Annotated in this window: 754 protein-coding genes, 10 tRNA genes, 138 pseudogenes, 1 CRISPR repeat array and 1 other annotated feature (2 of these 904 only partly in view); of the genes and pseudogenes, 442 read left to right on the forward strand and 460 right to left on the reverse strand. The window is 62.8% G+C overall.

The features are described 5' to 3' along the window. Both H2O14_RS15145 and H2O14_RS27525 read right to left on the reverse strand, forming a co-directional pair. Positions 1-1,177 carry the 5' portion of an ABC transporter permease gene (locus H2O14_RS15145; RefSeq protein WP_182828304.1) on the reverse strand. It extends 500 nt beyond the left edge of the window, so the window shows 1,177 of its 1,677 coding nt (coding positions 1-1,177); it begins with the start codon at positions 1,175-1,177; the stop codon falls past the left edge of the window. Between the two features lie 63 nt (positions 1,178-1,240). After that, positions 1,241-2,941, reverse strand: a complete 1,701-nt coding sequence (locus H2O14_RS27525) for an ATP-binding protein (RefSeq protein ID WP_182828305.1) — start codon at positions 2,939-2,941, stop codon at positions 1,241-1,243. A 2,011-nt stretch (positions 2,942-4,952) separates the two neighbouring features. On the opposite strand from H2O14_RS27525, the gene H2O14_RS15155 reads away from it, so the two are divergent. The 12 genes and pseudogenes from H2O14_RS15155 to H2O14_RS15205 all read left to right on the forward strand — a co-directional run bounded on the left by H2O14_RS15155 (position 4,953) and on the right by H2O14_RS15205 (position 15,567). Next, complete coding sequence (locus tag H2O14_RS15155) at positions 4,953-5,405, forward strand: phasin family protein (RefSeq protein ID WP_182828306.1); 453 nt, start codon at positions 4,953-4,955, stop codon at positions 5,403-5,405. A gap of 151 nt (positions 5,406-5,556) precedes the next feature. Next, positions 5,557-5,632 (forward strand) — tRNA-His (locus H2O14_RS15160). A 135-nt stretch (positions 5,633-5,767) separates the two neighbouring features. Next, positions 5,768-6,801, forward strand: a pseudogene (locus H2O14_RS15165) (GlxA family transcriptional regulator). A 240-nt stretch (positions 6,802-7,041) separates the two neighbouring features. After that, the gene (locus H2O14_RS15170) at positions 7,042-7,407 is read left to right on the forward strand and encodes a response regulator (protein ID WP_182828307.1); all 366 of its coding nucleotides are present in this window, start codon (positions 7,042-7,044) and stop codon (positions 7,405-7,407) included. A gap of 277 nt (positions 7,408-7,684) precedes the next feature. Next, a pseudogene (locus tag H2O14_RS15175) lies at positions 7,685-8,762 on the forward strand (transporter substrate-binding protein). Further along, positions 8,759-9,148, forward strand: coding sequence for a hypothetical protein (locus H2O14_RS15180; protein ID WP_246697402.1), 390 nt, complete (start codon positions 8,759-8,761; stop codon positions 9,146-9,148). Before H2O14_RS15175 ends, H2O14_RS15180 begins: the two are co-directional and overlap by 4 nt. Then, complete coding sequence (locus H2O14_RS27530) at positions 9,106-9,342, forward strand: ANTAR domain-containing protein (protein WP_312858610.1); 237 nt, start codon at positions 9,106-9,108, stop codon at positions 9,340-9,342. The genes H2O14_RS15180 and H2O14_RS27530 overlap by 43 nt, the downstream gene beginning before the upstream one ends. Beyond that, positions 9,342-10,181: pseudogene (locus tag H2O14_RS15185) on the forward strand (ABC transporter permease); the annotation flags it as partial. The gene H2O14_RS27530 and the pseudogene H2O14_RS15185, both read left to right, overlap by 1 nt. A gap of 7 nt (positions 10,182-10,188) precedes the next feature. Further along, positions 10,189-11,109 carry an ABC transporter permease gene (locus tag H2O14_RS15190; protein WP_182828308.1) on the forward strand — a complete coding sequence of 307 codons (921 nt, stop codon included), beginning with the start codon at positions 10,189-10,191 and terminating at the stop codon, positions 11,107-11,109. 27 nt (positions 11,110-11,136) lie between these two features. Further along, entirely contained in the window at positions 11,137-12,756 is a 1,620-nt protein-coding gene (locus tag H2O14_RS15195; protein ID WP_182828309.1) for an ABC transporter substrate-binding protein, read from the forward strand. A 178-nt stretch (positions 12,757-12,934) separates the two neighbouring features. Then, entirely contained in the window at positions 12,935-13,879 is a 945-nt protein-coding gene (locus tag H2O14_RS15200; RefSeq protein ID WP_182828310.1) for an acetamidase/formamidase family protein, read from the forward strand. A 5-nt stretch (positions 13,880-13,884) separates the two neighbouring features. Beyond that, positions 13,885-15,567: an ABC transporter ATP-binding protein gene (locus tag H2O14_RS15205; protein ID WP_182829393.1), complete on the forward strand. Its 1,683-nt coding sequence runs from the start codon at positions 13,885-13,887 to the stop codon at positions 15,565-15,567. 432 nt (positions 15,568-15,999) lie between these two features. On the opposite strand, the gene H2O14_RS15210 is transcribed toward H2O14_RS15205, so the two are convergent. Then, positions 16,000-16,551: a helix-turn-helix transcriptional regulator gene (locus H2O14_RS15210; RefSeq protein WP_182828311.1), complete on the reverse strand. Its 552-nt coding sequence runs from the start codon at positions 16,549-16,551 to the stop codon at positions 16,000-16,002. Positions 16,552-16,733: 182 nt separating this feature from the next. Here H2O14_RS15210 and H2O14_RS15215 point away from each other — a divergent pair, with 182 nt between their 5' ends. Together H2O14_RS15215 and H2O14_RS15220 are read left to right on the forward strand one after the other, a co-directional pair. Then, positions 16,734-17,369: a response regulator transcription factor gene (locus H2O14_RS15215; RefSeq protein ID WP_182828312.1), complete on the forward strand. Its 636-nt coding sequence runs from the start codon at positions 16,734-16,736 to the stop codon at positions 17,367-17,369. A gap of 111 nt (positions 17,370-17,480) precedes the next feature. Then, positions 17,481-17,831, forward strand: a complete 351-nt coding sequence (locus tag H2O14_RS15220; protein ID WP_263823747.1) for a response regulator transcription factor — start codon at positions 17,481-17,483, stop codon at positions 17,829-17,831. A gap of 129 nt (positions 17,832-17,960) precedes the next feature. Here H2O14_RS15220 and H2O14_RS15225 read toward each other — a convergent pair whose 3' ends face one another. The 4 genes from H2O14_RS15225 to H2O14_RS15240 form a co-directional block, all read right to left on the reverse strand. Then, a complete protein-coding gene (locus H2O14_RS15225) occupies positions 17,961-18,803 on the reverse strand; it encodes an alpha/beta fold hydrolase (protein WP_409526923.1) in 843 nt (280 codons plus the stop codon). A 345-nt stretch (positions 18,804-19,148) separates the two neighbouring features. After that, positions 19,149-21,026: an amidohydrolase gene (locus H2O14_RS15230; RefSeq protein ID WP_182828314.1), complete on the reverse strand. Its 1,878-nt coding sequence runs from the start codon at positions 21,024-21,026 to the stop codon at positions 19,149-19,151. Between the two features lie 49 nt (positions 21,027-21,075). Beyond that, positions 21,076-21,333 carry a DUF1427 family protein gene (locus H2O14_RS15235; RefSeq protein WP_182828315.1) on the reverse strand — a complete coding sequence of 86 codons (258 nt, stop codon included), beginning with the start codon at positions 21,331-21,333 and terminating at the stop codon, positions 21,076-21,078. Between the two features lie 150 nt (positions 21,334-21,483). Then, positions 21,484-22,140, reverse strand: coding sequence for a hydrolase (locus H2O14_RS15240; protein WP_182828316.1), 657 nt, complete (start codon positions 22,138-22,140; stop codon positions 21,484-21,486). Positions 22,141-22,465: 325 nt separating this feature from the next. Between H2O14_RS15240 and H2O14_RS15245 the strand changes: the two genes are divergently transcribed. Genes H2O14_RS15245 through H2O14_RS15255 form a run of 3 tightly spaced genes read left to right on the forward strand, consistent with a single transcriptional unit; the run spans position 22,466 to position 27,527 of the window. Next, positions 22,466-25,930, forward strand: a complete 3,465-nt coding sequence (locus tag H2O14_RS15245; RefSeq protein ID WP_182828317.1) for an ATP-binding protein — start codon at positions 22,466-22,468, stop codon at positions 25,928-25,930. A gap of 5 nt (positions 25,931-25,935) precedes the next feature. Then, on the forward strand, positions 25,936-26,634 hold the full coding sequence (locus H2O14_RS15250; RefSeq protein ID WP_182828318.1) for a hypothetical protein: 699 nt from the start codon (positions 25,936-25,938) through the stop codon (positions 26,632-26,634). Then, a complete protein-coding gene (locus tag H2O14_RS15255; RefSeq protein WP_182828319.1) occupies positions 26,607-27,527 on the forward strand; it encodes an ATP-binding protein in 921 nt (306 codons plus the stop codon). The genes H2O14_RS15250 and H2O14_RS15255 overlap by 28 nt, the downstream gene beginning before the upstream one ends. 705 nt (positions 27,528-28,232) lie before the next feature. Here the strand turns inward: H2O14_RS15255 and H2O14_RS28900 are convergent. Beyond that, positions 28,233-29,033 carry a helix-turn-helix transcriptional regulator gene (locus tag H2O14_RS28900; RefSeq protein ID WP_182828320.1) on the reverse strand — a complete coding sequence of 267 codons (801 nt, stop codon included), beginning with the start codon at positions 29,031-29,033 and terminating at the stop codon, positions 28,233-28,235. Between the two features lie 173 nt (positions 29,034-29,206). Between H2O14_RS28900 and H2O14_RS15265 the strand changes: the two genes are divergently transcribed. Then, entirely contained in the window at positions 29,207-29,989 is a 783-nt protein-coding gene (locus tag H2O14_RS15265) for an IclR family transcriptional regulator (protein WP_182828321.1), read from the forward strand. Positions 29,990-30,036: 47 nt separating this feature from the next. On the opposite strand, the gene H2O14_RS15270 is transcribed toward H2O14_RS15265, so the two are convergent. Both H2O14_RS15270 and H2O14_RS15275 read right to left on the reverse strand, forming a co-directional pair. Continuing rightward, positions 30,037-30,903 carry an alpha/beta fold hydrolase gene (locus H2O14_RS15270; RefSeq protein WP_182828322.1) on the reverse strand — a complete coding sequence of 289 codons (867 nt, stop codon included), beginning with the start codon at positions 30,901-30,903 and terminating at the stop codon, positions 30,037-30,039. Between the two features lie 127 nt (positions 30,904-31,030). Continuing rightward, positions 31,031-31,888 carry an IclR family transcriptional regulator gene (locus tag H2O14_RS15275; RefSeq protein ID WP_182828323.1) on the reverse strand — a complete coding sequence of 286 codons (858 nt, stop codon included), beginning with the start codon at positions 31,886-31,888 and terminating at the stop codon, positions 31,031-31,033. A 210-nt stretch (positions 31,889-32,098) separates the two neighbouring features. On the opposite strand from H2O14_RS15275, the gene H2O14_RS15280 reads away from it, so the two are divergent. The 13 genes and pseudogenes from H2O14_RS15280 to H2O14_RS15335 all read left to right on the forward strand — a co-directional run bounded on the left by H2O14_RS15280 (position 32,099) and on the right by H2O14_RS15335 (position 46,148). Beyond that, positions 32,099-32,416, forward strand: a complete 318-nt coding sequence (locus H2O14_RS15280; RefSeq protein ID WP_210275457.1) for a hypothetical protein — start codon at positions 32,099-32,101, stop codon at positions 32,414-32,416. 31 nt (positions 32,417-32,447) lie between these two features. Continuing rightward, positions 32,448-33,296 carry an alpha/beta fold hydrolase gene (locus tag H2O14_RS15285; protein WP_182828325.1) on the forward strand — a complete coding sequence of 283 codons (849 nt, stop codon included), beginning with the start codon at positions 32,448-32,450 and terminating at the stop codon, positions 33,294-33,296. A gap of 193 nt (positions 33,297-33,489) precedes the next feature. Continuing rightward, entirely contained in the window at positions 33,490-34,260 is a 771-nt protein-coding gene (attM, locus tag H2O14_RS15290; protein ID WP_182829395.1) for an N-acyl homoserine lactonase AttM, read from the forward strand. A gap of 43 nt (positions 34,261-34,303) precedes the next feature. Beyond that, the gene (locus H2O14_RS15295; RefSeq protein WP_182828326.1) at positions 34,304-35,470 is read left to right on the forward strand and encodes an ABC transporter substrate-binding protein; all 1,167 of its coding nucleotides are present in this window, start codon (positions 34,304-34,306) and stop codon (positions 35,468-35,470) included. A 105-nt stretch (positions 35,471-35,575) separates the two neighbouring features. Next, the gene (locus H2O14_RS27540; RefSeq protein WP_246697404.1) at positions 35,576-36,388 is read left to right on the forward strand and encodes an ATP-binding cassette domain-containing protein; all 813 of its coding nucleotides are present in this window, start codon (positions 35,576-35,578) and stop codon (positions 36,386-36,388) included. Next, positions 36,385-37,377: an ATP-binding cassette domain-containing protein gene (locus tag H2O14_RS27545; protein ID WP_246697405.1), complete on the forward strand. Its 993-nt coding sequence runs from the start codon at positions 36,385-36,387 to the stop codon at positions 37,375-37,377. Before H2O14_RS27540 ends, H2O14_RS27545 begins: the two co-directional genes overlap by 4 nt. Continuing rightward, positions 37,374-38,765, forward strand: a complete 1,392-nt coding sequence (locus H2O14_RS15305; protein WP_182828327.1) for an ABC transporter permease — start codon at positions 37,374-37,376, stop codon at positions 38,763-38,765. The genes H2O14_RS27545 and H2O14_RS15305 overlap by 4 nt, the downstream gene beginning before the upstream one ends. After that, complete coding sequence (locus tag H2O14_RS15310; RefSeq protein WP_246697406.1) at positions 38,765-40,126, forward strand: ABC transporter permease; 1,362 nt, start codon at positions 38,765-38,767, stop codon at positions 40,124-40,126. Before H2O14_RS15305 ends, H2O14_RS15310 begins: the two co-directional genes overlap by 1 nt. A gap of 47 nt (positions 40,127-40,173) precedes the next feature. Continuing rightward, a complete protein-coding gene (locus H2O14_RS15315) occupies positions 40,174-40,875 on the forward strand; it encodes a bacteriorhodopsin (protein WP_182828328.1) in 702 nt (233 codons plus the stop codon). A gap of 48 nt (positions 40,876-40,923) precedes the next feature. Further along, positions 40,924-42,588 (forward strand): flotillin family protein, encoded by a 1,665-nt coding sequence (locus tag H2O14_RS15320; RefSeq protein WP_182828329.1) that lies wholly within the window; start codon positions 40,924-40,926, stop codon positions 42,586-42,588. 102 nt (positions 42,589-42,690) lie between these two features. Further along, positions 42,691-43,083 (forward strand): hypothetical protein, encoded by a 393-nt coding sequence (locus H2O14_RS15325; protein WP_182828330.1) that lies wholly within the window; start codon positions 42,691-42,693, stop codon positions 43,081-43,083. Further along, entirely contained in the window at positions 43,080-44,996 is a 1,917-nt protein-coding gene (locus H2O14_RS15330) for a hypothetical protein (RefSeq protein ID WP_182828331.1), read from the forward strand. Before H2O14_RS15325 ends, H2O14_RS15330 begins: the two co-directional genes overlap by 4 nt. A gap of 28 nt (positions 44,997-45,024) precedes the next feature. Continuing rightward, positions 45,025-46,148 (forward strand): annotated as a pseudogene (locus H2O14_RS15335) (zinc-dependent alcohol dehydrogenase family protein). Positions 46,149-48,299: 2,151 nt separating this feature from the next. Here the strand turns inward: H2O14_RS15335 and H2O14_RS15340 are convergent. Then, positions 48,300-48,740: a PIN domain-containing protein gene (locus H2O14_RS15340; RefSeq protein WP_182828332.1), complete on the reverse strand. Its 441-nt coding sequence runs from the start codon at positions 48,738-48,740 to the stop codon at positions 48,300-48,302. Positions 48,741-48,742: 2 nt separating this feature from the next. After that, complete coding sequence (locus H2O14_RS15345; protein ID WP_182828333.1) at positions 48,743-48,994, reverse strand: type II toxin-antitoxin system Phd/YefM family antitoxin; 252 nt, start codon at positions 48,992-48,994, stop codon at positions 48,743-48,745. A 173-nt stretch (positions 48,995-49,167) separates the two neighbouring features. Here H2O14_RS15345 and H2O14_RS15350 point away from each other — a divergent pair, with 173 nt between their 5' ends. After that, positions 49,168-50,409 (forward strand): hypothetical protein, encoded by a 1,242-nt coding sequence (locus H2O14_RS15350; RefSeq protein WP_182828334.1) that lies wholly within the window; start codon positions 49,168-49,170, stop codon positions 50,407-50,409. Between the two features lie 255 nt (positions 50,410-50,664). Here H2O14_RS15350 and H2O14_RS27550 read toward each other — a convergent pair whose 3' ends face one another. The 10 genes and pseudogenes from H2O14_RS27550 to H2O14_RS15395 form a co-directional block, all read right to left on the reverse strand. After that, on the reverse strand, positions 50,665-51,117 hold the full coding sequence (locus H2O14_RS27550; RefSeq protein ID WP_312858676.1) for a magnesium chelatase domain-containing protein: 453 nt from the start codon (positions 51,115-51,117) through the stop codon (positions 50,665-50,667). 239 nt (positions 51,118-51,356) lie between these two features. Beyond that, positions 51,357-52,721, reverse strand: a pseudogene (brxL, locus tag H2O14_RS27555) (BREX system Lon protease-like protein BrxL); the annotation flags it as partial. After that, entirely contained in the window at positions 52,722-55,073 is a 2,352-nt protein-coding gene (pglZ, locus tag H2O14_RS15360; protein WP_182828335.1) for a BREX-1 system phosphatase PglZ type B, read from the reverse strand. Next, positions 55,070-58,666: an SAM-dependent methyltransferase gene (locus H2O14_RS15365; RefSeq protein ID WP_182828336.1), complete on the reverse strand. Its 3,597-nt coding sequence runs from the start codon at positions 58,664-58,666 to the stop codon at positions 55,070-55,072. The genes pglZ and H2O14_RS15365 overlap by 4 nt, the downstream gene beginning before the upstream one ends. A 35-nt stretch (positions 58,667-58,701) precedes the next feature. Continuing rightward, positions 58,702-62,154 carry a BREX system P-loop protein BrxC gene (gene brxC, locus H2O14_RS15370; protein ID WP_182828337.1) on the reverse strand — a complete coding sequence of 1,151 codons (3,453 nt, stop codon included), beginning with the start codon at positions 62,152-62,154 and terminating at the stop codon, positions 58,702-58,704. After that, positions 62,154-62,513 (reverse strand): DUF1788 domain-containing protein, encoded by a 360-nt coding sequence (locus H2O14_RS15375; protein WP_182828338.1) that lies wholly within the window; start codon positions 62,511-62,513, stop codon positions 62,154-62,156. The genes brxC and H2O14_RS15375 overlap by 1 nt, the downstream gene beginning before the upstream one ends. 5 nt (positions 62,514-62,518) lie before the next feature. Next, a complete protein-coding gene (locus tag H2O14_RS15380) occupies positions 62,519-62,716 on the reverse strand; it encodes a hypothetical protein (RefSeq protein WP_182828339.1) in 198 nt (65 codons plus the stop codon). Then, positions 62,713-63,045 carry a hypothetical protein gene (locus H2O14_RS15385; RefSeq protein ID WP_182828340.1) on the reverse strand — a complete coding sequence of 111 codons (333 nt, stop codon included), beginning with the start codon at positions 63,043-63,045 and terminating at the stop codon, positions 62,713-62,715. Before H2O14_RS15385 ends, H2O14_RS15380 begins: the two co-directional genes overlap by 4 nt. After that, positions 63,042-63,479 (reverse strand): hypothetical protein, encoded by a 438-nt coding sequence (locus H2O14_RS15390; protein WP_182828341.1) that lies wholly within the window; start codon positions 63,477-63,479, stop codon positions 63,042-63,044. Before H2O14_RS15390 ends, H2O14_RS15385 begins: the two co-directional genes overlap by 4 nt. A gap of 118 nt (positions 63,480-63,597) precedes the next feature. Continuing rightward, on the reverse strand, positions 63,598-63,990 hold the full coding sequence (locus H2O14_RS15395; protein WP_182828342.1) for a hypothetical protein: 393 nt from the start codon (positions 63,988-63,990) through the stop codon (positions 63,598-63,600). Positions 63,991-64,530: 540 nt separating this feature from the next. Here H2O14_RS15395 and H2O14_RS15400 point away from each other — a divergent pair. Continuing rightward, the gene (locus H2O14_RS15400; protein WP_246697407.1) at positions 64,531-65,403 is read left to right on the forward strand and encodes a tyrosine-type recombinase/integrase; all 873 of its coding nucleotides are present in this window, start codon (positions 64,531-64,533) and stop codon (positions 65,401-65,403) included. 59 nt (positions 65,404-65,462) lie between these two features. On the opposite strand, the gene H2O14_RS15405 is transcribed toward H2O14_RS15400, so the two are convergent. Continuing rightward, positions 65,463-65,536, reverse strand: a tRNA-Gln gene (locus H2O14_RS15405). 274 nt (positions 65,537-65,810) lie between these two features. Between H2O14_RS15405 and H2O14_RS15410 the strand changes: the two are divergent. From H2O14_RS15410 to H2O14_RS15420, 3 genes and pseudogenes are all read left to right on the forward strand, one after another. Then, positions 65,811-67,303, forward strand: a pseudogene (locus H2O14_RS15410) (exopolyphosphatase). Between the two features lie 3 nt (positions 67,304-67,306). Continuing rightward, a complete protein-coding gene (locus H2O14_RS15415) occupies positions 67,307-68,083 on the forward strand; it encodes an RlmE family RNA methyltransferase (RefSeq protein ID WP_182828343.1) in 777 nt (258 codons plus the stop codon). Between the two features lie 24 nt (positions 68,084-68,107). Beyond that, the gene (locus tag H2O14_RS15420; protein ID WP_182828344.1) at positions 68,108-68,491 is read left to right on the forward strand and encodes a VOC family protein; all 384 of its coding nucleotides are present in this window, start codon (positions 68,108-68,110) and stop codon (positions 68,489-68,491) included. On the opposite strand, the pseudogene H2O14_RS15425 reads toward H2O14_RS15420, so the two are convergent. The 5 genes and pseudogenes from H2O14_RS15425 to H2O14_RS15445 form a co-directional block, all read right to left on the reverse strand. Further along, positions 68,492-69,882, reverse strand: a pseudogene (locus H2O14_RS15425) (DHA2 family efflux MFS transporter permease subunit). An 82-nt stretch (positions 69,883-69,964) separates the two neighbouring features. Further along, positions 69,965-70,243 carry a TfoX/Sxy family DNA transformation protein gene (locus H2O14_RS15430; RefSeq protein ID WP_182828345.1) on the reverse strand — a complete coding sequence of 93 codons (279 nt, stop codon included), beginning with the start codon at positions 70,241-70,243 and terminating at the stop codon, positions 69,965-69,967. Further along, complete coding sequence (locus H2O14_RS15435; protein ID WP_182828346.1) at positions 70,240-70,653, reverse strand: tellurite resistance TerB family protein; 414 nt, start codon at positions 70,651-70,653, stop codon at positions 70,240-70,242. The genes H2O14_RS15430 and H2O14_RS15435 overlap by 4 nt, the downstream gene beginning before the upstream one ends. Positions 70,654-70,739: 86 nt before the next feature. Continuing rightward, positions 70,740-71,405 (reverse strand): helix-turn-helix transcriptional regulator, encoded by a 666-nt coding sequence (locus tag H2O14_RS15440; protein ID WP_182828347.1) that lies wholly within the window; start codon positions 71,403-71,405, stop codon positions 70,740-70,742. Between the two features lie 132 nt (positions 71,406-71,537). Beyond that, a complete protein-coding gene (locus H2O14_RS15445) occupies positions 71,538-72,197 on the reverse strand; it encodes a response regulator transcription factor (RefSeq protein ID WP_182828348.1) in 660 nt (219 codons plus the stop codon). A 194-nt stretch (positions 72,198-72,391) separates the two neighbouring features. On the opposite strand from H2O14_RS15445, the gene H2O14_RS15450 reads away from it, so the two are divergent. Then, the gene (locus H2O14_RS15450) at positions 72,392-72,739 is read left to right on the forward strand and encodes a DUF952 domain-containing protein (RefSeq protein WP_182828349.1); all 348 of its coding nucleotides are present in this window, start codon (positions 72,392-72,394) and stop codon (positions 72,737-72,739) included. Next, on the forward strand, positions 72,736-73,824 hold the full coding sequence (locus H2O14_RS15455; RefSeq protein ID WP_182828350.1) for a quinone-dependent dihydroorotate dehydrogenase: 1,089 nt from the start codon (positions 72,736-72,738) through the stop codon (positions 73,822-73,824). Before H2O14_RS15450 ends, H2O14_RS15455 begins: the two co-directional genes overlap by 4 nt. Here H2O14_RS15455 and H2O14_RS15460 read toward each other — a convergent pair. The 3 genes and pseudogenes from H2O14_RS15460 to H2O14_RS15470 all read right to left on the reverse strand — a co-directional run bounded on the left by H2O14_RS15460 (position 73,800) and on the right by H2O14_RS15470 (position 75,956). Beyond that, positions 73,800-75,140 (reverse strand): MATE family efflux transporter, encoded by a 1,341-nt coding sequence (locus tag H2O14_RS15460; protein WP_182828351.1) that lies wholly within the window; start codon positions 75,138-75,140, stop codon positions 73,800-73,802. The two genes, H2O14_RS15455 and H2O14_RS15460, sit on opposite strands and share 25 nt — an antisense overlap. Continuing rightward, a pseudogene (locus H2O14_RS15465) lies at positions 75,140-75,690 on the reverse strand (CAP domain-containing protein). The gene H2O14_RS15460 and the pseudogene H2O14_RS15465 overlap by 1 nt, the downstream one beginning before the upstream one ends. Further along, positions 75,687-75,956: a DUF6460 domain-containing protein gene (locus H2O14_RS15470; protein ID WP_182828352.1), complete on the reverse strand. Its 270-nt coding sequence runs from the start codon at positions 75,954-75,956 to the stop codon at positions 75,687-75,689. The pseudogene H2O14_RS15465 and the gene H2O14_RS15470 overlap by 4 nt, the downstream one beginning before the upstream one ends. A 95-nt stretch (positions 75,957-76,051) precedes the next feature. On the opposite strand from H2O14_RS15470, the gene H2O14_RS15475 reads away from it, so the two are divergent. From H2O14_RS15475 to pdeM, 4 genes and pseudogenes are all read left to right on the forward strand, one after another. Then, on the forward strand, positions 76,052-76,987 hold the full coding sequence (locus H2O14_RS15475) for a class I SAM-dependent DNA methyltransferase (RefSeq protein WP_182828353.1): 936 nt from the start codon (positions 76,052-76,054) through the stop codon (positions 76,985-76,987). A gap of 81 nt (positions 76,988-77,068) precedes the next feature. Beyond that, positions 77,069-77,692 (forward strand): YitT family protein, encoded by a 624-nt coding sequence (locus H2O14_RS15480; RefSeq protein WP_182828354.1) that lies wholly within the window; start codon positions 77,069-77,071, stop codon positions 77,690-77,692. Positions 77,693-77,732: 40 nt separating this feature from the next. Beyond that, positions 77,733-80,243, forward strand: a complete 2,511-nt coding sequence (locus H2O14_RS15485) for a ligase-associated DNA damage response DEXH box helicase (protein WP_182828355.1) — start codon at positions 77,733-77,735, stop codon at positions 80,241-80,243. Between the two features lie 227 nt (positions 80,244-80,470). Further along, positions 80,471-81,147 (forward strand): annotated as a pseudogene (pdeM, locus tag H2O14_RS15490) (ligase-associated DNA damage response endonuclease PdeM); the annotation flags it as partial. 4 nt (positions 81,148-81,151) lie between these two features. On the opposite strand, the gene H2O14_RS15495 reads toward pdeM, so the two are convergent. From H2O14_RS15495 to H2O14_RS27560, 4 genes are all read right to left on the reverse strand, one after another. Then, positions 81,152-81,949, reverse strand: a complete 798-nt coding sequence (locus tag H2O14_RS15495; RefSeq protein ID WP_182828356.1) for a TIGR02186 family protein — start codon at positions 81,947-81,949, stop codon at positions 81,152-81,154. After that, on the reverse strand, positions 81,946-82,869 hold the full coding sequence (locus H2O14_RS15500; protein ID WP_182828357.1) for a sulfite exporter TauE/SafE family protein: 924 nt from the start codon (positions 82,867-82,869) through the stop codon (positions 81,946-81,948). Before H2O14_RS15500 ends, H2O14_RS15495 begins: the two co-directional genes overlap by 4 nt. Positions 82,870-83,074: 205 nt before the next feature. Beyond that, positions 83,075-83,902, reverse strand: coding sequence for an SEL1-like repeat protein (locus H2O14_RS15505; protein WP_312858677.1), 828 nt, complete (start codon positions 83,900-83,902; stop codon positions 83,075-83,077). Then, positions 83,803-86,829, reverse strand: coding sequence for a hypothetical protein (locus tag H2O14_RS27560; protein WP_246697408.1), 3,027 nt, complete (start codon positions 86,827-86,829; stop codon positions 83,803-83,805). The genes H2O14_RS15505 and H2O14_RS27560 overlap by 100 nt, the downstream gene beginning before the upstream one ends. A 505-nt stretch (positions 86,830-87,334) precedes the next feature. Here H2O14_RS27560 and H2O14_RS15510 point away from each other — a divergent pair. The 5 genes and pseudogenes from H2O14_RS15510 (at position 87,335) to H2O14_RS15530 (ending at position 93,248) form a co-directional block, all read left to right on the forward strand. Next, positions 87,335-89,128: an acyl-CoA dehydrogenase C-terminal domain-containing protein gene (locus H2O14_RS15510; RefSeq protein WP_182828359.1), complete on the forward strand. Its 1,794-nt coding sequence runs from the start codon at positions 87,335-87,337 to the stop codon at positions 89,126-89,128. Positions 89,129-89,183: 55 nt separating this feature from the next. Continuing rightward, complete coding sequence (locus H2O14_RS15515) at positions 89,184-89,441, forward strand: AbrB/MazE/SpoVT family DNA-binding domain-containing protein (protein WP_182828360.1); 258 nt, start codon at positions 89,184-89,186, stop codon at positions 89,439-89,441. Next, positions 89,441-89,770, forward strand: a complete 330-nt coding sequence (locus H2O14_RS15520; RefSeq protein WP_182828361.1) for a type II toxin-antitoxin system PemK/MazF family toxin — start codon at positions 89,441-89,443, stop codon at positions 89,768-89,770. The genes H2O14_RS15515 and H2O14_RS15520 overlap by 1 nt, the downstream gene beginning before the upstream one ends. Positions 89,771-89,814: 44 nt before the next feature. Further along, positions 89,815-91,023, forward strand: a complete 1,209-nt coding sequence (locus H2O14_RS15525; protein ID WP_182828362.1) for an acetyl-CoA C-acetyltransferase — start codon at positions 89,815-89,817, stop codon at positions 91,021-91,023. Between the two features lie 15 nt (positions 91,024-91,038). Then, positions 91,039-93,248: pseudogene (locus tag H2O14_RS15530) on the forward strand (FAD-dependent oxidoreductase). Positions 93,249-93,358: 110 nt separating this feature from the next. On the opposite strand, the gene H2O14_RS15535 reads toward H2O14_RS15530, so the two are convergent. From H2O14_RS15535 to H2O14_RS15550, 4 genes are all read right to left on the reverse strand, one after another. Next, a complete protein-coding gene (locus H2O14_RS15535) occupies positions 93,359-93,670 on the reverse strand; it encodes a hypothetical protein (RefSeq protein WP_409526954.1) in 312 nt (103 codons plus the stop codon). Continuing rightward, entirely contained in the window at positions 93,621-93,857 is a 237-nt protein-coding gene (locus H2O14_RS15540) for a hypothetical protein (RefSeq protein ID WP_182828364.1), read from the reverse strand. Before H2O14_RS15540 ends, H2O14_RS15535 begins: the two co-directional genes overlap by 50 nt. Beyond that, a complete protein-coding gene (locus H2O14_RS15545; RefSeq protein ID WP_246697409.1) occupies positions 93,838-94,164 on the reverse strand; it encodes a nucleotidyltransferase domain-containing protein in 327 nt (108 codons plus the stop codon). The genes H2O14_RS15540 and H2O14_RS15545 overlap by 20 nt, the downstream gene beginning before the upstream one ends. Before the next feature lie 164 nt (positions 94,165-94,328). Continuing rightward, positions 94,329-95,318 (reverse strand): MBL fold metallo-hydrolase, encoded by a 990-nt coding sequence (locus H2O14_RS15550; protein WP_182828365.1) that lies wholly within the window; start codon positions 95,316-95,318, stop codon positions 94,329-94,331. Between the two features lie 173 nt (positions 95,319-95,491). On the opposite strand from H2O14_RS15550, the gene H2O14_RS15555 reads away from it, so the two are divergent. Continuing rightward, on the forward strand, positions 95,492-96,586 hold the full coding sequence (locus H2O14_RS15555) for an AI-2E family transporter (RefSeq protein ID WP_182828366.1): 1,095 nt from the start codon (positions 95,492-95,494) through the stop codon (positions 96,584-96,586). A gap of 9 nt (positions 96,587-96,595) precedes the next feature. Further along, on the forward strand, positions 96,596-97,684 hold the full coding sequence (locus H2O14_RS15560) for a putative zinc-binding metallopeptidase (protein WP_182828367.1): 1,089 nt from the start codon (positions 96,596-96,598) through the stop codon (positions 97,682-97,684). A 919-nt stretch (positions 97,685-98,603) separates the two neighbouring features. Here H2O14_RS15560 and pbpC read toward each other — a convergent pair. Both pbpC and H2O14_RS15570 read right to left on the reverse strand, forming a co-directional pair. Further along, positions 98,604-100,625, reverse strand: a complete 2,022-nt coding sequence (gene pbpC / locus H2O14_RS15565) for a penicillin-binding protein 1C (RefSeq protein ID WP_182829399.1) — start codon at positions 100,623-100,625, stop codon at positions 98,604-98,606. Positions 100,626-100,691: 66 nt separating this feature from the next. Continuing rightward, positions 100,692-106,151, reverse strand: a complete 5,460-nt coding sequence (locus H2O14_RS15570) for an alpha-2-macroglobulin family protein (RefSeq protein ID WP_182829400.1) — start codon at positions 106,149-106,151, stop codon at positions 100,692-100,694. A gap of 351 nt (positions 106,152-106,502) precedes the next feature. Between H2O14_RS15570 and H2O14_RS15575 the strand changes: the two genes are divergently transcribed. Then, positions 106,503-107,429, forward strand: coding sequence for a 1-phosphofructokinase family hexose kinase (locus tag H2O14_RS15575; protein ID WP_182828368.1), 927 nt, complete (start codon positions 106,503-106,505; stop codon positions 107,427-107,429). 184 nt (positions 107,430-107,613) lie between these two features. Here the strand turns inward: H2O14_RS15575 and H2O14_RS15580 are convergent. From H2O14_RS15580 to cpdR1, 3 genes are all read right to left on the reverse strand, one after another. Continuing rightward, a tRNA-Val gene (locus tag H2O14_RS15580) sits at positions 107,614-107,688 on the reverse strand. Between the two features lie 105 nt (positions 107,689-107,793). Further along, positions 107,794-108,261, reverse strand: a complete 468-nt coding sequence (locus H2O14_RS15585) for a YccF family protein (protein ID WP_182828369.1) — start codon at positions 108,259-108,261, stop codon at positions 107,794-107,796. A 331-nt stretch (positions 108,262-108,592) separates the two neighbouring features. Beyond that, entirely contained in the window at positions 108,593-108,958 is a 366-nt protein-coding gene (gene cpdR1 / locus H2O14_RS15590; RefSeq protein ID WP_182828370.1) for a response regulator CpdR1, read from the reverse strand. A gap of 244 nt (positions 108,959-109,202) precedes the next feature. Between cpdR1 and H2O14_RS15595 the strand changes: the two genes are divergently transcribed. From H2O14_RS15595 to H2O14_RS29440, 3 genes and pseudogenes are all read left to right on the forward strand, one after another. Further along, on the forward strand, positions 109,203-110,087 hold the full coding sequence (locus H2O14_RS15595; protein ID WP_182828371.1) for an N-formylglutamate amidohydrolase: 885 nt from the start codon (positions 109,203-109,205) through the stop codon (positions 110,085-110,087). Positions 110,088-110,365: 278 nt separating this feature from the next. Further along, positions 110,366-111,138 (forward strand): annotated as a pseudogene (gene hisN / locus H2O14_RS15600) (histidinol-phosphatase). 91 nt (positions 111,139-111,229) lie between these two features. Next, positions 111,230-111,625, forward strand: coding sequence for a type II toxin-antitoxin system PemK/MazF family toxin (locus H2O14_RS29440; RefSeq protein ID WP_182828372.1), 396 nt, complete (start codon positions 111,230-111,232; stop codon positions 111,623-111,625). Positions 111,626-111,745: 120 nt separating this feature from the next. On the opposite strand, the gene H2O14_RS15610 is transcribed toward H2O14_RS29440, so the two are convergent. Continuing rightward, a complete protein-coding gene (locus tag H2O14_RS15610) occupies positions 111,746-112,711 on the reverse strand; it encodes an alpha/beta fold hydrolase (RefSeq protein ID WP_182828373.1) in 966 nt (321 codons plus the stop codon). 394 nt (positions 112,712-113,105) lie between these two features. Between H2O14_RS15610 and H2O14_RS15615 the strand changes: the two genes are divergently transcribed. Next, a complete protein-coding gene (locus tag H2O14_RS15615; protein ID WP_182828374.1) occupies positions 113,106-113,576 on the forward strand; it encodes an Hsp20 family protein in 471 nt (156 codons plus the stop codon). A gap of 84 nt (positions 113,577-113,660) precedes the next feature. Here the strand turns inward: H2O14_RS15615 and H2O14_RS15620 are convergent, their stop codons facing one another. Continuing rightward, positions 113,661-114,716, reverse strand: a complete 1,056-nt coding sequence (locus tag H2O14_RS15620; protein ID WP_182828375.1) for a threonine aldolase family protein — start codon at positions 114,714-114,716, stop codon at positions 113,661-113,663. Between the two features lie 423 nt (positions 114,717-115,139). On the opposite strand from H2O14_RS15620, the pseudogene gltB reads away from it, so the two are divergent. From gltB to H2O14_RS15640, 4 genes and pseudogenes are all read left to right on the forward strand, one after another. Then, positions 115,140-119,863: pseudogene (gene gltB / locus H2O14_RS15625) on the forward strand (glutamate synthase large subunit). A 59-nt stretch (positions 119,864-119,922) separates the two neighbouring features. Next, the gene (locus tag H2O14_RS15630) at positions 119,923-120,192 is read left to right on the forward strand and encodes an antitoxin (protein WP_182828376.1); all 270 of its coding nucleotides are present in this window, start codon (positions 119,923-119,925) and stop codon (positions 120,190-120,192) included. Continuing rightward, a complete protein-coding gene (locus tag H2O14_RS15635) occupies positions 120,189-120,587 on the forward strand; it encodes a type II toxin-antitoxin system VapC family toxin (protein ID WP_182828377.1) in 399 nt (132 codons plus the stop codon). The genes H2O14_RS15630 and H2O14_RS15635 overlap by 4 nt, the downstream gene beginning before the upstream one ends. Before the next feature lie 39 nt (positions 120,588-120,626). Further along, positions 120,627-122,081 carry a glutamate synthase subunit beta gene (locus H2O14_RS15640; protein WP_182828378.1) on the forward strand — a complete coding sequence of 485 codons (1,455 nt, stop codon included), beginning with the start codon at positions 120,627-120,629 and terminating at the stop codon, positions 122,079-122,081. Positions 122,082-122,118: 37 nt separating this feature from the next. On the opposite strand, the gene H2O14_RS15645 is transcribed toward H2O14_RS15640, so the two are convergent. Both H2O14_RS15645 and H2O14_RS15650 read right to left on the reverse strand, forming a co-directional pair. Next, positions 122,119-123,300, reverse strand: a complete 1,182-nt coding sequence (locus tag H2O14_RS15645) for a DUF459 domain-containing protein (RefSeq protein WP_182828379.1) — start codon at positions 123,298-123,300, stop codon at positions 122,119-122,121. A gap of 76 nt (positions 123,301-123,376) precedes the next feature. Continuing rightward, entirely contained in the window at positions 123,377-124,615 is a 1,239-nt protein-coding gene (locus H2O14_RS15650; RefSeq protein WP_409526924.1) for a lytic murein transglycosylase, read from the reverse strand. A 169-nt stretch (positions 124,616-124,784) separates the two neighbouring features. Here H2O14_RS15650 and galU point away from each other — a divergent pair, with 169 nt between their 5' ends. The 4 genes from galU to H2O14_RS15670 all read left to right on the forward strand — a co-directional run bounded on the left by galU (position 124,785) and on the right by H2O14_RS15670 (position 126,928). Continuing rightward, positions 124,785-125,672 (forward strand): UTP--glucose-1-phosphate uridylyltransferase GalU, encoded by an 888-nt coding sequence (gene galU, locus H2O14_RS15655; RefSeq protein ID WP_182828380.1) that lies wholly within the window; start codon positions 124,785-124,787, stop codon positions 125,670-125,672. 147 nt (positions 125,673-125,819) lie between these two features. Then, on the forward strand, positions 125,820-126,428 hold the full coding sequence (locus tag H2O14_RS15660; RefSeq protein WP_182828381.1) for an alpha/beta hydrolase: 609 nt from the start codon (positions 125,820-125,822) through the stop codon (positions 126,426-126,428). Then, positions 126,425-126,562: a hypothetical protein gene (locus tag H2O14_RS15665; RefSeq protein ID WP_182828382.1), complete on the forward strand. Its 138-nt coding sequence runs from the start codon at positions 126,425-126,427 to the stop codon at positions 126,560-126,562. The genes H2O14_RS15660 and H2O14_RS15665 overlap by 4 nt, the downstream gene beginning before the upstream one ends. Before the next feature lie 159 nt (positions 126,563-126,721). Next, positions 126,722-126,928 carry a hypothetical protein gene (locus tag H2O14_RS15670; RefSeq protein WP_182828383.1) on the forward strand — a complete coding sequence of 69 codons (207 nt, stop codon included), beginning with the start codon at positions 126,722-126,724 and terminating at the stop codon, positions 126,926-126,928. A gap of 51 nt (positions 126,929-126,979) precedes the next feature. Here H2O14_RS15670 and ureG read toward each other — a convergent pair. From ureG to H2O14_RS15700, 6 genes and pseudogenes are all read right to left on the reverse strand, one after another. Then, positions 126,980-127,595 (reverse strand): annotated as a pseudogene (gene ureG, locus H2O14_RS15675) (urease accessory protein UreG). Positions 127,596-127,665: 70 nt separating this feature from the next. Continuing rightward, a pseudogene (locus tag H2O14_RS15680) lies at positions 127,666-128,336 on the reverse strand (urease accessory protein UreF). Then, positions 128,326-128,787, reverse strand: coding sequence for an urease accessory protein UreE (locus H2O14_RS15685; protein ID WP_182828384.1), 462 nt, complete (start codon positions 128,785-128,787; stop codon positions 128,326-128,328). The pseudogene H2O14_RS15680 and the gene H2O14_RS15685 overlap by 11 nt, the downstream one beginning before the upstream one ends. A 1-nt stretch (position 128,788) precedes the next feature. Next, positions 128,789-129,085: a putative quinol monooxygenase gene (locus tag H2O14_RS15690; protein WP_182828385.1), complete on the reverse strand. Its 297-nt coding sequence runs from the start codon at positions 129,083-129,085 to the stop codon at positions 128,789-128,791. Positions 129,086-129,227: 142 nt separating this feature from the next. Continuing rightward, positions 129,228-129,767, reverse strand: coding sequence for a peroxiredoxin (locus tag H2O14_RS15695; protein ID WP_182828386.1), 540 nt, complete (start codon positions 129,765-129,767; stop codon positions 129,228-129,230). 148 nt (positions 129,768-129,915) lie between these two features. Further along, a complete protein-coding gene (locus H2O14_RS15700) occupies positions 129,916-130,749 on the reverse strand; it encodes a transporter substrate-binding domain-containing protein (RefSeq protein WP_246697410.1) in 834 nt (277 codons plus the stop codon). A 206-nt stretch (positions 130,750-130,955) separates the two neighbouring features. Here H2O14_RS15700 and H2O14_RS15705 point away from each other — a divergent pair, with 206 nt between their 5' ends. After that, the gene (locus H2O14_RS15705) at positions 130,956-132,755 is read left to right on the forward strand and encodes a glycosyltransferase (protein WP_182828387.1); all 1,800 of its coding nucleotides are present in this window, start codon (positions 130,956-130,958) and stop codon (positions 132,753-132,755) included. Between the two features lie 18 nt (positions 132,756-132,773). Here H2O14_RS15705 and H2O14_RS15710 read toward each other — a convergent pair whose 3' ends face one another. From H2O14_RS15710 to H2O14_RS15800, 21 genes and pseudogenes are all read right to left on the reverse strand, one after another. After that, positions 132,774-133,436: a TIGR02117 family protein gene (locus H2O14_RS15710; protein ID WP_312858611.1), complete on the reverse strand. Its 663-nt coding sequence runs from the start codon at positions 133,434-133,436 to the stop codon at positions 132,774-132,776. Positions 133,437-133,444: 8 nt separating this feature from the next. Then, complete coding sequence (locus tag H2O14_RS15715) at positions 133,445-133,687, reverse strand: hypothetical protein (protein WP_182828389.1); 243 nt, start codon at positions 133,685-133,687, stop codon at positions 133,445-133,447. 56 nt (positions 133,688-133,743) lie between these two features. Beyond that, positions 133,744-135,456, reverse strand: a complete 1,713-nt coding sequence (gene ureC / locus H2O14_RS15720; protein ID WP_182828390.1) for an urease subunit alpha — start codon at positions 135,454-135,456, stop codon at positions 133,744-133,746. 4 nt (positions 135,457-135,460) lie between these two features. Next, on the reverse strand, positions 135,461-136,105 hold the full coding sequence (locus H2O14_RS15725; protein ID WP_182828391.1) for a Urease operon accessory protein: 645 nt from the start codon (positions 136,103-136,105) through the stop codon (positions 135,461-135,463). A 1-nt stretch (position 136,106) separates the two neighbouring features. After that, positions 136,107-136,516: pseudogene (locus tag H2O14_RS15730) on the reverse strand (lysozyme inhibitor LprI family protein). 140 nt (positions 136,517-136,656) lie between these two features. Further along, positions 136,657-136,962 (reverse strand): urease subunit beta, encoded by a 306-nt coding sequence (locus H2O14_RS15735; RefSeq protein ID WP_182828392.1) that lies wholly within the window; start codon positions 136,960-136,962, stop codon positions 136,657-136,659. Positions 136,963-136,977: 15 nt separating this feature from the next. Next, positions 136,978-137,280 (reverse strand): urease subunit gamma, encoded by a 303-nt coding sequence (locus H2O14_RS15740; RefSeq protein WP_182828393.1) that lies wholly within the window; start codon positions 137,278-137,280, stop codon positions 136,978-136,980. 87 nt (positions 137,281-137,367) lie between these two features. Next, positions 137,368-138,186, reverse strand: a complete 819-nt coding sequence (locus H2O14_RS15745; RefSeq protein ID WP_182828394.1) for an urease accessory protein UreD — start codon at positions 138,184-138,186, stop codon at positions 137,368-137,370. 144 nt (positions 138,187-138,330) lie between these two features. Then, a complete protein-coding gene (urtE, locus tag H2O14_RS15750) occupies positions 138,331-139,026 on the reverse strand; it encodes an urea ABC transporter ATP-binding subunit UrtE (RefSeq protein WP_182828395.1) in 696 nt (231 codons plus the stop codon). 172 nt (positions 139,027-139,198) lie between these two features. Then, a pseudogene (gene urtD / locus H2O14_RS15755) lies at positions 139,199-139,949 on the reverse strand (urea ABC transporter ATP-binding protein UrtD). Positions 139,950-139,953: 4 nt separating this feature from the next. Continuing rightward, entirely contained in the window at positions 139,954-141,120 is a 1,167-nt protein-coding gene (gene urtC / locus H2O14_RS15760) for an urea ABC transporter permease subunit UrtC (protein WP_182828397.1), read from the reverse strand. Then, positions 141,117-142,734, reverse strand: a pseudogene (gene urtB / locus H2O14_RS15765) (urea ABC transporter permease subunit UrtB). The gene urtC and the pseudogene urtB overlap by 4 nt, the downstream one beginning before the upstream one ends. 138 nt (positions 142,735-142,872) lie before the next feature. Beyond that, positions 142,873-144,162: an urea ABC transporter substrate-binding protein gene (gene urtA / locus H2O14_RS15770; RefSeq protein WP_182828398.1), complete on the reverse strand. Its 1,290-nt coding sequence runs from the start codon at positions 144,160-144,162 to the stop codon at positions 142,873-142,875. 200 nt (positions 144,163-144,362) lie between these two features. After that, a complete protein-coding gene (locus H2O14_RS15775; protein ID WP_182828399.1) occupies positions 144,363-145,262 on the reverse strand; it encodes a sugar phosphate isomerase/epimerase in 900 nt (299 codons plus the stop codon). 82 nt (positions 145,263-145,344) lie between these two features. After that, positions 145,345-146,285 (reverse strand): annotated as a pseudogene (locus H2O14_RS15780) (ABC transporter substrate-binding protein). Between the two features lie 68 nt (positions 146,286-146,353). Beyond that, positions 146,354-147,337 (reverse strand): ABC transporter permease subunit, encoded by a 984-nt coding sequence (locus H2O14_RS15785; protein ID WP_182828400.1) that lies wholly within the window; start codon positions 147,335-147,337, stop codon positions 146,354-146,356. A 31-nt stretch (positions 147,338-147,368) separates the two neighbouring features. Then, positions 147,369-147,980, reverse strand: coding sequence for an ATP-binding cassette domain-containing protein (locus H2O14_RS29445; RefSeq protein WP_409526925.1), 612 nt, complete (start codon positions 147,978-147,980; stop codon positions 147,369-147,371). After that, complete coding sequence (locus H2O14_RS29450) at positions 147,880-148,950, reverse strand: sugar ABC transporter ATP-binding protein (protein ID WP_409526955.1); 1,071 nt, start codon at positions 148,948-148,950, stop codon at positions 147,880-147,882. The genes H2O14_RS29445 and H2O14_RS29450 overlap by 101 nt, the downstream gene beginning before the upstream one ends. Further along, positions 148,890-149,210 (reverse strand): hypothetical protein, encoded by a 321-nt coding sequence (locus tag H2O14_RS29455; RefSeq protein ID WP_409526956.1) that lies wholly within the window; start codon positions 149,208-149,210, stop codon positions 148,890-148,892. Before H2O14_RS29455 ends, H2O14_RS29450 begins: the two co-directional genes overlap by 61 nt. Positions 149,211-149,316: 106 nt before the next feature. Next, positions 149,317-150,282: pseudogene (locus tag H2O14_RS29460) on the reverse strand (carbohydrate kinase); the annotation flags it as partial. After that, a pseudogene (locus H2O14_RS15800) lies at positions 150,279-151,054 on the reverse strand (DeoR/GlpR family DNA-binding transcription regulator). The pseudogenes H2O14_RS15800 and H2O14_RS29460, both read right to left, overlap by 4 nt. Before the next feature lie 190 nt (positions 151,055-151,244). On the opposite strand from H2O14_RS15800, the gene H2O14_RS15805 reads away from it, so the two are divergent. The 8 genes and pseudogenes from H2O14_RS15805 (at position 151,245) to H2O14_RS15835 (ending at position 158,272) form a co-directional block, all read left to right on the forward strand. Continuing rightward, on the forward strand, positions 151,245-152,315 hold the full coding sequence (locus H2O14_RS15805; protein ID WP_182828401.1) for a class II aldolase/adducin family protein: 1,071 nt from the start codon (positions 151,245-151,247) through the stop codon (positions 152,313-152,315). Next, positions 152,312-153,576 (forward strand): annotated as a pseudogene (locus H2O14_RS15810) (FGGY-family carbohydrate kinase). The gene H2O14_RS15805 and the pseudogene H2O14_RS15810 overlap by 4 nt, the downstream one beginning before the upstream one ends. Next, positions 153,573-154,160, forward strand: a pseudogene (locus H2O14_RS15815) (TIGR01459 family HAD-type hydrolase); the annotation flags it as partial. The pseudogenes H2O14_RS15810 and H2O14_RS15815, both read left to right, overlap by 4 nt. Positions 154,161-154,197: 37 nt before the next feature. Beyond that, positions 154,198-154,413: an HAD hydrolase-like protein gene (locus H2O14_RS27565; RefSeq protein ID WP_246697619.1), complete on the forward strand. Its 216-nt coding sequence runs from the start codon at positions 154,198-154,200 to the stop codon at positions 154,411-154,413. Positions 154,414-154,786: 373 nt separating this feature from the next. Further along, positions 154,787-155,827, forward strand: a complete 1,041-nt coding sequence (locus tag H2O14_RS15820; protein WP_210275460.1) for an FAD-binding domain-containing protein — start codon at positions 154,787-154,789, stop codon at positions 155,825-155,827. Positions 155,828-155,843: 16 nt separating this feature from the next. Beyond that, positions 155,844-156,191, forward strand: coding sequence for a thiol-disulfide oxidoreductase DCC family protein (locus H2O14_RS15825; RefSeq protein WP_182828402.1), 348 nt, complete (start codon positions 155,844-155,846; stop codon positions 156,189-156,191). A gap of 37 nt (positions 156,192-156,228) precedes the next feature. Continuing rightward, the gene (locus tag H2O14_RS15830) at positions 156,229-157,506 is read left to right on the forward strand and encodes an ABC1 kinase family protein (protein ID WP_246697411.1); all 1,278 of its coding nucleotides are present in this window, start codon (positions 156,229-156,231) and stop codon (positions 157,504-157,506) included. A 289-nt stretch (positions 157,507-157,795) separates the two neighbouring features. Then, complete coding sequence (locus tag H2O14_RS15835; protein WP_182828403.1) at positions 157,796-158,272, forward strand: hypothetical protein; 477 nt, start codon at positions 157,796-157,798, stop codon at positions 158,270-158,272. Here the strand turns inward: H2O14_RS15835 and H2O14_RS15840 are convergent. The 6 genes from H2O14_RS15840 to H2O14_RS15865 are packed head-to-tail and all read right to left on the reverse strand — an operon-like array spanning position 158,202 to position 164,320. Continuing rightward, positions 158,202-158,915: a hypothetical protein gene (locus tag H2O14_RS15840; protein ID WP_182828404.1), complete on the reverse strand. Its 714-nt coding sequence runs from the start codon at positions 158,913-158,915 to the stop codon at positions 158,202-158,204. The two genes, H2O14_RS15835 and H2O14_RS15840, sit on opposite strands and share 71 nt — an antisense overlap. A 58-nt stretch (positions 158,916-158,973) precedes the next feature. Beyond that, positions 158,974-159,933, reverse strand: coding sequence for a carbohydrate kinase family protein (locus tag H2O14_RS15845; protein ID WP_182828405.1), 960 nt, complete (start codon positions 159,931-159,933; stop codon positions 158,974-158,976). A 3-nt stretch (positions 159,934-159,936) separates the two neighbouring features. Next, positions 159,937-160,980 carry an ABC transporter ATP-binding protein gene (locus H2O14_RS15850; protein WP_182828406.1) on the reverse strand — a complete coding sequence of 348 codons (1,044 nt, stop codon included), beginning with the start codon at positions 160,978-160,980 and terminating at the stop codon, positions 159,937-159,939. Between the two features lie 3 nt (positions 160,981-160,983). After that, a complete protein-coding gene (locus H2O14_RS15855) occupies positions 160,984-161,826 on the reverse strand; it encodes a carbohydrate ABC transporter permease (RefSeq protein ID WP_182828407.1) in 843 nt (280 codons plus the stop codon). Continuing rightward, positions 161,826-162,761 (reverse strand): carbohydrate ABC transporter permease, encoded by a 936-nt coding sequence (locus H2O14_RS15860; RefSeq protein WP_246697412.1) that lies wholly within the window; start codon positions 162,759-162,761, stop codon positions 161,826-161,828. Before H2O14_RS15860 ends, H2O14_RS15855 begins: the two co-directional genes overlap by 1 nt. Beyond that, on the reverse strand, positions 162,761-164,320 hold the full coding sequence (locus H2O14_RS15865) for an ABC transporter substrate-binding protein (protein ID WP_246697413.1): 1,560 nt from the start codon (positions 164,318-164,320) through the stop codon (positions 162,761-162,763). Before H2O14_RS15865 ends, H2O14_RS15860 begins: the two co-directional genes overlap by 1 nt. Positions 164,321-164,568: 248 nt before the next feature. Here H2O14_RS15865 and H2O14_RS15870 point away from each other — a divergent pair, with 248 nt between their 5' ends. The 7 genes and pseudogenes from H2O14_RS15870 to H2O14_RS15905 all read left to right on the forward strand — a co-directional run bounded on the left by H2O14_RS15870 (position 164,569) and on the right by H2O14_RS15905 (position 175,067). Continuing rightward, positions 164,569-165,888 (forward strand): NAD(P)H-dependent oxidoreductase, encoded by a 1,320-nt coding sequence (locus H2O14_RS15870; RefSeq protein WP_182828409.1) that lies wholly within the window; start codon positions 164,569-164,571, stop codon positions 165,886-165,888. A gap of 2 nt (positions 165,889-165,890) precedes the next feature. After that, positions 165,891-166,888 (forward strand): annotated as a pseudogene (locus H2O14_RS15875) (thiamine pyrophosphate-dependent dehydrogenase E1 component subunit alpha). 1 nt (position 166,889) lies between these two features. After that, positions 166,890-167,903, forward strand: coding sequence for an alpha-ketoacid dehydrogenase subunit beta (locus tag H2O14_RS15880; protein WP_182828411.1), 1,014 nt, complete (start codon positions 166,890-166,892; stop codon positions 167,901-167,903). Position 167,904: 1 nt separating this feature from the next. Further along, positions 167,905-169,533, forward strand: coding sequence for an acetoin dehydrogenase dihydrolipoyllysine-residue acetyltransferase subunit (locus H2O14_RS15890; RefSeq protein ID WP_210275461.1), 1,629 nt, complete (start codon positions 167,905-167,907; stop codon positions 169,531-169,533). 159 nt (positions 169,534-169,692) lie between these two features. Continuing rightward, positions 169,693-170,522: pseudogene (locus H2O14_RS15895) on the forward strand (sugar-binding transcriptional regulator). Positions 170,523-170,771: 249 nt separating this feature from the next. Continuing rightward, a pseudogene (locus H2O14_RS15900) lies at positions 170,772-174,147 on the forward strand (ATP-binding protein). Then, positions 174,144-175,067, forward strand: a complete 924-nt coding sequence (locus tag H2O14_RS15905; protein WP_182828412.1) for a DNA-binding response regulator — start codon at positions 174,144-174,146, stop codon at positions 175,065-175,067. Before H2O14_RS15900 ends, H2O14_RS15905 begins: the two are co-directional and overlap by 4 nt. Positions 175,068-175,139: 72 nt before the next feature. Here the strand turns inward: H2O14_RS15905 and H2O14_RS15910 are convergent, their stop codons facing one another. Further along, complete coding sequence (locus tag H2O14_RS15910) at positions 175,140-175,718, reverse strand: EF-hand domain-containing protein (protein WP_182828413.1); 579 nt, start codon at positions 175,716-175,718, stop codon at positions 175,140-175,142. 507 nt (positions 175,719-176,225) lie between these two features. On the opposite strand from H2O14_RS15910, the gene tolQ reads away from it, so the two are divergent. From tolQ to H2O14_RS15980, 14 genes and pseudogenes are all read left to right on the forward strand, one after another. Continuing rightward, a complete protein-coding gene (gene tolQ, locus H2O14_RS15915; protein WP_182828414.1) occupies positions 176,226-176,945 on the forward strand; it encodes a protein TolQ in 720 nt (239 codons plus the stop codon). 17 nt (positions 176,946-176,962) lie between these two features. Further along, positions 176,963-177,433, forward strand: a complete 471-nt coding sequence (tolR, locus tag H2O14_RS15920) for a protein TolR (RefSeq protein ID WP_182828415.1) — start codon at positions 176,963-176,965, stop codon at positions 177,431-177,433. Positions 177,434-177,442: 9 nt separating this feature from the next. Beyond that, positions 177,443-178,594 (forward strand): cell envelope integrity protein TolA, encoded by a 1,152-nt coding sequence (locus H2O14_RS15925; RefSeq protein WP_182828416.1) that lies wholly within the window; start codon positions 177,443-177,445, stop codon positions 178,592-178,594. An 80-nt stretch (positions 178,595-178,674) separates the two neighbouring features. Then, entirely contained in the window at positions 178,675-179,979 is a 1,305-nt protein-coding gene (gene tolB / locus H2O14_RS15930; RefSeq protein ID WP_182828417.1) for a Tol-Pal system beta propeller repeat protein TolB, read from the forward strand. 149 nt (positions 179,980-180,128) lie between these two features. Continuing rightward, entirely contained in the window at positions 180,129-180,653 is a 525-nt protein-coding gene (pal, locus tag H2O14_RS15935) for a peptidoglycan-associated lipoprotein Pal (RefSeq protein WP_182828418.1), read from the forward strand. A 165-nt stretch (positions 180,654-180,818) separates the two neighbouring features. After that, a pseudogene (gene ybgF / locus H2O14_RS15940) lies at positions 180,819-181,803 on the forward strand (tol-pal system protein YbgF). Beyond that, positions 181,800-182,726, forward strand: coding sequence for a tRNA lysidine(34) synthetase TilS (gene tilS, locus H2O14_RS15945; protein WP_182828419.1), 927 nt, complete (start codon positions 181,800-181,802; stop codon positions 182,724-182,726). Before ybgF ends, tilS begins: the two are co-directional and overlap by 4 nt. After that, positions 182,723-183,130 carry a hypothetical protein gene (locus H2O14_RS15950; protein WP_182828420.1) on the forward strand — a complete coding sequence of 136 codons (408 nt, stop codon included), beginning with the start codon at positions 182,723-182,725 and terminating at the stop codon, positions 183,128-183,130. The genes tilS and H2O14_RS15950 overlap by 4 nt, the downstream gene beginning before the upstream one ends. Positions 183,131-183,238: 108 nt before the next feature. Next, the gene (ftsH, locus tag H2O14_RS15955; protein WP_182828421.1) at positions 183,239-185,173 is read left to right on the forward strand and encodes an ATP-dependent zinc metalloprotease FtsH; all 1,935 of its coding nucleotides are present in this window, start codon (positions 183,239-183,241) and stop codon (positions 185,171-185,173) included. Positions 185,174-185,559: 386 nt separating this feature from the next. Then, the gene (locus H2O14_RS15960; RefSeq protein ID WP_182828422.1) at positions 185,560-186,762 is read left to right on the forward strand and encodes an OmpP1/FadL family transporter; all 1,203 of its coding nucleotides are present in this window, start codon (positions 185,560-185,562) and stop codon (positions 186,760-186,762) included. Between the two features lie 154 nt (positions 186,763-186,916). Next, positions 186,917-188,269 (forward strand): phosphoglucosamine mutase, encoded by a 1,353-nt coding sequence (gene glmM / locus H2O14_RS15965; protein WP_182828423.1) that lies wholly within the window; start codon positions 186,917-186,919, stop codon positions 188,267-188,269. Between the two features lie 192 nt (positions 188,270-188,461). Then, positions 188,462-189,316, forward strand: coding sequence for an outer membrane protein (locus tag H2O14_RS15970; RefSeq protein WP_182828424.1), 855 nt, complete (start codon positions 188,462-188,464; stop codon positions 189,314-189,316). A 98-nt stretch (positions 189,317-189,414) separates the two neighbouring features. Continuing rightward, positions 189,415-190,373: pseudogene (locus H2O14_RS15975) on the forward strand (acetylxylan esterase). Next, entirely contained in the window at positions 190,370-191,098 is a 729-nt protein-coding gene (locus tag H2O14_RS15980; RefSeq protein ID WP_182828425.1) for an esterase family protein, read from the forward strand. Before H2O14_RS15975 ends, H2O14_RS15980 begins: the two are co-directional and overlap by 4 nt. Positions 191,099-191,136: 38 nt before the next feature. Here the strand turns inward: H2O14_RS15980 and H2O14_RS15985 are convergent, their stop codons facing one another. Then, positions 191,137-191,670, reverse strand: coding sequence for a DUF992 domain-containing protein (locus H2O14_RS15985; protein WP_182828426.1), 534 nt, complete (start codon positions 191,668-191,670; stop codon positions 191,137-191,139). A gap of 254 nt (positions 191,671-191,924) precedes the next feature. Here H2O14_RS15985 and H2O14_RS15990 point away from each other — a divergent pair, with 254 nt between their 5' ends. The 3 genes from H2O14_RS15990 (at position 191,925) to serA (ending at position 195,814) form a co-directional block, all read left to right on the forward strand. Then, a complete protein-coding gene (locus H2O14_RS15990; RefSeq protein ID WP_182828427.1) occupies positions 191,925-192,764 on the forward strand; it encodes an outer membrane protein in 840 nt (279 codons plus the stop codon). A gap of 193 nt (positions 192,765-192,957) precedes the next feature. Continuing rightward, positions 192,958-194,136, forward strand: coding sequence for a phosphoserine transaminase (locus H2O14_RS15995; RefSeq protein ID WP_182828428.1), 1,179 nt, complete (start codon positions 192,958-192,960; stop codon positions 194,134-194,136). Positions 194,137-194,218: 82 nt separating this feature from the next. Continuing rightward, complete coding sequence (serA, locus tag H2O14_RS16000; RefSeq protein WP_182828429.1) at positions 194,219-195,814, forward strand: phosphoglycerate dehydrogenase; 1,596 nt, start codon at positions 194,219-194,221, stop codon at positions 195,812-195,814. A 68-nt stretch (positions 195,815-195,882) separates the two neighbouring features. On the opposite strand, the gene H2O14_RS27570 is transcribed toward serA, so the two are convergent. The 3 genes from H2O14_RS27570 to H2O14_RS16010 all read right to left on the reverse strand — a co-directional run bounded on the left by H2O14_RS27570 (position 195,883) and on the right by H2O14_RS16010 (position 196,649). Beyond that, positions 195,883-196,056, reverse strand: a complete 174-nt coding sequence (locus tag H2O14_RS27570; protein WP_312858612.1) for a DUF2793 domain-containing protein — start codon at positions 196,054-196,056, stop codon at positions 195,883-195,885. After that, positions 196,050-196,226, reverse strand: coding sequence for a DUF2793 domain-containing protein (locus tag H2O14_RS27575; RefSeq protein ID WP_246697414.1), 177 nt, complete (start codon positions 196,224-196,226; stop codon positions 196,050-196,052). Before H2O14_RS27575 ends, H2O14_RS27570 begins: the two co-directional genes overlap by 7 nt. Before the next feature lie 147 nt (positions 196,227-196,373). Continuing rightward, a complete protein-coding gene (locus H2O14_RS16010; protein WP_137154728.1) occupies positions 196,374-196,649 on the reverse strand; it encodes a DUF1153 domain-containing protein in 276 nt (91 codons plus the stop codon). Positions 196,650-196,899: 250 nt separating this feature from the next. Here H2O14_RS16010 and mnmA point away from each other — a divergent pair, with 250 nt between their 5' ends. The 4 genes and pseudogenes from mnmA (at position 196,900) to H2O14_RS16030 (ending at position 200,761) form a co-directional block, all read left to right on the forward strand. Beyond that, entirely contained in the window at positions 196,900-198,096 is a 1,197-nt protein-coding gene (gene mnmA / locus H2O14_RS16015) for a tRNA 2-thiouridine(34) synthase MnmA (RefSeq protein WP_182828430.1), read from the forward strand. A 131-nt stretch (positions 198,097-198,227) separates the two neighbouring features. Next, a tRNA-Met gene (locus H2O14_RS16020) sits at positions 198,228-198,304 on the forward strand. Between the two features lie 173 nt (positions 198,305-198,477). Beyond that, positions 198,478-199,637 (forward strand): annotated as a pseudogene (locus H2O14_RS16025) (CaiB/BaiF CoA transferase family protein). Continuing rightward, on the forward strand, positions 199,634-200,761 hold the full coding sequence (locus H2O14_RS16030; protein WP_182828431.1) for an extracellular solute-binding protein: 1,128 nt from the start codon (positions 199,634-199,636) through the stop codon (positions 200,759-200,761). Before H2O14_RS16025 ends, H2O14_RS16030 begins: the two are co-directional and overlap by 4 nt. A gap of 63 nt (positions 200,762-200,824) precedes the next feature. On the opposite strand, the gene H2O14_RS16035 is transcribed toward H2O14_RS16030, so the two are convergent. The 3 genes and pseudogenes from H2O14_RS16035 to H2O14_RS16045 form a co-directional block, all read right to left on the reverse strand. Then, complete coding sequence (locus tag H2O14_RS16035; protein ID WP_182828432.1) at positions 200,825-201,358, reverse strand: MaoC family dehydratase; 534 nt, start codon at positions 201,356-201,358, stop codon at positions 200,825-200,827. 4 nt (positions 201,359-201,362) lie between these two features. Further along, positions 201,363-202,205 carry an amidohydrolase family protein gene (locus H2O14_RS16040; protein WP_182828433.1) on the reverse strand — a complete coding sequence of 281 codons (843 nt, stop codon included), beginning with the start codon at positions 202,203-202,205 and terminating at the stop codon, positions 201,363-201,365. A 53-nt stretch (positions 202,206-202,258) separates the two neighbouring features. Then, positions 202,259-203,037 (reverse strand): annotated as a pseudogene (locus H2O14_RS16045) (IclR family transcriptional regulator). A 147-nt stretch (positions 203,038-203,184) separates the two neighbouring features. Here H2O14_RS16045 and H2O14_RS16050 point away from each other — a divergent pair. The 5 genes and pseudogenes from H2O14_RS16050 to H2O14_RS16065 form a co-directional block, all read left to right on the forward strand. Beyond that, a pseudogene (locus H2O14_RS16050) lies at positions 203,185-204,253 on the forward strand (Gfo/Idh/MocA family protein). Next, positions 204,250-204,705: a MaoC/PaaZ C-terminal domain-containing protein gene (locus H2O14_RS27580; RefSeq protein ID WP_246697415.1), complete on the forward strand. Its 456-nt coding sequence runs from the start codon at positions 204,250-204,252 to the stop codon at positions 204,703-204,705. Before H2O14_RS16050 ends, H2O14_RS27580 begins: the two are co-directional and overlap by 4 nt. A gap of 24 nt (positions 204,706-204,729) precedes the next feature. Then, the gene (locus H2O14_RS16055; RefSeq protein ID WP_182828435.1) at positions 204,730-205,464 is read left to right on the forward strand and encodes an SDR family oxidoreductase; all 735 of its coding nucleotides are present in this window, start codon (positions 204,730-204,732) and stop codon (positions 205,462-205,464) included. Positions 205,465-205,488: 24 nt separating this feature from the next. Further along, positions 205,489-206,334, forward strand: a complete 846-nt coding sequence (locus H2O14_RS16060; protein WP_182828436.1) for a fumarylacetoacetate hydrolase family protein — start codon at positions 205,489-205,491, stop codon at positions 206,332-206,334. 244 nt (positions 206,335-206,578) lie between these two features. Then, positions 206,579-207,853 (forward strand): annotated as a pseudogene (locus tag H2O14_RS16065) (L-fuconate dehydratase); the annotation flags it as partial. A gap of 76 nt (positions 207,854-207,929) precedes the next feature. On the opposite strand, the gene H2O14_RS16070 reads toward H2O14_RS16065, so the two are convergent. Both H2O14_RS16070 and H2O14_RS16075 read right to left on the reverse strand, forming a co-directional pair. After that, on the reverse strand, positions 207,930-208,208 hold the full coding sequence (locus H2O14_RS16070; RefSeq protein ID WP_182828438.1) for a hypothetical protein: 279 nt from the start codon (positions 208,206-208,208) through the stop codon (positions 207,930-207,932). Continuing rightward, complete coding sequence (locus H2O14_RS16075) at positions 208,205-210,148, reverse strand: AAA family ATPase (RefSeq protein WP_182828439.1); 1,944 nt, start codon at positions 210,146-210,148, stop codon at positions 208,205-208,207. The genes H2O14_RS16070 and H2O14_RS16075 overlap by 4 nt, the downstream gene beginning before the upstream one ends. Before the next feature lie 194 nt (positions 210,149-210,342). Between H2O14_RS16075 and H2O14_RS16080 the strand changes: the two genes are divergently transcribed. Continuing rightward, the gene (locus H2O14_RS16080) at positions 210,343-210,975 is read left to right on the forward strand and encodes a CatB-related O-acetyltransferase (protein WP_182828440.1); all 633 of its coding nucleotides are present in this window, start codon (positions 210,343-210,345) and stop codon (positions 210,973-210,975) included. A gap of 102 nt (positions 210,976-211,077) precedes the next feature. Here H2O14_RS16080 and H2O14_RS16085 read toward each other — a convergent pair whose 3' ends face one another. From H2O14_RS16085 to H2O14_RS16120, 8 genes are all read right to left on the reverse strand, one after another. Further along, positions 211,078-212,799 carry an extracellular solute-binding protein gene (locus tag H2O14_RS16085; protein WP_182828441.1) on the reverse strand — a complete coding sequence of 574 codons (1,722 nt, stop codon included), beginning with the start codon at positions 212,797-212,799 and terminating at the stop codon, positions 211,078-211,080. A 74-nt stretch (positions 212,800-212,873) separates the two neighbouring features. Further along, positions 212,874-213,281, reverse strand: a complete 408-nt coding sequence (locus H2O14_RS16090; protein ID WP_182828442.1) for a DUF2160 domain-containing protein — start codon at positions 213,279-213,281, stop codon at positions 212,874-212,876. Beyond that, positions 213,281-214,045: a carbohydrate ABC transporter permease gene (locus H2O14_RS16095; RefSeq protein WP_182829405.1), complete on the reverse strand. Its 765-nt coding sequence runs from the start codon at positions 214,043-214,045 to the stop codon at positions 213,281-213,283. The genes H2O14_RS16090 and H2O14_RS16095 overlap by 1 nt, the downstream gene beginning before the upstream one ends. A gap of 51 nt (positions 214,046-214,096) precedes the next feature. Next, entirely contained in the window at positions 214,097-214,963 is an 867-nt protein-coding gene (locus H2O14_RS16100) for a carbohydrate ABC transporter permease (protein WP_182828443.1), read from the reverse strand. Between the two features lies 1 nt (position 214,964). Beyond that, positions 214,965-216,035 (reverse strand): ABC transporter ATP-binding protein, encoded by a 1,071-nt coding sequence (locus H2O14_RS16105; protein WP_182828444.1) that lies wholly within the window; start codon positions 216,033-216,035, stop codon positions 214,965-214,967. A gap of 10 nt (positions 216,036-216,045) precedes the next feature. Continuing rightward, complete coding sequence (locus tag H2O14_RS16110) at positions 216,046-217,116, reverse strand: ABC transporter ATP-binding protein (RefSeq protein WP_182828445.1); 1,071 nt, start codon at positions 217,114-217,116, stop codon at positions 216,046-216,048. 61 nt (positions 217,117-217,177) lie between these two features. Continuing rightward, a complete protein-coding gene (gene glpD, locus H2O14_RS16115; RefSeq protein ID WP_312858613.1) occupies positions 217,178-218,701 on the reverse strand; it encodes a glycerol-3-phosphate dehydrogenase in 1,524 nt (507 codons plus the stop codon). Between the two features lie 128 nt (positions 218,702-218,829). Then, complete coding sequence (locus H2O14_RS16120) at positions 218,830-219,624, reverse strand: DeoR/GlpR family DNA-binding transcription regulator (RefSeq protein ID WP_182828447.1); 795 nt, start codon at positions 219,622-219,624, stop codon at positions 218,830-218,832. Between the two features lie 157 nt (positions 219,625-219,781). Here H2O14_RS16120 and H2O14_RS16125 point away from each other — a divergent pair, with 157 nt between their 5' ends. Then, on the forward strand, positions 219,782-220,714 hold the full coding sequence (locus H2O14_RS16125; protein ID WP_182828448.1) for a UDP-glucuronic acid decarboxylase family protein: 933 nt from the start codon (positions 219,782-219,784) through the stop codon (positions 220,712-220,714). A 17-nt stretch (positions 220,715-220,731) separates the two neighbouring features. On the opposite strand, the gene H2O14_RS26810 is transcribed toward H2O14_RS16125, so the two are convergent. Together H2O14_RS26810 and H2O14_RS26815 are read right to left on the reverse strand one after the other, a co-directional pair. After that, positions 220,732-221,193, reverse strand: coding sequence for an NAD(P)-dependent oxidoreductase (locus H2O14_RS26810; protein ID WP_210275463.1), 462 nt, complete (start codon positions 221,191-221,193; stop codon positions 220,732-220,734). Continuing rightward, positions 221,172-221,744, reverse strand: coding sequence for a hypothetical protein (locus tag H2O14_RS26815; protein ID WP_210275464.1), 573 nt, complete (start codon positions 221,742-221,744; stop codon positions 221,172-221,174). Before H2O14_RS26815 ends, H2O14_RS26810 begins: the two co-directional genes overlap by 22 nt. A 113-nt stretch (positions 221,745-221,857) precedes the next feature. Between H2O14_RS26815 and H2O14_RS16135 the strand changes: the two genes are divergently transcribed. Continuing rightward, entirely contained in the window at positions 221,858-222,487 is a 630-nt protein-coding gene (locus H2O14_RS16135) for a nucleoside/nucleotide kinase family protein (RefSeq protein WP_182828449.1), read from the forward strand. A gap of 68 nt (positions 222,488-222,555) precedes the next feature. Here the strand turns inward: H2O14_RS16135 and H2O14_RS16140 are convergent, their stop codons facing one another. Together H2O14_RS16140 and H2O14_RS16145 are read right to left on the reverse strand one after the other, a co-directional pair. After that, a complete protein-coding gene (locus H2O14_RS16140) occupies positions 222,556-222,765 on the reverse strand; it encodes a cold-shock protein (protein ID WP_182828450.1) in 210 nt (69 codons plus the stop codon). 291 nt (positions 222,766-223,056) lie between these two features. Continuing rightward, positions 223,057-224,075, reverse strand: a pseudogene (locus tag H2O14_RS16145) (aldo/keto reductase). Between the two features lie 152 nt (positions 224,076-224,227). Between H2O14_RS16145 and H2O14_RS16150 the strand changes: the two are divergent. Genes H2O14_RS16150 through H2O14_RS16160 form a run of 3 tightly spaced genes read left to right on the forward strand, consistent with a single transcriptional unit; the run spans position 224,228 to position 227,653 of the window. Beyond that, entirely contained in the window at positions 224,228-225,034 is an 807-nt protein-coding gene (locus tag H2O14_RS16150; RefSeq protein ID WP_312858614.1) for a BtpA/SgcQ family protein, read from the forward strand. A gap of 10 nt (positions 225,035-225,044) precedes the next feature. Beyond that, entirely contained in the window at positions 225,045-226,148 is a 1,104-nt protein-coding gene (locus H2O14_RS16155; protein WP_182828452.1) for a M42 family metallopeptidase, read from the forward strand. 8 nt (positions 226,149-226,156) lie between these two features. After that, positions 226,157-227,653 (forward strand): FGGY-family carbohydrate kinase, encoded by a 1,497-nt coding sequence (locus H2O14_RS16160; protein WP_182828453.1) that lies wholly within the window; start codon positions 226,157-226,159, stop codon positions 227,651-227,653. Between the two features lie 11 nt (positions 227,654-227,664). Here the strand turns inward: H2O14_RS16160 and H2O14_RS28905 are convergent, their stop codons facing one another. The 6 genes and pseudogenes from H2O14_RS28905 to H2O14_RS16190 all read right to left on the reverse strand — a co-directional run bounded on the left by H2O14_RS28905 (position 227,665) and on the right by H2O14_RS16190 (position 233,860). Further along, positions 227,665-228,771 (reverse strand): sensor domain-containing diguanylate cyclase, encoded by a 1,107-nt coding sequence (locus H2O14_RS28905; protein WP_182828454.1) that lies wholly within the window; start codon positions 228,769-228,771, stop codon positions 227,665-227,667. Positions 228,772-228,898: 127 nt separating this feature from the next. After that, positions 228,899-229,531, reverse strand: coding sequence for an NAD(P)H-dependent oxidoreductase (locus H2O14_RS16170; RefSeq protein ID WP_182828455.1), 633 nt, complete (start codon positions 229,529-229,531; stop codon positions 228,899-228,901). Between the two features lie 113 nt (positions 229,532-229,644). After that, a complete protein-coding gene (locus H2O14_RS16175; protein ID WP_182828456.1) occupies positions 229,645-230,085 on the reverse strand; it encodes an RbsD/FucU family protein in 441 nt (146 codons plus the stop codon). Beyond that, a complete protein-coding gene (locus tag H2O14_RS16180) occupies positions 230,085-230,972 on the reverse strand; it encodes a carbohydrate ABC transporter permease (protein WP_182829406.1) in 888 nt (295 codons plus the stop codon). The genes H2O14_RS16175 and H2O14_RS16180 overlap by 1 nt, the downstream gene beginning before the upstream one ends. Positions 230,973-231,024: 52 nt before the next feature. Continuing rightward, positions 231,025-232,148, reverse strand: a pseudogene (locus H2O14_RS16185) (carbohydrate ABC transporter permease). An 89-nt stretch (positions 232,149-232,237) separates the two neighbouring features. Continuing rightward, entirely contained in the window at positions 232,238-233,860 is a 1,623-nt protein-coding gene (locus H2O14_RS16190; RefSeq protein WP_246697625.1) for a sugar ABC transporter substrate-binding protein, read from the reverse strand. Between the two features lie 480 nt (positions 233,861-234,340). On the opposite strand from H2O14_RS16190, the gene H2O14_RS16195 reads away from it, so the two are divergent. The 3 genes and pseudogenes from H2O14_RS16195 to rbsK all read left to right on the forward strand — a co-directional run bounded on the left by H2O14_RS16195 (position 234,341) and on the right by rbsK (position 236,850). Next, positions 234,341-235,402, forward strand: coding sequence for an ABC transporter ATP-binding protein (locus H2O14_RS16195; RefSeq protein ID WP_182828458.1), 1,062 nt, complete (start codon positions 234,341-234,343; stop codon positions 235,400-235,402). Positions 235,403-235,465: 63 nt separating this feature from the next. After that, positions 235,466-235,921: an RbsD/FucU family protein gene (locus H2O14_RS16200; protein WP_182828459.1), complete on the forward strand. Its 456-nt coding sequence runs from the start codon at positions 235,466-235,468 to the stop codon at positions 235,919-235,921. A gap of 7 nt (positions 235,922-235,928) precedes the next feature. Continuing rightward, a pseudogene (gene rbsK, locus H2O14_RS16205) lies at positions 235,929-236,850 on the forward strand (ribokinase). Positions 236,851-236,996: 146 nt separating this feature from the next. Here the strand turns inward: rbsK and H2O14_RS16210 are convergent. Then, a complete protein-coding gene (locus H2O14_RS16210) occupies positions 236,997-237,341 on the reverse strand; it encodes a flagellar export protein FliJ (RefSeq protein ID WP_182828460.1) in 345 nt (114 codons plus the stop codon). Positions 237,342-237,777: 436 nt separating this feature from the next. Between H2O14_RS16210 and ctrA the strand changes: the two genes are divergently transcribed. Further along, positions 237,778-238,479 carry a response regulator transcription factor CtrA gene (gene ctrA, locus H2O14_RS16215; protein WP_182828461.1) on the forward strand — a complete coding sequence of 234 codons (702 nt, stop codon included), beginning with the start codon at positions 237,778-237,780 and terminating at the stop codon, positions 238,477-238,479. A gap of 186 nt (positions 238,480-238,665) precedes the next feature. On the opposite strand, the gene H2O14_RS16220 is transcribed toward ctrA, so the two are convergent. Together H2O14_RS16220 and chpT are read right to left on the reverse strand one after the other, a co-directional pair. After that, the gene (locus H2O14_RS16220; protein ID WP_182828462.1) at positions 238,666-239,040 is read right to left on the reverse strand and encodes a PleD family two-component system response regulator; all 375 of its coding nucleotides are present in this window, start codon (positions 239,038-239,040) and stop codon (positions 238,666-238,668) included. 110 nt (positions 239,041-239,150) lie between these two features. Beyond that, the gene (chpT, locus tag H2O14_RS16225) at positions 239,151-239,801 is read right to left on the reverse strand and encodes a histidine phosphotransferase ChpT (RefSeq protein ID WP_182828463.1); all 651 of its coding nucleotides are present in this window, start codon (positions 239,799-239,801) and stop codon (positions 239,151-239,153) included. 246 nt (positions 239,802-240,047) lie between these two features. Here chpT and H2O14_RS16230 point away from each other — a divergent pair, with 246 nt between their 5' ends. Then, a complete protein-coding gene (locus tag H2O14_RS16230; protein ID WP_182828464.1) occupies positions 240,048-240,620 on the forward strand; it encodes a DUF1134 domain-containing protein in 573 nt (190 codons plus the stop codon). Positions 240,621-240,741: 121 nt separating this feature from the next. Next, complete coding sequence (locus H2O14_RS16235) at positions 240,742-241,938, forward strand: hypothetical protein (protein WP_182828465.1); 1,197 nt, start codon at positions 240,742-240,744, stop codon at positions 241,936-241,938. Positions 241,939-241,942: 4 nt separating this feature from the next. Here H2O14_RS16235 and H2O14_RS16240 read toward each other — a convergent pair. Further along, positions 241,943-242,775 (reverse strand): annotated as a pseudogene (locus H2O14_RS16240) (TrmH family RNA methyltransferase). Then, complete coding sequence (locus H2O14_RS16245; RefSeq protein WP_182828466.1) at positions 242,772-243,167, reverse strand: hypothetical protein; 396 nt, start codon at positions 243,165-243,167, stop codon at positions 242,772-242,774. The pseudogene H2O14_RS16240 and the gene H2O14_RS16245 overlap by 4 nt, the downstream one beginning before the upstream one ends. A 27-nt stretch (positions 243,168-243,194) precedes the next feature. Here H2O14_RS16245 and H2O14_RS16250 point away from each other — a divergent pair. Both H2O14_RS16250 and rpoH read left to right on the forward strand, forming a co-directional pair. Continuing rightward, a pseudogene (locus H2O14_RS16250) lies at positions 243,195-244,234 on the forward strand (RluA family pseudouridine synthase). 140 nt (positions 244,235-244,374) lie between these two features. Further along, positions 244,375-245,280 carry an RNA polymerase sigma factor RpoH gene (gene rpoH, locus H2O14_RS16255; RefSeq protein WP_182828467.1) on the forward strand — a complete coding sequence of 302 codons (906 nt, stop codon included), beginning with the start codon at positions 244,375-244,377 and terminating at the stop codon, positions 245,278-245,280. Positions 245,281-245,364: 84 nt separating this feature from the next. Here rpoH and H2O14_RS16260 read toward each other — a convergent pair whose 3' ends face one another. Genes H2O14_RS16260 through H2O14_RS16270 form a run of 3 tightly spaced genes read right to left on the reverse strand, consistent with a single transcriptional unit; the run spans position 245,365 to position 249,238 of the window. Next, positions 245,365-245,913 (reverse strand): hypothetical protein, encoded by a 549-nt coding sequence (locus H2O14_RS16260; RefSeq protein ID WP_182828468.1) that lies wholly within the window; start codon positions 245,911-245,913, stop codon positions 245,365-245,367. A gap of 8 nt (positions 245,914-245,921) precedes the next feature. Beyond that, complete coding sequence (locus H2O14_RS16265; RefSeq protein WP_182828469.1) at positions 245,922-247,880, reverse strand: hypothetical protein; 1,959 nt, start codon at positions 247,878-247,880, stop codon at positions 245,922-245,924. Between the two features lie 59 nt (positions 247,881-247,939). After that, a complete protein-coding gene (locus tag H2O14_RS16270; protein ID WP_182828470.1) occupies positions 247,940-249,238 on the reverse strand; it encodes an adenylosuccinate synthase in 1,299 nt (432 codons plus the stop codon). Positions 249,239-249,416: 178 nt separating this feature from the next. Here H2O14_RS16270 and H2O14_RS16275 point away from each other — a divergent pair, with 178 nt between their 5' ends. Together H2O14_RS16275 and H2O14_RS16280 are read left to right on the forward strand one after the other, a co-directional pair. Next, complete coding sequence (locus H2O14_RS16275) at positions 249,417-250,304, forward strand: DMT family transporter (RefSeq protein WP_182828471.1); 888 nt, start codon at positions 249,417-249,419, stop codon at positions 250,302-250,304. Beyond that, entirely contained in the window at positions 250,301-250,753 is a 453-nt protein-coding gene (locus H2O14_RS16280) for a paraquat-inducible protein A (RefSeq protein WP_182828472.1), read from the forward strand. The genes H2O14_RS16275 and H2O14_RS16280 overlap by 4 nt, the downstream gene beginning before the upstream one ends. Before the next feature lie 6 nt (positions 250,754-250,759). Here H2O14_RS16280 and galE read toward each other — a convergent pair whose 3' ends face one another. Then, positions 250,760-251,752: a UDP-glucose 4-epimerase GalE gene (galE, locus tag H2O14_RS16285; protein WP_182828473.1), complete on the reverse strand. Its 993-nt coding sequence runs from the start codon at positions 251,750-251,752 to the stop codon at positions 250,760-250,762. A gap of 146 nt (positions 251,753-251,898) precedes the next feature. On the opposite strand from galE, the gene H2O14_RS16290 reads away from it, so the two are divergent. From H2O14_RS16290 to H2O14_RS16310, 7 genes and pseudogenes are all read left to right on the forward strand, one after another. Then, positions 251,899-252,741, forward strand: coding sequence for a uracil-DNA glycosylase (locus H2O14_RS16290; RefSeq protein ID WP_182828474.1), 843 nt, complete (start codon positions 251,899-251,901; stop codon positions 252,739-252,741). 154 nt (positions 252,742-252,895) lie between these two features. Then, positions 252,896-253,078 carry a hypothetical protein gene (locus tag H2O14_RS16295; RefSeq protein ID WP_182828475.1) on the forward strand — a complete coding sequence of 61 codons (183 nt, stop codon included), beginning with the start codon at positions 252,896-252,898 and terminating at the stop codon, positions 253,076-253,078. A gap of 321 nt (positions 253,079-253,399) precedes the next feature. After that, positions 253,400-254,563 (forward strand): polysaccharide biosynthesis/export family protein, encoded by a 1,164-nt coding sequence (locus tag H2O14_RS16300; protein WP_182828476.1) that lies wholly within the window; start codon positions 253,400-253,402, stop codon positions 254,561-254,563. 45 nt (positions 254,564-254,608) lie between these two features. Further along, complete coding sequence (locus H2O14_RS27590; RefSeq protein ID WP_281409991.1) at positions 254,609-255,289, forward strand: hypothetical protein; 681 nt, start codon at positions 254,609-254,611, stop codon at positions 255,287-255,289. Continuing rightward, positions 255,187-255,447 (forward strand): annotated as a pseudogene (locus tag H2O14_RS27595) (capsular biosynthesis protein); the annotation flags it as partial. The gene H2O14_RS27590 and the pseudogene H2O14_RS27595, both read left to right, overlap by 103 nt. Before the next feature lie 120 nt (positions 255,448-255,567). Beyond that, positions 255,568-256,629 carry a beta-3-deoxy-D-manno-oct-2-ulosonic acid transferase gene (locus H2O14_RS27600; RefSeq protein WP_409526957.1) on the forward strand — a complete coding sequence of 354 codons (1,062 nt, stop codon included), beginning with the start codon at positions 255,568-255,570 and terminating at the stop codon, positions 256,627-256,629. A 454-nt stretch (positions 256,630-257,083) separates the two neighbouring features. Continuing rightward, the gene (locus H2O14_RS16310; RefSeq protein ID WP_182828478.1) at positions 257,084-258,325 is read left to right on the forward strand and encodes a capsular biosynthesis protein; all 1,242 of its coding nucleotides are present in this window, start codon (positions 257,084-257,086) and stop codon (positions 258,323-258,325) included. A 98-nt stretch (positions 258,326-258,423) separates the two neighbouring features. Here the strand turns inward: H2O14_RS16310 and cysQ are convergent, their stop codons facing one another. From cysQ to cysD, 3 genes and pseudogenes are all read right to left on the reverse strand, one after another. Then, on the reverse strand, positions 258,424-259,203 hold the full coding sequence (cysQ, locus tag H2O14_RS16315; protein ID WP_182828479.1) for a 3'(2'),5'-bisphosphate nucleotidase CysQ: 780 nt from the start codon (positions 259,201-259,203) through the stop codon (positions 258,424-258,426). A gap of 3 nt (positions 259,204-259,206) precedes the next feature. After that, positions 259,207-261,099, reverse strand: coding sequence for a sulfate adenylyltransferase subunit CysN (cysN, locus tag H2O14_RS16320; RefSeq protein ID WP_246697417.1), 1,893 nt, complete (start codon positions 261,097-261,099; stop codon positions 259,207-259,209). After that, positions 261,099-261,996 (reverse strand): annotated as a pseudogene (cysD, locus tag H2O14_RS16325) (sulfate adenylyltransferase subunit CysD). Before cysD ends, cysN begins: the two are co-directional and overlap by 1 nt. Before the next feature lie 311 nt (positions 261,997-262,307). Here cysD and H2O14_RS16330 point away from each other — a divergent pair. The 11 genes and pseudogenes from H2O14_RS16330 to H2O14_RS16380 all read left to right on the forward strand — a co-directional run bounded on the left by H2O14_RS16330 (position 262,308) and on the right by H2O14_RS16380 (position 276,115). Beyond that, a pseudogene (locus H2O14_RS16330) lies at positions 262,308-263,557 on the forward strand (sarcosine oxidase subunit beta family protein). Positions 263,558-263,569: 12 nt separating this feature from the next. Beyond that, positions 263,570-263,848 carry a sarcosine oxidase subunit delta gene (locus tag H2O14_RS16335; RefSeq protein WP_182828480.1) on the forward strand — a complete coding sequence of 93 codons (279 nt, stop codon included), beginning with the start codon at positions 263,570-263,572 and terminating at the stop codon, positions 263,846-263,848. Continuing rightward, complete coding sequence (locus H2O14_RS16340) at positions 263,845-266,805, forward strand: sarcosine oxidase subunit alpha family protein (protein ID WP_182828481.1); 2,961 nt, start codon at positions 263,845-263,847, stop codon at positions 266,803-266,805. Before H2O14_RS16335 ends, H2O14_RS16340 begins: the two co-directional genes overlap by 4 nt. Positions 266,806-266,815: 10 nt before the next feature. Next, complete coding sequence (locus H2O14_RS16345; RefSeq protein WP_182828482.1) at positions 266,816-267,346, forward strand: sarcosine oxidase subunit gamma; 531 nt, start codon at positions 266,816-266,818, stop codon at positions 267,344-267,346. A gap of 367 nt (positions 267,347-267,713) precedes the next feature. After that, positions 267,714-270,141, forward strand: a pseudogene (locus H2O14_RS16350) (FAD-dependent oxidoreductase). A 403-nt stretch (positions 270,142-270,544) separates the two neighbouring features. Next, entirely contained in the window at positions 270,545-271,447 is a 903-nt protein-coding gene (locus H2O14_RS16355) for a branched-chain amino acid ABC transporter permease (protein ID WP_182828483.1), read from the forward strand. 5 nt (positions 271,448-271,452) lie between these two features. After that, positions 271,453-272,874: a high-affinity branched-chain amino acid ABC transporter permease LivM gene (gene livM / locus H2O14_RS16360; protein ID WP_182828484.1), complete on the forward strand. Its 1,422-nt coding sequence runs from the start codon at positions 271,453-271,455 to the stop codon at positions 272,872-272,874. Next, positions 272,867-273,729, forward strand: a pseudogene (locus H2O14_RS16365) (ABC transporter ATP-binding protein). The gene livM and the pseudogene H2O14_RS16365 overlap by 8 nt, the downstream one beginning before the upstream one ends. Next, on the forward strand, positions 273,729-274,454 hold the full coding sequence (locus tag H2O14_RS16370) for an ABC transporter ATP-binding protein (protein ID WP_182828485.1): 726 nt from the start codon (positions 273,729-273,731) through the stop codon (positions 274,452-274,454). The pseudogene H2O14_RS16365 and the gene H2O14_RS16370 overlap by 1 nt, the downstream one beginning before the upstream one ends. Before the next feature lie 72 nt (positions 274,455-274,526). Then, positions 274,527-274,880, forward strand: a complete 354-nt coding sequence (locus H2O14_RS16375) for a DUF6867 family protein (RefSeq protein ID WP_182828486.1) — start codon at positions 274,527-274,529, stop codon at positions 274,878-274,880. A gap of 114 nt (positions 274,881-274,994) precedes the next feature. After that, positions 274,995-276,115 (forward strand): annotated as a pseudogene (locus tag H2O14_RS16380) (branched-chain amino acid ABC transporter substrate-binding protein). 135 nt (positions 276,116-276,250) lie between these two features. Here the strand turns inward: H2O14_RS16380 and H2O14_RS16385 are convergent. From H2O14_RS16385 to H2O14_RS16405, 6 genes are read right to left on the reverse strand one after another with little or no spacing between them, the layout of a single operon-like run. Beyond that, the gene (locus tag H2O14_RS16385; protein WP_182828487.1) at positions 276,251-277,243 is read right to left on the reverse strand and encodes an ABC transporter substrate-binding protein; all 993 of its coding nucleotides are present in this window, start codon (positions 277,241-277,243) and stop codon (positions 276,251-276,253) included. 22 nt (positions 277,244-277,265) lie between these two features. Then, positions 277,266-278,135 (reverse strand): ABC transporter permease, encoded by an 870-nt coding sequence (locus H2O14_RS16390; RefSeq protein WP_182828488.1) that lies wholly within the window; start codon positions 278,133-278,135, stop codon positions 277,266-277,268. Further along, entirely contained in the window at positions 278,135-279,022 is an 888-nt protein-coding gene (locus H2O14_RS16395) for an ABC transporter permease (protein ID WP_182828489.1), read from the reverse strand. The genes H2O14_RS16390 and H2O14_RS16395 overlap by 1 nt, the downstream gene beginning before the upstream one ends. Beyond that, entirely contained in the window at positions 279,019-279,213 is a 195-nt protein-coding gene (locus H2O14_RS27605) for a hypothetical protein (protein ID WP_246697418.1), read from the reverse strand. Before H2O14_RS27605 ends, H2O14_RS16395 begins: the two co-directional genes overlap by 4 nt. Positions 279,214-279,215: 2 nt before the next feature. Next, complete coding sequence (locus H2O14_RS27610) at positions 279,216-279,356, reverse strand: hypothetical protein (RefSeq protein WP_246697419.1); 141 nt, start codon at positions 279,354-279,356, stop codon at positions 279,216-279,218. A gap of 33 nt (positions 279,357-279,389) precedes the next feature. Next, positions 279,390-280,181 (reverse strand): ABC transporter ATP-binding protein, encoded by a 792-nt coding sequence (locus H2O14_RS16405; protein ID WP_246697420.1) that lies wholly within the window; start codon positions 280,179-280,181, stop codon positions 279,390-279,392. A gap of 73 nt (positions 280,182-280,254) precedes the next feature. On the opposite strand from H2O14_RS16405, the gene H2O14_RS27615 reads away from it, so the two are divergent. After that, entirely contained in the window at positions 280,255-280,668 is a 414-nt protein-coding gene (locus tag H2O14_RS27615) for a cupin domain-containing protein (protein ID WP_246697421.1), read from the forward strand. Positions 280,669-280,880: 212 nt separating this feature from the next. Here H2O14_RS27615 and H2O14_RS16415 read toward each other — a convergent pair whose 3' ends face one another. From H2O14_RS16415 to H2O14_RS16435, 5 genes are all read right to left on the reverse strand, one after another. After that, positions 280,881-281,204, reverse strand: coding sequence for an endonuclease domain-containing protein (locus H2O14_RS16415; RefSeq protein ID WP_182829408.1), 324 nt, complete (start codon positions 281,202-281,204; stop codon positions 280,881-280,883). Between the two features lie 229 nt (positions 281,205-281,433). Beyond that, positions 281,434-282,891, reverse strand: a complete 1,458-nt coding sequence (gene hydA / locus H2O14_RS16420) for a dihydropyrimidinase (RefSeq protein ID WP_182828492.1) — start codon at positions 282,889-282,891, stop codon at positions 281,434-281,436. Positions 282,892-282,926: 35 nt separating this feature from the next. Then, on the reverse strand, positions 282,927-283,268 hold the full coding sequence (locus tag H2O14_RS16425; RefSeq protein ID WP_210275465.1) for a type II toxin-antitoxin system PemK/MazF family toxin: 342 nt from the start codon (positions 283,266-283,268) through the stop codon (positions 282,927-282,929). Continuing rightward, entirely contained in the window at positions 283,258-283,488 is a 231-nt protein-coding gene (locus H2O14_RS16430; RefSeq protein WP_182828493.1) for an antitoxin MazE-like protein, read from the reverse strand. The genes H2O14_RS16425 and H2O14_RS16430 overlap by 11 nt, the downstream gene beginning before the upstream one ends. Before the next feature lie 32 nt (positions 283,489-283,520). After that, positions 283,521-284,771: a Zn-dependent hydrolase gene (locus tag H2O14_RS16435; RefSeq protein WP_182828494.1), complete on the reverse strand. Its 1,251-nt coding sequence runs from the start codon at positions 284,769-284,771 to the stop codon at positions 283,521-283,523. Between the two features lie 296 nt (positions 284,772-285,067). On the opposite strand from H2O14_RS16435, the gene rutR reads away from it, so the two are divergent. After that, positions 285,068-285,709: an HTH-type transcriptional regulator RutR gene (rutR, locus tag H2O14_RS16440; protein ID WP_182828495.1), complete on the forward strand. Its 642-nt coding sequence runs from the start codon at positions 285,068-285,070 to the stop codon at positions 285,707-285,709. 4 nt (positions 285,710-285,713) lie between these two features. Here the strand turns inward: rutR and H2O14_RS16445 are convergent, their stop codons facing one another. The 4 genes from H2O14_RS16445 to H2O14_RS16460 form a co-directional block, all read right to left on the reverse strand. Continuing rightward, positions 285,714-285,968 carry a Txe/YoeB family addiction module toxin gene (locus tag H2O14_RS16445; protein WP_182828496.1) on the reverse strand — a complete coding sequence of 85 codons (255 nt, stop codon included), beginning with the start codon at positions 285,966-285,968 and terminating at the stop codon, positions 285,714-285,716. Next, complete coding sequence (locus H2O14_RS16450; RefSeq protein WP_182828497.1) at positions 285,965-286,219, reverse strand: type II toxin-antitoxin system Phd/YefM family antitoxin; 255 nt, start codon at positions 286,217-286,219, stop codon at positions 285,965-285,967. The genes H2O14_RS16445 and H2O14_RS16450 overlap by 4 nt, the downstream gene beginning before the upstream one ends. 37 nt (positions 286,220-286,256) lie before the next feature. Further along, positions 286,257-287,189, reverse strand: a complete 933-nt coding sequence (locus H2O14_RS16455) for a DMT family transporter (RefSeq protein ID WP_246697422.1) — start codon at positions 287,187-287,189, stop codon at positions 286,257-286,259. Positions 287,190-287,292: 103 nt separating this feature from the next. Continuing rightward, positions 287,293-287,622 carry an SMR family transporter gene (locus tag H2O14_RS16460; RefSeq protein WP_182829410.1) on the reverse strand — a complete coding sequence of 110 codons (330 nt, stop codon included), beginning with the start codon at positions 287,620-287,622 and terminating at the stop codon, positions 287,293-287,295. Positions 287,623-287,756: 134 nt separating this feature from the next. Here H2O14_RS16460 and H2O14_RS16465 point away from each other — a divergent pair, with 134 nt between their 5' ends. The 5 genes and pseudogenes from H2O14_RS16465 (at position 287,757) to H2O14_RS16480 (ending at position 292,362) form a co-directional block, all read left to right on the forward strand. Further along, positions 287,757-288,524, forward strand: coding sequence for a potassium channel family protein (locus tag H2O14_RS16465; protein WP_182828498.1), 768 nt, complete (start codon positions 287,757-287,759; stop codon positions 288,522-288,524). Positions 288,525-288,891: 367 nt separating this feature from the next. Continuing rightward, positions 288,892-289,311 carry a sulfite exporter TauE/SafE family protein gene (locus tag H2O14_RS28910; protein ID WP_312858615.1) on the forward strand — a complete coding sequence of 140 codons (420 nt, stop codon included), beginning with the start codon at positions 288,892-288,894 and terminating at the stop codon, positions 289,309-289,311. Further along, positions 289,200-289,601: a sulfite exporter TauE/SafE family protein gene (locus H2O14_RS28915; RefSeq protein ID WP_312858678.1), complete on the forward strand. Its 402-nt coding sequence runs from the start codon at positions 289,200-289,202 to the stop codon at positions 289,599-289,601. The genes H2O14_RS28910 and H2O14_RS28915 overlap by 112 nt, the downstream gene beginning before the upstream one ends. A 130-nt stretch (positions 289,602-289,731) precedes the next feature. Continuing rightward, positions 289,732-290,743: pseudogene (locus H2O14_RS16475) on the forward strand (ligase-associated DNA damage response exonuclease). Then, entirely contained in the window at positions 290,743-292,362 is a 1,620-nt protein-coding gene (locus H2O14_RS16480) for a cisplatin damage response ATP-dependent DNA ligase (RefSeq protein WP_182828499.1), read from the forward strand. The pseudogene H2O14_RS16475 and the gene H2O14_RS16480 overlap by 1 nt, the downstream one beginning before the upstream one ends. Before the next feature lie 3 nt (positions 292,363-292,365). Here H2O14_RS16480 and H2O14_RS16485 read toward each other — a convergent pair whose 3' ends face one another. Next, complete coding sequence (locus H2O14_RS16485; RefSeq protein ID WP_281409992.1) at positions 292,366-292,968, reverse strand: dimethylsulfonioproprionate lyase family protein; 603 nt, start codon at positions 292,966-292,968, stop codon at positions 292,366-292,368. 93 nt (positions 292,969-293,061) lie between these two features. Here H2O14_RS16485 and H2O14_RS16490 point away from each other — a divergent pair, with 93 nt between their 5' ends. Next, positions 293,062-293,883 carry a mechanosensitive ion channel family protein gene (locus H2O14_RS16490; RefSeq protein WP_182828501.1) on the forward strand — a complete coding sequence of 274 codons (822 nt, stop codon included), beginning with the start codon at positions 293,062-293,064 and terminating at the stop codon, positions 293,881-293,883. 281 nt (positions 293,884-294,164) lie between these two features. Here the strand turns inward: H2O14_RS16490 and preA are convergent. The 4 genes and pseudogenes from preA to H2O14_RS16510 form a co-directional block, all read right to left on the reverse strand. Then, positions 294,165-295,477: pseudogene (gene preA / locus H2O14_RS16495) on the reverse strand (NAD-dependent dihydropyrimidine dehydrogenase subunit PreA). Between the two features lie 17 nt (positions 295,478-295,494). Then, positions 295,495-296,825 (reverse strand): annotated as a pseudogene (locus H2O14_RS16500) (NAD(P)-dependent oxidoreductase). 33 nt (positions 296,826-296,858) lie between these two features. Continuing rightward, positions 296,859-297,047: a hypothetical protein gene (locus tag H2O14_RS16505; RefSeq protein ID WP_182828502.1), complete on the reverse strand. Its 189-nt coding sequence runs from the start codon at positions 297,045-297,047 to the stop codon at positions 296,859-296,861. 54 nt (positions 297,048-297,101) lie between these two features. Further along, positions 297,102-298,004, reverse strand: a complete 903-nt coding sequence (locus H2O14_RS16510; RefSeq protein WP_182828503.1) for a helix-turn-helix domain-containing protein — start codon at positions 298,002-298,004, stop codon at positions 297,102-297,104. A 161-nt stretch (positions 298,005-298,165) separates the two neighbouring features. On the opposite strand from H2O14_RS16510, the gene pobA reads away from it, so the two are divergent. The 5 genes from pobA to H2O14_RS16535 all read left to right on the forward strand — a co-directional run bounded on the left by pobA (position 298,166) and on the right by H2O14_RS16535 (position 300,832). Continuing rightward, positions 298,166-299,335, forward strand: coding sequence for a 4-hydroxybenzoate 3-monooxygenase (gene pobA, locus H2O14_RS16515; protein WP_182828504.1), 1,170 nt, complete (start codon positions 298,166-298,168; stop codon positions 299,333-299,335). Positions 299,336-299,479: 144 nt separating this feature from the next. Next, positions 299,480-299,881: a DUF2325 domain-containing protein gene (locus H2O14_RS16520; RefSeq protein ID WP_182828505.1), complete on the forward strand. Its 402-nt coding sequence runs from the start codon at positions 299,480-299,482 to the stop codon at positions 299,879-299,881. Next, a complete protein-coding gene (locus H2O14_RS16525) occupies positions 299,878-300,129 on the forward strand; it encodes a hypothetical protein (RefSeq protein WP_182828506.1) in 252 nt (83 codons plus the stop codon). The genes H2O14_RS16520 and H2O14_RS16525 overlap by 4 nt, the downstream gene beginning before the upstream one ends. Before the next feature lie 2 nt (positions 300,130-300,131). Beyond that, positions 300,132-300,452, forward strand: coding sequence for an antibiotic biosynthesis monooxygenase (locus H2O14_RS16530; protein WP_182828507.1), 321 nt, complete (start codon positions 300,132-300,134; stop codon positions 300,450-300,452). Next, positions 300,449-300,832, forward strand: a complete 384-nt coding sequence (locus H2O14_RS16535; RefSeq protein ID WP_182828508.1) for a VOC family protein — start codon at positions 300,449-300,451, stop codon at positions 300,830-300,832. Before H2O14_RS16530 ends, H2O14_RS16535 begins: the two co-directional genes overlap by 4 nt. Positions 300,833-300,834: 2 nt before the next feature. Here the strand turns inward: H2O14_RS16535 and H2O14_RS28920 are convergent, their stop codons facing one another. From H2O14_RS28920 to H2O14_RS16555, 5 genes and pseudogenes are all read right to left on the reverse strand, one after another. Beyond that, the gene (locus H2O14_RS28920; protein WP_312858685.1) at positions 300,835-301,293 is read right to left on the reverse strand and encodes a hypothetical protein; all 459 of its coding nucleotides are present in this window, start codon (positions 301,291-301,293) and stop codon (positions 300,835-300,837) included. A gap of 11 nt (positions 301,294-301,304) precedes the next feature. Continuing rightward, positions 301,305-302,024, reverse strand: a pseudogene (locus tag H2O14_RS28925) (RNA polymerase sigma factor); the annotation flags it as partial. Between the two features lie 78 nt (positions 302,025-302,102). Then, complete coding sequence (locus tag H2O14_RS16545; protein WP_182828509.1) at positions 302,103-302,525, reverse strand: YciI family protein; 423 nt, start codon at positions 302,523-302,525, stop codon at positions 302,103-302,105. Positions 302,526-302,622: 97 nt separating this feature from the next. Then, positions 302,623-302,990 (reverse strand): annotated as a pseudogene (locus H2O14_RS16550) (DUF423 domain-containing protein). Next, positions 302,987-303,394 (reverse strand): group II truncated hemoglobin, encoded by a 408-nt coding sequence (locus H2O14_RS16555; protein ID WP_182828510.1) that lies wholly within the window; start codon positions 303,392-303,394, stop codon positions 302,987-302,989. The pseudogene H2O14_RS16550 and the gene H2O14_RS16555 overlap by 4 nt, the downstream one beginning before the upstream one ends. Before the next feature lie 216 nt (positions 303,395-303,610). Here H2O14_RS16555 and H2O14_RS16560 point away from each other — a divergent pair, with 216 nt between their 5' ends. The 3 genes from H2O14_RS16560 (at position 303,611) to H2O14_RS16570 (ending at position 305,670) form a co-directional block, all read left to right on the forward strand. After that, positions 303,611-304,399, forward strand: a complete 789-nt coding sequence (locus H2O14_RS16560) for a ThuA domain-containing protein (protein WP_182828511.1) — start codon at positions 303,611-303,613, stop codon at positions 304,397-304,399. An 18-nt stretch (positions 304,400-304,417) separates the two neighbouring features. Then, positions 304,418-305,464, forward strand: coding sequence for a Gfo/Idh/MocA family protein (locus H2O14_RS16565; RefSeq protein ID WP_182828512.1), 1,047 nt, complete (start codon positions 304,418-304,420; stop codon positions 305,462-305,464). 129 nt (positions 305,465-305,593) lie between these two features. Continuing rightward, a tRNA-Arg gene (locus H2O14_RS16570) sits at positions 305,594-305,670 on the forward strand. A gap of 295 nt (positions 305,671-305,965) precedes the next feature. On the opposite strand, the gene H2O14_RS16575 is transcribed toward H2O14_RS16570, so the two are convergent. Next, positions 305,966-306,916: an MYG1 family protein gene (locus H2O14_RS16575; protein ID WP_182828513.1), complete on the reverse strand. Its 951-nt coding sequence runs from the start codon at positions 306,914-306,916 to the stop codon at positions 305,966-305,968. Between the two features lie 1,250 nt (positions 306,917-308,166). Between H2O14_RS16575 and H2O14_RS16580 the strand changes: the two genes are divergently transcribed. Together H2O14_RS16580 and H2O14_RS28930 are read left to right on the forward strand one after the other, a co-directional pair. Further along, positions 308,167-316,758, forward strand: a complete 8,592-nt coding sequence (locus H2O14_RS16580; RefSeq protein ID WP_182828514.1) for a beta strand repeat-containing protein — start codon at positions 308,167-308,169, stop codon at positions 316,756-316,758. 7 nt (positions 316,759-316,765) lie between these two features. Beyond that, the gene (locus tag H2O14_RS28930) at positions 316,766-318,487 is read left to right on the forward strand and encodes an autotransporter domain-containing protein (protein ID WP_312858679.1); all 1,722 of its coding nucleotides are present in this window, start codon (positions 316,766-316,768) and stop codon (positions 318,485-318,487) included. Between the two features lie 133 nt (positions 318,488-318,620). Here the strand turns inward: H2O14_RS28930 and H2O14_RS16590 are convergent, their stop codons facing one another. From H2O14_RS16590 to H2O14_RS16600, 3 genes are all read right to left on the reverse strand, one after another. Beyond that, positions 318,621-320,522 (reverse strand): CHASE2 domain-containing protein, encoded by a 1,902-nt coding sequence (locus H2O14_RS16590; RefSeq protein ID WP_182828516.1) that lies wholly within the window; start codon positions 320,520-320,522, stop codon positions 318,621-318,623. Then, positions 320,519-321,028, reverse strand: a complete 510-nt coding sequence (locus H2O14_RS16595; protein ID WP_182828517.1) for a FecR domain-containing protein — start codon at positions 321,026-321,028, stop codon at positions 320,519-320,521. The genes H2O14_RS16590 and H2O14_RS16595 overlap by 4 nt, the downstream gene beginning before the upstream one ends. 422 nt (positions 321,029-321,450) lie before the next feature. Next, entirely contained in the window at positions 321,451-322,137 is a 687-nt protein-coding gene (locus H2O14_RS16600) for a calcium-binding protein (protein WP_182828518.1), read from the reverse strand. 298 nt (positions 322,138-322,435) lie between these two features. Between H2O14_RS16600 and fhuF the strand changes: the two genes are divergently transcribed. Together fhuF and H2O14_RS16610 are read left to right on the forward strand one after the other, a co-directional pair. Continuing rightward, the gene (gene fhuF / locus H2O14_RS16605) at positions 322,436-323,212 is read left to right on the forward strand and encodes a siderophore-iron reductase FhuF (RefSeq protein ID WP_182828519.1); all 777 of its coding nucleotides are present in this window, start codon (positions 322,436-322,438) and stop codon (positions 323,210-323,212) included. Positions 323,213-323,303: 91 nt separating this feature from the next. Continuing rightward, positions 323,304-323,612: a hypothetical protein gene (locus tag H2O14_RS16610; RefSeq protein ID WP_182828520.1), complete on the forward strand. Its 309-nt coding sequence runs from the start codon at positions 323,304-323,306 to the stop codon at positions 323,610-323,612. Here the strand turns inward: H2O14_RS16610 and H2O14_RS16615 are convergent. Beyond that, positions 323,609-324,482: pseudogene (locus tag H2O14_RS16615) on the reverse strand (DMT family transporter). The gene H2O14_RS16610 and the pseudogene H2O14_RS16615 overlap by 4 nt on opposite strands. A 172-nt stretch (positions 324,483-324,654) precedes the next feature. On the opposite strand from H2O14_RS16615, the gene H2O14_RS16620 reads away from it, so the two are divergent. Continuing rightward, positions 324,655-325,704 carry a calcium-binding protein gene (locus H2O14_RS16620; protein ID WP_182828521.1) on the forward strand — a complete coding sequence of 350 codons (1,050 nt, stop codon included), beginning with the start codon at positions 324,655-324,657 and terminating at the stop codon, positions 325,702-325,704. Positions 325,705-325,722: 18 nt separating this feature from the next. On the opposite strand, the pseudogene H2O14_RS16625 reads toward H2O14_RS16620, so the two are convergent. The 3 genes and pseudogenes from H2O14_RS16625 to H2O14_RS16635 form a co-directional block, all read right to left on the reverse strand. Continuing rightward, a pseudogene (locus H2O14_RS16625) lies at positions 325,723-326,324 on the reverse strand (aminotransferase class IV family protein). 32 nt (positions 326,325-326,356) lie between these two features. Then, entirely contained in the window at positions 326,357-327,514 is a 1,158-nt protein-coding gene (locus tag H2O14_RS16630) for an aminodeoxychorismate synthase component I (RefSeq protein WP_182828522.1), read from the reverse strand. Between the two features lie 18 nt (positions 327,515-327,532). After that, positions 327,533-329,389 (reverse strand): M3 family oligoendopeptidase, encoded by a 1,857-nt coding sequence (locus H2O14_RS16635; protein ID WP_182829411.1) that lies wholly within the window; start codon positions 329,387-329,389, stop codon positions 327,533-327,535. Between the two features lie 146 nt (positions 329,390-329,535). Between H2O14_RS16635 and H2O14_RS16640 the strand changes: the two genes are divergently transcribed. After that, positions 329,536-331,116, forward strand: coding sequence for a sigma-54 dependent transcriptional regulator (locus H2O14_RS16640; RefSeq protein ID WP_182828523.1), 1,581 nt, complete (start codon positions 329,536-329,538; stop codon positions 331,114-331,116). Positions 331,117-331,483: 367 nt separating this feature from the next. Continuing rightward, the gene (locus H2O14_RS16645; RefSeq protein ID WP_246697423.1) at positions 331,484-333,280 is read left to right on the forward strand and encodes a DUF882 domain-containing protein; all 1,797 of its coding nucleotides are present in this window, start codon (positions 331,484-331,486) and stop codon (positions 333,278-333,280) included. Between the two features lie 69 nt (positions 333,281-333,349). Here H2O14_RS16645 and H2O14_RS16650 read toward each other — a convergent pair whose 3' ends face one another. The 3 genes from H2O14_RS16650 to H2O14_RS16660 all read right to left on the reverse strand — a co-directional run bounded on the left by H2O14_RS16650 (position 333,350) and on the right by H2O14_RS16660 (position 334,814). Next, entirely contained in the window at positions 333,350-333,613 is a 264-nt protein-coding gene (locus tag H2O14_RS16650; RefSeq protein ID WP_137154864.1) for a DUF2312 domain-containing protein, read from the reverse strand. 90 nt (positions 333,614-333,703) lie between these two features. After that, positions 333,704-334,009 (reverse strand): DUF1244 domain-containing protein, encoded by a 306-nt coding sequence (locus H2O14_RS16655; protein WP_182828524.1) that lies wholly within the window; start codon positions 334,007-334,009, stop codon positions 333,704-333,706. A gap of 10 nt (positions 334,010-334,019) precedes the next feature. After that, positions 334,020-334,814 (reverse strand): N-formylglutamate amidohydrolase, encoded by a 795-nt coding sequence (locus H2O14_RS16660; RefSeq protein WP_182828525.1) that lies wholly within the window; start codon positions 334,812-334,814, stop codon positions 334,020-334,022. A gap of 370 nt (positions 334,815-335,184) precedes the next feature. On the opposite strand from H2O14_RS16660, the gene H2O14_RS16665 reads away from it, so the two are divergent. After that, positions 335,185-335,613 carry a DUF1036 domain-containing protein gene (locus H2O14_RS16665; protein WP_182828526.1) on the forward strand — a complete coding sequence of 143 codons (429 nt, stop codon included), beginning with the start codon at positions 335,185-335,187 and terminating at the stop codon, positions 335,611-335,613. Beyond that, a pseudogene (gene pyk / locus H2O14_RS16670) lies at positions 335,613-337,051 on the forward strand (pyruvate kinase). Before H2O14_RS16665 ends, pyk begins: the two are co-directional and overlap by 1 nt. Here pyk and H2O14_RS16675 read toward each other — a convergent pair. The 4 genes from H2O14_RS16675 to H2O14_RS16690 all read right to left on the reverse strand — a co-directional run bounded on the left by H2O14_RS16675 (position 337,052) and on the right by H2O14_RS16690 (position 339,669). Next, positions 337,052-338,071 carry an alpha/beta fold hydrolase gene (locus H2O14_RS16675; protein ID WP_182828527.1) on the reverse strand — a complete coding sequence of 340 codons (1,020 nt, stop codon included), beginning with the start codon at positions 338,069-338,071 and terminating at the stop codon, positions 337,052-337,054. Between the two features lie 66 nt (positions 338,072-338,137). Beyond that, positions 338,138-338,752, reverse strand: a complete 615-nt coding sequence (locus tag H2O14_RS16680; protein ID WP_210275466.1) for a hypothetical protein — start codon at positions 338,750-338,752, stop codon at positions 338,138-338,140. A 50-nt stretch (positions 338,753-338,802) separates the two neighbouring features. Next, on the reverse strand, positions 338,803-338,928 hold the full coding sequence (gene ykgO, locus H2O14_RS16685) for a type B 50S ribosomal protein L36 (RefSeq protein WP_025557146.1): 126 nt from the start codon (positions 338,926-338,928) through the stop codon (positions 338,803-338,805). A gap of 222 nt (positions 338,929-339,150) precedes the next feature. Next, positions 339,151-339,669, reverse strand: a complete 519-nt coding sequence (locus tag H2O14_RS16690) for a DUF1465 family protein (RefSeq protein ID WP_182828528.1) — start codon at positions 339,667-339,669, stop codon at positions 339,151-339,153. A 557-nt stretch (positions 339,670-340,226) separates the two neighbouring features. Here H2O14_RS16690 and H2O14_RS16695 point away from each other — a divergent pair. Both H2O14_RS16695 and H2O14_RS16700 read left to right on the forward strand, forming a co-directional pair. After that, complete coding sequence (locus H2O14_RS16695) at positions 340,227-341,219, forward strand: flagellar motor protein MotA (protein WP_182829414.1); 993 nt, start codon at positions 340,227-340,229, stop codon at positions 341,217-341,219. 1 nt (position 341,220) lies between these two features. Continuing rightward, a complete protein-coding gene (locus tag H2O14_RS16700; protein WP_182828529.1) occupies positions 341,221-342,249 on the forward strand; it encodes a peptidoglycan -binding protein in 1,029 nt (342 codons plus the stop codon). On the opposite strand, the gene H2O14_RS16705 is transcribed toward H2O14_RS16700, so the two are convergent. After that, complete coding sequence (locus H2O14_RS16705; RefSeq protein ID WP_182828530.1) at positions 342,250-342,405, reverse strand: hypothetical protein; 156 nt, start codon at positions 342,403-342,405, stop codon at positions 342,250-342,252. A 193-nt stretch (positions 342,406-342,598) separates the two neighbouring features. Here H2O14_RS16705 and H2O14_RS16710 point away from each other — a divergent pair, with 193 nt between their 5' ends. The 8 genes and pseudogenes from H2O14_RS16710 (at position 342,599) to H2O14_RS16745 (ending at position 349,864) form a co-directional block, all read left to right on the forward strand. Next, entirely contained in the window at positions 342,599-343,939 is a 1,341-nt protein-coding gene (locus H2O14_RS16710; protein WP_246697425.1) for an MFS transporter, read from the forward strand. Further along, positions 343,893-344,084, forward strand: a complete 192-nt coding sequence (locus H2O14_RS16715; protein WP_182828531.1) for a DUF1192 domain-containing protein — start codon at positions 343,893-343,895, stop codon at positions 344,082-344,084. Before H2O14_RS16710 ends, H2O14_RS16715 begins: the two co-directional genes overlap by 47 nt. 9 nt (positions 344,085-344,093) lie before the next feature. Further along, positions 344,094-344,762 carry a DUF1345 domain-containing protein gene (locus tag H2O14_RS16720; RefSeq protein WP_182828532.1) on the forward strand — a complete coding sequence of 223 codons (669 nt, stop codon included), beginning with the start codon at positions 344,094-344,096 and terminating at the stop codon, positions 344,760-344,762. Positions 344,763-344,854: 92 nt separating this feature from the next. After that, a complete protein-coding gene (locus tag H2O14_RS16725) occupies positions 344,855-345,439 on the forward strand; it encodes a 5-formyltetrahydrofolate cyclo-ligase (RefSeq protein ID WP_182828533.1) in 585 nt (194 codons plus the stop codon). Beyond that, entirely contained in the window at positions 345,440-346,264 is an 825-nt protein-coding gene (locus H2O14_RS16730; protein ID WP_137154875.1) for a YmdB family metallophosphoesterase, read from the forward strand. Positions 346,265-346,370: 106 nt separating this feature from the next. Further along, positions 346,371-348,092 carry a hypothetical protein gene (locus tag H2O14_RS16735; RefSeq protein ID WP_182828534.1) on the forward strand — a complete coding sequence of 574 codons (1,722 nt, stop codon included), beginning with the start codon at positions 346,371-346,373 and terminating at the stop codon, positions 348,090-348,092. A 97-nt stretch (positions 348,093-348,189) separates the two neighbouring features. Continuing rightward, a complete protein-coding gene (locus tag H2O14_RS16740) occupies positions 348,190-349,017 on the forward strand; it encodes an MBL fold metallo-hydrolase (protein WP_182828535.1) in 828 nt (275 codons plus the stop codon). 98 nt (positions 349,018-349,115) lie between these two features. Then, positions 349,116-349,864: pseudogene (locus H2O14_RS16745) on the forward strand (YebC/PmpR family DNA-binding transcriptional regulator). Positions 349,865-350,043: 179 nt separating this feature from the next. Here the strand turns inward: H2O14_RS16745 and H2O14_RS16750 are convergent. Together H2O14_RS16750 and H2O14_RS16755 are read right to left on the reverse strand one after the other, a co-directional pair. Then, positions 350,044-351,048 (reverse strand): LLM class flavin-dependent oxidoreductase, encoded by a 1,005-nt coding sequence (locus H2O14_RS16750; RefSeq protein ID WP_182828536.1) that lies wholly within the window; start codon positions 351,046-351,048, stop codon positions 350,044-350,046. A gap of 49 nt (positions 351,049-351,097) precedes the next feature. Continuing rightward, entirely contained in the window at positions 351,098-353,452 is a 2,355-nt protein-coding gene (locus tag H2O14_RS16755) for a methyl-accepting chemotaxis protein (protein ID WP_182828537.1), read from the reverse strand. 288 nt (positions 353,453-353,740) lie between these two features. On the opposite strand from H2O14_RS16755, the gene ruvC reads away from it, so the two are divergent. From ruvC to H2O14_RS16795, 8 genes and pseudogenes are all read left to right on the forward strand, one after another. Next, positions 353,741-354,262, forward strand: a complete 522-nt coding sequence (gene ruvC, locus H2O14_RS16760) for a crossover junction endodeoxyribonuclease RuvC (RefSeq protein ID WP_182828538.1) — start codon at positions 353,741-353,743, stop codon at positions 354,260-354,262. Positions 354,263-354,317: 55 nt separating this feature from the next. Next, the gene (locus H2O14_RS16765; protein ID WP_182828539.1) at positions 354,318-354,569 is read left to right on the forward strand and encodes an AbrB/MazE/SpoVT family DNA-binding domain-containing protein; all 252 of its coding nucleotides are present in this window, start codon (positions 354,318-354,320) and stop codon (positions 354,567-354,569) included. Between the two features lie 2 nt (positions 354,570-354,571). Next, entirely contained in the window at positions 354,572-354,979 is a 408-nt protein-coding gene (locus H2O14_RS16770; RefSeq protein ID WP_182828540.1) for a type II toxin-antitoxin system VapC family toxin, read from the forward strand. 15 nt (positions 354,980-354,994) lie between these two features. Then, on the forward strand, positions 354,995-355,612 hold the full coding sequence (ruvA, locus tag H2O14_RS16775) for a Holliday junction branch migration protein RuvA (RefSeq protein WP_182828541.1): 618 nt from the start codon (positions 354,995-354,997) through the stop codon (positions 355,610-355,612). Positions 355,613-355,664: 52 nt separating this feature from the next. Then, on the forward strand, positions 355,665-355,925 hold the full coding sequence (locus tag H2O14_RS16780; RefSeq protein ID WP_182828542.1) for an AbrB/MazE/SpoVT family DNA-binding domain-containing protein: 261 nt from the start codon (positions 355,665-355,667) through the stop codon (positions 355,923-355,925). Then, complete coding sequence (locus tag H2O14_RS16785) at positions 355,922-356,320, forward strand: PIN domain-containing protein (RefSeq protein WP_182828543.1); 399 nt, start codon at positions 355,922-355,924, stop codon at positions 356,318-356,320. The genes H2O14_RS16780 and H2O14_RS16785 overlap by 4 nt, the downstream gene beginning before the upstream one ends. Next, a pseudogene (gene ruvB, locus H2O14_RS16790) lies at positions 356,317-357,356 on the forward strand (Holliday junction branch migration DNA helicase RuvB). Before H2O14_RS16785 ends, ruvB begins: the two are co-directional and overlap by 4 nt. 2 nt (positions 357,357-357,358) lie before the next feature. After that, a pseudogene (locus H2O14_RS16795) lies at positions 357,359-358,257 on the forward strand (metallophosphoesterase). Here the strand turns inward: H2O14_RS16795 and H2O14_RS16800 are convergent. Both H2O14_RS16800 and iolG read right to left on the reverse strand, forming a co-directional pair. Next, positions 358,152-359,396 (reverse strand): acyltransferase, encoded by a 1,245-nt coding sequence (locus tag H2O14_RS16800; protein ID WP_182828544.1) that lies wholly within the window; start codon positions 359,394-359,396, stop codon positions 358,152-358,154. The pseudogene H2O14_RS16795 and the gene H2O14_RS16800 sit on opposite strands and share 106 nt — an antisense overlap. 139 nt (positions 359,397-359,535) lie before the next feature. Beyond that, entirely contained in the window at positions 359,536-360,525 is a 990-nt protein-coding gene (gene iolG, locus H2O14_RS16805) for an inositol 2-dehydrogenase (RefSeq protein ID WP_182828545.1), read from the reverse strand. Positions 360,526-360,799: 274 nt separating this feature from the next. Here iolG and H2O14_RS16810 point away from each other — a divergent pair, with 274 nt between their 5' ends. Then, entirely contained in the window at positions 360,800-361,078 is a 279-nt protein-coding gene (locus H2O14_RS16810) for a hypothetical protein (RefSeq protein ID WP_182828546.1), read from the forward strand. 56 nt (positions 361,079-361,134) lie between these two features. Here H2O14_RS16810 and H2O14_RS16815 read toward each other — a convergent pair whose 3' ends face one another. Together H2O14_RS16815 and H2O14_RS16820 are read right to left on the reverse strand one after the other, a co-directional pair. After that, complete coding sequence (locus H2O14_RS16815) at positions 361,135-361,527, reverse strand: hypothetical protein (RefSeq protein WP_182828547.1); 393 nt, start codon at positions 361,525-361,527, stop codon at positions 361,135-361,137. 58 nt (positions 361,528-361,585) lie between these two features. Next, entirely contained in the window at positions 361,586-362,617 is a 1,032-nt protein-coding gene (locus tag H2O14_RS16820; RefSeq protein ID WP_182828548.1) for a LysR substrate-binding domain-containing protein, read from the reverse strand. Between the two features lie 263 nt (positions 362,618-362,880). Here H2O14_RS16820 and chvE point away from each other — a divergent pair, with 263 nt between their 5' ends. The 8 genes from chvE to H2O14_RS16860 all read left to right on the forward strand — a co-directional run bounded on the left by chvE (position 362,881) and on the right by H2O14_RS16860 (position 371,899). Next, complete coding sequence (chvE, locus tag H2O14_RS16825) at positions 362,881-363,945, forward strand: multiple monosaccharide ABC transporter substrate-binding protein (RefSeq protein ID WP_182828549.1); 1,065 nt, start codon at positions 362,881-362,883, stop codon at positions 363,943-363,945. A gap of 122 nt (positions 363,946-364,067) precedes the next feature. Next, positions 364,068-365,603: a multiple monosaccharide ABC transporter ATP-binding protein gene (gene mmsA, locus H2O14_RS16830; RefSeq protein WP_182828550.1), complete on the forward strand. Its 1,536-nt coding sequence runs from the start codon at positions 364,068-364,070 to the stop codon at positions 365,601-365,603. Continuing rightward, a complete protein-coding gene (gene mmsB / locus H2O14_RS16835) occupies positions 365,603-366,823 on the forward strand; it encodes a multiple monosaccharide ABC transporter permease (RefSeq protein WP_182828551.1) in 1,221 nt (406 codons plus the stop codon). The genes mmsA and mmsB overlap by 1 nt, the downstream gene beginning before the upstream one ends. Before the next feature lie 85 nt (positions 366,824-366,908). Beyond that, the gene (gene araD1, locus H2O14_RS16840) at positions 366,909-367,904 is read left to right on the forward strand and encodes an AraD1 family protein (protein ID WP_182828552.1); all 996 of its coding nucleotides are present in this window, start codon (positions 366,909-366,911) and stop codon (positions 367,902-367,904) included. A 51-nt stretch (positions 367,905-367,955) separates the two neighbouring features. After that, entirely contained in the window at positions 367,956-369,389 is a 1,434-nt protein-coding gene (locus tag H2O14_RS16845; protein ID WP_182828553.1) for an aldehyde dehydrogenase family protein, read from the forward strand. 28 nt (positions 369,390-369,417) lie between these two features. Continuing rightward, positions 369,418-371,157: an L-arabinonate dehydratase gene (gene araD, locus H2O14_RS16850; RefSeq protein WP_182828554.1), complete on the forward strand. Its 1,740-nt coding sequence runs from the start codon at positions 369,418-369,420 to the stop codon at positions 371,155-371,157. A 113-nt stretch (positions 371,158-371,270) separates the two neighbouring features. Then, the gene (locus H2O14_RS16855; protein WP_182828555.1) at positions 371,271-371,540 is read left to right on the forward strand and encodes an AbrB/MazE/SpoVT family DNA-binding domain-containing protein; all 270 of its coding nucleotides are present in this window, start codon (positions 371,271-371,273) and stop codon (positions 371,538-371,540) included. Further along, positions 371,537-371,899, forward strand: a complete 363-nt coding sequence (locus H2O14_RS16860; protein ID WP_246697426.1) for a type II toxin-antitoxin system PemK/MazF family toxin — start codon at positions 371,537-371,539, stop codon at positions 371,897-371,899. Before H2O14_RS16855 ends, H2O14_RS16860 begins: the two co-directional genes overlap by 4 nt. A 283-nt stretch (positions 371,900-372,182) precedes the next feature. Here the strand turns inward: H2O14_RS16860 and H2O14_RS16865 are convergent, their stop codons facing one another. Further along, on the reverse strand, positions 372,183-373,037 hold the full coding sequence (locus H2O14_RS16865) for an ROK family protein (RefSeq protein WP_182828556.1): 855 nt from the start codon (positions 373,035-373,037) through the stop codon (positions 372,183-372,185). A gap of 233 nt (positions 373,038-373,270) precedes the next feature. Further along, positions 373,271-373,441 (reverse strand): annotated as a pseudogene (locus H2O14_RS28510) (MarR family transcriptional regulator); the annotation flags it as partial. 220 nt (positions 373,442-373,661) lie between these two features. Between H2O14_RS28510 and H2O14_RS16870 the strand changes: the two are divergent. The 4 genes from H2O14_RS16870 (at position 373,662) to H2O14_RS16885 (ending at position 377,585) form a co-directional block, all read left to right on the forward strand. Continuing rightward, on the forward strand, positions 373,662-374,702 hold the full coding sequence (locus H2O14_RS16870) for a substrate-binding domain-containing protein (protein WP_182828557.1): 1,041 nt from the start codon (positions 373,662-373,664) through the stop codon (positions 374,700-374,702). Between the two features lie 193 nt (positions 374,703-374,895). Then, entirely contained in the window at positions 374,896-376,209 is a 1,314-nt protein-coding gene (locus tag H2O14_RS16875; protein WP_182828558.1) for a sugar ABC transporter permease, read from the forward strand. Between the two features lie 13 nt (positions 376,210-376,222). Beyond that, positions 376,223-377,017 carry an ATP-binding cassette domain-containing protein gene (locus H2O14_RS16880; protein WP_182828559.1) on the forward strand — a complete coding sequence of 265 codons (795 nt, stop codon included), beginning with the start codon at positions 376,223-376,225 and terminating at the stop codon, positions 377,015-377,017. 340 nt (positions 377,018-377,357) lie between these two features. Then, a complete protein-coding gene (locus H2O14_RS16885; protein ID WP_182828560.1) occupies positions 377,358-377,585 on the forward strand; it encodes a hypothetical protein in 228 nt (75 codons plus the stop codon). Between the two features lie 27 nt (positions 377,586-377,612). Here the strand turns inward: H2O14_RS16885 and H2O14_RS16890 are convergent. Further along, a pseudogene (locus H2O14_RS16890) lies at positions 377,613-378,535 on the reverse strand (homocysteine S-methyltransferase family protein). Positions 378,536-378,750: 215 nt separating this feature from the next. On the opposite strand from H2O14_RS16890, the gene H2O14_RS16895 reads away from it, so the two are divergent. Then, the gene (locus H2O14_RS16895; protein WP_182828561.1) at positions 378,751-379,455 is read left to right on the forward strand and encodes a DUF2270 domain-containing protein; all 705 of its coding nucleotides are present in this window, start codon (positions 378,751-378,753) and stop codon (positions 379,453-379,455) included. A gap of 54 nt (positions 379,456-379,509) precedes the next feature. Continuing rightward, on the forward strand, positions 379,510-379,827 hold the full coding sequence (locus tag H2O14_RS16900; protein ID WP_210275467.1) for an ArsR/SmtB family transcription factor: 318 nt from the start codon (positions 379,510-379,512) through the stop codon (positions 379,825-379,827). 878 nt (positions 379,828-380,705) lie between these two features. On the opposite strand, the gene H2O14_RS16905 is transcribed toward H2O14_RS16900, so the two are convergent. Then, a tRNA-Gly gene (locus tag H2O14_RS16905) sits at positions 380,706-380,780 on the reverse strand. Positions 380,781-381,003: 223 nt separating this feature from the next. Next, positions 381,004-381,078: transfer RNA gene (locus H2O14_RS16910), tRNA-Gly, on the reverse strand. Between the two features lie 241 nt (positions 381,079-381,319). Here H2O14_RS16910 and H2O14_RS16915 point away from each other — a divergent pair. The 4 genes from H2O14_RS16915 (at position 381,320) to H2O14_RS16930 (ending at position 383,761) form a co-directional block, all read left to right on the forward strand. Continuing rightward, on the forward strand, positions 381,320-381,829 hold the full coding sequence (locus tag H2O14_RS16915; RefSeq protein ID WP_182828563.1) for a prolyl-tRNA synthetase associated domain-containing protein: 510 nt from the start codon (positions 381,320-381,322) through the stop codon (positions 381,827-381,829). A 37-nt stretch (positions 381,830-381,866) separates the two neighbouring features. Beyond that, positions 381,867-382,820, forward strand: a complete 954-nt coding sequence (gene trxA, locus H2O14_RS16920) for a thioredoxin (RefSeq protein WP_182829416.1) — start codon at positions 381,867-381,869, stop codon at positions 382,818-382,820. A 64-nt stretch (positions 382,821-382,884) separates the two neighbouring features. Next, complete coding sequence (locus H2O14_RS16925) at positions 382,885-383,562, forward strand: LON peptidase substrate-binding domain-containing protein (protein ID WP_182828564.1); 678 nt, start codon at positions 382,885-382,887, stop codon at positions 383,560-383,562. A gap of 7 nt (positions 383,563-383,569) precedes the next feature. After that, positions 383,570-383,761, forward strand: coding sequence for a Trm112 family protein (locus H2O14_RS16930; protein ID WP_182828565.1), 192 nt, complete (start codon positions 383,570-383,572; stop codon positions 383,759-383,761). On the opposite strand, the gene H2O14_RS16935 is transcribed toward H2O14_RS16930, so the two are convergent. From H2O14_RS16935 to obgE, 6 genes and pseudogenes are all read right to left on the reverse strand, one after another. Further along, positions 383,762-385,369, reverse strand: coding sequence for a hypothetical protein (locus tag H2O14_RS16935; RefSeq protein WP_182828566.1), 1,608 nt, complete (start codon positions 385,367-385,369; stop codon positions 383,762-383,764). A gap of 56 nt (positions 385,370-385,425) precedes the next feature. Further along, positions 385,426-386,424, reverse strand: a complete 999-nt coding sequence (locus H2O14_RS16940; protein ID WP_182828567.1) for a glycosyltransferase family 2 protein — start codon at positions 386,422-386,424, stop codon at positions 385,426-385,428. 62 nt (positions 386,425-386,486) lie between these two features. Beyond that, positions 386,487-387,082: pseudogene (locus H2O14_RS16945) on the reverse strand (nicotinate-nucleotide adenylyltransferase). A gap of 41 nt (positions 387,083-387,123) precedes the next feature. Further along, entirely contained in the window at positions 387,124-388,401 is a 1,278-nt protein-coding gene (locus tag H2O14_RS16950) for a glutamate-5-semialdehyde dehydrogenase (RefSeq protein WP_182828568.1), read from the reverse strand. Beyond that, positions 388,394-389,563, reverse strand: coding sequence for a glutamate 5-kinase (proB, locus tag H2O14_RS16955; protein WP_182828569.1), 1,170 nt, complete (start codon positions 389,561-389,563; stop codon positions 388,394-388,396). The genes H2O14_RS16950 and proB overlap by 8 nt, the downstream gene beginning before the upstream one ends. A 111-nt stretch (positions 389,564-389,674) precedes the next feature. Next, positions 389,675-390,656, reverse strand: a pseudogene (gene obgE / locus H2O14_RS16960) (GTPase ObgE); the annotation flags it as partial. Positions 390,657-390,745: 89 nt separating this feature from the next. Here obgE and H2O14_RS16965 point away from each other — a divergent pair. Next, positions 390,746-391,603, forward strand: a complete 858-nt coding sequence (locus tag H2O14_RS16965) for an endonuclease/exonuclease/phosphatase family protein (RefSeq protein WP_182828571.1) — start codon at positions 390,746-390,748, stop codon at positions 391,601-391,603. Positions 391,604-391,660: 57 nt separating this feature from the next. Here H2O14_RS16965 and H2O14_RS16970 read toward each other — a convergent pair whose 3' ends face one another. From H2O14_RS16970 to H2O14_RS16995, 6 genes are all read right to left on the reverse strand, one after another. Next, entirely contained in the window at positions 391,661-392,323 is a 663-nt protein-coding gene (locus H2O14_RS16970) for a GNAT family N-acetyltransferase (protein WP_182828572.1), read from the reverse strand. Beyond that, entirely contained in the window at positions 392,320-392,952 is a 633-nt protein-coding gene (locus H2O14_RS16975) for a GNAT family N-acetyltransferase (RefSeq protein ID WP_182828573.1), read from the reverse strand. The genes H2O14_RS16970 and H2O14_RS16975 overlap by 4 nt, the downstream gene beginning before the upstream one ends. Positions 392,953-393,081: 129 nt before the next feature. Then, a complete protein-coding gene (rpmA, locus tag H2O14_RS16980; RefSeq protein ID WP_182828574.1) occupies positions 393,082-393,354 on the reverse strand; it encodes a 50S ribosomal protein L27 in 273 nt (90 codons plus the stop codon). A 30-nt stretch (positions 393,355-393,384) separates the two neighbouring features. After that, positions 393,385-393,696: a 50S ribosomal protein L21 gene (gene rplU / locus H2O14_RS16985; RefSeq protein ID WP_182828575.1), complete on the reverse strand. Its 312-nt coding sequence runs from the start codon at positions 393,694-393,696 to the stop codon at positions 393,385-393,387. Between the two features lie 788 nt (positions 393,697-394,484). Next, a complete protein-coding gene (locus H2O14_RS16990; protein WP_182828576.1) occupies positions 394,485-395,909 on the reverse strand; it encodes an RtcB family protein in 1,425 nt (474 codons plus the stop codon). Between the two features lie 823 nt (positions 395,910-396,732). Continuing rightward, the gene (locus tag H2O14_RS16995) at positions 396,733-398,289 is read right to left on the reverse strand and encodes a TROVE domain-containing protein (RefSeq protein ID WP_182829417.1); all 1,557 of its coding nucleotides are present in this window, start codon (positions 398,287-398,289) and stop codon (positions 396,733-396,735) included. A gap of 210 nt (positions 398,290-398,499) precedes the next feature. Here H2O14_RS16995 and rtcR point away from each other — a divergent pair, with 210 nt between their 5' ends. Continuing rightward, positions 398,500-400,101 (forward strand): RNA repair transcriptional activator RtcR, encoded by a 1,602-nt coding sequence (gene rtcR / locus H2O14_RS17000; protein ID WP_182828577.1) that lies wholly within the window; start codon positions 398,500-398,502, stop codon positions 400,099-400,101. 239 nt (positions 400,102-400,340) lie between these two features. Here the strand turns inward: rtcR and H2O14_RS17005 are convergent, their stop codons facing one another. Next, complete coding sequence (locus H2O14_RS17005; RefSeq protein ID WP_182828578.1) at positions 400,341-401,204, reverse strand: hypothetical protein; 864 nt, start codon at positions 401,202-401,204, stop codon at positions 400,341-400,343. Positions 401,205-401,456: 252 nt separating this feature from the next. Continuing rightward, positions 401,457-402,446: a site-specific integrase gene (locus tag H2O14_RS17010; protein ID WP_182828579.1), complete on the reverse strand. Its 990-nt coding sequence runs from the start codon at positions 402,444-402,446 to the stop codon at positions 401,457-401,459. A 1,073-nt stretch (positions 402,447-403,519) separates the two neighbouring features. Here H2O14_RS17010 and H2O14_RS17015 point away from each other — a divergent pair. Then, the gene (locus H2O14_RS17015; protein WP_182828580.1) at positions 403,520-404,251 is read left to right on the forward strand and encodes a hypothetical protein; all 732 of its coding nucleotides are present in this window, start codon (positions 403,520-403,522) and stop codon (positions 404,249-404,251) included. A 75-nt stretch (positions 404,252-404,326) separates the two neighbouring features. Here H2O14_RS17015 and H2O14_RS17020 read toward each other — a convergent pair whose 3' ends face one another. The 5 genes from H2O14_RS17020 to H2O14_RS17035 form a co-directional block, all read right to left on the reverse strand. Then, entirely contained in the window at positions 404,327-404,650 is a 324-nt protein-coding gene (locus H2O14_RS17020; RefSeq protein WP_182828581.1) for a hypothetical protein, read from the reverse strand. Between the two features lie 694 nt (positions 404,651-405,344). Beyond that, positions 405,345-406,112: a DUF429 domain-containing protein gene (locus H2O14_RS17025; protein WP_182828582.1), complete on the reverse strand. Its 768-nt coding sequence runs from the start codon at positions 406,110-406,112 to the stop codon at positions 405,345-405,347. Between the two features lie 3 nt (positions 406,113-406,115). Then, positions 406,116-408,524: a DEAD/DEAH box helicase family protein gene (locus H2O14_RS17030; protein WP_246697427.1), complete on the reverse strand. Its 2,409-nt coding sequence runs from the start codon at positions 408,522-408,524 to the stop codon at positions 406,116-406,118. Positions 408,525-408,550: 26 nt separating this feature from the next. After that, positions 408,551-409,534, reverse strand: a complete 984-nt coding sequence (locus H2O14_RS27635) for a type I restriction endonuclease (RefSeq protein WP_246697428.1) — start codon at positions 409,532-409,534, stop codon at positions 408,551-408,553. Positions 409,535-409,813: 279 nt separating this feature from the next. Further along, positions 409,814-410,584 (reverse strand): restriction endonuclease subunit S, encoded by a 771-nt coding sequence (locus tag H2O14_RS17035; RefSeq protein WP_182828583.1) that lies wholly within the window; start codon positions 410,582-410,584, stop codon positions 409,814-409,816. Positions 410,585-410,694: 110 nt separating this feature from the next. On the opposite strand from H2O14_RS17035, the gene H2O14_RS17040 reads away from it, so the two are divergent. Continuing rightward, positions 410,695-410,874: a hypothetical protein gene (locus H2O14_RS17040; protein ID WP_182828584.1), complete on the forward strand. Its 180-nt coding sequence runs from the start codon at positions 410,695-410,697 to the stop codon at positions 410,872-410,874. A gap of 125 nt (positions 410,875-410,999) precedes the next feature. Here the strand turns inward: H2O14_RS17040 and H2O14_RS17045 are convergent, their stop codons facing one another. Beyond that, complete coding sequence (locus tag H2O14_RS17045) at positions 411,000-412,568, reverse strand: class I SAM-dependent DNA methyltransferase (RefSeq protein ID WP_182828585.1); 1,569 nt, start codon at positions 412,566-412,568, stop codon at positions 411,000-411,002. Positions 412,569-412,747: 179 nt separating this feature from the next. On the opposite strand from H2O14_RS17045, the gene H2O14_RS28935 reads away from it, so the two are divergent. From H2O14_RS28935 to H2O14_RS17065, 4 genes are all read left to right on the forward strand, one after another. Further along, positions 412,748-413,614, forward strand: coding sequence for a DUF4357 domain-containing protein (locus H2O14_RS28935; protein WP_312858616.1), 867 nt, complete (start codon positions 412,748-412,750; stop codon positions 413,612-413,614). Positions 413,615-413,793: 179 nt separating this feature from the next. Next, positions 413,794-413,883, forward strand: a tRNA-Ser gene (locus H2O14_RS17055). Between the two features lie 173 nt (positions 413,884-414,056). After that, a complete protein-coding gene (locus H2O14_RS17060; protein ID WP_182828586.1) occupies positions 414,057-414,785 on the forward strand; it encodes a hypothetical protein in 729 nt (242 codons plus the stop codon). 175 nt (positions 414,786-414,960) lie between these two features. Beyond that, a complete protein-coding gene (locus H2O14_RS17065) occupies positions 414,961-415,137 on the forward strand; it encodes a hypothetical protein (protein WP_182828587.1) in 177 nt (58 codons plus the stop codon). A 63-nt stretch (positions 415,138-415,200) separates the two neighbouring features. Here H2O14_RS17065 and H2O14_RS17070 read toward each other — a convergent pair whose 3' ends face one another. Beyond that, the gene (locus H2O14_RS17070) at positions 415,201-417,039 is read right to left on the reverse strand and encodes a calcium-binding protein (RefSeq protein ID WP_182828588.1); all 1,839 of its coding nucleotides are present in this window, start codon (positions 417,037-417,039) and stop codon (positions 415,201-415,203) included. A gap of 297 nt (positions 417,040-417,336) precedes the next feature. Between H2O14_RS17070 and H2O14_RS17075 the strand changes: the two are divergent. Continuing rightward, positions 417,337-418,112, forward strand: a pseudogene (locus H2O14_RS17075) (SDR family NAD(P)-dependent oxidoreductase). 69 nt (positions 418,113-418,181) lie between these two features. Beyond that, entirely contained in the window at positions 418,182-418,922 is a 741-nt protein-coding gene (locus H2O14_RS17080) for a FadR/GntR family transcriptional regulator (RefSeq protein WP_182828589.1), read from the forward strand. A gap of 22 nt (positions 418,923-418,944) precedes the next feature. Here the strand turns inward: H2O14_RS17080 and H2O14_RS17085 are convergent, their stop codons facing one another. The 10 genes and pseudogenes from H2O14_RS17085 to H2O14_RS17130 all read right to left on the reverse strand — a co-directional run bounded on the left by H2O14_RS17085 (position 418,945) and on the right by H2O14_RS17130 (position 430,954). Further along, complete coding sequence (locus tag H2O14_RS17085) at positions 418,945-419,403, reverse strand: carbon monoxide dehydrogenase subunit G (protein ID WP_182828590.1); 459 nt, start codon at positions 419,401-419,403, stop codon at positions 418,945-418,947. 3 nt (positions 419,404-419,406) lie between these two features. Beyond that, positions 419,407-420,275, reverse strand: a pseudogene (locus tag H2O14_RS17090) (XdhC family protein). A gap of 11 nt (positions 420,276-420,286) precedes the next feature. Continuing rightward, entirely contained in the window at positions 420,287-421,492 is a 1,206-nt protein-coding gene (locus H2O14_RS17095) for a VWA domain-containing protein (protein WP_182828591.1), read from the reverse strand. Beyond that, positions 421,489-422,370, reverse strand: a complete 882-nt coding sequence (locus H2O14_RS17100) for an AAA family ATPase (RefSeq protein ID WP_182828592.1) — start codon at positions 422,368-422,370, stop codon at positions 421,489-421,491. The genes H2O14_RS17095 and H2O14_RS17100 overlap by 4 nt, the downstream gene beginning before the upstream one ends. 225 nt (positions 422,371-422,595) lie before the next feature. After that, positions 422,596-425,014: pseudogene (locus H2O14_RS17105) on the reverse strand (aerobic carbon-monoxide dehydrogenase large subunit). Next, complete coding sequence (locus H2O14_RS17110) at positions 425,011-425,511, reverse strand: (2Fe-2S)-binding protein (protein ID WP_182828593.1); 501 nt, start codon at positions 425,509-425,511, stop codon at positions 425,011-425,013. Before H2O14_RS17110 ends, H2O14_RS17105 begins: the two are co-directional and overlap by 4 nt. Before the next feature lie 10 nt (positions 425,512-425,521). Further along, complete coding sequence (locus H2O14_RS17115; protein ID WP_182828594.1) at positions 425,522-426,385, reverse strand: xanthine dehydrogenase family protein subunit M; 864 nt, start codon at positions 426,383-426,385, stop codon at positions 425,522-425,524. Positions 426,386-426,570: 185 nt separating this feature from the next. Further along, positions 426,571-427,740: an MHYT domain-containing protein gene (locus tag H2O14_RS17120; protein WP_182828595.1), complete on the reverse strand. Its 1,170-nt coding sequence runs from the start codon at positions 427,738-427,740 to the stop codon at positions 426,571-426,573. A 110-nt stretch (positions 427,741-427,850) separates the two neighbouring features. Beyond that, the gene (locus H2O14_RS17125) at positions 427,851-429,731 is read right to left on the reverse strand and encodes a diguanylate cyclase (RefSeq protein WP_182828596.1); all 1,881 of its coding nucleotides are present in this window, start codon (positions 429,729-429,731) and stop codon (positions 427,851-427,853) included. Between the two features lie 188 nt (positions 429,732-429,919). After that, entirely contained in the window at positions 429,920-430,954 is a 1,035-nt protein-coding gene (locus H2O14_RS17130; RefSeq protein ID WP_182828597.1) for a helix-turn-helix domain-containing protein, read from the reverse strand. A gap of 131 nt (positions 430,955-431,085) precedes the next feature. On the opposite strand from H2O14_RS17130, the gene H2O14_RS17135 reads away from it, so the two are divergent. Then, positions 431,086-432,153, forward strand: coding sequence for a cadherin domain-containing protein (locus H2O14_RS17135; protein ID WP_182828598.1), 1,068 nt, complete (start codon positions 431,086-431,088; stop codon positions 432,151-432,153). Positions 432,154-432,357: 204 nt separating this feature from the next. After that, entirely contained in the window at positions 432,358-432,900 is a 543-nt protein-coding gene (locus tag H2O14_RS17140) for a hypothetical protein (RefSeq protein WP_182828599.1), read from the forward strand. Between the two features lie 69 nt (positions 432,901-432,969). Here H2O14_RS17140 and H2O14_RS17145 read toward each other — a convergent pair whose 3' ends face one another. The 5 genes and pseudogenes from H2O14_RS17145 to H2O14_RS17165 all read right to left on the reverse strand — a co-directional run bounded on the left by H2O14_RS17145 (position 432,970) and on the right by H2O14_RS17165 (position 438,756). Continuing rightward, positions 432,970-433,116, reverse strand: a complete 147-nt coding sequence (locus H2O14_RS17145; RefSeq protein WP_182828600.1) for a DUF1127 domain-containing protein — start codon at positions 433,114-433,116, stop codon at positions 432,970-432,972. Positions 433,117-433,298: 182 nt separating this feature from the next. Continuing rightward, positions 433,299-436,404 (reverse strand): annotated as a pseudogene (locus H2O14_RS17150) (multidrug efflux RND transporter permease subunit). 12 nt (positions 436,405-436,416) lie between these two features. After that, positions 436,417-437,517, reverse strand: coding sequence for an efflux RND transporter periplasmic adaptor subunit (locus H2O14_RS17155; RefSeq protein ID WP_182828601.1), 1,101 nt, complete (start codon positions 437,515-437,517; stop codon positions 436,417-436,419). Positions 437,518-437,619: 102 nt separating this feature from the next. Next, complete coding sequence (locus H2O14_RS17160; RefSeq protein WP_182828602.1) at positions 437,620-438,177, reverse strand: TetR/AcrR family transcriptional regulator; 558 nt, start codon at positions 438,175-438,177, stop codon at positions 437,620-437,622. 144 nt (positions 438,178-438,321) lie between these two features. Then, positions 438,322-438,756 carry a winged helix-turn-helix transcriptional regulator gene (locus H2O14_RS17165; RefSeq protein ID WP_182828603.1) on the reverse strand — a complete coding sequence of 145 codons (435 nt, stop codon included), beginning with the start codon at positions 438,754-438,756 and terminating at the stop codon, positions 438,322-438,324. 84 nt (positions 438,757-438,840) lie between these two features. Between H2O14_RS17165 and H2O14_RS17170 the strand changes: the two genes are divergently transcribed. The 5 genes and pseudogenes from H2O14_RS17170 to H2O14_RS29470 all read left to right on the forward strand — a co-directional run. Next, complete coding sequence (locus tag H2O14_RS17170; protein ID WP_182828604.1) at positions 438,841-439,716, forward strand: SDR family oxidoreductase; 876 nt, start codon at positions 438,841-438,843, stop codon at positions 439,714-439,716. A gap of 157 nt (positions 439,717-439,873) precedes the next feature. Further along, positions 439,874-440,497 (forward strand): TadE/TadG family type IV pilus assembly protein, encoded by a 624-nt coding sequence (locus tag H2O14_RS17175; protein ID WP_182828605.1) that lies wholly within the window; start codon positions 439,874-439,876, stop codon positions 440,495-440,497. A gap of 64 nt (positions 440,498-440,561) precedes the next feature. Next, positions 440,562-441,080, forward strand: coding sequence for a vWA domain-containing protein (locus H2O14_RS17180; protein WP_182828606.1), 519 nt, complete (start codon positions 440,562-440,564; stop codon positions 441,078-441,080). Positions 441,081-441,187: 107 nt separating this feature from the next. Next, positions 441,188-441,601, forward strand: a complete 414-nt coding sequence (locus H2O14_RS29465) for a L,D-transpeptidase (protein ID WP_409526926.1) — start codon at positions 441,188-441,190, stop codon at positions 441,599-441,601. A gap of 56 nt (positions 441,602-441,657) precedes the next feature. Further along, positions 441,658-441,783: pseudogene (locus tag H2O14_RS29470) on the forward strand (L,D-transpeptidase); the annotation flags it as partial. Positions 441,784-441,867: 84 nt separating this feature from the next. On the opposite strand, the gene H2O14_RS17190 reads toward H2O14_RS29470, so the two are convergent. Continuing rightward, complete coding sequence (locus tag H2O14_RS17190) at positions 441,868-442,230, reverse strand: VOC family protein (protein WP_210275556.1); 363 nt, start codon at positions 442,228-442,230, stop codon at positions 441,868-441,870. A 78-nt stretch (positions 442,231-442,308) separates the two neighbouring features. Then, positions 442,309-443,009, reverse strand: a pseudogene (locus H2O14_RS17195) (helix-turn-helix transcriptional regulator). Between the two features lie 140 nt (positions 443,010-443,149). Between H2O14_RS17195 and H2O14_RS17200 the strand changes: the two are divergent. Continuing rightward, a complete protein-coding gene (locus tag H2O14_RS17200) occupies positions 443,150-443,788 on the forward strand; it encodes a 2-dehydro-3-deoxy-phosphogluconate aldolase (protein ID WP_137157659.1) in 639 nt (212 codons plus the stop codon). A gap of 74 nt (positions 443,789-443,862) precedes the next feature. Here H2O14_RS17200 and H2O14_RS17205 read toward each other — a convergent pair whose 3' ends face one another. Together H2O14_RS17205 and H2O14_RS17210 are read right to left on the reverse strand one after the other, a co-directional pair. Next, on the reverse strand, positions 443,863-444,156 hold the full coding sequence (locus H2O14_RS17205) for a helix-turn-helix domain-containing protein (RefSeq protein ID WP_182828607.1): 294 nt from the start codon (positions 444,154-444,156) through the stop codon (positions 443,863-443,865). Between the two features lie 19 nt (positions 444,157-444,175). Beyond that, positions 444,176-444,451: a type II toxin-antitoxin system RelE/ParE family toxin gene (locus tag H2O14_RS17210; protein ID WP_182828608.1), complete on the reverse strand. Its 276-nt coding sequence runs from the start codon at positions 444,449-444,451 to the stop codon at positions 444,176-444,178. Between the two features lie 282 nt (positions 444,452-444,733). Here H2O14_RS17210 and H2O14_RS17215 point away from each other — a divergent pair, with 282 nt between their 5' ends. The 5 genes and pseudogenes from H2O14_RS17215 (at position 444,734) to msrQ (ending at position 448,125) form a co-directional block, all read left to right on the forward strand. Then, positions 444,734-445,456, forward strand: coding sequence for a tellurite resistance TerB family protein (locus H2O14_RS17215; protein ID WP_182828609.1), 723 nt, complete (start codon positions 444,734-444,736; stop codon positions 445,454-445,456). An 83-nt stretch (positions 445,457-445,539) separates the two neighbouring features. Continuing rightward, on the forward strand, positions 445,540-446,229 hold the full coding sequence (locus H2O14_RS17220) for a GNAT family N-acetyltransferase (RefSeq protein WP_182828610.1): 690 nt from the start codon (positions 445,540-445,542) through the stop codon (positions 446,227-446,229). Position 446,230: 1 nt separating this feature from the next. After that, complete coding sequence (locus H2O14_RS17225) at positions 446,231-446,455, forward strand: hypothetical protein (RefSeq protein ID WP_182828611.1); 225 nt, start codon at positions 446,231-446,233, stop codon at positions 446,453-446,455. A gap of 76 nt (positions 446,456-446,531) precedes the next feature. After that, positions 446,532-447,478, forward strand: a pseudogene (msrP, locus tag H2O14_RS17230) (protein-methionine-sulfoxide reductase catalytic subunit MsrP). A 26-nt stretch (positions 447,479-447,504) separates the two neighbouring features. Then, complete coding sequence (msrQ, locus tag H2O14_RS17235) at positions 447,505-448,125, forward strand: protein-methionine-sulfoxide reductase heme-binding subunit MsrQ (RefSeq protein WP_182829419.1); 621 nt, start codon at positions 447,505-447,507, stop codon at positions 448,123-448,125. On the opposite strand, the gene H2O14_RS17240 is transcribed toward msrQ, so the two are convergent. Continuing rightward, entirely contained in the window at positions 448,101-448,856 is a 756-nt protein-coding gene (locus tag H2O14_RS17240; RefSeq protein ID WP_182828612.1) for a gamma-glutamyl-gamma-aminobutyrate hydrolase family protein, read from the reverse strand. The two genes, msrQ and H2O14_RS17240, sit on opposite strands and share 25 nt — an antisense overlap. 248 nt (positions 448,857-449,104) lie before the next feature. Between H2O14_RS17240 and H2O14_RS17245 the strand changes: the two genes are divergently transcribed. From H2O14_RS17245 to H2O14_RS17275, 7 genes and pseudogenes are all read left to right on the forward strand, one after another. Continuing rightward, on the forward strand, positions 449,105-450,208 hold the full coding sequence (locus tag H2O14_RS17245; RefSeq protein ID WP_182828613.1) for a TRAP transporter substrate-binding protein: 1,104 nt from the start codon (positions 449,105-449,107) through the stop codon (positions 450,206-450,208). Positions 450,209-450,439: 231 nt separating this feature from the next. Next, on the forward strand, positions 450,440-450,661 hold the full coding sequence (locus tag H2O14_RS17250) for an aa3-type cytochrome c oxidase subunit IV (protein ID WP_182828614.1): 222 nt from the start codon (positions 450,440-450,442) through the stop codon (positions 450,659-450,661). Between the two features lie 89 nt (positions 450,662-450,750). After that, positions 450,751-451,893, forward strand: a complete 1,143-nt coding sequence (locus H2O14_RS17255; RefSeq protein ID WP_182828615.1) for a Re/Si-specific NAD(P)(+) transhydrogenase subunit alpha — start codon at positions 450,751-450,753, stop codon at positions 451,891-451,893. A gap of 1 nt (position 451,894) precedes the next feature. Then, a pseudogene (locus H2O14_RS17260) lies at positions 451,895-452,299 on the forward strand (proton-translocating transhydrogenase family protein); the annotation flags it as partial. A 16-nt stretch (positions 452,300-452,315) separates the two neighbouring features. After that, on the forward strand, positions 452,316-453,716 hold the full coding sequence (locus tag H2O14_RS17265) for an NAD(P)(+) transhydrogenase (Re/Si-specific) subunit beta (RefSeq protein ID WP_182828616.1): 1,401 nt from the start codon (positions 452,316-452,318) through the stop codon (positions 453,714-453,716). Between the two features lie 120 nt (positions 453,717-453,836). Further along, complete coding sequence (locus tag H2O14_RS17270) at positions 453,837-454,106, forward strand: BrnT family toxin (RefSeq protein ID WP_182828617.1); 270 nt, start codon at positions 453,837-453,839, stop codon at positions 454,104-454,106. Further along, complete coding sequence (locus H2O14_RS17275) at positions 454,081-454,389, forward strand: BrnA antitoxin family protein (protein ID WP_182828618.1); 309 nt, start codon at positions 454,081-454,083, stop codon at positions 454,387-454,389. Before H2O14_RS17270 ends, H2O14_RS17275 begins: the two co-directional genes overlap by 26 nt. On the opposite strand, the gene H2O14_RS17280 is transcribed toward H2O14_RS17275, so the two are convergent. The 5 genes from H2O14_RS17280 to rpsU all read right to left on the reverse strand — a co-directional run bounded on the left by H2O14_RS17280 (position 454,390) and on the right by rpsU (position 457,711). Next, positions 454,390-455,457 carry an FAD-binding oxidoreductase gene (locus tag H2O14_RS17280; protein WP_182828619.1) on the reverse strand — a complete coding sequence of 356 codons (1,068 nt, stop codon included), beginning with the start codon at positions 455,455-455,457 and terminating at the stop codon, positions 454,390-454,392. Positions 455,458-455,511: 54 nt separating this feature from the next. Beyond that, positions 455,512-455,946, reverse strand: coding sequence for a PD40 domain-containing protein (locus H2O14_RS26820; RefSeq protein ID WP_210275469.1), 435 nt, complete (start codon positions 455,944-455,946; stop codon positions 455,512-455,514). Next, entirely contained in the window at positions 455,943-456,422 is a 480-nt protein-coding gene (locus H2O14_RS26825) for a hypothetical protein (RefSeq protein ID WP_210275470.1), read from the reverse strand. The genes H2O14_RS26820 and H2O14_RS26825 overlap by 4 nt, the downstream gene beginning before the upstream one ends. A 63-nt stretch (positions 456,423-456,485) precedes the next feature. Next, on the reverse strand, positions 456,486-457,292 hold the full coding sequence (locus H2O14_RS17290; RefSeq protein ID WP_246697636.1) for a tetratricopeptide repeat protein: 807 nt from the start codon (positions 457,290-457,292) through the stop codon (positions 456,486-456,488). 188 nt (positions 457,293-457,480) lie between these two features. Beyond that, positions 457,481-457,711 (reverse strand): 30S ribosomal protein S21, encoded by a 231-nt coding sequence (rpsU, locus tag H2O14_RS17295; RefSeq protein WP_182828621.1) that lies wholly within the window; start codon positions 457,709-457,711, stop codon positions 457,481-457,483. A gap of 293 nt (positions 457,712-458,004) precedes the next feature. On the opposite strand from rpsU, the gene H2O14_RS17300 reads away from it, so the two are divergent. The 6 genes from H2O14_RS17300 (at position 458,005) to H2O14_RS29475 (ending at position 463,773) form a co-directional block, all read left to right on the forward strand. Continuing rightward, positions 458,005-459,258 carry a sarcosine oxidase subunit beta family protein gene (locus H2O14_RS17300; RefSeq protein WP_182828622.1) on the forward strand — a complete coding sequence of 418 codons (1,254 nt, stop codon included), beginning with the start codon at positions 458,005-458,007 and terminating at the stop codon, positions 459,256-459,258. A 17-nt stretch (positions 459,259-459,275) separates the two neighbouring features. After that, positions 459,276-459,596: a sarcosine oxidase subunit delta gene (locus H2O14_RS17305; protein WP_182828623.1), complete on the forward strand. Its 321-nt coding sequence runs from the start codon at positions 459,276-459,278 to the stop codon at positions 459,594-459,596. After that, positions 459,593-462,589 carry a sarcosine oxidase subunit alpha gene (locus tag H2O14_RS17310; RefSeq protein ID WP_182828624.1) on the forward strand — a complete coding sequence of 999 codons (2,997 nt, stop codon included), beginning with the start codon at positions 459,593-459,595 and terminating at the stop codon, positions 462,587-462,589. The genes H2O14_RS17305 and H2O14_RS17310 overlap by 4 nt, the downstream gene beginning before the upstream one ends. Continuing rightward, entirely contained in the window at positions 462,582-463,136 is a 555-nt protein-coding gene (locus H2O14_RS17315; protein WP_182828625.1) for a sarcosine oxidase subunit gamma, read from the forward strand. Before H2O14_RS17310 ends, H2O14_RS17315 begins: the two co-directional genes overlap by 8 nt. Before the next feature lie 69 nt (positions 463,137-463,205). Then, complete coding sequence (locus tag H2O14_RS17320; RefSeq protein ID WP_182828626.1) at positions 463,206-463,514, forward strand: hypothetical protein; 309 nt, start codon at positions 463,206-463,208, stop codon at positions 463,512-463,514. Beyond that, positions 463,480-463,773 (forward strand): type II toxin-antitoxin system RelE/ParE family toxin, encoded by a 294-nt coding sequence (locus H2O14_RS29475; RefSeq protein WP_182828627.1) that lies wholly within the window; start codon positions 463,480-463,482, stop codon positions 463,771-463,773. The genes H2O14_RS17320 and H2O14_RS29475 overlap by 35 nt, the downstream gene beginning before the upstream one ends. On the opposite strand, the pseudogene H2O14_RS17330 reads toward H2O14_RS29475, so the two are convergent. Beyond that, positions 463,754-464,802: pseudogene (locus tag H2O14_RS17330) on the reverse strand (DUF2332 domain-containing protein). The gene H2O14_RS29475 and the pseudogene H2O14_RS17330 overlap by 20 nt on opposite strands. Before the next feature lie 89 nt (positions 464,803-464,891). Beyond that, complete coding sequence (gene glgX / locus H2O14_RS17335; protein ID WP_182828628.1) at positions 464,892-466,832, reverse strand: glycogen debranching protein GlgX; 1,941 nt, start codon at positions 466,830-466,832, stop codon at positions 464,892-464,894. A 136-nt stretch (positions 466,833-466,968) separates the two neighbouring features. On the opposite strand from glgX (H2O14_RS17335), the gene H2O14_RS17340 reads away from it, so the two are divergent. From H2O14_RS17340 to H2O14_RS17350, 3 genes are all read left to right on the forward strand, one after another. Next, the gene (locus tag H2O14_RS17340) at positions 466,969-467,574 is read left to right on the forward strand and encodes a TetR/AcrR family transcriptional regulator (protein ID WP_312858617.1); all 606 of its coding nucleotides are present in this window, start codon (positions 466,969-466,971) and stop codon (positions 467,572-467,574) included. A gap of 12 nt (positions 467,575-467,586) precedes the next feature. Beyond that, the gene (locus H2O14_RS17345) at positions 467,587-468,030 is read left to right on the forward strand and encodes an SRPBCC family protein (protein ID WP_182828629.1); all 444 of its coding nucleotides are present in this window, start codon (positions 467,587-467,589) and stop codon (positions 468,028-468,030) included. Positions 468,031-468,124: 94 nt separating this feature from the next. Further along, positions 468,125-468,682: a hypothetical protein gene (locus H2O14_RS17350; RefSeq protein ID WP_182828630.1), complete on the forward strand. Its 558-nt coding sequence runs from the start codon at positions 468,125-468,127 to the stop codon at positions 468,680-468,682. On the opposite strand, the gene H2O14_RS17355 is transcribed toward H2O14_RS17350, so the two are convergent. The 21 genes and pseudogenes from H2O14_RS17355 to H2O14_RS17455 all read right to left on the reverse strand — a co-directional run bounded on the left by H2O14_RS17355 (position 468,675) and on the right by H2O14_RS17455 (position 498,087). After that, positions 468,675-470,081: a bifunctional serine/threonine-protein kinase/universal stress protein gene (locus H2O14_RS17355; RefSeq protein ID WP_182828631.1), complete on the reverse strand. Its 1,407-nt coding sequence runs from the start codon at positions 470,079-470,081 to the stop codon at positions 468,675-468,677. The genes H2O14_RS17350 and H2O14_RS17355 overlap by 8 nt on opposite strands. Before the next feature lies 1 nt (position 470,082). Continuing rightward, on the reverse strand, positions 470,083-470,823 hold the full coding sequence (locus H2O14_RS17360; protein WP_182828632.1) for a metallophosphoesterase family protein: 741 nt from the start codon (positions 470,821-470,823) through the stop codon (positions 470,083-470,085). Positions 470,824-470,894: 71 nt separating this feature from the next. Further along, positions 470,895-471,359 (reverse strand): GGDEF domain-containing protein, encoded by a 465-nt coding sequence (locus tag H2O14_RS17365; protein ID WP_246697638.1) that lies wholly within the window; start codon positions 471,357-471,359, stop codon positions 470,895-470,897. Next, complete coding sequence (locus H2O14_RS17370; RefSeq protein ID WP_182828634.1) at positions 471,248-471,916, reverse strand: GAF domain-containing protein; 669 nt, start codon at positions 471,914-471,916, stop codon at positions 471,248-471,250. Before H2O14_RS17370 ends, H2O14_RS17365 begins: the two co-directional genes overlap by 112 nt. Positions 471,917-472,022: 106 nt before the next feature. Next, a pseudogene (locus H2O14_RS17375) lies at positions 472,023-473,653 on the reverse strand (alpha-D-glucose phosphate-specific phosphoglucomutase). 5 nt (positions 473,654-473,658) lie between these two features. After that, entirely contained in the window at positions 473,659-475,101 is a 1,443-nt protein-coding gene (glgA, locus tag H2O14_RS17380) for a glycogen synthase GlgA (RefSeq protein ID WP_182828635.1), read from the reverse strand. 7 nt (positions 475,102-475,108) lie between these two features. Continuing rightward, positions 475,109-476,368 carry a glucose-1-phosphate adenylyltransferase gene (glgC, locus tag H2O14_RS17385; protein WP_182828636.1) on the reverse strand — a complete coding sequence of 420 codons (1,260 nt, stop codon included), beginning with the start codon at positions 476,366-476,368 and terminating at the stop codon, positions 475,109-475,111. A 24-nt stretch (positions 476,369-476,392) separates the two neighbouring features. Continuing rightward, positions 476,393-478,555: pseudogene (gene glgB, locus H2O14_RS17390) on the reverse strand (1,4-alpha-glucan branching protein GlgB). A 140-nt stretch (positions 478,556-478,695) separates the two neighbouring features. Then, positions 478,696-481,159: pseudogene (locus H2O14_RS17395) on the reverse strand (glycogen/starch/alpha-glucan phosphorylase). 316 nt (positions 481,160-481,475) lie between these two features. Continuing rightward, complete coding sequence (locus H2O14_RS17400; protein ID WP_246697430.1) at positions 481,476-482,654, reverse strand: vWA domain-containing protein; 1,179 nt, start codon at positions 482,652-482,654, stop codon at positions 481,476-481,478. A gap of 111 nt (positions 482,655-482,765) precedes the next feature. Beyond that, the gene (locus H2O14_RS17405) at positions 482,766-483,647 is read right to left on the reverse strand and encodes a transglutaminase domain-containing protein (RefSeq protein ID WP_182828637.1); all 882 of its coding nucleotides are present in this window, start codon (positions 483,645-483,647) and stop codon (positions 482,766-482,768) included. 9 nt (positions 483,648-483,656) lie between these two features. Beyond that, the gene (locus H2O14_RS17410; RefSeq protein ID WP_246697639.1) at positions 483,657-486,020 is read right to left on the reverse strand and encodes a circularly permuted type 2 ATP-grasp protein; all 2,364 of its coding nucleotides are present in this window, start codon (positions 486,018-486,020) and stop codon (positions 483,657-483,659) included. Between the two features lie 43 nt (positions 486,021-486,063). After that, complete coding sequence (locus tag H2O14_RS17415) at positions 486,064-489,390, reverse strand: DUF2126 domain-containing protein (protein WP_182828638.1); 3,327 nt, start codon at positions 489,388-489,390, stop codon at positions 486,064-486,066. A 111-nt stretch (positions 489,391-489,501) separates the two neighbouring features. After that, on the reverse strand, positions 489,502-490,176 hold the full coding sequence (locus tag H2O14_RS17420; protein WP_182828639.1) for a dimethylsulfonioproprionate lyase family protein: 675 nt from the start codon (positions 490,174-490,176) through the stop codon (positions 489,502-489,504). Continuing rightward, positions 490,176-491,126 (reverse strand): agmatinase, encoded by a 951-nt coding sequence (speB, locus tag H2O14_RS17425; RefSeq protein WP_182828640.1) that lies wholly within the window; start codon positions 491,124-491,126, stop codon positions 490,176-490,178. The genes H2O14_RS17420 and speB overlap by 1 nt, the downstream gene beginning before the upstream one ends. A 203-nt stretch (positions 491,127-491,329) precedes the next feature. Continuing rightward, positions 491,330-492,930 (reverse strand): annotated as a pseudogene (locus H2O14_RS17430) (5-guanidino-2-oxopentanoate decarboxylase). Between the two features lie 77 nt (positions 492,931-493,007). Then, positions 493,008-493,814: an ABC transporter permease gene (locus H2O14_RS17435; protein ID WP_182828641.1), complete on the reverse strand. Its 807-nt coding sequence runs from the start codon at positions 493,812-493,814 to the stop codon at positions 493,008-493,010. A gap of 9 nt (positions 493,815-493,823) precedes the next feature. After that, positions 493,824-494,648, reverse strand: coding sequence for an ABC transporter permease (locus H2O14_RS17440; protein WP_182828642.1), 825 nt, complete (start codon positions 494,646-494,648; stop codon positions 493,824-493,826). A 171-nt stretch (positions 494,649-494,819) separates the two neighbouring features. Continuing rightward, a pseudogene (locus H2O14_RS17445) lies at positions 494,820-495,934 on the reverse strand (ABC transporter substrate-binding protein). A gap of 68 nt (positions 495,935-496,002) precedes the next feature. Beyond that, positions 496,003-497,076: an ABC transporter ATP-binding protein gene (locus H2O14_RS17450; protein WP_182828643.1), complete on the reverse strand. Its 1,074-nt coding sequence runs from the start codon at positions 497,074-497,076 to the stop codon at positions 496,003-496,005. Positions 497,077-497,181: 105 nt separating this feature from the next. Further along, entirely contained in the window at positions 497,182-498,087 is a 906-nt protein-coding gene (locus H2O14_RS17455; protein WP_182828644.1) for a LysR substrate-binding domain-containing protein, read from the reverse strand. Between the two features lie 146 nt (positions 498,088-498,233). Between H2O14_RS17455 and H2O14_RS17460 the strand changes: the two genes are divergently transcribed. From H2O14_RS17460 to H2O14_RS17475, 4 genes are read left to right on the forward strand one after another with little or no spacing between them, the layout of a single operon-like run. Next, positions 498,234-499,805, forward strand: coding sequence for an amidohydrolase (locus tag H2O14_RS17460; protein ID WP_182828645.1), 1,572 nt, complete (start codon positions 498,234-498,236; stop codon positions 499,803-499,805). 45 nt (positions 499,806-499,850) lie between these two features. Further along, positions 499,851-500,774 (forward strand): dimethylarginine dimethylaminohydrolase family protein, encoded by a 924-nt coding sequence (locus tag H2O14_RS17465; RefSeq protein ID WP_182828646.1) that lies wholly within the window; start codon positions 499,851-499,853, stop codon positions 500,772-500,774. A gap of 17 nt (positions 500,775-500,791) precedes the next feature. Beyond that, positions 500,792-501,940, forward strand: a complete 1,149-nt coding sequence (locus H2O14_RS17470; protein WP_182828647.1) for an alpha-hydroxy acid oxidase — start codon at positions 500,792-500,794, stop codon at positions 501,938-501,940. A gap of 7 nt (positions 501,941-501,947) precedes the next feature. Then, on the forward strand, positions 501,948-503,324 hold the full coding sequence (locus H2O14_RS17475) for an FAD-binding oxidoreductase (protein WP_182828648.1): 1,377 nt from the start codon (positions 501,948-501,950) through the stop codon (positions 503,322-503,324). A gap of 54 nt (positions 503,325-503,378) precedes the next feature. Here H2O14_RS17475 and H2O14_RS17480 read toward each other — a convergent pair whose 3' ends face one another. The 3 genes and pseudogenes from H2O14_RS17480 to H2O14_RS17490 form a co-directional block, all read right to left on the reverse strand. Beyond that, complete coding sequence (locus H2O14_RS17480) at positions 503,379-504,218, reverse strand: sulfotransferase (protein ID WP_182828649.1); 840 nt, start codon at positions 504,216-504,218, stop codon at positions 503,379-503,381. Between the two features lie 642 nt (positions 504,219-504,860). Continuing rightward, the gene (locus H2O14_RS17485; RefSeq protein ID WP_182828650.1) at positions 504,861-505,667 is read right to left on the reverse strand and encodes a phosphodiesterase; all 807 of its coding nucleotides are present in this window, start codon (positions 505,665-505,667) and stop codon (positions 504,861-504,863) included. A gap of 116 nt (positions 505,668-505,783) precedes the next feature. Next, positions 505,784-507,141: pseudogene (locus H2O14_RS17490) on the reverse strand (aspartate aminotransferase family protein). A gap of 195 nt (positions 507,142-507,336) precedes the next feature. Here H2O14_RS17490 and H2O14_RS17495 point away from each other — a divergent pair. The 9 genes and pseudogenes from H2O14_RS17495 to H2O14_RS17535 all read left to right on the forward strand — a co-directional run bounded on the left by H2O14_RS17495 (position 507,337) and on the right by H2O14_RS17535 (position 519,226). Continuing rightward, positions 507,337-508,694 (forward strand): annotated as a pseudogene (locus tag H2O14_RS17495) (glutamine synthetase family protein). A 108-nt stretch (positions 508,695-508,802) separates the two neighbouring features. Beyond that, on the forward strand, positions 508,803-510,470 hold the full coding sequence (locus tag H2O14_RS17500; RefSeq protein WP_182828651.1) for an amidohydrolase: 1,668 nt from the start codon (positions 508,803-508,805) through the stop codon (positions 510,468-510,470). Positions 510,471-510,717: 247 nt separating this feature from the next. Continuing rightward, on the forward strand, positions 510,718-511,803 hold the full coding sequence (locus H2O14_RS17505) for an ABC transporter ATP-binding protein (protein WP_182828652.1): 1,086 nt from the start codon (positions 510,718-510,720) through the stop codon (positions 511,801-511,803). Positions 511,804-511,807: 4 nt separating this feature from the next. Beyond that, entirely contained in the window at positions 511,808-512,728 is a 921-nt protein-coding gene (locus tag H2O14_RS17510) for an ABC transporter permease (protein WP_182828653.1), read from the forward strand. After that, a pseudogene (locus tag H2O14_RS17515) lies at positions 512,721-513,525 on the forward strand (ABC transporter permease). The gene H2O14_RS17510 and the pseudogene H2O14_RS17515 overlap by 8 nt, the downstream one beginning before the upstream one ends. Before the next feature lie 20 nt (positions 513,526-513,545). Next, positions 513,546-514,573 (forward strand): annotated as a pseudogene (locus tag H2O14_RS17520) (extracellular solute-binding protein). 66 nt (positions 514,574-514,639) lie between these two features. After that, positions 514,640-515,669: pseudogene (locus tag H2O14_RS17525) on the forward strand (histone deacetylase family protein). A 248-nt stretch (positions 515,670-515,917) separates the two neighbouring features. Next, on the forward strand, positions 515,918-519,058 hold the full coding sequence (gene amt, locus H2O14_RS17530) for an ammonium transporter (RefSeq protein WP_182828654.1): 3,141 nt from the start codon (positions 515,918-515,920) through the stop codon (positions 519,056-519,058). 93 nt (positions 519,059-519,151) lie between these two features. Next, positions 519,152-519,226: transfer RNA gene (locus H2O14_RS17535), tRNA-Val, on the forward strand. A 319-nt stretch (positions 519,227-519,545) separates the two neighbouring features. Here H2O14_RS17535 and H2O14_RS17540 read toward each other — a convergent pair. After that, complete coding sequence (locus H2O14_RS17540; protein WP_182828655.1) at positions 519,546-519,824, reverse strand: hypothetical protein; 279 nt, start codon at positions 519,822-519,824, stop codon at positions 519,546-519,548. 885 nt (positions 519,825-520,709) lie between these two features. Here H2O14_RS17540 and cas3 point away from each other — a divergent pair. Genes cas3 through cas2 form a run of 8 tightly spaced genes read left to right on the forward strand, consistent with a single transcriptional unit; the run spans position 520,710 to position 528,672 of the window. Continuing rightward, entirely contained in the window at positions 520,710-522,911 is a 2,202-nt protein-coding gene (cas3, locus tag H2O14_RS17545; RefSeq protein WP_312858619.1) for a CRISPR-associated helicase Cas3', read from the forward strand. Then, a complete protein-coding gene (locus tag H2O14_RS17550; protein ID WP_182828657.1) occupies positions 522,908-523,261 on the forward strand; it encodes a GIY-YIG nuclease family protein in 354 nt (117 codons plus the stop codon). Before cas3 ends, H2O14_RS17550 begins: the two co-directional genes overlap by 4 nt. Continuing rightward, positions 523,258-523,926 (forward strand): type I-C CRISPR-associated protein Cas5c, encoded by a 669-nt coding sequence (gene cas5c / locus H2O14_RS17555; RefSeq protein WP_182828658.1) that lies wholly within the window; start codon positions 523,258-523,260, stop codon positions 523,924-523,926. The genes H2O14_RS17550 and cas5c overlap by 4 nt, the downstream gene beginning before the upstream one ends. After that, complete coding sequence (gene cas8c, locus H2O14_RS17560) at positions 523,923-525,704, forward strand: type I-C CRISPR-associated protein Cas8c/Csd1 (protein ID WP_182828659.1); 1,782 nt, start codon at positions 523,923-523,925, stop codon at positions 525,702-525,704. Before cas5c ends, cas8c begins: the two co-directional genes overlap by 4 nt. After that, entirely contained in the window at positions 525,701-526,651 is a 951-nt protein-coding gene (gene cas7c, locus H2O14_RS17565) for a type I-C CRISPR-associated protein Cas7/Csd2 (RefSeq protein ID WP_182828660.1), read from the forward strand. Before cas8c ends, cas7c begins: the two co-directional genes overlap by 4 nt. A 3-nt stretch (positions 526,652-526,654) precedes the next feature. Beyond that, positions 526,655-527,341 carry a CRISPR-associated protein Cas4 gene (cas4, locus tag H2O14_RS17570; RefSeq protein WP_182828661.1) on the forward strand — a complete coding sequence of 229 codons (687 nt, stop codon included), beginning with the start codon at positions 526,655-526,657 and terminating at the stop codon, positions 527,339-527,341. Then, positions 527,338-528,372 (forward strand): type I-C CRISPR-associated endonuclease Cas1c, encoded by a 1,035-nt coding sequence (cas1c, locus tag H2O14_RS17575; RefSeq protein WP_182828662.1) that lies wholly within the window; start codon positions 527,338-527,340, stop codon positions 528,370-528,372. The genes cas4 and cas1c overlap by 4 nt, the downstream gene beginning before the upstream one ends. Positions 528,373-528,381: 9 nt before the next feature. Beyond that, the gene (gene cas2, locus H2O14_RS17580) at positions 528,382-528,672 is read left to right on the forward strand and encodes a CRISPR-associated endonuclease Cas2 (RefSeq protein WP_182828663.1); all 291 of its coding nucleotides are present in this window, start codon (positions 528,382-528,384) and stop codon (positions 528,670-528,672) included. A 224-nt stretch (positions 528,673-528,896) separates the two neighbouring features. Then, a CRISPR array of direct repeats spans positions 528,897-530,131; the repeat unit is 32 nt; unit sequence GTCGCCTCCCTCGCGGAGGCGTGGATCGAAAC. 116 nt (positions 530,132-530,247) lie between these two features. Here cas2 and H2O14_RS17585 read toward each other — a convergent pair. From H2O14_RS17585 to H2O14_RS17595, 3 genes and pseudogenes are all read right to left on the reverse strand, one after another. Next, positions 530,248-530,439, reverse strand: a pseudogene (locus H2O14_RS17585) (transposase); the annotation flags it as partial. 58 nt (positions 530,440-530,497) lie between these two features. Next, the gene (locus H2O14_RS17590; protein WP_210275472.1) at positions 530,498-531,004 is read right to left on the reverse strand and encodes an antibiotic biosynthesis monooxygenase; all 507 of its coding nucleotides are present in this window, start codon (positions 531,002-531,004) and stop codon (positions 530,498-530,500) included. Beyond that, complete coding sequence (locus H2O14_RS17595) at positions 531,001-531,999, reverse strand: zinc-dependent alcohol dehydrogenase family protein (protein ID WP_246697432.1); 999 nt, start codon at positions 531,997-531,999, stop codon at positions 531,001-531,003. Before H2O14_RS17595 ends, H2O14_RS17590 begins: the two co-directional genes overlap by 4 nt. Positions 532,000-532,140: 141 nt before the next feature. On the opposite strand from H2O14_RS17595, the gene H2O14_RS17600 reads away from it, so the two are divergent. The 3 genes and pseudogenes from H2O14_RS17600 to H2O14_RS17610 all read left to right on the forward strand — a co-directional run bounded on the left by H2O14_RS17600 (position 532,141) and on the right by H2O14_RS17610 (position 534,442). After that, entirely contained in the window at positions 532,141-533,067 is a 927-nt protein-coding gene (locus H2O14_RS17600) for a LysR family transcriptional regulator (RefSeq protein WP_182828664.1), read from the forward strand. Positions 533,068-533,262: 195 nt separating this feature from the next. Next, positions 533,263-533,745 (forward strand): annotated as a pseudogene (locus H2O14_RS17605) (GMC family oxidoreductase N-terminal domain-containing protein); the annotation flags it as partial. Positions 533,746-534,271: 526 nt separating this feature from the next. Then, positions 534,272-534,442, forward strand: a complete 171-nt coding sequence (locus H2O14_RS17610; RefSeq protein ID WP_182828666.1) for an AraC family transcriptional regulator — start codon at positions 534,272-534,274, stop codon at positions 534,440-534,442. An 87-nt stretch (positions 534,443-534,529) separates the two neighbouring features. Here H2O14_RS17610 and H2O14_RS17615 read toward each other — a convergent pair whose 3' ends face one another. The 5 genes and pseudogenes from H2O14_RS17615 to H2O14_RS17640 all read right to left on the reverse strand — a co-directional run bounded on the left by H2O14_RS17615 (position 534,530) and on the right by H2O14_RS17640 (position 541,303). Next, positions 534,530-536,035 carry a sugar ABC transporter ATP-binding protein gene (locus H2O14_RS17615; protein WP_182828667.1) on the reverse strand — a complete coding sequence of 502 codons (1,506 nt, stop codon included), beginning with the start codon at positions 536,033-536,035 and terminating at the stop codon, positions 534,530-534,532. Then, the gene (locus tag H2O14_RS17620; RefSeq protein ID WP_182828668.1) at positions 536,032-537,075 is read right to left on the reverse strand and encodes a hypothetical protein; all 1,044 of its coding nucleotides are present in this window, start codon (positions 537,073-537,075) and stop codon (positions 536,032-536,034) included. Before H2O14_RS17620 ends, H2O14_RS17615 begins: the two co-directional genes overlap by 4 nt. Next, on the reverse strand, positions 537,072-539,201 hold the full coding sequence (locus H2O14_RS17625; protein WP_182828669.1) for an ABC transporter permease subunit: 2,130 nt from the start codon (positions 539,199-539,201) through the stop codon (positions 537,072-537,074). Before H2O14_RS17625 ends, H2O14_RS17620 begins: the two co-directional genes overlap by 4 nt. 73 nt (positions 539,202-539,274) lie before the next feature. Beyond that, complete coding sequence (locus H2O14_RS17630) at positions 539,275-540,264, reverse strand: sugar ABC transporter substrate-binding protein (protein ID WP_182828670.1); 990 nt, start codon at positions 540,262-540,264, stop codon at positions 539,275-539,277. A gap of 29 nt (positions 540,265-540,293) precedes the next feature. Then, a pseudogene (locus H2O14_RS17640) lies at positions 540,294-541,303 on the reverse strand (ABC transporter permease). Positions 541,304-541,653: 350 nt separating this feature from the next. On the opposite strand from H2O14_RS17640, the gene H2O14_RS17645 reads away from it, so the two are divergent. The 4 genes from H2O14_RS17645 (at position 541,654) to H2O14_RS17660 (ending at position 546,248) form a co-directional block, all read left to right on the forward strand. Next, a complete protein-coding gene (locus tag H2O14_RS17645; protein ID WP_182828673.1) occupies positions 541,654-543,246 on the forward strand; it encodes an AMP-binding protein in 1,593 nt (530 codons plus the stop codon). A gap of 20 nt (positions 543,247-543,266) precedes the next feature. Further along, positions 543,267-544,454 (forward strand): acetyl-CoA C-acyltransferase, encoded by a 1,188-nt coding sequence (locus tag H2O14_RS17650; protein WP_182828674.1) that lies wholly within the window; start codon positions 543,267-543,269, stop codon positions 544,452-544,454. A 172-nt stretch (positions 544,455-544,626) separates the two neighbouring features. Continuing rightward, entirely contained in the window at positions 544,627-545,271 is a 645-nt protein-coding gene (locus H2O14_RS17655; RefSeq protein ID WP_182828675.1) for a TetR/AcrR family transcriptional regulator, read from the forward strand. Positions 545,272-545,351: 80 nt separating this feature from the next. Continuing rightward, on the forward strand, positions 545,352-546,248 hold the full coding sequence (locus tag H2O14_RS17660) for an SDR family NAD(P)-dependent oxidoreductase (protein WP_182828676.1): 897 nt from the start codon (positions 545,352-545,354) through the stop codon (positions 546,246-546,248). Between the two features lie 91 nt (positions 546,249-546,339). Here the strand turns inward: H2O14_RS17660 and H2O14_RS28515 are convergent, their stop codons facing one another. The 4 genes from H2O14_RS28515 to H2O14_RS17675 form a co-directional block, all read right to left on the reverse strand. Beyond that, positions 546,340-546,474: a hypothetical protein gene (locus tag H2O14_RS28515; protein ID WP_281409995.1), complete on the reverse strand. Its 135-nt coding sequence runs from the start codon at positions 546,472-546,474 to the stop codon at positions 546,340-546,342. 70 nt (positions 546,475-546,544) lie between these two features. Next, positions 546,545-548,890, reverse strand: a complete 2,346-nt coding sequence (locus H2O14_RS17665) for a glucose/quinate/shikimate family membrane-bound PQQ-dependent dehydrogenase (RefSeq protein WP_409526958.1) — start codon at positions 548,888-548,890, stop codon at positions 546,545-546,547. A gap of 57 nt (positions 548,891-548,947) precedes the next feature. Further along, complete coding sequence (locus tag H2O14_RS17670; RefSeq protein ID WP_182828678.1) at positions 548,948-549,457, reverse strand: sigma-70 family RNA polymerase sigma factor; 510 nt, start codon at positions 549,455-549,457, stop codon at positions 548,948-548,950. 89 nt (positions 549,458-549,546) lie between these two features. Beyond that, on the reverse strand, positions 549,547-550,596 hold the full coding sequence (locus H2O14_RS17675) for a DNA topoisomerase IB (protein WP_182828679.1): 1,050 nt from the start codon (positions 550,594-550,596) through the stop codon (positions 549,547-549,549). A 272-nt stretch (positions 550,597-550,868) separates the two neighbouring features. Between H2O14_RS17675 and H2O14_RS17680 the strand changes: the two genes are divergently transcribed. Continuing rightward, entirely contained in the window at positions 550,869-551,123 is a 255-nt protein-coding gene (locus H2O14_RS17680) for a hypothetical protein (protein ID WP_182828680.1), read from the forward strand. Positions 551,124-551,152: 29 nt separating this feature from the next. Here the strand turns inward: H2O14_RS17680 and H2O14_RS17685 are convergent, their stop codons facing one another. Further along, positions 551,153-551,728 (reverse strand): hypothetical protein, encoded by a 576-nt coding sequence (locus H2O14_RS17685; RefSeq protein WP_182828681.1) that lies wholly within the window; start codon positions 551,726-551,728, stop codon positions 551,153-551,155. A gap of 301 nt (positions 551,729-552,029) precedes the next feature. Between H2O14_RS17685 and H2O14_RS17690 the strand changes: the two genes are divergently transcribed. The 3 genes from H2O14_RS17690 to H2O14_RS17700 all read left to right on the forward strand — a co-directional run bounded on the left by H2O14_RS17690 (position 552,030) and on the right by H2O14_RS17700 (position 552,907). Then, a complete protein-coding gene (locus H2O14_RS17690) occupies positions 552,030-552,368 on the forward strand; it encodes a hypothetical protein (RefSeq protein WP_182828682.1) in 339 nt (112 codons plus the stop codon). Between the two features lie 40 nt (positions 552,369-552,408). Further along, complete coding sequence (locus H2O14_RS17695) at positions 552,409-552,654, forward strand: hypothetical protein (protein WP_182828683.1); 246 nt, start codon at positions 552,409-552,411, stop codon at positions 552,652-552,654. Between the two features lie 67 nt (positions 552,655-552,721). Beyond that, on the forward strand, positions 552,722-552,907 hold the full coding sequence (locus H2O14_RS17700; RefSeq protein ID WP_182829476.1) for a hypothetical protein: 186 nt from the start codon (positions 552,722-552,724) through the stop codon (positions 552,905-552,907). Between the two features lie 20 nt (positions 552,908-552,927). On the opposite strand, the gene H2O14_RS17705 is transcribed toward H2O14_RS17700, so the two are convergent. Next, positions 552,928-553,146 carry a hypothetical protein gene (locus H2O14_RS17705; RefSeq protein ID WP_182828684.1) on the reverse strand — a complete coding sequence of 73 codons (219 nt, stop codon included), beginning with the start codon at positions 553,144-553,146 and terminating at the stop codon, positions 552,928-552,930. A gap of 128 nt (positions 553,147-553,274) precedes the next feature. On the opposite strand from H2O14_RS17705, the gene H2O14_RS17710 reads away from it, so the two are divergent. Continuing rightward, positions 553,275-553,556, forward strand: a complete 282-nt coding sequence (locus H2O14_RS17710; RefSeq protein WP_182828685.1) for a BON domain-containing protein — start codon at positions 553,275-553,277, stop codon at positions 553,554-553,556. 57 nt (positions 553,557-553,613) lie between these two features. On the opposite strand, the gene H2O14_RS17715 is transcribed toward H2O14_RS17710, so the two are convergent. After that, positions 553,614-554,177: a DNA-3-methyladenine glycosylase gene (locus H2O14_RS17715; protein WP_182828686.1), complete on the reverse strand. Its 564-nt coding sequence runs from the start codon at positions 554,175-554,177 to the stop codon at positions 553,614-553,616. A 373-nt stretch (positions 554,178-554,550) separates the two neighbouring features. On the opposite strand from H2O14_RS17715, the gene glgA (H2O14_RS17720) reads away from it, so the two are divergent. Then, the gene (gene glgA, locus H2O14_RS17720) at positions 554,551-556,023 is read left to right on the forward strand and encodes a glycogen synthase GlgA (RefSeq protein WP_182828687.1); all 1,473 of its coding nucleotides are present in this window, start codon (positions 554,551-554,553) and stop codon (positions 556,021-556,023) included. Between the two features lie 100 nt (positions 556,024-556,123). On the opposite strand, the gene H2O14_RS17725 is transcribed toward glgA (H2O14_RS17720), so the two are convergent. The 3 genes and pseudogenes from H2O14_RS17725 to H2O14_RS17735 all read right to left on the reverse strand — a co-directional run bounded on the left by H2O14_RS17725 (position 556,124) and on the right by H2O14_RS17735 (position 558,718). Continuing rightward, the gene (locus H2O14_RS17725; RefSeq protein WP_182828688.1) at positions 556,124-556,624 is read right to left on the reverse strand and encodes a hypothetical protein; all 501 of its coding nucleotides are present in this window, start codon (positions 556,622-556,624) and stop codon (positions 556,124-556,126) included. A gap of 137 nt (positions 556,625-556,761) precedes the next feature. Next, a pseudogene (locus tag H2O14_RS17730) lies at positions 556,762-557,360 on the reverse strand (TetR/AcrR family transcriptional regulator). A gap of 260 nt (positions 557,361-557,620) precedes the next feature. Further along, the gene (locus H2O14_RS17735) at positions 557,621-558,718 is read right to left on the reverse strand and encodes a PRC-barrel domain-containing protein (RefSeq protein ID WP_182828689.1); all 1,098 of its coding nucleotides are present in this window, start codon (positions 558,716-558,718) and stop codon (positions 557,621-557,623) included. 407 nt (positions 558,719-559,125) lie between these two features. On the opposite strand from H2O14_RS17735, the pseudogene H2O14_RS17740 reads away from it, so the two are divergent. Together H2O14_RS17740 and treZ are read left to right on the forward strand one after the other, a co-directional pair. Next, positions 559,126-559,625 (forward strand): annotated as a pseudogene (locus tag H2O14_RS17740) (ferritin-like domain-containing protein). 331 nt (positions 559,626-559,956) lie between these two features. After that, positions 559,957-561,804, forward strand: a complete 1,848-nt coding sequence (gene treZ / locus H2O14_RS17745) for a malto-oligosyltrehalose trehalohydrolase (RefSeq protein ID WP_182828690.1) — start codon at positions 559,957-559,959, stop codon at positions 561,802-561,804. Positions 561,805-561,808: 4 nt separating this feature from the next. Here the strand turns inward: treZ and H2O14_RS17750 are convergent, their stop codons facing one another. Then, entirely contained in the window at positions 561,809-562,030 is a 222-nt protein-coding gene (locus H2O14_RS17750; RefSeq protein WP_182828691.1) for a hypothetical protein, read from the reverse strand. Between the two features lie 130 nt (positions 562,031-562,160). On the opposite strand from H2O14_RS17750, the gene glgX (H2O14_RS17755) reads away from it, so the two are divergent. Beyond that, positions 562,161-564,239, forward strand: coding sequence for a glycogen debranching protein GlgX (glgX, locus tag H2O14_RS17755; RefSeq protein ID WP_210275473.1), 2,079 nt, complete (start codon positions 562,161-562,163; stop codon positions 564,237-564,239). A gap of 45 nt (positions 564,240-564,284) precedes the next feature. Here glgX (H2O14_RS17755) and H2O14_RS17760 read toward each other — a convergent pair whose 3' ends face one another. After that, complete coding sequence (locus tag H2O14_RS17760) at positions 564,285-564,998, reverse strand: YafY family protein (protein ID WP_182828692.1); 714 nt, start codon at positions 564,996-564,998, stop codon at positions 564,285-564,287. Positions 564,999-565,118: 120 nt separating this feature from the next. On the opposite strand from H2O14_RS17760, the pseudogene H2O14_RS17765 reads away from it, so the two are divergent. Continuing rightward, positions 565,119-565,753, forward strand: a pseudogene (locus tag H2O14_RS17765) (LysE family translocator). 77 nt (positions 565,754-565,830) lie between these two features. Here H2O14_RS17765 and H2O14_RS17770 read toward each other — a convergent pair. The 3 genes and pseudogenes from H2O14_RS17770 to H2O14_RS17780 form a co-directional block, all read right to left on the reverse strand. Further along, positions 565,831-566,025 (reverse strand): annotated as a pseudogene (locus H2O14_RS17770) (BON domain-containing protein); the annotation flags it as partial. A 15-nt stretch (positions 566,026-566,040) separates the two neighbouring features. Continuing rightward, the gene (locus H2O14_RS17775; protein WP_182828694.1) at positions 566,041-566,313 is read right to left on the reverse strand and encodes a hypothetical protein; all 273 of its coding nucleotides are present in this window, start codon (positions 566,311-566,313) and stop codon (positions 566,041-566,043) included. Between the two features lie 23 nt (positions 566,314-566,336). Continuing rightward, complete coding sequence (locus H2O14_RS17780; protein ID WP_182828695.1) at positions 566,337-566,513, reverse strand: hypothetical protein; 177 nt, start codon at positions 566,511-566,513, stop codon at positions 566,337-566,339. A gap of 336 nt (positions 566,514-566,849) precedes the next feature. Here H2O14_RS17780 and H2O14_RS17785 point away from each other — a divergent pair. From H2O14_RS17785 to H2O14_RS17790, 3 genes and pseudogenes are all read left to right on the forward strand, one after another. Continuing rightward, positions 566,850-568,100, forward strand: a pseudogene (locus H2O14_RS17785) (PAS domain-containing protein); the annotation flags it as partial. A 173-nt stretch (positions 568,101-568,273) separates the two neighbouring features. Next, positions 568,274-568,507 (forward strand): annotated as a pseudogene (locus H2O14_RS29480) (hypothetical protein); the annotation flags it as partial. Between the two features lie 87 nt (positions 568,508-568,594). Further along, the gene (locus H2O14_RS17790) at positions 568,595-570,628 is read left to right on the forward strand and encodes a response regulator (RefSeq protein WP_281410032.1); all 2,034 of its coding nucleotides are present in this window, start codon (positions 568,595-568,597) and stop codon (positions 570,626-570,628) included. Between the two features lie 24 nt (positions 570,629-570,652). On the opposite strand, the gene H2O14_RS17795 is transcribed toward H2O14_RS17790, so the two are convergent. Beyond that, a complete protein-coding gene (locus H2O14_RS17795) occupies positions 570,653-571,204 on the reverse strand; it encodes a LuxR C-terminal-related transcriptional regulator (RefSeq protein WP_182828698.1) in 552 nt (183 codons plus the stop codon). 400 nt (positions 571,205-571,604) lie between these two features. Between H2O14_RS17795 and H2O14_RS17800 the strand changes: the two are divergent. Beyond that, positions 571,605-573,918 (forward strand): annotated as a pseudogene (locus H2O14_RS17800) (NADP-dependent malic enzyme). A gap of 146 nt (positions 573,919-574,064) precedes the next feature. Then, on the forward strand, positions 574,065-574,370 hold the full coding sequence (locus H2O14_RS17805) for a hypothetical protein (RefSeq protein ID WP_182828699.1): 306 nt from the start codon (positions 574,065-574,067) through the stop codon (positions 574,368-574,370). Positions 574,371-574,424: 54 nt separating this feature from the next. Here H2O14_RS17805 and H2O14_RS17810 read toward each other — a convergent pair whose 3' ends face one another. After that, positions 574,425-574,820 carry a rhodanese-like domain-containing protein gene (locus tag H2O14_RS17810; RefSeq protein WP_182828700.1) on the reverse strand — a complete coding sequence of 132 codons (396 nt, stop codon included), beginning with the start codon at positions 574,818-574,820 and terminating at the stop codon, positions 574,425-574,427. Positions 574,821-574,903: 83 nt separating this feature from the next. Here H2O14_RS17810 and ftrA point away from each other — a divergent pair. The 3 pseudogenes from ftrA (at position 574,904) to H2O14_RS17825 (ending at position 578,328) form a co-directional block, all read left to right on the forward strand. Continuing rightward, positions 574,904-575,868: pseudogene (gene ftrA, locus H2O14_RS17815) on the forward strand (transcriptional regulator FtrA). A 146-nt stretch (positions 575,869-576,014) separates the two neighbouring features. Continuing rightward, positions 576,015-577,459, forward strand: a pseudogene (locus H2O14_RS17820) (phospholipase D-like domain-containing protein). Between the two features lie 57 nt (positions 577,460-577,516). Next, positions 577,517-578,328 (forward strand): annotated as a pseudogene (locus H2O14_RS17825) (endonuclease/exonuclease/phosphatase family protein). A 6-nt stretch (positions 578,329-578,334) separates the two neighbouring features. Here the strand turns inward: H2O14_RS17825 and H2O14_RS17830 are convergent. The 4 genes from H2O14_RS17830 to H2O14_RS17845 all read right to left on the reverse strand — a co-directional run bounded on the left by H2O14_RS17830 (position 578,335) and on the right by H2O14_RS17845 (position 581,372). Then, positions 578,335-579,219, reverse strand: coding sequence for a DMT family transporter (locus H2O14_RS17830; RefSeq protein ID WP_182828701.1), 885 nt, complete (start codon positions 579,217-579,219; stop codon positions 578,335-578,337). Positions 579,220-579,289: 70 nt separating this feature from the next. Next, positions 579,290-579,931, reverse strand: a complete 642-nt coding sequence (locus H2O14_RS17835) for a flavin reductase family protein (protein WP_182828702.1) — start codon at positions 579,929-579,931, stop codon at positions 579,290-579,292. Positions 579,932-580,074: 143 nt separating this feature from the next. After that, positions 580,075-580,728, reverse strand: a complete 654-nt coding sequence (locus tag H2O14_RS17840) for a ChrR family anti-sigma-E factor (protein ID WP_182828703.1) — start codon at positions 580,726-580,728, stop codon at positions 580,075-580,077. After that, the gene (locus tag H2O14_RS17845; RefSeq protein WP_246697433.1) at positions 580,725-581,372 is read right to left on the reverse strand and encodes a sigma-70 family RNA polymerase sigma factor; all 648 of its coding nucleotides are present in this window, start codon (positions 581,370-581,372) and stop codon (positions 580,725-580,727) included. The genes H2O14_RS17840 and H2O14_RS17845 overlap by 4 nt, the downstream gene beginning before the upstream one ends. Positions 581,373-581,703: 331 nt before the next feature. Here H2O14_RS17845 and H2O14_RS17850 point away from each other — a divergent pair. The 3 genes and pseudogenes from H2O14_RS17850 (at position 581,704) to H2O14_RS17860 (ending at position 584,860) form a co-directional block, all read left to right on the forward strand. Further along, positions 581,704-583,112, forward strand: a pseudogene (locus H2O14_RS17850) (circularly permuted type 2 ATP-grasp protein). A 6-nt stretch (positions 583,113-583,118) separates the two neighbouring features. Further along, positions 583,119-584,060 carry an alpha-E domain-containing protein gene (locus H2O14_RS17855; protein ID WP_182829427.1) on the forward strand — a complete coding sequence of 314 codons (942 nt, stop codon included), beginning with the start codon at positions 583,119-583,121 and terminating at the stop codon, positions 584,058-584,060. 8 nt (positions 584,061-584,068) lie between these two features. Further along, positions 584,069-584,860 (forward strand): transglutaminase family protein, encoded by a 792-nt coding sequence (locus H2O14_RS17860; RefSeq protein WP_182828704.1) that lies wholly within the window; start codon positions 584,069-584,071, stop codon positions 584,858-584,860. Between the two features lie 136 nt (positions 584,861-584,996). Here the strand turns inward: H2O14_RS17860 and H2O14_RS17865 are convergent, their stop codons facing one another. From H2O14_RS17865 to H2O14_RS17885, 5 genes are all read right to left on the reverse strand, one after another. After that, the gene (locus H2O14_RS17865; protein ID WP_182828705.1) at positions 584,997-585,974 is read right to left on the reverse strand and encodes a calcium-binding protein; all 978 of its coding nucleotides are present in this window, start codon (positions 585,972-585,974) and stop codon (positions 584,997-584,999) included. A 142-nt stretch (positions 585,975-586,116) separates the two neighbouring features. Beyond that, complete coding sequence (locus H2O14_RS17870) at positions 586,117-586,422, reverse strand: hypothetical protein (protein WP_182828706.1); 306 nt, start codon at positions 586,420-586,422, stop codon at positions 586,117-586,119. A gap of 100 nt (positions 586,423-586,522) precedes the next feature. Further along, complete coding sequence (locus H2O14_RS17875) at positions 586,523-588,226, reverse strand: PAS domain-containing methyl-accepting chemotaxis protein (RefSeq protein ID WP_182828707.1); 1,704 nt, start codon at positions 588,224-588,226, stop codon at positions 586,523-586,525. A 267-nt stretch (positions 588,227-588,493) separates the two neighbouring features. Continuing rightward, positions 588,494-590,326: a DEAD/DEAH box helicase gene (locus H2O14_RS17880; protein ID WP_182828708.1), complete on the reverse strand. Its 1,833-nt coding sequence runs from the start codon at positions 590,324-590,326 to the stop codon at positions 588,494-588,496. A 372-nt stretch (positions 590,327-590,698) separates the two neighbouring features. After that, on the reverse strand, positions 590,699-592,252 hold the full coding sequence (locus H2O14_RS17885) for a trimethylamine methyltransferase family protein (protein ID WP_409526927.1): 1,554 nt from the start codon (positions 592,250-592,252) through the stop codon (positions 590,699-590,701). Positions 592,253-592,589: 337 nt separating this feature from the next. On the opposite strand from H2O14_RS17885, the gene H2O14_RS17890 reads away from it, so the two are divergent. The 6 genes from H2O14_RS17890 (at position 592,590) to H2O14_RS17915 (ending at position 600,424) form a co-directional block, all read left to right on the forward strand. Further along, positions 592,590-595,826, forward strand: coding sequence for an ATP-binding protein (locus tag H2O14_RS17890; protein ID WP_182828710.1), 3,237 nt, complete (start codon positions 592,590-592,592; stop codon positions 595,824-595,826). After that, positions 595,798-596,202, forward strand: a complete 405-nt coding sequence (locus H2O14_RS17895) for a response regulator (protein ID WP_182828711.1) — start codon at positions 595,798-595,800, stop codon at positions 596,200-596,202. The genes H2O14_RS17890 and H2O14_RS17895 overlap by 29 nt, the downstream gene beginning before the upstream one ends. Before the next feature lie 94 nt (positions 596,203-596,296). Then, positions 596,297-596,884 (forward strand): NnrU family protein, encoded by a 588-nt coding sequence (locus tag H2O14_RS17900; protein WP_182828712.1) that lies wholly within the window; start codon positions 596,297-596,299, stop codon positions 596,882-596,884. A 100-nt stretch (positions 596,885-596,984) separates the two neighbouring features. Further along, entirely contained in the window at positions 596,985-597,656 is a 672-nt protein-coding gene (locus tag H2O14_RS17905) for a tetratricopeptide repeat protein (RefSeq protein ID WP_182829428.1), read from the forward strand. A gap of 31 nt (positions 597,657-597,687) precedes the next feature. After that, positions 597,688-599,115 (forward strand): ribosome biogenesis GTPase Der, encoded by a 1,428-nt coding sequence (der, locus tag H2O14_RS17910; RefSeq protein ID WP_182828713.1) that lies wholly within the window; start codon positions 597,688-597,690, stop codon positions 599,113-599,115. A 46-nt stretch (positions 599,116-599,161) separates the two neighbouring features. Further along, positions 599,162-600,424: a trans-sulfuration enzyme family protein gene (locus tag H2O14_RS17915; RefSeq protein ID WP_312858620.1), complete on the forward strand. Its 1,263-nt coding sequence runs from the start codon at positions 599,162-599,164 to the stop codon at positions 600,422-600,424. Here the strand turns inward: H2O14_RS17915 and H2O14_RS17920 are convergent. Beyond that, positions 600,391-601,461 carry a glycosyltransferase family 4 protein gene (locus H2O14_RS17920; RefSeq protein WP_182828715.1) on the reverse strand — a complete coding sequence of 357 codons (1,071 nt, stop codon included), beginning with the start codon at positions 601,459-601,461 and terminating at the stop codon, positions 600,391-600,393. The genes H2O14_RS17915 and H2O14_RS17920 overlap by 34 nt on opposite strands. An 86-nt stretch (positions 601,462-601,547) precedes the next feature. Continuing rightward, positions 601,548-602,456 carry a sugar kinase gene (locus tag H2O14_RS17925; RefSeq protein WP_182828716.1) on the reverse strand — a complete coding sequence of 303 codons (909 nt, stop codon included), beginning with the start codon at positions 602,454-602,456 and terminating at the stop codon, positions 601,548-601,550. A 104-nt stretch (positions 602,457-602,560) separates the two neighbouring features. Here H2O14_RS17925 and H2O14_RS17930 point away from each other — a divergent pair, with 104 nt between their 5' ends. Together H2O14_RS17930 and H2O14_RS17935 are read left to right on the forward strand one after the other, a co-directional pair. Then, the gene (locus H2O14_RS17930; protein WP_182828717.1) at positions 602,561-604,216 is read left to right on the forward strand and encodes an alpha-glucosidase; all 1,656 of its coding nucleotides are present in this window, start codon (positions 602,561-602,563) and stop codon (positions 604,214-604,216) included. 279 nt (positions 604,217-604,495) lie between these two features. Further along, positions 604,496-605,472 (forward strand): annotated as a pseudogene (locus H2O14_RS17935) (polysaccharide deacetylase). On the opposite strand, the gene sbmA reads toward H2O14_RS17935, so the two are convergent. Both sbmA and H2O14_RS17945 read right to left on the reverse strand, forming a co-directional pair. Beyond that, a complete protein-coding gene (gene sbmA, locus H2O14_RS17940) occupies positions 605,469-606,722 on the reverse strand; it encodes a peptide antibiotic transporter SbmA (protein WP_182828718.1) in 1,254 nt (417 codons plus the stop codon). The pseudogene H2O14_RS17935 and the gene sbmA sit on opposite strands and share 4 nt — an antisense overlap. A 125-nt stretch (positions 606,723-606,847) precedes the next feature. Further along, positions 606,848-608,029 carry a YbfB/YjiJ family MFS transporter gene (locus tag H2O14_RS17945; RefSeq protein WP_246697434.1) on the reverse strand — a complete coding sequence of 394 codons (1,182 nt, stop codon included), beginning with the start codon at positions 608,027-608,029 and terminating at the stop codon, positions 606,848-606,850. 70 nt (positions 608,030-608,099) lie between these two features. On the opposite strand from H2O14_RS17945, the gene H2O14_RS17950 reads away from it, so the two are divergent. After that, complete coding sequence (locus H2O14_RS17950; protein ID WP_182828719.1) at positions 608,100-608,804, forward strand: hypothetical protein; 705 nt, start codon at positions 608,100-608,102, stop codon at positions 608,802-608,804. 281 nt (positions 608,805-609,085) lie between these two features. Here the strand turns inward: H2O14_RS17950 and map are convergent, their stop codons facing one another. The 5 genes and pseudogenes from map to glpK all read right to left on the reverse strand — a co-directional run bounded on the left by map (position 609,086) and on the right by glpK (position 613,180). Beyond that, positions 609,086-609,835 (reverse strand): type I methionyl aminopeptidase, encoded by a 750-nt coding sequence (gene map, locus H2O14_RS17955; RefSeq protein WP_182828720.1) that lies wholly within the window; start codon positions 609,833-609,835, stop codon positions 609,086-609,088. 49 nt (positions 609,836-609,884) lie between these two features. After that, positions 609,885-610,923 (reverse strand): annotated as a pseudogene (locus tag H2O14_RS17960) (LLM class flavin-dependent oxidoreductase). A 107-nt stretch (positions 610,924-611,030) separates the two neighbouring features. Next, positions 611,031-611,237, reverse strand: a complete 207-nt coding sequence (locus H2O14_RS28940; RefSeq protein WP_312858621.1) for a PIN domain-containing protein — start codon at positions 611,235-611,237, stop codon at positions 611,031-611,033. A gap of 106 nt (positions 611,238-611,343) precedes the next feature. Continuing rightward, on the reverse strand, positions 611,344-611,595 hold the full coding sequence (locus H2O14_RS17970) for a prevent-host-death protein (protein WP_182828721.1): 252 nt from the start codon (positions 611,593-611,595) through the stop codon (positions 611,344-611,346). Positions 611,596-611,689: 94 nt separating this feature from the next. Next, complete coding sequence (glpK, locus tag H2O14_RS17975) at positions 611,690-613,180, reverse strand: glycerol kinase GlpK (RefSeq protein WP_182828722.1); 1,491 nt, start codon at positions 613,178-613,180, stop codon at positions 611,690-611,692. A gap of 194 nt (positions 613,181-613,374) precedes the next feature. On the opposite strand from glpK, the pseudogene xdhA reads away from it, so the two are divergent. The 4 genes and pseudogenes from xdhA to H2O14_RS17995 all read left to right on the forward strand — a co-directional run bounded on the left by xdhA (position 613,375) and on the right by H2O14_RS17995 (position 618,639). Further along, positions 613,375-614,852 (forward strand): annotated as a pseudogene (gene xdhA, locus H2O14_RS17980) (xanthine dehydrogenase small subunit). Then, positions 614,849-617,184: pseudogene (xdhB, locus tag H2O14_RS17985) on the forward strand (xanthine dehydrogenase molybdopterin binding subunit). The pseudogenes xdhA and xdhB overlap by 4 nt, the downstream one beginning before the upstream one ends. A gap of 6 nt (positions 617,185-617,190) precedes the next feature. Next, entirely contained in the window at positions 617,191-617,997 is an 807-nt protein-coding gene (gene xdhC, locus H2O14_RS17990; protein ID WP_182828723.1) for a xanthine dehydrogenase accessory protein XdhC, read from the forward strand. A 54-nt stretch (positions 617,998-618,051) separates the two neighbouring features. Next, a complete protein-coding gene (locus tag H2O14_RS17995; RefSeq protein ID WP_182828724.1) occupies positions 618,052-618,639 on the forward strand; it encodes a tetratricopeptide repeat protein in 588 nt (195 codons plus the stop codon). Between the two features lie 72 nt (positions 618,640-618,711). Here the strand turns inward: H2O14_RS17995 and H2O14_RS18000 are convergent, their stop codons facing one another. Continuing rightward, entirely contained in the window at positions 618,712-619,536 is an 825-nt protein-coding gene (locus H2O14_RS18000) for a DUF1176 domain-containing protein (RefSeq protein WP_182828725.1), read from the reverse strand. A gap of 439 nt (positions 619,537-619,975) precedes the next feature. Between H2O14_RS18000 and H2O14_RS18005 the strand changes: the two genes are divergently transcribed. The 4 genes from H2O14_RS18005 to H2O14_RS18020 all read left to right on the forward strand — a co-directional run bounded on the left by H2O14_RS18005 (position 619,976) and on the right by H2O14_RS18020 (position 624,279). Then, positions 619,976-621,211, forward strand: coding sequence for a urate hydroxylase PuuD (locus tag H2O14_RS18005; protein WP_182828726.1), 1,236 nt, complete (start codon positions 619,976-619,978; stop codon positions 621,209-621,211). A gap of 100 nt (positions 621,212-621,311) precedes the next feature. Beyond that, the gene (locus tag H2O14_RS18010) at positions 621,312-622,373 is read left to right on the forward strand and encodes a hypothetical protein (protein ID WP_182828727.1); all 1,062 of its coding nucleotides are present in this window, start codon (positions 621,312-621,314) and stop codon (positions 622,371-622,373) included. A gap of 116 nt (positions 622,374-622,489) precedes the next feature. Then, positions 622,490-623,803, forward strand: a complete 1,314-nt coding sequence (guaD, locus tag H2O14_RS18015) for a guanine deaminase (protein ID WP_182828728.1) — start codon at positions 622,490-622,492, stop codon at positions 623,801-623,803. 44 nt (positions 623,804-623,847) lie between these two features. Continuing rightward, entirely contained in the window at positions 623,848-624,279 is a 432-nt protein-coding gene (locus H2O14_RS18020) for a potassium channel family protein (RefSeq protein ID WP_182828729.1), read from the forward strand. Here H2O14_RS18020 and H2O14_RS18025 read toward each other — a convergent pair. The 3 genes from H2O14_RS18025 to H2O14_RS18035 form a co-directional block, all read right to left on the reverse strand. Beyond that, on the reverse strand, positions 624,276-624,734 hold the full coding sequence (locus H2O14_RS18025) for a GNAT family N-acetyltransferase (protein ID WP_182828730.1): 459 nt from the start codon (positions 624,732-624,734) through the stop codon (positions 624,276-624,278). The genes H2O14_RS18020 and H2O14_RS18025 overlap by 4 nt on opposite strands. A gap of 106 nt (positions 624,735-624,840) precedes the next feature. Further along, the gene (locus tag H2O14_RS18030; protein ID WP_182828731.1) at positions 624,841-625,665 is read right to left on the reverse strand and encodes an FTR1 family protein; all 825 of its coding nucleotides are present in this window, start codon (positions 625,663-625,665) and stop codon (positions 624,841-624,843) included. A 4-nt stretch (positions 625,666-625,669) separates the two neighbouring features. Beyond that, positions 625,670-626,020, reverse strand: coding sequence for a cupredoxin domain-containing protein (locus H2O14_RS18035; protein ID WP_182828732.1), 351 nt, complete (start codon positions 626,018-626,020; stop codon positions 625,670-625,672). Between the two features lie 158 nt (positions 626,021-626,178). On the opposite strand from H2O14_RS18035, the gene H2O14_RS18040 reads away from it, so the two are divergent. Then, positions 626,179-626,409: a hypothetical protein gene (locus H2O14_RS18040; protein ID WP_182828733.1), complete on the forward strand. Its 231-nt coding sequence runs from the start codon at positions 626,179-626,181 to the stop codon at positions 626,407-626,409. Further along, positions 626,375-626,767 (forward strand): PIN domain-containing protein, encoded by a 393-nt coding sequence (locus H2O14_RS18045; RefSeq protein ID WP_182828734.1) that lies wholly within the window; start codon positions 626,375-626,377, stop codon positions 626,765-626,767. Before H2O14_RS18040 ends, H2O14_RS18045 begins: the two co-directional genes overlap by 35 nt. 94 nt (positions 626,768-626,861) lie before the next feature. On the opposite strand, the gene H2O14_RS18050 is transcribed toward H2O14_RS18045, so the two are convergent. The 4 genes and pseudogenes from H2O14_RS18050 to H2O14_RS29490 all read right to left on the reverse strand — a co-directional run. Then, complete coding sequence (locus H2O14_RS18050) at positions 626,862-628,307, reverse strand: multicopper oxidase family protein (RefSeq protein WP_182828735.1); 1,446 nt, start codon at positions 628,305-628,307, stop codon at positions 626,862-626,864. 58 nt (positions 628,308-628,365) lie between these two features. Continuing rightward, on the reverse strand, positions 628,366-628,722 hold the full coding sequence (locus tag H2O14_RS18055) for a hypothetical protein (protein ID WP_182828736.1): 357 nt from the start codon (positions 628,720-628,722) through the stop codon (positions 628,366-628,368). Between the two features lie 75 nt (positions 628,723-628,797). Beyond that, on the reverse strand, positions 628,798-629,058 hold the full coding sequence (locus tag H2O14_RS29485; RefSeq protein WP_409526959.1) for a helix-turn-helix transcriptional regulator: 261 nt from the start codon (positions 629,056-629,058) through the stop codon (positions 628,798-628,800). A 183-nt stretch (positions 629,059-629,241) separates the two neighbouring features. Beyond that, a pseudogene (locus H2O14_RS29490) lies at positions 629,242-629,696 on the reverse strand (AraC family transcriptional regulator); the annotation flags it as partial. 201 nt (positions 629,697-629,897) lie between these two features. Here H2O14_RS29490 and H2O14_RS28520 point away from each other — a divergent pair. Then, positions 629,898-630,032, forward strand: a complete 135-nt coding sequence (locus H2O14_RS28520) for a hypothetical protein (protein WP_263822906.1) — start codon at positions 629,898-629,900, stop codon at positions 630,030-630,032. Further along, complete coding sequence (locus H2O14_RS18065) at positions 630,025-630,393, forward strand: Atu4866 domain-containing protein (protein ID WP_182828737.1); 369 nt, start codon at positions 630,025-630,027, stop codon at positions 630,391-630,393. Before H2O14_RS28520 ends, H2O14_RS18065 begins: the two co-directional genes overlap by 8 nt. 57 nt (positions 630,394-630,450) lie before the next feature. On the opposite strand, the gene ade is transcribed toward H2O14_RS18065, so the two are convergent. Continuing rightward, a complete protein-coding gene (gene ade, locus H2O14_RS18070) occupies positions 630,451-632,148 on the reverse strand; it encodes an adenine deaminase (protein WP_182828738.1) in 1,698 nt (565 codons plus the stop codon). A gap of 178 nt (positions 632,149-632,326) precedes the next feature. Between ade and H2O14_RS18075 the strand changes: the two genes are divergently transcribed. Both H2O14_RS18075 and H2O14_RS18080 read left to right on the forward strand, forming a co-directional pair. Beyond that, the gene (locus H2O14_RS18075) at positions 632,327-632,926 is read left to right on the forward strand and encodes a hypothetical protein (RefSeq protein WP_182828739.1); all 600 of its coding nucleotides are present in this window, start codon (positions 632,327-632,329) and stop codon (positions 632,924-632,926) included. A 170-nt stretch (positions 632,927-633,096) separates the two neighbouring features. Continuing rightward, positions 633,097-633,495 (forward strand): hypothetical protein, encoded by a 399-nt coding sequence (locus H2O14_RS18080; protein ID WP_182828740.1) that lies wholly within the window; start codon positions 633,097-633,099, stop codon positions 633,493-633,495. A 76-nt stretch (positions 633,496-633,571) separates the two neighbouring features. On the opposite strand, the gene H2O14_RS18085 is transcribed toward H2O14_RS18080, so the two are convergent. Next, positions 633,572-634,504: an alpha/beta fold hydrolase gene (locus H2O14_RS18085; RefSeq protein ID WP_182828741.1), complete on the reverse strand. Its 933-nt coding sequence runs from the start codon at positions 634,502-634,504 to the stop codon at positions 633,572-633,574. Between the two features lie 131 nt (positions 634,505-634,635). Between H2O14_RS18085 and H2O14_RS18090 the strand changes: the two genes are divergently transcribed. Further along, positions 634,636-635,535: a LysR family transcriptional regulator gene (locus H2O14_RS18090; RefSeq protein ID WP_182828742.1), complete on the forward strand. Its 900-nt coding sequence runs from the start codon at positions 634,636-634,638 to the stop codon at positions 635,533-635,535. 169 nt (positions 635,536-635,704) lie between these two features. Here H2O14_RS18090 and H2O14_RS18095 read toward each other — a convergent pair whose 3' ends face one another. The 11 genes from H2O14_RS18095 to H2O14_RS18145 form a co-directional block, all read right to left on the reverse strand. Further along, complete coding sequence (locus H2O14_RS18095) at positions 635,705-636,106, reverse strand: hypothetical protein (protein WP_182828743.1); 402 nt, start codon at positions 636,104-636,106, stop codon at positions 635,705-635,707. Between the two features lie 240 nt (positions 636,107-636,346). After that, complete coding sequence (locus tag H2O14_RS18100) at positions 636,347-637,675, reverse strand: aspartate aminotransferase family protein (RefSeq protein ID WP_182828744.1); 1,329 nt, start codon at positions 637,673-637,675, stop codon at positions 636,347-636,349. A 404-nt stretch (positions 637,676-638,079) separates the two neighbouring features. After that, positions 638,080-639,201 carry a DUF2333 family protein gene (locus H2O14_RS18105; RefSeq protein WP_182828745.1) on the reverse strand — a complete coding sequence of 374 codons (1,122 nt, stop codon included), beginning with the start codon at positions 639,199-639,201 and terminating at the stop codon, positions 638,080-638,082. A gap of 2 nt (positions 639,202-639,203) precedes the next feature. Further along, on the reverse strand, positions 639,204-640,493 hold the full coding sequence (locus H2O14_RS18110; protein ID WP_182828746.1) for a DUF6638 family protein: 1,290 nt from the start codon (positions 640,491-640,493) through the stop codon (positions 639,204-639,206). Beyond that, the gene (locus tag H2O14_RS18115; protein ID WP_182828747.1) at positions 640,490-641,098 is read right to left on the reverse strand and encodes a hypothetical protein; all 609 of its coding nucleotides are present in this window, start codon (positions 641,096-641,098) and stop codon (positions 640,490-640,492) included. Before H2O14_RS18115 ends, H2O14_RS18110 begins: the two co-directional genes overlap by 4 nt. A gap of 8 nt (positions 641,099-641,106) precedes the next feature. Further along, positions 641,107-641,403: a hypothetical protein gene (locus H2O14_RS18120; protein WP_182828748.1), complete on the reverse strand. Its 297-nt coding sequence runs from the start codon at positions 641,401-641,403 to the stop codon at positions 641,107-641,109. Positions 641,404-641,425: 22 nt separating this feature from the next. Further along, positions 641,426-643,339, reverse strand: coding sequence for an AAA family ATPase (locus H2O14_RS18125; protein WP_182828749.1), 1,914 nt, complete (start codon positions 643,337-643,339; stop codon positions 641,426-641,428). 45 nt (positions 643,340-643,384) lie between these two features. Next, positions 643,385-644,527 (reverse strand): hypothetical protein, encoded by a 1,143-nt coding sequence (locus H2O14_RS18130; RefSeq protein WP_182828750.1) that lies wholly within the window; start codon positions 644,525-644,527, stop codon positions 643,385-643,387. A gap of 16 nt (positions 644,528-644,543) precedes the next feature. Next, the gene (locus H2O14_RS18135) at positions 644,544-645,434 is read right to left on the reverse strand and encodes a prohibitin family protein (RefSeq protein WP_182828751.1); all 891 of its coding nucleotides are present in this window, start codon (positions 645,432-645,434) and stop codon (positions 644,544-644,546) included. 54 nt (positions 645,435-645,488) lie between these two features. Then, the gene (locus H2O14_RS18140) at positions 645,489-646,577 is read right to left on the reverse strand and encodes a hypothetical protein (RefSeq protein ID WP_182828752.1); all 1,089 of its coding nucleotides are present in this window, start codon (positions 646,575-646,577) and stop codon (positions 645,489-645,491) included. A 211-nt stretch (positions 646,578-646,788) separates the two neighbouring features. Next, positions 646,789-647,175, reverse strand: coding sequence for a cytochrome c family protein (locus H2O14_RS18145; RefSeq protein ID WP_182828753.1), 387 nt, complete (start codon positions 647,173-647,175; stop codon positions 646,789-646,791). 286 nt (positions 647,176-647,461) lie between these two features. Here H2O14_RS18145 and H2O14_RS18150 point away from each other — a divergent pair, with 286 nt between their 5' ends. From H2O14_RS18150 to H2O14_RS18175, 6 genes and pseudogenes are all read left to right on the forward strand, one after another. Further along, complete coding sequence (locus tag H2O14_RS18150) at positions 647,462-648,403, forward strand: choline ABC transporter substrate-binding protein (protein WP_409526960.1); 942 nt, start codon at positions 647,462-647,464, stop codon at positions 648,401-648,403. Positions 648,404-648,489: 86 nt separating this feature from the next. Then, positions 648,490-649,362 (forward strand): choline ABC transporter permease subunit, encoded by an 873-nt coding sequence (choW, locus tag H2O14_RS18155; protein ID WP_182828755.1) that lies wholly within the window; start codon positions 648,490-648,492, stop codon positions 649,360-649,362. Next, positions 649,362-650,401, forward strand: a pseudogene (choV, locus tag H2O14_RS18160) (choline ABC transporter ATP-binding protein). Before choW ends, choV begins: the two are co-directional and overlap by 1 nt. A gap of 57 nt (positions 650,402-650,458) precedes the next feature. Further along, positions 650,459-650,794, forward strand: a complete 336-nt coding sequence (locus H2O14_RS18165; RefSeq protein ID WP_182828756.1) for a pyridoxamine 5'-phosphate oxidase family protein — start codon at positions 650,459-650,461, stop codon at positions 650,792-650,794. Further along, positions 650,764-651,213, forward strand: coding sequence for a hypothetical protein (locus H2O14_RS18170; RefSeq protein ID WP_182828757.1), 450 nt, complete (start codon positions 650,764-650,766; stop codon positions 651,211-651,213). The genes H2O14_RS18165 and H2O14_RS18170 overlap by 31 nt, the downstream gene beginning before the upstream one ends. A 106-nt stretch (positions 651,214-651,319) precedes the next feature. Further along, complete coding sequence (locus H2O14_RS18175) at positions 651,320-651,637, forward strand: ArsR/SmtB family transcription factor (protein ID WP_182828758.1); 318 nt, start codon at positions 651,320-651,322, stop codon at positions 651,635-651,637. A 77-nt stretch (positions 651,638-651,714) separates the two neighbouring features. Here the strand turns inward: H2O14_RS18175 and H2O14_RS18180 are convergent, their stop codons facing one another. Together H2O14_RS18180 and H2O14_RS18185 are read right to left on the reverse strand one after the other, a co-directional pair. Beyond that, complete coding sequence (locus H2O14_RS18180; protein ID WP_182828759.1) at positions 651,715-652,446, reverse strand: helix-turn-helix transcriptional regulator; 732 nt, start codon at positions 652,444-652,446, stop codon at positions 651,715-651,717. A 322-nt stretch (positions 652,447-652,768) separates the two neighbouring features. Next, complete coding sequence (locus H2O14_RS18185) at positions 652,769-653,293, reverse strand: TIGR00645 family protein (protein WP_182828760.1); 525 nt, start codon at positions 653,291-653,293, stop codon at positions 652,769-652,771. Positions 653,294-653,530: 237 nt separating this feature from the next. On the opposite strand from H2O14_RS18185, the gene H2O14_RS18190 reads away from it, so the two are divergent. From H2O14_RS18190 to H2O14_RS18200, 3 genes are all read left to right on the forward strand, one after another. Beyond that, positions 653,531-653,767 (forward strand): hypothetical protein, encoded by a 237-nt coding sequence (locus tag H2O14_RS18190; RefSeq protein ID WP_182828761.1) that lies wholly within the window; start codon positions 653,531-653,533, stop codon positions 653,765-653,767. Then, positions 653,758-654,450 (forward strand): hypothetical protein, encoded by a 693-nt coding sequence (locus tag H2O14_RS18195; RefSeq protein WP_182828762.1) that lies wholly within the window; start codon positions 653,758-653,760, stop codon positions 654,448-654,450. The genes H2O14_RS18190 and H2O14_RS18195 overlap by 10 nt, the downstream gene beginning before the upstream one ends. Before the next feature lie 182 nt (positions 654,451-654,632). Then, positions 654,633-656,312, forward strand: coding sequence for a formate--tetrahydrofolate ligase (locus tag H2O14_RS18200; RefSeq protein WP_182829430.1), 1,680 nt, complete (start codon positions 654,633-654,635; stop codon positions 656,310-656,312). A 35-nt stretch (positions 656,313-656,347) separates the two neighbouring features. Here the strand turns inward: H2O14_RS18200 and H2O14_RS29495 are convergent. Then, positions 656,348-657,150, reverse strand: a pseudogene (locus tag H2O14_RS29495) (extensin family protein). 324 nt (positions 657,151-657,474) lie between these two features. Between H2O14_RS29495 and H2O14_RS18210 the strand changes: the two are divergent. From H2O14_RS18210 to queF, 4 genes and pseudogenes are all read left to right on the forward strand, one after another. Further along, positions 657,475-659,663, forward strand: a pseudogene (locus H2O14_RS18210) (anthranilate synthase). A 168-nt stretch (positions 659,664-659,831) separates the two neighbouring features. Then, a complete protein-coding gene (locus H2O14_RS18215; RefSeq protein ID WP_182828763.1) occupies positions 659,832-661,034 on the forward strand; it encodes a hypothetical protein in 1,203 nt (400 codons plus the stop codon). A gap of 280 nt (positions 661,035-661,314) precedes the next feature. Then, positions 661,315-662,214: a cation diffusion facilitator family transporter gene (locus H2O14_RS18220; RefSeq protein WP_182828764.1), complete on the forward strand. Its 900-nt coding sequence runs from the start codon at positions 661,315-661,317 to the stop codon at positions 662,212-662,214. Positions 662,215-662,227: 13 nt separating this feature from the next. Further along, entirely contained in the window at positions 662,228-662,692 is a 465-nt protein-coding gene (queF, locus tag H2O14_RS18225) for a preQ(1) synthase (protein ID WP_182828765.1), read from the forward strand. A gap of 56 nt (positions 662,693-662,748) precedes the next feature. On the opposite strand, the gene H2O14_RS18230 is transcribed toward queF, so the two are convergent. After that, a complete protein-coding gene (locus tag H2O14_RS18230) occupies positions 662,749-663,516 on the reverse strand; it encodes a DUF2076 domain-containing protein (protein ID WP_182828766.1) in 768 nt (255 codons plus the stop codon). 137 nt (positions 663,517-663,653) lie between these two features. Beyond that, positions 663,654-664,238 carry a HupE/UreJ family protein gene (locus H2O14_RS18235; RefSeq protein WP_182828767.1) on the reverse strand — a complete coding sequence of 195 codons (585 nt, stop codon included), beginning with the start codon at positions 664,236-664,238 and terminating at the stop codon, positions 663,654-663,656. 291 nt (positions 664,239-664,529) lie between these two features. Here H2O14_RS18235 and H2O14_RS18240 point away from each other — a divergent pair, with 291 nt between their 5' ends. The 3 genes from H2O14_RS18240 (at position 664,530) to H2O14_RS18250 (ending at position 667,386) form a co-directional block, all read left to right on the forward strand. Then, complete coding sequence (locus H2O14_RS18240) at positions 664,530-665,117, forward strand: ATP-dependent Clp protease proteolytic subunit (protein ID WP_182828768.1); 588 nt, start codon at positions 664,530-664,532, stop codon at positions 665,115-665,117. A gap of 147 nt (positions 665,118-665,264) precedes the next feature. Continuing rightward, the gene (locus H2O14_RS18245; RefSeq protein WP_182828769.1) at positions 665,265-666,170 is read left to right on the forward strand and encodes an alpha/beta hydrolase family protein; all 906 of its coding nucleotides are present in this window, start codon (positions 665,265-665,267) and stop codon (positions 666,168-666,170) included. A gap of 31 nt (positions 666,171-666,201) precedes the next feature. Further along, on the forward strand, positions 666,202-667,386 hold the full coding sequence (locus H2O14_RS18250; protein WP_182828770.1) for a benzoate/H(+) symporter BenE family transporter: 1,185 nt from the start codon (positions 666,202-666,204) through the stop codon (positions 667,384-667,386). Positions 667,387-667,403: 17 nt separating this feature from the next. Here the strand turns inward: H2O14_RS18250 and H2O14_RS28525 are convergent, their stop codons facing one another. After that, entirely contained in the window at positions 667,404-667,877 is a 474-nt protein-coding gene (locus tag H2O14_RS28525; RefSeq protein WP_182828771.1) for a calcium-binding protein, read from the reverse strand. A gap of 113 nt (positions 667,878-667,990) precedes the next feature. On the opposite strand from H2O14_RS28525, the gene H2O14_RS18260 reads away from it, so the two are divergent. The 5 genes from H2O14_RS18260 (at position 667,991) to leuA (ending at position 672,392) form a co-directional block, all read left to right on the forward strand. Beyond that, the gene (locus H2O14_RS18260) at positions 667,991-668,335 is read left to right on the forward strand and encodes a PepSY domain-containing protein (protein WP_182828772.1); all 345 of its coding nucleotides are present in this window, start codon (positions 667,991-667,993) and stop codon (positions 668,333-668,335) included. Then, positions 668,335-668,997 carry a response regulator transcription factor gene (locus H2O14_RS18265; RefSeq protein WP_182828773.1) on the forward strand — a complete coding sequence of 221 codons (663 nt, stop codon included), beginning with the start codon at positions 668,335-668,337 and terminating at the stop codon, positions 668,995-668,997. Before H2O14_RS18260 ends, H2O14_RS18265 begins: the two co-directional genes overlap by 1 nt. Continuing rightward, the gene (locus H2O14_RS18270; RefSeq protein ID WP_182828774.1) at positions 668,994-669,356 is read left to right on the forward strand and encodes a hypothetical protein; all 363 of its coding nucleotides are present in this window, start codon (positions 668,994-668,996) and stop codon (positions 669,354-669,356) included. Before H2O14_RS18265 ends, H2O14_RS18270 begins: the two co-directional genes overlap by 4 nt. Before the next feature lie 73 nt (positions 669,357-669,429). Further along, positions 669,430-670,338 (forward strand): sensor histidine kinase KdpD, encoded by a 909-nt coding sequence (locus H2O14_RS28955; RefSeq protein WP_182828775.1) that lies wholly within the window; start codon positions 669,430-669,432, stop codon positions 670,336-670,338. Positions 670,339-670,679: 341 nt separating this feature from the next. Next, positions 670,680-672,392, forward strand: coding sequence for a 2-isopropylmalate synthase (leuA, locus tag H2O14_RS18280; RefSeq protein WP_182828776.1), 1,713 nt, complete (start codon positions 670,680-670,682; stop codon positions 672,390-672,392). Between the two features lie 12 nt (positions 672,393-672,404). Here leuA and H2O14_RS18285 read toward each other — a convergent pair whose 3' ends face one another. The 5 genes and pseudogenes from H2O14_RS18285 to H2O14_RS18305 form a co-directional block, all read right to left on the reverse strand. Further along, positions 672,405-673,280 (reverse strand): CHAD domain-containing protein, encoded by an 876-nt coding sequence (locus tag H2O14_RS18285; RefSeq protein WP_182828777.1) that lies wholly within the window; start codon positions 673,278-673,280, stop codon positions 672,405-672,407. Continuing rightward, positions 673,243-673,755: a CYTH domain-containing protein gene (locus tag H2O14_RS18290; RefSeq protein ID WP_182828778.1), complete on the reverse strand. Its 513-nt coding sequence runs from the start codon at positions 673,753-673,755 to the stop codon at positions 673,243-673,245. Before H2O14_RS18290 ends, H2O14_RS18285 begins: the two co-directional genes overlap by 38 nt. A 91-nt stretch (positions 673,756-673,846) precedes the next feature. Further along, positions 673,847-674,761 carry an anti-sigma factor gene (locus tag H2O14_RS18295; protein WP_182828779.1) on the reverse strand — a complete coding sequence of 305 codons (915 nt, stop codon included), beginning with the start codon at positions 674,759-674,761 and terminating at the stop codon, positions 673,847-673,849. A 1-nt stretch (position 674,762) separates the two neighbouring features. Continuing rightward, on the reverse strand, positions 674,763-675,281 hold the full coding sequence (locus H2O14_RS18300; RefSeq protein ID WP_182828780.1) for an RNA polymerase sigma factor: 519 nt from the start codon (positions 675,279-675,281) through the stop codon (positions 674,763-674,765). A 185-nt stretch (positions 675,282-675,466) separates the two neighbouring features. After that, a pseudogene (locus tag H2O14_RS18305) lies at positions 675,467-676,038 on the reverse strand (tetratricopeptide repeat protein). A gap of 161 nt (positions 676,039-676,199) precedes the next feature. Here H2O14_RS18305 and H2O14_RS18310 point away from each other — a divergent pair. Then, positions 676,200-676,889 (forward strand): CerR family C-terminal domain-containing protein, encoded by a 690-nt coding sequence (locus tag H2O14_RS18310; RefSeq protein ID WP_182828781.1) that lies wholly within the window; start codon positions 676,200-676,202, stop codon positions 676,887-676,889. An 8-nt stretch (positions 676,890-676,897) separates the two neighbouring features. Here the strand turns inward: H2O14_RS18310 and H2O14_RS18315 are convergent, their stop codons facing one another. After that, positions 676,898-677,833, reverse strand: coding sequence for a metallophosphoesterase (locus H2O14_RS18315; RefSeq protein ID WP_182829431.1), 936 nt, complete (start codon positions 677,831-677,833; stop codon positions 676,898-676,900). A 41-nt stretch (positions 677,834-677,874) separates the two neighbouring features. On the opposite strand from H2O14_RS18315, the gene H2O14_RS18320 reads away from it, so the two are divergent. Continuing rightward, positions 677,875-678,366: an NUDIX domain-containing protein gene (locus H2O14_RS18320; protein ID WP_409526928.1), complete on the forward strand. Its 492-nt coding sequence runs from the start codon at positions 677,875-677,877 to the stop codon at positions 678,364-678,366. Here H2O14_RS18320 and H2O14_RS18325 read toward each other — a convergent pair whose 3' ends face one another. Then, positions 678,367-679,320 (reverse strand): glutathione S-transferase family protein, encoded by a 954-nt coding sequence (locus tag H2O14_RS18325; protein ID WP_182828782.1) that lies wholly within the window; start codon positions 679,318-679,320, stop codon positions 678,367-678,369. A gap of 254 nt (positions 679,321-679,574) precedes the next feature. Here H2O14_RS18325 and H2O14_RS18330 point away from each other — a divergent pair, with 254 nt between their 5' ends. After that, positions 679,575-680,078: a GNAT family N-acetyltransferase gene (locus tag H2O14_RS18330; protein ID WP_182828783.1), complete on the forward strand. Its 504-nt coding sequence runs from the start codon at positions 679,575-679,577 to the stop codon at positions 680,076-680,078. A gap of 45 nt (positions 680,079-680,123) precedes the next feature. Here the strand turns inward: H2O14_RS18330 and H2O14_RS18335 are convergent, their stop codons facing one another. Genes H2O14_RS18335 through H2O14_RS18350 form a run of 4 tightly spaced genes read right to left on the reverse strand, consistent with a single transcriptional unit; the run spans position 680,124 to position 686,941 of the window. Continuing rightward, positions 680,124-682,193 (reverse strand): hypothetical protein, encoded by a 2,070-nt coding sequence (locus tag H2O14_RS18335; RefSeq protein ID WP_182828784.1) that lies wholly within the window; start codon positions 682,191-682,193, stop codon positions 680,124-680,126. After that, a complete protein-coding gene (locus tag H2O14_RS18340; RefSeq protein WP_182828785.1) occupies positions 682,193-684,976 on the reverse strand; it encodes a DUF4159 domain-containing protein in 2,784 nt (927 codons plus the stop codon). Before H2O14_RS18340 ends, H2O14_RS18335 begins: the two co-directional genes overlap by 1 nt. After that, on the reverse strand, positions 684,976-685,896 hold the full coding sequence (locus H2O14_RS18345; protein ID WP_182828786.1) for a DUF58 domain-containing protein: 921 nt from the start codon (positions 685,894-685,896) through the stop codon (positions 684,976-684,978). The genes H2O14_RS18340 and H2O14_RS18345 overlap by 1 nt, the downstream gene beginning before the upstream one ends. Positions 685,897-685,927: 31 nt before the next feature. After that, a complete protein-coding gene (locus H2O14_RS18350) occupies positions 685,928-686,941 on the reverse strand; it encodes an AAA family ATPase (protein WP_182828787.1) in 1,014 nt (337 codons plus the stop codon). A gap of 149 nt (positions 686,942-687,090) precedes the next feature. Between H2O14_RS18350 and H2O14_RS18355 the strand changes: the two genes are divergently transcribed. From H2O14_RS18355 to H2O14_RS18365, 3 genes are read left to right on the forward strand one after another with little or no spacing between them, the layout of a single operon-like run. Next, entirely contained in the window at positions 687,091-687,714 is a 624-nt protein-coding gene (locus H2O14_RS18355; RefSeq protein WP_182828788.1) for a DUF1285 domain-containing protein, read from the forward strand. Further along, positions 687,711-688,334 (forward strand): CoA pyrophosphatase, encoded by a 624-nt coding sequence (locus H2O14_RS18360; protein ID WP_182828789.1) that lies wholly within the window; start codon positions 687,711-687,713, stop codon positions 688,332-688,334. The genes H2O14_RS18355 and H2O14_RS18360 overlap by 4 nt, the downstream gene beginning before the upstream one ends. Then, a complete protein-coding gene (locus H2O14_RS18365; protein WP_182828790.1) occupies positions 688,331-689,575 on the forward strand; it encodes a CCA tRNA nucleotidyltransferase in 1,245 nt (414 codons plus the stop codon). Before H2O14_RS18360 ends, H2O14_RS18365 begins: the two co-directional genes overlap by 4 nt. 26 nt (positions 689,576-689,601) lie before the next feature. Here the strand turns inward: H2O14_RS18365 and H2O14_RS18370 are convergent, their stop codons facing one another. The 3 genes and pseudogenes from H2O14_RS18370 to H2O14_RS26830 form a co-directional block, all read right to left on the reverse strand. Next, the gene (locus H2O14_RS18370) at positions 689,602-689,826 is read right to left on the reverse strand and encodes a hypothetical protein (RefSeq protein WP_182828791.1); all 225 of its coding nucleotides are present in this window, start codon (positions 689,824-689,826) and stop codon (positions 689,602-689,604) included. 102 nt (positions 689,827-689,928) lie between these two features. Beyond that, positions 689,929-690,841, reverse strand: a pseudogene (gene hemF, locus H2O14_RS18375) (oxygen-dependent coproporphyrinogen oxidase). Between the two features lie 322 nt (positions 690,842-691,163). Then, positions 691,164-691,622, reverse strand: coding sequence for a hypothetical protein (locus tag H2O14_RS26830; RefSeq protein ID WP_210275475.1), 459 nt, complete (start codon positions 691,620-691,622; stop codon positions 691,164-691,166). A 211-nt stretch (positions 691,623-691,833) separates the two neighbouring features. Here H2O14_RS26830 and H2O14_RS29500 point away from each other — a divergent pair. Both H2O14_RS29500 and H2O14_RS28535 read left to right on the forward strand, forming a co-directional pair. After that, positions 691,834-692,658, forward strand: a pseudogene (locus tag H2O14_RS29500) (diguanylate cyclase domain-containing protein); the annotation flags it as partial. A 106-nt stretch (positions 692,659-692,764) separates the two neighbouring features. After that, complete coding sequence (locus H2O14_RS28535) at positions 692,765-693,100, forward strand: EAL domain-containing protein (RefSeq protein WP_182828792.1); 336 nt, start codon at positions 692,765-692,767, stop codon at positions 693,098-693,100. 62 nt (positions 693,101-693,162) lie between these two features. On the opposite strand, the gene H2O14_RS18395 is transcribed toward H2O14_RS28535, so the two are convergent. Further along, positions 693,163-693,867 carry a hypothetical protein gene (locus tag H2O14_RS18395; RefSeq protein ID WP_182828793.1) on the reverse strand — a complete coding sequence of 235 codons (705 nt, stop codon included), beginning with the start codon at positions 693,865-693,867 and terminating at the stop codon, positions 693,163-693,165. Between the two features lie 238 nt (positions 693,868-694,105). Continuing rightward, entirely contained in the window at positions 694,106-694,573 is a 468-nt protein-coding gene (locus H2O14_RS18400; RefSeq protein ID WP_182828794.1) for a tRNA (cytidine(34)-2'-O)-methyltransferase, read from the reverse strand. A 341-nt stretch (positions 694,574-694,914) separates the two neighbouring features. On the opposite strand from H2O14_RS18400, the gene H2O14_RS18405 reads away from it, so the two are divergent. Then, entirely contained in the window at positions 694,915-696,768 is a 1,854-nt protein-coding gene (locus tag H2O14_RS18405) for an ABC transporter ATP-binding protein (protein WP_182828795.1), read from the forward strand. 16 nt (positions 696,769-696,784) lie between these two features. On the opposite strand, the gene H2O14_RS18410 is transcribed toward H2O14_RS18405, so the two are convergent. Both H2O14_RS18410 and H2O14_RS18415 read right to left on the reverse strand, forming a co-directional pair. Next, the gene (locus H2O14_RS18410; RefSeq protein ID WP_182828796.1) at positions 696,785-697,114 is read right to left on the reverse strand and encodes an addiction module antidote protein; all 330 of its coding nucleotides are present in this window, start codon (positions 697,112-697,114) and stop codon (positions 696,785-696,787) included. Between the two features lies 1 nt (position 697,115). Then, positions 697,116-697,502, reverse strand: coding sequence for a type II toxin-antitoxin system RelE/ParE family toxin (locus H2O14_RS18415; RefSeq protein WP_312858624.1), 387 nt, complete (start codon positions 697,500-697,502; stop codon positions 697,116-697,118). Positions 697,503-697,578: 76 nt separating this feature from the next. Between H2O14_RS18415 and H2O14_RS18420 the strand changes: the two genes are divergently transcribed. After that, complete coding sequence (locus H2O14_RS18420) at positions 697,579-699,435, forward strand: ABC transporter ATP-binding protein (protein ID WP_182829434.1); 1,857 nt, start codon at positions 697,579-697,581, stop codon at positions 699,433-699,435. Between the two features lie 6 nt (positions 699,436-699,441). Here the strand turns inward: H2O14_RS18420 and H2O14_RS18425 are convergent, their stop codons facing one another. Then, entirely contained in the window at positions 699,442-700,248 is an 807-nt protein-coding gene (locus H2O14_RS18425; protein ID WP_182828797.1) for an endonuclease/exonuclease/phosphatase family protein, read from the reverse strand. A 429-nt stretch (positions 700,249-700,677) separates the two neighbouring features. On the opposite strand from H2O14_RS18425, the gene petA reads away from it, so the two are divergent. The 6 genes and pseudogenes from petA (at position 700,678) to H2O14_RS18450 (ending at position 704,773) form a co-directional block, all read left to right on the forward strand. Continuing rightward, positions 700,678-701,256 carry a ubiquinol-cytochrome c reductase iron-sulfur subunit gene (petA, locus tag H2O14_RS18430; RefSeq protein WP_182828798.1) on the forward strand — a complete coding sequence of 193 codons (579 nt, stop codon included), beginning with the start codon at positions 700,678-700,680 and terminating at the stop codon, positions 701,254-701,256. Positions 701,257-701,421: 165 nt separating this feature from the next. After that, positions 701,422-702,026 (forward strand): annotated as a pseudogene (locus H2O14_RS27675) (cytochrome b); the annotation flags it as partial. Between the two features lie 105 nt (positions 702,027-702,131). Then, positions 702,132-702,530, forward strand: coding sequence for a hypothetical protein (locus tag H2O14_RS27680; protein WP_312858680.1), 399 nt, complete (start codon positions 702,132-702,134; stop codon positions 702,528-702,530). Positions 702,531-702,547: 17 nt separating this feature from the next. Then, on the forward strand, positions 702,548-703,423 hold the full coding sequence (locus H2O14_RS18440; protein WP_182828799.1) for a cytochrome c1: 876 nt from the start codon (positions 702,548-702,550) through the stop codon (positions 703,421-703,423). Positions 703,424-703,547: 124 nt separating this feature from the next. Further along, positions 703,548-704,090, forward strand: a complete 543-nt coding sequence (locus H2O14_RS18445; RefSeq protein WP_182828800.1) for an adenine phosphoribosyltransferase — start codon at positions 703,548-703,550, stop codon at positions 704,088-704,090. Between the two features lie 38 nt (positions 704,091-704,128). Next, positions 704,129-704,773: a ThuA domain-containing protein gene (locus H2O14_RS18450; RefSeq protein ID WP_182828801.1), complete on the forward strand. Its 645-nt coding sequence runs from the start codon at positions 704,129-704,131 to the stop codon at positions 704,771-704,773. Between the two features lie 48 nt (positions 704,774-704,821). On the opposite strand, the gene H2O14_RS18455 is transcribed toward H2O14_RS18450, so the two are convergent. The 4 genes from H2O14_RS18455 to H2O14_RS18470 form a co-directional block, all read right to left on the reverse strand. Next, entirely contained in the window at positions 704,822-705,124 is a 303-nt protein-coding gene (locus tag H2O14_RS18455; RefSeq protein ID WP_182828802.1) for a hypothetical protein, read from the reverse strand. Next, positions 705,117-705,389 (reverse strand): hypothetical protein, encoded by a 273-nt coding sequence (locus tag H2O14_RS18460; protein ID WP_182828803.1) that lies wholly within the window; start codon positions 705,387-705,389, stop codon positions 705,117-705,119. The genes H2O14_RS18455 and H2O14_RS18460 overlap by 8 nt, the downstream gene beginning before the upstream one ends. Positions 705,390-705,610: 221 nt before the next feature. Continuing rightward, a complete protein-coding gene (locus tag H2O14_RS29505) occupies positions 705,611-705,910 on the reverse strand; it encodes a MaoC/PaaZ C-terminal domain-containing protein (RefSeq protein ID WP_409526929.1) in 300 nt (99 codons plus the stop codon). Next, positions 705,907-706,371, reverse strand: coding sequence for a MaoC family dehydratase (locus H2O14_RS18470; protein ID WP_182828804.1), 465 nt, complete (start codon positions 706,369-706,371; stop codon positions 705,907-705,909). The genes H2O14_RS29505 and H2O14_RS18470 overlap by 4 nt, the downstream gene beginning before the upstream one ends. A gap of 61 nt (positions 706,372-706,432) precedes the next feature. Here H2O14_RS18470 and H2O14_RS18475 point away from each other — a divergent pair, with 61 nt between their 5' ends. Continuing rightward, positions 706,433-707,596 (forward strand): hypothetical protein, encoded by a 1,164-nt coding sequence (locus tag H2O14_RS18475; RefSeq protein WP_182828805.1) that lies wholly within the window; start codon positions 706,433-706,435, stop codon positions 707,594-707,596. A 59-nt stretch (positions 707,597-707,655) separates the two neighbouring features. Here H2O14_RS18475 and ychF read toward each other — a convergent pair. Continuing rightward, positions 707,656-708,758, reverse strand: a pseudogene (gene ychF, locus H2O14_RS18480) (redox-regulated ATPase YchF). A 226-nt stretch (positions 708,759-708,984) separates the two neighbouring features. Between ychF and clpS the strand changes: the two are divergent. Next, the gene (clpS, locus tag H2O14_RS18485; RefSeq protein WP_263822853.1) at positions 708,985-709,296 is read left to right on the forward strand and encodes an ATP-dependent Clp protease adapter ClpS; all 312 of its coding nucleotides are present in this window, start codon (positions 708,985-708,987) and stop codon (positions 709,294-709,296) included. Positions 709,297-709,302: 6 nt separating this feature from the next. Here the strand turns inward: clpS and prmB are convergent, their stop codons facing one another. Beyond that, positions 709,303-710,322: a 50S ribosomal protein L3 N(5)-glutamine methyltransferase gene (prmB, locus tag H2O14_RS18490; protein WP_312858625.1), complete on the reverse strand. Its 1,020-nt coding sequence runs from the start codon at positions 710,320-710,322 to the stop codon at positions 709,303-709,305. Positions 710,323-710,412: 90 nt separating this feature from the next. Here prmB and H2O14_RS27685 point away from each other — a divergent pair, with 90 nt between their 5' ends. After that, entirely contained in the window at positions 710,413-710,835 is a 423-nt protein-coding gene (locus H2O14_RS27685) for a hypothetical protein (protein ID WP_246697700.1), read from the forward strand. A gap of 61 nt (positions 710,836-710,896) precedes the next feature. Here the strand turns inward: H2O14_RS27685 and H2O14_RS18495 are convergent. The 4 genes and pseudogenes from H2O14_RS18495 to H2O14_RS18510 form a co-directional block, all read right to left on the reverse strand. Further along, positions 710,897-711,274: pseudogene (locus H2O14_RS18495) on the reverse strand (GNAT family N-acetyltransferase); the annotation flags it as partial. 76 nt (positions 711,275-711,350) lie between these two features. Further along, complete coding sequence (locus H2O14_RS18500) at positions 711,351-713,681, reverse strand: methyl-accepting chemotaxis protein (RefSeq protein ID WP_182828807.1); 2,331 nt, start codon at positions 713,679-713,681, stop codon at positions 711,351-711,353. Positions 713,682-714,040: 359 nt separating this feature from the next. Continuing rightward, a pseudogene (gene pth / locus H2O14_RS18505) lies at positions 714,041-714,738 on the reverse strand (aminoacyl-tRNA hydrolase). A 157-nt stretch (positions 714,739-714,895) separates the two neighbouring features. After that, positions 714,896-715,488: pseudogene (locus tag H2O14_RS18510) on the reverse strand (50S ribosomal protein L25/general stress protein Ctc). A 246-nt stretch (positions 715,489-715,734) separates the two neighbouring features. Here H2O14_RS18510 and H2O14_RS18515 point away from each other — a divergent pair. The 4 genes from H2O14_RS18515 to H2O14_RS18530 all read left to right on the forward strand — a co-directional run bounded on the left by H2O14_RS18515 (position 715,735) and on the right by H2O14_RS18530 (position 720,508). Next, positions 715,735-717,195 (forward strand): hypothetical protein, encoded by a 1,461-nt coding sequence (locus H2O14_RS18515; protein ID WP_182828808.1) that lies wholly within the window; start codon positions 715,735-715,737, stop codon positions 717,193-717,195. Positions 717,196-717,378: 183 nt separating this feature from the next. Then, positions 717,379-718,344, forward strand: a complete 966-nt coding sequence (locus H2O14_RS18520; RefSeq protein WP_182828809.1) for a sigma-54-dependent Fis family transcriptional regulator — start codon at positions 717,379-717,381, stop codon at positions 718,342-718,344. A gap of 206 nt (positions 718,345-718,550) precedes the next feature. Then, positions 718,551-719,531 carry a diguanylate cyclase domain-containing protein gene (locus tag H2O14_RS28540; protein ID WP_182828810.1) on the forward strand — a complete coding sequence of 327 codons (981 nt, stop codon included), beginning with the start codon at positions 718,551-718,553 and terminating at the stop codon, positions 719,529-719,531. Next, positions 719,480-720,508: a bifunctional diguanylate cyclase/phosphodiesterase gene (locus H2O14_RS18530; RefSeq protein WP_281410033.1), complete on the forward strand. Its 1,029-nt coding sequence runs from the start codon at positions 719,480-719,482 to the stop codon at positions 720,506-720,508. Before H2O14_RS28540 ends, H2O14_RS18530 begins: the two co-directional genes overlap by 52 nt. 200 nt (positions 720,509-720,708) lie before the next feature. Here the strand turns inward: H2O14_RS18530 and H2O14_RS18535 are convergent, their stop codons facing one another. The 4 genes from H2O14_RS18535 to H2O14_RS18550 all read right to left on the reverse strand — a co-directional run bounded on the left by H2O14_RS18535 (position 720,709) and on the right by H2O14_RS18550 (position 724,459). Then, entirely contained in the window at positions 720,709-721,557 is an 849-nt protein-coding gene (locus H2O14_RS18535; RefSeq protein ID WP_182828812.1) for a hypothetical protein, read from the reverse strand. Positions 721,558-721,622: 65 nt separating this feature from the next. After that, positions 721,623-722,558: a ribose-phosphate pyrophosphokinase gene (locus tag H2O14_RS18540; RefSeq protein ID WP_182828813.1), complete on the reverse strand. Its 936-nt coding sequence runs from the start codon at positions 722,556-722,558 to the stop codon at positions 721,623-721,625. A gap of 165 nt (positions 722,559-722,723) precedes the next feature. Further along, on the reverse strand, positions 722,724-724,190 hold the full coding sequence (locus H2O14_RS28960; protein ID WP_182828814.1) for a DUF4189 domain-containing protein: 1,467 nt from the start codon (positions 724,188-724,190) through the stop codon (positions 722,724-722,726). Between the two features lie 74 nt (positions 724,191-724,264). Continuing rightward, positions 724,265-724,459 (reverse strand): hypothetical protein, encoded by a 195-nt coding sequence (locus tag H2O14_RS18550; RefSeq protein ID WP_182828815.1) that lies wholly within the window; start codon positions 724,457-724,459, stop codon positions 724,265-724,267. 143 nt (positions 724,460-724,602) lie between these two features. Between H2O14_RS18550 and H2O14_RS18555 the strand changes: the two genes are divergently transcribed. Further along, positions 724,603-725,058, forward strand: coding sequence for an RrF2 family transcriptional regulator (locus tag H2O14_RS18555; protein WP_182828816.1), 456 nt, complete (start codon positions 724,603-724,605; stop codon positions 725,056-725,058). Continuing rightward, positions 725,045-725,932 (forward strand): NAD(P)/FAD-dependent oxidoreductase, encoded by an 888-nt coding sequence (locus tag H2O14_RS18560; protein ID WP_182828817.1) that lies wholly within the window; start codon positions 725,045-725,047, stop codon positions 725,930-725,932. The genes H2O14_RS18555 and H2O14_RS18560 overlap by 14 nt, the downstream gene beginning before the upstream one ends. On the opposite strand, the gene H2O14_RS18565 is transcribed toward H2O14_RS18560, so the two are convergent. The 5 genes and pseudogenes from H2O14_RS18565 to lgt form a co-directional block, all read right to left on the reverse strand. Further along, on the reverse strand, positions 725,933-726,709 hold the full coding sequence (locus tag H2O14_RS18565; RefSeq protein ID WP_182828818.1) for a hypothetical protein: 777 nt from the start codon (positions 726,707-726,709) through the stop codon (positions 725,933-725,935). 71 nt (positions 726,710-726,780) lie between these two features. Beyond that, positions 726,781-727,932, reverse strand: coding sequence for a Xaa-Pro peptidase family protein (locus tag H2O14_RS18570; RefSeq protein ID WP_182828819.1), 1,152 nt, complete (start codon positions 727,930-727,932; stop codon positions 726,781-726,783). A 2-nt stretch (positions 727,933-727,934) separates the two neighbouring features. Then, positions 727,935-728,593: pseudogene (pgeF, locus tag H2O14_RS18575) on the reverse strand (peptidoglycan editing factor PgeF). A 243-nt stretch (positions 728,594-728,836) separates the two neighbouring features. Beyond that, positions 728,837-729,934 (reverse strand): class I SAM-dependent methyltransferase, encoded by a 1,098-nt coding sequence (locus tag H2O14_RS18580; protein WP_182828820.1) that lies wholly within the window; start codon positions 729,932-729,934, stop codon positions 728,837-728,839. Further along, on the reverse strand, positions 729,931-730,785 hold the full coding sequence (gene lgt, locus H2O14_RS18585; protein ID WP_246697438.1) for a prolipoprotein diacylglyceryl transferase: 855 nt from the start codon (positions 730,783-730,785) through the stop codon (positions 729,931-729,933). Before lgt ends, H2O14_RS18580 begins: the two co-directional genes overlap by 4 nt. A gap of 181 nt (positions 730,786-730,966) precedes the next feature. Here lgt and H2O14_RS18590 point away from each other — a divergent pair, with 181 nt between their 5' ends. The 5 genes from H2O14_RS18590 to H2O14_RS18610 all read left to right on the forward strand — a co-directional run bounded on the left by H2O14_RS18590 (position 730,967) and on the right by H2O14_RS18610 (position 733,915). Beyond that, complete coding sequence (locus H2O14_RS18590) at positions 730,967-731,227, forward strand: accessory factor UbiK family protein (RefSeq protein ID WP_182828822.1); 261 nt, start codon at positions 730,967-730,969, stop codon at positions 731,225-731,227. Positions 731,228-731,624: 397 nt separating this feature from the next. After that, a complete protein-coding gene (locus H2O14_RS18595; protein ID WP_182828823.1) occupies positions 731,625-732,125 on the forward strand; it encodes a YbjN domain-containing protein in 501 nt (166 codons plus the stop codon). Beyond that, entirely contained in the window at positions 732,122-732,937 is an 816-nt protein-coding gene (gene proC / locus H2O14_RS18600) for a pyrroline-5-carboxylate reductase (protein ID WP_182828824.1), read from the forward strand. Before H2O14_RS18595 ends, proC begins: the two co-directional genes overlap by 4 nt. Before the next feature lie 4 nt (positions 732,938-732,941). Next, the gene (locus H2O14_RS18605; RefSeq protein ID WP_182828825.1) at positions 732,942-733,283 is read left to right on the forward strand and encodes a tRNA-binding protein; all 342 of its coding nucleotides are present in this window, start codon (positions 732,942-732,944) and stop codon (positions 733,281-733,283) included. A 59-nt stretch (positions 733,284-733,342) separates the two neighbouring features. Next, the gene (locus tag H2O14_RS18610; protein WP_182828826.1) at positions 733,343-733,915 is read left to right on the forward strand and encodes a dual specificity protein phosphatase family protein; all 573 of its coding nucleotides are present in this window, start codon (positions 733,343-733,345) and stop codon (positions 733,913-733,915) included. Positions 733,916-733,917: 2 nt separating this feature from the next. On the opposite strand, the gene H2O14_RS18615 is transcribed toward H2O14_RS18610, so the two are convergent. The 3 genes from H2O14_RS18615 to H2O14_RS18625 all read right to left on the reverse strand — a co-directional run bounded on the left by H2O14_RS18615 (position 733,918) and on the right by H2O14_RS18625 (position 736,471). Beyond that, entirely contained in the window at positions 733,918-735,228 is a 1,311-nt protein-coding gene (locus H2O14_RS18615) for an ATP-binding protein (protein ID WP_246697656.1), read from the reverse strand. Positions 735,229-735,293: 65 nt separating this feature from the next. Further along, positions 735,294-735,995, reverse strand: a complete 702-nt coding sequence (locus tag H2O14_RS18620; protein ID WP_182829437.1) for a response regulator — start codon at positions 735,993-735,995, stop codon at positions 735,294-735,296. A 5-nt stretch (positions 735,996-736,000) separates the two neighbouring features. Further along, on the reverse strand, positions 736,001-736,471 hold the full coding sequence (locus H2O14_RS18625; protein WP_246697439.1) for a MarR family winged helix-turn-helix transcriptional regulator: 471 nt from the start codon (positions 736,469-736,471) through the stop codon (positions 736,001-736,003). Between the two features lie 325 nt (positions 736,472-736,796). Between H2O14_RS18625 and H2O14_RS18630 the strand changes: the two genes are divergently transcribed. Both H2O14_RS18630 and H2O14_RS18635 read left to right on the forward strand, forming a co-directional pair. Beyond that, entirely contained in the window at positions 736,797-736,961 is a 165-nt protein-coding gene (locus H2O14_RS18630) for a hypothetical protein (RefSeq protein ID WP_182828829.1), read from the forward strand. 111 nt (positions 736,962-737,072) lie between these two features. Then, complete coding sequence (locus tag H2O14_RS18635; protein ID WP_182828830.1) at positions 737,073-737,717, forward strand: MBL fold metallo-hydrolase; 645 nt, start codon at positions 737,073-737,075, stop codon at positions 737,715-737,717. 65 nt (positions 737,718-737,782) lie between these two features. Here H2O14_RS18635 and H2O14_RS18640 read toward each other — a convergent pair whose 3' ends face one another. The 5 genes and pseudogenes from H2O14_RS18640 to H2O14_RS18655 all read right to left on the reverse strand — a co-directional run bounded on the left by H2O14_RS18640 (position 737,783) and on the right by H2O14_RS18655 (position 741,026). Continuing rightward, positions 737,783-738,172 carry a BA14K family protein gene (locus H2O14_RS18640; RefSeq protein ID WP_246697440.1) on the reverse strand — a complete coding sequence of 130 codons (390 nt, stop codon included), beginning with the start codon at positions 738,170-738,172 and terminating at the stop codon, positions 737,783-737,785. Further along, complete coding sequence (locus H2O14_RS27700; RefSeq protein ID WP_246697441.1) at positions 738,169-738,321, reverse strand: hypothetical protein; 153 nt, start codon at positions 738,319-738,321, stop codon at positions 738,169-738,171. Before H2O14_RS27700 ends, H2O14_RS18640 begins: the two co-directional genes overlap by 4 nt. A gap of 177 nt (positions 738,322-738,498) precedes the next feature. Beyond that, positions 738,499-738,714 carry a cold-shock protein gene (locus H2O14_RS18645; protein WP_137155803.1) on the reverse strand — a complete coding sequence of 72 codons (216 nt, stop codon included), beginning with the start codon at positions 738,712-738,714 and terminating at the stop codon, positions 738,499-738,501. Positions 738,715-739,073: 359 nt separating this feature from the next. After that, positions 739,074-739,957 (reverse strand): annotated as a pseudogene (locus H2O14_RS18650) (DMT family transporter). A 124-nt stretch (positions 739,958-740,081) separates the two neighbouring features. Continuing rightward, positions 740,082-741,026 (reverse strand): EAL domain-containing protein, encoded by a 945-nt coding sequence (locus H2O14_RS18655; protein WP_182828831.1) that lies wholly within the window; start codon positions 741,024-741,026, stop codon positions 740,082-740,084. 182 nt (positions 741,027-741,208) lie between these two features. On the opposite strand from H2O14_RS18655, the gene H2O14_RS18660 reads away from it, so the two are divergent. Both H2O14_RS18660 and H2O14_RS18665 read left to right on the forward strand, forming a co-directional pair. Next, positions 741,209-742,411 carry a pyridoxal phosphate-dependent aminotransferase gene (locus H2O14_RS18660; protein WP_182828832.1) on the forward strand — a complete coding sequence of 401 codons (1,203 nt, stop codon included), beginning with the start codon at positions 741,209-741,211 and terminating at the stop codon, positions 742,409-742,411. A gap of 344 nt (positions 742,412-742,755) precedes the next feature. Further along, a complete protein-coding gene (locus H2O14_RS18665; RefSeq protein ID WP_182828833.1) occupies positions 742,756-743,604 on the forward strand; it encodes an EF-hand domain-containing protein in 849 nt (282 codons plus the stop codon). Between the two features lie 420 nt (positions 743,605-744,024). Here the strand turns inward: H2O14_RS18665 and H2O14_RS18670 are convergent, their stop codons facing one another. Next, on the reverse strand, positions 744,025-744,921 hold the full coding sequence (locus H2O14_RS18670; RefSeq protein WP_182828834.1) for a LysR family transcriptional regulator VtlR: 897 nt from the start codon (positions 744,919-744,921) through the stop codon (positions 744,025-744,027). Positions 744,922-744,956: 35 nt separating this feature from the next. After that, positions 744,957-745,931 (reverse strand): thioredoxin-disulfide reductase, encoded by a 975-nt coding sequence (trxB, locus tag H2O14_RS18675; RefSeq protein ID WP_182828835.1) that lies wholly within the window; start codon positions 745,929-745,931, stop codon positions 744,957-744,959. A 289-nt stretch (positions 745,932-746,220) separates the two neighbouring features. Between trxB and H2O14_RS18680 the strand changes: the two genes are divergently transcribed. From H2O14_RS18680 to H2O14_RS18695, 4 genes and pseudogenes are all read left to right on the forward strand, one after another. Then, the gene (locus H2O14_RS18680) at positions 746,221-746,760 is read left to right on the forward strand and encodes a TRAP transporter small permease subunit (RefSeq protein WP_182828836.1); all 540 of its coding nucleotides are present in this window, start codon (positions 746,221-746,223) and stop codon (positions 746,758-746,760) included. 12 nt (positions 746,761-746,772) lie between these two features. Continuing rightward, on the forward strand, positions 746,773-748,266 hold the full coding sequence (locus H2O14_RS18685) for a TRAP transporter large permease subunit (RefSeq protein WP_182828837.1): 1,494 nt from the start codon (positions 746,773-746,775) through the stop codon (positions 748,264-748,266). A gap of 600 nt (positions 748,267-748,866) precedes the next feature. After that, entirely contained in the window at positions 748,867-749,256 is a 390-nt protein-coding gene (locus tag H2O14_RS27705; RefSeq protein WP_246697442.1) for a hypothetical protein, read from the forward strand. Positions 749,257-749,321: 65 nt separating this feature from the next. Next, positions 749,322-750,226, forward strand: a pseudogene (locus H2O14_RS18695) (glycosyltransferase family 92 protein). A gap of 18 nt (positions 750,227-750,244) precedes the next feature. On the opposite strand, the gene H2O14_RS18700 reads toward H2O14_RS18695, so the two are convergent. Both H2O14_RS18700 and H2O14_RS18705 read right to left on the reverse strand, forming a co-directional pair. Beyond that, entirely contained in the window at positions 750,245-751,075 is an 831-nt protein-coding gene (locus H2O14_RS18700) for a glycosyltransferase family 2 protein (RefSeq protein ID WP_182828838.1), read from the reverse strand. A gap of 88 nt (positions 751,076-751,163) precedes the next feature. Next, positions 751,164-752,051 (reverse strand): 3-deoxy-manno-octulosonate cytidylyltransferase, encoded by an 888-nt coding sequence (locus tag H2O14_RS18705; protein ID WP_182828839.1) that lies wholly within the window; start codon positions 752,049-752,051, stop codon positions 751,164-751,166. A 2-nt stretch (positions 752,052-752,053) separates the two neighbouring features. Here H2O14_RS18705 and H2O14_RS18710 point away from each other — a divergent pair, with 2 nt between their 5' ends. Beyond that, positions 752,054-752,194, forward strand: coding sequence for a hypothetical protein (locus H2O14_RS18710; RefSeq protein ID WP_182828840.1), 141 nt, complete (start codon positions 752,054-752,056; stop codon positions 752,192-752,194). A gap of 32 nt (positions 752,195-752,226) precedes the next feature. Here H2O14_RS18710 and H2O14_RS18715 read toward each other — a convergent pair whose 3' ends face one another. Both H2O14_RS18715 and greA read right to left on the reverse strand, forming a co-directional pair. Then, positions 752,227-753,279 carry a glycosyltransferase family 4 protein gene (locus tag H2O14_RS18715; protein ID WP_182828841.1) on the reverse strand — a complete coding sequence of 351 codons (1,053 nt, stop codon included), beginning with the start codon at positions 753,277-753,279 and terminating at the stop codon, positions 752,227-752,229. Between the two features lie 9 nt (positions 753,280-753,288). Continuing rightward, on the reverse strand, positions 753,289-753,765 hold the full coding sequence (gene greA, locus H2O14_RS18720; RefSeq protein ID WP_182828842.1) for a transcription elongation factor GreA: 477 nt from the start codon (positions 753,763-753,765) through the stop codon (positions 753,289-753,291). Positions 753,766-754,069: 304 nt separating this feature from the next. Between greA and H2O14_RS18725 the strand changes: the two genes are divergently transcribed. Continuing rightward, positions 754,070-754,471: a hypothetical protein gene (locus tag H2O14_RS18725; RefSeq protein WP_182828843.1), complete on the forward strand. Its 402-nt coding sequence runs from the start codon at positions 754,070-754,072 to the stop codon at positions 754,469-754,471. A 122-nt stretch (positions 754,472-754,593) separates the two neighbouring features. On the opposite strand, the gene carB is transcribed toward H2O14_RS18725, so the two are convergent. Both carB and H2O14_RS18735 read right to left on the reverse strand, forming a co-directional pair. After that, positions 754,594-758,082: a carbamoyl-phosphate synthase large subunit gene (carB, locus tag H2O14_RS18730; RefSeq protein ID WP_182828844.1), complete on the reverse strand. Its 3,489-nt coding sequence runs from the start codon at positions 758,080-758,082 to the stop codon at positions 754,594-754,596. Between the two features lie 270 nt (positions 758,083-758,352). Then, positions 758,353-760,737, reverse strand: coding sequence for a methyl-accepting chemotaxis protein (locus H2O14_RS18735; protein ID WP_182828845.1), 2,385 nt, complete (start codon positions 760,735-760,737; stop codon positions 758,353-758,355). A 198-nt stretch (positions 760,738-760,935) separates the two neighbouring features. On the opposite strand from H2O14_RS18735, the gene H2O14_RS18740 reads away from it, so the two are divergent. After that, the gene (locus H2O14_RS18740) at positions 760,936-761,652 is read left to right on the forward strand and encodes a glutathione S-transferase (protein ID WP_182828846.1); all 717 of its coding nucleotides are present in this window, start codon (positions 760,936-760,938) and stop codon (positions 761,650-761,652) included. On the opposite strand, the gene H2O14_RS18745 is transcribed toward H2O14_RS18740, so the two are convergent. Further along, entirely contained in the window at positions 761,610-762,449 is an 840-nt protein-coding gene (locus H2O14_RS18745) for a LytTR family DNA-binding domain-containing protein (RefSeq protein ID WP_312858626.1), read from the reverse strand. The two genes, H2O14_RS18740 and H2O14_RS18745, sit on opposite strands and share 43 nt — an antisense overlap. Positions 762,450-762,537: 88 nt before the next feature. Here H2O14_RS18745 and H2O14_RS18750 point away from each other — a divergent pair, with 88 nt between their 5' ends. Then, positions 762,538-763,038 (forward strand): DUF2306 domain-containing protein, encoded by a 501-nt coding sequence (locus H2O14_RS18750; RefSeq protein WP_182828848.1) that lies wholly within the window; start codon positions 762,538-762,540, stop codon positions 763,036-763,038. Between the two features lie 74 nt (positions 763,039-763,112). Beyond that, a pseudogene (locus tag H2O14_RS18755) lies at positions 763,113-764,018 on the forward strand (neutral zinc metallopeptidase). A 212-nt stretch (positions 764,019-764,230) separates the two neighbouring features. Here the strand turns inward: H2O14_RS18755 and H2O14_RS18760 are convergent. Further along, positions 764,231-764,689: a calcium-binding protein gene (locus tag H2O14_RS18760; RefSeq protein WP_182828849.1), complete on the reverse strand. Its 459-nt coding sequence runs from the start codon at positions 764,687-764,689 to the stop codon at positions 764,231-764,233. A gap of 13 nt (positions 764,690-764,702) precedes the next feature. Between H2O14_RS18760 and H2O14_RS18765 the strand changes: the two genes are divergently transcribed. Beyond that, a complete protein-coding gene (locus tag H2O14_RS18765) occupies positions 764,703-765,032 on the forward strand; it encodes a hypothetical protein (protein WP_182828850.1) in 330 nt (109 codons plus the stop codon). 129 nt (positions 765,033-765,161) lie between these two features. Here H2O14_RS18765 and H2O14_RS18770 read toward each other — a convergent pair whose 3' ends face one another. Both H2O14_RS18770 and H2O14_RS18775 read right to left on the reverse strand, forming a co-directional pair. Next, positions 765,162-767,537 carry a M10 family metallopeptidase C-terminal domain-containing protein gene (locus tag H2O14_RS18770; protein WP_182828851.1) on the reverse strand — a complete coding sequence of 792 codons (2,376 nt, stop codon included), beginning with the start codon at positions 767,535-767,537 and terminating at the stop codon, positions 765,162-765,164. 138 nt (positions 767,538-767,675) lie between these two features. Further along, entirely contained in the window at positions 767,676-768,560 is an 885-nt protein-coding gene (locus tag H2O14_RS18775) for a calcium-binding protein (RefSeq protein ID WP_182828852.1), read from the reverse strand. 482 nt (positions 768,561-769,042) lie between these two features. Here H2O14_RS18775 and H2O14_RS18780 point away from each other — a divergent pair. After that, positions 769,043-770,298 (forward strand): annotated as a pseudogene (locus H2O14_RS18780) (TCR/Tet family MFS transporter). Positions 770,299-770,388: 90 nt separating this feature from the next. Beyond that, positions 770,389-771,786 (forward strand): MATE family efflux transporter, encoded by a 1,398-nt coding sequence (locus tag H2O14_RS18785; RefSeq protein WP_182828853.1) that lies wholly within the window; start codon positions 770,389-770,391, stop codon positions 771,784-771,786. Between the two features lie 78 nt (positions 771,787-771,864). On the opposite strand, the gene carA is transcribed toward H2O14_RS18785, so the two are convergent. Next, positions 771,865-773,061, reverse strand: a complete 1,197-nt coding sequence (gene carA, locus H2O14_RS18790) for a glutamine-hydrolyzing carbamoyl-phosphate synthase small subunit (protein ID WP_182828854.1) — start codon at positions 773,059-773,061, stop codon at positions 771,865-771,867. A gap of 251 nt (positions 773,062-773,312) precedes the next feature. Here carA and H2O14_RS18795 point away from each other — a divergent pair, with 251 nt between their 5' ends. Next, positions 773,313-773,762 carry a GatB/YqeY domain-containing protein gene (locus tag H2O14_RS18795; protein WP_182828855.1) on the forward strand — a complete coding sequence of 150 codons (450 nt, stop codon included), beginning with the start codon at positions 773,313-773,315 and terminating at the stop codon, positions 773,760-773,762. Positions 773,763-773,783: 21 nt separating this feature from the next. Here H2O14_RS18795 and H2O14_RS18800 read toward each other — a convergent pair whose 3' ends face one another. Beyond that, positions 773,784-774,029: a BrnA antitoxin family protein gene (locus H2O14_RS18800; protein ID WP_246697443.1), complete on the reverse strand. Its 246-nt coding sequence runs from the start codon at positions 774,027-774,029 to the stop codon at positions 773,784-773,786. Positions 774,030-774,092: 63 nt separating this feature from the next. Continuing rightward, positions 774,093-774,383: a BrnT family toxin gene (locus tag H2O14_RS18805; RefSeq protein WP_182828856.1), complete on the reverse strand. Its 291-nt coding sequence runs from the start codon at positions 774,381-774,383 to the stop codon at positions 774,093-774,095. Positions 774,384-774,544: 161 nt separating this feature from the next. On the opposite strand from H2O14_RS18805, the gene dnaG reads away from it, so the two are divergent. From dnaG to H2O14_RS18820, 3 genes are read left to right on the forward strand one after another with little or no spacing between them, the layout of a single operon-like run. After that, positions 774,545-776,524: a DNA primase gene (dnaG, locus tag H2O14_RS18810; protein WP_182828857.1), complete on the forward strand. Its 1,980-nt coding sequence runs from the start codon at positions 774,545-774,547 to the stop codon at positions 776,522-776,524. Continuing rightward, a complete protein-coding gene (locus tag H2O14_RS29510) occupies positions 776,524-776,862 on the forward strand; it encodes a type II toxin-antitoxin system RelE/ParE family toxin (protein ID WP_182828858.1) in 339 nt (112 codons plus the stop codon). The genes dnaG and H2O14_RS29510 overlap by 1 nt, the downstream gene beginning before the upstream one ends. After that, the gene (locus tag H2O14_RS18820) at positions 776,792-776,941 is read left to right on the forward strand and encodes a hypothetical protein (protein WP_182829477.1); all 150 of its coding nucleotides are present in this window, start codon (positions 776,792-776,794) and stop codon (positions 776,939-776,941) included. The genes H2O14_RS29510 and H2O14_RS18820 overlap by 71 nt, the downstream gene beginning before the upstream one ends. Before the next feature lie 50 nt (positions 776,942-776,991). On the opposite strand, the gene H2O14_RS18825 is transcribed toward H2O14_RS18820, so the two are convergent. From H2O14_RS18825 to H2O14_RS18835, 3 genes are all read right to left on the reverse strand, one after another. Then, positions 776,992-777,372: a DUF6481 family protein gene (locus H2O14_RS18825; protein WP_182828859.1), complete on the reverse strand. Its 381-nt coding sequence runs from the start codon at positions 777,370-777,372 to the stop codon at positions 776,992-776,994. A 55-nt stretch (positions 777,373-777,427) separates the two neighbouring features. Then, positions 777,428-777,631, reverse strand: coding sequence for a hypothetical protein (locus H2O14_RS18830; RefSeq protein WP_182828860.1), 204 nt, complete (start codon positions 777,629-777,631; stop codon positions 777,428-777,430). A 152-nt stretch (positions 777,632-777,783) separates the two neighbouring features. Continuing rightward, a complete protein-coding gene (locus H2O14_RS18835) occupies positions 777,784-777,993 on the reverse strand; it encodes a cold-shock protein (RefSeq protein ID WP_137155839.1) in 210 nt (69 codons plus the stop codon). Between the two features lie 372 nt (positions 777,994-778,365). Here H2O14_RS18835 and H2O14_RS18840 point away from each other — a divergent pair. After that, positions 778,366-779,732 (forward strand): annotated as a pseudogene (locus tag H2O14_RS18840) (FAD-dependent oxidoreductase). A 79-nt stretch (positions 779,733-779,811) separates the two neighbouring features. Here the strand turns inward: H2O14_RS18840 and H2O14_RS18845 are convergent. Further along, positions 779,812-780,534: a calcium-binding protein gene (locus H2O14_RS18845; RefSeq protein ID WP_182828861.1), complete on the reverse strand. Its 723-nt coding sequence runs from the start codon at positions 780,532-780,534 to the stop codon at positions 779,812-779,814. 18 nt (positions 780,535-780,552) lie between these two features. Continuing rightward, complete coding sequence (locus H2O14_RS18850) at positions 780,553-781,572, reverse strand: calcium-binding protein (protein WP_182828862.1); 1,020 nt, start codon at positions 781,570-781,572, stop codon at positions 780,553-780,555. 216 nt (positions 781,573-781,788) lie between these two features. Between H2O14_RS18850 and H2O14_RS18855 the strand changes: the two genes are divergently transcribed. The 3 genes and pseudogenes from H2O14_RS18855 to tdh all read left to right on the forward strand — a co-directional run bounded on the left by H2O14_RS18855 (position 781,789) and on the right by tdh (position 785,605). Next, positions 781,789-783,024: an FAD-binding oxidoreductase gene (locus tag H2O14_RS18855; RefSeq protein ID WP_182828863.1), complete on the forward strand. Its 1,236-nt coding sequence runs from the start codon at positions 781,789-781,791 to the stop codon at positions 783,022-783,024. A 148-nt stretch (positions 783,025-783,172) separates the two neighbouring features. After that, positions 783,173-784,361 (forward strand): annotated as a pseudogene (locus tag H2O14_RS18860) (glycine C-acetyltransferase). A 206-nt stretch (positions 784,362-784,567) separates the two neighbouring features. Further along, complete coding sequence (gene tdh, locus H2O14_RS18865) at positions 784,568-785,605, forward strand: L-threonine 3-dehydrogenase (RefSeq protein ID WP_182828864.1); 1,038 nt, start codon at positions 784,568-784,570, stop codon at positions 785,603-785,605. 55 nt (positions 785,606-785,660) lie between these two features. Here the strand turns inward: tdh and H2O14_RS18870 are convergent, their stop codons facing one another. Then, complete coding sequence (locus H2O14_RS18870) at positions 785,661-785,879, reverse strand: hypothetical protein (RefSeq protein WP_182828865.1); 219 nt, start codon at positions 785,877-785,879, stop codon at positions 785,661-785,663. A 247-nt stretch (positions 785,880-786,126) separates the two neighbouring features. Between H2O14_RS18870 and H2O14_RS18875 the strand changes: the two genes are divergently transcribed. Continuing rightward, positions 786,127-786,363: a DUF982 domain-containing protein gene (locus H2O14_RS18875; protein WP_182828866.1), complete on the forward strand. Its 237-nt coding sequence runs from the start codon at positions 786,127-786,129 to the stop codon at positions 786,361-786,363. A 2-nt stretch (positions 786,364-786,365) separates the two neighbouring features. On the opposite strand, the gene H2O14_RS18880 is transcribed toward H2O14_RS18875, so the two are convergent. After that, the gene (locus H2O14_RS18880; RefSeq protein ID WP_182828867.1) at positions 786,366-788,099 is read right to left on the reverse strand and encodes a hypothetical protein; all 1,734 of its coding nucleotides are present in this window, start codon (positions 788,097-788,099) and stop codon (positions 786,366-786,368) included. Positions 788,100-788,125: 26 nt separating this feature from the next. Continuing rightward, the gene (locus H2O14_RS18885; RefSeq protein ID WP_182828868.1) at positions 788,126-788,605 is read right to left on the reverse strand and encodes a hypothetical protein; all 480 of its coding nucleotides are present in this window, start codon (positions 788,603-788,605) and stop codon (positions 788,126-788,128) included. A 307-nt stretch (positions 788,606-788,912) separates the two neighbouring features. On the opposite strand from H2O14_RS18885, the gene H2O14_RS18890 reads away from it, so the two are divergent. Next, positions 788,913-789,923: an NAD-dependent epimerase gene (locus H2O14_RS18890; protein WP_182828869.1), complete on the forward strand. Its 1,011-nt coding sequence runs from the start codon at positions 788,913-788,915 to the stop codon at positions 789,921-789,923. A gap of 73 nt (positions 789,924-789,996) precedes the next feature. On the opposite strand, the pseudogene H2O14_RS18895 reads toward H2O14_RS18890, so the two are convergent. Both H2O14_RS18895 and H2O14_RS18900 read right to left on the reverse strand, forming a co-directional pair. Further along, positions 789,997-791,308: pseudogene (locus H2O14_RS18895) on the reverse strand (UDP-glucose dehydrogenase family protein). 103 nt (positions 791,309-791,411) lie between these two features. Continuing rightward, entirely contained in the window at positions 791,412-792,635 is a 1,224-nt protein-coding gene (locus H2O14_RS18900) for a lipopolysaccharide biosynthesis protein (RefSeq protein ID WP_182828870.1), read from the reverse strand. Positions 792,636-792,722: 87 nt separating this feature from the next. On the opposite strand from H2O14_RS18900, the gene H2O14_RS27710 reads away from it, so the two are divergent. The 3 genes from H2O14_RS27710 to H2O14_RS18910 all read left to right on the forward strand — a co-directional run bounded on the left by H2O14_RS27710 (position 792,723) and on the right by H2O14_RS18910 (position 794,897). Continuing rightward, the gene (locus H2O14_RS27710; protein ID WP_246697701.1) at positions 792,723-793,097 is read left to right on the forward strand and encodes a hypothetical protein; all 375 of its coding nucleotides are present in this window, start codon (positions 792,723-792,725) and stop codon (positions 793,095-793,097) included. Next, the gene (locus H2O14_RS28965) at positions 793,094-793,261 is read left to right on the forward strand and encodes a hypothetical protein (RefSeq protein WP_409526930.1); all 168 of its coding nucleotides are present in this window, start codon (positions 793,094-793,096) and stop codon (positions 793,259-793,261) included. Before H2O14_RS27710 ends, H2O14_RS28965 begins: the two co-directional genes overlap by 4 nt. A 217-nt stretch (positions 793,262-793,478) precedes the next feature. Continuing rightward, positions 793,479-794,897, forward strand: coding sequence for an SGNH/GDSL hydrolase family protein (locus H2O14_RS18910; protein WP_182828871.1), 1,419 nt, complete (start codon positions 793,479-793,481; stop codon positions 794,895-794,897). On the opposite strand, the gene H2O14_RS18915 is transcribed toward H2O14_RS18910, so the two are convergent. Both H2O14_RS18915 and H2O14_RS18920 read right to left on the reverse strand, forming a co-directional pair. After that, positions 794,878-795,183, reverse strand: coding sequence for a hypothetical protein (locus H2O14_RS18915; RefSeq protein ID WP_182828872.1), 306 nt, complete (start codon positions 795,181-795,183; stop codon positions 794,878-794,880). The genes H2O14_RS18910 and H2O14_RS18915 overlap by 20 nt on opposite strands. 2 nt (positions 795,184-795,185) lie before the next feature. Further along, complete coding sequence (locus H2O14_RS18920) at positions 795,186-796,121, reverse strand: hypothetical protein (protein WP_182828873.1); 936 nt, start codon at positions 796,119-796,121, stop codon at positions 795,186-795,188. Positions 796,122-796,327: 206 nt separating this feature from the next. Here H2O14_RS18920 and H2O14_RS18925 point away from each other — a divergent pair, with 206 nt between their 5' ends. Then, positions 796,328-797,632, forward strand: coding sequence for an NAD(P)-dependent oxidoreductase (locus tag H2O14_RS18925; RefSeq protein WP_246697444.1), 1,305 nt, complete (start codon positions 796,328-796,330; stop codon positions 797,630-797,632). On the opposite strand, the gene H2O14_RS18935 is transcribed toward H2O14_RS18925, so the two are convergent. From H2O14_RS18935 to H2O14_RS18990, 12 genes are all read right to left on the reverse strand, one after another. After that, positions 797,629-798,159, reverse strand: coding sequence for a glycosyltransferase (locus H2O14_RS18935; RefSeq protein WP_182828874.1), 531 nt, complete (start codon positions 798,157-798,159; stop codon positions 797,629-797,631). The two genes, H2O14_RS18925 and H2O14_RS18935, sit on opposite strands and share 4 nt — an antisense overlap. Next, positions 798,156-799,322, reverse strand: a complete 1,167-nt coding sequence (locus H2O14_RS18940; RefSeq protein WP_182828875.1) for a glycosyltransferase family 4 protein — start codon at positions 799,320-799,322, stop codon at positions 798,156-798,158. The genes H2O14_RS18935 and H2O14_RS18940 overlap by 4 nt, the downstream gene beginning before the upstream one ends. Positions 799,323-799,347: 25 nt before the next feature. Continuing rightward, entirely contained in the window at positions 799,348-800,607 is a 1,260-nt protein-coding gene (locus H2O14_RS18945; protein ID WP_182828876.1) for a glycosyltransferase, read from the reverse strand. A gap of 385 nt (positions 800,608-800,992) precedes the next feature. Then, positions 800,993-801,241, reverse strand: coding sequence for a DUF2188 domain-containing protein (locus H2O14_RS18950; RefSeq protein WP_182828877.1), 249 nt, complete (start codon positions 801,239-801,241; stop codon positions 800,993-800,995). Positions 801,242-801,265: 24 nt separating this feature from the next. After that, a complete protein-coding gene (locus H2O14_RS18955; RefSeq protein WP_182828878.1) occupies positions 801,266-801,745 on the reverse strand; it encodes a pyridoxamine 5'-phosphate oxidase family protein in 480 nt (159 codons plus the stop codon). Between the two features lie 149 nt (positions 801,746-801,894). Beyond that, positions 801,895-802,572 carry a hypothetical protein gene (locus H2O14_RS28970; protein ID WP_182828879.1) on the reverse strand — a complete coding sequence of 226 codons (678 nt, stop codon included), beginning with the start codon at positions 802,570-802,572 and terminating at the stop codon, positions 801,895-801,897. Further along, positions 802,502-805,051, reverse strand: a complete 2,550-nt coding sequence (locus tag H2O14_RS18965; protein WP_246697662.1) for an Ig-like domain-containing protein — start codon at positions 805,049-805,051, stop codon at positions 802,502-802,504. Before H2O14_RS18965 ends, H2O14_RS28970 begins: the two co-directional genes overlap by 71 nt. Then, the gene (locus H2O14_RS18970) at positions 805,051-805,989 is read right to left on the reverse strand and encodes a hypothetical protein (protein ID WP_182828881.1); all 939 of its coding nucleotides are present in this window, start codon (positions 805,987-805,989) and stop codon (positions 805,051-805,053) included. Before H2O14_RS18970 ends, H2O14_RS18965 begins: the two co-directional genes overlap by 1 nt. A 159-nt stretch (positions 805,990-806,148) precedes the next feature. Next, positions 806,149-807,834, reverse strand: a complete 1,686-nt coding sequence (locus H2O14_RS18975) for an FAD/NAD(P)-binding protein (protein ID WP_246697445.1) — start codon at positions 807,832-807,834, stop codon at positions 806,149-806,151. Between the two features lie 92 nt (positions 807,835-807,926). Further along, positions 807,927-808,565 carry an ATP-binding cassette domain-containing protein gene (locus H2O14_RS18980; RefSeq protein ID WP_210275476.1) on the reverse strand — a complete coding sequence of 213 codons (639 nt, stop codon included), beginning with the start codon at positions 808,563-808,565 and terminating at the stop codon, positions 807,927-807,929. Next, positions 808,562-809,374, reverse strand: a complete 813-nt coding sequence (locus H2O14_RS18985; RefSeq protein ID WP_182828882.1) for an ABC transporter permease subunit — start codon at positions 809,372-809,374, stop codon at positions 808,562-808,564. The genes H2O14_RS18980 and H2O14_RS18985 overlap by 4 nt, the downstream gene beginning before the upstream one ends. Beyond that, positions 809,356-809,535 (reverse strand): hypothetical protein, encoded by a 180-nt coding sequence (locus H2O14_RS18990; protein WP_182828883.1) that lies wholly within the window; start codon positions 809,533-809,535, stop codon positions 809,356-809,358. Before H2O14_RS18990 ends, H2O14_RS18985 begins: the two co-directional genes overlap by 19 nt. A gap of 398 nt (positions 809,536-809,933) precedes the next feature. On the opposite strand from H2O14_RS18990, the gene H2O14_RS18995 reads away from it, so the two are divergent. Then, positions 809,934-810,278: a hypothetical protein gene (locus tag H2O14_RS18995; protein WP_182828884.1), complete on the forward strand. Its 345-nt coding sequence runs from the start codon at positions 809,934-809,936 to the stop codon at positions 810,276-810,278. On the opposite strand, the gene H2O14_RS19000 is transcribed toward H2O14_RS18995, so the two are convergent. The 6 genes and pseudogenes from H2O14_RS19000 to H2O14_RS19025 form a co-directional block, all read right to left on the reverse strand. After that, positions 810,266-811,219: an ABC transporter substrate-binding protein gene (locus tag H2O14_RS19000; protein ID WP_312858627.1), complete on the reverse strand. Its 954-nt coding sequence runs from the start codon at positions 811,217-811,219 to the stop codon at positions 810,266-810,268. The two genes, H2O14_RS18995 and H2O14_RS19000, sit on opposite strands and share 13 nt — an antisense overlap. After that, positions 811,209-811,460, reverse strand: coding sequence for a hypothetical protein (locus H2O14_RS27725; RefSeq protein ID WP_246697446.1), 252 nt, complete (start codon positions 811,458-811,460; stop codon positions 811,209-811,211). The genes H2O14_RS19000 and H2O14_RS27725 overlap by 11 nt, the downstream gene beginning before the upstream one ends. A 97-nt stretch (positions 811,461-811,557) precedes the next feature. Further along, positions 811,558-812,163, reverse strand: a complete 606-nt coding sequence (locus H2O14_RS19005; RefSeq protein ID WP_182828885.1) for a CDP-alcohol phosphatidyltransferase family protein — start codon at positions 812,161-812,163, stop codon at positions 811,558-811,560. A gap of 43 nt (positions 812,164-812,206) precedes the next feature. Beyond that, on the reverse strand, positions 812,207-815,167 hold the full coding sequence (locus tag H2O14_RS19015) for an FAD-dependent oxidoreductase (RefSeq protein WP_210275477.1): 2,961 nt from the start codon (positions 815,165-815,167) through the stop codon (positions 812,207-812,209). 268 nt (positions 815,168-815,435) lie between these two features. Then, positions 815,436-816,584 carry an FAD-dependent oxidoreductase gene (locus H2O14_RS19020; RefSeq protein ID WP_182828887.1) on the reverse strand — a complete coding sequence of 383 codons (1,149 nt, stop codon included), beginning with the start codon at positions 816,582-816,584 and terminating at the stop codon, positions 815,436-815,438. Positions 816,585-816,765: 181 nt separating this feature from the next. Continuing rightward, positions 816,766-817,379 (reverse strand): annotated as a pseudogene (locus H2O14_RS19025) (TetR family transcriptional regulator). A 111-nt stretch (positions 817,380-817,490) separates the two neighbouring features. On the opposite strand from H2O14_RS19025, the gene H2O14_RS19030 reads away from it, so the two are divergent. The 7 genes and pseudogenes from H2O14_RS19030 to H2O14_RS19060 all read left to right on the forward strand — a co-directional run bounded on the left by H2O14_RS19030 (position 817,491) and on the right by H2O14_RS19060 (position 826,514). After that, a complete protein-coding gene (locus tag H2O14_RS19030; protein WP_182828888.1) occupies positions 817,491-818,279 on the forward strand; it encodes an SDR family oxidoreductase in 789 nt (262 codons plus the stop codon). Positions 818,280-818,709: 430 nt separating this feature from the next. Next, on the forward strand, positions 818,710-818,796 hold the full coding sequence (gene kdpF / locus H2O14_RS29515; RefSeq protein WP_182829440.1) for a K(+)-transporting ATPase subunit F: 87 nt from the start codon (positions 818,710-818,712) through the stop codon (positions 818,794-818,796). A gap of 13 nt (positions 818,797-818,809) precedes the next feature. Beyond that, the gene (gene kdpA, locus H2O14_RS19040) at positions 818,810-820,519 is read left to right on the forward strand and encodes a potassium-transporting ATPase subunit KdpA (protein WP_182828889.1); all 1,710 of its coding nucleotides are present in this window, start codon (positions 818,810-818,812) and stop codon (positions 820,517-820,519) included. Between the two features lie 9 nt (positions 820,520-820,528). Next, positions 820,529-822,565: a potassium-transporting ATPase subunit KdpB gene (kdpB, locus tag H2O14_RS19045; protein ID WP_182828890.1), complete on the forward strand. Its 2,037-nt coding sequence runs from the start codon at positions 820,529-820,531 to the stop codon at positions 822,563-822,565. A 2-nt stretch (positions 822,566-822,567) separates the two neighbouring features. After that, positions 822,568-823,137 carry a potassium-transporting ATPase subunit KdpC gene (kdpC, locus tag H2O14_RS19050; RefSeq protein WP_182828891.1) on the forward strand — a complete coding sequence of 190 codons (570 nt, stop codon included), beginning with the start codon at positions 822,568-822,570 and terminating at the stop codon, positions 823,135-823,137. A 7-nt stretch (positions 823,138-823,144) separates the two neighbouring features. Beyond that, positions 823,145-825,814 (forward strand): annotated as a pseudogene (locus tag H2O14_RS19055) (ATP-binding protein). Positions 825,815-825,824: 10 nt separating this feature from the next. Next, positions 825,825-826,514: a response regulator gene (locus H2O14_RS19060; protein WP_182828892.1), complete on the forward strand. Its 690-nt coding sequence runs from the start codon at positions 825,825-825,827 to the stop codon at positions 826,512-826,514. 403 nt (positions 826,515-826,917) lie between these two features. Here the strand turns inward: H2O14_RS19060 and H2O14_RS19065 are convergent, their stop codons facing one another. The 9 genes and pseudogenes from H2O14_RS19065 to H2O14_RS19100 form a co-directional block, all read right to left on the reverse strand. Beyond that, positions 826,918-828,021, reverse strand: a complete 1,104-nt coding sequence (locus H2O14_RS19065; RefSeq protein WP_182828893.1) for a Gfo/Idh/MocA family protein — start codon at positions 828,019-828,021, stop codon at positions 826,918-826,920. Positions 828,022-828,171: 150 nt separating this feature from the next. After that, positions 828,172-829,128 (reverse strand): LysR family transcriptional regulator, encoded by a 957-nt coding sequence (locus tag H2O14_RS19070; RefSeq protein WP_182828894.1) that lies wholly within the window; start codon positions 829,126-829,128, stop codon positions 828,172-828,174. A gap of 176 nt (positions 829,129-829,304) precedes the next feature. Further along, a pseudogene (locus H2O14_RS19075) lies at positions 829,305-830,413 on the reverse strand (mandelate racemase/muconate lactonizing enzyme family protein). Positions 830,414-830,473: 60 nt separating this feature from the next. After that, the gene (locus tag H2O14_RS27730) at positions 830,474-831,241 is read right to left on the reverse strand and encodes a trimethylamine methyltransferase family protein (RefSeq protein ID WP_312858628.1); all 768 of its coding nucleotides are present in this window, start codon (positions 831,239-831,241) and stop codon (positions 830,474-830,476) included. A gap of 58 nt (positions 831,242-831,299) precedes the next feature. Continuing rightward, a pseudogene (locus H2O14_RS27735) lies at positions 831,300-832,025 on the reverse strand (trimethylamine methyltransferase family protein); the annotation flags it as partial. Between the two features lie 117 nt (positions 832,026-832,142). Continuing rightward, the gene (locus tag H2O14_RS19085; RefSeq protein WP_182828895.1) at positions 832,143-833,489 is read right to left on the reverse strand and encodes an NAD(P)/FAD-dependent oxidoreductase; all 1,347 of its coding nucleotides are present in this window, start codon (positions 833,487-833,489) and stop codon (positions 832,143-832,145) included. After that, a complete protein-coding gene (locus tag H2O14_RS19090; RefSeq protein ID WP_182828896.1) occupies positions 833,486-834,985 on the reverse strand; it encodes an aldehyde dehydrogenase in 1,500 nt (499 codons plus the stop codon). The genes H2O14_RS19085 and H2O14_RS19090 overlap by 4 nt, the downstream gene beginning before the upstream one ends. A 2-nt stretch (positions 834,986-834,987) precedes the next feature. Continuing rightward, a complete protein-coding gene (locus H2O14_RS19095; protein ID WP_182828897.1) occupies positions 834,988-835,893 on the reverse strand; it encodes a dihydrodipicolinate synthase family protein in 906 nt (301 codons plus the stop codon). 9 nt (positions 835,894-835,902) lie between these two features. Further along, positions 835,903-836,610: a GntR family transcriptional regulator gene (locus H2O14_RS19100; protein ID WP_182828898.1), complete on the reverse strand. Its 708-nt coding sequence runs from the start codon at positions 836,608-836,610 to the stop codon at positions 835,903-835,905. Between the two features lie 129 nt (positions 836,611-836,739). Here H2O14_RS19100 and H2O14_RS19105 point away from each other — a divergent pair. The 6 genes and pseudogenes from H2O14_RS19105 to H2O14_RS19130 all read left to right on the forward strand — a co-directional run. Then, positions 836,740-837,788 (forward strand): annotated as a pseudogene (locus tag H2O14_RS19105) (glycine betaine/L-proline ABC transporter ATP-binding protein); the annotation flags it as partial. 37 nt (positions 837,789-837,825) lie between these two features. Next, positions 837,826-838,800: an ABC transporter permease gene (locus H2O14_RS19110; RefSeq protein ID WP_182828899.1), complete on the forward strand. Its 975-nt coding sequence runs from the start codon at positions 837,826-837,828 to the stop codon at positions 838,798-838,800. A 4-nt stretch (positions 838,801-838,804) separates the two neighbouring features. Further along, positions 838,805-839,791, forward strand: coding sequence for a glycine betaine/L-proline ABC transporter substrate-binding protein ProX (proX, locus tag H2O14_RS19115; RefSeq protein WP_182828900.1), 987 nt, complete (start codon positions 838,805-838,807; stop codon positions 839,789-839,791). A 52-nt stretch (positions 839,792-839,843) separates the two neighbouring features. Then, positions 839,844-840,794, forward strand: a complete 951-nt coding sequence (locus tag H2O14_RS19120) for a GlxA family transcriptional regulator (RefSeq protein ID WP_182828901.1) — start codon at positions 839,844-839,846, stop codon at positions 840,792-840,794. Positions 840,795-840,908: 114 nt separating this feature from the next. After that, a complete protein-coding gene (locus H2O14_RS19125; protein ID WP_312858629.1) occupies positions 840,909-841,547 on the forward strand; it encodes an SDR family oxidoreductase in 639 nt (212 codons plus the stop codon). Continuing rightward, positions 841,544-842,278: an SDR family NAD(P)-dependent oxidoreductase gene (locus H2O14_RS19130; RefSeq protein WP_182828902.1), complete on the forward strand. Its 735-nt coding sequence runs from the start codon at positions 841,544-841,546 to the stop codon at positions 842,276-842,278. Before H2O14_RS19125 ends, H2O14_RS19130 begins: the two co-directional genes overlap by 4 nt. 64 nt (positions 842,279-842,342) lie before the next feature. Here the strand turns inward: H2O14_RS19130 and H2O14_RS19135 are convergent, their stop codons facing one another. After that, positions 842,343-843,236: a LysR substrate-binding domain-containing protein gene (locus H2O14_RS19135; protein ID WP_246697447.1), complete on the reverse strand. Its 894-nt coding sequence runs from the start codon at positions 843,234-843,236 to the stop codon at positions 842,343-842,345. Between the two features lie 150 nt (positions 843,237-843,386). On the opposite strand from H2O14_RS19135, the gene H2O14_RS19140 reads away from it, so the two are divergent. The 3 genes from H2O14_RS19140 to H2O14_RS19150 all read left to right on the forward strand — a co-directional run bounded on the left by H2O14_RS19140 (position 843,387) and on the right by H2O14_RS19150 (position 847,843). Beyond that, positions 843,387-844,640, forward strand: coding sequence for an aromatic ring-hydroxylating oxygenase subunit alpha (locus H2O14_RS19140; RefSeq protein WP_182828904.1), 1,254 nt, complete (start codon positions 843,387-843,389; stop codon positions 844,638-844,640). Continuing rightward, a complete protein-coding gene (locus H2O14_RS19145; protein ID WP_182828905.1) occupies positions 844,630-845,712 on the forward strand; it encodes a hybrid-cluster NAD(P)-dependent oxidoreductase in 1,083 nt (360 codons plus the stop codon). The genes H2O14_RS19140 and H2O14_RS19145 overlap by 11 nt, the downstream gene beginning before the upstream one ends. A gap of 145 nt (positions 845,713-845,857) precedes the next feature. Then, the gene (locus tag H2O14_RS19150; protein WP_182828906.1) at positions 845,858-847,843 is read left to right on the forward strand and encodes an FAD-dependent oxidoreductase; all 1,986 of its coding nucleotides are present in this window, start codon (positions 845,858-845,860) and stop codon (positions 847,841-847,843) included. A 186-nt stretch (positions 847,844-848,029) separates the two neighbouring features. Here H2O14_RS19150 and H2O14_RS19155 read toward each other — a convergent pair whose 3' ends face one another. The 5 genes and pseudogenes from H2O14_RS19155 to H2O14_RS19175 all read right to left on the reverse strand — a co-directional run bounded on the left by H2O14_RS19155 (position 848,030) and on the right by H2O14_RS19175 (position 851,385). Next, positions 848,030-848,926, reverse strand: coding sequence for a sigma-70 family RNA polymerase sigma factor (locus H2O14_RS19155; protein ID WP_182828907.1), 897 nt, complete (start codon positions 848,924-848,926; stop codon positions 848,030-848,032). Positions 848,927-849,009: 83 nt separating this feature from the next. Further along, positions 849,010-849,435: a cupin domain-containing protein gene (locus H2O14_RS19160; RefSeq protein ID WP_182828908.1), complete on the reverse strand. Its 426-nt coding sequence runs from the start codon at positions 849,433-849,435 to the stop codon at positions 849,010-849,012. Between the two features lie 50 nt (positions 849,436-849,485). Further along, a pseudogene (locus tag H2O14_RS19165) lies at positions 849,486-850,233 on the reverse strand (SDR family oxidoreductase). Between the two features lie 203 nt (positions 850,234-850,436). After that, positions 850,437-850,892 carry a carboxymuconolactone decarboxylase family protein gene (locus H2O14_RS19170; protein WP_182828909.1) on the reverse strand — a complete coding sequence of 152 codons (456 nt, stop codon included), beginning with the start codon at positions 850,890-850,892 and terminating at the stop codon, positions 850,437-850,439. Positions 850,893-851,013: 121 nt separating this feature from the next. After that, positions 851,014-851,385 (reverse strand): DUF427 domain-containing protein, encoded by a 372-nt coding sequence (locus H2O14_RS19175; RefSeq protein WP_182828910.1) that lies wholly within the window; start codon positions 851,383-851,385, stop codon positions 851,014-851,016. 93 nt (positions 851,386-851,478) lie between these two features. On the opposite strand from H2O14_RS19175, the gene ggt reads away from it, so the two are divergent. From ggt to H2O14_RS19185, 3 genes and pseudogenes are all read left to right on the forward strand, one after another. Further along, complete coding sequence (ggt, locus tag H2O14_RS19180) at positions 851,479-853,224, forward strand: gamma-glutamyltransferase (RefSeq protein ID WP_182828911.1); 1,746 nt, start codon at positions 851,479-851,481, stop codon at positions 853,222-853,224. 471 nt (positions 853,225-853,695) lie between these two features. Continuing rightward, a pseudogene (locus H2O14_RS29520) lies at positions 853,696-853,884 on the forward strand (alpha/beta fold hydrolase); the annotation flags it as partial. Next, positions 853,880-854,413, forward strand: a complete 534-nt coding sequence (locus H2O14_RS19185; RefSeq protein WP_409526961.1) for an alpha/beta hydrolase — start codon at positions 853,880-853,882, stop codon at positions 854,411-854,413. The pseudogene H2O14_RS29520 and the gene H2O14_RS19185, both read left to right, overlap by 5 nt. A 67-nt stretch (positions 854,414-854,480) precedes the next feature. Here H2O14_RS19185 and H2O14_RS19190 read toward each other — a convergent pair. Both H2O14_RS19190 and H2O14_RS19195 read right to left on the reverse strand, forming a co-directional pair. Beyond that, positions 854,481-855,184: pseudogene (locus H2O14_RS19190) on the reverse strand (anti-sigma factor domain-containing protein). After that, positions 855,181-855,726 carry a sigma-70 family RNA polymerase sigma factor gene (locus tag H2O14_RS19195; protein WP_182829441.1) on the reverse strand — a complete coding sequence of 182 codons (546 nt, stop codon included), beginning with the start codon at positions 855,724-855,726 and terminating at the stop codon, positions 855,181-855,183. The pseudogene H2O14_RS19190 and the gene H2O14_RS19195 overlap by 4 nt, the downstream one beginning before the upstream one ends. Before the next feature lie 202 nt (positions 855,727-855,928). Between H2O14_RS19195 and H2O14_RS19200 the strand changes: the two genes are divergently transcribed. From H2O14_RS19200 to H2O14_RS19210, 3 genes and pseudogenes are all read left to right on the forward strand, one after another. After that, complete coding sequence (locus H2O14_RS19200) at positions 855,929-856,717, forward strand: DUF4394 domain-containing protein (protein WP_182828912.1); 789 nt, start codon at positions 855,929-855,931, stop codon at positions 856,715-856,717. A 298-nt stretch (positions 856,718-857,015) separates the two neighbouring features. Then, entirely contained in the window at positions 857,016-857,360 is a 345-nt protein-coding gene (locus tag H2O14_RS19205) for a helix-turn-helix transcriptional regulator (RefSeq protein ID WP_182828913.1), read from the forward strand. A 16-nt stretch (positions 857,361-857,376) separates the two neighbouring features. Then, positions 857,377-857,817: pseudogene (locus H2O14_RS19210) on the forward strand (SRPBCC family protein); the annotation flags it as partial. Between the two features lie 136 nt (positions 857,818-857,953). Here H2O14_RS19210 and H2O14_RS19215 read toward each other — a convergent pair. The 3 genes from H2O14_RS19215 to H2O14_RS29525 form a co-directional block, all read right to left on the reverse strand. Further along, a complete protein-coding gene (locus H2O14_RS19215; RefSeq protein WP_182828915.1) occupies positions 857,954-858,457 on the reverse strand; it encodes an SRPBCC family protein in 504 nt (167 codons plus the stop codon). Next, the gene (locus H2O14_RS19220) at positions 858,450-858,797 is read right to left on the reverse strand and encodes a helix-turn-helix transcriptional regulator (protein ID WP_182829442.1); all 348 of its coding nucleotides are present in this window, start codon (positions 858,795-858,797) and stop codon (positions 858,450-858,452) included. Before H2O14_RS19220 ends, H2O14_RS19215 begins: the two co-directional genes overlap by 8 nt. 1,661 nt (positions 858,798-860,458) lie before the next feature. Then, entirely contained in the window at positions 860,459-860,788 is a 330-nt protein-coding gene (locus H2O14_RS29525) for a hypothetical protein (RefSeq protein WP_182828916.1), read from the reverse strand. A gap of 176 nt (positions 860,789-860,964) precedes the next feature. Here H2O14_RS29525 and H2O14_RS29530 point away from each other — a divergent pair, with 176 nt between their 5' ends. The 7 genes and pseudogenes from H2O14_RS29530 to H2O14_RS27770 all read left to right on the forward strand — a co-directional run bounded on the left by H2O14_RS29530 (position 860,965) and on the right by H2O14_RS27770 (position 865,558). Then, positions 860,965-861,471 carry a sensor histidine kinase gene (locus H2O14_RS29530; RefSeq protein ID WP_409526962.1) on the forward strand — a complete coding sequence of 169 codons (507 nt, stop codon included), beginning with the start codon at positions 860,965-860,967 and terminating at the stop codon, positions 861,469-861,471. A 48-nt stretch (positions 861,472-861,519) separates the two neighbouring features. After that, on the forward strand, positions 861,520-862,206 hold the full coding sequence (locus H2O14_RS19235; RefSeq protein ID WP_182828918.1) for a response regulator transcription factor: 687 nt from the start codon (positions 861,520-861,522) through the stop codon (positions 862,204-862,206). Between the two features lie 284 nt (positions 862,207-862,490). After that, positions 862,491-863,036 carry a calcium-binding protein gene (locus tag H2O14_RS27745; RefSeq protein ID WP_246697449.1) on the forward strand — a complete coding sequence of 182 codons (546 nt, stop codon included), beginning with the start codon at positions 862,491-862,493 and terminating at the stop codon, positions 863,034-863,036. 20 nt (positions 863,037-863,056) lie between these two features. Further along, a complete protein-coding gene (locus tag H2O14_RS27755; RefSeq protein WP_246697665.1) occupies positions 863,057-863,788 on the forward strand; it encodes a calcium-binding protein in 732 nt (243 codons plus the stop codon). 110 nt (positions 863,789-863,898) lie between these two features. Next, positions 863,899-864,903 (forward strand): annotated as a pseudogene (locus H2O14_RS27760) (calcium-binding protein); the annotation flags it as partial. 251 nt (positions 864,904-865,154) lie between these two features. Continuing rightward, a complete protein-coding gene (locus tag H2O14_RS27765; RefSeq protein ID WP_246697666.1) occupies positions 865,155-865,238 on the forward strand; it encodes a hypothetical protein in 84 nt (27 codons plus the stop codon). Positions 865,239-865,300: 62 nt separating this feature from the next. Beyond that, positions 865,301-865,558 carry a hypothetical protein gene (locus tag H2O14_RS27770; protein WP_246697450.1) on the forward strand — a complete coding sequence of 86 codons (258 nt, stop codon included), beginning with the start codon at positions 865,301-865,303 and terminating at the stop codon, positions 865,556-865,558. Between the two features lie 156 nt (positions 865,559-865,714). Here H2O14_RS27770 and H2O14_RS19245 read toward each other — a convergent pair. The 6 genes and pseudogenes from H2O14_RS19245 to H2O14_RS19270 form a co-directional block, all read right to left on the reverse strand. Further along, positions 865,715-866,248 (reverse strand): annotated as a pseudogene (locus tag H2O14_RS19245) (transposase); the annotation flags it as partial. 340 nt (positions 866,249-866,588) lie between these two features. Further along, entirely contained in the window at positions 866,589-866,867 is a 279-nt protein-coding gene (locus tag H2O14_RS19250) for a helix-turn-helix domain-containing protein (RefSeq protein ID WP_182828919.1), read from the reverse strand. A gap of 17 nt (positions 866,868-866,884) precedes the next feature. Further along, positions 866,885-868,207, reverse strand: a complete 1,323-nt coding sequence (locus H2O14_RS19255; protein WP_182828920.1) for a type II toxin-antitoxin system HipA family toxin — start codon at positions 868,205-868,207, stop codon at positions 866,885-866,887. Positions 868,208-869,008: 801 nt separating this feature from the next. Beyond that, positions 869,009-870,240 (reverse strand): IS3 family transposase gene (locus H2O14_RS19260; RefSeq protein ID WP_182828921.1). Its coding sequence is split into 2 segments (ribosomal slippage): positions 869,009-869,949 and positions 869,949-870,240, totalling 1,233 coding nucleotides; the frame shifts between segments, so codons are not numbered across the junction. After that, positions 869,840-869,956 (reverse strand) — a sequence feature (AL1L pseudoknot). It overlaps the preceding gene by 117 nt. 47 nt (positions 870,241-870,287) lie before the next feature. Then, positions 870,288-870,800 carry a DNA polymerase gene (locus tag H2O14_RS19265; RefSeq protein WP_182828922.1) on the reverse strand — a complete coding sequence of 171 codons (513 nt, stop codon included), beginning with the start codon at positions 870,798-870,800 and terminating at the stop codon, positions 870,288-870,290. Then, positions 870,797-871,111, reverse strand: a complete 315-nt coding sequence (locus tag H2O14_RS19270; RefSeq protein ID WP_182828923.1) for a hypothetical protein — start codon at positions 871,109-871,111, stop codon at positions 870,797-870,799. Before H2O14_RS19270 ends, H2O14_RS19265 begins: the two co-directional genes overlap by 4 nt. Before the next feature lie 97 nt (positions 871,112-871,208). Here H2O14_RS19270 and istA point away from each other — a divergent pair. Both istA and istB read left to right on the forward strand, forming a co-directional pair. Then, positions 871,209-872,700 (forward strand): annotated as a pseudogene (istA, locus tag H2O14_RS19275) (IS21 family transposase); the annotation flags it as partial. Positions 872,701-872,705: 5 nt separating this feature from the next. Then, positions 872,706-873,440 carry an IS21-like element helper ATPase IstB gene (gene istB / locus H2O14_RS19280; protein ID WP_182828924.1) on the forward strand — a complete coding sequence of 245 codons (735 nt, stop codon included), beginning with the start codon at positions 872,706-872,708 and terminating at the stop codon, positions 873,438-873,440. Positions 873,441-873,736: 296 nt separating this feature from the next. Here istB and H2O14_RS19285 read toward each other — a convergent pair whose 3' ends face one another. Beyond that, positions 873,737-875,374 carry a DUF6538 domain-containing protein gene (locus tag H2O14_RS19285; protein WP_182828925.1) on the reverse strand — a complete coding sequence of 546 codons (1,638 nt, stop codon included), beginning with the start codon at positions 875,372-875,374 and terminating at the stop codon, positions 873,737-873,739. 113 nt (positions 875,375-875,487) lie between these two features. Continuing rightward, positions 875,488-875,563, reverse strand: a tRNA-Ile gene (locus H2O14_RS19290). 203 nt (positions 875,564-875,766) lie between these two features. Here H2O14_RS19290 and H2O14_RS19295 point away from each other — a divergent pair. After that, complete coding sequence (locus H2O14_RS19295; RefSeq protein WP_182828926.1) at positions 875,767-876,447, forward strand: SIMPL domain-containing protein; 681 nt, start codon at positions 875,767-875,769, stop codon at positions 876,445-876,447. Positions 876,448-876,653: 206 nt separating this feature from the next. Here the strand turns inward: H2O14_RS19295 and H2O14_RS19300 are convergent, their stop codons facing one another. Next, positions 876,654-877,064, reverse strand: coding sequence for a hypothetical protein (locus H2O14_RS19300; protein WP_182828927.1), 411 nt, complete (start codon positions 877,062-877,064; stop codon positions 876,654-876,656). Positions 877,065-877,399: 335 nt separating this feature from the next. Between H2O14_RS19300 and H2O14_RS19305 the strand changes: the two genes are divergently transcribed. Then, positions 877,400-880,276, forward strand: coding sequence for a PAS domain-containing protein (locus H2O14_RS19305; protein ID WP_182828928.1), 2,877 nt, complete (start codon positions 877,400-877,402; stop codon positions 880,274-880,276). A 439-nt stretch (positions 880,277-880,715) separates the two neighbouring features. Here the strand turns inward: H2O14_RS19305 and H2O14_RS29535 are convergent. Beyond that, a pseudogene (locus tag H2O14_RS29535) lies at positions 880,716-882,404 on the reverse strand (methyl-accepting chemotaxis protein); the annotation flags it as partial. 267 nt (positions 882,405-882,671) lie between these two features. Beyond that, positions 882,672-884,632, reverse strand: a pseudogene (gene rpoD / locus H2O14_RS19315) (RNA polymerase sigma factor RpoD). Between the two features lie 423 nt (positions 884,633-885,055). Here rpoD and H2O14_RS28545 point away from each other — a divergent pair. After that, positions 885,056-886,105: a calcium-binding protein gene (locus H2O14_RS28545; RefSeq protein WP_182828929.1), complete on the forward strand. Its 1,050-nt coding sequence runs from the start codon at positions 885,056-885,058 to the stop codon at positions 886,103-886,105. A 145-nt stretch (positions 886,106-886,250) separates the two neighbouring features. Beyond that, positions 886,251-887,543, forward strand: a complete 1,293-nt coding sequence (locus H2O14_RS19325; protein ID WP_182828930.1) for an MFS transporter — start codon at positions 886,251-886,253, stop codon at positions 887,541-887,543. 19 nt (positions 887,544-887,562) lie between these two features. On the opposite strand, the pseudogene H2O14_RS19330 reads toward H2O14_RS19325, so the two are convergent. The 12 genes and pseudogenes from H2O14_RS19330 to H2O14_RS19380 form a co-directional block, all read right to left on the reverse strand. Continuing rightward, a pseudogene (locus tag H2O14_RS19330) lies at positions 887,563-888,656 on the reverse strand (chemotaxis response regulator protein-glutamate methylesterase). A 2-nt stretch (positions 888,657-888,658) separates the two neighbouring features. Further along, on the reverse strand, positions 888,659-889,513 hold the full coding sequence (locus H2O14_RS19335) for a protein-glutamate O-methyltransferase CheR (RefSeq protein WP_182828931.1): 855 nt from the start codon (positions 889,511-889,513) through the stop codon (positions 888,659-888,661). A gap of 29 nt (positions 889,514-889,542) precedes the next feature. After that, entirely contained in the window at positions 889,543-890,028 is a 486-nt protein-coding gene (locus H2O14_RS19340) for a chemotaxis protein CheW (RefSeq protein WP_182829443.1), read from the reverse strand. Positions 890,029-890,030: 2 nt separating this feature from the next. Beyond that, positions 890,031-891,068: pseudogene (locus tag H2O14_RS29540) on the reverse strand (methyl-accepting chemotaxis protein); the annotation flags it as partial. Between the two features lie 345 nt (positions 891,069-891,413). Further along, positions 891,414-892,046, reverse strand: a pseudogene (locus H2O14_RS29545) (CHASE3 domain-containing protein); the annotation flags it as partial. A 104-nt stretch (positions 892,047-892,150) separates the two neighbouring features. Next, the gene (locus H2O14_RS19350) at positions 892,151-893,959 is read right to left on the reverse strand and encodes a methyl-accepting chemotaxis protein (protein ID WP_182828933.1); all 1,809 of its coding nucleotides are present in this window, start codon (positions 893,957-893,959) and stop codon (positions 892,151-892,153) included. Positions 893,960-894,239: 280 nt separating this feature from the next. Further along, positions 894,240-896,082, reverse strand: a pseudogene (locus H2O14_RS19355) (methyl-accepting chemotaxis protein); the annotation flags it as partial. Positions 896,083-896,194: 112 nt separating this feature from the next. After that, the gene (locus H2O14_RS19360; RefSeq protein WP_182828935.1) at positions 896,195-897,889 is read right to left on the reverse strand and encodes a methyl-accepting chemotaxis protein; all 1,695 of its coding nucleotides are present in this window, start codon (positions 897,887-897,889) and stop codon (positions 896,195-896,197) included. A 47-nt stretch (positions 897,890-897,936) separates the two neighbouring features. Next, positions 897,937-898,419 (reverse strand): chemotaxis protein CheW, encoded by a 483-nt coding sequence (locus tag H2O14_RS19365; RefSeq protein ID WP_246697452.1) that lies wholly within the window; start codon positions 898,417-898,419, stop codon positions 897,937-897,939. Then, entirely contained in the window at positions 898,416-900,398 is a 1,983-nt protein-coding gene (locus H2O14_RS19370) for a chemotaxis protein CheA (RefSeq protein WP_182828936.1), read from the reverse strand. Before H2O14_RS19370 ends, H2O14_RS19365 begins: the two co-directional genes overlap by 4 nt. Then, a complete protein-coding gene (locus H2O14_RS19375; protein WP_182828937.1) occupies positions 900,395-900,763 on the reverse strand; it encodes a response regulator in 369 nt (122 codons plus the stop codon). Before H2O14_RS19375 ends, H2O14_RS19370 begins: the two co-directional genes overlap by 4 nt. Continuing rightward, on the reverse strand, positions 900,763-901,065 hold the full coding sequence (locus tag H2O14_RS19380; RefSeq protein ID WP_182828938.1) for an STAS domain-containing protein: 303 nt from the start codon (positions 901,063-901,065) through the stop codon (positions 900,763-900,765). The genes H2O14_RS19375 and H2O14_RS19380 overlap by 1 nt, the downstream gene beginning before the upstream one ends. A gap of 440 nt (positions 901,066-901,505) precedes the next feature. Here H2O14_RS19380 and H2O14_RS19385 point away from each other — a divergent pair, with 440 nt between their 5' ends. Further along, positions 901,506-902,321 carry a hypothetical protein gene (locus H2O14_RS19385; RefSeq protein WP_182828939.1) on the forward strand — a complete coding sequence of 272 codons (816 nt, stop codon included), beginning with the start codon at positions 901,506-901,508 and terminating at the stop codon, positions 902,319-902,321. After that, complete coding sequence (locus H2O14_RS19390; RefSeq protein WP_182828940.1) at positions 902,276-903,154, forward strand: hypothetical protein; 879 nt, start codon at positions 902,276-902,278, stop codon at positions 903,152-903,154. Before H2O14_RS19385 ends, H2O14_RS19390 begins: the two co-directional genes overlap by 46 nt. Before the next feature lie 42 nt (positions 903,155-903,196). On the opposite strand, the gene H2O14_RS19395 is transcribed toward H2O14_RS19390, so the two are convergent. From H2O14_RS19395 to efp, 4 genes and pseudogenes are all read right to left on the reverse strand, one after another. Beyond that, complete coding sequence (locus H2O14_RS19395) at positions 903,197-903,676, reverse strand: GNAT family N-acetyltransferase (RefSeq protein WP_182828941.1); 480 nt, start codon at positions 903,674-903,676, stop codon at positions 903,197-903,199. Continuing rightward, positions 903,673-904,394, reverse strand: a pseudogene (locus tag H2O14_RS19400) (AAA family ATPase). Before H2O14_RS19400 ends, H2O14_RS19395 begins: the two are co-directional and overlap by 4 nt. A gap of 132 nt (positions 904,395-904,526) precedes the next feature. Continuing rightward, the gene (locus H2O14_RS19405; RefSeq protein ID WP_182828942.1) at positions 904,527-905,201 is read right to left on the reverse strand and encodes a lysozyme inhibitor LprI family protein; all 675 of its coding nucleotides are present in this window, start codon (positions 905,199-905,201) and stop codon (positions 904,527-904,529) included. A gap of 136 nt (positions 905,202-905,337) precedes the next feature. After that, entirely contained in the window at positions 905,338-905,907 is a 570-nt protein-coding gene (gene efp / locus H2O14_RS19410; protein WP_182828943.1) for an elongation factor P, read from the reverse strand. A 140-nt stretch (positions 905,908-906,047) separates the two neighbouring features. Between efp and epmA the strand changes: the two are divergent. Both epmA and H2O14_RS19420 read left to right on the forward strand, forming a co-directional pair. Further along, positions 906,048-907,117, forward strand: a pseudogene (epmA, locus tag H2O14_RS19415) (EF-P lysine aminoacylase EpmA). Between the two features lie 431 nt (positions 907,118-907,548). Continuing rightward, on the forward strand, positions 907,549-908,592 hold the full coding sequence (locus H2O14_RS19420; protein WP_182828944.1) for a lysine-2,3-aminomutase-like protein: 1,044 nt from the start codon (positions 907,549-907,551) through the stop codon (positions 908,590-908,592). Positions 908,593-908,604: 12 nt separating this feature from the next. Here H2O14_RS19420 and H2O14_RS19425 read toward each other — a convergent pair whose 3' ends face one another. Beyond that, positions 908,605-909,123, reverse strand: a complete 519-nt coding sequence (locus tag H2O14_RS19425; RefSeq protein WP_246697453.1) for a MarR family winged helix-turn-helix transcriptional regulator — start codon at positions 909,121-909,123, stop codon at positions 908,605-908,607. A gap of 129 nt (positions 909,124-909,252) precedes the next feature. Here H2O14_RS19425 and H2O14_RS19430 point away from each other — a divergent pair. Together H2O14_RS19430 and H2O14_RS19435 are read left to right on the forward strand one after the other, a co-directional pair. Continuing rightward, positions 909,253-910,778: pseudogene (locus H2O14_RS19430) on the forward strand (MDR family MFS transporter). Positions 910,779-910,835: 57 nt separating this feature from the next. After that, positions 910,836-911,000 carry a hypothetical protein gene (locus tag H2O14_RS19435; RefSeq protein ID WP_182828945.1) on the forward strand — a complete coding sequence of 55 codons (165 nt, stop codon included), beginning with the start codon at positions 910,836-910,838 and terminating at the stop codon, positions 910,998-911,000. Between the two features lie 60 nt (positions 911,001-911,060). Here H2O14_RS19435 and H2O14_RS19440 read toward each other — a convergent pair whose 3' ends face one another. The 5 genes and pseudogenes from H2O14_RS19440 to H2O14_RS19460 form a co-directional block, all read right to left on the reverse strand. Then, complete coding sequence (locus H2O14_RS19440) at positions 911,061-912,122, reverse strand: ABC transporter ATP-binding protein (protein ID WP_182828946.1); 1,062 nt, start codon at positions 912,120-912,122, stop codon at positions 911,061-911,063. 12 nt (positions 912,123-912,134) lie between these two features. Further along, positions 912,135-912,917, reverse strand: coding sequence for an ABC transporter permease (locus H2O14_RS19445; RefSeq protein WP_182828947.1), 783 nt, complete (start codon positions 912,915-912,917; stop codon positions 912,135-912,137). Then, positions 912,914-913,794, reverse strand: a pseudogene (locus H2O14_RS19450) (ABC transporter permease). The gene H2O14_RS19445 and the pseudogene H2O14_RS19450 overlap by 4 nt, the downstream one beginning before the upstream one ends. Positions 913,795-913,949: 155 nt before the next feature. Further along, positions 913,950-915,005, reverse strand: coding sequence for an ABC transporter substrate-binding protein (locus H2O14_RS19455; protein ID WP_182829446.1), 1,056 nt, complete (start codon positions 915,003-915,005; stop codon positions 913,950-913,952). Positions 915,006-915,185: 180 nt separating this feature from the next. Then, the gene (locus H2O14_RS19460) at positions 915,186-916,067 is read right to left on the reverse strand and encodes a MurR/RpiR family transcriptional regulator (RefSeq protein ID WP_182828948.1); all 882 of its coding nucleotides are present in this window, start codon (positions 916,065-916,067) and stop codon (positions 915,186-915,188) included. A 167-nt stretch (positions 916,068-916,234) separates the two neighbouring features. Between H2O14_RS19460 and H2O14_RS19465 the strand changes: the two are divergent. From H2O14_RS19465 to H2O14_RS19495, 7 genes and pseudogenes are all read left to right on the forward strand, one after another. Continuing rightward, positions 916,235-916,991, forward strand: a pseudogene (locus tag H2O14_RS19465) (N-formylglutamate amidohydrolase). An 89-nt stretch (positions 916,992-917,080) separates the two neighbouring features. Further along, a pseudogene (locus H2O14_RS19470) lies at positions 917,081-918,627 on the forward strand (amino acid permease). A 110-nt stretch (positions 918,628-918,737) separates the two neighbouring features. Continuing rightward, positions 918,738-920,105, forward strand: coding sequence for a glutamine synthetase family protein (locus tag H2O14_RS19475; RefSeq protein WP_182828949.1), 1,368 nt, complete (start codon positions 918,738-918,740; stop codon positions 920,103-920,105). 77 nt (positions 920,106-920,182) lie between these two features. Beyond that, positions 920,183-920,668, forward strand: coding sequence for a helix-turn-helix domain-containing protein (locus H2O14_RS19480; RefSeq protein WP_182828950.1), 486 nt, complete (start codon positions 920,183-920,185; stop codon positions 920,666-920,668). Then, complete coding sequence (locus H2O14_RS19485; protein WP_182828951.1) at positions 920,661-921,080, forward strand: type II toxin-antitoxin system VapC family toxin; 420 nt, start codon at positions 920,661-920,663, stop codon at positions 921,078-921,080. The genes H2O14_RS19480 and H2O14_RS19485 overlap by 8 nt, the downstream gene beginning before the upstream one ends. Positions 921,081-921,096: 16 nt before the next feature. Continuing rightward, positions 921,097-922,479, forward strand: a complete 1,383-nt coding sequence (locus tag H2O14_RS19490) for an aldehyde dehydrogenase family protein (RefSeq protein WP_182828952.1) — start codon at positions 921,097-921,099, stop codon at positions 922,477-922,479. A gap of 1 nt (position 922,480) precedes the next feature. Next, on the forward strand, positions 922,481-922,746 hold the 5' end (the start) of the coding sequence (locus tag H2O14_RS19495) for an iron-containing alcohol dehydrogenase (protein WP_182828953.1). The gene runs 880 nt beyond the window's last position; 266 of the gene's 1,146 nt are visible here — the first part of the coding sequence; it begins with the start codon at positions 922,481-922,483; its stop codon lies beyond the right edge, outside the window.

Below are 922,746 nucleotides of genomic sequence, written 5' to 3' on the forward strand. Positions count from 1 at the left end.
TGCCGGGCACGCCGTAACCGAACGTCGCCGCCCGGCCGGCAAGCGCCGTGATCCGGCCGCGGCCGACCCACGCCGAATAGGCTAGGATGAACGCCAGGATCACCGTGATCAGCGCGGTCGCGCCGGCGACCATGATCGTATGGCCGAGCGCCTTGTAGAGCGCGGGGTCCGAGAACGTGTCGATCCGCTTCAGCGCATAGGCCGCGAGCACGCCGCCGGGAATGACGAAACCGCCGATGACGGGGGCCGCGCAGGCAAACGTCGCCGCCCAGCCCTTCACACCGTTCAAGCGTGGCCGGGCAACGGATGCCGCCGGCGCCGCCTTGCCGGAGACAAAGCGCTGCAGCCGTCGCGCGTGACGCTCGACGAGAATGAGCCCGATGACGAAGACCAGCATCACCGCGGCGATCTGCGCCGCGCCGCCCAGGCTGCCGCGATTGAGCCAGGTGTCGTAGATGGCGAAGGTCAGCGTGTTGACGCCGAGATACTCGACGGCGCCGATATCGTTCATCGTCTCCATCATCACCAGCGTCAGGCCCGCGGCGATGGCCGGCCGGGCCATGGGCAATTGCACGGTGAAGAACACTTTCAGCGGCGAGGCCCCGAGCGTGCGCGCCACATCGGCCGCCGAGCGTCCCTGCAAGAGGAAGGCCGAGCGCGTCGAGAGATAGACGTAAGGGTACAGCACCGCGCCCATCACGAGCACCGCGCCTTCAAGCGAGCGGATGTCGAAGAACCAGTATTCAGAGGCGGAGCTAAAACCGCCGATGGCCCGGACCACCTGTTGCAGCGGGCCGGCATAATCGAAAAATTCTCCGGCGGCATAGGCGGCGAGATAGGTCGGCATCGCCAAGGGTAGCACCAGCGCCACGGTCAGCAGCCTCCGAAACGGAAAATCGAAGGTCGCGGTCAGCCAGGCGGTCAACACGCCGGTGACGCCGGTGGCGAGAGAGATCAGCGCCAGAAGCCAAAGCGTGCGCGACAGCGCGCGCGGCAATATTGTGCCGGCCACATGGGCGAGATCGTCGGAACCGGATGACAGGGCGATCCAGACGATGGCGGCGAGCGGCGTCAGCACGAGCAGCGACAGCAGGATCGTGCCGATCTCGAGGCCGGGATGGCCGCCTCTAGCCCGCGGCTTGAAGAGACCGGCTGCGATGAGACGAGAAGCGCTCACTCTGTTCCTTTTCCGCCTGTCGGGCGCACTCCGCCCTCGGTCGGAGCCTTATCGCCGCCGCGATCAGTTCGCAAGCACGCGCTGCGGCGGGAACAGGATTTCGACCAGCGTCCCCTCGTTCGGCGCCGAGCGGATGGCGAAGACGGCGCGGTTGGCCTCCGTCATCGCCTTGGTCAGCGGCAGGCCGAGCCCCGTGCCGTCGCCGCGCTTGCGGGCGGAAGGAGACACCTGGCCGAACGGCTTCATCGCCTGTTCGAGCTCAGACGACGTCATGCCGACGCCCGTGTCGCGGATACGCAGGGCGACCGCGCCGGTCGGCTCGTAGACGGTCGAGACGACGATCTGCCCGCCGGCCGGGGTAAAGCGGATGGCGTTGGCGAGAATGTTGATGGCGATCTGTTTAATCGAGCGTAAGTCGGCGACGACATTCGGAACCGACTGCGACAGCGAGGTGCGGATGATCACCCGCTGTGCGTTGGCCTGCTGCTGCACCAGCGACACCGCCTCGGAAATGCAATCGTTGATGGCGACCGCGGTCAAGTCGAGATCCATCTCGCCCGCCTCGATCTTGGAAATATCGAGCAGATCGTTGACGATGTCGAGCACATGCCGGCCCGAGCGGCCGATGTCGTGGGCATATTCGATATAGCGGGAATGGCCGGCCGGGCCAAAATGCTCGCTGGCGATCATGTCGGAAAAACCGATGATGGCGTTGAGCGGCGTGCGGATCTCATGGCTGACGCGGGCCAGGAAATCGCTCTTGTGCTGGTTAGCGGTCTCGGCGGCGCGCTTGGCGTTGCGCAATTCTTCTTCCGACCGCTTCCACTGGGTGATGTCGCGCAGCACAGCGAAATAGCTGTTGGAGCCCGGCATGCGCCCGAGCGTCATGAACATCGGGATGAAGCCGCCCGAGGCCTCGCGGCCGATCACTTCGCGGCCGTCGTTCAATACGCTTGCGACGCCATGGCCGCTCAGGCCCGACAGATAGTCCTGCACCGCCTTCTGGCTCTCATGGGCAAATAGCATGGCGAAAGGCTTGCCGCGCGTCTCGCCGTCGTCGAAGTTGAACAGTCCGCTGGCCGAACGGTTCATCGAGCGGATGCGGCCTTCGGTGTCGAGCACGATCACGCCGTCGGTGGCGGTTTCCAGGATCGAATGCAACTCGTCGAGCTCGACCTTCAGCGCGGAAAGGCGACGCGCGCTTTCCTCGTCTTCCTCGAGCGGATCGGGCAGAAGCGCCGGCGCCGCCTGCAGCGACAGGGCGAGCGCGGTCGCGCCTTCGAAGCGAACGGATTGTAGGCGCGCTGTCACCGGAATGCGCTCGCCATCGGCGCGGTTCAAGAGAACGTGGTCGTCGGAGCGGTGGATCAAGCCGTCCAGCCCGCCCGCCGCTTCGAGCGCCGAGAGCGTCTCGTAACCGGTGAAGCGCAGGAATTCGGTGTTGGCGTGGATCAGCCGGTCGCCGGCATGGATCAGCATGGCGAGCGGCACCTGATCGGCCGCCGCCGCGGTCAGGCCGAGACGCTCGACATCCTCGCGGGCGGAAGGCCCTTTGACGAACTCACCGACGTCATCGGCGTCGTCGGCGCGGCTCGCGACCGCGATCGGCCCGTCGACCGGCGTTTCCGGCAGAATCGGGGCGGTGAGGTCGATATCCTCCGGCTCGGCGAAGACGAGCTCGGAGATTTCGTCCGCGTGCTCCTCCGTTATAGCCTGGGGGCCTCCTCGGCGGCCGGCTGGGGGCTTCCGCCTCGGTCGGCGCAATCACCTCGGCGTTCGGGCGCTTGCCGAAGGGTTCCAGCTGGCGGGCGATTTCCTTGAGCGCCGCCTGTTCGGCCGCCGACAGGCCCTCGCGGGCGCGGGCGCGGCGCTCTTCGAGCTTGACGATCTTTTCGCTCAGGTCGAGCACCGGGTCCGGCATGATGCGGATCGCGGGCTTTTCACCCTGGAAAGCGTCTTCATCCGGTGTTTTGGCGGTCGCGGGCGTCGTATCCTGCGGCGCTGCCGCATCCTCGACCGGCTCTGCTTCGATGGGCGCAGGCGCGACCGATTCGGCGATCAGCGGAGCCGCGGGTGTTTCCACCTTGGCGACGGGGGCGGCGAAAGCCATGCCCATGGCGTGCGGATCGCGCTCGGCGTCGCCGACGCGGATAATGCCGAAGCCGCGGAAACCGTCGAATTCGCGGTTGCGGGAATAGGTCGGCAAAGCGGCGAGATCCACCGGCGCGACATAATCCGTGCCTTCGATCGGCCAGCGGATGGTGCGGCCGGACCAGGTGTCGCGTCGCTCCAGGAGCCGCCCGATCTCGCCATCGGGATCGAGGCCGAGCAGATTGGCCAATTCCTTGAAGGTTTTGCCTTTGACCGCGCCGGCGCGCTCGCCCACGGTGCGGACGAATTCCTCCGACACATCCGAAAAGCGTCCATCGGCGTCGAGTTTCCAGACGAAACGCACCGGGCGCGCGCCCTTGTTCGGGGCGAAGACCGGCGCGGTTTCCCGAGGCGCGGTCGCGGCGCTCGCCGGGATTGGCTCGGCCTGCGGCGCGTCGGCTGCGGGCTCCACGATCTCTTCGCTTGCCGTCTCGACGGGATGGCCTGCGATTTCTGCTTCTGCTTCTGCTTCGGCTGCCTGATCCTGCGGCGCGTCGGCCGGGATCGGTTCCTGCTCTTGCGACGCGGGTGCACCATCGAGCCCTTCGTCGCTTGACGTCGGCGCCTCGACCTCTGCCGCCGGCTCGCCTTCCAATGCGTTGGAGGAATCCTCGACAGGCGGCGCCGATGGTTCGTTCGCCGTCGCTTCCGGAGCGGTTACGATCTCGTCGGCGATTTCTTCGGCCCCCGCGCCATCTGATCTGTCTGCCTGCGCTGCGTCGCCCGGCGGGTCCATGCGGCCCAGCACCGTTTCCACGCAGAACAGGAGATGCAGCGCCGGATTGTCCGACAGTTTGCCGATCGCGGCCGGCAGATAACCCGCCGAGGAGGCGATCGGTCTTTTCACGAGGCCATCGGCGCTGCGCTCGACGGATGCGATCAGCGCGCGGGTGGTGTCCTCGGGCACGCCCAATGTCTGGAAGCCGGGGGACGCGGCCAGCACGACGCCGCTCGCGTCGAGCACCGCCATATGGGTGTCGGGATCGTCGAAGCCGCGCAGCATCGACTGGATGCGCGCCTCGAGGTCGCCGGCGGCCTGCGACGGCGCGGCGAACAGCACGGCTTCCTCGCCGGGACGGATCATCACCAGCGCCGCTTCCGCGCTCAACAGCTGGCTGGAGAAGCCCGAGGCCACCCGCATCATCAGGTTGCGCCGGTCGCCCGGCCTGGCGAGCTGACGGGCAGCCGAGGCAAGTTGGCGGAACGAGACGCCGCCGCGATCGGGGCCGTCTTCCATGAAGTCGTAAATATTGGAAAAGCCGAACAGCCGCGCGCCGTCGCCATTGGCCCAGAGCACGGCGTCGAGGTCGCGTGAAAACAGTACGATCGCTTCCCCCGCGGCGAAGCGCGCGCGCACGATGGGGTGCACGGCGATGTCGATGAAGGGATAATGGATCTGCGGCATGGCGAACCTTGAATACGCAATTACAGGCGGCTGCTACTCTTAACGCTTTATTAATAGCTCGCCCGGTCGGCAGCGTCCACCGCGCCTGCGACGAAATGCGCGGAAGGGTTAATCTTGTGCGGTGCAATAAATGTTGCAATGCACAATAAGCGATGCTATATACAGGCTACAGTGAAACAACGGCGATCCGAGATCGCCCCAAAGATCAGGATGTGACCCATGCCCGCCAAGAAGACCGACGACGTTTTCGCCATGAACGCTTTCGATCCCTCGAAGTTCACCGACAACTTCCGCGATTTTGCCGAGAAGAGCTCGGTGAAGACCAAGGAAGCGCTGGCCAAGATGAAGGAAGCGACCGAGGAAGCCGGCAAGACCGTCGAAGCCACCATGCACAGCGCCCAGACCGGCGCCGTCGAATTCGGCATGAAGGCGATCGAGATTCTCCGCGCCAACACCGAGAGCTCCTATGCTCATATGGAATCGCTGCTCGGCGTCAAGTCCGTCGCCGAACTCTTCGAATTGCAGACCGCCTTCGTGCGCAAGCAGGCCGAAACCGCCGTGGCCCAGGCCAAGTCGCTGCAGGAAACCTCCAAGAAGGTCGCCGACGAAGTGACCAAGCCCGGCAAGGCCGCCGCCGAAAAGGCGATGTCCGGCTTCAAGCTTTCCGCTTGATCCACCGCTCATTCAAACTGGCGCGGGCTCCCATCGGGCGTCCGCGCTTTTTACTTTTCCAGGCGCCAAATGAAAATTCCTGAAAAAAGTGCTTGAAATAAATCGGCGGGCCCTTTAAGTGCCCCCTCACGGATGCAGAGCATTCGGTGATGCGGTTGTAGCTCAGTTGGTTAGAGCGCAGGATTGTGGCTCCTGAGGTCGGAGGTTCGAGACCCCCAACCGTACCACTTTTTCCCCACTTCTACTTTACTCCCTCGAAATCGGCGTCGCCTGCGGCGCGCATCGCTTGAAAACGCCTGCGCCATCGCGCAAGTGTCGGCGTATGATGATCCATGCGAATGAATGGACGGTCGGAGAGCGGAATGAAGGCTTCACAGGATGCTGCGGGCAAGGGCAGGCTGAAGATCGGCTTCATTCTGTCGCGGTCGTTCACGCTGTCGGCCTTCGCGCTGTTCGTGGATACGCTCCGGCTCGCCAGCGACGAGGCGGACAGGTCGGGACGCAAGCTCGCGGATTGGCAGGTGCTCGGCAACACCCGGCACCTGATCGCCTCGAGCTGCGGCGTCCAAGTCGCGCCCACTTCCGATCTCGTCGATCCCCGCAGTTTCGATTACATCGCGGTGGTCGGCGGGCTTCTCAATACGTCCGCGCCGGTCGACGAGGGGACCATCGCCTATTTGAAGCGCGCCGCGAGCCTGAAGATTCCGCTGATCGGCGTCTGCACCGGCACATTCATTCTCGCCGAAGCGGGCCTGATGAAAGGCCACCAGACCTGTGTCAGCTGGCTGCATTACGACGCATTTCGCGAGCGGTTTCCCGATCTTCCGGTGCGCGCGCCGACCGTCTCTTCAATCTCGACCGCATGCGCGGCTCCTGCGCCGGCGGCAGCAGCGCCGCCGATATGGCCGCCACCATCGTGCGCCGCCACATCAGTTCCGACGCCGAACGCAATGCGCTCGAAGTTCTGCAGATCGAAAAGGCGCGCTCGGCGCTCGACATCCAACCGCGCCGTCCCCTGTCGATCGACAGCGACGATCCCCGCCTCAAGGCGGCGCTGATCATCATGGAGCGCAACATGGAGAATGCGCTGTCGATCCCCAAGCTCGCCGCCGCCGTCGGCGTCTCCCGCCGCCAGCTCGAAAGGCTGTTCCAGGACAAGGCGCAGAGTTCGCCGGCGCTGGTCTACAAGCGCATGCGGCTCGAAAAGGCCAAGCAGCTCCTGTTGCAGACCAAGGCGCCGCTGATCGATATCGCCACTCAGGTCGGTTACGACAACGCCTCGCATTTCGCGCGGCTGTTCCGCGAAGCCTTCGGCGAACGGCCCACCAAATTCCGCACCACCGCCAGAGATAAACCGTCGCTCGTCGTGTCGGAATCGCCGGCGAGCCTCAGCTGACCCTTTCGGGCTTATCCACAGCCCTTTCACGTTCCGGCCCGCGGCGTTTCTATCAATGCGCGCATGAACTCGAGTTCGCCGGAGCGTCCCGAGTACGGACATTTCCATGCGGTAAACGCCAGCCCTTTCATTTTAGCCAGTCTCTCTCGCCATAACCTCTTGTTATCATTATGCGTAGGCCGTCGTGGCGCAGGCGCGATCGTTCCGTTATGGCGTTGCCGTCACTCAAGGGAATGAAGAATGTCCAAGAAAATTCTGACGGTCGATGATTCCGTCACCATACTCAAAATGCTTTCTCTCACGCTCACCCAGGCAGGTTTCGAGGTCTCGCAGGCCGAAGACGGCGTCGCCGCGCTCGAGACGCTCAATGCCGATATCCCGGACCTCGTGGTCACCGACATCAACATGCCGCGGCTGGACGGCTTCGGCCTGATCGAGCGCATAAGGCGCGATCAGCGCTATCGGGGCATGCCCATTCTCGTCTTGACCACGGAGAGCGACGCGCAGAAGAAAGAGAAGGCGCGCAAGGCCGGGGCCACCGGCTGGATCGTCAAGCCGTTCGATCCCAGCAAGCTCGTCGACGCCATCGCCCGCGTCACCGCGTGAGCTTCGGCGCGCAGCGCGCCGTTCGTGCTTCATCGAGAATGTCCGCCGATCCGTGATCACGGGCTTGACAAGGCCCAAGTGATCGTCATTTAATCATGGCGTTCGTTTAGGCAAAGTCCTGACGATAACATGACTCTCGAAGTCGCTGGGCAATATCGCCCCCATAACGCCCCTCGGCCGAGGGACCCGCGTTATGGGGTTTTTCGTGTTTGGGGTTGTGATGCGCGAGCCGTTCAAGATTGGCGTTCTCTACTCGACCACCGGTCCCTATGGGGCGATGGGACGGGATGCGCGCGACGGCGCGGAATTCGCCTTCGACGACTATCGCAAGCGCGGCGGCGACGCCGCCGAGCTCGTCTTCTTCGATCCGCATGCCGATCTCGCCGCCTATCTCGACGGCGCGCGCAGCCTGATCCGTGATCACGGTTGCCGGCATATCGTCGGCACCATCACCTCGGCGGCGCGCAAAGAGGTCATTCCGCTGGCCGAGAAACATGACGGCCTGCTCTGGTATATGTGCCCCTATGAAGGCTTCGAGGCCAATGAGAACGTCATCTATATCGGCGGCTGCCCCAACCAGCATCTGATCCCGCTGTTCGAACATCTCGTGCCGCGCCACGGCGCCAATCCCTATCTGGTCGGCGCCAATTATGTCTGGGGCTGGGAGATGAACCGGCTGGCGCGAGAACTCGTCGCCAATGCCGGCGGCCGGGTGCTGGGCGAGCGCTATCTGCCGCTCGAAGAGACGGCGGTGGAGCGGATCATCGCCGACATCGCCGAGAAACGCCCGAGCTTCATCCTCAACAATCTCATCGGACCCTCGAGCTACCTTCCTCGCCGCCATGCGCGAACTCGGCGAAAAGGACCCGGCCTTCCTGCCGGAAAACTGCCCGGTCGCCAGCTGCGACCTGCAGGAATGCGAGCTCGAGGACATCGCCGCGGGCGCCGCGATCGGCCAGCTCTGCGCCGCCTCCTATTTCGACAGTCTGGACAGCGATGAAAACCGCGCCTTCAAAGCGCGGATGCGCGGCTGGCGTCCCCAGGAGCGGGTGGCCTCCAGCGTGTTTGCGAGCGCATATACCGCCACCAGCCTGTGCATCGCCGCGATCGAGGCGGCCCGAGCCGACGAACCCGCTCTGGTGCGCGCGGAACTGATGGCGAAAAGCTGGAAAACGCCGTTCGGCGACATGGTTTTCGATCCGGACACCAATCACGCTGCGCTGCCGTTCCATCTCGGCCGTATCAATGATCATAGTGGTTTCGATGTGATCGCCTCGCGTCCGGCGCTGGCGGCCGATCCCTATCTGACCGGCGCGAGCCGGAAGCCGGCTCCCAAATTGAGGGTGGTGTCATGATGACCAAGACGCCCAATTTCGCCGGCTGGCGCGCCATGATCCTGTCTCAGGAAGACGGCAATACCGACAAACTCACCCGCCAGCTCAAGCTGCTCGGCCTCGACGTGACGCGCCAATGGCGTCCGCTCGACGGCGCGGCGTTGCCCGATCTCGTGCTCGTCGACGCCGACCAGGGCTGGGACGAGCTTCTTCCCTGGCGAAGCGGCCGGCCGGCGCGTCCGGTCATCGCGCTTCTCGGCTCGGAAGCGCCCGGGCGCATCGCCTGGGCCATCGGCCAGGGGCAGGCGCGATCATCGCCAAGCCGGTTTCGGCGGCCGCCATCTATCCGGCCCTGGTTTTGTCCGTGTCGATTCACGAGGAGCGGCACGAGGCTGAGCGCAGAATAGCCTATCTCGAAGAACGCCTGAAGCTTCGTCCTGTCGTCTTCGCGGCGCTGGCGCGCCTCAAGGAGGAGCGCGGCTTCGACGACGACCGCGCCTATGCCGCGCTCAGGGACTGCGCCATGCGTCGCCGCATGCCCATCGAACAGATCGCCGCCTTCTTTCTCGGCGGCTCCGAACCCCTGCGCGAGGTGGGTTGATGCGCGTTCTCAAGGAAATCTTCCGCCAGCCGGCGGCGCTGTTCGGCCTCATCGTGGTGGTCGCCGTCGTGGTCCTCGCGCTCGCCGCACCCCTGATCGCGCCCTATGATCCCGACAACCAGATGTTCGACGGCCTGACGCTCGAAGGCGCGCCGATGCCGCCGGGCGGTCCGTTCCTGCTCGGCACCGATACGCTCGGCCGCGACTTGTTCTCCCGGCTGCTCTATGGCGCGCGGACCTCGCTGGTCATCGGCCTGGTCGCCAATGGCGTCGCCGTCTGCATCGGGCTTCTGGTCGGGGTCATAGCCGGCTATCTGCGCGGGCTCGCCGGCAATCTGCTCATGCGCTTCACCGATCTGATGATGGCCTTCCCGGCGCTGTTGCTCGCCATCGTGCTTGCCGCGCTTCTCAAACCCAGCCTGTGGATCGTCGCCATGGTCATTGCGCTGGTCAACTGGGTGCAGGTGGCGCGCATCGTCTATACCGAGACGCGCGGACTGGTGGAGCGGGATTTCATCATGGCGGAACGCGCGTTGGGCGCCGGCCATGGCCGGATTCTCTTCCTGCATATCCTGCCGCATCTCGCGCCCACGGCGATCGTCTGGGGAACGCTGGGCATCGCCACCACCGTTCTGCTCGAAGCGACCCTGTCCTTCCTCGGCATCGGCGTGCAGCCGCCGCAACCGTCCTGGGGCAATATCATCTTCGAAAGCCAGAGCTATTTCCAGGCCGCGCCCTGGCTGGTCTTCTTCCCCGGCGCAGTGATCCTGTTGACGGCGCTCGCCTTCAACCTCGTCGGCGACGCGCTGCGCGACATTCTCGATCCGACCCAACGGGGAGAGGCTGATGCTGAGCGTCTTCGCCAAGCGGCTGATCCAGTCCGCCGCCATCCTGTTCGGCGTCGCCGCCATCACCTTCGTGCTGCTCTATGCGCTGCCGGCAGATCCCGCTCGCATGATCGCCGGCCGCAGCGCCACCGCGCAGACGGTCGCCAATATCCGCCACGAGCTCGGCCTCGATCAGCCGCTGCTGTTGCAATTCGTCCATTACGTCACGGGCCTGATCCAGGGCGATCTCGGCCGCTCCTATGCGCAGAAGACCGAGGTGATTACGCTGATCATGGCCCGATTGCCCGCGACGCTGACGCTGATGGCCGCCGGCATCTTCGTCGAGGTGCTTTTCGGCACGGCGCTCGGCGCGCTGGCGGCGCTCAATCGCGGCGGGCTTATTGATCGTCTGGTGATGATGTCGGCTTTCGTCGGCGTCTCGGCGCCGCAATTCGTCGTGGCGCTGTTGCTGCTTTATGTATTTGCCGCCACGCTCGGCTGGTTTCCGATGAGCGGCTACGGCACATTTGCCCATGTCGTGCTGCCGGCCATGACGCTCGGCCTGCTCGGCGCTGGCTGGTATGCCCGCATGGTGCGGTCGGCAATGATCGACGTGCTCAATCAGGATTATATCCGCACCGCCCGCGCCAAGGGTCTCTCTGCGCGGCGCGTGGTGTTGCGCCATGCGCTGCCCAACGCCGTGCTGCCGATCATCGCCATGATCGGCATCGATATCGGCCAGTTCATGGGCGGCGTGGTGGTCGTGGAGGCGGTTTATGGCTGGCCGGGCATCGGCCAGCTCGCCTGGCAGGCGATCCAGCAGGTCGATATTCCCATCATTATGGGCGTCACCCTGACTTCGGCGCTCGCCATCATCATCGGCAATCTCATCGCCGACCTCATCGCGCCGGTCATCGATCCGCGCATCCGTTCACACTGAAGCTCAGGAAAAAGGGGAACACAAGACATGTTCAGAAACTGGCTACTCGGAACGACCGCCGCCGCCGTCATGGCGCTCTCGCCCTTCGTGGCGCAGGCGCAGGACACGCCGGCCCAAGGCGGCGACATCGTCGTCACCTATAAGGACGACATCACCACGCTCGATCCGGCCATCGGCTATGACTGGGTCAACTGGTCACTGATCAAGAGCCTCTATTCGCGGCTGATGGATTACGAGCCTGGCACCGCGAACCTCAAGCCGTCGCTGGCCGAAAGCTTCGAGGTCGCGCCGGATGGCCTGACCTACACGTTCAAGCTCCGCAAGGGCGTGAAATTCTCCAACGGCCGCGAAGTCGTGGCCGCTGACGTGAAATATTCGATCGAGCGCGCCGTCAATCCGAAGACGCAGGGTCCCGGCGCCGGCTTCTTCGGCGCGATCAAGGGCTTCGACGAGTTGACCGGCGGCAAGAGCGAGATGCTTTCGGGCATCGAGACGCCCGACGCCTCGACCGTCGTCTTCCATCTGTCGCGTCCCGACGCCACATTCCTGCATGTGCTGGCGATCAACTTCGCCTCGATCGTGCCGAAGGAAGCCGTCGAGGCCGCCGCCGGCGATTTCGGCAAGAAGCCTGTCGGCTCCGGTCCCTTTGTGCTGAAAGACTGGACGATCGGCCAAAAGCTCGAATTCGACCGCAATCCCGACTACTTCGTCAAGGACGTGCCGCATGTCGACAAGGTGACCGTCGAAGTCGGTCAGGAGCCGCTGGTGGCGCTTCTGCGTCTGCAGAAGGGTGAGGTCGACATCGCCGGCGACGGCATTCCGCCGGCCAAGTTCCTGGAAATCAAGAACTCGCCCGAAGGCAAGCAGATGATCGTCGACGGCGAGCAGCTGCACACCGGCTACATCACGCTCAACACCAAGGTGAAACCGTTCGACGACGTCAAGGTGCGCCAGGCGGTCAACATGGCCGTCAACAAGGAGCGCATCACCCGCATCCTCAACGGCCGCGCGACTCCCGCCAACCAGCCGCTGCCGCCGTTGATGCCGGGTTACGACAAGAGCTTCACCGGCTATGCCTATGACGTCGAAAAGGCCAAGACGCTGCTCGCCGAAGCCGGCTATCCCGACGGCTTCGAAACCGTGCTCTTCTCGACCAACACCGATCCGCAGCCGCGCATCGCCCAGGCGATCCAGCAGGATCTCGCCGCCATCGGTGTCAAGGCGGAAGTCCGTGCGCTGGCCCAGGGCAATGTCATCGCCGCCGGCGGCACGGAAGGCGAAGCGCCGATGATCTGGTCGGGCGGCATGGCCTGGATCGCCGACTTCCCGGATCCGTCCAACTTCTACGGTCCGATCCTCGGCTGCGCCGGCGCGGTCCAGGGCGGCTGGAACTGGTCGTGGTATTGCAACAAGGACCTCGACAAGCGCGCGGTGGACGCCGACTCGATGTCCGATCCGGCCAAGGTCGCCGAGCGTCAGCAGGCCTGGGGCAAGATCTTCACCGACATCATGGCCGACGCCCCCTGGGTGCCGGTCATCAACGAACGCCGCGTCGTCGCCAAGTCCATGCGCATGGGCGGCGCCGACAACATCTACATCGACCCCACCCGCGTCATCAATTACGACGCGATCTATGTGAAGCCCTGAGACGGGTCTTAGGCTGCCCCTCATCCGGCTGCCGCCCACCTTCTCCCCGTATATGCGGGGAGAAGGGAGATGGAGCGCCGTCCTTGCCGCATCCGCCTTCTCCTTGTTTTACGGGGAGAAGGTCCCGGCAGGGGGATGAGGGGCAGTCTTCCAAAAATCAATCCTCGGAGGACACCCCATGTGCGTCGCTTGCACCCACACCATCCACCGCGCCCAGCATAATTTCGGCTGGAACAAGGATTTCCCGCCGGCGCTGACCGCCAAGCCCGGCGAGACGATCCTGTTCGAATGCATGGATTCGTCCGGCGGCCAGATCGGCCGGGATGCCACCCTCGACACGCTCGCGACGCTCGATTTCGGCAAGATCAATCCGGTCTCCGGCCCCGTCTATGTTGAGGGCGCCGAGCCCGGCGACGCGCTGAAAGTCACCATCCGCAAATTTCATCCCTGCGGCTATGGCTGGACCGCCAACATTCCCGGCTTCGGCCTGCTCGCCGACCAGTTCAAGGATCCGGCGCTGCATGTCTGGTCCTATGACCAGAACACGATGGCGCCCTCGGCCTTCGGGCCCGGCGGTCGCGTGCCGCTCAAGCCGTTCACGGGCACGATCGGCGTCGCCCCGGCGGAGGCTGGCCTTCATTCGGTCGTGCCGCCCCGCCGGGTCGGCGGCAATATGGACATCCGCGATCTCACCGCCGGCGTGACGCTCTATCTGCCGGTCGAGGTCGAGGGCGCGCTGTTCTCGGTCGGCGACACCCATGCCGCACAGGGCGATGGCGAAGTCTGCGGCACCGCGATCGAAAGCCAGATGAATGTCGAACTGACGCTCGATCTCGTCAAGGGCGCCAATCTCAAGACGCCGCGCTTCACCACCACCGAACCCGTGACCCGCCATCTCGACGGCGCGGGCTATGAGGTGACGACCGGCATCGGCCCGGACCTGATGACCGGCGCACGCGAAGCGGTGATGCGGATGATCGATCTGCTGACCGCCGAGCACGGCTACAGCGCCGTCGACGCCTATATGCTCTGCTCCGTCTGCGGCGATCTGCGCATCAGCGAAATCGTCGACATGCCCAACTGGGTCGTGTCCTTCTACTTCCCGAGGATCGTGCTCGCGTGACGCCAATGACTTCGCCCGCCCCCGTTCTTTCCGTCCGCAATCTCACGGTCGACGCCCGCACGCCCGAAGGCCTGAAGCGCATTCTCGACGATGTCAGCTTCGACCTTCAGCCGGGCGAAACGCTGTGTCTGGCGGGCGAATCCGGGTCGGGCAAGTCGGTGACTTCTCTCGCCATCATGGGGCTATTGCCCAAGGCGTCGCTCAAAGTCGCCTCGGGCCAGATCCTGCTGTCGGGCCGCGATCTGCTCGGCCTCTCCCACCGCGCGCTCCGGCAAGTGCGCGGCGGCGAGGCGGCGATGATCTTCCAGGAGCCGATGACGTCGCTCAACCCGGTGATGACTATCGGCGCCCAGCTCGAAGAGGCGATCCGCGAGCATCAGAAAGACGCCGCCGAAAGCGCTTCCTCAATCGCCCGCTCCATGCTGGAAGCGGTGCATATGACCAAGCCCGCCGAGCGGCTCGCGCAATATCCGCATGAACTCTCGGGCGGCATGCGTCAGCGCGTGATGATCGCCATGGCGCTGTCCTGCCGCCCCAAACTGCTGATCGCCGACGAGCCGACCACGGCGCTCGACGTGACCGTGCAGGCGCAGATCCTCACGTTGATGCGCGAGCTCCGGCGCGAATTCAACACCTCGATCCTGATGATCACCCATGACATGGGCGTGGTGGCCGAAATGGCCGATCGCGTCGCCATCATGCAACGCGGCCGGATCGTCGAGCAGGGCGATGCGCTCGACATCTTCGACCGCCCGCGCGAAAACTATACGCAGGAATTGCTGGCCGCCGTGCCCCGTCTCGGCGCCCATGCCGGCACGGATGCGCCGCCGCGCGTCACCGACGTCGCTCTGCCGCCCAAAGCGGCTGCGCCCGTGCTCGAAGTCCGCGATCTCTCGATCACCTATGATGCAAAGGCGGGCTGGTTCGGCAAGGGCAAGGCCAATGCGCCGACGGTGGACAAGATCAGTTTCTCGATCGAGCCCGGTCAGACGCTCGGGCTGGTCGGCGAAAGCGGTTCGGGCAAATCCACGACCGGCAAGGCGGTGCTCGGCCTCATCCCCTTTACCGGCAGCGTGAAGCTGGCCGGCGAGGAGATCTCCGGCCTGTCGCCTGCGGCGCTCCGGCCGCTGCGCCGCGCCGCGCAGATGATCTTCCAGGACCCCTACGCCTCGCTCGATCCGCGCATGAGCGTCGGGGCCGCGATCGCCGAACCTCTTGTGATCCACGACATCGGCGACGCTAGCGAACGCCGCGACCGGGTCGCGGCGCTTTTGAAGCGCGTCGGCCTGACGCCGGACGCCGCCAGCCGCTATCCGCATGAATTTTCCGGCGGCCAGCGCCAGCGTATCTGCATCGCCCGCGCGCTCGCGCTCAAGCCGAAACTCATCGTCGCGGACGAAAGCGTCGCCGCGCTCGATGTCTCCGTCCGCGCCCGTGTGCTCGATCTCATGCTGGAGCTCCAGGAGCAGATGGGGCTCGCCTATCTGTTCATCTCACACGACATGGCGGTGATCGAAAAGATGTCGCACCACGTCGCGGTGATGCGCGGCGGCAAGATCGTCGAAATGGGCGCGCGCCGCGCGGTGTTCGAGAATCCGCGCGACGACTATACCCGCGGCCTTATGGCGGCCGTGCCGATCCCGGATCCGAAGCTGTATCGCAGCGCGCCGGCGGCAAAAGTCGGCTGATGCGCAGCGAGATCGGCGGGAGAGGGCTGCTGCCGGTCTCGTTCATGTCCGGGAGCCCTGGCCGAGCCGGTCAGGACAGCTTCCGACGGCGTGGCCGGATGATCCTCTTCTCGAAGGTCGCCATTCCGCAAGCCGCCGCGTCATAGAACCGGACGGCCGCCGTTTTTCGTCCGGCAATGGTGACCATGGCAGAGCTGGATGGGTCTCACGATATGATCCGGCCGCACGGGGTCGCCGGCTCGGGAAAGTTGGCATGGAGGAGCCCTGAAACGGCGCCGGTTCCCGGCAATCCGCTTCCTGCTCGGCCGGAAGGAAGGACCAGAGCTCATGCGCGCTTTCTATCCTCTCGTGGGGGGACTGCCCGACTATCGCGTCGTCGCACGCAGAGCCGCGTGCAGCAGGACAACCAAACGGGCAAGGCGGACACCGTCTTCAGGCGATCCACCCGTTGCGCCGCCAGGCGGCCGGGGTCTGGCCCGTGACGCGCCGAAAGACGCGGCAGAGATGCGATTGGTCGGCGAAGCCGCAATCGAGCGCAATTTCGCATAGGGGCGTGTCGGTGGTCAGCATCAACTGCTTGGCATGATCGATGCGCCGCCGGCAGATATAGTCGTGCGGAGATGTTCCGAAGCTGGCGCGAAAGGCGGCGGAGAAATAGCTGGTGCTCAGGCGCGTGATCTGGGCCAGGTCGTCGATATTGATGCGTCCTGTAAGCTCTTCGTCGATGTGCCGCCTGACTCGACTGACCTGCCAGGGAGCCAACCCGCCGCGCATCGAGCGCGCTGGGTTTGCGGGCAAGTCAGGGCTGGCGACGAGCGCGGACGCTTTCCGGATAAGGTCGATCGCGGTGTCGTCGTTCTGCTCCACGAGGGACATCACATGCGCGAGCAGGCGGGTGAGATGGTTGTGTTGCGAGGCCGGCGAAGCGGCGCCGCCCGGCGCGCGGTGAAGGCTGTCGTCGATCTGAAACTGAAGTGCTGACATAACGATCCCCATTCGCTTTGATGTATGGGACGATCTTCGTGCGAACAGCGCTTCAAGAAAATTGTACGGGAATTGATCGGCGTCAGACTGCAGTGCTAGCTTCGCATACCTGTGTATAGTTGCGGCGGCCTCGGCGCCGGTTTTAAACAGGCTAAATACTCATTAGCCGTGGAAGGCGAAGGATGTCCGTGAGCCCCCTCGTTCTGGTCGTCGATGACGAGCAGCTCGTCCGCAGTTCCGTCGATAGCCTGCTGCGCTCGGTCGGCTACCGGGTGAAGTGCTATGCCGCCCCGCTTGACCTCTGCCGCGATGTGCAAAGCCTGGAAGACGCCGATTGCCTGATCCTCGACGTTCGCCTTCCCTTCACCAGCGGCCTCGATTTCCAGCAGAAACTTTCGGAGATGGGCGTCGAAATCCCGATCGTCTTCGTAACCGGCCATGGCGACATCCCGATGTCGGTCAGGGCGATGAAGGCCGGGGCCGCAGACTTCCTGCCGAAACCCTTCAGGGATCAGGACATGCTCGACGCCGTCGCCGCCGCCTGCCTGACTCGGGCTGCGGCCAAGGGCGAGGCCAAGCTCGAGGCGGAACTGAAGGAGCGATTTTTCTCGCTCACCCCGCGGGAGCGCCAGATCATGGAAATGGCGACAAGCGGCCTGATGAACAAGCAGATTGCCGGTGAGCTCGATCTGAGCGAGATCACCGTCAAGATCCATCGCGGCAAGATCATGCGCAAGATGATGGCCAAAACCTTCGCCGATCTGGTGAAAATGTCGGAGGCCATCGCGCGAAACCAGAGTGCGCCCGCAGGGCGATAAACTCAGGTATAATCGATAAAGTTATAAAACCGTTATATCAAGGCATGCGAGGTAAACCCGGTTTCGGCCGGAGATTGGCAGATCAAGGTGCATGCTTCCAGGCTGATTTCAGTGATCGACGACGAGGTCGAAGTGCTTCGCGCAACAAGCAGCCTCCTGCGATCCTGCGGCTTCGACGTCGCGACCTTCTCTTCCGCCGAGGATTTCCTCCATTCGACGAGCAATGGTCGCTCAGCCTGTCTGATTTCGGATGTGCAAATGCCGGGAATGACCGGCGTCGAGCTTTTCGTAGCCTTGCGCGAACGCCATGACCCCGTGCCGGTCATCTTCATTACGGCCTTTGCCGAAGGCCCCGTCCGTCAGCAGATCGAGGCGCCCGTCTGCGTGCTTCAAAAACCTTATCAGGCGGAAGCTCTGATCGCCTGCATCGAAAAAGCGATCAGCATTCAATCCGAGACCTGAGGACGTGCGGGCGCGTCCCGACGCGGTTGCGCCATCCGTCGCGACGGAAAGCCCCGCTACGGAGCACCCGGGGCGCAGACAAGCAAAGGCCGCCGCGGGTGAGGCGGCGGCCCGTTTGAAGGATCGATCTCAGCTCTTGACGAAGGCCAGAAGGTCCGGATTGATGACGTCGGCATTGACGGTCAGCATGCCGTGCGAGAAGCCCTTATAGACCTTGAGCGTGCCGTTCTTGAGCAACTTGACCGAGATCTCGGCGGAAGCTGCGATCGGAACGATCTGGTCGTCGTCGCCATGCATCACCAGCGTCGGCACGGAGATGTTCTTGAGGTCTTCTGTCTGGTCGGTTTCCGAGAAGGCCTTGATGCCGTCGTAATGGGCCTTGGCGCCGCCCATCATGCCCTGGCGCCACCAATTCTGGATCACGCCTTCATGCACGGTCGCGCCGTCGCGATTGAAGCCGTAGAACGGGCCTGCCGGCACGTCGCGGAAGAACTGCGCCCGGTTGGCGGCAAGGGCGGCGCGGAAACCGTCGAATACTTCGATCGGCAAGCCGCCCGGATAGGCTTCGGTCTTCACCATGATCGGCGGGATGGCGGCGACCAGGACGGCTTTCGCGACACGGCCCTGAGGTTCGCCGAAGTTGGCGACATAGCGGGCCACTTCGCCGCCGCCGGTGGAATGGCCGATGTGAACAGCGTTGCGCAGGTCGAGCTTTTCGAAAACGGCCGAGGCGTCGGCGGCGTAGTGGTCGAGATCGTGACCCTCGCTCACCTGCTGCGACCGGCCATGGCCACGGCGGTCATGGGCGACGACGCGGTAGCCGTTCAGAAGGAAGAACAGCATCTGCGCATCCCAGTCGTCGGACGAAAGAGGCCAGCCGTGATGGAAGACGATCGGCTGCGCATCCTTCGGACCCCAGTCCTTGTAGAAGATGTCGACGCCGTCCTTGGTGGTGACGAAGTTCTCGGTCATTGATATCGTTCCTTCCTGTTGAAGTGCGTTGAGGGTTTCCGAGGCAAAGACCGGGAGCGTCGTTGCCAGCGAAAGGGTGGCGCCCGCGAGCAGTGCCTGCCGCCGAGACATGAGGAATTCGTATTTCTGATCCATCGCTTGGTTCCTGCTGATTGGATGATCCGAGACTAAGGCTTGGCCGCCGCGCGCTCTTGTCGCCTCGGCCGGTTTTTTGGATGTTTGGCCGCTCGCCGTCGGGCGGCGAGAAGAAAGGCTGCGACCTGCCGAGATGCTCGGAGAAGGGATCGCTCGGGCCTTTGCGCGCCTGGCCCTGAGGCATCGCCCATCGCCGTCATCGTCTTCTTCCTACACAGCCCAGCACGAGCAGCCGAGCGCGCCGAAGAATCCCTTGAGGTCGCCGATGGGAAGGCTGGAGGTCCAGGCGCCCGCATGATCGTGGCCATGCACGCCGCAGTCCTTGGCGCAGCCGCAGGACGAGATCGCGTGGCGTCGCAGGGAGTTTCGTCCCGCCCCTTGCGGTTCACCCCAGGCGGCATAGCCGCCGAAAGCTCTCACGGGCGACCAGTCGGGCATGGCGGGAGGAATTGGCGGCGCGTCGATCCCGCTGAAGTCCCCGGCGCCATAGACGACCTTGCCGCCGACGATGGTGAGGTCGGAGGTCAGGAAGGAAATCTCGTCCTCGGAGCAGGAGAAATAGTCCTTGCTCGGTACGATCAGGTCGGCGAACTGTCCAGCCTCGATCCGACCCTTGCGCCCTTCTTCATTGCTGAACCACTGGACCTTTTCGGTCCACATGCGCAGCGCCGTCTCCCGGTCCAGGCAGTTCTGCCGCGGATAGAGGTTCATGCCGCCCACGGTCTTGCCTGTGATCATCCATGCGAGCGAGACCCAGGGGTTGTAGGAGGCGACGCGGGTCGCATCGGTGCCTGCAGACACATGCACGCCGCGATCCAGCATCTTGGCGATCGGCGGCGTTGCTTCGGCGGCGCCATGGCCGTATTGCTCGACGAAGTATTCGCCCTGATAGGCCATGCGGTGCTGCACGGCGATCCCGCCGCCGAGAGCCGCAACCCGATCAATCGAGCGATCGGAAATTGTTTCCGCATGGTCGAAGAACCAGTTGATGCCGTCGAGAGGCGTGTCGCGGTCGACCTTTTCGAAGACGTCGAGCGCCCGCGAGATGGTCTCGTCATAGGTCGCATGCATGCGCCACGGCCAGCGGTTCTGCGCAAGCACGCGCACCACCTCTTCGAGATCGTCTTCCATCTCCGGCGGCATGTCCGGGCGCGGCTGGCGGAAGTCTTCGAAATCGGCGGCGGAGAAGACCAGCATCTCGCCGGCCCCGTTGTGGCGGAAGTAGTCGTTGCCCTGCTTGTAGGTGACCGACGAGGTCCAACGGAGAAAGTCTTCCTTCTCCTCCTTGGGCTTTTGCGTGAACAGATTGTAGGCGAGCCTGACAGTCAGCAGACCCTCGTCCGCCAGCTTCTGGATGACGGCGTAGTCGTCCGGATAGTTCTGGAACCCGCCGCCGGCGTCGATGACGGCGGTAACCCCGAGACGGTTGAGCTCACGCATGAAGTGGCGCGTCGAATTCACCTGATAGTCGAAGGGAAGCTTCGGCCCCTTGGCCAGCGTGGCGTAGAGAAGGCCGGCATTGGGTTTGGCGAGCAGCAGCCCGGTCGGATTGCCGGCGGCGTCTCGCGTGATCTCGCCGCCCGGGGGATCTTTCGTCTCCTTGGTGTAGCCGACGGCGCGCAAGGCGGCGGCGTTGAGGAGGGCGCGGTCGTAGAGATGCAGCAGGAAGACGGGCGTGTCGGGCGCGATCGCATTGATTTCGTCGATTGTCGGCAAGCGCTTCTCGACGAACTGATGCTCGGTGAAACCGCCGATCACCCGCACCCATTGGGGAGCCGGCGTCACCGCCACCTGGCGCCGCAGCATGTCCATCGCATCGGCAAGCGAGCGAATCCCGTCCCAGCGCAGTTCCATGTTGAAGTTGAGCCCGCCGCGAACGACATGGGTGTGATTGTCGTTGAGTCCAGGCAAAACGCGTTTGCCGCGCAAATCGACGGTCTTCGTCTGCGGCCCGGCATGTCTCATGATCTCGGCGTCGGCGCCAACGGCGAGAAACTTGCCGTCCTTGATCGCAATCGCCGTTGCCGACGGGTTGGAGCGGTCGAGCGTGGTCACGAGTCCGTGGTAGAGGATGAGGTCGGCATCCATCACAATATTCCTTTCGACATGGGAGGGCATCGGGGCTCGAGCTGAAAGCTCAGCCCGCCCGGTCCTGCGGCCTGCGGGTCTCGCCGAGGTCCGTCGTGGTCCGTGCTTCGGGTTGCTTCGGGAGCAATGAGGTGATCGGTTGCCGGACGAGAGCGCCTCTGGCGAGCGGCACGATCTGTTCGCCGATCAGGATGCCGAGAAGGCCGACCAGCGCGATGACCGGCGGGGCAGGGGAGCGCACGTTGAGCACGCCGTAGATCACGCCGACGAGCAGGCCTGCTGCGAGTGAGATGAGGTAGAGTTTCATCACCGTTTCCTTTCGGCGTAAGATCGACTGCATGTCGTGGAGTTGTCGGCGCATGGTCCACCTACGCCTGGCGCGGGAGGGGAGCCGCGCCAGGCGTGGTTGGTCGTTCCGGTTGGGAGGCGGGACGCGGAACGACAGGCGGTGACCGCGTCAGTGACCTTCGGCCGCGTTGAACATCGTCTTGGCGTAGGTCACGCCGAGGCCGTAGGCGCCGCCGAGTTTCTTCGCGATGCCGGTCGTCGCCTCATAGGTCTCCGCGCGCGCCCAGTCGCGCTGCAATTCGAGCAGATACTGGAGCGAGGTCATCGGCTGGGCGCCGGCCTGCACCATGCGATCCATGGCGCGGTCATGCGCTTCCGCGCTCACGTCGCCGCAGGCGTCGGCGATGACATAGACGTCGAAACCCTGGTCGAGCGCCGAAAGGGCGGGGCCGACGATGCACACGCTCGTCCAGAGGCCACAAAGCACGATCCGCTTCTTGGCGATGCGGTTGACATCGGCGATGACGGCCGCGTCTTCCCAGGTGTTCATAGACGTGCGGTCCAGCATCGGCCGACCGGGGAAAGCGCTCGTGATCTCGTCGAACATCGGGCCGGAGAAGCTCTTTTCGGCGACCGTGGTCAGGATGGTCGAGACGTCGAAGGTCTTGGCGGCATTGGCGACGAGCGCGGCATTGGTGCGCAGGTTGACGGCATCGATGCTCTTCGTGGCAAAGGCCATCTGGGACTGAAAGTCGATCATGATCAGCGTGTGATCGGCTGCGGTCAGGAGGCGGGCGCCGGGAGCGGCTTTGGCTTCAATGGTCATTTTTCGTGTCCTCGGTGCTTGAGAGAAGCTTTGACGAGGAGAGAATGCCAGCGGAAGCCGAGCGTCTCTTGTCGGTTACTCGGCCGTTTTGGACGTTTCGTCGATCTTGGCGAGCGACCGGAGCCGCGAGGGTCGCTCGTTCGTTGAGAGCGATGTCGCGACGACGCCTCCGGGCCCTTCCGCGAGATCATGGCGGAGAACCAGATCTGACAAAAACTAACTGTTTCTGTTCGAAGTGCTGGCTGTTATTTGGGATGGTCGATAGACAGAATACGGGATCCAACTGCTCCTCTGACAAGAGGAGTTTTGATATTCGGAGATCGAGGTGCCATCAACTGCGGCAGTGCAAGCGCTTGACGAAACCTGGCTGCAAGCCTGCAGCCGTGTAACCGTCTGGCAGTCCTTGTCGGTCAATTTGTATCGCCTCTCCCAAGGTTCCTCCGCTTGGGATGCGCTCAGCCTGCCTTACGCCAGAGACGGAGCGCGGTCGTCGCAGGCCGATGGCCCCCTGCGTCGCTACGCCAATTCGGATGCGTGGCTCGACGCACCGGTGGCCATACTGGAGGAGGCCGAGCATCGCCTGCTGGTGTTCGACAGCGCGAGCATCGGTCTCGAGCTTCAGTCGCCTTCGCGCGCGCCCCTGGCCGAGTTTTTACCCTTGGCGCTTTCGATGGTCCGAACGCTCGCGGCTGCGCATGCCGACGGCGCGGCGCTGGGGTCGCTGCATCCCATCGACTTTGCCATCGATGGCCATGGCGACCTTCGGTTGAGGGCGGCGTCGACGACTGCGTCCGGGCAGCCGCTCGGCGTCATCAATGACATCATCTATCGCGCACCCGAGCAATTGAGGCCCGTAGCCCCGCAATACGACAGTCGCAGCGACCTTTATGCGCTCGGCATGATCCTGTTCAGGCATCTGACCGGGATCTTTCCGCTGGCGGCCAACTCCCCGGTGGAATGGCGCCATGCCCATCTTGCGCTTGCGCCGATGGACGCCAGCGGCATGTTCCCGGACCTGCCGCCGGTGATCGGGCAGATCCTCAAGCGTCTGCTCGCCAAGGAGCCGACCGCTCGATACCAGACGGCCCTCGCGCTGGAGGTCGATCTTTCGCGCTGCGAACAGGAATGGCGCGAAAACCGAGCCATCGGCGATTTCGAGATCGGTCGCGTCGACACACCCTTCGCGCAGCTCGGAACCTCGACGCTTTTCGGCCGTGGCGAGGAGGAAGAGATCCTCGCCAACGTGCTCGAGCGTTTTCTGGATCACGGCAAGCCGTCGATGATCTCGGTGCACGGCCAGCCCGGCGTCGGCAAGTCCAGCCTCATCCAGAGCCTCGGAAAAGGGGCCGCCGAACAGGCGCTGTTCCTTCAAGGCAAAAGCGACCAGCATCAGTCGGAATTGCCCTATGCCCCGATCGTGCAGGCGATCAGCGGCTTCATCGACGCGGCGATGCGCGCCGACCATTCGACGCTGGCGTCGCTCCGCAAGGCTCTTGCTCGCGAGTTGCAGGGCAACGCCGCGCTGCTCGTTGACCTCCTGCCTTCCATGGAAATTCTCACCGGTCCGCAGTCGATGCGAACGGAGCCAACCGGTCCACTGGTCCAGCTTCGCCTGCAGCGGGCGTTGCGCACGGTTCTGTCGGTCGCTGCAGCGACCATCAGGCCACTCGTCCTGTTTCTCGATGACATACAATGGGCCGATGAAGCCACCCGCTCGTTCCTTTCGGCGCTCATAAGCGAGCCGGTCACGGGGCTGCTCCTGGTCGTTGCCCGGCGCGACCAGTCCGGAGAGGCGCAAGCCTTGTCGGAACGGCTCCTGGCGGATGCTCGCATGTCCATGGCCGAACTGGCCGAGCTCTATTTGCGCCCGCTCTCCCTTCAATCCACCCGCCAGATGCTCGAAACGATCTTCTCGGACGCCCCGGACGGTCTCGCGGATCTCGCCGAAACCTTGCACCAGAAGACAGGGGGAAATCCATTCTACCTGCGAAGGCTGCTGCAGGCTCTGGTGCAGGACGGCGTCGTCTATTTCTCCTCTGGTCGGAGGGCATGGCGTTGCCGGGTCGAAGACGTGGCGCGCTATCCCGCAAGCGAGAACATCATCTCCTTCGTCACCGACCGTCTCGAAAAGGAGGGGGCCGAAGCGCTTCGGCTGTTGCAGACGATGGCCTGCATCGGCCCCGAAGCGGAAAAGACCGTTCTCGCCAGCGCCCTCGGCCTGTCTGCCGAAAGCCTGGCCCAGCTCGCCGCACCTTTGGCGCGTTCCGGATTCGTCGTCCCGTCGCCGGCGAAACTGAGTTTCGCCCATGATCGCATCCAGGAGGCGGCCTATTCGCTGCTCGATGCGGAAGAACGGCGCGCGCGCCATCTGCATCTGGTCGATGTGATGATGTCGCTGTCGGACGGCCCGACGAACGCCTCGGCCTTTGCCATGGCCAATCAGATCGAGCAATGTAGAGACGAACATCTGCCGATCGAAAAGCGTAAGCTGTTCATCGGGGCGCTTCTGGCTGCGCTTGGCCACGCAAGGCGGTCGGCAGCCTTTGGTCAGGCGGTCCGCTACGGCGAGACCGCCGTCAGCCTGATCCAGGAAGATCTCTGGGAAGACGACTACGCGCTGGCGTTCCGGGCGCATATTCTGTTGTGCGAGGCGTTGCTGGGCGCGGCCTCGCTTGAAGCAGCCGAAACCCGGCTCAAGGAACTCCTTCCATATGCGAGATCCGCTCTGGACAGGAGCGACGTCTTCCGTCTCCGCGCAAACCTGCTCACGCTGAAATCCGACTACGAAGGCTCGATCGACGAGGCGTTGCTGGGTCTCGACGAGCTCGGCGTCAAACTCGCGCGCGGCTCTAGCGACGACGAGCAGGACGAGGCCTACCGAGCCATCCGGCAGCGGTTGGACGGGCGACGGATTTCCGATCTCGAACATGTGCCCGTCATGGAAGATCGGCGTATTCGAGCCGCCATGTCGCTGCTCGCGCCGCTCATCTCGTCGGTCTTCACGACGGACGGCCTGCGCTTTCTGCACCTCGCCAAGATGGTGGAGCTCACTCTCGATCATGGGGCAAGTCCCGAATCCACGCACGGCCTCGCCTGGTTCGGCGCGATCATCTCCGACAAATACGACGCCTATGCCGATGGTCTCGACTTCTGCCTCGCGGCCCGTGCGCTCGTCGACAAACACGGCTTCGAGGAGCATCGGACCTCGGTCCTGCTGGCGGTGGATCAGGTCGCGCCCTGGACCCGGTCTCTGCCTTACGCCCTCGAACGCGTCCGCGAAGCCCTCGATGCGGCCCATGCGGCCGGCGATGTCGGCTGGATGTGCTATGCGCGCAACCACCTCGTTTCCGATCTCATCGCCATGGGAGACGAAATTCCCAACATCCGGCGCGAGGCGGAAGAGTCGATCGCTGTCACCCGGCGCTTCGGTTACACGGACATCGAGCATATCCTGGCGGCTCAACTCCGCCTGGTCGTCGACCTGGCCGAGGGGGCGCCTGCGGCGAGCCTCGCACAGACCGCGCCCGTTGTGTCGCCGACGACGGCGTTCTGGGTTTCGTTCTATGACGGGACCTCGCTCTACTATAACGGCGCCACGCAGCGGCGGTCGAGAAACTCCTCGCAGCCGACGCCCTCGGCATCTTCCTGCTGGCCCATGTCGACACCGGCTTCTGCAAATTCTATCTCGGCCTGGCCCTGGCCGCCCTGGAGCGAGGCGGGGAGACGCAGAGCCGGGAGGACGCGAGGCTTGGTGAGGTCCGCGCCCGCCTCGCGCTTTGGGCGGACCTGAACCCGTTGAATTTCGCCGACAAGCTGCTGCTCCTCGATGCCGAGATTGCCCGCAGGAACCGGAATTTCGCCGAGGCTCTTGTCCTCTATGAAAAAGCCGCCGCCGCGGCCAGGTCCTCCCGCTTCGAGCACGAGCATGCGCTGGCGCTCGAGCGCGCCGGAGCCTGCTGCCTGGAGATGGGCAATCGGATCGGCGCCAACGCCTATCTGTCACTTGCCTCGGCAGCGTATGAGCGCTGGGGCGCCGCTTACAAGGCGAGACGCATCGTGACGTCAACGACGCCGGATGCGACCCGGCGCGCGTCTTCCGGGGCCGCCCTGGCCTCCGCCGGCGGCGACCTCGACACCGTCCTCGGAACCTCGCTCGCGTTGTCGGAGGAGATTGTCCTCGATCGGGTGATCGAGACCCTGATGACCCGAATGCTGGTCCACGCAGGCGCCAATCGCGGGCTGCTGCTGAAGATCGGCGATGGCGGGCTGGAGGCGGAGGCGTCCGCCTGGACCGAGGGCGACTGCGTCCGCGTCAGCGTCGCCGATCCGGATCGCTATGGCCTGCGTCCACCTTATTCCGTGATCGACCGGGCGCTCCAGACCCGAACCCCTTCGTCATATCCGGGTCCGATTTCGGCGCCTGGACCGTCGACACAGAATCCGCCGCGGGCCGCTCTATCCTCTGCGTGCCGCTTTTGCGCCGCGGGGAACTGACCGGATTGCTCTGCCTTCAGAACGACTATCTCGAGGGCGTTTTCGCCGCTGACACCGTGGCGTTCCTCAAGCTCCTGGCTTCACAGGCGGCGATCTCGCTCGAAAACGCCAGGCTCTACACAAAGCTTCTGCAGGAAAACGAACTGCGCTCCCGGAGCGAGCAGGCGCTCGCAGGCGCCAGAGCCGAACTCGAAAAGAATGCGCGTCTGACCCTGCTGGGCGGTATCGCCGCCTCCGTCACGCATGAACTCGGTCAGCCCTTGTCTGCCATTGCGTCGAACGCGGGCGCCGGCCTGCGCTGGCTCGGCCGCCCCGTGCCCGACATCGCCGAGACCTTGATCGTCTTGAACGAAATCGAGGCCAGCGTTTCGCGCGCCCATGACATCATCCGCGCCCTGCGCGCTCTTTCCAAACAGGCCCCGAAAGTCGAACAGCCCGTCGACGTCGACGAAGTCATCCAGGAAGTGCTGCGTATTGCGCGCTCCGAGGTTTCGAGCCACGGCGCCGACGTTCGCCTTCACCTCGCAGCAGCAGGCGCGGTCGTTTGGGGCGACGCCACTCAGTTGAAGCAGGTGGTCTTGAATCTCCTCTACAACGGCATGGAGGCGATGAACGATCTTCCCGAACAAGAACGCAGGATCGAGATTGTCTCCAGGCGCGGCTCAACCGAGATCTCGGTGACTGTGCGGGACTTCGGCAAAGGGATCGCGCCGGAGATCGCATCACGGATCTTCGAACCGATGTTCACGACGAAAACCTCGGGCATGGGAATGGGCCTTGCGATCTGCAAGTCGATTGTTGAGGCCCATCACGGCGTCCTGACCGCCGTCGCCGAGCCCGTGGGAACCAGTTTCAGCTTCGTCATTCCATTAAACTCGCGCCTGGATGCGTAGACGCGCATCGGATGGGGAACGTATCCCGCCATTCCTGGTGGGCCGGCCGCGGAGGAGATGTCTGCTCCTATCGCCGGTTGCGTTCGGCAAATCTGACCCCACGCGCCTTCCCATCATTTGAACAAGGAAGGGTAGAAGAAAGCCGGCTGCCGGGCTCGCAGTGAGTGAAAGCGGCCGGAACGCGGGCGAGCAAATAGAAGATGTTTCGCGCGACGGACGAGAATCTCGACCTCGTGGCGCACAGCCATGACGAACAAACCTCGTATCGATCCTCGAGGTTCCACCTCGCCAGATTTCGGCTGAGCATCGCCTGGGGGCGCCAGTTCAGGGCGTCAGGTCGCAAATGACGCCAAAACGGGATCTGACACGACTGGAAAATCGAGGAATTACATGGCTTTTGATACAATTGGCTGGGGAACCTGGATTCGAACCAGGACTAACGGAGTCAGAGTCCGTGCCGCGGAATTGATTATTAGACACTATTTTCCCAAATCACCCATTTAAGGATTAAATAAAATCAATGGGTTGCGAGTGATTTGCCAAACGAAGCGCAGGGCTCGCAATCCAAAATTGGATACGCAGCTAGGTATAGGCCTTAAATTTAATTCACGAACTAGAGAAGCATTTTCAAGCCAATCGACGTCGCCATTGTCTAGCCTGGCTGGCCAGGTTCACGGATACAAGTCAAAAAAACGCATCACGTCGTCACCGTGACAGCCATTCAGAGGCTCCTTGTCTATATAGGCGAGGAGAGACGGCGGTGTGGTTGCGGAAGAAGCGGCTGAAGTGAGCGGGATCTGAAAAGCCGAGACTGCTTGCGGTGGCGCTCAGCGAATCCTGCGAGACCACCGTCAGGCGAATGGCCTGTTCGAGACGCACGACGTTCTGGAACAGGCCGGGCGACATTCCCGTGCAGGCCTTGAATTGGCGGAAGAAGTTTGCGCGGCTCATGCCGATTTCAGACACAATCGCGTCGATCTTGTCGAAATCGCCGTTGTTCTGCTGGAAGAGCTTGACCGCCTTGCGGATCCGCCAGTCGAACAGTTGAGGCCGCCCAAACCTGCTCGCGGACTCGCCGGCGCTATGGGACCTGCGAATGGTCGAGAGAACGAGTTGGGCGAGCAGGACCTCCATCTCACTGCGAGACGGGGCGCCGCCATTCAGGCAATCGACCGCGGCCATAAGGAGATGGTAAGTCTCCCGCGAAACATGGCCCGAGCTTGCCTTGAAGAAGTCGAGCGGATTGAAGTCCGCGCAGCCAATGTTCAGCGCCGCAAGCCAGTCGGATTCGATGTAGAGTGCCAGAATCTGCGTTGGAGGCTGGCCGGGCCGGAACACGAATTCATGCGGCCGCCAGGCGTCGACCAGAACCACCGACTCGTCGGTGAGCGGCGCAGGCGCGTCGTCGACAAAGAAGTGCGAGTTGGCGCCGCCGACCTTGAACAGCATGTGGCAGTGAGGATGTGCATGACGCACGAGGCAATGACCGAGTTCGACAAGCGCCACTCGACCAAAACTTCCCAACACGACACGCACGGCAGAGGTCATGAGCGCACTATACAGAAGTCGACGGTTTGAAAAAGAGCAGAACCCGCCGGCGCAATCAAGTCGTGAATTGACTTGTCGCAGGGCTGAAGCGATACGATATCGACCGGAGCCAGAGAAGCGGGAGAAGCCAGTTGGAGGAAGACGAGTCCACGCGACTGAAGCTTGTCCCCGCCGTGGAGCGCGCTTCGATCATTCTCGATCTCGTGGCTTCCTCCAAACGTTACCCGACGATTTCCGATCTGGCGCGGGAAACAGCGTTGCCGAAGAGCACAGTCCACGGTCTTTGCACGACGCTGACACATCTCGGTCTTCTCATCCGCCGTCCTGACCAGACCTTCGTTCTCGGTCCTCACCTGCTGAAATGGTCGAACGCGTTCGAGCGGCAAACGGATGTCGCGGCGGAGTTCGCGGCGCTTTGGGACCAGTCGGATAGCTTCCAGGACGCTGTGGTGTCGCTCTGCATTCTTGACGAGATGGACGTCGTGTTCATCGCGGCGCGACAGAGAGGCCCCCTCGAGCGCTTCATGGTCCGGCCGGGCATGCGGCTGCCTGCCGCCTTCTGCGCCGCCGGCAAGGCGATCATCGCGCGCTGGAGCGACCACGACATCATGCGGGCGTTCAAGTCGTTTCCGCAATCCTTGACCGAACGCTCGGTCGGCGATGTCGAGGGGTTGCTGGATGAAGTGAAGGCTGTTCGCGCGAGTGGCGTCGCCATTGAGATCGGTCAGTGTCAGCGAGGCGTGACCAATTTCGGGGCGGCGGTGGTGAATTCGCTCAATCGAACTGTCGCTGCCGTGCTCATCAGCATGGATTCGGAGGAACTCGGCCCTGCAGCAATCGAACGCGGCTGCGCCGACGCCCGCGACCTCGCCAAGCGGCTGTCGCTGCGGCTGGGCGCTGAAGCCGTCGATTGAAGCGGCAGCGGCTTGAGCGTTCGGGTTCGACTGCATCCGGGTCCGCATCAACTCACCGCGCGGGTCTGCCTTCGCCCGCTTGTGCCTTTGGCGTCGACATCCTGCAAATGCCCGCAAATAAGGTCGAGAACGATGTCGGTGCTGTCATGCTGTGGGAAGTGACCGTCGTTGCGCAGGATGACCCATTTCATCGGGCCGCGCACGCGGGTCGACAATGCCGACATCTGGTGCTGGGTGCCTTCATCTCGCAATCCCTGCACCAGAAGCATCGGCGCGTCGATGCGCGCCAGTCCGCCAAGCACATGGTCCGGATTTGCCGCCAGGGCATCATGCATGGCAACCCAGCAGCGCGAGGCAACCCCGACATCGCCATGATCGGCTCCCAGCCGCTTGACGTCGTCTAGGTGATCGTTGTTCGTGACCAGCTCGCGAAGCTGATCTATCGACAGTCGATCAGCATGAACTTGCGGCGAAATCCCAACGATCCTTCCCACTTTCAGCGGGTTGGCGCAGGCAAACAGCATGGCCACGGCTGCGCCGTCGCTATGCGCCACGAGGTCGACCGTGACGATCCCAAGGGCGCTCAGGATGGCAGGCAGCGCCTGAAGCGCCTCAAACGTCAGGAGCGAAGACGCCTCCACATTGGGATTGAGGGGGCTCATGCCACGACCCGGCCGCGAATAGGCGACGATGCGGCGCCCGGGAAAACGCGCTTCCATACCCTCGGCGATTTCCTCAAACGATTCCAGGCTGCCAAGTCCATGCGTGATCAGGATCACGGCGTGGCCATCAGGCTTGCCGATGTCCAGAAGGTCGATGTCGCCAGCGTCCGTCTTGTCGATCCGGCGCCGCCAGAGCTGTGATCTTGTTGGTCGATGAGCGCTGCCGCTCACGTCTTGTCTGAAACAAAGCATGGATCCCCTCCCAAGGTTGGGCCTGCGTTGTCCCTCCTCATGCGGACTTACCCAAACCCTTGGAGATGATGGCACTATCAGCGGGGTGTGATAAGCCCTCGGGCGGCCCTCGACTTGCCCCAGAATCTCATTTTTGCATCTGGGAGGCGGCGTGGTCCTCCCTCGTCTCGTCGGCGATCGACAAATCCGCCCCCATGCGATGCGAGAGCTTTGCGGCCATGCGCAAGACATTGTCGATGACGGCGCGGCGATTGCTCATGGCGTTCGCATCAATCGACAGGCTGACGGCGACGCCCGCGATCGGTCGGTTGCCGCCGTCAAGCACGGCTGCCCCATAGCAGACCATGCCTTCGGCGACCTGCTCCGCGTCGCAACTATAGCCTTCACGCCTGATGTCGCGCATTTCACCAAGCAGTTCCTCGAGGCTGCGAACGCTGCGGGCCGTTCGCGGCTCTGGTAGGCCATGAGCAAACAGGCGACGGATTTCATAATCGCTCATATGGCTCAGAAAGGCTTTGCCGGTGGCAGTGAAGGCGGCCGGCAAGCGCATGCCCACCCTGAATTCGAGAGAGGAGCGGGCACGCTCATTGTTGCGCGCGGCGATATAGACCACTTCTGCGCCGTCCTGGACGGTGAGGGTGATGGTGGCCCCCGGCAAACCAGTTTCCTGATCCCATATCGCTGCAAACTCGGTTGCGACGTCGGATTGGAGTGTGAAGGCGTTCGACCAGCGCATGACATGCGGACCCAGTTGGAAGGTTTGGTCGCTGCGCCGAATCAGGAGCTCCAGATTGACCAGTGTCTGGCACAGCGAGTGCACGCTGGAGCGGGCGATCTTCAATTCACGAGACAGGTCGGAAAGACTGAGAAAGGTTTTCGATCGCGCCACGATATCCAGAATACGCGCGCCGCGCTCCAGCGCCGGCGACTGCGGCGGCTTGTTGGTCTGTGAAGCCATGAAGCGATCCGTGATTTCGATGAGCATCATTTTCTTCTTGACATTCGTATAGCCCGCCGACTAGCGTCCAGTCCAGTGAAAATTGTTCAGCTAATTGAACTAACATCGAAATGCTGTATGCGGTGGTTGTTCTGACCGCGTGGGGTGTAAGTGGAGGTTTCAGGCATGGTCATGAATGTGCGAGACTGGGCAGTCCGTTTTGGAGACGCCTCGGATCGGGACCCGACGATCGGGGCCATGGCGCGTTATTTTACCTGCCGCTACCTTTGGGACATGGGCGCGGCCAAGGTGATCGTGGATGTCCGCGATGGCCGCGTCCATAGCATCAACACCGACCCTCAGCCGCTCGACGCTTATGATTTCGCCCTCCGCGCCAGCGCCGCCACATGGCGGGAATTCGCCAAGCCGGTGCCGGAGCCGATGTATCACGGCATCTGGTCCGCCAGTTTTCGCCGCGATCTCAAGATCGAAGGCAATATTCTCGTGATGATGCAGAACCTGCGGAATTTCACAGTCCAGTTCGAGTTGCTTCGCAAGGTCGGCGTGCCGGTCTGAAGACGTTCCCCCACCTACAGGATTCATCGGAATGGCCAAGCATTCTCCGGTTATCGGTCGCTACGTCACCATCGAGGTCGACGGATTCGAGTATAAAGTCTTCTATCTGAGGAACGGCAGTGGCGTGCCGCTGGTCTGTCAGCACACTGCGGGTTGTCACAATCATCAATGGCGGGGGCTGCTGGAAGACGAGTCGATCACGTCGCATTATGACGTGATCGCCTACGATCTCGCCCGGCACGGCAAATCCGATCCGCCGCTTAACAAGGAGTGGTGGAAGGAAGAGTATGTGCTGACAGCACGGCACTATATGAATTTCATCATCACGCTCTGCGACGCGCTGGAGCTTGATCGTCCGATCTTCATGGGCTCCAGCTTCGGCGGCAATGTGGCCCTGCAGCTTGCCCTTAATCATCCCGACAAATTCCGCGCCGTGATCCCTGTCGAAGCGGCCGAACATGCCCCCGGCTTTTACCTCGACTGGTGGCGCCATCCGCACGCCAATGCTGCGCAGGTCTGCGCGAGCGGGGTTTGGGATCTCATGGCGCCGCAGAGCCCGGACATGGATCGTTGGTTGACCTGGCACTACTACACGCAAGGCTCGGAAGCCTTCAAAGGCGACTTGTTCTTCTATTCAATCGACCATGATCTTCGCGGCAAGCTCGGCAATATCGATACCCGTCGTTGCCCCGTGATCATGATGACCGGAACCTACGACTATCTCACCCCGCCTGAAGCGACAGAGAACACCGCCCGTCAGATCCCTGGCGGCATCTACATCGAGATGGAGGATATCGGCCACTTTCCAATGTCCGAAAACTATCCGTTGTTCGCGGTCTATTTGAAAGAAGCGCTTCGGCTTATTGAAGCCCGCACCTGAAACCGATTCCGAAGGCGGGAAGAGAACCATGAAGATCATCGAATTCGACGACAAGGGGCAGCGCATCGAGACGGAGGCTTCGGCGCCATCACGCGCCGCCGGTAGCTCATCCTTGGCGCCGCGCCCACAATTCTCCGCAGCCCCGAAGGAAGCGTCCCGCGCGCGGCGCAAATCTTCGGGGATCGAATTGCATATGTTCCAGACGGGAACGCTGAAAACAAAGACCAAATACATCAAGATGAACCAGGGCGAGGACGACTTCGAGATCCCTGTGCCCTGGTTTCTGATCAAGCATCCGCAAGGCAATGTGGTCATTGACGGCGGCAATGCGGTGGAGACCGCCATAGACAAGCGCGGGCATTGGGGCGCGGTTGTCGACGCTTACGATCCCGTCATGTCCATCGCCGACAATTGCGTCGACCAGCTCAAGATGGTGGATGTGAGCCCCAAGGACGTGCGTTACGTCGTGCAGTCGCATCTGCATCTCGACCATACCGGCGCAATCGGACGCTTTCCAAAGGCGCAGCACATCGTGCAGCGCAGCGAATATGATTATGCGTTCAAGCCGCACTGGTTTTCCGCCGGGGCCTATATCCGCGCCGACTTCGACCGGCCCGGGCTCAACTGGAAATTCCTGGGCGGAGAATACACTGACAATTTCGACCTGTTCGGCGATGGCGTCATCCGGATGATCTATACGCCCGGCCATTCTCCCGGTCACCAGTCATTCCTGATCACGCTGCCGGAAAGCGGCCCGATCCTGCTCACGATCGATGCGGCCTACACGGTCGATCACTGGGAAAACAAGGCTTTGCCGGGGCTGGTGACGTCATCGACCCAAGCGGTGGATTCGGTCGCCAAGCTGCGCCGCATCGCCCATGACGCCAATGCCATGGTGGTGACCGGTCATGACCCCGTGACCTGGCCCGGTTTCCGAAAATCGCCTCAGGATTTTTACGACTGATCGCAGGACGGATCGTCCGTCTTCAACTAGGAGGAGAGTTGGAATGCTGAAAAAATTGGTCTGCGCGGCGGTGATGGTCGCCGCCTCCGCGACGATGTCGCTGGCCGAAGGCGTCGACGAGCTGAACCCCGATGTCGCCAAGCGCCTCTACAACAAGGACATGCTGGACCCCATGCAGCCAATCGGGCCCAGCAAGTGGCGCGACTTCAAGCCGAAAAAGGGTCCGCCGTGGAAGATCGGCTACGCCTCCTCTTATGCCGGCAACACCTGGCGCGCCGCCGCCATGGATGAACTGCAGAAGGTGATCGTTCCGGAGTGGCAAAAGCTCGGACTCCTCTCGGAAGTGGTGATCACGCAATCAAACCTCAACGACTCCACCCAGATCCAGCAGATCCGGCAGTTGGTGGATCAAGGGGCGGACGCCATCATTCTGTGCTGCTCGAATCCGACCGCGCTGAATGCATCGGTCAAGTATGCGGCGGACAAGGGCGTCCCGGTTTTCTCCATGACCGGCTACCTCACCTCCGAATATGCGATCAACTCATCCGTCAACTATCAGGTCGGCGGCTATGAAATCGGCAAGGCCATGGCCGATCAACTCGGCGGTAAGGGCAATGTCCTCGTCGTCGAAGGCATCCCCGGAACATCCGGCTCCGACAGCCAGAACCGCGGCGTGCTCGCCGGTCTTGCGTCTTCTCCCGATATCAAGGTGGTCGGCTCCGTCGCCGGCATGTGGACCGACCAGGTCGCCCAGGGTGAAGTGCAGAAATGGCTCGCCACCAATCCCGGCAAGCTCGACGGCATCGTCGTCCAGTCGGCGGCTGAAATGGGCGTCTTGCGCGCCGTGCAGCAGGCTGGTCGCGGCGAGATCCCGGTCGCCATCGGCGGCGAACTCGGCGCGCTCTGCTACTGGCGCAAGAACCCCAACTACATCAACGCGTCGTTCCAGCTCTGGCCGCCGGCTGATGACATCGAGCTGATGTGGCATATTATGATGCGCACCCTGCAGGGCCAGGGTCCCAAGGTCCAGTCGATCCTCGTCGATCCGGTGAAACTGACCCACGAAGACCTCACCAAGTTGATGGACGAGAATTGCAACCTCGACAGCGCCGAATGGCTGAAAGTCGGCGCCAAGCGTTGGGGCTATGACCCGTCCTACCTGGATGACTTCTTCCTGCGTCCGGCCGATCCCCGCGCCTTCAAGCCGTAATGGCTTGAAGAACGGCCGCGCCTCCTAAAGGCGCGGCCGCCCATACCGCTCCATTGATTTGTCCTCTTGCTTCATCGGTCGGGTCCCGGCCGGATGGGAAGACTCATGACGTCCATTGCTCCAGACATCGGACAAACTCCCGGCCGGGAAACCATCCTGGTGCGCGGCGTGAAGAAGTATTTCGGGCCGACTCGTGCGCTCGATGGCGCTTCATTTTCCGCGCGGGCCGGAGAGATCCACGCGATCGTCGGCGGCAATGGATGCGGCAAGAGCACCATGGCCAAAGTCGTCTCGGGAATTCTGCCGGTGGACAGCGGCACGGTCTCCATTCTCGGCGAAACGCCGTCCACGCCCGCTGAAAGCCGCTCCCTCGGCATCTCGACGGTCTATCAAGAAGTGCTGGTCGCCGATGAAAGCTCTGTCGTCGATAACATCTTCATGGGCGCCGACCGGCTCTTCACCAAGACGCTGTCGCAGGACCGCAAGGTGGCCCGCGCTGCGGAATTGATGGAGGAACTCTCGGGCGAGCCGGTCGATCCTCATGCGCTCGTCGGAACCCTGCCGCTCGGTCTCAAGCAATGGATCACCATTGCCCGCGCCTTGTTGTCCGAGCCCAAAATTCTCATTCTCGACGAAAGCTCGGCTGCTCTCGACTTCGATTCGACCGAGCGTCTGTTCGCCCGCATGCGCGCCTTGAGGGATCGGGGCGCGACCATTCTGATCGTGACGCATCGCATCGCCGAACTGGTCCGGATTTCGGATCGAGCAACCGTGTTTCGCGACGGGCGCGATGTCGGCGTGCTGGAAAAAGCTGAGATCACCGAGAAGAACTTGCTGCGTTTGATGACGGGGAGGATCGCTCCGGCAACCACGTCCATGCCGAAGCGCCGCTGCCGAAGACGACGGAGCGGGCGATGAAGGCGCGGCAGATCGCCCTCTGGCCGAATGCGCGCGCCTTCGATTTCGATCTCCGTCGTGGAGAAGTCGTCGGCATCGCCGGTCTCGATGGCCAGGGTCAGGATGCCTTCGTCCGTGTTCTCGCCGGAGTGGCGGCAGCCTCCCAAGGCCTGGTTCAGGTGGCGGGGCGAGACGGCGACTGGGCTCCGGTGCGGAATCTGGCCGAGGCGGTGGCCGGCAAGGTCGCTTATGTTTCTGGAGACCGCAAACGCGAGGGCATTTTCGCCTCGCTCTCGATCTTCGAAAACATGGTCATGCCGCTCTATCGCGAAAAGAAGCGCGGCGGCGTTCTCGGCTTCATCGATCGCGGCACGTTGACCACGATCTTCAAGCGGGAAGCGGAAAATCTGCTGATCAAATTCGGCGTGAAAGAAGATCGCATCACGTCCCTCTCCGGGGGCAACCAGCAAAAGGTGCTGATCGGCCGTGGTTTCGCAATGCGGCCGGATGTGATCATTCTCAACGACCCGGCCCGCGGCATCGATGTGGGGGCGAAGACCGAGCTTTACCGCCATCTGCGCAATTACGCGGAAGAGGGCAGGGCGGTCGTCTATCTGTCGTCGGAAATCGAGGAATTCCTGGGCTTCGCCACGCGTGTCATCGTCTTTCGCGATGGCGCTCCCTTCGATGCCTTCGAAGGACGCGGTCTCGAGCCGAAGAAAGTGCTCGAAGCCATGTTCGGCCAGACCGGCGGCGAAGGCTTGACATCCCGCAGCCACGGACTGCAGCCGGGGCAGACGCCTGAAACCACCCAGCCGGGCGATCGGGTCGCCAGCGACGGGCCGCGCATCCATGTTCATGTTCCGTCACGCTTGAAACCCCTCCCGGCAGGAGTTGAGCTGCTGGCGATGACTGAAGCGCCGCACACCCAAACTAAACCAGCCATCAAGCCAATTCGCATCGTGGAATTCGATGAGCATGGCGCGCCCACCGAACGAGGCCGCCCATGACTCCCTCCATCAGCCAGTCCTCCGCCAAACCGGCAACCAAAGCAGACTTGCAGGGCGGTCGCTCCAATCCCTTCCTGCTGATGCCGATCACGCTGTTTTTCGCGTTGCTCTCGATAGCGGTCATCAGGACGCCCAGCCTGATGACGGCGTCAGGCATCGGCGCGGCCGTCATCGTGGTCACGCCGTTGATCCTTGCGACCTATACGCTGATGGCCTCGACGATCTCGGGCCGGGGCACCGTCGACCTGTCGGTCGGGCCGCTGATCGGCTTCATCAACGTGACGCTGGTCCAGCTGCATGGCGCGGGGCTGCTTGAAAATCCCATCGCCGTGTTCCTCTATTGCATGGCCGTTGGCGCAGTTTATCAGCTTATTTTCGCGCTGATCGTGATCTATGTCCGCGTGCAGCCGATCATCGTGTCGCTCTCCGGTTATCTCGCTCTTTCGGGCATCAACCTCGTCATCCTGCCGCGACCGGGCGGCATGGCGCCGCCCTTCATGGCGGAATGGGGCTACGGCACCTCGATCTTTTCGCCGGTGCTGATCATCCTGATTGTCGCCACGGTCGCCTGGCTGCTCTTCACCGCGACCGCATTCTACACGCATTTGCGGCTGATGGGATCGGATGAGCGCGCAGCCTATACTTCGGGCGTGCCGATCACCGTGGTGCGTATCGGCGCCCATCTGATTTCCGGCTGCTTCGCCGGTCTGGCCTCCATCTGCTTTACGGCGCTCATCTCCTCCGGGGACCCCTCTCAGGGCACCACCTATACGCTGATCGCCGTCACGGCACTGGTCCTGGGCGGCGCATCTCTCGCCGGCGGACGAGGCGGCGTCTTCGGCTCGGCGCTCGGCGCGCTCAATCTCTACATGATCACCTATGTGCTCTCGACGTTCAATTTCGGCGCGGTTCAGAGCTTCGTGACCAATCTGGCCTATGGCGCGATCCTGGTAATCTCGCTGCTCCTGACCTTGCTGATCCCTGTCATTCAGCGCCACATCCGGAATTTCTCGCCGCTCCTCTATTTCGTGGCGCTGTCCGTGGTGGTTCTGGGCGTCATCCTGCATGCGACCTTCGATTACGCCAGCCTCGGCGCGGCGCCGGCCTCTATGCCCGGCCCCATGGATCTCCAGACTGCCATGGTCGGTCCGCTCGAGATCGCCGTGCTGTCGCCAGAAACCATCGCGCTCCGGCAGGAAGCGGCGCCGATCATCTTCTTCGTGATCCTGCTCGTGTCGATCGCCGTCTTCTTGCGGCTGGCGATTGGCCAATCCTCGCGGACCAGCCTCGGGCCGGCGGTGGCGGTGGTTGTCGCCGCTCTCGTCCTCGGCGGCGCGTGGGTCATGCATGAGAGCGCCATGTCCACCAAAACGGAGGCCGTTAACTGATGGAGAAGCTGCCGCAAATCAGTCTTCCGGCTCGGATTCTCGGTCTGGTGATCGCCCTGCTTCTTGCAGGCCTGGGCGCCGGCTTCGGCTTTGCTCAGGGCATGGCGGTGCAGATCGTCATCCTCTCGGCAATTGCGACCCTGGCGCTGTTCGTCCTCGTCTGGCGTTTCATCATCGGCCAGCTTGCCAGCGACGAGGCCGTCGCCTCTGACGGGCCCAGTCAGTTCCAGAGCGTCTGGATACAGTATCGCTGGCCGCTGATCGGCCTCGTCCTGGTCCTCGCCGCCTTCCTGTTGTTGTCCGTCTCCATCGAGGGATTCTTCAACATCTGGAATGTCCTCTCGCTGCTGATCCTTCTGGCCATCCTCGTTCTGACGCGGACGCTCGGCCGGCAGTTCCAGCAGAACCGGTCCGCCTTTATTGGCATCATGGTGCTGACGGGCCTGTTCTCGGTCGGCTCGATGAACATCGAAGGCTTCTCTTCCGGCAACAACATCAAGTCGATGCTGCTATTCGCGTCGTTTCTCGGCATCGCCTCGATCGGGCAGACACTAGTGGCCTTGCTCGGCGGTCTTGATCTGTCGATCCCGTTCATCATCGGCGGCGCCAATGTCGGGCTCCTCTATCTGATCGGCCTCGGCGTGCCGCCATGGCTGGCGACGTTGATCGTGCTGGCGATCGGAGCCGCCTTCGGCGTGATCAATGGTCTACTCAGCTATAGGCTGCAGGGCCAGGCGCTGATCGTGACGCTGGGAACCGGCTTCGCCATCTCCGGCGGCGTGCAGATCGTGACCTCCATCGGTTCCGCTTACTCCGGCAATGTGTTCGGCACGGTTCCGGCCTGGTTGTCCAATATCTCGGCCATGAACGGCTCCACCTTCGGCCTGCCTTTTCCTCCGGTCATCCTGATCTGGGCGGTCGTGACATTAATCCTGATCATCGGGCTTAGGACCACGGTCTATGGCCGCTATCTCTACGCGCTCGGCGTCAACCGGACATCAGCCAGCCGCGTGATGATCTCGGAAATGCGCTACTGGGTGATCGTTTACGCCCTGTCCGGCTTCTTTGCGGCGCTCACTGGCAGCCTTCTACTCGGCTGGTCGGGTGGCGGCTTCATCGGCGTCGGGGATCAATATCTGTTCTTGACGCTCGCTGCCGTGGTGGTCGGCGGAACCTCGCTGCTCGGCGGCGCTGGCGGCTATGGCTTCACAGTCATCGGCGTGCTGGTTCTGCAGGTCCTTTCGAGCTTTCTGGTCGGCATCGGCCTCGACTTCAAGTGGCAGCAATTCATCTTCGGACTGCTCATTCTGCCGATGGTGGCCCTTTATGCCCGGTCGCCGCATATCCGAACGCAGATATAGGGACATCCAATGCGACATGACTTTTTCCTTCGAAGGAGACGATAATCATGGTGGTCTATCAGACACCCGATCTGACCGCGGCAAGCTTCTCCGTCGCCCTGTTCGGACTGGCGGCGACCACAGTGCTTCTGCTGATAGGCACGGCCTGGGTCGACCAGAAATGGCGCCTGTCGGTGGCGCTCTGCGCGATCGCCGCGCTGATTGGCATCGGATCGGTCTATGAGGCGCGAGAAGCCTGGCTTGCGGGACAAAACGTGCCCGTGGTCTACCACTATGTCGGCTGGGCGGTGTCCATGCCGCTGCAGGTGATCGCGCTGTTCTTCCTTGTCGGCGCGGCAGGCAGACTGTCGGCGGGATTGTTCTGGCGACTGGTGATCGTCTCGGCGTTGATGATCTTCGTCCGCTATCTCGGCGAAGCGCAGTTCATGCATCCGACACTCGCTTTCCTGATCGGTCTGGTGTTCTGGCTTTATCTGCTCGGCGAATTCTATTTCGGCCAGATGGACGATGTGGTCCGCGCCTCCACCGGTGATTATCTGCGCCACGGCTACTTCTGGCTGAGGCTGATCGTGACGATCGGCTGGGCCATCTATCCGCTCGGCAATTTCCTCACCGCCTTCGCCGGTATGGCCGACGACGGCAGCCTCTCGGTTGCCTATAACGTCGCCGACATTCTCAACCGCATGGCCTTCGGCGTCGCCGTCCTGGCGACCGCTCTCCTCTCCACGGGGAGAAACGCGCATGCCTGATTTCCGTCCCTTGCCTGAAACCCCTGCTCATTCAAAAGGAACACGTCCATGAAGGGTGCAGACGTTATCGCCATCATTATCCTGGCGGCCATAGTCATCGCGGTCGCCGCCTATCTTCTGCACTGGCTCTATCGCCGCTCCACCAAGGACGTGAGTTTCGTTCGCACCGGCTTCGGCGGTGAGAAAGTCGTCATGGGCGGCGGGGCTCTGGTCTTGCCGATCCTGCATGATCTCACCGAAGTGAATATGAATACGCTGCGGTTGGAAGTCACACGCGCTAGGGAGAAGTCCCTCATCACAAAGGATCGCATGCGGGTCGAGCTCACCGTGGAATTCTACGTGCGGGTTTCGCCAAACACGGACGCTGTCGCCACGGCTGCCCGCAGTCTCGGCAATCGGACGATGAACGCCGAACAGTTGAAGGACCTGATCCAGGGCCGTTTCGTCGACGCCATGGGCGGCGCAGCCGCCAAGATGACGCTGGAGCACATTCACGAAAACCGCCAGGCCTTCGTGAAAGAGGTCAAGCAGGAAGTCGCAGAAAGCCTGGCGCTCGACGGTCTCGAACTGGAATCGGTTTCGCTCACCTCGCTCGACCAGACCGACATCAAGCTGTTCGATCCGTCCAACACCTTCGACGCCGAAGGTTTGACCCTGCTTACGGAACAGATCGAAAGCCGCAAGAAGAAGCGCAACGACATCGAAAAGGACACGGCCGTCGCCATTCGCGCCAAGAACCTCGAGGCGGAAAAGCGAAGCCTGGAAATCGAGCGCGACAGCGAATACGCCCGCCTTTCGCACGAGGCGCAGGTGGCCATCGAGCGCGCCGCCAAGAAGTCCGAAATCGCCGCAGAAAATGCCCTGCGCGAACGGGAGATCGAAGCGGTCAAGCTCAAGGAGCGGGAAGCGGTCGAACGCAGCCGCATCGAGATGGAGCGCGAAGTCGAGATGCTGGAAATCCGTCGTCGCGAAACCATCGAACTCGAGGAGCAGACCCGCGAAATCGCATTGTCGCGCAAGTCCAAGGAGCGCTCCGAAGCGCAGGCGCAGGCCGAACAGGCGCGCGCCGCCATGGTCGAGGCGCAGGAGCGCGTTCACACGATCCGCGACACCGAAATCGCCAATCGACAGAAAGCCGTGGAGCTCATCGAGGCCCAGAGAGAGGCCGAAGCTGAAGCCGCGCGCATCCGCATTCTCGCAGAAGCCGAGAAGGTCGCAGCTCAAGACCGCGCCGACGCCGATCGCATCGCTGTGGCCGCGCTCGAGCAACGCATGAAGGTCGAGGCGGAAGGCAAGGAAAAGCTCAACACCGCCGAGAACATGCGCTCGGACGCCAGCCGCCGCTCGGCTTTGCACAAGGCGCTGGTCGAAAACCTGCCGGCCATCATTCGCGAAAGCGTCAAGCCGATGGAGAAGATCGAGGGCATCAAGATCATGCATGTCGAGGGTCTGCCGGGGCTATCCCACACCGGCCCCGGGTCGCTATCGGCAAGCGCCGATGGCAGCGGTCCGCGCGACGGCAATCTGGCGGAGCAAGTGGTGAGTTCGGCGCTCCGTTATCGCACCCAGGCTCCATTCGTCGACACGTTGCTGGGCGAGATCGGCCTCACCTCTGAGACCGTTCACCGCCCGCACACCCTGAGCGACCTGTCCAAGATCGTCTACACCGATCCAGCGGCGAGTGGTTCGAAGGACAAAAGCCGTCCGAACTGACGCGGCGCCGCCTGCCGGGCCCGCCCGGCAGGCTCCCTTGGCCTGAGGATAAGCAGGAAGACCCATGATGATCACAAACACTCCCCCACCGAACGCACAATCTTGGTCTTCGCGATCTGGGGCGTGCTCGGCTTCCTCGGACTTGGCGTGTTTCTCGAGGGCATGAAGACGGATCTCTGGTCGCTGTCGTCGGTCGGCGTGCTGCTGATCGTTCTCGCCTTCGTCGCCCATATCGTCGTGAACGCCCTGTTCGGCGCCGGGTTCAGTTCCGGCGAAGCCGCGCTCGGCATCGGCGCATATGGAATTCTGGGACTTGTTTTCATCGTATCCGCCGCCAGCGGCGGCCTGACGAAGGCTGATTATTATTCCGGCCTTACGCTTTTCGGCGTCCTCACTGTCGGTTTCCTGGCCTATCTGTTCACTCGGCACGGCCTGCGCAGCGCATTCTCACAATTTCACATCACGTCGACCGGCAAGCGGGAGGAACGCCCGTGATCTGGCTTCCGCTTCTGGGGCTCTTCTATGCCGTGGCGACGCTCTACTGGGCCAGGCTCAGCGCGCGCCTCAACACGCGGGACAACGCCTTCTTTTCGGCGGGTGAGGGATTCTCGCCTTGGCTATCGGCGCTGGTCATTGGAGGGGCGAGCCTGTCGGGCTGGATCGCGCTTGCGGGGACCGACGAAATCGGTCGCCATGGCTTCGGCCTCGCCGCACTGCTGCAGGCGGGAATTGCGCTCGCGCTTCCGGGCGTCGTCTTCTTCAAACGCCTTTGGGTGCTGGGGCGGCGTCTCGGCGCTTCGTCGCTCGCGGATTTGTTCCGCATCTATTGGCAGTCCGAGTTTCTGACTGCGTTTGCGGCTGTCGTCGCTGTTCTCTTTGCGGTCGCTTTTGCCGGCCTGCAGATGCACGCTCTGTCCCGCATTCTTGTCCTTCTCGGCGGAGGCATCGTCTCGCAGGATATGGCGTCGGTTCTCTTCGGTCTGTTGCTGATCGGCGGCGTCGTGATCGGCGGCCTGCGCGCAGTCGGCTATCTCGGCGCTATACAAGCGGTTCTCGCCGCTGCGGTGCTGGTGGTTCTGACCGTCTTTTCGCTGATCGACGCGGGCGGTTTCGTCGCGCTCAACAACGCTCTCGCGAAACTGGCGGCGGATCCCGCCATGGCAAACCGGTTCATGGTCTCCGGCGTCGTGCAGTTTACCGCCGGCATCGGCAAACAGGCGGCGGCGGGACATCAAGCGACGGCGCTTGCGAGTCTGTCCTTCGCAATGGCGCTGATGGGCCTCCAGGTTAGCCCGATGATCATGAAAGTCGTTTTCTCCACCTCCCGGCCACGCGGGTTTGCAGCCGGGCAGACATGGCTGATGGCCGGAGCCTTCGGCGCGCTCGCGGCATTCTGCATGGCTGTCGTCGGCGCGCAGGCGCTCATCGATCCGGCGCGCGACCTTGCGGGGCTGATGTCCGGATTGTCTCCCTGGTTTTCAGCCTGGCTGTTCATCGGTCTGTTGGCGGGCGTGCAGTTGATGTCCGGGCTTACACTTGTGGCGGCGGGAGAGACCTTGGTCCGCAATATCTACAAGCCGCTTTTCCATGGCAGCCTCTCGCCCCGGAATGGCGTTACGCTCACGCGGGTGGTGATCGGTCTCTTGGTCCTCGCCAGCGTCCTGCTCCAGACTTTGGCGCCGGTTGCGCTGTCTGTTCTCGCCTCGCTTGCCCTGCCGCTGTCGTTCCAGCTCTGGACGCCCCTGCTCGGCATGACCTGGCTCCGCTGGCTCACGCGAGCGGGGGTTGTGACCGGCATAGGCTTCGGCCTGGCGGGCGTGCTGCTGACGGAGCCTGCGGGTATTTTCACGCTCTCCTTCTTCGGGCTCGATCTGCCATGGGGCCGCAATCCCTGGACCCTTCATTCGGCGGCCTGGGGTATGGCGGCCAATCTCACCGTCGCCATGCTCGTCTCCGCCGTCACGCAACGGCGGGGCCTCGGCGAGGCGGGCGAAGAGGCGAAACGGTTTCTTGAGCGAGAGTTCGGCGGCAGTGCGCGCTTGCGGTCGTTGCGCTCCACCGCCTGGTCGGTCACGCTCGCCTGGATGTTCCTCGCCCTCGGCCCCGGTCTGATCTTCGGGAATTCCGCCTTCATTGACATAAATGGCAAATGGACCCTCGGCATGCCGTCGCTCTGGGCCTGGTCCCTGATGCTCTGGGCCGCAGGGCTCGGCCTCGTCTGGTTCCTATCCTACAAGATGGAGATGGCGTCTCCGCCGACAGTCGAGGTCCATGCCTATACGCCGCGCCCCCGGCTGACGCAGCCTCGCATCGACGCCGAGCTCGCCCGCCGCCGCGCCGTTCTCATCGCCATCGCCATCGGCTTCAGCCTTGCGGTCATCGCGGCGCTGTCCTTCGGTCATGCCTAACGCATATTTTTATATGAGGAAATTCGAGATGAAAGCCAGGATTGCTCTACTGAGATCTATGGGCGCCGCCCGTCCTTACCAGGACTCCAAACCGCTCGACATCGTTGAGGTGGATCTCGATGAACCCGGCGCAGGCGAGGTGAGGGTCAAAATGGCGGCGGCGGGCCTCTGCCATTCCGATCTCTCGGTGATCAATGGCGATCGACCGAGAGATATGCCGGTTGCGCTCGGCCATGAAGCCTCCGGCGTCATCGAGGCCATCGGCCCCGGCGTGTCGCGTTTTGCGCCGGGGACCATGTGGTTCTAGTTTTCGTGCCGTCTTGCGGCCACTGCGTGCCCTGCGCCTCGGGACGCCCGGCGCTTTGCGAGCCGGGGGCCGCGGCGGCGGCCAAGGGAACGTTGATCGGCGGCGCCCGCCGTCTGCGATACAAGGGCGAGCCGATCAATCACCATATCGGCGTGTCGGCGTTCTCGACACATGCGGTCGTGTCTGAAAACTCCTGCGTCAAGATCGACAAATCCATTCCGCTAGATCGCGCGGCTCTTTTAGGTTGCGCGGTGCTCACGGGCGTCGGAGCAGTGCTGAATTCTGGCGACCTGAAGATGGGCCAGAGTTGTGCCGTGATCGGGCTCGGCGGCGTGGGGCTCGCCGGCCTTCTCGGTGCAATCGCCGCCGGCGCCGAAACCGTCGTCGCGGTCGACACCGCCGAGAGCAAGAGAACCTTCGCAAAAACGCTCGGCGCGACCCATATTGTCGATCCGACGTCAGAAAATGCTGTTGCGGAAATCAAACAATTGACGGGCGGCGGCGTCGATCTCGCCGTCGAACTCGCAGGTGCCGCGCCGGCGCTGAAATTCGCCTATGACATCACCCGCCGCGGCGGCACGACGGTCACCGGAGGTCTCCCGAACCCCAAGGCCGAACTCAATATTCCGGCAGTATCCCTCACCGTCGGCGAGCAGACGCTGAAAGGATCCTATGTCGGCTCCTGCGTGCCTGTTCGCGACATTCCTCGCTTCGCTGCAATGATGCAGTCCGGCCGTTTGCCCATCGAGAAACTAATGACGCATACGATCTCGCTGGACGATATCAACGAAGGCTTCGATCGTCTTGCTTCGGGTGAAGCCATCCGGCAAGTGGTGCTGTTTTAACCGCTTTGGTCGTGAAAGCAACACGACCCTACGGAAATCACCGATGGCTATGAAATCCAGCTACACCACGTCCTGGGACACGATCTCAATAAACCCAATTATGACCCTACTCTGATTAAGAGGGGAGGGGAGCGGGTTAGGTTTGGGATGTAGCATTCGACGGCTTCTACGAATGCTCTGTTCCGACCTTCGGACGGCCTGCAACGGGAGTGTCTTCGTTAGATCTCAACGCACACTGCTGGTCCCGCTCTTTCAAGTCCAGGGCACAGCCACGTCTCCAGCTTGGTGCTGCTTCTATAGCTGCCTCATATCGCCATCTTTGTTTGGTGCGCCATCCGACCCATGAAACAGTTTTGCGCTTGCGTTCACCCAGGGCCTGTTTCGTCGCCAGGTGCATGGCGGACGTGAGCCTCTCCGGGACTACTCGGAGCCCCTTCTCCTCGGCATACTCCAGCATGAACCGTGTAATGAACGACGCTTCGTCATCTCCGATGTCGATCCCTCTATCGGCGAGGCTCCTGCGCAGCGACTTTCTGAGTAACCGCCAGACCTCCAGATCCTGCTGCGAGGCCGCAGGTTTGCAGTTTGCAGACAACTCGTCGTCCAAGCAGCGCCTCCATCGGGTCGAGACATTTGACGGAAAGACGTCGGCCCCCATCGTGGCTGCACGACAACTCGACAATGCCCAGCCTATTGTTCCTCGAGGATCAGGTATGCCGCGTCGCAAATCAAATAAGTGCTCACTTACATTAACAGCTTTTTTGCTTGAAATGCACACGAGCTCCAACTTTCCTGGAGTCATTCAAGGCCATGCAACATGCACAGCGCCATAAGAATCTCAACTTATGGAAGGTTGCATTAAGGTTGCTACAACCATGTTTTTGTCAACCTTTTGGCAAAAACAAGCCAACCGAGGCCAAATCGGCAACCAGGCTGTCAACCTTTTTCAACCTATAGGTTGCGTTTCTGAGCTGATAAATCAACCCTGACCGCGTAAAAGGTTGACAAAGGTTTACACTAAGTTGACAGCAAAGCCCGATTTCGGCGTTTTTTCCAAACCGTCAACTTTAGGGCCCCCTAAATTTCGATCTGTAGACCGAACTGAACAAGCTTGCCGCACGACCGCCGCATAGGACTTCTTAAAAGAAGCATCTCGCCATGTCATGGTTCCTCCGAGGGCGAAATAGCTCAGGCCGGAGTTCGAGATTTCCACGACTGAAAACATATTCGCAGGCGCCAGGCTGGAAGAGGTTCATCTGTGCTGGAGAAGGACATATGGCGTCACCTTTCGCCATCCCGCGCCGCTACCTGACCCGATCATCGCTGCTCCGAAAATCTCGAGAATGCCGACGTGATCAGTCGCGGATATCTGGAAGGAGGTCGCCAGCCGCAGTTCGATCAACACTTCCCACGCCGCCGGACCCTAACCTCCGTGACCGCTGGAGGTTCTCCCCAGGTGCAGCGCCCACAAGCAGGACAACAGATGTTGAACCTTGGCGCGCGCCCGGACCCGCGTTGCTTTTCAAGGGTGCGTTTTCCACCCTTTGCCGGAACCTCACAATTCGCCACACCTCGTCTGTTACAAAGACCTTTGACCATTACATGTATATAGACGAACTGTGGCTGCGAACGGAGTCTGGGGGAGAGGCTCCGGATATCGTCCTTGCGCGAAAAGCGTCGAGGTTGACCAGAGGTGCGCGCCGCCAGGAAATATGCATCGGAAGTCGAACTGGGTGCCGGATCGCGCCTGTGAGCTTCCTGGAGTCGAGAAACAGCATCCTGCTCTGCGATGCACAGCGCGTGATCCTGCTGCGGGCACGCATGCCTGACGATTTGTCTTTTCTCGACCGCCTTGGAAGTTCCGCTCCAGCAGATCAATAGTGGACTCATCTGCCGCATGGTCGTCACCGAGCCCGTCCTAGTCTCCATCGTGATTCCGGGAGCAATGGAAGCGTTGATACCCCAGCGAGGAATGGCTTGGGATCCGTTGGCAGACTGTCGAGCAGCCCTGGGATCCCGACCCCGAGCCGATATCGAAGTCTTAGGTTTTTACTGCCGATGTCATGGGGATGCCTTTGGACTCCACCGAAATCCGGGAGCCTAACCTCCCATGTGGATAGGCGTGGTTGCCACATGGTTCTGGAGGGGCGCTCACTGCGTGGTCGGCAACTGCTTCAAAGGGTTGGCGATCCGCACGCCGAGCGGCGCAAAATGGCGTTCATTGGCTGTCAGAACGGTCAGTCCGTGCGCGGCGGCTGTCGCGGCGATTGCGATATCCTCGAATCCTGGATCATGCGCACGCGCCCGGTCGAGGATCTGACCGGCATGACGCGCCTCTTCGAGGCCGAAGGGCAGGATCCGCCCAGCGTAGAATTGCTCTACCGCAGCCAGCCAGCGGCGCAGGTTCTGCGCCTTTGTCGTCGCCTCGATCCTAATGGCGCGAGCAATACCTGCCTCGATCTCGGCAATTGTGATGGTCGAGAGATAGAGCTGATCGCCATTCGCACGCATCCAGGCCGCGAATGCCTCTACGCCGACCTCGCGCTTGGTCGGCGCATCAGCTGACACGATGTTGGTGTCCAGGAGATACATGCTCAGAGGCCGTTTTCGCTCAAGGCACGGGCAGGCTTGAGCGAGCGCTCAGGAATATCTGCCGTGTCGCCGGGAAATGCCAACAGCAGGTCGGCAAAGTCCGGAACCTTGGACACGCGCTGCCATTGCTCGAACGAGACAAGCACCGCCTCTTTGCGACCGTGTCGGGTGATGATGGTCGGCTCGCCGGCTACGGCCTGGTCGACCACTGCGGACAGTGTTGCCTTGGCATCTTTCAGCTGAATTTCTTTCATGTCCCACCTCTATATGACTACTGATAGTCATATATGAATAATGCTCCCTCGATCAAGATGGTATCGGTCACAGCAGCCGCGCTGGAGATGCATGATCACGAACTGCAGCAGTTCGAGCCACAGGCCGCTATAACGCCAAGCATAAGTAAGCGCTTACTATACGGGAGATGAGTTTGAATTCGATATCGGTGCCCCTGCTGCGCGCAAAAACGACCAATGATAACGAGCAACTCCGCTACCACCCCCACATGCTCGAAAGCACCCAGCGGCGGCTTGTCGGGAGGTTCAAGCTCGAACCGGACCTCGACCTCCACGCCTACTTAATCCAGGCGGTCATCGACTTCGTCCATCTGCGCGTCAGCTTCGGCAGGAAGACCCAGCCTTGGATCGTCAAGAAGTGGGTGGATCGGAACATCGGCGGCGAGAGCTATGTTGTTCCTGTCGATCCAGGCGCCGGAAATGTAGCACACGCCTATGTCGTTGAGATTCGAGATCCGACGCCGGCGGAGCTCGTCGCAACCTGCCGGATCCTTGATGAGAAGTTCGGACTCGACGAAGAGCCCCGCCTCGCGGCGATCGAAGTCAGTGTCGACTTCACGCCAAGGACGCCGGACAGGCTCGCTCGCGCCAAAATGGTCAAGACGCTGATGCACAGCTTCATGCCGACTCGAGACGTCCATGAAGTGCCGCTCGATCGACCCCGCTCGGTGGTCGGTAAGGGCAGGCCGGACTATCTCATCTACCGAGACGAGCGTCTGGCTCCGTGGCGACTGCGGGAATTCCGCCTAAGTTCGGAAAAGGATCAGCCGGCACCCGTCGATGGCACCTTCTACGCCGGAGCCAGGAATTCGTCCTGCTTCTGGCGCATCATGGACAAAGTCCTCGATCAGCAGAATCCTACGGCCGGGACGAGGCGCATTCTTAAGTCGCACGAGCGCCGGGCGCGGATCGAGGTGAGTATGAAGGCCCAGGAGTTGGAGAGGCTGGATCTGCTGACGCTGCCGGATCTCCGGGAGTTCAGTTTCACCACTCTGCAGGGCAGTTATTTCAATTTCTTCCTGCCGACATTCCACGGGCAGGACCAGACTCTCCGGGACTGCATCGAAAAGCGGTTTGATCGTCAGCGGATGGAGAAGTTTGTTGCAACCGGCGTCGTAGGACTGAACCTTCATGACCAGGCGCGTGCGGAGCAGTTGGGTGAGATGAGGACCGCGAGTATCCGTAACGCTCGGGGATCCAACTTGTTGACGCCGCAAAGGCCCAGGGTTGGATCGGGCAAGTCTGGCAGTCTCGTTGCCTACGCCGAGATGAACCGCGCGGTGTCGAAGGCGCTGGAGGATCTCGAAGGTCGTCTGGCGACCGATTTCGAACGGGCGCGCCGGACGTGGGGCGATGTGTGGTTCTTGAAGGTGTAGGGGAGGAAGGAGAGCTTACTGAGATGACGAAGGCAGGTGTGTATTAACAGAGTTAGAAGGCCGAGAAATAGGCAGTGCAACCGTTCGCCGAGAGTTGTCGGCGTTCGAATGGGTCAGATCGCGCCACCCGGCGGCCGAGGCAGGGGTAAAATCTTGCAAGGCGGTGTGCGCCTCTGCTCCTCACTTCCGTTATGCCTGGGAGCCCCAGTGTCTTTCAGCGCGGGACAGAGGGCGAGTAGGACCAGGTTCCCGCGACTAGTCCTCAAGCGCTTTGAATGCCGCGTCAGCAGCGTCGCGATAGAATTCAATCGAGATCTTTGTCCAAACGTCATCAGCGAGGTCGTTGAGTTGACGCCGTGCTGCGACCGGAAGAAGCAGTGTCGCCGCTTGCTTCTCGACAGCCAGTTCGGCAATTCGAACGATGTTGGGTAGGGGCTCGATCGATCCTCCAAGGGCGAGCGCGCCGACAATGATCGTAGAGCCGCGGGTGTTCTTGCCGAGCATGGCGCCGCTGAGGGCCACGAGGGCTGGAACACCGAGAAGCGCCCCGGTCTTGTCAGCGTCCATGGCGCGCAGCTGCACCGTGAACTCGTGAGCGCGCGGATCTCGGTCACCCACGAGATTTCGGGCCTGGGCATAAAGGTTCTGTTCCGCCACCTTGACGCTCTCCCGGAACGCCGGCGGCGTCGGCTGGTTGAGAATACGCACCCCGAGCCCGACTGTTCTGTGATCTCGATCCGGTAGAGCCCCGGTCCGGTCTCGCTTCCGCCTGGACCAATTGCCCAAACCTGTCCCGGCGGAAGAGGTTCGGCGTCAATAGCTTCGTCCGAGTGCAATTCGGGCGTTGCCACGAATTGCTCAACGCCGTCGAGCCCGACTGTGTAGCTGAAAAGCGTGTTCTTGAACTCGCTCTTGAAGACCCGCTTCTGCTGCTCCTTGACACGACGCCGGCTCTCCAGCGCCAGGCGCACTATCCATTCTAGATCTTCGTCTGGCACTTGTGTAGAAGGATCCGGGTGCAGCAGCTTGACCAGGCCACTCACGGTCTTGCGCGCCGCTTCGATATCTCGCCCGGATAGGGCGCCGCCGAAATGAATGCGGCCGTCCAGCACGCTTGCCCGGGATGTCGTCCGCAGCCTCGTCCAGCACTCCGAGAGGAAGTCTGACACCAGCCCAAAGTGATCCGTCAGGTGTTTGCGGGGATCCAGCTTCGGATAATCCCAGCCGGGCGCATAGGCGTGCAGCCGATCCATGAAAGCTGTGTCGTCTCGCATCTCGGGTGGAAGGGGCGCGAGCAGATGACCGAAACGCTGCGCCTGCTCGAGGTCGACGTCCAGGTTGCCGACGAGCACGATGCCGCCCTCGGCACGGATGGAGTCCTTGCCGCGGGAGAACTCGCCGGATGCCATGTAACCCTTCATGATGTTCACGCCATCCTTCGAGTCGAAGGATACGCCGGCGACCTCGTCGAAGCAGACGACGTCATACTGGCAGACGAGGCCGCGCTGGCCGCTCGCCATGTTGACGAACATCCTCGCCACTGTAGCCTTGCCGCCCGAGATCAGGTGAGCGTAGGGCGAAATCTGCTGGAACAGGTGGCTCTTGCCGGTCCCGCGCGGCCCGAGTTCCACGAGGTTGTAGTTGCGCTCGACGAAAGGGATCATACGAAGCAGAGCAACCCTCTTCGCGCGCTCGTCGAACGCGGAGGGTTCGAGGCCGATCGAACGAAGGAGAAAGTCGATCCAGGCGCTGGTCGTGGGGAAGGACCGGCGTCCGGTGTAGAGAAGCTCAAGCACGTCGGACCGCGACATCTGGATCGGACGAAGCGCCTCGATCCCGAAGGGTCGGCCGCCCTTCTCCTGTGCTATGACGCTGTCATAGGAAAGCGTCACCTCGGCATAGAAGCCGTCAATCAGCATGCGCTCGTTCTCGGCGACCATATCGTCGGGGATCCGGACGTCGCGAAGCGCGAGGCTCGGCAACTCGGCGACGTAGCAGGCGTTCTTGGCGTCCAGGCGTGCCCGCACGACGTCGATCAGGCGCACTGAACCCTTGCGGAAGGCCTCGGCCTTGAACACCTCTTCCTGGCCAGTGCGAACGCAGCGATCCTTCAACTGCCTTTCAACGATCTCTAGGCCCTCTGTAATCTCGGCATCGTCCGTCGAAGCGCAGTAGCGGCCGAGCAGGAACTCGACGACGAAGGCCGGAACCGGGTAGGCCTTGGCATAGCGGCGAACGAGATCCTTGCGAACCACAAATCCTTCGAAGGCACGCGATCCGATATCGTCGAGGTTATCCTGGGTCAGTTGCATCTAGTTCACTCCGATCGCAGTCTTTTTCGCATCGATGACAGAACCGTGTTCGTCGAGGAGAACGACGACGACCGGGGTCTCTTCATCGAGGTCTGGATCGACCCGCAGCTCCACGATGGAGCCCTCGCCACCGACGCGCTCTGCGTCGACGCGGCTATCACGGTCGCGTTCCGAGCGACGAACTTCGACCTCGTGTCCCGGCGCCTCTCGATCGAGCGTTACGGAAAGTCTGTAGCGCTTCCAAGTCAAGTTCGAAATCCGTGCGCCGGCACCCGCTTTCACCGGGACGCCTCCGGGATCACCGACGAGAATGTCGGGCACGACACATTCCTGCAGCGACACACCGCCGTGCGCGTAGGCCTCTCCTGCGCGCCAGGCATAGGCGCCGGGAGGCACGGCGATGCGCACATTCGCATCGAACGTCCAGGGTATGGTCATCGCCTCGGGTGCAGCCCCGCCGGCAAGCAGCGCGACACGAGACCACGCGGTCGCCTCCAGCGTCGAGGCCGCGATCGTTGCCTTGGGCAGGCCACCGGGAATGATCAGCCAGCCGTGATCGGTGACGACGCGCACGCGTGGCCAGCCGGCTTGCCTCAGGGCCTGGACACGATGAGCGATGGACTCGATCTCGCTCTCGACCTGTCCGGCCAGGCGCTCGCCCATGGAGTGACCGTCCTTGTCTAGATTACCACACTCGGTCCAGCCTATGGCCTGCGGGGAGGATGGTCTTCGGACCTCTGTCTTTCCGATGACGTCCACGCCGCGTGCCCGCATGGCGGCAACGAGGCATACAGTATCGGCCGGCTTGCCCGATGAGGTTTCGAGGGGCAGGAACTGGTTGGCACGCCCACTACCACGGATCGCATCGGCGACAGGCGTGACCATCGGCTTGGCGCTGGCGGTGACGGTCGGGATCGGCGACAAGCGCCAGGAGAAGCTGACGCTCTCGGATGCCGCCAGCCGGTCCAGCAGGCGCCGGCCTATGTCCAGGCGCAGGCCATCGACGAAGAGAACGCAGGTGCCAGGTGTGACCGTAATTGGCTTAGCCTGCGCAGCTGCGCCGCCGGCGTCGAACGCCGCGCGGAAGCGGGAGGCAAGTGTATCGACCCACGGGAAATAGAGCGCACGAGCTATCTTGCCGATGACGTCTGCATGAGGACCGGCTGAGGCGAGCGAATCGATCAGCGCCGTGTCTGCCGCATAGCCGGCGTCCGCATAGGACTGAGCCAGGCCGGGAACGTCGGAACCGGGCAGCTGCGTTCGCACTTCTGCGGCGAGACGTGCAAGCGGTTCGAGCGCTCTGGCGAGGGGCGCCTCACCGAGCTTTGCCCAGCGGATCCGACGCCGGGTAGCATGCGCGTCCTCAAGCGACAGGACGCGTTTGATGGCTTCAAGATGCGGAAGGTCGGCGGCCTGCGCGAGTTCGCCCGCCAACAGCTGTTCCTGGAGCTGGTTATCAGCGCTGGTGCCTTTGGTGGGTTCGAACATGCCCGGCAGCGTCAGGCCCTCAGCCTTGCGCAGTTCCTCGCAGACGGCGCGATGCTGCTCCGGCGCCTCGTCGACCCGCGCGAGCACCTTGCCCCATGCGCCCTGGCCGGAGGCAAGCCGCTCGACGGCGATCTGGCGCGCGCCCTTCGCGTTCATGTCGATACCGAAGGTCGACTTCACCAGGCCGCAGACACTTTGCCAGGCTTCGGCAGTCCGCGCGGCACGGGCACCATTCGGATCGGCGATCCAGGCAAGCAGCGCGCGCACCTCGTCGGGTTCGATCAGGCGCAGGAAATCCTCGGCGGTCAGCCGGCGGCCGGGGAAGTCGGCAAGAGGGTAGTCAAGCAGACTCGCCAACGCCGCAGCGGCGGAGTCGTCAGTGCGGGTGTCAGTGGCGACGTCCAGGCTGAGGCCTTGGTCGCTGGAGCGCAGGAACGCGCCGACCGTCCAGTCACGCGCCTGGCGGCGGTTTCGGAAGATGTCTCCGCGATACTGAAGTTCGGCGAGCGGCCGCAGCAGTCTCGGCAGAGTCTGGGGATGCTTGAGCTCGGCGCTCGAAATCCCCGGAAGAAGGAACACCGGGACGGTATCAGCGGGTGGCGAGGCATCGAGGGTCGCGTCGAGGAGGCAGCGAAGCCAGATCGCGGGACCGGTCGCATGTGCGGGGTCGTAGGCGCCATGTCGGTAGAGCGCCAGACCACGCTGACGGAGACCCGCGCGGAGCGTCTCGAAGACGGCGGAGAACTGGTTCTCGGGGTCGGGCCAGAGCAGCGCCGCGCGCCAGTGCGCGCCCGACTCGAAAGAGAGCGCTGCATCCTTCAATGAAGCGGCGATGCCGTCCAGGAGTGTTCCGTGTCGGGTCACTCGGCGGCCTCCGATCCTGGCGAGCGCCCGGACCCCTTGCGGTCGCGGGCGGCCTGCTTGAAGGGTCGCGTGAAGTGGAAGTCGTTGTAGCGACGGCCTTTGAACTCCGGGCCGCCGGCAAAGTCGAGGGTTGCCACGTCATGGTCCTCGGCCCAGAACCAGGGATAGTCGTCCTTGTCGCGGTGGGGTTCGCCGCCGCGATCGGCGCCTTCGTGCTTCTTCACGCCGGGCATGACACGCAAGATGCAAGCCTTCTTTGCCTTCGCTCTCCAGGTCGTCGCGGTCAGGAACGGCCGGATGTTGAGGCGCACGCCGTCGTCAATATCTGGCTCCCAGCCGATCGGCTGCTCGTGCAGCGGCTTCCAGCGCACGAAGATATCGTAGGGCGGCTTGCCCTCGATGATGGCTGTGAGCTCGTCCCGCAGGTGCTCGGCGGCGGCGAGGCGATCTTCAGCAGTTGCGTCGCCGCTTGTCACGAGCCGGCGCTGTGTGCCGATCCATTCACCGAGATAGGTATCACGCAACTTTTCCACCAGCCGGCGGCCATCACCGTTCGGAGCGCAGAGCTGGTGATAGTTGACGAGCGCCGAGAAGCCGCCCTTCACGCCGTCCCAGATGTGCCAGATGAAGGGTGTCTGGTGGAAGAGCCTGCAGTGGCCCTCGAAGAAGCCGTCAACCAGCCAGCTCTCGAGATCCTTGTCCCAGCCTTCGGCTTCAAGGCACGCGCGCTCGACGCCGTCTTGCCAGTCCGGACCCCAAGTTACCCGGAGCACGTCGCGGACGCGCTCATGCGCTGCCGGTTCGCCATGGATGGGGGGCAGGCAGACGATGCCGTCGGCATCGACAATGCCAGCCTTTTCGACCTCGTCGGGCTCCACGACAGCCGGGCAGTCCATGAAGGACGATCCAGTCTGGCGCGGCCAGCGATAACCGAGCAAGCGCGCTACGGCGACCTGAAGTGGGTGCTCCGCTAGACCCGGACGGAGTGGTTCGCCTTTCCTGCCGTGGATTTTCGGATCCGCAGCGCCCCTCGGATTGCCGTCAAAAAGCCATTGTGAGGGGTCGTTGGAGTAAGGTGTTCGCGGTGGCAGTCGATTTCTGCCAAATGTCAGTTTTTCGCCCTTCTCAACGATTACTTTCCCAAATGTAGCATTTGTTATGTTTTTCCGAGACTCAAGCGCTCGAGAACGTTCGAAGAATTGATCAGAGAAAACAAACTCAGAAATCCATTCTAGATCGTCTTCTTTCCGGGGCACGATTATTGCGACATTTGAGTCGAACTTTTCTCCGTAGTATGGTGCCCGAGGCAGCGATCGCATTTGTCCGACAGCCACTCCCATCTTACCCCAAGCGGCGTTCCCTCTTTGGTCAGAATTATGAAGCTTGTCGCGCCGGACAGTTTCATCTTCGCGCAGATGGCCGTTCTCGCTGTCGAAATAGATTAAGTCGGTAAGTCCTCTGCAGCCGGTTTCGTTCGAAGGAGCAGTCTGTTGGAAGACCCATTCAGTGGGCACATAGGGGAACTCCCAAGTCTTGCGCTTAAATTTGTCTGAGTCTCCGTTTAGTATACCCGCAAGTGAAACCGCATATTTATCTAGGATTGATCCTGTGCCCAATACAGAAGTTAGTATTCGAGAATCGGGGTTAGAGCGCTGATCTTCCTGGCGTATTGCTTCGAGAGGGCTGTTTTGGATCAAATCCCTTTTTGATGGGATGTCGCTTACCTTCGTGGCATCGATTACGAAATGAACCGATTCTTCTTTTTGGAGAGAAAGGGACGCCAGGGTCGCTAGCGGGCCACGTTTTGCAAAACTTTCCCAAGCCTCTTCCCCCAGCGTCACCACGAAATCGATCGCGGTCTCGCTCAGTATGAAATCACGAAATCTATAGTAAGCTGGCAGAAATAAAATATTTTGTGGAAATACTACTGCTATTGTAGCGGATGATCTTGCTAATAAGTTCCTCTCAATCATCACTGCGGCGAGGTCTGTCTTAGCTCTCTTGTGGTGAGCTTCAATATACGTCTTTAAGCTGGATGAGAAGTCACCGTTGCCAAGATACGGAACATTGGTCGCCACAAGCGTAAAAGGCTTTGAAAGCAATTCTGCTGCTTTCACGAGTCCCTGGGCCGTTACCGCTGCCTCGCGGACTTCCGGGTCGCCAACTCTACTCAACACCCTGCCTATGGTCGTAGCGAGACCTTCAAAGCCTTCAGAAAATAGAGTTCCGTAGACGCCAAGTGCACGAAGGGGATCTATCAGTGAACCAAGAATTGGCGCTTGGGCGAACAAGTCATAGAGACGTTCAAGCCCTCCTCGACGTCGCGAAAGTGCCATTTCCTCCATGGGGTTACGTTCTCGGCCGAGCAAATCTGCTGGGCCTCCAGCGAACCCCTCCGCTTCCGCGATCTTCTCGGCGAGCCTTACGAATTCTGCCTTACCCATACCGATCGCCAGTCCCGAGCAGGCAAGGTGAAGGTTGGGCAGCGGCCGCACGCCACCAAGCCGCTTCCAGGCGGCAAGCGCCAGCGCGAAGGCAGCGATCTGCGTGCAGCGCGGGTCAATCTCCAGGCCATGAAGGTTGTCGCGGAGGACGGCCATCACTGCCACTTCGTCACCAAGCCCTTCCTCGGCCTTGCGCAGGGCGACGAGAATGTCGAGCGCGAAGACCAGGAAATGGCCCGAACCCATACAGGGGTCGAGCACAGTGATGGCGGACGCCTGCTGCGGCCAGCCTGGGAAAGCTCCGGCAGCGGGACGCCAGACATCGTCCTCGCGCACAAAGCGGAGATAGGTCCAGGCATATCCCGGCAGGGACAACCTGCGGCGCAGTTCGTCCTCGTCGGTGGCGTCGCGTGCAAGATCTGGGTTCTCCGCCAGCTTCTTGCCCGCCCACCAGGCGCCGAGCGTGTTCTCGAGCAGGAAGAGGACCATGTAATCCTCGGTGAAGAGCTGGGTGACGGCTGGCAGCTCGTCGGCGCCGATCTTCACCTCGCTCTCGTTGACCTTCTTCTTCCGGTCCTCCTGCCAGAACTGGTAGGTCCAGCCGAGCGAGTCGTCGGCCTTGAAGGTCTGGGCCGACAGCCCGTCGACGAGATCCGATATGCGCTGGCGCGTCTCCGGCGGCAGCGTCAGCGCGAGCACGGGATCGTCCTTTGGGAAGATCTCCGGCAGCATCGGCCCAGCGAATTCTGCGGCGACCTCGGCTACATCGCGCCCTTCCGCTTCCGCAATCTCTCGCAGCTCGTCGGGACGCACGGGAGCGTTGCCGGCATCCACATCGACGAGGAGCCCGTTCTCAAGCAGGAACCGCGCAAACAGTGCCCGGTGCCAGTGGGCATAGGCGATTTCGCGCACGAGACGTGGCATCCGCGCCGCGTCACCGGTGTCGAGCGTGTCGCCCAACGTCCTGGCATGCGCACGCAACCGAACACGCAGAGCGGCATCGGTCTCCGACAGCCAGGTCGGCCGCTTTGCGTCCGCGACGCCCAACTGACGCAGGGCTGCCTGCGCACCTTCCTCTGCCGCGATACGCGCCTTGCGCACGACGTCGTTCAAGGTCTTGCGGATATCTCGGTTCAGGGCAACGGGCATCGCGGTTCTCATTCTATCTCAATGGTCATCAGAGCTTAGCTGACGAGGGCTGGTCCACGTGCGATCGCCTGCAACAGCTTTTCCTTCTGCCGGGCGGTCCATGCTTCCACATCGTCCGAAGTGCGCAGCGTGGCACGCTCCAGCGTCACCGTTTGCACGGTTGGCTCCGCAAGACGCGCGGCTTTCTCTGCGGCATTCGCCTGGCGCTGGCGAACGGCATCGAGGGCGTCGCGCCAGGCAGAGAGCGGCATCCGGTCGAGCGCATCAGCGAGCGCGCTGTCATCCTCGGTGCGTGGTGCGATGGGTATGACAAGCCCTACCTCCCGGTTGAGTGTCTCCTTCGCTCCGGCGTCCAGATCGGCATAGGCGGGCAGGCCCGACAGTTCTGTTAGCGCCGCACGAATACGCTCGGAGAGCGCCGTGTGGGCCGCAGTGAGCCGCTGCACCAGAAGTTGACGCAGTTCGGCGATCGGATGCGTCAACGGATCCTGTGGATCCAGCAACTGGCGACCCTGGCGCACGCCGTCCAGTTCGATGCGGACGCCGCTAGCTTGTGGGATGTCCTCGGCATGACGGGCGAGGCGCGTGATCAGGTTCCAGCGCACAAGGCGCTGCTCCTTCAAGCTGGCCTGGCTGCGCCATCGCGTAATCGCCGCGTCTATCTCTTCACGGTGCTGTATTAGATGGGCCAGCAGCGCGTTACCCGCCAGCACCTGAGCATCATCCTCAAGCGCCAGGTGTGGGGCGGCAGGCAGAGGAGCGTCACCACCAGCGCTCTCGGCCAGGCGCCGAAGGGCACGCACGAAGTCCCTGGCCGATCCGGCCAGATCGTCGTCGTTCGTGTCCGTCACCAATGTGCGAAGGAAACCGCGCAGCTTGATCTTGTCGCGCGGAGCGATCTGAACATCTTCGGACTGGAATGTTGCCTTGCCGATCGCCGGCTTGTCCAACGCCTGCGGGGCTGCAGGCTCACCGTTGACCGTGGACTTGAGCTTGCCAAGCCGGACAAGCGCGACCAAGGCTGCGTCGACGGCTTCCGACGGCCATCCATAAGGCGCGCGCTCGAAGGTGCGGCGGAGCTCGGCGCCTGTGCGGCCCGCTCCGATCTCGCCGAGAACGGCGCGGCCAACGGCGTGCTGGTCGGCATCACCAGAGTGCCCGACTGCCGAGAACGGTTGTTCACCGCCCTCGCGCGCACTTCGGAAGGCTTTTTCCCATAGCGCTGCCTGGAAGTCGGCTTCCTTGAAACGAGGAAACATCCGCTTGCGGGCAGTATCGTTAGCAGCCTCGAGGCGGGCAGCAAGCGTTGCCTCCTTCATCTCGGCGCCGCCGCCGACGAACACGATCGCCTCGTCAACCAACTGGCGGACGAGCTCAGTCGCCCGCTCCTCGGCGGCCTTCTCGCGTGTCTCCATTCCACGGCGCGCCTCGTCTCCGCTCGGCCCGTGTCCGCCGCCGCGTTGCGCCACGACGGCGCGGGCGGCGAGCATGTCGGCGATCGAATCGCGGAGCTCATCACCTGATGGCTTGGGGACATAGAGGTGCACGATGGCGTCTTCCGATCCGCGCGCACGCGCAGCATCGCGCGCTTCTTTCTCGGAGCACTGCCAGCCTGTGCGGACCCAGAGAGCGATATTTCGATCGTCGCTTGCTGGCACGCGTTCACCAAGATGTGGAACAAGTCGACGCGGCACCTTGGCGTCACCATGAACCCGCGAGACGGAAGTCAGCACCGCATCGCGCGCCGCCTCGAGCATCGCCTCTCGCTTGTCGCCAACAGCAGCGAAGTCGTTGGCATACTGCCCTCTATATTTTCGGAAGTCCTGCTCCCAGGCGCGACCTTCCGCAGTTTGGATTCGCACCTCTGTGCCGATCTGGACCAGATCGCCGTTTTTCACCATGCGATCGACGAGGTCGCGCACACGGCTGCGGAAAGCGCCCTGGTCGATGGTCAAATCATCGACGAGAAGATCTGCCAGGTGCTCAGGATTTGCGCGCACGCCGATATCGGCACCGGTTTCACGCGGTAGGCGCGAGATCAGATATGCCAGAGCAGCAAGCCGGCGGGGGAGATCGCCATCGACCGGGTATTCTTTGTTCAAGCTTTCGATGCGTTCCCAGGCGTCCCGAGGTAAGTCTCCAGATTGGACGAGGCCGGCCTTGAGCGCGTCATAGAGCACCTCTGCGGAAACCGCGGCGCCCAGGGGCTTGTCGGCGATATCGCCGAGCGCATCATGCAAGATCCGAAGTTGGGACCGGAGCTGCGCCTGCGTGCCCTGCCGGTCAAGCGCCCTGAACGCCGCCTCCCAGAAGCGTCGACGCACCGGAAGCAGAGGGTAGTCATCGATGCGGATGGAGCGGTCCTCCGGACGTTCTGCGATGCGCGTCGACTGCAATTGCCGGGATACTGCAGCGGCATAAGAGTCGAGCGACTTGCCGATCTCGTTCCGTTCGGATGCCTTCTTGCGCAACAGGACCTTTCGCGTGACTGTTTCGACGTCGGCATCGTCGAGCTGGACGCGGATCGTGAAACGATCGAGGAGTCGGATGAGCTGCGGCATGCTCGTCAGCGCGCTCTGCCCGGCACCTACCAGCATGACCTTCGATTCGAATTCCTTGGCGAAGGTTTCCGCGATCTCGGCTATGGCGCCGGCCCGGTCCTGGCTTTCACCGACATAGATCTGCACCTCGTCGAGCACGACCAGCGTCAGAGGCAGGCGGCCGTTCCTGCTGCGAAGTTTCAGCACCCGTCGCACTGTGTTCGTGAACTGGTCCTTGGTGATGTCGAAGTCCGGTGAACGAAATTGCGCTCGAATGGCGTCGCGCACATCTTTCGTGGTCTCGCCAAGGGTCCTGTCGGTTGACAGAAGAGCATCAGCGATCAAGGGGCTGACAAAAAGATCCTCGACTTCTTGCTCCAGCGTGCTGCCCTTCGCCTCGATCGCAGCCCGGACCTGGGGCTCGATGGCACGGTCTTTGAGAAAGAGCATGAATTGCGCCTGGCCAAAGTCTCCAGGCAGACCGGCCGCCTTGAGCATGATCGCCAGAACCGAGTAACGGGGCCGCTCCGCCTGTCCGGACAACATCGTGCCCGCTGCAGCGAAAGTGCCCCCGGCGCGAGTGGCTTCCTGCTCGAGCTCCTTCAACGCAGCGCGAACATCATCCGGAACTTGGGGCACAAGCTGGACAGGTGTCATGCCGTCCGAGAACGCGCGATTCTCCCACAGGAAGGTCAGCATCTTTATGAGATGCGACTTGCCGGAACCATAGAAGCCACTCACCCAGGAAGCCTGCTGACTCGACTTGCTTAGGTCACGAACAAAGCTCTCGGCGATGCGCACGATGCCATCGGCATAGCGCCCCTCGCAAACGAAGCTTGCAAGCTCACCGCGAGTCTCCGCTTCGTCCGAGCCAATTCGCGCCTGGCCGTTGTTGATCAGGCGATTTTGTCTTGGGTCACGGTCGAGAACATCAGCAATCAATTTCATCAAACATCTCCGTGGTCGTCCAAGGTTATGGGAACAGCGTGATAGTCCCAGCTCTCTCGGGCATCGAGCAATCGGTAGCGCCCGTCCTGAACCCGCCCCGGGAAGAACACCAACAGTCGTCCTTGGATCGCGTGCTCTACACGCGATAGGACATCGGACAGGCTGGTAAAACCAAAAAGAGAAGCGACACCATATAGTGCCAGAATTCCGTTCGGGCCAAGATCCTTTGAAGCAAGCGCTGCTTCGACCTTCTCTGCGATTGCGGCCGCGATCCTGTCCTCCGCAGCGGTGCCAAGCTCGTTCGGCTCCTCGAAGTAGACATCGCGATAACGATGACCTGCGAGCCAGTCTGCGATCACTGGAGTTACATCGAGCGCGCTCCAGCTTTTTCCGGCAGCTCGAGCACCTTGGGCGAAAAGCTCGATCTTTTCCTGAGCGCTCGTTCGTCAGATGGATCGTAGACCACCATGATTACTCTTTGTGCGCCGGATGAACTCGCTGGCCAACCGATAGCAACGTGAGCCGTAAAAGCACCAGCCAGGCGATCGATCTTGGACATCATGCCAGCGCCCCCTCTGCGGACAGTCTCGATGCGTCGATCTCGATAGAGGGACCGAGCTGTCGGACATTGATCAGCCCAGCCGCGCGCGCCCTTTCAAGCATTTCGATTTGTTCGCGCGCGTCGAGATCAAGGATGCCCACCCAACCGCTCGTAAGGATGTCCTTGCCCTTGAAGCCGGCGGCTTGAGCCAGCCAGATGGCAAATGTCAGTGCTGCGGGCGTCGCCGATACCTTCGTCCTCTTCTTGAATGTTCGCCCAACAAGATGCCCTGACTGGGCCCAGGAACTCGATGCGTTTCTGACCACCTTGTCCAAGGTGGCATCGTTCAATCGACCTCCAACCACAGCGGAAACAGCGCTACGAAGAGCATCTCGCACCAGGTCCGAGGATGGGGGAGATCGATGATAGACCTGGCCGTCGCCCTCAGCAGCGGATCCCTCGCCAGGGCACCCAGGATAGCTAGAAGTGGAAGAGATTTCTGGTCCCTGACCCAAAGGTGCGAGAGTGTTCGGAACATCGGAACTGAGTTGTCGAGGCCATAAAGCTCCCTCAGTCGCTGGAGAGACAAGGCACGCCCCGACGTCGTATTTTTCTCGAGAAGGTTCTCGTGCAACACGATCGCCTCGAGCGCCTTGTCAGAAGCTCCTGTCCGGAGGACGCGCTCGAGTTCTGCAAGCATGATGGTGCGACTCGTATGCGTGCCTTTGGCCCCTTCTCGGAAGCCTGCGCTATCTTGAGCGTTGATAATGAAGTTTGCGTCCACGTCACTCTCCCTACTATCAAAATAGAGCACACTATTGGCCGCTCGACAAGAGCGCTCGCAATCCGCCGGCAAGTTTGCCGGCGGACTCATGGGCGTATTGTGGTTGGTAGACATTACCTCAGATGGTTTTCATAACGAGCTTGAGCCGCGCACGAATCCTGTCGCTCAGTTCGGGCACGGTCCCGCCAAAGATCTCCCGAAGGGCAAGGATCCAGGACTTCTCCACGGGGTCAGTGTAGTTGAAGCGAACTTCCTGCAACCACTCGAAGACCGCAGGCGAGAACCATTCCCTGATCGCCAGGGTAAGAAACTCTCCGTAGTCACAGCCGAACACATCACTAAGCGGATCGATCAATTCGAGCGGCGGCCGGATTTCGCCCTCCGCGAAGGCGCGGATAAGATTTCCGTTCTTGAAGCCACAGATGACACCGATCTCATCGTCGGAGAGCGGGCAGCGATCTACGTGCTCCTTGATGTAAAGTGACAGGGGAGATTCGCGCTTCTCGAGCATCGTAGATCCTTTCGATCTTTCGTTGTTGATGCTTGAGTTATAGCGATGGGCATGTTGGGAGTGCGTGGGAGCTCGCAGCCAAGTTTTTTTGATATTTCGCGGCATCCTCGTGGGACGATTGCTATAAACAGAGTAAGCGGTTTCTTACGCGACATCCTTGATGTTCACATGCCTCAAAAGAGGCAACAATTGAGTAGTGCATGGCTAGGACGCAATCCAATTTTCGACAGTCCGATCTTCAGCGCGCGGTGAAGGCTGCGCGCGCCTGTAATTTGCCGATCTACAGGACTGAGATTGGTCCGGACGGAACGATTATCCTCGTTCACAGCCACGACGGCAGGATCGAGCCCTCGAACGAACTCGATCGGTGGATGGCGCGCCGTGCGAATTAAATTGAAGGGAATTAACCGGGTCGCTACTCGCCTGGCTGATGGAACGGTCGCCTAATACTACTACGCCTGGAAGGGTGGCCCGCGTCTGCCCGGGAAGCCGGGCAGCGCCGAGTTTATAGCCGCCTACAACGAGGCAGTAGCGAAAAAGATGAAGCCCGCGGCTGGCAGCCTGCAGTCGATCTTGAACGGATTTCAGGTGTCGACCGAGTGGGATGATTTAGCGCCACGCACGCGTAAGGACTATGCTGGCAAGATCGCAGAGATCGAGAGGCTGTTAGGTGATTTTCCGATCAGCGCGCTCTCGGACCGTCGCGCCAAGGCAATCTTCCTCAAACACCGCGACGAACTCGCGGTGAAGTCGCGTCGTCAAGCTGACTATTTCTGGCAGGTGCTCGCGCGCATCTTGTCCTGGGCGGTTGGTCGTGGCTTGGCTCCAGCCAATCCGTGCGAGAAAGGTGGTCGCACCTATCGGGGCACCCGGGCCGAGAAAGTGTGGACCGAGGATCATGAGGCCGCATTTATGGCGTCTGCGCCTGCTCATTTGCGGTCTGCCTTCATGCTGGCGCTCTGGACCGGGCAGAGACAGGGAGATCTGCTTGCTCTTTGCTGGTCGCAGTATGACGGCAAGACCATCCGGCTCAAGCAGAGCAAGACGGGCGCGCATGTGGTCATTCCTGTTGGTGCTCCGCTGAAGAAGGTGCTTGATCGCCTGGATCGCTCTGACGGCCCTATCCTGCGCAACAGCTACGGCGAGATATGGAATGCTGACGGATTTCGATCCTCGTGGAAGAAGGCGTGCAAGGCTGCTGGCGTTACCGGTGTCACGTTTAATGACCTCCGCGGCACCGCGGTGAGTCGGCTCGCACTCGCGGAGGCTACTGAAGCGGAGATCGCCACGATCACCGGCCACAGCCTCAGAGACGTCCGCTCGATCCTCGATGCACACTACCTCAACCGGGATCCGAGGCTCGCCGAGAATGCCATCCGCAAGCTCGAAGCGAGAACACAGTCTTCCAAATGAGCGCCCAAATGCCCGAAATGGTTCCAGATTTGTTCGGCAGAAAATGTAATGAAATCAGATGGCTGGGGAACCTGGATTCGAACCAGGACTAACGGAGTCAGAGTCCGTGGGTCTACCGTTAACCTATTCCCCAGCAAGCGTTTTCACGCCGCTCGATCGTCATGCGCGTTGGAAGCGCTTGGCCGTCGGTGAGCGGGCTTCTAGCATATTGACGGGGAGGTTCAAGCGGAAAATTGGGTTTGTGTGAAAGAAATTCGTCGAGGCGGCTCCGACGAAAGCCCTCATTTGCGCAGACGCAAAAACAAATTGTCGTTTTGGCGGCGAACTGGTACATTCCTTGCCAACACTGAACAGAGACTTGCGCCTGCCGCAGCCGAACGGCGCGCAGCGCGCCGTGGAACATTACCGTGAGTGACCCCGAATCCGGCGTAAAGCCGTCTGACGCCGGGGCGTCCGGGGCGGGACAGAAGCCGGGGAGAACTCTTCCCGGCGTGCGAAACGTCGGCGCAAGCGTGCGCAGTCGTCCGCCAATCGTCCGCCTCAAGCTGCCGAGACGCGCAAGTCCGGCGGCGAGACGTCCCAATCCGTTGCGCCGGGCCAAGGCCCGGATCGCAAGAAAAAGCGCCGCAAGCGGACGCGTGGACCTGCGTCCGCGGCGTCGGACCAGCCGCGTCCGCAGGTCGAGGCCCAATCCGCCCTGCCCAAATCGGGACCGGACAAGCCCGCCTCCTCCAAGAAGAGCGGTCGAAACCGTCGCAGGCTGCAGCCGCGGCCGCTGCCTCAGGAGCAATCTCCACGCGCTCACGGCAAGCCCGCCGAACGGTCGGACGGCGCCTCGCGGGCCGATCTGCCGCGGCCCAAGCCCGCCGCGCCGGAATTTCCGCCGCCGGACACGCTCTACGCCGCGCTCGATCTCGGCACCAACAATTGCCGGCTGCTGATCGCGCAACCCACCCGGCCGGGCCAGTTCCGGGTCGTCGACGCCTTTTCGCGCATCGTAAGGCTGGGCGAAGGGCTCGGCTCCACGGGACGGCTGTCGGAAGACGCGATGGACCGCGCCACGGAGGCGCTCAAGGTCTGCGCCTCCAAGCTCGCCGCCCGGAAGGTGCGCCGCATGCGGCTGATCGCCACCGAGGCCTGCCGCGCCGCCTCCAATGGCGAGGCTTTTCTTGAGCGGGTGACGCGGGAGACGGGCCTCGAACTCGACGTCATCAATCGCGAGACCGAGGCTCGGCTCGCCGTGTCCGGCTGCGCCTCGCTGATCGGCCGCGACGCCCGCTCCGCCGTGCTGTTCGATATCGGCGGCGGCTCGTCGGAAATCGCCATCCTGCAGATCAACGGCCAGCGCTCGCCGCGGCTCGCCAACCACATCACCCACTGGACTTCGCTGCCGGTGGGCGTGGTGACGCTGTCGGAGCGGCATGGCGGCCGGCATGTCACGCCGGATATCTTCGCCGCCATGGTGGCCGAGGTCGAGGAAATGCTGTCGCGTTTTTCGGCGCCGGCCGCCTCCGAGCTCGATTTCGCCAACAGCGGTTTTCACATGATTGGCACCTCGGGCACGGTCACGACGCTGGCGGGCGTCTATCTCAATCTGCCGCGTTACGATCGCCGCCAGGTCGACGGTCTCTGGATGGACGCCGCCGACGTGACCGCCATGCAGGATCGCCTGGTCGGGCTCGATTTCGCCGCCCGCGCCGCCAATCCCTGCATAGGGCCGGATCGCGCCGATCTGGTGCTGGCCGGTTGCGCCATTCTCGAGGCCATTCGCAGGCGGTTTCCGGTCGAGCGCATGCGCGTCGCCGACAGAGGCTTGCGCGAAGGCCTGCTCACCGAAATGATGGCCGATGACGGCGCCTGGCGCAAAGCCAGGCCGCGCCCGCCCTTTCACAGGATCTGACCCATGACGAGCAAACCCACCGGCGGCAAGGGAACCGGCCGCAAGCTGACCCAGCATGTGAAGAAGAAGAAGCTGAAGGAATCGTCGCGCCGCTGGCTTCAGCGCCATATCAACGATCCCTATGTGCAGCGCTCCCGCCTGGAGGGCTATCGCTCGCGCGCGGTCTACAAATTGCTGGAGATCGACGAGAAACATCACATTCTCTCGGGCGCCCGGCGCATCATCGATCTCGGCGCCGCCCCCGGCGGCTGGTCGCAGATCGCCGCCCGCGTCACCGATTCCACCAATGACAATATCCGCGTCGTCGCCATCGATTTTCTCGAAATGGACGCCATTCCCGGCGTGCATTTCCTGCAGATGGACTTTCTCGACGACGCCGCGCCCCAGGCGTTGATGGATGCGCTGGGCGGCATTCCCGACCTGGTGATTTCCGATATGGCCGCCCCCACCACCGGCCACCAGCGCACCGACCATTTGCGCACCATGCATCTGTGCGAAGTGGCGGCGCATTTCGCCGTCCAGGTGCTGCGCGAGGGCGGCCATTTTCTCGCCAAGACCTTCCAGGGCGGCGCCGAGAAGGAACTGCTCGACATGCTCAAACGGAATTTCCGCCAGGTCGTGCATGTCAAGCCGCAGGCTTCGCGGGCGGAATCGGTGGAGATGTTCATTCTGGCCAAGGGATTCCGCGGACCGAAGGTCGGCGCCATCGGCCATGAAGAGGCCGCCGACAGCGATCGTGACGCCGGCGATCACAGGGACCAGTACGACGACGAGGAGTGATCGTCGGTGTCGGGAGGAGAGGCCATGCTGCTTTATGTGACGCTCGGGACCCGCGATCTCGCCCGCGCCATCGCCTTCTACGATCCGGTGATGGCGACGCTCGGTTATACGCGTCTGGTCACCAAGGATGTCGAGGTCGGCTATGGGCGCGAAGACGACGCGCGCTGCCGCCTCTGGATCACCTATCCCTTCGACCAGCAACCCGCCACCCATGGCAACGGGTCCATGCTGGCGCTGGCGGCCGATCGTCGCGCCGCGGTCGACGCCTTCCACGCCGCTGCGATCGCTCAGGGCGGGCAGGACGAAGGCGCGCCGGGGCTGAGGCCCTATCACGCCCATTTCTACGCGGCTTATGCCCGCGATCCCGACGGCAACAAGCTGTCGGCCGTCTGCGAGACGCCGGAGTAGTCAGCCGGCCTCGGCCTTGTCGACATGACCCGAGACATTGGCGCCGGCATTGGCCGGCAGCCGTGAAATCGGCCAGGCGCCAAGGAGATTGAGAAACGCCACTGCGATGAAGGCTATGTGGAACGCGCCGATCGTCAAGCCTTCCCCGCTCGACAGCGCGTAGAGCTCCAGCAGCACGCCGGCAAAGGCGACGCCGAGCGCGCTCGACACCTGCTGGATCACCGCATTGAGCGCCGCGGCGCGCCGGCGCGCTCATGCTCGATGTCGGCGAAGCCGAGAATATTGATGCCGGTGAAGAAGAAGGACCGCACGAAGCCCGCGACGAACAGAGTCAGCGTCAGCGCGAGATGCGGCGTGTCCGGCATGAACAGCGCATTGGCCGCCGTGCCGACCGCCGACAGGCTCGCGGCGATGATCAGCACATTGCGAAAGCCGAAGCGATGGAAGACATGGCGCGCCGCGAATTTGGTCAGCAGCGCGCCGCCCGCGCCGATGAAGGTGATCATGCCGGATTCGAACGGCGTCAGGCCGAAGCCGAGTTGCAGCATCAGCGGCAGCAGGAAGGGCATCGCGCCCATGGCGATGCGGAAGATCGTACCGCCGGTCACGCAGGCGCGAAAGGTTTCGACGGAAAACAGCGTCAGATCCAGCACGGGATGCGGATGCCGCCGCGCATGCCGCACGAAGAGCAGCGTGGAGAGCAGGCCGATGGCGGTGGCGGCGACGCCGAAGACGGGCGGCAGCGCCGGCAGGCTGACCACCGACAGCCCGAACACCACGCCGGCGGCGGCGATTCCGCTCAAGGCGAAGCCGATGCGGTCGAGCGGCGGCGACCCCACAGGCGGCAGGTCGGGAATGAAGACCAGCGACAGGATCACGCCGAGAATGCCGACCGGCAGATTGATGAGGAAGATCCATTCCCAGCTGAAATAGGTGGTGATGAAGCCGCCGATCGGCGGGCCCACCAGGGGACCGATCACGGCGGGAATGGTGAAGAGCGACATCGCCGAGACGAGATTGGCTTTGTCGGTGGAGCGCAGCAGGATGGCGCGGCCGACCGGCGTGGTCATCGCCCCGCCCATGCCTTGCAGGAAGCGCGCCAGCACGAAGAAGGGCAGGTTGGCGGCCAGCGCGCAGAGCGCCGAGCCCGCCATGAACACGATCATCGCGGCGATGAACACCCGTTTCGCGCCGAACCGATCCGCCGCCCAGCCGCTGAGGGGAATGAACACGCCGAGCGACACGAGATAGGAAGTCATGGCGAGCTTCAGCGTGATCGGTCCGACATCGAGATCGGCGGCGATGGCCGGCAGCGAGGTGGCGATGACGGTGGAGTCCATCTGCTCCATGAACAGAGCGACGGCGAGGATCAGGGGAGCGTAGCGATGCAAGGCTGTTTCGGCGGAAGAGGAATCGGTCGTCCGAAAGAGCCATGGAAAGATGGCGCTGACAAGGTCGCCGCCCTCGGCCGCGTCAGTCGCGCTTTCGCTGCTCGCGCGTGACCGCTTCGCGTTCGAGCGCGGCCTTGTGCGCGGCGTCGAGCCGGCGCCAGTCGACATCGGCCAGCGCGCCGGCCAGCGCATGCAGCATAGACTTGGTGACGGCGCGCGGCCCGAAACGGAATTTCAGCCGCGCATAGGCTTCGACCGCGCCGATCTCCTTGAGCCCCGCCTCGTCGCTCACGCCGATCTCCGTCAGCATCGGGCAGGATTTCGGGCCGAGATTGCGCAGATCCCGCAGCGGCCGGTTCACAGTCGACGGTAGCGGGCGGCGGCGGCGCGTTCGATCGCGGCGGCGGTCAGCTTGTCGAGCTCCAGCCGGGCGCGCAGCAATTGCAAAAAGCGCAGCTCCGTCGGCTCGATCTGATTGTCGGCGATGGCGATCTCCACGGCCAGCGCATAGGCCGTGTCGTAGAGACGCGGCGGCAGCGCGTCGCGGATGGTTTCGAGCGCGATGTCGAGGCCTTCCGGGCCGGCGAGGATTTCCTGGGCGCGGCGGCTGGTCGGGATGACGTCTTCCTCGTCGAAGCCGGCGAACACCGGCAAGAGGCGCGCGAGTCGGGCGATGCCCTTGAGTTCGGGATCGGGCATATGGCCGTCGGAGGCCGAGGCCATCACCATCACATAGATCAGCGCCGCCTGCGCCGTCACTTTTTCCGCCATGACATCCTCGCCAGAACTGGTTTGCTCCTCAGCAGGTAGAGCGGGGCGCGGGTGAAATCAAGATGGGCTGCGGTCGGAGAATTTTCCTACTGGCTGGCCCAGATGATGCGGGCGATCCAGTCGACATCGGTCGCCTCCAGCGTGCGGCCGGGATGCTCCGGATTGAGCGACATCAGTTCGATCGTGCGCGGAGTCTGCCGCGCCAGCACTTTCGCCATCACCTCGCCCTCGCGGGTACGCACCACCACACGGTCGTTGCGGCGCACCTGCGCGCCGGGCTCGACGATCAGCACGTCGCCGTCGCGATAGAGCGGCATCATGCTGTCGCCCTGCACCTCCAGCGCATAGACGCCGGGTTTATGGGCGGGCGAGGCGGGAAATTCCACCACGTCCCAGCCCTGGCCGGCCGGAAAGCCGCCGTCGTCGAAAAAGCCGCCCGCGCCCGCCTGGGCGAAACCGAGCAGAGGGATGGGCGAGACCTGGGGCGGAAAAGCGCCGTCGGGCAGGCTCGATCCGCGGCCCACGGGCACCAGGAAGGCCATGAAGTCCTCGATGGTGGAGCCGGTGGCTTCGAGGATCTTGTGGATCGATTCCGTCGACGGCCAGCGCTGGCGGCCGTCGGCGGAACTGCGCTTGGATTTGTTGAAAGCCGTGGGGTCGAGCCCCGCCTTGCGGGCCAGGCCGGAGGGGGTCAGGTCATGCCGCGCTGCCAGGGAATCGATGGCTTCCCAGATCTTCTCATGCGAAAACATGGCGGACGGTCCGTCAATTGGCGGCCCGCGGCGACGCGATACGAAAGGCGGGCGATGTCGTGGATCACTGGCGCGGATCTTAACCATATCCCGGCGCGCGAGTAAAGGATGCGAGGAATAAAATCCTGTGCGTCAATTCGCCTGCGGCAGCGCCGCGCCGATCTTACCGATCTGGATCACCGCCTGGGTGCGGCTGTCGACGTCGAGCTTGAGCAGTATGGCCGAGACATGCGCCTTGACGGTGGCTTCGGAGACGCCGAGTTCATAGGCGATCTGCTTGTTGAGCAGCCCTTCGCCGATCATGCCGAGCACGCGGGTCTGCTGCGGCGTCAGCGTCTTCAGCCGGCCGATCAGCGCGTCGATTTCATTGTCCTGATCCCGGCCCGCCTCATAGCCCGGCGGGGCGTAGACGCCGCCGTCCAGCACCGCGGCGATGGCCGCCCGGATGTCGTCTATGCCGCTCGATTTGGAGATGAAGCCGGACGCGCCGAGATCGAGCGCGCGGCGGATCGTGGCGGCGTCGTCGGTGGCCGAGACGACGGCGACGGGGATCGCCGGAAATTCCGCCCGCATCATCATCAGGCCGGATAGGCCGCTGACGCCGGGCATAGCGAGATCCAGCATCATCAGATCGGCGTCGGGATGGTCTTCGGCCGCTTTTCGAGCCTCCTCCAGCGATCCCGCCTCGACGATGGCCGTGTCCTGTCCGCCGAAAGCGAGCGCCTGTTTCAACGCCCCACGAAACAAGGGATGATCATCGGCGATGATGATCGTCGCGGAAGTTGTCTGCATTTTCCCCCGTGAGCCTGCTGGCAAGCCCGGACTTTCTCGTTGTGAGGAGCTTATATCAGGCCCCTCGAAACGAAAAGCCTTTTGTCACGGTCTTTCGCCTTATGGCTGCAACAGCGCGGGGCCTCCCGTTGCCTCGGCTGTTTTCTTTCGCGTCGAGATGGGGTAGGCAGGCCGGAACTGGGGAAGAGGCCGAGATGACCGAACTGATTTACAAGATTGTCCCCGCCGAGATCTGGCGGCAGGCGGAAAGCGATGGCGTCTTCGCGGGCGCCGGCATCGACCTGGCCGACGGCTTCATCCATTTGTCCACCGCCCGGCAGACGCGGCGGACGGCGGAGCTTTATTTCACCGGCCAGACGGGGCTCGCGCTCATCGCGATCGACGCGGCGGCTCTCGGCGCTGCGCTCCGCTTTGAGCCTTCGCGCGACGGCGCGCTCTTCCCGCATCTCTACGGCCCCCTCCCGCTGGCCGCAGTCGAGGCGACTTATGCGCTGACGCTCGACGGCGAGGGCCAATTCATCTTTCCGGAGGAGATCCCATGAAGGACGCGCTCTGGCCGCTGATGCGGGCCGGCCTGTTTCGCCTCGATCCCGAACAGGCGCATAATCTGTCGATCCGCGCGCTGTCGCTCGGGCTCGCGCCCGCCTGCCGCATCCCGGCCGATCCGCGGCTCGCCACTCAGATCGCCGGTTTGAGTTTCCCCAATCCGATCGGGTTGGCCGCCGGCTACGACAAGAACGCCGAAGCGCCGGAGGCCATTCTCCGGCTCGGTTTCGGCTTCACCGAAGTCGGCACGCTGACGCCCCGCCCGCAAGCGGGAAATCCCAAGCCCCGGCTGTTCAGGCTGGTCGAGGACGAAGCCGTCATCAACCGCTTCGGCTTCAACAATGAGGGCCATGCCGTGGCCTTGGCGCGGCTCGACAGGATCGACCCGCTGGCGCTGGTCGGCGTCAATATCGGCGCCAACAAGGACGCCGTCGATCGTGTGGCCGATTATGTCGCGGGCGTCAGAACCTTCTATCGCGTGGCGCGCTATTTCACCGCCAACATTTCCTCGCCCAACACGCCTGGTCTTCGCGACCTGCAGGCGCGCGACAGCCTGCGGGAGCTCCTGTCGGCTGTGCTCGCGGCGCGCGACGAGGAAGCGGCCAAGTCCGGCCGGCATGTGCCTGTGTTCCTCAAGATCGCGCCCGATCTCACCGAAGAAGGCATGGACGATATCGCCGGGGAAGCGCTGGCGAACCGGCTCGACGGGTTGATCGTCTCCAACACCACGTTGTCGCGCGAGGGTTTGCGCGATCAGCGCCAGGCGGGCGAGGCGGGCGGCATGTCCGGCAAGCCGCTGTTCGACAAGGCGACCGCGGCGCTGGCGCGCATGCGCAAGCGGTTGGGTCCCGACTTTCCGATCATCGGCGTCGGCGGGGTGGATTCGGCGGAGGCCGCGGCGGAGAAGATCCGCGCCGGCGCCGATCTCGTGCAGCTCTATTCGGCCATGGTCTATGGCGGCCCCGGCCTGCCTGCGCGCATCGTTTCGGGTCTCTCGCGTGTCTGCGATCGCGACGGCCTCGCCTCGATCCGCGAGATCCGCGACACGCGGCTCGATCACTGGCTGGCGCGGAAACTCTGAGCCCTCAGTTTCGGCACGGCGATGGCGAGAAACACGCCGCGCAGGAAGAGAAACAGGTTGAGCGACAGCCAGAGCCCGGTATTGCCCAGCGGCGCCAGCGCCCAGAGACAGAGGCCGAAGCCGGCAAAGGAGAGCAGCATCCGGTTGCGCATCGCCTTCGACCAGGCGGCGCCGATGAAGACGCCGTCCATCAGGAAGGCCAGACAGCCGCTGATGGCGGTAATCGCCGCCCAGGGCAGGTGCTGATAGGCAATAGTCCGCACCGGCTCCGAGGTCGTCAGGAAATCGATGATCGGCCGTCCCGCCACAGCGAGGATCAGGCTGGTGAGGATCGCCAGCGTCAGCGACCAGTAGCCCGTCAACCTCAGCCCCCGGTCGAATGCCGGCCGGTAGCCGGCTCCCAGCGACCGGCCGATGATGGTTTCCGCCGCGTTGGCGAGACCATCCAGCCAGAAGCCGGCCACCATGAAAAAATTCATCAGCACGGCGTTTGCGGCCAGCGTCTCCGCGCCGAATTGCGCGCCGATACGCGTCATCAGGAAGAAAGCGCCGAGCAGCACGAAAGAGCGGATCATGATGTCGGCGTTGAGCGAAAACAGCCGCGCCAGTTTGCCCCGCTCCAGCAGGCCGGCAATGCGTCGCGGATCGCGCGCGGCAAAGCCTCGGAGCACGATGATGAGCCCGGCGATCATGCCGACCACTTCGCCTGTCACAGTCGCCAGCGCGATGCCGGCGATGCCGCCCTTCAGAACAAGCCCGAACAGCACCGACAGCGCGATATTGACTCCATTGATCAGCGCCTGCAGCAAGAGCCCGGTCTTGGAGCGGCCCTGTCCGAGCAGAAAGCCGAGGATGGCGTAATTGGCGAGCGTCGCCGGCCCCGACAGGATGCGCAGCGAAAACCATTCCGACGTCGCCCGCGCCGCGCCCTCGGTCGGGCTCATCAGCGCGAGCCCCAGTTTCAGCAGCAAAGGGCCGACCAGCACGATCGCCGCGCCGATCGCCAGAGCGCTGATCAGCGCCCGCCAGAACACCGCCTCCTGCTCCGCCGTCTCGCCGCGTCCCCAGGCCTGAGCCGTCAGCGCCGTGGTCGAGGCGCGCAGGAAGTTGAAGCTCGCAAAAATCAGGTCGAACAGCACGGCGCCGATAGCAAGACCCGCCAGCGCGTCGGCGTCGCCGAGCCGTCCGGCCACCGCCGTATCGGTGATGCCGAGCAGAGGCGTGGTCAGGAAGCCGAGCGTCATCGGCAAAGCGAGGCCCAGCACCATCCGATGCGTCACCTCGAAGCCGCCGCCCTGGCTCGCCTCCGTGCGCATCAGAACAGCTTCAGAGGAAAGCGGGCTACGGAGCCGCGGCCGGGGCGCGGCTTCGAGCCGAGCACCATCGCCCAATAGGGCCTGCCGTCGGCGCTATTGACGGCGCGGACCACGCCCAGCGTTTCGAAGCGGCCCATCATATTCTCATAGTGTCGAGGCGAGGTGATCCAGGCGGCGACCGCCGCCTCCACGCTTCGCTGGCCCGATGCGATATTCTCGGCGGCCGGCAGCGGCACCTTCATCCGCCGCATGCGCGCGCCGAACTCTTCCGGGCCGAGCTTGTGGGCCATCTTGCCGGCATTGGCCATATTCTCGGCCTGATCGCGGGCGGCGGCGATGGTGACGGGATCGGCCACGAGCGGCGGTAGGCCTTTTTGGCGCGGGCCTGGTTGACCAGCGGCAGCGCCTCGACCGTCAGGTCCATGACCGGCCCGACAGGGGCGACCGGCGACAGGGCCGTGGTGGTGGAGCAGGCGGCGAGCGCCGAAAGCGCGGCAAGGCCGAGACCGGCTCTCAGTAGGCGCCGACGTGAAAGAGCGGAAGAGATCACGATTTGCGCCAACTCAGCAAGCGGATCAGAATGAAGACGGGTATGACCACGGCGGCGCCGATCAGCAGATAATCGCCGACGCGGCCCAAGGCGCGGAAGCCTGTGCGCCAGAGGTCGCTGATGAAATCCTGCGTCCAATAAAAAATGTCGGCGGGATAGACGCCCAGCATATGCATGACGAAGCCGACGACCAGCGACACCACGATGAGCTTGATCGCCACACGCAGGGGCGAGTCGCCCAGAAAACGGTTCAGGCCATCGCCCATGTCACACTCCAGTTTGCGCAAACGAGGAATCGCTTGACCGCGTCGCAAGGCGGAAATTAGACAAATCCGCCCAATATGGAAAGAAATCTCCCGCCATGGCTCCCAAACGCATTTTGACCTCCGGCGATCTCGTCGCCGATCGCCGCGCCGATTACGCCGCCATGTTGGCCGAAAGCGGCGACGCCCTCGCCGCCGCCGACTTGATGGAGCAGGCGCTGGAGCTCGCGCCCGGCTGGACCGCCGGCTGGGTCAAGCTCGGCGATTATCGCGAAAAGGCCGGCCTCATCGAGCCGGCGGTCGAGGCCTATCGCCGCGTGGCGGTCTCCGATGACGCCGCGCTGTTCGGCGTCGATCTCAAGCTCGCAGCACTCGGAGCCGCCGAGACGCCGGCGCTGCCGCCGAGCGCCTATGTCGAAGGCCTGTTCGACGACTACGCCGACCGGTTCGAGACGGCTTTGGTCGAAAAGCTCGGCTATTCCGTGCCGAAAAAGCTCGCGGCGCTGATCCGTACGGCGAAGGGCGACGCGCATTTCGCGCTGGCCGTCGATCTCGGCTGCGGCACCGGGCTGCTCGGCCCGGAGATTGGCGACTGCGTGTCCGCGCTCGAAGGCTATGATCTCTCGGAAAACATGCTGGCGAAAGCCCGCGCCAAGGGCGTCTACCGCCATCTCGCTCGCGCCGATCTCTCTTTGTCTCCGGAAGCCTCCGGCCTGTTCGACGGTTTGGAGCAAGGCCGCGCCGATCTCGTCGCCGCCGCCGATGTGATGATGTATCTCGGCGATCTCGACGCCGCCTTCGCCAATGCCGCCACGCTTTCAACGGTCGGTGGTCTCTTCGCCTTTTCGGTCGAGAAAGACGAGGCGCGGACGGGCTTCTCGCTCCGTCCCTCGCTGCGCTACGCCCATTCCCGCGCCCATGTCGAGACTATCCTCGCCCGCCACGGTTTTGCGCCCATCGCCTGCGAGGAGACGGTGATCCGCATGGATGCGGGCCAGCCGATTACCGGCCTGTTGTTCCTGGCGCGAAAGTAGGGCCGCCCGGTTCCCTTCGTGCAAAAATTATGTCAGTATAGCTGACATAATTTTCAATCCTATGCGGCGCGCGGGGATAGCATGGCCAAAATCGGCATCTGGAACACCGAACCGACCAAGCATTCGCTGTTCGAGGATGCGCAAGGCGTGTTCACCGGCACGGTGCTGGCCTCGCTCGGCATCATGCTGCTCACGAAGGCTGGCCTGTTGACCGGCGGCGTCGCCGGCATGGCCTTCCTGCTGAAATACGCCTTCGGGGTGAATTTCGGTCTCGGCTTCTTCCTGATCAATCTGCCGTTCTACTATCTCGCTTATAAGCGCATGGGCAAAGCCTTCACCATCAAGACCTTCTGCTCGGTCGGACTGCTTGCGCTTCTCACCCAGTATCAACCGCAATGGCTGGAGATCGATTATGTGCATCCGGTCTGGGCGGCGGTGCTGGGCGGCCTGTTGATCGGCATGGGCATGCTGGCGCTGTTTCGCCATCGCGCCAGCATCGGCGGCGTCGGCATTCTCGCGCTCTATCTGCAGGATCGCTTCGGCTGGCGGGCGGGCTTCGTGCAGATGAGCATCGACATGGTCATTCTCGCTCTGTCCTTCTTCGTCACCAGCCCGTTCATCGTCTTGTGTTCGGTGCTCGGCGCCGTGGCGCTGAATTTCTTCATCGCGGTCAATCACCGCACCGATCGCTATATTGCGATGTGATCGAAAGCACCTATCTTGCCGTGGAAGCGGAGGATGGCGGATGGACGCGAAGACGGACTGGAGCGGCGAGGGCGGTTTGCCGTCTCTGTTCACCCGCTGGTTTACCGAACGCGGCTGGTCGCCCAGGCCGCATCAGCTCGCGCTTCTCGACAAAACAGGCGATGGCCGTTCGGCGTTGCTGATCGCCCCCACCGGCGCCGGCAAGACGCTGGCCGGCTTCCTGCCCTCGCTGGTCGATCTCCACCGGCGGGGCAAGCCCAAGCCCGGAACCGGCTTCCATGGCGTCCACACGCTCTACATCTCGCCGCTCAAGGCGCTGGCCGTCGATATCGAGCGCAATCTCGAACGCCCGGTCGCCGAAATGGGCCTCCCGGTCACCATCGAAACGCGCACCGGCGACACGCCGCAGCACAAGCGCTCGCGCCAAAGGCTCAATCCGCCCGATATTCTTCTCACCACGCCTGAACAGCTGGCGTTGCTGATCGCGTCGAAAGAGGCCGAGCGGTTTTTCAAGGAATTGCGCTTCGTCGTGTTCGACGAATTGCATTCGCTGGTCACCTCCAAGCGCGGGCATCTGCTGTCGCTCGGGCTCGCCCGGCTGCGAAAGCTCGCGCCCGACGTACGCACGATCGGGCTGTCGGCCACCGTCGCCGATCCCGACGATCTCCGGCGTTGGCTGGTGGCGCAGAAACCCGGCGAGACGGCGCTTTCGGAACTGGTGACGGTGGCGGGCGGCGCGCGTCCCGTCATCAGCATTCTCGACACGGAGGAGCGTATTCCCTGGTCGGGCCACTCGGCGCGCTATGCCATGGGCGAGGTCTACAAGGCGATCGGCGCGCACCGCACCACGATCCTGTTCGTCAACACGCGCTCGCAGGCCGAGATGCTGTTCCAGGAGCTCTGGCGCATCAATGACGACAACTTGCCGATCGCGCTGCATCACGGCTCGCTCGACGCCGGCCAGCGCCGCAAGGTCGAGGCGGCCATGGCGGACAACCGGCTGCGGGCCGTCGTCGCCACCTCGACGCTCGATCTCGGGCTCGATTGGGGCGATGTCGATCTGGTCATCCATATCGGCGCGCCCAAGGGCGCCTCGCGGCTGGCGCAGCGCATCGGACGCTCCAATCACCGCATGGACGAGCCGAGCAAGGCCATTCTCGTTCCGGCCAACCGCTTCGAGGTGATGGAATGCCAGGCGGCGCTCGACGCCAATTATATCGGCGCGCAGGATACGCCGCCGGTGGGCGAGGGCGCGCTCGACGTGCTCTGCCAGCACATCATGGGGCTCGCCTGCGCCGATCCCTTCGACGCGCTCGAGGTCTATGACGAAATCACCAGCGCGTCGCCCTATGCCCATCTCTCCTGGGAGACGTTCGAGCGCGCGCTCGATTTCGTCGCCACCGGCGGCTATGCGCTCCGCACCTATGAGCGCTACGCCAAGATCCGCAAGACCAAGGACGGGCTTTGGCGCGTGTCGCACCCCGCTTACGCCCAGCAATACCGGCTGAACGTCGGCACCATCATCGAGGCGCCGATGATGAATGTCCGGATGGTGCGCAAGGGCAGGGGCGCGGTGGGGCGCGGCGGGCCGGTGCTCGGCCAGGTCGAGGAATATTTCCTCGAACAGCTCTCGGCCGGCGACACATTCCTGTTTTCCGGCAAGGTGCTGCGCTTCGAGGGCATCCGCGAAAACGAATGTCTCGTCTCCGACGCTTTTTCGCAGGATCCGAAAATCCCGGCCTATGCCGGCGGCAAGTTTCCGCTTTCGACCTATCTGGCCGAGAGCGTGCGCGCCATGCTCGACGATCCGGACAAGCGGAAGGATCTGCCCGATCAGGTGCGCGACTGGCTGTCCATCCAGGCGGAGAAATCCGTGCTGCCGCGGCGCGACGAATTGCTGATCGAGACCTTTCCACGCGGCAATCGCTTCTACATGGTCGCCTATCCCTTCGAGGGCCGGCTCGCGCATCAGACGCTCGGCATGTTGCTGACCCGACGGCTGGATCGCGCCGGCGCCAAGCCGCTCGGCTTCGTCGCCACCGATTACGCGCTGGCCATCTGGGGGCTCGAAGATATGGGCGCGCATTTCGCCCGCCACAGCCCTTCCATCCACGACCTGTTCGACGAGGACATGCTGGGCGACGATCTCGAAGCCTGGTTGAACGAAACCTGGCTCTTGAAGCGCACCTTCCGCTATTGCGCCGTCATCGCCGGTCTTATCGAACGCCGCCATCCCGGCAAGGAGAAGAGCGGACGGCAGGTCACGGTCTCGGCCGACCTGATCTATGACGTGCTGCGCAGCCACGAGCCAGACCACATCCTGCTGGAGGCGACGCGTCAGGACGCCGCGCAGGGACTTTTGGACATTCAGCGACTTGGCGATATGCTCACGCGAATCAAGGGGCATATCCGGCTGAAGCGCCTCGAGCAGATCTCGCCGCTCGCCGTGCCGATCATGCTGGAGGTCGGCAAGGAGTCCGTCGGCTCCGCCGCCGACGAAGCGCTGCTGGCCGAGGCCTCGGACCAATTGATACGGGATGCGATGAATTGAATTGGACTGATCCGAGCGTGGGGCTACCCCCTCTGCCCTGCCGGGCATCTCCCCTCAGGGGGAGATCGAAGGAGGAGAGCGTCTGCACGCAATGTGGCCGTCGAGATTTGGGCGAGGGTCAAACCGCCAGCCAATCTCCCCCTTGAGGGGAGATGCCCGGCAGGGCAGAGGGGGTAACCCCGCATGACCCGCTTCGCCAGAAACCATCAGCCCTCCGAAAACCAAGCCCCCCTTGCGAAGCCGAACTGAACGGCCAGCGCCTCGTCTTCGATCCGCTCGGCGCGCTCATGCTGCCCGATCACGGCCTGCTCTGCGTCTCGGATCTCCATCTCGAAAAAGGCGCAGCCTTCGCCCGTCGCGGCCAGATGCTGCCGCCCTGGGACACGCTCGCAACGCTCAGGCTGCTGGAAAGCGTCATCGCCCGGCATGATCCGCGCATCGTCGTCTCACTCGGCGACAATTTCCACGACCGGCGCGGCGCCGATCTGATGCCGCCGGAATTCCGCAGCTATCTCGAAAGCCTGATGCGCGGCCGCGAATGGATCTGGATTACAGGCAATCACGATCCCGACGGCGTCGGCGCCCTGTCCGGCCTGCAGGCCGACAGCCTGCATGTCGCCGGCCTCACCTTCCGGCATGAGCCGGGCGCGGCTTGCGATCCCGGCGAGGTCGCCGGCCATCTGCATCCGGCCGCCACGCTGGTGCGCCGCTCGCGCGGCGTCCGCCGCCCCTGCTTCGCGCTCGACGGCAGACGGCTGATCATGCCCTCTTTCGGGGTGACGACCGGCGGGCTCGACCTCGATCACCGCGCCTTCAGGGGGCTGTTTGAAAAAGCAGGCTCACCGCCCATCTGTTGAGCCAGGGTCGGGTTCACAGCTTCGCCTATGACGCTCTGCGCGGATAAGGCCTCAATCGCGCCGGAACATCACGCTCGCCGTCCATCCCGTCAAAGCCGCGAGAAACACCGCGAAAATTCCGTAGTAAAGCGGGTCCTCCTCGGCGGCGCGGGTGATCATCTGCTCGATGCCGGTTTTCTGGACATGCAGGCTCAGTTCCTTCTCGGCGATATACTGGCCGGTCTTGAACACGACGGCGCGGATCGTATGCGTGCCGTTGGGGATATCGGCCGGAATATGGATATTCGCCTGGAACAGCGACGACGACACGAAAGACACGCCGCCCGGATTGGTCTGGTAGAGCCGCGCCTTCTCTTTCAGGCCCAGGAAGGCGTCGCGAAATTCCGCGAGTTCCTCGGCGCGGCCCGAAAAGGTCGAGGGCACCACCCTGACGCGCGGAAGCCCGACATTGTGGGTGTAGAGTTCCAGCGGCGCGCCGATGTCGGCGATGACCTTCGTCGACGCCATCGACAACGATTCCGGCATGCGTTCGAAGGTCACGGCATGGCGGTTGATCCACACGCCCATCACCCTGTCCTTCTTGCGGACCGTCACGAAATCGCGCGGGCCTTCGAGCGAGACGACGATGTCGTAGGCGCCGATCGCGAGAAGATAGGGATCGACGTTTTCGAGCGAGCCGAACACGGTGACGTCCGTGCCGGCGAAATCAGGCGCGATGGCGATTTCGCGTGAGGACACGCCGATATTGATCGCCTCGCGCTCGACGGGACGCGGCGGCCCGCCGATCGGCTCGGAAAGCGCCGACGCCGGCAGAAGCGCCAACAGCAGAAAGAGCGCCGCCGCCCTCATTGCCCCGCCCCCGTCCGCGCGATCGAATAGAGATCGGCCGGCGGCAGGAAGAGGTCGATGGCGAGGCGGATGCCGACCGCGAGGATCAGGAGCGCGAGCAGCGCCCGCAACTGTTCGGCCTTCAGCTTCTGGCCGACGCGGACGCCGTATTGCGCCGCCACCACGCCCGAGAGCATCAGGATGAAGGCGAGAACGATGTCGACCGTGTGATTGGCCACCGCCTGCACGATGGTCGAATAGGTCGAGACGAAGATGATCTGGAACAGCGACGTGCCGACCACAACGCTGGTCGGGATGCGCAGCAGATAGATCATCGCCGGCACCATGATGAAACCGCCGCCCACGCCCATCACCGAGGTCAGCACGCCGACGCCGAAGCCGAGACCGGCCACCGGGATCACCGAGAGATAGATCTTCGATTTCTTGAAGCGCATCTTGAAGGGCAGGCGATGCACCCAATTGTGCTGGGCGCGCTTGACCGTCACCGTTTCGTTGCGGCGGGCCCGCCTGAGAGCATTGACGCTCTCCCACATCATCAGCCCGCCCACCGAGGTGAGCAGAACCACGTAAAGCAGCGAAATCACCAAGTCCAGCTGGCCCAGCGCCCGCAAGGCCGAGAAGATCCAGATGCCGACCGTCGCGCCCAGAAGGCCGCCGAGCAGCAGCACGGTGCCGAGCTTGAGGTCGATGGTGCCGCGCCGGAAATGGGTGATGGCGCCGGAGATCGAGGAGGCCACGACCTGATTGGCGCCGGTGGCGACGGCGATCGCCGGCGGCACGTTGTAGAAGATGAGCAGCGGTGTGATCAGGAAGCCGCCGCCGACCCCGAACATGCCCGACAGGAAGCCCACGGCGGCGCCCATGCCGAGTATGATCAGGATATTGGCCGACAGTTCGGCGATCGGCAGATAGATGGTCACGCGCGCTCCTTGCGGAAAAAGGAGTTTGACAGATCGGGTCGCCCCGGCCTGTTCAAGAGTGTTACAGATTGACTTTAAATAACTGTTGCGCCGCGAAAATGGCGGTGTCAACCGCGACGGGCGCCCCGTCGCGGATATAATGAATTAACCATTTCGCCATGGATTCCACCGGTTAAGTGGACTTCCTCGCGCGTCTGGACCTGGTTCAGGACGGCTTCTTGTTATGCTTGAGAAGTTCCTTGACCAGCGCCTCGTCGATCTTGCCGGTCGGCTCCTGGCCGACCTTCTTCTGGAAGGCCTTGATCGACTCGACCGTCTTCTTGCCGATCGCGCCATCGGCGGGGCCGGCGTCGAAGCCGTTGTTGTTGAGGATCGCCTGGATGTTGCGGATCGCCTTCTTCATGTCGACGCTCGCAGTGGTGTTGGCTTTGGCGATCCAGTCGTCGGGGACGATGGGATTGTTGGCGTCCTCATTGACCGGCGCGGCGCGCCACAAGTCGACTTCGGCCTTGGCGGCCTTCAGTTTCTCGGCGCCCAGCGCATTGGCCACTTCGTCGCGTTTTTGCGCCGCGTCCTGGTCGCCCTGCATGGCCGCCACCGCGAACCACTTGTAGGACTGGCCGAGGTCCTGCGGCACGCCGTTGCCGCGCGCATAGAGGATGGCGAGATTGTACTGGCTGTCGCGCACATTGTGCTCGGCGGCCTCCTTGAACCAGCGGGCGGCCTCGGCGAAATCCGGCTTGCCCTCGGCGCCGGTGGCGTTCAGAACCGCCAGATTGTGCATCGCGCTGGTGTTGCCCTGGCTTGCGGCCTGGGCGTAGAGCGCGCGCGCCCTGGGGATGTCGCGGTCGACGCCGAGACCCTTCTCGTAGATGCTGGCGAGGCGATATTGCGCCGGGGCGAAGCCGGCGTCGGCGGCGCGCTGATACCAGTTCATGGCAATCTTGGGATCGGCGGCGACGCCGCGGCCATCGGCGTAGCGGGCGCCGATTTCGAAGAAGGCCAGCGGATCGGCCTTCTTGGCGGCGGCCACCAGCGATGCGGGCTTGAGATCGGCGGGAGTTTCCACCGCGACGATCTGCTGCTGTTCGACCGCGGCCGGAGCCGGCTCGGCGGGCGCCGCGGCGTCCGCGGTCGGCGCGGCGGCGGAAGCCGTCTCGGCGCTCGCAGGCTCCATGGCGGCCGAAGGTTCGGCGCCCGACGGCATCTCGTCCGGCTGGGTGTTGGACGATGACTGCAGGGGCGGCGGCTCGACGCCGGAGGCGTCGGCGGTTTGGACCGGCGCCGTCTCCGCCTGCGCCGGCGCTGCGCTTTCGGCGATGGTCGGCTGGACAGGGGTTTCGGCCGCGTCGCTGGTCTTGTCCTCGACGGGGCGGAGACCGCCTGCGGCTCGGGCTCGGCCTTGCTGTTGATCAGGTTGGAGACCAGGGGATAGGACAGCATGAGCAGCAGCACCGCGCCTGCCGCAAGAAGCAGCGGACGGCGCGCCTGGCCATCGTCCTTTTTCACCGACGGCTTGGCTGAGGTTTTGGCCGTCGTCTTGCCCGCCTTGAGCGGCTGCTGCATGCCGGCTTCGCGGGCGGCGGCCTGGGCGGCGCGGCGGGCGGCGGCGATCACGTCGGCGGGACCGGCTTCCGCGGCGCGACCGGATTTCTGGCCGGCGCGGACTTTCTCCATGATCTTGCGGACGTCGGGCGCAGCGCCGCCGGGCTCGATCAGCAGGCCGTCATCGGCCTCCTCGACCTCGACGGCGGCGGGATCGAGAGCCGGGGTCGGATCTATCGTCAGACGCGCGTCCGATTTCTTCTTGGAGGGTTTCAGTTTGGCGGCGAGGCTGGCGATCAGGCTGGAGGGCCGAGCCTTGACCGGTTCGGCGCGGAGGTCGGCGCCGTCGCCGGGAGCCTGCGAGTCCTGCGCCACGGCGGCGTCGGCCGCTGCGGCGAAGTCATGGTCCTCGAACACGTCCACGGTCGCGACCGGGCGCGGCGCCGGCCGCGGCGGCGCCGCCGGTTCTGCGGCCGCCATGGGCGCGCGGGGCGCGGGAGTCTCTTCGGCGGGCGGGGCCGGCTTGAACACCGGTTCCGTCGCGCGCGGCATCACCGGGGCGTCCTCGCGGCGCGTCCGCTCGGTCGCCAGGCTGATATCGTCGAGCCGGCTGGCGATCTGGGTCAGCGTCTGGTGCAGGGCGGAGAACGTTTCCGCGGTGCGCTCCTCGCTGGAGCGGGCATAGGTTTCGAGCGCCCGGAGGTCGTCGGTGAGCGCGGTGAGGGCTGCGAGATCGACGCCGGCTACGCCCTGCGCATGGGTTCCGGCGCGGGCATAGGCCTCCACCACCGCTTCGGCGGCCTGCCGGGCGGCTTCCACGATGAATTCGTCGCTGGTGGCGATATAATCCTCGATCACCGCCATGCTGCGCGTCAATTCTTCCGGCGCAGCATGGGCCTGCGACGGCTGGCTGAGCAGCGACGACAGCGAGGCGATCTGTTGCTCGAGATTGGCGAGCGCGCGCGCGTCGGACGGAGGCGCAGCGGCGGACTCTTCCAGGCGCGCAGCGATGTCGGACAAACGATGTTCCAGATGACTGAAGTCCGGCGCCATGACGGACATCGGCTCGGCCGGGCGGTCGAGATCGTCGATCCGGCGAGCCAACCGGTCCAGACGGTCGATCAGCGGCGCGGGATCGTTGTCGCCAAGGCGATCGATCTTGCGCGAGAGATCGGCGAGATGCCCCATCACGTCTGCGCCGCCGCGATCGTCGAGACTGCGCTCGATCAGGCCGGAGAGTTCGGCGATGCGCCGCTCCAGCTTCTGCGTCTCCTCGTCGACGGCGAGATCCTCGATGCGTTGCGTGAGGAATTCGATGCGCTGGGCGAGGCCCGATTCCTCGTTCTGGCGATGCAGCGCGTCGATATGCAGGCCGAGTTCGGCGATGCGCCGCTCGACCGACTGCAGCGCGGCATGGTCGCGGCCGTTGTCGGCCTGGCGGACGCTGACCGCGATGGCGCGACTGATTTCGTCCAGCCGCCGGTCGAGCCCTTCGAACTGGTCGCCGAGTTCGTTCTTGGCTTCGACGCTGCGGCCGACGGATTCCACCGCATCCGCCAGCGTGATCAGCTTGTCTTCCAGGGAGCGGATGGCGGGGGCGGCGTTGACTTCGCCGAGACCGTTCTTGATGCCGTCGATGCGCCAGGCGATCTGCACCAGTTCTTCGCGCAGCGACTGCTGGTCCAGTTCGTCGACCTTGCGGGCGGTGTAATCCCAGACCTCTTCGGCGCGGCTCCATTTGTCGTCGAGCCGGCGGATGCTGTCCTCGCGCGCCAGTCCGGTCGCCATGCTGCGGAGATCCTCGATCTCGGCGATGAGGTCGTCGAGGCGAGGGGCCTGCTCCTTCTCGCCGATCCGGCGAACCGTGTCGTTGAGCTTGAGGATTTCGTTGCGCACGAGCTCGCTCGCGCCGACGCCGCCGGCGGCCACGCCCTTCAGGCCGCGGATTTCGTCGCGGATCGCGTCGAGATTGTTGTGGCTCATGCCCTGGCGCAGTTCGCCGCGCAGGGCTTCGAGCGTCGCGGCGATATCGGCGAGCGCGTCGTGATGCTGCTGCGGCGGTTGCGCATAGGCTACAGGCGCAGGGGCGACATCGCGTGAGCGGGGAACGTCGCGTCGCGGCTCATGATCGTCGCGCCGCTCCGGGCGTTCGCGCCGTTCCGGCCTGCCGCGCTCGGGATCCGCGCGCAGCGTCCGGTCTGCGGCGGCGACCCGCTCGCGAACCGACGACAGCATGCGCTGGCGTTCGAGAATTTCGTCGACCGAGCCGGGATCCATATAGGCCGGACGGCTGGGCGGGCGCTTTTCAGCCACCAGGCCTTGGATACGCGCTTCCAGCCCTTCGATCGTCTTGCTCAACTGATCGAACGAGGGCTTGCCGCCATAGCTAGAATACTGTGATCGTGATCCGTTCATGTGTCAGCTCGCTCGACGTCCGGGCCGGAATTCAGGTCGACCGATCGCGTCTCTTTTGTCGGCTCGGGCGGGCGAAGGCCCAAGCGCTCCACGATAGCGTCTGAGGCTTTCCTCGGGCTTTCCGCCTGCATCGCGCATAGACGCAATCTCATTCGTCCTTAACTAAGATGCATGGATAGTTAAACAGGGTAAACAAACGGTTAATTTGCGCATTCCGCAGCGTAACGAAGTCTGGAAAACGGCGACTTTGCACGAAGTCGTAACGATCATCCGGTTATGATTGCGCAACAGGCCTGCAAATCGGATCTTTTACCGTTCGTTAACCAGTTTATTGTCGCCAGGGGCTCCGCCGATGCGATCTGCCGCTCGACCGGGGACAATCGTAAAACCTGAAGGGACAGGCGCCGGAATTCCCCGGTAGGGTAATATTTGACGTTTACGCAAACGTCAAAATTTTGTAGTAGTGCTATCCAGATCGATTTACGGCGAAGGCGAGGAGGCGTTCATGCCCGTTTACAAGGCTCCGGTCGACGACACATTGTTCGTGCTCAACGATGTCCTGGGGATCCAGAAGTTCAACAATCTTCCCGGCTTTTCCGAGGCGTCGCCCGATGTCGTCGACGCCATCGTCGCCGAAGCCGCCAAGGTCGCCGAGGAAATTCTGTTTCCGCTCAATCTCTCCGGCGATCAGGAAGGCTGCACCCGCCACGACGATGGTTCGGTGACGCCGCCCAAGGGCTTCAAGGCCGCCTATGACGCCTATTGCCAGGGCGGTTGGATCGGGCTCTCCGTTCCGGAAGCTTATGGCGGTCAGAACCTGCCTTACGTGCTGCACACCGCCGTTGGCGAGTATATGTCGTCGGCCAACATGGCCTTCGCCATGTATCCGGGCCTCACCAACGGCGCGATCGCGGCGATCCTCGTGCATGGCTCGGATGCCCAGAAAGAGACCTATCTGCCGAAAATGGTCGAGGGCGTCTGGACCGGCACCATGAATTTGACGGAGCCGCATTGCGGCACCGATCTCGGCTTGCTCCGCACCAAGGCCGTGCCGCAAGGTGACGGCTCCTACAAGATTTCCGGCCAGAAGATCTTCATCTCCGCCGGCGAACACGACATGTCCGACAATATCATCCATCTGGTGCTCGCCCGCATCGAAGGCGCGCCGGAGGGAACCAAGGGCATTTCGCTGTTCATCGTGCCGAAGTTTCTCATCAACGAGGACGGCTCGCTCGGCGCGCGCAACGGCGTCAGCTGCGGCGCGATCGAGCACAAGATGGGCATCCACGCCAACGCCACCTGCGTCATGAACCATGACGAGGCGACCGGCTATCTGATCGGCCAGGAAAATCGCGGTCTCGCCGCCATGTTCGTGATGATGAACGAGGCGCGTCTCGGGGTCGGTCTGCAGGGCCTGTCGATCTCGGAAGCCGCCTATCAGTCAGCCGCCCAATATGCCCGCGACCGCATTCAGGGCCGCTCGCTCACCGGTCCCAAGGCGCCGGAGAAGAAGGCCGATCCGATCATCGTCCATCCGGATGTTCGTCGCACGCTGATGCAGATCAAGTCGATCAACGAGGCCGGTCGCGCCTTCGCGCTCTATTCGGCGCTGCAGTCCGATATCGCGCACCGTTCGGAAGACGCCGCCGCGCGGCAGAACGCCGACGACATCCTGTCGATCATGACCCCGGTTCTCAAGGGCGTGATGACCGATCGCGGCTTCGACAATGCGGTCGCCGCCCAGCAGATGTTCGGCGGCCACGGCTATATCGAGGAATATGGCATGAGCCAGTATGTCCGCGACGCCCGCATCGCCATGATCTATGAAGGCGCAAACGGCGTTCAGGCCATGGACCTCGTCGGCCGCAAGCTCGCCGCCAATGGCGGCCGGGCGGTGATGGCAGTCTTCAAGGAAATCGGCGATTTCTGCGAAGAGAACCGCACCAATGAGAAACTCGCGCCCTTCACCAAGGCGATCAAGAAAAGCTTGAACGATCTTCAGGCCGCCACCATGTGGTTCATGAGCAACGCCATGGCCAAGCCCGACAATGCCGGCGCCGGCGCGACCGATTACATGCATCTCTTCGGCCTCGTCATTCTCGGCTATATGTGGGGCCGCCAGGCCAAGGCCGCGCAGGAACTCCTCGACGCCGGCGACGCCCGCGCCGAGTTCCTCGCCAACAAGCTGGTGACGGCGCGCTATTACATGGAGCGGATGATGCCGGAAACGGCCTTCCGCAAGGCCCGCATCGAAGCCGGAGCCGACAGCGTCATGGCGCTCGATGCGGCGGCGTTCTGATTTGCGGAAGGAGCGGAAAAGTTATATTGTGATATAACTTTTCCGGGAGAGATCCATGGCGACTTCGACGTTGAGAACCGTAGGCGGCTCCGTGATGATGGCGATCCCCAAGCCGCTTCTGGAGAAGTTGGGACTTGGGCCCAACGCCAAGCTCGATCTCACCGTCGAAGATGGTCGGCTGGTCGCGGTTCCCAGGCCGCGGCCACGCTACAGTCTCGACGAACTCGTCGCCCAATGCGATCCGGATTCGCCGCTCAGCGAGGACGAGCAGGCCTGGCTCGATGCGCCGCCCATGGGCCGCGAGGCATTGTGATGGAGAGGGGCGACATCTGGCATGTCGATCTCAATCCGGTCAAAGGCCGGGAACAGGCCAATCCGCGCTATGTCCTCGTGCTGACGCCAAAGGCCTTCAACCAGCTAGGCGCTCCCATCGTCGCGCCGATCACTGCCGGCGGCGAATTCGCCCGTTACCAGGGCTTCACAGTGCCGCTGTCCGGCGCCGGCACGAATGCTGTCGGCGTGGTGTTGTGTCATCAGATCCGCGCGCTCGACATCCGGGCGCGCGGCGGCAGGTTTTTCGAAAAAGCGCCCGACTTCATCGTCGATGATGTCCTGGCGCGCGTGTCGACATTTTTTGAATAAGTTCCAGGCCGATCGCGATCGGCCGAAAGGGAGGAAAGACGAACATGACCGAAGCCTATGTTTTTGACCATGTCCGGACGCCGCGCGGCCGCGGCAAGAAGGACGGCGCCTTGCATGAGGTGCCGACGCCCCGGCTTGCTGCCCATACGCTTGCCGCGCTGCGCGACCGCAACGGGCTCGACACATCCACCGTCGACGACATCATTTTCGGCTGTGTCGATCCGGTCATGGAAGCCGGCGCGGTGATCCCGCGTTCCGCCGCCTTCGAGGCCGGTTATGATTTCCGTGCGCCGGGCATGCAGATCTCGCGCTTCTGCGCCTCTGGTCTCGACGCCATCAATCTTGCGGCGGCCAAGATCGCCCAGGGCGCAGACGACATCGTCATCGCCGGCGGTGTGGAATCCATGAGCCGCGTCGGCATGGGCATGGCAGGCGGCTCCTGGCCGGTCGATCCCTCGGTGGCCATTCCCGGCTATTTCATGCCGCAGGGCGTCTCCGCCGATCTCATCGCCACCAAATACGGCTTCAGCCGCGACGACGTCGACGCCTATGCGGTGGAAAGCCAGAAGCGCGCCGGCCATTCCTGGTCTGAAGGCTATTTCGCGCGCTCGGTCGTGCCGGTGAAGGACGTCAACGGCCTCACCATTCTCGACCGCGACGAGCATATGCGGCCCACGACCGACATGCAGTCGCTCGGCCAGCTGCAGCCGTCGTTCCAGATGATGGGCGAAATGGGCGGCTTCGACGCCGTCGCCATCGATGCGCATCCCGATGTCGAGCGCATCAACTATGTCCATCACGCTGGCAATTCCTCGGGGATCGTCGATGGCGCGGGCGCCGTCCTCCTCGGCTCCAAGGCCGGCGGCGAGGCGATGGGGCTGAAGCCCCGCGCCCGCATCCGCACCTTCGCCAATATCGGCTCCGAGCCGGCGATCATGCTGACCGGTCCGGTCGATGTGACCGAAAAGCTGCTCAAGCGCGCCGGAATGACCATTGGCGACATCGATCTCTTCGAACTCAACGAAGCCTTCGCCGCCGTGGTGCTGCGCTATATGCAGGCCTTCAACATTCCGCATGACAAGATCAACGTCAATGGCGGCGCCATCGCGCTCGGCCATCCGCTCGGCGCCACCGGCGCGATGATCCTCGGCACCGTGCTCGACGAGCTCGAGCGCCGCGGACTCGGCACCGCGCTGGTCACGCTGTGCATCGGCGCCGGCATGGGCACCGCCACCATCATCGAGCGCGTCTGAGACTGGGAGAGAGAGATGACTTACAAGAATTTCACCCTCGACATCGACGCCGATGGCGTAGCGCTCGTCACCTGGGACATGCCTGGCAAGAGCATGAACGTCTTCACGCTCGAGGTCATGGACGAGCTCGAGGCGATTCTCGCCGCTGTGGTCGCTGAAGCCTCCGTCAAGGGCGTGGTCTTCGCCTCCGGCAAATCCGCATTCTCGGGCGGCGCCGATCTCACCATGATCGAGGGTATGTTCTCGATGCTGGAGGAGGCGAAAGCCGCCGATCCCGCCGGCGCCGCGCAGAAACTCTTCGACGCCGCCGGCCGCATGAGCGGTCTCTGGCGCAAGATCGAAACCTGCGGCAAGCCCTGGGTCGCCGCCATCAACGGCACCTGCATGGGCGGCGCGACCGAGCTCGCCATGTCCTGCCACGCCCGCGTCGCCTCCAACGCCAAATCGGTCAAGATCGCGCTGCCGGAAGTCAAGGTCGGCATTTTCCCGGGCGCCGGCGGCACCCAGCGCCTGCCGCGCCTGATCAATACTCAGGACGCCCTGCAGATCATGACCACCGGCTCGGATATCACCGCTTCGCGCGCCAAGGCGCTCGGTCTGGTGCAGGAGGTCGTCGAGCCCGACAGACTGATCGAAGCGGCCAAGACGCTGATCAGGAACGGCGTCGATCCCGTCGCTCCCTGGGACAAGAAGGGCTTCAAGGCGCCGGGCGGAACCATCTGGTCGCCGCAGGGCGTGCAGCTGTTCTCGGCCGCCAACGCCATTCTGCGCCGGGAAACGCATATGAATTATCCGGGCGCAGAAGCGATCGTGAAATGCGTCTATGAGGGCCTGCAACTGCCCTTCGACCTCGCGCTCAAAGTCGAGCTGCGCTATTTCACCCAGATCCTCAACAATGTCTCGGCCCGCTCCATGGTCCGCTCGCTGTTCGTGTCGATGCAGGAGCTCGGCAAGGGCGCGCGGCGTCCGGCAGGCGTTGCGCTCACGAAATTCTCCAAGATCGGCGTGGTCGGCGCAGGCTTCATGGGCGCTTCCATCGCCTATGTGACGGCCCGGGCCGGCATTCCGGTGGTGCTGATCGACCGCGACCAGGCCGCCGCCGACAAGGGCAAGGCCCATTCGGAAGAGCTGATCAAGGGCGCGATCTCCAAGGGCAAGTCGACCAAGGAAGAAGGCGAGAAGCTCTTGTCGCTGATCACTGCGACCTCCGACTACAGCCAGCTGTCCGACGCCGATCTCGTCATCGAAGCGGTGTTCGAGGATCGCGGCGTCAAGAAGGCTGTGATCGAACAGGTCGAGGCTGTCCTGCCGGAAAGCTCGATCTTCGCCTCGAACACCTCGACGCTGCCGATCACCGGGCTCGCGGAAAATTCCAAGCGCCCCGAGCAGTTCATCGGCGTGCATTTCTTCTCGCCGGTCGAGAAGATGATGCTGGTGGAAGTCATCCTCGGCGAAAAGACCGGCGACAAGGCGCTCGCCGCCGCGCTCGATTATGTCGCCGCGATCCGCAAGACGCCGATCGTCGTCAACGACACGCGCGGCTTCTACGTCAATCGCTGCGTCTTCCGCTACATCAACGAAGCCTATGACATGCTGATCGAAGGCGTGCCGGCGGTGATGATCGAAAATATCGCCAAGGCCGCGGGCATGCCGGTCGGCCCTCTCTCGCTCAACGACGAAGTCGCCGTCGACTTGAGCCAGAAGATCATGAAGGCCTCGATCGCCGATTTGGGCGAGGCTTCGGTCAAGCCCGAGCACATGACGCTGATCGACAAGATGGTCGACGATCTCGACCGTCGCGGCCGCAAGAACGGCCGCGGCTTCTACGACTATCCCGCCAAGCCCGCCAAGAAATCGCTCTGGCCCGGCCTGAAGGATTTTTACCCGCAGAAGAAGGCGGAAGAGGTCGATGTCAAGACGATCAAGGACCGTCTGCTCGCCACCATCGCGCTGGAAGCCGCCCGCACCATGGAAGAGGGCGTCGTCACCGATCCGCGCGAGGCCGATGTCGGCTCCATCCTCGGCTTCGGCTTCGCGCCCTATACCGGGGAACGCTGAGCTATATCGACGGCATGGGCGTGAAAACCTTCGTGGCGCTCTGCGAGAAGCTGGCGGCCAGCTATGGCGACCACTTCAAGCCGACGCCCCTGCTCATCGACATGGCCGCCAAGGGCGAAACCTTCTACAGCCGCTTCAATCCGAAGCCGGTGAAGGCAGCTGCGTGACGTTTTTGGCGTCGGGGGCATCCCTCCCGGCGCGCCGTCTCCCTCGGGCTTGTCCCGAGGGTCTGTTGTCAGTTCTGCTATTCCTTCTCAGCGTAGGGCCAGAGGCCTTGTCAATCCGCCTCTTCAGCGCCGGGATCAAAACGTGACTTCAGTCGCCGTATGTCTGCCTGGAACATTGCAAAGGCTTCAAGAGCGTCGCTGACGCGCTCTTCTACGATCTCCGGATCGAGCGAGAGCCCATAGGAATTCCTCTGCCGATGCCGAAACGCCCGCAATCCGTCCAGTGCGCGATAGGTGCCATCTGAAAGCACGCGATCGCGAATGCCCGGATAGTCGTTGTGCATTCGCCGAAGCAGCGTTGCATGCCAGCCGTCATCGCGCGACACCGCATTGCCGTCGATCCTCGAAGCGACCGTTGACATAACTCGTTCGCATCCAGAGTAAAGCTTCTCTATCCCCGAAGCGAGGCCGCTGACAGCCAGCCCAGCGCATATGCGGCGCAAGGTCATTCTTCGTCAATTTATAGGTAGTCAGCGCCAGGCCCAGCATCTCCGCCTCGGCGGCAATTTCCCTGATGTCGTTGTCCAGATCAACGAAGATCGCCTGCATCGGTCACGGTCTCCAGGAAACGGTGGCGCCGATGCGCGGGGATTTCGTCGAGATAGACAACATCGAAGCGGAAGCCGGGCAGGCCGTCCTCCACAAGTCCTTCGATCTTGTATTTGAGGTGGCGCGGGCATGTAGTCACCAGCAGGTCGATGTCGGACTGCACGTTGAATTTGCCTGACGAGAGCGAACCGAAGATTTTTGCGTCGACTCCGATGTCAGCCAGACGCGCGACAAGCCGCTTCGTCAAGGATACTGCTGACGCTCTCCTCGCACCAAGATCCATATCGGACAAAACCGCAACGTTCATGACCCGCCTCTGCTTGCCCGGGGATTATTGGCCTGTCCGGCAAGCGAGTCAACTTTTGCCGCTTGCGTAGAATATTCCGCGTACTGGGCGGCGCTGTGAACACGACACATAGCCGCGAGACCGGCGAGACGATCACTCTCCCCGCCGATCTCCATCGATAAAGCTCAGAGCGCGAACTGATAGGTCGCCGGCGTGTATCGATAACCTTCGCCCTGCTTCTCGACATATCCCACCGCCGGGAACGGCATGTGATAGCCGATGAAGGCCAGCCGATCGGTGGCGACCATGTCGAACACCCGCTTGCGGGTCTCCGCCGCCTTGGCCTTGTCCATGTCGAATTTCACTTCCCAGTCCGGCCGCTGCAGCGACAGCACGAAGTGGTTGGCGGTGTCGGCGGTCAGGATCAGGCTCTGGCCCTCGCTTTCGAGGCGGTAGATCATATGCCCCGGCGAATGGCCGAAGGCGGCCATGCCGGTCACGCCCGGCGCCACATCGGCGTTGTCCTTGACGAAGGTGGCCTTCTCGGCCAGCGGCGCGATGTTCTTCATCACGCCTTTATGGCCGCCCTCCGCCGGCGTGCCCATGCGGGCAGGGTCCTTCCAGAAGGCGTATTCCGCCTCGCCGAACACATAGCGGGCATTCGCGAAAGCCGGCTTGCCGCCTTCCATCAGGCCGCTGATATGATCGCCATGCATATGGGTGATCACCACCAGCGTCACGTCCTCGGGCTTGTAGCCCGCCGCCTGAATGCCGGCGCGCAGCTGGCCCGCGCCCCATTCGCGCCCGCCTTCGCCCATGCCGGTGTCGAACAGGATGAGGTCGGAGCCGTTCTTCACCAGTACCGGCGAGAAGCCGTTGACGAATTTGTCGGTCGGCAGGAAATTGGCGGTCAGCAGCGCCGCCACGTCTTCCGGCTTCTGGTTGGTTCCGAAGGTTTCGTTCGGCTTGTCGGCGGCGCGCGTTCCGTCGCTGATGACGGTGACGTCCATGGCGCCGAATTTGAACGAATGGAAATGCGGTTGCTTCGCCGGCGTTTCCTGGGCGGCCGCGGTGGCCGGGTCGAGAAGCGACGTCGTCAGGATCGCCGGAGCGGCGATCGCCCCGGTTGCGGCGGTGGCGAACAGACTGCGACGCGATAGGGTCAGGATCGTCATGGCTTTTCTCCCTGGTTGGCCGACAGGTTTACGCGCGACCGCCGGAAAAGATCGGTCACATTCGTCTCACAGCTTCGTGAACGGTCCGGAGGACACTCGGAATTCGCCGCGTCTTTCCGGAACCAAACGCCGTCAGCCCCGTTGACGGGGCGGTATCGGGGATCGGCTCACTCATGCGCGCACGCGGCTTTCAACTCAAGACTATCCGGCTTGCTCCGCAGTCGGGCATAGACCAGGCGTCGGTAATCGGCGCGCGGATCGCGCAAATCCTCATTGCGCTGATCGTCGGCGTCGCGGCGCTGGATTACGCCGAGGTCATCCTCGCGCCGATCCTGCTCGGCGTGGTGATCGGCCTGATGTTCTCCCCGGTCGCCAAGGCGATCGAGCGACGTGGAATGCCGGCCTGGGTCTCGGGTCTCGCCATCGTCATCCTGTTCATCGCGCTGGTCGTCATTCTCGTCGGCGCGCTCGCCATGCCGCTGTCGGCCTGGGTCGACAAGGCGCCGCTGATCTGGGAAAGCCTCAAGCTGCATATCGCCGACTGGAAAGACATGATCTCGTCCTTCCAGGCCATGCAAAAGCAGTTGGGTTCGGCGATGGGCGAGACAGGCGGCGTCATGGTCAAGGTCGATCAGGGCGGCGGCGCGGTCGAAAGCGTGGTCACGCTCGGCCCCACCATCATCGCCGAGCTGCTGTTGTTTTTCGCCAGCATCTATTTCTTCGTCGCCACCCGCGACCAGTTCCGAGTCGCCGTGTTGAAGCTCTGCATCTCGCGTCGGGTCCGCTGGCGTATCGCACACTTCTTTCGCGACACCGAACTTCTGATCTCGCGCTATCTGATGACGATCACGCTGGTCAATATCGGTCTCGGTTGCGCCGTCGCCTTCTGTCTCTGGCTGGTCGGCATGCCGTCGCCGTTGCTTTGGGGCGTGCTTGCCGCCGTGCTCAATTATGTCGTCTATGTCGGCCCGGCGATGATGGCCATCCTGCTGGTCTGCATCAGCCTCGCCACCCGGCATGGCGGCGTCGACATTCTCACGCCGCCGGCCATCTATCTCGGCCTGCATTTCATCGAATCGCAATTCGTCACCACCCAGGTGCTCGGCGTCACCATGACCATGAACCCGTTCCTGGTGTTCCTGGCGCTGGCCTTCTGGATCTGGCTGTGGGGCCCCGTCGGCGGCTTCATCGCGGTTCCCTCGCTTCTCATCCTCTATGCCTTCATGCGCAACACCATCAAGATGCGCGATCGCGTCAGCACCGTTTGAGGTCCGCCCATGAAAATCTTCAAATGCCAGAATTGCGGCAACACGCTGCATTTCAACAACAGCATCTGCCTGAAATGCGGCTTGAAAGTCGGCTATATCGCCGATCTCGCCGAGATGTCGGCGCTCGAGGCGGAGGGCGACGCCTTTCGCGCCATGGCTGCGCCCGAGCGTCTGTTCATCACTTGCGACAATGCGGAGAACGCCGCCTGCAACTGGCTCGTCGACGCCGAGAGCGGCGACAATTTCTGCCTCGCCTGCCGCTATAATCTCACCATCCCCGATCTTTCCGTCGCGGATAATCTCGAGCGCTGGCAAAAGATCGAGCAGGCCAAGCGACATCTGTTCTATTCGCTGACCCGGTTCGAGCTGCCGATCCCGTCGCGCGCGGACGATCCGGAGCATGGCCTCGCTTTCGAGTTTCTCGCCGATGTCGTCGCCCCGGACGGGACAGTCGAGCCGGTGATGACCGGCCACGCCAACGGCCTGATCTCCATCAACATCGCCGAAGCCGACGACGCCGAGCGGGAGAAGCGCCGGACGTCGATGGGCGAGCCCTATCGCACGCTGATCGGCCATTTCCGCCATGAGGTCGGTCATTTCTACTGGGATCTGCTGGTCAAGGACGGTGATCGCCTCAATCGCTTCAAGGCGCTGTTCGGAGATCCCACCGAAGATTACGGCGAGGCGTTGCAGCGCCATTACGCCGAAGGCGCGCCCGCCGACTGGCAGGAAAATTACATCTCGGCCTATGCCTCCGCCCATCCCTGGGAAGACTTCGCCGAGACCTGGGCGCATTGCTTCCATATGGTGGACGGGCTGGAAACAGCGATGGTCTATGGCATCTCGCCCGAAATCGAGTTCCTGCCCGGCGCGGGCCCCAAGCCCGGTGCGCATTTCGACCCCTACAAGGCCACCTCGATCCGCCCCGTCACCGCCTCCTGGATCCCGCTGACCGTGGCCATCAACGCGCTCAATCGCAGCCTGGGCCAGCCGGATTTCTACCCCTTCGTGCTGACCGGCAAGGTCATCACCAAAATCGATTTCGTCTTGAGGTTGATCGTGTCGGCGCAGAAGGAACAGGATCAGGAAGCGGCGTGAGAGGGTAGGGCGGCTTCTCTTCTGGGAATGGATGTCGCGCACCGCCCTTCATCCCCCTGCCGGGACCTTCTCCCCGCGCATGCAGGGAGAAGGAGGATTGTGGCAATGCCGGCTCTCCATCGCCTTTCTCCCCGCATGCGCGGGGAGAAAGTGGCGGCAGCCGGGTGAGGGGCGAAGCAGGCCGTCAACCGCAAACGGAACCCTCACCACCGTCATGCTCGGGCCTGTCCCCAGCAGCTGCAACGCTTTGATTTTGCTCGCTGGCTCAGATCCTCGGCCCAGGGCCGAGGACGACGGCGGAGTGGAGGAAAACCCCTCCCCAACCCCTCCCCACAAGGGGGAGGGGCTTAAGCTGCCTCACCCTCCAAAACCCAAGCGACCTCTCGTCCGCAGCGCTGACCTGTGGCGCGCCGGCGGCAGCCCTGAGTTAAGCCCCTCCCCTTGTGGGAGGGGTGGGGGAGGGCCTTCCTCAAAAAATCCTCCTCCCGAAAATATTTTCATCCCCCACCATCTCACCGCCCTTGTCCTCGTCTCGTCCTGTCATCGGCTACACCGCGAGGCGTCGCGGCGAGATGTGGCCGGCGCTGGGGAAGGGGGACGACGTGAACTCTCTTTCTCCGGGGCTTCGAGAAACGACGACCCCGAAGACTGGGGACTTGGCGTGAAAGCGTCCCCCAGGGTGGCGTCTCGCAAGGGACGTCATAGTAAGGCCCGCTTTAGAGGCGGATTACCCGCAGGCTCGACCTGCGGCGACGAGCGTCAAGTTCGAGGCACAAACCGCCGAATGCGGGGCGCGATGAGCGTCACTATAAATTCAACTTAACGAGGCGTTCTTCGCGCCCCGGCCGAGCCCTTTGGGCGAAGCGAGAGAATGACTGACAACTCCGGGCGGGAGCGCGCTGCGGAGCGATTTGGCGCGTCAACGCAGGAAGACGCGTACGGTGGAGGCGCGGCCGACCGCGTCGATGACGGTCAGGGTCGAATAGCCGGCCCCGTCGGGACGCCATTCGAAATTGCGCTTTCGGCTCGATCCATCCATCGGCCGACCATTGGCGAGCAAACGGAAGGGCGGGCGGCCGCCCTGCAGCTTGAGCTGCAGCGGCATGGCGTCGTCGCCGCCGAGCGCGAGGTCGACTTCCGCGCCTTCGGGCGGATAGACGATTTTCGGTGCGGGCTCGCGGGCGGAGAAGGAGACGAGGCCGTTGCCGGTCAGCGCAAAGCGCTTGAGGCTCGCGGGCAGCTCCGCCTCGCTCAGCCGGAAGGCGCCGGCCGGCGCGGGCGGCAGCGCGGTCTGGGCGAGTTTGGCCTTGGCGAAGGCTTCGAAGAGAATGGGGGCGGCGGTCTGGAAGCCGGATATGCCGGGAATGGCGGCGTTGTCGGCGCGGCCCACCCAGACGCCGAGCACATATTTGCCGTCGTAACCGATGGTCCAGGCGTCGCGATAGCCATAGGAGGTGCCGGTCTTGTAGGCGAGGCCGCGCGGAACGGCGCCGAGCGGCGGCCGCATGCCCGAGAGCACGTCCGACACCTGCCAGGCGGCGATCGGATCCATGATCGGTTCGGCCTCGATCACGCCTGGCTGCTCGCGGACGCCGTCGCCGAGTTTGACCGGAAAACCGCGATTGGCGAGCGCGGCATAGAGCTGAACGAGATCGCGCAGGCTGACGCCCGCGCCGCCGAGCGCGATCGCCAGCCCCGGCGCTTCGCCCTGCGGCAGCCTGGGATTGACGCCGGCGCGGCGGAAACGGCTGGTCAAACGCGTCGGGCCGACCGCTTCGAGAAGCTTCACGGCGGGCACGTTGAGGCTCATCTGCAGCGCTTGGCGGATTGTCACGTCGCCCTGATAGCTCATGTCGAAATTCTTCGGGCGGTAACCGAAGAAATCGGCAGGCCGGTCCTCGATGATCGTCTGCTGGGCGATCATGCCCTGCTCGAAGGCAAGGCCATAGATGAAGGGTTTCAGCGTCGAGCCCGGCGAGCGCAGCGTCCGGGTCATGTCGATCCAGCCGGAGCGGGAGCCCTCGAAATAGTCGGCCGAGCCGACCTCGGCGAGGATGGCGCCGGTGCGGTTTTCGGCCAGCAGCAGCGCCACCGAGATCTTCGGCCCCAGCCGGTCGGCGGCGTCGCGGGCCACGATCTCCAGCGCCGCCTGTGCGTCGCGCTTCAGCGTCGTCTGATGGCTGAGCGCGCGAGGGTCCTTGCGGATGGCGGCTTCGGCGAGATGGGCGGCGTAAGCCGGCAGCTGCCGCCGCGTCTTGGGAACCGGGGCCAGCCGGGCGCGGCCGGCCTCGCCTTCGCCGATCACCGTGGCGACGGCGAGCCGGGTCAGCACCCGTTCGCGGGCCGCTTCGGCATTGGCGGGAAAGCGATCGGGCCGCCTGCGCTCCGGCAATTGCGGCAGCGCGACGAGAAGGGCGGCCTGCGCCACCGTCAGCCGCTTGGGCTCCTTGCCGAAATAAGCGAGGCTTGCGGCGCGCACGCCTTCGAGATTGCCGCCGAAGGGGGCGAGGTTGAGATAGAGATCGAGGATCTCGGCCTTGCTCAGCCGCTTCTCGATCTGGGCGGCGCGGGCGATCTGGATCAGCTTTGCGGCAATCGAACGGTCCTTGCGCGGCTCGATCAGCCGGGCGACCTGCATCGACAGGGTCGAGCCGCCCGAGACGATGCGGCCATGGGCGGCGAGCTGGCCGGCGGCGCGGCCGAGCGCCCAGAGGTCGACGCCGCGATGTTTCTCAAAACGCTGGTCCTCATAGGCCACCAGCATGCGAAGATAATGCGGGTCGACATCGACTGACGTCACCGGCAGGCGCCACTTGCCGCCACTGGTGGTGAAGGCGCGCAGCAATTGGCCGTCGCGGTCGAGCACCTGTCGCGAGCGCTCCATCGCCGCCTCGAGCGGCGGCGGAAAAGCCCGGTCGGCCTCGGCGAGCCCGTAGACCATCCCGGCTGACAAAGCAGCCTGGAGGGCGACGAGCGCGCCGAAGAGTTTTGCCGTCCGGGCCAAGGCTCAGTCCTTCGCGACCTGCATCCGGCCCGCGGCGGTGCGGGCGGACAGCTGCGGACGATACATGTCCTCCACGGTCGCCGCCGGGTGGTCATAGACGCCCGGATTGGTGGCCCGGACGACATAAGCGAGCGTGAAGTCGTTGCTGTCGCCCGGGGCATGGTCGAGGGCGGCCAGGAAGCGGTCGTAGCGGAATTCGAGATGGGCGGCCTGGGTCTCGGGCAGCCAGTCGAAATTGGACAGCGAGGCGGAATTGACGAGACCGGGATTGTCGATCTCGAAACCGGCCGGCAGCATGTCGGAGACCATGATGCGACTCATCCAGTCGTTGGCCTGCTTCACCGTGAGCACCACGACATAGCGCTCGTTCTGCCTGACCTCGCTCGGATTGGCCTCCTCGCCGTCCAGCGTGTAATAGGCGCGGGAAATCTCGAAGCCGTCGCCGCCGGCCGGCAGCGGCTCCTTCGGCGAGGCGACGGTGGTGATCATCGCCGTTACCGGCTCACTGGCCTCGTTGCGCAGCGTGATCGGCTCTGCGGTCAGCGCGTCGCCGGTCAGCCTGTCGCGCCAGCCGCCGGTCTTCAAGGCACCGTTGACGCTGACGCGGATCGACTGGTCCTGATCCTTGAGCGCCCGGGCCGCCAGCACCATCCAGGATTCCTCCTGGGTGGAGGTGTAGCGGGTCTGGCCCCATTCGCGGCCGACGAGGTCGGTCATGGCGGGCGTGATGGCGCTTTGCGGGCGGCTTTCGGCGGCCAGCGCCAGGATGGCGGCGCTGTCGCGCAGGTTGGAACCATAGTCGGAGCGGGCCCAGTTGACGCTGGTCAGGCCGGCCGAGAGATTGGCGACTTCGGCGAAGATCCGTTCGGAGCGCTGGTGATCGCCGTAGAGCGCGAGCGCTGCGGCGATATGGGCCTTGGCGAGCTGGGTCGGGAACTGATCCAGCATCGTGTCGGCGTAATAGCGCAGATCGCTGATCGCGGCCTTGCGGTTGCGGGCCAGCACATAGAGCGCATAGGCCATCTGATTGCCGCGGTCGACGACATTGGTGTCGTAAGCCAGCTGGTTTTCGAGATTGTCCAATGCGGTGGCCAGCGCCTGTTCCGGCACTTCGAACTTCTGTTCGCGAGCCCGGGTCAGGAAGTCGGTCACATAGGAATCGAGCCAGAAATCGCCGGAGCCGGGCGACCACAGGCCGAAACTGCCGGAGGACGACTGATAGGACAGAACGCGCTGGATGGCGTCCTGCACCCGCTTCTTGACCTCGCCGTCGTCTGCGAGGCCGGCGGCGGAAGAGAGATCGCTGAGATAGAGCAGCGGCATCGCCCGGCTGGTGGTCTGCTCGGCGCAGCCATAGGGGTAGCGGTCGAGCGTCATCAGAAGCGAGGCGATGTCGAAGCTCGGATTGCGGGTCAGGTTCACCGAGACGGAGGCGCCCTGCATGATCGAATTGGCGAGCAGCTGGTCGTCGACCAGCAATTGCCGGCCGGGCTCGATCCGCACCATGCGCCGTTCGGTCATCGGCGGCGTCGAGGGCCGCACGGTGATATCGAGCGCCTGGGTGAAGCGTTCGCCATTGGGGCCATTGAGCGCGATGTCGATCTGGCCGGTTCCCGGTTCGCCGCCGGTGATCGGCAGCGTGACGTTGGCCTTGCCTCCGGCCGCGAGCGTGATCGGCGCCTGATCCGCCTTGGACAGGACGGAGACCAGCGCGCCGCCATCGACGTCGAGCGTATAGTCGCCAGCCGGAGCATCGGTGTTGGCGATGTCGAGCCTGAGCTCGGCCTGATCGCCGGGGGCGAGGAATTTCGGCATGGCGGCGGTCACCACGACGGGGTCGCGGATGATCACGTCGCGGCTGGCGTGACCCAGGCCCGACTTGGTCCAGGCCACCGCCATCACGCGGGCCGTGCCGTTGAACTGCGGAATGTCGAAGCTGACTTTCGCTTTGCCCTCGGCGTCCAGCGTCACGGGACCGGCGAAGAAGGCCACCAGCTTTTCGGTCGGCGGCTTGCCTTGCAGCGCGGTCTCCGCGCCATCGCCGCCGGTGCGCAGGCGTCCGGTCGCGCCGAGCGAGCCGTCGATCAGCCGGCCATAGAGGTCGCGGATTTCGACGCCCAGACGGCGCTGGCCGAAATACCAGTCTTCGGGATTCGGCGGCTCATAGCCGGTGAGATTGAGAATGCCGACATCGACGGCGGCGACCGTGACATAGGCTTCCTCGCCGATACCGGCGCCCTGAACGGCGACGGAAATGTCGAGCGGCTGGCGCGGCAGGGTCTTTTCGGGGGCGTCGAGGGTCATGGCGAGCTTGCGGTCGCCGGGGTCCACCGCCAGCCATTTGACGCCGATGGCGCGCATGGGCATGCGGCTTTCGCTGCTGTCGCCGGGGCGGAAGAGGGTGGCGGTCACATAGGCGCCGGCGCCCATCTCTGCGGTGACGGGAATGTCGATCTCGCCGCCGTCCTTGCCGATCGTGGCGGTGAGCGAGGTCACGAGGCTTTCTGTGCCGACATTGACCAGCGCTTCGCCTGCGAAACGGGAGGAGACGCGCAGCTTGGCGGTGTCGCCGACCTTGAAGCTCTCCTTGTCGAACGCGATTTCGAGGCCGTCGGGCGTCTCGGTCGATGTCGCCGCCACGAACCAGCCGGCGTCGAATTCGACGGAGCTCGCGGGTCCTTCGGCGGTTGCGCTTTCGATTTCGAGGCGATAGCGGCCCCAGGCGACCGGCGTGGCTATCTCGCCGCCGTCTGCGGTCAGGTCGAGCTTGCCGTTGGCGACCTGCTTGGTGTTGGTGACTGGCTCATAGCGCCAGCCGGAGCCGTCGCGATACCATTGATAATTGCGCTCGATCTGCACGAGCTTCCAGATCAGGCCCGTCGCGGCCTGCTTCCGGCCGTCGCGGTCGAGCGAGACGACATGGAACTTGGCGAGCGAATTCTCCGGCACTTCGCCGTCGAATTCGGGCTTGACGCCGATCATCTCGTCGCCGGTCCGAACCGGCAGCGTCAGATTGCGCTCGACGGCGCGGCCGCCGGCTTCACGCATGCGGATGCTGATCTTGGCGTCGAGGAATTGAGTGGTCGAAGGCAGCGCGGGAAGATCGACGGGGATCGCCGCCTTGCCCTGCTCGTCGAGAACAGGCAGACCCTCCAGGGTGTTGCGGCTTTCGTCGATCGCTTCCTCGTCGGCGAGGCCGAACTGGTATTTCGGGAAGGCTTCGCTGGTGCGGGTCGGCTTCAGCGAAATCTCGCCTTCGAGCTCCAGGCCGGCGCCCGGCGCGCCGTAGAGATAGCGGCCGTCGATGTCGACGGTGACGGGCTTGCCCGGTTCGATCGCCGTGTCGGCGGTGGTCATGTCGAATTCGATCCGGTCGGGCGTAAAATCCTCGACCAGGAAAGTCTGCTCGCGGATCGACGGCTGGTTCGGGTCGGTATGGACGCGCACCGTCCAGGCGCCGCGCATCGCGGTCTCCAGCATCGGCAGGTCGACGGCGTAGCCGCCCAGCGCGCCGCCGGTTTCCACCAGACGCCGGTCCTCGACACCATCAGGGCGGGTGACGATGAAGGTCAGCGGCAGTTTATCGATCGCCTTGCCTTCGATGTCGCGGGCCAGCGAGGCGAGATGCACGGTTTCGCCGGCGCGGTAGATGCCGCGTTCGGTCCAGGTCAGCACATCGACGGCGCCGGGCGCGGTGCGGCCGGTGACGCCGCGGTCGGAAAGGTCGAAGCCGGCGCGGGTCATGTCGAGGAAGACATAGTCGCCGGCGCCGTTCTGGGCGGTCAGAATGGCCGGGGCCATGGCGGCGGAGCCGCGCATCAGGCCGGCGGAGAACACGGCTTGGCCCTGCGCGTCGGTGGTGGCGCTGCCCAGCACTTCATTGTTGCGGGCGAGCAGATTGAGGGTCACGCCGGCCAGCGGCTTGGCGGAGGCCAGCGAGCGGGCGAAGACATGCAGCCCGTCGGTTCCGGCATAGGTGGTCAGGCCGGTGTCGGAGACCACGAACCATTGGGTGGCCTTGCTGTCCCAGTCGTTGGTCTGCGCCTGGCTGGCGGTCGCGGTCAGCACATAGACGCCGGGCTTGCGCTCGGGGATCGCCTCGTCGACCGGGAAGGAGGTGACGACCTCCTTGTTGAGTTCGGGGGCGACGACGATGTCGCCGCTCCAGACGAGCTGGCCCTGCTCGCTCTCGATCTGGGTGGCGCGGTAGCCGTCGACCTGAGTGAGGAAGGCCGAATTGTAGAGGATCGAGGCGATGTTGCGGTCGCCGATGCGGTAGAGCTTCAGCTGGGCGCTGTCGGTGTTGATCGAGACGAGCGGAATGCCGCGGCGTGCGGTGGAGGGCAGCACGAAACTGTCGCCGGTGAAACGCACGGTCGGGGCGCGATCGCGGACATAGATGTCGAGATCGACCTGCTGGCGCAGCGCTTCCTCGACCGAGGACGGCAGTCCCTCGCGCAGCGCCAGCTTGTAGCGCTCGCCATGCTTGAGATCGCCGACGCAGATTTCCGACCCCTTGGCGTCGACGGATTTGGGCGCCGCGCCATTGAGGGTGACGAAGGACGTGTAGTCGACGCCCGCCTTGACCAGAGGCTCGGAAAACTGAACGCAGGCGCGCGGATCGGCGCTGTCGGCGTCGGTGGTGTTGCCGGTGACGCGGAAGCCGTAACGCTCGATATAATCGGCGAGCGCCAGCTTGACGGCGGGATCCTCGACGAGCGCGAGGCTGGCCTTCAGCGCATTGATGCCGTCGCGGAACAGCTGGTTGTTTTCATAGGCCTTGGCGAGGGCTGCGAGCGCCTGGGCGCGTTGGGTGCGGGTGCGGCTCAGCTGATAGGCGTTGACCGAGGCCGACAGGCCGTCGGCATTGACCGACCAGTCCTGATTGGAGCGGCCGGCGATCCCGGCCATTTCGAGCCAGAGATCGATATTGTCGGGCTGCTGGATGAGCGCGCTCTTGAAGGTGGCCATGGCGTGCGGATAGACGCCGTTCGCCGCATCCTGACGGGCGATGACGAGCAGCGCCTCGACGCTCAGGCCCGACTGGCCCTCGGCCACGGCCAGTTGCTCCTTCTGGCGAGCGGCGTCGTTTTCCTGCTGAGTGGTGATGAACGGCATCTTGGGCGCCGCGCCGAGATCGGGCTCGCTTTGCGCTTGGGTCTCGGTCACGACGATCTTGCCGGCCACCGCGCCGGGAAACGCGTTCATCTTCTTGAAATCGGACTTCAGGAAGCACCACTTGGCCTTGGTGTTGTAGGTGAAGGCCTTGCATTGCTCGTCGTCGACGCAGACCTGCTTGCATTCGTCCAGCGAGACGTTCTGCACGGTGCGAAGGTCGAAGCCGAAATAGTCGGCGTCCTTGACGGTGACCACCTCTCGCGTTTCCGCCGCCATGGACGGCGCAGGCGCGACGAGGAGCGTTGACATGAGAAGGGACGTCCAGAGAAGCGCGCGGGTCACGATCTATTCTCCCATCAAGAGCCCTGGAGGGGGCGCAGTGTTCGAGGCGGTCAGTCAGTCGAGTTCGAAGGGAGAGATGTGACGGGCCGATCGGGATTGCGCAGGCTTTTCAGTCGCGGCTCATCCGAAACAGGCAGATCGTCGTCGTCCCCCTCGTCGACAGTTTCCGATCTTTCGTAGCACAGACGGCCAACGGTTCTAATATATTCGCCGGCCCACCCAAAAATAATTGATCGGGAGCGGTAATGCCCCGTTCGTCTTGACCAGAATCAAGGAAGCCTGTGGCCCGTCCCCGCCAGACTGCAGGCGCAGGGATCGTGTCAGCTTTCATCAACGCCTCTTCAGGAGCGCCGCATGCGCATTTTCGCCATCGCCCTCAATCCCACCCTCGACGTGTCGAGCGATGCGATCCGCGTCGTGCCGACGCACAAGGTCCGGACGCGAAATCAGCGTCTCCATCCCGGCGGCGGCGGCGTCAATGTCGCCCGCGTCGTGCTGGAGCTCGGCGGCGCGCCCGAATTGATGATCCTGTCCGGCGGAGCGACAGGCGCTCTGCTCGAAGATGCATTGGGGCGGTTGCCGATCCCTCTCGACCTTGTGCATGTCAAGAGCCCGACCCGCATCGCGACGATGGTGCATGAGGAGGAGACGGGGCTCGAATACCGCTTCGTGCCCGAGGGCGACCCGCTCAGCGAACACGAAGCGCTCTCGGCATTGCAAAGGCTCGAAACGGTGAGAGACGCGTTCATCGTGGCGAGCGGCAGCCTGCCGCCAGGAGCGCCCGTCGACACTTATGCGCGCATGGCCGCGATCGCCCGTGGGAACGGCAGCCGGTTCGTGCTCGACACGTCCGGCCCGGCGCTCGCGGCGGGCCTTTCGGGCGAGCCGGTCTTCTTCGTCAAGCCGAGCCTCAGTGAAATGGAGGGGCTGATCGGCGCCAGGCTGGAAAAAGCCGACGCCGAGGCCGCGGCGCTGGAACTGGTGGGCAAAGGCCGCGCCCGCTATGTGGCGGTGACGCTCGGCGCGGAGGGCGCCATCCTGGCCGGTCCCGAAGGCGCGCTCCGGCTCGCGAGCCCTAAGGTGGAGGTGCGCTCGGCGGTCGGGTCGGGCGATTCCTTCGTGGGCGCTTTCGTCTGGGCGCTGTCGGAAAAAAAAGATGCAGGCGAGGCGTTTCGCTGGGCGATCGCCGCCGGCGCGGCGACGGCGATGACGTCGGGAACCGATCTCTGCAGCAAGGGCGACATCGAATCACTGATGAAGCGAATCACGACGACGACGTGATTCGGCTGTCGGATTCGTCTCGACCCGTCCGGCGGGAGAAAAGTTGGGAGATTGCGGATCCGACGTCGAGAAACGTGCGGAGGCCTGAAGCAGCTGCCGCCCAGGCTCTTGGCTTTTTGAACCTGAGCCCGGAAACGGAGAAGCCCGCACAGGGCGGGCTTCTCAACGTTTTCAGTAATAAGGATGGTGGGCGTGACAAGGATCGAACTTGTGACCCCTACGATGTCAACGTAGTGCTCTCCCGCTGAGCTACACGCCCATCCGATGTCGGCGCATAGACCACAGTACCCTTTGCGCGTCAATAGATTTTTTCGGATCCTGTGAATTCTTTGCGACGAAACCCTCAGGCGGCCTTCCTCTTGGTTCAAGCCCTATAGGCCGCCAGCACTCTTGCAGCCTTGTCTTCCCGCACCGCTTTCGCCAGCTCCAAGGTGACGACCCGCCGGCCCACGGGCCAAAGCGAGATCGCCGCCAGTTTGAAGCACTGCAATCCGAACGGAATCCCGATGATGGTCATGCAATAGACGATGCCGTGCAGCACATAAGCGAGGAAAAGAGCCAGTCCAAACGTACACGCCCAAATGACGTTGAACAGGAAGCCGATCGCGCCCGTTATCGCCGTTCCCGTGGAAAGCGTCTTGTTGTCGAGATCGCGGATATGAACCACGTCTTTGCCGAATGGCCATGCCGACAGTTTGGCCATTTCAATCGCGGCCCGGGTCAAGGGCAGCCCAACAATCGATATGGCGAAGACCAACGCGCCAACGAGCCAAATGAGCGCTGTCACCGCGCCGCCAAATACAAACCAGATCACGTTTCCGGCAAATCTCATTACATCCCCCAGAAGTTGAAGCTGCGTTCTAGGTCAACCTCATAGGGGCAGGCAAGCACCAAAGCGTCGGGTTCGTGTCGAATTCAAATATCGCCAAACCGAAAAAGCCGCCTCTTTTCAAAGGCGGCCTGCTCAGATCGGAACAACTGGTCGTGGCCGGTACACGGCGCACATTGGGGGATCGAACTCTTGCGAGCACGATCGGCTTGCAATCGCAACAAAGGGTCTATACCGCCGAGCGACGCGTCCACGCAGTTTCGTTGCATGGGCCGCATAGTCTTCGCGCGACGACAGCCTTTATCCGCATCCGTGAATTCTTGCGACGAAACCCTCAGGCGGCCGTCAGCATCTTGTTGACCTCGTCGACGAGGTCGCGAAGGTGGAAGGGCTTGGACAGGACCTTGGCGTCCTTTGGGGCGTTGGAGTCCGGATTGAGCGCCACGGCGGCGAAACCGGTGATGAACATGACCTTGAGATCGGGGTCGAGTTCGGTGGCGCGGCGCGCCAATTCGATGCCGTCCATCTCCGGCATCACGATGTCGGTCAGGAGCAGCGAGAAGGGTTCTTCCCGAAGACGGTCATAGGCGCTGGCGCCGTTGTCGTAGGAGATCACCTTGTATCCGGCTTTCTCCAGCGCCTTCACCAGAAAACGGCGCATGTCGTTGTCGTCTTCGGCGAGAAGGATTTTCTGGCTCATATTTTTGTGTACCCGTTGTCACTCAAACTCGAACGCTTTTTCTACCCGGACTCTAGGGGCGCCGGAGTAAAAATCCCGTGAATGTTTCGCCTTTCGCGGGTCTTTGTCAAATCGGCGCGCCGCGCCTGTGGATGACGCGATTTTGCCGCCGGTTCGACGAGGACTTGGCGCTGCGGCTGGACTTGTCCCGTCGGCGCTGGCAACATGACAGAATGATGATTTGGGTCGAGGGCCGATTTTTCGCATGGTATGGGATTTTCGGGAGGGGGAATTATTCGAGATCCGGGAGCCTGACGACCATCAGATTCCGCTCGTCCTCAATTCTCCCCATAGCGGCCGCATCTATCCGCGCGCATTCGTGGAAGGTTCACGCCTCGACACTCTGAGCCTGCGCCGCTCGGAGGATCACTTCGTCGACGAATTGTTTTCGGGCGGGGTGTCGCTGGGCGCGCCGATGCTGAAGGCGCATTTTCCGCGAGCCTATGTCGACGTGAACCGTGAGCCCTACGAGCTCGACCCGCGCATGTTCGACGGGCCGCTGCCGCCTTACGCCAACACGGCGTCGGTGCGCGTGGCCGGCGGGCTGGGCACGGTGCCGAAAATCGTTGCGGAAAATATGGAGATCTATGGACGGAAACTGCCGGTAAACACGGCGCTCGATCGCGTGGAGCATATCTACAAGCCCTATCATACGGCGTTGCGCCGGCTGATCGCCCGCACGCATGCGCGTTTCGGCCGCGCCATCCTGATCGACTGCCACTCTATGCCGGGCAATATCCGCATCACCGGCAGCGGTATGCGGCCAGACGTGATCATCGGCGACCGCTACGGCACCTCCGCCTCGTCCGAGCTGTCGCGGCTGGCGCTGAAGCTGCTCGAGGATCTCGGTTTTGCCGCAGTGCGGAACAAACCCTATGCCGGCGGCTTCATCACCGAACATTATGGCCGGCCGGCGCGCGGCCTGCATGCGCTGCAGATCGAAATCAACCGCTCGCTGTATATCGACGAGACGACTTTGGAGAAACGTCCAGACTTCGCCAAGGTGGCCGGGGCGATGCGGCAGTTTCTCGAGAATCTCGCAACGGAAGTCAGCGTTCCCCAGGTTTCCACGGCTTACGCTGCGGAGTGACATTGCTCCATCACGTCCAGGGCTCAAAAAAACCGCGCTGTGAGCGCGGTCAAGTCTAGGGAGGAAACACCCAAGGAGGGCATTTACAGCCGGTAAGGACTGTAAGAAAAAGATAACTGCTGCAGCGCAAAAAAGTCAACAGAAATGATGAACGAAAAATGACATAATTTGCATCTGCGGAAATTTTATTGCCTCAGGAATCGAGCGGCTTGATTTTTCATGCCTTTGTCGCGCACAAGCCCGATGATCCGTTGATAATTCCCCGACAGGAGTGAGTGATGACGCCCGACCGCGCCTTTTTCGACCGACTCGCCGACGCCGCGCGGGCTGAAACTCTGCCGCGATTCCGGTCCGGCCTGTCGGTGGTCGACAAAGGGGGCAGCATTACGATCCTGTCACCGAAGGCGACCAGGCGGCCGAAGCCGCCATTCGCGGGCTCATCGAGGCGGAATTTCCCGATCACGGCATTCTCGGCGAGGAGCATGGTTCGGTCGGCCTCGATCGCGATTATGTCTGGGTGATCGACCCGATCGACGGCACGCGCGCCTTCATCTCCGGCGTTCCCGTCTGGGGCACGCTGGTCGGCCTCTATCACAAGGGTCGCGCCGTGATGGGGCTGATCGACCAGCCCTTCACCGGCGAACGCTATTTCGCCGACGGCGAGAAATCCGTCTATCGCGGTCCCGACGGCGAGCGGGTGATCCGCACCAGCGGCTGCACCCGCATCGAAGACGCCAAGCTGTTCACCACCTCGCCGCATCTGTTCGAAGGCCGCGACGAGACGGTCTATCGCGCGATCGAGAAAAAGGCGCGGCTGTTCCGCTATGGCGTCGATTGCTACGCCTATGCGCTGCTCGCCGCGGGCCATGTCGATCTCGTCGTCGAATGCGCGCTCAAACCCTATGACGTCGGCGGCATTATTCCGGTGATCGAGCAGGCTGGCGGCGTGATGACCGACTGGCAGGGCGGGCGGCCGGAAATGGGCGGCTATATCGTCGCGGCGGCGACCGAAGCGCTGCATCGCGAGGCGCTGGAGATGCTGAACGCGTGAGCGAAATCATATCTTCGTAGTACGCGCATCCACGGGTTGTAACTTCGTGCTTAGGCATTAATCTCTGGCGACGCTTTGCCAGGGGTTTTTAATGGTTGAGGAGCACGAAAAGCCTCCGAGAGTTCAGCCGCGGCTAAAGTCGGCCCCGAAAGTCCGACAGTTGTATTGGTGTGATTTCCCTAAAGACGCCCAACTTCCGGAATTTTGGAAGCGAAGGCCGGTCATAATTTTATCCTTTCGGAATACGCTCTTCGGCACCGTTGTTGTTGTCCCTTGCTCCTCTTTGCAAGATCAAGATCCGAGGAAAGCAACCCTCTTGAAGACGACAATTGATGGGAGGATTGGTTGGGCAATTTGTGACAAGCCCACAACTGTAGCCATCAGCCGGTTGGTGCCGGATAAGAGCGGAATTCCTCGCTTGCCGGAGGAGGAATTCAACGAGGTGCTGAAGATGGTTCTCGATTGGCTACCAAGACCTAGCACCTGACTTGTTCTTGAAAAGGGCACGACAACTTACTATATTACGCTCACATACGGCCCGGAAACGGTGTCCGCTTCCCGAAAGGGAACTACTGGGGGAGCAGAAATGCACCCCCTTATTCGTTTCTCAGTCCCCCGAATAGATCAGCGGATCGGCGTCCGAGCCGGGAATGAAGGCTTTGATGGCGGCGAGCGTCTGGTCGCGGAAGATGTCGCGCTCCTGCAGCAGTTCATGGGCGGCGCCGGGGATCGTCACCAGCTTGCCGGCGCGAAAGCGTTGAGACAGCGCTTCGAAATAGGGATAGGGCACGATCTTGTCGGCGCTGGGCGCGATCACCAGCGTCGGGATCTCGATGCGGTGAAGATGCTCCATGCGGGTGACCGTTTCGATCGCGCGGATCATAGAGGCGATCCAGCTCGCGGTGGGCGGGCCGATGAACAGGTCGGGATGCTCGTCATGGATGGCGCGGTTGCGGCGATAGCGGACCGCATCCGACGTCAGCACATTGTTCTCGAACGGCCGTTCCAGCACGTCCTTTGAAAACTGCACCGCGCCCAAACCGGTGTAGTGGGCGGCGTTTGCGAGGACTTTCAACAGGCCATTGGGGATGCCGATGCCCGCGGCGCCCACGAACGGCGCGCAGAGCGCCATGCGATCGATGCGATTGGAGAGCCAGGGCGCGGCCCTGAGCGCCACGAGCGCGCCCATCGAATGCGCGACAATGAAGAAGGGCATCTTGGCGTCGGGAAGCACGACTTTCTCGATGAAGGCGTCGAGATCGCGTTCGAGATCGCCGAAGCGGCGCAGATGTCCCTTGCGCGCCTGCGGATGCAGCCGGGGCGAGCCGCCCTGGCCGCGCCAATCGAAGGTGGCGACCCAGAGGCCGGCTTCGGTGAGATCGCGGATGGTTTCGTAGTATTTTTCGATCGTTTCGTTGCGGCCGTGCAGCAGGATGACGGTTCCCGCCGAGGGAGACTGGGTGGAACGGAAGATCGCGTAGCGCAGCTTCACGCCGTCGAAACTGTCGAAGAAGCCGGCGACGTGATTGTCGGGCGAAAGATTGTCAGGCGTGGCGCGGAGAACTGGGGGCATGGCGTCCGGAAATGCGATTGTGGTGCGACGCTAGCACGATTCGCACGGCTGCGGCGGCAAACAAAAAAAGGCCGGAGACCGCTGGATGGGGACAGGGGCGGCTCCGGCTGGAAGTCGACCGGAGCGGAAGGGACGTCATCGCTCCGGTCACGGGAGGGATGCTCCCATAGCCATGTTTTTACGCCGCCCCGGGTGAACGCGCGCCGAACTCCCCGTTCATCCGTCATTCATGTTTTCGGCTCGCGTTTGCCGGGTCTTGAAAGCGGAGAAAAGCTCTCCCACCTAAGCCCTGCGGGACGCCGATGACGGGTCCCCGAACCGGGCGCGCGGGGCCGAGGAACGGACCGGACGCCTGAACGACACAATCGCAAACGTTGCTCTCAAGGAGGACACCATGCGTCACTTCGATTTCTCTCCGCTCTATCGCTCCACCGTCGGTTTCGACCGCGTCTTCACGATGCTCGACAGCCTGTCGCAGCCGGAGCAGCCGACCTATCCTCCCTATAATATCGAGAAGACGGGCGAGAACGCCTATCGGATCTCGATGGCGGTCGCCGGCTTCGACGAAAGCGAATTGTCGATCGAGCTCAACCAGCATCTTCTGTCGGTGAAGGGCGAAAAGTCCGACGACAAGACCGAAGGCTCCGAACTCCTTTATCGCGGCATCGCCAAGCGCGCCTTCGAGCGCCGCTTCCAGCTCGCCGATCATGTCGAAGTTCGCGCCGCGCATCTGAAGAACGGCCTGCTGCATATCGACCTCGTCCGCGAGATCCCGGAGGCGATGAAGCCGCGCCGGATCGAGATCGCAGCTCCGGCGGGCGCCGAAGCGCCCAAGGCCATCGAAGCCCAGGTCATCAACGGCTAAATCTCGCTGCCTAAAATCGAGGCGCCCCGAGGGCGCAGTGGTCCAGCCCCGTCGCGACTGTCGCGGCGGGGCTTTTCATTGTTCTCAGAGCAGGGCGGCGATGGCCGCCACATCCTCTTCGCGCGTGGCGAAGCTCGCGATGAAGCGGCGGATCTTTTCATTCGGGGCGAGCGCCGCCTCCATACCACGCGGGGTTTCCCAATCGTAGAAGCGCGCGCCGGCCCGGCGCAACGCCTCGGCCTTCTCGTCGGTCATGATCAGGAAGATCTGGTTGCCCTGAGTCGGCCAAGCGATTCGCGTTTGTGCGGACATTTGGGCGGCGTCGGACAGTCTTTGCGTCATCGCGTTGGCATGGCGGGCGAGGTCTATCCACAGGTCATTCTTCAGCCAGGCCTCGAACTGGGCCGCGACGAAGGCCGATTTCGAGAAGAGATTGGCGCCGCGCTTGCGCAGCCGCGGCATGGCGCGGGCGTCGTTGGGATTGAAGAAGATCACCGCTTCGGCGCACCAGCAGCCATTCTTGGTGCCGCCCAGCGACAGGATGTCGACGCCCGCCTTCCAGGTCATCTCGGCCGGCGTGCAGCCGAGCGCGGCGACAGCGTTTGAAAAGCGCGCGCCGTCCATATGGGTCTTGAGGCCGGCTTGCCGGGCGATGGCGCTCAGAGCGCTGATTTCCTCGAGGGTGTAGACCGTTCCGGCTTCGGTGGCCTGAGTGAGGGAAAGCGCGGTCTTTTCACCGACATGCACGTCGTCGTCGGGGAATAGCGCCATGGCGCGTCGCAGCGCGTCCGGGTCGATCTTGCCATGGGCGCCGGGGGCGCTCTGAACCGGAACCAGCTTGCCGCCACCGGTTTGAAGCTCCACGGCCCCGCCTTCATGGTGAATGACATGGGCTTCGCTGTGGCAGAACATCACGCCGGCGGGACGGGCGAGGGACGCGAGCGCCAGAGAATTGGCGGCGGTGCCCGTCGCGACGAAAAACACCGCCACCTCGCGCTTGAAAAGCGCCGAGAGGGCGGCGGCGGCCCGGTCGTCGATCTCACTCGTTCCATAGGGCGCGTGATAAGCGTCGGCGGCTGCGGAGAGGCTGGCGGCGATGGCGGGATGCGCGCCGGCCCAGTTGTCGGAAGCGAAAATCAAGAAATCCACCTTTTGCGTTTGTTCGGATATGTTGTGCGGCAGACATGAATGTGGCGAATTTGATTTTGCAAGAGGCGGATCGCCAAATCGAACCATTTTTTGGGCCTCGCCCCTTGCGGTGAAAACGCCTTTCTGCCATAGGATAAGGGAATTAGGACAGTCATGCTGTCCTATTTTGCTGCATGGATCCTGAAGGCCCGTCACACGGTCTTTAAACAAGCGGTCCAGCCTCCTGATCCGCCGGGGAAAGCGGGCAGGGGCAGAAGCCGGCAGCTGCGTGGACGCGGGGTCGAACTGGCCCGGGAATTGCAGCTCGTACAGGAAAATGCGAAGACATTCATCATTCGCGTCAGCGCGCTGTCTTGCGCGCTCTCAGCGAGATCACGCGGGCGCCGGGACGGGCCCATGGCAGGAGGAAAGAAGATGACGGACCATACGCCATCGCATGCATTCGGACAGCTCACCGGTCTTTCGGCCGATGCTGCGCTGAAAACGCCCTCTCACGCTATGGGTCTGCCGAAGAAACAAGGCCTTTACGATCCGCGCAACGAACACGACGCCTGCGGCGTCGGCTTCACCTGTCATCTCAAGGGCGTCAAGTCGCACCAGATCGTGCGCGACGGACTGTTCATGCTCGAAAACCTCACCCATCGCGGCGCCGTCGGCGCCGATCCCCTGATGGGCGACGGCGCGGGCATTCTCGTCCAGATCCCCGACCGCTTCTTCCGCGAGGAGATGGCGGCCCAGGGCGTCACGCTGCCGCCGGCCGGCCAGTATGCCGTCGGCTTCCTGTTCATGCCGCAGGACGCCGAACTGCGCGAACACATCAAGAGCGTCATCAACGAGGTCGTCGCCGCAGAAGGCCAGACGCTGATCGGCTATCGCGAAGTGCCCGTGGATAATTCGTCGCTGTCCAAGGCGCCGGCGATCGCCGCCACCGAACCCTTCCATGTGCAGGTGTTCATCGGCGCGGGCGAAGGCGTGGCCGACAACGCCGAGTTCGAACGCCGCCTGTTTACGCTGCGCAAGGTCATCTCCAACCGCATCTATGCCGAGACGCAGGGCGTCGACAACGGCTTCTACATCGTGTCGCTGTCGACCACGACCGTGGTCTACAAGGGCATGTTCCTCGCCTATCAGGTGGGCGCCTACTACAAGGACCTCGCCGATCCGCGCTTCGAATCCGCCGTCGCGCTCGTGCATCAGCGCTTCTCCACCAACACCTTCCCGTCCTGGAAGCTCGCGCATCCCTATCGCATGGTCGCCCATAACGGTGAAATCAACACGCTGCGCGGCAATGTGAACTGGATGGCGGCGCGCCAGGCGTCGGTGTCCTCGCCGCTCTATGGCGACGACATCTCCAAGCTCTGGCCGATTTCCTATGAGGGGCAGTCCGACACCGCCTGCTTCGACAACGCGCTCGAATTCCTCGTGCGCGGCGGCTATTCGCTGGCGCATGCCGTGATGATGCTGATCCCCGAAGCCTGGGCCGGCAACCAGTTGATGAGCCCCGAGCGCAAGGCGTTCTACGAATATCACGCGGCCCTGATGGAGCCGTGGGACGGCCCCGCCGCCGTGGCCTTCACCGACGGCCGCCAGATCGGCGCGACGCTCGACCGCAACGGTCTGCGTCCGGCCCGCTATGTCGTCACATCCGACGACCGGGTGATCATGGCGTCGGAAGCCGGCGTGCTGCCCGTCGACGAAGAACTGATCGTCAAGAAGTGGCGCCTGCAGCCCGGCAAGATGTTGCTGATCGACATGGAAAAGGGCCAGATCATTTCCGACGAGGACATGAAGGCCAGCATCGCCGGCGCGCATCCCTACAAGGACTGGCTCGACCGCAGCCAGTTGATCCTCGAAGATCTCGATCCGGTGGAGCCCCGCGCGCTGCGCCGCGACGTGTCGCTGCTCGATCGCCAGCAGGCCTTCGGCTACACGATCGAGGACACCAAGATCCTGATGTCGCCGATGGCGACCACCGGTCAGGAAGCCGTGGGCTCGATGGGCACGGATACACCGATCTCGGCCATGTCCGACAAGGCCAAGCTGCTCTACACCTATTTCAAGCAGAACTTCGCCCAGGTCACCAACCCGCCGATCGACCCGATCCGCGAGGAACTGGTGATGAGCCTGGTGTCGTTCATCGGCCCGCGCCCGAACATTCTCGATCACGCCGGCGCCTCGCGCGCCAAGCGCTTGGAAGTGCGCCAGCCGATCCTGACAAACGGCGATCTCGAAAAGATTCGCTCGATCGGCCATACCGAAGACCGCTTCGACACCAAGACGCTCGATTTCACCTATGACGTCGAACGCGGCGCAGAAGCCATGCCGGAAATGCTGGAGCGGCTGTGCGACCGCGCCGAAACGGCGGTGAAGAGCGGCTACAACATCATCGTGCTGTCCGACCGTCAGGTCGGCCCCGATCGCGTGGCGATCCCGGCGCTTCTGGCGACGGCGGCGGTGCACAACCATCTCATCCGCAAGGGCCTGCGCACCTCGGTGGGCATTGTGGTGGAATCGGGCGAGCCGCGCGAAGTGCATCACTTCTGCTGCCTGGCGGGCTATGGCGCCGAAGCCATCAACCCTTATCTCGCCTTCGACACGCTGATCGACATGCACAAGCGCGGCGAATTCCCCAAGGAAGTCTCCGAGGACGAAGTCGTCTATCGCTATATCAAGGCCGTGGGTAAGGGCATCCTCAAGGTCATGTCCAAGATGGGCATCTCGACCTACCAGTCCTATTGCGGCGCGCAGATCTTCGACGCCGTCGGCCTGGCCTCGGATTTCGTCGAGAAGTTCTTCTTCGGCACCGCGACCCAGATCGAGGGCGTCGGTCTCAAGGAAGTGGCGCGCGAAACCTTCAATCGTCACCAGTCGGCCTTCGGACGCGATCCTGTCCTTGCCGCCTCGCTCGATATCGGCGGCGAATACGCCTATCGCATGCGTGGCGAAAGCCATGCCTGGACGCCCGACGTGGTGGCCGAACTTCAGCACGCCGTGCGCGGCAACGCCGAGGATCGCTATCAGGAATTCGCCCGCCTGGTGAACGAATCCTCGGTGCGGATGAACGCCATCCGTGGGCTGTTCTCGATCAAGTCGGCGACCGAACTCGGCCGTCAACCGATCGATATCTCCGAGGTCGAGCCCGCGGCCGACATCGTCAAGCGCTTCGCCACCGGCGCCATGTCCTTCGGCTCGATCAGCCGCGAGGCGCATACGACGCTGGCGATCGCCATGAACAGGATCGGCGGCAAGTCCAACACCGGCGAAGGCGGCGAGGAAGCCGAGCGCTATCTGCCCAAGGCGGACGGCTCGCTGCCGCTGGAGCGCTCTGCGATCAAGCAGATCGCATCCGGTCGCTTCGGGGTGACGACGGAATATCTCGTCAACGCCGACATGCTGCAAATCAAGGTCGCGCAGGGCGCCAAGCCCGGCGAGGGCGGCCAGCTGCCCGGCCACAAGGTCGACGCGACCATCGCCAAGACCCGTCACTCGACGCCGGGGTCGGCCTGATCTCGCCGCCGCCGCATCACGACATCTATTCGATCGAGGATCTGGCGCAGCTGATCTACGATCTCAAGAACGTCAACCCGACCTCCGATATCTCGGTCAAGCTGGTGTCGGAAGTGGGCGTGGGCACGGTCGCGGCCGGCGTCGCCAAGGCGCGCGCCGATCATATCACCGTGTCCGGTTATGACGGCGGCACGGGCGCTTCGCCGCTCACCTCGCTCAAGCATGCCGGCAGCCCCTGGGAAATCGGCCTGGCCGAGACCCAGCAGACGCTGGTGCTGAACGGCTTGCGTTCCCGCGTGGCGCTGCAGGTCGACGGCGGCCTCAAGACCGGCCGCGACGTGATCATCGGCGCGCTGCTCGGCGCCGATGAATTCGGCTTCTCCACCGCGCCGCTGATCGCGGCGGGCTGCATCATGATGCGCAAATGCCATCTCAACACCTGTCCGGTTGGCGTCGCCACCCAGGATCCGGTGCTGCGCAAGCGCTTCAAGGGCGCGCCCGAGCATGTGATCAACTATTTCTTCTTCATCGCCAACGATGTCCGCCAGATCCTGGCCTCGATGGGCTTCCGCAGCATGAACGAGATTATCGGTCACAGCGAATATCTGACCAAGGATGCGGCCATCAGCCATTGGAAGGCGGAGGGTCTGGACTTCTCCAAGATCTTCCACAAGGTCGAGGCCGCCGAAGAGGAAACGCGCTGGACATCGCGCCAGAAGCATCCGATCGACGATATCCTCGATCGCAAGCTGATCGAAGCCGCCAAGCCCGCGCTCGAAAGCCGCCAGCCGGTGGTAATCGACGCAGAGATCAAGAATGTCGACCGGTCCGCCGGCGCCATGCTGTCGGGCGAGGTCGCCAAGCGCTTCGGCCATAAGGGCCTCAAGGACGATACGATCACGGTCAGGCTGAAGGGCACGGCCGGCCAGAGTTTTGCCGCCTTCCTGGCGCGCGGCGTGACCTTCGAGCTCGAAGGCGACGGCAACGATTATGTCGGCAAGGGCCTCTCGGGCGGCCGCATCATCGTCAGGCCGCCGCAGAACTCGAAGATCGTGGCGGAAGACTCCATCATCGTCGGCAACACCGTGATGTATGGCGCCATCGCCGGCGAGAGCTATTTCCGCGGCGTGGCCGGCGAACGCTTCGCCGTGCGCAATTCGGGCGCCATCGCCGTCGTCGAAGGCGTGGGCGACCATGGCTGCGAATATATGACCGGCGGCGTGGTCGTGGTCATCGGCGGGACGGGCCGCAACTTCGCGGCCGGCATGTCCGGCGGCGTGGCCTATGTGCTCGACGAGAGCGGCGATTTCGCCCGCCGCTGCAACATGGCCATGGTCGAGTTGCAGCCGGTGCCGGAAGAGGACGAACTGCTCGAGAAGCTGCATCACCACGGCGGCGACATCGCGCATAAGGGTATGGTCGACGTCTCCGGCGATATGACGCGGCATGACGAGGAGCGGCTGTTCCAGCTGATCTCCAACCATGCCCATTACACTGGCTCGACCCGCGCCAAGGCGATCCTCGACAACTGGGCCGACTACCGTCCGAAATTCCGCAAGGTGATGCCGGTCGAATATCGCCGCGCGCTGGAGGACATGGAGCGGATGCAGACGCAGGAGGCCGCGGAGTAAGTTGGCGGCCGGCCATAGCCGTGATATGACATTGGCATATGACGGCTATGGAGGCTCTTATGGACGACCAAGGGCACGTAAAGAAGGAAATCAGCGTATTCCGCAACGGTCGGAGCCAGGCGGTGCGAATTCCGAAGGAGTACGAGTTCGATACCGACAAAGTGACGATCTGGAAGGATGGAGATGGCGTGGTCCATCTCAGTCCGGTCGAACGGAAGAAGACGCTGATCGAAGTCCTGGATTGGTTGCGGCATATTGGGCCGATCGAGGATTTTCCGGGCGATCCGGGTGATGAGGGTCTTGCTGAATTGGACGACGTGGATCTGTGATGCGCTATCTTCTGGATACGAATGTGATCTCAGACGCCATTCGAAATCCAAAGGGTATAGCGTCGGAGGCTTTGGAGCGGCATGCGCAAGAGGAGATCGGGACGAGTATCGTCGTGAAGGGAGAGCTCTTGTTCGGCCTTCGCGGGAATCCCGGTTTTCGCAAAAAGGCGGCTCTGGAGGCTCTGCTGGGGGCTATAGTCGTGTGGCCTCTCGATGAGGCCACCGCTTCGCATTACGCTGAAATACGCCATGCGCTTCGCCACGGGCAAAACATCGGGCCGAACGATCTCTGGATCGCGGCGCATGCGCTGGCGCTGGATGCGGTGCTGGTGACGGACAATGAGAGAGAATTTTCCCGGGTGCCGGGATTGAAGCTAGAGAATTGGGTCAGGTAACGAGCCGGAGAACGGCGAGAAAAGGGCAGGCAAGGGAAGATGGGCAAGGTTACGGGTTTTCTCGAGATCGACAGACAGGTCGGCAAGTATCAGCCGGCTTCGGACCGCATTCGCCATTTCCGCGAATTCACCATTCCGATGTCGGATCCGGAAGTGGAGAAACAGGCCGCCCGCTGCATGGATTGCGGCATTCCCTTCTGCCATGGCCCGACCGGCTGTCCGGTGCATAACCAGATCCCCGACTGGAACGATCTGGTGTTCAACAACAAGTGGGAAGAGGCGATCCGCAACCTCCATTCCACCAACAACTTCCCGGAATTCACCGGCCGCGTCTGCCCGGCTCCCTGCGAGGAGGCCTGCACGCTGAATCTCGAAGACGCGCCGGTGGCGATCAAGACCGTGGAACAGGCGATCGCCGACAAGGCCTATGAAATGGGCTATATCGTGCCGCAGCCGGCCACCACCAAGACCAACAAGACCGTCGCCGTCATCGGTTCGGGCCCCGCCGGCATGGCGGCGGCGCAGCAGCTTGCTCGCGCCGGCCATGACGTGACCGTCTACGAGCGGGAAACCAAGCCCGGCGGCCTGCTGCGCTACGGCATTCCCGATTTCAAGATGGAAAAGAACTTCATCGATCGCCGCGTCGAGCAGATGAAGGGCGAGGGCGTGACCTTCCAGTGCGGCGTCAATGTCGGCGTCGACGTCAAGGTTGAGGAACTGCTCGCGAAGTATGACGCGGTTCTCTATTGCGGCGGCTCGGAAACCCCGCGCGACGCCGGCATTCCCGGCGTCGACCTGCACGGCGTGCATGACGCGATGCCCTATCTGGTGCAGCAGAACCGTCGCGTCGGCCGCGAGAACATCGACAGCGTCGGCTGGCCGTCTGCGCCGATCCTGGCCGGCGGCAAGCATGTGGTGGTCGTCGGCGGCGGCGACACGGCGTCGGACTGCGTCGGCACTGCGTTCCGTCAGGGGGCCGTCAAGGTGAGCCAGCTCGACATCCGCCCGATGCCGCCCGAGAAGGAAGACAAGCTCGCGGTCTGGCCTTATTGGGCGACCAAGATGCGCACCTCCTCTTCGCAGGCCGAAGGCGCGATCCGCGAATTCCAGGTCGCGACGCTGGAATTCGTCGGCGAAGATGGCATTCTGACCGGCGTCAAATGCTGCCAGGTCGACGAGCGCCGCAAGCCGATCGCCGGCACGGAGTTCATCATCAAGGCCGATCTCGCCTTCATCGCCATCGGTTTCCGCGGACCCTATATGAATGGCGTGATCGCCGATCTCGGCGAGAAGCTGACGCTCAACACCGACCGGCGCGGCTCGACCAACGTCGTGGCCGACGACAAGAGCTACAAGACTTCGGTCGACAAGTTCTGGACGGCGGGCGATGTGCGCCGTGGCCAGTCGCTGGTGGTCTGGGCGATCCGCGAAGGCCGTCAGGCGGCCCGCGCCATCGACGAGGCTCTGATGGGCGCCACGACGCTGCCGCGCTGACAAAGCGCGACATTTCGGAAGATTTGAAGCCCGCGGCTCAGCCCGCGGGCTTTGCGTTCGCAGGCCAGCGATAATCGTCGACGCGACCTGCCGGGGCGGGGGCCGTCTCGCCTCTTTCGATCAGAAGATCGCGCGGCGTCTTGCCGGCCGTTCGAGGCAGAAGCGTCTGGTCGAGCAGTTCCGTCGAACCATCCAGATCCGGATCCGACAGGCTGATCGGAGGCAAAGCGGTAATCTCGTGAAGTTCCGTCTTCGGTGCGGCGTCGAGCGGCAGGCCGGTGGCGTCCAGGCGGACGAGCGTGGACATGGCGTCGCCGCCGAGCAGACGGATGATGTCCTTTTCGAGGTAGAACGCCATCTTGCGCTTGCCCGCCTTGGTGAGGCTCACTCCGTCGGAGCCGCGCAGACGAACCGGCTGGCCGTTGATGTCGGAGCCGGTGGCGATGAATTTGCCGCTCTCGTCGGCAAAACCATCCCAGATGTCGATGAAGGCTCCACCGACAGCTTCCATTCGTGTGCGGTAGATATTGTTGAGCGTAGCGGCGTCGGCGCTCAGGGAGGATGACTGAAAGGAGGGCAGGCCGGTCCAGATGAACGGGATGCCGGCGCGGGTCGCTGTGGCTGCGAGGTCGTCGACCCGGCGCTGATATTCGCGGTCCCACCCCTCGGAACGAAATCTCTCTGTGACGCCGCCGGTGCGGATTTCCTGGCGATCGTTCGAGCCGAGCATGATGACGATCAACGAAGGCTTGTGCTTGTCGATCTTCTCGAGAAGCGTTTTCGGCCAGTCGAGATGATCGGTGCGGACCAGGCCCGATGCGCCGTCGGTCTCCTTGACCACACTGATCGTCGGATCCTGGGCGAAAGCAGCGGCGAGGCCGTCGGCGAGGCCGGACGCCATGAAATCGCCGATCACCACGATTTTCCGGGCGTCGTCCTTCTTCGCGAGCACCGCCGCGGGTGCGGTTTTCACCGATTGGACATTGCGCTTCTTGGAGGCGTTGCGGCGGGGACGAACACGTAGGGGTCGTTCGACATCACGCTGGCGCGCCTGCGGCCGACCGAGAATGACGTCGAGGATGGACCGCCGTTGGCGGAACTCCTGCGCCTGAGCGGCCGACATCGCGAAATCGGACAGGGGGATCAGGAGCGCGAGAACCAGCACGATCAGGCGCTTGACGCTGGACGCTCCGGATTGAGTGAGGCTTTGTGCGGCCATCGGCGTCTCCCTTGCCGGCGGAAATGCGAAAGCCGGGCTGGGCCCGGCTTCCCTCCTCAGATGTATGCGAGGCCCGTCAGCGGCGCAAGGCGTTGAGAAGCGCTTCGGACGGTTTGCCATCCGGCTGCATGCCGAGCTGCGATTGGATCGCGGAGATGGCGGCCTTGGAGCCCGACCCGAAATTCCCGTCGATGGCGCCGTCGTAATAGCCGAGCGCCTTCATGCGCTCCTGCAGTTCGAACTTCTGCTTGACGTCGAGCGTACCGGCCGGACGCGGCCAGTTCTGCTGCAGACCGCCATAGCCGGCGATCTCGTCGGCCAGCATGCCGACGGCGAGCGCGTAGGAATCGGCGGCGTTGTACTTTTTGATGACGAAGAAGTTCTTGGTCATCAAAAAGGCGGGGCCATTGGCTCCAGCCGGCATTTTCAGCGTGGCGCGGTCCTTGCCGAACTTGAAGCCTTTGCCGTTCGGACGCAGGAAACCGAGTTTCTGCCACTCGCCGAGCGTCTTGGTGCGGCCGATATAATCGTCGGCGCCGGCCGGCGCCACGACTTCGTAGCCCCAGGTCTTGCCCTGCTGCCATCCATTCTTGGCGAGCAGATTGGCCGACGTCGCGAGCGCGTCGGGGATCGAATTCCAGATGTCGCGTCGGCCATTGCCGTCGGCGTCGTAGCCATAGAGCAGATAGCTGGTCGGAATGAACTGGGTGTGGCCCATGGCGCCCGCCCAGGAGCCGGTCAGGCCCTCGGGCGCGACGTCGCCGCGCTGCAGGATCTTCAGAGCCGCGATCAACTGCGTGCGCGCGAATTTCGCGCGCTTCTTGTCGATATAGGCGAGGCTCGCCAGCGCGCGCGGAACATTATGCAATCTGTCGGGTTTTTCGAGAACCGCGCCATAATTGCTCTCCATGGACCAGATCGCCAGCAGGATATGACGATCCACCCCGAAATGTTTCTCGACCGCCGCCAAAGTGCGACCGTGCTTTCTCAGCATGTCGCGCCCGATGCCGGCCGTGTAGGGATTGACCCGGCTGTCGAGATACTCCCAGATTCGGTGCTTGAATTCGGGCTGATAATTGGCTTTTTCGATGACGGTGGGATCGGGTTCGCTCACGCCGCGGAAGGCGCGCACGTAGGTGTCCCGGCTGATGCCGGCTTCGGCTGCGACTGGATAGAAGTTGTTGATCCAGTTGACGAAGCCTTTGTCTGCGTGAGCTGGACCGGCAAACAGCGCTCCCATCACGGCGAGCGCCGGGGCGAAACTGCGGATACGGGCGAGGATCTCTCTATGCTTCATGGCAATCATCCGGTTCATTCATGTTCCTGGACACCGGCGCTGCCGGTTAATGCGACAAAATACAGAGCTGTGGTCAACAAATTCTTTACCATCAGCCGCGCCTCTCGTCACTTCTTTAAAAAAGTAGCAACCTCGGAAAAATGCGTTCAAATATCGCACACAATCCAGAACCTAGAGATGGAGATCAGTGGTGGGTCACGCCAGAGTAAAGAAGGCTGTTTTTCCGGTCGCCGGCCTCGGCACGCGTTTTCTTCCGGCCACCAAGGCGGTGCCCAAGGAAATGATGACTGTGGTCGACAAGCCGGTGATCCAATATGTCGTGGACGAGGCGATCGAGGCCGGGGTCGAACACTTCGTCTTCGTCACGGGCCGCGGCAAGGGCGTGATCGAAGACTATTTCGACATCCAGTACGAACTGGAAGCGACCTTGAAGGCGCGCAACAAGAAGGCCGAGCTTTCGCTGCTCGAATCCATCCTTCCCAAGGCCGGAACGGCCAGCTTCACGCGCCAGCAGGAGCCCCTGGGTCTGGGCCATGCCGTTTGGTGCGCGCGCGACATCGTCGGACAGGAGCCTTTTGCGCTTCTTTTGCCCGACATGATCATGAAATCGGAGAAAGGCTGCCTCAAGGGCATGATGGAGCTCTATGAGGTCGCCGGCGGCAATGTGATCGCTGTGGAGGAATGCGCGCCGGAACTCGCCCATCGCTACGGCATCGTGGCCACGGGCGAGGCGGTCGGCGATGGCTTCCGGATCACCGACATGGTGGAAAAGCCCGCGCCGGGGACGCAGCCTTCCAACTTCTTCATCAACGGCCGTTACATCCTGCAGCCCGAGATCTTCGAGATTCTCGAAACCCAGGAGCGCGGCGCCGGAAACGAAATCCAGTTGACCGACGGCATGCTCAAGCTCGTAAAGCAGCAGTCGTTCACCGGCTATCACTATAGGGGCGCCACCTACGACACCGGCGCCAAGGACGGGTTCATCATGGCCAACATCGCTTTCGCCCTGTCGCGAGACGACATCCGGCCGCTCGTCGAGGCCGATCTCAAGGCTTTGGTGGCGGCGCTGAAATAAGGTCTTTGCGCCTTCTGCGGCGCGCTTCGGCGCGCTGCGGTTTTCGATTTTTATTTACTATAGAAATTATAGAATATCTTTTCTTCGGTTCGGCTTTGCGCTATGGCAATCTTCTGTCGTCGCATGGAGCGGCGAGGCGAAGAAGCGATGTCGACCCGATTGATCATTCCCGGCTTGAACGGTTCCGGTCCCGGCCATTGGCAGCAGCACTGGCTCGAGGACGATGCGGATGCGGTGCTGGTCGAGCAGCGCAATTGGGCTCGGCCCGATCTCGGCGAATGGCTGGTCAGGCTGGAGCGGGCGATTTACGAACACCCCGGCGCGACGCTGGTGGCGCATAGTTTCGGCGCTCTGGTTGCGGCCAATCTCGCGGGTCGGCCCGCCGCGTCCAAGGTCGGCGCAGCGCTTCTGGTCGCGCCCTGCGATCCGGATCGGGTGCGCAGCCTCCACCCCGGCGCGGTCGGCGCAGCTGCGCTGCCATGCGCCGGAGCCGCTTTTCCGACTCTCGTCGTGGGCAGCCGCAACGATCCCTATATGCGTTTTTCGGATGCAAAGGCGCTGTCCGAGCGGCTGAACGGCGGCTTCGTCGATCTCGGCCATGCGGGGCATGTCAATATCGACAGCGGTCATGGTCGCTGGCCGGCCGGCTACAGGCTGGCGCATCGTTTGGAAAACAGCGATGGCCGCAGGATCGCCCAAACCTTCGCCGCCGCCCCTTCACACATTTCATCGGCCTATCTCAGGAGTCCTTCATGACGATCGCCAGCAAGTCCGCCCAGAGGCCGATGCGCGCCTTTTCCGCCGCGTCGGCCGTTGAAAAAACGGTGATGGCCGCATCGACGCTCGCGGCGTTCGTGTTTGTCGCCATCGTGCTGTTCGGTTTCATCTGACGAAATCGTGAGGCCCGGGCGGGCGAAAAAGAGGCAGATGCCGCTTGAAGCGTCGGAACTTTGCCCCAATTCTAGCATTGAAACAAAGAAGCGCCTTAAATATTAACTGCGGTCGTGTAGGAGGGAAAGACGATCGCGTTGTTGGCCAAGGAGGCCATCATGTCCACGTTGAACGCCAGTTGGAATTTCTTCTCCGGCATCGCCGTGCAACTCGGCGCCGAACCCGCCTCACGCTCCGCAGAGAAGAGCCACCGTTATCCGATGGCCGAACGCATGCGCAAGAAAAAGCGAAGCATTCGCAAGCTCGACAAAGCCGAGCGCCAGGAACTGATCGAGAGCATTCGTCACGACGACTGGTTCGAGTGAGCGCATGCTGAGCCGGGCGGGTCGCTCGGCTCGTGATAGGGAAGCGACGCCTCAGGCCGCCAGTCCTCCGTACCGCTTGACATATCCGATGATGTCGTCGACCCCGTCTCCACGTTTGAGGTCCGAAAAAACGAAGGGTTTGCCGGCGCGCATGCGCGTCGCGTCTTTTCCATCACGTCGAGATCGGCGCCGACATAGGGCGCGAGATCCTTCTTGTTGATCAACAGCAGATCCGACTTCGTGATGCCGGGTCCGCCCTTGCGCGGGATCTCCTCTCCCTGGCAAACCGAAATCCATAAATGGTGAGATCGGCCAGATCCGGGGAAAAGGTGGCGGCGAGATTGTCGCCGCCGGATTCGATGAACACGATGTCCAGGTCGGGAAAGCGGCGATTGAGATCGGCGATGGCGGCGAGATTGATCGACGCGTCCTCACGGATGGCGGTGTGCGGGCAGCCGCCGGTCTCGACGCCCACGATGCGCTCCGACGGCAAAGCCTGCATCCGCACCAGCGCGTCGGCGTCTTCCCGCGTATAAATGTCGTTGGTGACCACGGCGACGGAAAACTCCTCGCGCATGGCCTTGCAGAGTTTTTCGGTCAACGCGGTCTTGCCGGACCCCACGGGTCCGCCGATGCCGATTCGCAAGGGACCGTTTCTCGACGTCATCTTCAAAATCCTTCTTCAGTCTTCAGCCGCGCCCTGCTCGCGGTTTCTTCACGGTGGGCGTGGACGGCTATCAGGAACGGAACAGTCTCGTTTGTTGGGTCTCGTGGCGAAGTGAAGCAATGTCCGCGCCAATCGCAGCCGAGCCCAGGTCGTCCAGGGTCGAGCATGCGGTTTGCCGGGCGGCGATCAGGATCGTTTCCTCCAGTTCGGCGAGAAGCGCGACGCCCTGGCGCTGCCCGATGACGCCGAGGCGGATGGCTGCGGAAACGCCTTGCGAGAGAAGCGCATGGTAGAAGGCGGCAAGGCAGCTTTCGAGCGGGATCGCCTGCGCCGAAGCGACGACGCCCACGGCGACGCTATAGGGGGACGGCTTCCGAGGCTGTCGAGCGCGGGATGCGGCCATGCGGCGGCGGCGGCGGCGAAAGCCTCGCCGATGGTGAGGACCTCGAGATGTCGCTCCGCCGAGCCCGCCAAGGCTTCCGCCAGCGCCGCGACGGCGGCGAGCCTTTCGGGATCGTCGACGCTCCGCCAGGCTTCCGCGAGCAGCACCCCGTCATTGCGCCAGGCGCCCCGCGTGAGGAGCGTTTCGAACCATTGCCGAAGCGCCGCGGGATCATTCGCTGCGCCATCGTGAACCGCGCTTTCCAAGCCGCCCGAATAGGCGAAGCCGCCGACGGGAAAAGCCGGCGACAACCAGGCCATCAGCCGGATGAGCGCGCGCGACGAGGTCTCAGTGGCCATGATGCCCATGTCCGCCATGACCGTGATAGGCGCCATGAACGGGGCTGAACGGCTCGACGACTTCGGTCACCGCGGCGTCGAGCCCTTCGAGCATCGCCTTGATGACATGATCGCGCTCGATCAGGATACGGTCGGATTCGATTTGCGCGGCGAGGTGACGGTTGCCGAGATGCCAGGCGATCTGCATTTGGTGGAGCGCGTCGCGCGCCTTGACCTCGAGCAGTTTCTCGTCCGCAGCGACGACTTCGACGAAACCGTCTCCGCCATCAATCATCAGCAGGTCGCCATGGTCCAGCACCACGGGCTCCTTGAGATCGAGCATGATCACGTCGCCATTGGTGAGATGCAGGAGCTTGCGGCGCAGATGCCGTTCGTCATGGGTCAGAACGACCAGGCCGACGGGATCTCCGGCTTCCGCTTCCTTGGAGACGCGGGTGGAGCGGTAGGGCATGTCAGCTCACCTCCACATCGGCCGCGTCGATGATCTCGAGCCGCTGCTTCAACACCGCGCCCGAGATGGCGGCGCCGAAGGCTGCAATGTGCGGCGTCTTGAAATGCGCCTCGAGGTGGTCGCGGCTCTCCCAGGTCTCGACGAAGACCAGGCGGCTCGGCTTGCGGACGTCGGCGTGAAGCTCATAGGAGATGCAGCCGGCTTCGGCCTGGGTGGCCGCGATCAGCGGCTCGGCGGCCGCGATCACGCGGGCGGTTTCGGACTGTTCGGTCTCGAGTACAGCGATGACATAGATCATTTATTCTCTCCAGCGTGGCTGTATCTGAAGCGATTTTCCAACGCGGCGCAATGTCTTTCGCCTGCTTTGCCCCATAAAAACACCCCGGAAATCGCAAGGATTTCCGGGGTGATATTCGCAGGACGACGACCTTGACGGTCGATCAGGCGGCCTGCCTCAGACCGCGCAGGTTTTCGAGGATGTTCTGCGGCGAAGAGACGCCGTAGGGATCGGTTTCGCAATTGTCGGAAAAGCCTTCCTCCTCGAACCATTGCTCGACCACGCCGTCATTGATCACGGCCCCGTAGCGCCAGGAGCGCATGCCGAAGCCGAGATTGTCCTTGGCGACCAGCATGCCCATCTTGCGGGTGAAATCGCCCGAACCGTCCGGAATGAGCTTGATGTTGGCCACGCCCTGGCTCTTGCCCCAGGCGTTCATGACGAAAGCGTCGTTGACCGAGATGCAGTAGATCTCGTCGACGCCTTCGGCCTGGAAATCGGGATAGAGCTTTTCGAAATCCGGCAGCTGATAGGTGGAGCAGGTCGGGGTGAACGCGCCTGGCAGTGAGAACAGAACCACGCGCTTGCCCTTGAAATAGTCGGCGCTGGTCTTGTCTTCCCAGCGGAACGGATTGGGGCCGCCGATGGAGTCGTCGCGCACGCGGGTGCGGAAGGTGACGTTTGGAACTTTCTTGCCGATCATATGCAGTCTCCGTCAGGTCCGGCGCGGCGCAGCCGCCGCCGCTCAATTCTTGTGTTTTTCACACTAAGGAATTTCATGCCGCAATGCAGCATAAAATACAGCGCGGCGGGACGCCGCATGCCTGCTTTGCACCTGATGCATGGCTGGCTTATAAGCCCTTCGGAAAGTACCTGAGGTAGAGATCGGCCAGGCGACCATTGCGGGCGATAGCGATCAAGGCGTGATCGAGAGCCTGGGCCACCACCGGATTGGCGGGAGCGGTCATCGCCGCCATGCCTTCGCCGAGGAAATGCGAGGAGTAATACGGGCCGCCGAGAAAATCGCAGCAATTGTCTGCGTCCTTGGAGTCCAGCCAGAAGGACAGTTGCAGCGCATCGCCGAACACGGCCTTGACCTCTCCCTTGCGCAGAGCCGCCAGCATGGTCGGGCGATCTGCAAAGCCGACGAGCGACAGGGTCGGGAAGAAGGCCTTGGCCATGGCCTCATGCGCAGAGCCCTTCAATACGCCGACCGGACGATCGCCGAGATCGGCGGGCGCTCGCTGCGGGCCTGCATCGGCGCGACGGGCGGCGAAACGCGCCGGCAGGCGCAGATAGACACGGCTGAATTCATGGCTGTCGCGCAAGTCCGGCGTGATGCGGGCGCCGGCGACGGCGACCTCTCCTTCACCCTTGTCGAGGCGGGTGACGAGTTCCGCATAGGGCGCCGCTTCGATCTGACACCGCTCCATCATGTCCAGCGCAGCGCAGATCTCGCGGGCGAGATCGACGTGAAAACCCGACAACTTGCCCGACTGGTCGATAAAGTTGAAGGGCGGAAAATCCACGGTTGTCAGAAACCGCAGGCGGGGGATGGCGCGGAGATCGGGTTTGGCGACTTTTTCGCGCGGGTCGAACGGATAGAGCATGCCCTGACCGGCCGGAGGCGCGGCCGGCGCGGAGTTGGGCGCGCCGACAGCGAGAGCGGCCAGCAGCAAAAACAACGTGACACAACCCCAGGCTTCATTATGATGGATCCGTTTTATATCGAATTTTCTCTTTCATCGGATGTATCAGAGTCATGCTGGACGGGGAACGGTTTCATTTCGAGCATTGGCGCCGGCGAAGACACGACAAGCCGAAGCCGCATCCGCCGGAAGCGGGAAACCCGCCGGATTTCGCAAAAGCTCATCTCGCGAAAGAAAGAGCGGTGCTTGCAAAGCTCGGCCTTTCCAAGCCATGGCTCGACGAACTCGAAAGGCGAGCGACGTTGAGCGGGGCGACGCTGGAGCAGGAACTTCTGTCGGACGGGCGGGTGCGGGAAGACGCCTATTACGGCGCTCTGGCGCGCGGGCTCGGCCTGCCGTTCATGGACAATGTCCCGCCTGCCTTGCTGGCCGATTGTGCGGCGATCGACACGCAACTGACCCGGCCGCGCATCATCCGTTGCCGCAGACCCGATGGATCGCCGCTCACCGTGATCGTGCCGGAACTGTTGCGCCTCTTCGAAGAAAGAGCGCAGTTCGAGCGCGCGCCGAGATTGAGGGAGCAGTTCGCGGTCACCACGCCCAGCGCCCTACGGGCGGCGGTGCGCGAGACCGGGCGTCTGCGGCGGGCGGAGCAGGCTGCTTTCGGTCTGGCGAGGGCTCATCCGGACATCAGCGCCCATGAAGTGCTGTCGAAAGGCCAGAAGGTCGCGGCCGCCGTTCTGCTGGCGCTTGTCTTCGTCGTGATGGCCATCCATCCCGCGAGCACGGTCCACTGTCTGCATCTCCTGTTCTCGATGCTGTTCTGCATTATGCTGCTGCTGCGGCTGGCGGCGCTGAAGGCCGGCGCGCCGCTCAATCGCCGACAGAACTTCCCGGCCGATCCCGGACCGACGCCCGTCTATACCGTTCTCGCCGCCCTTTATGACGAAGCCGCCGTCGTCGGGCAGTTGATCGAGCGGTTGAACGGGCTGAACTGGCCACGATCACGGCTCGACATCAAGCTGCTCTGCGAGGAGCGGGACGACGCGACGATAACGGCGTTGAGAGCGATCGATCTCGGTCCCGAATATGAGGTGGTCGTCGTCCCCGACATCGGCCCGCGCACCAAGCCGAAAGCGCTGAATTACGGCCTGATCGAAGCCCGAGGCGAATTCCTGGTGATCTATGACGCCGAAGACCGGCCCCATGCCGACCAATTGATCGAAGCCTGGCATCATTTTCGCGCCGCGCCTCGGACCGCCTGCTTCCAGTCGCCTCTGGTGATCGGCAATGGGGGAGAGGGGGCGCTGCCCGCATTGTTCGCGCTCGAATATTCGGCGCTGTTTCGTCGACTGCTGCCGTTTCTCGCCGAGCGTGGCCTGCCGCTGCCGCTCGGAGGAACGTCCAATCATTTTCGCACCGACGTCTTGAGGGCGGTGGGCGGCTGGGACCCCTACAACGTCACCGAAGACGCCGATCTCGGCATGCGGCTCCATCGCGCCGGCCATGCAACGGAAATGCTGACGCGGCCCACCGTCGAGGATGCGCCGACCCGGCAGCGCGTCTGGATCAACCAGCGCAGCCGCTGGCACAAGGGCTGGATGCAGACCTGGCTCGCCCATATGCGCGACCCCGCCCGTCTCTACCGCGATCTCGGCTTTCGCGGCTTTCTCGCCTTTCATCTGGTGGTGACGGGACAGCTTCTTTCGGCGCTCGCCCATCCGCTGACGCTGCTGTTGGTCGCCTCCTCCATCGCCCATGTCGCGACGTCGGAGCCCTATTCTCCCTGGGAGCAGGCGTTGTTTGCGATCGACCTCGCCAATCTGTTCGGCTCCTACATGGTCTTCACGCTGATGGGCTGGGGCGCGATGCCCAAGGAGGAGCGCAGGCGGCTGGGGACTGCGCGCTTCTTCGTGCCGGTCTATTGGCTGATGATGTCCTGGGCCGCGTGGAAGGCGATGCGGGAATTGCGCGACCGACCGTTTTTCTGGGCGAAGACGCCGCATGAGGCGAAAGCGGATGTACGGCGCGGCAAGACGTGACGGCGGATATTTGGGTGATCAGGGCTCCCGGTCGTGCAGGTCGAGCGAGAGGGTCAGCAATTGCGGCAAGGGCGTCCACCAGCCGGTCGAGACCCCGGCCGCGCGCAACGCCGCCGCCGTCCAGGTGTTGCAGCCGACCAGCGCATTGAACCAGCCGTCGGCTTCGAAAAAGGCGTCGCTCTGCCCGTAGCCTGCGCCGGGGATGGCGATGGGCTGCCCGTCTATTCGCGTGAAGCTCTGCTCGATATGATCGAGAAGACGCGCATAGCCCTCGGCGTCGAGCGCAATAGCGCGAACATCCGGAGCCGCCGACAGCGAGCTCCGCGCCACGCCGACATGCATCACGGCGCGATCCACGGTCAGCGCTCTGATCACCGGCATAGGCTTGAGGTCCGACCAGTTCGGCGTCTCGAGATAGAAGGATCGGCCGCCCCAGCCGAGGATCAGCCAGGCGGCGTCGGGATGGAAGATCGGCGCGCCGGCGGCCTCGACAAAGCCGAAGCGCGCGCGGATGGCCCCGTCGAGCGGGATGGCGATGTCGGTGTGGATCGGGTTTGAGAGGACGAGGATCGTTGTGTGCGGCTGGTCGAACTCTGGCGACGTGAAAAGTGGTCTGGGTATCAGCGTGCCGAGCACAACAAATGCGAGGATGCTCAGCAACGCCCGGAAAAACAATCTCACCGTCGTCTTCAATCGATCAGTTCAAGGTGATGCTTGATGCGCGCGACGTCCTCGGCAAGACGGTCAACCCGAATCCCTATCAATGCGATGTTTTCAGCGTCGCCGGACCGGTCACGTCTCAAGCTCGCCATGCTGATCTCAAGACGCGCCAGACCGTGAGTATGATCCCGCAGCGTTTCCTTCATGTCGCGTATGTCCGTGCGGATGGCCCGCAGATCCTCGAGAACCAAATTGTCGATGTCGTCCGCCATCTCAGGCTCCCATGGATCGCGTCAAAAAGAATAGGCGCGATCCCGGAAATTGCAACTCAGAACAGGAAATAGCGCTGCGCCATGGGCAGCACGGTCGCGGGCTCGCAGGTCAAGAGCACGCCGTCGGCGCGGACTTCGTAGGTTTCCGGATCGACCTCGACATGCGGGGTCAGGTCGTTGTGGATCATCGACTTCTTGGAGATGCCGCCGCGGGTGTTCCTGACGGCGACCATCTGCTTGGCCGTTCCGATCCTGCCCTGCAGGCCGGCGTCGAGCGCCGCCTGGCTGACGAAGGTGACGGACGTATTGGTGCGGGCCTTGCCGTAAGCGCCGAACATATGGCGGTAATGCACCGGCTGCGGCGTCGGGATCGAGGCGTTGGGATCGCCCATCGGGGCCGCCGCGATCATGCCGCCGAGCAGCACCATGTCGGGCTTGACGCCGAAAAAGGCCGGCGACCACAGCACGAGGTCGGCGCGCTTGCCGACTTCGATGGAGCCGATCTCATGGCTGAGACCATGGGCGATGGCCGGGTTGATGGTGTATTTGGCGATGTAGCGCTTGACGCGGACATTGTCGTTATCGCCCTTTTCCTCGGGCAGCGCGCCCCGTTGGCGCTTCATCTTGTCGGCGGTCTGCCAGGTGCGGATCGCCACTTCGCCGACGCGGCCCATGGCCTGGCTGTCGGAGGAGATGATCGAAAAGGCGCCCATGTCGTGGAGAATATCCTCGGCCGCAATGGTCTCCTTGCGGATGCGGCTTTCGGCGAAGGCGATGTCTTCCGGGATCGACGGGCTGAGGTGGTGGCAGACCATCAGCATATCCAGATGTTCGGCCAGCGTGTTGATCGTATAGGGCCGGGTCGGATTGGTCGAGGACGGAATGACGTTGAGCGAGCCGCAGACCTTGATGATGTCGGGCGCATGTCCGCCGCCGGCGCCTTCGGTGTGGAAAGCGTGGATGGTGCGGCCCTTCATGGCGGCGAGCGAATCCTCCACGAAGCCGGATTCATTGAGCGTGTCGGTGTGGATCATCACCTGCACGTCGTAGTCGTCGGCGACGGTGAGGCAGCAATCGATCGCCCCGGGTGTCGTTCCCCAGTCTTCATGCAGCTTCAGCGCCGAGGCGCCGGCGAGGATCATTTCCTCCAGCGCTGCGGGCAGCGAGGCGTTGCCCTTGCCGGCGAAAGCCAGATTCATCGGGAAGGCGTCGGCGGCCTCGATCATGCGCTGGATATGCCAGGGGCCAGGGGTGCAGGTGGTGGCGAGCGTGCCATGCGCCGGGCCAGTGCCGCCGCCCAGCATGGTGGTCAGACCGCTCATCAGCGCGTCTTCGATCTGCTGCGGGCAGATGAAGTGGATATGCGCGTCCATGCCGCCGGCGGTGAGGATCTTGCCCTCGCCGGCGATGGCTTCGGTGCCGGGGCCGACGATGATGTCGACGCCGGGTTGCGTGTCGGGATTGCCGGCCTTGCCGATGGCGGCGATACGGCCGTCCTTCAGGCCGACATCGGCCTTGACGATGCCCCAGTGATCGATGATCAGCACATTGGTGATGACGGTGTCGACCGCGCCGTTGGCGCGCGTGACCTGGCTCTGGCCCATACCGTCGCGGATGACCTTGCCGCCGCCGAACTTCACTTCTTCGCCATAGGTGGTGAAATCCTTCTCCACCTCGACGAAGAGTTCGGTGTCGGCCAGGCGCAATTTGTCGCCGGTGGTGGGGCCGAACATGGAGGCGTAAGCCGCGCGGGACATTTTAAAGGACATGGCGTCAAGCTCCTGAGGCGATGCGGAGGGAGGAAGTGTCGTGATAGCGGGTGAGATAGCCTTCGCGGATGCGGGCGTCGATCCACTGGCGTTCGGCGTCCCATGGGTGCCATTCCCAGCCCTGATGGCCGAAACCCATGAGCATGATCGCGTCGCCGGGGCGTGCGCGGCTCGCCAGAAATTCGGCGATGACGATCAGGCCGGTCGAGGGCGTGACATAGGGCGGCGGATCATAGGCTGAGAGTTCGGCGTCCAGCCGGTCATGGGTGGCGGCGGGCAGCACGTAATGGGTCTTGCCGGAAGCCGCGCAAAACGCCGCAAAACCATCCGTATAGTCGTCGCAGAAATCATCGAGTTCGGGATGGCTGATCGCCAGCGGCGCCCTGAGGCTCTCGAACTTCGCAGGGTCCCGTATGCTCCAGATCTCGGAGGCCGCTGCGACGCAAGGGTTGGCGCGCCAGGCGGGGTCCTCCAGCATCCTCTTGCCCGGACGGCCGGTGTTGCAGACGGCGACGATGTCGGTGCGTCCACCCGAAGGGCCGGCCGAACGGCAATCATTGAAGCGGATGACGATGTCGGCCGTCCCGGTGAGAGCCTTTTCGCCCTCGTCGAGATCGGCATTGCCGACGATCGTCACCCGCCGCGTCATCTCAGTTCCCCATGCCTTGCGCCAGTTCGTTCAGTTCCTTGGCGCGGGCTGTGGAAAGCTCGGCCTTGCAACCCATCATCAGCATCGGCTCCATCGTGCCGCCGCGGGCCAGCCGCCGACGCCTTCGCAATGGCCGTCGCGATAATCGATCCAGGCGCGTTGGGCTTTCTTGAGCGCCGCGACCGCGCCGACGGAGGTCGCGCCCATGGTTTCCTCGACGTCGGCGTCCGCTTTCTTCTGCGACGCCATGGCGCGCTTATAGGCTTTGTTGAGCGCGGCGTCGGCCTTGTCGAAATCCTGCTCGGCGCAGAAATTCATCTCCATCTGGGTCTGTGCGTTTTCGCAGTCCACGTCCGGCGCATCCTGCGCCAGAGCGGGCATTGCCGCGCAGAGGCTCGAGACGGCCACCATGAGTGTGGTGATTTTCATTTTGTTTCCTCCCATTCCTGTCCATCCATTGGCGCCGATCGGTCGCCTCTGTCCAAACCTTTAGTCTACACTCGGTCAGTCACCGTGGCGCATGCCCGGAGATTGCGCGAACAATCCAGCCGTCACAGCGCGCCCATCACCTGCTGGCGAAAGCCGTAGACTTCGCGCTTGCCGGACAGCGGGATCAGCGTGACGGTGCGCTTCTGGCCCGGTTCGAAACGGACGGCGGTGCCGGACGGGATGTCGAGGCGCATGCCGCGGGCCTTGTCGCGGTCGAAATCCAGCCCCTTGTTGGTCTCATAGAAATGATAATGGCTGCCGACCTGGATCGGACGGTCGCCGGTGTTGGCGACATCGATCGTCACCGTGGGCAGGCCGGCATTGAGTTCGATCTCGCCTGATGCGGCAATGAGTTCGCCTGGGATCATGACCATCGCTCCTGTTCAGCGGATCGGTTCGTGTACGGTCACCAGTTTGGTGCCGTCCGGAAATGTCGCCTCGACCTGCACGTCATGGATCATCTCGGCAATGCCTTCCATCACCTGGTCGCGGGTGACGACATGGGCGCCGGCTTCCATCAGATCGGCCACCGAGCGGCCGTCGCGGGCGCCTTCGACGACGAAATCGGAAATCAGCGCGATGGCTTCGGGATAGTTGAGCTTGACGCCGCGCTCCAGCCGGCGGCGAGCCACCATGGCCGCCATCGAGATCAGGAGCTTGTCTTTTTCGCGTGGAGAGAGGTTCATCGGCTGCTCCGCATGGATGCTGGTCTGGACGCAATCAAATCCGGTCGACACGGTCTGGCAATACGCCAAACGACGGTGGACGAACGGTCAGAGATGCCACACTTTCGGCGGGGCGGCGCCGTTTCGCAAGAGCGAAATTGCCGGGATCAGGATTTTTCGGAGCTCGAAGCCCTCCGACGCGGTGAGACGCAGGATCAGCTTGTCGTTCCAATGGCTTGCGCCGCATCCCGGGCGGTCGACGAGCGCGCGCGCGGCGGCCAGTTTCGCCTCCGCGTCGGGCCCGCAATAGAGAAGCGTCGCGAAGGCGCGGTTTCCCGAAAGCACCGCCTTGCGCGCCTGGAGATCGGCGATGTCGCCGTCGAGCCGCAACTCCTCGGCATGGATCAAGCGGCCGGCGCGGCGGATGCGCCAGCTGTCCCTGAACAGGCCTGACGTCACCGATTCTCCCATGGCCTTGCGACCGAGCAATACGGCTTCGAGCCCGAGAAATCGGGCGGAGGCGGCGAGATTGACATCGAGGCTGCGCTTCAGCGCGCCTTGGTCGAACAGGATGGTTTCCTGGGGCAGCCAATGCAGCGCCGCATCGGCGCCCACCTTGAGAACCGTATCGACGGACGCATGGCCGCCCGAGGAACGGTAGACGCGTTCGCAGGCCTGGGTGGTGACGGTGACATGCGTGTCGGCGCCGGCCTCGACGGTCCAGTCGATCCGGTCGCCGCCGGTCAGGCCGCCCGACGTGTTGATCAGCACCGCCTCCATTCGCCCATCGAATGATTCAGGCATGCGGATCTTGGCCGCGCCTTCCTGATAGAAGACGTCGAGCCGGGTGCGGCCCGCCAGAGCTTTGGTCACGAGGCGGGCGCGGCCCTTGGCGCGTTGCGGGCGAATCTGGGCGAGTGCTGTCACGGGTCACCATGCAAAGACCGGCATGAGCGCCGGCCTGGTCTTGATCGTGTTTTTTCAAGCCTGAACGAATCTGTCAATCGATTAGGCTGATTTGTCGATTGCTGAAAAAAGCGCCAATCTTCGCCCGGTATCAGCCAGGCCCGGTCAAACCGTCAGATGCCGGCGCGCCTCGGCCGTATCCAGCGTCTCGGCTGCGCCCTCGTGCACGATCTCGCCGCGATCCATGATGTAGACGTGGTCGGCGAGTTCGCGGCAGAAATCGAGATATTGTTCGACCAGCAGGATCGCCATGCCGGTGGAATCGCGCAGATATTTGATGGCGCGGCCGATATCCTTGATGATCGAGGGCTGGATGCCCTCGGTCGGCTCGTCGAGCACGAGGATCTTGGGGCGCGTCACCAGGGCGCGGCCGATCGCCAATTGCTGTTGCTGACCGCCCGAGAGATCGCCGCCCCGGCGGCCGAGCATGGATTGCAGCACGGGAAACAGGCTGAAAATGTCGTCGGGAATGTTGCGGTCGCCGCGTTCGACCGGCGCGTAGCCCGTCTCCAGGTTTTCCTTCACCGTCAGCAGCGGAAAAATCTCGCGGCCCTGCGGCACATAGCCGATGCCGAGCTTGGCGCGGGCATAGGGCGCCAGGCCGTTCAGCGTCGCGCCGTTGAAGGCGATCGCGCCGCCGCTGACGGGATGCTGGCCGGTGACGGCGCGCAGCAGGGAGGATTTGCCGACGCCGTTGCGGCCGAGCACGCAGGTGATCTTGCCCATTTCGGCCTTGATCGAGACGCCGCGCAAGGCTTGCGCCGCGCCGTAGTGGAGGTTGGCTTTGTCGACGGTCAGCATGGAGCACCTATAGCGATCATGTGGAGGACTGAAACACCCCCTCTGCCCTGCCGGGCATCTCCCCCTCAAGGGGGAGATCGGCTGTGGCGAAGCGGCGTGTTCACAATCTCCCCTTGAGGGGGAGATGTCGCGAAGCGACAGAGGGGGTAAGGCGGCAAGATCCATCATCTCCTCACCGCCCCAGATAGTTCGATGACCTTGGGGTCGCTCGACACGAAATCGATCGAGCCCTCGGCCAGCACCGAGCCTTCGGCCAGGCAGGTCACCTTGACGCCGAGGTCGCGGATGAAGCCCATGTCGTGCTCGACCACCACCACGGAGCGGGTCTTGGCGATTTCCTTCAGCAGGATCGCGGTCTCCGCGGTCTCGGCGTCGGTCATGCCGGCCACGGGTTCGTCGACCAGCAATAGTTTCGGCTCCTGGGCGAGCAGCATGCCGATCTCCAGCCATTGCTTCTGGCCGTGGCTCAGATTTGCGGCGTAATCGTCCTTGCGGGCTGTCAGCCGCACCGTTTCGAGGATCTCCTCGATGCGCGCCTTGTCGGCCGCCGACAGCGAATAGAAGAGCGTCGCGAAGACGCCGCGCTTGCGGTTGAGCGCCAGTTCGAGATTGTCCCACACCGTATGGCTCTCGAACACGGTCGGCTTCTGGAACTTACGGCCGATGCCGAGCTGGGCGATGTCGGCCTCATCCTTCTTGGTGAGATCAATCTCGCCATTGAAGAAAACTTCGCCGGAATCGGGCCGGGTCTTGCCGGTGATGATGTCCATCATCGTGGTCTTGCCGGCGCCGTTGGGGCCGATGATGGCGCGCAGTTCGCCGGGTTCGACCACGAAGGACAACGAGTTGAGCGCCTTGAACCCGTCGAAGGACACCGAGACGCCGTCGAGATAGAGAATGCTCCGGGGCTTGATATCGCTCATCGTCTTACTCCGCGGCTTCGGCCCCGGCGGCGAGGGCGGCGTCGCGCGCCTTCTCGTCGTCTGCGGCCTTCTGATAGGATTTACGGGTGGCGAAATACTGGGTCACCGTGCCGACGATGCCCTTGGGCAGGAACAGCGTCACCAGAACGAACAGGCCGCCGAGCGCGAAGAGCCAGAATTCGGGAAAGGCGCCAGTGAAGAAGGTCTTGCCGGCATTGACCAGCACCGCGCCGATGATCGGCCCGATCAGCGTGCCGCGACCGCCGACCGCGGTCCAGATGACGACCTCGATCGAATTGCCGGGCTCGAATTCGCCGGGATTGATGATGCCGACCTGCGGCACGAACAGCGCGCCGGCGATGCCCGCCATCATGGCGGAGACGACGAAGGTGAACAGCTTGATGTTTTCCACCCGGTAGCCGAGGAAGCGGGTCCGGCTTTCGGCGTCGCGGACGCCGATCAGCACCTTGCCGTATTTGGAGCGGACGATGGCGGAGGATAGCAGCAGGCACAGCGCCAGCATCAGCGCGCTCATGAAGAACAGCGTCGCGCGGGTTCCGTCCGATTGAACCGAATAGCCGAGGATGTCCTTGAAATCGGTCAGGCCGTTATTGCCGCCGAAACCCATGTCGTTGCGGAAGAAGGCGAGCAGCAGCGCATAGGTCATCGCCTGGGTGATGATCGAGAGATAGACGCCGTTGACGCGCGAGCGGAAGGCGAACCAGCCGAAGATGAAGGCGAGAATGCCGGGCGCCGCGATCACCATCAGCATCGCGAACCAGAACATGTCGAAGCCATGCCAGAACCAGGGCAGCTCCTTCCAGTTCAGGAAGACCATGAAATCGGGAAGGACAGGGTCGCCATAGACGCCGCGCGGGCCGATCTGGCGCATGAGATACATGCCCATCGCATAACCGCCGAGCGCGAAGAAGGCGGCATGGCCGAGCGAGAGGATGCCGCAATAGCCCCAGACCAGATCCAGAGTCAGCGCCAGCAGCGCATAGGTCAGGTATTTCCCGAACAGGCTCATGACATAGGTCGGTATGCGGAAGGCGCTGTCGACGGGCAACAGCAGATTGGACGCCGGGACCAGGAGGCCGATCGCGAGAATGACCGCGATGGCGATGACGATGCGTTGATCCAACGCGCGGAGCAAAAAGCCGGTGATCATGCTTCGATCGCCCTTCCCTTGAGTGCGAAGAGACCACGCGGCCGCTTCTGGATGAAGAGGATGATGAGAACCAGCACCAGGATCTTGCCGAGAGGCGCCGACGGTCGGCTCGAGGAACTTGTTGAGGACGCCGAGCGACAGGGCGCCGACCAGCGTGCCCCAGAGATTGCCGACGCCGCCGAACACCACGACCATGAAGCTGTCGATGATGTAGGACTGGCCGAGGTTCGGAGAGACGTTGTCGATCTGGCTGAGCGCCACCCCGGCGATGCCGGCGATGCCGGAGCCCAGCGCAAAAGTCAGCGCGTCGACCCAGGGGGTGCGGATGCCCATGGAGGAGGCCATCCGGCGGTTCTGGGTGACGGCGCGCATCTGCAGGCCGTAAGCTGAGCGTTTCATCAGCATCAGCAGCGCGAAGAAGACCGAGAGCGAGAAAACGACGATCCAGAGGCGGTTCCAGGTGATCGTCATGCCGCCCAACGGGAAGGAGCCGGCCATCCACGAGGGATTGCCGACTTCCTGGTTGGTGGGGCCGAAGATGGTGCGGACGAGCTGCTGCAGGATCAGCGAAATGCCCCAGGTCGCCAGGAGCGTTTCCAGCGGCCGGCCATAGAGAAAGCGGATGACGCCGCGTTCGATGATCAGACCCACGGCGCCGGTGACGAGGAAGGCGACCGGCAGCGCGATCGCCAGCGACACGTCGAACAGGCCCGGATAATTGTCGCGGATGACGTCCTGAACCACGAAGGTCGAATAGGCGCCGAGCATGACCATTTCGCCATGCGCCATGTTGATGATGCCCATGACGCCGAAGGTGATGGCGAGGCCGATGGCGGCGAGCAGCAGAACCGAGCCGAGCGACATGCCGTACCAGATATTCTGGAGCGTGTCCCACAGCGCGAGATTACCCTGGATGGAGGCGATCGCCGCATCGATATCGGGCTTGACCGCAGGATCGGCCTTGCCGGCGGCGGCCATCAGGATGCCGATGGCGTCGCGGCCGCCGATCTTGTCCCGGATCGTTTCAATCGCGGCCTTCTTTTCGTCCGCTCCGAGATCGGACCCGAGAACCGAGACCGAGCGGGCAGTTTCCATGCGGGTCTTGACGACGGCGTCGGTCTCCTTGGCGATGGCTGCCTCCAGCAGGCCGAGATTTTCGGCGCTCGGAGATTTCAGCACGGCGTCGGCCGCCTGAAGCCGGACATTGCGATCGGGGCTGAGCAGGGTCAGCCCGCCCAGAGCCGAACGGATGGCGCGGCGGAGATTGTTGTTTACCCTGATTTTGGTCAACGCGCCTTTCGGCTCCTCGCCGACAACCTCTTCCGACAGCGGGTCGATCAGCGAAAGATTCGCGCCGGCGGGTTTGGTCAGGAATACGGATTTGTCGGACTTGCGGAAATAGAGGTCGCCTTCGCCGAGCGCCTCGAGCACCGGAACCACGCTGGGGTCGCCGGCGGCCGCGAGCGCCTGAACGATGGCGGGAATATCGGGCAGCTTGGCGGACGCCAAAGCGTTGATCTGTGTCTTCAGGTCCTGCTGGGCCCATGCGACCGTCGCGGCGGCGCTCAGCAACAGCGACATGGCGAGGAAAATGGTTCTGAATGCGCGTGACATTATGGTGTCCACCAGTGTTTCGCCCGGGAATGCGAGCGGTCCGCACCTTCTAGCGTCGGCGCCGAACCCTCGAAAACAGAGCGGGCAGCCTGTGACTGCCCGCTCCTCAACTCATCCTCTTGGGGTTAGAGGATGCACTCAGGAGCCCTTGCCGCCGCACTTGCCGGTGGCGACGTTGAAGTTGCCGCAGGACATCGGCTTGCGCCAGTCGGAGATCAGATCCTTGGAGTCCGGCAGGTAATCGGACCATTCGTCGCCGACGACGGCGGCCGTCTGCTGGACGATGTCGAACTGACCGTCGGCCTGGATTTCGCCGATCAGCACCGGCTTGGTGATGTGATGGTTCGGCATGACGGTGGAGGTGCCGCCCGACAGATTGGGGACGGAGACGCCGATGATCGAATCGAGGACCGGGTCCGTGTCGGTGGTGCCGGCGGCTTCGACGGCCTTCACCCAGGCGTTGAAGCCGATATAGGCGGCTTCCATCGGGTCGTTGGTGACGCGCTTGTCGTTCTTGGTGAAGGCGTGCCAGGTCTTGATGAACTCGGCGTTGACCGGGGCGTCGACGGACTGGAAGTAGTTCCAGGCAGCCAGGTGGCCGACGAGCGGGGCGGTGTCGAGGCCGGCGAGTTCTTCTTCACCCACCGAGAAGGCGACGACCGGGATGTCTTCGGCCTTGATGCCCTGGTTGGCCAGTTCCTTGTAGAAGGGCACGTTGGCGTCGCCGTTGATGGTGGAGACGACGGCGGTCTTCTTGCCGGCGGAGCCGAACTTCTTGATGTCGGAGACGATCGTCTGCCAGTCGGAGTGACCGAACGGCGTATAGTTGATCATGATGTCCTCTTCCTTGACGCCCTTGGACATCAGGTAGGCCTTCAGGATCTTGTTGGTCGTCTGGGGATAGACGTAGTCGGTGCCGGCCAGCACCCAGCGCTCGACGCCTTCGGTGGCGGCGAGATAGTCGACGGCCGGGATCGCCTGCTGGTTCGGAGCCGCACCGGTGTAGAAGATGTTGCGCGAGGACTCTTCGCCTTCATACTGGACCGGGTAGAAGAGGATGGAGTTCAGCTCTTCGAAAACCGGCAGGACCGACTTGCGCGACGACGAGGTCCAGCAACCGAACACGGCGGCCACCTTGTCCTTTTCGATCAGGTCGCGGGCCTTTTCGGCAAACAGCGGCCAATCCGACGCCGGGTCGACGACGACGGCTTCGAGCTTCTTGCCGAGAACGCCGCCCTTCTTGTTCTGCTCCTCGACGAGCATCAGCATGGCGTCCTTGAGCGTGGTCTCGGAAATGGCCATGGTGCCGGACAGCGAATGCAGGATGCCGATCTTGATCGTATCGTCGGCGGCGAACGCGCCCTGGAAGGCGGTCGCCGAAAGCATGCCGGCGACGAATGCGCTGGTGAGCATGGACTTGAGTTTCATGGAATTCCCCTCTCGCTTGGTGGCGCAACGGTTTAACGAAGTCTTAATGTCCGTTGTCTGAGGGGACTATCCGTCCGGATTGTGCAATGCGACATACGTCATTTGACGTAAGGGGGGGGGGAAAAGAAACCACCGCCGGAATGACCGAGGCCAAACGGCCCCGATACCTTGCCTCGAGGCGGTGGAGGGTTCGGCTTTGTTCAGAGCGAAGGCAGATGCGGCGTTTTGACGAGGTCCGCCTTGAGTCTCGCCGTTTCGAGCCCCAGGTCGATGAACTTGTGGGCGTGGCGGGCCAGCGCGGTGTTGTCCTCCCAGAGATTTCGCCAGATCGCGGTCTTGAGCGAAAGATCCTTGTCGACTATGGCCGTCGAAAAAGATTCGAACGTGACGTAATCGTTCCAGCCGATGGCCGCCAGCGCGTCGAAAATGCCGGTGAAATCGACGGAGCCGGTGCCGAGATAGCCGCGGTGGCTCTCGCCGATATGGACATAGCCGATCTTGTCCGCCGCATTGCGGATCGCCAGGCCCACATCGGCTTCCTCGATGTTCATGTGGAACGTATCGAGATGCAGGAAGATGTTGGAGGAGCCGGTGTCGTGTATATAGGCCAGTCCCTGGGCGGCGGTGTTGAGCATATTGCTCTCGAAGCGATTGACGATCTCGATATTGAGCGTCACTCCGGCAGCCGCGGCCCGGTCGGCCACATTGGCGAGCGTCTGCACGCTCGTATCCCAGCCGCGGCGGGTCAGCGCCGTCTCCTGCTTACCATGGGCGGAACTCAGTATGCCGGCGAGCTTGGAGCCGCCGATGTCGCGCACCATCGCCACCGCCTGGTCGAGGATGGCCTCGCCGCGAGCGACGATCGCGGCGTCGTCGCTGGTGATGTCGCCCTCCGGCGGCAGGCCCATGCTGACGGCGACGTCCAGGCCGAGTTCGTCGATCCGACCGGCGAGCCATTTGATGTCGACCTGGGTCGGGTCGAGATATGAAAACTCGATGAGCTTGTAGCCGAGCGCGTATGTGCTGTTGAGCGCCTTCTCGAGCTCCGCGCGGGAAGAGCCTGCGCTCCAGACGAAAGAATGGACACCAATCTTGGACATGGGACGGATGCTTTCGAATCGGGGGTGAATGGAGCGCGAGGCCGGCCGGAACCGCGCCGGCCTCGCTGCCGGGAGGAGGCGCTCAGCGCGCCGCGGTCCAACCCTTGTAGTCCTTCAGATTGTCGGCGGTGATGAGCTGCGGGTCGAGCAGAACGACGGGTTCGGCCGGCTTCTTCCCGTTCAGCACATCGACGGCCATCTTCAGGGATTGCCCCGCCATCACATACGGGTCCTGAGAGGCCGAGGCCTTGATCATCGAATTCGCGTCGGCGAGCGACTTTTCGATGTCGGGCGCGCCGTCGACGGCAGTGATGATGAACTCCTTGCGACCGAGTTGCTTGGCCGCAAGTTCGGCGCCGATGGCGGTGGGATCGTTGATCGCGAAGACGGCGTCGATCTTGTCGAAGCGGGTCAGCAGACCCTGCATGACCGCGAGGCCGCCGTCACGCGACGCCTGGCCGTTCTGGTCGTCCGAGAGGATCTTGATGTCGGAGTGCTTGGCGAGCGATTCCTTGCAACCCTGGACGCGCTCCAGGATCGAAGAAGACGCGGGGCCATTGATGATCACCACGTCGCCCTTGCCGCCGAGCTTGTCGGCGATGTAGTCGCAGGCTTTGGCTCCGGCCATCACATTGTTGGTCATCACGGTCACGTCGGCGCCCGGCGCAGACACGTCGAAGGCGGCGACGATGACGCCGGCCGCCTGGGCCTTCTTCACGGCCGGCGCGATCGCCTTGGCGTCGACGGCGTTGAGCATGATGATGTCGACGCCGGCGGCGATGAAGCTGTCGATCTGGGAGACCTGCTTGTTGAGGTCATAATCGGAGGAAACCGAAATCACCTCGACATTCGGATTGATTTCCTTGGCGCGGTCCTCGATGCCCTTGATCGTGGCGACGAAGAACGGGTTGCCGAGCAGACCGACGGAAATGCCGATCTTGTTGAGGTCTTTCGCGCGGCGGCGGGCATTGCCAGCGCAGTTGCCATGGCCGTACCGATGAGCAATTTGGAAATTAGACGCATGCTTCTCCTCCTACTATGACGCTCCCGCGCCTTCTGTTTCCGGATTTCCCGGTTCGCTCAGCCCGACGTCATGTCCGGCTAAGTCCCTTGAGCCTGTAGCGATCGAGGCCGACGGCGACGATGATGACGAGGCCTTTGATGATGTACTGCCAGATGTCGGACACCCCCACGAGGATGAGGCCGTTGGAGAGAACGGCGATGATGAGCGCGCCGATCAATGTGCCCCAGATCGATCCTACACCGCCGACGAAGCTGGTGCCGCCGAGAATGACCGCGGCGATGGCGTCGAGTTCATAGGCTTGGCCGAGTTGCAGGCCATTGGCGGCGTAGAGGCGCGCCGCCGACATGGCGCCGCCGAGGCCGGCGAGCAAGCCGGACATGGAATAGACGAAGAGCAACACCAGCGGCACCTTGATGCCGGTCAGTCGCGCAGCCTCGGTATTGCCGCCGACCGCATAGATCCAGGCGCCGAGCACGGTGCGCTTGAGAATGAACCAGGACAGCAAGATGGTGGCGACGGCGATCACCGCCAGCCAGGGAAGTCCGAGGATCGTGCCGTTGCCGATGAAATCGAAGGGGAGGTCCGCGTTGAAGACGGTGGTGTCGCCGCCGAGCAGGCGGGCGACGCCGCGGATCGCGGTCAGCGAGCCGAGCGTGACGATGAAGGGCGGCAGCTTGAGATAAGCGATGATCGCCCCGTTGGCGAAGCCGCAGGCCAGCCCGCTCAATATGGCGGCGGCTATACCGAGCATTCCCAAATCAGGCACGAGCGAGACGATGACCGCCACCATAGCCGATGCGGCGAGAATCGAGCCGACCGAAAGATCGATGCCGCCGGTGAGGATCACGAAGGTCATGCCGGCGGCCAGCACCGTGTTGATGGACGCCTGCTGCATGACGATCGACAGGTTGTTGACGCTGAGAAAGCGTCCGCTCAACACATGGAACCCTATGGACAGCAAGATCAGCACCGGGAGCATGCCGAGCGCCGTCAGCGTCGAGCGCAGTCTGATCCGGTCCATCACTGTCTGGTCGGTTTCGGTCGCGCTCATGAGGTCCGTCCGTGTTGTTTCTGTGTTTCGGTCATGCCGCCGGCTCCATCGTGCCGGTGGCCAGCGCCATTATGGCTTCCTGTTCGATCGCGGCGCCCGTCGCGCCGCCGACCTCGCCCGCGATCCGTCCCTCGCGCATGACGAGAACACGGTCTGCGATGCCGATGATTTCCGGCAGGTCGCTCGAGATGACGACGATGGCGATGCCGTTTTGGGCAAGTTCGTCGATGATGCGGTATATTTCCGACTTCGCGCCGACATCGACGCCGCGCGTCGGTTCATCGAGGAAAACAACCTTAGGTTTTGTTTCGAGCAGGCGCGCCAGCAGCGCCTTCTGCTGATTGCCGCCCGACAGCGCGCCGACATTGACGTTGGCGCCCGTCGTACGGATCGACAGCGTCGAGATGGCTTTGAGCGCTCGCTCCTGGCTCGCGCGAAGTTGCGGATGCCGGCCAGCTGGGAGTCCTTGCCGATCACCCCGATATTGATGTTGTCGCTGATCGACATGTCCAGAAACAGGCCGAGGGATTTTCGATCTTCGGTCAGGTAGGCGATGCCCGCGTCCAGCGCTTCGCGCGGCGAGCCGATGGAGAGCGCCTGCCCATTGAGAAAAAGCTCGCCCGAGGTTTTGGATCGGCGCCATAGATCAATCGCGCCAGTTCGGTGCGGCCCGAGCCGACCAGTCCCGCGATGCCGAGCACTTCGCCCGCCTTCACATCGAAGCTGCAGTGGTGAACACGCCGGCCGTCGCCGATATCCTTGATTTCGAGCACTGCGGCGCGGGCGTCGTCGGCCGCGCGGTGCTCCTTTTTGTAGAAGGTCGACAGATCGCGGCCGACCATCATGGACACCAGCTTCGACGCGGTCAGCTCCTCACGCATCAGAGTGCCGACATAGGCGCCGTCGCGCAGTACGCTCACGCGGTCGGAGAGCTGATAGATCTCCTCCATCCTGTGGCTGATATAGATGACGGCGATGCCATCGGCCTTGAGCCGTTCGATGACGTCGAACAGGCGCTCGGTCTCGCGGCTGGTCAGTGAGGTCGTCGGCTCGTCCATGACGATGATCCGGGCCTTCGTCGTCAGCGCGCGGGCGATTTCGACCATCTGGCGCTCGCCGAGCGACAGCTCCGACACCCTGGCGCCGGGGCCGAATCCGATGCCGAGCTGCGTGAGAATCGGTTGGGCGAGCCGGTGCAAGCCGGCGCGGTCGATGACGCCGAAGCGCGCAGGTTCGGCGCCGAGGAACATGTTTTGAGCCACGCTCAGGTTCGGGGCGAGCGAAAGCTCCTGGTAGATCACGGCGATGCCGTTCGCCTTGGCCTTGAGCGGATTGCCGAGCGCCACCGGCAGCCCATCGATCAGAACCGAACCGCCGGGATCGGCGGTATAGGCTCCCGACAGGATCTTCATCAATGTCGACTTGCCGGCGCCATTCTCGCCCATGAGCGCATGGACCTCGCCGGCATAGGCAACCAGATCGACGCCCGACAGCGCCCTGGCCGGACCGAAGGTCTTGCTGATCGCGCGCATTTCGAGGAGAGGGCGGGTCGTCATGCGCGCTTCTCCTTCGGAGCGGTGTCGCCTTGCATCGTCTCGACCATCTGCCGCCATGTGCGGCGATAATCGTCCAGCCCGGGCATCGGGAGGGGTGCTGCCTCCGCGCAGTCGTTGATGAAGGGGCTTTTGCCGACAGCGTCGAAGACGAGGGCCGCTGCGCCCAGCGCGCTGCCTTCCGGATTGTTGCTGGTGTGGACGATCTGGCCGGGTCTCAGCGCCGCCAGCAGCGGCGCATAGAGGGCCGACTTCACAAGGCCGCCGTCGATGACGATGGTGTTGTCCGAGCCGATGAGATCGAGCGAAAGGTCGGTCATCAGGGGATATAGAGGAGCGCCGCGGCGGCGCGTTCCTCCCCTCGACGGATGGGCCGACGAAGCGGCCAGCGTGGCCCTGAACCGGGCCGCCGGCCGCGAAGGACGGCAACGCGAAAGCGCGTTGGGCGATGACCGACTGGATCGCCTCGATCGAGATCGGCTTCACCCAGCCTCGGCTCGCCACCTCATATTCGCGACCGCCCATGAAACGGATCGTCGCGACAGGTTTGTGGTCGACCGTGACATTGGCCAGCATGTCGCGCGCCGGGTCCAGCCGGTCGAGCGCGCTTGCCGGATTGAAGATGACGACCCAGGTGCCGCTGGACACCAGCGTGAAGTCGGCAAAGCCCAGCGAGCGGTAGAAATAGAGCGCCGAGTTGCTGTCATGCACGCCATTGTGCACGGCCACGTCGGTCGTCCGGCCGTCCGAGAGCGTCACCGCATAGCGTCCAACGTCTTCTCCCGCCCCGACGAGCGGCGGCATTTTGGATCGCCAGCCCATGCGGTCGACCAGGCTCGAGAAATCATCCTTCAGCGGCGCCCATAGATGGGAGTGGCAGCCGAGATAGGAGACTTCGGACAACGGGCGCCCGCTGAATTTCCATGTCCAGAACTGCGGATAGGGGAGGATCGACTCCGTCTTGTCGATCAGCGACGGGTCGCGCGCGTCGAGCCAGAGCAGATGGCGGCCATAATTGAAGCCGAGAGGCAGAAGAGGCGAAAACGTCTCATGGAAATCGGGAGCCATCGCGTCGATCCGATCGGCGATCTCGCCGGGCGGCTCTTGCTCGTAGTCCATGATCGGGTGGACGAGTTCGCCGCCGGCCGCCAACGCGAAGGTGCAACCGTGGCCGGAGAACATGATGCGGCTCACGGCGTAGCCTTCGACCACACGCGCCAGCTCGCGACGCATCCATTCGAAGAGGGCCTCGTCATCGAGAACCCTGATGTCGCCGTGATCGCGCCAGACCGGCCTGGTCCTGACTTCGTCGATGACCGCGCCGTCCCCGGCTATCACGAAGAGCTTGGAGTTGGTCTTTCCGAGATCGAAGACGGCGATCGGAGAGGTCATGCGCCACCTCCGATGTCAGCGATGCAAACGGAGATTCCGGCGTCTTCCATCATCTTGGCGGCCGCGTCCGGCAGGCCGTCGTCGGTGATGACCATGCTGATGCGGGACAGCGGAAGCGCGACGTTGCGCGGCTTCATCGAGAACTTGCGGCTGTCGGCGAGCAGTACGATCTCGTCGGCGCAGCCGGCCAACTCGTTGATCACCTTGACCAGCAGAGGATGGGATTCGAGCACGCCATTGGCGTCGATGCCCTGCGCGCCCAGAAAGAGACGCGACGCGAAAAACCCGGCGCGCCGCCGGAGGCGTCATGGATGATGCCCGGTTCGCGATAGAGATCGCCGCCTGCGACGCTGAGATGGCAGGTTCCATGCTCGCCGAGATAGGCGGCCAGAGGCATGGAATTGGTCCAGATGCGCAGGTTGCGATAGGCCAGCAACGTGCCGAGCTGGTAGCATGTCGAGCCCGCATGGACGATCAGGGAATCCCCGTCCCGGATCAGCGCCGCCGCTTTTTCGGCGATCGCCCGCTTGGCTTCCACCGCTATGTCGCGGTTCTCGTCAAAGGGCTTGGCCGCGAGCCGGCTGTTGGACGCCTCGCTGGCGGAAATGCCGCCATAGACTTTGCGGGCGCGACCCAGTTCGTGGAGCTTGTCGATGTCACGACGGATGGTGGCCGGAGACACGCCGAGCCGTTCCTGCAGATCCCGCACGGATGCGAATGGGGTCTCGCGCAGAAGGTCGATGATAGCCTTGTGACGGTCGGTGTCGTTCACGGTTTCCTCCCGGCGTCTCCCTCGCCGATGAGTGAAGATAATCACAGTTATTGCGGAGGTTCAAGTACGATGATTTAAATTCCTCACCGCTTGACGATATTTGATCACCGCAATACGATGCCGGCCGAAGATCGCTCGTAGAAATGACAAATTTCTTTGTTCGGGCTCGTAGGGTTGAGGAGGAGCTCGCATGCCTTCAGGCGTTGGGCAGGATTTCGAGGGCTTTCTCGCCCTGTCGAGGGATATCGGCCGTGATTTGCTGAAGACGCAGGGGGCTGGGGGCAACACCTCGTTCAAACGAGACGGGAGGATGTGGGTAAAGGCCTCTGGCACGTGGCTTTCTCAGGCGGCGGAACGCGACATCATGGTGCCCGTCGAGATCGCGCCGCTGGTGAGCGCCTTGCGCCAAGGCGACCCTCGCGCGGAAAAGGCGACGGATTTCGTCATTGCCGACCTCAACGGCTCCGGCCTGCGTCCGTCGATCGAGACGAGCTTTCATGCCGCTTTGCCGCAGAGAGTGGTCGCCCATTACCACTGCGTCAACACGATCGCGCTGTCGGTGCTCGAGGGGCGCGATGCGCTGATCGCCGAACGCATGGCCGATCTGCCCGACCTCACTTGGGCCGTCATTCCCTATCGCCGGCCCGGCACGCCGCTGGCGATGGAGATCGACCGCGCGGCCGGCGACCGTCCGGATGTGCTGATCCTCTACAACCACGGCATCATCGTCACCGGCGAGACGGTCGATGACGTGCGCGAACGCATCGATAGGGTGACGTCCGCGCTGGCGATGCCGGAGCGTGCGGGAACCCAGGCGGATTTCGCCGCGCTGCGCCAACTGGCGGAAGGATCCGAATTCCATGTCGCCGAAGACGCCGGGAGCCACAAAACCGCGCTGGATGCGGTCAGTCTCGCCGTCGCGACCGGGGGCTCGCTTTATCCCGACCATGTCATCTTTCTCGGTGTGGAGATCGGGGTGCTCGCAGAGGGTCAACCAGTCGCCAGTTACGCCGCTGGACGACGGGACGCAGGTCGGCCGATGCCGAAAATGTTGTTGGCGCCGAACAAAGGGGTGCTGCTCTCCAATGAGCTCACCGCCGGCGGCCGGGTCATGGCGCGTTGTCTCGCCGAGGTTTCTTCCCGCATTCCAGCTGGACGGAGGCCGGTTTATCTCAACGGCGCCCAGGAGCATGAACTGACCCATTGGGAGGCCGAACAATATCGGCAGGCGCTGGACCGCAAGGCGAGCCTGAAGGCATGACCCCGGCCCACGCCATCGGCATCGATCTCGGCACGTCGGGTGTGCGGGCCGCGGCCTTGTCCGAAGACGGGGCGGTGCTGCATCTTGCCGCCTTCGCCTATGACGATGCGCGAGCCGGACGAGATCCGTCGTCATGGTGGCGCGGGGTAGAATTCTGTCTCGTCGAACTCGCCGGGCGCGTTTCGCTCTCCAGCGTCCGCGGCCTTGCAGTCGACGGGACCTCCGGCACGATGCTGGCCGTCGACAAAGATGGGCGGCCGCTCGGCGACGTCCTGATGTATAACGACACCTGTCCTGACATGGACATCGTCGCCCGGATCGGAGACGTCGCTCCGGATGGCAGTCCGGCTCGCGGCGCGGCCTCGGCATTGGCGAGGGCGATCTACTTGTCGCGCCGCGACGGCGTTCATAAGGTCGTTCATCAGGCCGACTGGATACTCTGGCGGCTCGGCCTGGGCGGCGCGGCGTCGGACGAGAACAATGCGCTCAAGACGGGCTATGATCTCGAAGCGGAATGCTGGCCGGACTGGCTCGAAGGCGTCGGCATGGATGTCGACCTGCTGCCGCAGGTCCACAGAGCGGGCGCCCCGATTGCCGAAATCGGCCCTTCGGGGCAGCGCTTCGGCTTATCCAGCAATGTCATTCTGCACGCAGGCACGACGGATGGCTGTGCGTCCTTCCTCGCCACAGGCGCACGTGAAGCCGGCGACGGGGTGACGGCGCTGGGCTCGACGCTGGTGCTGAAGCTCGCTTGTCCTTCACCGATCAGTTCCAGCGTCTATGGCGTCTATTCGCATCGCGTGCTGGGCTTCTGGCTGGCGGGTGGCGCGTCCAACTCCGGCGGCGCGGTGATCCGCAGCCTGTTCGACGCCGCCGCGTTTGCGCAACTGACCTCCGCGCTCGATCCCGATCATCCCACCGGGCTCGACTATTATCCGCTGTTGCGGCCGGGCGAACGGTTTCCCATCAACGATCCGACCCTTCCGCCCCGGCTCGTTCCGAGGCCGGCGCACGACGCGACCTTTTTCAGGGCGTGCTCGAAGGCATCACGGGCATCGAGAAATCAGGCTATGATCGGCTCGTCGAGCTCGGCGGCCCGGCGCTGCGCTCCATACGCTCCGTCGGCGGAGGGGCCGCCAATGCAGGCTGGACGCGGATGCGCGAGCGCGCGCTCGGGGTTCCATGTCTCGAGCCGCGCTCGGCGGAGGCGGCGGTCGGCGCGGCGTTTCTGGTGCTGTCGGGACAGGAGCGTCAGGCATGACGCTTGCCGTCTCCGTGGGTCTTCATCAACTGGCGTTGCGCTACGACACTTTCTTCATCGATCAGTTCGGCGTGCTGCGCGACGATCGGTCCGCCTATCCCGGCGCCAATGAGGCTCTTCTCTATCTCAAGTCGCTCGCCAAGACCGTCATCATCCTCTCCAATTCCGGCCGTAGCGGGGTCTACAACGCGCAGCGCTTCGAAGGCATGGGATTTGACCGGGCCGGCTTCGATCATTTTGTGACCTCGGGCGACGTGGCCTACGATGTGTTGAAACGGGAGAACGGCGCGTCCGCCGCTCCGAAGAATTGCCTGACGATATCGAGCGGGGGCGACCGCAATTTATCCGACCGCCTCGGCTACACCGCCGTCGCGGATGCTGCGCATGCCGATCTCGTCATCGTTTCGGGCAGCGATGCCGAAATCGTTCCGCTCGATGTCTATCGGGACATGCTGAGGCCGGCCGCCATGCGCAACGTCGCCTGCTATTGCACCAATCCGGATCGTCACAAACTGGCCAACGGCGCCACTGCGCCCGGCGCCGGCAGCATTGCAGGGCTCTACGAGGGGCTCGGGGGTAAGGTTCGCTGGTTCGGGAAGCCGCATCCTGACATCTACGAACATGCCCTGTCGCTGGCCGGGCCCACGATCCGGCGATGTCGTCTGCATCGGCGACAGCCTGGAACACGACATTGCCGGCGCCAAAAGCGTCGGCTTGGCCTCCTGCCTGGTTCGCACGGGGATCCTGTCGGGCGCGTCGGCGAAAGACCTGGAGTCGTTGGCCGCCCGATACGGCGCAACGCCGGATTTCGTGATGACCGAGTTCAAGAAGGGTTGACGTCGCGACCGGATTCTCGGTCATCACGACCCGTCGATTGCGGATCGGGACAAGGCGTTTTCCCCATGTCGGCGACCCTGCGCAGGCGAAATGGGATGTCGCTCCTTCCAGTCCGAGACGCTCCTGGTCCACTCTGTTGCGTCTTTCGTAGAAAGGGTTCGGCGCATCCGTGGGCGATCGGCGCGTCGAGATAGAGACCTGCCCCAAACCAACTGAAACTCAGTTCCTCAGGCATCGGCTTGACCATGACAGACATCAGCTTCCCTCTCAACCGAGCCGATGCATTTCATCGTCTGAAATCATTTGCGCCGAAGGCGGAAGCCACTATGCGCGGCTGCGCAACCAGGATCATGGGCAAGGCGCACATGTGCATGTGTCGCGGCTTTCGGCGGCGTTGCGCCGACGGCTTGTGAGCGAGGAAGAAGTCGTCGAGGCTGTCCTGTCGCATCATGATTTTGCATCGGCCGAGAAATTCGTCAGCGAGGTGTTCTGGCGGAGTTACTGGAAAGGGTGGTTGGAGCAGCGTCCGTCTGTGTGGAGGGACTACCTCTCGGCCGTGAGCCGGGCGAAGGACCGTCTCGATGCGTCTTCCGATCTGAAGACCCGCCATGAGGCGGCGATTGGGGCGCGAACGGGCATCGATTGTTTCGACGGGTGGGTGGAGGAGCTCTGCGACACGGGCTATCTTCACAACTGGGCTCGCATGCAGGTCGCCTCGATCTGGATTTTTACCCTGGGCCTGCCGTGGGAGCTCGGCGCCGCCTTCCTGTTCGACCGGCTGATCGACGCCGATCCCGCGTCCAACACATTGTCGTGGCGCTGGGTGGCGGGACTGCACACTGCAGGCAAAGCCTATCTCGCCGATGCCGAACGCATCCGGTCGATGACGGAGGGTCGTTTTTCGCCGAGGGGATTGGCGCGCGCGGCGATCATTCCCACCGATTGTCTGTCGACACCGCAAGCCTGCGCCATTCGGCCCGTTGCATGCCCCGATCCGTCCGCGCCGACTTTGCTTCTATCGACCTCGGAAGACCTGTCGGTGGAGTCGGCGGCGGAGTGCCGCGGCCTCTGCGTCCGGGCGATCGCCTTCATCGACGGCCGCGACGATTGGGATCGGATCGCGCTCGCCGACGGCGTGCGGCGCGTTCGCCAAGCCTGGCCGGAAGCAGAGTTCCTGGGCGTGGTCGATCCGGCTCATCTGCCGGAGGCCGCGCATGCGGCGGGATGCACGCAGATTGCGACCGCCTTTCTTCCCGTGGGACCGATGGCGGACACCCTCGCGCCGCTGCATGCGGAAGCGGGGTCGGCAGGGAGTGGCCTTCACAGAGTTTATGCGCGACTGGGACCGGCGCATATGGCCGCATTGTCGAAAAGGCTTCTTCGCGCTCAGGGAGAAAATCCCGCAGCTGATTGACGGTGGGAGATCCTGAATGGCGCCGGAGGTAACCGTGTTTTTCGATGGAGCCTGCCCACTCTGCAGGCGCGAAATCGCCCTGATGCGCCGGCTCGATCGCCGCGGCGCGATCCGTTTTGTCGATGTGTCCGGCGATGCGACGACCTGTCCGATCGACCAGAAGTCGCTGCTCGCCCGCTTTCACGCTTCGGAGAATGGACGGCTCTTCTCGGGCGCGCGCGCCTTCGCCGCCATGTGGCGGGCGATCCCCATTCTCCGGCCTCTGGGCCTGCTGGCGGATCTGCCCTGGGCGAGGCCCGTGTTCGAAACTGCCTATCTCGGCTTCCTCCGCATCCGTCCCCATCTGCAGAGGTTGGCGTCATGAGCGGCGAGGATCGTTACCGTCCGGTTCCCGGGGTCGATTGAGCCGGTTGGCGGCGCTCGGCCAGATCGCCGGCGGCATTGCCTCAGGCGTGGTGTCCGAAGGGCTGAGCCGCCTGGCCAAGGGCGAGCGACCGCATCTCCGCGATCTTCTGCTGACGCCGTCGAACGCCCGCAAGGCGGCGGATCAACTGTCACGTATGCGCGGCGCGGCGATGAAGCTCGGTCAGATGGCGTCGCTCGACCCGGGCGAGTTTCTGCCGCCGGAAATGCAGGCTATCTTTTCCCAACTGCGGTCGTCGGCGCATTTCATGCCGCCCGGCCAGTTGTCCGCCTGCCTCGCAAGCGCCTGGGGGCCGGATTGGCGACGTCATTTCAGCCAGTTCGACATGACGCCGGTGGCGGCCGCATCGATCGGGCAGGTGCACCGGGCCGTGCTGGTCTCGGGCCGCGCCGTCGCGGTCAAGGTTCAGTATCCCGGCGTCGCCAGGAGCATCGATGCCGATATCGACAATGTCGCGACCTTCCTGCGGCTCTCCGGTCTTGTTCCTGCGGGCGTCGATCTCGCGCCGCATCTGGCCGAAGCCAAGCGGCAACTTCACGAAGAGGCTGATTATCTTCGCGAGGCCGATCAGATGCGCCGCTTTCGGACGCTGCTGGCAGGGGATGCGCGCTTTGTGGCTCCAGCTCCGGTGGAAGACCTTGTTCGCCCCACCGTGCTGCCGATGGATTTCGTCGATGGCGTTCCACTGGAACGCCTCGCCGCGGCGTCGCAGGCGACGCGCGAGACGGCCATGCGGGCGATGGCGGACCTCGCTCTGTCGGAACTCTTCACCTTCGGCGTCATGCAGACCGATCCGAATTTCGGCAATTATCTCTGGCGACCGGAGGACGGGCGCATCGCGCTCCTCGATTTCGGCGCCGTGCGGCCCGTATCGTTCGACAGCGCGGACGCCTATCGGGTATTGTTGCGGGCCATATCGAGCGGCAGCGTCGACATGGTGCGCGCAGCTCTCGTCGACATGGGCTATCTCTCTCCGGCGCAGGTCGCTCGTCACGGCCGCGCGCTCGACGAGATGACGGCGACGCTGCTTCATCATACGCTCAAGGCGCCGGACGGGCTGGTGGATTTCGGCGATCGGGGGCCGCTCGTCGCGGTGCGGGAGAGGGCGCAGCCGATCTTCGCGGACCGGTCGCTCTGGGCGCTGCCGTCTCCGGACAAGATGTTCCTGCAGCGCAAGATCACCGGCATGGCGCTTCTCGCGATGAAACTGCGTGTTCGGTTGCCGGTTTTCGACATGCTGTCGGACTATGCGTGACCTGGCGGCGCTTCGGCGATGAAGGCTTCTTGGAAAGAGTAAAGCGCGGGGCATTCCTCGCTCCGGACGGTTCAGAGCCTCCGCAGCGTTTCATCCTTCGACGTCGCCTCCGGCGAAACCATCCAGTCGCCGATCCGCGAGACGAAGGAGGCCGGCATGAACCAGTTGGGTTCGTAGCCCAGCATTTTCTGCAGGAAACCCGCGGCGAAGCGCCGTTCTCAAGGGCGTTTTCCCGGAAGGACCACCAGGACCGGATATTGCCGATGTCGGGCGCGACATGAGTTTGCAGATGGAATTCCTGCTCCATCGCCGCGGCGTGCACGGAAAGGCAGAACATCGTGCAGACATAGCCTTCGGGCCAGAAGGCGCCGGGCGCGTCGGCGTCCTGCTTCGTCGCGGGGCCACGCGCCTTGATCGGCATGTCGGCGATCAGTTCGCGAAACATCAGCGAGGCGGCAAAAGCGAAGAAGGCCGGCCGCTCACTCTTGTCGCTGGGCCTTTGGCGGTCGATCATCTCGAGCCAGCGCACGAAGACGGCGGCGATCTTGGTTTCTTCGATTTCGAAGTCGCAGCCGAGTTCGTCTTCCTGTATCTCGACAAACCTCAGAAATGCGGCCTTGAACCACCGAAGCCGGCGCACAGCGACGCGATAGGGCTCGTTGGTGGGCGGCAGAGTCGCGATCGGTTTGATCGGGTCAGACATTGTCTGCATACTTCGCATAAAGCGCCGACAGCGCGCCCGCGTCCCTCGCTGCGCAAGCCGTGACGATCTGTCGGGCGAAGACCTGGGACAGGTCGATGGCCGACATCAGCGCCATCTCCTGGTCCGCCTCGTCGCGTGGCGATTGCAACCAGAGAAGCACCGCGAAGATCGTCACCGTCGTCGCCTCATGTCCACTCAGGGACGGATCTCCGCTGATGACGGGTCCTTGAAGCACCTGCGCGTCGATCAGGGCGAAAGTCAGCGCCGCCGCCACATCGGCGCCGGAAAGATGCCGGGAGGCGTCGACAGTCGCCAGGAACGCCTTGCGGGCGGCTGCTTCGCTGACGAATACGCCGGAAAGGCACATCCGCGCCGCCGCGAGCTTCAGCGCTGGATAGATGGTCGCGGCGAAAAGGGTCGCGGGCTGCTCCTGCGCGGCGAGATCTGCGAGAAGGATGTCGGAGTCTGGTTCCGTGCCGATCATGGATTTGGCCAGCACCGACATCTGGGCGTTGACCTTGTGGCCCAGCCCCATCATCTCGTCGAGGACGGCATTGGCGAAATCCGCCGCCGGCTTCGGCAGCCGTTCGGTCGTCGCGCGCGATTTCAGCGCCTCTCCGCCGCGCTTGACCATGAAGCGGATGCCGCGCAGCATCTCGCGGAGCGGAACGGGATCGATCAGATTGGGCCGTGGCGATGTCCCCACTTGTCAACTCCATTGCAGACGAAGAGAACATAGTTCAAAGCCGCCGGATGGGGAAGCCTCAGAGCGGAGGGCGACGCGTCGTCCGCCGCATGAATTCGAGCGTGGATTGATAGTCGCGGACGCCGGCCTGGCTGCCGAGTCCCGTCGCGTTCTGCGCAGATGACGCCTGACCGAGATCGACGGCCGCCGGAAGCGGAAGACCCTTCATCAAACCGGTCGCGAAGCCGCCGTTGAAGCAGTCCCCGCAGCCGCAGGTGCATTTCACATCGACGTCATAAGCCTGAGAGCGGATCTCCTGGCCGTCGCGGTCGAGATAATAGGCGCCATTGCCGCCCATCGTGAGGATAACACTCCTTGCGCCGCGATCAATCAGGAACTGCGCCAGCTCGCGATTGCCGGTCAGCCCCGACAATGCCGCCGCTTCTTCCTCCGACGGCAGGAAGTAGTCGGTATAGGGAAGGAGCGCCTCGACCTTTGGAAGGTCCGCCTTGGTCGAGGCGAAAACGTCGAGCGTGGTGATGACGCCGCGACGCCTGGCTTCCGCCATGATTTCGCGGGTGCGCCCGCTGTCGTCCATCCGGTTCATCAGGCCGACGCCGCCGACATGCAGGATCTTCGTGTCCAGGAGGTCTTCAATCTCGGAATCCTCGATGAAGAAGCCGTCCGTCGCGCCGCGCTTGTGCAAGGCGGGACGCTGGCCGTCGGGCCGGGTGGTGACGACGGAGGAGGAGGTCGCAAAGCCCTCGCATCGGCTCATCAGCGAGATGTCGATGCCGAAGCTCGCAAGCTTCATCAGCACCCAATCGCCCATGTCGTCATGACCGACGCCGCCCACGGCGCGCGCTTTCAAACCATGCTTGGCGGCGACGATGACGGCGCTGCCGGCCGCGCCGGACACGGCCAGCGTGAACTCGTCGACGAAATAGGTGTCGCCGCCCGGAGGTATGGCGGTGACGGGACGGCAGAGGGCGTCGAATGTGATGAAGCCCATCGAGGTGTAGTCGAATTTCGGCGCCATGATTTAACCCCGTATCCGCTGTCCGGCCTGGTCGAAGAAGAACGTGTTCGCCAGATCGAAGCTGATGCCGATCGGGGCGTCGATGTCGCGACGAAACTGTCTGTCGGCCTTGACCTCGATCTGCCTGGCGCCCGCCGCGATGGTGAGATAGGTGACGTCGCCGGTCGGCTCGACGCCATAGACGGTTCCGTTGATATATCCGCCTTCCGTCACGCGGCAGTCTTCGGGGCGGATGCCGAGCGTCACCTGTCCGGACACATAGGCGGGGCAGGGCGCGGAGACGCCCGGCGCGTTGAAGGCGCCTCCGCTTGCTACGCCCTCGATCAGGTTCATCGGCGGGCTGCCGATGAAGCCGGCGACGAAAGTGTTGGCGGGGTCGGAATAGATCTGGTCCGGCGTGCCGACCTGCTGGATCACGCCCCGGTTCATGATCACGATCCGGTCGGCGAGCGTCATCGCCTCGATCTGGTCATGCGTCACATAGACGGTCGTCACCTTCAGCTGGCGCTGCAGATGCTTGATCTGCACCCTCATCGAGGCGCGGAGCTTGGCGTCGAGATTGGACAAAGGCTCGTCCATCAAGAAGACCTGTGGCTGGCGCACCACGGCGCGGGCGAGCGCCGCGCGCTGGCGCTGGCCGCCCGACAGCGCCGACGGCTTGCGATCGAGATATTCGCCGAGCTCCACCATGGCGGCGGCGTTGCGGATCATCTGGTCGTGCCTGTCGGCGGGGATCTTCCGCATCCGCAGGGGAAAGCGGATGTTCTCGTAGATCGACATGTTGGGGTAGAGCGCATAGCCTTGGAAGACCATGGCGACGTCGCGGTCGCGGGCGTCGATATCGTTCATCACCTCGTCGCCGATGATGACCTCGCCTTCGCTGGGCTGCTCCAGCCCGGCGATCATCCGCATGGTCGTGGTCTTGCCGCAGCCGGAAGGGCCGAGCAGCACGAGGAATTCCTCGTCTTCGATGTCGAGCGACATATGCTGGACGCCGATGAAGGCGCCGTATCGCTTGACGATGTTCTGAAGCTTGATCGAACCCATGGCTTATCCTTTCACAGCGCCCATCGTCAGGCCGCGCGACAGATGCTTCTGGATGAGCACAACCAGGATCAGGATCGGCGCAAAGGCGAGGAAGGAGACGAGGGCTATGGCATTGTAAATGACGCCGTCGGAGCCGCCGGTGAAATTGGCGAGCGCGACCGACATCGTATAGGCGTTCTCGGTGGAGGCGAGAAGCAGCGTGAAGAGAAACTCGTTGATCGCGAAGATCGCCGCGATGACCGCCGCGGTGATGATTCCCGGCAGACAGGCGGGGATGATGATCTCCCGAAGGATCGTCAGGTCGCCGGCGCCGTCGGTGCGGGCGGCGTCTTCCAGCTCTTTCGGAATATCCAGCATGTAGCTGCGGATGATCCAGGTCACCAGCGACAGGTTGACGGCGGCATAGACCAGCATCAGCGCCCAGACGGAATCGAGCAGGCCGAGCTTCTTGAACAGGAAGAAGATCGGGATCGCCACGATCGCCGGCGCCATCATCCGGGTGGACAGGATGTAGAAGCCGATGTCCTCGCGCCCCTTGAACTCGTAGCGGGACAGCGCGAAGGCCGCCGGGATCGCCAGAGCGAGATCGATGATCACCGAGCCGGTGACGGCGACCAGCGAATTGCGCAGATATTTGCCGATCGGCCAGTCTTCCAGCAAATGACGCCAGGCGTCGAGCGAGAAGGTGGGAAAGTAGATCGGCGATGTCGTGATGATCTCGGTTCTCGGGCGGAAGGCGATGGTCATGAACCACAGGATCGGGGCGAGGCAGACGAGCGCCCAGGCGCCGAGCACGAGGTAACGGATCAGAAGGCTTTCGCCGCGGGTCCTACGTACGGAAGCCATCAGCTCTTCCCCGAATGGAAGGCGCGTTTGACGATCGTCTGCGCCAGGACAATGGTGATGATCAGCATCAGGACCGAGGCGGCGGAGGCATAGCCGAAATTGAACATGCGGAAGCCGGTGCGATAAATGAAGTAGCTCATGGTTTCCGTGGTCCCGCCCGGCGTGCCCTGCGTCATGATGAAGACATTGGCGAACATGGTGGTGATGTCGATGGCGCGAAGCGTGACCGCCACCACGATCACCGGACGCATCATCGGCAGCGAGATGTTCCAGAAGATCGCAGGCCAGGAGGCGCCGTCGAGACGCGCTGCCTCTTCGATTTCCTGGTCCTGTCCCTGGAGCGCCGCGACGAAGATGATGAAGAGAAATGGGGTCCACTGCCAGACATCGGCGACGATGAGCGTGAGGCGCGAAAGCCAGATCGAGCCGAGCCAGTCGACGTTGCCGCCGACGACGCCGATACGCATCAGGAGATCCGAGATCACCCGCCCGTCATTGAAGGCCAGCTTCCAGATGAAGGCGACGGCGGACGGCATGAACAGCATCGGCATCAGGAACACGATGCGCCAGCCGCGAACCATGGGATCCCGATAGGCGAAATAGGCGATGGCCAGCGCGATCACCGTCTGCAGGCACAGAGAGATGCCGCCGATGATCAGCGTATTGCCGAGCGCGGCCCAGAATTCCCGATCCTGCAGAATCTCGACGTAATTGTCGAAGCCGGCCCAGGTCCATTTGACGAATTTGACGACGAACAGGCTTTGGTAGATGGCGAAAACGCCGGGATAGAGCGTGATCGCCAGAAGGTATATCAAAGCGGGCGCGACGAGCAGGTAGGGGAAGGCGGCCCGCAGCAGGGGCGAACGTCGCTTATACGGACGCGCAGGGGCGGCGCGATGCGCCCCTGCGGTCTGGCTGCTTGCGTAAGTAGCCATCATCGCCTCAGAACGGCAGCGGCTTGCCGGCGCCGACATACATGCCGGGCGCGACATCCGCGTAAGCGACCGGCGCCTTGCCGCCCGAAAAGCCGTTCTTCTCCATGATCTTCTTCCAGGCGGCCTGGCCGTTTTCGAGCGCTTCCTTGGCGGAAATCTGGCCGGTGACGGCGCGGTTGATCTCGTTGCCGAGCGCCTGCTCCATTTCGAACATGCCGGGCAGGCGCGGGGCGCACCAGGCGTGTTCGAGGCTGTTGGCCCAGACTTCCATCGGCTGCGATATGCCGCGCAGCTTTTCGTTGCCGAGCACCGAACGATAGCCGGGGGCGACGCCGTTGGCGTTGGCTTCGTTCATCGCCATGATCGAGGAGGTGGTGAGGAAGGCGAGCATCAGGAAGGCGCCCTCCGGGTTCTGCGAGGTGGCGGCGACGCAAGAAGTCGAGCCCGCTGTTCGGCGGAGCGAAGACGCCGCCCTCGATGCGCGGCTCATAGATGGTGACAAAATCGTCGACGATTTTCGATTGGTCGGGCCGCATGGCTTGCGTTCCCGAATCCTGCCAGCTGATATTTGTCGCAACCTGGCCTCCCAACCATGCGGCGCGGTTTTCGCCCCAGCCTGCGCCGGAGGTCCCCTCGATCGCATTCTTCTGCAGCGCCATGATAATGTCCATGGCCTTCATGCCGGCGTCGGAAGCGAGCTGTGGATTCCACTGCTCGTCGAACAGCTTCAGCCCGGCCTGAGCGCCGATATGCTCCCAGGTGTAGGTCGACCAGAAGCCGCGGGCGAGCATCATGCCGAGGCCGGCCACGCCGCCGCCGAGCTTGTTGGCCTCGCCGCTGATGCGGATGAGTTCGTCATAGGAGGCAACGGACTTGGATTTGTCGATCGGTCCGCCGAGGATCTTTTCGACGATCGACTTGCGCAGATGCACCATCTGGATATCGCAGTCGAAGGGAATGCCGACGAGCTTGCCGCCGAAATAACCGTAGTTCAGGCGATAGGTGTCGTAGAAATCGTCGAGCGGCAGCTTCCACTTGGCGGCGTAGTCGTCGAGTTCGGCGAGGAAGCCGGGAGCGGCGAAGTCGCCGAGCCAGGGCGAGAAGAACTGCAGCGCGTCGAAGGACGCGTTGCCGGAGACGAATTCGGCGACGGCCTTGTCATAGAAGCTGTCGTCCGGGATCGGCACGAGTTCGACCTTGATGCCGGACAACGCTTCGAACGGCTTGAGGCCCTCGGCGGCGGAATCCTGGTCGGCCGCGCCGATGGCGAAGCGAACGGTCTTGCCGGACTGCTCCGACCGGACCTTTTCCCAATCGACGGTGCGGATCCAATCCTTGGCGGGATCCCAGAGCGGATCTGAGCTGAGCTTGTAGAGCTTGCGGTAGTCTTCACGCACGTAGCCGTCGACCGAGATCTTGTCGAGGGTCGCCTGGATGTCGGGCAAGTTGGACTGCGCGAAAGCCGGCAGCTTCAGCCCGGCCGCGCCTGCGGCGAGACCCACCGTGGCGGTCGTGCGCAGAAACGAGCGGCGAGATACGCTTTGTTTGAACAATGTCATTGTCGGAATCCTCCCAAACGTCACTCTCCCGAGTGACCGGTCTTTCAGGCTGACTATCGAGACGCGACTCCTATTCCCCCGCGCCTTTTGCCTGAAGTGAACTTTCGTTTCACAGATATCAACTATGTACGGTTTATTTTGCGTGTCAATCCCTGCCTTGCGGCATTCTTTGCGGCGATGCAGCATAAACTAATGTTGACAGAAAAAACAAATGTGCAATAACCGAGGCAATAACCGTGGAGGAAACCATGCCTACGAATGTCGCCCTGACGGGCCTCGCCCGCGACCTTGCCGCCCGAGCCGACGCTGGAAATCCCATACGCATCGGATTGGTCGGGGCTGGTGAAATGGGCACCGACATCGTCAGTCGCGTCGCTCATATGACGGGCGTGGAGATCGGCGCGATCAGCGAGCTGAAGCCGGGCGCCGCTGCGAGGTCGGTGGAAATCGCCTATGGATCCAAGGACCGCGCCGCCGAAATCGGCAATGCCGATCAGGCAAACGCGGCGATGGAACAGGGCAAGATCGCCATCACGGACAATGTCGGCGCGCTTCTCGATGCCGGCCTCATCGACGTCGTGGTCGACGCGACCGGCATTCCCGCCGTCGGCGCCGAGATCGGCCTGACCGCGATGGAGCGCGGCAAGCATCTCGTCATGATGAATGTCGAGGCCGACATCACCATCGGCGCCTATCTGCGCGCCGAAGCGGAGCGGCTGGGCGTCGTCTACTCTCTGGGGGCAGGCGACGAACCGTCGAGCTGCATGGAGCTCATCGAATTCGTCAGCGCCATGGGCCACCGGATCATCAGCGCCGGCAAGGGCAAGAACAATCCGCTCAACATCGACGCCACCCCCGACGCCTATGCGAAAGAAGCCGCCGAGCGTCATATGAATCCGCGCATGCTGGTGGAGTTCGTCGACGGCTCCAAGACCATGGTCGAAATGGCGGCCATCGCCAACGCCACCGGCCTGACCCCTGATAAACCTGGAATGCACGGCCCCGCTTGCAGCCGTGAAGAGCTGAGCAAAGTGCTGGTCCCCGAGAGCGCCGGCGGCGTCCTGTCGTCCGCGGAAGGCCGCGTCGACTTCACCATCGGCAAGGGCGTGGCTCCCGGCGTCTTTGTCGTCGCCGAAATGGATCATCCGCGGATCTGGGAGCGGATGGAGGATCTGAAGATGGGCAAGGGCCCCTACTTCACCTTCTTCCGCCCCTATCATCTGACGTCGCTCGAAGTGCCGCTGACCTGCGCCCGTGTCGTGCTCTACGGCAAGGCCGACATGCAGCCGCTGCCCCGTCCGGTCGCCGAAGTCGGCGCGCTCGCCAAAAAGGACCTGCAGCCCGGCGACCGCCTCGATCAGATCGGCGAATACTGCTATCGCGCCTGGATCATGACCGTCGAGGACGCGAAATCGGCCGGCGCCATTCCTTGCGGCCTGCTGGCCGGCGCGACCGTCACCCGTCCGATCAAGAAGGGCGAGTTGATCACTGCCGCCAATGCCTCGGTTCCCGCCGACAGCAAGATCGCCGCGCTGCGCGCGCGCCAAGACGCCATGCTGGGGCTCTGACCATGACGGCGCCGGACAACAGACCCTTCGCCATCCGCACCTATTCCCCGAGCAGTTGCGGGAAGCGCTCAAGCGCATGATTCTGATCCGGCGCTTCGAAGAAGGCGCTGAAGAGAGTTATATGCGCGGGCTCATTCACGGCACGATGCATCTGTCGATCGGCCAGGAAGCCAGCGCGATGGCGACCTGCATGGAGCTGACGGATCAGGACAAGATCACCTCCACCCATCGCGGTCACGGGCATTGTATCGCCAAGGGCGCGGATGTCGGTCGGATGTTCGCCGAATTCTTCGGCAAGGAGACGGGATACTGCCATGGCCGCGGCGGCTCGATGCATATCGCCGATGTGAAAACCGGCAATCTCGGCGCCAACGGCATCGTCGGCGGCGGCCTGCCGATCGCGGTCGGCGCGGCGCTCTCGGCCAAGCGCCTGGGCAAGACGGATGTGACGATCTGCTTCTTCGGCGACGGCGCCAACAATGAAGGGGCGTTTCACGAAGCGCTCAATATGGCGGCCATCTGGAAACTGCCGGTGATCTTCGTCTGCGAAAACAATCGCTACGGCATGTCCACCGCCGTATCCCGCTCAACCGCCGTGAAGAATATCGCCGAGCGCGCCGCCGCCTATTCCATTCCGGGCGTCACTGTCGACGGCAATGATTTTTCCGCCGTCGCCGAGGCCGTGCATCACGCGATCGCCCGCGCCCGCGCCGGCGAAGGACCGAGCCTGGTCGAAAACCTGACCTATCGTTGGCGCGGCCATTCCAAATCCGACCGCAACCGCTACCGGACCAAGGAGGAGATCGAGGAATGGATGGCGCGCGACCCCATCGCCCGGTTCCGCGCGGACCTGATCGGCCATGGAATTCTGGATGAAGCAGGGGCCAAGTCCATCGAAGAAGCAGCTGTCGCCGATGTGGCGGCCGGAATCGAATTCGCCAGAGCGAGCCTCGCCCCGTCGATCGACGAAGTGACCCGCTATGTTTATGCAGAGGCCTGAGATGAACGCTGTGGCGCGAAACATCGAAGAACGCACGCTGTCTTACTCGGAAGCCATCCGCGAGGCGATGTCGCTCGCCATGGACGCCGATCCCACCGTGATTTTGATGGGCGAGGATATCGGCGTCTACGGCGGCGCCTTTCAGGTGACGCTCGATCTCATCGACAAATATGGTCCGGAGCGAGTGATGGACACGCCGATCTCCGAACTCGGCGGCGCGGGCGTGGCCGTCGGCGCGGCGCTGACCGGCCTGAAGCCGATCTTCGAATTTCAGTTTTCCGATTTCGCGGCGCTCGCCATGGAGCAGATCGTCAATCAGGCCGCCAAGCTGCGCTACATGCTGGGCGGCGAGGCGTCGGTGCCGGTCGTCTTCCGCATGCCGGCAGGGTCGGGCACGGGCGCCGCGGCGCAACACAGCCAGAGCCTGGAGGCCTGGTTCGGCCATGTTCCCGGTCTCAAGGTCGTCCAGCCTTCCACGCCGGAAGACGCCAAGGGCCTTCTCCTCGCGGCGCTCGCCGATCCGGATCCCGTGCTGATTTTCGAGCACAAACTCCTCTACAAGATGAAGGGCCATGTGCCCGAGGGCCATTACACCGTGCCGATCGGCAAGGCGGCGGTGCGCAGGCAGGGCAAAGATCTCACTATCGTCGCCAGTTCGATCATGGCGCATCGCGCGCTCGAGGCCGCCGAACGTCTTTCGGTCGAAGGCATGGATGTCGAGGTCGTCGATCTCCGATCGGTGCGTCCGATCGATCGCGACACGATCCTCGCCTCGGTGCGGAAGACGGGAAAACTTATGGTCGTCTATGAAGGTGTGAAGAGTTACGGCGTGGGCGCGGAGATCAGCGCGATGGTCGCCGAGAGCGACGCTTTCGATTTCCTCGACGCGCCGATCCTGCGTTTGGGCGGCGCGGAAGCGCCCGTGCCCTACAATCCCGACCTGGAGCGCGCCTCTGTGCCGCAGGTCGACACGATCGAGGCGGCGGCCCGCCGTCTGCTCGGCGGCGAGGTCTGACATGCCTGTCGAGGTGATCCTGCCGAAAGTGGACATGGACATGACCCATGGCACGCTCGCGATATGGCATGTCGCGGAAGGCGACTATGTGGAAAAAGGCGCGCCGCTGTTCGACATCGAAACGGACAAGGCGGCGATGGAAGTCGAGGCTCCCGCGAGCGGACGGCTGAGCGCGGTGACGGCGAGGGCGGGAGACAGGATTGCCGTCGGCTCCGTGGTCGCCTTCCTGCTTGCCGAGGGCGAGACCGCGCCGGTCGTGATGGATGCGGCCGAACAACGCGAAGATAGTGCGACGTCTGCCCCCGGCATCGTCGAGGTGATCCTTCCGAAAGTGGACATGGACATGACCCATGGCACGCTCGCGACCTGGCATGTCGCGGAAGGCGATTATGTGGAGAAGGGCGCGCCGCTGTTCGACATCGAAACGGACAAGGCGGCGATGGAGGTGGAAGCCCCGGCCAGCGGTGTGTTGCGGCAGGTAAACGCCGCCCCCGGCGATCGCGCGCCGGTGGGGCGGGTCATCGCCTATATCTGCCCTCCGGGCGTTCAGATGGAGCATGCGCCGTCCGCAAAACCTGTCGTCGCGCGGTCTCCTCATAACGTGGTCACACCTTTGGAACGGTCGCCGTCCTTCGAGGGCTCGCAGGGCGGGGAGGTCTCCGGTTCGACGGACGCGAGAGCGGGCGGCGTCCGCGCAACTCCCGCGGCGCGCGCTGTGGCGCGCACAACTTCCCTGTCGCTTGCGGATGTTGCCGGGACGGGTCCTCTCGGGCGAATCCAGGCCGAGGATGTGCGTCGTCATCTCGACGGGATGCCTGCGCCGACCTCGTCTGCGCCATCCGGATGGAGCCCCGAAAGCGGGCCTTTGCATGTGTCGCGGCGGAGCGGCAAAGGCGTCCCGATCGTGCTCATTCACGGCTTTGCGGCCGATAGTCCGAGCTGGACGCCGTTCGAAAGGGAATTGCGTCTGCCCAATCCGCTGATCCGCATCGATCTTCCCGGGCATGGAAAGTCGCCGATGTTGAAAATCGGCGGTTTCGCCGAACTCGCCAAACTTGTCGGCAGGGCAGTGTACGCCGAGGCGGGGTCCGGTCCGATTCACCTCGTGGGACATTCGCTCGGCGGCGCGGTGGCGATCGCCGTCGCCGATATCAGGCCGAAAATGATCGCGTCGCTGTCCCTCTTGGCGCCCGGCGGTCTCGGGCCCGAGATCGACGGGCCGGCGTTGCAGGGCATCGCCCGCGCCACCCGCGCGGAAAGCCTGGCGCCGTGGCTGCGCCGGCTGACGGCCTATCCGGAAGGCGTCAGCGACGACTATGCGAAGGCTGCGATGCGAGCCCGCACGGCGCCGCGCTTGAGGTCCTACCAGAGCGATCTGTGCGACGTCCTGTTTCCTGACGGCGTGCAATCCTTCGATCTGCGCCCCGCGGTCGGGCGGCTGACGGCGCCCACGGTGATGGTCTGGGGAAAGCGTGACCACATACTTCCCATGAGGCATGCGCTTGCGGTTGACGGGGATTTTGGTATTCATCTCCTGAACAATACGGGTCATACGCCGCAGATCGAATGTCCTGAGCGACTGGCCAGGATCATTCGCCGCCATATCGTGTCCACCATGGCGCCCGTGTGATGATGTCTCAAGGAGGACACACAGAGGATGCAAGTGGCGCAACCCTTGACTGGCGTGCAGAGCGATGCCGACCGAATTCGCGCGCGCGCCGTCTGGCTCTATCATGTCGAAGGGCTGACGCAGAACGAGATCGCCAACCAACTCGGCATCAACCGCGTCATGGTCGTCCGGGCCCTGGCTGACGCGAGGAGGCGCAACGAGGTGCGGGTCACGGTGTCCGCGCCGCTCGCCGAACTGGTCGAGCTCGAGCGGACGGTCGAGAAGCGCTTCGGCATCGCCAGGGTCATCGTCGCGCCCTTTTCCGATCCGGAAGGCGATCCCGTCCGGGTTATCGCTGCCGCCGCCGGCAATTTCATTTCCGGGATCATGAAATCGGGCCTGACCGTGGGCGTGGGGTGGGGGCGAACGCTCTACAACACGCTGCCCTTCATCAACGGCGGCACGCTCGAGGATTTCCGCGTCGTCTCGCTACTCGGCGGCATCGCCGCCGCCCGCAGGTTCAACCCTGCCGAATTCGCGTGGCAATTCGCCGAACTGTTCCAGGGCGACGGCTATCTGGTGCCCGCGCCGGCGGTCGTCGACAGTATCGAGACCAAGCATGCGCTGCTGGAGCGTTGCGGCCTGGCGGCGATCTTCGAAATGGCCGACAAGCTGGACGTTGCGCTTCTGTCCGTCGGCGGCATCTCGACGCTGACCACGAGCTATCGCGCCGGCTATATCAGCGAAGCCGACCGGCGCTCGTTGATCGAGGCGGGGCCGTCGGCGATGTGCTCTACAATTTCATCGGCAAAAATGGCGAGATTCTCGATCATGAAGTGAACTCCAGGGTGATCTCGGTCAATCCGACGCGGTTGGGCCGGACGCCCGAGCGCGTGCTGATCTCCGGCGGCAAAGAAAAGATCCTCGCGCTCAAGGCGGCGATCAGCACTGTCCTGCCGACCACCTTCATTACCGACGAGCAGACGGCGATCACTTTGGCCGACGGATAAGCGCATCCAGCGGCCTCGTCGAAAACAGGATTGTTCACGCGCAGCCAGCTGTTCGCCAGTCGCCGCATGACGAACGGATTGGGCGCATCCCTCGAATCCAAAAGTCTTCGTTCGTAAACAGTCGATCGGGTAGATCATCGAAACAGCCGGGGATCGGCGGCGGTGTTCCGATAGGCTCTTGCCAAGCGGCGCATTCTCATGAACATGCCCTTTTGATGATCAATTTTATTGGGGCGCTAGTTTTTAGGCATGACGGCACGGCAGCGGATCATTCCCGTTCGGCGCGACTATAATCGCTGGGTGGCCAACCAGACGCTCGAAGATTATGCGCTCAGGTTTACAGCCAAGAGCGCCCGTCGCTATACGCCGAGCCGGATTTCGCAGACGGCGATCGGGGCGATCTCGTTTCTGGCGTTGGAGGCCGTGGGCGGGGCGATCACTTTGTCCTATGGCACCACAAATGCAATTTTCGCCATCGTGGTCGCCTCGATCCTGCTGTTGCTGATCGGAATTCCCATCAGCCGCTATGCGATCCGTCACGGGGTCGACATCGACCTTCTGACGCGCGGCGCGGGCTTCGGCTATATCGGCTCGACGGTGACGTCGCTGATCTATGCGACCTTCACCTTCATCCTGTTCGCCATCGAGGCCTCGATCATGACCGGGGCGCTGGAGCTCGCTTTCGGCGTGCCGCTGTGGCTCGGCTATGTCATCAGCGCGGTGGCGGTGATCCCGCTGGTCACCCATGGCGTGAAGCTGATCTCGCGCTTCCAGCTGATCACCCAGCCGATCTGGATCATCCTCAACATCCTGCCCTTCATCTTCATCGCGCTGGCCGACTGGCAGAAGTTCGAGATGTGGCTCGGCTTCGGGGGGCGCGGCCATGAATCGGGGAGATCGGCACGATCGCGCCCTTCGATCTCGCCATGTTCGGGGCAGCGTCGGCGGTGATCCTGGCGCTGATGGCGCAGATCGGCGAACAGGTTGACTTTCTCCGCTTCCTGCCGGCCGAGGGCAAGCCGCAGACGCTCGGCCAGAAGATCGCCCGCTTTCTCGCCGGTCCGGGCTGGGTGGTGGTGGGCGCCCCCAAGCTCCTGGCGGGATCGTTCCTGGTGGTGCTGGCGCTCAGTTCCGGCGTGCCGGCCGAGCTCGCCGCCGATCCCGCCCATATGTATGTGACGGCCTTCGGCTATATGGTTCCGAACCAGACCGCCGCCCTGATCCTCACCGCCGGCTTCGTGGTGGTGTCGCAGCTCAAGATCAATGTCATGAACGCCTATGCGGGCTCGCTCGCCTGGTCGAACTTCTTTTCGCGGCTGACGCACAGCCATCCGGGCCGGGTCGTCTGGCTGTTCTTCAACGTCGCCATCGCGCTGTTGCTGATGGAAATCGGCATCTACAAGCTGCTCGAAGAGGTGTTCGGCGTCTTCTCGATCGTCGCCGCCGCCTGGCTGTGCACGATTTCGGCCGATCTCTTCATCAACAAGCCGCTGGGGCTCGCGCCGCCCGGCATCGAGTTCAAGCGCGCCCATCTCTACGACATCAATCCGGTCGGCATGGGCGGCATGCTGATCTCGGCGGCGGTGGCGCTGACGGCGCATTTCGGACTGTTCGGCGATTTCGCCGCGGCGTTGGCCATCTATCTCGTTCCGATCGTCGCCTTCATCGCCACGCCCGGGATCGCCTGGGCGACCAAGGGGAAGTATTATCTCGCCCGCAAGCCGCGCCAGTCGTGGAAGAACCTATCGACCATTACTTGCTCGATCTGCGAACACCCGTTCGAGCCCGAGGACATGGCCTGGTGCCCGGCATACGCCGCGCCGATCTGTTCGCTGTGCTGTTCGCTCGACAGCCGCTGTCACGACCTCTGCAAGCCCAAGGCGCGGCTCGAATATCAGGCGCGGGAAGTCGCGGCGACGTTCCTTCCGGAACGCGCCATCGCGGCGCTGGGGACACGGCTCGGTCGCTACGGCATGATCCTGGCGGCGGCGCTGACGATTATCGGCGCGACCTTGTGGATGATCGCCCAGCATGCGGGGGCGCAAACGCCGGAGACCGCCCAGGTGGTGAACGCCACCGCCATGTTGGTCTTCGTGGTGTTTTCCATGCTTGCAGGCATCGCCGCCTGGTTCTTCGTGCTCGCCCATGACAGCCGGGTGGTGGCCGAAGAGGAAAGCTCGCGCCAGACCTCGCTGCTGCTCAAGGAAATCTCGGCGCATAAGAAGACGGACGCGGCGCTGCAACAGGCCAAGGAAACGGCGGAAGCCGCCAATCGCGCCAAGAGCCGCTATGTGGTGGGGCTGACGCATGAATTGCGCACGCCGCTCAACGCCGTGCTCGGTTACGCGCAGCTGCTCGAACGCGACGAGGCGATCCCCGACGCCAAGCGCTCGGCGCTCAAGGTCATCAAGCGCAGCGCCGACCATCTGTCCGGTCTGATCGACGGGCTGCTCGATATTTCTCGCATCGAGGCGGGGCGGCTGCAGGTCACGTCGAACGAAATTAACGTCTATGATTTCCTCGACCAGATCGTCGGCATGATGGCGCCGCAAGCCGAAGCCAAGGGGCTGGATTTCAAGCTGCGGCGTGATGCCGCGCTGCCGCAATATGTCCGGACCGACGAAAAGCGGCTGCGGCAGATCCTCGTCAATCTCTTGTCCAACGCGGTCAAATACACCGCCGCCGGCAGCGTGGTCCTCGATGTGCAGTATCGCAATCAGGTCGCCACGTTCACGGTGGTCGATACGGGGCCGGCATCTCGGAGGACGATCTCAAGGTCGTGTTCGAGCCGTTCCAGCGGGGCTCCGGCGCACAGTCGAAGCTGGCGCCGGGGCTCGGGCTCGGGCTGACCATCACGCGGCTCCTGACCCAGACGCTCGGCGGCGAGATCACCGTCGACAGCCGGTTGGGGGAGGGGACGACCTTCAAGGTGCGGCTGATGCTCTACGGCCTGGCGCGATCGGAAAAGCCCAAGGCGGACCAGAAGATTCTGACCTATACCGGTCCCCGACGCACGATCATGGTGGTCGACGACAACGAGGATCATCGCGAACTGATGCGGGAATTGCTGGCGCCGCTGGATTTCGTGGTGCTGACCGCCGAATCCGGGCCAGATTGCCTGATGCTCATCGAAGGCGTCAATCCCGACATCTTCCTCGTCGATATCTCGATGCCCGGCATGAACGGCTGGCGACTGGTCGCCAGACTGCGCGAGATCGGCCAGACCGCGCCGATCGTGATGCTGTCGGCCAATGTCGGCGACGGCGCGCCCACGGCGGCGACCGGCGATCACAACGACACGCTTTCCAAGCCCGTCGACTTCCGGCAATTGCAGGACAAGCTCGCCCTTTGGCTCGGCGTCGACTGGGTCTATGCGATCACGGCGCCCGAAATGTCCACCGCGCCCGCCGATCTGCGCAGCCCCGGCGCCTCCCATCTTCAGGATCTCATCCGGCTGGGCGAGATCGGTTATGTGAGGGGTATCGAAAGCAAGCTGGGCGAGCTTGCCAAAACCGAGGAAAACAGGCACTTCACCGATGTCATGACCGCTCATATCCGCGCCTTCAACATGGACGCCCTGCTCGCCGATCTTCGAAAGCTCGAGCGCGAGGACGCCTCGTCATGACCAGCCAGCAAGCGCCCCGCGACATTATTCTCTTGGTCGACGACAGCCCGGACTCATTGAGTTTCCTGACAGACGCGCTCGAAGCGTCCGGCTATTCGGTACTGATCGCCACATCGGGCGCAGCGGCCCTGTCGATCTCCGAACGGATCACGCCCGATCTCATCCTGCTCGACGCGGTTATGCCGGGCATGGACGGGTTCGAGACCTGCGCCCGTCTGAAGGGCATGGGCAGCGTGGCGCAGGCGCCGGTGATCTTCATGACCGGACTGACCGAGACCGAACATGTGGTGCGCGCGCTCGGCGCCGGCGGCGTGGACTATCTGACCAAGCCGATCAATGTCGAGGAATTGCGGGCCCGCATTCGTGTCCATCTCGCCAATGCCCGCTCGGCCCAGAGCGCGCGCGTGGCGCTCGACGCGGCCGGCCGGCATCTTCTCGCGGCGCGCGACGACGGCAAGATCCTCTGGTCGACGCCGCAGGCGACGCGGCTCGTCAACGCCGCCACCGGCCGCGACGACGGGCTCGATCTGGTGGCCGACAAGATCGGCGTGTGGATTCGCGACCGTCGTCTCTCATCATCGAATGACGCACAGGCGATCACCATCGAGACCGGACGCGAAGCGTCGCTGTCGCTGACTTTCATCGGCGCGATCGGTCAGGATGAAAACCTGTTCCGGCTGACCAGCCAGACCCAGGCGCAGGATGACGAGCGGTTGCGTCAGCATTTCCAGCTGACCATCCGCGAGGCGGAAGTGCTGGTCTGGATCGCCAAGGGCAAATCGAACCGCGACATCGGAGAGATCCTCGGCCTGTCGTCGCGGACGGTGAACAAGCATCTCGAACAGATCTATGTGAAGCTCGGTGTAGAAAATCGCGCCTCCGCGGCGGTGAAGGCGGCCAATATCCTGATGCAGGGTTGAGCCTGCTGAGAGGCGAAGACGTCTGCCAGCGGAAACGCGACCGGACCAGTCGTGTCCGGTCGCGTGATGCCGTCAGGCGGCGGCTTCTTCAGAGAAGGGAGGCATGCCCAGGCCGCCCCTCGGCGGTCCCATCGGTCCCTTGGGGGCATTTTCAGACATGAATGTCGTGAACTGCTCCTCGGTGACATAGCCTTGGTTTTCCGAATCAATGGCGGAAAACAGTTCCTTCGCCTTGGCGTCGTCCTGGCCGCCAGGCGCTTTGGCGAGGAATTCGGACGCGGTCATTTTGCCGTCTGCATCCGCGTCGAGATCTTCGTAGAGGCTGCTCGGATCACCCATTCCCGCCATCGGCGGCATGCCGCCCTGTTGGCGAAGGCCCATCATCGCGCCCATGGCCTCGCCGCCCAACCGTGATTCAGGCGCCTGCATGGACGCCGAAAGCTGATCGAAGCTGACCGAACCGGTCCCTTCCGTATCGATCTTGGAATAAAGTTTGGTTGCCGTCTCCTCCGACATTTTGGTGGGGCGGCTGGATACGAATTCAGACTGGCTCAATGCGCCATTCTGGTCCGTATCCGTCTTGTCGAACATGTCTTGCTGTCGAGCGATCATCGCCGCAGCGCCGCTGGATGCGGCAGTTACGCTGGTCATCTTGTCTCTCCAAGGTGTTTTGCGCAGCGTCTGTCCGTCCCACCTGGAAAACCCGCGTTCCGCGGCAAATCATTGCCATACAATTGATATATACCCATCTAATCGACTTTAAAAACGTAATATAAAATCCGTATGGTTTTAAAAATATACGTTATTTTATCTTATTTTTGAGAATTATGTACATATTTCGTTTCTTATTAAATTTTAGAATTCGTCCTGCTGTCTTCGTTGTGTCTGAAGCCTCCGACTCCACCGGTGGGATGCGGATCGAAACACGCTGCATTGTGATAACCAACTTTTAACGATAATGAGGTCTTACTCGGATCGCTCGGGTTTTGTGCGCCGCACGCCTTCCTTTCACCAAATTTGGCGTAAAAAGGCGGTCCAGAGCGTAAACGGTCAAGGCCAAAGGCCGCTCGGCGGCCGATTAGCGACGGACACCACATTGAACACCGCCCGGCTCGGATCGCGATCGAGGCCGGGTATTTGGATTCGGGGACTTAAGATATGGAAACGGCAAATCTGGCGGCAGCCCATGCGGACATGTCGCTCTGGGCGCTCTTCATGCAGGCGGGCTGGGTCGTCAAGCTCGTCATGATCGGCTTGCTCGGCGCATCGGTATGGACTTGGGCCATGGTGGTCGACAAATTGATCAGCTACAACAAGTTCAGGCGTCAGCTCGACAGTTTTGAACAGGTTTTCTGGTCCGGCCAGTCGCTCGAAGAGCTCTACCGCACGCTGTCGGAACGGCAAGTGTCCGGAATGGCTGCGATTTTCGTCGGCGCCATGCGCGAATGGAAAAAGAGCTTCGAGCGCGGCGCCCGTTCGCCGATCGGCCTGCAGATGCGCATCGACCGCGCCATGGACGTGACGCTGGCGCGTGAATCCGAAGCGCTGGAAGCGCGGCTGTCGTCGCTCGCCACCATCGGTTCGGCCGGTCCCTTCGTCGGCCTGTTCGGCACCGTCGTCGGCATCATGACCTCGTTCCAGGGCATCGCCGCGTCGAAATCGACCAATCTCGCCGTCGTCGCGCCCGGTATCGCCGAAGCGCTGCTCGCCACCGCCATCGGCCTCGTCGCCGCTATTCCCGCCGTCATCGCCTACAACAAGTTTTCCGGCGACGCCGGCAAGCTGGTCGCGCGCATGGAAGGCTTCGCCGACGAATTCTCCGCCATACTCTCGCGCCAGATCGATGAGAGACTGCAGCCGCGCCAGGCGGCGCAGTAAATTCGGGGGACGCCGGAATGGGTATGTCAGCAGGGCCTCAGGGCGGAGGATCGGGCGGTCGCCGCGGCAGCCGTCGCGGCGGAGGGCGCCGCGCCCCGGTCAGCGAAATCAACGTGACGCCGCTGGTCGACGTCATGCTCGTGCTTCTGATCATCTTCATGGTGGCCGCGCCGTTGATGACGACGGGCGTGCCGATCGACCTGCCGGAGACGCAGGCCAAGGAGATGAATTCGGACACCAAGCCGATCACCGTATCGATCGCCAAGGACGGGCAGATCTATTTCGGCGACGAGACGGAAGTGGCCGTGCCGATCGACGAGGTCGTGCCGAAGCTGCAGGCCATGGCCAAGGCGGGCGCGGAAGAACGCATCTTCGTGCGCGGCGACGCCGGCACGGAATATGGGCAGATCATGGCCGTGATGGGCCGCATCCAGGCCTCTGGCTACAAGAATATCGGACTGGTGACCCAGCCGGAAACAGGCGGTTAAGGCTTATACATGCGCAGTAGCGTCGTCACATCGGTGGCATTGCATGTGGTTCTCCTGGGCGCGATGCTGATCGGCATTTCGCCCAAGCCGATGGATATGGCCATTTCCGAAGCCATGCCCGTGGACCTCGTGCCGATCGAGGATGTCGCGCAGTTGCAGCAGGGCGACAAGGAAGCGCCGAAGGCGGAGAAGTCCGCGCTCGACAAGACCCAGAAGCAGGACGAACAGCCCGACGCGATGAACGCCGGCGAAAACGACTTCGACCTGAAGTCGGTGCCGACGCCCACCGAGAAGCCGAGCAATCTCTCCAAGGCCGGCGCGCCCGAGAAGACCGAGGATCCCAATCCGCAACAGGACAACACCGTGCAGGAGGCCGACAGCCAGGCCGTCGAGGACACGGCCGTCGAACCCGCCATTCAGGAAATGGCCTCCGCCGAAGTGCCGAAGCCGGAACTGAAGACCGAGCCGACCCCGGAGCCCGCCAAGGAAACCCCGGTCGAGGAAGCCGCGCAGGAAGAGCCTTTGCCGGACAGCGTGCCGATCCCGACCACGCGACCGAAGGAAGAGCCGAAGAAGGTCGAAAAGGCGGAAGAGAAGAAGCCGGAAAAGACCGAAGAGAAGAAAACGGAAGAGAAGAAGGACGCCAAGGTCACCGAGAAGAAGAAAGACCAGAACTCGAAGGCCAAGAAGTCCGACAAGGATCAGAAGACCAAGAAGTCGACGACCAAGAAGGAATCCGATTTCAGCGCTGACGAGATCGCCACGCTTCTCAACAAGACCGAGGACAATCCCGGCGGCGCCAAGCGCTCGAACAGCGACAAGGCCCTGGGCGCGAAGATCGCGACGGGCGGGAACAAGCTGTCTCAGAGCGAATTGGACGCTCTGAAGGGGATCATCGAAAAGAACTGGTCGATCATGCCGGGTCAGGTCAGTTCGAGCGACATCATGATCACGGTGACCTTCGAACTCGACGAGAACGGCGAGGTGGTCGGTCGTCCCGAGGTCAAGGGATCGGGCGGCGATGGCTCCTCGCTCTCGGCGCTTGAGGGCGGCGCGCTTCGTGCGGTGATGCGGTCGGCCCCGTTCGACAAGCTGCCGAAGGACAAATACGACACCTGGAGCAAGGTGACGGTGAACTTCTATCCGAGCGAGATGATGTGATGCTGGCGAAGACGCGGGACAGGAGCGTGGGGAGCCGGCAACCAACGAGAACAATTAGGCTGAAAGGCTGAGAGAGGACGATGAAACACCTTTACCTCAAGTTTCTGGCGATCATTGCCGGATTTCTGTGTCTCGCGGCGAGCGCCGCTCAGGCTGAAATCACGATCGACTTGCGCAAGGGCAACGTCGAACCGCTTCCGATCGCGATCACCAATCTGCAATCCAGCGGCGATCTCGGCGCGCAGGTGACCCAGGTCATCGCCGCCGACCTCAAGCGTTCGGGCCTGTTTGCGCCGATAGACCAGCGCGCTTTCGTGCAGCAGATTTCCAATCCCGACGCCGCGCCGCGCTTCGAGGACTGGAAGACGATCAATGCGCAGGCGCTGGTGACCGGTCGCGTGACCCAGGAAGGCGATGGCCGCTTGCGCGCCGAATTCCGCCTGTGGGACGTCTATGCCGGCTCGCAGCTGATCGGCCAGCAGTTCTTCACCCAGCCGGAAAACTGGCGCCGCGTCGCCCATATCATCGCCGACCAGATCTATCAGAAGCTGACGGGCGAGACCGGTTATTTCGATACCCGCGTGGTGTTCGTCTCCGAAAGCGGCCCGAAGACCGAGCGTGTGCGCCAGCTCGCGATCATGGACCAGGACGGCGCCAATATGCGCATCCTCACCAAGTCGCGCGCCATCGTGCTGACGCCGCGCTTCTCGCCGAACCAGCAGGAAATCACCTATATGTCCTTCGAGGGCGAGCAGCCGCGGGTCTATCTGCTGCAGCTCGAGACCGGACAGCGCGAAGTGGTCGGCAATTTCCCCGGCATGACATTCTCGCCGCGCTTTTCGCCCGACGGCCAGCGGGTGATCATGAGCCTGCAGGAAAAGGGCAACGCCAACATCTTCACCATGGATCTGCGTTCGCGCACGACCACGCGTCTTACCTCGACGGCGGCGATCGACACATCGCCCTCCTATTCGCCCGACGGCCAGCGCATCGTGTTCGAAAGCGACCGCGGCGGCCGCCAGCAGCTCTATGTGATGGGCGCGGACGGTTCCGGCCAGCAGCGCATCTCGTTCGGGGACGGCTCCTATTCGACGCCGGTCTGGTCTCCCAAGGGCGACCTGATCGCCTTCACGAAGCAGTCCGGCGGCAAGTTCTCGATCGGCGTGATGAAGCCGGATGGTTCGGGCGAACGCATCCTCACCACCGGCTTCCACAACGAAGGCCCGACCTGGGCGCCGAACGGACGCGTGCTGATGTTCTTCCGCCAGCCCGCCGGTTCGGGCGGTCCGAAGCTCTATTCGATCGACATTTCGGGCTACAACGAACAGCCGATCCCGACCCCGGCTTTCGCGTCGGATCCGGCCTGGTCGCCGCTTCTGGAGTGACGAGAACCGGAAAATCGGCGCGCATGGGCAAAAAATTCGCCCCGAGCCGCGCCGATTTCCGGTTTGTTAACCATACGCGTTGAAGTGAGATTAACCCCGTCGGGTTACAGTCTGGAAACCCTAAGAATTAAGAATTCAGGAGCAGGCCGATGAGCCATATTCAAACCTATCAGCCGGGAGCTTTGGCGAAGCTCGCGCGCAATCCCTTCGCAATCGCGCTGGTCGCCGGTCTGGCGCTCGCCGGCTGCTCTAAGAAGAACAAGCTCGACAGCGCCTCCGACCTCGGCTTGAACGGCGCCAATTCCGCCACTCCGGGCTCGCAGCAGGACTTCACGGTCAATGTCGGCGACCGCATCTTCTTCGATACCGACTCCTCGTCGATCCGTCCGGACGCGGCCCAGACTCTCGACCGCCAGGCGCAGTGGCTGAACCAGTATCCGAACTACCGGATCACCGTCGAAGGTCACGCCGACGAACGCGGCACCCGCGAATACAACCTCGCGCTCGGCGCCCGCCGCGCCGAAGCCACACGCGACTATCTCGCCTCGCGCGGCGTCGCCGGCAATCGGCTGCGCACCATCTCCTACGGCAAGGAAAAGCCGGTCGCCGTCTGCGACGACATTTCCTGCTGGTCGCAGAACCGTCGCGCCGTCACCGCGCTCAACGGCGGCTGATACGCAGAGACGGTTCGCAACCGGGAAATTTCGGGGCGGTCCTTCGGGGCCGCCCTTTTTGTTTTCCTTACTTTGGCCAGACTCCGTTGCTTTTTGGTCGCAAAATTGGAAAACATCCCGATGTTGCGCTGCTTCGCGCAACATCACACCAAGCAGGATGACACGATGAGAAACAGGGTCATGGCCGGCGTATTGGCGCTTGCCGTCTCGATGATGGGGGTTACGGCTGCCGGCGCCTTCAGTCTGTTCGGGTCGGACGACAGCCAGCCGCGGCGTCAGGAAAGAAGCGCCGTTGTCTTGGCGCAGGCGGGAGACGCCGAAATGCGGGTGCAGCAACTGGAAGAACAGCTTCGACAGCTCAACGGGCGCGTCGAGGAAATGAGCTTCCAACTGCTGCAGATGCAGGAACAGTTGCGCAAGGCGCAGGAAGACAACGAATTCCGCTTCCAGGAACTGGAAGGGGGGCAAGAAGAAAAGCTCCATCGAGGTCGTTCCCGGCGCCGGCGACGTCAACACAGCCAATGCTTCCGGCGCGCAATCGCCGGAAGCAGACCAGACGCTCGACAGCGCCGACCAGCAGCCGATGGACGGCGGGTCGAGCGAAGATCCAGCCCTTGGAGCCCCGCCCTCGGATCTCGGCTCGATCGAATTCGACCAGAACGGCAATCCCATCACCCGCGCCAATCCCAGTCCGTCGGGCGTCGACACGACCGCCTTGCCGCCGCCCGCCACAACGTCCGGCGCCGACGCCGCGGCAGTGTCCGGCGGAGACGAAGGCCAATATCAGGCCGCCTATAACCGCATCCTGGCGGGCGACTATGCCGGCGCGGAAGCCGGCTTCGCCGAATTCGTGGCCAATCATCCCGACAGCAAGCGCATCGCAGACGCCAATTTCTGGCTCGGCGAAGCCCAGTATTCCCAGGAAAAATATACGGATTCCGCCAAGACCTTCCTGAACGCCTACAAGACCTACGGCTCTTCGGGCAAAGCGCCGGAAATGCTGCTGAAGCTCGCAATGTCGCTGGCGGCCCTCGACAGCAAGGACACCGCTTGCGCGACGCTGCGCGAAGTGACGAAATCCTATCCGAAAGCGTCTCGCGCTGTGATCTCCAAGGTCGCCAGCGAACAGAAGCGCCTCGCCTGCGGATGACGAAGCCCGATCCTGTCCGCACGGCTCCGCTTCACGCGTCGAGCGCGGACAGAGTGGAGGCTGTTCTCGAAGAGTTTCTCGACAGATGCGGTCGGCCCTGCCGGATCCTGATCGCCCTTTCCGGCGGCGGCGACTCCGTCGGGCTTCTGGCGGCGCTCAGCGCGATCCGCGCGCGTCGCAGGGATGCGAGCCTCGACCTCATCGCCGCCACGGTCGACCACGGTCTGCGTCCCGGCTCGCAGCAGGAAGCCATCGCGGCCGGACGGCTGTCGGAAAGCCTCGACGTCCCTCACCAGATGCTCGCCTGGATCGGAGACAAACCCAAGACCGGAATTCAGGCGGCGGCGCGCGAGGCGCGCTACGATCTGCTGTGCCGCCACGCGCTTTCCCACGGCGCCGACATCATCCTGACCGGGCATAATCTCGACGACGACGTGGAAACCTATCTTATGCGCCGGTCGCGAAACGCCGACGCCGAGGGCCACGGCATGGCGGAGGCCGTGCTGCTGTTCGGCAGGATCTGGGCGGCGCGGCCGTTGCTCGCTCTGCGGCGAGAGGAGATCCGCGACTATCTGCGCGCCCGGGCGACGCCTTGGGTCGACGATCCGAGCAACGGCAATCCAGACTTCGAGCGCGCCCGCCTGCGGGCGTCGCAGCGACAGACGCCTCCTCCGGATTTCGCTGACCTGATGCGGGCGCGGCGTGCGCGCATGCAGGCGGCGGCCCGTCTCTTGAACGACCGGGCTCAGATGATCGGCCAGAAGGTGGCGGTCGTGGATCTCGCCGGCCTTGCCGTCGCAGACCCCGCCGCAATGGAAGCGGTTTCGGCGCTCGCCGCCGTCATCGGCGGACGCGACCATCCGCCCCGGGGGAGGGCCGCAACGCCATCCGGCGCCTGCTCTCAGTCGAGCATGGGCAGATGACCCTGGTCCGCGTCACGTTCGACAAACGCGGCGATCGCCTGTATCTGCAGCGCGAGAACAGGGATCTGCCGACCATCGTCATTCCGCCCGGCGCGGCCGCGACTTGGGACAACCGACTGCGGATCCTCAACCGAAGCGACGGCGACATCTCGATCGGCCCGGTGGACGGGGAGCCGCTCATCACGCCTGCGCAGTTCGACCACCTTCCTGCACGGGTGCGACAACTCGCGCTTCGCACTGGGCCGCTGTGTCGACCGCGCCGCGCAATGCAGCCCCTGATGTCGGTTTTCTTGCCCGGATATGACAGATTTCTGCCGCTGGAGCGATTGGACCTGGGCAATGTCCTTGCCAAACTCATGGGTTTGCCGCACTTTCCTTTGCCTATGTTTCGGCATCCGGCGTGAAATCGACGCTGTCGCCGCTTGGCAAGTGGTGGAGGTGCTCCTATCTTTCACCTTGAAATGGCCGTATGCCGGGTTTAATCCCGCGGTCAAACTATGTCGGTGAGGTCAATGAACCCGAATTTCAGAAATTTTGCCCTCTGGGCCATCATCGCGGTCCTGCTGGTCGCGTTGTTCAGCATGTTCCAGTCCCAGGGCGAACGCGTCAGTTCGAGCGAGATCCCCTATTCGGATTTCGTCAAGGCGGTGGATGCGGGCCGGGTGCGGCAAGTGGAATTCATCGGGAATCGGGCCCGCGGCCAGTTCAGCGACAATGGCTCGGTCTTCCAGACCTATACGCCGAACATCGATGACGCTTTGATGCAGCGACTGCAGGACAAGAACGTCATCGTGTCCCTCCGGCCGGAAAGCGACGGTTCGTCGAGCATCTTCGGCTATCTGATCAACCTGCTCCCGGTGCTGCTGATCATCGGCGTCTGGCTGTTCCTGATGCGCCAGATGCAGGGCGGCTCGCGCGGGGCGATGGGCTTCGGCAAGTCCAAGGCCAAGCTGCTGACCGAAGCGCATGGCCGCGTCACCTTCGAGGATGTCGCCGGTATCGACGAAGCCAAGCAGGACCTCGAAGAAGTCGTCGAATTCCTGCGCGACCCGCAGAAGTTCCAGCGTCTCGGCGGCCGTATTCCCCGCGGCGTTCTGCTGGTCGGCCCTCCGGGCACCGGTAAAACGCTGACCGCGCGCGCCGTTGCCGGCGAAGCGAATGTGCCGTTCTTCACGATTTCCGGTTCGGACTTCGTGGAAATGTTCGTCGGCGTCGGTGCGAGCCGCGTCCGCGACATGTTCGAACAGGCCAAGAAGAATGCGCCCTGCATCATCTTCATCGACGAAATCGACGCGGTCGGCCGTCATCGCGGCGCCGGTCTCGGCGGCGGCAATGACGAACGGGAACAGACGCTCAACCAGTTGCTGGTCGAGATGGACGGCTTCGAGCAGAACGAAGGCGTGATCATCATCGCCGCGACCAACCGTCCCGACGTCCTCGATCCCGCGCTCCTGCGTCCAGGCCGGTTCGACCGCCAGATCACCGTGCCGAACCCGGATGTCAACGGCCGCGAAAAGATCCTCAAGGTCCATGTGCGCAATGTGCCGCTGGCCCCGAATGTCGACCTCAAGGTCATGGCGCGCGGCACGCCCGGTTTCTCGGGCGCCGACCTCATGAACCTCGTCAACGAGGCCGCTCTTCTGGCCGCTCGCCGCAACAAGCGCCTGGTCACCATGGCCGAGTTCGAAGACGCCAAGGACAAGGTGATGATGGGCGCCGAGCGCAAGTCGCTCGCCATGACGCCGGAAGAGAAGCGCAACACCGCCTATCACGAAGCCGGTCACGCCATCATCGCGCTCAAGCTCGCCGGCGCCATCGATCCGATCCACAAGGCGACCATCATCCCCCGCGGCCGTGCGCTCGGCATGGTGATGACCCTGCCGGAAAGCGATCGTTACAACTGGACCTATGAGAAGGCCATCGCCCGCCTGACCATGCTGTTCGGCGGTCGCGAAGCCGAGATCATCACGTTCGGTCCCGAAAAGGTCACCACGGGCGCGTCCGGCGACATCCAGATGGCGACGGGCCTGGCCCGATCCATGGTGATGGAATGGGGCATGAGCGAGAAACTCGGCCGCGTGCGTTATCGCCCGAACGAGCAGGAAGTGTTCCTGGGTCATTCCGTGAGCCAGTCGACCAATATGTCTGACGAGACGGCCAAGCTGATCGACGAAGAAGTGCGCCGGCTGATCGAGGAGGGCGAAACCAACGCCCGCACCATCATCGCCGACAATCGTGATCAGTTTATCGCGATTGCCGAAGCGCTGCTCGAATTCGAGACGCTGACCGGCGACGAGTTGCGCGATCTCATGAACGGCAAGCCGCCGTCGCGCGACGCCTTCGACGATACGACTCCGAGCCGCGGTTCAGCCGTGCCCTCGGCCGGTTCGCGGGGCAAGGACGGCGCGCCCGAAGCCGAAGGGGGATACGAGCCTCAGCCGCAGTAAGTACCCGGAGTCGCATGACGCCGTCATCGAAACCCCGCCATCGCGCGGGGTTTCGTGTTTGATTCTTCAGGGTTTCGGCGGGCTCGGCGCAGAAATTGAGGCGACGCAATGATCGTCCACAAGGCCGGGTGATTGAAAATGGCGTTGTTGCACATTTGTGACGCAGGCCATGGACTTGAGCATGAAATTCTCCATTCCCGCCATTTTCGTGCTGTTTGGCAAAAAAATCATCCGGTCTGGTCAAATGTGATCAGGCGTATCGAAATCTTACGTAAATTTTTAGAGGTTTGCCGGCGTCAGTTTGCCGCAAGGCCGAATTGTAATCATCCCCAACGTGCATAAACTACCTCCAACCTTGTTCAGTGGGAGGACAACATGGGGAAACAATGCTCCGCAATGGTTTTTTGACGATCGTTTCAGCGGCTCTGATGTCCGGCGCGGCCTATGCCGGCGGCATCGAGCGCAATGGTTATAATATCGATCTGCTTTTCGATCCTTCCAATATCGCCGTGGAGGGCACCGCGACCTATGTGTCGCCGCATCGGGAATACACCAATTCGCAGAATTTCAGCGGTATCGGCGGAACCGATCCCGACGTCCGCGACACCAAGGATTACTTCAGCGGCGCTGTCGGCGTGAAAGCGCGCGTGGTCGAGGGCGTCGACTGCCTGGTCGACTATTCGCAGCCCTGGGGCGCCCATTCGGCGCCCGGCTTGAATTGGACGGGATCCACGGAAAACGCCGAAACGAAAATCAACAGCGACAATTACGGCCTGACCTGCTCCTACAAGTTCGACATGGGCAAAGGTCAGCTTCGCCTGATCGGCGGCGGTTTCTATCAGCAGGTCGACGGCTTCAAGGAAAGCCTGGTGACGCCTCCGGGACTGGTTCCGGGCTTTGACGGCACCGGCCGCCTGGAACTGGATTCGGACGGTTGGGGATGGCGCGCTGGCGTCGCCTACGAAATCCCGGAATACGCCTTCCGCGCATCGTTGATCTACAACAGCGAAGTCAAGCTCGACGGCATCACCGGCACGCTGGACCTCTCGAACGTCTCGCCGATCCTGGTGCCCGGTCTGGGCGGCGCCGTCTGGGATGTGTACGGCTCGACCAAGATGCCGGATTCGCTCGAATTGGCGATTCAATCCGGCATCGCGCCCGATTGGCTCGCCTTCGGCAGCGTCAAGTGGACGGACTGGAGCCAGTTGCAGACGATCCCGTTCTATCTCGACGGCACCAATATCCAGGCCACCTCGCTCGACCTGTTCTATCGCGACGGCTGGACGGTCACCGGCGGCGTCGGCCACCAGTTCACCCAGAAATGGTCGGGCGCCGTGTCGGTGACCTGGGATCGCGGCACGTCGCAAGGTTACGGCTCGCAGACCGACACCTGGCTGTTCGGCGCCGGCGCCAATTTCGCGGCGACCAAGAATGTCGACATCAAGTTGTCCGGCGCCATCGGCTGGATGAAGTCCGGTTCGTCGGGCTCCTATGTCTATGACGGCGTCACCTACGGCGCGGACAACAGCTATGATTTCGGCTCCGACTTCGTCGGCGCGATCTCGACCGGCATCAAGGTCAAGTTCTGATAGGATCCAGCGGCGGATCCCGGAAAAAGCCCGGTCTCCTCGGCCGGGCTTTTTCACGTTAACATTCTGTTTGCGCGGGTGAGACAATTTGATGTGGCAGAGCGCGATCTTTGTGGCATCTAGAACCCGACGAGAACTCAGCACTGGAATGAACATGACGAGACGTTATTTCGGCACCGACGGCATTCGCGGCCAGTCCAACAAATTTCCGATGACGCCGGATCTGGCCATGCGGGTCGGCATCGCCGCCGGCACGATCTTCCGACGCGGCGGCCATCGCCACCGCGTTGTGATCGGCAAGGACACGCGCCTGTCGGGTTACATGCTGGAAAACGCGCTGGTGGCGGGCTTCACCGCCGCGGGCGTCGACGCCTTCGTCCTCGGCCCGATCCCGACGCCGGCGGTGGCCATGCTGACGCGCTCCTTGCGCTGCGATATCGGCGTGATGGTGTCGGCCTCGCACAATCCCTATCAGGACAACGGCATCAAGCTGTTCGGCCCGGACGGCTATAAATTGTCGGACGAGATCGAGGCGCAGATCGAGGCCTTGCTCGACAAGGACATCATTCCGCAGCTGGCCGCGTCCGACGCGATCGGCCGCGCCAAGCGCGTCGACGGCGTGCATGACCGCTATATCGAATTCGCCAAGCGCACTCTGCCGCGCGACGTGACGCTGAAGGGCCTGAGGGTCGCGATCGACTGCGCCAACGGCGCAGCCTACAAGGTCGCTCCCGCCGTGCTCTGGGAGCTCGGCGCGGAGGTGGTGACCATCGGCAATGAACCCAATGGCGTCAATATCAACGACCAGTGCGGCTCCACCCATCCGGATGCGCTGATCAGGAAGGTGCATGAGGTCAGGGCCGATATCGGCATCGCGCTCGATGGCGACGCAGACCGCGTGATCATCGTCGACGAGAAGGGAACGATCGTCGACGGCGACCAGCTGATGGCGCTGATCGGAGAGACCTGGGCCAATGACGGCTTGCTGCGCGGCAACGGCATCGTCGCCACCATCATGTCCAATCTCGGTCTCGAACGTTTCATGCAGCAGCGCGGCTTGCATCTCGCCCGCACCAAGGTCGGCGACCGCTATGTCGTCGAGCATATGCGCCAGAACGATTTCAACGTCGGCGGCGAGCAGTCGGGCCATATCGTGCTGTCGGATTTCGGCACCACGGGCGACGGCCTGGTGGCGGCGCTGCAGGTATTGGCGGCGGTGCGCCGTCAGGGCAAGACGGTGAGCGAGGTCTGCCGCCGCTTCGAGCCTGCCCCGCAACTGCTCAAGAATGTCCGCTACGAAGGCGGCAAGCCGCTGGAAGATCCGATCGTCCGGGAAGCCATCGCCGACGCCGAAAGCGAGCTCGCCGGCCGCGGCCGACTGGTGATCCGCCCCTCCGGCACCGAGCCTCTGATCCGCGTCATGGCGGAAGGCGACGACGAAAATCAGCTGAAGCGAATCGTCGACGGCCTGATCGACCTGATCGGCGGCGTGAAGAACGCCGCCTGAAAGATCATTTTCCGGAAAAACTTTGAAATCCTGGTCGGTTTCGGCCGGGATTTTCGCATTTGAGAGACTGCTTTCGAAGCGTCATGGTAAAGAAGCGTGGTTAAGCGCTATTTAACCTTTGCCATTCATTATCCAACCACAGCACCTTCCCGAGGTCCCATGGGCCGGACCGGGTTATCTGGAGTTTGGATCATGAAAAGACTTTTGACTTCCGCATCCTTGATGTTGGCCATGGCCGGCGCCGCATCGGCGGCAGACCTCTATACTCCCGAGCCTCAGCCGGCCCCGTATGAGCCGGCTCCGGTCGTGGAGACCAGCGGCTGGTATATTCGCGGCGACGCCTCCTATGACGTCATGAACCTGCGCGGCGCCAAGTTCTACCAGGGCGGCAGCTCGCGTCGCATGGTGGACTTCCATGAATCCGACATCGACAATACCGGCAATATCGGCGTCGGCGTCGGTTATCAGGTCAACGACCACTTCCGCGTCGACACCACGTTCGACTATCTGTTCTCGGCCGATTTCCGTGGTTCGACCACCGGCGGCGGCTCCGATTTCGGCGCTTGCACCGACACCTGCAAGTCGCGCGACGTCTCCGCCATGACCGCCTACAGCCTGATGGCCAACGCCTATGTCGATATCGGCCACTACGGCATGTTGACGCCGTATGTCGGCGCCGGCCTCGGCGGCACCTATGTCAAGTGGGACGACCTCAAGAACACCGCCTGCAGCGCCACCAATCCGGAACTGTGCGACGACACGGTCAGCCATAAGGGCAAAGGCAGCTGGCGTATGACCTATGGCCTGATGCTCGGCACCGCCATCGACATCAACTGCAATCTCAAGGCCGATGTCGGCTATCGCTATCGCCGCGTCGATGACGGCGACATGTTCGGCTACAAGTCCAATGGCGGCCCTGGCAAGGACAAGGGCTTCGACATTCATGAAGCCCGCGCCGGCGTTCGCTACGCCTTCGGCGGCTGCGCCGAGCAGGCCTACCTGCCCCCGGCCGATATGCCGCAGCAGGAACAGCCGGTTTTCAAGTAAGATCCCGTCACTTTCTGCAAAGCCGCCCTCCGGGGCGGCTTTCGTGTTTCAGCTCCATTCTCGTCACGACGGCGGGGACGATCGAGGGAGACCGCCGCATGGCCCATACGTTCACCCATGGCTATCCGTTCGACCCTTCCTACGGCTACAGCCTGGCGGATTTGCGCGCGGTGGCCGCGCCCCCGAGCCGGACGGGTTCGGCCTTTTCTGGCGCGATCGCCACCAGCGCGCCCTGAGCGTCGATCCCGAACCCGCTCTGTCGAAAAGCGCGGCATCTCATCCTGATTGGACGATCCTCGACATTCGCTTCCGCTCGACCGGCGGTTTCGAGCTCGGCGGCTGGCTTTGCGCGCCGAAGCGAGGGCTTGTGAAGCGCGGTCTGGTGATCGGCCATGGTTATGGCGGCCGCGACGCCCCGGACCTGGACTTTCCGGTCGAGGACGCAGTGTTGTTGTTTCCCTGCTTGAGAGGGTTGTCGCGCAGCGCCAAACCGCCGATCTCCACCGATCCCAATTGGCATGTGCTGCACGATATCGATGATCGCCACGCCTATATCATTGGCGGCTGCGTGGATGATGTCTGGGTTTCGGTGACGGTTTTGTTGCAGCTCTATCCCTGGCTCGACGGACATATCGGCTATAGCGGCATCAGTCTCGGCGGCGGTGTCGGGAGTTTCGCGCTCGCTTTCGATCCGCGCTTGGCCCGGGGCCAGATCGAGGTTCCGACCTTCGGCGCCCAGCCGCTTCGCCTGAGCCTGCCGAGCATTGGCAGCGCGCAAGGGCTACAGGTCTATGCCGCAGACCATCCGAACGTCGCGGACACCCTGTCCTATTTCGACGCCGCCTCGGCCGCCCGACACATCGCGCAGCCGACGCTCTGCGCAGTGGCGCTTTTCGACCCTGCCGTCGCGCCGCCGTGCCAGTTCGCAATCGCCAATTCGTTGCAGAACGATCATGAAATCTTCATCCTCAAGGCCGGGCATTTCGATTATCCTGAGGCGCAAGAGGAGCATGGGAGGCTCCGCGACACGATCGGACGGTTTTTCGGGGACCTATGAACCGGGAATATCATCGTTGGCATAGTCCGCGTCTCGGGCGCGATATGGAGTTGCTGATCTTCGGCCATGCCGGCGCGAAGGCCCTGATGTTTCCAACCCGCGAAGGGCGCTTCTGGGAGTATGAGCAACTCGGCGTCGTCACAAGTCTCGCCGACAAGATCGAGGCGGGACATATCCAGCTCTATTGTGTCGAGGGGCTGGCGCAGGAAACTTTTTATGATCGGTCCCGCTCGCCGGGCGACAGGCTGCGCCGCTATCACGCCTTCGAAGATTATGTTCTCAACGAAGTGATGCAACTGATGGCGGTTCGCAACGGCCATGATTGCACCATGGCGGTGGGCTGCAGCCTCGGCGCCTTTCAGGCGGCGAGCCTCGCTTTCCGTCATCCCCAGTATTTTCGAAAGTTGGTGCTGTTGTCGGGCCGCTATGACCTGACGCTCAAGGTCGAAAGCTTCGGCGATCTGTTCGAAGGATATTATGACGACGGCGTCTATTACCTCAACCCGTCGCATTTCCTGCCGGGGCTGGAATGCGAATGGCGGCTCGAATGCCTGAGGCGGATGGACATTGTGCTCGCGATCGGCCGGGACGATCCATTCCTCGACAACAACAGGCATTTGAGCCGAGTATTGTGGGAGAAGGGGGTCGGTCACCAGATGCAGATCTGGGATGGACGCGCCCATCGCGGCAGCGCCTGGCGAAGAATGGCGCCGCTCTATGTCTGACGCGGTCCGGACGGCGACAGCCGCCCGGACCGTAGAGATCAGTTGACCGGATGCAGCGTCACGGTCGCGCCGGCGGCGGCGACGTTGAGGCCGAGCTGGCCCTCGACGCTGACCGGCTGAAGCTGGATCGAGCCTTCGGTGCCGCCGAGCAGCACATTGGCGCCGATGCCCGCGCCTACCGTCGCTTCCGCGGCCGCGCCGACATAGGTGCCGCCGAGCGAGCCGCGATGATAACCTGCGGTCGGAGCGAATACGGCCCAGACCATCTTGCCGCGCGTCGTGTAGCCGACATCGATGCCGAGCTTCTTCACATAACCGCTATAGCTGTCGCTACGGGCGCCGCGCGCGGAGCGAAAGGAGCAATCGAGCTCCTTGGCCGAGCCGATCAGGAAGCCGGCGCCCGAGCCGACGTCGCAAGAGAGATAGCCGATCTTGACGCCGCCATGATAATCGCTTTCGGCCTGAACCTGCGGCGCCTCGTCATAGGCGGTCATATCGGCGGCGCGCGCCAGGCCCGCGGCGGAGGAAACCGCGGCCAAAGCCGCGATCGTCGTGAGGATTTTCTTCATCATCGTCATTCTCCTCTGAGCGGGCGCCGATCATCGGCGCCGCTTCAGCCTGTCAAAAACCGTTGTTCCGCCGAAGCGGACGCTGGTCAAACGTTCCAGCAGGCGGATTGTTCGATCTTCATTGGGACTTTTCCGAGGCGGGCGATCGAACCTTACCAAAACGTGAAGCGGCATGCTTAACGGCGTCTTAACCACTCGGCGGCATAGTTAACCACAAATCGCACTTTTGCCGTCCGTCGGCCGTCGGGAGACAGTCCATGTCCGTTGCTCTTCGCCTCGCTTTCGCGTCCCTGCTGATCGCATCCGTCACCACTCAGGCGCTGGCCGTGGACCTGCCGCCGATGGTCGACGCGCCGGAGATCGACGGCCCGATCTCCGACCCCGCCGGCTGGTATTTCCGCGGCGACATCGGCTACAATCTGAAGCTGGACGCCGGCGATCCGACCTATAAGACCTATGACGCGACGACGCAGACATCCACCACCAGCGGCTTCGACAAGAGCCGCATGGATCGGGACGCCACCTTCTCCACGGGCGTCGGTTACCAGTTCAACGATTTCCTGCGCAGCGACGTGACGCTCGATTATTTCAAGGCGACGCATAACGGCAAGACCGGCTGGAGCCAGTGCACCGTCGCCAATGAAAGCGCCACCGGCTATTGCCGCTACGATTCTCAATCCGTCTCGGCGCTGTCGACCCTCGCCAACGCCTATGTCGACCTCGGCACCTATTGGGGGCTAACTCCCTATGCCGGCGCCGGCGCCGGCGTCAGCTATGTCAAATGGTCGGACGTTTCGGGCAAGCGCGGTTGCGCCTATGCCGACAAATCCGATTGCGGCGGTCTCGACTACTCGCATTCCAAGGAAAACGGCGAGGACAGCTGGCGCTTCACCTATGCCCTGATGGCCGGCGCATCCTACGACATCACCGACCGGATGAAGCTCGATCTCGGCTACCGCTTCTCCCAGATCGGCAGCGGCGACATGTTCTCCTTCAACGACCATGACGAGTTCAACGGGGCGTTTGGAACCAAGGGCAAGGATGACGGCTTCACGCGGCACGAGATCCGCATGGGCGTGCGCGTCACCGGCTGGTAAGCCCGCGGCAAATACGAGTATTTTCACCGGCCGGAGGAAACTTCGGCCGGTTTCCTATTTCATCGACTGCCCATTCCAAAAAAGACAAAAACGTTCTGAAAAACGACTTGACCCGGCTCTGCCGCTCCCATAAACACGGCGGCGGGACACCTCTCCCCAACGAGAGGCCATATACCTGGAAGGGTAGTTTATCATGGTAGAACTCGCCACGCCGGCCATGCGCCCGGCAAATTCGCATTTCTCCTCCGGCCCCTGCTCGAAGCGTCCGAACTGGTCGCTCGACGCGCTCAAAGACGCAGCGCTCGGCCGCTCACATCGCTCCAAGCTCGGCAAGAACAAGCTCAAGCAGGCGATCGATCTCACCCGCGAAATTCTCGACGTGCCCGCCGATTATCGCATCGGCATCGTGCCTGCGTCCGACACCGGCGCAGTTGAAATGGCGCTCTGGTCGCTGCTGGGCGCGCGCGGCGTCGACATGGTGGCCTGGGAAAGTTTCGGCTCCGGCTGGGTCTCCGACGTCGTCAAGGAACTGAAACTCGCCGACGTCCGCAAGTTCACCGCCGACTACGGCAGAATTGTCGATTTCACCCAGGTCGATTTCAATCGCGATGTGGTGTTCACCTGGAACGGCACGACCTCCGGCGTGCGCGTCGCCAATGGCGACTTCATCCCGGCCGACCGCCAGGGCCTGACGATCTGCGACGCCACTTCGGCGGCGTTCGCGCAGAACCTCGATTTCACTAAACTCGACGTCGTCACCTTCTCCTGGCAGAAAGTGCTGGGCGGCGAGGGCGCGCATGGCGTTATCATCCTCAGCCCGCGGGCCGTGGCGCGTCTCGAAAGCTATGAGCCGGCCTGGCCGCTGCCGAAGATCTTCCGCATGACCAAGGGCGGCAAGCTGATCGAAGGCATCTTTCAGGGCGAGACGATCAACACGCCCTCCATGCTGTGTGTCGAAGACTATATCGACGCGCTGCTCTGGGCGAAGGAGCTCGGCGGCCTGAAGGCGCTGATGGCGCGGGCAGACGCCAACGCCCGGGTGATCTTCGACTTCTGCGACGCCAATCCCTGGCTCGCCAATCTCGCCGAAAAGGCCGAGACGCGTTCGAACACCTCCGTCTGCCTGAAGATCGTCGACCCGGCCGTGACAGCGCTCGACGCGGCCGGTCAGGCGGATTTCGCCAAGGGTGTGGTTGCGACGCTCGAAAAGGAAGGCGTGGCCGTCGATATCGGCGCCTATCGCGACGCTCCCTCGGGCCTGCGCATCTGGTGCGGCGCGACCATCGAAACCGCCGATGTCGAAGCGCTGATGCCCTGGCTGAGCTTTGCTTTTGAAAAGCAGAAGGCCGGGCTCGCCGCCAAGGCAGCCTGATTTCTTCGTCTTCCGCGCCTCGATCGCGGAAGACGCGCCTATCCCAGACATTCCCCTTATTCGCTTTTGAGGAGCCCAGACCATGGCGCCACGCGTTCTCGTATCCGACGAACTCTCGGAAACCGCCGTCCAGATCTTTCGTGATCGCGGCATCGACGTCGATTTCCAGCCGAAGCTCGGCAAGGACAAGGACAAGCTCGCCGAGATCATCGGCAATTATGACGGGCTCGCCATCCGTTCGGCCACCAAGGTCACCGAGAAGCTGATCGCGGCTGCGACCAATCTCAAGGTGGTCGGCCGCGCCGGCATCGGCGTCGACAATGTCGACATTCCGGCCGCCTCCAAGCGCGGCGTGATCGTGATGAATACGCCGTTCGGCAACTCCATCACCACCGCCGAACACGCCATTGCGCTGATGTTCGCCGTCGCCCGCCAGATCCCCTCCGCAGACGCCTCCACCCAGGCCGGTAAGTGGGAAAAGTCGAAATTCATGGGCGTTGAAATCACCGGCAAAACGCTCGGCGTCATCGGCGCCGGCAATATCGGTTCGATCGTCTGCTCGCGGGCGCTGGGTCTGAAGATGCGCGTTCTCGCCTATGATCCCTTCCTGTCGGCCGAACGGGCGCAGGAAATGGGCGTCACCAAGGTCGAACTCGACGATCTCCTGGCGCAGGCCGATTTCATCACTTTGCATGTGCCGATGACCGACAAGACGCGCGGCATCCTCAACAAGGAGGCCATCGCCAAGACCAAGCCGGGCGTGCGCATCGTCAATTGCGCCCGCGGCGGTCTCGTGGATGAGGCCGCTTTGGCCGAAGCGCTGAAGTCGGGCCATGTCGCCGGCGCCGGCTTCGACGTGTTCGAGGTCGAGCCCGCCACCGAAAGCCCGCTGTTCGGCCTGCCGAACGTCGTCTGCACGCCGCATCTCGGCGCCTCCACCACGGAAGCGCAGGAAAACGTTGCGCTGCAGGTGGCCGAACAGATGTCCGACTATCTGGTGAAGGGCGCCGTCTCCAACGCCATCAACATGCCGTCGATCACCGCCGAGGAAGCGCCGATCCTGAAGCCGTTCATCCGGCTCGCCGACGTGCTCGGCGCCTTTGTCGGCCAGGTCACCGACACCGCCATCAAGGAAATCGAAATCCTCTATGACGGTTCGACCGCGTCGATGAACACCAAGGCGCTGACCTCCGCGCTGCTCGCGGGCCTGATCCGCAGCCAGGTGGCCGACGTCAACATGGTTTCGGCCCCTATCATGATCAAGGAAAAGGGCGTGATCCTGTCCGAAGTCAAGCGCGACAAGTCGGGCGTCTATGACGGCTATATCAAGCTGACCGTCACCACCGACAAGAACACCCGTTCGGTGGCCGGCACGGTGTTTTCGGACGGAAAGCCGCGCTTCATCCAGATCAAGGGCATCAACATGGACGCCGATGTCGGCGCCAACATGGTCTATATCTCCAACACCGACGTGCCCGGCATGATTGGTTTCATGGGCACCACGCTCGGCGCGGCCGGCGTCAACATCGCCAACTTCCAGCTCGGCCGCGACAAGCAGGGCGGCGACGCCATCGCGCTTCTCTATGTCGACGAGCCGATCAAGGACGAAGTGATCGCCAACCTGACCGCCAATCCGGCGATCCGCCAGGTGAAGCCGCTCGTGTTCAACGTCGACTGATCCCGGCGATCGGCATCGAGGATGAAAGGGCGCGGCGCACACCGCGCCCTTTTTCTTTGGCGGGCTGATCAGGCCGTCGCGAGGGTCGCCCAGGCGCCGCCGGTCCAGACCTTCAACGCCGACGTTTCGACGAACCAGGCCAGCCATCCCGGGCGCGGCGTGTGGAAGATCCAGGCGCCGCTTTCGCGAGCCGCGATCGAGCCGCCTCGTCCGGACCAGTCGCCCGACGCCGGGGTCAACACCCAGTAGCAGTCGCCATCTGCGGGGGAGGGGGAGGCGAGCCGCGTGTATCCCGGATCGCGAGGTGGACGATCGCGTCGAGCGCCTGCAGGGCTTCGTTGTGGGTGATGTGTTTCTGCGCCTGCGACGACAGGATGTAGGGCAGGTCGAGACGCGTGGTCTGCTCGGTCATGGGAAAATCCTAACTTCGGGTTAACGGGGAATAGCCGTTCCATGCTAGGACAGGTTCGAGGGAGGGGACGCGCCGGCGAGGACAAATCGAGCCAAAACGAAAAAGACCGGGACGAACCCGGTCTTTTCGAAACTCAACCGCCAGATATCAGTGGCGATACTGCTGGATGCGCGTGGTGCGCAGTCCGGCGAGACCATGTTCGGAAATGGAGCTTTGCCAGGACAGGAACTCTTCCACCGTCAGAGTATAACGTTCGCAGGCTTCTTCGAGGCTCAACAGGCCGCCGCGCACGGCTGCGACCACTTCCGCCTTGCGACGGATAACCCAGCGACGAGTATTGGAAGGCGGCAAATCCGCGATCGTCAACGGGCTGCCATCGGGTCCGATGACATATTTAACTCTTGGACGTATTGCTTCGGTCATTGGACTCTCTACACAAACAAAGACCATATGGGCGGTACTCTAGGACCCCACCTTTAAAATTTGCCTAAACGCTCCGGAAAAAATTTATGAAAAGCTCTGTTAAATCAGTCCGCTTGCGGGCAAGGCGCATGAAAAGCCCGCACATCTCGGCTTGTTGGCGCCTTATTTAGTTCCTATATCGCCCGCGAAATTCATGTTAAACAGGGCATTCAAGCCCAGCGACAGCCTTTTCAGTGCAAGAGTAAAGACCGTGAACAGCCTCGATTTCGACAAGCGTCCCGAAGACACCCGCGTGGTCGTCGCCATGTCCGGCGGCGTCGATTCGTCCGTCGTGGCCGGGCTTCTGGCGCGAGAGGGATATGAGGTCATCGGCATCACGCTGCAGTTGTACGATCATGGCGCCGCCGTGCATCGGGCCGGCTCCTGCTGCGCGGGCCAGGATATCGACGATGCGCGCCGCGTCTGCGAAACGCTCGGCATTCCCCATTACGTGCTGGATTACGAGCGCCGCTTCAAGGAAACGGTGATCAATCCCTTCGCCGAAAGCTATGTCGCCGGCGAAACGCCGATCCCCTGCGTGGCCTGCAACCAGACGGTCAAATTCGCCGACCTCCTGATCACCGCCAAGGAACTGGGCGCCGACGCGCTCGCCACCGGCCACTATATCCGCTCCGGCGCCAATCCCTCGGCCGACAATCCCGCCCGGCGGGCGCTGTATCGTCCGACGGATGCGGAGCGCGACCAGAGCTATTTCCTGTTCGCCACCACGCAGGAGCAGATCGATTACCTGCGCTTTCCGCTCGGCGGCATGGCGAAGGCGGATGTGCGGGCGCTTGCCTCCGAGATGGGGCTCGTCGTCGCAGCAAAGGCCGATAGCCAGGATATCTGCTTCGTGCCGCAGGGGCGCTACAGCGACTTGATCACCAGATTACGTCCGGACGCCAAGCTCGGCGGCGATATCGTCCATCTCGACGGACGGGTGCTCGGCCAGCATGACGGCATCCTGCACTACACGATCGGCCAGCGTCGCGGCATCGGCGTCGCCACCGGCGAGCCGCTCTATGTCGTCCATCTCGACGCACGCAGCAAGCGGGTGATCGTGGGTCCTAAGGAAGCGCTCGACACCCGGCGGATCTATCTGCGCGACATGAACTGGCTGGGAGACGCCTCCCTGACCGAGATGGTCGGCGATGGCTTCGAATGTTTCGCCAAGGTGCGTTCGACGCGTCCGCCCAAGCCCGCGACGCTGCATGTCGACGCCTCCGGCGTCTATGTCGACCTGCATGACGGCGAGCCTGGGCTCGCGCCCGGCCAGGCCTGCGCGCTCTATTCCGCGCCGGGCGAAGACGCGCGCGTCTATGGCGGCGGCTTCATCGACCGGTCGGAAAAAGACGCGCCGTCGGAAGCGCTTCTAAAGCGGCTGCTGCAATCCGCCCAGGCCGCCTGAGCCTTGAATCGAAAAGGCTTTTTCAGGTTTTTTCGACCTTCCGGCAGAAAGTGGCCGAAGGCGCTTGACAGGGGCGGAACCCGCTTCTATAAGCCGCGCCACGACGACGGGCAAAGCTCGAAGTCGCGTGTGGCGGGGTAGCTCAGGTGGTGAGAGCGTGGGATTCATAACCCCAAGGTCGGCGGTTCAAGTCCGCCCTCCGCTACCAAACATTTATAGAACGAGATAAGCCGGATGCGTTTGCTCCGGCTTTTTTGTTGCGTTTTTCAAGGCTCGCGCAATACGTCTCGACCTGCGGATTTCGCTTGTCATCCATCCATATTTGAATAATCTATTCACTCATGAACTGAGTGGGCCGCTTCGGCTCGGGTGGAGGAGAGAATGCCTGAAATGATCGAGCCGCCGCTGGCGGGTCTCGTGGTCGTCGACATGAGCCAGTTTCTGTCGGGTCCTTATTGTTCGCTGAGACTTCTGGATCTCGGCGCGCGCGTGATCAAGATCGAGCGGCCCGATGGCGGCGATCTTTCGCGCCGGCTCTATCTCAGCGACACCGAGATCGGCGGCGATTCCACCATCTTCCATGCGATCAACAGGGGCAAGGAAAGCCTGGCGATCGATATGAAGAACCCTGAGGATCTCGTTGCCTTGAAGGCGCTCATCGCCAAGGCCGACGTGGTGATCCAGAATTTCCGGCCGGGCGTGATTCAGCGTCTCGGGCTCGATTACGAGGCTGTGAAGGCGATCAATCCCGGTATCGTCTATGGCTCGATCTCGGGCTATGGCGAGGAGGGGCCTTGGGTGTCGCGGCCGGGGCAGGATCTGCTGGCGCAATCGCGCTCGGGCCTGATGTGGCTGAACGGCGATCATGATCAGGGGCCGGTGCCGTTTGGCCTGGCGGTCGGCGACATGCTGGCGGGCGCAGCGCTCTGCCAGGGACTGCTCGCGGCGCTGGTGCGGCGGGGGATTTCCGGCCGAGGCGCGCATGTCGAGACGAGCCTGCTCGAAGCGTTGGTGGATTTCCAGTTCGAAGTGCTGACCACCTATCTCAACGACGGCAGGCGCATGCCCAAGCGCTCCGGCTTCCGCAGCGCGCATGCCTATCTCTCCGCACCCTACGGCGTCTATCCCGCTGAGAACGGCTATCTGGCGCTGGCGATGACGCCGATCGGCAAGATCGAGAAACTGCTCGACATTCCCGAGCTCTCCGCCTTCAGCGACAATCCCTCCAGCTGGTTCACCGAACGCGACGATATCAAGAAGCTGATCGCGGCGCGGATCGCCACCGGCACGGTCGAGCAATGGTTGGCGCTTCTGGAGCCCGCCGACATCTGGTGCGCCAAGGTGCTGGACTGGGACGAATTGATGTCGCATGAAGGCTTCCAGACGCTCGACATGCTGCAGACGGTGACCCGCGAAGACGCCGTCTCCATACTCACCACCTCGTCGCCGCTCCGGGTCAACGGCCAGCGCCCGCATGGCGACCGCGCCGCCCCCGGATCGGCGAACATTCGGACAGGATCCGCAAGGAGTTCAATCTATGACCATCACGCTCAAGGGCATGACCTGGAGCCATCCGCGCGGCTACGACCCGATGGTGGCGTCATCCGCACTCTATCTCCAGCAAAAGGGCGTGGAGATCGTCTGGGACAAGCGATCGCTGCAGGATTTCGAGTCCTTCCCGGTCGAGGAGCTGGCCCGCGCCTATGACCTGATCGTCATCGACCATCCGCATGTCGGCCAGATCACCGCCGAAAATTGCCTCGCGCCATTGGATATTGACGGTCGCGAACAGGCATTCGACGCCATGGCCGAGGCGTCTGTCGGCGAATCCTTCCGCAGCTATAACTGGCAGGGCCGGCAATGGGCCTTTCCGATCGACGCCGCCACCCAGGTGCAGGCTTTCCGCGAGGATCTCGCCGATGCCGTGGAGACGCTGGACGAGGTGTTCGAACTGGCCGAGCAGGGCGGGGTGATGCTGCCGCTCAAGCCGCCGCATTCGCTGATGACCTTCTACACGCTCTGCGCCAATATGATGAGCCCGTGCTCGACGGCCAAGGGCGACCTGATCGACGAGGAAACCGGGCTCGCCGCCTATACTGTGCTTTCCGAACTCGTCGCGCTGATCGATCCCGCCTGTTTCGACATGGACCCGATCGCGGTGTTCGAGAAGATGGCCGAGGCCGACAGCGTCATCGCCTGCGCGCCCTATATCTATGGCTATGTTTCCTATGCGCTCGACGGCTTCCGGCCCAATCCGCTGTCCTTCACCGATATTCCCGAAGCGGGCGTGATCGGGCCCGCGGGTTCGGCGCTCGGCGGCACCGGCATCGCCGTGTCGGCCTTCTCCGCCAACAGGGACGCGGCAATCGATTTTGCCTATTGGGTGGCGTCGGCCGAGATCCAGAAGGGCGTCTATGCCGCCTCCGGCGGCCAGCCCGGCCACGCCGACGCCTGGGAAGACGAGACCGTCAACGAGAAGACTTTCGGCTTCTACGAGAATACCCGTCCGACGCTGGAGGGCGCCTGGGTGCGTCCGCGCCACAACGGCTATATGGCGTTCCAGCATGCCGCGTCCGAGCGGATCAATAAGGGTCTGAAAGCGGGCGAGGACGGCAGAAGCGTGATCGCCGACCTCAACCTGATGTTCCGCGACAGTTTTCTCTGAGACACAGGTCCCGAATAAGACGAAGCCGCCGCGATGCCCGCGGCGGCTTTATTGTTTTCTGGGTCAGGCGTCCGGACGCTGACCCGAGCGGTAGCGCACTGTCTGGATATGCTCGCAATAGAGCACGAGTTCGCCTTCGCCCTTGAAGACTTCGTAGGAGGCACGGATCAGTCCCAACTGATCATATTTCGGCTCTTTGCCGAGATTGGTGCGGATCGTGTAGATCGTGTCGCCGATGAAGACAGGCTTGATGAAGCGCAGCCGGTCATAGCCATAGGAAAAGGCGTTGACGCAGTTGGTCGCCACTAGGCCCAGGCCGGCCGAGAAGACGAAGGCGCCGGCGACCAGCCGCTTGCCGAACATGCCCTCGGTCTCGGCGAAGATCTGGTCGCCGACATAAGGATGCATGTCGAGCACCAGCGCGTTGAACTGCATGGACTCGCCTTCCGAGATCGTTCGCCTGAGCGAGCGGATCTTGTGGCCGATCTCGAAATCCTCGTAGAACCAGTTCTCGGCGTTCCACACCGGCAGATCGGCGTGATTGGCCGGTATGGTGCGGGGATGCGTACTTTCCACGCCAACGGTCGGGGCGGCCATCGTCTCAGGCTCCCAGCCGCCAGATGCGGCGGGCGTTGCCGCTCAACAGCTTGGCCTTATCCTCGGCGCTGACGCCCTCCAGAAGCGCATGCGTTGCGGCGACCCAGGTGGAGAGCGTTCCAGCCAGGGTGCAGACCGGCCAGTCGCTGCCCCAGACCATGCGGTCAAACCCGAAACTGCCGATCGTGTGTTCGGCATAGGGCCTGATGTCGTCGAGCGTCCAAGTTTCGGTGTCGGTATAAGCGACGATGCCGGAGAGCTTGCCGGTGATGTTGGGGCGCTTGGCCACCTCGGTCATCTCATTGCGCCAGAGGTCATAGCCGCCGCCTTTGATGTCCGGCACGCCGCAGTGGTCGAGGATGAACTGGACATCGGGATTGAGATCGGCGAGCGCCGCCGCCTTCTTCAATTGATGCGGCTTGACCACGAGGTCGAAGGTGAGGCCGGTCCCTTTGAGGCGGCTGATATTGTCGCGGAACACCGCGCCCTCGGAGAGTTCGTCCGGCATGACATGCAGCACGCGCCTGAAGCCCTTGATGACGGGGTTTTGGCGGGCGCGATCGAAATAGGCGGCGAAATCGGCACTCTCAGGCCGGCAGGCGGCGATGGCGCCGACCAGCAGCGAACCATCGCGGGCGGCCATCGAGGCGACATAGTCGCTTTCCTTCTCGATATCCTCTTCCGCGACATCGACTTCCATATGCAGCACGGCCTCGATGCCGAGCCGGCGGGCTTCGCGGGCATAGTCTTCATAGAGCGCATTGCGGTTCAAGGGACCTGCCTCGGCCAGCCACGGATAGGTCAGCGCCTGCTGGTCGACGATATGCAGATGGGTGTCGATGATCATGTCGTTCTCTCCTCCGCCGGCGGCGCCGGCTCCTCCCTCTGGCCGGTCCGGGCTCAGTCGATTTCGAGACCGGCCGCTTTCGATATCTCCCGGCTCGTTTCGAGCAGCAGCGAAATGGTCGCTTCCATGTCCGGCGCCTCGGCATTCTTGATCGGCACAAAAGGCGTGGTCAGCGCCGCGATGGCGCGGCCATCGACGCCGAGCACCGGCACCGACAGATTGGTGACCGAGGCCGTCTGCAGGCTGGGCATGATTTCATAGCCGCGGGCGCGCACCGCCTCCAGCTTGGCGTCGAATTCCGGCGTGGTGTCGGCGCGGCCGCCATTGTCGGCATATTCCTCAGCATCACCGCGCGCTCCTCGGACGTGCGGAAAGCGAGGATGATGTGGCCCGAACCGGTGTCGATCATGTCGATATGGGCGCCGAGCCGCAGCGATAGACCCCAGTAACCCGGCGCTTCCTGCTGGGCGATGACCACGGCAGCGCCGCGATCGAAGACGACGAGGTGATTGGCCTGCCGGCTCTTTTCCGCGAGTTCCCGCATCAGCGGCGTGGCGTAGGAGACGAGACGGCGGACAGGGGCATGCATATGGGCGAGCCCGAACAGCTTCAGCGACAGGGCGTAGCGGTCGCCGTCGATGCGCGTCACATAGCCCCGCTTCACGAGACGGTCGAGCATGCGGTAATGTTCATTGGCGTTGCGGCCCATGCGCTTGGCGATTTCCGCCTGCGTCAGGCCGCCATCGACGCCGGCGAGCAGTTCGAGAATGTCGAGCCCCTTGTCGAGCGCGGGCGCCCGGTAACGGTCATCGTCTAAGGCTTCCTTGGCCAATGCATCCTCCAGAACAAGATGAGGTTTTGTAGACGACCGATGTGAGCTTGACAATATGTGAATAATCTCTTCATATGTGAATGACGCAAGGGAGGAGCATCATGAACAACCGGGAAGGACTGGCGCGCGGATGCGCCGGATCAATCCATGACGTTTGACCCGAAAGCGCTGTCGCAATCCTGGCCGCTGCCATCAAGGCCCAGACCGATCGTCACCTTCGGGGCGGGCTCGATCGTCGGCGACGCGCATTTTCCCGCCTATCGCAAGGCCGGTTTGCCGGTGGCCGGACTATATGATCCAGACCTCGCAAAAGCCAAGGCGCTGGCGGAAAAATGGGGCGTTGCGGCTTACGCTTCCGTGGAGGAAGCGGCTGCTGTCGACGGAGCCATTTTCGATCTCGCCACGCCGCCCGCCGCGCATCGCGCCGTGCTGGAGAAGCTGCCGGAAGGCGCAGGCGTGCTGATCCAGAAGCCGATGGGCGCCGATCTCGCGGCCGCCACCGAAATCCTCGACATCTGCCGTCAGCGCAATCTGAAGGCGGCTGTGAATTTCCAGCTGCGATTCGCGCCGATGATGCTGGCGCTGAAAGACGCGATCGCCAAGGGCTGGCTGGGCGAGGTGGTCGATTTTGACGCCTGGCTGGCGCTAGATACGCCCTGGTCGCTCTGGGCTTTCCTGAAAGGCCTGCCGCGGATCGAGATCACCATGCATTCGATCCATTATCTCGATCTGATCCGGCAGTTGCTGGGCGATCCCCGGGGTATTCACGCCAAGTCGATCGGCCATCCCGCCCATGACATGGCGCAGACCCGGACCTCGGCGATCCTCGATTACGGCGATCGGGTGCGCTGCGCGCTCAGCATCAATCACGACCACAGGTTTGGCCGGAAACATCAGGCCTGCGAATTCCGCATCTCCGGAACGGAAGGCGCGGCTTACCTTCAGCTGGGCGTCAATCTCAATTATCCCGAGGGCGAACCAGACATTTTGGAGATCTATCCCAAGGGCGGCGACTGCTGGGTCAGCGTGCCGCTCGAGGGCAAATGGTTTCCGGACGCCTTTGTCGGCCGCATGGCCAATCTGCAGCGCTTCGTCGCGGGCGAGGATGAGGAGCTTGTGAGTTCTGTCGAGGATGGCTGGCTGACCATGGCGCTGGTCGAGGCCGCCTATCAATCTCTCAGCCGCGCCCGCCACGCCCATTGCCGGGAGACCTTGATGGAACAGGAAATTTTCTTCGAAGACTATCAGCTCGGTCACGTCAGGCTGACCACCGGGCGGACGATCACTGAGACGGATTTCGTCGTGCATGCCGGCCATACCGGCGATTTCTTCCCGCATCACATGGATGCGGAATTCGCAAAAACCCTGCCGTTCGGCCAGCGCATCGCCCATGGCACGATGGTGTTTTCCATCGGCGTGGGCTTGACGGCGAGCCTTATCAATCCCGTCGCTTTCTCATATGGTTATGACCGGCTGCGCTTCATCCGCCCCGTCTTCATCGGCGACACGATCAAGACGCGGGTGACGATCGCGGCCAAGGAGGATGATCCGAAGCGGAAGGATGCGGGCCGGGTGATCGAACGCTGCGAGGTGGTCAACCAGCGCGGCGAGGTCGTGCTCGCGGCAGATCATATTCTCATCGTCGAGCGGCGCGTGAAGACCGCTTGAGATGTTTCAGAAGGACAGGATTTGATGAGCGACTATGTGAAGGGCAAGAAGGCGGTCGTCACGGCGGCGGCGCAGGGCATCGGACGGGCGACGGCGCTGGCGCTGGCGGCGGCGGGCGCCGAAGTGCTGGCGACCGATATCAACGAGACCGTGCTGAAAGAGCTCGAGGGCACGGCCGGCATCCGCACGCTGAAGCTCAATGTGCTCGATGACGCGGCGGTCAAGGCGGCGATTGCGGAAAACGGCCCGTTCGACATCCTCGTCAACAGCGCCGGCGTCGTGCATGGCGGCTCGATCATGGAGATGAAGGACGAGGATCTCGACTTCGCCATGGATCTCAACGTCAAGTCGATGATCCGCATGATCCGCGCCGTGCTGCCTTCGATGCTGGAGAAGAAGGACGGCGCGATCGTCAACATCGGCTCGGTCGCCTCGTCCATCAAGGGCGTGCCCAACCGCTTCGCCTATGGCGTGACCAAGGCGGCGGTGATCGGTCTCACCAAGGCGGTGGCCGCCGATTATGTGGCGCAGGGCGTGCGCATCAACGCCATCTGCCCCGGCACGGTGGAAAGCCCATCGCTGCAGGATCGCCTGCGCGCCCAAGGCGATTATGACGCGGCGCGCGCCGCCTTCATCGCCCGCCAGCCGATCGGCCGCATCGGCACGCCCGAGGAAATCGCCGATCTCGCCGTCTATCTCGCCGGCGCCACCTACACGACCGGTCAGGCCTATGCCATTGATGGCGGCTGGACCATCTGACGACAGCAACAAGGGAATATTGACATGAAACTCATGCGCGTTGGCCCGCTCGGCGCCGAAAAGCCCGCGATCCTCGCCGCCGACGGCACGATCCGCGATCTCTCCGCCCATGTGGCCGATATCGCCGGCGCGGCGATCGGTCCCGAAGGCCTGGCCAAGATCGCCGCCATCGACACCGCCAGCCTGCCCGTGGTGGCGGAGGGAACCCGCATCGGCGCCTGCGTCGGCGGCACGGGCAAGTTCATCTGCATCGGGCTCAACTATTCTGACCACGCCGCTGAATCCGGCATGGCGGTGCCGCCCGAACCGGTGATCTTCATGAAGGCCACCTCGGCGATCTGCGGCCCCAATGACGATGTGCTGATCCCGCGCGGCTCGGAAAAGACCGACTGGGAAGTCGAACTCGGCGTCATCATCGGCAAGACGGCGAAATATGTCTCCGAAGACGAGGCGCTGGATTATGTGGCCGGTTATGCCGTTTCCCACGACGTTTCCGAACGCGCCTTCCAGACCGAGCGCTCGGGCCAGTGGACCAAGGGCAAGTCCTGCGACACGTTCGGCCCGACCGGCCCCTATCTCGTGACCAAGGACGAAGTGGCCGACCCGCAGAACCTGAAGATGTGGCTGAAGGTGAACGGCGAGACCATGCAGGACGGGACGTCCTCGACCATGGTCTACAATGTGAAATTCCTGGTCTCCTATCTCAGCCAGTTCATGAGCCTGCATCCCGGCGACATCATCTCCACCGGCACGCCTCCGGGCGTCGGCATGGGCATGAAGCCGCAGCGCTTCCTGAGGGATGGCGACGTGGTGGAGCTCGGCATCGAGGGGCTGGGAACGCAGAAGCAGACCTTCGTGCAGGATAAGTGAGGGGAGTGGGGGCTGGCTTTCAGGCTTGGAGCCCGTGGCGCCCCCCCTCTGCCCTGCCGGGCATCTCCCCCACAAGGGGGAGATCGGCCGAGGCAGGCTCATCGCCTAGCCATAAGCGATTGTAATTGGGGAAGCCGGCGCCCCTTCCAATCTCCCCCCTTGTGGGGGAGATGTCCGGCAGGACAGAGGGGGTAAACCCCACCCGCCATACGACCAACAACATTCCGAACCAACAGAGGCATCCGTGACCAAGATCATCAGCCTGGAGACGCTCGATCTCCGTTTCCCGACCTCCCAGAGCCTTGACGGTTCGGATGCGATGAATCCGGATCCGGATTATTCGGCCGCCTATGTCATTCTCGGCACGGACGAGAGCGGGCTCGAAGGTCACGGCCTCACCTTCACCATCGGCCGCGGCAATGAGATCTGCTGCGCGGCGATCGAGGCCATGCGCCATCTGGTGGTGGGGCTCGATCTCGCCTGGATCAAGGAAAATCCCGGCCGTTTCTGGCGGCATGTGACCAGCGACAGCCAGCTGCGCTGGATCGGCCCGGACAAGGGCGCCATCCATCTCGCCACCGGCGCCGTGGTCAACGCCGTCTGGGATCTCCTCGCCAAGCAGGCCGGCAAGCCGGTCTGGCGGCTCGTGGCCGAGATGAGCCCGGAAGAAATCGTCGACATCGTCGATTTCCGCTACATGACCGACGCCATCACCCGCGACGAGGCGCTCGCCATCCTGCGTAAGGCAGAGTCTGGCAAGGCCGAGCGCATCGCGCGGCTCGAAGCCAAGGGCTATCCCTGCTACACGACCTCGGCCGGCTGGCTGGGCTATGACGACGACAAGCTGCGCCGCCTGTGCAAGGAGGCCATCGACGCCGGCTTCAACCATATCAAAATGAAAGTCGGCCGCGATCTCGAAGACGATATCCGCCGCCTGACTATTGCACGCGAGGTGATCGGCCCCGATCGCTATCTGATGATCGACGCCAACCAGGTGTGGGAAGTCGACCAGGCGATCGACTGGGTGAAGAAGCTCGCCTTCACCAAGCCCTTTTTCATCGAGGAGCCGACCAGCCCCGACGATGTGTTCGGCCACAAGAAGATCCGCGAGGCCATCGGCCCGGTGAAGGTGGCGACCGGCGAAATGTGCCAGAACCGCATCCTATTCAAGCAGATGATCGCCAACGGCGCGATCGACATCGTCCAGATCGACGCCTGCCGCATGGGCGGCCTCAACGAAGTGCTCGGCGTGCTGCTGCTGGCCGCCAAATTCGGCCTCCCCGTCTGGCCGCATGCCGGCGGCGTTGGCCTGTGCGAATATGTCCAGCATCTCTCGATGATCGACTATGTCGCGGTGTCAGGCGAGATCGACGGAAGGGTGATCGAATTTGTCGATCATCTGCATGAGCATTTTCTCGAGCCCTGCGTGATCGAGAATGCCGCCTACATGCCGCCGAAGGCTGCGGGGTTTTCTATTGAGATGAAGACGGAGAGCCGGGAGGAGTATCGGTTTAGGGGTGATTTGGGGGACGTGGGGGAGCCGGTCGAGGGGCCGGCTCGGTATTGTATTGGAAGTATCAAGGGTTCAAGTACTTTCAACCTGGCCGCGATACCTTTCCAAGGAGTGCCATGATTTCATCGTCAATATTCTCCTTGGTGACAAAGGAGGCGATCCGGCCGGCATCGCTTGTTTTGTTGTAGCTTAACCCATATCTTTTGAGCACGGAGTTAAGTATAAGAGATCCCGGTGCGAGAGATTGAGCGTTTCCGGCCCATTTTTTGTTAAATTCCGTCATGGCTTTTTCAAGATTAGCCTCAAGATTTTCTAATCTTTCTTGTAATGAATTTTTCGCCGATTTAAATTTCTCGTTCACATCATTTCTTCTAGTCTGTCTATATACACTGGTCTCATTAGCTTTTTCGCTAACGTCATAGACAAAACGTTGTCCTTCAGCGCTTCTGCTTCTTCGTTAATTGCAATAGCAATATCGGAGGTGGTTACTAATTGATTTTTATTGGATGATGTTGAGAGCTTGAATTCAATTAATTTTTGAATAGCTGCTGGGACAAGAAGATAATTTTCCAGCTCTCGTTTCTTAAGCCAATGCATCGTTGCGCGTTGACCCAACCGTTTTTCGGCCTTTTTGATTTCATCCTCTTCTCGCTCGTCGCGATCCAGCAAAAATGTCATGGGGATCTGTCGACGAGATAGCAGATCAAGGGTCGCCTCCGATGCAAAATGTTGATTATTAGAAGCGCCTCCCATTTGTACTAAACCTAGTCCAACTGCTGAGAAATCCAACCCAAGAGATTTGGCCAAATTCGAAATTATTGATTCATCCGAAGGCCCTTCTACAAATAGAAGTCTGTCAAACATAAGTACAGAACTAGGCTTTATACCCATTTCTCCTGGAATTTTTAATATGTCGTCCTCATTTATAGTTATATCTATGAAGGAATTTTTATATTTGTCTCTGCTTACTAAGTATATATTTTGCTTATTTGAAACATCTATAAAATTTGTCGAGTGTGTAGCTATAAATACTTGACAAAAATTTCCTTTTTCAACAAGGTAGCTGTGTAGTACTTTTTCAAGGCCTGGATGCAAATGAACTTCTGGCTCTTCAATTAGAGCGTAAGCAGGGCGCTCAAGTTCTAGATCAAGAATGATACGCAACGCTTCTCTGATGCCCGCACCATTTGCTTCTACCAAAAATTCGTCAATATCAATTTCTGCAGCGCGGCCGCCTCGTATTGATTGAAGCAGGCCATCATCACTATCAAAGGCGTCAACAGCGACACCCAGAAGTGATTTCACGGTCGATTGTAATGATGCAAGCCTTTCCGGCCCACCACGTTTAGTTTTGAGCTTTAGTAATTGCTCGGCTTCGCGCGCTCCTATTGCTTGTCTTGTTTCTTTAAAATGAAGCACGGAATTATTTGCTATCATTCTTATTATGGGTTTAATATAAGCGGGAGGCTTTCGTACTGCGCCGGTGAAAGATTGTATTGCCTCTTTCAGGGGTGTTGATTGTATCTGGGAAATATTGTCACGAAATTCTTCTCTCAAAGCTTCAATGCTGCTTGATATCTCATCTTGTGAATTGGCGGCTTCAAAGATCGCTTCTAGTTTGCGGTTGATTTCTTGGGGTAAATTCAAGTTTCTAGTATAAAAACGCATCTCAGATCGTTCTGGTCGTTCAGAACGTTCTCGCTGCCGAAATGCCGGTGATCGGGCAATTTCAGGCCCGATCTTGGCAAGATCTTCAATGTTTACTTTGAGCTGCGCGATTCTTCTCTCGCTCACCAATAACTCAAGAGCTGCGTCATCGGGAATAAATAAAAGCTTATTGCCGTCTGTGGTAATAAATTCTCCGCTATCTATTATTTTTCCGACAGAAATTTCCTGTATATATTTGGTTAGTATACCATCATGGAGGCGTCCTGCGACAATGACAGATAATTGTTCACGATTCTCAAGGGCTTTAAGCGCGACTTCAATTCCTTCCAAATCTGATGCTACTGCATTTCGAATAAATGTAGACTGCTCAGAGGATATACGAAATTGAATTCCTATCTGAACTAATCCCTGTTGATTTCGGCCCGTAATCTCATCGATAGGGCGGCCGCGAGGTGTCCATGGACCAGTGATCGAATCCGTTCCCATGAAATCGAAGGCAAATTCTATCGCGGCAAGTATTGTGGATTTCCCAGCGTTGTTCTTCCCAATGAGAACATTTACATCAGAACATTTTTCCAACCCAGCTCGCTTTAAGCTGCGAAAATTTCTTGCCGCCACTGCTTCTATTTTCAATTTTCGAACTCCAATTAGAATCTCAAGTCTAGCCAAGTTAGACCCAGTTTTGATATTGTCTAGACAGGATGGATAAGAAATACACCAATAGAGGGTGTGTCGTAAATTTTGTTTCTGCAAAATATGGTTGACGAATAAATAATGTATATGTTTCGCAGATTTGCGCTGAGCCGCGCATTGTGACGGACCCCGTCATGCCCCTTCTCGACGCCGATCTCCTCCATCCCATCACGCTGCCGGATGGGACCGTCTATCGCGACACCGTGCATCTGAAACAGGCGATCGACCATCCGCGCATCGAGGTTGGCGATTACAGCTATTTCACCCATTCGGGCAGCGTTGAGGAGACGGCGGGGATATTGGCGCCCTATCTTGGGCCCGGCTGCCGGGAAAAACTGGTGATCGGCAAATTCGTGCAGATCGCGCGCGGCAGCTTTTTCATCACCAGTTCCGCCAATCATCCGATGAAGGGCGTCACCGCTTATCCCTTCCGCAGCTTCAAACCGGAAACCTTTGGCTACAAGGATCTGCCGGTCAGGGATACGGTGGTCGGCCATGACGTCTGGATCGGCCATGAGGCGGCGATCATGCCGGGGGTGCGGATCGGGTCGGGCGCCATCATCGCGGCCCGCGCCGCCGTGGCCCGCGATGTGCCGGCCTACGCCGTCGTCGGCGGCAATCCGGCCGGGATCATCCGCATGCGCTATTCCGACGATGTGATCGCGACGCTCCTCGACATCGCCTGGTGGGACTGGCCGCTCGACAAGATCGAGGCCAATCTGGCGCCTCTCGAAAGCGGGGATATCGAGGCGCTGAAGCGGGCGTGAGGGATCGCTGTGCTGGGTCCGTCGCGGGGCTTCTGTCGCTCGCCCAAAAAAAAAAACCGGGGCGTTTCCGCCCCGGTCCGTGAAGTCATGGCTTTTGGCCGATTACTTCTGCCAGCTCTTGACCAGTTCGTCATAGTTGACGGTCATCGGCTTTTCTTTTTCGTTCTCGATCTTCAGCTGCGGAGCGAGATGGCCGTTCTTCACGGCGTCGGCGTTCCAGTAGGCGAGATCATGCTCTTCGGCGAGCTTCGGACCCATTTCACCCTGCACGCCGGCGCGTTCCAGGCGGCTCAGCACCTTTTCCTGTTCGGCGCAAAGCGAATCCATGGCTTCCTGCGCGGTCTTGGCGCCGGAGGCTGCGTCGCCGATCGCCTGCCACCACAGCTGGGCCAGCTTCGGATAGTCCGGAACGTTGGTGCCGGTCGGCGACCATTGCACGCGGGCCGGCGAGCGATAGAACTCGATCAGGCCGCCGAGCTTCGGCGCGCGGTCCGTGAAGCTCTTGTGCTGGATGGTCGATTCGCGGATCAGCGTCAGGCCGACATGGCTCTTCTTGACGTCCACGGTCTTGGAGGTGACGAACTGCGCATAGAGCCAGGCGGCCTTGGCGCGATCGTCGGGCGTGGACTTCAGAAGCGTCCAGGAACCCACGTCCTGATAGCCGAGCTTCATGCCGTCCTTCCAATAGACGCCATGCGGCGACGGGGCGAAACGCCACTTCGGCGTGCCGTCCTCGTTGACCACCGGCAGGCCGTCCTTGACCATGTCGGCGGTAAAGGCGGTGTACATGAACATCTGCTGGGCGATTTCGCCCTGGGCCGGCACCGGGCCGGATTCCGAGAAGGTCATGCCCTGAGCGGCAGCCGGCGCATAGGCCTTCAGCCAGTCGAGGTATTTCTGGATGGCGTAGACCGAAGCCGGGCCGTTGGTGTCGCCGCCGCGAGCGACGCAGGAGCCGACCGGCTGGGACTTGTCGTTGACCTTGATGCCCCATTCGTCGACCGGCAGACCGTTTGGCAGGCCCTTGTCGCCATTGCCGGCCATCGACAGCCAGGCGTCGGTGAAGCGCCAGCCGAGCGAGGGGTCCTTCTTGCCGTAGTCCATGTGGCCATAGACTTTCTTGCCGTCGATTTCGCGACCGGTGAAGAATTCGGCGATGTCTTCGTAAGCGGACCAGTTGACCGGCACGCCGAGGTCGTAGCCGTATTTGGCCTTGAAGTCGGCCTTGTTCTTTTCGTCGTTGAACCAGTCGTAGCGGAACCAGTAGAGGTTCGCGAACTGCTGGTCGGGCAGCTGGTAGAGCTTGCCATCAGGCGCCGTGGTGAATTTCAGGCCGATGAAGTCGTTGAGGTCGAGACCGGGATTGGTCACGTCCTTGCCTTCGTTGGCCATCCAGTCGGTCAGCGAGCGGGCCTGCTGGTAGCGCCAATGGGTGCCGATCAGGTCGGAGTCGTTGACATAGGCGTCATAGACGTTCTCGCCCGACTGCATCTGCGTCTGCAGCTTTTCGACGACGTCGCCTTCGCCGATCAGGTCATGGGTGATCTTGATGCCGGTGATGGCGGTGAAGGCCGGAGCCAGCACCTTGGATTCATATTCATGCGTGGTGATGGTTTCTGAGACGACCTTGATTTCCATGCCGGCGAAGGGCTTGGCGGCGTCGATGAACCATTGCATTTCCTTTTCCTGGTCCGCGCGGGACAGTGCCGACATGTCGCCGACTTCCTTGTCCAGGAATTGCTTGGCGTCGTCCATGCCGGCGAACGCCGTGCCGGCGAAAGCGAGCAGGATTGCCGCCGTCGATGTCATTAGATGCTTTCGCATAAGATCCTCCCATAGGTTTTGCGATTGCGTATGAAAGCGCGCCGGCTCCCCCGGCCCGCTCATTCCTCCTTGGCTCAGACCAGCTTGAACACGCCGAGCGCGTAGACGAGCGAGAGAGCCAGAGCCCACCACAGATTGGCGCCGATCAGCCCCAACCATGCGAGATGAATAAATGCCGAGCCGAGCAGCGAGATGAACAGGCGGTCACCCCGCGTCGTCTCGAAGCGCAGGATGCCGGTGCGCGGATTGCCGCCCGGCGAGGCGCTTTCCCAAACGGCCATCAGCGCCAGCAGAAAGGCGATGGTCATGAAGAACAGCGCGCCGGGGAAGGACCAGGCCATCCAGCCGCCCGGTATCAGCGGCGCGTACCAGTCGACGGCGCCGTCCTTCACCGGCAGGCGCGAAGCGAGTAGGCCCACGGCCCCGGCATAGACGAGAACCACGATGGCGAGCGCGAACGGCCAGCGACGAGTAGCGTTCATCAGACCCTCCCCAGGGCGAAGCCCTTGGCGATGTAGTTGCGGACGAAATAGATCACCAGCGCGCCGGGGATCAGGGTCAGCACGCCGGCGGCGGCCAGCACGCCCCAGTCCATCCCCGAGGCCGAGACGGTGCGCGTCATAGTCGCGGCGATCGGCTTGGCGTCGGTGGTGGTCAGCGTGCGGGCCAGCAGCAGTTCGACCCAGGAGAACATGAAGCAGAAGAAGGCGGCGACACCGATGCCCGAGGCGATCAGCGGCGTGAAGATCTTCACGAAGAAGCGCGGGAAGGAATAGCCGTCGATATAGGCCGTTTCGTCGATTTCCTTCGGCACGCCCGACATGAAGCCTTCGAGGATCCACACGGCCAGAGGCACGTTGAACAGGCAGTGGGCGAGCGCCACCGCGATATGCGTGTCGATCAGGCCGAAAGCCGAATAGAGCTGGAAGAAGGGCAAAGCGAACACCGCCGGCGGGGCCATGCGGTTGGTCAGCAGCCAGAAGAACAGATGCTTGTCGCCCAAAAACCGATAGCGCGAGAAGGCGTAGGCCGCCGGCAGCGCCACCGACACCGAGATCACCGTGTTGAGCGCCACATAGATGATCGAGTTGATATAGCCGTTGTACCAGGCCGGATCGGTGAAGATCACCGTGTAGTTCCGAAGCGTCGGACTGGTCGGCCAGAGGGAGAAGGCGCCGGTGATTTCGGCGTTGGTCTTGAAGCTCATATTGACGAGCCAGTAGATCGGCGCGAGCAGGAAAAGGATATAGAGCGTCGAGACGAGGGCGGCGCCGTAGCGGGGGACTTGGTCATGGTCTCAGCCTTTCTGGTCGCTCGAGGTCATCACGGTGTAGAAGATCCATGACAACAGCAGGATGATCAGGAAGTAGATGATGGAGAGCGCCGCGGCCGGGCCGAGGTCGAACTGGCCGACCGCCATCTTGACGAGGTCGATCGACAGGAAGGTGGTGGAGTTGCCGGGGCCGCCGCCGGTGACGACGAAGGGCTCGGTGTAGATCATGAAACTGTCCATGAAGCGCAGGAGCACGGCGATCAGCAACACCCGCTTCATCTTGGGCAGTTCGATATAGCGGAACACGGACCAGCGCGAGGCGCCGTCGATCTTGGCGGCCTGGTAATAGGCTTCCGGGATCGAGACGAGGCCGGCATAGCAGAGCAGCACGACGAGGCTCGTCCAGTGCCAAACATCCATCACCACGAGCGTGACCCAGGCGTCGATGGGATCGCGGACATAGTTGTAGTCCACGCCGATGGCCTCGAGCGAGTAGCCGAGCAGACCGATGTCGACGCGGCCGAAGATCTGCCAGATCGTGCCGACCACGTTCCAGGGGATCAGCAGCGGCAGCGCCATCAGCACCAGGCAGACCGGCACGCCCAGGCCCTTCTTGGGCATGTTGAGCGCGATGAAGATGCCGAGCGGCACTTCGAGGGCCAGGATGATGAAGGAGAACAGCAGGTTGCGCTGCAGCGCCGACCAGAAGCGTTCCGACGACAGCGTGTCCGAAAACCACTCGGCGCCGGCCCAGAAGAATTCGTTGTTGCCGAACGTGTCCTGCACCGAATAGTTCACCACCGTCATCAGCGGCACCACGGCGGAGAAGGCGACCAGCGCCAGCACCGGCAGGACCATGAACCAGGCCTTGTTGTTCCAGGTCTTGTTCATCTCAGGCCTCCGTCTTCACGCGCCAGGAATCGGCGTAGAGGTTGATGGCGTCCGGATCGAAGGTGACCCGGGGATCGGCGGGGATCTCGTCGTCTTCTTCGAGGATGGCCGTCAGGCTCTGGCCGGCGAATTGCGTCCGGATCACCTTGTGGCGGCCGATATCCTCGACCTTGGTGACGGTCACGGGCATGCCCTCGCGACCGAGACGGACGAATTCCGGACGGATGCCGAGCTCGATCTTGGCGGCGCCCGCCACCGAGGGGGCGGAGGACAGTTCGATCGCATGCTCGCCGACGCGCACGGACGCGCCGTCCAGCGTCGCCGGCAGCACATTCATGCCGGGCGAGCCGATGAAATAGCCGACGAAAGTGTGGCTGGGCTTTTCGAACAGTTCCGCCGGCGTGCCGATCTGCACGATCTGGCCGTCATACATGACGACGACCTTGTCGGCGAAGGTCAGCGCTTCGGTCTGGTCATGCGTCACATAGACCATGGTGTAGCCGAACTGGCGGTGCAGCAGCTTGAGCTGCGAGCGCAGCTGCCATTTCATATGCGGATCGATGACCGTCAGCGGCTCGTCGAACAGGATGGCGCTGACGTCTGCGCGCACGAGGCCGCGGCCGAGCGACACTTTCTGCTTGAGATCGGCGGTCAGGCCCTCGGCCTTGCGCCGCGCCATCGATTCGAGATCGATGACCTTCAGGATTTCCTGGACCTTGGCGGTGACCTGCGCTTCGGGAATGCCGCGATTGCGCAAGGGGAAAGCGAGATTGTCGAACACGGTCATCGTGTCATAGACGACCGGGAACTGGAACACTTGGGCAATGTTGCGCTCTTCCGTGCGCAGCCGCGTCACGTCGCGGTCGCCGAGCAGCAGCCGGCCATGCGAGGGCGTCAGCAGGCCCGAGATGATGTTGAGCAGCGTGGTCTTGCCGCAGCCCGAAGGCCCGAGCAGCGCATAAGCGCCGCCGTCTTCGAAAATGTGGTCCACTTCCTTCAGCGCGTAATCCGAAGGCTTCTCCGGATTGGCGGTGTAGGCGTGGCGAATGTGATCGAGCGTGATGCGCGCCATGGTCTTCTCCTCAGGCCGCCAGCGCAGCGTTGCGACCATCTTCGCGGAAGGCGAGCAGGTGGCGCGTGTCCAGATAGACCATCAGATCGGTGCCGGGGGCGATGTCATGTACGCCCTTGGTCAGCATGACCCAGGTTTCCGATCCGTGGGCGAGATGCACGAAGCTCTCCGATCCGGTGATTTCCGTCACCGCCACGCGTGCGGGCAGGGTGGCGGTTTCGATGCTGACGGGCTTCGGCGACAGGTGATGCGGCCGAAAGCCGATGGTGAGCTTGCCGTCGGGAATGGCGGCCATGTCGCGCGGCGTGGCTATTTCCGCGCCGCCATCGAGCGCCAACACGGCGCCGCGCTTGACGGCGGAGATCATGTTGAGCGGCGGATCGGAAAAGGTCTGCGCGGTGAGCAGATCTGTGGGACGGCGGAAGACATCGACCGTCGGGCCATATTGCGTGACGCGGCCTTCATGCAACGTCGCGGTCGCGCCGCCGAGCAGCAGGGCTTCGGTCGGTTCGGTGGTGGCGTAAACGAAGATCGCGCCGGTTTCGGCGAAGATGCGCGGCAATTCGGCGCGCAGTTCCTCGCGCAGCTTGTAGTCGAGATTGGCGAGCGGCTCGTCGAGCAGGACCAGGCCGGCATTCTTGACGATGGCGCGGGCGAGCGCGGTGCGCTGCTGCTGGCCGCCGGAGAGTTCGAGCGGCATACGCTTGAGATAAGGGGTGAGGCGCAACAGTTCTGCGGCCTTCATCACCTGACGCTCGATCTCGGCGCGATCGGCGCCCTTCACGCGGAGCGGCGAGGCGATATTGTCGTAGACGGTCATCGCCGGATAATTGATGAACTGCTGGTAGACCATGGCGACATTGCGGGCCTGAACGGGGACGCCCGTCACGTCCTTGCCGTCGAAGAAGACAGATCCCCTGGTGGGGCGGTCGAGACCCGCCATCAGCCGCATCAGCGTGGTCTTGCCCGACAGCGTCGGGCCGAGCAGCACGTTGAGCGAGCCTTTGTCCAGGCGCATGGACACATCGGTGATGTGACGCTCTGCGCCGACGTGTTTGCACACGCCCTTCAGTTCCAGCATTGTTCCTCCTCCCCAGCAGGACTGTCGCCGTCAGCGGCCGTCTCGGCCCATGTCGTCAATCCTACTGCGCAGCGGCGCGTGTGCTCCGCCGGTCTTGCATATAGGCCTCGAGCGCTGTCACGCTGTCGGCATCGAGTGTCAGACCGAGCTTGGTGCGGCGCCAAAGCACATCTTCGGCGTCGACGGCCCATTCCTGGTCCATGAGATAGTTGACTTCGGCTTCGGTCAGATCACCGCCGAAGACGCGGCCGAGATCGGCCAAGCTTCCGGCGGTTTTGGTGAAAACGAAAGCGCGCGTTCCGTAGAGACGCATGAGCCGTTCGGCGAGCGCGCCCGGCAGCCAGGGCTTTTCCGTCCGCAGCCGCGACACCAGTCCGCCAAAGCCGTTGCGGTCGAAATCGCCGCCCGGCAGCGTCGCGCCTTCGGTCCAGGGTTTGCCCTTGGCGCCGAGCACCGCCTCGATCTTTTCGAGCATGGATTCGGCGAGCTTGCGATAGGTGGTGATCTTGCCGCCGAAGACATTGAGCATCTGCGGCTCGCCATCTGCGCCGACCGCCTTCAGCACGTAATCGCGGGTGGCTTCCTGCGCCTTGGAGGCGCCGTCGTCGTCATAGAGCGGACGCACGCCGGAGTAAGACCAGACCATGTCGGCGCGGGTCACAGGCTCCTTGAAATATTCGGAGGCCCCGGCGCAGAGATAATCGATCTCGTCGTCGGTGATCTTCACATCGGCCGGATCGCCCTTGTAGTCGCGGTCCGTGGTGCCGATCAGGGTGAAGTCCTGTTCGTAAGGAATGGCGAAAAAGATGCGGCCGTCATTGTTCTGGAAGAAATAGGCGCGCGGATCGGCGAATTTCTTCTTCACCACGATATGGCTGCCTTGCACCAGGCGGACATTGTGGGTGTTGGAGCCGGCGGCGTTCTGCAGCAGCTTGTCGACCCAAGGGCCGGCGGCGTTGACGAAGAGCTTGGCCTTCACCGTGTCGCGCGCGCCGGTCAGCACGTCCTCGACCACGATGGCCCAGAGGCCGCCTTCGCGTCGGGCGGAGACCACCTTGGCGCGGGTGCGGATCGTCGCGCCGCGATCGGCGGCGTCGCGGGCGTTGAGCGCCACGAGACGCGCATCGTTGACCCAGCAATCCGAATATTCGAAGGCCTTGCGGAAGCGATCCTTGAGCGGCTTGCCGGCGGGGTCGCGGGTGAGATCGAGCACTCTGGTGGCCGGCAAAGCCTTGCGGCCGCCGATATGGTCGTAGAGGAACAGGCCGATGCGGATGAGCCAGCCGGGACGCATGTCCTTGTGCAGCGGCAGAACGAACCGCAGCGGCCAAATGATATGCGGCGCCATGCCCCACAGCACTTCGCGCTCCATCAGCGCTTCGCGCACCAGGCGGAATTCGTAATGTTCGAGATAGCGCAGGCCGCCATGGATGAGCTTGGTCGACCAGGAGGATGTGCCGGACGCCAGATCCTTCATTTCCGCCAGGTAAACGGAGTAGCCGCGACCCACCGCGTCGCGGGCGATGCCGCAGCCGTTGATGCCGCCGCCCGCAATGAAAACATCATGGATCACGTCTGCCGTCACGATTCTCTCCCCCTTTCGCATTGCAAAATATATCGCAATTGCGAAACTGAAAACATTCAAAACGAAAACAAAACGAATGTCAATCGAAAACAAACGAGGTAAAATTTTACCGAGCGCACCCTGGATATTTACTGACCGGATGCGCTGCGAATATCGGACTGCGCAGCGGTCTCGATGAGGTTCACCCCGTTCTCACGACAGATTTTCTGCACGCTCAGCGGATAGCAGCGATCCGTCACGAAAGTGTGCACCTGCGAAATATGCGCGATTCTGACCGGCGCGGTGCGTTCGAATTTCGTCGAATCCGCCACGAGGATGACGTGCCGGGCATTGGCGATGATCGCCTGAGCCACTTTCACTTCGCGAAAATCATAGTCCAAAAGCGCGCCGTCGTCATCGATCGCCGATGCGCCGATCACGGCGTAATCCACCTTGAACTGGCGGATGAAATCGACGGCGGCTTCGCCGACCACGCCGCCATCGGCGGCGCGCACCACGCCGCCGGCAATGACCACCTCGAATTGCGGATAAACGCGCAACCTGTTGGCGACATTGATGTTGTTGGTGATGATCATCAACCGGCCATGGTCGAGCAGCGCCTGCCCCACGGCCTCCGTCGTGGTGCCGATATTGACGAACAATGAGGCGTTGTCGGGGATCAGGCCGGCGGCGGCGCGGCCGATCGCTTCCTTTTCGCCGGCGGCGATCTGGCGGCGTTGCTCGTATTGCATGTTCTCCGTGCCCGAGGGGAACACCGCGCCGCCGTGAATGCGGTTGAGCAGCTTCTTTTCGCAGAGGTCGTTGAGATCCTTTCGGATCGTCTGCGGCGTCATGTCGAAACGTGACGCGAGATCTTCCACCAGCACCTTGCCGTGGGTCTTGGCGATGTCGAGGATCTGTTGATGGCGGGGTGAGAGGAACATGCGCGCGCGTCCGTCGTGTCGTTTTCGCTCCGAAGATAGAACGAAAAAAACGAAAGTAAAGCCTGACCGATATTCCCGCGCGCGTCGCGCGCCGGCAAGGTCCGGGAAACGGTGGGCGTGTAGCTGGTCTTCAAACGGAAGAGGGAAGGCAGGCGCGATGAAGAGAATTTTGGTCACCGGCGGGGCAGGCTTCTTGGGCTCGCATCTGTGCGAGCGGCTGCTCGAACGGGGCAACTTCGTCACCTGCCTAGACAATTACTTCACCGGTGCGGTCGACAACATCGCCCATCTGCGCGGCCACAACAATTTCGCGACCATCGAACAGTCGGTCATCGATCCGGTCGATGTTCGTTTCGAAGAGATCTTCAACCTCGCCTGCCCGGCGTCGCCCGTCCATTATCAATCCGACCCGATCTACACGTTCAAGACCAGCATCATCGGCACGATGAACCTGCTGGAGCTGGCGTCGAAAACGGGCGCCAAGGTGCTGCAGGCCTCCACCTCGGAAATCTATGGCGATCCTCTGATCCATCCGCAGACCGAAGCCTATTGGGGCAACGTCAATACGATGGGCATCCGCTCCTGCTATGACGAGGGCAAGCGCGGCGCGGAAACGCTGATGCATGACTATCACCGCACCCGCGGCGTCAATATCCGCGTCATGCGCATCTTCAACACCTATGGACCGGGCATGAACAAGGCCGATGGCCGCGTCGTGTCGAACTTCATCGTGCAGGCGCTCAGGGGCGACGACATCACCATGTTCGGCGACGGCCTGCAGACGCGCTCCTTCTGCTATCGCGACGACCTGGTCGAGGGCATGATGAGGCTCATGGATGCGCCTGACGAAGTGTCCTATCCTGTCAATATCGGCAATCCCGGCGAATTCACCATGCGCGAACTCGCCGAACTCGTGCTCGAACTGACCGGCTCGAAATCGAAAATCGTCTATCTGCCGTTGCCGCAGGACGATCCGATGCAGCGTTGCCCGGATATCTCCCGCGCCAAGGAGGTGCTCGGCTGGGAGCCGAAGATCAAGCTGCGCGATGGTCTGCTGCGGACCATCGACTATTTCAAGACGGTGATCTGATCCGCATCGAGACCTGATCAGGACTTGTCGATCGGCTTTGAGCGGATGCGCATGACGGTTTCCCGTTCCGCCCGCTTGCAGGCGACCGGCGGCAGGCCGCGCGCGATCTGGCCCAGATCTTCCAGCACATAATTGCCGATGTTTTCCAGCGCCGAGGTCAGCGCGCCGGCGCGATGGGCGGAAAACAGCATGTTCGAAACCTTGCGGATCGGATCGTCTTGGGCGACCGGCTCTTCCGGAAACACGTCGGTGGCGACCAGAATGCGGCCTGACGACGCCGCTTCGGCGAGCGCCTCGAAATCGGCGACGGCGGCGCGGCTGAGCAGCAACAGTTTCGCGCCGTGCTGCATCAGCCCGAGCTTTTCGGCGTTGAGCAGATGGGCGTTTTCCGTGGTGATGGTCGCGACCACGAAAACGAAGCGGCTTTTCGCCAGCACTTCATCCAATGAAGCCGGGATCACGCCGAGACGCGCCAGCACGCCCTCGGGCAGCCAGGGATCGAAGCGCGGACGGTGGGGTTGAAGCCTGCCAAAAACTTGTGCGTCGCGCGGCCGAGATCGCCGAAACCGACGAAGCCGACATCGGAGCCCGCCAGCAGTTCAGCCATGTGATTGCCGTCCAGCCCGTAGAGCTCCTCGCCTTTAAGGAAATCGCCATGCGACGAATGAATGCCGCGGGCGAGCGACAGCGCCATGCCGACCGCCATTTCCGCGACCGGCGCGGCGAAGACCGAGCTCGGCGCGATCACATGCACGCCGCGCTGGAAACAGGCTTCGTAATCGATGTTGGGCAGGAAATTCGTCTCGACATTGACGATGGCGCGCAGCTTGGACGCGAGGTCCAGCCGGTCGCGCTCCATCGGCTGCTGGCTGATGAGCACTTCGGTGTCGGGCAGATGGCGGCGGTAGAAATCGTCGCGATCCTCGCCGTTCCAGGCGATCACGTCATAGGTCGAAAAGAACTTCTCCTTTGCCGACGCGCTGAACATATCCTCGGTGGCGCGAGGGGAGGGGTCGTAGAGTATGCGCATGTCGTGTCTCCTCTTTGTGTCTTTCCTAGCCCTGGCAAGACGGTTTGGAAAGGCGGCGAAGTTTGCGAAACGACCTCTGCTGCGCTATTCGAGGTCAGACAAGGGAGGATGCCATGCGACTGTCCATCACATTCGAAACACTCGTGGAAACCGTCGAGGCGCGGGGCGCGGAGACGAGATCGATCACCGCCATCGCCGGTCCGCCGGGCGCAGGCAAATCGACGCTCGCCGAGCAGCTCGTCGAGGCGCTGAACGCGCGCGAACCGGGATCGGCGGCTGTCTTTCCGATGGACGGCTACCACTATGACGATCTTGTGCTCGTGCCGCGCGGGCTCCGCCCTCGCAAGGGCGCGCCCGAAACCTTCGACGTCGCCGGCTTCTCGCATATGCTCGGCCGCCTGCGCGCCAATCTGGACGACGAGGTCGCGGTGCCGGTGTTCGACCGGTCGATCGAGATCGCCCGCGCCGGTGGGCGCATGATCCCGAAAAATGTCCGGCATCTGGTGGTGGAGGGAAACTATATCCTGCTGGGAGACGGCGCCTGGGCCGATCTCCACCAGCATTATGATACGACCGTGCTGATCGACGTCCCCGAGGAGGAGCTGCGTCGACGGCTGATCGAGCGCTGGAAGGATCTGAGCGGCGAGGACCTCGCCTTCAAGCTGGACGGGAACGACCTGCCCAACGGGCGGCTGGTGACGACGCGGAGCGTCGAGCCGGAATTCGTCTATCTGCAGGGATAGTCTGACATGATCGAGGGCGCGAACCCTGCGGTTCGCGCCCTCGAAAACGTTCCGGATCTATCGACAGATCAAGCGGCGCGCAGATTGCCGGCGGCGGACTTGCCGGTGCGGCGGTCAGCGAGCACTTCGTAGGAGATTTTCTGGCCTTCGTTGAGCGTGGTCATGCCGGCGCGTTCAACGGCGCTGATATGAACGAAAACATCCGCGCCGCCATTGTCCGGCTGAATGAATCCGTAACCCTTCTGGGAGTTGAACCACTTTACGGTACCAGTGTTCATAACAGTTCCTTTCGAGAACCTTGGTAGAATAGAGTGCTCTCTGCCGAGAGCAGGTGGTGGCATCGATAGATCGTTCGGGGATAAGTCGTAGGCCGCGCCCGTCCCAGGACGGGGAGCCGAGCCAATCGGCCTCAAGAAAATCGATGGCGGCATTGGTGACAGAAAAAAACGGTCCGCACAAGAGTCCCGAACACTGCTTTTTTCATCCATCATCGCGAATAGGTTGCGCCTCCGCCGGCCGCGTTCCGGGGAACGCGACACGACTTTATGAGCGGTCAATGACGAAGTAATTCACACCGGCGCGTCGGCGCGGAGCAGGCCTTCCGATTTCAATTGATCCCACAAAGCGGATGGAATGTTCTTGCCGAGAATGTCGCGATTGAGCGGACTTCCGCCACGCTCTGGCCGCCCGGAATGACGGAAACAACCTGCGGATGCCTGAGCGGGAAATTCAGCGCCGCTTCGATCAGCCGCACGCCATGCGCCTGGCAGACGGCGTCGATTCTGCGGACACGCTCGACCACCTCGGCCGGCGCGTCGGAGTAGTTGTACTGGGCCGCTTCGGATGGGCCGCGGGCGAGGATGCCGGAATTGTAGGGTCCACCGAGCACGATGCCGATATTGCGCTGTTCGCAGAGCGGCAGGAAGCTCGTAAGCGCCTCCTGTTCGAGCAATGTGTAGCGGCCCGCGAGCAGAAACAGGTCGAAATCTCCGCGCTCGGCCAGCGTCTGGCACACCTGCCATTCATTGACGCCGCCGCCAAAAGCGCCGATCACGCCCTGGTCCCTCAGCGACAGCAGCGCGTAATAGCCGCCGCGCATGAATTCCTCGATGCGGGCGTCCGACGCCTCCTTGGAGCCATGGGTGAAGATGTCGACGTCGTGGACGAAGATGATGTCGAAGCGATCGAGACCGGTGCGCTCGAAGGAGGCTTCGAAGGAGCGCATCACGCCGTCATAGGAATAGTCGTAGACCTCGCGGCGGTTGGGCGTGTCGAAAAACTTGCCGATGCCGGTGCGTTGTTCCGGAGGGCAGACCGACATGAGACGACCGACCTTGGTCGAGATTAGATAGTCCTCACGCTTCTTCGCCTTGAGAAAATCGCCGACGCGGCGTTCGGACAGTCCGAGGCCGTAGAGCGGTGCGGTGTCGAAATAGCGGCAGCCGGTTTCCCAGGCGGCGTCGAGAACCGCATGCGCGTCTTCGTCCGAAATCGCCTTGTAGAGATTGCCGAGCGGGGCCGTGCCGAAACCGAGCTCGGTGAAATCGAAACCGCCATTGCCGCGACGGTCCCAGTGCCGGATTTTCATCGCCATCCTCCTGAATAAGTCTCCTCGTACGGGGAGTGTATCGAGGCGGCGGATGCGAAAGCAATTGTTTTTATTCATTTTCAAAGGTGCGCCCGTGACAAGCCGCGGATGAAATGGCAAGTTCCCGGTCACGGTTTGGAGGAGATCGTATCGTGAGTGAAAAACTGAAACGCCTGTTCGGCGACATCAAGCCCGTCATCGCCATGGTCCATTTCGGCGCGCTGCCCGGCTCGCCGCTCTATGATCGCGAAGGCGGCCTGGAGGCGCTGCTGGACGGCGTCCGCAAGGATCTGGCCGCGCTGCAGGACGCCGGCTTCGACGCCGTGATGTTCGGCAACGAAAACGACCGGCCCTATGAATTCAAGGTGGATACCGCGTCGATCGCCACCATGGCCTATGTGATCGGCCAGATGCGCCAGGAGATCCGCATTCCCTTCGGCGTCAACGTGCTCTGGGATCCCGAAGCGTCGATCGCGCTGGCCGCCGCCACAGGCGCGGGTTTCGTTCGAGAAATCTTCACCGGAACCTATGCCTCCGACATGGGCCCCTGGACCCCCGATGCGGGCAAAGCGATGCGCTATCGCGACCGGCTCCATCGCCAGGATCTGGCGTTGCTGTATAACATCTCGGCGGAATTCGCCTATTCGCTCGACCGTCGCAGCGTCGCCGATCGCGCTCGCAGCGCGGTGTTTTCGTCCATTCCCGATGCGGTGCTGGTGTCCGGCAACATCACCGGCGAGGCGGCCGAAATGACCGATCTCGAAGCCGTGAAGCGCGTGCTGCCCGACACCTATGTCTTCGCCAATACCGGCGTGAAGCACGCCACGGTGCGCGATACGTTGAAGGTGGCCGATGGCGTCATCGTCGGCTCGTCGCTCAAATATGACGGCCACACCTGGAACGCCGTCGATCCCGAGCGGGCGGCGGAATTCATGCGCCAGGTCCGCATGGATCGCTGAGGAGGCGGATATGCGCGACAGGCTGAGAGCCGAACTCGAAACGCTGATGCGCATTCCCGGCCTGTCCGGCTATGAAGGGCGCGTCCGCCGTTACCTCAAGGCGCAGTTGCAGGAGATCGGGCTTGAAACCCGCACCGACCGGCTGGGCAATCTGATCGCCACGATAGATGGCGCCGAGGGCGCGCCCTCGGTGATGCTGTTCACCCATATGGACCAGCTCGGCTTCGTGGTCCGCAAGATCGAGAAAAACGGCTATATCCGTGTCGAACGGCTGGGCGGGGTGCCGGAGCGCGCGCTCGCCTCGCAGGCGGTGCTGTTCTCGCTCGGCGACGGCCGGGATATTTCCGGCGTGATCGCCAACAAGGCCCATCACGCCACCCAGCCGGACGAGAAATACAAGGTGCTGCCCTATCCGGAGCTCTATATCGACGCCGGCTTCAAAAGCGCCGAGGAGGCTCTGGCTGCGGGCATCGATGTGGGCGCGCCCATCGTCTACCAGCCCGAGGTCATCGACCTCCGCAACGGCCGCATCGCCGGCACGTCGGTCGATGACCGGGCCGGCTGCGCGGTTGTGCTGGAGGCGGCCCGCGCGCTCGCCTCGGCCGAGGACAGGCCGACGGTGCATATCGTCTTCTCCGTGCTTGAGGAGTTCAATCTACGCGGCGCGCTGACAGCGGCGCAGATGCTCGAGCCCGATATCGCCATCCAGATCGACATCATCCTCGCCGCCGACACGCCCGACATGGGCGCGCGCGGCGATGTGACGCTCGGCGGCGGGCCGGGCATGGGGCTCTATTCCTTCCACGGACGCGGAACGCTCAACGGCACGATCCCGCATCCGGCGCTTGTCCGACTGTTCGAGGAGACGGCGGAGGGCGAGAAGATCCGCCTGCAGAAGAGCGCCCATATCGGCTGCCTGACGGATTCCTCCTATGTGCAGCTGGTCGGCCAGGGCGTGGCGTCGATCGATATGGGCTTTCCCATGCGCTATTCGCATTCCTCGCTGGAAATGTGCGATCTCGCCGATCTCGAAGAGCTGACGCGCCTGCTCGTCGCGGCCATTGTCAGGGTCAAGCCGGGCTTCAGCCTCGACCGGGACGATTTCGAACAATAGAGGGGACGATGGCCTATTATCTCGGCGTCGATATCGGGACTTTCGAATCCAAGGGCGTGCTGGTCGATGGCGCCGCCGGCGAGATCGTCGCGCAGGCTGCGCGCCCGCACAAGATGCTGGTGCCGCAGCCGGGCTGGGCCGAACACGATCCCGATAAGGATTGGTGGGGCGACTTCTGCTTTCTCTCCAAGGCGCTGATCGCCAAAAGCGGGATCGATCCGCACGATATCCGCGCAGTCGGCGCCTCAGCCATCGGCCCCTGCATGCTGCCGGTGGATCGCGACGGCAATGCGCTGATGAACGGCGTCCTCTATGGCGTCGACACCCGCGCCGCCCGCGAGATCGAAAGTTTGACCGCCAGTCTCGGCGAGGCGCGCATTCTCGACGAATGCGGCAATGCGCTGACGTCGCAATCGGTCGGGCCGAAGATTCTGTGGCTCAAGAACAACCGGCCCGATCTCTATGACAAGGCCGACAAGTTCGTGACGTCGACGACTTATATCGTCCAGAAGCTGACGGGTCGGTCGGTGATGGATCATTACACCGCCGCCAACTTCTCGCCTCTCTACCGGATCGACGAGCAGGGCTGGTCGGATGCGCTCAATGCCGGCATCGCGCCGCTGGACAAGCTGCCCGAGATCCTCTGGACCACCGATATAGCCGGCGAAGTCACGGCCGCCGCCGCGCACGCCACCGGGCTGGCCGCGGGCACGCCCGTGATTTGCGGGACGATCGATGCGGCGGCGGAAGCCTTCTCCGTCGGCGTGAGCGAAGCCGGCGACATGATGGTGATGTATGGCTCGACCATCTTCATCATCGAACTGACCGAGACGCGCGTGCGCGACGCCCGTCTCTGGTATGCGCCCTGGCTGTTTCCGGGCGAGCACGCCTCGATGTCGGGGCTCGCGACGTCGGGCACGCTCACGCATTGGTTCCGCGACCAGTTCGGGCGGGATCTCGATCCGGCCCAGGCTTTCTCCGAACTCGCCCGCGAGGCGGAAACGTCCGAGCCGGGCGCGAAGGGATTGGTCTTCCTGCCCTATTTTTCCGGCGAGCGGACGCCGCTGCATGATCCCGACGCCAAGGGCGTGCTGTTCGGGCTCAATCTCACCCATGGCCGCGGCGACATCTATCGGGCGCTGATCGAGGGCATCGCGCATGCCACCAATCATATTTTCGAGACCTATGCGGAAGTCGGCGCAGCGCCAAGACGATTGATGGCGGTAGGCGGCGGCGTCAAGAACAAGATCTGGCTGGAAGCGACCTCCGATGTTTCGGGCCTTCCGCAGAGATTGGCGCGACGCATGGTCGGCGCCTCCTATGGCGACGCTTTTCTCGCCGCGCTTGGCGTCGGCGATGTCAGGCGCGAGGATATCCTGGCGTGGAACCCGGTCGAGGCTGAAGTCGCGGCCCGTCCGCACGCGGCCCATGCCCGCAATCACCGGATATTCCGCAGTCTCTATCTGCAGACCAAGGATCTGATGCGCGACTTGTCCGCTCGGTGACGCGGCTCGGTTCAGGCTTCGGCGTGTAGCCAGACTCGGTTGCGGCCGTTCTGCTTGGCCTTGTAAAGCGCCGCGTCGGCTGCGCTCATGACGTCGGAGATGCCGTTTGCGGTTCTGGCGATGGCGACGCCGGCGCTGATGGTGGTGACGACGCCGTCGTGGCTTTCGATCCGCTTGCGTATCAGTTCCGCAAGGGCGAGCGCGGCGTCATGGCCCGATCCGGGCAGGAAGACGCCGAATTCCTCGCCGCCCAGACGTCCGTAGATCGCATGCGACGGCAGGCCGCCGGAAATCGCCGCGGCCACCTTCCGCAAAACCTCGTCTCCGGCGGCATGGCCCATCGTGTCGTTCACGCGTTTGAAATGGTCGATGTCGAGCAGGATGAAGGCGTCGCCGGTGTTCGGCTGCTGCGGCAGGCCGTTGAAGAAGTGCCGCCGGTTGGGAAGGCCGGTCAGTTCATCCGTGGCGATCAGCCGGTGCAGATCCGCCTCTGTCCGCTCCTTCACCATGATGATGATGAACAGGCAGATGATGAAGAACAGCACGATCAACAGGAAGAAGACGACATCGAGCACGGCGGGCGACAGAACCAACCCGTTGATGCCGAGCACGATCGCCAGGCAGAGAAGCGCGCCGAAACCGAGCGCCAGCGAAAGAGGGATCTTCGCGCTCAACCGCTCCCGCCGCAGATCATGAAACACCATGCCGGCGCAGGCCAGGAGATAGCAGGTCGCGCAGAGATTGAAGACGGAGGCCCTGATGGCGTTGTCCTGAACATGCCCACTGGCCCAGATGCCGATGGACAGCAGCACCGGAGGGACGAAGGCGAGACTGAGAGGGTTGGCGCCGGCGCCGGTGGTCAGCGTCTTCAGGCCGATCCACATGAGAGCGTAACCGAGCAGGCCGAATGCGAAGCTGGCTAAGGTCCATCCTGCGCCCACGACGTCGTGGGCCTCCACCAGGCCGGCGAGCGTGGTCGCGGCGGCCTGGAGCAAGAAAGATGTGGCGAGCACGCCGAGCCCCTGGACATGGTCGCCATGTCCGCGGACGTATAAAAAGCACAACGCCCCGACCAAGAGAGACGATTTGAACAGCAAGAGAATGGTGGCGAGATCCACGACGCTGGCTTCCGGCGGTTATTTAACCACGGAATAATATACGAAGCCAGTTACAGTTTCCTGAACCGGTTCAATTTCGACGGCAAAAAGAGGAACGCGACAGCAAATCCATCGCGTTCCGCCGGGGTCAGGCGACGACGGAGACGAACTCGTCCTTGGGGCGACGCACCTTCTTGAGGTTGGCCAGCCAATCGCCTTCCGCTTCGCGATAGCCGAGCGGCAGAATGGTCACAGAGCGCAGGCCGCGCGCGCGCAGGCCGAGGATCTCGTCGAGGGCTGCGGGATCGAAGCCTTCCATCGGGGTCGCATCGACCTTTTCTTCCGCCGCCTGGGCGATGGCGAGGCCGAAGCCGATATAAGCCTGGCGGGCCGCGTGCTCGAAGTTCACCTGCTCATCGCGCTGGGGATAGCTGTCGAGCAGCATCTGGCGGTAGTTTTCCCAACCCTCGTTGGAGAAGCCGCGTTCCTCGTTGACGAGGTCGAACATTTTGTTGATGCGATCGGTCGTGTAATTGTCCCAGGCGGCGAAGACGAGCAGATGCGAGCCGTCCGTGACCTGCGCCTGGTTCCAGGCGATCGCCTTGATCTTCTCGCGTATGTCCTTGTTGGTGATGACGATGACTTCGAAGGGTTGCAGCCCGCTCGATGTCGGAGCAAGCCGGGCCGCCTCGACAATGCGGTCGACCTTGTCTTCGGCGACGGTCTTGGAGGGGTCCATTTTCTTGGTGGCGTAGCGCCAGGAGAGGGTGTCGAGAAGCATGAGTGCCTTCCTAAATGATCATTGCATCGATCAGGTAGGAGCCGTGGCGCCAGAAAACAATTAGCATGCTGATAAATATTCTACGTCGGAAGGAGACGTCTTCCAGGCTCCGTCTAGATCACGCCCTTCTTGACGATAAAACAACCGTAAGGCCCAGGATCGGATGTTCGAAACACCACGAAACTCTGCCGCGCCGCCTCATAGAAGGCGAAGCGCTCGAGCGCCGCCATCCCCACGGATCGGCCTTCGGCCGCATCGACCGCCGCCTGCACGGCGTCGAAGATCGGCAGGACCTCGCCGGGATTGCCGACGACTTGCATGCGCTTGACCGGCTGCTCGACGAAAGTGTCGACCGGAAACAGTTCGAGAATGGCGGCGAGCGCGGTGGGTATGTCCGCGCCCGCGAGATCGATGATCTCGCCGTAGACGGTGTCCCGCGCGATGGTGGCCGCCGGGTGATTGACGTCGCAGATCAGGAACTCGTCGCCATGGCCCATCAACATCAGCGCGTTCAGGGCTTCGGCGCTCAGCAGACGCGGGATTCTTTTCAGCATCACTTCACCGACCCGGCCGTCATGCCCTTGATGATGTAGCGTTCGAGGAAAATGCCGATGACGACCAGCGGCGCGATGGCCGCCGTCGACAGCGCCGCCATGGACCACCAGTTGATGCCCTGCGATCCGGTCTGGCTCGCCACCATCACCGGGACAGTCGTCGCATGGGTGGAGGTGAGCAGGGCGGCGAAGAAATATTCATTCCAGCACAGCACCAGCGCCAGGATGAAGGCGGCGACCATGCCGGGCGCGGCCAGAGGAAAGACGATGCGGAAGAAGGCGCCCCAGATCGACAGGCCGTCCACCAGCGCCGCTTCCTCGAGCTCGACGGGAATGCCGGCGAACTGGTCGCGCATGATCCAGATGACGATCGGCAGCACCATCAGCGTGTAGAGCATCACCAGGCCGATGGTGGTGTCGAGCAGCGCCAACTCCTTGTAGAGCGCCAGGAACGGCAGCGCCAGCACAACCGGCGGCAGGATAAGCTGTGACAGGAAGAAGAAGGAGAGGTCTTTGTTGCGCATCCATCCGATCTTGTAGGCGAAGCGGGTCAGACCATAGGCCGCGAGCGAGCCGATCAGCACCGCGAGCAGCGAGGCGCTGACCGAGGTGATGACGCTGTTGAAGAAGCGCTTCAGGAATTCATCGCGCACCGTGGAGGGGCGGACGATGCTTTCAGGGGACAGGCCGAGCGATTGCCAGCCTTTCCAATTGGGCGCGAAGTCGACCCAGGGGGTGATCGCGCCCTTCTGCACATCCTTGGCGACCTTGAACGACGTCGTCAGCGTCCAGTAGATCGGAAACAGGCAGATGATGGTCCAGAGCGTCAGCGCTCCATAGATGAAGAAGCGGCCGAAATAGAATTTGGCGGTTCCGTCTTTTTCCATGGGCGCGTCGGCGGCGCTGATGGCTTGGCTCAGTGTCGTCATGACGTCCTCCTCAATTCTGGTCGCTGGTGTTCCACCGGCTGGCGAGTTTCAGCAAGCCGGTGACGAAGAGGATGATCAGCACGAGATAGACGAAGGCCAGCATGGTGCCGTAACCGACATTCGATCGCTCTCGATATTCGCGGAAGATGAAGCTGGTCACGGTGTCGGTCGCCCCGCCCGGCCGCCGGCGGTCATGTTGATGACGATGTCGGCGAGCTTCAGCTTGAAGATCACCCGGAGGATGACGGCGGTGATCGACACCGGCAGCATCAGCGGGAAGGTGATGCGCCAGAAGGCCTGCCAGGGCGTCGCGCCATCGACGCGGGCGGCTTCCTGCACCTCTTTCGGCATGGCCTGAAGACCGGCCAACAGCATGATCAGCATGAAGGGAATATAGGTCCAGGCGTCCATGATCATGATCGACACGCGGGCGATGCCCGGTGTCGAGAAGAAGGCGGGCTGGTCCCAGCCGAGATGGCGCGCCAATGTGGCGAGGGGTCCGAAGCGATATTCGCCGAGCGACTTGCCCACCATCCACGACACCGCCACCGGCGACAGCATGAAGGGCAGCAGGAAGGCGACGCGGAAGAATTTGCGCGCCCGGATTTCTGCGTTCAGGAGCAAAGCGAGCCCGAAGGCGATGGCGTATTCCACCAGGATCGCCAACACGTAGTAAACCATATTGAGGATGGCGTTCCAGAAATACGGATCGCTCGACATCCGCACCAGATTGTCGACGCCGTTGAAATGCTGGCCTTCGAAAGAGGAAAGATTCCAATCGGTGAAGGCGATGTACAGACCGAAGATGGTCGGAAAGATCACCATAAACACGGTGAACAGAAAGGCAGGGAGGATGAACAGCATCTTCTTGCCGTATTCGCCCCGGACCATCACCAGCGAATAGGCCAGCGCCACGCACCACAGCATGACGGCGTAGAGCACCGGACGCCAGTTGTCGAAGCCGACCGCAAGCAGGCCTGCGACGTGAAAGCTCTGCACTACAGCGGTGGCGACGAGCAAGGCCGTCGCGGCCCAGAACGCCAGGCGCCCCAGCCGTTTGCGGCTTTCGGGAATTTCGTCGTCGGTGTTGACCGTGAATAGCCGGTCATTGACCAGATCAGCGCTGCTCGACATGCGGCTCCGCCCATTCCTCTAGATGTCCAAGTAAACAGAAAGGCCGGCGGCGTAACGCCGCCGCCGGCCCTGATGCGAGACTTGCGCGATTACAGGCCGAGCGAGGCCTTGTAGAGCGCGATCTGCTTGTCGCGACCGATCTGGTCGGTGAGTTTTTCCCAGGCGGCGGCGATCTTGTCGGCGCCTTCCTGCGCGGTCATCTGGCCGGCGAAGATCTTGGCCAGTTCGTCTTCGGCGACCGAATAGTACTGGAAGATGCCGGGGATGCGCGGTTCGATCGCCGCGTTCGGATGGTTGTAGCTGTCCTTTTCCGAACCGAGATAGGACGAGATGAAGGCCTCGTCATAACCGGCGGCAACCCATTCCTCGATGTTGAAATGCGAGTTGCGGTAGGGCTGCATGCCCGACGGATAGGCGGCCGTCCACAGCGAGATGTCCTTGCCGCCGAGATGGGCTGCGGCGGACCAGGCGGCCTTCTGCTTGACCGGATCGGCGTCGACGCGGGCCATGACATAGATGCCCCAGCCGATATAGGCCATGTTCGGCGCGTAGTTCGGGCCCGAAGCGAGCTTGTCCCACTGGCCGGTCTTGGCGTTGTAGACGTCGTCCGAACCCGGAAGGATCGAGAAGCCGACGGTGTCGCCGATGACCGAGGAATCGGACGTCTTGGCCGAGGAGCCGACGTCGCCCCACCAGGCCAGCATCGAGCCGGTGCCGGCGAGGAACTGTTGGAAGGCGGTCGTGCCCGGGTCGGCGTTGAGCTGGTCGGCGGGCTCGGACGGCAGCGCGTCGATGACGTCCTGAATGGTGCGCACCCAGGCCGGATTGTTGACGCGCGGCTTCATCGTGTCCGGATCGAACAGCCAGGCCTTGTCGTCGGGATGCTTGGCGTAAGCCGTCGCGCGCGAGGCGAGGAAGTAGAAGCCGAAGCCGCCCCAGCCCTTGGGCGCATCGAGATAACCATAGAGATCCTGGCCGTCGAGCTGCTTGCCCTTGAGGAACTTTGTGGCTTCCTGAACCTGCTGCCAGGTCTTCGGCACGCCCCATTCGCCCTGATGTCCTTCGTCCTTCCAGGCCTTGGCGAGGTCGGCGTTCGAGAACACGTCGGTGCGATAGTTGAAGTTGTGGCAGTCGCCGTCGACGGAGATGCGATAGGTCTTGCCGTCCCAGGTGCCGACCGGCGCCTTGAGATAGCCGACATAGTCGTCCATGTCGATCTGGGCTTTGACCCAATCCGGCATGACCGAGGCTAGGCCCTTGCCGCAAACGTCGCCTTCGAAGGGCGCGCCCATTTCGAGAATGTCGAAATCGACCGTGCCGGTGGCGATGGACTGCTGCAGGCGGGCGTTATAATCGGCTTGGGCGAGATCGATCCAATTGATCTTGGCGCCGGTATATTGCTCCCAGGCGTAAAGCAGGCCGCGGAAGAGCACGTTGTGGAGGTTCTGGTTGTTGAGGCCCATGAAGGACAGCTCGACGCCCTTGAACTCGCCTTCCTTGACCGACGCCTTGGTGGCGCCGAGGCACATTTCGCCGACCTTCTGCCAGTCTGCGTCCGTGGGCGATCCCGCGCCGACGCCTGGAATCTTCAGGATTTCCGCGCGCAGATTGTCCTGCGCCATCGCCGGGCCGGCAAGGCCGGACAGGGACGTGCCTGCGAGGCCCATCGCGCCGAGGCTCGCCGCGCCCTTGAGCAGGCTGCGCCGGTTCATGGCCTGTTTGGCCAGCAATTCGTAGAGTTCAATTTTCACGCCATATCCTCCCATATTGGCTTACGAACCAGTCTGGCGCACTCCTCCGCCTCGCTGTTTCGTCAAAGAAGTCTTGCATGTCGACCACGTCGGACGCAAATTGTATTTTACCGACATTGATAAGGACAAACCCTCCCGCGGTCACGCAGACAGCGGGTAAACCGCGCCGGATTTCGCGATTTTCAAAATAAATCCGTCCCGCGTCGGCCGTCAATCATCAATTTCAATGGCTTATATTGCATTGCGGTAATCCTGCTGCGTCGCAATACATGCGCAACCGGAAAAATCTGGACAGTCCATTCGGCGTCCGCTACACGGAAATTAAGGGAGCGGCGGCCTGTGGGGGCTGCGCGACGCTCTTGGGGAGGTATTGTAAGTTTTGAACAACGGTAGCCGCGCTCGGCGTCGGGTTCGAAACGATATCCGCATTCGGGAGGTGGAATGTCTCAGGTTCTGGTCCAGGACGTCAGGAAGGCCTATGGGTCCCTCGAAGTCATTCACGGCGTCGACATCGATATTGCGGATGGAGAATTCGTTGTTCTCGTCGGACCGTCCGGCTGCGGCAAGTCCACGCTGCTGCGCATGGTCGCCGGTCTCGAAAGCATCACCGGAGGCAAGATCATGATCGGCGACCGGGTGGTCAACAATGTGCCGCCGTCCGATCGCGACATCGCCATGGTGTTCCAGTCCTATGCGCTTTATCCGCATATGAAGGTCAAGGACAACATGGCCTTTTCGCTCAAGCTCAAGAAGACGGACCCGGCCATCGTCGCCGAGCGCGTCGCTTCGGCGGCCAATATCCTCGGCCTCACGCCCTATCTCGATCGTTATCCGCGGCAATTGTCGGGCGGTCAGCGCCAGCGCGTGGCGATGGGTCGCGCGATCGTGCGCAATCCGCAGGTCTTCCTGTTCGACGAGCCCTTGTCCAACCTCGACGCCAAGCTGCGCGTTCAGATGCGCACCGAGATCAAGGAATTGCATCAGCGGCTCAAGACCACCACGGTCTATGTGACCCATGACCAGGTCGAGGCCATGACCATGGCTGACCGGATCGTGGTGTTGCAGGATGGCCGCGTCGAGCAGATCGGCGCGCCGCTGGAACTCTACGACAATCCGGCCAATCTGTTCGTGGCGACGTTCATCGGTTCGCCGTCGATGAACCTGATCAAGGGTCGCGTGAAGATCGTCGGCGGCGAAGCCTTCGTCGAGGCCGGCGACGTGTTGTTGCCGGTGGGGACGAAGCACGCCGTGACCGAAGGACAGGAGGTCACCTACGGCATCCGTCCCGAACATCTCGAAATCGCCGATGACGGTTTCGAGGGCAAGGTCGGGGTGGTCGAGCCGACCGGCTCGGAAACCATGGTGTTCGTGCATGCCGGCGGCCGAGACATCCTCGCTCTGTTTCGCGAGCGGCATATGTTTTCGCCGGGACAAACCATCCGCCTCAGACCGAGACGTGAAGTCGCGCATGTCTTCGACGGCGCGACCGGCAAGCGGATCTGAGCGCATGGCGGCGTTCCGCCGCCGTCCGCGTCCAACTCATAAAGACAATTCTGGGAGGCCAATATGCTCAAAGGTCTATCTCCGCTTCTCAATGCGGATGTTCTCTATGTTCTGAAGTCGATGGGGCATGGCGATTACATCGTCCTGTCCGACCTCAATTTTCCTTCGGAGTCGGTGGCGCAGCAGACCGTCTATGGCAGCCTTCTCCGGATGGAGAACACGACGTCGGCCCAGGCCGCCGAAGCGATCCTGTCGCTGATGCCGCTCGACACGTTCATCGACAACGCCGCTCAGCGCATGGAAGTCGTCGGCAATCCCGACGAGATCCCCGGCGTGCAGCAGGAAGTCCAGTCGGCCATCGACAAGGCCGAAGGCAAGCACTGGCCGCTGGTGGGCGTGGAGCGCTACGCTTTCTACGATCTCGCCAAGAAGGCCTACGCCGTGGTGCAGACCGGCGAGCGCCGCTTCTATGGCTGCTTCATCCTCACCAAGGGCGTCATCCCGCCGGATGCCGAGTGAGGCCTCCATGTTGCATGATATCGTGATCCTCGGCGTCTTCGTCGCCGACACCGCCTATCGCGCCGTCCGCCAGCCGAAGCTCGGCGAAACCATTCTCGGCAAGAGCTTTTCGCTCGGGCCGGGCGGCAAGGGCTCCAACCAGGCCGTGGCCGCCGCGCGCGCCGGCGGCGACGTCGCCTTTCTCACCAAGCTCGGCGACGACGCTTTCGCCGACATGGCGATGAGCACCTGGGAAAAGGCCGGCGTCAACCCCGTCGTCACCCGTGACCCCGCGAGCTATACCGGCGCGGCCTATATCTCTCGAAGAAGGAACCGGCAACAACGCCATCATCGTCGCGCCGGGCGCTGCGGCGACAATTTCGCCTCACGATATGGACGCGCGCGCCGAGCTGATCGGCAAGGCGAAGATTTTCGTCACCCAACTCGAGCAGCCGCTCGACGCCGCGATCCGGGCGCTGGAGATCGCCAAGGCGGGCGGGGCGACGACGATCCTCAATCCCGCCCCGGCGCAACCGCTCGACGCTTCCGTCTTCGCGCTCTGCGACTATGTCACGCCGAACGAGAGCGAGGCGGAGATCCTGACCGGTCTGCCGGTGACGACGGTCGAAGAGGCCAAGGCGGCGGCGGACAAGCTGCTGTCGATGGGCGTCAAGACGGCGATCATCACCCTGGGCGCTCAGGGCGCTCTCTATTACACGAAGGACGAGTCGATGCTCGTCCCGGCCTTCAAGGCCGGCGCGGTGGTCGACACCACCGGGGCAGGGGACGCCTTCAACGGCGGCTTCGCCGCGGCGCTGTCGCGCGGCGCGCCGCCTGTCGACGCCGTGCGTTTCGGCTCCGCCGTGGCTGGCATCTCGGTGACGCGGCCGGGCACCGCGCCCGCCATGCCGTCTCGAGACGAAGCCGAGGCGCTGCTGCGCTCGGCCTGACCCCAAAAGCACACAACGGAAAAACCGCGGTCGCTCAATGCGACCGCGGTTTTTCCGCGTGCCAATGACATCGAGCCGCGCGCGTTCGCGCCCGCTCGCGGCGGGCGCCGCGCGGCTAGATCTCACGTCGTCGGGCAGACGCCGCCTCAGGCGCGCATCTTCACGTCCCGTTCCTCGATGGCCGAAGCCTTGTCGAACTCGGCCTGCAGCTCTTCCACCTGGGCTTCCGCGGCATCCTGCTGAACCTTCAGCTCCTTGATGGAGACCTGAAGATTGTCGGCGCGCTGCCGGGCCGCCTTGGCGAAGGTCGAATAGGCGAAGTGATTGGGATCTGTGATGCCGGACTTCTTTTCCTCGTAAACGATCTGGTTTTCCAGATCCTTGGCCATACGCTCAAACTCGGCCATCATCATCTGAAGCTGTTTCAGCTGACGGCGTTTCTCCTTCAGCTGGAATTCCTTTAGACGCACTTGGCTCTCACGCGACTTCATACGCAATACTCCATGGGTAGCGAGACCCGCTTACAACAGGACTGCCCGCCGAGGCATTTTCATAATCCCTCGAAAAAAGTGCGCCGACGTTAATAAAAACATAACGGCGGTAACCTTTCGTTTACGTGCATCGTTAATGATAGCCCTCATCATTTAAGGGTCGGTAAATGACCGAGGTCATCGACCGACGAATGCCAAAGAATGAGTCTGCGGAGTCAGTTAGCCAAGAGTCTTCATCTTGAACGTTAAGATGGGCTCTAGGAATGTGTGATGGAAATCAGGGGGCTACGAAAAATCTTTAACAAATACGATACGCCTTGCCAGGGTGAATCAGAATTTGTTAACCATTTGATGGCAGCCTCCAAATCAGGCAAAAGCTGGATCCTGGCCGGGTTGGGAAGTTGCACCTTTCAAGGCGGCGGAAAAGGGGACTAAGATGCGGGTTCTACTAATTGAAGACGACAGCGCGACAGCGCAGAGCATTGAGCTCATGCTCAAATCTGAAAGTTTTAACGTCTACACGACCGATCTGGGCGAGGAAGGCGTCGATCTGGGCAAGCTGTATGATTATGATATCATCCTGCTCGACCTGAACCTGCCCGACATGTCCGGCTATGAAGTGCTTCGCACGCTGCGCCTTTCGAAAGTCAAGACGCCGATCCTGATCCTGTCGGGCATGGCTGGCATCGAAGACAAGGTGCGCGGCCTGGGATTCGGCGCCGACGACTACATGACCAAGCCGTTCCACAAGGACGAACTCGTGGCGCGCATTCACGCGATCGTCCGTCGTTCGAAGGGTCATGCCCAGTCGGTGATCATCACCGGCGACCTGATCGTCAATCTCGACGCCAAGACCGTCGAAATCGGCGGCCAGCGCGTGCATCTGACCGGCAAGGAATATCAGATGCTGGAGCTTCTTTCGCTCCGCAAAGGCACGACGCTGACCAAGGAAATGTTCCTCAACCACCTTTATGGCGGCATGGACGAACCGGAACTGAAGATCATCGACGTGTTCATCTGCAAGCTGCGCAAGAAGCTCGCAGCGGCGGCCGGCGGCGCCAACTACATCGAAACCGTCTGGGGCCGCGGCTATGTGCTGCGCGAGCCCGATGGCGCCGAATATATGGAAAGCGCCTGATCCCTCACCAAGCCCTGTTTCCGCAAGAACCCGCCTCGGACGCCGAGGCGGGTTTTTCGCGTTGGCGCGGGCGCCCGCGTCGTCGGAGGGCTTGGCCGGAGCATCAGCTACGACCTGCGCCCTTTTCCTCGCGGATCATCCCGGTTTGGACCAACAGAATGAGGCTGAAAAGCTGAGCCGCGCTCTCTAGGCCACCGCCTCGATGGCGGCCATGTCGGCGAAGGCTGCGGCGAGCACCTTGCGATCGAACGGCTTCAGGAGAAAGTCGGAGGCGCCGGCGGTCTTGCCGGCCATCAGGCAGCGGAGATCGGCCTTCACCAGGCTGTAGAAGATCAAAGGGCGGCGTCCCTCGCGCATGCTGCGAACAGCGCGGATCAGGTCGAGAGCGCCGGTCATCGCCGAGTCGACGATCAGGGCGTCTGGCATTTGCGCATCGCTTCGGGCGAGCGCCTCCAGCGTCGAGGCGCATTCGCCGCAGTCGTAACCCATTTGGCCAAGAATTTCGGCGGCTACCTTTCTCACCGCCTCGCTTTCATCCGCAATCAGAATACGCAACGTCATCGTTCGCCCTATTGTCGTTCTTCGCGCCGCCCCGAAGCTTATGGAGAAAACCATAAACAAGCAGTTACAATTGGTGCGGCGCGAGCAGAGTAGCGGAGCGATTGAGGCGTTTATTCGGCGGGGGCCATCACCGCCGTGTAGACCAGCGAATCTTCGGTCTGGACCGCCGAAAGAACCATGCCGGCCTCCTCGGCGAGAAGGACCGTGTAGTAGGGCTGAATGGCGTGGGCGTCGATCGCCTCTTCGACATTGCCGGAATTGATTTCCATGAACTTGGGCGGCAGACGCATCATCCGACCCTTGGCGACGAGCGTGAACTTGGCGTCGAACTCCGGCTGTTCGAGCGTGACGTCGATGACGCCGCCGCGGGGGATAGAGCCATAGGCGACCAGGAACAGGTTGAGCAGCATCTTCACCCGGTTCTTGGGGATGATGGCGCGGGGCCCGCTCCATACCACCTCGGTTTTTTTCTCGGCGGCCGCAAAGTCCTTGGCGGCCTTTTCCGCTTCGCCGGTGTCGATGGATGCGCCGACCGAGCCCGAGGCGCCGAAGGCGAGGCGGGCGAGCTTGAGGCGCACCGAGGCGTTCAGCGCCGAAGTGCGAATGAGATCGAGCGCATCGGCGTCCGAGCCGCCTTCGTCGAGCAGTTCCAAGCCGTTGTTGATGGCCCCGACCGGGGAAATCACGTCATGGCAGACGCGGCTGCACAGAAGCGCGGCGAGATCGGAGCCGGCAAGGGTCAGGTTCGGGTTCTTGGCCATGTCGTTCTCCTTGGGGGCAAGCCGGGAACCGCCCGGCATGGTCGCATCATATGCTTGTCGTTCAATGCTTGCGCCGCGCGCGCCCGGCAAGCGGGCGATCACCGTCAGCCATAAAGACACCACATTTGGTAAACCGATTATTAAGCGGATCGCTCCACTATGCACATAATTTGTTTCGGAGCCTTGTTTCAACGCCTATCTCGGCGCCGGGCGCGGAAACGACCACTGGAAGAGACGGACGGACCGATGACCAAACCGCCAAAATTCGCCCGATTGATCGGCATCTTCTTTATCTTGTTCGCGCTGGTCGGCCATGCGCCGGCGCGCGCGCAGAGCGATCAATATACGATGCTGGAGATCGTCGACGCCGGCCACGGCTTCTTCGGCTCGACGACGGGCGGTCTCGCCAAGGTCGTCGAAAAGGCGTTCCAGAAATACGGCCTGCCGAACGGCTACATCCTCGGACAGGAAGGGGCAGGGGCCTTCATCGCCGGAGCCACCTATGGCGAAGGGGATCTCTACACCAAGAATGCCGGCCAGCATAACGTCTACTGGCAGGGGCCGTCGCTGGGCATCGATTACGGCGGCGCCGGCAGCCGGGTCATGATGCTGGTCTACAACCTCCCTGAAGTGGGCAGCCTGTACAAGCGCTATGGCGGCGTCAGCGGTCAGGCCTATATCGTCGCCGGCTTCGGCATGACGGTGATGGAATCCCGCGACGTTCTTCTCGTGCCGATCCGCACCGGCGTCGGCGCGCGGCTCGGCGTGAATGTCGGTTATCTCAAGCTCACCCGCAAGCCGACCTGGAACCCGTTCTGAGCGGGGGCGTTTGCGCGAATGTCCGCCGCGCGATAAAGTGGCGGGATGACGGTCGACAGAGCGGCGCTTGGATGCGTGCTGTCTTCCCGTCGATGATGTTTCCGAACGGCGCGAGGCGGTCGTGATTGAATATGGATTGCTTTTCGGCCTCGGATTCCTGACGGCGGTCGTGACGGCGCTGCTGCTGGCTCCCGCCATACATCGACGCATCGTCGCCTATACGGAAAACAGGATCATGACGACGCTGCCGATCAACCGGCAGGAGTTGCGCGCTCAGAAGGATATGGTTCGCGCCGAGATGGCCGCCGCCATGGCGCGGACGGGTCACGATCTCCGGGTCGAACGCGAGAAATCGATCGCGGCGACGTTGTCGCGCGATGAGGTCGCGGCGGAAGCCTCCCGACTCTATGGCCAGAACAGCGACCTCCTGCAGGCGATCGACGCGATGAAGGTCGAGGCTGCGACCATGCGCGCCGAACTGCGCAACGGGGAACTGGCCCTGATCCGCGTCAAGGAGACGCTCGCCAAGAGCGAACACGGCGCGCAGATGACTCAGGCGCGTATCGACGAATTGTTGCACAAGGCCTATCGGCTCGGCGTCGAGATCGACAATCTCAAGATCGAGCTCGCGGGCCGCGACGCCGAAATCGAAGGCCTGAAACTTCGGGTCAACGGGCTGCGCGACGAGCGCGAAACGCTCCGCGACGACCTCAAGACGATGACCACCCGGGCAAAGGACGCCGAACTGCGCCTTGCCCGCGAAGAGAACAAGATCCGTCGGCTCGAAGAAAAGCTGAACGAGGAAGTGTCGAGCAGCATCGACAAGGATACGGTGCTCGAACGCCGGATGGGCGAAATCGCCAAGCTGCGAAGCCGGTTGAAGCAACCCGAGGAGGAGGCTCCGGCGATTGCGCTGCCCTTTGTCGAGCGGACGATCCTGATCGACAAGACGGATCGCAGCCCCAAGGCTGCTGCCCTTCCGGCGGACAAGAAGCGCAGCCCGGCTCCGGCGCCCGCCAGGCGGCAGAAACTTTCGCCGAAGGTCATCGACGCCGCCGCGGCTGCGGATCTGGCGACGGCGGTGAAGGCCTCCTCACAGCAGGCTGCAGAGGCTTTGATGGACTTGGACCCTTCCGGCGACGAGGCGATGCGCGAAGAGATCGCCGGGATCGCGGCCAAGATGATCGCCATCGTCGGACAAGCGGAAGGCGGCGAGTCCCCGATCCGCGCCATTATTCCTCCGGCGTCGGCGCCGAACGAGCAGGGGCGGCTGTCCCTCGGAAATCGCGCCCGGAGCGAGCTCTATCGCGAGGCTTGATCGGCTAGATCCTGCCCATCGCCGAAGCTATCGCGAAAAGCGCCACGCCTGTCGCGACGCCGGCGTTAAGGCTATCGAGGCCCGGCGCCTGCGGTATCCGCGCGGTGCGCACGGCCTTCATCACCTCGGGCGGCAACCCTTCGCCCTCCGTTCCCGTCAGCAGCGCCATGCGACAGGAGGCGGCGATCTCTCGAATATCGTGTCCCCCGAAGGCGACAGGCCCCAGACGGCGAAGCCGCGCCGGTCGAGCGCGGAGATGAGATCGGCGGCAGAGCCGGCTCTCACATAGGGGATCTTGAGCGCCGCGCCGACCGAGACGCGCAGCGCCTTGCGGTAGAGGGGATCGCAGCAGGTCTCGTCGAGCAACACCGCGTCTGCGCCGAAGGCTGCGGCATTGCGGAAGATGGCGCCGATATTGTCGTGATTGGCGATGCCGATGGCTGCGACGACCAGCGCGTGATCCGACAGCGTCGCGAGCCTCGCTTCGATCGTCGGCTCGACGGCTCGACGGCCCAGAGCCAGCACGCCGCGGTGAATGTCGAAGCCTACGACGGCGTTCATCACCCCACGATCCGCCACATAGACGGGGACATGCTCCGGAAAGGCGGCGATGACCTCGGCGAGCCCGGCGACGCGGTTCGCGAGCAGGAAGACCGCCTCGGCCCCGAACTCTCCGCCGCGTCGCGCCGCATCGGCGAGGAGGCGCAGCACCACCGTGCCCTCGGCGATGAACTGCCCATGCGTCCGGCGCAGATCGCGCTCCCGGATGTCGCCGAACGGCCGAATGCGCGGATCGGCGGGATCGGTGATCCGGACGAGCCGGTCGTTGAGGCTCATGGCTCGGGAACGACGACGGTGATGTCGGAGATCGTCTTTCCGGTGGCGATATCGTGGACGATCATCACCCGGCGGCCCGTGGCGTCGGTTCCCGAAAACCAGACGCGGTTGCCGTCGACCGTGGTCGCCTCGTTGACGAAGCCCTTGGGCAAGGTGATGGTCTGGGCGGGCAGGGGCGCCGACAGCGCCGCTCCCTGAACCGGGGCGACGGTCGTCTGCTGCGCGGCCGAATTGTTCCTCGCCTTGTAGACAAGCGAGCCGAGGACCGCCATAAGGGCGAGAACAATCGCCGAGCTCGATACGAAAAGCAGGCGCACCATCTTCCGGCGGACTTTTTCCAGCGTCGGATCGAGCGGCTTCTCTTCTTCCTCGGGGAAATTCGGATTGTTCATCGCAGGTCCTGATCGGGTTTGAGCTTCATGTCAGCCTCCTTTACTGAAGACGGCGGGGCGGGGAAAGTCCTGATCGCCGAAGAAACCGCATCGGGCCGGCTCGACGCCTGGCTCGCCCAGGCGCTGGGCCCCGAGTTTTCGCGCAGCCGCGTCAAGACGCTGATCGAAAACGGCGACGTGACGCTCAACGGCAAGGAAACGACCGAGGCCAAGCGCAAGATCCTTCCAGGCGATCGTGTCGAGATCGTGTTGCCGGAACCCGAGGCGGCGCAGCCCAAGCCCGAGAACATTCCGCTCGACGTTCTCTATGAGGATGACGACGTCATCGTGCTGGTGAAGCCGGCAGGGCTGGTGGTGCATCCCGGCGCCGGCAACTGGCACGGCACGCTGGTCAATGCGCTGCTCCATCACTGCGGCGACAGCCTGTCCGGCATCGGCGGCGTCAAGCGGCCGGGAATCGTGCACCGGCTGGACAAGGACACCAGCGGCGTGATGATCGCCGCCAAGAACGATCTCTCCCATCGCCTGCTCAGCGAGCAATTCGCCGATCACGGCCGCACCACCGCCCTCGAACGCGCCTATCACGCCATCGTCTGGGGGCAGCCGCGGCCGTCCAAGGGCACCGTGAATGCTCCGCTCGGGCGTTCTTCGGATCGGGTGCGGCGCGCGGTGACCAGCAAGGACGCGGCCGACGCCCGCCACGCGGTCACGCATTACGAAATCGTCGACTTCTATGATCGCCGCGACGACGGGACGTCCGTGGCTGCGAGTGTCGTCTGCCGGCTGGAAACAGGACGGACGCATCAGATCAGAGTGCATATGTCCTATATCGGTCACCCCTGATCGGTGATACGGATTATGGCGCCGCCTTCAAGACGAAGGTTAATCTGTTGAAACAACCGGCGCGTAAGATCGTTGAGAGGTTTCCGAGGCAGGCGCTTCACGCATATCTCCTTCAGTTCGAACATCCGCGAACGGGGCAGGTGATGCGGTTCGAAGCGCCGCTGCCGAAGGATATGCAGATGCTGATTCAGGCGTTGCGGAGCGAGGGTGAGACAGAATCGTAAGGTAGACTTATTTTTCACGATTTTGTGAAGTTTCAGCCTTGAAAGCGCCGCATCGCGATCATAGATCACGACCATGGCGGAAGGGACTTTTCCGCCTCACAAGGCTTGCCTAGAAGGAAGCCGTACAAAAGGGGTGCTTCATGGCCCGAAATTCTTTGCCGATGTTGACCGCCGGGGAGGCAGGTCTCAACAGATATCTCGATGAAATCAGACGCTTTCCCATGCTGGAGCCGCAGGAAGAGTATATGCTCGCCAAGCGCTATCAGGAGCATGAGGATCGCAACGCCGCCCACAAGCTCGTGACCAGCCATCTGCGTCTCGTGGCCAAGATCGCGATGGGCTATCGCGGATATGGCCTGCCGATCGGCGAGGTCATTTCCGAAGGCAATGTCGGCCTCATGCAGGCGGTCAAGAAATTCGAGCCCGATCGCGGCTTCCGCCTCGCGACCTATGCGATGTGGTGGATCAAGGCCGCCATCCAGGAATATATCTTGCGCTCCTGGTCGCTGGTCAAAATGGGCACGACCGCCAACCAGAAGCGCCTGTTCTTCAATCTGCGCCGCCTCAAGGGCCGAATCCAGGCCATCGAAGAGGGCGATCTGAAGCCCGAGCAGGTCACAGAGATCGCCACCAAGCTGAATGTCAGCGAAGAAGAGGTGATCTCGATGAACCGTCGCCTCTCGGGCGACGCCTCCCTCAATGCGCCGATCAAGGCGGCGGAAGGGGATTCGGGACAGTGGCAGGATTGGCTAGTCGACGATCACGAAAGCCAGGAAGACATCCTGGTCGAGCAGGATGAGCTGGATTCGCGCCGGGCGTTGCTGTCGAATGCGTTGAAGGTGCTCAACGATCGCGAGAAGCGGATCTTCGAAGCCCGCCGCCTGCGCGAGGAGCCGATCACCCTCGAGGAATTGTCGACCGAGTTCGACATCAGCCGCGAACGCGTGCGCCAGATCGAGGTCCGCGCCTTCGAAAAGGTGCAGGACGCCGTGCGCAAGGCGGCGCTGGAACAGGCCAAGGCTTTGCGCGTCGTTGAGCCGAGCTGACGTCTTCGGCATTTACGATGGACGAAAAAACAACGCCGCTCCCGATCGGGAGCGGCGTTGCCGTTTCTGGAAGCCGCCGGGCGGTTATTGCGGAACGGAAGCCTGATTGCCGAGCGCCGACCATTCGCCGATGACCTTGTCGAACAGCGCCGTGCCCGACGCGCCCTTTTCCAGCGTGATCAGGCCGCGACGGCCGTTGCGGTAGGTGATCGGAATATCGATCCAGCCGCGGTTCTTCATCAGGTCCAGATTGACCTTCTGCGCTTCCGCGTCGCTGTTGAGCGCGACCATGTGGTAATCGTCGGTCACCTTGGCGGGAACGGCGATCAGCGGATTGCCCGCATCCTGCTCGGTCTGTTTGAAGGCGATGCGCTGAACGCTCTCGACATTGCCCTCCTCGAAATCGGCGGGCAGGTCGAAGACGATTTCGACGATGTGGCTCGCCGGAAGCGACGGGTCCATGTTCTTCTTGAAAGTGATCAGCGCGGTCAGCTTGCGGCCCGGGGCCTCAACCTTGGCCTGGATCGAGGGCGTCGGCTTGTCGCCGTCATCTTCGGTGGTTTCGCTCCACGCGACTGCGCCGGGGGTGGCAGACGGCGTGGTCTGGCCGAGGCGCTCCTCGTAGAGGAACATTTTCTGGGTCACTCCAGCGGCGGCGGGGAGGCCGGCTTGGCGTCGGCTGCAGGAGTCGCGGGATCGGTCGAGGCGACTTCCTTGGATTTTTCGGTCTGTCCGGCGACGCTCTTGCCTTCCGGAAGCGCCTCGTCGACGATCGCCTTGCTGGCGTCGGATTCCGTTTCGCTGCCGTCGGGCATCAGCCGCTGGGTGAATTTCTGCGGACCGGTTTCGAGAGACGCGACTTCGGTCGGCTTCGCCGCCGTGGCGGCGGGCGCCTCGGCCGATTTCTCCGGCGTCTCGCTCTGGGGAAGGGCTTTTTCCACCTGCGGCGGCGTCTGCGTTTCCGACGGGCCCGTGATCGACGCGATCATCTTGCCCAGGTCCTCGCGATAGGTCCAAGCCCCGAAGGCCGCGCCGGCGACGACGACGAGGCCTGCGACACCGGCGACGAGCGGGAGCAGTTTGCGCCCGGCCTTGCCGCCGCGTTCCTTCGCCCTGCCCGGTTTGAATCCCTTTCCGGACGCCTTCTTGCTTTTCTTTGCGACCGCGGGCGGGACCTGAACCCATTCCGGATCGGGCGAGGTCAGCGCCGCCATCTCGTCGAAACCGACGATTTCGGCCAATTCGGCGCGGGGAGATTTATCCTTGGACGCAGTGTCCGTTTCCGGAGCGGCTGCGATCTCGTCCTGCTTCGCCTTCAGCGCTTCGTCGAAGGCTTCGGTCTTCGGCAGATCCGGCAGATCGTCGAAGCCCGCGCCCCAGCCGAGATCTTCTTCCGGCGAGCGCTTGCCGGGCGGCGGCGGCACGACCTGGCGGCTGATTTCTTCCTGCACGAAGGCGTTGAAGCCCGACACGACGTCGGCTTCGTCATAGACGACCCTCGGCATTTCCGGCTCGCGGCGCGGTTCCGGCCCGCGTGTCTCCGGTTCGACCGACCAACCCTGCGGATCGGCAAACGGGTCCACCGCAACGGCGGCCGTCTGAGCTGTGACGGGCGGCGCATCCTCGGTCGCTGCTTCAGGCCATTCCGCTCGAACGACTTCGGCCGGAGCGGGCTCAACGGCGGGAGCGTCCGACGCCGGTTCCTGATATTGCGGCCAGGTGAACGGCTCCGCATCCGGCTCGATGGGTTCGGCTTCCACCAGAGGCGCGGGTTCATGCGCCTCTTGCGCGTAGACAGGTTCGCCGCCGAACGCAGCATCGTCCCGCCAGTCGGCCCCGGCGGTCGTCTCTGCAGTTGGAGCTTCCGCCTGGGCGGGCTCTTCGGCTTCGTGATAGGCCTGTGCTGGCTCCGCTGTCGAAAGACCGTCGTCGACTTCAGCCGGGGCCGGGTCGTGTGATTCCTCTGCGACCGCAGGCTCGAAAGGCCGCTCGTCATCGACGGGTTCGGGGGCGAAATGCGCGTCGTCGCGATAGTCGTCCGCCGCGGCCGGCTCCTCGACATGCTGGACAGCGTCGATCTCGGCGCCGGGAGCCTGCTCGATCACGGGCTCGATCGCCGCGCCGGAGTATTTCGCGTCGTCCGGGGCTGCTTCCTGCTCCACCGCCGAATCGGCCGGGGACTCTTCGCCAGCAGGCGCATCCTCGGCATAGTCGCGTGGATCTTCGTCGCGTGGATCTTCGGGCGCGGCCTCTCGCTCGGCTTCTTCGACCGCATCCGCAGGCTCAGGGGGCGCCGCGACCGGTTCCGGCTGCCTATCGGGCTCGCTCCAGCTTTCGGGCTCCGGCTGGGGCGCGGGCTCTTCGACCGGCTCCGGCGCCGGCGGCAGCGCCTCGGCATAGTCGGCCTCGACTTCGCGGATCGCCGCATCCAGCTTGTCGAGTTGGCGCTGGAACATGCTTTCCGGCGGGCGGGGCTTCATGTTTTCGAGTTGTCGCACCACCGCGCTGCGCGCCCGGTCATAGACCTTCACGCGCATGTCGGGTGTGTTTTCGCTCAGCCCGTCGACGGCTCGCCGGATAACTGCAATAAAATCGGCCATTCGATCTTTCTCAAAACCTAAGGGCCCGAATGGAGCGCTCCATTCCGGCCCCGCCGGGATTAGTCTTCAAAAGGATCCGTCACCAAAATCGTGTCGTCGCGTTCGGGGCTGGTCGACAAAAGCGAGACCGGAGCGCCGATGAGTTCTTCCACCTGCCGCACATATTTGATCGCCTGGGCGGGCAGGTCGGCCCATTTACGGGCGCCGACGGTCGATTCTTTCCATCCCTCCAGCGTTATGTAGACAGGCTTGATCCGGGCTTGCGCCGCCTGTCCGGCCGGAAGATGATCGATTTCCACGCCGTCGAGCGTGTAACCGGTGCAGATCTTCAGTTCATCCAGCCCGTCGAGCACGTCGAGCTTGGTCAGCGCGATGCCGGTGATGCCGTTGGTGGCCACGGATTGGCGCACCAAGGCGGCGTCGAACCAGCCGCACCGTCTCTTTCTACCGGTAACTGTGCCGAATTCATGGCCGCGCTCGCCGAGAAACTGGCCGACTTCGTCGGTGAGTTCGGTCGGGAAGGGGCCTTCGCCGACGCGGGTCGTGTAGGCCTTGGTGATTCCGAGCACGTAATTCAGCGATCCCGGACCCATGCCGGACCCGGCGGCGGCCTGACCGGCGACCGTGTTGGACGAGGTCACGAAAGGATAAGTGCCGTGATCGACGTCGAGCAGCGTGCCCTGCGCGCCTTCGAACAGGATGCGCGCGCCCCTGCGGCGCTCGCGGTCCAGCAGCGCCCAGACTGTGTCGGAGAAGGGCAGGATCTTTTCGGCGACCGAGGTCAGTTCCGCCATGATCGCCTCATGGCTGACTTCCGCCTCGCCAAGGCCGCGACGCAGCGCGTTATGATGGGTCAACAGACGATCGACCTTCATGCCCAGCGAACCGGGATCGGCGAGATCGGTGACGCGGATGGCGCGGCGGCCGACCTTGTCTTCATAGGCCGGGCCGATGCCGCGGCGGGTGGTGCCGATCTTGGTGCCGGAATTGGAGGCGGCGTCTTCGCGGATGCCGTCGAGTTCGCGATGCAGCGACAGAATCAGGGTGGCGTTGTCGGCGACGCGCAGGTTTTCCGGCGTGATCGCCACGCCCTGGACGGCGAGCTTGTCGATTTCGGCCACCAGCGCATGCGGGTCGATCACCACGCCGTTGCCGATGATCGCGAGCTTGCCGGGGCGCACGACGCCCGAGGGCAGAAGCGACAGCTTGTAGCTCACGCCGTCGATGACGAGCGTATGGCCGGCATTGTGCCCACCCTGGAAGCGGACCACGATGTCCGCGCGTTCCGAAAGCCAGTCGACAATCTTGCCCTTGCCTTCGTCACCCCATTGGGAGCCCACCACCACTACGTTCGCCATAAGATCTGTCCTGTTTTCCTAACGGGATCTCCGCCACAGCGGGTCCAAACCCGCGCACATATACTGGGTTCAATTCAGGAATGCGACCCGGAATTTACACTGATATCGGCTTTTTGCATGGTGTTGCCAGCCAAGGGCGGCTAAAGGACGGGGCCGACCGTTGCGAAAGACAATTCCGATGCCCGCCCATGTCAAAGCCTATCTGTTCCTGATCGTCACGACGTTTGGATGGGCCGGCAATGCGGTGATCGCCAAATTCGCCGTCGGCCATGTCGGGCCTTTCACGCTGTCGGGCGCGCGCTGGACCATCGCTTTCGTGCTGATCATGCTGATCTCGGCGCCGCAGGTTCGCCGCGACTGGCCGCTGATCCGCGCCAATCTTCCGCTGCTTCTGGGTTTCGGCGCGGCCGGCTTCGCCGGCTTCAACGCATTTCTCTATTCCGCTCTCCAATACACCTCCGCCATCAATTGCGTCGTGGAGCAGGCCGGCATTCCCGGGGTGATCTTCATCGCCAATTTCATCCTGTTTAGGACCAGGGTCGCCTGGGCTCAGGTTCTCGGCTTCTCGATCACTCTGCTCGGGGTCATCATCACCGCCACCCATGGCGATCTCGGCTCCATTCTGTCGCTTGATCTCAATTTCGGCGACGGGCTCATGATGATCGCCGTGCTGCTCTATGCGGGCTACACGGTCGCCCTGCGCTGGAAACCCGAAATTCACTGGAAAAGCCTGATGGCTGCGTCTGCGCTGGGGGCCATGCTCGCCTCCGCGCCGCTCGCATTGCACGAGGTCACGTCCCCGGGCTTCATCATGCCCGACGCGATCGGATGGACGGCTATACTGTATACGGGTACGATCCCGTCGCTCGTCTCGCAGATTCTCTATGTTCGCGGGGTGGAGCTGATCGGGCCGAACCGGGCCGGACTGTTCATCAACGCCATCCCGGCATTCGGCACGGTCATGTCCGCCTTGTTCCTCGACGAACCGCTGATGACGTTCCACATCATTGCGCTGTGCATGGTGCTCAGCGGCATCGCGATCGCCGAGAAGGGCCGCGGCAAATGAGACGCGCGGCTGCGCTCGCGCTGATCGCGGCGGCCGCCCTCTGCTTCGCCTTCGGCGTCAGCCTGCCGCTGATGACATTCGAAAAACTCTATTTCTTCACCGAAGATCCGTCGCTGCTCGATCTGGTCGCCAGTCTCTATGGGGCGGGCGACGTCGCGCTGGCGATCGTCGTCGCCCTGGTCTCGCTGGTCTTTCCGCTCTTCAAGATGGCGGCGGTGGCGACCGAGGCTCTCTGGCCGGAGCGACCACGCGGCCTTGCCGCGCGGCTGGTGCCGATGCTCGGCAAGTGGTCGCTGATGGATGTCCTGCTGGTGGCGATCGTGATTGCGGCGGCGAAGACGTCCGGTCTCGCCGAAGCGTTCAGCCGGCCGGGACTGTGGTTCTATGCCGGTTCGACGCTCGCGGTTTCCGCCGCGCAATGGTTGCTCGCGCGGCGGAAGACGAACTAAGGCGTTTCAGCGATGATTGCGCCGGGCGAGGCTCGCTTCCCAATCGAGCGCGGTGCGAACGATGAATTCGAGATCGTCGTGCTGCGGCTCCCACTTCATCTCACGCATCGCGGTGGCGGGATTGGCGACGATGCGCACGGCGTCGCCCGGCCGGCGATCGGCGAAGCGGACTTCGAAGGGCTTGCCATGCACCTTCTTGACCGTCTCCAGAACCTCCAGGACGGAGAAGCCTTTGCCATAGCCGCAATTGGCCACCAGCGACCCGCCGCCGGCGCGCATGCGCTCCAGCGCTTTCAGATGCGCATTGGCGAGATCGCTGACATGGATATAGTCGCGCACGCAGGTGCCGTCGGGCGTCGGATAATCGGTTCCGAACACGTCGATATGGCTGCGCTTGCCGAGCGCCGCTTCGCCGGCGACCTTGATGAGGTGCGTGGCGCCGATCGTCGACTGGCCGGTGCGTCCTTTGGGATCTGCGCCGGCGACGTTGAAATAGCGCAGCGCCGTATAGGTGAAATCATGCGCCTTGGCGGTGTCGCGCAGCATGATCTCGGTCATCAGCTTGGAAGAGCCGTAAGGCGATTCGGGGTTCAGCCGCGCATCCTCGGTGACGGGATCGACGCCTTCGGGCGTGCCATAGACGGCCGCCGTCGACGAGAAGACAAAGTGCGGCACGCCATACTTCACCGCAGCCGCGATCAGCGCGCGGGATTTGACGGTGTTGTTCTCATAATACATCAGCGGATTGGCGACCGATTCCGGCACGATGATCGAGCCGGCGAAATGGATGATCGCGTCGATCTTCTTTTCAGAGAAGATCCTTTCGTGCAGCGCCTCGTCGGCGATGTCGCCTTCATAGAGCGTGGCTTCCGGCGGGATCGCCCAGCGGAAGCCCGTCGACAGCCGATCGAGGACCGCAACGTCTTCGCCGGCGTCAAGAAGCGCCCAAACCATGTGACTGCCGATGTAGCCTGCGCCGCCCGTAACCAGTACCGTCATGGAAACTCCGTTCGAAATAGAAAGTCGCGGCGTTCTAGCGCGTGGCGGCAAAACCGTAAATCTCTGTTGTGCACAGCCCGCCGAGATTCGCCGGTCTCAGCTGCATTTGTCTGTTGCGCGGCGTCGCGAGCAGCGTAAATAGGTCCATGACCATCTCTTCACCCATCGATGCGCTCAGCCCGGCCGAACTCGGCCAGTTGATGCATTTTTACGCCGAGTCGGGCGTGGAATGGCTGTTGGAGGACGAGCCGGTCGATCGTTTCGCCGAGTTCGAACGACAGGTCGCCGAACGCGGCCGCGCCGCGGCGACGGAAACCAGGGTGGAAACCCCTCCGCGCGACCGCAACGCCGCCCCGGCGCCGATCAGGCCCGCCGCGCTTCCCGATGGCGAAGCCGTGTCGGAGGCGCAACGCGTGGCTTCGGCCGCGCAGTCCGTTGCGGAGTTGATCGAGGCCGTAAGCGCCTTCACGGGCTGCAATCTGAGAAACAGCGCCAGGGCCAGCGCCTTTTTCAAAGGCTCGACCTCGGCGAAGATCGCCATTGCGGGCGGCTGTCCGGGCCCGGACGACGACAGGCATGGCGCGCCTTTTTCCGGCGCGCATGGAGACATGCTCGACCGGATGATCGCGGCGCTCGGCTGGCGTGGGGACGACGTCGCGGTGTTCAACGTCATTCCATGGCGTCCGCCGGGAAACCGCGCTCCGACCCCGCATGAGGTGGAGATCTGCCGACCCTTTTCGACGCGGCTGGTGGAACTGCTGCGGCCCAAGGCGCTGTTGAGCATGGGCAATTTCCCGGCGCGATTCTTCTCGGGGTCTCAGGAGAGCATCCATAGCCTTCGGGGGCGCTGGATTGCATTGACCGTCGACGGTCAACACGTTCCCCTGTTGCCGACGTTTCACCCGCAGGATCTGATTTCTGCCCCGGCCTGCAAGCGATTGGCGTGGCAAGACCTGTTGAATTTCAAGCTGCGGCTGTCGCAGCCGTAAAATCCTCGGCCGTTGTTGCTGCATTGCAACGTCAGGGGACACAATCGCGTCACCTTGGTCTTGTAAATCCTGCATAGTTTGAATTTGTTGCATTGCACAATTACATTGTCGCAATGCGAGGGATCGAACGGGAGGACAGGAAAGGAAGGCTGCGATGCGCGAACTTCAACGTCCCGTTCATTCGGGTTTCGAGACACTTAGGCTCCGTCGGGCGACGGAAGCGAGGCTGGGGCGTCTGCGTCGCCAGTGCTTTCCGGCCAACGAGCAGATGACCGCTCTGGCGCTGGAATTGGCGCGACGGCCCTGCCGGCTGTTCGATCAGGGCTTTTCGCGGTAAGAACCCGCCCGTAACAAAAAATCAGTTGCGGAAAGCGCGCCCGGGAGTGGACGCTCTTGCAAAAAATCTCGCTTCGGCGTTTAACGTGCCGTGCGACGTTCAGATGAGTTGCTTCGATTAGGAACTGTTTAACGAACTTGTTGCAAAACGGAACGCAGACTGCGGCGAGCCATGCGGGGATTGGACGAGTAATGTTCGTCCGACGACAGGTCTGCTGGTTCCGCAGGCGCGGAGAAGGCGGCATGAACGGCTGCCGGAGGGAATTTGAGTGAAATGCGTCAGACTCTAAAGTATTCCTCGAATATGGAGTTGTTCGCGCGGGTGTCGATTCTGACGCTGGTTGCGGCTTCCATCTCCATTACCTCGGGCTGTTCCGCCGTGCCCAGCAACGGTCCGCTCGCGATCGAGGTCAACAATTCCGGCGCGCCCGGCGCATCCTATTCGATTCCCAAGACCAGCATCGTATTCGACATCGTCAGCGTCGATCAACGGGTCGCCAATTCCGTCACGACGCTCGGCACGCCATCTCTCGTCCGAACCTTCGGGGTCGGCGGAACGAACGGGCAGCCGGTGATCGGCGTGGGCGACGAATTGCAGGTCACGATTTTCGAAGCGGGCGCGGACGGGCTGTTCTCGACATCCGAGCGCAAGCAGACGACGATTCCGGTCATTGTCCAGCCGGACGGCAACGGCCAGATCCCCTATGCGGGCGCCGTGCGTTTCGCCGGCAAGACTCTCGATGGCGCGCGCGAAGAAATCGCCGCTGCGCTCAAGGCCAAGGCGGTCGAGCCCGACGTGATTGTCGGCATGAGCAAGAACACATCCCGCACGGCGTCGGTGCAGGGGGCTGTCAACCAGCCGAACATCATTCAGATCGGGCTTTCGCCACTGCCGCTGACCAGCGCCATCGCCATGGCGGGCGGCGCCTCAAAGCCGTCTTATGACACTTACGTGACCGTGACGCGCGGACGGAAGTCCGGCACGGTGTTGTTGCAGAGCATCATCGACAATCCGAGGGACGACATCAACGTCAGCCCGCGCGACAAGATCTTCCTGACCTATGATCCGCAGAGCTTTACGGTTCTGGGATCGACGGAGAAGACCGGCAAGATCTCGTTCCAGGCGAGTTCGATCAGCCTCGTGGAAGCGACCGCCATGGCGGGCGGCGCCAAACTGACGATCGCGGATCCTGCCGGCTATTTCATCTTCCGGTATGAAAACGAGGCGGTGTATCGCGAAGTCGTCGGGGAAAGCCGCTTCCGGCAATTGCTGTCGAAGGGCATGATGGCGAACAAGGATGGTCGCTACCCGATCGTCTATCGGATCGACATGAACGATCCGCAGAGTTACATCGTCACCCAGTCCTTCCCGGTCCGCAACAAGGACGTCCTCTATCTCTCGAGGCATCCGGCGACGGACTTCGCCGTGTTCATGCGCCTGATCGGCGGACCGGTGTCTGTGGCGCGTAATGTGCAGAGGCTGTAAAAGGGTTTCGCCGCGTCTCCACGTCGTCGAACTCCAAGGGTCATGATGGCCGAAAACGGTGAGCCGCTCTATGCGGTGACATCTGCTGGTTTGTGGAAACAGCGACACGACATCGAAACGCTGTTGCGCTGCCGTGTGGCCCCATGGCCGAGCGCATCGATCGGCAGACAGGTCGACGGCTATGTCGGTTGGGGGCGAAGGCCCTCGGGAATGCGCGCTTCGGCCCTCGGCGCACGGGCTGGGAAGCCCGTCATCACCCTCGAAGATGGCTTCCTGAAGAGTTATGCGCCCGGGAATGCGGAGCCGGCGCATTCTTTCGTTGTCGATCGATCGGGAATTTATTTCGAGCCGCTCGAAATCAACGATCTCTCCAGATTTCTCGAGCGTTCCGATGCGACCTCGATCGATCATGATCGCGCGCGGCGAGCGATGGACTTCATTCGCGGCAACCGGCTGTCGAAATACAACAACGCGCCGATCAAAGGATTGAGCGAAACCGGGCTAAAGGGCGCCTATGTGCTCCTGATCGATCAGGTCCCGGGCGACGCCTCGATCCGGGGGCAGGGGCGAACGACGCCGCCTTCGGCGCAATGCTGCGGCACGCTCTCGATCATTACCCCCGCCACCGCATCGCGGTCAGAACCCATCCCGCGGCCGGCGACCGAAGCCTCATCCTGGCTGCGGCGCGGGCCTTGGGCGTCGAAGTCGTCGCGACGCCACGCATGAACCCGTGGCCGTTGATCGAGAACGCCGATGCGGTTTATACGATTTCCAGCCACCTCGGCTTCGAGGCTTTGATGGCCGGGTCCAAGGTGCATTGCTTCGGGGCGACATTCTACTCCCATTGCGGATTGACCGAAGATCATGCCGCCCCCGGCCTCGCCCGGAGCAGGCGCTCGCTCGAACAGCTGTTCCACGCCGCCTATATCGACTACTCCCATTATCTGGATCTACACGACCGGAAGCCGGTGGACATCGAAACGGCGCTCGACCAGCTTCTCGTCGTGCGCGACCAGCGCTCGAGGATCGAAAAGCGCGTCTATACGAGCGGCCTTTCGCCTTGGAAGCGCAAGGCGATGACGCCGTTCCTCATCGGGCCGGAAGGGCCTCCGGTTCACTGCCGTTCGCTCGCCGCCGCCGAAGATCAGGCCCTGATATCGGGCGGCCAGGTTGCGCTGTGGGGAGTGGCCAAACCGATGCCTTCGCGAGCGCCGGCTATCCGCTTCGAGGACGGATTCATTCGTTCGCGCGGGCTCGGCGTCAATCTCTCGCTTCCGTGCTCGCTCGCTATGGATGGCGAGCATGTCTATTTCGACGCGCGTGGTGAAAGCGCGCTGGAACATATCCTGGCCACGCATCCGTTCCCCGACGAGTTGCTGGCCCGGTCTCGGGCGCTGATCGATCTCGTCGTGACGCGCGGGGTCTCCAAATACAATTTGAAGACCGTGTTCGAAGCGCCGGTCACGCCGCTGGGGCGATTGAAGATCCTGGCTCCGGGACAGGTGGAGAAGGACGCTTCCATCCGGTACGGCTCGCCCGACGTCAAGACCAATCACGAACTGGTCGCCCGCATCAGAAAGCTCTATCCTGACGCATTCATCGCATACAAGGAGCATCCTGACGTCACGGCGGGTCTTCGCTCCGGCGGGATACGGCCGGTCGACGCCGACCTGATCGTGACGCAGGGCGACATCAAACACTGGATCGCCTGGGCCGACCGGATCGAGACGATGACTTCGCTCGCCGGTTTCGAAGCGCTGATCCGAGACAAGCCGGTCGGCGTGCATGGCATGCCCTTTTATGCCGGCTGGGGATTGACCGACGATCGCTTCCCGGTGTCGCGCCGGGGCCGGCCGCTCACCATCGACAAACTCGCCGCCGCGACACTGATTCTCTATCCGCTCTATGTTCACCCTTTGAGCGGCATGCCCTGCACGCCGGAGGCCTTGGTGGAGGAAATCGCGCTCAACAGAAGCATGCCGACATCGGCCTGGACACGCTTCAAGGCCTGGCTCGCGCAATCAATAAATCGAACGGCCGTAAGGATTCGTGATAGCGGGGCTTAGGCCGCGACGACGTCTCGGCCGCCGCTTTTTTGAATTGGATGCAACCGCAGATCCGGCTCTCCAATTTGTGACCGTAAAAATATAGCGGAATCAAATCGCTACCGGTCGGTCTCGTCGCCGGCTCTCCAAAGCGAGCGAATGTTCGCGCCCGCCGCGCCGGACGGGGCGCTGCACGGAAATGTGACACCATGGGATCGAGGTGTGAGCAAAAAGGTAAGGCGTGGTTGAAATGACGCAAGGTTCGTGTAAACAGGGTCCAGCAGTTCCCTCAGTGGATTTTTAAAGACACTTCGATATGACGCTGCCCTTGGACAACATGAAAAAGCAAGCGGTTGGATCACACAAGGGCTCTCGGGCCAAGACGCAGAACATCATCGGCCTGCCTTTCATCGGGCGGCAGCCGCGGAAGTTTCCGAATAAACATTGCGCGCGCGTTATTTTCCTTCAGGGCCCCGTGGGCGCTTTCTTTCGCCGCGCTCAGGACTATCTCAACGCATCGGGTTTCGAGGCCTGGCGAGTCTGTTTCAACGCAGGCGACCGTCTGTATTCTCCTGGCGAACGCGTCCTGAACTTTTCCGGCTCTCCGGAAACCTGGCGTTCCTGGTTCTCGGAAATCCTGCATGAAAACGGTTTCGACGCCGTCGTGATGTTCGGCGCGGAGCGTCTCATCCATCGCATCGCAGCCGAATGCGCCGAGGCGGAAGGCATACCGGTCCTCTGCTTGGAAGAGGGTTATGTGCGGCCGGGTTACGTGACGATGGAATTCGGCGGCAACAACTGGCGCTCGCCGATCGCGGGAAAGCTGCCTCCGGCCGAGTTCGAGGGAACCCGCCAGAGCGGACCCAAGGCCGTGCCGTCGGCGGGTTCGTTCAGCAGCATGGCCTGGAGCGCCTTTCAGTATTTCACCATTCGCGCGTTGATCTCGACGCCCGGCGAGCGCAAGCTGTTTCACAAGCACAAGCGCACACTGGTGTCGGAGGGCTTTTACTGGTTCAAGAACTATTACCGGAAATTTGCGCATGTAGGCCGGAATTACCGGATCTCCGAGCGGCTGCTCGAGCATCACGACAAGCGCTTCTTTCTCGTGCCGCTGCAGGTCCATGACGACATGCAGCTGGGCCGAGCCGCCAATGCCTGGAACAACCAGAAACTCATCCTGAAGACGATCGTCTCCTTCGCCCGCAACGCGCCGGGCGATCACCATCTGGTGTTCAAGATCCATCCGATGGAGCGCGGTCATACGCGTGACTGGAACTTCATCCGGCAGGTCAGCGCGCTCAACAATGTCAAGGATCGCGTGCACGTGCTCGACGGCGGATCGTTGAGCCTGCTCACGCGCCATTCTGCCGGCATGATCACCATCAATTCAACCTCCGGCCTGTCTGCGATCCATCACGGCGTTCCCCTGGCCGTCATGGGACAGGCGATCTATCGTCACCCCGATCTGGTCTTCTGCGTTCAGCGCGGCAAGGATCTCGATCGGTTCTGGTCCGAGGGCTTCGTGGCTCCGGCCGATATGCGCGAACGTTATCTCGGCTGGATGCAGCACGAATGCCTGGTGGGCGGTGATTTCTACGCCAAAGAGGGGATTGAGGCCGCTATCACGAGTCTGCGTGTGAGACTTGAGAGCGCATTGGTCAACCGCAAGTCGGGCAAGGTCGTGGCCGCCAATTTTGGAGCCGCGCGCGAGGGCTGACCGCTGGCGGACCCTGACGGGCGATGCTATGTTCGAAAATTTCCGGAATGAAAAAGCCGCCCGTTGAGGCGGCTTTTTCAATGCGGTCTTTGCAAACTTCAGGGATTTCTGCCCCAGGCGATGAAGTGGCCGTTCGCAAAGTCGCTGTCGAAGGCCTGCTTCGTCTTGCCATAACGGAAAGGCGCGCCGTCGATATCGACGGTCATGCCGCCCGCTGCGCGCAACACGGCGTCGCCCGCCGCGGTATCCCATTCCATCGTCCGGCCGAAACGCGGATAGACATCGGCTTCGCCTTCGGCGACCAGGCAGAACTTGAGCGACGAGCCCACGGATTTCGTGGAGGCCACGCCTTTTTCCGCCAGGAAAGCCTCGGTTTCGGGCGAATTGTGCGATCGGCTCGCCACCGCCGTCAAGTCGCCGGACGGAGCGCGGCAAGCGATCGCTGTCCGTCCCGCGACCGTCAGGTCCTCGGTGATGTCCAGTTTGCTCGCCTGCGCCTGCGCGCCCGTATAGGCGACCCGCTTGGCGGGCGCGTAGACGATGCCCACGGTCGGCGCGCCATTCTCGATCAACGCGATATTGACGGTGAAATCGTCGCGTCGATTGATGAACTCCTTCGTGCCGTCCAAGGGGTCGACAAGAAAGAAGCTCCGCCCCTCGACATCCGGGATGCGGCCGGCCGCCGCGGCTTCTTCCGCGACCACGGGGATCTCCGGAAAGGCTGCGGCCAGGCCGGAGAGGATGATGGCTTCGGCGCGTTCGTCCGCTTCCGTCACCGGCGAACAGTCGTTTTTATAGGCGACGTTCGGACCGGCCTGGTAAACCTCCAGGATCGCGCGACCCGCATCCAGAGCGATTTTTTCAAGGATGTCCAGCATGGTTCACCGCTTGTTGAGGAAAGCTTCGATCTGGATCGCCAGCTCGGCCGGTTCGTGGCCCAGCGTATGCAGATGCAGTTCGGGACTGGTCGGCGCTTCGTAACCCGAGGTGATGCCCGTGAAATTGGCGATTTCGCCGGACTGCGCCTTCTTGTAGAGACCCTTCGGGTCACGGCGCATGCATTCTTCGAGCGGCGTGTCGACGAAGACTTCGATGAACTCTCCCGGCGCGAACAGGTCGCGCGCCATCTGCCGCTCCGAACGGAACGGCGAAATGAAGGACACGATCACCATCAAGCCGGCTTCGGTCATCAGCTTGGCGACTTCGGCGACACGGCGGATATTCTCGACGCGGTCGTCGTCGGTGAAGCCGAGGTCGCGGTTGAGGCCATGGCGGATATTGTCGCCGTCGAGCATGAAAGTGTGCTTGCCCTGGGCGTGCAGCAGCTTTTCCAACGTATTGGCGATGGTCGACTTGCCCGAGCCCGAATAGCCGGTGAACCAGATGGCCGCCGGCTTCTGGTTCTTGATCTCGGCGCGCGCTTCCTTGTTGACGTCGGTCGCCTGCCAATGAACGTTCGAAGCGCGACGCAGCGCATGATCGATCATGCCGGCGCCCACGGTCGCGTTGGTGAAGCGGTCGATGAGGACGAAATTGCCGGTGACGCGGTTGGTTTTATAGGGATCGAAGGCGATCGGCGATTGCGTCGAGATGTTGCACTCGCCCACCTCGTTCATGTTGAGGTGCTTTGCCGCTTCATGGGCGAAGGTGTTGATGTTCACCTGATGCTTCAGCGTGGTGATCGTCGCGCTGACGCTGTCGACTTCCGTGCGCAGGATATAGCTGCGGCCCGGGATCATCGGCTGGGCGTCGAACCAGATGATATGCGCCTGGAACTGATCGGCCACATGCGGACGATTGGTGGGGTCCACCAGCATGTCGCCGCGCGAAATGTCGATCTGGTCTTCGAGCACGATCGTCACCGCCTGGCCCTCGACGGCGCTGTCGAGATTGCCGTCCTGGGTGACGATTTCCTTGATGACCGATTCCTGGCCGGATTTTGCGACGGTGACCTTGTCGCCGGGCGCGACGCGGCCCGAAGCGACCTGACCCGCGAAGCCGCGGAAATCGAGGTTGGGGCGCACCACGTGCTGGACGGGGAAGCGGAAGGGCTTGTCGACGCCGTCGTTTTCGATAGCGACGGATTCGAGATGTTCGAGCAGGGCAGGGCCCTGATACCACGGCATCTTCGCCGATTTGACCGTCACGTTGTCGCCGTAGCGGGCCGACATCGGAATGGGCTGGATCGACTTGAAGCCGAGATTGGCGGCGAACGACATGTAATCCGCAACGATCTTGTCGAAGACTTCCTGGGAATGATCCATCAGGTCGATCTTGTTGACGGCGAGCACGATGTTGCGGATGCCGAGCAACGAGGCGATGAAGGAATGCCGGCGCGTCTGGCGCAGGATGCCCTGGCGCGAATCCACCAGCACGATGGCGAGATCGGCGGTCGAGGCGCCGGTGGCCATATTGCGGGTGTATTGTTCGTGGCCGGGCGTGTCGGCGACGATGAACTTGCGCTTGTCGGTGGCGAAGAAACGGTAGGCGACGTCGATGGTGATGCCCTGTTCGCGTTCGGCTTCGAGGCCGTCCACCAGCAGCGCGAAATCGATATTGTCGCCGTCGGTGCCGTGCTTGGCGCTGTCGCGCTCGAGCGTGGCGAGCTGGTCTTCGAAGATCAGCTTGGTGTCGTAGAGCAAGCGACCGATCAGCGTGGACTTGCCGTCGTCCACCGAACCGCAGGTCAGAAAGCGCAGCAGGGACTTCTTTTCCTGTTCGCGCAGATATTCGATCATGTCGCCGGAAACGTCGGCCGGGTTCACAACAGTCATCAGAAATAACCCTCGCGCTTCTTCTTTTCCATCGAGCCGGCTTCATCCTTGTCGATCAGGCGACCCTGACGCTCGGAGGTGCGCGCCGTCAGCATTTCGCGGACGATGTCCTGCAGGTTGGCGGCGTCGGAGTCGATCGCGCCGGTCAACGGATAGCAGCCGAGAGTCCGGAAGCGGACGAGGCGGTCTTCCACCACGTCGTCGGGGCCAATCGGCATGCGCTCGTCGTCGACCATGATCAGCATGCCGTCGCGCTCCACCACGGGGCGCTTGGCCGCATAGTAGAGCGGCACGATCGGAATGTTTTCCTTCATGATATATTGCCAGATGTCGAGCTCGGTCCAGTTCGACAGCGGGAAGACGCGGATGGATTCGCCGGCGCCGACGCGGGTATTGTAGGTTTTCCACATCTCCGGGCGCTGGTTTTGGGATCCCAGGTGTGCTGCGCGTTGCGGAAGGAGAAGATTCGCTCCTTGGCGCGGGACTTTTCCTCGTCGCGGCGGGCGCCGCCGAAGGCTGCGTCGAAGCCGTATTTATCCAGTGCCTGGCGCAGCGCGACGGTCTTCATGATGTGGGTATGGGTGTTGGAGCCGTGGGTGAAGGGGCCGACGCCCTGCTCCACGCCGTCCTGATTGATATGCACCAGGAGGTCGATGCCGAGGTCCTTGGCCATCTTGTCGCGGAACGCCGTCATCTCCTTGAATTTCCACGTCGTGTCGACATGGAGGAAGGGGAAGGGGGCTTGGCGGGATAAAAGGCCTTCATCGCCAGATGCAGCATCACCGATGAATCCTTGCCGATCGAATACAGCATCACCGGATTGGAAAAGGTGGCCGCCACCTCACGGAAGATATGGATGGATTCAGCTTCGAGACGCTGAAGGTGGGTGAGTGACATGCGCTTGGTCGCTCCGCTCTTGGTCTTTTGAGTTTGAGAGCGTTTATTGACTTTGGAAGGTCAAGGCAACCTTTAATAAACAGCTTACTTTCGCCGAACCGGCTATGTCGGCGGGATTGTGCAAACCGGCAACGCCGCCGACGCAGCGGGCCGTCCTCTCTCTTCCGCGGGGAAGGTTCCCACCGACGACAGCGACTTGTCTCAAAACGCCGCGATTATGTCCGTCCCGGTATAGAGTTTTTCGCTGCGACGCGGCATTGTAGATCCATCACGGCGCCGACGACACGCGCCCGCATCCAGGACGGATTTGCATGCGATTTTCTGCTTTATCGATCTTTCGCGAAGCCTTGAAGAAGAATACGGGCTGGGCGCCGGTCTGGCGTCAGCCCGAGCCGAAGCGTCATTACGATGTCATCATTGTCGGCGGCGGCGGGCATGGGCTCGCCACCGCCTTCTACCTCGCCAAGGAATTCGGCGTCACCAATGTGGCGGTGCTGGAGAAGTCCTGGCTCGGCTCTGGAAATATCGGCCGCAACACCACGATCATCCGTTCCAACTACATGTTGCCCGGCAACGAGCCCTTCTATGAGCTGTCCATGAAGCTCTGGGAAAACATGGAGCAGGATTTCAACTACAACGCCATGGTGTCGCAGCGCGGCGTGCTCAATCTCTACCACACCGACGGCCAGCGCGACGCCTATGCGCGGCGCGGCAACGCCATGCATCTCGAAGGGGCCGGCGGCGAGTTGCTCGATCGCGAACAGGTGCGGCAATTCGCGCCCTATCTCAATTTCGACCATCATCGCTTCCCGATCCTCGGCGGCCTGTTGCAGCGCCGCGGCGGCACGGCGCGCCACGACGCCGTCGCCTGGGGCTATGCGCGCGGCGCCGACATGCGCGGCGTCGACCTGATCCAGAATTGCGAGGTGACGGGCATCACCCGCGAAAACGGCATGATCACCGGCGTCGAGACCAGCCGCGGCTTTATCGGTTGCAACAAGCTGGCGCTCGCCACCGCCGGTCACTCCACCGTCACCGCCTCGATGGCGGGCCTGCGCCTGCCGATCGAAAGTCATGTGCTGCAAGCCTTCGTCAGCGAGGGGCTGAAGCCGGTGGTCGACAGCGTCATTACTTTCGGCATGGGACACTTCTATGTGTCGCAGTCCGACAAAGGCGGTCTGGTGTTCGGCGGCGATATCGACGGCTTCAATTCCTATGCGCGGCGCGGGGCCTTGCCACGATCGAGCATGTGTTCGAGATCGGCGTGTCGATGATCCCCGGTCTGTCGCGGTCCAAGGTGCTGCGCACCTGGGGCGGGGTCATGGATATGAGCATGGACGGCTCGCCGATCATCGACAAGACGCCGGTCCCCAATCTCTATCTCAACACCGGCTGGAATTACGGGGGCTTCAAGGCGACGCCGGCTTCGGGCTTCACCTTCGCCCATCTCATCGCCAAGAACGAGCCGCATGCCGTGACGCGCGAAATGCGCCTCGACCGCTTCGAGCGCGGCTATCACATCGACGAGGGCGGCAAAGGCCCTCAACCGAACCTGCATTAAGAGCGCATCTCCATGGCAAGCCTCATCACCTGCCCGCATTGCGGGGTCCGACCCAAGGAAGAATTCACCATCAAGGGCGACGCCGCCCCGGTCCGTCCGGCTGCGACGGCGTCCGACAAGGAATGGCATGACTATGTCTATCTGCGCGACAATCCGATGGGCCGCTATCGCGAACTCTGGCATCACCTCAATGGCTGCCGGCGCTTTCTCGTCGTGGAGCGCGACACCGTGAGCCACGAGGTCTATTCGGTTCAGGACGCCGCCGCGTTTCGTCAGGGAGGCGCTGAATGACCGCCTATCGTCTCTCCACCGGCGGTCTCGTCGATCGCTCCAAATCCGTCGGCTTCCGCTTCGATGGCGTCGCCTATAAGGGTTTTGAAGGCGACACGCTCGCCTCCGCCATGATGGCCAATGACCAGTTGCTGCTCGGCCGCAGCTTCAAATATCACCGTCCGCGCGGCGTGGTGACTTCAGGGGTGTCCGAGCCCAATGCGCTGGTGACCATCGGCGAAGGCGGGCGGATGGAGCCCAATGTCCGCGCCACGGTGGCGGAGCTTTATGAAGGAATGTCCGCGGTCAGCCAGAACCGCTGGCCGTCGCTGAAATTCGACGTGGGCAGCGTCAATTCGCTGCTCTCGCCTTTCCTGTCGGCCGGCTTCTACTACAAGACCTTCATGTGGCCGAAAAGCTTCTGGGAAAAGGTCTACGAGCCCTTCATCCGCAAGGCCGCCGGCCTCGGCAAATTGTCGATCGGCGAGCGCGACCCGGACAATTACGAGAAGAGCTGGGCCTTCTGCGATCTGCTGGTGATCGGCGCAGGTCCGACCGGGCTGATGGCGGCGTTGGCCGCGGGTCGCGCCGGGCTGAAAGTGTTGATCGCCGACGAAGGCGCCCGTCTCGGCGGCTCGCTGCTCGCCTCGCGCACGTCCATCGGTGGCGAAGGCGCCGCCGACTATGCGCAGACGGTGATCACCGAGCTGGCGAGCATGCCGAATGTGACGATGCTGCCGCGCGCCACCGTGTTCGGCTGGTTCGACGACATGGTGTTCGGCGTGGTCGAGCGTGTGCAGAAGCATGTCGCCCAGCCGCATGCCGACCGCGCCGTCGAACGCGTCTGGCGTATCGCCGCCAAGCGCGCGGTGCTGGCCTCCGGCGCGGAAGAGCGTCCGCTGGTGTTCGGCGGCAACGACCTGCCGGGGGTGATGACGGCGTCGGCGATGCGCACTTACGCCAATCGTTACGGCGTGGCGGCCGGCCGCAAGGTCGCGGTCTTCGCCAATGGCGCCTCGGGTTATGAAACCGCGCGCGATCTGGCCGCCAGGGGCGTCGAGATCGCCGCGATCATCGACAGCCGCGTCGGCGCTTCCGATGTCGCGCCGCAAGGCGCCCGCGTCGTCGCCGGCGCCCAGGTGGTCGACACGTCAGGCAAGCTGCGGATCAAGGGCGCGACCATCGAACGCTCCGGTTATATGGAAACCATCGCCTGCGACGCGCTGGCCATGTCCGGCGGCTGGAGCCCGATCATTCATCTGATGTGCCATCGCGGCCAGCGACCGGTCTGGTCGGAAGAGAAGGCGGCCTTCCTCGCGCCGTCGCTTACGGAACCCTTCTTCGCCGCCGGCGGCGCCTCGGGTCTCGAAGGACTCGGCGCCTGCCTCGCCGATGGCTGGAAGGCCGGCGCGGAAGCCGCATCCTCCCTCGGTCTGTCGGCGCCGGCTTATGTCCGGCCCGATATCGAAGGCGAGGCGGGAGAAGGCTTCACGCCGCTCTGGTATGTCGCCGGATCCAAGTCCAAGGCTTTCGTCGATTTCCAGAACGACGTGCATGTCGCCGATCTCGGCCTGGCGCTGCGCGAAGGCTATGGGCATGTCGAACACGCCAAGCGCTATACGACCAACGGCATGGCGACCGACCAGGGCAAACTGTCCGGCGTCAACGCCGCCGCCATCCTGGCCGGCATGCAGGGCGTGACCCCGGCCCAGACCGGAACGACGACCTTCCGGCCGTTCTATACGCCCGTGACCTTCGGCGCGCTGGCGGGCGCGGCGCGTTTCGAGCATGCGCAGCCGATCCGCGTCTCTCCCCTGCATGGCTGGGCCAAGAAGAACGGCGCCAAGATGGTCGAGGCCGGCCTCTGGTATCGCTCCTCCTGGTTCCCGCGCGACGGTGAAACGAGTTGGCGGCAGAGCTGTGACCGCGAGGTGATCACGGTGCGCGAGAAAGCCGGCGTCTGCGACGTCTCCACGCTCGGCAAGATCGAAGTGATGGGTCCCGATGCGGCGGAATTCCTCAACCGAATCTATTCCAACGCCATGCTGAAATTGCCGGTCGGCAAGGCGCGCTACGGCATCATGCTCCGCGAAGACGGCATGGTTTATGACGACGGCACCGTCAGCCGCTTCGGAGAGAACCACTTCTTCATCACCACCACCACCGCCTATGCCGGCGAAGTGCTGACGCATATGGAGTTCTTCCACCAGACCGTCTGGCCGGAACTCGACGTGCGTTTCGTGACGGTCACCGATCAATGGGCGCAGATGTCCGTGGTCGGACCGAAGTCGCGCGAGATCCTGCAGGAACTGATCGTCGACGATCTCTCGGACGCCGCCTTCCCCTTCATGACCGCGCGCGCGGTCAAGATGGTCGACGGCCCCGAGGCGCGGCTCTACCGCATCTCGTTTTCGGGCGAACTCGCCTATGAACTGGGCGTGCCCGCCGGTTACGGCGAAGCGGTCGCCGACGCTGTGATGGCGGTCGGCGCCAAGCACGGCATCTGCGCCTATGGCGTCGAAGCGCTCAACGTCATGCGCATCGAGAAAGGCCATGTCACCCATGCCGAACTCGACGGCCGCGTGACGGCTGACGATGTCGGCCTCGGCAAGCTGGTCTCGGCGCAGAAGCCGGATTTCGTCGGCAAGCGCCTGCTCGATCGCTATGGCATGAAGGCGGCGGACCGCCATCAGCTCGTCGGTCTCGTGCCCGTCGATCCCAAGGTTGAGTTCAAGTCCGGCGCGCATATCCTGAAGGTCGGCGCGACGCCGTCGACGGTGGCCGATCAGGGCTGGGTGTCCTCGGTCTGCTATTCGCCGGCGCTCGGCCACACGATCGGGCTCGCCTTCGTCAAATCCGGACGCGAGCGCATGGGCGAGAAAGTGGTGGTCTGGGACAGACTGCGCGGTCAGGAGACCGAAGCGGTGATCAGCTCCACCGTGTTCTTCGATCCCGAAAACAAGAAGCTGCACGCCTGAGGAGGATCCCATGACCTATCAATATCGTCATCCCCTGGCCGACGGTGCCGTGCATGGCATCGAAATGCCGAACGCCAATCATCTGGAACTCGTTGAAGGCTCCGGCATCTTTTCCGTCCTCGCTTTCAAGGGCCAGGCGGACGCGGTGGACGCAGCGCTGAAGGCGCTGCCGGGCGTCAGCCCACGAAAGGTCGGCCCGGGCGAATGGCTGGGCGTGACCCCGGAGAGAGGGAGCGGTCTCGGAGAGATCGCCGGCGCAATGGTGGTCGACCAAAGCCATGGCCGCACGCATTTCCGCCTCAGGGGACCGCATGCGCTGCGCATCCTGATGAAGGGCGTCGGCGTCGATCTGGCCGGCGGCGCATTGCCGGTCGGGGAGTCGGCGATGATGGCGTTCCAGCATCTGACCGTCAATCTGGCCCGCAGCGGCGATGACGCGTTCGAACTGATCGTGCTGCGCAGTTTCGCCGAAAGTCTCTATCACGATCTGCGCCTCGCGGGCCGGGAATTCTCGCTGTCCTTTGCCGTGGCGGAACGCTGAAACAGGCGCGCGCCCGATCGTCCGAGCCGGCTCCGTGAGGGGCCGGCTCTTTCATTTGGGCCCATCGTTCCCAGCAATCGCCCTCGATGCCGCGCATCGGAGAAAAAGCGTCCAGCCTGTTTGTCTGCAAATGGCGGCCGGACCGACGAAACAACGATCCCGCTGCGCATTTTGGCGCAAACAGACAAATTGTTTTCGCCTGAGCGACAAGAAATGCGCTCCTTCGGAAATAGTGTTTTGACTGTGAACTGAAGGCGGTTCCGGGCGCCGGCCGGCGGGCGGCGCATTAACGGAAAGCCTTTTCCAATCAATCGGTTATCTATAGCCGGGAGGGCGTGTCCGCTCTTACCGGGAGCGGAGCTATGCCATGAAGAGCCATGCCAGGGTCGTCGTAATCGGCGGCGGCGTCGTCGGATGTTCGGTCCTCTATCACCTCACGAAATTCGGCTGGACCGACGTCGTTCTGCTCGAGCGGTCGGAACTGACTTCCGGCTCCACCTGGCACGCCGCCGGCGGCATGCACACGATCAATGGCGATCCGAACGTCGCCAAGCTGCAGAAATACACGGTCGAACTCTATAAGGAGATCGAGGAATATTCCGGCCAGGATGTCGGCCTGCACATGACTTCGGGCCTGATGCTGGCCGCCACCAAGGACCGCTTCGACTGGCTGAAGACGATCCAGGCCAAGGGCCGCTACGGCGGGCTCGACACCGAACTCCTGACGCCGCGCGAAGCGATGGAATTCATGCCGCTGATGGATCCCGACCAGTTCGTCGGCGCCCTCTACGACCCGGTCGAAGGCCATCTCGATCCCTATGGCACCACGCATGCCTACGCCAAGTCGGCCAAGAAGAACGGCGCCGAGATCTATCTGCACACCAAGGTCGAGGATCTCGTGCAGCGCGAGGACGGTTGCTGGCGGGTGATCACCGACAAGGGCGAGATCATCGCCGAGCATGTCGTCAACGCCGCCGGCCTCTGGGCGCGCGAAGTCGGCCGCATGGTCGGTCTCGAACTGCCCGTGCTCGCCATGGAGCATATGTATCTCATCACCGAGGACATGCCCGAGGTCGCCGAGTTCAACGCCGCCACCGGCAAGGAAATCGTCCATTGCGTCGATTTCGACGGCGAGATCTATATCCGCCAGGAGCGCGGCGGCATGCTGATGGGCACCTATGAGAAGGACTGCCGTCCCTGGTCGCCGATCACCACGCCGTGGAATTTCGGCCATGAACTGCTGGGCGAGGACCTCGACCGCATCACGGGCGAGTTGGAAGTCGGCTTCCGCCACTTCCCGGCCTTCAACAATGCCGGCATCCGCAAGGTCATCAACGGGCCCTTCACATTCTCGCCGGACGCCAATCCGTTGGTCGGCCCGATCCGCGGCCTGAAGAATTTCTGGTCGGCCTGCGCCGTGATGGCGGGCTTCAGTCAAGGCGGCGGCGTCGGCCTCGCGCTCGCCAACTGGATCATGCAGGGCGATCCGGGCTTCGACGTCTTCGCGATGGACGTGTCGCGCTATGGCGACTATTCCACCATGGCCTACACCAACGCCAAGGTGCGCGAAGGCTATTCCCGCCGCTTCTCGATCCGCTTCCCCAATGAGGAGCTGCCGGGCCGGCCGGCCCCTGCAGACCACGCCGATCTATGATCGGCTCAAGGGCATGGGCGCGGTGTTCGGCCAGTATTACGGGCTGGAGCAGCCGCTGTGGTTCGCGCCCGAAGGCGTCGAGGACAAGTTCTCCTGGCGCCGCTCGACCGATTTCGAGCATGTCGCCCGCGAGGTGAAGACCGTGCGCGACGGCGTCGGCATGATGGAGACGTCGGGCTTCGCCAAATACAAGATCACCGGCAAGGGCGCGCGCGCCTATCTCGATCGTCTGCTCGCCTGCCGCATCCCGGCGCTCGGCAAGATGACGCTCGCGCCGATGCTCAAGCATGACGGCAAGCTGATCGGCGACTTCACGCTGGCCACGATGGGCGAGGACGATTTCCTGCTGATCGGTTCCGGCGTGGCCGAGAACTATCATATGCGCTGGTTCGAGAGCCATCTGCCTGAGGACGGCTCGGTGCGCTTCGAAGCGATCGGCCTCGGCCTCGCCGGCCTCGCCATCGCCGGGCCGAAGTCGCGCGAGCTCATCGCCAAGCTCACCCATCTCGACATGTCCACGGACGCCTTCCCCTTCATGGCGATCCGCAAGATGGATATCGGCATGGCCCCGGCGATCGTCGGCCGCGTCTCCTATACCGGCGATCTCGGCTATGAGATCTGGATGAAGCCGGAATATCAGCGCTACATCTTCGAGAAGATCCTCGAGGCGGGGGCCGAATTCGGCATCGGTCTCTTCGGCTTGCGCGCTCTCAACTCGCTTCGGCTGGAAAAGGCCTATGGCAGCTGGTCGCGCGAATATCGTCCGCTCTATGGTCCCTTTGAAGCCGAACTCGGCCGCTTCATCGCGCTCAAGAAGGACGCCGACTTCATCGGCAAGGCCGCGGCCGCAAAGGAGAAGGAAGAGGGCGGCGCGCTGCGTCTGCGCACCTTCGTCATCGAAGCCAAGGACGCCGACGTGGTCGGCGACGAACCGATCTGGCACAAGGGCGAGGTCAAGGGCTGGGTGACCTCCGGCGGTTATGCGCATGGTCCGGGTCTGTCGGTGGCGGTCGGTTATGTGCCCAGGGAGATCGCCGAAGACGTCGAGGGATGGCAGATCGAGCTGCTTGGCGACATGCTGCCTGCAAAGCTGCAGTCCACGGCGCTCTTCGATGCCGACGGAGCCGTCATGCGCGGCTGAGGCGCCGTTTTATCCTGAAACGAATTGTCCCGTTTTTCGCCCGGCGAGCTCCATCGCCGGGCGATTCGCTTTTGTCGGGGCTTGCGGCGTTTCGGCGCAACCTTGAATTTTGTTAAACTCTGCGCACCTACGTGGTTTTTATGATCCCGCCCTATGTATGGCGGCGATTGGCCGATATCGGCGCGTCCAATACGGTTGCAATTCGCGCTCAAAAAAACTGCAATATGCATAAATTGTGATCAAATTCCGAATTTGAACGCAGGAGCGTCTGAAAACCGCACTTTGAGTCTTCACATTTCAAGCGAAAACGCTATGGGTTTTGGAAAGGCCGTTCCACTCGCGGCCTTTCCTAAGAACAGAAGCAGCAGCGATCTAACGACTGCATGCGGGGGAAAAGAGACGGATGGAATATTTTATCCAGCAGCTCCTCAACGGGCTGACGCTTGGCTCTATCTATGGCCTCATCGCCATCGGCTACACCATGGTTTACGGCATTATCGGCATGGTCAATTTTGCCCATGGCGATATTTTCATGCTCGGCGGCTTCGTCGCGCTGATCGTGTTCCTGGTGCTGACCGGCGCGATCGCCGGCGTGCCGGTGGCTGTGGCCCTTCTCATCATGATCATCGTCGCCATGGCTGTGACCAGCCTGTGGAACTGGACGATCGAAAAGATCGCCTATCGTCCGCTGCGCGGCTCGTTCCGGCTCGCGCCGCTGATCACCGCGATCGGCATGTCGATCCTGATCTCGAACTTCGTTCAGGTCACCCAGGGTCCGCGCAACAAGGCGATCCCGGGCATGATCACCGATGTCTACACCTTTGGCGGCGTGTCGCTGTCGCTCAAGCAGATCGTCATCGTCATCCTGACGGCGGTGCTGTTGACCGGTTTCTGGTATCTGGTCAATTACACCTCGCTCGGCCGCGCCCAGCGCGCCACCGAACAGGACCGCAAGATGGCCGCGCTGCTCGGCATCAATGTCGACCGGACGATTTCCATCACCTTCGTGATGGGCGCGGCGCTCGCCGCCGTCGCCGGCGCGATGTATCTGATGTATTACGGCGTCATCTCCTTCGCCGACGGCTTCATTCCGGGCGTCAAGGCCTTCACGGCCGCGGTTCTCGGCGGCATCGGTTCGCTTCCGGGCGCCGTGCTGGGCGGGTTGTTGATCGGTCTCATCGAATCCCTGTGGTCGGCTTATTTCACCATCGACTACAAGGACGTCGCGACCTTCTCGATCCTCGCCATCGTGCTCATCTTCAAGCCGTCGGGCCTGATGGGTCGTCCTGAAGTGGAAAAGGTCTGACAGCCATGCAAAACCTCTCATCAAACAATCAGGCGGCCGGAGCATCTCTGACTGCCCGAGCCCTGCGCGAATCCATCTTCGCCGGCGTGGTGGCTTTTGGCCTCTTCCTGCTGTTCATCGGGCTCGAATCCACCCAGAACATCCATAACGAGCTGATCATCGTCACCCATTGGGTGAAGCTCGCCTTCGTCGTCGGCCTGGTGATGGTGGTGCGGTTCGCGATGATCACGGTCATCAATCCGTGGCTCGCCGCCCGGAAGTCCGCCAAAGACGCTGCGCCGGCCTATGTCGAGGGCGATCCCGTCTCCGGACCCGTGCAGGCATGGAGGTTCTTCGTCAACAACTTCAGCAAGATCGGTCTCGCCTTCCTGCTGATCTATCCGGCTCTCTGCGTCAGCATCTTCGGCCTGCAGGGTTCGCTGAAATGGGTCGACAATTTCGGCATCCAGATCCTGATCTATGTGATGCTCGGCTGGGGCCTCAACATCGTGGTCGGCCTCGCCGGTCTGCTCGATCTCGGCTATGTGGCCTTCTATGCGGTCGGCGCCTATTCCTATGCCCTCCTGTCGCAGCATTTCGGCTTCTCCTTCTGGATCCTGCTGCCGCTGGCCGGCATTCTCGCCGCTTTCTGGGGCGTCATTCTCGGCTTCCCGGTTCTGCGTCTGAAGGGCGACTATCTGGCCATCGTCACGCTGGCCTTCGGGGAAATCATCCGATTGGTTCTGATCAACTGGAAGGAAGTCACCAACGGCTCCGCCGGCATTTCCGGCATCCCGAAGGCGTCGTCGATCTTCGGCATCTGGTCCTTCGACGTCGGCGCGGCCAACAATTTCACCAAGGCCTTCGGCCTGCCGATGTCTTCGGTCTACTACAAGATCTTCCTGTTCTATCTCATCCTCGCGCTCTGCCTGTTGACCGCCTATGTGACGATCCGCCTGCGCCGCATGCCGATCGGCCGCGCCTGGGAAGCGCTGCGCGAAGATGAAATCGCCTGCCGCTCGCTCGGCATCAACACGACCAACACCAAGCTGACGGCCTTCGCCATCGGCGCGATGTTCGGCGGTTTCGCGGGCTCCTTCTTCGCGGTGCGTCAGGGCTTCGTGTCGCCCGAATCCTTCGTCTTCCTCGAATCCGCGATCATTCTGGCGATCGTCGTTCTCGGCGGCATGGGGTCTCTGGTCGGCATCGCGGTCGCCGCGGTCGCCATGGTCGGCGGCACCGAACTCCTGCGCAACATGGAGTTCCTCAAGCTGATCTTCGGTCCGGAATTCACGCCCGAACTCTATCGCATGCTGATCTTCGGTTTGGCCATGGTGGTGATCATGGTGTGGAAGCCGCGTGGTTTCGTGGGCAGCCGCGAGCCGACCGCCTTCCTGTTCGAGCGCAAGAACGTCTCGGGCAGTTTCACCAAGGAAGGCCATGGCTGAGGCGGGAGCGATGACAATGGAAAAGACACCCCTGCTCGAAGTCGAGCACCTTTCGATGAAATTCGGCGGCCTGATGGCCATCAACGACCTGTCGTTCAACTGCCATGAAGGCGAGATCACCGCGTTGATCGGTCCCAACGGCGCCGGCAAGACCACCGTGTTCAACTGCATCACCGGCTTCTACAAGCCGACGATGGGCATGATCCGGCTCAATCACGGCCAGGGCCAGACGTTCCAGCTGGAGCAGATGCCGGATTTCCGCATCACCGCAAAAGCCAAGGTCGCCCGCACCTTCCAGAACATCCGGCTTTTCTCGGGTCTGACGGTTCTCGAAAACCTCCTGGTGGCGCAGCACAAAACAAGCTGATGAAGGCTTCGGGCTTCACCATTCTCGGCCTGCTCGGCATCGGCGGCTACAAAGACGCCTCCAGGGAATCGATCGAGCTCGCCCGCTACTGGCTGGACAAGGCCGACCTCACCGAGCGCGCCGACGATCCCGCCGGCGACTTGCCCTACGGCGCCCAGCGTCGCCTGGAAATCGCCCGCGCCATGTGCACCGGCCCCAAACTCTTGTGCCTGGATGAGCCGGCCGCCGGCCTCAACCCCAAGGAATCGCTGGCGCTGAACACGCTGTTGCGCTCGATACGCAAGGAGAGCGAGACGTCGATCCTGCTCATCGAGCACGACATGTCGGTGGTCATGGAAATCTCCGACCATGTCGTGGTGCTCGAATATGGCCGCAAGATCTCCGACGGCACGCCGGCGCATGTGAAGTCCGATCCGAAAGTCATCGCCGCCTATCTCGGCGTCGACGACGAAGAAGAAGCCGCCAAGATTGCAGGAGGCGTTGTCTGATGTCCCAGCCTCTTCTCCAGGTCGAGAATGTCGAGACCTATTATGGAAATATCCGCGCGCTCGGCGGCGTCACCGTCACCGCCAACCAGGGCGAAATCGTCACGCTGATCGGCGCCAACGGCGCCGGCAAGTCGACGCTGATGATGACCATCTGCGGCAGCCCGCAGGCCCGCAGCGGCCGGGTTCTGTTCGATAGACGCGACATCACCCGCATGCCGACCCATGAAATCGCCCGGCTGCGCATTGCGCAATCGCCCGAGGGACGGCGCATCTTCCCGCGTATGACCGTGTTCGAAAACCTGCAGATGGGCGCGTCCCTCGACAAGCAGAAATTCTTCGATGAGGACGTGAAGCGGATCTTCGCGCTGTTTCCGCGGCTCGAGGAGCGGCAGTATCAGCGCGGCGGCACGCTTTCGGGCGGCGAGCAGCAGATGCTGTCGATCGGGCGCGCGCTGATGGCGCGGCCGAAGCTGCTGCTTCTCGACGAACCGTCGCTGGGCCTCGCGCCGCTGATCTCCAAGCAGATCTTCGAGGCGATCGGCAAGCTCAACAAGACCGAAGGCCTCACCGTCTTCCTCGTCGAGCAGAACGCGTTCGCCGCTCTCCGGCTTGCCCATCGCGGCTATGTGATGGTCAACGGCCAAGTGACGATGAGCGGCTCCGGCCAGGAGCTTCTCGCCAATCCGGAAGTGCGCGCAGCCTATCTCGAAGGCGGTCATCATTAAGTCGAACAGGGCGGAGGGCATCTTGCGCGCCGCGCGCAATCGGATACTCTCACGCCCGAGGGAGCTTTGAAAATGCAAGGTATTCTCTACGAAGAACCGATCATCTGGGAGTTCTTCCTGGTGACGATCCTGATCGGCGGCTGGACCGCCTGGCGCACCGGCAAGAGCGTCGCCGACAACTGGGGCGAGATCTGGCCGCAGGTGGTGGTCTACATCCTGTTGCTCGGAATCGCCGTCCGCTTCATCCATCACGCGCTCTATGGCGGCACCATGTTCACGCTGCAATATTACGCGGTGGACACCGCTTATCTGATGGTCGTGGCGATCCTCGGCTTCCGCCACACCCGCGCCGGCCAGATGGCGACAAAATACTATTGGCTCTATGAGAAATCCGGTCCGTTCGGCTGGAAGAAAAAGAGCGTTTGACAAGTTTCCATCCGCTGTGAACAGATAGCGGAACGGGGAAAAAAACCCTTGGCGCAAAAGGCGGGCGACGGGGGCAAACAGGAACCAACACGCCTCAAATATTGGGAGTTAAAGATGAAGAAGATGCTTCTCTCCGCCGTGGCCCTGACGGCCATGGTGGCCTTCGGCGGCAACGCCTGGGCCGATCTGCTGATCGGCGTGGCGGGCCCGCTCACCGGACCGAACGCCGCTTTCGGCGCTCAGCTCCAGAAGGGCGCTGAACAGGCGGCGGCCGACATCAATGCGGCCGGCGGCATCAATGGCGAGCAGGTCAAGATCGTGCTCGGCGACGACGTCTCCGACCCGAAGCAGGTATTATTTCCGTCGCCAACAAGTTCGTCGGTGACGGCGTGAAGTTCGTGATCGGCCACTTCAACTCGGGCGTTTCCATCCCGGCTTCCGAAGTCTACGCCGAAAACGGCATCTTCCAGATCACCCCGGCCTCCACCAACCCGAACTTCACCGAGCGCGGCCTGTGGAACACCTTCCGCACCTGCGGCCGTGACGACCAGCAGGGCGCAGTGGCCGGCAAGTACATCGCCGACAACTTCAAGGACGCCAAGGTCGCCGTCGTTCACGACAAGACCCCGTACGGCCAGGGTCTCGCCGACGAAACCAAGAAGGCGATGAACGGCCTCGGCATCACCGAAGCGCTCTACGAAGGCATCACGCCCGGCGAAAAGGACTACTCCGCCCTCATCGCCAAGATGAAGGAAGCCGGCGTCTCGATCGTCTACTTCGGTGGCCTGCACACCGAAGCCGGCCTGATCCTGCGTCAGATGGCCGACCAGGGCCTCAAGGCGACGCTGATGTCCGGCGACGGCATCACCTCCAACGAACTGGCTTCGATCGCCGGCGACGCCGTCAACGGCACGCTGATGACCTTCCCGCCGGATCCGCGCAACAACCCGAACGCCGCCGACGCCGTCAAGAAGTTCCGCGACGCCGGTTTCGAGCCGGAAGCCTACACGCTGTACTCCTACGCCGCTCTGCAGATCATTGCCGAAGCCGCCAAGGCTGCCGGCTCCAACGACCCGCAGACGGTCGCTGAAACCGCCAAGGCCAAGGGTCCGTTCAAGACCGTCATCGGCGACATCGGCTTCGACTCCAAGGGCGACATCACCCGTCCGGACTACACGATGTACACCTGGCAGAAGGGCGCCGACGGCAAGTACACCTATCTCGAAAACAAGTAAGCTTCGGCTTCACGTTTTCGCGCCATCAGACCCGGGGCTTCGGCTCCGGGTTTTTTCGTTCCCGGCATTGGTCTCCCAAGGCGACAAAAAAAAGGCGCCGTTTCCGGCGCCTTTCGAGATCGAGTGATCTGCGGATTACTTCAGCGCTTCGTTGGTGATGTCGAGCGTATAGGCGCCTTCCGGCTTCTTGGTGATCACCGGATCGGAGCCCCCGGCCAGCAGCGTGGCGACGGTGCGCTCATAGTCGGCCGGATCGAGCGCGCCATTGGAGCCGGCGGTCAGCTTGGCGACTTCCGACATCATGGTCTTCTGATGCTGTTCTGTCTGGGCGCCGGAGGCGTCGTTTTCGAGCACGATGTCGGCGGCTTCGTCCGGATGCTCTTCGGCATATTTCCAGCCCTTCATCGAGGCGCGGACGAACTTGACCATCTTGGCCTTGAAGGCGTCGTCCTTGAGCTTGTCTTCCAGCACATAGAGGCCGTCTTCGAGGGTGGAGACGCCCTGATCTTCGTATTTGAAGGTCACGAGGTCGTCGGCCTTGACGCCGGCTTCGAGGATCTGGTGATACTCGTTATAGGTCATGGTGGAGATGCACTGCGCCTGCTTCTGCAGGAGCGGATCGACGTTGAAGCCCTGCTTCAGCACGGTGATGCCGTCGGCGCCGCCTTCGGTCTTGAGGCCGAGTTTGCCCATCCAGGTGAGGAACGGATATTCATTGCCGTAGAACCAGACGCCGATGGTCTTGCCCTTGAAATCTTCCGGCTTGGTGATGCCGGAATCCTTGGCGCAGGTCAGCATCAGGCCGGAATGCTTGAAGGGCTGGGCGATGTTGACGAGAGCTACGCCCTTTTCACGGGTGGCGAGCGCGGACGGCATCCAGTCGACCACCACATCGGCGCCGCCGCCGGCGATCACCTGGGCGGGCGCGATGTCGGGACCGCCCGGCTTGATGTCGACCTCGAGATCTTCTTCCTTGTAGAAGCCCTTGTCCTTGGCGACGTAATAGCCAGCGAACTGGGCCTGGGTGACCCATTTCAGCTGCAACGTCACCTTGTCGGCGGCCTGGGCCGAGAGCGCGCCGAGCGTCAGCGCGCTCGCGGTCGTCAGAAGTGCGATCGTCTTTTTCATGGTGTTTTGTTCCCTCTTTATATTACGCCTGCCCACCACGGACAGACGGATGCCAGAATGTGACGCGCCGCTCGAAGATGGCGACGAGACCATAAAACAGCGAGCCGACCAGGGCCGCAACGGCGATCTCGGCCCAGACCATGTCGATATTCATGCGCCCGACTTCGGTCGAAATACGGAAGCCCATGCCGACGATCGGCGTGCCGAAAAACTCCGCCACGATGGCGCCGATCATCGCCAAAGTCGAATTGATCTTGAGCGCATTGAAGATGAACGGCCAGGCGGCGGGAAGACGCAGTTTGAGCAGCGTGTTGCGCCAGTCGGCGGCGTAGGTGTGCATCAGGTCGCGCTCGATCGAGGACGATGCCTTGAGCCCGGCCAGCGTGTTGATCAGCATCGGGAAGAAGGTCATGATCACCACGACGGCGGCCTTGGACGGCCAGTCGAAGCCGAACCACATGACCATGATCGGGGCGACGCCGACGATCGGCAGCGCCGAGACGAAATTGCCGAGCGGCAGGAAACCGCGCTCCAGGAAAGGCGAGCGGTCGATCAGGATCGCGGCGATGAAGCCCAGGCCGCAGCCCATGACATAACCCGCCAGCACGGCCTTGAAGAAGGTCTGCTGCACATCGGCCCACAGGATCGGCAGGGACGAGATCAGCCGAGCCCAGATCATCGAGGGCGGCGGCAGCAGCACATGCGGCACGTTGAAGCCGCGCGTCAGGCATTCCCAGAGCACCAGAAGTGTCATGCCGAACAAAGCCGGCACCGCGAGATTGGCGGCGCGCGCCAGGGCCGGGCTGGAGAACTTCTGCTTCGTCAGCCAGGCGTTGAAGGCCCAGGCGGCGAACCAGAAGACGAGGCCGAAGAGAATCAGCGACATGTTCATCAGCGCGCGCCCTCCGGTTTTGCGCCCATGGCTTTCATGGTCAGTCTTTCCAGCAGTCCCACCAGAGCCACTAGGCCGGCGGCGACGGCGGAGGCCATGAACAGCGCCGCCCAGATCTGCGCCGTCTGGCCGTAATAGGAGCCGGACAGAAGGCGCGCGCCCAAGCCTTCTACCGCCCCCGTCGGCAATTCGCCGACGATGGCGCCGACGAGAGCCGCAGCGATCGCCACTTTTAGCGAGGCGAAGAGATAGGGCACGGAGGCGGGCCAGCGCAGCTTGACGAGCGTCTGTAGCGAACTGGCGTTATAGGTGTGCATCAGGTCGAGCTGTATCTGTTCGGGTGAACGCAGGCCCTTCACCATGCCGACGACGACCGGGAAGAAGCTGAGATAGGTCGAGATCAGCGCCTTCGGCAGAAGTCCCGATATGCCGACGGCATTGAGCACGACGATGATCATCGGCGCGATCGCCAGGACCGGAATGGTCTGGCTGGCGATCACCCAAGGCATCAGCGAGCGGTCCATGGCGCGGTTGTGAACGATGCCGATGGCCAGCGCCACGCCGAGCGCCGTTCCCATGCCGAAGCCCGCCAGCGTCGCCGAAATGGTGATCCAGGCGTGATAGAGGAGGCTGCGCTTGGAGGTCGGCTTCATCTCAAACGTGGTTTTCCACCATTCCGCCAACACCTGGTGCGGGGAGGGCAGAACCGGCCGCTCCTGCGTAAACGTCTTCTTGACCAGTTCGGAGAAGCCGATCTCGGTTCCGGCGCTGGTCGCCTGACTGCGCTCGAAGGGCGCGTTCAGCACGACCACGAAGACCAGCCAGAGCGCGATCAGCGCCGCGACGATCGTCAGCACCGGAAAGGCCTTGTCGCGCAGCCAGATCATGGCGCCACCGCCTTGGTCGGCCACATCATCAGCGTCATGGCCACCAGGCCGAGCGCCAGGCCCGCGGTCTGGACGCCGGTCAGTCGCTCGTTGAAGACCAGGAATGCGATGATATTGGCGAGGATCAGCTGCGCGATGGCCGAAATCGACACGGCCAGGCCCAGCCCGCCTTCGCGCATCAGCCGGAGCATGATCAGGTTGCCGATGATGTAAGGCTCATCGACAAGAGCACCCAGAGCCAGTTTGCGGTGGCGACATAGGTGCGCGATGCGGTTGCGGCGCCGACAAAAATGACCGCGGAGACGGAGAGCCAGAGAAGGAAACCCGCTTTCATCGACCGCTTCTCCCGCGCATGCGTGTAAGGGGACTATTCGTCATAGGAATGTCCCGCTCTCAAGCCCTCGCGAACGCGATGGGCGATTTCCAGAAATTCCGGGCTTTCGCGGATTTCGAGCGGACGCTCCCGGGGCAGGGTGGATTCGATCACATCGGTGACGCGGCCGGGCCTGGGGCTCATTACCACGATCTTGGTGGAGAGATAGACGGCTTCCAGAATGGAATGGGTGACGAAACAGATCGTCTTGTTGGTGCGGTCCCAGAGCTTCAGGAGCTGTTCGTTGAGATGGTCGCGGACGATCTCGTCGAGCGCGCCGAACGGCTCGTCCATCAGCAGCAGGTCGGCGTCGAAGGCCAGCGCGCGGGCGATGGAGGCGCGCTGCTGCATGCCGCCGGACAGCTGCCAGGGATATTTCTTGCCGAAGCCCGAGAGATTGACGAGATCGAGCGTGCGCTCGATGCGTTGTTTCTGCTCCGACTTTGCGTAGCCCATGATTTCGAGCGGCAGTGCGATATTCTCTTCGATCGTCCGCCAGGGATAGAGCGCCGCCGCCTGAAAGACATAGCCATAGGCGCGGCTCTTGCGGGCGTTCTCAGGCGTCATGCCGTTGATCAGGATCGAGCCTGACGTCGGCTTTTCGAGATCGGCGATCACGCGCAGGAATGTCGTCTTGCCGCAGCCCGAGGGGCCGATGAAGGAAACGAAATCGCCCTTGTTGACGTCGAGATCGACGCCGGTCAGCGCGGTGACGGGGCCGTCATTGGTCGGAAAGACCAGGCCGAGATCGCGCGCCGTCACCACTGGTGTTTTAGAAGTGGACATGTGCACCCAGTATCATGATTATTCTCCCCTGGCGGTTGATCCGCTCTGTCTTGGTTCGAAGGAGCTTTGGTTTATGTCATCATCCCCCGCGTCCGATTGCAAGCTGATCCGCCCCGCCATCCCCTATGACGGTAAGCAGGGCTTTTCCTATCTCGAGGGTATTTCCAAGGAGTCCTCCGGCGCGCAGGGCATCGCGATGATGCTGCTGACTGTGCCGCCCGGCGGCCGCGCCAAGGCGCATATGCATGAAGGCCACGAGACGGCGATCTTCGTGCTGTCGGGCGAAGTCGAATGCTTCTACGGCTTCAATCTGGAACACCGCATCATCACCAAGGCCGGCGACATGTTCTACATCCCCGCCGGCATGCCGCATCTGCCGGTCAACCGATCGAAGACGGAGAGCTGTTCGGCGGTCATTGCGCGCACGGACCCCAATGAGCAGGAGAGCGTGGTGTTGTTGCCGGAATTGGAGAGGCTGGCGGATTGATATGGCGCGGCTGGGGGCACACCCCTCTGTCCTGCCGGACATCTCCCCTCAAGGGGGAGATTGGCTGGGCTCGCCAACCCCGCTTGCCATCACCGTCGCGTCTGCCGCAGAGATGAGGCTGTTGTTGGGCAATGCTCCGGCCACGAGTCGATCTCCCCCTGAGGGGAGATGCCCGGCAGGGCAGAGGGGGTGGCCCGGAACGCCTACCTTCCTCATTGAAACGCCCCCACCCCAATGGTGCGGATGATCGTCTCGCAGACGCCATTCATATCCTTTAACACATCGTCATTGCCGAACCGCAGCACCGTCCAACCCAGTTCATTCAGGACCGCCGTTCGCTGGACGTCATAACGAAGCGCCTCGTCCTCATTGTGTTGCGCCCCATCCACCTCGACAATGATCCGATGCTCGGCGCAGGCGAAATCGACGATATAGCCCGCGATCGGCAGTTGCCGGCGAAAGCTCAGCCCCATCAGGCGATGAGCGCGGATCTCGTTCCATAGCTTCAACTCGGCGTCCGTCATGGCTTTGCGCATGCGGCGGGCGTTGTGACGGTTGGCGGGCGCGACGTCAAAGTGCGGCGTCAAGACAGCCTCCGGCGTCAATCGGGATTACCCCCTCTGTCCTGCCGGACATCTCCCCTCAAGGGGGAGATTGGCTGGGCGCACGCTCTCGCCAAGCATCCGACGCTGGCGCCAGACGCGCGCCCGCGACTCCCCGGAAGGAAGATGCTTTTGGGAAGGGAGCGGCGCCTTTAGCCATAAATCACACCCCGCTTGCCGGTATCCCCGTCCGTTCCACCTTGCGCGGCGCGACCAGGTCCTTCCAGGTCGATAGCGCCTTGTTCACCGCCGTGAAGGGTTCGCGCTTGACGAACTGACCATGGCCCTCGCGGGTCTTGACGGTCGCTTCCTCGATCGCCACCTCGCCGCGCGTGAGTGTAAAGCGCGGCAGGCCGGTGACTTGCTTGCCTTCGAAAACGTTGTAGTCGATCGCCGATTGCTGGGTCTTGGCCGAAATCGTCTTGGAGCGCTTAGGGTCCCACACGACGATGTCGGCGTCGGCGCCCACGAGGATCGCGCCCTTCTTCGGATAGATGTTGAGGATCTTGGCGATGTTGGTCGAAGTTACCGCCACAAATTCGTTCATGGTCAGACGTCCCGTGGCGACGCCATGGGTCCAAAGCATCGGCATACGGTCTTCAAGCCCGCCGGTGCCGTTGGGGATCTTGGCGAAATTGCCGAGGCCGAAGCGCTTCTGCTCGGTGGTGAAGGCGCAATGGTCGGTGGCGACGCAGGAGAGCGAGCCCGATTGCAGGCCGGCCCAAAGACTGTCCTGATGCGCCTTGGAGCGGAAGGGCGGGCTCATCACGCGGCGGGCGGCGTGGTCCCAGTCCTTGTCGAAATATTCGCTCTCATCGAGCGTCAGATGCTGGATCAGCGGCTCGCCATAGACGCGCATGCCCTTCTGGCGGGCGCGGCGGATGGCTTCATGGGCCTGTTCGCAGGAGGTGTGCACCACATAGAGCGGCACGCCGGCCATGTCGGCCAGCATGATGGCGCGGTTGGTCGCTTCGCCTTCCACTTCCGGCGGGCGCGAATAGGCATGCGCCTCGGGGCCGTTATTGCCTTCGGCCAGCAGCTTGGCGGTCATCGAGGCGACGACGTCGCCGTTTTCGGCATGCACCAGCGGCAGCGCGCCGAGTTCGGCGCAGCGCTGGAAGGAGGCGAACATCTCGTCGTCATTCACCATCAGCGCGCCCTTATAGGCCATGAAATGCTTGAAGGTGTTGATGCCCTTGCCCTGGACGATCGTCTTCATCTCGTCGAAGATGCGCTCGTTCCATCCGGTGATCGCCATATGAAAGGAATAGTCGGCATTGGCGCGCGAGGTCTTGTTGTCCCACATCGTCAGGGCCTCGAGCAGCGACTGATCCGGCGCCGGAAGACAGAAATCCACCACCATGGTCGTGCCGCCGGCGAGGCCTGCGCGCGTGCCGCTTTCGAAATCATCGGCGGAATAGGTGCCCATGAACGGCATTTCGAGATGCACATGCGGATCGATGCCGCCGGGCATGATGTAGCAGCCGGTCGCGTCGAGCGTCTTGTCGCCGGAAAGGCTCTGGCCGATCTCGATGAACACGCCGCCCTCGATCTTGACGTCGGCCTTGTAGGTCAGGTCGGCGGTGACGATTGTGCCGTTCTTGATGACTGTGGTGGTCATGCGTACTCTCCCCGTGTTTTCAATTCAGTGTGTGCTCATCCGGCGAACCCGAGCGCCAGAGCCATGGAGCGCTCAAGTCGTCGCATCGTCACGTCATCAAAGGTCCCTATGATTTCCCCGATCCTTTGTCGGCTGGCCGGACTGATCTTGTCGACCATGACTTCCGATTGTAGTTTCAGCCCGTTTGCGGCGGTAGGCTCCACCGGTACTCGAAAGATGCTCGGTCCAGAACTGAAGCTGGTGATCGGGCAGACCAGCACGGTCTTCAACTGCGACTCCGTCATCAAATCTGTCTGGACGATGACAGCCGGGCGCGGCTTGCCCAGATCGCTCGAGAGAATGAGTGAGTGACGACGTCGCCACGCTTCATTGATCATCTTCTTCGGGTTCGCGATCCCAGATGTCTTTCTGAAGACTATCGATCCACTCCATGACGTCGTCTTCTTCATCGGCGAAGGCCATACGATTTGCCTCTGCAACCGCCTGCTCACGGACGGACGGGTCTCGAAGATCCGGCAGCCAAAGTTCAAAGCGCTGGAACCCCTTGGCCCGAAACTCGGCTTTCTCTTCGGCAGACAGTTCTCTCGGCAAAGTCATCGGCAAACCTCCTGATGGGTCAGGCCATGATCCTACTCCACAATCCCCGCCGTCTCCACCACCGCGCGCAGCAGCACATCGGCGCCGGCTGCGGCCCAGTCCTTGGAGATTTCTTCCGCCTCGTTATGGCTGAGGCCGTCGACGCAGGGGCAGAAGATCATCGTGGCGGGCGCGACCTTGGCGGCCCAGCAGGCGTCGTGGCCGGCGCCGGAGATGATGTCCATATGGCTGTAGCCGAGATCTTCCGCCGCCTTGCGCACCGAGGCGACCAGGGTCGGATCGAAGGTGACGGGATCGAAATGGCCGACCGCCTCGACGGAATAGCCGACGCCGAGGGCCGCGCAGATTTCGGCGGCTTCCTTCTCGATGCGGGCGCGCATGCCGTCGAGCTTGGTCTGGTCGGGCGAGCGGATGTCGACGGTGAAGATCACCGTTCCCGGCAGCACATTGCGGGAATTGGGCGAGAACTTCACCTGTCCGACGCCGCCGACGCAGCCCGGTTGGTTGTCCATCGCCACCGTCTGGACCATTTCCATGATCCGGGCCATGGCGAGGCCGGCGTTGACGCGGTGGTTCATCGGGGTGGAGCCGGTATGGGCTTCCTTGCCGCTCAGCGTGAGTTCCAGCCACCACAGGCCCTGGCAATGGGTGACGACGCCGATCTGCTTGTTCTCGGCCTCCAGAAGCGGGCCCTGCTCGATGTGATATTCGAAATAGGCGTGCATCTTGCGCGCGCCGACCTCTTCCTCGCCCAGCCAGCCGATGCGCCTGAGCTCGTCGCCGTAAGTCTTGCCGTCCGGGTCCTTGCGCGAATAGGCATGCTCCAGCGTATGGACGCCGGCAAAGACGCCGGAGGCGAGCATGGCGGGGGCAAAGCGGGCGCCCTCCTCATTGGCCCAGTTGGTCACGACGATGGGATGCTTCGTCTTGATGCCCAAATCGTTCATCGAGCGGACGACTTCGAGCCCGGCGAGCACGCCGAGCACGCCGTCATACTTGCCGCCGGTGGGCTGGGTGTCGAGATGGCTGCCGACATACACCGGCAGCGCGTCGGGATCGGTTCCCGGTCGGGTCATGAACATCGTGCCCATCTTGTCGACGCCCATGGTCAGGCCCGCCTCGTCGCACCAGCGCTTGAACAGGTGGCGGCCTTCGCCGTCTTCATCCGTCAGCGTCTGGCGATTGTTGCCGCCGGCCACGCCGGGGCCGATCCTGGCCATCTCCATCAGCGAATCCCAGAGACGGTCGCTGTTGATGCGCATGTTTTCGCCGGGTGCAGTCACGATTACTCTCCCTCGCGGCCTGAAGGCCTCATTCTCGCGGGCGGTGTTCCGCTCCGTATGGTTCCCGTGGTCGGTCAAGGCGTTGTTTTTCTTGTTCGCCTTTATTGAACAGTTGCGCGAAGTTGCCTTTTGTTCAATAATTTGACCGTTTGGTAAACATTACAACTTCCAGCGTCCTGCTCAAGACGAAAAACGAAGTCCTGCCTAATATTTTTTCGTTTGAAAAGTTGGCGCAAAAATTCATCATTCGCACGATGCTCCCGCCGGCGACGGATGAGGAGCCGGAGCCGCCAGAGATGCCCATACCCAGAGCCGCCCAGACGCAGCGCCGGACGAGAATCCAGGAAGAGAAGGAGGAGCAGATCCTCGAAGCGGCTCTCGACGTGTTTTCACAGAACGGTTTCAAGGGCGCCACCATCGACCAGATCGCCGAAGTCGCCGGCATGTCCAAGCCCAATCTGCTCTATTATTTCCGCACCAAGGAGGCCATGCACCGGGCGCTTATCGAGCGCGTTCTCGACACCTGGCTCGACCCTCTCCGGGCCTTCGACGCCGAAGGCAATCCCGAAAGCGAAATACGCTCCTATATCCGGCGCAAGCTGGAGATGGCGCGCGATTATCCGCGCGAGAGCCGGCTCTTCGCCAATGAAGTTCTGCGCGGCGCGCCGTTGATCGAAGACGAGCTCAAGGGGCCGCTCAAACAACTGGTCGATGAGAAAGCCGAGGTCATCAGGGCCTGGGCCAAGGCCGGCAAGATCGCCAAATGCGATCCTTACCACCTGATCTTCTCGATCTGGTCGACCACCCAGCATTACGCCGACTTCGACGTTCAGGTTCGCGCCGTGCTCGGTCAGGAGAAGGATGGCGACGGTCGTTTCGAGGACGCCGCCCGGTTTCTCGAGCAATTGTTCATGGGCGGGCTGAGCATTCGGGCCTGAGAGGTCAATAATGATGCCGGCATTGGGCGATGAGCAGACCCTGTTCGCTCGGGCGGTAAACGAGGCTATGCTCCGCATTGATGCGTCGCGACCCCCAGCCCCTCAACTCGCCGCGCAACGGCTCCGGTTTGCCGACGCCCTGGAAAGGCTGGCGGCTGGCGTCCTTGATGAGCAGATTGACCCGCGCCAGGATCTTTCCATCAGTCGCCTGCCAGTAGAGATAGTCTTCCCAGGCGCGTTCGTGGAAGATCAGTTTCACTCGGAAAGTTCTCGCGCCTCGCCCTTGCCGTCATCAAGCTCCCGGACGGCTTCAAGAAGCCGTTCTGCATTTTGCGGGTTCTTAAGGAGATGGGCCGTTTCCTCATAAGAGGCGAAGTCTTCCACCGACATCAGCACTGCCGCCGGCTTGCCGCGATCACGGGTGATCAGCACAGGCGCACGGTCGTCCGTCACACTGTCGAGGACGGCGGCAAGGTTTTTCCGGAGGTCGCTGTAGGATGTCGAACGCATTCATCTATTGTACTCGAACAAGTACGGAATGCAAGCTTCAGTCCGGCAACAAGCCCATGATCAGCAGGCCGCAAGCGGTGGCGAGCGCGCCCGCCATCACCGATGCGCTCACCCAGCCATGGCCGAACAGGCCTTGCTGGAGAATGATGAAACTTGGGGTCAGATAGCCATAGCCCAGCACTTTCGACGCGGGCAGTCTGAGTGAAGCGTATTGCAGCAGCAAAAAGGTGATGATGGTGGTGACCACCGCGAGATAGGTGATGGCGATCCAGGCAATGGCTGGAACAGTGCTGAAATTCACCGCCGTCAGCGATGGCGCGCCGACCGGCAGCAGCCAGAGGCAGGTGGCGGCCACTGCCCAGAAGGCGAACTGATAGGCGGCCTCGCCACGGTTGAATTTGCGCAGCAGCGGCGCATAGGCGGCGTGGCAGATCACGCCGACGAAATAGATCAACTCGCCCTGGCCGATATCGAAGGCAAGCAGGGCGGTGACATCGCCGCGGAACACCACCCAGACCGCGCCCGAGGCGGCGACGATGAGGCTGATGAGCACGCCCGGCCGTGTCGTCTGCCGCAGGAACAGCCAGGAAAAGCCGGCGCTCAACAGCGGCATCATGGTGAAGACCGCGCCGGTCGAGACGGCGGAGGTGAATTCCAGCGCCTTGAACATCGTGCTCATATAGATGGCCATCAACAGGCCGAGAATGAGAAAGCGCCAGGGGCGGCCGGGATAGGTGAGCGGCGCCCTCAGCAGAAACAGGCCGGCGCCCGCCATCACCGCCACCGCCAGCACATAGCGTAGACTGTTGATGGCGTAGCCGGGCAGAACGGCGGTCGCGGCCTTGCCGAGCGTGAAGGAGCCGGCGATCAACACGGCGAACAGCAGCATGGCGAGATGCGCCATCAGCTTTTCCTTGCCGACGGCATGGCTGTTGCCGGCCCGCAAAATCGGTTTGGGCGTTTGGCTCATGCTCATCCTCCCTTGCGGTTATGCCCGCGTCAGAAGCGCTTCTGCACCAGCCCGGTCGCCCTCGCAAGCCGGGCATGGGCCCGGGCGGACCTATAGGTCACCGTCAATGCGAAACGGATTTCGACAGGAGATTGATGATCAGCACGCCGGCGATGATCAGCGCGAGGCCTATGAGCGCAGGCAGGTCGAGTTTCTGGCCGAAGATCAACCAGCCGGCCAGCGCCACCAGCACGATGCCCGCGCCGGACCAGACGGCGTAGACGATGCCGACGGGCATGGTCTTGGTGACCAGCGACAGAAGATAGAAGGCGAAAGCATAGCCGACCGCCGACACCAGGCTCGGAGCCAGGATCGTGAAGCCGTTGGATTTGGCGAGGGCGGATGTGGCGATCACTTCCGCGACGATGGCGATCAGCAGCAGGGCGTAGGTCATGATCCCGTTGTAGCCGTCCGGCTGCAACGGCGCCAGTCCCGCCACGTCGCCGCAGGACTTTCGCGCGACGCCGGCGATGCGGTCTGGCGAATTCCTTGCGACCCGTTATATGTCCTTGCCAAAGAGGAGAGATCATGCGGCTCAAGGTCAGGATCCAGGCGCTTTACGAAGCCAATTCGCGAGACGCGCATCGCTTTCGCTATCTGCTGCTGGCGGTGGACGTGATCACCATGATCCTGCTGGTCGTCACCACCTTCTTCTATGGCGAGACCTGGGTCGTGTGGCTCGACGTCGGCATCGGCTTTTATGTCGCCCTCGATTATATCGCGCGCTACTGGATTGCGGGCAACAAGCGGCAGTTCCTGCTCTCTCCGTTCAACATCCTCGATGTGATCGTCATCTTCTCGCTGTTCGCGCCGCTGTTCGGCGCGGCCTTCGCGTTTCTGCGCAGCCTGCGCATTCTCAGACTGCTGCGCTCTTACCGCCTGCAGGCCAAACTTCGGTCCGATTTCCCGCTGTTTCGCCACCATGAGGATGTGATCCTCAGCGCCGTGAACCTGTTCGTGTTCCTGTTCATCATGACGGAACTGGTGTTTGTGACGCAGGCCCGGATCAATCCCGACATCGGCGATTTTCTCGATGCGCTCTATTTCACCGTGACGACGTTGACGACCACCGGCTTCGGCGACGTGACGCTGGTGGGGGATTGGGGCCGCATCCTCGCCATCATCATCATGGTGTTCGGCGTGTCGCTGTTCCTCAGGTTGATCCAGACGATTTTTCGACCGTCCAGGGTGCGCTATGACTGCCAGCAATGTGGGCTTTTCCTGCACGAGGCCGACGCGGTGCATTGCAAACATTGCGGCGCGGTGCTGAACATTCCCTCGGATGGATCGGTCTGATCCGCTTTTGTTATCGGGCGAAATAATTCGTGCATCGAGCCCTCTTGCAAACTTCATGAATCGGCATACCTTTTCCTTATCGGCAACGAACAGAAAGGAAGGTGATCCAATGTCTAATGAGTATTCGGCGCTCTGCTATGGCTTGGAAGTGAGCGTGAAGACTGCGAGGCAGCCCTCGTTCTGAACCTTCCTTCCAGGGTCCTCGAGGCCCGGCCATATCAAGGCCAATCTCATGGGGTCGTCCGACGGGCGGCCCTTTTGATTTTTAGATTTGGAATTCCGCGCTCGCCAGCGGCGCTCTTCGAGTTTCAGTTCGCGCCAGATGAATTTCAGCCTTTACTCTCCGACTGTCCTCTTGGCCCTAGTGTTGGCGGCCTTTGTCGCCGGGCTCGCGCGCGGCTTCTCCGGCTTCGGCGCGGCGCTGATCTTCGTGCCGCTGGCCAGCGCGGTGGTCGGCCCGCGCATGGCGGGGCCGATCCTGCTGGTCATCGATATCGTCGCCAGTTTCCCTCTGATCCCCGACGCGTTCGGCAAAGCCGATAAACAGGCAGTCGGCCTGATGTCGATGGGCGCTGTCGTCGCGGTGCCCCTGGGCGTGTTGGCGCTGATGCATTTCGATCCCCTGGCGACGCGCTGGGGCATCTCGCTCACGGCGATCGGGTTTCTTTGCTGTTGTTGTCGGGCTGGCGCTATCGGTCCAAACCGGTTGCGGCAACCACGTTCGGCATCGGCGTCATCGCCGGCTTTTTCAGCGGCGCGGCGCAACTCGGCGGGCCGCCGGTCGTGACCTATTGGCTGGGCGGACGGCATAAAGCCGCGCATGTGCGCGCCAACATCGTCATCTATTTCGCCATTTCCTCGATCTTCTCGGCGGTCAGCTATTGGTGGGCCGAGCTTCTGGGCCTGCAGGTGTTCGCGCTGGCGATCATAACGGGGCCGGTCTACGGGTTCGGCCTCTATCTCGGCGCGCGCAGTTTCGGCTATGCGCGGGAGGACCTGTTTCGACGGATCTGCTTTGCGTTGATCGCGGCGTCGGCGATCATCAGTCTGCCGGTCTGGGACGGCCTGAAGATTTGAACGCGCGCGAGCCACTCCTCGCCAAGACTTGAGAGTCGACTGAACCGAAACAAGCGCCGAGTCGTTTCATCCTCGGCTTCTTTTCCCTGTCTTGCGTATAGAGGCCAAACACAGGATGCTTCGTCTCACCATGCGCCCCTCAGACCTGCTTTGCTCGACGCCGAAGGGCCTCTATTGCCCGCCCGGCGATTTCTATATCGATCCCGTCGCGCCCGTGCCGCGGGCGCTGATCACCCATGGCCATTCCGACCATGCCCGCTCGGGGCACGCCGCCGTGCTGGCTACGCAGGAAACGCTCGACATCATGGGCATCCGCTATGGCGAGAATTTCGCCGGCGAGAGCCAGGCGGCGGAGCTGGGGCGCGAGATCAAGATCGGCGATGTCACCGTGCGCTTCGCCCCTGCCGGACACGTGTTGGGCTCGGCGCAGATCGTGGTGGAGAAAGACGGGCTCCGGATCGTCGCCTCGGGCGATTACAAGCGCCGCGCCGACGCCACCTGCCTGGCTTTCGAACCTGTCGCCTGCGACGTCTTCATCACCGAGGCGACCTTCGCGCTGCCGGTGTTTCGCCATCCCGACGATCGCGACGAGATTGCGCGCCTGTTGCATTCGGTGGCGCAGTTCCCCCGAGCGCAGCCACCTCGTGGGCGCCTATGCGCTGGGCAAAGCGCAGCGGGTTATCAGCCTCATCCGCCAGGCGGGCTACGACAAGACCATCTATCTGCACGGCGCGCTGGAGCGTCTATCTGCCTATTATCAGAGCCAGGGGATCGACCTCGGACCGCTCGCGCCCGCGACCATCGACAAGGGCTCGAAGGAGAAATTCGCCGGCGAGATCATTCTTTGCACACCGTCGGCTTTTTCCGATCGCTGGGCGCGGCGCTTTGCCGATCCAGTCACCTGCTTCGCCTCTGGCTGGATGCGCATCCGCCAGCGCGTCAAGCAGCGCGGCGTCGAGCTGCCGTTGATCCTGTCGGATCATTCCGACTGGGACGAATTGACGCAGACCATCCGCGACACCGGGGCCCGCGAGGTTTGGGTGACGCATGGCCGCGAGGAGGCTCTGGTGCGTTGGTGCGAACTGCATCAGATCGCAGCGCGGCCGCTGCATCTCGTGGGCTATGAGGATGAGAACGACTGATGCGCGGCTTTTCCGAACTCATCGACCGGTTGGTGCTGACTCCGTCGCGCAACGGCAAACTCACGCTCTTGCGCGATTATTTCCGCGACACGCCCGATCCCGACCGGGGCTATGCGCTGGCGGCGCTGACCGACGGGCTCGATATTCCTGCCATCAAGCCCGCCATCCTGCGCCAACTCGTCGCCGAGCGGATAGACGAGGTGCTGTTCGCCTATAGCTATGACTATGTCGGCGATCTCGCCGAGACCATTTCGCTGATCTGGCCCGAGACAGGCGAGGCGAAGGCCCATGACATGCGGCTGGCCGATGTGGTGGAGACGCTGATGAAGGCGTCGCGCTCGGATGCGCCGAAACTCTTCGCCTCCATGCTCGATCGGATGGACGCGTCGGGGCGCTTCGCCGCCATCAAGCTCGCCACCGGCGGCCTGCGCATCGGCGTCTCCTCCGGCCTCACCAAACAGGCGCTGGCCGATCTCGGTTCCCGCGACGTGGTCGAAATCGAGGAAATGTGGCACGGGCTTAAATCCCCCTATGCAGACCTCTTCGCCTGGCTAACCGGCAAGGCGGAGAAGCCCGAACAGGCGGCCCGGGCGATGTTTCGCCCGGTCATGCTCGCCACTGCCGTCGAGGACGGCGATCTCGATGCGCTGTCGATCAATGATTACAATGCCGAATGGAAATGGGACGGCATCCGCGTGCAGGTCAGTTCCGAGGGCGGTGTCCACCGGCTCTATTCCCGCAGCGGCGACGATATCTCCGGCGCCTTTCCCGATCTCTTGGGGGCCATCGACTTCGAAGCCGTGATCGATGGCGAACTGCTGGTCGGACGTCCGCCGGAATTCGTCGGCACGTTTTCCGACCTGCAGCAGCGGCTGAACCGCAAGACCGTGTCGGCCAAGGTGGAGAAGGAGTTTCCGGTCTTCGTCCGCGCCTATGATCTCTTGATGGAGGATGGCGAGGATCTCCGGCCACTGCCGCTTACCGAGCGTCGGGCGCGGCTGGAGGGGCTGATCGGCCGGATCGATCCTTCGCGGTTCGATCTGTCGCCGCTGGTGGCTTTCGAAAGCTGGGATCATCTGGATACGCTCAGGCGCGCGCCCATTCACCCGATCATCGAAGGCGTGATGCTGAAGCGAAAGGATTCGCCCTATCTGCCCGGTCGTCGCAAGGGGCCGTGGTTCAAGTGGAAGCGGGATCCTTACGTGGTCGACGCGGTGCTGATGTATGCCCAGCGCGGCCATGGCAAGCGGTCGAGCTTCTATTCCGACTACACATTCGGCGTCTGGCAGGAGGCGGAGGGCATCCGCCAGCTGGTGCCCGTCGGCAAAGCCTATTTCGGCTTTTCGGATGAGGAACTGATACAGATCGACAAATTCGTGCGCGACAACACAATCGACCGCTTCGGTCCGGTCCGTTCGGTCAAGGCGACGGAGGAGCATGGGCTGGTGTTCGAAGTGGCCTTCGAGGGGCTTGCCCGCTCCAGTCGCCACAAATCTGGCGTCGCCATGCGCTTTCCGCGTATTTCAAGACTTCGCTGGGACAAGCCGTCGGGCGAGGCCGATACGATCGAGACGCTGGAAGCGATGCTGGAGACGATGGAGACCGGCCGCCGCAGCTGACGCTCAGGGCAGCGGCAGGCACCAGATGGCGAAAAGCGGCTTGTCTCCGGAGCGCATGGCGTGGGTGATGCCGAACGGATTATAGATGAGCCCACCCGGTCCGGGCGTCACCCATGGATCGGCATTTTGCCGCCAGTCGCCTTCGGAGAGAGCGATGTAAAGCTCCTCCGGTGGATGTCGATGATCGGGATAATCCGTATTCGGCGCCAGGATCGACAGGCCGATCTCGACGGTTTCGCTTTCGGCAAGACCGCCGGCGCCGACGATCATGGCTTCCGCATAGGTCTCTTCCAGAAACGACGGCTGGCCTGGCGCGATGGCGTCGCTCCAACGCAAGGATGGCTCGATCGCCCTGATCGCCTGGGCGAGACGCGTCAAGAGCGGGTTTGCGCCTTCAAGCGCCGCGTAACTATCCGCAAGATGCCGGCAGGCGGGCGCCGACTGGTGCGGTCGATCCGAAACGCCCGCGCGATCTGCCATGTTTTTCTCGAGGCGCTCAAAGGCCGCGCGCGACGGGCCGGCAGCGGGCAGGACGGCCAGAAGGCTGTCCCGGAGCGCATCGAGAAAGTCTTGAAGGGCGGATTCTAGGCTGACGGCTTTGCTCATGGAACAAGCCTAGCACCCCTGGAGCCGGAGGCAAGATGGAACCTGCTTGGGAATTCCCGCGTTCCCGATCATTGTTTCGGATAGGACGGCTTCATGAACCCTCAGACAACGGATTTTCTCGTCGCCAGCCGCGCGGCCATCACTCAGCTTACCGGCCTGGCCGTGCATTATTCGCTGTCTCTGGTCGGCGCGATCCTGCTGTTTCTCGTCGGCTGGATGCTGTCGCGCCTGCTGCATCGCTGGACGTTGAACGGCCTCAGCCGCATCAGGCATTTCGATGTCACGCTCGCGCATTTTCTCGCCAATGTCGTACGTTACGCCGTTCTCATTCTGGTGGCTGTCATGGCGCTCGGGCAGTTCGGCGTCCAGACGACGTCGATCATCGCCACGCTCGGCGCCGCCGGCCTCGCCATCGGTCTGGCGTTGCAGGGCACGCTGCAGAACATCGCTGCCGGCATCATGCTCCTGATCCTGCGGCCTTTCCGGGTGGGAGAGACGATCGAGACGCCGCAGGTGGCTGGCACGGTCACCGAAATCGGCCTGTTTGCCACCGAACTCCGCACCGCCGACGGCCTGTTCCAGCTCGCGCCGAATTCGGCGCTGTGGAACGTGCCGGTGAAGAACTATTCCCGCCTGCCGACCCGCCGTTACGAAGTGGCCGTCACCGTGCCGGCGACGGAGAATCTCGCCGGCTCCGAAGAGCGTCTCCTCGAACTCGCCCGTCGCGACGACCGTATTCTCGACGCGCCGGCGCCGGTCGTCTCGATCAAGGAATTTTCCACTGAGACGGTCACGCTGGCGCTGTCCGCCTGGGTGAAGACGGGCGATTATGGCGCGGCGACCCGCGATCTGACCCGGCGGGTGAAGCTGGAGTTTGATGTGAAGCCGGACACGGCGCCGGGGTTAGCGTCCTGACCTGAGTGCAGTTTTTTCTGAGCCAGACTGTCGACGCTCCTGCTCGGCCATAAAGCGGCTCATTTCCGCCAACACGTCTTCCTGGGTCAGGCTGGGCCGAGGATCGTTCAGCGAGCGACGAATTCTGGAGACGATGTCGGTAAGGTCCGTATCTGTCTTCATGGCTTGGGCCCGAGTGAATGAGGACAGAACATAGCAGGGCCAAGGCTTCATTCCAATGCGCCGTCACAGCCGTCGCGCGCAGAAAAATGGCCGGCGGTTGTCCGCCGGCCGAGCTTGTCTTACTCCGCCGCCTGCTTCGCCATCGGATTGTTCGGATGGGTCGTCCAGTTGGCGTAGTCACTGGTCACGGTCTTGCCGGTGCGCGTGTCGGTCTGGCCGGCGGCCAGCGGGACCATGGTGATGCAGTTCTCGACCGGGCAGACGTCGACGCAGAGATTGCAGGCGACGCATTCGTCCTCGATCACCTCGAAATGCCTGACGCCGTTGACCATGGCCGTGATCGCCTGGTGGGAGGTGTCCTCGCAGGCGATGTGGCAGCGGCCGCATTTGATGCAGAGATCCTGATCGATCTGGGCCTTGGCGATGTAATTGAGGTTGAGATACTGCCAATCGGTGACGTTGGGCACGGCGCGGCCGCGGAAATCCTCGAGCGTGGCGTAGCCCTTGAATCCATCCAGTCCGACAGGCCGGTGATCATCTCCTGGACGATCTTGAAGCCATAGGTCATGGCGGCGGTGCAGACCTGCACATTGCCGGCGCCCAGCATCATGAATTCGGCCGCGTCGCGCCAGGTGGTCACGCCGCCGATGCCGGAGATCGGCAGGCCGCGGGTTGCGGGATCGCGGGCGATTTCCGCAACCATGTTGAGCGCGATCGGCTTCACCGCCGGGCCGCAATAGCCGCCATGCGTGCCCTTGCCGTCGATCGAGGGCGTGGGCGAGCAGGTGTCGAGATCGACGCCGGTGATCGAGTTGATCGTGTTGATCAGCGACACGGCGTCGGTGCCGCCGGCATGCGCCGCGCGCGCCGGCTTGCGGATATCGGCGATGTTCGGCGTCAGCTTGGTGATCACGGGCATGCGAGTATATTGCTTGCACCAGCGCGCGACCATCTCGACATATTCCGGCACCTGGCCGACGGCGGCGCCCATGCCGCGCTCGCTCATCCCGTGCGGACAGCCGAAATTGAGCTCGATGCCGTCGGCGCCCGTCTCCTCGACCAGCGGCAGGATGGCCTTCCACTCTTCCTCGACGCAAGGGACCATGATCGAGGCGATCAGCGCCCGGTCCGGCCAGTTCATCTTCACCTGCTTCATTTCTTGCAGGTTGATCTGCAGGGGCCGGTCGGTGATCAGCTCGATATTGTTGAGGCCGAGCAGGCGGCGGTCGGCGCCCCAGATCGCGCCATAGCGCGGGCCGTTGACATTGACCACGGGCGGGCCTTCCGAGCCCAGCGTCTTCCAGACCACGCCGCCCCAGCCGGCCTTGAAGGCGCGCTCGACATTATAGGCCTTGTCGGTCGGCGGCGCCGAGGCGAGCCAGAAGGGGTTGGGGGATTTGATGCCGACGAAATTATTGCGGAGATCAGCCATGTCTCTTCTCCTCGCGCTCAGTTGAGCGACTGGTGAATGGATTCGGCGGCGTCGCGACCCATCGCGGCGGCCGATACGGTCAGGTCGTCGCCGCCCGCGGCGCAATCGCCGCCGGCCCAGACGCCTGCGATGGAGGTGCGACAGTGCTCGTCAATGGCGATCTTGCCGCCGTCGAGCCTGATCGTCTCGACGCCTGCGACATCCAGCTTCTGGCCGATCGCGGTCAGCACCTGATCGCAGGCGATGGTCAGCTTGTGACCATTGCCCTTGAGCTGGCCGTCTTCGATATGGGTGTATTCGAGCTCGATCGCCGAGACATGGCCGTCCTTGTGATGGATCTCCACCGGCTTCAGCCAGTGGCGGATCAGCACGCCTTTCTGGGCGGCGAGATCCTGCTCGAATTCCGAGGCGTTCATGTTGTCCTTGCCGCGGCGATAGCAGATCGTCACCTCTTCGGCGCCCAGCAGCTTGGACTGGATGGCGGCGTCGATGGCGGTCATGCCGCCGCCGATCACCACCACGCGGCGGCCGACCGGCACATCCGCCTTGCTTTCGGCGGAGCGGAGATTGGCGATGAATTCGACCGCGTCGATGACGCCGTTGATATGGTCGCCGGGAGCATTGAGCGCGTTCACGCCGCCGAGGCCCATTCCGAGGAAGACGGCGTCATGCTTCTGACGGAGGTCCTCGAGCGAAAAGTCACGGCCCAGCATCTGGCCGTCGAAAATGTCGATGCCGCCGATGCCCAGGATATAGTCGACCTCGCGCTGGGCGAAATCGCCGGGCGCCTTGTAGGCGGCGATGCCGTATTCGTTGAGGCCGCCGGCCTTGGGCCGGGCGTCATAGATAGTGACGGCATGGCCCTTCATCGCCAGGCGATGGGCGCAGGCGAGGCCGGCGGGACCCGCGCCGACGATGCCGATGGTTTTGCCGGTCGAAGGCGCGCGTGTGTAGAATTGCTTGTCGGCGGCCATGGCCGCGTCGGTGGCGTAGCGCTGCAGCCGGCCGATTTCCACCGGCTTGCTTTCGGCGGTGTTGCGCACGCAGGCTTCTTCGCACAGCGTTTCGGTGGGACAGACGCGTGCGCACATGCCGCCGATGATGTTCTGGTCGAAGATCGTCTTGGCCGCGCCGATGGCGTTGCCGGTCGAGATCTGCCGGATGAACAGCGGAATGTCGATCGAGGTGGGACAGGCCGTCATGCAGGGCGCGTCGTAGCAGAAATAGCAACGATCGGAGGCGACGAGCGCCTCATGCCGGTCGTAGGCGGGATGGAGATCGGAAAAGTTTTCCTCATAGCTTTTGGGTCGAGCCGGCCGCTATGGAGGCCGGGGGCGAGATTGACCATGGTTGCGTTCCCCTTCTTGTTTATGGGGAAAAGCTAGCGCAGGTCGAAATATTTATCAAACGGTAAAATTTTTGCAGAGCAATAAAACTCCCGCCTATCCTTGACCGGGATCAAGAAGAGTATCGCGGCAAGCGCATACGCGCCGCCGGTTGACGGCGATGAAAGTTGATGAGGAAAGTATAGTTCTTTTTCGTCCGAATCATCTTGCGATGCGGCGATCATCTCTCGCGGATGCAAAGAGCGCGGCCGACCGGGCGTCCGGCCGGCGCGGGCTCATTAAGCCGCCAGGCTGTGATTCTGCTGGCGCGCGCGTTCCTGTTCGCGGAATTGACGCGGCGTTTCTCCGGTCTCACGCGCGAAGAAGCGGGTGAAATAAGCGGGGTCGGCAAAGCCGAGCGCATAGGCGATTTCCTGGGCGGTCATGATGGTGAAGACCAGGTCGCGCTTGGCCTGGGACACGATTTTCTCCGACAGGAGATCGTTCATCGTCTTGCCGGTCTGGGCCTTGGTGATGCGGTTGAGATGCGTCACCGAGATGCCCAGTTCCCGGGCGTAGAACTCCACCGGCAGATGTTCGCGGAAATGGCCGGCGATCAGTTCGTTCAGCCGGGCGATCCTGAGGCCGTCGCGATCGGAGACGCCGTCGCGGCTTTCCGCCTCCATCACCATATCCGAGGCCAGCGCCAGCACGATGCCGAGATAGGCTTCGACTAGCCCGAAGCGCGGGCCGAAACTGGCGTTGACCTCGCCTTCGAGGCGTTCGAGCGTTTCCTTGAGATAGGCGGTATCGCGATGCTCCGGATCGAGCCTGAGCATGCGCGGTTCGCGGATGAAGGCCGAGACGCGCGACGGGTGCGCCGCCTGTAGCGGCAGGCGCCGGGTGATGGCCGTCAGCACCTGCCCATCCACATCCGGCGAGAACCGAAAGCCGTGGCTGACCTTCTCCGGCACGAAGACGAGACAGTCCGGCGCGAGCCGATGCAGCGCCTTGCCGATCAATGCATCGCCGGCCCCGGCGCGAATGTGCAAGATCTGAAAAAGAAAGTCGTGCTTGTGTTCCTTGATTTCCCATTTGTAGCGGCTGCTGCGCTCGGAGATGGATTCGGCATGAATCCAGAAATCGGGCAAAGCTTCGCTCGCCTCTCCATAGAGGCCGTATGTGGGTACCGTCTGTTTCATGCCTCCTCCTGGCGTCCGATCCGAGCCTCTCCTCCAAGCTCATGGTCGGATTGTGCAATTCCATGCATGGAAACTGCATTCAAAGAGTGTGACCGCCGATTTATCTTTTTGCAAGAGACAGAAGCGGTCATTCGCTAAAATTGTCGGCATGGGAGGAAAACATGCGCACACAGGTCGCGATCATCGGCTCGGGTCCGTCCGGATTGCTGCTGAGCGCGCTGCTCGATCGGATCGGCGTCGACACCGTGGTGCTCGATCGGGTTGACCGGGATTACATTCTCGGTCGCATTCGCGCCGGCGTGCTCGAAAGCGGCACGTCGATGCTCCTCGATCAGGCCGGCGTCGGCGCCCGCATGCATCGCGAGGGCCTGGCGCATGATGGTTTCGAACTGTCCTTCGGCGGTCGACTCTGCCGCGTCGACCTGAAGGCGCTGACCGGCCGAAACGTGATGGTCTATGGCCAGACCGAACTGACCCGCGACCTGATGGACGACCGCGCGGCGCGCGGCGGCAAGACCATCTACAACGCCCGGAACGTCACGCCGCATGATGTCGAGAGCGAAAAGCCTTATGTGGCCTATGAGCTCGATGGCGTCGAGCATCGCATCGATTGCGATTTCATCGCCGGTTGCGACGGCTATCACGGCGCGTCCCGCGCCTCCGTCGAGGGCAGGGGGCTCCGGCACTACGAGAAGATCTATCCGTTCGGCTGGCTCGGCGTGCTCGCCGACGTGCCGCCGGCGCATGACGAACTGATCTACGCCAATCACCCGCGTGGCTTTGCGCTCTGTTCGCAGCGCTCCAAGGTCCGCAGCCGCTATTACGTGCAGGTTTCGCTGGACGATAAGGTCGAAGCCTGGTCCGACGACGCATTCTGGGATGAACTGCGCCGCAGGCTTCCGGAGGATGTGGCGGAGAAGGTCGCCACCGGCCCGTCGATCGAAAAGTCGATCGCGCCGCTGCGCTCCTATGTGGCCGAACCCTTGCGCTTCGGCCGCCTGTTTCTGGCCGGCGACGCGGGCCATATCGTGCCGCCGACCGGGGCCAAGGGCCTCAATCTCGCGGCGTCCGATGTGCATTACCTGTTCGAGGGTCTGCGGGATTTCTACGTCGACGGCGCGATGTCCGGCGTCGACGCCTATTCAGCCAGGGCTCTGTCACGCGTCTGGAAGGCGGAGCGCTTCTCCTGGTTCATGACCACGCTGTTGCATCGCTTCCCGACCTCGAGCGAATTCGACCTGCGCATCCAGGAGGCGGAGCTCGACCACATCGCGACATCGGAAACGGCGCGTCGGTCGGTCGCCGAAAACTACGTCGGCCTGCCTTATTGAACGCTCGCGGCGAATTTCGGACGCGGCATTCTGGGCGCTATTTAACATGACAAAATCCATCATGTTTAATCTTTACTTTTATAGTCATGTTATGTATCCCTTGCCTCGAAGCGGCGGTCGCCGCGCCAGCACGACGAGGGATCCATGGCGAAGAAGAATGGCAGGGGGAAGGGCGGTCAGGCGGCGTCTCGCGAGCGCGTCGAGTCCGGCGGCGACGGCAAGGCGGGTCTCAAGGGCCGCTCAATTCTCTATGTGGGAGGACGCGATTGCCAGGTCGCCCATCTTCGCCAGATCGCCGAGAATTTCGGCGCCGAACTCATTCATCACGATGGCGGCCTGCGCGAGGCCGTCTCGCGCATCGACACGGTCCTGCCCTCCGTCGAATGCGTCTTCTGCCCGATCGACTGTATCAGCCATGACGCCTGCCTGCGCGTGAAGACCGGTTGTAAGAAGACCGGCACGTCCTTCGTGCCGCTTCGCAACGGCTCCAAGTCGAGTTTCGAACGCGCGCTGCAGGAGATGCATCAAAGGACCGCGCGGGCGTGAGCGACAAAGACCCATTCCTGATGATCGGGCTGCACAGACTGGCGGCCGAACGCGGCGACGGTTTCGCCCCGGAACTGCTGCAACTGCTTCTCGAACGCGGCCGCCGCGACCTCCAGGCCGCCCGGCCCATGGACCTTGATGTCGCGGACGATCCGATGCAGCATGGGTCGGACGCAAAAGCGCCGGGCTGCGGCAACGACAATGTCGTCGCCTTTCCCGTTCGCGCAAAACGAAATCCGGGGAGATGACCATGGCCGGCTATCTCGCGATGAACCGCTTCAAGGTGGCGCTCGGGCAGGAGCGTGAATTCGAAGACGTATGGAAAAACCGCGATTCCAGCCTTGACGCCGTTCCCGGCTTCGTCGAATTCCGCCTGCTGCGCGGAAAGAGCTTTCCCGAGGATGGCTATACGCTGTTCTCCTCGCATACGCTCTGGGCGTCGGAGGAGGATTTTCTCGCCTGGACCAAGTCAGACAATTTCCGCCAGGCGCATAAGAATGCCGGCGATCACCGCTCCCTCTATGTCGGTCCGCCGCAGTTCGAGGGCTTCCGCGTGGTCGAGGGCGCATGATTCCCGAGGTGATCGAGGACGCCGACGTCATCGACGTTCTGCCGGTCCTGCCGTCGCTGTCGATCGCCGAGACCCGTGACTTCTACCGTGACAGGCTCGGCTTCAATGAGATCGTCCATGAGGCGGACGACTATCTGATCGTCCGGCGCGTGTTCGCCGGACGGCGCATGGAGCTGCATTTCTGGCTGACCGACGATCGTCGTCTGCCGGAACTCAGCTCCGTCTACCTGCGCGGCGGCGGCATTGTGGCTTTGCACGCCGAATATTCGACGCGCGACCTGCCGGACCTCTCACCCCTGCAGATTCGCCCCTGGGGCATGCAGGAGTTCTACATTCGCGATCCGCATGGCAATCTCCTGCGTTTCGGGAGGGTGGTTTAGGGTCATTCCGCTCTCTCCCGGCATCGATCACGCCGCTCGCGCAAAAAGTCGCGCTCGCGCGCGTTGCCGGCGAGACGCATGGCCGCCTCATAGGCGCGCCCGGCCTCATCCCATCGCTGCAATCGGAAAAGCGCGTCGCCCCGCGCAGCGTGCAGCGGACCATAGCCATCCAGTTCGTCCAGGCTGGCCATGCCGTCAATGAGCGCGAGCGCCACTTTCGGTCCGCGCGCCATACCGGCGGCAATGGCGTGGTTGAGCGCCAGGACGGGCGAAGGGTTGAGCGCCAGAAGCGCCGCATAGGTGGTCTCGATCTCGGCCCAGTCGGTGTCCTCCCAACGCCGTGCGCCGGCGTGACAGGCGGCGATTTCCGCCTGCAGCCTGTAGGGGCCGGGATGCGCAGACAGCGAGAGCGCGCCCGGGCGAGCGCCTCCAGCCCCTGGCGGATCAGGAGACGGTCCCACCGTCCGCGATCCTGCTCGGGCAGAGCGATGAGCGCGCCGCCCGCATCCACGCGTGCGGCAAAGCGGGACGCCTGCAGATCCATGAGCGCCAAGAGCGACAGCGCTTCGGCTTCATGCGGCAGCCGGGCCGCCAGCATGCGGCCGAGCCGCCGCGCCTCGCCGGCGAGATCGGCGCGCAGCGCCGCGTCGCCGCCGGTGGGCGCATAGCCCTCGTTGAAGATAAGATAGACCACTTCCAACACGGAACCCAGCCGCCCGGCGAGTTCCGCGCCGCGCGGGACGAGATAGTCTGCGCCGGATCCGGAAAGCGTCGCCTTGGCCCTGACGATCCGCTGCGCCATCGTGGTTTCGGACACCAGAAAAGCGCGGGCGATTTGCCCGGTCGTCAATCCGCAGACCAGTTTCATGGTCAGCGCCGCCCGGGCGTCCCGTGTCAGCGCCGGATGGCAGGCGGTGAAGATCAGCGACAGCACCTCGTCGCCGATATCATCGTCGAGCTGAGCGTCCACAGCCGCGATGGCGGCGCCGCCGTCGTCTTCCGCCTCGACCAGCGCCATATGTTTGCGGGCCATCATCCGGCCGTGACGAAGATGGTCGATGGCGCGGCGCTTGGCCGTCGCCATCAGCCAGGCTTGCGGGGATAGGGGCGGTCCCCGCTTCGGCCATTCGACCAGCGCCTGCGCCATCGCGTCTTGCGCGAAATCCTCCGCCAGCGTCGCATCGCGCAGCATCCGGGCGAGCGTCGCGATCAATCGCGGACGCTCGATGCGGAACACGGTGTCGATCAGGCGGGGGATGTCCTGCACGGATCAGCCTTTCGGCAGGGCTTCCTGGAGCCGGTCATGAAGGGCTGTGGTCTCCGCCGACATGGCCTCGGCGAAGTCCGCCATTTCATAGAGAGGGCGGATCTCGATCTCGCTCGGACCCAACATCGGGTTCGGGCAGCGCTTCACCCATTCCACCGCCTCGTCGAGATCGCGGACTTCCCAAAGCCAATAGCCCGCCACCAACTCGCGGGTTTCGGCGAACGGACCGTCGATCACCCGGCGGTCGGGCCCGTCGAAGGCCACCCGCTTGCCGGTTTTCGACGGCTTCAGCCCGTCGCCGGTCAGCATCACGCCGGCCTGAATGAGCTCTTCGTTGAACTTGCCCATGGCCTGCATCAGTTCATCGGTCGGCAGAACGCCGTTCTCGCTGTCTTCCGTCGCTTTCACCAACACCATTACGCGCATCGTCTTTTTCCTCTGATTCCGGAAGGTCCACGCCTTCCACTCCCCAGACGAGCGACTATGACCGCATTCGACAGGCGGCGAAACTTTTTGTAAAGGCTCAGGGCGTGCGCGCGGGCGCGAAGGCGCCGGCCGCCACGGCGATCCAGCCGAGGATCATCATCATGCCGCCCGTCGGCGCCGACATCGGGAAGAGACCGTGGCCCAGGCGGGTGCGAAACAACAATAGATCCGCTGCAAACAGAAGGCAGCCAAGGCCGACCAGCAGGCTGGCGACAAAGGCGGTGCGGATCCGCCCGTAACCGAGGTACAGACCGAGAAGCGCCGGCGCCTGCGCCATGCAGGCGGCGGCGGCCGCGCCGACCAGCCGGGGTCCTCGCCATGGGCGGCCATGGCCGACAGCGCCACGCCGGTCGCGCCGAGCGCGCCCGCAAGGAACAGCACGATGCGGGGATAGATCTCCTTCATGCCGGGCCTCCCGCCTCGTCTCGGTTCTGCATATGGAAGGCGAGCCGTTCGATCGGCGCCCAGATGATCTCGCGCAGCTTGGGATGGCTGATCGTCTCGTCCATCGCCTGCTTGAAGCACAGCATCCATTCGTCGCGTTCGGCCGGGCCGATCGGCGCGACGAAATGCCGGGCGCGCAAGCGGGGATGGCCGTATTTGTCGGTATAGAGCGGCGGGCCGCCGAGATAGCCGGTCAGATATTCGTAGAGCTTCTCCTCGGCGCGGCTGAGATCGGGCGCGTGGATGGCTCGGCAACGCGCGGCTTCGGGCAGCGTATCCATCAATTCATAGAACCGGCGGGTCAGCGCTCTGATGGTCGCGTCGCCGCCGATGGCGTCATACAGGGTGATCGTCTCTTCGCTCATCGGTCCTGTTTGGCCTTCCGGATGCGGCCCGTCAATGCGGCAAATCAAACCCGATCCCGCCCGGCTTCCGGGAGCTGAAAATATTTTCGGCGCGAGACGGGAATTTGAAGGCGAGGGGCCTTGCAAGCCGAATGGCGACTGCGTAACGTCATGAAAAATTGAAAGCGGTTTCAATTTCTGTCCGATCCCATCCTAGCCATCCCTATGGAGGAACCCATGGCCGTCCGCACCATCGTCTGGGGCGAAAACATCCACGAGCAGACCAATGCGGTCGTGCGCTCGATCTATCCCGAAGGCATGCACACCACGATCGCTCAGGCGCTGAACGTCGATCCGGCGATTTCCGCGACGACCGCGACCTTGCAGGAGCCCGAACACGGCCTGACCCGGGCCCGTCTCGACGAGACCGACGTGCTGGTCTGGTGGGGCCACAAGGATCATGGCGCGGTGGCCGACGAGATCGTCGAGCGCGTCGCTCATCGCGTATGGGAAGGCATGGGCCTGATCGTGCTGCATTCCGGCCATTTCTCGAAAATCTTCAAGCGGCTGATGGGCACGCCCTGCGCGCTGAAATGGCGCGAGGCCGGCGAGCGCGAGCGCGTCTGGAACGTCAATCCGGGCCACCCGATCACCGAGGGCATCGGCGAGCATTTCGTCATCGAGAACGAGGAAATGTATGGCGAGCACTTCTCGGTGCCCGAGCCGCTCGAAACCGTGTTCGTGTCTTGGTTCCAGGGCGGCGAAGTGTTCCGCTCCGGCCTGACCTGGCGGCGCGGCCTGGGCAATATCTTCTATTTCCGTCCGGGACACGAGACCTATCCGACCTATCACCAGGCCGAGGTGCAGCAGGTGATCCGCAACGCGGTGAAATGGGCCAAGCCCACCCGGACAACGCCCTATAAGGCGATCCACGACGCGCCGAACGTTCCCGTCGGCAAGACGCTGGAGCCGGTGGAAGAGCGCGGGCCCACTCTGCACCAGGCCGGCGAAGCCGGTTATCGCTGACATCTGGGGATCGTTTCAATGCGACTTTTGATTCTCGGCACCGGCGGCATGGCGAAGAACCACGCCATGTCTTTCAAGGCGATCGACGGCGTCGAGGTGACGGCGGCGGTGGATGTGGACGCCGCCCGCGTGGAGACCTTCGCGCTGGCCCACGGCATCCCCAACACCTTCACCTCGCTCGAAGACGCGATCGCCTGGGGCGAATTCGACGCGGTGGCCAATGTCACGCCCGACCGGGCCCATCATCCCACCACGATGCGGCTGATCGCGGCGGGCAAGCACCAGTTCTGCGAAAAGCCCCTGGCGGAAAATTACGATCTCGCCATGGAAATGACCGAGGCGGCGGAACAGGCCGGTCTCATCAACATGGTCAATCTCAGCTATCGCAACGTCGCGGCGCTGCAGACGGCGCGGGCCATGGTGCGATCAGGCGAAATCGGCTTCGTCAAGCATGTCGAGGCCTCCTATCTGCAGAGCTGGCTGATCTCGAAAGCCTGGGGCGACTGGCGCACCGAAAGCCAGTGGCTGTGGCGGCTCTCCACCGCGCATGGCTCCAACGGCGTGCTCGGCGATATCGGCATCCATATCCTCGATTTCGCCTCCTACGGCTCCGGCCTCGACATCGCCCATATCTTCGGCCGGCTCAAAACCTTCGACAAGGCCGAAGGCGGCAAGATGGGCGACTATGTGCTCGACGCCAATGACAGCTTCACCATGTCGGTGGATTTTTCCAACGGCGCGCTGGGCGTCATCCACGCCACCCGCTGGGCGGCCGGCCACTACAACGATCTCAAGCTGCGCATCTATGGCGACAAGGGCGGCATCGAGATCGATCACAAGCTGACCGGCACCAAAATGCGCGCCTGCTTCGGCGACAACACCGAAACGGCCGAATGGATCGACGTCGAACCCGAGGCGACGCCGACCAATTACCAGCGATTCGCCGAGGCCGTGAAGACCGGCGTCAACGGCGAACCCGACTTCCGCCACGCCGCCAGCCTGCAAAAGGCGCTCGACCTGGCGTTTGTCACCGAAAAGGAGCGCATCGAGCAGGCGCTCCTCTGATCCGACACCCGGGGCCGCCCGCCGGCCCCGGGTCTGCCTGCCGCCAATAATCCGCATTTTCACCATTGAAGACCGGCTGCGTCTGGGCTAAGACGAAACCATCGGACGCGGAGATTCTCCGCAAGGCATGCACCCGTAGCTCAGCTGGATAGAGTGTTGGATTCCGATTCCAAAGGTCACAGGTTCGAATCCTGTCGGGTGCGCCAAAAACGCTTTAAAATAATTCAATAAATTCTCTTGGCGGGCTGCGCCATCCCGTCCCGCAGAGAAACACACCGTTCACGCTCCCCGGCGAGGGTGCGTGAGACTGGTCGACGCGGTGTTCGCTCGGCGGAATGCAAGGTAGCAGGACGCTTGGCGCGGCAGATCAAGGCCAGGCCTACAAGCGGCCCTGTGAGATCTGGCGCGAGCAAAGCTTCTGCGCCAAGCAGCGGAAGGCCTGTGAAGATGCTGGCCGCCATTGCATTGGCGGACCCGTCGCCTCTTCGTCAACGTCAAAGATCACCCAGCCGTGGCCACTTGAACTAAACCAACGGACATAGCCTCACGCACGGCCAGTTCCGCCATGGCGAGCGCCGCCTCGCGCGTCGCGGCGGCGGCGATGAAGCGGCCATTGTGGCAAAAACTCGCACCGTCTACGCCGCAAGCGGCCTCCAGATCGCGATTGGTCAGTCCAGCCCAAGCCGCAGGCAGATTTGCCCGCAGCTCAAATCCCTCTTCCGCGCGTCGGATGCCGGTCAGACACCAATCCTTGTCGCGCGGGTGAACAACAAATAGCAGATGATCAGCGCCCGCCTTCACGATGGCGGAGCGGAAGGGCATGCCCATGGGGAGTTCCAGAATACGCCTTTGGCCCGCGTCCTCGATCGCCTTTTGCACCAGCGCCTCGGCCCGCAATTTTGCGGCGCTTTGGGCAATCCTCGCCTCCACGAAACGACGCGCAATGGCCAGGGCGTCTTGGAATGCGCGATCTTCGGCGTCCGGGCCTACCTCGTCGAAAACGGGTTTTAGGGTTTCCAGCAGAGCCGGCAACGTCAGTCCTGCCAGCGGCCCCGCGATGGAGGGGCTGAGCGCGCCATTGTCCATAAGATCGATCGGCAGAACAAAGCTGGCGTCGAAAGAGGCGTGCAGGACCTCGATATGCCCTTCGGGAATGTTTGAGGCGGCGAGATAATCACGGCCATAATGCTTCCAGACCAATCCGAAGGAACTATAGGGTTGGCCATCCTCGCGCAGCGGAGCGCCGCGCTGATGGTGATCGAAGATCTGCGCTGAAGCGTCATAGACGCCGCCCACGTCGTAGATGATCCGGTCTGCGCCGGGCGTGATCCACTCCGGCGCCCTGCTGCGGATCAGGCGAGCCTGCGGGAAAAGCTGCGTCAGGATCACGCTGGACAGCAGTTCGTCGGCATGGAAGCCGCCGGAATGGGTGACGAGGAAATTCGGGATCATACGGGGATGCGCCTGTTGTTCGCGTTCAGCAGCAGATAGCCTGCGTAAGACTTCATCTCAACCCGCCATTCGGCCAAGCAATGTTGATTTTGCGCCGGTGCCGCCTGAGTAGTGCCGTCTTTTGCTCGACATTCGCCGTGAACCGTCCATGCCTCGCATCGTCGCCGACACGTATCTCGTCGCCGCCGCGGTGTGGCGCTCGCGTTCCGTGACCTGTCTGCGGGGGGCGTCGTACCGCGCGCTTGCGACTAAGCGGCCCGATTGAGTGATCGCATGGAGCCGGCTGTCGAATGTACAATCTTCCGCAGCGTTCACCAGGGATCAGGCGCAACGGGTGATGTCATGTCGAGCAACCAAAGGCATAAATTCCTCAAATCTGAAGCATCTATGCTGATCTGTCACCCGCATTGCGGATCTGTCTATGTTTATCTATATTTATTACGCATTTATAAATTAAATTTCTCTTGCTCTCACCCTGCATCATCGGCCTAGAAGTCGACTGTGCAAAATACTTGCAATCCAATTGCTCGAATGATCTGAATGTGTCAGATAGAATCAAAGTATATAATTTGATTTTTTTTTGGAGCCTGACGCCTTGCTTTTGGGGCCAGCTCAGCCTGTTCCGGCGACGGCGACAGGAATGGGGTGGACACGGATCAAGGGTGTCAGGCGCGGAAATTTTGGTGACGCCATGCGTCGCGCCGAAAGGGAATAATATGCAGGAAGACATGCCCAGCAAAATGTCGGCTGTTGGACATCTGACTGCGAATCATTGGGCGATCTCAGGTTTGCTTCGGCATAGAAGCCGGGCGCTTTGCCTGGTCGACGCAATTGCTCCCGTTGCTCGTCTACGCCAACTGGGGCGGCTCTTCATTTTGATGTTCCTCGTCGCCGCGGGAATGCTTTTCGCCGCCCCTCGCTCAGAAGCGGCCATGTCCTCGGCATGTCAGGACATCAATTCCGACTGGGGAAACGGCGTAACGCGCAATTCCGAGGATTCGCCTTGGCTGACACAAGGTCCAAGCTCCGCAAGCGGCTGGTACTACAACTTTGCGGCAGATGAAAAAATTACCTGGACCTTTACCGGCAGCGGCCCAGTGAACGACAGTACTCGAGCTATAGGCTTTGATATAGAAAACGACATTTGGGATCCTATCGAGGCTAATTTTCTAGTTCGATACGACACGTCCTACACCGGAACTGCCAACGAATCTGGCAGCCATACTTTGACTGCGGCGGAAAATATCTACGTGGAACTGATCAATGGCAATGCCAGCGTGTCAGTGGTCGGTGCGACTGGCACGCTGACGATTACCTGTTCCGCAGCGTCGGCAGCCTCGACGGACGCCAATCTTTCCAACCTCGCGCTCTCTTCCGGAACGCTGTCGCCCGACTTTGCAAGCGCCACCACCAGCTATACGGCCTCGGTTGACAATGCCGTCAGCACGATCAAGGTGACGCCCACCGTCAATGACGCCAATGCGACGGTGAAGGTGGAAGGCGCTGCAGTGACATCGGGCGCTGCCTCGGACGGTATCAACCTTGCCGTCGGCGACAACGACATCGATGTCGAAGTCACGGCCGAAGACGGCTCGACGAAAAAGACCTACACGGTGACCGTCACCCGGGCGGCTTCCGCGGATGCGACGCTGGCCAGTTTATCATTGTCTTCCGGATCGCTGTCACCCAGCTTTGCGAGCGGCACGACCAGTTATACGGCCTCGGTCACCAACGATGTCACCTCCGTCAATGTGACGCCCGTGGTCGGCGACGCCAGCGCCACGGTGACGGTCAACGGCGCGTCGGTGACATCGGGCTCGGCGTCCGGCAATCTCAGCCTCGCCGTTGGAGACAATACGGTCACCGTCGTGGTGACGGCCCAGGACGGGACCACGAGCAAGACCTACACGGTGACCGTCACCCGGGCGGCTTCCGCAGATGCGACGCTGACCGGCCTGTCATTGTCCTCCGGATCGCTGTCGCCGGGCTTCGCGAGCGGCACGACCAGCTATGCGGCCTCGGTCGTCAATGCGGTGACCTCGCTGACCGTGACGCCAACCGTCAGCGACGCCAACGCCACGGTGACGGTCAACGGCGCATCTGTCGCCTCAGGCTCGGCGTCCGGCAATCTCAGCCTCGCCGTTGGAGACAATACGGTCACCGTCGTGGTGACAGCCGAAGACGGCGTGACGACCGGGACCTATACCGTCACCGTCACCCGGGCTGCGGCGGCGTCGACCGACGCCACGCTGACCAGCCTGTCATTGTCCTCCGGATCGCTGTCGCCGAGCTTTGCGAGCGGCACGACCGGCTATGCGGCTTCGGTCGACAATGCGGTGACCTTGCTGACCGTGACGCCAACCGTCAGTGACGCCAGCGCGACGGTGACGGTCAACGGCGCGTCGGTGACATCGGGCTCGGCGTCCGGCAATCTCAGCCTTACCGTCGGAGACAATACGATCACCATCGTGGTGACAGCCGAAGACGGCGTGACGACCGGGACCTATACGGTCACCGTCACCCGGGCTGCGGCGGCGTCGACCGACGCCACGCTCACCAGCCTGTCGCTGTCCTCCGGGTCGCTGTCGCCGGGCTTCGCAAGCGGCGTCACCCGCTATGCGGCCTCGGTCACCAACGATGTCACCTCCGTCAATGTGACGCCCGTGGTCGGCGACGCCAGCGCCACGGTGACGGTCAACGGCGCGTCGGTGACATCGGGCTCGGCGTCCGGCAATCTCAGCCTCGCCGTCGGCGACAATACGATTACCGTCGCGGTCACCGCCGAGGACGGCGTGACGACCAGGACCTATACGGTGACCGTCACCCGGGCTGCGGCGGCGTCGACCGATGCGACGCTGACCAACCTGTCGCTGTCCTCCGGATCGCTGTCGCCGGGCTTCGCAAGCGGCGTGACCCGCTATGCGGCTTCGGTCGACAATGGGGTGACCTCGCTGACCGTGACGCCAACCGTCAGTGACGCCAGCGCCACGGTGACGGTCAACGGTGCATCCGTCGCCTCCGGCTCGGCCTCCGGCGTGCTCAGCCTCGCCGTCGGCGACAATACGGTCACCGTCGCGGTCACCGCCGAAGACGGCGTGACGACCGAGACCTATAACGTCACCGTCACCCGGGCTGCGGCGGCGTCGACCGACGCCACGCTGACCAGCCTGTCGCTGTCCTCCGGATCGCTGTCGCCGGGCTTTGCAAGCGGCGTCACCCGCTATGCGGCTTCGGTGACCAACGATGTCGGCTTGATCAAGGTAACGCCCGTCGTCAGCGACGCCAGCGCAACGGTGACGGTCAACGGCGCCTCCGTCGCCTCCGGCACGGCCTCCGGCAATCTCAGCCTCGCCGTCGGCGACAATACGGTCACCATCGTGGTGACAGCCGAAGACGGCGTGATGACCGAGACCTATACGGTGACCGTCACCCGGGCTGCAGCGGCGTCGACCGACGCCACGCTGACCAGCCTGTCATTGTCCTCCGGATCGCTGTCGCCGGGCTTCGCAAGCGCAACCACCCGCTATACGGCCTCGGTCGCCAACGATGTCATCTCTATCAAGGTGACGCCCACCGTCAGCGACGTTCAGGCCACGGTGACGGTCAACGGCGCATCCGTCTCCTCCGGCTCGGCCTCCGGCGTGCTCAGCCTCGCCGTCGGAGACAATACGGTCACCGTCGAGGTCACTGCCGAGGACGGCGTGACGACCGAGACCTATACGGTGACCGTGATGCGGGCGGAAGCCGACTCCACCGACGCCACGCTGACCAGCCTGTCGCTGTCCTCCGGGTCGCTGTCGCCGGGCTTCGCAAGCGGCGTCACCCGCTATGCGGCCTCGGTCACCAACGATGTCACCTCCGTCAATGTGACGCCCGTGGTCGGCGACGCCAGCGCCACGGTGACGGTCAACGGCGCGTCGGTGACATCGGGCTCGGCGTCCGGCAATCTCAGCCTCGCCGTCGGCGACAATACGATTACCGTCGCGGTCACCGCCGAGGACGGCGTGACGACCAGGACCTATACGGTGACCGTCACCCGGGCTGCGGCGGCGTCGACCGATGCGACGCTGACCAACCTGTCGCTGTCCTCCGGATCGCTGTCGCCGGGCTTCGCAAGCGGCGTGACCCGCTATGCGGCTTCGGTCGACAATGGGGTGACCTCGCTGACCGTGACGCCAACCGTCAGTGACGCCAGCGCCACGGTGACGGTCAACGGTGCATCCGTCGCCTCCGGCTCGGCCTCCGGCGTGCTCAGCCTCGCCGTCGGCGACAATACGGTCACCGTCGCGGTCACCGCCGAAGACGGCGTGACGACCGAGACCTATAACGTCACCGTCACCCGGGCTGCGGCGGCGTCGACCGACGCCACGCTGACCAGCCTGTCGCTGTCCTCCGGATCGCTGTCGCCGGGCTTTGCAAGCGGCGTCACCCGCTATGCGGCTTCGGTGACCAACGATGTCGGCTTGATCAAGGTAACGCCCGTCGTCAGCGACGCCAGCGCAACGGTGACGGTCAACGGCGCCTCCGTCGCCTCCGGCACGGCCTCCGGCAATCTCAGCCTCGCCGTCGGCGACAATACGGTCACCATCGTGGTGACAGCCGAAGACGGCGTGATGACCGAGACCTATACGGTGACCGTCACCCGGGCTGCAGCGGCGTCGACCGACGCCACGCTGACCAGCCTGTCATTGTCCTCCGGATCGCTGTCGCCGGGCTTCGCAAGCGCAACCACCCGCTATACGGCCTCGGTCGCCAACGATGTCATCTCTATCAAGGTGACGCCCACCGTCAGCGACGTTCAGGCCACGGTGACGGTCAACGGCGCATCCGTCTCCTCCGGCTCGGCCTCCGGCGTGCTCAGCCTCGCCGTCGGAGACAATACGGTCACCATCGTGGTGACAGCCGAAGACGGCGTGACGACCAGGACCTATACGGTGACCGTCACCCGGGCTGCGCCGGCATCGACCGATGCGACGCTGACCAGCCTGTCGCTGTCCTCCGGATCGCTGTCGCCGGGCTTCGCAAGCGGCGTCACCCGCTATGCGGCTTCGGTCGCCAACGATGTAAGCTCTATCAAGGTGACGCCCGTGGTCGGCGACGCCAGCGCCGCGGTGACGCTCAACGGCGCATCCGTCGCCTCCGGCACGGCGTCCGGCAATCTCAGCCTCGCCGTCGGCGACAATACGATTACCGTCGCGGTCACCGCCGAGGACGGCGTGACGACTAGGACCTATACGGTCACCGTGACGCGGGCGGAAGCCGACTCCACCGACGCCACGCTGACCAGCCTGTCGCTGTCCTCCGGATCGCTGTCGCCGGGCTTCGCAAGCGGCGTCACCCGCTATGCGGCTTTGGTGACCAACGATGTCAGCTCTATCAAGGTGACGCCCGTGGTCGGCGACGCCAGCGCCGCGGTGACGGTCAACGGCGCATCCGTCGCCTCCGGCACGGCGTCCGGCAATCTCAGCCTCGCCGTCGGAGACAATACGATTACCGTCGCGGTCACCGCCGAGGACGGCGTGACGACCAGGACCTATACGGTCACCGTCACCCGAGCTGCAGCGGCGTCGACCGACGCCACGCTGACCAGCCTGTCGCTGTCCTCCGGAACGCTGTCGCCGGGCTTCGCAAGCGGCGTCACCCGCTATGCGGCTTCGGTCGCCAACGATGTCAGCTCTATCAAGGTGACGCCCGTGGTCGGCGACGCCAGCGCCGCGGTGACGGTCAACGGCGCATCCGTCGCCTCCGGCACGGCGTCCGGCAATCTCAGCCTCGCCGTCGGAGACAATACGATTACCGTCGCGGTCACCGCCGAGGACGGCGTGACGACCAGGACCTATACGGTCACCGTCACCCGGGCTGCGCCGGCATCGACCGATGCGACGCTGACCAGCCTGTCGCTATCTTCCGGGTCGCTGTCGCCGGGCTTCGCGAGCGGCGTCACCCGCTATGCGGCTTCGGTCGCCAACGATGTAAGCTCTATCAAGGTGACGCCCGTGGTCGGCGACGCCAGCGCCGCGGTGACGCTCAACGGCGCATCCGTCGCCTCCGGCACGGCGTCCGGCAATCTCAGCCTCGCCGTCGGAGACAATACGATTACCGTCGCGGTCACCGCCGAAGACGGCGTGACGACCAGGACCTATACGGTCACCGTCACCCGGGCTGCGCCGGCATCGACCGATGCGAGGCTGACCAGCCTGTCGCTATCTTCCGGGTCGCTGTCGCCGGGCTTCGCGAGCGGCGTCACCCGCTATACGGCCTCGGTCGCCAACGATGTCAGCTCTATCAAGGTGACGCCCGTGGTCGGCGACGCCAGCGCCACGGTGACGGTCAACGGCGCATCCGTCGCCTCCGGCACGGCGTCCGGCAATCTCAGCCTCGCCGTCGGAGACAATACGATTACCGTCGCGGTCACCGCCGAAGACGGCGTGACGACCAGGACCTATACGGTCACCGTCACCCGGGCTGCGCCGGCATCGACCGATGCGACGCTGACCAGCCTGTCGCTGTCTTCCGGGTCGCTGTCGCCGGGCTTCGCAAGCGGCGTCACCCGCTATACGGCCTCGGTGTCGAACGATGTCGGCTCGATCAAGGTGACGCCCGTCGTCAGCGACGCCAGCGCGACGGTGGCGGTCAATGGCGCGTCGGTGACATCGGGTTCGGCGTCCGGCAATCTCAGCCTCGCCGTCGGCGACAATACGATCACCGTCGTGGTCACCGCCGAGGACGACGTGACGACCGGGACCTATACGGTGACCGTCACCCGGGCTGCGCCGGTCACCGTCACGTTGTCGCCCGAAGCAGGCGCCTTGACGGCCGGACGCGTCGGCGCCGCCTATAGCCAGACCTTCACGGCCACCGGCGGAACCGCGCCCTACCGCTTCCGCGTCACCGAGGGCTCGCTGCCGGACGGCCTGACGCTGTCCAGCGCCGGCGTGCTCACGGGCGCGCTGACGACCAAGGAGAACGCCGCCTTCACCGTCACCGCCACCGACGCCGACGACCAGACCGGCCAGGCCGCCTATACGCTGAAGATCGCCGCGGCGCCGGCCACCGTCACCCTGTCTCCCGAAGCGGGAGCCTTGACGGCCGGACGCGTCGGCGCCGCCTATAGCCAGACTTTCTCGGCCACCGGCGGAACCGCGCCCTACCGCTTCAGCGTCACCGAGGGCTCGCTGCCGGACGGCTTGGCCCTGTCCAGCGCCGGCGTGCTCACGGGCGCGCCGACGACCAGGGAGAACGCCGCCTTCACCGTGACCGCCACCGACGCCGACGACCAGACCGGCCAGGCCGCCTATACGCTGAAGATCGCCGCGGCGCCGGTCACCGTCACCCTGTCGCCCGAAGCGGGCGCCTTGACGGCCGGACGCGTCGGCGCCGCCTATAGCCAGACCTTCACGGCCACCGGCGGCGCCGCGCCCTACCGCTTCAGCGTCACCGAGGGCTCGCTGCCGGACGGCTTGGCCCTGTCCAGCGCCGGCGTGCTCACGGGCGCGCCGACGACCAGGGAGAACGCCGGCTTCACCGTGACCGCCACCGACGCCGACGACCAGACCGGCCAGGCCGCCTATACGCTGAAGATCGCCGCGGCGCCGGTCACCGTCACCCTGTCGCCCGAAGCGGGAGCCTTGACGGCCGGACGCGTCGGCGCCGCTTATAGCCAGACCTTCACGGCCACCGGCGGAAGCGCGCCCTACCGCTTCAGCGTCACCGAGGGCTCGCTGCCGGACGGCCTGACGCTGTCCAGCGCCGGCGTGCTCACGGGCGCGCCGACGGCCAAGGAGAACGCCGCCTTCACCGTGACCGCCACCGACGCCGACGACCAGACCGGCCAGGCCGCCTATACGCTGAAGATCGCCGCGGCGCCGGTCACCGTCACCCTGTCGCCCGAAGCGGGAGCCTTGACGGCCGGACGCGTCGGCGCCGCCTATAGCCAGACCTTCTCGGCCACCGGCGGAACCGCGCCCTACCGCTTCCGCGTCACCGAGGGTTCGCTGCCGGACGGCCTGACGCTGTCCAGCGCCGGCGTGCTCACGGGCGCGCCGACGACCAGGGAGAACGCCGGCTTCACCGTGACCGCCACCGACGCCGACGACCAGACCGGCCAGGCCGCCTATACGCTGAAGATCGCCGCGGCGCCGGTCACCGTCACGCTGTCGCCCGAAGCGGGAGCCTTGACGGCCGGACGCGTCGGCGCCGCCTATAGCCAGACCTTCACGGCCACCGGCGGCGACGCGCCCTACCGCTTCAGCGTCACCGAGGGTTCGCTGCCGGACGGCTTGACGCTGTCCAGCGCCGGCGTGCTCACGGGCGCGCCGACGACCAGGGAGAACGCCGGCTTCACCGTCACCGCCACCGACGCCGACGACCAGACCGGCCAGGCCGCCTATACGCTGAAGATCAATGCGGCGCCGGCCACCGTCACCCTGTCGCCCGAAGCGGGAGCCTTGACGGCCGGACGCGTCGGCGCCGCCTATAGCCAGACCTTCTCGGCCACCGGCGGAACCGCGCCCTACCGCTTCAGCGTCACCGAGGGTTCGCTGCCGGACGGCCTGACGCTGTCCAGCGCCGGCATGCTCACGGGCGCGCCGACGACCAGGGAGAACGCCGCCTTCACCGTGACCGCCACCGACGCCGACGACCAGACCGGCCAGGCCGCCTATACGCTGAAGATCGCCGCGGCGCCGGTCACCGTCACCCTGTCGCCCGAAGCGGGCGCCTTGACGGCCGGACGCGTCGGCGCCGCCTATAGCCAGACCTTCACGGCCACCGGCGGCGCCGCGCCCTACCGCTTCAGCGTCACCGAGGGCTCGCTGCCGGACGGCTTGGCCCTGTCCAGCGCCGGCGTGCTCACGGGCGCGCCGACGACCAGGGAGAACGCCGGCTTCACCGTGACCGCCACCGACGCCGACGACCAGACCGGCCAGGCCGCCTATACGCTGAAGATCGCCGCGGCGCCGGTCACCGTCACCCTGTCGCCCGAAGCGGGAGCCTTGACGGCCGGACGCGTCGGCGCCGCTTATAGCCAGACCTTCACGGCCACCGGCGGAAGCGCGCCCTACCGCTTCAGCGTCACCGAGGGCTCGCTGCCGGACGGCCTGACGCTGTCCAGCGCCGGCGTGCTCACGGGCGCGCCGACGGCCAAGGAGAACGCCGCCTTCACCGTGACCGCCACCGACGCCGACGACCAGACCGGCCAGGCCGCCTATACGCTGAAGATCGCCGCGGCGCCGGTCACCGTCACCCTGTCGCCCGAAGCGGGCGCCTTGACGGCCGGACGCGTCGGCGCCGCCTATAGCCAGACCTTCACGGCCACCGGCGGCGCCGCGCCCTACCGCTTCAGCGTCACCGAGGGCTCGCTGCCGGACGGCTTGGCCCTGTCCAGCGCCGGCGTGCTCACGGGCGCGCCGACGACCAGGGAGAACGCCGGCTTCACCGTGACCGCCACCGACGCCGACGACCAGACCGGCCAGGCCGCCTATACGCTGAAGATCGCCGCGGCGCCGGTCACCGTCACCCTGTCGCCCGAAGCGGGAGCCTTGACGGCCGGACGCGTCGGCGCCGCTTATAGCCAGACCTTCACGGCCACCGGCGGAAGCGCGCCCTACCGCTTCAGCGTCACCGAGGGCTCGCTGCCGGACGGCCTGACGCTGTCCAGCGCCGGCGTGCTCACGGGCGCGCCGACGGCCAAGGAGAACGCCGCCTTCACCGTGACCGCCACCGACGCCGACGACCAGACCGGCCAGGCCGCCTATACGCTGAAGATCGCTGCGGCGCCTCGGATCGTAAAGTTGTCGCCCCGCGGCGGCGCCTCACCGAAGCCATGGCGGCGAACCATATAGCCAATCGATCACCGCGACCGGCGGAGTCGGAGCGATGACATTCAGCCTGGCGTCAGGAGACTTGCCGAAAGGCCTGACGCTGAATATCTCGACCGGCGACCTGACCGGGCCGCTGGAGCCGGATACCGAGGGCGACTACAGCTTCGTTCTGCGGGCTCGCGACAGCCGTGGAAACTATGGAACCGGTTCGTACAGCATCAAGGTCCAGCCGCAGATCGTGACGGTGACGGACAAGCATCTGGACGTGCCCGCCGGTTCGACGCCCGTCGATATTCCTCTTCATAAGCAAGCGACCGGCGGGCCCTTCGTTTCCGCCGAGAAAACCTTCGTCGAGCCGGAGAATGCGGGAGTCGCCACGATTATTCGCGGCAGCTTCGCTGAGGCGAAGGCGACCGCGCCTGTCGGCTGGTATCTCCAGTTCAAACCTAATCCCAGCTACGCCGGACAGGTGAAGGTCGGTTTTCGCCTCATCAGCGCGCTCGGAATATCGAACACCGGAACGGTGACCTACAACATCGCCCTCGACAAGGACGAGGTGGCCGAGGAGGTGACCGGGCTCGTGGAGGATTTCGTCCGTTCGCGGCAGAGCCTGCTCGCCTCGACCATCAAAGTCCCCGACCTGATGAAACGCCGCCGGCTGGCGGCGACGAGCGAGCCGGTGACGACGCAAGTCCAGCCCTATACGAGCGGGTTGACAGTCAACTTTTCCACCAGCCTCGCACAGATCGAGAGCGCGCGAGACCTGGCGGACGGCGCGATCGCCGGGTCCCCATCGACCTTCGATATCTGGATGAGCGGCGCGGTCCTCGCGCACAACAACGGAGAGAACGGGGATCCCTGGGGAAGCTTCGCGATGATATCGGCCGGAGCCGACTATCTGGTGACCGAGAAACTGCTTCTCGGCTTGTCCTTTCACTACGATCGGATGACGGATCCGACCGACGAGGACGCCAATTTGACCGGGAATGGCTGGCTTGCGGGTCCCTACGCCTCGGTCGAGATCGGAAAGGGCGTGTTCTGGAACGCAAACATCCTCTATGGCGGTTCGGTCAACGACATCGACACCGAGTTCTGGGATGGCGGTTTCGATACCCGGCGGTGGTTGTTCGATAGCTCCATCAACGGCGAATGGCGGCTCGACGAGGACACTGTGCTCTCGCCGAAGCTTCGCGCCGTCTATCTGTCAGAAACTGTCGACGACTATGCGGTCGACAACGCGCAGGACGACACTGTGAACCTCGAAGGCTTCACGACCGAGCAACTCCAGGCGAGTATCGGGGCGGAACTGAGCCGGGACTACCACTTGGAAAACATGGTTCTCACACCGAGCATCGGGGTCACGGGCGGTTATGCCGGTCTGGATGGTTCCGGCGCTTTCGGTCAGGTCGCGGCGGGACTATCCGTGAACACTGAAACCATGCTGACATTCGATTTCGACTTGCTCTTCAATTTCGACGATGGCGGTGAAAGATCCACAGGCGCGCGGGCGGGTCGGCGGCAGATTCTGACGCGACGGAAGCCGCGCCGTCATCGGGACCGAGCACTATGGCAACAACGAGCGATCAAGAACTATGTCTTAAAGCCAATTGCAAAACAGTTCGCTCGTTCATCCTGCTTCGTGGGGCGCTTCTTCTCGTTTTCGCCGATAAAAGCAATTTGTGCAGCCTGCCGACCCGGTTTCGATCGCGCACCGATGTCCGGCGCCGACCGCCATGGGGCAGGCGCTTGAATTCGCTTCCAAAACACAGGCTGACCGTCAGTTGGTCGCGACCGCTGCAGACGACGTGATCGCGCTTCAAACCCGCGATCGCCTTGCAACCATGGCGGCCGCCTTCATCCGCGATCGCCTTCGAACACCCGGTTTATCCATCTTTCGTCCTTTCAACGGCAATCTCACGCCTGTTCCGGATTCGGGCCTGGCGAGGCGCGGGCCGCGGCGTCGTCCGCAGACCAGAGCGCGACGTCCAGCGGCTGTCGGCGTCCCTGATCTCGCATCGCTCGTACTGACGGCCGCCGGTCAGAAGATCCCCTTCCACCCCGGCTGCCCGGATCACCTCCGCGGACAGCGCGACTGACGCCGCCCGCATCTTGGCGACTTCCTGGAGCCGGCTCGCCACATTGACGCAATCGCCGATGGCGGCCACCTGCTGATGGGTGTCGTGGCCGAGACGCGACAGGACGACCTGGCCGTAATGCACGCCGACGCGCACGACGTTCGGCTCCCCTGGTCTGTCGTCGGCAATCCAGGATCGGATCGCGCGAACCAGGCTGAACGCCGTCAGAATGGCGTTGGATGCGTCTTGCGGGTGCTGATCGGGGACGCCGAAAGCGACCATCACGCCGTCGCCCATGAAATCCATCGCCACCCCGCCGCGTCGCTCCGCCTCCTCGACGACGATCGTGTGAAAGGTCTTGAGCATGTCGCGGGTCCGCCTTGGGCCGAGGCGCTCGCTGACGCCCGTATATCCGGCCAGGTCCACGAACAAAATCGCCGCCGACAATTCACGCGGCTCCAGGAGAAATGTCGGATCTTCAGCGATCCGACGCACGAGGGACGAAGCTTGAAACCGTTCGAGGGCGGTTCGGGCGGAGGTCATTCGCCGGAGTTCGAGGCGGTCGAATATCTGCCTGAGAACGATTGTCGCCGCAACCGGCGGGAGGCTCGCCGCGACGGGCAATGCGCCGCTCAGCCAGTAAAAATGTCCGAAGGCGAGAGTGACGACCGCGAGCCAGGCCATTAGCAGGGCGGCGAAGGCGATCGACCCCGCGGCCAGCGGCAAAAACGTCACCAAAGCGATGCCGAAGACCGAGACGAGCACGGCGGAGACCGCGTCGATCGACCGGACGGTGGCGTTGCGCGTCAGGGCGGAGCCGTCGATGAGATTGGACACGCCCGTCGCCAGGATCTCGACGCCTGGCATGATCTGGTCGAACGGGGTGGTGAAACGATCCCCGACCCCCGTCGCGGTGACGCCCAGCATCACCAAACGGCCCTCGAGATCACCGCGGACATCTTCGCCGTTCATTAATCTCAGGGCGCTGATCGTCCGCACGGTCTGGCCCGGACCGTAGTAATTGAGCGACAAGTGCCAACCCAGATCGAGCGGCGTGTCGCGGGCTCCGATCCGCACGCCGTCGGCCGTCAGACTCGGCGTTGCGCCGGTATGGAAAGCGGCGGCGCGCAGAGCCAGGGACGCTTCCGGACTCGGTTCGACGTCGAACAGCATGGGGATCTGTCTCGGTGTGCCTCCGGCGTCGGTCGCGACATTGACCAGGCCGAGTTGCGCTGCGGCCGCCAGGATCGGCAACGGCCTCAAGATGTCGGACGGAGCGGGCATCGGCGACGCCCGCGCCCGTCGATCCGAAAATTGCGCCGCGCCGGCGATCGCGACCGGAAGTCGCCCGATGGAGGCGGCCAGGGCCCTGTCGGCGTCGTCCTGCGTCGGTCCGACGAGCAGCATGTCGATCGCAATCGCGGTCGCTCCGGCGAGCCTGACGCCGTCGATCACCTGCGCCAGTTGCCGGCGGTCCAACGGATAGCGTCCGGCGGCGGCGACGGTGGCGTCATCGATCGCCACGATCGCGACCTCGGCCGGCGCCGGTCGACCGCCGATCACGTGAATCCTGGCGTCGAGCAGCGCCGTCTCCATCTTGTCGACGAAACTGGCCGCGCCGTCGACATGCGTCAGCGACAGATATCCGGCCCAGAGCGCGCCGATCGACAGCAGGCCGACGATGCACCAGACCGGCAGGCTCGTCTTCATCGCGCGAAGCGCGAGAGAAGTTTTTCGGCTCGTTCCCGACCCCAGACGACGGCTGCCACGGGTCGAGCGGGCGAGACGTCTGCGCCTTGGCCCGGTTGCAGGACGACCGTTTCGGAGCCGTCAGCCCTGGATACGGCGACCGCGCCCCTCAGAACGAAGACCGATGTCGTCCCCGCTGCCACGTCGACGATATAGGCGGTGCCGCGCACGGCAGCGATTGCTTGCGGCGTCAGGATCTGAAATGCGCCGCTGCCCGGTCTTACGTCGATCAGCACCGCCTTGCCGGTGATCGTCGCGCCGGCGGGTCGCGCTTGCTCTGGGCCGTCGGGTATACGGAGGCTTGCCGCCGCCTCCGCTTCCAGCACGAGGCCATTGGAGCAACGATAGACGACCCGCGGCGGATCCGGGAGATCCTCGCGCTTGCAGGAGGCGTCGGCCGCACGCGCCGAAACCGCCACGGCAAGCGCCGAGAAGGCCAGCAGGAACAAGAGGGGCGAAGTCTTCACGACAGTCTCTCGCTATATCTTGACGCGACGGAATCTTTATCGGATTGCAATCCCCGAATGTCAATTTGGCTTTGGCGACAGCGGGTGTTTTGATCGTTTTTGAAAGCGCCTCGCTGCATGCGCGCCAGTGAACCCTGGGCGCGGGCGAAACGGTGTTCGATAGGGGCGAGCCCTTCGCAAGCATGACGGAGAGCGCCGGGACACGGTGCGTGTCGAACCGCCGCCGTCCGCCGCTCGAGGTGTCGCAGCCGCATTTTGTTCATACGGCCGATCGAACTCTCGTGCGGGACGTTCCGGCGGTCGGATGAAGAATGAGCGGCGCCGGGTCGAACGTTTCGCCGAGGGCATGTGACGTCGCGCCTGCGACGTTTTCCACCGGCCGCGAGCGTCGCGGCCGGTGGAGTGCGCGTCTTTCGTCGAACTCAGATGAAGTCGCTGCTGTCGACGTCTGTGGCCTTCACGCCCAACAATGTGATCGTGTCGCCGCCGCCGAAGTCGATGATCGTGTTGGCGCCGGACTGCTTGATCGTCAACGCGGTGAGATCCGTGTCGATATAATCCTGCGCCAAGGCGCCGCCGACCGCGTCGAAGTCGGTGATGGTGTCTTTCCCGTCACCGTCGTTGAAGATGAAATGATCCGACTGCGCTTGGCCGCTCAATCGGTCATTTCCCTTGCCGCCTTCGATATGGTCGATGCCCGAGCCGGCCTTGATCGTATCTTTTCCGCCGCCGCCATAGATCGAGTCTGAAATGAGCGAACCGGTGATCGCGTCATTGCCGGCCAGCGCAAATTCGTAGGCCGCCTCGACGCCCTGTTTCTTGACGATTCCGACGAAGGTCTTGGCGTCGATATCGACGTCTTCCACTTTCACAAACGGCCCGGTGCTCTTGGTGGAAAAAGTAACGTCCGTCACCGTTCCAGCCGTAACCAGGCCGAGTTTGTTGACCTTGAGATCCTCGCCGATGATCTGGATCTTCTCGCCGCCGTCGCTGTCGCGGTAAAGAACGCTGGTGTCCTTTGCTTGCTCCAGGAAGATCTTGTTAGGGTTGTAGAACGAGTCCAGTTCGCCGTATTTTCCCAAGCGGCTGTATAGGGTTACCTTCGCCATGTTTTTCCTCTCCTGCGGTTCCGACGCGGCTTGCGTCTACTTTTTGCCGACCATTTCCATCGCTCCGTTCGGGAGCGCGGGTCTTTTGCGCCGTCTTTTAAATCTATGTGAGGTGAGGTCGGAGCGCGCAAGAGCAAATTTTAACGAAGTCTAAGATTGTTTCAAACAAGCCCGCTTTTCTCACCTCCATCTGCCTGAAGAGTCGATGGAAAAGCGCTTAATATGACTATAATACTCATGTAATCTTGCGAAAAGACGCCCGGCCCGGTATGGCTTTGCCGCCGAGCAGGATGACGTCATGACCGACATACCCGAACTTATCACCTTCGACGAACGAGACCCGCATTGCCTGGATCTCGTCACGTCGGCAGGTCATGACTACCTGTCGGGCAGGTTTTTCCTGACCGCGCCTGACGGCAAGGTCGCCACACCGCTGGCCGCGCTTCTCGATGAAGCATTTTACGATACGCTGATCGCCGACTTCGCGCAGTTGCATCCGAACGTCGACAGGCGCGCCGCGACATCGTTGTGGAGTCTCTATTTCCTATCGACGAGCGGGATCGGCGTCATGACCGCCGCGATCGTTTACCGCGTGCGCTTGCCGCTGGCGCTCGACGGCGTGGTCCTTCTTCACGACCGAAACGGGTCGCCGCAGGGTTTTCTCTTGCCGCATGGCGGGGCAAGGAGCGCCGATCCCATCGGCGTCGAGGCGCTGCAGAGCTTCGTGCGGGACTTTTGCACGCCGATCATCGAGGCGATCGCCCGCGGGCAGAAACTGTCCAAGCGGATGCTGTGGAACAATCTCATCGTCTATCTCGACTGGATCATCCGCGAGATCGGCGCGCATCTCGGAGAAGCGGCCGTTGCAGATGTGATGGCGGCGTTGCATGCGCCGCACTTCGTCGACGGCGCCAAAAATCCGCTGCATGGATTGCTGCGTCGCGACGAGACGTCCGGCGAGCCGATGCGCAAGGTGTGCTGCCTGCGTTACTGCGTGCCCGGAATCGGCGGTTGCGGCGGCCTTTGCCCTTTGCCGGAAGGTCGCGCTTCGGCCGTATCCATCGCCGCCGAATAGCGTCCTTATCCCCAGCCTTGCGCTATCGAGCGTCATGCAAATGGCATAGTGTCGCGCTATCGACTCGAAAACACCAAAGAGGAAGACAGCGATGATTGAACCGATGGGCGTCCTGATGCTCGGCTACGAAGGCGAGAACGAACTGAGCATTTTTCTGGGCGACGAACATGACGACGTCGTCTTCCGCTTCATCACGCTCGTCGGCGGAACGAGCGGCGAAACGCTGCGCTTCGAAGCCAGCGAGGGCATGACGGTCGCCGATTTCTTCGACGCGCTCGACGAAGAGGAAAGCGAAACCGAAATCGCCATTCTCGATTTCCTCGAGAAGGAACAGAACGCCGCCGTGCTCGTCGCCTTCGACGGCGAGCCGCGGATTTTCGCGGTCGACGATGAAGATTAATCGACGCGCATGCGACGCCGCGCGGCCTCTCGCCAAAGGGTGAAGAGGCCGGCGGCCACGATGATCAGCGAGCCGAGCACGATGTTCGCTTCCAGGCTTTCGCCGAACAGCAAGACGCCGATAAAGGCGGAGAGCATCAGCTGATAATAGGCGACCGGCTGCACCAGCACCGCATCGAGATGGTCATAGGCCTTGATCAGGCAGTAGTGGCTGGAAATGCCGGTGAGGCAGAGCAGCGCCATCCAGCCTAAGTCCCATCCCTGCATATTCGTCCAGAAGAACGGCCCGACGGCCGTGGCCAGCGCCGCGCCGGCAACGCCGGTGTAGAAGAAGCTCACGCCCGCATCGTCCGTGCGGCTCGCGAGCCTCGTCGCCACGGAATAGGCGGCGTTGATCAGCGCCGAAGCCAGCGGGATGAGCAGCGTCATGTCGAAGGTCGCGGGATTTGGCTTCAGGATGATCAGCACACCCAGCATGCCCACCCCGATCGCCGTCCAACGCCGCCAGCCCACCACTTCCCCGAGAATGGGAACCGACAGCATCGCCACCACCAGCGGCGTGGCGGAAAAAATCGCCTGCGACTGAATGAGACCCGCCACCCGGAAGGACAGGATGGTGACCATGATCTGGCGCGAGCAGAAGCCCGCGCAGGATCTGCAGATAAGGCCGGTTGGCCCGCACGGCGCCCTGCAACCCCTTGGAGGAGCGCGCCGCCATGACGGTCACGAAACCGGCGAAAGCCCAATAGCGGAACATCGTGATCAGCACGGGCGAATAGGCATGCGAGAGATGTTTGGAGATGGCGTCCTGGCAGGCGAAGATGGTGAAAGCCAGGAAGGCGAAGAGATAACCGGTCTTGTGAGGCGTCATGGGAAGCGTGTCATCGTGTTGCGTCGTCCCCCTGGGGCCTGATGAGCCTGTTCGCGCGATAATTCAAGGCTTTTGATGCTGGTCGACCGGCGATGAATATTAAGAATTCGTGTCTTCTGCGGGGCGGTGCTAAATTAGCGTCTGTTGGTTTTCTTAGGGAAGGAGAAACCGCATGCGCCTGATATTCACGAATACCTCCGGGGCCGGCGTACAGGCTGCGCTGACCGGCGGAGAAGATTTTTATCTCGCCAAGGATGTTTTTGGGAGCACGAACAGCTTCGCCATCTCCAGCGCGGACTCGAACCACCGCATTGATCTCTATGGAAGCATCGTGTCCGAAAACGGCGTCGCCCTCGGCGATAGCAGCAGTGATACGAACAACCGCCTTTTCATTCACGACACTGGCGTCATCCGTACGCCGGACGACAACTCATCCTTTGGCGTTCTCGTCTATTCCAGCGCGTCACAGGTGACGAATGCTGGCCTGATCGAATCCTTTTACGGGGTGGTCTTTGAGGCGAATTCCGTTTCGACGACCTCTCGCCTGGTCAACTCGGGCAATATCGTCGGCTCAGATCCAACATATGGCGCCATCATCCGAGATGCTGCGGCGACGGAGACCATCATTATAGACAACTCTGGTACTATCAGAGGTCCAAAATCGTTCACGTCCATCGGTGTCGGCGTCGACATCATCAACAATTCCGGGACGATGATCGGTGATGTCAATCTTGGCGGCGTCGACGACAAATACAACGGCAAGAAGGGCGTCGTGAACGGTCTCGTCGATGGCGGCGACGGCGCCGACATCTTGAACGGCGGCGTCAAGCTCGACAATTTCGCCGGCGGGACGGGCACGGACACCTTGTATGGCTATCTCGGCAAGGACAAGCTCGCCGGCGGCGCTGACGCGGACACGTTCCTTTACAAGAACGTGGCGGAATCGGTCGGCAAAACCGTCGACACGATTTCTGATTTCACCAAGGCGGACTTTGATCAGATCAACATGAACGCCATCGACGCAGACACCACCGCCAAAAACAACCAGAATTTCACGTTCATCTCCAACAACGCCTTTTCGGGCGACGCGGGCGAACTGCGGTTCAACATTTCCGGCGGCAATACGACCGTACAGGCTGACATCAATGGCGACGGAAAGGCCGATTTCGTATTGAGACTGACCGGCGCGATTTCGCTGGCGACTTCCGATTTCCTGCTCTGACGCGCGTCGCCCAGTCCGTCAGAATTCCAGGCGACCGGCGATGAGTCCACGCAACGAATTGCCGACATAGAGCGTCCGGTCGACGAGATCGGCCGGACGCAAGGTTTGGACACGCGCTTTCCTGGCGCAGATCAGCGACGTCCTGAGGACGCCCGCCAGGCATCCTGACGAGAGCGGCGGCGTCAGCAAATCGCCTTCGTCGCCCGTGACGAACAGATTGGTGATCGTTCCCTCGCAAACGTCGCCCTTCTCGTTCAAGAGCAGCACCTCGTCGGCGTCTTCGCGGAAATACTCGGCGCGGGCGGCGTCATAAACGGCTCGGCGCGAGGTCTTGTGGCGGAGAAGCGCTCCATTCGAGGCGAGATGCGCGCTCGTGGCGATGCGAAGCGTCCAGACCGCATCGATCGGCAAAGGTGTGAACCCGGCGGACTGGATCTCGAATCGACCGTCCGGCCAGAATTCCAGCCGAAGCCGCGTCGGCGCGTCGACGGCGCTTGCGGCCTCGTCGAGGGCTTTCCAAGCGGCCTCGGCCTGGCGAAGCCCAATTTGCGCGTCGAATTGTGAAAGCGGGCTTGATGGAGCTTGCCCCTGACGATGCCAGCGCCCGGTTCGGCCCGCATGGTCTCGATCAGCGAAAAGTCCGGCGTTTGCGTCACCGCGCGATCTCCCGAGCGCCGAGCGCGAAACGCGCCTTCAGCAGGCATTCGGCATATTCGTCCTCGGCGTTGGAATCGAAGACGATGCCGCCGCCGACATTGAACACCGCTTCGCCATCGTCGAACAGCGAGATGGTGCGGATGGCGACGTTGAAGCACATCTGGCCGTCAGGCGCGACAAAGCCGATCGAGCCGCAATAGGCGTCGCGGGGGCCTGCCTCGATCTCGTGCAGGATTTCCATCGCCCTCATTTTCGGCGCGCCGGTCACCGAGCCGCAGGGGAAGAGAGCGGAGAAGATGTCGCGCAGCGTGAGGTCGGGCAAGAGCTTGGCGCGCACATGCGACACCATCTGATGCACGGTCGGATAGGTCTCGATATGAAAGAGTTTCGGCACATCGAGCGTGCCGACTTCCGAAATGCGTGAAATGTCGTTGCGCAGGAGGTCGACGATCATGCGGTTTTCGGCCTGGGTCTTCTCGTCGCCGATCATCGCAGCCTTGATCGCCTCGTCCTCGGCAGGGGAGGCGCCGCGCGCCGCCGTGCCCTTCATCGGATGCGTCTCGATCCAGCCGTCTTCATCGACCTTGAAGAACAGTTCCGGCGAGCGCGACAACAGCATGGGGCCGCCGAGATTGACCAGCGCGCCGTAATGCACCGGCTGCCGCTCGATCAGCGACCAGAAGGCGGCCAGCGGATCGCCGGTCCAGCGGGCGCGCACCGGCATGGTCAGATTGCCCTGGTAGCAATCGCCCTGGCGGAGATGCCGGTGCAGGCGGTTGAACCGCTCCTGGTAGGTTCCGAAGGGCCATTCCGCTCGCGGCTCCTGCAGGAACTCCTCGTTGTCGAGGCGCTGGCGCGGCTGAGCGAGCGGATGATCGGGCCTCGGCGCCTCGAACAGGCCGAACGCCATCAGCGGCGTCGCCCGGTTCTGGCCCGCGTAGCGCGCCAGCCTCTTCTCGAAGAGATAGCCGGCCTCGTAGCTCATGAAGCCGGCGATCCATTTGCCATTGCGCCGCGCCGTCTCCAGCCGCGCGAGACCGTGTTCGAACCCAGCCGCGTCCCGCGCGAGGATCAGGTCCTCCGGCTCGGCGAAAAACAGAGTCTCGTTCCTGCGGTCGTCGCGAAGCAGGATGAAGGGGTCGGCTGGCGCCATGCGGTTTACGTCCTCTGGTCAGGCGCTCTTATCAAGCGCCTCCAATTCGTCGATCAGCCCTTCGATCATCGACAGACCCTTGTCCCAGAACGACGGGTCGGACGCATCGAGACCGAACGGCTTCAAAAGTTCGGAATAGTGCTTGCTGCCGCCGGCCTTCAGGAGTGCGAAATACTTTTCCTGAAAACCGTCCTCGGCGTTCTGGTAGACTGCATAGAGCGAATTCACCAGGCAGTCGCCGAAGGCGTAGGCATAAACATAGAAGGGCGAGTGAATGAAATGGGGGATATACATCCACCAGTTCTCATAGCCCTCGGACATCTGGATCGCCGGCCCCAGGCTCTCGCCTTGTACGGACATCCAGAGCTCGCCGATCTGCTCGGAGGTCAGTTCGCCGTCTTTTCTCGCCGTGTGGAGCTTGCGCTCGAACTGGTAGAAGGCGATCTGCCGGACCACGGTGTTGAGCATGTCCTCGACCTTTTGCGCCAGCATCGCCTTGCGCTCGATCTTGTCCTTGGTCTTGGCGAGCAGCGCCCGGAAGGTGAGCATTTCGCCGAACACCGAGGCCGTTTCGGCCAGCGTCAGGGGCGTCGAGGCCATCAGCGCGCCCTGGCCGGCGGCCAGCACCTGGTGGACGCCATGGCCGAGCTCATGAGCGAGCGTCATCACGTCGCGCGGCTTGCCGAGATAGTTGACCAGCACATAAGGATGCGCCGAAGGCACGGTGGGATGGGCGAAGGCACCGGGCGCCTTGCCGGGGCGGGCGGGCGCGTCGATCCAGTTCTTGTCGAAAAAGGTCTGGGTGATCTCGGCCATTTCGGGCGAGAACTGCCTATAGGCTGACAGCACGATGTCGCGCGCCTCTTCCCAGGTTACGGCGGTGGCCGGCGCTTCGGGCAGCGGCGCGTTGCGGTCCCAGTAATTCAGCGTCTCCATGCCCAGCCACTTGGCCTTCATGGCGTAATAGCGGTGCGACAGACGCGGATAGGCGGCCTTGACGGCGGCGGCCAGCGCGTCGACCACCTCGCCCTCGACGCGGTTGGACAGATGCCGGCTGTCGGCGATGTCCTTGAAGCCGCGCCAGCGGTCGGAAATGTCCTTATCCTTGGCGAGCGTGTTGGTGATCAGCGTGAAGATGCGGATATTGTCCTTGAACACCTGGCTGATGGCCTCGGCGGCCGTGCGCCTGACATCCGGATCCTTCTCCTGCAGCTTGTCGAGCGCTGCCTCGAGCGTGACCTGCTCTCCGCCGAACGGCACGCGCAGCGCGGCGATCGTCTCGTTGAACAAGCGGTTCCAGGCCTGGCCGCCGGTCTGCGACTTCTCCAGGAACAGCTGCTCCAGTTTCTCGTCGAGCTGGTAGGGCTTTTCCTTGCGCAGATCCTCGATCCACGGACGGTAATGCGCGGCCTTGGAATCGTGCTCGAAGGCGCCGGCCAGCGCCGCGTCGTCGACGAGGTTGAGTTCCAGCGCGAAGAACAGCAGATGGCTGGCCATGTCGGTGATGCCTGCGCTGACATCGGCGAAAAACTTGCCGCGCGCCGGATCTGTCATGTCGCCATAATAATGCAGCCCGGCATAGGAGCCGACGCGGCCGATCAGGTCTTCGAGGCCTTCATAGGCTTCGACCGCCGCCCCGAGGCCGTCGGCGCCGGACTGGCCGGCCGCTGCTGCGAGTTTACCCTTCCACCGCGCTTCGAACGCCTCGGACATGGTTCCGGCTTTGTCGAGATCCGCCTTGAAGGCTTCACTGTCGGGGCCGGGATAGAGATCGGCGAGGTTCCATTCCGGCAGGGCGCCGAGATCGCTCGCCGCAACAGCCGCCTCAGGGGCGAAAACCGGCTGCAAACGGGATGCGCCGGTCAAATCGGGCATGAACTTCATCGCAGATTTCCTTTTGTTTTCTGTATTTTATCTGTTTGCCGTCCTGATCGGTAAAATGCAAGCATTTCTCAAAACGGGATTTTCAAGGCTGTTCGTCATGTTGTGTCCATGAACGGAAATAACAGGGGGAAAAGCCCGTGAACACGCATATTCTTGTGATCGATGACGATCCCGTGCAACGTCGGCTTCTCAAGAACGCCGTCGAACGCATCGGGCATACCCCGCATCTCGCCGAGAATGGCAAGATGGGTCTGGAATCGCTCGAGCGCCACGGCGACAAGATCAGCGTGATCATTCTCGACCTGATGATGCCGGAAATGAACGGCATCGCTTTCCTCAACGCGCTGCATGAAAAAGGCGTCGATATTCCCGTCATCGTCCAGACCGGGCAGGGCGGCATCGACACGGTGGTCATGGCCATGCGGGCCGGAGCTTTCGACTTCGTTGTCAAGCCGGTCAGTCCCGAGCGCATCGGTTCGGCCATCAACAATGCGCTGAAGGTGGACCGCACCAGCCAATCGCGCAACCCGGCGCGTTCGCGCAGCGGCGCGGTGCGCTTCACCGACATCGTCGCCGTCAGCCCGGCCATGGCCCGCGTCATGGAACTGGCGCGGCGCGCAGCGCAATCAGACATCCCGGTCGTTCTGGAAGGCGAATCCGGCGTCGGCAAGGAGATGGTCGCTCGCGCCATCCAGGCGGCCAGCGATCGCTCGGGAAAACCGTTCATCACCGTCAATTGCGGCGCCATTCCGCACAATCTGGTCGAGAGCATTCTGTTCGGCCATGAAAAGGGAGCCTTTACGGGCGCGACCGAAAAGCATGCCGGCAAGTTCATCGAGGCCGATGGCGGCACGCTGTTCCTCGACGAAATCGGCGAACTGCCGCTCGACGTCCAGGTCAAACTGCTGCGCGCCATCCAGAATGGTGAGATCGAGACGATCGGCGCCCGTCGTCCGCAGAAGGTCGACGTCAGGCTGATCTCGGCCACCAACAAGGATCTGATCGCCGCCGTGAAGGCCGGGGAGTTCCGCGAAGATCTCTACTACCGCCTCAATGTCTTCCCGATCACCATCCCGGCTCTGCGCCGGCGCAAGGAAGATATTCCGGTCCTCGCCCGCGCTTTCGTCGAACGTTTCTCGGCGGCGCAGAAGCTCGATGTCGTTCCGGAACTGACGCCTGCCGCCATGGCGCTGCTCACCGCCTTCGACTGGCCCGGCAATATAAGGCAGCTGGAGAATTCGATCTTCCGCGCCGTGGTGCTCGCCCGCGGCCCTCAGTTGGGCGTCGAAGACTTCACCCAGATCGCCGCGCAGATTCCCGGCTATATCAATGAAAGCGGCGAGAGCATCTTCGCCGGATCCCGCGACGTGCTGGCGGCGCCCTCACTCGCCGGCGCGGAGCCGCCGGCCGGTCTCCCCGTCTTCACGCGCCCGGCGGCGGAGGCTGTCTATCGCGCCGAGGCGGCGCGCGCCGTGGTGCACAGCCCGCTCACCGAGGGCATTCTATCGGCGATCGGCAGGGATGGCGGAGTGCGCACCATCGCCTCCGTCGAGGAAGAGCTGATCCGCTTCGCGCTGCGCTTCTACCGGGGGCAGATGAGCGAAGTCGCCCGGCGGCTCGGCATCGGCCGGTCCACGCTTTACAGGAAGCTCAAGGACTACGGCATCGATCCCGACGATCCGCTGAAGCAGCTGACGTTGGAGAATGTCGCCGGCTGAAAACGCTCCGGCTGACGAGCAAGGCCCGCCGTGTCCCTCACGCGGCGGGCCTTGCTCGTCAGCGCGCATCACCGAAAATGCGCGCCGGTTGACGCCGATCATGGCGGGCCGCGCCAGTTCGGAGCAAGCAGGGACCGTCAGGTTGGATATTGAAACGCTTGGCTGATTCGTTAAAAAAGACTGGAAAAAAACGCGAAAGCTGCGATAAAGCCTGCGATTGTTAAAAAACCTGATTGGCGTTTAGCCGGTGTTAGTGCATCGTTCACTATAACTTCGGACGGGACGTCAAAACGCGATTGCCATCGTCTAACCTTAATTGACCATTATTGGAAATAAGGGTAGCGGCGGCCAGTGTACGGGGATCGAGTTGCATCACGAGGTTGATACCAAGAGCCGGGCAGCCGGCGCTGTTCGTCGCATCGCGAAAGCGGTCGGCGCGGCGCGCGTGGGCCTTCGGGCCGTGCTCCCGGCGGTTTTGTTCGCTTTCGTCGCCCTGCAGGGCGAGCCGGCCTCCGCCGCGCAGACGCGGGCTTTGAAGATCTACCACGTCCATTCCCGCGAAAAAGCGATCATCGTCTTCAAGCGCAACGGTCGCTATGACGCGGCCGGTCTGAAGAAGCTGAATAACATCCTGCGAGACTGGCGCCGCAACGAACCGACGCGGATGGATCCGCGCCTGTTCGACCTGATCTGGGAAGTCTACCAGAAATCCGGCTCGCGCGATTACATCAACGTCATCGGCGGCTACCGTGCGCCCGAGACCAACGCCATGTTGCGCTCTCGCACCAAAGGTGTGGCCGAACGCAGCCAGCATGTGCTGGGCAAGGCGATGGACTTTTATATTCCGGACGTCTCGCTGCGAAAGCTGCGCGAAATCGGCATGAAATTTCAGGTCGGCGGCGTCGGCTTCTACCCGACGTCCGGCTCGCCATTCGTGCATATGGACGTCGGCGGCGTTCGCTCCTGGCCGCGCATGCCGCGCCGCGAATTGTCGCGCCTGTTCCCCGATGGTCGCACGTTGCACAAGCCTGCCGAAGGCGGAGTGATGCCGGGCTATGCGTCGGCGCTCGCCGACTACAAGCGCCGCGTCGGCTCCGACGCCATTCTCGTGGCGGGCGGCGGCTCCAACAATTCCGACCGAGACACCACCAAGCGCAAGAGCCTGCTGGCCGCGCTGTTCGGCGGCGGCGACGAGGACGAGAGCGACATCGCGGACGCCGAAGTCCAGGTCGCGGCCGCGCCGGCCAAGAAATCCAAGCCGGAGACCCAGCAGGCCGTATTGACGGCCGCCGTCGAGCCCGAGGACAAGCCGATCAATGCGCCGGTTCCCTCATTGCGCCCGGCTGAACCCGTCCAGCCCGCCATCGAGACCGCGCTCTTGTCGACCCGCCGCAATCCGGCGGAGGAGGCCATGCAGGCGGCTCTGACGCCGAAGCCCGAAGATCAGCCCGAATTCATCGATCTCGCCAAGGTGCATGTGCCTGCCCCGAGCCTGCTCGGCGAGCGTAAGCAGCCAGGCGACGGCCAGGGCGAGACCCAGCCCGCGATGTTGACGGCGTCTCTCGATCCGGCCACGGCCGCGCTGCTGACATCGGTTCCCGTGCCCGGCGCGCGTCCCGGAGAGCAGCAGGCGGATGCCGGCAAGGACGACGAGATCACGATTCCCGCCGGCGACGTGAAGCCTGAAGAAATCGCAGCGCTCGCCGCGCAGTCCAGCGCCATTCCCTCAACGGAATCGACCGACGAGGACGAGGTGGCCGGCATCATCGACAGCATCGACGAACCTGCTCGCGGTCAGGAAAAGCTCGCAGAACTGGCTTCCTTGGACGTAACGCCTGAAGCCGCCACGCGTTCCTTCGAACCTGCTGCAAGTCAGGCCGCCAAGCCCGTCGCCAAGCCGCTGCAAAAGAAGCAGGTCGAAAAGAAGACGTCCGGCCCGGAGTTGACGGGCAATATGATCGCCAAATGGGCGCTGAGCAAAGGCCGCGTGGCCGACGTCACGAAGCCGGTCAAGGCGCCGCGTTTCGTGAGCAAGACCATGCGCGTGCAGCCGACGGAAATTTACGCCGACGGGTTCACGCAATCGGCCCGGATCGATCCGGCGCGCTTTTCGGGATCCGCCGTGAATTTCATTCCGGTGAAGAAGTTCCCAAATATGAATTGACGCCCGTCGTCGAGACATGAAAAAACCGCCGGCGACGGCGGTTTTTTTATATGCGTCGATCTGCGTCGATCACTCGTCCGGCGGACCTTCGATCATGCCGAGCGCCATCAGATAGGTCTCGAGGATCGCTTCCTGCTCCATGCGCTCATCCTTGTCCTGCTTGCGGATCTGGATGACTTTCTTCAGGATCTTGGTGTCGAAGCCCGTGCTCTTGGCTTCGCCATAGACGTCCTTGATGTCGTCGGCGATCGTCTTCTTTTCTTCTTCCAGCCGTTCGATGCGCTCGATGAAAGATCTGAGCTGATCGCGGGCCACGCCATGCGCGTCGGACATATGCCTGCTCCTTCTGATTCCTGTTCTCAATCCGGGCCGATGACCTGCAGCGAAAGGCCGGCGAGGTCAAGCGGAATCGCGGGGAGGCGTCTATTCCTTCGGGCGGTTCATTTCGAAGGAGGCCTTCTGCGCCTCACTCGCCTCGCGCTGGTTCAGCCGTTTCCAGTCTTCATAGGGCATGCCGTAGATCGCTTCGCGCGACTGGTCCTTGGTCAGCGGCAGGTTGGCCTGTTCTGCGGCGTCGAGATACCAGTTGGCCAAGCAGTTGCGGCAGAAGCCCGCCAGATTCATCAGGTCGATATTCTGCGTGTCCGGCCGGTTGCGCAAATGGCTGACCAGCCGCCGGAAGGCCGCGGCTTCCAACCGGGTGACGTCGTCCTCGCTCAGTGCGCTCATGGCAGTCTCCTCAAGCCCAGATGCGGTCGGTCCGCGATGGAAAGATTTCGATGCGATGCAGGTCCGGTTCATCGTTCAGCGCCGTAAACACGGGCGTGAGCCTGTCGACCCAGAGCGCCACGCCGTCGTCCGTGGCGATCTCGTCCTGGCGGACTTCGAGCAGCGCATGCGGACGTCCTGCGACTGTGCAGTGACGATGCATCGTGTCGCCGCGCAAGGCGCCGTCATAGGGCTCGTTGTCGCCCACGATGACGCCGTCGATGTCGCGCAATGCCGAAATCAGCCGCATGGCGGCGCGGGGATCGGAATCCCACAGCACGGCGGCCTGCCAGGGCCGCGCCACGCCCTTCCAGTGCGGCGTGTAGGAATGCAGCGACAGAACGAGCGCGGCCCGCCCGGAGGCTCGCTCGGTTTCCGCGATTACCTCGCTCACCGCCTGATGATAGGGCCGGTGAAAGCGTTCGATGCGGACGCGCTGCTCTTCCGCGCTCAGCGGATGATTGGCGGGAATGATCGCGCCGTCGGAAATGCGCATGATCAGGGTCGGGTCGTCTTCGCCGCGATTGGGGTCGATCAGCAGGCGCGAAAAGCGGCTCATCACCGCCGGCGCGCCCAGCCGGGCCGAGAGGCTGCGCGTCAGCGCCTCCACGCCGATGTCATAGGCGATGTGCCGTTCGAAGGCCTCGGGCGGCAGGCCGAGCGATCCATAATCCGCCGGCAGGCGGTTGGTGGCGTGGTCGGCGAGCAGGACGAGCCCGCAAGCGGGGTCGCCAGGCAGAATTTCATAAGCGTGATTCAAGGACATCGACATAATTTTTCACGTTTTTGCTGTCTTGTCATGCCGGCCTGGCGGTTTCAAGGCGGTCCGTGTTGAGACTTTGTTCAAGGCCTAATAGTATCGGAATCAAGCGCCTGACCCGGTTTGTCCCCGCATGCGGCGGGAGTTTGCATAATGCGAGCCTCCGCTGATGAGAATGTCAGGCTTTTGGACCGATATAATCGATTGAATTTTGCGTTGACAATCCTGTGCCGCCAACGCACAAGGGCAATCAGCAGGTGGGAGCCAGCTCTACGTCATGCTCGTGAATTACATCCTCCGTATGGTGGCGCCGAATCGCCGCGCAGTCGTTCGCTCGTCAGTCGATCCTCGATCGGCGTCCCGGCGTTCGTTCGCGATGTTGGCTGCGCCCTTGGCCATCGGTTTCGGCGCGGCCTTCGCGGCGCCCGGCGTTGCAAAGGCGGAATTCCGCGTCTGCAACGCGACACAGAACCTCGTCGGCGTGGCCATCGGCTATCGCGCCAAGGATGGATGGATTTCCGAAGGATGGTGGCAAATCCCCGCAACCACATGCGCCACCCTCATCGAGGGCAAACTGCAGAGTCGGTTCTATTATCTCTATGCGGAAGACGCCACGCGCGGCGGCCGCTGGACCGGCAATGTCAACATGTGCGTGGCGGAGAACGAGTTCAAGATCACCGGCGTCCAGGATTGCTATGCCCGCGGCTACCAGCAATTCGGATTCAAGGAATATGACACGGGGCGGCAGGGAAGCTGGATGGTTCAGCTCACCGACACGCCCGCAGCACAAGAAAGTCAGAATTGATGAAGCGGAACAGGAAAGTCAAAATCCTCGCCACACTCGGCCCTGCCTCCAGCGAAGAGGCGATGATCGAGAAGTTGCATGAGGCCGGAGCGGACCTGTTCCGCATCAATATGAGCCATGCCAGCCATGATCTGATGCGGACGCTGATCAGCCGCATCCGCGCCGTCGAGGCCCGTTCGGGTCGTCCGATCGGCATTCTCGCCGATTTGCAGGGGCCGAAGCTCCGCGTCGGCAAATTCGCCAACGGCCCCGTCGATCTGACCCCGGCCAGATCTTCACCTTCGACAACAATCCCGAGCCCGGCGACGCCACCCGCGTCAACCTTCCGCATCCGGAAATTCTGGAAGCCGTCAAGCCCGGCCATCGCCTGCTGATCGACGACGGCAAGCTGCATCTGGTCGCCGAAGAATGCGATGGAACCAAGATCGTCGCCAAGGTCGTCGCCGGCACCCGTATCTCCGACAAGAAGGGCGTCAGCCTGCCCGACACGCTGCTCGGCATCGGCGCGCTGACCGAAAAGGACCGCGTCGACCTCGAAGCCGTGCTCGCCACCGGCAGCGTCGACTGGGTGGCGCTGTCCTTCGTGCAGCGCCCGGAAGACCTCGCCGAAGTGCGCAAGATCTCCAAGGGCCGCGTGGGCCTGATGTCGAAGATCGAAAAGCCGCAGGCGATCGAGCGCATTGACGAGATCATCGAAATGTCCGACGCGCTGATGGTGGCCCGCGGCGATCTGGGCGTGGAAATGCCGCTCGAAGCCGTTCCGGGCCTGCAGAAGCAACTCACCCGCGCCTGCCGCAAGGTCGGCAAGCCCGTCGTCGTCGCCACCCAGATGCTGGAATCGATGATCACCGCGCCGGTGCCGACCCGCGCCGAAGTCTCCGACGTCGCCACCGCCGTCTTCGAAGGCGCGGACGCGATCATGCTGTCGGCAGAATCGGCGTCGGGCCAGTATCCGATCGAAGCCGTCCGGACCATGGCGTCGATCGCCAGCACGGTCGAGAAGGACCCTTATTATTCCAACATCATCCACGCCCAGCGCCCCAAGCCTGAGCCGACCGGCGCTGACGCCATCTCGCTGGCGTCGCGCGAAATCGCCGAGACGCTGAAGCTGACGGCCATCGTCTGCTATACGGGCTCGGGCAACACCGGTCTCCGCGCCGCCCGCGAGCGTCCCACCGTGCCGGTTCTGGCGCTGTCGCCGATCATCGAGACGGCGCGCCGCCTGTCGGTCGTCTGGGGCCTGCATTGCGTGGTGACCGAAGACGCTTCCGACCTCGACGACATGGTCAATCGCGCCTGCCGCATCGTCCATGCCGAAGGCTTCGGCAAGCCGGGCGACCGCGTCATCATCACGGCGGGCGTTCCGCTCGGCACGCCGGGCGCGACCAACATGCTGCGCATCGCCTATATCGGCTCGGACGGCCAGAGCGGCGTCTGATCAGGGTTTTGGCGCGATCCGCGCCTCGACCTCACGCACGATGCTGTCGAGATCGCGGGGCTTTCCCGCGATCTTTTCTATTGCGGCGATCGCCAGATCGGTGGCGATGTAATCGGGCTTATGGCCGAGATTGCGCACCCAATAGAGCTCCGAATTCGGCAGGTCGCGTTTCAGCCCGCGCGAATGGATTTCTTCGAGCACGATATCGTCGCTGTCGCCGGTGATCACGATCGCCGGCGCGGTGATCTCCTTGTAGCGCGGCTGAACGTCTTTCACATAGGCGAGCAGGCTTGCGACGTCGCGGGCGTTGTCGCAAAAGTTCATGGGACGCAGCACAAGCGGGATCGCCGCTCTGTCGAGATAGCCGGCGGGCACGGGATTGGGCGCGAAGACGTGCTCGACGCCCTTGTTCATCTGCATCAGCCCGGCCGGCAGCGCGATCGTGCTGCAAAACAGGGCGCCGACCACCGGCGTGTTGGCGAGATCGTAATACCAGTCCACACCGCCCGGCCAGGGATGCGTCGCGGGCGACAGGAACACAAGGCCCTGCATCATATCGGGATGTCGCAACGCGAAACTGGCCGCCGTCGCCCCGCCGAATGAATGACCGATGACGATGGCGCGGGACATACCCTTCTTGCGCATCAGCGTCGCGATCGCATCCGCCTGTCCGGCCGGCGTGAGGTTCTCAGGCCCGCCGCGTTCGGAATAGCCATGGCCGGGCCGGTCGACGAACAGCATCTCGGCGCGGGTCTTGAGCGGTTCGAAAAAGGCGCCCCAGGGATCACGCAGATTGCCGCTCGCGCCATGGATGAACACCAGCGGCGGCAAGTCTGCGCCTTCCGGTCTCGGCCAGTGCAGGCTGTTCATGCTGAAGCCGCCGACATCGGTCAATGCGCCAATATTGGGATAGCGCGCGGCGATGCGCGCCGCTTCCCAACGGCTGAAGGCGTAGGCGAGGGCGGCGAGGGCGACAACCGCCGTGAGAATGGCGGCGAGACATTTGGCGAAGACGATCATGACGGCCGGCGGGTGAAGGACTGGAAATGGGCTCGGCAGATAATACGCACGAACGGCCGGGAGGTTTCAGGTGCGCTGGCCGTCGATCTTGATCATCAGGTCGATTGCGCGTTTCTGGGCGTCGCGGTCGGCGGGGTACCGGTCGAGATAGGCCTCGAGCGCTTCAAACGCCTGTTGGTCTCGTCCGGATTGCGCGAGAATCGCGGCGAGACCCGACAAGGCGCCGAGATGCCGGGGCTCGAGCTTCAGCACATGCGCCGTGTCGGCCATGGCTTTGGGGAAATTGCCCATCTGGTAATGCAGCGTGGCGCGGGCGTTCCATCCTCCCGCATAGTCGGGGGCGAGCAGGGTGACCTGGTCGAGGAAATCGAGCGCCGCGCCGAAACGCTTTTCCTCGCTCGCTTTTCGGGCGTTTTCCATCAGCATGTCGACGGTGGCGCTGCCGGACTCCGTCAGGCCGTTGGCGATACGATCGGCGATCAGCCGGGCCGCCTGCGGATTGCGCTCTTTCTTGAGCTGGACGAACAGCATGTCCAGTTCCTCGTCCGGCGGCGTCAGTGGCGGAATCTTCCGCTCGACGATGCGTTCGGGAACCGGCGTCCCCGTCTTCGCCTCGGCGGCCAGAAGAGGAGATGTCACGGCGAGCGATAGGGCAAATACAAAAAAGCGCATGGCGGGCATGGTAACCCGCCAGCGCCAATTCGCCAACAAAAAAACTGAAGCCGGGCTGATCAGCCCTGGCGCGCCTTGTAGCGCGGGTTCAGCTTGTTGATGATGTAGATCCGGCCCTTGCGGCGGACCAGACGGTTTTCACGATGACGTGCCTTGAGCGCTTTCAGCGAATTCTTGATCTTCATTGTACTGATCCGGACCTGTTTGCCGGTCGCCCGGCGTGACTGACAATTCAAAGGCGCGCCATTCACCGAAGGGCGCGCCCGAAGTTGGGAGGCATGTAACGGGAGACTCTATTTCTGTCAACCGCACCGGCTGCTTTTTCAACGTTTCAGCCTGTTTTCCCAATCAAAAAGCCGGCCCACGGGCCGGCTTCCAATCATGCGTGCGCCTGAAGCGCGGGCGGTTTACTGGCCGCCGAACGCGGTCTTCAGCAGCGACAACTGCGCCTGAACCGAATTCTGATTGTTGGCTTCGATCGCCGGGGTTTCCGCCGGACGATAGATTTCGCGATCGAGGACCGAGACGCGATTCTGCAGGCGCACGGAACGGTCGACCAGATCGCGGAACGCTTCCGGCAGGTCGCTCCAGCCCGGCGCGTTGCGGTCGACGTTGAACGAGTCCAGGCGCACCTTCTTCTTTTCGGAGACGACTTGCTCGCGCGTCATTTCGCCATTGTTGATCGCCCGCTGCAAGAGCAGCCAGGAGGCGACCTGCATGAGACGGGTGGTCAGGCGCATCGATTCGGCGGCGTAGAGGACCGAGGACATGCGCGGCAGGCTCTTTGAAGCCAGGCGGCCTGCGCCGTCGAGATAGCCCGCCGTCTCTTCGACCAGCGCCATGCCTTCGGCATAGAGCGCCTTGAACTGTGAAGACGAAGCGACGTGGCCGGCAAAACTGATGGTGTTGGCGCCCGATTCAAGCATTGTCGTTTCCTGTTTACGCATGACTACACTAACGATCCGTCTGAGCATTAAGATCCATCTGGGTCGCTGTTCTTAACAGGATCATGCCGCCAGTCCCGGCTTTTCGCAACATGATTCTTAAGGAAGGGTTAATCTCCACAACTTGACTCGAAAGTGGTGGAACTCCCGAGCTTCCGCTCTCCGCGCGCCAGCCGGAAAACGGCCAAAAAAGAGCCGCGAAAAGCGGCTCTCAAGGTAAAACAGGGAGAAAAATCAGACCACTTCTCGAAACGAGACCGCCTGAATCCAGAAGCTCTGGATAACAACAGCTATACGCCGGGAAGGTTAACAAACAGTATAAATCCGGCTTTCTGACGTAGCGGCAAGTCGAAATGGAACAGCGCGTCGCGGGGGCGACGGGTCGCGCTCTCCGTTGCGTCGCGCCGGTGGACAGCATGGGATTCACCGTCTGCTTGCCTCTTCAATTCGGCGCAATTCTCATTTAGTTTCCAACCGTCATTTGCAGGAGTGGACAGGTTCATGGCCGGTGCGGGTTTTTTCGGGGGCGACCAAGGCGAATCGGCGGGGGGAGCGGTCTCTACGGGCGCAAGCTTTCGAGCCCGATGTCCTATTTCTGGACGATGGTGGTGTTTCTCATACTGGTCGGCTTCGCCGGCGCCATTCTCTTCCGACAGGCGCATGCCGCCTTTTCGGCCAATCCGGGCCTCAACGGCCTGATTCTCGGCGTGGCGCTGATCGGCATCCTGCTCGCCTTCAATCATGTGCTGTCGCTCAGGCCCGAGGTGCGATGGTTCAACTCCTTCCGCGCGGCCGGCAGCGCCGAGAAAGTCGGGCGCGATCCGGTCATGCTCGCGCCGATGCGGGCGCTGATGGGGTCGTCCAACACCGGCGCCATTTCGACCGCGGCGCTGCGCTCCATCCTCGATTCCATCGCAACGCGTCTCGACGACACGCGCGACACCACCCGCTATCTCACCGGATTGCTGGTGTTCCTTGGTCTTCTCGGCACCTTCTGGGGTCTGCTCGGCACGATCGGCTCGATCAATTCGGTCATCCAGGGGCTGGATCCCGGCACAAATGAGAGCGCCGACATTCTCAATACGCTGAAGCAGGGCCTGTCGGCGCCGTTGCAGGGCATGGGCACGGCGTTTTCCTCGTCGCTCTTCGGCCTCTCCGGCTCGCTGATCCTCGGCTTTCTCGACCTGCAGGCCGGTCGGGCGCAGAACCGCTTCTACAACGAACTGGAGAACTGGCTGTCTTCGGTCACCGACGTCTCCTCCGATTTCGCTCCGGTCATCGAGGCGGGCACGGGCTCGACCGAGGAGTTGAAGTCGCTTTCGGAGCAACTGGTGCGCATCACCCAGGAAGGCGGCGGCAATCAGCGCTCCACCGCCGCCATGGCCAGCCTCGCCGAGGGTATCCAGGGTCTGGTGCGCAACATGCGCACCGAGCAGCAGATGCTGCGCGACTGGATCGAGGCGCAGCAGGAGGAGGCCAAGGCGCTCCGGCGCACGCTCGACAAACTGACCGAAAAATTCGAGGACAAGTGAGATGGCCTTGCGGCGTCGCGGCGGCCAGCGCAGCATCGATTACTGGCCGGGTTTCGTGGATGCGCTCTCCACGCTGCTCATGGCCATCATGTTCCTTCTCACGGTCTTCGTGCTCGGCCAGTTCATCCTGAGCCGCGAAATCACCGGCAAGGACGAGGTGCTGGATCGGCTCAACAGCCAGATCAACGAACTCACCCAGCTGCTCGCGCTCGAAAAAGGCAGCAAGCAGGATGTCGAGGACAGTCTCGCCAATATCCAGGCCCAACTCGCCGACGCGGAGAGCGAGAAGTCGCGGCTGCAGCAGTTGCTGGATCAGGGCGCCGGCTCGTCGGCGACCGCCAACAAGCGCATCGGTGAACTCTCCGGCGAACTCGACGCCCAGAAGCAGATCAGCGAGCAGGCGCTCAATCAGGTCGAACTGCTCAACCAGCAGATCGCCGCATTGCGCTCGCAGATCGCCGCCGTCGAACAGGCGCTGCAACTGTCGGAGACGCGGGACAAGAATTCCCAGGCCAAGATCGCCGATCTCGGCCGTCGCCTGAATGTCGCGCTGGCCCAGCGTGTCCAGGAACTCAATCGCTACCGGTCCGATTTCTTCGGCCGCCTGAGGGAGATCCTTTCGGACCGCGAAAACATCCGCATCGTCGGCGACCGTTTCGTGTTCCAGTCGGAAGTGCTGTTCCCGTCGGGTGGTCCGGATCTCAATCCGGCCGGTCAGGAGGAGATGGGCAAGCTCGCGACGGCGCTGATCGAACTGACGAAAGAAATCCCGGCCGAGATCGACTGGGTGCTGCGCGTCGACGGCCATACCGACAACGTGCCGCTTACCGGCTCGGGTCGCTATCGCGACAATTGGGAGCTTTCTTCGGCCCGCGCCACCTCGGTGGTCAAGTTCCTCATCTCCCGGGGTGTGCCGGCCAACCGGCTGGTGGCGGCGGGTTTCGGCGAATTCCAGCCGATCGCCGAGGGCGACACGCCGGAAGCGCGCTCGCAGAACCGACGCATCGAGCTCAAGCTCACCGAGAAATAATCAGTCGCGCAGGAGCGCGGTCATGCCGAGGGCTGCGAGCATCACAAGGGCGATTTTCCAGAAGTCGCGACGTCGCCGCAACCCCGGCAGGCCGAGCGGGCGGATGATGTGCAAAACCATCAGGATGACGCCGAGAAGCGGAAGAATTTTCGCCAAATCTCAAATCCTTAAAAGTTTTGCCTTAGTCTCGGCGGGATGATCCGCTTGTTTGCGGCGCATGGGCAGGTCGCGACGCCGGGGACGACGGACGAATCGCGGGCTTGTCGAAATCCATATCACCGCTCTCCGGTCTCGTCAGGCTCAGCCGCGCGGGGGAGGGGAGACGCCAATCTTGCTCAGGGGATCGACGATGCCGCAAAACCTCGTTTCCGTCATGGCGCTTCTCATCGGGACGCTGTTTCTCTATCTCGGAAACGGTCTGCACAGCCTGGTCATGCCCATGCGCGGCACGCTCGAAGGCTATTCGGAAACGGTGCTCGGCTTCTTCGGCACGTCCTGGGCGGCGGGTTTCGTGCTCGGCTGCATCTTCGCCCGTCCCCTGGTCAAGCGCATGGGCCATGTCCGCGCCTTCTCGGGTTTCATTTCGCTCATCGCCATCATCGCGCTGATGACCGGCATCACCGTCAATCCGACCTTCTGGGTCCTGTCGCGCGCCGCCACCGGCTTCGGCACCGCCGCGACCGCCATGATCATCGAAAGCTGGCTCAACGAGCGCGCCACGAACGAGAGCCGCGGCATGATCTTCTCGCTCTATATCTCGATCACGCTGATCGGGGTGGTGGGTGGTCAGATGACCGTGGCGTTCGTCGATATCCAGACGCCGATCCTGTTCATGATCGCCGGCATCTTCTATTGCGTGGCGATGATCCCGACGCTGGTGTCCAACGCGCAATCGCCGGCGCCGCTCAGCGAAATCAAGCTCGACCTCGCCGCGCTCTACCGCAATTCGCCGGTGTCCTTCATCGGCATCCTGCTGGTCGGCATCGCCAACGGCGCCTGGGGCACGCTGGGCGCGGTGTTCGGCGCCAAGGCCGGCCTGTCGTCGGGCGATATCGCGCTGATGATGACGATCACCATTTTCGCCGGAGCGGCGATGCAGATGCCGGCGGGGCGCATGTCCGACCGCATGGACCGTCGTTATGTTCTCGCCATTCTCTCCGGCATCGCCTGGCTCGCCGGCTTCCAGATCTTCGTGCTCGAGCCGCAGAATGTGCTGACGCTGCTGTTGCTGATCGGCGTCTACGGCGCGACCGCCAATGCGCTTTATCCGATCGCCGTGGCGCACGCCAACGACTTCGCCAAGCCCTCCGACTTCATGAATGTGTCCGGCGGTCTGCTGCTGCTCTACGGCGTCGGCACGGTGATCGGCCCGACGCTCGGCGGTCCGATCATGGAGCGTTTCGGACCCTATGCGCTGCTCGGCGTCACGGCGACGGCGCATGCGCTGATCACGGCCTACGCCATCATTCGCTCGCGGCTGCGCGCGCGATCCCGGTCGGCGAACGCGACAGCTATCAGAGCATTTCGTCGGGCACCCAGACCACGCCGGAAAGTCTGGCGCTCAACCCGCGTTCTCAGCTATCCTCCGCTGCAGCCGACCAGACGCCGGCCAAGCCGGACAGCGATGCAGGAGTGGAAGCCGCATGAGCCTCATCGACGACGACAAGCCCGCCCGCAAACGCGCCCATGAGATCGGCATGGACATTTCCATGCTGTCGGCCGACGAACTTCGCGCCCGCATCGCGCTGCTCGAGGAGGAGATCGCCCGGCTCGACCGCGAGATCGCCGCCAAGACGTCGAGCCGCAGCGCCGCCGAATCCCTGTTCAAATCCTGAGACGGGCCTTTGTCGCTGCCCATTCGCCTCAAGCGCCATGTCGTTCGCCGCCCGCGCTTTTATGGGGCGGCGGCCCTGGGCGTTGTGCTGCATGCCGGGCTCGTCTGGTCGACAGCCGTTAGCCCGGCCGTCAGCCTGCTCGTGTCCTGGAACGTCTCGGTTCTGCTGTTCTTGGCGCTGATCTTCGTGCTGATGCTGACCTCGGACGACGGCGACATGAAAGAGCGGGCCAAGGCGACGGACGAGGGGCGTTTTGCCGTTCTCGCCCTTTCGTTCCTGGCGGTGATTATCAGCCTGGGGGCGACCATCGCGGTGCTCTCGCAGGTCCGCCATGGCGAAGGCGCGGACGGGGCATTCCATGCGGCGCTCGCGGCCTTCACCATCGTCTCGTCCTGGATCTTCATCCATGTGATCTTCACCGAGCACTATGCGCATGAATATTATCTGTCGCTCGACCGGCGGGGGCAGGGCGGGCTAATCTTTCCCGACGAGACCGCGCCCAACTATGTCGATTTCCTCTATTTCTCCTTCACCATCGGGGTTGCGAGCCAGACGGCCGATATTTCCGTCGCGAGCCGCGCCATGCGCGCCACGGCGCTGGTCCATTCGGTGATATCCTACCTATTTAACGCCTTCATTCTGGCGCTGACCGTCAATATCGCCTCCAATCTCCTGTGAAACGCCGCCCATTCGCTCGGTTCGGGCGCGGTGACGCATTGCCCCCGCGCAAAACAAGCCTAAACGCTTCGCCCTAGAATTAGGGACCGATCATGGACTTCAGGGCGCTGAAAAACGAAATCCGGACGGGAAGGCTCGCGGCGCGCGACGCCATCGCCGAGACCGACCGCATCGAAAAGAGCCTGGCGATCGCCGATCACGCCGCTCGCGCGCTTTCCTTCGATCCCGGTCAGATCATTTCCGGCTTCTTTCCGATCCGCTCGGAAGTCGATCTCCGCCCGCTGATGCACCATCTCAAGAGCCAGGGCGCGAGGCTCTGCCTGCCCGCGGTCCTCGACCGGCAGACCATCGCCTTTCGCGAACTGGTGAATGGCGCGCCGCTGGTCAGCACCGGCTTCGGCACAACGGGTCCGGGCCCGGACGCGCCGATCGTCGATCCGGAGATCCTGCTCATGCCGCTCTCGGCTTTCGACGCCGACGGCAACCGCATCGGCTACGGCGCCGGCCATTACGATCGCGCCATCGCGCGGCTCCGCGACAAGGGCATGACGCCGCGTCTCATCGGCGTCGCCTTCGATTGCCAGCAGGTCGAGGCGGTTCCCGCCGAGGCGCATGACGTCCCGCTCGACGCCATGGTGACCGAAAGCGGCTACAGGACATTTTCGAAAGGACAGTAAATGCGGCTTCTCTTTCTCGGCGACATGGTCGGCCGCGCGGGCCGTCAGGCGGTCTGGGACCGGCTGCCCGGCCTGATCTCCGATCTCAAGCTTGATTTCGTGGTGGTGAACGGCGAAAACGCCGCCGCCGGCTTCGGCATCACCGAAGAGATCTTCCTCGACACGCTCGCCGCCGGCGCCGATGTGGTGACCACCGGCAACCATGTCTGGGATCAGCGCGAGGCGCTGGTCTTCGCCGACCGGCACGACCAGTTCATCCGCCCCGCCAATTTTCCGCCCGGCGCGCCGGGCAAGGGCTCCGGCGTGTTCATCGCCCGCAACGGCGCCCGCGTGCTGGTCTCCAACATCATGGGCCGGGTGTTCATGCATCCCGATCTCGACGATCCCTTCATGGCGGCAGAGCGCATTCTCGACGCCTGCCCGCTCGGCGAACAGGTCGATGCGGTGCTGTTCGATTTCCACGCCGAGGCGTCGAGCGAGAAGCAATGCTTCGGCCATTTCGTCGACGGCCGCGCCAGTCTGGTGGTCGGCACGCATACGCATGTGCCGACCGCCGATTGCCAGATCCTCAACGGCGGCACCGCCTATATGACCGACGCCGGCATGTGCGGGGATTACGATTCCTCGCTCGGCATGGAGAAGGAGGAACCGCTCAACCGCTTCATCACCAAGATCGCCCGCGGACGCTTCGAGCCGGCCAATGGCCCGGCGACGATCTGCGGCGTCGGCGTCGAGATCTCGGATCGCACAGGTCTCGCCGAGAAGGTCGCCCCACTCCGGATTGGCCCGCGGCTCGCCGAGACGATCCCCGCTTTCTGGGCTTGAAACGGCGTCATCCGCCTGTCGCCAGACGATAGTAAATGATTTATAAATTTCTGCCAGCTTCGGCGGAAACTTATGAATTCAAAGCCTATTGTCACGCGAGGGTTTCATGAGCAGCCAGTTTTCGTCGCATATGGTCGGTCTTCTGGCCGATGTCGTCCGCTTGAATCGCGCCGTCTATGGCAGTTCCGACTATCTGGCGGAAAAATACCGCGATCAGATGGACGCCGGCAGCGATCCCGACGCCGCTGGAAATCGAGAGGCCCTGTTCGTCTACGACGCCTATGACGCCTATCTCGCCAAGTCGGGTTTCAACACGCTGACATCGTCGGATCTCGGCTTCCCGGACAGCGAAATTTCCGCAAGCGACGAGAGCGACGGTTATGACCGGAACTTCACCTATTCGGGAGGTCTGTTTCGCAACAATTATATCGGCTCCGGCGAAGACGCCGAGGCCTTTACGGGCGCCGGCGCGGTGGCGATCGTCACCACCAAGCCGAACGACACCGGCGAAACGCTGCATCTGACCTTTCGCGGCACGGATGCGGACGGGCCCTTGGCCGATGGCGAAGCGGGCACGGGATCCGGTCAGGCGCGTTACTATCGGCAGCTTCAGGGCCTGATCGACCAGATCTACGATTATGTCGGCGATCCCGACAACAGGATCACCGAAATCGTAGTCTCCGGTCACAGCCTCGGCGGCACGGTGGCCGATCTCTTCGCAATCTATGACGGCGCCCGTTTCGCGGCTCTCGACGGCGTGAAACTGTCGGTCGTTTCCCTGGCGTCCGCCGGCATCGATCCCGCCGCGCTGGACATCCTGACGGATTACGACAGGTCGCTGGCGTCCTTCGACGAGGACGGAGCTCTGCAGCTGTCGACGCCGGACTGGTATTTCCAGTATGACCAGGCCAACGACATCGTTCGCAATCCTTCGAGCTACGACGCGGTGGCGCATGCCAAGGTCGACCCCACCCAGGCGTTGATCACCGGATTTTCCATCGCGGCGATTTCCGACCAGGCCCATTTCAACGACAACAGGCTGCAATTCGAGACGCCGTTGATCGACCAATATGCGATCTCCGCCAATCTCGACACGACATTCCTCGTCAACCACTATGCCGATCTCTACGAGTTGATCGGCACGGAATTCTCCAAGGCCTGGACCTATGCCGCCGACGTGACTTATGGCCGGTTCATTGCATTGTTCGGCGAGAGCGCGGCCTTGCGCGGCGTCAGCGGCGACAACAACGTCAACGGCTTTGGGGTCGCCGTCGACAACACCGTCAATTATGGCAAGGAGAGCGCCAATCTCTTCATTCTCGGCTTCAGCGGCGACGACGTCATCACTGGCGGCTCGGGACGGGATCTGCTCGAGGGCGGCGGCGGCGACGACACGCTGAGAGGCGGAAAGCGTGGCGACATTCTTCTCGGCGACATCGGCGGCGCGACCGGGAATGACCGCCTGTGGGGCGGCGAGGGCTCCGATACGTTCCATGCGGGCGGAGGCGACGACCGCATATGGGGCGACGTGGGCGCGGACATCTTCCACTCCGGCCGCGGCGACGACAGGATGTGGGGCGGCGGCGGCGCGGATCTGTTCGTCTTCAGCCGCCGGGACGGCAATGATGTGGTTCTGGACTTCGACGCCCAGGACAAGATCGATCTGACAGCGTTTTCCGGCATCGAGAACTGGCGTGATCTCAAGGCGCAACATATCGATCAAGACGGTCGTGACCTGGTCATCCTCGGGCGTCATGGCGAGGATACGCTGACCCTCAAGCACACGACGCTTGCAGATCTGGACCGGGCCGACGTCTTGTTTGCGTAACGCGATCGTGACTGTCGACCGTTGCCGCTTACTGGACGCCGGCTTCGACGCAGGGCATTCTCCTCGCCGATAACCTTGGTTTGAGCGAGGTGCATGAATGCTGAAATTGGCGGCGTTTGTGGTGTTGGCCGCGGCCACGGCGGCCACAGCGGCCTCGGCTCAGGACAGGCCGAGGCATTTCAGCCAGTGCCAGGCCATCGCGCAGGGCCTGCCCGGTGCGCGATACGCCGCCTATCAGGGCGAGGGGCTTCCGGTTCTCAAGGCTGCGATGACCGACCAGACTGTCAGCATCACCTTTCTCGGCCATTCCACCTTCCATATCGTCACGCCCGAAGGCGTCACCATCGCCACCGATTATTCCGGCTGGCACAGGCCCGAGGTCCCGCCGATGGTGGCGACGATGAACCATGCCCATTCCACCCACTTCACCCTGACGCCGGAGCCCGAGATCGATTACGTGCTTCACGGCTGGAGCGATACGCCCGGCGAGAAGGCGCAGCATGAAGTGATGCTGCGCGATACGTTCATCCGCAATGTCACGACGGACATCCGCCGTTATGGCGGCGAGGAGAAGGACGGCAACTCCATCTTCATCTTCGAGGTCGCCGGCCTCTGTATCGGTCATCTCGGCCATCTACATCATGAATTGTCGGAGGGTCACTATACCGAAATCGGCCGGCTCGACGTGGTCATGGTCCCTGTCGACGGCGGATTGACCATGGGCGCGGACAAGATGAGCCGCGTCGTCAAACGGCTTCGTTCGTCGCTGGTGCTGCCCATGCACCGGCGCGGGCCACCGGTCGAAACCTTCCTCGCGCTGTTCGGGCCGGACTTCGATTTTCGTTTCGCCGAGAGCGCAACCGTCGACGTCTCGCTCAATTCCCTGCCGAAAAAGCCGACGATCCTCGTGCTTCAGGGGCTTTAAGCCGGGCTATGCGCATCGCTGCCTCTTGAACGCCGTGCTCTCCGGCAATATAAGGCCGGATCCAAAAGACAATCCCAACAAAGACGGCAGGGACGCCCATGGCAGGCCATTCACAGTTCAAGAACATCATGCATCGCAAGGGGAAGCAGGATTCGATCCGTTCGAAGATGTTCTCCAAGCTCGCCCGCGAAATCACCGTGGCCGCCAAGGCCGGCCTGCCCGACCCGACCATGAACTCGCGCCTGCGCCTGGCCATCCAGAACGCCAAGGCGCAGTCCATGCCCAAGGACAATATCGACCGCGCCATCAAGAAGGCGTCGGGCGCCGATGGCGAGAATTATGACGAGGTCCGCTACGAAGGCTATGGCCCCGGCGGCATCGCCGTCATCGTCGAGGCGCTGACCGACAACCGCAACCGCACCGCCTCCAATGTCCGCTCGATCTTCACCAAGGCCGGCGGCGCATTGGGCGAAACCGGCTCGGTGTCCTTCTCCTTTGATCACGTCGGCGAAATCACCTACAAGCTCGCCGCCGGCGACGCCGACAAGGTCATGGAAGCGGCCATCGAAGCCGGCGCCGACGATGTCGTGACCGATGAAGATGGCCATACCGTCTATTGCGCCTTCGAATCTCTCGGCGAAGTCTCCAAGGCGCTCGAAGCCCTGCTCGGCGAAGCCGAAACGGTCAAGCCGATCTGGAGGGCCCAGAACAGCATTCCGTCGACGACGAAGAGCGGGCGCAATCGCTGATGAAGATGACGGACGCTCTCGAAGACGACGACGACGTCCAGAATGTCTACACCAATATGGACATTCCCGAAGACGTGATGGCCAAGCTCTCGGCTTAATTAAAGATTGGCGCCGGGTGATCTCGGCGCCATATTTGTTTGGGGGCGCTATTTCTGACAGATTGCGCCACGATTTCGATGGTGCTTCAACTCCAAAGCATAGAGTTGCTCAAGCCTCAAGCCTCAAGCCTCAAGCCTCAAGCCTCAAGCCTCAAGCCTCAAGCCTCAAGCCTCAAGCCTCAAGCCGCCTTCGCCATCTCCTGCCTCAGTCCCGCGAACAGCTCGATCGAGCGCAGCCGCGCGTCGATGTCGTGGATCGGCGTGGAGACGATCACCTCGTCCGCTCTCGTGTCGGCAAGGAAGCGGGCGAGTTTGCGCGAGGCGGTTTCCGGCGAGCCGACGATGGCGTAGCGCAAGGTATGTTCGACGCCGATCCGCTCCTGCTCCGACCAGATCCCGTCCATGGATTTCACCGGGCGCGGGAAGAGGGTGCGGTCGTTGCGGCGGAGATTGATGAATTGCTGCTGGGCCGAGGTGAAGAGATGGTTCGCCTCCTCGTCGGTGTCGGCGATGGCGCTCATGACGCCGACCATGGCGTAGGGACGGTCGAGTTGCGCCGAGGGCTGGAAGCGTTCGCGATAAATCTCCAACGCGCCCAAGAGATCGTCGGGCGCGAAATGCGAGGCGAACGCATAGGGCAGGCCGAGCATGCCGGCGAGATGGGCGCTGTAATGGCTCGAGCCCAGCAGCCAAAGCGGCACTCTGGCCCCAGCCCCCGGCACGGCGAGAACCGTGCGCTCGTCCGTGGGATCGGCGAGATAGGCCTGAAGCTCCAGCACATCCTGCGGATAGCCCTGGGCGCTCTGGTCGAGATCACGCCTCAAGGCGCGGGCGGTGCGCATGTCGGTGCCCGGCGCGCGGCCCAGTCCGAGATCGACGCGGCCGGGAAACAGCGCTTCCAGAGTGCCGAACTGTTCGGCGATCACCAGGGGCGAATGATTGGGAAGCATCACGCCTCCCGAGCCGATGCGGATCGTCCTGGTCGCCGCGCCGACATGGCCGATCAGCACGGCGGTCGCCGCGCTCGCCACCGCCGGCATGCCGTGATGTTCGGCGAGCCAGTAGCGATTGTAGCCCAGCTGTTCGGCGTGGATGGCCATGCGGCGGGTATTGGCCAAGGCGTCGGACAGCGTGCCGCCTTCGGCGACGGTGGCGAGATCGAGGATAGAAAAGGGAATGGTCATGGTTCGGCTCCCTGTCAAAGCACCGAGATAGGGTGGAGGGGCGGGGCCTTCAACCTTGCCTCAACGACAAACGCCGCGCGAGGGCCGCGCGGCGCATCAAGTTTGGTCGAAAACGATCAGCCGGCGCGGCGCAACTCGCTGCGCGCCTCATCGGCTTCCAAGCGGAACTGGGCGATGCGACCGTCCATTCGGAGGCTTCGCGCGCCAACTGGTGAATGGCGGCGGTCGTTTCCTCCACCATGGCGGCGTTCTGCTGGGTCATGCCGTCGATGGCGTTGACCGAGGCGGATATATGGCCGAGCGTTTCGGCCTCGTCGGCGGTCGCGGTCATAATCTCGGCGATGCGGCCGTTGATCTGGCCGACATAGCCGCCGATCGACTGCAGCGCCGCCCCTGCCTTTTCGACCAGTTCCACGCCCGTCTGCACGTCGAGCGTCGACTTGTTGAGAAGTTCGGTGATTTCCTTGGCGGCGCGGGCCGAGCGCTGGGCGAGCTCGCGCACTTCCTGGGCGACGACGGCGAAACCCTTGCCGCTTTCACCGGCCCGGGCCGCCTCGACGCCGGCGTTCAGCGCGAGAAGATTGGTCTGGAAGGCGATCTCGTCGATCACCGAAATGATCGAGTTGATCTGGGTCGACGAGTTCTGGATCGCCTCCATCGCCCTGACAGCGTTTTCCATGATATGGGCGGACTGCTCTGTCCCGGACGCCGCCTCGCGGGCGATGCGGGTGGCGTCGCCGGCCCGCGCCTTCTGCGCGTCGACCGAGCGGACGATCTGGTGAATGGCGGTGACGGTCTCGCTGACGGCGACCGACTGGCGCTCGGTGCGCTCGGCCAATTGGTCGGCGCCTTCGCGCATTTCGTCGGATCCGGCTCTCACGGCCAGCGAATTGCGGCGGATGGCCTGCAACGCATCGGCGAGCGTCGCCATCGAAGCGTTGAAATTCTGGCGCAGGCTGTCGAGCGAGGGCGGGAAGCGCGCGTCGATCGCAAAGGCGATGTCGCCGCGGGACATGCGGGTAAGACCTTCGCCCAGCGCATCGACGACGTGTTGCAGCGTCGCTGCTTCGCGTTCCTGTTCGGCGAGGCGGCCGAGCCGCGCTTCTTCCTCGGTGCGTCTTGCGGCCTCCGCCTCGCTCTCCAGCGCCTGCTGGCGCACCAGCTTGTCGCGGAAGGAGACGAGGGCGCGCGACATCACGCCGATTTCGTCGGGCCGCTCGGCCCCGTCGATCACGGCGCCCAGATGTCCGGCGGCCACGGTTTCGGTCGCCTGCGCCAGAGTGATGAGCGGACGGAACATCCGGCCGAGGATCAGGCCGGCAAGCGCTGCGGCCGCGATCAACACGGCCAGCCCGACGACTGTCAATTGTTCCGCGACCGTGAACGATCCCGCATCCAGTTCCTGCGTCAACACGCTCTCGGCCACATGGTAGCGGACGCCGTCGATCTCCATCGGCAAGGCGAAACCCTTGGCGGCGCCGTCCGGACGGACGATGTCGCGGCCGAATTCGTCCAGCCCCGTCATCTCGTCGGCGGATAATTTTCCGGCGGCGGCCAGGCGGCCATCGGGACCGCGACCGATCACGTCTCCCGCTGCTGTGACGATGCTCGCCTGTTCGCTGCCGCCTTCGGCGATGGCCATCGACAGTACCGACGCCAGAACCTCGTCCTTGACCCTGAAGATGAACGTGCCGCGATGAGCGCCGAGATTGAGCAGCGGCGCCGCGAAATAGACGTCGGCCGCGCCGGTCTTGGCCTCGACGCCGATGCCTGAAAACAGCGGCGCGACGTCATCGGTCTGCGCCGTCTTCACGGCTTCCATGGTCTTCGCCTGCAGCGCGCCGAGTCCCGTCGGCGCCCAGGCGGCGTCGCCGAGATTGGCGGCGAAACTCTCGTCCTTCTCGTAGGAATAGACGACGTTGCCTTTGCCGTCGAGCATCAGCAGATCGGAGAAGGGGCTGGACGCCAGGAGCTTCTTGACCTCCGGCTGCAATTCTTCATGCGCCGAGAAGTAATAGCCGCTGGGACCTTCGGGCTTCACCAGCTTCTCGCGCTCGCCCGCCGGGTTGGGATTTTTGGCGACGAAGACGTCGCGCAGGGCGGCTGCGGCTTCGCCCGGCTTCTTGTCGAGCGTCTTCCAACCGCTCTTCAGGTTCACCATGGATTTCTGCAGCGTTTCGATGGCGGCCAGCGCGCCGGCCTGATCACGGATCTGGGCGATGCGGCCTTGAAGCGTGGCGACCCGGAATTCCAGAATGCTGTGCATCGCCTTGGCCGACTGATCCACGAGGACCGAACGCGTGCCGAAATAGCTGAGCGACACCAGCGCGCTCACCGAAACGATGATGAGCGCCACGAACAGGCCGACCACCTTCGCCTTCAACGATTGAAAAATTCGGGGCATCATCCGCTCTCACCTTCGACCATGTCGGACGCGGCCTGCGCGCCGGCGGCGGCAAGACAGAACATCGAGAAGACGTCCGCCTCGAGCTGCGACGGCGACGCGGAAACGCGCCTGATCATTTTTGTAACTATCCTACAGTTTGCCTAATTTCTTTAAGTTGACGTTAACAAATCACTTCGCCTGTTCGACGAGTTCGAAAAGTCCAGTTCCGAGTTCTGCCAGAGCGCGCCTCTCTCTGTTTTCATCAGACGAAAATTGGACTATTGAGAACAAAAGGAGAAAATTTGCATGAGCGCTTTGATTCGGATCATCGGCATCGATCCCGGCCTGCGTCGCACCGGCTGGGGCGTCATCGAGACGCTCGGCAACTCCCTGCGTTTCGTTGCGTCCGGCACGGTGACGTCGGACGACAAGGGGGATCTCGCCTCACGGCTCTGCCAGCTTCATGACGGTCTCGCCGACGTCGTCCATCTTCACCAGCCGGATGAGGCCGCCGTCGAGCAGACTTTCGTCAACAAGGACGCCACCGCGACGCTGAAGCTCGGCCAGGCCCGCGGCATCGCGATGCTGGTGCCGGCCCGCGCCGGCCTGCCGGTGGCCGAATACGCCCCTAACGCCGTCAAGAAGGCGGTGATCGGCGTCGGACATGGCGAAAAACAGCAAATTCACCTGATGCTGAAAGTCTTGATGCCCAAGGCGGTCTTCCAGGGCAACGACGCCGCCGACGCATTGGCGATCGCCATTTGCCACGCCCACCATCTCGGCGGCGCGGCGGGCCGGCTGAAGGCGATGGCGAGGGCGGCGCTGTAGTTATGTTCTTGACTTGTTCAGGAGGTAGGAATATTTCTTACTCAAGGAGATCGCCATGCGAGTCACATCCAAAGGTCAGGTCACGATACCCCGCGATATTCGCGAACTGGTCGGCATAGAGCCCAACAGTGAAGTCATCTTTTCCGTCGAAAGCGGCCGCGTCGTGCTGACGCCGAAGCACAGTCGCGAGCAGGTGGCGCAACAGCAGCGGCTCGCCGATTTTCTCGAGGTTCTGGATCGAATTGAAGGCACTGGGGATCAGGCGATCGATGGCGACGCCTTGATGGCGATGACCCGGGATCGCTGAGAATGGCTGTGCTCGTCGATACGAACATCCTGGTCGACATCGCTGTGCGGGATCCTCAATGGCTCCTTTGGTCCCGTCGTCGACTGGCGGAAGCGCGTGGCGGGCTGCTGATCAATCCGGTTATCTATGCGGAATTTTCAGTGCGCTACGCCCGGCAGGAACAGGTCGACGCCGTCCTTCCCGAGACGGAGTTTATCCGAGAGAATCTTCCCTGGAGCGCAGCCTTCGCGGCAGGCGCCGCCTTCCGGAAGTATCGAGACAGCGGCGGAACGCGTGAACGGGTTCTCCCGGACTTCCTGATCGGCGCTCATGCCGTCATTTCGGGCCATCACATTCTGACGCGCGATCCAAAGGGCTATCGACGCTATTTTCCGACCGTGCCCCTCATCACGCCCGACACTCACCCCTAATCGCGGACAGCTATCATGATCGGAAAACTCAAAGGCGTGATCGAGGAAATCGGCGAAGACTATGTGCTCGTCGATGTTCATGGCGTCTGCTACGTCGCCCATTGCTCGGCCCGCACGCTGTCGCGCATCGGCTCCGTCGGTGAGGCGGTGGTGCTGTTCATCGAGACTTATGTGCGGGAAGACCAGCTCAAGCTGTTCGGCTTCATGAGCGGGCTCGAGCGCGAATGGTTCCGCATGCTGCAGATCGTCCAGGGCGTCGGCTCAAAGGTGGCGCTGGCGGTGCTCTCGACGCTCACCCCGTCCGAACTCGCCAACGCCATCGCGCTGCAGGACAAGACCACCATCTCCCGCGCGCCGGGTGTCGGACCGAAGGTCGCCGTGCGCATCCTCACCGAACTCAAGAGCAAGGCGCCGGCTTTCAGCGGCGACTCCGGCCAGTCGATCGGCCTCAAGCAGGAATTGGGCGAGGGCGTCGCGCCGGCGCCGGTGGCCGACGCCGTCTCGGCGCTCACCAATCTCGGCTATTCGCGGGACCAGGCAGCCAGCGCCGTGGCCGCCGCGCTCAAGAACGGCGGCGAGGGGGCCGACAGCGCCAAGCTCATCCGCCTGGGCCTGAAGGAACTGGCGCGGTGATCCTTACTTGTGCTATTGTTCCTTACATTGACGAATTCGCAAGGAAACTGTCATGTTGATCGTCCACAGCACGCTGACCTCCAAGGCTCAAACCACCATCCCTTCTGAAGTTCGTGATGCGCTCAACTTAAGGGTGGGGGACCGAATCAATTATTTCATTGATGGAGCCAGAGTTATGTTGCGGGTGAAGAACAAGCGCGCCGTCGATCTGGCCGGATTGCTGCATGATCCGGATCGTCCCGCGGTCGGCGTGGCTGATATTGAAACGTCTATTGCCGACGCCATCGCGGATGACGTGGCGGCATCGCGATGATCGGTCTTGACACCAATATCTTGTTGCGTCTGGTCCTCAAGGATGACCCGGTTCAAACCGAACTCGCGGTTGAGCTTGTTGCCGGCCTCTCGAAAGAAAACCCGGGCTATGTGAACTGCATCACCTTGCTGGAATTCACGTGGTACCTTCGCCGGCGTCTCAAACTTGAACGCCGACTGGTGGCGGATACGGTATTCAGCCTGTTGCAGGCTGAAGATCTTGTTTTTGAAGACGAGGAATTGATCGGAGCAGTCTTGATGAGGATGTCGGACACCAGCGTCGAGTTTGCCGACACCATTATTGCTCTACGGAACAAGCGCGACGGTTGTTCGACAACCCGCACCTTCGATACGGCTGCTGCACGGCAGTTGCCCGAAATGGAACTGCTGCAATGAGCGCCCCCAATACCCTGCTGTCTCCCGAAAAGCGCGGCGACGATCTCGACACCGCGCTTCGTCCGCAGTCGCTCGACGAGTTCACCGGCCAGGCGGAGGCGCGCGCCAATCTGAAGATCTTCATCGAGGCGGCGAAGAATCGCGGCGAGGCGCTCGATCACGTGCTGTTCGTCGGCCCGCCCGGGCTCGGCAAGACCACGCTCGCCCAGATCATGGCCAAGGAGTTGGGCGTCAATTTTCGCTCGACTTCGGGACCCGTCATCGCCAAGGCCGGCGATCTCGCGGCCCTGCTGACCAATCTCGAAGAGCGGGACGTGCTGTTCATCGACGAAATCCACCGTCTCAATCCCGCGGTCGAGGAAATCCTCTATCCCGCCATGGAAGATTACCAGCTCGACCTGATCATCGGCGAGGGCCGGCGGCGCGGTCGGTCAAGATCGATCTGTCGAAATTCACGCTGGTCGCCGCCACCACCCGCCTCGGCCTGCTCACCAATCCGCTCCGCGACCGGTTCGGCATTCCAGTCCGCCTGAACTTCTATACGGTCGAAGAACTGGAACTGATCGTTAAGCGCGGCGCTCGCCTGATAGGTCTCGGCATGACCGACGACGGCGCGCGCGAGATCGCCCGCCGCGCCCGCGGCACGCCGCGCATCGCCGGCCGCCTGCTGCGCCGGGTGCGCGATTTCGCCGAGGTCGCCAAGGCCGAGGCCGTCACGCGCGAGATCGCCGATCGGGCGTTGACGCGGCTCGACGTCGACAGCATGGGCTTCGACCAACTCGACCGCCGCTATCTCACCATGATCGCCGTCAATTTCGGCGGCGGCCCGGTCGGCGTCGAGACGATTTCCGCCGGCCTGTCGGAACCGCGCGACGCGATCGAAGACATCATCGAGCCCTATCTGATCCAGCAGGGCTTCATCCAGCGCACGCCGCGCGGCCGCGTGCTGACCGCGAACGCCTGGAAACATCTCGGGCTGACGCCGCCCGCCAATCTCGTCCAGACGCAGATCGGCCTGTTTCAGGACGACGACTGATGCTGCTGAGCCGCCGGGCCTTTCTGCGATGGGCGCTCGGCGGCGTCGCCGCCATGGCGGCCTTGGCCGGTTATCCCTTCGTGGAAGCCATGGCGTCGCCGCGCGCGGCGCGTTACCGATTTACACCGAAGAGATGGACCCCGGGCTCAAACTCCACATCGTCGCGCTCGCCGATTTCCACGCTTGCGATCCCTGGATGACTGCGGATCGCATCAGGTCTATCTGCGATCGGGCCAATGCGCTGCAGCCCGACATCATCCTGCTTCTGGGTGACTATGTCAGCGGCATGAATCTCGTGCTCGGCGAGGTCCCCGCCGCAGACTGGTCTGCGGCCATGGCGGGACTGTCGGCCCCGCTCGGCGTGCACGCCATTCTCGGCAATCACGATTACTGGGAGGATCTGTCCTTCCAGCGCGATCCGAAGACCTCCACCATCGCCGAGAAGGCCTTGGCGGCCATCGGCGTTCAGGTCTATGTCAACCGCGCCGCGCGCATCGAGAAGGACGGTCTCGGCTTCTGGCTCGCCGGACTGGGCGATCAACTGGCGCTCCGGCCGGGGAAACGGTTCGGACGGCCGGCATTCGCAGGCGTCGACGATCTGCCGTCGACCCTGTCGGGCGTCGCGACCGACGAGCCGGTGCTGCTGATGGCGCATGAGCCGGATATCTTCGATCGCGTCGACGGACGGGTCAGCCTGACGCTTTCAGGGCATACGCATGGCGGACAGATCAACATGTTCGGCTGGCGGCCGGTATCGGCGTCTCGGGGATCGGCGCGCTATCCCGCCGGCCATTATCACGAAGGCGGACGCGATCTCATCGTGTCGCGCGGGCTCGGTTGTTCGGCCCTGCCGCTGCGTGTCGGGTCATGGCCCGAAATCCTGTCGATCGAACTGGGGTGACCAGCGGCTCTGGCGGCGCGCATCCGCGCAATCGCCCTCTGCGCAGGCTCGTCGATGAACCTTGCCGCGAGATAGGCGGCGCCGATGGAGATCGCGGCCGCCACGCCGGTGAACGCCGCGTTGTGGGCCGCGAGTTCCGGCCAGGCGAGGCCGAGCAGGCGGCCGATCGGATAATGCAGGCAGTAGAGTGGATAGGAAAGCGATCCCAACAGCAGCGAAATCCTCGTCACGCCCCGGCCTGAGGGGCGACACATGGTGGCCAGCGCCACGAGCATAGGCATCACCACAAGCAACGTCGGCGCGGTCAGGACGCCGCGGGCGGCGAAAGGATTGACGAGCGAAGCCAGGGCGATGGCGTAGAGGATCCAGGGATCCAGGAGCATGCGCGGAAGGCGCGGACGCAGCGCCTGCTCGATCGGCGCGCGCCAGCGATGGATCAGCATGCCCAGCGCAAATCCGTAGGCGACGCGAAAAAAACCGCCGAGGAAACTGTCGAGGCTCCAGCCGATCGAGGGGTTGAAGCCGGTCTTGTCGCCATCGAGCCCGATCCAGAACCCCGCCGCGACAAAGCCGATCCAACCGACCGCAGCGAGGATCGCCAGGCCGCGTCCCCTCAGACGGATCAGCCAGAAGAGGCCCGCGCTTGCGACCATCTCGAAAAACAGCGACCAGGCCGGCGGATTGGCCGGGAAGATCGGCGAGGACAGCAGACCTCCCGTCGCCTCGCGCATGTGATCATGCGCCAGGTAGGGGAGGAAGAAGAGATTGGTCCACACGCTCGCCAGCGCGTCGCCGGCGCCGAGATCGGCGCGCCCGGCGGCGGCGATCGCCACGAGCCCCGCTGCTCCGAGCGTCAGGCCGATCAGAAACATCGGATAGAGGCGCACGACGCGCCGCAGCATCAAGCCGCCGAAGCTCAGCCCGTCGGCGAGACGCGCGCCATAGGCGTGGCTGAGCACGAAGCCGCTGAGGATGAAAAACAGATCGACCGCCAGAGAGCTCTGGGTGAAGGGAACGACCGGGTGACCGAGGATGCTGATCCGTTGCTGGGAAAAATGTCCGAACATTACGGCGATCGCCGCGACGCCGCGCAATCCGTCCAGCGTCTGGTAGCGCTGTTCGTCGGTGTTGAGGGGCATATGCGGCGTCTCCATCGATGCGTCAGTGCTTTAACGCGCGAGGAAATCGATCCGCAAAAAGAGCCGCTTCTCTGGTTAACGAAGTGGACGCGTCGCGCCGTATTGGCGCATCGACGCGTCCACTTATCTCGGGATCGTGTCAGACTGCGACGCGCTTGCCCGTTTTGACGCTTTCGAGCGCGGCGTCCGCCAGCTTCAGCGCGAGCAGGCCGTCCGCGCCGGTCGGGCTGATCGCCGCGCCCTGTTCGATCGCGGCGATGAAGCTGGCGATCTCGTTGGCGTAGGCTTCGGTATAGCGGGTCATGAAGAAATCGTGCAACGGCGGGCGGGTGTAGCCTTGGCCGTTGGCGATTTCGATCGAGACCGGACGCTGGTTCTCGGCCGAGACGACGCCTTCGGAGCCGTGCACCTCGATGCGCTGGTCGTAGCCGTATGTGGCGCGGCGGGAATTGGTGATCACGGCCTGACGGCCGGACGCCGTTTCCAGGATCACCGTGGCGCTGTCGAAATCGCCGGCTTCGCCGATGGCCGGGTCGACGAGCACGGCGGCATGGGCCGAGACGGAGATGACTTCTTCGCCGAGCAGAAAGCGGGCCATGTCGAAGTCATGGATGGTCATGTCGCGGAAAATGCCGCCGGAACGGGCAATGTAGTCGACCGGCGGCGCGCCGGGATCGCGCGAGGTGATGGTGACCATCTCGACCTTGCCGATCTTGCCCTCGTCAATCGCCTGTTTCACCGCCATGAAATGCGGGTCGAAGCGGCGGTTGAAGCCGACCATCAGCTTGGCGTTGGTGTCTTCCACGACTTTCAGGCAGGCCTCGACGCGGCCCGCATCGAGATCGACGGGCTTTTCGCAGAAGATCGCCTTGCCGGCGCGGGAGAAGCGCTCGATCAGGTCGGCATGGGTGTCGGTGGGAGTGCAGATCACCACGGCGTCGATGTCGCTGGCGGCTTCGATCTGGCTGATCGAGCGCACTTCGGCGCCATATTGCTGGGCGAGCGCGGTCGCCGCGTCGGCGAATGCGTCGGCCACAGCCACGAGCTTGGCGTCGGCATTGCCGCTCACCGCCTTGGCGTGCACCTTGCCGATACGGCCCGCGCCCAAAACCCCGAATCTCACTGTCATTGTATTGCTCTTCCTCGTTTGCAGGCGCGCGCGGACCGGCTCGTTCGCCCGTGGCCCCGCTGCGCGAAATATCGGCGTGATGACTCCTCCGGCCAGCCAAACGCCTCGCTCCGACCGGTCGCGCCCTCTCCATATCAAAATGGAATGACCGGATCAATTCAGCGCCGGTGGAATAAATGTTCCGTCGCGCCCGGCGGCGATACAGGCGTATCGCCCTTGCTCCCCGGCCTCGAACATGCGATTTGCGAAACCGTGAACTCGAACCGAGGCAGCCATGGCGTCCGACAAGAACAAGCCGCCCTTCTATCTGATCGACACGACGTCGGAATTCTACCGTCCCGCCGTCAGACGTTATGCGATCTGCGCATCCGTCGCCGTGTGGGCAGGGCTGGAAATCTATGCGTGGCAGCCCTTCTGGATGGTCATCGCCGTCGCGCTGGCGGCCTATTGCATCTATACGCTGATCATCGGCTACAAGCCTCCGGAAAAAACCGCGCCGGTCGCGGCCGTCGATGACGGCGATAGCGGCTCGGACGGCGACGGGTCGGACTGATACCGACGGTCATCCGAGGCGGGCGAGCGCCGCATCGATCAACTGGTTGGCGATCATCATGCGCCGCGTCGCGGCGTCGCGATAGTCGGCCCCGACGCGATCTGGGTGATTGGCGAGCGCGAACTCCCGCCGCCTTTCGCGGATCTCCGCCGGCCCCGGCATTGATCGAGGGCGAGATCCTCGCTGATCTCCGCATCCGAAAGGCGTGTGAGCCAGACTGGCGGCGCATCGAGCTTCGGCGGCGGCGCATAGCCGTCGAACAGGTCGGCCCAATCGAGCCTGGCGTCACTGAGCGCCGCAGAGTCTTCCGCCTCTTCGGCCAGGCCGACGAACGAAATCCTCAACCCGCGCGGCGGTGTATAGGCCGCGCCGATCTCCTCGGCGGCCTCTTCCTCGCGATCCAATCCTTCGAGCACCGTCTCGAAGAGGCTGTGTCCAAAAACCGGCATCACGTCTCCTGTCGAACCTGTTCTGCCCCGGCTGGATGGATCGAGGCTGGCGCGGGGGTCACAGCGGTTCGATATCCGCCACCCGGTTGCGCTCGCATTCGTCGAGGATCACGTCATGCAGCATCTTGGCCGAGGGCGGCAGCGCCCGGCCGCGGGCGGTGATCAGGCTGTAGGGCTTGAGATTGATATCGAAATCTGTCTCCACGATGGCGATCCGGCCCATGCGGTTGCCGCTGCCCGCGATGAAGCGGGCCACGTCCTCTGCGATCGGGGCGATGGCGTCGGTCTCGGCGATCAGCGCCATGGTGAGCGTTACCGAAGGTGTGCTGACGACATTGGAGGGCAGCGGCAGGCCGCGCTCGATGAACATCACTTCCAGCGTCCGCCGGAGCAGCGAGCCCGGCGGCTGGAAAACCCATTCGAGTTCGCTGAGTTCGGCCAGGCTCGCAGGCGCGGTCTCAAGCACCGGATGGCCGGCGCGAGCGACGATGCAGGCTTTCTCGAGGCCGAGCGGCCGGGCGTCGAACTGGCGCGGGCTCATATCATCGGGCATCCGGCCCATGATGAAATCGTAGCGGGCGGACATCAGGTCGCGGGCCAGCGCATTGCTTGTGTCCTGCTGGATGTTGATCTGGATGGAGGGATAGAGCGCCCGGACGCGGTTGATGGCCGGCACGGCGAGGCTGATGGCCGGCGCGGTCACCGAGCCGATATTCACCGATCCGCCATAGCCGGTCTTGAGTTCGGTGATCTCGCGATCGGCCTCGCGGATTTCGAGCAGGATGGCGCGGGCCCGGCGCGCCATGGCCTCGCCGAAGCGGGTCATCACCATGCCCTTGGCGACGCGATCGCACAAAGGGGCTTTGAGAATCGATTCGATTTCGTGCAACATGCGGGAAGCCGCAGGCTGGGATATCATCAGCGCCTCGGCCGCCGCGCTGACCTGGCCGTGATCGGAGAGCGCGGAGATCAGTCTCAGGTGGTTGAGCTTCAGGCCGCTTTTGATGAGAGAATCGCTCTCTTTTTCAGCTTGATAGCGGTTTTTGAACGCTTCCGGGGCGGGCGCCTTGAAATTTCCACTATCGCTCATCCGACGTTTCCGATTGAAAAGTATGACTTTTTGTCAACTATATCACTTTTGATATGAGGCGCTATCACTATTCTATTTGACAGTTATATCGATTTAAGAGCAGTTTGCGCTCGAACGCAGGGGAGGGGAGTTGGAGGAGCGCCTCGGTCCGCTCCTTCCGTGATCGGTCGCGGAAGGCACGCCAGGGTGTTTGCCTATACCTCCCAGTGTTTCGCCGACAGCCGGCTTTGTTGGCTGTTTCATGAACCAGGGAGAGAACCTTTATGAAACTCATTACTTCGCTGCTCGCCGCAGCCGCCATGTCTGTCGCGACCTTCGTCGCCCCGGCATTCGCCGACAAGGGCGTGGTTGGCATTTCCATGCCGACGAAGACGTCCACCCGTTGGATCTCCGACGGCGAGACCATGGAGAAGCTGTTCAAGGAAGCCGGCTACACCCCGGACCTGCAGTTCGCCGACGACGACATTCCGAACCAGCTGTCGCAGATCGAAAACATGGTCACCAAGGGCGCGAAAGTGCTCGTGATCGGCGCCATCGACGGCACCACGCTGTCCGACATCCTGCAGAAGGCCCATGACGCCGGCGTCAAGGTCATCGCTTACGATCGCCTCATCCGCGATTCCGGCAATGTCGACTACTACGCCACCTTCGACAACTTCCAGGTCGGCGTTCTCCAGGCGACCTCGCTGGTCGAAGGCCTGAAGCTCGACGGCGCGACCGCTCCGAAGAATGTCGAACTGTTCGGCGGTTCGCCCGACGACAACAACGCCTTCTTCTTCTATGACGGCGCCATGTCGGTTCTGCAGCCGCTGATCGATTCCGGCAAGATCGTCGTCAAGTCCGGCCAGATGGGCATGGACCAGGTCGGCACGCTGCGTTGGGACGGCGCCGTCGCCCAGGCTCGCATGGAAAACCTGCTGTCCTCGACCTACACCGACGCCAAGGTCGACGGCGTTCTGTCGCCATATGACGGCCTCTCCATCGGCATCATCTCCGCTCTGAAGGGCGTGGGCTACGGCTCCGGCGACATGCCGATGCCGATCGTGACCGGTCAGGACGCCGAACTGCCGTCTGTGAAGTCCATTCTGGCCAACGAGCAGTATTCGACTGTGTTCAAGGATACCCGCGAACTCGCCAAGGTTGCTGTCGGCATGGTCGACGCCATCATGTCGGGCAAGGAGCCTGAGGTCAACGACACCAAGACCTACGACAACGGCGTCAAGGTCGTTCCGTCCTACCTCCTGAAGCCGGTCGCGGTCGACAAGACCAACGCCAAGGACGTCCTCGTCGGCGCCGGCTACTACACCGAAGACCAGATCAACAACTGATCCCGCGTCTGACGGTATTTGGGGTCCGCAGCTCTTGCGGACCCTTTCTCACATAGTATGGGACCCCTGAATGTCGCCCGGCCCGGCGCATCTCGCGTCTGTCTGGTGCTGGAAAAAGCAACATGGATAAAATCATTCTGGAAATGCGGGGCATCACCAAGACGTTTCCGGGCGTGAAAGCCCTGAACGACGTGAGCTTCAAGGTCCGCCAAGGCGAGATCCACGCGCTGGTTGGGGAGAACGGCGCTGGCAAGTCGACCCTTATGAAAGTGCTGAGCGGCGTCTATCCCGCAGGCACGTTCGACGGCGAAATTCTGTTCGATGGAGAGGCGCGCCGCTTCGGCAAGATCTCCGACAGCGAACATCTCGGCATCATCATCATTCACCAGGAACTGGCGCTCGTGCCGCTTCTGTCGATCGCGGAAAACATTTTCCTCGGCAACGAGATCGCCGAAAAGGGCGTGATCAACTGGCAGCAGACGTTTGCGCGCACCCAGGACCTGCTCGACAAGGTCGGTCTCAAGGAATCGCCCAGCACGCTGATCAACGATATCGGCGTCGGCAAGCAGCAGCTCGTGGAAATCGCCAAGGCGCTGTCCAAGAAGGTGCGGTTGCTGATCCTCGACGAGCCCACCGCTTCGCTCAACGAAAAGGATTCCGACGCGCTGCTCGAACTCCTCATGGAGTTCCGCCGTCAGGGGATGACCTCGATCATCATTTCCCACAAGCTCAACGAGATCCGCAAGGTCGCTGACCAGATCACCATTCTGCGCGATGGCGGAACCGTGGGCACGCTCGATTGTCACAAGGAAGACATCAGCGAGGATACGATCATCAAGGGCATGGTCGGCCGCGACATGGAGGATCGCTATCCTCCGCGCGACGTGCCGATCGGCGAGACGATCCTCGAGGTCAAGAACTGGAACGTCTATCACCAGAACCATCGCGACCGTAAATTCCTGCACGACGTCAATTTCAACGTCCGCGCCGGCGAAGTCGTCGGCATCGCCGGATTGATGGGCGCGGGGCGCACGGAAACGGCGATGAGCCTGTTCGGCCGTTCCTGGGGCCACAAGATCACCGGCGACGTGCTGATGCACGGCAAGGCGGTGGATGTGACAACCATTCCCAAGGCCATCGACGCCGGCCTCGCTTACGTGACCGAAGACCGCAAGCATCTCGGGCTCGTGCTGATCAACAACATCAAGGAAAACACCACGCTGGCCAATCTCGACGGCGTATCCTCGATGGGCGTGATCGACGACCGGCAGGAATCGAAGATCGCCACGGATTATCGCAGCAAGCTGCGCATCCGCTCGCATTCGATCTATCAGGAAACCGTCAACCTGTCGGGCGGCAACCAGCAGAAGGTCGTGCTGTCGAAATGGCTGTTCACCAATCCTGAAGTGCTGATCCTCGACGAGCCGACCCGCGGCATCGATGTCGGCGCGAAATACGAAATCTACTCCATCATCAATCAACTGGCGGCCGAGGGCAAAGGCATTCTGATGATCTCGTCGGAAATGCCCGAACTGCTCGGCACCTGCGACCGCATCTACGTCATGAACGAAGGACGCATCGTCGCCGAGCTTTCCAAGGCGGAAGCAAGCCAGGAATCCATCATGCGCGCGATCATGCGCTCCGGGGAGAAACACTAATGGTCTCGGAAAACAACACGACCACCGCATCCAACGAGGTGTCCTTCGGCGCCTATTTCCGCAAGAACATTCGCGAATACGGGCTTCTGATCGCGCTCGTCGTCATCATGCTGTTCTTTCAGGTCATCACCGGCGGCGTGCTGTTCCGCCCGGTCAACCTGACCAATCTCGTGCTGCAGAATTCGTTCATCGTCATCATGGCGCTGGGCATGCTGCTGATCATCGTCGCCGGCCATATCGACCTCTCGGTCGGCTCCATCGTCGCCTTCATCGGCGGCATATCCGCCATCATGCTGGTGAAGTGGCAGTTGAGCCCAATCATCGTGGTGCCGCTCTGCCTCATCATCGGCGGTCTCGTCGGCGCCGCCCAGGGCTACTGGGTCGCCTACCAGAAGATCCCGGCCTTCATCGTCACGCTGGCCGGCATGCTGGTGTTCCGCGGCCTGACCTATCTCGTGCTGCAGAACCGTCCCCTCGGCCCGTTCCCGAAGGATTTCCAGGTTCTCTCCACCGGCTTCATGCCTGATTTCTTCGGCTTCCTGGTCTCCGACCCCTCGACCAGCCTGATCAAGAACTGGTTCGCGCTGATCGTCGTCCTGGCCGCCGTCGCCTTCATGATCTATAGCGGCTTCCGAACCCGTTCGGTCAATGAGCAGCATGGCTCGCAAAACGAACCCTTCACCTTCTTCCTGGTGCAGATGGGCGTCACCGCGATCGTCGCCGTCTATCTCGGCTTCCAGCTGTCCACCTACAAGGGTCTGCCGAACGTGCTCGTCGTCATGGCGGTGCTGATCGGCCTCTATATGTTCGTGACCACGCGCTCGACCATCGGCCGCCGCATCTACGCCATGGGCGGCAACGAGAAGGCGGCCAAGCTCTCCGGCATCAACACCGAGCGGCTGACCTTCCTGACCTTCGTCAATATGGGCGCGCTCGCCGGTCTCGCCGGCATGATCATCGCCGCCCGCCTGAACTCGGCCACCCCGAAGGCCGGCGTCGGCATCGAGCTCGACGTCATCGCGGCCTGCTTCATCGGCGGCGCCTCGGCCTCCGGCGGCGTCGGCAAGATCACCGGAGCCGTGGTCGGCGCCTTCATCATGGGCGTGCTCAACAACGGCATGTCGATCATGGGCCTGTCGATTGATTACCAGCAGCTCGTCAAGGGCCTGGTGCTGCTCGCGGCCGTCTATTTCGACGTCTACAACAAGCGCAAGGGCTGAGCCCTTCGCCGATTTCCCGCCCGGACGGTCTTTATGCCCCGGGCGGGCCACCCCATATGAGATATGCTTGCGAAAGGAATAAATCGTGCTGATTTCGCAGATCAAGACTGAAGCTGGCGACATGGCTGTGGTCGCCCGCGAACTGGGCGGCGAAGCCCGCATCGTCAAGGGCGCCGAAAGCGTCTATCGGCTCGCGATGCAGGCGGCGTCCGAGGGCAAGTCGTTGAAGGACGTGGTTCTTTCTTTCGGTTTTGCTAATGTTATCGATCTCATTCAGGTCCGCGACGAGAAGCGCTTCCTGCCGCCGATCACCCATTCCGATCCGGCGCACCTGCATCTGACCGGCACGGGCCTGACGCATCTCGGCTCGGCCGCCACTCGCGACGCCATGCACAAGAAGACGTCCGAGGCCGCCGAGGAAACCCTGACGGACTCGATGAAGATGTTCAAGATGGGCCTCGAAGGCGGCAAGCCGAAGGCGGGAGAAAAGGGCGTGCAGCCGGAATGGTTCTACAAGGGCAATGGCACCCAGGCCGTGTCTCCCGAACAGCCGCTGACCTCGCCCTCTTTCGCGCTGGATGGCGGCGAAGAGCCCGAAATGGCCGGCATCTATGTGATCGGCGAGGATGGAACGCCGTTCCGCGTCGGCTTCGCTGTCTCCAACGAGTTTTCCGATCACGTCACCGAACGGATCAACTATCTCTACCTCGCCCATTCCAAGCTGCGCCAGGCGAGCTTCGGTCCGGAAATCCGCATCGGCGCGCCGCCGGAAGACATTCGCGGCACGTCGCGCATCCGCCGCGGCGATCAGGTGATTTTCGAGAAGCCCTTCCTGTCGGGCGAAGCGAACATGTCCCACACTTTCGCCAATCTCGAATATCACCATTTCAAATATGAGCTGTTCCGTCAGCCGGGCGAAGTGCATGTGCATATGTTCGGCACCGCCACGCTGTCCTTCGCCGAAGGCGTCAAGCCCGAGCCGGGCGACGTGTTCGAGATCGAAGCCCCGGATTTCGGCCTGGCGCTGCGCAACCCGCTGAAGACTGCGGACGAACAGCCCGTTTCCGTCCGCATTCTGTAATTGAAGGAGCCGTCGGCCCGTTGGGCTGCGCTCGAAAAGGAGACTATCGTCATGACATTGCACCAGAACCTGATCGCTGGCGAATGGGTCGGCGCCGAAGCCGTCGAGAATATCAACCCGTCCAACACCAATGAAGTGGTCGGTCACTATGCGTCGGGCAGCGCCGCCGACATGCAGGCCGCCATCGAAGCCGCCAAGGCGGCGTTTCCGGAATGGTCGCGCTCCGGCATCATGCAGCGCCACGCCATCCTGCGTAAAACTTCCGACGAGATCCTCGCCCGCAAGGACGAACTGGGCGCATTGCTCGCCCGGGAGGAAGGCAAAACGCTGCCGGAAGCCATTGGCGAAGTCATGCGCGCCGCGCAGATTTTCGACTTCTTCGCCGGCGAAGCGCTGCGGCTGACCGGTGAATCCGTGCCGTCGGTGCGCCCGAACATCGGCGTCGAAATGACCCGCGATCCGCTCGGCGTCATCGGCATCATCACGCCCTGGAACTTCCCGATCGCCATTCCGGCCTGGAAGATCGCGCCGGCGCTCTGCTACGGCAATACGGTGGTGTTCAAGCCTGCCGAACTGGTCCCGGGCTGCGCCTGGGCGATCGTCGATATCTTGCATCGCGCCGGCCTGCCCAAGGGCGTGCTCAACCTGGTGATGGGCAAGGGTTCCGTGATCGGCCAGGTCATGCTGGACAGCCCGCTGCTGTCGGGCCTGACCTTTACCGGCTCCACCGGCACCGGCAAGCGCGTGGCGCTCGCCTCGATCGAGCATAACCGCAAGTTCCAGCTGGAAATGGGCGGCAAGAATCCCTTCGTCGTGCTCGACGACGCCGATCTCAACGTCGCCGTCGAAGCGGCCGCCAATTCGGGCTTCTTCTCCACCGGCCAGCGTTGCACGGCGTCCTCGCGCATCATCGTGACGGAAGGCATCCACGACAAGTTCGTCGCCACCCTCACCGAACGTCTGAAGACGCTCGTGGTCGACGACGCCATGAAGACCGGCACCCATATCGGTCCGGTGGTCGACGCCCGCCAGCTCAAGACCGACACCGACTATATCGCCATCGGCCGGCAGGAAGGCGCCAATCTCGCATTCGGAGGCGATGTCATCGAACGCGAAAACCCGGGCTTCTACCTGCAGCCAACGCTGTTCACCGAAGCCACCAACGACATGCGCATCTCGCGCGAGGAAATCTTCGGACCGGTCGCGGCCGTCATCCGCGTCAAGGATTACGAAGAGGCGCTGCATGTCGCCAACGATACGATCTTTGGCCTGTCGTCGGGCATCGCCACCACCAGCCTCAAGCATGCGACGCATTTCAAGCGCAATGCCGAAGCCGGCATGGTGATGGTCAACCTGCCGACCGCCGGCGTCGATTTCCACGTGCCGTTCGGCGGTCGCAAATCTTCGTCTTTCGGCAGCCGCGAACAGGGCAAATACGCCGCCGAATTCTTCACCTCCGTCAAGACCGCCTACACATTGGCTTGAGGACCGGTTTTCGGCAAAGGACGAGACGATGAAAAAGAAAGCTGAATGGCCGCGCAAACTGAGATCGCAGGAATGGTATGGCGGCACGAGCCGTGACGTCATCTACCATCGCGGCTGGATGAAGAATCAGGGCTATCCGCACGACCTGTTCGACGGTCGCCCCGTGATCGGCATCCTCAACACCTGGTCGGACATGACGCCTTGCAACGGGCATCTGCGCGAACTCGCCGAAAAGGTGAAGGCCGGCATCTGGGAAGCCGGCGGCTTCCCGATGGAAGTGCCGGTGTTCTCCGCGTCGGAAAACACCTTCCGCCCGACCGCGATGATGTATCGCAACCTGGCGGCGCTCTCGATCGAAGAGACCATCCGCGGCCAGCCGATGGATGGCTGCGTGCTGATGGTCGGCTGCGACAAGACCACGCCGTCGCTGCTGATGGCGGCGGCTTCGGTCGACCTGCCGTCGATCGTCGTCACCGGCGGTCCGATGCTCAACGGCTATTTCCGCGGCGAGCGCGTCGGCTCCGGCACGCATCTGTGGAAGTTCTCGGAAATGGTGAAGGCCGGCGAGATGACCCAGGCCGAGTTCCTGGAAGCTGAAGCGTCGATGAGCCGTTCCTCGGGCACCTGCAACACCATGGGCACCGCCTCGACCATGGCCTCCATGGCCGAAGCGCTCGGCATGGCGCTGTCGGGCAACGCCGCCATTCCCGGCGTCGATTCGCGCCGCAAGGTCATGGCGCAGCTTACCGGCCGCCGCATCGTGCAGATGGTCAAGGACGATCTCAAGCCGTCGGACATCATGACCAAGCAGGCCTTCGAGAACGCCATCCGCACCAATGCGGCCATCGGCGGCTCGACCAACGCGGTCATCCACCTGCTCGCCATGGCCGGCCGCGTCGGCATCGATCTGACGCTCGACGACTGGGACCGTTGCGGCCGCGACGTGCCCACCATCGTCAACCTGATGCCGTCGGGCAAATATCTCATGGAAGAGTTCTTCTATGCGGGCGGCCTGCCGGTGGTCCTGAAGCGTCTCGGCGAAGCCGGCCTCCTGCATAAAGATGCGCTCACCGTGTCGGGCGAAACCGTCTGGGACGAGGTCAAGGACGTCGTCAACTGGAACGAGGACGTCATCCTGCCGGCCGAGAAGGCGTTGACGCAGTCGGGCGGCATCGTCGTCGTCCGCGGCAATCTCGCGCCCAAGGGCGCGGTGCTCAAGCCGTCGGCCGCCACGCCGAGCCTGCTCGTCCATCGCGGCCGCGCCGTGGTGTTCGAGGATATCGACGACTACAAGGCCAAGATCAACGACGACAATCTCGACATCGACGAGACCTGCGTCATGGTCATGAAGAACTGCGGACCCAAGGGCTATCCGGGCATGGCCGAAGTCGGCAATATGGGCCTGCCGCCCAAGGTGCTCAAGAAGGGCATCACCGACATGGTCCGCATCTCCGACGCCCGCATGTCCGGCACCGCTTACGGCACCGTCGTTCTGCACACCTCGCCGGAAGCCGCAGTCGGCGGCCCGCTTGCGGTGGTAAAAAATGGCGACATGATCGAGCTCGACGTGCCGAACCGTCGCCTGCATCTCGACATTTCCGATGAGGAACTGGCGCAGCGCCTGGCCGAGTGGAAGCCCCACCACGAACTGCCGACCTCCGGCTACGCTTGGCTGCACCAGCAGCATGTCGAAGGCGCCGACACCGGCGCCGACCTCGACTTCCTCAAGGGATGTCGCGGTAATGCGGTGGGCAAGGACAGCCACTGAGTTTTGATATCGACAAAAAGGCCCGGGCGACGACGCCCGGGCCTTTTCTTTTGGTAAGTTTGATTGTCCGCCAGGAAGTGCTATATTTGTAGCACAATACGGAGGCTGGCATTATGACCATTTCTACCAAGATCAGGCGACAGGGCGGCGCGGCCGTCATCACAATTCCGCCCGCGCTTCTGAAGATCCTCGACTTGGAAGTCGGCGCGCAACTGTCGCTTTCCGTGGACAATGGCGAACTCATCGCGAGGCCGGTTCAGTCGAGCAAAAAACACTATACGCTGGCCGAAATTCTCGAAGGATCCGAAGAATTAAAGGCCCTCGACAAGGATCGGGGCGCTTGGCTTGAAGACGACCAACGCTTCGGCAATGAACTCATATGATGGTCCGCAGCCAGACGCCGAAGCGTGGCGACGTGTACCTGATGGATCTCAATCCCGTCATGGGCAATGAGATGCGTGACGAGCATCGATGCGTGGTCATTACGCCGAAGGAAGTCAATGCGCTTGGTGTCTGCATGCTCGTGCCCATTACGACAGGAGGCCTGTTCACACGTCGCGTTGGACTGGCAGTCAATATCTCTGGTCATCAAACCACCGGTGTGGCGATCTGTAATCAGGTCCGCAGCGTCGACCTGGTCGCTCGGGTCAATGCAAAGCGCGCACGTTATATTGAGACCTTGGATAGCGCGACGATGGATGAAATCGTCGCCAAAGTCGTAAGCGCTATCGATCCGTCCTGAGCGAATCGAGCCGAACTGGGTCTCTTGCGTCTGGTGGACCCGGCTCTGTCGAGATCCCCGCCAATAAAAAAACCTCTTTCCCCTTGAAATTTTCCCCTGATTAACCATTTATTAATCAGGTTGTTGTGAAACTGTCATTACAGACGGTTACAGGAATTGCATCGAACGATCCGGCGACCACGGATGTACTGGCGCTGTCGATCGTTGGATGCCAGGGAAGGTCAGGTGAAGAACCTGGCCTTTTTTTGTTTTTGCGCTTTTGCGAAAGTCGGCGCTCCCTGTGTCAGAGCGCCGAAGAGGCCTGTTGCTGCAGGCTGTCGCGCCGGTCGCGCGCATCCCCCTGGTCGGGCAGGCTCTCGTCGAGAAACACCAGCGCCCGCATCAGGCAGCCCTCGCGGATCAGCGCGCGATAGTCGAGATAGCTGTCGACGACGCTGATCGGCACCGGTTGGCCAAAACAGGCGCGCGACAGCGCCTCGCGTATGCTGTCTTCCATGAATTCCATCGCGGCGATGCCGGGGCCCGTGAAGACCAGCGGGATCGGGTCGAACAGCGTGAAGACATTGGAAAGCCCTGTGCCGATCGCCTTGCCGGCCTCGCGGAACGCCTGTCGTTCCGGCCCTTCGCCGGCGCGGGCCGCCTCGATCAGGGTCTGCAGCGCATTCGCCGGCGGATCTTCCTCGAGCAATTGCGTCTCCGGCACCCCGCGCACCGCCCGCCACAGCGAATAGGTCCCGGCATAGGCCTCAATGCAGCCGCGGCGACCGCAGCGGCAGAGCGCGCCGTCGGGGCGGAAATTGGTGTGGCCGAACTCCACCGCCGAGGAGCGCACGCCCGAAAACATCCGTCCGTCCATGTAGAGCCCCATGCCGACGCCGGTCGACAGAAGAACGGTGGCGAAATTCGCGCCATAGCGTTCGGGCGCGCGCCAATGCAGCGCCTCGGCGATCATGTTGCTTTCGTTGGAGATCTCGACATCGACGCCGAAGCGGTCTTCGAGATACTGGCCCAGCGGCACATTGATGAGATCGATGACTGGCGACGACAGAAGCGTCTTGCGGTCGGCGTCGACGATGCCTTCCACCGCCGCCGAAATGCGCAGCAGCGGTCCGGCGTCACCGGCGTGCTTGTCGAGCATCTCCCCAGGAAGCCGGTCACTTCGCGGCCGAGCGCTTCGGCGGTCATCCGCTTGGTCGCGATCGTGCGCGTCTCGAACGCGAAGACCTGGCCGCTGTAATCGGCGAGCGCGGTCTGGATGGTGTTGAGCCCGACGAAGACCACGGCGATGGTCGCATGCGCCGGGCGAGGGCGCACCGACACCTGCGGCCGGCCGCGCCTTTGCGCGCCGACCTCCGTGATCGGATCGGCCGACAGGGCGCCCCGCTCCATCAGGCTGTTGGTGATGACGGTGACCGTCGACGCGGACAATCCCGTCGCCGCGCTGAGCTCGGTGCGGGACATCGGGCCATGGCGACGCAACGCCATGAGAACGCCGAATTGATTTTGCCGCCGGACGTCGTCCTGGCGCACGATGATGGACATGTGACCAGCTCCTCCAACTGGCAAAACCGATCATGCGCTAGCAAAATCACTGTGCAATGCAACGCTTAATCGATTTGAAATACATCTTGACACAGGCGAAGATGTGAGTCACTCTTTTTTCGACCCTCGAAAAATAGGGTTCGCAACGGTCGGCCGGGGGATTAGGAGAAGAACCGGGTCGGCTGCAATCGGTTGATGCGATACGCATCGGGAGGACAATATGAAGAAGTTTGCAGTTGCGCTCGCCAGCGCAGTCTTTGCCATGTCCGTCGCCGGCCCCGTCATGGCCGCCGGCAAGACCGTCGCCGTGTCCTGGAAGATCTTCCAGGAAGAGCGTTGGAAGACGGACGAAGCCGTCATCAAGAAAATCGTCGAAGACAATGGCGACAAGTACATCTCTGCCGATGCGCAGGGTTCCGCCGCCAAGCAGCTCACCGACATCGAATCCCTGATGTCGCAGGGCGCCGACGTGCTGCTGATCGTTCCCTACGACTCCGAAGCCATCATGCCGGCCGTCGAAAAGGCCGCATCCGAAGGCGTTCCGATGATCGCTTACGACGTTCAGATCGAGCATCCCTCGGTTCTCTACATGACCTTCGACAACGTCGGCGTCGGCCGCCTGATGGCCAAGGAAATGCTCAAGGTCAAGGATAGCGGCAACTTCGCCGTCATCAAGGGCGACCCGGGCGATCCGAACGCCACCTTCCTCTACAACGGCATGATGGAAGTGCTGAAGCCGAATATCGACGCCGGCAAGATCAAGATCGTCGGCGAAGCTTCGTCGGACGGCTGGAAGCCGGAAAACGCCCAGAAGAACATGGAACAGATCCTGACCGCCAACGACAACAACGTCGATGCGGTTCTGTCTGAAAACGACGGCATGGCCGGCGGCGTCGTCGCCGCTCTGCAGGCCCAGGGTCTCGCCGGCAGCGTTCCGGTCACCGGCCAGGACGGCGACAAGGCCGCTCTGAACCGCGTCGCCCAGGGCACGCAGCTCGTGTCGATCTGGAAGGACTCCCGCGCTCTCGGCAAGCTCGCCGCCGAAGCCGCCCTCATGCTCGCCGACGGCAAGTCCATGGAAGAAGTGCCGAACGTCTCCAAGTTCAAGGACGGCGCTCGCAAGGTCGAGATGAACGCGGTTCTCCTGAACCCGACCCCGATCACCAAGGACAACCTCAACGCCGTCATCGACGCCGGTTGGGTCGACCAGGCCACCGTCTGCGCCGGCGTCAAGGCCGGTTCGGTCGCGGTCTGCAAGTAATCCTCGCGGCCAGAGCCTCGATCAGACGCGTCGCCCCCAAGGCGGCGCGTTTTCCAAAAACAAAGAACAGAACGCAACCCATGCGGCTGCGCTCCTCGCCGCACATCCGATTGTAGGCGGCCATCACGAGAGCGCGTTTCCCCGAACAGGCCATCCGGCCAACTCATAAGCGGGCGGGAACAGGGAGCAAATTATGAGCCAGGTGCAATCCACCACAGGTCCTGCGCTGCAGCAGGAAGGACCTTTCAAAACATTCCTGCGCGCCACCGAGATCGACACGCGCATGCTCGGCATGATCGGCGCGCTGCTGCTGATCTGGATCGGCTTTCACGTCTACGGCGCCTATGCCAACGGAGCCGGCAACTTTCTGACGGCGCGCAATCTGTGGAACCTGTCGGTGCAGACCGCCGCCATCACGGTCATGGCCACCGGCATGGTGCTGATCATCGTCACCCGCCACATCGACCTCTCCGTCGGCGCCATGCTCGGCGTCACCGCCATGATGATGGCGGTGCTGCAGGTGTGGGTGCTGCCCAACTGGCTCGGCATCGGCCATCCCGCCATCTGGATCATCACGGTGATCTTCGGTCTCATCGTCGGCTCGATCATCGGCACCTTCCAAGGCTATCTGATCGCCTATCTCGAGATCCCCTCATTCATCGTCACGCTCGGCGGCCTGCTGGTCTGGCGCGGCGCGGCCTGGCTCGTGGCGCGCGGCGAAACCATCGCGCCCATCGACGAGACCTTCTCGCTGATCGGCGGCGGCCCCTATGGCTCCATCGGCGTCACGGCGAGCTGGGTGGTCGCGGTGATCGCCTGCGTCGGCGTCGCCTGGATGCTGGCCGGCGCCCGCAAGCAGCGCGCCCGCTTCGGCTTTCCGATGCGCCCCACCTGGGCGGAATTCTTCATCGGCGGCGTATCCATGCTGGTCATCCTCGCCGCCACCTATGTGATGAATTCCTATCCCTGGCCGAAGGGCATCATCAAGCAGTATGCCGCCGCGCATAATCTCGATCCGGCGACGCTGGTCGTCGGTCATGGTTGGGCCATTCCGGTTCTCATCGCTCTGGCCGTCGTGCTCGCCATGACCTTCATGACCACGCGCACCAAGTTCGGCCGCTATGTCTTCGCCATGGGCGGCAATCCTGAAGCCGCCGAACTCGCCGGCATCAATACGCGCCGCCTGACCATGCTGATCTTCACGCTGATGGGCTTCCTGGTCGGCATCGCCGCGGCGATTTCCTCGGCGCGCCTCAAGGCGGCCACGGCCGATCTCGGCCGCAACGACGAACTCTACGTCATCGCCGCGGCCGTCATCGGCGGCACGTCGCTCGCCGGCGGCTCCGGCACCATCTACGGCGCGATGATCGGCGCGCTCGTCATGCAGTCGCTCTATTCGGGCATGGTTCTGGTCGGCTTCGACGCCGCCATCCAGAACATGGTCGTCGGCGGCGTGCTGGTCCTGGCCGTCTATGTCGACACCGTCTATCGCCGCCACGCCAAGTAAGGGAGGAACCGTCATGGGTATTTATCAGAAGCCTGCGGGCACGCCTCTCGTGGAGATGAAGGACATCTCCATCGCCTTCGGCGGCATCAAGGCCGTCGATCACGCCTCGGTGGATCTCTTCCCCGGCGAAGTCGTGGCGCTGCTCGGCCATAACGGCGCAGGCAAATCCACGCTCATCAAGATGCTGTCGGGCGCCTATAAACGCGATCACGGCGACATCTTCATCAACGGCGACAAGGCGGATATCGAAAATCCGCGCGACGCCAAGGGTTACGGCATCGAGACGATCTACCAGACGCTCGGCCTCGCCGACAATGTCGACGCCGCCGCCAATCTGTTCCTCGGCCGCGAGATCCTCACCAAATGGGGCACGCTCGACGACGTGGCGATGGAAGCGGAAGCGCGCCGGGTCATGGGACGGTTGAACCCCAACTTCCGCCGCTTCAAGGAGCCGGTGAAGGCTCTGTCCGGCGGCCAGCGCCAGTCGGTGGCCATCGCCCGCGCCATCATGTTCAACGCGCGCATCCTGATCATGGACGAGCCTACCGCTGCGCTCGGCCCGCAGGAGACGGCGCAGGTCGGCGAGCTCATCAAGGAGCTGAAGAAGGACGGCATCGGCATCTTCCTGATCAGCCACGACATCCATGACGTCTTCGATCTCGCAGACCGCGTGTCGGTGATGAAGAACGGCCGCGTCGTGGGCCATGCGCGCACCGAGGACGTGACCAAGGACGAAGTGCTCGGCATGATCATTCTCGGCAAATGCCCGCCGGGCGCCGAGCCCGGCCCCGGCGCGATGCAGGTCTGACGCTTCGACGTCATGCGAGAGATCGAAGGGCGCGGGCGACCGCGCCTTTCGCACTTTGGAGGCCAAACGCGCGATTCGTCGGCCCCGCCGCCGTTTCGGCCTCCGCAAACTCTCTGTCGCGACAAGAAAAAACGCTTCGCATTCAATCCGCTAGGGCGTGTCCGGCCGAACCGGCTTGTCTTGCCGCCCTCAAAGGGTCAAATTTCGTTGACCGACGGTCTCCAGACGCCGCTGCATCTGTCCCGGAAAATGGCGATCGGTAAAAGTTTAGGCGTTCGGATAAGCGAATATTGCTCGTTGTCTGGCAGGCTGCGCCCACCAATCCGCGAGAGGGGCGAAGATGATTTTAGCGACGTCGACACTGACAGGCCTGTTGTCGGCGCTTCTGCGCTCCGCCTTCGCTGTGATCCTCGTCGCGTTTCTCATTTCCGTCGTGGCGATCGTCGGCGTCGTGTTCTACGGCGCGTCGCTCTTCACCGCCCTGCTGGTCGTCGCTGGCTTCAATCTCGGCCTGATCGCCGCCGCCCTCGGCTATGTCCTGTTCGGCGGCGGGGCCAGGAGCGCCTGAGCCCTGCCGCTTCGCCTCCTGCGACCATCACGCCTTGAGCCGATTGGCCACCCTGCAGATATGCTCGGCGCCGATGCCGCAGCAGCCCCCACCAGGCTCGCGCCCTTTTCCACCCATTCCGCCGCGAAGGCCGAGTATTTGTCGGAATTGAGATCCTCGCGGGTGCCGTGCAGGCCTTCGTTGGCCGCTTCGCCATCGTTGAGATTCTCAAACGCGTTGGCGTAGACGCCGATCTCGATGTCGGCGCCATGCGCGTCGAACACGGTTTTGGCCGCCTCCACCGCCCGGCCCATGACTTCGGGCTTGGCGCAGTTGAACAGCAGCGCCGCCGCGCCCGAAGACACCGCCCATTCCGCCGCCGCCGTCACGCTCTCGCCCGATCGCAGCCGCGCCGCGCCCTGCGACATTGCGAGATCGGCGTCATCCAGCGTGAAGGAAATCCAGAACGGCTTGCCCGTGTCCTTGATCGCCTCGCGCACGGCCTCGCCCTCGGCGATCAGGCTGAGCGTCTCGCCGAGCCAGAGATCGACATAGGGCGCGAGATAGGTGACGAGCACATGAAGGTAATCCTGCACGCGGGACGCGTCGAACAGTTGCGGCTCGTAGGAGCCGAAGATCGGCGGCAGCGAGCCCGCGACCAGCGTCCGGCCCTGGCCGACGCCGTCGGCCGCTTCGCGCGCCAGCCGGCCGGCCAGCGCGGTCAGGGCTGCGCCGTCGGACCGGAATTTCTCCTCGCCGATATGGAAGGGCACCAGCGCATAGGAATTGGTGGTGATCACCTCGGCGCCCGCCTCGATGAACTCCTCATGCACCTTGCGCACGATGTCGGGCGCGTTCATCAACGCCAGCGCCGACCATTCGGGCTGCTTGAGTTCGGCGCCCAGCCGCACCAGTTCGCGGCTCATGCCGCCGTCGAGAATGCGGGTCTTCTTCTGCGCGGTCGCGGTCATTTCGTCCTCCGGTCCTGATGTCATCCGCTGTTTGCCACGGCGCGCCGGCCAGGGAAGGGCCGGCATGAAACAGAATGAGGCGGATCATCGGCGGCATGGCCGGCTCCCGGGCGTTCGAAACAGCGATGCGAACCGCCTTCTCCGCCGTAAGTTCCCAAGCTCGATGGAACCGTGGCGCGCCATCCGTCTTTATCCCACATGACAGGGAGGTCGGGATGTCAGACACCGCCGCGCATCCGGGCGCCAGCGTGCAGCCCACGCCGCTCACCTCGTCCGAGCGGGTCAACACGATGGCGCATTATCACCGCGCCGAAATCGCCCGCATGGCCGGCTGGCGCGATCGGTTGGACCGCACCACGAACTGGGCGCTGACGGCGGCGGCCGCCATGTTGTCGGTGTCGCTGTCGACGCCGGCCGCCCATCACGGCGTGCTGCTGTTCGCCATGCTCATCAATCTGCTGCTGCTGTGGATCGAGGCGCGCCGCTACCGCTTCTTCGACGTCTACCGCGCCCGGGTTCGCCAGTTCGAGCGGCATTACTTCGCGCAGATCTTCTCGCCGCAGCCGGATTTCGCCTCCAACTGGCTGCTCATTCTCGGAGAAACGCTGCGCACGCCGCATTTCCTCATCAGCCAGCGTGTCGCCTTTTCCCGCCGCCTGAGGCGCAACTATATTTACGTGTTCGGCATCCTGCTGCTCGCCTGGATTCTCAAGATCACCACGCCAGAGCTCGCCGCCCGGCAGGGACCGTCCGATCTCTGGCATATGGCCTATGCGGCGGCCAAGAGCGCCAGCCTCGGCCCGGCCCCCGGGGAAGTGGTGGCGCCGATCGTCCTCGCCTTTTACGCGGTGCTGATCTTCATCGCCTATTTCACGCCGGACGAGGACGCCGAACTCGCCCATGGCAATGTCCATGTCTGAAGCGTGGCGGCGGGCGTCTTGCAAAGGCGCGATACCTGCATTATGTTCGTAACTATGAAGATTGACGCCGAAGCCATGAAAGCAGGCGCCGAACAGGCGAGCGAGCTGCTGAAGTCCCTGTCCAACCGTTACCGGCTACTGATCCTGTGCCGCCTTTCGGACGGCGAGCATTCGGTCGGGCAATTGGCGGAGTTTCTCGGCATCCGCGATTCCACCGTGTCCCAGCATCTGGCGCTGCTGCGCCGGGACCGCATCATCGCCGCTCGCCGCGACGGCCAGACCATCTGGTATCGCATCGAAAGCGATGTCGCCCGCGATCTCATCGCCACGCTCTACCGGAACTATTGCGGCAAGGCGGAAGTCGCGACCTGACTGTGGCGAGCATTCTACCGGCCCCCAACAGGTGTATATGACGCTGTCAGCGCTTCACCGTCCGGTCTCCCCGCTCTACGTGGAGGCTTGCGGCAGCCGGATGAAGGGCCCTGCATGCGGTCGACCGTCGCATCCGAACATTCCTCTCCCTCATGGTCGGGCCTGTCTCGTGCATCTGCAACGTATTGATATTGTTGAAGGCTTAGATCCTCGACACAAGGCCGAGGATGACGGCGGAGAGGGGAAAACCCCTCCCCAACCCCTCCCCACAAGGGGAGGGGCTTGCGCTGCCTCACCCTCCAAAACCCAAGCGACCTCTCGTCCGCAGCGCTGATCTGTGGCGCGACGGCGGCAGCCCCAGATTAAGCCCCTCCCCTTGTGGGAGGGGTGGGGGAGGGTCTTCTCAAAAAAATCATCCTCACCGAAAATATTTTCATCCCCCACCATCTCACCGCCCTTTATTCTCATCTCGTCCCATCATCGGCTACACCGCGAGGCGTCGCGGCGAGATGGGGCCGGCGCTGGGGGAAGGGGGACGACGTGCATCCCTTTCTCCGGGGCTTCGAGAAACGACGACCCCCGAAGACTGGGGACTTGGCGTGAAAGCGTCCCCCAGGGTGGCGTCTCGAAAGGGATGTTACAGTAAGGCCCGCTTTAGAGGCGGATTACCCGCAGGCTCGACCTGCGGCGACGAGCGTCAAGTTCGAGGCACAAACCGCCGAATGCGGGGCGCGACGAGCGTCATACTAAACTAACTTAACGAGGCGTTCTTCGCGCCCCGGCCGAGCCCTTATGGGCGAAGCCAGACAATGACGTATAATTCCGGGCGAACAGACGCTGCGGAGCGAATTGGCATGTTCCATCGTCTTGGAGAAAACTGGAGCGGGCGAAGGGATTCGAACCCTCGACCCCAACCTTGGCAAGGTTGTGCTCTACCCCTGAGCTACACCCGCTCAAAACCCGCGGCCCTGGGGTAGTGTGGACCGGGTGTCGCCGAAGCCGTCGACGAGGGCGATATGCCCCAGCCGGAGATGAAATGCAACAGGTTTTTGGCGAAAAAAATCAAGCCTGTGGATTGTTTTGCGAGCCGTGCGCGAACGCTGGCCGGCAAGCGAAGCGGGCCTTGCGCGTAACAATCGCGCGGCAACAACAAGAATTTCATAGTCCGGGAGAAATTGGAGCGGGCGAAGGGATTCGAACCCTCGACCCCAACCTTGGCAAGGTTGTGCTCTACCCCTGAGCTACACCCGCTCATCATTCACGTTCCTGGGGTAGGTTGGAACCGTGAGCCGCTGCCATCCGGCGGCGACGGGCGCTATATCGCCCAAGGCTCCGGAGATTGCAACAGGGAAATGACAGCAAAGAGAAGAAAAATGACATGTCTTTGAAATCACGTCGGAAATTGAGCAGTCCGCCGTCGCCGCCGCCATTGCTCCCGGCGCGGAAGCAGCGTATCACTCGGCTCCGGATCGAGTCAGCAAGGAGAAGAAGAATGGCCGACGCCCAGCCGAAAACCGATGAGGATCTGTTCGCATTTCTCGATCAGCTCGGGGCGCGCCATCGGACGAAAACCCATCCGGCCGTCTTCACCGTGGCCGAATCGGCGGCGCTGCGCGACGAGATTCCCGGCGGCCACACCAAAAACCTGTTCCTGAAGGACAAGAAGGACCAGTATTTCCTGCTGACGGTCGAGGAGCACGCGACGGTCGATCTCAAGACGGTGCATCAGATCGTCGGCGGCGCGTCGAAATTTTCCTTCGGCAAGCCGGAAAAACTCATGGAATTCTTGGGGGTCGTTCCCGGCTCGGTCACCGCTTTCGGCGTGATCAACGACACAGGGCGAAATGTGACGATTGTGCTCGACGAAGAACTGATGAAGAATGACATCATCAATTGCCACCCGCTCAGAAACGACGCCACGACTTCGATCGGCCGCGACGATCTGATCCGCTTCATCGAAGCGACCGGACATACGGCCCATATCTTGAAAGTGACCGTCTGACCCACGACATCAGGGCGGAAAAATCGGAGTGACGAGAATGACGGGTTTCAGCAATCCCTTCGGCGGTCTGGGCGGCCAGCCCGCATCCAAGACCAATGGCGGCGCATCTGCGCATGTGAAGGACACGACCACGCAGGCCTTCGGTCGCGACGTGATGGAAGAATCGACGCGGCAACCGGTGCTGGTGGATTTCTGGGCGCCCTGGTGCGGCCCTTGCCGTCAGCTGACGCCGGTGATCGAAAAGGTCGTCAACGAGGCCGGCGGCAAGGTCAAGCTCGTCAAGCTCAACATAGATGACCATCCCGCCATCCCGGGCCAGCTCGGCATCCAGTCGATTCCGGCCGTCGTCGCCTTCGTCGATGGCCGCCCGGTCGACGGTTTCATGGGTGCGCTGCCCGAGACACAGGTTCGGGCCTTCATCGACAAGATCGCCGGTCCCGGCGCGGGCCCGATGGACGAGGCGGCCGAGATCGAAGCGGTCCTGGCCGAAGCCGAGGCGGCGCTCGCCGAAGGCGATCTCGGCGGCGCAGCCGACATGTTCGGCGCGGTGCTGCAGGCCGATCCCGACAATCTCAAGGCGTTGGCCGGCATGGCCAATTGCATGATTGCGGCCGGCCAGTGGGAGCGCGCCCGCGATCTGCTCGCGAGCCTCCCCGAAGAGAAGAAGACCGACGCCGCCGTGGCGCCGCTGCTCGCCAAGCTCGCCCAGATCGAGGAAGCCCGCAAGCTCGGCGATCCGCGCGCGCTCGAACATGAGCTGTCGCTCAATCCCGATCATCATGACGCCCGCATGAAGCTCGCCAAGATCCTCAATGTCGAGGGCGATCGCGACGGCGCCGCCGAACATCTGTTCTACATCATGAAGAAGGACCGCGCTTACGACGACGACGGCGCCCGCCGCCAGTTGCTGCAGTTTTTCGATGTCTGGGGCTTCAAGGATCCCGCCACCATCGCGGCGCGGCGGAAATTGTCCTCGATCCTGTTCTCCTGATCCATTGGCTTGAACGGGGGCGGACGCCCCCATATCCTTGTCGAATTGCGAGAGAGGTTGGTCGATGCAGGTTGGCAATGCGCGTTATCTGACCGAGGCGGATCTGCCAGAGAGCATTCCGATTTTTCCGTTGTCGGGCGTCTTGCTTCTGTCGGGAGCGCATTTGCCGCTCAACGTGTTCGAGCCGCGCTATCTCGCCATGATCGACGACGCCTTGAAGCATAACCGGCTGATCGGCGTCGCCCAACCGGTGTTCACCGAGACCGATGAAAGTCCGGCCGGCAATCCCGAGCTCTGCAAGGTCGGCACGATTGGCCGGATCACCACCTTCGGCGAAACCGGCGACGGCCGCTATGTCATCGATGTCTCCGGCATCTGCCGGGTGCGGCTGCTCAATGAGTTGCCGCAGGGCCATTGCCCGTTTCGCCGCTTCGCCATCAAGCCGTTCGTCAGCGATCTCATCGAGCCCGACGACGATCCGACGGTGGATCGGGACGCGCTCCTCTCCGCCTTCCGCAATTATCTCGACGCAAACAAGTTGGAAGTCGATTGGGAGGCCGTCGGCAAGACCTCGAACCGCACGCTGGTCAATTCGCTGTCGATGATGGCGCCGTTCGGCCCGCGCGAAAAGCAGGCGCTGCTCGAAGCCCCCGACCTCAAGACGCGCGCCGAAACGCTGGTCGCCATGACCGAAATCGTGCTCGCCAAAGCCTTCGGCGACGCCGCCCGCACGCTGCAGTGAGCGTCTAATGACCGATCTCGACCTCGCCCGCCCAGATCCGAAAATGCTGGAGCTGCTCGTCTGCCCGGTCACCAAGGGCGGCCTGACCTATGATCGTGAGCGCAACGAACTGATCTCGGAGAAAGCCAAGCTCGCGTTTCCGATCCGCGACGGCGTGCCGATCATGCTCGAATCGGAAGCCCGGCGCATCGAGAACTGATCAAAGGCGGCGCTTCGCCATGAGGCGCGGCGCGATCCGGATGAAGGCGAGAATCAGCAAGCCGCACAGGCTCGCCCACCAGCCCATCCGTTCGGCCAGCAATGGCTCTAGTCGAAGCTCGACCTCGCTTCGACCCGCCGGCGCCGCGATCTGCAGAACCTTCGTTCCCTCGACCAATCCGCCGGCCGAAGCCCTCCAGCCGGGATAGGCGAACTGCCGAATGGCGACAACGCCCTCCGACTTGAGATCGAACGCCAGCCGAATGCGGCGCGGCGACCAGTCCCGCACCACGACCTTTCCCTCGCCTTCAATCAGCCGAACCCTCTCACCGGGCGCGAAAAGGCCTTGCACCTCCACAGGCGAGGCCGGCCGATATTCCGGCGCATCCCAGCTGTCATCCCCGGGGCTCGCTCTGGTGATAGACTCGGGGTCGATGGAAGCGGGCAGGCGCTCGGGCAGGAGCGTGAATCCGATATTGACCAGCAGGCCGACGATGATCACGGCAAAGGGCAGAACCCGCGAGAGCCGGGGTCTCGCCCCCGCCGCGGCAGCCGTTACGGCGAGCGACAATCCGATCGTGGCGAGCAGCAGGAACCGCCAGGGAAATTGGACCCGGTCGAGCGGCAGATGCAGCTCCCAAATCGGCCGGCTCAGGACGCTCATCAGGACGAGCGCCGGCAGCAGGAAGGCGAGGGCGACGACCGCCTGTATCCGAGCAGCCGTACGGGAACGCGCCAGAGCAACGGTCGCAATAAGCAGTCCCGGTCCGAAGGTGAGGGCGCTCGCAACATGCACATAGAATTCGATGCCCGGATCGGGCCAGGCCGCGCCGCCGAGAAGCCAGTTGCTGGCGAGGTTGCGGCCGGAAAACAGGGCCGCGGTGTCGATATAGACGGAATGGGTGAGCGCCGTGCCGAGATAGCCGCCGGCGAGGAGAAGGCCGAGCAGCGTCGACAGAGCCAGCGTCGTCAGCCTGATCGGGCGTCGGTCCTTCAGATCGAGGATCAGAGCATAGAGACCATAGGCGGGGCCAGCGATCAGGATGGAAGGCGCATGGGTGGTGAACAATCCGGCGAGCGTCAGCGCCGTCACAGCGATCGTCCTGCCGCGCAGGCGATCCGGCGCGGTCAGCATCATCAGCGTCAGGGGAGGCCAGACGAAAGCCCAGACTTCTGCGAAGGCGCCGCGCTGATAGACGTCGATATAGAGATGATAGGGCGCGAGGAGATAGACAATCGCGCCGGCCAGCGCCGCCCGTGGCGCCTCGGGAAAGGCGCGGCGCAGCCAGAAGAGGCAGGCGATGCCGGAGGCGAGCAGGGCGAGCCAGGCGGAGAGGCCGAGCTTAAGCGCGATCATCGAGGGGTCTGGAAAGAGGGGATGCAGAAGCGCCGTCACGACATGGCCGAGCGGCGGATAGAGGAAGAAAGCCGGACTGCCGAAGCCGTCATTCAGGTCCATCAGCCAGCGGGGATAGAGGTCGCCCGCCCAGAATTGTCGGGCGAAGGCCTCCTGCCAGCGGGCGTGAAAGATGCTGTCGACGCCGCTCCGCAACGCGCCGAACACAATGGCGGGGACCATCGCCAGCGTGGCGGTGAGGAATATGGCCATGACCGCGCCCGCGGCGCCGGTTGGCGCCTCGTCGTTTCTCGACGTCTCGGGCATCGTCACGCGCGGCGGGCGGCCAGGCTTTCCGGCCGGGCAGCGCGCTCCGGCGGCTGCATCGCCTGGGCGGCTTCGAGCCCCCAGGTCTCACGGACCAGGAACAGCGGCCGTCCCTTCACTTCGATGAAGATGCGGGCGACATATTCGCCGACCACGCCGAGACCGGTGAGCACGAGGCCGTTGAAGAACAGAATGAAGCTCGCAAGCGATGCATAACCGGGAACGTCGACGCCGAGAAGCAGGACGCGGCCGATGAGATAGGCGCCATAGAGGAACCCCGCCAAGGCGCAGGCGAGGCCGATATAGCTCCAGAGTTTCAGGGGAACCGACGAAAAGGAGACGATGCCTTCGAGACCGAGACGCCAGAGCGCCAGAGGCTTCCATTTCGAACTGCCGGCGGCGCGAGCGGGCCTGACATAATCGACGGTGGCCTGACGATAGCCAAGCCAGGCGAACAGGCCCTTCATGAAACGGGCGCGTTCGGGCAGTGCGCCGAGCGCGTCGACCACGCGGCGGTCCATCAGCCTGAAATCGCCGGCGTCGGCGGGGATGTCGATGTCGCTCAGCCGGCCGATGGTCTTGTAGAACAGGCTCGACGTCCAGCGCTTGAGCATTGCGTCGGAGCTGCGATCGGCGCGGCGGGCGAGAACGACGTCGAAACCTTCGCGCCACTTCTCGACCATGACCGGGATCAGGCCCGGCGGGTCTTGCAGGTCGACATCCATGGGGATGACGGCGCGGCCCGAACAGAAGGCGAGGGCGGCCGTGAGCGCCGCCTCCTTGCCGAAATTGCGCGAGAGGTCGACGACCTTGATGCGGGGATCACGAGCGCGGGCGAGGGTGAGAATGTCCAGCGTCGCGTCGCGGCTGCCGTCATTGACGAAAACGATCTCGTAATCGGCGGTGACGCTTTCGAGGATGGGGGTCACGGTCTGGAGGAAGAGGACCAGCATGTCCTCTTCATTATAGACCGGCACGGCGATGCTGAGTTCGACCGTCATAGTCCCTCCGATGTCGCGGGCGATGAGACGGTTGTAGCGCCGAGGCCCTAAGCTTCGGTAAATCAGGCCTGCCGGTCGCGACCGGCGGAGCGGATGGCGGTCGAGCTCAGCCGGGAGCGCGGGCCATGGATGAAGGTCCAGGCGGGGGCGGAGAGGCTGCCGAGGGTGCTCGCGTCATGCTCGTCGACGCGGGCATAGTCGAAGGTCTTGGCCATGACGGAGGAGAGGAAAGCGAGCGTGGCGCCGGGCCGATCGATGACGGCGATGGGGAAGGTCATGGCGATCTTGCGCCAGTTCTGCCAGCGGTGGAAATCGCGGAGATTGTCGGCGCCCATGATCCAGACGAAGCGGACGGCGGGATTGCGCGCCTTCACCCGCGCCAGCACCTCGGCCGTATAGCTCGAATTCAGGCTCTTCTCGAAGGCGGTGACGCGGATGCGGGGGTCATGCGCCATGGCTTCGGAGAGGTCGAGGCGTTCGGCGAGCGGCGCGAGGACCCGGCGGGATTTGAGCGGATTGCCGGGGTGACCATCCACCAGAGCTGGTCGAGGCCGAGTCGCCGCAGCGCGATGTCGGCCACGAGCTGGTGTCCCTGATGCGGCGGATTGAAGGATCCGCCGAACAGGCCCACCAGCATGCCGGGCTCGACATGCGGCATGATCAGATGACGTCGTCCGATCTCTTCCGCATCCACAGGCGTCAGAGCCTGATCTGGCCGCTGCCGCGGACGCGATATTTGAACGAGGTCAGCTGCTCGACGCCGACGGGACCGCGCGCATGCATCTTGCCGGTGGCGATGCCGATTTCCGCGCCCATGCCGAATTCGCCGCCATCGGCGAATTGCGTCGAGGCGTTGTGCAGCAGGATGGCGGAATCGATCTCGTTGAAGAAACGCGCCACGGCGTCTGCGTCTTCCGAAATGATCGCCTCGGTGTGGTGCGAGGAGTAGCGGTTGATATGCGCGATCGCGCCGCCGACGCCGTCGACCACGGCGACCGAAATGATCGCGTCGAGATATTCGGTTGACCAGTCCTCGTCGGTGGCCGGCTTGAAGGCCGGGAAGACCTTGAGCACGGTCGCCGAGGCGCGGATCTCGCAGCCGGCATGGGTCAGCGCTTCGAGGATCGGCATCAGATGCGTGCCGAGGGCGGCGCTGTCGACCAGAAGCGTTTCGGCCGAGCCGCAGACGCCGGTGCGGCGGAGCTTGGAATTGACGACCAGGTTCTTGGCCATCTCCACATCCGACGTCGCGTCGACATAGATGTGGTTGACGCCTTCGAGATGGGCGAAGACCGGCACTCGGGCTTCAGACTGGACGCGGGCGACCAGAGATTTGCCGCCGCGCGGCACGATCACGTCGATCGCGCCATTGAGGCCCGACAGCATTTCGCCGACAGCGGCGCGGTCGGCGATCGGCACATATTGGATCGCATGTTCGGGCAGGCCGGCGGATTTCAGGCCCGCGACCAGGCAGGCATGGATGGCCGAGGAGGAATGAATGGAGTCCGAGCCGCCGCGCAGGATCACGGCGTTGCCGGCCTTGAGGCACAGCGCGCCGGCGTCGGCGGTCACATTGGGACGGCTCTCATAGATGACGCCGATGACGCCGAGCGGCGTGCGGACGCGCTCGATATGCAGGCCGTTCGGCCGGTCCCATTCGGCGATGACGTCGCCGACCGGGTCGGGGAGCGCCGCGATCTCGCGAATGCCCTGGGCGATGGCGTCGATGCGGGCGTCGTTGAGCAGCAGGCGGTCGACAAAGGACTCGGCCATGCCGTTTGCCTGGGCGGCGTCGAGATCGAGCGCGTTCGCGGCGAGGATGTCGGCCTTCTGCGCGAGGATCGCGTCAGCCATGGCGAGAAGGGCTTCGTTCTTGGCTGGCGAAGGCACGATCGACAATGGCTGGCTGGCGGCGCGGGCGCGGGCGCCGATTTCCAGCATCAGTGTCTTGATATCGTCCTTGGCCATGTCAAGCATCGATCTTGTCCTTCGTCTTGCTCCGGGTTTGGCGAGTGGCCGTCATCACCATGTCGTCGCGATGGACCATGGCGGCGCGGCCGGAATAGCCGAGAATATCGGCGATCTCGGCGGATTTCTTGCCGGCGATCTGCCGGGCTTCCTGCGCGTCGTAGCCGGCGAGGCCGCGGGCGATTTCGCGGCCGTCGAGCGAGAGGATCGCCACCGTGTCGCCGCGCGAGAAGTCGCCCTCGATGTCGCGGACGCCGGCGGGCAGCAGGCTCTTGCCGGTGTGCAGCGCGCGCTCGGCGCCCTCGTCGATGACGAGGCGGCCGGCCGGCAACAACTGCCCGGCGATCCAGGTCTTGCGGGCGGTGACGGGCTCGGGCGAGGGGGCGAACAAGCTGTGGCGGACGCCCTTGGCGATGGAGGCGAGGGGATTATAGACCTTGCCGGAGGCGATGATCATCGCACAGCCCGCAGACGTCGCGATCTTGCCGGCGTCGATCTTGGTGCGCATGCCGCCGCGCGAGAGTTCGGAGGCCGCGCCGCCCGCCATGGCCTCGATCTCGGGCGTGATGGCCGGAATGAAATCGAGGAAGCGCGCTTCGGGATCGAGATGCGGCGGCGCCGTGTAAAGGCCGTCGATATCGGAGAGCAGCACCAGCATGTCGGCGCCGACCATGGTGGCGACGCGGGCGGCGAGCCGGTCATTGTCGCCATAGCGGATTTCGCTGGTCGCGACCGTGTCGTTCTCGTTGATGACGGGAATGGCCTTCAGCTTCATCAGCTGCGAGATCGTGGCGCGGGCGTTGAGGTAGCGGCGACGCTCTTCGGTGTCTCCCAGCGTGAGCAGGATCTGGCCGGCGACGATGTCGTGACGCGACAGGCTTTCCGACCAGGCGCGGGCGAGCGAAATCTGCCCGACGGCGGCGGCGGCTTGGCTCTCTTCGAGCTTCAGCGCGCCCGAGGGCAGATCGAGCACGGTGCGGCCCATGGCGATCGCGCCGGAGGACACGACCAGCACTTCGACGCCCTTGGCGGCCAATTGGGCGATATCGTCGCACATCGCCTCGAGCCAGGCCTTTTTCAGGCCCGTCTTGCGGTCCACCAGCAGCGCGGAGCCGATCTTGATAACGATGCGGCGGCAGTCTTCGAGCCCGAGTCGCTCATTCGTCGTCATAGTCGTCAAAGTCCTCGTCGTCTTCGTCGGCCATCGGCGCCATCTTTTCCTTGCGCTTCCAGTCGATCGCGCTTTCGGCCTTGGGCAGGTCGGGGTCCTCGGCCTTGCTGGTCTCGATGATCCGCGCCAATTCGCGGAGCACTTCGGGCATGCCCTTGCCGCTGACGGCGGAGATGGCGAAGGGCGTCTGGCCGCAGGCGCGCTTCAGCGACGCCTTCTTCTTTTTCAGCTCTTCGGCGTCGACCGTGTCGATTTGCGACAGCGCCACGATCTCGTGCTTTTCGCCGAGGCCTGCGCCATAGGCGTCGAGTTCGGCCTTGACGGTCTTGTAGGCCTTGCCGGCATTCTCTTCCTGGGCGGAGACGAGATGCAGCAGCACGCGGGTGCGCTCGACATGGCCGAGGAAGCGGTCGCCGAGGCCGATGCCCTCATGCGCGCCTTCGATCAGGCCGGGAATGTCGGCCAGCACATATTCCTTGCCGTCCACCGTGGCGACGCCGAGATTGGGATGCAGCGTGGTGAAGGGGTAATTGGCGATCTTCGGGCGGGCGCGGGTGCAGGTCGCCAGGAAGGTCGACTTGCCGGCATTGGGAAGGCCGACGAGACCGGCGTCGGCGATCAGCTTCAGGCGCAGCCAGAGCGTCTTTTCCTCGCCGGCCTGGCCGGGATTGGCCCAATCGGGCGCCTGATTGGTGGAGCTCTTGAAATAGGCGTTGCCGAAACCGCCATTGCCGCCCTTGGCGAGGCGGTATTTCTGGCCGACTTCGGTCAGGTCGCAGATCAGCGTTTCGCCGTCCTCTTCAAAGACCTGCGTGCCCGCCGGCACCTTGAGCGTGACGCTCGACCCTTTGGCGCCATGGCGATTGCGGCCCATGCCGTGCACGCCCGTCTCGGCCTTGAAATGCTGCTGGTAGCGATAGTCGATCAGCGTGTTGAGGCCGTTGACCGTCTCGATCCAGATATCGCCGCCGCGACCGCCGTCGCCGCCGTCGGGTCCGCCGAATTCGATGAATTTCTCGCGCCGAAAGGAAACGGAGCCGCCGCCGCCGTCACCGGCTCGGACATAGATTTTGCACTGGTCGAGAAACTTCATCTTTTCGCCGTTCTTCTTGTCTTGGGCTTGCTCTCTGGCCGCCGCGCGTGTTCGATATAGCGGCTAAGCCGGAAAGGTCAAAGAATATCATGAAAGTCGTCAGCTTTAACATCCAATATGGTTTCGGTCTCGACGGCGTCTGCGACCTCGACCGCATCGCCGAGGTCGTGCGGGACGCCGACATCATCGGCTTCCAGGAAGTGACCCGCAATCTACCGAAAAACGCCTTTCTCGACATGCCGGCGCGGCTCATGGAGCTGCTTTCCGACTTTCACCAGGCCTTTGGTCCCGGCGCTGACGTCGATTATCGCCCCGTCGGCGCCGCCGGGGCGCCGAGCGGACGGCTGCAATTCGGCAATATGGTGCTGTCGCGCTACCCGATCCTGTCGCTGCGCAACCTGCTTCTGCCGCGCAGCCGCACCTATGGCGAGCTCAATCTGCAGCGGGCGGCGCTCGAAGCCTTGATCGACGCGCCCGGCGGGCCGATACGCATCTATTCCACCCATCTCGATCATCGTGATCCCGACGAGCGCATCCGCCAAATTGCTTATCTCAAAGACAGCGCTGTGCTTCACGGCGTCGAAGGGGGCGGGGTTACGGGCGGCGGCGAATTCGGCTTCCCGGATCTGCCGCATACCGACGATTACCTGATCCTCGGCGATTTCAACATGATGCCGGAAACGCCTGACTATATCGCCATGGCGGGCCGCATCGATCCCTATTACGGCCGCACGCCGCGGGCGACGACGCCGGTAGACTCGCTTGCCTTTCTCGGCGCGCGCCAGCCGGACGATTACTCCTGGGAAGAGCCCGGCAAGCCCGAAGTGCGGCAATATCTCGACTATATCTTCGCGAGCGCCACGCTGACGCCGCGGCTCAAGCGCGGTTGGACCGACATGGCCTGCATCGCCTCCGACCACAAGCCGGTCTGGCTGGAGATGGACTGAACCGCGCGCATGAGTTTGGAAAGGCCCGGAAGAGACGATCTTCCGGGCCTTCCTTTTTCAGTGCGGCATGTAGCCGCCGAAGGTGACCTCGGTCAGGATGGTCCGGACCATCGCTGAGCGTCCTTCCGAATAGAGCTCGGAAACGCCGGTGACGTCGAAGCCCAGCTTTCCCTGGATTCTCAGCGAGGCCGGGTTGTCGGCCATCGCCTGGGAATAAAGGGTTTCGCCCATATGGGTGGCGAAGAAGCGCGCGAGTACCGCGTTGACCGCTTCCGTCATCAAGCCGCGGCCCCAATGCTCCTCGGCCAGCCAATAGCCGAGATGCCAGCCCCTGCGGCCCGACGTCTCGGTCCATTCGATCGAGACGACGCCGATCAGCCGGTCGTCGACATTGCCATTGGCGGCTTTCGCGCCCGGCGACAGGATCGCGCCGATGCCGCCTTGGGTGATGCCGAAGCTCCAGCCGCCCTTCGGCCCCGCCGCCAGCCAGTCCTCGGCGTCCTCCAGGTGATAGGGCTGGGTAACGCGGGCCAGCATCTTGGCGACGCGGTAATTGTCGAGACCCGCGCGGATGGCCGGCGCATCGGTCGCGTTGAGCGGACGAAGCGTCAGCCGTCCCGTCCGGATCAGCGGCTGGTCGCCGAGATCGGGGCAGGCGGGGTTGGTGCGGGGCGGCAGGGGACGGGTGCCGAGCAGGAGATCATGGACGAGCGCGTTCATCTCGCCCCTCCCCAATGCCGGAGCGAATCCCAGGTCTTGCGATCGAGACGGAACCATTCCACCGCGACCCGCCCGCCGAGAGCCAGGGACGAGGCCATGCCCGTGCCCTGGAACTGGAAGCCGCATTTCTGCAGCACCCGGCGGGATGCGGTGTTCATCACCCGGCAGCGGCCGTCGATATAGTCGGCGCCGAAGGTGTGGAAGCCGTGGTCGATCAGGGTCTGCGCGGCTTCCGTCGCCAGGCCCCGGTTCCAATAGGGCTCGCCGAGCCAGTAACCGATCTCGAGACCTCGGCCGCCATCCGTCTCCTCGAGCGCGCAGCCGCCGAGAAAGGCGCGGTTGTCGGTTCGGGTGACGGCGTACACGCATTTGCCCATCGCGCCGGAGGCAACACGGGCGATGAAGTTCGCGGCGTCGGCCACCGTATAGGGATGCGGCATGCGGGAGAGTTTGGAGGCGACGTTGATGTTGTTGGCGAGATGGGCAATTGCGTGGGCGTCGGCCGTTTCGGGCGCGCGGAGCGTCAGACGCTCGCTATGCAATTGCGGACTTAACAACAACTCCTGCGGCAAGGGCCGCGCGTCGCTGGGAAAACCACTTTGGCTTTCCTTCAAGATTGGGCTTTGCATGACAACCTCCTTGGTCAAATGCGAAAAGGGAAGATGGATTTCCCCATCTTCCCTTTTGAACCCTGGAGGTTTTGCAACCTGAAGCGCCAGCCGGGCCGATGAGGCGCCGGCTGTTTAGAGAGCTCCGGCTTACTCTGCTGCTGCGGCCGTTTTCGGCATGACGGATACGTAGACGCGGCCATTGGCCTTCGTACGGTAGTCCACATTGCCTTCCACGAGCGCGAAAATGGTGTGATCCTTGCCGAGGCCGACATTGGCGCCCGGATGCCACTGCGTACCGCGCTGACGCACGATAATGTTGCCGGCAATGACGTTTTCGCCGCCGAACTTTTTCACGCCGAGGCGCTTGGAATTGGAATCGCGGCCGTTACGCGAGGAGCCGCCAGCTTTTTTGTGTGCCATGTTAGTTCTCCTTGGTCCTCTTTAACCCGATCAAGCCGCGATCGCGACGATGCGCACCTTGGTGAAGGCCTGGCGATGGCCCTTCTTGCGCTTGGAATTCTGACGGCGGCGCTTCACGAAAGCGATGGTCTTGCGCGAACGGCCCTGCTCGACGATTTCCGCGGTCACCACGGCGCCGGCCACGAAGGGCGCGCCGATCTTGGCGCCGGCGCCTTCGCCGACGACGAGGACTTCGGTGAATTCGATCTGAGCGCCGGCTTCGCCTTCGAGCTTTTCGACGGCGATGACGTCGTTGGCGGAAACCTGGTACTGCTTACCGCCGGTCTTGATGACTGCGAACATTATTTTTCCTTTCATGTTCTTTGTACGCGCATCGGGAAAAGTTCTCGCGAACGCCGCCCGTGCGGTCTTTTTGTCAGTCGGTTGCGTGTGGCGGAAATCCGCCGGTGTCGACCCGCCTTTCGGCAAAGCCTATTTCAGGCCGAGGATAGAGCTATCCGCAGCATTCGTGACCTGCGTGTACGCGAGGCCCCTCATGTGTCAAGGCAAGGCGCGGGGACAAAAGCGAAAAAGGCCGAATTTCTCTCTTGCGCGCGCCAATCTTCCTCGCTATATCCGCGCCACGCTTCGCCCCTGAGCCCTCGACCAGCTCTCCACCCGGGCGAAAGCGGACTGCGGAGAGGTGGTAGAGTGGTCGATTGCACCGCACTCGAAATCTGCCCTGGATCGGTCGCGGTCGTGATCTTCAATATTTGATTTCTCACACATAATCGTTCATTTTCAAGCGCTTTTTGCGGAGCTTCCTGATCATGGGATGCTTTCGACAGAAAAACGCCACAGTAGCGGCACGATACCGCTGATCTCTCAGTATCCAGTTGCAATGAGTTCGTATAGGCTCCGTCGTCGTTCTCCAATGTTGGCAGACCGTTGGTCAGCGCATAAAGGCCGTCAGTCTTCCGGCTTAGCGAGTCCAAAGATATGTCGATCGGTGGTCTCTCCTATATCGGGAATGATGGTTACGGCTCGGTAAAGACAGCCAAACTGGCCGGGACGGGCCAGCCCCGGGCGTTGCCGTGAATAATAGGACGAGGGCCACAGTGGCGAGCCTTGAAAACTCGCCACTAGCCTCGTCACTTCTCTCGGTTCTTCTTCCTTCTCCACGGCGCGTCCTTCTGCCAGTCGCCGGCCATGATGCAGCCATAGGGGATGACCTCGTCGACGATTTCGGCAAGGCCGTAATGGTCGATCTGGGCTCGGACATTGGCGGCGTTCTTGTAGGCGCTCGGCAATTCCGACACGTCGGGCGCATTAGAGAAGAACCTGACATCCAGCCCCGCGGTTTCCTTGGCCAGGATCGCGGCAATGTTGTTCGGGCTCAAGCCGCGACTGTCGGCGCCATATTCGGCCCCGAGGCGACGGATATGGCCGGTGCGTGAGAAGTTTCGGCCCGCGCCATGCGGCGAAAATCCGAGTCCGTTGACTGCGTTTGACCCGCGCGCGATCAGGATCGGCTCCCCCATATTGAGCGGAATGAGCGTCAGATCGGTTGCATCCTCCGCCCAGCCGTCGAAGGCCGGCGTCGCACCCTTGCCGTGATAGAACAGGCCGTCCGACTTCCGGAACACGAAGTTATGCTCGTTCCAGAACCTGTCCGCGATCTTGGCCGACAGTTTCTCCGCCGCCATATTGTGGATGGCCAGATGGTTCTCCTTGGTCCATTGACGGATCGTCTGAAGAGCTGCCCAGTAGAATTCGCCGTCCTCGCTGTCGGCCGGGATCCAGGCATTGTCCTTCAACGTTTCAGGCGAAAGCTCCGTGCGATAGCGATTGGCGACCCGCATGCCGTTGTCGTAGAGCCGCGCGCCCGGTGCTCGGGAGCCGTGATGGGTCACCAGCGCCGTCTCCCCTGTGGACTTCATCTGGCCAACATAAGCAAAGTGGTTGCCATCGCCCTGTGTGGCGAAATGCTCAATGCCCGCGCTGACGACGTCTTTCAGGAACGGATTGTTCTGAAAGGCTGTCAGCGTCTGTTCGGACGGCTTGATCTGCGCGCCGCGCGGACGCCCGCCCGGGCCGAAATGCGTCACCGCATGAACCGCGTCGAGCAGGTCTTTCGGAGCAATGCCCGGAAAGATGGAGATCGCCATGGAGCAGCAGATATCGGCCGAATGCATGCCCGGATGGATATGCTCGGAGGCCACCACGCCGCCGACCGGGATCGAGCCGACCGGACCCGCAGGACAAGCGTCCGGCATGATGGCGGCAGCGCGGATGCCCGGCGTGCGCACGAGCGCGCGCATGGTGGCGTTGACCTTTTCGATATTGTCGCGCTCGAACTCGTCCTCGGCGCGAATGTTCATGTGGATTTCGACGTGGTTTTCCGACCGCAGCGGCAGCGTCGGGGCCGGCGCGAAGCGTCGGGCGGCGTCAAGCGCATCCGCCATCGAACCACCCTGCGCCAAGACCGTGTTGGCCGCCTCGAGCGCGGGTCGAAACCACTTGCCCTGGCTCATGCCGGCGTTGATCAAATCCTGTCCGCTTACTATCTCAATCATCTTCTTTTCTGCTTTTGCAGTCCTTATCAAAATGTTTTGCGTCATCCGGCCCCGGCGACGACTGTTGGCAAGACGTTTTCTGAGCTACGAGGTTCGTGACCGGACCCGGGATGCTTTGAACATCCGACCTCTCCCTTCGAAACTGAAGAGAGCGCTCTTTCCGTGTAGTCCTGCCGGCATTCGCCGGGGGTATTCAAGGCCCCGACGACGAGGCGGGACAAGACTCGACCTACGCCACATGCTCGCCGAAGCGACCATGGGATGATTTGAACATCCGGCCTCCTTGCCCGTTCGTTCGGGCAAGGCGCGCTACCTGTAGTCCTGTCGGCATTCGCCGAGGCGTATTCTAGCAGCGGCGACGAGAATGGACGAAACCGGATGGTCCCGCTCGTGCCAGAAAGCGTATGCCCAGGAGGAGTCGAACCTGCCAGACCATCCGAGTGTTGGAGGCTGTAGTTCCGCCTAGCATTCGCCGCTGCAATTCAGTCCATGGCGACGAGGTGTTCGAGAAACGTCATTGCTCTACCCGCTGAGCTACAGGGAAAACCCTGGCGGGATTCGAACCCGCGACCCATGTAGTTCCGCTTAGCATTCGCCATGCATCATCTTGCCGTGACGACAAGGTTTGGAGAAACGTTCCTGCTCTGTCCGCTGAGCTACGGGTCCATGATGCGCACGCAGGGTTGGTGTGGCGGCTGCGCGCAAACAAGTATGGAGGACCCGGCGGGATTCGAACCCGCGACCTGGAGGTGACAGCCTCTAGTTTCTTCCGGCATTCGTCACGGCGCCCCACGCCGGTCACGACCCGGCGGGGAGCATTCTTTTAGAGGACAATGTCCTCAATCTCCTTCACCCAGCTTTCAGCACCCGACTTTCCGGATGCGAACGTGCTGATGGCGCTGAAGACGGCGTCGGAGAAGCCGCCGACATTCAGCACATCGACCGATGTCGCTGCCTGCGACGTGGCGTAAGGCTGGATATCCAGGCAGATCAGCTTGGCAGCCGGGTTCCGCGCCTTGATCCGTGTCCATTCCACCATCATCGCAGAGGCCTGGCCGTTGGGACGCGCATCCATCCAGGACTGATTGTCCGAGATGAACACCACGAGGTTGACCTTCGCCTTCTCGTCCGCCAACTTTTTCAGCGGCGCGGAGCAGTTGGTTCCGCCGCCGCCGATCGCCGCCAGCTTTTCGGCATTGGTCATCACCGAGTCCCGCCGGTTGAGATCCACCTTCACAACGTGGTTCTCGAACGGCAGCACCCGCGCCTTCGGGTTGCGCTCCAGAAACGCCGCCGTCATAAGGCCGGCCACGTCGATGCAACGCACCGATGACGTCGCCCCCTTGCGGAAACCCGTCACCGACGAACTCATCGAGCCCGACACATCAGGGCAGAGCACGACATCGCCCGGTATCGCCGGCACATTGCCGATCGCCGCCTGCATCGCATCCTGAAGCGCATCGCGAACCACAGGCGGAACCGTTTGGTCGACCATCTTCCACGCCATCATCAACTGATAGGGGAAGACTTTGGCTTTGCGGACCTGTTCCGGATCGGCCAGTCGACCGGCGACTTCCTCGGCAACGCCCTCGACCGCGAACACGCCATTGCGCGCGAGTGTGTTGAGATTCTGCCGCAGCATCTGCCAGCCGCCCTTGCGGGCGATTTCGACCCAATGCTCGCGCTTCAGCGGAAGCGAGGTCAGCATCTGGAACGGCGCATCGGGAACCGGGTTCGTCTGGTCGCGCCGGAACGCTTCCAGCGCCTTGACGGGGCCGGGCAGCGCCGCGTGATCATGCGGCTTGCCGATCGCCCAGGCGTAGAGCGCACGACGCGCCTCGCTTGCGGGCTTCGGATGGACCATCTTGATCACATCGGCGAGCGACGGATCGTTGCCGACCATGGCGCGCAGGATTTGCTCCGTGCTGGCGCGTTCGAGCCAGGCCTGGACCATCTTCTTCGGCCGCGTTCCGAGCGATTTCCGCCCCGTGGCGCCTGAGCGCATAACCTGCACAAAGCCACGCAGCATCTTGCCGCTTTTCACCACGCGCGGAAAAGCGCGGGTGAAGGCGTCGCTCTCAAGGCCTGACAGGATCGCCAGCAGCGTCACTGGCATATCCTTCATGTGGCCCTTCTCGGCCGCATAGATCGCCACCTTGCCCAGAAACTCCGGCTCCACCTCAAGCGCGAGCTTCCGCACCGCGTCAAGCTGGTCTGCTCCATCGGCGTAAAAGGTGTTGTTGAAGGTTCCGGTCACGGCATACTGCGCCAGCGCCTCACGCGCTGTCAGCGCACAGGCCGCAGCCCCTTCGTGATTTTTTGTGTCCGTGCTCGGAAGCAGCTTGCCGAGGTAGGATCTGAAGATCGCCTTGTTTGCCATGACGGAACCTCTCAGGTTGTTCATGCCAGATACCTTGCAGGGCGTGTGCCAGTTTACCGAAAATCGCGTGGCCTAGTGAGAAATATCATGTAAATATTTGATACAGAATGACTTTTAATTTCAATTGAGACACGCCGCGTGAGCTTGAACGCCACGCGCTGTCGAAATAGGATATCCTTAGATCTAAGAAATTATACCGTGGGATAAGGCATGAAGCGCAGAGTCGCCATCAGCATTCTTGGAACCACACTCGATATGGGCAAGCGAGAGGACCGTTGGAGCCGCTGGCGACCCAATGTCGCCCTGTGCCAGCAGTCCAGTCTGTTCATCGATCGGCTGGAGCTCATTCATGACGATCACGCGTCCAGCCTGGCGAGCCGCATCATCGACGATATCGAAATCGTCTCGCCCGCCACCGATGTCCGACCGACCGTCCTGAACTTCCGCGATCCCTGGGACTTCTCGGAGGTCTATACGAAGCTCCGCGATTTCGCCCGCGGCTACGCCTTCGATCCCGACAGCGAGGACTATATCGTCAATATCACCACCGGCACCCATGTCGCCCAGATCTGCTGGTTCCTGCTGACCGAAGCGCGCATCATCCCGGCGCGCCTTTTGCAGCTGTCGCCGCCGCGTGAGCGTAGCAAGTTCGACAATTATGCGGGAACGCATACGATTATCGACCTCGATCTCTCGCGCTATGACGAAATCGCCAAGCGGTTCGCCGCCGAGCAGACCGAGGCTGCGTCCTTCCTCAAATCCGGGATCTCCACCCGCAACGCCGCCTTCAACCGCATGATCGACGAGATCGAACGGGTCGTGGTTCGCTCGACGGCGCCGGTGCTTCTGACGGGGCCGACCGGCGCGGGCAAGTCGCAACTGGCGCGGCGGATCTATGAACTCAAGAAGAGCCAGCACAAGATCAGCGGCCCGTTCGTGGAGGTCAACTGCGCGACGCTTCGTGGCGACCAGGCCATGTCCGCGCTGTTCGGGCATGTGAAAGGCGCTTTCACCGGCGCTGCGACCGAGCGCGCGGGGCTGCTCAAATCCGCCGACAAGGGCGTGTTGTTTCTCGACGAGATCGGCGAACTCGGGCTCGACGAGCAGGCGATGTGCCTGCGCGCCATCGAGGAAAAGCGTTTCCTGCCCGTCGGCGCCGACAAGGAGGCGTCGGCCGATTTTCAGCTGCTCGCCGGCACCAATCGCGATCTCGGCGAAGATGTGCGCAAGGGCAAGTTTCGCGAGGATCTCTACGCCCGCCTCAATCTCTGGACCTTCCAGCTGCCCGCGCTGCGCGACCGCAAGGAGGATATCGAACCCAATCTCGACTTCGAACTTCGCCGCTACCTCGACAGGGAGGGCCAGAACGTCACCTTCAACAAGGAGGCGCGCGAGCGTTATCTCGCCTTCGCAACGGGACCGGACGCTGCCTGGACCGCCAATTTTCGCGACCTCTCCGCCTCCGTCACTCGCATGGCGACGCTTGCGCCGCAGGGCCGCATCACCGCAGAGGCCGTGGATGACGAAATCCGCCGGCTGAGGATGCTGTGGCGGGTGGCGGGCGACGGCTGGGACGCTATCCTCGAAGAGGCGCTCGGAGAGGAAGCCGCCTCCCGCCTCGACCGCTTCGATGCCGTCCAACTCGCAGATGTCCTGCGTGTCTGCCGGCAGCACGCATCCGCCAGTTCAGCCGGCCGTGCTCTTTTTGCGCAGTCTCGGATGGAGAAGCAGAGCAGCAACGATGCTGATCGGCTGGTGAAATATCTCGGACGGTTCGGGCTAAGATTCCAGGACATGCTGCCAAGCGCATAATCATTGGAACGCATGGCCTGCTTCATCGCACGACAAGTGCGGTGAAGATCTGTAACAGCACCAACGATCACACCTTCGAAAAATGCTGGAAATACAGCGATCCGTCGATCAGACGGATCTGCTGCAGCGCTCTCCGGGAGGCGCAGGGTTACCAAGCGGCACACTCGGGCCACAGCCCGTCGCCGGTTTCGTGCCGCGCATGACCGACCCCTGCATGGACGGCGCGGGCGCCGGCGGATTTAAGGCTGGGCGACAATGTCGCCTGCGGGAAGATGGTCGTGCTCAGCGCTGACAGTTCGGTTGGTGTTCGAGATGCCCAGCTTGGAAAGAATTGCTTGTCCGCCGGTGGTGCCCGGGGAGAGGTGCGCGCCTCGCTCTTGCCCGTCCTTGTAAACAATCAAGTTCGGCTGCGGCTCGTTAGATCGTGGCAGCTGCCAGGCCTTTGCCTGCCTGGTCACGATGACGATTTTGTCGGAGTCGTGAGCAGCCTGGCGCACGAACTCGCGCGCCTGGTAGCAAGAAGGTATTGCTGTCAACGCGCGGTGCATCTCAAACGTGGCGGAGTGGTATGGGAACAGTTCGACGGCGGCGATCCGGCAAGCCAACTTCGCTGTTGCGTCATCGAAGCTGCATTCACAGAACTCCGATATAGCTGAGATGATGCCCTTCAGCTTCTTCGCCCACCATCTATGTCCGCCTGTCCAGCACCATTGAGGATCCAGGAAGAGGAACGGATATCTCTCATCGCCCTGAAAATCCTGACGCAGAGAGCGTGAGACAGCCGCTCGGAATTCAGGCATGCGCAGCTCAGCGTGAAAGTCGCCGGCCTCAAGGCCAGGGTTGAGAAGGCAAATGATTATGTCTGCGCGCTTCAGGTCTCCCAGATAAGGGATGGGAAGAAGACCAAATTGAACGCGAGACCCTCGTGCCTCCTCGATCCAGTCCTTTGGGTCCACTGGCGCGTTCAGCCTTACACTATCTGCTACCTTGGGCGCTAACATCCAATCGCGGTCACGAGGATGGACAAAGGGTTCTGCTTCGCACGGCATTTCGTTCCAGAATTGTGTGAGCTGATCGCCGGCGGTCTGGTGGCTTTCTTTCATCAGCTTTCTCCTCGGCGTCGCCCAGGTGACAAATGTCGGGAGACGATGCAGGATGAAGTCGCACGCGACAGATCCTGGCCAGCGCTAGATGTGGTGCGAAAAATGTCCGCTGATTGGAGACCATACGAGGCGACGATCTGCAAGCTCATATGTCGCTGGCCGCGGCGCAGTATGCTCGCTGCCCACGCTGGTCGTGCCAAAGGCAGCGAAAATGGTAAACGCTGCTGAAAGAATGTTAGCATTGCGAGAGCGCTAAAGCTTGGCGACGAGATCGTCAGCAGACAAATGCGTGTAGCGCTTGAGCATTCGCAACTCTTTGTGACCTGAAATTGTCGAGACTTCCATGACGTTCAGGCCCTTCTCGAATAGCCGGCTTATGCCTTCGTGGCGCAAGTCGTGGAAATGTAGACTGTCTACGCGAGCGCGTGCGAGTATCCGTCTCCAGGCCTGATTAAACGTTCCGGTCTTCATTGGAAAAACTTGGTCTGTTTGATCATCGCATCGTGCGCGCCATGTGCAGAGTTCGTCATGAGCGCGTTGAGACAGAGGAACTTCACGCGATGTTCCATTTTTCGTAAGAGCCAGCGAGATGACGCGGCGATTGTGCGAAACATCACTCCATTTCATGCCGAGAAGCTCTCCACGACGCATCCCTGTCTCGATCGCAACGATGACCAGGTGCTTGAGAAAGGGGATCTTGCCTTCACCACATGCATCGAGAAGACGCTGTTCTTCTTCCGTAGACAGTCTACGACTGCGCTCATTCCTGACAACCGGACGACGGATCAACTTCACGACGTTCTTATTGAGGGGCAGTCCCCAATCGCGGATCGCCACCTCAATGATATGACTCAGAATTGCCAGATCGCGCACGACCGTAGACGCGGCTACGGATTTCAGACGTTCATCGCGAAATGAAGCGATATCCTGTTGGCTCAGACCGATCATTGTCCTGAACGCAAGCTCATGCCGCCGGAGAACCGTGATGCGCTGGCTCTCCTGAGTAGAGCTCCGCTTCAGCGGTGTGACTTCTTTCTGATAGCGCTCCATGAGGGCGCCGAAAGTCGTCGACTCGAGAATCTTGGTGTCTGGTGCCGCTCCGAACTTGTCGACCTGTGCTTCGAGCTCGCGCGCCCAGCGTTCCGCTTCCTGCCGCGTATCGAAGCTCTTGCACCGGGGCTTCGTGCCGCGCCTGCGCACTTGTGCTTGCCACCGCCCTCGTAGTTTTCGGATTGATGCCATCTGACCCGCCCTGTTCAGATGAAGCGTAGGATGCCGGGAAGGGGAAGCCAAGGAGGCGGCAGCGAATTCGAAGTCCTAGGAAAAAGTGACTGCCTCGAAAGGGATGCGTCCGGCACCGGCATGCATCCACGAAAATGACTACCCGTCTGAGCGGGAGACGACAACCAGTGCTTCGGTTTGGTTGACATCGTGTCAACCAAAATCGTTTAGTGATCATGCGCGGGATGGGCATTAGTTTACACCAGGTTTACATCAAGTTGACATTCCAGGGCGGCCTAGAAAAATTCCGGGCACGTCAACTTTCGCACCCGTTGTTGATTGCCGCCACCAACGCCTCAGTAAGCGCCGGCCTAATCCGTTTGGCGTTCTCAACGATTTGATCATGAATGAGCTGTCGCGGGCGCGTGGACGTGGTTCTTAGCGAGTGTTGCCGTGAGACAAGAGGCATGGAAATCGCGGACTGATATATAGATCACCCTATGGTCGGATGATCCTCATCCGCCGCGATTCGTTGACAGCACATTCAAAGCAGAGCAAGCACAGCTCACTCTAGAAGAGAGGAAACCGCCAGCTTGCCGTGATTGTTAGGCCAGTCGAGAGCTGACCCCGCCTTATGGGCCTGGTTGAAATAGACGGGCCGCACTTGGTTCCTTTCGAACTCTGCGATTTCCGCCTACCCATGTAAACCGGGGACCTCGCCGTCATGTAAGCAGCCTCGTCCCTGGCTTGATCACAACCTGGTCACGACGGGTAGACGTGGCTACGAACGAGAGGTTAGTGAGTGGGATGTGAGCCGGCAATCGATAGTCCTGGCGTTCGCGTTCACGCCATGAGGACGAGGTCCCGATCCAACCCTTCCGTTGCCTCCGGCGGCACGCCGGAGACTTGAGACCATAGCATTGGGCTGCGTTTCGCAATTGTCCCTAAGAATTTTCTCTATGTTAGATATGTTTCTTTTTTAAGTGAATTACAATAACTGACGGAAAATTCTTAGGGACAGGTTCCGGCGGGAAATTCTACTCTCCGGAATGAAATAATATACCCCGGCGAGGGGTGAGCGTGAGGCCTAACACATGAAGAAAGCAGCCCCCGGTTATGATGCGCCGTTTCCGAAAACGATTGAAATCGTGCCCGGTCAATCTGACGAGGCGCTTGAGGTTTTCCTCAAAGCACGCCAGTGGCTGACCCGGGATGAAGCCGGATCGCCGAAGGTGATCACCCTGCATAGCCCCACTGCTGCTCGGTTGGTCTATGCCGGCATTCTGACGCGGACGGCTCCGAGGCAGGAAGACTACGACAACGCCGTCGAGTTCAGGCATCAACACGACGACTGGCGTGCTGCATGCACCGACCGGCAACGTGAGCTGTTGGAAGCGGCGGCGGAACGCGCAAGAGAGAAGCGTAACAGCGAGGAACGGAAAGCCTACGCCGAGAGAGTCGGTCGGCCTGTCCGGCCCTATCAGCGCGACCGGACGGACGAACATAAGAAGGAGTCAGCGAGAGAAAGCCAGAAGCGCTTTCTCCACAAAATGAGTTCGGAGGACCGCAAGAAATATGAGCGGGACCGCAAAGCAGCTTATCGTGAAGCTAAGCGACGAAGTGGGGATGGGCTGGCAGTAGAGACTCACGGAGCGCCTACGGCGTCTTTGGACGCCCGAGCCAGCCTCGAGGTTGCTGAAGATGCTCAGCACCCCTCTACGACCGTTTCTCTCGAGCGTCTGTTAGAGGACTTGATCAAAGACCCCGAACGCGAACTCACACCGTTTGAACTTGGCCTTCTCACCTTTTTAGATGAGCCCGATTAGCCGGCTCCAAGTCATTGCGGGGCGGGGCTAGTTATTGCGCACGGAAAAGTTGCAAAATCGGCGAGATAACAAATCTCAGGCTTTGTCCAGCCTCGCTCGCGCCTCCGCGAGTGCCTTTGACAATTCTTCAGGGCTCATCGTGGGCTCCTTTGGCAAGATCTCAGCCGGTGCTGACGACGTTGTCCTGCCGTATCCGACGGCAGGCGCCAAGTGGGTTGCCGCTGTGGCTACTAGCCCCGCCACGATTAGGCCCAGCCCTGAGACGATACCGGCGTGTGCGATGACGAGCTTATGGAAATTGACGACGGATCGATATTCGTCAGCACCGGCGCCGAACAGAAGGAACAGCCAGGACGCGCCGAAGATGGCGGCGCCGGTGATGCTGAGTGGGTGTTTCATTTCGTTGGTCTCCTTACTGAAGGGTCTATCCCCCATGACAAGAAGACGTCTAGGACAAGGATAAGTAGTCATCAACGAATTTCAGGGCACGCTATGGGTGTTTCGCCAACCATTCCTCGAGAGCGGTGATGAGGGCGTCTTTCAGCTGAGAATCACGAGACAGAGAGAGACCAAGCGATGGGTTCAGCCTGCTAAAGCCGAGTTCCTCCATAACGTCACCCATAGACAGTCTACGCCCGTGCATGATTGATTTGATCTGTAGTTTGGCTGCAGACGTGAGGCGGCGGTCAATCGCGACCGGCGTTGCTCCGGAAGGAGATGCCGCTGCAAATGAGGCACCAATCTCGCGAAGGAATTCAGCCTGTTCCGCCGCGCTCGCACGAGCCCAGGCGCTCCTCAGCGCCCGGAGCGCGGCAGGAGCGGACTTCCGAATGCCAGCGGCGACGCATGCGGCTCGGACAGTTCTATATCGCCGGGCGAGGTAGTCGTCATAGATAGCAGGGAATTCGTCCTCTAACCGTTTGAGATAATAATCATTGTCTCGCTTCTGCGGTTTGGCCATGGATACTCTCTAAATCTATTCAAATTCGCTCATAGCGACTCGCTGGCGCGCTTTCCAGCTCAGCACGAAGCTGCGCGCACCCAGATGCTGGTGCTCGCCAGCGAGCTTTGATGAGTCAAATCGACCGATCCGTTAGGCGCTATTCAGTGAAACAATGTTCACCTCCAGCGCCCGCTTCGCCCAGTCGCCCCAGGTCTCGATCGGCGGCAGCCAGATCCAGCCGCCGATCTCATCTCCGACTGTCGTCGCCTTTCCCGAGGCGGCGCACGCGGCAGTGAGAAGGCAAATGAGCGCGGCGCGGCGCTCGTGGTCTCGCTCAGCGTCAATCCGGTCGAGCAGTCTTTGATTTCTCCATCCGATCGCCTCAAGAATTCTGGACATCCTCTTGCTCGCGACAACTTGATCATACAGCTGGTCGAATTTCTTGCCGCGCGCTACGCGCATCAATCCGAAGTCATCGGCATCCAGCATTACGCCCAAGAAGGCGTTGGGAAACGCCTCGACGATTGCAACGTCCGCGACGATGGCGTTCGCAAAACTGGGAAGCATACCGAGATGCTTGAACTGTCGGGCCGTCTCAGCTGCAGCCTGTCTCAGTTGAAAGCCGCTCCCGGAGTGACTGGCGCCTGGCTTGCAGCGCTTCTGGAACAGGCCTCTGGAGAGAAGCTGCTCGCAGCGACGAACGACTTTCGCCGGTGCGCTGGGACCGATGAGCGGGCCATCGATCGCGATCACATTGAATAGGGCGCCAGATGGCGCCGCGAGCTTTCGGCGCTCCCAATCTGTAAAGGTGCGCGCAGCGTCGATCTCACCGGCGACACTCCAGGCAATGCCCGTCGTGGGGCGCGTCGCTGAGAAGCCGACGTCGATGCCGAGAAGATTGATCTCATCGAAATTCAAACGTCACCCTGCCGCGCTCGCATTCAGTCCCTTGATGACCTCGACCAATTTTTTGGCGCGCTCCAGCCCGATGACCTGCTGTGGGCCTTCCGGGGCCATATCGATGAAGGGACTTTCATAGAGGAGTCCCGGATCCATCGTGCCCTTTTCCGTCAGGTGCTCGATGACCATGTCGACGAATTCGATCTGCTGGGCGGTCGCTGCGCCGTCCGCCAGGAATTCGCTGAAGGCCTCGGCGACGGCGTGACGGTCGAGCCCGACAAGCGAGCGGATGAAAGCGCCGAAGCCGTGGGCCAGCTCTATCGCCTTGTCGAGATGGGTCTGCTCGCCGACGCCGGCCTTCAGCAGCATCTGCTGCAGTTCTTCGATATCGGTCACTGTCAGCGGCTTGCCGTGGCGCAGCTTGGCGATGGCGATGTGGTCCTCGTGCTCTCGCAGAAAATGCCGAGCCTTCTTCTTGAAACGCGCGAAATCGACCTCGCCGACCTGCGGTAGATCCAGTTCGGTCGCTGCGCCGAGTTCGTCTTCGAAATTGGTGTAGACGATGGCTTTCCGGCCCTTTTCGATGTGATGCACGAGCCCGCGCAGCCGAAGACGCACCAATTCCAGCAGGGGCACGGTCACGCCTTCCCACCAGACATCCGAGAGCACGTCGAGGATCAGCGTATGCTGGGCGGCGATGGTCGGGATGGCGGTCTGCTCATCGAGAGCGGAGGCGATGTCGATCAACTGCCGTTTCAGCTTGTCGAAGCGTCGTGAACCCTTGAGCAGGGCGATCTCCAGGTTGAACATCAGGAGATCGAACCGCTTGGCCTCTTCCGGCTCCGTCTTCATGGCGTTGGGAAGCGGCGCGACATGGTCGATAAGTTCGTCGCGCATCTCGTCCGTCAGATCATCCCACGCCTGTGGCGACTGATATTTCTCGACCAGCTTGCGCTTGCCGCGCACGACGAAATTGTCGAGATTCATGGTCGAGACATAGGTCTTGAGAAAGTCGAGCGCGCTGTCGCGGATCTTCTCTTCCGCTGGCGCTGCCTCCGGCCCGGCGTCATAGCTGGCGTCAGGCTCGCGCAGGCCGCCGAGCGTGGCAGTTTCCGTCTTCTCGTCCAGGGCGCGGATGAGATCGAAGCGGGCGGCGAACAGGCGCTCGCTGAGCGACCGGGCGTTCGCGCCGTCATCCGGCTTCGGGTTCTGACGGAAATATTCCAGATTCTGGCAATAATCGAAGACGCGGAAGAATTCCTTGTCCTCGCCGGGGCCGAAGAGATCAGGGCAAAGCCGCGTGCCGCGCCCGATGATCTGCCAGAATTTTGTCTTGGAGCGGATGAGCTTGAACAGAACGAGGTTCACCACCTCCGGCACGTCGATGCCGGTGTCGAGCATATCGACGGAGATGGCGATATGCGGCGCGCCGTCCTTTTTCGAGAAGTCATCGATCAGCGTTTGCGCATACTCGGTCTTGAAGGTGATGACGCGGGCGAAATGTCCGGCCAGATGCGGATAGGACAGATTGAAGCGCTTTTCGATGAAGTCGGCATGATCCTGGTTCTTGGCGAATATGATCGTCTTGCCGAGCCGGTCACCGCCTGCGGCCTTCACGCCGTCGGTCATCACATGCGCCAGAACCTTGTCGACCGTATCCTCGTTGAATAGCCATTTGTTGACGGCCTGGGCATCGACGCTGTCGGGCGGATCGCCATCCTCCTCGTCCCATTCCAGCATGTCCCACTGTTCTTTTTCCGCCTCCGACAACTCGTCATAGCGAATGCCGTCGCGGACGAATTTGAGCGGCACGGAGACAGCCAGGGGCGGCACGAGCCATTCATCGGCAATGGCCTGATCCAGCGAATAGGCGTCGGTCGGCACGCCCTCTTCGAGATCGAACAGGCCATAGGTGTTGCGGTCGATCTCTTCGCGCGGCGTGGCGGTCAATCCCACCAGCAGGCTGTCGAAATAGTCGAAGATCGCGCCATAGCGCTGATAGACGGAGCGATGCGCCTCATCGATGATCACCAGATCGAAATGGCCCGGCCCGAAGCGCGCCGCCCCGCCTTTGCGCTCGTCGATCAGGTTCATCATGGTCGGATAGGTGGAAAGGAAAACGCGGCCTTCGCCTGTTTTCTCCGTCACCAGATTGACCGGCGACGAATCCGGCAGATGAGCCTTGAAGGCCTTGACCGCCTGGTTCACCAGCGCCACGCGGTCGGCCAGGAACAGAACCCGTTTCACCCAGCCTGCCCGCATCAGCATGTCGACAAGCGCGATCACCGTGCGCGTCTTGCCGGAGCCGGTCGCCATGACCAGCAGCGCCTTGCGCTGCCGGTGCGTGTCGAAACTCTCCTTCACCCGCGCAATCGCCCGCTCCTGATAAGGGCGATCGGCGATCTTGCGATTGACGGCGATGGACGTCATCGGCTTGCGGCTGGCGCGCCGCTGGATCAGCAGTTGCAGCTCGTCCTTTTGTGAAAACCCGAAACCTGGCGCGGCGGATAGCTCAGATCATCCCACAGCCAATGCTCATAGCCGTTGGAATAGAAGATCACCGGGCGCTGGCCGAATTGCCGCTCCAGGCAATCGGCATAGAGCTTGGCCTGCTGCTGGCCTTCACGCGCGTCGCGCCGGGTGCGCTTGGCCTCCACCAGCGCCAGGGGCTTGCCGTCATCGCCCCAGAGCACATAATCGACAAAGCCCTGTCCCTGATTGTTGGGCATGCCGGAGACGGGGAATTCGCGATCCCGCGCATCGTTCAGCGCCCAGCCCGCTTCCTTCAGCAAGAGGTCGATGAAGGCGTCGCGGGTCTCGGCCTCGGAATAATTGTGATGATCCGGCCGCTGTTCATTGTCGCGGCGAATGCGGTCGCGCTCGGCCCGCGCCGCCTGTAACTCGGCGTCAAGATCGCCCTTGTCGCGCAGCAGGTTGGCGAAGGCCTTGTCCCTGGCCTCCATCTCGGCTTTCAACCTCGTCAGCTCGGCAAAGGCGCGCTTGACGAGGTCGTCCTTACGCTGAAGCTGCGCGGTGTCAAAGGCCAGCCCATCCGGCGGCGGCGCCTTGGCATAGGTGCGGGCCAGCCAGAAGCAGAGATGAAACAGCTCGCGCACGGCGTCGCCGGCGTCTTTCGTCGAGGTCTCGCGCGTCTCGTGGACGGCGAGATTGCCGATGCGGATGATCAGCTTGGCCTTGGTGAAGATCGCCTGGCCGGCGCGGCGCATAAAGCTCGGCTCATGGATCAGCGCCGAAATCTTGTCGTCATAGGGAAAGGAAAGGCCGCTGTCGTTCCTGTAGGCCCATTGCACCGCCAGCTCCACCGAGCGCCGGGCGTAGAAGGCCGCCGTGCGTGGATCGCCGGCGACATAGCTTTCTGCCTTCTTCGCGCTTTCGAAGATTTCGGGAAATTCTGCGGCGAGGAAGGCGAAGTTGGACATCCACTATTCTTCAACTGGACAGATCGGCCCAAATAGTTGCCACATTACGCTCAGGTTGCAATCAGTTTCTGCGCTACCGCTTGCGCCACTTACGCCATTTTGGTAATTTAACACTCTGAGCTTCTGGAAACGGTCACTGCGCATCGACGCACACCCCGGGAAGACGAGAAGATATGGGGCGGATCGGGACACCGGTCCGCTTTTTTTTCGTTTCAGGTGCTCCCTCAAGAATCTCGGGAAATTTGGCGGCGAGGAAAGCGAATTTGGACATAGGCGGCCTCAGAGCTGTCCGGCGAAAGCGCGATGTTGGAGGGAGTAAAAAAGCACTTTGCTACCATTCAGCAAGCGTGCGGTAAGCTGTTTGTTCATTTCTATTGCCCTTATTGCGACAGAAAAAGCTTGCTGCATTTTAAGAGGTGCTACCGGTAGTTTGAGCTCCCTTAGCCGGCCCATACTTATGCGACCCCTCGTCTGACCAAGCACGAGAGCGTCGGCAATGCCTCTTGCTGAAGCTACATTGAGTAATGTGGCACAATATTCTGGGGTCGCAATTGATGGGTTGACCCTTAACTGAACACAGTCAGCTTTATTTATCGCCAAACCAAGCCAGTCAGGTTGAATACATGCCCGCAGGTTTGGATCACCAAGCGTGGCAATCAAAACGTCACCCGGTCGACATTCATGCCTTTCTAGATGCTGGAAATGTTGCGTGCTGATGTAGGCTGCGTCATCATTGATAAAGCAGCCTACGCCAATGTTCTGCAGACGTATGACTCGCACGCCATCATCCGTGTAGTGTTCAGATTTCAGGTTAGATCCGAACGGTCCATCTGAATATTTCTCAGAAAGTTCTTCGACGTTCAAAATCAAATATCCGTGCGGATTGCTAACCGGATCCCCAAACATCTCCAGAAAGATCGACTGAGTGAGGCTGTCGAGCAGCGCGATGGCCTGGCGGCGCTTGGCGCGCAGCGTATCGGCCTTGTCCAGGATCGCCGCAATCCGCTTCTGCTCATCGAGGGGTGGAAGGGGGATTTCGAAATCGCGCAATGAAGTGAGTGTAACTGTTTTTGGGCCACCCCACGCGCAACCTTATCAGCCTGTCTCATGACAGCTGGTGTCTCCAGCATTTGGGCCAAGTAAGTTGAGTCGATCATGTCATGGCGAGGCTTCAGGTGCGCGACGTGTCTCTGAAAGATGAAGGTCTTGCCGCCTGGCACAACCGCAGAATTGCCGTAGGAACCGACAGCCGTATAGAGCACATCTCCGGCTTCAATCGGGCAGTTTTTGGTCAGTTTTTCATACTCTACAACCGAAACAAATTTGCTTGTTTCAAATGAGATGCGTCCATTACGAATGTTCGATACAAAAAGAAATGGTATGCCACTATCTGCCCAGTTGGGTGCTTGATGAGTCCCATCGGAAATTCTTGCACATACCTCCGCCAACCGGACCATCCTCACACTCACAGCATCGCCTCCAGCTCTTTCAGCCCGGCGGCAATCTCATCCTCCAGCGCCAGCAGTTCGGCAATGATCTCCTTTGGCGGGCGGTGATCCGTGGCTTCGTGCACCACTTCCTTGTAGCGGTTGAGCGACAGGTCGTAATCGGCCGCCGCGATCTCTTCGCGGCTGACGGTGAAGCTCTGGCCGCTGCGCGGATTGTCGCGCTCCTGGCCGTCACGCTCCTTCCAGCGGGCCACGACATCTGGCAGATTGTTCCTGCCATGCTCTTCCACCGTGAGCGCCGCCTTGGGCGTAGGCCCGAATTTGTCCTCGCTCACCAGCATCTGGCGCTTGTCATCCAGACTCATGCCATCGGCCTGCACATCATAGAACCAGACGTGATCGGTGCCGCCGGAATTGGTCTTGGTGAAGAAGACGATGGCCGTGGAGACGCCGGCATAGGGCTTGAACACGCCGGACGGCAGTTTGACGATCGCGTCGAGCTTGTGGCTGTCCACCAGTATCTTGCGGATGGCCTTATGCGCCGTCGAGGAGCCGAACAAAACCCCATCCGGCACGATGACGGCGGCGCGGCCGCCCGGCTTCAACAGCTTCAAGAACAAGGCCATGAACAGAAGCTCTGTCTTCTTCGTCTTGACGATGGCGCGCAGATCGGTCGAGGCCGTTTCCTCATCCAGCGAGCCGGCAAAGGGCGGATTGGCGAGGATCAGCGAATATTTGTCGGCGTCATCCCTGTGCGAGGAGGCGAGCGAATCCCGATAGCGGATATCGGCGGCCTCGACGCCATGCAGCTGCATGTTCATCGAGCCAATGCGCAGCATGGTCTGGTCGAAATCATAGCCGTGGAACATACCGCTGTGGAAATGCTCGCGGCTCTCCTTGTCCTGAAACAGTTTCGGATGGTTGTCCCGCAGATATTCGCCGGCCGCGACCAGGAAGCCGCAGGTGACGCTGGCCGGATCGCAGATCACATCCTTCGGCGTCGGCGCCGTCAGTTCCACCATCAGCTTGATGATGTGGCGCGGGGTGCGGAACTGGCCGTTCTGCCCGGCGCTGGCGATCTTGCCCAGCATATATTCATAGAGATCGCCCTTGGTGTCGCGATCCTCGAGCGGGATGTCGGCCAGCATATCCACCACCTTGGCCAGCAGGCCGGGCGTGGGAATGGTAAAGCGCGCACCCTTCATATGCTCGGCGTGTGCCGTGCCCTTCTCGCCCATCTCGCGCAGGAAGGGGAAGACATTGTCCGAGACGATGAAGAACATGCGGGCCGGATCATCATTGCGGAAGCGCGACCAGCGCAGCATGGCATAGGTGATCTCTTCCTTCACCGCGCCGGTGTCTTCATCGCGCAGGGTGCGATAGACGCCTTCCGGGAAAATCACCCGCTCCATCGGGCGGCCGAGCATCGTGGCCTTGTTCTCTTCCCGCGTCTGAATGTCATCCAGGCCGCGCATGAAGAGCAGGTAAGTGATCTGCTCGATCACCTCCAGCGGATTGGCGATGCCGCCCGCCCAGAAGGCGTTCCAGACCTGATCGACCTTCGAGCGGATTTCACCTGTAAGCATGCTGCTTCATTCCAATATTCATTCGAGTCGGTTTGACACTAAGCCATAGCGGCGTGTTACAGAAGTTGCATCATAAAGTTGAGTGGTGATGCTGTAGAAGGGGAGGAACGTCGTGGAACCGGTCGGTCGCGTCGTCAAGATCTTTATCACCGGGCAGGATCCGCGCAGTCTGCGACGGTGTGGAGCTCGACAACTGGACCGGCGTCGCCATCACCGGCCAGCCGGAGTTTTTTAAAAAGGCGCTGGAAGCGGAAGTTCTCAGCCGCTCATGTGTCTATCTGCTGATCCGCTCCAGCGCCGACGATGACCTGCCGGAAATCTATGTCGGCGAGAGCGATGACTTTTCACAACGCTATACGAGCGGAAAATTCCCGATCGACTTCGACACGTTCCTGATCTTCACCAGCAAGGACGACAATCTCACACGCGCACATGTGAAGTGGCTGGAACGCGAATTGTGGATGATCCTCAAAGGCAACAGCGGCAAGGCGCTGGTCGCCAACAGCAACAAGCCGACAGGATCAAATCTCCCGCGCGCCGATATTGCGACGATGCGGACCTATCTGGGAAATCTGATCTATGTCCTCGAGGCGCTGGGATATGATCTGTTCTCCGTGGAGGAGCGGACATCGGCGTCGCCGCAAGTGTCTCGCCTGGTTGATGAGCCCGTTACTGAAGCGGCCAGCCCCACGCTGAAGCTCTATTCGCCTTTGCCCAAGCGTCCTCAAGACAAGGCCTTTCTCACATTTGCCAACGGCTCATACACTCTGCTGCGAGGGTCGAAGATCAGTGCGAAGACGACCGAAACCTTGCCGGGAAACGTGAAGAGATTGCGAGAGCAGTCGATCGAAAATGGCGACTTGGTCAATCGCGGCGACTATATGGAACTGATGCGCGACATTCCGTTCTCAAAGCCCTCTCCGGCGTCCGCCCTGGTCAAGGGCCGCAGCTCTACAGGCTACATGGACTGGCTGAGAGAAGGGGACGGCCTTCAGCTCGGCGCCGTTCTGGGTCTAGCCACGCCAGCCCCGCCCAGCGAGGATTAGGCGCAGCCGCGCCACACTGAGCCTCTACGGGTGCCGCCAGGCGCTCGGGGAGCGGCCTGAAGAAACCGCCGAAAACCCCGTTTTTCCATCTTGCCATCCTCAAAAATCGTCGCTATATCCGCGCCACGCTTCGCCCCTGAGCCCTCGACCAGCTCTCCACCCGGGCGAAAGCGGACTGCGGAGAGGTGGTAGAGTGGTCGATTGCACCGCACTCGAAATGCGGAGTACCTTTACGGGTACCGTGGGTTCGAATCCCACCCTCTCCGCCAGACGCCGCCGATTGCTTTGTATGGTACGATACTTCCACCGATCACCGATCGGCATGCAAAACCGCCGATTTTACTCTACAGCCCGATAAATCTTGAAGGCCAGCGAACGGCAAAATTCAAACTCTGTAGGGAATCGACCAGTGCTGCCTCGTTTACGATGATGGGAATAAGAGGTGCCGAAATATTACAAGTTGATAACCGAGAGTACGAACCTCGCTCGACGATCGGGAGCGGGCGCCGTCATTCCCGCAGGTTTCAGGGAGCTGAGTGCTTCTATAGTCTCGACATGCACATTCCTGCAGAGTATTATCCAGGAGATAATCTACGTCACGCACGGAGCTGAACTCCTTGCGGCGAAGCGCGCGTTGAAGGAATTTCCGAATCCCAAGGCGAGAATAGATTTTCTGTGTTCATTTCCATACAGCGAAGCTGATCCGGTCGTTTTATCCGTATTTGACTGTGCGAGACTTCTGTTCCGGGACCTATACGAACTCAGGAACATCCTGTCGCACGAGGTGTGGGCGTCTAGCGACGTTTATGAAGATGCCGTCATTTTCTCCGACTTGGATGCCGAAGCCAGGTTGTTGATGGTCTCTGGTCGGATCTGGCACGCGGAAAATGCGACACCCCAAGAGGTTTTCGACGCCTCGGTTCGGTATATTCGGAGCGTGAAAATCGTAGTCAGTGCTGACCTCCACGCTGCGATGGGTGATGCCAATTTGTGTTCATGGATACTCATGCATATATGCAATGTTCTCAAAGAGCAGGACGCTGCCAGAAAAGGCGAAGCGCGACGAATTTTCCTTCATTATAAGGGAACATCGCACCTCTTTGCAGACACCCCAATGGCTGCTGGAACCCTAAGTTTCAACGCTTCAAGGAGCAAAAGCATTGAGGGCTGAACCGGGACGACAAGCGTCTTCTTCTCTCTCGGTTGTTCGTCAAGGAGCCTAGCGCTAGCAAGCAGCTTTCCGCCAATGTGCGCCAGGTGTTTGCGACTCTATTCAGGCCAGTCTGGCCGAGATATCAGGCCCGAAACCCGCTTTCCCGAGCGACGAACGCGACCAGACGCCAGCGGTGCTGCATCAGCTGATGGCCGCGGAAGGGTTTGTCGACGCCGAGACGATCGCCTCGGCCTTCAAGCAGGGCCGCAAAAGCCTGGCCCCGGTGCAGGCGGTGCTGGCCGCGCTCTACCGCATGGGTCTGGTCTCGACCTCCGACGGCAAGAGCTTCGCCTTCCGCCGGGCGGCGTGAGGGGAGGGATGCGAAAACGCCCCGCCATCGCTGACGGGGCGTCCTTTTTTGGGCGGGGGCGGCTCAGAGCGCGAACTGATCCGCCGTGAGCGACACTGCGCCGGACAGATGCAGGGCGAAATCGCGCTTGCCGTCGCCGTCGGCGTCGCCGACGATATAGGTGTCGCCGTCGATCGTGGCGGTGCGCAATTCTCCGGCATGGCCGGTGAAAGCCTCCGAGCCGATGAATTTGAACGCCTGGTCGCCCTTGTGGACGCTGTTGGCGTCGATGGCGCTGAGATCGAGGATGTCGCCGGCGCGGCCGGAGAAGTCGTAGATCACATCGGCCGCGTTCAGCCTGCTGGAGCTGTCGCCGCTCGCGAAGACGAAGACATCGGCGCCCTGGCCGCCGGACAGCTGGTCATAACCCGCGCCGCCGTCGAGCCTGTCGGCGCCGGCGCCGCCGATCAGGAAGTCGCGGCCGGCGCCGCCCGATAGTGTGTCGGCGCCGGCCTGGCCCTCGAGGATGTCGTTGCCGCCGTTGCCGGCGACGATGTCGTCGCCAGAGCCTGACAGCAGATGGTTGGCCCGGTCGCTGCCGGTCAACGTGTTGGCGGCGGCGTTGCCGTAGCCGGTCACGGCCGAACCGGCGAGGGTGAGGTTGGCCGCGCCCTTGACGAGATGGAAGTCGTCGGCCGAGGTCGAAATGGTTTCCACCGTCGCGCCATGCTCGAGCGCCACAGAGCCGCCGGAGACCGTGATGCTCACGCCCGCATCGCCATCGATCACATTCACCGCGTCGAGCGTCAACACGCCGGAGGAGACGGTGAGCGCGCTCGTCGCGGAATGGCTGGCGAGGGTGACGCCCTCGGCGATGGCGCCGCTGATGGCGACGTCGCGGGTGACGGCGATCGAGTCGGTCTCCACCGTCACCGTCTCGCCGGCGAGGGCGGCGGCGAAGCGGATGGAATCGCCCTCCGGAAGCTTGGCGAAGGCTTCGCGCAGCGTCAGCGCATAGTCTTCGGCATCGGTGGCGTCCGAGGCGGTGTTGACCGACCAGGCGTGGTGCAGGTCGGCATTGCCGGCGCCGCTGTCGTCGAGCACATAGGTGAACAGGCGCGTATAGGCGTCGCCTTCATTGTCGCCGCTGGGATCGATGATCAGCTCGACGGTGATCTCCACCTCGCCCTTGTCATTCTTGCGGACTTCGAGACCTTCGGTTTCGGTGCGTCCGCCCGACGGCGTCGGCAGCTGGAACAGTTCCTCGACATGGCCGGTGGAGAGATCGAGGCTGTAGACCGAGCGGGTGGAATCATGGGCGGCCATATACATCACGCCGTCCAGCACCTTGGCGCCCTGGATGTTCTTCAGGCTCTTGTCCATCTGCAGCGTGCCGGTGAAGCTCCAGTCGTCGAGATCATAGACATTGATCGTGTCGCCCGACTGCCATTCCTTGCCGTAGCCGATACCGGCCTCGCCATCGACAGCCACCCAGCTTGCGACGTCGTCATGTTCATTGGTGGGATCGCCCTTGAGCTCGTACAGTTCGCCTGTGTAGCTGAGGTCGGAGGCGTTGAGCACCGCGACATGGCCGTTCTGGTAATCGCCTTCCTCGCTGTCGAGCGAGATATAGACGCGGCCGGCGTAATAATCGATGTCGCCGATATGGTCGAAGCCCATCGCGGCCAGTTCCGCCGGGATGCCGGTCTTGATGTCGAAGTTGGAGAGATCGATCGAGCCGGTGGTCTGCAGGAAATTGAAATCGGCGTCGAGCCGCGCCATGCCGTATTGCCAGGATGAAATCCATTCATTGGCGTCGGCGTTCCAGACCAGGCCTTGCGTGAAGCGAAGGCCCGACAGGTTCGAATCGAGATAGTCGTAATCGGTTTTGCTGGCCAGGCGCCAGGTTTGGGTCTCAGACATGGATCGCTCCGTCAAATCGAAAAACAAGTGAATGGTCCCGCCCGTCATGGGCGGGGAAACCGGCAGCCGATGCGGGATCAGCCGATGTTCGCGGCTGGCCGACCTTTGGGAAAATTCGGTCGCGGCCTCGACATGCGCAGTTGGTAATGGCTGGAAATGACAAAGGAGTGACATTATTCGTATTATTCATACGAATAGACAATGACGGGCCGGATGCCTGTCTTCGCCCGACCGAAGCAAAACCGTCATCTTGCTTCGCTAAAGCGGGCGACCATTGTCATGCTCAGGAAAACGATGATGCTTCCGATCTCGACGCTCGCTCACTATCCCAGTCTCGCCGGACGCTCCGTCTTCATCACCGGTGGCGGCGGCGGCATCGGCGAAAGCCTGGTGCGGCGGTTTTGCCGGCAGGGCGCGCGCGTCGCCTTTGTCGATATCGCCGAAGAGGCGTCGCGGGCGCTTGTCGCCGAACTGGCCGGCGAGGGCTGGCCGCGCCGCTGTTCATCCCCTGCGATCTCCGCGATATCGAGGCTTTGCGAGGCGCGATCGCCGAGGCCGCGCGGCTCTGCGGGCCGATCGGCGTCTTGTGCAACAATGCCGGCAATGACGACCGGCATCAGACCGCAGAGGTCAGCGTCGCCTATTGGGACGACCGGATGGCGGTGAATTTTCGCCACCAGTTCTTCGCCGCCCAGGCCGTGGCGCCGATGATGGCGGCGGCCGGCGGCGGTTCGATCATCAATCTCGGCTCGATCACCTGGATGGTCGGCGATCCCGATTGTCCGGCCTACGTCGCCGCAAAGGCCGGGATCTACGGGTTGACCCGGGCGCTCGCCCGCGAGTTTGGGCCGCAGCGCATCCGCGTCAACTGCCTCGTCCCAGGCTGGGTGATGACCGAACGGCAGAAGATGCTGTGGCTGACGCCGGAGGGCGAACGGCAGATCGAGACGAGGCAATGCCTGCCGGACCGGCTCGAGCCCGACGATATCGCCAGCATGGCGCTGTTTCTCGCCGCCGACGACAGCCGCATGTGCACCAGTCAGCGATTCATCGTTGACGGCGGCTGGGTCTGACAATCCATCGCTTGACGGTAGCGCCGCCTATTGTTCATATCGTATGAAGAATCGGATGAAGGCGGTGACATGCGCTATCAGAATACCCGTATGAACGGATCGGCGGTGGCCAGTCTGCACGCCAAGGTGCTGGAGCAGATCGGCCTCGCCATCGTGCGCGGCGAGCTTGCGCCCGGCGATCCCATGCCGAACGCCGATGACTGGGGCGCGGCCCATGGCGTCAGCCGCACGGTGATGCGCGAGGTGATGAAAGTGCTGGCGGGCAAGGGCATGGTGGAATCGCGGCCCAAGATCGGCACCCGCATCCGCGACCGCAGCGAATGGAATTTTCTCGATCCGGACGTTCTGGCCTGGCGTTATGGATCGACGTCGTCGCATGAGGATGCGCGCGCGCTGTTCGAGCTTCGCCGCGGCATCGAGCCGCTGGCCGCAGCGCTCGCCGCCAAACGTCGAAAACCCGACGACATCGCCCGGCTCTACACGCTCTATGAGCGGATGGAGCAGGCGGCCGACGACAATGACCGCTTCACCGAGGCCGATCTCGCCTTTCACCAGGCCATTCTGCGCATGACCGGCAATGAGCTGGTCGGCTCGCTCGCGGCGCTGACGGAGACGGCGATGGTGATCAGTTTTCGCCTCTCCGACGACAATCCGCTCGGGCAGAGGCCGTCGCTGCCGCTGCACAAACGCGTCTGCGACTGCATCGCCGCCCACGACGAAGACGGCGCGCGCGCGGCGATCACCGAATTGCTGGATCTCGCCGAAGAGGATGTGCGCCGCTCGCTGGCCGCGCGCGGCGGCGGCGCCTGAGACACGGCGCGGCGGCGCAAGCTTACGCCGCCTGGGCTGCACCCGCCACTTTCTCGCCGAAACTGGTGAAGAATTGCTGGGCGAGCTTCTTGGCGGTGGAATCGATCAGCCGCGCGCCGAGCTGGGCGATCTTGCCGCCGACATCGGCTTTCACCGTGTAGCTTAGAAGCGTGGTTCCGTCGGCTTGCGCAGTCAGCGTCACATCGGCGCCACCCTTGGCAAATCCCACCATGCCGCCCTTGCCTTCGCCGGAGATGGTGTAGGAATAGGGCGGATTGAGGTTCGAAAGCTGCACGGCGCCCTCGAAGCGGGCTTTCACCGGGCCGATCTTCAGCACCACGGTGGCGGTCATCTCGGTGTCGGAGGACTTGTCGAGGGTCTCGCAGCCGGGAATGCATTGGCGGAGGATATCCGGATCGTTGAGCCCTTGCCAGACTGTCTCCACGGGCGCTGCGATGATTTCGCTGCCGTTCATATCCATTGTCTATTCCTCCCTGTTGGCGTCTTGTGTGTGTGTGTCGAGTTCCGCCCGTTGCCTGCCGCGCCTGATCGCGACGATTTCGGCGAGAATGGAGAGCGCGATCTCATCGGGCGCGATGGCGCCGATATCGAGCCCGGCGGGGGCTTTGACGCTGTCCAGCCGCCGGGCCCGCTCCTCGTTCATTCCCGGTTGCGCCTGACGGATCGCCTCCGTCAGCGTTGCGAATTTCCGCCGGCTGCCGACGAAGCCGCAATAGTCGGTCTCCATGCCAAGCGCTGCTTCCAATGCGGCGCGGTCGCCGCGGCCTTGCGTCGACACCACGACATAGCGCCTGCTCTGTTCGGGCGGTGGAGGGGCAAAGCCGTCGGTCACGCGGTCGGCGTCGGGGATCATCGTAAGGTCGGCATGCGGCGCGGCGAGATCGACATGATAGCCGAACTGGCGGCCGAGCGCTGCCAGCGCCAAGGCCACCGGGCTTGCGCCCAAAATCACCAGCGCCGGTTTGGGCAGCACCGGTTCGATGAAAATATCCATCGAGCCCTTGCTCGGACAGCCATTGACGAAGAAAGTCGCGCCATTGCGCTCTTCTCCCCCTTCAGGCCCTGATCCGCGAGCAGATCCTCGGGCTGGATGGAGACGAGCCGAGGCTGGCCATCAGCCAGCGCCTGCCGCGCCGCCTTCAGGACCGCCGCGCGGGCGCAGCCGCCGCCGATCCAGCCGGCGACGATGGTTCCGTCCGGGCGGATCACCCCCTTGGCGCCAGCCTTGGCGGCGGTGACGGAGACGGTGCGCACCACGGTGGCGACCGCAAAACTCTCTTCGGCGGCCTTCAATTTCGACATGATGTCCATGACGTCGACGTGAACGGTCATCGGTTCTGTCCTCACAGTCGGGCGAGATATGGTTCGAGATCGGCGAGCGAGGCCAGCGTATTGGCCGGCGCATGCAGCTGGACGTAAGGGAGTGCGGCGCGAATGCCGGCGGCGCGGGGCTCATAGCCGTCCCACCCCAGCATCGGATTGAGCCAGACGATGCGGCGGCAGCGGCGCGCAAGCTGCGACATCTCCCGGCCAAGCGCTGCGGCGTCGCCGGTCTCGTAGCCGTCGGAGACGATCATCACGCAGGTGCGGGAATGGATGACGCGGGCTGCATGCCAGCGATTGAAGGTCGCGAGGCTCTCGGCGATGCGGGTGCCGCCGCCTGCGCCGCGCGCCATCAGGCCGAGGCGATCGAGCGCGCGGGCGGGATTGCGTTCGCGCATCGCCGAGGAGACATGGGCGAGACGGGTGTCGAACAGAAAGGCTTCGGCCTCGCGGAACTCGTCGAGCACGCCATGGATGAAGCGCAGGAAGACGCCTGTATAGGCCTGCATCGAGGCCGAGGCGTCGAGCAGCACCACGAGCCTGAGCGGCTTGACCTTGCGCCGACGCCAGACGAGATCGAGCGCCGCCCCGCCATGGCTGATATTGGCGTGGATGGTGCGGCGGAGATCGATCCGCCTGCCTTTGGCCCGCATTTCGTCGCGCCGCGTCAGCCGTGTGCGCATCACGCGGGCAAGACGGGCGGCGATGGCATGGGCGCGGGCGATGTCGTCAGGATCGGAGAGTTTTCTGAAATCGGTGCGGTCGAGCGTCTCGACCGAAGAGGCGCCCTCCATGCGTCCGCTCGCGCCATCCTCGGTCTCGGCCTCGCCTGTGGCCGGTACCTGATCGGCGCCGCCGAACTGCGAGGCGCTTGCGGCGCGGTCTGCGAGCGATTTCAGCGCCGGATTGGCCTGGGGGCCATTGCTCGTGGAGACGAGGCTTCGACGCTTCACCCGCTTACCCAGCCAGAAGGCGTCGAACAGACCGTCGAAACGCTGCCATTCCTCGCGCCGGCTGGTGAGCAGATGTTTGAGCGCGGAGCGGAATTGCGTCGGCGCAGCAGCGAAACCTTTCGCCATCAGGAGCGCCGCATCCTGCGCTTCCCTGAGGCCGATCGCAAAGGCGTTGTCGCGCAGGGTCGCCAGAAAGGCGGCGAGGCGTTCGGCGATCACGCGGTCGACATGATCGGATTCGTCTTGGGTCAGGGGTGTTCCGCAACAGCTCATGCGACCCTCCCGAGCAGACGCGCGGTGACTTCAGGCGAGATTCGGGCCCGGTCCTCGCGGGTTTTGAGCAGACAGAGCAGCGTCTCATGGACGATCTCGGGATTGTCGCCGAGCGTTTCGACGCCGAGGCCCGACAGCGCCACAGCCCAATCCAGCGTTTCGGCGACGCCGGGAACCTTGCGCAGATCCTCCTTGCGGATCGCCTCGACCATGCGGGCGATGGCGAGCGCGAGCGACGCGCCGGCGGATTTCACCCGGGCGAGGATGATCCGCGCCTCGCGGTCGACATCGGGATAATCGACATAGTGATAGAGACAGCGGCGGCGCAGCGCATCCGACAGTTCGCGCGTGCCGTTGGAGGTCAGCACCACGAGCGGGACGGACGTGGCCCTGATCGTGCCGAGCTCGGGGATCGTCACCTGATAGTCCGAGAGCAGTTCCAGCAGGAAGGCCTCGAATTCCTCGTCGGCCCGGTCGATCTCGTCGATCAGCAGCACTGGCGGCGAGGCCCTGCGGATGGCCTTCAGCAGCGGCCGCTCCAACAGGTATTTTTCGGAAAACACATCGTCGGCGAGAGCGTCGACATCGCGGCCGCGACCGGCCTCGATCGCCAGCAACTGCCGCTGATAGTTCCATTCATAGAGCGCGGCGGCCTGATCCAGCCCCTCATAGCATTGCAGCCGGATGAATTCTGCGCCGTGGACCTCGGCGAGCGCGGTGGCCACCGACGTCTTGCCGACGCCGGCCTCGCCTTCGAGCAGCAAGGGACGGCCCAGCATCTGCATCAGCTGGATGGCGGTCACCAGTTCGCTGTCGGGGATGTAGCCGGCGGTGGTGAGGCGTGTGGCGATGTCGGGGCGGGGGATGGGGCTGGTCATGGACGCCGGCTCCGACGGGTGGGCGGCGCACCCCCTCTGTGCTGCCGGACATCTCCCCTCAAGGGGGGAGATTGGATGGGGCGCCGGCTTCCCGAAATCTCTAACGCCGATGGCTGGGCGAGAGGTCAGCCTCTGGCCGATCTCCCCCTTGAGGGGAGATGCCCGGCAGGGCAGAGGGGGTAACCCAACCGCCGACGCAAACCGATCCGCCACGACCCGGACCTCCTACGCCGCCACGCCGAGATCGCGGGCGGCCTTCCAGTTGCGCCAATGGTCATGCGGCATCTGGATATGGGTCGCGCCGAGAAAGGCGAAGGCGTCATTGACGGCGTTGGAGAAGGCCGGCACGCCGCCGACATTCGGGCTTTCGCCGACGCCCTTGGCGCCGATCGGGTGATGCGGCGAGGGCGTGACGGTGAAATCCGTCTCCCAATGCGGGGTTTCGACGGCGGTGGGGATGAAGAAATCCATGAAGGACCCGCCCATCACATTGCCCATCTCGTCGTAGCGGATCTCCTGGCCCATGGCGATGGCGAAGGCTTCGGTGAGGCCGCCATGCACCTGGCCTTCGATGATCATCGGGTTGATGCGCGTGCCGCAGTCATCCAGCGCATAGAAGCGCCGGACCTTGTAGACGCCGGTGTCGACATCAATGTCCATCACGCAGAAATAGGCACCGAAGGGATAGGTCATGTTGGGCGGATCGTAATAGCTGACCGCCTCCAGACCCGGCTCCATGCCCGGCGGCACGGAATGATAGGCCGCCCAGCAGATCTCCTTCATTGACTTGAACTTTTCCGGCAAGCCCTTGACCCGGAAGCCGTCGATGTCGAATTCGAGATCGTCCTCATGCACTTCGAGCAGATAGGCGGCGATCATCTGCGCCTTGGCCTTGATCTTGCGGGCCGCCATGGCGATGGCCGCGCCGGCCACCGGCGTCGAACGCGAGCCATAGGTGCCGAGCCCGTAAGGCGCGGTGTCGGTATTGCCTTCCTCGACCATGATGTCGTCGGCGGGAATGCCGATTTCGGTGGCGATGATTTGCGCCCAGGTCGTCTCATGGCCCTGGCCCTGGCTCTTGGAGCCCACGCGGGCGATGCCGGCGCCGGTGGGATGCAGGCGGATCTCGCAACTGTCGAACATGGCGATGCCGAGAATATCGCAATTCTTCGACGGGCCGGCGCCGACGATTTCGGTGAAGAAGGAGACGCCGACGCCCATGATCTCGCGCGTCTCGCCGCGCTTGAAGGCCTCGCGCTTCTCCGCCTGTTCGCGGCGGAGGCCGGCGTAATCGATGGTCTCCATCGCTTTCGCCATGGCGGTGTGATAGTCGCCGGAATCATATTCCCAGCCGAGCGCCGAGTGAGGGGAATTGCTCCGCCTTGATGAAGTTCTTCATCCGGAGCTCGGCCGGGTCCATGCCGAGCTTCTGGGCGAGGATGTCCATGCCGCGCTCGATGCAATAGGCGGCTTCGGTGACGCGGAAGGAGCAGCGATAGGCCACGCCGCCCGGCGCCTTGTTGGTGTAGACCCCGTCGACGGCGAGATGCGCGACCGGGAAGTCATAGGACCCCGTCACGATGTTGAAGAAGCCGGCCGGCCATTTGGACGGATCGGCGCAAGCGTCGAAGGCGCCGTGATCGGCCAGCACATGCACCCGCAGCCCGGTGACCTTGCCGTCCTTGGTGGCGGCGATCTCTGTGGTCATGTGATAGTCGCGGGCAAAGGAGGTGGTGGTGAGGTTTTCCATCCGGTCCTCCACCCATTTCACCGGCTTGCCGGTGACGATGGTGGCGACCGCCGCACAGATATAGCCGGGATAGGCGCCGACCTTGTTGCCGAAGCCGCCGCCGATATCGGGGGCGATGACATGGATCTTGTGTTCCGGGATCTTGGAAATCAGCGCCACCACGGTGCGGATGACATGCGGCGCCTGGAAGGTGCCCCAGATGGTCAATTCGCCCTTGATCTTATCGAAAGAACAGACGCATTGGCAGGTTTCGAGCGGCGAGGGATGGGTGCGGTGATAGGAGATCATCTCTTTCACGGTCACATCCGCCTTGCGGAAGGCGGCGTCGGTCAGGTCCTTGTCGCCGACCGCCCATTCGAAAATATGGTTGTGGTGCTTGCGGGGGCCATGCGCGCCCACGGTCTTGCCGGCGAGATCCTCGCGCAGCACGATGGCGTCCTCCGCCATGGCCTGGAAGGGATCGACCAGCACGTCGAGCGGCTCGTATTCGACCTCGACCGCATTGATGCCGTCATCGGCGGCGTAGCGGTCGGTGGCGACCACGAAGGCGACTTCCTGGTTCTGGAACAGCACCTTGCCGTCGGCCAGCACCATCTGCACGTCGCCGGCCAAAGTCGGCATCCAGGCGAGATTGACAGTCTTCAACGTTTCGGCGGTCAACACCGCCAGCACGCCCGGCACTTTCAGCGCCGCTTCGGTGTTGATCGACTTGATGCGGGCATGGGCATGCGGCGAACGGACGAAATCGCCATGCAGCATGCCGGGCAGCTTCACGTCGTCGACATAGTTGCCCTTGCCCTGGGTGAAGCGGATGTCCTCGACCCGCTTGCGCTTGCAGCCCATGCCTTCGAGACGGGCTTCGCGCTGTTCGCGCGTGGGTGTCATGTCGTTCATTCCGCGGCCTCCTGGAAATCGGCGCCGTTCAGCTTGGCGGCGGCGTATTGGATCGCTTTGACGATGTTCTGATAGCCGGTGCAGCGACAGAGATTGCCCGAAATGCCGAAGCGGATTTCCTCCTCGGTCGGGTTCGGGTTTTCCTGCAGCAGCCGGTGGGCGCGCATGATCATGCCGGGTGTGCAGAAGCCGCATTGCAGGCCATGCATCATGCGGAAGCCTTCCTGCAGCGCCGACAGCGCGCCATCCGGATTGGCGATGCCTTCGATCGTGGTGATGTCGGCGCCGTTCGCCTGAACGGCGAAGACGGTGCAGCTTTTGACCGAGCGTCCGTCGATATCGACGGTGCAGGCGCCGCAATGGGAGGTTTCGCAGCCGATATGCGCGCCCGTCAGCGACAGCGTCTCGCGGATGAAATGGACGAGCAGCATGCGCGGCTCGGCCAATCCCTCGACCTCGGCGCCGTTGACGGTCATCTTGATATGGGTTTTCGCCATCGTGTCCTCCTCAGGCCGCGCGCGCGGCGGCGCGCTGGATCGCGCGGGCGACCATCACGCCGCCGACATGGATCTTGTACTCGGTCGGGCCGCGGCCATCCGCCGCCGGGGCCATGATCGACCGCGCCAGGTCTGCGGCGCGCGCAATGGACGCATCGTCGAGACTGGAGCCGATCAGCGCCGCCGCCGCCTCTTCCGCCAGAAGCGGGATGTCGGCGAGATTGGTGAGGCCGATGGCGCAGGTTGCGACCTTGCCGCCCTCCATGGTCAGCATCACGGCGGCTGCGGCAGTTGCGTAGTCGCCGACCTTGCGCTTGAGCTTCTCATAGGCGTAGCCATGCCCCTCGGCCGGCGACGGGATCGACACCGCGGTCAGGATCTCGCCCGGTTCGAGCGCGGTGAAATAGGCAGCTTCGTAGAAATCGCGGGCGGCGACGTCGCGTGCGCCGTTCGGCCCTTCGAGGCGGTAGTGGGCCCCCAACGTGATCATCAGCGCCGGCATGTCGTTGCCGGGATCGCCATTGGCGACATTGCCGCCGATCGTGCCGCAATAGCGCACCTGCGGATCGGCGATCAGTCTGGCCGCTTCATGCAGGATCGGCAGGGATTGCGCGATTTCCGTTGATTGTAACAGGTCGTGCTGGGTGGTCATGGCGCCGATGACGATGTCGGCGCCGGAGCGACAGACGCCCTTCAGCGCCTCGATCCCGCCGAGATCGATGAGATGTTCCGGCGAGGCCATGCGCAGCTTCATCATGGGGATGAGGCTGTGGCCGCCCGCGAGCGGTCGCGCCTCCTCGCCGAGATCGGCCAATAGCTTGATCGCGTCCGCCACGCTGGACGGGCGGTGATAGTCGAATGAACCCGGGATCATCTTCTCCTCCAGATGATGGCCACGCCGCGCTCCCGACGCGGGTGTTGGAGGAGCCTGTGTCCCAACCTCGTTTTCGGCAAGGCGAGCCGGCGGCGGGCGTCACGAAACGCGGCGTTTTGCACGAAATGCGGCTATCCGCGCACGAACTGCGTCAGTCTTTCTTACCTATCGTGGGAAGGTGGCCGTCAGGCGCCGCCGCGGGTCATGCCGAGCCGGGCCTTGACCTCGGCGACGCGGGCGCGGCTGACCGGCGCCTGATGCGGATGGGGCCCATCGAGCTCCACCACCGCCGCATCGCCTTCCTTGCGCACGAGCGTCACATGCGGCATGGCGACGATATGGCTGCGATGGACGCGGATGAACATGGTCGGATCGAGTTGCGCCTCGGCTTCGGAAATCGACCAGCCGCACATGCGCTCGCGATTGCCGTCATGCACCCAGGTGTAATGCGCATCCGCCCTGATCGACCTAACGTCGCCGACCGGCACGAATTGCGTCGCCCCGCCGCTCTGCACCGGGATGCGCTCGATCCGACCGCGCTGCGCCGGCATCGGCGTCGGATCGGGGTCGATTGCCGGCGGCACTCCGATCGCGGCTGCATCGGCGGCCGCGAGCGCGGGTTGAGGCTCGGCGCTTCCCCATTGCTCCGGCAACAGGAACAACAGAAAGCCGGCCGTGACGAAGAAGCACAGACAGGCGACGACCAGCGAGACGAATTGCGACGACATCTGGAAGCTCGCTCCCATGGCCGCCATGTCATGGCCGCCGCCGGCGGGGACGATAGTCATGCCCCACATGGCCGTGTAATGCATGCCCGACACCGCCAGGCCGAAGGCGACGGCCGAGATGGCGAGGCGCAGGCCCACTTGCGGATCGAGAAAGATGCGCAGCGCGCCATAGGCCGTGGCGATGGCGATCACCACCGACAGCAGCACCTTCAACGGGTCGTGCTCGATGGCGAAGGGCCCCGCCAGCCCGTGGATCCCGACGTAATGCATGGAGCAGATGCCGACGCCGAGCAGCAGCGCCGCAAGTCCGGTCCCGAACGCGCCGGGACGGCTGCCGACCACGAAGAAGATCGACACGCCGACGACCAGCGCGCAGATCAGAAAGGACACGATGGTCGGCAACACCAAATAGGCGACGTCGACGGGCAAGGGCGCCGCCAGCATGCCGATGAAATGCATCGTCCAGATGCCGGTCGACAGAAAGCCGGCCGCGCCCACCAGAAGCGCGCGGCGTTGCAGATCGGTCTTGCCCAGAATGCGGCCCGCGAGGCCGAGGCCGGTATATCCGCCCAGAACCGCGATCGCCAGGGAAAGCGCCACGAGATAGGGATTGTGGCCTGCCAGCATATGATGTCTTCACGCGCAGCCTCCCCGCCGCGCGCTTCCTCCCAGGAAAGAGAATACAGGCGAAGGCGCGCGACTGGCAAGTTCGGCGAGCGAGAAATGCGGCGCTGGGGCTAGTGGCCGCCCATCTTGACCCTGTCGTGCTCGAGCGCTTCTCTATCGCCGCCGCGAACCGTATCGCGGCCTGCCGCTTTTGCGTCGTAGAGAGCGGCGTCCGCCAATCCGACGAATTGGGCGGGCGTGAACTGCTTTTCGGCGGAGTGGAAAACGGCGACGCCGATGCTTGCCGTCACCACGCCCTTTTCGCTGCCGACATGGGGAATATCGAGGGCGCGCACACGCTTGCGCAACTCGTGCGCTATCATGACCGCATCCGAGGCGGTCGTGTTCGGCAGGATCACCGCCATCTCCTCGCCGCCATAACGGGCGGCCCGGTCGCCGCGACGGCGCGCCGCGCCGCGCACCACCCGGGCGACCTGCCGAAGACATTCGTCGCCGGCGGTGTGGCCATAGGTGTCGTTATAGGCTTTGAAACGATCGACGTCGATGAGCAGCAGGCTGAGGTCGCCGTCGACCTCGCGGCATCTGTCCATTTCAGCGACGAGGGACGCGTCGAAAGCGCGGCGGTTGAGCAACTCGGTCAGGCTGTCCGTCATCGCCATCTCTTCGAGCTTTTCGTTGAGGTCGCGGAGTTTCTGCTCGTCACGCTTGGCGCGGGTAATGTCGGAGCAGACGACGAGGCAACCGCCATCTTCGGAGATGGTCGTGCGCGATTCGATCCAGCGCCCGTCCTCGAGCCGGAATTCGACCGTGCCCGCGAGGCGGAGTTTCGCAATCGCCGCCTCGATGAAATCCTCCTTCCCGTCCGGCGGAATGCCGATGAACTCGCCACGTTGGATCGCTCCCTCGAGGATATCCCGAGCATGGGCGCCCGGTACGCGAAGGTCTGCGGTCAGCGGAAACATGGAGCGATACCGCTCGTTGCAGAAGATCACCTTGAGATCTGCGTCGAACATGATCAGGCCGTCCGCCATGTTGCTGAGCGCCGCCTGGGCGATTTTCTCGCTGTCGGCGAGAGCCTGGATCAGCTTCCTCTTTTCGGTCAGGTCCCGGTTGTGCGTGATGATGCCGACGAGCTCGCCGGCGTCGTCGTAGAGCGGAGCCTTGAGAGTCGACAGGATGATCGGGTCGGATCCTCGCCAGGCGATGGTCTGCTCGATCATTTGCGCCCTGCCGGAGGCCAGGATGTTTCTCTCCTCGGCCTGAAAGCGATCGGCGAGTTCGGCGGGATAGAAATCGTGGTCGCTGCGACCGAGCAGCGCATTCACGGGGCCTGCGCGCATCAGCGCCGCCGTTGCGGGATTGGCCAGCAGAAATCGCCCCTGGCTATCCTTGACGTTCAGGCTTTCCGGAAGCGACTGGATCACCGCCTCGCACATCTTCAACCGCTTGTCGGTCTGTCGCCGCCTCAATTCGTTGAAGGTCGCCAAAGTCGCGAGACTGGTGGTCACGAAGACGATCAGGATCCAGAGAGGCGCCTCCCGATGAAGGGCCGCCACATTGGAATTGAGCGGCAGGATCATGACGACGAACAGGTCGCAGGCGGAAACAAAAAAGGAGAACAAGATCGATTCACGAAGGCTGGCGATGCGGCCGGCGAGCAGGAGCGACCCTCCCGCGCCGATGGCGGCGACAAGTCCGATCACGGCGAGACCAGGTCCCGCGCCGGCCCCGCCCAGCCAGAGACGATACGCCCCGGCGATGACGGTTGCGACCAGAGCGCCGGGCCAACCGCCGACGAGGCCGGCGATGGAGATCGGGATAGTTCTGAGATCGATGTAGACGCCGGTGTCGACCTCGATGGGCCGGGTCATCACGGCGAGCGCGCCCAGACCGAAGACGACGCCGAGCTTGAGCTTGTCGGCCAGGGGCTTCCTTCGCGCCGGGGCGCGAAATTCGTCCAGGCGAGAATGACGAAGAGTATCATGGCGCAATTCGCCAGGACATGGTTCCAAAATGCGCTCACGCCAACACTCGCAGTCTATGTCTAATGGCTTATATGACGATGAACTTACGAATTGTTGGTTACCGGACCGCCCTATCATTTTGCATTATGGGTAAAGAGTTTCGATCCCGATACAGGCTGGTTCGGCGCCGAGCTATCGGTCGTGACTGCGAGACGTCAGATAAGTCGCAACCACTTGTGAAAGACTGGGGAGAGTGGATCTGCATCCAGCCCAGGCTGCGTCGACGACGTCTCAGCGCGACCACCGAAGCGCAGGTCTCGAGGCGTACAGTCGAAATACGCCTTGAAGGCGCGGCTGAAATGCGCCTCGCTCGAAAATCCGAAATGTTCGGCGACGTCCGCAATTCGCAGGGTCGTCTTGGCCCGCGCCAGAATGCGCGCAGCCGCGCGCAGTCGGGTTTCGCGGATGACGGCGGCAACGCCGCCGGCCGGCTCGAACAAGCGATAGAGCGCCGAGCGTGACAGGCCGGCGGCGCGCGCAACGAAATCGGGCGTCAGATCCGGCGCATGCAGATGATCTTCTATCACCCGTCTGGCCCGGTTCAGCGCCAGGCCTGACAGTTCGCGGCGCGCCTTGACGATATTGTCCGCGGTCGGGCGAAGACAGGCCGCAGCCAGCGCGGGCGTGACTTCGGCAAGGCCCAGGCCCGCATTGGGGGACAATCCTTCGGCGTGGCGCATCAAGGATTGGAGGTGATCCGCCAAGACGAGCGCGGCGCCGTCGCGCAGAACCAAACCATGGCGGCTGGCGGCCGCATCCGCAGCGTCGCCCAGCAAACGACGAGGAATGACGACCGAGACATTCTGCCCCGGCGTAATGTCTGGTTGGGTGGGTTGGCCGAGATCGATGATCTTCAGCCCTAGGCCGCTACCGGAGAGGCTGTCCGGATCCAAATCGACGCGCAGCAGCATGTGATCGACGAAATCACGCATAAGCCGCCGCCGGGAGCGCGAATGCTGGAAGGGCTTGGTGCGCATGGAACTGACGAGAACCGAACCGAGGTTGACGCTGTCGATCGCTCCGCAAAATTCGGCGGTCGTCTCGGACGTCGGCAGCCGCTCCATATCGAACATCGTGTTGATCCGACTGCGAAACGCCTCGAAGCGGTGTTCCGGAGCGACCATGTCGGTGCTGAACCGCCTCTTCGCCAAATGCGGGTAGTTTTCCGACGCCACGGATATCCTTTCCAAATAAGCTTTTCTTAACATTGGAACGGGATGCAAAAAGATCCCTAGCCTATGGGATTCTACGCATAACGCCTGATTGATGGTGCGCGTTAAAAACCTGCGCGGCAAAACTCGACGCATGCAGGGAGATGAACATGGCTGTCAAACGAGGTTCCAAGGGCGACGACACCCTTTTCGGAACGACTGCGAGTGACCGATTCTTCGCCAGCAAAGGACAGGATCGGCTCTATGGTGGGGCCGGAACAGATACTCTCGTCCTCACAGGCGCGGCAAAGCACTATGAGTTGGCTTTGACCAAAGACAACGGTTTGGTCACAGGTTCAGTGATCGATCTTCGCAAGGGCGCGCCGGATGGCGTCCAGATCATCGACAGCATCGAAACGATCAAATTCGCGGACGACACTCTGGACGTTCTCGGCGCTAATCTTCCGCCTCACAGCATAACTCTGTCGAGTTTGTCGATCAACGAGAACGTTACGAAGAATATTCCCTATATAACCGTGTCGGCGCAAGATCCGGAAGATATGCCGATCATACGTTATTCTCTGCTCACTGAGAACACGCCGTTTAAGCTCGCTCAGGATCCTTTGCGGACCGCTTCGCTCTATGTGAGCGGTAGGCTCGACTACGAAAAACAATCGAGTTACGAAATCGTCATCCAGGCGAAAGACCTTGCGGGCGGCGTCTCGACACAGACATTCACGATTGAAGTGCGCGATGTCGCCGAACGCTTGCTCGGCACCAACGCGAATGATGTTCTTGTGGGCGACTCCTCGATGAACATCATCCATGGCATGGCTGGAAACGACAGGATGTCCGGCGGCAATGGCGACGATCAGTTGATCGGCGGGATCGGCAAGGACCGCCTCACCGGCGGCAACGGCGACGACGACTTCATCTTCAAGAGCCTCGCCGACTCCACCGCCAATGCCTCCGGTCGCGACGTGATCACGGATTTTGCCCGCGCTCGCTACGAGCATATCAATTTGGGAGCGCTGGACGCCGACACCTCTCAGCGCGGCAACCAGGATTTTGACTTCATCGGCAGCGATGGGTTCAGCAAGACAGCCGGTGAATTGCGTTTCACCGACTCAAAGAACGGCGTCACGGTGCAGGCGGATGTTGATGGCGACGGCAAGGCCGACTTTTCCATCGATGTTCTCAGCATTTCCAAGCTGGACGCCGGCGACTTCTTCCTCTGAACCTCTCGATCAGGCGACAGCCTTGGAGATGAGCGCGGGGTCCACCCCTGTATCCCGCGCCTCGTTGCGGGCGGACGTGTGACGTCCGCCCGCTTTTTTCTATGAATTCCCATGCGTTGTTCGCTCCTGAGTGGCTTTCTCCGTCATACCGGCTAGAATTTACGGCGATTTCGGCTTTGGTCGATGCGCTTTCAGGAGATCCCCATGCGAACATACATCCTTGCCGCCGCCTTGCTGGTCGCTGCATCCGGCGCCTTGGCGGACGATTGCGCTTTGTCGACCGCAAGCGCCTGCCAGACGGCGAACACGCTGCTCTGGGCCAAGGACTTCAAGTCGGCTCTGCGGGCCTTCGCCGGGAAAAAGAAAGTGACGTGGCTGGGGCGGGCGACGCCGCTCTGGGAGGTCGTCAACGAGGCGATGAGCGGCGTTCCGGACGACAGGGCGGAGACCGCGCCGGGCGTCTACAGATTTTCAGCCTCCCGCTATCAAAGCGCGATGGAGCGCGGCGCGGTCGTCGTCGAAAAGGGCAAGATCCGGGCGGCAGGCGTGCTGCACTTCAATTGCGGCAAGCAGGGTTGCGACAAGGCTTACACCTTGTCGGTCATTCTAAGGAGCAAAGATGACGCGGCGGCGGGATGGATCGAGGCCTGGGGGCGGGAGCAGATGACGCTCAACGCAGAGAGTGGCGGCTATAGCGCCGGGGAGACCTCCATTTCCCGGACCGAGGTGATCATGACGGGCAAATGATCGTCGGACAAAGGCCGGAAAGGGATCGCCCCGATATGTCGTAGGGCGATCCAAAAAACGCGGATGACGTCAGCGGCGGATTTCGCCGCGCGCCACCGCTTCGATGTCGGCGCGACGCAGGCCGAGATCCTGCAACTCGCGTTCGCTGATGCGGCCGAGTTCGGAGAGGGTCTGGCGATATTTGCGCCAGTCGTTCAGTCTTTTCATGAAGCTCATTTTGTTATCCTTGGCCTTTTCGGCATCTATTCAACGCCCGTGATATAGGCGCCGGCGCCCAAGGAATGAACAGCCACGATCGCGCGGCAAATATGCATTGCATGCATAGCAATTATTGCCGAATGGTAAAAATGCGAAGGGCCGCCCGAGGGGCGGCCCTTGCTCAACCGACATGCGGCGTATCAGACATGCGTTGGGCGCTTCGTCCTGAACAGCCTGAGCACGAAGACGAAGAAGGCCGGAACGAAGATGATCGCCAGGATCGTCGCCGATATCATGCCGCCCAGCACGCCGGTGCCGATGGCGTTCTGACTGGCCGCGCTCGGACCGGTGGCGATGGCGAGCGGCACGACGCCGAGCGCGAAGGCGAGCGAGGTCATGATGATCGGCCGGAAGCGGATCTTGGCCGCCTCCACCGCCGCATCCTTGAGGCTGCGGCCCTCGGCGAAATAGTCCTTCGCGAATTCGACGATCAGGATCGCGTTCTTGGCGGAAAGACCGATGATGGCGATCAGGCCCACCTTGAAGTAGATGTCGTTGGGCATGTCGCGCAGAAACACCGCCAGCACCGCGCCGATGACGCCGAGCGGCACCACCAGCATTACCGACAGCGGGATCGACCAGCTTTCATAGAGGCCGGCGAGCAGCAGGAACACGAACAGGATCGAGAAGCCGAACAGGAACGGCGCCTGCGAGCCCGATTGCAGCTCTTCGAGCGACTGGCCCGTCCATTCATAGCCGAAGCCTTCGGGCAGCTGTCGGGCGAGTTCCTGCATCTTTTCGATCGCCGCGCCCGAGGCCACGCCCGGCGCCGCCATGCCCGAGATGCGGACGGAGGGATAGCCGTTATAGCCGATGACCTGCGCGGGACCGCGCTGCCACTTGACGTCGGCGAAGGCCGAAAGCGGCACCATGCCGCCGCTGGCGTTGCGGACGTTCAGCTTCAGGAGATCCTCCGTCTGCAGGCGGCTCGTTTCGCCCGCCTGGATGATCACCCGCTGCATGCGGCCGGAGTTCGGGAAATCATTGACATAGCTGGAGCCGAGATTGGCCGTGATGGTGTTGTTGATGTCGGCGAAGGTCACGCCGAACGTGTTGGCCTTTTCGCGGTCGATGCTGAGCAACACCTGGGCCGCATCCGGCAGGCCTTCGGGACGCACGCCGACGATCATGCCGCTCTGCTGGGCCTGGGCCATCAGCTGGCCGGCGGCCGCCTGCAGCGCCGCCTGTCCCTTGCCGCCGCGATCCTGCAGGCGGAAGGAGAAGCCGTTGGACGTGCCGAGACCCTGGATGGGCGGCGGCGACAGCGCGAAGGCCATGGCGTCCTTCAGCCCGAACAGCTGCATGTTGGCGCGGTTGGCGATGTCCTGCGCCGATTGACCGTCGCCGCGCTCGGACCAGTCCTTCAGCGTCACGAAGGCGAGGGCGGCGTTGGGGCCGGTGCCGGAGAAACTGAAGCCCTGGATGGCGACGATGTTTTCGACCGACTGTTCGGCGCGGAAGATCTTCTCGACCTGTTCCAGCGTCGCCACGGTGCGGTTGTTGCTCGATTCGGCCGGACCTTCGATGTTGACGATCAGGAAGCCCTGGTCTTCGTTGGGCACGAAACTGCCGGGCAGCTGGATGAAGAGATAGCCGAGGCCCGCCACGATGGCGAGATAGACGATCATCAGCCGACCGGCGCGACCGACGATGCCGGTGACGCCGCGACCATATCCGTTGGTCAGCCGGCCGAAGCCGCGATTGAACCAGCCGGCGAGGCCCTTCTTCTCATGATGCCCTTGAGGAATGGGCTTGAGGAAAGTCGCGCAGAGCGCCGGGGTCAGCGACAGCGCCAGGAAGGCCGAAAACAGGATCGACACGACCATGGTCAGGCTGAACTGGCGGTAGATGATGCCCGTCGATCCCGGAAACATCGCCATGGGAATGAACACCGAGGCGAGCACGAGCGTGATGCCGAGGATCGCGCCGGTGATCTGGCTCATGGCCTTCTTGGTGGCTTCCTTGGGCGACAAGCCCTCTTCGGCCATGATGCGTTCGACGTTTTCGACCACGACGATGGCGTCGTCGACGAGAATGCCGATGGCGAGAACCATCGCGAACATCGTCAGGACGTTCACGGAGAAGCCGCTGACATACATGATCGACAGCGTGCCGAGCAGAGCCACCGGCACCACCAGCGTCGGGATGACCGTGTAGCGGAAGCTCTGCAGGAAGATCAGCATGACGACGAAGACCAGCGCCACGGCCTCGATCAGCGTGTGCACGACCTTTTCGATGGAGGCGGAGACGAAGGGGCTGGTGTCATAGGGCACGGCATAGTCGATGCCCGCCGGGAAGAAGCCCTTGAGCTGCTCCATCTTGGCCTTGACGGCGTTGGCGGTGGCCACGGCGTTGGCGCCGCTGCTCATCTGGACGCCGACGGCGGCGGTCGGCTTGCCGTTCAGCCGGCTCGAGAAGCTGTAGCTTTCGGAGCCGATGTCCACCCGGGCGACGTCGCGCAGACGCACCGTCGATCCATCCGGATTGGCGCGCAGCACGATATTGGCGAATTCCTTGGGATCGGTCAGCTGGCCCTTGACGAGCACGGTGGCGGTCAGGTCCTGGTTGATGGGATTGGGCGCGGGCGCCGATCTGGCCGGCGGCGACCTGGGCGTTCTGGGCGGTGATCGCGGCGGTGATGTCGGACGCCGTCATCTTCAGGCCGACCATCTTGTCGGGGTCGATCCAGATGCGCATCGCGCGCTGGGCGGCGAACAGCTGGACATTGCCGACGCCTTCGATGCGGCGCAGTTCGCCCATGATGTTGCGGCTGAAATAGTCGCCGAGCGCCACGGCGTCTCGCTGGCCGTCGGTGGAGGTGATGGCCACCACCATCAGGAAGCCGGAGCCGGCCTGCTGCACTTCGATGCCCTGCTGGGTGACGGTCTGCGGCAGACGCGGCTCGACGCGGCGAATGGCGTTCTGAACATCCACCTGCGCCTGGTCGATATTGGCGCCGGACACGAAGGTGGCGTCGATGGAAATGCGGCCCGACGAGTCCGAGGTGGATTCGAAATAGCGCAGGCCGTCGACGCCGTTGAGCTCTTCTTCGATCGGCTGGGTGACGCTCTGGTAGATTTCCTGCGGCGAAGCCCCGGGAAAGGTGGTCGAGATCGACAGCTGCGGCGGCGCGACGTTGGGATATTGCGCGATCGGCATGAAGGGCAGGGCGATGAGGCCTGCGATCGAAATGAAGATCGCAAACACCCAGGCCAGAATGGGTCGTTGAATGAAGAATTGTGCCATCAGGACGAGCCTTTAGTTCTTGGGCTGGGCGGCGGCGGCTTCGGGAGCCACTTTCGCGCCGGGCTGGACCTTGGAGACGCCGTCGACGACGATGCGTTCGCCGCCCTTGAGGCCGCTCTCGACGGTCCATTGCGCGTCGATCACGGCGCCGAGGGTCACGTCGCGCAGCTGGGCGACATCGCCCTCGCCGACGACATAGACCTGGGCCCGGCCATCCTGGGTGCGGATGACGGCGCGCTGCGGAATGAGGATGCCGTCCTTGTTGACGGCCTGTTCGATGCGGATGCGGACATATTGCCCGGGCAGCAGATCGCCTTTCGGATTGGGGAATTCGGCGCGCAGCGTGACCTGGCCTGTGGTTTCATCGACGCTGGCGCTCGAAAACAGCAGCTTGCCCTTTTCCGCATACATATCGCCGCTGTCGAAGACGAGTTCGACGCGGGCCTGACCAGGGGCGGGGCTTTCGAGGCGTCCAGCCTCGACGGCCCGCTTCAGCGACAGCATTTCGTCGACCGACTGGGTGAAGTCCGCATAGACCGGATCGATCTGCTGGATCTGGGCCAGATTCTGCGTGCTGTCGGCGGTGACGAGCGCGCCTTCGGTCACCAGGGCCCCGCCGATGATGCCGGTGATCGGCGCGCGCACTTCGGTGTAATCGAGGTTGATCGTCGCTTCATCCAGCGCAGCCTGCGCCAATGCGACATCGGCGGCGGCCTGGGCGGCGGCGACGGCGGCATTGTCGTATTCGACCTCGGAGACCGCGTTGCGCTTGCGCAGCTGGTCCTGGCGTTCGAGCTGTTGACGAGCATTCTTTTCCGTCGCGACCGCGCGCTGAAGCGTGGCCTGGGCGCTGGCGACGCGCACCTTGAACAGTTTCGGGTCGATCCGGTAGAGCACGTCGCCGGCCTTGACCAGGCTGCCCTGTTCGAAGACGCGCTCCTGCAGGATGCCGGTGACGCGGGCGCGCACCTCCGCCGTGCGGGTGGCGGCGATGCGGCCGGGCAATTCGCTCATCACCGGCACAGCCTCGGTCTTCAGGGTCACAACGCCGACGGCTGTCGGCGGCATCTGCTGCTGCTGGCCGAAGCTTTGCGAGGCGATCATGGCGGACATGGCCAAGGCCGTCAGTCCGAGGGCGATTTTTTCATCGTCTTACCTTCAATCGGTTGTCTGAATTCGGAGAAATTCGGTGGCGGCGGACGCCCGGAGCTCGGATCATGGTTCGGGAAAGGCGGCGTACATTGTCCCGATATCCCGTAGCAATCCGGCGCGCTCGACCTCGCTCCAATGATGGAGGTCGAAATATTCCATGATCGTCAATCCATAAAATGCGAGATAGGCGATCAGCGAGGCCCGCGGACGCCTGGCGTCGCGGGTGACCGCGGCCAGATCCTCGGCGGTGCATTGGCGAAACAGGGACTGAACGCCCTCGTCGTGCGAGCTGGCGGCGCAGATAGCCAGCGCCACGGCTCTTTCGCTGTCGGAGGCGAGGGCGCCGGCCGCGGAGAGCCGGCCGAAGAGCGGAGGATTGTCGCTGTCCTGCTGAATGCGCACGCTTTCTGCGACGCGTTCACGGTCGATACGGATGCGGCGTTCGACCAGCGCGTTCAGAAGGCCCGACTTGGTCTTGTAATCATAGACGACGCGGGACTTGCTGATGCCTGCTTCGCGCGCGACTTCGTCGATCGACAAGCCCACCGCTCCCAGGCGCACGACCACTCGTTCCGCCGCGTCCAGCACGTCGTCGGTCGAGATTTTACGCGTCTTGGCCATCCAGCGGTCCATGCAGTCGGAATGCGAACGATCGTTCTTTTATGCCGGTATAACAATCGCCTCGACAGATCTTTGTCAACCGTGGAAAGCATTTCAAGCTAAGTTTTTTCGTGTCATCCGGCAGGAATTCTGATTTTCCCGAAATCAGGCCGCATTTTCCTGCGTCGAATCGAATCTGGCGCGGGCGATGCGGATGTCCGCATGGCGACGCTCGGCCCAATCCATCAGGGCGGAGATGGGGATCATCGCGTCGCGTCCCAGCTCGGTCAGCGCATATTCGACGCTGGGCGGCTTGGTGGGAAACACTTGCCGGCTGACCAGTCCGTCCCGCTCGAGGTCCCGAAGCGTCTGGGTCAGCATCCGTTTGGAAATATCGGGAATGTCGCGCGCCAGGCTCGAGAAGCGGCGGTTTTCCGTCGTGAGCGACAACAGGATCAGCACCGTCCATTTGTCGCCGATATGATCGAGCACATCGCGGATCGGGCAGTTTTCGCGACTGAAGCCGAGAGCGTTCCATTTCTCCATGCGGTCGCCGGACCTCAGCGGTCCCTGTTGGTTCTTTGCAAGTAACCTGGGCATCGAAAACTGCCTCCTTTTCAGCGGGGTCGTTGGTCTCTATTGTAGACCTGTCTTCAAAATAAGACCATACCCAAGGAGAATGTGATGTCTCACGACGCCAAGACCTATCTGGTTACCGGAGCGAATGGACAGCTCGGCCGGCTCGCCGTGCAAAGCCTGATCGAAAAGGTTCCCGCCGCGCAAGTGATCGCGCTTGTCCGCAAGCCCGAAGCCGGAGCCGATCTCGCCGCTCTCGGCGTGACGGTGCGCATCGGCTCCTATGACGACCCGGCGAGCCTCGACGCCGCCTTCGCCGGAGTCACCCATGTTCTGCTGATTTCGTCGAGCGAGGTCGGCCAGCGCCTGGCGCAACACGAGAATGTCATCGCCGCCGCCAAGAGGGCCGGCGTCGCCTTTCTCGCCTATACCAGCATCCTGCGCGCCGACACCTCGCCGCTCGGCCTGGCCGTTGAACACCTGGCCACGGAGAAGGCGATCGCCGCATCGGGGATTCCTTACGCCTTCCTGAGGAATTCCTGGTATCTCGAAAATTATCTCGGTTCGATCGGCCCGGCGCTCGAGCACGGCGCCGTCGCGGGCTCCGTCGGCGAAGGCCGCATCTCCGCGGCGTCGCGGGCCGACTATGCCGAAGCGGCCGCCGTGGTGCTTGCCAATTCGGACGCTTACGTCAACGCGGTGCTCGAACTGGCCGGCGACGACGCCTTTACGCTCACCAATCTCGCGGCGGCGATCGGCGAACTCGCCGGTAAGCCGGTCGTCTACGCCTATATGCCCGAAGACGCCTACAAGGCCATGCTCGTGCAGGTGGGTCTGCCGGAGGGCTTTGCCGGCCTGCTCGCCGACTCGGATGTCGGCGCGTCCAAAGGCGGGTTGTTCGAAGACGGCAAGACGCTGAGCCGGATCATCGGCCGTCCGACTACGCCGCTGAAGACGGTTCTGGCCGGCGCGATGGGCAAGTAACGGGATCGGCCGCGCCGCCGCTCACGACGGGCGGCGGCTCTTCCTCCCCGGCGCAGCTTCGTCACCGCATGCGAATGCAAATCTTTATACATTGGAAAGGCTGAGGGGCTAAAATAGCGACTGCGCAATAACGCGTGCTCTGTATCAGGAGCCCCTCTTGTCGAGCCTGTTTGGTGTCTTTCGTCTGTTCATCGGGTCGCGTCGCGGAAATTTCGCCCTGACCGCGGCCCTGGTGCTGCCCGTGCTGCTGGGCGGCGTCGGCCTGGCGTTCGACATGGCCGCGATGGTCAATCAGCGCACGGTGTTGCAGAACGGCCTGGATACGGCGTCGCTGGCGGCGGTCAGCGCGCTCGCGGCCAAGGACAAGACCACTCTCAACGTCAAGAGCTACGCGATCGATTTTCTCGTCGCGCAGCTTTCCGGGCAATTGCCGAGCAACGTGGTCGAAGATCTCAAGACCTCCACCACGGTCGTGCCCGATAAGAATACGGTGGGCACGCAGACCACGTATACGGTGGCGATGTCGGCGCGCATCACGGTGGAACTGACGCCGCTCACACGACTCCTCGGCTTCACCAACCGCAAGATCGCGGCGCGTTCTTCCACATCCTCTGTTGTCGTCGGCAATGCGCTGTCGCTCTACCTCGTCGTCGACCGGTCGGGATCCATGTCCTGGGTGACCAACACAGCCTTGTTGACGCCTGCCAGTTGTCAGAATTACGCCGATCTCGAAGACTGGGCGTATTATCCGGATATCGCAGCCACATCCCCTGTTACCTGAACAAGATGGGAGCGCTCAAACAGGCCGCCGCCACCTGTTCGATACGATCGACTCGATCGAGGCGTTGGATGCGAACAATCATGTCACCCGCACCGGGTCGGTGACGTTTACGGACAAGGAACAGGCGGCCTCCGCTCTCGCGTGGGGAACGACCACCGCGCGCGCCTACATCTCGGCCTTGCCTTCCTATCCCTCGGGCGGAACCGACATGTCCGACGCCATGGACACCGCCTATGCGGCGCTCACCGCCGCCAGCGAGGCGACGGAGCACGCCAACTACGGCAACACCCATGTGCAGAAATTCATCGTGTTGATGACCGACGGCGAAAATACAGGGGCCAGCAGCAAGCACAAGCCGTCGCTCGACACCAAGACGCTCAACGCCTGCACCTCGGCCAAAAATGCCGGCATCACCATTTATACGGTCGCCTTCATGGCTCCGACGCTCGGCAAGACCCTATTGCTCGCCTGTTCCGGTTCATCGAGCAATTCCTACACGGCCGACAACGCGTCGGAATTGATCACCGCTTTCGAAGCCATCGCCAAGAAAGTATCGGATCGCTCGACCAAGCTGACCAACTGAGCATCCTCTCCGCCCTCATCATGAGGGAACCCCGGGAAACGTCATACGTTTGCCTGTTCGGGCGAAGACAAAGCGCGGACGCGCATGTCCGAACAGACGAGGTGTTCATGACGACGGGAATTCATCGGCGCAGCCTGATCCTGGGCGCGCCATTGCTGCTTGCGGGCTGCGCGAGCGAGAGGCGGGTCACCAGTATCGGAAGACCTGCGGGGCCGCGTGTCGATCCCTATTATCAGGCGATGTATGGGCCCGTCCTCGACGAACCTTTCCCGGTCGCCGCCGTCGATCTTCGTCGCGTGGATCCGAAATTCTGGCGCCAACAAGTGGCCTATGACAGCTATGAACCTGCCGGCACGATCGTCGTCGACGTGCAGCAACGCTTCGCTTATTACGTTTTGGGCAATGGCGAGGCGATCCGCTATGGCGTCGGCGTGGGACGCGAAGAGGGCCTCAACTTCCAGGGTGAGGCGCGCATCGGCCGCAAGGCGGCATGGCCGCGCTGGACGCCGACCCCGACATGATCGCGCGGGATCCGGAAAAATACCTGCAATACCAGAACGGCATGGATGGCGGGCCGATGAATCCGCTCGGCCCGCGCGCGCTCTATCTTTATGTCGACGGCCAGGACACGCTGTTCCGTCTGCATGGAACGGTGGAGCCCTGGTCGATCGGCACGATGGTGTCGTCGGGCTGCATCCGCTTTCTAAACCAGGACATCATCGATCTCTACGGCCGGACGCCGGTCGGAACGCGCGTCGTCGTCAATCCGGCGGCTACGCCTGAGAGATCAGCGCGCGACGTGGAAGACGCGCAGCCGATGGCCGTCGGGATCGACGGCCGTGAAGGTGCGACCGAAATCGGCGGCCATCGGCGGCTGGATGAGTTCAATGCCGCGCGCCGTCCAATCTTCGGCCGTCGCGTCGACCTCGTGGTCGGAGCCGAGGGGGAAGCCGAGTTCGAAACCACCCGGCGGCGTGGCCGCGGGAATGACGCCGTCCCTGGACCAGAGAGCGAGTTTCAACCCGTTCGGAAGCACGTAGAACGAGAAGGTCGGCGCGGCTTCGATCGGTTGAAGGCCGAGCAACGCGTCGTAGAAGGCGCGGCTTGCGGTCATGTCGGCGACGTAGAGGAGAATATAGCTGGGGGTCATGATCTTGTCCTTCTGATCTCGGGGCTTCGGCGTCAGGGTCGGCGTCGGCCTCGAAGGACGGTCTAGCGCTGCCTGCTGTCAGTTTTTGTCAGCAGCGTTCGGGCCGACGCCTTGTTCGCGTTTCCACTCCTTGAGCATGGCGGCGCGGCGGCGGGGATAGCGGCGGTCGAGCGGGCGCAAGCCCTCGATCCGGTCGGCGCGGAAATGGCGGAAGCCGTTGCGCAGCGCGCACCAGGCCACCACGACCCGGACATTCTCGAAAAAACCAAGCGCGAAGGGCCAGATCTCGCGACGCGTCGCCGCGCCGCTGGCGTCGGCATAATCGATCTCGGCGGCCTGTTCTTCGCGGATCAGGCGACGCATCAGCTTGAGGTCGACGCCCGAGCCCGCGCGGGGGAGGGGCCGACCAACAGGCTCGACGTTTCCAGCCGCTCGGCGAGATCGGCGGGCAGCACGGCGCCGATCTTGGCGATCAGATGTCCGGCGGCGTCCGACAGGCCTTCGTCGGCGCGACTGGCCACCCAGCGGGCGCCCAGCACCAGCGCCTCGATCTCGTCTTCGGAAAACATCAGCGGCGGCAGCAGGAAGCCGGGGCGCAGCACATAGCCGAGACCGGCCTCGCCTTCTATGTCGGCGCCTTGAGCCTGCAGCGTGGCGATGTCGCGATAGAGCGTGCGGAGACTGACGCCGGTTTCCTCGGCCAGCGCCTGGCCGGTGACCGGCCGCCTGTGACGCCTGAGCGCCTGCAACAACTGCATCAAACGTTCTGAGCGGGGCAGGGCGGAACGGGACATCGAAGAACCTGTTTGACCGCTGTCGGCTGGCTGCGGGTCGCGTCTTTCATATCCTTTTTGCTCGACACCGCCAGCCGAGTTTAGTAGGTCTGCCTGCAATTCAATCGTTTTAAGGGAGCGGCGACATGAACGCCAAGACCGAGAACCTTCTCTCCACGCTCAAGCTGCAACCGGTCGTGCCGGTGATCGTGATCGACGATGTGAAATCGGCCGTGCCATTGGCCCGCGCGCTGGTCGCGGGCGGCCTGAAGGCCATCGAAATCACGCTGCGCACGCCCGCGGCGCTGGACGCCATCAAGGCGGTCGCCGAGGAAGTCGAAGGCGCAGTCGCCGGCGCCGGCACCGTCCTCGATGCGCGCCAGTGGGAACAGGCGGTGAAGATGGGCTCGAAATTCGTCGTGTCTCCGGGCGCGGGCCCTTCGCTGCTCGACGCCGCCGACCAGAGCGACGTGCCGCTTCTGCCCGGCGCCGCCACCGCCACCGAAGTCATGCATCTGCGCGACCGCGGCTATAGCGTGCTGAAGTTCTTCCCGGCCGAGCAGGCCGGCGGCGCAGCCTATCTCGGCGCGCTCGCATCTCCGCTCGCCGGCATCCGCTTCTGCCCGACCGGCGGCGTGTCGCTCAAGAACGCCCGCGATTATCTCAGCCTCTCCAACGTCGTCTGCGTCGGCGGCTCCTGGGTGGCGCCCAAGGCCATGGTGACGGAGGGCGACTGGGCCGGCATCACCAAGCTCGCGGCGGAAGCCGCGGCGCTGGCTGGGTGACGCGTAGGGTCTTCGGCTGATCGACAAGGAAATGCCTGACGCCGCCTCTATGGTCTACTCGACGTGAGGCGGCGTCAGGCGTCGACCAACTCGATTTTCAGTCGCTTTCCGAGCGACCGCGCCGCGCGCTCCAGAGTATCGAGAGAAATGCCGATATTGGCCGGATCGAGAACACGGTCCAACTGAGAGCGGCTCGTGCCCATTTTTTCAGCCATGTCGGATTTCGAAAGCGCCTGCAGTTTTCGCTCTTCATCGATCTGCCAAGCCAGAACCTGCTTGATCGCCGCGCCGTAGACCGCTTCTTTCTCGCCGAGGTATTCGAGGAAGTCTTCAAGCGAGCCGCCGACGACAGAATGATGGTCTGTCATATCTCGATAGTCCTCCGCTTCATTTTCGAATTTGATAATCTTTCCAACGCTTGATCGCCAGTTTGATTGTCGCCTGCTGGCCGCCTTTGCCTTCTGCGCCGTGAAGCAGCAGCATGACGCCGTCATCGATCCCAGAATATATTCTTGCTTCGACGCGACCATTTCTGATGCTTGACTGCACTTCGAGCACCCCGTCTCGCAGCAGTCTGCATGTCGGCATCCCCATCGGCCAGCCAAACTCGACTTTGGCGATATCGACGGCGACCACCTGACGATCTGTCTTGTTCAGTGACATCAGCCATTCTTTGACCGGCTGGACACCGCTCCGGGTCGTGTAGAACCGGGCGACAATCCGCCTCGACTGGGCAGAGTGCACCATATTTGGTTCGAACTTCAATGGGAGAGTTGGGGCGTTCCGGTTCGTCCCAGGGTTGCGCAAAGTGTGCGTCTTTTCCAGGGGTATTGGTCATAAACGCCGCAAAATTTTCGGTGATGGCGTGACCTGCGTCATCCTCTTTGCATAATCCGCGCGTCATACCTATCTGCTGACGAGATCATCTCAACCGGAGGATATGGAATGTTCGACGCCAAGAAAATTCTCGACCAGTTTTTAGGCTCCAATATGCCTGGAGTCGGCGGTTCGGTGAAAGACCAGGCCGGACAGGTGACCCAGATGGCGAAGGACAATCCACTTGCCTCCGGCGCGATCGCCGCCGTGCTGCTGGGCACCGGTACGGGACGCGAGCTGACCGGTTCGGTTCTGAAGCTGGGCGGTCTCGCCGCCATCGCCGGTCTCGGCTATCAGGCCTACAAGAACTGGCAGGCTGGCAATCAGCCTCAGCCGGTCGGCGGCGCGCCTGCGCCGGCTCAGGGACAGGCCGCGCCCGATCTGCTGCCGGCGCCTGCCGGAACCGGCTTTTCGCTGGAAGATCACACCAACAATGACGATTTTGCGCTGGTGCTGGTGCGCGCCATGATCTCGGCCGCGCGCGCCGATGGTCATATCGACGAGGCCGAACGTCAGGCGATCCTCGGCAAGGTCAAGCTCGCTGGGCTCGACGCCGACGCCGAGGCCTTCCTCACCGGCGAACTGACCAATCCCGTCGATCTCGACGCCATCATCGGCGCCGCGAAGACCGAGAGCCAGAAGGTGGAGCTCTACACGGCATCCCGCATCGCCATCGATCCGGACACCCGCGCCGAACGCGGCTATCTGGATCTTCTGGCGGGCCGGCTGGGTCTCGCCGATGGGCTGATCGATCATATCGAAGCGACGGTCGCTTCCGCAAAGGTCGGCTGAGCCGCCGCCCATCACCGAAATTTATTTGTCGATCTCTCGACGTGGTGATGAACATCATCCCCGGTTCTGTTAAGGAGACGGGGATGAAGAAGGAAGATCTCAGCAATTGGACGCCGCGGCCCGCGCCGAAGGCGGTGCGGCTCGAAGGGCGTTACGTGACGCTCGTTCCCTATGTGCGGGACGAGCATGCGCAGGCGCTGTGGACGGCGCTCGGCGAAACCGGCGTCAATGCGCGGCTGAAATACTTCGCAGCGCCCGATTTCCAGACCGCGGACGCCTTCGCCGACTGGCTCGACGCCTTCGAAAAGGCCGGCTGGCTGCGCGAAGTGTTTATCGACAACGAGACCGGCGACGTCGTGGGCATGGCCCATTATATGCGCGCCGATCCCGCCAACGGCGTTGTCGAGGTCGGCGGCGTGGCGCATGGCCTGGCGATGGCGCGCAGCCCGATGTCGACCGAAGTCCATTACCTCATGGCGCGGCATGTGTTCGAGGATCTCGGCTATCGCCGCTACGAGTGGAAATGTCACAACGACAACGCGCCCAGCCATGAAGCGGCCAAACGTCTCGGCTTCTCCTTCGAAGGCGTGTTCCGCAAGCACATGATCTCGCGCGGCGAAAATCGCGACACCGCCTGGTACGCGATGATCGACGATGACTGGCTGCGCCTGAAAATGGCGTTCGAAGCTTGGCTGGCCCCGTCGAATTTCGACGCCGCAGGCCGACAATTACGCGGTCTCGCCGAGATCCGCTCCACCATCACGGAAGGTTGACGTGTCACAGTCAGAGCAGCACAAGCGCGAGACGCGCAGGAACGCCATCGCGGCCGCCATCATTCTCCTGGGAGCGGGCGTCGCGCTCGCTCTCATGCCCAGGATCGTTCTGGGGCTGGGCGACGTCTCGCCCTGGCTCGGCTTCGGCGCCGGCGTGGCGATCATCCTGTCCTTCTTCGCCGTCTTCTGGCTGCGCGCACGCTGGCAAAAGCGCCGTTCACGCTGATTTGACGCGCGGCGTTGTAACAAATGCCGCGTTGCCTCGTATAAGCTTGCAAGACCTGACCTGAAGAGGATCCGTCATGCCGGCTTATCGCTTTCCCAAGATCGCAGCTTCGGAGATCACTCCGCAATCCGTTTTCCTGCGTCGACGGGAATTCCTGGCAGGCGCGGCGGCGGCCGGCCTGATCGGCGCGACGGAGTCGCCGTCGCTCGCGGCGTTGGCCGCCAAGCCGTCCGCCTACAAGGTGAACGACAAGATCACCCCCAAGGAAGACGCCACCACCTACAACAATTTCTACGAATTCGGCGTCAACAAGAGCGATCCCGCCGATTACTCCGACAAATTCAAGCCCCGGCCTTGGACGATCAAGATCGACGGTCTGGTGTCCAAGCCTCTGGAGATCGATGTCGATCAGTTGATCGCCAAGATGTCGGTGGAAGAGCGCGTCTACCGCTTCCGCTGCGTCGAGGCCTGGTCGATGGTCCTGCCCTGGAGCGGCTTCATGCTGGCCGATCTTCTCAAACTGGCCGAACCGCTCGCTAGCGCCAAATACGTCGCCTTCCAGACGGCCCTGCGTCCGGACGAAATGCCGGGGTCGGCGGCTTCGCGCCCATTCTCGACTGGCCCTACAAAGAGGGCCTCAGGCTCGACGAGGCGATGCATCCGCTGACGTTGATGGCTGTCGGCATCTATGGAGACCTGCTGCCCAATCAGAACGGCGCCCCGATCAGGCTCGTCGTTCCCTGGAAATACGGCTTCAAGAGCATCAAGTCGATCGAGCGCATCACGCTGGTCGAGGCCCAGCCGCCGACCGCCTGGAACACGGCGGCGCCGGATGAATACGGCTTTTATTCCAACGTCAATCCCAAGGTCGATCATCCCCGCTGGAGCCAGGCCACGGAACGGCCGATCGGCGAGGGCGGCGGCTTTTTCAATTCGCCGAAGAAAGACACGCTGATGTTCAACGGCTATTTGGATGAAGTCGCCTCGCTTTACGCCGGCATGGATTTGAAGGCGAATTACTGATGGCCGTCTCGAGCAGCGATGCGTCGATGGACTGGCCGCGCCGCATCAATCGCACCGTCGCCAAGATTTCGCCCTGGTGGATCTATGGGCTCGGGATGATCCCGGCCGTCTGGTATTTCTGGCAGGGCGCGACCGGGAAGCTGAGCGCCAATCCGGTGCAGTCCTTCGAGCACCTCCTGGGCGAATGGACGCTGCGGTTCCTGATCGCGACGCTGCTGGTGACGCCGATCCGCGATCTCACGCGCGTCAATCTCTTCCGCTTCCGGCGTGCGCTCGGGCTGATGAGCTTTTATTACGCGCTGATGCATGTGCTGACCTACGCCATCCTCGACCGGGCGCTGGTGCTTTCCGAAATCGTCGCCGACATCATCAAGCGGCCCTATATCATGGTAGGCATGGCGGCGTTCGTGGGCCTGGTCGCGCTGGCGGTCACGTCCAACAACTGGTCGATCCGCAAGATGGGCCGCAACTGGGGTCGGCTGCATCTCCTGATCTATCCGGCCGCCATTCTCGGCGTCACGCATTTCATCATGGCGGTCAAAAGCTGGCCGCCGCGGCCGCTGGTCTATATCGCCATCATCGCCGTGTTGTTGCTCTACCGGCTGGCCAAATACACGGCCGCTCAGCGGCCCTTCGCTTCGGCATAAGCGCGCACGGCGTCGCCGAAGGATTTGAACAGGCGGGCGGAGGTGGCGTCGCTTTCGACCCAGTATTCCGGGTGCCACTGCACGCCGATGGCGAAATTCGGCGCGTCGATGACGGACACCGCCTCGATCGTGCCGTCTTCGGCAACGGCTTCGACAGTCAGCCGGGGCGCGGTGACGCCGATCGCCTGACGATGCAGCGAATTGACCTGGAATTCGCCGGCCCCGAGGGCTGCGGCGATGCAGGAGCCTTCCTTGACCTTCACGGTCTGCCGGATGGCATACATCCTGTCGCGCTCCGGCACGTCGGGACGGCGGTGATCCCAGACGCCGGGCTTCTCCTGAATTTCGGTTTCCAGCGTGCCGCCGAGCGCGACATTGAGCTCCTGAATGCCGCGACAGATGGCGAGCAGCGGCACGCCGCGATCGATGGCGCGGCGGATCAGCTCCATGCTCGTCGCGTCGCGAGCCGGATCATAGGGGCCGTTCTGTTCCGAAGCGTCGCCGCCGTAAAGCGAGGGATGCACATTCGAGCGCGACCCGGAAATCAGTACGCCGTCGACACGGTCGAGGATGGCGTCGATATCGTTGCCGCTTTCGAGAGCGGGCACGACGATGGCGGTTGCGCCCGCGCCCTTGACCACGGCGTTGACATATTGTTGCGGCGTCGCATGCCAGTAGTAACCTTCGATTTCGCGCGTGTCGGCGGGAATGGCGATGATCGGGCTGGGCATGCTCGTCTCCGGCGTCATTGGGAACGGCCATCAAGTGGCGCGTCGGCTTTGCGATGTCAATCGCCTCATTCCTAAAACGAAGCGCCTAACTATCGGTAAGCACTATCTTACTGCGACGGAAGCATAAGGAAAATCCGATGTTCGCGTCTTGCGGGCGCCATGGGGGCATGCTTAACATCCGCGTCGGGCGAGGGCGACCTCGCTGGGGAAAGCAAAACTGAAAGATCCGTTTTACTGGGAGGTGTCACATGGATCGTCGTTCGTTTTTCAAGAAGGCTGGCGTTGCGGCGGCCGGCGCGGCTGGCGCGGCCTCACTGGCTGCGCCTGCGATCGCGCAGTCCAATCCGAAAGTCACCTGGCGCCTGACCTCGTCCTTCCCCAAGGGGCTGGACACGATCTACGGCGGTGGCGTCGACATCGCCAACCATGTGCGCGCCGCCACCGACGGCGCTTTCGACATTCAGGTCTTCGCCGCGGCCGAAATCGTGCCGGGTCTCGAAGCGGCCAACGCCGCCGGCGCGGGCACCGTCGAAATGGCCCATACCGTGCTCTATTATTACTACGGCAAGGAGCCGACCTACGCGCTCGGCGCCGCCATTCCCTTCGGCCTCAACGCCCGCATGCAGAATTCCTGGTATTACACCGGCGGCGGCGATCTGATGAACGAGTTCCTGGCCACGCAGAACCTCTACGGCATGCCGGCCGGCAATACGGGCGTGCAGATGGGCGGCTGGTTCCGCAAGGAGATCAATACGCTGGAAGACCTCAAGGGTCTCAAGATGCGCATCGGCGGCCTCGCCGGCAAGGTGATGGAGCGGCTCGGCGTCGTGCCGCAACAGATCCCGGGCGGCGACATCTATCCGGCGCTGGAAAAGGGCACCATCGACGCGGCCGAATGGGTCGGCCCTTATGACGACGCCAAGCTCGGCTTCAACAAGGTCGCCAAATATTACTACTATCCGGGTTTCTGGGAAGGCGGCCCGGTGGTTCACGCGGTGATCAACCTCGCCAAATGGAACGATCTGCCCAAGCATTATCAGGCCGTGCTGTCGGACGCCTGCGCCACGGCCAATTCGATGATGCTCGCCAAATACGACGCCAAGAACGCCGTGGCGCTCAAGGAATTGGTCGGCGGCGGCGCGGTGCTGAAGCCCTACAGCCAGGAAATTCTGAACGCCGCCTACGAAGCCTCGCTGACGACCTATGCCGAGCTCAGCGAAAAGAGCCCGCATTTCAAGAAGATCTATGACCACCAGCTGTCCTTCAAGAAGGACGCCTATCTCTGGGCGCAGATCGGTGAATACACCTTCGACACCTTCATGATGATCCAGCAGCGCGCCGGCAAACTTTGAAACCGCAACGCTGATCCTGCCCGGCCCGGAACGTCCGTCGTTCCGGGTCTCTTTGATTTTCGACGTCGCTTTCAATCGATTTTATGTCGCTTGGGGGCCCGCCTGAGATTGCGCGGCCCTAGACCTTTGTGTAAGGCCTGAAGCAGCGCCGAGGTTCAGCCTCAGGCTGTAGGGGAGTAGGACAAAGCGCCGGGAGACAGTATTCCGCGCTTTCAGAATGGGAGAATTCGAATGGCCGAACATCACACCGGACCGGCGGAAGTTGGCGCGTCGATGGACTACGCCGAACATGAGAAGACGTATAGCGGTTTCCTCTGGGCCGCCAAATACGGCACGATGGCCGTCGCGGTGTTGCTGATTGCGATGACGGTCGGCTTTTTCACCGGCGCCGGTTTTATTTTCTCGGTCCTGCTGTTCATCGTCCTGACGATGGCCGGCTTCTTTTTGATCTGACATTTCGATCCGCGCGAAGCGACGTCCGGCCGTGACTGCGGCCGGAGCCTTTCGTGCGCCTTAAATTTGGCGAAGAGGAGAGCCGGCGCGTGGGCAGTCTGATATTCGTGGCGAAAGAGACCGAGGGAGCAGAGCCGCGGGTGGCGGCGTCTCCCGACACGGTCAAGAAAATGAAAGCATTGGGCTTTGACGTGGTCGTCGAAGCCGGAGCGGGCTATGCGTCGCGTATCCCGGACGCTGAATTCGAGAAAATGGGATCCCGCGTCGGGAGCGGCTCGGACGCTGCTTCCGCCGATGTGGTGTTGAAGGTTCGTCGGCCGACCGCAACAGAACTCGCGGGCTACAAGCCCGGCGCCATCGTTCTCGGAGTCATGGACCCCTATGGCAATGACGAGGCGCTTCAGGCCATGGCGGCGGCCGGCGTCTCCGCCTTCGCCATGGAACTGATGCCGCGCATCACACGTGCCCAATCCATGGACGTGCTGTCGTCGCAGGCCAATCTCGCCGGCTATCAGGCCGTGATCGACGCGGCATCGGAGTATGACCGGGCCATGCCGATGATGATGACCGCAGCCGGCACCGTGCCGGCGGCGAAGGTCTTCGTGATGGGCGCGGGCGTCGCGGGCCTGCAGGCCATCGCCACGGCGCGGCGTCTTGGGGCGGTGGTGTCGGCGACCGACGTGCGTCCCGCCGCCAAGGAACAGGTCGCCTCGCTCGGCGCCAAGTTCATCGCCGTCGAGGACGAAGAATTCAAGGCGGCGGAGACCGCAGCCGGTTACGCAAAGCCGATGTCGGCGGAATACCAGGCCAAGCAGGCGGCGCTGGTGGCCGAGCACATCGCCGAGCAGGATATCGTCATCACCACCGCACTCATTCCCGGACGTCCGGCGCCGCGGCTCGTCAGCCGCGAGATGCTGAAGGCGATGAAGCCGGGTTCGGTGGCGGTCGATCTCGCCGTCGAGCGCGGCGGCAATATCGAAGGCGCGGTTGCGGGCGAGGTTGTGGAGGTCGAGGGCGTCAAGGTCATCGGCCATCTCAATGTCGCCGGCCGCATCGCCGCCTCCGCGTCGCTGCTTTACGCCAAGAACCTCGTGACCTTCCTTGAGACCATGGTGTCGAAGGAGACCAAGACGCTCGACCTTAATATCGAGGACGAGCTGGTCAAGGCGACCATGCTGACCCATGGCGGCAAGGTCGTTCACCCCAATTTCGGCGGCTCGAAGGAAGGCTGAGATGGCGATGGAAACTCTGGATAAAGCACTTCAAAATCTCGACGCGGCGGTGGCCGCCGTCCATCAGGCCGTCGAAACGCAGCCGTCCATCGCGGATGCGGCGCATGCGCTGTCGGGCGGGGCGATCGATCCCTTCGTCTTTCGACTGGCGATCTTCGTTCTGTCGATCTTCGTCGGCTATTACGTGGTCTGGTCGGTGACGCCGGCGCTGCACACGCCGCTGATGGCGGTGACCAACGCCATTTCCTCCGTGATCGTGGTGGGCGCGCTGCTCGCAGTCGGCCTGTCGGCGAGCGGTTTCGCCACCGGCTTCGGCTTCGTGGCGCTGATCCTCGCCTCGATCAACATTTTCGGCGGCTTCCTGGTCACCCAGCGCATGCTCGCCATGTACAAAAAAAAAAGAAAAGTAAGGGGCGAAATCCATGTCCGTCAATTTCGCAGCCTTTCTCTATCTCGTTTCCGGCGTGCTGTTCATCATGGCGCTCCGCGGGCTCAGTCATCCCTCCACCAGCCGACAGGGAAACCTCTACGGCATGGTGGGCATGGGCATCGCCATCGTCACCACGCTGCTGCTCGCCAAGCCGACATTTGGCGGGCTGGCGCTGATCGTGCTTGGCCTCGCCATCGGCGGCGGCGTGGGCGCGGTCATCGCCCGGCGCATCGCCATGACGTCGATGCCACAGTTGGTCGCCGGTTTCCACTCGCTGGTCGGTCTCGCCGCGGTGCTGGTGGCGGCGGCGGCGCTTTACGCGCCGTCCTCGTTCGGCATCGGCGAGGTGGGTCAGATCCATGGCCAGGCGCTGGTGGAAATGTCGCTGGGCGTCGCGATCGGCGCGATCACCTTCACCGGTTCGATCATCGCCTTCCTGAAGCTCGATGGACGCATGAGCGGCAAGCCGATCATGTTGCCGATGCGGCACGCACTGAACATCGCCATCTTCGCGGCGATCGTGGTGCTGATCGGCGTTCTCGTGGCCACCGAAAGCCATTTCGTGTTCTGGCTGATCGTGGCTCTCGCGCTGGCCTTCGGCGTGCTGCTGATCATCCCGATCGGCGGCGCCGACATGCCGGTGGTTGTGTCGATGCTCAACTCCTATTCGGGTTGGGCGGCGGCCGGCATCGGCTTCACGCTCGGCAATCTGGCGCTGATCATCACCGGCGCGCTGGTGGGCTCGTCGGGCGCGATCCTCAGCTATATCATGTGCAAGGGCATGAACCGCTCCTTTGTGTCGGTCATCCTCGGCGGCTTCGGCGGCGACGCGGGGGCTTCCGCCGCCGCGGACAATTCCGACAAGACGGTCAAGCAGGGCTCGGCCGACGACGCCGCCTATCTGATGGCCAACGCCTCCAAGGTGATCATCGTGCCGGGTTACGGCATGGCGGTGGCCCAGGCCCAGCATGCGCTGCGCGAGATGGGCGACAAGCTCAAGGAAGCCGGGGTCGAGGTTAAATACGCCATCCACCCGGTCGCGGGCCGCATGCCCGGCCACATGAACGTGCTGCTCGCCGAAGCCAATGTTCCCTATGACGACGTGTTCGAACTCGAAGACATCAATTCGGAGTTTGCGCAGGCCGACGTCGCCTATGTCATCGGCGCCAATGACGTCACCAATCCGGCGGCGCGCGACGACAAGTCCTCGCCGATCTACGGCATGCCGATCCTCGATGTCGACAAGGCCAAGACCTGCCTGTTCGTCAAGCGCTCGCTCGGCTCCGGCTATGCCGGCATCGACAATACGCTGTTCTACAAGGACGGCACGATGATGCTGCTCGGCGACGCCAAAAAGGTGACGGAAGACATCGTCAAGGCTTTGGCGCACTGACATCTCGCCATCTCCGCCACCAAACCCCGCCCTGAACCGGCGGGGTTTTCGTTTGCACGTTCCGCGCGATCTCGATAGCTTCGATATGCTTGTTGTCTTCAATAAAAGTAGTTACATTAAATGCGGATCGTGTGGGACGAAATCAAGCGGCAGGCGAATTTGCGCAAGCACGGCTTCGATTTCGCTGCGCTGGATATGGGTTTTTTTGAACGCGCCCTCATCTTTCCAGCGAAACAGGGGCGTCGTCAGGCCATCGGCCTGTTCGTCGAGCAGATGGCGGTGGTGATCTTTTTCCGACTTGGGGAGGAGGGACTGTCGATCATCTCGATGCGCGCGGCGAACCGCAAGGAAAGGGCTCTTTATCATGACGCAAAAAATGACCAAGCCTGATGATCCGGATTTCATACACGGCTTTCCGCGCGAGATCTGGGAGGAAGTGTCCGACAATCCCGAACTGACCGAAGAGGATTTCAAGCTCGCCAGGCCCTTCCGCGAGGTGTTCCCGGAACTGGCCGCGGAGATCGAACGCAGCCGTGGGCGGCCGGCGTCCGAGAACCCGAAGAAGCAGGTCACGCTCAGGCTCGATGCCGATGTGGTCGCCCGTTACAAGGCGGGCGGCAAGGGATGGCAGAGCCGCATGAACGCCGATCTTCGCAAGGCGCTCGGCCTCTGATCAGGAGAAGCGCGACAGGCGATAGGGCGCGAGCAGCGGCTCGGCTGCGCCGTCCAGCACTTCCTTCGCTGCGAAATCGCCGATGGCTGGGGCGAGCGTGATGCCGGAATGGGTGACCGTGATATAAAGGCCGGGAACGCCCTCGGCGCGGCCGACGATCGAGAAACCGTCCTCCGGGATGGGGCGAAAGCCGATGCGGTAGCCTTCGAGCTCCAGCTGGTCGCCGCCGACGAGGCGCGAGCACATGTCGTCGAACACCCGCCTGGCCGTGGCGGCGGGATCGGCGCCGGGATCCGTGCCGTTGAAGGAGGTGGAGGCGATGATGCGGCCATCCGGCGCCTGGCGCATTTCCATTTCCGGCGCAACGACGATATGATTGAGCAGGCGAGGGGCGGGCTTGGTGTCGATGATGAGGCCCGGCGAGGAACTCATGGGCACTTTGACGTCGGCGGTTGCGGCAAGCGCCGCAGTCTCAGCGCCGGCGGCGAGGATCACCTCGTCGGCTTCGACGACGCCGTTCGCCGTCACGACGCCGACCACACGGCCGTTTTTGAAGGACAGCGCCGAGATCTCGGCGCTGTCATGGACAGTTGCGCCGAGACGTTCGGCGTCCGCCAGCAGCGCGAGCGCGACGGGACGCGGCTCCACCATGCCCTCGCCGGAGATCTTCAGCGCCCAGTCGGGAGCATGTTTGATGGCCGGCTCGAGGCGCAGGATCTCGTCCCGCTCGATCCGTTCGAGATCATAGCCCCAGCTCGCATGTTCCTCCGCGAACTTTTCCAAACCCTCCGGCGGCAGGTCGTAGCAGATCGAGCCGCACCAGTCCGGGCTGACGCCGGGGACGGCGGCTGCGAGCCTGAGCCAGCCGGCCATGGCCGCCATGCGCAGGCGGAAATAGGGTTCGGGATTGCCCCAATTGGCGTTGATCCAGGCGAAGGAATTGGGCGTGGCCACGCCGCCGCGCTTGCCGCACACCACCGTCACCCGCGCTCCCGCCTCGGCCAGATGCCAGGCGATGGAGGCTCCGATGACGCCGCCGCCGATGACGATGATGTGTTTGCCCGACATGCCGATTCCTCTGTTGCGCCGCCAACTTATCGTCGGAGACGGAAAAGGGAAGGTCTAGCTTTCCATGGGATAGGAGACGAAGGCGAAGCGCCGGCCATCCGGGGACCAACTGTTGACGTTGATCGTGCCCTGGCCGCCGTGCAGGCTCGCTACTGTTTCCGCCGCCGCCCAATCGCCATTCCGCACCAGTCGCAGCTCGACCGGCAGGTTTTCGGGATGTCCCCGCGTGCGCTCGGGATAGGAGAGATAGCAAGCGAGATCGCCTGTTGGCGCGAGATGCGGAAACCAGTTGACGCCGGCGTTGAAAGTCAGCTGTTCGAGGCTGCCTCCGTCGCGTCTCATCCGCGCGATCTGGGCATGTCCCGGCGTCGCGCTGAAATGCTCGGTGTTGAAATAGATCCACTCGCCGTCGGGAGAATATTCGCAGCCATCCGCGGGTTTCGCCCCATAGGTGAGCTGGCGCAATGCGTCGCCATCGGTTCGCATCACATGGATATTGGCCGCCCCCAAGGGCCATGGGGCCCGGGCTCGACACCGACGAAAGCGAGCTCGGCGCCGTCGGGGCTGACGCCATGCAGGAAATGCCGGAGCGGGCGATCGGGAGCGTGGCGGCTGACGGGCCAAAAGCGCCGCGTCGCGAGCGACACGCCGTAAATGCGCCAATCGTAACAGGAGACATAGATCGTATCGCCATCCGGCGCGGGTACATGGTCGTTGTTGACGAAGGGTAGGCCAGGGATGTCGAGCTGCTGAAGATCGCCTGACGCGAGGTCGAGCGTCCAGAGAAGGCCGTCGCCGTTCAGAAGAAGCCGGTCCGGCCAAGGCCAGTTCGGCGCTTCCAGCAGAAGATCGCGGGTGCGGAACGCTTCCCTCGTCTGTCCGGTGTCGGCGTCGAAGATATGGACGGTGCAGCTTTGCATCGGCAGCAGCCGTCGATGATCTCTCTGGACATCTTCCTGAGCCACGCCGATTCTCCTTCGCACGCGCATCCATGAAAAAGGCCGCTCGCGGCGGCCTTCACTACGTGGTTATTGCGCCGCGACGCCGGTCGCGGCCCGTGTTCTCGCCACACCGTCTCGGGCCGGCTGGTATTTGAGATCCAGCGACAAAGCATGCGCATAAGACTTGTAGGCGCGTCGCGCGTCGCCCTTGCGTTCGTAGATCAGCGCCTGGTTGGCCCAGGATTCGGCTAGCGATCCATCCAGTTCGATGGCGTGATTGAAGTCGGCGAAGGCGTTGTCGTCGTCGTTCATCGCCACATAGGAAATGCCGCGGCCGTTATAGGGCTCTGCGGAATTCGGCGAGAGCGAGATGGCGGTCGAGAAGTCTTCGATCGCCTTGGCGTGATTGCCGCGCTTCTGGTAGATCAGGCCGCGATTGTGATAGGCGCGCGGATCGGTCGTGTCGAGGCCGATCGCCTGATTGTAATCGTTCATCGCCGGGTCGAGCTGACCGGCCTGGCGATAGACATTGCCGCGGCCGATAAAGGCGACGTCGTAACGCGGATTGAGCTTCAGCGCCGTGTTGTAGTCGGCGAGCGCCGCTTCGGGCTGGCCCATGTTGCGGTAGATCAGCCCACGATTGGCGTAGGCCTGATAGAAGCGCGGGTTGAGCGCGATCGCCTGGTTGAAGTCAGCCAAAGCGCGCTTGAATTCGCCGGCGCGGCCATAGGCCGATCCACGCGTGTTATAGCCTTCCGGATCCTGCGGGTTGGATTCGATCACCGAAGTCAGCGACGCGATGTTTTCCTCGCCGCCCTGGGCCTTGTTGATGCGGATCGTGTCCGTCGTATCGGTCGTGTTGCAGGCGGCGAGCGCGAGCGTGAGCCCCGTCATGGCCAGGCCGATACGGACCTTTCGACCCAGGCCATGGGCCTGTGCGAGGAGGGAAGTGGCGAGGCTATTGTGTCGGAGCATGATCGGTTCTTCGCGCAAGCTGCCGGAGCAGGGGACAATCAAAAAGGCGGCGGCGACTCACATCGCCCCCGCCAGACAACATCGAATTTCGTCAAGACGACGGCGGTTCAGCGCGCGGCAGCGGCGCGACCCGTCACGAGGCCTTCGCGCTGGGCGCGCTTGCGCGCCAGCTTGCGAACGCGACGAACAGCCTCGGCCTTTTCGCGAGCGCGCTTCTCAGAAGGCTTTTCGTAGTAGTCGCGCATCTTCATTTCACGAAAAATGCCTTCGCGCTGCATCTTCTTCTTCAGAGCGCGGAGAGCCTGATCAACATTGTTGTCGCGAACCAGTACCTGCACGTGAATCCCGTTCCTTGTCTCGAGTTGAGCCCGGCCTTGAGGCGCAGGGCGAACAAAATAAATTCGCTAAGCCGGACGGCCAAGCGATTGACGCAAGCAACTACCAGATCAAATGCGGCAAGTCCAGTGGTTCCCGTCATATTTTGAACCGCAGCCAGCGGTTATGCTGGCTGTCGCGGCTTTGGCGGAGACCCGCCCGACTGCGTCGCAAAATGGACGTTGTCAGAACATCTTTTTGCGATTTCCTCAAGCTCATCAAGGCTGCTGACGCCGGTATCTGGAGCAAATTCGCGATGCGCAAATATTCTGTTTTCGCCGTCGCCCGCGAGGCCCTTCGCGGGCATACGGGCTGGGAAAAGCAATGGACGTCGCCCGAGCCGAAAAAAGAATATGATGTCATCATCATCGGCGGCGGCGGTCATGGCCTGGGCGCGGCCTTCTATCTCGCCAAGGAGCACGGCATCACCAATGTCGCGGTGATCGAAAAGGGCTGGCTCGGCGGCGGTAATACCGGCCGCAACACCACCATCATCCGCTCCAACTATCTCTACGAAGAGAGCATGGACATCTATGAGCATTCGCTCAAGATGTGGGAGAACCTGTCCCAGGAGCTGAACTACAACGTCATGTATTCGCCGCGCGGCGTGATGATGCTGTCGCATACGGTGCATGACAAGCAGACCTTCATGCGTCACGTCCACGCCAACCGTCTCTACGGCATCGACAATGAATGGCTGACGCCCGAGCAGGCGAAGGATTATTGCCCGCCGCTCGATATCGCCGCTTCCGCCCGCTACCCGATCAATGGCGCAGCGTTGCAGCGTCGCGGCGGCACCGCCCGTCATGACGCGGTCGCCTGGGGTTACGCCCGCGCCGCCACCGATCGCGGCGTGCATGTGATCCAAAACACCGAGGTCACCGGCATTCGCCGCGGACCGGACGGCGCGGTGATCGGCGTCGAGACGAACCGTGGCTTCATCGGAGCCAAGAAGATCGGCGTGTCGGCTTCGGGCCACAATACGGCGATCATGTCCATGGCGGATGTCCGCGTGCCGCTGCATTCCAATCCGCTGCAGGCGCTGGTGTCGGAACCGATGAAGCCGATCTTCCCCTGCGTGGTGATGTCCAACACCGTGCACGCCTATATCTCCCAATCCGACAAGGGCGAATTGGTGATCGGCGCCGGCACCGACCAGTATGTGTCCTATTCGCAGACCGGCGGTCTGCAGATCATCACGCATACGCTCGACGCCATCTGCGAAATCTTCCCGATCTTCCGGCGCGTGAAGATGATGCGCCAGTGGGGCGGCATCACCGACAACACACCCGACCGTTCGGCGATCCAGTCCAAGACGCCGGTCAAGGGCCTCTATGTGAATTGCGGCTGGGGAACCGGCGGCTTCAAGGCCACGCCGGGCTCGGCCCATCTCTTCGCCCATCTCATCGCGCGCGACGAACCGCACAAGCTCGCCGCCGGCCTGACGCTCGACCGCTTCCGCTCCGGACGCCTGGTCGACGAAGCCGCCGCCGCCGCCGTTGCGCATTGACAGGTTAGGTCAAGACCATGTTTCTCATCCACTGCCCCTATTGCAACGAAGACCGTTCGGAACTCGAGTTCCGCGGCGTGGGCGACGCCCATATCGATCGTCCGCAGAACATCACCGAAATTTCGGACGAGGAATTCGCCGACTATTTCTTCATGCGCGACAATCCGAAAGGCCTGATCTACGAGCGCTGGCGCCATATCCATGGCTGCGGCCGCTTTTTCCGCGCCGTTCGCCACACCGTCAGCGATCGATTCGTCATGACCTACCGGCAGGAAGAGCCGCGTCCCGACGACGCGACCATCCAGGCCAAACTCGCCGGCATTGGAGGCCAGAAATGAGCGGAGCAAACCGTATCGCAGGCAAGGGCCGCCTGACCCCCGCCAGAACCGCCCGCTTCACCTATGACGGCCGCATCCTGACCGGTCTCGAAGGCGACACGGTCGCTTCGGCGCTGCTCGCCAACGGCATTCATCTCGCCGGCCGGTCGTTCAAATATCACCGTCCGCGCGGCATCCTGACCGCCGGTCCGGAAGAGCCGAACGCGCTGATGGACGTGTCGCGCGACCCGAGCCGCAAGACGCCGAATGTGCGCGCCACGATGCAGGACCTCTATGACGGCCTGACCGTGTCGTCGCAGAACCGTTGGCCATCGCTCGCCTTCGACATCGGCGGCATCAACAACCTGTTTGCGCCGTTCTTTGCAGCCGGCTTCTACTACAAGACCTTCATGTGGCCGAAGGCCGCCTGGCACAAGGTCTATGAGCCGCAGATCCGCAAGGCCGCCGGCCTCGGCGTATCGCCGACGCAGGACGATCCCGACCACTACGCCAACCGCTTCGCCCATTGCGACGTGCTTGTGGCGGGCGGCGGAGCGGCCGGCATCGCCGCGGCGCTGGCCGCAGCCGAAAACGGCGCCAGCGTCATCATCGCCGACGAGCGCGCCGAATTCGGCGGCGCCCTGCATTTCGATACAGGCGTCAGCATCGACGGCCAGGACGGTTACGCCTGGGCGCAGAAGATGATCGGCAGGCTCAAGGCGATGCCGAATGTGACGGTTCTGTCGCGCACCACCGTGTTCGGCTATTACGAGCACAATTTCATCGGTCTCGCCGAGCGCGTCACCGACCATATGGCAAAGCCCGCGCCGCATCTGCCGCGCGAGCGCCTGTGGCAGGTCCGCGCCAAGCGCGTGGTCATCGCCACGGGCGCTATCGAACGCCATATGGTGTTCGACGGCAACGACCGCCCGGGCGTGATGCTGGCGTCCGCGGCGCGGATGTATCTCAACCATTACGGCGTCGCCATCGGCGCCAAGGTCGGCGTCTACACCGCCCATGACTCTGCCTATGAAGCCGCCTTCGACCTCAAGGCCGCCGGCGTCGAGATCCCTGTGATCGTCGACAGCCGCGACAAGCCGGGCGAAGCCGTGCTCGCAAAGGCCCGTTCGATGGGCATCAACGTGCTGACGGGCCATGCGGTGCTGACCACCAAGGGTAAGCTGCGCGTCTCCTCCATGGTCGTGGCGCGCCGCGGTCAGAAGAGCGGCGAGAAGTTCGCCGTCGACGCGCTGATCATGTGCTCGGGCTGGACGCCGTCGGTGCATCTGTTCTCGCAGTCGCGCGGCAAGCTGGCCTTCGACGCCGACAACCAGCGCTTCCTGCCGGGAACCTATCTCGAGGACTGCATGTCTGTCGGCGCCTGCAACGGCACGAATTCGATACAGGCCACTATCGACGAGGCGTTGGGCGTCGGCGAACTGCTCGCCCGGGCGGCCGGAGCCGAGGGCAAGTCGACCGTCTCCATCGCCGCGACCCAGGCCTTCGACTGGACCGGCGGCATGGCGGGCAGCGCAGAAGGCGCCGGCCCCGACGACACCTCGGCCAAGGCTTTCGTCGACTTCCAGCACGATGTCTGCGCCAAGGATATTCGTCTCGCCGTGCGCGAAGGCATGCATTCGATCGAGCATGTCAAGCGCTTCACCACCAACGGCATGGCGACCGACCAGGGCAAGACCTCCAATATCCATGGTCTGGCGATCGCGGCGGAAGCGCTCGGCAAGGCGATGCCGGAAGTGGGTCTTACCACCTTCCGCGCGCCCTATACGCCCGTGACCTTCGGCACGCTGATCAACCATTCGCGCGGGCCGCATTTCGACCCGGCCCGCAAGACGCCCATCCATGCCTGGCACGAAGCCCAGGGCGCGGATTTCGAAAATGTCGGCAACTGGAAGCGCGCCTGGTATTATGCGCGTCCGGGCGAAGACATGCATCAGGCCGTCAACCGCGAATGCAAGACGGTGCGCACCGTGGCCGGCGTGTTCGACGCCTCGACGCTCGGCAAGATCGAAGTGGTCGGCCCGGACGCCGCCGCCTTCATGAACCTGATGTACACCAACTCCTGGGACACGCTGAAGCCCGGCCGCTGCCGCTATGGCATCATGCTGCGCGAAGACGGCTTCGTCTATGACGACGGCGTCGTCGGCCGTCTGGCCGAGGATCGTTTCCACGTGACCACCACCACGGGCGGCGCGCCGCGCGTGATGCATCACATGGAAGACTATCTGCAGACGGAATTCCCGCATCTCAAGGTGTGGCTGACCTCGACCACCGAACAGTGGGCCGTCATCGCCGTGCAGGGTCCGAAGGCGCGCGAGATCATCGCGCCGCTCGTCGAAGGCATCGACCTCTCCAACGAGGCCTTCCCGCATATGAGCGTCGCCGAAGGCAAGATCGCCGGCGTGTCGACGCGTCTCTTCCGCATGACATTCGCGGGCGAACTCGGTTTCGAAATCAACGTGCCGGCCGATTACGGTCAGGCCGTCTGGGAAGCGATCTGGGAACGGGCCGAGCCGATGGGCGCCTGCGCCTATGGCACGGAAACCATGCACGTGCTGCGCGCCGAGAAGGGCTATATCATCGTCGGTCAGGACACGGACGGCACGCTGACGCCCGATGACGCCGGCCTCGCCTGGGCCGTCGGCAAGAAGAAGACCGACTTCGTCGGTATTCGCGGTCTGAAGCGCTCGGATCTCGTGCGCAGCGGCCGCAAGCAACTGGTCGGTCTCAAGACCAAGGACCCGCGCGAGGTGCTTGAGGAAGGCGCGCAGATCGTCGCCGATCCCAACCAGCCCAAGCCGATGACCATGCTCGGCCATGTGACGTCGTCCTACTGGTCGGAAAATTGCGGACGCTCGATCGCCATGGCCGTGGTGGTCGACGGTCGCGCCAAGATGGGCCAGACGCTCTATGTGCCGATGACCGACCGCGTGGTCGCCGTCGAAGTCTGCGACGCCGTGTTCTATGACAAGGAAGGAGGCCGCATCAATGGCTGACGCTCTCTCTGCTCTCCGCAAGTCGCCGCTCAAGGCGGGCCATGGCGGCTCTGCGGTCGCCTCCGTGACGCTAGCGCCTTCAGCCGCGCGCGCCTCGCTGCGCGCCGGCGCGGACGCCGTCTCTGCTTTGTCTTCGGCGCTCGGTTTGGAACTGCCGACCAAGCCCAAAGGCACGGCTTCGGCCGACGGCAAGCATGCGCTCTGGCTCGGTCCCGACGAATGGCTGCTGATCGGGCCCGACGGCGTCGATTTCGTGGCGCTCGCCGGCCAATCCGGCGCGCTGCATTCGGCGGTGGATGTGTCGCACCGCAACGTCGCCTTCGTCATCTCCGGGTCCGGCGCCCGCGCCACTTTGGCCTCGGCCTGCCCCTTGGATCTCGGCGACGCGATCTTCCCGGTCGGCGCCGCCTCGCGCACGGTGTTCGGCAAGGCCGAAGTGGTGATCTACCGCACCGGCGAGGAAAGCTTCCGCCTGGAATGCTGGCGCTCCTTCGGCGAATATTGCTTCGGCATGCTCAACGAAGGCGCGGAAGACGCGGCGATCTGAGGGATCGCTTTGAATCGTCGCCGCCCTGCGCTATTGTCACACGACATAGAACCCGCAGGGCGACGCTCGATGATTTCACTGACGCTGACAGGCGAATTGGAAGAGCGGCTGAAAGCCGCCGCTGACGAGGCCGACGCGTCGGCTCCTGAGATCGTGGCGCGCGCCGTCGAGCATTATCTCGAACTCCGTGAAGCCCGCCTGAATTCCGCCCGCGCTGCAGCGGCGGAGGCCGACAAAGGCTATTTCGTTTCTCAAGCCAAGATGCATGCATGGATGGACAGCTGGGGAACGGCGGATGAACTGCCTCCGCCGGACGCGGATATCACCCCGGCAAGCCGCATGCATGAGGCTGGTCTATCTTCCATCGACGGCTCATGATCTGATTTGGCTTCGAACCTATTACACGAAAGTGTTTCCGGAGGGCGCCAAGAAAGCCCGAGAGGAAATCAGACGCGCTGAACGTCTCTTGCAGGATCATCCATTTGCCGGGGAGCGCTTCGGTAGCGATTTCAGGGAGTTGCTGATACCGCGAACCCCTTTCGCCATGATTTACAGAGTCGCCAATGACCGAATAGAGATCCTGGAGATTCAGGACGTCCGTCGCGGGCGACGAAACGTCACCAACCCGCCCACCTGACCCATCGGCCGTGGAAATCTCCGCGGCCAATTTCTTTTTCGCGCCACCGGGCCAGATCTGCAGTGTAAGGGCGGCGCCGTCATGGGCATTGCCATCGGCTTCGAGCGCGAGGCGGGCCAGCGGCGCGGCGGCGGTGGCGCGCTCGCCGGCGGCGGCGATCAGCGCCTCTCCCTCCGCCTGCAACGCAGCGGGTAGATATTGCCAGGCGATGGTGTGGAAGATCACATGAACGGCGCCGGGGCGGGCGGCGGCCAGGCGGGTTCGGAGCCAATCGACGGCGTCGGCCTTTTCAACGGACAGCTTGTGCGCGGCGGCGATGTCGAGGGCGGCGCGGGTTCGTAAAAGACGGTCTTGCTGGTCTGCCCAGATATAGGACAACATCCGCAGCCGGTGCGCAGGCTTGGCGGCATCGACGGGGGCGAGATCGCAACCGGCGCGCTCCAGCACCGAGATGAGCGCTTCGGGCGGCGTTTCGCCATGCCAGTCCGGCGCGATCTCGACGGTGGAGGCCGGATCGCCCCAGACACGGTCGCCGAGCCGGTAACGATAGCGGTCCCATTGCAGATTGAGCCCGGCGCTCGTCCCTACTTCCGAGAGGATGAGCGGCTTGCCGAGGAGCGCGGCGATGGTCAGGAAACCCGGAAGCAACGCGCCGGAGCGGCGGACTTCATTGGTCTGCGGGGCGGATCGAAGACGCGCGAGAATGAAGTCGGCATGATCCGCGAGGGCCTTTTCGGCGGCGTTCCAGAGCCGATCGTCAGCAGCGTCGTGGGGCGGGTAGACGGATGCGAGGTCCGGCGCATGGCTCTCCAGCACCAGGGCGTGCAGGCAACCGGCCAGTCGCAGCGGTACGGAATCGGCCTGGGGCGAGGGATCGCCTGACCAGTTCAACACCCGATCGGCTACTGCGCCGCCGGGCGTCAGCCGCGCGGAAATAAGTCTGCAGAGACGGGCGGTGAATGGCGATCCCAGCGCGTCGCAGGCGGCGGACTGGCGTTCGAAGGCGTGGCGTACGGCGTTGATGCTCATGCAAGATGTCCCTGTGTTCACCGACCGAGGATAGAGCCGATTGACGACAGCTTCTATGCCGGTGTCCCGCAACTTTGGCGCCGAAACGCTCAGGCGGGCGGGCCGAGATAGAGGCTCACTGAACGCGGGGCCACAGTCATGCCGTCTCCAAGCAGGCATTTCCAAAGCCGCGCGCCGCCGGGCAGGCGGATGGGTTTCGGCTCATCGGCGCGATTGGACGCCACGGCGAGCGTGGCAGGGCGGGTGGTGATGCGGTCGTTGGTCTGCAGCGCCATGATCAGCTGATCGGCGTGATGCGCCTCCCAATCGGCCACCTGCATCGGTTCGCCCTTGACGGTCAGCCAGGCGACGTCGAGGTCGGTCAGGAATTCCAGGCCCTCGAAGATGGTGAAGCGGCGGCGGAGCGCCGAGAGCATTGACGCATGCTCCAGGATCTCCCGGTCGATCATGGACCAGTCGATCCATGAAAGCGCGTTGTCCTGGGCATAGGCGTTGTTGTTGCCCTGCTGGCTGCGGCCAAATTCGTCGCCGGCCGTCAGCATGATCGCGCCTCGGGATAGGAACAGGGTCGAGAGAAGCGCCATGACATCGGCGCGGCGGCGGGCATTGACGCCGGCGTCATCGGTGGCGCCTTCGACGCCGTTGCTCCAGGAATAATTCTCGTTGTGGCCGTCGCGATTGTCCTCGCCATTGGCCTCGTTGTGCTTGCGGTCGTGGGAGACGAGGTCCCAGAGCGTGAAGCCGTCATGGGCGGCGATGAAATTGACCGTGCGGGTGCGGCGTCCTTCATGCCGGCTGAAGATGTTGGACGAGCCTGATAGCGCGGTGGCGAGCGGGCCGATGCGATGATTGTCGCCGCGCCAGAACAGGCGGATGTCGTCGCGGGCGCGATCGTTCCATTCGAGAAAGGACGGCGGGAAATTGCCGAGCTGATAGCCGCCGGGACCGATGTCCCAGGGCTCGGCGATGAGGATGCGATCCTTCAGGATCGGGTCGGCGCGCATTTCCGAAAGCAGCAGAGCGTCCGAGGTAAAGCCCTGAGGGCCGCGTCCGAGGATCGGCGCGAGATCGAAGCGGAAGCCGTCGATGCCGGCGTGCCGTACGAAATGGCGGAGGCTGTCGAGAACCAGATTGCGCACCGGCGCGTGGTGGCAGGCCAGCGTGTTGCCGCAGCCGGTGTCGTTGATCAATTCGCCCGGCTTGCCCGGCGGGTGGCTGTAGTAGGTCAGGCTGTCGAGCCCGCGCATCGAGAGCGTGCCGCCCTCAGTGTCGCTTTCGCCGGTGTGGTTGAAGACGAGATCGAGGATTACGCCGAGGCCATGGCTGTGCAGCGTGGCGACGGTTTCGGCGAGCTCCCGCACGCCGCCGGGGCAAAGGCGCGGGTCGAGCGCCATCAGCGCGATCGGGTTGTAGCCCCAACTGTTTCTCAAGCCGAGCGGCGGCAGGTGACGCTCGTCGAGCCAGGCTGTGATGGGCATCAGCTCGAGGGCACAGACGCCCAGCGTCTCGAAATGCGCGAGAATGGCGGGATGGGTGAGCGCCTTGATCGTGCCGCGCTCGTCCTCGGGAATATCGGGATGCAGCATGGTGAAGGCGCGGACATTGATTTCATAGACCAGCCCGCCCGGCTTCCAATGCGGCGGCTGGGCATGGATGGGCGACAGGTGCTGGAGAATAGCCCGCGGCGCAATGTCGGCGGTGTCGACGCCATAGGCGGCGAGACGGCGATCCTGCGCAAAGGGCCGGTCGAGCTCCAGCGCATAGGGATCGACGAGAAGCTTGGACGGATCGTACCAGAGGCCATGGCTCGGCGCATAGTCGCCGTGGGCGCGGAAGCCGTAGCGCTGGCCGGCGCGAACGCCCTCGACATCGGCTCGCCAGACATGGTCGTGTCCGCATGTCATCTCGGTCAGGCTCTCGCGTCCCTCCGCATCGAATAGACAAAGCTCGACCTTGCCGGCATGCCGCGAGAACACGCCGAAATGCGCGCCGGCGGCGGTGAGCGTGGCTCCGAGCGGATGGTGGGTCATGGGGTGGTTCCTGCGGGTCTGATCGATTTCGGCACATCCTACTCCGAAACACTTACGAAGCGTCAATCACCCATGCGATGCTTGACGAAGTACCAACCGGTTGGTATGTATGGCGTGAAAGACGGGGAGGAATGCTGTGGCTGACCTGCGGCAACAGACGCGGATGAAACTGCTGGACGCCGCGCAGGCGTCGATCCGAGCCAAAGGTTACGCGGCGACATCGGTGGATGACATCTGCGCCGGCGCCGGCGTCACCAAGGGCGGCTTCTTCCACTACTTCAAGAGCAAGCAGGACGCGGTGCTGGCCGCCGTCGATCACTGGAACGAGTTCACGGGCGAAATTTTCGCCACGGCTCCCTATGCCCATCTCGCGGATCCCCGCGACAGGGTGCTGGGCTATGTCGATTTCCGCATGGAAATCCTCGATCGTCCGGTTCCGGAATTCACCTGCCTTCTCGGCGCGCTGGTGCAGGAGCTCTATCAGACGCATGAGGACATTCGCGCGGCGTGCGACGCCGGGATGAGCGCCCATATTGCAAGCATCGAGGCCGATATCGCCGAGGCGCGGTCCAAATATGCGCCGGACGCCGACTGGTCCGCCGAGAGCCTCGGCTACTTCATCCAGTCCGTGCTTCAGGGGTCGTTCATTTATTCGAAGGCCAAACACGAAGCGGAGACGGCGCGCGCCAATCTTCGCCATCTCCGCCGCTATATCGAAAGCCTTCTGCCGACATCATTGTAAGAGGAGACCGTCATGCCCTACACCATCCGTCTGCACCGCATTATCAAGGCGCCGCCGGAACGCGTCTATCGCGCGTTTCTCGATCCCGCAGCCAACGCCAAATGGTTGCCGCCACAAGGCTTCACCTGCACGGTCGACCATATCGACGCCCGCGTCGGGGGCACATACCGGATGACCTTCACCAACTTTTCGACCGGCCAGGCCCATTCCTTCGGCGGCGTCTATGTCGATCTCGTTCCCAACGAACTCATCCGCAACACCGACACGTTCGACGATCCCAATCTGCAGGGCGAAATGGTCACGACGGTGCGGTTGACGCCGGTGTCCTGCGGAACCGAGCTGCATGCCGAGCAGTCTGGGTTGCCCGACATGATCCCGCCGGAAAGCTGCTATCTCGGCTGGCAGGAATCGCTCGCCCAGCTGGCGCAACTGGTTGAGCCTGAGATTCCGGGCTGACCAATCTGCGACATGACATCCGGCCTCTTGATCTTCATCAAGGCTCGGCGGGCCATGTGCTATAACAGATGAGGCGTGATCGCGGAGATATGTCTTGTTTGAATATGTGCTTGGCCTGATTGCCCTGCTCCTGACGCCGGGGCCGACGAACACCTTGCTGGCGCTGGGCGCGGCGGAGCGCGGCGTGAAGGCCGGGATGCGCTATGCGCCCTCGGCGCTCGCCGCCTATCTCATCGTCGTCATCCCGCTTGCGACCGTGGCCGGAGAGGCGCTGACCGCATTTCCGACAGTCGCCCTCGTCATCAAGGCGCTCGCTGCGGCCTGGGTGTTCTGGCTTGCGGTCAAGCTTTGGCGTCCCGACACGGGTGCGGCGCGCGTGGTGACGGCGCAGGAGATTTTCGTGACCACGCTTCTCAATCCCAAGGGTTTGGTCATCGGTCTCGTGTTGACGCCGCATGGGTCTCTCGCAGAGGTGCTGCCTTATCTCGGCTGTCTCGCGGCGACGGCGCTGGCTGCCTCCATGGCCTGGATCCTGTTCGGCGCTCTGGCGATCGGACAATCGGGTCTGGTCGCGCCGCGGACAATGCGGCGGGCAGGGGCCGTGATACTCGCCGGCTTTTCGTTGTTTCTCACCTCGAGCCTGATCAACTGACGGCTTGAGCGCGCTTGCGCACCACCGTCACCGTGCAGGGCGCATGCGCCGCCACTTCACCGGAGACGCTGCCGATCAGCGAGCGCATGGCCGAGGCGGCCCGCGCGCCCATCACGATGTGGTCGACATTGTTGGCGCGGGCGAAGTCCAGGATGGCGTCAGCCGGATTGACCGCCTCGATGACGTGATAGGTGATCGCGCCGTCGCGCGCCTGCAGGGAAGCGGCCCAGCCCTTGAGCTCCACCAACCGGCTGACATGCTTGTTGTTGCCCTCTTCATCCAGCGTCGTGTCGAGGCTGATGCGGTTGATGCGGAGAATGTTGAGGCAGGCGACCCGCGCGCCGGGCGATTTCTCGACGATGCGGGAGACGTTCAGCCTGAGCGCGTCGAGCAGATCCTGGTCGGCGCGGGCCAGATCGATGGAGACGAGCACGATCGGCGCGTCGGCATATTGGCCCGCCACCACCTGCGGCTCGACGCGGTCCCAGGGTTCGGGATTGAAGCGGCGCCGGAGCACGGCGGCGAGGCCGTCGCGCCTGAGCTTTTCCGATCGGGCCGTCAGTTTGATCTGGCCGAGATCCCTGAGGTCGTTGGCGAGCTGCGCCGCCGTCTGGTAGCGCCAGGCGGGATTGACCTCCAGGCATTTCAGGATGACCTCCTGCAGCGCCGGGGGAATGTCCGCCTTGAGTGCGCGGGGTGGATAGGGATCGCGCCAGAGCCGCTTCTTGAGCCCCTTCAGTCGCTGTGGATCGCCGAACGGACGCCGTCCGGTGGCGAAGAAGTAGAGCAGCGCGCCGAGCGCGAACAGATCGCTGCGAAAATCGGTGCGTTTGCCGAGGATCTGTTCCGGCGCCATATAGGGTGCGGTGCCATAGGGAAGGCGGAATTCCTCCGCCATCAGATCCGGCAGTTGCGTATGGCAGGCGAGGCCGTAATCGATCAGCACCGCGTCGCCCGTGTCGCGAAACAGGATGTTGGACGGCTTGATGTCGAGATGGACGACGTTCTGGCGATGGAGATCATCTAGCGCCAGCGCGATCCGTCGACCGAGATCGGCCACCTCGAGGGGAGGGCGCGGCAGTTTCTCGAGCATGGGATAGAGCGAGACGCCGGGAACCTGCTCCATGACGATATAGGGCTGGCGGGCGAAATCGCCATTGGCAATGAAAGCAGGCGCATGTGGTCCGGAGATGCGGGGCAGGATCATCTGCTCCATCTCGAAGCTGACGATTGCGGCCGGGTCGTCGCCCTCGCTCATCTTCGGCGTCTTCATCAAGAGAGGGACGCGCTGGTCGGGATGGGTCACGCTCCAGAGCCGCGCCATGCCGCCATTATGCTTCAATTCGCCGATCACGAAGCCGTCGATGACGTCGCCGGGGGCGAGTTTGGGTTTCGCCATGTCAACGTCCCGTCACCAGGCGGCCCGCCAGGCTTTCCGGCAGGCAGGCGGCGTGGATCTTGCCCACCGTTTTGTCAATGTCGTAGCTGACGCGGAGATAGCGCAGCGCGCGCGCCCCGGTGTCATAAAGCCCGATCGCCGCCTTGGAATTGTCGTCGCGCGGCTGTCCCACCGCGCCCATCACGGCCAGCCAGCGGCGCGAGGCGGAGAGCGGGATCGCCTGGTCCGAACAGGGCGTGAACTGGGTGACCTTGCCGGTGGACGACAGTGAATAGAGGGCCGGTCGGTGGGTATGGCCGCAAAAGCTGACGGTCGCCGTGCAGGCGCCGAGATGGCGGGCGGCTTCGTCGGCGGAGAGCACATAGCGCCAGCGCCCCGGCTCGCTCGCTTCGGCGTGAATATAGAGCCTGTCGTCGTCGACGAGGCTCATCGGCAACGAACCGAGATAGCGGCGGGCGTCTTCCGAGAGTTGGTTGCGCGTCCAGTCCATGGCGCGCCGGGCGGCGTCGGTCATGGTCTGGGAGGCGTCCTTGCAAGCCTGGTCGTGATTGCCGCGGATGACGAGGGCTCCCTCGGCCTGCAGCGCGCGGGTCCTGTCCACGCACCATTCGGGATCCGGCCCATAGCCGACGATATCGCCGAGGATCACCAGACGCTCTGCGCCGAACCTGTCGGCAACCGCCAGACAGGCTTCAAAGGCTTCACGATTGGCGTGTATGTCCGACAACAGCGCGATCAGCACGATGACGTCCTCCCCGCCAAGCTTTTAGCAGAGGCGAAGATGGCTCGCCATTAGCCGAGAGGCTAACGCGGTCAGGCGGCGGTTGTCCGCCGAGCGCCGGGCTTTTCGTCGTCGTCCGCAAATTGAACGCGGTTCCGTCCGTTGGCCTTGGCCTGATAGAGCGCCCTGTCGGCCACCTTCATCAGATCCTCGATGTGAAACGTGACGGGCGAGGCCATGGCGACGCCGAAGCTCGCGCTGACGCTCAGATCGACCCCGAGATCGTCGAATGCGATCTCGGCCACGGAAAGACGCAGCCGCTCGGCCACCGCCATCGCCACCTGTGGCGTCGCGCCTTCCAGAAGCACGGCGAATTCTTCGCCGCCCATGCGCGCGATCACGTCATGGTTCCGCAGCGTGCGGCGGCAGGCCTGTGTAACACGGGTCAAGACCTGATCGCCGACGAGGTGGCCATGCCGATCGTTGACATGCTTGAAGTGATCGAGATCGAAGGAGATGAGCGCGACGAACGGCCTTGCGCTGGGGGTGGGGGACAGAAGTTCCCGGGCGAAACTGTAAAGGCGCCCTTGGAGGCCGCGCCGGTCAGCCAGTCCAGGCTCGACCGCAGGCGAAGCTCCATCTGGTCCATGGCGACGGCCGCGAGGCCGGCGAGAATATTGCTCTTTTCCTCGGAGAAGTCGCGCGGCGCGAGATCCATCACGCTCAGCGCGCCCAACGCGAAACCATCCGGCGTGATCAGCGGGGCGCCGGCGTAAAACCGTACATGGGGTTCACCGGTTACATAGGGATTGGCGGCGGTGCGCGGATCCAGGCTCAAATCCGGAAACACAAGCGGCGTCTTGCCTTCGATCGTCATGCGGCAGAAGGAGTCCGCACGGTTGATCTGACACAGCGTCGAGCCGCTTTCGGCCTTGAACCATTGCCGATCCCGGTCGATCAGCGAGATATGCGATATCGGCATGCCGAAAATGTTGCGCGCCAGCTCCACGATGCGGTTGAAATGCGCCTCGTGCTCGGTGTCCAAGATGCAATAGCCGGCAAGCGCCTCGAGCCGACGTTCTTCGGCGCTTGCTCCATCGCTGTCGTCCTGCATGCGCTTCCCCCAAATCACCATGCAGGCATCTTATCACGAGTTCGTTTAGTCTAAGCTAATTGAGGGGCATGGTTCGGCGCCCCTCAAAACTCGTGCCGGGTCGAGATCAGGTGATCACGCTCGGAGCGTCGCGACCCGTTCTTTTCCTGATGCCGGCGATTTCGTCCGCGACGGTGATCAGATCGGCCAGGGCTTCCTGCGTATCGATGTCGTGGCGGCTGGCGTCGGGCTCGTAGCGCTCGATATAGACCCGCAGCGTCGCGCCGGAGGTGCCGGTGCCGGAGAGCCGGAAGACCACGCGGCTGCCGCCTTCGAACAGGATGCGGATGCCCTGGTTCTTGGAGACGGAATTGTCGACCGGATCGTGATAGGCGAAATCGTCGGCCGCCTGGACCTTGAGATCGCCGAAGCTCTTGCCCGGCAGGCTGGCGAGCTGGGCTCGCAGATTGTCGACCAGACCGTTGGCGGCGTCGGTCGCCACTTCCTCATAGTCGTGGCGCGAATAGTAATTGCGGCCGAAGGCGGCCCAATGCTTGGTGACGATGTCCTTGACGCTCTCGTTGCGCACGGCGAGAATGTTGAGCCACAGCAACACGGCCCAGAGGCCATCCTTTTCGCGGACATGGTTCGAGCCGGTGCCAGCCGATTCCTCGCCGCAGATCGTCGCCATGCCCTCGTCGAGCAGATTGCCGAAGAATTTCCAGCCGGTCGGCGTCTCATAAATGCCGATGCCGAGTTTTTCGGCCACACGATCGGCGGCGCCGGAGGTCGGCATGGAGCGGGCGATGCCGGCCAGGCCCTTGGCGTAGCCGGGGGCCAGATGGGCGTGGCGGCGAGCATGGCGACGCTGTCCGACGGCGTCACGAACATGTCCTTGCCGATGATCAGGTTGCGGTCGCCGTCGCCGTCCGAGGCGGCGCCGAAATCGGGCGCGCCCGCGCCGCTCATCATCTCGTCATAGAGTTCCTTGGCGTGGACGAGGTTCGGATCGGGATGATGGCCGCCGAAATCGGGAAGCGGGATGAAGTTGCGGACGGAGCCTTCCGGCGCGCCGAGCCTGCCTTCGATGATCTCCTTGGCGTAGGGGCCGGTGACGGCGCTCATCGCGTCGAAGACGACGCGGAAGCCCGAGGCGATCTTGGCGCGGATGGCCGGGAAATCGAACAGGCTCTCCATCAGTTCGGCATAATCCTTGACGGGATCGATGACCTCGATCTCCATGCCGTCCAGCGTCACCGTTCCGACAGTGTCGAGATCGACGTCGGCGGCGTCGGATATCTTGTAGCTGGAGATTTTCTTGGACAGATCATAGATGGCGTCGGTGATCTTCTCGGGCGCCGGGCCGCCATTGGAGGCATTGTATTTGATGCCGAAATCTTCGGTCGGCCCGCCGGGATTGTGGGAGGCCGACAGGATGATGCCGCCGAAGGCCGCGTATTTGCGGATGATGTTGGAGGCGGCCGGCGTCGAGAGAATGCCGCCCTGGCCGACCATGACCTTTCCGAAGCCGTTGGCGGCGGCCATCTTCATGGCGATCTGGATGACCTCGCGGTTGAAATAGCGGCCGTCGCCGCCGATCACCAGCGTCTTGCCCTCGAAGCCTTCGAGGGAGTCGAAGATCGACTGGATGAAGTTCTCGGCATAGTTGGGCTGCTGGAAATGCGGCACCTTCTTGCGCAGGCCCGATGTGCCGGGCTTCTGGTCGGAATAGGGCGTGGTGGAAACGGTCTTGATCATCGCGGTCATACCTTGGCTCGAAGCGTTTCGTAGAGATGGGCGTATTGGCGGGCGCTGGCGGTCCAGGAGACGTCGGAGCGCATGGCGGCCCGCTGCATGCCCGTCCAGAGGGCGTGGTCGGAAAAGAGTTTGAAGGCTCGGGTGAGCGCGCCGCCGAGGCCTGCGTCGCTGACGGGCGAAAACTGGATGCCGGTGGCGACGCCGGCCGACAGCGCCGCGCCATTGGCGTCGATCACCGTATCCGCCAGTCCGCCGGTTCGGGCGACGATGGGAATGCAGCCATAGCGCAGGCCATAGAGCTGGGTCAGGCCGCAGGGCTCGAAGCGCGAGGGAATCAGGATCGCGTCGGCGCCGGCCTGCATCAGGTGAGACAACGGCTCATCATAACCGAGCACCAGGCCGACCTTGTCGGAATGGCGTTCGGCCGCATCGCGCAATTGCGCTTCGAGCGCGCTGTCGCCGGCGCCGAGAACGGCGAGAGAGCCGCCTTCGGCGACGATCCGGTCGACGGCGGAGGCGATGAGATCGATGCCCTTCTGATGGGTCAGGCGCGAGATCACGCAGAACAGCGGGCCTTCGCTGGGCGACAGGCCGAAGCGCTTTCTGAGTTTCAGGCGGTTCTCGGTGCGCCGTTCCAGGGTCGCGGCGCTGTAGTTCACAGCCACCGCGCCGTCGCTGGCGGGGTCCCAGACCTGCGGATCGATGCCGTTGACGATGCCGCTCAGGTCGGCTTCGCGCGCCTGCATCAGGCCTTCGAGGCCCATGCCGTATTGCGGCGTCTTGATCTCCTCGGCATAGGTGGGGCTGACCGTGTTGATCGCCCAGGCGGTCCTGAGACCCGCCTTGAGAAAGGCGACGTCGCCGTAATATTCGACATCGCCCGACTGATAGGCTTCCAGCGGCAATTCGAGCCCGCCGAAGATCCCGCCCCAGAAGCGGCCGGGAAAGGCGATGTTGTGGATGGTCATCAGCGAGGGCACGCGGGCGCTGGCCGGGCTGTATTTAAGGTAGACGGGCGCAAGACCGGCCTGCCAGTCATGGCCGTGCAGAAGTTCGGGCGCCCAGGATGGGTCCAGCCCGTTGCACAGCCGGTTGGCCGCCATAGACAGAGCGGCGAAGCGCCGCCAGTTGTCCTCGTGATCGCGGCCGCCCGCATCCGTATAGGGCCCGCCCGGCCGATCGAAATATTGTGGCTGGTCGAGCACGTAGAGATCGAGCCCGGCATGGCGGACGAACAGGATGCGCGCCGGCGCGCCGATCAGGCTCGGCAGTTCGGCGACGACCGCGGCGTCGCCGATCTTGCCGAGCACTGAGGGATAACCGGGCAGCAGCGTCCGCATCTCCACGCCGAGAGGGGCCAGCGCGAGCGGCAGCGCGCCCGCGACATCGGCCAGGCCGCCGGTCTTGATGAGCGGAAAGACTTCCGAAGTGACCGAAAGGACTTTCATCTGCGCCTCAGCCAAGACGATCGATCATCGCCTGGGTGATCAGGCAGATGCCGCTCTCGGTGCGGCGGAAGCGGCGGGCGTCGATCTCGGGATCTTCCCCGACCACCAGGCCGTCCGGAATGATCACGCCCCGGTCGACGACGCAGTTCTTGAGCCGGGCATTGCGATGCACGGTGACCTCGGGCAGCACCACGGCGTGGTCGAGCTGCGAATAGGAGTTCACCCGGCAGCCGGTGAACAGCAGCGTGCGGTTGATGGACGCGCCGGAGACGATGCAGTTTCCGGAGATCAGAGACGATACGGCTGCGCCGCGGCGGCCATCCTCGTCATGGACGAATTTCGCCGGCGGCGTGATTTCCGAATAGGTCCAGATCGGCCAGTTGCCGTCATAGAGATCGAGTTCGGGCACGATGTCGGTCAGGTCGATATTGGCCTGCCAATAGGCGTCGACCGTTCCGACGTCGCGCCAGTAGGCATGCGTCTCGGTCTCGGCGCGGACGCAGGATTCGGCGAAACGATGGGCGACCGCCTTGCCGTGCTTGACGATATAGGGGATCAGGTCCTTGCCGAAATCGCGGCTGGAATTGGGATCGGCGGCGTCGCGGCGCAGCAGATCCATCAGGAACTTGGTGTGGAAGACATAGATGCCCATCGAGGCCAGCGCGAATTCCTCGTTGTCGGGAATGCCGGGCGGATCGGCGGGCTTTTCGATGAAGTCGATGATCACGTCTTCGGGATCGACATGCATGACGCCGAAACCGGTGGCTTCCATGCGCGGCACTTCCAGGCAGCCGATGGTGACGTCGGCGCCCGAATTGACGTGCTGGCGCAGCATCAGCTCATAGTCCATCTTGTAGATGTGGTCGCCGGCGAGGATGACCATGTATTCCGGATTATAGGGCTCGATGATGTCGATGTTCTGATAGACGGCGTCGGCGGTGCCTTCATACCACTGTGTCTCCGACACGCGCTGCGAAGCCGGCAGAATGTCGAAGCTTTCGTTACGCTCGGGGCGGAAGAAGTCCCAGCCGCGCTGCAGGTGGCGGATCAGCGAATGCGCCTTGTATTGTGTGGCGACGCCGATGCGGCGGATGCCCGAATTCAGCGCGTTCGACAAAGCGAAGTCGATGATGCGGGTCTTGCCGCCGAAATAGACGGCGGGCTTGGCGCGCCGGTCCGTCAATTCCTTGAGACGGCTGCCGCGGCCGCCGGCGAGAACATAGGCCATGGCGTCGCGCGCCAGGGGTTGAATGCGTTTTTCCGCCATATGAAGTCCTCCCGTATTGCTTCGTCAGTCTGCCAGTTCCAGCCACAGTGTGGCCAGTGGCGGAGCGTGCAATGCGCCGCTGCCCGTCCGAGTTCCCCGGGCCCGGCGATAACCGCGCCCATATTGCCGATTCCGGAGCCGCCATAGACTTCGGAATCGGTGTTCATGATCTCCCGCCACGTGCCGGTTTCCGGCAGCGGTATCCGGTAGTTCTCCCGCACCACCGGCGTGAAATTCGTGACGACCGCGATCGGCTTCTCCCCGGCGCCTTGCGCAGCCAGACATAGACGGATTGCTCATGCGCGTCCGCCATCAGCCATTCGAAGCCTTCCGGCTCGCAATCGCGGGCGTGCAGGGCCGGCTTGTCCTTGTAGAGATGGTTGAGGTCGCGCACGAGATTGCGCATGCCGGCATGGCTGGGATAGTCCAGCAGGCCCCAGTCGAGACCGCGCGCCTCGGACCACTCGCTCCATTGGGCGAATTCCTGGCCCATGAACAACAGTTTCTTGCCGGGATAGCCCCACATGAAGGCGTAATAGGCGCGCAAGTTGGCGAATTTCTGCCAATCGTCGCCCGGCATCTTGGCGATCAGCGAACCCTTGCCATGCACCACTTCGTCATGGCTGAGCGGCAGCACGAAATTCTCGGAGAAGGCGTAGAGCAGGCCGAATGTCAGCTCGTTGTGATGGTGCTTGCGATGCACCGGGTCGCGGGCCAGATATTGCAGCGTGTCGTGCATGAAGCCCATGTTCCACTTGAAGCCGAAGCCGAGGCCGCCGTCATGCACGGGTGCGGAGACCTTCGGCCAGGAGGTGGATTCCTCGGCGATGGTGATGATGCCGTGATGCGAGCCGTAAAGCTGCTTGTTCATCTCCTGCAGGAACTGCACGGCTTCCAGATTTTCCCGTCCGCCATATTGATTGGGCACCCACTCGCCGTCTTTGCGCGAATAATCGAGATAGAGCATCGAGGCCACCGCATCGACGCGGAGCCCGTCGATATGGAACTTCTCCGCCCAATAGAGCGCCGAGTTGACGAGGAAGCTCGCCACTTCCGTGCGGCCGAAATTATAGATCGCGGTGTTCCAATCGGGATGGAAGCCCTGGCGCGGATCGGCATGCTCGTAAAGCGCCGTTCCGTCGAAGTCGCGCAGGCCGAATTCGTCAGTCGGAAAATGCGCCGGCACCCAGTCGAGGATAATGCTGACGCCGACTTTATGCGCGCCGTCGACGAAGCGCGCGAAACCTTCAGGCTCGCCAAAACGCGCCGAGGGCGAAAACAGGCCGGTGGTCTGGTAACCCCAGGAGGGGTCGAAAGGATGTTCGGTGACCGGCAGGAACTCGATATGGGTGAAACCCATCTCGACGCAATAGGGGATCAGCGCGTCGCCGAGCTCGTCCCAGCTCATCATTTCGTTGTCGGCCTTGCGGCGCCAGGAGGCGGCATGGACCTCATAGATGGAGATCGGCTGGCGCCGGGCGTCGACGCTAGACCACCAGGCGCGATGGGCGGCGTCCTGCCAGTCATGCGCCATTTCGCCCGTCGTCACCGAGGCGTTTTTCGGACGCAGCTCCGAGCGTCGTGCAAAGGGATCGGCCTTGAGCGGCAGAAGCGCGCCGTCCTTGGCGAGGATTTCGAACTTGTAGGTTTCACCCGTGCCGATGCCGGGGATGAAGATTTCCCAGACGCCGGTGTCGGCGCGGTGGCGCATCACATGGCGGCGACCGTCCCAATTGTTGAAATTGCCGACGACGGAGACGCGGGCGGCGTTCGGCGCCCAGACGGCGAAATGGAAGCCGTCCGCTCCCTCATGACGCAGCGGATGCGCGCCGAGCCGATCGAACAGACGCTGATGCGATCCCTCGCGCAGATAGAAGTCGTCGAGCGGGCCGAGCACCGGGCCGAAGCCATAGGGATCGACCACGTCCCAGGAGCCGAGCGCGTTCTGGGCATGGTAGCGCAGCGGTTGCCGGCTCTTGATCGAGACGGGGCCTTCGAAGAAGCCGGCGGCGTCGCGACGGGGAATTTCCCCGCGACATCGCCGCCGAGCGTATAGGCGATCACGCTTTCGGCGCCCGGGATGAACGCTCGCGCGATGAACTGTTTGCCGAATTCATGCACGCCCAGCACAGCGAACGGGTTGGCGTGCACGCCGTTGACGATGGCCGCGACTTCCTCGTTGAAGATGCGGAAATCCCTGTTGTCCTTCGCGCGCTCGGGCGCAGGCGCGCCGGAGCCCGCCTCCGCAGAAGCATCGGGCGCAGTCCGGTCGTTCGCAACTCCTCCCCCAGAACCTGTCTTGCGTCCGGCCGTTCCCGCCTTTTGGCTCATCCCGCTCTCCAGATTTCCTTGGCGTATTGCCGGATCGTGCGATCCGACGAGAACCAGCCCATGCGGGCGGTGTTCTTGATCGCGGTGGAGAACCAGGCGGACTCATCCGTCCAGAGCTCGTCCATATCGCGTTGGGCGGCGGCATAGGCGTCGAAATCGCCGGCCACCATGAACCAGTCATGCTGATAGAGGCCATCCACCAGGCTCGAAAAGCGGCCGGGATCATCCGGCGAAAAGACGCCGGACGAAATGGCGTGCAGCGCCTGGGACAATTCGCGGGAGCCTTCGATGAGCGCGCGGGGATTGTGGCCGTCGGCGCGCGCCTTGGCGACTTCTTCGGCGGTCATGCCGAAGATCTTGATGTTCTCGGGACCGACGCAATCGCGCATTTCCACATTGGCGCCGTCGAGCGTGCCGATGGTCAGCGCGCCGTTGAGCGCGAACTTCATATTGCCGGTGCCCGAGGCCTCCATGCCCGCCGTCGAGATCTGCTCGGAGAGATCGGCGGCCGGCACCAGCATCTCGGCGAGCGAGACATTGTAGTTCGGCACGAAGACGACCTTGAGCAGGCCGCGAACGGCCGGATCGGAATTGACGACACGGGCGACGTCGTTGATCAGCTTGATGATCAGCTTGGCGTTGTGATAGCTCGGCGCCGCCTTGCCGGCGAAGATCTTCACGCGCGGCACCCAGTCGAGCTCGGGGCGCGAGCGCATCTGGTCGTACAGCGCCACCGCTTCGATGATGTTGAGGAGCTGGCGCTTGTATTCGTGAATGCGCTTGGCCTGGATGTCGAACATCGCCGAGGGGTCGATCTTCAAGCCCATGCGGCTCTGGATCAACTGGGCGAGACGGGCCTTATTGTCGCGCTTGACGGCGGCGAACCTTTTCTGGAACTCGGCGTCCTCGGCGAATTTATTGAGATCCTGCAACGCCTCGGTCTCGTCGAGAAACTTGTCGCCGATCGTTTCCCGCAACAGGTTGGTGAGATCGGGATTGCATTGCTGCAGCCAGCGACGCGGCGTAATGCCGTTGGTCTTGTTGTATCCGCTCCGGATAGAGCTTGTGCAGATCCGAAAACACCGTGACCTTCATGAGGTCGGTATGAAGGGCCGAGACGCCGTTGATCGAATGCGAGCCGACAAAGGCGAGATTGCCCATCCGCACGCGACGGTCGCCGCCCTCGTCGATCAGCGAGATCGAGCGGATCTGAGCGTCGGTGAAGTTCCGCTCCTTGCGCGCTTCCAGCAGGATCTTGGCATTGATGCCGTAGATGATCTGCATGTGACGCGGCAGCAGGCGCTCGAACAGCGGCACCGGCCAGGTTTCCAGCGCTTCCGGCAGCAGCGTGTGGTTGGTGTAGGAGATCGTCTTGCGCACCAGTTCCCATGCGGCGTTGAACTCGTAGCCGTGCACGTCGCAGAGCAAGCGCATCAGTTCGGCGACGGAAACGGCCGGATGGGTGTCGTTGAGCTGGATCGACACTTTGTCGGGCAGGTTGTCGAAGGTGTTGTATTGCTGGCGGTGCCGGCGGAGAATGTCCTGCAGCGAGGCGGAGGAGAAGAAAAACTCCTGCCGAAGACGCAGCTCCTGGCCCGCCGGCGTGGCGTCGGCGGGGTAGAGCACCCGCGCCAGGCTTTCGGCCTTGTTGCTCTCGCGAAGCGCGCCGATATGGTCGCCGGCGTTGAAGGCGTCGAGCAGGATCGGGTCGATCGGCTGGGCGGTCCACAAGCGCAGCGTGTTGACGCGCTTGCCGCGCCAGCCGACGATCGGCGTGTCGCAGGCCACCGCGATGACGCGCTCGGCCGGCTTCCATACATAACGGGCGTCGCCATCGGGGGCGAGGACGGATTCCACCTGGCCGCCGAAACCGACTTCGTAAGCGCTTTCGCGGCGTTCGAATTCCCAGGGATTGCCGTGGGCGAGCCAGGTTTCCGGCAGCTCCACCTGCCAGCCGTCGGCGATCTGCTGGCGGAAGAGGCCGTGGACATAGCGGATGCCGTAGCCATAGGCGGGAATGTCGGTGGTGGCCATGGATTCCATGAAGCAGGCGGCGAGGCGGCCGAGACCGCCATTGCCGAGCGCCGCATCCGGCTCCAGCGCCGCGACGAGGTCGATCTCGACGCCGAGCGTCTTCAGCGCGTCGCGCAACTCCTCCATCAGGCCGAGATTGGAGACGGCGTCGCGCATCAGGCGGCCAATCAGGAATTCAAGCGAAAGATAATAGACGCGTTTGCCGCCGGAATCATAGGTTTCGCGCGTCGACGCCATCCAGCGGTCGATGATGCGGTCCCGAATCACCAGAATGGCGGCGGTCAGCCAGTCATGCGGCTTGGCGACTTTCACATCCTTGCCGATCCGGTAGGTCAGTCGTTCGACGATGTCCTTGGCGAGGGCTTCGGGATCGGTCGGACGCGGCGACGGAAAGGGGATTTCGGACGTCTCAGTATGTATGGTCATGGTCTTCTCGATGTCGCTACCGAATTGGAAATGTCGATGCAGCCTTTATGCGCATCGAAGGTGACGGGACGATGAGCTGAGCGGGTTCATGCGACGCATAAGTTCCCTTCGGCCTGGCATTTGTTGCAGACAATGCGACCTTGCCCAATCTGGCGTTTCCCCTTTGCGATGCCGGTCTGTCCCCGCCGAACATCTTTGTTGTTTCGACGATAATAGGCATTCCGCGACGACAAGATCAACTGTTGATCGACAAACAAAAAAACCGCCGGCGCGGGGCCGGCGGCAAGTCGTGCGGGGCAGGCAAAAGAAAACGGGTCTACTGGGTCAGGCGAGTCGCCGTCTCCGTGGCGCGTTCGCCGATATATTCGAAGGCGGCGTTGAGATCGTCGGCGTCCTCGGCGGAGAAATAATGCGCGCTGGTGGTGGCGCAGTAATTGAGCAGCGCCTTGCCGCGATCCGGCGCCATGAAGGCCACGGAATAGACTTCGATGCCGGCGGTCCGGGCGGCGTCGCACCATTGTTTCGTGGTCGTGTCCGCGGAGGTGTAGTTGTTGTCGCCGTCGGTCATGAAGACGATGAATTTGGAGGGAGTCTGGCCGTTGACGGCGGCATGCGCCGCGTCCTCGGTCGAGGCGTTCAGCGCCTGATAGGCCGTCTTGAAGGCGGCGCTCGAATCCGTGCCGCCGGTGGCGGTCAGCGCGTTGATATAGGTTTTGGTCCGGCTCTCGCCCCAGGCCAGATTGACCGGCGTCTGCATGGCGGAATTGTAGGAAACCGCCGCCGTGCGGACGAGGACCGTATCGGGGTCTGCGTCGCCTAGCTGCGTCATCAGGTTGTTGGCGGCGTTCCGAAGCGCGGTGATCTTGTCGTAATAGGTGTAGCAGGTATAGGTCTTGCGACCGTAGCGGCAGGTGTAGGAGCCTGAAACCGTGTTGGTGTATTCCGCCATCGAGCCCGAACGGTCGAGCACCAGATACATCGACAAGGCGTTCTTGCTTTCGGTCGTCGACATGGTCGAGGCGCTGACGGTGATCCGCCCGCTGTCCTGGCCCAGAAAGTTCGATAGGGTGGAATAATCCACGTCGTAGCAGGTGGTGACGGTGACGTTGTATTTCTTGGCTGTGCCGACCGTCGTCGTCTGCGTCGCGTTCACATGAGTGCAGGAAGCAAGGTCTGACTCTCTGTTCTGCTCTTCCGCTTCGTCGACATTGGCCTGGTTGGACATCTGGCCCTTGACGAAATCCAACGCGAAGGCCTGGGCCTGATCGGTCGTGATCGTTTGCTTGGCGAGCGCGGAAGCCGTCGCAAGCGCCGCGGCGTCGGCTGCGGCCTGCAGGGCGTTCTTGTTGGCGATCAGTTGCGAGGCGTCGATGGCGAGGCCCGCCGCGCCCAATCCCACCGGCAGGATCAGGGCGCTCATAATCGAGAAGTTGCCGCGCTTGTCATTCAGCAGGCGGCGTAATTCGGTATAACATCTACCGTGCAGTCGCATCATGCTACTCTCGTCATGGAGTGGTCATGGGGCGAAGGTTAACAGCGATGTCTTGTCGTCAGGTTTCCCGGCGAACTCGGATTTAAGGCAAATTTTACCGGTCTTTACAGGGTTTTAAGCCTTGACCGGAATCACGTCGACGGCCTGCGTCGTCGAATGGCTGCCATAGCTCTTGAGCACACCGATGACGGGAGCGACATCGGCGTAATCGCGGCCGAAACCGACGCGGATATGGTCGGAGCCCGCCATGATGTCGTTGGTCGGATCCCATTCCATCCAGCCGGTCGCCCGCCCGCACCAGACGCGCACCCAGGCATGCATGGCGTCGGCGCCTTCGAGCCGCTCCTTGCCGGGCGGCGGGATGGTGCGCAGGAAGCCGCTGACATAACCGGCGGGCACGCCGAGCGAACGGAGCGCGACGATCATGACATGGGCGAAATCCTGGCAGACGCCTTTCTTCAGCCTGAAGGCTTCCTTCGCAGGCGTGTCCACCTTGGTCGCGCCGGGCAGATATTTGAACTCCTGATAGATGCGTTTGCACAAAGCCGTCGCGGCTTCGCGGATCGACATCTCCGGCTTGACGATGTTTTTCGCCCAGGCGGCGATCTCCGGCGCAGCTCCGAGCCGCGGGCTGTCGTTGAGAAAATGATGCGGCGCATCGGCATCCACCGACCAGCAGTCGGAGATCTCCGAACCGAGCTTGGCGACCGTCGGCGAAAAATCCGCCTGCGGCGGCAGGTTCTCGACCTGTACGCGCGCCTGCAGCCGGATCTCCATCTTGTCATGCGGTCGACGGAAGCTGACGGCGACGGCGGGATTCTTGAAGAAGTCGACGAAGTCGGAGCGCTCCTCCGGCTGAGGGGCGAAGCTGATCGTGCCGGCGATCAGCCGTTGACAAGGCCCGAGCGTCAGCGGAAGAACGCGCACCATGTGGCGGGCGCCGCTGGCCGGGACCTCGTAGAGATAGCCGATCTTCATCGAAATGTCGTAGAGCATGGGCGAGGCCTAGCCGATATAGGTGCGGGTGAGGAGATCGGAGAAGGTTTCCATCTCCCGTTCGAGACGGGCGTAGACATCGACCGACATGCCTTCCGGCGTCATCAGCGCGAGCGTCGAATAGAGCCTCAGCGCCTCGCGATGCACCGGCGACATCTGGCCGTTGACGATGGCGTTGGGCAATTGCTCGACTTCGGTCTTGATCTCGTTCAACTGGTAGAGAACCGAGCGCGGATTGAGCGGATCGAGCGCCAGCAGATCGGTCACGGTGACGCTGGCGGTCGCGACATTGTAGCGACGGCGGTGCGTCATGACGCTGTCGCCGATCTCGATCAGCATGTCGAGCGCGCCGTCGGGCGCATCCGGCCCCGAAAAATGGCCGAGCAACCTGGACATATGCAGACCGCGCTCGAGATAGCGGCCGATCGACAGGAAGCGCCAGCCAGTGAAACGATACATGTTTTCATGCACGAGACCGGCGAAGCCCGCGAGCTTGCGCAAGAGCACGGTCATGGCGCTGGTGGCGTCGTCGCCGGGATGGATCTTTTCGCGGAATTCGCGCGCGGTCTTGGAGAGATCGTTGAGCGCCAGCCAGCCGTCCGGAGAGAAGCGGTCGCGGATGTTCGACGCCGAATAAAGCGCGCTGGAAATGTTCATCAGCAGGCTTTCGGGCACCTGCTCCTCGGTGTCGATGTCGAGCGCGGCCAGATAATTCGAAACATTGGCGAGCAGCGGCTGCTTGCGATCGGCGTATTCGGCGAAACGGCCGTGCCAGGCGCGCAGGATGCGCAATGCGCCTTCCGCCCGTTCGATATAGCGACCCAGCCAGAACAGATTGTCGGCGGCGCGGCTCGGCAGGCTGCCGGGCATGTTGCGGGTGAAATTCTCTTCCGAAGGCAGCAGGGTCGACCACTTGACCGGTTTGTCGGAGACGATCCAGACATCGGCGACCGAGCCGCCCTTCTGCATGGCTATCGCCGACACGTCGTCGCCGGCGCCGATACGGGCGAAGCCGCCCGGCATGATGGTCCAGCCGTCGCGGGTGCGGGCGGCGAAGACGCGCAGACTCATCGGACGCGGCGCGAGCTTGCCGTCGACGAAAGCCGGCGTGGTCGACAGTTTGACGATCTCCTGGCCGACGAGGCGACCGCCGCGTTCCGCCAGCGTCTTAAGGATTTCAGGGTCCTTCTCGCGTAGCAGCCGGCCGGGCTTGGATTCGCCGGCGTCGTCGAAGAAGGGCAGTCGGGAATAAGCGGGTCCGATGACCATCTTGTCGAGATGGCGCGCCACATGTTCGCGTTCTTTCTTCTGCCCGCACCACCAGGTGGCGATTGACGGCAGCTTGAGATCCTCGTTCAACAGCCGGCGACAGATGGCCGGCATGAAAGCGAGGAAGGCGCGGGTTTCGAGAAGTCCGGCGCCGAGCGCATTGACGATGGTGACGGTCTCGGCGCGCAATGCCTGGGTCAGGCCCGGCGTGCCGATCTGCGAATGCTGGTTCAGCTCCAGCGGATCGGCGTAGCTGGCGTCGAGGCGGCGCCACAACACGCTGACCGGCTTGAGGCCGGCGACCGTGCGCACCATCACCTGGCCGTCGACCACGGTCAGGTCTTCGCCCTCCAGCAGCATGAAGCCGAGATAGCGGGCGATATAGGAATGTTCGAAATAGGTTTCGTTGGCCGGGCCGGGCGTCAGGATGGCGATGCGGTCGTCGGCGTTTTTCTTGTAGCTCTGCAACTCGTCTCGAAACGCGCCGAAGAAGGAGGCGAGGCGGTGGACATGCGTTTCCGCATAAATGTCGGAAAAGGCGCGCGTGGTGGCGACGCGGTTTTCCAATGCGAAGCCTGCGCCCGATGGCGCCTGGGTTCGATCGGCGAGCACCCACCAATTGCCGTCGGGACCGCGGCCGATCTCGAAGGCGACGAAGTGAAGAAAATGGCCGCTGACCGGCTTGAGCCCGTGCACCGGACGCAAAAATTCCGGATTTCCGGTGATCAGGCCGGGCGGCAGAAAGCCCTCCTGCACCAGCCTGTTGTCGGAATAAATGTCGGCGGCGATCTGTTCGAGCAGTTCGGCGCGTTGCACGAGGCCTTCGGCGAGATTTTCCCATTCATGCGCGTCGATCAGCACCGGCACATGGCTGAGCGGCCAGGATCTCTCGGCGTTCGGCGCGCCGCCATAGGCGCGGTAGAAGACGCCGGCGTCGCGCAGATAACGGTCGGCCTTGTCGAGACGCCGCTCCAGCTCCGGTTTCGGCATGCGGGCCAGCGAGTCGACGAAATGACGCCAGACCGGGCGTACCTTTCCGTCCGGTCCCAGCATCTCATCCGGCGCGCCGGCGATCGGCCTGTAGTCGAAAGCGCGGTCCGCCAAGGCTTTGTCGTCCTTCCTGCCGCTCGCTTCAATTCCTGCCAATTCAGACTCCTGGCGGCCTTCTGAGATCCAGCGTCAACGGGAACTCGGGGTGAGGTTGCTCCGGCCAGAGCGGATATCGACCGGCCGTATGTCCCCAGGGTTCGAAGCGCGCCAGCCGCCGGGCCTGCGCTTCGTAGCCGTTGACGGGGAAGGTCTCATAGTTGCGCCCACCAGGATGAGCAACATGATAAATGCAGCCGCCGACGGCCTTCCCCGTCCATTGATCATAAATGTCAAAGGTTAGCGGCGTGTTGACCGGAAGAACCGGATGAATGCCGGCCGCCGGCTGCCAGGCCTTGAAGCGCACGCCCGCCACGGCGGGGCCGCCGGCGTGGGTTTGCGTCAGCGGCACGGGCCGGCCGTTGCAGGCGACGGTGAAGCGGCCGGGATTGGCGTTGTCGAGCTTGACCTGCAGGCGTTCGACCGAGGAGTCGACGAAGCGGGCCGTGCCGCCCACCGCGCCGGTTTCGCCGGTTACGTGCCACGGCTCCAGCGCCTGACGCAGCTCAAGACGCGCTCCTTCGTAAGACACTTCGCCATAGAAGGGGAAGCGGAACTCCAGCTGCGCCTCGAACCATTCGGGGCGGAAATCGAAACCATGCCGACGGAGATCCGCCAAGACATCCATGAAATCGGCCCAGACGAAATGCGGCAACATGAAACGGTCATGCAGCGCCGTGCCCCAGCGGGTGAAACTGCCCTCCAACGGCGCTTTCCAGAAGCGGGCGATCAGCGCGCGGATCAGCAATTGCTGGGCGAGCGACATGCGCGGCTCCGGCGGCATTTCGAAACCGCGGAATTCGATCAGGCCGAGGCGGCCCGTGGGCCCGTCCGGCGAGAACAGCTTGTCGATGCAGATTTCCGACCGATGGGTATTGCCCGAGACGTCGACGAGCAGGTTGCGGAACAAACGATCGACGAGCCAGGGTAAGGGCGGCAGGCCCTTGCCGGGCGCGGGCACCTGTGCGAGCGCGATTTCCAGCTCATAAAGCCCGTCGTGGCGCGCTTCGTCGATCCGCGGCGCCTGGCTGGTGGGGCCGATGAACAGGCCGGAGAAAAGATAGGACAGCGACGGATGGCGCTGCCAGTAGAGCACGATGCTCTTGAGCAGGTCCGGCCGGCGCAGGAAAGGGCTGTCGGAGGGCGTGGCGCCGCCGACGACGACGTGGTTGCCGCCGCCGGTGCCGGTGTGGCGACCGTCGATCATGAATTTTTCGGCGCCCAAGCGGCAGAGCCTCGCTTCCTCATAGACGGCGGAGGTTATGTCGACGCAATCCTTCCAGCTCGACGCCGGATGGATGTTGACCTCGATGACGCCTGGGTCGGGCGCGACGCGGATGACGTTGAGCCGTTCGTCATGCGGCGGCGTGTAGCCTTCGATATGAACGGGCAGCTTCAACGCGCTCGCGGCGCGCTCGGCGGAGGCGACGAGATCGAGATATTCCTCCAACGTCGCGGTCGGCGGCATGAAGACGCAGACGCGGCCGTCCCGCACTTCCACGGAGATCGCCGTGCGCACGCGGCCGCCGATTTCCTCGTAAGACTGTCCCACCGGCTGATCGCGCTGGCCGATGTCGCGCTGGAAGGAATGCTCCGGCATGACGCGACCCGCCTCGGTCGAGAAATCCGGCAGCGGCGGCTTCTCGATCATCGGATCGGCGGGGTTGATATAGGGATACCAGGACGGCGAAATATAGGGCAGGGCGTTCAGCGGCAGGCGGAAACCTACGGGACTGTCGCCCGGAATAAGATAGATGCGGCCGCGGCGCGTGCGCCATTGCTCGGACACCCAAGTGCGGCCGGAAACACGCGCCTGCCAGGCCTGCACCGGCAGCACATAGCCGGCCGGCGTCGTCAGATCGTTGGCGAACACTTTGGCGATGCGGCTGCGCTCTTCCGGGTCCTTGAGCTTGGAATTGGAAGGATCGACATTTTCCGGCAGATTGGCTTCCCGGATCACCCATTCCGCCGGATCTTCATAGGCCGGCATGACATTGTCTGTCTTTATGTCGAGTTCGACGGCGATGGCCTGCAACAGCCGTCCCGCATCTTCATGTGTGACCTTGTGATCGTTGGTCTCGATGGCGATGAGGCTCGGATCGTTCCAGATCGGCAGACCGTCGCGACGCCAATAGAGCGAGAAGGTCCAGCGCGGCAGGCTTTCGCCCGGATACCATTTGCCCTGACCGTAGTGCAGGAAACCGCCCGGCGCAAAACGATCGCGCAGGCGGCGGATCAGCGTATCGGCGAGGCCGCGCTTCATCGGCCCGACGGCGCTGGTGTTCCATTCTTCGGCCTGGAAATCGTCGATGGAGACGAAGGTCGGCTCGCCGCCCATGGTGAGACGCACATCTTCCGCTTCGAGATAGGCGTCGACCTCTTCGCCGAGCTCGTCGAGCTTTTCCCAGCTGTCTTCTGGAAACGGCTTGGTGATCCGCGGATGTTCGGAAACGCGCGTCACCTTCATGTCGAAGGCGAATTCGGTTTCGGCCTTGCCGAAATAGCCGCCGGTGATGGGGGCGGCGTTCTTGAAATGCGGCGTGGCGGCGAGCGGTATGTGGCTTTCGCCGGTCAGAAGCCCCGAAGTCGGGTCCAGTCCCACCCAGCCTGCGCCGGGGATATAGACTTCGCACCAGGCATGCAGATCGGTGAAATCGACTTCGGTGCCTGAAGGGCCGTCGAGCGCCTTGAGATCGGGCGCGAGCTGGATCAGATAGCCGGAGACGAAGCGGGCGGCGAAGCCGAGATGGCGGAGGATCTGCACCAGAAGCCAGCCTGTGTCGCGGCAGGAGCCCTTGCGGGCGCCCAGCGTCTCCTCGGGTTCCTGAACGCCGGGCTCCATGCGGATGACATAGCCGATCTCCTGTTGCAGGCGCGCATTCAGCGCCACGACCATGTCGACGGTGTGCTGGCCCTCGGTCCTGTCGAGGGTCTTCAGGAAAGCGTCGAGAAGCGGCCCTGTCGGTTCCGGCTTGCGGTAGATCGACAGGTCTTCGACGAGATCGTCGGAATAATCGAACGGCCAGGCCTGGGCCGATTCCTCGACGAAGAAATCGAAGGGATTGTAGACGGTCATGTCGGCGACGAGATCGACCTCGATCTTCAACTCGGTCACCGGCTCCGGGAAGACGAAGCGGGCGAGGTAGTTGCCGTAGGGATCCTGCTGCAGATTGACGAAGTGATTGGACGGCGTGACCTTCAGCGAATGGCTGAGCACCTTGGTCTTGGAATGCGCCGCCGGCTTGAGGCGGATGATCTGCGGGCTGAGGACGACCGGATTGTCGTAGGTGTAGTGCGTGAGATGATAGATGCTGGCCTTGATCGACATAAGCGCGGTGGTTCCCCTTGTTTGAAAGGGAGTTTGTGCAATGCAACGCGCGAAAGCAAGCGGCATTTGCCGCTCGCCTAAAGCAAATTGACGGTAATATTTCTGGTTATTTCAAGCGGAAAAGGGCGCCGTTTCCGCTTCGAGAGCGGACCAATCGTCGCAAAGTATCATTTCGGCCGGGACGCTCACGTTTCCGGTCCAGCCGTAGACGCAGAGGAAAGGCTGGTTGCCCGAACGGAAGGCGTGCGGCGCCCAGGCTTCGTTCCAGACCGGCTGATGCGCGGGCCGCCAGTCGAGCGCCTCGCCCGCCTTAAAACGCCAGCCATTCGGCCCGGTAAAGGGCGCGTAAAGTTCCGGGGCGGCGTGCTTGTGATCGCGGTAGAGAATGTTCGGGCCAAAGCCGAAGAGGCCGAGATCGAAGTCCTCCGCCTGGATCAGCCCATATTCGCCGATCAGGATCGTCGCGCAATGGTTGGTCGCGTAGGTCTCGCCGATGATCTCGCGCGGATAGGGATCATAGGCGCGCCAGTCGAGATAGGGCATGGCGGCGCGGATGGCGCCGGCGAGCGCCTCTTCGCCATGGGCCGTCATCCAACTGAGCGCCGTGTCGACATGGTCGACGGCTTTGATCCGGTTCGGGGCCTTCTCCCGCACCGGCCCGTCGCGGAACCGTGCGACGCCGGCGCGGACGTCTGCGACGCCCGGACCGTTGAAACGGCCGAGATAATCGTCCAGCGCCGCGATCAGCGTGCGGATGATCTGTTCGAGGTTCTGGACAACTGCCATCATATTTTCCTTGTCACGCCCGGCAGAACGCAGAGCATTTCATAGAGAATATTGGCGCCGATCAGCGCTGTGTTGCCGGAGGGATCGAAAGGCGGGGAGACTTCGACGAGATCGCCGCCGACGATGTTGAGGCCGGCCGCGCCGCGGACGATTTCCAGCGCCTGCCAAGTGGTCAGCCCGCCGACTTCCACAGTGCCGGTGCCCGGCGCGAAAGCCGGGTCGAGACTGTCGATGTCATAGGTGAAATAGACGGGCGCATCGCCGATCTTGGCACGGATGTCGGCCATCAGCGGCGTCATGGATTTGCCCCAGTAATCCTCGGCCTGCACCACCGTCCAGCCCTTGGAGCGGCCCCAATCGAAATCGTCGGGCGAGTAGCCCGATCCGCGCAGGCCGATCTGGAAGACCTTGTCGTTGATCAGCAGACCGTCGTCATAGGCGCGGCGGAAGGGCGTGCCATGGGCGATCTTCTCGCCGAACATCTCGTCGTTGATGTCGGCATGGGCGTCGATATGGATCAGCGCCACGGGGCCATGCTTTTTGGCGATGGCGCGCAGGATCGGATAGGTCAGCGTGTGGTCGCCGCCGAGCGTCAGCGGGATGCAGTCATGGCCGAGGATCTCGTCATAGGCTGCGGTGATGATGTCCACCGTCTTCTTGAGATCGAAAGTGTTGATGGCGACATCGCCGATATCGGCCACTTGCAGGCTGTCGAAGGGGGCTGCGCCGGTGGCCATGTTGTAGGGCCGGATCATGCAGCTTTCCTGACGGATCTGGCGCGGCCCGAGCCGCGTGCCGGAGCGGTTGGACGCGCCGATATCGAGCGGTATTCCGACGAAGCAGACGTCGAGGCCTTCGGCCGTGGCTTGCGTAGGCAGGCGCATCATGGTCGAGGGGCCGCCGAAGCGTGGCATCTCATTGCCGCCGAGGGGTTGGTTGAACTGGGTCATGGTGTTCTCCCTTGTCATGAAATCTGTTCGCCACTCGCAAGCGCGCCAGCCTTGTACGGGTCGGCTCACACCGTTGCAGACGCGAAGCCTTTTGCACGACGTCATCCTCGGGCTTGTCCCGAGGATCTGCAAGCCTATGATTTTGCAGATCCTCGCTTGCTCAGCAGATCCTCGGGACAAGCCCGAGGATGACGACCATGGGGCTATTCACGCACAGCCTTCATCGCCTGATCCCGCACCTCCGGGCCAAACAGAACCAGCGTCGGCTCGGTGTTCCTGGCGGCGGCTTCGACGAGGTCGAAGAGATCCTCGAGGGTGTCGGCGCGGGCGGTCTCCCAGCCATAGGCCTGGCCGAGCGCGAGGAAGTCCGGGGTGAACAGATCGACGCCCAGCGGCGGGATGTTCTGCGACATCATATAGGACTTGATCTCGCCATAGCCCTTGTTGTCGTAGAGCAGCAGGGTGATCGGCAGGCGCGCTTCCATGGCGGAGGCCATTTCGGCGATGGCGAATTGCACGCCGCCGTCGCCGGCGAGCGCGATGACCGGGCGTTCCGGGGCCGCGCGCTTGGCGCCGATGGCGGCCGGCAGGCCGTAGCCGAGCGTGCCGTAACCGGTAGCCGAATTGAACCAGGAGCCGGGCGCCGCCGAGGCGAAGCCGAGATTGCCGGCATAGACGAGCTGGGTGGAATCGCCGACGAAGATGGCGTCGGGCAGCCGGTCGCGGATGGTCTCGAGGATACTGAGATCGCCGAGCATCTGCGGTGAGAGATCCTGGTTGGGATTGGTGACGACATGGGCGGCGCGGGCAGAGCCGTCGCGCGACGCGGGCTCGACGAGGGCGGCCAAGTGGCTGGCGGCTTCGGCGCTGTCGGTGACGATGCCGATTTCGGGCAGGATGGTGCGCATGATCTGGGTCGGGTCGATGTCGACGCGGATCAGGCGGCCGGGTATCGTGAAGAAGCCGTCCTCATACATGTCGTAATCGGTCGGGCCGAATTCGGTGCCGATGGCCAGCACCACGTCGGAGGCCTCGATCATCTGCCGCGTGGCGGAATAGCTCGCCGAGAGCGACACGGCGAGGGGATGGCCGACGGGCAGAAGACCGCGGGCGTTGGTGGTCATGACCACCGGGGCATCGAGCATTTCGGCGAGCGAGCGTATTTCCTCGGCTGCGCGCACGGCGCCGCCGCCGGCGAGTATCACGGGGCTTTTTGCGGCGTTCAGCAACTCCGCGGCGGCGGCGATGTCATCGGATTTCGCTTCGGGGCGGCTGAGCCGTGGGATGGAGCGGGGAGCGGTCAGATGTTCGGCGGAGGCCAGCATCACATTGATCGGCAGTTCGATATGCACGGGGCGGGGCCGGGCGCTGTCGAAGACGGCGAAGGCGCGGGCCAGCGCCGGGGCGAGTTCCTCGGGGCGGTTGACGGTGTAACTGAAGGCGGCGACGTTTTCGACCAGCGCCCGCTGGTTCGGCAATTCATGCAGCCAGCCTTCGCCAGAGCCCATGCGGCCGTGGCTGTTGACGGTCGAGATCACCAGCATGGGGATGGAATCGCCATAGGCCTGGCCCATGGCGGTGACGATATTGGTCATGCCCGGGCCGGTGATGATGAAGCAGACGCCCGGCTTGCCCGAGACGCGGGCGTAACCGTCGGCCATGAAGCCGGCGCCCTGTTCGTGCCGGGGGTGATGTGGGTGATCGAACTGCCGGCGAGGCCGCGATAGAGCTCCACCGTATGCACGCCAGGAATGCCGAACACCGTGTCGACGCCATAGGCTTCCAGAAGCCTGGTGAGATACATGCCCGTGCTGATCACGTCGCGCTCCCTTGCTGCGAGTCTGTTATTCTACAATTGTATAATTTCACGGCGACGGCAAGTCAGGCGGCGGGCTTTTTGTCGCCGCTCGACAGGACCGTCTTCACCAGCACGCCGATCACCACCAGCACGATGAGGATCACCGAGATCGCGGCGATGGCGGGGTCGATATTGTCGCGCAAGCCCATCCACATCATGCGCGGCAGGGTGACGGCGTTGACCGAGGTGATGAACAGCGTAACCCCGATCTCTTCCCAGGAGAGAACGAAACCCATGAAGGCGGCGGTGATCACGCCGAAGCGGATATTCGGCAGAATGACTTTGAAGACGCGCGTGAACACGCCGGCGCCGAAACCGCGCGCTGCCAAATCGATGCGCCGGTCGACCTGCGACAGCGCCACCAGGATCAGCACCACGCCATAGGGCGCGATCATCACGGCATGGGCCAGCGCCACGCCGAGCGGCGTGTCATAGCCTATCCAGTCGTTGAGTTTCGACAGCGAAGTCAGGAAGAAATACAGCGTGATGGCCGAGACGACCGGCGGCGCCACCATCGGTATCAGCACGAAACCGATCAGGATGCTGGAGAACCACGGGCGGAACATCCAGACGCCGAGCGCGAAGGCGAGCGCCATCGCGGTCGCGAAGGCCGTGCTCATCAGCGCGATGGTGAGCGACAGCCAGGCTGCCTGAGCCCATGCCGGATTGGTGACGAGCGCCTGGTAATGCCTGAGCGACCAGACGCCGCTCGGCATCGACAGGAAGCGGGCAGGGGTGAAGGACACCGGCGCGACCGCGATCAGCGGCATCAGCAGAAAGATCGCGACGAAGGCGGCGGCGATGACGGCGAGAGTGGAGGGCTTATACATGGCGCAACCTCACTTGAGCATGCCGCTGGGGCGCGCATAGCGCATCAGCAGGGACAGCAGCAGGCCGACGACGATCATCATCAACACGCTGATCGCCGCGCCCAATCCCCAGTCGGGGCTCTGGAAAATGCGGAGATAGATGAGTTCCGCCGCCATCACGGAGCGGCCGCCGCCGAGGATCGCGGGCGTGATGAAAAAGCCGAGCGCGAAGACGAAGGTGAGGATGGCGGCGCCGAGAATGCCCGCGCCCGTCATCGGCAGATAGACCTGCCAGAACACCCGCCTCGGCGTCGCGCCCATGCCGCGCGCGGCGAGCAGCACGCGTTCGTCGAGATTGCGCATGGCCGATGCGATCGGGAAAACGGCGAAGGGAATGAGGAAATGCGCCATGCCGAGCACGACGCCAAATTCGTTGCGCACCATGGTCAGCGGCTCGGAAATGACGCCGAGTTGGGTAAGCCAGGTGTTGAGCAATCCGCGATTGGAAAGCAGCGCCACCCAGCCGAAGGCGCGGGTCAGGACCGAGATCCAGAACGGAATGAGGATGCAGAGCTCCATCGCCAGCCGCTGACCGGGCGTGCCGCGCACCCAGATATAGCTGATCGCATAGGCCGCGGTGACGGCGACCAGAGTGACGATCAGGCAAATGCGGAAGGTGCGCACCATCACCGACAGGATCAAGGGATCGGTCGCAGCGGCGGCATAGTTCTGAAGACCCGGCTCCGGAAGGGTCACGCTCCATTCCAGCACGCCGAGAAACGGCATTACATAGGCCGCCGCCAGGAACAGTATCAGCGGGCCGATTAGGACGAAAGGCTTGAGACTGTGCGGCATGGCGGGGTTCCGGGAAAAATGTAGGTGGTGCGCCGCCCCTCATCCCCCTGCCGGGACCTTCTCCCCGTAAAACGGGGAGAAGGTGGATGTGGCAAGGTTGGCGCACCATCATCCTTCTCCCCGCGAGCGGGGAGAAGGTGGCGGAAGCCGGATGAGGGGCGGACGCGAGCTTTAGGCCGAGATAATCTTGGTGTAGGCGTCGAGCGCCGGACCGTAATTGGTTTCGTACCAGCCCATGTCGAGCGCGATCTGCTTCTTCATGTTTTCGGGATCGACCGGGTTGAGGCGCTTCTTGTCCTCGGCGACCAGTTCGTCGGCCGCCGGGTTGGCCGGGCCCTGGCCGAGCATGTCGAACATGACGATCTGCTTTTCCGGATCCTGGGCGGAGGCGATGAACTTCATGGCGGTGTCCTTGCCGCCCGGATTGCCCTTCACCACGCCCATGGCGCCGGGCGAGATCAGGCCCTGGTCCCAGACGAACTTGATCGAGCCGCCGGAATCCTGTTCGATCAGGCCGGCGCGGGTCGACCAGATCAGCGCCATGGACGCTTCGCCGTTCAGCAGCACAGACTGGCTTTCGGCGCCGCCGCCCCAATAGGAAACGACATTGTCCTTGAAGGCCGCGAGCTTCTTGTGAGCGCGATCGAGATCGAGCGGGTAGAGCTTGTCGGGCGTCACGCCGTCGGCGAGGAGGGCTGCTTCCCACATGCCGGCGCCCCATTTGTAGAGCGAGCGCTTGCCGGGAAATTTCTCGACGTCGAAGAAGTCGGCCATGCCGGTCGGCACCTTGTCGCCGAATTTCGAGGCGTCATAGGCGATGATATAGGAGAAGAAATAGGTCGAGGCCGCATATTTCCAGCCGAAGCCGGGGCGCATCTTGTTCTTGTCGACGATCGCATAGTCGATCTCTTCCATCATGCCCTTCTTGCCCAGCGCTTCGGCGGAGAAGGGATCGACGTCGACGATGTCCCAGCTCGGCTTGCCGCCCTTGACCTGCGCTTCGATCGCGCCTTCGGTCGGGCCGGAGCCGTCCTGCTTCACGGTGACGCCTGCCTCCATCAGGAAAGGCTGCCCGTAGGCGGCGTCATAGGCCGTGCCGGCGTCGCCGCCCCAGTTGACGAAGACCAGTTCGTTGGCGGCAGCTTCAGCGCCCTTGGCCCGCAGCGCGAGCGGCGCGCCTGCCAGCAGGAAGGCGGCGATCTGGGTAAAGCGGCGGCGCGAAATCTCCCCCGCGCGGCTTTGGCTTCCAATATGTCCAGGCAATCTCTTTCGAATTTATCAGTCATGTCGTTCACCTCTGTTTTATGGTTCTGGCAGGCGCATTCCCTCGGGCCGCTCGGGCCCGGCCGGAAACTCAGAGAAAATAGCCGCGTTCTTCCGGCCAGCCCGCGAAGGCGCGGGCTCCGGGCGCAAAATCGGCTGGCGTCAGATGGGTCGGCAATTCCGCGACGAGCGTCGCGCCGTCGCCGGTCACGGTGGAAAAGCGGGTGACGCCGCCGAGATAGGTCGAAGACGTGATGGTCACCGGCAGGGCGTTGCCCTGCGTTTCCCGCGTCTGCGTCAGGGAAATATATTCCGGCCTGACGGCGATGGTGTTCGACAACGCGCCGGCGTCGGGCGCCAGGCGGACGATTTCGCCGGCGCAGCGCGCCACATAGCCGTCGCCGCTGAAGATGGCGTCGGTGACCGGGAGAATGTTGATGTCGCCGAGGAATTCGGCGACGAAACGGTTGGCGGGCCGGTCGTAGATCTCGCGCGGCGGCGCCACCTGCTGCAATTGTCCATGGTTGAAGATCGCCACCCGGGTCGACAGCGCCAGCGCTTCCGTCTGGTCATGCGTCACGAAGACGAAGGTGGTGCCGGTTTCCTTGTGCAGCCGGCGCATCTCCTCCTGCATCGAGCCGCGCAAATTCTTGTCGAGCGCCGAGAAAGGTTCGTCGAGCAGGAGAACGGACGGTTCGAAGGCGAGCGCGCGTGCGAGCGCTACGCGCTGCTGCTGCCCGCCCGAAAGATCCGCAGGACGCTTTTTCTCGTGGCCGCGCAGGCCGACGGTGTCGATCATCTGGTCGACGCGGGCCTTGATTTCCGAGCCGCTCCGGCCCTGAACCTGCAGCGGGAAGGCGATGTTCTTCTCGACCGACATATGGGGAAACAGCGCATAGCCCTGAAACACCATGCCGAAGCCGCGCTTTTCTGCGGGAAGACGGGTGATGTCGACGCCGTCGCGCGCCAGCGTTCCAGAACTCGCCTCGACGAAGCCGGCGAGGATCATCAGGAACGTCGTCTTGCCCGAGCCCGAGGGCCCCAGCAGCGTCAGGAATTCTCCGCGCCCGATGGTCAAGGACACATCGTGGAGCGCTTTGAAATCACCGTAAGTCTTCCCGATTCCTTGAGCGGAAAGTTCTGCCGCCCGTCTCGCAGTCTGCATCGCTGTTCCCTTTTTTGGGGAGCCTATGGGTGATGCGGCGCTTGCACAAACGAAATCTTTTCGCCCTACCGACAAATTTCATTCACCTATAATGCGATCGGCGCCTCACAGCCTTCGCTGCGCTGCATCATTTTTCATCACCTCCGATTTCAACCAGGACGAAAAGGCGGCGACGGTCTGATTGTCGGCTTTGGCTTCGGAAACGACGAGGTAATAGGCGCGGCTCGACTGGATGTTGAGGTCGAAGGGGCGGACCAGATGGCCGAGATCCATTGCGCTGCGGCAAATGAATTCATCGCCCATCGCCACGCCTTGTCCCGCCATTGCGGCGGCATAGACGAGGTTCATGTCGGAGAAGAGGATGCCGCTCTGCGCCAGCGACCTGTCCAGCCCCGCCTGCGTCAGCCACAACTCCCAATCCTCGTGGTCGACGAGATGCAGCAGGGTCAGCTTGCCGATATCCGCCGGACCCGACAGGGCGGCGCCCTTGTTGAGGAGAACCGGGCTGCAGAGCGGCGTAAACTCCACCTCCGCCAGCAGCTCCACCTGCATATCCGGCCAATGGCCATGGCCGAAGGCGATGAACACGTCGACGTCGGGATTGGAGACGTCGTCGAGGCGGCCGGGCGTGGTGATGGACAGGCGAACGTCGGGATGGATGTCCTTGAAGCCGCCCACCTGGGCGCAGAGCCAGCTGGAAGCGAAGCCGGGAGGGCAGGAGACTTTCACCGAGCCGGTGACGCCGCGATTGGCGTGGCGCGCCGCAGAGCCGGCAATGGTCGTCAGCGCCTTGCGCACATCCAGCGCGTAACCCAGGCCCTGCTCGGTCAGTTCGACCTTCGTGCCGATGCGGTTGAGGAGTTGAAAGCCGAGATCGCGTTCGAGCAGCCGCAATTGGTGGCTCACCGCCGACCGTGTGAGGTTGAGCTCGTCGGCCGCCTTCCAGACGGAGCCGTGGCGGGCGAAGCTTTCCAACGCGCGTAGCGCCTGCGTGGAGGGAATGCGGGTCATGATCGATCTCCCATGATGCCCCAAGGCTAGCCAAATCTTGGGCAATGGTGAACCGAATTTGCATGAGGCCGGAAAACAATTCACTTTTTCAAATAAGCGAGTTGCGCTGTAGTGCCCATCGACGAATTTCCCAAGGAGAAGCGGCCATGGCCGACACGGCGGCGCAAGCCCACGCCCTAGCCCAGATCGATGCGACGGCGTCGACGCGTTCGACCTGGACGTCGACGATCTTCGACTTCGGCGAGACGGCCTGGCGCGAATATCGCTCCGCCGAATGGTATGTGAAGACGCTTCGTGCGCATGGCTTTTCCGTCGAGGAAGGCTCCGCCGGCATGCCGACCGCGTTTGCGGCGCAATGGAGCAACGGAGCCGGCCCCTCGCTGGGGCTCTACGCCGAATATGACGCGGTGCCGGGAAATTGCCAGGCGGCGGCGGTCGAGAAGCGGCCGCGCGAGGGCCTGAGCGTTCATGCCGGCGGGCATACCGATCCGCATTCCGGCCTGGGAACGGCGGGTCTGGCTGCGCTTCTCGCGATCAAATCGGCGATGGAGCGGCATGACATCAAGGGAACGCTGCGCTTTACCGGCGAGCCGGCCGAAAAGGTGCGCGGCTCCAAGCCCATCCATGCCGCCAGGGGCTATTACGACGGTCTCGACGCCATGCTGTCCTTCCACCCGTTCTATATGCTGCCGATGTGCAACACGGTGCGGCTGGAGACGCATTGCGGCGCCGCCTATTCGATGATCTATCGCTTCCTCTGCGACGAGCCGGAAGGCTGGGGCCGTTCCGATGGCGCGCCGATCCCGCAGGCGCATTCCGCCGTCCGCGCGCCGGGCGCCAATGACGCGCTGATGCTGATGTATATGTCCTCCAAAGGCCTGCGCGAATCCATGCTGCCGCATATGGGCGGCTGGTCGGTCTCCGAAGCGATTCTCACAGCCGGGCAGGCGACGGCCGACAATCTGCCGGCCGGCCTCGCCGAGATCCAGTACATGCTGCGCATGCCCACCATCGACATGGCCGAGCAGGTGATTGCCGTGCTCGACCGCAACGCCGACGCGGCGGCGCAGATGTCCGGTTGCCGGGTCGAGCGCCACTGGGTGTGCAAATCGCGGCCGGGCCTGCCCAACCTGGCTTTGGCCGGAACGGTGTGGGAGACGATAAAGTCTGTCGGCGCCCCGCAGTGGGATGAGCAGGCGCGCGAGATCGCTCGCGCCGTGCAGAAGAATTGCGGTGTCGAGCCGATGGATAATCCCTTTCTCGACGAATGCGAGCGGCTGATCGATCCCGAGGAGGCCGAGGCGATCCTGAGGCAGGATCTCGCGCCATCGCAGACGCATTCGACGTCCGACGATTACACCGATATGAGCTGGCACGCGCCGCTCGCCCGCTTCTACATCGCCCGCCCCACGCTCAAGGGCCCCAATGGATTTCGCTATCCGGCCTGGGCGATGAATGCGCTCGGCGGCATTCCCGAGACCATCGACCCCATGGTGACGACGGCTGCGAAGGTGCTGGCGCATGCGGGTTTGCGCATCCTCGAAGATCCCGCCACGCGCGCCGCCGCCAGGGCCGAGTTCGAGACCCGCACCGGCGGCGGCGTCGGCGGCGACCGCTGGCTCGCTCCGCTCTGCGACTACGACCCGCCCATCCAGTTCCGTTGGCCCGAATATGTCGAGACGCCGCGCGGCCGCGACTGGTGGATACCTTCTCTTTGACTTGTGACTTTCGAATTCGCCCCCGCAAACCCAGGAGACCCGATCATGACCAGCCCTTTCAACGAGCCCTTCTCGCTTCAGCGCCGCAGCCTCACCGGAAACACGCCCAGGCTCACCGCCTGGGGATTTCAGAACGAAACAGATCCCTTGACCGACGTGCTGCTGGGATCGCCCGCCTATCTGCGCCACATGGCGACCAGTTCGCTGTCGCGCAAGCATCTGCGCGAAAACCCCTGCAACATCCAGACAGCACAGGCGCAGCACAAGGAACTGGTGTCGGCCTATGAGCATTTCGGCGTGCGCATTCACTGGCATGAGCCGACGCCGGAACTGCCGATGCAGGTCTATAGCCGCGACTCCTCGGTGATGACGCCTTATGGCGCGATCATCACGGCCATGGCGCAATGGTGGCGGCGCGGCGAGAATTACGCCGCCATCCGCACCTATGAGAAACTCGGCATCCCGATCTACGACATGGTCACCGCCGGCACGTTCGAAGGCGGCGATTTCAACGTGATCGAAGATGGCGTGGTGCTGATCGGCTGCGGCGGCGCCCGCACCCAGGAAGAGGGCGCGCGCCAGGTGAAGGAATGGTTCGACAAGGAAGGCTGGGAAACGCGCCTCGCCTTTATCGACGAATATTACGTGCATATCGACCTGATGGTGGTGCCGATCGCCGAGAAGCTGACCGCCGTCTGCCTTGACTGCACCGATCCCGCGATCGTAACCTGGCTCAAGGACAAGGGGCATGAGATCGTCAACGTGCCGTTCCAGGACACGATGGCGCTCGGCTGCAACTTCATGTCGCTCGGCAAGGACCGCATCATCGCCCCCACCACGAGCAAGACGCTGATCGAGCAGTTGAAGGCGCGGGGCTTCGAAGTGGCCGCCGTCGACACCAGCGAGATTTCCAAGACCGGCGGCGGCATCCACTGCATGGCGCAAGCCCTGAAGCGCGAAGCCGCCTGACACGCAGGAAGGCATTGATGGCCGATTTGAGCCGGCGCTACCCCTCGGTGGCGCATATGAAGGAAGAAGCCCGGACACGCATTCCGGGCTTCGCCTGGGACTATATGACCGGCGGCATCGGCCCGGAAGAGAATGTGCGACGCAATGTCGACGATCTCCAGTCGGTGCTGATGACGCCGCGCTATCTGAATGGCGAGGCGGATATTCCGCTGATCTCGACATCGTTGTTCGGCGCGCAATTGGATGCGCCGTTCGGTGTCGCCCCGATGGGGCTCAACGGCTTGATCTGGCCGGGCTGCGAAAAGCCGATCGCCGATGCGGCCCGCGCCCAAAACATCGTACATGTGCTGTCGACGCATGCGACGCAATCGCTCGAAGACATGAAGCGGCATTCGGGCGGCAATGGCTGGTTCCAGCTCTATCCGCCCAATGACCCGCAGATGGAGAGCGATCTCATCCGCAAGGCGCGCGAGGCGGGCTATCAGACGCTGGTCGTCACCGTCGACATTCCAGCGCCCACGCGGCGCGATCGCGACATCCGCAACGGGCTCTCGGTGCCGCCGCAGATTACGGCGCGAACGCTGGCGCATGTGCTGGCGCGACCGCGTTGGCTCATGCGGCTCGCCCAGCACGGCATGCCGCATTTCCGTAATCTGGAACCTTATGCGCCGACGGGGTTGAGCATCACCCAGCTCGGGACGTTTCTCGGCGAGATCCTCTCGGGCCACATCACTGCCGCCCGGTTCAAGCGCATTCGCGACCAATGGCCGGGCAAGCTCGTCGTCAAGGGCGTGCTCGATCCCGATGAGGCGGCCGCCTATATGGCCGCCGGCGCCGATGGCGTCATCGTCTCCAATCATGGCGGACGCCAGCTCGACGCCGCGCCGTCCTCCGCCGCCATGCTGCCCAAGGTCCGGGCGAAGCTCGGGCCGGACGCGCTGGTGATGGTCGATGGCGGTGTTCGCTCCGGCCTCGACATCGCCCGGATGATCGCGCTGGGGGCGGATTACGTCTTTCTCGGAAGGCCCTTCCTGTTCGCCGCGACGGTTAGCGACGACGGGCCGGCGCATCTGATCGACGTGCTGAAACAGGAATTGTTCGGCACGATGCAACAGGTGGGAGCGGCGAGGCTTTCGGATCTTCCCTCCTTTCTCCATCATATCTGAGACTGTCATGACCCAGCCGTTCGACCCTTTGTTGCAGGATCTTCTCGATGTGCTGGGCGAGGGCGTCGTGTTCAGCGGAGACCAGATACCCGGCAAGGCGAAGTCCGACGAAAGCCGCACCGGGCACGCCATGCCTGCGATCTATCTCCGGCCGCGCACGGCGGTGGAGGTGGCGGACGCTTTGCGGCTCTGCAACGCGGCGCGCCGACCGGTCACCATTCAGGGTGGCATGACTGGTCTTGCCGGCGGCGCCAATCCGGACGGCTGCGACGTGGCGTTGTCGCTCGATCGCCTGGCCGGTGTCGAGGAGATCGACCGCGACGCCGGCGCGATGACGGTGTGGGCGGGGACGGTGCTGGAGACGGCGCAGAAGGCTGCGGAAGAGGCCGGTTTTTTGCTGCCGATCGATCTCGGCGCGCGGGGCTCCTGCCAGATTGGCGGCAATCTGGCCAACAATGCCGGCGGCATCCGCGTCATCTCCCACGGCGTGACGCGCGACAATGTGCTCGGCCTCGAAGCGGTCCTTGCCGATGGAACGGTGATCTCCTCGCTCAACAAGATGCAGAAGAACAATACCGGCTATGACCTCAAGCAATTGTTCATCGGCTCGGAAGGCACGCTCGGCGTCATCACCCGCGCCGTTCTGAAGCTCAAGCCGCTCGGCGAGGGCCGTGAAACCTGCCTCTGCGCGGTCGAGAGTTACGAGGCGGCGGTGTCGCTTCTGCATGCCGCGCGCAAGGGCATGGCGGGCTTGTCGGCGTATGAGGTGATGTGGCGAACCTTTTTCGATTTCAGCTCCAAGGCGGAAGGGTTACGGTTCTTCGAGGAGACCCCGCCCTTCGTGGTGTTGATCGAGCAGACCGGCGCAGCCTCGATCGAAGCGTTTCTGGAGGCCTCATTCGAACAGGGCCTGATTGCAGACGCCGTGATCGCGCAATCGGAAAAGCAGAGGCTGGACTTCTGGAAAGTGCGGGAAGGCTATGCGCTCGACCATCTGCCGGACCTGATCAATTACGATGTCAGCCTGCCGATCGGCGATCTCGACGCGTATGCTCGAGAGGTGACCGACGACATCTTTGCCGCTTATCCGGAAGCGCATGTTTCGGTCTTCGGCCATATGGGCGACAGCAACATCCATCTCTGCATCTCCGTCGGCCAAGCCGGCGAGGCCGAGCATAACGCGGTCGATGGCATCGTCTACGACCATGTTCGCCGCTTCAAGGGCGCAGTCTCGGCCGAACACGGGGTCGGTCGGTTGAAACGCGCCTATCTCGGCCACAGCCGCAGTCCAGAGGAGATTGCCCTGATGCGCCGCATCAAGGCGGCGCTCGACCCCAACGGAATCCTCAATCCCGGCCGGGTGCTGCCCGGCGGGGAAGAGTGAGCACATCCGTTTGCGCTGCGTTATAAGGGCGCAACCTCGTTTCCGAGGCGCCCCCTATTTCGTCAAATCATAGAATTCCTGGCCGAATTGATTGATGATGAACGCCTTTGCAGGCTCTGCCTGTTCGATCAGCTTCGCCATGAGCCAGTCCGGAATTTCCAGTTCAACACTGACGTTTTTCCGCTCGTCCACGGCGGCATAGTGATCGAACGGCTCCGCCCCAATGAAGCTTTCGACTTTCGCCAGAACCGTTTTTGGATCCTTTTTGATCATCGCGAAGGGAAGATAGAGCATCCGGGCTTCGCCGGCCGACTTATTCCACAGAGCGATACTGTCCTGATAGCGACCACGTGGATTTCGTTCCAGCTTCTCCAGTATCAGTCGCCAATCCTGATCGGTTAAATTCTTCGTTCTCAGCGTCTTTGCCAGCATGCGTGTCTGCGACGCCAGACGATACAGTGGATCTCGAATCAAGGCTATAAACTTTGCTTCGCTCAACAAGGTTGTCGCGCGGAGAACTTGGTTTTTATTCATGTCGAGATAGGCGGGAGTTATCTCGCCCGCCACGCGTCCCACTCGGTGAGGGTGCTCGAAAACTCGGCGATACCACGCTTGCGTCAGAATGTCGTCAGTGATCAGGGATGCATAATATTCCAGATCGATCTTGTATTCATCAAGTTTTGTCCTCTTAAGCAAATTTGCTGTTCTTTTGTATTGCTTAATGTATATTTCCTTCTTATCGATTTTACGGCTCGGTAAAAGTCGTCCGCTGTCGAAATAGTGGATTTCTTTCACCGGAGGGAGCCATATGCTGGGGTTTTGCTTCAGCATGTGATACAGCCAGGTTGTCCCGGCTTTTTGCGCTCCGATGCAAATGAAATCAGGCAGAGACATTCAATTTCCTCATCGACACTAGCAATCAAGGAAAACAGTTGATTCATTTGACAAGTCGGTCAACAGAAAAATTTATAATCACATAAACAAAAGTAAAAATGTGAGAATTTTGATTTTATTTATGATTTGAAGGCGATATTTCAAATTTTTGAACGTACTGATATTGATGATAGACTAAACTTGATATATTCAGCGAAAATATTTATTTATCTATAGAATTTATATCGTAAAATATAGGATTAATCCGTTTTTATGTTGTTGCCGAATTTTTTTGTATCTGGTGCTTTGATCGAGTTTTTATCCACTCGGTACTTAGTAAGTAAATCCTAGCTTCAAATGTAATGTATCTGAAGGCAGGGCGTGCTGTCCTCTGGAGAAATCGAATTTGGATTTCGCCAGATGTTTCGGTCACGGGTCTGCTCGCTGTATCCAGCTCGTGGAAAACACGAATAAAAGCGTTTCGGCTCGGAATGGTTGCTCTTGCTATGAGGGTGCAAGGTGAAATGAGCGCTTTATGCGCGTAGAGATGCGAGATGGAAATCGCCCGTGATTCGCGGACGCCAAGAGAGTGCGCTCCTTGCTTCAGTAGCCGGGAGCAGAAGCGTTTCGCAGAGTTGCAGCAAAAAAAAAGTAAGTCGCTGATCAGTGCCAGTCGTCGCGCTCTGCTTCGACCGGCATTCGCGCCGGGCGGCGGTCGAGGAAGGCGTCGTTGTGGATGATCGTCTGTTCTTCGCTCAGATGCACCACGGCATAGGCCGGCGGCTCGTCGCTATAGACGGTTTCCACCGATCCGCCGACCAGCGGTAGTTGATGATTGGTCGAGGGCAGGGCGGAATAGCCGATGCCGCGCCAGACGCCGGAGACGGCGCGATGGCCATGGCCGAAGAAAATATGCCTGACATCATAACCCGAGAGGATCTCGGCGAAATCCTCGGGATCGTCGAGCATGATCTTGTCCATCAGCGGGTGGGCGATCCCGAAGGGCGGATGATGCATGAAGATATAGACCGGCTTGCCGTCGGCCGCATCCAGCTGCTCGGCCAGCCATTCGCGCCGCGCCGGGCAATAAAGGCCGGCCGACGAGGGCGGTCCCTTGAGCGTGTCGAGGAACAGAAGCGTGCGGCCATCGGCATCGAAGGCGAACTGGACGAAGCCGTTGTCGTCAACGGGGCGGTCGGTGAAGACGGCGCGGAAATTCGCCCTGTCGTCATGGTTTCCGAGAATGAGATGGCAGGGCAGCGGCAAACGCGCCAGCCGCTCCTTGAGCCGTTGATAGGCGGCGGCGTCGCCCTTGTCGGTGAGATCGCCGGTGATGGCGACGAAAGTCGCATCGGCGTGATGCGCCTGGATATCGGCGAGACAGGCCTCGAAACGTTCGAAGGGATCGAGACCCCAGAGCGCGCCTCCCTCGGGGAGGAGATGAAGATCGGTGACGTGGATGAACTTCATGTGCGGCTCCCGTGTCAGGCTTGCGTGTGGGGTAGCGGATGGAGGCGTCAGGGATATGACAGGCGGAGCTGGCTCAGATTTGCGGGCGCGCGAGGCCCCTCATCCGCGACGGATGCTTACCTCCACTCCCTCCACGCGGCGTCCAAGGCGTTCTTCAGCGTCTTCGCCATGAAGTCCACCTCCTCCTCGGTGATGATCAGCGGCGGCGAGGCCAGCATGCGGTCGCCGGTGGCGCGCAGGATCAGGCCGTTTTCGACGCAGTGATTGCGCACCCAGGTGCCGATCGCGTCGGGCTTTTCGAAACGTTCGCGGGTCTTTTTGTCCTTGGCCATCTGCAGGCCGGCCATCAGGCCGACGGCCTGGGTCTCGCCGACGAGATCGTGATCCGTGAAAGCATGCCACGCCTTGGCGAAATAGGGGCCGATATCGTCGCGCACGCGCTCGACCAGCTTTTCCTCTTCGATGATGCGTAGATTTTCAAGCGCGGCGACGGCGCAGACCGGATGGCCGGAATAAGTGTAGCCGTGGTTGAAGTCCGTCTGCATGATGACATTGGCGACGCGGTCGCTGACGAGGACGCCGCCGACGGGCAGGTAGCCCGACGACAGGCCCTTGGCGACCGGGGCCATATCCGGCTCGAAGCCGAAATGCTGGTGGCCGAACCAGCGGCCGGTGCGGCCGAAGCCGCAGATGACTTCATCGGCCACCAGCAGAATGTCGCGCTCCTTGCATATCCGGGCGATTTCGGGCCAGTAGGTCGAGGGCGGAACGATCACGCCGCCGGCGCCCTGGATCGGCTCCGCCACGAAAGCGGCGACGTTTTCCGCGCCGAGTTCGTCGAGCTTGGCTTCGAGTTCGCGGGCGACCGTCACGCCGAATTCTTCCGGCGTGAGTTCGCCGCCCTCCGCATACCAGTAAGGCTGGCCGATGTGATGGATCTTCTCGATCGGCAGCGAGCCTTGTTCATGCATGTATTTCATGCCGCCGAGGCTGGCGCCGGCGACGGTCGAGCCGTGATAGCCGTTGCGGCGGGAGATGAAATGGGTCTTTTCCGGCTTGCCGAGCGCCCCCAATAGACGCGCGCCATGCGGAACCAGGTGTCTGTGGCTTCCGAGCCGGAATTGGTGAAGAAGACATGGTTGATATTGGCGCCGGCATGGGCCGTCACCTTCTGGGCGAGCAGCGCCGTCGGCGGCGTCGTGGTGCCGAAGAAAGTGTTGTAATAGGGCAGTTCGTCCATCTGCGCCCGCACGGCCTCGGCGATCTCGTTGCGGCCATAGCCGATATTGACGCACCACAGGCCGGCGAAGGCGTCGAGATAGCGCTTGCCGTTGGTGTCGATGATGGTCGATCCCTCGCCGCGGGCGATCACGCGGGAGCCGGCTTCGTTCAGCTTCTTCATATCCGAGAAGGGATGAATATGATGGGCGGCGTCGATGGCGGCGATGTTGGAGAGCGCGGCGGTCCTGGTCATGTCATTCCCCCTTGCCGCAGAAAGCCCTCCCGGCTCCGGAGGGATGCAAGGCGGGGGCGCGCGGCGGTTTTGCCTGATTGAAAGGCGACGTGTTATCAGCTACCAAATTGGCCTGACTTCCCGATTTTGGCAAGAGATCAACGGCTTTTTGCCCGTTTCGCCAGACAAACCTGCTCAGCGAGGCCCAAACTCATCATGACATCATCGAGACCGGACGCCGGCATTTCGAACCCCGCGACGCCGCCGCGCATTGAAATCCTCCTGGTCGACATGAATGGCCGCCTGCGCGGCAAGCAGATCCCGATCGAGGCCGAGGACAAGGTCTGGAAGGGCGCCGTGCGGCTGCCCGCCTCCACGCAATCGCTCGACATCTGGGGCGACGACAATGACGATCTGACCCAGATTTCGCTGACGCTCGGCGATCCCGACGGCGCCGTCATCGCCGACCGCGCCAGCCATCGGCCCATGCCCTGGGCGCCCATGGGATCGAGCCAGACGCTCGCCACCATGCACACGCTCGCGGGCGCGCCGCATTTCTGCGATCCGCGCGCCAAGCTCGCCGCGATCCTCGAACGCTTCAAGGAGAAGGGGCTGACGCCGGTTGTGGCGACCGAGCTCGAATTCTACGTGATGGAGGGATCGAGCCGCGAAACCGGCGTGCCCATGCCGCCGTCGATCCTCACCTGCAAGGGCGTTCCCAACGGCTTCCAGCTTTATGAGATGGACGCGGTCGACAGCATGCAGCCCTATCTCGATCTCGTGCGCGCCTATTGCGCCGAGATGGGCCTGCCGGCCGACGCAACCACGGCGGAATTCGGGGCCGGCCAGTATGAGATCAATCTCAACCACAAGGCCGACGCCATGGCGGCCGCCGACGACTGCATCTATCTGAAGCGCGTGGTCGAGCAGGCGGCGCGCAAACTGGGGCTGAAATCCACCTGCATGGCCAAGCCCTATTCCGATCAGGCCGGCTCCGGCCTGCATGTGCATGCGAGCCTGATCGACAAGGACGGCCGCAATGTGCTGGACGCCAAGGGGGCGAGCCGACGCTGCTCAAATCCGTGACCGCCGGCATGCTGAAGACCATGCGCGAGAGCCAGTTGCTGTTTGCGCCCTTCGCCAATTCCTATCGCCGCTTCCAGCCCAGTTCGTTTGCGCCGGTCGATATCGACTGGGGCTTCAGTCATCGCGGCACGGCGGTGCGCATTCCGGAAAAGGATGGCCCCGGCGCGCGCGTCGAACATCGGGTCGCCGGCGCCGACGCCAATCCGTATTTTCTGCTGACGGCCATTCTCGGCGGCATGTTGCTGGGTCTGGACGAGACGCTAGATCCCGGCCCGGCCACCTCGCCGGAGGGCGGCCCCGACAATCCCGAGCGGCTGACGCATGACTTCCTGACCGCGGTCGAGGCTTTCGCATCCTCCGCCTTCATCGGCGACATTCTCGGCCGCGACTATCAGAAGCTCTACGCCGACACCAAGCGCAAGGAAGCGCTCACCTTTCTTCGCACCGTCTCCGACTTTGACTACCGCACTTATCTTCCACGGATCTGAGAGGCCTGAGCCCCGATCTTTTTCAGGCGCGCGCTTCCCGCGCGCGTCTATGGTTTTGGCGGAGATCTGCTAAGCCTAACCCGATACAGCCAGCCTTCGGAGTCGCTCATGTCCGGCATCACCCCCATCCTGATCGAAAACGCGTCCGTCCTGACCATGGATCCGGCCAATCCGCGCGCGGAAGCGGTCTATGTCGCCGACGGCAAGATCGCCGGCGTCGGGTCGAACGCCGAGATGCGGGCTCTGGCGGATGAGAGCGCCCGTGTCATCGACGCCGGCGGCAACACGCTGACGCCGGGTCTGTCGGAAAATCACCTGCATCTGTTCTCGGGCGCGGCGGAACTCGACCATCTGCAGCTCGTCGGCGTCGAGGGCTTCGAGGCGCTCAAGGAAAAGGCGCTCGCTTATGGCGCCGCCATGCCCGACGAGGCGGTGCTCTATGGCCAGGGCGCCAATTACACCATTCTCGGCGACGAGCGCATGACGCGGCATCACCTCGACCGGATCTTTCCGGATCGTCCCTTTGCCGTCTTCGCCCATGATCATCACACTGTCTGGGCCAACACCAAGGCGCTGGAATTCGGCGGCTTGCTGCATGGTCTCAAGGTTCGTCCGGGCAATGAAGTGGTGATGGGCGAGGACGGGCTTGCGACCGGCGAATTGCGGGAGATGGAAGCCTTTGGACCGCTCCTGCGCGCGTCGGGCTTCGAGCGCTACCGGCTGGGTCTCGCCACCGGCGGCGAGCCCGATCCGTATCCTGAAGAAGACGAGTTCGAAACGGACATCGTCGTGATGCGGCGTGGGCTCGACTACTGCGCCCGCCACGGCTTCACCTCGCTGCAATGCATGGACGGCAATCTCTACCAGTTGCAACTGCTGGCCGAGATCGAGAAGCGCGACGGCTTCCTGCCGCTGCGCGTGCGCATTCCCTTCCACTACAAGAGCTTCATGGACCTGCCGATGCTCGAAAAGGCGTCGGCGATGGCGCAAGCCTATAACTCCGATTTCCTGTCCTCCGGCACGGTCAAGCTGTTCCATGACGGGGTCATTGACAGCTGGACGGCGGTGATGATCGAGCCCTACGCCGACAAGCCCGACGGCTATGGCGAGAGCCTGTTCGAGCCCGAGCAGTTCCGCGACGTGGTGATCGAGGCCGATCGACGGGGCCTGCAGATCGCCGTGCACGCCATCGGCGACGGCGCCGTGCGCGCGGTGCTCGACGCCTATCAGGCGGCGCGGGAGGCCAATGGTCCCCGCGACAGTCGCCACCGCATCGAGCATATCGAAGTGATCCATCCCGACGACATCGACAGGTTCAAGGAACTGGGCGTCATCGCCTCCATGCAGCCGGCGCATGCGCCCGGCGTGATGTCGCTGTCGCTCGAGCCGACGATTTCGATGATCGGCCGGGACCGTTGGCGCTATTCCTACGCCTGGCGGACGATCAAGGACGCGGGCGCCCATATCCCCTTCGCCTCGGATTGGCCGGTGTCGCCGATCGATCCGATGTATTCGGTCCAGGCGGCGCTGACGCGCAAGACATGGCAGGACGGCGATCCCGACCAGCGCTTCACGCTCGAGGAGGCGCTGGCCGCCTATACCGCCGAAGGCGCCTATGCGGAATTCAGCGAGGATCGCAAAGGTATGATCAAGCCGGGCTATTTCGCCGATCTCACACTGCTCGACGCCGATCTGGAGGCGCGAGATCCCGAGGCTATCCATGGCGTTACGCCGTCGCTGGTCGTCTGCGGCGGCCGCGTGACCTACGAGGCCTGACGCCACCGCAAACCGTTCGGCGTCTCAGGCTAAAAAATTTTAGGTCCGGGACGCCGAAAACAGAGTTGTCAATTTCGTTTCGCTGTGGTCAGTTAATCGGGCGGTCGCTGAAATCAGCATTTCAAAAATTGAGAAAAAACAAAGCGATCCGGGGAACATCTACATGCCGACGCCTCTTCGACGAGGCTCGAGGCATGGGCGGAGAGCATCATGACGATGCGCACCGAAACCTGGGATGTGAGTCAGAATGAGTGACACCAACGCGATCGACATTCGCGGCGTGACCAAATATTACGGCCATGGCGACTACCGCGTGGCGGCCGTGCGAGAAGCCAATCTCTCGATCCGGCAAAACGAATTTTTTACGCTTCTTGGCCCCTCCGGCTGCGGCAAGACCACGCTGCTCCGGATGATCGCCGGTTTCGAATTTCCGCAGGAAGGCGACCTGATCCTCTACGGCGAGAACATCGCCGAAATGCCGCCGTTCAAGCGCCCGATCAACACGGTTTTCCAAAATTATGCGCTTTTCCCGCATATGTCGGTGGCCGACAATATCGGCTTCGGCCTGAAGATGCTCGGTAGACCCAAGACGGAGATCCAGGCGCGCGTCGCCGAGATGCTGAAGCTCGTGCGGATGGAGCATCTCGCGGGACGCGCCACCAGCCAGTTGTCCGGCGGTCAACAGCAGCGTGTGGCGCTTGCCCGAGCGCTCGCGCCGGCGCCCAAGGTGCTGCTGCTCGACGAGCCGCTCTCGGCGCTGGACTACAAGCTTCGCAAGGAAATGCAGGTGGAGCTCAAGCGGCTGCAGGCCGAAACCGGCATCACCTTCATTTTCGTCACGCATGACCAGGAAGAAGCGCTGACCATGTCGGACCGGATCGCGGTGATGTCGGCCGGCCGCATCCTGCAGGTCGGCGCGCCCCGCGACATTTACGATCGGCCCGCCGATCGCTTCGTGGCCGACTTCATCGGCGAGACGAATTTCCTCAAGGGCAGGATCGGCGCGATCGAGGCCGGCGCGGCGAAAGTCGACCTCGCCTGCGGCGTCTCGCTCACCGGTCCCCTTCCCGACGGCGCCTCGGCCGGCGACGAAGTGACGGTGATGATCCGTCCCGAGCATAGCCGGCTAACCCGCGAGGGCGGCGCGCTGTCCGGCGAGGTCGCGTCGATCGTCTATTTCGGCACCGACACCTATTTCAACCTTCGTCTTTCCGACGGCTCCACCTTCACCGTGCGCCAGCAGAACCGGCCGGGCGAGGAAAGCGCGATCGGGGAAGGACAGACCCTCGGCGTTGCTTTCCCCGACGCCGCCATCCGTGTTTTGAGGGGTTGAGATCATGGCGCGTCACGAGGCTCTCATCGAGGCGCAGCAAAGACGGGATGTTCGCAATCGCTGGCTTTTGTCGCTGCCGGCGCTGCTGATCATCCTGTTCGCAGCCACCGGCCCGCTGTTGATCGTGCTCGTCTACTCATTTCTGACGCCGGGTGAATATGGCGATGTCAATTGGACATTCTCTACGGAATCCTGGGTCGGCGTCGTGCTGCAGCGGGATATTTTCGACGATACGCTGACCATCGCCGATGCGCATGTCTCGATATTCTTGCGTTCGGTGCAACTCTCGGTGCTGACGACGCTGCTGACTTTGTTTCTCGGTTTCCCGACAGCCTATTTCATCGCCACGCGGCCGGCGGGCAGCCGCGATCTCTGGGTGTTCGCGATCACCATCCCCTTCTGGACCAATCTTCTCATCCGCACCTTCGCGATGCTGGAGGTGATCCGCAATCAGGGCCTGATCAACACGCTATTGATGAAGCTGGGCGTGATCGATGCGCCGATCCAGATGCTGTTCACCGATGGCGCGATCTTGGCCGGCATGGTCTATGTCTATCTGCCGCTCATGGTGCTGCCGCTCTACGCCAGCATGGAGAAGCTCGATTTCAGGTTGGTCGAGGCCGGCTATGATCTCTACGCCACGCCGTTCCAGGTGCTCCGTCGCATCGTCATTCCGCTGGTCAAGCCGGGCATGATCGCCGGCTCCATCTTGGTCTTCATCCCCTCGCTCGGCGCCTATGTGACGCCTTCGATCCTCGGCGGCGGCAAGAATCTGATGCTCGGCAACCTGATCGAACTGCAGTTCGGACAGGGGCGCAACTGGCCGCTCGGCGCGGCGCTGTCAATCGTGATGATGGCGCTGGTGATGGTGGCGCTGATCGCCTATGTCCGCAATTCCGGCTCGATGGAGAAGAGCCATGGCTAACCGCATATTCGACGTCCGTCGCCAGCGCGGCTTCACCACCATCGCTTTGTTCTCCTTCGTCGCGCTTTATGTGCCGATTGCGGTGCTGGTGGTGTTTTCCTTCAATGCGGGGAGAGCATTTCCGAATGGGGCGGTTTTTCGCTGGACTGGTATCGCTCGGCGCTGGGCAATGTGCGGGTGATCGAGGCTGCGGGCCGCTCGTTCCAGATCGCGACCGTGGCGGCCTTGATCGCGACCGTGGTGGCGACGCTCGCCGCGGTGGCGATGACGCGCACCGCGCCCTATCGCGGCATGACCGCGAAATACGCCTTCCTCAATCTGCCGCTGATGGTGCCGGAAATCGTCACCGCCGTGGCGCTGCTGATCTTCTTCTCGCGGCTCAAGATGTGGACCGGCTATTCGGGCATGGGCTACCTGATCGCCGCGCACACGGCCTTCTGCGTGCCCTTCGCCTATCTGCCCGTCCGGGCCCGCCTCGAAAGCATGGACACCACGCTGGAGAGGGCGGCGGGGATCTCTACGCCACGCCCGTGAAGGCCTTTCGCTACATCACGCTGCCGCTGCTCTGGCCCGGCATCATCGCCGGATTCATGCTGGCCTTCGTGATCTCGCTCGATGACGTCGTGATTACCGAATTCGTCAAATCCGGCGGGCAGGACACGTTGCCGACCTATATGCTCGGCCAGATCCGCCGCGGCACGACGCCTGAAGTCAACGCCATTTCCACGATGTTCCTGCTGCTCTCCTTGCTGGCGGTGACCATCTTCTTCTTCATCAACCGAAAACGAAGTTCATAAGAAAGGGAACCAAAATGACAATGGGACGGAAAATGCTGGCGGGCTTCGCCATGCTGATGGCGTCGGCCAGTTTTGCTCATGCCGATGGGGAATTGCACATCTACAACTGGGGCAATTACACCAGCCCCGAGATGATCAAGAAATTCGAGCAGAAATACAACGTCAAGGTCACGATCACCGACTACGACTCCAACGACACCGCGCTCGCCAAGGTGCGTCAGGGCGGCACCGGCTTCGACATCGCCGTGCCGAGCCAGAGCCATCTGTCGATCTGGATCAAGGAGGGCCTGATCCAGGAGACCGACCCCGGCAAGATGGAGAACGCCAAGAACATCGCTCCGGAATGGGCCAATCCCGAATTCGATCCGGGCCGCAAATATTCGGTTCCGTGGCAGTGGGGTTCGGTCGGCGTGGTCGTCAACACCGATGTCTACAAGGGCCCGGCAGACAGCTGGGGCATCCTGTTCGATCCGCCGGAAGAGCTGAAGGGCAAGATCAACATCGTGCCTGAGATGTCGGACGTCCTGTATGCGGCGATCGCCTATAATGGCGGCAAGCTGTGCGAGACCGACAAGGCGATCCTGAAAAAGCCCGCGACACGCTGGTCAAGGCCAAGCCCAACTGGGTGGCGATGGAGTACAACACCATCGAAAAGATGACGGCCGGCGATTTCGCCGCGACGTCGGACTGGAACGGATCGGCGCTGCGCCAGCGGCTCGCCAAGCCGAACATCCACTATTTCTATCCGAAGGAAGGCATCACCTTCTGGTCCGACAACGTGGTCGTGCTGAAGGAAGCCAAGAATGTCGAAAACGCCAAGTTGTTCCAGAACTTCATCATGGACCCGGAAAACGCCGCGATGATCTCGGCCTTTGCGCGCTACTCCAACGGCATTTCGGGCTCCGACAAGTTCATGCCCGAGGACATGAAGGGCGCGCCCGAACTCAATCCGCCGGAAGAGGTCAAGGCCAAGGCCGAGTTCATGAAGCTCTGCGATCCGGCGACCCAGGATCTCTACACCAAGATCTGGACCGAACTGCAGAAGTAAGGTCTTCGTCTTCGTCTCCCGCCGCGAGCTCATCGCGGCGGGTTTTTCATTCACCGGAATTCCGCCATGAAAACGATCTTTTCCCCCGCCATCTGGGCCACGCCAACAATCTCGAGCTCGTCGCGGGGGCCATCGTTCCCGCCTATGAGATGCCCTCGCGGGCGCATTTCATCCATGACCGGATCATCGAGGTTGGTCTCGGCCCGATCCTCGGTCCCGACGACTACACGCTCGACACCGCCGCCCGCGTACACCGCAAGGATTTCCTCGATTTCCTGCCGACGGTCTATCCGCGCTGGAAAGAAGCCGGCCGCGACGGCACCGCGCTGCCCTTCACCTGGCCGACGCGCGGGCTCCGCGGTGACGTCGTTCCCGACTTCATCGACGGCGCGCTCGGCTACTATTCCTTCGACGCCGGCATCGGCATGGTCGAAGGCTCGTGGGACGCGATCAAGTCCTCGCATGACGTGGCGCTGACGTCGGCCGCGCTCGTCAAGGGCGGCGAGAAGGCCGCCTATGCGCTGTGCCGTCCCCGGGGCACCATGCCGGGGCCGGCTTCATGGGCGGCTATTGCTTCATCAACAACGCCGCGGTCGCCGCGCAATGGTTCCTCGATCAAGGCGCATCGCGCGTGGCGATCCTCGATGTCGACTATCACCACGGCAACGGCACGCAGGAGATCTTCTACCGCCGCAAGGACGTGCAGGTGATCAATCTCCATGCCGACCCGATGCAGGAATATCCCTATTTCCTCGGCCACAAGGACGAGATCGGCGAAGGCGAGGGCGAAGGCTTCAACCTCAATTATCCGCTGCGCTGGGGCGCGACGTTCGAGACCTGGAACGAGGCGCTGGAAGACGGCTGCCGCAAGCTCGTCGACTACGCGCCCGACGTCGTCGTCGTCTCGCTCGGCGTCGACACATTCGAGAAGGATCCGATCAGCAAGTTCAAGCTGAAGACGGAGGACTTCCCGAAGATCGGCGCGCGCATCGCCAAGCTCGGTCTGCCGACGCTGTTCGTGCAGGAAGGCGGCTATGCGGTCGCCGATATCGGCGTCAACGCCGTGGGCGTCCTGCAGGGCTATGAGGGCGCATGAGAGCGGCTGGCCGGCTTCGGCCGGCCTCCTTACTTCTCGATATTCTAAATTACGTAGGACTATCAGCGGGATAATCCTGATTCGTTTCAAAATGAAACGATAATTTAATGTCGTGGGGATAGTTTTTGCCGGACTTTTCCGGGATTGCCCATGTTTAGAGCTCTGTTTTTCGTCGTTTGTCGTCCATTGCCCTAACCGCGATTGTTCTGTGCGGCGCGCCTGTCGTCGCCGTGGCGGCCGAGGACGACATGTCCTACAAGGCGCAGATCGACCTGACCTGGCTGATGACGGCGTCGTCCCTGGTGATGATGATGCAGGTCGGCTTCCTGCTGTTGGAAGCCGGCATGGTTCGATCGAAGAATTCGATCAACGTCGCCCAGAAGAACCTGCTCGACTTCGTCTTCGGCATCGTCGCTTTCGCCTCCGTCGGGTTCATGATCGCCTTTGCGCCGTCCGCCGGCATGTTCATCGGCATCAGCCACGATTTCTTCATGTTGAACGACCTCGAGCCTTGGGAAGCCGGCTTCTTCGTCTTCCAGGTCATGTTCTGCGGGACGGCGGCCACGATCGTGTCGGGCGCGGTTGCAGAACGGATGAAGCTCTCGGCCTATGTCGCCGGCTCGATCGTCATGTCGGCGCTCATCTATCCGGTCTTCGTGCATTGGGCCTGGGGCGGCGCGCTCGGGCCGTCGTCCGGCGCCTTCCTGTCCAATCTCGGCTTCGTCGATTTCGCCGGCTCCACCGTCGTGCACGCCACCGGCGGCTGGGTGTCGCTGGCCGCCTGTCTGGTGATCGGCGCGCGGCGCAACCGATTCCGCGAGGACGGTTCGATCACCCGGATATCCGGGCACAGTCCCGTTCTGTCGACCACGGGCGCATTCCTGCTGTTTTTCGGCTGGCTCGGCTTCAACGGCGGTTCGGCGATGCGCATGAGCGCCGATGTGCCGATCATTGTTCTCAACACCGTGCTCGCCGGCGGCATGGGGGCTTCGATCGGCTATGTCATGGGGCTTCGCAACGGCGTCATCCTGCCGGAAAAATCCTTCACCGGCATGCTGGGCGGCCTAGTCGCGGTCACAGCCGGCTGCCACATTCTGACGCCGGCAGGGGCCATGGCCATCGGCGCCGTCGGTTCTGCGGCGGCCGTCTGGAGCACGCATGCGATCGAGCGCTATTTCAGGATCGACGACGCGGTGGGAGCGGTCGGCGTCCATGCCGTCGCCGGCGTCATCGGCACGCTGATGCTGGCTTTTCTCGCGCCCGTCGACAATCTGCCGAACGGCGGCCGTTGGGCGCAGTTCGAAATCCAATTGCTCGGCTCCGTCGTCAATTTCCTCTGGGCTTTTTCGGTGGGCTACGCATTCTTCTGGCTGCTCGACAAGGTCTCGCCGATCCGGGTCAGCGCGCAAGCCGAGGATATCGGCCTCAACGTCGCAGAGCACGACACCCGTCTGGGCGTCGGCCATGTCGAGACGGCGTTGTCGGATCTGCTCGGCGGCTCCGGCAATCTCAAACATCGGCTGCCGGACGACAATGGCGGCGAGGCGGAAACGCTGACCGGCCTGTTCAACCGCCTGATGGACACTCTGGAAGAACGCGAAAAGGAGCGCCTCGACGTCGAGCACGCCAAGCGCGACCTTCAGGAGGCCGACCGCGTCGCCGCGCTCGCCAATGCTGCGCTCGAAGCCATCCTCGTCCATATCGGCGGCACGATCGTCGACGCCAACGACCAGTTCAGCAAGCTTTTCGGCGGGCAGCGCCACGAGGTCATCGGTCGCGGCCTGTTGGATTTCGTCACGCCGGAAGAAGCCGAAAGACTAAAGTCGCGGCTCGGCGCGCAGGGCGAGCAGACATTCGAGACCGTGATGGTCAGCGCCGACAACGAACATATCCCCATCGAAGTCCGCAGCCGCGACATCCATTATCGCGCCCAGCAGGCGCGGGTGGTCTGCATCATCGATCTCAGGGAACGCAAGGCCGCGGAGCAACGCATTCGCTACATGGCCCAGCACGACCCGTTGACGGGCCTGCCGAACCGCGTGCTGTTCAACGAGGAACTGGCGCGGCGCACGACATCCACGACGCATGGAGCCTCCCATGCTCTCGCGCTGGTCGACATCGATCATTTCAAGGACATCAACGATGTCTACGGCCACCAAGCCGGCGACAAGGTGATCTGCGAAGTGGCCCGGCGTCTGTCCGACATTTCCGGCCCCAACACCACAGTGGCGCGGCTCGGCGGCGACGAATTCGCCGTCATCGTGGTCAACACCGCCTTCGAGAACCAGCTCACAGATCTCGGCCTGCGGCTGATCCGCGCCTTCCGCACACCGGTCGATATCGGCGGCGGCGCGATGTGTCCGGTCAGCGTCAGCATCGGCATGGCGCGCTGCCCGGATCACGCCGAAACGCCCGACGACCTGATCGCGCTGGCCGATATCGCGCTCTACGAATCCAAGAACGCCGGCCGCAATCGCTGGACGATTTTCCGACCCGGCATGAACGAACTGACCGAGAAGCGCCGTGAACTCGAAGCCAAGCTCGCCCAGGCGCTGGAGCGGGAGGAATTCGAACTCTACCTCCAGCCGCGGGTCGACACCGCCTCCGCCTCGATCTCCGGCTATGAAGCGCTGTTGCGCTGGCGCGACGGCGACGGCCAGATGATCAGCCCGGCCGATTTCATTCCGGTGGCCGAAGCGTCGGGACACATCGTGCCGATCGGTTTGTGGGTCGTCTCGGAAGCGTGTCGGATCCTCGCCGAGCAGATTCCCGACGGCAAACTCAGCATCAACGTGTCGCCCTTGCAGTTCCGCCAGCCCGGCTTCGTCGATTCGCTCGTCGGGATCGTCGGCAAAGCGGGAATATCGACCGACCGTCTCGAACTCGAGATCACCGAAAGCGTTCTGATCGACGACGACGCCCGCGCGCTCGCCATTCTTCAGGATCTCAAGCGCAAGGGCTTCGAAATCGCGCTCGACGATTTCGGCACCGGCTACTCCTCTCTGTCCTATCTCAGCCGCTTTCCGTTCGACACGATCAAGATCGACCGCAGCTTCGTCGCCAATCTCGACGAAGCCGAGAGCTCCGGCGTCATCATCCGCACCATCGCCGAACTGGGCCGCGGATTGGGGATGACGCTGGTGGCCGAAGGCGTCGAAACCATCGAGGCGGCGCGCTTCCTGACGCAGATCGGCTGCCACGAATTGCAAGGCTATCTGCTCGGCAAGCCGGTTGCCGTCGAATCGCGCGCGCGCGACGTGGATGCGGCGGTCGCAGAGGTTATTCTGTCCGCCGCCAGCGCCGCCTCGACCTTCACTCAGGATCTCAAGGACGCCGCCGACCGGCTGAAACTCGCGGGTTCCGAGATCCCGCTCCAGAAAACCGCATGATAACAACGCCGCCGCTTGCATTGTCCCCGCAAAGCTGTTAGAGGCTGCGCACCGCAAACGGGAAGCCTGCTCCGGCTGGTTTTTCGACAGGATGGGCGTGTAGCTCAGCGGGAGAGCACTTCGTTCACACCGAAGGGGTCACAGGTTCGATCCCTGTCACGCCCACCATCCTTCTCCTAACGAATTCAAATGTCTAACGGTGTATCTTGGCGTGGCGAATTCCGCGCGGATTTTTGCCAGTAAGCACCCCGTAATCAGACGGGCGGGAATTTCCGGGATATGCCAAATCGACCATGGGACGCTTTCCCGGCCGGGTCGTCCCGATCGCGGATCGAAAACTCATTAAACTATTGAAAATATTGATTTATGGCCTTGTTTTCTTTTTTCGTCGTCATTCAATCAGGGAAGTGATTGGAGGATAAGCTGCCTGGTCAGGCGAAATCCTATCGGAGGCCTGTGTTGCACGCCTATGAAAGTCGCAAGGTCGTCACGGCATCCGCTGCGAAACGCTGCGATTGTTCGGCTGAGTGTCAGGGCCGGGCTCAGAGCCTCCGAGATTGCCTATCTCGATTGGGCGATGGTCACCGACGCAGGCGGCCAGATCTCGAATGTCATGAGCTTGCCAGGCACGATCACCAAATTCTGTTTGGCTCGGCGGCTGCCAATTCACGCTGAACTCTAGAAAGTTCTGGTGAAATTGCGGTGTCGAAACGCGAGGCAAGGCGGCGTAGTCGTCAGTGAGCGCAGCTATGCGGAAGGTCGCCATGACCCGTTTGTTTCGATTGCCACAGGACCTCAGGCAATGACGCCCAAATCCATCGTCAATGGGATCACGACGGCGTGTGGGATGGCCGAACTGGCGGGGTGCTCGTCACACTCCCGCCATTCGCTCTCTGCCTATCGAGATAGACGTACTGAATGGCTCGAAGGCTTCCTGTGCCATACGTCGCGATCGCTTATTGTCTATGTCAACGACGAGGACGGCACTTATTGGTCCGTCCTGGACAGGATCAAAGGAAAGCGAGCGGCAGGAACTGCAGAGCCTAAGGCGCGCCCAGCCCCATCTCCCGGCTTTTGCAGGGGATCGTGCAAATATTCCTGCAGCTTAAAAGACGGCTATTTTTCCTGTATGCAACCTATATTCTAATGCGCCCGGGGGCGGCTGCACTACATTTCGTTGACTCGGATGCTTGATGTCGCTCAAGCCATCTCAATCTCCGCTGAGACCAGATGAGCCACAGCTGCCATCGCTGGCGTGGCATATGCCGCGGCCGAAACTCGACGGTCGGCAGGTTTCGCAATGGTGTATTTCTATTGGAAGGTGGCGAATACGATTTAAGTCATGCCGTAGCGCTTGAACGACTTGTACAATAGCCGGTGCGACCGGAGTTGACGAAATTCAAAAGTGTTTTGAAGTATTGTGCGATGCAGCACGGTATATATCTTTACGGTAGTATTGATTGGTGATTATCACTTAATTGGTGTTGCGAAAGCGGAGCTATATTAGTGTTTCCTGCACCTGCACCTGCACCTGCACCTGCACCTGCACCTGCACCTGCACCTGCGGCCGCGAGGAGGGGAGATAATGCAGTATTTCGCCCACAGCCTGAAAGATCGCCCGCCCCAAGATTGGCAGGGTCTGGCCGATCATTTGACGGCCGTTGCCATTCTCGCGGAGAGATTCGGCGCGCCGCTCGGGATCGGCGGGCTCGGCTTCGCTGCAGGTCTTTTCCACGATGTCGGCAAATATGATCCCGCTTTTCAGGCTTATATCGCCGGCGATGGCCGCTCGGTGGATCATTCGACAGCCGGCGCGCAGGTGATGGAGGAGATAGCCGAGGGAGCCGACCGGGCGGCGGCGGACATCCTGGCCTATGCCATCCTCGGACACCATGCCGGTCTGCCGGATCGCGAGAACACCACGGAGGGGTGTGTCGACGTTCGCATGAAGCGCGCCTTGCGGATCGCCCCGGCCTGGCGCGATGAGCTCGCCGCCTATGCCGTGGACTGTGTCACGGGCCTGGGAAGCGAGTTGGCAAAGTTTGTCTCGGTGGACGCCAGCCGGCGCGCCTTCGCCCTCGCGTTTCTCGGGCGCATGGTGTTTTCCTGCCTGGTCGACGCCGATTTCAAGGATACCGAAGATTTCTATGTCGCGGCTGGCGAAAGGGCGGTCGACCACGAATGGCGAACGCTTCAAGCGCTGCTTCCCGAATTCCTGGCTGGGTTCGAGGTCCATATGCAGGGCGTCGTGGGGCGTGCTGCGACGATGGAGGCGTCCAGGCCCCTGAATGACCTCAGGGCAAAAATTCTAACACGGGTGCGGGCGGGCGCGGCGATGAAGCCCGGCTTCTTCACCCTGACAGTGCCGACCGGCGGCGGCAAGACGCTGGCCTCGCTCGGTTTCGCGCTGGATCACGCCAGGGCGCATGGGCACAGGCGGATCATATACGCCATTCCCTTCACCTCGATCATCGATCAGACGGCGGCGATTTTCCGCGCTGTGCTCGGCGAAGAGCATGTGCTGGAGCATCACTCCGATATCGACGAGGAAAGGTTCGATGCGCGCGAGCAGCGCGACAAGCTCAAGCTGGCGATGGAGGATTGGGCGGCGCCGGTGGTCGTCACCACCAATGTGCAATTGTTCGAGAGCCTGTTTTCCGCCCGCCCGTCGCGGGCGCGCAAGCTGCACAACATCGCCGGTTCCGTGATCGTGCTCGATGAGGCCCAGACTCTGCCGCGCCCTCTGTTGCTGCCGGTCATGCGGGCGCTGGAGGAATTGACGGAACGTTACGACTGCACCGTGGTGCTCTGCACCGCCACCCAGCCAGCGCTCGGGGCGCGGGAGAATTTCCCCGGTCTGCCGCTGTCGCCCGAGCGTGAACTGGCGCCCGATCCCGAGGATCTGGCCCGCCAGCTTGGCCGAACACGCATTCGTCATGCGGGCGCTCTCGATAATGACGCGCTGATCGACCGGTTGGCCGCGTGCGATCAGATGCTGGCGATCGTCAACAGCCGACGCCATGCGCTGGATCTCTATAAACTTGCGCAAACCGCCGGGCTCGATGGCGTCATGCATCTGACGACCCGCCAATATGCCGCCGACCGGCGACGGATGCTGCAGGACGTGCGCGCGCGGCTGGCGCAGGGCGCGCCCTGCCGGCTGATCGCCACCAGCCTGATCGAGGCGGGCGTGGATGTCGATTTTCCGGCCGCGCTGCGGGCCGAGGCCGGGCTCGACCAGATCATTCAGGCGGCGGGGCGGGTCAACCGCGAAGGAAAGCGGGCGCGCGACGATAGTCTTGTCATAGTGTTCACTCCGCCTGACTACGCGCCGCCGCGCGAGATCAAAAGTCTGATCGGCGACATGAAGCGGATCATCGACAAGCATGATGACCTGACCATGCCCGCCGCCATGCGCGACTATTTCGAGGAAGTCTATTGGCGGGTGGGCGGCAAGGGGCTGGACGAGAAAGGCATTTGGGAGCGTTTCTGTCTCACGCGCGAGGGATCCGACTTCGCCTATCGCCAGGTCGGCCAGGATTTCCGCATGATCGAGAGTGGTCTGGAGCCGGTGATCGTCGCGATCGAAGACGAGGCGCGGGAGTGGGTGGAAAAACTGAGCCTGGAGCAATTGCCGACCGGGCTTTTGGCCCGCAAGCTGCAACCTTTCACCGTGCTGGTCCCTCCGAAGGCGCGGGAGCGCCTCCGCGTCTGCGGGCATCTGGATTTCGTTGCGCCGGAACTGCGCGGAGATCAGTTCGCCGTCCTGCAGAAGGATAGTCTCTATCGGAAAGGCGTTGGACTGATGTGGGAAGACGCGGACTATCTGGCGGCGGAGGATGGAATAGTATGACGCGCCACCTCTACAAGGTCGTCTACAAGATCATTTGGCCGAATGGAAAGATCTATGTCGGAAGCGATCTAACAGATCGCATTCATTATTTTGGAAGCCCTTCGCGTCTGGCGCGCGCTGCGATTGAAGCCGATTTTCCGACAAGAGAGGATAGACGAAATATCACGGTAACCCGCGAAATTATTTGGGAGTCTCACACGGCGTCTGACGCGGAAGTTCGCCGTGTCGAGGTCCAGGCAATTCTCGCCTTATCGGCCAATGATCCTGCCGTCGGTTACAACCTCGCTCCCCGGTTCAAAAGCGCCTCGACAAAACACATTCACTCTCTCGCTCATGAGGCTATTTCTTGACCTACGGAATTCGTCTGAAAGTCTCGGGCGATTACGCCCTGTTCACTCGGCCTGAAATGAAGGTCGAGCGCGTTTCCTATGATGTGATGACGCCCTCGGCGGCGCGCGGCATTCTCGAGGCCATCCATTGGAAGCCGGCCATCCGCTGGGTGGTGGACGCCATTCATGTGCTGGCGCCGATCCGCTTTCAGTCCATCCGTCGCAACGAGGTGGGCCACAAGGCGCCGGCAGGCAAAATCAAATCCGCCATGAAGCGCGGCGATCTCGAAGGCCTGAACATCTTGGTCGACGAGGATCGCCAGCAGCGCGCCTCGCTGGTTCTGGTCAGGCCCGCTTATGTCATCGAGGCGCATTTCGAACTGACCGACAGGGCCGGGCCGGAGGACAACGAGGGCAAGCATCTCGATATCTTCAACCGCCGCGCCGCCCGCGGCCAGTGCTTTCACCAGCCCTGTCTCGGCGCGCGTGAATTCGCCGCCCATTTCGACCTCATCCCGCCGGAAGCCGGACTGCCGCCCGCAATCGGCGAAAGCCGCGACCTCGGTTACATGCTGTTCGACATTGACCACCAGGCCGAGGGTCGCCCGTCGCTGTTCTTTCGGGCGAAGATGGAGGAGGGCGTGGTGCGCGTGCCGCATTATGCGTCCCCGGAGGTGTTGCGATGACGGTTCTTTCTGCGCTTGCGAAAGCTTACGACCGTCTGCCGGATGCGCCGCCCTACGGCTTTTCGTCCGAGAAGATCGGCTTCGTGATTTCCCTGAACGAGGACGGCTCCGTCGCAGGGGTGATCGACTGGCGAGAGGGTGAGGGCAAGAAGGCAAGGCCGCGCCTCATGCTCGTGCCGCAACCGGTGAAGCGAACAGCGGGCATTGCGCCGAATTTTCTCTGGGACAAGACATCCTATGCGCTGGGTGTGACCGCCGGCGAGGGCAAGCGCACCGCAGAAGAGCATGCCGCCTTCGTCAAGCTTCACCTTGACAGGATCTGTGATGCGGAAGACGCGGGATTGCAGGCGCTGGCGCTGTTTCTGCAAAAATGGTCGCCGGAGCAATTTGCGCCGCCGCTTTGGCCGGAAGAGGCGAAAGACCAGAATGTGGTTTTCGCGCTGGAAAGCGAGCGGCGCAGCCACGGCTTTCTGCATGAACGTCCAGCGGCCAAGGCGCTGTGGGCGGGTCTCTCCGGAGCCGGCGGCGCCGATGCGCAGATTTGCCTCGTCACCGGCGCCGCCGGTCCCGTGGCCCGGCTGCATCCTTCGATCAAGGGCGTCTGGGGCGCGCAGTCCTCGGGGGCGGCGCTCGTCTCCTTCAATCTCGACGCCTTCACCTCCTATGGTCACGAACAGGGCGACAACGCGCCCGTGTCCGAAGCCGCCGCCTTCGCCTACACCACCGCGCTCAACCGCTTTCTGGAGCGCGACAGCGGCCACCGGATCCAGATCGGCGACGCCTCCACCGTATTCTGGGCGGATGCGGCGGATGTCGAGGCCGCGCAGGAATCCGAGGCGATTTTCAGTCTGTTCTTCGATGACGGCGCCCTGACGGACGAGGAGAAACGGGCCGAGGAAAAGACCTCCACGCGCAAGATCGGCATCAAGCTCGACCAGATCCGGCAGGGCATGCCGCTTGCCGATATCGAGCCGAAACTGACCAGGGGCGTGCGCTTTTTCGTGCTGGGGCTGGCGCCTAATGCGGCGCGGCTTTCCGTACGCTTCTATTTCGAAGACGATTTCGGCCAGGTCACGGCCAACTATCAGAAGTATCTGTCCGACATGCATATCGAGCCGCCGCCGCGCGACGGCGTTCCGCCGCTCTGGCGCTATCTTCTGGAAACGGCGGTGCTGGGAAAACGTGAGAACGTCACCCCCAATCTTGCCGGCGAATGGATGCGCGCCATTCTCGCAGGCGCCGACTTTCCGCTCACGCTCATGTCATCCGTGCTCACCCGCATCCGCGCCGATGGCGAGGTGAATGCGCTGAGGGCGGGCATTCTCAAGGCTATGCTGATCCGCAATTACAAAATGGAGGCACCCGTGGCGCTCGACCCGGACAACACCAACAGGGGCTACCTTCTGGGCAGGCTCTTCGCACTCTACGAGGAGATCCAGCGCGCCGCGCTTGGCGGCAAGGTCAACGCCACGATCAAGGACAAGTTCTACGGGTCCGCGTCCGCGACGCCGCGCAAAGTTTTCGCCGTGTTGGAAAGCGGCTCGGCCAATCACCTCGCCAAGGTGCGCAAGACCAGCCCCGGCCGCGAAGTAAACCTGCAAAGGGCGCTGCAGGGGATCATGAATGTCATGACGCCGTCGGACGATCCCGCGCGCGATCCCTTCCCGGTGTCGCTGACCGCGCAGGAGCAGGCCTTCTTCGGCCTCGGCTATCACCACCAGCGCAGCGATTTTTTCAAGAAGACAACCGAAACCGCATCCGAGGGGCAAGACGCATGACCACCATTACCAACCGCTATGATTTCGCGCTGATCTTCGAGGTCGTGAACGGCAATCCCAATGGCGATCCCGATGCCGGCAATCTGCCGCGCCTGGACCCCGAGACCAATCGTGGCCTGGTGACCGATGTCAGCCTGAAACGCAAGATCCGCAATTATGTCGATCTCGCCCGTCACGGCCAGGATGGGTTTCACATCTATGTCGAGGAGGGCGCGATCCTCAACGACAAGCACCGTCAGGCCTATCGGGCGCTCCGCAAGGATGATCCCAAGGTCGACAAGACCCCCAAGCTGAACCCGAATGACGACGCCGAGGCGAAGAAACTCACCGCCTTCATGTGCGACAACTTCTTCGACGTGCGCACTTTTGGCGCCGTCATGTCGACCGGCGTCAATTGCGGCCAGGTGAAAGGGCCGGTGCAGATCGGCTTCGCCCGTTCCGTGGAGCCGATCCTGCCGCTGGAAATTTCCATCACCCGCATGGCCGCCACCAACGAGGCGGAAAAGAAGCAGAAGGCGGAAGGCGACGATTCCAGCGATCGCACGGACAATCGCACCATGGGCCGCAAGCATATCGTCCCTTACGGTCTCTATGTGGCGCATGGCTTCATTTCGGCGAAGTTCGCGGAGCGCACCGGATTTTCCGAAGCCGATCTCGATCTGTTGTTCGAAGCGCTGGGCAGCATGTTCGAGTATGACCGCTCGGCCGCGCGCGGCGAGATGGCGACCCGCAAGCTGATCGTGTTCAAGCATGACAATGCGCTCGGCAATGCGCCGGCGCATGCCCTGTTCGATCGCATCCGGATCGGCCGCAATGTCGACGGCGAGCTCCGCGTCATCGACAGCCGCCTGGACAATCTGCCGCCGGCGCGCGCTTTCTCCGATTACATCGTCGCCATCGACCAGGACAATCTGCCGTCCGGCGTCGAAATCCTCGAAAAGCTGTGAGCCATGGCGGCGGGGGAGGAGCCGGGCGGCGGGGACGCTGAAATCGGGGCGGACCGGGAGCCCATTGCTCTCTCCGCCATCCAGCACGCGGTCTATTGTCTGCGACAGGCGGCGCTGATCCATATCGAGCGGGTCTGGGCGGACAACCGCTTCACCGCCGAGGGCAATGTGCTGCATGCGGTGGCCGACAAGGGCGGCAAGCGCAAGCTCAGGGGCGTGCGCCGGGTGATGGCCCTGCCGCTGGCCTGCAAACAGCTGAATATCGCTGGCGTCGCCGATGTCGTCGAGTTTCGCCAGGAGGAGGGGGCTGAAACGCCCTTTCCGATCGAATACAAGCGCGGCAAACCCAAGCTGCACCGCGCCGACGAAGCGCAGCTTTGCGCCCAGGCGCTGTGTCTCGAGGAGATGACGGGCCGGCCCGTGCCCGAAGGCGCGCTGTTTTACGCCGAGACCAAGCGTCGCGTCGCCTTGCCTTTCGATGCAGACCTGCGCCGGGTGACGGAAGAGGCCGTTCACGCGCTTGCAGAAATCGTCTCCTCCGGGCGCACCCCGCCGCCCACCCCGCGGCGCGAGCGCTGTCGCGCCTGCTCCCCTCTCGAACTCTGCCGGCCCGACGCCGTGCTGCGGCCTGTCCGAGCCTGGCGGTCGCGCATGGTGGAGCGCAGCCTCGCGCCCGAAAGCGCGCCATGAAGAAGCTGCTCAACACGGTCTATGTGACCACCGTGGGCGCGGCGTTGCGCAAGGACGGTGAAAATCTCGTCGCGGATATCGAGGGCGTCGAGCGCAGCCGCGTGCCGTTGCACATGCTGTCCGCCGTCGTCGTGTTCGGGGCCATCCATGTGTCGCCGCCGCTGATGGGCGCCCTGGCGGCGGCGGGCATCACGCTCACCTTTCTGGATCGAAACGGCCGTTTTCAGGCGCGGCTCGAAGGCCCGGTCACCGGCAATATCTTACTGCGGCGGGCGCAATACCGGGTGTGCGACGCGCCCGAAGAGGTGGTGCGCTCCTTCCTCATCGGCAAGATCGCCAATCAGCGCGCCGTCCTGATGCGGTCGCTGCGCGATTACGGCGACGACCATCGACCCGAGGATCGGGAGCGCATCGAGACGGCCACCGAGCGGCTGGCGCAGATCCTCCGGCGCGTCGAGCGCGCCGACGACACGCTCGACCGGCTGCGGGGGTCGGAAGGGGAGGCGGCCAATCTCTATTTCGCCGTCTTCGATCACCTCATCCGCGCGCCCGATCCCGAACTGCGCTGGACCGTGCGGTCGCGGCGGCCGCCGCTCGATCCGGTCAACGCGCTCCTGTCGTTCCTCTACACGCTGCTGACTCATGATTGCCGCTCGGCTCTGGAAGGCGTGGGGCTCGATCCCGCCGCCGGCTTCCTTCATCGCGACCGCCCCGGCCGGCCGAGCCTTGCGCTCGACCTCATGGAAGAACTCCGCCCGGCGCTGGCCGACCGTCTGGCGCTGTCGCTGATCAACCGCCGCCAACTGCGCGCCGGCGATTTCGAACGGCAGGAGGGCGGCGCCGTGCTGATGACCGACGAAGCGCGCAAGACCGTGCTCACGGCCTGGCAGGAGCGCAAGCGGGAGGAGCGCATGCACGCCTTTCTCGACGAAAAAGCCCCGCTCGGCCTTGTGCCCTATCTGCAGGCGCAGATGCTGGCCCGACATCTGCGTGGCGATCTCGACGCCTATCCGCCATGGTTCTGGAAATGAGGGAGCGCCATGCTGGTTTTGGTCACCTATGACGTCCGCACGCTCGAAGGCAATGGACAGGCGCGGCTGCGGGCCGTCGCCAAGGCCTGTCGCGACTATGGCCAGCGGGTGCAATTCTCCGTCTTCGAGATCGAGGTCGATCCCGCGCAGTGGATCAAGCTGAAGGCGCGGCTCGAAGGCATCATCAAGCCGGAAGTGGACAGCCTGCGCTATTATTACCTCGGCGCCAACTGGCAGCGGCGGGTGGAGCATGTGGGCGCCAAGCCCGCCGCTGACCTCAACGCGCCGCTGATCATCTGAGGCGTCAGGCGGTTTCCCCAGACGCCCCGCCTGGTGACAATTTCCGGCGCGAACCCCAAGCGCGCCGCAAAAGCCCGGCAGGTTCGCACCGGCGCCAGCTCTTTGAAATCGTGAATTGTTTACTGCGCGGCGTCATATCTCCGACAGCGTTTCGCCGCCCGACCGCCCTGTTTCGCGCATCGGCGCTTTGCATGCGAGCAATATCCGTGCTTTACACCCAGACAGTCGCCTCCCTCGCGGAGGCGGGGATCGAAACATCGTTATGTTTGGGCAATGGTATGGGCAAGGGAGTCGCCTCCCTCGCGGAGGCGGGGATCGAAACGACGCGAACCGATACGTTGACGGTAAATACGTAGTCGCCTCCCTCGCGGAGGCGGGGATCGAAACACAAGCGCGACAAGCTGCGGGAGGTAGTCAGACGTCGCCTCCCTCGCGGAGGCGGGGATCGAAACGCTGGCAATGCTCCGAAAGGGAAAGCCGATAACAGGTCGCCTCCCTCGCGGAGGCGGGGATCGAAACGTCAAATGCCTCGAAAAAACCCCGTCCTATTTCTCGTCGCCTCCCTCGCGGAGGCGTGGATCGAAACAATACCATGGCTGCGGCTGGCCCAATTGGCGCGATGTCGCCTCTCTCGCGGAGGCGTGGATCGAAACACCTTTACGTGTGATCGTCGCGCTCTTGCCGTTGCGTCGCCTCCCTCGCGGAGGCGTGGATCGAAACTTGCTCAGGACATCGTTGATCTGTCCGTTGATCTGTCGCCTCCCTCGCGGAGGCGTGGATCGAAACGCCGCCATGCTCGCCACCCAAAACGTGCGCGAGGGTCGCCTCCCTCGCGGAGGCGTGGATCGAAACCAGCTTATAAAAGTGATGATCGGTCAGGACGGCTGTCGCCTCCCTCGCGGAGGCGTGGATCGAAACGCCACACCGAGCATTTGCTGGTAGAGGTTCCAAGGTCGCCTCCCTCGCGGAGGCGTGGATCGAAACAAGAGCGTGTCTGGCACAGCTATCAGGCCGAAGGGCGGCGCGTGTCGCCTCCCTCGCGGAGGCGTGGATCGAAACAAGGGCTGCGCAGGCGAGGGCGATGTATCGCTGGAGTCGCCTCCCTCGCGGAGGCGTGGATCGAAACGCTGCTGAAAGTGCAGGCGCGCGCGCCAGGCTCGGTCGCCTCCCTCGCGGAGGCGTGGATCGAAACAACACGCGGGCGTAAGCCGCGATCTCACGGGCCTTGTCGCCTCACTCGCGGAGGCGTGGATCGAAACGGCTTTGCCCAGGGCGGCGTGTTTTCGGGCGGCGGGTCGCCTCCCTCGCGGAGGCGTGGATCGAAACACGACGTATGACGACGCCACCGCGTCGTTCGACACGTCGCCTCCCTCGCGGAGGCGTGGATCGAAACGGCTGGGCGCTGCTGCCGGAGCGCGTGCTGGCCGGTCGCCTCCCTCGCGGAGGCGTGGATCGAAACATGAAAGCAACGACATCATCAGAGGCGAGGTCCGCGGTTTGGGAATGCGGAGCTCTATCGTTCCAGCCCCGTTCGGCGGAAAAGCGATTCACTGGCTCGTTTCATTGCGCCTCACCCCAGTCACGGTCGCGATAGCCGTTGCGCTGGGCAAGACGCATGGGGTTTCTTTCGGCATGCCCAGCGCCTGTCACAGCACCGACCTCCAGCACCATCAAGCGCTGGGCGGTGAAGCTGATCATCTCCCGCAATAAATCGCTGTCGGCGCTCTTCTCGACAAGCAGGCGCCGGCTCATCATCTCGTCGGTCATCGGTGGTGTCCTTCAGGCTTGTTCTCAGCAACCCGACCCTACCGGAAATCACCGATGGCTATGAAACCCAGCTAAACCGCTCACGGGGACACGATCGCTGCGTGGACTCATCCGCCATACTTCTGATTGGTGGATCGAGAACCGGAAGGAACTGACAGGCTCCTCCCTTGCGCTTCTCGGGCACATGTTCTGTTGCTTGCATGGCGGAGGTCGCTCCTATCAGGCGGCGACCTCTCCTTTGTCTTGTTCGCTCGTGTCTTGTTCGCTTGCGGCAAAGGCGCCGCCCTCGAGATGATGAGACCCTCGGTTCCTCCGAAAGGTATTCCTGTATGCCTCGCATGAACTGCTCATGGTCTTCGCTCTCCTCGAAACGGGGAATATGATCGTCAAGCGAGCGCCATCGCACGATCAGATTGAACAGCTCCGGCGTTTCGATCCCTTGGGCGAGAACATGACCGCGGTAACCCTGCGCACGCGTGAGCAGAGGCGCGACCTCCCCAAATACCTGCCTGAATTCGCTTGTCTTGTCCTCACGGACAGACAGCGCCGCGATCTCGTAAATCATGGTTGCGCCTCTGCGTGGGCCGAAGGGTCAACGGCAATCGCGATCTTACCCCGCAAGCCGTTGTTGGGTTTCTCGAGCAGCGTATGGGCAAGCGGAAGGTCGGCGAGCGAGTAGACGGCGCCCACATGCGGCCGCAGCTGACCGCGTTCAACCAGTGTGCTCAGCTCGTCAAGCTTGCCTTGGTTCTGCCGCGTGAAGACGAAGTGGTAGCTCGCGTTCTTTCCCCACGCCTCGATGAGATTCTGCGGCTGTGCAATGTCCACGATCGAGACGACGCGGCCGAGTTGCGCGAGCACCCTTGGGCTTTGGGACAGGGTGTCACCGCCGAGGGTGTCGAAAACAACATCGACTCCGAGGCCTCCGGTTTCCCGCATGATCGCGTCGACATAATCTTCTTTCCTGTAGTCGATGACCACATCCGCTCCGACACTTCGAGCAAACTCGAAGTTTTCTTCGCGCAAGGTCGTGAAGACCTTCGCGCCGATCGCTTTCGCGACCTGGATGGCCACATGCCCCACCCCTCCAGCGCCGCCATGGATCAGGATGCTTTCTCCCACCCTGAGGGCCGCACGCGAGACCAGAGCTTCCCAAGCTGTTCCGCCGACCAGGCTCAAGCTGGCGGCTTCCAGGTGGCTGAGCCCACTGGGCTTCCTTCCGATGATGGTCTCGTTTGCGACGTGGTATTCGGCATAACTTCCCGGACCGTCGAATATCTGCGGCGTGTACCAGACTTCATCGCCGGGAGAGAACATGGTGACGCCCGGACCGACGGCTTCGACGACCCCGGAAACGTCATGACCGGTGATCCCCGGCAACGGCGTCAGATCGCGATAGTCGCCTCGCCGAACCTGGTAGTCCAAGGGATTGACGGACGTGGCATGGACGCGAACCAGGACTTGTCCCGCCTGGGGACCTGGCTTCGGCACGTCTGAAAGTTCGAACGAATCCGGGCCGCCGAAGCGAATGAGGACGGCTGCTTTCATGGTCTTGGTCATGTTGATATCCCTTCGATGGTGGCTTTGACAGGCTCGCCACACATGGCGCCGTCTTGCTGGCGCCTATTTGATCTTTCACGATTGCTTTCGGTAGAGCCGCCGTTTTAGGATCAGTTTCAACGAAAATTTGAAAGTCATCTCATGGACGTGGACGATTTGAGTCTCTTCGTGCGTATCGCCCAACTGCACAGCATCAGCGCCGCAGCCCGCGACCTGGGTCTGACGCCTGCTGGCGCGAGCGCCAAACTCGCTGCTCTTGAGCGGAAACTCAGCGCCAGGCTTCTCCATCGAACCACGCGGCAAGCGACATTGACCGAGGACGGCCTCGCCTTCCTGCCACATGCGGAACATGTTGTGCTCGCGGCGGAAGCCGCCCGAGCGGCGCTTGGTCGAGGGCAGGCCGCGCCCCGCGGCACCTTGCGCGTAGCCGCCCCCGCCTCGTTCGCGCGAATGCATATTGTGCCGGGTCTGGCTGAGTTCTGCAGGCAATATCCCGACCTGGCACTTGATTTGCGCATTTCGGACAGCATCGTTGATCTGGTCGAGGGCGCCTTCGATGTGGCGGTTCGCTATACCGAACTCAGCGACTCATCCTTTGTCGCGCGGCGGCTTGCTCCGGACAATCGGGTGCTGGTCGCGTCGCCCAAATATCTCGAAAAACACGGCCGACCTAGGACGCCCGACGACCTGGCGGAACATACCTGCCTCGTCGTCGGCACGCTCGATCTCTGGACGTTTCGAGGGAAAGGTTCGGAGGTGATCGAGCGGCGTGTCACGCCGAGCCTTCGCATCAATGACGGCACTGCAGTGCGAGACGCGGCTTCCGCCGGGCTCGGCATCGCTCTCATGGCGACGTGGTGCGCGTCGGACGAGCTGCGTTCTGGCGCACTCGTTCCGGTCGTTCCCGAATATCCGCTAATCTCAACACAGACACTTTGGGCGTTGTATCCCAGTTCTCGCGAACTGGCGCCGAAAGTGAGAGTGTTCATCGACTGGCTCATCAATCGGTTCGGCAATCGACCCTACTGGGATAAAGGGCTGGAAGACATCCTCGATCACCGTCGATGATATGTGATTGCCGTCCGGTTCCGATGCGCGCGCGAACACGAGTCTTCGCGGAGCAACGCGGTTTCGGCATGCCTCTTGAACCCAAGCATGACCAGCGCGCCAATGAGGGCCGCCGAGGCCGCGCAAAGTGTTACACCAGTAGAGCCGAAGCCGTCGATGATGAGACCGCCCAGACTCGGCGCCTGTCGCGATCGCGACGCCGACAGTGTCGGCGAGCCGGCGCAGTGGCCGCTCAATCTCGGTTCGTCGCAGGATTTGGGCTTCATCGGGCAGCCCGCTGCTATGCTCGAAGGTCGGCGGCTGCCCTTGAGCATGGGCGAGGAATCGGGCGGCGGCTCCGGCATCAATGTGATGGTCTGGACTCGCGGCCACAGGGAGGACTGGAACTGTTTCGCAGCAGAATCCGGCGATGACGCCTGGGGATACGAATCTGTTCTTGGCTATTGTCGCCGTATCGAGGACTGGCGCGGAGCGCCTGATCCCACACGCCGTGGCGTCGGTGGTCCGATGCATGTCGCCCAACCCGACGCGCCGCAACCGATTGCGCACGCCATGCTGGAGTCGGCCAAGGCTCTCGGGATACCCGTGTTCGACAGCGTGAACGGCGCGATGATGGAGGCCGAAGGCGGCGCTGCGATCGCGGACCTGCGGATCCTCGACGGCAAGCGTCAATCGGTTTCACCGGCAACACCATGGCGCCGAGCGTCGTCATCGGCGAAAGGGCGGCGAACCTGATCCGCGCCCAGCATGAACTCTGAAGCGGCTATCGTCTGACACCCAAGCCACACGGCAGACAAACCAGTCTGCGGGAGGCCGACGCCTCTCGCAGCTGAGGTGGAAGCTCGGCTGGGATGTGGGGCATGCTCTCCTCGGCCCAGCGCCTCGCGAGGGGATATGCGCCACAACATCGACCTCCCCATCCTCATAGAGGAATTTCCCATGTTGGATACCATTCGCACCGTTCCCGTCGTGTCGTCGTCGGAACTCGGCGCCAATGTCCACGCGACATGTGCGCGATATCGCAGATCCTTTCCTTTCGTCGCCATGGATACAGGCGGCTATGTCGTGCTTCGCCATGACGATGTCGCCCTGTTGATAAATGACCCCCGGCTGCAGGCGACAGAGGTCGCGATGCCGGCGCAGGCCGGAATTTCCGGGCGCGCGTTGCATGACATCGTCGCGCAAAGGATGCTGACTCGATCAGGTGCGAAACGAACTGGGGAATGGATATCTTTCGTCCCGCGCGTTCACCGTCACCGACATCTCGGATCTTCTGGGCTTTTCCGACGTCGCCAGTTTCCCGAACTCCTTTCGGCGCTGGAACGGCGCCGCGCCGCAAGCCTATCGCACCGCTCTGGCGGGGAAGCCGGAGTAATGGCGGCCGGCTCGGAGCGTAGGCTTTCGTGCGACCGAATTCGGGCAGGGCTGAGCCGTGCGGCTGTCGCGACGAAACGATGCGGCGTCAGTGGATCGCAGCGTTGAGGATGGCCTCGGCGGTGGCGTCCTCGCGGGAGAATTCGGCGGCGATCGTGCCGCCCTTGGCGACGAGGATGCGATCAGAGAGATCGAGAATTTCCGGCAGGTAAGACGAGATCAGCATCACGCCCGCTCCGGCGTCGGCGAAGTCGCGGATGATCTTGCGGATTTCTGCGATCGCGCCAACGTCGACGCCGCGCGTCGGTTCGTCGAAGATCACCAGCCGCGGTTTCTGGGCGAGCGACTTGGCGATGACGACCTTCTGCTGATTGCCGCCCGACAGGTGCAGGACCGACTGGTTGTCGCCGATGCTGCGGATGGAGAGACGTTGCGACCAATGCGTCGCCAGCCCGCGCAATCTCGCCATGGGCAAGAGGAAACGGCCGCGGCCGAACTTCGCGAGCCAGCCCAGTTCGATGTTTTCGCGAATGCTCATCGTATCGAAGAAGCCGTCGAGCTTGCGGTCCTCGCTGACATAGGCGATGCCGTCCGCCACCGCTTGGGCGGGCAGCGCATAGCGCACCTCGCGGCCATCGAGCCAGATGCGTCCGCCGTCGAAATTCCGTTTGGTGTGGCCCATCACGACTTTGGCCATTTCGCTGCGGCCCGAGCCGATCAGTCCGGCGATGCCGGTGATTTCGCCGGGAAAGATGGAGAAGGACATGTTGTTGACCATGCTGCCCATGCGCAGGCTTTCCACCCTCAGCACCGGCAGTGCCGAGCGCGGACGCGCCTCCGCCGGGCCGCGCCCGGAGGTCTCCAGCAATTCTTCGCCGACCATATGGTGAATGAGGCGGGCGCGATCGAAATCGGCGGCGGGGCCCGTCGCCACCAGCCTGCCGTTGCGCAGCACCGAAATGCGATCGGCATAGGTCAGGGCCTCTTCGAGCGCGTGCGAAATGAAGATCATCGCCACGCCGCGCTTCTTCAGGGCGCCCATCAGTTCGAACAGGTGTTCGGTTTCCTCCGGGGTGAGGGCCGCCGTCGGCTCGTCGAGGATGATGACCCGCGCATCGTTGAGCACGGCGCGGGCGATCTCGACCATCTGCCGTTTGGCGGCCGACAGAGAGCCGGCCAGCTGTCCCGGATCGACGTTGAAATTCAGCCGCTGCAGCACTTGCCGGGCCGCGCTGCGCACTTTCCGCACGGAATTGAACATGCGCTCGCGACCGAGAACGATGTTTTGCGCCACGGTCAGCTGCGGAACGAGGCTCGTTTCCTGATAGACCATCGAAATTCCGCGTCGGCTGGCATCCTTGGGCGCTACGAGTATCGCGGGAGCGCCATCGATCTGCAGCGCGCCTTCGGACGGCGTAATGACGCCGGCGATCAGCTTACAAAGCGTGGATTTTCCGGCCCCGTTCTCGCCCGCCAATGCGTGGATTTCGCCGGGACGGAGATCGAAGTCTACGCCGTCCAGCGCGGCGATGCCGCCATAGCGCTTCGTGACTTTGTCGAGGCGGATGATCGGCGGGGCGGCTGTCTCGGTCATGTGACGGATCCCAGATAGAGGATTTCGCCGCTGGCCCGGCTGACGGCGACCAAGTCGCCTTTCCAGGCCAGCGCATTGCTGATGGCGTGGCGACGGCCGTTGGCGCGCGACTGGGCGGAGCCGATCGGCATGAAGTCCTCGTCGAGCAGGATGATCAGCCCGTAGGAGAAGGACGGCGCCCATGGCTTGATCTCGCCGAACAGACGCGTCGCCCCGAGCTCGATCGGGAAATCGGCGCTGAATTCGGGGTTTGCGCGCGGCGAGATCCAATGGCGCGGATCGATCGTCGACTTCATCTCGTCGACGAAACGACGCTCGCTGCGCAGGAATTCGATCAGCGGATCGCGCCTGGACAGGCAGGCGAGCGCGAAGCCGCCGTCCATCTTGCGGATTCGGCCCATATAAGCGGGAAAGCCGGCGCGGCGAACCTGGCCCTTTGCATCGACGACCCGGGCGGCGTCGAGTTCGGTGATGACGAGGTCGCCGGCGCGATCGCGAGTGACGCCCATCGGGCAATGGAGTTCGCCTGCAAGACGACGGACGCCGCCGTCCGGCAGATGCGCCGCCAGAACGCCTTTGCGCGCCGGTTCCCAAGGCGCCATCGACAGCGCCGCGTCGGCCGAGGGATAGCCGCTCTGCAGCGTGACGATCTCGTCTCCGTCGCCGAACAGGCAGTCGATCACCGGTCCGGCATCGGCGTTGACATGGAAATCCCAGGAACTCGCTATACCGGCCGGGTCGAGGACATGCATCCGGCCCGTCGCGAGACCGATCGCCAGCCGTCCGTCAGGGCTTGCCGCCAATGCGGTGACCGTGTCGTCGAAGGCGTGGACAAGACGCGGCGCATCGTTGAAATGGTCGAGCGCGAACACCGATGCGCCCGAGGAGAACACCAGCCGGCCGGCCGCGTCGATCGCGATCGCATCAGGGCGATCCACCGATATCGATCGGGCCTCGTCCAGCCGACTGTTCGGGCCCAAAACGCCTTCCAGCGTCATGACCGGAGGCTTGGCCGTGGCCCGCTTGAAGAACCAGCTCATGCTTTCCCCCAATAGCTGTCTTGACCGGTCCAGCGCGGATCGGCCGATGGGAGCGCCAGTCGGCCGATCTTGTCGTTGGTGACGCCGCCGAGATAGAGGACGCCTTTATGTTCGCGCATCGAGGTGATCATGTAGAGCGGTCCGCTCGCATCGTCCCACAGCGCATCGACGATGGCGCCCTTGCCGTCGACCTTAAGCACGCCGCCGAGATTGAGGTTGCCGAACAGCCAGTTGGTGGGCGGCACCTGTTTGGTCATGCGTCGCCGCAGGGCGGGGTGTTGCATGGCGAGGTCGATCACCGGATTGCGCATGCCGGCCAGCGCCACCCAATACCCGCCGTCCGAAGATCGGTTTATGTTGTCGGGATAGCCGGGCAGGCCATCGAGGAAGACGCGGGGTCCAGCGTCGAGATCGTCGAGATCGAAGGCGAGGATGGAGCACCCCCAGGTGCTGGCGACCAGCAGATGCCGGCCGTCGTGGCTGAGACAGACGCCGTTCGGGAATATGAGGTTGTCGCATACCGTGCGCGTCCGGCGCGTCTTCGGATCGAAGCTCAACAGGCGCCCGTTCGGGCGGCCTTCGAGCAGATCGAGGCCCCAGTTCTCGATATCATAGCGCTTGGTGGCGTCGGTGAAATAGATCACGCCATCCGGGGCGATATCCAGATCGTCGGCCATGCGGATGACGGTGTCGTCGTTGACGCTGAACAGCGAGCGTTCGGTCTGGTCGGTCAGGAGCTCGACGGCGCCGTCCATGGTGACCCGCACCAGGCCCATGCCGGCGACGCAGGCGATGATGGCGCCGGCCCGATCGAAGGCGAGGCCGAGAGGCCGGCCGCCGATCTTGGCGAGCGGCGTCGCCCGCGCGCCGTCGACAGGAGGAAGCCGCATAATATAGCCGTCGCGCGTGCCGCAATAGAGATTGCCGTCGCGATCGACCAGCACGTCTTCGGGTCCGTCGACTTCGCCCGCCGCCAGCAGCGTCGCATCGCGCAGTTTCGGCGCGCCGTCGCCGGGCATCAGCCCCGCCATGCCCTTGATCGGTGAGATCGCCAGCGCCACGGGATCGAGATAGGCGGAGGCGAGCAGCCGATGCCGATTCTTGCGAAAGCGGACATCGATGGCGAGAATGGCGATCAGGATCGCGCCGAGGGAAAACTGGACGAAATCGCCGCGCAGACCCGCATTGATCAGCGCGTTGTTGAGAATATAGACCGTCAGGAAGCCGATCAGCACGGGGATGACCGCGCCGCGACCGGGAACGAAGCCGCCGAGCCCGACGACCAGCGCCGTCAAGGCGAAGAACTCCATGCCCAGCCCGGTGTCGGAGCCGGCGCTGTTCTGCCGCGCTGCGAAAAGAAATCCCGCCAAGCCGACGATGAGGCCGGCCAGAACATAGGCGAGGAAAATGGTGAAGCGCACCTGAATGCCGCCATGGCGCGCCGCCTTGCGATTGCCGCCGACCGCAAGGATGTGCCAGCCGAAGCGCGACTGCCGGAACATCACGAAGGTCGCGACCGCCACCGCCAGCAGAACCCAGAACCCCACCGGCATGGTGAGCAGCTTCTCGAAGCCGATGAAATCCCATGTGTCGTCGAGGCGGCTGCTGCTGGAAATCTCCACCAGCCGCGCCTGCGACGCCAGCGTATAGAGGCCTCGCACGGTGATCATGGTTCCGAGCGTCGTCAGAAGCGCGCCGCAACCGATGATGCCGGCGAGCAAGCCGTTGATCGCGCCGATCAGCGCGCCGCAGACAAGGCTGAGACCCAGCGTGGCGGGAACCGGAAGTCCGAGAATGTGAAAACCATATAACGCGACGAAGGCCGACAGCGCAAAATTCGATCCCACCGACAAATCGATGCCGCCGACCGCGACGACGATCAGCAGCGCCAGTACGATCAATCCGCCGTCGGCCGCATATTGGGCGAGATTGCGCAGATTGGATGCGGCGAAATATCCGTCCGTCGTCACGAGCACGCCGACGAGCACGCAAACAAATGCAATGAAGGGGATGGCGCTTTCGATCCAGCCTTTCGACAGGAGATCGGTCAGGACCCGCCGCGGCGAGATCACGACCTTCGGCGCAGGCTGGCGTTGCAGAGCGGAGAACTCGAAAGATGCGGTCATTGCGGGATCCGTCGGTGTCGGGCCTGCGAAGGGGCCGGCCTGGCGCAGGCCGGCCCCGCACTCGCAAGGGTGATTACATCTTCCAGCAGAGATCGGCGGAATAGGTGTCGCCGGCCTTGATGATCTTCATCGGGGATTCGAGGGAGAGCATCGCGCCGTCCGGTCCCGACGCGCCTTGCAGCAGAAGGTCGATGAGCGTGCCGGCGTCGCGGCCCTGGCCGTCGGCGTCGTAGCTCCAGACGCGGTCGAGCACCTTGTCCTCGACCGCCTTGCAGGCGACGGAATCGCCGCCGCCGGTGGCGTAGACAAGCACCTTGTCCTCCAGACCGGCGTCCTTGACGGCGTTGCCGGCGCCCATCGTGTGGACGTCCCAATGGCCGAAAATGGCGCAGAGGTCGGGATGTTGCTGCAGCACGGTGGCGGTGATCTGGCGGGCCTTTTCAGGCTCCCAGTCTGAGGCCTGGTTGGACACGACCGAGATTTCCGGATGCTGTTCGAACACCTTGAAGGCGGCGTCGTTCATCATCACGCTGTCGGCGGCGGTGAGCTGGCCCGGAATGATCGCGACCTTGCCGGATTTTCCGCTGTCCTTGCCGCATTCCTTGACGATGTCTTCGGCGATCTCACGGCCGATCCGCTCCCAATTGGCGCCGACGAAGGCGGAGGAGGGCTGGTTTGATTGCAGGTTGATCTGCAATACCTTGATGCCTTCGGCCTCGGCCTGCTTGATCTGACGCGACAGCAGTTGCACCGTCGGATTGTGTACGACGAGCAGATCAGGCTTCTCGCTGATCGCCTTGGCCAGCAGTTCGGACATCACGCCGGTGTTGAAAGCCGCATCGCGGACATCGATCGTGTAGCCATAGATCGCCGCATGCTCCCTCATGCGGCGCGCCCAGCCTTCCGTCAGCGAAATACCCATCGAAATCGGCACGAAGATCACCTTCTTGCCGGCGATGCCGGATTGCGCCATGGCCGTTTCGGGGCCGCTCATCAAGCCGCACGCGCCGATCACAGCCGCCGACAGGGCGATGCAAAGCCGTCTTCCCAATTTATTCAACATGGTCTCCTCCTTGGTTGAATGGATTGCCCTCAGAGATCGCCGATCGTATCCGTCTCGGCGTCCCGCGGGTTCAGATAACGATCTGCGACGATCGCGGTGATGAGGACGACGCCTCTCAGCACGTCCTGGGTCTGCGACGAAAAATCCAGCAGGGTCATGCCGTTGCGCAGCACCGCGATCAGCGCCGCGCCGATCAGGATGCTGCCGACGCCGCCGCGGCCGCCGCGAAGCGGAATGCCGCCGAGGACCACGACGAGGATCACCTCGAACAGCAGGCTGCCATTGGTGACGGTGCGGAAATCGACCGTGCCGCTGGCCGACGACACCACGACGCCGGCGATCAGCGCCGTCAGCGCTGCAAAGACATAGATCATCAGCGTGGTGGTGCGCACGGGCAGGCCGGACAGGCGGGCGGCCTGGGGATTGTCCCCATTGCATAGAGCGTGCGGCCGGGAATGGTGAAGCGCAGCAAGAGCCAGGTCGCAATCAGCACCGCCGCCATCAGCGCCACCGGCGCGGAAAGGCCCGGAACGACGTTGCCCGAGAGAAGGATGACGGCCGGATTGCTCTTGGGCAGCAGCAGAAGATATTCGCCGCGCAGAATGGCGAAGCGGAAGAGGCCGGTGATCAGCATGGCCGACGCCAGCGTCGCGAGCATGGCCGGAATTTCGGCATAAGCGGTGAGCCATCCGTTCATCAGGCCGACGAGCGTCATCGCGAGCACCGTGAGCGCAAAGGCCGACGCGCCGCCGAAGCCGGCATTGATGAGGATGCTGAAGGTGGCCGCCCCGGCCACCATCTGCGCCACCAGAGAGAGGTCCAGTCCACGCGAAATGATCACCACCGCCATGCCGCAGCTCAGGATGACGAGCGAGGCCGAATTCGACAGGATGACACGCAGATTGCCGGGCGTGGCGAAACCGTCGATGGTCAGCGAGAACAGAAGCGCCAGAAGGAAGGTCGCCGCAAGCACCACGGCCGCGAGCATGTTGACTTTGCCGCGCACGGGCAGCCGGAACGGAAGCGATGCTTCAGCCATGGATGACCTCGCCGACGAACGCGCCGCGACGAGCAACCTTCTTGGCGGCGTCGAAGCCTCGGCCGGTCGCCCGGCGCTTTTCTTCCAGCTCCATGATATCTCCCTCGCGACCTCCCGCCGCGTCCTCTGGCCAGCATCATGCACATTTTTTACTAACCCACAAGAGAGTGAATATTGACTTGCAAAAAAGTTGCCGCATTGATCGGGTTAAGGGGCCGCCTGTTCGAAGAGGCGGTCGGGAGGAAAGCCATGCGCCTGTTCGCGTCCACGATCCATTCGCGCCGCCTGCCGCAGGGCGCCGCGCTCGTCTTCCTTGCGCGCTATGCGGCGTCCGCCGCCGGGGTGGACCAATGATCCATGGTCGCATGCAGGATTTCCCGCTGACGCTCGACAAGTTTCTGGTCCACGGCGCGACCTGGCACGGCAACGCGGAAGTGGTGACTTCGAGCCAGGAGGGCATGACGGCACGCGTCAGCTATGGTCTGCTTCTCACCCGCGCCCGTAGCCTTTCCGCCGTATTGCTGGACCGCGGGGTCCGCCCCGGTGAGCATGTCGCGACACTGGCGTGGAACAGCGCTGCGCATGTCGAAGCCTGGTACGGCATCATGGGCATCGGCGCCGTCTGCCACACGCTCAATCCACGGCTTGCGCCTGCCGACATCGCGGCGATGCTGCGCCAGTCGCAGGCCCGCATCCTGATCGTCAGCGCCGATCTGCTTCCACTTGCCGAAGCCGTCGCGGAAGCGGCGCCCGCCGTCACCACGCTTTTCACCATCGACGGCGCGCCCGCAGCCGATCGAGCCGTCGACCGATTGTCGCGGGAGGCGATCGAGCCGCTGCTTTCCGACGCCGCCGGCGAGGCCGTCGAGTGGGGACGGTTCGACGAGACGGCGCCGAGCGGCCTCTGCTTCACCTCGGGCACGACAGGCGCGCCGAAGGGCGTCACCTATACGCATCGGTCGAGCTTTCTGCATGCGCTGCGATTGCTGCAGGCGGATCAACTGGCGATGACGGCGCGTGACAGCGTGCTCGCCTGCGTGCCGATGTTTCACGCCAACGCCTGGGGCATACCCTTCGCCGCGCCCGCGGTCGGCGCCCGGCTCGTCCTTCCCGGCAAGAGGATCGACGGCGAAAGCCTCGCGCGACTGATCAATGACGAGGCGGTCACCATCGCGGTCGGCGTCCCGACGGTCTGGCTGGGGCTGGTGGAGCATCTGGAAGCGGTCGGGGGCGACGTTCCGAGCCTCGAGCGGATCCTGGTCGGCGGCGCCTCGCTGCCGCCCGCGCTGATGAGGCGCATCGAGGCGCGGCTCGGGGCGACGGTGCAGACGAGCTGGGGCATGACCGAATTGTCTCCCTCCGGCACGGTGGCCGTGCCGGGCGATCCGGAGCGCGACCCGGCTCTTTCCGGCCGGCCGGCGATCGGCGTCGAACTGTTGCTGACGGATGCGAAAGGCGCGCCGCTCGCCGAGCAGCGCAATGTCGAAGGGCATCTGCGGGTGCGCGGCGCCGCCGTCATCGAGCGCTATTTCGGCCAGACGACATCGGCGACGGACGCCGATGGCTGGTTCGCCACCGGCGATCTCGCCCGCATCGACGATAAGGGACAGCTGATCATCACCGGCCGCGCCAAAGATCTGATCAAATCCGGCGGCGAGTGGATCAACCCGGCCGAGATCGAGGCGATCATCGGCACGCTGCCGCAGGTTTCGCTCGCCGCGGTGATCGGCGCGCCGGATATGAAATGGGGCGAACGGCCGTTGCTGCTGGTGGAAATGCGCCGGGGCGAGGACGTGCCGGACGCCGAGCTGCTGGATTCGCTTCGTGGTCGGGTCGCTTCCTGGTGGATCCCGGACCGGGTCGTCCGCATCGACGAAATGCCGCGCGCGCCGACGGGGAAGATCGACAAGATGCAATTGAGACAGCAATACGCCAACGCCTGAGGGCCGGCGGGGAGAACGTGATGAGAGAAGCAGTGATCGTCAGCACAGCCCGCACCGGGATCGGCAGGGCGTTCCGCGGATCGTTGAACGCGACGAAGTCTCCGAGACTGGCGGGCCACGTGCTGGCGCAAGCCATTGCGCGGTCCGGCGTCGAACCCGGCGAGGTGGAGGATGTCGTCCTGGGCGTCGTCCTGTCGGCCGGCACAGCCGGGATGAATCTCGCTCGCAACGCAGCGCTCGCGGCCGGCTGCCCGGTCTCCGTCGCCGGCCAGAGCATCGATCGCCAATGCGCCTCCGGCCTGATGGCGATCGCCACGGCCGCCAAGCAGATCATCGTCGACGGCATGGATGTGGTGGCGGCCGGTGGACAGGAAAACATATCCGCGGTGCAGAACCCCTATTTCGCCTGGGTCCAGAAAGAGGCGGACCCGGCCGTAATCGCAGCGGCTCCGCATGCCTATATGCCGATGCTCCAGACCGCCGAATATGTGGCGCGCGCCTATTCGATCGGCCGCGAGGCGCAGGACGCCTATGCGTTGCAGTCCCAGCAGCGTACGGCCGCCGCGCAGGCCGCGGGTCGGTTCGACGCCGAAATCGTCCCTTTCGCCGCCACCATGACGGTCACCGACAAGTCGACGGGCGAGACCCGCGAAGAGGCGGTGACGCTCGCGCGCGACGAAGGCAATCGCCCGGAAACGACGGCGGAGGGGCTCGCGGCCCTTCGTCCGGTGATCGAAGGAGGCGTGATCACCGCCGGCAACGCCAGCCAGCTTTCCGACGGGGCCTCGGCCATGGTGCTGATGGACGCGCGCCTGGCGGAAAAACGCGGGCTTTCGCCGCTCGGCATTTATCGCGGCATGGCGGTCGCCGGCTGCGCGCCCGAGGAGATGGGCGTCGGGCCCGTTCACGCCGTGCCGAAGCTGCTGGAGCGGCACGGGCTCCGCGTTGGGGACATCGGTCTCTGGGAACTCAACGAAGCCTTCGCCGTCCAGGCCCTCTATTGCCGCGACAAACTCGGAATCGACCCCGAACTCTACAACGTCAACGGCGGCGGCATCTCCATCGGTCACCCCTATGGCATGACCGGCGCCAGGCTCGTCGGTCACGCGCTGATCGAGGGCAGGCGGCGAGGCGTACGCCATGTCGTGGTCACCATGTGCGTCGGCGGCGGCATGGGAGCGGCGGGACTGTTCGAAGTCTGTGGGTAGAAGGCCGCGCTCGTCGGCGCGGTGGATGCAATTGACGACGCGCGCCGGGCCGAGGCAATAACAAATCGAGACCTTCGGAGGCGATCCGGAGAGCGAGCAAAGAGGTCCGAGTGTGCCTGTCGAACGCAAGAAAACCCCGAAAAGATCCGTGAAAGCGGAGCGGCGCGCCGAAATGATCGAACAGATCCTGGACGCCGCCGAGGCTCTCTTTTCGCGGCACGGTCTCTATGGAGTCACCCTGAAGGATGTCGCCCAGAGCATCGGCGTCCATCACACGCTGATCAATTACTACTTCGACGACAAGAAGCAGTTGTTCGACGCCGTCTTCTCCCGCCGCGCCTCGGTGACCAGCGAACGGCGCATGAGAATGCTCGATGAATACGACGCCGCAACCAAAGGCAGTCCGACCGTCGAAGGCGCGTTGCGCGCCTTTCTCGATACGGATCTCGATCTCTATATCGAAGGCGGCGAGAACTGGAAAAACTATGCCGCGCTCGGCGCGCAGGTGGCCAATACTCCGGAATGGGGCGCCGAGATGATGGACAAGCATTTCGATCCCGTCGTGCTGCGCCTGATCGATATCCTCAAGAAGGCGCTGCCCGACAGCGCCGAGGAGGATATTTTCTGGGGTTATCATTTCGTCACCGGCGCCCTGATGCTGACATTGGCGCGCACGGGGCGCATCGACAAACTGTCCGGCGGCCTCTGCCGTTCGGAGGATCTGTTGGCGGTCAAGGCGCGGATGGCGACCTTCATGGCCGCCGGCTTCAACGCCATCTGCAAGCCTCGCTCCGAGGGCTCCGCCTCGACCAACTGACCGGCGCATCGACGCCGATCCCCTTTGCTCGAATTTATTCATTATCGAGTGAGTTAATAAAACAACCAGGAGACTGTCTCATGAAGTTGAAGGGCCGCACCGCCATTGTCACCGGGGCCGGCGGAGGGCTCGGCCGTTGCCACGCGCTGCAGTTGGCCTCGCTGGGTGCCGCCGTCGTCGTCAACGATCTCGACATCGGCCAGGCGCAAGCCGTCGCCGACGAAATCAGCGCGCAAGGCGGCGATGCAATCGCTTTCGCCGCGTCGGTCACCGACGAGCAGAAGATTGCCGAGATGGTGGAGACCGCCATGGCGCGCTTCGGACGCGTCGACATCCTCGTCAACAATGCCGGGATCCTGCGCGACAAAAGTTTCGCCAAAATGGCGATCTCCGACTTCCGTCTCGTTCTTGAGGTGCATCTGATGGGGTCGGTTATCTGCAGCAAGGCGGTGTGGCACATCATGCGAGAGCAGCGCTTCGGCCGCATCGTCATGACCACTTCGTCCTCGGGGCTCTACGGCAATTTCGGGCAATCGAATTACAGCGCAGCAAAAATGGGGTTGGTCGGGCTGATGCAGACGCTGGCGCTCGAGGGCGATAACTACAATATCCGCGTCAATGCGATCGCTCCGACCGCCGCGACGTCGATGACGGAAGGACTGCTGTCTCCGGACGCCTTGGACGTTCTAAAGCCGGAAAGGGTCAGTGAGGGACTTTTGGCTTTGGTCGGCGACGACGCGCCGACCCGGACGATCCTTTGCGCCGGCGCCGGCCATTTCGCCGCCGCCCATATCACGTTGACGACCGGCCTCGGCATCGAGACCGGCCCACAGACCCCGGATGTGGTCGTGGCCTCGCTGGACAGGATCACCGATCGCAAGGAAGAGATCGTCCCCCGCTACGGTTTCACACAGGCCGAGCGCGAATTGGCGAGCGTCGGCGCCGCCGCGCCGATCCTCGCCAACACAAGGCCCTGACGTCAGGACCATTCGAGGCAAGCCGGTCGGCTCTGCATCTGTCTGCCGAACGGATTGGACACCGTTCAGTCCTGCCGACGAGAGCGAACCGTTATTTGGGGTTTGGCCTCTTGTCCTGAGCGTCTTTCGGCGCCTGCTTCTGATGGCGGGCGAGCTCGCGATCGATGACGGCGGGATCGCCTTCGGCGGCGTCTTCGTTGGCGGCGGGTCTAGGGTCTTCGGGCATGTGAGATCTCCATTGAAAAGAGCGGGATGACCCAACATCCCGCTCCTCGATGCGTTCCCTGCCTTTCGGACTATTTCGTCGGCAGGCTGTAGGCGATGACGTAGTCGCCCGTCTTGGTGCCGACCGAGCCGTGGCCGCCGGCGACGATTAGCACGACCTGCTTGCCGGCGGAGTCGGTATAGGTCATCGGCGTCGCCTGGCCGCCGGCGGGAAGGCGGCCCTTCCAGAGTTCACGGCCGGTCTTCAGGTCATAGGCGCGGATATAGTCATCGACCGCAGCGCCAAGGAAGGCCACGCCGCCGCCGGTGATGATCGGGCCGCCGATGCCGGGCACGCCGAGCTTGAAGGGCAGGGGAAGCGGCGTCATGTCATAGACCGTGCCGTTGACATGCTTGTAGGCGATCTCGCCGGTGCGCAGATCTGCGGCGGCGACATAGCCCCAGGGCGGCGCCTGGCAGGGAATGCCGAGCGGGCCCAGGAACGGTCCCATATACACGCCATAGGGCGCGCCTTCGTTGCGGTTGAGGCCCTGCTCCGAGCCCTTCTCGTCGGCGCCCCTGGGCGGCACCTCGGCGCGCGGCACGAGCTTGGAGGTGAAGGCGAGATAGGTCGGCATGCCGAACATCACCTGCGTGACCGGATCGACCGCGACGGACCCCCAGTTGAACACGCCGAAATTGCCGGGATAGACGAGCGTGCCATTCAACGACGGCGGCGTATACTGGCCCTCGTAGTTGAGCTTGTGGAACGAAATGCGGCAGGCCATCTGGTCGAACATCGACACGCCCCACATATTCCGCTCCTGCAACGGCGGCGGACGGAAGGTGAGGCCGGTCAGCGGCTGGGTCGGCGCTGCCCGATCTTCATGGATCGCGCCGCCGGGCGCGGGAACTTCCTTGATCGGGATCAAGGGGTCGCCGGTTCGGCGGTCCAGCACATAAATGTCGCCCTGCTTGGTCGGGCCGACAAGGGCTGGGACGGTCGTTCCGTCCGGCCTGGTGATGTCGAGAAGCGCCGGTTGAGCAGGCACGTCCATGTCCCAGAGATCGTGGTGCACGGTCTGGCGCACCCAGCGCACCGCGCCCGTATTGACGTCGAGCGCGACGATCGAGGACGAGAATTTCTCCACCGCCGGGCTGCGGTTTATGCCCAACTGGTCGGGTACCTGGTTGCCGAGCGGAATGTACACGAGGCCGAGCGCTTCGTCGGTCGAAAACACCGACCAGCTGTTGGGCGAATTGGGCGTATAGGTTTGGCCGGGGGTGATCGGGGCGGTCTGGTCGGGATTGCCGCTGTCCCAATTCCAGATCAGCGCGCCGGTGCGGACATCGAAGGCCCTGATGACGCCGGACGGCGACTTGACCGAATAATTGTCGTTGACCGCGCCGCCGATGATGATCTTCTCGGCGGTGATCACGGGCGGCGATGTGGAGTAGTAATAGCCGCTCGGATTATAGGGCATGCCCTGCTGAAGCTGCAACTGGCCTTGATTGGCGAACGTCGTGCACACCTGGCCCGTCTTGGCGTCGAGCGCGATCAGGCGCGCGTCCGACACGGGCAAATAGACCCGCTCCTTGCAGGGAGCGTCGATGGCGGCCTCGGCGTCGTTGAAATAGGTCACGCCCCGGCAGGTCTGGTGCTGGCGGGCCGAGTCGAGCTTCACGCCGGGATCGAAGCGCCAGACTTCCTTGCCGGTGGTGGCGTCCAGCGCGATGGCCCAGTTGTGCGGCGTGCAGAGATAGAGCGTGTTGCCGATCTTGAGCGGCGTCACCTGATAGGTGGTTTCGCCGACATCGTCGGGACCTTTTTCGTCGCCCGTCTCGAAACGCCATTTCTCCTGAAGGGAACCCACATTCGCCGGGGTGATTTCGGCGAGCGGCGAATAACGCTGGCCGAGTTGCGTGCGGCCGTAGCGAGGCCATTCGCCGGGCGCGATATTGTCGGGCGTCGACGCCTGTACCTGCGGGGGCGGATCGGGTAGAACGCCGGGCTGATCATGCGGGGTTTGAAACATCGCATAGACGGCGACGACGATGGAGACGAGGAGCGGCGCGCCGAGGGTAAGGGACGAGGCCCTGCGGCCCTCCGCCCGCTCCAGGGCGGCGCCCAGGCGCTTGCGCACGAAGGGGCTCACGAGCCAGAGGCCGAACACGATGATGAAACCGCCGCGCGGTCCGAGCTGCCACCAATCGAAGCCGACTTCCCACACCGCCCAGGCGAGCGAGCCGAGCGTGAACAGGCCGTAGACAGCCAAGGCTTCCTTGCGCCGCAAGACGAGCAACGCCGCCACGATCACGAAGACCGCGCCGGCGATGGCGTAATAGGGGCTTCCGCCCAGGGTCAGAAGATTGATGCCGCCCACCAGCAGCACAACGCCCGAAGCGGCGCTCACGAGCGCCGTCAAAGCAAGTATCAACATACGTCAGTCCCCTATCTGTATAACGCAGATCTCCGGCCGCGAGGTCTTCAGCCCTCAGGCGGAGAGGTCTCCATCGACTTCCAGTGAAATCTGGTGACGGGCTCGATTGAGGCGACTCTTCACCGTTCCAACGGCGCAATCGCAAACCTGCGCCGCCGTCTCATAGCTCTCGCCCATCACCGCCACGAGCAACAGCACCTCGCGATAATGTGTCGGCAGGCGGGAAAGCGCGCGCTCCAGTTCACGCCCGCGAACCGTCCACTCCTGGGTGGCGGAAATAGCGCTATCGTCCGAGACACAGGCGTCCGATCCCGGCGCCTCGCGCTTGGCGACGACGATCCGGGTGTAAAACGTGTTTCGCATGATGGTGAACAGCCAGGACTTCAACCGTGTCCCCGGCTCGAATTTTTCGATATTGGCGATCGCCTTGAGAAGGGTTTCCTGGACGAGGTCGTCGGCGTCCGAAGCGTTGCGGCAGAAGGAGCGGGCAAAAGCCCTCAATGCCGGTATGAGGTCGACGATCTCGGCGCGTATCGTTTCCCCCTGTGATTGCGACGCAGTCATATGGGCGTTCCCTCTCGAATCAACACGCATGACGGGTTAACGCCGCCGCCGTCGGTCCGGTTCCGGAAGGGCGCCGATAAAGGTCGGGGTCATGCCGCCCGGGATGCGGTCGCCGGCGTCTCGTTCGGAAGAAAGGCCGCCAGCAGCGCTTCCTTGCGCGTCAGGCCACGCGGCGTGTCCGGCGGATCGGCCAGAAGCGACGCCAAAGCGTCACGTCCCGCCACGCCGTCGGGGAGAGCCAGATCGAGCACTTTGGGATGAATATAGCTTTTTCTGCAGATGGCGGGCGTGTTGTGCAGTTCCTCGGCCGCCGCCGCGCAGAGCAACTTGACCGTCGGCGCCTCTTCGTTCGCGATGGCCGCCATTGCGACGCTGAAGGCGGCGACGCTGCCGCCCCAGGTGCGGAAGGTCTTGGCGGACACGGTCAAGCCGGTGGCGTCGCAGAGATAGGCGTTGAGTTTGCCGGAGTCGATCGCGTGATCGCTCCCCGCCGCATCCCGCCAGGCGAACAGACGCCGGCCAGGCAGGTCGGCGATGGCTTCGAGGCTTTTCTGCAGCCGCGGATGTTTGAGGGTGCGCTGAACGCGTTTGCCGCCTTTGGCGCGGAATTTCAGTTCGATGCGATCCTCGAGGATCCGCACATGCCGCTTGAGCAGCGTGGTTGCGCCGAAGGTGTTGTTCTCGCGTGCATAGGCGAGATTGCCGACGCGGATATGGGCGAGGTCGAGCAGCATCGCGACGGCGGCGAGGATGCCGGTCTCATTCTCCGCGCCGGTCGCCAGATCGCGGGCGACCCTTCGGCGAAAACGCGGCAGAGACGCGCCGAAAGCGGCCAACTGGTCGAACTTGTGGCCCGAGCGCTGGCTCTGCCACTCCGGATGATAGCGATACTGCTTGCGTCCCCGGGCGTCGAAACCGGTTGCCTGAAGATGACCATGCTCCGACAGGCAAATCCAGACGTCGCGATAGGCCGGAGGTATGCCGAGCTTGCGGATGCGGGCCAGCGTTTCGGGATCTTTCACGATGCTTCCGCAAGGCAGACGGAAGCAGAAACCCTTGCCGCGTCGCTGCCGCAGAATACCCGGTTCGACGTCGCTGACATAAATGAGATTCGAGACGGTAAGCGGCAACTCGACCATGATCACCCTCCTGAGAGCGCTGATCAACGCGCGTCTCCTCCGGAGTGTTCCCGACGCCCATCGGCGCCGAAGAATGATTTATTTGGAACCATCTCGGCCCCGGGCGGTTCTGAAAGCGAGGTCGCGGGCCGTGCCAAACGGACGCGACGGCGCTGAAGAACATGAGGGTTTTTCCGTTTTCACCTCATGGCCAACGAAATGGCAGACGAGCTTCTTACCCGTCCGGTCCCGCCTCAACCGTCCACAGTCTACCACAAACACGGAGACGAAGCATGGCCCGCAAGGAGAATGCCGAAGCCGCCGCCGCGCCCATCCCCGATGATCAGCCGACGACCGCGCGCGACGCCGAAATCTCGGAAGCCGCCGTGGATGTCGCGCTTCAGGAAGCGGACGGTTTGGTTCTGCCCGACATCAGCGAACTCGAAAGCGAAGGCGCGACGCAAGCCTTCGCCGTTCCTTTGACGCCGCCCTTCATGCAGGACGACGACGCGGACGAGATGAACGGCGAAAACGAACAGCGCGGCTGACGCTCCGTGCCGACACCGCTCCTGCGACGTCAGTTGATCAGGCGGTGTTCACCGATCCCCGTAGTTTCCAGCAATGTCACCAGCCATTTCTCGACGGGCACATCGGCGGGACAATTGTCGATCTCCTCGATCGCTCGCTCGAGCGCACGCTCGACGAGCGTTTCGGCGGATTCCTCGGTCGGTGTGATCTGCCTCGCCCGCTGGCGAAGCAGCGGCAGAAGCGCCAGAAAGTCGCGTTCGGCGCCGGATGTGTCCTGTCCCGTATTCTTGGCTTCCGCTTCGGCCTTCTCCAGTGCGCGCCGGATGACGGGCCAAGGGGCCGGCTTGGCCACGCGGGCGGCGTCGCGATAGGCTTCAGGCACGATCGCGCTTTCGTATCCCGTATAGAAAATATAGGGAATATTCCGCTTCACCAGTTCGGCGGCGAGATCGAAGGCGATGTGGCCATTCAGGTTGAGGTCGAGGATTGCGGCAGTAATGTCCCGATCCGCTCTGAGGGCGACGAGAGCCTCTTCAACGCTCGTATAGGGACCCGACACTGCATAACCGTCCGCAAGCGGCTCAGACGCCAGTTGCTCGCCGATAATATAGTCGTCTTCCAGCACCAGAAGTTTCCTGCCGGGAGTGGACGTCCTGGCCGACTTGGCGCTACGGCCAGAAATGGGGAGCGGATGAGCGGAGTCCGCAGTTTCGCGGACGTCGTTCGCTCCAAGGTTTTCGCCTGATGTCCGTGCTCCGGCCAATCTCGTTTCTCCTGCGAAGCATGCGCCGTTCTCAATCAGACCATGGCATATTATGGGTGTTCGTCCGGCGCAAAGCTAGTGCGATTTATGCAATGGTTCGAATTTGTGCGGGGAACGTTTATCCCCACGGTTTGGTTTCCCCCAGGCAACAGGGAGAAACGACATGTCATCTCTTGCCATTTTGAAAAGGTTCGCCGCGCCGGCGGCGGCCAGCGTCGCGCTGTTGACGGCGGGGGCCGCCGCACTGGCGCAGGATGCGAAGCCGGCCGCCCAAAGAGAAAACTGTCAGGTCCGACCGGATGGGCAGGCGGCTCCCGCACAGCCCCTGACCGAACGTTTGCAGGACTGCAACAGCGTGCTTCAACCCAAGGGGCTGGGAGATCCGGACATCGTGACGGTTCCGCCCAAGGTGAATGATCCCATGGCGATCAAGCCGCAGCCGCCCGTCGCGCCGGCCGATCCAGCCGCCGGCGGTTCAGGCGCCACTCCCGGCTCTCCGTGAGAACTTCGACGCGCGTTTCTTCACAATGGAGGATGACGAAATGAATGCGGATGAACTGGAAAGACGATTGAACGCCCACCGTGAGGTGCTGACCACGATCGTGGCGGCGCTGGCCGGCAAGGGCGAGGTCGATATTCTGGACGACCTGAGGCCAGACACCCTGTTCATGAACGGGCAGGAAGACCCCGGCGTGCTGCCGAGCAGCGCCTTCGCGCTCGAACAGGCGCATGCGGACGAGATCAAACGGATCGTCGACGCGGCGCGGCAGCGCATCGAGAGGCGTTGACGTCCGAGCCGCCGGGAGGGAACAACCATCCCCGCTCCGTGTTAGTCAGACAGGAAGGAGATATGCGATGTTGAAATACGAACCCCTCTCTTCGTCCCCTGAGCCGGGCTCGCAACCTCCCGAGCCGGATGTGATGCCGCCGCCCGTGTGGAAGCCGGATCCGCCGATTCAGGAGCCGGAGCCCGATCGTCTTCCCGACGAGGAGCCCCTGCCCAATCCCGACGAAACACGCGCGCCGCCGAAACAGGTGTAGACTGTCGCGGCGACGCGGCATCATCGATTTCGCGTGCCGCGTTCGTCATAGTTTACGTCCCAATCGCCCGGGCCTTTCTTCTGGCCCGGGTTTTTCGCGTCTGTGGCGTCTTCCTGTCCGGTAATGACCGTGGGTTTGGCGCTCGCCACGCCGCTCGCCTTGCGGTCCGCCTGACTGGGGGCGAACTGTCCCTCGGCGTCTTTGCGGATCTTGCGCAGGTCTTTGTCGGTCTGTTCCATGGTGGTCTCCCTGGGTTTTCCTCAAGAACCGCCGAATGTGGGAGAGGTTCCCGTCCATTTGGGCGGGCAGGGAACCCGAGGCGCGCGCTTAGTGTTGTTGTCGACAGCGACGTCAAAGGAGAAGCCGCATGGTGTTCAAACCTCAGACCTTTCATGGCGATACGCCTGAGATCGACGAGCCTGCCGGGTCCGCCGGAACCGAGGCGCGGGTGGCCGACGCGCTTGCCCGCGCCGCCGATCTCGACGCCACGCAGGTGTCGGTGACGGAAGTCGACGGGGCCATCGTGCTCGGCGGGATGGTGCTCTATCCCGAGGAAGTGGCGATCGCCGGCGACATCGCCGAACGGGTCGGCGGTCTGCCCGTTCGAAACGCAATTCGCTGTCAGAGCGAAACGCCGCGCGGCGCCTGATCCCGAGTCGCCGACCGCAGCCGCTTGTCTTCGACGGACGATCGCTTCGCTCTGGTGCTACGATCGGAACGGCTTGCTCAGATAGGGCGAATTCCGGACGCCGAAGCGGAGCAGTTCCTCCGCCGCTTTGGTGATGCCGATGCGGGGCCCGATCGCCATATCGGGTCGTGCGGGGCTCGTCCGGATTTCGAAGGGAAAACCTATCATCTCCGTCCCATCTTCCGCGCCCGTGACGCCGAGCGCTTCGGTCAGGCGGCCCGGACCCGCGCAGAGTAGCCGGTCGGGTAGGCCGCCGCGGCGTTCGCGCATGGCGTCCAGCTTCTCTGTGGGGGCGAGGGCGCGGATCAGCACCGCGCTCGCCGGTTCGCAGACCACATTCAGGCACCAGTGCATGCCGTAGGAGCGGTAGACATAGGCGCGACCGGCGGGGCCGAACATCGCGCCGTTGCGCGGCGTCCGGCCGCGATAGCTGTGCGAAGCGGGATCGTGGCGATGATAGGCTTCCGTCTCCACGATCACGCCGCCAGCACCGCGAAAAAGAAGAGTCATTCCAAGAAGATCTCGCGCCACGCTTTCGGCCGGTCGATTGAAAAAGTCTCTGTCGCGGAGCACTGTCGTCATGTTTCGTCACTCTTGGCGAACCCAACGGAAGCTGTCTTCCCTAACGTCAGAATATTGTATTTCGTAGACTTGAACGACAAACTTGGCGAGTATGGATTCGGCCATGTCTTTGCTCCGTAAGTGATGACGAAGATTGGTTTGATCATAAGCGAACATCCATCCGAATTACTTCCCACCGTCAAAAATATTTTAATAACTTCAATCTGATGATAATGTCTGCGGCACGGCCTCTCCGACAAAATGGACATGATTCGGCGATCGGGGAGGAACCGGAAAAGCCCAGCGAAGTTGTAGTGGATACCAGATATCATTTTTGGAACCTAGCCGGGGGCCGCATGCCGCAGAGATCAGCACCCATCAGTGGGAAACGTCCATGAAAATCCTGTCCGTCACTTCTGAGGTTTTTCCCTATATCAAGACTGGCGGGCTCGCGGATGTGACTGGTTCTCTCCCGAAGGCCTTGAAGGTGTTCGGCGTCGACTCCATTACCCTTGTGCCTGGTTATCCCGTCTTCGATACGCTGCTGGCGGCGCAACCGCCGCTGTTCCGGTTCGACGAAATACTCGGCGAGGACGCCGCGCTGCATTTCGTGCAGACGCCGGATGCCGCTCTGTTCGTGCTGGATATTCCCGCGCTTTATCGCCGCCCCGGCGGCCCCTATGTCAACGAGCATGGCGTCGATCATCCCGACAACTGGAAGCGGTTCGCGGCGCTGTCGCTCGCCGGCGCGCTGATCGCCAATGGCGAATTGCCCGGCTGGAGCCCCGACCTCGTTCATACGCATGACTGGCAGTCGGCGCTGACCTCGGTTTATATGCGCCATATGGGCTGCGATAAGCCGGTCGTGCTGACGATCCACAACATCGCGTTTCAGGGACAGTATTCGGCTGCGCTCCTGCCTTATCTTCATCTGCCGCCCAGCGCGCTCAGCATGGATTGCCTGGAATATTACGGCGACATCTGCTTCCTCAAAGGCGGACTGATGACGTCGGATCTCATCACCACCGTCAGCCCGACATATGCGCGGGAAATCCTCACGCCGCGTTTCGGCATGGGGTTGGACGGCGTGTTGCGCCATCGCCGCGAGGATATGCGCGGCATCTTGAACGGCATCGACGAGGATGTCTGGGATCCCGCGACCGACCCGCTTCTGCCGCAGGTCTTCGATGTCGACAGTCTCGACCTCAAGGCGGTGAACAAGAAGGCGCTCAACGCGCGGCTCGGCCTGCATGACGACGATGCCCCGATCTTCTCCTGCATCAGCCGCCTGACCTGGCAAAAGGGCATGGACATGGTGGCGTACGCCGCCGATTATCTCGTCTTCAATGGCGGCAAGCTGGTGATCTGCGGCAAGGGCGATCCCGAGATCGAGGCTATGCTGCAGTCCATGCAGGCCCGTCATCCAGGCCGCATCGCCGTCAATATCGGCTATAGCGAAGAGCTCGCCCATCTCATCCATGGCGGCTCGGACGCCATCATCCAGCCTTCGCGCTTCGAGCCCTGCGGGCTGACCCAACTCTACGGGCTGCGCTATGGCGCGATCCCCGTCGTGTCCCGAACAGGCGGACTGGCCGAAACGGTGATCGACGCCAACGACGCCGCCATGAACGCCGAAGTCGCCACCGGCTTCCAGTTTCATCCGGTCACCACCGACGGCCTCTGCCACGCCATTCGCCGCGCCATGGATGTTTACGCCGACCCCGTCCAGTGGCGGCAATTGCAGACCCAGGCGATGAAGGCGCGGTTTTCATGGGAGCGCAGCGCCGGCAGATATGCGGCGCTGTTCCGCAGCCTGGTGAGCCGCTCGGGGGCGACAGGGTTCGAGATGCGGCTGGCCGCGGGGTAAGGCGGCTTCAGTCACGTGTTGAATCCCGGCGACGTCTGTTCGGCGACGTGGCTGTCTGACCATTTCCGGTGTTGTATGACGTACTCTCCACCTTCGTCCGCTAACCGGACTGAGGCAGCGCTTGCCGTCTTGCGTTCCGCGCCAGAAAGAAGAATTGGACGACGACTCCCACGATAAACATCGCTGCGACGATCCCGAGCGCCGCCTTCAACACCGGGGAATTCTGGTCGGCGGCAATCGGATGACCGTCCGGAACGCGGCGCAGCGTTTCCGAAACCGACGGAACCATCAGCAGAAATACGGTGACGCTGAGAAGAAGGGTTTCAACGTATTTTTGGAGGCGTCCGAGGAAAGTGAGCCGGTGGGCGGCATAACCGGCAATGAGACAAAGCAAAGTGACGATGGCGATCGCCGGGCTTATCGGCGCCTTGGCGACCAGAAAGATCGTCAGACTTCCGATCAGCATACAGATGAAGTAGATGCGCCCGGCAATGCTGTCCGTTTTTATCCGCCCGAACCTGACGATCATGTACAAGGCGGCGGGTATGGCGGGAAGGCTTCCCAGAGTGTGGATCCATCCAAGCGTCGTAATTCCAAACATTATGGTTCCTTTCGCGTGATTATCTGGCCGATACCGGCCCGTTTGGGTCAAAGGACTGGAAACAAGGCTTCCATCCTACTAGTTGGTAGTCAAGCCGGGCGCACCATTGCGACGCCGCGTCCGGCGATGGCGCTCTGTCACTGTTGCGTAGTGAGCTTCGCGACTTTGATGTGGTCCAACGCCGCCGACGCGATCATGGAAAACTTCCCCGCATCCCCGTAAGCCCGCGCCGACAGCATGGCCCCATGGATGACCGCCATGAACAACTCCGCTTCATCACGAGGCGTATGTCTGAGGTGAATGAGACCTTCTTTCGAGGCGCGCTCGAATACTCGTGTCAGCCATCCCGACAGAAGATGGAAATATGCCTTGACCTCGACGGCGACGTCCGACGGCAGCAGCGGCAACTCACTCGCCAACAAGGCGCAGACACAAAATGGGCGACTTCCGTCCTCGATGCACTCTGCCCAATGGCCGATGAAAGCCTGCAGTTGTTCGATCGGGTCTGTGACATCGCGCTCAAGCATGTCAAGGGCCGCCTCGGCATCCTGGCGATATCGTTTGACGAGAGCCAGAACCAGATCAACTTTCGTGGGAAAATGATGGTGGATGCTGCCTTGCGGATGCCGACGATCTCGGAAATGTCCGCATAACTGAAACCATTGTAGCCGCCGGAGACGATCAGCTTTTGCGCGCTGGCGAGGATGTGCTCGAAATTGGACAGAACGTTGCTCATGTCAAACGTCTACCTTCTAGTAGGGAGCCTGTCAAACCAAAATGATCATGGTCGCGGGCTCGGTTGGAGAAGATGCTCGACTGCATCGGCTTGAAAGCGCCGCGTCCCGGCAACGCCGCGCGCCCGGGCTTTAACAACACATCGCTTCTAGGGATCAAGGAAGCACTGACGGCGGGCAGCGCGACACCCCCTTTATAGAAGCAGCAACAAAAAAGGGCCGCCTCGCGGCGACCCTTCGATATCGAGATCCAAGGCCGAGATTACTTGGCGGCGGCCTTGTATTCCGGCTGAGCCTTCAGCGTGTCCTTGTTGGCGTCGATATAGACGCGGACATCGTCACCCTTGGTGTTGCGCATGATGTTCAGCTCTTCCGGGCTGACGGCGATCTCACGGGCGCCGATGCCGAGGAAGCCGCCGACGTCGAGCACGACGTCCTGGATCTGGCCCTGCTCGTTCATGACGAGACGATTGATCGTGGCGACGTCTTCATCCTTCGGACCATAAACCGTCGCGCCCTGCAGCTTTTCAGCGGTCAGTTCGGTCGGCTGTGCGGTCTCATAGCCATCGCGGGTCACGGTCGGCGGGGTGAGGCGCGTACGATTGTCGGTCATCGCCGTGCCGGTCGCATTTTCGGTGTTCGTCGAAGCCGTGGTCTGCATGTCCTGCTGGGCTGCGGCGTCGGTCTGCGCCTGATCGGCTGCCGGCGGCGTGGCCGTGGCGGGGGTGTTGGCGGCCTGGGTGTCGACGCCCGAATTCATGCCGGTGTTGTTGCCGTTTGCAGCCGTCATGTCGGTCGAAGCAGCGCCGGTCGCCGCCGGGGCAGTCGCAGCCGGTGCGGTCGCCATGGTGTTGCCGGCCGCGTCAGCCGCCGGAGCGTTGGACGCGGTTTCTTCCGGAGCAGTCCAGGCCGGAGCATCGTTCAGCGCCTGCTTGTTGGCGTTGATCACCAGGAAGTAGTCATCGGCACCGTCGCCGTTCTTGACGAACTTCACCTGGTCCATCGGGACGGCGACGTTCTTTTCGCCGATGCCGAGGAAGCCGCCGACGCCGAGAACCACGGCCTTCACGTCGCCCTGACGATCCATCAGCACTTCGTTGATTTCGCCGACGTCATCCCAGTCGCGCTCGGCGCCTGGCTGAACCGCCTGATCGGCCGCCATGGCCTGCTCTGTCGCATAAATGCGCTGACCGATGAATTCGGACGCACGCACATCATCGGGCCCCGCCTGGTACGAGCTGAACTGCATCGACTCGCCAGTGGTCGCGGCGGGGGCCGTGGTCGACTGGTCCGAGGACTGTGCAAAGGCGCTGCCGCCCATTACGAGCACGATTGCCGTCGTTGCCAAAAAGCTTTTCATCACGCGATCTCCTTGAGTTAAACTTTATAGTTCGTGTTCATGCTGCCGCATTTACTTTGAACTTTCGGCGCGCCGTAGCGTGTCGCCGTGTCCCAGAAACTGCTCGCGACGGGAAAGGTTCCGATGACCGGCCGATTAAACCGATGTTTCGGCCCTCAACCTCACGTGGAGAATTTCTTGTGAATCTTGCTCACATTCAGGAACTTTCCCGAGGCAGCCTTCGTTTGGGGCCCGCGTGACGCGATGCCTTTTCTTCTTACGCATATGTGAGAAGGGCGCGCGAACGTGACGCGACAGGATGCGGTTCGGAGGTTGACGCCTTCGCCGCAAATGGGCGGAGTTTGGCGTTTTGAAGATTATATCCAATCTCTCTCCCTCAATGGAAACTATTCCCTAAGGAGAAAAACATGGCTCAGAAAATGCTCGAAGATCTGTTCTACGACACGCTCAAGGATATCTATTATGCCGAGCGCCAGATCCTCAAGGCGCTGCCGAAGATGGCGCGCAGCGCCAACGACCCCAAGCTGAAGCAGGCTTTCGAAAAGCATAAGGAAGAGACCCAGGGCCAGATCGAGCGCCTGCAGCAGGTGTTCGAGCTGATCGGCAAGCGCGCCCAGGGCAAGACCTGCGAAGCGATCAAGGCATCATCGCCGAAGGCGAAGAGATCATGGACGAATTCAAGGGCGCCCCGGCGCTCGACGCCGGCCTCATTTCCTCGGCCCAGGCGGTCGAGCATTATGAGATCACCCGTTACGGCACGCTTCGCACCTGGGCGAACCAGCTCGGCTACAAGGACGCCGTCAAGCTGCTCGAGATGACCCTGGAAGAGGAGTCGCGCACCGACGAGGACCTGACCAAACTCGCTGAAACCGCGGTCAACGCGGCAGCTCAGCAGAAGGCCGCCTAAGGCTATTCGATCGGACCCCGGCGCAATTTGCGCCGGGGTCCTTTTCGGCCCATGATCTGGGTTCGCGTAACACACGCCGCGAAGATGCGCCCATACTGCTGTTGCTACGCAGTGCCATCAGCGGGCGCCTGCCGTTTGATCGATTTCTGACATCGCTCACCATGTGAGCGTCCTGTCCAACACGGCGCCGGCAACTCATCCTCATTGTCCGTTAAGTTTCAGGTCCGGTTGGCGATCGCGAACCCCGCGTTGCGTAGGGCGGCTCAAAATACGTCTCGTTTCCGGAACGACCTCGCGCGCTCGAAGTTTCCCCAAGACCGGAGGTTACCAGATGACGCCAGACCAGACGACGCAGCCCACCGAGGATACTTCATCTCACCGAAGCGAATATCGCGTCGATCCCCATAGCTGGGGCGCCAATTATATCGGGGCGGGCGAAGTCCTGTTTCGTCTGTGGGCGCCGGATGTGGCGAGCGTGACGCTCCGCCTCGACGGCGCCGACGAGCAGATGACGGCGGCGGGCGACGGATGGTTCGAGCTTTTGGCGACGGGCGTATCCGCCGGCGCGCGCTATCAATTCGTGCTGCCCGACGGCTCCGTGGTCGCCGATCCGGCGTCGCGCGCGCAGGACGGCGGCGTATACGGTCCGTCGATCGTCACCGACCCTGCCGCCTATGCCTGGGGAGACGCCTCCTGGACCGGTCGTCCCTGGGAAGAGGCCGTCTTGTATGAGATTCACATCGGCGCATTTACCGAGGAGGGCACGTTCCGCGCCGCCATCGGTCGGCTCGCCGATCTCGCCGCTCTCGGGATCACCGCCATCGAAGTGATGCCGGTGGCCGAATTCGCCGGCGAGCGCGGCTGGGGCTATGACGGCGTGCTGCTCTATGCGCCGCACCACAGCTATGGCGGGCCGGACGATTTCAAGGCTTTCGTCGATGCGGCCCACCGGCAAGGACTGATGGTGTTTCTGGATTGCGTCTACAATCACTTCGGCCCGGCCGGCAATTCGCTGCCGCTTTATGCGCGCTCCTTCTTCGACGCCGAACGCGATACGCCCTGGGGCGCCGGCATCGACTTCTCGGAGCGGCCGGTGCGCGACTTCTTCATCGAAAACGCGATCTACTGGTTGACCGAGTTCAATATCGACGGCCTCCGGCTCGACGCCGTGCATATGATCGAGGACCAGACCGACGCGCATTTCCTGACCGAGCTCGCCGCCCGCATCCATGCCGAATGCCCCGGCCGCAAGCGGCATCTGGTGATGGAGGACAGTTTCAACAGCACCATCTTCCTGAGCGGCGATCTGCCTACAAACGAGCGCCATGACGCGGCTTGGAACGACGATTTCCATCACGCCATGCACGCCTTTGTAACCGGGGCCGGAACGGGACATTTCGCCGATTTCGCCGATCGTCCCTTCGAGATGATGGCGGCGACGCTCGCGCAGGGTTATGTGCGCACGCTCGAGCCGGAACTCGTTTATGAAGGGCATTCCATGCCCGCGCCCGCCAGCCTCAGCCCCACTGCCTATGTGCATTTTCTGCAGAACCACGACCAGATCGGCAATCGCAGCTATGGCGACCGGTTGCGGCAGCCGGAGCGGGCGGAACTCTATGATCTTCTGACGTCAATCCTGTTTCTGTCGCCGCAGATACCGATGCTGTTCATGGGCGAAGACTATGGCGACACACAGCCGTTCCTGTTTTTCTGCGATCATGAAGGCAGGGTGGGCGGGGAAGCGCGTGAAAACCGCATCCGGGAAGGGATCGCTTTCGCCACCTTGACCGAGGGTGAGCGGCCGGACGATCTCGTCGACCCCAATCTGCCAGAAGCGTTTTCATCGTCGAAGATCGTCTGGAGCCGCCGCGAGGCGCCTGAAGGACGGCGACGGCTGGAGCAGGTGAAGGCTCTCATCGATCTTCGCCGCCGCTTCGTCATACCGCATCTCGTCGATATCGGCCGCGGGGCCGGCCGGCTTCTGCTCGGCCAGGGCGGCCTCCTGGCGATCGACTGGCGGCTGAACGGCGCAGTGTTGCAACTGCGCGCAAATCTCGGCGAAGAGGCCGCGCGACTGCCGGCGACCGAGGGAGACATCTTTCACCGACATGGCGCAGATCGTGCCGAGGACGGCGCGCTCTCGCCGTTGTCGGCGTTGTTCGCCATCACACCGACTTAGCCGTTCAAGGACGCCCGTTGGTGAGATCGGCGCCGTTGATCGAGGCCGGCACGCACATCTGCTGATGGCATGGTTTCGGCAGCGGCAGATCGATCGCGTCGGGCGCGAGAAATCTCGGCTGAACAGGCGGCGTGTTGCGCCGGATTTCGATCTTGGTCAGCGTCCAGGCGAGACGCGGGCTGGCCGCGTGACGTCCGGTGCGGTGCTGAATGAAGCGAATGGTCATGATCTTTCCTCCTCTGATCCACAAGGTACAACAGCCGCGGGCTCTCGTAGGTTCCGCTCCATAGCGTATGACCAAGGAACCAAAGCGATGCCTGTCCGTTGCTGGTCAGCTTCAGGAAAAGAGGGCGACCATGGATATGAAGGCGGATCAATTCACCATCGAGACCGGACACGGCATGCGGCTCGGCGCCAATGTCGAAGAGGGCGGAGTCAATTTCGCCTTGTTTTCGGCGCATGCGGAAAGCGTCGAGCTTTGCCTGTTCGACCCCACGGGATCGATGGAGATCGCGCGGCTGGCGTTGCCGCAGAACACCAACGAAATATGGCACGGCTTCGTGCCCGGTCTGCAGGCGGGCGCGCTGTACGGCTATCGTGTCCACGGTCCTTACGACCCCGAAAACGGCCATCGTTTCAACGCCAACAAACTGCTCGTCGATCCCTATGCGCGCGCCTTCCACGGCGATCTCGTCAAGTCGGATGCGCATTTCGCTTATGACCTCTACGCCGAAGACAAGGATCTGACCTTCGACAGCCGCGACAACGCGCCGGAGATGGTCAAATGCGTGGTCGTCGATTCCAAGGCGGGCAGACGGCCAGGCAATCGTCCCCTCATTCCCTGGGCCGAGGCAATCGTCTATGAAACGCATGTAAAAGGCTTCACCAAGCTCAATCCGAATATTCCCGAAGAGCTGCGCGGCACGTTCGACGGTCTCGGCCACAAAGCGGCGGTGGACTATATCAAGGCGCTCGGCGTCACCTCGGTCGAGCTTCTGCCGATCCATGAATTCTTCGACGACTTCCATCTCATGGACAAGGGCCTCACCAATTACTGGGGCTACAACACTTTCGGCTTCTTCGCCCCGGCCTCGCGCTATTTCGGCCCAGGCGGTCGCGAAGGCTTCCGCGACATGGTGCGCGCCTATCACGACGCCGGCATCGAGGTGATCCTCGACGTGGTCTACAATCACACCTGCGAAGGCAACGAGCTCGGGCCGACCTTCTCCTTCAAGGGCATCGATAACTTCTCTTATTACCGCACGCTGCCCGACCAGCACCGCTATTACATCAACGACACCGGCACCGGGAATACGCTCAACACCTCGCATCCGCGCGTGTTGCAGATGGTGATGGATTCGCTGCGCTACTGGGTCGAGGAGATGGAGGTGGATGGTTTCCGCTTCGACCTCGGCTCCATCCTCGGCCGCGAGCCCGACGGCTTCGATCAGCGCGGCGGCTTCTTCGACGCCGTCACCCAGGATCCGACGCTTGCGCGCGTCAAGCTGATCGGCGAACCCTGGGATATCGGCCCCGGCGGCTACCAGGTCGGCGGCTTTCCGCCCGGCTGGGCCGAATGGAACGACAAGTATCGCGACAGCGTGCGCGAATATTGGAAGAACGACGACGGCAAGGCGCAGGATTTCGCCTCGCGCCTGCTCGGGTCCGGCGACATCTACGACCAGCGCGGCCGTCAGCCGTGGTCGAGCGTTAACTTCATCACCGCCCATGACGGCTTCACGCTGCACGACCTCGTCGCCTATAACGAGAAGCACAACGACGCCAACGGCGAAGACAACAATGACGGCCACAACGACAACCGCAGCTATAATTACGGCGCGGAAGGCCCCACCGACGACGAAGGCGTCAATGCCGTGCGCGAACGGCAGAAGCGCAATTTCCTCGCCACGCTGTTTCTGTCGCACGGCACGCCGATGCTGCTGGCCGGCGACGAGATGGGCCGCAGCCAGGGCGGCAACAACAACGGCTATTGCCAGGACAACGAGATCAGCTGGCTCGCCTGGGAGAACCTGCCCGCAACCTGCGGCACCTTGCTCGACTTCACTCGCAAGGTGATCGCGCTGCGCAAGAGTCAGCCGCTGTTTCATCGTGAAAACTGGCGTGACGGCATGGCGGTCAACTGGTTCAATCAGGATGGCGGCCAATTGATGCCCGAACAGTGGGAGTCGGAGAATCCTCTCTGCCTGCATCTCGGCCGCGACGATCTGGTCGACGACGAGGCGCTATGGTCGCATAGTCTGATGATCTTCAATCCTAAGCCGGAGCAGATGGAGTTCCAGATCCCTGATATCGGCGGCTTTTCCTGGCGGCTCGAACTGACCACCGAGGATGACGCCCGTCGCGGCGAGGAATTCGCGCCCGGCCATCGCTTCGAAATGGACGAACGCTCGATGGCGGTGTTCCGCCGGGTGTAACCCGTCTTGATTACGACGCCCCCGTCCATCCTGACGGGGGCGTTTTCATATCGAGACAGGACGATCGGAAGCGGGCTGATTGATGCGCCAGCCGGCGATCCACGCCGCCCGAAGCCGGTCGCCCTGTTTCAAGAAATATTCGCCTGTCGGCGCACAGGATTCCAGGCGGTCTATCCGGAAATTGCGGATCGCCTGACGTAACTCGCACCAGGCGACGACGACGGCGGCGCCGGCATAGTAGATCAGCGCCAGCGGCCAGACGGTGCGCGATGTCCTGACGCCGGCTTCGTCGCGATAGCCGATCGATAGTTTTTCCTCGTCGCGTATCGCCGTGCGGATCGACTTGAACTCCGCCCCCTCCGGCGCCGGCGCGCTTCCGCCCCAGGCATGCAGCGCCCTCGACGTCATCGCCTGGCGAAGCGGCTCCGGCATGGCGGCCGCGATTTTTGCGACGACCCGTTCCGAGGCTTTTTGAAGATCGCGATCCCCCGTTCGTTCGATCAGCGCCATGCCCAGCACGATTGCCTCGGTTTCCTCGACGGAAAACATCAGCGGCGGCAGATCGAAGCCGGGACGTAAAATATAGCCGATGCCGCGTTCGCCGGCGATCGGCACCCGCATCGCCTGGAGCGCCGCGATATCGCGGTAGATCGAGCGAACGGTGACTTCCAACTGTGCAGCAATGTCTGCGGCCGTCACCGGCGATCTCGACACTCTCAAAATCTGGATGATCTCGAACAGCCTTGACGCTTTGCGCATCGATTCCGCCTTCACTCCTGACACGTCGCTGTCAGTTGGACTGGAGTATAGCACACCGCAACAGACTGGAAAGCCTGAAAAAATTCATCTGCTGCTTACAATGGACGGTGCGGTACTGACATGACTTACGCTGAAAATCTCTGGCTGTTTTTCGTTCTGCTGACGGGCGTCATCGCCGTGCCCGGCATGGACATGGCTTTCGTCATCGCCAATTCGCTGTCGGGCGGACGACGCTCCGGCCTGGCGGCCACTGCGGGGATGATGGCGGGGGAGCATGTCACACCCTGTTCGGCGCCGCCGCCGTGGCGGGACTGACGCTGTGGACTCCGTTCCTCGCCCGACCGATGCTGATCCTCGGATCTGCATATATGATCTGGATCGGCTACACGCTGACGAGGAGTTCAATCGTCTTGGCGACGCTCGACGAAAGCGGGAGGTCAACGCGAAAGAAGGTGTTTTTCCAAGCCTTCATCACCTGCCTGCTCAATCCGAAAGCCTGGCTTTTCACACTCGCCCTTTATCCGCAGTTCCTGAAGCCCGCCTTTGGACCCTATTGGGTGCAGGCTCTGGCGATGGGGTTCATGACGGTGTCTGTGCAACTGACGATTTATGGCGGCTTGGCGCTGGCGGCGGCGCGCGGTCGCAATGCGATCGCCGCCAGGCCGCGACTGACGATTTGGCTCGGGCGGGGCGCCGGCCTCATGCTCATGGCCATCGCGCTTTACATTCTCGTTCGCAGTTGGGGAGACCTGTGACGGCGCAACCGGCTCCTGATATGAAAAGGCCCGCAGCGGTGTCGTTGCGGGCCATCGTGTCGGAAAAGGGATACCGCTCAATCGGCGTCGCGCGGGATGTGGCTGTCGACCCCGATGAGCGTGATGCGATTGATCGTGTCTTCGACGCCCGGCGTCCCGAGCGCGATCTGGTTGATCAACTGGCGGTCACGCTCGGTCTCGACCTTGCCGTCGAGCGTGGCGACGCCGTCATGCATGGTGACCGTCAACTGATTGTCTTCCCAACGACGTGTGTTCGTGAGGCGTTCCTAGATGGTTTCCTCCACGCCGTCGTCCTCCACGGCGCCCTTGGCGGTCTCCGGGAAGAGGTTGGGTCCGCCCTGGCTTTCGATGGCCGGCTCGTCGGATATTTCGACGCTCGTCTTGTCCTCGTCATCGAATTCGACGCCATAGGCTTCGTTCTTCTTGGCCACGACCTCCTCGTCGGCATAGGGCCAGCCTTCGGAAATATCGCGTTCATTATAGTCGCGATAATCTTCTTCCCGTGTCTTTGGCCGCGGCGTTCTGGTCAGGGATGCCATATCGTTCTCCTTGATCTCTACAGTCAATCCTGTCTCTGCCCTTCGACCGGCTGGGAAGGGTCGGCCTCCGGAGGCGGAGGCGGCATCGGATCGAAGCCGTGTTCACGAATGCGTCTTGCCTCGCGGCGAAGACGATAGACTTCGAGATCCACGACATTGCTCGCCGGTCCCTTTGGCGTCTGGCTCGGCTTATCGACCATCTGCTGCTCCTTCATGAGTGCCTGTGGCTAGAACGCTGCGTACGGGGAGGGGTTCCCTCGATAGGGCCGACGCATCCGCAGTCCGAACGGGTTGTTTCTTCTCCTGGTTGCACGTAAAAAGCGCGGTCCTCGAAAAAATTACGCCATCGCGGGAACCTTCTTGTTTCGGCCGCATTGTCCGTCTCGCGGGACTATGCGCAACAGGCGGCGTTGATGCGAGTTCTGCGGCAAGTACTTGAAGGCGATACTAAATTTCTTGAGTTTAGGGTTGGTGGGGATGTTTGATGCTGGCAAATGCGGTCTGCGGCGCTCGTCCGAAGCTGCGCGGTGGCTTCGATGAACTATAGTGCATCCGATTTCGCCTTTTTGTCCGGGGGCGGCAAAGCAGCCGATCTTCTCGCCGGTTTCGATTGGGAGAATACGTCTCTCGGGCCGATACCGACCTGGCCGCAATGCCTGAAGACAGCCTGCAGCATTCTTCTGCAATCGCCGGTGCCGATCGTCATGCTGTGGCGCGAAGACGGCTATATGATTTACAACGACGCCTATTCCGTATTCGCGGGCGGCCGGCATCCGCAATTGTTCGGCTCGAAAGTGCGCGAAGGCTGGCCCGAGGTCGCCGATTTCAACGACAATGTCATGAAGGTCGGCCTGGCGGGCAAGACTCTGGCCTATCGCGACCAGGAGCTCACGCTTCATCGCCATGGACGCCCCGAACAGGTGTTCATGGATCTCGACTACTCGCCGGTGCTCGACGAAGACGGCAAGCCGGTCGGGGTTATCGCCATCGTCGTCGAGACGACCGAGAAGGTGATGGCTCAGCAGCGCATCCGCGGCGAAAGCGAGAGACTGCGGCGGATGTTCGAGCGCGCGCCCGGCTTCATGGCGACGACGTCCGGCCCCGACCATGTCTACGAAAGCGCCAACGCGGCCTATCTCGCTTTGATCGGCCGTCAGGACCTGACCGGCCGTCGGGTGAAAGACGTGCTGCCGGAGGTCGTCCAGCAGGGGTATATCGACATTCTGGACGATGTGTTTGCCAGCGGCCGGCGGTTCGTGGGCGAAAATGCGCGCGTCTTCTTTCGTCCCGTCGGCGAGGGTGAGGCTCAAGAGCGGTTCGTCGACTTCGTTCTCGAACCGCTTCAGGACGATCTCGGCGTGACCACCGGCATCTTCATGCAGGGCAATGACGTCACGCATCGCAAGCGCGCCGAAGACGAATTGCGCGAGAGCGAACTGCGCTTCAGATTGATTGCCGACAGCGCCCCGGTGATGTTGTGGATGGGAGACAAGGACGGCGCATTCGTCTACCTCAACGCGGCTCAACGGCGTTTCCTCGGCGTGTCGGAGGACGAACTGCCGGCTTTCGACTGGAAGGCGAGCATCCATCCGGATGATCTGGAGGCGATCAATCCCGAATATTCCGCCGCCATGGCGGATCATCGAAGTTTTACGGTGGAAGCGCGCTATCGCAACTCCGCCGGCGCATGGCGGCTTATTCAGACCAACGCCAAGCCGCGTTTCGATGCGACCGGGGATTTTCTCGGCATGATCGGCGTCAATGTCGACGTCACCGACCTGCGTAACGAGGAGCGGCGGCGGCTGGCGCTGATCGAGTTGAACGATCGGTTCCGTCGACATGACGATCCCGCCGACATCGCTTACGCCGCGGGGGAAATTCTCGGCAAGACGCTGAAGCTCAGTCGCGCCGGATATGGAACCATCGACCCGGTGGCGGAAACCATCGTCATCGAGAGGGCCTGGACCGCCGACGGCGTGCCTTCTGTCGCCGGCGTGGTGCATTTCCGCGATTACGGAGACTTCATCGAAGACCTCAAACGCGGCGAGGCGGTCATTTTTCCGATTCCGCCGCGGATCCGCGCACCCGCAACCACGTCGAGGCTCTCGAGGCGATCGGCGTCCGCTCCATGGTCAACCTGCCGATCAACGAACAGGGCGGCGTCGTCGCGCTTCTCTATGTCAACGACCGCAATGTGCGGGAGTGGACCGCCGACGAGATCAGCTTGATCCGGGATGTCGCCGAGCGGACCCGCACCGCCGTCGAGCGTAGGCGCGCCGAGATGGCGCTGGGAGAATTCGCAGAATCGCTGGAACGTCAGGTGGAGCAACGCACCGCCGAACTCGATCGCGTCTGGCGCAATTCGCAGGACATTCTGCTGATCACCGACGAGAGCGGAATCGTGCGCGCGGTCAATCCGGCCTGGACATCAATTCTCGGCCATAGCGGAAGGCTGGTGAACGCCCATCTTCTCCAGAGTTTCGTGACGGCGGAGCATCGCGCCGCCTTCATAGCGACATTCGCCGACGTCAAGACCGGGCCCTACACCAAGGTGATCGAGGCGCGAATGCGCCATATCGACGGCTCGCCGCGCTGGATCGCCTGGCGATTGTCGTTCGAGGATAATCTCGTCTTCGCCTATGGCCGCGACGTCACGGCCGAAAAAGAGCAGGCTTTCGCGCTCAAGCAGGCCGAGGAGCAATTGCGCCAGGCGCAGAAGATGGAGGCGATCGGCCAGCTGACCGGCGGCATCGCGCATGATTTCAACAACCTGCTTCAGGTCATTTCGGGCAATCTGCAGATGCTCGCCCAGGATCTGCAATCCGACGACAAATCGGCGCGGCGCATCCAGAACGCGCTGGCGGGCGTGCATCGCGGCGCGAAACTCGCCAATCAGCTCCTTGCTTTCGGGCGCCGGCAGCCGTTGGAGCCGAAGGTCGTCAACATCAGCCGATTCCTCCAGGGCATCGGGGAAATGCTCCGCCGGACGCTGGGTGAGACCGTGGAGGTGGAAACGGTCACCAGCGGCGGTCTCTGGAACACATTCGTTGATCCGACACAGATCGAGAACGCGGTTCTCAACCTCGCGATCAACGCGCGCGACGCCATGGACGGGCAGGGCAAGCTGACGATCGAAGTGGGCAACGCCTTCATCGACGAAGTCTATTGTCGCAACCACCCCGAGGTCGAGCCGGGGCAATATGTCATGCTGGCCGTAACCGACACCGGCGTCGGCATGCCGCCGGAGGTGCTGGAACGGGTGTTCGAACCGTTCTTCTCCACCAAGCCGGTGGGCAAGGGCACCGGGCTGGGCCTTTCGATGGTCTATGGCTTCGTCAAACAGTCGGGCGGCCATGTTAAGATCTATTCCGAAGTCGGACACGGAACGACGATCCGCATTTACCTGCCGCGATCGATGCAGGCCGAAGACCTGTTGACCGACATGGAGCACGGTCCGCCGCGCGGCGGCACCGAGACCATTCTCGTCGCCGAAGACGACGACGAGGTGCGCGCCACCGTCGTCGATATTCTCGGCCATCTCGGCTATCGGGTGCTGAAGGCGCGCGATGCGGCCAGCGCGCTGTCGGTTATTGAAAGCGGCGCGCCGATCGATCTCCTGTTCACCGATGTCGTCATGCCGGGCCCGCTCAAGAGCACCGAGCTCGCGCGCAAGGCCAAGGAGCGGCTGCCGGATATCGCCGTGTTGTTCACGTCCGGCTATACCGAGAACTCCATCGTCCATGGCGGGAGGCTCGATCCCGGCGTCGAACTGTTGTCCAAGCCCTATAGCCGCGAGGCGCTGGCGCGACGCATCCGGCATCTGCTCGGCAACCGCGCCCAGATGATCGACTCTCGCCGGCGTCTGGAAAAGATTGCGCCCGTGCCCCTCGGCGGCCCCGAGCCGGTCGGGACCCCGGCGCCGCCCGATCCGCAACCGGTCGAGCCGGCGCAGAAATCGGTGTCGCTCCGCATCCTCGCCGTGGAGGACGAGCCGTTCATCCGCCTCGACCTCGTGGACATGCTGACCGACGACGGCCATTTCGTGGTGGAAGCCGGATCGGGCGAGGAAGCGCTCGAACAAATGGAAAAAGGGCGCTTCGACATACTTCTGACCGATCTCGGCCTGCCCGGCATGAGCGGCGAAGACCTGGCGCGGCGCATTCGGGAGATCGATGCGGGCATCGGCGTCGTCTTCGCCACCGGCAACAATGCCGCGCCCCCGCTCGAGACGGGGCGCCCGCCGGTGCTCCTGCGCAAACCTTACGATCCCAAGGATCTGGCCCGCGCCGTCGAAGAAGCCGCGTCGATCACCTGATTTCGGCGCCGACCGCCGGCGCAGTCAGTCCAGAATGTCCTGACAGAGGATCGCCGTGAGATGCGCGACGTTGCGCGCCTTATAGCGATCCTTCAACTGGCTGATGCGGTGCTCCACCGTTCGGTGCGAGACCGCCATCTCGCGGGCGATCTCCTTCGCCGTCAGCCCCTCGCGCAGCATCTGGCTGATGATCGATTCTTCCACACTCAAATTTTCCAGCTGCGGAACCGGCTGCCGCACCGTGCGGATGTTTTCGAGACACAGCGCCCAGCGCGGCGCGGTCGCGCTCTTCTGCGGCAGTACGATGCGGTCGAGCGACAGGCGAAATCCGCGCAGGAACGTGACGCAGCTCTCAATGATCGGTTGTCCACTTGCTCGACTTTTTTCGATCGATGGAAGGAAATGTTCGCGCAAATAGACATGGTCTTCGAAGGCGCCGAGCGGGCCGGATTGTGGAAGATCGGTCTCCCTCAGGAAGGAGGAGAAAGGTCCCGCCCCGCGTATCAGCCGCAGGTTCCAGACGAGGGGGTCCATCCCCTCCAGCATGAGCACAAACAGGCGCATTTTCAGTGTCATGCGCGCTTCGATCCCGATGAGAACGCTCTCGGGATCCTCCGTCTGTGATGGATGATTTTCGACCCATCGGTCCATCAGACTCCGGCTGATGTCTCGAAAAAAGCGTCCCTGATCATTCCCGTCCGCCTGGAATTGATTTTTGTCAAATTAGGAAAATCTACTTCTAAAATAGGCTGTAGAGTTTTTCCTAGTATCTTATTGGTTCTTTATAGGAATTCAATCTCCGGTTAAAGCGTCTTGTATGGATCGATTGCGGATAAATGTCGGGAAAATCATGATATTCGCGCCGAGGCTTGAGCAGACGCGCCCGCGTCGGGCCTGAGAGAAGGCGATGCGAAATATTTCCATTTGTTTGCGGCATGCTCTAAAGGTCGGGGCTCCAAAGACGGGATTCGATTTGATGAGCGAAAACAACCCCACCACGCCGCAGCAGCTTCCGGCTTCGGCCGATCTCGCCGAGCAGGCGCTGTTCTTCCACCGCTATCCGCGTCCGGGTAAGCTCGAGATCCAGGCCATCAAGCCGCTCGGCAACCAGCGCGACCTCGCGCTCGCTTATTCGCCGGGGTGGCCGCGCCCTGTCTCGCCATCAAGGACGATCCGGCGGCCGCAGCCGATTACACCTCGCGCGCCAATCTGGTGGCGGTGGTTTCCAACGGCACGGCGGTTCTGGGGCTGGGCAATATCGGGCCGCTCGCCTCCAAACCGGTCATGGAAGGCAAGGCCGTCCTGTTCAAGAAGTTCGCCGGCGTCGACGTTTTCGACATCGAGATCGACGCGCCCGAGATCGACGAGATGGTGCAGGTGATCTCTGCGCTCGAGCCGACCTTCGGCGGCATCAATCTCGAGGATATCAAGGCGCCGGAATGTTTCGAAGTCGAACGCCAGCTGCGCGCCAAGATGAATATCCCGGTGTTCCATGACGACCAGCACGGCACCGCCATCATCGTCGCCGCCGCCATCCTCAACGGGCTGGAACTGGCCGGCAAGGACATCGCCAAGGTCAAGATCGTCGCGTCGGGCGCGGGGGCGGCCGCGCTCGCCTGCCTCAATCTGCTGGTCGAACTCGGCGCGCAGCGCGAGAACATCTGGGTCCACGATATCGAGGGTCTCGTCTACAAGGGCCGCGAAGTCCTGATGGACCCCTGGAAGTCCGTCTATGCGCAGGACAGCGACAAGCGCGTGCTGGCCGATTCCATCGGCGGCGCCGACGTGTTCCTCGGCCTGTCCGCCGCCGGCGTGTTGAAGCCGGAGCTTCTCAGCCAGATGGCCGAAAAGCCGCTGATCATGGCGCTGGCCAATCCCAATCCGGAAATCATGCCGGAAGAGGCCCGCGCCGTCAGGCCGGACGCGATGATCTGCACCGGGCGCTCGGATTTCCCCAACCAGGTCAACAACGTCCTCTGCTTCCCCTATATCTTCCGCGGCGCGCTGGATTGCGGCGCGCGCACCATCAACGAAGCCATGAAGATGGCGGCGGTGAAGGCGATCGCCGGCCTTGCCCGCGAAGAGCCCTCGGATGTCGCCGCCCGCGCCTATTCGGGCGAAACGCCGATCTTCGGGCCCGACTATCTGATCCCGTCGCCCTTCGACCAGCGGCTCATCCTGCGCATCGCGCCGGCTGTGGCCAAGGCCGCCGAGGAAACCGGCGTCGCCGCCCGGCCGATCCAGGATTACGAAGCCTATCTCGATCAGCTGAACCGCTTCGTGTTCCGCTCCGGTTTCGTCATGAAGCCGGTCTTCGCCGCCGCCAAGGCCGCGCCGCAGACGCGGGTGATCTTCGCCGAAGGCGAAGACGAGCGCGTGCTGCGCGCCGCCCAGGTGATGAAGGAAGAAAACATCGCCCGTTCGGTGCTGGTCGGCCGCCCGCAGGTCATCGAGACCCGCCTCAAGCGCTATGGCCTGCGCATCCAGCCGGGCGAAGACTTCGACATCGTCAATCCTGAAAACGATCCGCGCTTTCGCGACTATGCGGATCTCTATTTTTCGCTGGTCGGCCGCCAGGGCGTCAATCCGGAAGCCGCGCGCACCACGGTGCGCACCAACAATACGGTCATCGGCGCGCTCGCCGTCAAGCGCGGCGACGCCGACGCCCTGATCTGCGGTCTCGAAGGCCAGTTCGACCGGCATCTGCGCGATGTCGAGCAGATCATCGGCCGCAAGCAGGGCGCCTGCGCCTTTTCCGGCCTCAGCCTGCTGATCACCGCCCAGAGTGGCGCGCTGTTCTTCGCCGACACTTTCGTGACGCATAATCCGACGGCGGCGGAAGTCGCCGAGATGACGGTGCTGGCGGCCGAGGAGATGCGGCGCTTCAACATCGCGCCCAAGGCGGCGCTGCTCGCGCATTCCAATTTTGGCTCGCGCGATTCCGAAAGCGCCAGCAAGATGCGCGAGGCCCTGGCCCTTGTGCGCGAACGCGCCCCGATCTCGAAGTCGATGGTGAAATGCAGGGCGGCTCGGCGCTGAACGAAGCGCTGCGCAAACGCGCCATGCCCAATTCGACCCTGACGGGCGAAGCCAATCTGCTGGTCTTCCCCAATCTCGACGCGGCCAATATCTCGCTCGGCATCGTCCGGACCATGATGGACGCGCTGCATGTCGGCCCGATCCTGCTGGGCGCGGCGCTGCCCGCCCATATTCTCTCGACCTCGGTGACCTCGCGCGGCGTGGTCAACATGGCCGCGCTCGCGGTGGTCGAGGCGACGAACAAGGCTTGATCGATGAGGGGACGCCGCGCGAGCGGCGTCCCCTCATCTACAGATACTGATCACGTCAGCCGTCATCCCGTTATTCCACCAACTTCGCATTGACCCCCGCTCTCCCAGGCGCGACACTCTCCCGCAAAGCATGAGAGGAGGATGTCATGGAGGCACTTGATCGCTGGCGGCATATGCGGAGCGCGCCGAGGGATGGCAGCCGCATTCTGGTGACCATTCGCGCCACCGAGCAGGGGCCGGGCGCGGTCGATCTCGCCTATTGGTCGAAGGGTGATCAGTATGGGGGCGAAGCCTGGCGGTCTTCGGACTCCGCGCCTGGCCGGATCATCGAATATGCCGAACCGGAATTGAAATGCTGGATGCCGCTGCCATCGGCCGAACTCGGTAGCCTCGCTTTTCCCGCACCCTGGAAGGGCAAGGATGACGAGGAACTGGACGGGTCCGGCATCTGACCCGCGCGGCGTGACGATCGGAGCCGCAGTTGGCGGCTCCCGCGCAACCGAGGGTCACTCGCCCGTCTGCAGCTCGAACCCTTCGTCGATCCAGCCGGTTAGGCCGCCGGCCATGATCTTCACCGGCCTGCCCAGACGTGCGAGCCTGAGCGCGCCGCGAGCCGCGCCGTTGCAATGCGGGCCGGCGCAATAGGCGACGAAGATCGTTTCTTGCGGCCATTCCGCCATCCGGTTTTGCGTGATCTTGCCATGCGGCAGATTGATCGCGCCGGGCAAATGACTCCTGGCGAACAGCGCGGGAGAGCGGACATCGAGCAGCACGAAATCGGCTCCCCGCGCCAGCGAGTCATGCACGTCCCAGCAATCGGTCTCGAAGGTGAATTCTTCAGAAAAATGGGCGATCGCGGCTTCAGGCGAGGCGGGCGGGATCTCGGTCACGGCGGTGGTCATGGGCGGCTCCTTTGGTTGACCGGATCATGCCCGTTTCGCCGTCTCGCTTGCAATTGGCGTGATAGACAATATACGTAAAGATCATGCCAAACACCTCAGGTCCTCTCGTCGTCGCCCTCGTCTATGATGGGCTCTGCACCTTCGAATTCGGCATCGTCGCCGAGATTTTCGGACTGTCGCGGCCGGAGATGGGGAGGGCTGGTATCGCTACGCCAGTTGCGCCATCGAGCCGGGGCCGCTCCGCGCCCATGGCGGCTTTCTCATCCAGACTGAGGACAACAGCCATCTGATCGACGAGGCCGATCTCATCATCGCGCCCGGCTGGAAAGGGGCGGGGGTCCCGGTGCCGGATGATCTGATCGCGCGGTTGAGGGCGGCGCATGCGCGCGGCGCGCTACTCGCCTCGATCTGCTCGGGCGCCTTCGTGCTCGCCGCCACCGGGCTTCTCGACGGCGGCGTTGCGGCGACGCATTGGCGCTATGCCGAGGCGCTGGGCAAGGCCTATCCAGAGATCGAGGTCGACGCCGCCTCGCTCTATCGCGAACATGGCCGCCTGTTCACCTCGGCCGGCAGCGCCGCGGGCATCGATCTGATGATCGAGATCGTCCGGCGGGATTTCGGCCCGGATGCGGCTAATTCCGTGGCGCGGCGGCTTGTGATGCCGGCGCATCGCAGCGGCGGGCAGGCGCAGTTTCTCGAACGCCCGGTTCCGCGCCGCGAGGGCGTCGAGATCGCGCCGCTGCTCGACGCCATCCGAGCAGAACCGGCCTCCGCTTGGACGATTTCCCGCATGGCCGAATATTGCCGGATGAGCGAGCGGACCTTCGTCCGCCGGTTCCGCGACGCGACGGGCGTCTCTCCGGGCGACTGGATCGTCGCGGAGCGGGTGGAGCAGGCCAAGGAACGGTTGATCCGCGGTCGCGAAAGCGTCGACGAGATCGCCGTCCTGCTGGGCTTCGGCGGCGGACATGCGCTGCGCCATCATTTCCGTCGTCGGCTCGGCGTCAGTCCGGCGGACTATCGGGCGCGCTTTTCGGTCTCCGCATGATCGGGCGCGAAAAACACTTACCACCACCGGAATTGCCGAACCAAGCATCGTCGTGGCGCGTTATGAGGCGTCTCGCTGCGCATGCTTGATGCTGCGAGACGGCAATCCTATGTTCCTCCGGGACTTCCTCTCGCCCATGGGCCTGAATGTTAGACATCTTCAGAGATTACTGGCCGCATCTCCTGTTCGTCATCTCCATCGCCGCCGGCGCCGTTGCGGCGGCGCATGCGGCCATGACCAAGGAAGACGCCCGCGCCGCGATCGGCTGGGTCGGCGTCATCCTGCTGTCGCCGCTTCTCGGCGCCGGCCTCTATCTGGTGGCGGGGGTCAACCGCATTCGCCACAAGGCGCTGGCCAATCGCAAATCCGGCCATCGTCGCTTCGACAAGCAGATCCATGAACATGCGCTGTCGCCCAACCGCATCGTCGCCGAATTCGGGCAGCCCTATGGCGCGCTCAACCGGTTGGGCGACGCCATCACTCGCTTCTATATGACCTCGGGCAACACCATCGCCATGCTGGAAAACGGCGACCGCGCCTATCGCGAGATCATTGAGGCCATCGACGCCGCCCAGCATTCGGTTCTGCTCGAAAGCTATATTTTCGACAATGACGAGATCGGCCGTCGCGTCGCCGACAGACTTCTCGCCGCCAAGGCGCGCGGCGTGGAGGTGCGGGTGCTGATCGACGCGGTCGGCGCGCGTTATTCCTTCCCGAGCATCGTCAACTATCTCCGCCAGCGCGGCCTGTATGCGCGGAGCTTCAACGGCAATGTCATCATGGGGTTGAGAATGCCCTATGCCAATCTCCGCACCCACCGGAAGATCGTCGTCATCGACGACGACCTTGCTTTCACCGGCGGCATGAACATCCGCGAAGCGTTCACCACCGAGTTTGCCGGCGACGAGAGCGCGCATGACACGCATTTCCGGGTGACCGGACCGGTGGTGCGCGACCTCTTCGCGGTAGCGTCGGAAGATTGGCATTTCGCCACCGGCGAACGCCTGGCGCCGATCGCCCGCAACGGTCTGAAAGAGATCGAGCCGACCTATATGCGCGTCGTTTCATCCGGGCCGGATGGCTCGATCGAGACCAATCGCAACGTCATCATCGGCGCGCTGTCGGTGGCGCAAAAGCATGTGCGCGTCATGTCGCCCTATTTCCTTCCCGACCGGGAAATGGTCAGCGCTTTCGCCACCGCCGCCAGGCGGGGGTGCGCATCGACATTCTCGTGCCGCAGGAAAACAATCTCCGGCTCGTCGATCTCGCCATGATGGCGCAGTTCGATCAGGTGGTGAAACACGGCTGCCACGTCTGGCGCGTCGGCGGCATGTTCAATCATTCCAAGCTGATGACCATCGACGGCGTTTGGTCCTATGTCGGCACGTCCAATATGGACCCGCGCTCGATGCGGCTGAATTTCGAGGTCGATCTCGAAGTTCTCGACAGCCGGTTCGCCGCCGAGATCGAGAGCCGTGTCGACGCAGCCTTGGGGCAGGCGCACGAACTCAGGCTGACCGACATCCGCGATCGCCCGCTGGCCTATCGTCTGGCGGAAAAGGTGGTTTGGCTCGCGTCACCCTATCTTTAGAGAGGTCTGCGACACTGCAGCCGGAAACCGCAACGTCCCGGGCTGCGTTCTCTGATAATGACCATTTGGAATGACGACGCCATGATCCTCACCGCCTGGAAAAATCGCAAGAGCCGCCCCGTCATTGCGCCGGCGCTGCCGCGCGTCGGCGAGGAGCAGTTGATCGTAGCTTCCTACAACACCCATAAAGGGGTCGGGGAGACCGCAAGCGCGACCCCAACCGCATCGTCGACGTCATCGCCGAGATCGCGCCCGACATCATCGCGCTCCAGGAGGTCGACACCCGCTTCGGCGAGCGCAAGGGGCTTCTCAATCTCTCGCGGCTGGAGCAGGATTGCGGCCTGACCCCGGTGCCGCTCAGCCGCGCCACGGCGGCGCATGGCTGGCACGGCAATATCGTGCTGGTGAAGAAGAGAATGGTCAGCGCGGTGCATGAACTGCATCTGCCGGGGCTCGAACCGCGCGGCGCGCTGCTAGCCGACATCGATCTCGAAGGCGGGCGCAGCCTTCGCATCATCGCCGCCCATCTGGGGCTGTTGGGCCGCTCCCGGCTGATACAGGCGCGGCGGCTGATCGCCATCATGGCCGAACATGCGTCGAGGCCGACCGTGCTGATGGGCGACTTCAACGAATGGCGGCTGGGGTCGAAATCGGCGCTGAACGCCTTCCGCGACGCTTTCGGCCATCTGCCGCAGCCCGCGCCCAGTTTTCCGGCGCGGCTGCCATTCCTGGCGCTCGACCGGATCATCGCCGACCGTCCCGGGCTGGTGAGCGATGTGGTCGTGCATGACAGTCCGTTGGCGCGGGTTGCGTCGGATCATCTGCCGATCAAGGCGGCGCTGACGCTGCCGTCGCCAGTTTCTGTGTAGTCAACCTCAGGTTGCGGCGGGTTTGCGTCCCGCCAGCCAGACGCCGAACACCACGACCACGGTCCCGATGATCATGTAGGGACCGAGCGGTTCGCCGAGAAAGATGAAGCTCTCGACCGCCACCGCCGGCGGCATCAGATAGATCAGCGAGGCGGCGCGCGACACCTGGCCGCGCCGGATCATATAGAGCAGCAGGCCGACGCCGCCCATCGACAGCACGATCACCGACCAGGCGATGACCAGCCAGAGTTCCAGGCTGCCGTCGAAACGGGTTTCCTCGCCGAACAGCGCCAGGGGTCCGACGATCATCACGGCGCCGAGATATTGCCAGACCGCGGTGGTGCGCATGTCGCCGCCGGTCACGAAGCGTTTCTGATAGAGCGTGCCGAAGACGACGCCCAGCATCGCAGTGACGTTGATGGCGATCGGGACGATCCGCGCCGCGAGCATACCGGGCTCGACGTTTTCGAAACTCGGCACGAGCGCAATCAGGATGCCGGCGAAGCCGAGAACCAGGCCGGCAAGCTGAATGGGGCTCAGCCGCTCCTTGACCAGCCAGGGCCCCAGCGCCGCCGTCATCAGCGGCTGCAGCGCGGCGATGACGCCGGACACCGAAGCCGGCACGCCATGAAAAATCGCCCACCACACGCCGCCGAGATAGCAGCCATGCATCAGCGCGCCGGAAACGAGCCCGTGCAGGATGGCGCGGGGGCTTTTCGGCCAGGCGGCGCCCATGGCGATGCTGAGTATGGCAAAGGCCAGCGCGGCCAGGCCGAAGCGCACGGTCAGAAACAGCTCCGCCGTCGAATGCCAACTGCCGTAGACCGGGGCGATCCAGCCCGAGGACCAGAGCAGGACAAACAATGCGGGCGCGATGCGCTCGAGGGGCACGGGCAAACTCCGGCGATGGGAACTCGCGGGTTCGGTTAAAGGAAGCCCTCAGGCGGCGCAAGCCGCGATGTCAGAATTTCGGGGTCAACATGTCGAAGCGGTCCCGGATCGTGGCGCAAGTGTCGCCGCCCAGCCGGGCGATCGCATCGACGCCCGCGGGATCGACATGGAGTTTGTCGTCGACCAGGCCATCCCGAAAATGCGCGTAGAGAATTTCTCCCAGAATGATCTGGCGGGATTTGCCGAGCTCCAGCGTCACATGCCGGCGACATTCGAAGGCGGCCGGCGCTTGCCTGATCCAGGGCGAGGCGACCTTGACGCCGGGCGCGGCGGTCAGGCCGGCAGCCTTCAGTTCATCCTCGCCGCGCGGATATTTAGCGCCGCAGACATGCATCGCCTCCGCCATCGCGAAGGACACGATGTTGACGGTGAAGACTTCCGTCATGCGAATATTCTGCGCGGTGTCCTTGAAGGACATATCGGGATTGTTCTCCACGCCGATCGCGAGAATCGGCGGATCTGCGGACAGGCAGTTGAAGAAGCTGAAGGGAGCCGCATTGTGTCGCCCCGTTTCATCGATCGTCGTCACCAGCGCGATCGGCCGCGGGATAATGGCGCCGATCATCAGCTTATAGCGCTCGCGCGCGGAAATCGTCGTAAAGTCGAATTGGGTGCGCGGCGCGTCATCCCCGATCGGATCGCGTGGCGACATGTGGCGTCCCTCCAGTCTCGAGCGTCAGGCGGCGCCATCCCGCCTTCGGATGCGTCGACGCCACATGTCTGCAAGCAAGAGACGGGCCAAAAAAAATCGGCCGCACGAGGCGGCCGGGGAGGAAGCGTGGTGGGAGAACAGGCTCAGATGCCGACGAAAGGTTGCATCACGCGGGCGATCCAGCCATGCGGGATCATCTGTCCCTCGATGGCGGCGAGACAGATGCATTCGCCATCCATCTCGACTCGCGGCTGGTGATCGCCGTCATCATCCTCTTCTTCCAGATCGCCGCGGCCGTAACGGCCGTTTTCATCGCTGAAGGCGCCTTTCAGGACAAGCGTCAGTTCAGTGCCGGTATGTCCATGCTTGGGCAACGCCTTGCCGGCGCCGATGCGCAGAAGAACGACGTTGTAGGTAGGATCCTCCGGAACCTCGACTTTCGCGAAGCGCATCCCGGGCGCGACCCATTTCCACTTGCCGATCTTTCGCTCGCTCAAGGGAGCCGGAATGTCGACGCCCATGTCGAGGCCGCGGTGATCGTAGCCAAGGGAAATCGGCTCGGCGGAGGAGGGGGCCGCGAGCTTGCCCAACATGCGCTCGAAGAGATCGGGCGACACATCCGTCATCGGTTGTTCGTCGAGAAGCGCGCCGCCGAGCCTTTCGAACTCGGCGAGCCGCTTGTTGCTGTCTCGCGACATCGCCAGGTGGCTCTGGAGCACCAGCGCAGGCGCAGGGCTGAGTTTGCCCGCGGCGAAGCTCAGCAGCAGATCATCACTGGCGTGATGCGTAATCGTCATTTTGCGTCTTCCATCATCATTTGGCGCAGGCGCTGCAAGGCAAGCCTCACCCGAGATTTCACCGTGCCCAGGGGAATGCCGAGGATCTGCGCGATTTCGGCCTGGGGATTCTCCGAATAAAACGACATGCGGATCACCGTCGCCTGCTCTTCCGGCAGTCGGGCGATCGCCGCGCGCACCGCCGTCTCGTCCTGCCAGCCGATCAGCCGCTCTTCGGCGGACGGGTCGGTGTCGGGCTCGTTGACATCGGGCTCTACAGGCGTCGAAACGAGCCGCGACGTGCGCCGCCGCCGGTCGATGCCGCAATTGCGGGCGATGGTGAAGATCCAGGTCGATACCCCCGCTTTGGACGGATCGAAACTTTCGGCTCGCCTCCAAAGGTTCAGCATGCTCTCCTGGATCAGGTCTTCGCTCTCCACATCCGTAAAGCCCTGCCGCATGAGAAAGGACTTCAGTCGCGGCGCGTAGAAGCGAAACAGCGCGGCAAAAGCCTGCATGTCCCTGTTCTCCGCAACCCGCCGCATCAACGCCGCGAGTTCCTCGGGCGGCGACATGGCGTCTCGATCCCCGGCCGCTACCATATAAGAGGCCTTGGATGCGCGTTGGTCGGGCCGCGTGGCCGGGATGGTTCTGATCTCATTCATGCCTCTCTTACGCCGGAGCCGGAAGCGCGGATCACGGGCTGTATATCAAGGTTAAGTAATTCATCTTCGGCGGGCTGGCAAACGGCTGCGAAGCCAAAGCCGCGACAAACCGGGGCGGATGTGGAATTTCCACACCGGACCGCTCCAGCGGCGCTGCCGCTGTTTTACGCATATGCCTAATTCTCGCTCCGGTTTCATGCCCTTCAATTGAGCAGCGCTGGAGCCGTGGCGATAAAGCACGCAAAAAATACGCAGACGGGACTGCGCATGCTTCTTGCATTGCTTCCGACATTGGTTTCAAATGCCTGAACAATAAACGGGGAATTGAGATTTGGCGTTCGACGAAATGATCGACGCGGAGGGCAATCCGCGAGAGCCTTACCGCAAATACTTTGATTGGTTCAACGAGCAGGACCCGGCCTATCTGGCGGCGAAGGCGAGGGATGCGGAGAACATTTTTCGACGCACAGGCATCACTTTCGCCGTTTACGGCCATGAAGACGCCACCGAAAAGCTGATCCCCTTCGACCTCATTCCGCGCATCATTTCCGGCAAGGAATGGCGCAAGCTGGCCCTGGGCATCGAACAGCGCGTGCTGGCGCTCAACGCCTTTCTCGAGGACATCTATCACAAGCAGGAGATCATCAAGGCGGGCCGAATCCCGCGCGACCTGATCGAAAAGAATTCGGCCTTTCTGCCGCAGATGATCGGCATGCGGCCGCCCGGCGGCGTCTATACCCACATCATCGGCACCGACATCGTCCGCACCGGCGAAGACCAGTTCTACGTGCTGGAAGACAATGCGCGGACGCCGTCCGGCGTGTCCTATATGCTGGAAGACCGGGAAACCATGATGCAGATGTTCCCGGATCTGTTCCACAAGGTCCGGGTGCGCCCGGTCGAGGACTATCCGACGCAGCTGCGCCAGAGCCTCGATGCGCTCGCGCCTCCGGGTTGCAAAGGCAAGCCGAGGGTGGTGGTGCTGACCCCGGCATCTTCAACTCCGCCTATTACGAACACGCCTTTCTCGCCGACCAGATGGGCGCCGAGCTCGTCGAGGGGTCCGACCTTCGCGTCATCGACGGCAAGGTGTGCATGCGCACCACGCAAGGCTATGAATCGGTCGACGTGATCTATCGGCGCGTCGATGACGACTTCCTCGATCCGCTGACCTTCCGGCCGGACTCCTGTCTGGGCGTCGCCGGCATCATGGACGTCTATCGCGCCGGCAACGTCACCATCGCCAATGCGCCGGGCACCGGCATTTCCGACGACAAGGCCATCTACTCCTATATGCCAGAAATCGTCGAATTCTATACCGGCCGCAAGGCGATCCTCGAAAACGTGCCGACCTGGCGCTGTTCGGAGGCCGACAGCTTCAAATATGTGATGGAGCATCTGCCCGAATTGGTGGTGAAGGAAGTGCATGGTTCGGGCGGCTACGGCATGCTGGTCGGGCCCACCGCGACCCGCAAGGAGATCGCGCTCTTCGCCGAAAAGCTGAAATCCAAGCCAGGCAACTACATCGCCCAGCCGACGCTGTCGCTGTCCACCGTTCCGATCATGGTCAAGAAGGGCATCGCGCCCCGGCATGTCGACCTCCGGCCTTACGTGCTGGTGTCGGACAAGGTGCATATCATCCCCGGCGGGTTGACCCGCGTCGCGCTCAAGAAAGGCTCGCTGGTGGTCAATTCCAGCCAGGGCGGCGGCACGAAAGACACCTGGGTGCTGGAGGACTGATCGATGATGCTCGGAAGAACCGCGAACGGCCTGTTCTGGATGTCCCGCTATCTGGAACGCGCCGAAAACACCGCCCGCCTCATCGACGCCGGTTTCCGCATGTCGCTGACGCGCTCCACCGAAAGCGAAGACGATTGGGACGGCGTGCTGCAGAGCGCCGGCGTCCGCGAACTCTACGCCGCCAAATATGAGAAACTGTCCGGCGCCGACGCGATGGATTTTCTCATGCGCGACAAGACCAATCCGTCTTCGGTGATCAACTGCCTGGAATTCGGCCGCAACAACGCCCGCATGGTGCGCACTGCGCTGACCCGCGAAGCCTGGGAAAGCATCAACGAGACCTGGCTCGAACTGAAGACCGTGCTGGCGAGAAAGGTGACGCACGCCACGCTGCCCGACGTCATCGACGCCATCAAGCGTCGGGTCGCGCATATGCGCGGCGCTTTTTCCGGCACGCAGTTGCGCGACGAACTCTACAATTTCGCCATGCTCGGCTCGTTCATCGAACGGGCAGACAACACCGCGCGCATTCTCGACGTCAAATATTACGTGTTGCTGCCGTCGCTCCTGCATGTCGGCGGCGCCATGGACAATTTTCACTGGCAGTCGATCCTGCGGTCGGTGTCGGCCTTCCGCTCCTATTCCTGGGTCTATGACGCGGAATACAAGCCGTCCAACATCGCCCATTTCCTGATCCTCAACCGGCGCATGCCGCGGTCGCTCGCCTTCTGCTACGAGCAGATCAATTCCAATCTCGCCCATCTCGCGCGGGATTACGGCAGCCAGGTCGCGGCGCATGATACGGCGGCGCGCACGCGCAACATGTTGCTGACCACCTCGATCGACGAGATCATGGACCAGGGACTGCACGAGTTCCTCGAAGACTTCATCCTGTCCAACGACACGCTGGCCAGCGAGATCAGCGACGGTTACCGGTTCTACAAGTGAGTTGAGACATGCGCCTGAAAATCAGCCACATGACGGAATACAACTATGATGAGCCGGTGGAGTTCGCGCTGCAACGACTCAGGCTGACGCCTCGGGACTGGCCGGGCCAGAGAGTGCTGGCCTGGCAGACGCTGGTCACGGGCGCCGGGCACCAGGCATTCTACGACGATCACTTCGGCAATCGCGTCGAACTGGTCAGCGTCATCGAAGGTCAGACATCCATCCGCATCATGGCGCAGGGCGAGGTGGAGACGGAGGAGTTGCACGGCGTCTTCGGGCCGCACAAGGGCCATGCGCCGCTCTGGCTGTTCCGGCGTGAAACGACGCTCGCCAAGCCCGGCAAACTGGTGCGCGATCTCGCCAAGGGCATTGAGGGCGACAGCGATCTCGCTCGCACGCATTCGCTGATGGCGGCTATCCATGACGCGGTGGCCTATAAGAAGGGCGTCACGACGTCCGAGACGACGGCCGAACAGGCTCTCGAACTCGGGGCGGGCGTCTGCCAGGATCACGCTCATGTCTTCATCGCGGCCGCGCGGCTGATCGGCCTGCCGGCCCGCTACGTCTCCGGTTACATGCTGGACGGTTCCGACATGGCCGCCGCCAGCCATGCATGGGCTGAAGCCCATGTCGACGGCCTCGGCTGGGTCGGCTTCGACGCCGCCAACAAGATCTGCCCCGACGAGCGCTATGTCCGCGTCGCCAGCGGTCTGGACTATACCGACACCGCGCCGGTGTCGGGCATGAGGCTCGGAACGTCGCCGGAGATGATCATCGTCAATGTGACGGTCGAGCAGTAATCCCTTCACACAGATTTTCAATGGTGTCGCCCGGCTCGCCGTCGGGCGATCTGTCTGCGGAGGCGCGGGTCGCGCAGCGGTCCGACACATTCTGACGACGCTCGCCGATCGCGCGGCGCGAAGAGGACCTTGCCCGTCAGAGAATGAAGTCGCCGCCGTTCATGCTGTTCACGTCCTTGAGTTCGATGGCCAGATCGGCCTTGCGGTCCCCATTGACGTCGCCGAACACGAAGCTGTCCTCGAAGCGCAGCTGACCGGCCGTCCCGGTGAAGTCTCCGCCGCCGATGAAGCGGAAAGACTGATTGCCGGATTGTCCGGTTTTGGCGTCGATCGCGGAAAGATCGACGTCGTCGTTCTGCCCGCGATTGAAGTCGCCGATGACGTCGTGATTGCCGTTGGCCCTGCTGTCGGAAGTCGCGACGAAGACGAAACGATCCGAGCCGCCGCCGCCGATCAACGCATCGGCATCGCCTCCGCCGATGAGGACGTCACGGCCGCCCAGGCCGTTCAGACCGTCTTCTCCGGCCAGGCCGACCAGCGTGTTGGCCGCGTTCGAACCGATCAGCGTGTCGCCTTTGATCGTGCCTTCGGCATTTTCTATGCCGACCAGCGTTTCCTGCCGGTTGGCGCCGGTCTGGGCTATGCCCTGTGCGAGGCTGAGAGCGATGCCTCCGAGGCGCGGATCGTCGGACCGCGGCTTGTAGCTGATCGTATCGACGCCCGCGCCGCCGTTGAAGACATTGGCCCAACCTTCGGAGAAGAACACATCGGCGCCGTCCTCGCCGAAATAGCGGCTCTTGAAGGTGGATACCGCGATCTGATCGCCGCCGCCGCCGGCGCGAACGACGTCGCCCGCTTCCGTCGCAAAGGAGGCGAAGCCGATACCGACATAGGTGTCTGCGCCGGCGCCGAGCCTTATGTCGTTGCCCGCCTCTTTGCGATTTCCGACCACATCGTTTCCACTCCCGGCGTCGACGAAATTGCCGCCGCCCAGATCATCGTCGCGATTGAGCACAATCACGTCGTCGCCGCCCTTGGCGAAGACCCGAATTTCGATGTTCGATCCCTGTTCGATGCGGTCGGCCTTGTTCGTGCCGTTGATCGTCTTGCCCATGCCGGTCGTCCCCTTCGCTTGATCTGTTGGCGTGTCCCGTCTTATCAGGTTCGCTCTGGCGACGAGTTTCCCGGGGAACACCGGCCCGGTCTAAAGACCGTCGAGGGGCTGGCCGGGCGCCGCCGCAGTCTGTTTTGTCCCGTCAGCGGCAAACGCCTGGAATGTCGAGCTGATAAGTCGTCTTGCCGGGACCTTCGGGCAGCACCGGGATCAGATACACTTTTAGATCGCAGTCCTGAACCCGCACGGTCCATTCCTTCGCGCCGTCTTTGCGTGTCCCGGTGTTGGAAATCGCCCCGATCGGTGCCTGATGGACGGCATTGGCGACTTCGCTGCTGCCGAGGATCGCGCCGACCTGTTCGACGCTGTCATAATAACCCGACACCGCCGCCTCGGCGGAGCCGAAACCCGAAACCATGGCGATTGCCGCCCAGACCAGCCGTCTCATCTCAATCCTCGCCCAAGAGGTCGCCCGGCGACCGTTGCGGACGAGGATTAACACGCCGGAGGCAGACCGCGCCATGGGCGTTTGCGCCGGTGGCGCCGCCTCAGGCGGCTTGGTCGCGTCTCGGCGCGCGCTCCGCGTGGTCCGGTTCGCGTATCGTCTTGCGGCGATTGAGCTTGAACTGGTTGACGAGGTCGCTGAGTTTCGTCGCGCCGGATGCGAGGTGCTCGCTGATCGATTTGCTTTGCTTGACCATCGTGGCGTTCTGTTGCGTCATCGCGTCGATCTGGGAGACGGCGCTGTTGATGTCGGAGAGGCTGGAAGCCTGCTCCGCCGCGCCGGCGGTCAGCGCCTGCATGTTGTCGTCGATCGCCCGGACGATGCCGGCGATGCGCTGCAGGCCGTCGCCTGTCGCGTCGACCAGCCGAACGCCGTCCTGCACCTCGCGACCCGAATTTTCGATCAGCGCCTTGATTTCCTTGGCGGCGTTGGCCGAGCGTTGCGCCAGTTCGCGCACTTCCTGCGCCACGACGGCGAAGCCCTTGCCGGCGTCGCCGGCGCGGGCCGCCTCGACGCCCGCATTGAGCGCCAGGAGGTTGGTCTGGAAGGCGATCTCGTCGATGACGCTGATGATCTTGCCGATCTCGGCGGACGCGGTCTCGATGCGCTCCATCGCGGCGGTGGTGTCCTGAAGCACCTGGGTGGAGGCGTTGACGGAATTCATCGCGTTGATCACCAGGTCGCGGGCGCCCTGCGTCGCGGTCATCGAGGAATTCACCCGTTCCGTCACCGCATCCAGGGAGCGTGTCGTCTGTCTCAGCGCGTCGGCCTGATCATGGGTGCGCAGCGACAGTTCGTCCGCGCCGCTGTTCATTCGCTGGCTGTTGTCCTTCAGCGTCTGCGTCTCGGCGAGCACGCTTTCCAGGGTTTTCTGAAAAGCGCCGAGCGAGGAATTGAAGTCGTGTCGCAGCGGTTCGAACTCCGCCGAGAACGGCATGTCGATGGTCTGGCGAATATTGCAGTCGGCGAGCCGCGCCAGTCCGGCGCCGAGTTCCTTCACGACCCGCACGCGCGCCGTCACGTCGGTGGCGAATTTGACGACCTTGAAGACGCGGCCACTGTCGTCGAAGACCGGATTGTACGATGCCTGGATGAAAACGGGGTTGCCGCTTTTGTCGAGGCGCATGAACTGGTCATGGGCATGCTCGCCGGAAGCCAGCTTATTCCAGAATTGCCGATAGGCGTCGGAGCGCGCATAGTCGGGCTCGCAGAAGATGGCGTGGCGTTTGCCGACGATCTCGTTCAATGAATAGCGCATCGTCGACAGAAAATTGTCGTTGGCGGTGAGGATCTCGCCGTCTGGCGTGAACTCGATGATCGCCTGGGTGCGCGACACCGCTTCCAGCTTGCCCCTGTCCTCCGCGGCCTTCTTGCGCGAGGCGGTGATGTCGGTGGCGAACTTCACCACTTTATAGGGCCTGCCGCCCCGCAGGATCGGGTTGTAGGACGCCTCGATCCAGACTTCCCGACCGCCCTTGGCCAGGCGTCGATATTGATTCTGCGCGAAAGAGCCGGAGTTCAGGTCGCTCCAGAATTTCTTATAGTCGGGCGAGGAAGCATAAGCGGGATCGACGAACAGCCGATGATGCTTGCCGACGATCTCCTCGGCGCCATAGCCCATGACCTTGAGGAAATTCTCGTTGGCTGACAGGATCTTGCCGTCCATCGAGAATTCGATCACCGCCAGAGATCGATTGAGGGCGTGGACGATGGCGGCATTGGACGTGAGATCAAATATCGAAAACATAGGACGGGTGAGCTCCCACTCAATTTGAGGAATGTTTGCGATAAATGAGTAAAATATTATTTAATTATGCAATAAAATCATACAATTGAAAAAATGTCGTCGCGCAAGAAATGCGAGTGTCGGGACAGCCTCGCGGGAGTTCTCCCGACAGAAGCCGGCAGCCGACCTGAGGTCCGCAGGCAATTCGGAGGATAGCCCGAGTTCACGCCGCATACGAAAACGGGGGCGTCGCCGCCCCCGTTCACAGTCCTCGTCATAAACTCGAATTCAACCGCGGGATTGGCCCTTGGCGCGGTTGGGGCGGCCGCCGTTCGGCCGGCCGTCGCGCTTTGCGCCTTCGGGGCGCGCGTCGCCATGGGGACGGCGGTCGCGCTGCTGCGGGCGCTCCTCAGTCAGCAGATTGGCGTCTTCGGCGTAGCCGGCGAAGCGAGCCGGGCTGTGGCGCGAGGCGCCCGGAGCAGGCTTGGCGTCGCGGCGCGGGCCGCGATTGTCGCCTTCGGGACGCGGACCGCGATTTTCCGGGCGGGGGCCGCGGCCTTCGGGACGACGCTCGCCGTTCTGGCCCTGGCGGGCAGGACGTCCCTCATGGTCGCGCTTGCCTTCCGGACGACGGTCGCCGCGGGCCGGGCGGTCGCCCGTGACTTCGCTGCGGTCGCGCACCGGGCGGAATTCGCCGCCGTTCAATTCCTCGACTTCCGAGAAGCTCGAACGCGGCTGGCGCTGCGGGCGGTCGCGACGCGGGCCACGCTCGTTGCGCTGTCCATCCTGGGCGCGCGGCTTGCGGGCGGGGCGTTCGCCGTCGTTCGGTTCGATTTCTGTCACCTCGGCGAAAGAGCCGCGGGCGATGGCCTGTTCACGGCGTTCGCTCGCCTGTTCACGGGCCTCGCGCGGCGCGCGGCTTTCGGGCCGGCGACCGCGATGGCTTTCGCCGCCGCCCTTCTTCTTGCCCTGCCACTCCGGACGTTCGCCCGAAGCGACCGGCACCGGCTGGCCCATCAGCTTTTCGATGTCGTAGAGCATCTTGAGTTCATCGGGCGCGCAGAAGGCGATGGCGATGCCTTCGCGACCGGCGCGAGCCGTGCGGCCGATGCGGTGGACATAGGTGTCGGCCACGGTCGGGAGATCGTAATTGTAGACATGGCTGACGCCGGGCACGTCGATGCCGCGGGCGGCGACGTCGGTGGCCACCAGCGTGCGGATGTCGCCGTCACGGAAGCCCTTGAGCGCGCGGTCGCGCTGACCCTGGCTCTTGTTGCCATGGATGGAGGCGACGGAGAAGCCGGTCTGGTCGAGATGCTTCATCAGCTTCTCGGCGCCGTGCTTGGTCTTGCAGAACACCAGGTTCAGGGCGTCCTTGCCGTTGGCGCGCAGCTCTTCCTTGAGAAGCGCGGTCTTGTGGTCGCGGCCGAGCACGAAATGCACCTTCTGGACCACCTTGTCGGCGGCCTTGCCGGGAGGCGTCACGGACACTTCTTCCGGATCATGCAGATAATCGCCGGCGAGTTCGGCGATGGCCTGCGGCATGGTGGCGGAGAACAGCATGGTCTGGCGACGCTTGGGCACCAGCTTCACGATCTTCTTAAGATCATGGACAAAGCCGAGGTCCATCATCTGGTCGGCTTCGTCGAGAACGAGATAGCGAACGGCAGAAAGGTTGAGCGCGCGGCGATTGCAGAGGTCGAGCAGACGGCCCGGCGTGGCGATCAGGATGTCGACGCCCTTTTCCAGGATCTTGGACTGGACGTTGATCGAGGCGCCGCCGACCACAGAGGTCTGCTTGAGCGGCGACTTGCGGGTGAAGACCTTGAGGCTCTCGCCGATCTGGTTGACGAGTTCGCGGGTGGGCGCGAGGATCAAAGCGCGGCAGGCCTTGGGCTCGGCCTTGACGCCTTCCTTGATGAGACGGGCGATGATGGGAAGGCCGAAGCCGAGAGTCTTGCCGGTGCCGGTCTGGGCGAGGCCGATGATGTCGCGGCCTTCGAGCGCCAGCGGAATGGCTTTGGCCTGGATCGGGGTCGGCGTGGTGAAGCCGGTTTCAGTCAGTGTGTTGAGAAGATATTGCGAGAGGCCGAGCGTTTCAAAGCTGGTCGTAGTGGTCACAGTCAGTCTACCTTTCGGGGGCCAAACGGCTCCGCCGGAAAGACATCATTGTCCATCCGGTGCGTCTGGCTCAAGAACCCCGCGTGACATGGGAACTTGTTGTTCGTTTATGAAATTCGCTTTCCGGCGCATCGAACGCATCGGGCGTTCGAGACCGCGCTTTGCCTTTATTGATCGACGCTCACCGGTTCCCCCATAACGAGGGCTTTCATCCGTGGTCGTGCGGGCAGCTCACGCGGCGCCCTTCAGGGGAAAGCTGGCCTGCATGTCGTGTATTTCACGATGAAAGTCAAGGACTGTTTCGCATTTGCGATATGCGCAGGGCGCAGATCGCGGCGCTGGTCGCCGCGATCGAGCTTCGGGGCCCGCCGATCAGAAGTCGGTCGGCACGCCGCCTTCCGCCTTGCGGCGGGCGACGAAAGCGTCGAGTTCTTCCTCGATGGCCGGATCGAGGGCCGGCTGCTCATAGGCGGCGAGCTTCTCCTTCCAGACGCGGTTGGCGTGCTGGAATGTCGTTGGGCTGCCGGCCTCGACCCAGGTCTCATTGTTGCGCCAGTCAGACAGGATCGGCGAGTAGAAGGCGGTCTCGTAGCGCGACAGCGTATGCGCCGTGCCGAAGTAATGGCCGCCGGGTCCGACATCGCGGATCGCGTCCAATCCGAGCGCATCGTCGGAGACGTCGAGCGGCTTCAGGAATTCCGCCACCATCTGCAAGAGATCGACGTCGAGGATGAATTTCTCGTAGGAGGCCGTCAGGCCGCCCTCGGTCCAGCCGGCCGAATGCATGATGAAATTGCCGCCGCCTTCGACGACGCCCCAGAGCGAAAACACCGATTCATAGGCGGCCTGGGCGTCGAGCGTGTTTGCGGCATTGGTGTTGGAGGTGCGGTAGGGGAAACCATAGCGACGGGCGAGCTGGCCGCCGGCGATGACCGCCTTCATATATTCGGGCGTGCCGAAAGCGGGGGCGCCGGTCTTCATGTCGACATTGGAGGTGAAGCCGCCATAGACGGCGGGGGCGCCGCGGCGAACCATCTGGGTAAACGCGATGCCGCACAGCGCTTCGGCGTTCTGCTGCACGACGGCGCCGGCGATCGTCACCGGAGCCATGGCGCCGGCCAGGGTGAAGGGAGTGAGGATGACCACCTGGTTGCGCGAGGACATTTCGATGATGCCCTGCAGCATCGGGCCGTCGAGACGCAGCGGCGACGACGAATTGATGATGGTGAAGAGCGAAGGCTCGCGCTCCATCTGCTCCCAGCTGATGCCGCGGCCGATGCGGGCGATCTCCAGCGCGTCCTCGTTGCGCTGCTTGCCGAGCGAATAGGCGTGGAAGGGCTTGTCGGTCAGCTTCACCATGTCGGACAGGCAGTCGAGATGGCGGACGGAGGCGTGGATATCCACCGGCTCCACCGGATAGCCGCCGGTGGTGTGGATGATGTCGTAGCACTGGGCGAGCTTGACGAGATTGCGATAGTCGGCCTGGTTTCCGGTGCGGCGGCCGCCATCCATGTCGGAGACGAAGGGCGCCGACGCGATCTGGGCGAAGACGAGATTGTTGCCGCCCATTTTCACATGCCGCTGCGGATTGCGGGCATGCAGCGTGAATTCCTTGGGCACGGTGGCGATCATGTCCATGATCAGGCCGCGATCGAAGCGAACGCGCTCGGAGCCTTCGGTCACCTGGGCGCCATGGGCTTTCATGATTTCGCGCGCCTCGGGCAGCATGATGTCCATGCCGATTTCTTCGAGCACCGTCAGCGAGGCGTTATGGATGGCTTCCAGCTGATCGGCGGACAGGAGTTCGGTGCGCGGCCGGTCGTTGACGAGATTGAGATAGGACGGGCCCGTGGAGCGACGCGAGCGGTCTCCGCCCCTGCCGCCGGCGCGACGGCGACGGCCTTCGCCGGATGCTTCCTCTTGCATGATGACTGCCTGTGTGCCTTCCGCGCTCATGTCGTTCTCGCTTTTTGTCATTGCCTCACCGGGCGCGAACGGCGCCGCTCCCGCCTGCGGGGACAGGGCCTCGCCGGCTCACGGCATCATGTCAAACGCGGCTTCCGGACCCGCTTGTAAAAGCGACAGAAAAACGGCGCGGCTTGCCGCGCAAAGACCAGCGCCTGTTCTGCTTGCGGCAGTTGCAGAAAACGGTGGTTGCGCGGCGAAAATCCGTCAACGGCACAAAAACCAATATGGTTCACCTCTTATTAAACGGCCTGCTGATAAAAAACGGCGATGATTTGCGCCGGCGCCGGAGAGATATGTGCGGCATTCTGAGGATCCATTGCTGAGGACGGTCTGCGATCGGGTTCTCGAACTCGACGCGCCCGCCTTCGTCAAGGACGGCGAACTCAGATATGTCGCGGTCAACGAGGCCTTTGCGCGCCTGTTCGACGTAAAGCCGGAAGAGCTCCTCGGGCGAACGGGCCGCGATGTCGGTCTCGACGCCGGTCTTGACCTGCATGACAAGGAACGGTCCTGCGTCGTGTTCGGCGACGAGCAGACCAGCCATTATCTCGATCCGGCGGGCAAGGGCTTCTTCCACATAGAGCTCGAGCGTTTCGAGCTGAATGACGGGCGGTTCTTCCTCTACTGTCGCTTCGCGCCAAAACCACTGTCGCCAGCGGCGGACGAACAAGTCGACGCCCAGAACCGCGCCAGATCTTGGGCGCCGGAAATCGACCTCGGCCAATTCGATTCGATCCTCGACATTCTCGATGTCGGCGTGGTGCTCTGGTCGCCGGACGGGTGTCTCGCTTACGCCAACGAGCGGCTCTGGGCTTTCTATTCCGGCATAGACGGGCTGAAGGTCGGCATCGGCTTTCGCGACTTCAGCAGCCGGATGTACGACTATTTCGCCCGTATCTGGCCCGACGCCTATCCGCCGAGCGAAGACGCCAAACAGGCCTGGATCGAGACGCGGGTCGAATGGCATTCGCGCGACGTCGCGGCCGATCAGGTTCTGCTGCCGAACGGTCGTCATATCCAGTTCATGAACCGCCGTCTTGCCGACGGCTCCGTGCTCGGCATGCGGATCGACGTCACGGACATGAAGCGGCGGGAAGATCTGCTCGACCAACACGTCCAGGAGATCTCGCTTTATCGGGAGCTCCTCGACTGCCTTCCTGTGGCGACGTTTGCGCGCGACGCGGAGCACAAGCTCGTCTACGCCAACAGACGGTTCAGCGAATTATGGGGCCTGGACCCTGACAAACTGATCGGCCTGACCGAACACGAGATGTTTCCCCTCGAACGGGCCGACTACCTCGCCGCATCCAACGCCATGACCCTGAGCGAAGGCGAGACCGTCCAGCATGAAATCGACATTCCGGTCCGCAACAGCATTCTCCGCGGCATGGCGCGAACGGATCTCATCCGCACCGAGCGCGGCTTGACATTTCTCGTCGGCGCCATCACCGACATAACGGGTTTGCGCCAGCGCGAGTTGATGCTGGAAGAGGCGTCGCGCAAGACGACGGATCTGCTGAAGGACATCGAAGACATCATCTCCAACATCGACGTCGGCATCCTCGTGCTGGATTCGTCGCTGAACATTCAGATGATGAACGAGGCCTATCACCGGCATCTCTGGAAGGACATGCCGCGCGACAGGCTCGACGGCCTGAAGGGACAGTCGTTCACCGTTCTCCTCGAAGAGAGTCATCGTCGTCTGGGCATCGAGACGCCGTGGGAGGATTATCGTCGACAGCGTCTGACTGAAATTCAGTCTTCGCCCATCGCGCCGCGCGAAATCGTGCTGCATGACGGCATGAGCTATCTCTATTCCAGCATCCATCTGTCGCGTGGCCGCATCATGCTTTGCTACTTCGATGTCACCGACCTGCGGCGGCGCGATCAGGAAGTGAGCGAAGCGCGCGCCGAGGTGGACAGCGCCTATCGACTGATCAAGAATGCGACCGAAACGATGCCGCAGGGCGTCTGCGTCATTGAGAACGACCAGATCGTCTTCGCCAACAACGCGCTGGCCCGCATCTTCGAGGTGCCCGTGGACGCAGTCGCCGTCGGCAACGACTGGCGCGTCGGCTTCGACGCGATTCCGCTCGGCGGCGACGACGAGGACCCCGTCATGCTGCGGCGGGAAGCCGAGCAGGCCATCGGCGGCCGCCGCGATTTCACGCGTCTCTACCAGTTGCAAAGCGGCCGCTGGTTCAAGGTCGAGCTGCGCTGGAGCGACGCTCAGGGCGTCATGCTGGTTTCCGACCAGACCCGCACCGTCGAGCGCGAGAGCGAACTGCAGCGGCTCGTGGCGAAAGCCGAGACCGCCGACAAGGTCAAATCCGAATTCCTCGCCAATATCGGCGTGGAATTCCGCACGCCGCTCAACGGCATTCTCGGCATGGCGGAATTGCTCGGCAAATCGCCGCTCGACACCCGCCAGCGCGCCTTCATCGAGATCATTCAGAAGTCCGGCAAGGCGTTGATGGCGATCATCAACGACATCATCGAATTCTCAAAGCTGGATTCCGGCCATATCCAGCTGAAATACGCGGCCTTCAATCCGGCTGAAGCCCTGGACGATGTCGCAACCCTGTTCGCGAGCCGCGCCGGCGAGAAGGATCTCGAGTTGATCGTCGAGCGCAAGGGCGAGTTGCCGGCCAAGGTGATGGGCGACGCCGGGCGCTTTCGCCAGGTGCTCACCAATCTCATCTCCAACGCCATTCAGTTCACCGACCGCGGCTATGTGCTCGCCTCGGTGCAGACGACGCCGGACAGCGCCGGCAATGTCATCCTGCAGGTCCGCGTCGAGGACACCGGCGTCGGCATTCCCGCCGAGAAACTCGATACGATCTTCGACAAGTTCTCGCAGATCGACCTGTCCATCTCCCGCACGGCCGGGTCCGGCCTCGGCCTGGCCATCGCCCAGCGCCTGGCGCAGATTCAGGGCGGGGTGATCACCGTCCACAGCGTCGAGGGCGTCGGCACCGAATTTTCCTTCGCCTTGCCGGCGCAGGTGGCGGCGGAGAGCCGCCGACAGGAGCCGCTGCCCGCCGATCTCGCCGGCGCGCGCATCGTTGTCATCGACGATCACGAACAGACCCGCACCATACTCTGCGACAACATCGCCGGCTGGGGCTTCGATTGCGTCGGCGCGGCTGATGCGCTGACCGGCTATTCGATCATCCGCACGGCTTTCGAAAGCGGCCTGCCAGTCGATGCGATCGTGGTCGACGAAACCATGCCCGGCGAAAGCGGCTGCGATCTCGTCGAGAAGCTCCGCACCGAAGCCGATTACGCCGGTCTGCCGGTGATCATGCTCGCGTCGGGCGAGCTCGCAAGCGGCGCTCCCGCCGCCTCGATCCCGGTCGACGCCTATCTTCCCAAGCCGGTGCGCATGCCGGTTCTCCGCGCCACGGTGATCGACGTCATCCGGGCGCGGCGGTCGACCCACGGCGTGACCCCGTTGCGATCGAGGCGGACGAGGCCCCCGCGACGCCGAATGCGGACCCGACGTGCTGGTGATAGAGGACAACGACATTAACCGGATCTTCTTCGAACAGATACTCTCCGAAGCCGGCCTGACGCGCCGCATCGTCGCCGACGCCGCATCGGCCGAGACCGCCTGGCGCGAGAAACGTCCAGCTCTGACGTTGATGGATCTGACGCTGCCCGACGCGACGGGCCAGGCGCTGTTGTCGCGTCTGCGCGATCTCGATGCGGCGATCTATGGCGATGCGCCGCCGCCGATCATCGGCGTGGCGAGCCGTGGCGACGACGCCTGCCTGCAGGCCTGCCTGGCGGACGGCATGATCGACAGCATCGCAAAGCCGATGACGCCGGACAGGGTGATCGAGAAAATCCGCCAGCATGCGCCGGCACTGCTGGCGTTCTCGGAACGGGACGCGGCCTCCGGCTGACGACGCGACATTTTCGGCTTTTGCCCCCGGCCCGAAAAATCATCTAGGACTCGCGCGAACGCCGCCGATGGCGGCCTGTCGCTGGGGAATGATCATGCTTGTTTTTCTGCTTGGACTCGTATCGTTTGTCGGACTGCATCTCATGCAAGCCGTCGCGCCTGGCGTGCGAGAGACGGCGGTGGCGGCGTTGGGACGACCCGTCTATCGCATCGCGCATTCGGTTCTGTCGATCGCCACGCTCTGTCTGCTGATCTACGGTTTCGGACAGGCGCGCCAGGAGACGGGCGTGCTCTATTATCCGCCGGTCTTCTTCAGCCATATCACGCTGACCCTGATGCTGATTGCGGTGATCGTGCTCGTCTCGGCTTTCCTGCCCGCCGGCTATATCGCGGCGAAAACCAAGCATCCGATGGTGACGGCGGTGAAGATCTGGGCCTTCGCCCATCTTCTGGCCAATGGCGAGACGGTGCAGGTGATCCTGTTCGCCGCCTTCCTCGCCTGGGCGGTCGTCGTCCGGATTTCCTACAAGAAGCGCATGGCGCGCGGTGAAGCGCTGCCGCGTCCTTATAAATCCTGGAAATACGATATCGCCGCCGTGGTCATCGGCGTCCTCGTCTATGGCGCCATCGTCATGAAGCTCCACACTTTGTTGATCGGCGTTCCTGTGATGGCGATGGGGTAACCCCGAGAATCTCGGCGTCGCCCCCTTACATTGCCGCCGAAATAGGATAGAAGCGGCCTTTGATGCGAAACCCGCGCCAAGACGGATGTCCACGATGACCATGATGAACGACAATGAGAGTTTCATTCGCGAAGTGAACGAGGAGCTGCGCTCGGAACAGATGCGCAGCGTCTGGAAGCGTTTTGCGCCTCTCATCATCGGCGGCGCGGCTCTGATCGTCGTCGGCGTGGCCGGAACCACGGCTTGGCAATGGTGGGAAGGCAAACAGTCGTCCGCCTCGGGTGATCGCTTCCTGACGGCGCTCAAGGACGCCGGCGACAACCGTACGGCGGAAGCCGAAAAGGAACTCGCCGCTCTGTCGAAGGACGGCTTCGGCGCCTATCCGGTGCTGGCGCGGATGCGTCTCGCCACGCTGAAGGCGGAAAAGGGCGATGTGCCGGGCGCGGTCGCCGACTTCTCGTCCATCGGCAAGGATAGCGCCATTCCCGAGTCGATGCGGCATGTGGCCCGCCTGCGCGCCGCATGGCTGTTGATCGACAGCGGCGATTACGCCAAGGTGGCGGCGGAAGTGGAAGAGCTCGCGACCCCGGCTTCCGCGATGCGCCACGGCGCGCGCGAGGCGCTGGGCCTGACCGCCTTTAAATCGGGCGATTACGCCAAGGCGCGCGATTGGCTGCAACTGATCGTCGACGACGCGAATGCGCCAGCCGGCGCGGCGAGCCGCGCGCGCACGCTACTCGCCTTGATCACGGCCAGCGGCAAGCTGTCCTGATCCCAACTATATTACTTGTCCGGAGCGGTTCATGAGTTTCACAGTGGCTATCGTCGGGCGTCCGAATGTCGGCAAATCCACGCTGTTCAACCGGCTGGTGGGCAAGAAGCTGGCGTTGGTCGACGACACGCCGGGCGTGACCCGCGACCGCAGGCCGGGCGACGCCAAGTTGATGGATCTGCGCTTCAGGATTATCGACACCGCCGGTCTCGAAGAAGCCGACGAAGAGTCGCTGGAAGGCCGCATGCGCCAGCAGACCGAACTCGCCATCGACGAGGCCGATATCACGCTGTTCGTGGTCGACGCCAAGATGGGCCTGACGCCCGTCGACAGCACGCTGGCCGAAATGCTGCGCCGTCGCGGCAAGCCCGTTGTGCTGGTCGCCAACAAGTCGGAAGCGCGCGGTTCCGACGCAGGCTTCTATGACGCCTATGGCCTGGGCTTGGGCGAACCCTGCCCGATCTCCGCCGAACACGGCGAGGGCATGATCGACCTGCGCGACGCGATCGTTGCGGCGATCGGCGAGGAGCGGGCGTTCGAAGAAGAAGACGTCGCCGAGACCGATGTCGCCGTGCCGAGGGACGATGTCGACGACATCGAGGACGAGGATTACGAGCCGGAATATGACGACACCAAGCCGCTGCGCATCGCGGTCGTCGGTCGTCCGAACGCCGGCAAGTCGACGCTGATCAATCGTTTCCTCGGCGAAGACCGACTGCTGACCGGTCCGGAAGCCGGCATCACCCGCGACTCCATTTCGGTGGAATGGGACTGGCGCGGTCGCAAGATCAAGATGTTCGACACCGCCGGCATGCGCCGCCGCTCGCGCATCACCGAAAAGCTGGAAAAGCTGTCGGTCGCCGACACGCTGCGCGCCGTGCGCTTCGCCGAAACCGTGGTCATCGTCTTCGACGCCACGATCCCGTTCGAAAAGCAGGATCTGCACATCGTCGACTTCGTCATCAAGGAAGGCCGCGCCGCCGTGCTCGCCTTCAACAAATGGGATCTGATAGAAGATCGCCAGGCGGTGCTCGCCGATCTCCGCGAAAAGACCGAGCGTCTCCTGCCGCAGGCGCGCGGCATCCGCGCCATCACCGTCTCGGGTCAGACGGGTGACGGGCTCGACCGGTTGATGCAGGCGATCGTCGACACCGACAAGATCTGGAACAAGCGCATCTCGACCGCCAAGCTCAATCGCTGGCTCGATTACCAGACCCAGGGTCATCCGCCGCCAGCAGTGTCCGGCCGCCGCATTCGCCTCAAATATATGACGCAGGTGAAATCGCGTCCGCCGGGCTTCATGATCTCCTGCTCGCGCCCGGAAGCGCTGCCGGAAAGCTATACGCGTTATCTGATCAACGGCTTGCGCCAGGATTTCGGCCTCGCCGGCGTGCCGATCCGGATCTTCTACCGGAGTTCGGTGAACCCGTTCGAGGGCAAGAAGAACAAGAGGGACTAGAGACGTCGACCCGACGTCTTCGGCGCAAGGCATGGGAGGCTCTGGCGTGACCGAAACCGGCAAATTCACCACGCCGTCCCCCGAGGACATCCGCAACTGGCGGCCCGAAACGCGCGCCGTCGACGCGGGGCTTGCCATAGACCCCTCGACGGGCGCCATCGCGCCCAATCTCTCCGCATCGGTCAACAACGCGCTTCTGCCGGGCGAGGGCGCGTTTTCGGCCGATGGCGTCGAGGATCTCGCCGATCTGCCCTATCTCTACGCCCGTTGGACCAATCCGACCGTGCGTCAATTGGAAATGCGGGTGGCGGCGCTGGAAGACGCCGAGGCTGCGCTGTGCTCGGCCACCGGCATGGCGGCGATCGCCGGCGTGTTCTTCACCTTCCTGAAAGCGGGCGACCATCTGGTGGTGTCCGATGTCTGCTATGCCGGCGCCACCGAACTCGCCCAGCGCATCCTGCCGGATTATGGCATCGAGGTGACGCCGGTGAACATGTCGCGGCTGGACGAGGTCGAGGCGGCGATCCGTCCCAACACCCGCCTCGTCCATTGCGAAAGCCCCTGCAATCCCATCCTCAGGCTCACGGATCTCAAGGCGGTCGCCGACCTCGCCAAGTCGCGGGGAATCAAGGTGTCGGTCGATTCCACCTTCGCCACGCCCGTCGCCACCCGCCCGTTCGATCTCGGCGTGGATCTGGTGATTCATTCGCTGACCAAATTCATGAACGGTCATGGCGATGCGCTGGGCGGCGCGGTCGCCGGCTCCAAGGCGGATATCGCCCGCATCCGGGCCCGCGCCGGCGTCTATTTGGGCGCGACGCTCTCGGCGCAAAACGCCTGGCTGATCCTGCGCGGCGTCGACACGCTCTATGCCCGCATGCGGATGATCTCGGAAACATCAGCGAAAGTCGCGGCCTTCCTTGAAACTCATCCCGCCATCGAGCGGGTGATCTATCCCGGCCTCGACAGCCATCCGCAAAAGGTGCTGGCTGACAGCCAGATGGATATACCCGGCGGCATGATCGCCTTTCGCGTCAAAGGCGACCGGCAGGCGCACGCCGTGGCGCTCGCCAAGCGGCTGAAGGTGGCGCATTACGCCTTTTCCCTGGGGCACCAACGCTCGATCGTGGTGCTGCTCGACACCAAGGAGATGATGGCCTCGACCTTCCGTCTCAAGGGCGCTGCCCTGGAAGACTATAGACGCTTCGCCGGCGATGGGATTTTCCGCCTGTCGATCGGGCTCGAGGCGGCGGAGGACCTGATTGCTGATTTCGATCAGGCGCTGCGCATCTCCAATCCCGGCGCGTAGGCCTTTTCAATTTCATCTGGCGACACGCCATTGGCGCGCATGACATTCTCCAGGAATTGCCGTGTGGCCGCCTCCCAGGTGTAGGTTTCGGCCAGCGCGCGGGCCGCCTCGCGTGAGCAGTCGAGCGCCTTGAGGCAGGCTTCGCGAAGATCGGAATCGAGCGCGCCAGCTTTCGGATGCCCGCCGAGAATGTCGGCTGGACCGGTCACCGGATAGGCGGCCACCGGCGCGCCGGCGGCCAGCGCCTCCAGGATGACATTGCCGAATGTGTCTGTCTTCGACGGGAAGACGAAAACATCGGCCTGGGCATAATGCTCGGCGAGCTCCTGGCCGAACTTGGCGCCGGTGAACAGCGTATCCGAATAGGCCTTCTGCAGCTTTTCGCGCGCCGGGCCGTCGCCGACCACGACTTTCGAGCCCGGCAGGTCGAGTTCGAGGAAGGCCTCGATATTTTTCTCCACCGCAATGCGGCCCACCTGCATGAAGATCGGCCGGGGCAGGCCGAAGGGCCGGTCGACGAGCGGCTGCGGCTTGTAAAGATTGTGGTCGATGCCGCGCGACCAGCGCTTGAGGTTCTTGAAGCCGCGCGCCGTCAGTTCCGCTTCGAGACTGGCCGTCGCCACCATGCAGACATTGCCGGCATTGTGGAAATTGCGCACCATGCCGTAGAGAATGCTCGCCGGGATGGGGATGCGCGCCGTGACATATTCGGGAAAGCGGGTGTGATAGCTGGTGGAGAAGGGCATCTTGTTCTTCAGGCACCATTTACGGGCGTAGTAGCCGAGCGGCCCTTCTGTGGCGATATGCACATAAGAGGGCTGGAACTTGTCGATTTCCTTCTCGACCGTCCGGTAACGCGTCAGCGCGATGCGGATTTCGGGATAAGAGGGCAGGGGAATGTTGCGGAAGCGGTCGGGCGTGACCAGCATGATCTCATGACCCAGTCGCCGCATTTCGTCGATCGTATTGTCCAGCGAGCGGACAACCCCATTCACCTGCGGATGCCAGGCATCCGTGACAATCGTAATCTTGGCCATATCGCCTCACAGGCCGGAGAATCCGGCGTCGCCCAGGTTCTCCGGGCCTTGTGCGACCGGCGTGTTACAGGCGTGTGACGGGCGCGTCAGAGACCCAGAGTCTGCCTCGGGATCAGCGCGCCGCGATGGCGGATGACTTCGGCCGCGAGACGCGCGGCGAAGCGCGCGGCCTCTTCCGGGATGTCGCCGGCGGCCAGACGGGCGAGATAGCCGCCATCGAAACTATCGCCGGCCGAGGTCGTGTCGACGATGGCCTCGACGGATGCGGCGGGCACATGGATCTGCCGATCCGCCGTGGCGATGGTCGCGCCTTTCGCGCCGTCCTTGACCAGCACCGTGTCCACGCCCAGGGTCCTGTAGCGGGCGACGGTCGCCGCGACGTCCGCGTCGCCGAAATAAGTCGCTTCGTCATCGAAGCCCGGCAGAACCAGCGAGGCTGCGCGGGCGCCGTCGGTAATGCTCTCGCGCATCTCGTCGAGCGAGTCCCAGAGGCGCGGGCGAAGATTGGGGTCGAAGGCCACCAGCTTGCCGGCGGCGCGGGCCTTCGCCATGCGCTCGATCAACCGCGCGCGGGCGTCGGGCGAGAGGATCGCCAGCGTGATGCCGGAGAAATAGACGATGTCGGAGGCGGCGATGGCCGCGTCGAGCGCGGCGGCGTCATCGGCCAGCCGTCTGGCGGCGGAGTTTGAGCGCCAATAGGAGAAGGATCGTTCGCCATCCTTCAGATGGATCATGTAGAGGCCGGGGCTGAGGCCCTGCAAACGCTGGATGAAACCGGTCTCGACGCCCGCATCGGCCATGAACCCCGCCATGTCGTTGGAGGCTTCATCGTCCCCGAGCGCGGTAAAATAGGCGACCGACCAGTCCTCGGGCATGAAGGCCCGGGCGTACCAGGCGGTGTTGAACGTATCGCCGGCAAAGCCCTTGCGGAACGTGTCGCCGCCGAGGCTCGCAAGTTCGATCATGCATTCGCCGATACACAGCAGTCGCGCCATTTTGACAAAATCCTCCTCTAGTCCCGATCGCGGTTTACGGAAGCGGCGGCAGCCGGTAAAGCGTAAAGACGTGTCAAATCTGGATTTACAGACGGAGACTTTGCATGGCGACTTCGGGTCCAATCAAAAAGAGCGGCGCAGACTGGTGGCGCGGGGCGGTGATCTATCAGATCTATCCGCGCTCCTACCAGGCGCCGGACGGATCCGGCAGCGGCACGATCAAGGGCATCACGCGGCGGCTGCCGCATGTCGCCTCGCTCGGCGTCGACGCCATCTGGCTGTCGCCCTTCTTCAAGTCGCCGATGGCCGATATGGGCTATGACGTCTCCGATTACTGCGACGTCGACCCGCTGTTCGGCACGCTGTCCGATTTCGACGAGATGGTCGCGGAAGCTCATCGGCTCGGTCTCAAGGTGATGATCGACCAGGTGATTTCGCATTCGTCCGACCAGCATCCCTGGTTCAAGGAAAGCCGGGCGAGCCGCGACAATCCCAAGGCCGACTGGTATATCTGGGCCGATCCCAAGCCCGACGGCACCGCGCCCAACAACTGGTTGTCGATCTTCGGCGGCCCGGCCTGGGAATGGGACGGCGTTCGCCGGCAATATTACATGCACAATTTCCTTAACTCGCAGCCCGACCTCAACTTCCACAATCCGGACGTCCAGGACGCGCTGCTCGACACGGTGAAATTCTGGCTGGAGCGCGGCGTCGACGGCTTCCGTCTCGACACGGTCAATTACTATTTTCACGACAAGACGCTGCGCGACAATCCGCCGATGCAGATCCAGGTGGAAGGGGCGGCGCAGGATGCGCCCGACACCAACCCCTACACCTATCAGAACCATCTCTACGACAAGACCCAGCCGGAGAATATCGAGTTTCTCAAGCGCCTGCGGGCGCTGCTCGACCAGTATGACGATCGCGCCACGGTGGGCGAAGTCGGCGACGGCTATCGCTCGCTGGAGACGGTGGCCGCCTATACCGCCGGCGACGACAAGCTGCATATGTGCTACACGTTCGACCTCCTGTCGCCCGACTTTTCCGCCGCCCATATCCGCAAATGCGTGACGGCGGTGGAAACGCAGGCCGCCAATGGCTGGATCTGCTGGGCCTTTTCGAACCACGACGTGCCGCGCCATGTCAGCCGCTTCATGGCGGCCGGCGACAGTCAGGACCGCGTCGCCAAGATCGCGCTCACCACGCTTTTGTCGTTGCGCGGCTCGGTCTGCCTCTATCAGGGCGAGGAGCTCGGCCTGACCGAAGCCGATATCGCTTACGAGGATCTGCAGGACCCCTATGGCATGCGCTTCTGGCCGGCCTTCAAGGGTCGCGACGGATGCCGCACGCCGATGGTGTGGGATGCGGGCCAGCCCTATGGCGGTTTCTCGACCGTGAAACCCTGGCTGCCGGTGCCGGAGGAACACCGCATCCGCGCCGTCGACGCCCAGCAGGGCATGACGGGTTCGGTGCTGAGCCACTACCGCGACACGCTGGCCTTCCGCGCCGGCCATCCGGCCATGACCGAGGGCGATTTTCATTTCCTGCAGGTCAATCAGGATCTGCTCGCCTTCACCCGCCGCCAAGGCGATCAGGCGCTGCTGTTCGTCTTCAACCTGACGCGCGAGGCCCAGAGCTTCATCGTGCCCGACACCGTGTCGGTAAAGGAGCAGCTGGCGCTGCCCGGCTTCAAGCCCGGCTTCGACGGCGCCGTGGTCAAGCTCGACGGGTTCGACGCGTTCTGCGCGACGATCGGATGAGGTGGGCGCCGAGGGTGGGGGCACCCCCTCTGGCCTGCCGGCCATCTCCCCTCAAGGGGGGAGATCGGCTGGGCGGATCGTCTTCCGCCACATCAACCGACGTGTTTGCCGCATAGTCCGAGGTTAGTAGAGGGCGAGGCATCGCCGCGCATCAATCTCCCCCTTGAGGGGAGATGCCCGGCAGGGCAGAGGGGGTAACCCCGGGCATCAACCTCTCCTATCATCAAATCACCCCATTTCCGGCGCAATCGGCATTCCCCTGAACTGCCCGGAATTGTCATGCGACTGAACTCCTGCCTCGCTCTCGCCGTTGCTCTCACCGCCGCCCCAGCGCTCGCCGATCCGCCGCATCGGCCCAAGCAACTGGTGCTGATTTCCTTCGATGGCGCGCATGACAACAGCCTGTGGGAACGGTCGTTGGCCCTGTCGAAGCGGACCGGGGCGACGTTCACCTATTTCCTGTCCTGCACCTATCTCATCAATCCGGCCGACCGGAAAACCTATCGCGCGCCGCATCACGCGGCGGGGAAATCGGCGACCGGTTGGGCGCTGACCGTGCCGGAGATCCAGGCGCGGCTCGGACATATCTGGCAGGCGCATCTCAATGGCCATGACATCGGCTCGCATGCCTGCGGTCATTTCGACGGCAAGGATTGGACGCGGGCCGACTGGTCGGCGGAGTTCGACGCCTTCGACGATGCGCTTCTCAACGCCTGGGCCCGCAATGGCGTCGAGGATAAGGAGCCGGACGGCTGGGCCGACTTCGTGCGCAAGGACATCACCGGCTTTCGCGCGCCCTATCTGTCGACCAGCCCGGGTCTCGCGCCCGCGCTCTCCGATCACGGCTTCCGCTTCGACGCCAGCCTCGTCTCAAGGGGCCGGCGGAGCCTGAGCGCGATGGTGGCCTGATGCGCTTCGCTCTGCCGCGCATTCCTGAGGGGCCGGAGGGACGGCCGGTCATCGGCATGGACTACAATCTCTATGTCCGCCATTCCGGCGGACTGAATTCGCCCAGCCGCGCGCGGCAATTCGAGGCGCGGACGCTTGCCGCCTTCCGCAACGCCTTCGAGACGCAATATCAGGGCAAGCGCATTCCGCTGCAGCTCGGCTTCCATTTCGTCGAGATGAACGGCGGCGCCTATTGGGATGCGCTGGAGACGTTTCTCGGCGAGACCTGCTCCAAAAATGACGTCGCCTGCGTGAGCTACACGCAGGCGATGGAGATGCGGGGGATGGCCGGCGCGAGCGGGCTTTAGACCTTCTCCTCTCCTCCGGATTCGATGAATTTCTGATCGAGCGAGGGCAGAGGCTCGTCGTTCATGGCGGCTTCGAAGGCCTGGAGACGCTTGTAGATCGAGATCAGCTCGATCATCGTCGGCCAGCTGTTGACCAGATACTGGAAGGAACTGGTGACGTTGCCGAAAGCGTCGCGGATCTGCTGGAAAGCGCCGAAGGTGATGACGCCGGCCGCGAACGACGGCACGAGGATCAGGATCGGGAAGATGTTGTCCGTCTGAAGGTAGAGATATCGGAAGAAATTGAAGTAGCTGTAATGCCAGAACATTCGGAAGTTGTTCTTCCGGATATTCGAGAACAGCTCACGCACGGTCACGGGTTCCGCCCTCTCGGGCGAGTCTTCTCCGTAGACGAGTTCCTTACGATAGGCCGCTTCGACGCGCTGATTTTGAAACTCGAGGCCTGGCAGCTTGATACCGGCGACGATCATCAGCAGCGTGCCGAAAATCGACCAGAAGATCGCCGCGAACATGAGCGGATGCGGGATCTCGCCAATGATCGGCAATTCCTTGACATTTTCCGAAAGCGTCGCCAGGAGCGGCAGGTAGACGATCAACGTCATAAACGAACCGATGAGGCTGGTGCCCAAGCCTTCAACGGTGCGCGAGAAGCGCATCGTGTCTTCCTGAATACGCTGTGACGCGCCTTCGAGATGGCGCACCTTGGTCCAGCGGTCATAGTAATAGTCGGTCATGGCATTGCGCCAGCGAAACAGATAATGGCTGGTGAAGAACAGCGTGAAGACCGCTGCCGTAATGCTGACGCTGGCGATCTGGAAAAACTTGAAGGCGCCGTAGTAGATTTCGGCCTGGCTGACCGTCCCCGGCTTGTTCAACGCTTCCACGATCATGTTGTAGAACGGGCCGCGCCAATAGGTGATGGCGACGCTCGTATCCACCGAGAAATAGGTGAAAAACGTGATATAGATGCTGCCCCAGATCGACCATCTTTTCCACGGGTGATCGCCGCCGATGATGGTCCAGAAGACGCCGAAGCTGATCAGGAATGTCAGGAAATAGGCGTAGAAGAAGATGTTGTCGGGGGTGATGAAGTAGCTGAGATCATCCGGAGGCGTCCCCGGTCGGGCCTGCATGCCCAACCATGCCTGGAGATCCGGAGCGATTGTGAACCAAACTGCGAGGCCGACCGCGAACCAGACGAAGGCAGCGATCAAAGCCAGCTTCGGTTTCGGGAAAAAGGATTCAAACAAGGCTGGGATCTCCGCTTGCCGGCTTTGCCGGACGTCATTTTCGCGCGACCCTAATAGAGTTCGATTCCGCCCGCAATGGCGGGCGAGCCGCCTAACGAGAATGTAATTTCCCGGTCAGGCTACGGTCATTTTTCGCTCAGTCGCAGCGGCAGCGCGATCAGCGCCGAGAGCGCCAGAGCGCCCGCCGCCAAGAGGCTCGGCAGCGTAAAGCCGCCGCTCCATTCGGCGACGCTGCCCGCCACCAGCGGTCCGGCGATCTGACCGAGGCCGAAAGCGGCGGTCATCAGGGCGAAGGCGCGGCGAGGACTTTCGGGGGCGAGATCGCGGGTGAGCCGCAGGCCGTAGGCGGTGATGACCATGAAGGTCGCCCCGAGCGCGACGCCGCCCAGCAACGGCGCGACCGGTCCGTGCACCAGCACCGAGGCTGCGACGCCCACGGCTTCCAGCGCGAGCGCGGCGAGATAGGCGCCGCCGAGACCCAGCCGCTGCATCAGCGGTCGCCAGGCGATCAGCGACAGCGTCGCGGCGCAGCCGGTGAGGAACCAGCTCAGGAATTCGACGCTTGCGCCGAGATGCGCGAGCCGGATCATCGCGACGATGAATGTGGCGGTGACGACATAGCCGAAGCCGAACAGGCCATAGGACAATACCAGCCTCGAAAACTGGCGCGTCCAGACGAGACGCGGCTCTCGCTGTGGCGCCGACGAGCCTGTGACCATCGGCGGCAGGAGGACGAGGACCAGGACGAAGGCCGCAAGGCTGACCGCCCCGCCGGCCAGCCAATCCAGCCGCCAGGCGCCGGGCGCGATTTGGCCGATCGCATAAACCAGCGCCGAGGAGGCGGCGATACCGACCCCGACGCCGCCGAAATGGGCGGACTGGATGCGTTCGCCGCCGACGCGGGCGGCATGGCCCAGCACCACGGAACTCGTGAAGATCATCGCAAAGGCGCTGGCGACGCCTGAAAGAAAGCGGACGAAGGTGAAGACCAGCACATTGTCGGTCGCGGCCATCAGAGCGAGGAGCACGGCATTGGCCGCAAGCGCCGCGAGCGCCGTTTGCCGCTCCCGTCCGCCGGCCCAATGGAGCGCGGCGAGCAGCGCTCCGACGAGATAACCGGCGAAATTGCCGGCCGCGATCAGGCCCGAGGCGCTGGCGCTCAGGCCGAGCTCCGAGATCATGCCCGGCAAGATGGGGGTGAAGGAAAAGCGGCCGAAACCCATGGCGGCCGCCATGGCGACAGCGCCGGACATGGCTGCGGCGCGCGCATGGTCGTCGCGAAAAACTGGAAAAGTCGAGGACATCATCGCCGGTCCTGTTGCAGTGCAGCGGATATGGTCCCGAGGGCCTGGCGTGACAAATGACAATTTGTGAAGCATGCATAACAATTTCGAAGGCCAAAACACGGATGGCGGCCGAAGCCGCCATCCTCAAGCCTTCAATTCCCTGATCAGGGACGCGCCACCTGGGCGCGATAGCTGCTGCGATCCGGCCGGATCGCGGGGGCGGCGTCGAGCGAAATGCCGCTTCCACGCCGCGCCAGCCTTCGTCGAGATAGAGCTTGCGTCGGTCATCTGCGTCGATGGCGTCATGACGCGCCATCACGCGCTTCACCTCGCCCTCGCGATCGTCGTGAATGCGTACCGCCAGCAGCACGCCGCCGCGCTTGACGCTCTCGGCATAGACATGCGCGTGGTCTTCGACCACATCTGCGCCGATCAGGCCGTTCAGAAGACCTTTGGCGCTGTTGAACATCGAGTTGAAAGCGGGCAGATCGCTGGCTTCCGCAGATTGCGCCTGGTCGAGGCGTTCCGCCTCGGCTTGACTGGTGATGACGGAAATATCATCCGAGGCGATGCCGGTCATCTTCAGCGCCGTCACGGTGTCCTGTGCTTGGGCGTAGGCGTCAAAAAGTCCTATCACGGTCTTCATCGGCGTTCCTTTCGTCCTGTTCACGAGGCTTCAATTGAGATCGATCCGTGGTCTCGCGGCTACCTTTCCCTGATTGTCCAGGCTCACATCGACGCGTCTTGCGCCCGATGTCGCCACTCCCCGCCACACGCCCTTGTTGTCGAGCCATAGCTCGCCGATCGCGACAAAGCCCATTGCTTCCATGCGGGCGCGCGCCTGCGCTTGCGAGTATGAACTTGTCCCTTGTTGCAAGCCAGGCGCCGGGATCGATCCGGTGGTTTCTTCCCTCGGGGCGAGCGTTTGCGCTTGCGCCCCGCTGTAGAGTAGCAGCGATGACAGCGCCAACGCAAGCCGCGACGAGCGAATTGGGTCTATCATCATGAAAACCAAGCTCCCTTTTCGCCCGTACGTCAAACGTGCGCGGCGGGGAGTGGTTCCGGATTTTCGAGTGGTCAATCGACGAGAGTGAGAATCACCGGCGCGGTCCGGGTGGCGATGAGCGTGTGCTCGAACTGCACGGTGAGCGCGCGGGGCTCGCTATACAGCGTCCAGGGATCGTCGCCGCCCTCGGCCCAACTGGCGCCGAGCGACAGGAAGGGTTCGACGGTGAAAACCTGGCCGTTTTCGATCAGCCGGCGCTCTGACGGGTCGGGCCAGGTAGAGAGTTCCGAAGGTTCCTCATGCAGCGAACGGCCGACGCCGTGGCTGGCGAGGTTTTGGATCAACGTGTAGCGGTTCTTGCGGGCGAACTCGCCGATGGCGTTGCCGATCTTCGCATAGGGCTGGCCGGCGCGGACCTGGTTGATGCCTGTCCACATGGCGCGCTTTCCGTCGCGGCAGAGTTTTTCGGTCCTGGATACGACGGGCGCCATGATGAAGGACGCGCCCGTGTCGGCGAAGAAACCGTCCTTGACGGCCGAGACGTCGATGTTGACGAGATCGCCCGGCTTGAGCACCCGGTCGCCCGGGATGCCGTGGGCGACCTCTTCATTGACGCTGATACAGGTGGCGCCGGGGAACTGGTAGCATTGCTCGGGCGCGGATTGCGCGCCCTCCTGCTCCAGAAGCCTGCGGCCGATCGCGTCCAGTTCAACCGTGGTCATGCCGGGCTGGATGGCCTCCGACATCTTCTTGAGCGTCAGCCCGCAGATGCGGCCGATTTCCTTCAGCTTCTGCAGCTCATCATCCGTTTCGACAACCATGCGCCACGTCCTTTCGCGCCGAAGCCTATCGACGCTTCGGCGCGAAACGTCAACCGCCGATCGCGTCGCGGACGATGGGGGCGACCTTGGTTCCATAGAGTTCGATGCCGCGCATTAACTGGTCATGCGGCATGAGGCCGATCGCCATCTGCAACAGGAACCGGTCGTTGCGGAAGATCTCGTGGTGGGCGATGATCTTGCGCGCCAGCGTTTCCGGATCGCCGATGAACAGCGCGCCTTCTGGCTCCGTGGAGCGGTCATATTGCGCCCGGCTCGACGGACCCCAGCCGCGTTCGCGTCCGATGCGGTTCATCACCGCGCTCGAGGGGCCGTAGAACTGGTCGACGGCGGTCTGATCCGTCTCGGCGACAAAGCCGTGCACATTGATAGAGGTCTTCAGCGCGGCGGGATCATGGCCGCCTTTTTCCGCCGCCTGCCGGTAGAGATCGAAGAGCGGCGCAAAGCGCGCCGGTTCGCCGCCGATGATGGCCAGGGCCATGGGCAGGCCGAGATAGCCGGCGCGGGCCACCGATTGCGGCGTTCCGCCGACGGCGATCCAGATCGGCAGCTTGTCCTGAAACGAGCGGGGATAGACGCCGCGGCCGTTGATCGGCGCCCGCGTCTCGCCGCCTTGCCAGGTGACGATCTCGTTGTCGCGCACGGTCAGCAGCAGGTCGAGCTTCTCCTCGAACAACTGGTCGTAATCATCCAGGCTCTGGCCGAACAGCGGGAAACTTTCGATGAAGGAGCCGCGGCCGACCATCAGTTCGGCGCGCCCCCTGGCGATCAGGTCGAGCGTGGCGTATTGCTGATAGACGCGCACCGGATCGTCGGAACTCAAGACCGAGACGGCGCTGGTCAGCCGGATCTTGCTTGTGCGGGCGGCGATGGCGGCCAGAATGACACGGCGCGGACGCCGCGTAGTCGCGACGGTGATGCTCGCCCAGACCGAAGACGTCGAGCCCGACCTGATCGGCGAGTTCGATCTCCGCGATCAGTTCACGAATGCGCCGCTCCGCATCCTTTCCGCGCTCGCCGGGAGCCGGATCGGGATTGACGTCTGCGAATGTGTAGAGACCCAGTTCCATGGTAAACTCCTGTTTGCAACGGATATGGCCATTTTCGCGCAGCGAGGAAAGGGGCGGGGAAGCGAACACTGTGTCAGATGCGGCTCAGCGCGGACGCCAGGGGTCGATCAGGGGAGGGAGAGATCCTGGAAATCCCTGATGTTGCGGGTGACGATCGTGCAATCATGCGCGATGGCGGTGGCGGCGATCATCGCGTCGCGATAAGGGCGGGTGCGGGGATGCATGAGGTGGGCGAAGATCTTGGCCGACCTGTGATCCAAGGCCAGGATGCGCGTGTCGAAGAACGGTAGAATATCGTGATAGCCGAGATGCAAAGTTCAGCGGCATCGACCGAGTCTATGAACTCAACGACGCGCTGGTCAGCCTTGTTGATTTTGATCTTTCGAAGCTCGGACAGCACATTGGTGTCGAGCAAGAACATCAATCGAATTCCGCCGGACGGAGAATGCTGTCATCCAATATGACCGGTTCGAAATCCTCGACAGCGCCGCCATGTCTGGAAAGCCGTTCCGAATTTTTGAGGCAGCGTTTCAAAAGAAGTTCGTATTCTTCTGGAGAAATCCACACACCGGCCTGCTTTCCTTCGTCGAACACGAAGACCGGCCCTTCGGAGGCCAGTTCGCGCGCTTTCTTTAAATCCCGTGTAAACTCGCGTGCGGACATCACCGTCATGACAGCCTCCCATAAGCAGACAATCTATCAGGCTCCGAGCCTCTCGCAAAGTCCTTCAGGCTTTTGCGGTGTCACTCGATCATATGTCTAGGCGTCACCCCTCCAGCGTCTTCTTCACCGCCTTGTTCCAGCCCTCGACCTTGGCCTTGCGGGTCTCGTCGTCCATCTTGGGTGTGAATTGACGGTCGAGCGCCCAGGAGGAGGAGAAGCCGGCCATGTCGGGCCAGACGCCGGCGCGGGAGCCGGCGAGCCAGGCGGCGCCGAGCGCGGTGGTCTCCAGGATCTGCGGCCGGTCGACGGGCGCGTCGAGAATGTCGGCGAGCGCCTGCATGGTCCAGTCTGAGGCGACCATGCCGCCGTCGACGCGGAGAACCGTGTCCTTGTCGTCCGCCTGCCAGTCCTTGTGCATGGCGTCGAGCAGATCGAGCGTCTGGTAGCAGACGCTTTCGAGCGCGGCGCGGGCGAATTCGGCCGGGCCGGAGTTGCGCGTCAGGCCATAGATCGCGCCGCGCGCTTCGGCGTCCCACCAGGGCGCGCCGAGCCCTGTAAAGGCGGGCACCAGATAGACTTGTTGGTTCGGGTCGGCGCTTTCGGCGAGTTCGGCAGTCTCGCCGGCGGATTTGATGATCTTCAACCCGTCGCGCAGCCATTGCACGGCGGCGCCGGCGATGAAGATCGACCCTTCCAGCGCATAGGTGGTCTTGCCGTCCAGGCGATAGGCGATGGTCGTCAGAAGACGGTTCTTCGACGGCACGCGGTCGGCGCCGGTGTTGAGCAGCGCGAAGCAGCCGGTGCCATAGGTGGATTTCAGCATGCCCGGCTTGAAGCAGGCCTGGCCGATGGTCGCCGCCTGCTGGTCTCCGGCAACGCCGAGGATGGGGATTTCAGCGCCAAAGAGATCCGGCGTCGTCACGCCGAAGTCGCTGGCGCAATCGCGGACTTCCGGCAGCATGACAGAGGGAATGTCGAGCAGGCCGAGCAACTCCTCATCCCAGGCATTCTCGGCGATGTTGTAGATCAGCGTGCGCGAGGCGTTGGTGGCGTCGGTCAGGAAGCTCTTGCCGCCGGTCAGCCGCCAGAGCAGGAAGGCGTCGACGGTGCCGAAGCAGAGCTCGCCCTTTTTCGCCCGCTCGCGCGCGCCCTCGACATGGCCGAGCAGCCAGGAGAGTTTGGTGCCGGAGAAATAGGGGTCGAGCAGCAGGCCCGTCTTCTCGGTGAACAGCGGCTCATGACCAGCGGCCTTCAGGTCTTCGCAGAATTTCGCGGTGCGGCGGTCCTGCCAGACGATGGCGTTGTGGATCGCCTTGCCGGTGGCGCGATCCCAGACGACGACCGTCTCGCGCTGATTGGTGATGCCGATCGCCGAGATGTCGGAGGCCTTGAGACCGCCCTCCGTAAGCGCCGTGCGCACCGACCAAAGCGTCGATTCCCAGATCTCTTCGGGATCATGCTCGACCCAGCCGGATTGCGGGAAGATCTGGGTGAATTCCTTCTGGCCGCGCGCCACGGCCTTCATCTCGCCATTGAAGACGATGGCCCGGCTGGACGTGGTGCCCTGGTCGATCGCCAGAATGTAACCGCTCATTGGATCCTCCCATCCTTTTTCCAATTTTCAATCTGAACTCAAAACGAAAGTCAAAGGAAAACAAACGCGCCTTCCACATCTGCGCGCTCGCGAGAGTTTGACCAAAAGGTAAACACGGGCAAAATTGACTCTTGCGCTTTTGTGCATCTGCGCACAGGCTGCTGCGTTAAGATCAAATCGCGACTGGCGGCATCATGATTTCACGCACCACAATCCGCTTTCTTTTGAATGGCGACATGGTCGAACTCGGGGGATCTCGCCCCGTTTGACGCTTCTCGACTGGCTGAGGCTCGATCGGCGGCTGACCGGCAGCAAGGAAGGCTGCGCCGAAGGAGACTGCGGCGCCTGTACGGTGCTGGTCGGGCGGCTGTGGCAAGGACGCCTGGTGTATGAGAGCGTCAACGCCTGCATCCGCTTCATGGGATCGCTCGATGCGACGCATGTTGTAACGGTCGAACATCTCAAGAGCCCCGAAGGCATGCTCAATCCGATCCAGCAGGCGCTGGTCGATTGTCACGGCTCGCAATGCGGCTTCTGTACGCCTGGTTTCGTGATGTCGCTCTATGGCCTGTGGCTGTCCGAGGACAATCCGTCCCGCGCCCGCATCGAGCAGGCGCTGCAAGGCAATCTCTGTCGCTGCACAGGCTATGAGCCGATCGTGAATGCGGCGGAGCAGGCGGCCCGTCTCAGGCCCTCCGACGTCTTCGATCCGATCGAGGCGACGCGCCACCGGGTGACGAAGGAACTCGCCGCGATCAAGGCGCTGGGTTCGGTCGAGGTGATCAAGGGCGACGACGCCTTCTTCATTCCCTCGACGACGGCTGAACTCGCCGATTATCTCGCCCGGCATCCGCACGCCACCATCGTCGCCGGCTCCACCGATGTCGGCCTCTGGGTGACCAAGCAGATGCGGCCGATCAATCCGGTGGTGTTCATCGGCGGGCTCGACGCGCTCCAGACCATCGAGCGCAAGGATGGCGTCACGCGCATCGGCGCCGGCGTCACCTACTCGCAGGCGCTGAGCGCGCTGTCGGCCTCGCATCCGGCCTTCGGCAAGCTTTTGCCGCGCATCGGCGGCGAACAGGTGCGCAACATGGGCACGATCGGCGGCAATATCGCCAATGGCTCGCCGATCGGCGATACGCCGCCGGCGCTGATCGCGCTCGGCGCCAGCGTCACCCTGGCGTCTCGGGAAGGTCCGCGAACGCTGGCGCTCGAAGATTTCTTCATCGACTATGGCAAGCAGAATCGCCAGCGCCACGAATTCGTCGAGAGCGTCAGCGTTCCCGACCTTCCTGAAAATGCCCATTTCTCGGTCTACAAACTCTCCAAGCGCCGCGACGAGGACATCACCGCCGTGCTGGGCGCGTTTCTTCTGCGGCTCGACGGCGAAGGCAAGGTCGCCGAGATCAGGCTTGCCTTCGGCGGCATGGCCGGCACGCCCAAGCGAGCGGCTTCGGTCGAGGCTGCTTTGACCGGGCAGGCGTGGACCGAAGCCAATGTGCTCGCCGCCGCAGCCTCGATGGCAGAGGACTTTTCGGCGCTCAGCGATTGGCGCGCGAGCGCAGACTATCGCATGACCACGGCGCGAAATCTGTTGACGCGCTTTTATCTGGAAACGCAGGGCGAGGAAGCAGAACTCGTCCGCCGCGTTGCGGGAGGCTCCCGATGAACAAGATCGACATGACCTTCAAATCCGAGATCTCGGGCTCGATGCATCGGGATCGCCGGCATGACAGCGCGCATAAGCATGTCACCGGCGAGGCCGATTATATCGATGACATGCAGGCGCCCGAGGGCACGCTGCATATGGCGGCGGGCCTCACCGATCGCGCCCATGCCGAGATCCTGGAAATGGATCTGTCCGAGGTAGAGGCGATGCCGGGCGTCAAGCTCGTGCTGACTCACAAGGATATCCCAGGCCACAACGATATCGGTCCCGGCCATACCGGCGACGAGCCGCTGCTGGCCGAAAAGAAAGTCGAATTCCACGGCCAGATGGCGTTTGCCGTGGTGGCCGAGACCCGCGAGATCGCCCGCGCGGCGGCCCGCAAGGCCCGCTTCACCTATCGCGACCTGCCGCACGCAACCGACATTCTCGACGCCCGCTCCCTCGATTATCCCACCGTGACCAAGCCAATGACGCTCAAGCGCGGCGACGCGATTTCGAGTCTCGAAAAAGCGCCGCGGCGGCTCAAGGGGCAGATGCGGATCGGCGGACAGGAGCATTTCTATCTCGAAAGTCATATCGCGCTCGCCATTCCCGGCGAGGATGACGAGATGACCATCTGGTCCTCCACCCAGCATCCCTCGGAAGTACAGCATATGGTGGCGACCATCCTGCATGTGCCCAATCACGCCATCACCGTGATGACCCGGCGCATGGGCGGCGGCTTCGGCGGCAAGGAGACGCAGGGCAACCAGTTCGCCGCGCTCGCGGCCATCGCCGCCCGCAAGCTGAAGCGCGCCGTGAAATTCCGTCCCGACCGCGACGAAGACATGACCATGACCGGCAAGCGGCATGACTTCCTCGTCGAGTATGAAACCGGCTTCGACGACGACGGCAACATTCTCGCGGTGAAGGCCAATTACGCCGCCCGCTGCGGTTTCGCCGCCGACCTTTCGGGACCGGTGACGGACCGCGCGCTGTTTCACGCCGACAACGCCTATTTCTATCCCGACGTGCTGCTGACCTCGGAGCCGATCAAGACCAACACGGTCTCCAACACCGCCTTTCGCGGTTTCGGTGGACCGCAGGGGCTCGTCGGCGCCGAAAGGATCATCGAGGAAGTGGCCTATGCGCTCGGCAAGGACCCGCTCGAGATCCGCAAGAAGAATTTCTACGCGATCGAGGGCGACGAGCGCTGCCTGACGCCCTATCACCAGAAGGTCGAGGACAATGTCATCCACCGGATCGTGGATGAGCTGGAAACCAGCGCCGATTATCAGGAGCGCCGCGCCGCGATCGTCGACTTCAACAAGACCTCACGGGTCATCCGCAAGGGCATCGCGCTGACGCCGGTGAAATTCGGTATCTCCTTCACCTTCACGCCCTATAATCAGGCGGGCGCGCTGGTGCATATCTATCAGGACGGCTCCATCCATCTCAATCACGGCGGCACGGAAATGGGGCAGGGCCTCTACACCAAGGTCGCCCAGGTGATCGCCGACGAATTCCAGATCGATATCGAGCGCGTCAAGATCACCGCCACCACCACCGGCAAAGTGCCGAACACCTCGGCGACGGCGGCATCCTCCGGCTCGGATCTCAACGGCATGGCGGCCTATGACGCGGCGCGCCAGCTGAAAGACCGGCTCTATTCCTTCGCGGCGGAAAAATGGGGCGTGCCGGCGGCGTCGGTCGAGTTTCTGCCCAACCGCGTGCGGGTCGGCGACGAGGAAATCCGTTCCCGACTTTCATCAAGCAGGCCTATATGGCGCGGGTCCATCTGTCGGCGGCGGGGTTCTATAAGACGCCGAACATCCATTGGGATCGCGCCAAGGGCATGGGCCGGCCGTTCTTCTACTACGCCTATGGCGCGTCCTGCTCAGAAGTCTCGATCGACACGCTGACCGGCGAATACATCATCGACCGCACCGATATTCTTCACGATGTCGGCAAGTCGCTGAACCCGGCCATCGACAAGGGCCAGGTCGAAGGCGCTTTCGTGCAGGGCATGGGCTGGCTGACCACCGAGGAATTGTGGTGGGACGGCAAGGGACGCCTCAGGACGCATGCGCCGTCGACCTACAAGATCCCGCTCGCCTCCGACCGTCCCGCCATCTTCAATGTCGACCTGGCAGAATGGTCGGAAAACCGCGAAATGACTATTGGCCGCTCCAAGGCGGTGGGCGAACCGCCCTTCATGCTGGGCGTCTCCGTGCTGGAAGCGCTGTCGATGGCGGTGGCCTCGGTCGGCGGCTACAGGCGCTGCCCGCAGCTCGATGCGCCGGCGACGCCGGAGCGCGTGCTGATGGCGGTGGAGCGGATGCGGAAGGCCTGACCATCAATGCCTGACGCCCATCTACCCGCCGGCGACCTCTATTTTATCGAGGTCGTCTCCGCCAAGGGCTCGACGCCGCGCGATGCGGGGGCCTTCATGCTTGTGGGCGCAGCGTCCATCCACGGCACCGTCGGCGGCGGGCATCTTGAATTCGATGCCATCGATCTCGCCCGCGCGATGCTGAATGACGGTCGCGCTGAGCAGCGCATGGATTTCACCCTCGGCCCCGACACCGGACAATGCTGCGGCGGACGCGTGACGCTGAGACTGCGGCTGCTGGATCAGGCACTGAGGGATGAGATCGAAGCGCGGCTGACGCGCGAGGCCGCCGGCGCGCCGGATGTTTATCTGTTCGGCGCCGGTCATGTCGGGCGCGCGCTCGCGCGGGCGCTCGCAGTTTTGCCGTTGCGGCTCACCGTCATCGAAAGCCGACGGGAAGAGCTCGATCTTCTCGATCCTGGGATCAATAGGCGTCTGCTGGCCATGCCGGAAGAGGCGGTGGCGGCGATCCGGCCGGGCGGGGCGGCGGTCGTTCTCACCCATGACCACGCGCTGGATTTCCTGATCGCTTCGGAAGCGTTGTTGCGGGACGATCTCGCCTATGTCGGCATGATCGGCTCCAAGACCAAGCGCGGCGTCTTCGCCTCCTATCTGCGCGATTCAGGCCATGGTCCCGACCTGATAGACCGTCTGATCCTGCCGATCGGCGGCGAGCGGCTGCGAGACAAGCGGCCGGACGTGATTGCGGCGCTGGTTGCTGCGGAACTGCTCGAAACGCTGCTTTCGCCTGATCAATCCAACAAGGGGCAATAGGCTCGGGCAAGTCTCGAACGGCAAAGCTCGGCAATGGCCATGCAGGAAAACGGAATGAACCATATCGACGCGGTCCGCGCCCAGCGCGACAGATTGGCGCCGCTCGTCGAGGCGGCGCTCGATTTCGCCAAGCGTCGCGACGCGCCGATGCTGGCCGAAGATCGCGCGCGCGGCGATCAGCTCGTGGCGACCGCCCATCAGGCGTCGTTCAATATCGCCGAACTCTTCCTGCGCCTGGGCCAGGTCAACGAGGCGGCGGATCTCTTTTCGCAGACATTGAGCCTCGGCGTCGAGGTCGGGCTGCTCAACGCCCGCATCGGCGCGATCCATCTCCGCAACCAGAATTATGTCGCCGCGGCCGCGCATTTCGAAAACGCGGCGCGACTGGAGCCCGGCGTGGCCGAACATGCGATCCAGTTGGGCCGCGCCCTGTTTCGGGCGGGCAAGATCTGGAAGGCGCGCGAAGCGCTCGAGGCGGCGCTGGCTTTGGAGCCGGACAGCGTCGCCGCGCTTACGGAACTGGGCTCGATCTGCATAGCCTGCCGCGACGCCCGCCGCGCCGCCGATCTCGGCCAGCGGGCGCTCACCCTCGATCCCGGCAATGCCGAGGCGTTGCGTCTGCTCGATCTGGTCGAGGCGTGACGTCGCTCTTCAGTTCGAAGCGCTGAACTGAAGCGGCCAGGACGGGGGGCTCGCTTGCGACGCCGTCGCAATTCACCTTTTCGCGATATTCCATGAGCTGGAATTCCAGGGTTTCCCCGGCGCATCCATCAGCCGGAAGACGCGATAGACGCCGCAATCGCCGCCGCCGCTGCCGAGTTCCGTCGATATGAACAGGCCCCGCTCCGGCTTCACCTCGGCGCTCATCATCTGGACATTGTTTTCGCCTTCCAGCGCCGGCGGATTGGGCAGGGTCAGCAGCGTCGCCCAGTCGCCGGGCGGATCCTGGGTAATGGCGAAGACGCTCGATCCCTGATAGGCGCCGAGGAAGCAGGGGACTTCCCAGAGTATGGAGCTTTCCGACAGCTGATAGCGCTGGCCGGGATAGGCGAGCGTTTCGGGGTCGCTGCATTGGTCGGGCGCGTAAGTGGCGATCTCCTTGCGGACGGCGGCCGGCACGTCCTGGGTCGAGGCCAGGAGTTTCGGCGCGCCGATCGGAAGTCCATCGGGTCCGGCATAGGCAAGGGCGGCGGGCGCGGCCGGCGTGCTTTCCGCCGGGGGATCTGTTTGCGATGGCGTCGCGTCGGCGCTCGCCGATCCGGGACAGCCGATCACGCCCTTGGCGCTCGCGACGAAAGGCGGCAGATCCTCCCGAACCACGATGATGCGGGCTCTGTCGACGGTCACCAGCGATCCTTCTTCCGACGCCTCCATGATGTGCAGGACGACATGGGTAGCGTCATCGTCGCTGGAATACAGGCGATAACCGAGCCGCGAGGGAAGGTTGATGTCGCCGCGCGCCGTCTCCGTCAGCGCAAGCGGCTCCTTGCCGATTTCGATCCGGGCCTGGGTCGGCTTTCCCTCGCCGTCATAGGGCATGTAGAGGATATAGGCGTATTGGTCGGCGTCCGGGTTCTTGTTGCGTTGCCAGAAGGCGAGATGGCAGGCGCTCAGGCCCCCTCGATTTCCTGCTTGCCGAACAGTTTCAGATCGATCGACGGCTCGTCGGCCTGCATAGTTTCAGTCGTGGCCGAAATCATCAGCAACGCGGCGCACGCCCTCGCAAATAGCCTCATTGTTTCCTCACCCCCGAGCATTCCTCAATCCCCACGACAGGACCATTCTCCAATTTCAGGCTATCGTCATAAAGGCGTCGCGACAAGCGACTTCGCCAAGGCGCGCCCCGGCTCGGCGAACGGGCTCCCGGATGGAGGGAGGGCGCCGGGATCACGCTAATTTCTGTGCGCTGCATCATCGGCCCTTTTCAGGACCCCCGCTCTTCTGCAAAGTTGCGAGTCGAATAAAAGAGGGGATTGGAATGTACGATTACGCCATGGCCTGGGAATGGTTGGCTTTCGCGGTGCGCTGGCTGCATGTCGTCGCGGCGATCGCCTGGATCGGCTCGTCTTTCTTCTACATCGCCGTCGATCTCGGACTGGTCAAGCGGCCGGGCCTTCCCGCCGGCGTCTATGGCGAGGAATGGCAGGTGCATGGCGGCGGCTTCTACCAGATGCAGAAATATCTGGTGGCGCCCAAGGAAATGCCCGAACATCTGACCTGGCACAAATGGGAAAGCTATACGACCTGGCTTTCCGGCTTCGCCATGCTGGCGGTTGTCTATTACGGCGGCGCCGATCTCTTCCTCATCGACCGCCATCTTCTCGATGTGCCCAACTGGGCAGCGATCCTGATCTCGATGGGCTCGCTGTCGATCGGTTGGATTTGTTACGACACGCTCTGCAAGTCGCCGCTCGGCAAGCACACCTGGTGGCTGATGGCGATCCTGTTCGTGCTGCTGGTGGCCATGGCTTGGGGCTATATGCAGATCTTCACCGGCCGCGCCGCCTTCCTGCATCTCGGCGCCTTCACCGCCACGATCATGTCGGCCAATGTGTTCTTCATCATCATCCCCAACCAGAAGATCGTGGTGGCCGATCTCAAGGCCGGCCGCGCCGCCGATCCGAAATATGGCGTGATCGCCAAGCAGCGCTCGCTGCACAACAATTACCTGACGCTGCCGGTGATCTTCTTCATGCTGTCGAACCACTATCCGCTGGCGTTCGCCACGCAATATAGCTGGATCATCGCCGGCCTCGTCTTCCTGATGGGCGTGTCGATCCGTCACTGGTTCAACACCGTGCATGCCCGCAAGGGGCATCCGCACTGGACCTGGCTGGTCACGATCCTGCTCTTCGTGCTGATCATGTGGCTGTCGACCGTTCCCAAGGTCCTGACGGGGGAGGAGGACGCCAAGCTGTCGCCGATGTTCGAGAAGTTTCGCAACGACGCGCATTTCGCCCAGGTGGTCGAGACCGTGTCGTCGCGCTGTTCGATGTGCCATGCCGCCGAGCCGGTCTGGGACGGCGTGGTGTTTCCGCCCAAGCAGGTGATGCTGGACACGGACAACCGCATCGCCATGCATGCCCGCGAGATCTATCTGCAGGCCGGCCGCAGCCACGCCATGCCGCCGGGAAATGTGACCGAAATCTCGCCCGAAGAGCGCAAGCTCCTGACCGCCTGGTATGAAAGCGCTCTGGCGGCGAAGACGAACTGACCGTCTTCGTCGAACAGGTCCGCGCCAGCTTGCGGCTTTAGCTCTCGGTCTTCTCTGTTCCGCGCGCTCCGCCGATGATTGACAGGAAAGCGACCTCGCCATGACCTCTCCCAGCCCGCAATCCGGCGTCGACGCCCAGGCGATCATTCAGCAAATGGTCGCCAAAGTGGTCAATGTCACGGACCCCGCCAAGCTGTCGGCGATGGTCGGCGAGTTGATGACTGGCCTGCCTGATCCTCTGCAGCGGCAGATCGCCTGCTCCGTCGGACTGTCCAATCCGCTCTATGCGCCCGATGACGCCTATGCCGCCCGAATGTGGCGCGGCCAGCAGATCGGGCTGACCGAATTCGCCGACATCGTCCTGCGCTTGAAAAAGGCGGTGCAGACGGTGCGTGCGCCGCGCCTTCTGCTGGCTTGCCCACGCAAGACGGCCTCCACCTTCCTGTCCGCCGTGCTGGTGCATGCGCTCGGCGCGCAGGAGTCGCTGCTGACGCTGCCTGTGGCGCGGCTGCAGAACGCCGGCGCCCTGGGCGCCGCCATGCGCGAACACGAGATGGACGAATTGGCTCTTCTGCGCGCCTGCTTCATTCCCAACGGCTTCGTGTCGCAACAGCATGTCCGCTGTACGCCCTATCTCGCCGCGCAATTGGCTCTCTATCAGGTCAAACCGATCCTTCTGAAACGCAATCTCATGGACTCGCTGGTCAGCCTCGACGACATGTGCCTGGAGGCGGCGCGCTCGCACCCCGCCGACAAATTCTATTTCTATACGCATCTGCCGCATGCCTATAAGGACATGCCGGACGACAGGCGGATGGCGACACTGATCCGTCTCTACCTGCCGTGGTATCTGTCCTTTTATGCTTCCTGGAGAAAATGCGAGGCGATGGGACAGGTTGCCCCGCTCTGGATCTCCTACGAAGACGACATCAAGGGCGAACCGGCCGAGCTCGCCGAAAAGCTCGCCGGCTACATTGGCGGGGCGGCCACCGCCGAGCGCATCGCCGCGGCCATCGTGGCCAATACCGGAAAGCCGACGTTGAAATTCAACAAGGGCGTCGTCGGGCGTGGAAAACGCATGTCGGACGCCAACAGGGATATGGTTCGCGACTATGTCGACCTGTTCGAGAACGAGGTCGATTTTTCCGATCTGATCGACTGATCCGACGTCTTCACGCAGGCTGTTGCGCTGTTTGCTGACCCGATAGGGATGCTGCTTGAGCATTGCGCCCCGTTTCGCTAGGCTTTCTTCATATTCTGTTCCAGCCAAGGGTTTTCATGAAACCGCTCCTTATCCGCGCGCGCCTGTTGTCCTTCCATCACGAACCGCAGGGTCTCGGCGACGCCGCGTCCTATCGCTATATCGAGGACGGCGGACTGCTGGTCGCGGAGGGCAGGATTGCCGATCTCGGCGAATACGCCGATGTCGCCGCGCGGGCGGCTGCGGATGTGGAAACCGTCGATCATCGTCCGCATCTGCTGACGCCCGGCTTCATCGACATGCATCTGCATTTTCCACAGATGCAAGTGGTTGGCTCCTACGCCGCCAATCTTCTGGAATGGCTGAACACCTACACCTTCGTCGAGGAGCAGCGCTTCGCCGACCAAGCGCATGCGGCGCGCATCGCCGTGCGCTTCTTCGACGAGCTGATCCGACACGGCACGACCACGGCGGTGGCCTATTGCTCGGTGCATAAAGTGTCGGCCGACATGTTCTTCGCCGAGAGCCTGAGACGCAATATGCTGATGGTCGGCGGCAAGGTTATGATGGACCGCAATGCGCCGGAAGGGCTGCGCGACACCGCCCAGCAGGGCTATGACGAGACCAGGCAGGTGATCGCCGATTGGCACGGCAAGGGCCGCAACCACGTCGCGATCACCCCGCGTTTCGCCATCACCTCGACGCCCGAGCAGATGGAGGCCTCGCAAGCCTTGGCGCGGGAATATCCGGACCTGCATATACAGACGCATCTGTCAGAAAATCACGACGAGATCCGGTTCACGCAGGAGCTTTACCCGGCGGCCAAGGACTATACCGACGTCTACGCCCATTACGGCCTTCTGGGGCAGAAGAGCCTGTTCGGCCATTGCATCCATCTCTCCGACCGCGAGGCGGACGCCATGAGCGAGAGCGGCTCGGTCGCCGTGTTCTGCCCGACGTCAAACCTGTTTCTCGGCTCGGGCCTTTTCGGTCTCAAGCGCCTGACACAGCGGGAGAAGCCGGTGCGCGTGGCGGTGGCCACCGATATCGGCGGCGGCACCTCCTATTCCATGCTGAGGACGCTGGATGAAGGTTACAAGGTGCTGCAGTTGCAGGGCGAGCGCATGACGCCGTTCGAAAGCTTCTACCGCATGACGCGCGGCAACGCCGAGGCGCTCGGCCTTTCGCATCGCATCGGCGCGCTGGAGATCGGCCATGACGCCGATTTCGTGGTGCTGGACGCTGGGGCCACGCCGGCCATGGCGCTGAAGATGGAAGTCGTCACAACGCTGGCCGAGGAACTCTTCCTCTTGCAGACGCTGGGCGACGATCGCGCCATCGCAGAGACCTATGTCGCAGGCCAGCCGGCAAAATCTCGGTTGCCCGGCTGACGGCCGAACCCTATTCTCGGCTGACAGAAAATGCGGGGATTTTCATGGTCGCCAATCTCGGCCTGGGCGCGCTGGTCATATCGCTGACGGTCCTCATCCACACCTGGGGATTGATGGCGGTGACGCATGTGATGACCTGGCTGACCGGCCGCTTCCGGCTGCACGGCCATCGCAGTCGCGTGCTGGCGATGAACACGGTGGTGATCGGCATCTTCGCCGTGTTGACGGTGCAGGTCTGGCTTTGGGCCGCCTGCTACACGCTGCTCGGCGTCGTCGCCGATTTTCCCACCGCGCTCTATTTCTCCACCATCACCTTTTCCACCGTCGGTTATGGCGACGTGGTGCCGGCGCATGAATGGCGGCTGTTCGCCGCCCTCGAGGGCGTCAACGGCTTTCTGCTGATCGGCTGGTCGACGGCCTATCTGATCGCCGCCGGCATAAGGGTCGGTCCCTTCAGGTCAGGCGAGCATTTCTAGATTAGCGTCTTTTCCATGAAGACGCTGAGCGGATCCGGCAGGTAATCGGCGAAGGCCCCGCGCTTGACATAGCCGGAGCGCTCGTAGAGCCCCAGCGCCTCGTGGTTCTCGATGCCCGTTTCCAGCCGGATCACCGAGATGCCGGCGCCGGCGGCGCGGGCTTCGAGATGGGCGAGCAGCGTTTTGGACAGGCCGCGACCACGGGCGGCGGGCGCCACCCACATGCGCTTGAGCTCCGCCCAGCCGTCATTGAGCGCGATGGCCCCGGTCCCCACCGCTACTCCATGTTCGGTGCGGGCGACCACGAAACGGATATGGGTCGCTCGCAGCGTCTCGATGGGTAAATAGTGGTTGCTTTCGGCGGGATAGAGTGCGGCGCCATAGGCTTCGCCATCTTCCAGAAGCTTGAGCACATCCGGCTGGCCGGGATCTTCGAGAGAGAGGTGAAATATCATAGGGGCACAATAGCTGTCATCACAACGACGGTCCAGCGAGAGCCAGACCAAAGACAAAACCACGGCGGCCGTCAAGCGCGCCACGGCTCGAAAGCTTGTCGGACAGTCAGCGTGTGGTCAACGCGTTAGGCCGTGGCGAGGCGACCTGCTTGAGCGCAAGCATCGCCAGGAGCGCCGCGACATAGGCGGCCAGTTCCATGCCGTCGGGCCGGTCGAAATAGCCGATCAGCGTGTGCAGCACCCGGCCGACCATGGAATCCTGCGACAGGACCCACGACGTATCCCAGAGCGGATCGGTCCATTGCATCAGATAGCCGGCGCTTTGCAGGAAGGTCACGGCTTGGGCGGCGAGGCCGGCGGCCAGCAGCGAGATCAGCAGGGACAGCGACCCGAACAGATAGCGCATGGGGATGGAGATCAGGCCGAGATAGAGGAGCGTCGACACCGCCGCGCCGCCGGCGAGGCCGAGAAGACCGCCGATGAGGATATCGCTCGCGCTGTCGCCGCCGGCGGAGGCGACGCCATAGAGAAACAGCACCACTTCCGACCCCTCGCGCATCACCGCGACGCCGCAGACCACTGCGAGCGCCCGCATCGGCCGCGTGCCCTGGGCCACCTCGGCGCCAAGCGTCTTGAGATCGCGCGCCATTTCCCGGCCGTGGCGCGCCATCCAGGCATTATGCCAGGCGAGCATGCAGACCGCGAGAAGCAGGATCGCGGCGTTGACCAGTTCCTGGCCCGCGCCGTCGAACAGACCGGCGATCGCCTCGGCGAACACCGCCACGAGCAGCGCGCCCGCAATGCCGAGCGCCACGCCGCCCGCAAGCCAGGGCAGCCTGTGGCTGAGACCGCGCGTGGCGGCGAGGGCGACGCCGAGGATCAACCCGGCTTCGAGCATTTCCCGGAAAACGATGATCAGCGCGGAAAGCATGGGATCATTCCGCCACGATCACGCCCTGGGCGGTGTCGGAGTGATACTCGCCCATGAAATGATAGTCGCCCTTGGCCAGCGGCCTGAGACGGATGATCCCTGTGGCATGACCGGCGACGACCTTCTCGGTCTTGAGGTCATGCGAGTCGAATTCTTCCGGCGTGCCGTCCTCGTTCTTCATCACGATCTGGATCGGCTTTCCCGCCGGTACATGAATTTCGGCCGGATCAAATTCGTGTTCGTCGAGCGTCAGTTCGATCTGGCCGGACGCATTGGTCGGCGTCATGCCGGCGGCGTGTGCGAGGCTGGCGGCTGAGGTTACGAGAAGAAGGGAGATGAGGATTCGAAGGCTCATAGGCGTGCTCCGTGCCGGCCCCAATGAAAGTGGATGGCCGATGTCCGGTTTTCTTGGCCTCGAATATGGCCGGAACATGGCGGCATCGGACAGGGAGAGGCGCTTGCGCGAGGAGGTTCCGGCGACGTATGATGGAGATACGAACCGGCGAGGCGAGCATGCAGATGAAAGTGGATGTGGAAGCATCGCTGCTTGAGCGCGCGATGAAAGCGACAGGCGAAAATCGGAAAGAGACACCGTCGAACAAGCCCTGCGTGCGGCCATCGATCGTGGCGAGCGGCAAAAGGCGCTGGAAGCGCTTCGCGGAGCGGGTTGGAGCGGAAATCTCGACGAGATCCGAGAAGGCTGGAATGTGTGAAGGTCGTCGTCGACACATCCGTCTGGATTGACTGGCTGAGAGATTTGCGCACTGAAGAAACAGGGCGTCTCAGCGACATAGTCGACAAGGATGAGCTGTTGCTAGGAGATCTGGTCCTCTTGGAGATCCTCCAAGGCGCGCGGGACGAAGGCCATGCCGGCAGGCTTGAGCGGTTGTTGCGGCGCTTCACGATCGTCAACATGCTCAACGTCGATATCGCTGTCGCCGCGGCGGCCCATTTTCGCTTTCTGAGGAGTAGAGGCGTGACCGTCCGCAAAACGCCTGATCTGATCATTGGCGCTTACTGTCTGGATCAAGGCTGCGCTCTTCTCCATTCCGACCGCGACTATCAGCCGATGGTGGAGCATCTTGGCCTGAGGCAGTGGTGACGACAATAATCGGCGCCGCCGATGATTGGCGATCTTCGGCGGCGCTCCGTTGGCTGGCGTCAGGTGGCCCTCGTTCCTGTCATCGGCAGGGCCATCAACCCACCTTCACATGCGCCATCATGCCCTGAACCATGTGATAGAGATGGTGGCAGTGAAAGGCCCAGTCGCCTTGCGTTCCGGCGTCGAAGGCGATGGTCACGGTCTTCATCGGCGGGACCAAGACGGTGTCGCGCAGCGCGCCGGAGAGGGGCGCGCCGTCGATGGCTGTCACCTGGAAATGATGGCCGTGCAGATGCATCGGGTGTGCCATCATCGACATGTTCATCATGCTGATTTCGATCCTCTCGCCCGGCGCCGCCGTGATGTCCTCCGCGCCCGCCATGCCCCAGCGATAACTCGCCATGTCGCCGGTCAGGTGGACCATGAAGCGCTTTGCGGCGGCTTTAACGGGAAGCGGCGCGGCGGCCTGCAGTTTTGCTTCGAAGGCGAGATCGAGAACCGGGCCGGCGGTTTCGCCCAGAGGCGCGATTTTTCGCGTCGCCGCGCCTTTGGTGGCGAGAACAAGCCCCGTTCGGTGCGCGGTCCCCTCGCGGCGAGCGAGGATCGGGAAGGAGCTACCGTCCTTGGGAATGTCGAGGAGGAGGTCGACGCGCTGGCCCATGGTGAGCGGGAACAGTGTCGCCTCGACCGGCGTGATCGGCTGGCCGTCGACCGCGACCGCTTGGGCCGTGAGCGCCCCGGTGTCGATGGTGAAGCCGGTCGAGGCCGCGCCGTTGATGATGCGCAGCAGGACGCGGCCCGCGCGCTCGACCGTTACGATTTCGGGATCGTCGAGCGTGCGGTCATTGGCGAGATAGGCGTCGTATTCGATGTCGTTGAGGTCCATCGCCATCATCGACGCGCTCATGCCGGAGGCATGGTCCATGGAGCCATGCCCCATCGCGTCATGGTTCATCGAACTGTGGTCCATCGTTCCGTGATCCATGGCGCCATGTTTCATGCCGCCATGCCCCTGGCCCGAGGTCAGACGTCCCAGCAGTTCCTCTGCCGGCGTGAAGGAGAAGTCGTGCAGCAGCATGACGACCTCCTGGCGGTCCGCGGTCAGATCCTCCTTCGAATGAACGATCAACGGCGCGGCGAGCAGGTTCTGTTCCTGCAGCGAATGGGCATGCATCCAGTAGGTGCCGGGCCGGTCGAGCGGGAAGTCATAGGCTCTCGTCTCCCCGGGCTTCAGCATGCCGCCGGCATGGGCGACGCCGTCCTGATCGATCGGCGGGGTCAGCCCGTGCCAATGCACGATCGTCTCCTCTTTGAGCCTGTTGGCCAGATCGACGCGGAAGCGCTCACCCGGCGAAAATGTCAGGCCGGGGCGGCCGTCGGGGGCGGTGAGGCCAAAGACGGTCGCGGCGCGGCCATTCACCTCGAGCGTGCGGGTGGAGATGGTCAGGGCGCGTGCGGCGGCCCGAGCAGGGGCGGGCAGGCCGAAGGCTGCGCCGCCGGCGAGCGCGACGGCGCCCGCGAGAAAACCTCTGCGTTTCATGGAATGTTTCTTTCGTCTGATCTGTCGAAGGCGGCGGGTCGAGCGCCGCGGCGGGTCGTCAAACGAAAGAGGCGATGGGAGGCTCGAGCCCGGGGGCGAGGTCGCGGCCGATCAGCCGAGCCTGCAAGGACGGGGCCGGCCGCTGTGTCTCTGCAGCGCGCGCGATGTCTATGCGCGGCTCCGCCGGGAGCGACAGAAGCGAGGCGAGGCACCAGGCGGCGCATTTCTCCGCGGCGCCGTCATGATCTCCGACATGGCCGGTGGGGTTGTCCATCATGGCCGCGTGGTCATGCTGCATCATGGCGTGATGAGCGGGGACGGCGTCTGCGGGTTCAGGCGCGCGCCAGGCGCCCGGCAGGGAGATCAATCCCGCCAGAAGGCCCAGCACCATCAACAAGAGCGGCAGACGCGGCATGGTTCGTCCCGTGTTTACCGGTCGATCATAAACCCGAAGCGCCGCTTCGCCAAGCGCCGCAGCGTCGCAGGATGATCACGCCTCGGCCTGCGCGGCGACCGGCGAGCGCCTGAGGCGATCGATGTCGCGGGCCGGCGGGGCGCCGAACAGGCGCTTATATTCGCGGCTGAACTGCGAAGGACTGTCATAGCCGACCGTATGGCCGGCGCTGGCGGCGTCGAGCGACTGGGTCAGGATCAGCCGGCGCGCCTCCTGCAGTCTCAGCCGCTTTTGATATTGCAGCGGACTCAGCGTGGTCGCCTCGCGGAAATGCTGATGCAGCGACGACGGGCTCATGCCGGAGACCGAGGCGACATCCTCGATGCGGATCGGCCGGTCGTAGTGCTCCTTGATCCAGTTGATGGCGCGGCCGATGTGGCGATGATGATTTTCCGGCGTCAGCGCCCGTCTGATGCAGCAGCCCTGCGGCCCCTGGAGCAGGCGGTAGATGATCTCGCGCTCGATCAACGGGGCGAGTTCGGCGATGTCGTCGGGCGCGTCACTCAGCTTCAGCAGCCGGATCGCGGCGTCGAGTAGCGCCTCCGGCGTCTCGCCAAGCGCCGCGCCGAGCTTGGCGTCGCTCTTTGGAGCGCCCGGATATTTAAGCAGCATCTCGGCGCAGAGCTCCATATCGAGATCGAGTTTTAGGCAAAGATAGGGGTGTCCGCGCTCGCCTCGATCACCTGGCCCACCACCGGCAGGTCCATCGACACCACCAGATGCTGGCCCGGGCCGTAGGTGAACAGCTGGTCGCCCATCGTCACCTGCTTCCTGCCTTGCGCAATAAAGCAGATCGAGGCGGAGTGAACGCCATGCGCCGGCTCCGACGGCGACGACAGTTTCGCCGTGAAAAGCCTGGGAACGCCGGTGGCGGCGATGCCGTCCGCCTTGGCGTAATGTGCAATAAGAAACGCAAGCTCCTGAGATTTCTTCATCTTGTCACCTTGGGAACCATTTTTCGCCCGATTTCATGGCTTATTACTAGCACGTCCGATCGGGACAGGAAATGGTTGCATGCTAACCTTTGTAGGAATGTGCAATCCTTCCGGAGGATCGGTCTACCGCTGCGGCCGCCTGTTCCCCCATATTGGCCGTGTTGCACAAAACGACGAACCTGAGATGGAAGGAGCACGATTATGAAAAACGACCAGCTTCACATCGCCATTAGATGGGATGTCCCGCTCAGGATGTTCAAGACGTTGCGCGACAAAATCATAGCGTTCAACGAGGAGCGCGAGCGGCAGGCGGAAGCGAGGTGGATCAATGGCTGACGGTGGATTTTTGATCAATGCAATGGCGGTGGTGTTCTCGATGATCGCGGCGTTCGGAATCTTCGGCAAGGCGTTTGGCGACACCGTCAAGCGCAAGCAGGAGGTGCGCGCCGAAGAGGTCGACGTGGTCAATCGCCTGGTGGGCATGTGGATCACCGGCGACGGCCAGGTGCAGCGCGAAGTGCGCGCCGATGGCCGCTTCGTGGAGCGCAATGCGGTCGTCGACCGCCCGACCCGCCAGGGCCGCTACGAGATCGACGGCGACAAGGTCGCCTATTACGACGACGCTGGTTTGCGCAGCGACGGCGTCTATAAGGACGGCATTCTCTATCACGCCGGCATGATCTTCTACCGGCGTTGAGTCGAAGCGAAGATACGAAAAAGGCGGGGCCGCGCGGCGCCCGCCTTTTTTCATGCCTTATCCGTCGATCAGTTCGAACCTGTCGACATCGACCAGCCCCCTGTCGGAAATCTTCAGATGCGGGACCACCGGCAGCGGCAGGAAGGCCAGTTGCAGGAAAGGCTCCTGCAGCGTCGAGCCCAGCGCATAGGCCGCCTCGCGCAGGTGATGCAGCGTGTCGCGCACGCTTTCATAGGGTTCGAGGCTCATCAGGCCGGCCACGGGGAGAGCGATCTCGCCGGTGACCTCGCCGCCTTCGACCACCACGAAGCCGCCACGGATCTCGCTCAGCCGTCTCACAGCCACCGCCATGTCCTCGTCATCGGCGCCGACCACGCAGATATTGTGGCTGTCATGGCCGACGGTGGAGGCGATGGCGCCCTTCTTGAGCCCGAAACCCTGGACGAAACCGACGGCCCGATTGCCGTTCTTGCCGTGCCGCTCGATCACCGACACTTTCAGGATGTCGTTGTCCAGATCCACGGTCGTCTGATTGCCCTTGGACGGCAGGCGATGGCGGCGATGTTCGGTGATGATCTTGCCGGGGATGACGCCGAGCACGGCGCTTTCGCCCTGCCGCGCCGGCACGGAGAAATCGGCCGCGGTGATCTCGGGGGCGCGAACGCTGTCGGTTCCGACGGGCGCGACCGGCTTGCGGCTGGCGAACAGCTCTTCCGTCACCTTGCGGCCGGCGGAGAACACCATCTCCGCCTTGCAGTTTTCCAGGCTGTCGACGACCACGAGATCGGCGCGGCGGCCGGGCGCGACGAGGCCGCGATCCATCAGGCCGAAGGCGCGGGCGGCCGAAATCGAGGCGGCGCGATAGACGGCCAGCGTATCGGCGCCATCGGCGATGGCCGTGCGGATGAGATAATCGAGATGGCCCTGCTCGGCGATATCGAGCGGATTGCGGTCATCGGTGCAGAGCGCGATGAAGGGCGAGAGCCGCTCGGTGAACAGCGGCGTCAGGGCCTTGAGATCCTTCGAGACCGAACCCTCGCGGATGAGGACATGCATGCCCTTGCGGATCTTCTCCATCGCTTCCTCGGCAGAGGTCGCCTCATGCTCGGTGCGGATGCCGGCGGCGATATAGCCGTTCAGCCCATAGCCCACGAGCAGCGGCGCATGACCATCGATATGGCCGCCCTGGAAGGCTTCGAGCTTGGCCATGGCGACCGGGTCCTTGTGGATCACGCCGGGGAAATTCATGAATTCCGCCAGCCCGATCACCTTGGGATGTTTGCGGAAGGGCAGCAGTCGCTCGATCGGCAAATCGGCGCCCGCCGTCTCCAGATGCGTCGCCGGCACGCAGGAGGAGAGCTGGACGCGGATGTCCATGATCGTCTCCTCGGCCGAATCGAGGAAGAATTGCAGCCCCTCAGTGCCGAGCACATTGGCGATCTCATGCGGATCGCAGATCACCGTCGTCACGCCATAGGGCAGCACGCAGCGATCGAATTCATGCGGCGTGACGAGCGAACTCTCGATATGCAGATGGGTGTCGATGAAGCCGGGTACGACGATGCGGCCGGTGATGTCGATCTCGACGGCGCCCTTGTAGTCGCCATGGGTTCCGACAATGCGGTCGCCGGTGATGGCGATGTCGGAGGCGACTAGTTCGCCCGTCACCAGATCATAGAAGCGCCCGCCCTTGAGCACGATATCCGCAGGTGTGCGGCCCGTTCCTGCATCGATCATCCGTTCGAGTTCGCTCATGACCCGCTCCGATTCCTGTTGTGTTCGCGAGTGTAGCGGGGCTGCAGGCAGGGGTCACGCCCCCACATGATTTATCGACGTTTTCGAATGCGTCTCGTCGATCCTGTCTCCCGGGTGACAGCCCGGGTTTTGGAGGCAGGGCAAAGTGGCCTCATCAACACGCACACAGGAGGCCATGATGTTGAAAATGCTCGCCTTGACCGCCGCAGTCACACTGACCGCCACCGCCGCAAACGCCATGCCGCCCCGCCATGGCGGGCCGCAGACCGACGAGATCAACCGCACGATCGCCAATGAGGCAGGACCGGCCAGTCGCGTCATGACCCGGCTCTATGGCTGTCTGCCGACCGAAAGCCCCGGCGCCGCCGCCCGCTGGACCTGTGTCGGCATCGGCGACGGGCCCAAGGCGCGACCCTTTGCCGTCTCGCTCGAGCGCAAGGACGGGATCACCCGCGCCTATCGGCTGGTCGACGCCTCGGCGGTGATCTGCCCCAAGCCCGGCGATATCGCGCGACTTCTCGCGCCCCGCGCTCATCCGGGCGCCTTTGCCGATCTTCGCTCCGCCAGCGTCCAGACCCGTGGCGACATCGCCTTGACCGGTCTCTCCGCCGGCCCGCGTCTCGCTGCGGTCTGCCGCTACATCGGCGGCTTGAACACCGGCCTCTACGAGATTACCGCCCATTTTTCCTATGATCATCGCGGCTACAGCCTGGTGGAGGGGCTGCCGATCCGGGAAAGCCTGAAAGATCACGCCGGACGGGACATGGTGATGAAGTGAGGGATCTCACGAGGGGGTAGGGGGCGGTCGGCGGTCCGGCGATTTCCTGTCGGGCCGCCGGCTTCGTCATATGCAGGCGTGAGGAATGCTGTATCGTCTCGGTTCTGAGCGTAACGTTCGACGGCTGTCGCCGCGATGGTTCCGCATCTGGTTCGCCTTGGAGTTTTCCCATGTTCTCATCGACGTTGCGCGCTGTCCTGACCGCGCTCTGTCTGTCCTCCAGCGTCGCCGCTGTTCTCGCCGAAAACAAGAACGAGCCCCTGCCGACCTTGATCGGAGCCTGCGCCATCACCAGCATCGTCGAAATCGGCGGAAGGCTGGAAGGCGATGATACTTTCGAGACGGGAACATTCGTTGGATTTGCCAATGAGGGCTTGCAGATCGGCTATGACAGGGTCGAGGCGGTAGTCCGCTCCAAGATCGGCGATCCCGTCCGCATCTGCCTCACCGACATTCCCCAGGACTGCCCGCCCGGCGACGATCGCGGCCGCGGCTATCGCACCACCAATCTCCGCACCGGTGAAAGCTGGGAGATGGCCGACAGTCAGCATATGTGTGGCGGGGCGTGAGGGGGCCCCGTCGCTCCGTCCTAGGAGCGCCGCGACGGGTGTCCCCGCCGCAGCTCCAGGCGTTTGATGTTTCTGATCAGCGTCCCTTGTCGAGAAAGGCGCGCACCAGCGCCGTCGTTGCCGCAGGATTTTCCTCCATGATCCAGTGGCCCGAATCCGGCACGATGCCTTCGGTCACATCGGTTGCTGCGGCGCGCATGACGGTCGCCATCATCGGGCCGAAGGATTTTTCGCCGCCCACCGCCAGGATGGGCATTGTCAGCTTGCCCTTGCTGGCGAGGATCTTCTGGTTGTCCTTCGCGTCCTGGTCGAAGGCTGCAAACTGGGCAAAGCCGGAATGCATGGCGCCCGGCAGCGCATAGAGCTTGGCGTAGTGCTCGCGCGCCTGTTCGGTGAAGCGGGCGGGATTGGCGGAGAACTCGTTCCAGAAGCGGTCGAGATAGATGCGTTCGCGACCGGCGACCAGCCGCTCCATGTCAGGGCCGCCGAAGCGGAAATGCCAAAGGAGGGGGCTTTTCAGGACCTCTTCCCATGGACCGACGCCGGGGACAGGCGCATCGATGAGGACAAAGCGCTTCACCCGTTCGCCATGTTGGGCGGCAAAGGCGAAACCAACCATATTGCCGATGTCGTGGGTGACGAGATCGGCTTTGTCGATATGAAGCGCGTCGAGTACGGCTACGACATCGCCGGCCTGTGTCATCTTGTCGAAGCCGCCGGTCGGCTTGGAGGACAGGCCAAGCCCCCGCAGATCGGGAACGATGACCGTGTGATCTGCGGCAAGCTCGGCGGCGAGCGGCGCCCACATATCTCCCGTCTCGCCGTATCCATGCAGCAGCATCACGGCGGGACCATTCCCGCCCGTGCGCACATGGATGGAGACGCCATTGGTCTTTATATCCTGGGTCTTGAAGGAGGCGGGAAAGGTCCTCGTATCGGCTTGGGCCGCCATAGTCATGGTGGCGGCGGCGATCGCCGTCGCGCCGAGCATTGCGATCATTTTCAACATGGTTTTTCTCCTGACCCTCCGGGAGGAGCCGGCGACCATCGCCGCAACCAGAAGGCAAGCCTTATTTAACATTTGCATATCGTCCGGATTAGCGCGCTAATCCAGGAACTCAAATCCGGAAACGCCGAACAATGATGAGAACCGAAAGCATCGTCGCCTTTGTCGCCGTGGTCGAAGGCGGCTCGATCAGCGAGGCGGCCAGGCGGCTGCGACTATCGAAATCGGTGGTGAGCGAGCGGCTGGCCGATCTGGAGCGCGAGGTCGGCGGCGTGCTTCTGCGACGGACGACGAGGAAGCTGACGCTGACGGATGACGGCTCCGCTTTGCTGGAGCGGGCCAGGCGCATTCTCAAGGAAATGCAAGAAGCGGCGGCCGACATGTCGGAACGACGCGGCACACTTTCGGGCCCCTTGCGGATCGCTGCGCCGGTCACCTTCGGGCGCATGCATCTGGGGCCGGCGCTCTATCCGTTCATGCTCGCTCATCCGCAATTGGAACTGACGCTGGATATCGACGACCGCCGGGTGGATGCGGTGGCAGACGGCTATGACGCCGTCATCCGCCACGGGCCGATTGCCGATTCCAGGTTGATCGCCTGGAAGCTCGCGCCGAGCCGAAGGGTCCTCTGCGCCTCGGCGGATTATCTTGCTCGCCATGGCCGGCCAAACTCGCTCGACGATCTGCAGCGCCATCGCGGCATCTTCTATACCAATCGCGGCGTCGCCGATTGGCGCTTTCCGGGGGCGGGCGGGGCCGATCTCGTTCGCGCGAAATTCGGATTTTGCGTGAACAATGGCGACATGATGCGCGACGCAGCCATTGCGGGCCTCGGCATCGCTCTGCTTCCGGGCTTCATCGCCGGGCCCGCGCTGAAGGCGGAGTTGCTGGTGACTATCGAACTGGATCGTGAACCGGAGCCGGAATTCATCTATATCGCGCATCCGCAGGGGCGCAATGCGCCGGCAAAGCTGGTCGCTCTGGCGGATCATCTGAAGAAAGCCTTCGGCAATCCGCCTTATTGGGAGGTTTAGGCTTGGTGGTCCCGCCCGCGCCCATCTGGCCGATGGGGCGCGGGCGGATGTCCCAATCAGGGCGTATAGTCTAAGTTCTGCGTGACGGTCATGTCTTCGCCACCGTTGGGATCGTGGACGAGAAAGTCCACGGCGTATTTGCCGGCGGGGAGGCCGTTCACCGTCAGGGTCAGGTCGATGAAGGCTTCGGTGTTGGCGTTGTGGGCTTGATCGAGGTGTTGGCGAAAGCTGCCTTCTCCATCAGCACCTGGCCATTGGCGTCCTTGAGCTTGAGATCGCAAACGAAATTGATCTCGTACATATCGCCCGGCAATTCCTTCCAGGCATAGCCTACTGGCTCGATATAGGTCACGATCGGCTCGCCGCCTTTGAAGGAGGCGTTGGCGCGCTCTTTATAGACGCCGTAGCCGGCGGCGCTTTCCTTGGTGAAGATCACCTTGCGGTCGGTGAGCGGGACCTTGTCCCAGGCGTCATACATTTTGTCTTCGGCCGCCGTGAGATCATCGATCTCATCGGCATGAACGCCCTGCGACAGAAGGGCGAGAAGTCCCGCGATCGCCATTCTTTTCATTCTCGTCCCCCATGGTTTGACGGCCGCAACCTTGACGCCCCGCGCTTGGGGCTTTGTGGAGAACGCGATGTCCACCCAATAAAGTATGTCTCATGCGGGTTTAAGCGATGTCCGCTGGTCCGCCACTGGGCGCGTGCGCGTGGACGGAGCCAACGGATTATGGTCATTCTCAAGCCATTGGCGCAAAACAAAAACGGCGGCCTTTCGAGCCGCCGTTTGCTGGGATCGTCGTTACGAGCCTCAGGCGTTCGCGACCAACACTTCCCGCAGCTTGCCGATCAGCTCGTCGATCTGCTCCTTGGTGATGATCAAGGGCGGGGACAGCGCGATGATGTCGCCGGTGGTGCGGATCAAGAGGCCCTTTTCATAGGCCTTTAGGAAGGCCGAGAAGGCGCGCTTGGTGGGTTCGCCGTCGATCGGCTTCAGTTCGATCGCGCCGATCAGGCCGATATTCCTGATGTCGATGACATGCGGGCAATCGGCCAGCGAATGCAGGCGCTCTTCCCAATAGGGGGCGAGTTCGCTTGCGCGGGTCAGCAGGCCCTCTTCCTTATAGGTGTCGAGCGTGCCGAGGGCTGCCGCCGAGGCGATCGGGTTGCCGGAATAGGTGTAGCCGTGGAAAAACTCGATCAGATGTTCCGGGCCGGTCATGAAGGTGTCGTGGATTTCCGAGGTCACGAAGACCGCGCCCATGGGGATCACGCCGTTGGTCAGGCCCTTGGCGGTGGTGACGATGTCGGGCTTGACGTCGAAGAATTGCGAGGCGAAGGGCGCGCCGAGGCGGCCGAAGCCGGTGATGACTTCGTCGAAAATCAGCAGGATGCCGTGCTTGGTGCAGATCTCGCGCAGGCGCTGGAGATAGCCCTTCGGCGGGATCAGCACGCCGGTGGAGCCGGCCACAGGCTCGACGATCACGGCGGCGATGGTGGAGGCGTCATGCAGGGTGACGATGCGCTCGAGTTCGTCGGCGAGTTCCGCGCCATGCTCCGGCTGGCCCTTGGAGAAGGCGTTCTTCGCCGGCAGATGGGTGTGCGGCATATGGTCGACGCCGGACAAAAGCGTGCCGAACATCTTGCGGTTGGAGACGATGCCGCCCACCGAAATGCCGCCGAAATTGACGCCGTGATAGCCGCGCTCGCGGCCGATCAGCCGGGTGCGCGAGCCGTTGCCCTTGGCGCGGTGATAGGCGAGCGCCACTTTCAGTGCCGTCTCCACCGATTCCGAACCGGAATTGGTGTAGAGGATATGATCGAGGCCGTCGGGCCCGATGTCGACGAGGCGATTGGCGAGCTCGAAGGCCTTGGGGTGACCGAGCTGGAAGGCCGGGGCGTAATCGAGTTCGCCGGCCTGCTCGCGGATCGCCTCGGTGATCAGCGGACGGCAATGGCCGGCGTTCACGCACCAGAGGCCGGCGGTGCCGTCGAGCACGGTGCGGCCGTCATGGGTGGTGTAATGCATGTCCTTGGCGCCGACGAACAGCCGCGGCTCCTTCTTGAACTGGCGGTTGGCCGTAAACGGCATCCAGAACGCCCGCATATCGTTCGGCGTGGAGTTGAGGCGGTTCGACATTTCATTCTCCGGAAGTGGTGAGACCCGATGCGCGTCGCCTCGTACGGTCCGGTTTTTCCTGGCGTTTCAGGCAAATCGGCGCTCGACGCGGGCCGGCGTGCGTGTTGCGCAAAGTAGCAAGCACCCTTGCCGCGTCAAGGAGGGCCACGGAATTTCATGAGTGATCACGGGAATTGACCGGTCAGGCCGGAGCAAGTTTGATGTGGGAGTTCCTAATATGCAGGTTGTGCGGTCGTCAGGGCAAAACGCGGCCACACAGCGATGCATCAGCGGCGGCACGCCAGAATAGCCCCGTTTCTCACTATGACCGGAGAAACGGGGCCGTTTTCACCAAATCTTCCGAAGCATCCGATCGGCTTTCGTCTGTCGCGCCAGACACGGAAGAGGGCTCATCGCCCCTCTCGTCATCGATCCAGCACGTCGCGGACCTCGATCAGGTTCGAACGCGCCCGCAGAATGTAGAAGCCCTGCGTGGCGAGATGGGTCGGCATGATCCAGCCGTCCTCGCGGCCATTGGAAATGATCGCGGGCTGGATGTTGAGCGCGGCGCGGAACTGCTTCAGCATCTCGTTCCAGAGCGGGGCGAGATTGCGCTCGCGTATCACCGATCCGAAATCGGCGCGGGCGGCGGTCAGGATGCCGTAATAGCCGTAGAGCTGCCCATAGGCGAACCAGAAGCGATCGTCGGCGCGCGTGTCGAACCAGCCGGCATTGTAATTCTCCGATCGCTCGCGGAGCATGGCCGAGGTCGAGCCGAGATCATTGGCGATGCGGTCGAGGAATTCGAGCAGATTGTCGGCGCGGCCGTCGAATACGGATTGGCACTTGCCGAGTTCGGTATTGAACTGTTTGAGCTGGGTGACGGCCTGGCGATAGATGTCGGGCGTGGGCGTGCGGAAGCCGAAGGGCGAGAAGCTCACATACCAGGAGCCTTCGTCATATTGCATGTTGGAGCGCGCGAGCTGCAGCGTGTTGTTGATGCCGGAGGTGCCGCGGACGCGGGCGAGCGAATCCACCAGCTCCACCGTGGTGCGGCGCACCGTCTGGTTCACGCCGCGCTGGAAGCTGGCCTTGTTGTCGAGCCAGGGCGTGTGATCCCAGTCGATGCCGAACAGTCCCAGTTTATAGAGCGGCATGGACGAGATCCAGGCGTTCTGGTTGACCTCCTGGTCGATGAGATCGGCGGCGACATCGACGATGCCCGACGTCTGGCAAGCGGTGGGCGTGGCGCTGTCGGCGCCGCTGATATCCTGGCCGGCGACGAATTTGCGCTCGTTGAGCTTGTAGGCCGCGACATAATCGGGATTGAAGCCCGACCAGACCTGGGTCATCCAGATGAAATGGCCATAGGCGCCCACCAGGATCAACAGAAATAGCCCGACCACCGCCTTGATGATCAGCCCGCGCGAGGCGTACCAGCGGCTGGCGCTGAGGAAGGGAAACAGGATCCAGGCGATGATCATGCCGATCCCGCGGCCGATGGCGCTGAAGATGCGTTGGAAAAACGCAATGATCGGGTCCAGCATGCTCACTCCTCTTGAATGCCGTAGAGCCGGCGGCGAAAGCCCGCCTTGTCCCTGAGATATGTGCTTTCGAGCGTCTTCACAACGTGCTCCCGGAACTTTTCCGGATAGGCCTCATAGGCTTTGTAGAAGCCCTGTTTGTCGAAGATGAAGCGTGAGACGAAATCATGCGGCTGCAGCGAGGCGATCAGCCGGTTGACCAGCCACTGATCCGGATGGGTGGGTTCGGCGCGGATCAGCAGAAAGCGGTTCTTGGCGGCGATGTCGGGCATGCGGATGCTGCCGGTCGTATCCGCCACGCGCAGCATCTCGTTGAGCAGGGGATAGCCGCCATCGGCGAGCACGCGATCGGTGTTCATGTGCGCCCAGGTCTGCAGCCAGACCATGTCGGCGCGTTCGGGATCGAAATTGGGATCCTTGGCGCTGGCGAGGCCGAGCAGGATCATCCGCATGCGATGCTGATAGAGACCCGAGGCGATGACCCAGGAGGCCTGGGGCAGCTCGATGCGGCGGGTGCGGGCGAGAAAGCCGTAGAGCGTGTCGTGGTCGTCGATGTCGATATAGGACACCTGCCAGGGACGCGCCTTGCGGAAGCCCGGCGTGTCGGCGCGGCAGATCACGGTGGTGTTGCGCGCATCGTGAAAGACGAAGACGCCGCCGAAATGATCGGCCCAGAAGGCGTCATGGCGGAACACCAGCTGGTCCGGCACCAGCGTGTTCTGGCGGATGTCACCGGTGATCTTGGCGAGCTCCACCATGCGGTTGAGCATGGCGTCGTCGCGCCAGGCGTCGGGCTGCGACGTCACCTGATCGGCGAGCATGCGCAATTCCGACGCCTTGCCGAGAATGTCTTCGGCGGAATGGACGCGGAAATTCACCTCGTTGATGGAGAGCAGGTCCTCGATATGCTCGACTTTGGCGACGGAATCCTCGATCTCGCCATAGAGCGCGTCCTTGATGGTGACGGCGCTGATGGTGCGGGCATTGGCGCGGTAGAATTCATGCATCAGGCCTGCGGTGTTGGAAAAGCTGGTGTGAACCACCGGCAGGTTTTCCTGCTCCGGGGTCAGAATGATGAAGCGTCTGTTGACCCTGAGCGGATCGAGATAATCGCGATTGTCCAGTTCCTCGGCGATCTCCGGCGAAAAGCCGGTCATGTCGATGTCGAAGCGCTCAAGCTTTGTTTCAGGCAAGCCGAAGCCCTTGAGCGCCTTGTTGTAGCGGGCGATCAGATGCGGGGCGTCGACGGTGAGCAAACGGCCGTAGATGAGTTCGGATTCGAGGAGGCGTTTCATGCGGTTGCGACAGCTGCGAGACGTTGCAGTTCCTTGAGATTGGCAGGATTTCGAGAGCCGAGGATGTCGTCGTAGATTTTGAGCACAAGCAACTTCACAAGGTCCGATTTTGTCAGATGCAGGGTGGTCATCAGACGCTCGATAGCGGCGTTTAGTCGAGGCGTCACTTTCAGTGAAAGGCGGCGCTTGGGAGCTTCGGAGTTGAATGCCGGCCGGTCCGGCGCCACGCCGATCAGTTCTGTTTGAGCCTGATCTGTTTCTGCCGCCTGGAAGATATAATAGGCGAGCAGCTTCTTTCTAAATTCCGATGTGGCTTCCGGATCGATGCGAAATGCGGCGAGATCAAGCGCCTCGATAAATGGCGCTGGAATATTGACCTCGATCGGCCGTGTTGCCGTCTCTCTCGCTGCCTTGATTGCCGGCGTCGATTGGGCGGGCGTTGCGACAATATCGCCGCATTGGTCGCAAACGAGAGCCAGGATGTTTTTCGCCCTGCCGACGCCGTCGTCGAAGGGAACATCGCGATAGGCGTAGGTAGCGCCCGTCAACTCCTGGCAATGAGGACATAACGCCTTTGATTTTTCGCCTGCGACATGAAGCTTCATAGCTCGACCTATCTATGCACGCTGATGAACACGGTGTCGGGATCGACGAAGTAGAATTTGATGTACCAGCCGTCGCGCCTGAGGACATGGACCGTGATCTCGGCAGACCAGTGATGTGGCGAACTCGTGTGATGGGCGCCGGTGCAGCGGCGGATCACAGCGGCGATCTCCTCTGCGGTGACCAGTCCCATTTGTAACAGGTTTTTCACATCGATGGCGTTTCGCGTCTCATGCAGGTAGCTGCTGCCATCAACTAGAGCTTTCAGCACCTTTTCCTTTGCGAAGCGAAACCCTTCCTGTTTCATATAATACGAAGATCCTCGTATATCAACTCCACCGCCCCTCCGTCTTCATCGCCTCGATCTCGCGGATGGCGCGTTCGCGCTGGCGCTCGCGGCGGATGATGTCGGTCACGGCGGCGTCGTCGCTCTTGTCGGCGTAGCGGAATTCGGAATCGGCGTAGCGGTTGATTTCCTGCTGCACCATGTCGAGCGTGATCGGCTGGCGCAGCTCCTCGATCATCGCTTTCTTGGCGTCGTAGTCCTTGTGCATGAAGGTTTCGGGTTTTTCGAACCAGTCGTCGGGCAGCTCGACATCCATGGCGCGCATCTTGATCGCGTCGGTGATGTTCTTGATGGCGCGGCCGGTGAAGCGGGGTTCGGCGAGCCGGATCTCGTGCAGATAGGCGCCGATATCCGCGAGCGTCTTCAATCCGCCGCGGCTTTTCTCGAAGCGTTCCCACACTTTGACGAGGCCGTCTTCGCTCGGCCTGCTGTGACCTTCATAAGTGGCGCTCACCGCGCGCTTGATCTCCTGGCCGGCATAGAGCTTGTGCTCGCCGAGCGGGATATGGTGGTTCTTGCCGACCAGCAGCGCGAAAATGTCGATATAGTCTTCGCGCGTCTGCGGGCCGTCGACCAGCCAGCGGGCGCCGGCGCGCTGGCGCAGCGCATCGTCGACATTTTCCGGGTAGTTCGAGAACATGCCGAAGGAGCAGTTGCCGCGCACCACGGTGGAGGCGCCGGCAAAGGCCTCCATCAGCACGGCGGTCACTTCCTGCTGGCCGGATGAGGCGCGGTCGTCCGAACGTTTCGCGGCGACCTGGTCGACATCGTCGATCGTGCCGAAGCCGATCGCCTTGGGGTTCATGACATTGTCGATGAACGCCTTGCAGTTTTGGCCGGATTTGCCCTGATAGGACGAGATCTGGTCGACGCCGAAATTTTCATAGTGGAAGGCATAGCCGGCCACCTGGCAATAATCGTTGACCAGGCCGGCGATCATCTGGATCAGCGTCGTCTTGCCGGTGCCCGGCATGCCGTCGCCGATGAAGGTGAACAGGAAGCCGCCGAGCTCGACGAAGGGGTTGAGCCCGCGCGTGAAATCATAGGCCATGATCATCTTGGCGAGTTTCATGCCCTGATATTTGGCGATGTGATTGCCGATCACCTCATCCGGCTTCTTGAAGGCCATCACCAGCGGCTTGCGTTTGACGCCGGGGGCGACGTCGAAGCCGTTGAGGTCGAAATCGTCGCTCTCGATGCGGATATGGGCGGTCTCGAAAGGACCGAGGCCGGTAAAGCGCGGCTTGCGCGTCATCAGCCCGGCAATGGCGTCGCGGGCGAAGGCGCGGGCGCGGCTCAGAAGCGCGAGATCGTCGGGGGCGCCGGAAAGGGCCCGCTCCAGACCTGCGATCATCGATTTCACCGCATCCTGCGGCGTGTCGAAGAGATAGTCGGGTTCGCCGACATCCTCGACCGGCTCGCCTTCGCCCGACAGCGTCGAAGAGAGATAGGCGGCGAAGGAGAAGGCGGCCACGAAGGCGGAGGTCGACAGGAGCGCCTTGAACTGTTCAGCGTCCGGACCCGCCAGAGGGGAGGCGGCGTTGCGGGCCTTCAGCCCTTCCAGTCCCGTCTGCCGGGCGAAGACATCAGAGATCGCCAGCGCCGCCATCACCCCGCGCCGGGCGCGATAAAGCAGCGCGTGCTGACGGGGCGACAGCATGGGGTCGTCTGATCGCGCCGTCTGGATCGCCTTGGCCAGATCCACCTCGCGCGTTCGGCGCATGCCTGAGGTCGAGACGGTGGAGACAAAGCGGCGGCCTGTGCCGGCGATCGGCGCGCCGGCATTCGCGGCGTCGCTTTCGATCATCGAGAAGCGCCCCACGAAGCTTTGCGCGGTCGCCAGATGGCTGCGGAGATCGTCTTCGGAAATGGCCGTGAGGCCCGTATTCAGCGACATATGTTCCTCCCGGTCATGGCTGGCCGCAATGGCCCGCCGCCGTTCTCAGACATCCGTCACCTGGTTGCCCGAGATGACGTGGACCTTGTAGCCCGCAAAAACGCGCTCGGCTTCGCCCGAGGCGTAGAGCGCGGTATAGGCGTCGTGCGGCACCAGCGCGTGTTTCTCGAAAGCGCTAGCGCCCATGCGCGCCGCTTCGAGATCATTGGTGTCGATATGGAAGATCTGCTCGGCCGGCGTCGAGGAGAAGAAACCGCGCTGGGCGGGCTTCTCCTGTTTCGAGATCACGTCCTGCACCGTCCAGGTCAGCAACCAGGCGTTTTCGGCCTTGCGCACCCGCGACAGGATCGAGTTGATCACCTCGTTGTTTTCGGTGATCCCAGCCGAATAGAAGGGGCCGATGACGATCCGTCGCATCTGCTTGGGATGCAGCGTCGGGAAATCCTTGTCGAGATTGGTGGCGATCGTCACCGGCGTCAGCGCGTAGCCGCTGTTGCGGATGACGAAATCGTCGAAGCGAGCCGCGAGTTCCGGATTGAGAAAACCGCCGACTGGGAAAGGGATGTCCACCTTGTCGTTCAATGTCCCATCCGGCTTGACCAGCATGCGGGTGAGGTTCTCCGAGGAGTCCTCGATGCGGGCGATATAGATCATCGGCAGCGTCTGCGCGCCGTCGAAGGCCGCCCAGTTGACGACCACCGAGGGACGCAGGTTTTCGGAATTGACCGACACGGCGGAGGTTTCGGGCAACACCACCGGCGAGAACACCTCGCCCTTCTGCGCCTCTTCGAGATAGAGCCGCTCGGCGATCCGGCTCTGCAACTCCTCCGGAAACGCCTTGTTGCGCAGGATGAAGTCGACCATTTCCGCCCGCAACCTACCGGCATCGGGTATTGCGGCCAGCTTCTCCGGGGCCGAACGGCGATCGTTTTCCAACTCCAAAACATTCTGGAACACCGGGAAGCCCGAATCCGCCCGCGAGATGCGGAAGCGGTCCATGAAGCCGATCTTGTTTTCCCAGCAGGCAAGCGACGTCTTGAGACGCTCGACATATTTCATCACCAGCGTCGAAGTGAGATCCTTCGACGACTGGTTGCGGCCGGGGCCGTCGAGATAGGCTTCCAGCCCGACAAAGGCGGCGCGGACAGTCTGGAAATATTGCGCCGCCGCCGGCTCGACCGCATTCATGGGCGACACTCCATGTTTATTTGACGCCGAGGAACGGCACGGCCGATCCCGGCACCATGGTGGAGGGAAGCTGGCCGTTCCACTTTTCCGCAGCGGTCAGGTTGATCAGTTCGGGATTGTCGCGCAACGCCGCGCCCTTGGCCTTGATGGCGTCGGCTTCCGCCTCGCCGGCCAGCCGGGTCGCCGCCGCATTGGCTTCGGCTTCGGCGCGCACGGCATCGGCGCGGGCCTGCGCCTGGGTGACGGTGATCTGCGCCTGCACCTTTTCCCGCTCGGCGTTCTGGCGGATCTTCTGCACTTCCACCTCGGCCAGCATGCGGTTCTCTATCGATTGTTCATAAGCGTCGGAGAAATCGATATTCTCGATCTGCACGCTGTCGATGATGACCGGGCCCCGCACCGTGTCGCGGATAGCGGCCTCGGCTTCCGCGTTCAGCCGGGCGCGGTCCTGAATGGCGGTGACGGCGTTGAACTGGCCGAAGACATTCTTGACCTGCTCATAGACCCGCCGATCGATCAGCCGGTTCACAACGCCTTCCTCGCTGCCATATTCGGCGTAGATCTTGGCGACCTGATCCGCAGGCAGACGGTAATTGACCGAGAGGGTGATCTCGGCGGGCTGCTGGTCGCGCGAATAGGTGCTGACGCGTTCATAGAGCTGGCTGCGGTTCTGTACGGTGATCTTCACCACCTTGTCGATCAGGGGCAGCTTGAAGCCGAGACCCGGCTCCGCCGTGCCGACGACTGCCCCATAGCGAAGGATGACGCCGCGTTCGCCCTGGTCGACGGTATAGAAACCGCCGGAGGCGATCAGAAATACGATCAGGGCGACAACGGCGATGGCGGCGAATTTCGCGAAGCCGCGATTGTTGGACTTGAGTTTCGCAATGGCGGTCGGTTCGGTCATGAAGGCTCTTTCGATCGAGCGAGATCAGCGCGTGCGTCGGTTGACGCGGCCCATTCAGGACCGCGTGTAATTGGCGGAATTGTGCTTGTCGAGCACCGCCTGGAAGCGGCGCGCGAAGGCGTCGTCGGCGAGCTTCTTGCGGCGCTGGATGTCCTGGGTGGAGAGCATGTTCTTCTCGTGCATTTCCAGGAGGTCGCCGATATGGCGCTGGGCAGCGGCGCCGATGCCGGCCATGGTTTCCTCAGCCGCCGTATCCACCTGGCTGCCCAGCGTGTTGATGCGGTGGGCGACTTCCTGCTGCGCGGCCGTCTTCAACGAATCCTCGAGCGCCTTGTAGAGAACGATGCGCTGTTCCGTGTCGATGGTCAGCTTGTTGATCAGCGTGTTCTGCGCGGCGATCTGGTTGTTGAGCGAATCCACGAAGGTCTGGAACATCGAAGTGTAACGCTCGAGCGTCTGGCTCTCGGCGAGCAGTTCCTGCTCCTTGGCCTGCTTCTCGTTATATTCGGTGGCGAGTTTGGACCGCTCGCCTTCGAATTCGGTGCGCGCCTTCTGGTCGGTGGCGGCGGCGATCTTGTTCTCGATGTCGAGCAGCATCGGGTTGAGCTCCTCGATGCGCTTCTGCACGGCTTCCAGATTGACCATGGCGTTCTTGCGCCGCTCGATCACCTGGATGAGGCTCGCTTCCGAGGACTTGTAGCGCTGGTCGAGGACATTCTTCTGTTCTTTGAGAATGCCGACGATCGTGTCGGATTTCGCCAGCAGCTCCTGCAGATTGCCGGCCAGCGACATGCCGCGGACGCGATCGGTGCGCATGCGCTGCGCCTTCTGCTTGGAGAAGATGCCGACGAATTTTTCAAATCCCGTATAGCTCTTCATGCTCTCGAATTCGGAGCCGAACACATTGGTGGCGTCCTCGAGCCCGAGAATGAGGTCGGCGATATTGGCCTCCATCACCTTCTGCTGGGTCAGCACGTCCTGGATGCGGGCGTTCTCAATGTCGAAGCTGGCGTCGCCGATCTTGGCGTCCGCCTTGGCGAAACGGTCCAGCACCCCTGTCGAGGCGTCGAGTTTCCCGCGCATGTCGTTGACGATCGAGCGGGTCTTTTCGATTTCGGAGTCGAAGGACTGCAGGCTGGCCATGGTCGTTTCCCTGAAGTGGCCGCGTTGCCGCGGCGCGTTGACTGCGTGCGCACAATAGGCGTTTTCGCCGATTTGAAAACCGGCAAAACGCTCAACCGTCACAGGCGGTTATGTTGTCGTCGTCAGGTCAACGCGCAAGGCTGTCCATTTATTCGGACGCGAAAAAATCGCGCCCGCTGCAAGTAAGACGGGCGCGACGGCGCGGAAACGCTCATTTGGCCGCCGCGGGATCCTTGAGAAAGGCAATGAGATTGAGGATGTCCTCCGGCTTTTTCAGTCCGGCGAAGGCCATCTTGTTCTTCGGGATCGCGGCTTTCGGATTGCTGAGATAGGCGGTCAGATGCGTCTCGTCCCACACCTTGCCGTCGGCGCCGAAGGTCTTCATCGCTTCGGAATATTTGAAGCCGTCCACACTCGCCACCTTGCGGCCTACGACGCCCATCAGGGAGGGGCCGACCTTGTTCTTGGCTTCGGTGGCCGTATGACAGGCGGAACACTTCTTGAAGACGGCGGCGCCTGCCTTCGCGTCGCCATCGGCGAAAGCCATGCCGGTGGACGCGGCAAGCAGAAGGGCGGCGCAGGTGAGAGACTTCAACATCGAAAGAATCCTTGAGAATCGTTTGCAGCAGCTCGATGATAAAGCGGTGGCGAGGACGTTGCCTTGACGTCCATCAAGCCTCCGCTCGAAGTCGATAGTCGTCGGAAAACGAGCGGGAATACAAGGAATTTTAAGCTGTCTTCCTCTCGCGCCGTCGGCGTTTCTCGGATTGCGCCGAAATGACGTCGCTAATCGGCATGTGCGCGCCGCCAATCCGCTTGAATTGTCGCGTCAATGGTGGTTGGCTAGCCGAACCATAAAAGAGGGAGAACGTTCAATGACGTCAATGATTTCTAAAGCCGTGATGGCGCTGGCGGTATCTACGCTCGCCTTTGCCGGCGTCGCACGAGCCGCCGAACCCGATAGCTGCTCCACCGTCCGCTTCGCCGATGTCGGCTGGTCCGACATCGCCGCCACCACCGGCACAGCCTCCGTCGTGCTCAAGGCGCTCGGCTATGAGACGGATGTGAAGGTTCTGTCGGTTCCGGTCACGTTCCAGTCGATGAAGAACAAGGACATCGACGTTTTCCTCGGCAACTGGATGCCGACGATGGAAGCCGACATCAAGCCTTATCGCGACGAGAAGAGCGTCGACACGGTGCGCGAAAACCTCGAAGGCGCGAAATACACGCTGGCGACCAACGAGGCGGGCGCCGCCCTCGGCATCAAGGATTTCGCCGACATCGCCAAGCACAAGGACGAACTCGAAGGCAAGATCTACGGCATCGAGCCGGGCAATGACGGCAACCGCCTCATCCTCGGCATGATCGACGGCGACCAATTCGGCCTCAAGAGCTTCGAGCTGGTCGAGTCCTCCGAGCAGGGCATGCTGTCGCAGGTGGCTCGCCTCAACGGCGACAGCAAGCCGATCGTCTTCCTCGGCTGGGAACCGCATCCGATGAACGCCAACTTCAAGCTGACCTATCTGACCGGCGGCGACGATGTATTCGGCCCCAATCTCGGCGGCGCGACCATCTACACCAACACCCGCGCCGGCTATGTGGCCGAATGCGCCAATGTCGGCGCCCTGCTCAAGAACCTCAAGTTCAGCCTGGCGATGGAAAACGAGGTGATGAAGAAGATCCTCGACGGCGGCATGGAGCCCGAAGCGGCCGCCACCGAATGGCTGACCGCCAATCCCACCGCTTTTGAGCCCTGGCTCAAGGGCGTGACCACCAAGGATGGCGGCGACGCGGTCGCTGCAGTCAAGAGCGCTCTCGGCCTCTGATCGGCGAATGAAGACGGACCGCGCAGGCGAGGGGAAGCCTGCGCGGTAACCGGTTGCCCATCAGCGTCATTTGTCGGGGACAGCGCATGAATATTTTGACTGAATACAAGATCCCGGTCGGCAGTTGGGCCAAGGCCGTGGTCGACTGGCTGACGACCGACCTGAAGGTCGTCTTCCGGGTGATCTCTGCCGTCCTCGACTCGTCGATCAACGCGATGCTGTTCGTTCTCGAGGCGCCTTATCTCAAGGGTTCGAGCCTGGAGCAGGTCTACCCTCTCTTCATGATACTGGTGTTTACCGGCTTCGCCTGGTTCATGCGCCGCTCGGTCGGCATCGCGGCTTTCACCCTGCTCGGAATGCTGTTCATCTATAACCAGGGTTACTGGAAAGAGACGATGCAGACGCTGGCGCTGGTGCTGGCGGCCACGGGCGTCTGCATGGTGATCGGCATACCCGTCGGCATCGCCTGCGCGCGTCGTCCCTGGCTCTATTCGGCCATGCGTCCGGTGCTCGATCTGATGCAGACCATCCCGACATTCGTCTACCTCATTCCGGCGCTGCTGCTGTTTGGTCTCGGCATGGTGCCGGGCCTCATCGCCACGGTGATCTTCGCGATCCCGGCGCCGATCCGGCTTACGCGACTAGGCATCATTTCGACGCCGCCGTCGCTGGTGGAAGCGGCGGAGGCTTTCGGCGCCACCAAACGCCAGGTCCTGACCAAGGTCGAACTGCCCTTCGCGATGCCGCAGATCATGGCGGGCCTGACCCAGACGATCATGCTGTCGCTGTCGATGGTGGTCATCGCGGCGCTGGTCGGCGCCAACGGGCTCGGCGTGCCGGTGGTGCGCGCGCTCAACACCGTCAACATCGCCAAGGGGTTTGATTCCGGCCTCTGCATCGTGATCCTCGCCATCATCCTCGACCGAATTTTCCGGTCTTCCGACGAAGGAGACGCGTGATGACAGCGGTCAAGTTCGACAATGTCTCGATCATCTTCGGGGCCAATCCGGAAAAGGCGCTGGCCATGGCCGACGCCGGCAGGACACGCGACGAGATCGGCTCCGAGACCGGACTGGTGCTCGGCGTGGCCAACGCGTCGCTGAGCATCGAGGAAGGCGAAATCCTCGTGCTCATGGGCCTTTCGGGCTCCGGCAAGTCCACGCTTCTGCGCGCCGTCAACGCGTTGGCGCCCGTGGTGCGCGGCGACGTCAGCGTCGCCCACGGGGGTAAGTTCCTCAATCCCTACAAGTGTTCGCCCGCCGAACTGCGTGATCTCCGCATGCATTCCGTGTCGATGGTGTTCCAGCAGTTCGGGCTTCTGCCCTGGCGCACGGTCGCCGAGAATGTCGGCTTCGGGCTCGAACTCGCCGGCATGCAGGAAGGCGAACGCAAGAAGATTGTCGGCGAACAGCTCGAATTGGTCAATCTCGCCAAATGGGCCGACCGCAAGGTGCAGGAACTCTCGGGCGGCATGCAGCAGCGCGTGGGGCTTGCCCGGGCGTTCGCCACCGGCGCGCCGATCCTCTTGATGGATGAACCCTTTTCGGCGCTCGATCCCCTGATCCGCACCCGCCTTCAGGACGAACTGCTCGAGTTCCAGCGTCGGCTCAAGAAGACCATCCTGTTCGTCAGCCACGATCTCGACGAAGCCTTCCGCATCGGCAACCGCATCGCCATCATGGAAGGCGGACGGATCGTCAGTGCGGCACGCCGCAGGACATCGTGCGCAATCCAATCAATCAATACGTGGCGGATTTCGTGCAGAACATGAACCCGATCAACATGCTGACGGCATCGGACATCATGCGGCGGCAGAATGTCGATCCGAACGCCCCGGTTTCCGGCGCCACCACGCCGGACGCTCGTCTCGTCGACGTGCTCGACGTGATGTCGCGCCAGCCTGGCGTGATCGGCGTGGTCGACAACGGCGTTCTGGTCGGCGCGATCTCGGCCGAGGATGTGGTGAGCGGATTGACGCGGCATCGCAACAGAGGCTGACGGACAGCCGAGCCCCTGATAAAACCCTCCGGTCGCCCATGCGCCGGAGGGTTTTTTATGCAGGAAGAGACACCGCTCATCCGTCCAACAGACGAAGAGGCGCGCAAACTCGCGCGGACCCTGCTGCGAGGCGCACGCTATGGCGCGCTCGCCGTCCTCGATCCGGAAACCGGCTTTCCCCTGGCCACCCGCACGCTGGTCGGCGCCGATCTCGATGGCGCGCCTGTGCTGCTGATCTCACGCCTTGCGGCGCATACCAGGGCGCTTGCGGCGGATCCGCGCTGCTCTCTCTTGGTCGGAGAACCGCGAAAGGGCGATCCTCTGGCCTGGCCGCGATTGACCGTGACCGGGGAGGCCAGGGGGTGGAGAAGGGCTCCGAAGACGAAAATGTGATTCGGCGTCGGTTTTTGCGGCGACACCCGAAATCGAAGCTCTACGCCTCTTTCGAGGACTTCCAATTCTACAAAATCGGGCTCACGGGCGGCTTCCTCAATGGTGGTTTTGGAAAAAGTTATAATATTTTGCGAGAGGAGCTGTTGATCCGATCGCCGCTGACCTCCGACCTCGCGACAAATGAGTTGTACTACCTCTCCAAAGTTGCATCCCTCGATCCGCAACTCGCAAACTTACTTGCAAATGCATATTCACATGTAAAATCATACAATTGGGAACTATCGGGAATTGATGCATCCGGCATTGACCTCGCGCAGGGCGAGCATCTTGTTCGAATTGAACTTGATGAAGCTGCTCAAGATGTAAAAGGGCTGATTGCAGCATATAAGAACTTGCTTATGGAAATACGTGAAAATTAGTAATGTACATCAACGAGGAAACGGCGTTATGATTTTTTCGTTCGATTTCAAGAGCCTGGGGTTTATTGAGTTAAACATCAACGAATTGGATTGAGGATAAATTGCTATGAAGATGAAGACATTGTCAGAAAATTCGGCCTCTGCGGCAGCCCTGCTTTCCGCGCTCGCCAATCCCAAGAGACTTCTGATCCTCTGCAACCTGGTGAATGGCGAAGTTCCGGTCGGCGTCCTCGCCAATCAGGTCGGCCTCAGCCAGTCGGCGCTTTCGCAACATCTGTCCAAGCTGCGCGCGCAGAAACTCGTTCGCACGCGTCGCGACGCCCAGACGATCTACTATTCAAGCAATTCGGCGCAGGTTCTTACGCTGCTCAGTGCGCTGGAATCTCTCTACGGGGAGGACACGCCGAAAAGCGTTGCGGCATAATTTACGGATATTCCAGGCTTTTTATAATGAGCGAGGAGCCCGAAAGGGTTCCTCTTTTTATTTCGGCGGATGGGAGATCAGCTGATGACCCGCATCCGTATCGCCTTGGCCACCAATTGCGTGCGGTTCACACAGTCGAGTTTCTTCACCGCATTGTTCATATAGGCGTTCACGGTATGGTCGGACAAAGACATGATCATGCCGATTTCCGCAGACGTCTTTCCTTTTGCCGTCCATCGGACGATCTCCACCTCACGTTCGGTCAGTCCGCATGGATTGTCCGTCAACGGATAGCGATTGCGGTCGTAGGACTGGAAAAAGTGTAGCGCCAGCATCGTCAGGTCGTTGATTTCGATCTGTTCCATCGGACGGCGATCACCGTCGAAACGGATGATGTGTCGCGACCCGTCCAATGAGGAAAGCGGAATCACCAGCCCGCGACTGAACCCGTGATCGGTATAATGCTTCAGGAAAAGGGGCGGCGCCGAGTTGATCAATTTGCATTGACGCTCGACCTGTTCGGCCGACCAGGACAGCGGCAGTACAGTGCAACGCGCCGCATCATACACATAGGAGTCTTTCGGCGGCGCGACCTGGTCGAGATTTTCGTAAAAGTCGTCGGGCGCGTTTGTTTCGATGATCAGCGAGGAAATGCTCTGATCCGTCTTGGACGGCATCACCAGGAAGGTGGAGCAGGCGAAGTCGAACATCAGCCCTATGCGGAACAGATTCAGCGCGAGATCAGGCTTCCCCGAGGCGTCGCCGATCGCGGAATACAATTGCTGCTGTTCCAGCGTCATCTGGCGCATGAGTTCCGACGTTCCTTCCGTGACTAAGGTCAAACGGCCCGACGAGCCATGACGCAAAACCGACGGTTCCCCTTATGCAGCTCGAAAAAACTGAGGCGTATTCCGGACTGGATGTGTTGATAGCCCGAATTCTTCCTTCTCGCAAAGCGAATTCCGTAAAATTTGCAGTTTTTCGCAGACAAGGACCCCGGTCAGAAGGGGCATGGACGCGATCGACTGCGATGTCGCGGCGCATGATAATTACACATTTCAGCAATCTTCAATAGTCTCGATGAAAGTAAACGTTTGCAACGGACTCGAAATGGGAAAGCCGACAGCCGCTTCAGAGGGCCGGTCGCTCCCCGGGGTCGGCTTTGTCCTTCTTGGACAGCTTCTCCAACACTCCGAGCATCAGGGCCGAAACGACGAAGGCGATGTGGATCAGCGTGAGCAGAGCGAGTTTCCAGTTGTCATATTGGTTGGCGTTCAAGAACACCTGCAACAGATGGATCGAGGAAATCGCCACGATCGACGAGGCGACCTTGATCTTGAGGCTGCCCGCATCCAGTTTCCCGAGAAACGAGACTTCATCGTCGGCTTCATCGAAGCGGCTGACGAAGTTTTCATAGCCTGAAATCATCACCATGACGATAAGGCTGGCGACCAGCGCCGCGTCGATGAGGCCCAGCATGGCGAGGATCATCTCCGCCTCGCCGAAATTGAACACGTTGATCGCAACTTTCCAGAATTTGTAGGCGAAGGAGACCGCATAGACTGCAAGCGCGGCGACCAGTCCGAGATAGAAGGCGACCAGGATCCAGCGGCTGGACAGGATGATCCTCTCGATGATCAATTCCAACGATTTCATGATCGGCCTCACGCGATTTTCGAGCACATTGTCTTTGGGCGCGCCGGTCATAACTCGGCGCTGCGCGGTTTCGCAATGCGGTACGGGCGCCACGTTGCAAAGAAAAATAGCAAATCGGATCGCCGGCGTCTTGCGCCGTCCGGCCAATGCAGCCAATTCTCAGTCTACGAAGGAATGGTGGTCAAACTCATGTCTCGGTGGTCTGACAGTGGGCGCGCGGGTCGGCTCTGGATTTTGATGGTCCTGGCGATCTCTCTGACCTGCGCCGATGTCAGAGCCGACGATCGCAGGGAAGGCGCCAACCTGCCGGCTCTGTTCGATCGTCCCATGACGTTCGCCATCGTCCGGTCCGGCGCGGGCTATTGCGAGCCCGTCTGCCCCGAATGGATCTACGGCGAGGGACGGATCTCGCCCGGCACGCCTGCAGCGTTCAAGAAGATCGTGAAAAAGCGGGCGACCGGCGCTTGCCCCTGATCATCACCTCGCCGGGCGGCGACGTCGATGCGGCCATGGCGCTCGGACGCCTGATCCGCAAGGAAGGCCTTGCGGTGGAGGTCGGTTACACCCGTTTCGTCACCTGCCGGCCCACGGATGACGATTGCAAGCCGGACGGCGCGCGCGATGGGGAATATTACGGGTCGGTCGCCGTGGCCGGATCGTTCTGCTGGTCGGCTTGCCCGCTGGCGCTGGCCGGCGGCGAGAGGCGTTTGTCCAGCCGGTGGTCCTATACGGGCGTGCACCAGGTCACCACCACTTATCGGCGCCAGAAGATCTACTACAAGGAACGTTACGAAATCGTCGACGGCAAGAGAAAGGTGGTGAGCCGCGAGGAGATCCGGCGCAAGGATATCGGGCCGAAAAGCAGCACGAAAATGCCGAAGGCCACGCGCAAGGCGTTGAGCAATTATCTCGGGGACATGGGCGTTGATCTCGTCCTGCTCGATTTGATGCAGTCGGCGACGCCGGATAAGATCAGGACTCTCGAGCCGGTGGAAATGCTGAAGATCGGCTTGATCACCGAATTGTCTTCGACGGACATGCTGACGGCGCCGCAGTCCTGCCTGACGCCGGATAGGCCGGACAACTGCGTTCTTCTGCCCTCCACCGCGCCGGCCTCGACCCTGTCGACGCTGGAACCCGAGGTCGAGCCGATCTGAGCGATGGTGATCGGCTTCGCATTTCGCTCCCAAAATGAAAAACGTCGCAAATAGAACATTCTTCGGTTGTTTCGGGACCGGCGGCCGCTCCGTTTTGCCGATTAACTGACACGATCGTCTCGCTCCGAGGAGGAAGGCGCGTGGACGAAGGGCGAACCATCCGAACGGGAGGCGGAATGTTTATGGCCGACGTGAAATCCGACATTGAAATTGCGCGCGCTGCGAAGAAGCGTCCGATCCAGGAAATCGGCGCGAAACTGGGCATAGCGACAGAAGATCTCATGCCATATGGGCATGACAAGGCGAAAGTCTCGGCCGATTTCATTGCCCGCATCAAGGACAAGCCGAATGGCAGGCTGGTGCTGGTGACCGCCATCAATCCGACGCCGGCGGGCGAGGGCAAAACCACGACCACGGTCGGCCTGGGCGACGGGCTCAACCGTATCGGTAAAAAGGCGGTGGTGTGCATTCGCGAGGCCTCGCTCGGCCCGTGTTTCGGGGTGAAGGGCGGCGCGGCCGGAGGCGGCTATGCGCAGGTGGTGCCGATGGAGGACATGAACCTGCATTTCACCGGCGATTTCCACGCCATCACCTCGGCGCACAACCTGCTTTCGGCGCTGATCGACAATCACATCTATTGGGGCAACGAGCAGGGCATCGACATCAGGCGCATCGCCTGGCGGCGCGTCATGGACATGAACGACCGGGCGCTCCGGCAGATCGTTGCCTCGCTGGGCGGCGTCGCCAACGGCTATCCGCGCGAAACCGGCTTCGACATCACCGTCGCCTCGGAAGTCATGGCCATTCTCTGTCTGTCGACCGATCTCAAGGATCTCGAAAAGCGGCTCGGCGACATCATCATCGGCTACCGTCGCGACAAGAGCCCGGTCTTCGCCCGCGACATCAAGGCCGACGGGGCGATGACGGTGCTGCTGAAGGACGCGATGCAGCCCAATCTGGTGCAGACGCTCGAGAATAATCCGGCTTTCGTGCATGGCGGCCCCTTCGCCAACATCGCCCATGGCTGCAATTCGGTGGTGGCGACCACCACCGCGCTGAAACTCGCCGACTATGTCGTCACCGAAGCCGGTTTCGGCGCCGATCTCGGCGCGGAGAAGTTCTTCGACATCAAATGCCGCAAGGCCGGGCTGAAGCCGGATGCGGCGGTGATCGTGGCGACGGCGCGGGCGATGAAGATGAATGGCGGCGTCAAGAAGGAAGATCTCGGCGTCGAGAATGTCGCCGCCGTGCAGAAAGGTTGCGCCAATCTCGGCCGTCACGTGCAGAACGTCAAAAAATTCGGCGTGCCCGTGGTGGTCGGCATCAATCACTTCACCTCCGATACGGAGGCCGAGATCAAGGCGATCCAGGAGTATGTCGCCACCCTCGGCGTCGAGGCGATCCTGTGCAAGCACTGGGCGCAAGGCTCGGCCGGGATCGAGGATCTCGCCCGCAAGGTGGTCGAACTCGCCGAAGGCGGCCAATCGCAATTCGCGCCGCTTTATCCCGACGACATGCCTCTGTTCGAAAAGATCGAGCGGATCGCCAAATCGATCTATCACGCCGGCGAGGTAACCGCCGACAAGTCTGTGCGAGATCAGCTCCGCACCTGGGAGGCGCAGGGCTACGGAAAACTGCCGGTCTGCATGGCCAAGACGCAATATTCCTTCTCCACCGATCCCGGCCTGCGCGGCGCGCCGGAGGGGCATGTGGTGAATGTGCGCGAGGTCAGGCTGTCGGCGGGCGCCGGTTTCGTGGTGGCGATCACCGGCGAGATCATGACCATGCCCGGCCTGCCGAAGTCCCCGTCGTCGGAGCGGATCTATCTCAACGAGATGGGGTATATCGAAGGGCTATTCTGATCTGGCGCCATGAAAAGGCATCAGCACGCCGCCCTTCACCAGCAATAGCGATAGCCGCCTTTGCGCGTGAGCGTATCGAGATGCAGATGCGTCTCGTGCGCCGCGTCGCTGCCGGGGTCGAGCACGGTGGAGAAATAAAGGCATGCCGCCGAGGCGACTGCGCGCTGGAACGCGCCGTTGAGCGTTGAATCCTCCTCGCGCGGCGAAATCGTCAATGTCGCGCCAGATTTGAAGGTGAAGGCGGCTATATCCACCGCGCTTCCATGCGCGTGTTCGGAGATCTTGCCATTCGACGCCGAATTGCGATTGCGACACACATAGGTGGAGGCTTGGTTGATCGCGGTAAGAGTTTCCGTCGGACGGGCTTTTTGGCGAAGGGGAGGACGACGTCCTGGGTCCAGCGCGAGAGGTTCAACGCCGTCTGGCACCGCATCTGGCCAGGAGGCGTAAGCGAAACGCCGGCGCCGAGCGACTTGACCAGCAACGGTCGGTCGATGCCGCAGCCGCCACCGTCGTCGATGCGCTCGATCTCGCTGAATTCCGCTCCCAGCGCCGTCAGCGCCGCGGAGCAGCGCGTGAAAGCCGCCGGATCTTCTGTCTCTATCGGTGGCGCTTCCGCCTCAGGGGCGCTCGGGGATACCGCGCTGTCCGGTCTTGCGGCGGCGCCTGGCGCGGGAGAGCCGGCCTTCGCCTCCGGGGCCGTGATAGGCGTCTTCGGCGCATCCGGCCCCGCGTCCGGTCGGCTTTGAGGAATGGGTCCATGGACCGGGAGGTCCGCGCCGGCGAGCAGCAGGGTCGAAGCGAGTAGGACTATGGCGCGCAGGGGACGGCCCTCCATGAATCTGTGTCTCGAAGGAGAACGCATGGCTGCCGTCTCGGTTCGCCGTTCGATGCCGGCGCCTCTCGTCCGGCCGAAACCCTCATCGCCGCAGGGAATAAGAGCCGTGGTCGGAAGGCTGTTTCGGCCCCTTGTCAATTCTGAAAAGATTGATATTGGTAGCGACATGAAAACGTCTGTGATCATGGCTATCTGGTGGTGGGTTCGCTGAAAACGCGGCCTCGGATCGTCATGTGTTAAAGACAAGACCACGAAGCCGCCCGGAAAGAGGCGGCTTTTTTCATATCCGGGCCGCGCTCGACCGGGCCTTGACGGAGAGAAAGAATGGGAACGCGCATACTGGAAGACGGCTCGGAGCAATATGTGACGAAGGGCGGGGTGACGATCACCCGGACCCGTCGCGAAACCTCTTACGCCGACGCGATCGACTCTTATGTCGAAAAGCTCGACGAGCGCCGCGGCGCCGTCCTGTCTTCCAACTATGAATATCCGGGCCGCTACACCCGCTGGGACGTGGCGGTCTGTGACCCGCCGCTCGGCGTGTCCTCCTTCGGCCGCTCCGTCTGGCTCGAAGCCTATAACGAGCGCGGCGAAGTTCTGCTCGACATCATCGCAGAAGAACTTGCCCGCGTGGAGGACCTGACGCTGGGCGCGCGCAGCGCCCGCCGGCTCGACCTCACCGTGAATGCACCCTCGCGCGTCTTCACAGAAGAAGAGCGCTCGAAGATGCCCACGGTCTTCACCGTGCTCCGCGCCATCACCGGCCTGTTCCATTCGGCCGAGGACAGCTCGATCGGCCTCTACGGCGCCTTCGGCTACGATCTCGCCTTCCAGTTCGACGCCATCGATCTTAAGCTCAAGCGGCCCGACGACCAGCGCGACATGGTGCTGTTCCTGCCCGACGAGATCCTGGTGGTCGACAATTATTCCGCCAAGGCTTGGATCGACCGATACGAATACGCCAAGGAGGATCGGACGACGGTCGGCAAGGCCGGCGACACGGTTCCCGAACCTTTCCGCTCGACCGATACGATCCGCCGCGCGGCGATCACCGACCCGGCGAATATGCCGATCTCGTCAAGCACGCCAAGAAGAGCTTCCAGCGGGGAGACCTGTTCGAGGTCGTGCCGGGCCAGAAATTCATGGAGCGCTGCGACTCCAAGCCTTCGGCCATCGCCCGGCGTCTGAAGGCGATCAATCCGTCGCCCTATTCCTTCTTCATCAATCTCGGCAATCAGGAATATCTGGTCGGCGCCTCGCCCGAAATGTTCGTGCGCGTGTCGGGTCGCCGTATCGAGACCTGCCCGATCTCCGGCACGATCAAGCGTGGCGACGATGCGATCTCCGACAGCGAGCAAATCCTCAAGCTCCTGAACTCCAAGAAGGACGAGTCCGAGCTGACCATGTGCTCCGACGTCGATCGCAACGACAAGAGCCGCGTCTGCGAGCCGGCTTCGGTCAAGGTCATCGGCCGCCGGCAGATCGAGATGTATTCGCGCCTCATCCACACGGTCGATCATATCGAGGGCCGCTTGCGCGACGATATGGACGCCTTCGACGGCTTCCTCAGCCATGCCTGGGCCGTGACCGTCACCGGCGCGCCGAAGCTCTGGGCGATGCGCTTCATCGAGGCGCATGAAAAGAGCCCGCGCGTGTGGTATGGCGGCGCGATCGGCTGGGTCGGTTTCAACGGCGACATGAACACCGGTCTGACGCTGCGCACCATCCGTATCAAGGACGGGATCGCCGAAGTGCGCGCCGGCGCGACGCTGCTTTACGATTCCATTCCGGAAGAGGAGGAGGCCGAGACCGAACTCAAGGCCTCCGCCATGATCGCCGCCATCCGCGACGCCAAGACAGGGAATTCCGCCATGACCAAGCGCGATGTCGCCAAAGTCGGCCAGGGGGTCAATATCCTGCTGGTCGACCACGAAGATTCCTTCGTGCACACGCTCGCCAACTATTTCCGCCAGACGGGCGCGACGGTCTCCACCGTGCGCACGCCGGTTCCGGAAGAGGTGTTCGACCGGATGAACCCCGACCTCGTGGTGCTGTCGCCCGGGCCGGGCTCGCCGTCGGATTTCGATTGCAAGGCGACGATCAAGAAGGCGAGGGCGCGCAATCTGCCGATCTTCGGCGTCTGCCTTGGGCTCCAGGCGCTGGCCGAAGCCTATGGCGGCGAACTCCGCCATCTCGCCATTCCCATGCATGGCAAGCCGTCGCGCATCCGCGTGCTCGAGCCCGGCGTGGTGTTCTCAGGCCTCGGCAAGGAAGTGACCGTGGGCCGCTATCATTCGATCTTCGCCGACCCCGCCACCCTCGACCGCGATTTCATCATCACGGCCGAAAGCGAGGACGGCACGATCATGGGCATCGAGCACACGAAAGAGCCGGTGGCGGCCGTGCAGTTCCACCCGGAATCGATCATGACGCTCGGCTCCGAAGCCGGCATGCGGATGATCGAGAATGTCGTGGCGCATCTGGCGAAAAGGGCCAAGGTGAAAGCGGCTTGAGGGGAGAGGGCAAGAATAGGGTTAGCCTAAGTTTGTCGGTGCGACGTGAGAGCTTCAGGCTTTGTTGACAACCATTTTTTGTGCTATAAGTCAGGTAGTAGATCTTTTTGGTGGTGATTAAATGGGCGGGCTATTTTCAAAATTTTCGATATGCGAAGTTGTAAAAAAATGAGTTTCTGTTTGCTGGCGATGTCAGTTGCTCTGCCCGCAAAAGCCCGCTTCATATCTCCTGACGATTGGGAGCCAACCAAAGCTGGTGTAGGCACAAACAGGTATGCATATTCTGAAAATGACCCAATAAATAAAAGTGATCAAAATGGACATTCGACCATTATTGATTGGAATGGTAACATACGAGATGTGAAAATTGATGGGGATTTGGGTGTTTATCAAGGTGTTCCGCCAGGCTTCCAAGGCCCTCCAGGCAGGATAGGTGAAACACGGTTTGCTGATGGGTTTGTCAGCCCAGATTCTAAGATTCCTGGCGGAAAGTACGGAGCGAAGATTTCACTCGGTGAAGAATTCGATTCGAGATTTAATAAACTTGCAAAGGATGCAGAGACCCGTTCTTTGCTTGGTGTTACCTACGATTCTGCCGCAGGTGGAAAATACGATGTAAAATCAACTACCCCAGGCAAGGGCCCTTATGATGGTGTTATGTTGGATGGTAAGTACATGTCTATGCGCGAAATAGGCAATGTGTTGGCCGGATACAATATGGCTAAGCAAGGAATACCTCGCGAAAATTTCCAACAAGCATCTGGCGGGTATCAGAAGGGAGGCTTCTGGGGGCGTTCATGGGATACATGGGGCTGCCATATGGAACCGCACCAAATTGGGGCGAGAATGATTACCAAAGAACTAGAAGCGAATACGGGTACGAAAAGGCGAAGAATGAGCAAACTCTTTCTGGCGGGGATGACGCGTCGCAAGGCGCTGGTTCTTGGGGGTGAGGTGAGGAAACTATTGCCTATTTTCTTTTTTGTTATCTTATTATTTTCTACGGTTTTTCCGTCAAGATTTTTATTTGTCTTCGAGAAAGTTGTTGCGGTTTCATCTGGAAAACTCTTTTCTCATAAAGAGTATTGCGTAAACGGAGAGTGTGGATTTGTTGTTTCTGAGTCGGGGTTTTCCCTAGATTCTGAGGTCATAAAATATTTTTATACTGACCGAAGTTATTTCAATTGGCCAGTACTGAACAAGAATTACGTGATGTTTGACGACAGTGGTTCGTTCTGCATCAGATCCTATGTGGACGGCGTTTTCACGTTGGCTGCGATGGGAGAGCCTGCCATCAACAACATTCCTGATGCGGTCAAAGTCGTTCAGGTTCGAGATCTGAACGCGGAATGTGGCCTGAACACCTACTGATGAATGTCAGGATGTTCGCGCACTTTGGTCAGACAGCGTTGAGCGTCGAGCGCAGTTTAGCGTGGCAACGCCTCGCCATTGCAGACCTTCCTATTTGGCGCTTCAGATTATTTCGTCCCAGATCGATCCACAGCGATCGCCGCCGCTGCTCTTGACCCTCATCGCAAATTCACTCATATGCGACATCATCGAAACCGCGCGCTGGCCCGTCCTGCGCGCGGTTTCGCGTTGAAGGACTTGAGTTTTTGCAAATCACTCGCATTCGCGGAAGGGGACGGCGATGGAAAAAAGCGACATGACTGTCCGGAGGCTGGCCTTCTGGGGCATTCCGCTGTCCTTCGGGGTGATGGGGCTGAAGCTGCTGGCGTGGTGGGTGACGGGTTCGGTGGCGCTTTTGTCCGACGGGCTGGAATCGACGGTCAACGTCATCGCGGCGTTCCTGGCTTATTTCGTCATTCGATATGCGCAGAAGCCGGCTGACGACGACCATCCCTATGGGCATCACAAGGCGGAATATCTCTCGGCCGTGCTCGAGGGCGTCCTCATCGTGGTGGCCGCACTGCTGATCATCCGCGAGGCGATCCCGGCGCTCTTTGCGCCCACGGTGCTCGAGGCTCCTTTTCTCGGTCTCGCGATCAACGCCGTCGCCGCCATCATCAATGCGGCATGGGCCACGGTGTTGATACGGGTTGGCAAGAGTCATCGTTCGCCGGCCCTTTCTGCAGATGGCCAGCACATCATGTCCGACGTGGTGACGTCGTGCGGCGTGCTGGTGGGGTTGATTCTGGTGCTGTTCACCGGCTATGCGATCCTCGATCCTGCGCTTGCCGTGATCGTCGCGCTCAACATCATCTGGCAGGGCTGGAAGGTCATTTCGCATTCGGTGGCGGGGTTGATGGATGTCGCGGTTTCCAGCGAGGAGGCCGATGCGATCAAGCTGGCGATCAAGGACAATTCGCAGGGTTCGCTCGGCGTGCACTATCTGCGCTCTCGCCGCGCCGGGGCGGCCACGTTCGTCGCCTTCGATCTCGTCGTTCCCTCGTCGATGTCGGTGGGCGACGCGCATCTGATCTGCGACCGGCTCGAAATGGCGGTCCACAAAGCATTGCCCGGCGCGAGAGTGACCATCCATGTCGAGCCGGAAAACGAAATGGCGCATGGCGCCGGCGTAGAAATCTGAAGGAGACCACTGAATGAGCAAAACCGATGTTTCCGGCCTGACGCAACTCGGCCAGGCCGTCGAGACCCCGGCCAGTCCGGAGGCCGCCGTGTTGGAGCGCGTTCCCTCGGGCAATCGCGACGCCAATTACGTCGTGCGCTTCACCGCGCCGGAATTCACGTCGCTCTGCCCGATGACCGGGCAACCCGATTTCGCCCATATCGTCATCGACTACATCCCCGGCGAGTGGCTGGTGGAATCGAAATCGCTGAAGCTGTTTCTTACCTCGTTCCGCAATCACGGCGCCTTTCACGAGGATTGCTCCATCTATATCGCCAAGCGGCTCGTCGACCTTCTCGATCCGAAATGGCTGCGCATCGGCGCCTACTGGTATCCGCGCGGCGGCATTCCGATCGATGTGTTCTGGCAGACCGGCGCGCCGCCCGAAGGCGTCTGGCTGCCGGATCAGGGTGTCGCGCCCTATCGCGGCCGCGGCTGACGCCGGTTGTGCATCGATCAGGACCGGCTTTTGCCGGCCCTGACAGTTTTGCGGGATCAGGCGTAGCTGTCGTTGTCGTCGTCCGGATCGAGCCAATCGCCGTCGTCGAACTGGTCATCGGCCTGCTGCAGGTCGTTGTTGTCATCGCCGGCATTGCCGCTATCGCCGTTCAGGAAATAGTTGTTGACCACGGTTTCCTCGACCGGCGCGTTGCCGGATCCAAACAGTCCGGCGCCATTGCCGAAACTCGAGCCGAACAGGCCGTTCGAGCCGCTGACATGCGGCGAAATGAGATCGCGGACAGCATCCGCTGCGAGCACGCCGCCGGCCACGCCGGCCGCTGTGGTGAGCGCGCCGCGCAAGAAGCCGCCGCTGGCAGAGGCCTGGGCCTGACCCCAGGGGCCGGCGGGCGCAGCGTCGCGTCCCCATGGGCTCGGGGCCGCGGGCGCAGAGACTGGCTGCCGGTTCGAACGGGCGAAATCGTCATAAAGCTGGCCCGAACGCGCGGCTTGGCACGGTTGCTGGCCCGCGCCGAACAGGCCGGAAAGGCCGCCGAGGAAGCCGCCCGGGATTTGCGTTGCGGAGGCGGGTCTCTGGCGTTCGAGTTCCGCGATCTGATCCTGCAGGTCCTGGATGCGGCTCGTCAGCGCTGTGAGCGCCTGATCCTGAACGATCACCGCCTGCGCCAGCAAATAGGCCGCATGCGGCTGTTCTCTCAGGCTGCGCTGGATCAGGTCTTCGGCGTCGGGATCTCGCGGCGTCGACGCCGCGCCGCGTGTGCGGTCGAACAGATCGCTCAACAAGCTTCGTTCTTCCGGTGACATGATCGTCTCCTTCCGGTTCATGGGCCAACCATGAGGTAGGATCGGAAAAAGGCCGAAAGATGCGAGATCGGATTAAATCCTCGTAACAAAAAACGGGCCCGAAGGCCCGCCTGGAAAACGACTATGGTTGCGATCGTTCAGCCGAACATCAGCGCCGCTCCGCCGACCGCTGTCAGCGCGCCGAGAAGGCGGCCGATGACGGCGCTGCGGCTCGAAGCCCAGACGCCGAGACCGAGGCCGATGGCGTGCAGCATCGCCGTCGCGGCGACGAAACCGAGGCCGAAGATCAGCGCATCGGCGCCGCCCAGTTCTGCGCCATGCGCGTAGCCGTGAAACAGCGCGAAAGCGCCGACGACGACCATGCCCAGCATGGTCGGCAGTTTCACGGCGAGCGCCACCAAAAGACCCAGGCCGACGACGGAGGCGAGGATCGCCGGTTCGACGAAGGGCAGGGACGCGCCGGTCAGCGCAAGAACGAAGCCGACAGCCATCACCATGACGAAGCTTGCGGGAACCGCAAAGCGCGCCTTGCCGCCGAGCTGCGCCGCCCAAAGGCCCACCGCGATCATCGCCAGCATATGGTCCGTCCCGGAAAAGGGATGCAGGAGCCCGCTCGCCATCGCGCCATGTGCGAGCGGATCGACATGGGCGAATGCCGGCGCTGTCGTGAGTGCGAGGAGGGGCGCAGCTGACAAGGCGGCGGCGGAGATTCGTTTCGACATGGAAGGACCCTCGGTTTCTGACGTGTTCTCGCGCCGTTACAGGCGGCGTTCAGGCAAAGACTAGTCCCGCCATCGTAACCCTGTCCATACGGCGTTTGCCGCAGATGGCCTTTCGCTGCCGTTTTTTTGTTCCTTGAGCGGCGATGCCCGTTTTCGCGGCGCCGGTGGAGCTGCTTCCCCGGGCTTTACCGGCAATTCACCCGTTTCGCGTAATCCGCATTTGTTGCATTGTCTTTCCATGTGAGTCGCCCTATCTCAGGGCTCGGAAAGCTTCGAAATCTGGAGAATTGGATGAACGACGAAGACGACGACAAGGAAAAGAAGGTCGAGGCGCCGATGGGCAAGGACATCGAGTCCAATCTCTTCAAGTCGCGATCCATCTTCATCTATGGCGGTATCACCCAGGAGCTGGCCCACAAGGTCTGCGCCCAGCTGGTGGCGCTCGCCGCGGCCGGCGACGACGATATCCGCATCTTCGTCAATTCGCCGGGCGGTCATGTTGAATCGGGCGATTCGATCCATGACATGATCAAGTTCATCAAGCCGAAGGTCTGGATCATCGGTACGGGCTGGGTCGCATCGGCCGGCGCGCTGATCTTCGTCAGCGTTCCCAAGGAACGCCGCCTCTGCCTGACCAACACCCGCTTCCTGCTGCACCAACCCTCGGGCGGCACGCGCGGCATGGCGTCCGACATCGAGATCCAGGCGCGCGAGATCATTCGCATGAACGAGCGTCTGAACCGTATTTTCGCGGCGGCCACCGGCCAGTCGGTGGAAAAGATCGCCAAGGACACCGACCGTGATTATTGGCTCTCCGCCGAGGAAGCCAAGGACTACGGCCTGGTCTCGCGCATTATTTCGTCGCAGGCCGACATCTGAGCGCAGGCTGTCATTTGGAGCCCCCGTCGCTGCTCGCGTCGGGGGCTTTTTTGTTCGCGCCGCGCCATGCTTATGCTGCATTGCGCTTGTAAGCGTTCTCAAATCCCCATAACGTCCGCCACGAATGATCATGCTGGAGAAGAAGTTATGTCCGTTTCGGTTCTTGGGCGCGCCGCGCCGCGCTTCGGGGCTTGCGTCCACGCCGTGATCCGCGCCGTCGCCGGGACCGTCATTGCGGCGACCCTCGTCGCAGCGGCGACGGGACTGGCGACAGCGGGGGAAACCGTGGTCAATCTGGACGGCGGCATCGTCGCGACCCTCAATATGCCCGATCACACCGCTCCTGTGCCGGCGGTGCTGATGCTGCATGGTTTCGGCAGCTCGCGCGACGAGGTCGGCGGCATGTACAAACGCGCGGCCACTGCGCTGGCGATGAAAGGCATCGCCTCGCTCCGCGTCGATTTTCTCGGCTTCGGAGACAGCGCCGGCGATAGCGGCGACATCACCGTCAATAGCCAACTCGATCAGGCCAAGGCGGCCCTGGCGTTTCTGAACGCGAACAACGAGGTCGATTCCAAGCGGCTGGGCGTGCTCGGCTTCAGTCTCGGCGGCGGCGTCGGCACGCTTTTGGCGTCGGATCGTCCGTCCGAGGTCAAGTCGCTCGTCACCTGGTCGTCGGTCGGCGATTTCGAGCAGGATTTCCGCACGGTGCTCGGCGACAAGGCCTTCGATCGCGCCAAGGAAGACGGCATCGTCGGCCTCGATCTCGGCTTCCGCACCATCGCGCTCAAGCAGGCCTTCTTCGACAGCCTTTCCAAGCGCAAGATCGACGACGCCATCGCCAATTTCCCCGGCGCCTATCTCACCATCACCGGGTCGAAGGATTTCTCGGCGGCCTATTCCGAGCGTTTCGTCGGCCTGGCCAAGAATGCGGCTAAAGAAGTGATGATGATTCCGGAAGGCGACCATATCTTCAAGGTGCTGGAGCAGGATCAATCTATGGCGCAAAGCGTGATTGACAAGACGGCGGATTGGTTCTCAAAGACCCTCTGACGTCTTCCTCTCCCGCTTTTCCGGATCACGCATGTTCAAGGATTTTTCTCCGCAGAGCCTCGTCATGGGGCTGCTGGTCGCATTCGTCGGCTTCGCCAGTTCCTTCGCGGTCGTCGTTCACGGCGCCGTCGTCGCAGGCGCGACGGAGGCGCAGGCGACCTCAGGCCTGATGGCCTTGTCCATCGCCATGGGCCTGTGCGGGATTATCCTCAGCGCATGGAAGCGCATGCCGATTTCGGTGGCCTGGTCGACGCCCGGCGCCGCCTTCCTCGCCACGCTCACCGGCATCGAGGGCGGCTTTCCGGTGGCCGTCGGCGCTTTCATCCTTTCGAGCCTGCTGATCGTCGTCGCGGGTCTCTTCAGACCGCTCGGCCGTCTCGTTGCCTCCATTCCGCCGGCGCTCGCGAGCGCCATGCTTGCCGGCGTACTGGTGACGCTGTGCTTCGCGCCGATCAAGGCGATCGGCTTCGACCCGTGGCTCGGCGCCCCCTTGGTGATCGCCTTTTTCGTCGGCGGCGTGATCAATCGACTCCTGGCTGTGCCGGCGGCGCTCGTCGCCTTCGCGGCGGTGGTGGGTTTCGGCGTCGAAATACCGGACGGCGCCTTCGCCGGCGTCGGAGAGGCGCTCTGGCCGAGGCCCGAATGGGTGACGCCTCAGTTCACCCTGGCGGGCCTGGTTTCGATCGCGCTGCCGCTGTTCATCATCACCATGGCGTCCCAGAATATTCCCGGCATCACCGTGCTCAAGGTCAACGGCTATGAGCCGCCGCCGGGGCCGCTCTTCACCATGACCGGCGTGTTCTCACTGCTGGCCGCGCCCTTCGGCGGCGTCGCGGTCAATCTCGCGGCGATCACCGCGGCGATGTGCGCGGGGCCGGACGCCCATCCGGATCCGAAGCGACGCTATTGGGCCGGCATCGTTGCGGGCGTCTTCTATGTCATTCTCGGACTAACCGCCGGCGGGGTCACCGCTTTCGTGGCGCTGGCGCCGAAAATCCTGATCGAGGCGGTGGCGGGGCTCGCGCTGCTCGCGGCCTTTTCCGGCTCGGCGGTATCCGCCTTCAAGGATGCCGAAACGCGCGAGGCCGCCGCGGTGACCTTCGTCACCACGGCGTCCGGCGTATCCTTCGCCGGGGTGTCCGGCGCTTTCTGGGGATTGCTGGCGGGCGGCGCCGTCATGGCGCTCGGCCGTCTGTCGCGACGCCGGCGCGGCTGACGCCCGCCTTCGGTCGATCAGATGAAATCGAAATCCGAGGCCTTGAGGTCTGACAATCGCGTGTCGTCGAAACGCAGTTCGTGACGGCCGAAATCGAACACCAGGTCTTCGCCTTCATCGGTGGTGCGGGCCAGAGCCTTCAGCTCGCTGAAACTGTCAACGCCGAGATCGCTGTCGATCCGCACGGTGTCGTTCGAAGCGAAGTCTTCGATCTCGGTGACGCCCTGGCGGAAGATGAACACATCGGCGCCCGCGCCGCCTTCCAGATCGTTGTTGCCGGCGCCGCCGTCGAGAATGTCGTTGCCGGATCCGCCTTCCAGGTCGTCATTGCCGGCTCCGCCATAGAGCTTGTCATTGCCGGCCCCGCCTTCGAGATCGTCATGACCGGCGAAGCCGTACAGGATATCGTTGCCGCCGCGGCCGAAAATGTCATCGCTGTTGGCGGTGCCTTCGAGGCGGTTGTTGCGGTCGTTTCCAGTGATGCGCGCCATGTCGCGTCTCCTTGTTTCGTTGAATGACGATCCGCTTCTCGCACAGGCCGACTTTTGCTTCGCTGACAGCGGCTGTCAGTGAATTGTAAGTTTCGTCATGATAGAGCCTCTCCATGACACGCTCCCGCGCCCAGATCCTGCTCGCATCGTCAACCATCGCGCTTGCGATGGGGGCGACGACCTATGCCGCCAGTCCCGAAGCGCCCGTCACAGCGCCGGAAACCCAGCTTCAGCACGACGACGCTCGCCGTGCGCTGCAATCGGGTCTCGTGCGTCCGCTCGAGGACATTCTCGCCGAAATGCGCAAGAGCTTTCCGGGCGAAGTCATCGAGATCGAATTCGAGCAGGAAGACGGTCGCTATATCTATGAGATCGAGATGATCCGCCCCGACGGTCGCGTGATCGAAGTCAAGATGGACGCCAAGACCATGGCCGTCATCGAGGTGGAAGACGACTGATGCGGCTGTTGCTGGTCGAGGACGATCGCAAGATCGGCGCGGATATCGCCTCGGCGCTGACCCAGGCCGGTTACGCCGTGGAGATCTGCGCCGACGGCGAGGAGGCATGGTTCCTCGGTGACACCGAGGATTACGATCTGGTGATCCTCGACATCGGCCTGCCCAAGCTCGACGGGCTGACCATCATCAAGCGCTGGCGTCAGAACGACCGGCACATGCCGGTGCTGATGCTGACGGCGCGGGCGAGCTGGGCCGAACGCGTCGAAGGCATCGACGCGGGCGCCGACGACTATCTGCCCAAGCCCTTCCAGTTCGAGGAATTGGTCGCCCGCGTCCGCGCCCTGATCCGCCGCTCCGTCGGCATCGGCGCCGCCGTCCTGTCGATCGGACCTCTCAGCATCGATCCGCGCAGCATGCGCGTCAGCCTCCACGGCGCGCCGCTGGCGCTGACGCCGCTCGAATACCGGTTGATCAGCTATCTCGGCCATCACCGCGGCCGCGTCGTGCCGCCGTCGGAGCTGCAGAGCCATCTTTATGGCGACGACTTTTCGCGCGACGCCAATGCGCTCGAAGTGCTGATCACCCGTCTCCGCCGCAAGCTGGGCGCCGAGCTGATCGGCAACAGGCGCGGCTTCGGCTACTATCTCGGCGAAGAGCCATGATCGCGGCCAAACGCGGCTCTCTTCGTCTGCGACTCGCCGTGGCGGGTTTGGCGCTGATCGCCATCGCCTGCGCCATGAGCTTCTTCGGCCTGTCCTATCTGTTCGAACGGCATGTCGAGCGGCGGGTGGCTGCGGAACTCGAACTGCATCTCGGCCAGATCATCGCCAAGCTCGATCGCGACGGCGAGGGGCGGTTGCGGCTTTTCGCCGATCCGGTCGATCCGCGTTTCACCAAGCCGCTTTCCGGCCTCTACTGGCAGATCGAGAGCAAGGATGAGGTGCTGCGCTCGCGCTCGCTCTGGGACGGCGCGCTTCAAACGCCGGCGCTGGAGCCGGGCTCCCCGTGCTGCGCGACGTGACCGGCCCCGGCGGGCGGCGATTGTTCATGGCCGCGCGCGAGATCGTCGGCGGCGAGCGTCTGGGGGCGATCCGGTGCTCGTGGCCGTCGCCATGGATCGCGCCGATATCGAGGCGGCGACGGGTGAGTTTCGCTCCGATATGGCTCCGTTCGTCGCTCTTCTGGCCGCGTTGCTGCTGGCCGCCAACCTGATCCAGATCCAGCTCGGCCTGTTGCCGCTCTCGGCGGTTCAGCGTCGGGTGGCGGAGATCCGCGCAGGCCTGGCGCAACGCATGGGCGCGGCATATCCTTCCGAGATCCAGCCCTTGACCGAGGAGGTGGACGAGCTGCTGGCCTCGAGAGAGGCGCAGCTCGCCAAGGCGCGCAGCCAGGCCGCCGATCTCGCCCATGGTCTCAAGACGCCGTTGCAGGCGCTGGCGGGCGATGTGGCGCGGCTGCGGGCTGAGGGACGGGCACAACTCGCCGACGAGATCGACCTGTCGATCGCCGCCATGCGCCGCCATGTCGATCACCAACTCGCGCGCGCGAGACTCGCCGATCGCGGACAGGCGCGGCCGGTTTCGGTGCTCGGCGTCATCAACCGGGTCATCGCCGTTCTCGAACGCACGCCGCGCGGCCAGATCCTCGACTGGATCATCGACGTCCATGACCGGGACAAAGCGCGGATCGAGGCGGAAGATCTCGCCGAACTGCTCGGCAATCTCCTCGAAAACGCCACGCGCTACGCCAAGGATCGGATCGAGATCGCAGCGCGCCGCGAAGGCGGCCGGCTCGTGATCGACATCCGAGACAACGGACCCGGCATCCCGGCGGAACGCCTGGGTGATGTCGTCGATCGGGGCGGGCGGCTGGATACGTCGAGCGGCGGCGCGGGGCTCGGCCTCGCGATCGTCGGCGATATCGTCGCGGCCAACAAGGGCGAGATCGCCTTCGCCAATGCGGAGCCCGGTCTTCTGGTCACTGTCCGCCTGCCGGCCGGGTGAACGCAAATTTGGCCGAAGCGCACTTGCGTCGTCCCGATCGCGTGCTATAAACGCCGCCATGATGAACGCAGCGACCAGAACCAGGACCAGCGCGAACGGCATTTTTGCCGCGCGGTCCTGCGCGTCGCTCTCCTCTCTTCTTCTCCTTAAGCTTATCCGCGGTTGCCGGGTCCTTTGAGGAGCGCCCGGCGGCCGGGTCAAAGCCGTATGGGCTGAAACGCTCCTCGCTAAAAATCCGAAAATCCGAATTTTTCCGGTTGTCCGACTGATTTTGCTGTCGTCAAGCGCTTGCAAAGACAGTATCAGGCGACGAGCCAACCGGCCAAGGCGAAGAGACAGTCATGATCACTAAGCAGCACAGCATCAAGCACGGCATGCCCGAGGCGCCGATCAAGTATCAACCCTATCCGCAGGTCAATCTGCCGGACCGGACCTGGCCGTCCAAGACGATTTCCACGCCGCCGATCTGGTGCTCGGTCGACCTGCGCGACGGTAATCAGTCGCTGGTCAATCCCATGGGCCATGACCGCAAGGCCCGCATGTTCCAGCTGTTGCTCGACATGGGCTTCAAGGAAATCGAGATCGGTTTCCCCTCGGCCTCGCAGACCGACTTCGATTTCGCCCGCTGGTGCGTGGAAGAGGGCGGCGTGCCCGCCGACGTGTCGCTGCAGGTGCTGGTGCAGTGCCGGCCCGAGCTGATCACCCGCACGTTCGAAGCCTTGGAAGGCGCCCATCAGCCGATTATCCATTTCTACAATTCGACTTCGGAATTGCAGCGCCGCGTGGTGTTCGGCAAGGATGTCCATGGCATCAAGCAGATCGCAGTGGACGCCGCCAAGATGATCACCGACATGGCGGCGAAAGCCGGCGGCGGCTATCGCTTCGAATATTCGCCGGAGAGCTTCACCGGCACCGAACTCGAGGTGGCGCTGGAGATTTCCAACGCCGTCATCGAGGTCATCAAGCCGACGCCGGACAACAAGCTGATCCTGAACCTGCCGTCGACGGTGGAAATGGCGACGCCGAACATCTATGCCGACCAGATCGAATGGATGTGCCGCAATATCGACAATCGCGAAAACGTCATCGTCTCGCTGCATCCGCACAACGACCGCGGCACCGGCATCGCCGCCACCGAACTCGGCCTGATGGCCGGCGCCGATCGCGTCGAAGGCACGCTGTTCGGCAATGGCGAGCGCACTGGCAATGTCGATGTCGTGACGCTGGCCTTGAACATGTTCACCCAGGGCGTCGACCCCGGCCTGGACTGCTCGGATATCGAGCGCATCAAGGCGGTCTATGAATATTCCAACGAGATGGTTATTCCGGAGCGCCATCCGTATGTCGGCGAACTGGTCTACACCGCGTTCTCCGGCTCGCATCAGGATGCGATCAACAAGGGCATGAAGGCGATCAAGCAGGCCAATAAGCCGATCTGGGAAGTGCCCTATCTGCCGATCGACCCGCAGGATGTCGGCCGCACCTATGAGGCGATCATCCGCATCAACTCGCAGTCCGGCAAGGGCGGCATCGCCTATATCATGCAGGAGGATTACGGCATCAACCTGCCGCGCAATCTGCAGGTCGAGTTCCGCAACGACATCCAGCGCATCACCGACGAGGAAGGCAAGGAACTGCCCTCCAAGCGCATCCATGCCCGCTTCCTGGAGCGCTATGTCGAGCAGCCCGGCGCTCGCTTCAAATTCGTCGACCACCACACCTTTCCCGACACGGCGGTGAAGGGTCAGCGCATTCTCGCCGCCGAAATCGTCGACAAGGGCGAGACCAAGCGAATCGAGGGCAAGGGCACCGGTCCGATCGACGGCTTCATGAACGCCATGTCGATCTATCTCGGCGTCGATCTCTCGGTGAACGACTATTCCGAGCATTCGCTGCAGCACGGCTCGAACGCGGCGGCCATCGCCTATGTCGAAATGTCGACGCCGAAAGGCAAAGTGTGGGGCGCGGGCGTCAACACCAACATCGTCGGCGCCTCGCTCGAAGCGATCATGTCGGCGATCAACCGCATGCTGGAGGATCAGGCCAAGGACTGACCCTCACTGCGCTCAGGCGTTCCTGATCAGGAGGCGGATGATGTCCGCCTCCTTTTTGTTGTCATATTGGAAGAGATCGCCGCCGAACGCCATCGCGTCGCGGTGCAGCCGCATACGTTCGCTTTCCATCGCCGCCGTCAGGGTGATCCTGTCGCGGTCGTCGAAATCGGGCAATTGGGCGATCACGGTTTCGAGCCTGCCGAAGTCGCGCGCCTGGCCGAGCATGTCCACCATGCGTTTTGCGCTGGTCTGCACGGCGATCAGGCCCGACGGCCAAATCTTGCGCAGGAGCGCCGCCTGCATCCAACGGTCCTGGCCGCGTTTCCTGAGATCGTGATAGTCTTCCTCATGCGGCTCCCCCGCACAGCGCTCCAGCGCGGCAAATGCGCGCCTGCCGGTTCGGCGCCAGCCACGCGCCACATGTTTGGCGAGTTTGGCTCTGCTTTCAGGTAAGTTCAGATCAAGAATGGCGCGGCTCACCTCATCGAGAGAGTCTGCCGCTTCGGCGGTCATGTCGGCCGGATCGGCCGCAACTTCGATCGGGAGGGCGTTCAGGCGTTCCGACAAGCGATCTGTTGCAGGGCCGGGGAGGATCGCGTCGAGTCGTGACGCCGCCTCCATCAGCGCCGCGCCGCCGTCGCGCAGCGGCGAGAGGTCTGCAGAGATGGCGCGGAGCATTGCGTTGAGCCGCCTTGCTCCATCATCGTCGGCGGAGCGGATCAGCCGAAGCAGAGACCGGCTATGCTTGATCGCTTTCCTCGCGCCGTGAACGGCTTTGTCGAGCCCGTCGGGCTGCCGGCGCAGCGCGTCCTGCGCGCCATCGATTTTCTCCGCGGCGATACGGAGGATTTCACTCCGGGGCGGGTTGCTCCAATTTATCCTGAACAAGTTGCTTCCAGTCCTTTCCGAGGCTGCCTTCGGCGATGGCGCGGTTGGAGAAGCGCCGGTCGTCGCTGACCTCGACGCCCACCCAGGGCGGCAGCGGCGGCTTGTCCTTTTCGCTTCTCATTTCCACTTCCGCGACCACCAAGCCTTCGAAAGCGCCTTCATAAACGTCGATCTCCCATACGAAACCCTTATACGGCGTCTCATAGCGGGTCTTGATGATCGCCGATCCATTGGCGAGCCTGAGCATCTCCCGGGCGTCGCCCATCGGGATCTCATATTCGAATTCATGACGCGAGATTTCGTTGCGATCGATCTTCAGGGTCAGACGAGCTTTCTTGCCGTCGATCAGGCGCACCCTGAGAGAGCGGTCCGGTTCGGCCAGAATGACAGCCTGCCGCATCTTTTTGCCGCCGTCGGCATTCTTGCGCCATTCGTCGGAGATCACGAGAAACTTGCGTTCGATTTCCTTGGCCATGCCTCTAACCCCCCCGTCAGACGCGTTGCAGACAGGATGTTAATGCGTCAGGCGACGTTTGGCTTCATTCAAAACGACGCAGCCTCGATATTTATCGGACGGCGGCGTCGACGTGTTCGGCCAGGCGATCGGTTTCCGCAAGCGAGGAGGGGGCCGCCACGAACCAGGACAGACCATTGCGCATGCCGGCGAGCAGAGTGACGTCGCCCTCCGTGAGCCTGAGGGGATCTGTCTTGCCTTCGCTGAAATAGACGCCGACGCGTTCGCCGCCTGCATCGCGGTAGTAGAGCGCAGCGGCGGGCTTGCCGGAGATCACGACCAGGCGTCCGCCCTCGAAAGTAAGTCCGTCGGCGGTGAGGTCGGGGACTTCGAAGGCGACCCGCGCGCTGTCGCGCAGCCAGTCGGTGAGCACGACGAGTTCCGCAGCGGGTATTTCCGCCGCGCGGCTTTCCTGCGCGGCGTAGACGGCATGCACGGCGAGCACATCGCGCGCGCTGACCAGCCTGCCGCTCGGCGCGGATCCGCTGGCGCCGACTGTGAAACTGCGGGTCTGGCCGCCCACGGAGAGTGTCGTCGGGGAATTCGCCTCGCTTGGCTGCTCCGCGGCGACCTGCCGTTGCGGCTCATACTGGCGGCCGACCGTGTAGCCGGCATATCCTCCGCCCAGCAAGAGGAGCGCCGAGGCGGCGATCGCCTGCGGGACCTGGCCGAAGAACCAACCGCGCCCGGCGCGCGCCATCAGCGGCGCCGAAGGCTGGCTGGTTTCGCCGCGATCGGCGGCGTCCTTGATGGCGCGGGCGAGGTGGAGCGGAGCCGGTTCGCGCAACAGCGCGTCGAACAGTTGATCGCCATGGGCGGAGCCGGCCTTCAAGCGGTCGAGCAGCGCGCGCGTCTCGGTGTCGGTCGCGAGCCGTGCTTCGATCTCGCCGGCGGCGGCTTCGTCGAGTTCGCCGTCGAGATAGGCCGACAGCAGCACGTCGAGCGGCAGGTCTGCAAGGTTTTCCATGTCAGGCCCTCGCTTCCTGCGCGCCATCGACCATGGCGGCGAGCCGCAGCCGCGCGGTCGAAAGGCGGCTCATCACCGTGCCGATGGGAATGCCGAGGATATCGGCGGCTTCGCGGTAGGAATGACCTTCGACATTGACCAGCAGAAACACCGAGGACAGTCCCTCGGGCATCGACAGGATCATCTGGTGAAGTTGAGAGGCGTAGATCGCCTTTTCGGCAGCCGGGCCGATCGACAGTTCGTCCTGTTCAGCCGCATCGACGACGCCGGCGCCGGTGCGCACCTTGCGTTTCCTGACCTCGTCGACCCAAAGATTGCGCGTCATCGCATAGACCCAACTGTCCAGCCGTCCCTCTCCGTTCCAGAGATGGCATCTGGTGATCGCCCGTTCGCAGGCTTCCTGCACCAGATCATCCGCGTCCGATGCGTTTCTCGTGAGCGTCATGGCGAAACGCCGGAGCTTCGGCAGCAAACCCACCAACTCCCGGCCGATTCGCTCCGCCTTGTCCCGATCCCTCATGACCCCCACATCACCCTGACGTCCGCTACGGTCCATTTATTCGCGCTACACCCAAAAATGACCGGCGCCGCGGGAGCCCGTCGTCCGAGGTATGAAACAGAATCGGCCGCTTCGCAATCGTCGGCGACAAAAAGCTCCGCGCGCAGGGGCGTGCGCGCGGAGCGATTTCAAAGACGTCGATGATCTCAATAGGTCGAGCCGCTTTTCAACGACTCGTAGAGAGAAGAATAGGCGTAGGTGTCTCGGCCGCCGCGATCCCGTATTTCGACGAGCTGGGCGCGGGCTCCTTCGATATCGCCCTGGAGAAGCAGGCCCTGGCCGTAATATGACCGGGCCAGGAGATAGTTGGCGTCCTTGGCGAGCGCGCGGCGATAATAGGCCATGCCGACTTCTATATTGCCGGCCTTGCGGTTTGCAAAGCCGAGATAATTGAGGATTCGCGGATCGTCCTGATTCTTGGCCAGCTTCAATACCCGGATGGCGTTGTCATACTGGCCGGCATAGGCCATTTCGCGGGCGGCGCGATAAAGCTCATCGTCGTTGAAGCCGCTTTTCTGCGGATCGACGCATTCTTTTTCGCCGCGTCCCACACTTTGCCATCTTTGCATTCCTGAGTGGTGGCGGTGGGCTCCGGAGGCTGACCGTCGTCGGAACCGGCGGCATTGGCGCCGGTGAGTGTCGCAGAACTGATAAAGGCGGACAGTAGAACTAGGCTCAGGCTGTGCGGGATGCGATGCGCGAGGGACTTGGCGACCATGGGGTAAACCTCCGTTGAACACGCTGTTTGTACGTGGTCCGCAGGCCCTTCGACAGCCCGGTTACAAAAATTTGATCATCGAAACATAACTTTGCTTGCTAAGTAACCTCTGCGGAGTCATATGGGAAGCATGCTAATCATTCTGGCTGGAGGCATAAAAATTGCTGTTGCAGGCTGAAAACCACCGCTCCGACAAGCCGATTTCGGGCGCGGAAGTCACCCGCGTCTCGCTTCTCGAAGCGGCAATCCGACTGTTCGGCGAACATGGCTATGACGCGGTCTCCACGCGCGACATCGCAGATTTCGCTGCGGCGAACATCGGATCCATCGCCTATCATTTCGGCGGCAAGCCCGGGCTCCGCCTCGCCTGCGCCGATCACGTCATCGAACTCGTGCGCACCGAACTCGGCATGAACTTCAAACGACCGATGCCTGCGATGACGCCGGATGTCGCGGAAATGACGCTGGTCAACACCATGAGCACCTTCATCCGCTTCTGGGTCGCCAATCCCGGCATGCGTCACGCCGTCGTCTTCATGACGCGGGAAATGCTCAATCCCGGCGAAGTGTCCGATCTCATCTACAAGAACTGGCTGCGGCCGATGCATGAGCGGCTCTGCGCCATGTTCGCCGCCGTCACCGGCATGGATGCGGAATCCGAGCGGCTGAAGGTGATGGTTTTCTCCATGACCGGCAGCGCTTTCCACTACAGAATTGGCATGCCCGTCATCCAGCGGCGTCTCGAATGGGACGTGGTGGGCGACAAGGAACTCGATCGTCTCTGCGACCACCTCGTTCAGGAAGTCCGCGATCTGATCGACGCGCACAAGCCGCGTCGTCATCTGTCCTGAGCGGCGCGTCAGCGCCGCGGCTCTCTTCGTTTCTCGACGAAGGCGGGCGGCGCGAGCGCGGCGGAGTTCTCGAAGGCGAAGCCTTCCGAAGCGCCGTCGAGCCGATGCCTTTCATGGTCTATTCGCCAGGCGCCGGCCTCGCCGGTAATCTTGAAGAGATTATAAGCGGCCGGCGGCTTGTGGCCGCCATGACCCTGGCTCGCCGAGGCGACGCCGACGACCGGAATCGCGGCGCCTTTGGGACCAGCCAGCCAGTAGATCGTGTCGAGATGGGTATGGCCGTGCAGGACGAGTTCCGCGCCGCCGAGATGCAGCGCCGCCGCAAATCGCCTGATGCCGATCATGCGCTTGTAATTGGCCGTCGCGCCGCGAATAGGCGGATGGTGTATCAGCACGACGCGAAACAGGCCCTGCTCGCCGAGCTTCTTGGCCAGCGTCGCAAAACGTCGCGCCTGACCCGAGCCGAAATAGCCCGAGGCCATGAAAGGCGGGGTCGCCGTCGCCGTAGACAGGCCGATGATCGCCATTTTGCCCCTGATGCGCACATAGGGAAAATCATGGTCGTCGAAGCGCCCGTCGTCGCCGGTCATCCACGGTTTCCAGGCGGCGTAGGCGCGATTGATGGCGCCCGGCACATAGGCGTCATGGTTTCCAGGCACCACCGACACCAGCGCCGGATCGGCGAAGGAACGCAGCCACACCTCCGCCGCCTCGATCTCGGTATTTGTGGCGAGATTGACGAGATCGCCGGTCATGACGACATGATCGGGGTTCTGGTCGAGCATGTCCTCGATGAGCAGTTCCAGCGTGTTGCCGAAAAGCTGCTTGCGCCGGTTGCGCTGCCAGTTCACATAGCCTGTGACCCGTTTCGACAGGAGTTCCCTAAACGACATATCGGGCAGCGGCCCGAGATGGGCGTCGGAAAAATGTGTAAGTGTCATCATCGGGTTCACGATAGGCCTCGAGGTCTGAAGGAGCAAGCGGCGTGGTCGAAGACACAACCCCGGCTGAACTGAGCAAGTTCCGTTATAAGATTCTCACGCGGCTGGCCCACGCCGTCTACCCGTTTATCCAGGGCATGACCATGGGCGTGCGCGCCGCCTGTTTCGACGAACAGGGGCGGATCTTTCTGGTGAAGCACTCCTATGTTCCGGGCTGGCATATGCCCGGCGGCGGGGTGGCGCGCGGCGAAACGGTTCGCGAGGCGTTGGCCAAGGAATTGCGGGAGGAGGGCAACCTCGAGTCCGTCGTTCCGCCGCAAATGCTGCATGTCTATTACAACAAGCGCACGTCCAAGCGGGATCACGTCGTGTTCTATCGCTGCGTGGTGCGCCAGACCGCGCCCCGGCCGAAAGATTGGGAGATCGTCGACAGCGGCTTCTTCGCGCTCGACGCGCTGCCCGCCGACGTTACCTCCGCGACCCGCCGGCGCTTGCGCGAACTCGCCGGCGAAGCCGCCTTCGACGACCTCTGGTGATCAGCCGAGATCGAGCGCGGGCCCCACGGGCACGATTCCCGTCGGATTGATGGTGCGGTGGCTGCCGTAATAATGGCCCTTGATATGGGTGAAATCCACGGTGTCGCGGATGCCCGGATGCCCATAGAGCCGCTTCAGATAGGCCTGCAGGTTGGGGTAGTCCGCGATGCGACGCAGGTTGCACTTGAAGTGGCCGACATAGACCGGATCAAACCGGATCAGGGTTGTGAACAGCCGCCAGTCGGCTTCGGTCAGCCGGTCGCCGAACAGATAGGTCTTGCCGTCCAGTCTAGCATCGATCTGGTCGAGCGCCGAAAACAGCTTGTCGAAATTCTCGGCATAGGCGTCCTGCGTGGTCGCGAAGCCGCATTTGTAGACGCCGTTGTTGATGTCGTCATAAACGAAGGCGTTGAGTTCGTCGATCTCGGCGCGGAGATCCTCGGGATAGAAATCCTGGGAGTCGCCGGTGATGTCGTCGAAGGCCGAATTGAACATCCGGATGATCTCGGCGGATTCGTTGGAGACGATGGTGTTCTCCTGTTTGTCCCACAGCACCGGCACCGTGACGCGGCCCGAATATTTGGCGTCTGCGCGGACATAGATGTCGGCGAGCGCCTTTGCGCCGAACAGCGTGTCGCCGGTCGCGCCATCTCCTTCGTCGAACACCCAGCCCTTTTCGAGCATCAGATAATGCACCACGGATACGGAAATATGGTCTTCCAGCTTCTTGAGCTTGCGGAAGATCAGCGTGCGATGCGCCCAGGGACAGGCGAGCGACACATAGAGATGATAGCGGCCGCTCTCGGCCTCGAAGCCGCCTTTGCCGGTCGGGCCGGGCGCGCCGTCTTTCGTGATGAAATTGCGAAATTGCGAGGCCGAGCGGACGAATTGTCCCTTGCTCGCTTTCGTATCGTACCACACGTCATGCCAGACGCCGTCCACCAACATGCCCATCGCTTTTTCTCCTTAGATCGTAGGCTCTATGTCGCAACTTCGGCCGGACATTTCGAGTGTTAAATGCTGAACGCTGCGTTTTGGCTCTTGGCGGCAGGAAAATTTCCTGCTATCCGCCCTGTCGATCATCAAATCTGGAGCCCTTACAGGCCATGACGCTGCTGCGACGACCGCGATGAAGCTTTTCCTCCCGACCGGGCCGACCGGACGGGTCCTTCACGCCATCGTCTATCGATCCAAGCAGCAGATTCTCCATGAAAAAGCATGACCTCGTCTATCTGACGGAAGACGCAACGCATCACGACGCCATCGAACTGATCAATGAAGAAGCCTTCGGCCCCGGCCGGTTCGTCCGCGCCGCCGCGCGCATTCGCGAACAGGGGCCTCATGATCAGGCGCTGTCCTATATCTGCGCCGATCGCGGCGAGACCATCGCCTCCGTCCGCATGACGCCCGTGACGGCCGGCGGCGTCAAGGGCCATCTGCTGGGACCGCTCGCGGTGCGTCCCTCGCATAAGAATATGGGCATCGGCCGCGAACTGGTGCGCATCGCCGTCGAGACCGCCAGGAAGAAGGGATCGGAGGCGATCATCCTGGTCGGCGATCCGCCCTATTACATGCCGCTCGGTTTCGAGAAGGTCGCCTATGGCGCGCTCGCTTTTCCAGGGCCTGTCGATCCCGGTCGCGTGCTGGTCATCCCCGCCAGCGCCGAGACGCATGACAAGCTGAAGGGCGAGATCAAGTGGCGGGCCGGCTGAGGCCAGCGCAACGCTATCCGTCGATGGCGTCCCGCTGATCCGCTCTCAGCGTCCCTCGCGCCACCAGGTCGATCCCAAAGCCAGCGCCAGCAGGCCGAGACCGAGGAAGCCGGCAAAAAGCGGTATCGAGGTCACGCCCTTCAGAACCGTCTCGTCGGTCATGCGGATCACCATCCGGTCGGGATCCGAGATGCGCACGTCGCCGCGCACGGTCAGGATCTGCGGCAGGGTCACACCTTCAGCGCCATCGTCGAGGCGCTTGACGATGCCCTTGCCGGCGGCAGCCAAGGGCGCAAGTTTCTCGGTGGTCGAGATCATCTCGCGGAACTCGGGGGCATCGACCGCGCCGACATGCACCAGGGTTTTCAGCCCGCCATTGTCGACCTCGTAAAGGCCGTTCCGCGCCGTGCGGAGAGTGGCGCGAAACAGGCCCGGCTCTTCCTCGGTCAAGCCGGTCTCCTGGCGCGCGCCATCGGGACCGATGACGACGGCCTTGTCGACGGTCTTCTTGAGGCTCTGGCGGGTGATTTCGATCTCGCGGCCCAGCGAACGGGCGGTCAGTCGTTCTTCCTCCAGCGACGGCTCCTTCATCAGCCAATGGGCGATGCGTCGGTAGAGGTCGACATGGGGGCCGCCGCCTTCGAAGCCGCGCGCCCAGAGCCAGCCCTGATCCGAGAGCAGCATCGCCACGCGGCCCTGATCGACATGGGAAAGGACCAGGAGCGGCGAGCCGTCGGAGCCGTTCATGACCACCTCGCCTTCCGGCGCGGTCATGTTGACGGCGCGGAACCAGCGGCCCCAGCGGGGCGGTTCGGCGGCGGAGCCTTCCAGCCCACGGGTCACCGGATGGCGCTTGCCGAGGTCCGACAGGCGCGGGAAGAAGGGCTTTTCCAGCATCTGCCCGGTCGGGGCCGCAGGCAGGATGTCGGCGAGCGGCGTATAGGCGATCGACTCCGAGCCCGCATGCTCCGGCCCCGACACCAGCAGGATGGCGCCGCCTTGGCGGACATATTGGGCGATATTGTCGTAATAGAGGATCGGCAACACGCCGCGATGCTGGTAGCGGTCGAAGATGATCAGGTCGAATTCACTGATCTTTTCGACGAACAATTCGCGGGTGGGGAAGGCGATCAGCGACAATTCGTTGATCGGCGTGCCGTCCTGCTTTTCCGGCGGCCTGAGAATGGTGAAATGCACCAGATCCACCGAGGCGTCGGATTTGAGCAGGTTGCGCCAGGCGCGCTCGCCGGCATGCGGCTCGCCCGACACCAAGAGCACGCGGAGATTCTCACGGATGCCGTCGATGGTCTGCACGAGGCGATTGTTGACCGGGGTCACTTCGCCGGGAACCTCGGCCACCGCGACTTCGACGATATTGCCGCCGGCGCGATCGAGCTTGAAGCGGGCGGTGCGGTTCTGGCCGGCGACGGCGGGAATGCGGTTGACCACTTCGCCATTGACGCTGACGGTGATGTCGGCCGGCTGGGAGATCGGGCGGCCGTCGTCGATCACGCGGAGCACCATTTCCTGCTCCTGATCGACGAGACCGAAACGCGGCGCTTTGATCACCTGGATGCGGCGGTCGAATTCGTCGGCCTTGCCGGTGATCAGTCCATGCACCGGCGCATTCACGCCCGGCAGCCTGTCATCGGCCGGGATATCATGGACCTGACCGTCGGTCACCGAGATCACCGCGCCCAGCCGCGACGGCGGCACGTCTTCGAGCGCCGAGGCGATATTGCCGAACAGGCGCGTCGACGGCGTGTCCGAGCCGTCGTCGCCGCCGGCGTCGATCACCCGCGTCTCGATCCCGGAGAAACGGCCGAGCGCGGCGCGAAGATCGGCGACGGCCTCGTCCGTCTGCGCCTTGCGAGGCCCGACGTCCTGGCTCTGGCTGCGGTCGGCGGCGATGGCGACGACGGTGGGCAGAGGCTCTCGCTGCTCGTCGACCAGGATCGGATTGATCAGCGCCAGCGTCAGCGCCGCGAGCGCGATCGTCCGCAGGATCATGCCGCGCTGGCGCCGGTAAAGGCCGAAAGCCGCGAGCAGAGCAGCCAGCGCGCCGACAAGCGCGATCAGCCAAAGCGGCAGGAGCGGGTCGAATGTCAGGTTCATCACTGTCCCAGCCTTTCCAAGAGCGCCGGCACATGCACCTGATCGGCCTTGTAGTTGCCGGTCAGCATATACATCATGATGTTGACGCCGGTCCGGTAGGCCATTTCGCGCTGATTTTCATCCGGCGGCACGAGCGGCAGCAGCGGCGCGCCCAGATTATCCACCGCCCAGGCGCCGGCGAAATCATTGCCGGTGATCATGATGGGCGTGACGCCGTCGCCCTGTCGCGCAGGGCGATTGGGATCGCTCTTGGCGTCTGGCTCCGCTTCGACCCAGAGCGGGCTGCCGGAGTAGCGGCCGGGATAGGATTTCAGCAGATAGAAAGCCTTGGTGAGCACATGGTCCTGCGGCACCGGCTCGAGCGGGGGAATGTCGATGCGGGCGAGAATGGCGCGCAAGCGCTCGGTATTGGCGCTGACGCCGCCCATGGCGGTGATCGAAGAGGCCTGGTCGCGCGTGTCGAACAGTACGGTGCCGCCCGAACGCATATAGGCGTCGATGCGGGAAATGGCGTTTTCCGACGGCATGGCCGCCGACGCGTCGACCGGCCAGTAGAGGATCGGGAAAACCGACAATTCGTCCTTGGCGATGTCGACGCCGACGGGATCGCCGGGTTCGAGCGTGGTGCGGTAATAGAGAAAATCTGAGAGGCCGGCGAGGCCGCGTTCGGAAATCCGGTCTACTTCCGCCTCGCCGGTGATGACGTAAGCGAGATGGGTCTTGTCGAGCCGGCTCATCAGGACATCGTCGCCGGGGCGGGCGTCTTCAGCGCGGGCCGGGTCGACGCCGCCCGCAAGCCCGCCGGTCAAAGCGAGGGCGAACATGGCGGCGGTCGCCGCGCGTCGGGCGAAAGCGCCGCCGAGGATCAGCATCGCCAGCGTGTCTGCGAGCGCCAGAATGGCGGCCGCGGCGAACAGCCAAGGCTTGAGATCGAAGGCGTCATCGCCGGCGAAACCGCTTTCCGTCACGGGAAAGTCCTGCGGATAGGCAATCGGCGCGAGCGCCGCGTCGGATGCGAAGAGGTTGACGGCCTCGAAGCCGTCCTCGCCGCCATAAAGGCCCGGCGGGCTGTCGAAGGAGGGCGTGACGGCGGCGCCCGCCTCGATCGGCTTGGCCAAACCTTTCTCGGTGGTCAGCGCTCCCGCCGCCGTCAGCAGGCGATAGGGCGGCAACACCGCCTTGCCGTCTTCGCTGCGGGCGGCGTTGCTGGAATGGGAGAGTTGCACGATCCGGCGCAGCATTTCAACGAATTCTCCCGACAGCGGCAGGTTCGACCAGGACGATTCGGCGCTGACATGGAAAAGGACGATGCGCCCTGCGCCGATGCGGCGGGCGGTGACAAGCGGCGTTCCATCTTTCAGGCTGGCCCAGGTCAGGCCGGCGAGTTCCGGCGTGGGTTCGGCGAGAACCTGGCGTTTCACCAGAACTTGGTCCGGCGGGGTCAGACCGGCGAACGGGCTGTTTTCCGGATAGTTGTCGAGCGTCTGCGGTTCGGCCCAGGACATGGAGCCGCCCAATGCGCGCTCGCCTTCGCGCAATCGCGTCGGGATCAGCGGATCATCTGCGGGCGCGGCGGCGAGACGAGGTCCGGCGAAACGCACCAGCGAGCCGCCGTCGCGGATCCAGTCGGTCAGAGCCTTTTCAGCGCTTGCCGGCATCCGGCCGATATCGGCCATGACGATGACCGATGGCCGCGCCTTGATCATGGCGGGGATGGCCGAGACGAGATCGGAGCCGTTCGCCTCGGAGAGATTGGCGAAGGGCGAGAGCGCACGGTTGATATAGTAGAGCGGCGACAGCAGCGGCTGGCTGCGATCGCCGGCTTCACCGGAGATCAGCCCCACCGAACGTCGTTTGAAACTGTCGTCGAGCAGCCGCACTGCGCCGGCCGTGTCGAGGCCATCCACGGTGAGACGCGCGAATTCGTTTCGCAGTTCGAATGGCGCCGTGATCTCGCCGCTCGCCTTGGCCTGACCCGCGTCGAAAGCGATGGTCGTCGCGCCGAGAACGCGGCCCTGAATGTCGCGCGCCGAGATCGCCACGGTCTGCGGCGTAGCCGTCTGCAGGCGGGCGGCGGTGACGGTGAGCCGGTCTGCGGCGTTGTCCGCGCCGGTCACCGCGATGGCCGCGGCATTGTCGGCGCCGATCACGTCGAGGCGGGTCACGCCCGCATCGCGCAAAGCCGTGAAGAGCGCGGCGTCGCCGACTCCCCTCACGCCATCGGCGATCATCACGGCGCGTTCGGGCTTCTCCTGCTGGAAGCTCGCCGTCAGCGCGGCCGCGGCTGCGGCGCGATCGGCAGGCAAGGGGGCGGGCTTGGCGGCGGCCAGCACCGACAGCGCTTCGTCGGCGCGCTTGAAGGTGGCGTCCGGATTGCGGTCGGCGGTGAAGGTGAGGCTCACGGGCGCATCGCTTTCGCCGGCGCGGCGGATGAGATTTTCGGCGGTGGCGCGGCGCTTGTCGAAATCGGCTGCGCTGGCCCAACTGTTGTCGACGATGACCGCGAGGCTGCCGTCGTTCGCGCTCAGACGCGCATTGGGATCATAGACGGGGCCGGCGAGCGCGAGCACGAGCAGGCCTGCGATCAGCATGCGCAGAGCCAGCAGCCACCACGGCGTCGTCGCCGGCGTCTCCTCCTGCCGTTTCAGCAGCAGCAGCAGCCGGAAGGGCGGGAAGGCCTCGCGCGACGGCTGCGGCGGGGTGATCCGCAGCAGCCACCAGATCGCCGGGAGCGCGATCAAGGCTGCAAGGACGAGCGGAGCGGCAAAAGCGATACCCGGCATCAGCCTGCTCCCCCGTGGCGAGCCCGATCCGGCTGGCCGGAAAGATACATATGCACGGCGGCCAGCGCCTCGGATGCCGGGCGGCCGGTGTTGTGGGCGATAAAATTCCAGCCGAGATGGCGCAGGCCGTCGCGCAGGGTCTCGCGACGGGCGTGATAGAGGGTCTTGTATTCCTCGGCCAGGGCTTCCGATCGCCCCGAAAGAAACTTGGCGCCGGTGGCCGGATCGGAAAATTCCACGCGACCGGCATAGGGGAAGGTTTCCTCGGCGGGGTCGGAGATTTCGATGACGTGTCCTCGCAGGCCGCGCCGCGACAGCGGCTGCAGCGCGGCGAGCACATTTTCCGGCGGTTCTAGAAAGTCGGAAAACAGCACGATGTCGCTCGCGCCGCGGATCATGCGCGTGTCGGGCAGCGCGCCGGTCGGATCCTCATGCGCCAGCGCATAGGCCAATCGCTCGGCGGCGTTGCGGGCGGCGATGGGCTCCATCACGCCCGGACAGCCGATCCGTTCGCCGGAGCGGGCCATGATCTCGGCGGCGGCCAGCATCAGCACCAGCGCCCGGCTCTCCTTCGACACCATGCCGAGGCTCGACTTGAACATCATCGACGGGCTCATCGACGCCCAGAGCCAGATCGTGTGCGCCGCCTCCCATTCGCGGTCGCGGATATAGGTGTGGTCGTCGCGGGCCGAGCGCCGCCAGTCGATGCGCGCCAGACTGTCGCCTTCGACGAAAGGACGGAATTGCCAGAAATTCTCACCCGGGCCGCGCCGCCGGCGGCCATGCCAGCCCGATATCACCGTATTGGCGATGCGTCGGGCTTCGACCAGACAATCCGGCAGAAGGCGCGCCCGCTCGCGCGCGCGGACGAGAGCGGCGCTCGAGGGCGTCGGAGTGACGATATGGCCTATGGACGCCAAAATGCGGATCCGCCTCTGCTGTTCCTATTTCTCATGGCTTCAAGGGCTCCACCAGTTTGGCGATGACGTCCTTCATCGACACGCCGTCGGCGCGGGCCGCGAAGGTCAGCGCCATGCGGTGCTGCAGAACGGGGCCGGCCAGCGCCGCGACGTCGTCGATCGAGGGGGCGAAGCGGCCTTGATAGAGCGCGCGGGCGCGGGCGGTGAGCATCAGCGCCTGGCCGGCGCGCGGGCCGGGGCCCCAGGCGATGCGGCTGTCGGTGAATGCGTCGCCATGGCCGGGCCGCGCCGAGCGGACGAGTTTCAGGATCGCCTCGACCACGCTTTCCGGCACCGGCATGCGGCGGATCAAGCCTTGAATTTCCAGAAGCCGCGCCGGCGTGATGACGCCTTCGACCTGGGCTTCGGACGTGCCGGTGGTTTCCAGGAGAATGCGGCGCTCGGCCTCGAAATCGGGATATTCGACGTCGATTTCCAGCAGGAAGCGGTCGAGCTGGGCTTCCGGCAGCGGATAGGTGCCTTCCTGCTCCAGCGGGTTCTGCGTCGCCAGCACATGGAAGGGATGCGGCAGGTCGTAACGCTGACCGGTGATGGTGACGTGATATTCCTGCATGGCCTGCAGCAGCGCCGACTGCGTCCGCGGGCTGGCGCGGTTGATCTCGTCCGCCATCAGCAATTCGGAGAAGACGGGGCCTTTGACGAAGCGGAAAGAGCGGCGGCCATGCTCGTCCTGATCCATCACTTCCGAGCCGAGAATGTCTGACGGCATCAGGTCGGGCGTGAACTGGATGCGGTTGGTGGCGAGACCGAGAACGGTGGCGAGGGTGGAGACCAGCTTGGTCTTTGCGAGGCCGGGCACGCCGACGAGAAGCGCATGGCCGCCCGAGAGCACGGCGAGCACGGTCTGCTCGATCACGCTTTCCTGGCCGAAGATCACCTTGCCGGTTTCGGCGCGGATCCGAGCGATGTCCTCCAGCGCCTGTTCGGCCTGGGCCGCGACGGCCTTTTCGTCGATGACGGCGTCCGTCGGTGTAAGTGCGCCCATGAAACCCTCCGGCGATGGTGGCGTTGGTGGTTCGAATCGACCTATCGAAACCCCATATGTCAGATTAAGAGTGACAGTGTGGTCAGAGCGTGACAAGCGCGAAGCTTTCAAGATTGCGTTAGCAATGGATGATGAATGAGGATCAAATCATGGCGGTAGGTGATATCGGCGCACAGAGGAATGCGGGCGACCTCGCCGCGCTGATTGCCCGCGCATCCGCCGATTCCCAGGCGGAGGGACGATCCATGCCGCCGGTCGAGCGCTGGGACCCGCCGTTCTGCGGCGATATCGATATGGAGATCCGCGCCGACGGCACATGGTTCTACATGGGCACCCCAATCGGCCGCGCGCCATTGGTCAGGTTGTTTTCCACAGTCCTGCGCAAGGACGAGGACGGCAAGACCTATCTGGTGACGCCGGTGGAGAAGGTCGGCATACGCGTCGAGGATGCGCCGTTCCTCGCCGTCGAAATGGCGGTCGAGGGCGAGGGGGCGGACCGTGTCCTGTCCTTCCGCACCAATGTCGGCGACGTCGTCGCCGGCGGCTCCGATCATGCGCTCCGCTTCGAGATCGTCGGCGAACAGCGACAGCTCAAGCCCTATCTGCATGTGCGGGGTCGGCTGGAGGCGCTCCTGGCGCGGCCGGTGATGTACGAGCTGGTGGAACTCGGGGAAGTCGTGGATCTGGGCGGCAGGGAGATGTTCGCGGTCCGCTCCGGCGGCGTCTGGTTTCCGATCATGCCGGCGGATGAACTCGAGAGACTGTCGGCATGATCGGCGATTTCTCCGCCGAGGCGTTTCGCGCCCGCGCCGAGCGGCATCTCGCCGCCGGCCCCGGCGACTTTCTCGGCTATGGCGATTACCGGCTCAATCCGGGGGCGGAAATGGGTCTGGTCGACCTCGAGCTCAGGGATGCGGCGGTACTGGTGCCGGTCGTGGACCAGGGCGAAGACGCGCGCGTGATCCTCACCAAACGCACGGCGGCGCTGCGAAAACATTCCGGCCAGATCGCCTTTCCCGGCGGCAAGCTCGAGCCGGATGAAAGCCCTGAAAGCGCGGCGCTTCGCGAGGCCGAGGAGGAAATCGGGCTGGCGCGGCATTTCGTCGAGGTGATCGGCCATCTGCCGCCGATCCCGGTGCTCTCCGGTTTTCGCATCACTCCGGTTCTGTCGATCGTCAAGCCGGGATTTACCCTCTCGCCCAATCCCGGCGAGGTGGAGAGCGTCTTTGAAGCGCCCTTGTCTTTTCTGATGAACCCAGACAACCACGCCCAGGAAACGGCACTGTTTCGCAACCAGCCGCGCCATTATTATGTCATGCCCTATGGCGAATGGCGCATCTGGGGCATCACGGCCGGCATACTCCGGTCGCTTTATGAAAGGTTTTACGAATGACCTCCGTCGCAGGCGAGACCTGGTTTCGAGATCCCGCGCTCACCCGCGTCTTCACGCTGCTCAACGCCGATGGCGGCCAGGCGCGCGTGGTCGGCGGCGCAGTGCGCAACAGCCTGATGGGACTGCCGGTCAGCGACATGGACATCGCCACGACGCTGAAGCCCGAAGAGGTCAAGGTGCGCGCCGAGGCGGCCGGGATCAAATGCGTGCCGACCGGGATCAAGCATGGCACTGTGACGTTGGTGATCGACGGCAGGCCGTTCGAGGTCACAACCCTTCGCCGGGACGTTTCCACCGATGGCCGCCACGCCGAAGTCGCCTTCACCGACGATTGGCGCGCCGACGCCGAGCGGCGCGACCTCACGGTCAATGCGCTCTATGCGGACGCTCAAGGCGAAGTGCATGACTATGTCGGCGGACTTGCCGATATCGACAGCGCCACGATTCGCTTCATCGGCGACCCGGCGACGCGGATCGAGGAGGATCATCTGCGCATCCTGCGTTTCTTCCGCTTCTTCGCCCATTACGGCCGCGGCCGGCCGGATGCGGCCGGCCTCAAGGCCTGCGCCGCCGCTCGTTCGCGGCTTCAGTCTCTTTCGGCCGAGCGCGTCTGGGCGGAGTTGAAGAAACTGCTCTCGGCGCGCGATCCCGGCCGGGCGCTTCTCTGGATGCGCACATCCGCGGTGCTGACCGAGGTGCTGCCGGAGACGGAGAAATGGGGCATCGACGCCATTCCCGGCCTCATCGCCGCGGAGGCGGCTTACGGCTGGACGCCTGATCCGCTGCTGAGGCTCTCGGCGGTCATCCCGCCGGTCGATAGCCGGGTCGAGGCCATGGCGGATCGTCTGAAACTCTCGGGCGCCGAGCGCGCGGTACTCGCGGATTGGGCCGGTTCGGCCGAGATCAAGCCTGATTTGTCCGAGAAGGACATGCGGCTGACGCTTTATCGCAACGGCAAAACCGGCGCGATCCACCGGTTGAAGCTCGCGCTCGCCGGGCAGGTGGCGAAGGGAGAAGATGATCTCGAGGCGCTGGGCCGGCGCGGCGGGCTCAAGCGACTGCTCGATCTCGCAAACCACTGGGAAAGGCCCGTCATGCCCGTCAAGGGCAGCGATCTGATCGCAAAGGGTTTTGCGCCCGGCTCAGAGATGGGCGCGGCGCTGAAGCGCATCGAGGAGCGGTGGGTCGCCTCGGACTTCAAGGCCGACAAGGACGAACTGTTGTCCGCGCCGTCGCTCTGAAAGCTGGCGGCGCGGGTAAATCATCTTCAGCGCATGTAATCCGGCATCGCCCAGGCCTGGAAGCAGTCCGAGCCCTTGGGCGCCGCGACATGCTTCTTGAGGCCTGCCAGGCGGTTATCGTTGCCGGCTTCGGCAATCGCCTCGGCATGCTGATTTTCATAGTAGAAAATCTGTTCGATCATGGACCGCGTCTTGGCGTCGCGCACGGTTTCCAATTTCGTGTCACCAGCCGTCTTGTCATTTGTCGTCATGACACTGCTCCTCAGGTCAATCGGCTAATACAACGACTCATAGCATGTTTCTGTTCCAATTGCATGACATGAATTCTATCACGCATGTTCAAAATCCCGGCATCACGGCCAGCGGACCACCGGCGGCAGGGAAGAGAGGATGGATTCGACATTTCCGCCCGTCTTCAACCCAAAGGTGGTTCCGCGATCGTAGAGCAGGTTGAATTCGACATAGCGGCCGCGGCGGATCAGTTGCTCGTCACGGTCCTCTTCCGTCCAGGGCTGGTTGAAGTTCGCCCGGACGATCTTCGGATAGACCAAGGAAAAAGCGCGGCCGACATCGCGGGTAAAGGCAAAGTCGGCGTCCCAGCCGCCGGCTTCGTCGTCGGAATGCTGCCAGTCATAGAAGATCCCGCCGATACCGCGCGGTTCGTTGCGGTGTTTCAGGAAGAAATACTCGTCGCACCAGCTCTTGAACCGAGGATAATCGGCGACGGGATGGCGGGAGCAGGCGATTTCCATCGTGCGGTGAAAGATCTGTGCGTCCACGTCTTCCTGATTGCGACGCGCGCCGAGCACGGGAGTCAGGGTCGGCGCCGCCGCCGAACCACCACGAATTCGTCACCACCATGCGCGTGTTCATATGTACGGTCGGCACATGCGGGTTGACGGGATGGGCGATCAGCGAAATGCCGGACGCCCAGAATCGCGGGTCCTCCGTCGCGCCCGGAATCTGTTGTCGGAACTCGGGCGAGAATTCGCCATGCACCGTCGAGGTATGGATGGCGGCCTTTTCGAACACCCTGCCTTCGAGCATGGACATCACGCCGCCGCCGCCGGATCCTTCCTCCCTGAGCCAGGCCTTGCGTTGAAAACGGCCCGGGGGCTGGTCGGAGAGAGGACCCTGCAATTCGTCTTCGAGGGATTCGAATGTCTGGCAGAGATGGTCTCTCAGGCTTTTGAACCAGTCGCGCGCGGCCTGCTTCTTTTCGTCGATGTCGGCGGGCAGGCCCGCAGGGAGGGTGGGTCGTTCCATCGCCATGCGCTTTCTCGAAGTTCTCGTTGATTCGTCACACTGCTCCGAAATGCTGAAGAGAAAATCAACCATGCGCCAAAATTTCCGCCGCGTGGTATTTATTTCAAGACGCATTAATCCTTTCCTAGGACATCCGACCGTATCGATTTACTCAGGCTTAATTTTTGCGCGCCAATGAATGGCCGTGGGCCGGCAAAACTGTGCATGCGCGTAACCAGGAGTTGCATGGACAATTGGACCGCGTTTGGAAGACTTGCCTCCAAGCGCATCTGGCAGGTTAGCGATGTGGTTTAGCGGATTGAAAAAGTCATCTGGTGCGATGTCAGGCGCCAAGTCCGTCGAAGGAGGCGGACTTACGGTGATGTTCAATGACGGACGCGACGTGATCAAGGCGCTGTCGCAATTCAATGCGCGGCGCGTGAAGCAGATGATCGCCGCGATCAACCTCCTGATCGTGCTTTCGCTCATCAACAACCTCGTCTTCGACAGGGGCGCTTGGCTTAGCGTCGCCGCCATGTCGGTCTTCGGGCTGCTCTGGATCGCGCGGGTATTTTTCGATCGCGAGCGACCGGCGATCGGCCAGTTCCTGTTTATATGGACGATCTTCGCTTCGGTCACCGCGATCACCTGGCTGGGCGACGGGCTGCGCGACCAGGTCATCCTCGGCAACGTCACCGTTCTGGTGTTTGCGGCCATGCTGTCGACGCCGAAGCATTTTCTCATTCTTTATCTGGCGATCGTCGCCAACGCTTTCGCGCTGGGCTTCGCCAGCGAATATCACTGGGTCGATTTCGGGCTTTTCCCGTTCGATTGGTCGAATGTCGGCGATGTGCTGCTGCTCTATTCGGTGACGGCGGTGACGATCTTCATGCTGGCAACCGACATGCGTTCGCTGCTGGGCGCGCTACAACAGCGAGTATCGAAAGGCGAAAGCGTCGGAAAACGAGATCTACAGGCTTGCCAATCACGACGCCCTGACCGGGCTGCCGAATCTGTTCAGCGCCCAGAAGAAATATCGCGACGATCAGGCTCGGGCGCCGGATGCGCAGGCGACGCTGTTTCTGATCGGTCTCGACAATTTCAAGGCGGTCAACGATTCCCTCGGCCATGTGTTCGGGGATCTCGTGCTCAAGACCATCGCCGACCGGCTCAACAAGATCGCCGGCGACGACTTGATCGCGTTCCGGGTCGCCGGAGACGTGTTCGGCATCCTCACGCATCGGCCGTCGAACACCGACGAAATCATGGCGACCGCAGAACGGATCAGCGGCAAGGTCAGCGAACCGCTCGGCGCCGGGCACCAATATATCATGCTGACCTGTTCGATCGGGGCTGCGCAGGGCTCAGGCGTCGATCCCGACTTCGAAACCTTGCGCCGTGAAGCCGACATCGCGCTCTATCGCGCCAAGGGCTCGGGACGAAACGCCTTCAAACTATTCGACGAGAGCATGAACAGCCAGGCGATCGCCTCGATCAGCATGGCGGCCAAGCTCAAGACGGCGATCGAGCGGCGCGAATTCCAGATCTATCTCCAGCCCAAGGTGGAGCTGGACACCGGCCGCATCAGGGGCGCGGAAGCGCTGTTGCGCTGGTTTCCCGAAGGCGAGCCGCCGGTGCGTCCCGACGACTTCATCCCGGTCGCCGAGAATACCGGCATGATCGTGGAAATCGGCGAATGGGTCATCCAGCAGGCCTGCATGGAATGCAGGCGCATTCAGCGCCTGGATTTGCCGGACTTCTCCATCGCCGTGAATGTTTCGGCGGTGCAGTTCAAGAGGGGCAATCTCGAGCACGTCGTGCTGGACGCTCTCTATGTGAGCGGTCTCGGACCGCAGTCGCTGGAAATCGAGCTGACGGAATCCATGCTGCTGGAAGACGAATACGATATTCGCGGCCAGGATCAGCCGCCTTGCGGCGAAGGGCGTGAAATTCTCGGTCGACGATTTCGGCAAGGGTTATTCCAACCTCGGCAATCTCAGCCGTTTCGAAGTGTCGACGCTCAAGATCGACCAGTCCTTCGTCTTCGGCATGTTCGACAATCCGCAGAGCGCGGCGCTGGTCGAAGCCATCGTGCGCATGGCCAAGGCGCTCGGCCTCAAGATCGTCGCCGAAGGCGTGGAAACACAGCGCGCCGCCAATATGCTCGGGCTGCATGGAGTCGATTATGCTCAGGGCTATTTCTGGTCCAGGCCGCTCGACGTCGAATCCTTCATCGCCTATGCCGCGCCGGATGGCATGGCGAAAGCGAATCGGGCCTGACGGCGCCTTTTCTTACTCCAGGACGCAAATACGACCCGGCCGGTCGCAGGGCACGGGGAGCGTCAGCTCGCCAGCAGCCGTTTCAGACCGGCGCCGTCGCTGTTCATGATGTTGAGCGCCTGCGCCCGCAGCGCGTCTCGCGTCACCGACGCCAGCAGGGCGTCGATTTCCTTGCCGATGTCCATGGGCCCCTTGTCGCCACTCGATTGCTCCACGGGATCGCCGTTCGGCCATCGCACCGCGTCGAGACGAGCGCCGCCGCCGGCGAGACCCGCCGTGATGGAGGCGAGCGCCGCGCGCATGCCCTTGAGGTCCTCGTCCGACACATCGTCGGCGATGGAGATCTCGCGCGACAGTTCCTGGCCGTAGGAGGCGTCGTCGGACAGGAGGTGATAGCCGCCGAACTCCAGGTCCTCGGAGGCTCCGTATGGGCGGGTGAGAATGCCGTCGGCCGCGTCCGCGGAACTGATCAATAGGATCGGGGACGTGTCCACCGGGATGGCGTCGTCGCCGGCCGGGAGCGGCAGCCTCTTGTCCTGCGGGTCCTGGCCGAAGTCGAGCGTGAGCCAGTTCACGCCGTCTCTCTCGGCGTCGGCGATTTCCGCTCGGAGGCGGTCTTTCAGCATATCGACATCGGCGCCGAGATCGCTACGCCGCTCCGGCTCCTTGATGGCGGCGTCGACCCGGCCGAGAATGGCGGCCACCGTTTTCTGCACCTTTCGCAGGCCGACATCCGCCGCATCCAGGCTGGCGGAGACCCTGTCCAATTCGGGGGGCTGCGTCGACGGGTTGATCGAACGCAGTCACTGGTTTTTCCACATAGGTTGGAATGTCGAAGGGGCGTTGACCGCCGGGGGCGACCTGCTCCCCGGGCATCGGCCTTTGCTTGATCCAGAACGGCGTCACGGGCGCCAGAAGACTTGGTTTCATCGATATTATCCCTGTTTTGGGACGATGATAAGGAAACCACCTCGCCATTCCGTGAAAATAAGTAGTAAATAATCATCAAATCTCGGCGAAACCGGTCTGGCGCAGCGCTTCGCCGGCGATCATGGCCGCCGACATCGCGACATTGATGGAGCGGCGTCCCTCGCGCATCGGGATCAGGACCCGGGCGTCAGCCTTGTCATGCACGGCATCGGGCACACCGGCGCTTTCGCGACCGAACAGCAGGATGTCGCCGTCGGCGAAGGAGAAGTCGGTATAGCGCATCGCCGCCTTGGTGGAGGCGAGAACCAGCCTGCGGCCTTGCTCCGCCCGCCAGGCTTCGAAATGCGCCCAGTCGATATGGCGATTGAGGCTCGCCGCCTCGAGATAATCGAGCCCTGCGCGGCGCAGGTTGCGGTCGGATGAATCGAAGCCTGCAGGCTCGATGAGCTCCACCGTCAGGCCGAGACAGGCCGCCAGCCGCAGGATCGTGCCGGTATTGCCGGCGATATCGGGCTGGTAAAGCGCGATCGACAGGCCCGGCATGGCATTTCTCCCATCTCGATATGGTTGCTCGTTGGTGCGTTACCGCCTCTGTGCTCAAATGGCAACATGGGCCGTCCGCAAGACCCCGGACGCCAGATTTCGCGGGGCCAGGGCTGGCGATCGCCCCGATTTGCGGTTAGTGAAGGCTCACTTTCAATGCGGAGAGGGAGGACGCTATGGATAACATCGCTGTGGTCGGCGTTCTCATTGCCTGGCGCGCAACCCGCCGCCGCTGATTTTTTCCCGCGTATCTTTACATCTGCAATTTGTTTCGCCGCCGGCGCAAGCGCGCCTTGAGCTTCAGTCCTCTGAAGCGCGGCAGCCGCCAATGGAGCATCGTCATGTTCGCCTGGTTCGAATCCCGTGTGAATCCCTATCCGGTCGAGGAGCCCGCCCGCCCGCCTGCGACGCTGTTCGCTTTCATCCTGCACTATTCCCGTCCGGTCATGTTCTGGCTGATCCTGATGGCCGTCGTGACCGCCGCGATCGGCGTCGGCGAAGTGATGTTGTTCAACTTTCTCGGCCAGATCGTCGATTGGCTGGCGAAGTCGGACCCCAAGACCTTTTTCGCCGACGAAGGCGACACCTTGCTGGCCATGGGCGCCTTCGCGCTCATCGTCCTGCCGGGGCTCGTGGTGTTCCAGTCGCTGATCGTGCATCAGGTGCTGCTCGGCAATTACCCGATGATCGGCCGCTGGCAGATGCATCGCTATCTGCTGCGCCAGAGCATGACTTTCTTCGCCAACGAATTCGCCGGCCGCGTGGCGACCAAGGTGATGCAGACCTCGCTCGCCGTGCGCGAAGTGGCGATGAAGGTGCTCGACGTCTTCGTCTATGTGTTGAGCTATTTCATCTCGATGTTCGCCGTGGTCGGCATGGCCGATTGGCGGCTGATGGGCCCGTTGGCGCTCTGGGTCGTCTGCTACGCCGGCTTGCTGACCTATTTCGTGCCGCGCCTGCGGAAGATATCGGAAAAGCAAGCCGACGCCCGCTCGATGATGACCGGCCGTATCGTCGACAGCTACACCAATATCGCCACGGTGAAGCTGTTCTCGCATGCGGGGCGCGAAGAGGCCTACGCCAAGCGCGGCATGGACGAGTTCCTGCAGACCGTGCATGGCCAGATGCGCTACGTGACCACCTTCCACGCGCTGGTGCACACCAACAACGCCATACTCGGCGTGCTGACGACGACGATGTCGATCTGGTTCTGGTCGAACGGCTCGATTGAACTCGGGGTGATCGCGGTCGCGATCTCGCTGGCGCTGCGCATCAACGGCATGTCGCAATGGATCATGTGGGAAGTGTCGGCGCTGTTCGAAAACATCGGCACGGTCTATGACGGCATGGGCATGCTGTCGAAGAGGCAGGACATTCTCGACAAGCCCAATGCGCCGTCGCTCAAGGCCGACAAGGGCGGCATCGATTTCGACCGTATCCGCTTCCATTACGGCAAGAGCAAAGGCGTGATCCAGGACATCACGCTGTCGATCAAACCGGGCGAGAAGGTGGGGCTGGTCGGCCGCTCCGGCGCCGGCAAGACCACGCTGATGAACCTGCTCCTGCGCTTCTACGATCTCGAAGGCGGCCAGATCCGCGTCGACGGTCAGGATATCGCCGATGTGACGCAAGACAGCCTGCGCGCCAAGGTCGGCGTGGTCACGCAGGACACGTCGCTGCTGCATCGCTCCGTGCGCGACAACATCGCCTATGGCCTGCCGGGCGCCAGCGACGCCGAGATCATCGAAGCGGCCAAGCGCGCCAATGCCTGGGAGTTCATCGAGACGCTGGTCGATCCGCAGGGCCGCAAGGGCCTCGACGCCCAGGTCGGCGAGCGCGGCGTGAAACTGTCCGGCGGCCAACGCCAGCGCGTCGCCATCGCGCGTGTTTTCCTGAAGGACGCGCCGATCCTGATCCTCGACGAGGCGACCTCCGCGCTCGATTCCGAAGTCGAGGCGGCGATCCAGGAAAACCTGTTCGCGCTGATGGAGGGCAAGACGGTGATCGCCATTGCGCACCGACTGTCGACGCTGACCGAGATGGACCGACTCGTCGTGCTCGACAAGGGCGCGATCCAGGAAGAAGGCGCTCATGCCGATCTGGTCGCCCAAGGCGGCATCTACGCCGATCTCTGGCGTCGCCAGTCGGGTGGCTTTCTCGCCGACGATCCCGAAGCGGAAGCCGCAGCCGAGTAAGCCCGAGGCCGATTGCTCACTCCGCCGCCTCGGACCCTGCCAGGTTCGGGGCGGTTTCCTGTTGCGCGGGGGCGACGGTGAGGCGGTAACCGAGGGCGGCCAAGACCGCGAGCAACGATTTCAAGCTGGGATTGCCCTCTTCGGAAAAACTGCGATAGAGCGCTTCACGCGCAAGACCCGTTTCCGACGCGAGCCGGCTCATGCCAGCGGCGCGCGCCACGATTCCTATAGCGTGAGCGATGTAACCGGGATCTCCCGTCTCGAACGCGTCATCTAGAAAATAGGTTCTCGCCTCGTCGCTATTGAGATATTCGGCCGGGTCGAAGGCCGTCAGTTCTTCCGCCATGTCAGAACTCCAAATCGTTCAGGATTGATTTTGCTCGTTTAATGTCCCGCTTCTGGCTTCCCTTGTCTCCGGCGCACAGGAGGATCACAATCTGTCCCGCGCGTCGAGTAAAATAGATCCGTAAGCCTGGTCCGTAGTGAATACGCATTTCCCATAGACCTTCGCTCAAGTGCTTCACATCGCCAGGATGCCCTGCGCCGAGACGGGTGACCCGTGCGGCAATCGCCGCCGTCATGGTGGGGTCCGATGAGTCGCACAACCATTCGCGAAAGGTCTCAGTCTGGACAATCTCGAACATTGTAATCCATATATTACAATCAATGAACTGCGCTTTGAATTTTTGTTCCCGAGCCAACTGCTCCAGATTGTAATGCGCATGATGCGCCATTGGGCCCTGGCGTCAAGATCGGCGTATCAAGGGCTCCGACCCTTGTCCCGCCATGAAAAGTCTTTATAGCCCCGTCATGATCTTTCGCTCCATTTCCCGGCTGTTCGAAAGCTGGATCGATCCGTTTCGCCCTCGCGACAATTACCGCCCGCCGGAAAAGGCTTTGGCCTTCGTCTGGCATTTCGTGTCCCAGGCCAAGGGCGCCTTTCTGGCCATGCTCGTCCTCGGCGGCGTGGTGGCGATGCTGGAGGCGGGGTTGTTCTGGTTCACGGGGCGCCTCGTCGACCTGCTCGACGGCGCGACGCCGGCCGCCGGCTGGGCTGGATTGCTGGGCGATCACGGGCTCGAAATACTCGGCATGGCGTTCATCGTGCTGGTCGTGCGTTTTCTCGCCATTGCGCTCGGCGCGCTGGTCGAGGAACAGACGGTGGTGCCGGGCTTCTTCAATATGGTGCGCTGGCAGGCGCATGCGCAGGTGTCGCGCCAATCGCTGACCTTCTTCAACAACGAGTCGTCCGGCCGCGTGGTCAGCCGGGTCTGGTCGGCGGGGCAGGCGACGGGCGATCTCATGGTGTCGCTCCTGCAGGTCGTCTGGTTCATGCTCGTCTATACGATGACGACGCTGACGCTGATTTCGAGCCTCGATCTCAGATTGGGCGGCATCGTCGCCGCCTGGATCGTCATCTTCGGCCTGATCGCCCGCTATTTCGTCCCGCGGGTGCGCAAGCATGCCCGCGAGACCGCCGACATGTCGTCGATGATCAACGGCCGGCTCACCGACAGCTACGCCAATATCCAGACGCTGAAGCTCTTCAGCCGCGAAGAGGACAATGATCGCTTCATCCGCGACGGCTTCGAGCAGTTTCGCCGGACGCTGATCCGCTTCACCCGTCATCTCACCGGGGTCCGCGCCTCGCTCGCTTTCTTGTCCGGCCTGATGATCACCGCGATCGGCGCGATGGCGATCGAGTTGTGGATGCGCGGGGAGATCACCACAGGCTCTGTCGCCTTCACCCTAGGCCTCGTGCTCAGGATGAACATGCTGCTCGGCCGCATGATGGGCCAGTTCAACGCGGTGATGCGCAATATCGGCACGATCCAGAATTCCGCCGACATGCTGGCCGCGCCTGTCACGCTCGTCGACAAGCCCGGCGCGCCCGAACTCGTCATGCGCGAACCGTCGATCCGCTTCGACAATGTGCGTTTTCACTATGGTCGCGAGGCGGGCGTCATCGAAGGGCTGTCGCTGGCGATCGGGGCAGGGGAGCGGGTCGGCATCGTCGGTCGTTCCGGCGCGGGCAAATCGACGCTCGTCAATCTGCTGCTGCGATTCTACGACGTGCAGGGCGGCCGTATTCTGGTGTCGGGCCAGGATGTTCGAGACGTGAAGCAGGAAAGCCTGCGCAAGCATATAGGCATGGTCACGCAGGACACGGCGCTGCTCAACCGTTCGATCCGCGACAATATTCTGTTCGGGCGCGGGGACGCGTCGGACCAGGCGATGGCGCAGGCTGCCGCGGAAGCCGAGGCCGACGGCTTCATCGCCGATCTCGTCGACCACAAGGGCCGCAAGGCCTACGACGCTCATGTCGGCGAGCGGGGCGTGAAACTGTCGGGCGGCCAGCGCCAGCGGGTGGCGATCGCCCGCATGTTGCTCAAGGATGCGCCGATCCTCGTCTTCGACGAGCCGACCTCGGCGCTCGACTCGGAAGTCGAAGCGGCGATTCAACAGAATCTGGAGCGGCAGATGCGGGGCAAGACGGTGCTGGTCATCGCGCACCGTCTCTCCACCATCGCCCATCTCGACCGCCTCGTCGTGATCGACGGCGGGCGGATTGCGGAGGAGGGAAGTCATGAGGCGCTGATCGCCCATGGCGGCATCTACGCCGATCTGTGGGCGCGTCAATCCGGCGGCTTCATCGCGCCGGACTGAGCATTCTCATTCTTCCCAGACGATTTCGCTGATCAGGCCGTAATGATTGGAGCCGATCGGATCGGGGATGCGCTCGAGCGCGCCGATCTTCACCTGGCCGCGCGCGAAGACGTGGTCGATCGCCATGCCGATCTGCGGCAGAGCGACCGGCCATGTGTTCGGCTCGGAGTCGGCCGTTCTCAGGCCGGTCGCGCGCAGGAAGGCGCGAATGTCGGACACGAGAATCGAGGCGTTGAAATCGCCCGCAAGCACCATGGCGCCGGGATAGGCGTCGAGGCGGCGGGCGACCTGAGCCAGTTCGATTTCATGGAAATTGTCGAAATACGGCTTGGTGAGATGGACATTCGCGAAATTGACGACCCGTCCGTCGAAATCGATGCTGGCCAGCATCAGGCGGTCGCGATAGATCGGGCTCGCGGTGAAGACTTCGCCGCGCAGGAAGGGCCGTTTGGACCAGAGGGACTGGTCGCAGGTGATGGTCTTGGCGCCGCAGCCCAGCCGATAGGGATAGAGGGCCTTGATGCGGTCGATCTCCGGGCCGATCGGCGCCGATTCCTGGATGAAGACGACATCGGCGCCCGATCCGATGATGTAATCCGCGATCCGCGGCCCGCCCGGACCGTTGTTCCCCATGATATTGAATGACAGGAAGCGGAGAAGCGGCTCGGCCTTTTCGGCTCTGACAGGCACCTGGCGAAACTCCCCGAGCATGAAAACACCATGCGCGCCGATCGCCACGGCGAGCGCCATCATCAGTCCCGTCGTCACGCTGCGATGCAACATGAAGGCCGAGCCAGCGATCAAAAAAGCCAAGATCGCCGCCTGAACTTGAAAACTAGAAATTGTAAAGAAAAGCCACGAATTCGAGAGATATCTGCCGGTTAACGCGACTAGCAGCAGTGCTGAAAGCGTGCCGAGAATGGTCGAAATCGTCTTCATGGTCGATGCTCGAGAATATTGCGCTGCAGCGCGCTACCATCTGGGAATGTCGGGCGCAATTGGGATTTGTCAAACGCATAAGCGCAAAGGATCACATTTTGCTCCGGTGGCGGCGCCGAAGTGGAAAATCGGCCCGCTCCTCCGCGACAATCTGCCCCCATCCCATTGCCAACCCTAGACTTAATCTGCAATCAAGCATAGAACGCAATTTGAAAGTTGGGGAATCTAAGGCCGTTTCGCGGCTATCGGAGAACTTTCATCTAATCTGGTTTAAATCGACTCTGCGCAAAGGATGGGAAAACCGTGAGCGGACACGAGACGACAAGCGGGGATGCAGGCGGGCCGACCCGTCGCGATTTTCTTTACCTCACGACGGGCATGGCGGGCGCAGTGGGCGCCGTTGCCGTGGCCTGGCCTTTCATCGATCAGATGCGCCCTGATGCGTCTACTCTGGCTCTCGCCTCCATCGAAGTGGATGTCGGCGCGCTCGAGCCCGGCATGTCGTTGACGGCGAAGTGGCGCGGCAAGCCGATCTTCATCCGCAACCGCACGCCGGAAGAAGTCGAAGCCGCCAACAAGGTCGCTTTGACGGACCTCAAGGACCCGGTTGCGCGCAACGGCAATCTGCCGGCCGACGCCCAGGCGACCGATCTCGATCGCTCGGCGGGCAAAGGCAAGGAAAACTGGATCGTGATGATCGGCTCCTGCACCCATCTCGGTTGCGTGCCGCTCGGGCAGGCCGGCGATTTCGGCGGATGGTTCTGTCCCTGCCACGGCTCGCATTACGATACGGCGGGCCGTATCCGGAAAGGTCCGGCGCCGCAGAATCTCGCGATCCCGACCTTCTCGTTCGTTTCCGACACTGTGATCAAGATCGGCTAAGGGGGACTGCGGATCATGAGCGCTGAACACCATTCGACATACGAGCCACGCACGGCTCTGACCAAATTCATCGATTCCCGGCTGCCTTTGCCGCGCCTGATGTATGATTCCTTCGTGGCCTATCCGGTGCCGCGCAATCTGAACTTCGCCTACACCTTCGGCGCCATGCTGTCGGTGATGCTGATCGTGCAGATCCTGACCGGCGTCGTGCTCGCCATGCATTACGCAGCCGAGACGACGGTGGCCTTCTCCTCCGTCGAAAAGATCATGCGCGACGTCAACCATGGTTGGCTGCTGCGCTACATGCACGCCAACGGCGCGTCGTTCTTCTTCATCGCGGTCTATCTGCATATCGCCCGCGGCCTGTATTACGGCTCCTACAAGGCGCCGCGCGAAATCCTCTGGATCCTCGGCGTGATCATCTATCTCCTGATGATGGCGGCGGGCTTCATGGGCTATGTGCTGCCCTGGGGCCAGATGTCCTTCTGGGGCGCGACCGTGATCACCGGCTTCTTCTCGGCCTTCCCCTTCGTCGGCGATTGATCCAGCAGTTCCTGCTCGGCGGCTTCGCGGTCGACAACCCCACGCTCAACCGCTTCTTCGCGCTGCATTATCTGCTGCCGTTCATGATTGCGGGCGTGGTGGTACTGCATGTCTGGGCGCTGCACGTCACCGGCCAGACCAACCCGACCGGCGTGGAAGTCAAGTCCAAGACCGACACCGTGCCGTTCACCCCTTACGCCACCCTGAAGGACGCCTTCTATGTGGTGTTGTTCCTGCTGGTCTATGCCTGGTTCGTCTTCTATCAGCCGAACTTCCTCGGCCATCCGGACAACTATGTCGAGGCCAATCCGCTGAAGACGCCGGCGCATATCGTGCCTGAATGGTATTATCTGCCCTTCTACGCGATGCTGCGCGCCATCACCTTCAACGTCGGCCCGATCGACTCCAAACTCGGCGGCGTGCTCGTGATGTTCGGTTCGATCATCATCCTGTTCTTCCTGCCTTGGCTCGACACGTCCAAGGTCCGTTCGGCGGTCTACCGTCCCTGGTACAAGACCTTCTTCTGGATCTTCGTGGTCAATGCGATCATGCTCGGCTGGCTGGGCTCGCGCCCTGCGGAAGGCCTGTATGTGATCATGTCGCAGATCGGCACCGCCTACTATTTCGGTTTCTTCCTCGTCATCATGCCGCTGCTTGGCCTGTTCGAGACGCCGCGCCGCATACCGAATTCGATCACGGAAGCCGTGCTCGAAAAGACCGCCAAGGCCTGAGGGGAAGGACGAAAACCATGAAGACTGTGTTCAAATCCCTTCTCGCCGCCGCCATGATCGCGGGCGCCGGCTTCGGCGTCGCCTCGGCAGCGGAAGAACATGACCTCAAGGCGCAGGTGGAACACGCCGTAGCGGCTGGTCACTTCCCGGTGTTGAAGCCCGAGCAGGAAGAATGGAGCTTCGCCGGCTTCTTCGGAAAGTATGACAAAGCCCAGCTGCAGCGCGGCCTCAAGATCTACAAGGAAGTCTGTTCGGCCTGCCATTCGATGCATCGCGTGGCCTTCCGAAACCTCGAGGATCTCGGTTACACGGAAGCGCAGGTCAAGGCTTTCGCGGCCGAATACGAAGTGCAGGACGGCCCCAACGGCGATGGTGAAATGTACACCCGCAAGGCCGTGCCGTCCGATTACTTCCCGTCGCCCTTCCCGAACGAAGAGGCTGCAGCCGCAGCAAATGGCGGCGCCGCCCCGCCGGACTTCTCGCTGATCGCCAAGGCGCGCAGCGCGGAGCGCGGCTTCCCGCAGTTCATCTTCGATATGTTCTGGCCCTATCAGGAAGGCGGCCCGGATTACATCCACGCGCTGCTGACCGGATACCAGGAACCGCCGGCTGGCGTCGAGGTGGCGGAAGGGACGCATTTCAACCCGCATTTCATGTCCGGCATCGCGCTGAAAATGGCGCAGCCGATTTCCGATGATCAGGTGACCTATGACGATGGTTCGCCGCAGACGCTGGAACAATATAGCCGCGACGTATCCGCCTTCCTGATGTGGGCCGCCGAGCCCAAGCTGGAAGAGCGCAAGCGCACGGGCTTTATGGTGATGGTGTTCCTGGCGGCTCTGCTCGGTCTGGTCTATCTGACCAAGAAGTCGGTCTACGCCAACAAGCACTAAGCGGGTCACCATTTAAAAGATGAGGAAGGCGGCTCCCGGGCCGCCTTTTTGCTGGCGTCGGGGGCTGTCATTGCTATGGTCCCAACCGCTCAAGCTTTTTGCTCGCAATGGACAGACCCTCACTATGACAAGCCTTCAGGACGATCTCGTCGCCGCCATCCGCAACATTCCGGATTATCCGAAGCCCGGCATCATGTTCCGCGACATCACCACGCTGCTCGGCAATCCTCGCGCCTTCCGTCGCGCCATCGACGAATTGGTGCATCCCTATGCGGGAACGAAGATCGACAAGGTCGCCGGCATCGAGGCGCGAGGCTTCATTCTCGGCGGAGCCATAGCCCATCAGCTCTCGGCCGGGTTCATCCCGATCCGCAAAAAGGGCAAGCTGCCGCATGACATCGTCCGCATCGCCTACAGCCTGGAATATGGCGTCGACGAAATGGAAATGCACCGCGACGCGGTTCAGCCCGGCGAAAAAGTCATCCTCGTCGACGATCTCATCGCGACGGGTGGAACGGCGGAAGGCGCCGTGAAATTGTTGCGCCAGATGGGCGCGGAAATCGTCGCCGCCTGCTTCGTGATTGACCTGCCGGAACTCGGCGGGCGCAAGAAGCTCGAGGATCTCGGCGTCACCGTACGGACGCTGATCAGCTTCGACGGGCACTGAAGTCCTATTCGAGACGCGGCTCTGGGAGGAGCGCAATCATGACCAAGACAGCATTGATCTTCTGGGGCGGCTGGGAGGGACATACGCCGCGCGAAAGCGCAGAACGCGTCGCTTCACTTCTCTCGCCGCACGGCGTCGATGTGACCGTGGGCGAGGGCACGAAGACGCTGCTCGAACATGACCTGACGGGCTTCGATCTGATCGTGCCAATGGTGACCATGTCGACGATCGAAAAGGACGAGGTCGCCGCGCTGCTCCGCGCCGTCAAGGGTGGCGTGGGACTTGCCGGCTTCCATGGCACGATGGGCGACAGTTTCCGCAACGAGGTCGAGTATCAGTTCATGGTCGGCGGTCAATGGGTTTCCCATCCGGGCAACATCATCGACTACCGCGTGAACGTGACAAAGCCCGACGACCCGATCATGGCCGGCATCGGCGATTTCCCCTATCGTTCCGAACAATATTACATGCATGTCGATCCCTCCAACGAGGTGCTGGCGACGACGCGGTTTACCGGCGAGTATCTCGATTTCATCGACGGCGTGGAAATGCCGGTGGTGTGGAAGAAGCGCTTCGGACAGGGCCGCGTCTTCTATTCCTCGCTCGGCCATCAGGCGAGCGAATTCGACGTGCCGGAGATGCGGACGATCTTGGAGCGCGGCGCGCTCTGGGCGATGCGGTGAGGGGGCGGACCGTTATGCGGGGATAGAGCGGCGGCCTGTCCATTCCGCTTATGGATGCGGCGTGATCGCAAAGACCGTGATCTCGGACTTGCTCGGACCGTAGAACCAGAAGATCCGATAGGCGCCGGGCGTGTTATTCTCGGCATAGGCCTCGAACACATCTTCGCCACGCGGGCCTTTCAGCGATGAGAATTTATGCGTGTTGAGCCCCGGGTGTCGAGGATTTGTCTGCAGATATGCCAGCGCCTTGCCGACTGCTTTCCACCGCTTGTTCAGCGCGGGATCTGATTTCAGCGCGTCCAGCGCCCGCAGGGCTTCGTCGGTAAGAAAAAGATCGAAGCCATTACTCATCGACCTCTTCCAGAAACGATGAGAAGTCAGGCGCCTTTGTCACCCGACCCGCCTTTGCGTCGGCGAGACCGCGTTCGACCATCTCTAAGGCTTTAGGACTGTTTTGCAGCCAAGCTTCGTCCGCGGAAACATCGGATGTCGGCTGCAGTATAAGGCTGCCGTCGGGGCGCTGGCTAATCCTGTAGCTACTGACACCCGCGGCAAGCGCGCCGAGGGAAACACGCCCTTCGGCGTCCGGCTTCACCGTAATCGCTTTCATCGCCATGATGTAAAGTCTCCGCTCGCCTGAAATGTCGCACCGAGCGCCGGAGAATTCAAGGCGTCACACGAACTCCACCACCCGACTGTCGAAGCGCATCACCGTCTCGCCGTTCTGGTTGATGGCTTCGAAGCGGATGTTGCAGATCTCGTAGTCCGGCCGGTAGCCCGGTCCGTCGCCGAGGAAGGTCAGCGAGAAGGCGATGGTGTCGCCCGCGAAAACCGGTTTCAGCCATCGGAGATCGCGGATGCCGGGGAGGGGCCGAGCTTTGGCGGTTCATGTCCCTCGGCCTTCAGGCGCAAGGCCTCTTTCTGGTTATGGGCGACATTCAGCTTCATGGCTGCGGCGGCCACGTGCCAGCCGGAGGCGCAGAGGCCGCCGAACAGCGAGTCTTTCGCCTTCTCCGCATCGACATGGAAGAAATGTGGGTCGTATTTCGACGCGAAGGCGATGATGCCCTCGGCGTCGAAATGATAGGAGCCGATCGCGACGGGCGCGTTCAGGGGCATCAGATCGCGAACTCTCATGCAGCGGCTCCCGCGCGCATCCGGAACATGCCGGGATTTTCCATCGCCATCACCAGTTCGCCGCGCTGGTTTCTCACTTCGTGGCGCAGTTTGACCAGGCCGATGCCGGGGCGGGATTTCAGCGGCCGCGCCGCGATCACTTCGGCGACGCCGCTCAGCGTGTCGCCGGCCAGCACCGGTTTGCGCCATTCGACGAAATCGATCCCGGGCGCGCCTTCGCTCGAGGAGAAATGCAGAAGATTGTCGTAGTAGAGCCGCATGAACATGGCGCAGCTATGCCAGCCAGAGGCCGAGAGACCGCCGAGAATGCTCGCCTCGCCGGCTTCGACCGATAGATGAAAGGGCTGCGGATCGAACTCGCTCGCAAACTCCACGATCTCGTCGGCGGTCACCGTCTTCGAGCCGAGATCGAAGCGCCGACCCGGCGTCATGTCCTCCCACCAGTAAGCGATTTCGCTCATGATCCTTGCTTTTGCCTCCTGAAACGTTTCTTTGGAATAGTGCCGCGCGGAGATGATGCAAGTGAAATATGACTTATCGGACTGGGAAAAACGTCGTCGGGGATTGGCGCCGTTGGTGGAGGACGCGGTGCGCGCCGGACTGGTGGCGGGCGACAAAGCGGCGCCGCTGATCGAGTTCATGGTGTCGCGCGGCGCCGCGCTCGGGGAGCGGCCGCAACCGCTTCTGGCGGCCGGCGAGGCGGGCGGCGTCGATACGCCTGTCGCCGCCGAGCCCAGCGTCGGACTGGAAGAATCCGAAGCGCCGCGCTTCATTCGCGGTTTCCACGACGTGCTGATCACCATCGGCCTGGTGATCGGGTTGATCGGCTTGGGCGGCCTATGGTCCGTGCTGGCGGTCATCCCCGCCGTCATTGTGCTGTCGGAAATTCTCGTGCTGCGGCAGAGGCTGGCGTTGCCGGCGGTGGCGCTCACTTTGGCCTTCGCTGGCGCATCCAGCTTTGCAGTCGCCAGCCTCCTAGAAGGCAAGCTGGGCGATTGGGAATGGGTCGCGATGTCCTTCGCGCCATTCGTGATGCTGTCGATCTATTATTGGCGCTATCGCGTCCCGGTCAGCCTTGCGCTCGCCGCCATTTCAGGTTTTGCGGCGATCGTGTTCTTCATCGGAGCGCTGCTGATGCATTGGGCGGGCAATGATCTGCTGTTCGTCAATCAGCCCTGGCTCATCTCGGCGCTGATCGGCCTGTTCGCACTCGCTTCTTTCGCCACCGCGCTGCATTTTGATCTTTCCGATCGCGCCCGCATCACGCGCCGCTCCGACGTGGCTTTCTGGCTGCATCTCGCCGCTGCGCCGGCATTGCTCTATACGGTCATCAGCCTCGTCTACCTGCGCGATCCCAATGCGTCCTGGTTCGCCGACGGCACGACGCTTGGCCAAGCGACAGCGATCGTGGCGGCGGTCGCGGCGCTGATGCTGACCGGCATCCTGCTCGATCGGCGCGCCTTCGTGACCTCTGGATTGCTGTCCTTCGGCTATGCCTTCAAGATCCTGCTCGACGAGGGCGGCGTCAGCGGCCTGTTCACCTCGTCCGATACGCTGCTCTTCGTCATTCTCTCAGCGGTCGGCGCAGTGGTGCTGAGCCTGGGCATCGGCTGGAAGGCGTTGCGGACGCGTCTGCTGGCGATCCTGCCGGCCGCAGTGCGGGACCGGTTGCCGCTCAGCCTTTGAAACGAAAAACGGCTCCGCGCCAAGCGGAGCCGTCCTCGGTCGTCTCTCGCCGGCTCGCCTCAGGTGTTGAAGCGGAAATGAATGACGTCGCCGTCGGCGACGACATATTCCTTGCCTTCGTCGCGCGCCTTGCCGGCTTCCTTGGCGGGCACTTCGCCGCCCAGCGTGACGAAATCGTCATAGGCGATGGTGAAGGCGCGGATGAAGCCGCGTTCGAAATCGGTGTGGATGACGCCGGCGGCCTGGGGGCCTTGGTGCCGCGCTTGATCGTCCAGGCGCGGGTTTCCTTGGGGCCGACGGTGAAATAGGTGATCAGGTCGAGCAGGTGATAGCCTGCGCGGATCAGCCGGTCGAGGCCGGCTTCCTCGAGCCCGAGAGCCGCCAGGAATTCCTTGGATTCTTCGTCGGGAAGCTGGGCGACCTCCGATTCGATCGCCGCGGAGATGATCACGCATTCCGCGCCCTGCTCGGCGGCCATCTTAGCCACGGCCCTGGTATGCTCATTGCCGTCCACCGCATCGCTTTCGGCGACATTGCAGACATAGAGCACCGGATGGGACGTCAGCAGGTTGAGCCCCTTGAGGATCTCGACCTCGTCGGGCGCGAGCGTCTTGAGAAGCAGGCGGGCCGGCTTGCCGTCGTTGAGCAGCGCCACCACGGCCTCCATGATCGGAAGCTGGGCGACGGACTCCTTGTCCTTGCCGGTGGCGCGCTTGCGGGTCTGGTCGACGCGGCGCTCCAGGCTTTCGAGATCGGCGAGCATCAGCTCGGTCTCGATGGTCTCGGCGTCGCCGACCGGATTGATGCGGCCTTCGACATGGGTAATGTCGTCGTCTTCAAAGCAGCGCAGCACATGCACGACGGCGTCGACTTCTCGGATATTGGCGAGGAACTTGTTGCCCAGACCTTCCCCCTTCGAGGCGCCGCGCACCAGGCCTGCGATGTCGACGAAGGAAATGCGGGTCGGGATGATTTCCTTGGAGCCGGCGATCGAGGCCAGTTTCTGCATGCGCGGATCGGGAACCGCCACTTCGCCGGTGTTGGGCTCGATGGTGCAGAAGGGGTAGTTGGCGGCCTGCGCCGCCGCCGTTCTGGTCAGCGCGTTGAAGAGGGTGGATTTGCCGACATTCGGCAATCCGACGATACCGCATTTGAAGCCCATGAAACTCGTCCGTCTGGTGATCTCTGTTGCCCCTGCCTATGCGGAAAGGGGAGGGCAAGGTCAAGACGATCAGGGCTTGCGCCGCCATTTTATTGCTGCGGGGCGCAGACTTGAAAAGCCGGTGCGCCGCACACATAATATGTGGGTCGCCGCCTCTCCGAGCGAGAAGACCATCCGCGCGGCCGATCTTTCGCCAAAGACAGCACCCAGACATCGGAGACCGCCGGTGAGCGACAACAATACGATCATCACCCCCAAGACCGTGGTCAAGCCGAAGGTGGAAAAACCCCGGCTCTACAAGGTGATGCTGTTCAACGACGATTATACGCCGCGCGAATTCGTGCTCGCAGTGCTCAACGCCGTGTTCAAGACCGGCGAGAGCGCCGGCTACCGCATCATGATGACCGCCCACAAGCTCGGCAAATCGGTGGTCGCGGTCTATACCCGCGACGTCGCCGAAACCAAGGTCAAGGAAGCGATGGACTGGTCGAAGCAGGCCGGTTTTCCGCTGATGTTCACGGCCGAGCCGGAAGAGTAAACGGGCCTATTTCTTTTTCTTCTTCGGACTTTCCACACCCAGCGCCTCGGCGGTGATCCAGAAGACTTCGCCTTCGGATTCGGCCGAGTCCAGCCAGAAGAAATCGAGATCCGGGAATTCCTCTTCCAGAAGCTCGCGGCCGGTGCCGATTTCGCAGATCATGCCGCCGCCGGGATTGAGGTGCTTCGGCGCCTCCGCCAGGATACGGCGCACGAGATCGAGACCGTCGGGGCCGCCGTCGAGCGCCATGGCCGGTTCGGTGCGGTATTCTTCCGGCAGCACCGCCATTTCCTCGTGATCGACATAGGGCGGGTTGGTGATGATCAGGTCGAAGCGCCGGTTGCCGAGCGGCGCGAAAAGATCGCCCTGATGCAGCGTCAGGCGGCTTTCAAGCTCATGCTCGGCGACATTCAGCCTGGCGACTTCGAGCGCGTCCTTGGACAGATCCACGGCGTCGATTTCGGCGTTGGGGAACAGCTTGCCGGCGAGGATGGCCAGGCAACCGGAGCCGGTGCAGATGTCGACGACGCTTTCGACGCCATAGGGATCCGGCAGATAGAGGGAGTCTTCCTCGCCCGAATATTCGGTGAACAGGATCTCGCCGATGAAGGAGCGCGGCACGATCACCCGTTCGTCGACCAGAAAGCGGACGCCCTGGATATAGGAGCGGCCGGTGAGGTAGGCCGAGGGCTTGCGGCTGGAGACGCGCGTCTCGATGCGCTCTGCGAGCAGGCGGCGTTCGGCGCTGGTCAGCCGAGCGTCGAGAAAGGGGTCGAGGGCGTCGATGGGCAGGTCGAGACTGTCGAGCACCAGAAAGGCGGCGTCGTCGACGGCGGTCGAGGTGCCATGGCCGAAGGTGAGGTTTTCGGCGCGGAAGCGGCTGATGGCGTAGCGCCAGTAATCGCGGACCGTTTCCAGTTCGCTTGCAAGCTTGTCGAGATCCACCGTCGCCGTCATTCTGCCCTCCATGCGCTGCGTCGCCTCGGGATACACGCTCGCTCGCGTCTCCGCCACATCAAATGCCATCGAATCCCCTCGAAATCGATCGTTAACGTTTTCCTTTAGGGAACGGTTGAGGCCCTCCTGTTATTCTGAATGGACGATCGAGGAGGTGAATTGTTGCAAGCCGGCGTCTATCATTTCGCCATTGCTGGGCTCGGTTTCTGCCTGATCGGCGCGGCGGCCCATGCGACGCGGGCAATTTTCAACGTGTTGCCCGATCGGCTGAGCGACAATGATCGCATGGACATGATCCTGAGCGACGGATATTCGCTCGGCGACAAGATCTTCGGCACGGAATATGACGACGCCGGCTACTACCGGCTCGACAGTCTTCGCAATCTCAAGAATTCGATCGCGGCGACTTTGATCGGCGGCTGGGCGGCGATGTTGCTCGCGCCTGGCCTGTCCGCGTCCATCGCCCGAGGCGTCGAATGGGCGGAATTGGCTCTGGGATCTCTTCCTGCATCGGCTGGAGACGCTGACGCTCTGGTAAGGCGTGCTCAGAACCGGATCTGGAAGCCCTGCTTGACGCAGTGAGGCCGCAGGCCCGATAAAAGGCGTGGACGGCGGGATCGGGCCGTCCGGTCATCAGCATCACCTTGTAGCAATCGGCCTCGCGTCCCGCATCGATCACGGCCTTTACGACAGCCTTGCCATAGCCATGGCCGCGATGGGTCGAAAGGCTGACGACATTCTCGACCAATCCATAGGGCCGGCCGCCGCGCGTCATGTTGGGAAGGACGAACAGCGTCGCCGTCGACACCAGCAGCCCGTCGATATCGCCGATAAATACGCCGCCCGGCATGGCGAGCATTGCGCTGAGCCGGGCTTCGGCGACATCCGGCGAAAGGCGAGGGTCGCCTGGGTTGAGGTCGCGATAGAGCGCCAACAGGCCGTCCAGATCCTCCATCGTCGCGTTGCGCGCAGCAAATGCCATGTCGATATCCTTTTTGGTCTCCTCATGCCACAGGTCCATGACGGAAAGAAGAAGCCCGCCCGGCGAGATGCGCGGGCGGGCTCGAGTCGTCCAGAACGCGATGAGACCGTCTCGGTCAGAACTCCGACCAGGTCTGCTTGAGCATGTTCAGCGCTGCGTTGCCGCGTGAGGCGGGAGCGGCGGCGGACGCCGTGCGCGGAGCCGCGGCGACCGGGCGCGGGCGCGACTGGGCCTGAGATGCGGTCGCGGCTGCGCCGATCCTGAAGCTCGCCATCAATTCCCCGAGGCGGGCGCTTTCCTGGGCGAGGCTGACGCCGGCGGCGTTCATCTGTTCCACCATCGCGGCGTTCTGCTGTGTCGCCTGGTCCATATGGTTGACGGCGGTGTTGACTTCGCCGAGGCCCGAAGCCTGTTCCTGGGCTGCGACCGCGATGGCGTCCATATGGGCGTTGATGGCCTGCACCACTTCGGCGATGGCCGACAGACCTTCGCCGGTGTCGCTGACGAGGCGGACGCCTTCGGCGACGGCGGTTTCGGAATTGCCGATCAGGGCCTTGATCTCCTTGGCGGCGTTGGCCGAGCGTTGCGCCAATTCGCGGACTTCCTGGGCGACGACGGCGAACCCCTTGCCGGCTTCACCCGCACGGGCGGCTTCGACGCCGGCGTTGAGCGCGAGCAGGTTGGTCTGGAAGGCGATCTCGTCGATCACGCCGATGATCTGGCTGATCTGCTTGGAGGAGTGTTCGATCTTGCCCATGGCGGTGACGGCGTTGGACACGACCGCGCTCGAGGTCTCGGCGCGGCTGCGGGCGCCGCGCACGAGGTCGCGGGCTTCGGAGGCGCGCTTGGCCGTCGCCTGGACATTGGCGGTCACTTCTTCGAGCGCCGCCGCCGTCTCTTCCAGCGATGCGGCCTGCTGTTCGGTGCGGTTGGAGAGATTGTCCGAGGCCTGCGAGATTTCCGCGCTGCCGTCGCGAACCATGCGCGCGGCCTGGCCGACGCCGACCAGAGCATCGCGCAACTGCTGGACGGAGGCGTTGAAGTCGCGACGGAGCGGTTCGAACTGCTCGGCGAACGGGTGGTCGATCTGGCAGAGCAGGTCGCCTGCCGCGAGGCTGCGAAGGCCGGAGGCGAGGGCGCCGGTGGCCTGGTTCAGACGCTCGTCGGCTTCCTGTTCGGCGCGGCGCTGGACATCCAGCCGCTCTTCTTCCGAGCGCTTGCGGGTCTCCTCGGTCTGGCGCTCCAGATCGGCGTTATGGATCGCGGCCTGACGGAAAACCTCCAGAGCGCGGGCCATTTCGCCCACCTCGTCGTGACGGCGCAGGCTCGGCACGGCGATGGCGCTGTCGCCATGGGCCAAAGCCGTCATGCAGCGGGTCAGGGCGGTTATCGGGCCGGTGACGCGGAACAGGATGATCGAGAGCGTCAGGGCGCAAATGGAGAGGATCACAAAAAGGGCGAGCGCGCACAGGATCGTGGCGGTCAGCGCCGTCGCCTGATGATCCCGCGACGACGTCGCCAAGATCGATACGGCTTCGGAGGCGACATTGGCGATCAGCTTCAATTTACCGGTGACCATCGGACGCCATTCGTTGATGACGAGCGAGGTGGGCGCGCCTTCCTCCAGCGCCTTGATGGTCTGGCTGCGCAATGCGGTGAAATCCGCGCTGAAATAGCCATTGTTCGCCTGCTGGACCGCAGCCTTCACCGCTTCCGGCGTCGCCTCGTGGTTCACGAGGACTTCGGTGGCTTTCCATGCGAAGGCCATCGTCGCCAGGTTGGCGTCGATCTGACGGCTCTGTTCCGGCGTCAGTTTGCCGTCGCCGGCCAAGGCGGCGTTGATGGTGAGGAATGCCGCACCGGCGGTGGCGCGGGTCGACCAAGCCAAGGCGCGGATCTGGGTGAGCGGCGCCAGATCGGGGTCCTCGGAGCGAATATCGGCTTCGGCGAGGTTGGACGTCGTTTCCAGTTCGTTGAGGAACTGATCGCCGACACTCATGATGGACGCCTGGACGGCGGCGTCGCGGACCGCCACCGGGCTGGAGACGGCCGCGTCGACATCGGCGCGAACGGCGAGAAGGCGATCATGGCTCGAAAACAGTTTGGACAGGGCGTTTCTGACATGGCCATTGTCTTCAAATCCGGCGGCAGCCTTGATCTGCGACATCGCCTGATCCACCGCAGCGCGATTTTTTGCGAGCGAGGCGACGGCGGCGGCGTTGTCCTTCACGTCGAGCTTCAGCGCGGCGATGCTGTCGCCCCGTTCGTTGCGGAAATTGACGAGGATGTTGAATACGCTTTCGTCCAGGATCGCCAGTTCGTTGACGCGGGACTGCGCGGCATATTCGTTATAGGCTGTAAGTGTGGATTTTCCCATCAGCCCGCTGGCGATGAGACCGATGAGAACGAACGTCCCCATCAGAATATTGCGAATTGAAATGGCCATCGTGTCCCCTTTGCCGTCGTCTTCGGCGTAAAATCTCAAATTGACTCTGCGCCCGGGCAAGTCGGATTGCCGGCGGAGTTTTCCTTTGATCTGCATGGAAGCAATAATGTTCCATGGAGCAAATTCACTTCAGGAGGTTTCGCTTGTCTTAATGAAAGACGGCAGATTTAATAAAAATAAGGACGCGATGTCAGCTTTTTATACACGGATCCATTTTGGATTGTGCTTGAACTTATATTTGCAATTCTCGACTTATAATTAGATCTGTCTTATTTTAGATCTTATTTATGCGCGACTCCAGTAATATAGGAGGCGATCTGGGCCCGTCGATTGCGCGGTGGCCGGCGTCGTCACCCCGGCTAGTCGCCGGTTCCGCCCAGGAGTTTCTTGAGCATATCGGCCATCGGGCCCGAGACAGGCGTCTTCGGGCCTTGAGGGCGGGCCTGGCGGATGTGAGACTGGGCGGCGGGTTTGGCTTTGGCCGGGGCCGCCTTGGCCTCGCCGCCCGACAGTTTGTTCATGAACTGGCTGCCGTCGCCCTCGAGCAGAAGCTGGGCGTAAGGGCGATGTCGTCGAGCAGCGGGTCGAGCCAGGTCTGATCGGCTTTGGCGAAATCGCCGAGAACATGATTGTGCACCAGTTCCTTTGCGCCCGGATGGCCGATGCCGAGGCGCACGCGGCGATAGTCCCGCCCGCAATGCGCATCCATCGACTTCAGTCCGTTGTGTCCGCCATGACCGCCGCCGATCTTGACCCGCACTTTGGCTGCGGGCAAGTCGAGTTCGTCGTGAAAGACGGTGATATCGGCGGGAGCGAGCTTGTAGAAGCGCATGGCTTCGCCGACGCTTTCTCCGGAGAGGTTCATGAAGGTCTGGGGCTTCATGAGCAGGATCTTTTCGCCGCCGATGTCGCCTTCTGAAATCTCCGCCTTGAACTTCTTCGACCACGGGCCGAACGGCAGCTTGCGGTGGATGGCGTCGATGGCCATGAAACCGATATTGTGGCGGTTGCCCTGATATTTCGAGCCCGGATTGCCCAGTCCTGCGAAGATTTTCATCGGTGAATGCCTCGGCTTGCCCTATGCGCCTTCAAGCCGCAACCGGGCCGGAATGTCAACAGTTCCATCCGGCGCGGCATGAAAAACCCCGCGCGGCTTTCGCCGGCGGGGTTCGAAGTCGTCGCCCGGCTCGCGCCGGGCGGCAATATTGTTGTTGTTATTCCTGTTCGCCGGTCGTGCCGCCAGCCGGCGACGCGATGGTGGCGATCGTGAAGTCGCGGTCGGTGATCACGGGGGTCACGCCAGCCGGCAGCTTGATGTGCGAGATGTGGATGCCGTCGCCGATCTTGAGGCCTTCGAGGTCGGCCGTGATGAATTCCGGGATGGCGTCTGCCGGGCAATGGAACTCGACTTCGTGACGCACCACGTTCAGCACGCCGCCGATCTTGATGCCGGGGGACTTTTCTTCATTGATGAAGTGAACCGGGATCTCGACGGTGACCTGGGTGTTGCCGGACACGCGGAGGAAGTCGACATGCATGGTGAAGTCGCGGACCGGATCCAGCTGATAGTCCTTCGGCAGGACCGAGATCTTCTGGCCGTCGACGTCGATGGTGGCGACGGTGGTCATGAAACCGCCGGCGTGAATCTTCAGCGTAACTTCCTTCACGGGGAGGGAAATCGACAGGGGGCCTGCTTGTCGCCATAGATGACGGCAGGGATGCGGCCGTTGCGGCGAAGTTCGCGGGAGGACCCCTTACCAACCCGTTCGCGCAGCTCGGCCTTGAGCTCGTAAGTTTCCTGGCTCATGGCTATTCCTTTCAAGTTTGCGGAGTGTCCCGGGCGGCGCGGACGCCGACCCAAAACGACATATCTTTGTGGATACGCCTCCGCCGTGCCTCCAAGGGTGTCCCGGCGGATGCGGGCCTATAACAAAACAGTCCCTGGAATGCAAGTCGCGGGCATGGCGGGAAAGATGCGCCCGCCGCAATTGACCCGCAGGACAGGCCGGGGCAATCTCCGGCCATTCGAATCCGACTTCATACGGAGCCTGCCATGATGCGCAAAGCGCTATTCGCCGCGACGGCTGCCGCCCTCGTTCTTTCGCCGGTCGCTTCGCGCGCGGCGGAAATCAACGAGGCCGGAGCGCAAAAACTGCTCGACAGTCTGACGTATTATCTGCCCAAGAACGTCAACGACAGCGGGTTCCTGCGCGTTATCCCCGGCTCGCAGCGCTATGAACTGCGCATGGACTTCAGCGCGCTCCTCAAGGATGTCGATCCCAAGACCTTCGCCATCGAGGGCTTGAAGCCCATTTCCTATTTCCTGACGCCGCAGGACGACGGGATGTGGAAGGCGGAGCTCAGCGACCGGCTCGACGTTTCGGGCAGCTTCACCGCCGACGGCAAGCCGTCCACCTTCGTCTACAAAATCGAGAAGATGACCGGCGACGCGCTGTATGATCCGGCCATCTCTTTCTTCCGAACCAGCAATTCAGCTTACGAGAATGTCGCCATCACCACCCAGACCGGGGCCGAAATGGTGGATATCGCGGTCGCCAAGGCCTCGCAGGACATGCGCCTCGAAAACGTGACCGACGGCCGCGGCGACCTCGTCAGCAATTTCGGCTTGAGCGGGCTGAGCGAAACGATCAACAGCCCGGGCCAGGCGGGGCAGGTGCGCATCGACGCGGCGTCCATGGATGGACGGGTGCAGTTGGACAAGGCCGGCCTCGCGCCGCTGCGCGATCTCGTCGTCTTCGTGCTCGATCTGATAAAGTCCGGACAGCAGAATCTGACGGCGGAGCAAAACACCAGGCTGAAGGCGCTGATCCGGGCCAATGTGCCGCTGGTCGACAATCTGGTCGAGGACATCCACATCCGCGACGTCAAGGTCAATGCGTCCAACATGACCTTCTCCGCCGCGGATATCGGCTACAAGCTCGCCTTCAACGGCTTGAAGCCCGACAGCCGCTTCGAATTCGAGGTGAGCGCGACCGATCCGACGGCGCCGGCCGGACTTCTTCCGCCCGGCACGGAGGGGGCGTTGCCGAAATCGCTGAGCTTCGGCATGGCGATGCGCTCTCTCAATCTGGAAGGCATGATGACCTATCTCGCCGATCACGCCGACTTCACCAAGGATCAGCCGCTGACGCCGCAGCAATCCGAGGAACTCGGCAAGATTGTGCTGCCCGACGGCAAGATGAATTTCGAATTCACCAATGTCGCCGCCAAATCCGACGTCTACGACATCGCGCTCACCGGCACGATGCAGGTCGATCAGGCCCAGAGCGACAAACCGAACATGAATGTCGACATCGTCGCGCGCGATTTCGACAAGACCGTCAAGTTTCTGCAGGACAATGCCGCCACGGCGCCGGAATTCGGCCAAGGCGCCTTCATGGCGCTGATGATGAAGGGCTTCGGACGCGAACAGCCGGACGGCTCCATTCTCTGGAACGTCAAGATGGGCGCCGACGGGGAGGTCTTCATCAACGGCCAGGCGATGAAGATGTAAGCCAGGCGCGGCGCGCAAGCGTCGCACAATTGCGACAGGCCGGCAGGGCAGGGGCGAATGCGTCACATTTTCCTTATGTATGCCGGCCTTTTCATGCTAGCTCTATGAGTGGAATGCCGGGAGAATGACGAACGCGCACACAGCGCCGGATGTAGACACGGGCAGACGCTTTGGGAGGAGCTCATGCTTGGATCGAACCAGCACGCGGATAAAGTCTATCAACTGACCCAGGAAAAGTCGGCCGGCGCCAGTTCGCCGATCGCGGCGTCCTGGCGGCGATGTCTGACGCGATACGGGCTGACGCCCGAGGAGAAACGCGATCCCCACAGACTGACGGAGGCCGAATTCCAGGAGGTCCTCGGGCAATCCGGCCATGTGGTCGAGGAAGCCTCGGGCGAACTCGACTGGCTGTTCGGCATGGTCGGCCGGGCCGGCTGCTGCATCGTCATCACCGACAGCAACGGCGTGGTGCTCGACCGTCGCGGCGTCAGCGGCGAGGATAAGGAATTCCGCGATCTCGGACTGTGGACCGGCGCCTTGTGGAGCGAGGCGAGCGTCGGCACCAACGGCATCGGCACCGCGCTCGCCGACGGGCGGATGGTCACCGTGTTCCGCGACCAGCATTTCCTGTCGTCCAATATCGGCCTGTCCTGCGCCTCCGCGCCGGTTCGCGACCATGTCGGCCGCATCGTCGCGGCGATCGACATTTCCACCGCCCGGCGCGACGCCTCCGAAATGATCATGCCGGTGCTGGCGCAGGCGGCGAGGGACACCGCCGGCCGCATCGAAGTCAATCTGTTTCGTCGCGCCTACAGCCGCGCGCGGATAGTCCTGCTCGACAGCCAGTCGCATTCCGGATCGGCTCTGCTCGCGGTCGATCGCGACGACATGGTGCTGGGCGCGACGCGCGCGGCGCGACTGGCGCTCAAGATCGACGATGCGATGATCCAGAGCGGCATTCCGGCCTCCGATATTCTCAGCGAAAGTTGTGACGACAGGAGCGCCGATCTCCTCGCGGCCGAACGGGCTGCGTTGCGGCGAGCATTGGCGCGCAACAACGGCAATGTGTCGTTGACCGCGCAGATGCTCGGCATCAGCCGCGCGACATTGCACAGGAAGATCAACAAGTTGAATTTGCACGGGGAGTGAGGCGCGTCTCTCCGGCCGAAGACCGCCTCTGTAAACCGAGGCGTCTTCTACCTAGGATTTTAATCAAAGTTCGCCGATGGACGCGTGGAGCCTGCGTTTCAGCGCCTCCAAGCGGGTACTGCCCTTTAGCGTTGCAGAAGAGAGAACCCTAATTAAGCCAGTATTAAACCACCCGTGATAGATGCTTGATGCTAGCGGGGGAGTCGATGCTGCTGATCGTCAGAAAATTCTTTTCCATTCCGGCGGATAAGCCCGAACTCGCGCTTGCCCAATTCTCCGCTTTCCAGCGCCAGGTGCCCCTGATGTATCTGATGCTGGTGGCCAATACGGTCGCTCTTTCCCTCACGCATGCCGGCTTAGCGCCATGGCAATTGACCGTCGGAGCGCCGAGCATTCTCTATCTTCTCTGCGGCTACCGGCTGGTCGGCTGGGTCGTCAGGCGCAAGCAGGTGGTCACGGCCGAGGCGGCCATCGCCAGGCTCCGCGGCACGTTGCGCTTCACTGTCGTGCTCGGCGTCGGCTTCACCGCCTGGGCCTTCTCGCTCTACGGCTATGGCGGCGACCTCGAAAAGGGCCATGTCGCTTTCTACATGGCGATCACGATCATCGGCTGCATCTTCTGCCTGATGCATCTGCGCGCGTCCGCGGTGCTGCTGGTGTTCATCGTGCTCGGCCCCTATGTGGTGTTCTTCGCCTCGACCGGGGTGGAAGTCTTCCAGATGATCGCGGTGAACGTGCTGCTCGTATCGGCCGCGCTTCTGTTCATCCTGCAGATCTATTACACCGATTTCGCCAATCTCATCGCCTCGCGCAAGGAGATCCAGGCGCAGCAGCAGGAAGCGCAGCGGCTGTCCGAGGAGAATCTGCGGCTCGCCAATCTCGACAGTCTGACCGGCCTGCACAATCGCCGCTGGTTCGTGACTGCGCTCGAGCGGCGACTGGCCGCGGCGGAGAGCGCCTCCGAACGGCTCGCCATCGGCATGATCGATCTCGACGGCTTCAAGCCGGTCAACGACGCCTATGGCCATGGGGTCGGCGACAAGGTTCTGATCGAGATCGGAAGGAGACTGTCCCTCGCCGCTGAGCGGGAAGGGTTGAAATCGCCCGCCTCGGCGGCGACGAATTCGGCTTCATCCTGCACAATCCCGCCTCCGACGAGGCCGCGGTCGACGCAGCGGCGCGTCTGATCGCCGATGTGAAACAGCCTCTCGACCTGCCGGAACTGACCGTGCGCGTCGGCGGATCGAGCGGCGTGACCATTTTCCCCGACCATTGCCGTTCCGCGGAAGAGGCCTTCGAGCACGCCGATTACGCGCTCTATCACGCCAAGCTGACCCGGCGCGGCGCGGTCATTCTGTTCACGCAGGCGCTCGCCACCGAGATCGCCTATCGCAGTCTGGTCGAGCAGGAAATCAAGCGGGCCGATCTCGATCGGGAGTTCCACCTCGCATTTCAACCGCTCTGGTGCGAAAGCGGACGCCGGACCTACGGTTTCGAGGTTCTGGCGCGTTGGGATTCACCGGTGTTGGGTCCTGTGCGGCCAGACGTCTTCATTCCCGTGGCCGAACGCTGCGGCATGATCGGCGCGCTGACGCTGTCGATCTTCTCGCGGGCGCTGAAAGCGGCGAGCGCATGGCCCGACGACGTGCTCCTGTCCTTTAACCTCTCGATCAAGGATATCGAGGCGCCCCAGATTCTCGAAGGGCTCCTCGAGATTCTGGCGCGGAGCGGCTTTGATCCGCACCGGCTGGTTTTCGAACTCACGGAAACGGCGGTCATGCAGAAGTTGCAGATCGCCGCCGGCAATATTCGCCGTCTCCGCGACCTCGGCATCGGCGTGGCGCTCGATGATTTCGGCGTCGGCCAGTCCAATCTGGGTCAGATCCACCGCCTGCCGGTAAGCGCGCTCAAGATCGACCGGAGCTTCATCGCCGACATTTGCGAAAGCACGGTCAGCTGCAACATCATCCGAACCCTCAACGACCTCGCGCGCAACCTGGATTGCGCCTGCATCATCGAAGGCGTTGAAACACAAGAGCAAGCGGCGGTGTTGAAGGCGCTGGGCCTCACCTTGTTCCAAGGCTATTTCTTTGGTCGACCGATGAGCGAGGCGGCCGCGCTCGACCGTCTTCAATCGGAATACGCCTCGTCGCACGCGGCCTGAGACGCAACCTGCGAACTTACGGAACGGTCGTTCAGAAAAAAAAGGCCGCCGGAGTGTCAGGAGATGGGGTTATCTCTTTGTCCGGGCAAGTGGATCTCCTGGCGGCCTTGAGTCCGAAGTCCTAAACGCGTCGGTTGCAGTGGTCAAGAATAACGGCCTTATCATTTTTGGGGGTATTTTCGACGCCGACGCCTGGTATGTCAGAGGCTTGCTTCGCAGGCTTCGTCGATCACCGCGAGCTTGACGGCTTGGCCGAGAAGATAATCCCGGATGAATTTCTGTCCGACCCACAGGGGAGACTTTCCGGGCTGGCCCGTCCATCCCATCGCGCCATGGGCCTCCGCCTCCCGAAGCTTCCTCGACAGATGCGGCCGGGATATCGCCAGCCGGGTCGCGAGCTCGGACGTCGGAATGAAGCCGCAGATCAGCCTGTCCGGCTGTTCCGGATCGGGGCTCCATGTCTGGGCGAGGATATCCATGAGATGCGCGCCGGCGTCGAGCCAGTTCAGGAGCGCGAAATCCCTGCCGATCGCCTCGAAGCCCCGTCGCTGCGCGAGCCCGCGCGCAAGCATGGGCTGTATGCGCGGCAGGGCGGCGGGATCCGACATCAGGCGTCGCACGCGTCCGCCGGGCGAAATCCGATCCAGCGTGCCGAGATGCACGAGCAGCCAGAGCTGGTAGATTTGGAAGACGGACTGCACCGGCTTCAGCGGCTTGCGGCGCCGGTCCTGCCAGCTGTCCGCCGTCTCCAGATAGCCGTAGTTCACCAGTTCCTTGCAATAAGCGTCGGCCGTGTTGCGGCTGGCGATGCCGAGATCGGCCACGGTTTCGGTGAAGGTCGTGATGTTCAGGCCAGGCGCGTCCGGATCCCGCATCTGCTCGAAATAGAGAGCCAGGCCGATATGGCTCATCAACCAGCGCTGCTGGTTGGTGAAAGCGCTGGATAGTCGGGCTTCGGAATTCGACGCCTCGATCAGCTGTCGCGATTGATCCCTGATCAGATCTGCGAACCGGGCGTGGCCGATAATGACTTCATGTGTAAGCGCCAAGTCGCATTCCGCCTCCTACGGAAGTTCCGGCGGCGGTTACACGATAATGGCGCCGCGCCCGTTTCTCAATCGAACAAGCTCGACACGGACTCTTCGAGCGCGGTGCGGTGGATCGCCTCGCCCATCAAGGGCGCAGTCGAAAGCACGCGGATATTGGCCGCCTGCAGCACCGCGGTGGTCGGCTGAATGGAATCGGTGATCACCAGTTCCTTGAGCTTCGACGCCACCACACGATTGACGGCGCCGCCCGAAAGCACGCCATGCGTAATATATGCCGTCACGCTGGTCGCGCCCTGGTTCAACAGCGCTTCGGCTGCATTGCAGAGCGTGCCGCCGGAATCGACGATGTCGTCGATCAACAGGCAGTCCTTGCCGGCCACGTCGCCGACCACGTTCATCACTTCGGATTCGCCGGCCCGTTCGCGACGCTTGTCGACGATGGCCAGATTACGGTCCGACAAGCGCTTGGCGAGCGAGCGGGCGCGCACCACGCCGCCGACGTCGGGCGAGACCACCACGACATTGTCGAGATCGTAGTGGGACTTCACGTCGCGCGCAAGAACCGGCACGGCAAAGAGATTGTCGGTCGGAATATCGAAGAAACCCTGGATCTGGCCGGCATGGAGATCGAGCGTCAGCACGCGGTCTGCGCCGGCTTCGGTGATCAGGTTGGCGACCAACTTGGCGGAGATGGGCGTGCGCGGACCGGATTTGCGATCCTGGCGGGCATAGCCGAAATAAGGAAGGACAGCGGTGATGCGGCGGGCCGACGATCGACGGAACGCGTCGATCATGATCAGCAGCTCCATCAGATTGTCATTGACCGGATAGGAGGTCGACTGGACGACGAAGATGTCTTCGCCGCGGACATTTTCCTGGATCTCGACGAAGATTTCCTGGTCGGCAAATCTCCGGACGCTTGCCTTGCCGAGTGGAACCTTCAAATAGGAACAGATCGACTCGGCCAGTTGCCGGTTGGAATTGCCCGAAAAAACCTTCATGACCTGCCGCCTGTTTTCATGCCGGATGCCGGCTTAATAACCGGCTTTGCCGTGAATGCAAGGGGATTCCGACGAATCCCCCGCTGTTTTGCAACGCGGTAAACCGGCGCCGATTGTTTGCGAGCCGGTCTCCGACCCATCTCGCGGATGTGGTCTTGCAGCGGGTCAGTCGGCGGAAGCCTGGGCCGACGCGTCGGGCGAGCAGGCGGTGAAGCGGGTGTCGCAGAGCGCGCCGAGGCCGCGGCAATGCTTGAGCGCGGTGCGGATAGCCACCCTTTTGTTTTCATGGACGAAATAGGCAAAGTTGTCGCCTGCGGGCGCTTCGCCCTGGAAGCGCGCGACGCTGAAGCAGGCGTTGGAGAAGGTCAGGAGCGGCTCGCAGCGGAACCGGGACTGGCTCGTGCATTTGCTCGCCGCCGCCTGCCGCGCTTCGCCTTCGCCCTGTTGGTTCTGCACCGAGTAGATAACGCCGGCCTGATCGATGGAGGCGGCGCCCCAGATGCCGGTCGACCCCGGGATCGGCGTTTCGGGCGCGCTCGCCGCCTCGCCGCCGGCCTGCGGCGTCTTGAGAGAGGCGATCTGGGTTTCGAGCGTGTCCTTGTCGGCCTTGAGCGCCGTCATGCTGTCATTGAGCTTGTTTAGCTGAGTCTGGAACAGATCCCGCTCCTCCCGCAGGCTGGCGACCTCCGCCTCGAGCTGCTGTTCACGCGCGGAGGGCGTCGCTGCCTGTGAGGCGTCGCTTTCGTCTTCGGCCGGCGGGGCGTTGCGGGCCGCGTTGAGATCGGATGTGAGCTGCGTCACCTTGTCGGCGAGTTGCTGTCGCTCGAGTTTGGCGGAAGCGGCGTCGGCGGCTACTTTCTGCAGGGCTTCGAGCTGCACCGTCAGCACCGAGATCTTGGCCTGCGCCTCACGCAACTGGTTGCTGCGCTCGAGCAGCGCGGCATTGGCTTTTTCGACGTCTTCGTCCGGCGCGGGGGCTTCGGCGCTCGGAGCGGGCGCTTGCGCCTTGAGGTCATCGAGCGCCTTCTGGGCGGCGGCGAGTTCTTCCCGCGCCTTGTCGCGTTCCTGCGCCGCCTGATCGGCGCGTTTCTGGAGATCGTCTATCTTGCCTTCGGCGATGACGGCGCTGTTGGCGTTGGTATTGCCGGCTGCGGCGCCGCTGTCACCGCTGGACAGCGCATAGCCGAGGCCGGCGCCGAGAAGAAGGAAAACACAGGCCGCGATCGCCGTCGGACGCCAGCGCGAGGGCTGATGGTCTTCCGGCTTGTCGCCGGCGAGGCGAGGACGGTCCTGGGACAGGCTGGGCGCGATCGTGGGCGCCTCGGAGACAACCTCTTCGTCTTTCGCGGCGCTGTCGATGATCTGGGCGTCATCCTTGCCGGGGGCCAGCGTGTCGGCGGCGGAAATCGGCGCGACGGCTGGCGTCTCGGCGTCCGGCGCGCCTGCAGCGGGGGCCGTTTCGGTTTCGCCTTTTCCGGATGTCGCATCGCCGTCGGCTTCGGCAGACGCTGCAAGTGGAACGAGGCCGATCGCCGCGAGGCCGTCGTCCTTGGTCTCCTCGTCATCGCTCTCGACGGCGTCCGCCACGGCCGGCGGCGCGTCCTTGCCGCCGGTCCAGATGACCGGCTGCACGAAAGCCGCCGCCGGCGCTTCGATTTCGAGGGCCGCGAAAGCGGGGATCCTGCGGGCGAGATCGGCGTCCAGGGTCAGCCGCGCCTGTCCTCGACGATCTCGGCGTCGCCGGGCAGGAAGTTGGCGGTCTTGCTCCAGCCTCGTTTCGACAGAAATCTCCCGGAGGCGACGTCGCGCAGCCTGAATCGGGTTTCGCCGTCCGGCGGGTCCTTGATGGTGATGGTGGCGACGCCGGTCTCGGCGTCCTGCTTGATGTCGATCTCCGCCACTGTCGGTCAACTCCTGGGGTGCAAAGGGGCCCTGTCTCACCCTGACTAGGGTTTTAGATGGGCGAGATTTGGACGGAAAGAGGCATGAACCGAATTTTTTCCGGCCACTTGAATCGACCGTTTCACGCAACATATAAAGTTACATGAAAAGAGATTCGCGACTGTCCGGCGTGCTGCACGCCATTCTGCACATGGCTCAATCGGAGGCGCCCGTGACCTCGGAGCAGCTGGCCAAACATATGGACTCCAATCCGGTGGTGATCAGGCGGATCATGTCGGGCCTCAGGGAAGCCGGCTTCGTGACGTCCTCCAAGGGCCACGGCGGCGGCTGGGTCATGGCGCGACCGCTCGCCGAGATCAGCCTGCTCGATGTCTACCAAGCCATCGGCGCGCCTGCGCCGTTTGCGATCGGCAACCGCAACGAAAGCCCCGGTTGCCTGGTCGAACAGGCGGTCAACAGCGCTCTGGACGATGCGTTTCGGGAGGCCGAGGCGATCTTGGTCGCCCGACTGGGCGCGGTCACGTTGGCCCAGCTTTCCGAGGATTTCCATCGCCGCTTCCAGGCGCTCAAGAAGGATCATGTCCATGTCGCTTTATGATGTCGTCGTCATCGGAGGCAGTTACGCCGGCCTCGCGGCCAGTCTTCAACTCGCGCGCGCCCGTCGCAACGTGCTGATCGTCGACGCCGGTCTCCGGCGCAATCGCTTCGCATCGACGTCGCACGGTTTCCTCGGCCAGGATGGTCGCCCTCCGGCCGAGATCGTCGAAGAGGCCCGGGCGCAGGTGCTGGCTTATCCCAATGTGGGCATTCATCACGGCAGGGCGGAAAGCGCGCGCGGCGAGAAGAACGAATTTTCGGTCCTGCTCGACGACGGCTCCGCCGTGCAGGCCCGGCGGCTGGTGCTGGCCACCGGCGTGAAGGACATTCTGCCCGAAATTCCCGGCCTCGCCGAGCGCTGGGGACGGAACGTGTTCCACTGCCCCTATTGCCATGGCTATGAACTCGATCGCGGCAGGATCGCCGTGATCGCCGTCGGGGACATATCGATGCATCACGCGCTGATGCTGCCGGATTGGGGCGAGACCACGCTGTTCACCAATGGTCGCTTCACGCCCGACCCTCAGCAAGAAGAGGCGCTCGCAGCCCGGGGAACCCGGGTGGAACACGCCCTCATTTCGGCGCTGGAAGGCGAGGCCGATATCGTGCTCGCAGACGGGCGACGCCTGTCTTTCGCCGGCGTGTTCACCGCGCCGACGACGGTTCCGTCGTCGCCGATCGCCGATCAACTGGGTTGCGCCTTCAAGGAGGGGCCGCTGGGGCGCTATATCGATGTCTCCCCGATGATGGAGAGCAGCGTGGCCGGCGTCTTCGCCTGCGGGGACGTCGCCCGCATGGCGGGATCGGTGTCGTTCGCGGTCGGCGACGGCGCCATGGCCGGCGGCGCGACGCACCGTTCGCTGATGTTCGAGTGATCAGCCCTGGCTCTCTCGCCACTTCATATAGGAGGCGATGGTGGCCGAACCGATCGATTGCATGACCTCGGGCGGCACGGCGCTCCAGGCGTCGGCGCCCTTGGCAGGCACGATTTCCTGTCCCTGGATGCGGTGTAGGCGGGCGCCTGCATTGTCGAGCACGTCCCAGACATAGATGACTGTCACCCGCTGGCCATCCGAAAAGGCGGACAGATAGCCCTTGAGCACATGTTCGGCGTTCTGATCGTTCGACCCCTTGATGGTCAGGCCGTTGCCGCGGGCCGAGGTTCCGAGTTCGCGCGACAGCGGCGTCACAGCCGCGATCGGCGCACCGATGATCGGCATGAAGCGGATCGCGCCCTTGACCGGCTGATTGGAATAGATGCTGGGCGTCGCCGGCGCTGCGCCGTCGGTGCGGTAGAGATTTGCGCCGAGAGTCCCGTTGTTGGCGCGGGGCGCGGCCGGCGTCGCCGCGACCGGCTCGGCGGCGGCCGGATTGGCCTGACCGCCCTGCAGAGCCTGCGCCTGAGCTTCGAGCGTATTCTGGGGCGGTGAAGGATCGTCGCCGCCGTCGATCGGCGGCAGGCCGGCCTGCGGCTGCGCAGACGCCTGCCGGGCCGGTGGCGCATCCGATGAGGAGGCGACGGGAACCGTCTGCTCGCTCGCGGCGGGCGCGTTGGGAATGTCCGCCTTCGGCGTCAGCGCATCGGTGGAGTTGCAGGCCGACAGGGCGATCAGCGCCGAACCGAGGATCGCCAGACATCCGTATCGCTGCATCGTCGACTCCCGCTCGCCGTCCACTACAAGTTTATGACGGCGAGCGCGTCGGTCTGTCAATTCCGCAAACTTCACACCGACAAAAGGTCGAGGCCGAGCCGGCTCAGGCATTTGGCCGGACCGGAGGTGGTGAGATAGGTTTGACCCAGCGTCATGGCGACGCCCGTCTCCGAATCCATGATGATCATATGCACGAACAGCGTCATGCCCGGCAGGATCGGCTCGGGATTGCCGATGTGGAACATCTGGTGCTCCATCCAGGAAGGGGAGAAGCGGGCGCCGAGCGAATAGCCGCAGGCGTTGAGCCGATGACGCGCCAGCCCGCGTTCGTCCATGATGCGCGCATGGGTGTCGAACACGTCGCCAAAGGTCGAGCCGGGCGCCAGCACCTGTTCGATCGCCTCGATCGTGTCGCGGGCGGCGGCGTAGAGTTCCTTCTGGCGGTCGGTGGGCTTGCCGATCACGATCGTCCGCATCATCGCGGCGTGATAATGGGCGTAGGCGCCGGCCCATTCCAGCGTCAGTTGATCGACCTGGTCGAGCACGCGGCGGCCGGCCTTGTAGCGGCAGAGCAACGCGTCGGGGCCCGAGCCGATGATGAATTCATTGGCGGGGTAATCGCCGCCGCCGGAGAAGATCGCGCCTTGCATGGCGGCGAGAATGTCGGCCTCGTTGGCGCCGGGCTTGATCAGCGGCAGCGCCGCTTCGAGCGCGTCATCGGCCAGGACGGCGGCGCGGGTCGCATAGTCGATCTCGGCCTGCGACTTCACCAGCCGGAGGCGGCTGACGACATAGGAGGCGTCGAGGATCGTGCCGAACGATGTCAGCTGATTGTCCAGCAGCCGGGCGTTCTTGCCGGTCAGGCCGTGGGTGTCGTATTCGACGCCGATGCGGGCCCCGAGTAGATCCAGTTCCATCAGCAGGTTCTTGAGATCCGCGGCCGGATCGGCATTGGCGCGGTCGATCCAGATCCGGATGTCCTCGATGGTCGAGGTCAGTTTCGCCTGGCGCAGATCGGCCGAGCGGGTCATCAGCACCATCTGGCCGTCGGCCTTCACCACCAGCGTCTGGAAGAAGCAGTAGCCGAACGTGTCGTAGCCGGTCAGCCAATACATGCTTTCCTGGGCGAAGAGCAACATGGCGTCGAGCCGCTCTTCCTTCATCCGCGCCTTCAGGAGTTCGAGACGCGCGGCGAATTCGTCGCGTGAGAAATGCAGCGCCATAGTCAGTGCTCCCTGATCATGATGGCCGAGATCTGCCGGCCGTAATCGTCTTCCTTGCGATGCGTCGTGCGGCGAAAGGAAAAGAAATTCTCCTCGTCGGCATAGGTGCATCGGTCGATATTTTCCGCCTGCACGCCTGCGGCTCTCAACCGCTCGACGGTCAGGGCAGGCAGGTCGAACATGCTGTGCCCCGGTTTTTCGGACGGTTTGAAGAAGCGCGACCATTCGGGGTCCACTGCGACGAAGCGGGCGACGAATTCCGGGCCGACTTCGTAACTGGCCTGCGAGATAGACGGGCCGAGGCTGGCCGCGATCCGCTCGCGGCGGGCGCCGAGGGCGATCATCGCGTCGATCGTGGCTTCGAGCACGCCGTCGAGCGCACCCTTCCAGCCGGCATGCGCCGCGCCGATGACGCGGGCCTCCCGATCGGCAAACAGCACAGGACCGCAATCGGCGGTCAGAACGCCCAACACAATGCCGGGGTCGACGTCACCTGGCCGTCGGCCTGCGGGCGCTCGCTCTTGTTGGCGGCGTCGACGGTGACGACGTCGGCGGAATGGATCTGGTAGAGCGTGGCGAGATCGCCGATGTCACGTCCGAACCAGGCCGCGACGCGGCTGCGATTTTCCTGGATGGCCGCGGGCGCGTCCTTCGAGCCCAGGCCGACATTGAGTCCGGAATAGAGTCCTTCGGAAACGCCGCCCTTGCGGGTGAAAAAGCCGTGTTCGATCGCGGCGCCTGCCGTGTCCGACAACAGCGCGCTTTGGATAGGCCGGACGCCTTGGAAATCTTCATGGGTCATCGGGAAGGGCAGCCTTGTCAAACTCTGTCGATCGGAGGGGCGGGGTCGCGCGACGCAGTCACCGTGAGGCTGGCGGATGTTTGCAGCGTCGCGCGAGGCGAGTCAACTCTGGAACGGTGGAAGATCCACCGCCGGGCTCGTCACCACCAGCGCTTTGAAGAGTTCGCCCATCTCGTTTTCGCCATCGCCCGCCAGGCGGCGCACCGCCGACACGATTTCTTCCTGTCGGGAGGCGTCCTTGCCTGCGCCGAGCGCGCCGGCGCGGTCGGCGAGGCCGAGGCCGAGCAGGAAATCGCCCTGGCTGCCCAGGCCCGCCAAGTGAACGGCGCAGTGACGCGCCACATCGGCGAGCGCGGAGAAATCGACATGGCTGGTGAGATCGGCTTCGCCGGGATGGGCGAGCGGCGGATCATAGGCATGGCGATAGATCGCCTGCAGCGTGTCGCCGAACCCCTGTTCGACATGGCCGTAATCGATGATCAGGCCGACGCCGCCAGTGCGGAACAGCCGTTCGGAGATCGCCTGCATGATCGCCGCCCGCGCCGGGGCGAGCTCCGCCACGGCGCCCACCGGCGCCTCGCGATGGTCGGGCGGCAGCAGGATCGGATCGACGCCCGCGACCCCCACGGAGAAGGTCAGTTGATCATCGGCGTCGAGCCCGACGAGCCGCTCGCGAAAACCGTTCGGCGTCTTGACGAATTGCCGGATCGGCACCGCGTCGAAAAATTCGTTGGCGACCAGCAACAGGAAGCCCTCGGGGATGGCGTCGAAGGTCTCGCTCCATTCGGTCTTGCCGGCATGGTCGGCCAGCGTCTTCGCCTGGATGTCGCGCAGCGTCGGGCTGGTCTCGATCATATGCACGGAGGCCGCCGCATAGAGTTCCGGTTCGAGCTTCTGCACGGTGCGGAGGATGTCGGCCATCATCGTGCCGCGGCCCGGGCCGATTTCGGCGATGCGCAGCTTGTCGATCGGCTTCAGATGCCGTCGCCAGGCCTCGACGAAGAAGACGCCGATCATCTCGCCGAACAGCTGGCTGATTTCGGGAGCCGTGACGAAATCGCCGCCACGGCCGAAGGGATCGCGGGTCTTGTAATAGCCGTATTCCGGGTCGGCGAGGCAGAGCGCAAAATAGTCGGTGATCGAAATCGGGCCGTTGGCGCGAATGATGGCGCGGATTTTCTCTCGAAGCGGCGTCGTCATGCGTCGGCGAACTCCCGACCGGCGGCGCGTCTGGCGCGCGCCATGGCCCAGAGGCCGAGCAACAGCATGGGCAGCGACAGAACCATGCCCATGGTCAGCCAGCCGCCGGCGAGATAGCCGAGCTGCTTGTCCGGCTCGCGCACGAATTCCACCGCGATCCGCGACAGCGCGTAGAGGCAGACGAATGCGCCGGCGGTGAAGCCGGGCGTCTTCAGGCTGCCGCGCAGGAAGACGAGCGCGGCGAGGATGAGGCCGGTGACGACGCCTTCCAGGCCCGCTTCATAGAGCTGGCTCGGATGCCGCGCGAACGGCTCCTGTCCGGGAAACACCACGGCCCAGGGGACATTGGTGATCTTGCCCCACAATTCGCCGTTGATGAAGTTGGCGATGCGGCCCATGAACAGGCCGGTGACGCAGACTGTGGCGACGACGTCGAACAGCGACCAGACGCGGATGCCGCGACGGCGGGCGAACAGGATCATGGCGATGGTGGTGCCGGTGATGCCGCCATGGAAGGACATGCCGCCGTTCCAGATCTCGATCGCCCGCAGCGGCTCGGCCAGCACGCTGTCGAGATCATAGAACACGATATAGCCGAGACGCCCGCCCAGCACGATGCCGATCGCCGCCCAGAAGACGAAATCATCGATGTCGTTCAGCGTCATCGCCGGCTTGTCGTTGCGCCACAGCCGCGGGGTGGTGACGATCTTGCGCGCATAGGCCCAGCCCAGGAGAATGCCGACCACATAGGAAATCCCGTACCACTTGACCGAGATCGGTCCGAGCGACAGGGCGACCGGATCGATGTCGGGAAAGGGGAGAATGGCGAGATTGTACAGCGTCTCGGTCAATGGCTCGCTCCGTGCAAGTCTTGTTCTCGGAAAGCGCGGCTTATAGCATGGTTGCTCCGGCAGGACAGAGGCGGGAGGTGGAAGTCGGGATTTTTTGCCGCGCAGGGCCGAAATTCCTTGCATCGCAAGGGGCCATTGCCTACCTCCGGTTCATGCATTCATTCCGTTTTCGGAGGCTCAAATGACCACGGGACCCAACCGCATTCTCGACGATTTCGCCAAGCTGATGACCGACGCGGCCGGCGCGGTCCAGGGCGTCGGCAAGGAAGTCGAAACGGCTTTCAAGGCGCAGGCCGAGCGCTGGCTGAACAGCATGGATCTCGTCAAGCGCGAAGAATTCGAAGCGGTTCGCGAAATGGCGGTCAAGGCTCGCGAGGAAAACGACGCGCTCGCCGCGCGCATCGCCGCGCTCGAAGCCAAGCTGGGTGGGTCTGGAGAATAAATCCAGACACTTATAGGGTTTATGACCGGTTAAATCGGCGGGTGTGGTTTATCCACAGCCCGCCGATTTTGTTTTCAGCAGTTTTTTTGCGGCCTGTGGAAAGGATCGAAAAATCCTTTTCGGAGAGTCGGTTAAGTTTGGCTGTTGAATCTGAATATCAGTCTTTTCTAACCGGGGTCCGCGCAAATTCGAAAGTACGGGGCTGGAAACGCGAATCCGGCGCTATAGACTGATTTTACAAGATGATTCGAAGCGAAAGACGCAAGTTCCGGGCAGGGTAGTGAGCCCATAGTCAGCTCGTCGCTTCGCGGATCATTCCTAGAATTTAAACATTTGCCCCCGCGACGGCGTTGCCGCTTTCGCGGAGGGTCGAGAATTGTCACTCTTCAGGTGCAGCATGAGCCTTTTTGATATCAAGGTCGAGCGACAGTCCCATCCGGTGGACATGATCGAATTCGTCGCCGACACCAACGACTGGTCCTTCGAGCGTTCCGCCGACGACGAGATCGCCATGACCGTCGCAGGGCGCTGGACCGATTATTACGTGTCCTTTTCCTGGATGGAGCAATTCGAGGCGCTGCATTTCTCCTGCGCCTTCGACCTGCGCATTCCCGAGGCGCGGCTCGCGGAAGTCAACAAGCTCGTCGCCATCATCAACGGCGACATGCTGCTCGGCCATTTCGACGTGTGGAACAAGGCGGAGTCGGTGATCTTCCGCCAGTCGCTCCTGCTGTCGGGCGGGCTCGAGCCGACGGGTCGGCAGGTCGAGGCGATGCTGGCGTCGTCGATCGATACTTGCGAAGTCTATTTCCAGGCGTTTCAATTCGTCGTCTGGTCCGGCATGGGCGCGCAGGCGGCCATCGACGCCGTCAGGTTCGAGACGGTCGGCGAAGCATGAGCGCGATCAAGGGCCCCATTATTCTCATCGGCGCCGGCAATATGGGCGGCGCCATGGCGCTCGGCTGGGTGCGCAGCGGAATTGCGCCGCAGAGCATCATCGCCGCCGATCCCAACCCGCAGGGGCCGATGAAGGCGCGGCTGTCCGACGCCGGCATCGGTTTCGTGTCCGAACCACCGAAAGGCGTGAAGGCTGGCGTGCTGTTCATCGCGGTCAAGCCTCAGGTGATGGGCGAAGTGCTGCCTGCCTACAGGCCGTTGGTCGGACCTGACACGATCATCGTTTCAGTCGCCGCCGGCAAGACGCTCGGCTTCATCGAGGCCAATCTCGGCGAGGCGGCCATGGTGCGGGCCATGCCCAACACGCCGGCCATGATCGGCCGCGGCGTGACCGGCGCCTTCGCCAACGAACATGTGACATCCGAGCAGCGCGCCGCGGTGGATGCGCTGCTCAAGGTCTCAGGCCCGGTCGAATGGGTCGAGGCGGAAGCTTTGATCGACGCCGTGACCGCCGTTTCCGGCTCCGGCCCGGCTTATGTGTTTCACCTCGTCGAGTGCATGGCGGAGGCAGGCCGTAAACTCGGTCTGCCGGCGGACCTCTCCATGCGTCTCGCGCGAGCTACAGTGTCGGGCGCTGGTGAATTGCTTCACCAGTCGCCCGGCGAAGCCGCCGAATTGCGCAAGAACGTCACCTCTCCCGGCGGCACCACGGCCGCGGCGCTCGCAGTGCTGATGGCCGAAGACGGCATGCAGCCGCTGTTCGACATCGCCATCAAGGCCGCGCGCGACCGCGCCGAAGAACTGGCGGGCTGACATCATGACGGAGCAGATTTCCTACGCCGATTTTGAGCGCGTCGACATTCGCGTCGGCACGGTCGTCGACGCCCAGCCCTTTCCGGAGGCGCGCAAGCCGGCGATCAAGCTGGTCATCGATTTCGGGCCCGAGATCGGCCTGAAGAAATCGTCGGCGCAGATCACCGCCCATTATACGCCGGAGTCGCTGGTCGGGCGGCAGGTGCTCGGCGTCGTCAACTTTCCGCCGCGCCAGATCGGTCCATTCATGTCGGAATGCCTGACGCTGGGCTTTGCCGACGCCGATGGCGCGATCGTGCTGGCGCGTCCGGATGCAGCCGTTCCGAACGGCCAGAAACTGATCTGACGCAATTCCTTCCTATTCCTGTGCTACATCGCGCCGCGATGAACCGACCGGAGGCCGCCATGCCGCTCAGCGCCATTCACGAGAAATTCAAAGTGTCCTGCCTGCCGCGCGCCACCGAAGTTGCCCGGGAATGGCGCGCGACGCATGTGATTTCCCTGCTCGATCCCGGCATCGCCGACGAACATGTGCCGCGTATTTCCGGCGCCGAACACGTCGTGGCGCGGCTGCGGGACCAGGAAAACATGTTGGAGACCGGCCACTTTCCCGATCTGGTCGTCAGCCTGTTCGAGACGGTGCGTCCGGCCGCCGAGCGCCACGACGCCCGCATCCTCGTTCACTGCCATGCCGGAATTTCGCGTTCGACGGCGTTCGCCTATTCGCTGATCGCCCATCGCGCCGGACCGGGCCGTGAGGCGGAGGCTTTCGACGCCTTCCTGTCGATCGTTCACAAGCCCTGGCCGAACCGCCGCATCGTGGAGATCCTCGATCGGCATTTCGGCCGCGACGGCGCGCTGCTCGCGCCGCTCGATGCGCTCCGGGAGAAACATCCGCGCCGGATCGATGCGCTGCATCGTCACAATATCCGCCGCGGTTTCTTCGAACTGGTGCCCTGCGAAATCTACAATCGCTGAAATCAGACCGGGATACGGATCGTCGCGCGAAGGCCGCCCAGCGGACTCTCCGACAGCGTGACGTTGCCGCCGTGACCCCGGGCGATGTCGCGCACGATGGCGAGGCCGAGGCCGGTGCCCGACGCATCGAGATTGCGCGCCTCGTCGAGCCGGAAGAACGGCTTGAACACATCTTCCCGCATCGCTTCGGGAATGCCCGGACCATCATCGTCCACCGTCACGGTCAGAAAACGGTCGGTGTTGCGCGCCTCGATCCGGATCGTCTGGCCATGGCGCCATGCATTGGCGACGAGATTTGTGACCAAACGCGAAAAGGCCATCGGCCGGACATGCACCATGGTCGCCCCCGCGACCGAAGAGGTCAGTTCCTTGCCGTGCAACAAGGCGTTTTCCTCGAGCTGAGAGAAGAGCTTGGTCAGATCGAGTTCGCCATGCGCCTCCTCGATCTGGCCGCGGGCGAAGGCGAGATAGCCTTCGAGCATGCTGTCCATGTCGTCGATGTCGCGATTGAGGTTTTCGAGATCGGCGGGCGTCTCAGCCACCGCGAGTTCCAGCCTGAAGCGGGTGAGAATGGTGCGCAGATCGTGGCTGACGCCGCTGAGCATGGCGGTGCGCTGTTCGATCTGCCGCTCGATGCGCTCGCGCATCTGCAGGAAAGCGTAGCCGGCGCGGCGCACTTCGTCGGCCCCTCTGGGAATGAAAGGCTCGGCCGGCTTCTGCCCCTTGCCGAAGCTCTCGGCGGCCCGCGTCAAGGCGACGATCGGGCGGATCTGGCCGCGCAGGAACAGGATGGAGATGAGCAGCAGCACCAGCGAGGCGCCGACCATCCAGATGATGAAGATATGGGTGTTTGACGCATAGGCGCGGTCGCGGCGCGTCACCACGCTGAGGATACGCTTCGGACCGAGCTTGATCCGCACTTCCACCGTGCGCTCGTCATTGCTGGTGTTGAGCCAGAAGGGACGGCGGATCTGTTCGCTGATCTGCTCGGAGAGGATCTGGTCGAGGATGGAAAATGGCGGCGCGGGCTTCGGGGCGGGCAGATCGTCGTCGGAGAGAATATGCACCTGCAGGCCGAGCCGGCGACCGGCGATGCGAACGACGTCGCTTTCGATCTGGGGAGAGGGAAGGGTTTCCATCACATCGATGATCGCGGAAATGTCGCGGGTGACGGCGGCGGAGAGCCGCTCGGTGACCATCTGCCAATGACGCTCCATGAAGACGGCGGCGACGACGCCCTGCAACAGCACCATCGGGATGATCACGATCAGCAGCGAGCGCGCGAACAGGCCGCGCGGCAGGTTGCGGCGCATGAAGCGACTGAAGGCGCCCTCGCAATAAACGGGGCGCAGGGCGTCGTCGGAGGCTTCCGGCGCGCTCATCCGTTCTGGTCCAGCGACAGTCTGTAGCCGATGCCGCGCACCGTCTGCAGCCAGACCGGATTGGCGGGATCGTCCTCGATCTTGCGCCTGAGGCGATTGATCTGGACGTCGATGGTGCGCTCGCCGACATCGCCGCCGCCGCCGGAGAGTTCGTGCCGCGGAATAGTCTGGCCGGCATTGGCGGCGAAGATCATCATGATCTCCTGCTCGCGGCCGGTGAGGCCGATGATCGATGCGCCGCGGCGAAGCTCCCTCTTGACCAGATTGAAGTTGAACGGGCCGAAAATCAGCTGGTCGATCTTGGGCTTGGTCGGATTGGTGGAGCGCTTGAGAATGTTGTTGATGCGCAGCACCAGTTCGCGCGGCTCGAACGGCTTGGCGAGATAATCGTCCGCGCCCGCTTCGAGGCCGGCGATGCGCCAATCGGCTTCCGATCGCGCGGTCAGCAGGATCACCGGTATATTGCGAATGTCGCGCAGAGAGCCCGTCAGCGCGATGCCGTTTTCTCCCGGCATCATCACATCGACCACCATCAGGTCGAAATCGAGGCCTTCGAGCTTGCGGCGCGCCTCGGCGGAGTCTGCGGCCACCGTGACCCGGAAGCCCTTGCCGGTCAGGAATTTCTGCAGCAATTCGCGGATGCGCCGGTCGTCGTCGACGATCAGCAGATGCGGGGCGTCGTCGTCGAGTGTTCGCATCTCGGTCACGGCTGGTCCTCCCTGTCGCACATGCCCTTCAGAAAGGCGAGAACGGCGCCGCGCGTCTTGTCGTCGGCGCCGCCGAGAGCGCCCGCGATGCGCCGTGATTGCGGTCGTGCGAGGGCGAGGGCGAGACTGCGGCCCGCCTGGGTCGGATAGAGCCGTCGCTGGCGGCGGTCGTCTGGCCCTTCCCGCTGGGCGATGTAGCCGGAATCGATCAACTGCTTCAGCACCCGGGCGAGCGACTGCTTGGTGATGTTGAGCGTGTCGAGCAGATCCGCCACCGTCATGCCCGGACGGCGATTGACGAAATGGACCACTCGGTGATGCGCGCGGCCGAAGCCGCTCTTTTCCAGGATCGCGTCGGGGTCGGAGATGAAATCGCGATAGGCGAAGAACAGCAGTTCGATCATCTCGAAATCGATATCGCCGCCGCCATCCATGCGATCGGTCACGAGATCAGCCGCTACGTCCATCCTGTCTGCCTTCATTCTTGGTCACCGCGTTTGCCGCTCGTCGCGCCGGGGTGTTATGTCAGTATCACTGACGCAATTTCCAGCCCTTATCGTCCGAAATCGTCGCGCATGCGCAAAACGTCTGTTTTCGGGCAGGCGACGAATAGATTGGGCCTGCCCGCCGTTTTCCCAGCGAGGTTACATCATGGCCTTGTCGATGACCAGCGATGGACCGCGCCGCCGCCTGTTCCCCGGTGACGTCACACATCGAATTTTTTTGCGACTGTCGGGGAGCCATTTTCGTCGCCGCGCGTTGCGATCAGTGCAAGGATAGGGACTTAAAGCCATGAATCATATCAGCAATCCGGACGTTTCCGTCGCCCGTCAACTTCGCCCTCTGGTCGCCATCGTCGCTGCGTTCAGCATGAGCGTCTTCGCGCTCCTGATCACCACCGCGAGCCTGGGCGCATCGCCGATCAACACGATGGAAATGGCCGACGCCGACATCTGATCGATGGCGCAGGCAGAGATCTTTTTGCAGCGCCGGCAAGCGCGGCAGGCGACAAATTTCTCTCGGCATGTTTTATCATCGCCCTCCGGAGCATGAATCAGGAGTAGGCGCATGGCCAAGCTGCAAGCGGGGATCATTCCCGTCACCCCCTTCGAGCAGAACTGCACGGTGCTGTTCGATCAGGATACGATGAAGGGCGTGATCGTCGATCCCGGCGGCGATGTCGAGGTGATCTTGCAGACGTTGCAGGAAAACGGCATCCAACTCGAAGCGATCTGGCTCACCCATGGTCACCTCGATCACGCCGGCGGCGCGATGGAGCTCAAGGAGGCGCTGGGCGTCGACATCATAGGCCCGCACAAGGCGGACCAGCCGTTGATGGACCAGATCGAGGCGCGGATGAGCGCCTTCGGGGCAAGCGGCATGCGCAATTGCACGCCCGACCGCTATCTCGACGAGGGAGACACCGTGTCCTTCGGCGAGCATGTGTTCGAGGTCTATCACACGCCCGGCCATTCGCCGGGGCATGTCATCTTCTTCAACCGCGACCAGAATTTCGCCCATCTCGGCGACGTGTTGTTCAACGGCTCGATTGGGCGCACCGACCTGCCGGGCGGCGATCACCAGCAATTGCTGGACTCCATCCGCGACAAGGTCTTCCCGCTTGGAGACGAGGTCGGCTTCATCTGCGGCCATGGGCCCGGCAGCCGGATCGGCGACGAGCGTCGGAGCAATCCTTTCCTGAAGGGCCTCTGAAGTCGAGACCGAACGGATCGCGAAAAGGCCCCGGAAGAGGCCTTTTCTCATTCATTCGACCGTGGTTATGCGCCGGTGCAGAAATGATCCTGGCCGTCATAGCCCCGATAGGTGCCGGTGCGGGCGTTGAAGGACTGGTAGCGCTCCGCGCAATAAGCGCGCCAGCGCGCGGTCCAGGGCTGAAGCGTCGCGGCGGAGGCGTCGACCTGTCTGCGGGCAGGGCGCGCGGGATAATAGTCCTCATCCTGCGCCGGCGCGGCGTAGTCTTCGTCCAGCGTATCGGGCTCGGCGTAGACGTCTCGGGGCGCCGGTTCGACATAGACGCGACGCGGCGCCGGTTCGACATAGACGGGCTCCGGTTCCACATAGACGCGGCGGGGACGATAGATCACTTCGGGTTCCGGATCGGAGGCGAGCGCGCCGCCGATGATGGCGCCGGCCGCCAGGCCGATCACGCCGGCGGCGACGGCGTCGCCGTGATGGTGATGACGCGGCGCGTGGCGCCAGTAATAATCACGGCCGGCGCTCGCTCGAATTGGAAGGAGCCCGCGGTTGCGGCCAGCGCAGCTGCGCCGAGGATGGCGGATTTGACAAGACGGTTCATCGTTTTCCTTCTTGGGCAACAATCGAATTTCAATGGCGCGACCCTAGGATCGGATCAATGAACCGTGGCTGAACGAAATGAGGAGAAAAAGTGACGTCCGGTCATCAACAAAGAAGCGCCGCCCGCCGGATTTCGGCGGCGACGCTCACGCGTAAACACGGTTGAACCGCGGCTGGATCAGCCGGTCACCTGGAGGTTGACGGCCTTCGGGCCCTTGCCGCGGCGATCCGGCTCGGTGTCGAAGGAAACTTTCTGGTTCTCGGTCAGCCCGGTCAGGCCCGACGCCTGCACTGCCGTGATATGGACGAAAATATCCGAGCCGCCCTTGTCCGGCTTGATGAACCCAAAACCCTTGTCGGTGTTGAAGAATTTAACGGTGCCAGTTTCGGCCATGGAGCAGTTCCCTTTTCCTCTCTGTCCTTATTTGCGCGTTCGGACAGCATGTCATGAAACCCGTAGGGGCTGGCAGGCATATTTCGACTAGAGGAAAGGTCCTACTATCGTGAATGGGTATCGGCGACCCGTCTCCCACACACCCGGAGCTTATTGCGCCTCCGGCGCGTTATTCTCAAGGTTTTCCCATTGTTCGCAAATTGCCCGAACGCGGTGAGATTGCGGGCAATCCCCAATTTTGGCAAGCAAAACTTTCACGTTTGATGCAAAATTGGCACGAAACGTGATGTCCCGGCTCCCGCAACGGAACGCCATGCTCGCGATTGAAGCAAAAATCTAAAGGTTATTTCACACGGCTACTATAGCCGGCGTTTTTTTGTAAATTCCGGTACGAGTTCCACCAGCAACATAGCAACGAAGATGAGGGCGCAGCCGATATAGCCGACCCATCCCATGCGCTCGCCGAGCAGCATTGCTCGAACAGAGCCCCGAACAAGGACTCGCTCGACAGGAAAATCGCCGCTTGCGGCGCGGTGGTCCAGCGTTGCCCCACGACTTGAAGGATGAAGGCGACGCCGGAGGAAAACAGGCCGGCATAGAGAAGTTCCGGCGCGGCGTCGACAATGTCGCTGCCGGCGATAGGCTCCAGAAACGCCGCCAGCGTCAACCCGCCCAAGGCGCAGACGAGGAACTGGACGGCGGAGAGCGCCATGGGCCTTTCGCTGCCCGGCGCGAAAATGCCGACGAGCAGGACCTGCGTCGCCCAGAACAGGGCGCAGACGATGGTCAGCAGATCGCCGACGGTCAGCTTGGAGAGATCTCCGCCGCTGAGGTAATAGATGCCGGTGGTCGCAAGCAGCGCCGCCGGCCAGACGATCCAATGCGGCAGCTTGCGCAACACGATCACGCTCATGATCGGCACGATGATCACATAAAGGCCGGTGAGAAAACTCGAATTGGTCACCGATGTCGTGAGCAGACCCAGTTGCTGGGTGCTGGCGCCGCCGAACAGGGCGAGGCCGATCAGCGCGAATGTGAGGAGCTCCTTGCGGGCGAGGGGAGCGGTCACCCGCCGGTGTTCCCGAAGCGCAAGGGGCAAAGCCACGAAGAAGGCGAGCAGGAAGCGCAGACCGACGAACCAGAGCGCGCCGAGATGGGCCATGGCGCTGTCCTGCGCGACGAAGCCCGCGCCCCAGATGGCGGCGGTCAGGACGAGGATGAGATTGGCGTTGAGACGTGACATGGCGCTCTCGGAGGGACTGCGGGTCCCTGCTGATACGCGTTCGCGACCCCGAGAGCAATTTTACATTTGTGCAATTTGACGGCCGGAACCATCAGTTCCGGTGATGCGACGCTGCGGCGCCCGATCAGCGCGTCCTTTTGCCGAAGGCCGTCGCGCGACGAAGCCCGCCCAGCTGCGGCGGCGCCGAATAGATCGACTTGGGCATATGCAGAGCCGGATCGTATCGCTGAAGCTCCTGGGACTGGCGTGTGTCGAAGGCGGCGGCGTCGTTCGTCTCGGGAAATTCGTCGTTGAAACTGGTCGGGGCGATTTCCGGGCGCGCCAGCGCATAGCCCTGCAGCAGCGGCACTTCGAGGTTTTGGCAGAGATCCGCCTGCCTGAGATCTTCGAGCCCTTCGAAGATCGGCACGGCGCCCTGGTCCTTGATCTGGCGAACCATGACGCCCAGCAGTGCGTAGCCGGCAGAATTCTCGAGGAATTCCTTCACCCAGGACGCTTCGAATTTGACGAAATCCGGCTTGAGCAGCTTCATGCGGGCCGCGTCACGTTCATCGGCGCCGTATTCGTCGATGGCGATCATGAAGCCGCGCGCGCGCAGTTCCTCGACGAAATGCGCCAGCATGTCGGCGCTGTCGTTTTCCTTCTGGGTGATTTCGCACACGACGCGTTTGGGCGTGAGCCCGGCCTCATTGGCCGCCAGCCGCATCATTTCGACTTCTCGCCGGATGTCGGCGTCGGTCACGAAGAGACCCGGATGAAAATTGACGAAGAGTTTGGCGCGGGCGCGACCCAGCGCTCCGGTGTTGAAAATGTGCAGGGTGCGGCAGAGGCTGTCGATCATGCCCTTGTCGTCGCGGGTCACGGCCGGGAAGAACTCGGCGGGACGCACGGGATCTCCGCCCCTGCTGGGGCGGATCAGTCCCTCGAAGGCCTGAACTTCGAAATGTCCCTCGGCGTCCTGGCTGAAGATCGGCTGCAAGGCCGATTGCAGCACGAAGGGTCCGTAAGCCGCAGTCCAGGACCCATCGCTCTGGCGGCTGAGTTTGGAAAAGATGCTGCTTGCTGTCATGGTGTCCCGGCAGAGTTGATGACATTCCCGGTAGTTGTAGCAGACGACCGTTACTATAGCCTTAAATGGGGTCCAGCGCGCCGGAATATCAGGCTTTTGCCGGTCGCGGTCGGCTTGATCCCGACCGGCGCGGGGCCTATAAGTCCGTGCCTTTTATTGCCTCTCAGACAAGGAATTCAGAAATGGCCTTCCTCGCCGACGCTCTGTCCCGCGTTAAGCCCTCCGCAACCATCGCCGTCGCGCAGAAAGCGCGCGAGCTGAAGGCGAAGGGGCGCGATGTCATCAGCCTCGGCGCGGGCGAGCCCGATTTCGACACGCCCGACAACATCAAGCAGGCGGCGATCGACGCCATCAATCGCGGCGAAACGAAATACACGGCCGTCGCCGGCATCGTCGAGCTGCGTGAAGCCATCGCCAGGAAGTACAAGCGCGAGAACAATCTCGACTACACCGCAGCCCAGGTGATCGTCGGCACCGGCGGCAAGCAGATCCTGTTCAATGCGCTGATGGCGACGCTGAATCCGGGCGACGAAGTCGTGATCCCCGCGCCCTACTGGGTGTCCTATCCGGAAATGGTGGCGCTGTGCGGCGGCACGCCGGTGTTCGTCAACACCACGATCGAAGCCAAGTTCAAGCTGCAGCCGGAAGATCTGGAAAAGGCCATCACGCCCAAGACCAAGTGGTTCATCTTCAACTCGCCGTCCAACCCCTCGGGCGCGGCCTATACCCATGCCGAACTCAAGGCGCTGACCGACGTGCTGATGCGCCATCCGCATGTCTGGGTGCTGACCGACGACATGTATGAGCACCTGACCTTCGACGACTTCAAGTTCGTGACGCCTGCCGAAGTCGAACCCGGCCTTTACGACCGCACGCTGACCATGAACGGCGTCTCCAAGGCTTACGCCATGACCGGCTGGCGCATCGGCTATGCCGCCGGCCCGCTGCAACTGATCAAGGCGATGGACATGATCCAGGGCCAGCAGACCTCGGGCACCAATTCGATCGCCCAGTGGGCGGCGCTCGAGGCGCTGAACGGCCCGCAGGATTTCATCGAGCAGAACAAGAAGGTCTTCCAGGGTCGGCGTGATCTGGTCGTCTCCATGCTCAACCAGGCGCCGGGACTGTCCTGCCCGACGCCGGAAGGCGCCTTCTACGTCTATCCGTCCTGCGCCGGCCTGATCGGCAAGACGGCGCCCACCGGCAAGGTGATCGCAACCGACGAGGATTTCGTGACCGAGCTTCTCGAATCCGAAGGCGTGGCCGTGGTGCATGGCTCGGCCTTCGGCCTCGGTCCGAATTTCCGCATCTCCTACGCGACGTCTGAAGCGCAGCTCGAAGAAGCCTGCCGCCGCATCCAGCGCTTCTGCGCCGCCTGCCGGTAAAACATAACGACATTCACGAGGGCGCGTCGAAGCCGGCGCGCCCTTTTTCGTGCATTTGTAAAACCCGCGCATTGCGTGTGGCGGGTGGGATTTACGATTTTCCTCCCTTGCTGGACCTTCCGGAAAGTCTCCATTTTCCGGGGCTTTGACGCCGTTCGGCAAATCGCGTTAGCCCTGTGATGTTCCTTGTAGTCAGTTCCGGAACATCGATCACGAGCGCGGGCGACGCGCAGCGTCAGCCGAGAAACATGGCGTGATCCGGCCTCGAGCGGGCCGGCTGCCTCTCGGTCGCACCGCAGTCGTCTCTGCCTCAGACGCAACGGGCGACCCGAAGGAGGGCTTTCATGACCGGCATTTCCTCTGCGAGCAGCAGCTATAGTTATTATCAGACGCCGTTGAAATCGAATTTCAGCAAGCTGGACGGCGATGGCGACGGCAAGGTGTCTTCGGACGAATTTGCGGCGGGCAAGCCCTCGGACGTCACGGCGAAACAGTCAAGCCAGTTGTTCTCTTCCCTTGATGCAGACGGCGACGGCTCCGTGTCGGAAGCGGAAATGACGAGCAGCATGACTTCGTCCGATCCCTTCGCCCAAATGTCTGGCGATGCCGTCGCGGTGATGATGCAGATGCAGTCCGCTTCGTCCTTCGGCTTTTCTTCGTCAGACGCCTATAGCGAAATGGACGCGGATTCCGATGGCGCCGTCACCCAGGCTGAATTCGTCTCCGCCCGGCCCGACGACGTGAGCGAAGACGATGCGATGGCGCTGTTCCGGGCGATCGATACGGAAGGGGTGGGCTCGATCTCCGAAGAGCAGTTCATTGTCCGGCTCGAGGAGGAAGGCCCGGACGGTCCACCGCCAATGGACGATGACACGACCGCGATCTTCGATGCGCTCGACACCGATCAGGACGGCGTCGTCAGCGCCGAGGAACTGGCTGCGGCCAAACCAGACGATGTCAGCGCCGAGGATTCCACCTCGCTGTTCGACGCGCTCGACGAGGACTCCGATGGCGGCGTGACGCTGGACGAGTTCGAAAGCGCGCGGCATAGCTTCATCGCCAATACCCGCATATCAGCCGGCGACGAGGAGGACGAAGAGTCTTCGTCATCGCCGTCCAGCATCTCCGACGTTCAGTCAATCCTCGATACGCTGAGCAGCTCCACGACCGAAACGGCCGGCGCCGGCGTCTGATTTGGCGCCACGCGACGCCTGCAGCGGCTCCCCGTCGGGCGCCGTATATTTTTTGGCTGAACAAGAGGCAAAAAAAAGAGGGCCACGAGAAATCTCGGGCCCTTTATAGTTGTGAAGGTAATTTAAACCTCCAGAGGGACAGCTGATACGGCGGCACTGGGAGGAAAACCGCCATGTGCATCAGCTGTGTGCGATATGATGTTTAATTGTGCATTGCGCAAGGACTCGATGCGCATGTCAGCCATGCAAAACATGCATGATAGTTAGTGATCCGTTTCCAATTGGTTGAAATGACGTGATTTTTGGCCGTGGCACAAAAACGCGCCACACTCGAAAAAAAAAACCTTTTCATGCTGATTATTTTCGTCCGGCGCCGTCTTTTCGATCGATCGGCGTTCACCGCCGTCTTCTGCAGCGGTCTCAGAAATTCCAGTTGCGCGCCTTGGCGACGATGAAATCGCGAAAAACCTTCAGCTTGGCGGCGTTCTTCATCTCGCTGGGATAACAGAAATAGGTGTCGAAGGACGGGATGTCCGCATCCGTCACCAATTGCACGAGGCCTGGGTCGCGACCGACGATATAATCGGGCAGCATGGCGATGCCGATGCCCAGCAGCGCCGCGCGCTTGATCGAGGTCAGGCTGTTGATCTGCAGAACCGGCGACCGCGGACTGCCTTCGGGGCGACCGGCGATTTCCAGCCAGTTGACGTCGAGCAAATAGTTCGGCGCGGGCTCGCCGAAAGTGATGATGCGGTGCTGGTCGAGCTCCTCGATCGACTGCGGCTGGCCGTAGCGGCTGATATAGGACGGCGCGGCATAGACATGCATATGCACGGTGAACAGCTTGCGCTGGATCAGGTCCGATTGCTGCGGCTCGCGCAGGCGGATGGCGCAATCGGCGTGACGCATGTTCACGTCCAGCTCCTCGTTGTCGAGGATCAACTGCACCTGCATGTCGGGATAGAGACTCAGGAATTCCTGCACCTTGTCGGTCAACCAACCCTGGCCGAGACCCACTGTGGTGGTGATGCGCAGCCGGCCGGTCGGCTTTTCCGTGGTCTCGGTCAGCTGGACCTTGACCATTTCGAGCTTCATCAGCACGTCATGGGCGGTGCGGTAGAGCAGTTCGCCCTGCTCAGTGAGGATCAGGCCGCGGGCGTGTCGATGGAAGAGCTTGGTGTTGACCTCGGCTTCCAGCGCGCTGACCTGGCGGCTGATGGCGGACTGGGACAAATGCAGCTTGTCGGCGGCATGGGTGAAGGACCCGGCTTCCGCAGCGGCGTGGAAAATTCTCAGCTTGTCCCAGTCGAGCGACATTCATTCCCCCAGATGGCCTGATGCGGCCCGCATTGTTACTCGGCCGCCTGCGCCACGTGCAAATGACCGGCCAGATAGCGCTCGGCTTCGAGCGCCGCCATGCAGCCCATGCCGGCGGCGGTGATCGCCTGGCGGAAGGTGTCGTCGGTCACGTCGCCGGCCGCGAACACGCCTTCGATATTGGTCGCGGTCGAGTCCGGCGCGGTCCAGAGATAGCCGTTCGGCTTCATGCGCAGCTGGCCGGCGAAGAGTTCGGTGGCCGGCGCATGACCGATCGCCACGAACAAGCCGTCGATCGGCCGCTCGGTGATTTCACCGGTCCTGGCGTTGCGGATCTTCACACCGGTGACCGAGGCGGGCATCGGCGGATGCAATTGCTCGCCGGTGATCTCGGCGATCTCGCTGTTCCACATTACCGAGACGTTCTCGCGCTGGAACAGGCGTTCCTGCAGGATCTTTTCCGAGCGGAAGCTGTCGCGGCGATGCACGACGGTGACCGACTTGGCGATGTTGGAGAGATACAGCGCTTCCTCGACGGCGGAATTGCCGCCGCCGACCACGATCACGTCCTTGTTGCGATAGAAGAAGCCGTCGCAGGTGGCGCAGGCGGATACGCCGAAGCCCTGATACTTCTTCTCGGAATCGATGCCCAGCCACTTGGCCTTGGCGCCGGTGGCGATGACGATCGTGTCGGCGATCCAGGCCTGGCCGGAATCCGTGGTCACATGGAAGGGGCGGCTGGACAGGTCGACCGAGGTGACGAGGTCGTTGATGATCTCGGCCCCGACATGTTTGGCCTGGCCGAGCATCTGCTCCATCAGCCATGGGCCCTGGATCGGGTCGGCGTAGCCGGGGTAATTTTCGACATCGGTGGTGATCATCAACTGGCCGCCTTGCTCCATGCCGGCGATGAGCACCGGCTGCAGCATTGCGCGGGCTGCATAAATGGCGGCGGTGTAGCCGGCCGGGCCGGAGCCGATGATCAAGACCTTGGTGTGACGAGCGGACATTCCAACAAATCCTTGGAGAGAGTGCGACCGCAGACGCGGTCTTTTGCGCCTATCTATGAATGGAACGCATGGATATTCAAGGGTGCGCCGCGATTTCCACCGATTTGGCTGCCGAGTTCTGGCGCGGATGCGGACCGCGTCCCGGCCGGTTGGGGAAAATGTGCAAGATCCGTTGTATTAGCCTTTCGTCTTAAACCTTCCGTCTTTCCAGCAGGAGCCGCATCCGATATGCAAGTTTCGGGGAAACGATGTCCGGCGAAGATCGGACGACGACATAAGGGGAGGACGCATGCAAGCTCTGCTCGCCTTGAGCAACGGCATCGACGCCGTTTCCAGAAAATTCGGACAGGTCGCGAGTTACCTCGTGCTGTTCTGCGCCCTGATCTCGGCCGGCAACGCGATTGTGCGCTATCTATTTTCGATGAGTTCGAACGGTTGGCTGGAAATCCAGTGGTATATGTTCGCGGGCATCGTGCTGCTCGGCGCCTCGCAGACACTGAAGATGAACGCGCATATTCGCGTCGATCTGGTCTACGGCATGCTTGGACCTCGGGCCCGGCTCTGGGTGGATATTATCGGGCTCATTGTGTTCTTGTTTCCCGTCACCATCCTGTTCACCTATCTCTGCTGGCCGTTTTTCTATCAATCGTTCGTGGGCAATGAGCAGTCGCTGAATGCGGGCGGTCTGACCCGCTGGCCGGCGAAGATCTTGCTGGTGGTGGGGTTCGGCATGCTGGCTATTCAGGGATTCTCCGAACTGATTAAGCGCATCGCGGCGCTGCAGGGCCTGTCGCAGATCGACACGTCCTACGAAAAACCGATGCAGTGAGGGGAAACGTCCATGTTCGAATTCGGCATTCTCCCGCCCGCTATGTTTCTCGGCATGATCCTGTTCATGCTCTACGGATTTCCCGTCACTTTCTCGCTGGCGGCCGTGGGTCTCTTCTTCGGCGCTATCGGTATCGCCACCGGCCATTTCGAACCGGCCTTCATGGAGAGCCTGCCGTTCCGCTTCTACGGCATCATTTCCAATGAACTGCTGTTGGCCATCCCCTTCTTCACTTTCATGGGCTCTATCCTGGAACGATGCGGGTTGGCCGAAGATCTGCTCAAAGGCACCGGCCGTCTGTTCGGCGGCGTGCCTGGCGGGCTGGCCTTCGCGGTCGTGGTCGTCGGCGCCGTGCTGGGCGCCATCACCGGCACGGTGGCGGCCTCCGTCATCACCATGGGCATGATTTCGCTGCCGATTATGCAGCGCTACAATTATTCGATGAAGCTCTCGACCGGCGTCATCGCCGCCTCGGGCACCATCGCGCAATTGGTGCCGCCGTCGCTGGTGCTGGTGGTGCTCGCCGATCAGCTCGGCAAGTCGGTGGGGGACATGTATCGCGGCGCCATCGGCCCTTCGATGCTGCAGATCGCGGTGTTCATCGCCTATATCGCGCTGATCGCCATTTTCCGTCCGCAGATGATGCCGCCGATCCCTAAGGAAGAACGCGGCAAGCTCGACGCGGAGTTGATCCGCACCATCCTGCTCGGCATGATCCCCTCCATCGTGCTGATCTTCCTGGTGCTCGGCACGATCTTCCTCGGGCTCGCGACGCCGACCGAAGCCGGCGCTCTCGGCGTTGTCGGCGCGCTGGTGCTGGCGGCGCTGAACCGCCGCCTGACCTGGGCGCTGGTGCGTGAAGGCATGGACACGACCATGCGCATCACCTCCATGGTGGTGTTCATCCTGATCGGCTCCACCGTGTTCAGCCTGGTGTTCCAGGGTATGGACGGCTCGCGCTGGATCGAACATCTGCTGACCGGGCTGCCCGGCGGCCAGTTGGGCTTCCTGATCTTCGTCAATATCTTCGTGTTCTTCCTTGCCTTCTTTCTCGATTTCTTCGAGATCGCCTTCATCATCGTGCCGATGCTGGCGCCGGTGGCGGCGGCGCTCGGCATTGATCTCGTCTGGTTCGGGGTGCTGCTCTGCGTCAACATCCAGACCAGCTTCATGCACCCGCCGTTCGGCTTCGCGTTGTTCTACCTGCGCGGCATCGCGCCACCGTCGGTGAAGACCTCCGACATCTATCTGGGCGCACTGCCGTGGGTGGGGCTGCAGCTTCTGATGGTCGTGGTGGTGATCTTCTGGCCGGAGTTGGTGACCCATTGGCTCGACAATGGGCCGAAGATCGATCCCAACACGATCGAGATCAAGATCGACCTGCCGACGCTCGGCGGCGATCCGAACGCAGCTCCGGGCGGCCTGCCGGGCCTGCCGGCGCCCGGCGGATTGCCCGGCTTGCCGGGTGGCCTTTCGCCGCTCGACGGACCGCCGAAGGTGAATTGAGGCCGCTGGCCAAGATCGAGCGCTGCTGCTATGGCGGGCTCCATGAGATTGGAGCCCGGTCATGACCCCGAACCGCCCCTTGCGCCGAACGATGATCCGGCTCGCCTGGCGCCTCATCGGCGGCAGGCGGCGGGCGCATTTCCAGGAATGGTTTCCCGGGCTGGACATCGAGCCCGCCGATGAGGGAACCGCGGGCGTGATCCGCTACCATGGACGGGCCGTAGCGCCGGCCATGGCCCTCAAGGCGCTCACCGAGCGCGCTTCGGACGAGGTCTTCGTCATCGGTTCCGGCCCGTCTCTGCGCGACCAGGACCTGTCCCGTCTTCCCGATAGATCGGCTCTGTTGCTCAACGGCGCCATCAGCCTGATCGGTGGACCCGTGCGCGAGCCCCTGGCGGTGGTGATGGAAGACGAGCGCTTCGTCTGGCGGCATTTTCACGACATCATCGCGAAGGTTCCCGCCGGCGCAGTGGCGATCCTTTCGGCCGAGGTCATCCGCGCCATCTGCGAACTCGACGGCCGATGGCTCGCCGACAAGCGCGTCGTCGCGCTGTTCGATGCGCGCAAGCCGCTCCGCGACGCGGCCTTGTCGGGGATGAGTTGCGCGGCCGGAACTGGGTCCGGCTTTCGGACGACGGCGCCACAGGTTTCTCGTCGGCGCCCGACAAGGGCGTATTCAAGGCCGGCTCGGTGGCGGTCAGCGCCATGCAGTTCGCGCTCGCCTGCAGTCCTCGACGCGTCGGGCTGCTGGGCGTCGACATCTCCAACGCGGGCGCCGGCGCGGAGCGGTTCAACGAAAAGGCGGGCAAGGTCGCGTTCACCGGCGTCGCCCGCGCTCAGGACAAGATCGTCGCGCATCTTTCGCTGGCGCGCGAGATCGCCTTGTCGCGTGGCGTTGCGGTCACCAACTATTCGCCCGTATCGGCGCTTCGCGCCGCAGGCTTCGGCTATGACGATCGCTTTGCGCTGACGCCGCCACCCTCGGCTTGACAGACGGCGGAAATGGTGGTGACGCAGCGCACGACAAACGCGCCGCAACGGGCAGGAATATCCATATGGGTCTCTTCGGGAAAAAACTTCCCTACACCAAACATCTCGCGATCACGCCGCCGCATCCGGCGGCAGGACGCTCCGGCCTCGCGATCGCCGCCTGCGTGCGCAACGAAGGCCGCTATATCGGCGAATGGCTGCGGTTTCATATCGCCGTCGGCGTCCGGCATTTCTACATCTATGACGACGGCTCGACGGATGGCACGGCGGAGATCGTGCGCGATGTCGCGGGCAGCCATGCGACCATCATGCCCTGGGCGGGGCGGATGACGGATGTATCGAGCGCCAATCTGCTGAACAGCCAGGCGATCGCCTTTTCCCATGCCATCCTGAATTTCGGCGCGAGTTACGAGCGCATGGCCTTCATCGACGCCGACGAGTTTCTGTTGCCCAAGCAGGGCGATACGGTGATGGAGGCGCTCGCCGGCGCCAAAGGTTTCCCCAATATCTCGCTGCCCTGGCACATGTTCGGGACCGGCGGTCACAAGGCGCGGCCCGAGGGCGGCGTGTTGCGCAACTACCTCATCCGCGCGCGCGATCCGCTCAGCAAGCTGAAGAACGCCAGCAACTTCAAATGCATCGTCGACCCTGCGCCGTCAGGGAGGTCAGCATCCACCAGTTCCAGACGGTCGAGCATGGCGAAATGACCGCCAATGACGCGGGACAGACCTTCACGCGCAAAGGCCGCAAGAAGCCGGAGTTCTACAGCGCCCGCTATCTGCAGCTCAACCACTATTACAGCAAGTCCGGACAGGATCTTGAGGAGAAGCTGAAGCGCGGCCCGGCGTCGCCGGCGTCGCGAGAACGCTATAACGAACGCGTCTTGTCGGCCGTCGCCAACATCGAGATCGACACCGTGGAAGATCGGGCCATGGTCGAGTTTCTCGATCGCCGCGGCATCGATCTCTGACGCGGAGACCCTCCGGCTTCAGCCGAAGACGGAGGTATCCTTCTTGAGACGATAGAAGATCCGGCCGAGGATCATGTTTTTGACCCGGAGGAAGCGGCGAAAATGCGGATAGACCGCGAGGTCGCGCGCATCCATCGCTTTCATCTCGGCCGCCGTCATCGGATGATAGCCGTATTTGCCGCGGTTCCACAGCAGGAGAGACCTTTTGAGCGCGCCGTTGCGATAGCGCTGCGGGAAGGGCACATGCATCGCCACCGGCGTGAAGGGGAAGTAGCGCTGATAGCCCTTGTCGGCAAAGGCCTGCTTGTTGGCGCGTTCGCCTTCGCCGATCTCGACGCCGCTTTCGGCCAGCCTCTCCAAATCGGTGACGCCGACGTCGGCATAGGAGGTGCCGCTGTCATAGCGATAGGCCCTGAGAGCCGGCAGGACCTCGAATTCGCCGCGGCGCAGGAAGCGCGGATCGACCTGCAGGACCTTGGGATTGGCGGCGAAAATTCGCTGATACTGGTCGAGAACATCCTGCGAAAGCGGACGGACGAACTGCATGTCGTCCTGTAGCATCATCAGGTAGCGATAGCCGTTCCCGCGCGCATAATCGCACATCTGGCGGATATTGGCGTAGAGATTGCCGTGGCGCTTGCCGTCCTTGGAGGAGGTGTTGGTGAACACGCCCTTCAGCCGCGGACGCCAGCGCTCCAGCACCGCCTGCGTCACCGGATCGCCGCTGGCGTCGTCCATGACGACCACGTCGAAACCGGGGCACAATTCGGCGATCGACGACAGGCAGTTTTCGAGCGTCACGCCCATATTGTAGGAGAAGACAGCGATCAGAAGGTTGCGAGTGTTCAATCCGGTTCTCCGCGACATATGACCGTCGCCCGTTATAATCGAACTTCGACGTCTTGATGTCTCAATCGCGTCTCTAAGCCGGGTTGCGCTATCCGTGCAACCCCTCCTTCCTGATCTTGTCGAGAACGCGGTTCTTTTTGGACTTCCATTTCACCGCGCGCCATCCGTCGTAGAACAATCGCAGGGGCGCGGTGGCGGAGATGAGCTTATCGATGCGCTTATTGGCCTTTTCGAGCTTCTCGCTCAGCACCAGCAGCATTTCGCCGCGCGCTTCGTCGCAGTCCAATTGCGGAAAATGGCGGAAGAAGGCGGGGTAGGGATCCTGCTCACGCGGCACGTCGTTTCGGATCAGTCCGCCCTTCTCCATCAGCCGGAGCGCGGTCTGCTCGAAGGTCCAGTCATGGATATGGAAAACTTTCCACTTGAATCCGCGTTCGCCGGAAAAACCCGTCAGCCGCACATCGACGTCGGGCGCGATATGCTTCAACCACGCCGTCATCGCGAAGCCGCTGCTCGCCGTGTGCTGCGGCGGGTAGAAACCTTCCATGAATTCGGTGAGATCGAGGAAACCTGCGGGAATCTCGTCGAATTCCTCAGGACGGTTCAGCCGTTCGCGCGATGCGGCGCGCAGATTGATCACGCCTTTGAAGAATGGCGCCGGCATCAGCCGCATCATGCCCGGCAGCCGACGTCGGTAAACCACTTCGGACCCTGCCGTATTGCAACGGGTGACCAGCACGCAATCATGCGGGAAGGGGCTGTCGAGCACGCGATCGATCTTGTTGAAAAAGACATAGAGCGGTTTCGGCGGCGGGTCGCGCAGGATTTCGCTCAAGCGCTGGTCGTCACTGTTGGCGACCAGCACGATCGTCTGAAAATTGGAGAAGAAGGCGCTCCATTCGATGTCCTCCCGCAAGCCCGCGGTCGTGGGCGTCACGAGACTAGGGGGCGAAAAGACGTAAGGAGCGACCTGCATCGATGGAAGTTCCTGCGCGGGCGAAACAAACAACTTTCATCAACTATTTTCAGTTCCAAAAGTTCCTCGACTCGTCGGCGATGTCAAGAAATTCCACCAAGAAGCGCATTGATATCGGCGCGCGCTCATCCGAGATCGCGTGAGAAAGCCTGCAGCGGATGTGCGTGCGTTGCGGTCAGGCGTCGCTTTTCACAAATAGCCGCGCGTAAACTCCGTTCAACCCCTCGACCTCATTGGCGATGGCGAAGGTCTCGCGGACATGACGGGCCGCGTATTCGCCATGGCGGCGGGCGCGCTCGGGGTCTGCCAGATAGGGTTCTATGGCGTGTTTCAAAGCCTCGCCGTCGCCGGCTGCAACCACGAGGCCGGTGCGGCCGGGCACGATCATTTCCGCATAGGCGCCGGCGTCCGACGTGACGACAGGCGCGCCCGACGCCATGGCTTCGAGCGGCGTCAGTCCAAAGCCTTCATTGCGAGACGGCGCGACGAAGAGCTGAAAACGCCGATACCAGGGTTTGATGTCGTCGACTTCGCCGATGAAGCGGATCCGATCCTTGAGGCCCGCTCGGTCGATCCGGGCGCGAAGATCGGCGGCGAAACTTTCGTGTTCCGACGTGACCCGACCGGCGATCACCGCGGTCCAGGCAGGGTAATGCGGCAGAAGCGCGATCATGGCGTCGACGAACAGATCGGTGCCCTTTTGCGCCCGCACGCGGCCGGTGCAGCCTATGATCAACCTGCCGTCGAGATCCGGGGCAGGATCGGCGTCGTCCGCCCGGACAGGACGGAAGACGTCGGTGTCGACGCCGTGCATGATCACGGTGTGAGGAACATCGAGATAGGAGCCGGAGCGCGCTGACGTGGCGACGACCGCGTCCATCTTCGAGATCAGCCATTTGGTGTAACGGGAGTGTCTACGCTGGGCGGCCGAGGTGAACAGCAGCAGCATCGGCATGCGCAGGATATCGCGCAGGACCAGGCCCGCCAGCATCTCGTTGTTGCGGCGGGCGTGCCAAATGCGCTTTCGGCCGCTCGCCGGTCGTTTCCAGCAGGCCAGGAGATCGAGAAAACCGATGCGGGGCATGGTTGCCGGCAGGCCCGGCCCGAGTGTGGCGAGCTTGACGCCCGCCTCGACCTGCTTCGGCGCGAGTTGAACCACCGTGGTGGTCACGCCGGAGAGGCGCCGCTTGAAATGCGGCGCGATGATCTCGATCTCGCGGATGTTCATGGCGGGGGCTCAGCCCCAGGCGATGCCGATGATTTCGTAGCCCTTGGCGCCGCCAGGCGCGTTGACTTCGATCATGTCGCCGACTTCCTTGCCGATCATCGCGCGGGCGATGGGCGAGGAGATCGAAATGCGGCCGGACTTCACGTCGGCTTCCTGATCGCCGACGATCTGATAGGTTCTCTCTTCTTCGGTGTCTTCGTCGATCAGCTTGACGGTCGCGCCGAACTTGATCTTGTCGCCGCTCATCTTGGTGAGGTCGATCACCTCGGCGCGGGCTATCAGATCTTCGAGTTCGCCGACGCGACCTTCATTGTGGCTCTGCGCCTCTTTCGCGGCGTGATATTCCGCGTTTTCCGACAGATCGCCATGAGCGCGCGCTTCGGAAATCGCTTCGATGATCCGCGGGCGCTCTTCCTGCTGGCGCCAGCGCAGCTCTTCGGAGAGCTGTGCAAAACCGCGGGGCGTCATCGGTACCTTTTCTACCATCTCATCGTCCTCAGCATTACCTTGCGCCGGTCTCGCCGGCACAAAAAGAAAACGGTCCCGGAAGCGCAAACTTCAGAACCGTCCAGAAAATCGACTGAGGTGTGTATAGCAGAACTGTCATCGAAAATGCGAGAAAATTATTTTGCAGCCGCCGATGGAACATCTTTCGAGGTCGTCCGCCGGGCAAGCGCGAGGTCGGGGTCGGAACGAATTCTGACTGCAAGATGAACGCGCCATTCAAAGGCGGTTCAAGCATCGGCGTTTAGAAAGGCGTCATCGACTTGCAAGGCTGCTGGAGAGCCACATGAAAAAGTTCATCATCACCGCATCCGCCGCGCTGATCGCCGTCCTGTCCCTCACTGGCTTCGCCACCGCCAGCGATCGTCGCGGCAGCGAAGAGGTCTGGCGCCATCACGGCGAAAGAAGCGAGGCCCATCGTGATCGCGGTCGCGATCCCGGCTTTCGCGATCGCGACCGCCGCCATGTCGACCGCCGCCATGTCAACCGTCATGACTGGCGCGGCGATCGCCGGCACTGGCGACACGACGGTTGGCGCTATGGCGGCTATCGCGGCTATTACTGGGGCGGCCCGCGCATCGTGATCGGCGGCCCGGTCTACGCCTCGCCCTATTGCTTCAAGAAGAAGGTCTATCGCACCGACGCCTGGGGCAATGTCTATATCAAGCGCGTTCGCGTCTGCCGCTGAGGACGGCCGAACCCCTGTGAGCGTGAGCGGCGACACGACCTCGCCGCTTCCTTTGGTCCCGACATGCAAAACGCCCCGCGAGGTCTCCTTCGCGGGGCGTTTGACTTTCGATACGTCCGATCTCAGGCGAAATAAGCCTGCAGCGGCTTGACTTCGAGATTGCCGGCCTTCAGCGCGCGGATGGCTTCGGCGGCGGCGAGCGCGCCGGCCATAGTGGTGTAATAGGGCACCTTCTGCATCAGCGCGGCGCGGCGGAGCGACTTCGAGTCGGATATCGCCTTGTTGCCGTCGGTCGTGTTGATCACCAGCTGGACCTGGCGGTTGCGGATGGCGTCCTCGATATGCGGACGCCCTTCCAGAACCTTGTTGATCTTCACCGACTCGATGCCGTGTTCGGCGAGGAAGCTGCGCGTGCCGCCGGTGGCCAGCACCTTGAAGCCGATTTCATGAAGAATGCGCATGGCGGGCAGCACGCGCTCCTTGTCGCTGTCGCGGACGGAGACGAACACCGTGCCGGAACGCGGCAGTTCGACGCCAGCGCCCAGCTGGCTCTTGGCGAAGGCCAGCGCGAAATCCTTGTCGAGGCCGATGACTTCGCCGGTCGAGCGCATTTCAGGGCCGAGCAACGTGTCGACGCCGGGGAAACGCGCGAAGGGGAACACGGCTTCCTTGACGGCGATGTGCTCGAGATTGCGGCTGTCGGGCTTTTCCGGCGTATAGGCGGAGAAGGCGGTGTCGAGCGTTTCGCCAGCCATGACGCGGGCGGCGATCTTGGCGATCGGCGCGCCGATGGTCTTGGCGACGAAGGGCACCGTGCGCGAGGCGCGCGGATTGACTTCGAGAATATAGATCACGTCGTCCTTGATGGCGTATTGCACATTCATGAAGCCGCCGACATTGAGCGCCTTGGCGAGCGCCCGGGTCTGTTCTTCGAGCTGGTCGACGATGTCCTTCGACAGGGTGCGCGGCGGCAGCGAGCAGGCGGAGTCGCCGGAGTGGATGCCGGCTTCCTCGATATGCTCCATGATGCCGCAGATATAGACGTCCTTGCCGTCGGACAGGCAGTCGACATCGACTTCGATGGCGTTGGAGAGATAGCTGTCGAACAGCAGCGGGTTCTTGCCGAGCAGCGTGTTGATCTGGCCCGTCTTGTCGTTGGGGTAGCGCGCCTTGATGTCCTCGGGCACGAGTTCCGGCACGGTATCGAGCAGATAGGTCTGCAGCTGGCTTTCCGAATGCAGGATCTGCATGGCGCGGCCGCCGAGCACGTAGGACGGGCGGACGACCAGCGGGAAGCCGATCTCGGTGGCGACGAGACGCGATTGCTCGACCGAATAGGCGATGCCGTTCTTCGGCTGGGTGAGATCCAGCTTCATCAGCAGCTTCTGGAAGCGGTCGCGGTCTTCGGCGAGATCAATCATGTCGGGCGCGGTGCCGAGGATCGGGATGCCGGCGCGCTCCAGCGCGTCCGCCAGCTTCAGCGGGGTCTGGCCGCCGAACTGCACGATCACGCCGAGAAGTTCGCCCTTCTCCTGCTCGATCTTGAGGATCTCGATCACGTCTTCCGCCGTCAGCGGCTCGAAATAGAGACGATCGGAGGTGTCGTAGTCGGTCGAGACAGTCTCGGGATTGCAGTTGACCATGATGGCCTCGAAGCCCGCATCCTTCAATGCAAAGGCGGCGTGGCAGCAGCAATAGTCGAATTCGATGCCCTGGCCGATGCGGTTGGGACCGCCGCCGAGGATCACCACCTTCTTGCGCTCGGAAATCTCGGCCTCCGAGCGGGTCGCGCCGGCGAACGGCGTTTCATAGGTGGAGTACATATAGGCGGTCGGAGAGGCGAATTCGGCCGCGCAGGTGTCGATGCGCTTGTAGACGGGACGCACGTTGAGCGCGTTGCGGATCTCGGCGACTTCCTTCGGGCGCTTGCCGGTCAGCGTGGCGAGACGGGCGTCGGAGAAGCCCATGGCCTTGAGCATGCGCAGGTTCTGGGCGTCGGTGGGCAGGCCATGTTCGCGGATGCGGGCTTCCATGTCCACGATCGCCTTGATCTGGGCGAGGAACCAGGGATCGATCTTGCAGCCGGCATGGACTTCTTCCGGGCTCATGCCGAGGCGCAGCGCCTGGGCCACCATGCGCAGACGATCCGGCGTCGGCGTGCCGATGGCGGCGCGGATGGCGTTGTGGTCGTCGCCGTCGCCGAGGCCGGGGATCTCGATCTCGTCGAGGCCGGTAAGGCCGGTTTCCAGACCGCGCAGCGCTTTCTGCAGGCTTTCCTGGAAGGTGCGGCCGATGGCCATGACTTCGCCGACCGACTTCATCGCCGTGGTCAGCGTCGGCTCGGCGCCGGGGAACTTCTCGAAGGCGAAACGCGGAATCTTGGTGACCACGTAGTCGATCGACGGTTCGAAGGAGGCCGGGGTGGCGCCGCCGGTGATGTCGTTTTCAAGCTCGTCGAGCGTGTAGCCGATCGCGAGCTTGGCGGCGATCTTGGCGATCGGGAAGCCGGTAGCCTTGGACGCCAAGGCCGAGGAGCGCGACACGCGCGGGTTCATTTCGATGACGATCAGGCGGCCGGTTTCCGGATTGACCGCGAACTGCACGTTCGAGCCGCCGGTTTCGACGCCGATCTCGCGCAGCACCGCAATCGAGGCGTTGCGCATGATCTGGTATTCCTTGTCGGTCAGCGTCAGCGCCGGCGCGACCGTGATGGAATCGCCGGTATGGACGCCCATCGGATCGATGTTTTCGATCGAGCAGATGATGATGCAGTTGTCCGCCTTGTCGCGGACCACTTCCATTTCATATTCCTTCCAGCCTAGCACGGATTCCTCGATCAGCACTTCGGTGGTGGGCGAGGCGTCGAGGCCGGAATGGACGATGTCGAAGAATTCCGAGCGGTTATAGGCGATGCCGCCGCCGGTGCCGCCCAGCGTGAAGGAAGGACGGATGATCGCGGGCAGGCCGACAAAATCCAGCGCCTTGGCGCCGATCGCCTGGGCATGGCTCATATAGCGCTGCTTGCGGTCGCTCTCGCCGAGATTCCACTGGTTCTCCAATTCGTCGAGCGCGGCGTCGAGCTCGTCGCCGGAAAGCTCGGCCTTGAGCTTGGCGCGCTCGGCCTCATGCGCCTTGCGATCGGCGTCCTTGATCTCGGTGGCGTTGGCGAGCATCGAGCGGGGCGTTTCCAGCCCGATCCGGGCCATGGCTTCGCGGAACAGCGCGCGGTCTTCGGCCATGTCGATGGCTGCGGGCTTGGCGCCGATCATCTCGACATTGTAGCGGTCGAGCACGCCCATGCGCTTGAGCGAGAGCGCCGTGTTGAGCGCCGTCTGGCCGCCCATGGTCGGCAGCAGCGCGTCCGGGCGCTCCTTGGCGATGATTTTGGCGACGACCTCGGGCGTGATCGGCTCGACATAGGTGGCGTCGGCCAGGTTCGGGTCGGTCATGATGGTGGCCGGGTTCGAGTTGACCAGGATCACTCGATAGCCTTCTTCTTTCAATGCCTTGCAGGCTTGCGTTCCCGAATAGTCGAATTCGCAGGCCTGTCCGATGACGATCGGACCGGCGCCGATGATGAGAATGGATTTGATATCCTGGCGCTTCGGCATTGAGCTTTCCATCATTTTAGCCTGCGGCAATCGCCGGCTGCGGTAAATTACCGGCCGGGGCGCAGGAGCTTGGGTCTTTAAAGGCTAGAAGCGGCTTATAGGGAATAGTTCCCGGAAACGGAACCCCATAATTGGCGTGGAATGTGGAAAGTTGGGGACGTTCCCACATCCATGATCGGACGTTCCGGCTCATCGCAGCCACGCCACAACGAGACATGGCGGGCACAGCCCGCCATGTCGCCGAAGATCGCGTTCAGTGGCGCAAGACGGTCAGAACTCTTCCCAATCGCCCCCGCCCGAGGATGGCTGCGAGCCGAAAGCGGCCGCCACCTTGTTGCCGAGCGCGCGGGCCGGCGAAGGAGCAGGTCGGGAGGCGGCCGCAGCGGCGCGGGGAGCGGCGATGGGACGCGAAGCCGTCTGGGTAGTCGGCGTCGAAGGCCGCGCCATGCTTGCGCCTCGGTGAACAGCGCCAGCGGTGGATGCCCGCGCCGCGCCGAGATTGAACTGGCCGAGGCGGTTGGAGAGTGCGGTCACCTCCGTCACCAGCGTATGCGAGGCGGCGTTGGATTCCTCGACCATGGCGGCGTTCTGCTGGGTGGCTTGATCCATCTGGCCGACCGCGCCGTTGATTTCCTGCAGGCCGGTCGCCTGTTCGCGCGCGGCCTGGACGATGGCGGCGACGTTTCGGTTGATCTCCTGGACTTCCTCGACGATCGATTCCAGCGCCGCGCCGGTCTGGTCGACGAGCATCACGCCCCGCTTGACGTGATCGCCGGACGCGGTGATCAGCGACTTGATCTCCTTGGCGGCGTTGGCGGAGCGCTGGGCGAGCTCGCGCACCTCCTGCGCCACGACCGCGAAACCCTTGCCGGCTTCCCCGGCGCGGGCGGCCTCGACGCCGGCGTTGAGCGCCAGCAGATTGGTCTGAAAAGCGATTTCGTCGATGACGCCGATGATGTTGGAGATCGATTGCGACGACTGCTCGATCGAATCCATCGCCTCCACCGCGTTGCGGACGATGACGCCGGATTGTTCGGCGCTCTCCTTGGTGCGGGCGACGCGGGCGCCGGCTTCCTCGGCGCGCAGGGTCGAATCCTTCACCGACGTGGTGATCTCTTCCAATGCGGCGGCGGTTTCCTCGACCGAGGCGGCCTGCTGTTCGGTGCGGCGGGCGAGATTGTCGGCGGCGTTGCGGATCTCCTCGGAGCCGGCCTGGATGGCGGCGGCGTTTTCCGAGAAGGACAGCATGGCGCCCTGCAGCTTTTCGACCGACTGGTTGAAATTGCCGCGGATCTCATCGAGCGCCGCGGTGAAGGGCCGCTCCAGCCGCACCGTCATGTCGCCGTCGGAGAGACGCGAAAGGCCGCCGGCCAGTTCGCCCACGGCGAATTTGACGTCCTGTTCCTGCGCTTCGGCGATGCGGGCGCGCTCGGTGCGCTCCTTTTCCTGCGCCTGGCGGATGCTTTCGGCTTCCTTTTCGAGCCGCACTTTGTCCCGGTTGGCGTCGAGCAGGATGCCGAGCGAGCGCGAGAGGTCGCCGAGTTCGTCATTCTTCTCGCGGTCGGTCAGCACCACGTCGAGATCGCCCTGGGCGATGCGGGTCGTCTCGCCGATGACGGTTTCAATGCGGCGGATGAAGCGGCGGGCGATCAGCCAGCCGACCAGGCCGACGAAGACGGCGCTGGCGGCGATCAGTCCGCCGGCGAGCCAGATCATCCGGTCCAGTTCAGCGAACACCACGGCTTCGGGGGCGGAGACGACGGCATACCATACGGCGCCCTCGAACGGCTTGACCGGGGCGGCGATGGCGATGTTCTTGCCGCCGCCGGGCTCGGTGATTTCCACCGGCTGGCCCGCATCGGCGAGGATCGACTTCCAGGCGGCGAGATCGAGCTTGGCGCCGTCGAGCGGCTTGCCCATCATCGAGGCGTCGGGGTGGGAAACGACGTAATCCTTGCCGGAGACGAGCGCGACATAGCCCTGGCCGAACGGCTTCATGGCGGCCAGTTCTTCCGCCGTCTTGGCGAGATCGATATCGGCGCCGACATAGCCGACCACCTTGTCGCCGACGCGGGTCGGCTCGGAGATGGTGGTCATCAGCACGTCCTTGCCGTTGACCGGATAGACATAGGGTTCGAGCAGCGTCAGTTTGCCAGTGTCGTGCGGCACGATGTAATAGTCGCCCACGCCGGGCTTGTCGTAATCGACCAGCACGTCTTCCTTGATGTCGGCGCCGTCACGGAAGACATAAGGCAGGTAGCGACCGGTTTTGTCGTGCAACGGCTTGCCGGCGAAGTCGCTATCCTTGCCGTCGAAAGTTCCGGGATCCCAGCCGGTCGACAGACCGAAGGCCTCGGGCGAGCGCGCCAGCGCGTCGCGCATGATGGCGCGGACGTTTTCACGGGTGGCCAGTCCCTGGTTTCTGAGCGAGGAGATGGTCATCTCCAGACCCTTGACCATCTGGCTGGCGGCGCGCAGATCGCTTTCGATCTTGGCGCCCGTGGCGCCGGCCACGGTGCGCATCTCGTTCAGGCTCGCTTCGCGCATATGGCCGTAGGACATGTAAAGCTGCACGGAGGCGGCGGCGACCGTGGATACGAGGCCGAGCGCGACGGCGGCGAAAATATTGCGGCTGGTGGCCGATCTGAACAGCATGCGGGGTTCTCCCGTAAAAAAAGGCCGAGAAGGCTCGAAGGTCATCGCTCGTAAAATTAGGGAAGCATAATTAAAGTAAGGTATATTTTAGCGGACAAAGTGAACGCATCGCGCGGGAACTTCGTTGCGGACCGGTGGGCTCCCGTCGGAGCCGGCCCGCATCGTCCTTGACCATGTCCATCACGAGAGCTTCATCGAATGCTGACTGTTCACTATCTCGAAAAATCCCGCGCGCACCGCATTCTCTGGCTGTTGGAGGAACTCGGGCTCGAATATCGCGTCGAGACCTATGAGCGCGGCGCTGATTATCGGGCGCCGGAGTCGCTCAAACGCGTTCATCCGCTAGGCAAGTCTCCGGTGATCGAAGATGACGGCCAGGTCGTCGCCGAAAGCGGAGCCATCCTGGAATATCTTCTGGCGAGGCATGGAGAAGGACGGCTGAGGCCGGCGATCGGCTCGGCGGAATGGGTCCGCTATCTCTATTGGCTGCATGCAGCCGAGGGTTCTGCCATGCCGCCTTTGGTGATGCGGCTGGTCTTCGCATCCATTCCCCAACGCGTGCCGTTTTTCATTCGGCCGGTGGCGAAGATGATATCCGTCGGCGCGATCAAGAGTTTCATCGATCCGCAATTGCGGACGCAGATCGCCTATTGGAGCGGCGAACTCGCGCAGGGCGGCTGGTTCGCGGGCCAGGACTTCACCGCTGCCGACATCGCCATGAGCTACCCGGTCGAGGCGGCTCTGTCGCGTTTGCCGGAGGCGAAGAATAATGGGCGGCTCGTCGCCTTTTCCGAGGCGATCAAGGCGCGTCCTGCCTATCGCCGCGCCGAGGACAGGGTCGGGGCGCCGCCGGCATCCCATCCTGAGCTCTTTCAGCCTCGGTCGCCGAAGCGGTCTCGGACTTCCGCCGCATAGGTGCGGCTGACCGGGATTTCCGAGCCGTCGGCCAATTCGAGCGTCAGCCGATTGGGGCCGCGCGAAAGCCGGCGGACGACATCGTCGGCCACCCAATGCGAGCGGTGCACCTGCAGCCCCGGCGTCGCGCCGGCTTCCCTGATGGCGTCGGAGAAGCGAAGCAGGATCAGTTCACGGCCGCGGCTGGTCACCACATCCGTGTAATGATCCTGCACCGAGAGCCGGAGCAGTTTTCCGCGCGTTTCCGGCTTCAGGCGCGCGAGCAGCGGCGGCGGCTCACGCGTTTCACCCAGGGAGGGTGCGGAGACCGATGTCGGTTCCGGCGTCGAGCCTGCGGATTCGACAGCGAAGGGCGCCTGCGGCTCATCTCGACCGGTGGTGAGATAGACCAGCACGCAGAACAGTATACAGAGCGGCAGCGACACCGCCGCCTGCCGGATGAATTCGTCGAACGTCGCCGGATCGCCCATCAGGCCGGATTGCAGGATCACGATCCAGCCGCCGATCGGCATGGCCGCAAGCAGCGAACCGATCATCATGCGCGCGAGCTTGTTGCGCAGGAGCGGCGTGAGCCCCCTGTCGGCTGCGACGGCCGAGACAGTGGCGATGGTGAAGGCCGCGCCATGCAACAGAAGCCAGAAGGCCAACCGCTTGATCGGCCCCATGGCCGCCAGAGTGCCGAAAGGACCGGTGATCCAGAACACGAGAACGACGACGCCGACCGTCAGCCAATAGCGGGGCGACGTCAGCGTGGCCTGCAGTTCACGAAGCGCGGATTGCGGCTCGCTTTCACTCACGAAGTTTTCTCCAGCTTCACGCAGTTCTGCTTCTCGTTCCGACTTCTTCTGCCGAAGAACAGGGTGAATTTCAATCGAGGTCCTGTCCATGACGCTAGAACCGCTTCTCGCCGCACCCCTTGCCGTGCAGATCCATGTCGCCACCGTGTTGCCCGCCGCCGTGATCGGGGCGTTCCTGCTGCTGTGGAGGGGCAAGGGCACGCCGACGCATCGCTTTCTCGGCAAAACTTGGGTCGTGCTGATGATCGCCTCGTCCCTGTCGAGCCTGTTCATCCATGAATTGAATGTCTGGCGCGGTTTCAGCCCGATTCATATCCTGTCGCTGGTCACGATCCTCGGCTGCCTCTACGCCGTCCGCGCCGCCATGCGCGGCGATATCCGGGCGCATAGGAGAACGATGACGCAGATCTATGTCGGCGGCATACTGATCGCGGGCGGCTTCACATTGGCGCCTTACCGCATCATGAACCGTGTCGTCATCGAGGGCAGCACGGCATGGCAACTCGTTCTCCTGACCAGTCTCGTCTTCGGACCTTGGCTCGTCCTTCATTGGGCGCAACGGCGGACGCGGCGGGCGCGGCCCGCCTGAGGAAGGGCCGGGAACCGATTGATCGCTCGGGCATTCCATCCGAGGTTCCGCGGAATAATTGCTTGGGGTGCAGCATGGAATGGAAAGGCCGTCGTCAAAGCGACAATGTCGAGGATCATCGCGGCGACAGCGGCGGATTGGGTCACGATCCGTTCGGCGGGCGACGGGGATCAACATTCCGATCGGACGAGGCGGCTCAATCGGCTCGATCGTATTCTTCATCGTCGTCATCCTGATCCTGCAATTCATGGGCGTCGATGTCGGCCAGTTGCTCGGCGGCGGCTCGAGCCAGACGTCCAGCTCGAGCTATAGCGACAGCCAGAACGCGCAACCCGGCGCCAATGACGAGATGAAGGCTTTCGTCGGCACGGTGCTGGCCGAGACCGAAGACGCCTGGAACGGTATTTTCGCCGCGGCCGGCCGGCAGTATGCCGAGCCCAGGCTGGTGCTCTATTCCGGAACATTCCCTTCGGCCTGCGGCACGGCGAGCTCGGCGACCGGGCCGTTCTATTGTCCGCCGGACCAGAAAGTCTATCTCGACACCGATTTCTTCCGGGAAATGTCGCAGAAGTTCGGCGCGTCGGGTGACTTCGCCCAGGCTTACGTCATTGCCCACGAGGTCGGCCATCATGTGCAGAACCTGATCGGCGTGCTGCCGAAATTCAACCGCGCCCGCGAGTCGATGAGCGAGACCGAAGCCAACGCCCATGTCGGTGCGGGTCGAGCTGCAGGCGGATTGTTTCGCCGGGATCTGGGCGAAATTCACCGACCAACGCGGTTTGCTGGAAGCCGGCGACATCGACGAGGCGCTCAACGCCGCCCATCAGATCGGCGACGACGCCTTGCAGAAGAAGTCGCAGGGTTATGTCGTGCCCGACAGCTTCACCCACGGGACATCCGCGCAGCGGGCCAAATGGTTCCGCCGTGGCTTCGACAGCGGCAAGATGAGCGCCTGTGACACCTTTTCGGGCGGGATCTGAGCCCGACGGAAAAATTGTGACGGCCGCCGCGAGACGTCTGGCAGGGGGCAGGAGGCGACCGTCACGTCCGGAGGGAGAGCTCCCCGGACAAGTCATTTTTCAGAGGTCGAAATAAGAGGCCTTGAAGGCGATGGCGTCGTCGAAGTGGAGCGTGAAGTCGCTCTTCTTGTCGCCGTTCACATCGACATGGACGTCCGTGCCCGTCTTGGATTTCACACTGCGCAATTCCCCGGCGTCGCCCGAGAATGCGGCGGTTCCGATGAAATCGAAGGCCTGGTTTTTGCCGTCGTCGCGTCCGCGTCGAGGCTGTAAAGATCGATGCGGTCGCCGCCGGAGCCCGAAAAATCGGTGATCGTATCGACGGCGGAGCCGCGTGAATCGGCCAGCGATTTGAAGACGAAATCGTCGGCGCCGGCACCTCCGGCGAGAGTATCGGCTCCCTTGCCGCCATTCAGGCTGTCTTTGCCGGCATTGCCGTCCAATCGATCGGCGCCTGCGCCGCCCGAAAGCGTGTCGTTGCCGCCGCCGCCGATCAGCCTGTCCTTGCCGCTCATTCCCGACAGCGTGTCGGCTCTGTTGCCGCCCTGATAGCTGTCGGCCCCCGCGCCGCCGGTGAAATCGACGGACTGGGTTTTCAGATAAGCGAGAAAGTCGGAGGCGTCGCCGGTCATGAGGCCGTAGAGGATGTCGTTGACGGCGTCGCCGTCGGCGGCGTCGAGGCCGATTCTTGAAAGCCAGATCGGTGGTCCCGAGCTTCATCTTGGTGGAGGTCGTGCCATAGCCGGCGGTGACGCCGTTCAGTTCGGAACCGAACGCGATCGTGTCCAGCCGACCCGTCACGTCATGGGTGGACAGGCTGTAGCTGAGATTGCCGGTGGCCTTCATCGCCGCGCCGCCGGTGAAGACCGAGCCCTCCCTGGTTTCGGCCAGACCATATTCCGAGGCGCTGTTCAGATTGGTGTAGAAATAGCCGAAGTTCATGGCCTGGAGATCGAACATCGCCGGCAGGTCTGAAAAATAGCCGCTCGGTCCGACATTCAGATTGACGCCGGCGGATGAGCCGACCGTGATGGCGATCGCCATGATCTCGTCTCCTGTTCAGGGTTGATTGGCGGCGAGGGGGCCCCCGCCGCCGCAGTGGGGTCAAAGGTCGAAATGGCCCGCCTTCATGGTCATGGCGTCATCCAGGTGAAGGATGAAGTCGACCCTGCCGTCGCCGTTGCGGTCGGCTTCGATGATCGTGTCGCCCTTGATCTTCTCGGAGCGCAACTCGCCGGCGTGTTTGGAGAAGTCGTCATTGCCGATGAAGGAGAAGGCCTGGTTGCCGTTCTTCCTTGTGTTGGCGTCCACGGAAGAGAGGTCGATCGTATCGGCGGCGGCAAAGTCGTAGATCGTGTCATAGGTCTTGCCGGCCGAGTCCGAGGCGGTTGAGAAGACGAAGACATCGGCGCCCTTGCCGCCGGTGAGCTTGTCCGCGCCCGCGCCGCCCGCCAGCCGGTCGTCGCCGTCGCCGCCATGCAGCGTGTCGTTGCCGGCGGCGCCGGTGAGCGAGTCGTCGCCTGCCGCGCCCCGCAGGAGATCGGCTCCCGCTCCGCCGACCAGTTTGTCATTGCCCGTCTGGCCATAGAGCGTGTCGTTGCCCGCTCCGCCGAAGAGCGCGTCATTGCCCGCGCCGCCTTTGAAGGTGTCGTCGCCGCCATTGCCCTTGGCTGTGTCGCCGAACATCGTGCCGGTATAGGCGTCGGCGCCCGAGGAGCCGAGGAAGGTCTGGGCGTAGGAGGCGAGCAGCGCCTCGACATAAGCGAATTCCGCCGGCGTCGCCTCGTCGGGGCCGTGCATGAAGGCGGAGGCGACCAGATTGACCTCGCCGGAGAGGCGGTTGTCCGGCGTCGTGCCGCTTTCGAGGTCGAGGCCGCTGATCGTCAGTTCCGCCTTGTTCACGCCGTCGGTGGTCGAGCCCGAGCCGAAGACGAGGTCGGTGATGGAGCCGGCCACCACATGCACGTCCTCGCCTGTTTCCGGGTCGTTCCAGACATAGGCGAGCGAACCCTTCATGGAGAGAATGGTTTGCCCATTGCTGTAGAGGAATTCAGAGGAAGGATTGCTCGTGCTCCAGCCGGTGCCGGACGGAGAAAAATTGGGCAGCCAGTAATCGAGTTTCGACCAGTAGTCGTCGAGATAGGTGTTCCAGTTGACGCCGCCATTCTTGCCGGCGGCCAGCGTGTTGGCGTCGATGGTGATCTTGCCGCGCGCCGCGTCGCCCGTTTCGGCGGCGTCGAGAACCTGGATCTCGAAACTCTTCTGCTGGGTCTCGCCTGCGGCATTCTCGACTTCGATGGTGACGGAATGGCTGTCCTGCTTCTCGTCGTCGAGCGCCTTGTTGGTGACGAGATAATAGCGGGTCTCGCCATCGACCATGCGGGTCTTGAGCGAGAAGGCGCCATTGGCGTCGTCGGTGAGTTCGGCGCTAACCGGCACGAAGGAATCGTCGAACTTCATCACATAGCCGAGTTCCTGGCCCTTCTTCGCCGCTTCGGTGACGGAGAGACGGTCGTAGCCGGTCGGCGACGAACTGAGCTTGAAATAGTCCTCTTCGGCGGTGACGCCGATCGTTTCGGTGGCCGAAGCGCCATTGCCGTCGGTTGCGGTCACCACGAGATCGTAGACGCCGCCCGAGCTTTCGTGATCCAGCGCCGCCTTGAGCACGACGCTGACCGTGCCGTCATCATTCTCGACCAGGCTGAATTTATCGTCATTGTCGCCCTTTCCGGTTTCCAGCGACCAGGTGATCGCGTCGCCCTCGGCGTCGGTGGCCGAAAGCGTGCCGACCACGAAGCCGACTCGGGCGGATTCCTTCAGCGTGGCGTTGGAAATGGAGATGTCGGTGGGGGCGGCGTTCCGGGCGACGTCGATCGTGAATGTCTGCTCGACATCGTTTTCGCCGTCCGACACGTTGACGACGATGTCGTAGGATGTCGCATCCGACTCTTCCAGGCTGCCGTTGAGCGCCACGGAGGTCACGCCATTGGTCGTCACCAGTTTGAACAAGCCATTGGCGTCGTCTGCGAGCGTATAGGTCAGCGTATCGCCCTCGGCGTCGGTTGCCGAGAGGGCGCCGATGATCGTGTCGACAGCGGCCGCCTCATCGACGCCGGAGGCGGAAAGGGCAATGTCTTCAGGCGCTTCATCGACGGTGACGGCGTAGAGGAGCTGTTCGCTAACCGAGAAGTCGGGACTGAAGGCGTCAAATCCCATTTGCACGACGTCTTCCGCCGACAGGTCATAATCTTCTCCGACGACCAGGGTAATGGTCTCGGAAGCGCCTCCATTGAGAAATACCCCGCCCACGCTGGCAATCTCTTCCGACGTGTATGTCACCCCATTGTAGATAATGCTGAAATTGTTGGAGATGCTCTGACCGGCAATTCCACTTCCTGAACCGGCGCCAATGCCGCCCACCCCGAGTTCGCTCGCAATCGTCACGGAAAATGTCGCGCCCGCCTTGAGCAACTCCCCCACACGAGATCATCTTCGATCGTGATTGTAAAATTTTCGCTTGAGATTACGCTGGCCATGGAAGTGGTCCACTTTGCTTTCAATGATTGCGAGGAACAGCAGGGCGCTGGAAGGACGACGCCCTGCCAAAAAGTTCTGGGATTATGCGAAATCGAAATTCGCCGACGTCAGCGCGCCGACGCCGGTCGCGGCGACGGCGAAATCGGCCGCAGCGTCGCCATCGGTGTCGGCGTAGAACTTGCCAGCCGCGCCGTCGTACCACAGGCTGTCGGCGGCGGCGGTGGAGCCGCTATAGCCGCCGCTCAGGCCGAGCGCGCTGACATCCAGCACATCGACGCCGCCGAAGCCGGAGGCGCTGAAGCTGGTGATCGTGTCGAAGGCGCTGACGGTGCTGTCGGAGGCTGCGGCGAAGACGAAGGTGTCATTGCCCGCGCCGCCAGACAGCACATCCGCGCCGCCGCCGCCGGCCAGGATGTCGGCTCCGCCGGCGCCGTTCAGCGTGTCGCCCTGGCTGCCGCCCTGATAGGCGTCGGCGCCCGCGCCGCCGTTGAAGGTGACAGCATGAGTGGAAAGCCAATTTTCCAATCCGCTTTCATCGCCGTTCATCAGGCCGTAAAGCACGTTGTTGACGTCGGCGCCGGTCATGTTGAGATTGGACAGCGTCACATCGGTGGATGCGAGCGAGGCGTTGGTGGACGTGTAGCCGGTTCCAGCGGCGGTGACGCCATTCAGGCCCGTGCCGAAGCTGAGTTGATCCACCGTGCCCGAAAGCGCGCCGCGGCTATAGTTGAAATTGCCGTTGACGATCCAGGCGGAGCCATCGTCATAGACGCCGTCCGCGTCGTTGTCGGCCGTGGCGATCACATATTCCGTCGCGCCGATATAGGATCCGGCGGAGGACGCCACGTTGAAATAGCCATACTGGCCGGTGGCTGGATTAAAGCCGTCGCCGACCGTATCGAGATAGTTGCTAGCGCCATAGTTGAGGTTCACGCCGGACGTGGTGTTCACTGTCGCAGTGGCCATTGTCATATCTCCTGGGTGGTTTCAGATTGATCGGCCTACGGCTCCGCGCGCAGCCGACAGAATTGGGGCGGCTGCGTCCGTTGGGACAATCTGTCTTCAAGTCCGGCAAGGCGTTGTGTCGAAAGCATAAAATATCTCCGTTCGCGCCGGATGCCCGAAAGGGCGTCGGCGCGGCGACGCGCTTGCGCGCGCGAGACGCCGCGGCGCGAAGCATGGATTGCAATGTGACGGATAGGTTCGCTGGCGGAAAACGTCGCGTTCGCTTTTCAAGAAGCGTCGGACAGTCGCGATGGCTGGCTCAACCTCTGGGCGTTTAATAAACTAACATGACTTTTGGAGTCAACATAAAAATCAAACGATGATTGCGTCTGGTTGGCATTGCGCGCTCGCCGATTTGATGCAACTGCAAAAAGATCGGTTGAAAATCGAAATATGTTCTGTCTATGTTCCTTTCGCCGCAAACAGACGGCGCCGGAGGCCGCATGCTCGACGAAAAGAAGGCCCGACTCGGGCTTTGGCTGGTGTTCTTCATCCTGCTGATGGACATGATGGGCATCGCGCTGATCATGCCGGTGATGCCGGCTTTCCTGAAGGAGCTGACCGGCGCCGACGCCAGCCATGCGGTGCTCGAGGGCAGCTGGCTGTTCATCGCCTATTCCGGCATGCAATTCCTGTTCGGCGCGTTCATCGGCAATCTCAGCGATCGCTTCGGCCGGCGGCCGGTGCTGCTCGCCTCGGTTTTCACCTTCGCGCTCGACAATCTCATCTGCGCTTTGGCCGGCAGCTACGGCATGTTGTTCATCGGGCGCATTCTCGCCGGCATCTCCGGCGCCAGCTACGCCACGGCTTCGGCCTATATCGCCGATATCTCGACGGACGAGAACCGCTCGCGCAATTTCGGTCTGGTCGGCATTTCCTTCGGCGTCGGCTTCACGCTCGGTCCCGTCATCGGCGGCTTCCTCGGCGAATTCGGCCCGCGCGTGCCGTTCTACGCCGCAGCCGGAATCGCCTTTCTCAACTTCGCCATCGCGCTCTTCGCGCTGCCGGAAACCTTGCCGGCGTCGATGCGGCGGCCCTTCGATCTCAAGCGCGCCAATCCGCTCGGCGGCCTGCTGCAGATGCGCAACTACAAGGGCATCGGCTGGATCGCCACGGTAATGGTGCTGTTCTGGCTCGCTCACGTGGTCTACCCGATCGCCTGGCCCTTCGTTGCAGATTATCGTTATGGCTGGAGCCAGGGCATGATCGGCCTGTCGCTCGGCGCCTTCGGGGTGATGAGCGCGCTGGTGATGGGGCTGGCCTTGCCGCGCATCGTCAAGCGCTATGGCGATTGGCGCGCCGGCGTCATCGGCCTGTTCTTCTGCATGGCCGGGTTTTCGGCTACGCCTTCGCCTGGGAAGGCTGGATGGTGTTCGTGATCATCTTCCTCTGCTGCCTGGAAAGCATCACCGATCCGGTGCTGCGGTCGATCTCGGCGGCCGGCGTGCATCCGTCTCTGCAGGGTGAATTGCAGGGGACGCTGACCAGCCTGTCGAGCGTCACCTCGATCATCGGGCCATACATCTTCTCCAGCCTGTTCAGCGCCTTCACCGGTCCTGCCGCCCCGATCGAATTTCCCGGCGCGCCTTACGCCGTGGCGGGATTGATGTGCGTGGCGGGGCTGGTCGTCTTCATCCTCTATGTGCGTCCGCCGGAAACGGGAGGCTCCGAGACCGCTCCGACGCTTCACGCGCATTGAGGGCAATCATTCATTTTCGTGACGCATCGGCTGCGCGACTGGCCTGCCGGACCATTTTCCGTTAGCTAGCGACGCGTCAAGGAGATGATCATGGAACAGGCGATCCAACGCGGGCCGCAGACGGATTTCGGCAACAACAGCTGGCTCGGCCATATCCGCGCCACGGTGATGCTCGGCGTGCCGCTGGTCGGCGCCCAGCTCGCCCAGCTCGGCATTCACGTGACCGACGTCTTCGTCATCGGGCGCCTCGGCACCGAAGAACTCGCGGCGATCGTTCTGGCGGGGCAGTTCTACTTCACGCTTTTCATCTTCGGCACCGGCTTCTCCGTCGCGGTCGTGCCGCTCGCGGCACAGGCTTTCGCCCGCGGCGACGGCGTGGCGCTGCGCCGCTCGGTGCGCATGGGTCTGTGGACCGCCATCGCCTATGGCGTGGTGGTGGTGCCGGCGATCCTGCATGCGGAGACGGCGCTGATCTGGGCGGGGCAGAATCTGCATATCGCCAAACTGGCCGGCGATTATCTGCTGGTGGCTGGATGGGGCGTGCTGCCGGCGCTGTTCTTCATGGTGCTGCGCTCTTTCCTGAGCGCGGTCGGCCATGCCGGAATCATTCTCTACGTCACCATTGTCATTCTGATCTTCAACGCCTTCTTCGCCTATGGTCTGGTGCTCGGCCATTTCGGCCTGCCGGCGCTGGGCATGTTCGGGGCGTCGGCGGTGGCGCTGTCGGCCAATATCCTCGGCCTGATCCTCACCATCGCCTATATCCAATGGCGGCCCGATCTGCGCGCTTATGAATTGTTCGTCCGCTTCTGGCGGCCGGACTGGCGCATGCTGTGGGAGGTCTTCCATCTCGGGCTGCCGATCAGCTTCACCATCCTCGCCGAAGTCAGTCTGTTCACCGGCGCGTCGCTCTTGATGGGCTGGATCGGCACGGTCGAACTCGCCGCGCATGGAATTGCGCTGCAATGGGCGTCGGTCGCCTTCATGATCCCGCTCGGCCTGTCGCAGGCGGCCACCGTGCGCGTCGGCCTGGCGGTCGGCGCGGGCGATCATCTGGCGCTGACGCGGGCCTCCTGGGTGGTGGTCGGCCTGTCGGCGGTGTTCGCGGCGGTCGGCGGACTGTTGTTCTTCTTCTTTCCGCGCGAGCTCGCCTCGCTCTATCTCGACGCCGGAAAGCCCGAAGCCGCAGCGGTTCTCGCTTACGCGACCAGTCTCGTCGTGATCGCCGGCCTGTTCCAGATGGCCGATGGCCTGCAGGCGATCGCGGCCGGCTTGCTTCGCGGGGTCAAGGACACCCGGGCGCCGATGTGGCTGGCCTTGATCTCCTACTGGCCGATCGGCTTTCTCTTGGCTTACGTGCTGGCGTTTCCGGCGGGCATGGGCGGCGTCGGCGTCTGGATCGGCTTTCTGGTCGGCCTCGTCGCGGCCTCCATCCTGCTGCTCGGTCGCTACGCAATGATGGTGAGACGGATGTCACGCGCCGTCTGACGCCCGAGGTCAATGAAACGAAAGCGCCGCGCCGGGATGAACCGACGCGGCGTTTTTCATTCGATACCGAAATTCGCCTCAGCGTTCGGCGAGCGCCGGTTCACCCTTCTTCTCATGAATGAGATTGACGAAGCGGCGGAAGAGATAGTGGCTGTCCTGCGGGCCGGGCGAGGCTTCCGGGTGATGCTGCACCGAGAAGACCGGCTTGCCCTTGATGCGCAGGCCGCAATTGGTGCCGTCGAACAGCGACACATGCGTTTCCTCCACATTTTCCGGCAGCGACTTGGCGTCGACGGCGAAGCCATGGTTCATCGAGACGATCTCGACCTTGCCGGTGGTGTGATCCTTGACCGGATGGTTGGCGCCGTGGTGGCCCTGATGCATCTTCTCGGTCTTGCCGCCGACGGCGAGGCCGAGCATCTGGTGTCCCAGGCAGATGCCGAACATCGGAATACCGGTGTCGATGAGGTCGCGGATGACGGGCACGGCATATTCGCCGGTGGCGGCCGGGTCGCCCGGGCCGTTGGACAGGAATACACCGTCAGGCTTCTGAGCCAACACGTCTTCGGCGGTGGCCGTGGCCGGCAGGACCGTCACCTTGCAGTCGAGGCCGGCGAAGAGGCGAAGAATGTTGCGCTTGACGCCGAAATCGAGGCAGACGACGTGATGCTGGGCGGCGTCGAGTTCGGAATAGCCTTCGTTCCAGACCCAGGGCTTTTCCGACCATTGCGAGGATTGGCCGGAGGTGGCCTCCTTGGCGAGGTCGAGGCCTTCGAGGCCGCTCCAGGCGCGGGCTTCGGCCTTCAAAGCCTCGATGTCGAACTCTCCGTTGGGATCATGGGCGATCACGGCGTTCGGCGCGCCATGCTCGCGGATCCAGGCGGTCAGCGCGCGGGTGTCGATACCGGCCATGCCGACGACGCCGCGGGCCTTCAGCCAGGCGTCGAGATGCTTGGCGGAGCGGTAGTTCGAGGGATCGGTGATGTCGGCCTTGAAGATGACGCCGACTGCGCCGCGCCGCGCCGCCGGCGTCAGGTCTTCGATGTCTTCGTCATTGGCGCCGATATTGCCGATATGCGGGAAGGTGAAGGTGACGATCTGGCCGAGATAGGAGGGGTCGGTCAGGATCTCCTGGTAGCCGGTCAGCGCCGTATTGAAGCAGACTTCCGCCTGGGTTCGGCCCGTTGCGCCGATCCCCTTGCCTTCGATGACGGTGCCATCGGCAAGAACGAGAAGGGCGGTGGGTTTTTCGGTGGTCCAGCCAGGCGTGCTCATGGTGCTCCGTTCCGGCAGGCGGGCCTGCCTCGTGCTCGCAGAAAAAGGCGCACGGTTTGATCCCCGTGTTGCCGCGCTTTCCCCTTGTCATGGTGTTTGGCGGAAAATAGTGAGGAGGGCCATTGCGGTCAATGCTTGCGCCGGTTTTCCCGTCAAATATTTAGTCAGTTATTTCAACAGGATGAGCCCTCGCGTTGCTTTTTGTGCCTCAAGGCGTCATAAGCGGCTTCAATTGTTAAGGAGAATCCGCCATGCGCGAAAAACTGATGGCCGCCCTCAAAGAGGCGATGAAGAGCAAGGAAACCACGCGCGTCAACACGATCCGCATGGTGCAATCGGCGATCAAGGATCTCGAAATCGCCAACCGCACGAAGCCGGACGCGACGGTGACCGACGGCGACATCGCCCAGCTTCTCTCCAAGCTCGTCAAGCAGCGCGAGGAATCCGCCAAGGTCTATGACGAAGGCGGCCGCCCCGAACTCGCCGCCAAGGAGCGCGAGGAAATCGCCATCATCACCGGCTTCATGCCCAAGCAGCTCTCCGACGACGAGGTGACCGAGGCCATCAAGGCGGCGATCGCGGAAACCGGCGCGGCCAGCATCAAGGACATGGGCAAGGTCATGGCTTTGCTGAAAGAACGCTTCCCCGGCCAGATGGACTTCGCCAAGGCTTCGGGGCAGATCAAGGCGCAGCTGGGGTAACTCCGATGCGGCGAGGCGGGCTCAGCCCGCCTTGTCCTCGTCCTTCTTGAGTTGCTCCTGCATGAAATGGCGCAACACGGCGTTGATGCGGCCTTGGTAGCCCTTGCCGCCCTTTTTGAAGTAAGTAATCACATCATTGTCCAAGCGGATCGAGATGGCGGCCTTCTTGACCGGATAAACGATCGTCGCCTTGGACCAGTCGACATCCATGAACTCTGCCCAATCGGGATCGGTGCGCATGGCTTCGGTGATTTCTTCATCGGTCAAGGCATCGACGCGCGCCCAGTCGGTGCGGCTCTTCTCGCGCGCGCGCGCTTCGCTCTCAACTCTTCAATTGTAACTCTCGTAATATTTTCTTCGCTCATTTGCTCGCGCCAGCCGCACTGATATTATCCGGATCATTTTGCCGCGCATGACATATACAACGGCGATTAGTCTGTTGTTTTGAGGGCAGATAGCAACCGTTCTGCTCTCGCCGTTGCGCACTAACTGGTATTCGTGGCGTCGCTCCGCCATGGCGAAGACTGCGTCCTCGAAATCAATGCCATGCTTTTTAATGTTTGCGACACGTTTGTCTTCGTCCCAATCGAACTCGGTGAATTCTGTGATTTCAACGATCATGGCGACGACATTCCATTTTGGGCTAGCCGCACATCGTCATGACAAATGTATATACAGTGTCAAAATTGTCAATGGATGTGAATTGCGGGCGCCGCGCTCGAAAACCTTGGCGTTTGAAGCTTCTCACGCCTATATCAACCTGACAAGGACCAGAGCCCAGCATGCGTTTTTCCAACTCCTTCCTCGATGAACTGCGCGACCGCGTTCCGATCTCGGACGTGATCGGTCGGCGCGTGACCTGGGACAGGAAGAAGACCAATACCGGCCGTGGCGATTACTGGGCCTGCTGCCCGTTTCATGGCGAGAAGTCGCCGAGCTTTCACTGCGAGGACCGCAAGGGGCGCTATCACTGTTTCGGTTGCGGTGTGTCGGGCGATCATTTTCGTTTCCTGATGGAGCTCGACGGCGTGAGCTTCCAGGACGCGGTGCAGTCGATCGCCGACATCGCCGGCGTCGCCATGCCGGCGCCCGATCCGGAAATGGCGCGGCGCGAGCGCGAGCGACACAATCTGTTCGACGTGATGGAGCTGGCCACGCAGTTCTTTCAGGATCAGCTGCAGACCTCAGCCGGCGCCAAGGCGCGCGCCTATCTTCGCGACCGCGGGCTGACGGGCCGGACGATCGAGACCTTCCGGTTGGGCTATTCGCTCGACAGCCGCAATGCGCTCAAGGAGTTCCTGGCCGGCAAGGGCGTCGATCGCGAGCAGATCGAGGCCTGCGGCCTGGTCGTTCATGGTCCCGATATTCCGGTGTCCTATGACCGGTTCCGCGACCGCATCATGTTCCCCATACTGTCTGTCAGGGAAAAGGTGATCGCCTTCGGCGGACGCGCCCTGTCGCCGGATGCGCCGGCCAAATATCTCAATTCCAACGAGACGGAGCTGTTTTCCAAGGGGCAGGTGCTGTTCAACCACGCCCGCGCCCGCCGCGCCGTGCAGGGAGCCGATGGCGCCGGTACGGTGATTGCGGTGGAAGGCTATATGGACGTCATCGCGCTGGCCCAGGCGGGCGTCGACAATGCCGTGGCGCCGCTCGGCACGGCGCTGACCGAGAACCAGCTCGATCTCTTATGGAAGATGACGTCGGTGCCGGTGCTCTGCTTCGATGGCGACGGCGCCGGCCTGCGGGCCGCCTCGCGCGCCGTCGATCTCGCTCTGCCGCATCTGAAACCCGGCCAATCCCTAAAAATCGCGCTTCTGCCCGACGGCAAGGACCCCGACGATCTCGTCAAGACCGAGGGGCGGACGCCCTTCGACAAGGTCATCGCGGAATCGCGTCCGCTCGCCGAAATGGTCTGGCTGCGCGAAACCACCGGCGCTAGCTTCGACACGCCGGAAAAGCGGGCCGAACTCGAAGCGCGACTGAAGACCGTGACGCAGGTCATCGCCGATGAAAGCGTTCGCCGTCATTATCAGCAGGACATGCGCGACCGGCTCTACGCCTTCTTCTCGGCGTCGTCGCCGCAGGGGCAGGCGCGCGCCAATTTCAAGCGCGGCCAGGGAGGCGGGCGAGGCGGCCCGCAGCAGCAGAACAACAGCCCGTCGCGGCAAGCGCCGGTGTCCGACCGGTTGGCGAAGTCGGGTCTCGTTTCCGGCTTCCGGGCTCTGCCTTCGCTGCGGGAAAGCGTGCTGGCGATGACCATCGTCAATCATCCCGGTCTGTTCTTCGAAGATTACGACGAAATCGCCCATCTCGAATTCGAGAACCGGGACATGCAACGTTTCTGGCAGGCGGTGATGTCGGTGGCCGCGGCCAGCGGTCCCGGGCTCACGCGAGAAGACCTGATGACGGCGCTGGAAGTGCAGGGCTTCGAGAGCCTGCTCGCCTCGCTCGAACAGCAGATCCGCTATGCCCGCGTCTGGATCGCCACCGAACAGGCGGCCATCGAGGATGCGCGCGAGGGCTATCGCCAGGCGCATGCGCTCCATACCCGCGCCCGCGCCCTGATCCGCTATCGCCGCGAACTCGAACGGGAAATCGGCGACGCGATCGAGCGTGGCGCGGAGCAGGAGGTCGAACAATTGCTCTCGGCCCTCAAGGAAAACCAGCTGGAATCGCTTCGGCTGGAAAGCCAGGAGGCGCTGATCGACGGCTTCGGCGTGATGTCGGGACGGGTCAAGGGACCGGCGACGGGGCACTGATGCGAGATCGCGGTTGTTGCCGCTTCTCGCTACATGTTCTTCGTGCGAATATCACCAAGACCAGAACTTACTCCGATTGGTTTGACCGCCTCCGCGATGCGAAGTCGCGCATAACCGTGCGTATCTTACGCCTTGCTTTGGGTCGTGCTGGAGATGCAAGGGCTTTGGGATCGTGCCTCTATGAAATCCGTGTCGACCACGGCCCCGGCTACCGCATGTATCTTGTACATGGAAGTCGTGAGATTATCTTGCTGCTCTGCGGCGTCGATGAAGGCTGCCGTCACCGCGAGATCGAAACCGCAAGAAGGCTGGCGCGAGATGGTCGAGAAGGAGCATGACGGCGATTCAAGCGCCTGGAATGTCGTCGATTGTCTCGGCACGAAAGAGGCGACCGAGCGTTTCTTAAAGCCGCTATAATAAAAACGCCGCGAAGATCGCGGCGTAAGGAAGTTCCATTTTGGCGACTATTACTTCTGGCGCGCCTTGCGGGCGGCGTATCGGCGGTCGCGCTCGGCCTTGCGGCTGGCTTCGTCGCCGACCACGCGGGCAATACGTTCTTTTTCGGCCGCTTCGCGGGCTTCGGTTTCCTGCCGCGCTGCGGCGGCGATTTCAGCGAGGCGGGCCTCTTCGGCGAGACGCTCGCGGTCACGCTCTTCGGCCTTGACGCGGTCGCGTTCTGCGCGGCGCTCGTCGCGGGCGGCGGCGATGGCTTCGCGCTCGGCGAGCTTTTCCGCCAGCGCGGCTGCGCCGGTTTCGCGGGCCGTGCGGTAATTGTCGAGCAGCGCCTTGCGTGCGGCGGCTGCGCCGTTGCGGCGGTCGTTCAGATCCTGGTTCTTCTGGTGTTTCAAACTCTGTTCCGTTTCTAATCGTCGTGGCGCCGCGGGCAGTCGCCGCGGCTTGAGGTCAGAGGTCGCCTTCGGGCCGCGAGGCGGCGAGGTCGGCGGCTTCCTTGGCCTTGCGCATTTCGCGCAGGCGATTGGTCTTCTCGTTGCGCGCAGCCTCGATTCCCTCGTTTTCCGTGAGAAGTCGGTTGCGGGCGAGCGATTGGGACTGCGTCTTGAGGAAGGCTTGTTCGGCCTTCTGGCGTGGCTTGCTGAGATCGCTCAAGAGAGTGTCCTTGCGGGATGATATCCCGGTTGCGCCGCGGACGGCGGTTCGCGACGACTGTCGCGGAAAACAAAAAAGCCAGGCGAGGCCTGGCTTTCGAGGTCAGCGTTGCGATGCCAGTACATCCGTGGTCATCGCTTCACCGAAATTCATCAGGCAGCGCGAAGCTGGCCCGCGGACATCTTGCCCGACTTGCGGTCACGCTCGAGCTCGAACGAAAGCTTCTGGCCTTCGACGATGGAGCCCAGGCCGGCGCGCTCGACGGCGGAGATGTGGACGAAAACGTCCTGGCTGCCGTCGTCAGGCTGAATGAAGCCGAAGCCCTTGGTGGCGTTGAACCATTTTACTGTGCCAGTGGTCATGACGAACCCTTTCTTAGCAATTGCATTGCCGTGGCGCGAAAATCGCGCAACGGATTTGGTGATCGATTTTTGAGGGGAGTTCGTCGACGGCGCGTAAGCGCGAAAACAAAGTCTAGCAGCAAATATCGTGATCTTCATATAGGCCGCTATGCTCGCGGCGTCAACCATTAGTTTTTCGGAAAGCCGATCTCTTCTACTTTTTGCTGCCCTTTTGCCCGCATAGGGTCCCGGTTCGAGCGATCCGGACCCGGGGAAGTCCATCACCGCGCGCAGCGCCGGTTGGTCGCGGGCCGCCGCGCCCATGTCGCTTTCAGCCTATCGGATGTCGTCCGCGCCCTCTAGCCTGAGCGGATTGATGACGAGGAGACCGCCATGACCGCCGCCTATATTACCGAACCCGCCCGCGAGATCGAGGTGATTCACAGGACCGACGTGCTGGTGATCGGCTCCGGCCCCGGCGGATTGTCGGCGGCATTGGCTGCGGCGCGAACCGGCGTCGAGGTGGCGCTGGTCGAACGCTTCGGCTGTTTCGGCGGCAATATCACCACTGTCGGCGTCGAGGGTTTCGCCTGGTATCGCCATGAGCAGACCGTGGAGGCCGGCGGCATCGGCTGGGAGTTCGAGGAGCGGGCGAAAGCCATGGGCGCGGCCTATCCCGAAAGCCAGTCGCTGTCCTATGAACTGGATTCCGAAGGTTTCAAGCTGGTGGCGGACGCGCTGGTGGAAGAAGCCGGCGTGCGCGGCATGCTGCACCGGCAATTCGTCGCCCCGATCATGGACGGCGACCGGATCATCGGCGTGGTCACGGAATCCAAGGCGGGCCGCGAGGCGATCCTCGGTAAAGTGGTGATCGACGCCACGGGCGACGCCGACATCGCCGAGCGGGCAGGGGCTGTGACCCGCAAGACGCCGGTCGAGGAGATGCAGGCGGCCTCGGTGATGTTCCATCTCGCCGGCGTCGACAAGCGCGCCTTCATGGCGGGCGTCAAGGCCGATCCGCAGACCTATGGCGACTGGTCGACAGGCGAATGGCAGATCGAGACCTTGGGCAAGGAAGACCAGATGTTCTCGCCCTTCCTCGCCAAGCCCTTCGCCCAGGCCATCAAGGACGGCGTCATTCCGCGCCATCTCAACACCATCGCCGGCACCTGGGGCGTGGCGCATGACACGGGCGAGCTCACTTACATGAACCTCGTCCATCTGGCCGGTTGCGACGGCACCGATCCGGATTCGATGACAAAATTCGAGATCGAAGGCCGCAAGCAGGCGATGCTGGCGATCGAGGCGCTGAAGCGCTACACGCCCGGCTGCGCCGGCGCGCGGCTCAGGAATTTCGGCATGACGATCGGCATCCGCGACACGCGCAAGATCGATGCGGTCTACAACATGACCGAAGGCGACGTGCGCCATGAGGCGCGGTTCGAGGACACGATCGGCATCTATCCCGAATTCATCGACGGCTATGGCGTGCTGATCCTGCCAACGACAGGCCGCTATATGCATATTCCCTATCGCGCCATGCTGCCCAAGGGGTGAAGAACCTGCTGGTCGCCGGCCGCGCCATCGGCGGCGACCGTATCGCGCACGCCGCCACCCGCAACATGGCCTGCTGCGCGGTGGCGGGCCAGGGCGCGGGCGTCGCGGCCGCGCTCGCGGTCAAGAGCGGGCGGGATGTGGATGCGGTGGATATCGGTGCGGTGCAGGCGGAGCTGACGCGGCAGGGCGTGCGGGTTCAGTGAGAGCGACGGGATGCTGAAGACGGCGCGGCGGGCGAGGCCGCGCCGGTGGAGCCAACTTACCAGATATCGGCGCCAGTTACTATCGAGCCTTCATCGAAAGAGATCGGCCCAGTATATGTGTGTTTTCCATCGGAGAGCACCGTGACCGGTTGAGCGCCTTCGGTGAAGAAATCTTTATCTGGACCTGGGTCTCGCCTTTTGCTGCAATGATGTCTCCATTGTCATCGATTGACGGAAAACTATCTGTCGTTATGATCAGATCGCCTTCATAGTTCATGAAGTCGAGGTCATCGATATCCGTGTTGAACACAAGGGTGGCGTCCGCTCCCTTCGTGAGTTCGATTTTGACGGTGGCGTCATTGGCGACGGTGATCAGATTGTCGCCGCCATTGTCGATGATGGTGTCGTTGCCGCTGGCGAGATAGGCGTCATCGCCCTTTCCCCCATTCAACAGGTTGCGGCCCTCGCCGCCGGCGAGGAGATCGTCGCCCGCCTGTCCATAGAGCTTGTCGCCGCCGCCGCCTGAAAGCAACGTGTCGTCGCCCTTGCCGGCCAGGACATAGTCATGCTCGCGGCCGCCATACAGCGTGTCGCTCCCCGCGCCGAGATCGAGCGCGAAGATGCTGACGGAATTGGCCTTGCCGATGGCCACGGTCACGACATCATTGCCGCCGGCGGCGGACAGCCGCCAATCGAAACGTCCCGACACGGTATAGCTTTGGGCTGCATTGCTGTCCGTCGAGATCTTGTCGAACAGTTCGTCGGTGGCGGTCGTGAAATATTTGGAAATTTTGTTGGTCATGTCGCTCTCTTTCTCGGCTCACCAGAGATCGGCGGCTTCGATGGATTTGTTGTTGGCGAGATCGAGGAGATCGTCGTTCGAGACGGTTTTGCGTGTGCCGTCGAAGAAAATGCTGGACTTCTCGATGTAACCGCCATCGAAGAAACGCAGGATGTCAGCCGTGTAGTCTGTATTGTCAAAGCTGATGATCAGGTTGTCCCCTGACCGCGTAAACTTGGTCTCGGAGGCGGCCACGTCGTAGAATGCGAGCAAGTCGGAACCGCTGAGATCGAGGATTGTGGTGTCGCTCGTCTGGCCGAAGACGAAACGATCATTGCCGCCGCCGACATCGGTAAATCTGTTGTCGCCGAGAATGTCGTTGAAAAAGTCATTCTGGGAACCGCCAATCAGCCTGTCGTCTCCCGTCTCGCCAATCAGTGTGTTTTTCCCGTCGCCGCCGTAGAGCGTGTCGTCGCCGTCGCCTCCATCGAGATAGTCATTGTCGGCATCGCCATAGATCACGTCATTTCCGGCGTCGCCATAGAGGCTGTCATTGCCGTCTCCGCCCATGAGCGTATCCCGACCGAGGCCGCCCAGCGCCATGTCGGCGCCCTCACTGCCCCGCAGTTCGTCGCGTCCGCTATCGCCATAGATTGTGTCGCTGCCGACGCCGCCCAGCAGTTGGTCATCGCCATTACCGCCATAGAGTTTGTCGTCGTCGTCTTCTCCCCGGATCACGTCGTCGCCGATGCGGCCGAACAGGGTGTCACTGCCGGTTCCGCCGTAGACGCGGTCATTGCCGGAACCAGCTGAAATCCAGTCGTCATGTGTTTGGGACGCTTTCAGCCGGAATGTCTCGCTCGATTCTTCGCCATATATGACATCGTTGCCGGCATCGCCGAGGATCGTGTCGGAGCCGTTGCCGCCATAAAGAACATCTCGCCCCGAACCGCCGCTGAGAAGATCGTCCCCATCTTTCGCGTCGAGCATATCCCGACCGCTCAGGCCTGCCATCCGGTCATCGAGATTTGAACCGATGATGCTCTCGTCATCGCCCAACGTTCCCACTCTTTGCACCAATTTCAGCCCCCTGTTGTCACAAATGTCGTGAGCCGAGAGGTAAGGTGATTTGCTGCGTTGTGCAAGCAATGGTATAAAAATAATGATTGCATTATATTAGGTTGTGATTGTGTGTATTGTTCTGTTTGTCTGTTGTCATTGACCTCCCCAGCCGAATGGCGTTTTTTGCGCCTCGTCATTCACAGGTGATTCAGCATGAAAACGGCAATCGTACTCGGCGCGGGCATGGTGGGTGTGGCCACTGCGCTCGACCTTCAGGATCGCGGCTACAAGGTGACGCTGGTCGATCGTCGGCCGCCGGGGCGCGAGACGAGTTTCGGCAATGCCGGCATCATCCAGTCGGAATCGGTCGAGCCCTACGCCATGCCGCGCGGCGTCCGGGAATTGTTCGATATCGCAATAGGACGCAGCAACGACGTGGTCTATGCGATGCGCGAATTGCCCGGTCATCTCGGGCCGCTCTTGCGCTATTGGTGGCATTCCGAAAAGGGCCGCCATCGCGCCATCTCGACATCCTACGCCAGCCTGATCGCCCAGGCCGCCGGCACGCATGATCAGCTCATCCGCCGGGCCGGCGCCGACAATTTCATCCAGCGCTCCGGCTATCGCACGCTTTATCGATCGCAGGCGAAATTCGAGGAAGGGCTGCGCAAGGCCGAGGACATCCGCGCCGCCTTCGGCACGAAATTTCGCGCGTTGACGGCTGAAGAGACGCTCGCCGAGGAGCCGGGGTTGACGGCTGCCGGCGCCGGCTCCATTCACTGGATGGAGCCGTGGACGGTGGCGAGCCCCGGCGATCTCGTCTCGGCCTATGCGGCGCTGTTCGAGCGCGAGGGCGGGACGTTCGTCGAGGCGTCGGTGGAAGAGCTGCGCCAGAGCGTGTCGGGTGAGGAATGGCTGGTGCGCACCGGCGCGGGCCTTCTCAATGCGCGGCATGTGGTGATCGCGCTCGGCGTCTGGGCCGGTGGCGCGCTGAAGCCGCTGGGGTTGAATTTCCCGATGGTGCTGAAGCGCGGCTATCACGCCCATTACGCCTCGCCGCACCCGCTCGGCCACACCACCATGGACACCGAAAACGGCTATGTGCTCGCCCCCATGCAGGCCGGCACGCGCATCACCACCGGCGCGCATCTGACGCTGCCGGGCAAGCCGCCTGTCTATCGCCAGCTGGAGCGGGCGGAGAAAGCGGCGGGCGAATTGATGGCGCTCGGGACTCGCGTCGAGGACACGCCCTGGTCCGGCACGCGGCCCTGCATGCCGGACATGCTGCCGGTCATCGGGCCGGCGCCTAAGCATCGCAATCTCTGGCTCAATTTCGGCCATGGCCATCAGGGCTTCACGCTCGGTCCGGCCTCGGCGCAGCTGCTCGGCGCGATGATCGAAGGGAGCACGCTCCCCGTCGATTCGGCGCCGTTCCGCGCCGACCGCTGATCCCTCTGCGTTGACGCGGCGTTTGATCCGCGTCGCGCAGGGGAAAGGCCCTGTCTCGTCTGCGGCGCGATTTCGCCGCGCCCTCCGCTGTGCGCCGCGATGAAGCATGCTATCACCGCTGCATCGGTTGCAGCGCGGAGATACAAGCATGACGACGGCCTTTCTCGACCATCTCAGAACCGAGCTCGACGGGTTGAAGACCTCAGGTCTCTACAAGGCCGAGCGGGTGATCACCTCCAAGCAATCGGGCCAAATCGAAGTCGCCTCCGGCGCGCATGTGCTCAACTTCTGCGCCAATAATTATCTCGGCCTCGCCGACAATGACGAGATCACGGCCTCCGCCAAGCAGGCGCTCGACCGCTATGGATACGGCATGGCCTCGGTGCGCTTCATCTGCGGCACGCAGGAGGAGCACAAGCAGCTGGAAGCGCGGATTTCGCGCTTCCTCGGCCTGGAAGACACGATCCTCTACTCCTCCTGCTTCGACGCCAATGGCGGACTGTTCGAAACGCTGCTGAGCGAAGAGGATGCGATTATCTCCGATGCGCTGAACCACGCCTCGATCATAGACGGCGTCCGCCTCTCCAAGGCCAAGCGCTTCCGCTACGCCAACAACGACATGGCGGCGCTGGAAGAAGAGCTGAAGAAGGCCGAGGGCAGCCGCTTCAAGCTGATCGCCACCGACGGCGTCTTCTCGATGGACGGCATCATCGCCAATCTCGGCGGCGTCTGCGACCTCGCCGAACGATACGGCGCGATGGTGATGGTGGACGACAGCCACGCCGTCGGTTTCGTGGGCAAGCATGGTCGCGGCTCCGCCGAACATTGCGGCGTCGAGGGCCGAGTGGACATCATCACCGGCACGCTCGGCAAGGCGCTGGGCGGCGCGTCCGGCGGCTATACGTCGGGCAAGGCCGAGATGGTGGATTGGCTGCGCCAGCGGTCGCGTCCCTATCTGTTTTCCAACACGCTCGCGCCGGTGATTGCGGCTGCTTCGCTGAAAGTCTTCGACATCATCGAAGGCGGCGATTCTCTTCGTGCGCGACTCTATGACAATGCCGCGCTGTTCCGCTCGGAGATGACCAAGCTCGGCTTTACGCTCGCGGGCGAGGGGCATCCGATCATTCCGGTGATGCTGGGCGAGGCGACGCTGGCGCAGGAGATGGCGGCGCGCATGCTGGAGAAGGGCGTCTATGTCGTCGGCTTCGCTTTTCCGTGTGGTGCCGCGCGGCCAGGCCCGCATCCGCACCCAGATGTCGGCGGCGCATAGCCGCGCCGATGTCGAGAAGGCGATTTCGGTGTTCGCCGAAGTGGGCAGGGAGCTTGGGGTGATTTGAAGGGTGCGACAGGGAGTGTCCCCTCCCGGCCTGCCGGCCACCCTCCCCACAGGGGGGGAGGGAGACTCGGGGTTGCTCCTGCCCACTCCACCAACAGCGAGCGGTGGAAATGAACGGGCGCCACATGCTTCCCTCCCCCTTGTGGGGAGGGTGGCCGGCAGGCCGGGAGGGGCTCTCGCGTGAGACAACAATATGAGGAAAAACCAATGTCCAACATGATGCGCGCACTGGTGAAGGCCAAGCCCGAGATGGGCCTGTGGATGGAGCATGTCCCGGTGCCCGAGCCGGGCCCGAACGACGTGCTGATCCGGGTGAAGAAATCTGCGATCTGTGGCACCGACGTGCATATCTGGAACTGGGACCAGTGGGCGCAGAAGACCATTCCGGTGCCGATGGTGGTGGGGCATGAATTCGTCGGCGAGATCGCCGAGATCGGTTCGTCGGTCACCAAATACAAGGTCGGCGAGCGGGTGTCGGGCGAGGGGCATATCGTCTGCGGCAAATGCCGCAATTGTCGCGCCGGCCGCGGCCATCTCTGCCGCAACACGCTGGGCGTCGGCGTCAACCGGCCCGGCTCGTTCGGCGAATATGTCTGCATTCCCGAATACAATGTCGTGCCGATCCCGGACGACGTGCCCGATGAAGTGGCCGCAATCTTCGACCCGTTCGGCAACGCCGTGCACACCGCTTTGTCCTTCGATCTCGTCGGCGAGGACGTGCTGGTCACCGGGGCAGGGCCGATCGGCATCATGGGCGCGATGGTCGCCAAGCGCTCCGGCGCGCGCAAGGTCGTGATCACCGACATCAACCCCGTCCGGCTCGAACTCGCGCAGAAATGCGGGATCGATTACGTCGTCGACGCTTCCAGCCAGGACCTCAAGGAGGTCATGCGCGAGATCGGCATGAAGGAAGGTTTCGATGTCGGCCTGGAAATGTCGGGCGCCCCGCCCGCCTTCCGCTCGATGATTGACACGATGAACAATGGCGGCAAGATCGCCATTCTCGGCATCGCCCCCGAAGGCTTCGGCATCGACTGGAACAAGGTCATCTTCAAGATGCTGACGCTCAAGGGCATCTATGGCCGGGAGATGTTCGAGACCTGGTACAAGATGATCGCCTTCGTGCAGGGCGGGCTCGATCTCGGCCAGATCATCACCCACCGCATCAAGATCGATGAGTTCCGCGACGGCTTCGAGGCCATGCGCTCGGGTAACTCCGGCAAGGTGGTGATGGACTGGGCGTAACCGACGCTTCCGGATGCGACCGAAAAGGCCGGCCGTCGCGCCGGCCTTTTTCCTGTCACCCAGGTGACAGCGCGCCTCCTCCGATCGTGGCAAAAACGCTCTCGTCACGATCGATTAACGAGGTGTTAACCATGTTGAAGCTGTTCGCCTTTTTGCTGCTCGGGCTCGTCACATTTTCGACATGCGCGTCCGTCATCAGCGCCACAGAACACAGCGCGGCGCGCGTCGCCGCAAACCAAGCCGTCCGTTGAAAGCCGCCTACCATGAAGATCATCTATTTCATCCTGTTCGCCCTCGTCGCCACCACCTTCGGCGCCTCCGCTTTGGAACTCTCCACCCGCGAAGCGAGCGCTTGCACGCTGACGCTCTGCAACTGACCGCCCGACGCCTGCCGGGCCGTTCGGGCCCGCCGTGATCGCGGGCTCATCGCCGCGCGGAACTCAATCCTTCCGACATCGTTGTTGAAGCCGAAAGTCTCCGTCGTCAGCGGAGCTTTGCTGTGTTTCGATCAGGAGGTTCCGATGACCGACATTCTCTGGACAAAACCGGTCAAGGTCGCCACGGGACGCGGCTATCGCGTGGTGGCCGGTCCTTCCCAGGCGCTCGACTGTCTCGAAAACTGGCAGGGCGGCAAAGGCCGCTTCTACAGCCACGCCCGCGACATCTGCCGCTCCGCCCTCGCCGCGCCCGAGAAGGCCGGCAAGGCGCGCGAGGCCTTCGTCGCCGCCCATCTCGACGCCGCCATCCCCTTCGCCTGATTTCAGGGCGAGAAATAGCCGCTCATCCCGACGGAGGCCGCGGACTTCGCGCCACCGTCGAGATAAAGCGCCAGCCGGTCATACTGCACCCTGTTGAACAAAGCTCCGGTGATTTTCGCCGCGATCAGGGGCGCGCCGCGCAGCGCTTCGGAGAGCGTTGCTTCGTTTACGCGACCCCAGTCCACCACCAACAGAATGCCATCGGCCGAGCGTGCGGCTTCTTCCGCGGAGTGGCCGGCGGCAAGCGGCGGCAGGTCGATCACGATCAGCTCGAAGTCGTCTCTCGCCTTCTCGATCTCCGAGGCCGGGTCGAGGTCCGGCAAAGGGCCGCCTTCGGCGCGCGGCGGCTCGGGACAGGCGAGAAGCGCCAGCGGCGCGGAGGGATGACTCAGCACCGGCAAGAACGCCGCGCGACCCGGGCCTTGCTTCGGCTCCTCTACCAACACATGTCCGGCGAGACGACGGGACGCTTCGGGATTGACGCGATCCGCATCCACCAACAATGTCCGCTTTCCTCTCATGGCGTTCAGGCTTGCCAGATTCGCCGCAATGGTCGTCTTGCCCTCTCCGGCGCCGCAGGACACGACGCCGATGACCACGGTGGATTTCTCCCGGTCGGCGGCTGTGACATGCGACAGGGTTTTCCGGATCGCGTCCGTCATGCGGGACCGGGGATTGTCTATGGCGTGGCGGTCGAGCATGTCGGCCATTCGGATCGCATCCGGGCGGCAGATGGGAAAGGCCGAAAAATCGGGATGAAACAGCGGCGGCCGTTCTATCAGGGGAATCAGGCCGAGCACGGGCGCGTCGACGAGGCGCCGCAGCCGGTCGGGCCTGCGAAGCGATCGATCCGAAAAATCCCGAAGGATGGCCGCAGCGAGCGCCAGCGCCAGGCCGAGACTCGTGGCGATGAAGAGCGAAAGAGCTTTTCGCGGCGAAGACGGCTGCGTCGGCAGCGTCGGCGGCGAAATCACCGCCGCGGCGATTTCCGGCAGGCTCACCTCCTGCCGCGCAGTATCCAGCCGGGCGAGATGGTCGATATAGAGGCGGCGGGCGTTGTCGGCCCGGCTTTCGAGATCGCGCAACGTCACCTGCACGGCGTCGAGATCCGACTTCTCGGCGCCGGCTCTGCCGATATCGGCCATAAGCGCCTCGACACGGGCCCGCGTCATCTCCGCTTCCGAGCGATAGGCGGCGGCGATGCGCGATAACTCCTCGAACATCTGGCGACGATACTCCTCCGCTTCCCCCTTCAGCCGCCGCGTCTGCTGATGCTCGGCGCCGTATTTCGCCGCGAGATCGGCGCCGCGTCTGCTGGCTTCGAGATATTGCTGACGGAGTTCATTGACCAGCGGGCTCGCCAGGCTCTGGGCGACGGCGGCGTCCAGGTCGCCGCCGGTGAGGATGGCTTCGAGTTTCCTGTTGCGGGCGTCCGCCTGTCCGAGCTCGGCCTGGGCGAGCACCAGCTGTTCCGTCATGCTGATGAGGCGCTGATCGCCGATCAGCCGGCCGTTGCTGGCGAGCAGGCCATGTCGCCGGCGGAAGGCTTCGACCGCGTCGTCCGCGGCCAGAGAAAGCCGGTGAAGCTCCTCAACCTTGCCCGACAGCCAACCGACGGCTCGCCTTGCTGCTTCCGCTTGAGTGCGGCGGCGAGCGTCGAAATAGGCTTTCACCACCTGTCCCGTCATCGCCGCCGCGGCCTCGGGACTTCGGGCGGAATATGTGATCGACAGCACCGACGAGTCCCCCAGCCGCCTCACCGTCAACCTGGTCTCCAGCAGGGCGAGGGCTTCGGTGACCGGATCCGCCGTCCTGTCTCGCCCGAGCGCCGCACGCAACCATTGAACCAGCGCATGAGGACGCTGACGCGCGAGGTCCTCGGTGTGAAATCCGGCTGCGTCAGCAGACCGCCGTCGACGACCAGCCGCCTCAGGGTTTCGCCCGACTTGATCAGCTCCATCTGGCTTGCGAGGTTTTCGTCGAACGTCGCCGCTGGATCGGCGCCGACCGGCTTCCGCCAGTAGTCCGGCTCTTCGGCGAGGATGTGGATGCCGGCGCTCGACTGATAGGTAGACGTCGCCAGGGCGAGATAGCTCGCCCAGGCAACGAGGCTTACGACGAGGATAGTTGCCACAAGCCGGAATTGGCGGCGACAGACGAGCCAGAGCCGTGCGAGCGGATCGGCGGCGTCGTCGCGTTCCAACGCGGCAGGGGTATGCGATGGATGGTCTGCCTGCTGCATGATCGGCGAACCTCGACTGTCGCTTCGGCGCCGAGGCCGAGCTGAAGCAACGGTTGCAAAACGAAGAATGAGCTGAATGGGGTCGATGCGCACAACGAGAGGTCGTAGTTAACGATGGATTTGCAAAAACGGCAAGAGCTCTCGGCGTCTAAATGAAATCGCGCGTTAGGCGCGAATGACGCCGCCTTGTCACAGAAGACATAAATGATGTGCATGACCGGGAAATCTCTGCCGCCGTCTTCGCCCGGCTTTGACATCGCCGCGCCGTTCGCGCAGAGATGGCTCGCCATTTCGAGAAGGATTTCGAATGCGTTATCTGATCACGGGGACAGCCGGCTTCATCGGCTTCCATCTTTCTAAGCGGTTGTTGGATGAAGGTCATTTCGTCGTCGGCTTCGATGGCATGACGCCGTATTACGATGTCTCCCTGAAAGAGCAGCGGCATGCGATCCTGGCGCGCTCCAACGGCTTTACGCCCGTGATCGGCATGCTGGAAGACAAGGCGGCGCTCGACCGCGCCGCAGAGATCGCCGAGCCGGAAATCATTATCCATCTCGCCGCTCAGGCCGGCGTCCGCTACAGCCTCGAAAATCCGCGCTCCTACGTCGACAGCAACCTCACCGGCTCGTTCAACGTGCTGGAACTGGCGCGCGAATTGTCGCCCAAACACCTGATGATGGCGTCGACCTCGTCGGTCTATGGATCGAACGAAAAGATACCCTTCGCTGAAGCGGACCGGGCCGACGAGCCGATGACGATCTATGCGGCGACCAAGAAGAGCATGGAGTTGATGGCGCATTCCTATGCGCATCTCCACAAGATCCCCACCACCGCCTTCCGCTTCTTCACCGTATACGGACCCTGGGGCAGGCCTGATATGGCGCTGTTCAAATTCGTCGACGCCATCCGCAAGGGCCAGCCGATCGACATCTATGGCGAAGGCCGGATGAGCCGCGATTTCACCTATATCGACGACCTCATCGAAGGCATCGTCAGGCTGACGACCGTGGCCCCCGCCGAGGACAACCGCGTCACGGTCGACGGCGTCGCCGACACCCTGTCCCCGCAGGCGCCGTTCCGCGTCGTCAATATCGGCGGCGGCCAGCCGGTGGACCTCATGCGTTTCGTCGAAACGGTGGAGGCGGCGCTCTCGACGCCCGCGATCCGCAACATGCTGCCGATGCAGCAGGGCGACGTGCCCCGCACCTATGCCGCTCCTGATCTTTTGATGGCGCTGACCGGCTTCAAGCCGGAAATCGAGCTGGAAGAGGGGGTAAGGCGGTTCGTGGAGTGGTTCACCGAGCACTATGCGCGGTGAAACGCTGCTGAATGTCGAAATAAAAAGCCGCCGGGGCGACCCAGCGGCTTTTTGTCGGTCGAGACAGGACTCTTCAGCCCTTCTTCGCCTTGCCGATCGCCGTGTAGCGGAACCCGCTCTTGGCGAGCTCCGCGGCATTGTAGACGTTGCGTAGATCCACCACCACATCGCCGGCCATGGTCGCCTTGAGCTTGCGGAAGTCGAGCGCGCGGAAAGCGTCCCATTCGGTGACCAGCACCACGGCGTCGGCGCCGTCGGCGATCTCGTAAGGGTCCTTACCATAGGTCACGTCGCCGAGCATCGGCTTGGCCGCTTCCATGCCTTCGGGGTCGAAGGCGTGCACCTGCGCTCCGGCGTCCTGCAGCGCCTGGATTATGGCGATGGAGGGGCGTCGCGCATGTCGTCGGTATTGGGCTTGAAGGTGAGGCCGAGAATGGCGATCTTCTTGCCGCGCACCGAGCCGTCGCAGGCGGCGATGACCTTGCGGCCCATGGCGCGCTTGCGGTTGTCGTTGATGGCGACGGTGGTCTCGATCAGCCTGACGGGGCTATCGTAATCCTGGGCGGTCTTGACCAGCGCCAGCGTGTCTTTCGGGAAGCAGGAGCCGCCGTAACCAGGGCCGGCATGCAGGAACTTGTCGCCGATGCGCTTGTCCATGCCTATGCCCTTGGCGACCTTCTGCACGTCGGCGCCGATGGTCTCGCAGAGATCGGCGATCTCGTTGATGAAGGTGATCTTCATCGCCAGGAAGGCGTTGGCGGCGTATTTGATCAATTCCGAGGTGCGGCGCTCGCAGAAGAACAACGGCGCTTCGTTGAGATAGAGCGGGCGGTAGACTTCACGCATGGCGTCCATGGCGCGCGGGTCTTCCGCGCCGACGACGATCCGGTCGGGACGCTTGAAGTCGGAGATAGCGGCGCCTTCGCGCAGGAATTCGGGGTTGGAGACGACGGCCACATCCTTGTCCGGGAATTCTTCGCGGAAGATGCGTTCGACTTCGTCGCCGGTGCCGACGGGCACGGTGGACTTGGTCACGATGACGGTGAAGCCGGTGACGGCGGCTGCGATTTCGCGCGCGGCGGCATAGACATAGCTCAGATCCGCATGGCCGTCGCCGCGGCGCGAGGGCGTGCCGACCGCGATGAAGACGACGTCTGCCTCCGCGACGGCGGTGGCGAGGTCGAGAGTGAAATCGAGCCTGCCGGCTGCGGCATTGTTGGCGATCAACGCTTCGAGGCCGGGTTCGAAAATCGGCGATTTCCCAGCCTTCAGCGCGTCAATCTTAGCTTCCGACTTGTCGACGCAGGTAACGTGGTGCCGAAATCCGCCAGGCAGGCGCCGGAGACGAGACCGACATAGCCCGACCCGATCATGACGATGCGCATATAGTTCTCCAGTCCGTCTCTATGGCGATCGACATCGGGATCGCGAGTCTTGTTGTGCTGGATGGTCTTCTATCGCGCCGCAGTTTTCAGGACAATGACATCTTCACGGATCCGATCGGTTCTTGATGGACTTCGAGCGCATCAGCGCCGTCGTTACGGCAGCGGCGAGCGCCGCGAGGCCCGAGCCCGTCAATCCCAAAATCGGCAGCAGCAGGATCGAAAGCGCGATCGACAGCGTTGCGCCGAGGAGAGACAGGCCGGCATAGATGCGGTGGCGTTCCTGTCCGATGAGAACGACGTTCAAGCCGTCCGACAGGCTGCGCGCGCCGGCGGCGAACGACAGCAAGCACAGTGAAACGGCCGCCGCGCCGGATGTTTCGATGGAGTGGATGTCCGCAATGACGAGACAGGCGAGAACGAGCGCTGACAGAGCCGCAACGAACACCCAAGCCAGACGATGGCAGAGCGGCTTGAGAAGCGCCTCAGAGCATTCGCGGTCCCGGGCCGAAGCGATCAGGCGCGGCAGGGCCGGCTGAATGACGGCCGAGGATACGAGAATCTGCAGGGACTGGGCGATAGCGGCGCAAACACTGTAGATCCCTATCGCTTCGAGGCCGAGCATGGCGGCCACCAAAAAACGATCGGCATAGAGTTGACCTACCAAGCCGAGGTCCGCGGCGTAGATGAAGCTCGAACTTCGCAGGCCGCTCCTCAGCCAGCCGAAGTCGACGCCGATTGCCCGCCACGATGTCTTCGCGATCGATGGCGCGAGCGTCGCCAACGCAACGACATGGCCGACGATCCAGAACAAGATCGTCGCATCGAGAGAACACACGGCGTCAAACCGTGACGCGGCGATGAGGAAGAACGGAATCCAGCCTGCAGAGCGGATAAACAGCATGAGATTGGCGCGTCTGGCGCGACCAAGAGCGATGAGGATGACGTGGACGTCGAGCGCCAGCGTTTCCAGGGCGACGATGGCCAGCGCCGGCGCGACCGGCAGGGTGGGGATCGGTGTGGTCGTGAAAACGATCGCAAGCGCAGCCGCCGCCGCCGCGCCGACCGAGACTGCGGTGACTGCGAGCCGGGTGGCGATCAGCCGCGGCGCGCGGCGCCGATGCAGAACGAGGCCCCGCGTCAGCAGGTTGTTGAGCCCCCAGCCCAGCGCCGCCGGCGCGATCGCCGCCGTCGCGGTGACCAGCGCGAAAACTCCAGCCGCCTCCAGGCCCAGAAGCCGGATGAGCGCGAGCGGCAAGAGGAAACGCAAAGCGAGCGCCACTCCGCGCAAGACGAAGGCGAAGGCGCCTGTCATCACCTCGCTGTCCACGCCGCCGCTCCCATGGTCTCCCCCAAATCCGGTTGTGGACAGGCTAGCAAAGACGACGCAAAGTGGAAGCGGGGTCCGGGGGAAAGAATGGAAAAGGACGGCGTCTGGAACAGAATTCGCGCGGATTACGACAGAGCGCGGCGGGGCGCAGGCGGCTCGGGTCATACGGGCTGGCTCCGAACGCTCAGCCGGCCGGGCTTCGCCTGCGCGCTGCTGCGCCGGATGCAGGAGGCGGTGGGGCCGGTTCCGGTGATCGGGCGTCCCCTGCGGCGGCTCGTCTGGCTTTGGTCGGTTTACGCCTTCGGCTCCGATATCGCCATCGAGGCGGAGATCGGCGGCGGGCTCTATCTGCCGCATCCGCACGGCGTCGTCATCGGGGCCTGCCGCATCGGTCGAGGCGTCACCATCCTGCAGAATGTGACGCTCGGAAGCAGACGGCCGGGGAGACGGCGGCGCCGGTGATCGGCGACAGCGTGGTGATCTCGGCGGGCGCCGTCGTGCTCGGCGGCGTGCTTGTCGGCGAGGGCGCAGTCATCGGCGCCAATGCGGTGGTGCTGATCGACATTCCCTCAGGCGCGACGGCGGTCGGCAACCCGGCGCGCATCCTGCCCGAAAATGTCGGCTGAGCCGATTTCATCCCCCTTCTCATGGGCGCTCTTACACTGATGCGGTCGAAACTGGAGACCGCAACATGACACTCGCATCGCTACTTTCCCTCTCGCTCGGGCGCGCCTCGCCGCCACGCCGCCATGCGCTGACCGGCCTCGGCGCGGATGGCCGCCGTGTGCTTCTCACCTTTGCCACAGCCGGCGGCCGTTCCCCTTTGTTCGGGAGGGCGCCCCAATGACCGGGGATATCGAAAACGCTGAAATCCGGGCGCTGACCCATCTGATCGGCCATGATGCGGCGGGCCTGTTCGGCCGCGCTTCCCTCGGCGCCTGCCTCGCGCCGCGATCGCCCAATCTTTTGGCGGTCATCGGCGACAGCACCGCCGAACAAGTCCATCTCGACTCGCAACGGCGCAACCGCGCGGCCTACAACCATGTCTTTCTCGGCTCCGCGATGGCCGGCGCCAGGCTGATCTTATCCGGCAATTTCGGCAAGTCGGGCGACAGGACCGACCAGACGGCGGCCCGCCTGCCGGCCGCCTTGTCCTCGGGCGCGGGCGCGCTCTATATCAGCGAGGGCATGAACAACTTCTCGCAGGCGCCTTATACGCATGCGGTCAGCGGCGCCGTGGTGACGCCGGCGCAGGCCGGCGCCCAGGCGTTCGCCGACACGCTCGCCAAGATCGACGCCGCGCTCGCGCTGGGCCTCAAGGTGATCGTCGCGCTCTGCGCCGGGGCGAGCAACTTCTCCGCCGCCATGATCGGGCAAATGTGGATCTACAATCAGGCGCTGCGGCGGGCGGCGGAATTGAGGCCCAATCTCTGGCTTCTCGACATGCCCGCCATTCTGCATGATCCGGCGTCGACGCCTGTCTCGATCGCCTTCCGCGCCGGATATCTGCACACGGGCGATGCGGTGCTGGCGCATGAAAGCGTCACCGGCGCCTATCACGCCGCAAAAGCGTTTGCGGAGATTCTACGCGAGGTGATGCGGCCGTTGCCGCGCAGCCGGGTGTCCCGGGCGAACCAGCGCTCTGCGGACAATCGGCTGCAACTGGCGCTCAATCCGCTGTTCAACGCGACGTCGGGCGCCGCCGGCGTGCTCGGTGCGGGCGGATCGCTCGCATCGGGCACGACGGCCGTTCCCTATGAGTGGACGGTCGCGCGCAGTTCCGGCGACACCACGACCTCGTTTCAGTTGGGCGTGGAAGCCAATGCGGAAGGCGGCAACGATCTGGTCATCGCCTATAGCGTCAGCACCGCCGGCGGCGGCCTGCGGGTCTATCAAGATCTCGCCGGATCGTCGTCCTTCTGGCAGGCGGGCGACGTGCTTCAGGGCTTTTCGACGGTGACGATTATGGCTGGCTCTGCCGGGCTTGCCTGCGCCCGGCCCTATATCGAGATCAACGGCGTCACCGCCGGCGTCGGCGCCACCATGATCGCCTCGGGCGTGATGAGCGATACGGCGCATGGGGTGTTTCCCACGGTCGAGACTTTCGTGCTCGAAGACGCGACCGAGCCGATCGCCGTGCCGGCCTACGACACGAAGGGCTATCTCAGCTTCAAGGCGCTGGGTCTCATTTGCGCTGCGCCAGGCGCGGGCGTCGTCCGGCTGCGCATGCCGCATCTCGATGTCAGGTCGACGCTGATCTGACGGATGACGCCCATTCGGATCGCGGCGCCGACGCGCGCCGCGGCTCCGAGAAGACCCCGCTCAACATATAGCCCGCCATCATGGTGAGAAAACTCGGCGCATAGGCCTGCACGGTCAGTCCATAGAGATTGAAGAGAATGACGATAGCGAGCTTTGCGCGGGATGTTTCTCGCGCGAGGCCGATAATGGCGGCGGCGAGGAAGAGCAGATAGGCGGGACCGAACATCAGCAGGCTGGTCAGGTGAAAATTGTCGAGCGGCGTCGAAAGCGCCGCTCTTTCGCTCAACCTCATCGGCGTGGCGAAGCAGCCGAGGCCGCAGCCGGTGACGAGGCCGCTGGGATGTCGGCGACCACGAGAAACGGCGCGGCCCAGGTGGTGACCGCCCGGTCCGCGAAACTGGCGAAGAGGGGCGGCAGTGTTTCGCTGTCGACGGTCGAAAACAGCAGCATCATGAGCGGCGGCGCGAGGATCGTCGCGAAGGACGCCGAGGCCAGCACACGCAGGACGGCATGAGCGCCAAAGGCAGGAGCGGGCGCCACGATCAGCGGCCGGAGCAGGCAGAGGACGAGGAAGGCAACCAGACCCGTCTTGCTCGTCGTCAGCCACAAAGCGCCGCCACAGATCGGCGCGAGCGCCCAGAACAGCGTCGGCGGCAGGCGCGGCGCGGTGAGCGCGCCCAGAAAGACGATCATCGCCGCCGTCAGCGCGCTGTCTCCCGACAAGCCGCCATAGCGGGCTACGCCCTGTTGCCACCAATATTTCACCGCCGACTTCGCGCCGGAAAAACTCTGATAACCGGTGTCCGCCCAGGGATAGGCGGCATATGGCTCGGCGAGCGCCGACATGCAAAGCGCGACGAGAAGAACCGTCAGCACAGCAACGGTGAAAACGCTTTCGTCCACCCTGCGCTGGAAGAAAATCAGGCCGGAGAATACGGGCAGGATCATCTTGATGGCGGCGAGCGCCATCAGCGGCCGAGGGCCCATGAAGGCGAGCGCCGCCGCAAGCGAGGCGACGAGGCCCGCCAGCAACAGCAAACCGAGCATCCTGCGATGCGCCAGCTGGAGTGCAACGAAGATCGCAGCGGCGCCGGCCGCTGCGACATCGGCGAAATACCAGAGCAGCCCGACCCCGATTTGTTCGAGGCCGGCGCGCAGCGCGCCGGTGCCGGCGTCGCGACAGGCGAACAGGATCAGGCCGAACAAGGCGTAGCGACCGATCATGACGTCGGCGCGATGTGCTGTCGGGCAAACAGCAAAGATTTGTTCACCACGTCTCGGCATCGCGCTTCGTGAGCGACCTCGAAAGAACCGATTGTTAATCGCCCGGCCCTTAGCGTCCTCCCAAACGCGACGAGATACCGTTGCGCGAAGATACCGGATTCGAGCGCTGAACCGAACCGGTTGTCCCAGGAAGAGACGGCTGCGCCATGACCGAGACCAAGACCATATCGATTTCCGGACGCGAGGTTCATCCCGCCGGCAAGGCGGTGGTCGTGTTCGGCGGCGCGGGCTTCATCGGCTCGCATCTCCTGCGGCGGCTGGCGTCCGAAGGGATCGGCAAGCTCTATTCGGTCGATATCCGCAACCCCAAGATCCGCGTGCCCGGCGTCACTTACGTATTCGGCGATGTGCGCAACCTTACCGATTTCTCGGTGCCGGACGCCGTCGGCGCGATCTATAATCTCGCCGCCGTCCACACCACACCCGGCCACGCCAACCATGAATATTACGAGACCAATATTCAGGGTGCGACGGAGGTGACGGCCTATGCCCGCCGCGCCGGCGTCGATTCCATCGTCTTCACCAGTTCGATCTCGGTGTATGGGCCGAGCGAGGATGTGAAGACCGAGGACACGCCGCCAGATCCCGAAAGCGCCTATGGCTGGTCGAAATGGCTGGCTGAGGGTGTTCATCGCAGCTGGCTGTCGGAACAGCCGTCGCGTCAGCTGATCATCACGCGCCCCGCCGTGATCTTCGGACATGCCGAGGGCGGCAATTTCACCCGTCTCGCCAAGCTCATGCGCGGCGGCCTGTTCGTCTATCCCGGCCGCAAGGACACGGTGAAGGCCTGTTTCTATGTCGAGGATCTCATCGACGCGCTTTTTTATGCCCGCTCCCTGAAAGTGCGGTCGGTCCTGTTCAACGCCGCCTATCCCGACCACTACACGATCGAGGAGATCGTCAAGACGTTCAAGGCCGTCCATTTCCCCAAAGCGCGCGAAGTGCTGGTGCCGCGCTGGGTGGTGATGACGGCGGCGCGGCTTCTCCGGCCGCTGGCGCTGTTCAATCTCGGCATACACCCCGACCGCGTGCTCAAGCTCGTGCGGTCGACCGACGTCCTGCCGCTCTGGCTGCTCAATCACGGCGCCGTGCGGCGCGGCATGCTGGCTTCCGCCTTCGCGCGCTGGAGCGCCGATACGCTCGGAACCTTCGACAATCTGGGCGTGGAGCATGTCGAGATGCTCCGGCGCGCGCAGGATCGGCAGTCCGTGCTTGGCGATGAAGCGGGCCAGACTGCGCAGATGCAGACGGCAGGCGCGGCTCAGGAGGCGGCCGGCGCTGGCTCGGCGATGTTCATGGATCAGCCGGGCGCCGGGCAGGGCGAGCGTCAGAAAGCCGGCTTTGCCCAGCCTGAGGCCGAAATCGACATCCTCCATATAGAGGAAGAAGCCGGCGTCCATGCCGCCTACGGCGTCGAAGGCGCTGCGCCGAGCAAGAAATCCGCCGCCTAGCGTCCAGCCCACCGCAAAGGGCCGCCCCTCCGTCCATTCGCGGCGCATGAGATGGCGATCGATACGCGCCTCGCACATCCTCGCGAGGCCCGGGAGGCGCCGCGCAACGATGTCCGCGAGGCTGTAGAAGCGACGGCCGGCGAACTGGCGCTCCCCGCCGGCGATTGCAGGTCGAGACCGATCGCGCCGATCTCCGCCCTCTTGCTCAGAAGATCGAGCGCCGGCCCGAGGGGATTGTCGACGAACAGCATGTCTGCGTTGAGAATGAGCAGAGCAGGCGCCGAACCCGCCGCCGCTCCGATATTGACGCCGGCGGCGAAGCCGCCGTTGCGGCTCGGTCGGATCAGGCCGACGTCATCGCCCCGTCCGGCGGCCAAGGCCGGATCCGGCGTCTCACTGTGATCGACGACGACGATGTGAGCCGGCCGCGCGACGCCATGATCGCGGATCGAGCGGAGCAGCCGCAGACAGGCCTGTGTGGAACAGTGATTGACGATGACGACGTCGAGATCTTCGGGCGCGGTCATGGTGTCACGCCCGGAGCGACGTGCGCCAATCCGACGTTCGGGGCGGGGATCGCCTGCTCGGTCAGGCGCGTCAACAGCAGCTCCCGCGCCGACAGGCTGCCGTAGTGAAAGCGGAGAGCATGATCGCGGCAGGCCCTGGTCGCGGCGCGCCGATCGGATCGACGTTCGGCAATGGCGCGGGCAATGCGATCGACATCGTCCTCGATGTTCAACGTGAGCAGGCGGTCGGCCATGCGGATACGTTCGGGAATGGCGCCGAGCGGGGTCGCCAGGACATCGGCGCCGGCGGAGTAGGCTTCGAGCATACTCAGCGGCTCCGCCTCGTCGGGCAGGCGCGACGGCAGCAGGAGGCAATCGAGCCTGGCGAGAAACGCCGCCTTGTCTTCTCCCTCCAGCCAGCCGTCGACCGTAAAACGCCCCGGCCAGCGTGCGGCAGCCGCCGCGATCGCTATCGCCACGGTTTCGGCACCGCGAGACGGCGCGCCGGCGACGGCGGCATGAAGATCCGGATCGGACCGGAGCAGCTGTTCGAGCAGGTCGAGGCCCTGGAGAACGCCCTTTTCCGGCGTCCAGGCGCCGAGAAGGCCGATGGTGATCGGGCCGTTCTTCCGGGTCGCGCGGGCAGGCGCAGGCAACAGGGCGGCGTTGGAGAGAATGAGGGGCGGCGCGGCCTCCGCCGGCAGATAGCGCGCGGCAAACGTGGTCGCCATCGCGTGGGACAGGAGAATATGGACGGCCCGAGGTCCTGCGGCCCAGGTGAGAGCATGACCGAGCAATGTCGGCGCCGCCCTCAAGGCGCGATAGGAGTGGTGGTGCAGAAAGAGACGCGCGCGCTTCAGCCGAAAAGCCAGCAGCGCAGCCAACAACAGCCAGCCGCCGCGTTGCCCGGGCAGCGACACATAGACCCGGTCGCGCGGCGAGCTCCGAAGCGCCGTGGCGGCGAGACGGAGCGCAGCCGAGACCTTTCGCCATGGGGATGCGCCGAGCGGCAGGCGCCACACGCTCGCCCGCGTTTCGAGCAGCGAGAGCATGAGGCGGTTGGCGACGATCTGCCCATTCGGCGGCCCATCGAGATGGCCCACGAACCAGAGTCGGCCCTCACGCTCCTCCCTTGCCGGTTTTGATATGGCTCCGCCATCGCCTGCGCTGTTGTCCCCGGTCATCGTCTCCCCCTGACCCGTTCCTGCGTCATCCTTCCTGCAAGACGAGGCTGCTTTGCGCCGCGCCGCGCCCCTGCTGCGGCCGGGCGCGGATCTCCGACATGAAGTCGAGATAGTCTTCGCCCAGCCTATCCGGCGCGAAGCGGCGGACCTTGTCGCCGGCGGCGATGCGCATGGATGCGAGCCGTTCGGGATGTAGCGCCAGATCGATCAACGCATCGCGCCATGCGGCCACGTCTCCGGGCGGAAGCAGCCTGCCATCGACGCCCTCGCGCACCAATTCCGGCAAGCCGCCTATGGCGCTCGCGAGCACGGGCGCGGCGTTGCCGAGCGCGATCACCGCCGCCCCCGGCAGATTTTCCGGCCAGAGCGACGGCAGGCAGAGCGCATCGGCCTGGTGGATCGCCTCGACCGCCTCATCGAGCGGCAGCCAGCCGGTGAATTCGAGCCAGTCGCAATCGCCATAGGCGGCGCGCAGGCGGGCTTCCTCGCCGCCGGCGCCGATGATCGTCAGCGTGAACGCCGCCCGTTGCCGCGCCGCGCGCGCGGCCTGCAACAGGCATTCCACCCCTTTCGGCGCGTCGAGCCGACCGACATAGGTGAAACGGGGCGCGGCGGAAGCCGTTCGCGGGCGGCGCGGCGCAGGATAGGCGTTGACATTGGCGATGACGCGCGTCGGTCGTCCGTCAAAAGCGCCTGCCGCCGCGAGCCGATCGAGATTGGCCTGCGAAGGCGAGACGAAGCCGAGGCGCGGCAGGCGCCGCAGCGCCGCGCGTTTCACGGCGGCAGAGAGCCGGCATTCCAGGCAACGACCTTCACAGGCGCGTCCCAGGCGAAACATCGTGGCGCGCAGGCAGGCCAAAGCGAGATCCGGCAGCACGTAGAGCGTCGGGATATCGCGCGCGGCGAGCGGAGCGACGATATTGTGTCCGAGCCCGACCAGCGAATGCAGCGTCGCGACATCGGGCCTGACGGCGTCGACAACGCGCTCCATGATCCGAAGATTGCGCGGATCACAGTGATCGCCGAGATGCCATAGCGGTTTCAACCAACGCGGGACGCCGCGCCCCTGCTTGTGAATAGAATAGGGCCGTGGAAAAGGCAGTCGAAAAATCCTCGCCCCGTCGCGTCTCTCATCCCAACACTCGGTCTCAGCGTCCTTCGCCGCCGTGAGCACGGCGACCTCATGGCCCCGATCGCCCAGCCAACGGGCGAGACCCTGCGCCGACAGTTCGGCGCCGCCTTGCGCATAAGGCGGATAGAGCGGCGTTAGCAGGAGAACGCGCATGAAACACTCCCTGACAGGGCGCATGCGCCGCCGTTCCGCAGACGGCGCGCATCTGCAGGCGAAGGCATGCTCGCCTCGATCTCTTCATGAATTACATCAGCAAATTCGCGACGTTGCCTTTCCCGCTCGCAATTTCGATAGCGGGATGGAAAGTCTTATTTCAGACCGACGGGCGCGACGAAGGCGCGAGCGGGTATTACGAGCAAACTATAGTTGCCGTTCAACACCTCGACAGGGCGAAAACTCAGATTATCAGATGGATTACAATTATAAGTAAGCGCAGAATTGCAGCTTGCGCAAGAAGAATCTTCAACCCAAGGCAAAGCCGCCCTCGAATGTCAATTCAAGGGCGGCCATCGTTTTCAGCGTTTCGATCGACACGCGGTCACGCATCTGCGTCGCGCACGACGGCTTCGGGGCGATCACCGCCGTCGGCATGTTCCTGGTGCCACTGGCCGCGCGAGTCCTGATAGGAAATCTCGGCGGACTCGCCGCCCACCTGATGTTCGAGCGCCACCAGGCGCGCCGCGGCGAGCGCCGAGGCGTGATCGGGGAAGGTTTCCGAAAAGACGTCGCCGAGCTTGTAGGCCCAGCCGCCGTCATGCTCGACGATGTTATAGGAAATTGTCGTCATGACCGCTTCTCCCGTCCTGGCTCGTCACATCGTGACCCGGGCGTTGTCGCCCATGTCTGGTTTGCTGTTGGACACCGCGGCGGCGGCCATCTTGATATAGCTGATCACGGTGCCGGGGCTGTCCCAATATTCGGCGAAAGCCGGAGTGACCTTGAGAATGCGGATCGACGGATCGTCGGGGCTGTCCCACCAGGCCTTGGCCGGGGTGGCCCAGAGTTCGCGGATGCGCTCGCGGTCGTTCAGGACTTCGGCTTTGCCCGATAGAGACACATATTTCTGTCCCTTGGAGTCGGCGAAAGCCAGGCAGACGTTCGGATAGCGGGCGATCTCGTCATCCTTGTGGCTGGCGACATCGGTGAGGAAATAGATCGCGTTGTCGATCTGTTCGGAATAGGCGCTCATCGGGCGCGCGCGCATGTCGTCGCCGATCTTGGTCACCAGCATGCAGAAGCCGATCTTGTCGATCAGCGACCAGACTTTTTCCGTATCGTCGGTATCGGCCATGGGTATTCCTTTCCTGATTGAACGACACAGGAACGGAGGCCGCCGAGAGAAGGTTCCCTTTCCCGATCGCGAAGGCTGGATATGCGCGGCCAGACAGCAAAAGACCCCGCCGGAGACCGGCGGGGTCGTGAACGCGTGAAAGCGGCAGGTCAGAAATCGAAGTGATCGGCCGTCAAGGTCTTGATCTTGACGTTGAGAAGCGTCAGCACATCGCCGTCGCCGAGGTCGACCAGGACATTTGCGCCCTTCTGCACCAGATGATCCGCTTTGAGTTCGGCGAAGCTGTCGACGACGTCGGAGTTGCCGAGATCGATGATGTCGTGGGCGTTTCCTTTCATCGCGAAATCGGTGATCGTGTCCTTGCCGTAACCGTCGCCGAACACGAACGTGTCGGCGCCGCCCTTGCCGGTCAGCTTGTCCGCACCGCCTCGGCCGTCGAGCGTATCGGCAAACTTGGTGCCGGTGAGCGTGTTGGCCTTGGAGGTGCCGGTGAACACATCACGCACCTCCTTGACGTTGATGTTCAGGACATTGGTGGTCGGATCTGTGTCGATACCGCCATTTTCCCGGCCGCCATCGTCCATCACCTTGAAGCCGATCTTGCCGAGGCCGTTGCCCGCGTCGTTTTCATCGGGCGTCCAGACCAGCTTCGACAATTTGCTCGCGTCGATGGTCTGTCCGGCCTTGACGGCCTTGCCGGCCAGCATGAGATCTCCGGAGTTTGGAAGGGCGATGATCTTGACGCCCGCGAACCTGTCACCGTCGGCGTCGCTGAAGCCGAAATTCGCCGCGGTCAGCTTGACGCTGGCGTCTTCCTTGACGGTCACCGTTTTGTTGGCGCCCGGGGGCGTCGTTGACCGCCGCGACGTCGAAGGTCATCGTATAGGCCTCCTCCGAAGGAGCGCCGGCCTCGTCGGCGACGGTGAATTCGAAGCTCGCGAGATCGTCGCCATTGGCATTGGCGGCAGGCGTCCAGGCGAGGCCGGCCAGATCCTTTGCGGAGATCTCTGCGCCTTGGGCGACATCCTCGCCGTTCAAGGTGAGCCTGCCGTTTTCCGGAAGCACCTCGATCGTGATCGAAGCCAGCATCTCTCCGTCGACATCGTTGAAGGCGAAATCCGATGCGGAGAGCGTCAGCGTCGTGTCTTCCAACGTGGTCAAGGTCTTGTCGGCGCCGGTCGGCGCGTCGTTGACGGCCTCGACGTCGAAGCTGATGACATAGCTCTCTTCGGATGTTGAGCCCGCCTCGTCGGTGACGGAGAATTCGAATTCGGCGAAATTCTCGCCATTGGCGTCGGCTTCGGGCGTCCAGACGAGGTTGCCCAGATCTTCGGCGGCAATCTCGACGCCTTCGCCGATGGCTTCGCCATTCAGGGTCAGCGCGCCGTTTTCAGGCAGGGACTTGATGGTCACCGAAGCGAGATCGTCGCCGTCGTCGTCGCTGAAGCCGAAATCTTCCGCGGAGAAGACATGGCTCGCATCCTCGAGAACCGAGATAGTCGCGTCGGAACCCGTGGGTGCGGCATTGTCGCTTTCGTAGACCGCAGAGAACCTGCGGCTATAGATGTCGGTCGTGCTTTCGCTGCCGAATTCGCGCCAGACTACCATGAAGCCGTCGTCGGTCGCCGTGATCTGCGGCTCCATCTGGTCGGAGGCCGCGTCAGCGGTGATCGTGAATCTAGCGCCGTCGGTCGTGCCATCCGAATTGAAGACCTGACCGAACACGCCGCGGCCCGAATCGTCGCCCTGAGTCCAGACGATGATGAAGTCGCCGTTCGGCAGGCCGAGCACGTCGGGCTGCATCACCGACCAGAGATTGGCCGCCCCGCCGAGATTGGGCGAGACCGTGACTTCTGCGCCGCGCTCCGTTCCGTCGGCGTTGTAGATCTGTGCGAAGACGCCGGTGGCGATGGAGCCGGAAGCCTGCTGATTGGCCCAGGTCACGACATAGCCGCCGTCGGCGAGCCCGGACACCTGGCTGTCGACAGCGCCCTTGCCGCTGACGGCATGGCTGTGTTCAGAGCCGATCTTTGCGCCGGTATCGTCGAACATCTGCGAATAGACGACGCCCGAAGACATGTCGTCGCTCGCCTGCGTCCAGGACATCACGTAGCCGCCTGCGGCGAGCGCCGTGATATTGGGCATGATCTGGTTGCCGATGGTGGTGGTGTTCACCTGAACTTCGGCGCCATTCTTCGTGCCGTCGGCGTTGTAGAGTTGCTGGAAGATCCCGGCGGCGTTGCCGTCCTGAAGATTGCTGGCCCAGGCGATCGCATAGCCGCCGTCTTCGAAAACGGTGATGGCGGACTGCGCCTGAGAATCGGCCTGGGTCGTATTGACGAGCGTTTCGACGCCATTCTTAGTGCCGTCGGCGTTGAAGACCTGTTTGTAGATGCCGTAGTCGTTGGAGTCCCAGCCCGTGTAAGTCACGATCCAGCCGCCCTCGGGCAGCGCTGCGACCTGAGAGTTGAACTGGCGGAAATAGGTCGCCGTGTTGACCTGCGTTTCTCCGCCGAGCGGCGCGCCTTCGGAATCATAGGCCTGCTGGAAGACGCCGTTGTCGTTACCGTCCTTGCCGGGATCCGTCCAGGTGACCACCCAGCCGCCATCGGCCAGCATCGTCACCTGCGCATCCCACTGGTCGCCGGCAATCGTTGTGTTCACCCGGACCTCGGCGCCGCCCTCATAACCCAGGAGTTCGGGAACTTCCTCGACGTCGAAGGTGATCGTATTCGAGACGTCCGACGACTTGCCTTTGGAATCGACGACGGTGAAGGTGAAGCTGGCGAGGCCCTCGCCGCTGGCGTCGGCCGCCGGCATCCAGACGAGCGACCTGATATCCTCGGCGGCGATGAACTGGCCTGCGGTCACTTCGACGTCGTTCAGGGTCAGCGTTCCGGTTTCGGGCAGACTGTCGATGGTCACGCCGCCGAGGTCGTCGCCATCGGTGTCCTCGAAACCGAAATCGTCGATGCTGAAGACATAGGGCTCGTCTTCATCGGCGTAGAGCGTGGCGTCCGCGCCGGTGGGTGCGTTGTTGGCGGGATTGAACGTGCGCACATACACATCCGTCGAGCTGTCGAAACCGGATTCGCGCCAGACGACCTTAAAGCCGCCATCGCCGGTGGAGACGATCTGAGGCTCCATCAGGTCGTTGGAAATGTCTTCCGAAACCAGGAAGGATGATCCATCCGCAGATCCATCGGCATTGTAAGCCTGCGCATAGACGCCACGGTTGTTTCCGTCATTCTGTGTCCAGACAACGATGAATTCGCCGTTCGGAAGGCCCGTCACGTCGGGCTGCATCACCGACCAATCGTTGCGATATCCCCCAGATTGGACGAGACGGTGATTTCGCCGCCGCGCTCCGTGCCGTCGGCATTATAAACCTGCGCGTAGGCGCCGGTGGCGATATTGCCGGAGGACTGTTGATTGATCCAGGTGACGACATAGCCGCCGTCGGCGAGTCCGGCCACCTGGCTGTCGACAGCGCCCTTGCCGCTGACGGCGTGGCTGTGCTCGGAGCCGACCTTTGCGCCCGCTGCGTCGAAGGTCTGCGAGTAGACCACGCCTGCCGACAAGTCGTCACTCGCCTGCGTCCAAGAGACGACATAGCCGCCATTGGCGAGAAGCGCGATGTTCGGCGCTTTCTGGCTTCCCAAAATGGTGGTGTTGACGATGGTTTCACCACCGATCTTGGCGCCATCGGCGCTGTAGAGCTGCTGGTAAACGCCGTATCCATCGCCGCCCCCGTCCTGCATATGGCTGGCCCAGGCGATGACATAGCTTCCGTCAGCGAGAACTGTGAGGGCGGAGCGCTCTTGATCGAAGGTCTGAGTCGTGTTGACGAGCGTCTCGACGCCGCTCTTCGTGCCGTCGGCAGTGAAAAGCTGCTTATAGACTCCGTAGCCGCCCGAGTCCCAGCCGGTATAGGTCACGATCCAGCCGCCGTCGGCCAGTGCTGCGACCTGAGAATGAAACTGGCGGAAATGCGTTAACGTATTAACCTGAGTCTGCGCGCCGAGCGTCGTTCCATCGGCGTTGTACGCTTGCTGGAAAATGCCTGAATCGTTGCCGTCGTTGGGGTCGGTCCAGGTGATCACCCAGCCGCCGTCCTTCAACATGGTGATTTGCGCGTCCGACTGGTCGCCCGGAAGCGCCGTGTTGACCCGAGTTTCTGCGCCGCCCTCGAAAATCGTCATCTGTCTGTCCCAAAAGTGAATTGAAAATCCGTCGAACCGCAAAGCGATACCTTTCGGTAACCACTTGCTCCGCGAATTTCATCACCACTTTTGGGTATGCAGATTTTTCATGACGTTGGGTGAGGCGTTTTTGGGCGCGGCGGCGAACGATGCCATGCATGCGGCGGCGACCGCGACCATAGCGCACCCAAAAAAGCAACTTCACGCCGCGACGAGCTCTCCTTTGTCCACCTCCTCGATGATCGCGGCGGAAATGACCTGACCGATATCGCGCGCGCTGGTGATCCCCTGAACGAAGGGCAGTTTGTGCAGAAGAAAGGCGATCGAGCCGCAATAGAGCCTGTTGGTGAGGGGGCGTTCGAAGATCGGCCGAAAAGCCCCGTCGAGGTCCACGCCGCCCGTGCGGCGGATCGCGCCGTCGTCGCCTTCCGATAGGAGATCGGCGACCCTGCTCGACGCCTTGCGGATCACGCCCTGTTGGCGGAGCGTCGGGAAGGGCATGTCGCGCGCCGAAAGCGGATGTTGGCCTGTGGCGTCGATAAAGGCGTCGAAGGCGAGCCTCTCTTCGCCGACGGCGACCACGGCGCCGCGCGCGACCGATGCATTGTCGATTTCGCTTTCGTCGCCCAGCGCGATCACGGTCAGCTTGCCCGCGCGGCGCAGGGCCAGCAAGCGGCGGATGGAATCGTGCGGCACGGTGGCGTAGTCGTCGACGAACAGGGTCTTGAAATATTTGTGGAAGCGGTCGAGGTCCTGGTCGTGCAGGTGAGGAATGGCTCTTGCGATCACCTCGTGCATGCGCAGGATCGCATAGCGCCATTCGACGACATGCCTGTTCGCCTTGTTGGCTTCGGCTTCCGCGAGATTCATCGCAGCCCAGACGAAGGGATCCGACGACTCGCGCGCTCCAAAATAAGCGGCGCCGATCGTCTCAACCGTTTGCAGCGACAGGCCGATCGCGGCGGCGTAGGCGGGATCGCAGGCGGCGAGCTCGCGCTTGAAAAGATCGAAGACCGCGTCCAGCAGATCGTGTCTTCGCGTTTCGACAAGATGGTCAACCGCTTCCGGCGTGCAGATGTCGAGGGGGCGGTATGGAAATTCGCAATAGAAATCGGCTTCCGGCAGGACGCCCTTGCGCGACATCATCGTCACCGTAAGCGCGTCCGAACCGGGCGAGGGCGCATATTGCAAGACACCGGCCTCATCGAGAAGGAAGCCGCCATGGCGGGTGGCGATGGTGACCAGCGCATCGATGGCGCTCAAGGACGTGCCCAATATGCCGACCTTGCAGGCCGGGATCGTCTTCAGGATCGGCGCCGGCCAGGGCGAGACGAAATAGCCGGGCTTGATCTCGGTCGTCTCCGGCCAGTCGTGACCGGTCGCCATCACCACATGGTCGAAGACGAAATTTTCTTGCGCGCCGTCTTGGTCTTCGACGAGGAGGCGGATCTCACTCTCATGGAGCTCGATATCGACGACGTCGCGTCCGCCCTCCACCACGATGTCGTGGCCCCGCGCCGCGCCGGCGACGAGAAGCTGATCGAACTGGGCCTTGAAATAGTCGCCGAGCACGACGCGCGGGTAGAATTCCCGCACATCGATGGCGTCGCGTCGAACGCCCAGCTCGGCGAGCGTCGCATCCGACTGTCGTCCGAGCCAGTCGACCAGCGTTTCGCAGACCGGCGGAAGTTCGATGCTGGCGATGTTCGACAGCATGGCGCGATCATTCATATCTGGATGATAGGGCGTTCCCTTGCCCGGTTCGCTTTCTCGTTCGAAGATGGTGATCCTGATCGGTCTCTGGCCGGCGACGAGGCCCTTTAGCGTATAGATCCCGGTCGGACCGGAGCCGATAATGGCGACGGAAGTAATCATAACGAAAAACATGCCTGATTTCGGCGGAATTGCCTCGATCGCACAATGTCGCGGGCCGCACTAAGTTCCGTGCGAAGCATCTATGCGATCGCCGTCGACGAGGCTCAAAGGCCGATCCGCACGCCGCCCGCGGCAATGGCGTCCGCGTCGTCATGGGTGACCAACAACACCGGCAGTCGGTTGCGGCGAGCATGCGCGAAGACGAAACTCCTGAATTCGTCGCGCAAGCTGCTGTCGAGTTTGGAAAAGGGTTCGTCCAGGAGCAATGCTTCGGGCGCGGCCAGAAGCGTTCGCATCAGCGCCACACGCGCCCTCTGGCCTCCCGAAAGCGTGGACGGATCGCGATCGATGAAGCCATCGAGGCCGGCGGCTTCGAGCGCAGTCTGGACATGCTTCCTGCGCTCCGCGCCGCCGCGTATGTCCTGCCGCAGCCCGAAGGCGAGGTTGTCGCCCACCGACAGATGCGGAAAGAGCAGGTCGTCCTGAAACAGGATGCCGATCCTGCGTTTCTCGGCAGGGATCTTCGTCAAGTCGCGATCACCGATCAGGATGCGGCCATCGGCGCGGAACGCGCGATCGAGGTGACCGCCGATGAAGGCGAGCAGGGTCGACTTGCCGATGCCGCTCGGGCCCGTCACCGTCGCAATCTCCCCGGGCGCGACAGTCAGATCGAGCGGAGCGATCAATGATTGCGAACCATTGCGCAGGCCGATGGCGACATGTTGGAGGATGAGCGGCTTCAACTGGCGTCTCCATTCAGATCGCGACGGTTTGAAAACAGCCGGCGCGGCAAACCCAATGCGGCGGCATAAGCCAGCATCGGCAGCAATGCCTGCAGAAAGGCGTAGACGCCGACGATGCGACGGTCACCGCCGGACGACAAGGTCACCGCCTCGGTGGTCAATGTGCTGATGCGGCCCGCCCCGAGGAAAAGCGTCGGCAGATACAGGGCGACGCTCACGGAGAAACCGATGGCTGTCGCCGCCAGCAGCGGCCGCAGGAGCAGCGGCAATTTGACCAGGATCAGCGTCCGCATCGGCGAAACGCCGAGCGCGGCGGCGGCGCGGGCGTAGCGCGGGTCGAGCGCTCGCCAGGGATCGCCGAGGGCGAGCATGATGTAGGGAAACACGAACAGCACATGGCCCCATAGCACCGAGGCCCAGAGGCCATCGAGCCCGACCTGGAGCGAAACGACCTGCAGACCGTAGAGAAAGGCGATCTGCGGCGCCATCAGAGGAAGATAGATCAACGCTGTGGCGGCGGCCGGCAGCCTGCGGCCGCTGCGGTCCTCCCCTTCGAGCCACAGGATCGCCGCGACGGCCGAGATCAGCGTGGACAGTATCCCGAGCAGAACGGTGTCGAGAAGCGCCGAGGACCAGCCGGCGGCCGAGCGGCTCCAGCCCGTCAGCGACCAGGCGGACGGCAGGCTGTCGGGAAAGGTCCAGCGCCAGGCCACAGACCAGACGAACAGCGAAACGATCGCCGACAATCCGACGGCCATCAGCGTCGCCGCGGCCACTGACGCCAGCCGGATCAGCGGCTCGCTTCGCATCCCCGGCCGCCGCGGCGGACGACCCATCGCCCGATCGCGCCGACGAGGTGTTCGCCGGTCCACCAGACCAGGACGCCGCCGGCCACGACGCCGATCTGCAGGATGGCGGCGGCGGCGGCCGGCAGCAGGAGATCGACGTCGGCGGCCGTGAACCAACGCATCGCGGCGACCGAGAGGACGGGGGATTGGACGGGCCGAGGATGATGGCGACGTCGACCACCGACAGCGTGAAAGCCAGAACCGCATAGACCGACAGCCGGATCTGCCGGTAGACCTGCGGAAAGACGACCTTGATCCAGACGACGCCGCGGCCGTAGCCGAGCGCGCGCGCCATGGCGATCTGCTGGCGGACGGCGATCTGGTCGAGGGCCGCGACGATGACCAGCAGGAAGAAAGGGATCTCCTTGATCATCAGTCCGAAGATCAGCGCCCAACCGGCCGGATCGTGGATCGTGGTCGCCTGGGGCGGGGTCGTCCAGCCGGTGGCCCAGGGGCTGACGATACGGACCAGCCATCCGGACGGCGCGATCAGGAACGCGACCCCGATGGCGAGCGCCGCATGCGGCGCGGCGAGCAGGGGCGCGAGCAGCCGTTCTGCGCGTCGCGCCGCGATCCGCCCATGCATCGACGCGCAGAAAGCCACAGCGAAAGCGAGCGACAGCGCCGTCGAGACAAATCCGACGAAGAGGGTGAGCCGCAGGCTCGTCCCCACTCCCGGCAATGCGAAGAGCGTCCTCCAGGCGTCGAGATTTGGCGTCATGGCGCCGATGGCCGGCAAAATGCCGAAAGCGGGCATCATCGTCTGCCACAGGCCGAGCAGGATCGGCGTGACGATCCCGAGAAACGCCAGCGCCACGGAGAAATACTGCAGGGCGGTTCCCGGACGGATGCTCATTTCGTGTAGCGTCTGGCCCATTCTTCGGTCAGCCGCGTCATCCAGGACGCATGCGGCTCCAGCAATGTGCGGCCGAGATCCTCATTGCGAGGGAGCGCCGGCGATGTCGGCAAGGCTGTGAAGAGGGCCTTTTCCTCGTCTCCGAGTTTGCGTGTGTCGAGAACCGAAAAACTGCCGAGCACGTCGATATTCTGGGCATGAGCCTGGGTTTCCGGCTCGAGCAGGAAATTGGCCACCACCTTGGCGCCTTCCTTGTTGGCGGCGTTGAAGGGAATGGCGACGAAGCTGATATTGCCGATCGCGCCGCCATCGAGCGCATAGGTGCGAACCGAGTCCGGCAAGCGGCCTTCGGCGATCGCGGCGGCGGCGCTGGCGGGGTCGAACGACATGGAAATATCGATTTCTCCGTCGTTGAGCAGCTGCTGCTGAGCCGATTCATTGGCGGGAAAAGTGTCCCCGTTCCTCCAGAGCTGCGGCCGGAGCTCATCGTACCACGCCCATAGAGGGGCGGTCGCCGCATTGAAATCGGCGTCGGTCGCCGGCGCCTGCAGCACCGCGGGATCGGGAGCCAACTCGATCAGCGCCTGTTTGAGAAAGGTCGCGCCCATAAAATTGCTGACGTCGGGATGGGTGAAGCGGCCGGGATTCTGCCTCGCCCAGGCGAGGAGCGCCGTCATCGATTTCGGCGGCTGCGCAAGTCGCGCCGAATCGTAGTTGAAGACGAATTTGGCGAGCCGCCACGGCGACTCGTAGCCCTCGACCGGCACGGTGAAATCGACCGAGGCCGCCGAGGCGGGGCTCAGGTCGAGAAACCGCGCATTCGGAAGTTCGGCAACGAAGGGTCCGTGCAGCAGTCCCTTTTCCTTCATCGACAGAAAATTGGGCCCGTTGATCCAGATGAGATCGACGGAGCCGCCGTCTTCTTTGCCGGCCGCCTTTTCAGCGATCACCCGAGTGACCTTCGGCGGTGTCGGTGAGCTTGACCTGCCGGATCGAAACGCCGTAACGCGCCTGCACCTGTTCTCCCGCCCAGGCGATGAAGGCGTTGGTGCGTTCGTCGCCGCCCCAGGCGTTCCAGTAGACGGTCTGTCCCCTGGCCTTGTCGAGGGTTTCGTTCCAGGCATCGGCCGCAAACGCGGTCGGAGACAGGATGCTCAGTCCGAGGGCAGCGATCAGTGGCAATGTCCGCATGGGTTCTCCTTGACGGGGCTGGACGCGCGAAGGGCCGCGTCATGTCGTTTGGCGTTGGCCGAAGCCGGATTATTACAGTCGTCTTGGTCCGACGCGATCACGAAAACGCCGTCCAGCCCTGACGCCACCGGGTCAGCGTCGTGATCAGGCAAAGCGCGGCAAAGACGAAGGCCAGGATGGGAAAAAGGTTCGGCCAGATGCACATGGCGACGAACAGGCCGACCGTCTCGGCGCCTTCCGTCAGCCCGCCCAGGTAATAGAGACCTTTCTGCGGATAGTCGTTCGACGACATGCCGCGTCTGGCGGCGATGCTGGAGAACGCCAGGAAGCTCGATCCCGTTCCGACGAAAGCCGCGATCAGGGTTGCCGCGGCGAGCGCGTTCGCGGCGGGATCGGCCCAGGCGAAGGCGAGCGGCACCAAGGCGTAGAAGGCGAAGTCCAGAGCGATGTCCAGAAAGGCCCCGCGATCGGTGGGCGCTCCCATGCGGGCGACGGCTCCGTCGAGACCGTCGAAAAGCCGGTTCGCAGCGATGAAGGCGAGACCGGCCCCAAAATATCCCAGCCCGATCATCGGCAATGAGACGAGGCCCAGGCCGAAACCCGCAATCGACAGCTGGTCCGCCGTCACGCCGCGCAGGCGCAGCCAGCCGGCGACAGGCCGGAGGATCGATTTCTGCACGGGTAAAATATGTCGGTCGAACATTCCTGGTCCTCGAAGCGCGCGTCGGCTCTTGATACGCGCCTTTCTAGCGCTTGGCGTTCAGTCGCCAGTCATATTTCAGGAAGCCTATTTTCAGCCGATCCTCGGCGAGGCGTTTCTCAACGTCGCCGTCCAGGCCGAGCGGTCCGGCATAGGTCGCCAGAAATGCGGAGAGGCTGTCGGCGCCGCGAAACCCTTTCTCGAAGTCTTCCCGATACCATTTGAAGATCGGCGACACGTCGAGCCTGTCGCCGTTCAACCGGTTGCGGCTGCGGTCCGACAGAAAGAGAATCGTCTGCTCCTCCAACTGGCTGTCGAGCCGATCGCCGGAATATGCTTCGGTCCGCAAGGCTGGGCAACCGATGCTGGCGCAATTGACCGCGAAATGGATCCGCGGATCGTCGTAGCGCCCCGAGCCGCGAATGAGCCGATGCTCGATGTCGTCCAGGGAGCGCTCGCTTCCGAACAGCTTCACGAAATCCTTGCGCCATGGCGACGACAGCAGCGTGCCGAGATCCTTGATGGACGCGATGTCGGGATAGGCTTTCGCCACGAGGTCGATCGTCGCGGCGTTGTAGACGTTGATCAGGAAAGCCAGCTGATCCGTCTTCGGCCATGCGTCGAAGGCCTTGCGGTCCACGGCCGCGGCGTCTTCGAGATAGGACGACAACGTCGACTGCAAGCCCTTGATCGCCGCGTAATCCACCACGGTGGAACGGCCGCCGTCCTGGCTCGAAACGGTGCGCTCGAGCAGGCCGTTCAGGAGCGAATGGTCGAAACTCTCCGCCCGCGCAAGCGTGCCGGCCATTGCGAGGATCAGGGCGATGAATGTCCGGACGAACCGCGTCATGGTCATGCCCCGCGCCTCCAGGCGTGAAACCACTCCAGGAACCTCAGCGTCCGGGGAGACATGCGCTTTTCTCCATTCTCCGGCCGCGTATTTGGCGGCTTCCGAAAAGGTCGGATAAGTATGGATCGTGCCCAGAATCCGGTTGAGCCCCAGCCCGTGTTTCATGGCCAAAACATATTCGGCCAGAAGATCGCCGGCATGTTCGCCGACGATCGTGACGCCGAGAATCCGGTCCTTGCCCGGCGCCGTCAGCACCTTGACGAAGCCTCTGGCGGCGCTGTCAGCGACGGCCCGGTCGAGTTCGGCCATATCGTAGCGGACCACTTCATAGGCGATGTTCTGTTCACGGGCCTCCTGCTCGTTGAGGCCGACGCGGGCCACTTCCGGATCGATGAAGGTGGCCCAGGGAACGACGCGATAATCGGCGCGAAATTTACGAACGATCCCAAACAGCGCATTGACCGAGGCGTACCAGGCCTGATGTGAGGCCGTATGGGTAAACTGGTAAGGTCCGGCCACGTCGCCGGCGGCGAGGATATTGGGGAAGCGTGTTTGCATGAAACCGTTGGTGACGACGGTGCGTCCCACCGGAATACCCAGCTCCTCCAGTCCAAAGCCGGCGAGGCGCGGCGCGCGACCGACGGCGCAGACGAGCATATCGAAGCCGATACGCTTCTCGGCCCCGTTCTGTTCGACCTGGATGACGCGTGAGCCGTCGGCCTCGCGCGACACGGCGAGCGCCTTGTGACCGGTCAGGATCTCGACGCCGTCCGCTTCCAGCGCCCGTCCCGCACAGAGCGCAACGTCTTCGTCCTCGCGGATCAGGATGCGCGGCGCCATCTCGACCTGGGTCACATGCGATCCCAGCCGGGCCAGCGCCTGCGCCAGTTCGACGCCGATCGGTCCGCCTCCGAGCACCACTACGCGGCGCGGCGCCTGTTCGAGCGCGGCGAGATGATCCCACAACGTGTCAGAAGTCAGATAGCCGCTGTCCTCAATCCCGGGGAGCGGCGGCGTGAAGGGAGCGGCGCCGGTTGCGATGATGATCGATCGCGTCGTCAGCGTCGTCTTGCCGCCGTCCGCGCGCGCGATTTCGACCGTCCATGGATCGACGATGCGCGCGCGCCCTTCGATCACGTCCACGCCCAGCGCCGTATAGCGCTCGATGCTGTCATGGGGTTCGATGGCGCGGATCACGGCGCGGATGCGCGCCATGATCGACCGGAAGTCGATGTCGGGGGTCGTCGCGGCCAGTCCGTAGCGATCGGCGTGGCGCATCTGGTGGGCGAGCCTGGCGCTCCGGATCAGCGCCTTGCTCGGCACGCATCCATAATTCAGGCAATCGCCGCCCATCTTATGGCTCTCGACGAGCGTGACCCGGGCCTTGACCGCGGCGGCGATGTAGGCGCTGACCAATCCCGCCGCGCCTGCGCCGATGACGACGAGATTTCGGTCGAACGCGGCGGGTTTCCTCCATCGGCTATACAGCCTGCGACGCTGCCACAAACCCACGGCGATTTTCGCCAACCACGGAAACAGGGCGAGCAGGACGAAGGACCCGATCAGTCCGGGCGACAGGATTCCGGCGAGATCCGTCAACCGGGCGATCTGCGTGCCGGCATTGACGTAGACCAGCGTCGCGGGCAGCATGCCGAGCTGGCTGACCCAGTAGAATGTCCGGGTTTTGATCGGCGTAAGGCCCATCAGAAGGTTGACCAGGAAGAACGGCAGGATCGGTATCAGCCGCAGGGTGAACAGATAAAAGCCGCCGTCGCGCGCCATGCCGCTATTGACCGCATCCAGCCGGTTGCCGAACCGGGCCTGCACGGATTGCCGCAGCAAATAGCGCGATGTCAGGAAGGCGAGCGTCGCGCCGAGGCTGGAGGCGAACGACACGAGAAGGCTGCCATAGACCAGACCGAACAGCGCCCCGGCGGCGATCGTCATCAAGGAGGCGAGGGGCAGCGACAGCGCCGTCACTGCGGTGTAGATCAGAAAGAAGATGATTGCGGCGGCGATGGGCGACTGTTCCTTCCAGGCCGAGAGAACGCCGAGATTGCGCTTCAAATCCTCCAATGAGGCGCCGTCGCGGAGCACCACCGCGCCGCAGACGATTGCGGCCAGGACAACAATGGCCAGGACGGATTTTCGGTTCATCATGCGCAAGACCCCCGAGCCGCTTTCGGAATAGAGGGCGCGATTGGACGAAGAGCAATCGGCGCATCGCCCGGTGCGCGTGACGTCCTGACGTCTTCGGCCAGCGGCTCCCCGCCCGCATCGTCCGCCGCGTCGGGGTCGGAGAATTCAGTGCTTTCCGATAAAGCGCCGTCACTCGGGCCTGCTGCTTTGCGCAATGACGTTTCCCTTGTCTCCTGAGCTGCGATCACGATGCCACAAATGGCCGCGCAAGTGGAATGGGTCGCGTTCACAATTGCTTGTGCGGCGATCCCTCGTCGGCAGGCTCCGCAGCGGCGCCAGGCGAAAACCGAGCCACGAAACGCCGATCGATGCGATCCTTCCATTTCCAGACCCAATGGCCTTCGATGCTGAAGCGGCCCCAGGATGCGATCGCATATCGGTCGCCGCACGCCAGCAGATAGAGGGTCGTCTTTCGCGGCCGATAGGCCTTCATCGGTCGCCCATCGATTGCCGCCAGCAGATTTTCGGCCAGAACGGGGCCGGCATGGACGGCATGAACGCCGGAACGCCGGAAATGCGGATCGTCGCGCGAGCAGACGTCGCCGGCTGCAAAAACCTCTGGATGGGAAAGGCTGCGGTGGAAAGGATTGACGCTCACGAACCCGTCGGCGTCAAGGCGCAGTCCCGAGGTTTTCAGCATGGCGGGGGCGGATGCGCCGGTGGCGGCGAGAACCGCGTCGGCGGCAAGGAATTCTCCCGAAGCGAGCGTGACGCCGTCTTCCGCGCCGGCGGCGCGTTCGGCGATCTGCTCGACGCCTGCTCTCCTCAACGCCTGGATGGCCCGGCGCCGCACGCTCGGCGAATGGTCGCGCAGAAAGCCGTCCGCACCAGTGACGAGCCGGACGCTCGCCGAGGGACACGCCTTTCTGAGGGCGCGGTTTGCAGAAAGCGCCAGCTCCATCCCCGCGGCCCCGCCGCCGATCACCACGAGACGATAGTCGTCCCGCGTCACGGCGTCTCGCATCACGTCGGCCCAACGCCGCTGGAAAACCTCCAGCGGCTTGATCGTCAGCAGCTTCCGACCGCTGGCGTCGAGCCGGTCGCGGCGGGTTTCGCTGCCGATGTCGAGCGAGAGTCGGTCATATCGCAGCCGCGAACCGTCCGACAGCTGCACACGGCGCGCCCCGGCGTCCATCCCGACCATGGAGGCCTGAACGAAACGGGCGCCGGCTCGATCCGCAAGACGCCGGAGATCGATACGGATGTCTTCTTGCGAGTAGTGACCGGCCATCCACCCCGGCGTCATCCCGGAATAATATTGCCAGCACCCAGGCGATACGACAGTCACGTCGATATCGCGCCGCGCGAGCCGGGCCAGGCTTTCGAGGACAAACAAATGCGCATGGCCGCCGCCGACGAGAACAAGGCGTTTCAAGGACGTCTCTTCGAAACAGGCGCGCCGGGGAGACGGCGCGCGCTCTGATATCCGACGCAGTGCGTCCAAACGGACGCGCCGAGGTCGAGTTTACGCGACGGTTGCTTCAATCACCAGGCCGACGGGAGCGCCACGCCTCGCTTCTCTTTTCTCGGTGTTCATTCCGGTTGCGTATCGATACTTACGATCGGCGGCGTCGATTGGATCGGAGTGGGGCGCTATGGGCCATGCGGCGGCCGCCTCTTGGATCAATCGACACGACCGGCGATCCAGTCCCCGTCTCCTGCAATATCTCGACTGAAAAATCGGGGTCGTCGACCGCGCGCGCCAGGATGACGGCTCCGACCATGGCCGCCCAGCTTCCGATCGCAGCACGGCGCCTATTGGCGTCGTCCAGATCTGGGAGCGCCTTTTCGAGCCGAGCGATCTGCGCGCGTAAGCCATCGGTCATGGCGGCCTGCGCGGCGGGCGTCTGGTGTCGGATGGCGGCGGCCAGGCTCGGCGTCGGGCAACCGGCGGCCGGATCGTCGCGATGGCGCGGCGACAGATAGGTCCGGACGAAGTCGCCGAACGATGCGCCGTTGACGCTGTCGGCCGCGAGCGCATGCGTCAGCGTCTGCGCCACCAAATCGTCCTTGGAGTCGAAGTGTCCGTAAAAGCCGCCATGCGTGAGCCCGGCCGCTTTCATGACTTCGGCGACGCTCACCGCCTCGAACCCCTTTTCCTTAAACAACCGGCTTGCGACGTCCAAAATACGGCGCCTGTTTTCCCCATCTGCTCTCGGCTGACTTTCATCTTCACGATTCTCCGACCCGCCCGTTGACATAATCATGATGACTGTCATATTTAAGTGCAATCATGATGATCGTCATGATTATAGCGTCAACGATGGAAAAGAGCAATCCGATGAGTGCAATTCCTGCAGTCTTGATCACCGGCGCCTCCACCGGCATCGGCGCAGCCTATGCCGAGAGGTTCGCGCGGCGCGGACACGACCTCGTGCTGGTCGCCCGCAACGTCGAGCGCATGGAGACGCTTGCGCAGCGCCTTCGCCAGGAGACGGGCGCGGCGGTCGATATCGTCCCCGCCGATCTCACCCGGACGACGGATCTCGCAAAGATCGAGACCAGGCTGCGTGACGACGCGCGCATCGGCATTCTCGTCAACAATGCTGGAACGGCGATCGGCGGACAATTCATCGAGCAGAATGTCGACGACATGACCCGGCTCGTGGCGCTGAACGCAACCGCGCTCGTCCGGCTGAGCAGCGCCGTTGCCCCACGTTTCGCAGGGGCCGGCGAGGGCGCGATCGTCAATATCAGCTCGGTGGTCGGTGTCGCGCCGGAGCTCGGCATGACGGTTTATGGCGCGACCAAGGCTTTCGTCCTGTTCCTGTCCCAGGGGCTCGCGCACGAATTGGGTCCGAAGGGCGTCTATGTCCAGGCCGTGCTTCCCGCCATCACCCGGACCGAGATCTGGGATCATGTCGGCGCCGACGTCGACAGCATGGGCGAAGTCATGGAAGTGAGCGATCTGGTCGATGCGGCCATGATCGGTTTCGACCGCCGCGAAGCGGTGACCATCCCGTCGCTGCATGACGCGGGCCTGTGGGATGTTCATGACGGCGCGCGTCAAGCCCTGCTGGGCAATTTCGTCAACGCGCTTCCCGCAGATCGCTATCGCGCGCTCGCCTGACCGTCGTCGCGGTCGATCGAAGACGACGCCCTTTCTGGCGGGATCCGCCAGGACCATCTCGGCGTCGCGCGGATGGGCGCGGCGTTTGCGATCGACTGACCCGGGGATCGGGCCATGCCGGGCGTCGTCCATCCTGATCGGCGCCTTCGCGGTGACGGGCGCTCGCCTCGTTCGGACGCGGCTTTCGTCCCGCCATGCGCGCCGCAGGCCATTGCTCGCCAGCCGGCCTTTTGGGCGCGTCCTTATGTTTTCTTTATTCCCTCTCCGCTTCTTCCCAATCGAAGCCTGACCCGAGGCGCCGGTAAACCTGTGTCGGTATCAACAGGAGAACCGGACATGTCCGACCTCGTCAATATCGCGCTGGGCTCCGGCGCGCTTTTCGTGCTGGCGCTCTACGCTCGCGCGCTCGATCGCCTGTGAGGGAATAGCAATGCTCGAACCCCTTTTCGGCCTTTTCGTCGCCGTCGCCCTCGGCGTCTATCTCGTCGCGACGCTCCTGCGTCCCGAACGCTTCTGAACGGGAGCACATCATGACTCTTCTCGGATGGCTGCAAATCAGCCTCCTCTTCCTCGCCGTCCTCCTCGTCATCAAGCCGCTCGGCCTCTACATGGCGAAGGTGTTTTCAGGCGAGCGGACCTTCATGTCGCCCGTGCTCGGCCGCCTGGAGCGCGATCTCTACCGCCTGAGCGGCGTCAGGCCCGACAAGGAGCAGAGCTGGCTCGCCTACACGCTCTCCATGCTCGCATTCTCGCTGGCGGGTCTCGCGGCGCTCTACGCCATGTTGCGGCTTCAGGCCTATCTGCCGCTCAACCCGCAGGGTTTCGCCGGCGTGCCGGCCGATCTCGCCTTCAACACCGCCGTCTCCTTCGTCACCAACACCAATTGGCAGAACTATGCCGGTGAAGCCACGATGAGCCATTTCTCGCAGATGGCCGGCCTCACCGTGCAGAATTTCCTGTCGGCCGCGACGGGCATGGCGCTCGCCGCCGCCGTGACCCGCGCTCTGGCCCGCTCCAAGGTCGCGACGCTCGGCAATTTCTGGGTCGATATGACGCGCGCCACGCTTTATGTACTGCTGCCGCTCGCCATCGTCGTCGCGCTGGCTTTCGTGGCGATGGGCCTGCCGCAGACGCTGGACGCCTCGGTGACCGCCGCGACGCTCGAAGGGGCCAACCAGGTCATTTCGCTCGGCCCCGTGGCCTCGCAGGAAGCCATCAAGCAGTTGGGCACCAATGGCGGCGGCTTCTTCAACGTCAACGCCGCCCATCCGTTCGAAAACCCGACGGCCTGGTCGAACTATCTCAACATCTTCGCCATGCTGTCGATCTCTGCCGCCATGGTCTACACCTTCGGCCAGATGGTCGGAAACCGCAAACAGGGCTGGGCGCTGATCTCGGCCATGGCGATCCTGCTGATTTCCGGCGTCGCGGTCACCTATTGGGCGGAAGCGCAGGGCAATACGATTCTGACCGCGCTCGGCGTCGATCCCGCGCTCGGAAACATGGAAGGCAAGGAAGTCCGATTCGGCCAGGCCATGACCGCGCTCTACGCCGCCGTGACCACGGGTCTTTCGGATGGCGGCGTCAACGGCATGCACGGCTCGTTCACAGGGCTCGGCGGCCTTGCACCGATGTTCCTGATCCAGCTCGGAGAAGTGCTGCCCGGCGGCGTCGGCTCCGGCCTCTACGGCATGCTCGTCTTTGCGATGCTGTCGGTTTTCGTCGCCGGCCTGATGGTCGGCCGCACGCCGGAATTTCTCGGCAAGAAGATCGAAGGACGCGAGATGAAATTCGCCATGCTCGCGGTGCTCATCCTGCCGCTGGTGATCCTCGGCTTCACCGCCGTATCGGCCATGCTGCCCTTCGCGGTGGCGAGCGTGGGTACGTCGGGGCCGCATGGATTGTCGGAAATCCTCTACGCCTATACGTCCGCAGCCGGCAACAACGGCTCGGCCTTCGGCGGGCTCACCGGCAATACGGCCTGGTACAACACCACGCTCGGCATCGCCATGCTGCTCGGTCGTTTCGCCTATGTCGTGCCGGTCATGGCTATCGCCGGATCGCTCGCCGCCAAGGTGAAGTCGCCGGCCTCCGCCGGCACCTTTCCCACCGACGGCCCGCTCTTCGTCGGCCTGCTCGTCGGCATCATCCTCATTCTCGGCGGCCTGCAATTCCTGCCGGCGCTCGTGCTCGGCCCTGTCGTCGAACACTTCGCCATGCTCGCCGGCCAGACTTTCTAAGGAACCATCATGTCAAAAGACCACAAGGCTCCAGGTCTTCTCGACCCGTCGATCCTGTTTCCGGCGATGCGCGACGCCTTCGTCAAGCTCGATCCGCGCAAGCTCCTGCGCAACCCGGTCATTTTCGTGACCGAAATCGTCGCCGTCGTCGTGACGATCCTGTTCATCCGCGACCTCGCCGCAAATCCCGGCGAGGCCGGTTTCTCCGGCCAGATCGCCGCCTGGCTCTGGTTCACCGTGCTCTTCGCCACCTTCGCGGAAGCCGTGGCGGAGGGCCGCGGCCGGGCCCAGGCCGACAGCCTTAAGAAGACCAAGTCGGAACTCGTCGCCCGCCGGCTCGCCGCCAATGGCAAGACGGAGACGATTCCGGCCCCCAGCCTGAAGATCGGCGACGTCGTGCTTGTCGCGGCCGGCGAGCTCATCCCGGGCGACGGCGAGGTGATCGAAGGCGTCGCCTCGGTCAATGAGAGCGCGATCACCGGCGAATCCGCCCCCGTGATCCGCGAATCCGGCGGCGACCGCTCGGCGGTGACGGGCGGCACGCAGGTGCTGTCGGACGAGATCAAGGTCAAGATCACCGTCCAGCCAGGCTCCTCCTTCGTCGACCGCATGATCGCGCTGATCGAAGGCGCGCAGCGTCAGAAGACGCCGAACGAGATCGCTCTGTCGATCCTGCTGTCGGGCCTGACGCTGATCTTCCTGTTCGTCTGCGTCGCGATATGGGGTCTGGCCGGCTATTCCGGCACGGTTCTGTCGGTCACGGTGCTGGCCGCGCTTCTCGTGACGCTCATCCCGACCACGATCGGCGGGCTGCTCTCGGCCATCGGCATCGCCGGCATGGACCGTCTCGTGCGCTTCAACGTCATCGCGACATCGGGCCGCGCGGTGGAAGCGGCCGGCGACGTCGACACGCTGCTGCTCGACAAGACCGGCACGATCACCTTCGGCAATCGCATGGCGAGCGACTTCGCTCCGGCCCCCGGCGTCACGCCTGCGGAATTGGCGGAAGCCGCGCTCCTCGCTTCGCTGTCCGACGAAACGCCCGAGGGACGCTCGGTCGTGGCGCTGGCCACCGGCGATTTCGGCGTCGCCATGCCGAAAACCCAATTCGACGCCGTCATCGGCTTCACCGCCGAGACGCGACTGTCCGGCGTCGATATCGGCGCCCGCCGGCTGCGCAAGGGCGCGGTCGATTCCGTGCTGAAATTCACCGGCCTCAGCGAACAGGACGCGCCGGCCGAGTTTCGCCGGGCGGTCGACCAGATCGCCCGCACCGGCGGCACGCCGCTCGCGGTCGCCGACGGCGAGCGCCTGCTCGGCGCCATCCACCTCAAGGATGTGGTCAAGCCCGGCATCAAGGAACGCTTCGCCGCGCTCCGCGCCATGGGCATCCGCACGGTCATGGTCACCGGCGACAATCCGGTGACGGCGGCGGCCATCGCCTCGGAGGCCGGCGTCGACGATTTCCTCGCCCAGGCGACGCCCGAGGACAAGCTCGCCTATATCCGCCGCGAGCAGCAGGGCGGCCGCCTGATCGCCATGTGCGGCGACGGCACCAACGACGCCCCGGCGCTCGCCCAGGCCGATGTCGGCGTCGCCATGCAGACCGGCACGCAGGCCGCCCGCGAAGCCGCCAATATGGTCGACCTCGACTCCAGCCCGACCAAGCTGATCGAGATCGTCGAGATCGGCAAGCAACTCCTGATGACGCGCGGTTCGCTGACGACCTTCTCGATCGCCAACGACGTGGCCAAATATTTCGCCATCATCCCGGCGCTGTTCGTGGCCACCTATCCGGCGCTCGAGGCCCTCAACATCATGGGGCTGGCCTCGCCGCAGTCGGCCATCCTGTCCGCCGTCATCTTCAACGCGCTGATCATCGTGGCGTTGATCCCGCTCGCGCTCAAGGGCGTCGGCTATCGTCCGTCCGGCGCAGCCGCGCTGCTTCGCCGCAACCTTCTTGTCTACGGCGTCGGCGGCCTGATCCTGCCCTTTGCCGGGATCAAGGCGATCGACATCGCCGTCAGCGCCCTTCATCTGGTGTAATCATGCTCAATCATCTCAGACCCGCATTCACCCTCGTCCTCGCCCTGACCGTGCTGACCGGTCTCGCTTATCCGCTTGCGATCAACGGCATCGCCCAGACCGTCATGCCGGATGCGGCCAATGGCAGCCTGATCCGCCGCGACGGCAAGATCGTCGGCTCGGCGCTCATCGGGCAGAACTTCGCCTCCGACCGCTATTTCTGGCCGCGCCCGTCGGCCACCGGCCCCGATCCCTACAACGCAGCTGCGTCATCGGGATCGAATCTCGGAGCCACCTCGGTCAAGCTGAAGGACCGCGTCGCCGCCGACGTCGCCAAACTCGCCGCGGAAGGCGTTGCCACGCCCGTCCCTGGCGATGCGGTGACGACGTCGGGCTCGGGGCTCGACCCGCATGTCTCGCCGGCCTTCGCCGCGGCGCAGGCGGCGCGCGTCGCCAAGGCGCGCGGGCTCAATCCCGCCTCCGTCGCATCGCTCGTGGCGCGGCAGATCGAAAAGCCCGCGCTCGGCGTTATCGGAGAAGCAAGGGTCAATGTGCTAGAGCTCAATCTGGCGCTCGACGCCCTGAAGATGTGAGAGGCCGATGGCGGATAACGACCGCAGGGACGAGCGACGTCCCGATCCCGACGCCCTGCTTGCCCTGGCGGATAAAGACCGCCGGGGCGCTGACCGTTTTTCTGGGCGCCGCGCCTGGCGTCGGCAAGACCTATGCGATGCTGTCGCGCGCCCGAAGGCTGAAGGCCGATGGCGTCGACGTCGTGGTCGGGCTGGTCGAAACCCATGGCCGCAGCGAGACGGCGGCGCTGCTCGACGGCCTCGACGTCCTGCCGCGGCGCAGGGCAGCCCATCGCGGCCGGATGCTGGAGGAGTTCGATCTCGACGCCACGCTGGCGCGGCGTCCGCGAATCGTCATCGTCGACGAACTCGCTCATTCCAATCCCGAAGACAGCCGGCATCCGAAACGGCACCAGGACATCGAGGAACTGACCGCCGCCGGCATCGACGTCTGGACGGCGCTCAACATCCAGCATCTCGAAAGCCTGGCCGACCTCGTCGCCCAGATCACCGGGGTGACGGTGCGCGAACGGGTGCCGGACGTCGTGCTGAAGCGCGCCGACGAGGTGCTCCTGGTCGACCTGTCGCCGTCCGAACTGATCGAGCGTTTGAAGGAGGGCAAGGTCTATCTTCCCGAAAGCGCCAATCGCGCCGTCGACCGCTTCTTCCGTCTCGGCAACCTGACGGCGCTGCGCGAACTGGCGCTCAGGCGCACGGCGGACCGGGTCGACGATCAGATGGTCGACTATCTCAGGCAGAACGCCATCGACGGTCCCTGGGCCACCGGCGAGCGCCTTCTCGTCTGCGTCGGTTCGGATCCGGTGTCGGAAAAGGTCGTGCGCGTGGCGAGCCGTTTGGCCTCGGGCCTCAATGCGCCCTGGCTGGTCGTCTCGATCGAGCGCGCCGACCGGGAAGTCGAGACGCCGGAGCGGCTCCAGCGCATCGAGGCGCTGTTTCGCCTCGCGGAACAGTTGGGCGCGGAGACGCGGCGCGTCATCGGCAACGACTTCGTCGAAGAGATCCTGAAGCTGGCGCGGCGCGAACATGCGACGCAGATCGTCATCGGCGCGCGCAAGCGCGGCCGCTGGCAGACATTGTTCAGCCCGTCGCTCACCGATGCGCTAGCGCGGAGGGCCTCGGGCTTGGGCGTGCATATCGTGACGCCGGAGGGCGGCCCCGGCGAGGTCCGGCCCGGCGCGCTCCGCCTGCCGCAGGCGACTGCGCTGCGACAGGCGGCGCTGTCGGCGGTCGGTTTCGTCACGCTGACCACGATGGTCGGCAAGAGCATCGACATGTTCGTGAACCTGCCGAACATCTCGCTGCTCTACCTGCTCGCGGTGCTCGGGGCGTCGGTCACCGGAGGCTATGTCGCCGCCTTCCTCGCAGCCGCCCTGTCGGCGCTGGCCTATAACTTCTTCTTCATCGAACCCGTCCATACCTTTACGATCGCCGCGCCTCACGAGGTGTTCGCGCTGTTCGTCTTCATCGCCGTCGCCATGATCGCCGGCGGGTTCGCGTCCCGCATTCGCGAACAGGCCGAGATTGCGCGGGTGAGGGCGGCCGCCCTGCAATCGCTCTACGATTTCTCCCGCAAGCTCGCGAGCACGGCCAAGAGCGACGATGCGATCTGGCTCACCGTGTCGCAGCTGCAGGCGAGCCTGAAGCGGAAGGTGGCGCTGCTTGCGCCGCGCCAGGGCGATCTCCACATCGCCGCCGCCTGGCCTCCGGACACCGAGCTCGACGTCACCGACATGACCGCGGCGCGCTGGGCCAACGACAAGCGCGAGCCTTCCGGGCATGGCACGGGCACGCTGCCGAACAGCCGGTTCCAGTTCAGGCCGCTCCTGGGGCCGCACGGCGTCACGGGCGTCTGCGGGATCGAACATGTCGGCGAACCGCTGGATATCAATGCGGAACGCGCCTTGACCGCGATTCTCGACCAGACCGCCATCGCGCTCGACCGCGCCAGGCTCGCCGATGAAACCGTCGAGCAGGCGTCGAAGCTCGAGGGGAGCGGTATCGCGAAGCCCTGCTGTCGTCCATCTCGCATGATCTGCGCACGCCGCTGGCGACGATCCTCGGCGCGGTGACGGGCCTGCGTCAGCTCGGCGACCGCATGACTGCGGAGAACCGGGACGACCTTCTCCAGTCCATCGAGGAGGAGAGCGGCCGCATGAGCCGCTTCGTCGCCAACCTGCTCGACATGACCCGGATCGAGGCCGGCACGTTGAAGCCGAAGCTGGACTGGGTGGATGTGTCCGACGTCGTGCAGGCGGCCGTCGAGCGGACCCGCAATCATGCGCCGGGCCGCCTGATCGAGACCGGAATCGCGGCGGATCTCCCGCTCATCCGGGGCGACAGCGTGCTCATCGGCCAGGTGCTGTTCAACCTCCTGGACAATGCCGTGAAGTATGGCGGCGACGAGCCGATCAATGTCTACGCCCGTCGCGACGGCAAGGATGTGGTGATCTCGGTCACCGATCTCGGCAAGGGCATCCCGCCCGAGGATCTGGACCGCATCTTCGAAAAATTCTATCGCAGGGGAAAGCCGGATGGCCGCGCGCCGGGCACGGGACTGGGGCTTTCCATCGCACGCGGCTTCGTGGAGGCGATGGGCGGCAAGATCCATGCCGAGAGCCCCGCGCTGAGAAAGCGCGGCACGCGCATCGTCATGCGTTTTCCGGGAAGCGAGAAATAGGCGAGATCACATGAACCTGTCGCGCATACTGGTCGTCGATGACGAGCCGCAGATCCAGCGCTTCCTGAAACCCTCGCTCACGGCGGCGGGATACGAGGTGGTCGAGGCGGGCACGGGCGCCGAAGCGCTGAAGGCGGTCGCGACCCAGGCGCCCGACCTCGTCATCCTCGATCTCGGCCTGCCGGATATGGACGGCAAGGAAGTGATCGCGAGCCTGAGGGGATGGTCGGACATCCCGATCGTCATTCTCTCGGCGAGGGACCGCGAAAGCGAGAAGATCGCCGCGCTCGATCTCGGCGCCGACGACTATGTCGAAAAACCGTTCGGCATCGGCGAGCTGACGGCGCGCATCCGCACGGCGCTGCGCCATCGCGGCCGCCGCGATGCGATCCCGACCGTGACGGAGGTCGACGGGCTGGTGATCGATCCCGTCAAACGCCTGGTCATGCGGGACGGCGAGACGGTTCACCTCACGCCCAAGGAATATGATCTGCTGCTGTTGCTGGCCCGCCATGCCGGGCGCGTCGTCACCCATCGCGCCTTGCTGACGACGGTCTGGGGTCCGGCGCATGGCGACGACCTGCACTATCTCCGCGTCTTCATCGGCCAGTTGCGGCAGAAGATCGAGCGGGATCCGACGCAGCCGCGCATCGTGCGCACCGAGCCCGGGGTGGGCTACCGGATGGCTGAGCAGGAGTGACTGCGACATCCAGGGGGTCTGCGCGACGGTGGAACAGGATTGGCCAACGTCGCGACCGCCGACGCCGTGGCGGACATCGTCAGCGAGTGTCGGATGATCTGGATTGCTCTCTTCATGAAAATACCTGGACGCTGCCCTCGGGAATGCGGCGTCGATTGGATCGAAGAGAAGAAGGCGGGGAACGTGATCTTGCGCGGCGGGGCTCGGGACGACGCATATCTTCGGCTTAGCTCCGTGGATCATCGCGCAAGGTTGATCCGCGCGCATGCTGGGAACACTACGCCAAGGCGCGGGCCGAGACGAACAGACCACATTTCCCAACATGGCGCATCTGCATCATACGTCTCCTCGATGTAGATCTCCGTCGGCCGCCCTGCGTTCACAGGGCGGCTCCGGGCCCGTTTCAGGACGGGATGTGTTGCCTTTGTCCCGTCTCGGCAGCTTTTTCGATGGCGGCGACCAGGCGACTGTTGTGAAGCGCATGCGCGAAGCCGGGCGTGAGACGGGTGTCTTCGGCGAGATCTCTTCCGAGCGAGGCGTAGACTTCGCCGACATTGATCGATGCGCCTGCCCAGAAGTCGGCGGCCGTCGGCCCGACGCCGGAGGCGACAGGCGCATCCGGCGCCTCGAAATCGACGCTCGAACCGAGTGCGAGGTCGCCGACCTGGACGCCGGCGAAATGGCTGCCCGTCAGTTTCAGCCAGCCGCTGGCCCCGCGGATTTCGAAAGTGAAGTTCGCCTGGTCTGCGGGAACGCCGGCCAGCACCTGAACGGAAACGGGAGCTCCGCTCGCCGTTTTGGCGATGAGGTCGAGATGATCGGGAATGTCGCGCAGGGATGTTTCCCCGGTGTCGACGATGTCGATCTCCGGCCAGAGAAGCTCGGTGCGCGCATCGACTTGCGTGATGGCGCCGAGCACCGCCTCGATGACGTCGACGACATGGCCGGTGGTGATGGTCATGAAGCTCGCACCCGAGGCAGCCTTGTTGAAATAGTCATACGCCTTTGGCGATTGCGGGCCGTATCCAAAGGTCGTGGCGATGACGCGGGCCGACATGAGCCGTCCGAGCCGGCCGGATGCGACGATTTCCGCCGCCCGTCGAACGGCCGGGTTGTGGCGGCCTTGCAGTCCGATCACGGTATGGAGCGACCCTGCCGCTGCGGCCATTTCTTCGGTTTCGGCCAGCGTCGCGCCGAGCGGGCTTTCGGAATAGACGGCTTTTCCGGCCCTGAGCGCGGCCAGCACGAGTTCGCGATGCGCCGGCACCTTGACGGCGACGGTGACGACGTCGATGGAGGCGTCTTCGATCATCGCGTAGGGGTCCGCATACCAGCGCTCGGCCCCGAAAGCATCCGCCGCCGCTTTCGCGCTCTCCTCGCGCCGGGTCGCGACGGCCGCGAGCCTCAGATGCGGCTGTGTAGCCAAGGCGGGGATGTGAGAGGCTCCGGCCCAGCTTGCGGCGATATCCGCGCCGATGACGCCAACCCGAAATTTCTTGTCGTTCATGTCTCTTTGCTCCTTGAAGCCATCCGTCGCCGATCGGCGACATGGGAAGGAGCCTATCGATGGACGCCACGGAGCGGAAATCGATAGCCGATATGTGGCGCCATCGATGGCATGGATAATGGTCCTCGGCACTCGAGGCTGTCGGGGACGTCAGTAATAAGGCTGAACGAGGTCGCCGCAGAGATTTTCCGAAGCGAGCCAGACATGCGGAAACGCGCCCAGAAGCGCGTTCCGGATCCAGCGCTGCGCCGGATGCGCGTCGTTTCTGCGATGCCAGGACATGACGAAGGGCACCGGGTTCAGCGGCAGAGGAAAATCGACCATGGTCAGCCGGTCGGCAAAACCGGAATTGGCCACGACGCCCTCCATCACGATGGCCAGCATGTCGGACGAGGCGACGAGTTGCGGCGCCGACGCCATTTGCGGGACCGTCAGCGCGACGCGCCGCCTCATGCCCTTGGTCGCCAGGGCCGCGTCCGCGACATCCAGTCCATCGGTGTCCGGCGCAATCTGGATATGGTTCAGGGACAGGAATGTCTGCGTATCGAGCGCGCGCCCGGTCGCAGGATGGTTCTTTCGCAGGATGCAGACGTATCGCTCTTGGAACAGCCGCGCATTCAGGATGCGACTGGAAGCCGACAGGGGAATGCCAACCGTGAGATCCACATCCCCGACGTCGAGAAGATCGATGGCGGCATCGCGGCTATCATATTCCCGCACCGTGAGATCGACGCCCGGAGCTCTCGCCGCAAGGACCGCGAGAAGCCGCGGCAGGACCACGGAGCCGGCATGGCCGGACAGGCCGAGCGAAAACGTCGTCCTGACCGTCGAAGGATCAAAATCCTGGGTGAAATCGAGGGTGCGCTGAATGTCGCGCAAGGCGGTCGCGATCGGTTCGGCCAGTTCGGCGGCGCGGGGCGTCGGCTGCAAGCCGGAAGGCCCCCTCACGAACAGCTCATCCTTCAGCAGGTCGCGCAGGCGGGCGAGCGCCGCGCTCATGGCCGGCTGGGTGCGGCCGATACGAGCGCCGGCGCGCGTCACATTTCGCTCGGCGTTTATGGCGTCAAAGGCGACGAGAAGATTGAGATCGATGCCGTGTAAATTCATCGAGTGGATACATACGCCGGCGCATCATCAATGACAAGCATGCCGGCCGCATCTCGTTCCACACAGGTCGAGCCTGTCAGCGCATCGGAGTCAGGAAATCATTGCCCGGATTGGTGCAAGCGGACGCGCCATGGACGTTCTCGCGCCCCGCTGGCCCGTCCGCTTCGCGGCGGCGGTCAACCGAATGAAGCAACCGGCGCCCCGAACAGGCTCTCGTCGGGAATGACTCCGAGGCCGGGTCCCGTCGGCAGCTTGATGTGTCCACCCTCGATTTTGACGCCGTTTTCCTGGTCGTAATTGCCCTCGACATAAGGCTGCGCCAGCCAGACGCCCTCCAACAATCGCGGCTGCACGGTGGCGCCGATATGCGTGCAGGCGGCATTGATGATATCGCCGCCCCACGCGTCGTCGCAGGTGTGCGGCATGGACCGGGTTTCGCAGATGTCGCGGAATGTCGCCATCGCATGCAGGCCGCCGATACGGGTCACTTTCATCCCGAAGCCGTCGCAGATGCCGTCGCCGACTGCGCGCAGGACGGTATTGAGGTCCTCGCCGTTCTCATCCAGATAGACCGCATGATGCAATTGGCTGCGGATCGCCTTGATTTCCTCGATCGTGTTGCAGGGCTGTTCGAGAATGAGGGGGATGTCGAGGCATTCGCGGCTGAGCCGAAGCGTGTCGCGCATGGTGAGAGAGCGATTGCCGTCGACGGCGAGGCGCATCCGTGTGCCGACGCGCTCCCAGACCTTGCGGACGACGGCGATGTCGATCTCGATCGGGCGGCCGCCCCCGACCTTGATCTGCATGCGGGGATAACCTTCCCCGGCCCGTTCCTCGGCGATGCGCGCGATCTCGTCGGGTTCGCCGATGCCGGAGGCGTAGTAGGAGGGAACACGTTCGGTGACGGCGCCGCCGAGGAGATCCGCGACGCGCATGCCCACATGTTTGCCCAGGAGGTCGTGGGCGGCGATGTCGATTGCGGCCTTGGCGTAGCGGTGCCCGTTCAGGAGACCATCCATCTTCCTGCGAAGCTGGACGAGCTGCAGCGGATCGGCGCCGATGAGACCTTGCGCCATTTCCTCGAGCGCCGCGACCGCCCCTTGGCGTGCTGTGGCTGGTAGGTCGGGCCGACGGGGCAAGTTTCGCCCCATCCGAACTGTCCGTCGTCGGCGACGACCTTCACCAGTGTCGTGTCGAGCGCATGGACCGTGCTGCTTGCGATTCGATACGGGCCGTTCTTGACGGGCATGTTATGGCTGTAGACGTGAATCTCTTTGATCTTCATAGCGCTTCTCAAAAAAGCGGCCGTCCCGGAGAAGACGGCCGGTCAGGGAACAGTCGGCAATCAGTGGTGGGTGTTGAGCTCGTCGACGGCGGGGATTTCCCGCTTGCGGCGCTCCATATAGTCGCGCAGCGCCTCGTCGACGCCTTCGTCGAGTTTCGGTTCGACATAGTCGTCGAGCAGCCGTCTCGCATGCTGGAGCGCGCGTTCGGTAATCTCGACGCTGCCTTCCGCCTGCCATTGCTCGATGGAGTCGTTGTTGAACATCTTCGGCATGAAGAAGGCGCGTTGGAAGTTCGCCTGCGTGTGGGGATGGCCGAGATAATGGCCGCCGGGGCCGACATCGCGGACTGCAGCCATGGCCTCGTCGAAATCGTCCCAGCGGACGCCCTCGGCCATGCGGTAGCCCATGGCGCACATTTCGGCGTCGACGACGAACTTGGCGATCGAGCAATGCATACCGGCTTCGTTCCATCCCGCGCTGTGCCAGATGTAATTCGCGCCCGCGTGCAGCACCGCGTTCATGGTCATGGCGCTTTCGTAGCCGGCCTGGGCGTCGAAGGTTTTCGCGCCGCCGAGCAGGTTGGAGGTGCGCCACGGGACGTTGTAATACCGCGCCATCTGGCCGATCATGAAATTCATCAACGAGATTTCCGGTGTGCCGGCCATCGGCGCGCCCGATTTCATCGACACCGTCGACAGATAGTGGCCGTAGATCGCCGGGCAGCCCTTGCGGACGACCTGCGTATAGGCGAGCGCCGAGAGAGCCTCCGCATTGAGCTGGGCGACGGCGGGAGCGACGGATGCGGGCGTATTGGCGCCTCCGAGCACAAAAAGGAGAGCACAAGACGGGTTGATTTCGCACGCAGAAGGCGCGCATGGCCGACAGCATCGTTTCGTCCCAGACCAGCGGCGAGTTTCCGTTGCAGTTGCCCGTCACTACGGGCGTCGTTTCCATCGTCTCCTTGCCGAACAGGATTTCGCACATGTCCATCACGTCTTCGGCGTTCTTGCCGGAGGTGGTCATGCCCATGAAGGTCTTGTCGGAGTATTTCATCGAGGAATAAGTGATCGCCAAGTGGCGATGACTGACGACCATGTCCATCGGCTCGACGATGTGATGCGCGGTGGAATGCAGCGCCGGAGACATGTGGGAGAGTTTGTGGAAAGTGTTGAGGTCGGCGATCGTCGGCCAGCGGCGCTTGTCTTCAAGGTCGCGGATGAAGGGCGCTCCGGTCATCGGCACGAAGATCGAATTCTTGCCGCCGAAGGGCAGGCTCTTGTCGGGATTGCGGGCGGCGTATGTCCAGCTGGACGGAATGGTGGAGATCAACTGCCGCACCAGGGCACGGTCGAGGTGAACGCGTTCGCCGCGAACATCGGCGCCAGCGCTCTTCCATTGCTGCAGGGCGATGGGATCCCGGAAAACCACGCCAACCTCTTCGAGGATGGACATCGACGCGTCGTCGATCCTCGCGACATGTTCCTCGTCCATGAGTTCGGTGAGGGGAAGCCTGCGATGCAGGGTCGGGAGCATGGCGAAGTCGGGCGCGTTGCGGAGCGTGCGGCGGGCATCGCGGCCCCCGGCGCGGGTTCTGACTGCTGGTGTGCTCATCGGCCTATCTCCCAAAAGAATGCAGTAGAGTTGTGCGGTGGTCCCCAAAATCCGGCAGTCGATTTTCCGAACAGTCCACGTCAAAAACCGACGCGCAGACGGGTCGCGAACTTGCGATCACTCTTCGCGCGCCAGCCATTCTTTCCAGCGGAAATAAAGGTTCGCTCCGATCTCCGCGAAGGGAGAAGGAACGATCCTGGGAGGCTCCGCTTCGGCGAGGAAGTGGGCCGCGGTGTCCGACGGTCTGTTCATCACGAGATCGGCTGCTCCGATCCCGGTCAGCGTGCTGCGCACGGTACCCAGGCCGTTGTCCACGCAGGCGGAAAACAGGCCCGGCTCCAACTCGCGCATCACGGCGGCGCCGTTCCAGCTCATGCAGAGGTGACCCGCCCAGCTATATTCCATGGGCAGGTCGGCGATGGCGGGAAAGCGGTCGGCGAATTTGCGACGGTGGACCCTTGCGGCCCGGGCGACACTTTCGCTCGACGGGTTCATGTCGGGAACGAAGCTGGCGCATGTGCGCGTGACGATCCGATCGCCGCCCTGTGGGCCGTCGATGCGGCGCATGGTCGTGCCCATCGGATCGGATGGAGTTACGCCCCATCGCGACCGGCCGCCGAGCTTCGACAGCGTCGTCTCGTCCAGCTCGATGGTCATGGATGCGTACAAGAAAACATGCATCAGTCGCCGGCGCGCAAAACCGAAGCTCTCGAGATGGCCGTTGTTCGCCATGACGACTTTGGCGGCGCTGACCTTGGCTTTCGCCGTCGAAAGTAGCCAGGCCGACCCTTCTTTCTGGACCGCGGTGACCGGCGCGCCCTCGAAGACATGGACGCCGTCACGGCGAAGTCCGGCGCCCAGACCCCGGATATATCCGGCGGGCTGCAGCATCACCGTTCCGGGCGTATAGAGGCCGGCGACATAGTGGCGGCTGCCCGTGATGTCGTGCATTGTCTTGTCGTCGAGCATTTCGTTGGCCTCGCCGAGTTCGGTGAGGTGTTCGGCATAGCTGACGTTGAGTTTGCGCCCCGTCTCGGTCGCCGCGCCATTGATCTTGCCGGCGGGATCGAAATAGGCCGGGTCGATGGCGTAGTCGTCGACGGCGTCCTTTGCGAAGGCGATGGCGGACCGGTTGAGCGCGGTGATGGCTCGGTCGGCGTCGACGCCTTTGCCGGCATAGTCGTCGGACTGCAGGTCGTGAGGCAGGTCGATCATGAAGCCGGAATTGCGTCCGGAGGCCCCTTCCGCCAGTCCGCCCGCCTCGAGCACGGCGACGCGGATCGAAGGATCGAGCTGCCGCAGGCGCCGCGCGGCCGAGAGGCCTGCGAATCCTCCGCCGACGATGGCGACATCGACTGTGATGTCGTCATCGAGGGGAGCGGACCCCGCCTGGCGCGGTAGGATCGCGTTCCAGGCGGCCGGTCCTCTCTGGACTGGCAGTCTCTCTGCCTTGTGTATCGTCACGCGACAGCCTCGTCTGCATCGTCGGTGAGGTCGAGCCAGATCGTCTTGATCCGGGTATACTGGTCATGGGCGTGGATGCCGTTGTCGCGGCCGCCGAAGCCCGAGGATTTATAGCCGCCGAAGGGCGTCGAGATGTCGCCTTCACCGAACGAATTGACGGTGACCGTTCCGGCTCGAATGGAGCGCGCGCCGCGGATCGCCTTCTTGGCGTTGGCGGTGTAGATCGAGGCCGCCAAGCCATATTCGGTGTCGTTGGCCAGTGCGATGGCTTCCTCGAAGCTCTCCACGGTCAAGACGACGAGGACCGGGCCGAAGACTTCCTCGCGGACGATCTTGGCGTCGCGGTCGGCGACGTCGATGATCGTCGGCTCGACAAAGCCATTCTCGGCCTTGCCGCCGAGCAGGACCGTCTGGCCCTTTTCGAGATAGGAAGACACCTTGTCGAAATGCGCCTTCGAGACCAGCGCGCCGACGCGGTTGACCGGATCGAGAGGATCGCCCATCGGCCATTCGCGCGTATGGGCCACGATCCGCTCGATCAATTCGTCCTTGACGCCGCTCTGCACGATCAGGCGCGACGAGGCCGAGCAATTCTCGCCCATGTTCCAGAAGGCGCCGTTGACGATATGGGCCGCGACCCGATCGAGATTCTCGGCGTCGTCGAGGACGACGGCCGGGTTTTTGCCGCCCATCTCCAGCGTGATTTCCTTGAGATTGGAATCGGCCGAGTATTTCGGGAAGCGGCGGCCGGTGGCCGTCGAACCCGTGAAAGACACCATGTCGACGTCCATGTGCAGCCCGAGGGGCTCGCCGACTTCGCCGCCGCCGCCCGGCAACACGTTGAAGACCCCGGCGGGCACTCCGGCTTCCATGGCGAGTTCGGCGACGCGCAAGGCGGTCAGAGTCGTTTCCTTGGCAGGCTTGACGATGACGGAGTTTCCGGCCGCCAGCGCGGGACCGATCTTCCAGGCCAGCATCAGCAGCGGGAAGTTCCAGGGCAGCACGAGGCCGACGACGCCGACCGGCTCGCGCACGATCATCGCGATGTGGTTGTCCGAGGCGGGGGAGACCTGGTCGTAGATCTTGTCGATCAGTTCGGCATGCCACTTGATGCAGTGGACCGTCTCCGGGACATCGACATTCTCGCAGTCGTAGATCGTCTTGCCGCTGTCGAGGCTTTCCAGCACCGCCAGCTCACGGGAATTGCGTTTGATGAGCTTGGCGAGCCTGAGCAGGATTTCCTTGCGTTCGCCCGGATGCAGACGCGACCAGCGGCCGTCCTCGAAGGCGTCACGCGCCTTCCCGACCGCGAAGTCGACGTCTTCCGCGCCGCATGCGGCGACCTTGGCGAGTACTTTTCCGGTGGCGGGATTGGTCGTGTCGAACGTCTTGCCCGACATCGCCGGACGGAAGCCGCCGTCGATGAAGGCCTGGGTGGGGAATTCGAGCCCGGCGGCGATAGCCTTGTACTCGTCGTGGGTAAGGAGTGTGGCCATTGTCATGCCTCCGCTTCAATTTCGGCGATCGTGCGCTTGAGGACCCGCACCACCTGCTCGAGCTGGCGCATGTCGTCCTTGTTCAGGGCCTTCAGGGGAGGCCGCGGAGGCCCGGCGTAGAGACCGCCCATTTCGCATCCGTGCTTGATGCATTGGATGAATTTTCCGCCCTGTTCGAGCACGCGCATCAGGGGCATCATCGCCGACATGATCCGCCGGCCTTTGGTGAAGTCGCCCTCGACGGCGCAGGCCTGGTAGAGCGCGATGTGCTCTCTGGGCAGGAAGTTGGAACCGCCGCAAACCCAGCTGCGCGCGCCCCAGGCGAAGAATTCCAGCGCCTGGTCGTCCATGCCGCAGGACATCTGGATGTGGGGGTAGTCGCGCGCAAGCAGGTGGACGCGGTTGATGTCGCCCGAGCTCTCCTTGATGGCGCAGAAATTCCGGCTGCGGCCGACACGGTCGAGAAACTCCTCACCCATATTGACGCCCATGCGGCCCGGATAGTTGTACAGCATGATCGGCAGATCGGCGGCGCGGTCGATGGCGAGCGCATTCAGCGCGTTTTCGCGTTCGGTCGGCACCGAATAGGGCGGCGATCCGACGAGAATGGCGGAGGCGCCGATCTTCGCCGCGGTCTCGGCCATCGTGACGGAGTCCGCGAGACGAATGGCTCCGGTGCCGATGATGAGAGAGACACGGTCGCCGATGATCTGCTTGGAGAGCGTCGCGAGTTCGACACGCTCCTCCATGGACTGGGCATAATACTCGCCTGTCGACCCGCCGTTGATGATACCGTGGACGCCGGACGCGATCAAATGTTCGATCATCTTCGCGAAAGCATCGCGATCGATCGAGCCGTCATCGCGATAGGGCGTGATGACAGGCGTGTATATGCCCTCGAACTTCATTCTACTCTCCTAGGCTAACTTGTCAGGCACGCGCCCCAGAGGCGCGAAGACGCTTGCAGGTGTGACGAAACTTTCGATCTGGGCGCGCGACAGCTCCCAATGCGCGATGGCGAGCTCGGCGCACCCTTCGGTGTCGCCCGCTTCGATCAATTCTATGAACTGGTCGTGCTGTTCGACCGCCGCGACGCGCTGGTCGGCGAGGTCAGAATTGCGCGGACTGTAGAAGGTCATGCCGATGCGGGTGTGGTCGATCAGCAGCCGGCGCAGGCTCGGCATCAAGAATTCGTTGTCCGCCATCTCACCCATGATCGAATGGAAGCGTTCGTTGGTGAGCGCGCGCTGTTCGGTGTCCTTTTCGCGGATCGCGGCGCGGAACAGCAGTTGCGTGTCCTTGAGCCGCATGATTTGCGCGGCGGTCGCATTCTGCGCCGCCAGCCGTCCGACCGCGGCGTAGATCATCGGGGCGGCGATGAAGAAGTTGCGCAGCGTCTTGTGCGTCATCGGCGCGACCTGCGCGCCCCGGTTCTCGTGAAGGATCACATAGCCTTCGCCGGCGAGCGTGCGCAGAAGCTCGCGTATCGGCGGCCTCGAGAGGCCATAGGCCTCGGCGATCTCGGTCTCGTCGAGATAGCTTCCGGGCTCCAGCGCCTCGGTCAAAATGCGGCGGCGCAGGTCTTCCAGGCAATTCGCCTTGTTGCGCTTGGGTTCGCGATCCATCGGGGGTTCCTCAGCAGGGGTTGATCCCCAAGCCCATACTAGATTCTTTGTAGCCGATCATAATACAACTTGTCTACAATGAAAATCTGTGTTGTAAGACAAAAACTGCTTAACGATGGGGAACGGGCGATGGGTAGCGACTCTCAGGAAGCCGTCATCCGATGCGAGGGAATCTGGAAGGTTTTCGGCGCTCGGTCGAAGGAGGCCATCAAAGCCATCAAAGGCGGCCAGCTTTCCAAGGCCGATGTCCGCGACAGGCTGGACTGTGTGGTCGGCGTCCGCGACGCGAGCTTCAGCGTCGGTCGGGGAGAAATCTTCTGCATCATGGGCCTGAGCGGTTCGGGCAAGTCGACGCTCATCCGCCATGTCAATCGCCTCATCGAACCGACTGACGGGGCGGTCTACATCGAAGGCCGCAACGTCAACGCGATGGGCTCCAGAGAGCTACGGCAGCTCCGAGCCGAGAAAATCGGAATGGTCTTCCAGAGCATGGCACTGATGCCGCATCGCAATGTTCGCGACAATGTCGGCTTCGCGCTCGAAGTGCGTGGTGTGCCCGAAGAAAAACGGCACAAGGTGGCGAGGGAAGCCATCGAAGCCGTCGAGCTGACCGGCTGGGATCTGAAATATCCCGACGAACTCTCCGGCGGCATGCAGCAGCGCGTGGGCCTGGCGCGCGCCATCGCCGCCAATCCCTCCATCTTGCTGATGGACGAACCTTTTCGGCTCTCGATCCGCTGATCCGCCACCAGTTGCAGGGCACGTTCATGCAGCTCTCGGCCGAGCTTCACAAGACGACGCTCTTCATCACCCACGATCTCGATGAAGCGATCCGTATCGGCGACCGCATCGCCATCATGAAGGACGGGGTCCTGGTTCAGGTCGGCACTCCGGAAGAGATCGTCACCAATCCCGCAGACGACTATGTCGCCGACTTCGTAGCCGGCATTTCCAAGCTCGACCTCGTCACCGCGGCGAAAGTCATGCAAGGCCTGGACGAATATCGCCAGGGCCATCCGACCGAGGATGTCGCTCTCTGGCCCGTCGCCCGACCCGACGACAAGCTCAACACGCTCGTCGACCTCTCGATCGGCGCCCATCACCCGATCCTGGTGAGGGATGGAGATCAGGATATCGGCGTCGTCACCAAGGACGCGTTGCTCCGCGGGATTCAAGGCAACGGTGAAAGACGATCCGACAAGCGGGGGCGCATTGATGGCCGACGGACAGGGATTCGACTGGCTCGATCCATTCTCGAGCATCGACCTCGGCATCGCCGAGCATTCAGACGGAATCAAGGAATGGGCGATCGAACATCGTGAAGCGATCCAACCCTTCAAATTCTTCTTCGACGGCCTGATCCAGGGCATCGAGCGCGCCTTCATCGCCGTGCCGCCTTCGGTCATGATTTTCATCATCGTGCTGATCGCCTGGCAAGCCGCGGGTCGGCGCACGGCGCTCTATGTCGCCTTTGCCCTGGCGTTTCTCGGCCTGCTGTCGCCCGAAGCATGGCCGCTCGCCATGACGACATTGGCGATCGTCGTGGCGTCGGTGATCCTCGCCGTCATCATCGGCCTGCCTCTCGGCATTCTGGCCGGCAAGAGCGATCGCTTCGAAGCCGTCCTCCGGCCGGTTCTGGACACGATGCAGACGATCCCGGCCTTCGTCTATCTGGTGCCCGTCGTCATGCTGATCGGCATCGGCAACGTGGCGGGCGTCATCGTCACCATCATCTTCGCTTTGGCGCCCCTGATCCGCCTGACCTCCCTCGGCATCCGTTCGGTCAACCAGAGCGTCGTCGAAGCGGCCCGCGCCTTCGGCGCCACGCCTGCCCAGATCATGTTCAAGGTCGAACTGCCCATGGCGACGCCGACGATCTTCGCCGGGCTCAACCAGACGATCATGCTCAGTCTCTCCATGGTGGTCATCGCCTCGATGATCTCGGTGCGCGGCCTGGGCAACGAGGTGCTGCGCGCCATGGGCCGTCTCGATGCGGGCAAGGCCATCGTCGGCGGTCTCGGCATCGTGATGCTGGCGATCGTGCTGGACCGCATCACCCAAGGTCTCGGTCGTTCGGGCCGCGAGCGGGGACACAGGAATTGGTGGCGGACAGGCCCGATCGGTCTGGTCGCTCAACTAATCGACCAAAAAAATAGGTCGTTCTCGGGAATGAACTTCAACTGGGAGTAAGACAATGAGAAAGCTATTCACTGCAGGGGCGATGGCGTTGGCCCTCATGGCGCAGCCTGTCCTGGCCAACGACAAACCCGGCGAGGGCGTCACCGTCCGCCCGATGATGCCGACGCAGATCGAGGAATTCTTCCAGCACCGGATTCTGTTCCGCGCGCTTCAGGACCTCGGCTACACGATCGCGACGCCGAACGAAGCGGAATACCAGACCATCCACGTCGCGATCGGTTCGGGCGACGCCGACTTCACGGCCGTGAGCTGGGAGACATTGCACAAGAGCTTCTTCGACGAGGCCGGTGGCGAAAAGGTCATGAGCCGGGTCGGCAACTACATCTCGGGCGCGCTCCAGGGCTACCTGATCGACAAGAAGACCTATGACTCCGGCGTCCACGACATCAGCCAGCTCAAGGACCCGAAGGTCGCGGCCTTGTTCGACTCCGATGGCGACGGCAAGGCCGATCTGGCGGGCTGCATTCCGGGTTGGGGCTGCGAGCGCGTGATCGAGCATGAGCTCGACGAATACAAGCTTCGCGACACGGTCACCCATAACCAAGGCGCCTATCAGGCGATGATCGCCGACCAGATCGCCCGCTTCAAGACCGGCAAGCCGATCCTTTACTATACCTGGACGCCATATTGGGTCTCGGGTGTTCTCGTCCCCGGCAAGGACGTCGAATGGCTGAGCGTTCCCTACACCTCGCTGCCCGACAATGCGAAGGCCAATACCGAATTCGACGGCAAGAACCTGGGTTTCGCCGTCGACAATATCGGTGTCGTCGCCCGCAATGACTTCCTGGCCGCCAACCCGGCCGCCAAGAAGCTGTTCGAAGTCGCCAAGCTCGACATCAACGACATCTCGGCCGAGAACAAGCTGATCACCGATGGCGAGAAGACCTCCGCCGACATCGACCGCCATGTCGACGACTGGATCAAGGCGCATCAGGACCTCTACAACGGCTGGCTCGCTGACGCCCGCGCCGCCGCGAAATAGTCGTCAACGGTCGGGGCGCTTCGCCTGAGGCGCCCCGCACAGGATGATGGTCATGAGCCAAGCCGCCAATTTCGTTTTTCTACTCGTCGAAGAGTTCACCCATCTGGCTTTCTCCAACGCCGTGGAGTCGCTTCGCATCGCCAACCTGTTGGCTGGCCGCGATCTCTACACATGGAGGCTCGCGTCGGCCGACGGCCGTTCCGCGACGTGCTCGAATGGAGCGGTGACGCTCGTGGATCAGGGTCTCGCGCCGCTAAGCCGCGACGACCGGCTCATGGTCGTGTCCGGCATCAACGTGCAACGGCACACAAAGCCGGAACTCCTTCGCTATCTCCGAGGCGAAAGAGCCCGTGGAATCCAGATCGGGGCCATCTGCTCCGGCGCCTATGTCCTCGCCGAGGCCGGTTTCCTGGATGGCCGCCGGGCGGCCGTGCATTGGGAATTTCACGATGTCTTCGCCGAGCGGTTTCCTTCGGTCAATCTCACCAAGTCCGTCTTCGTCGCGGACGAAAAATTCGTGACCGCCTCGGGCGGCGCGGCGGTGGCCGACCTGATGCTGCACATGATCGCGCGCGACCATGGACGCGATCTCGCCGCGTCCGTCGCCGACCAGATGGTCTACAACGCCGTGCGCGACGGCAGCGCGACCCAAAAAGTCTCCATGCGGTCGAGATACGGTCTGCGCAACAGCCGCGTCGGCGAGGCGATCCGGCTCATCGAGGAGAATGTCGAATCTCCCTTGAGCAGCGCCGAGCTGGCGCGCAGACTGGGCATCTCGGCCAGGCAGCTGGAGCGCATGTTCGAGCGCTATCTCAACACCACGCCGAAGCGATACGTCATGGAACTCCGGCTGCATCGGGCGAGGAACCTGATCGTCCAATCGGACCGGGCTCTCACCGACATCGCCATGGCGTGCGGTTTCGTCTCGACGTCGCATTTCTCGAAAGTCTACCGCGATCACTTCGGCAACACGCCGGGCAGTCAGCGGTCGATCCTCAACTAGAGCTCACGAAGGAAAAAATGACCTATTTCCAAGGAAAGACGGCCCTCGTAACCGGCGCGGCCGGCGGGATCGGCGCTGCGATCGTCAAACAATTGCGCCGCCGCCGGCGCAAGGGTGGCTGTGGCGGACCGCGATGTCGCAGGCATCGAGGCGGAGGCGCGCCTGCCGGGCGACCTGCTCGAAGCCGCCTATGCGGATGGCTTGCCGAAAGCGGCGTTCGAAGCCCTCGGCGGCCTCGACATCGTGATCAACAATGCAGGCGTGATCACCCGCGGCGACGTCGCCAACACAACGGACGCCGACTGGGACCTGTCCGTCGGCGTAAACGTCCACGCGCCGTTCAGGATCTGCCGGGCCGCGATCCCCATCATGGCCGACCGTGGCGGTGGCGCGATCGTCAACGTGTCGTCTTGCTGGGGCGTGCGGCCGGGTCCCAATCATGCCGTCTATTGCATGACCAAGGCGGCGATCGCCTCTCTCACCCAGTGCATGGGCATGGACCACGCGCATCAGAACATCCGCGTGAACGCGGTCTGCCCGAACGAGGTCAATACGCCGATGCTGCGGACGGGCTTCGTCAAGCGCGGCTTCGATCCGGACACGGCGGTCGCCGAACTCGGAAAGACCGTCCCGCTCGGTCGTATCGCGGAACCCGAGGACATCGCCGAGGTCGTGGTCTTTCTCGCCTCCGACGCCGCGCGCTACATGTGCGGATCGCTGGTCGAAGTGAATGGCGGGAAGCCGGTCGGATGAGCAGATTTTTGGGAAAGGTCGCCCTGGTGACGGGCGGACGAAGCGGGATCGGCCAGGCGATCGCCAGGCGGCTTCGCGATGAAGGCGCTCGGGTGTTCACCGCGCAGCGCGGTGAAGACCGCGACTTCGAGTCGATTGTAGTTGATTTCACCGTTCCGGCCGACGCCGGACGCGCGGTCGATTCAGTGATCGCTTCGGCTGAAAGGCTCGACATATTGGTCAACAATGCAGGGGTCATGCAGGAGGCGCTCGCCGAAGAGATGAGCCTGGCGGATTGGGAGAGGACCATATCGGTCAATCTCACCACGCCGTTCATGCTGATCAAAGCCGCCCTTCCGCATTTGCGCGCGACGGGTGGGACGATCGTCAACATCGGATCGATCGAAGGCCTCGGCTCCAATCCGAAGCACGCCGCCTATTGCGCCTCCAAGGCGGGCCTGCACGGTCTCACCCGGGCCATCGCGGTCGATCACAGCGCCGAGGGCGTCCGATGCAACGCCGTCGCGCCGGGTTGGATCGACACCGATCTGAATGTCGAGTTCATCGAGAGCATGCCCGACCCCGAGGCCTTCAGAGAGAATATCGGCAAAATCCACCCCGTCGGGCGAACCGGCAAGCCGGAGGAAGTGGCGAGCCTCGTCGCCTGGCTGGCGTCGGCGGAATCGTCGTTCGTGACGGGGCAGGTGTGGACCATCGATGGCGGACGGATGGCCAAGCTCAGTCTGCCCTGATGGCGGACCGGGCGGCGCGTCGGCCTTCAGACGTCTATGGCGCGCCGCCGGTTGGCGTCGGCCGTTACAGATTGCGGGTTGCCAGCTCCTGCGAGGCGACCGACAGCCATTCCCTGAACAGACGGACCGATTCCTTCGGGGCGCGCCGCGTCGGGACAACGGCGAAGTAGGCGCCTCTCGGCTTTACCGCCGCGTCCGTCAGTTGAACGAGCCGATGCTGGTCGAGCAGATCGCGAACGAGATGTTTCCAGCCCAGGGCGATTCCGTGTCCGTTGAGAGCGGCGTAGATCGCCTCGGTGTAGAAACTGCAGCGGAGCCCGAGCGTTTTTCTCGGAACGACCACCGAGAACGCCGATAGCCACTCATTCCAGCCGGTCCACATCGGGTCGTCCGTATCGTTGGAGATGAGGGAGTGATGGATCAGGTCGCCCGGGGCGCGGATCGGTCCTGCCGAGCGGGCGAAGTCCGGACTGCAGATCGGGAATATCTCGTCCTCGAACAGCGCCTCGGCATGGCCGCCCGGCCACATCCCGTTGCCGAAGCGGACCGCGATGTCCATTTCAGCCCGCTCCAGGTCAGGCATGACGTCCTGGGTGACGATGCGGAGATTGATGTCTGGATATTGGCGCGAGAATTCCGAAATCCGAGGCACGAGCCAGAAATGCGAGAAGGCCACCGTCGCGGAGATGGTCAGATCATCGCTTTCGCCTCCTCTGCGAAGATCGGCCACGCTTTCGGCGAGCAGATTGAACGCGCCGCTCGCCGCCTCCGACAGCATCCTGCCCTTGTCCGTCAGCGCGACCCGCCTGTGCGACCTGGCGAAGAGCGGGAACCCGAAATCCTCTTCGAGCAGATGGATCTGGCGGCTGACCGCCGCCTGCGTGACGCCGAGCTCAATGGCGGCCTTGGTGAAACTCGACAGACGCGCTGCGGCCTCGAACACCGTCAGCGCCGTCAAGGGGGCAGTTGCCTGCGAAAACTCTTCATCGTCCGTTCCAACGGAAAGCGGCGGTCGCATTACATTTCATTATGTGAAGACGTCCCATTACTGCGGTTGAGTTTGATGAAATTGCTGCGATCCTTCGGCCATCATACATAAGGGTGCATTATGCTCAACAAATTTCCGTCATCGCTGTCTCCGCTGCTCGACGCTCGGATCGAAGGTCATTCGCTGCCGGCCGGGCTTTACACGCGCGACGACGTTTTCGACGCCGACATGGACGTGTTCTTCACCAGGCACTGGATCTATATCGGCCTGGAATGCGATGTTCCCGAAGCGGGCGACGCCGTCGTCATCGACATCGGCAAGACGAGCCTGATCCTGCTTCGAGACGACGACAACGAGGTGCGGGTGGTGCGAAACGTCTGTCGCCATCGCGGATCGAGGCTTCTCGACGCCGGCGCGACGGTCGTGTCCAAACTCGTCTGTCCCTACCACCAATGGACCTATGAACTCTCCGGCGAACTCAGCTATGCGCCGCATATGGGCAAGGATTTCGACAAGAACTGCAAGAGCCTCAAATCCGTGCACTTCAAGTCCATCGCGGGCCTCATCTATGTCTGTCTCGGCGACACGCCCCCGGCCGACATCTCGGAGCTCGAGAGGGTGATGGTGGAACGCTTGGCGCCCTACGACCTTCGCAATTCCAAGGTCGCCCATCAAGTCGACGTCATCGAGAAGGGAAATTGGAAGCTCACGATCGAAAACAACCGTGAATGCTACCATTGCAGCGCCAACCACCCCGAGCTCTGCGTGTCCTTCGTCGATCTCGACTTCGGCTATGATCCGGAAAGCCTGAGCCCCGAGGACCGCGAAGAGGCCGAGGCGCATTTCGCGATGTACAACGAACGCACCCGCAGCTGGGAAGCCAACGGCTTTCCGTCGGTCGCCATCGAGCACACACGAAACGTCGAGACGAATTTCAGAACCCAGCGTCTGATCATCGCCGGAGCCGGCGAGTCCCAGACCGAGGACGCGACCGCGGCGTCTTCGAAGCTCCTCGGCCACATGACGCGCAAGGACCTCGGCGACATGCATTTGTGGGGCCACAATTCGTGGAACCACTTCATGGGCGATCACGCCGTGACCTCGATCGTCATTCCGCTGACCGCCGACACTACTCTGGTTCGCACCAAGTGGATCGTGCATCGGGACGCCGTCGAAGGCGTCGACTACGATCTCGAGAAGCTCATCCATGTCTGGGTGGAAACCACCGAGCAGGACGCTGCGCTCGTGGCGCGATCGCATGCCGGGATCCTCGATCCCGCATACGAACCCGGCGAGTATTCGAAATTCAGTGAAGGCGCGCTCGACGATTTCGCCACCTGGTATATCGAGAGGATGCGCGCTCATGGCTATTGAGCTGCTTGAACGAAGCGCATCGCCCGCAGCCGCCGCGACCTGGAACGCCGACACCGACGACACATTGCTCTGCGTCGACGTCCACGACGAAACGCATGACGTGAAAAGCTTCACCTTCGTGTCGCCGGAGCGGAAGCGGTTCGCGTTCAGCGCAGGCCAGTATTTCATGTTCGAGCCCGGTATCGACGGAGAGCAGGACGGCCGTTGCTACAGCATTTCCTCGTCTCCGTTCCGATCGAACGCCATCACGATCACCGTCAAGCGCGTGGAGGGCGGCAAGGTTTCCAACTGGCTGCACGACAACCTCAAGCCCGGCGCGCAGGTGCGGGCGACCGGGCCGCTTGGAAGGTTCGTGAGGCCTGCGGCGAAGAAATATCTCTTCGTGTCGGGTGGTTCGGGGATCACCCCGGTCATGTCGATGGCGCGGGAGATGGCGGACGCCGCCGAACCCGTGGATGTCGTCTTCCTCCATGCGGGACGCAGCCCCAAGGACCTGGTGTTCCGACAGGAGCTCGCAACGCTGGCCGAGCGCCTGAAAGGTTTCAGGCTCCACTTCCTGCCGGAGCGCATCGCGAACGAAAGAACGTGGTCCGGACTCTCGGGTCGGATTTCGAAAGAATATCTCGGCCTGGCCGTCGCCGACCTGGCGGAACGCACGGTCATGTGCTGCGGCCCGGCCCCGTTCATGCGCGCCATGCGGACCCTGGCCCTAGACGGTGGAGTGTCGCCCGCGAACTATCACGAGGAGAGCTTCGACGGCGCGGCGCTCGAAGACGCGGTCACAAGCTTGCCGCAGACGACGGAGGCCAAGACCTTCACCGTTCAATTTTCCAAGCAGGGCAAGACGATCGAGGTCCGGGCCGATCAGACGGTGCTGTCCTGCGCGAAGAAAGCCGGCGTCAGGCTGCCGTCGTCATGCGCCAACGGCATTTGCGGCACCTGCAAATCGAAGTTGGTCAGCGGCGCCGTCGACATGAAACATGGGGGCGGCATCCGCCAGAGGGAGATCGACTCCGGGCTCTTTCTGCCCTGCTGCTCCAAGCCCATGAGCGATCTCGTCATCGACAGGTAGAGGCCGATATCCTATTCGGAATTCGGAAGCCGCCGCGGACATGCGAGCCCGATCCATGTCGCCGGCCCAGATCGCAACGGCGGGCGCTGGATCGGTTCTTTCCCCGACCCGACCCGCGCCGGACAACGACACATGAGGAGCCAGCGTGAAGACGAATTTTCCCCGCCTCGGTTCGCCTTTGAAGGTCGGCTCGCACATGCTTCGAAACCGCATCGTCTTCGGAGCGCATACGTCGAACATGGCGGTCGACGGCGTCCCTGGGGAGCGGCATGTCGCATATTACGCCGAACGAGCGATCGGCGGCGCAGCGATGATCGTCGTCGAGCCCGTCCCGGTCCACGCCGCCGCGGTATTGACCCGAGGCAATTTCCGCCATTCCGACGACAGCGTGATCCCCTATTTCCGCAAGGTGACCGAAGCCATCAAGTCGAACGGCGCGGTCGCCATCCAGCAGCTCTATCATATCGGCGCCCACGGGGATTCCGATCTCTCGTTCCACCCGCACTGGTCGCCTTCGGGACTGCCCAGCTATCATGACAGCGATGGCTCGCACGCCATGACCGAAAGCGAAATCTGGGAGACCATCGACGGATTCGTCCAGGCTGCGAGGCGTTGCAAGGAGGCGGGCTTTGACGGTGTCGAGGTTTGGGCGGCCTATCTCGGCATGGTGGATCAATTCTGGACCCCGTGGAGCAACCGCCGTGACGACGCCTGGGGTGGATCGCTCGAGAACCGCACACGGATGTCGCGGGAGATCATGACGCGGATCAGGGAGGTCTGCGGCCCCGACTTCATCATCGGGCTGGCCATCAGCGACGATAGCGAGACCTCGGTCACGCTGCAGCGGGACGAGCTCGCCGAGATCGTGAAACACCACGACGATCTCCGTCTCATGGATTACGTCACCTGCGGCTCGGGCGGATACCTCAATCTCGACCCGCTCATACCGACCTTCCTTTTCCCCGAAAAGCTCGGAACCGATTTGGCGGCAGTGGTCAGGAAGGTCGTGAGAAACGCCGTCGTCATGGCCGAGAGCCATATCCGCACGCCCGAGAACGCCGAGTCGGTCCTGAGTGAAGGCTCCGCCGAACTCGTTTCGATCGTCCGGGGCCAGATCGCAGACCCTCATCTCGCCCGAAAAGCCATCGACGGAAGGCCCGAGGATGTCCGCGGTTGCATTTCCTGCAATCAGATGTGCTGGGGCAGGCGCTCTCGCGACTATTGGATCAGCTGTCTGATCAACCCTTCGGTGGGACGGGAATTCGAGTGGGGCGGCGACCGCTTCGAACGGACCGCCGATCCCAAGACGGTTCTCGTCGTCGGCGGCGGCCCGGCCGGGTTGGAAGCCGCCCGGGTGGCCGCGGAGCGAGGGCATGTGGTGACCTTGGTCGAAGCGGCGAGCCGTCTCGGCGGAAACTTCCGGCTCGCGGGAAGCCAGCCGCGACGGGCCCAGATCATCGACCTTCTCGACTGGTACGAACGGCAGCTCAACAGGCTCGGCGTCGACGTGCGGCTCAACGTCTATATGGAGGCGGAGGATGTGGCGGCGCACGGAGCCGACCATGTCATCCTGGCGACCGGTTCGATGCCGACCGAGACCGGTTTTCAGAAGGCGATACCCTCTGTCGATATCTTGCCGGGGATCGAGCTCGGCGGCGTCTGGTCGATCGAGGCGGTCATGGCGCGCCAGGCGAAGCTCGGCAGACGCGTCCTCGTCTTGGATGAGGCCGGCGGCTGGCGCGGATGCGGGACCGCATGGAAACTGGCCGAAGACGGACATGAAGTCGTCATCCTGTCTCCGGACGCGATGATCGGAAAAGAGCTTGTCCGCACCGCCGCCGACGCGCGGTTGAGAAAGACATTGGCCAAGCTCGGGGTCACGTGGAAGTTGGAAGTCAGCGTTGTCGAATGGCATGGAAACGGCGCTACGATCATCGACCACACCACGGGGCGACGCTCTTTCGTCGACGGAGACTGCCTCGTGACCGCGACGACGAATGTGGCTGTGGACGGGCTGGCAAAGGAGTTGGCGGCGCTGGGTATCGTGTCCCAGAGCGTCGGCGACTGCGCCGCGCCCCGCCAGGCGCCTTACGCCTTCTACGACGGCCGTCGCGCTGCGCTGGCGCTCTAGCTGCGACAAAGTCGAAACACTCCAGACCGCCGATGTGCCGGCGATCCATGACTGACATCCATTCGTTGCTGTCTCGACGCCGGATCGTTTTTCGCGGCCCGCCGGAACATCTTGTATCGCTCCGTTTCGCATGAAGAATTCGGCGCACGTTGCAGGCGCCCCGCCGCACGCGGCCTGATCGGCGCGTCAGGCGGCGGGGTCCGGCTTCGCCGCGAGAGCGTTCGCGACGTGGCGAAGCTTGTCTGGATTGCGGGTGATGTAGATCGCGGTGATGCGGCCGTCTTCTATCGCCAGCGCCGTCGTCTGGAGAATGCCGCCTCGCTCGCGGCTGATGTAGCCGGGCAGCCCGTCGATCCAGACGGGTTCCAGCATCTCCGCCCAGCCTTCTCCCCATTTGCCCCGCACGGCGTCGTAGAGCCGCAGGAGGCGCTCCAGCCCCGTGATAGGGTTGATGAAGGCGAGAACCTTGCCGCCGCCGTCCGCGCGAAGAACGGCGTTCTCGGCGAGAAGCGTCCGCAGCGTCGCCGTGTCGCCGCTCGTCGAGGCCGCGAAGAACGCCCGCGCGATCCGCTCGCCTTCAACGCGTTCGACCGGAAAGCGCGGACGCGCAGCCTGTATGTTTCGTCGCGCGCGGACGGCGAGCTGGCGCACAGCCGCCGCTTCCCGGTGGAGAGTGTCCGCCACCTCGCCGAGCGGCACGCCGAAAACGTCGTGAAGCAGGAACGCCGCCCGCTCCAAAGGCGACAAGCGCTCGAGCGCCATCATCAGCGTCAGCGTCAGGTCATCCTCCTCCAGGCTCTCCTCCTGGGTTTCGACCAGCGGTTCCGGAAGCCAGGCTCCGACATAGGTTTCCCGCCGTGCGCGGGCCGACTTCATCTCGTCGAGGCAAAGCCGGGTGACGACCCGGGCGAGAAATGGATACGGCGCGGAGACGCCGCTCCTGTCCGACGCGACCCAACGCAACCATGCGTTTTGCACGACGTCTTCGGCTTCGCTGCGCGACCCGAGCATTCGGTACGCAATGCGCAGGAGCCGCGCGCGATGCGTCTCGAAGATAGCCGTGGCGTTGTCTGCATGCCGCATATGCGTTTCCTCGACAGTGATTTAGGACGCTTCGCTGATCCTGGCTACGGACGAATTCATCGGCCCGATATAACACGGCGGTTCTAGGGGTGGTCGGGCGTCGTCAGCTCGGTGTCGTCCGTATCCACCACGAATACGGCAAGCAGCCTGGACGGCTCTACGTCACTCGCGTTCGCGCTGACGCCGTGATGGTCGCCCGGCATCTCGACGAAGCTCTCGCCGACATGGAAGACCTTCGCCGGACGATCATTGATCCGGCTGCGCACGGCGCCCGCGATCACAGTCGCCGTGATGAAGGCGGATGACGCATGCGTGTGAGACGGCGAGGAGCCGCCCGGTCCATATTCGACAAGCACGCCGCGCAGGCTCTTGCCGGGAACCGAAGGCAGCGGATGGTCGAAGATCATGGTGACGCGCGCTTCTCCCTTCGCGACATCGGCCGCCATGGCGGGGCTCGCGGAGAGGGCGAAGACGGCAAGGACGGGCGCCAGCAGGAATTTTTTCGACATTCTCAACATAGAAAGACCCTTTCTTGGTGGATGAAAGATATGCATCGGGTTCAGGCGCCGGCGAGCCAGCGCTCGAACCGGGTCGACCCCAGCCGCGCCGCCTCCAAATGCTCGGGAACAAGCGATCCCCGTTCGAGCGCCGCGCCGAAATAGCGGGCCGCGCTGTCGGCCAGGACCTCCCGATGGTCGCCATCGGCGGCGATGCGGCGGGCGACGAAGTCGCGGAACGGCAGGCGGTCGGGACCGGCGATCTCGATCGTGGCGTTCCGCGGTTCAGCGAGCGCGATGTCGGGCGAGCGCTGCGGCCACATCGGCGGCGGCGATGGGCTGGAATTCGGCATCGGGCACGACGAGGCGGTCGCCGGCGACCGACGCTTGGGCGATGGTCGCGACAAATTCGAAGAACTGGGTGGCTCGCACGATGGTGGGGATGCCGGAACCTTTGATCAGCCGCTCCTGCGCAACCTTGGCCCGAAAATAGCCATTGCTCTCCAGCCGGTCCGTGCCGACGATGGACAGCGCGACGTGATGCGTCACGCCAGCCTCGCCTTCGGCGGCGAGGAGGTTGCGGCCGGAGCGCTCGAAGAAGTCGAGCACCGCCGTGTCCTCGAACGAGGGCGAATTGGACACGTCGACCACCACGTCGGCTCCGGTCAGGGCGTCTGCGAGGCCTTCGCCCGTCAAGGCGTTCACCCCGCTGCTTGGGGACGCCGCGATGGCCTCATGTCCCTTCTGCGAGAGCCGGGACGTCAGTTGTCGACCGATAAGGCCGCTTCCACCAATCACCACGATTTTCATGACAACGTCTCCTTGTTCAGGAACGGACGGCGCGGCTCCATGCCGCTTCCAAGCGCCCGTTCGAAAGCAAGACGAGGCGAGTTGGGGCGATGTGACATTCACAGGAACAATTTGCGGCTCGCATGCAAATTCGCCTCCGGCGCCGAGAGATCGGCGGAAGCGGGACGGCGATGACGCCGCCCCTCTTGTTGCAAAAGCGCCGACTAGGCCCTGGCCTTGACCGGAAGGCGAAAGGGCGCGCCGAGGCGGTTGAAGGCGTTCATGGCTGCTATGGTGATGGTGAGGTCCACAAGCTCCTTCGGCGAGAATGCCGCGCTTACGGCCGCATAGGCTTCGTCGGAGGCGTGCGTCTCGCTGACCAGCGTCACTTCCTCCGCCCATGCGAGGGCCGCGCGGTACCGGTCGGGAAAGAGATGCGGCGCCTCGGCCCATACCGGAACCAGAACCACCTTTTCGATCGGCATGGTCTTGAGGAGGTCGCGCGTATGCAGATCGATGCAATGCGCGCAGCCATTGATCTGCGACACCCGCAGGAAGATGAGGTGGATCAGTTCTTCGGGAAGATCGGCCCCCGTCATGATGTAATGGTGAACGCCATAGAGCGCTTTGGCGCCCTCAGGCGCCACTTCGTTCCACACCAATCGCTTGCTTTCGCTCATGTCTCGTCCTCTTGCTCGAAACGCCGAAGATCGACGTTCGGAGCCATGACGAGCCGCGCCGCCTCGATGTGACATGCGGCGCAGTATTTGCGCTCGAAGGAGCTCAAATCCCGGTAAGCAATCAGGGGCTGGTCTCTATCTCGACCTTGTCCGGATAGAATGCGAGATGGCCGGCGATGGCGGCGACCGCATCATGCGGCGTCTCGTAGCTCCAAACGCCATTGCGCCCGCTCGCTCCGCTCGGCAGGTCGAAATAGGAGGCGTCACCCTTGTAGGGGCAATGGGTGGCGTGGGTCGAGCGGGTGAGCGACGTCATGTCCGCATCCGCCCTCGGCACATACATGACGGCGGGATAGTTCGCTTCTTTGAGCGTCAGCGCCTCGCGGCTGTCGGCGACCACTTTATCGCCGCAACGGATCACGACCCGTCCCGCGAAAGGGGCCACGACAATCGGATGATTGGAGTCCGGGATCTTAAATGGCTTGCCAGTCATCGATTTTCTCCTCACTCTGGCTCATTGTCGTCTGACCACCATGCCAGATCATGGATCGTGGAGACAATGTCGGGTCGAGAAGGAAACTTCACCATGCGTGTGCTGGCAAACGCCTGTCTTACCATCATCCTGTCCCTCGGTCTCGCCACCGGTCAGGCGTTATCGGTCAACGCCGCTTCGCCAGCAGCCGTGCAGGCTGATCATGGGATGGTCGTCAGTGCTCATAGGCTGGCCTCGGAGGTCGGGGTCGACATTCTGAAACGAGGCGGCAATGCGATCGATGCCGCCGTTGCCGTCGGCTATGCGCTCGCCGTCGTCTATCCCTCGGCCGGCAATATCGGCGGCGGCGGTGGTTTCATGACGATTCGCCTGAAGGATGGCCAGACGCGCTTCCTCGACTTCCGCGAACGGGCGCCGCAGGCGGCCAGCAAGGATATGTATCTCGATTCCTCCGGCAATGTGGCGCCGGACAGATCAACGGCGGGTTATCTCGCCGTCGGCGTTCCCGGTTCCGTGCTCGGCCTCGAGACAGCGCTCGAGCGTTTCGGCACGCTCGAGCGCGCCGAGGTCATGGCTCCCGCCATCACGCTTGCGCGAGACGGCTTCGTCCTCGACGATGGCGACGCCGCCGTCTTCGCCGGGGGCGCGAAGAAGCTCGGGAAAGACGCCGAAGTGAGCCGCATCTTCCTGAAAGACGGCAAGCATTACGTGGCGGGCGATCGGCTGGCGCAATCGGATCTTGCCGATAGTCTGCAAGCCATCTCGAACCAGGGCGCGGACGCGTTCTACAAGGGGCCGATCGCCGACAAGATCGTCAAGGCGAGCGCCGCGAAGGGCGGCATTCTCGCGACGGCCGATTTCGCAGCCTACAAGGTGCGCGAAATGCAGCCGATCACCTGCCGCTATCGCGGATACGACATCATTTCCTCGCCGCCGCCGAGTTCGGGCGGCGTCATCCTGTGCGAGATTCTCAATATACTCGAGGGCTATCCGCTGTCCTATCTCGGGCCCGGCTCGGCGGAGACGGTGCATGTCATGGTGGAGGCGATGCGCTACGCCTATGCCGATCGCAACGCCGCGCTCGGTGACCCGGATTTCGTCGAGAACCCGGTGTCGACTCTGCTTGACAAGGCTTATGCGGCGAAGATCCGCGCAAAGATCGCGCCGTTTCGAGCCGGCAAGTCCGAGGCCGTCAAGCCGCTCGCCATGGCCGAGAGCCAAGAAACCACCCATTATTCGATCGTCGATGAACAAGGCAACGCCGTTTCGGTGACCTATACGCTGAACGGATCCTTCGGCGCGGGCGTCGTCGCAGACGGGACCGGCATCCTGCTCAACAACGAAATGGACGATTTCACCTCCAAACCCGGCGTCGCCAATCTCTATGGTCTCATCCAGGGCGAGGCGAACGCCATCGCGCCGGGGAAAACGCCGCTGTCGTCGATGAGCCCGACCATCGTGACCAAGGACGGCAAGCTGTTCATGGTCATCGGCAGCCCCGGAGGGGCGAGGATCATCACGATCACGCTCGAAACCATCCTCAACGTCATCGATCACGGCATGACGATCAGCGAGGCGATCGATGCGCCGCGAATCCATCACCAGTGGCTGCCGGACAAGGTGGTCATGGAGCCATTCGCCCTGTCGCGTGACACGCAGAAAATTCTCGCGGATATGGGCTACGACGTCGGCATCGATCCCAAGTGGACAATATGGGGGCAGGCGGCCGGTATCCTGTTGGGAGGGGACAGTCTCCGCTCGATCGAGTCTGGAGGCGGAGCCAGACTGAACGGCGCCATGGATGCGCGGTCGCTGACCGGCAGGGCGATCGGCTATTGAGCGGGCGAACGAGCGGCGGTCCAATCCGAAACCCGGCCCGTTCTATCGGGAAAACTGCGTCGCTTCGCGCAGGTCGGCGCGAAGCGGGCGCTTGAGGAGACTGACGGTTCAGAGCGTCATGCCGAACGCCTCTGTCGACGCCCGAAGCCGGCTCGACCAATGTCCCCGTCCGCGCTGTGGCGGCGTCCATCAGCCTGCTGGACAACGGCTGCCGACAGGCTGCGCCGACGGTTTCTTCCCGTCACCGTCCCTCCGAAGAGGGGCCACGACCCTGCCGAATTCAGCGCGCGTTAACTGGGGCTGCAACGGAACTCTATCTTCGTGACGGGCTTTAATGATGGCGTCATTCAACATCAAGGGAGCCTCCGGATGGCATTCATCGAAGCAAAAGATGGCACGAAACTGCACGTCAAGGACACGGGCGAAGGTCGCCCGGTCATCCTCATCCACGGCTGGCCGCTGACCGGCGATATGTTCGAGTACCAGACTGTCGCGCTCTTGGAAGCCGGTTTCCGCGTCGTCACCTATGATCGCCGCGGCTTTGGCCAGTCCGGACATCCGGCGAGCGGCTATACCTACGACATTTTTGCCGACGACCTCGCCGCCGTCATCGATGGCCTCGACCTGCAAGGCGTCAGCCTTGTCGGCTTTTTCCATGGGTGGCGGCGAGATAGCCCGCTATCTCTCTCGCCATGGCGCGTCGAAAATATCGAAAGCCGTGCTTGTGGCGTCGGTCGCCGGCTACCTTCTCAAGGACGAGACCAATCCCGACGGCGTCGACGGCAGCGTCTTCGAGGGCATGAAGGCGGATATTCGCAAGGACCGTTTCGCCTTTCTGCAGAGCTTTGCCAAGACGTTCTACGGCGTCGGCTTGGTGACCAGCCCGGTCAGCCAAGGCGTGCTGGACTGGTCCTTCGTCCTCGGCGTGATGGCGAGCCCGAAGGCGACGATCGATTGCGTCGACGCGTTCGGCAAGACCGATTTCCGGCCGGATTTCGCGGCGTTTACAATTCCGACGCTCGTCATCCATGGCACCGGCGACAAGACCGTGCCGATCGATCCGACGGGCCGGGCCGCCGCAAAGGGGATCGCCGGGGCGAGGCTCGTCGAGTATGACGGGGAACCTCACGGCCTGTTTGCAACCGCGCCCGATCGCCTGAACCGGGACCTGATCGAGTTTCTCGCCTGATCACAGGGGCGGGCGCGCCGCTGGATGCGCCCGCCCCGTATCGCGGTCTGACGCCATTCTTGATCCGTCAACGCGGCAATTTGGCCAAGCCCTTGGCCAGGATGCGGCCGGTCGGACGCCCGGTCGGCGATCCCCCGACTGTTCGAGCGTGATCTCGTAGAGCTGGTTGTCACGCGGGGTGGGCAATGCCGGCCCATCGAGGCGAGCCGAACGAACGCCCTCAAGCAATCCCAGCGACACGGGTCCCATGTCTCGCGAGGGAAGCGTCCAAACCTCCATGGTCTTATCGTTCGGCACTGCGAAGTCCGCCAGAAGGCGGACGGTCGCCCGCTCATCGCCAAAGTCCTCGATCACCGCCTGGACCTCCCCGGCCTCATTGAGCAAAACGGCGACGACGATCGGATCGGCCGTGCGACTGATGCTGTAGCCGAGACCTATTGCCAGCAACAACGCAGCCGCGGTCGATGAAAGCGCTGCGATCTTCCAGCCCTTGCTGGAATTGTCATTCGCGACGGCGGAAACAGGCGGGCCGCTCGTCCCTTGCTGCGCGGGCAGCGCAGATTCGATGCGAGTCCATAGACTGTCGTTGACGCTGGCCGGCGTAACGGTCGCGTCCAGCGGCAGGAAACGCTCACGGCTCAGGGCGATCGCCGCCTTCAGTTCCGGATCGCGTTCCATGGCGTTTTCGATTTGCCGAGCGGTGGCGCTTTCGGCGAGGCCCAGCACATATTCATCGGCGAGGTCTGCCAGGTCCTTCCGGTCATAGGTCATGCCATGCACTCCCGAAGCGTCGTAAGCCCGCGCCTGATCCAGGATTTCGCAGTCCCAAGCGGAATGCGCAGTCTGCCGGCGATCTCCCCGTGGGAATACCCTCCAACATAGGCCATCAGAATGCCGTTCCGCTTCGTCTCATCAAGCGATCCGAGGCATTCGTGGAGACGGGATCGTTGGTCCAGGCGCCGCCACGCAGCCATGATCGCCTCCGCATGCTCGGCTTCCTGAAGCGTTTCGACGTCTTCGACCACATGTTCCCGCTTGCCGTCCCGCAGCAAATTGAGCGCCCTGTTTCGGACAATCGCGTAAATCCATCCGCGCGCGGAGCCATGATCGGCGCTGTATTGATATGCGTGGGTCCATATCCGGATGAAGGCTTCCTGCACGACCTCTTCGGCAAGTTCGCGGCGCCTCACGATACGCTGCGCCACGGCGACCAGCCGCCCGGCCTCCTGATCGAAAATACGTCGCAGCGCCAGACGGTCGCCCTTCGCGCAGGCGGCGAGCGCCTGATCCAGATCATCCGGCCCTGAGCCCATCGCTATGCTTACCTTCCCTGACGCCACAGTTGAACATCGTCAATTCTCGGAAACTATACCCGTCCAGCCATCCGATGGATGCATCCCGGAAATTATTTTTACAGCCTGCATCCATTCGCGGGCTCTGCGGTGTCTCGATGATGAAGGGTCACGAGCCGAGCGCCTGACGCCTTCTCAAATGTTGAACGCACGGGAGAATGACATGAAGACCATCCGTTTCGCCCTGATCGCCTCCGCCGCCTTTGCCGCCACGGTGTCGACGGCCTTTGCGGCGCCCGTTCTCGGGCTGACCGGCGACAAGACACTCGTCATGTTCGATACCGAAAAGCCTGTGGTGACCAAGACCATGGAAGTCGCCGGCGTCGACAAGCTCGTCGGCATCGATTACCGGCCCGGCAACAACACGGTGATCGGCGTCACCCCGGACCACCGCATCGTAACCATCGATCTGGAAAGCGGCGCTGCCACCGATCTCGCAAAGATGGACAAAATGCTGACGCTGACGGAGGCTCCGGTCGTGGTGGATTTCAACCCGATGGCGGATCGTCTTCGCTTCATGACCGGCGTCGCCAACCACCGCGTCCATCCGGATACCGGCGCAGTGACGGTAGACGGCGCGCTCGCCTTCGAAGATGGCGACATGCACAAGGGCGAGACGCCGAACATCGTGGCGGCCGCCTATATCAACTCCATCGGCAAGCCGGAAAAGACCGCGATGTACAACATCGACGCGACCATCGGCGCTCTCATCCAGCAGACCAAACCAAATGACGGCTCCCTGAAGGCAATCGGCAAGCTCGGACTTGCGGACAAACCAGCCGCCTACGCCTTCGACATCCAGGGCAGGGAAGGCGGCGAGAACACCGCCTATCTCGCTGCGAACAAGATGCTCTACACCGTCGATCTTGAAACGGGCGCCGCCACCGAAGTCGGCGCCATCACCGGCGCGGACAGCGACGTCCGCGACATGGCTGTTCTTCCCGCCATGTGACGAGAAGGAAGAGGACGCAGGCGGGTCGCCGGGACCTGCCTGCGTCCGATCCACAGTGTGACTTTTCGGTTCGCGCGCGCTTGTCGGCCATTCAAGCTGCCCTGCCGCATCCCCCAACGCGACCGTTCCTCCGAAATTGCCGCATATTGGTGATGGGGAGGCCGATGGAAGGTCCGCTTGACGGGGATATGTCACGCGATCTGGCGCCGACATCCGGCGCGGCCCACAGTTCGCTCAAAACTTAGCCAATCGGCAAAGTTTTTCTTGCGTTCGTTGCTGATCCTGATAACTTAGCAACATGGCTAAGCATGATCCCGCTCTTTCGCTGTTGTTCCACGCGCTCGCAGACCCGACGCGTCGATCGATCGTGACGACGCTCGCCGAGGGACCGGTCAGCGTGACCGATCTCGCCGGACCGACCGGGCTGCGGCTGCCGACCGTGATGCGGCACTTGTCGGTGCTGGAGGAGGCAGGGCTGATCACCACGGCGAAGGATGGACGGGTTCGCACCTGCGCCATCGTGCCCGAGGCTCTTGGCCCCGCCCGAACATGGCTCGATCGGCAACAAGCGCTTTGGGAAGCGCGGCTGGATCGGCTGGACTTGATTGTGATGCAGACAATGAAAGAGCGTGAGAATGACTGAGAATATGGAAAGCGCATCGGATCGCACCATGGTGCTGCAGCGGATCATCGAGGCGCCGCGATCCGTCGTCTGGAGCGTGTGGGTGAACCCGGACACGCTGCCTCTATGGTGGGGACCGGAAGGATTTTCCTGCCGAACGAGCAGGATCGACCTGCGCAGTGGCGGTGAATGGGTCTTCGACATGATCGCGCCGGATGGAACGGTTTTCCCAAACCACCATCTTTACCACGAGGTGCAGCCCGAAGAGCGGATAGTCTACGCGCTTCTTTGGGGCGAGAACGGGCCAAAGCACGCCGACGCCGTCGTGACGATGGAGGAACAAGATGGCGCAACCAGGGTGACGCTGACGATGGTCTTCAGCACCGCCGCGGAATATCAGACCGCCAAGGGTTTTGGAGCGGAAGAACTCGGGCAGCAAACGCTGGCCAAACTGGAACGGTTCGCGGCGTCGCGCTGAAGCCTATGGTTCGGATGTCTCACATGAGAGGGTCGGAGCAGGTCCGCCCAATTCGATGGGGGATCCGCCCGCTGCGGCGGAGGCGGGCCTGATCTCTCGCCGGCGGCCTGCGCGTCCCCGTCCGTCGAAAACCATGCTATCGGTCTTCGCCGGCCAGCAAGTCGTCGAGTTGGTCCATCTGCTCCGGCAATGCGGCAGCCGAACCTTCGAGCGCGTCCTCGAGCGCTTCCTTGGACGGATAGACTTCGTGATACGTCAGGAGCGTCTTTCCGTCCCGGTCCTCGAACGTCACGGTCGTGACTGCGCCGTCTTCGCCTTCGTCGTTGGTCCAGACGATGCGCTCGTTGGGCGCGACATCGAGATATTTGCCGTAGAAGGCCATGGTTTCCGAACCTTCGGCGCCGAACTCCAGCCGATATTTGCCGCCGGTGCGGACATCCATCTCGCATGAGGCCAGCGAAATGCCGGGGATGGATTTGGGCGCCCACCAGCGCCGGAAGAGTTCAGGCCGGCTCCACGCCTTGTAAACGGCGCTCGGCGGCGCATTGAACGTCCGGGTCACGACCAGTTCGCGATCCCCTCTGCGTTCGATCGTCGTCTCGTTTTGCGGATCGACGCCACTGAGTGTGCTGTCATTCATCGCTTCCCTCCCGTTCCATTTCACTGAGAAGATCGTCCAACGCTTCGAAGCGGGCCTCGAAGAGCTTGCGACGCGCCGCGATCCAATCGGCCTCCGCATTGAGCCCGTGTTTTCCAAGCTTGCAGGTTCTGACGCGCCCGACCTTCTCCGTGACGACGAGTCCCGCGCGCTCGAGGACCTGCACATGCTTCTTCATGCCGGTCGGCGTCATCCGGAACTCGTCGGCGAGACGGGTGATCGACGCGTCGCCCCGCCCAAGCTGATCGATTATCCCACGCCGGGTGGCGTCCGACAGCGCCGCGAATGTGCGATCGAGCCGATCTTTCGAATGCTGAACCATATGGTTCAGTATAGGGCCTGTGAGCAGAAGATGCAAGCGCGGTGAGCATTGCTGGCGGAGGGCGGCTATTGGAGGCGGTTCATCCCTGCGCATGCCGGCAATACTCTTCCTGCGGCGTCATCAATTTTGCCGCCAATTTCCGGACCTGCGGCGACACAGGGACTTTTTGGCGAACAGCTCTCCGTCTTCACGACTGGTTCTTCGTTCACTTCCGGCTGCTGGCGCTTTCGCCGTATCCTGAAGCGTTTACTTTATTGAGGCGGAGACAGAGGTGTTGAGCCCGGATGGAGGCTGGCTTCAACAAAAATATCAATAAAAACAAGTTGTAATGCTGATTGTTGGAGCGAGGCGCGACGCTATGTCTGGTCGTGCAAGATTTCCGCTTCGTCAGCGAAACTTTATTCACAAACACGCGATCTATTGTGATCTCTATAAATACAGGGCTTGACTGAGTATCCTATTAGAACTGACACTCCGCCTCAGTTAAGCCCCGTTCAAGACGTCGATTTCCAGCATCAAAGAGCTAGGCCCGATCTTGTATTTCAACACGCCGCTTGCCCGTTTCCTGGGGATGTTACTGCTGATTTGCAGCGTCTGCGTCGCCGTTTTTACGAGGCGCTACGGCAGCCCTTCACTGCGATCGAGATACGCGTAGATGCAATAGACAACCGGGTCCTTGCACGGATAGACGGACAGGATCATGTCCTCTTGGCATTCACCAACCCGGCTCAGCCGGTTGATGAACCTGGCGGAGAGGGGGGCTCAGAGTCGCGGCGATAGATTTTGTCGAAGAGCCGGACATGTTGCCGAGCTATGCGGCGCTGAATGAATTCTTCGACCGGCAGGCGCGCATCCGCAGGCTTCTGGACCTGCCGGAAATCGGCGCCGTGGTGGTCGACGGCTCCAACGGCGATGATAGCCCTCGTGTTGTTATCACGCCGGTTGTTGAGGGACGCAGCTTTCAAACCTTGCCGGCGGCGTTCTGGACCCAGATGGCGGCTGGGTTCTTGACGTGTGGCATTGCGGCCTTCTTCCTCGCCCTCCGCCCAAACTATCCGCCGATTCTCGCCTTTGCCACGGCGGGCATAGGAGTGGCCGGCGCGGCGTTTTCAGCAGCCCTCTACAGCACGCGCCATTTGGCGATGGAAGCGCCGACATTCATCGGGCTTTCCCTGGTCAATCAAGCGTCTACTTATCTCTTTGGCATCGCGACCATCTATCTGTTCTCCATATATCCGGCATCCGTCATCGCCCCCAAGCGGCTTTGGCCGGCGCCGCTATTGACCCTCTCCGCCTTCATATTTTACCGCCTGCAATGGGCTCCGCATGATCTCGTGACCACGCAGGTGGTGATCCTCGTCATGCTCGTGGTCATCATCGCCCTGGTCGCCGCCCAGTATCGCGCCACGCGCGGCGATCCTGCCGGCCGTGCGGTGCTGTTGTGGCTCGGATTGTCGGTCGTTTTCGGCGCTGGCGCGTTTGCAATGTTCGTCGCTTTGCCGGCTGCGCTCGGCCTGGACGTCATCATGACGCAGAGTACAGGCTTTATTCCGCTGGCGGCCATCTATGTCGGCACGGCGCTCGGCATTGCCAGATTCCGTCTTTTCGATCTCGGCCGCTGGGCCTACCGGATTCTGCTCTACGGTCTCACGCTCACTTTGCTATTCGCTTGCGATGCCGCCCTGGTGATGATTCTCCGCCTTTCGCCATCGGTATCGCTGGCGATCGCCGCAGCCGTTACGGGTATCGCCTATCTGCCGATACGCGATCTTCTCCTTCAGAGGCTTTTCCGCAGCGATACGCCGGATATAGCCACCCTTTACCGCCAGACGGTCGCCGTCGGCTTGCAGCCGACAGCCACCGCGCGCGCCTCTGCGTGGATGGCGATGCTGGATGATACTTTCCAGCCCATCCATATCGAAGCGAGCGCGTCGGATGAAAAGCCTGAGGCTTTCGGTCTGCGCAAGGAAGGTGAACAGCTTGTTTTGCAAGCGCTTGCCGATATTCCTGCGATGCGACTCTCCTTTGCAGGCCGTGGTCGACGGCTTTTCAACCGGGGGATGTCGCGCTGGCCGGCGAGCTCGCGAGCCTTGTCGAGACGACCATCGCCAATCGCGCCGCCTATGAGCGTGGGGCCTTGGAGGAACGGCAGCGCATCGCGCGCGACTTGCACGATGAGGTCGGCGCATCGCTCCTCTCCGGCCTTCATGCGGCGACACCGGAGCGCCGACACGAATGCATCGTCGATGCGCTGTCAGACGTTCGACAGATCGCCAGCGGCCTGGCCGGCCGCGACATTACCCTCGCCGGTCTCATTGCCCAGATGCGCCATGAAAGCCGTACTCGCATCGAGGCGCATGGTTGCGATTTGTCCTGGCCGCTCGATGCGGCTGCGGATGAAAGCGACATCATCCTGCCCTATCATCTGCACCGCAACCTATACGCAATCCATCGTGAAGCGATTAGCAATGCGCTGGCTCATGGCGCGCGGGGGACCATCCGGATCAGCTCCCGGCTTCGAGAGGGCCGCCTGGATCACGAAATCACCAATCCATGCGAACCGCGCCATGACGGAGGCTCGGACGCCGGTCCGGCGACGTTGCGCCGAATGGGGTCTTCCAACATGCGCGCCCGCGCCGACCAGATCGGGGGATCTGTCGATCGAGCGGCGTGACGCCTGCTACATTCTGCGGCTGTCCTTCAAGGTCGCAAAGGAAACGGCATGATCAGGAAAGACGATCCGTCAGAGCGCTCCGTCCTTGTGGTCGAAGACAATCAGGAAGTTCGTGCAGGAATATGCGCGGCGCTGCCTGCGGCTTTCGCTGGCATGGACTGCACGGGCGTGGCGACCGTCGCGGAGGCGCGCCACCTTCTGTTCACGCGTCAGGCGCAGGGACGCGGTTTCGATCTTGCCCTCATTGATATAGGTCTTCCCGATGGCAGCGGCGTCGACGTGATCCGATTGATCGCAGATCAGATGCCGGACACCTTTCCCATCGTCATCACGATCTTCGACAATGACCGAACGCTGTTTGACGCACTTGCGGCCGGCGCGAGAGGTTATATCCTCAAAAGCGCGACGATGAGCGGCCTGATCAACCAGCTGAAGCGTATCGACGAAGGCGAACCACCGCTTTCGCCTCAGATGGCGCATCGCATGATGGCGCATTTCCGCCGTTTTCCGCAGCCCTCGCTTCAGGAGGCTGTCGGGAACGCCGAGGCGCTTACGCAGCGCGAGCAGGAAGTGCTGACCCTTCTGGGAAAAGGCCTCACGGCACAGGATATCGCCGTCGCGCTTTCAATCACCCGCAACACCTGTACGACCCACATCAAGGCCATCTATCGCAAGCTCAGCATATCCAGCCGAGCCGAAGCCGCCTTGGAAGCGGACAGACGAGGTCTGCTCTAGGCTGCCGCCCATCTTCAATTTTTCTGGTTTTCCTCACCCGTTCGAGTGATTGTTCGCCTGGCGACGCTTTGCGACTGTTCCCGCGATTCCGGCGTCTTTTCGATCGGCCGGACAATGAGACGGGGAGGATTGGTGGTTCACGAAGAATTTCCAGTTCGATCGGCGGGCCGTTCGCGTGGCGATTGTCGTCATCCGATCGCCTGGCGCCTCCCGAATGAGACCAGATTTCTTTTTCGTTCGGCGGCAGGCTGCCGTTGCGCGCATCACATTAATCGGAGAGCAGCATGGCGATCATTACCGGCACGATCAAGGGCGATAAACTGACGGGAACCGACGAACTCTATGACCAGATCGGCGGCCTTGATGGAAACGATACGATCGATGGACGTCATGGATTGGACTATATCGACGGCGGTTCGGGCAAAGACAAGATTGCTGGATCGTTCCAGAACGATACGATCGGCAGCGGCGATGGCGACGACACGATCGATGGCGATAGCGGCAACGATATCCTGACGGGCGGCCGCGGCAAGGATGTGGTGCGCGCAGGCAGCGGCATGGACATCATCTATATTGGATCTGCGGCGGACGGAGCCGGGGATGTGGTCGATGGCGGCTCCGGCGTCGACCGGCTTTCTATCGACTATTCGACCTTCACATCGGCCCTCAACATAAAGATCGGCGACTGGATCTCCTTGGCGACGCTTGCCGGCGGCATCAAAGTGCGAAATGTCGAGTCTTTCCGGTTGATCGGAACGTCTAAAAACGACGTCATTACCGGCGGAAACTACAATGACGAGCTTTTCGGCGGGCTTGAGCAGACAGGCTGACCGGCGGTCGTGGGAATGACATGCTGAGCGGCGACGCCGGTGACGACACACTGCGCAGCGGATACGGCGCCGATGTGCTGATCGGCGGAGAAGGCAAGGACCTGCTCTACGGTGACGCGGGCGTCGACCAGCTCTCCGGTGGCGACGGCAATGACAAGCTTTTTGGCGGCGTGGACAGCGATACATTGTCGGGAGATGCCGGAGACGACACCCTCGATGGCGATACCGGCAATGACCGGCTGTATGGGGGAGCCGGTCGCGACAAACTCTCCGGAGGAGCCGGCGATGACGAACTCGACGGCGGCGATGGAAACGATACGCTGCAGGGCGGAGCCGGCAATGACACATACAATCATGCGATCGGCCAGGGCAAAGACGTCATCGTCGACAGCGGTGGAAGCGACCGGCTCGTTCTGACGAACTTCACCGGTAACTTTACGGCGGCTCCCACCAGCGTCTCGAAGACATTGTCCGACGGCGCGACGTTCAAGGGAATAGACCATTACACGATCTATGTTGCCTCCGGCGCCAACCAGATCAAGACCGGCGACGGCAACGATGTCGTCTACAGCTATGACGGCAATGACGTGCTCGAAGGCGGCGGCGGTGACGACGTGCTCAACGCCGGAAACGGCATGGACGTGGCCGAGGGGGCGCAGGCAATGATGCGCTCACATTCGGCGAAGGCGGCGAGGACCGAGGCGATGGCGGTGCGGGTCTCGATCGACTGGATATCTTGCGGCAGACTGTGACGACGGCGCAAACCTTCAATATTTCCGGAACGACGGGAACGCTTTCAGACGGCAGCGTCTTCAAGAATTTTGAAATCTTCTCCGTGGCTTTCGGCAACGGCAATGACGTCGTGCAGTCGACCGGAAGCGCGCAGGCGGTTTTCTTTTACGGCAATGGCGGCAACGACACCCTGCTCGGCTCGAACGGCCATGATCGTCTTGCCGGCGGCGATGGCGAAGACACGCTGGAGGGCGGCGGGGGCGACGATGACCTCAATGGCGGTGTCGGAGACGACACAATCGACGGCGGCGATGGCAATGACAGGATTGTCGACGACGGCGGCAAGAACAGCATCAATGCCGGCGAAGGGAACGATAGCGTCCATCTTCAGACTTTCTCGACCGCCGCGATGGACAACGCCGTGGATCTCGGCGCGGGTGACGACAGCTTTACGGTTTATGTCAGCTCTACGGACAAGGTGCTCGCCGACGGCGCAGCAGGCAGCGACATGGCTGTTGTCAGGTTTGCCGGCGCGACCAAGAACCTGACCTTCACGCTTTCGGCAGATTCCTCCGTCGGCAACGCCTCTGTTCGCCTGAAGGGGTTCGAGCGAGTGGATATGACGGGCGGCGCCGGGGCTGACAGCTTTACTGGCGGCAAGCTGGACGACCGTTTTTCCGGTGGCGCCGGAAAGGATAGCCTGAAAGGCGCCGCCGGCAGCGACTTCTTGGTGGGTGATGAGGGTTCAGACACGATTTCGGGCGGAGACGGTGACGACACGATCTATGGCGACAGCTATTTCTTCAACAATGACAGAGACTTGATTAACGGTGACACGGGCAATGACACAATTTTCGCGAGCCTCGGCGACACGGTGGACGGGGGCGCCGGAAGCGACTATCTGACTGTGCTGCTCAGCAACCAGACGAAAGACTTCACCTACACCTTCGCAAAGACGGTCAAGCTGGATGCGGTCACCACCTATAAGAACTTCGAGGCGTTTGCCTATCTCGGCAGCCAGGGCAAGGATGTCGTGACCGGCGGCGGGCTTGACGACTTTATCGATGGAGGGTTTGGCAACGATCGGCTGAATGGCGGCAAGGGCAATGACAGGCTTGCCGACGGCAGCGGCTCCGACAAAATCTATGGCGGTGACGGCAATGATCTCCTCCAGCGCACCGATAGCAATCCCGCCAAGGACCTTTTCGACGGCGGCGCTGGCAACGATACGATGACATTTGCGGCAAGCCTGCTTTCCGTGGTCGTCGATCTCGAAAATCAGAGAAAGAATTCGGGCTCCGCCAAGGGCGTCGAAATCAAGAATGTAGAGACGATCGTCGGCTCCTTCGTCGACGACGATATCCGGGGAACGCCAAGGCCAACGCGTTGGACGGGGGCGGCGGTGACGACGTGCTGCAGGGTCGAGGAGGCAGCGACACGCTTATCGGCGGCGGCGGCGAGATTGGCTGACCGGCGGCGCTGGGGGCGACAAGTTCGTCTTCAACTATGATAGCCGCAGCGGCGAGGGGGACGTGATCACGGACTTCGTCCGCGGCGCGGACAAAATGGTCATCGACGGCTATTCGTTTGCATTGGCTGACAAGAAGATCAACCTCGTCAGCGGCGCGGCGCCGGTTGCGACGAATGACAAACCAGTATTCCTGTTTGAAAATGACAATGGTCGATTGTGGTTTGATGCAGACGGCAAGGGAGACTTTGCCGATCCCGTGCTGATTGCGACCTTGCAAAACATCACCAAACTCTCGGCTGCCGACTTCAGCATTTTGTAAGTGCGCCGCTTCGCAGCTTTGGATCAAGGTCACGGCAGGGATCAGGCTTTGCCGTGACCGCATATGCAACTGGCTCAAACAAGTTTCTTGCCGGCGGTTGAGCCCTACGCGGTGTTGTCAGGCCAAAGCCTTGGCTTCCGGCGTCTCGGCATAGGCTCATGGCAACAGGTCATCGATCCGGCTGTTGGGATGGTCATTGACGATCTTGGGGATCACGTCCGTCAGATAGGCCGTCGGCGCGACGCCGTTGAGCTTAGCCGTTTCAATCAATGATGCGATTGTCGCCCAATGCTCGGCTCCTGCGTCGGAGCCGGCGAACAACGCATTTTTCCGATTGAGGACGATCGGTCTGATCGAACGTTCGACGGTGTTGGAGGCGATCTCGACGCGGACTTCATTGATGAAACGCGTCAGCCCGTCCCAGCGCGACAGCGTGTAGCGAATGGCTTCGGCGAGTTTGGTCTTTTGGCTGATAAGAGCGAGTTGCTCGGTGAGCCATGGCGCGAGGTTGTCAGCGATCGGGCGGCTCTCGGCCTGCCGCACATCGCGGCGTTCCTCATGGGGTCTGCGGATATTGTCCTCGATCCTGTAGAGTTCGGCGATGGGCCTGAGCGCTTCGCTGGCGATCGGTGCGCGACCTGCAGCGGCGAGCTCGAGGAAGCGCCATTGCTTTGACCGAATCGTCAGCCACCGGGTCGATACACCCTGGATATAGGCCCCTTAAACAACCGCCGTCAGCGCTCTTGATCAACAAGCAAGCGCAGGTTCATCATCTCGTCGGTCATCGGTGGTGTCTTTCAGGTTGGCTCTCGGCAACCCGACCCTCCCGGACATCACCGATGGCGGTGAAACCCAACTACATCACTCGGTGGGACCCGATCAGCGTATCGGAAGCTTCGACTTGCAGATGCAGGAGGATTGGGCGGCGAACTGCATGATGCCAAGACCTGGTTTACGGTGGGCATGCTCAGGTTCCCTTTTGCGGGTTTGCCGGGACCGACCGCCTGACGTGCTCGCAAGGATGATCGGTTCAACCGCCTTTGGGCACAAAACCCACGCCAAAACCGAACAGTCGCCCAATCTTCTCCAACGTCTCCAATGTTGGATTTCCCGGACCAGCTTCAATCTCCGCAACTTGGCGCCTCGTGAGTGACAGCGTCCTGGCAAACTCGTCCTGTGTCATGCCGAACCCTTTACGGATATCCGCAACGGCTTCAGGCAGTCTTAGATCACCGGTTCTAGCACGCTCCGCCAGCGTCCTGCGGTTTTCAAGGATCTCCTCTTTCGTCGGCTTCTTCCATCTAGCCATCTAGCGGTCCTTCACCATCATTGACACGTCCCCAGAACGCTGTCCGCTATCGCGAGACAGCGTCCCATCGCAGGGTCCAGAATCTCCGAAGTCGCTCCCATATCCTTCGCCATGGCCGGAGCCCGGCGCAGTTTTTCGGCAAACATGACAAGCACAGCTGCAAGCGCTTTCTGCTCGACTGGATCAGGCATAAGTTCGCCGCAAATGCGCTTCCAATCGGGAAGATGATCGCGACCGCTGTCACGCATCATGGCCCAGCGGGTGGAGCGAACGATTCCCTCCTTCGCAAGCCGCATGGGTGCGAAATCAAAGAGCGGCGAAAGGCGGATTGCGCCGTCCTGATGCTTGCTGAGTGCAGAATTCCGGCCGTGATTGTCGGGATTGCCGAGCGCAAGGTTGGCGATGTCGCGCTTCAGGTATTCGACAATGTCCGCGAAGGGATCGGCCGAATATTGGCGCAGAACATCGATATAGGCCTCATGCGTGCCGACATGGCCAAAATCGGCAACGCCGATCGCGGACACCAAGCTTTCTTGCCCCAACCGAATGGTTCCGCCGCCTTCTCTCTTCTTCCGGTCGAAGCGGGGAATGATCAGGACGCCTTCGGCATAGCTTGATGGTTCGCTGACATTCAAGCCGATCTCTTGAGCGATCCAAGAATAGAGGGCTTCGCCTTCGAGGATCAGGCGGTCCACAGGCTCGTTGCTGCGGACCAGCTTGACGATGACATGGCGCACGGCCTCATCATCGCTCACGAAGCTGTCGGGGTAATAGAGCCCGTCATTCGCCTGCGTCATCGAGACTTTCGGCCATTCCCCTTGCAGGCCGCTTGAGCCGGAGGCAAGCATTCCAAAACGATCGGCGACTTCCATGAAGCGATCCGACCGCTCAAGGATTTCCGCCTCTGTCACTCCCTGGCGCTCGACACCGCGCAGCCGCTCCGCTTCGGCGTCCGCCGCTTCTTTGATCCGAATATTGCCTATGCCGCCCGTCGCCGATCGGAGAAGCAGCGGCAGATCGGAAGCCCGCGAGCTTTCAGCAAGGCTGAGATGCTCGGCAAGCTTTCGCCTCGCATGCCCCTGGGGCATCAGATCCAAGAGGAAGGGCGGCCAGCTGCGGCTATATCGATTTTCGAGATCGACGGGATAGCGGACGGATAAGGCGCGATGGTCCCGGACCGTTTTTCCAGCAGAAAACTCCGCCGATGCCACGGTGACGAAATAGTCGAGATCGTAATCGACGAACGACGCGCCCCGGAAGCCGGACGCGTCGTCCTCGAGTCCCAGTGTCGCGGCGTGATGCCACTCACCGTCAAAATGGGTTTGAAGCGTCAGGCGCATTAATTGACCCTTTCAATGGTTCAAATAATGCATTTTCTGAAATTATTCAACCCATCAAAGTGGGTTGAATAATTGCCGTCAGCATGGACTGCTACCGAAACGGTCATGAAAGCTTCGACTGCGGCTGACCATCTTCCGTCCACACCACGCACCGTCGCCGGCGAACACAATGCGCGACAGGCTGATGTAGTTTGACACCACTCTCTGGAATTCCGAGATTAGGCGGGATTATCCGGGAAGAGGCGGAAACGCTCGACATTTCAAAGCTTAAGGCGATTTCGAGCAGAAGGTGGCGCAATCCACTTTTGACACCGAGCGCCGCCAAAGTGGCGGCGAGGGGGATGATCGGCAGCATTGCCTCAGTTTACTTCGAGAAGCCTTCAAAAATCACCGAAATGGCTTCAACGCGTCTTCAAACCTTTGATTTTATTGGATTGGACGATCTTCAGAGATTTCCGCCAAGGCGCCGTTCGACGGTGAAATGTAGGCGGAAATCCAATTTTAAGTCGGACGGAGCGTCCGAGTTAGCATTAAATGAATGATATTCAATGGCTTAAAGAGATTTTTGGCGCAATTTAAGTCGGCGCTCGGTTGGCCACGAAATCTGCGTTCTTAAACCAACCCATTTGTGACCAAAACGATAGCGGCATCCTTCATCGTTGGCATCGCGACGCCGGCGGGGAGGTGGTTTGGCAAAGCGTGCCAGGCTTGTGAAAAGCTCCCTTTGGCAGGGCCCTTAACCAACCGCCAAAATGGTAACAGTGAACCGCCCCGGGTTCGCCGGAGACCGTTTGGTTTAAGTTATGCCGCCACGGCTGGCGCGTCCAGCATGGCATGGTATCGTTCTTCGGCCTCGGCTGGCGGGATATTCCCGATGGGTTCCAGAAGGCGTCGGTGGTTGAACCAATCGACCCATTCGAGCGTAGCGAACTCCACGGCTTCGAAGTTGCGCCATGGTCCTCGCCGATGGATGACCTCGGCCTTGTAAAGACCATTTATCGTTTCGGCGAGAGCATTGTCGTAACTGTCGCCAACACTTCCGACAGACGGCTCGATGCCCGCCTCTGCCAGTCGTTCGGAATAGCGAATGGACACATATTGCGAGCCGCGGTCGGAATGATGAACCAGCCCGCCAAGTTTGACGGGCCGTCTGTCGTGAAGCGCCTGCTCGAGGGCATCGAGCACAAAGCCCGCATGAGCGGTTCGACTTGCCCGCCAACCGACGATGCGGCGAGCGAAGGCGTCAATGACGAAGGCCACGTAAACGAAGCCTTGCCAGGTCGCGACATAGGTGAAATCGGACAACCACAGCATGTTCGGCGCTGGAGCCTTGAAGTGGCGATTGACGCGGTCGAGCGGACATGGGGCAGACCTGTCCGACACGGTGGTTTTGACGGGTTTGCCGCGAATTATGCCTTGAAGACCCATCATTTTCATGAGCCTTGCCACGGTGCAGCGAGCGACATCGAAGCCTTCTCGTTGCAACTGTCGCCAGACTTTCCGCACGCCATAGACCTGAAAGTTCTCATTGAACACCCGGCGTATCTCGATCTTCAGGGCCATGTCGCGCCGGGTGCGGACCGACAGGCGGTCCACATCCGTGCGCTTGGCAATGGCCTCATAGTAGGTAGACGGGGCAATCGGCAGCAGCCTGCAGATCGGCTCGACCCCGAGCACTGCGCGGTGTTCGTCGATGAAGGAAATCATCGCTTCAGTGGGCGGTCGAGCTCCGCCTGGGCAAAATACGCAGACGCTTTGCGCAAAATCTCGTTCGCCTGACGAAGCTCGCGGTTCTCCCGTTCCAAAGCCTTCATCTTCTCTGAGACATCGCTCGGCAGACCCGCTCGCTGACCGCTGTCCACCTCGGACTTCTTCACCCACTCATTCAGCGTGTGCGCAGAGCAGCCGATCTTGGCGGCTATCGAGCAGACCACCGCCCAACGGGAGGGATGTTCGGCTTCATGCTCCGCCACCATTCGAACGGCGCGGGCACGGACTTCAGGGGAGAATTTGTTTGTCGTCTTGCTTGTCATAGACCCTACTTCTCACGAGTTGGGGTCTCCGGCAAACCCGGGCCGGTTCAGTAGATCGCCAGCATGGTCGGCTCATGCGCCATCCAAACAGCCAGCCGCAGCTCAATCTGGCTCAAGTCGGCAGCTACCAGCTTGTGGCCGGGCCGGGCGCGGAAGATCTTGCCGTAGGTCTTTGCGAAGCGACCTCGCTTGGGGAAGTTCTGCCCATTCGGATTTTCTGAGGCGGTTCTGCCTGTGACGGTAGCGTGCAGCTTGTAGTACGGATAGATTGCCCCGTCCGGGGCGATGTATTGCCAGAACCCTGTCTGCATATTCTCCGACCCCAGATAGGTCGATAGAAGCTTCTGGCACTGGAGGTATTCCCGCAGCTTGCGCACGAATTCGCCCGCAGCCCCTTCCGCCATGGTGAAGTAAGGGAGGTGATCCTTAATGGAGAGGGACGGCACCCGGTCTTTCATAGGCAGCTTCGCCGTCGACGCGGTCCAAACCTTCGGCTTGAGGTTGAACCCGCGTTTGGTGAACAAGATGTCGATCTTCACCTTGTCTTGCGAAAACTTCATTTCCTTGCCGGCTTCGAGGTAGTGCTTTCGCAGGCCCAGGGGACCAGCGCCATAAGCTCCTGTTCTGTCTTTTCGACGAAGTTTGAGACTTCGCTCGTGAGCTGGCGCAAGGCGTCCTTATTCACGAAGATGCCGTAGCGCTCGACGGTTTTGGTAAAGGCCAACATCGCCGGCCACTGGACACGCCGATAGCAGTTATAGGCCCGAGGATCGCGGCGGAACTGGCGATCGAGGGGCTGAGCAAGGCGGAAAGTAGCGTCCGTGTCGCCGCCCGCGTATTTGCGCATACCGAACTGGATGTGTTTCGGCATGCAAAATTGACCCCTTCAGCGGGGTAATCGGCATCCAATTTTGACCCCCTTGGATTTCATCTGACCATCCGGCTTTTGGCAGCGGATGGAGAGGGAGTTGAAGCGAGTGGATACGATTGCGCGTGTTCGACGGGCCTTCCATGTGCAGGGCTGGTCGATGAAGAAGATTGCCCGCGAACTGCATGTCTCCCGCAACACGGTGCGCAAGATACTGCGGTCTGACGAGACCGACTTCGCCTATGAGCGTGAACATCAGCCGCTGCCCAGGATCGGAGCGTGGAAGTCCGATATCGAGCGCTTCCTGGTTGCCAACGAAGGTAAGGCTTCGCGCGAACGGCTGACGCTGATCCGGATTTACGAGGAGGTGCGGGCACTCGGCTACGATGGCAGCTACGATGCTGTCCGCCGATACGCCAAGACCTGGGCGAAGACCCGTGGGTCGGCCACAGGGGAAGCCTATGTGCCGCTCTATTACGCGCCGGGCGAGGCCTACCAGTTCGACTGGAGCCATGAGATCGTGCTGATCAATGGGGTGACGACGACCATCAAGGTCGCCCATGTCCGGCTCTGCCATAGCCGGATGATGTTTGCTCGGGCCTATATGCGCGAGAGCCAGGAGATGGTGTTCGACGCGCATGAGAAGGCGTTTGCCTTCTTCCGGGGCACCTGCACGCGCGGCATCTACGACAATATGAAGACGGCGGTGGAGGCGGTGTTCGTGGGCAAGGAGCGGCAATACAACAGGCGCTTCCTGCAAATGTGCAGCCATTATCTCGTTCAACCGGTCGCCTGCACCCCGGCATCCGGATGGGAGAAGGGTCAGGTCGAGAACCAGGTTGGCCTGGTGCGCGAGCGCTTCTTCACGCCGCGCCTCAGGGTCAAAAGCCTGGAAGAGCTGAATGTCTGGCTGCTCGACAAATGCATCGCCTATGCCAGATCGCACCGCCATCCCGAACAGTCCGAGCAGACGATCTGGCAGATGTTCGAGGCTGAACGCGGCAGCCTTGTGCATTATGCCGGTCCGTTCGACGGCTTCCACTGCGTTCCGGCATCGGTATCGAAGACCTGCACGGTTCGCTTCGACAACAACAAATACTCGGTCCTCTCCAAAGCCGTACCGTCCCGTCGAGGTTCATGCCTATGCCGACAGGATCGTCATCCGCCAGGACGGCGTCAATATCGGCGAGCATCAGCGGTCCTTCGGGCGCGGCGATACCGTCTATAATCCCTGGCATTATCTGCCTGTCCTGGCCCGCAAGCCCGGTGCCCTGCGCAATGGCGCTCCGTTCCGCGACTGGGTTCTGCCAGCCGCCTTGGAGAAAGTCCGAAAGCGGCTGAAGAGCCTTGATGACGGTGATCGGCAGATGGTGACCATTCTCGGATGCGTGCCGAGTGATGGTCTCTCCGCCGTGGAGGCCGCCTGCCAGGAAGCGCTTGATCAGGGCGCCTGTTCGGCCTCGGTGATCCTCAACATTCTGGCCAGGCGGCGTGACCCGGCTCCGGCAGCCATTCTTCAAACTCCCGATGCGTTGCGGCTGACCCATGAACCGGTGGCCGATTGCGCACGCTATGACAGCCTCAGGAGGGCAAGCTGATGGAACGCACCCAGGTTCTGGAATTGATGGGCACGCTCAAGCTCTACGGCATGCGCAGCGCTTACGACGAGGTCATGGGCAATGGCATCAAGCGCCAGCACGAGCCGCCGCGTATCGTCGGTGACCTCCTGCAGTCCGAGATCGCCGAGAAGCAGGCCAGATCGATCCGTTACCAGCTCAGCATCGCCAAGCTGCCGCTGGCCAAGGATATCGATGACTTCGACTTCAAGAATACGCCCGTCAATGAATCCCTGGTGCGCGACCTAGCGACCGGCACTTTTGTCGCCGACCAGCGCAATGTCGTCCTCGTCGGCGGCACCGGCACCGGAAAGAGCCATCTGGCCATCGCCATTGCCCGCGCCCTTATCCGCAACGGCACACGCGGGCGCTTCTTCAACGTTGTCGATCTTGTCAACCGGCTGGAAACGGAGACACGCAGCGGCAAGCAGGGCCGGACGGCGGATTATCTCAACCGCCTGGACTTCATCATCCTCGACGAACTCGGCTATCTGCCGTTCGCCCAGGCCGGCGGCCAGCTTCTATTCCATCTGATCAGCAGGCTCTATGAGCGCACCTCGATCATCGTCACCACCAACCTCGCGTTCGGCGAATGGCCAACGGTGTTCGGCGACGCCAAGATGACCACCGCGCTCCTCGACAGGCTCACCCATCACTGCGAGATCGTCGAAACCGGCAACGAGTCCTGGCGCTTCAAAAACCGCTCTCAAAGCTAAAGCCGACGACGATCATCACCCGCACTTGGCCCGCCCTCTGCAACCCCGGCCAGCGCCGGGCGTGCCAAGTGCTGATCTACGCAGGCAGGGGGTCAAAATTGGACGCCGATAAGGGGTCAATATTCCACGCCGATTGACAAACTGGATCACCTTGCCCGTGTCATCAACGACGTCCTCGGGCGGCACGTTGATCATGTCGGACTTGTCCACACTCAAATTGAACTGGCCGGAACAGCCGCGGTGTTTGTGCAGGTCAATATCACATTCTAAATCGAGCACGCTTTTTGCACCCGGTTTCATTTTTTCATGACTGAGGTCAAATCCAACTCTGGATATCGCACTTTGGCCATCCACTCTGCCAGCTTGGATATTTTTGCACCCTGCCCATACCGCTCTTCTATTCCGGAGCCCCGGCTCCAGCCCCCAATTGCTCTGACCGCGTCAATGGAAAGCTCAGCGTCGCGAGTGGCATCGCGGAAGGTGTGACGGAAGGAGTGGAAGGAAACGCCATTTCGGACCTTGATATGTGTCTTCAGCCAATAGCTGAACCGCTTTTGGAAGTGATCCACGGCTTGCTTCTGGGTTTTGCCGGAGAGATCACTGAATAGGCGTCCGGTGGCGGGCACACTTCCTTCAATCAACGATGCAAATCCAAGCGTGATAAGGACAGGATGCACAGGCACAACACGCGCCGCACCCTTCGTTTTCAGGCTGCGATCATCCGTGCGGCTTAGTACGAACGCGGTTACGCCATCCACGACCTGAATATCCGCACGCGTCAGCCAAATAATCTCACCGAGCCTCATCCCGGAATACAGAGCGATGAGCGGTAACCAGAAGCGTCCTCCACGCTGGTCTCCACACCAGCTGGACAAATGCGAAACAAGGCGGTTCAATTCCTCCATGTTGAATGGCAACCGTTCGCTCTGCGTCGTTCCAATCTTCGGAGTGAGGCGCATCGCCGGGTTGGTTTCGCAAAGCCCCTTTTGGATTGCGAAATTGAAGAACGCCGAAAGATGATGCGCATAAACCTCGACTGTTCCTCGTGCGAGTAATCGGCGTCCTGATTTGGCCGCCATCTCGCTTATTTCACGCAGCGATTTACCGGTAAACTCGCGGTATTTTGTATAATTGGTTGGCAAGTGGGCGATCATATCAACGGTTTCGGCACACTGAACTCGACTGATGGCCGAAATGGAAATGTCGTCGCCCACTACCTCACGCAAGGCTGCGAGCGGGATAAGATATTTCTTTCCCGCACTTTCGGTGAGGTGTGCCCGATGCGGGTCATTCTCAAATCTGTCAATCACATCCGACAGCGAATTGCCTGTTTCTGACGACAACGTGGGCCGCGCGGCTCCATCGTGGATTTGATCAAACAACCGATCGTGGACCCGAAAAGCATGAACCTGCCTGGCTCGGTCAATTCTGCGGCGATAATGTTCAGTTTCGGCCCGGTGCACGAGATCGATGAATTCTCCCCAGTATATGTCTCCCGGCTTTATCTGTAGCCTTGTTTTGGCGGCTATCTGCACGGCTCGGCCATGAATGTGGGTGCCCCAATCGTCTTCTCCATTCTCAAGATGCGCGAGCATCTCACCTGCCTCGAACTCCTCGTCAGCATTTGGGACAACGCCCCTGTTTTTGCGTTCCAGTTCAAATAGATGGATGCGAGCAGCCGCTTCAAGCTGAGACACACTCACTTTTGAAGCCAACGAGAGGCTTGTCGCTATACCCAGTTTTGCGTTTTGGAATGCAGCATCGACCTCTGCAGCCTTGGCACGCGCGCGATTTGCGGCAACCCTTGGATCGGAAGTCCCCAACGGAATTGTGAGCTGAGTCTTATTCCCGAACATGGGCTTTATGGTTTCAGGAATTCGCCGGACGTAAAAGAACGCGCTCTTTTTCCGGACCAATCCGGGGGCTTTTGCCATTGAAAAACTAGCCTGAAAACTGCAAATTGTTGGAACCAATGTTGGAACCTAGGCGGCAGCCAACAATCTGAATTTGGTACTTTTTCTGCAATATCAATGCAATAGAAAAATGATGGTGGGCCCGGAGGGACTCGAACCCCCAACCAAGCGGTTATGAGCCGCCGGCTCTAACCATTGAGCTACAGGCCCGTGCCGGATAGTCTCGGCGGTGCAATGGTCTTGCCTTGATCGCTGCGTCTAGCCGAATTTTTCCGGCGGGGCAAGCGGCGTCTCAATAGTTGCACAATCGTGGCGCAGGCAGGAGTGGTTTCGATAAAACGGAGGAAACATGCCGCGTCTTTCCATGAAAATTCTCAGCGTCCGCGCTCGGGGCGCTCAGCGTCGCGGCCGCCTTGCCGGCCGTCGCCGTCGCGCAGGACGCCGTCGCCGCCAGGCCGGCCATTTCGGTGAGCGGCGAGGCCACGGCGGCGCTCGTCCCGGATATGGCGCTCGTCAATCTCGCGGTGGTCCGCACGGAGGCCACGGCGCGGGCTGCGCTGGACGGCTCCAACAAGGCGATGGCGGATGTGCTCGACGCGATGAAGAAGGCCGGCGTGTCGGAGAGGGATCTGCAGACCTCCGGCTTCTTCATCCAGCCGCAATACGACTATTCCGGCGAGAACAACGGCGGCCCGCCCAAGCTGATGGGCTATCAAGTCGGCAATACGCTGACGGTGCGGCTGCGCGATCTGTCCAAACTCGGCGTGCTGCTCGACACGGCCGTGACGCTCGGGGTCAATCAGGGCGGCGATATCCGCTTCCTCAACGACAAGCCGGAAGCCGCCATCGACAAGGCGCGCGCCGAGGCCGTGCGCGACGCGCTCGCCAAGGCGAAGATCCTGGCCGAGGCGGCGGGAGTGGGCCTGGGCGAGGTGCTGGAGATCGCCGACAACGCCGCCGTCTCCGAACCCGTCCCCATGGCGCGCATGGCCATGGCCGCGAAGGAAAGCGCCGACGCCGTGCCTGTGGCCGCCGGCGAAAACACCTATAGCGCCAGCGTGTCGGTGAAGATCGCGATCAAGCCGAAGCCCTGATCCGGCTCGCCTGCCGACGCCGTCCCGGCTCTGCGCCGGGACGGCGTGTCGCCGCGACGCCTCGCGGGGATCATGCCTGCTTCGGCGGTCTTTCCAAAATCGAAAGGCCCTCCCGGGCGAGAGCCTGGGAGGGCCTGAAGCGACTTTCACGCAGATGACAGGATGAATGCGTAAAAGCCGATCCGTGTCGTCGCCGCAGGGGCGTGTCAGGCGCGCGGGCAACCGCGCACATTGGCGAAAACCATCTTCGCCCAGGCGCCGCGAATCTTGCCGTTCACGACCACGCGGTTGGGGCCGACCTTGGCGACATAGGCGCGGTTGAGGCCGCTGTTGTAGGCTTTCTGCAAAGCGAGGTTCTGCGAGCAGCGCCCATATCCGGGCTTCACCACCACGACGGGCGCGGGGCGCACGACGATCGGAGCGGGACGGACCACGATCGGAGCAGGGCGGACGACCACTACGGGCGCCGGGCGCACGATCACCGGCGGACGGTAATGGCGGGGACCGCCGATACGGACATCGACATCGACGCCGCCGGCATTTGCCTGGCCCGCGGCGCCCAATGCGCCGAGTGCAAGTGTGACGGCAAGCGCCGCTTTGGTGATGAAGCTGGTCATTGATGCTCTCCTTGGTCCACTACTCGGATTCCGATGTCCTTGCCGAGCGTTGAGACGACCTTATCTCCGGCTCTCTGAACGGATATGGAACTCACCGTTCAGTTATCGTTCAGGATGATGAAGAAGGCGTTTACAGTTTGTTGAACATGTTCCTATCGCCCCGCGGGGGCGAGAAAATGATCCGCGGGCGCGTTGACACGGGGCATGGGGAATGTTTCAGCTTCCAAACGGTGTCGACGCGCGAAGCGGCGCCCGGGAGCGGAGGATGAGCGGCGAGCGTGCACGATCATCGCGCTTGACTGAGGCGGACTTCGCATCATCTGGGTTCCGGCGTTATGAATTTTATCGAGACTTTGGACGTCACCGATCTGGCGCAGCTCTTCAACAAAGCGCCCAATCCCTATGTCATTCTCGATCGCGAGTTTCGCATTCGAGCGATGAACGACGCCTATCTGTCCGTCACCATGCGCAGCCGGGAGAGCATTCTCGGCAGGAACATGTTCGAGGCGTTTCCGAGCGACCCGGATTCGACCTCCTATCGGCTGCTGCGCGCTTCGCTGGAAAAGGTGGTCCGTTCTGGCCAGGAAGACCAGATACCACTCATTCCCTATCCGATCGCCCGGCCCGACGGAACCTTGGAGGATCGCTACTGGAGCGCCACGCATAAACCGATCCTGTCGCCGAGCGGCGAACTGCGTTTCATCCTGCAGCACACGGTCGACGTGACGGAACTGCACCGGCTGCGGCAGGAGACGGCGCGGGACTGGAAGGTCGAGACCGACGTTCTCAATCGCGCCGATCGCGTGGCGCATCAGAATCTCGCGCTCGCCGAAGAGCGGCTCTATCTTCGCAGCCTGTTCGAACAGGCCCCGAGCTTCATGGCCGTCCTGCTCGGGCCGGATCATGTCTTCGACATGGCCAACGCCGCTTACATCGATCTCGTCGGCCGGACGAACATCATCGGCAGAAGCGTCGTCGAGGCGTTGCCGGAGGTGGAGGGGCAGGGATTCATCACCCTGCTGGACCAGGTCTATGCGACGGGCGAGCCTTTCGTCGCCCATGGCGCGCGCGTCGTGCTCGAGGGCGACGGCGGCGGCCGGCGCGAAGCCTATCTCGATTTCATCTATCATCCGATCAAGGACCGGGACGACGAAACAATCGGCATTTTCGTCCAGGGACACGACATCACCGAGCAGAAACTGGCCCAAGACGCCGCGCTCGAAAGCGAGGCCCGGTTCCGCTCCCTGGCGCAATCCATTCCCAATCACGCCTGGACCACCGATTGCGACGGACGGCTGGAGTGGTGCAACGAACGCGTCACCGATTATTCGGGGCTGTCGCTCGCGGAGATGATGGGGCGGCCGATCGGCGCGACGTTGCATCCCGACGACCAGGCGCGCGCCCAAGGCGCCTGGCTCGCCGCGCGAGCGGCGGGGGAGCCTTTCCAGGCGGAAATCCGGCTGAGGCGGCGCGACGGGGTCTATCGCTGGCACATCACCCGCGCCATTCCCAGCAAGGACGACAGCGGGGTCGTGCTGCGCTGGGTCGGGACGAACACCGACATCGACGATCAGAAGACCACCGAAGCCCAGCTCGAATATCTGGCGGAAACGCTGGAGCAACGCGTCAACGAACGCACCGCCGAACTGGAAAAGACCGAGGCGGCGCTGCGCCAGAGCCAGAAGATGGAGGCGGTCGGCAATCTCGCTGGCGGCATCGCCCACGATTTCAACAATCTCCTGCAGGTGATCACCGGCAGCTTGCAGTTGCTTAACCGGCACGTCAAGCTGGACGACAAGGGCGGGCGCTATGTGTCGAACGCGTTGGCGGCCACCGATCGCGGCGCGCAACTCGCCGCGCAGTTGCTCGCTTTCGGCCGCCGGCAGCCGCTCGCCCCCAAAGTGGTCAATCTCGGCCGCATGGTGCGCGACATGGATGGCCTCATCCGCCGCAGCATCGGCGAGGGCGTCGAGGTCGACACGGTGGTGGCGGCCGGGCTGTGGAACACCATCGTCGATCCGACCAATGTCGAGACGGCGCTCCTCAACCTCGCCATCAACGCCCGCGACGCGATGGAGGGGCATGGCAAGTTGACGATCGAGATCGGCAACGCCGTGCTCGACGCGGTCTACGCCCAGGGCGCCGACATCGCCCCCGGCAACTATGTCATGCTCGCCATCACCGACACCGGCGGCGGCATCGCGCCAGACATTCTGGACAAGGTGTTCGAGCCGTTCTTTTCCACCAAGCCGGAAGGCAAGGGCACCGGTCTCGGCCTGTCGATGGTCTATGGTTTCGTGCGTCAGTCCAAGGGCCATATCCGCATCTACAGCGAGCTGGGGGTCGGCACGACGATCCGCATCTATCTGCCGCGCAGCGAGGCGAGCGAAGAGGTGTCGGTCCATTCGATGGCGCCGCTGCAGGGCGGGACCGAGAATATTCTGCTGGTCGAGGACGACGACGCCGTGCGGGAAACCGCCGTCGCCATTCTCCGTGACCTCGGCTACGGCGTGCTGACGGCGCGAGACGCCGCCAGCGGGCTTGCGGTGCTGGAAAGCGGCGCGGCGATCGATCTGCTGTTCACCGACGTGGTGATGCCGGGACCGATGAAGAGCACGGAACTCGCGCAGCGGGCGCAGGCGATGTCGCCGGGGATCGCGGTGCTGTTCACCTCCGGCTATACGCAGAATTCCATCGTGCATGACGGCAAGCTCGACAGCGGCATCGAATTCATCTCCAAACCCTATGGACGGGATCAGATCGCCCGCAAGGTGCGGCAGGTGCTGGACGCGGCGCGCGAGCCGCGGCGGCTGGCGTCGCTTGCGCCGGACGAGGCCGGCGCGCCGGCGCGGATCGCCTGGCCTAAACGCGCTCTGGTCGTCGATGACGAGGCGCTGATCCGGCTGACCACGATCGATACGCTCGAAGAGCTGGGCCTCGCCGTGGCCGAGGCGGGCACGCTGGCCCAGGCGGAAGCACGTTTCGACGCCTCCATCGACCTGCTGGTCGTCGATCTGCATCTGCCGGATGGCAACGGTCTCGATCTCGCCCACAGGCTCCAGGCGCAAAAGCCCGGTCTTCTGGTGGTGATCGCCACCGGAAACGATCCGAAATCGGTGAGCCACCGGCTGACCCACGCCGTGGTGATCGGCAAGCCCTATGACGAGGCCAAGCTCGAGGCGGCGATCCGCGCGGCGTCGGGAGAAGGCTGACCTCCTTTCTCGCGAAGAAGACGCAGAACGGATCTCCGAAATATCTTCGGGCGGGTCCCCAACGGCTAGGTCTTGCGGTTTGAGCAAAAAACCCGCCCCGGATGTCCGGGACGGGCTCGTTGTAATCGATTTCGCGTCTCAGAACTCCTGCCAGTCTCCGCCGGCCGCGTGATGACTCTGCCCGACCGCCTGCTTGAGCGGCGCGCGCGCGCCAGGATGCCTCGCCGCGCCGCCGGACATGCGCGCCGCCATGTCGCGCAGGGTGGAGCCATGGTTTTCGGAGAGACGGAACTGGGCCACGAGCGCGCAGGGAGGTGGCTTCGTGCGACAGTTGCGCGCCGGCGGCGCTGGTTTCCTCCACCATCGCGGCGTTCTGCTGGGTCACCTGATCCATCTGGTTGACGGCGGTGTTGACTTCGGCGAGCGCAGTCGCCTGTTCCTGCGACGCGGTGGCGATCATCTCCATATGTTCGTTCATGGTGCGGATGAGGCCGCCGATCGTGCCGAGCGCCTGCCCGGTCTCGCGCACCAGTTCGACGCCCGCGCCCACTTCCGCCGAGGATTTGCGGATCAGTTCCTTGATCTCCTTGGCGGCATGGGCCGAGCGCTGGGCGAGTTCGCGCACTTCCTGCGCCACGACCGCGAAGCCCTTGCCGGCGTCGCCGGCGCGGGCCGCCTCGACCCCGGCGTTGAGGGCGAGCAGATTGGTCTGGAAGGCGATCTCGTCGATCACGCCGATGATGCTGGAGATCTGCTGCGCCGACGCTTCGATCTTCTCCATCGCCGTCACGGCCTGGGAAACGACCCCGCCCGACCGCGTGGCGCCCTCATTGGCTTCCACGGCGACATGGCGGGCTTCGTTGACGCGGGCCGTGGCGCTCGCGACATTGGCGGTGATCTCGTCCAGGGCCGCGGCGGTCTGCTCCAGCGAGGCGGCCTGCTGTTCGGTGCGCTTGGACAGGTCGTTCGCGCCGCGGCTGATTTCCTGGCTGCCGCTGTCGATCGCCGCCGTGGCGCCGGAGACGGCCGAAAGCGTCGAGCCAAGCTGCCGGACGGCGTTGTTGAGGTCGTGGCGGAGCGCCTCGAAGTCGGGAGAGAATGGCTCGACGAGTTCGAAGGCCAGATCGCCGTCCGCCAGACGCTTGAGACCGCCGGCGAGACCCGCCGTGGCCTGATCGAGACGCGCCTGGGCTTCAGCTTCCGCCTTGGCGGTGAGGGCGAGACGTTCCTGCTCGGCGCGGGCGCGGGCGGCCTGGGCGTCCGCTTCGAGTTGCCGGTTGCGCAGCGCGGCCTGGCGGAACACTTCCACGGCCTGGGCCATCTCGCCGACTTCGTCGCGGCGATCGGCATGTGGAATGGCGCTGTCGGCATCGCCGCGGGCCAGCGCGCCCATCGCGTCGTTCAGGCGCCGGATGGGACGCACCACGGCGCTCTGGACCAACAGCAGGCCGAAAAGGGCGAGGACGGCCGCGGCGCCGGCGCCGAGGACGTTGACGGCGTTCGCCATCTGCGCGGCGGCGGCCGCCTCTGCGGTCCGCTGATCGAGGAGGGCGTCTTCGGCATTGATCATCTCGGTCACGACGGCGCGGATCGTGTCCATATGCTGCTTGCCCGCGCCTGAGGCTTCCTTCTCCAGAGCCGTCTGGCGGGTGGCGGGATCGCTCATCAGCGCGATCTCCTGGTCGACGACCTGGGTTTCCCAGGTCCGCGCCGCCTGGTCGAGACGGTCGAGGCGTTGCTGTTGAGACGGGTTGTCGGCCGTCATGGATTTGACCGCGTCGAAATTAGCGCGATAGGCGGCTGCGCCGGCTTTCTGCGGGGCGAGAAAAGCCTCGTCGGCGGAAATGAGATAGCCGCGCATCCCCGTCTCCTGGTCGACCATGGCCGAGACGATGGCGTTGAGCCGGGCGATCACCGCATGGGTGTGCTCGGTCATCGCCGAGGTGGTCTGCTGCTGGGCCGAGCTGGTGAAATTCACATAGGCGGTCGCGAGGCAGAGCAGGATGAGCGCCGTGAAGATCGAGGCGGTTTTGTAAACGATCTTGAGATTGGAAAAGGAGGACAATTCGAACTCCACAAAATCTTGTAAAGGGGCTGGCGCCGGGCAATCGGCTGTCGCAGACATCATGTCCCGCACAAGAAACGCGATGACACCTTTCCAAATCGATAAAATCCAAACTCGGAAAAGATCATAAATTTCCGCTGTTTAAGTGATCCGCGATATGGATTTGAACGTATTGGTTGTTATTTTGCTTCGAATAAAAAATTATTGCTCGATGAAAATCGGCGGTGACCAGGCCGGACGCATGCTGGTGCTTTTAGAACTTTTTCATATAAAGAAAAACCCGGCGGGATCGCTCCGGCCGGGTTGATGGCGTACAGGCGTCGACGGCTCTCAGCTGTCCAGGAAGCTCCGGAGCTTCCTCGACCGGCTCGGATGCTTCAGCTTCCTGAGCGCCTTGGCTTCGATCTGGCGGATGCGTTCGCGGGTGACCGAGAACTGCTGGCCGACCTCTTCCAGCGTGTGGTCGGTGTTCATGCCGATGCCGAAGCGCATGCGCAGGACGCGCTCTTCGCGCGGGGTCAGCGAGGCGAGCACGCGGGTGGTGGTTTCGCGCAGGTTCGCCTGGATGGCGGCGTCGATCGGCAGAAGCGCGTTCTTGTCTTCGATGAAGTCGCCGAGATGGCTGTCTTCTTCATCGCCGACAGGCGTTTCGAGCGAGATCGGCTCCTTGGCGATCTTGAGGACCTTGCGCACCTTTTCGAGCGGCATGGCCAGCTTTTCGGCCAGTTCTTCCGGCGTCGGTTCGCGGCCGATCTCATGGAGCATCTGGCGCGAGGTACGAACGATCTTGTTGATCGTCTCGATCATGTGTACCGGAATGCGGATGGTGCGGGCCTGGTCGGCGATCGAGCGGGTGATCGCCTGACGGATCCACCAGGTCGCATAGGTCGAGAACTTGTAGCCGCGACGATATTCGAACTTGTCGACCGCCTTCATCAGGCCGATATTGCCTTCTTGGATCAGGTCGAGGAACTGCAGGCCGCGATTGGTGTACTTCTTGGCGATCGAGATCACGAGACGGAGATTGGCTTCCACCATCTCCTTCTTGGCGATGCGGGCTTCGCGTTCGCCCTTCTGCACCATCTGCACGATGCGGCGGAATTCGGTGATCGAGATGCCGGTTTCGCTGGCGAGGTTCTGGATTTCCTGGCGGAGATCCTTGATCGTCTGGTTTTCCGAGCGCGAGAATTCCTTCCAGCCGCGAGCGGCCAGATTGCCGATCGACTTCATCCAGTTCGGATCGAGCTCGGCGCCCATATACTGGTTGAGGAATTCGTCGCGGCTGACGCCGAAGCTTTCGGCCAGACGCAGCAGCTTGCCTTCGTTCTGCACGAGACGCTTGTTGATCTCGTAGAGCTGCTCGACGAGGCTGTCGATGCGGTTCTGGTTGAGCGACAGCGACTTGACCGCCGTGATGAGCTCGTCCTTGAGCTCCTTGTAGCGGCGCTCCTGGGCGGGCGACAGCGTGGCGGAGGCCGCAAGGCGGGCTTCCACCTGCTGGTCCTGCAGCTTGCGCAGCTTCTTGTAGGTCTCGGCGATCTGGTCGAGCGTCTCCATGACCTGCGGACGCAGTTCCGCTTCCATGGCGGCGAGGGAGAGGTTGGACTCGTCTTCGTCCTCTTCCTCTTCTTCGAACACCATGGCTTCGCCGACATCGGTGATGTCGTCGTCATCGCCGGTCGGCGGACCGGAGCGGGCCTTGCGGGCCTTTTCCTTTTCTTCGGCCGCCTTGCGGTCGGCTTCGATCTTTTCGGGGCTCTGGAACTGCGGCGCGGCCTTGGCCTCTGGGCCGGAATAGGTGGTTTCGAGATCGATGATCTCGCGCAGCAGCGTGGTGCCTTCGTTGAGTTCGTCGCGCCAGATGATCAGCGCCTGGAAGGTGAGGGGCTTTCGCACAGCCCCTGGATCATCGTTTCTCGGCCGGCTTCGATGCGCTTGGCGATGGCGATTTCGCCTTCGCGCGACAGAAGCTCCACCGAACCCATTTCGCGCAGATACATGCGCACGGGGTCGTCGGTGCGATCGGTCGGCTCGCGCTTCTTGGCGGTGGCGACGGCGGTGCCGGCGGTCGGGGCGATTTCGCCGCCTTCGGACTCGCCGTCGGAATCGGCTTCGCTGTCGTCTTCCTGCGCCTGCTCCTCGATATCTTCGTCCTCGACGACATTGATGCCCATGTCGGACAACATGGCCATCGTGTCCTCGATCTGCTCGGAGGTCACTTCCTCGGAGGGCAACACGGCGTTCAGCTCGTCCATGGTGACGTAGCCGCGCTTCTTGGCGGCCTTGATCATCTTCTTGACGGCGTCATCGGAAAGGTCGAGAAGAGGACCATCCGTCGCTGCGTCGCGTTCGGTTTCCGCTTCTTCGTTTTCTTTGACTTTGGTTTTGCCATAGTCTATTGCTCTCTCTGACGCATTAAGCCTTAAACTTCGCGCTGCCGCAAAATGTTCGACCCGCATTACGGGCCGCAACGCGAATCAGCAGCTACGAGCTAACAGCATCACGGTTTAACGGGCGATTAACCGCGTCGAGATCCGCCTTTGATTTCCGGCGGTTGGCTCTTTTCGCGATCATTTTTCCGTTTAGCCGCGTCCTGCTCGGCGCCTTGTTCATGATATCTGCCTGAGACGGTGATTCCCGCTATTTTGTGTCACGTCAAGCATTTCAGCGCAAAAATCGTGCAACGTCCTGAATCTCACGGGCCCCGGCTCAGCGTGGGACACGGGTCCACGCCGTTGTGTCTATTTAGGGCGAAAGGCCGCGTATTCAAGGGCTGTGGCCGTCAGTCTTGCCCAGAGCTTGCGCGGCAAGCCTCGCTCCCGCCCGGAAAGGGCGCTTTCGTTGCCTCGCCCGCCAGCGGGGGTTACCAGATTTGGCGAAAGCGGGCGGCCCCGCGCGGACCTCGATCCGCCGTCGCCCCATCGCGAAAGAGGACTGCGGATCATGGCGACGAAAAAGGGAACCGGCGACAACGACACGTTGACGGGGGCGCGAGCGCGGACCAGATCATCGGCGGAGCCGGCGACGACAAGCTGTCGGGCGGCGGCGGAGCGGATCGCCTCTACGGCAATTCCGGCAACGATCTCTTTTACGGCGACGCCGGCAACGACCGCATGTGGGGCGATATCGGCAATGACAGAATGTTCGGCGGCTCGGGGATCGATCAGCTCTTCGGGGACGACGGCGACGACTTCCTTTTCGGAGAGGCCGGAGCCGACATTCTCAACGGCGGGGCGGGCAACGATATTCTCGGCGGCGGCACCGGTACGGACGAGCTGAAGGGCGGGGCCGGGAACGACACCTATTTCAATCAGACCGGCAACGATGTGATGACGGACAGTTCGGGAGCGGACGTCTTTCATATCCAGGGCGATCGTTCCCGTCCGGAAATCACCGACAAGAACGGATCCGACTCCTATATCGTGGAGAACCCCGCGAGCCGCGGCTGGATCTTCGACACCGCGGGCGGCGCCGACGAGATCGAATTTCACGCGTCGATCGGCTCGTCGGATTCTTCGCTCGCCAGGTTGAGCGATCTCGACTTCGTCCGCGACGGATCGGATCTTCTCGTTCGGGTCGACGGCCACGGCCAATACACGACCCTGTCCTATTTCTTCGAAGGCGCGAAGTTCCGCATCGAGGATCTCGTGGTCGGCACCGGGAAGAAGGACAGCGACGGCTACTACATCACCAAGGAATACGACCTGACCGATCTCGCCAAGCTCGAGCTCGAGAAATGGACCTCCGGCGACGATCTCTGGTGAGCGGCGGCGCCGGCGGCAAGCATTCACGGCGCTGAAAGCTGGTATCAGAACATTTGACGGGACGGCGGATTGCCGCGGCGCCGGCGCCGGTCTATTTCATGACGCTCAATAAAGGGTCCTGCCTGAGGCGGGACTGGAGGCAATCATGGCGTCACGCAGACTCGCCGCCTGGCTCGCGGCTCGCAATATCCACTATGGCTGGGCGGTCGCCGCGGTCACATTCCTGACCATGCTTTCGACTGCCGGCGCGATGGGATCGGCCGGCGTGTTGATCGGACCGTTGCAGACGGAATTCGGCTGGACCAATGCCGAGATCTCGTCGGCCATGGCGGTGCGCCTGGCGCTGTTCGGTCTGTTCGGGCCCTTTGCCGCCGCCTTCATGAACCAGTTCGGCATCCGCAAGGTCGTGGTCACGGCGCTGTTGATGATCTCTTCCGGTCTCGTCGGCTCGTTCTTCATGACCGAGCTCTGGCAACTGCTGCTTCTCTGGGGCGTCGTGATCGGCGTGGGCACCGGCATGACGGCCCTGGTGCTCGGCGCGACGGTCGCCACCCGCTGGTTCTCGGCCCGCAGAGGCGTGGTGGTGGCGATGATGACCGTATCGACCGCGACCGGCCAATTGGTGTTCCTGCCGCTTCTGGCCTATCTCACCGAACAGATCGGTTGGAGGCCGGCGCTCACGGTGGTAGTGGCCGCGCTTCTCGCCGCCTTGCTGCTGGTGCTGGCGATCATTCGCGATTATCCGGCCGATGTGGGACTCGCGCCTTACGGCGAAGACAGGATCGTCCCGCCGCCGGTCAACAACCGGCGCCTGCCGGAGCTTCTCGCGCTGCCTCTGAAGACCTTGTGGGAGGTCCGGGCCAATCCGGTGTTTCTCGTGCTGTTCTTCACCTTTTTCGTCTGCGGGCTCAGCACCAATGGATTGATCCAGACGCATTGGATCTCGATCTGCGGCGACTTCATGATGCCGGCGGTGACCGCCGCCAGCCTGCTCGCGATGATCGGCATCTTCGATTTCGGCGGCACGCTTTTGTCGGGCTGGCTGTCTGACCGCTTCGACAATCGCTGGCTCCTGTTCTGGTTCTATGGCCTGCGTGGCCTGTCGCTGATCTATCTGTCGCTCTCGGGTTTCGACATCTATTCGCTGACGTTGTTCGCAGCCTTCTACGGGCTCGACTGGGTGGCGACGGTGCCGCCCACGGTGCGCCTGTCGGCCGAGAATTTCGGCAGGGAGAAAGCCAATATCGTCTTCGGCTGGATCTTTGCCGGCCATCAGCTGGGCGCAGCCACTGCAGCGATGGGAGCCGGCGCCCTCAGGACCGACTACGCGTCCTATATGCCGGCCTTGCAGATCGCCGGCGGCATGTGCCTCGTGGCGGCGATGAGCGTGTTCCTGATCGCCCGGCCGGGCGGCGCGCTGACGCCCAAGCCGGCCTGATCTTCGGCCTCGGCGCGGGTCAGAACCGCGCCTGCGCCGCCATGATCTCGCGCGCCAGGTTGTCGAGCGGCGCAATACGATCGACGCCGCCGCGGGCGATCGCTTCCTTGGGCATGCCGAACACCACCGAGGTCGCTTCGTCCTGGGCGACGGTGAAGGCGCCGGCGTTGTGCATTTCCTCCATGCCGCGGGCGCCGTCGTCGCCCATTCCGGTCATGATGACGCCCATGGCGTTGGCGCCGGCGTTTCGGGCGGCCGAACGAAACAGAACGTCCACCGAAGGTCTATGCCGCGACACCAGCGGTCCGTTGCGGACCGAAACGTGATAGCGCGCGCCGCGCCGCTCGAGCATGGTGTGCAGCCCGCCGGGCGCGATCAGCACATGGCCGCGCAGGACCGGATCGCCGTCGGCCGCTTCCTTCACCTCGACTTCGCAGAGCGAATTCAACCGGCTTGCGAAGGCGGCGGTGAATTTCTCGGGCATGTGCTGGACGATCACCATGCCCGGCGCATTGGGCGGCAGTTTCTCCAGCATTTCGCGCAGCGCCTCGGTGCCGCCGGTGGAGGCGCCGACGCAGACCACCATTTCGGTGGTCTTCGCCATCGCCTTGCCGGTGGGGGAGGGAGGACGGCGTCTGCGGTGAGCTTCTCCTGCGGATTGAGCGGCGGCGGAGTCGTCGCCGTGCGGAACCGACGGTGATTGTCGATCCGCGCGCGGGCCGCGCCCTTGACGACGGCGCGGATGTGATCGGCGGTTTCCGAAAGATGGTCGGCCACGCCGATCTTCGGTTTCAGGATCACGTCCACCGCGCCCGCCTCCATGGCCTGAAGCAGGGTTTGCGAGCCTGCTTCCGTCAGCGAGGAACACATGACCACCGGCAAGGGATGCTGGCTCATGAGCTTGCGAAGAAAGGTGATGCCGTCCATCTGCGGCATTTCCACATCGAGCGTGATGACGTCGGGGATATCTTCCCGCAGCCGTCGCGCCGCGACGAAAGGATCCTGTGCGGCCCCTATCACCTCGAAGTCGGGATCTTCCTCGAAGATGCTGGTCAGCGTCTGTCTGACGCTGGCTGAATCGTCGATGATGAGGACGCGCACCTTCTTCTTCATGATCACACTTTCTGGAACACTGTATTCGCGACGGTCTTCAGCGGCAGATCGAAGCCGCTGATGGTTTCGGAATGGCCGATGAACAGATAGCCGCCCGGCTCCAGGCAATCGCAAAGCCGCGTCAGAACTTTTTCCTGGGTCGGTTTGTCGAAATAGATCATCACGTTGCGGCAGAAGATCATATGCATGGGATCGCCGACCGGATAGACGTCGTCCATCAGGTTCAGCCGGGCGAACCCGACTTTGGAGCGCAGCTTCGGCGTAATGCGGACTTCACGACGGTCGCGGGCGATCGCCGACATGACATACCGTCTCCGCATGTCCACCGGCACAGGGTCGACCATGTCCTGGGCGTAGATGCCGCGCCGGGCCGTCTGCAGCACCTCGGTGGACAGATCGGTGGCCAGGATGTTCCAGCCGATATCGGGCCGATCGCCGAAGACGTCGTCGAGCACCATGGCGATGGTATAGGGCTCGGCGCCGGTCGAGCAGGCCGAACTCCAGACGCGCAGCCGCCGCACGCCCGATTGGGTGAGCGCCGGCAGGGCGCGCTGGGTCATGAAGCTGAAGTGATTGGGCTCGCGAAAGAAATCGGTCTTGTTGGTCGTCACCGCGTCGATGAGGAAGATCGCTTCCTTCTCGAGCCCGCCCTGGCTGAAGAGGTAGTTGCAATAATGCTCGAAGGTGGGCTGGCCGGTGGCGCGCAAGCGGCGACGCAGGCGTCCTTCGAGCATGGTCTGTTTGGTCGGCGGCATCTTGATGCCGCTATAGTTGTAGATATAGGCGGCCAGCCGGTCGAAGTTCCGCTTGCTGATGCCGTCTTCATGCGGCGATGCCACGCGTTGGGCGGTCTGCATTCCTGTTACTCCACGCATTCACTCGAGCATCAAGCGGCGACGTTCCGCTGAGAAAGGAAGGCGGTGTCATCCGACGACAGCAGTCGCGGTAGGTCGATGATCACCACGAAACCCGTCTCCTTGCGCACCACGCCGGCGATATAGTCCGAATTCCAGCGGATGCCGATGTCCGGCGCCTGTTCGATCTGCGCCGTGCGGAACGGCGTGACTTCGTGAACGCGATCCGCCACCAGGCCGAGGGTCAGCAGACGGTCGTTCAGAGGCACGTCGAGAACCAGAACGCGCGTGTGCGGCGTCGGCACGGTGCGGCTCAGGCCGAGTTTCAGCCTGAGATCGATGGTCGGCACCGCCTGGCCGCGCACATTGCGCAGCCCGAGCAGATAATCGGGGCCATTCGGAATCTTGAACGCCTCTTCGTGATCGAGGATTTCCCGAACCACTTCGACGGGAACCGCAAAGGCTTCTTCGCCGAGGCTGAAGGTTACGAATTGGGATTCGCTCTGATGTGTCGTCATGGTCATGCGCTCTCCTTGAAGTCATCATCGATATCGTCCGGCGCGCCGTGCTCCAGGTTCAGCGCGAAACCTCTGGCGCGGCCCTGTTGCGACTTGACGCTGTTGTCGCTGTGGCGCGCCTGCGGCTTGGCGACCGGATGGCTCGGACGGGGCTTGACGGCTCTGTCGTTGCGGCTCTTCTGCGCTTCCACGCGGAAGAAGGCGATCGAGGTCTGCAACTCCTCGGATTGAGCGGCCAGTTCCTCGGACGTGGCGGCCATTTCCTCCGACGCCGACGAGTTCTGCTGGGTCACCTTGTCGAGCTGCTGGATCGCTTCGTTGATCTGGGCTGCGCCGATGTCCTGCTCGCGGCAGGCGGCGGAGATTTCCGAAACCAGTTCGGCGGTCTTGCGGATGTCCGGCACCAGGCGAGACAGCATGTCGCCGGCCTGCTGGGCGGCCTTCACCGTATCCGACGACATTTCCGAGATCTCGGCGGCGGCCGACTGGCTGCGTTCGGCGAGCTTGCGGACTTCGGAGGCGACGACGGCGAAGCCCTTGCCGTGTTCGCCGGCGCGGGCCGCTTCGACGGCCGCGTTCAAGGCGAGCAGGTCGGTCTGGCGGGCGATTTCCTGCACGATGCCGATCTTCTGGGCGATGGTCTGCATCGCCGCGACGGCGCGGTTGACGGCGTCGCCGGAGATCTCCGCATCCTTGGCGGACTGGCGGGCGATCTTCTCGGTCTGGGTGGCGTTGTCGGCGTTCTGCTTGATGTTGGCGGCCATCTGCTCCATCGAGGCGGAAGCCTCTTCGGCGGCGGCGGCCTGTTCGGTGGCGCCTTGGGAAACCTGTTCGGACGAGGCGGAGAGTTCCTGGCTGCCCGAGGAGACGTTGACGGAGGCGGAAATCGCGTCGGCGACCACGCCGCGCAGACGTTCGACCATGTTGCGAAGGGCGATGCCGAGCGTATCGCGTTCGGACAGCGGCCGCGGCGTCAGCGTCAGATCGCCATTGGAGATCTTGTCGGCGATCTCGGCGGTGTTTGCGAGGTTGCCGACCATCACCTGCAGCGATTCCACGACGTTCTGGCTGAGGCCGCCGCTGCGCGCGGTGTTGATCGGCCGAAGATCGCCTTCGGAGACGCGGATCACGTTTTCAGCCACGGAGGTGAACACGCGTTCGACCGCCTGCACGCTGCCGAGCATGACGCCCATTTCGTCCTTGCGGCCGACGTCTTCGGGATCGGCGAGGGCGCTCAGGCGCTTGGTGACCTGAACGAGCGGGCGGGTGATCAGCCGCATGATGGCGAAGTAGGAAAGGATCGACATGAAGATGATCGCCAGCGCGCCGACCACAACGGTCGTCGTGCCGACCGCGAAGGCGTTCTGCTGGGCCTCAAGCCGGGTCACCATCAGCGACTGCTCGGTCTCGATTGCTTCTTCGATGACCTTGCGAAGGCCATCCATCGAGGCCTTGCCCTTGCCCGAGGCTTCGAGATCGCGCGCCTGCTGCTGCGTCGCGGGATTCTCCATCAAGCGGATTTCTTCCTGGGCGACGGTCGTCAGCCAGATGGACGCCTGCTCGGCGATCATATCGGCGCGCTTCTGCTGGGCGGGGTTGTCGGACGTCAGCGTCCTGAACTTCTCGAGCAAGTCGGCGAAGTTCTTCTGGCCGTTGACGAACGGGTCGAGGAAGTCCTTGTTGCCTGAGACGAGGTAGCCGCGGACGCCGGTTTCGGAGTTCACCATGGCGGAAGCCACCGCGTTCAAGGTGGCGACCACTTCGTTGGTGTGGTCGGTCCAGTGGATGGTCTGCTTGATCTCTTCGTTCTTGAAATAGATCGTGGCGTTCGCGGCGATCACGATCAAGAATATCGATCCAAAGGCGAGGATCAATTTCTTTGCGGTCGAAATATTTTGTAACCAATTCATAAGGAGCCCCTTCCGGCGGAGATTGGTGTCTACTTCTTCCGACGGGCGCCTTCTGAGCGTGATTGCCCATGCGCCCGGCGGATTTACTCCGGCAGGGGGAGCCCTCATTTATCCCCGTCCGGCATTCCATCAATGAGATCGTCGGCTACCGCCTTCGACCTTGATCGTTACGGCCGGGATGTCAGGGCATCCCGGCCGGTCGGGCGGCGCTGTCAGCCTGCCGCCCGGAAATCGTCGTCGTTTTCATCGGGGCCGCCATGGTCGAGATTGAGCGCGAAGCCCTTCACCCGCTCCTGCTGCGCCTTGACGCCATGCGACGGAGGGGCGGGGCGGCGCGGGGCCGCCTTGGCCGCCACCTGCGGCGCGGCGGACCGCTTGATCTGCGCAGGCGCGGCGCGATGGTTCTGTTCGACCTTGAAGAAGGCGATGGAGGTCTGCAGCTCTTCCGACTGGGCGGCCAGCTCTTCCGACGTCGCGGCCATTTCCTCCGACGCCGACGAATTCTGCTGGGTCACCTTGTCGAGCTGCTGGATCGCTTCGTTGATCTGGGCTGCGCCGATGTCCTGCTCGCGACAGGCGGCCGAGATTTCCGAAACCAGTTCGGCGGTCTTGCGGATGTCCGGCACCAGGCGAGACAGCATCTCCCCGGCCTGTTGAGCGGCCTTGACGGTGTCCGACGACATTTCCGAGATTTCGGCTGCGGCAGACTGGCTGCGTTCGGCGAGCTTGCGCACTTCGGACGCGACGACGGCGAAGCCCTTGCCGTGTTCGCCAGCGCGGGCGGCTTCGACGGCGGCGTTCAGGGCGAGCAGGTCGGTCTGGCGGGCGATCTCCTGCACGATGCCGATCTTCTGGGCGATGGTCTGCATCGCGGCGACGGCGCGGTTGACGGCGTCGCCGGAGATCTCCGCGTCCTTGGCGGACTGGCGGGCGATCTTTTCGGTCTGGGCGGCGTTGTCGGCGTTCTGCTTGATGTTGGCGGCCATTTCCTCCATCGAAGCCGAAGCTTCTTCGGCGGCGGACGCCTGTTCGGTCGCCCCCTGGGAAACCTGTTCCGACGAGGCGGACAATTCCTGGCTGCCCGAGGAGACGTTGACCGAGGCGGCGATCGCGTCGGACACCACGCCGCGCAGGCGCTCGACCATGCTTTCCAGAGACTTTCCGAGCGTATCCTTGTCCGACAGCGGCTTGGGCGTCACGGTCAGATCGCCGTTGGCGATGTCGTTGGCGATGCGGGCGGTGTTGCGCAGATTGCCCGTCATCACATTGATGGTGTCGACCACGTCCTTGATTTCGTCGTTGGTCTTGATCTGGATGTCCTGATCGAGATCGCCGATCGCGACCGCGTCGGCGACCGCCTTGATCTTGGTGAGGCCGCTGTTGATGGATATGGCGATCCAGAGAGCGATGGCGATCGAGACGACGAACATCGCGATGACGCTGCCGATCAGGATATTGCGGGAATTCTCATACTGGGCGTTGGTCGCTTCGTCGGTCTGGTGGAGATCCTTGGCGATCAGACCGTTCAACTCGGTCAGCTGGCCCAGGAGGCCGGTGGTGATCTTGGCTCCTTCGCCCATGGAGATCTCGCCGGCCCGGGCGTTGCTCTCGGTGGTGTTTTCGACGGCGAGCTTGACCACGGCGTCCTGCATGGAGGTCCATTGCGGGAAAATGACGTTGAACTGTTGCAGCGTGGTGCGAAGCTCAGGATTCTGCTCGCTGTCGAGCAGATCGACCAGCCTCTTGATGGTCTCGCGTTCCTTGCCGATGTTGTCGACGTAGCCGCTGATCTTCGCGGGATCGGTGTTGATGATGGCGTTCTTCTCGGCCTGGATGGCGCGGTAGATCGAGTCCGAGAGATCGCTCGAATTCTGAATATTGGCGGCCGGACCCTGTACGATCTCGGTGATCGCGCCGTTCAGAGAGGAGAGGTTGGTGATGGCGAGAACCGCCATGACCGTCGCCATGACGATAAGGGCTCCAAAAGATAGTCCGAGTTTCAGTTTGATAGTTGCTCTCATGACGACGCGCCTTAATGAGTGAGTTCCTGCCAGGTTCATTATCCCGATTTATCATCAATCGGTTTTGGTCCCGGCTCGCGCCGAGGTCCGTCTTGTCACGCGCTTTCGCGGAATTCGATATCGCCCTGATCGGGGCCGCCCATGTCGAGATTGAGCGCATAGCCTTTGATCCGCGCCTGTTGCGCGCCGACCGTCTGGGCGTTGCGGCTCTGCGGCGCCGGACGCGACGGGCGTAGCTGCTGTTGTTGCTGCGAGGCCGCCCGTGCGGCCAGAGCGGCGCTTTCGACCCTGAAAAAGGCGATCGACGTCTGCAACTCCTCGGATTGCGCGGCCAGCTCTTCCGACGTCGCCGCCATTTCTTCGGAGGCGGACGAGTTCTGCTGGGTCACCTTGTCGAGCTGCTGGATCGCTTCGTTGATCTGGGCGGCGCCGATATCCTGTTCGCGGCAGGCGGCGGAGATTTCCGAGACCAGTTCGGCGGTCTTGCGAATGTCGGGCACCAGGCGAGACAGCATTTCGCCGGCCTGCTGGGCGGCCTTCACCGTATCCGTCGACATTTCGGAAATATCGGCGGCGGCCGACTGGCTGCGTTCGGCGAGTTTTCTGACTTCCGAGGCGACGACGGCGAAACCCTTGCCGTGTTCGCCGGCGCGGGCCGCTTCCACGGCGGCGTTGAGAGCGAGCAGATCGGTCTGACGCGCGATTTCCTGCACGATGCCGATCTTCTGGGCGATGGTCTGCATCGCCTCCACCGCGCGGTTGACGGCTTCGCCGGAGACTTCCGCATCCTTGGCGGATTGGCGGGCGATCTTTTCGGTCTGGGCGGCGTTGTCGGCGTTCTGCTTGATGTTGGCGGCCATCTGCTCCATCGAGGCGGACGCTTCTTCCGCGGCGGCGGCCTGCTCGGTCGCGCCCTGGGAAACCTGTTCGGACGAAGCCGAAAGCTCCTGGCTGCCGGAGGACACGTTGACGGATGCGGAGATCGCGTCGGCGACGACGCCGCGGAGGCGCGACACCATGCTTTCCAGCGCCGTGCCGAGCGTATCGCGGTCGGACAGGGGCTTCGGCTTCACCGTCAGGTCGCCGTCGGCGATCATCTGGGCGATGCGGGCGGTCTGGCTGAGATTGGCGACCATGTTGCGCATGGCGATGCCGAGCGTGTCCTTGTCCGATTGCGGCTTGATCGTCATGCTGAGATCGCCTTCGCCGATCAGGGCTGCGTTCTGTGCGGCCTGACGGAGATTGCGGACCATGTTGTCCATGGCGTGGCCGAGCGTGTCGCGATCCGACAGGGGCTTGGGCTCCGCGCTGAGGTCGCCCAGGGAGATCAGGTCGGCGACGGAGGCCGTGGCGCGCAGATTGGCGGTCATGACGTTGATCGTGTCGACCAGATCCTTGATCTCGTCATTGGTTTTGATCTCGATGTTCTGATTGAGATCGCCGAGGGCGACCGCATCCGCGACCGATCTGATCTTGCGGAGGCCGGAGCTGATGCTCATGGCGATCCAGGCCGCGGCCGCGAGACCGAGCGCGAGCGCGGCGAGCGACACGGCGATGATGATGGCCCTGGTCGAACCGTAGAGCGCGGTCGTATCGCGATCGGCCTGAACCATCTGTTCTTTGTTCGCCTGCTTGCGCGCCTCGATGATCTCTTCGATGCGATCGGTGACGACGCGGCCGTCCGTCGTCGCCAGGCGCACCGCGCCGGCCATGTCTCCCGCCTTGGCGCGGTCACGGACTTTCTCATCGATGGCGAAGAGGTCTTCCGCCTGCTTGCTCACTTCGGCCCAACCCATGCGGCCGGCCTCGGTGGTCGCGGCCTCCTGCAGCCACTTCACCGTATCGGCGAAGTTCTTACGGTTGCGGTCTCCCGCCTCGATGTATTTGGCCACATCTTCCGGCGTCGTCGCCGTGGCGAGGTTCATCTGCGCGCGGGCGAGGCGGAGTTGATAGTTGCCCAGGGTCTGCGCATTTTCCAGGCGCGCCGCCGGGCCGGAAATGACGTTCGAAATGGCTTGATTAAGAACGGACAGGCTATAGAGCCCGTAGCCGCTGATGCCGCTCAGCAAAAGCAACAGGAGCCCAAAGGCGCACGCCAGTTTGGCTTTGATTGTAAATCTCATCTCAAATCTCTCAGATAATCTTCCGGGCGATCGAAAATATGGTCGACCGACCTTTGGTTGTTCGGCTAACCCATTATTGGGTTAGCCGCAGGCCTTCATCGCTTGACTTCATTCACCCGGCGGCGCGGAACTCGTCGTCGGCGCTGTCGGGACCGCCCACGTTCATGTCGAGCGCGAAGCCGCGCACGCGGGCCTGTTGTTCACTGACGCCGAGACCGGATTGGCGCGTCGCCGGCTTGGCGGCCGGGCGACCGGCCGGACGGGCCGTCGGCGCGGCCGCTTTTCCGGCGGCGGCCATCGCCCTCTTGCCTTCCCGCGACGTGTCGACCCGGAAGTAGGCGATCGACGTCTGAAGCTCTTCAGACTGCGCCGCGAGTTCTTCCGAGGTCGATGCCATTTCTTCGGACGCCGACGCGTTCTGCTGCGTGACCTTGTCGAGCTGCTGGATCGCTTCGTTGATCTGCGAGGCGCCGATATCCTGTTCGCGGCAGGCGGCGGAGATCTCCGAGACCAGTTCGGCGGTCTTGCGGATGTCCGGCACCAGGCGCGACAACATTTCGCCGGCTTCCTGCGCCGCGATCACCGTGTTCGACGACATGGAGCTGATCTCGGCGGCGGCCGACTGGCTGCGTTCGGCGAGCTTGCGGACTTCGGAGGCGACGACGGCGAAACCCTTGCCGTGTTCGCCGGCGCGGGCGGCTTCGACGGCCGCGTTCAGAGCAAGCAGATCGGTCTGGCGAGCGATTTCCTGCACGATGCCGATCTTCTCGGCGATGGTGCGCATGGCGCCGACGGCGCGGTTGACGGCGTCGCCCGAAAGCTCGGCGTCCTTGGCGGATTGGCGGGCGATCTTTTCGGTCTGGGCGGCGTTGTCGGCGTTCTGCTTGATGTTGGCGGCCATCTGCTCCATCGAGGCGGAAGCCTCTTCGGCGGCGGCGGCCTGTTCGGTCGCGCCCTGCGACACCTGCTCGGAGGAGGCTGACAGTTCCTGGCTGCCGGAGGAAACGTTGGTGGATGCCGAAAGCGCATCGCCGACCACGCCGCGCAAGCGCTCGATCATCGCGTTGACATAGCCCAGCAGTTCGCCGATCTCGTCCTTGCTGGTGATGTCGGCGAGCTTGGTGAGGTCGCCTTCCGACACGCTGCGCACGGCGGCGTTGGCGCGGTTGAGGCCGTTGGAAATCGTCTTGGAAATCCAGAAGGCGGCGGCGACGGAGATAAGGAGCGCTACGGCGCTGATGCCGATCATGATGCTGCGCGACGAGGCGTACTGCGCTTCCGCATTGCCCTCGGCCTCTTGCATCCGGCCGTTTTCGATGTCGATCAGGTCGTAGATGACCTTGTCGATTTCGCTGATGACGGGGCGAAGATCGACGGTCGCCTGCGTGGCGCCGGCGAGGTCGCCGGCTGCGAGGCGCTGGCGGGAAAGATCATCGCCTTTGATAAACTTCTCGCTGTTGTCGCGGATCGAGGCCCAGAGGGGGCGACCTTTTTCCGTCGCCAGGCCTTCGGCCGTTACGAGCAGGTCTTCGAAGCGCTTGCGCGCGGCATTGCCCTTTTCGATGGCCGTGGCGCGCTCTTCGGCGTCGGTCGCCAGAACAAGGTTCTTCTGCTGGCGGATCATCTGCAGGAGTTCGATGTCGATGGCTTGGGCCGTCTTCAGGCGCTGCGCCGGGCCGGTGAGAACGTCGCCGATGGTCGTGTTGAAGGATGACAGGGTGAAGATCGCGTATCCCGCCGTCCCGATCATCAGGACGATGAGGAAACCGAAGGCGATCCCCAATTTTGTTTTGATCGTCAAAGACATAATCCAACCCCTTTAGGATATTCCCGGAGCCCCCGCTCCATGCAATGTTATTTGAAAATGGCTCTCATGTTCGGCACGATGATGAAGTCGCTGCCGCGCTTCACCAGGCAGTCGATGAAATCCGGCCGCCAGCGCATGCCGACGGACGGCGGCGGCTCGCTGGCGGTCCTCGTCAAGGTGGTGACCTCGTAGACCTTGTCGGTGCGGATGCCGATAAGGACCGGCGCGCTGTCGAGTTCGAGGTCCAACTCCATCACGATGATCCGCGTGTCGTTGGTCGTCTTGCTCGGCTCCATGCCGAAGGCGAGCGTGATGTCCGCGAGCGGGATTACCCGGCCCCGAAAATTGATGACGCTCGCCACATAGGGCCGGGCGCCGGGCACCGGCGTTTCCGGCACCAGGTCGAGGATTTCCCTGACGCGGATGGCTTCGATGGCCAGGGTTTCACCGGCGATGTCGTAGGTCAGGACCTCGAGTTCGCTGGCGCGGTCCCAGAACGTGCTTTCGGTTTTGCGTTGTGCTTCCATCATCCTGCGGCGCGCATCTGCGCCTCCTCTAGCTGGCCGGCGGTGACGAGATGGGCGACATCCAGGATCAGGGCGACGGAGCCGTCGCCGAGAATGGTCGCGCCCGAGAAAGTCGCAACGTCATGATGCAGCTTCGACATTGATTTGATGACCGTCTGGTGGTCGCCGATGATCTGGTCGACGACGAGGCCGACGCGTTCGGTTCCGGTGGAGATCACCACCACCTTCTGGAACGGATCGGGCTTGGTGCCCGTCTTGAACAGATCGCGGAGCCGGATGAACGGCACCAGACTGTCACGCAGCGAAATGAAGCTGCGGCCGCGCGAGCGCATGTCGTCTTCGAGCGACAGTTCGAGGCATTCCTCGACAGCCGACAGCGGAATGACGTAACGGCCCGAGCCGACGCGGACGAGCAGGCCATCGATGATGGCGAGCGTCAGCGGAATGTTGAGCGTGATGTCAGATCCCTTGCCGGGCGTGCTGACGATGTTGATCGAGCCGCGCAGCGCGTCGATGGTGCGCTTGACGACGTCCATGCCCACGCCGCGGCCCGACAGGTTGGTCACGGCCTGCGCGGTGGAGAAGCCCGGCTGGAAGATCATCTGCAACAGGTCCTGGTCGGACAGCTGCTGATTGGGCTGGATGAGCCCGTTCTGCTCGGCCTTGGCGCGGATGCGCTCGCGATTCATGCCGCGGCCGTCGTCGCTGATGATGATCTTGACCTCGCCGCCGGTCTGGCGGGCGAGAAGACGCACCTTGCCCGCCGCCGGCTTGCCGGCCGCGACGCGTTCGTCGGCGGTTTCGAGGCCGTGATCGCAGGAGTTTCTGACGAGGTGGACCATGGGATCGGCGAGACGTTCGATGACGCTCTTGTCGACTTCCGTGGTTTCGCCTTCGGTGACGAGTTCGATCTGCTTGCCGGTCTCATGGGCGAGGTCGTGGATGAGACGGCGGAACCGGCCGAACAATTGCGTCACCGGCACCATGCGCAACACCATCATCGTGTCGCGCAATTCGCCCGACAGACGTTCGATGTCTTCCGACACGGCGCGCAATTGCAGATCAGCGCCGCTGGAGGCGAGCTGCGACAGGCGCGATTGGGCGATGACGAGCTCGCCGACGCGGTCCATCAGTTCGTCGAGCCGTTCGGCGGGAACGCGCACATTCTCGGCCGACTTGTTGGTCTGCTTGACGTCGATCGCCGCCGGACGCGCTTCCACGGGCTGAATGGGTTTCGGCGCCTGAGCGGCGCGCGGCGCATCCGCCTTGACCTCGGGGGCAATCGCCGCGGCCGGCGGCTCGTCCCTGACGATGTCGAGCTTCATGTCGTCCATGACGAAGATGAACACGTCTTCGATCGAGGATTTGGTTGCCGCCCCGTCGAGGGTCACCGACCAGGTCAGATAAAGCTCGGTCGGGTCCATGCCGTCGAGCATGGGCACGGCGGAGGCGTCGATGCGCACTTCGCATTCGCCAAGATCGCGCAATTCGTCGATCAGCGGCAGCGGATTGGTGCCGTTGGTCATGGCGTTTGCCGGAAGCGAGAAGCGGATGTTCCACTTGCCCTTCGGCGCGGCGGCGCTCGGCGCCGGCGCTTCGTGGCCGGCGGCGGCCTCGACGGCGCGTTGCAGCCGGCCGAGCAGGTTCTCGCTGACGGAGGAATGATCTGCGCCCGGCTCCTCGACGAGGACGCGCATATGGTCCTTGGCGTCGAGAACGGCGGAGATCAGGTCTTCGGTCGCCGGCACTTCACCCTTGCGCACCCTGTCGAAAGCGGTTTCGCAATGATGCGTGAACGCGGCAAGGGCTTCGAAGCCGAACATGGCTCCGGAGCCCTTGAGCGTGTGGAGGCTGCGGAACACCGCGTCGACCTGATCTTTGTTGCTCAAGTCTTCGAGCAGATCGAGCAGGCCTGCTTCGATCATTTCGAGGAGTTCCGCCGCTTCCGTTCGGAAAACGGCTATAGGATCGGGATGGCTCATTTGCCGAGCACCTTGCGCACGATTTTGACGAGATTGTCGGGGTCGAAAGGCTTGGTCAGCCAACCGGTGGCGCCGGCGGCCTTCGCCTGTTCCTTGATGGAACCATCCGATTCCGTGGTGAGGAAGATGATCGGAACGCCGGTCTGGCTGGGAATCTTGCGAAGTTCACGGATCATGGTCAGGCCGTCCATGACGGGCATGTTGAGATCGGTGACGATCAGGTCGTAGTGACCCGCGGTCGCTTTCGCGATCCCCTCGGCTCCGTTGATCGCTTCGGTGACGTTGTACCCCGCATTGGACAGAGCCACATTCGTGGTCAGTCGAATGCTCGCGGAGTCATCGACGGTCAAAATGTTCGCAGCCATTATTGCATTCCTTCGTGCAGCCAAAATTTTGCGTCCTCGGTCGAGAGGACATCGAGAAAGCCCGCCCGCTTGAGCGCCGTTTTGACGGCCGCGTTGGCGGGACGAGAAAGGGTGACCGGCTTGCCGCCGGCAGCAGCGCTTTTTCGAACGGATTCAATGAGTTGCAAGAAGGACAAGTCGATGTCCTCACAGTTTCCGAGGTCGATCTCGATCTGTGTGGAAGAGCTCGAATAATCCAACAGCTCCGCGTGAATGTCGCGGATATTTCGAATATTTGCTTTAGCAGGCATCGAATATGTCATGTCCTCACCTTTTTACTGGTGTTCGCGCCAATAATTCTATCGCGGGAGCATCACAGCGAATGGCTAACGAGGCGTAAATTTATACTGGGAAAAATTAATCCCATCTAATGATATGCTAGTTTTAGGAGAGAATACTAAACGGAATTTTAATAGATGCTAACGTTTGTTTAAAGTTGCAGAGCTTTGAAATTACTGGAGTTTATACAATTTAAGAAATTCCTGAAATTGAATGCCGGAGAGGATTCGGTAACCAATGCGGAGATTAACGGGACAACTCCTGCATGAATTTACGCATCGTTTGTGCCTTTGCCCTACACTTCTCTCACATATGAAATACGTTTGGGGACAAAACGTTGTTGCAAGTAAAACAGAGTAACGCTGCTTTTTACCGCGTCGGGCGCGCCGAGCTCGACGCGAAGCTCGCCGTTGCGCATGGAAAATTGGAGAAAAAGTTCCTCGAAGGCGGCGCGGTGCTGATCGCGATCTCCGATATTCTGAAGCGGCTCATCGCGTCGCTCGACTCTCTGACCAGCGTGCTCGACGCCGACGCTTCCAACGCCACGATGCAACGCATCCTCTCGACCGCCAAGGAGCTCGCGGAGCTTCCCAAGTTCGAACAGGCGCGGCTGGGTGGGTTCGAGAAGCTGAAGACGGCCTGTCAGAAGATGCAATCCAATGTGGAGGACATGCGCGAGACCATGCGCTATCTCCGGACATTTGCGATCACGGTGAAGATCACCGGCGCAGGCATCGCCGAATTCGCCGGTTTCGCCGACGAAATTCGCGAACGCATCCAATCCGGTGCGCAGGAGGTCGATCGCTTCGGCGATCAGCTGTCGGCAATGGCGTCGCAGCTTGCGACCGCCACCCAGTTCTCGGCCCGCATTTCGCGCGAATATGGCGACGTGGTTCCCGGCGTCGTACGGGATCTCGAACGCGACGCGAGCGTGATCGCCGACCATCATCGCAAGCTCTCGTCCATCGCCAACGATGTGAAATCGCTGGCCCGCGCGATCCAGTCCAAGATCGCCCAGGTCCTGTCGGCGCTGCAGATCGGCGACATCACCCGCCAGCGGCTGGAGCATGTGCGCACGAGTTTCGAATTTCTCGACGAGTTCAAGGCGTCGGCCGACGGCGCCGCCCTGAGCGTCGAGATGAACGAGCGCTGGACGGCGTCATCGATCGGCTGGCGGCGGCGCAGACCGAAAGCATGGTCGACGACTTCGAACGCGACTGCCGGAAGATCATGCAACTGATGCAGAGCTTCGTCGACGACGCCCATTCGATCATGGCGCTGCGCGCGACCATGCATCAGAGCGGCGACCGCGGCGGCAACAATTTCCTGGCCACCTTGGAGCGCGGCGTCGCCGCCGCGAGCGGTCTGGTCGCCAATGTGGCCGAAACCAGCGCCAACGCCAACCGTGTGGCGCAGTCGACCGGCGAGACCGCCCACAGTCTGGTCGACGGGATCTCCATCATCCGCGGCATCAAGACCGACATTCATTATATGGCGCTCAATTCCAACCTCCGCTGCTCGAAGCTCGGGGACGAAGGGCGTTCGGTCAATGTGGTCAGCGCCGAACTCCGGGTATTCGCCGAGAAGCTCGAAGAGCCGGCCAACAACGTGGTCGACGAGTTGCAGCATTTCGAAGGCGCGGCCGTCGCCTTCTCGCAATGCGCCGAAGCCACCGGTTCCGACCTGAGCGCGCCTCTGCGCGCGGCGCTGGACGATATCCGCGACATGTCCAAGCGCATGGACGAGAGCATCGCCCTGTTCGAGCATGAGGGCCAGGAAGTGTTCGCCAAGGTCAGCGCGGCGCTATCGACGCTCGATTTCGAAAGCGAACTCGGCGACGTGCTGCGGGACTGCGTCGCCGTCGCCCGCGATCTGGCCGCCCAGGCCGAAGGCGACGCCTCCATTCTCGGTTCGTCCGCCGACGCCCTCAGCGCGCGGATCTACAAGATCTACACGATGGCGTCGGAGCGAGACCTTCATCGGGAGCTCATGGTCGTCAATCAGGCCGCCGACGAACCCGCCGTAAAGGCTCTGACGAGCGACGAGGATCTGTTCGACGACGCGCTGTTCTGAGCATCCGCCGGGATTGCGGCGCGGGCGGCTTTCGCTGCTCGCTCAGAGATCTTTGCGCATGATGTGATAGACCGCGCCGTCGCGGTCGAAGATCTCTGTCGTCATCCAGCCGCGGGAACCGTAGAGACCGACGGCGCTTGCGCTATAGAGGCTCAGCCGTCGGAATCCGGCCTCGCTGGCGACGGTTTCGATCCTGGCGATCAACCGCTGCGCATGGCCTTCACCGCGATGGGCGGCCGCCACATAGAGCCCCGCGAGCCATGGATTGAGCTCGGGACGGTCATCGAGATCGTCGTTGCAGAGCGCGACCATGCCGATGGGCTCGCCGCCCTCCAGCAGGACCAGCACCGTCGGCAACGGGCCAGGCGCGACCGCCGCCGCCTGTTCGCGCGCCATCAATTGCTCGAAGGATATGTCACTGTTGCTGAAGAAGGCCTCCCAGCGCCAGGCGCCGGTAACGGCTGTCAGGTCCGGCCGCTCTCTGGTAGTGACATAGGAAAGGCCGGATCTCGTCTCGATCACGCCACCGCGCGCGGACGGGCCATCGCGACGGCCGGCTGGGCCGGGCGCAGCCGGTTGCGGTTGGGCACGTAGCCCAGCACTTCCTCGGCGAAGGCGGCGGCGTTTTCCTTGGCCTTGTCGAGATTGCTGACGCGTTCCGAATTCATGTCGTAGAGGCTGCAGCCGTAGTCGAACAGGTCGCGATAGGCGGCGCGTTCGATGATCGGGGTGTCGAGAACCCGCACCTTGCGCTGGGCGAGCATCTGCTTCACCACCTGCAATGCGCGAGTTGTGACCATCGAGTTAACACGGGTCAGAACCACCGAGTGGGGGATGCGAATGGAGGCCTTGTCCTCCAGATACTGCAGCAGTTCGAGCACCTGGGCCCCGCCCTTGGCGTCCATGGCGCAGCCCTGGATAGGGATGAGCACGTGATCGGACACGCCCAGGGCGGTGGCGATCATCGGCGAGCAGGCGCCGGGAAGGTCGAGGAGGAAGTAGTCCGTCCTGTCGCGATACAGGGCCATTTGCGATTGCAGGTTGGAGACGGTCACATAGGACACGACCTGGATGTTGGCGAGCGGCGTTCCGGTCTCATGCCAGCGGCTGATCCAGCGCTGCGGATCGGCGTCGAGGATGGTGACGCGTTCCCCTGACGGGCAAGTTCGGTGGCGAGGAGCAGCACGGCGGTGGTTTTGCCCGCGCCGCCCTTGGTGTTTGCGAAAGTGATGACCGGCATTGCTTGACGTCCTGAAAAAACATTGCGCGCGCCAGCCCGATCCTGCGGCTGAAGCTCTTTCACGATCTTTGCCAATCGTGGTTAAGGAAGTCTTTCCAGCGACCTACTAGTTTGTGTATCCGACTGCAGAAACTACCGCTCGCGCGCGCAAGAAAATTTACGGCCGTCGGGCAGCATCAGCTGCGCCTGATCGCCCTGGATCGAAAAAGCCACGCCATTGGCGCCGTAGTCCGATTTCTCGATGAATTCGTCGCCGTCGGCGACGCCGACATGCACGGCGTTGCGCCATTCGATCGTCCCGACCCGTGGATTGCTCTCGATCAGGGTGGCGGTGACGGGATGGTCGATCTTTCGGCATCTCAACACATAGGGTCCCCGCGTCAGGGCGTTCTCGGCCTGGCGGACTTCCTCGTGCTTTTCCAGAAGCCGGTGAATGCGCTTGGCGTAGGCGGCGATGATGCATCCGCGCGTGTTCTGCGCCAGCCAGCATTCGTCGCGCGCTCGCTTCCAACCCGCCGCATCCGCCTTCATCGCCGCAGCCTGTTTCGGCTCCGCTTTCTTCAAGGCCAGGGTATAGAGCCGAGCGGTTTCGTGGTCGAGCAGCGACAGTTCATGATCGCCGCAAATCGTGCGCTCGGCGCGGCTGTCCACCTTGGCGCAGTCGAAGGAAGGGCTTGCCGCCGAAGCGGGGGTCGGCGCGGCGGCCGGCGCCAGCAATGCGGCCGCCGCTGCGAACAAGGATAGCGGCCAGCCGGCGGCCCGGCGGCGGGAAGGATCGATACGCGGGTGTCGACGGTTCGGGGTCATGGGCGTCACCTCTGTCTCAGCGGCGCCTCGTTCACCGGGCGCCGTGTCTTGGCTTAACGCGCGACCTCGCCGGATGATCCGCAAAAGAAAAGGCCCGCGACGATGGCGGGCCTCAAACCGTTTCGATGCGCGGGGCTCAGCCCTTGGCGCGCTCGACATAGGAGCCGTCTTCGGTCAGCACCACGATCTTGGTGCCGGCGTCGATATGCGGCGGAACCATGGAGCGAATGCCGTTCGACAGCATGGCGGGCTTGTAGGAGGACGAGGCCGTCTGGCCCTTGACCACCGGCTCGGTTTCCATGACTTCGAGCACGACGTGGCGCGGCAGTTCCATGGCGATCGGGTTGCCCTCATGGATCGACAGGATTACGGTCATGCCTTCCGACAGATAGGCCTTGTCGTCGCCGATCATGTCGACGGTCGCCACGACCTGGTCGTAGTTTTCCGGGTTCATGAAGTGGTAGCCTTCGCCGTCCTCATAGAGGTACTGGAAGTTGATGTCTTCCACGATGGCGCGTTCGACCTGTTCGGTGGTCTTCCAGCGCTCGGACACTTTCACGCCGTCGGAAATGCGGCGCATGTCGATCTGCGTGACCGGCGTGCCCTTGCCCGGATGAAAATTCTGCGCGGTCAGAACAACATAGAGCCTGCCGTCGATGTCGAGGACATTGCCCTTGCGGAGCTGAGAAGCGATGACCTTTGCCATAGGACTTCCTTGTAACTTGTTTGAACGCGCATTAAAGGACGGTCGGAACCGGCCAAATGCCCGCCTTTTCAGGATGTGGCGCGCCAATAACCCGAAAACGGGCAAATTGCCAGTCTGAATCGAACGCGAAGGTGAGAAACATGGCCGTGACGACGCCGTCCCGCTGGTGGGCGCCCGATGTGCATGCCGACCGGCGTCCCTTTCTGCTCGCCCGCAACCGCGTGCAGGCGGCATTGCGCGCCTATCTCGCCGGGAAGGACTTCATCGAGGTGCACACGCCGGCTTTGCAGATTTCGCCGGGCAACGAGACGCATCTGCATGCTTTCAAGACGGAACTGATCGGGGCCGACGGGGAGCCGCGTGATTGTTATCTCCACACCTCGCCGGAATTCGCCTGCAAGAAGCTGCTGTCGGCGGGGAGAAGCGCATCTTCACCTTCGCGCATGTCTATCGCAATCGCGAGACGTCTCCGACCCATCAGCCCGAATTCACCATGCTCGAATGGTATCGCGTCGCCGAAGCCTATGAGGCGCTGATGGAGGATTGCGGGCGGATGCTGTCGCTGGCCGCCGAAGCGGGCGGGACGACGACCTTCACCTATCGCGGCATGACCTGCGATCCGTTCGCAGCGCCCGAGCGGCTGTCGGTGGCCGAGGCGTTCTCGCGCCATTCTGGCATCGATCTTCTCGCCACCATCGCCATGGACGGCGAGACGGATCGCGATGGTCTCGCCGCGCACGCCACGGAGGCGGGCGTCCGCATCGCCGAGGACGACACCTGGTCCGACATCTTCTCCCGAATACTGGTGGAGAAGGTCGAGCCCCGTCTGGGCGAGGGGCGCGCCACCATTCTCTGCGAATACCCCGCCGCCGAAGCCGCGCTCGCCCGTCGCTCGCCAGATGACGGCCGCGTCTCCGACCGTTTTGAACTTTACGCCTGCGGCGTCGAACTGGCCAACGCCTTCGGCGAACTCACCGACCCAATCGAGCAGCGCCGCCGCTTCGAGATGGAAATGGCGGAGAAGCAAAGGATCTATGGCGAGACCTATCCGCTCGACGAGGATTTCCTCGCCGCGCTTGCGATCATGCCCGAGGCCTCGGGCGCCGCGCTCGGCTTCGACCGATTGGCGATGCTGGCGAGCGGGGCCCGGCGCATCGACCAGGTGATGTGGGCGCCGGTGGTTTGGGGGCGTGATGGGGAATGTTTTTGAGGCCGGCGCGCGCGCGGCCTGTCTTCCTGTTGTAACTGAGGCGACGGCGTGCGCGGCCCCTCATCCGGCTGCCGCCACCTTCTCACCGCGCCTGCGGGGCGAAGGGCGATGGAGCGCCGTCCTTGCCCCATCCTCCTTCTCCCCGCTCGCGCGGGGCGAAGGTCCCGGCAGGGGGATGAGGGGCTGTGCACACCCCAGCGCTGCATCGCATTCGTGGCTCACCCCCTCTGTCCTGCCGGACATCTCCCCTCAAAGGGGAGATTGGCTGGCGGCGTCCGCTCGCCTCAATCTCAACGCCCAAGGTGGGGCGATGTCCTCGCCTCCTTCGATCTCCCCCTTTGAGGGGGAGATGTCCGGCAGGACAGAGGGGGTAATGCTGGCTCCAACATCACCCTCATTCGCACGACATCGACCGCGCGGAGCCGCCCCGCATGACCGCGCTCACCACGCCCAGCGACCTCCTCTCCACCGGCCTTATCGACGAGGCGGCGTTGACCGATGCTGAAAGGGTCACCGCCCGCTACGCCATCTCGCTCACCGACGACGTCGCCCGGCTGATCGATCCCGCGGACGCCAATGACCCCATCGCCCGGCAGTATCTGCCGCGTCTGGAGGAACTGACCATCCTGCCCGGCGAGCGGGAGGATCCGATCGGCGATCACGCCCATGCGCCTGTGGCCGGCATCGTGCATCGTTATCCCGATCGCGTGCTGCTGAAAGCCGTGCATGTCTGCCCGGTCTATTGCCGCTTCTGCTTCCGCCGCGAAATGGTGGGGCCGGCGGGAGACGGCATGCTGGCCGGGGAGGCTCTCGATGGCGCGCTCGATTACATCGCCCAGCATCCCGAAATCTGGGAGGTGATCGTCACCGGTGGCGACCCGCTGGTTCTGTCGCCCCGGCGGCTGGCGTCGCTGATGCAGCGGCTGGGCGGCATCGATCATGTGAAGATCATTCGTTTCCACAGCCGCGTGCCGGTGGTCGACCCCGGCAGGATCGACGAGGCGATGATCGAGGCGCTCCGAGCGTCGGGCAAAACCGTCTATGTGGCACTGCACGCCAATCACGCCCGGGAATTCACGCCCGAGGCCAAGGCGGCGGTCGATCGGCTGATATCAGGCGGCGTGACGATGGTCAGCCAGTCGGTGCTGCTGAAGGGCGTCAATGACAGCGTCGAGGCGCTGGACGCGCTGATGCGCGGCTTCGTCGAGATGCGGGTAAAGCCCTATTATCTGCATCATCCCGATCTCGCGCCCGGCACCAGCCATTTCCGGCTGGGGATCGACGAGGGCAGGGCGCTGGTCGAAGCTCTGCGCCGCCGCGTCTCCGGCCTGTGCATGCCCGCCTATATCCTCGACGTGCCGGGTGGATCGGGGAAAGTGTCGTTGACGGAAAGTCCTGTCATGGCCGTGGGCGAAGGGGGCTACGAGATTTCGGACCGGCATGGCGAGACGCATGTCTATCGGGACGAAGCCTAATCGTCCGCCTTGTCATTTGCCCGCCTGCGCAGCCTCAAACGCATTGGCCTGTTCCTCCATCCGCTCCGTAAAGCGGTTGAACAGCGTGGCGAAGGCGGCGATGTCATCTTCCGGCCAGCCTGCCAGAGCGGTCGTCAGCACGTCGCGTTTGGTGTCGTGGACGCTGTCGATCATGGCGCGACCATTGTCGGTCAGCGTCACGATGGTGCGGCGGGCGTCCTGCTGGGAGGCTTCGCGGCGGAGGAGATCGCGCTTGACGAGATCGGCCACCATGCGGCTGGCGCGGGAATGGTCGACGCGCATATTCTCGGCGATGGCGCCGATGGTGATCTCCTGCTTTTTACCGAGGCGGCTCACAAGGCTCATTACGTCGAGATCGGAGAGTTCCATGCCCGTGCCCAGACGCGCCAGCGCTACGCGGCCGATATAGCGGCGGCCGGTCATCAGACGCATCTTGGCCATGGCTTCGCCGACGCGATGAATGGCGTCGTCTTTGCGGGTGTCGGAGGATTTGGGTTCGATGTCGCTCATGGCATCTGTTTATCAGAAAAATCGACGCCGCCAAGATATTTCGTGTCTTTGTCACATATGTGCTGTTGACATATATATGCTAAAAGCACATAAATACCCCACTTGAAATTTGTCAGGACTGGTGCCGCCATGGACGCTCGCGTCGAAACCGCAGAACAAGCCTCTCCCGCCTTCACGTCGCTGGTGCCCGATTCGAAGCGCCGCATGCTGGTGTTCCTCATTCTGCTGATGGGCATGTTCATGGCGACGCTGGACAATCAGATCGTCTCCACGGCGCTGCCGACCATTGTCGGCGAGTTCGGCGCGCTGGAGCGCTTCGGCTGGGTCGGCTCCGCCTATCTTCTCGCCACAAGCGCGGTCATGCCTGTGTATGGAAAGCTGGGCGATCTGTTCGGGCGCAAATATGTGATCATGACAGCGATCTTCATCTTCACGCTGGGCTCGCTGGTCTGCGGACTGGCGGTGTCGATGAACACGCTCATCGCGGCCCGGGTGCTGCAGGGGCTGGGCGGCGGCGGCATCATGGTGTCGCTGTTTTCGATCAACGCCGATCTGTTCGAACCGCGTGTGCGGGCCCGCTACCAGAGCTATTCCAGTCTGGTGCTGATGGCGTCTGGCGCCATCGGGCCGACGCTGGGCGGGGCGCTCTCGGATCTGTTCGGCTGGCGCTCGATCTTTCTGGTCAACTTGCCCGTCGGCATCGCGGTGCTGATCGGCATGGCGATCCTGTTGCCCTATCGCAGGCCGACCCGTCGGCCGAAGATCGACTATGCCGGGGCGCTGCTGCTGGCCGGCGCCGTGTCGAGCGTGGTGCTCTGGGCCGACTCCAGCGAGATCTTCGGCTCGCTGATCGCCAAGGAAAGTCTGGCTGTTGTTCTGTTCGGCGCGGTGTCGCTGATCGCCTGGATCATGGTGGAGCGTCGCGCCCCGGAACCCATCGTGCCGCTCGGCCTGTTCCGCAATCCCACGGTCAGTTTCCTGCTGATCATCTCGCTGACCAGCGGCGCCGTCGGCATCGGCTCGGTCAATTACGTTGCGCTGTTCCTGCAGACCACGACCGGGCTTTCGCCGTCGCTCGCCGGCCTGCTGTTCATTGCGCTGACCGCGGTATCGCCCTGGGGTCGCTGACGGCAGGGCGGCTGATCTCGAAGACCGGCCGCTACAAGATCTTCTCGTTGATCAGCACCGCCGGCAGCATGACCATCTTCTTCCTGTTTTCCTTCCTGCATGCGGGAACGCCCATTCCGCTGATCGGCTTCATGATGCTGCTGCAGGGCATGAGCGTCGGCTTCGGCCAGCAGGTGCCGGTGATCGGCGTCCAGAACGCCGCCGATCCCCGCGATGTCGGCGCGGCGACGGGAGCGGTGACGCTCACCCGCATGGCCGGCGCCTCCATCGCCATCTCCGTCTATGGCGCGGTGCTGTCGTCGGGGGTGGCGCGGCATGTCTCGACCATTCCGGGCGTCGGCAATATCGCCGAACTGACGCCGTCGGCGCTGGCGTCTCTGCCGGAAAGCAGTCGCCTGCTGGTGGCCGATCTCTATGCCGGCGCCTTCCACCATGTGTTCCTGACCATGTCGCTGACCATCGGCATCGGTTTCATCGCCGCGATGCTGCTCAAGAACAATCGCCTGCCGAGCGGCATGAAGGGATAGACGGTGGAATGGCATGGGCATTGCAACGTCTCTTCCGACATCATCAGGAGAGACGTCATGCTCAACAATGCCGCAACCCTTGCCGCCGAAGACAGGAGCATTGCCGAAAAAACGCTCATCGAAGCGCTTGCGCTCGCCGCGCTGACGGCGCGCACGGGCAGCCCCGCCGGCTGCGCCTTCTCGCCCTTCGGCCTCTGGTCGAAGATCGCCCGCAAGGGATGACTCAACAAAGAGGCCGCCGGATCGCTCCAGCGGCCTTTCTTCATATTTCGAAATTGGACGTCAGTCGCCGATCACCAGCAGGTCGCGCGGCGCGTAAAAGGCCGCGACCGTGTCGCCGATCGCCGGCGGCGGCTGCGAGGGATCGTTGAAGGCGTCGAAGGACAGCGTCGCGCCATCGACCTTGAGCCGGGTGCGGACCACGGACCCCAGGAAGTGCACCCCATCGACCACTCCGGTCATCGACAGATCGCGGCCGCGGCTCTGATCGAGCGACAACGCCTCCGGACGGACGGCGAGCGTGACCTTGTCGCCCGCTTTCTTGCCGGTGAGCGGCTGCGACACCGCCACGGTCGCGCCGTTTACCGTGACCGTGCCGGCGGCGGGGTCGGCGACGACGGCTTCGATCATCGACAGCGTGCCGACGAAGCCGGCGACGAAACGCGTCGAGGGGCGGTTGTAGATCTCGTGCGGCGTGCCGATCTGGTCGGCCTTGCCCTGATGCATGACGACGATGCGGTCGGAGATCGACAACGCCTCTTCCTGGTCATGGGTCACGAAGATGGTGGTGATGCCCATCTTGCGCTGGATGTCGCGGATTTCCTCGCGCAGCGACACTCGGATCTTGGCGTCCAGCGCCGACAGCGGTTCATCGAGCAACAGCACCTGCGGCTTGATCGCCAGCGCGCGGGCGAGCGCCACGCGCTGCTGCTGGCCGCCCGACAGCTGGAAGGGATAGCGGTCGGAGAGATGGTCGAGGCCGACGAGCTTGAGCATGTCGGCGACGGTCTTGTCTCGGTCTGCGCGATTGATGCCGCGCACCTTCAGGCCGAAGCCGACATTGTCCGCCGCCGTCATGTTGGGAAACAGCGCATAGGCTTGGAACACCATGCCGATATTGCGCTGGTTGGGCTTCAGATCGTTCTGCCGGACGCCGCCGATGTTGATCTCGCCGGAGGTGGGCGTTTCGAAGCCCGCGACCATGCGAAGGGTCGTGGTCTTGCCGCAGCCCGACGGGCCGAGGAAGGAAACGAATTCGCCCTTTTCGATCGCCATGTTGAAGTCGATGACGACGTTCTGCGCGCCGTAGGACTTCTGGATATTGGAGAGAGTGAGAAAGCTCATGGACAAAAATCCTCAGACCTGGCGGGAGGGCGTTTTCTGGAAGCGGGACAGCAGCTGGATGACGCCGAGGCAGGCCCAGGTGATGCCGAAGGCGATCACGGCGAGCGCGGCCGGCTCATAGGCGCGGTTGGCGCCGAGCAGCTGCATGTATGGGCCGAATGCCGGACGGTTGAGCAGCGCGGCCATGGTGAATTCGCCGATGACGATGGCGAAGGTCAGGAAGGCGCCCGAGAGCACGGCGATCATCACATTCGGCAGGATGATGCGGCCGAGGATGGTCACCCATCCGGCGCCCAGGCTCTGGGCGGCTTCCGTCAGCGTGCCGACATCGATCGTGCGCAGGCCGGTGTCGACGGCGCGATACATATAGGGCAGCGCCAGCGTCGCATAGCCGAACATCAGCAGCACATTGGTGCCCATTGTGGTTCCCGTCAGCGGCAGCCAGCTCGAGGTGTTGTAGAGCCGGATATAGCCGAACACGATGACGATGGCCGGAATGACCAGCGGCAGGAGCGTGATGAATTCGATATAGGGACGCAGCCGCGGCAGTTTCAGCCGCACGACATAGGCGGTGGGCACGACCAGCAGCACGCCGAATACGATCGTCGCCAGCGCCTGCGCCACCGAATAAGAGAAGGTCGCCTGGAAGCTGGGATCGGCGAGAACCTTGGCGTAGGCGTCGAAGGAATAGACGCCGCGCCGCATCTTGAGCGAAAAATTGGTCATGCCGATGAGCGGCAGCAGGAAATAGAGAATGCCGAAGGCGAGCGCGCCCCAGCCCCAGAGCTTCTTCATTTGAGCCACCTTTCGCTGCGGGCGCGCAGCCAGATGTAGAGAGTGTTGGCCGTGGCGGTGATCACGATCATGCCGAAGGCGATGGCGTAGCCGAGATGCGGATTGCCGAGCACGTCGCCGCGGATCTGGGCAAACAGCAGGATCGGCACGATGCTGAGCGAGGAGCCGGTCAGCGCAATCGCGGTGGCCACGGCGCCGAAGGCGTTGGCGAACAGCAGCGCAAACGTGCCGAGCAGCGACGGCAACAGGATCGGGAAGGCGACCATGCGCCAATATTGGCCGGTCGTGGCGCCGAGAATGGAGGCTGCTTCGCGCCATTCCTTCTTCAGGCCTTCGAGCGCGGGCGTGATGATCAGCACCATCAGCGGGATCTGGAAGAACAGATAGGTGACGGTCAGGCCCCAAAAGGATAGCAGGTTGAAGCCGAGCGCGCGGAGATTGATGCCCAGTTCTGTCTTCAGATAGAGCGTGATCATCCCGGCCGGACCGAGCGTCGCCAGAAAGGCGAAGGCCAGCGGCACGCCGGCGAAGTTCGAGGCGACGCCGGAAAAGGTCAACAGCGGATCGCGGATGCCGCGCGGCAGGCCGCCCACGGTCACCGCCGCCGCCATGCCGAAGCCGATCAGGCAGCCGAGCAGCGCCGACGCCATGCTGATCTTGATCGAGATCCAATAGGCCGCGAGGATCGACGGCGTGAACAGCGCGGCGATGTTGTCGAGCGTGAAGCCGCCTTCGGGCGTCTGGAACGCGCCCAGCACGATCTTGAAGGTCGGCAGGATGAGAAACAACAGCGCGAACAGAAAGAAGGGCGCCACCCCAGCCAATGCGTCGGCAATTTCCTCGGAGCGGATTTCGCCCCGGCGTTGGAAGTGTTCATCAAATCAGTCCCGTGCCCCGAGGGATGGTTTGTCAAAAATGCAGAATAGCGGCCATGGCCGGCGGCGGCAAAGAGCGACCGCATGATATTTGTGCATTATCAAGCAGAAAACGCCCCGGCGCGGACGCCGGGGCGGCATTCATGAGGTCAGGCGCTTACTGAACGTTGGCGCCGACGACCTTGTCCCAACCGCCGGTGACGGCGGCCTTGTTGGCGTCGACTTCCTCGAGCGTCGGGAAGTAAGCCTTTTCATAGGACGCGGCCGGGGGCAGCTTGTCGAGCAGTTCCTTCGGGATCTTGCCGGCGGCGGACATCGCGTTGAAGCGGGCCGGGTGGCAATAGCCCTTCAGCCAGCCGAGCTGACCTTCGTCGGAATAGAGATACTCCATCCAGAGCTTGGCGGCGTTCGGATGCGGAGCATAGGCCGAGATCGCCTGGACATAGACGCCGGCCAGAACGCCGGTTTCCGGAACGATGACGTCGACCGGCGGGTTGCCGGCCAGCGTGTCGCGCCAGGACAGGGCATTGTAGTCCCAGGCGATGACGATCGGGGTCGAGCCCTGCGCCAGCGTGCCGGCCTTGCCGATGACGGGGACGAAGCTGCCGGCCTTGTTCAGTTCGGCGAAATAGGCGAGACCGGCTTCACCGGCTTCCTTGCCGGCCTTGGCGCCGGTGGAGAGACCAGCGGCGAGAACGCCGAGAATGGCCTGGTTGGAGGCGCGCGGGTCACCGGCGAGAGCGACCTGACCGGAATATTCCGGCTTCTTGAGGTCGGCCCAGTCCTTCGGCGTGTTGGACACGAGGTCCTTATTCACGATCATCGACATGACGCCGTAATAGTCGCCATACCAGTAGCCGTCGGCATCCTTGACGTTGGCCGGGATTTCTTCCCAGGTCGAGACCTTATAGGGCTGGATCAGGCCTTCGGCCTTCATCTGCGGACCGAAAGCGAGGCCGACGTCGACGACGTCAGGAGCCTGCGGGCCCTTGTTGTCCTTGTTCGCCTTGATGGCTTCCACTTCGTCGGCGGAGCCGGCGTCGGGGTTGAGTTCGTTGACCTTCAGGCCGTACTTGGCCTTGAAGCCTTCGATCACGGCGCCGTAGCCGCACCAGTCGTGGGGAAGGGCGATGACGGTCAGTTCGCCTTCAGCCTTGGCGGCCTTGACGAGTTCTTCCGGCGCGTCGGCGCGAGCGATGGCGGTGGTGGCCATCAGCGCGGCGCAGGACGCGGCGATGAGCGTGTTGAGCTTCTTGGACACTGGCTTTCTCCTCTTTGGTGGGGCAGCGTTGCTCGCCCTGTTAGTTTTCTTTCATGACGGCTGTGTGACAGTTCCGTTACGGTTCCAAACGGCTCGGCAACGGATTTGTAATAATCTTTTCAGCTTGCCCTCCTATTTCCCGGAAATCGGCTTGCGGAACAGCGGCGTGGATTCGAACAGCTCCTCCAGCATCGTCATGCGCTCGCGGGTCTTTTCCCAATGCGAGCCCTGAATGGCCTCGATCAACGCTTCCACCACGAACAGCGTCACCACCGAGGAATCCCAGGCCGACGGCGCTTCGATGCTGAGCCGGAAACTATGCCGGGCATGCTTGACGATCGGCGAGCCCCATTGATCGGTGAACAGCACGATGTCGGCGCCGTGTTCGGCGGCGGTGCGCGCGAGCGCCTCGAGCTGGCTTTCATAGCGCCGGATGTCGAACAGGATCAGCACGTCGCCGCGGCTCATGTTCAGCACGTAATGCGGCCAACTCGACGCATTCGACGATATGCGCGTCACGCCCGGACGGATGACCTGCAGATGGGTGAACAGATACTCGGCGATGGCGCCGGTGATGCGACCGCCGGCGAGATAGACCGAGCGCTTGCGGTCGCCGATCAGCCGCGCCGCCGCGTCGAAATCCTGCGGATCGAGCGCGCCGAGCGACTGGCGCATATTGGCCATCACCGCCTCGGCGAAGCGATTGAGAATATGCGCGCCCGGCGCATTGGGCGCCATGCGCTCATGCTTGGTGATCGGGTTGGAAATGGTTTCTTCCAACTCCTGGTGCAGGCGCGACTGGAACTCGGTAAAGCCCTTGAAGCCCAGTTTCTGCACCATGCGGACGACCGTCGGCGTCGACACCCTGGCCGCTTCCGCCACCGTGGTGATCGAACCGAGGCCCGACACGGGATAATTGTCCAACAGGCTGTTCGCCAGCTGCTTTTCGGCGCGGGTCATGGCGTCGTAGCCCGCGGTGATGAGATCCGAGACCGTGGAGGCGGTGGTTGTCACCAGTGCTGTTCCCCTTCCAGTCTTTGCTGGAGTTTTGCAAAATATGAAGGGCAAAGCTGGAACGGAGTCAACAGATTTTTCGTATCGGCCTGTTCATGATGTGGATTGACAGAAAATTAATTCTGGAGAATTCTTTTCAGAACGGGGAACCAGAGGCGAAAAAAGCCGTGCATCTTTTGACCGACCAGGACGGACAGCCCGTCACTGTGATCAATCAAGGCGGATCCAGCGCCATCCTGCTCGTTTGCGAGCACGCCTCCCGGCGGTTGCCGGAAAAACTCGGCGCGCTCGGCCTCGACGAGGAGGCGCTGACGGCGCATATCGCCTGGGATCCCGGCGCGCTCGCCGTCTCCCGGCTGATTTCCGAAAGCATGGACGCTGCGCTGGTCCAGCAGAATTTTTCGCGTCTCGCTTATGACTGCAACCGTCCGCCGGAAGCGCCCGACGCGATGCCTGAGGTGAGTGAGATCTACGAAATCCCCGGCAATCGCGATCTGTCCGAAGAGGCGCGCCAGGCGCGCGTCGAAGCGATCTACCGGCCTTTCGAAGGCGCGCTTTCCCGCGAAATCGACGCCCGAGCCAAAGCCGGTCGCCGCACCGTCATCGTCACCATGCATACATTCACGCCCGTCTATAAAGGCGTGGCGCGCGACGTGGAGAGTCGGCGTGCTGCATGACGCGGACCAGCGTCTCGCCGACGAGATGCTGGCGCGCGCCGACGGCCGCTACGTTGTCAGGCGCAACGAGCCCTATGGCCCCGCCGACGGCGTGACCCACACGCTGAAGCGGCACGGCCTTGAAAACGGGCTGGTGAATGTCATGATCGAAATCCGCAACGATCTGGTGCGGGATGAGGCCGGCCAGGCGCGCGCCGCCGGCTTCCTGTCGGGCCTGTTGGGCGAAAGCCTCGCCGCGCTCGGCTGAAGAATGACCTGAACAACCGGGCGCAAAGACCCGGGTTCAAGCATGATGCATGAACAACCGGTCCAAAAGGACCACTGGGGAACACGACAATGTCTGACGGTTATACTGAACACGATAAAAAGCAGGACATGCATGTCCTGCACTCCATGGGCTATGCCCAGGAGCTCGAGCGACGGATGAGCGGATTCTCGAATTTCGCCATCTCTTTTTCCATCATCTGCATCATGTCGGGGGCATCAATTCGCTCGCCCAGGCCACGTCGGGCGCGGGCGGCATCGCCATAGGCATCGGCTGGCCGCTCGGCTGCCTGATGTCCGGCTTTTTCGCGCTGGCGCTGGCGCAGATCGCCTCGGCCTATCCGACCGCCGGCGGTCTCTATCACTGGGGTTCGATCCTCGGCAACCGCTTCACCGGCTGGCTGTCGGCCTGGCTGAACCTGCTCGGCCTGATCACCGTTCTCGGCGCCATCAATGTCGGCACCTATTACTTCTTCTTCGGCGCCTTCGGCTCGATGTTCGGCATGGAGGACACGCTCTATGTTCGCGTCGCCTTCGTCGCCGCGATCACCGCGCTGATGGCGGTAATCAACCACATGGGCATCGGCCTGACCGCCAAGCTGACCGACATGTCGGGCTATCTGATCCTGGCCGCCGCCATCGGGCTGACCATCGTCTGCCTGATCAGCGCGCCCAGCTATGACATCGCCCGCCTGTTCACCTTCACCAACTATTCCGGCGAGGCCGGCGGCAATGTCTGGCCGTCCGTGTCGGGCGGCTGGGTCTTCGCGCTCGGGCTGCTTCTGCCGATCTACACGATCACCGGCTATGACGCTTCGGCGCATACCTCGGAAGAGACCGTAAAGGCGCAGATTTCGGTTCCCAAGGGCATGATTTCGTCGGTGCTCTGGGCCTCGATCTTCGGCTACGTCATGCTTTGCGCGTTCGTGATCATGATCCCGAACATGGATGAAGCGGCCAAGCAGGGCTGGAACGTGTTCTTCTGGGCGATGGACAGCCAGGTCAATCCGGTCGTGAAGAACATTCTCTATGTCGCGATCTTCATCTCGCAGTTCCTCTGCGGCCTCGCCACCGTCACCTCGGTGTCGCGCATGATCTTCGCCTTCTCGCGCGACGGCGGTCTGCCGGCCTCCAAGGCGCTCGCCAAGGTCAGCCCGTCTTTCCGCACGCCGGTCGCGGCCATCTGGACGGGCAGCATTTTGTCGGTTCTGTTCGTGTGGCTGACCTCCGAAATCAGCATCGGCGAAGCCTCGGCCTATGCGATCGTCGTGTCCTGCACCGTCATCTTCCTGTTCCTGTCCTTCGCGCTGCCGATCGGCCTCGGCCTTCTGGCGCATGGCACGCCGAAATGGAACAAGATGGGCCCCTGGGACATGGGCGCCGCAAAATTCAAGCTGGTGGCTGTCCTCGCCCTGATTTCGATGGTGGTGATGTTCGTGATCGGCGTGCAGCCCCCGAACGACTGGGCGCTCTACATCACAGTCGGCTTCGTGATCCTCACGGCGATCGTCTGGGTGGTGTTTGAACAGCGCCGGTTCAAGGGCCCGCCGATCGGTGACGAAGTCGCCAAGCGCCAGGCCGAAATCGCGGCCGCCGAGCGCGCCGTCGGCCAAGCCTGAACCACGATGGAAAGCCGCCTCAGGTCTCAAGAGGCCGGAGGCGGCTTTCCCTTTCAAAAACGGGAACAACGGGCTCGAAGCACCCGGATAGAACAAGAATGGATTTCCTCATGAGCACTGCCTATTCATTCGACGATCTCAAGAAGGACGTTGCCGAAGGCCGCATCGACACGGTTCTTGCAGTCCAGGTCGACATGCAGGGCCGCCTGATGGGCAAGCGGTTCCAGGCGCAGTATTTCGTCGAGAGCGCTTATGAGGAAACCCATAGCTGTAACTATCTCCTCGCCACCGACATGGAGATGGAAACGGTCTCCGGCTACAAGTCGACGTCCTGGGAAAAGGGCTATGGCGACTATACGATGAAGCCGGATCTTTCGACGCTGCGTCGGATCCCCTGGCTCGAAGGCACCGCCATGGTGCTGTGCGACATGCTCGACCATCACACCCATGAGGAAGTGCCGCATTCGCCGCGCGCCATCCTCAAGAAGCAGGTCAAGCGTCTGGAAGCCATGGGCATGAAAGCCTTCATGGCCACCGAACTCGAATTCTTCCTGTTCGACCAGACCTATGACGACGCCCGCCAGAGCGGCTATCGCGATCTCAATCTCGTCTCCGCCTATAATGAAGACTACCACATCTTCCAGACCACCAAGGAAGAGGATGTGATGCGGGCGATCCGCAATGGTCTGCAGGGCGCCGGCATCCCGGTCGAGAATTCCAAGGGAGAGGCGTCCGCCGGCCAGGAGGAGATCAATGTCCGCTATGCCGAGGCGCTGACCATGGCCGACCGGCACGCCATCATCAAGAACGGCTGCAAGGAGATCGCCTGGAGCCGCGGCAAGGCCATCACCTTCCTCGCCAAGTGGAACTACACCGCCGCCGGTTCGTCCTCGCACGTGCACCAGTCGCTTTGGTCGCTCGACGGCAAGCCGCTGTTCTTCGATCCGAATGGCCGCTACGGCATGTCCAAGCTGATGGAGCATTATGTGGCGGGCCTGCTGGCGCATGCTGGCGAGATTACGCTGGCGCTCGCGCCCTATATCAATTCCTACAAGCGCTTCGTGGCCGGCACGTTTGCGCCGACCAAGGCGGTCTGGTCGAAGGACAACCGCACTGCGGGCTACCGCCTCTGCGGCGACGGCACCAAGGGCATTCGCATCGAATGCCGCGTCGGCGGCTCCGATCTCAATCCCTATATCGCGTTTGGGGCGCTGTTGGCCGCCGGCATCGACGGCATCGAGAAGAAGATGGAGCTCGAAGACCCGTTCAGCGGCGACGCCTATGGCGCGGCCGGCGTGCGCGAAGTGCCCAAGACGCTGCGCGACGCCACCGACATGTTCACCAGTTCGACGCTGCTGCGGGACGCTTTCGGCGACGATGTTGTGGACCACTATACCCGCGCGGCGCGCTGGGAGCAGGAAGAGTATGACCGTCGCGTGACGGACTGGGAGGTGGCGCGCGGTTTTGAACGTGCGTAAATCGCAACACTCCACGCTAGCGCTTTGACGAAATCACAACGATGTGACATATTGGCAGTCTTTCCATGGAGGCCGCTATGGCGATCGATACGGCATGGTTTCATCAACAGTTGGAGAAGCGTGGTAGCTCTGTTCGGGGACTGGCGCGGTATCTTGGGCTCGACGCCAGCGCCGTGTCCCGAATGCTGAACGGCGAACGCAAGATGAGCGCCGAGGAACAGGACCGGATAGCGGAGTTTCTCGGCGTCAGTATCGAAGAGATCGCGTTTCATCGTCGCGGAGTCGCTGCCGGCTTCAGCGAAAGCAAGCAAAGCGCCTACAATGCCGAAGTGGATCGGAAGGGACAGCCTGCTGTGTCCAACGAGTGGTTTTCGGAGAAGGATGTCATCTACAAGGATGGCAAACGCTGGATGGAGGGACGCAACGGTGAACTCGTTGAAGTGCATCGGGTATTTGGCTGCATGAAGGGCACGGTCACGATCATGCCCGGCGTCGATCTCACGGAGCCGATGGAGTTTGAGTGGAGCGAAAAACTCTACACCGGCGAGCGTGGGAATGGGTAAGGGGCTGTTGCTCGACACCTGCGCTGTGATCTGGATGTCGAGACACGAGGATGTGTCCAAGGAGGAGGCGATGAACGCGATCAACTACGCGGAGCAGGACGGAACGAAGGTTCTTGTCTCTCCTGTCACGGCATGGGAAATGGGCATGCTTTTGGCGCGCCGACGCATTGCTGAAACCAAGACGGCGCAGGAGTGGTATCGAGGGTTCATGGAAACGGCCGGGTTTGATGAGGCGCCTGTCACAGCCGACATCTTCATGGCCTCTTGCGAGTTGCCGCATCTGTCGCACAAAGACCCCATAGACCGCATCCTGATCGCCACCGCGCGCGAACACGATTTGACCATCATTACCCGCGACCAGGCCATATTGGCCTATGGCGCGGCGGGCCATGTCAGAGTGCTGGCCTGTTGAACTGGAGTGAAGAAAGATGACGATGATCCGATGCATATCGCCGGTCGACGGTTCGGTCTATGCCGAGCGTCCGGCCATGAGTTACGACGACGCGGCTACCGCGATCGGCCGCGCCCGCGCCGCGCAAAAATCCTGGGCCAAGCGTCCGCTGGAAGAGCGCGTGTCGCTGGTGTTGAAGGGCGTCGCTCGCCTCAACGAAATGGCCGAGGATGTGGTCAAGGAACTCGCCTGGCAGATGGGCCGTCCGGTCCGTTACGGCGGCGAGTTCAAGGGCTTCAACGAGCGCTCCAACTATGTCGCCTCGATCGCGCACGACGCTCTGGCTCCGCTGCTCATCGAAAAGAGCGACAAGTTCGAACGCTATATCAAGCGCGAAGCCCATGGCGTCGTCTTCGTCATCGCGCCGTGGAACTACCCTTACATGACCGCGATCAACACGGTCGCGCCGGCGCTGATGGCCGGCAATAGCGTGGTGCTCAAGCATGCCAGCCAGACGCTGCTGGTCGGCGAACGCATGGTGCGCGCCTTCAACGAAGCCGGCGTGCCGGAAGACGTGTTCATGAATGTCTTCCTCGACCACGACACGACCTCCAAGCTCATTGCGGCAGGCTCGTTCAATTTCATCAACTTCACCGGCTCGGTCGAAGGCGGTCGCTCGATCGAACGCGCCGCCGCCGGCACGTTTACCGGGATCGGCCTGGAACTGGGCGGCAAGGATCCCGGCTATGTGATGGAGGACGCCGATCTCGACGCCGCCGTCGATACGCTGATGGATGGCGCGACCTACAATTCCGGCCAGTGCTGCTGCGGCATCGAGCGCATCTATGTGAACGAGAACCTCTACGATGCTTTCGTCGAGAAGTCGGTCGCCTGGGTGTCCAACTACAAGCTCGGAAATCCACTCGATCCCGAGACGTCGCTCGGGCCGATGGCGCATAAGCGCTTCGCCGCCACCGTCCGCGCCCAGATCGAGGAAGCCGTCGCCAAGGGCGCCAAGGCGCTGGTCGATCCGAAACTGTTCCCTGCCGATGACGGCGGCGCCTATATCGCGCCGCAGATCCTCGTCGATGTCGATCACTCGATGTCCTTCATGAATGAAGAAACCTTCGGCCCGGCCGTCGGCATCATGAAGGTGAAATCCGACGAAGAAGCCATCGCGCTGATGAACGACTGCAAATACGGTCTCACCGCCTCGGTCTGGACCCAGGACGCCGAACGCGCCGCCCGCATCGGCAACGAGCTGGAAACCGGCACCGTGTTCATGAACCGCGCTGATTATCTCGACCCTGCTCTGTGCTGGACCGGTGTCAAGGAAACGGGCCGCGGCGGCTCGCTCTCCGTCATCGGATTCCAGAACCTCACCCGTCCGAAATCCTACCACCTCAGAAAGTCGTTCTAACATGTCGATCACCGCAAACTGGAGCTATCCGACCGCCGTCAAGATGGGCGCGGGCCGGATCAAGGAACTCGCCGACCATTGCAAGGCCGTCGGCATGAAGAAGCCGCTTCTGATTACTGATCGCGGCCTCGCGCCGATGGCGATCACGCAGAACGCGCTCGACATTCTCGACGCCGCCGGTCTGGGACGCGCCATCTTCGCCGATGTCGATCCCAATCCGAACGACATCAATCTCGAAGCCGGCGTGAAGGCCTTCAAGAATGGCGG

It is taken from the genome of Rhizobium sp. G21, from assembly GCF_014158035.1.
Taxonomy (GTDB): Bacteria; Pseudomonadota; Alphaproteobacteria; order Rhizobiales; family Rhizobiaceae; genus Rhizobium_E.

Excerpts from the sequence above, each read along its gene's own strand:
- H2O14_RS16770 (WP_182828540.1), top strand. The coding sequence starts at position 354,572 with ATGGCTGTGCTCGTCGATACGAACATCCTGGTCGACATCGCTGTGCGG.
- ade (WP_182828738.1), bottom strand. The coding sequence starts at position 632,148 with ATGAGCGAACTCGAACGGATGATCGATGCAGGAACGGGCCGCACACCT.
- H2O14_RS17860 (WP_182828704.1), top strand. The coding sequence starts at position 584,069 with ATGCGCCTGAAAATCAGCCACATGACGGAATACAACTATGATGAGCCG.
- H2O14_RS17200 (WP_137157659.1), top strand. The coding sequence starts at position 443,150 with ATGAACGCCAAGACCGAGAACCTTCTCTCCACGCTCAAGCTGCAACCG.
- H2O14_RS15275 (WP_182828323.1), bottom strand. The coding sequence starts at position 31,888 with ATGCTCATCGAAATCACGGATCGCTTCATGGCTTCACAGACCAACAAG.
- H2O14_RS16275 (WP_182828471.1), top strand. The coding sequence starts at position 249,417 with ATGCCCGCCCATGTCAAAGCCTATCTGTTCCTGATCGTCACGACGTTT.
- kdpA (WP_182828889.1), top strand. The coding sequence starts at position 818,810 with ATGACTCTTCTCGGATGGCTGCAAATCAGCCTCCTCTTCCTCGCCGTC.
- H2O14_RS15435 (WP_182828346.1), bottom strand. The coding sequence starts at position 70,653 with ATGGCGGAAAAAGTGACGGCGCAGGCGGCGCTGATCTATGTGATGGTG.
- H2O14_RS16660 (WP_182828525.1), bottom strand. The coding sequence starts at position 334,814 with ATGTCCTTGAATCACGCTTATGAAATTCTGCCTGGCGACCCCGCTTGC.
- H2O14_RS19090 (WP_182828896.1), bottom strand. The coding sequence starts at position 834,985 with ATGGCCACACTCCTTACCCACGACGAGTACAAGGCTATCGCCGCCGGG.
- H2O14_RS18010 (WP_182828727.1), top strand. The coding sequence starts at position 621,312 with ATGACCTCTCCCAGCCCGCAATCCGGCGTCGACGCCCAGGCGATCATT.
- H2O14_RS17480 (WP_182828649.1), bottom strand. The coding sequence starts at position 504,218 with ATGTCTCTGCCTGATTTCATTTGCATCGGAGCGCAAAAAGCCGGGACA.
- H2O14_RS19095 (WP_182828897.1), bottom strand. The coding sequence starts at position 835,893 with ATGAAGTTCGAGGGCATATACACGCCTGTCATCACGCCCTATCGCGAT.
- H2O14_RS16175 (WP_182828456.1), bottom strand. The coding sequence starts at position 230,085 with ATGCTGAAAAGAATCCCGCGTCTGCTGAGCGCCGAAGCCCTGAACGCG.
- H2O14_RS29445 (WP_409526925.1), bottom strand. The coding sequence starts at position 147,980 with ATGGCGCCGATCCAAAACCTCGGGCGAGCTTTTTCTCAATGGGCAGGC.
- ureC (WP_182828390.1), bottom strand. The coding sequence starts at position 135,456 with ATGTCCTTTAAAATGTCCCGCGCGGCTTACGCCTCCATGTTCGGCCCC.
- H2O14_RS15415 (WP_182828343.1), top strand. The coding sequence starts at position 67,307 with ATGACGAGCAAACCCACCGGCGGCAAGGGAACCGGCCGCAAGCTGACC.
- H2O14_RS19390 (WP_182828940.1), top strand. The coding sequence starts at position 902,276 with ATGGTCGACGACTTCGAACGCGACTGCCGGAAGATCATGCAACTGATG.
- H2O14_RS17790 (WP_281410032.1), top strand. The coding sequence starts at position 568,595 with ATGGCGCTGGGAGAATTCGCAGAATCGCTGGAACGTCAGGTGGAGCAA.
- H2O14_RS15235 (WP_182828315.1), bottom strand. The coding sequence starts at position 21,333 with ATGAAACTCTACCTCATCTCACTCGCAGCAGGCCTGCTCGTCGGCGTG.
- H2O14_RS15475 (WP_182828353.1), top strand. The coding sequence starts at position 76,052 with ATGGCTCCCAAACGCATTTTGACCTCCGGCGATCTCGTCGCCGATCGC.
- H2O14_RS15365 (WP_182828336.1), bottom strand. The coding sequence starts at position 58,666 with ATGCCCGTTGCCCTGAACCGAGATATCCGCAAGACCTTGAACGACGTC.
- H2O14_RS16845 (WP_182828553.1), top strand. The coding sequence starts at position 367,956 with ATGACATTGCACCAGAACCTGATCGCTGGCGAATGGGTCGGCGCCGAA.
- chvE (WP_182828549.1), top strand. The coding sequence starts at position 362,881 with ATGAAACTCATTACTTCGCTGCTCGCCGCAGCCGCCATGTCTGTCGCG.
- H2O14_RS16270 (WP_182828470.1), bottom strand. The coding sequence starts at position 249,238 with ATGGCGAACGTAGTGGTGGTGGGCTCCCAATGGGGTGACGAAGGCAAG.
- H2O14_RS18760 (WP_182828849.1), bottom strand. The coding sequence starts at position 764,689 with ATGACCGGCGACGCCTCCGACTTTCTCGCTTATCTGAAAACCCAGTCC.
- H2O14_RS18190 (WP_182828761.1), top strand. The coding sequence starts at position 653,531 with ATGGTCCTGGCGATCTCTCTGACCTGCGCCGATGTCAGAGCCGACGAT.
- H2O14_RS16600 (WP_182828518.1), bottom strand. The coding sequence starts at position 322,137 with ATGGCGAAGGTAACCCTATACAGCCGCTTGGGAAAATACGGCGAACTG.
- H2O14_RS15695 (WP_182828386.1), bottom strand. The coding sequence starts at position 129,767 with ATGATCGGCAAGAAAGTTCCAAACGTCACCTTCCGCACCCGCGTGCGC.
- ftsH (WP_182828421.1), top strand. The coding sequence starts at position 183,239 with ATGAACCCGAATTTCAGAAATTTTGCCCTCTGGGCCATCATCGCGGTC.
- H2O14_RS18910 (WP_182828871.1), top strand. The coding sequence starts at position 793,479 with ATGACCGGGGATATCGAAAACGCTGAAATCCGGGCGCTGACCCATCTG.
- H2O14_RS16950 (WP_182828568.1), bottom strand. The coding sequence starts at position 388,401 with ATGCTTGACATGGCCAAGGACGATATCAAGACACTGATGCTGGAAATC.
- H2O14_RS17435 (WP_182828641.1), bottom strand. The coding sequence starts at position 493,814 with ATGTATAAGCCCTCCACTCTCGCCGTCATCGCCGCCGCCTTCGTCGCG.
- H2O14_RS17855 (WP_182829427.1), top strand. The coding sequence starts at position 583,119 with ATGCTCGGAAGAACCGCGAACGGCCTGTTCTGGATGTCCCGCTATCTG.
- H2O14_RS16415 (WP_182829408.1), bottom strand. The coding sequence starts at position 281,204 with ATGCGCAAAGCCATGACGGACGCCGAGTTGAAGCTATGGAACGAGATC.
- H2O14_RS16700 (WP_182828529.1), top strand. The coding sequence starts at position 341,221 with ATGGCCTTGCGGCGTCGCGGCGGCCAGCGCAGCATCGATTACTGGCCG.
- H2O14_RS16780 (WP_182828542.1), top strand. The coding sequence starts at position 355,665 with ATGTTGATCGTCCACAGCACGCTGACCTCCAAGGCTCAAACCACCATC.
- H2O14_RS17005 (WP_182828578.1), bottom strand. The coding sequence starts at position 401,204 with ATGAAAGAAAGCCACCAGACCGCCGGCGATCAGCTCACACAATTCTGG.
- H2O14_RS17750 (WP_182828691.1), bottom strand. The coding sequence starts at position 562,030 with ATGACCATTCGCTTCATTCAGCACCGCACCGGACGTCACGCGGCCAGC.
- H2O14_RS17170 (WP_182828604.1), top strand. The coding sequence starts at position 438,841 with ATGTCTCACGACGCCAAGACCTATCTGGTTACCGGAGCGAATGGACAG.
- H2O14_RS18685 (WP_182828837.1), top strand. The coding sequence starts at position 746,773 with ATGTTCGAATTCGGCATTCTCCCGCCCGCTATGTTTCTCGGCATGATC.
- H2O14_RS16340 (WP_182828481.1), top strand. The coding sequence starts at position 263,845 with ATGACCGCCTATCGTCTCTCCACCGGCGGTCTCGTCGATCGCTCCAAA.
- tolR (WP_182828415.1), top strand. The coding sequence starts at position 176,963 with ATGGGTATGTCAGCAGGGCCTCAGGGCGGAGGATCGGGCGGTCGCCGC.
- H2O14_RS17865 (WP_182828705.1), bottom strand. The coding sequence starts at position 585,974 with ATGGGCAAGACGATCAACGGCACGAACAAGGCCGACCGCATCGAACAG.
- H2O14_RS15645 (WP_182828379.1), bottom strand. The coding sequence starts at position 123,300 with ATGGCCGCACAAAGCCTCACTCAATCCGGAGCGTCCAGCGTCAAGCGC.
- H2O14_RS16970 (WP_182828572.1), bottom strand. The coding sequence starts at position 392,323 with ATGAACGCGCTCGTCCATGATCTCCTGCTCGGCACCCGTCCCCTGCCG.
- H2O14_RS17845 (WP_246697433.1), bottom strand. The coding sequence starts at position 581,372 with ATGAATGAGATCAGAACCATCCCGGCCACGCGGCCCGACCAACGCGCA.
- leuA (WP_182828776.1), top strand. The coding sequence starts at position 670,680 with ATGATCACTAAGCAGCACAGCATCAAGCACGGCATGCCCGAGGCGCCG.
- H2O14_RS15535 (WP_409526954.1), bottom strand. The coding sequence starts at position 93,670 with ATGTCAACGGTCGCTTCGAGGATCGACGGCAATGCGGTGTCGCGCGAT.
- H2O14_RS15420 (WP_182828344.1), top strand. The coding sequence starts at position 68,108 with ATGCTGCTTTATGTGACGCTCGGGACCCGCGATCTCGCCCGCGCCATC.
- H2O14_RS18765 (WP_182828850.1), top strand. The coding sequence starts at position 764,703 with ATGTCGTTGACGGCGTCGCCGTCGGCGGCGTCGAGGCCGATTCTTGAA.
- H2O14_RS15340 (WP_182828332.1), bottom strand. The coding sequence starts at position 48,740 with ATGTATCTCCTGGACACCAACATCGTGTCAGCTGATGCGCCGACCAAG.
- rpmA (WP_182828574.1), bottom strand. The coding sequence starts at position 393,354 with ATGGCACACAAAAAAGCTGGCGGCTCCTCGCGTAACGGCCGCGATTCC.
- H2O14_RS16785 (WP_182828543.1), top strand. The coding sequence starts at position 355,922 with ATGATCGGTCTTGACACCAATATCTTGTTGCGTCTGGTCCTCAAGGAT.
- H2O14_RS29450 (WP_409526955.1), bottom strand. The coding sequence starts at position 148,950 with ATGGCGGCAGATGGTCGAGACGATGCAAGGCGACACCGCTCCGAAGGA.
- H2O14_RS16815 (WP_182828547.1), bottom strand. The coding sequence starts at position 361,527 with ATGCCGGTTTTTGGACACAGCCTCTTCGAGACGGTGCTCGAAGGATTG.
- queF (WP_182828765.1), top strand. The coding sequence starts at position 662,228 with ATGAGCAAAACCGATGTTTCCGGCCTGACGCAACTCGGCCAGGCCGTC.
- H2O14_RS16180 (WP_182829406.1), bottom strand. The coding sequence starts at position 230,972 with ATGGAAAAAGACGGAACCGCCAAATTCTATTTCGGCCGCTTCTTCATC.
- H2O14_RS18595 (WP_182828823.1), top strand. The coding sequence starts at position 731,625 with ATGAGCCTTTTTGATATCAAGGTCGAGCGACAGTCCCATCCGGTGGAC.
- H2O14_RS16655 (WP_182828524.1), bottom strand. The coding sequence starts at position 334,009 with ATGAGCGCACTGAGCGAGGACGACGTCACCCGGTTGGAAGCCGCGGCC.
- H2O14_RS16555 (WP_182828510.1), bottom strand. The coding sequence starts at position 303,394 with ATGAGCGAAGAGACGATCACCCTGTATGACGCCATCGGCGGCGACGCG.
- H2O14_RS16750 (WP_182828536.1), bottom strand. The coding sequence starts at position 351,048 with ATGACCATTCCCTTTTCTATCCTCGATCTCGCCACCGTCGCCGAAGGC.
- H2O14_RS15180 (WP_246697402.1), top strand. The coding sequence starts at position 8,759 with ATGATGACCAAGACGCCCAATTTCGCCGGCTGGCGCGCCATGATCCTG.
- H2O14_RS18775 (WP_182828852.1), bottom strand. The coding sequence starts at position 768,560 with ATGGCCACTGCGACAGTGAACACCACGTCCGGCGTGAACCTCAACTAT.
- mmsA (WP_182828550.1), top strand. The coding sequence starts at position 364,068 with ATGGATAAAATCATTCTGGAAATGCGGGGCATCACCAAGACGTTTCCG.
- H2O14_RS17010 (WP_182828579.1), bottom strand. The coding sequence starts at position 402,446 with ATGGCATCAATCCGAAAACTACGAGGGCGGTGGCAAGCACAAGTGCGC.
- H2O14_RS16765 (WP_182828539.1), top strand. The coding sequence starts at position 354,318 with ATGCGAGTCACATCCAAAGGTCAGGTCACGATACCCCGCGATATTCGC.
- H2O14_RS18340 (WP_182828785.1), bottom strand. The coding sequence starts at position 684,976 with ATGCCGGGTATCGCTTTTGCCGCTCCGCTCGTCCTTGCAGCCTTGATC.
- tolB (WP_182828417.1), top strand. The coding sequence starts at position 178,675 with ATGAAACACCTTTACCTCAAGTTTCTGGCGATCATTGCCGGATTTCTG.
- H2O14_RS16965 (WP_182828571.1), top strand. The coding sequence starts at position 390,746 with ATGAAAGTCGTCAGCTTTAACATCCAATATGGTTTCGGTCTCGACGGC.
- H2O14_RS16545 (WP_182828509.1), bottom strand. The coding sequence starts at position 302,525 with ATGCGCGTAATGGTGTTGGTGAAAGCGACGGAAGACAGCGAGAACGGC.
- H2O14_RS18870 (WP_182828865.1), bottom strand. The coding sequence starts at position 785,879 with ATGATCTTCATGGTAGGCGGCTTTCAACGGACGGCTTGGTTTGCGGCG.
- H2O14_RS18080 (WP_182828740.1), top strand. The coding sequence starts at position 633,097 with ATGTTCTCATCGACGTTGCGCGCTGTCCTGACCGCGCTCTGTCTGTCC.
- H2O14_RS17015 (WP_182828580.1), top strand. The coding sequence starts at position 403,520 with ATGAAGAAAGCAGCCCCCGGTTATGATGCGCCGTTTCCGAAAACGATT.
- kdpF (WP_182829440.1), top strand. The coding sequence starts at position 818,710 with ATGCTCGAACCCCTTTTCGGCCTTTTCGTCGCCGTCGCCCTCGGCGTC.
- H2O14_RS16665 (WP_182828526.1), top strand. The coding sequence starts at position 335,185 with ATGTTGGCTGCGCCCTTGGCCATCGGTTTCGGCGCGGCCTTCGCGGCG.
- H2O14_RS16375 (WP_182828486.1), top strand. The coding sequence starts at position 274,527 with ATGCAAGGTATTCTCTACGAAGAACCGATCATCTGGGAGTTCTTCCTG.
- H2O14_RS15525 (WP_182828362.1), top strand. The coding sequence starts at position 89,815 with ATGACCGAAGCCTATGTTTTTGACCATGTCCGGACGCCGCGCGGCCGC.
- H2O14_RS18200 (WP_182829430.1), top strand. The coding sequence starts at position 654,633 with ATGGCCGACGTGAAATCCGACATTGAAATTGCGCGCGCTGCGAAGAAG.
- H2O14_RS16800 (WP_182828544.1), bottom strand. The coding sequence starts at position 359,396 with ATGCCCCTCAACACCGACGAACAGCGCTACCAGACGCTGGACGGATTG.
- H2O14_RS18240 (WP_182828768.1), top strand. The coding sequence starts at position 664,530 with ATGAACGACGAAGACGACGACAAGGAAAAGAAGGTCGAGGCGCCGATG.
- istB (WP_182828924.1), top strand. The coding sequence starts at position 872,706 with ATGGAACGCACCCAGGTTCTGGAATTGATGGGCACGCTCAAGCTCTAC.
- H2O14_RS17925 (WP_182828716.1), bottom strand. The coding sequence starts at position 602,456 with ATGGCGCGACTGCTGTGTATCGGCGAATGCATGATCGAACTTGCGAGC.
- H2O14_RS18660 (WP_182828832.1), top strand. The coding sequence starts at position 741,209 with ATGGCCTTCCTCGCCGACGCTCTGTCCCGCGTTAAGCCCTCCGCAACC.
- proC (WP_182828824.1), top strand. The coding sequence starts at position 732,122 with ATGAGCGCGATCAAGGGCCCCATTATTCTCATCGGCGCCGGCAATATG.
- H2O14_RS16935 (WP_182828566.1), bottom strand. The coding sequence starts at position 385,369 with ATGGCCATATTCCTCACCGCCACGCTGGCGATGGTCCCCGCCATTGTG.
- H2O14_RS18740 (WP_182828846.1), top strand. The coding sequence starts at position 760,936 with ATGCTGACTGTTCACTATCTCGAAAAATCCCGCGCGCACCGCATTCTC.
- ykgO (WP_025557146.1), bottom strand. The coding sequence starts at position 338,928 with ATGAAGATCAAGAATTCGCTGAAAGCGCTCAAGGCACGTCATCGTGAA.
- H2O14_RS17700 (WP_182829476.1), top strand. The coding sequence starts at position 552,722 with ATGTTGAAATACGAACCCCTCTCTTCGTCCCCTGAGCCGGGCTCGCAA.
- H2O14_RS18075 (WP_182828739.1), top strand. The coding sequence starts at position 632,327 with ATGTTGAAAATGCTCGCCTTGACCGCCGCAGTCACACTGACCGCCACC.
- rtcR (WP_182828577.1), top strand. The coding sequence starts at position 398,500 with ATGAAGCGCAGAGTCGCCATCAGCATTCTTGGAACCACACTCGATATG.
- proX (WP_182828900.1), top strand. The coding sequence starts at position 838,805 with ATGAGAAAGCTATTCACTGCAGGGGCGATGGCGTTGGCCCTCATGGCG.
- H2O14_RS19100 (WP_182828898.1), bottom strand. The coding sequence starts at position 836,610 with ATGGATCGCGAACCCAAGCGCAACAAGGCGAATTGCCTGGAAGACCTG.
- H2O14_RS18005 (WP_182828726.1), top strand. The coding sequence starts at position 619,976 with ATGTACGATTACGCCATGGCCTGGGAATGGTTGGCTTTCGCGGTGCGC.
- H2O14_RS15190 (WP_182828308.1), top strand. The coding sequence starts at position 10,189 with ATGCTGAGCGTCTTCGCCAAGCGGCTGATCCAGTCCGCCGCCATCCTG.
- H2O14_RS15285 (WP_182828325.1), top strand. The coding sequence starts at position 32,448 with ATGGCCAAGCATTCTCCGGTTATCGGTCGCTACGTCACCATCGAGGTC.
- H2O14_RS18945 (WP_182828876.1), bottom strand. The coding sequence starts at position 800,607 with ATGCGCGTTCTCCTGCTAACGCCGCTCTATCCGCCTTATGCGCAAGGC.
- H2O14_RS17030 (WP_246697427.1), bottom strand. The coding sequence starts at position 408,524 with ATGACGTCCATCGCCGTCAATCGCAAGATCGCCGATCGCCCTTATCAG.
- H2O14_RS18665 (WP_182828833.1), top strand. The coding sequence starts at position 742,756 with ATGACCGGCATTTCCTCTGCGAGCAGCAGCTATAGTTATTATCAGACG.
- H2O14_RS19380 (WP_182828938.1), bottom strand. The coding sequence starts at position 901,065 with ATGACATATTCGATGCCTGCTAAAGCAAATATTCGAAATATCCGCGAC.
- H2O14_RS15805 (WP_182828401.1), top strand. The coding sequence starts at position 151,245 with ATGCCTTCAGGCGTTGGGCAGGATTTCGAGGGCTTTCTCGCCCTGTCG.
- H2O14_RS17020 (WP_182828581.1), bottom strand. The coding sequence starts at position 404,650 with ATGAAACACCCACTCAGCATCACCGGCGCCGCCATCTTCGGCGCGTCC.
- H2O14_RS15310 (WP_246697406.1), top strand. The coding sequence starts at position 38,765 with ATGGAGAAGCTGCCGCAAATCAGTCTTCCGGCTCGGATTCTCGGTCTG.
- H2O14_RS17205 (WP_182828607.1), bottom strand. The coding sequence starts at position 444,156 with ATGACAGACCATCATTCTGTCGTCGGCGGCTCGCTTGAAGACTTCCTC.
- prmB (WP_312858625.1), bottom strand. The coding sequence starts at position 710,322 with ATGGCATTTGATGTGGCGGAGACGCGAGCGAGCGTGTATCCCGAGGCG.
- H2O14_RS18885 (WP_182828868.1), bottom strand. The coding sequence starts at position 788,605 with ATGCAGCAGGCAGACCATCCATCGCATACCCCTGCCGCGTTGGAACGC.
- H2O14_RS18330 (WP_182828783.1), top strand. The coding sequence starts at position 679,575 with ATGAAAAAGCATGACCTCGTCTATCTGACGGAAGACGCAACGCATCAC.
- H2O14_RS16860 (WP_246697426.1), top strand. The coding sequence starts at position 371,537 with ATGATGGTCCGCAGCCAGACGCCGAAGCGTGGCGACGTGTACCTGATG.
- H2O14_RS16405 (WP_246697420.1), bottom strand. The coding sequence starts at position 280,181 with ATGTCCACTTCTAAAACACCAGTGGTGACGGCGCGCGATCTCGGCCTG.
- H2O14_RS18125 (WP_182828749.1), bottom strand. The coding sequence starts at position 643,339 with ATGTCGCTGAATACGGGCCTCACGGCCATTTCCGAAGACGATCTCCGC.
- H2O14_RS19015 (WP_210275477.1), bottom strand. The coding sequence starts at position 815,167 with ATGAACCGAAAATCCGTCCTGGCCATTGTTGTCCTGGCCGCAATCGTC.
- H2O14_RS29455 (WP_409526956.1), bottom strand. The coding sequence starts at position 149,210 with ATGACCGACCTTTCGCTCGATCTCATCGGCTCGGACAACACCATCGTC.
- H2O14_RS28515 (WP_281409995.1), bottom strand. The coding sequence starts at position 546,474 with ATGCCCGAAGACCCTAGACCCGCCGCCAACGAAGACGCCGCCGAAGGC.
- H2O14_RS18990 (WP_182828883.1), bottom strand. The coding sequence starts at position 809,535 with ATGCGTTGGTTCACGGCCGCCGACGTCGATCTCCTGCTGCCGGCCGCC.
- H2O14_RS15280 (WP_210275457.1), top strand. The coding sequence starts at position 32,099 with ATGGCGCGTTATTTTACCTGCCGCTACCTTTGGGACATGGGCGCGGCC.
- H2O14_RS16135 (WP_182828449.1), top strand. The coding sequence starts at position 221,858 with ATGCGACTGTCCATCACATTCGAAACACTCGTGGAAACCGTCGAGGCG.
- H2O14_RS18270 (WP_182828774.1), top strand. The coding sequence starts at position 668,994 with ATGATCGCGGCCAAACGCGGCTCTCTTCGTCTGCGACTCGCCGTGGCG.
- H2O14_RS17810 (WP_182828700.1), bottom strand. The coding sequence starts at position 574,820 with ATGACCACCGCCGTGACCGAGATCCCGCCCGCCTCGCCTGAAGCCGCG.
- H2O14_RS17305 (WP_182828623.1), top strand. The coding sequence starts at position 459,276 with ATGTTTCTCATCCACTGCCCCTATTGCAACGAAGACCGTTCGGAACTC.
- H2O14_RS27710 (WP_246697701.1), top strand. The coding sequence starts at position 792,723 with ATGGAAAAGGACGGCGTCTGGAACAGAATTCGCGCGGATTACGACAGA.
- kdpC (WP_182828891.1), top strand. The coding sequence starts at position 822,568 with ATGCTCAATCATCTCAGACCCGCATTCACCCTCGTCCTCGCCCTGACC.
- H2O14_RS27605 (WP_246697418.1), bottom strand. The coding sequence starts at position 279,213 with ATGCTCCGGCTGATGCGCGAAGGCGGGCTGGGCCTGGCCGTGTCGATT.
- H2O14_RS16230 (WP_182828464.1), top strand. The coding sequence starts at position 240,048 with ATGACCAAACCGCCAAAATTCGCCCGATTGATCGGCATCTTCTTTATC.
- H2O14_RS26815 (WP_210275464.1), bottom strand. The coding sequence starts at position 221,744 with ATGCGCATACTCTACGACCCCTCCCCTCGCGCCACCGAGGATATGTTC.
- H2O14_RS17945 (WP_246697434.1), bottom strand. The coding sequence starts at position 608,029 with ATGATGTCCTCGACTTTTCCAGTTTTTCGCGACGACCATGCGCGCGCC.
- H2O14_RS19065 (WP_182828893.1), bottom strand. The coding sequence starts at position 828,021 with ATGAACGACAAGAAATTTCGGGTTGGCGTCATCGGCGCGGATATCGCC.
- H2O14_RS17715 (WP_182828686.1), bottom strand. The coding sequence starts at position 554,177 with ATGACGACAGTGCTCCGCGACAGAGACTTTTTCAATCGACCGGCCGAA.
- H2O14_RS28540 (WP_182828810.1), top strand. The coding sequence starts at position 718,551 with ATGCTGCTGATCGTCAGAAAATTCTTTTCCATTCCGGCGGATAAGCCC.
- H2O14_RS18520 (WP_182828809.1), top strand. The coding sequence starts at position 717,379 with ATGCTTGGATCGAACCAGCACGCGGATAAAGTCTATCAACTGACCCAG.
- H2O14_RS16265 (WP_182828469.1), bottom strand. The coding sequence starts at position 247,880 with ATGGCCGATTTTATTGCAGTTATCCGGCGAGCCGTCGACGGGCTGAGC.
- H2O14_RS15880 (WP_182828411.1), top strand. The coding sequence starts at position 166,890 with ATGAACGCTGTGGCGCGAAACATCGAAGAACGCACGCTGTCTTACTCG.
- H2O14_RS18020 (WP_182828729.1), top strand. The coding sequence starts at position 623,848 with ATGGTCGCCAATCTCGGCCTGGGCGCGCTGGTCATATCGCTGACGGTC.
- urtA (WP_182828398.1), bottom strand. The coding sequence starts at position 144,162 with ATGAAACTCAAGTCCATGCTCACCAGCGCATTCGTCGCCGGCATGCTT.
- H2O14_RS16725 (WP_182828533.1), top strand. The coding sequence starts at position 344,855 with ATGGACTTCAGGGCGCTGAAAAACGAAATCCGGACGGGAAGGCTCGCG.
- H2O14_RS17655 (WP_182828675.1), top strand. The coding sequence starts at position 544,627 with ATGATCGAACAGATCCTGGACGCCGCCGAGGCTCTCTTTTCGCGGCAC.
- H2O14_RS27575 (WP_246697414.1), bottom strand. The coding sequence starts at position 196,226 with ATGACCGAGCAGACCACGCGTCTCGACCTGCCCTACATCCTGTCGTCG.
- H2O14_RS18135 (WP_182828751.1), bottom strand. The coding sequence starts at position 645,434 with ATGACCGAACCGACCGCCATTGCGAAACTCAAGTCCAACAATCGCGGC.
- H2O14_RS17485 (WP_182828650.1), bottom strand. The coding sequence starts at position 505,667 with ATGAAGTTCATCCACGTCACCGATCTTCATCTCCTCCCCGAGGGAGGC.
- H2O14_RS15660 (WP_182828381.1), top strand. The coding sequence starts at position 125,820 with ATGTCGACCCGATTGATCATTCCCGGCTTGAACGGTTCCGGTCCCGGC.
- H2O14_RS27635 (WP_246697428.1), bottom strand. The coding sequence starts at position 409,534 with ATGTCCAACTTCGCCTTCCTCGCCGCAGAATTTCCCGAAATCTTCGAA.
- H2O14_RS15315 (WP_182828328.1), top strand. The coding sequence starts at position 40,174 with ATGGTGGTCTATCAGACACCCGATCTGACCGCGGCAAGCTTCTCCGTC.
- H2O14_RS15575 (WP_182828368.1), top strand. The coding sequence starts at position 106,503 with ATGCGCATTTTCGCCATCGCCCTCAATCCCACCCTCGACGTGTCGAGC.
- H2O14_RS18300 (WP_182828780.1), bottom strand. The coding sequence starts at position 675,281 with ATGAGGGATCGGGACAAGGCGGAGCGAATCGGCCGGGAGTTGGTGGGT.
- H2O14_RS15995 (WP_182828428.1), top strand. The coding sequence starts at position 192,958 with ATGGTAGAACTCGCCACGCCGGCCATGCGCCCGGCAAATTCGCATTTC.
- choW (WP_182828755.1), top strand. The coding sequence starts at position 648,490 with ATGAATATTTTGACTGAATACAAGATCCCGGTCGGCAGTTGGGCCAAG.
- galE (WP_182828473.1), bottom strand. The coding sequence starts at position 251,752 with ATGACGGTACTGGTTACGGGCGGCGCAGGCTACATCGGCAGTCACATG.
- H2O14_RS18560 (WP_182828817.1), top strand. The coding sequence starts at position 725,045 with ATGTCGCTTTATGATGTCGTCGTCATCGGAGGCAGTTACGCCGGCCTC.
- H2O14_RS27755 (WP_246697665.1), top strand. The coding sequence starts at position 863,057 with ATGCTGAGCGGCGACGCCGGTGACGACACACTGCGCAGCGGATACGGC.
- H2O14_RS17400 (WP_246697430.1), bottom strand. The coding sequence starts at position 482,654 with ATGATGCGACTGCACGGTAGATGTTATACCGAATTACGCCGCCTGCTG.
- livM (WP_182828484.1), top strand. The coding sequence starts at position 271,453 with ATGCAAAACCTCTCATCAAACAATCAGGCGGCCGGAGCATCTCTGACT.
- H2O14_RS15990 (WP_182828427.1), top strand. The coding sequence starts at position 191,925 with ATGTCCGTTGCTCTTCGCCTCGCTTTCGCGTCCCTGCTGATCGCATCC.
- H2O14_RS19205 (WP_182828913.1), top strand. The coding sequence starts at position 857,016 with ATGGCTAAGCATGATCCCGCTCTTTCGCTGTTGTTCCACGCGCTCGCA.
- H2O14_RS16885 (WP_182828560.1), top strand. The coding sequence starts at position 377,358 with ATGATTTTAGCGACGTCGACACTGACAGGCCTGTTGTCGGCGCTTCTG.
- H2O14_RS16335 (WP_182828480.1), top strand. The coding sequence starts at position 263,570 with ATGGCAAGCCTCATCACCTGCCCGCATTGCGGGGTCCGACCCAAGGAA.
- H2O14_RS27700 (WP_246697441.1), bottom strand. The coding sequence starts at position 738,321 with ATGAACCGTCTTGTCAAATCCGCCATCCTCGGCGCAGCTGCGCTGGCC.
- H2O14_RS18000 (WP_182828725.1), bottom strand. The coding sequence starts at position 619,536 with ATGCCCTATGACGGCGAGGGAAAGCCGACCCAGGCCCGGATCGAAATC.
- H2O14_RS16730 (WP_137154875.1), top strand. The coding sequence starts at position 345,440 with ATGCGGCTTCTCTTTCTCGGCGACATGGTCGGCCGCGCGGGCCGTCAG.
- H2O14_RS18570 (WP_182828819.1), bottom strand. The coding sequence starts at position 727,932 with ATGGCGCTGCATTTCTCACGCGACGAATTCGCCGCGCGTCTCGAACTC.
- H2O14_RS15395 (WP_182828342.1), bottom strand. The coding sequence starts at position 63,990 with ATGCTCGAGAAGCGCGAATCTCCCCTGTCACTTTACATCAAGGAGCAC.
- H2O14_RS18985 (WP_182828882.1), bottom strand. The coding sequence starts at position 809,374 with ATGCGAAGCGAGCCGCTGATCCGGCTGGCGTCAGTGGCCGCGGCGACG.
- H2O14_RS19440 (WP_182828946.1), bottom strand. The coding sequence starts at position 912,122 with ATGAGCTTTCTCACTCTCTCCAATATCCAGAAGTCCTACGGCGCGCAG.
- H2O14_RS18890 (WP_182828869.1), top strand. The coding sequence starts at position 788,913 with ATGCGTTATCTGATCACGGGGACAGCCGGCTTCATCGGCTTCCATCTT.
- H2O14_RS17795 (WP_182828698.1), bottom strand. The coding sequence starts at position 571,204 with ATGACACTGAAAATGCGCCTGTTTGTGCTCATGCTGGAGGGGATGGAC.
- H2O14_RS18620 (WP_182829437.1), bottom strand. The coding sequence starts at position 735,995 with ATGCGAACACTCGACGACGACGCCCCGCATCTGCTGATCGTCGACGAC.
- H2O14_RS17110 (WP_182828593.1), bottom strand. The coding sequence starts at position 425,511 with ATGGCGAAAACCCATATCAAGATGACCGTCAACGGCGCCGAGGTCGAG.
- H2O14_RS16520 (WP_182828505.1), top strand. The coding sequence starts at position 299,480 with ATGGCGAAGAAGAATGGCAGGGGGAAGGGCGGTCAGGCGGCGTCTCGC.
- trxB (WP_182828835.1), bottom strand. The coding sequence starts at position 745,931 with ATGTCCGCTCGTCACACCAAGGTCTTGATCATCGGCTCCGGCCCGGCC.
- H2O14_RS29485 (WP_409526959.1), bottom strand. The coding sequence starts at position 629,058 with ATGAGCCCGTCGTCGCTGCATCAGCATTTCCGCGAGGCGACCACGCTG.
- H2O14_RS16485 (WP_281409992.1), bottom strand. The coding sequence starts at position 292,968 with ATGAGCAAAGCCGTCAGCCTAGAATCCGCCCTTCAAGACTTTCTCGAT.
- H2O14_RS16505 (WP_182828502.1), bottom strand. The coding sequence starts at position 297,047 with ATGATCGCCGCATCGCAAGATGATTCGGACGAAAAAGAACTATACTTT.
- carA (WP_182828854.1), bottom strand. The coding sequence starts at position 773,061 with ATGAGCACGCCTGGCTGGACCACCGAAAAACCCACCGCCCTTCTCGTT.
- carB (WP_182828844.1), bottom strand. The coding sequence starts at position 758,082 with ATGCCGAAGCGCCAGGATATCAAATCCATTCTCATCATCGGCGCCGGT.
- H2O14_RS19340 (WP_182829443.1), bottom strand. The coding sequence starts at position 890,028 with ATGACGACACATCAGAGCGAATCCCAATTCGTAACCTTCAGCCTCGGC.
- H2O14_RS27540 (WP_246697404.1), top strand. The coding sequence starts at position 35,576 with ATGACGTCCATTGCTCCAGACATCGGACAAACTCCCGGCCGGGAAACC.
- H2O14_RS17760 (WP_182828692.1), bottom strand. The coding sequence starts at position 564,998 with ATGCGCAAAGCGTCAAGGCTGTTCGAGATCATCCAGATTTTGAGAGTG.
- H2O14_RS19235 (WP_182828918.1), top strand. The coding sequence starts at position 861,520 with ATGATCAGGAAAGACGATCCGTCAGAGCGCTCCGTCCTTGTGGTCGAA.
- H2O14_RS16110 (WP_182828445.1), bottom strand. The coding sequence starts at position 217,116 with ATGCTGGAACTGAAGGGCGTGTGCAAACACGTCGGCGCAGAGCGTCAC.
- H2O14_RS16870 (WP_182828557.1), top strand. The coding sequence starts at position 373,662 with ATGAAGAAGTTTGCAGTTGCGCTCGCCAGCGCAGTCTTTGCCATGTCC.
- H2O14_RS27545 (WP_246697405.1), top strand. The coding sequence starts at position 36,385 with ATGAAGGCGCGGCAGATCGCCCTCTGGCCGAATGCGCGCGCCTTCGAT.
- H2O14_RS17190 (WP_210275556.1), bottom strand. The coding sequence starts at position 442,230 with ATGACCCCCAGCTATATTCTCCTCTACGTCGCCGACATGACCGCAAGC.
- ggt (WP_182828911.1), top strand. The coding sequence starts at position 851,479 with ATGCGTGTGCTGGCAAACGCCTGTCTTACCATCATCCTGTCCCTCGGT.
- H2O14_RS17505 (WP_182828652.1), top strand. The coding sequence starts at position 510,718 with ATGAGTGACACCAACGCGATCGACATTCGCGGCGTGACCAAATATTAC.
- H2O14_RS17735 (WP_182828689.1), bottom strand. The coding sequence starts at position 558,718 with ATGAAAAGCTTTTTGGCAACGACGGCAATCGTGCTCGTAATGGGCGGC.
- cas8c (WP_182828659.1), top strand. The coding sequence starts at position 523,923 with ATGACGGTTCTTTCTGCGCTTGCGAAAGCTTACGACCGTCTGCCGGAT.
- H2O14_RS18750 (WP_182828848.1), top strand. The coding sequence starts at position 762,538 with ATGACGCTAGAACCGCTTCTCGCCGCACCCCTTGCCGTGCAGATCCAT.
- H2O14_RS16080 (WP_182828440.1), top strand. The coding sequence starts at position 210,343 with ATGCCCCTTCTCGACGCCGATCTCCTCCATCCCATCACGCTGCCGGAT.
- H2O14_RS16620 (WP_182828521.1), top strand. The coding sequence starts at position 324,655 with ATGCGCCTGATATTCACGAATACCTCCGGGGCCGGCGTACAGGCTGCG.
- H2O14_RS17725 (WP_182828688.1), bottom strand. The coding sequence starts at position 556,624 with ATGTTTGGAATTACGACGCTTGGATGGATCCACACTCTGGGAAGCCTT.
- H2O14_RS27610 (WP_246697419.1), bottom strand. The coding sequence starts at position 279,356 with ATGAAAGCGGGTTTCCTTCTCTGGCTCTCCGTCTCCGCGGTCATTTTT.
- H2O14_RS18265 (WP_182828773.1), top strand. The coding sequence starts at position 668,335 with ATGCGGCTGTTGCTGGTCGAGGACGATCGCAAGATCGGCGCGGATATC.
- H2O14_RS17550 (WP_182828657.1), top strand. The coding sequence starts at position 522,908 with ATGACGCGCCACCTCTACAAGGTCGTCTACAAGATCATTTGGCCGAAT.
- H2O14_RS16740 (WP_182828535.1), top strand. The coding sequence starts at position 348,190 with ATGCTGAAATTGGCGGCGTTTGTGGTGTTGGCCGCGGCCACGGCGGCC.
- H2O14_RS19155 (WP_182828907.1), bottom strand. The coding sequence starts at position 848,926 with ATGCGGCATGCAGACAACGCCACGGCTATCTTCGAGACGCATCGCGCG.
- H2O14_RS17615 (WP_182828667.1), bottom strand. The coding sequence starts at position 536,035 with ATGACCGAGACAGCCGCCCCGCCGATCATCCGCCTCGACAAAGTCACG.
- H2O14_RS18235 (WP_182828767.1), bottom strand. The coding sequence starts at position 664,238 with ATGTCGAAACGAATCTCCGCCGCCGCCTTGTCAGCTGCGCCCCTCCTC.
- H2O14_RS18370 (WP_182828791.1), bottom strand. The coding sequence starts at position 689,826 with ATGACGACAAATGACAAGACGGCTGGTGACACGAAATTGGAAACCGTG.
- H2O14_RS17875 (WP_182828707.1), bottom strand. The coding sequence starts at position 588,226 with ATGTTTTCGATATTTGATCTCACGTCCAATGCCGCCATCGTCCACGCC.
- H2O14_RS16295 (WP_182828475.1), top strand. The coding sequence starts at position 252,896 with ATGCGCGAACTTCAACGTCCCGTTCATTCGGGTTTCGAGACACTTAGG.
- H2O14_RS19305 (WP_182828928.1), top strand. The coding sequence starts at position 877,400 with ATGAATTTTATCGAGACTTTGGACGTCACCGATCTGGCGCAGCTCTTC.
- H2O14_RS18245 (WP_182828769.1), top strand. The coding sequence starts at position 665,265 with ATGTCCGTTTCGGTTCTTGGGCGCGCCGCGCCGCGCTTCGGGGCTTGC.
- H2O14_RS15270 (WP_182828322.1), bottom strand. The coding sequence starts at position 30,903 with ATGCTTTGTTTCAGACAAGACGTGAGCGGCAGCGCTCATCGACCAACA.
- H2O14_RS15320 (WP_182828329.1), top strand. The coding sequence starts at position 40,924 with ATGAAGGGTGCAGACGTTATCGCCATCATTATCCTGGCGGCCATAGTC.
- H2O14_RS19425 (WP_246697453.1), bottom strand. The coding sequence starts at position 909,123 with ATGAGCGACATCGAACCCAAATCCTCCGACACCCGCAAAGACGACGCC.
- cas1c (WP_182828662.1), top strand. The coding sequence starts at position 527,338 with ATGAAGAAGCTGCTCAACACGGTCTATGTGACCACCGTGGGCGCGGCG.
- H2O14_RS29510 (WP_182828858.1), top strand. The coding sequence starts at position 776,524 with ATGCGAGATCGCGGTTGTTGCCGCTTCTCGCTACATGTTCTTCGTGCG.
- tdh (WP_182828864.1), top strand. The coding sequence starts at position 784,568 with ATGTCCAACATGATGCGCGCACTGGTGAAGGCCAAGCCCGAGATGGGC.
- H2O14_RS18145 (WP_182828753.1), bottom strand. The coding sequence starts at position 647,175 with ATGTTGAAGTCTCTCACCTGCGCCGCCCTTCTGCTTGCCGCGTCCACC.
- H2O14_RS16390 (WP_182828488.1), bottom strand. The coding sequence starts at position 278,135 with ATGAACATGTCGCTGATTCTCTTCGGCCTCGTCTTCTGGTTCGCCGCC.
- H2O14_RS18875 (WP_182828866.1), top strand. The coding sequence starts at position 786,127 with ATGACCGACATTCTCTGGACAAAACCGGTCAAGGTCGCCACGGGACGC.
- glgC (WP_182828636.1), bottom strand. The coding sequence starts at position 476,368 with ATGGCGGAAAAACGCATTCAACCCCTGGCGCGCGACGCCATGGCCTAT.
- H2O14_RS17680 (WP_182828680.1), top strand. The coding sequence starts at position 550,869 with ATGGCCCGCAAGGAGAATGCCGAAGCCGCCGCCGCGCCCATCCCCGAT.
- H2O14_RS18215 (WP_182828763.1), top strand. The coding sequence starts at position 659,832 with ATGAGTTTCTGTTTGCTGGCGATGTCAGTTGCTCTGCCCGCAAAAGCC.
- H2O14_RS17270 (WP_182828617.1), top strand. The coding sequence starts at position 453,837 with ATGCGGATCGTGTGGGACGAAATCAAGCGGCAGGCGAATTTGCGCAAG.
- H2O14_RS17905 (WP_182829428.1), top strand. The coding sequence starts at position 596,985 with ATGATGAACGACAATGAGAGTTTCATTCGCGAAGTGAACGAGGAGCTG.
- H2O14_RS18325 (WP_182828782.1), bottom strand. The coding sequence starts at position 679,320 with ATGGGCATGTTGGTGGACGGCGTCTGGCATGACGTGTGGTACGATACG.
- H2O14_RS18920 (WP_182828873.1), bottom strand. The coding sequence starts at position 796,121 with ATGATCGGTCGCTACGCCTTGTTCGGCCTGATCCTGTTCGCCTGTCGC.
- H2O14_RS18120 (WP_182828748.1), bottom strand. The coding sequence starts at position 641,403 with ATGAAACAGGAAGGGTTTCGCTTCGCAAAGGAAAAGGTGCTGAAAGCT.
- H2O14_RS16560 (WP_182828511.1), top strand. The coding sequence starts at position 303,611 with ATGGCCGTCCGCACCATCGTCTGGGGCGAAAACATCCACGAGCAGACC.
- H2O14_RS15650 (WP_409526924.1), bottom strand. The coding sequence starts at position 124,615 with ATGAACCGGATGATTGCCATGAAGCATAGAGAGATCCTCGCCCGTATC.
- H2O14_RS17275 (WP_182828618.1), top strand. The coding sequence starts at position 454,081 with ATGACGCAAAAAATGACCAAGCCTGATGATCCGGATTTCATACACGGC.
- rplU (WP_182828575.1), bottom strand. The coding sequence starts at position 393,696 with ATGTTCGCAGTCATCAAGACCGGCGGTAAGCAGTACCAGGTTTCCGCC.
- glgA (WP_182828687.1), top strand. The coding sequence starts at position 554,551 with ATGAAAATCCTGTCCGTCACTTCTGAGGTTTTTCCCTATATCAAGACT.
- H2O14_RS17690 (WP_182828682.1), top strand. The coding sequence starts at position 552,030 with ATGTCATCTCTTGCCATTTTGAAAAGGTTCGCCGCGCCGGCGGCGGCC.
- H2O14_RS16900 (WP_210275467.1), top strand. The coding sequence starts at position 379,510 with ATGAAGATTGACGCCGAAGCCATGAAAGCAGGCGCCGAACAGGCGAGC.
- H2O14_RS16735 (WP_182828534.1), top strand. The coding sequence starts at position 346,371 with ATGAGCAGCCAGTTTTCGTCGCATATGGTCGGTCTTCTGGCCGATGTC.
- H2O14_RS17670 (WP_182828678.1), bottom strand. The coding sequence starts at position 549,457 with ATGACTGCGTCGCAATCACAGGGGGAAACGATACGCGCCGAGATCGTC.
- H2O14_RS17355 (WP_182828631.1), bottom strand. The coding sequence starts at position 470,081 with ATGGCGAAACCCAAACTCGCCCCCGGCGACGTCATCGACGGCTTCGTG.
- H2O14_RS15685 (WP_182828384.1), bottom strand. The coding sequence starts at position 128,787 with ATGCCCTACCGCTCCACCCGCGTCTCCAAGGAAGCGGAAGCCGGAGAT.
- H2O14_RS15925 (WP_182828416.1), top strand. The coding sequence starts at position 177,443 with ATGCGCAGTAGCGTCGTCACATCGGTGGCATTGCATGTGGTTCTCCTG.
- H2O14_RS17120 (WP_182828595.1), bottom strand. The coding sequence starts at position 427,740 with ATGCTGGCAGGCCACAATCCCTATCTCGTGGCGCTTTCCCTGGCGATC.
- H2O14_RS17095 (WP_182828591.1), bottom strand. The coding sequence starts at position 421,492 with ATGAGCTGTTGCGGAACACCCCTGACCCAAGACGAATCCGATCATGTC.
- H2O14_RS19370 (WP_182828936.1), bottom strand. The coding sequence starts at position 900,398 with ATGAGCCATCCCGATCCTATAGCCGTTTTCCGAACGGAAGCGGCGGAA.
- H2O14_RS17440 (WP_182828642.1), bottom strand. The coding sequence starts at position 494,648 with ATGCCGCACAGTCTCAAGCCTTTCGTCCTAATCGGCCCGCTGATACTG.
- H2O14_RS18110 (WP_182828746.1), bottom strand. The coding sequence starts at position 640,493 with ATGAAACGCCTCCTCGAATCCGAACTCATCTACGGCCGTTTGCTCACC.
- H2O14_RS19335 (WP_182828931.1), bottom strand. The coding sequence starts at position 889,513 with ATGCAGACCGCCCAACGCGTGGCATCGCCGCATGAAGACGGCATCAGC.
- H2O14_RS15460 (WP_182828351.1), bottom strand. The coding sequence starts at position 75,140 with ATGCGCACGGAGGCGAGCCAGGGCGGCGGCTTCGAGGTGACGCATCGG.
- H2O14_RS17450 (WP_182828643.1), bottom strand. The coding sequence starts at position 497,076 with ATGCAGACTGCGAGACGGGCGGCAGAACTTTCCGCTCAAGGAATCGGG.
- cas4 (WP_182828661.1), top strand. The coding sequence starts at position 526,655 with ATGGCGGCGGGGGAGGAGCCGGGCGGCGGGGACGCTGAAATCGGGGCG.
- H2O14_RS19005 (WP_182828885.1), bottom strand. The coding sequence starts at position 812,163 with ATGTTCGACCGACATATTTTACCCGTGCAGAAATCGATCCTCCGGCCT.
- H2O14_RS15985 (WP_182828426.1), bottom strand. The coding sequence starts at position 191,670 with ATGATGAAGAAAATCCTCACGACGATCGCGGCTTTGGCCGCGGTTTCC.
- H2O14_RS18065 (WP_182828737.1), top strand. The coding sequence starts at position 630,025 with ATGGCTGACGGTGGATTTTTGATCAATGCAATGGCGGTGGTGTTCTCG.
- H2O14_RS18420 (WP_182829434.1), top strand. The coding sequence starts at position 697,579 with ATGATCTTTCGCTCCATTTCCCGGCTGTTCGAAAGCTGGATCGATCCG.
- proB (WP_182828569.1), bottom strand. The coding sequence starts at position 389,563 with ATGACGACGAATGAGCGACTCGGGCTCGAAGACTGCCGCCGCATCGTT.
- H2O14_RS15775 (WP_182828399.1), bottom strand. The coding sequence starts at position 145,262 with ATGTCCAAGATTGGTGTCCATTCTTTCGTCTGGAGCGCAGGCTCTTCC.
- H2O14_RS16995 (WP_182829417.1), bottom strand. The coding sequence starts at position 398,289 with ATGGCAAACAAGGCGATCTTCAGATCCTACCTCGGCAAGCTGCTTCCG.
- H2O14_RS18705 (WP_182828839.1), bottom strand. The coding sequence starts at position 752,051 with ATGCAGGTCGCTCCTTACGTCTTTTCGCCCCCTAGTCTCGTGACGCCC.
- H2O14_RS17465 (WP_182828646.1), top strand. The coding sequence starts at position 499,851 with ATGACCAGCCCTTTCAACGAGCCCTTCTCGCTTCAGCGCCGCAGCCTC.
- H2O14_RS27725 (WP_246697446.1), bottom strand. The coding sequence starts at position 811,460 with ATGCGGACATTGCCACTGATCGCTGCCCTCGGACTGAGCATCCTGTCT.
- H2O14_RS27615 (WP_246697421.1), top strand. The coding sequence starts at position 280,255 with ATGTCATCATCCCCCGCGTCCGATTGCAAGCTGATCCGCCCCGCCATC.
- H2O14_RS15205 (WP_182829393.1), top strand. The coding sequence starts at position 13,885 with ATGACTTCGCCCGCCCCCGTTCTTTCCGTCCGCAATCTCACGGTCGAC.
- H2O14_RS19350 (WP_182828933.1), bottom strand. The coding sequence starts at position 893,959 with ATGAGAGCAACTATCAAACTGAAACTCGGACTATCTTTTGGAGCCCTT.
- H2O14_RS15905 (WP_182828412.1), top strand. The coding sequence starts at position 174,144 with ATGACCAGCCAGCAAGCGCCCCGCGACATTATTCTCTTGGTCGACGAC.
- H2O14_RS15825 (WP_182828402.1), top strand. The coding sequence starts at position 155,844 with ATGGCGCCGGAGGTAACCGTGTTTTTCGATGGAGCCTGCCCACTCTGC.
- H2O14_RS15210 (WP_182828311.1), bottom strand. The coding sequence starts at position 16,551 with ATGTCAGCACTTCAGTTTCAGATCGACGACAGCCTTCACCGCGCGCCG.
- H2O14_RS18335 (WP_182828784.1), bottom strand. The coding sequence starts at position 682,193 with ATGAACCTGACATTCGACCCGCTCCTGCCGCTTTGGCTGATCGCGCTT.
- H2O14_RS16680 (WP_210275466.1), bottom strand. The coding sequence starts at position 338,752 with ATGCCCGCCATGCGCTTTTTTGTATTTGCCCTATCGCTCGCCGTGACA.
- H2O14_RS15690 (WP_182828385.1), bottom strand. The coding sequence starts at position 129,085 with ATGATCTATGTCATCGCTGTACTCGAGACCGAACAGTCCGAAACCGCC.
- H2O14_RS17995 (WP_182828724.1), top strand. The coding sequence starts at position 618,052 with ATGAACCATATCGACGCGGTCCGCGCCCAGCGCGACAGATTGGCGCCG.
- H2O14_RS17460 (WP_182828645.1), top strand. The coding sequence starts at position 498,234 with ATGGCCGACACGGCGGCGCAAGCCCACGCCCTAGCCCAGATCGATGCG.
- H2O14_RS15380 (WP_182828339.1), bottom strand. The coding sequence starts at position 62,716 with ATGATGTCCAAGATCGATCGCCTGGCTGGTGCTTTTACGGCTCACGTT.
- H2O14_RS16385 (WP_182828487.1), bottom strand. The coding sequence starts at position 277,243 with ATGAAAAAGACGATCGCACTTCTGACGACCGCGAGCGCGCTGACGCTC.
- H2O14_RS18630 (WP_182828829.1), top strand. The coding sequence starts at position 736,797 with ATGAATCATATCAGCAATCCGGACGTTTCCGTCGCCCGTCAACTTCGC.
- H2O14_RS16690 (WP_182828528.1), bottom strand. The coding sequence starts at position 339,669 with ATGCTTGAATCGGGCGCCAACACCATCAGTTTTGCCGGCCACGTCGCT.
- H2O14_RS19255 (WP_182828920.1), bottom strand. The coding sequence starts at position 868,207 with ATGCGCCTGACGCTTCAAACCCATTTTGACGGTGAGTGGCATCACGCC.
- H2O14_RS18050 (WP_182828735.1), bottom strand. The coding sequence starts at position 628,307 with ATGAAACGCAGAGGTTTTCTCGCGGGCGCCGTCGCGCTCGCCGGCGGC.
- H2O14_RS18140 (WP_182828752.1), bottom strand. The coding sequence starts at position 646,577 with ATGGCCAGCCTGCAGTCCTTCGACTCCGAAATCGAAAAGACCCGCTCG.
- rutR (WP_182828495.1), top strand. The coding sequence starts at position 285,068 with ATGCCCATACCCAGAGCCGCCCAGACGCAGCGCCGGACGAGAATCCAG.
- H2O14_RS16875 (WP_182828558.1), top strand. The coding sequence starts at position 374,896 with ATGAGCCAGGTGCAATCCACCACAGGTCCTGCGCTGCAGCAGGAAGGA.
- H2O14_RS15450 (WP_182828349.1), top strand. The coding sequence starts at position 72,392 with ATGACCGAACTGATTTACAAGATTGTCCCCGCCGAGATCTGGCGGCAG.
- H2O14_RS18925 (WP_246697444.1), top strand. The coding sequence starts at position 796,328 with ATGACCGAGACCAAGACCATATCGATTTCCGGACGCGAGGTTCATCCC.
- H2O14_RS18055 (WP_182828736.1), bottom strand. The coding sequence starts at position 628,722 with ATGCCGCGTCTGCCGCTCTTGTTGATGGTGCTGGGCCTTCTGGCGGGA.
- H2O14_RS17470 (WP_182828647.1), top strand. The coding sequence starts at position 500,792 with ATGGCCGATTTGAGCCGGCGCTACCCCTCGGTGGCGCATATGAAGGAA.
- H2O14_RS16975 (WP_182828573.1), bottom strand. The coding sequence starts at position 392,952 with ATGCAAAGCCCAATCTTGAAGGAAAGCCAAAGTGGTTTTCCCAGCGAC.
- H2O14_RS18820 (WP_182829477.1), top strand. The coding sequence starts at position 776,792 with ATGAAGGCTGCCGTCACCGCGAGATCGAAACCGCAAGAAGGCTGGCGC.
- H2O14_RS15400 (WP_246697407.1), top strand. The coding sequence starts at position 64,531 with ATGAAGCCCGCGGCTGGCAGCCTGCAGTCGATCTTGAACGGATTTCAG.
- H2O14_RS15305 (WP_182828327.1), top strand. The coding sequence starts at position 37,374 with ATGACTCCCTCCATCAGCCAGTCCTCCGCCAAACCGGCAACCAAAGCA.
- H2O14_RS15540 (WP_182828364.1), bottom strand. The coding sequence starts at position 93,857 with ATGCAGGCGATCTTCGTTGATCTGGACAACGACATCAGGGAAATTGCC.
- H2O14_RS18955 (WP_182828878.1), bottom strand. The coding sequence starts at position 801,745 with ATGGCCGATACCGACGATACGGAAAAAGTCTGGTCGCTGATCGACAAG.
- glpK (WP_182828722.1), bottom strand. The coding sequence starts at position 613,180 with ATGAGCGGTTACATTCTGGCGATCGACCAGGGCACCACGTCCAGCCGG.
- H2O14_RS17835 (WP_182828702.1), bottom strand. The coding sequence starts at position 579,931 with ATGTCGCCACGCGATCCGATCGGGGATGACGCGCCGCGCACCCAATTC.
- H2O14_RS15735 (WP_182828392.1), bottom strand. The coding sequence starts at position 136,962 with ATGATCCCAGGCGAACTCATTGCCGCATCAGGCGAGATCGAACTCAAT.
- H2O14_RS15195 (WP_182828309.1), top strand. The coding sequence starts at position 11,137 with ATGTTCAGAAACTGGCTACTCGGAACGACCGCCGCCGCCGTCATGGCG.
- tolQ (WP_182828414.1), top strand. The coding sequence starts at position 176,226 with ATGGAAACGGCAAATCTGGCGGCAGCCCATGCGGACATGTCGCTCTGG.
- H2O14_RS15230 (WP_182828314.1), bottom strand. The coding sequence starts at position 21,026 with ATGGATGCCGACCTCATCCTCTACCACGGACTCGTGACCACGCTCGAC.
- H2O14_RS15470 (WP_182828352.1), bottom strand. The coding sequence starts at position 75,956 with ATGGGCGATGGCCTGAACCGTTTTCTGGGCGACTCGCCCCTGCGTGTG.
- H2O14_RS17805 (WP_182828699.1), top strand. The coding sequence starts at position 574,065 with ATGGAGGCACTTGATCGCTGGCGGCATATGCGGAGCGCGCCGAGGGAT.
- H2O14_RS27590 (WP_281409991.1), top strand. The coding sequence starts at position 254,609 with ATGGCCGAAAACGGTGAGCCGCTCTATGCGGTGACATCTGCTGGTTTG.
- iolG (WP_182828545.1), bottom strand. The coding sequence starts at position 360,525 with ATGACAGTGAGATTCGGGGTTTTGGGCGCGGGCCGTATCGGCAAGGTG.
- H2O14_RS16105 (WP_182828444.1), bottom strand. The coding sequence starts at position 216,035 with ATGGCGCGCATCACGCTCGATCACATTCGCCACGCCTACACCGCCAAT.
- araD (WP_182828554.1), top strand. The coding sequence starts at position 369,418 with ATGAAAAAGAAAGCTGAATGGCCGCGCAAACTGAGATCGCAGGAATGG.
- H2O14_RS18220 (WP_182828764.1), top strand. The coding sequence starts at position 661,315 with ATGGAAAAAAGCGACATGACTGTCCGGAGGCTGGCCTTCTGGGGCATT.
- H2O14_RS18940 (WP_182828875.1), bottom strand. The coding sequence starts at position 799,322 with ATGACCGGGGACAACAGCGCAGGCGATGGCGGAGCCATATCAAAACCG.
- H2O14_RS19140 (WP_182828904.1), top strand. The coding sequence starts at position 843,387 with ATGCTCAACAAATTTCCGTCATCGCTGTCTCCGCTGCTCGACGCTCGG.
- H2O14_RS17625 (WP_182828669.1), bottom strand. The coding sequence starts at position 539,201 with ATGACCGCATCTTTCGAGTTCTCCGCTCTGCAACGCCAGCCTGCGCCG.
- H2O14_RS18590 (WP_182828822.1), top strand. The coding sequence starts at position 730,967 with ATGACCACGGGACCCAACCGCATTCTCGACGATTTCGCCAAGCTGATG.
- H2O14_RS15615 (WP_182828374.1), top strand. The coding sequence starts at position 113,106 with ATGCGTCACTTCGATTTCTCTCCGCTCTATCGCTCCACCGTCGGTTTC.
- H2O14_RS16160 (WP_182828453.1), top strand. The coding sequence starts at position 226,157 with ATGGCCTATTATCTCGGCGTCGATATCGGGACTTTCGAATCCAAGGGC.
- H2O14_RS15295 (WP_182828326.1), top strand. The coding sequence starts at position 34,304 with ATGCTGAAAAAATTGGTCTGCGCGGCGGTGATGGTCGCCGCCTCCGCG.
- H2O14_RS18995 (WP_182828884.1), top strand. The coding sequence starts at position 809,934 with ATGCGGCGCGGCGAGCAGGGGCGCGAGCAGCCGTTCTGCGCGTCGCGC.
- H2O14_RS15640 (WP_182828378.1), top strand. The coding sequence starts at position 120,627 with ATGGGCAAGGTTACGGGTTTTCTCGAGATCGACAGACAGGTCGGCAAG.
- H2O14_RS15510 (WP_182828359.1), top strand. The coding sequence starts at position 87,335 with ATGCCCGTTTACAAGGCTCCGGTCGACGACACATTGTTCGTGCTCAAC.
- H2O14_RS16425 (WP_210275465.1), bottom strand. The coding sequence starts at position 283,268 with ATGATCAATGAAGCGTGGCGACGTCGTCACTCACTCATTCTCTCGAGC.
- H2O14_RS19145 (WP_182828905.1), top strand. The coding sequence starts at position 844,630 with ATGGCTATTGAGCTGCTTGAACGAAGCGCATCGCCCGCAGCCGCCGCG.
- H2O14_RS17310 (WP_182828624.1), top strand. The coding sequence starts at position 459,593 with ATGAGCGGAGCAAACCGTATCGCAGGCAAGGGCCGCCTGACCCCCGCC.
- H2O14_RS19200 (WP_182828912.1), top strand. The coding sequence starts at position 855,929 with ATGAAGACCATCCGTTTCGCCCTGATCGCCTCCGCCGCCTTTGCCGCC.
- H2O14_RS17245 (WP_182828613.1), top strand. The coding sequence starts at position 449,105 with ATGGATCGTCGTTCGTTTTTCAAGAAGGCTGGCGTTGCGGCGGCCGGC.
- rpoH (WP_182828467.1), top strand. The coding sequence starts at position 244,375 with ATGGCCCGAAATTCTTTGCCGATGTTGACCGCCGGGGAGGCAGGTCTC.
- H2O14_RS17415 (WP_182828638.1), bottom strand. The coding sequence starts at position 489,390 with ATGTCGATCAAGGCCAGCATCTATCATCTCACGCACTACACCTACGAC.
- H2O14_RS15200 (WP_182828310.1), top strand. The coding sequence starts at position 12,935 with ATGTGCGTCGCTTGCACCCACACCATCCACCGCGCCCAGCATAATTTC.
- H2O14_RS18295 (WP_182828779.1), bottom strand. The coding sequence starts at position 674,761 with ATGGAAAACCTTGCAGACCTGCCGCTCGACGTGCTGCTGTCGGCCTAT.
- H2O14_RS19270 (WP_182828923.1), bottom strand. The coding sequence starts at position 871,111 with ATGCCGAAACACATCCAGTTCGGTATGCGCAAATACGCGGGCGGCGAC.
- H2O14_RS18115 (WP_182828747.1), bottom strand. The coding sequence starts at position 641,098 with ATGAAGCTTCATGTCGCAGGCGAAAAATCAAAGGCGTTATGTCCTCAT.
- H2O14_RS18460 (WP_182828803.1), bottom strand. The coding sequence starts at position 705,389 with ATGGCGATGAAAGCGATTACGGTGAAGCCGGACGCCGAAGGGCGTGTT.
- H2O14_RS16120 (WP_182828447.1), bottom strand. The coding sequence starts at position 219,624 with ATGTTCCTCTCACCCCGCCATCAACAGATCCTCGACATCGCCAAGACC.
- H2O14_RS15215 (WP_182828312.1), top strand. The coding sequence starts at position 16,734 with ATGTCCGTGAGCCCCCTCGTTCTGGTCGTCGATGACGAGCAGCTCGTC.
- H2O14_RS17315 (WP_182828625.1), top strand. The coding sequence starts at position 462,582 with ATGGCTGACGCTCTCTCTGCTCTCCGCAAGTCGCCGCTCAAGGCGGGC.
- H2O14_RS17300 (WP_182828622.1), top strand. The coding sequence starts at position 458,005 with ATGCGCAAATATTCTGTTTTCGCCGTCGCCCGCGAGGCCCTTCGCGGG.
- H2O14_RS18635 (WP_182828830.1), top strand. The coding sequence starts at position 737,073 with ATGGCCAAGCTGCAAGCGGGGATCATTCCCGTCACCCCCTTCGAGCAG.
- H2O14_RS16810 (WP_182828546.1), top strand. The coding sequence starts at position 360,800 with ATGGCGTCCGACAAGAACAAGCCGCCCTTCTATCTGATCGACACGACG.
- H2O14_RS18350 (WP_182828787.1), bottom strand. The coding sequence starts at position 686,941 with ATGGGCGCACTTACACCGACGGACGCCGTCATCGACGAAAAGGCCGTC.
- H2O14_RS17920 (WP_182828715.1), bottom strand. The coding sequence starts at position 601,461 with ATGGCCAAGATTACGATTGTCACGGATGCCTGGCATCCGCAGGTGAAT.
- H2O14_RS17345 (WP_182828629.1), top strand. The coding sequence starts at position 467,587 with ATGCCCTACACCATCCGTCTGCACCGCATTATCAAGGCGCCGCCGGAA.
- H2O14_RS29440 (WP_182828372.1), top strand. The coding sequence starts at position 111,230 with ATGGTTGAGGAGCACGAAAAGCCTCCGAGAGTTCAGCCGCGGCTAAAG.
- glmM (WP_182828423.1), top strand. The coding sequence starts at position 186,917 with ATGACGAGACGTTATTTCGGCACCGACGGCATTCGCGGCCAGTCCAAC.
- H2O14_RS18290 (WP_182828778.1), bottom strand. The coding sequence starts at position 673,755 with ATGGCCAAGGAAATCGAACGCAAGTTTCTCGTGATCTCCGACGAATGG.
- H2O14_RS17220 (WP_182828610.1), top strand. The coding sequence starts at position 445,540 with ATGAAGAAGGAAGATCTCAGCAATTGGACGCCGCGGCCCGCGCCGAAG.
- attM (WP_182829395.1), top strand. The coding sequence starts at position 33,490 with ATGTTCCAGACGGGAACGCTGAAAACAAAGACCAAATACATCAAGATG.
- H2O14_RS15865 (WP_246697413.1), bottom strand. The coding sequence starts at position 164,320 with ATGACATTGTTCAAACAAAGCGTATCTCGCCGCTCGTTTCTGCGCACG.
- H2O14_RS16125 (WP_182828448.1), top strand. The coding sequence starts at position 219,782 with ATGAAGAGAATTTTGGTCACCGGCGGGGCAGGCTTCTTGGGCTCGCAT.
- H2O14_RS18615 (WP_246697656.1), bottom strand. The coding sequence starts at position 735,228 with ATGCGCCGCAACCTGCCGCGCGGCCTGTTCGCGCGCTCGCTGCTGATC.
- H2O14_RS18400 (WP_182828794.1), bottom strand. The coding sequence starts at position 694,573 with ATGCCGGGCCTGTCGATCGCGCTTTACCAGCCCGATATCGCCGGCAAT.
- H2O14_RS16090 (WP_182828442.1), bottom strand. The coding sequence starts at position 213,281 with ATGAACGCTACTCGTCGCTGGCCGTTCGCGCTCGCCATCGTGGTTCTC.
- H2O14_RS16990 (WP_182828576.1), bottom strand. The coding sequence starts at position 395,909 with ATGATTGAGATAGTAAGCGGACAGGATTTGATCAACGCCGGCATGAGC.
- H2O14_RS17510 (WP_182828653.1), top strand. The coding sequence starts at position 511,808 with ATGGCGCGTCACGAGGCTCTCATCGAGGCGCAGCAAAGACGGGATGTT.
- H2O14_RS18445 (WP_182828800.1), top strand. The coding sequence starts at position 703,548 with ATGACAAGCCTTCAGGACGATCTCGTCGCCGCCATCCGCAACATTCCG.
- H2O14_RS17540 (WP_182828655.1), bottom strand. The coding sequence starts at position 519,824 with ATGGCGACCTTCCGCATAGCTGCGCTCACTGACGACTACGCCGCCTTG.
- H2O14_RS19435 (WP_182828945.1), top strand. The coding sequence starts at position 910,836 with ATGCTCAACAATGCCGCAACCCTTGCCGCCGAAGACAGGAGCATTGCC.
- H2O14_RS16010 (WP_137154728.1), bottom strand. The coding sequence starts at position 196,649 with ATGACCGAAGCAATACGTCCAAGAGTTAAATATGTCATCGGACCCGAT.
- H2O14_RS17455 (WP_182828644.1), bottom strand. The coding sequence starts at position 498,087 with ATGACCCGCATTCCCTCCACGCAGGCGCTACGCGCGTTGGAAAGCTTC.
- H2O14_RS18165 (WP_182828756.1), top strand. The coding sequence starts at position 650,459 with ATGCAGGAAGAGACACCGCTCATCCGTCCAACAGACGAAGAGGCGCGC.
- H2O14_RS16030 (WP_182828431.1), top strand. The coding sequence starts at position 199,634 with ATGACCATCACGCTCAAGGGCATGACCTGGAGCCATCCGCGCGGCTAC.
- H2O14_RS18610 (WP_182828826.1), top strand. The coding sequence starts at position 733,343 with ATGCCGCTCAGCGCCATTCACGAGAAATTCAAAGTGTCCTGCCTGCCG.
- H2O14_RS19485 (WP_182828951.1), top strand. The coding sequence starts at position 920,661 with ATGGGTAAGGGGCTGTTGCTCGACACCTGCGCTGTGATCTGGATGTCG.
- H2O14_RS16040 (WP_182828433.1), bottom strand. The coding sequence starts at position 202,205 with ATGATCATCGACACCCATCTGCATATCGTCGACCAGCAGGCGCTGACC.
- H2O14_RS16155 (WP_182828452.1), top strand. The coding sequence starts at position 225,045 with ATGCGCGACAGGCTGAGAGCCGAACTCGAAACGCTGATGCGCATTCCC.
- H2O14_RS19220 (WP_182829442.1), bottom strand. The coding sequence starts at position 858,797 with ATGGTTCAGCATTCGAAAGATCGGCTCGATCGCACATTCGCGGCGCTG.
- H2O14_RS16930 (WP_182828565.1), top strand. The coding sequence starts at position 383,570 with ATGACCGATCTCGACCTCGCCCGCCCAGATCCGAAAATGCTGGAGCTG.
- H2O14_RS15740 (WP_182828393.1), bottom strand. The coding sequence starts at position 137,280 with ATGAACCTCTCTCCACGCGAAAAAGACAAGCTCCTGATCTCGATGGCG.
- H2O14_RS16465 (WP_182828498.1), top strand. The coding sequence starts at position 287,757 with ATGCGGCTCAAGGTCAGGATCCAGGCGCTTTACGAAGCCAATTCGCGA.
- tilS (WP_182828419.1), top strand. The coding sequence starts at position 181,800 with ATGACGAAGCCCGATCCTGTCCGCACGGCTCCGCTTCACGCGTCGAGC.
- H2O14_RS19120 (WP_182828901.1), top strand. The coding sequence starts at position 839,844 with ATGAGCCAAGCCGCCAATTTCGTTTTTCTACTCGTCGAAGAGTTCACC.
- H2O14_RS18035 (WP_182828732.1), bottom strand. The coding sequence starts at position 626,020 with ATGAGCCTTCGAATCCTCATCTCCCTTCTTCTCGTAACCTCAGCCGCC.
- H2O14_RS19420 (WP_182828944.1), top strand. The coding sequence starts at position 907,549 with ATGACCGCGCTCACCACGCCCAGCGACCTCCTCTCCACCGGCCTTATC.
- H2O14_RS15785 (WP_182828400.1), bottom strand. The coding sequence starts at position 147,337 with ATGAGCGCGACCGAAACCGACCAGACAGTGATGGACCGGATCAGACTG.
- H2O14_RS17950 (WP_182828719.1), top strand. The coding sequence starts at position 608,100 with ATGCATAACAATTTCGAAGGCCAAAACACGGATGGCGGCCGAAGCCGC.
- H2O14_RS16195 (WP_182828458.1), top strand. The coding sequence starts at position 234,341 with ATGTCTCAGGTTCTGGTCCAGGACGTCAGGAAGGCCTATGGGTCCCTC.
- H2O14_RS17645 (WP_182828673.1), top strand. The coding sequence starts at position 541,654 with ATGATCCATGGTCGCATGCAGGATTTCCCGCTGACGCTCGACAAGTTT.
- H2O14_RS19185 (WP_409526961.1), top strand. The coding sequence starts at position 853,880 with ATGGGTGGCGGCGAGATAGCCCGCTATCTCTCTCGCCATGGCGCGTCG.
- H2O14_RS17045 (WP_182828585.1), bottom strand. The coding sequence starts at position 412,568 with ATGCTTACAGGTGAAATCCGCTCGAAGGTCGATCAGGTCTGGAACGCC.
- H2O14_RS15855 (WP_182828407.1), bottom strand. The coding sequence starts at position 161,826 with ATGGCTTCCGTACGTAGGACCCGCGGCGAAAGCCTTCTGATCCGTTAC.
- H2O14_RS17500 (WP_182828651.1), top strand. The coding sequence starts at position 508,803 with ATGTCCGGCATCACCCCCATCCTGATCGAAAACGCGTCCGTCCTGACC.
- H2O14_RS18785 (WP_182828853.1), top strand. The coding sequence starts at position 770,389 with ATGGAACAGGCGATCCAACGCGGGCCGCAGACGGATTTCGGCAACAAC.
- H2O14_RS18805 (WP_182828856.1), bottom strand. The coding sequence starts at position 774,383 with ATGATCGTTGAAATCACAGAATTCACCGAGTTCGATTGGGACGAAGAC.
- H2O14_RS17970 (WP_182828721.1), bottom strand. The coding sequence starts at position 611,595 with ATGACGGTGATGTCCGCACGCGAGTTTACACGGGATTTAAAGAAAGCG.
- amt (WP_182828654.1), top strand. The coding sequence starts at position 515,918 with ATGTCCTACAAGGCGCAGATCGACCTGACCTGGCTGATGACGGCGTCG.
- H2O14_RS18180 (WP_182828759.1), bottom strand. The coding sequence starts at position 652,446 with ATGCGCCAGATGACGCTGGAACAGCAGCAATTGTATTCCGCGATCGGC.
- H2O14_RS15550 (WP_182828365.1), bottom strand. The coding sequence starts at position 95,318 with ATGACGATCCTGACCCTATCGCGTCGCAGTCTGTTCGCCACCGCCGCA.
- H2O14_RS16530 (WP_182828507.1), top strand. The coding sequence starts at position 300,132 with ATGGCCGGCTATCTCGCGATGAACCGCTTCAAGGTGGCGCTCGGGCAG.
- H2O14_RS18040 (WP_182828733.1), top strand. The coding sequence starts at position 626,179 with ATGCAGATGAAAGTGGATGTGGAAGCATCGCTGCTTGAGCGCGCGATG.
- H2O14_RS17280 (WP_182828619.1), bottom strand. The coding sequence starts at position 455,457 with ATGTCGGGCAAACACATCATCGTCATCGGCGGCGGCGTCATCGGAGCC.
- H2O14_RS16940 (WP_182828567.1), bottom strand. The coding sequence starts at position 386,424 with ATGACGGTCGAACTCAGCATCGCCGTGCCGGTCTATAATGAAGAGGAC.
- H2O14_RS18030 (WP_182828731.1), bottom strand. The coding sequence starts at position 625,665 with ATGCTTTCCGCGCTGATCATCGTTTTCCGGGAAATGCTCGAAGCCGGG.
- glgX (WP_210275473.1), top strand. The coding sequence starts at position 562,161 with ATGGATATGAAGGCGGATCAATTCACCATCGAGACCGGACACGGCATG.
- H2O14_RS18965 (WP_246697662.1), bottom strand. The coding sequence starts at position 805,051 with ATGCAGCCCGACGTGACGGGCCTTCCGAACGGCGAATTCATCGTTGTC.
- H2O14_RS19070 (WP_182828894.1), bottom strand. The coding sequence starts at position 829,128 with ATGAATTTACACGGCATCGATCTCAATCTTCTCGTCGCCTTTGACGCC.
- cysN (WP_246697417.1), bottom strand. The coding sequence starts at position 261,099 with ATGACTGTTGTGAACCCGGCCGACGTTTCCGGCGACATGATCGAATAT.
- H2O14_RS15960 (WP_182828422.1), top strand. The coding sequence starts at position 185,560 with ATGCTCCGCAATGGTTTTTTGACGATCGTTTCAGCGGCTCTGATGTCC.
- ctrA (WP_182828461.1), top strand. The coding sequence starts at position 237,778 with ATGCGGGTTCTACTAATTGAAGACGACAGCGCGACAGCGCAGAGCATT.
- H2O14_RS16460 (WP_182829410.1), bottom strand. The coding sequence starts at position 287,622 with ATGACCTACGCCCTGCTGCTGATCGCCATCGTCGCGGAAGTGATCGCC.
- H2O14_RS18150 (WP_409526960.1), top strand. The coding sequence starts at position 647,462 with ATGATTTCTAAAGCCGTGATGGCGCTGGCGGTATCTACGCTCGCCTTT.
- H2O14_RS17775 (WP_182828694.1), bottom strand. The coding sequence starts at position 566,313 with ATGGCATCCCTGACCAGAACGCCGCGGCCAAAGACACGGGAAGAAGAT.
- H2O14_RS18715 (WP_182828841.1), bottom strand. The coding sequence starts at position 753,279 with ATGAACATCCGCGAGATCGAGATCATCGCGCCGCATTTCAAGCGGCGC.
- H2O14_RS19285 (WP_182828925.1), bottom strand. The coding sequence starts at position 875,374 with ATGGCAAAAGCCCCCGGATTGGTCCGGAAAAAGAGCGCGTTCTTTTAC.
- H2O14_RS19455 (WP_182829446.1), bottom strand. The coding sequence starts at position 915,005 with ATGGCCACCACCGCCATCGCTCGCGCCGACGCGCCGGAAGAACTCGTC.
- H2O14_RS19250 (WP_182828919.1), bottom strand. The coding sequence starts at position 866,867 with ATGGCTAGATGGAAGAAGCCGACGAAAGAGGAGATCCTTGAAAACCGC.
- H2O14_RS16855 (WP_182828555.1), top strand. The coding sequence starts at position 371,271 with ATGACCATTTCTACCAAGATCAGGCGACAGGGCGGCGCGGCCGTCATC.
- H2O14_RS16630 (WP_182828522.1), bottom strand. The coding sequence starts at position 327,514 with ATGGCGCCAGCCGACCCCTTCATCCTGCTTCGCGACGACCGCAGGAAC.
- H2O14_RS18565 (WP_182828818.1), bottom strand. The coding sequence starts at position 726,709 with ATGCAGCGATACGGATGTCTGGCGATCCTCGGTTCGGCGCTGATCGCC.
- der (WP_182828713.1), top strand. The coding sequence starts at position 597,688 with ATGAGTTTCACAGTGGCTATCGTCGGGCGTCCGAATGTCGGCAAATCC.
- H2O14_RS18540 (WP_182828813.1), bottom strand. The coding sequence starts at position 722,558 with ATGAAGGTTTTTTCGGGCAATTCCAACCGGCAACTGGCCGAGTCGATC.
- H2O14_RS18105 (WP_182828745.1), bottom strand. The coding sequence starts at position 639,201 with ATGCTGGACCCGATCATTGCGTTTTTCCAACGCATCTTCAGCGCCATC.
- H2O14_RS16200 (WP_182828459.1), top strand. The coding sequence starts at position 235,466 with ATGCTCAAAGGTCTATCTCCGCTTCTCAATGCGGATGTTCTCTATGTT.
- H2O14_RS18725 (WP_182828843.1), top strand. The coding sequence starts at position 754,070 with ATGAAAAAGTTCATCATCACCGCATCCGCCGCGCTGATCGCCGTCCTG.
- H2O14_RS15495 (WP_182828356.1), bottom strand. The coding sequence starts at position 81,949 with ATGAGGGCGGCGGCGCTCTTTCTGCTGTTGGCGCTTCTGCCGGCGTCG.
- H2O14_RS16170 (WP_182828455.1), bottom strand. The coding sequence starts at position 229,531 with ATGCTTCTCGACACCCTCTCCTGGCGCTACGCCACCAAGAAAATGGAC.
- trxA (WP_182829416.1), top strand. The coding sequence starts at position 381,867 with ATGACGGGTTTCAGCAATCCCTTCGGCGGTCTGGGCGGCCAGCCCGCA.
- H2O14_RS19405 (WP_182828942.1), bottom strand. The coding sequence starts at position 905,201 with ATGACCCCGAACCGTCGACACCCGCGTATCGATCCTTCCCGCCGCCGG.
- H2O14_RS18670 (WP_182828834.1), bottom strand. The coding sequence starts at position 744,921 with ATGTCGCTCGACTGGGACAAGCTGAGAATTTTCCACGCCGCTGCGGAA.
- H2O14_RS17780 (WP_182828695.1), bottom strand. The coding sequence starts at position 566,513 with ATGGTCGATAAGCCGAGCCAGACGCCAAAGGGACCGGCGAGCAATGTC.
- mmsB (WP_182828551.1), top strand. The coding sequence starts at position 365,603 with ATGGTCTCGGAAAACAACACGACCACCGCATCCAACGAGGTGTCCTTC.
- H2O14_RS28520 (WP_263822906.1), top strand. The coding sequence starts at position 629,898 with ATGAAAAACGACCAGCTTCACATCGCCATTAGATGGGATGTCCCGCTC.
- H2O14_RS15545 (WP_246697409.1), bottom strand. The coding sequence starts at position 94,164 with ATGAACGTTGCGGTTTTGTCCGATATGGATCTTGGTGCGAGGAGAGCG.
- H2O14_RS16610 (WP_182828520.1), top strand. The coding sequence starts at position 323,304 with ATGATTGAACCGATGGGCGTCCTGATGCTCGGCTACGAAGGCGAGAAC.
- H2O14_RS17710 (WP_182828685.1), top strand. The coding sequence starts at position 553,275 with ATGGTGTTCAAACCTCAGACCTTTCATGGCGATACGCCTGAGATCGAC.
- H2O14_RS18095 (WP_182828743.1), bottom strand. The coding sequence starts at position 636,106 with ATGAAAAGAATGGCGATCGCGGGACTTCTCGCCCTTCTGTCGCAGGGC.
- speB (WP_182828640.1), bottom strand. The coding sequence starts at position 491,126 with ATGACCCAGTTCAACCAACCCCTCGGCGGCAATGAGATGCCACGCTTC.
- H2O14_RS16280 (WP_182828472.1), top strand. The coding sequence starts at position 250,301 with ATGAGACGCGCGGCTGCGCTCGCGCTGATCGCGGCGGCCGCCCTCTGC.
- H2O14_RS16100 (WP_182828443.1), bottom strand. The coding sequence starts at position 214,963 with ATGAACAAGACCTGGAACAACAAGGCCTGGTTCATGGTCCTGCCGGTG.
- H2O14_RS18100 (WP_182828744.1), bottom strand. The coding sequence starts at position 637,675 with ATGTCGAACCGCCTCAACTCCACGCCGAACGATATGCGGGCGTTCTGG.
- H2O14_RS19480 (WP_182828950.1), top strand. The coding sequence starts at position 920,183 with ATGGCGATCGATACGGCATGGTTTCATCAACAGTTGGAGAAGCGTGGT.
- H2O14_RS16755 (WP_182828537.1), bottom strand. The coding sequence starts at position 353,452 with ATGCCCCGAATTTTTCAATCGTTGAAGGCGAAGGTGGTCGGCCTGTTC.
- H2O14_RS15670 (WP_182828383.1), top strand. The coding sequence starts at position 126,722 with ATGTCCACGTTGAACGCCAGTTGGAATTTCTTCTCCGGCATCGCCGTG.
- H2O14_RS17250 (WP_182828614.1), top strand. The coding sequence starts at position 450,440 with ATGGCCGAACATCACACCGGACCGGCGGAAGTTGGCGCGTCGATGGAC.
- H2O14_RS15515 (WP_182828360.1), top strand. The coding sequence starts at position 89,184 with ATGGCGACTTCGACGTTGAGAACCGTAGGCGGCTCCGTGATGATGGCG.
- H2O14_RS29475 (WP_182828627.1), top strand. The coding sequence starts at position 463,480 with ATGAGGCTGGTCTATCTTCCATCGACGGCTCATGATCTGATTTGGCTT.
- H2O14_RS17420 (WP_182828639.1), bottom strand. The coding sequence starts at position 490,176 with ATGGCAGTTGTCCAGAACCTCGAACAGATCATCCGCACGCTGATCGCG.
- H2O14_RS15850 (WP_182828406.1), bottom strand. The coding sequence starts at position 160,980 with ATGGGTTCGATCAAGCTTCAGAACATCGTCAAGCGATACGGCGCCTTC.
- H2O14_RS15520 (WP_182828361.1), top strand. The coding sequence starts at position 89,441 with ATGGAGAGGGGCGACATCTGGCATGTCGATCTCAATCCGGTCAAAGGC.
- H2O14_RS17265 (WP_182828616.1), top strand. The coding sequence starts at position 452,316 with ATGTCCGTCAATTTCGCAGCCTTTCTCTATCTCGTTTCCGGCGTGCTG.
- H2O14_RS17240 (WP_182828612.1), bottom strand. The coding sequence starts at position 448,856 with ATGCCCAGCCCGATCATCGCCATTCCCGCCGACACGCGCGAAATCGAA.
- H2O14_RS16260 (WP_182828468.1), bottom strand. The coding sequence starts at position 245,913 with ATGTTCCTCTACGAGGAGCGCCTCGGCCAGACCACGCCGTCTGCCACC.
- H2O14_RS18855 (WP_182828863.1), top strand. The coding sequence starts at position 781,789 with ATGAAAACGGCAATCGTACTCGGCGCGGGCATGGTGGGTGTGGCCACT.
- H2O14_RS17135 (WP_182828598.1), top strand. The coding sequence starts at position 431,086 with ATGGCTGTCAAACGAGGTTCCAAGGGCGACGACACCCTTTTCGGAACG.
- H2O14_RS18845 (WP_182828861.1), bottom strand. The coding sequence starts at position 780,534 with ATGACCAACAAAATTTCCAAATATTTCACGACCGCCACCGACGAACTG.
- H2O14_RS17140 (WP_182828599.1), top strand. The coding sequence starts at position 432,358 with ATGCGAACATACATCCTTGCCGCCGCCTTGCTGGTCGCTGCATCCGGC.
- H2O14_RS18470 (WP_182828804.1), bottom strand. The coding sequence starts at position 706,371 with ATGAGCGAAATCGCTTACTGGTGGGAGGACATGACGCCGGGTCGGCGC.
- H2O14_RS18975 (WP_246697445.1), bottom strand. The coding sequence starts at position 807,834 with ATGTTTTTCGTTATGATTACTTCCGTCGCCATTATCGGCTCCGGTCCG.
- H2O14_RS28525 (WP_182828771.1), bottom strand. The coding sequence starts at position 667,877 with ATGGCGCGCATCACTGGAAACGACCGCAACAACCGCCTCGAAGGCACC.
- H2O14_RS17215 (WP_182828609.1), top strand. The coding sequence starts at position 444,734 with ATGTTCGACGCCAAGAAAATTCTCGACCAGTTTTTAGGCTCCAATATG.
- H2O14_RS29465 (WP_409526926.1), top strand. The coding sequence starts at position 441,188 with ATGACGACGGGAATTCATCGGCGCAGCCTGATCCTGGGCGCGCCATTG.
- H2O14_RS18260 (WP_182828772.1), top strand. The coding sequence starts at position 667,991 with ATGACACGCTCCCGCGCCCAGATCCTGCTCGCATCGTCAACCATCGCG.
- H2O14_RS16635 (WP_182829411.1), bottom strand. The coding sequence starts at position 329,389 with ATGCCCGATTTGACCGGCGCATCCCGTTTGCAGCCGGTTTTCGCCCCT.
- ruvC (WP_182828538.1), top strand. The coding sequence starts at position 353,741 with ATGAGCGCTTTGATTCGGATCATCGGCATCGATCCCGGCCTGCGTCGC.
- H2O14_RS16865 (WP_182828556.1), bottom strand. The coding sequence starts at position 373,037 with ATGCTCGACAAGCACGCCGGTGACGCCGGACCGCTGCTGCGCATTTCG.
- H2O14_RS16055 (WP_182828435.1), top strand. The coding sequence starts at position 204,730 with ATGAGCGACTATGTGAAGGGCAAGAAGGCGGTCGTCACGGCGGCGGCG.
- H2O14_RS18410 (WP_182828796.1), bottom strand. The coding sequence starts at position 697,114 with ATGGCGGAAGAACTGACGGCCTTCGACCCGGCCGAATATCTCAATAGC.
- H2O14_RS15555 (WP_182828366.1), top strand. The coding sequence starts at position 95,492 with ATGCGCGCACGCGGCTTTCAACTCAAGACTATCCGGCTTGCTCCGCAG.
- map (WP_182828720.1), bottom strand. The coding sequence starts at position 609,835 with ATGGTTGTCGAAACGGATGATGAGCTGCAGAAGCTGAAGGAAATCGGC.
- H2O14_RS16455 (WP_246697422.1), bottom strand. The coding sequence starts at position 287,189 with ATGAGCCAAACGCCCAAACCGATTTTGCGGGCCGGCAACAGCCATGCC.
- H2O14_RS29505 (WP_409526929.1), bottom strand. The coding sequence starts at position 705,910 with ATGAGAGTTCGCGATCTGATGCCCCTGAACGCGCCCGTCGCGATCGGC.
- H2O14_RS16210 (WP_182828460.1), bottom strand. The coding sequence starts at position 237,341 with ATGAAGTCGCGTGAGAGCCAAGTGCGTCTAAAGGAATTCCAGCTGAAG.
- H2O14_RS18185 (WP_182828760.1), bottom strand. The coding sequence starts at position 653,293 with ATGAAATCGTTGGAATTGATCATCGAGAGGATCATCCTGTCCAGCCGC.
- H2O14_RS16355 (WP_182828483.1), top strand. The coding sequence starts at position 270,545 with ATGGAATATTTTATCCAGCAGCTCCTCAACGGGCTGACGCTTGGCTCT.
- H2O14_RS16650 (WP_137154864.1), bottom strand. The coding sequence starts at position 333,613 with ATGTCCGACGCGCATGGCGTGGCCCGCGATCAGCTCAGATCTTTCATC.
- H2O14_RS17100 (WP_182828592.1), bottom strand. The coding sequence starts at position 422,370 with ATGACCAGCCCCATCCCCCGCCCCGACATCGCCACACGCCTCACCACC.
- H2O14_RS17320 (WP_182828626.1), top strand. The coding sequence starts at position 463,206 with ATGATTTCACTGACGCTGACAGGCGAATTGGAAGAGCGGCTGAAAGCC.
- H2O14_RS18360 (WP_182828789.1), top strand. The coding sequence starts at position 687,711 with ATGATCGGCGATTTCTCCGCCGAGGCGTTTCGCGCCCGCGCCGAGCGG.
- H2O14_RS15665 (WP_182828382.1), top strand. The coding sequence starts at position 126,425 with ATGACGATCGCCAGCAAGTCCGCCCAGAGGCCGATGCGCGCCTTTTCC.
- H2O14_RS18655 (WP_182828831.1), bottom strand. The coding sequence starts at position 741,026 with ATGACAGCAAGCAGCATCTTTTCCAAACTCAGCCGCCAGAGCGATGGG.
- cysQ (WP_182828479.1), bottom strand. The coding sequence starts at position 259,203 with ATGCTGGACATCCTTGAAAAAATCGCTCTGGATGCGGGTCGCGCGATC.
- H2O14_RS16925 (WP_182828564.1), top strand. The coding sequence starts at position 382,885 with ATGCAGGTTGGCAATGCGCGTTATCTGACCGAGGCGGATCTGCCAGAG.
- H2O14_RS18500 (WP_182828807.1), bottom strand. The coding sequence starts at position 713,681 with ATGGCCATTTCAATTCGCAATATTCTGATGGGGACGTTCGTTCTCATC.
- H2O14_RS19130 (WP_182828902.1), top strand. The coding sequence starts at position 841,544 with ATGAGCAGATTTTTGGGAAAGGTCGCCCTGGTGACGGGCGGACGAAGC.
- H2O14_RS15910 (WP_182828413.1), bottom strand. The coding sequence starts at position 175,718 with ATGACCAGCGTAACTGCCGCATCCAGCGGCGCTGCGGCGATGATCGCT.
- H2O14_RS15560 (WP_182828367.1), top strand. The coding sequence starts at position 96,596 with ATGAAAATCTTCAAATGCCAGAATTGCGGCAACACGCTGCATTTCAAC.
- H2O14_RS19160 (WP_182828908.1), bottom strand. The coding sequence starts at position 849,435 with ATGTCGAAAAAATTCCTGCTGGCGCCCGTCCTTGCCGTCTTCGCCCTC.
- H2O14_RS18950 (WP_182828877.1), bottom strand. The coding sequence starts at position 801,241 with ATGACGACAATTTCCTATAACATCGTCGAGCATGACGGCGGCTGGGCC.
- H2O14_RS18085 (WP_182828741.1), bottom strand. The coding sequence starts at position 634,504 with ATGTTGAAAATGATCGCAATGCTCGGCGCGACGGCGATCGCCGCCGCC.
- H2O14_RS19490 (WP_182828952.1), top strand. The coding sequence starts at position 921,097 with ATGACGATGATCCGATGCATATCGCCGGTCGACGGTTCGGTCTATGCC.
- H2O14_RS18440 (WP_182828799.1), top strand. The coding sequence starts at position 702,548 with ATGAAGACTGTGTTCAAATCCCTTCTCGCCGCCGCCATGATCGCGGGC.
- H2O14_RS18455 (WP_182828802.1), bottom strand. The coding sequence starts at position 705,124 with ATGAGTAATGGCTTCGATCTTTTTCTTACCGACGAAGCCCTGCGGGCG.
- treZ (WP_182828690.1), top strand. The coding sequence starts at position 559,957 with ATGACGCCAGACCAGACGACGCAGCCCACCGAGGATACTTCATCTCAC.
- H2O14_RS18580 (WP_182828820.1), bottom strand. The coding sequence starts at position 729,934 with ATGACGACGCCGCTTCGAGAGAAAATCCGCGCCATCATTCGCGCCAAC.
- cpdR1 (WP_182828370.1), bottom strand. The coding sequence starts at position 108,958 with ATGAGCCAGAAAATCCTTCTCGCCGAAGACGACAACGACATGCGCCGT.
- H2O14_RS15485 (WP_182828355.1), top strand. The coding sequence starts at position 77,733 with ATGGACGCGAAGACGGACTGGAGCGGCGAGGGCGGTTTGCCGTCTCTG.
- H2O14_RS16430 (WP_182828493.1), bottom strand. The coding sequence starts at position 283,488 with ATGACTTTGCCGAGAGAACTGTCTGCCGAAGAGAAAGCCGAGTTTCGG.
- H2O14_RS19195 (WP_182829441.1), bottom strand. The coding sequence starts at position 855,726 with ATGGGCTCAGGGCCGGATGATCTGGATCAGGCGCTCGCCGCCTGCGCG.
- H2O14_RS17705 (WP_182828684.1), bottom strand. The coding sequence starts at position 553,146 with ATGGAACAGACCGACAAAGACCTGCGCAAGATCCGCAAAGACGCCGAG.
- H2O14_RS17085 (WP_182828590.1), bottom strand. The coding sequence starts at position 419,403 with ATGGATATGAACGGCAGCGAAATCATCGCAGCGCCCGTGGAGACAGTC.
- H2O14_RS16370 (WP_182828485.1), top strand. The coding sequence starts at position 273,729 with ATGTCCCAGCCTCTTCTCCAGGTCGAGAATGTCGAGACCTATTATGGA.
- glgX (WP_182828628.1), bottom strand. The coding sequence starts at position 466,832 with ATGACCCACCATCCGCTCGGAGCCACGCTCACCGCCGCCGGCGCGCAT.
- brxC (WP_182828337.1), bottom strand. The coding sequence starts at position 62,154 with ATGAAATTGATTGCTGATGTTCTCGACCGTGACCCAAGACAAAATCGC.
- H2O14_RS18175 (WP_182828758.1), top strand. The coding sequence starts at position 651,320 with ATGAAGATGAAGACATTGTCAGAAAATTCGGCCTCTGCGGCAGCCCTG.
- H2O14_RS18090 (WP_182828742.1), top strand. The coding sequence starts at position 634,636 with ATGATGAGAACCGAAAGCATCGTCGCCTTTGTCGCCGTGGTCGAAGGC.
- H2O14_RS17900 (WP_182828712.1), top strand. The coding sequence starts at position 596,297 with ATGCTTGTTTTTCTGCTTGGACTCGTATCGTTTGTCGGACTGCATCTC.
- H2O14_RS19375 (WP_182828937.1), bottom strand. The coding sequence starts at position 900,763 with ATGGCTGCGAACATTTTGACCGTCGATGACTCCGCGAGCATTCGACTG.
- dnaG (WP_182828857.1), top strand. The coding sequence starts at position 774,545 with ATGCGTTTTTCCAACTCCTTCCTCGATGAACTGCGCGACCGCGTTCCG.
- H2O14_RS16290 (WP_182828474.1), top strand. The coding sequence starts at position 251,899 with ATGACCATCTCTTCACCCATCGATGCGCTCAGCCCGGCCGAACTCGGC.
- urtE (WP_182828395.1), bottom strand. The coding sequence starts at position 139,026 with ATGCTGACCGTCGACAAAGCCAACCTCCACTACGGCGCGGCGCAAGCC.
- H2O14_RS18250 (WP_182828770.1), top strand. The coding sequence starts at position 666,202 with ATGTTCAAGGATTTTTCTCCGCAGAGCCTCGTCATGGGGCTGCTGGTC.
- H2O14_RS27745 (WP_246697449.1), top strand. The coding sequence starts at position 862,491 with ATGGCGATCATTACCGGCACGATCAAGGGCGATAAACTGACGGGAACC.
- H2O14_RS17870 (WP_182828706.1), bottom strand. The coding sequence starts at position 586,422 with ATGAGACGGCTGGTCTGGGCGGCAATCGCCATGGTTTCGGGTTTCGGC.
- H2O14_RS15445 (WP_182828348.1), bottom strand. The coding sequence starts at position 72,197 with ATGCAGACAACTTCCGCGACGATCATCATCGCCGATGATCATCCCTTG.
- H2O14_RS18315 (WP_182829431.1), bottom strand. The coding sequence starts at position 677,833 with ATGATGACACTTACACATTTTTCCGACGCCCATCTCGGGCCGCTGCCC.
- H2O14_RS16220 (WP_182828462.1), bottom strand. The coding sequence starts at position 239,040 with ATGACGTTGCGTATTCTGATTGCGGATGAAAGCGAGGCGGTGAGAAAG.
- H2O14_RS18415 (WP_312858624.1), bottom strand. The coding sequence starts at position 697,502 with ATGGCGCATCATGCGCATTACAATCTGGAGCAGTTGGCTCGGGAACAA.
- H2O14_RS16490 (WP_182828501.1), top strand. The coding sequence starts at position 293,062 with ATGAACCCTCAGACAACGGATTTTCTCGTCGCCAGCCGCGCGGCCATC.
- H2O14_RS15480 (WP_182828354.1), top strand. The coding sequence starts at position 77,069 with ATGGCCAAAATCGGCATCTGGAACACCGAACCGACCAAGCATTCGCTG.
- H2O14_RS18515 (WP_182828808.1), top strand. The coding sequence starts at position 715,735 with ATGATGCGCAAAGCGCTATTCGCCGCGACGGCTGCCGCCCTCGTTCTT.
- H2O14_RS15155 (WP_182828306.1), top strand. The coding sequence starts at position 4,953 with ATGCCCGCCAAGAAGACCGACGACGTTTTCGCCATGAACGCTTTCGAT.
- H2O14_RS18935 (WP_182828874.1), bottom strand. The coding sequence starts at position 798,159 with ATGACCGCGCCCGAAGATCTCGACGTCGTCATCGTCAATCACTGTTCC.
- H2O14_RS27565 (WP_246697619.1), top strand. The coding sequence starts at position 154,198 with ATGCCCTGTCGCTGGCCGGGCCCACGATCCGGCGATGTCGTCTGCATC.
- H2O14_RS15970 (WP_182828424.1), top strand. The coding sequence starts at position 188,462 with ATGAAAAGACTTTTGACTTCCGCATCCTTGATGTTGGCCATGGCCGGC.
- H2O14_RS18625 (WP_246697439.1), bottom strand. The coding sequence starts at position 736,471 with ATGGACGTAGCGGCTGATCTCGTGACCGATCGCATGGATGGCGGCGGC.
- H2O14_RS19325 (WP_182828930.1), top strand. The coding sequence starts at position 886,251 with ATGGCGTCACGCAGACTCGCCGCCTGGCTCGCGGCTCGCAATATCCAC.
- H2O14_RS16060 (WP_182828436.1), top strand. The coding sequence starts at position 205,489 with ATGAAACTCATGCGCGTTGGCCCGCTCGGCGCCGAAAAGCCCGCGATC.
- H2O14_RS16035 (WP_182828432.1), bottom strand. The coding sequence starts at position 201,358 with ATGGCCGCCCCGACCGTTGGCGTGGAAAGTACGCATCCCCGCACCATA.
- H2O14_RS16820 (WP_182828548.1), bottom strand. The coding sequence starts at position 362,617 with ATGAGCGATAGTGGAAATTTCAAGGCGCCCGCCCCGGAAGCGTTCAAA.
- H2O14_RS18025 (WP_182828730.1), bottom strand. The coding sequence starts at position 624,734 with ATGATATTTCACCTCTCTCTCGAAGATCCCGGCCAGCCGGATGTGCTC.
- greA (WP_182828842.1), bottom strand. The coding sequence starts at position 753,765 with ATGGTAGAAAAGGTACCGATGACGCCCCGCGGTTTTGCACAGCTCTCC.
- H2O14_RS17115 (WP_182828594.1), bottom strand. The coding sequence starts at position 426,385 with ATGATCCCGGGTTCATTCGACTATCACCGCCCGTCCAGCGTGGCGGAC.
- H2O14_RS17930 (WP_182828717.1), top strand. The coding sequence starts at position 602,561 with ATGGCGACTTCGGGTCCAATCAAAAAGAGCGGCGCAGACTGGTGGCGC.
- H2O14_RS17600 (WP_182828664.1), top strand. The coding sequence starts at position 532,141 with ATGGACGTGGACGATTTGAGTCTCTTCGTGCGTATCGCCCAACTGCAC.
- msrQ (WP_182829419.1), top strand. The coding sequence starts at position 447,505 with ATGGACTGGCCGCGCCGCATCAATCGCACCGTCGCCAAGATTTCGCCC.
- H2O14_RS17405 (WP_182828637.1), bottom strand. The coding sequence starts at position 483,647 with ATGCTCTACGACATTTCGATGAAGATCGGCTATCTCTACGAGGTCCCG.
- H2O14_RS19445 (WP_182828947.1), bottom strand. The coding sequence starts at position 912,917 with ATGAAGAAGCTCTGGGGCTGGGGCGCGCTCGCCTTCGGCATTCTCTAT.
- ruvA (WP_182828541.1), top strand. The coding sequence starts at position 354,995 with ATGATCGGAAAACTCAAAGGCGTGATCGAGGAAATCGGCGAAGACTAT.
- H2O14_RS16085 (WP_182828441.1), bottom strand. The coding sequence starts at position 212,799 with ATGCGAAAGCATCTAATGACATCGACGGCGGCAATCCTGCTCGCTTTC.
- H2O14_RS15170 (WP_182828307.1), top strand. The coding sequence starts at position 7,042 with ATGTCCAAGAAAATTCTGACGGTCGATGATTCCGTCACCATACTCAAA.
- H2O14_RS16710 (WP_246697425.1), top strand. The coding sequence starts at position 342,599 with ATGCCGCAAAACCTCGTTTCCGTCATGGCGCTTCTCATCGGGACGCTG.
- H2O14_RS16880 (WP_182828559.1), top strand. The coding sequence starts at position 376,223 with ATGGGTATTTATCAGAAGCCTGCGGGCACGCCTCTCGTGGAGATGAAG.
- H2O14_RS15870 (WP_182828409.1), top strand. The coding sequence starts at position 164,569 with ATGCCTACGAATGTCGCCCTGACGGGCCTCGCCCGCGACCTTGCCGCC.
- H2O14_RS18645 (WP_137155803.1), bottom strand. The coding sequence starts at position 738,714 with ATGGCCGAAACTGGCACCGTTAAATTCTTCAACACCGACAAGGGTTTT.
- H2O14_RS15630 (WP_182828376.1), top strand. The coding sequence starts at position 119,923 with ATGGACGACCAAGGGCACGTAAAGAAGGAAATCAGCGTATTCCGCAAC.
- H2O14_RS17370 (WP_182828634.1), bottom strand. The coding sequence starts at position 471,916 with ATGCAGGACGACAGCGATGGAGCAAGCGCCGAAGAACGTCGGCTCGAG.
- H2O14_RS15240 (WP_182828316.1), bottom strand. The coding sequence starts at position 22,140 with ATGACCATTGAAGCCAAAGCCGCTCCCGGCGCCCGCCTCCTGACCGCA.
- H2O14_RS17145 (WP_182828600.1), bottom strand. The coding sequence starts at position 433,116 with ATGAGCTTCATGAAAAGACTGAACGACTGGCGCAAATATCGCCAGACC.
- H2O14_RS17595 (WP_246697432.1), bottom strand. The coding sequence starts at position 531,999 with ATGACCAAGACCATGAAAGCAGCCGTCCTCATTCGCTTCGGCGGCCCG.
- H2O14_RS16915 (WP_182828563.1), top strand. The coding sequence starts at position 381,320 with ATGGCCGACGCCCAGCCGAAAACCGATGAGGATCTGTTCGCATTTCTC.
- H2O14_RS16450 (WP_182828497.1), bottom strand. The coding sequence starts at position 286,219 with ATGCGTTCGACATCCTACAGCGACCTCCGGAAAAACCTTGCCGCCGTC.
- H2O14_RS16895 (WP_182828561.1), top strand. The coding sequence starts at position 378,751 with ATGTCAGACACCGCCGCGCATCCGGGCGCCAGCGTGCAGCCCACGCCG.
- H2O14_RS15715 (WP_182828389.1), bottom strand. The coding sequence starts at position 133,687 with ATGGCGGACGACATCGACAATTTGGTTCTCGAGGATCTGCGGGCCATC.
- H2O14_RS19265 (WP_182828922.1), bottom strand. The coding sequence starts at position 870,800 with ATGAAGTTTTCGCAAGACAAGGTGAAGATCGACATCTTGTTCACCAAA.
- H2O14_RS18710 (WP_182828840.1), top strand. The coding sequence starts at position 752,054 with ATGGAAGTTCCTGCGCGGGCGAAACAAACAACTTTCATCAACTATTTT.
- H2O14_RS19060 (WP_182828892.1), top strand. The coding sequence starts at position 825,825 with ATGAACCTGTCGCGCATACTGGTCGTCGATGACGAGCCGCAGATCCAG.
- H2O14_RS15845 (WP_182828405.1), bottom strand. The coding sequence starts at position 159,933 with ATGGCGCCGAAATTCGACTACACCTCGATGGGCTTCATCACATTCGAC.
- H2O14_RS17630 (WP_182828670.1), bottom strand. The coding sequence starts at position 540,264 with ATGTTGAATAAATTGGGAAGACGGCTTTGCATCGCCCTGTCGGCGGCT.
- kdpB (WP_182828890.1), top strand. The coding sequence starts at position 820,529 with ATGTCAAAAGACCACAAGGCTCCAGGTCTTCTCGACCCGTCGATCCTG.
- glgA (WP_182828635.1), bottom strand. The coding sequence starts at position 475,101 with ATGAAAGTCCTTTCGGTCACTTCGGAAGTCTTTCCGCTCATCAAGACC.
- H2O14_RS16510 (WP_182828503.1), bottom strand. The coding sequence starts at position 298,004 with ATGAAACAGACGGTACCCACATACGGCCTCTATGGAGAGGCGAGCGAA.
- H2O14_RS17620 (WP_182828668.1), bottom strand. The coding sequence starts at position 537,075 with ATGAGCTGGTTCTTCAAGCGGGCCACGGCCAAGCCTCCGGTCATGACG.
- H2O14_RS17080 (WP_182828589.1), top strand. The coding sequence starts at position 418,182 with ATGCGCTATCAGAATACCCGTATGAACGGATCGGCGGTGGCCAGTCTG.
- H2O14_RS18355 (WP_182828788.1), top strand. The coding sequence starts at position 687,091 with ATGGCGGTAGGTGATATCGGCGCACAGAGGAATGCGGGCGACCTCGCC.
- H2O14_RS17675 (WP_182828679.1), bottom strand. The coding sequence starts at position 550,596 with ATGGTCGAGTTGCCGCTTACCGTCTCGAATCTCATTTATGTCAGCGAC.
- fhuF (WP_182828519.1), top strand. The coding sequence starts at position 322,436 with ATGACCGACATACCCGAACTTATCACCTTCGACGAACGAGACCCGCAT.
- H2O14_RS16590 (WP_182828516.1), bottom strand. The coding sequence starts at position 320,522 with ATGAAGACGAGCCTGCCGGTCTGGTGCATCGTCGGCCTGCTGTCGATC.
- pbpC (WP_182829399.1), bottom strand. The coding sequence starts at position 100,625 with ATGGTCTACGGGCTCGCCGAGGCCGACCGGGCTTTTCCGCCGCCGCTC.
- H2O14_RS15860 (WP_246697412.1), bottom strand. The coding sequence starts at position 162,761 with ATGGCTACTTACGCAAGCAGCCAGACCGCAGGGGCGCATCGCGCCGCC.
- H2O14_RS16395 (WP_182828489.1), bottom strand. The coding sequence starts at position 279,022 with ATGATCTGGCTGCGCGACAAGGCCTTTCCGGTGCTGACGATCGTCGCG.
- H2O14_RS19110 (WP_182828899.1), top strand. The coding sequence starts at position 837,826 with ATGGCCGACGGACAGGGATTCGACTGGCTCGATCCATTCTCGAGCATC.
- pobA (WP_182828504.1), top strand. The coding sequence starts at position 298,166 with ATGCGCACACAGGTCGCGATCATCGGCTCGGGTCCGTCCGGATTGCTG.
- H2O14_RS15890 (WP_210275461.1), top strand. The coding sequence starts at position 167,905 with ATGCCTGTCGAGGTGATCCTGCCGAAAGTGGACATGGACATGACCCAT.
- H2O14_RS15455 (WP_182828350.1), top strand. The coding sequence starts at position 72,736 with ATGAAGGACGCGCTCTGGCCGCTGATGCGGGCCGGCCTGTTTCGCCTC.
- H2O14_RS19175 (WP_182828910.1), bottom strand. The coding sequence starts at position 851,385 with ATGACTGGCAAGCCATTTAAGATCCCGGACTCCAATCATCCGATTGTC.
- H2O14_RS19030 (WP_182828888.1), top strand. The coding sequence starts at position 817,491 with ATGAGTGCAATTCCTGCAGTCTTGATCACCGGCGCCTCCACCGGCATC.
- H2O14_RS16535 (WP_182828508.1), top strand. The coding sequence starts at position 300,449 with ATGATTCCCGAGGTGATCGAGGACGCCGACGTCATCGACGTTCTGCCG.
- H2O14_RS18555 (WP_182828816.1), top strand. The coding sequence starts at position 724,603 with ATGAAAAGAGATTCGCGACTGTCCGGCGTGCTGCACGCCATTCTGCAC.
- H2O14_RS15225 (WP_409526923.1), bottom strand. The coding sequence starts at position 18,803 with ATGACCGAGAACTTCGTCACCACCAAGGACGGCGTCGACATCTTCTAC.
- H2O14_RS17590 (WP_210275472.1), bottom strand. The coding sequence starts at position 531,004 with ATGATTTACGAGATCGCGGCGCTGTCTGTCCGTGAGGACAAGACAAGC.
- H2O14_RS17165 (WP_182828603.1), bottom strand. The coding sequence starts at position 438,756 with ATGCCCAGGTTACTTGCAAAGAACCAACAGGGACCGCTGAGGTCCGGC.
- H2O14_RS16140 (WP_182828450.1), bottom strand. The coding sequence starts at position 222,765 with ATGAACACTGGTACCGTAAAGTGGTTCAACTCCCAGAAGGGTTACGGA.
- H2O14_RS15835 (WP_182828403.1), top strand. The coding sequence starts at position 157,796 with ATGGAATTCCTGCTCCATCGCCGCGGCGTGCACGGAAAGGCAGAACAT.
- hydA (WP_182828492.1), bottom strand. The coding sequence starts at position 282,891 with ATGACCACCACAGTCATCAAGAACGGCACAATCGTCACCGCCGACCTG.
- H2O14_RS27560 (WP_246697408.1), bottom strand. The coding sequence starts at position 86,829 with ATGAACGGATCACGATCACAGTATTCTAGCTATGGCGGCAAGCCCTCG.
- H2O14_RS19365 (WP_246697452.1), bottom strand. The coding sequence starts at position 898,419 with ATGATGGAAGCACAACGCAAAACCGAAAGCACGTTCTGGGACCGCGCC.
- pal (WP_182828418.1), top strand. The coding sequence starts at position 180,129 with ATGAGCCATATTCAAACCTATCAGCCGGGAGCTTTGGCGAAGCTCGCG.
- H2O14_RS16480 (WP_182828499.1), top strand. The coding sequence starts at position 290,743 with ATGCGCGGCTTTTCCGAACTCATCGACCGGTTGGTGCTGACTCCGTCG.
- H2O14_RS19300 (WP_182828927.1), bottom strand. The coding sequence starts at position 877,064 with ATGACCAGCTTCATCACCAAAGCGGCGCTTGCCGTCACACTTGCACTC.
- H2O14_RS19475 (WP_182828949.1), top strand. The coding sequence starts at position 918,738 with ATGAGCACTGCCTATTCATTCGACGATCTCAAGAAGGACGTTGCCGAA.
- H2O14_RS16190 (WP_246697625.1), bottom strand. The coding sequence starts at position 233,860 with ATGAACCGGCGCAGCCTGCTCAAGGGCGCGGCGAGCCTCGGCGCGATG.
- H2O14_RS19215 (WP_182828915.1), bottom strand. The coding sequence starts at position 858,457 with ATGAATGACAGCACACTCAGTGGCGTCGATCCGCAAAACGAGACGACG.
- H2O14_RS17155 (WP_182828601.1), bottom strand. The coding sequence starts at position 437,517 with ATGTCCGCCATGATCGCCTCGCAAAGCTTCGGCCAGCAGCAGCAGATG.
- H2O14_RS15595 (WP_182828371.1), top strand. The coding sequence starts at position 109,203 with ATGGTATGGGATTTTCGGGAGGGGGAATTATTCGAGATCCGGGAGCCT.
- H2O14_RS19170 (WP_182828909.1), bottom strand. The coding sequence starts at position 850,892 with ATGAGCGAAAGCAAGCGATTGGTGTGGAACGAAGTGGCGCCTGAGGGC.
- H2O14_RS18450 (WP_182828801.1), top strand. The coding sequence starts at position 704,129 with ATGACCAAGACAGCATTGATCTTCTGGGGCGGCTGGGAGGGACATACG.
- H2O14_RS17040 (WP_182828584.1), top strand. The coding sequence starts at position 410,695 with ATGGCGAGGCTTCAGGTGCGCGACGTGTCTCTGAAAGATGAAGGTCTT.
- chpT (WP_182828463.1), bottom strand. The coding sequence starts at position 239,801 with ATGGCCAAGAACCCGAACCTGACCCTTGCCGGCTCCGATCTCGCCGCG.
- H2O14_RS15950 (WP_182828420.1), top strand. The coding sequence starts at position 182,723 with ATGACCCTGGTCCGCGTCACGTTCGACAAACGCGGCGATCGCCTGTAT.
- H2O14_RS17070 (WP_182828588.1), bottom strand. The coding sequence starts at position 417,039 with ATGTCTGAGACCCAAACCTGGCGCCTGGCCAGCAAAACCGATTACGAC.
- H2O14_RS18680 (WP_182828836.1), top strand. The coding sequence starts at position 746,221 with ATGCAAGCTCTGCTCGCCTTGAGCAACGGCATCGACGCCGTTTCCAGA.
- H2O14_RS15585 (WP_182828369.1), bottom strand. The coding sequence starts at position 108,261 with ATGAGATTTGCCGGAAACGTGATCTGGTTTGTATTTGGCGGCGCGGTG.
- H2O14_RS16575 (WP_182828513.1), bottom strand. The coding sequence starts at position 306,916 with ATGATCCCGAATTTCCTCGTCACCCATTCCGGCGGCTTCCATGCCGAC.
- H2O14_RS17885 (WP_409526927.1), bottom strand. The coding sequence starts at position 592,252 with ATGCAAGAGGAAGCATCCGGCGAAGGCCGTCGCCGTCGCGCCGGCGGC.
- H2O14_RS15440 (WP_182828347.1), bottom strand. The coding sequence starts at position 71,405 with ATGTTTTCGCATGAGAAGATCTGGGAAGCCATCGATTCCCTGGCAGCG.
- H2O14_RS18795 (WP_182828855.1), top strand. The coding sequence starts at position 773,313 with ATGCGCGAAAAACTGATGGCCGCCCTCAAAGAGGCGATGAAGAGCAAG.
- H2O14_RS18735 (WP_182828845.1), bottom strand. The coding sequence starts at position 760,737 with ATGCTGTTCAGATCGGCCACCAGCCGCAATATTTTCGCCGCCGTCGCG.
- H2O14_RS17290 (WP_246697636.1), bottom strand. The coding sequence starts at position 457,292 with ATGACGGGGCTCACGCTCGCGCTCGCCGCCTGCAACACGACCGATACG.
- urtC (WP_182828397.1), bottom strand. The coding sequence starts at position 141,120 with ATGATCACCGGCTTTTTGCTCCGCGCGTTGGATCAACGCATCGTCATC.
- H2O14_RS15725 (WP_182828391.1), bottom strand. The coding sequence starts at position 136,105 with ATGACGCGGCGGGTGACGATCGTCGGCAATGCCGATCTCGACGAGGGC.
- H2O14_RS18835 (WP_137155839.1), bottom strand. The coding sequence starts at position 777,993 with ATGACCACTGGCACAGTAAAATGGTTCAACGCCACCAAGGGCTTCGGC.
- H2O14_RS15610 (WP_182828373.1), bottom strand. The coding sequence starts at position 112,711 with ATGCCCCCAGTTCTCCGCGCCACGCCTGACAATCTTTCGCCCGACAAT.
- H2O14_RS16345 (WP_182828482.1), top strand. The coding sequence starts at position 266,816 with ATGACCTATCAATATCGTCATCCCCTGGCCGACGGTGCCGTGCATGGC.
- H2O14_RS18365 (WP_182828790.1), top strand. The coding sequence starts at position 688,331 with ATGACCTCCGTCGCAGGCGAGACCTGGTTTCGAGATCCCGCGCTCACC.
- H2O14_RS16245 (WP_182828466.1), bottom strand. The coding sequence starts at position 243,167 with ATGAACAATCCGAATTTCCCCGAGGAAGAAGAGAAGCCGCTCGATCCG.
- H2O14_RS17695 (WP_182828683.1), top strand. The coding sequence starts at position 552,409 with ATGAATGCGGATGAACTGGAAAGACGATTGAACGCCCACCGTGAGGTG.
- H2O14_RS17660 (WP_182828676.1), top strand. The coding sequence starts at position 545,352 with ATGAAGTTGAAGGGCCGCACCGCCATTGTCACCGGGGCCGGCGGAGGG.
- H2O14_RS17160 (WP_182828602.1), bottom strand. The coding sequence starts at position 438,177 with ATGGCCAAGACGCGTAAAATCTCGACCGACGACGTGCTGGACGCGGCG.
- guaD (WP_182828728.1), top strand. The coding sequence starts at position 622,490 with ATGAAACCGCTCCTTATCCGCGCGCGCCTGTTGTCCTTCCATCACGAA.
- H2O14_RS17840 (WP_182828703.1), bottom strand. The coding sequence starts at position 580,728 with ATGACGATTACGCATCACGCCAGTGATGATCTGCTGCTGAGCTTCGCC.
- H2O14_RS18130 (WP_182828750.1), bottom strand. The coding sequence starts at position 644,527 with ATGAATGCGGTCGAGCCGGCGGCGGCGCAATATTTCCAGACTGTCCGC.
- H2O14_RS16675 (WP_182828527.1), bottom strand. The coding sequence starts at position 338,071 with ATGATCGTCTTCGCCAAATGTCTCGCCGCCATTCTCACGGCGGTTGTC.
- H2O14_RS18605 (WP_182828825.1), top strand. The coding sequence starts at position 732,942 with ATGACGGAGCAGATTTCCTACGCCGATTTTGAGCGCGTCGACATTCGC.
- H2O14_RS19360 (WP_182828935.1), bottom strand. The coding sequence starts at position 897,889 with ATGTCTTTGACGATCAAAACAAAATTGGGGATCGCCTTCGGTTTCCTC.
- cas2 (WP_182828663.1), top strand. The coding sequence starts at position 528,382 with ATGCTGGTTTTGGTCACCTATGACGTCCGCACGCTCGAAGGCAATGGA.
- H2O14_RS16565 (WP_182828512.1), top strand. The coding sequence starts at position 304,418 with ATGCGACTTTTGATTCTCGGCACCGGCGGCATGGCGAAGAACCACGCC.
- efp (WP_182828943.1), bottom strand. The coding sequence starts at position 905,907 with ATGGCAAAGGTCATCGCTTCTCAGCTCCGCAAGGGCAATGTCCTCGAC.
- H2O14_RS15345 (WP_182828333.1), bottom strand. The coding sequence starts at position 48,994 with ATGAAAGAAATTCAGCTGAAAGATGCCAAGGCAACACTGTCCGCAGTG.
- xdhC (WP_182828723.1), top strand. The coding sequence starts at position 617,191 with ATGCCTGACGCCCATCTACCCGCCGGCGACCTCTATTTTATCGAGGTC.
- H2O14_RS18230 (WP_182828766.1), bottom strand. The coding sequence starts at position 663,516 with ATGTCACCGGAAGAACGAAGCTTGTTGAGCGATCTGTTCGACCGCACA.
- H2O14_RS16715 (WP_182828531.1), top strand. The coding sequence starts at position 343,893 with ATGAGCCTCATCGACGACGACAAGCCCGCCCGCAAACGCGCCCATGAG.
- H2O14_RS17475 (WP_182828648.1), top strand. The coding sequence starts at position 501,948 with ATGACCCAGCCGTTCGACCCTTTGTTGCAGGATCTTCTCGATGTGCTG.
- serA (WP_182828429.1), top strand. The coding sequence starts at position 194,219 with ATGGCGCCACGCGTTCTCGTATCCGACGAACTCTCGGAAACCGCCGTC.
- H2O14_RS15980 (WP_182828425.1), top strand. The coding sequence starts at position 190,370 with ATGAACCGGGAATATCATCGTTGGCATAGTCCGCGTCTCGGGCGCGAT.
- H2O14_RS17650 (WP_182828674.1), top strand. The coding sequence starts at position 543,267 with ATGAGAGAAGCAGTGATCGTCAGCACAGCCCGCACCGGGATCGGCAGG.
- H2O14_RS17210 (WP_182828608.1), bottom strand. The coding sequence starts at position 444,451 with ATGTCACTGAACAAGACAGATCGTCAGGTGGTCGCCGTCGATATCGCC.
- cas7c (WP_182828660.1), top strand. The coding sequence starts at position 525,701 with ATGACCACCATTACCAACCGCTATGATTTCGCGCTGATCTTCGAGGTC.
- H2O14_RS18405 (WP_182828795.1), top strand. The coding sequence starts at position 694,915 with ATGTTCGCCTGGTTCGAATCCCGTGTGAATCCCTATCCGGTCGAGGAG.